Here is a 717,761-nt window from a genome sequence, read left to right on the forward strand (position 1 = left end):
CCGCGAAAATAGCTAGCAAAATGCTATGCAGTATTGCGGCGGTAGAGCAGATTCTGGCGCAAAATCCTGACATTGTTCAGCAAAGAAGGGAACGGCGAGTGTCCGTTACACGGCAAAAGCACCGTGATGCCATTAAAAAACTTCTCACTATCAAATCTACATGGCGCCGTACCGACGTGCAAAAAGCAGCCAGAACGGCTTACACCTGGCTGTATAAAAATGATTCTGAGTGGCTATATCAGCAGTTACCGGCAGAAACCCCGCGAGAGCAGAGGTGGCTGCACTAGATTATTGGTGAGTTTAGTTTGGCACATTACTTCGCTCAGCTATTGCTCCCGCTGTTAGAAATATTTTCCTTTGAGATAAAAAAGTGAGAGAAAAAATGATATCACCAGCAATTGAGAACGCATATTCAATTACAGAAGTTGTCGAAATAGTAAACGCCGCTAATCGTGACGAGGCTATAGCATATTACGGAGGAACTGAACTTAGGGACGGTGATCAATTGGCAGGACACTACGCTTATGATGCTGCTAAGAATGCTGGTTACGGTATGGAGGAAGCTGACTTTGAAGCTCATCTTGAGTTTCTTAGAGATGCTGGTGCCGTATTTAACTCTACCAAAGCCGTTGCCGAAGCAGTTTGGTTAACAAAGCAAAGCGTTGAGTAAATTTGCGGTTTTTCATGCCCTAAGTCGATTTTTGACATAGGGCAAAAAATCAGTACTTCAGCTTATCGACTGTCAGTGATGCGCTGTTGTTAACACTGCAGCCTTTCAGTAAACCTGCAAATATGTGAAGGGGGGGCTTTCGATCTCACCAGACAGAAATGTTAGAAAATTTACTGACTAGTTCGTTGGTTTAATGCCAACTGTGTGAACCTTCAGCCAATAATCCTGCAAACGATTATCTTTGGTGTTACGGATAGCCCGGTTCAGACTTAACAGTTCTAACGGTTCCCGCCCAAGCATATTGGCTAACTCAAAACATTGGGACTCGCCCATATACGCTCCGCTTCTAACCTGGCTGATATATGCTCTGGAGACATCTAAAAACCTTGCCAGCTCGGCATCACTTTTAAGATCTTTAATTTTTTTCAGTTCATCAAGGTATTGAGATAAAGAGTTCATAGGCCTTCATGCGCAACCAAGTTGCTAAGTAATTACTTGACACATGGAAGTGATTCTCCGTATATTTCGCTAAGTAATTACTTAACATTTGTTCGGTGTAGCTGTGGAAAATCATTGATATTCCGCGGACGGGATTACTTTGCCCGTAATTAGCAGGAGAAAGGAATGGATCTGAACTATAGCGTTTTATCTGGGGTGTATCTGGATGGTACCAAGCATTCCAAGACCCATGTTTATTCGACGGGAAGTGGCACCCGTAATGACCCAGTTAGGGTGCAATCCGCCGAGGTCACGATCCAAGAATTTTGGATCCGGACACCCGATGGTAGTGAGGAAAAAATCACCCTGCAGAATGTCGATGTTGACGCCCGGCATGGTCACGACATTGCGATGGTAATCGCAGAAAATGACGATCAAGCTGCATACATTGGTTATGTCAATTTTACCACCAAACAGAGTTTTTTCTTTCAACGTACCTCCGTGGCGCGAGGCTTTGCTCAAGGGGCTGCTCCTTGTGTTCTGACCATTGTACTGGCGTTTATCGCCGGCGGTGTCGCCGGATACATTGAAGGATTTATGGCTTGCATCGTGGCGTTTGCTGTCGGTTTGGTGGCGAGTGTCGTGGTGCGAAATGTCCACGCAGTCAGTATCGAGGCTGATCTCAGGAAAAAATTCAACGAAATTATCATGGAAGAAGCGCATCTCTATGTACCCAGAGAGAGAACGCAAATTATGGATTCTGTTACCCCTTCGTAAACCGAACGAAATTAACCGTATCAGCAGTAGGAGAACGTTATGTTCAAAAAATTGATATTAGTCAGCAGTGTGTTGCTAGCCGCGGGTTGTGGCGGCGGTAGCGGTAGCGGGGATACTCGTATTGCCGTTACCGCTTCTGCAGGCGAAGGAGGAACGGTATCACCGGCATCCCAGCGCATAGCCAAGGGTACTCAGGCAACGTTAACTGTCGAGGCTGACGCAATTTATACTATCCAAAGCGTTACCGGCTGCGGAGGCGCTTTAGACGGAAATACCTTCCGCACCGGTGTGGTGAATGCCGATTGTGCTGTGACCGCGAGTTTTGCGCTAAAACCGCTAGCGGTTAACCTGGATGCGCTGCCGCAAAGCGTAGCAGAGAACAGCAGCACCTCGCTTAATATTGTCGCTGAAAATGCCAAGAACAGCCCAATTATTACGCTGAAAGCTGTGGGTGGCTATGGGAATAGCTTTGTCACTATAGAGCAAACCAGTGACACTTTATTTAATCTGGTGACACAGAATGTTGACCGGGAGGCAATTGTTGAACTGGAAGTTACTGCGCAGGACGGTAATAACATTAGCCGGGTCACTACGCAGCGTTTTAGCTTGGTGATTGAAAACACGTCATTTGTAGACTCGTTGGCGCGTTACCAAGTCATTGCTGATAACCCCTCGCGCATTCTGGCGCTGACTGAAGAGAAATTGGTCAGCTCAGCATTCCGGGACGCTGCAACCATACTGGCCATTAAAGATAACACAGCACCCGTGGCAGTAGCTGAAAGTAGCAATACTACTTATGCCGAACTCGAATTACAGCTAAGTCAAAACCCAGTTGCTGCCTATCTGTCAGGCAACATCAGTGACACTGAGCTAAGCACGGCGATGGCCAGCATTGAATCACTGATGGCGGCCCATGTTGCGCCCTATATCGCTAGCATTAATCAATCTATGCCAGTTATTGCGGCTCAAGGCGTGCCAGCGGTCACTCCTCAGCAATGGTTTATCAACACCGAATTGAACACGGTTTCATTATTTGTTGGTAACGCTGAGCTCGGTCAGGTGAATGACGGTGCCTGGGCATTTAATTCAGGGTTTGAATATCTTGATGACGTGATTAACAGCGACTGCAGTTTGTAGAGCCCATATATTTAGGATGTACTGATATGAAAAAAACTTCTTTGATGGCGCTCCTACTGGGATGCGCTACCAGTTATCACGTTGCAGCAGAGCGCCTGGTGGTTACCTATGACACCGTCGGCACTGGGCAACACGTAATTGTAGCATCAACAGCAACACCTGAAACCTGCTTGCCATTAACCAGTGGTAACCCCTGGTGTGTGCCGCTACCTCCGCAACAACATATCCAGACTCAACAGTTGAAACAGCCGCCAGCCTATCGCAGTGTGTCACTGCAGGTACCTGCTGAATTATCGCTGGTCGAGGCCAAAGTATTACTGGAAAACACCGGGCTGTATCGTTATGTAGAGCACGACATAATGATTGCTCCCGGCGCCACCTGGAACGAAATCACACCGGACGACACTTATTTTGGCGAACAGCAGTTATATTTCGCAGATAACAGCCCTGATACACCCAATGCGTCTTCTATTTTGAGTATGTGGCGTATGCTCAAAGCGCCGGAGAAAAATGTCCATGTTTACGTGCTGGATGTCGGATTTCGCCTAGGTACCGACATTGACTATGCGCCAGGCTATAACTTTGTCACCTTGGTTGAAGGTGACGTTCGCGGACCGGGTTTTTTAGAAGAAGAATTCGGTGATGGCAGCTGCCCGAATAACCACGGTATAGGGGTGGCTGGCGTTATTGGTGCCAAAATCCACAACGGTTTTGGTGTTACCGGCACCACTGGCGATGTGACTATTCATCCACTGCGTGTCATGCGCTGTGGTAACGGCGTGATGTCTGATGCAGCGGCCGCATTAGATTGGCTAGCGGGTGACAGCCTGGAGAATCTGCCTGATTTTACCGGTGAGCCCGGGATCGTCAATATGAGCTTGGGCGGCAAAGTCGGCGACACCGGTTGTCCATTTTACCTGCAAAGTGCAATCGACAAAGTCACGGCTAAAGGCTTCACGATTGTAGCATCGGCCGGCAACCAAAATGAGGATACGGCCTTATATATCCCAGCCAATTGTGACAATGTTATCACCGTGGGCGCTGCAAACGAGGGGGACGCCTACAATCCCGCTGATATGGCAGGTTTTAGTAACTATGGCGCGCACATTAACGTAATGGCAGTAGGGGATTCTGTTGTGGGCCTGGTGCGTAATGACGACATTGGCTATTGGTCCGGCACCAGTTTCGCCGCGCCGATTGTCGCCGGCATCATTACTAATCTGAGCAAAGATTTTGATTTTATCCCTGCTCAATGGGCTATGCTGGTTGAGTTGTCAACCGTAAGCAACTGGATAGAGGGCGGCCGGTGTGACACATTGGGATGCGGTGCTGGCATTCTGGATGCGGTTAAACTATACAACAATGCACAGGCACTGTCAGAGGGGCGTCTTGACAGTATGAGTTACCTGCTGAACGAACTCTCAAACTGTAACCAAAGTTGGTTTACCGGCACACTGCTAAAATCTAACGCTCCCTGCGGCTGGGTTTTAGTCGATATAAAAACTCTGGGCGAACTGACTGAGCAAGAGCATCTAAAATTATGGTCTGTCGAGCACGGAATGGCTAACACAGCTGAGAATCGAGCACTACACGGCGAATTTACTCAGAACAAATTTAGCATAAGCCGAGACGAAGCCATTGGCCGTGATTTTTACATACAAAAATGCGCAGATACTGGTGACGCCTGTGGTGAGTTCGCAAAGATTGATAGTCGTGAGCTGGAAAATATGCCGGCTGTGTGTCAGTAGACGATGGCAACGAGTGGTGATGTTGGTTGCCCGAAGAATGATATTTTGTTTGAATTTACCTGTCAAACTACTAGTCACAAACTTAATTAAATTGAGTTTTCTGAAAATGGTCTGCAAGTTGGTCAGAGTCACAAACTTGATTAAAAAGCAGGGTGACTTAACTTGTTGATTTTATTAGGGTGCTAGTCACAAACTTAATTACACGCTGACAGTTATGCAGTAACAATAAAACCCCGGCCAGCGTGCCGGGGTTTTTTATCAGCTGTTTTTCAGAATAACCGGCCTTAGGAACCTGCCAATGTTTTATTGTGTAAACAATGTGAATTAAAGGTTTTAATTACGATGCTGATAGGGCAGAATTTCCTATCATGTTCATCTGCCAGAGCCTTCGTATGCAATTTCGCCTATTTGTAGTTACAACCTCCTTGTTTAGTGCGCTGGTAAGCTGCGCTGCATTGGGTACTGCAGAGCAGAATGCCAGAGTGCCGCTGGATCGTCTGCAAGCTCTGAACAGCGGCAACCCTGTTACACCTTTACCGCCGGCCTTTTCAGCTCAGGCAACAAAAGGTATCGCTAATGATCAGCTTGCCATGTATCTGGCCGGTGTAATCGACAGTGGCGAAGGGCAAAGCTGGTGCGTAGCTGCATCTGGTTTGCCACCGCATGAGGTTAATCAGCAGCTGTTGGCGGAGCTACAGCGTGATTTGGAACAGAAGAAATCTGCCGCTACTGCTAATTCCGCAGTATTGCTGGCCAGCAAGCTCAGGACTTTATTTCCTTGTAACTAACTTAAGTAGGGATGCGTTATGTCAGTTATCAAATACCAAGCCGTTGCTGATGCATATGAAAAATACAATGCTTATGGCACCAGCGAACTTTATCAATTACTTGGCTGGGATGATCTTGTTGGGCGGCCTGAGTGGGCCAATACCTGTGCGGTTAGAATGAGCCTGGCACTGATTGAGGCCGGCATGGCAGTATCTGGCCGCGTACAGGTTAAGAAAGGCGATCTTAAAGGAAAATGGGTCGAGCCGGGACAAAACCGTTTATCAGACTGGCTGATCCGCCACCTTGGCGAGCCGGAGGTTTTTCCTTTTGATACCAGCAGCGCCGCAGGCCCACAATCGCTGTATGGTAAAAAGGGCATAGTCTCGTTTATGCGTATCCCAAGTTACTCCGGCGGCCATATCGATTTACTGCAACCTTCAAACGACTACCTAACCTGCAGTCGCAGCTGTTATTTCACCGCTGATGAAGTGCGTTTTTGGCAGCTTAATTAACAGCTAAAATATTGTTTGTTGGAGTTAGACGACATCCCGGCCACCTGTTCGATTTAGCTTTGTGGATTAATTCAGACTTTGAGGTAACCTCGCTTTGCTCTTTAAGTGGGCAAACTGATCTAGTCTTGCTTCTTTGGCCAGTCAACTTTACTGAAATATTCTACTGTTTCGGTTGAGACAATTTTCCCTACTTCTTCCAGTAAACGCTCTGTTGCTTTTCCGGCGGCTTCATAGCGTTCTTTATCAGTATCTAATTTTTTTGCGAACGTTAAGCTAACCTGCCACAAGCCAATTAAGTGCAAAATAGCTAATTCGGAGCGAATAAAGCTCTGCCATTTCTCACCCCATCTATAAAAAGAGTTGAAGCCTGAGGATATCGCAATAGTCATGGCCATTAGAGTGATGTATATATCTTTGCCCTCAATTGTATTTGCAGAAACCACAGGGATCGTTATAGAAAAAACAATAACGATCAGACCAGTAATCCGGAAGAGAATCCTCGGCGCATGTGACTGTTTTTTATACCAGTTGTAACTCTGAACAATTTTTGACTGTACTATCCGGTAGTAAGATTCGAACTCTTCATCATCGTCTGTGTAATCAAGAATTGGATCAAACTTCATTTCATAGCCCTTTTGTTATAGTTAGATGGTTTACTAAAAGTAGTACATCAGTGAAATACGAAAAATGTTAGATACATATTTTATGCCGGTATTGGCTGCTAGCAAGCTTGCAGTTGATCGATTATCACTAATGGGGGAGTTATGTTTAAAAACGGCATGCGCGCAGTACACCCTGGTGAAGTATTGCGTGAAGATTATTTGTTACCACTAAATATGAGTGCTAATGCACTGGCGCAGGCGCTACGGGTAACACCGGCACGGATTAATGAAATAGTGCGGGAAAAACGCGGTGTTACTGCTGACACGGCACTTCGTCTGGCTCGCTATTTTGGCGGCGATGCCCAAAGCTGGCTTAATTTACAGGCGATATACGACCTTAAACTGGCTGAGCAGCAAAGTGGTGAGCAAATCAGCAAAGACATTTCACCTCATGCAGCTTGAACTTAGACATGATTTTTCCAATTAAACGGGCTAGACAAAATTTAACTTTTATCTGACCCTAATAATACTGATTGAGCAATTATATGTCAGTTGTTTGCTATCACTATCATGCAACTTAGCAGTTTTAACTGCTGCAGGGTCAAGTCTGAGCCAGTACATGTTAGAGCATCAGCGACAGTGCCGTTTGTATCTGTTCATCACTTAGATCTTGCTGCTGCAGAGCTTTATTCAGGCTCTGTTGGGCGCCGGCCAGGGCGCTGTTCAGCATGCCCAGCTCAGTTTGCAATAGCTTCAGTTTTTCTCGCTGTTGTTCTGATTGCAGTCCCTCTTGCGAAGCTTTATCTATTTCGGCCTGCTTATCGGCAATTTGCTGCTTAAGATCGCGAATGTTTTTTAATATCTGCTTAATAGTATCCGGCAGGTTGCTGTCATCAATATCTTTATTTTGCTCTGCTTGTTTTGCGTTGGTTTTGCCCAGTTCTGACAAGCTGACATAAACGCCTGGCATAGTGTTTTTTTTGGCAGTTGTAGCGGTTGTATCGGCTTCCGTTTTTGTTTGCTGGTTGAGTTTTAAGCTTGCAGGCTGTGGCTGCAGAGTATTAATTTTCATTAAAAGCAGGCAGTTTAAAAAATTGGTAGTTTTGTGTCGGCGGCAACCGGGAAAACTTTAATACCGCGCAACAGAAAATGAGCTGTCGGGGGCTACCGGGGCCACCAGCCTGGCGGCTGCGTGCTTTATGTTATGCTGTCGGCCCTGTGCCTCTGTATATAACGTATTAAGCAATCTGCAGTGATTGAATTTTGCCCTGGTTCAGCAAGAAGGAATAGCTTAGTTGTATGGGGCTGCCGGGGAAATTGCCGCTAACTTCTGCCGTAACGATTTCATGCTGTTCTTGCCTGGTTGCTTTGATTGGTTTGGCGCTAAAAGCGTATTTCTGCCTGGTGTCGGAAAACCAGGCCGCTATCGCTGCGTGCCCTTGATATGTGCCGCCTTCATCTAATACCACTGCGTCAGTATTAAAACAGTCTTTCAGCCCTGCCGGGTCTGCGGCGTTGCTGATTTCAAAGTACTTTTTGATGGGGTCAGCTAATTGAATGTTCATTGAGATGTCTCCTGTTGCATTGTTGCCCGACAGGAAGTTTCTGCTTAGACTGAGCAACAATCAAGAACGCACAAAAAAGTAAGTGACGTACTTATGCGAAAGATTTATACGCCCTCTACCGCAGCGGCTGATACGCTCGAAGCAATTAAATTGCTGGAGGGAAGCTGGAAGCTGAACATTTTGTATCATTTGTTCGATGGCAAAGTGCAGCGCTATTCTGATTTTGAAAAACTTATTCCCGGGATTTCGCAAAAGATGCTGGCTCAGCAATTAAGAAAGCTGGAAGCTGACGGCATTGTAAGCCGCGAGGTTTATCCGCAGGTGCCACCCAAAGTAGAATACCGGCTGACTGAATGGGGGCAGGCGTTATGTCCTGCTTTGGATGCGCTGTTGCTCTGGGTAGAGCAAAAAGGCCGGTGAAGACCCGAATATCTGCACAGATAAGGTAAACAATGAAAATAATCCGCAGTAAAGACTTTACCGCCAGCCGCGCCTGGGGCGCGTTGGATATTGCCAGTATGAACGGTATTACTACCCGGCTGCACTGGACCAATCAGCCGTATAAATGGCATATCAATGATGGTGAAGAGGTATTTGTACTGCTGGATGGTGCCGTGGATATGCATTACCGCGAAGGTGGTGTAGAGCAGGTTAGCCGGTTAAATGCCGGTGATATTTTTTACGCCGGCATCGGCTGCGAGCATGTTGCTCATCCGGTAGGTGAAGCACGGATTTTAGTGGTAGAAACGGCCGGCAGTGTTTGATAGGTTTTGCAGTATATGACGACAAATATAAGGTTAATGACGCCGGCAGATATACCGGCAGTGGTGGCACTGCAGGATAGCTGCTACAGCGATGCGCTGTATGAAAGCCCGGCATTGCTACAGCAGCGCTTAAGCTCAGCTGCCGGTAGTTGCTGGCTGGTTGAAAACGCTGATGGCCGGTTGTTGGCGTATTTGTTCAGTTATCCGTCAATAAATGGCTATGTTACGCCGCTGGCGTCGGCTTTTGCGCCGGCTGCCGCGCCGCAGCTGTTGTATTTGCACGATATGGCGGTAAACCCCGCTGCGCGTGGTTTGGGGCTGGCCAACCGCTTACTGGCAACGGCAAAGCAGCATGCGTTAAGCCTAGGGCTGACAAAACTGGCGCTGGTGGCGGTGCAGGGCTCGGTGCCGTATTGGCAGCACCACGGTTTTGCTGTAGTTAACGAACTGTCGGATAGCGCGATAAGTGCGCTGGCCGGTTATCATGGCGAGCAGGCGTGTTATATGCAATTAGCTCAGATCACCCCGGAACCCGGAAGAATGTTATTTATATCAAATGACTAGTGTAAACTCTGGTTCATGTGAAAAACCCGTGGCCATGGTATGGCATAAACAGTGACCCCCTAAGGAGTCTGTGTTGGAATTAGATATTTATATTGTTGATGCTTTTACCCAACAGCAGTTTAAAGGCAATTCTGCTGCTGTGGTGCCTCTACAACAATGGCTGTCGGGTGAGTTAATGCAAAGCATTGCTGCAGAAAATAATCTTTCAGAAACCGCTTTTATCCGCGGCTTATCAGCCAATAAATATGAGATCCGCTGGTTTTCGCCGTTAACCGAAATCGACTTTTGTGGCCACGCCACGTTAGCGGCATCCTATGTAATATTTAATCATCTGGGCGGGCAGGGTGAAATTGAGTTTTTAACCTCGCAAGTGGGCGCACTGTTGGTTAATCAGCATAGTGACGGCAGAATTGAAATGAGCTTTCCTAACCAATGCCCGCAAGTTGTTGAGCAGGTGCCGGCTGCGTTGTTAGCCGGTTTGTCAGTGAAACCAATACAGGTATTAAAAAATCGCCAGGCCTATTTTGCGGTAATGGCATCGGAACAGGATGTTAAAAGCCTGAGCTATTCTTCAGAACAGCTGAAACAGTTAGCCCCCTTTGATGTAGTCGTTACCGCTAAAGCCAACGAATATGACTTTATTTCGCGCTACTTCTGGCCCGCCAACGGTGGCGATGAAGACCCGGTAACCGGGTCAATTCATGCCGGGCTGGCGCCTTATTGGGCGAAACAACTGGTTAAATCTGATTTGGTGGCTTACCAGGCATCACAGCGCGGCGGCATTTTATTTTGCAGCCTTAGCCATGACCGGGTGCTGGTGTCAGGGTTTGCGGTGCTGTATTTAAAAGGCACCGCTTATATTTAGTGATGCAAGAAATACGATTAAATTTGCCACTTCAACAGGTTTAGGCGGTCGCCCGATTGGGATGCCGCCAAGCGCGGCTATAACGGTTTGCTTGCCTTGCTTATAATTGATGCCTTCTTGCTGATCTACAATAAACACAAATGATAACGATTGTTAATTGCTTTTGTGCTGCCTATAATACGCCCGATTTTAACATTCACCTAATTTGGAAGTCGTTATGTCCGGCAGTTATAAGATGACGTATTTGGCCGTTTTGTTGGCGCTAAACCCGATAGTGGCACAAGCAAACAGCAGTACGGAAGCGCAGAACATTGAGCGGATAACCGTTACCGGTAGCCGTATAGTAGAAAGTTTGGATGAAGTTCCGGCCAGCATTACTCTGATAGATCAGCAAACCATTAACGAAAACCTGCAGGTGAGCTCTGAACTGCAAAATCTGCTGGCCGTTGCGGTGCCGGGTATGGCGCCAGGCACCGGCAGTAGCAGTAACTTTGGCCAGACACTGCGTGGCCGCAATGTGTTGGTGATGATAGATGGCGTGCCGCAGGATACGCCTTTGCGTAACGGCGGCCTGGGTATTCGTACTTTAGATCCGGCCAGCATTGAGCGCATTGAAGTGGTCAATGGCGCTACCTCGATTTGGGGTAATGGCGCAGCGGGCGGCGTGATTAACTACATCACGAAAAAGCCGGGCGAGGGTGCTGCTAATGTTGTGCTGTCGCAATCAATCCGTAGCAGTCTGGTAAAAGCTGAAGATAGCATCGGTTATCGCAGCGTACTGTCGGTTAACGGAAACGCCGGCAAGCTGGGCTATGTGGCTAAGTTGTCGCAGGAAAAATACGGTGTGCAACGCGATGCCGACGGCGATATTCTTGGCCTGCAATATGGCTTATCGGACAGCCGCCAGCGTGATGCCTTTGTTAAATTGGCCTACCAGCTTGATGACGAGCAGTCGCTGCAGTTCAGTTACAACTATTACGACTCGGATCAGGATGCAAAGTACCGTGATGTGCCGGGTAACATTGATTTGGGTGAAAAAACCTATGCTGTGCCGCTGACGGCAGGTGAAGTTGCACAGGGGGCGCCGCAAGGGCCTGAAGGCAATTATAATCTGATGCTGAAATATCAGCATAATGAGCTATTTAGCAACACCGGCCTGGTGGTGGATGCTTACCGGCAGAAAATCGACAACGTGTTTTTCTGGTCAGCAACGCTGGCGAACCCGGAGCAGGGTTTTGACGGTGGCCAATCGGCCATCTTATCGGAAAAAGACGGCTTGCGCGCCGTACTGACCAGCGCCGTTACCTTAGGTCAGGTTGATGCCACTTTTATCTATGGTGTGGATGTGCTGCAGGATGTTACATCGCAACCCTTGTTAGATGGCCGCATCTGGGTGCCGGAAATGGATATGGGCTCTTTGGGCTTATTTGTGCAAAGCAAGTGGACGCTGGGCGATGACTGGACACTGAAAGCCGGTGCGCGGCGTGAATCAATCAGCGTGAAGGTGGCCGATTATGACACTTTAAGGTTATGCCGCAATGCCCAAACCTGTTCAACACCGATGGCTGTCGCCGGCGGCAAAATAGATTACGACGCTACCACTTACAACCTTGGCTTACGTTATCGCTGGTCTGATGCCTTCTCACCTTTTGTCAGTTACTCCGAAGGGTTTGAAGTACCGGACCTGGGGTTATTACTACGTACTGCAACGGTAAATGATATCAGTTTGATCCAAAGCGAAGCCTCAGTAGTGAAAAACTATGAAGCCGGTTTTAGCAGTCAACTTGATGCTTTATATCTTAATGTTGCGATTTACCGCAGTGAGTCAGAATTAGGCACCGGTAGCCAACTTGATAGCGCCACAGGTATTTACCGGCCGGTGCGGGCACCACAAAAAATTTGGGGTTATGAAGCATCCGCTGAGTATCGCCTGTCAGATGCATGGCAATTTAGTGCTGCTTACGGCCACGCGGAAGGTAAAGATACCGAAAACGATATTTACCTTGGTGCCCGCCAAATCAGTGCGCCAAAACTGACCGGCTCGGTGCGCTACCGGCCGGCTGCTGATTTAAGCTTTAGCCTGTACTGGCTACACGTGTTTAACCGCGATCGCTTTAGTCCTAACGCTGATGGTTTTTATACAGGTGACCAGGGGCCGGTAAACAGTTACGACGTGCTGAACTTGTCAGCAAACTACCAGATAAACAAATGGCAGTTATTTGCCGGTATTGAGAATTTGCTGAATGAGGATTACTTCCCGGCGCGTTCGCAGTCGTTCAGGTACGGCACAGGTTACAGCGTTAAAGGCTTAGGGGCGACGTTAAATATGGGGGTTAGTTACAGCTTTTAATCGTAACAGATAACATCACCAGCTTAGGCCTGGTGGTGTTATCTGCTTCTTTAGCGCCAAAAGATGGGACTTGGCCCGGACGTTATTTATTAATTTTGCCCCTATCGACTCTGCGGTATATCTAATCCTTCGTCGTTACTGCTAAGTGATTAAATTGCTCCAGGAATCCCGGGTTTCTGGCTAAGTACGCCTTCGAGAAATAACAACTGAATGGCTGAGTCGATTGGGTTGTGTAATGCACCAGACTCATTTCTATACCCGCTTCGGTTAGCGCGTGCCAAAATACATCCGCAGACAAGAATACCGCATCCAGTCGTTTGTTTGTCAGCATAATAATCAGGGTTGAAGCCTCGCTGGTTTTAGCTGCTATCAGGTAGTCATTGTCCAGCAACCACTGATAGGTATTGGTATTTAAAAGTGTACCTATCTTTGCCTGAGTACGAAAATGAGGGCTTGCTGGCAACAGCGGACTGTTATGCATATAAAACCAGGTCCAGTTGTTGTACATTACGGCGGCGCTCATTATCCCTACCTGGTCTCTGGCCTGATTTTGCGTTGCCAGAAAGAAACCGTCTACCAGCCCTTTTTGCGTTAAATCCGCTGCTACACCATGATTGGCCACTACCCTGAACTGGTATTCAAGCCCCATAGCGTCAAGTAACTGTTTTACCTTTGCAGTACCACTGCCGGTTAATTGCTGTTGTTCATCAATGTAGCTGTAAGGAGGGAAAATAGGGACCGCAAGCACAAGTTTTTCATAGGCAAAAATTGTCCGAGTATGTAGTGCTGCCCAAAAGCACAGTAACAAAAAAGGCAATCGTGTGGACCAGGTTGAATGTCTCATAGGATTACTAAATTCCGGATGACATTGTAGCTGAGTCTGTCTGTGGGACTGGTGTCAAACCATAGGCAGAGAATTTTCCTCATTCTTACGCTTTGTAGTGTGGCACACTAAGGTTAATATTTCTAATTCTGCATGGACGCAAGGCAAGCGGTATGCAAGGTTAACCACCGGCCAGCTTACACGCTCGTTATTGAGCCTTCGCGCTATAGGCTTCTGTTCCCCACAACGGCACGGTAGACAAGCTGTGTTTAAAGCTGCCGGAGGTTTCTTTGGTGGAGTAGGACAGATACATCAGGGTTTGATTTTCAGTGTCGAAAATACGGCGGATCTTCATGCTTTTAAAGAAGATGCTTTTTGATTTGGTAAACAGCACCTCACCGTTTTTGCTTTTATCTATTTTGGCAATCATATCAGCGGTGATGATGCCGGTTTGGCGACAGGCGATAGAGCTGTCAGACGGGTCAGACAAGTTCAGGTTGGCCTCGATACTGGACACATGGCAGGTAACGCCGGTTACCACCGGGTCGACAATGGCATCCAGCTTAATATCCTTGGTGGTAAACACGCCCAGCGACACGTCGCCCACTTCATTTTTGTCACAAGCTGCCAGCATCAGCAGCAGTAATACACAGTAAACAGCGCGCATAGTGGGGCTCCTTCAGTTTAGGTCTGTCTGTACTTAATTATTTCAACACTTTGATTATGTCGATACTGGCACGTTGACCGCGGGAAAAAAAGCCAAACTGCAGTAAAGCAGGGTTTATTTTCTATGCTGAGTTGTTTATTGTTCGATGCTGGACAGGGTAGTTAAATTTGCGCAGCAAAGCGCTGATAAGACCCGGATATCTGCACAGATAAAGGTAAATAATGAAGATAATCCGCAGTAAAGATTTTACCGCTAACCGCGCCTGGGGCGCGCTGGATATTGCCAATATGAACGGCATTACTACCCGGCTGCACTGGACCAATCAGCCGTATAAGTGGCATATCAATGATGGTGAAGAGGTATTTATAGTGCTCGATGGCATGGTAGATATGCATTACCGCGAAGCTGGCACAGAGCAGGTTAGCCGGTTAGAAGCCGGTGATATTTTTTACGCCGGCATCGGCTGCGAGCATGTTGCGCATCCGGTAGGTGAAGCACGCATTTTGGTGGTAGAAACGGCCGGCAGTGTTTAGTTAGTCATTTTCTTTTACATCAGCACGGCATGCATTACGCTTAGTGCTGCTCTTGCTGCTCTTGCTGCTCTTGCTGCTCTTGCTGCACTATGCCTGTTGTTGCTTACTGCTTAGATTTTGTTGTCAAACAGCAGATAGTGGCAGTTATCTTTGGTTTATCCATGTACAATGCGCGGTTTATAAGCGCGTTCAGCTTTTGAGTGCACACCTGTAGGAACTTTGATGAAAAAAACATTCGCTTTAACTCACTCTAAGCTGAATACGGCCCGTTTGACAGACGCCATTAAACACGAGATTAAAAAGTACCTGGCCAGAGAGCGCCGTAAAGCGTTGCCTGAAGGCACGGACTACTGGACGTTTGATTGCCGCTTTGGTGCTTCAGCTGAGGTCGCCGAAAAAATCTTTACCTCTGACATCAATAAACATATTGATGCTGCCGCAGCACAAGAGCTGGCGGAATTCTATGTCGAAATTCTGGCCAGGGCTTGCCGGCATAAGCCGCGTTTGCATGACGAAGCCACAGACTGATTTTTATCAGCAGCTTTCCCCTTATTTTTGACTGTGGCCAGGCTACAGAGGAACTTATATGCAATTTTCATCGTTAGATTTAGCGCCGGATTTACTGCGCGCGTTGGTTGAATGTGGTTACAGTGAGATGACACCGGTACAGGCTCAGGCGATTGTGCCGGCGCGGCGCGGTAAAGATTTACAGGTTACCGCGCAAACCGGTACCGGTAAAACCGCCGCCTTTGCTATTCCGCTGCTGCAACGCATGCTGGACACGCCTAAAGCCACAGAAGCGCGCCGCCCGCGGGCGTTGATCCTGACACCAACCCGTGAATTAGCCGAGCAATTAGCCAATTCTATCAGTGCCTATGCGCAGTTTCTGCCGATCAGTGTTACCGCCTTATACGGTGGCGTTAAAATGGGTGGCCAGGCGAATAAATTAACCGCCGGCGTGGATATGGTGATCAGCACCCCCGGCCGGTTGTTAGAGCACCTGGCGTTGGGTAACGTGATCTTAAGCGATGTGGAATTTGTGGTGCTGGATGAAGCCGACCGCATGTTAGATATGGGCTTTAGCACTGATGTGCTGAAGTTGCTGCAAATGACAGCACCGAAACGCCAAACCTTGCTGTTCTCTGCCACCACCTCACCGGCGGTAAATGAGTTGTCGCATAAAATTTTGCATAACCACCAGCAAATCCGCGTGGCTAAAACTAACAGTGCGGCCGATACGGTAAACCATGTGGTGTATCCGGTAGAGGAGAGCCGCAAGATTGAATTGTTTGAACAGCTGCTGGCAGAGCACAACTGGTTTCAGGTGTTGGTATTTACCAGCACCAAAGAGCAGGCAGACCAACTGTTAGCCGGCTTGCAACAGCGTAAGATTGACGCTGCAGTGTGCCATGGCGATAAAAGCCAGGGCGCGCGCCGCCGTGCTATCGCCGATTTTAAGTCGGCTAAGCTGCAGGTGTTAATTGCTACCGAAGTAGCCGCCCGCGGTTTGGATATTCAGGGCCTGGACTATGTGGTTAACTTTCACCTGCCTTATTTACCGGAAGATTACGTGCACCGCATTGGCCGCACCGGCCGGGCAGGAGCAGCCGGTACCGCTATTTCTTTTGTCAGCCGTGAAGAAGAGCAAAGCTTAGAGCGCATTCAAAAGCTGATGGGTAGCGCTATTGGGCGCATTGTAAAACCTGGTTTTGAAGTGAGTAACCGGGGCTCACTGCTGAAAAGTATCTCGCGTAAGGTATTAACCGGCCGTTCCAACAAAGCGACGGAAACTGTGATTGAGCTGGAAAGTTCAAACAAGGCCAGGCCTAAAGCTACTAAACCTAAGGCTAAACCCGGGCGCAGCAAAACCTAGGCCGTGTTACCAGTCAGGCTCTGTTCAGGGAGATGTGCAACGCTTAACAGTGTTGCAGTTATTTCACAATTAACGCCCTGAAGGAGCCAATTATGAAAACGTCAGCAAAACCCGTTCTTGCCTTAGCCGTGTTACTGGCAGTAGGTGCCGGCCTGGCAGGCTGCGAGAAAAGTGTAATTAATGAAAAAACCGGTGTGCCGGAAAAGCGTGTGATGATGGAAGATGGCGTAGCAGATGATATAGAGGTTTCTGCTGCGGTTAAACAAGCGCTGCAACAAGAGGGTAAGCTGCGGCAGTTTAATTTTCATGTTGAAACCCGCAAGGGTGATGTAACGCTTAAAGGTGAAGTTGATACGCAGGAGCAACGTATGCTGGCTGAACAGATTGCTGTGAGCACAGCAGGGGCGCATACGGTGAATAACGAAATAGCGGTCAAAAACGACTAACTAGAATGCTGAATATGAATAAACTGCTGCCATGGATTTGTGGTGCTGTTTTTGTACTGGCCGGCCAGGTGAACGCCAATACTATTTATCTGGTACGGCATGGCGAAAAACTGCCGGACGGTAAAGACCCTGCACTGAATGCCTGCGGCATAGCCAGAGCTGAAGCGCTGGCGCGTTATTTTAGTGATATACCGCTTAATGCGGTATACGCCACGCCTTATCAGCGCACGCAGCTTACCGCGGCCGCTGTTGCTAACCGTAAACAGCTGGCCGTTACCAGCTACGACCCGCGCCAGCCCGCGCAGCTGGTACAGCAGCTAAACGCGCAGCCGCAGCCGGTTTTGATCGTCGGGCATAGTAATACCGTGCCGCAACTGGTTACGCTGTTAAGCGGCATAGAAATGGCACCGCTGACTGAGCAGGACTACAGCATGTTGTATCAGTTGGAGCTGGACGGGCAGCTGAGTGTAACCTTAACGCGACAGGTGTTTGAGTGTAATAACCCCGGCAACTAGTTGTCGCTAACCGGTAGCAATAAAAAAGCGCTGCTCCTTTCCGGGGGGCAGCGCTTTTGCGTTACAGCAGTTTAGCTTATCACAACTGTTTAGCGGTCCAGGTTCATTACCTTAGTCCAGGCTTTAACAAAGTCATCAACAAACTTCTGCTTCGACGTATCAAAGGCATATACCTCGGCCACAGCGCGCAGCTCTGAGTTTGAACCGAAGATCAGATCCACAGAAGTCGCAGTCCACTTTTTGTCGCCCGATTTACGATCAAAGCCTTCGTAGATGCCGTCGGTGGCAGATTTTTTCCACACCGTAGACATATCCAGCAGGTTGACGAAGAAGTCGTTATTCAGCGTGCCTGGCTTAGCGGTGAACACGCCATGTTTCGCGCCCTGGTAGTTAGCATCCAGCGCCCGTAAGCCCCCCAGCAGTACTGTCATTTCCGGCACGGTCAGGTTCAGTTGATCGGCTTTATCTACCAACATTTCAGTCGGCGATTTATAGCTGTCAGTACTGTTGAAGTAATTTCTGAAGCCATCTGCAGTTAATTCGAGCAGGCTAAAGGCATTAACATCGGTCATCTCCTGGCTGGCATCACCACGGCCCGGGGTAACAGGCACAGTAATAGTGTAACCGGCATCTTTCGCGGCTTTTTCAATTGCTGCCGCACCGCCTAACACAATTAAATCAGCCAGTGACACTTTTTTGCGGCTGGTATTAAAATCTTGCTGAATGGCAGTTAAGGCCTTTAATACTTTGGCCGTTTCTGCCGGGTTATTTACCGCCCAATCTTTTTGCGGGGCTAACGCAATGCGCGCACCGTTAGCACCACCGCGCATATCGGAATGGCGATAGCTGGCGGCAGAGCCCCAGGCAACACGAACCAGTTCAGGCACAGTTAAACCGGATTTTAAAATACTGGCTTTCAGCGCTTTAACATCATTGGCTCTAATGGTGGATTGGCTTTTCTCATCAATAGGGTCTTGCCAAATCAGCACCTCTTTTGGTACTTCTTTACCTAAGAAGTTACGTGGCGGCCCCATATCGCGGTGCGTCAGCTTATACCAGGCTTTGGCAAAGGCTAAACGGTACTCTTCGGGATCGGCTAAAAAGCGCTCGGCAATCTTGCGATACTCCGGGTCAAACTTCAGCGCTAAATCCGCAGTGGTCATTACCGGCGGGTTAAACTTACCTTTGATATGCGCATCCGGTACCAGTTTATGCAGTGACTCATCAGTGGGCACCCACTGAATAGCACCGGCCGGGCTGCGGCTTTGTTTCCATTCAAAGTTAAGCAGGTTACTTAAATACAGTGATGTCCAGCGCGTTGGCGTCTGGGTCCAGGCACCTTCTAAACCACTGGTAGTGGTGTCTTCTGAATGGCCTTTACCGCAGTTGTTTTTCCAGCCAAAGCCTTGCTGTTCCACCCCGGCTGCGGCAGGTTCCGCCTCCAGACATTCTGCCGGTTTACGGGCACCGTGCATTTTACCAAAGGTATGGCCGCCGGCGATTAAAGCCAGGGTTTCTTCATCGTTCATCGCCATGCGTTCAAAGGCGACACGGATATTTTTAGCGGAGCCAATTGGGTCCGGCACGCCTTTAGGGCCTTCCGGGTTAACGTAAATCAGCCCCATGTGGGTAGCGCCCAGCGGGCGTTGCAGCTTACCGTCTTTTTCTTCACGGTCGCTGGCCAGCATTTCCACTTCCGGCCCCCAGTACACCATATCCGGTTCCCAGTCATCGGCACGGCCACCGGCAAAGCCGTAAGTTTTAAAGCCCATATTTTCCAGCGCGACATTACCGGCCAGCACGATAAGATCTGACCAGGATAAGGCTTCGCCGTATTTCTGCTTTACCGGCCACAGCAAACGCCGCGCTTTATCCAGATTGCCGTTGTCCGGCCAGCTGTTTAGCGGCTCAAAACGCTGCTGGCCACCACCGGCGCCGCCACGGCCGTCCAGGGTGCGATAAGTACCGGCACTATGCCAGGTCATGCGGATAAAGAACGGGCCATAGTTGCCAAAATCGGCCGGCCACCAATCTTGTGACTGGGTTAACAGCGCGTTGATGTCTTGCTTTACGCTGTCTAAATCCAGTTTGTTAAAGGCTGCAGCGTAGTTAAAATTGGCACCATAAGGGTTGGAACGGGCATCGTGATCACGCAGCACTGACAAGTCAAGTTGCTGTGGCCACCAAAACTGATTGGTTCGTACTGCACCCACTTTGGCCATGCCGTTACCCGAAGCTCCGGCCGGTTTGGTCATTTCTGCTTGTTGCGGTTTGTTGGCAAAGGCAGCACCTGATACCAGCAACATACCCATCATGCCGGCCAATGCTTTTTTATTAATTAATCGGTGTTTCATTGTTTGGTTCCTTTAAGTTAACGTATCATCGTTATACACAGCAACGTACTGATACCCATCAAACCAGCCACCCGGTTAGCGTTAACACAACGCTGTTGAATGGCAGTTTTTTTCTCCCGGCGGACACTGCAAAGCGTTGTCCGCTTCGGAAAACAACAGCAAAAATAGTATAGTAAGTTGCTGATTGTTTTATGCGAATTAAAGCGATTGCCTTAATCCATAAATTCGATGTGCAACAAGTTGCCGGTGTGGATCGGCACAGAAAAAACAGGAAACCTTTAATGCTTAACGTCCCCGCAACAGAAAGATTAAGCTTCGCCCTGCTGTCTGAGCAGGATGCGCAGTTGTTGTTTGAAGTAGATCAAGATGAAGAGGTAATGCGCTACCTTAGCGGCGGCAAGCTGACAACGATGCAAGCCATTACAGACACATTTCTGCCGCGCATGGCGCAGTACCGCAGCCCGGCGCAGGGGTTTGGTATTTGGCAGGTGCGCCGCTTGCAGGATAATGCTTACCTGGGCTGGGTATTGATCCGGCCAATGGGGTTTAATACGGCAACGCCAAGTCCGGATGATGTTGAACTTGGCTGGCGTTTTAAGCGGCAGTATTGGGGGCAGGGCTATGCCAGTGAAGCGGCCCGCGCGGTGGCAGATGCGGTACTGGCACATAACAGTAAGGTGGAGTTTTTATCGGCCATTACGGTGCCGGATAACGCCGGCTCTATTGGCGTTATGCGTAAATTGGGCATGCAGTTTGTCAAACGCTTTATGCACCGTGATGCGTTGGGCGATGTGGATGCTGTGCTGTACCGAATGGCGCCAAACACTAAAGCAGCAAAAGCTACTGCAGCAAAATAAGCGGCTTGCTGTAAGACGCTTATATTCCGCTGATAATTCTGTCGCCAAGTATACGCTTTATGCTGCCATCTTCGGTCATTGTCGCAATACTCCGGTGTATAGCTTGCGATATAGCCGGGCACTGACAGCTTTTGGCTAAACCGATATACACCGGCTGCGGCTGAACAATATTGAGCGGAAAACTGAGCTCTTTAATTTTGCCGGCCAGTTCAGGGTGCTGTTGCAGCACAGCAGCAACCTGAGTGGGCGGCAGCAGCGCTGCAGTTACCCGTTGTTTGGCAACCACTTCAAGCGCGGAATAGATTGAATTAACACGTATAAGCTGTGCCGGCGGCATGGCGTCGACAATTTTTTTCACTTTGGGATGAAAACCGTAATTACGTATCGCTGCCAGCGTCATGGTAGATAGTTCGGCTACCTGCTCCAAAGAGCGGTTATCAGATGCCGATAAATAAAGCCGGTCCGGCTGGCGGGCACCATAAGGTATATAGTCAATTTCTGCTCTGCCATCACCGGTTTTAAGGATGCTGACTACCAGGTCGCTGCTGCCGTCGGCTAATTCTTTCAGGCAGCGCACCGGTGGCGTGGCTTTGCTGATCAACAGCTCAAAACCGGCGCGGCGCGCCATTTCCTGCATAAAATCAACCGAGACGCCCTGTGCCTCTTTCGCCTTATTATTAAAGTCGACATTGCCGGGGAATTCCCACACACACCAGCGCAGCTGCTGTTTGGCTTGCAACGGGTAAGCGGCAACCAGGCAAAATAATAAGGCATACAATTTGAGCATCGTTTTTACAACTCCGGTGGGCATAGCATCATCAGTCTACGGTGAAAACCGGGCGATAACCAGCCAACATTATGGCTGATAGGGTAGCGGGAAAGTGTATGCTATTGTTAAAATGTGGAAAAATTAAGGTGTAATGCCAGGCTAAGTCAGTAGAGCAGGGGAGATGTTTCGCCACTACTGGTAGCGGGCAACAGCTGTTGCCCGTACAGGAGAGTATTTTAGTACTGCCAACGCAGACTTAATGTCAGTTGACGTGGTTTGCCATAGTTGGCGTAATCGATATTGGCCCAGTACACCTTGTCAAACAGGTTGGTAACGCTAAGGGTGCTGCTGAGTTTGTCGTTAAATTGCCAGCTGGCGAACAGATTTGCCAGTACATAGGCATCTTGCGTATAGGTAACACCGGCGCTTTCTGTTGGATGACTTACGCCATAACCCACCGTTTCACCCTGCCAGTTAAAGCCACCGCCCAGCATCAACTTTGCCAGCTCACCGCTGAACTGATAATGCGTTGACAGCTGCGCAGAATGTTTCGGCAAATTAGTCCAAATTCTGTCGTTGGCATGGCGTTTGGTATCAACATAAGCGTAACCGGCATTGAGTAACCAACCGGCAAATATATTCCCGCTGGCGCTGATCTCAAAACCCTGGCTTTCGGTACCGTTTACCCCGCGGTAGGCCGAGCTGCCATCCGGCAAGCTGTTTTCCGGCTGGCTCAGGTCACGCACAGCGTAGTTGTCCTGACGGGTTTTAAACAGCGCAGCGTTAACGGACAGCTGGCCGTCAAACACGCTGCTTTTAATGCCCAGCTCGAGGTTTTCCCCCAGCACCGGTGCCAGTAAGTTGTTGTCTTTATCTTTGTAATTTTGCGGGCTGAAAATATCGGTATAGCTGATATACAGGCTATGTTGCTGCGATAGATCCCACACTAAGCCGACATAAGGGGTTACCTCATTGCTGACCTTATAAGCGCCGGAGGTAGCGGTATATTGGCCGCCGGTATCAAAGCTGTCAGTTGCGGTTTCCCAGTTGCTGAGGCGGGCGCCGGCGACCAGTGACCACTCATCGCTTAGCCTGGCCCGGTTGGCCAGGTAAAAACCGCGTTGTTTGGTGCTGGCCAGGCGGTAAGCACCGGTTTTGCTGTACTGTGGCATTGGTGCGCTGCCGTCATAGTTCCGGGCATCCGGTACCGCGTAAGACCAGTCAGATAGTGAGCTGAACAGAGAAGTTTCGGCGTCCAGCTCCGACACTGAGGCACCGGCGATGAGATCGTGTTCACGGCCCAGCAGCATATAGCTACCGGTTAAGTACAGATCAAAGCTGGTACGGCTATCTTCACCGGCACCTACGCCGGCCAGCAGAGTTAAACCACTGCCATCTGTGCGGTCGGGGAAACCTGTGGCATACACCCGCAGGCTGGATACTTCACCTTCAGTCCGGTTAACGGCGGCTTTGAGGCGCCAGTTATCAGCAAATTCATGGCTGATGTCGCTAAACAGCGTATAAGTATTGCGCTGCCAGTGCGTCCAATTGGGCGCATAGCTGGTCGATACCGCTAAGTTAGCCGGGCTGCCGTCGGCGGCAAAAATGGGTACTGTGCCCCAGATAGTGCCTTCAGGTTTGTTATCCTGGCCCTGCACACCAACGGTTAGCGTGGTGCTGTCGGTTAAATCGGCTTCGGTAATAAACAACCCGGCCAGCTTTTTTTCCCGATAGCGATCGCGAAAACTGTCGGTATCTAAGCCGGCTAATACCAGGCGGCTGCGCACAGAGGCATCGTTATTTAATGGTGTGCTAAGGTCAGCTACCGCACGGCGCATTTGCCAGGAGCCGATACTGGCCGACAGCGAAGCGGCAACGTCTTTGCCCGGGCGTTTACGCAGTAAATTTACTGTGGCCGAGGGCGAGCCCACGCCGGAGAATAAACCATTGGCACCGCGGATCACTTCAACCCGCTGGTACAGGGCGGTGTCATATTCCTGATTCGTATTGCCGCTGTAGGTGGGAATATCGTCAACCTGAAAATCAGTGATCTGAAAACCACGGGCAAAGTACAGCGGGCGCTGGGTGTCGAACAGCGTAACGTTGACCCCGGGCACATTCATCATTACATCATTGATATCAATCATATTAGCGGCGGCCATCAGTTCGGCAGACACTTCGCTGATCGATTGCGGAATTTCTCTTGCTGTTAGCGGCATACGGCCGGGCGAGCTGTGCTGCAGTCTTTTGCCGTTAACGCGGATTGTCTCAACAGACGACTCAGCTTGCTCTGTATTTTGTTGTCCGCCAGCTGCTGTGGCGACAGCGCTTAACGGTGACAAAGCCAGACACACCGCAAAGGTTAAAGGCAGCAACCGCAAAGCCGGACGGATGCAAATCTGTGATTGAGCAGTTAATGTCGCTGCTGTGCTACGGGCAGAAGCGGAACGAGTGGAAAGCAGAGGGTAACGCAAGCTGAAGCTCCTTTATCTTAATATTAATGATAATAGTTATCATTTAAATGGTAATGCTTTGCCGGAGTAAAGACAAGTTGCGTTTTAGTACTTCGCGAAAATGACAGAGTCGTGGCATGGGATATATCAGTAGAGTTTCATACCTGGAAAAATAGCCAACTAATTGGTTGTTCTGCTGGCTTTGCTGCTTTGCTTTGGTTCAGCATAAGGTTTTGCTCTGTTACCAAAGGTGTTGAATATGCTAAAGCTCAATACATTGCTGCCTGTGGCTGGTTTAACCTGTGCACTGGTTATCGGCACGGCGCAAGCGAAAAATCCGCTGGATTTTGGCTTGCTGATTGATGGCAAGCCCATTCGCACGGCAGACCCTTCGGCCCATGTCTGGCAAGATGGCCGCTTGTATCTGTATACCTCGCATGATGAAGAATGCCAGGCCGATTTTCATATGAAAGACTGGCAGGTGTTCTCCAGCGACAATCTGACAGACTGGACAGCGCACGGCGCCGTGTTATCCGTGGACCAGCTGAGCTGGGCGGATGACTATGCCTGGGCACCGGATGCTGCCTATAAAAACGGTAAATACTATTTAGTGTTTCCGGCCGGTAGCGGGGTAAAAGACAGAGTAAAGCCGCAAAACAGCACTAAGTGGATGGGCATCGGCGTGGCAGAGAGTGACTCGCCAACCGGGCCGTTTAAAGATGTGATTGGCGCGCCGCTGTGGCGTACGCCCTATGCCAATGATCCGGCGTTATTTATTGACGATGATGGCACGGCTTATCTGTATTTTCACGGCATTGATTTTGATTATCGCGTAGTAAAAATGCGTGACGATATGCGTGGCATTGAAGGCGATTTTATCAAAATGGATATGGGCGGCTATGAGCCGAAGATGGAAGGCCCCTGGGTATTTAAACGCAATGATCTGTATTACTTTACCATGCCGGAAAATAACCGCGTACTGACTTACTACACGGCTACCAGCCCGGTTGGCCCCTGGACGTACCGCGGCGAATTTATGGCGCAGGAGCATCAGAGCAACAACCATCATTCTATAGTGCAGTATAACGGCCAATGGTTACTGTTTTACCATCGCTGGCTGGACACTACTGAGTCGGGTTGTGATAAAAGGCAGCGCCATGTGGCGGCAGAATACCTGCAGTTTAATGCCGACGGCAGTATTAAGCCGGTGCAAAGAACCGCAGCAGGCGTGGGCAACATTACATCAGGCCAGCTGCGCTGAGACAAAACGGGCGGCGCTTAGCGTGCCGCCGGCGTGCTTAGTCAGTATGCGGCAAACGACAAGCAATGACAGCAATCAGCGTTTTACACAAACAAACAGCGCATTGCCGGACGTAGTATCCCAGGGGGCTATTTTGTCGTAGTCGTGTGCCAGCATATGCACTTCAAAATAAGGGCTCAGCAGCGCCTGCAGTTGGGCGAAGCTGATGGCAACCATAGGGTGTTCATCCTGCCATCGCTGAGTATTGCCGGCGTTGGTTTTAGCGATGCGCAGTTTAAGCGCCTGTTGCTCGCCCACGCCACTGTAGTGCCACAGCGATTCAAACACAAAGTGGCTGTCGCCGTGGGTGGTGCTGTGACGCACAGCGCTGTTGTTACAAATTTTATCTTTATCTACCGCATTAAAACAAAATATGCCACCCGGGTTTAGCGCATTAAACACGCTGGCAATACACTGTTGTAACTGAGCAATGCCGGCACTGTAATGAATGGAATATAAAAAGCAGCTGATTAAATCAACCGGCTTATCCAGCGTAAAGCTGCACATATTTTGCAGCATAAAATGGGCTTGCGGGCAGCGCGCCTTTGCTAAGTCCAACATAGGTTGGTTTAAATCCAGCCCGCTGCTGTGGTAGCCATAGTCGATAAAATGGCGAATGTGCGGGCCGGTGCCACAGGCTAAATCGAGGTGGGTTTTACCGCCGTTACCCAGCAGTTGGTGCAAGCGGTGCACGGTATTGCTTTGCGCCGGGTAGTTAATGTCGCAACACATTAGATCATAATAGCCGGATAAATCCGTGTATAACGCATTGGACGACATCATCGCTGTTTACTGCCCGCGCAAAGTAAGGTGGCGCATTTTATAGCAGTTAAACCGTTTTGCGAAGCAGGATTATCAGGCTGCCGTGGTCACTGTGCTGTCGCTGAGGTGTGCGCAAAACGCTGCTGCAAATAAGCAATAATATCAGCTGACTCATACAGCCACTGCACCTCAGCGTTGGCTGTTGCAATCCGCAGGCAGGGCACCTTTATCTTGCCGCCGGCAGTTTCCAGCTCGCTACGGTGTTGCTGATTATGCTGCGCATCGCGCTTGGCGATATTCAGCCCCAGCCGTGCCATTTCTTTGCGCACTTTAATGCAAAACGGGCAGGCGCGAAATTGATACAGTGCCAGTTGGCTACAAGCTGCATCCACGGCAGTTTGCTCTGCTTCGCTGCGCTGTATGGCTTTTGGTGTGCTGAGCTTTTCAGCCAACAGCATAAAAGGGGTTAAGATCAGGCGGACTAAGCGGAAAAATAAACGGATAAACACACGCATATACTACTCTGTTGGTTGAAGTTTCTATTGGTTAATACGGCAATAACGGCGTTAGTGTAACATTGCTGCAGTCACTTCGCCTATGCTGCGGCTACCGCTAAGCCGGTAACCGCAGCATTGCCCGTCAGCGATGATAAGCACCTTCGCGCTCAGGCTGGTACACCACTTCTTCTACAGTAATGGTCGACATATCGCCGCCCGGCAACGGCCAGTTAATGCTATCGCCGGTTTTTAAACCGAGCAACGCACAACCTACCGGCGCCAGCACCGAAATGTTGTTGGCGCTGTGCGGCAAATCTTTTGGGTATACCAGCGTCAGGGTGCTGACTTTGCCGCTTGCAAGGCGAAAACGCACTGTGGAATTCATACTGATCACATTGGCCGGCAGCTGCTCCGGTGTAACGACGCTGGCGCGTTCCAGCTCCTGGCTTAAGGTATCATAGCCGACGCTGTCTGCGCTAAGGCTGCTGAGTAAGGCATCCAGCCGATCATAATCGGTAGTGGATAGGGTGATATCAGGTGTTGTCATTGCGGGCTCCTGAAAATACATTACAGCTTTGGTTTACAAAGATAAAATAGTTAGGTGATAAGCAGGTGTCAGCCGGTTTTGCGCAGGGCAAAACCGGCCTGAGAATGGCAGGCGATAGCGATATAATGCCGGCAGTAAACTTTGCGGTTTAGTGCCTCAGGCTTAAGAGTCGTTTGCATAGCGCAACCATAATGCATTAGCTGAAGAACTGCAATATCATTGCCCGCAGCCAGGGTAAGCTGCGGCTTTATTGTTTAACCGCGCCGGGTAATACAAAGGAACATTATTGCGTAAACCGGCATTGTGAACGATATTTAACCGTTAATAGCTCTGCGTTGGTAAGCGTCACTCATAATTTGTACAGGATTGTAGTAAATGAAGCTGTGTCTGCTTTGTATTTTGCTGTGTCTGAGCAGTGCGCTCTGTAGCGCTGAGGTGAAGCCGCTGCGTATTGCTATACCGGATTACCCGCCTTATACCGCATTGGCACAAGGGGAGTTCAGCGGGCCGGGTTATGATGCTTTTGTTGCCATTATGGCGGAAGCCGGGCTCGACTACCGGCTGACACCGGTACCGAATTTTGGCCGTGCTTTGCTTGATATGCAAAACCAACTTATCGACGTATTTTTTCTGGCCACTGAAAACGCTGAACGCAGCCATGTGGCGCGTTTCTCTGCGCCGGTGATTATTACAGACTGGAGCTGGGTGTGGTTAAAAGAACACCGCGATCTGGAGCCCGGCAGCATTAAGTTTAAGCAAAATGCGTTGGTGTCAGCGCAAATGAACAGCAATATTTTCTCCTGGTTAGAGCAACAAAACTATAAAATTACCGCCGGTACTAACGACATTCACGGTTTATTCAATTTGCTGGATTTTAACCGCGTAGACGCCATTATGTTGCCGTCCGGCGTGGCCCGTGCGCTTATCGCCAGGCAACAGTTAGATGCAGCGCGCTACAACATCCAACAAGAAATAAGCTTGCCGTTTGGTTTTTATATCAGCAACAGTTATCTGGCGGCGCAGCCGGATATTTTGCAACGGCTGAATGATGCTATTGCAGTATTTCACGCCAAAGCGGCAGTGGCGCAGTAGCTATGCCCTCCGGTAGCATGCTCAATTAATCCATTGTGAAGTTTTATTTTAATATTGTTAAGTTAAGGTGTTTATTTGCTCAAATAAAAGCTTTAAAGTGTGCGGCATTATTTAACATTGAACCGCGGAGTATTAATTTTGCGCACTTTATCGCTTTCTATTGCAGTTGTTGCTGCTTTACTTTCTACCGGCTGTGTCAGTACCTCGGGCAACAGCAGCGCTGCAGATCCGGCAGCGGTGAATGCCGGAGCCGCCAAAGCGCAAACGCTGTTTACTGCCCGGCTGCAACCTGCCGCTGGTGTGGTCACCTCAACGCCGGCAGAGCATCAGGTTAAAGTGTCCTTTCCGGGCATTACTGCCTTTTCGCATGATGGCGCCAGACTAAGTGACGAGCTGCAACGCCAGCTTACAGCAGTAGCTGAATCATTAAAGGGTATTGATTATCAGCAAGTTACTGTGCTTGGGCATACCGATAGCTCCGGCCAGCTGACGTATAACAATAAGTTATCGCAACAGCGTGCAGAGCAGGTGATGACCTTTTTACAGCAGCAGGGCCTGACAACAGCACAACTGGCTGCTGAAGGCCGTGGCCCGGCAGAGCCGATTGCAGATAACAGCACCGCGCAAGGCCGTGCGGCTAACCGTCGTGTTGAACTGCTGATCAGCTTCGATGCTGAAACCGTAGCCGGTGTAAAGCATACAGTCAGCACAGATTAACCCTGCTAACCACAGATTAACTCTGCTAATAAAGTGCGGACACGCTAAGGTGACTTGCGGCATTTTCTTGTGGTATTGCCTGTGCCCGCACAATCCGTTAGGGTTAACGGCTGATAATTGATAACGGACTACCCGATGCCGGCCGGTTTTGCTGTACTGACTGTAATATTGCTGTTACTTACCCTTTTACCGCTAAGCCGGATTAAACATTGGTTAGTCCGCGGGCTGGGTTTTCCCCGTTTACAACTGGCTGTGCTTAGTGCGCTGCTATTGCTGATGCAAGTCGCGATGCTGGATATCAGCCGGGCCGGCAGCGCTGTGATGATATTGCTGACGCTGGCTTGTCTGTTCATTCAGCTGTGGTGGATTTGGCCTTACACCAGGTTGCACCGCACTGAGGTAGCGTTAAGTAAAACTGCGGATCCGGGACTGGATACCATTTCAATCTTAACTGCCAATGTGCTGATGACAAACCGCAATGCTGCTACTTTAACCGGGTTAATCAAGCAGCATCAGCCGGATGTGCTGGTTACGCTGGAGTCGGATCTATGGTGGCAACAGCAGCTGGACCAGTTAAGTTCAAGCTACCCTTACAGTATTAAATGCCCACTGGATAATTTGTATGGTATGCATGTGTATTCACGTTTACCGCTGCATAATGTTGCTATTCAGTTTCTGGTGCAGCCCGATGTACCTTCGATGCATGCCGAAGTTGAACTGCAAAGCGGTCAGCGCGTAGTGCTGCATTTTGTCCACCCGGCGCCGCCGGCGCCAACTGAAAACGAAAGTTCCGCCGAGCGCGATGCTGAACTGCTGGTATTGGCAGGAAGTGTGGCGCAGTGCCGGCAGCCACTTATCGTCAGCGGTGATCTGAATGACGTGGCCTGGTCGGAAACGACGCGTTTGTTTCGTAAGCTCAGTGGCTTACTCGACCCGCGCATTGGCCGGGGTATGTTTAACAGCTTTCATGCCGGCTATCCGTTTATTCGCTGGCCGCTGGATCATCTGTTTCACAGCAAGCATTTCAGCGTGCAGCAAATACTGCGATTGCCGAATATCGGCTCAGATCATTTTCCGCTACTGATGAGGTTATGTTTGGAGGGTAAAACCAGCGCTGAGCAAACCGTGGCACTGGAAGCGGACGATCTGGAGTTGGTGGCTGATGATCTGGCAGAGCAAGCGGTAACGCCGGATCAGGTGCACCGGCCGGAAAGAACGACGGGTACACCTGTAGCTTAGTAAATTAACATCAGGCAGCGAACTGCCGCGGCTTAGTGGTCGCCGGCTTTTTTCAGCGCCCGCATTTCATCGTGGCATTCCTGCATAGTTGCCATAGATTGCAGCAAGGCAGCTTCATACTGCGGCGGCTGTTTGTCTTTCAGCGCTATGCGCAGCTCGTCCAGCGTTTTATCTTCTACTTCTTCTAACTGGCTGATATAGGTATGGTCTTTATCAGAGGATATAGCGCCAATCACCTTGGTGTATACCTTTCTGGCTTCAACTGAAAACGCTGAACCTTCTTCGCGTTTGCCATCTTCCTGTACGGCAAAAGGCTGTAAGCGCTCTTTCACCATGCGCCTTGCATTTAACATGCGGTCAAAAAACTGTGCCAGCTTCTGATCATTAACTTTTTCCTTAGCGTCGGCGTAAAATTCAATGCCGCTGTTTAATACCTGAATAATATCGGATGCATGTTTCATTTCGGGGGTATTTAACTGTGCCATAGTGAGGTTCTCCTTAATAAGTAAAACGATAACGGTAACCGGTAGTGGTAAACCGCTGGTGAACACGTCCGGGCAACAGGACAGTTAAACCGGTGCAGGTTGCAGGCCAGGCTGTAAAATAAGCCGGAAATTACCGCCGTGTGTTTTTTAACTATATGAATTAATTTACTTAAAATAGTATTTGGCTGGCGCGTTGCAATAATGGCTGCGGCTGCCGGCCATTATTGCTAACGGCATTAATTTCATACTTTAATTAACATTCAAGTAATTTTTACCTCTGTGTTGCCAGGGTTGCGCTATTTCGCTAAGGTGCTGGCACGTTGTAAGCTAAAGAGGTGAGTATGCAATATTCTGTATTGGGTAGCAGTAACGTTGAGGTGTCCCGCGTCTGTTTGGGCACTATGACCTGGGGCTGCCAAAATACGCAGGCCGACGCCGATGCTCAGTTGGACTATGCCCTGGCACAGGGCGTGAATTTTATCGACACTGCAGAGATGTATGCTATACCGCCCACAGCAGAGACTTATGGCGCCACAGAGCGGATTATTGGTCACTGGTTAAGCCGCAACAGACATCAACGCGGCAACATTGTGCTGGCCAGCAAAATGGCCGGTAATGGCCTGGCACATGTACGCGGCGGCGGCGACATGACTCCGGCGACACTGCTGCAAGCGGTGGATGCTTCGCTAACGCGGTTACAAACCGACTACCTTGATTTATATCAGCTGCACTGGCCCAACAGGGTGTCGCCGCATTTTGGTAAACACAGTGTGGGCCGTATTGGCTTTACGCAAGTAAATACCGAACAGCAAACTGAACAGATGTTGGGCTTACTGCAGGCGCTGGACAGCTGTGTTAAGGCCGGCAAGATCCGCTTTTGCGGGCTGTCTAACGAAACGCCATGGGGCATCAGCCAATACCTTCGCCTGAGCGCGGAGCATAATCTGCCGCGCATGGTATCAATTCAAAATGAATTCAGTGTATTGCACAGCAAAGACTGGCCCTATCTAATTGAGCAATGCGTGCACGACAACATCGCTTATCTGCCCTGGTCGCCATTGGCTGGTGGCGCTTTAAGCGGTAAGTACCTTGGCGGCGCCAGACCAAAAGGCACACGCTGGAGCATGCTGCAGCGCAATGGCTTGTTTCGCGATACGCCGCAGTCGAACAGCGCCATAGCGGCCTTTACTGAATTAGCACAAAGCCATAATGTCAGTGCCACCAGCCTGGCGCTGGCGTGGGTTAATCAGGTAGATGGTGTAACCGCGACGATCATAGGCGCCACCAGCATGGCGCAGTTGCAGCAAAATATCGCCGCTTTTTCCCGGCCGTTAACCCTGGCCATGCTGGATGATATAGCGCTGCTTTTACAACAACACCCGGCTCCGTTTTAACGCTAATCTCAGGCGGCAGGTGATTTACAGCGTCTTTCTTGTGGTGTCTGATAGCCTGAGCAATACTGTGGGTTAGCTGCCGCTTCGGGCCTGATTATGCCACTGCTGGAATTTACCTCCGACACCACCGATTTATCTGTCGCCTACCAGGGCCATCATGCGATGGCATTGGTGCTGCTGTCGTTGCTTATTGCCATCCTTGCCGCCTATACCAGTTTTAGTCACAGCCATTTAATGCAAAGCTCCGCCAACAGTGCTTCGCGCCGGCTGTGGCACAGCAGCGGTGCCGTGGCGATGGGGTTGGGGGTTTGGGCGATGCATTTTACCGGTATGATGTCATTGCAACTGCCGGTTGAGGTTAATTATCAGCCAGGCCTTACCTTGTTATCGGTGTTGCCGGCCATAGCGGCGGCTTATGTTACGTTGCAGGTGGTGGCAGCAACAAAGCAGCGCGCGGCGCATATTATGGCCGGCGGTGTGTTAATGGGGGCCGGTATTGGCACCATGCATTACACCGGCATGGCTGCCATGGTAATGCAGGCAGAGCGGCTGTACCAACCGCTGATGTTTGCCGTGTCTATTTTGCTGGCCGTCGTGCTGGCAACGCTGGCGCTGGGCGTGCGGCCCTGGCTGGCAAACCTGATACGTAACAAAGCCATATTAGAGCTGCTCAGCTCTGTGGTAATGGGGCTGGCTATTGCCGGCATGCATTATGTGGCAATGCACGCTACTGTGTACCTGCCGGCTACTGATATAAGCGGTGGCGGTGGTATTACCATGAGTAAACAAACCTTAGGTACCCTGGCGGTGGTGGTGGCGGTGGCCATTTTACTGCTGGCCACGGTGGCAGTAATGATGCGCCAGCGCATTACCTCTGCCGAGCTGAGCTCCGATGTTGCTCATGCTCAGGCCAGTATGGTGGCGGCACGCCTGCAGCGCATTGCGTCAAGGGTGCCCGGCCTGGTGTATGAGTTTCATCTGAGCCACGACGGTGTTTTTACCTTTCCTTATGCCAGTGAGGCTATCCACGATTTATATGGCATCAGCCCTGAGCAGGCAAAGCGTGATGCCACACCGGTGCTGAATGCGATTCACCCGGAGGACCGTGATGCCATGATGCAGTCGGTTTACAGCTCGGCACAGCAATTGTCGCCGTGGCGGCATGAATACCGGGTGGTGAGCACTGATGGCAGTGTGCGCTGGCTGTTTGGCAATGCGATACCGGAGCGCGATGCTACCGGAGTTAGTTGGAGCGGTTTTATTACCGACATTTCAGCGCGCAAAGCCACCGATGAGCAAATTCATCAGTTGGCTTTTTTTGACAGCCTGACGGGGTTGTACAACAGACGAAAAATCCGCCAAAGCCTGCAAGAGCTTTGCAACGAGTTTAATGCAGCGGATCAAAGCGCAGCCATTCTGCTGATTGATGTCGATAATTTTAAACGGCTGAATGACACCCAGGGCCATAAAGCCGGGGATGAGCTGTTAAAGCAGCTGGCTGCACGCTTGCAACAGATAGCGCCGCCCGGCAGTGCTTGCGGGCGCTTCAGCAGTGATGAGTTTGTGTTGTTGCTTACCGGTTTGCCGTTATCACCGGCTGCCGCACGGCGGCAGTTGGAACAGTTTGTGCTGGCAATGCAACACGCTTTGCAGCAGCCGTTTGCCATTAGCAGCCATTTTTATAACAGCAGTGTCAGTGTAGGCTGTTGTGTATTTAATGATGTAACTGCCACGGCAGATGAGTTGTTAAAGCAGGCCGATATTGCGCTGTCGCACGCCAAAGCCGCTGGTGGCAATTGTCTGCGGCTGTTTGAGCCGGCTATGTATCAGCAAATTCAGCAACGCTTTGCGGTGGAGCAGGCGCTGGGGTCAGCGCTGGAGCTGCAGCAGTTGAGTTTGTATTATCAACCGCAGGTAACCGATACCGGAGCTGTAGTTGGGGTAGAAGCATTGCTGCGCTGGCAACATCCGCTATGGGGTTTTGTTTCACCGGCCGACTTTATCCCGCTGGCAGAAGAAACCGGGTTGATTGACGACATAGGTTATTGGGCGTTACAACAAGCCTGCCACCAGTTACAGCAATGGCAGGCTGTGCCGCAGCTGGCTGAGCTGACAATGTCGGTTAATATCAGCGCACGGCAGTTTTACCTGCCGGAATTTGTCAGCACAGTGCAGCAATTGCTACAGCAATACCGTTTTAACACTGGCTGCCTGATGCTGGAATTAACCGAAAGCCTGGTGCTGGCCGATCTGGACGATGCCGTCGCACGGATGCAGCAAATCAAGCAACTGGGTATTAAGTTCTCCATGGATGATTTCGGCACCGGCTATTCCTCCTTGTCTTATTTGTCGCGCTTGCCGTTTGACGAAGTCAAAATAGATCAATATTTTGTCCGCAGCGGCAGCTCCGGCCAACCGAAAGACTGGGTCATAGTGGATGCTATTATTGGTATTGCCAACACCTTTGGTATGAAACTGGTGGCAGAAGGGGTAGAAACACAGGCGCAGCTTAACTTGCTGCGTAATAGCGGCTGCTACTGTTATCAGGGCTATTTATTCGCCAGGCCGCAGCCGCTTGCGGCAACAGAAAGCTGGATCCGGCAGCAGCTTAGCTGAACAGAAAAACCGTGCCGCTGCTCTTTATTAATATAATACCACCGGGCCACGGCGCTGCTCTTTATTAATATAATACCACCGGGCCACGGCGTTGCTCTTTATTAAAACAATACCGCCGTGCCGCGGCGGTAAAGCGGCCACGCCAGTGTCAGGCCGCGCAGCAGCATAAATACGCACAGCGCCAACCACAGTGCATGGTTACCGGCGCTTTGCGTTATGGCATAACACATGACAAAGCCGGCGAACGACAGCAACATGCTGTTACGCATGCTGCGGGCCCGGGTGGCACCAATGTAGATGCCATCCAGCAGGTAGCTCCATACCGCTACCAGGGGCAGGGCGATAAGCCAGGGTAAATAGGTTACAGCCGTTTGCTGTACCTCTGTAATAGAGGTAAGCAGCGTAATCAGTGCCGGGCCGCCGAGCCAAAACAGCAGGCTGAACAATAGCCCCAACAGCAGACCCCACTGTGCCAGTATGCTAAACAGCAGCTGCAATTCGCTGTGATCTTTAGCGCCCACGGCTTTACCGGTGCAGGCTTCGGCAGCATAAGCAAAGCCATCCAGTGCATAAGACACCAGCATCAGGAAAGTAAGCAGCACGGCATTGGCGGCCACTACGCTATCGCCAAAAGCCGCGCCGCGAAAGGCGATAAACACAAACACCAGTTGCAGGCACAGGCTGCGGATAAAAATATCGCGGTTTAGCGCAAACAACCGGCCATAGCCGCTAAGCTGTTGCAGCTGTAACAGGCTTACCGCGCCAAGCTGCTGTTGCCGCCACAGCCGGCGCAGCAAATACAGCCCCAACAGCAAGGTGCTGTAATCGGCAATCACCGACGCTGCTGCCACACCGGCCACGTTCCAGGCGAAAACCGGCACAAAGAGTAGATCCAGCACAATATTCAGGCTTTGGTTCCACAGCAACAGCAACATTGGGTAGCGGGCATTGTGCAGGCCTAAAAACCAGCCCAGCAGTACCATATTCAACAGCGCCGCCGGCGCACTCCAGATGCGGATCTGAAAATAAATACCGGCTTGCTCCAGCACGTCGCTGCCGGCATTGCTGAACAACTGCACCAGCGGCATGACCAGCGGGTGCAGCAGTAACAACAGCAAGGCTAACCCTAATGCCACCAGAGCGGCCTGCAGCAGGCTATTACGTATAGCATTCGCATCTTTGGCGCCAAACGCCTGCGCCGTTAAGCCGGTGGTGCTCATGCGCAAAAAGCCGAGCAGTAAAAACAACAGGCTGATAAGGCTGCTACCCAGCGCCACGCCACCCAAATACCAGGCATGCTCCAAGTGGCCCACCACGGCGGTGTCTACCAACGACAGCAGCGGAATAGTCAGGTTAGAGGCAATCATCGGCAGGGCAATTAACAGCACCTGCTTTTGTTCAGGCCGGAAGAAATTCAGCAAAGCGTGTGTATCATCAAGCAGTTATCAATATTTGGCATACTAGCACAAGCGTTGACAAAGAAGGCAGCCTTAACGGTAGCGGCAAAACATGCACTAAGCCGGTTTTGCCGGCGGGCCTGGTCGGCACGGCCCGCCGTCGCCGCGGTTATTCGGTTTTGGCTTTAATGCTACGCTGTAAAAACTGCAGCATCTGTGTGGCGATTTCACCGCCATGAGTTTCAATGGCAAAGTGACCGCTGTTAAGGAATTGCACCTCAGCGTTTGGGTTATCACGCTTAAAGGCATTGGCGCCTGCCGGCAGAAAGAACGGGTCTTTTTCGCCCCAGATTGCCAGCAGCGGTGGCTGGTAACGGCGAAAATAGTCGTGCAGCCGGCTGTACTGCTTAATATTGTTGCCGTAGTCGACTAACAAATCCAGCTGTACTTCCACACCAATACGCTCTATTGCGGCGTGGGCCAACTGGTAGGTTTCAGGCGCAATCAGCGAGGCATCTGTCACGCCTTCGGTGTACTGCCATTTCAGCATCTGCGGCGTATTAAAGCGGCGCAACGCTGCACGGTTTTCCGCCGTAGGATTAGCCCAGGCTTTTTGCATATCAGCCCAGCCAGCACTTAAGCCTTCTTCGTAGCCGTTGCCGTTCTGGCTAACGATGGCGGTGATTTTTTGCGGGTTGTTTACTGCCAGGCGCCAGCCCACCGGAGCACCGTAATCGAACACGTACAGGGCATAGCGCTCCAGCTTTTTCGCCACTGTGAAGGCGTCAATCACCGTGGCCAGATTGTCGAAGCTGTAGCTGAATTTGACGCCGCTGTTAACCGTAGTTTGGCCAAAACCAGGTAAATCCGGCGCAATAACGTGATATTGGGTTGCCAGCTGCGGTATCAGCTGACGAAACATATACGATGAGGCACCAAAACCATGCAGCAGTAACACCGTAGGCGCCTGTACCGAACCGGCTTCGCGATAGAACACATTCACACCCTGTATATCTATGGACTGGTGGTGCACCTGTGGTGGATTATCTGCACCGTTGGCATACAAAGAGGCGGTTAAGCTTGCGGCGGCAAGCAGCATTTTGGACGTTGTCATGATAGCTCCTTAAAGTTAGTGTTAGACAAATCTTGTAACCATTAAAACTTATTTTAAATGGTTACTGGTGCAAGTCTGATGCACTTGTGCTAACCTGTCAAATTAATTTTTAGAGGTTACTGTATGGCTGCTTCTGCAAAACCGCACGACGACAACCTGAACGCCGCACCGATGCTGGGTGATCACCTTGCGCTGGACCTGCTTAATACCGAAGCGCGTAACGATGACAAGACGGTTGAATACTGGCACAGCGATGCGGATGTACTGCGCTGGCTGGCACAACACAGCATAGTTCCGGCCGCAGGGGGGGGCGCATTCGCTGCGGGTGAATTGTTAGCGCAGGCCAAAGCACTGCGCAGCCTTGCCAAAGGCTTGATTAGCGCGTTTAAAGCAGGAAAATCAGAGGATATCAGCGGCTTGAATGAGTATTTGCATGCGTACCATAGCGCACTGCATTTAGCGCGCGACAATGACGGCAAGCTGGCGCTAAGCCGCATAGCCAGTGGTACAACCATAGCGTCGCTGCTGGGGCCGGTAGCCGAAGCTGTGGCTCAGCTGTTGGTTGAAGCGAATGTTGAGTTGGTAAAACAGTGCGAACATCCGGACTGTATTTTGTGGTTCTATGATCGCACTAAAGCACATAAGCGGCGCTGGTGCAGTATGGCGTTATGCGGCAACCGCTATAAAGCGGCGCAGTTCAGAAAAAGAAGCAGTAGTTAAAACAGCAAGCTAAACCGGCTATTGCGGCCACGCCTTGGCATTTATTCTTATTGCTGCTACCTTGTTATTTAAATTATTGTAATACAATAATGCCATTAACATCTGGCACTCTAACTTTAACAGGTGAGCTATGCGAAATAACATACTGCGCGTACTGGCGGCCTTACGCCTTGTAGGCTTAACTGCGCTGCTGCTGGGCAGCACAGCGGCGCCGGCACTGGATTTAACCGGCATTACCAACTCGCACGATCCGTCGACGTTGCTGCGCGATGGTGATACGTACTTCCATTTTACTACCGGTGACGGTGTCTGGTATTCCCGCTCCACTGATTTGGTGCATTGGCACAGTCCCGGCGATATCTTCGGTAGCAGCTGGCCGGCCTGGATCAACACGGCGGTGCCCGATTTTAACGGCCACTTCTGGGCTCCGGACGCTATTCAAATGGGTGATTACTACTACGTGTATTATTCGGTCTCTACCTTTGGCAGCTCGCGCTCAGCCATTGGTGTGGTCCGTACAGCATCGCTGAAAAATCCCGACTGGCAGGATCTGGGCATGGTAGTGCAATCTTTTGGTGGCCGGGACGAAATTAATGCGATAGATGCCGCACTGTTTCGCGATCATGACGGCAAAGTTTATATGTCTTATGGCTCCTGGTTTGGCGGCCTTGGCGTGGCCGAAATCGATCAGAACAGCGGCAAACTTGCCAGCGCGGTGACTAAAATTTACGGCGGTGGGCATCAGTCAATAGAAGCTCCTTATATTAGCCGTCATGGTGATTACTACTACCTGTTTTTTACCCGCGGTTTGTGTTGCCGTGGCGCCGACAGTACTTATCAGGTGCAGGTAGCCCGTGCTGCTAATGTGCTTGGCCCTTATACCGCTGAGCGTAACCTGCTGCCTAATCAGGACGGCAAACGCAAAGGCCCGGGCCATGTTGGCGTACTGAAGCAAGACGGCTGCCAGTATGTGTCGACGCATTATTACGATCTGAACGATGGTGGTAAGGCCAAACTGGATATTCAGCGTATGACATTTTCTGCCGGCTGGCCGTCACTGACGCACAACTTTAACTCGATCAGCCAATGCGGTGGTGTCAGCGAGGGGTTGTATCAGTTTAGCTCCCGGCGTAGCGGCAAACTGATGGAGGTTGCCGGTGCAGATGGCAGCAACGGCGGCAACGTGGTGCAGTATGAAAGCAATGCCGGTTTGCATCAGGCGTGGTATCTGCTCGATCTTGGCACCGGTCAATACAGCCTGATTAACGCCAACAGCTTAAAAGCACTGGACGTATGGGAAATAAGCACCGCAGCGGGCGCCAATATTGCGCAGTGGAATTACTGGGGCAGTGCCGGCCAGCGCTGGCAAATCAGGCCGCTGAGCAATTATGTCGAAGTGGAATCGGCGCTAAGCGGCATGCTACTGGATGTAGAGGGCGCCGGTACCGGCAACGCGGCCAACATTATTCAGTGGCCCCGCACCGGGCGCAACAACCAGCACTGGCTGATGCAGCGCCGCTATTGATTGACAGGCGCTTTATTGGTGCGGCGCAAGAGTTAACGGCTGCAGCTGTGGCTTATTGCATTTGCCGCCGTACTTTAACGGGGAAAACTGAGCAGCGCCGGCCAGTTTTCCGCCCAGGTATGGTTAGCACTCTCCCCGGCCGACTCTAAATATGCGCTGATAAATTCAATAAACAGCCTGACCCTGGCCGGTAAATACTCGCGTTTGGCGTAAATGGCAAACACGCCGTTATCGGCTTGTGGCGGCCGGTAATAAGGGTACAGCGACACCAGGGCGCCGCTTTGCAAGCCCTGTTTTGCCAGAAAATGCGGCAACTGCGCAAAGCCCAAACCAAGGGCGCACATCGATGCCATGGCTTCGCCATCATCGGTGATATGGCTGCGCTCAAGCTCATAGGGTTGGTATTCGCCGCTATGGTCCGGCAAAAAAACCGGCTGTAGCTGTTGGGTTTGTTTAATGCGAAAACCAATCCAGCTGTGGTGCTGAAAATCGTCGGCACAACGCGGCGTACCTCGTGCCGCTAAATACTGCGGTGATACACAAATCAGAAAATCCATCGGGCTTAACCGCCGCGCCACTAAACGGCTGTCTTTTACAAAGCCGGTGCGCAGGGCGATATCAATGTCGTTATCAATAATATCAACGTGCAAGTCATTGATCTCAAGTGTCAGCTTAATGGCCGGATAACGCTGACAAAAAGCCTGCAACAACGGCAAAACATAGAGGTGGCCGTAGCAGGCGGCCGAACTGATACGCAAAGTGCCGCACGGAGAATCGTTCAGCTGCTTCAACTCGTGCTCGCAGGCGCTGAGGTCTTGCATCATCTTACGCACCGTATCGGCGTAGCGTTGCCCTGCTGTGGTAATGCTTAACCGGCGGGTAGAGCGTTGAAAAAGCGTCAGCTTCAGCTCTGCTTCCAACCGGCCAATGGCTTTGCTAACCGTGGAAGGATCGGTGTTACAGCTTTTTGCTGCAGAGGCAAAGCTGCCGGCATCACAGGTGGCTAAAAATATATCTAATAAACGCAGTTTATCCATAAGCTGTAATTCCCGGTTAAGCTGCTTTGCGCTGTGCTCTCAAGATAACATGAAAATTGATGAATAGTATTCACGACTGATAGGGCGGCGCGGCTGTTTTTCCACACTTTTCAGCGGCATAACATGGCATCACCAATGGCAAACTGCTTTTTGAGTGAGGAATGATGCTGCAGCACCTTGATTTAACAAAACACCCCGCTAATCACCCGTTAATCTACTTTTTGCTGGCCTTTATCGCCATGGCCGGATTGTCTTACATTAACTTTCTGCCGGGTGTCGTCAATGCCCTGGCAGGCGGTATCGGTTTTACAGAGGTTGAAGCCGGCCAAATTGTTGCGCTAAACGGTTACGGCGCTTTGCTTGGCAGCGCTATCGCTATTTTTTTAGTGCGCCGTCTGCAGTGGCAGCCGGCCATGTTGGCATTTTTAGCGCTGCTAACCCTGATTGACTTCAGCACCCTATGGATCCAGAGCTACAGCGTTATGCTGGGGTGGCGCTTTTTCGCCGGGGTTGCCGGCGGGCTGAGTATAGGTATGGCTTTTTCCGTGCTGGCCCGGCTGGACAACCCTGACCGCGCTTTTGGCACCCTGCTATTGCTGCAGTTTAGTATTGGCTCGCTGGTTATTTACCTGCTGCCGGCGCTGGAACGGCTTAGCAATGCGTATGCGGTTTTCTATGTGATGGCCGCTATTGCTGCGTCAAGCCTGGTTTTTATGCTGTGTTTACCGGCGCTGGCGTTAAACCGCGCCGCAGCCGCGCGGCCAGCGGCTTTAGCCACAGAACCCGGGAGCAGGGCGTATCGCAACGCGCTGTTATTGCTGTTGGCCATTATGCTTTATCAAATAGCGGCCAGTGCTATTTGGGCTTATGTCGGGCTTATCGGGTTGGCGGCCAATATTGCCAGCGACAGTGTTAATACCTATATCGCACTAACCGGTCTGACCGGGCTGGCAGGTGCCATGCTGCCGGTAGTGACCGGCCGGCGTTTTGGCCGGTTACATTTTTTGCTGGTGCTCAGTGCGCTGTCTGTTGCTGCGGCGTTGCTGCTTAACTACTCCCAACACAGCCTGCTGTATGTTGTGGCCATGGCGTTACTGTTTTTTTGCTGGCCGGCGGTGCTGTCTTACTTGTTGGCCGTAAGCGCGCAAACAGACAGCAGTGGCAGGCTGTCTGCTATTGCTGCGCTGGTATCTTCTGTGGGGTTGGCGACGGGGCCCTTGTTCGCGGCCGGCCTGCTGGATAACGGCAGCTTTGCCCTGATGCTGTACGCTTGTGCGCTGCTTTTCTTATGCAGCTGCTTGTTGTTGGTTAAGCCGGTGCTGGCACAGGAGAAGCCGCAGCCGGCTTTGCACCCATCGCAACAGCCATCACAACCGTCATCGCCACAGCCGCTGCAAGCCGGCGCTAATGACTTAAGGTGCCCGAAATGATGCGATATACGCTGAATAAAATGCTGCTCAGGCTGCAAAACCGTTACAACTACGACGTACGTTATCAGCAGGACTTGCTGCAAACAGATTTAGCCGCTTTTTTAAAGTTTATGGCGTTTCAGAGTATGTCATCTCATCAGGGAAATTTAGCGGCCGCGCCGCTGTATGCCGCCAGACTGCGGGCGATCATTTTTGAAGACTGCGGGCCCTGCACGCAGTTGGTGGTAAATATGGCGCTGGAAGCCGGGGTAAGTGCGGCTATGCTGCGCGCCATTATTGAGCACGACTTACATCAGCTGCCGGAAGATATCGCCCTGGTGGTGCAATTTACTGAGCTGGTGTTGGCGCACCAGCCACAGGCGGATCTGTTGCGTGAAAAAATAATGGCGTTATGGGGTAGCAAAGGGCTTATGGCTATTGGTTTTGCTATCAGCTCTTACCGGGTGTATCCGGCGCTGAAATACGCGCTGGGCTACGGTAAAACCTGCAGCCGCATTCAGCTAAACGATGCCAGCCTTGTACCCAACCGCGCCGCCGTTGTTGCAGCAGAGGCGCAAAATGTTGAATAAGCTGCTTAGCCCGGCCGCATTATTGCTTGGTCTGGCGGCGCTGGTTAACGGCAGCTTTATGACCATAGCACCGGAAACCTGGTATTGGCTGGTACCGGGCGTGCCCGACCGCGGGCCTTTTAATCAGCATTTTTTGCGCGATATTGGCATGAACTATCTGCTGCTAGGCGCCGCCTTTGTATATGGCGCCCTGTACCGCAAGCAGCGCTTAATACTGTGGTCAGTACCAACGGCCTGGCTGGTATCACATGCAGTGTTTCATGTCTGGGAAGTGCTGGTAGGGATCTGTGGGCCACAATCGCTGATTGACGATTTCGCCGGCGTAACCTTGCCGGCCTTAGTTGCGCTGAGTTTACTGTATGCTGGCGCTAAGGAGCAGCCTGATGCATAAAACCATTATTGCCCTGTTATTGTTGGTCTTGGGCGTAGTAGCGGGGGCTTTACCGGCTTTTCTGGTCCCCAAGCCCAATCAGCCCGCCACAATAGAGTGGTTAACCACACCACGCAGCCTGGCCAATTTCAGCCTTAACTCTGTGCAGGGCGAATTTACCAACCAGGCGCTGCAAGGCCGCTGGACCATAGTGTGGTTTGGTTTTTTGCATTGTGCCGATATTTGCCCTACCGCTTTAATGCAAATGGCAACTTTGGCCGATGCGTTGCTTGACGATGAGCGCCTTGCCAACAACAAGGTGACTTATGTTTTTGTCTCGGTAGACCCAAACCGGGATTCAATTACTGAAATCGACGAATTTGTCAGCTATTTTAACGCGGCATTTCTCGGTGTCAGCGCAAGCGAAACACAGCTGGCACAATTTGCCGCCGGTTTGGGTGTGCAGTTTAGCGTTAGCGCAGAGAAAGAGAGTTACAGCATTGCCCATTCCGTTAGCTTTTCCATCATCGACCCGGCCGGTAAGTTTCGCGGCCGCTTCCGGCCGGGCTTTGATGCACAAGGCGTAGCCAAAGAGTTGCTGGCCGCGTTTTAGCAGCGTATTGTTATTTGCAGTGTGTTAAGCGCAATGGCCGTATTTGTCGCAATTTTACAATACGCAGCATAACGCAGCTGTTAGCATCGTTAGCGTCCAATCAAAAGGAGTTAAAAATGTCTAAGTTTGCCTGCTTGCTACTGTTATCCTCGCTGCTGATTTTTTGCCGGGGGTTTATTCAGCCTGCCAGTGCGGCAGCAGCCGATTTAAAGCTGATTGAACTGGAAACATTTCCGGATGCGTCAGCCATAAGCCTGAGCACATTAGCGGCGGATAAACCGCTGTATATCAAACTGTGGGCCACCTGGTGCAAGCCCTGTATTGAGCAAATGCCGCACTTTCAGGCGTTATATCAGCAACACGGCGATAAGGTGAGTTTTGTTGCGGTAAACATCGATATCAATGAAAAAGCAGAAGAAATCGCTGCCGTTGTGCAACGCTTTGGTTTAACCATGCCGGTTTGGCTGGATACCAGCGGCCAGCTTGCCAGCAAACTTGGCTTAGTGGGTACGCCTTATTCAGTGTTAATGAATAGCGCCGGCCAACAAGTGTATAGCAGCCATGAGTCTGACAAAGCACTGGATGGCCTGGTGCAGCGGCTGGCACAAGGGCAGCAGTTACCGGTGGCAAGTTCAGACAAGATCAGCAGTGCAGAGCAACAACGTTTGATAGCGCCGTATCTGCAAGGCGAACATTATCTGTTTTTTACCGCCACCTGGTGCGACTGGTATCTGGCTGAATCACGGCCCGCTATGGCTGCGCACTGCAAAACTGCGCAACAAGGGCTTAATGCTTTAGCTGCCAAAGCAACAGACGCCGGCTGGAGCGGCATTGTTAATCATCTGTGGACCGACGATAGCGCCCTTAAAGAATTTAACGCGCAGTACAACATGGCAGTAGCGTTTAACATTGACCACAAGGGTGTGCTGTTTCAGCACTTTAATGTGCGCAATATTCCGCTGTTATTAAAAGTAAAAGACGGCAAGGTATTAACTGAAATCAGCGACTTTTCTGATCCGGCCGCTGTGTTGCAGCAACTTAACCAGGCACAGTAAGTTAACTACCGGCTGTTACTCAGGCAATTGTCATTTTGCCTTGCAGTACTGTAACGGCCTGGCCTGACAGTTTAACTGCACCGCTGTGCAGAAGCTCAACGTCAACAAAGCACAATGCGCCGGGCCTTATTTGCAGGGCTACTGGTGCTGCAGCACATTGATTAGTGTGCCAAAGGGGTCGCGAATATAAAACCGACGCACGCCCCAGGGTTCCGCGACAGGGCCGTATTCAATTGGAATATGCTTCGCCTTAACTGTTTGCAGCACTGCCTCCAGGTCATCCACTTCAATGGATAGTGCCGGTACCGGCGTGCCTGAGCCGCCCTCTGAGGCTATGCTAACTTGTGCAATCATTTTTTCCTCTGCGCTGAAGGTTTTAATCCAGCCGTGATCCATCACCAACTCAAGGCCGAAAACAGATTGATAGAATACTTTGGCATCAGCAGGATTTGATGCCGCTATGTTTGCAACGATGCGTTTTACTTTCATTTTTCCAGCCTCACTTATCTGACAGCCACAGGCGGGCGATACTGACGTTACTCGTTCAGAACTCCGCCAAGCCAGTTTAAAAAGGTATGTGTATTTCTGCTATCAAAACTTGATTTATCCGGTACGTAGTAACATAGGTCAGATGTGACGGGCCGGGTGCCAAACTGTTGTAAAAGATTCATTTTTAGCAGCCGCATCGTCAGGGTGGTGGAACAGAATACCAGTGCGTTTTCTGCCATCGCCTGCTGTATGCCGAAAAGCTCCTGGTCAAATTTTTTCACGACAATATTAGCCCTCTCCAACCCGTTTGCTGCCAGCCAGGCCGCTAATGGCGCCTCAGGCAAGGCGGTATTTTTCCATGCAGTGGTAAAAAGTGTAACAGGTTCAGTGGACCAGCAAGGTGGCTTCATGCCATGGCTACCAAAAACATCGAACAGCTCATGGCGGATAATATCGCCGGGCGCAACGGTTGTGGCATCACCGTAGCGGATAGGGATGATATAGGGTTGGTTATCTACCGTTTCACCTGTTGATACTTCAACCACAATATTGGGATAAGCTTGCGAAAATCCCTGCAGCGCCGGGATCAGCAACATTGCGGCGAATGATGATGTTGTTGTTACCCTTACCACGCTGCCGGCTGTTTTCAGCTCTGCCAAGGCGTTGTCAATTTTCCGAAAGCCTTCAGTCGTGGCTTGCGCCAGTATTCTGCCTGTTTCAGTCAGCACTATCTGCCTTGTTTGTCGATGGAACAAATTAACATTTAACCGGCTCTCCAGATTGCTGATGTGATGCGACACTGCAGTCGGCGTTAGCGACAGCTCTTCTGCAGCCAGTTTAAAACTGCCGCGCCGCGCCGCAGACTCAAATGCTTTGAGTGCCTGTAACGATACCTGCAATTGCGCTCTCCTGATCTGCAATCTGTTAAGTGCTTACTATAGATGATTAAAACTCATCTGTTAATGTGTTTTTCTCGTTTGTGCTCATTCATCGATAGCGACAATATAGCGCTCGTTATCAACCAACTGAGGTACTGCATATGAGCACTATATTACATATAGATTCCAGCGTAAGAGCTATTACTAACCCGAACCCACACCACAATTCCATCTCGAAAAACATCGCGCTGCGATTTATTGACAGCTGGCAGAGTAAACGCCCTACAGATGAGTATATCTATCGTGATGTAGGCATGAACCCACCAGGCTTTATTACCCAAGACTGGATAGGCGCCGTGTTTACGCCTGAAGAGAAAAGAACCCCGGCACAAAAAGACATTTTAGCGTTATCGGATCAGTTAATCGCCGAAGTCGCCATGGCGGATATCATTGTTATTTCTACACCAATGTATAACTACGGCATGCCAGCACAGTTAAAATCCTGGTTCGATCAAGTGGTGCGGATACACAAAACCTTTGACTTCGACCTGGCCCGCGGCGACTTTCCGCTACAACCTATATTGTCAGGCAAGACCTTGGTTACCATTACTTCCAGTGGAGAGTTTGGCTTTGAAAAAGGCGGCATACGGGAGAGTGCCAGCCATTTACAACCGCACCTGCGCACGCTGAGCAAATATTTGGGGGTAGAAATAATCTATGAAATCGCCGCTGAATATCAGGAGTTTGGCGATGACAGGCACAGAACTTCTGTGAGCAATGCCAACAACCGGGCGCACAGCCTGGCGGCAGAACTTGCAGATGCCGTCTTAGCTGCATCGTCACAGCGGGAGGCTGTTAATGTGTAATATTAACCAGCTGCCAGCTCTTACGCAGTGGGGGGAAAGAGCCGTTGACCTGGCGATCAGTAATGTAACAGCCGGTGGTTTGCCGTTTTCAGCTGTGATTATTAATCAGCAGGGGCAGGTTATCGGCGAGGGAGTAAATCAGGTTGCTTCACTGCTTGATTGCACTGCGCATGCTGAAATTCAGGCAATAAGAAATGCATCACAAAATGAGAAAAGCGTCTTATTGCAGGGGGCAACCTTAATTGCGTCAGGCGAACCTTGCGCACTGTGCTATATGGCAATTCTGATGGCAAAAATAACCAGGCTGGTTATCTTATCCGACAGGCATGAGGCGAAAGCGCACGGGTTCGACTATCTATGGACTTACGATCACTTCAACAGTAACTCACTGAGTCAGTTAACGGTGACAAAGTTAAATAGCGACAGAAGCAACCTGCCGTTTAAGCTCTGTAAGGTTCGTATGGAAGCTACCGGCTTGTAGTGGCGATATTGTTTGCTACAGTCAGCTTAATAAAAGCCATCTTCGGGTGGTTTTTTAATATCAACGCGTTTGTCGGCATATCAGCATAATCTGCCTGGTATCGCTTCTGCACGAATTGGCGTAACAGTCTGAAGGGCTCCTATGAGCGAATACCAGACATTTGAATCGAAAGAAACTCCCCAAAATTTCATAAGAAATACTAATAGGAGATATCTTATTAGACATAATAGTTAATGACTGAACTCTGCAATATCATTTCGTTCTCTTGCTGCCCATGGTTTTAGACTCTCAACGGCAGATTTTAATGCTTCGTTGGTCATTAAGTTGGCCATAGCAAATTAATAAAGTTGGAATGAGGTTGCTAAATGAAATATCCGTTTATAGCGCTTGCTGTAGTGGTCATTATCGTTGCTTGGATAGCATGTAAGTGGTGTTTCAATACGATGTTTGATCAAGCGCCCAGCATAGCTAATTATGACAATAGCCGCTTTCGGAATAGCCGCGAGGCACTTCCAGGTGAGATGCCTTCATCCACCCTCAAAGCGTTTGGGCAGGTATTGTTTAATAAAGCGGACGATTCTGTACCCGCTTCGCCACTCCATGTGCATAACCTCAGCCGTGAAGCACTAGCAAGTGCACCAGAGCGCAGTTTATACCGCCTTGGTCATTCCTCTATCCTGATGAAGTTACAAAAAAATTGGATATTAACGGATCCGGTATTCTCTGAGCGAGTGTCCCCTGTGCAGTTAGCCGGGCCTAAGCGTTTTCATCCAGTTCCTATCAGCATCGATGCGCTGCCGCTGATAAGCGTGGTGATTATCTCTCACGACCATTATGACCATCTGGATAAGGCAACGGTGCTCGCATTAAACAGCAAAGTACAGCAGTTTGTTGTGCCGCTGGGTGTAGGTGAGCGACTGGCGCGCTGGGGGATTGAACGGCGTAAAATTCAGCAACTCGACTGGTGGCAGAGTATCAACATCCAACAAATCCGTATTACCGCGACCCCTGCTCAGCACTTTTCAGGCCGTGGAATATTGGATGGTAATAAAACACTATGGGCATCTTGGGTAATTGAAGATACTACTGAGCACGACCCGTTTAAAATATTTTTTAGCGGCGACAGTGGTTACTTTGATGGCTTTGCTGAAATTGGCCAGCGTTTTGGCCCCTTTGATCTCACTTTGATGGAAACCGGTGCTTACAATGCGCAATGGTCTTATGTACACCTGCATCCGAAGCAGAGCGTGCAAGCGCATCTGGATTTGCAAGGCCGCTGGCTGCTTCCAATCCACAACGGTACTTTCGACCTGGCGTTACATAGCTGGAATGATCCTTTTGAGCAAGTACTTCATTATGCTAACTTGCACAACGTGCAAGTTAGCATCCCGGTTTTTGGTGAGCGAGTTGATATGACGGCACCCGTGTAAGGAAATTTTTGGTGGCGAGAGCAAGCAACCTGCGGGAACAACTCCATCTTTACGCTAGATGATGCAGAATGCAAATGAGCATGTTTAGCCGGGCACAGAAAGATAGCCTACTCGCGGCTATCGGCGATATCTGAGCGCATTAACAATGATACTAAACGCAGCTGAAGATTGTAGCCTGCTGGTGTAATACAAATAGTAGCCCGGATAGGTAATGGCATAATGATCAAGCACCGTGACAAGTTTTTGTTGCTGCAGCTGAGTGGTTACCAGTGTTCTAGGTACGTAGGCAAAGCCATATCCATCTAATGCCGCTTGTACCGCCTGATTAATACCATTTACTACTAACTGGCCTTTAACCCGGATTTTGTGTTCGTGATCAGCAATCTTAAAGACCCAGGGGAAATTGTCGCCATGGGTCGGCAATTGCAAATTAATACAAGGTAACTGTAGTAAATCTGCCGGCTGTGCAGGTGCAGAGTATTGCTTGAGTAATTCAGTTGATGCGATAACGGCCATCTGGTGTTCAGCGCTAATGGGGATAGCAATCATATCTTTGGCAATCAGGCCACCGCGGCGCACCCCGGCATCAAAACGCTCTTTTGCAATATCGACCAAGCCATAGTCGGTAATCAATTCTAATTTTATGTCTGGATAATTTTTTAGTACCGGTGCCAACTTGGGCCACAGCACCTGCTGTATGGCGTATTCATCGGCAGAGATGCGGATCGTGCCAGCAGGTGTGTCACGCAAGTTGATCAATTGCTCCAGTCCGGTACTGATATCTTCAATTGCAGGATTGATAAGCGCGACCAATTTTTCACCCGCTTCTGTCAGCGTCAAACTTCGCGTGGTGCGGTTAAGCAGTTTAAGTTTTAAACGCTGCTCCAGATTACTCACCGTTTGGCTTACCGCCGATTGCGATGTACCAGCCTTGGCTGCAGCCTTGGTAAAGCTACCTTCTTTTACCACACTTAAAAAGGTTACCAGATCTGTCAGATTCTCTCTCATTAATAAGCCCTGCTTATAAAGACCATCATATTATTGGTTCTAATCATCAAAGCTGTCCAGCAGTAAACTGATTCTCGTCGCTAAGGCGTTCTTAGCTGGTTATAAGGAGCAAAAGATGAAATCCGTTCGTTTTAAAAACGCCCATTTAACAATAGCAGCCAATCTTTACTTGCCTGCGGCATTTAATGAAACTGTGCAGTACCCGGCGATTGTCTTTGTTCACCCCAGTGGCGGTGTAAAAGAGCAAACTGCTGGCCTTTATGCACAACGTTTAGCTGAGCACGGCTTTGTCACACTAGCGTTCGATGCAAGCTATCAGGGAGAAAGCGAGGGAGCCCCCCGGCATCTTGAAAACCCCTATCAGCGGGTTGAGGATATCAGTGCGGCAATCGACTACTTAACGACCTTGGCGTTTATCAATGCCGCGCAAATTGGTGTTGTTGGTATTTGCGCCGGAGGTGGCTATGCCACACACGCCACCATGCAGGATAAACGTATCAGAGCATTAGGCACAATAAGTTCAGTTAATTACGGGGATATGTATCGCTCTGGCTGGGACGGCACTCTTACACCTGAGCAGTCTTTTAGTGTATTGCAGCTCGCTGCAGAGCAGCGCAGCCATGAAGCCGCAGGTGCTGGTGTGGCCTATTTACCAACAACCCCGGCATCTGCGGAGGAAGCCGCAAATAAAGACTTTGCCGAAGCGTATGAATACTATCGTACTGAGCGCGCCATGCACCCTAACGCACCGAGTAAGCTAACCACAAGAAGTTTGATGCAACTGGTTACTTACGATGCCTTCAACCATGCAGAGATCTATCTTACCCAGCCGCTCTGTGTTATCGCAGGCAGCGAGGCTGGCACGCTTTGGATGAGTGAACAAATTATTAAACGCGCTGCCAGCAAGCAGAAGCAATTACACATTGTTGCCGGTGCAACCCATATTGGCCTTTATGACCGAACAGAGTACGTAACCGAGGCGGTCGCCCAACTGGCACCATTCTTTAAAAACCACCTGTAACCCTTCACCTGTTGCGGCCAATTGGCCGCACATTTTGCCATTTTAGTCATTAAAACAGGACGATAGAGATGAAATATACATTAATTACCGGTGCCAGCAGTGGTATTGGTAAAGCTCTGTGTTATCAGTTTGCTGCGCAAGGGCACAATTTAATTATCACAGCGCGACGCCAGGAAGAGCTGGCAAACATCAAGTCAGACATTGAAAAACGCTATCGCGTGCGTGTGCAAGTAAAAGCGTGTGATTTAGCAATCCCCAATGCCGCTGAACTGCTCTACAACCAGCTACAGGAGTATGAACTTGAAACTATGATCAATAACGCAGGCTTTGGTGATTATGCAATGCCCTGGGAGGCGCAGCTTAGCAAGACACAGCGAATGATAGACGTGAATATCAGCGCACTGACCACGTTGTCATTACTTTATGTGGCTGATTATGCAGAACGGCACGCCACGCTAATAAATGTGGCATCAATTGGTGGCTATTCAATCTTTGATATTGCCGTCACCTATTGCGCCACCAAGTTCTATGTTGCCGCCTTTACTGAAGGTTTGGCCCAAACGCTGGCAGATAATCATTTTGCTATGCGAGCTAAAGTGATCGCGCCGGGCCCGACACAGAGTGATTTTATCACTAATGCTGCTGATACCGGTGCTATTGCTGCCGACGGGTTATTCCCGGAAGACAGTTTTATCAGTGCACAGCAACTGGCCGAATATACTTATCAATTATATCGCAGTGATAAGGTAATAGGAGTGATTGAGCAGAAGCAGTTAGTACTGCAAGATCCTGTATATCCCTATATCACAGTACCGCGTTAAGAGCCTGTGCCCATCATCAAAGCCACCTTGCAAGGTGGCTTTTTTTTTGACCGCTACAACAGTAACTTTTTATAAGAAAAACTTATAACTGAATTCAAATTGCACCATCTAATCATCGAATACTTTGTGTTCTACACTCTACCTCAACGTCAGGCAAGCCATCAATGTTAGGTAAACCGCACAACGTTACTTCACTGAACTGTTATATAAACGAGGACAAGAAAATGAAAAATGTAACCTTTAAAAATCGTACCTGGGATGTCGCTGCTGTGATCCGTTTTCCAGCAGGTTTTGACGCGAGTAATACCTATCCAGCCATCATCTGTGCACACCCAATCAGTAGCTGTAAAGAACAAACGGCAGGTAGCGTGTACGCTGAGGCGCTTAGCCAAGCCGGTTTTATCACGCTCGCCTTTGATGCCTCTACACAAGGTGAGAGTGGCGGTGAGCCGCGTTTTAGCGAAGATCCCGCTACCCGTACAGAAGACTTTCGCTGTGCGGTAGATTATCTGGTGACTCTACCGTTTATTGATGAAAACCGCATTGGCGTCTTAGGTGTTTGCGGCGGCGGTGCTTATGCTGCCAATGTGGCGATGACCGAAAAACGCATTAAAGCCGTCGGTACTGTAGTAGCTACCAACTATGGCCGTATGATGCGCGAAGGTGACTTATCCACTGATGCGGCGCTTAACTTGCTTGAGGTTATTGCTAAACAACGTACCGCCGAAGCCCGGGGCAATACTCCGTTACTGGTTGGCTATATTCCATTTGCCAGTCAGGCTGAATGCGAACAGGCTGGTGTCCGTGACGTTGATATGATTAACGCTGTAGATTACTACTTAACGCCTCGCGGCCAGCAGCCCGGTTCACCAAACAAACTGCGCTTGACCAGTACTGCTGCTGCAATAGGCTGGGATGCCTTTCATCTGACAGATGTTTTATTAACTCAACCGCTACATGTGGTGTTTGGCAGCGTGGCCGGTGCTTTTGGCTCGTACCGTGACGGTTTTGAACTGTACACTAAAGCCCGCTCGGCGAATAAGTCGCTGCATATCGTTGAAGGCGCAAGCCACTATGATTTATACGATAGACCTGAAGCGACGACAAAGGCTTTAGAGCAACTGATACCTTTTTACCAGAAATTCTTAGCTGGTTAAAACTAGAAGCTTTTGAGTTAAGTGGGCATCACCTTTGATGCCCTTATTAGACTGAAAAGTTCATCATGAATGTCTGCAATTGGCACAAATCGGTCTGCCAAACTACTAACTCGTTTTGCGTGACTACAGCAATTGCAATTAGATAAACCAATGTCCACAGAACTTTTGCAGTTTTCACCCTAAACCAACTGCTGATACTGCTGCAAAAAATCGACAAAGGCGGTTACCCGTGCCGGGCGAAAGCGGCCTGGTGGGTATACCGCGTAAATACCGGCTTGCGCTAAGTTCCAGTCCGGCAGTAGCCGGATCAACTGGCCGCTGCTTACCAGGTCGCGGGCGCTGTAGTCGGGCAGTATGCCCATGCCGGCACCGGCCAGCATAAGTGCTGTTATCGTTTGCGTAGAGCTGGTTTTAAGTGCTGCCGGTAAATACTGGCTTACTTGCTGTTTAGCCCCGGTGTGCGGGTTGGTTTGGCTAAAAGTCCATTGCTGCGGTTGGCTAAGCGGTGTAAAAGCGATAAAGCGCTGGCTGGCTAAATCGGCCGGTTGCTGCGGTATACCGGCTTGTGCCAGATAGGCCGGGGCGGCCAGCAGCCATTGCTCAAAGTTGCCAAGCTTGCGGGCATGCTGGCCGGAGTCTTTTAACCAACCGGCGCGAATGCTTAAATCGATACCTTCTTTGATTAAATCCTTTACCTGATCGCTGCTGCGAAACTCCACCTCTAAGGCCGGATGCAGTGCCATAAAGGCCACCACAGCGGGGGCGAGGATGCGGTTGGTGTAATCTTCCGGTGCACTTAATACCAGCTTGCCCTGTAATACCTTGTCGCTGCTTTGCAATTGCTGTAGCGCTTGTTTCAGCTCGTCCAGTAGCGGCAGGCAGTCGCGCAGCAACTGCTCGCCGGCACGGGTTAAGCTGAGCTGGCGTGTGGTGCGGCGAAACAGCGCGACACCCAGTTGCTGCTCCAGCGCTTTTAACTGCAGGCTAATGGTGGTTTTGCTGCAGCCCAGTTGTTCAGCCGCCGCGGTAAAGCTGCCGGCCTGCTGTAAACGCTGCACCAGCTGCAGGCTATTTAAATCCGCTTGATTTGGCATTATTGTTTTAATTTATTAAACAGTGATTTTAATATTAAGCTATTTTTCTGTGTTAATCGAGCCGCGATAATGCCTGCACATTAATTGTTCAGACAGCAACCTTGTGAGGAAAATAGTATGGAACTGGTAATTTTAGGCGCATCAGGTTTTATCGGCTCGGCCATTACTGCAGAGGCATTAAGCCGTGGCCACACGGTAACGGCGGTGGTAAACCGGCCGGAGCGCGTAGCGGCTAAAGCGGGCTTAACGGTGGTAGGGCTGGATATTAACGACACTGCGGCGTTAACCAGGCTGCTTACCGGCAAAGCCATAGTGATCAGCGCCTTTAGCGGCCATGCGCAGCAAGACGTAAAGGGCTATTATTTGCAGGCGTTTAATTCGGTATTTACCGCGGCAACGGCAGCCAAGGTAGGCCGTTTGCTGGTAGTCGGTGGCGCAGCAACCTTACTGCTCCCCGATGGCAGCCGCTTACTGGATAGCGCGGATTTTCCGGCGGAATATCGCGCTACCGCCGAAGGTGCGGCAGAGGTATTGCAGCAGCTGCGCGGGCAACATGCGCTCAGCTGGAGTTTTTTATCACCGGCGGCGGAGATTTTTCCGGGCGATAAAACCGGCAACTTCCGCTTGGGCTCAGATAATTTACTCACCGACAGCGCCGGTAACAGCCGTATCTCTAACGGCGATTATGCTGTAGCTATGCTGGATGAAGTTGAGCAACCGCAGCATATAAATAAGCGCTTTAGCGTGGCATATTAATCACAGGCTTTGCGGCAGTAGTCGGGCGGAGGCATTAAGCCGGCATAAAGGGCTCAGTGCTAACGTTGTGGCGGCAAATGGTGGTAAAGGAGTTATTGGCGATCTCAGTCCATTTATTGCTGATATTATCCAATGGCTCCGACACCACTATGGTACTGCCGCTTGGCAGCTGCGCATTTTTACCGGAAAACTCTTCCAGACAGCTGCTGTCAGTGGAGACAAATTGCGTCATGGCTGCTTCATTGTGTGAGAAACGTATTGCATATAAGTTTTCTCCGTTTGACATAGCACAGGAAAGATTAAGCACGCCATCCTTGTCGATACGGTGTAACGCCTCCAGCACCACATTAACCATTTTTTGCATTGCAGCTTTGGGATTGCTTTTTAAACCAAAGGTTACTGCCAGTAAAAAGAAGGTTTCACTGTCGGTGGTGCCATGCAACTCCGGGTACAGCTCAGGTGCAATTTGAAGCTGCAACTGCCGGCGCAGCTTGGGAAAATGGCTGACATGGCCGTTGTGTTGGAATAACCAGTTGTCAAGCCGGAACGGGTGGCAATTGGTGCGCTGGATATCACCTGTGGTGGTAGCGCGAATATGTGCCATAAAAGTGTGCGACTGCACCTGATGGCATAAGTTGTCCAGATTATTATTATGCCAGGCGGGCAAATCGTCTTTAAACAAACCCGGGGTAGCGCGGGTGTCATACCAGCCAATGCCAAAACCGTCACCGTTGACGCTGAGACGCTGTCCGCTGGTATTCACATTTAACTGGCTGTTGCGGCTTTGCACCAGCAGTGAATGGCTGGGTTTGGTAACTAATGTATCTAAGTATATCGGGTTGCCGGTATAAGCTATCCATCTGCACATAAGATTCCCCGCTGTGATTCAAGTACCCGGGCGCTGCTGTAGCGTTGCTCATAAAAGCTGTGTACCTGTGACACTGCAAAATCGATAATAGCATCGGCAATGTTGACACCGGTTATCGTTTCAATGCCTTGCTCACCGGTAAAGTCCGGTGACACATTAACCTCAAGTAACAACGGGCCTTCGGCGGAACGGACAAAATCGACTCCGGACACATTCATGCCAATTGATGCGGTAGCAGATAACACCATCTGCTCTTCTTCAGTAGTCAGCTGATAAGGCTCTGAGCAACCACCTAAGGCAACATTAGACCGAAAATCGCCATCTTGCGAACGGCGGCACATGCTTGCCACCACTTTACCGCCAACAACAAAAGCCCTGATGTCGGTACCTGAAGCTTCTTTGACAAAGCGCTGAATAATGTAAGACGCGCCTAACTGACTAAATGTTTTAACAATATTGTCCATTTCTTTCAGGTTTTGTACCAAAAAAATACCGGTGCCTTCCGTGCTTTCTATCAGTTTAATAATCATTGGGGTACCGATGGCGCCGGCCAGTTGCCGAAAACCTTCCGGGGTATAAGCAATGCCGGTGGCGGGAAAAGGTAAGCCTCTGGCCAGCAGATACTGCAGACATTTTAATTTATCCCGCCCCAGCCGCAGTGCCGCCGGCGATTCGCTGACATAAGTCTGGCTGCAGATAAACTGTTGCAATACATTGGTGCCGTAATCCGTAAAGTTAACATTTAAGCGCGGAATAATAGCGTCGAAGGCTTTGGTAATGTCTTTGTCGCGCCAGTAAATAGCCGGTTTATCGGTCGACAGCACCATGCTGATATCACGGATATTATACAGTTCGGCGGCATGGCCTTTGGCCCTGGCTGCTTCCAACAAGCGGTGATCGTCTGATTCCTGATCAGTAGACAAAATGCAGATATTCACGTTAGTCGCACTCCGTAAATGTTGACTGGAAGTTAAGTTTAGCACAGGGTTTTCTGCTTAATGGCCGGTAAGGTTTGCAGTTTACGGCTAAACTTAAGTTCGTCTGCATTGGATTGGCTGAATGCCAAAGCCTGATGATGTGGTCAGATATGCTTAATTTTTAAGGCTTGCATGGCTTGATAAGCCCGTTGTTGTAAGCAATTAATGCAGAGGATTGGTATGTGCGGAATAGCAGGAGAAATCAGTTTTCAGGGTACAGCGTCAACACATTATGTTGATGCAATGTTAAATAAGTTGGCGGTGCGCGGTCCGGATGGTTGGGGGCTGGTTGCACAAGGTAATGTCTGTTTTGGCCATCAGCGTTTGCGGGTTATTGATTTAACTGCCACCGGCGCCCAGCCAATGCATGACGCTGAGCTTGGCCTGACAATCGTATTTAACGGCTGTATTTACAATTACAAGGCGCTGCGTGCCGAGCTGGAGCAACTGGGGCACCGCTTCTTCTCCGGTAGTGATACTGAGGTTATTTTAAAAGCCTATGCGCAGTGGCAGGAACACTGTATGGCGCGCTTTAACGGCATGTTTGCCTTTGCCATTTGGCGCCGTGATGACAACAGTACGTTTTTTGCCCGTGACCGGCTGGGTATTAAGCCGCTGTACTATCACCATAATCAGCGTGGCTTTTGGTTTGCCTCTACTTTACCCGCTTTGCTGCAATGCGCTGAGGTACCCGGCCGGCTTAACCCGTCCGGCGTGCATCAATATATGTCGTTTCGCGCTATTGTTGGCGCCGATACCTTGTTTAGCGATGTGCATAAATTGCGGCCGGGGCATTGGCTGAAAGTCAGTGCAACAGGTGAAATACAGCAAGGCTGTTACTGGCAGTTGCATACTGAGGTCGAAGACAATAACAAACGCAGCGAACAAGACTGGCAGCAGGCGTTGAAGGAAGCATTATTTGCCAGTACCAAACGGCGGCTGGAGGCCGATGTGCCGGTGGGGGTGTTGTTATCCGGCGGCCTGGATTCATCCTTGCTGGTCGGCATGCTCAGCGAGTTGGGGCAAAAGCAGCTGCACACCTTCTCTATCGGCTTTGATAATGTGGCAGAGGAAGAAGGCAACGAGTTTAAATACTCGGACATAATCGCGCAGCATTACGACACGCAGCACAATAAAATTTTTGCCAGGCACGACACCTTGCTAAATCACCTGAGGCCATGTATTGATGCGATGTCAGAGCCAATGGTAAGCCACGACGTAATAGGTTTTTATCTGCTGGCACAAGCGGTAAGCCAGCATGTTAAGGTAGTGCAGAGCGGCCAGGGTGCTGATGAAGTGTTTGCCGGCTATCACTGGTACCCGCCGATGACCGATGTCACAGACAGCAACGCTGCACAGCGCTACGCTGATGCCTATTTTTCATGGGATGAGGCGCAGTTGTCACAAGTATTGGCGCCGGAGTTCTGCCAAAGTAACGCTTCGCTTAGTTATATTCAGCGCTATTTTGCCAATTGCAATGCCCGCTTGCCGGTAGATAAAGCCTTGCATCTGGATACCAGCGTGATGCTGGTCGATGATCCGTTAAAGCGGGTCGACAATATGACGATGGCCTTTGGTCTGGAAGCCAGAGTGCCGTTTTTGGATCACGAGCTGGTTGAATTGGCATTTCAAATGCCGCATCAATTGAAACTACGCGATGGTGGTAAATATCTGTTAAAGCAAGTGGCCAGAGAGATTATTCCGGCGGCCGTGATTGATAGGCCCAAGGGCTATTTTCCGGTGCCGGCACTGCGCAATATGCAAGGTGATTACCTGCAACTGGCCAAAGAGGTATTCAGCCAACCGGTAGCGCGGCAGCGGCAGCTATTTAATATGGACTACATTGATGCGATGCTGGCTGCGCCTGAGCAATACCGTGGCCGCTTTGGCTCTAAACTTTGGCAGGTCACCTTACTCGAGTTATGGTTGCAGCAGCATAATATTCAATAATCTCTTCGTGTCGCTTGACCTTTCCATCATGGTAAGGTTTATGCTGCCGGCAGTGTGATACCGCAGGAGACAGTGATGAATATTGGTCAGGCAGCCGCGGCAAGTGGCCTTAGCGCTAAAATGATCCGCCATTATGAGCACAGCGGGCTGTTACAGCCCTCGTTGCGCAGCGAGGCCGGTTACCGGCAATATCAGCCTAAAGATATTGAAATACTTAAGTTTATTCGCCGCGCCCGTGTATTGGGCTTTTCACTGGCCGACATTGCCGGCCTGTTGGCGCTATGGCAAAACCCGCAGCGCTCTAACACTGTAGTCAAGCAGGTGGCACTGCAACATTTAGCTGAAGTAGAGCTGAAACTGCAAGAGCTGCACGCGATGAAACAAACCTTGCAACAGATGATAGCGCAGTGTGCTGCCGATGGTGGCGCGTACTGTGCCATTCTGCAGCACCTGGCAAAACCCGCTGCGGAGACAAACTAATGTCAAAAATAACGCTTAATATCAGTGATATGCACTGCGGCTCTTGTGTGGGCAAGGTAGAAAAAGCCTTACTGGCGGTGCCGGGCGTACACTCAGCCAGTGTTAACCTGGCCACCGAGCAGGCGCAGGTAGAGGGCAGCGCCGCTGTGGCGGCCTTAGTGGCAGCGTTACAGGGCGCCGGTTATAAAGCTACAGCGCTGGAGCCAGAGGCGGATAAACAAGCTGCGCAGCAGGATAAAACGGCGCTAAAGCAGGCAGAGCAAGCTCTGTTGTTACGCGATCTGTGGCTGGCCGGGGTGTTAACCTTACCGGTATTTATGCTGGAAATGGGGGCACATCTTATTCCGGCGTTTCATCACTGGTTAATGGCCACTTTGGGCCAAAGCCTGAACTGGCAACTTCAGGCGCTGTTGACCACCCTGGTGTTGCTTGGGCCGGGGCGGCGCTTTATGCAAACCGGTATTCCGCTGCTGCTAAAAGGCCAACCGGAGATGAATTCTTTAGTGGCGCTGGGCACCTTATCGGCTTGGGGCTTTTCGCTGGTAGCCACCTTTACGCCGCAGTTGCTGCCGGATGGTACGGCGCAGGTGTATTTTGAAGCGGCGGCGGTAATAGTAACGCTGATTTTGCTGGGGCGTTATCTGGAAGCGCGCGCTAAAGGCCAAACCGGCGCGGCGATACAGCAGTTACTCAGTTTACAGCCATCTACGGCAACGCTGCTGATAGACGGCAACCAGCATAAAGTCGCTTTGGCGCAAATTAAACCCGGTGACCTGTTATTGGTGCGCGCCGGTGAGCGTATTGCGCTCGATGCCACTGTAGAGCAGGGCGAGTCTTATATCGATGAGTCGATGCTAAGCGGCGAGCCGCTGGCCAAAGCCAAACAACGCGGTGATGCGGTGTATGCCGGTACGGTAAATAAGCAGGGCGTGCTGCAGGTGCGCGTAAGCAAAGCCGCCGGCGATACGGTGCTGGCACAAATTATTGCTCTGGTACAGCAAGCGCAAAGCGACAAATTACCCATTCAGTCGTTGGTAGATAAAGTAACGGCGATTTTTGTGCCGCTGGTTATGCTGCTGGCGGCTGCTACCTTTGCCGTCTGGTGGCTGTGGGGCCCGGAGCCGGCCCTTAGCCTGGCGCTGGTTAATGCCGTTGCGGTGCTGATTATTGCCTGCCCCTGCGCCATGGGCCTGGCCACCCCGACCTCTATTATGGTTGGCACCGGTCGCGCTGCGCAGCTTGGCATCTTGTTTCGCCAGGGCAGTGCACTGCAAACGCTACGTGATTGTAAGGTGATTGCGCTGGATAAAACCGGCACCCTAACCGTGGGGGAGCCGCAACTGACCGACATCTTAGTACTGCAAGCAGGCCTGAATGAGCAGCATATGCTGGCGCTGGCCGCGGCACTGGAGCAACAATCTGAGCATCCGCTGGCCGAAGCCTTAGTGGCTGCCGCGGCGCAGCAGCAACTGACATTGCCGCCGGTAAGCAATTTTACTGTGCACAGCGGCATGGGGGTAAGCGGCACGGTTAACGGCCAACAGGTTGCCATTGGTGCCGACCGTTTTATGCAGCAGTTAAAGCCGGAGGTAACCGCGCAGGCAGCTCAGGCCGATGCGCTGGCCAAAAGCGGTAAAACGGTGTTGTATCTGGCGCTGGATAACAAGCTCTCGGCAATGCTGGCGGTGGCCGATACGCTAAAACCCGGCTCAGCAGAGGCGATAGCGGCGATGCACCAACTGGGTTTAAAAGTAGCGATGATCAGCGGCGACAACCGCCATACCGCTGAGGCGATTGCCAACCAGTTGCAGATTGATACCGTGGTGGCTGAAGTGTTGCCGCAGGGCAAGGTTGAGGCAGTAAAGCAGCTGCGCGCTGAGTTTGGCGCTGTGGCTTTTGTTGGTGATGGTATTAACGATGCGCCGGCACTGGCAGAGGCCGATATTGGCCTGGCAGTGGGTAACGGTACCGATATCGCGATAGAAGCGGCCGATGTGGTGTTAATGCGCGCCGATATTATGGCGGTAGTGAATGCCATAGCGCTTAGCAAAGCCACTTTGCGCAATATCCGCCAGAACTTGTTCTGGGCCTTTGGCTACAACGTGCTGCTGTTGCCGGTAGCGGCCGGGGCGCTGTACCCGGCCTTTGGCCTGCTGTTATCACCAATGCTGGCCGCCGCTGCTATGGCGTTATCCAGTGTGTTTGTCGTTACCAACGCGCTGCGGCTGCGCCGCTTAGCGCTTTAACCGGTTAGCGCCGTGATCCAGCTTAAATACAGCGGCAGGCCAAGCAGCACATTCAGCGGAAACGTCAGCCCCAGCGCGGCCAGTAAGGCCAGGCCGATATCCGCCTGCGGTATGGCAGCGCGGATAGCCGCCGGCGCTGCTATATAAGACGCACTGGCCATCAGAGCGGCTAATACCAGAATACTGCCACTGCTTAACCCCAGCAGCAGGCCCAGGCCAATACCCAGCCAGGCCAGTACAAAGGGCGCCAGCAGCGCAAACAGCATCAGCCGCCATTGTTTAACCGGCAGTGGCGAGCACACTTTGGCAGTGCACAGACCCATTTCCAGTAAAAACAGGGCTAAAAGGGTACTGAAGCCGCCCATTAACACCGGCGTAATAGCGGATAGCCCTTCAGGGCCATACAGCCAGCCAATCAGCAAACCACCGCCGAGCAGCAACACACCGCGGCTGGTTAAGGCTTCATGCAGTATCGCCAACGAGCCGGCCTTGCTGCCGTTTACATAGCGATACAGCCATAGCATGGTGACAATAGCAGGTAGCTCCAGCAGCACCAGATATAGCGTGGTTTGCGGCTGCATCGGCAAGTTATGCTGCATTGCCAGTGCCATCACCACAGCAAAGGTACCGGCGCTAACCGAGCCATAATGCGCCGCCACACTGGCGGCATTGGCGCTGCTAAGCCGTACCAGTTTGCGCAGCAGCGGATATAGCATTAGCGGCAGCGCCACGCCGGTGCCAGCAATCAGGCCAAGCTCGGGCAATATCGGCATCAGCGGTACACCGTGCAGCGCCATACCGCCTTTTAAGCCCAGGGTTAGCATCAGCAAAATCGACAGGGTTTCGTATATTGGCAGCGGCACTTTTAAATCTGATTTTACCAGCCCGGCCAACAAGCCCAGGGCAAAAAACGCTATTACAACATCAGGCATGACACTCTCCGCTAAATGAAAACCGGCGCAGTGTGCCGAAAAACTTTTCTATTGCCTAATTAATAATATAGGTGTTACATATAGATAATCATCTATGGGTGTGTTTGTGGATGTAATTGAAAGAGGGCGCAATGGACGTACGGCAATTAAGTTTTCGCTTGCTGCAGGTGTATATCAAGGTAGTGCAACTGGGCAGTGTTTCCGCCGCAGCGCGGGCATTGCATTTAACCCAGCCGACGGTATCGCTGCAGCTGAAAAAGCTGTCTGAGGTATTAAATGAGCCCTTGCTGCACAGCCACGCCGGTGCCTTACAAGCCACAGCTGCCGGCCAGGCGTTGTATCAGGCGGCCTGTGATGTGCTAAGCCGGTTTGATGATTTAGATAGTGAAATCAGTGAGCTGCACGCCGGGCGGCGCGGCAGCTTAAGCATAGCGGTGGTGAATACCGCGCAGTATTTAATGCCACGCATTTTGGCGCCGTTTTACCGGCGTTTTCCACAGATTGAGGTGACCCTGCACATAGGTAACCGCGCGCAAATTTTAAGCCGTTTTGAGCAACAACAAGACGATATTTATCTGTTTAGCCACCCGCCGGGCGGCGAGCATGTGCTGGCGACGCCGATAGTGAAAAACCCGCTGCAGTTGATTGCCCCCTCAGAGCATTGGGCTGTGGGGCAGCGGCAGCTGAGTTTTGCCCGGTTAAAGCAAGAGCGGTTTTTACTGCGCGAACCCGGCAGTGCCACACGGATGATGTTTGAAGCCTGGCTTAGCAGCCAGGGCATACAGCTTAGCCACAGTATGCAGATTGAAAGCAATGAAGCGATACGGCTTAGCGTAGCGGCAGGGCTGGGGTTGTCGGTCATTTCCGGCCATACCTTGCTGGAGGGGCGGGAAAAACTGGCGGTGCTGGATGTGGCCGGTTTTCCGCTTAACAGCCACTGGTATCTGGTGCGTAATGCCGATAAGCGCTTATCTTATGCCGCGCAGTCGTTAACGCAGTTTATTGCTGCGCATTTGCCGGACTGTATTGAAGCCGATTGGCTGTTAGACAAGGTTAAACTGTAACAGCGCTGCCGCGCTAAACGGCGGCAGCGATAAAACAGGCTTTCAGCTATTTAAGTATTTCATCTACCGAGCCCTGCGCCAGCGGGTGGTAACCCGGCCGGGCTTTTTCGTACACGGCGCGGGCAAAGGCCAGGCCTTCCGGGGTGCTGGCCAGCTGTTTATACAGTGGAATAATCAGCTTACGCCTACCGATATTAACCAGATATTGCTCCAGCGCTGCAGCAATTTCCTGATAACCGGTTTTAAGTGCCAGTAAATACCAGGCATGCGCAATTTCGCTGTTAGTCGATTGCGTCAGGCTATAGGTGGCGTCCAGTTCGGCCAGTTGCTCCGGTGTTATAGTCAGCGGCAGCTTATTAATAAAATACAGCCACTCGTGCACTGTCCAGTTGGCAGTAGGCAGGCTGCTGAGTTCGCTGTTGCCGGCCAGCCAGTTGTTAGCCTGTTGCTGTACCTGATTAAACGCATCAGACTGCGGATCGGGTGTGCCCGCGGGCAAGCCCGGCTGGTAAATCCAGTTTTTTGCCTCAGCCAATGACACTATGCCCGGGTATTTTTGCAGTAAGTGGGTATTTAAGTACTTTACAAAGCGCTCGGTGTCCAGGCTTTGAAAGGCATGGTCGTCAAAGTACTGCCGTACAAAGGGATCGAACTTGTCGCGGCCGAATTTTTGCTCCAGAAACATCAAAAACAACTGGCCCTTGGTATAAGGCACACCGCTAAAAGCATCGTCCGGGTCACGGCCATGCAGGTCTAGATGCAAAATGCTGTCGTTAGCGGCTAGCTCTGCCAGCTCGTCTTTTAAGCCCTGCACCGATAAGGCCTGTTCCATCACGGCGCGATCGGTACCGAACACCTGCTCCATAATACGGTTTTCGACATAGGAGGTAAAACCTTCGTTCAACCATAAGTCGCGCCAGGTAGCGTTAGTTACCAGGTTACCTGACCAGGAGTGCGCCAGCTCGTGGGCAATTAAATTCACCAGGCTGCCATCACCGGCTACGACAGTGGGGGTAATAAAGCTCAGTACCGGGTTTTCCATACCGCCAAACGGGAAGCTGGGCGGTAAGATCAGTAAGTCGTAACGGCCCCAGCGGTAGTCGCCATACAGCTGTTCGGTGGCGTCGATCATTGCCTGGGTGCTGGCAAACTCTTCGGCTGAGGCGTTAAGAATATAGGGCTCGGCATAGACACCGGTTTGCTCACTCATGGCTTTAAATTGTAAGTCGCCGGCGGCGATAGCAATTAAATAGGCCGGAATGGCCTGCGGCATAACAAACTGGTAATCGCCGTCGCGGATCATGCCAGGTTCATTATTGGCACTCATAATAGCCAAAACATCGTCACGGGTTTGAATGCGGGCGCTGTAGGTCATGCGTACGGCCGGGGTGTCCTGAATGGGGATCCAGCTGCGGGCATGAATGGCCTGGTTCTGGCTGAACATAAAGGGCGTGGTTTTACCGGCGGTTTGCTGTGGCGTTAACCACTGCAGGCCGGAGGCTTTATCGGTAGAGCTATAGTAAATACGCAGTGTTTGCGCCTGAAAGGTAGGGCTGATTGTAAGCTTGCTGCCCAGCACCGCATCGCGCTGCCCCAGGCTAAAAGGTACTTTTTGCCAGTTGCCGTCGGCCCTTTTGGCGTAAATGCGGTCTATAACCAGATCGCGGCTGTCCAGATATACCGTGTTGTCGCTGCTGTTTAGCCAGTTAAGTTGTAAATCGGCAAAGCCGGTTAAGGCTTTTTGCTCAAAGTTAACGGCTAAATCCAGGTGCAGGTGTTTTACCGTTACTGCATCAAAATTGGCGTAGGTATAGGCATCGGTAGCGGCCAGAGTATCGGTAGCGACAAAAGCATAGCTGCTGCAGAGCAAAGCAGTGCCAAGAGTAAGCAGGCGTGCAGACATGGTGTTTCCTTAAAAGCGAAAGAGAGCAGAGTGTAAAGGCAAACTCAGGCCAAATACAACTCTACAAATAATGACAACTTAACTGCAGCAGTTTTGCTGTAATGGACATTAAATCCTGTTCAATAACGAGGTGTATATGAAGTTAACTATTTTAACCACTGCTTTAACCACTGCTTTAACCACTGCTTTAAGCCTGGGCCTGAGCACTGCTGTGCAGGCCAGCCCGTTACCGGACTTTCCGTTTATTACCGTCAGCGGTGAAGCCAGGCTGGATGTGGTACCGGACAAAGCGCGTATTCAGTTTGTTATCCGCCACACCGCTGCCAAAGCCGATGCCGCCACAGAGGCAGTGTATAAACAAGGCCGCGATCTAATGCAATTTCTGGCCGCGCAGGGCGTTACCGAAGCCGATATTGATGCGGCGCAAATTAATAAAGAAGCGCTGTATAAAGACTACAACGACAGAACCATTACCGGCTATGAAGCCAGCCAGCCGATCACAGTAACGCTGAACCAACTGGGCAACTATGTGGCGGTGATGGACTACCTGTTTAAACAGCCGCAAATTTTCTCTATCCAGGGCAGTTTTGACAGCAGCCAGCGCGAACAGCATGAGCTTGAGCTAAGCGAGCAGGCCGGTGCTGATGCACGCCGCCGTGCAACTCATTTGGCCGCCGCTCAGGGCGTGAAAATCAGTAGTGTATTTGCTATCAGCGACAGCGCAGGTTGGGGCGCGCTGGCCGGTGATTTTGGTTTTGCCGGCAGTGCCGTCAGCTTTGGTGCTATGCGTAAAAATGCCGAAATGGCGGACAGCAGCGCCAATTTGGTATTACCACGGCATATTACGCTGCAAAAATCAGTGAATGTGATCTACAAAATTAAACCCTGATCCGGGTTGTTTGTCTCAATGCTGTCGTGTCAACGGCGTGAATAGGCTAAGGTAAGTGTTTAGCTTAGCGGTATTTAAGGAAACCTGATGACACTTCAGTTCGGCCCTTTGCTGGTAGCTGCGGTTAGCGCCAGCCTGCTGGTGGCGTCGTGTTCTAACGAGAATACGTCGCCACCGCCAGAGCAACCCTTGCTGCAAACCAGTTTTAACACCAATTTTGCCGGTTATTTTCAGAAAATTGCCTCAGATGAAATGCAGGGCCGTGCCCCGGCCACTAAAGGTGAAGAAATCACTGTGCAGTATCTGGAGCAGCAGTTTGCCCGTATTGGCTTAACGCCGTACAGTGGTGACAGCTATCGCCAGAGCGTGCCGGTGGTGCAAATAGACCCGGTTAAAGTATCGGCATTAACGCTAACCGATAACAGCGGCGCCAACACTACACTTACTTATAAAACCGATATGATGGCCTGGTCTACCCGGATGCTGGGGCAAATTGATGTTGCCGACAGCGACGTGGTATTTGTCGGCTATGGCATAGTAGCACCGGAATATAGCTGGAATGACTACGCCGGTTTAGATGTAAAAGGCAAAACCGTGGTAATGCTGGTTAATGATCCGGGCTATGCCACCCAGGACCCACAGCTGTTTACCGGTAATGCCATGACATACTATGGCCGCTGGACGTACAAATACGAAGAAGCTGCCCGTCAGGGCGCGGCGATGGCGCTGATAGTGCACGAAACCGATGCTGCCAGCTATGGCTGGAATGTAGTGGCCGGCACCTCGCCAATACGGTTTGAACTGGCGAACGACAACAAAAACCTGCATAAAACTGAAGTGGAAGGCTGGCTGTCGCTGGAGGCGGCCGAAAAACTGTTCGCAGCCAATGGCACTTCACTGGAGCAACTGCGCCAGCAGGCGCTGAGCAAAGACTTTAAGCCGGTAGCGCTGAATGCTAAAGCGGCGGTTAGTATTAGCAATAACTTGCGCGAGCTTAGCTCCAGCAATGTTATTGGTTATATCGAAGGCAGTGAAAAGCCCGATGAAGCCATTATTTATATGGCGCACTGGGATCATTTCGGCCTCGATTTCAGCCGGCCGGACGACAAAGTATTTAACGGTGCCCAGGACAATGCCGGTGGTGTAGCCGCCTTGCTGGCGCTGGCAGAGCAGTTTAAAGCCGGCCCGGCACCGAAACGCTCGGTGGCGTTTTTAGCCGTAACGGTAGAAGAGCGCGGCCTGCTGGGTTCGGCCTGGTATGCGGATAACCCGTTATTTGCGTTAAATAAAACCGTGGCCGGTATTAACATGGACGTGATTAACGTATACGGTCCGATGCGCGATGTGATGGTGTTTGGCTATGGCAGTTCAGAGCTGGAGCCGATATTGGAAAAATATGCCAAAGCACAGAACCGGTATACCGCACCAGAGCCGACACCGCAGGATGGTTTTTACTACCGCTCAGATCACTTTAACCTGGCGAAAAAAGGCGTACCTATGTTGTATGCCCGCGGTGGTGTAGACAGCTTTATCCACGGTAAAGACTGGGGCCTGGAGCAGCGGCGCCTTTATGTACGCGACTTCTACCACAAAGTGAATGATGAGTTTGACCCTGACTGGGATTTACGCGGTGCGCAGCAGGATTTACATCTGTATTATCAGGTAGGGCACGAGCTGGCTAACAGCGAGCGCTGGCCAAACTGGTATCAGGGAAAAGAGTTCCGCGCCGTGCGGGATGCGTCTTTACAGCAGTAATAATGCAAACGGTACCCGAGGCGGGCATGCCGCAGGTGCCGGTAAGTTTTGGATATGCATTGATTGGATAAAAAGGGCCGGATAATGGTATCAAAGTGGGGCTGGCAATTATTACAGTTAAGCCGCAAGTTGTGGCTTCGTACTGTATCTTTTGCCGTGCTGGCGCTGTTATCGGCCGGGCTTGCGGTATTGTTGCAGGATCACATTCCCGATGCCTTAGCCGATATTATCGGTGCCGGTGCGGCCGGAGAAATACTGACTATTCTTGCTTCCAGCATGCTTACCGTTACCACTTTTTCGCTTAGTGTAATGGTAGCTGCTTACAGCGCGTCCACCAACAATGTGTCGCCGCGTGCTACCAGGCTGTTAATGGAAGACAGTACCACCCAAAATGCGCTGGCCACCTTTGTCGGCTCGTTTTTATTCAGCATTGTCAGCATTATTTTGTTAAACACTGAGCTGTATAACAAGCGTGGCGAAGTGGTGCTGTTTCTTACTACCATCCTGGTGGTGGCGTTAATAGTGGTGATGATGCTGGTGTGGATCAATCACTTATCCGGCCTTGGCAGGGTAGGCGAAACGGCGAATAAAGTAGAAGATGAGGCCTATGCGGCGTTAAAGCGGCACAACGCGGCACCCTGGTTGCAGGCCACGCCGCTGAGCAGCCTTGAGGATATACCGGCGAACGCCAAACCGCTGTTAAGTAACTGCATCGGCTATTTGCAGCACATTGATATTAATGCACTGAATAAATGGGGCGCTGAGCACAACTGCCAACTGTATGTCAGTGTGCGGCCCGGGGTGTTTATTGAACCCAGCCGGCCGTTGTTATGGCTCAGCCCGGCAGCGGCAACTGACAGCACGGTGCTGCTGGATGCATTTTGTATCCGCGATTACCGCACCTTTGACCAGGACCCGCGCTTTGGCTTGCTGGTACTGGCCGAGATTGCCTCGAAAGCCTTATCGCCGGCCATTAATGATCCCGGCACGGCGATTGAAATTATCGGCCGCGGTATGCGGGTATTAAGTAACTGGCGGCAAACTGCGCCGCAGCAAGCCGAAGTGACATATCCGCAGGTGTTTGTATTGCCGCTGCAACTGAGTGAGCTGTTTGACGACTTTTATACCCCGATAGCCCGTGATGGTGCTGCTATGCAGGAAGTACAAATTCGCCTGCAAAAAAGTCTGTTGGCGTTATCCGGCCAGCACAGCGAATTTCGCCCGCATGCACTGCGCCAGTCTGCTGCGGCTTTGGCCCGCGCCGAACATGCGATGGCTTATAGTGAAGATACTAAAACACTGAAAGCGTTGCACCAGCAGCTGCGCGACAGCTAGTGCCATAAGCGTAAGGTGTTACCCCACTGCAGCTTGTGCTGCAATACCTTCAGGCTGCGCTGCTGCCCGGGCGAGCTGTCATTTAACCAGTAAATAAATACCGCGACAAACAAGCTGCTTAATGCCAGCTCCTGGCCAATCCTGGCTGCACCGCCGGCATTTAAGCCGGCCGCCTCACGCAGCCACTGTACAGTGCGGCTGATACGCAAAATACCGCCCAGCTGCAAATGAATATGGCCGGGCTCCAGTTTATACAGCAGCATTTGTCCGGTGAGTTTATGGTAGGGCGCAAGCGCTGCCAGCCACTGCTGTATCGCCTGTTGCAACCTGGCACTGGCGGGTAACTCTTTACTGATCTGAGTACTTAGCAGCGCCAGATCGGCGCGGTCAAACCAGGCGTCGACTAAATCATCCTTTTGCCGGTAATGCCGGTAAATATCCGCCAGGCTGATGTGCAGTGCAGCAGCAATCTGCTGCAGCGTTAGCTGCTCCCAGCCGGTTTTCGCTGCCAGTTGCAGTGCGGTATCGAGAATTTGCTGTTGCATTGGCGCTACCCTGGTTTGCTGCCGGTGTTAAGTATAGATAGGCTAACGCAAATAGCTGGTAAAGCGATATAAAAGCGCTATAGTTTTGCTGTGTCTAAGCTATCAAGAACAATAGGTTATGCAAAAGTATCTGACGGAAATACGCTGGGGCTTTATTTTTACTGCGGTAATGCTTATATGGATGTGGGTCGAGCAACTGACAGGCTTGCATGGCCGGCATATAGCGCAGCATGCCACTTACACCAATTTATTCGCCATACCGGCAATACTGGTTTACGTGCTGGCGCTGCGGCAAAAAAAGCAACGCGATTATAGCGGCATTATGAGCTGGAAACAGGGTACCATAGCGGGGTTGTTGATTACCTTAGTGGTGGTGCTGTTAAGCCCGGCAGCGCAGTGGCTAATCCACAAGGTAATTACGCCAAACTATTTCCTCAATGCGCAGGTTTATGTTGTGACACAAGACATGATGACGACGCAGCAGGCTTTAGAGTACTTCAGTTTAACTAACTATATACCGCAAAGCGCAATCGGCGCCGCCATTATGGGCGTGCTGACCTCGGTTATCGTCGCGTTTTTTCTGCGTAGTAAAGGTTAACCCTGATGCTGAGTATTGCTCAACTAATGAGCACCAAGCCGGTTAGTGTATCGCCGGATGATGCGCTGACGGTGGTAAAGCAGATTTTTGACCATGTAAAGTTTCACCATGTATTAGTGGTGGAAAACGGCATTTTGCTGGGTGTGTTATCTGATCGAGACTTGTTTAAAGCGCTGAGCCCGCATATCGGCACCGCCGCTGAGACGCCACGCGACTTAGCGACGCTAAACAAGAAAGTGCACCAGATTATGCTGCGTAAGCCGGTTACCTTGCAGCCGCAGGCTAAGGTAATGGATGCCATTCAGCTATTTAATACGCACGGCGTATCTTGCATTCCGGTGGTAGACAGCCAGAACCGGCCGCAGGGTATTTTAAGCTGGCGCGATATTATCCGCGCGCTGGATCGCACCGATAAACGTACTGCGGCAGACTAAACGTAGGGGCGCATAATTGCGCCCCTGCTATTTGCCTGAAGCTATCCCGTCATAGTATGCGCTTTGGATATGACAGGGCGTAAATATACGCCCCTACAATGCCTTTACAGCTTTCCCGCCACCCGGCAGTGAATAGCGCATAATGCGCAGAAATACCGTGCTGTACTGGCGCACAAAGCTGCCGCTGTTGTACGGAATAGCATATTTTGCCGCTATAGCCTGCACCTGTTTTGCCATAGCAGGGTAGTGCCGCGCCGGGATGTCGGGAAACAGATGGTGCTCTATCTGGCAGCTTAAATGGCCGGTTAAAATATGCAGCCAGGTGGGGCCGGTAAAGTTAGCTGAACCCAGCATTTGGCGGTAATACCACTGGCCGCGGCTTTCGCCTTCGCACTGTGCCGCGCTAAACACATACACGTCTTTGGTAAAGTGGCCGCAGAAAATCACGGTTGAAGTCCATAAATTGCGGATTAAATTGGCCAGCAGATTGCCGCTTAGTACCCACAACCACATAGGGCCGGCGATAAGCGGGAAAAACAGATAGTCTTTAATCAACTGGCGTGCGCCCTTGCCAAAGAAAGCTTTTTTTAGTTCGCTATCGCTGACCTGGCTGTGACGGTCGGCCTTCTTTTTACCAAAGAATACCCGCTGCGCGGCCAGCTCGTGATACGACACGCCCCATTGAAACAACATGCTTAGCAACAAGTAAGTGCCGCCTTGCCATAAATTCCGCAGCCGCCAGCGAAAATCATTACTTAAGCGCAGCAGGCCGTAACCAAAGTCGCGGTCTTTGCCAATAATATTGGTGTAAGTATGGTGCTCAAAATTATGTGTGCGCTGCCAGGAGCCGGCGTCACAGGCAATATCCCACTCGTAACGTTTGGAATGCAACACCGGGTCATTCATCCAGTCGTATTGACCATGCAGCACATTGTGGCCAATTTCCATATTGTCGAGAATTTTTGCCAGTGCTAACAGCAACACACCTGCCAGCCAAAGCCAGGGCGTAATAAAGCCCAGCACCAGTAAAATACGCCCGCTAAGTGCGCTTAAGCGTTGTACAAGCAATACGCGGTGGATATAGCGCGCATCGGCATCACCCAGTTGCTGTTGTACCTGTTGTTTTACGCTATCCAGCTCTTGCTCAAGCGCGGTAAATTGTGCAGTGGAAAGTTTCATCAATAATCCTGTTACAGCTTAATCACTAATTCGGTTACCGGTTGGCTGATACACAGCTGAATTTGCTCTGCACCATGCCCGCTTAGAGTGCCGCTGCGCAAATCGCGCACCTGGCCGGACACTTTGTCGCACACACATTGAAAACATACGCCCATACGACAGCCAAAACGTGGCGCCAGGCCATGCTGTTCGGCGTTTTGCAATAAGCTCTGCTGTGGGTTCAGTGTTACCTGCGTGCTGGTACCGGCGTGGATAAAGCTGGCCGTCAGTGGTGTTGTGTCATTGCTGTGTCCGGTTGCTAAGGGCATGGCTAAGCCAAATTGCTCTTGCCGGATCTGCGCCGCGCTTACGCCGCGGCTTAGCAACGCCGCGCGTATTTGTTGCATAAAGGCCGCCGGGCCGCACAGATAAAACTGCTGCTCAGCTGCGTTAGTGCCAATAGCCTGCTGCAATTGTTCAAACGGCTCAGTGCGGCTGTCAGACAGCTGCAGATTAAATAACGGCTGTTTAGCGGCCAGTTGTTGCAGCTCGCTCAGCAAGGCTGCGTTTTCACTGCCGCGACAGCGATAGTGCAGTGTTACCGGTGCCAGCCAATGGCGTTGGCTTAACAGCATAGCGGCAATGGGCGTAATGCCGGAGCCGGCGGCGATAAACACCGTTGGCAGTGTGGCTTGCTGCCGGCAAAAATTACCCTGCGCCGCGCTGATATTTACCACAGTACCGTTTTGCAGCTGTTGCAACAGCGGGGTAAATTCGCCCGCGCTGTTGATTTTGCAGCACAGCTGTATTTGCCGCCGGCTTTGCCACAGCCTAAATGGCGAGCAAATGCTGAACGGCCGGCTGATATAGCGGCCCTGGTGCTGCAGGGTTAACAACAGATGTTGGCCAGGCACAAACCCCGGCCAGCGGCCGGATACCTGAAAGCTTAATTGCAGCATATCTGCGGTTTGCCACTGTTTGCCAACCAGCAAGGCACGATATTGCCCCGGTAAAAAGCCCGGCCAAAGCCGCTGCAGCAATGGTAAAAAATACAAAGTTAACGAACTCTGGTTGCCCAGCATCAAACAAAAGCTGCGCCAAAGGCGGCTGATAAATGGCTTCACTACAGATTCACGCTATCAGTTAATTTCAGCGCACAGTTGTACACTAAAATATCTGGTTTGGCCAGTTTAGGTTTTTGCTATATAGTTTATTTGATGTTAGTTCGTTGAATTTAAACAAATTAAATTATGATGCCGGAAAGGGGTGGATGATAAATTCGGTGAACAGTTGTACACTTTGTGCTGGTTTTTTCGGGCTGCTGCTGCGTTATTCACGCTCTGTGCGCCAGCGCACAGTAATCTTCGCCGGCACCTTGTATGCTCAGGCCATTTCAAGCCGTGTTGTGGCAGTGCTAATTAAGAGGTACTAATGTCAGCAGAACCCAAAGTGAACAGAGAGAAAGGTGCCGGCAAACGCTTGTCGCTACACAATGTGCTGAAAAAAAACGAAGCGATAAAGAAAGATATCAGCACTGCGGCAGGCGAGTTGGGTTCGGTTAATGATGCGCTGCATCAGGAGCAGGCGCCGGTCGCCGTGATCCAAAAGGCGCTGAAGCAAAATGAAGATGCGGAAGTTATTGTGGCCAAAGCGGCTAATGATTTAAAACGCGTTAACGTAAAACTGACCAATGAAATAGCCACCCGTATTGGTATTGAGTCGGAGCTGGATGAGGTAAAAACCGATCTGGCAAGTATGCGCGACGACTTACTGTTATCGCAGCAGACCGAAAAAGCGGCATTGCACAGTGCGCTTACCGACAAACTTACCGGCTTGCCTAACCGTGCCTCCTTTGACCAGGCGCTGGCCCATGGCCTGGTGCAGGCGAAGCGGCATGGTTGGTCGCTGGCGGTATTATTTATTGATGTCGACAAATTTAAAGGCATTAATGATGCCTACGGCCACGATGCCGGCGACCAGGTACTGCTGGCGGTGGCCAGCCGGTTACGGGCCTATATCCGCGACGGCGATATGGTAAGCCGCTGGGGCGGGGATGAATTTGTCTGTTTGCTGCTGGAAGTGAAGCAGGAACACGACGTACTGCGTCTGGCTAAACAGCTGGTTGAGCATGTGGCGCAGCCTTTTACGCTGCATAAGCACACCCTGCATATCCGTATCAGCATAGGTATTGCCATCGCGCCGCAAGACGGCGATACCGCCCCGGAGCTGCTAAAACGCGCCGACAGTGCGATGTACCAGGCCAAAGCAGATATGCAGCAGGTAGCGTTGTTTGGCCAACACTGAGCGTCCGGTTAGCTGCTTACTATTCTGTCTGTTCCAGGATCACCGGCCCGGTGCCTTCAGCGCCCAGTACATCATCCGGGTTATATAGCGGGCATTTGCTCATACTCAAACAGCCGCAACCAATACAACCGGTGAGGTAATCGCGCAGCCGTTGCAGGTAAGCAATGCGCGCATCCAGCATTTTCTGCCAGTTGCTTGATAACAGCTGCCAATCTTCCACTGTGGGTGTACGGCTGTCGGGCAGGGATAAAAACGCTTGTTTTACTTCTTCCAAACTAATGCCGACTTTTTGCGCCGCTTTAATCACTGAAATACGCCTTAACACTTCCGGCTTGTAACGGCGCTGGTTGCCATCATTGCGCCAGCTTTTAATCAAACCCTTTTGCTCGTAAAAGTGCAATGTACTTACCTTAACGCCACAACGCTTGGCCACGCGGCCGACACTCCAGGTTGCATCAGTCATCTCAAGCCCCTTCATTTTTCTGCCATTTTTTTCAAAAAACACTTTACCTTAACTTAGGTTAAGGTTTTACCCTGCTGTCAGTTTAATTGCAAGGAGATAAGACATGAGCACTTTACCGGACAACTCAGAGCCGTGCTGCAACAGCTTTTTGTGTCAGTTTTTCCGACTGTTCAACCGGACCATGCAAAACAAATGATGCAAAACAAGTAACGCAAAATAAATAATCTGATTAGGAGATGACTATGTATCTGGAACATGTGAACCTGGTGGTGGCGGATATTGATGCCATGCTGCACTTTTACCGCGCGGCCTTTCCGCACTGGCATATTCGCGATGAGGGCCATGGCGAGTGGTATGGCAAGCCGCGTAAATGGCTGCACTTTGGTGACGATTATCATTATCTGGCGCTGAGCGATCACGGCGAAGGCCAAAACCGCGACCTGGCCGGCCACAGCGTTGGCTTTGCCCATTTTGCCTATGTGACTAACAACCTGGATGCGGTTATCGCCAGGCTGAATACCGCCGGCTATGCCATTGCCAAGCCGGGCGCTGACGACCCCTATCGTAAAAACGTCTACTTTGTTGACCCAGCCGGGTTTGAAGTGGAATTTGTGCAGTACCTCAGTGATCTGCCGGCCGAGCACAACTTAAATCAGGAAAAAGCCCGCAAGGAGGTGTTATGAGAATTCTTGCATTTGCCGCCAGTAATAATCCGCAATCTATTAACCAACAACTGGCGCTTAGTGTGGCGCGGCTGCTGCCGCAAGCAGAGGTGGTCAGCTTACATATTGACGATTACGAGCTGCCGATTTACAGCGAGCAACGCGAGGCAGAGCTGGGCGCGCCGGCAAAGATAGCCGCGTTTTTGCAGCAAATAGCCAGCGCTGATGGCCTGATAGTGTCTTTTGCTGAACATAACGGTACCTTCACTGCTGCCTTTAAAAATTTGTACGACTGGGCCTCGCGCAGCCAACGGCATATTTTTCAGCATAAACCGGCGTTATTTCTCTCTGCGGCGCCAGGGGCGGGCGGGGCGCAAAGTGTGCTGCAGGCGGCAGTACAAGCCGCACCTTTTATGGGTGCCAAACTTGCCGGTACCGTGTCGGTACCCAACTTTCACCAGGTGTTTGATGCACAGTACCAGCAGGTAAAACACACGGCGCTGTTTTTGCAACTGCAGCAAGCGGCCCTGGCATTACACCAGCATATTATGCAGAGCAAAGCCGCTTAACTGCGGCTTTTTTAAACCAGCTAATGGAGCAATAAAGCTTTGATAAAGATCGCATTGATAAGGGTGGCCTTGATAAGGATGGTAGTGATAAGGAGGATTCAGTGATAAAAGTCGCAGTTGTGTTCCATTCAGCCGGCGGCACCACCAGGCAACTGGCCACGGCGGTAGCGGCCGGCGCCGCTGAAGTAGCGGGTGTTACTGTTATCCAGGCCGAAATTGCCGGCGCCGATATTAGCGCGGGGCGCTTTTGTAACAGTACACTGCTTGCGCAGTTAGACAGCGCCGATGCCATAGTATTTGGTTCACCCACCTATATGGGCTCTGTGTCAGCGCAGTTTAAAGCCTTTGCCGATGCTACCAGCGAGCGCTGGGAGCAGCAGTTGTGGGCTAATAAAATTGCCGCCGGCTTTACCATCGGCAGCAATTTCAGCGGTGATCAGCTGCATACTCTGCAGTACCTGCAAATTTTGGCCAATCAGCAGGGTATGTTATGGGCGGGTTTAGATATTCCCGGCAACCACAATGCCGCCGGGCTTAACCGGCTGGGGGCGCAATGCGGCGTTATCGCCCAATCAGCCGATGGCCTGTTACATGAAACCGATTTGCTTAGCGCACGCTACTTAGGCCAGCGCGTGGCGCAGCTTAGCAAAAAGTTTGCTGCGTAACGGTGCTTAGATGCGCCATGTTGCGGCGTTTTTAAAGAAAGGGGATTATTATGTCTGAAGCATCACACATCTATCGGGTTGATAAGTTTATTGTTCCTGCAGACGCTCGCAATGAGTTTCTGGCCAGAATTCTGGACACCCATCAAATATTGCGTCGCCAACCGGGATTTGTGCAAGATTCTGTGCTGGAACAAACCAGCGGCCCCGGGCAATACAACATCGTGACCATTGCCCAATGGCAAAGCCAGGCTGCTATTGATGCTGCGAAAATCGCGGTGCAGGCAGAGCATGCCCAAAGTGGCTTTAACCCGCAGCAAACCATGGCGCGGTTGGGCGTACAGGCGGATATTGCTAACTACGCCAAGCTTTAAAAGGAGCTGCCAATGGCCGAAGATTGATGTGTGACGGCAATAGCGAAGCCGGTTATGGTTTATTTACAGCTTAGGCCAGCGCGTAGCGCAGCTTAGCAAAAGGTTTGCTGCGTAACGGTGCTTAGATGAGTCGTTGCTATTAATGCCGCTAAACTCCGGGCTTGGTACCAACCAGAAGTGCAGGCAGCCATACACCTTGGTGATAATCAGCTATGCTTTACAGTCAGAGCTGAGTAACTGGTACTGATATCAATAACAGTTTAAATTTTATTGTAAGGAGAAGCACCCACATTATTTATCGCTAATAAAAGGAGCTGATGATGATTACCTGGCACAACACCATGGTGTGGCGAAGCATATTGTTTATTGTGGTTTTACACTTGACTGTAGCGCTGACAGCTTGCGGGAAGGTGGAGCAATCTGTTGATTCTGCAAAAGAACCCCCCAACACCGGTGAGCCTGTTGGGCCGGAGCAGCCGCTGGGCCATATTGTGGAATTTGATAATTTTACGCTGCGGGCTAACGTTAGCCGTGCCACTGTGCTAAGCGACACCATGGCACAAAAATACGGGATAACTGTGCATCCTGATCTTGCAGTGCTTAACCTGGTTATCCTTGATAATACCTCCGACAGATCACAAGCAACTGTTGAGGCTGTGGTGAGCGCACGGCATGAAAATCTGCTTGGGCATAGCAAAGAAATAGATATGCAGTCGATTGAAACCGATGGTTACATTTCTTACATTGGTACTTTAGATGCCAGTTCACAACGTGTATTTCAGCTTATTATCAGTGCACAGCCCCAAGGTAGTGAGCAGCCGCTGCAGATGAACTTTGAAGTACGACTGAATTGGTAATGTAAGCTCACCAAAGGCATTTGAAAATAATCCGGCAGGTGTTTACCCTACGGATTATGACTCCGGCTAAAACGCTGATACGGCCGCCGGAGGATAAACAGGGCTGGCTTTTACAGTAACGACAACAGCTTTGCCACCCAGCCTGATACATATAAACCCAAGCCAAAAATAGCATGGGTTATCAGGCTATGCAGCCGCGCAGAGTTTGGGTTTGCTGTGCGGCTGGCGGCAATACCGGCACCCATACCTGGCTGCATTAGTAAAAAAGGTGCGGCAACGGTCACTATACCCACGGCCAGTGCGGGTAACAGAGCCGGGTTTTGCAGCCAGGCGTCACCACAGAGAGCAATTAATAAGCCGGCAAAGGCAATGCCAATCATATAGTGAGCGGCCCAGCCTACGACATGTTCTGAGCGCATAACAGGTGCTGCGGCAATGGCTTGATGACGAAACCGGCCGTGTGTCATATGCAGCAGCCAACGACCTACCATGCCATAGTTTGCCGGCGCGACACCGAACAGCGCTTTGCGCAGCAGAGTCCATAAGTCCATTATGGCAGTGGCACCAATGCCAATGAAAAAGATACATATTGCAACACTCATTGTTTTCTCCTTGCTTGTCCTGAATTTGAACAAATGCTAGCGTACAACTTCAAGTTGACTTTAAGTCAAGGAGCAGTGATGGATATTGCCGAAGTAGCTAAACGAGCGGGCGTACCAGCTTCAACGTTACGTTATTATGAAGAAAAAGGCTTAATCCGTTCGAGCGGCCGTCTGGGGCTCCGAAGGGTGTTCAATGCGAATGTGTTGGAGCGGTTGGCTCTGATTGCGTTGGGCCGCGCGGCCGGCTTTTCGCTGGACGAAATTGCACCGATGTTGGGTGATAAAGGGCCGCCGGATATAGACCGCGCGCTGTTGCTGACTAAGGCAGATGAACTGGACAATACCATTGAACAATTGAGCGCAATGCGTGACGGCCTGCGTCATGCTGCAGTATGTACTGCGCCGGGTCATATGCAATGTCCTAAGTTTCGTTGTTTGCTGGGGCTGGCAGCTGCTGGCGTTATAAGCGCTGACCGCAAGCCTGAGTTGGTAAAGAAACGCAGAGCTAAGCGGGCATAAAAAACCGCTGCAGTGCAGCGGTTTTTGCGTTACTTGCGGGAATTTATAAACCCAGCTTAGTCGGCATTGCCGGGGCTTTGCTATGATCTTTTGGCGGGTTGGCTTTGAGCTCTGCCAGCGTATGCTCGATAGCACGTTCCAGCTGCACATCAATGCCTTTATTGACCGCTATCGGATCCAGTTCTACCTCGATATCCGGTGCTACGCCTTCGTTCTCTACCCGCCATTCGCCGTCCGGCGTATAAAAGCGGAAGAACGGCACGACGTGGAAACCACCGTCAATCATCGGCGGGTTGGCCGCGATACCAATTAAGCCACCCCAGGTGCGGGTACCGACGGTTTTTCCTAAACCCAAACGTTTGAACGCCCACGGCAGGAAGTCGCCGCCTGAGCCGGCGTCTTGATCGATCAGCATGGTTTTCGGGCCGTAAATGCCGCCGCCGGGTGTGGTGAACACTAAGCCGTCACGGTCTTTCCAGCCGGATAAAAACGGCCGGCCGAGAATTTCGGTAATGTAGTTTGCCGCCTGGCCGCCGCCGTTTTTGCGCTCGTCCAGAATAACCGCCGGTTTGTCGGTTTGCGCGAAGAACATGCGGTTAAAGAAGTAGAAGCCACCATCGGCGGTGTTAGGCAGGTAAACATAGGCGACTTTGCCGTCGGTTTTTTCTGCCACCAGTTGGCGGTTTTGTTCTACCCAGTGCCATAAACGCAGTTGGCTGTCGTTAGCTACCGGCTCTATGGTGATATTACGGCGGTTTAAGCCTTTGGCATTGTCGGCAATGCTCAGCACCACTTGTTTACCCAGGGTATTGTCGAAAAAGGCAAACACGTTATCTTTGGCGCTAAGCTCACGGCCGTTTACGGCCAACAGGTAGTCACCGGCTTTGGCACTGGCACCGGGCACATTTAACGGTGCTTGCAGGAACGGGCTCCAGCGGTCGCCCTGATACACGGTTTTAAACTGGTATTTGCCGTTGTTGATCACAAAATCAGCCCCCGGCAGGCCCACTTTGCTCGAGCCTTCCTGGTGCACGTCGCCACCACCAATGCGGTTGTGGCCCACCTGCAGCTCGGCAATCATCTCTACCAACACCTCGTTTAAATCTTCGCGGCGTTGTACATGCTTTAGCATTGGCTGGTATTTGTCGTAAATAGCCTGCCAGTTAATGCCGTGCATTTTGGCATCATAAAAGTACTCTTTTTGCATGCGCCAGGCGTCGTTAAAGATTTGCTGCCACTCCTGCGCCGGGTCTACAAAGCTGCGTACTTCGGCCAGGCTTACGGCTTTGGCGTCCGGTTTAGCCTTGGCATCGCCTACCTGCAGGCTGTTAGGGGCGCTGATCAACAGCAGCTTTTTACCGTCGTTGCTCAGGTCGTAACCGGCCAGGCTGTCTTTAACCAGTTCAGCTTTTTTCTCTTCAAAGTCAAAGCGGTATAAAGTGCCATTGTTCTGGCCATTGTCGCCTGGTGGCTCGTTACTGCTGCCCGGCTGGGTGCGTTCTACATAAAACAACGCGCCGTCATCCGCCACGCCTAAGCTGTCATAGTTACGCTCGGCTACCGGCAGCGCAATAATGCGGTTTTGTAACCCGGCAAGGTCGATTTTTACCGCTTTTACTGCGGGTTTATCTTCGTCCTTATCTTTTTTAGCTGTTTTATCTTCAGCTTTTTTCAGTGGTTCATCACCGCTTTTCGGCAGTAACGGCGATTTACCATCACTTGCCAGCACATAACCATAGATGGCTTTGCGCACCGGCCGCTCGCGGGTGGATAAATCCAGCCCTACCTGAGAAGGGCCGGTATTTACCGAGGCGGTAAAATACAGATAGTCTTGGGTAAACACCGGGTCGTCGGCATGGCTCATGCCATCGGTAATGGCGGTAGTTTTATTGCCGCTAAAATCAAATAATTTTATTTGGCTGAAGTAGTTAGCCGCGGATACGGTATAGGCTAAATAACGGCTGTCCGGCGAGAAGGACACCTTAAAGCCGTCGCGTCTCTGTGAAGTATCCAGCTTTTGGCTGCGTTTGGTTTTCAGGTTAAACGCATACAGGTTTAAATGGTTGTCGTGATAGGCAATAAGGTTGCCGTCCGGCGAGAAGCTCAGCAGATTAAAGTAGCCGCTGTCGGCCAGGGCAAATACCTCGGGCTGGCTTAAGCCGTCCTGTGCTTCCAGTACCAGTTGGTGTTTATTGCCGGCATCAGAAATATAAGCCACTTTGCTGCCGTCCGGGCTCCACAGGCCATCAAATTCGCGCACGCCGCTGCTTTGCGTCAGGTTGCGCGTACTGCCGTCTTTTACCGGTACGGTAAATACTTCACCACGGGCACTCACCACTACGCGCTGGCCGGTAGCGGATAAACGCGCGGCGGTCAGGGTTTTGCCGGCATCTTTCCACTGCGGCCGCAGTTGTGCTGACTGGCTGTTAATGTCAACACGGATAGGCGTGCTTTGGCCGCTGGCAACGTCAAAGCGGTGCAGGTAGCCACCGGCTTCGTATACTATGCTGTTGCCATGGCCGGCCGCGCTGCGTAAATCCCAGTCGGTGCTGTTAGTCAGTTGCTGCACTTGTTTATTGGCGTAGCGGTACAGGTTTACCGCGGTGTTGTCGCGATCTGACAGGAAATAGACGTTATCACCGAGCCAAAACGGGTTAAATTCATTGGCATTAGGGTGGGGGATCTTCTCCAGCTGCTGTTTTTCCAAATCGATGATCCACACCGGTGGTGTGCTGCCACCGCGGTGTAAACGCCAGCCACTGGCGCCGCTGTACGCCATATTATTGGGCCGGTAAGCCAGCTTTTTGCCATCGCTGCTTAAGTCGCCCTCAAAGGCCACGGCTTGCATCAGTTGTTGCGGGTAACCGCCATCGACACTTACCTGGTATAACTGGTTGCTGCGGCTGTTGGCAATTTCGCGGTTAGAGGCAAAGATCACGCTTTTACCATCCGGACTCCAGCCGTTTACCGTATCGGCACCCGGGTGAAAAGTAAGCCGGCTGGCCGCGCCGCCGCTAACCGGCATCACATATACATCAGTGTTATTGTCGTACGCGGCTGAGAAGGCAATCCAGTTGCCGTCGGGGGAAAATTTCGGTGCAAATTCACTGGCAGGGTGGCTGGTTAAACGGCGCGGGTTTTGCCCGTTGCTGTCGCTCAGCCAAATATCGCCGCCGTAAACAAAGGCTAAATGCTCTGCCGAGATATCCGGTTGGCGCAGTAAGCGGGTGCCGTCGCTGGCAAAGGCAGAGCCGCTGGCCAGTGCACAAAACAGGGCGAGGTAACGTGGTTTAAACATAAGAATTCCTTGTTGTTCTGGTTCTGAATCGACAACAAGTAAAGCACATTGCTTTGCTGTGGCAAAACACCAGGTTGTAACAGGTGATGTCAAAAGGAAATATTTAACGTCATCCCTTGTGTCGCAGCAATTCTGCGCCCATTATGCCTGAACGCGCTGCTGCCTTGCAGCATGCGGTTTTAAAACGGCAATGAGGTGTTATGCGTTGGCTGAGTAGTATCGCCATACTGTTTTATCTGAGTTTATTGTGTACGCCACAAGCCTTTGCCGTGCACGATATTCGCTTGTCGCCATTGGCCGACAGCCAGCTGTATGCCATATCCCAGGCATTGCCACACTCACAACTTAGTGCGATGCCGGATGCGGATGATAATACCCCACCGGCCGCGTTGCTGCCGCCAGCGCTTACTGTGGCGCACTATGGCACTGCAATAGCAACTGTTAGCCCTGCAAAGCCGGTTAACAGCCAATTTCTTACCAGAGCGCAAGCGCGGGCGCCACCGTTGTTTTCTTCACGCTAAACCCCAAATCCGCGGCAGCATAGCTGCCTGTGTTTTTGCTTATCCGGTATGGCCAGGCTGTACCGGCTAAAGCTATGTGAAGGAACAACCATGTTGAACAAAAACCCGCTTTGGCGCTATATCCTGGTGCCTGGCTTACTATTATTAGCGCTGCTGTATGCCTTGCCAAACCTATACCCGGAAGATCCGGCCTTAAATATCAGCGCCAGCCGCGGCGGCGTGGTAACAGAGCAAACGCGGCAGCAATTGCAGCACAGTTTCACTGCACAGGGCATAACCGCAAAATCGGTTGAGCTGAGTAACGGCCAGCTGCTGGCGCGCTTTAACAGTACCGAAGCGCAGCTGCAGGCGCGTGAAATTGCCAACCGGCAGTTGGGCAGCGGTTACATTACGGCGCTTAACCTGGCCCCGGCAACGCCGCAATGGTTGGCAGCTATCGGCGCCAGCCCGATGAAGCTGGGGCTGGATTTACGCGGCGGCGTGCACTTTCTGCTGGCGGTGGATATGAAAGCCGCGCTGGATAAAAACCTGAATGACCTGGTGCAAACCTTCCGCGCCGATTTACGTGAAGATAAAATCCGTTACCGCAATGTGCAGGCCGATATTGGCCGTGGCCAGGTACAGGTAAGTTTTCGCAGTACGGAAGATCTCACCGCAGCCGAAGCGGCGTTAAAACAGCGTGAGCGTGAGTTGGAATTTAGCAGCGGCAGCGACAACCTGACTTTGCTGGTCAGCTTTAGCGAAATCCGCTTAAAAGAAATCCGTGAATATGCGCTGGAGCAAAACATTACCATTATCCGTAACCGGGTAAATGAAATTGGTGTGGCTGAGCCGTTAGTGCAGCGCCAGGGCGCGGATCGCATAGTAGTACAACTGCCGGGCGTGCAAGACACGGCACAGGCAAAAGAAATTCTCGGTGCCACCGCCTCGCTGGAGTTTCGGCTGGTAGACACTGACGGCGATTTAGCTGCCGCGCTGGAAGGTAGGGTGCCGCCTGGTTCAGAGCTGTACTACAGCCGCGATGGCCGCCCGTTATTGCTGGAAAAACGCATTATGCTGACCGGCGATCATATTAGCGGTGCCAGTTCGGGTTATGACGAATACAGCCGGCCGCAGGTAAACATTAAGCTGGATGCTAAAGGCGGCACTTTACTTTCAACCAGTACAAAAGACACTATTGGCCGGCGTATGGCATCGGTGTTTACTGAATATAAGCCCGGCGCTGAAACCGACGCAGATGGCAACCCGATACTGATAAAACAACAGGAAGTGATTAACGACGCTACCATCACCATGCGGCTGGGCCGCGATTTTTCCATCACCGGCATTAACACGCCGGCTGAAGCACAAAACCTGGCTACCTTATTACGCGCCGGGGCGCTGATTGCACCGGTGCAGATTATTGAAGAGCGCACTATAGGACCCAGCCTGGGCCAGGAAAATATCGAGCTGGGGATTACGGCTATCGGCTGGGGTATGGCGGCGGTGCTGGTATTTATGGCGGCATATTACAAGGCCTTTGGCATGGTGGCTAATGTGGCACTGCTGGCCAATCTGGTGCTGATCACCGGGCTGTTATCGCTGATCCCGGGCGCCACCTTAACCTTACCCGGCATGGCCGGCATTGTCTTAACGGTGGGTATGGCAGTAGATGCCAATGTGCTTATTTTTGAGCGTATCCGCGAAGAGCTGGCAGAAGGTAAGTCAGTGCAGCAAGCCATCCATTTGGGCTACGACCGTGCTTTTGCCACTATTGCCGACTCCAACATTACCACCTTATTAGTCGCTCTGGTGTTGTTTGGTATTGGTACCGGACCGGTAAAAGGCTTTGCGGTAACCCTGGCGATAGGTATTTTAACGTCGATTTTTACCGCGGTGGTTGGCACACGGCTGTTGGTAAATTTAATTTGGGGTGGCCGCCGTTTGCAGTCACTGCCGGTATAAGGAGCGTTGTATGCAGGTATTTAGTTTTACGCGGCCACTGAATTTTATGCGGCTAAAATGGCCGGCGGTGCTGTTATCTTTGCTGCTGCTAACCGGCTCGCTGGCCTCTTTTGCCCTGAACGGTATTAACTGGGGGCTGGATTTTACCGGCGGTACCGTTATTGAAGCCGGTTTTGCCCAACCGGCCGATCTCGTTGCCGTACGCCACACCCTGGAGAGGGCCGGCTATGGTGATGCGGTGGTGCAGTTATTCGGCACCAGCCGCGATGTGCTGATCCGCATACCGCTGCGGCCCGATATTGCCCAAGCGGTGGTAGGCGATACCGTATTACAGGCGCTGAATGCACAGCAAGCTGAGCCGGTAACCATGCGCCGCGTTGAGTTTGTAGGCCCCAGCGTAGGCGAAGAGTTAAAACAAGACGGCGGCCTGGCCATGTTAGCTGCACTGGTGGGCATTTTGCTTTATGTGGCGATGCGCTTTGAATGGCGCTTATCGGTAGGTGCCGTTGCGGCGCTGGCACATGATGTGATCCTGACGCTGGGGTTGTTCTCTGTGCTGCAGTTGGAGTTTGACTTAACTGTGCTGGCGGCCATTTTGGCGCTGATAGGTTACTCGATTAACGATACCATAGTGGTGTTTGACCGTATTCGCGAAACCTTTCGCAAATTGCGTGATTGCAGCACGGCGGAGGTGATCAATACGGCCATTACCTCCACACTTAACCGCACCGTTATTACCTCGTTAACCACCATATTGGTGCTGGTTGTATTGTTTTATCTGGGCGGCGCGTTAATTCACGGTTTTGCCACGGCGCTGTTGTTTGGCATTGCGGTGGGCACCTACTCGTCAATTTATGTCGCCAGTGCCATTGCCGAGATCCTCGGCATCAGTAGGGAAGATATGTTGCCGCAGCCGGTAGAGGTGGATGGCGAAAATGGCGCTGGCCAACCCTAGTCTGTGTTGTAAAATGCCGGCCCGCGCCGGCTTTTTTTTACCGCTGCAATAGAGTTAGTGCTAACAAACAACAGCTTGCGACCCGGATGCAGCTGCCACACTTTTTTACAATTCTTCATATTTATTCCATTCCGATCGGTAAAAAATATGCTATTTTACTGCGATTCATTCTTATTACCGCTGTTTATTGCATAACAATACCCTGTGAACCTGCCGGCGCCTGTTTTATTGCCCGGTACGGACACCGGCCAGCTCAAAGGTGCTTTTATGACACGTAAGTCATGTTATTTCCGTACGGCCATAGCCGGCGCTGTATTATTTTCTCTGGCCGGATTAACTGCCTGCTCCGATCCTTCTGTCGCGGCCGACGCCGGCATGGCCGCCATGCCACCGGCTGCGGTGAATGTGCTTACGGTTGAACCGCAAAGCGTGCCTTTGCTGATTGAGTCGCCGGCATTGCTGGCCGGTTCGCGCGAGGTAGAAATTCGCGCCCGGGTATCCGGCATTTTAGAGCAACGTAACTTTAACGAAGGCGCCACGGTAACGGCAGAGCAAAGCTTGTTTAGCCTGGATGCGGCTCCGTATCAGGCTGCGGTTAACCGCAATAAAGCAGAGTTAGCAGCGGCGCAGGCGCGCCAGGCCTTGGGCCAACGCACATTAAAACGCTTAGAGCAACTGAGTAAAGACGGCGCGGTATCACAGCAAAATTATGATGATGCCTTATCTGCCGTTGATGTAGCCAAAGCCGATGTGAAAACCGCAGAAGCTATTTTGCAGCAAGCGCAGTTACAGCTGAACTACACCGAAGTACGCTCGCCTATTGCCGGCGTGGTGAGCCGTGAGCTGGTATCTGAAGGCACTTTGGTGCCGGGGCCGGAACTGTTGCTGACCAACGTAACGCAATTAAACCCTATGTATGTGCGCTTTTCGGTTGCAGAGCGTGATCAATTGCAATTGCGCGGCGAAGCAAAAAATGGTGCGGTAGACCTGCCGCAGCAGTGGCGGGTAAAGCTGCTGCTGGCCAACGGTGAGGTATACAACCAAACCGGCGTGGTGGACTTTTCCGACGTGCGCATTAACAGCCAAACCGGCACCAGCGAGATGAAAGCAGAAATTGCCAACCCCGATTTATTGCTGCGTCCTGGCCAGTTTGTCCGTATTCAACTGGAAGGTGCTGTGCGGCATAACGCCATAGTGGTGCCACAAAAAGCCGTATTGGACGGCGGCAGCGGTAAGTTTGTTTATTTGCTGGCCGACGGTGAACAGGGTGGCAAAGTAGCCCTGCCGGCACCGGTAGAAGTGGGCGAATGGGTGAAGTTAAATGGTGACAATGGCTGGGTCATTAAAAGCGGTCTTAAAGCCGGTGATACGGTGATCACCGAAGGTATGGCGCGCATTTTCTTCCCGGGTATGCCGGTACAACTGGCGCAAGATACGGCAGCTAAAGGCTAACAGGCAAGGATAAAGCATATGTTTTCCCGTTATTTTATCGACAGGCCTATTTTTGCTTTTGTTATAGGTATTTTTATTTGTTTGGCCGGTTTAGCCGCGATGCGCAGCCTGCCGGTAGCGCAATATCCGGAAATCGCGCCGCCGGTGGTACAGGTGATGGCCATGTACCCCGGCGCCTCGTCAGAAGTGCTGGAGCAAACGGTGGCGGCACCGCTGGAAAACGCCATTACCGGGGTGGAAGGCATGATGTATATGTCATCTACCTCTACCAGCTCAGGCGTTACCACCATTTTTATTACCTTTGAAATTGGTACCGACGTAGATCAGGCGGCGGTTAACGTGAATAACCGCGTCAGCAAGGTAGAAGCGCGCTTGCCGGAAGAAGTACGCCGCCAGGGCATCACGGTAGAGAAGGGCTCATCAAGCTTTTTGCAGGTGCAGGCGTTTTACTCGCCGGACGGCAGCCGCGATGATTTATGGACCTCAAACTATGTCACCTTAAACGTGCTGGACCGGCTAAAGCGCATTCCCGGCACCACCAATGTGCAGATTTTCGGTGCCAAAGACTATGCCATGCGCATTTGGCTGCGGCCGGATCAAATGAGCCAGCTGAAAATTACCGTACCGGAAATTGCTGCAGCGCTGAGTGAACAAAATGCCCAGTTTGCCGCCGGTAAAATTGGCGCTACGCCCACGGCCGCTGCCGCCCAGGATATGGTATATACGGTAACGGCACAGGGCCGTTTCTCCAGCGTGGAAGAGTTTGAAAATGTGATTATCCGCGCTAACCCGGACGGCAGTACACTACGGGTAAAAGATATTGCCCGGGTTGAGCTGGGCTCGCGCGATTACGACTTTATCGGCCAGTACAATGGCCAGTCATCTACCCTGGTGGGTATTTTTCTGCAGCCGGGTGCCAATGCACTGGATGTGGCGGCCGAAGTTAACCGTACCGTAGCCGAATTAGCTGAACGTTTCCCCAGCGGTCTGGCGCAGGCCACACCTTATGACACCACACGTTTTGTTGAAGTATCGATCAGTGAAGTGGTAAAAACCCTGGCCGAAGCCATGTTGCTGGTGTTCCTGGTGGTGTATTTATTCCTGCAGAACTGGCGCGCTACCTTAATTCCTATACTGGCGGTGCCTATTTCTTTACTGGGTACCTTTGCCGGTTTGTATATGCTGGGGTACTCCATCAATACCCTAACGTTATTTGGTATGGTGCTGTCAATTGGTATCGTAGTAGACGATGCCATAGTGGTACTGGAAAACGTTGAACGTATTATGCACGAAGAGCATTTATCGGCGCGCGATGCTGCCATTAAAGCGATGCAGGAAGTGTCCGGCCCGGTGGTGGCGATAGTGATGGTGTTGTGTGCGGTATTTGTGCCGATCGCGTTTTTAGGCGGCTTAACCGGCGAGTTATTCCGCCAGTTTGCTGTAACTATCTCCATCGCGGTCAGCTTGTCCGGCGTAGTGGCACTGGTAATGACACCGGCATTATGTGTTGCCATTTTACGGCATGAACACAAACAAACGGCGAAGTTTTTCCTCTGGTTTAACGAATTTTTCCGCCGTATTACCGGCAAATATGTGGCGACGGTAGGGTTTTTCTTACGCCGTGGCTTGCTGGCACTGGTGCTGGTGGGCGGCATGATTTTTATCACCGCCGGCTTGTGGCAGGCTACGCCCGGTTCACTGGTGCCGGATGAAGATCAGGGCTTTTATATAGCTGCGATCTTTTTGCCGGACGGCGCATCGCTGGAGCGCACCCAGCGCGTTACCGACGAGGTAATCGCCGCTATTCGTTCTAATCCGGCCAACAAAGATGTGATCAGCTTCGCCGGTTTCGACTTTATCGGCGGCGGTTATAAAAACAGTGCGGCGACCATCTTTGTCACGCAACAGGATTGGAGCGAGCGCGACATCAGTGCCAGTGATCTGGTGAACGAGCTGTTTATGAAAACCGGCCACATTAATGAAGCCCTGGTGTTGGCGTTTAACCCGCCACCTATTTTTGGTTTGGGTAATACCGGCGGTTTTGAGTTTTATCTGCAAAACCGTGGTGACGGTGGTGCAGAAAAACTGGCCGAAGCCATGGGCATAATGCAGGGCGCAGCAGCACAAAGCCCGGTGCTGGACGGAGTGCAAACGCTGTGGCGGCCCAATACGCCGCAGCTGAAAGTAGAGCTGGACCGCGAACGCGCTAAGGCGCTGGGCGTGCCGGTAAACGATGCCTTTAATACCCTGGCCGGTACTTTGGGTACTTACTATGTTAACGATTTTAATAAGTATGGCCGTGCCTGGCAGGTGCTGATGTCGGCGGATGCTGAGTTTCGGATGAAGCCCGAAGACATTAAGCATATTTATGTTAGAAGCCAAAGCGGTGAGATGATCCCGATGTCGGCGCTGGCGAATATTCAGTACAGCTCGGGGCCGGACAATATGGAGCGTTACAACAACCTGCCGGCGGTAAAACTGCTGGGTAATGCTGCGCCGGGTTACAGTTCAGGCCAGGCCATTGCTGAGGTAGAACGTATTGCCAATACCATGTTGCCACCGGATATCAGCTATGACTGGACCGGCAGTGCCTTCCAGGAAAAACGCAGTGGCGGTACCACCGGGCTGGCGCTCGGTATGGCGGTGGTAATGGTATTCCTGATTTTAGCTGCCTTGTATGAGAAATGGTCACTGCCGTTATCGGTATTACTGGCGATGCCGTTTGGTATTTTCGGCGCTCTGGTGGCGGTGTGGATTGCCGGCTTAACCAGCGATGTTTATTTCCAGATAGGCTTGGTCACCTTGCTCGGTTTAGCGGCGAAAAACGCCATCTTAATTGTGGAATACGCACTGATGAAAACGCAGCAGGGCTGGAGCACCGGCACTGCAGCACTTGAAGCCGCGCGGTTGCGGTTCAGGCCCATCATTATGACCTCGCTGGCGTTTATTCTTGGCGTAGTGCCACTGGCATTCAGTAGTGGCGCCGGTGCCGGGGCGCGGCACAGCGTAGGTACCGGGGTTATGGGCGGCATGATGGCAGCAACCTTCCTGGCAGTGTTCTTTGTACCGTTGTTTTTCTTCTGGTTAACCGAGCGGCGTATTCGCGAGCAGCGCTCGAAACAGCAGTTAGCCGATGAAATTGCTGAGCATCACCGGCAGGAACATTTGGATACCCAAGAGGGCCTGCTTTAAACCGCACCCTGCAGGGCTGAACAGTTGACCCAATGGCGCTACCTTATGCTAAGGTAGCGCCATTGTTTTTTTCCTACCTGCTATTTATGCCAAATCAATCTTCGCCACCAGGCTCAGCGCAGAAAAAATCGCTGTTTGGCCCGGCTACCTTAGTTACCGCGGCTTTTATTGGCCCGGGCACCGTTATTACTGCCTCGCTGGCCGGGGCAAACTATGGCTATGCGCTGGTATGGGCACTGCTGTTTTCGGTGTTTGCCACTATGGTGTTGCAGGAAATGGCGGCCAGGCTGGGTATTGTTACCGGCCGCGGCCTGGGGGAGAACCTGCGCGATCTGATAACGCATCCGCTGCTGCGCTGGCCGTTACTGCTGTTGGTGATTGCCGCTATCGTGGTGGGCAACAGTGCTTATCAGGGCGGTAATATCAGCGGTGCGGCGCTGGGCGCCGATGCACTGTTTGGCGATATCGGCCTGATTAACCGCTGGCACAGTGCCACCGGTATTAACCTGTGGGCGCTGCTGTTGGGTTTTATTGCCGCAGCGGTATTGTGGTTTGGCCAATATAAACTGATTGAACGCTGCCTGATTGCGCTGGTATTGCTGATGAGCCTGGCGTTTATCGGCACTATGCTGCTAACGCGGCCGGATATATTAACCTTGCTGCAGGGCGCATTTTGGCCGGTTATTCCGCCTGGCGCGGTGCTTACCGTAGTTGCGCTGATTGGTACTACAGTGGTGCCGTATTCATTATTTTTGCATGCAGCCGCTGCCGCGCAAAAGTGGCCGCAAGCGGGCATTAATACAGAGCAGGCGCTGCGCTCCTCAGCGCGGGATATTGCTGTTGCTATTCCGCTGGGAGGTTTGATATCCATTGCCATAGTGTCCACCGCTGCAGCGGCGTTTTTCGGTACGGAGCAACAATTAGACAATGTGGCGCAGCTGGCACAGGCGCTGTCGCCGTTATTTGGCAGTGCCGCCACCTGGTGTCTGGCGCTGGGGCTATTGGCGGCGGGGCTGTCATCGGCCATTACTGCGCCGTTAGCTGCGGCTTATGCCTTAGCCGGTATTTTGGGTAAGCCACTGGATTTACAACAGCCGCTGTTCCGCCTGACCTGGCTGGGTATTATTATCTGTGGCGTGATACTGGCGTCGTTAGGCGTACGGCCGGTGAAGGTAATTTGGTTTGCCCAGGTGGCAAACGGCATTTTGCTGCCATTGATTTGCCTGTGTTTATTGCTGGCAATGAACTACAGCTTGCCGGTGCAGTATCGCAATAACCGCCGGCAAAATGCGTTGGGCGCAGTAGTACTGCTGGTAAGTCTGGTGTTAAGCGGCCGCAGTTTGGCGCTGGCGTTTGCCTTGTTATAGCGACGGCCTGTTACAGATAAAACGGATGCAGTCCGGCGGGTTTTAAGCGTTGCACTACGCCACTGTAATGCCAGACTGGTTGCGCCGCCGGCTTAGCTGCCAATATTGGCCAGTCTTGTTGCGGCCCGTCCAGCCAGTCCGTGTGTTGCAATACATCCAGCCGGCTATGGAAATAGGCCGCTAAGGTGCCGACATCGCGCCAGTAGTGCGGCAGGCTTTGCTCGCCGGGTAAACGGTTGCTGCAAAAGTCGTAAACACAGGCCTGGCGCTGCGCAAACAGTGCCGGCAACAGATCATGGCCAAAATCACAGGGCGCGCTCAGGTCGATAGTATCCAGCAGTTGATACAAGCTGGTGGCGTTAAACAAGTAGTTACCCATTGAGGCCAGGGCAAAGCCCGGCCGGCCCGGGATCTGTGGCACCGCGCCCTGCGGTTTTTCGACAAAGCCGGTAATAGTAAAATTGTCATCTACGATAAAAATACCGAACTGCCGCGCTTGCGCCACCGGCACGGCGATAGCGGCGACGGTAACGGCAGCCTGCTGCTGTTGATGGCGGGCCAGCATTTGGCGGTAGTCCATTTTATATATATGGTCGGCACTGAGTACGGCAATAACATCGGGCCGGTAATCACGAATCTTGCTTATTTCGGCGGCCACAGCACCGGCGGTGCCCAGGTTTAGCTGTTCTGCGGCCTGACACGGCTGTAAAAAACCATCGCGGCCAAATACCGGTTGCCACAGTTGTTGCAAATGCCGGAGCAAGCTGTGTGGTTTGTATTGCGTTAGCACCAGCAATTGTTTAAAGCCGGAGTGCCACAGGTTACTTAATACAAAGTCGATAATCCTGCGGCGCTGTAAAAAGGTTAACGCCGGCTTGGCCTGCTTTAATGTTAACGGTTGCAATCTTTTACCGGCACCGCCGGCCAGCACTACACTCAGCACTTTCGTCATGGTGAGATCCGCGTTTATGGCTTGGCTAATAAATGTACACCCTGGCAGGTAATGCAACTTGATATGTATCAAATGAAACTGTGATAACGCCAACAGCAGGGCTTTAACGCTGTTGGCGCCGGCTAGTTTACTCGCCGATACGGGTTTTTATCACATCGACCAACGCAGAGGCATCATAACCATTCTTGCCGGCCCATGCCGCATAGTCAAACTCAGCCAGGGTTTTCGATGGCATTTGTTTAACAATAAAAGAGCCGCTTTCAAAGGCGTCGTGGCGAATAGCAAACTGCAGCATAGACTCGTTATTGCATGTAATGCTGCTGTAGATATTACGCACGTTAAGTTTGTTCTCAGACAAGGTTTTACGCAGCTGATTACGGTTGTCTTCTTTTATATAACCGCACAGGGTTTCGGCTATTTGCTCATTTGCCATTGCTGTGTTTATAACGCACAGTGCCGCCAGAGTTAACACGACTTTTTTCATGGTACCGCTCCGTGATGGTAGTTGCTGCTGAAGTATAGCCAGTGCTACAAAAACTGCGCCGGGCAGGATACATTTATTTCTGTTTGATTATTTTCAGTTAGTTAGCACGATTACCGGCCAACTGAGGCTATAATGGCGCAATGTATCAGCGGCGCAATATATCAGCGTCTGATGCTGAAACGATTTGCAGGAGATCATATGTCGACGCCGGAATATATGTTGTTAATGTTATTGCTGGTTGCCAGCAGTGCGTTTTTTTCTATTTCAGAAATTGCGCTGGCGGCGTCGCGTAAAATGCGTTTGCGCTTGATGGCGACCGAAGGCAATGTGAATGCAGAAAAAGTGCTGGCGTTGCAGGAGCACCCGGGCAACTTTTTTACCATAGTACAAATCGGCCTGAATGCGGTGGCTATTTTGGGTGGTATTTTGGGCGAGTCGGCCTTTACGCCTTATTTCAGCTCATTACTGGCATTATTTTTTCAGGGCAGCTGGGTCGCCAACGCCGGCTTTGCTTTATCGGTGTTCTTTGTTACCTCGTTATTTATCTTATTTGCGGACTTAATGCCCAAACGGCTGGCAATGATTGCGCCGGAAAAAATTGCCACCCGGGTAGTAAGCCCTATGCTGTTTTTAATTACCCTGCTCAAGCCTTTTGTTTGGCTATTTAATGGCCTGGCCAATTTGTTTTTCAGCCTGTTTAACGTGCCGACGATGCGCAAAGACGATATTACCCCTGAGGATATTATTGCCATGATGGAAGCCGGCGCCCAGGCAGGGGTGTTGCAGGAGCACGAGCATCAGTTACTGGAAAACGTGTTTGACATGGAGTCGCGTACGGTTACCTCTGCAATGACAGCTCGTGAGAGCCTGATTTTTTTTACCAATAATGAATCTCAGGACAATATTAAAGCCAAAATTGCTGAGCATCCGCATGCCAAATTTATTGTATGTGACGAAGTGCTGGATAAGGTAGTGGGGTATGTTGATACGCGCGATATTCTGATGCAGGTGTTGCACGACCAGCCCATTTCGCTGAAAAAAGAAGGCATAGTGCGGGCGCCGTTAATCATTCCTGATACGTTGTCGCTGTACGAGGTGCTGGAGCACTTTAAATCGGCCGGGCTCGATTTTGCCATTATCATGAACGAATACGCGCTGGTAGTAGGCATTATTACGCTGAAAGACGTAATGAGCATCGTAATGGGCGAGTTGGTAAACTCGGAAGAAGATCAAATAGTGGCGCGTGATGCTAATTCCTGGCTGGTGGAAGGCTTAACGCCGCTGCAGGATGTAATGCGGGTGCTGGATATTGATACGTTCCCCAGCCCGGAGAACTACGAAACCATCGCCGGCTTTATGATGTACACGCTGCGTAAAATCCCGAAACGGACCGACTTTGTGCTGCATGGCGGCTACAAGTTTGAAGTTGTCGATATCGACAGCTATAAAATTGACCAACTGCTGGTAACCCGGATAACGGCAGCGGAGCTGGTTGACAACCAGTAAATGATTTAGCCGAAATGGTCAGTATTTTATTCGTGACTGAAAATGGCAACAATTTTACTCAACTTAGCAGGCGCGGTGAGCGAAAAGCGAAAATTAACGCTGTCGCCCGCAGCCAAGTCCTGTAAAAGCAAGATATAGGAACCACCCTCTTAACAGTCCTCTGCGCCGCCTGACATCGATGGTACGCAATTTAAACTTTACATTTCTTTGCATTACAGGGCGTTACTGTACATAGCAATTGGTAAAATTATAAGTTCACAACACCATTGTTATGGTCTTGCTGCAAGTGTTCTTTACTCACAGCAAAAAATTCTTTAAACGCCGAATTAATATGCAAGGTAAGTCATGATAAAAAAGTCTTTCATTTTGTTTGTTGCTGTTATCTTTTCATTAACTCAACCAGTGTTGGCAAATGAAAAAGAAACAACTTCTGGACGTTATTACCCAGAAATGAATGTTGTAAAAATAAAAGAAAGGTTAAGTATTTCGTCTGAGCAGGAGACTAAATTTTCCCCGGTATTAGAACAACATATAAAAGATAGGGATAATCTTTTTGAAAAATACGGCCTTGACAAAGAGAGCGCGAGCATATCCTTTCGTAATCTAAGATCTTTTAGAAGTGAGATGCTAATGTTAAGCGACAATACTAAAGAAAAGCTTTCTGACATTTTGACAGAGTCACAATTGAAAGAGTGGAATGCCATTCAGGAAGAAAGCCGCAGAGAAATACGGAAAGGATTTTCTTTGTAAGAGATGTTAACTTTATAAGTTTGATATAATTTATTTTATAGCCGTCTCAATTGACGGCGCCATCATTTTATCTGATGTCATTGGTAAATTAACGAAGGGAGGGCTGACTGTGCAGCCCAAGCTAAAAGTCTGACATGCACTCCAGTTGATATTGGCGGTTCACCTCGGTCCTTCTGACCGGGCGGCCTTTCAGCTCACGCATTTTCTCTTTCATTTCCTGGCATATCTTTTCTTTTTCTGCCTTATCTTTGGCAGATTGCTCATAATTATTTACGGAGCAAGCCGACAAAGCCAATAGAAATAACACATAAAAAGGTACTTTTCTTGACATGATTTCATTACCGGTAATAATTAAAACAGGCTTAATTTTAACTTATTCTATATTGAAGATCAAAGCTTCAGCCCATTAATTGTAAAGGTTATCTGTTGAAAATCCGGTGTGTTGCTGTGACTCTATTTTAATCAGTGCAGTATTATTATTAAGGCTTGCCAAGTGGTTCTGTATTTTTATTGTTTAAGATTGATTTTTTATTAAGGTCTGCTTGGTTATTATTTTGGTGCGCGCTTTACATTGTTCGGTAGTGAGGGAGGTTGGTTTGCGTGGAAGGTTTTATCTTATGATGTTGTTTTTTTTAGCTTCAAGGCTTAAAGTTTATTTATCCTGCGATGTCACGATAAGTGAGAGGGTTAGATGATAGCCGATAGTTTGATAAAAGTACTTATGGTAGACGACGACGAAGTATTAACGGAATCAGTGAAAGCTTACTTTCTATCTGAAGGCGGTTTTACATTCACATCGAAAAATGACGGAGAATCAGGTAGAGAATCAGCCATATCTGAGGATTACGACGTCATCATACTGGATGTAACGATGCCGAAGATGAATGGATTTGAAACATTAAAATACATCCGCAGGAAGAAGGAGACCCCCGTCATAATGTTAACCGCACGCGGTGATGATCTTGACCGAATACTGGGACTTGAAATAGGTGCTGATGACTATGTACCGAAACCTTGCAACTTGAGAGAGTTAGTTGCCAGAGTAAGAGCTATTATGCGCAGGGTGTCAGTTAGAAATGGCACCGTTGAGGTTGAAGGCTGTTTTATTACGGTTGGAGATTTGAAACTTAAATCCGGCTCACTCACTGTTGAAAAAAATGGAGTACCTATATTGATGACAAGTGCCGAATTTATGATACTGGAAAAACTCACCAGTATGGCCGGCGAAGTTGTCTCAAAAGACGAAATTTCCAGACATGCGCTTGGCCGGCGTATTTCACAATTCGATCGTAGTGTTGATGCGCATATCGTCAGCTTGAGAAAAAAGCTGGGCCCAATGCCTGATGGGCAACAGCGAATTAAAACTGTTCGGGGTCGGGGTTACCTTTATGTAAGCTTATGAGGGGAGTGTCAGTCGATGTACCGCTTTTTTCAACGAATATTCCTGTCTGTTTGGGTCATCATTATTACCACTACCCTGTTGACCAGTGCCGTGGCGCGATGGTTACCAGAAGGCACGGCAAAAACTTCGCCGCCCTTTTACAAACGAATGGCAGAGAATGTTGCTATTGGTATACGTAAAAAACTGAAGCAACATCAAACAATTGACGCTCATAGTTTGCAGCGTGAATACATTCTTGACGCTGAAAATGTTATTCAGATTTACGTTATTGCTCCTGATGGAAAAGAACTGCTGGGCCGTGAATATAACCTTGATATGGACTTATCAAAGATACATGACGAAGATGGGATTGCAGTAATACGTGAGGATTTAGACGGATATACAGTAATTGGCGTCAGGAATTATTTCCCCATTGCAAAGTTATTAATAAAGCCGTGGGCACGACTTACTTTGGGGGTTACGGCACTGATAGTCAGTATCATCGTTTCCCTGGCCTTGTCACGTTTTATTGTTCAACCTATCCGGCTTATTCGGGAAGCCGGTCAAAAAGTGGCCAGTGGCGATTTGAGCATCAGCGTCGCTCATAATGTCGCCGGACGTCGTGACGATATTGCCTTGCTGGCAAAAGACTTTGACCTTATGACGGAAAAAATCTACCAATTATTGGAGAGGCAAAAGCGCCTGATGCGTGATGTTTCGCACGAATTACGCTCTCCACTGGCAAGATTGCAAGCGCTTTTTTCTCTCTCCCGCCAAAAGCTCGATCAACAGGACGGCAAACTGGACATTGACTACATTGATCGAATGGAAGTGGAAAGTGAAAGACTAAATTTATTAATTGAGCGAATTCTCGTTTTTACCCGTCTGGAGTCCTTTAATGAAATTAACCGGCATACCACTGACTTAATAGACCTGCTTAATGTTATTGCGGAAGACGCATCTATCGAGGGGTTTGCCCAAAATAAAGATGTGTTAGTTATTGGCCCGGAAAAATGCATATTAAAGCTCGATAGCGCTTTGATGCAAAGTGCCTTTGAAAACATCATCCGTAATGCGCTGCGCTACACAGAAATCAATACAAACGTAATAGTTCGCGTAGTAAATGCCGGGACAAATATAGCGGTTGAGGTTTGTGATAGTGGCCCGGGCGTACCGGAACAAGATTTAACTTCACTATTCGAACCGTTTTTCAGGGTTGAAGCTGCGCGCACTCACAGTATGGGCGGTGGCGGTATAGGACTGGCCATCGCGCAACGTGCTGTGCAGTTGCATGGCGGGACAGTAAAAGCAGAAAACAGAGACGAGGGCGGGTTAAAGGTTATTGTAACTTTACCAAATACTATCACTTAGTTTCATGAGGTTGCCCGAAGCAACTTCAGCGAATTCAGATGGCCTTCTTTACATCCCGCCCTGCCATTTTTTACAAAACTTTGCATTTCCCGTCTCTTATCAACATTCAGGCAGATAAAATTGCGCGGCTTTTTAAGTGCGTATTCTAATCATTCCTATCATCAAGGTGGAACATGACAACTTTGGTTAGCCTGGCTGGAGCTTAGTGTGAGAAGTGCTGCAATTATGCTGACTGCGGTCAGTGCCTGTATTTTGCTGAGCAGCTGTATCGGACTGGCTACCGAAGGCGCCAGGGCGACGCATAGCGGAATTATTCGCAACCAGTATTTAGCTGACGCTTTAGCGGGAGATGCAAAAGCGCAATATGCTGTTGGCAAATCCTATTGTTGCTCGCCAGGCGGGCAGTCTGATGGTTACTACAATACCCAAAAGGCAACTGAATTTCTTTGCCTGGCGGCGATTCAGGGCTATGAGCCTGCCGCCTTGTTGCTGGGCAAAATTCATTCTGGCCATCGGACCGAAGGTGTCCGCTTACTAAAACGAGCGGGAGTTGCTCTGGCAGGTGACGTAAACACTGACCTAACGGTCGCGACATATTGGTTAACACAAGCAAAGTTGGCAGGCGTTAATGAAGCCGCTGAGCTACTGGAGGATTTCCCTAAGCGGGATATATCCCATCTCCACGCATCACAAGATGTCCCTTGTACCATGATACAGGTTTATGGTGAGTAAAAATGTATGCAGTAAGCAAACCCAATAAAGCCATATCGGCCGCTATTTTTTTCAGTCTGATATTGTGCAGCTATGGCTGTCAGAAAGCACCGGAAACGGAGGCATCGCCAGCGCTCAGGCTGGTGCAAACCCAGCGCGTTGAACCCAGCGCAACGGAGAACTGGCGTGAATTCCCGGGCACAGTACAAGCCGGACAGCAGGCCGATCTCAGCTTTCGTCTGGCCGGTAAGCTGGCACGTATTGTGCCGGAAGAGGGCGATCAAATCGAACAAGGGCAAGTGCTGGCCACACTGGAAGATGCGGATTATCAAATTCAACTGAACAGTGCCCAGGCTGAATATGCGCGGGCCAGTGCAGAGTTTGCAAGGGCCGGCGCATTGCTGGCTAAACAGCTGATTTCGCAAACCGATTACGACAAAATGCAGGCCCAGTACGTTGCGGCGCTGGCGTCACTTGAAAGCGCGCGGCAGAACCTGCAGTACACTATTATTGAAGCGCCATTTAAGGGTATTGTGGCTCGTCGGTATGTTGATAACTTTGAAGATGTCTCAGCGCAACAGTCGATCTTAACTATCCAGGATTTATCGACACTGCGGATCAAAGTTGATATTCCTGAAACCGTGATGATTCGCCTCAAACAAGACAGTCAGCTGAAGGTTTATGCCGCATTCGATGCATTGCCTGAGCAACGTTTTCCATTGACTTTACATGCCGTTGCCACAGAGGCAGACCCTGTTTCCCATACCTACTCCGTCACCTTCAACATGGCGGCCAGTGGCAGTGCCAATATACTGCCGGGTATGTCACTAACCGTGCGAGGAACGCAGCAGTTAGAGGACAACAGTATAGTGATACCGACTCATGCCGTGGCTGAAAATGCTAATGGGCGGTTTGTTTATGTTGTACAAAACAACGGTGACGGCACCGGCGTAGTAAACATGCGCCTTGTATCCACCGGACAAATTAATGAACAAGGAATAACCATTCTCAGTGGGCTTATTGCAGGAGAAACCATTGTTACCGCGGGCATGAGTAAAATGTCGGACGGCTTGCAGGTAAGGCTGGCCCGGGGAGAGCAGCAGTGAAAATCACTCGACTTGCCATTCATCACAACCGCATCACTATTGTTGCGCTGCTCTTCATCTTTATTGCTGGCTGGCAGACCTTTATAAAAATGCCTCGGGCATACGATCCGGGTTTTATTGTGCGAACAGCCCAGGTGCTCACGTACTTTCCTGGTGCCAGCCCGCAAAGGGTTGAAGAGTTGGTGTCGTCGAAGATCGAAGAGGTGGCAAAAGAAATACCTGAGCTGGACTTTGTTAAAAGTGAATCCCGCACCGGCGTATCTATAGTACGTGTCAATATTAAAGAGCGTTATAAAGACATGCGGCCTATTTGGGACAATTTACGCCGCAAAATTGAGGGCGTCGTGCCAGACTTGCCAGACGATGTGGTTGGCCCCTTTATTAATGATGAATTTGGCGATGTGTTTGGCGTAGTGATGACGGTGACCGGTGAAGGGCTGAGTGATGCGCAGCTACAAAACGTAGCGGACAAAGTGCAGGCTGTTTTGCAAAACATTCCCGATGTGGCCAAAGTTGAGATTTTCGGCGAGCAAGAAGAACAAGTATTTGTAGAATACGACAATGCCAGATTGTCGGAGCTGGGCATTTCACCTTATCAACTGTCGCAGATACTGTCGGCCCGGAATATCGTTATATCCGGCGGTGAATTTAACCTTGGCCCGGAGCGTATTGTACTTGAACCAAGCGGCAACTATGAATCTATTGAAGATATAGGCAAAACGCTGATAAGTTCACCGAAGAACAATCGCTTAATTATGTTGCGCGATATAGCAACAATTAAACGCGCTTACATCGATCCCGCCAAATCCCGGGTGCATAGCTCGGGTAAAAGGGCGCTGTCTGTCGCGCTGTCTATGCGCGAAGGCGGCAACAATATTGAGCTTGGCAAGCAAGTGCGCAAGGCCATTGCTGCATTTGAAACGCAGTATCCTCATGGGGTCGAGTTTCAACTTATCAACTTTTCACCAAAAGAGGTCGATGGCAAAGTAAAAGATTTTATGTCCAACCTGATGCAAGCCATGCTGGTGGTCACTTTTGTTATGCTGCTAACGCTTGGCATGCGCACCGGTTTGGTGGTTGCCATGCTTATTCCGACCTCTATTTTGCTGTCGATGATTGTGATGGATCTGTTTCACATCGGCCTGGATCAAATTTCTCTGGCGGCACTGATTATCGCGCTGGGTATGTTAGTAGACAACGGTATTGTTATGTCTGAAAGCATCATGGCCCAGATGCAGAAGGGGAAGAGTGCGTTGGACTCAGCGCTTGCCTCAGCAAAAGAGCTGGGTTTTCCACTTATGACAGCATCCTTAACAACCGCCGCCGCTTTTCTACCCATTTATTTAGCTAAATCAAATGTAGGAGAGTTTACATCTTCCTTGTTCAAAGTTGTCACTATTACCTTGCTATGTTCCTGGCTGATTACCGTAACCATCATCCCGCTGCTATGCATAAAGTTTCTGAAGGTTACGCCGAAAGAAGCGAACAACCAAGGTCTCGCTGACCGGCTCTATCGCCGGCTGTTAAACACTATGCTGCGCAACCGGCTTGCAACCTTAAGTTTAACAATCTTACTGCTGATAGCGGCGCTGATTGGCAGTGCATTGCTACCCAAAATCTTCTTTCCGCCATCTGAACGTGCCTACTTCAAAATGGAACTTGAGTTACCGACCAGTTATTCCATTCAAAGTACGCAAGCTGTGGCTGCAGATCTTGAAGCTTATATGACAGAACAGCTATTGCAGCAAGAAGGACGGCAACACGGCATCACAAACTGGGTAACCTATATTGGCAATGGCGGGCCGCGCTTTATCTTGTCACACAATCCTAAACCGTCCGGCAATAACTACGCCTTGATGATTGTCAATGTCACAGACGAGCAATACATAAAAGACTATATGGCGCAAATTCAGCGCTACGCACAAAGCCAACATCCTGATTTGACGCTTACTCTTAGTTTGATAGGCAATGGCCCTGCCGTAGATAATCCGGTGGAAGTACGTTTATCTGCCTGGGATCCGGACATGCTGGCCAGCGTGACTGAACAGGTGCGTGCACACCTGTATCAAATGCCGGAGCTGCAGAATGTCACTGATGATTGGGGGCAGCGCATTAAAAAACTCAATGTTGCCGTTGATCAGGTGCGGGCACAAAGGGCCGGTGTCACCAGTCAGGATATTGCTATTTCACTCCAATCAAGCTTAAGCGGCCTTGAGCTGACGGAATACCGGGAACGGGAAGACAGTATCCCGGTACTGCTGCGCACCGAGGAATCGGCAAGGAATACACTGAGTAAGGTCAGGTCGCTGGCGGTTTATTCTCAGGTAACGGGGAATTCGGTACCGCTGTCGCAGGTAGCCAATGTCGAACTTACATGGGACTTGGCCAAAATTCAACGACGAAACGGGTTACGCACTGTAACACTGGGCGCGCATTTGGTGGGAGATGCCAATGCGGCGCAAATAGTAGCCAATCTGGAATCCTGGCTCAGTAAGCAACACCGTAATTGGAATAACGAGGTGAGTTATCAGTTTGGCGGCGAATACGAAAGCTCGGCTAAGGCTAATCAATCAATTGCTGACAATTTAGCTGTCGCAGGCATGATTATCGTTATTCTGCTGATTGGCCAGTTCAATAGTATACGTAAATCGTTAATTGTTTTGTTTACCATTCCTCTTGGTTTGATCGGGGTAATTTCAGGCTTAATGCTGGCGAACTCTTATATAGGTTTTATGACGATACTGGGGATTGTTTCCTTAGCCGGCATAGTGATTAATAACGCCATCGTGTTATTAGAAAGTATTAAAGTGGAGCTGAACGGCGGCACTGAACACTATCAGGCCATCTGTAAAGCTGCACAAACCCGGGCCAGACCGATCCTTTTAACGACTGTCACCACTGTTTTAGGACTCATTCCGCTTTATCTGGGCGGGGGGGCAATGTGGGAGCCGATGGCGATCACCATTATGGCTGGTCTGGCGTTTTCTACCCTGCTAACACTGGGCGTTATACCTGTCTTGTATGCTTGTTTATATAGAGTGAAAGCCAGTTCTAATTAATTTCAACTATTTACAATTACGAACAGCATTTTGAGAGATAAGTGGCATGAAGTTTATTCCTCATGGCAATACAGAGGTATTTTTCTCTGGTGATATTTTACTGGTGCGCGCGACAGGCCCTTTTATCTTGAGGCTATCATTGAATGCAGTGAAATCATTTAAAATTTAATAATAAAGATTAACATTTGTCTAAAATATTGTTCTTGGTAGGGTTTAATTCTTAAAATGTGTTGATGTGGAGGCTTGGTAGGGTTGTTAAATAAAAAATTGGTGTTGAGAGATTTTTCTTTCTTAAATTTAAGTTGTTTTTATGTGGGTTGCATTAAGATGTGGAAGCGCTGCGATGGCTAAAGTTGACTTTAAGATATACTTTATTAATAGGGTTTGGTTAGCTGTTATTGTGTTGGCTGTTTTTGGTCTGCTTGTTTCAGCAATGAGGTCGTACACTCTGGGTGGCTGAGAGGTATTCTGTATTCATTTGTTTTTCGCTTTTTTTCTTTTAACTTTATTTTTAATAAAGCCAAAAATAAAGTTAAATATACAAGTGTATTTTTTATATGGTTTGCTAGTGTTGATAGGTGTGGTGGGTGTTGTTAATTATGGTATGTTAGGTGCCGGAATGCACTGGTTGATTTCATCGGTATTTTTTCTGTCATTGTTAAGACCTCATAATGTTAAAGTAATTTACTCAACATTTATTGCAATATTGCTGTTGAGTTCCATTGCTTTCTTTCACTTTTTTGATAACGCGACAATTGAGCTAAGTAAATTAATTGCATCACCATTAAATTGGTTGGGTACCCTTCTGCCTATAGTCAGTTTTAACTTTATTTTTATCATGGCTTTTACCTCTGCATATGAAAAAATTAGGCAGCTAATATCAAAAATAGAAAGCCAGAACGTGGAAATTGAAAAACTTGCAAACTATGATGAGCTTACCGGAGCGGCAACTCTTCGCCTGGCGAAGGAGAAAGTCTTTTCAGCAGTTGAGTTAGCCAAAAGAAACACCAAAGCCGTAGGCATTATTTACATTGATCTGGATGGATTTAAGTCTATAAATGACAACTATGGTCACGATGCTGGTGATACAGTTTTAAAAGGCGTTAGTTATAAAATAACCAATGAACTCAGAAGCTCAGACTGCCTTTGTCGTATTGGAGGGGATGAGTTTTTAGTAATTCTCGCTGAAATTGGCAATGAGGAGCAGTTAAGGGTAGTAGCTAAAAAGTTAATTTCGACAATCAGCACTCCAATTACGTATAGAAATACTGAGTTACATGTTTCAGCAAGTATGGGGCTCTCTTCTTTTCCTGAAAGCGGTAATTCTTTCGATAGGCTCATAAGCGTCGCCGATACTAATATGTACATTGCAAAAAAAGAAGGGAAAAACAGGTTTTATCCATTGTAGGTTTTTCCACCGCTCAGATTAGGGTGTGCATCATATTTCATTGGCATCAGATTTAGCAGGAGTCCGTGTAGCTTAACCAAAGCTTGCATGCTGTGGTTAACTGCTTTTTTCACCATCAGTACTGTTATCCGTATTGTCATTATCGTCAGCAGCAGGCGGGTTAGTTGCCATCTCCAGCATTTTTTCACGGAAGCTGGTTAACCCCTGCATTACCAGGCCGTAGGTTTTATCGACGCCACTTTCTACTTCGCCTTCATACACTTTTAAGCCTTTCAGAATATCTTTAGCATCGTTAAAGCCGGTTTCAATACCACCGCCGATGATGCCGAGAAATTTATCCAGTGTTTCCTCTTCTGATGCGCCCGGGTTCAGCTCTTTATAGCGGCTGTAAAAACCGGTAGCAAAGGCAACGATGCGATCTGCGGTGGCCTCGGGTGAGGTATCAATGCCGGAGTCATAGATTTTTTGCGCGGCGTTTTCGCCCAGTACCGGTTCCAGTTCGGCGTTAATGCCTTCCAGTGCGGTTTTGTAGAGTAAGCTGAGCGAGTCGTTATTGCTGCGCAGCGACACCTGCTCGTTGGCGCGCAAAATAGCGGTGTTTTGCGCCTGTTTAGCCTGGGCCGCCATATCTTTAATACCGCGGTTATCGTCAGTTTTTTGCGTCGCGGGATTTTGTTTGGCCGCGCCGGCGTTATTAGCCGTAACGTTAGCTGAGGTGTTACCGGAAGAAATACTCATAGGATGCTCCTGAAATAGTGGCTTTAGTATAGCCCGTTACCGGTTATCGGCTGCAGCCGGCTAAACTTTAGCCAAAATTTCACTTTTTCTGCCGGTGGCGGTTGCTGCGCGGGCGGCTAACTCGTTTGTGTGCAGAAATAGCTTTATACTGGCGGCCATTGGCAACAGCTAAACTGATAAACCAAGGCCCTGCGTTGTGATCGAGTATAAAAGCCCGGCGTTTTACCGTACCACTTTTGCTCTGTGTTTAGCGGCAATGGTGGTGTTTGCTAATTTGCATTTGCTGCAGCCTTTATTGCCGGTGCTTAGCCGCGAGTTTGGCTTAACACCGTTACAAACCAGCTGGACCTATACCATTGGTACCTTATGCCTGGGCTTGTCGCTGCTGGTGTATGCTGCGTTATCCGATGCGCGCGGGCGCAAGAATATTCTGTTGCTAACGCTTATTGGTATGACGCTCAGTACCCTGGCGCTGACTCAGGTAGAGAGCTATGGCGCTTTATTGTTTTGGCGCGCGCTGCAGGGTATTTTTCTCGGTGGCCTGCCGGCAGTAGCGATTGCTTATATGGGCGAAGAGTACAGTAAACCGGCGCTGGTTGCGGCAGTGGGGTTTTATATCAGTGCCAATTCGTTAGGCGGCATCAGCGGGCGTTTAATGGCCGGCGCCCTGGCCGATATTGGCCACTGGCAATGGGTGTTTTGGCCAATGGCAGTGCTTGGCGCATTAAGTTGTTACTTGATTTGGCGCTATTTACCGGCGGCAAAAGGCTTTAGCGCTAAGCCGTTTCGCTTGCGTCAGGCGCTGGCTGATAACCTGTTTCATTTACGTCAGCCGCTGTTATTGCTTACTTATCTGATTGGCGGCCTGAGCTTTTTTATCTTTTTAAACCAATATACCTATATTGCCTTTGTGCTGTCGGATGCACCCTATAATTTGTCCAGCTTCTGGATTGGCCTGCTGTTTATCACTTATTTTACCGGTACCATCGGTTCGGCCATTTCCGGCAAGGTAGCGCTTAAACTGCCGGTACCGCTGGCGATGGCGCTGGGGGTGTTGATTTTAATGCTGGGCACCTTACTTACCCTGGGCAGCAGTTTATGGCTGATTGTCTGCGGCTTTTTTATTAATGCCTTTGGTTTTTTCTTATGCCATTCGCTGGCCAGCAGTTGGGTGAACCAGTGTGCCAGCCGCGCTAAAGCCAGTGCCAGTGCACTGTATTTGGTATTTTATTATGTTGGCGCCAGCACAGGTGGCCTGTATTTGCAGCCGTTTTGGCACTGGTTGCAGTGGCAGGGCGTGGTAGTGGGGGCCTTGTTAATGTACGGCGTTACCTTAATGCTGTGCCTGTGGTTGTGGCAGCGCGCCAGGCTGGCGCAGCTATGTTAAACCGGCGCTGTTGTGCTAAGCAGTTGTGTTAGCTCAGCTTTACTCAGCTCGCGCAGCCGGGCAACAGCCAGCCCGCTCAGCTGCAAATTAAGCAAACACTCTGTGTCCGGTTGTGCTATGTGGTTGCCGTGCTGTGTAGTAATTTAAGTGGCTAATGGTAACCGATATGACGCAAACAAATCATCAGCTTGTAACATAGCCAGGGCAAAGTGGGCAGGCCTGTTCAGGCAAATCTGTTCCTCCAGTGCTTAACATTTGCCGGATCTGTGTATCCGGCCTTTTTTTGCCGGCAATTTCATAAAACGGTCGCACTTTTGTAACATAACTGACATTGACCGGCGTCATACTGCGTGCCGTTACACCTTCCTTCCTGGATTATTATTCACTATTTAGTGGCGGGAGCCTGGCTCCCGGTTTTCTTTTTTACCCTGCTTATAAAAAATATCAGCGCCGTTTAAACCTTTCGCTATACGCTATCGACTAACCTGACAATAGCAACAATAACACCAGCCAATTAAGGGCGTTTATGGCAATGGAGCTTGCGCAAGCAATCGCAGCGGCAAAAAACGGCGATAAGCAGGCGTTTTACAGTGTGTATCAGCAGTTTATCGGCAGGGTATATGCGGTGTGTTGGCGCCTGCTGGCGAATAAACAAAAAGCCGAGGATGCCAGCCAGGAAGTGTTTATTAAGGTATGGCAACAGCTGCCGGGCTTTCGCGGCGACAGCAGCTTTGCTACCTGGCTGCACAGTATCGCTACCCGTACGGCCATCGACTTATGGCGCCAGGAAAAGTACCTGCGTTTAACCGACAGCAGTGATGAGCAGCCAGAGCTGAGCGAGCAAAGCGTAGCCTGCAGCAGTGACGATGCGCCGTTAGAGCAGGCAATACAGCGTTTACCGCCCCAGGCCAGAGCTGTATTTGTGCTGTTTGCGCTGGAAGGTTATCAGCACCGGGAAATTGCCGCCCTGCTGGGTATCGCAGAGGGTACCTCTAAAGCGCAGTATTTTCGGGCCAGACAATTGTTACAGGAGTGGTTAGCTGATGAATGAACAACAACTTGACCAGGCTATTAACCGCCTGACACAGCAAATTACCCCGCAGCGTGATCTGTGGCCGGAGCTTGAAAGCCGGCTTACTGCACGCAGCACTGCAGATAAGCCACGACTGTGGCAATGGGGCTCCGCTGCCATGCTGGGCCTGGTCAGTTTAATTGGCTGGCAACTGGCGTTGTTACCCGCAGCACCAGGCGGCAACCAGGCCAGTATGCCCACTGCCGAGCTGATGCTGCTACAGGTGTACGAGCAACAAAAAGCCACCCAACTCAGCCAGGTAGTGGCGGTAAGTGAGGGCTTTGATAACTGGCAGCAACAATTAACGCATTGGGACCAGGCCATAGCGCAGGTACGCCAGGCATTACAATTTTATCCGGATGAACCGCAGCTGTTAGCGCAGTTGCAAAGCTTATATCAACAGCAGCTCAGCTTTATTCAAAAGGCCACACTGCAACAACCTTTAATAATCAGTTAGGAGAGTAGCATGCAAACAGCAACCCAAACCCGGCTAACCGGCCTTGCAGCATTAGTACTACTGGCCGCCAGCCAACTGGCCTGGGCCGATGCGCGTGAAGCCGTTAACGAAAACCGTACCGTAACGGCGAATGAAAAAATTTACATTGAAGTAATGAGCGGTGAAATCAGCATTAAAGCCGTGAGCAGCGCTAAGTTCAGCGTGAGCGGCAAACTGGATGAAAAAGCCACCGGCTATACGCTGGATTCAAAAGACGGTTTTACCCGGTTTGAAATGACCATGCCACGCCAGGTGAATTATAATTGGAAAGACAAAGCCAATGCTGCAGAGCTGCGTTTTGAAGTGCCGGTGGGCGCCAGCGTGGAGTTTAAGGGCGTAAACGGCAATGTTAGCGTAAACGGTATTCACGGTAGCAGCCAGATCAGCACGGTAAACGGCGACATTGATGCTTCTGAGTTACGTAACAGCGTGAAACTGAGCACGGTAAACGGCGAAATTAAAGTTAAAGCGGCCAGCGGCAAGGTAGAGTTGAGCTCGGTTAACGGCAAAATAAACGACGAAGGCTCCAAAGGCCGACTGAGCTATGACGTGGTAAACGGCAAAATTAAAGTCAAAAGCAGCGCTGAAGAAATCAGCGTAAGCACGGTAAACGGCGATGCCGAGCTGGAGCTAAACGGCACTAAACAGCTGAAACTAAGCACGGTAAACGGCGAAATTGAAACCAAACTAAGCGGCGTAACTAATCCGCGTGTTAACGGCAGCAGCGTAAGCGGCGACATTGAATTAAAGCTGGATGCTAATGTCAGCGCGCGGTTTGATATTAAAGCCTCAGCCGGTGGCAGCATTAAAAACAAGCTGAGCAATGATAAAGCCAATAAAGCCAAATACGGTCCGGCCCGCAGCCTGCAGTTCACCTCGGGCAGTGGTGATGGCAGTGTAGAGCTAAGCACAGTAAGCGGTGATGTCGAGCTGGATAAGTTATAAGGTACGCTAATACGTTGTGTTGCTCAAACAAGCAAAGGCTGCGATAGCAGCCTTTGTATTTACAAAGGAATGAATATGAAAAATCTGATTCTACTGCTGGGGCTCGTACTTATTGCGTTTGGCTTTCAGGCCGCTGCGGCTGATGCTAAGAAAATTTTGCTCGTGGCTTCAAATCTTGAGGATATGGGCGACCCCGAAAAGCACGATGCCAGAAATAACCTGTGGGAATACGCGCCGCCGTACCATGTTTTTGTGTCCCATGGTTATAGTGTCGACTTTGCCTCTCCTGATGGAGGCTCAGTACCGTTTATGCTGGACCCCTCAGGTATCAGCAGCTACACGATAAAATATGAAGGGTTTTTAGATAAGGCGAATAGTTCATTGGCACCGGCGCAGGTTAACGCTGCAGATTACGCAGCTGTTTATATCGGTGGTGGCTATGGCACCTTGTTCGATGTGGCGGCAAATCAGGCGCTGTTGGATATTATCGCCGCTGTGTACCAAAACGGCGGAGTAATAGGCAGCAGTGGGCACGGCGCCGGCGCTTTTGCCAATGTAAAGCTGCGTAACGGCAAGTTTTTGGTGCAGGGCAAGCGCGTGGCAGGTTTCCCTGACGCTACGGAGAAAGAAAAAGCCTGGGCGAAGCAGGGCAGCTTACTGCCGTTTTTGGTTGAAGCACAGCTGCGCAAAAATGGCGCAGTTATAATTAACAAAGACAATATTGCCGATAAGCATGATGTGATTATTGACCAGCGCATTGTCTCGACCATGTTTTTGCCATCAGCTGCCCTGGTAGCAAAAGAAATGCTTATCTTGCTGGAGCAAGACAGCAAGCTGGCGGGAGCCCGGGGCGCGGGTTCAGACCTTGAATGGTAAATTTTTAATCAGGTTTATTGATGAATATTAAAAGTGTAAATAAAGCAGAGCACCAAAGGCTTATTGAAATTTGGGAAGCGTCTGTTAGGGCAACGCACGATTTTTTATCTGAAGAATATTTGCAGCAACTTAAGCCCCTTATTCTTGAGCAGTATTTTGATGCTGTTAACTTAACCTGCGCTAAAACCAGTACCGGTGAGATAGTCGGGTTTTGTGGTGTGTATGATGGCAATATTGAAATGCTGTTTATCGCACCGGAAATGCGCGGCCAGGGTATCGGCGCTTTGCTGGCGTCTCATGCTATTACCGCGCAGGGCGCGACAAAAGTAGATGTGAACGAGCAGAACCCTCAGGCATTAGGGTTTTACCAACGTATTGGTTTTGCTGTAACCGGGCGCTCGCCAACCGATGGTCAGGGTAAGCCGTATCCGTTGTTGCATATGGCATTACAAAAAATGCAGAAGCCGGCATGGTAGAAAAAACCTCTGCGCAGCATATAGCCCGTAAGTCAGTTTGCTGGCGCATCTATGCATGGGTTATTGTGGTTCAGGCCGTTGGCGCCACTATAGCTACGCTTTATTACGCAGATTATGGTGTTAAAGATGTAGTGGACCTGGCTTTTATTGTGACCGGTGTTATTGGTTTGATGGCATATGCCTACGGTTTACGTATTGGCGCAGCAGGATTCTGGCGGCTATTTCTGCCAATGTTTGTGCTGTGGGATCTGTTTTTCCGGTTGGTCATAATGAAACCGGCCCCAGAGGCCGACAGTGTTTCCCATTACTTACTTTTTTGCGTGCTGTTGCTGTTACTTGTTCCGCAGTACATCGCCATTTACCGCTATCAGCGCGGTTTTGCAAAATATAGCTCTGCGTTAACGACAACTAACTAAGAGGGTGCCGATGCGCCACGCGGTGATCCGTAAGTATTATCAGCAGTACGCAGCGTTAAAAACGATGGCGACTATACTGTTTAGTTTTTACACAACACCTGCTGGTAGTTAAGGTATTAATTTGAGCGCATTTGCAGAAGATAACAGTCCTGAGTTTGCTGAGTTGGCAAAACAAAAAATAGCGGAATTTAATGCATTGCATTGGGATGCCGGCAAGCGGCAGGCACTTGGGCTTAAGCAGGTAAATGCTGCCGGTGAGCTGGTGGCGGCATTGGCAGGCAGGACTTTTGGTAACTGGTTTTACTTAGAGTCGTTCTGGCTGGCAGAGGCTGAGCGCGGTAAAGGTACCGGCAGCGCTATGTTGGGGCAGGCTGAAGCTATTGCCAAAGCGCGTGGTTGCCGTTATGTGGTGTTGGATACACTGGATTTTCAGGCCAGGCCGTTTTATCAGCGCCACGGTTACCAGGTAGAGTGGATACAGCAAGATTATCCTTTTGCCGGTGGTAATAAATATTTTATGACCAAAAGCCTGTAACAGATAAAACAAAGCCCGCGTCGCGGGCTTTGTTTATGCTGAGTGCTTAGTGTTAAGTACTTAGTTGTTAATTAAGCCATAGTGCTTATCCAGTACGGCAATAATCTCTGCTTTAGGATCGGCAGATAAGGTAATTTTGCGGCCGATAACTTTTTCCGCTATACCCAGGTAAGTGCGCGAGATATCCAGCATCACCTCAGTAGGCAAGGCGTTATCACGCGCCAGCGCTTCGCGTTCGGGCATGCGGTCTTTATTCAGCAAAATATCCGGCTCGGGGAAGTTGTTCAGCAGCCACTGGCGGAAGCCTTCTTTGGACTGCTCAACAATCTTACCTTCGCGCCAACCGGCACCATCCCAAATGCGGGAGCTGTCGGGTGTGCCTACTTCATCCATATAAATCAGTTTGCTTTGGCCGCTGGTATCTTTAACGTAGCCAAACTCAAACTTGGTATCTACAAACATCTGGTCCAGTTTCGCCAAAGCGTCACTTATTACGCCAAAGCCTTGTTTTAACAACTTTTCGTACAGGTCAATGTCGGACACTTGCTCAAAGCCAAAGGCTGCGCTGTGGCGCTCGATATCGGCGCGGGAGATATTAACGTCATCGGCTTCAGGCACGCCGTCCAGCCCGGTCAGAATACCTTTGGTGGATGGCGTAATTAAAATTTCCGCCAGCTTTTGATCTTTTTGCAGGCCTTCGGGTAGGGTAATGCCGCAAAACTCGCGCTCGCCTTTACTGTAAGCGCGCCACATAGAACCGGTAATGTACTGCCGTGCAATGGCTTCAATTTTCACCGGCCGTGCTTTTTGTACTATCCATACCAGCGGGTGCGGAATGTCCAGAATATGGCTGTCGGCCAAGCCGTGTTGTTTAAACAGCGAAAACCAGTGATTGGATATCGCATTTAACGCTGCGCCTTTGCCGGGCACGCCATTTAAGCCGTTCTCACCATGCCAGATACAGTCAAAGGCGGAAATACGATCACTGATCACCATAATGGCCAGCGGGGTATCAGCGGCGACCGGATAGTTTTTTTCACGGATCAACCGGGCGCTGTCAGCAGCGGTTAACCAGTATACGCTGCGCACTTTGCCGGAATGTACCGGTAAGTCTGTACGAATTGGCAGATCGTCATTGACCGCCAGAACCTGAGTTGCAAGAGTCATCTTCACTTCTTCTGAGGCTGAGAAAGGCGCGCAGAGTGTAGCAGAATCTGTCGCTTAACTGAATCGGTCTGCGCGTTAGTTTGTTACGGCAATTGCAGCGCACGTGCTTTGGTTGATATATAAAGTTGCCGGCATTTGTAACTAAGCGTAACCAACTGTTTTTAATAGTAAAGCGCCATGGTGTTCTGCAGGGTAAATCCTTACTCTGAGCCGGTATTACACTACCCTCAGGAAGGATCACATGAAATCAGTTTATTCCGTATCGCTGCTGGCCTTAGCCACTATATTTGGCCTGGCCGGCTGTGGTGGCAGTAGCAGCAGTGATGATGCTACCGCAGACAGCTACATTCAGTTTTATAACGGTGCTGCCGTATCGGCCAATACCTTACTTAAAGCCGGTGATACTAACGCCGGCACGGCAACCTTTGGTGATGTCAGCACCCTTACTGCCTTTAAACCGGATACGTACACGATAGAGCTGAGCGATGTGGCCAGCAATAATGAGCTGCTTAGTGATGAAATAACCCTGAGCAAAGGCGATAAAACACTGTTGTTGCTCACACAAACTGATGAGCAGTACGACTATTTAAGCCTGAGCTTTAAACGCGACCAGGAACTGGACAAGAAATTTAACCTGTATCTGGTGAATTTGTCAGATCAGTACCCGCAGTTAGATGTGCATTTTGCTGCAGAAAATAAACCCTTTGCTGATGCGGAATTAGTCGATTCGCTAAGCCGGCATGAAATCAGTGCGGTTGTGACCAAAGACACCGGCAAATTTAATATTTTCCTGACCTTGGGCGGTGCTGCTACACCATTGTTTATGGCTGAGGCGGTAAACTTTGCTTATGAGAACAGCTATGTGTTGGTTATTCGTGACAAGCATGGCCCTTTAGCAGACCAACTGTCAGTGGATGTGGTGCTGAATTCATCCAGTGTGCAAGCCTATAACAATGTTGATGCCAGTGCGCAATTCCGTGTTTATAACAGCCTGACGCAGCCATTAGAAGTGGCACTGGATAATGATGCCGTAGCCAGCCTGGCCGCGGGTCAGTTAAGTGATTATATTACTGCAGAAAAAGGCGATTACAGTTTGTCTGCGCGCAATGGCGCCGATGCATTGTTATTAAACAGTGCGCTGCTTAGCTTGGCGGCAGGTGAGAGCAAAACGGTGCTGCTGTACAACGATGCTGATGCCAATACCGAAGCACTAAGCGTAGCGGAAAAAGATAGCCCGCAACTGCAAACGCACGATGTCAGCGTAGCCAACTTGGTGCCGGATTTTGAAAAATTGCAGGTGTATTTTGTGCGCCAGAATGAAACCATTGCCAATGCTAAACACCACGTTAAAAACCTGGAGTTTAAAAAGCAGCAATACATTAGCCTGGCAAAAGATTATTACGCCATAGCGCTGGTGCATGTAGCCGAAAACGGCAGCACCACTTTACTGGATAAAACCGACAGCATGATGCTAACGCCAGGTAGGCATTACTCCCTGCTGGCCGAACAAGATGCTGCTGCGCCATCCGGTTATAAGTTAAAGCTGGTGCACTAAGCTCAACTAAAAACACAAGCATTACCGGTAAGGTAGCAGAAACTAACGAACCGGTTTGCCCACACCAACACGCCGTGAACCCATCCCTGGGGGCTCGATTCGGCCATCCTGGCCTGCAACGGTTGGTTTAGAGCAAGCCGGTTCTTATCGCAGTAATTATCCGACTTAGTTAGAAGCTGTAATTTGCCTGAACAGCGAATAACTGGCCTTTATTACTGTAGTGGCCCTGATAGCCGCTGTTATACAGCGCCTGATCCTGCACATTGTACTCACGCTCATCCACGTTAACATCGCCGGTAAACAGGTAACCGTAGGCAACATCCAGGCTCAGGTTGTCAGCCAGTTGCCAGTTGGCACCAACCGTCAGCCATACGCGGTCATCGGTTGGAATACGCGCGGTTTTATGGCTTTGACTAATCGGGTTTTCGTCATAGGCCACACCGGCTTTTAATGTCAGGTCACTCTGGTATACATAACTGGCACCGAGCGCGACAGACCAGCTGTTATGCCAGTATTCCGGAATATAGCCAATGTAACCCTCACTGTTCAGGTTCGCAGGCAGCTGGGTGCTTAGTGAAATGCTCGGGTTAGCATCATTGCTGACAATATCAATGCTCTGAAATTTGCTCCACTGGGTCCAGGCTGCGCTGAACTGTACAGATAACGCTTCGGTTACCTGTTGATCCAGGCTAAAGGCTGCGCTGGCAGGTGTAGTCAGGTTAAGTTGGCTGCTTTCTGTTAAACGGCTGTTGGCAGCCAGTTTACCGGTGGTTAAATCTATCGCCGGCAGGTTAGGTGCAACTACAGCAAAGTTAGGATTACCAACAACATTGGCGCCGGTAATCGGGGTATTGGTGATCACCGAATCGCCTTTGAGTGTGTAACGTACCGCTGAGTGCCAGGTTAAGGCTAACCGGGTACCTTTAACCGGCTCGCCATGAATACCCAAGGTGTAGCCGAAGGCTATATCGTCGCCTTCTACTTCATAGTGGCTGTTGCAGTAAGCATCGTTGTATACCGGCATACCAAACATGGCATTGGTGGTTGCTTCACCCAGTTCGCATAAGCCGCTGTGGTCTTTGAATTTGGATAAGGTACCTTCAGCGCGGTTGATGGAAACACCCGCACCAACCGACCACTGCTCATTCAGTTTATAACCGATGGCAGGTTGCAGGCTTAGTACCTGTACGGCGGTTTCATCGGCAAAGTAGCGGCCGACAAAGTCGTCGTCGTAATCCGATGACAAACCAAAGGGCACATAAAAACCGATACCCCAGCTTAATTGTTCTGACACCTTGTCGCTGTAAAACACAAAAGGTACCAGTTCATTCAAACTATTTTCGCCCTCTGTACGACCAACTACAGACTGGCCGTTAGCGCTTTGTGCGCTGGCATTACGGTAATTGGTTTTAGCGCTGATCAGGTTTAAGCCACCGGATAACTGCGCGCCGTCTAATTGGGTTAGTGCTGCAGGGTTGGAGTATACCAGGGTAGCGTCGGTAATTTGTGCGCCACGGCCGGCGTAAGCATTACCCATGCTACTGACAGATTGTTCAAACAATTTATAGCCTTCAGCGTGCGCCGGCACACTGACAAGCGCGGAGATAACGGCTAAGGAAACGGCGGTTTTTCTAAGCATATATACATACCCTGTTGAATGTAAAAAGGCCGCAGTATAAACAGGTCAGACCTTAGAGTACATGCTCTAGCCCGCATTTATTTGTGGCTTGGTCCCGGCAGCAAATGATAATGTTATAAAATTGATAATGAATTAAGCAACTTAGAATGAACTAAATGACTAATAGTTAGTAATTTTGACCAAACTTAATTGGCACACTAAGCGAATACAAAAATGAATTTATTTTATGTAGTTGAAATTATTAATGAATTAGCGATAATCACGGCTGGCACGGCTGCTGCATTAGCAATATTAACTTGCTCAGTTTTTTGTTTTCCAAAGGATGAATAATGAAAACTTCACACCATTTTAAACTTACCGCGGCTGCCGTTATGCTGGCCAGTGCGTTATTAACCGGCTGTAATCAGGCTAACAGCTCAACCAACGCTACCGAAGCTGAAGCAATAGTGGCTATTCCGGTTGAGGCCGCACTGACACGGCGCGGCGAGATCAGCAGCAGCTACCACACCACCGCGACCCTGGAAGCCCGGGCTGAAGCAGAAGTGATCAGTAAAGCCACCGGCATAGTGCAGCACATTTTGGTGGAAGAGGGCGATACAGTAGAAGCCGGCCAGTTATTGGCGCAGTTAGACAATGAACGCCAGCAATACAGCCTGAACAAAGAAAAAGCCGAATTAAGCCGCCTTGGCAGCGAGTTAAAGCGCATGGAAGAAATGTATCAGCGCAAACTGATCAGCGCCGATGTGTTTGAAAAACTGCAATGGCAATATGATGCGCTGCAAGCCACGGTAAATATGGCCGAACTGGCGTTAAGAGAAACCGACATCCGCGCCCCGATCAGCGGCGTTATTTCGCGCCGTTATGCCAAAGTAGGCCAGTTGGTTAATCAGCATGCTACGCAGTCGTTATTCCATGTGGTGTCAAACCAGCAGTTAGAAGCCGTAGTGCATTTACCGGAGCAGCAACTGGCGCAAGCGCGGGTTGGCCAAAACGCAGTATTACAGTTTGCCGGCATGACACCGTTTAGCGCAGAGCTGATCCGTATTTCTCCTGTAGTAGATGCCTCATCCGGTACCGTGCGTGCCGTGTTAAAAGTGGCCAACACCGGCCAGCAGTTAAAACCCGGTATGTTTGCTCAGGTGCAGTTGCAGTTTGATGTAAAAACCGATGCCTTGTTGCTGCCCAAACGCGCGCTGATGACTACCGACAATACGCAAACCGTGTTTGTCATCAGCAGCGACAATAAAGTAAGCCGCAAGCCGGTGCATTCGGGTTATCAGTCTGACAGCGCAGTAGAGATTTTATCCGGCCTGGAGCAAGGCGACCGGGTGGTCATTGCCGGCCAGTCAGCGCTGAAAGATGATGCACTGGTGAATGTGGTTACGGTAAGAGAGTTCTGATCGTCTGAACACGAACCGGTTTACCCACGCTGACACGCCGTGAACCCATCCCCGGGGGCTCGTTTATGAACTTCATCCATGAAGTTCACCCTTCGGGCCAGCGGAGCTGTTCAAATTCGTCAGGAACGAATTTGTCAGCCCATCCGGGGCTTCAACGGTCAGCTTAGGGTAAGCCGGTTCTTAGTTAAGTGATTTAATTAAACAACAAAAACAATAAACTACGCTCACAGGATATGACGCTATGAAGCTGGTAGATACTGCCGTAACCCGCCCCGTTACCATCTGGATGTTTACACTGGGTATTTTGCTTTTTGGTCTGGTAGCCGCCGGCCGCCTGGCCGTGAACTTACTGCCGGATTTATCTTATCCGTCGTTAACGGTACGTACCGAGTTTATCGGTGCCGCCCCGGCCGAAGTGGAACAACTGGTTAGTAAACCTATTGAAGAAGCCGTCGGCATTGTTAAAGGCGTGCGCAAGGTACAATCGGTATCACGCTCCGGCCGCTCTGATGTGGTAATGGAATTTGAATGGGGTACAGACATGGATCTGGCCGCGCTGGAAGTGCGCGAAAAGCTGGATGTATTGTTACTGCCGCTGGAAATAGACAAGCCGCTGCTGCTGCGTTTTAACCCCAACCTGGACCCTATAGTGCGCTTAGCACTAAGCCGAGAAAATGCCGGCGAAGCCTTAAGCCCGGCGCAGCTGGTTAGCTTGCGCACCTTTGCCGAGGAAGACTTGCGCCGTGCACTGGAATCTTTACCCGGCGTGGCAGCCGTGCGGCCCGATGGTGGTTTAAGCCAGGAGATTCAAATTCTGGTAGACCCGCAAAAGCTCAGCCAACTGCAGCTGGATATCAGCCAGATTACCAACCGCTTACGCGAAGAAAACCTGAACCAGGCCGGCGGCCGGTTGGAAACGCCTGCCTATGATTACTTAGTGCGCACCATTAACCAGTTCGCCGATTTACGCCAGATTGAAAACCTGTATGTCGCTCAGGTTAATAACAGCCAGGTGCGGTTAAAAGATATTGCCGAAGTGCGCGACAGCTTTGTCGACCGGCAAAGCATTACCTATGTAGACGGCAAAGAAGCGATCGAAGTCGCCATTTATAAAGAAGGTGATGCCAATACGGTACAGGTAGCGCAAACTTTGCTGGCGCAACTGCCGCAGTTGGAAAAAGCCTTACCGGTCGGGTACCGCTTAACCCTGGTGTATGACCAGTCAGAATTTATTAAGCAAGCAATAGACGAAGTAAAATCTGCTGCTGTTATCGGCGGTTTACTGGCGATGCTGGTGCTGTATCTGTTTTTGCGCAATGTCTGGGCCACACTGATTATCTCGGTGTCGATCCCTGTGTCAGTTATCGCGACCTTTAATTTGATGTACGGTCAGGGTATTAGCCTGAATATGATGAGCTTGGGCGGCATTGCGCTGGCGGTAGGCTTATTGGTCGATAACGCCATAGTGGTGCTGGAAAACATTGCCAGGCATAAAGAGCAGGGCAAAGATGCCTTTGAAGCGGCCAAAAGCGGTACCAGTGAGGTAGCGATGGCGATTACCGCATCTACTTTAACCACCGTAGCGGTGTTTTTCCCATTGGTATTTGTTGAAGGTATTGCCGGCCAGTTATTTCGTGACCAGGCATTAACGGTAACTTTCGCGCTGTTGGCTTCGTTAGTGGTGGCATTAACCCTTATTCCTACCATGGCCGCGCGTGAGGGGCGCCGCAGTGCAGCCGCAGCACCAGAGGTAGCAACGACGGGCACTGAGCCGCAAGTGCGCCGCTGGTATTACTGGCCAACCTGGCCGCTGCGGATCTTGGGTAAGGCGTTGCGCGGTTTGCTGTTGCTGCTGGTTACCGCCTTAACCCTGCTGTTTCGGCTGCTCAGCCGTACTTTAGCCTTGTTGTTTAAACCCTTGTTGCTGGCGGTGCAATGGTTATTAGCCGGGCTGGAAGTTATCTATCGTCGTGCCCTGGCCGCTGCGCTGCAGCTAAAAGGTCTGACTATTGCCGTGACGTTAACCGCAGCGGCGATTTGTTTTGCCCTGTTGCCGCGCTTGGGTGCAGATGTGATCCCGGCAATGAGCCAGGGCGAATTTTATGTTGAAGTACAGTTGCCGGTTGGCAGTGCTATTGAGCAAACCGACAAAGTACTGACGCAACTGGCTGCCATTGCCGGCGAACAAAGCGCAGTAATGCGCAGCTATGCTCAGGCCGGTACCGGTGCCCAAATGACAGTAGACCCGAGCATTGGCGGCAGCCACTGGGGCCGGCTGAATATTGTATTGCAGCCTGGCAGTAGCACTGAGCAGGAGCAACTGGTTGTTGCTACGCTGCGCGATTACCTGGCGCAGCAACCGGATATTACGGTGAAAATTGACCGGCCACAGCTGTTTAGTTTCTCTACGCCATTGGAGGTGGAACTGTCGGGCTATGAGCTGCCACAATTGAAAAGTGCCGCTGACAACCTGGTGGCGGCACTGGAAGCTGACGGCCGTTTTACCGATGTTAAAACCAGCCTGCGGCCGGGCCAGCCCGAGATCACGCTGTACTTTAACCATGGCCTGTTATCACAGCTGGGGATGAACTCGCATGATGTCGCCAAACGGGTGGCGGCCTATGTCGGTGGTGAGCTGGCCGGGCAGTACTCGGTGAACGACCGTAAAGTGGATATCCGCGTGCGGTTAGCTGAACAGTATCGTCAGACTGAACAACAGCTGGCGCAGCTGATTATTAATCCGGGCAGTGATAAACCGTTGCCGTTGTCGGCGGTAGCGGAAATAAAACGCGAAACCGGTCCGAGTGAAATTACCCGTATTGGCCAGCAGCGTGTAGCTGTGGTTAGCGCTAACCTGGCCTTTGGCGATTTAGAACAGGCAACACAAAGCGCCACGGCTATAGTAGCAGCGCAAAGCCTGCCATATGGTGTAACGGCAGCCGTAGTGGGCCAAAGTGAAGAGATGCAGCGCGCTTACACCTCCTTGACCATGGCGCTGCTGCTGGCGGTGTTTCTGGTGTATTTAGTCATGGCGTCGCAGTTTGAAAACCTGCTGCAGCCGCTGCTTATTCTGTTTACCGTGCCACTGGCCGGCGCCGGCGCCATTTTAGGCCTGTGGCTTACCGACACGCGGTTATCGGTCATAGTATTTATCGGTTTGATTATGCTGGCCGGTATAGTGGTGAATAACGCCATTGTATTGATTGACCGCATTAATCAACTGCGTGCAGAGGGAGTAACGCTGATACAGGCGATTATTGAAGCCGGTGCCAGCCGTTTGCGGCCGGTATTAATGACCACCTTAACCACTATTCTGGGCCTGTTGCCGATGGCATTGGGTACCGGTGATGGCAGCGAAATTCGTGCGCCGATGGCCATTACGGTGATCTTTGGCCTGGCGCTGGCGACCATGCTGACGTTGCTGTTTATTCCGGTGCTGTATGCGCTGGTCAGCCGTGACGAGGCCGTTAAGGTGCAATCCGCGGAGGCGACAGTATGAACCAGCAACCGTTGTGGCTGACACGGCTGGCGCTGACACGGCCGGTCACTATTTGCATGCTGTTTTTGTCGATGCTGGTATTTGGCATGATCGCCAGCCGCATGCTGCCGCTGGAGAAGTTCCCTGGCATTGATATACCGCAGATTTTTATCAATGTGCCATACAACAATGCCACGCCAACCGAAATTGAGCGGCTTATTACACGGCCGGTAGAAGAAGCGTTGGCGACGGTAACCGGCGTAAAGGAAATGCGCTCCTGGTCAAATGAAAACAGCGCTGAAGTGTCGCTGGAGTTTAACTGGGAAGAAAACATTAACAGTAAAAGTATTGAAGTGCGTGAGCGGCTGGACAGCATCCGGCATTTGCTGCCGGATGATGTTGAGCGTGTACTGGTGTTTCAGTTTAATACCAACGATATGCCGATTTTCCAGCTGCGTATTTCCAGTGAACGCGACCTGGCCATGGCCTATGATTTGCTGGAGCGACAAATAAAACGCCCGCTGGAGCGCGTGCAGGGCGTGTCTAAGGTTGAACTGTACGGTGTGGAAAAACGCCAGGTCATTATCCGGCTGAATCCGGACAAAATGCGCGCGTTAAATATTGATGCGCAAAGCATAGTGCGTACCTTGCAAAGCAATAACTTCGCCATGACTGCCGGCGAGCTGCGTAACAGCGAAAACAGCATACTGATTAAACCGGTGGGTGAATATCAGCAGTTGGAAGAAATAGCCTCGTTACCACTGCGGCCCGGCCTGAGCCTGCGGGAAGTGGCCACGGTACAACTGGAGTTGCCGGAGCGCGAAGATGGTCGCCATCTGGATCAAACCTATGCGGTGGGCATGAACGTGTTTAAAGAGTCCGGTGCTAACCTGGTCGAGGTCGCCCGTGCGGCGCTGGCGGTAGTGGAAGCAGCAGATAAAGATCCGGCTTTTAACGGCATTAGTTTATACATTATGGACGACACGGCCGATGGCGTAACCACCTCACTGGCAGACTTACTCAGCGCCGGCGGTATTGGCGCCTTGTTATCTTTTGCCGTGTTGTATCTGTTTTTACGCCATATCGGTACTACCATGGTGGTGGTGCTGGCGGTGCCGGTGTCGATTTGTATTGCGCTTGGCGTGATGTATTTCCTGGGATACAGCCTGAATATCTTAAGCATGATGGGCCTGATGTTGGCCATTGGTATGCTGGTGGATAATGCTGTGGTGGTAACCGAGAGCATCTTTCGCGAACGGTCGCTGGGGGGCGATGTAAAAACGGCCACCGCACGCGGTGTGCGCCGGGTCAGTTTAGCGGTAGTAGCCGGCACGGCTACAACAGCGATTGTGTTTTTACCCAATATTGTTGGTCAGAAAATGCAGCTGACTATCTTTTTAGAACATGTGGCCATTGCTATCTGTTTGTGTCTGGCGGTCAGTTTGCTGATGGCGCTCACTTTGATCCCGCTGCTAACCACGCGGTTAAATATGCAGCCGCCGGCGCAGCCAACAGCCGGGCAGCATCAGGCCAGCGCTTTTGAGCGGCGCTATCGTAAGGTGCTCAGCTGGGTGATGTATCACCCGCGCTGGTCGGCATTGTTTGCCATAGTGCTGCTGGTTAGCATTGCCATTCCTATGGGCAGCGTATCAGGCGGCGATGAAGACAATGAAGACAGTGACCGCATCTTTTTAAATTACAACGTGCAGGGCAATTATGCGTTGGCGGAGGTAGAGGCGGAAGTCAGTATCATGGAGGCCTATCTGTATGCCAATAAAGACAAGTTTGATATTGAGTCGGTGTACAGCTATTACCGCTCCGGCCATGCTATTTCCATCATTATTTTAAAACCGCAGCTTAGCCAGCCGCTGGCCGGGTTAAAAGAGGCCATTCGTAAAGACTGGCCGGCGCTGGTGCGCTCGAAGCCGTCCTTTGGTTGGGGCAACAATGGCGGTATGCAGGTGCATCTGCTGGGCAGCTCAACCGAAGTGTTGTTGGAGTTGGCCGCAGATATAGAGCCGATGTTAGCGGCCGTTACCGGGCTGGAAGATGTCAGCTCGGAAATTGCGTTGGGCCAGCAGGAGCTGCAAATAACGCTGCAGTTGGAGCAATTGCAACGCCATGGTTTAACCGCACAGCAGGTCGCCGGCGCCGTAGCGTTGGCACTGCGCGGTACTAACTTGCGTACCTACCGCAGCCAGGAGCAGGGCGAGCTGTTAATGCGGGTGCTGTATGATGAAAAAGTCAGTCATTCGCTGGCTGAGCTGGCAGCGCTGCCCATTTTGAATAAAGACGGCGTGGTAATAAGCCTGGAGCAACTGGCGAAGCTGACGTTTGCACCCAGGCTGGATCAGATCCGCCGCTTTGACCGCCAAACCGGTATTGCTATCCGGATGAACCTGGCCAAAGACTACAAAATGGATGCGGCACGCGAAGATATTAAGAAGGTGATGGAGCAGTTAGCACTGCCTGCCGGGTATCGTTGGTCGTTTCAGGGTAGTTTTCAGCGCCAGGATGAATCGCAACAGGTGATGCTGGTGAATATGTTGCTGGCGGTGGCAATGATTTATATCGTAATGGCCGCCTTGTTTGAATCCTTGCTGTTACCTACGGCAGTAATTGGCTCGCTGTTGTTTTCGCTGGTGGGGGTGTTCTGGACCTTCCTGTTCACCGGCACCACCATGGGTATTATGGGCATGATAGGTATGCTGGTGCTGATGGGCATAGTAGTAAACAACGGCATAGTGTTGGTAGACCGTATTAACCAGGACCGGCAGGAGCAACCGGAGGCGTCGCTGCGTGAGCTGATTATTCACGCCAGCGAGTCGCGCTTACGGCCAATTCTGATGACCGTGTCCACCACAGTGCTGGGCTTGCTGCCACTGGCGTTGGGTGGTACGCAAATTGGTGGCGACGGCCCAAGTTATGCGCCAATGGCGATTGCCATTATCGGTGGTTTGCTGTTTTCTACCTTAACCAGTTTGGTGCTGGTGCCGCTGACCTACTGGGGCCTGGTTAACCTGACCGCCGGCTGGGCCAACTGGCGCGGCCATGCCAAACGTTGGGCCGATAAAGTCTGGGCCTGAGGATATGATTAAGCATGACCGGTTTGCTCTAAATCAACCGTTGGAGGCCATGGATGGCCGGAATCGAGCCTCATGGATGATTTATGGCGTGTTGATGTGGGCAAACCGCGTCATGCGTGACGTGCTGATTAGCGCTTTACAGCGGCGGGCAGACTGATTAGAATGCGCGCGTCCTTAAGGGAGTAATCTGCTGCTGTGTTACACCGCAGCGCTATGGTCAACATACTTGTGCCACCTGCACATGGCCTTAGCGTTCAGCGCCTGCTGAATTGATGAGACTTAAGACACACTACCGGCCCACTGCGGGAGCCGGTGCTGTGTCTTATAGTTATTCCCGCTCAGGTGTTGTAGATGGAAGCCTTGTTGTCCTCGTTTACTGCTGTCGCTATTGCCGAGATCGGCGATAAAACTCAGTTATTGTCGTTATTTCTCGCCGCCCGGTTTCGTGCCAAAGGCGCCATTATTGCCGGTATCTTAGTCGCAACTTTACTTAATCATGCCGCTTCAGCCTGGCTGGGTGTCTGGGTAGCCCAGTTTATTCCGGCCAACTGGCATAACTGGTTGCTGGGCGGCAGTTTTATCGCGGTTGCGCTGTGGTTGCTTATTCCGGATAAAGACGACAGCGAAGACACCGGCGTATTGCGTTATGGTGCCTTCGCCGCCAGCTGCATGTTGTTTTTCTTAGCAGAAATTGGCGATAAAACCCAGATTGCCACTGTGTTGCTGGCGGCCAGCTTTAACGATGCTGTCTGGTGGGTCATTTGGGGCACCACTTTGGGCATGCTGGCGGCGAATGTGCCGGTAGTGTATGCCGGCAGTTGGTTGATGCAAAAAATCCCTCTCGATTTAGCCCGCCGCACTGCCTGTGCCGTATTTATATTGCTGGGTGTGGCGATAATCGTGGTCGGTTGATATAGCTCTTGTCACTTAGCGCTCCGGCGCTAAGTATTCCCGGTCATAAAAGGTACGCAGCCAGTGCGGCCGGTAAATAGCCATCAGTGTAACAGCACTGCCGTTGAGCAGCGCTTCCGGAAACCAGATCAGCAGCGATAACAGGGTATAGTTATCCCAAATAACCCGCCAACTGTAACGGCCTTCCAGGCCAAACCACAGTGACGTCAGGCCAATTTGCAGCACTATAGTCAGCGCTGCGGCGAGAAAACCGGCGACAAAAATATACACAAATAAGTGCCGGCTTAAATAACGGTAGCTGGCCAAAAACACACCATAGCTAAATAGCCCGGGCAAAATAAAGCCGCTGAGGGCAAACAGGCCGGCGTCTTGCCACGGCAGCTTGGCAAAGCCAATCAGCATCAGGGTTGGCAGTAGGCAAATCCATATTGCAATACGCCAGCCATGACACAGCACCAGGCTGGTTAACAACAGAAAATGCAAATTCAATCCGTCTTTAATACCAGCCTGCACACTCCAGAGTAAACTCAGCGCCACCACCGATGCGAAGACAAAATGCTGATAACCGGGCTCAGTGCGCAGTTTCGGCAGTAATTCCCGCGGGTAACAATACAACATCAGCGCCAGTGCCAATACGGCACCGGCAAGTTGCCAACTGCTCATCGCTTGTTGTTCCGCTTAGCTCAGATGCCGCTATTGTAACGGCAGTGGCGGGTTCAGTCACCGGCCTTGTCGTTATCATCCGGCTCCAGATAGCGGCCAACGCCGAAGGCGGTACTGAGCAACAGCACTGGTATGGCGAAAAAGTGCATCATCAGCGATAACTCAGCGGCAAAGTTAATCCAGAAAATCAGCAACCAGCTGAGGGCCCAAACTGCAATGGTCAACCATTTGGTGGTTAGGTTTTTCATACTGCCTCCTGCATTAGGTGATTAGATACTGCAGTGCCAGTCTAGCGCTTGCCTATTGTTGCTTGCAGTGTCACTATTGATATAAATAAGGTGGATAGTGACAAAGTGCATAACAGGATAAAAACATGAAGCAGATAGCCATCCTGGCGCATAACAACAGTATCAGCAGCGACTTATTTGCCTTGCTGGACTATTTCGAATACTGCAATGTGCTGTGGGCATTGCAGCAGCCGCAAGCGGTAGCACCGCTGTTCCACTGTTATCTGGTGTCACCCGATGCCAGGCCGCTTACGCTGAAGCAGGGCGTGCAATTGCCGGTACAACCGCATGCCTGGCAGCAAGCCGATGCGCTGATCTTACCTGCAGCCTATGCATACCGGCGCAGTGAGTTGGCGGCATTAGCGGCGCAGTCGGCAGCTTATTACCCGGGGTTACGCCAGGCGGCGGCAAGCGGCAGCTTAATTGCCGCCAGTTGCACCGGTACTTATAGCCTGGCCGGCAGCGGTTTATTGGATCATCGTAACGCCACCAGCAGCTGGTTTTTTAAGGATGTGTTTCAAAGCTTATTTCCCGATGTGCATTTACAGCTGAATAAATTGCTGGTGCAGGATGGCAAGCTGCTGACAGCCGGCGCCACCACCTCTTATATTAATTTGTGCCTGGCGTTAACCGAGCAGTTAGCCGGCGAGCAGTTTGCCAGGCAGATGGCAAAAATTATGCTGACCGATCCTAACCGTACCTCGCAGGTGCCTTATATGGATTTATCCATTGGCCAGCAGCATAACGACACCTTGATTAAGCAAGTGCAGGCACATCTGACAAGCCACCTGGCGCAGCCTTTTGCACTGGAGAGGCTCTCAGAGCAGTTTCATCTGACCAAACGCACCTTGTTGCGGCGTTTTAAAGCGGCACTGGACGATACACCGCTGAATTATCTGCAGCGTTTACGGGTAGAGCAAGCCAAACGCCTGCTGGAAACCACTAATGCGCCGATAGAGCAAATCGTACTGCAGGTGGGCTACGAAGATGTCAGCTCGTTTCGTAAATTGTTTTTGCAATACACCGAGTTAACCCCGGGCCAGTACCGGCAAAAGTTTACTCAGGGTGAGAGTTTTAATTGCTGCCCGGCAGAGCAGGTTAGCCGCATCGGCTGAAAATAATTTAATCAGCAGCTTGCATGCATTGATTACATCTGTAATTTCATTTGGGCGGCTGCGTTTTACCAGCCAAATGCCAATACGGCTTTTTGCAGCACTTTGTCGTTAAACAACACTTGCGCAGTGCTGCCTTTGGCAGCACCAAAGCACACGTGCAGCGGTAGCAGGTGTTCTTCGCGCGGGTGCATTAACCGCGCATCAGGTGCTTGCTGCCAGTTAATCAGCCGTTGTGCCTGTTCAGCATAACTGTACTGTGGCTGCAGACTGTCGATAAAATATTGATTAAATGCCTCTAACTGCGAATCACTAACCAGGTTTGCATTAAAAAACGCCTGCATATTATGAAAGCTCATACCCGAGCCAATGATCAGCACATTTTGCGCTCGTAAAAAGCTGATTGCCTCACCAAGGGCAATGTGGGCTTTGGCATCAAGACCTTTTAGCAAAGACAACTGCAGCACAGGAATGTCAGCCTGCGGCCGCAGCAGTAGTAACGGCACAAAGACACCGTGATCCCAACCGCGGCCGGGGTTTAATTCCGCCGCAAAACCAGCTTGCTGCAGTTTCTCTGCTATTTGAGCGGCCAGTTGGGGGTGTCCGGGGGCAGGATAGCTAAGCTGATAGCTTTGCGCAGGGAAGCCGGAGTAATCAAATAACAATGATGGGTTTTCGGCGGCAGTAAGCGCCGGTTGGGGGCTTTCCCAATGCGCACTTATTACCAGTATGGCCGCCGGAGTGGCCAGTTTATCGCCAAGCTGAGCAAAGAATTGTGTCAGCGCTTGATGGTGGGGGTCGCCAAGTAAGGGTAAAGGGCCGCCGCCGTGCGGCAGATATAATACCGGAGCTAAAGAAGATGTCATGGTGTTATGCCGTGTTGCTACAGGGTAGGGCTAGGCTACGCGCCGCCACCTTGCGATGCAACAGGTTAAATGCTGCGAAATATCTGTGTATCTTACAAACAAAATCGAACTGTCTGCCGCTGCTAAACCAGGCTGGATTCGGCCCGGTGCGCAGTGTCTTTTAACTGTGTTAACCAGTGGCTTACCGGCATGGGTTTGGAAAACCAATAGCCTTGCATAATTTGTGCGCCAAGGCGTTGTAAAAAACGGCGCTGAATATCAGTTTCCACGCCTTCGATCACCAGTTGCAGCTTCAGTGTTTTGGCCATTTGCATTACCGACTGAATTAACTGCGTTTGCCGTTGATCATCCGGCACCTTATGCAAAAAGCTCTTATCTAATTTAATGCAGTTTACCGGCAGCTTGCTAAGAATGCTCAGTGATGCCTGACCGATACCAAAGTCATCCAGCGCCAGCTCAAAACCCAGCCGGTTTAACACCTGCAATTTATTAAACAGCGGCTGTTGATGGCTGACAATACTGTTTTCGGTCAGCTCCAGCGTTAGCATGCACAGAACTTCAGGTTTATGGGTGGCAACATCAATCAGGGCGTTATAAAACTCGTTCGACAGCAAATCAGAGCCGGCCAGGTTAATAGCAATCGGGTAGGGGATGTTCTGCTGGTTAAACTGCTCAATGATCTGCAGCGCCTTGTGCAGCACGCAGCCGGACAGCTGCACAATAAGGCCATACTGCTCTGCCAGCGCAACCAGAATGTCCGGCGCCACATAGTTGCCGTCCTTGTCTTGCCAGCGTAGTAAGGCTTCAAAACTGATAATGCGGCCATCCGGATGCACTTTAGGTTGTAACCACAGCTCAGGCGTATTGAGCTGCAAGGCTTTTTTCAGCTCGGCCAGTAAGCGCAGCTCGTTATTGCGCTGCTCCAGTATATCGGCCTGATAAAACGACAGCGGGTTAATGTAAGCCTCTGCTGATTCTAATGCCGACTCACACTGCTCGCGCATATGCTCCGGCACCGGCAGTGACTTGTTGGAAATGCTCACGCCCATTTCATACACCGGTTGGATATTGCCGACAGACAGTTCTATTACTTTGGGTAAGAGTTGGCTGATGCGCTGTGCTTCTTCGCTAAATGAGGTGCTGTGCTCAGACAGCGGGCACCATAAAATAAACTTTACGCCGCGTAACCTGGCACAGATAACATTTTCCGGTAAAGCCGAACGCAGTTGCCGGGCAAAAGCAGCTAACAATTCATCGCCCTCATGGTAGCTATGCTGATGGTTAAAGGCTTTGATATGACACAGCCGCACTATCATCATCAGGCTGCCGGCCGGGCATTCGGCATATTGGCTGACCAAATGCAGAAAAAAGCTGTGGCAAGGCAGTGTAGTAAGGGGATCGTAGTTACGCCATAAATCTTCTTTTTGCGTATCGGCAGACAGTTTTTGGTGCAGCTGTTTTAACGGTGTAATGTTGTCCAGTTGCACTAAATGATGTTGCTGCTGCGTATGACAAATATGGTTCAGCAGTATATAAGTCGTCGGGCTGGTACGCAGGGTGCTTTCGGTTTCATGCCCGAGCCAAAAAGCGCCCTGGCCGGGTTCACTGGCTTTTAGCAACTCAATAATATTGCGTTGTTCGGCATTGGTGATGCCAAGAATATTTCTGGCTTTGGCATTGGCTTTTAAAATAATACCGTCGCTGGTTAGTAACAGTGTGGCTTTACTGTGGTGGTTAAAAATATCCTGGTACAGTTGATTGCTTTCATTCATCAGCTTATTTTGCTGCTGCAGCGTGGCGGCGTTACGTTTTAAGGTGCTGAGCACTCTCATTACCGCAAGCGGAATACACAGATTAAAAAACAAAAACAGCAAGCTGTGTAAATATTCTGCGGTGGCCGGCAGGGTAATGGAAATATTAAACAGGTTAACCGGGCTGGTACCATACAATAAATACAGGTAGGGCAACACATTCAGCAGCATTACCACTACAGTGATACGGGTAGAAAAAAACAGCAATGCGATTAACGGCGCGGTATAAACAAAGATAACACCGAGCTTGGACAGCTCGAAGTTATCAATAAACAACAGCATACAAAGCCCGGCACTGAACACAGTGCTAAGTAATAACAGCTTGCTTAATGCTAAAGACTGCGCAGAGAAGTACAGTGCCAGTAGCAGCACCAGATAAAAAACAGAGGTAATAGCGATGATATACCAGGCGCCAAGCTGATAAGCTTGCCAGGAGCTGTGCAGGGCAATACCCAGCACCAGCAACAGGCCGGAGGTTAAAATAATTCTTAAGGTACTTTGCTGTAACAGCGTAACAGAGGTGGAGTTAAGATCTGGCTCAGTTAAAAACAACAACTGCTTAATACGACTTAACATAGTATTTCCGTTATAAAGGGCACAGGCCGGATCCGGATAGCAGCTGTTACCGGTAAAATATGCAACTATTTCCTTGTTTATCTTAGCTATCCTAATAAAAACACTGTAATGATACAACTTGTTCTGTGTTGTTTTTCGCTACAGTTTTTATTTAAAACGCTTGTATGATATTGGCGCGGTTTGCAATAAAAATGCGGCCATAGTGACAAAGTGGTGATTATTTTGCGTATTTCCAGTGTTTAATTTTGCCATATTGCAGAAGATGTATTATTAGAGTTAAAAATAAAGTGAGTGTGCTATGACGCCGGCAGTTGAACTGGTAAGAAAACGCGCGGTAAGCCACCAGCTGCATCAATATCAGCATGACGCGGCGGCCGCCTCTTATGGCTTGGAAGCGGCAGAAAAGCTGGGGTTGTCGCCACAGCAGGTATTTAAAACCCTGGTGCTGAGCCTGGATGCAAAACAGCTGGCGGTAGCGGTGTTGCCGGTAGATCAGTTACTGAGCATGAAGCAGGTTGCCAAAGCATTAGGGGTGAAAAAAGCCGAAATGGCCACTGCCGCCGATGTAATGCGCAGCAGCGGCTATGTATTGGGTGGCGTAAGCCCGCTGGGGCAAAAAAAGCTGTTGCCCACCTTAATTGACAGCTCAGCGCAGCAATTTGCCACTATTTACGTCAGCGCCGGGCGGCGTGGGTTGGAAATTGAGCTAAGTGCTGAGGACTTACGCCGGCTGCTTAATGCGCAGTTTGTGCCGCTATGTCAGCAATAACGCTGCGCCAATAAAAACGGGCGCAATGGATGCGCCCGTAGTTTCAGCTGTGGCTAACCAGCCATAGCATTAGTGGTGTTAGCGCAGATCAAAACGATCGGCGTGCATTACTTTGGTCCAGGCTTTGACAAAGTCTGTGACAAACTTCAGCTTAGCGTCACTGGCGCCATACACTTCGGCAATGGCCCGCAGTTGCGAGTTAGAGCCGAAGACCAGGTCAACGCGGCTGGCTGTCCATTTAACCTGACCGGTTTTACGGTCACGGCCTTCAAACCGCTGTGCCTCTGCTGACACCGGTTGCCACTGCGTATTCATATCCAGCAGGTTAACAAAGAAATCGTTGCTCAGCGTGCCGGGTTTATCGGTAAAGACACCATCCTGGCTCTGGCCGTAATTGGCGTTAAGTGCGCGCATACCACCGACTAACACTGTCATTTCCGGCGCGGTTAGGGTAAGCAGTTGTGCCTTATCCAGCAGCAGTTCTTCCGCCGATATGGTGTAGGCTTTTTTCATATAGTTACGGAAGCCATCTGCCACCGGCTCCAGCACATCGAACGATTCGGCATCGGTTTGCTCGTCTGTGGCATCGGTACGGCCCGGGGCAAAAGGCACGGCCACAGTTACACCAGCGTCCAGAGCGGCTTTTTCTATGGCGGCGGCACCTGCCAGCACAATAATATCGGCCAGCGAGACCTTTTTATTGCCGCTTTGCGCAGTATTAAAGTTTTGCGCAATGCTGCCAAGCACACTCAGCACCTGTTGCAACTGTGCCGGTTGGTTTACCTGCCAGTCTTTTTGCGGCGCTAAGCGAATACGGGCACCGTTGGCCCCACCACGGCTGTCAGAGCCACGGAAGGTAGACGCGGACGACCAGGCGGTATACACCAGTTGCGATACGCTTAAACCGGACGCCAAAATGGCGCTTTTTAGTTTGGCAATATCGGCATTGTTAACCAACTCGTGATCTACCTTTGGCACCGGGTCTTGCCAGATCAAATCTTCTGCCGGCACTTCCGGTCCGAGGTAGCGTGATTTTGGCCCCATGTCGCGGTGAGTTAATTTAAACCAGGCGCGGGCGAAGGCGTCGGCAAATTCGGCCGGGTTTTTGTGAAAATGCTCAGAAATTTTGCGATAGGCCGGGTCTTCACGCATCGCCATATCGGCGGTTGTCATCATAATCCCTACGCGGACACTGGTGTCTGCCGCATCCGGCGCATGATCTTTGCCTGCCAGATTAATGGCCGCCCATTGGTGAGCACCGGCCGGGCTTTTGACTAATTTCCAGTCGTAACCAAACAACACATCAAAATAGCTGTTGTCCCATTTGGTTGGCGTCGGGGTCCAGGCACCTTCAATACCACTGGTAATGGTGTCCCGGCCTTTGCCGCTTCTGAAGCTGTTGTTCCAGCCAAAGCCCATTTGTTCAATAGGTGCAGCTTCCGGCTCGGCGCCAACATGGGCGGCATCACCGGCACCGTGCGCTTTACCAAAGGTGTGACCTCCGGCGGTTAGGGCAACGGTTTCGTAGTCATTCATCGCCATCCGGGCGAAGGTTTCGCGTACATCACGACCAGAGCCTAACGGGTCCGGGTTGCCGTCCGGACCTTCCGGATTGACGTAAATCAGGCCCATTTGTACTGCCGCTAACGGGTTTTCCAACTCGCGCTCGCCGGAGTAACGGCTGTTGGCCTTGTCGCTGCTGGCCAGCCATTCGGTTTCTGCACCCCAGTAAATATCTTCTTCCGGCTCGAAAATGTCGGCACGGCCGCCGCCAAAACCAAAGGTTTTAAAGCCCATAGATTCCAGCGCTACATTACCGGCCAGAATAAATAAGTCGGCCCAGGATAGCTTGTTGCCATACTTTTGTTTTACCGGCCACAGCAGGCGGCGGGCTTTGTCCAGGTTGCCGTTATCCGGCCAGCTGTTCAGCGGCGCAAAACGTTGGTTGCCGGTAGCGGCACCGCCACGGCCATCGCCCATGCGGTAAGTGCCGGCAGCATGCCAGGCCATGCGGATCATAAAGGGCCCGTAATGGCCGTAATCTGCCGGCCACCAGTCTTGCGAGTCGGTCATCACATATTCAAGGTCTTTTTTAACTGCCGCCAGATCGAGTTTTTTGAATTCTTCGGCGTAGTTAAAATCCTCCCCCAGCGGGTTAGATTTTTTGTCATTCTGGTGCAAAATCTTCAGGTTCAGCTGGTTAGGCCACCAGTCCATATTCTTCCTGCCGGCGCCGCCCACTTTGGTATTGCCGCCGTGCATCACCGGGCATTTTCCGCCTGAGCCGTTGTTGTTATTGTCCATATCTTACTCCTTGCAACGTAGTTTTTTCATAGGGTTACTACATGTACCCGCTTAAATATTGCATTGACTATAGACCTGAATATCAGGCGGCGAAAGCCGGATTTGCCTATCGTGTTAATCGGTTTTATGAATCAGGATTTGCAATGCCAGTCAATATTTATAGTAATTTGGTTTTGCGGTAAGACAGGATGGTTCAATTAAAGAGTCTTTGCTTTATAACGTAAAAACGGTTGCAGCTTACTGCGTTGCCGGTTAGCTTAGCTGTTTTGCTATCAGAGGCCTGCCATGCTCGGCGTTACTATCCTGGTAGATGTACAAAACATCTACTACACCAGCCGTGAGGCATATCAGCGCAATTTTGACTACAACGCTTTTTGGCGCCGCGTAACGGCCGGGCGTACTGTAATTAAAGCCATTGCTTATGCCATAGATCGCGGTGATGAAAAACAGCGCCAGTTTCAAAACATCCTGCGCGCCATTGGCTTTGAGGTAAAGCTGAAGCCGTTTATTCAGCGTGCCGACGGCTCCGCCAAGGGCGACTGGGATGTGGGGATCACGCTGGACGCTATTGAATATGGCCAGCACAGCGATGTACTGGTACTGGCCTCCGGCGATGGTGATTTCGGCCTGCTGGCAGACAAACTTACCACTAAGTACCAAACCGAAGTAGAGGTATACGGTGTGGAGGGTTTAACCGCCCAGGCCCTGGTAAAAGCCGCCAGCCGTTTTATTGCTATTGACGAAACACTGCTGCTGCCAAAGTAATCGCCAGCCTGGTTTTCCGCTTAACAGAAGGGAGCTTATATGACAGACGGAATAACTAACATTGCCGGCAATTTGCCGGAATGGTGCGCTGTTGTTGTTGAGCTATTGGGTATTGGCATTATTACTGTTATTGCCATCTACTCGCTGGCGCATGGTGCTGTGAGGCTGCTGAAACGGGACTCACCGCGTGAAATACAGCAGCAGGTGCGCCAGCGCTTGGGGCGCGGCATTCTGCTGGGGCTGGAATTTTTAATCGCAGCCGACATTATTCATACCGTAGCCGTGGAGTTAACATTTGAAACGGTGGGCGTGCTGGCGCTGGTGGTGCTAATCCGTACCTTTTTAAGCTTTACGCTGGAGCTGGAATTAACCGGTAAATGGCCCTGGCAGCAGGGCCGTTCCGGCAAAGAATAATTACGCCGGCTGTTTTAGCAGAGCATCATCCAATTCATTAGCCTTAATGGCCGCTTTGCGCGCTTGCAACCGTTGTACATAGCGGGTAAAAGCCGGCCGCGGCTCTAACGTTTCAAACATCATGCCCCATTCAATATGGCTGCCTACATAGACATCAGCAGCGGTAAATTGCTCACCACAAATATAAGGGCCCCGGGTTAAGGCGGTTTCCAGCGCGTTCAGTGTGTCCGCGTACAAGCCGGCGCCTACGGCGGCTGCGTTGTCGGTATCAATACGCCAGTCAAAAGCTTTGGCGCTGGTGGCCATTTCCAGCGGGCCGGCAGCAAAAAACAACCAGCGATAGTAGCTGGCGCGCTCTGGGCTATCCGGCGCAGGGGCCAGTTGCTTGTCGGCAAACTGATCGGCCAGGTAGGCACAAATGGCGGCCGCTTCCGTTACCACCACATCGCCGTGGGTAATTACCGGCACTTTGCCCATTGGGTTCAGCGCTAAAAAATCGGCGGTTTTCATCTGCGGACCATACTGCAGCACCTTTACGCTGTAAGGTACATCCAGCTCTTCCAGCATCCAGCGGATAATGCGGCCACGTGATTGAGGGTTGGTATATAAGGTTAACGGTTTCATGTTTGCATTCCTTGTTGCCATTAAAAGTGAGGGTATTGGCGGATGTTTTCCGCTGCCAACGCAGAATAAAACCCATATAGGACAGAATACGTCCTAGTTATCGGTTATATTTTGTGTCTGTTAGTCACAACAGGAAGCGTAAATGAACAGGCGCAGATATAAATGAGCGGCCCGACTATCCGTGTGCTTAGCCTGCTTGAGCTGCTGCAATCTCACGGCCGCTTAAGCGGTACCGAGTTAGCAGCAAGGCTGGGGGTAGATAAACGCACGGTGCGGCGTTATATTCAAGCGTTGGAGCAGCTGGGTATTCCGGTGACCACCGAACAAGGCTGCGACGGCGGCTATATGCTGGTAGCCGGCTTTAAATTGCCGCCGATGATGTTTACCAATGACGAAACCCTGGCGCTGTCGCTGGGCTTGTTAGCTGCACACAACCTGAACCTGGCCGATACGCAAGCGGCTATCAGCAGTGTTCAGGCCAAGCTGGAGCGGGTAATGCCGGCTAAGCTGAAATCCCGCTCCCGTGCTATTGCCGACAGCATCAAGTTAATATTGCCTGCATCTGATACTGAAACACCCGGCCAGCACTTAGCGCCGTTATTAGATGCATTAGAGCAACAGCGCTCGGTCATTATCCGTTATGCCGCTTATCAGCAAGCGCCGGTTTCCAGGCAAGTTGACCCTTATGGTTTACTGTTTCGCAGCGGACGCTGGTATATGAGTGGCTATTGTCATCTAAGGCAGGAGCTGCGCACCTTCCGGCTGGATCGTCTGCAACAGATAGCATTACTGGATCACAGCTTTAACCGGCCGGACAGTTTTGATTCAGCTGAACATTTTACGCAGAGCCTGTATGGCATGCCGGGTAATATAGATGTACAGGTTATGTTGCATACCGATAAATACACCGCAGCACAGGCAATGGGTGATACGGCATCGATGCTTAAACCACAGCCAGAGGGCTTACTGCTTAATACCCGTACTGACAGCTGTTATTGTTTAGCACAGTGGTTAAGCCAGCTACCGTTTGATTTCAGCATTATTGAACCGCCGGAACTAAAACAAGCGCTAAAGCAGCAGGCAGAACGCTTAATAAACATTGCACAGCGTTAGTGTTAGCGGTGTCGCGCTTTGCGCTTAGCCTGCCAGCTGGTGGCTACTAATTTCGAGAAATCACTTCGGTTTATTTAACAAGGCTTTTAAATCGGCAAAAGGGTTATGGGTTGCCGCCGCCACTTTTTGCTCTGTAGTACCGCCATACAGCACAAATTCGTGGAATTTATTGTGCTCGTTATCATGGCAATAAATACACAGCAGCTCCCAGTTGCTGCCATCAGAGGGGTTATTGCTGTGGTTGTGGTCAATATGATGCACGGTTAATTCGCGCAAATTGGAGTGCACAAACTCGCGGGCACAACGGCCGCATACCCAGGGGTACATTTTTAACGCCTTGTCGCGATAACCCTGTTCCTGCTGCTGATAAGCCCGGGCACCGCTGTTGGTTTTACTCATAACTATCCTGATGATGATTTATTATTAGCGCCGCTTAAGTGCTTTGCTGTTTCAGCTTACGGCAATTATGCGGCTTAGCGCTATTTTAGTGCAATAGCCTATATACTGGCTGTCAGTTTTAATTCAACCGGAAAACCAATCTGCCAATGTTAAGTATCTCAATTGGGCCACTTTCCTTACCCACTGCTGTGCTGGTGCTGCTGGCCAGCGTAGCCATTGGCCTTTTGGTGGCCCGTGTTTTAACTAGGCGAGGCGACGCCAGCACGACAGACCCTTTACTACTGGTATTTTTCGGCGCCTTGTTATTTGGCCGGCTGGTGTTTGTCATTCGCTTTGCCGACAGTTACGACAGCGTCTGGCAAATGCTGGACTTTCGCGATCGCGGTATTGATACCGGCGCAACGGTGCTTGCCGCCTTGGCGCTGCTGGTGGTGCAGCTAAAACGTTTTGCACAGTTGCAACGCGCTATGGTGGCGGGAGTAGTGACTGCGGCGGCGTGTTTTGCGCTCGGCTCCGGGCTGTTGCACTCACAACATCAGCAACAACAACTGGCCGATATCCGTCTCGAAACGCTGTCAGGTTATCAGGTTGCCTTGCCGCAACTGGCACAGGGCAAACCTGTGGTGCTTAATTTGTGGGCCAGCTGGTGCCCGCCTTGTCATCGTGAAATGCCGGCGTTATTAGAAGCAGAGCAGCAGAACCCGAACGTTAGCTTTATGCTAGTTAACCTGCAGGAAAATCGCGATACGGTGCAGCAGTACCTGCGCCAGCATCAGTTGGCTTTTGACAATGTGCTGTTGGATTACCGCGGTGATGTTGCCAGCTATTACGGTGCGCAAGGCGTGCCTGCAACCTTGTTTTTCAGTGCTGATGGTAAGCTGGCCGATACGCATTTTGGCGAGTTATCCCACGCCATATTACAGCAGGGAATAACTAAAGCCGGCGGTTAAGTGACAGCAATCATCAAGCGAACACAACTTTTGAGTTTTTACCCGGCAAAACAGACGAGATCAATTGGCTAAGGGTTACTCTGGAAACTGGCTACAATTACGAACAGCCAAAACAACAGGTACAAGTCGATAAAGATTGAATATTTAAACTGGAGGTAGAGCGATGCTAACTTCCCGCGCTTTCTGGGATAAAACGGCGGCAAAATACCTGAAAAAGCCGATAAAAGACGTAAAAACATATCAAAAGAAATTAGATATCACTGCCAAATACCTGCTACCGACAGACGTTGTGCTGGAGATTGGCTGTGGCAGCGGTGAAACAGCGCTATATCATGCCAAGAGGGTCAAGCGGGTTGTCGCTACTGACATCTCCGAATTGATGATCCAACACGGAATTAAAGCGGCGCAGCAGGCAGGGCTTGATAATATAGAGTTCTTGCGTGCTGCGGTGGATGAATTGCCGCGCCAGGCGACACCCTTTGATGCTGTGCTGGCGCTTAACGTATTACACCTTGTCGACGACGTTGACGCTGCCGTGCAAATAACAGCCGATCTGCTCAAACCGCGTGGCGTTTTTATCAGCAGCACATCATTGTTAAAAGAAGTTAACCCGTTATTCCGAGTGTTGATCAGGCTGATGCAAAAACTCAATCTTGCTCCTCCTGTGTCAATGTTGTCGAAGGCTGAACTGCTAAGGATACTGCACAATGCAGGTTTTAAAATTGAACATCAGTGGCCATGCTCAGCTGAGTCGCTGTTTGTGGTTGCAATAAAAAATGATTAATGGATAAATGGCAGTTGCAGGCGCTGACAACAGGCACAGCACACCCATACTGCTGATTAACTCAGGAGACAGGCTAATGACATCACTACTGCAACGTAACGACATTTTTATCTGGATAGCCCTGATAACAGCTACTGTGCTGCTGATCCCTTTTACTGCCATGCAGCTAACTGCAGAGGTGAACTGGAGCAGCGCTGATTTTATCCTGATGAGCAGCTTAATGTTTGGCAGTGCCAGCAGCTTTGTGCTGCTGGCCAGGCGTATTCCAGCAGCAAAGCGGCTCTGGCTGGCGGTAGCCGTTGCGGTGGTTTTTTTATATTGCTGGGCCGAGCTGGCGGTGGGCATCTTTTTTAACTTCGGCAGCTAAATTTTAGGTTTTATGCAGCGCTTTAGCTTTGTTACCGGTTGTTGTTGCTATATGGCTGACAAGTGCAGTTAGCCGTTGACCAGCCTGGGCGTTTAACCAGATGATGGAGCTTATCGACGATACCGAGTTATATAACCGCTACAACTGGTGTTCAGCAAATGATAACCTTTGATCCAATAAATCACCGCGTTAGTTTAAACAGTGAGACGCTTACCTTACAGCCGTTGAGCTACCGTTTGCTGGAAACACTCGCCGGCTCGCCGGGCGTAATCATAGCGGTAGATGAGCTTATCAAAGCGGTGTGGGGCAATGTAACCGTTAGTGCCGATACGCTGAAGCAACGCATTTTTGTGCTGCGTAAGGCCATTGAACAATCGGCCATTAGTGGCATCGAAATTCAGGCGGTTCGCAATGAAGGTTACCGGCTTATTGTTACGCCGGCTGCTACCCCTTTGCGTCAACGCAATCGCAGGCTGCGTTTGGGCTTAGGCTTAGCCGGTCTTGCGCTGCTGTGCGTTGGCTTGGTTATGTTAGCGTTAACCCTGCGCCAGGCAGAAACGCCGCTAAATAACCGGATAGTACTGTGGAGCAACACTCCGGTGCAAAGCATGCCCGGCGATGCTGCAGCCGTGTATGAACACTGGCGGTCAATGCTGAGCCGGCCACAGCAGCCGGTTGATATCCAACTGATTTTATCGGAGCGGCAAAGCGATATGCTGGTGCCGGTTCAGGCCAGAAAAAACCGCGCAGCGCTTATAAGCCATTACGAAGTGGTCAGCTTAAACGACACCGTCGTTGTGCGGCTGAGCATTATTGAACCGACCACTGCTACCATATTGCGCAGCCAGTTGCTTGAAGTTAGCGGCGACAGCTATAAGGTAGCAATGCAGCAGCAATACAATGCTATCGCTGAGCTGCTTGCCTCAGGTTTATTACCACCGGATAACGCTCAGCGCGAGAACGCGCAGGACCCAATCTGGGCCAGGCTGAAGCAGCTGGCAAACCCTGGCTAACCCAGCCTGCACCAGGCTGTCATAACCAAACATAACCGGGCTTAACCGCTCTTAACTGGGGTTTTTAAGCGCGTCATGCTTAAGTTCAGCAGGCCATATCAGGCCAGGAGGATTAAGTATGAAAAAAGCCTTACGCGCCACAGCAGTGGCGCACTTATTTGTTTGGTTAATGTCAGCACTGTTATATAGCGGAGTGGTATATGCTGACGAGCTATCTACAGAAACTGCTGCTGCAAAGTCGCCGCCAGGCAGCAACTATCAGCAGCAGCTAACACAATTATTAACCGCGTTAACCGACGTGACCGCAGTGCCGGCATTTTCTGTTGCTGTGGTGCATAAAGGCGAATTGGTAGCCGCAGTGGCGACAGGGCAGGCCGATACCGAACGCCAACAAGCGGTAACGCCAGCTCATCTGTTTCGTCTGGCCAGTGTCTCTAAAGTGATCGGCGCGACCATGCTGGCGCAACTGGTACTGGATAACAAACTGGACCCGGATCAGCCCATTGGCCGGTATTACCCACAGTTAGATAACAAGTATCATGCGATAACCACTCGCCAGCTGCTGGCGCACACCTCCGGCATGCCGCATTATCAGGCGCGTGATTATGACATCGGCAACACACATTACAGCTCGGCGCTGGCGGCAGTGAATACACTAAAATCCCGCGCTTTGCTGTCAGCGCCCGGGCAGGCCTATTCTTACTCCAGTCACGGTTATACCCTGATCGGGGCCTTGTATGAAAAAATTACCGCTCAGCCGTTACAGCGCAGTGTGCCACAGTTTGTCGCGGCATATACCGGCAAGAGCTCGCCACTTATTGAAGATATCCGCGTACTGCACCCGATGGCAGTCAGCCTGTATCAGCGCAACGGGCAGCAGATGGAAAAACAGCCTTACGGCGAAATGTCATACAGCGTGTTTGGCGCCGGGCTATCTGCCACCGCCGGTGATTTAGCCTATTTTGGCGCTGCTGTGCTGAAACAAAGCCGCGCGTCAGCTGCCTTTAAGCAGTTGCTGTTTACCCCTGTTAAGCTGCAAGACGGCAGTGTTGCCGGTACCACGCAGTATCAGTTAGGTTTTGGCTGGCGTATGGGCACAACAACAGCGGGGCGAACGGTGTACCACCATGCCGGAACTAACCCGGGGGCACGCTCAGTGATATTGCTGTACCCGGACGATGATTTAAGCATTACTTTATTGTCAAACAGCAGCTGGGTGTCGTCTATTGAACAAACCGCCGATGCGCTGGCCAGTTTGTATCTCTCCGGCGCTGTAGCCAAACCACTTCACAACACAAAGCGCTACACATTGCATTATGACGGCACCAGCAGTAGCGGGCAGATTAGCTGCCGTGCTCAGCAGTGCTACCTGACGGATGAGCAAAGCGCCTTAAGCCGCTGGCTAAACCGCTTTAATCCAACCGGGCAAGATATGTCAAACTGGCCGCTGTATCGCTATAGTTCAGCGCAGGGCGAACAGCTGATACTGGTCAGTAAAACAGGCTTTATTCAGTTAACTGCAGCAAACAGCAGCGGCCGTTTTGACGGCATGGTTAGCGGCGATAAACCGTTATCTATTACCCTGCAATGAGCATTAGCCATCAACTATCGTTCACACCAGACGCAACGCAGCGGCATGTCACGACGGCCATAGCCGTTACAACAACTAAACACTTGACCACGTTTGATTTTTCGGTAAATGTAACAGGCAGTCTAAGTTTAGCTAACTTGTTTCCCGCGAACGGTAAGTCAGAAGTAACACCTGACACTGTGCCCGGATTCATACACGGAGGTAACAATGAACGCTGGTTTTCTTACTTTAGCGCTGCTGTTTTCAACAGCAATCATCTCGTTAAAAGGCTACACGGCCCAGCCCGCGTTAGACTTACAAAGCATTAAAAGTATAAAACACCAATATAGTTGCTTCAGTGCTGAATTTTCATCGTATGACTCCTGGCTGGAATTTGTCCGCTCCAGAAAGGAAACGCAGTTTAAGCGGCAAGGCGTTGAAAATATGGCTGAAGAAATGAAAAACTTCGAGACTTATTTTACCACAACGTTTCAAAGGGCAAGTTTTGACTCGGCGAAAGAGAACCTTGACTGTAGATTCTTGACCTATGTAGTCGACGGGCAAGAAATACATGGTGTATTAGTGGTACCTAAAAGCAGCCTTAAACAAGATGGCAAAATACCGGTCATCATTTATAACCGTGGAGGCACGCGCAACCTCGGCAGTTTAGTTTTTGGCCATGTGGCATACGAGTTATTCCCGATAGCGCAGCAAGGTTTTGCCATAATTGCCAGTAACTATCGCAAGGATGAGCAGTATGGCGCGGATAATATTGATGAAGTAACGGCATTATTTGGCATCATTGAAAGTATTCCGGCGCTCAAGTCAGATAAAGTCGGAGTTTATGGCGTCAGTCGCGGTGGACTGACAACCTGGCAACTTGCCAAAGCGCTGCCACAAAGAATTGCTGCCATAGCGACAGTAAACGGCGTTACAGACAGCAGGCTTTGGGCCGGCAATAGAGCAGGAATACAAAACAATATTTCGTTGGTTGATGGCTACAAAGACAACCCGGATCAGGTATTTAACCGGCTTTCGCCGGTTAAATGGGTAGAGCAGATATCAACAGCGCCGATACTGCTGATGCATAGCAGGGATGATAAAACAGTCAACGTTATGCATTCGATGAAGTTCTCTGAACAGCTGATCAACAACAACAGGTTTTTCAGCATGAGAATTTTTGAAGACGGCGACCATGAGTTAGTCGGCCGCAAAGATGAAGCAAGAGAAGAGCTGATCCAGTGGTTTTCGCGCTACATTAAGTAGTTTTTTGCAGCCATTTTTGATGAAACGGCAACAGCTGGTTAATCAGGCATTGCACTTTTTGCGCAATTAGCTTTGCGTCGAATTCAACCAAAAGCTCTGTTGTCCTTTGCTATATTGGTACAGGAAATACAACATTGGTATTGTGAACACCACACTAAATGCTGTAAAAACTATAAAGGTACCGCGGGAAATCATGATCTCAGTCAGCAGTGCAGAGGCGGTTGATAAACACAGCAGAAGGAAAAACACGCGCCACATTATTGCTGAGCCTATTTTTTGCTCAAAGGTGTAACCCCACAGCCCCGTTAAGTATATTGCGGGGAAGAGCAGGCTTACCAGTACAGCCAACACAGAGCTTCCCTCAAGCGATAAGGTCCAAAACGCGTTAAACAGTATTAATGCTGAATAGCTGATGCCGTAGGTAATCAACATGGCTTTTTTCAATCTCTTATCCTTACAGGCATTTAGTCTGCTTATATCCATATATCATTAGTCGCCGTGCGCTCGTTTACCTCGCCATCGCCGGTATTCAGTACGCCCTTCGGTTCTATCAACAACACCTCGGCTTCGTTTTCAGCATAAGGCTTGTGCTCAACCCCTTTGGGTACAACATACATCTCACCGGCCGACAGGTTTACATAACCCTCTTTAAAATCAATCCGCAGGTTTCCTTTTAACACTATGAAGGTTTCATCAGTGTCTTGATGATTATGCCAGACAAATTCACCCTGTAATTTTACCAGTTTGAACTGATAGTCGTTCATCTGAGCCACAACTTTAGGCGACCATTGCTCAGAGAATAAGGCGAGTTTGTTCATAAAATTTATTGGTTTAAGCTGCATTTAGCATTACCTTGTGGTGATAAGCCGGCATATGCCAACGGCACTGCGCAAGACATTGCCCGATTTTAACAGCCAGGCGTGCTTAAGCAATGGCTGATCACAATTCAGCATTACCGGTAAAGCGTGATGAGCGCTTTGGCCAACATATTAAATTGAGGCAATATGAGTATCGAGCTAATCACGCCGGCGCAGTGGCAAACCCAGCGCTGGCAAAACGGTGGTGGCATTACCCATCAGCTGTGCCGCCAGGACGACGAGCATGGCATGTTATGGCGCTTATCCATCGCAGAAGTAGCCAGCGACGGCCCGTTCTCCCGTTTTGATAATATCGACCGCATAATTTTACTGCTGACAGGCGAGGGCTTTAGCCTGCATGGCGTAGGTGCCAAGCCGCAGGTACTGGATACGCCGCTTATGCCGTTTTCTTTTGCCGGTGAAACCGCCATTCACTGCACGTTGTTAAAGGGCGCTGTGCGGGATTTTAACCTGATGACCCGCCGCGGTGCTGTGCAGGCACAGTTGCAGGTGCTGACTATTGGCAAAGCTGCACAAACATTGCCGCTAAGCCCACAAACGCTTATCTATACTGCCAGCGGCAGTGTAAATGCGATCTTGGGGGCAAAGCACATAACACTGCAAGCGCAGCATACACTTAGCCTGAGTAATGAAGCGGGTAACGTGCAGTTAGACAGTAGTGATAGCGCAGAGGTTATATATATCAGTTTGTCGGCAAAGCCGGGATAATCACGCAACTTAACCCGAAGTTCGACCTGTTTTCGCCTTTAGTTTTTGCAGCAAATAAAGGCTTGACCAGGTTTGATTTTTCGGTAAATGTAACAGCAACTATAAGGTTGACTAACCCGTTTAGGCGGTATTGGAAAGGTGTAGGCAAAAGACAGAACCTTATCCCGTGCTTTCCGTGGCCCTTGCGTTTGGTTTAATTTGGTATCATCGAATGTGTTTTAGAATAATATTTATAGTATTTTTTTCCCTTCCACTTATATGCTCATGTGCAGCGCAGCAGGTTGGTTTTACGAAAAGTATAATAGCTGACCAGAGTTTAGCTATAAAGAAAATTGAGCAAGTCTTCTATGAGCAATCAATTAAACATCGACCTGAATCCATTGTAATAACCAATGATTATTTGGGGTTGTCGAGTGGAACTCAGGTAGAAACTAAGGGGGCAGGCTTCACAAGCGGTGTTGCTGGTACCTTGCTTGTTGGTATCGGCACTTCGAAATCATATGTAAAAGATATTACGGATAGAATATATTTTAACTCCATAGGTAAAATTGCATTATTTAAAAAACGGGATTGGTTCATCATCCAAATAAATCATAGTGATGGACGTTTATTTCGTAATATCTACACCAGAGATAAAAGCAAAGCTACAGAGTTTATTGGCTCTATTTACTACTTTTTGGAAAGGAGCTAACTAGCGATATTAGTTTTTCCGCAAGTACATACCCAGATGCATTGCACATGGCTGCGTGCAAACTTAATCTTTATATTACCAACTACTTCTCACTCATGAGAGCTATATAGTCTGCAACTTAAGCCTCTGCAGGCTCCATTCGCCTTTCCCCACGACACCTTGTATAATACGTGCCCTTGATACACTCTGGTGCTTAATTTATGTCCACTGTTGCTACTACCGTTTCCCGTAAGTCTGCCCCTGTAGCACGCATGGCGCCTGAGCGTGATTTATTCTCTTACCCGAAATACTGGGCCGAGTGCTATGGCACGGCGCCGTTTTTACCTATGTCACGCGCCGAGATGGATAAGCTTGGCTGGGACAGCTGCGATGTTATTTTGGTAGTAGGCGATGCCTATGTAGACCACCCCAGCTTTGGTATGGCGGTAGTAGGGCGGATGTTAGAAGCCCAGGGCTACCGTGTAGGCCTGATTTGTCAGCCGGATTGGCACAGCAAAGACGACTTTATGCGGCTGGGTAAGCCGAATCTGTTTTATGGCGTGTCGGCCGGCAATATGGACTCGATGATAAATCGCTACACCGCCGATAAAAAGCTGCGCCATGACGATGCCTACACCGCCGGTGATATTGGCGGCAAACGGCCGGACCGCGCCGTTACTGTGTATACCCAGCGCTGCAAAGAAGCTTATAAAGATGTTCCGGTAATTATTGGCGGCATAGAGGCCAGCCTGCGCCGTATTGCGCACTATGATTACTGGTCAGAAAAAGTGCGCCGTTCGGTCATTTTTGATGCCAAGGCCGACATTCTTATTTACGGCAATGCCGAGCGGCCTCTGGTGGAAGTGGCGCACCGTATTGCCTCTGGCATACCGGTAAGCGAGATCCAGGATGTACGCGGCACTGCAGTTATTCGTAAAGAGCCGTTACCCGGCTGGCGCGGTGTGGACTCTACCGCGATAGATAAAATCGGCAAAATAGACCCTATCTCCAACCCTTACGGCGCCGATGATGTTGGCTGCAGCAGTTATTCTGAATATGCCAAAGCCGGTATCGATTTAACTAAGCCGGCTGAGGTGGAAGCCAAGCCAATTTTAGTGCAGCCGCCACGGCAAAAACCGTGGGAGCAAACCTACGTTAAGCTGCCGGCGTTTGAGCAGGTCAGCGTGAATAAGCCGCTGTATGCCCATGCTTCGCGCATTTTGCACCAGGAAACTAACCCAGGCTGTGCCCGTGCGATAATGCAGCGCCATGGCGACCGGCATATTTGGGTAAACCCGCCGGCCTTTCCGCTTAGTACTGAAGAGATGGATTTAGTCTTTGGCCTGCCGTATCAGCGCGTGCCGCATCCGGTGTATGGCAAGGAGAAAATTCCGGCCTACGAGATGATTAAAACCTCGGTAAATATTATGCGCGGCTGCTTTGGCGGCTGCTCGTTTTGCTCTATTACCGAGCATGAAGGCCGTATTATTCAAAGCCGCTCGAAAGAATCTATCATGCAGGAGATCAAGGATATTCGCGACAAAGTACCGGGTTTTACCGGGGTGATATCCGATCTTGGCGGCCCTACGGCCAATATGTATCGCTTAAACTGTAAAAACCCTAAAGCTGAGCAAACCTGCCGCCGGCCAAGCTGCGTGTACCCGACCATTTGCGAGCATATGGACACCGATCAAAGCCCGACGGTAGAGCTGTACCGCGAAGCGCGTACTTTACCCGGCATTAAAAAAGTGCTGGTCGCCTCCGGTGTGCGTTACGACCTGGCAGTAGAAGATCCGAACTACGTGCGCGAGCTGGTGCAGCACCATGTTGGCGGCTATTTAAAAATAGCGCCTGAGCATACCGAAAGCGGCCCGCTGTCGAAGATGATGAAGCCTGGTATGGGCGCTTATGATAAATTTAAAGAAATGTTCGACCGCTTTAGTAAAGAAGCCGGCAAACAGCAGTTTCTCATTCCGTACTTTATTGCTGCCCACCCTGGCACCACTGATCTGGATATGGTTAACCTGGCGCTGTGGTTAAAAGAGCGTGACTTTAAACTGGACCAGGTACAAAACTTTTACCCGAGCCCAATGGCCAACGCGACCACCATTTACCATACGGAAATGAACTCGCTGAAAAACATCAATAAAGCCAATGACGAAGTGGTGGCGGTGCCCAAAGGCGAGCGCCAGCGCCGCTTACATAAAGCCATATTGCGCTACCACGACCCGAAAGGCTGGCCGCAAATTCGTGAAGCCTTAATTAAAATGGGCTTAAAGCACTTAATTGGCCGCAGCAAAGGCTGTTTAGTGCCGGAAGAGGGCAAAGACGAGCAGTTTAAAAAGCCACAAAAAGGTGGCCAACCGGCACTTAGCCGCCATACCGGCTTAAACCCGGCCGCTAAGGCGATTGCCAAGCGCGGCCAGAGTGAAACACGGGCACAAGGCGACAAGCAGGGTAAAAAGCCGTTTAGCGGCAATGGCAAACCAGCAGCAAAGGCCGGTGGTAAAGGTCATGGTGCTAAAACACCACAGCGGCAGAAAGGCTGATGCAGCGGCTGTTTTTCAGCCTAAAGTTCTCCAACGCGCAGCAACAGCAGTTGCTGCCGTACCAGCAGCAGGCGCTGAGTTTGTGCCCGGGTGCTAAGGCTGTAGATCACGATAATCTGCACTTAACGTTGTTTTTCTTAGGCCAGGTTAATACCACACAGCAACAGCGGCTGGTTGACGCAGCGCAGCAAATCAAGCTGGCGGCCGTTAGCCTGACGCTGGATCATCTGGCTTGCTTTGCCAGGCCAAAAATTCTGTATCTGGCGCCTTCGGTAATACCCGATGCATTGTTGCAGTTACAACAGCAGCTGGCAGTGTTGTGCAAAGCAGAGGGTTTCAGTGATATCCATGATAGCTACCGGCCACATATTACCCTGGCACGGCATGCGGTGTGTGATGCGGCATTTAAGCAGCCGGTAGCGCCGTTAACACTGCAAATCAGCGAGTTTGCGCTGTATCAGTCGGCGCAGCTTGACGGCCGGCTGCAGTATCTGCCGCTTTATCACTTTATACTGATATAACAACTCTTTAGCTTCAGGGGATTAAGAGTTTCAACGCAAGCTGCTATAGTTCATCAGTGATTAATTTTCGCGGCCTATACTCGGCGCACACACCCGAACCACGACACCCCGTTAACAAGGATTGGTTATGCCTGCCTCTGCGTCATTTTTCAGTAAAATTTTCGGCTCGGTAAATTGGACGGCTCCCGGTTGGGCGCAACAACTGCGGCAGAGTGCCAAACAGCGCCCGGCCGGTTTTTGGGGCGGGCTGGCACTGGTGCTGGCCCTTATTGGCGCGGCCGCCGGCGGTTATTACTATTACCAGCAGTTACCCAAACCGCTTAAGGTAAAAGCGACGTTACAGAGTCCGCAGTTGGGGCATTATCAGGATAATGTTGAGCAGCCTACCTTGCTGCGTTTGCAGTTTAGCTATGACATGAGCAACCAGGCACAGCGGCAGGCTGCGCAGCCGGAGTTTGCGCTACCGCCCTTGTCGGCGGCGCGGCTGGATTTAATCGGTGAGGTGTTAACAGAGGGCGTCAGCATTAGCCCGGCCATTGCCGGTGAGTGGCGGTGGCAGGATGACAACACGCTGACCTTTATGCCACAGCAAGCCTGGCCTGCCGGCAGCCGCTTTAATGTGACCCTGGATAAACGCATTTTTGCCGCGGATACATTATTGGCAGAGCAGCAATACAGCTTTGACACTGTGCCGTTAACGGCAGCGATTAACCGGCTGCGGTTTTATCAGCACCCTACCGAACAAACCACACGGCAGATAGTGGCCACGTTAAATTTCAGCCATCCGGTGGATATCGACAGCGTAAAAGCGCAGTTATCTCTGACCATGCGGCCGGATGGCGGCGATATCAGCAGCAAAGGTAACGCGCTGGAGTTTAGCCTTAGCGCCGATAAAAGCGGCCGCGAGCTGTATCTGCAATCGGCTGCGCTTACCTTACCTGAGCGTGAGCAATATTTAACCCTGCTGTTAAAAGCCGGGGTAAAAGCACTGCAAGGCAACGGTAAAACCGGCCGTGACAGCTCGCAACAATTGCTGGTGCCTGATAAAAGCAGCTTTTTAAAGGTAGAGGAGCTGCGCACTGACATTATCCGCGGCTCTGAGCAACAGCTTGAGCAAGAGCCGGAGCAGATGTTGTTGTTAAGCTTTACCGATCGCATTAGCCGTACTGAGCTGCAAAATAAGCTGAAAATTTATCTGCTGCCCAAGCACCCGCGGCGTAATTCAAACTATTGGGCGCCCGGCGAAGTAAACAGCAGTGTATTGCAACAGGCTAACCTGCACAGTTTTACACTGATGCCAACGCCACAGCAGCATGACAACGCCTTTAGCATTAAGCTGGATGTACCGCCCGGGCAAAGTTTATTTGTCAGTGTGCCCAAAGGCTTACAGTCGGCCAGCGAGTTTACCCTGGCCAATGAGTATCGTGCTGTGGTGCAGGCACCGGAGTATCCGGTCGAGGCACGCATAGTGGGTGAAGGCGCCATGCTAACGCTAAGCGGCGAGCAAAAGTTACAACTGCTTAGCCGTGGCGTAAAAGGCGTACGGGTGAAGCTGCATAAACTGTTACCACAGCAGCTGAATCACTTTATCAGTCAAACCGGTGGCGATATCAGCCAGCCGTACTTTTTTAACTACAACTTTGATGAAAGTAATATCGCCAGCCTGTACGAGAAAACCTTCAGCCTGGCCAACAGCCATGCCAAACAGGCCAATTACCTGGCGCTGGAGTTACAGCCGTATCTGGCGCAAGCCGGTATGGGGGTGTTTTTTATCCAGCTAAGCGAATTTGATCCGGCGCGGCCGAAACGCGAAGGCCGGCAGTTGGATAAGCGGGTTATTCTGGTTACCGATTTAGGCTTACTGGTAAAACATAACGCCGATACCACGCAACAGGTGTTTGTCATGTCGGTGGTCGACGGCAAACCGGTGGCCGGCGCTAAAGTAGAGCTGCTGGGGAAAAACGGCGTAGCGGTGCAAAGCGGTACTACCGATGCACAAGGCAGCGTTAAGCTGGGCAAAACCAACGGCCTGGTGCGTGAGCGCCAGCCGGTGGTGTATCTGGTTAGCCGCAGCCGCGATGGCGTAACCGATAGCAGCTTTATTCCGTATGACAGATACAGCCGCCAGCTGGATTACTCCAAATTTAATACCAGCGGCCGTTATCAGGACGAGCAAAGCAGCAAAGCATTAAGCGCCTATATGTTCAGCGATCGCGGTATTTACCGGCCGGGTGAGCAGGTGCAACTGGCAGCCATTATCCGCCATAACGATTTATCGCTGGCAGAGCAAAAGCTGCCGTTAAAAATTCAGGTGCAGGGGCCGCGCGGCAGTGTGTTCTGGCAGCAAAACTTTCGTTTAACCGGTCTGGGCATGCACAGCTTTAGCCTGGACACCCAAGCGCACAGCGACACCGGTAACTACCATGCCAATATCAGCCTGCTGGACAGCAAGGGCAATACGGCGCGGCATTTGGGCTCGGTGAGTTTTGCCGTAGAAGAGTTTCAGCCGGACACACTGAAAATAAGCAGCCGCTTTAACCAGCAGGGTAAAGGCTGGTTATCACCGCAAAATTTAGTCGCGCAGGTGCAATTAGATAACCTGTTTGGCACCCCGGCGCAGCAACGGCGCGTTACCGCCAAATTTGAGTTGATCCCGGCCGGTTTCAGCTTTGCGCAGTATAAGGATTACCGCTTTATTGCGCCGCAGGACGAGCAGCTTAGCAGTGCCAGCGTGCGCCAGAGCCTGGACGAACAGCAAACCGATGCCGACGGCAAAGCCAGCTTTAACTTGCCGCTTGAGCAATACAGCGGCGGTACTTACCGGCTGCTGCTAACCACCGAAGGCTTTGACGGCGGCGGTGGTAAGAGTGTGCAAAGCATGCACAGTGCGCTGTTGTCACCGCTGAGCGAGCTGGTGGGGATAAAAAGCGATGGTGAATTAACTTATCTGAAAAAACAGCAAAGCCGTAGTGTGGAATTTATTGCCATTAACAACAGCTTAGAGCAGATAGCGCTGGATGAATTAACGCTGAAACTGGTAGAAAAGCGGCCGCTGTCAAGCCTGGTAAAACAAAACGACGGCACTTATCAGTACCAGAGCATAGTGCAGCAGCTAACGCTAAGCGAAGCACCGTTTAGCATAGCCGCAGAGGGTACGGCGTATCAGTTGCCTACCGACACCGCCGGTGATTTTGAACTGCAGCTGCTAAAAGGCGAACAATTGCTGGGTAAGGTAGCATTCAGCGTCATAGGCGCCGGCAATATCAGCGCTATGCTGGAGAAAAACGCCGCCCTTAGCGTACGGCTGGATAAAGCCGATTATAAGGCCGGTGAGCGCATTGAGCTGAATATTACCGCGCCTTATACCGGTAGCGGCTTAATCAGCATTGAAACCGACAAAGTGCATGCCTTTAGCTGGTTCACTGCCGACACCACCAGCAGCATTCAGCATATAGTGCTGCCTGAAGGTATTGAGGGCAATGCCTATATTAACGTCAGCTTTGTGCGCGGCAGTGATTCAGACGCGCTCTTTGTCAGCCCGCTCAGTTATGCCGTGGTGCCGTTTAATATTGACCGCAGCAAACGTGAACTGGCTATCAGCCTGGTGGCACCGGAAGAAGTGCGGCCGGGTAAAGCCTTCACGCTGGGCTATAAAACCGACCGGCCGGCCGACTTACTGTTGTACGGCGTGGATCAGGGTATTTTGCAGGTGGCCGGGTATCAGCTACCGGACCCGTTATCACACTACTTACAGAAACGCGCGCTGCAGGTGCGCAGCCTGCAGATGCTGGATTTAGTTTTGCCGGAATTCAGTGCACTGCAGCGCCAGTTGGCCGGGGTTGGTGGGGACAGCGCGCGTCGCGCTATGGCCGCCGCCATGCTGGACAGCAACCTTAACCCCTTTGCCCGCAGAGCCGATCAGCCGGGCGTGTTTTGGCTAGGTATAGTAAAAGCCGGTACTGACATAGCGACACAGCAGGTAACAGTGCCGGCCAGCTTTAGCGGTAACTTAAAACTGATGGCGGTAGCGGTAAGTGAAGAAGCGTTGTCGGCAGTAAGCCGCGATTTACGTGTGCGCGGCCCCTTTGTATTAACCCCGGATGTGTTAACCAGCGCGGCGCCCGGCGATGAGTTTGATATCAGCGTATCGGTAGCCAATGGCGTAAAAGGCTCGGGTAAAGATGCCGCCATTACCGTGCAGCTTAGCTTGCCCGATAGCCTCAGCGCAGTGGGTGAAACTGAGCAGGTGCTTAATATCAGCGAAAACAGCGAGCAAAGTGCACGTTTCCGCTTAAAAGCCGCTGATGTACCGGGCGAGGCCAGCTTGAGCTTTAGTGCCACTTATCAGCAGGGCGACTTGATTGAGCGGGCCAGTCGCAGTATCAGCCTGAGCATTCGTCCGGCCAGCCATTATCACACTACGCTACAGGCCGGTTTTGCCGATAAAGGCCCGGTTAGGCTTAATACCCGCTATCCGCTGTATGCCGAATTTGCGCAGCAGCATGTTATAGCCTCGGCTAACCCGCTGGTGCTGGCAGAGAGCTTTACCGATTATCTCGCGCAGTATCCGCATGGCTGTACCGAGCAGGTGGTGTCGCAGGTGTTCCCGTGGCTGGGCTTAGTGCAGCAACCGTCGTATCAGGCGCAGTGGCCGATGCTGAACGAGAAATTTGCCGTGCTGATCCAAAAACTGGCAGAGCGCCAGCAAAGCGACGGCGGCTTTAGCTTCTGGCCCGGCGGTTACAGCACTGCTGACTTTCCCAGCATTTATGTGATGCATTTTCTGTTAGCCGCGCGCGAGCAGGGCCTGGCGGTGCCGGATTATCTGTACCGCCAGGGGTTGGAATATTTGCGTAACGTAGCGCGGCAAAGCGGCGCCAATTTGTACCAGGCGCGGCTGCGCGCCAATGCGATTTACCTGCTGACCCGCAGTGGCGAGGTAACGACCAACTATTTGGTTGAATTACACGAACGGTTGGAGAAACAACATAAGCAAGCCTGGCAGGCTGATATTACCGCTATTTATATTGCCGCCAGTTATCAGTTGCTGCAAAAGCCGGAGTTGGCACGCGGCTTGTTATCCGGTTATCGCTTAGGTAAAACCTCAACGCTGCAACGTGGTTATCTGGCGCGTATTGCCACACCCTTGCCGCCTTTTGCTAACCCGGCGTTTCAGTCGCAACTAAGCCTGGATGCACAGTATGTGTATTTGTTGTCCAGCCATTTTGCTGAGCAAGCCAAAGCGCTGGATGGCAAAGGCATTTTACAGTTATTGCAGCCGGTGTTTAAAGGGCAGTACAACACTATCGCCTCGGCCTATACCGTACTGGCGTTATCCGCCTATGGCCGTTTGCAAACCGAAGCGGCCGCCACACCGCCGCAGTTTTATCAACTGGATGGCCAGGGCGCACGTACTGCGTTAACGCCGGCGGATAACCAAAGCGCCATACCGCGTGCCGCCTTTACCACGGCAGCAGAGCAAATATTAATCGAGAGCCAACAGCAGCTGTTTTATGCGCTAAGCGAAGCCGGTTTTGCCAAAACTGCGCCTGCTAAAGCCGTAGCACAGCAGTTGGAAGTAGTACGCGATTATCTGGATGCCGAAGGCAAAGTGGTTACTACAGCGAAACAGGGACAAGAGCTTACCGTACGCCTGCGCCTGCGCAGTTTAACCAGCGGCTGGCACAGCAATGTGGCGGTAGTCGATTTACTGCCGGCCGGTTTTGCGGTGGTGCGCAGCTCAGTAGCGCGCCAAAGCGGGGGTTGGCGTGCCGACTATGTGGATATCCGTGAAGATCGCGTGGTGTATTACGCCGGTTTTGGCCCGCAAATGACCGAGCTGCGCTATCAGGTGAAGGTAACCGCGGCCGGTGATTTTGTACTGCCCACGGTGTCGGCGCAGTCAATGTATGATTTGTCGGTATATGCCAGCACAGCGGCAGGGCGCTTTGTGGTAACCGCAGCTGCGGTAAATTAACACTTTGCAGGGGCTGTAGTGCAACACGGGATGTTAAAAAAACGGGTAGGCAGGGTGCTGGCATTGGCAGCGGTTGTATTGCTGCTACCGCTACTTCTGCTGCTGTTATCACCAAAGCCGGCGCTGTATAGTCATTACCTGCAAAGCAGTGCTTATTTTGCTGCCGATGGTGAGCTGCTCAGCTTGCGGCTGGCGGCGGATCAGCGCTACCGGCTGCGGGTGCCGCTGGCCGATATTGCCCCGGCGCTGCAGCAAGCCACTTTGTTGTATGAAGATCGGCAGTTCTATAGCCATTTCGGCGTTGATATCAGCGCGGTTGGTCGGGCCTTCTGGCAGGGCGTGGTTAAAGGTGGCCGGCGCCAGGGCGCGTCTACTTTAACGATGCAGCTGGCGCGGCTGCGCTTTGGGCTGAACACCAGTAGCATTAGCGGTAAGTTGCAGCAGCTGGCGTATGCGCTCTATCTGGAGCGGCATTTTAGCAAAGACGAGATTTTAGAAGCCTACTTTAATTACGCGCCCTATGGCGGCAATATTGAAGGCGTGGCCGCCGCCAGCCTGATTTACTTTGGCAAAGAAGCGCAGCGGCTAACGTTGGCCGAAGCCTTAGCGCTTAGTGTTATTCCGCAAAACCCGAACCAACGCAGCCCGTTAAGCAGCCGGGGCGCTCAGCAACTGGAGCTGGCGCGCCAGCGTTTAGTTGCCTTGTGGTTGCAGCATTATCCGTCTGTTGAGCAAAGTGCGGCGCAGCGCTTAAGTTTACCGCTGACGTTTTATCAGCGCGCTGATTTGGCCTACGCAGCACCGCATTTTATTAATCAGTTGCAGGCACAGGGCCTCAGCGGCGGGCGTTTTTACACCAGCTTGCAACACGGATTGCAACAGCGCATGCAGCAACTGGTAACAGGGTATTTGCAGCGTAATGCCGATAAAGGCTTTAGCAATGCCAGTGTCTTGCTGGTAAAGCGCAGCACCATGCAGGTGCAGGCCTGGATTGGCTCGGCCGACTTTTATAATGCCGCCATTGCCGGCCAGGTCGATGGGGTTACAGCGCTGCGATCGCCGGGCTCAGCGCTAAAGCCGTTTGTTTATGCGCTGGCGTTGCAACAGGGCGTGATTCATCCGCAAAGCCTGTTAAGCGATTTGCCACGCCGTTATGGCAGCTTTAACCCGGAAAACTTTGACCGCCAGTTTGTCGGCCCGGTTAATGCCACTGAAGCGCTGATTAACAGTCGCAATGTACCGGCGGTGCAACTGCAGGCCAGCCTGACCAAACCGGATTTTTACCACTGGCTAAAGCAAGCGCAGGTACCGTTAAATTATCCGGCTGAGCATTATGGCCTGGCACTGGTGCTGGGCGGCATGGAGCTGAGCATGCAGCAACTGGTGCAGTTATACGCCATGCTGGGCAATGGCGGTAACTGGCAGCCTATGCAGTGGCAGGCCGTGCCGGCGCCGGCGGCAACACAACCGTTATTAAGCGCAGAAGCAGCGTTTTTAACCCTGGATATGCTGCGCCAGCATGCCAAACCGCAAGCCGGTTTGCTGAGCGAGCTGACAGACAGTGCGCCGGTAGCGTGGAAAACCGGTACTTCTTATGCGTTTCGTGATGCCTGGTCTGTCGCGCTTAGTGGCGATTATGTGCTGGCGGTATGGCTGGGTAATTTTGATGGCAGCAGCAACCCTAATTTAGTGGGGCGCACCGCCGCCGGGCCCTTGTTATTTGAGCTGCTGGCGTTGTTGCCGCGTGATAAACAAGCGGAGCAAAGTTTGTTCACCGCCGGCAGTAAGCTGAACCTGAAACAGGTGGCATTGTGCAGCCGCAGCGGCGAGTTGCCGAATAAACATTGTCCGCAAACCCGGCCAGGCTGGTTTATTCCCGGCGTATCACCGATTAAAGTGTCCGATATTCACCGCGCTGTGCCGGTGTATAGCGCGACCGGCTTGCGCGCCTGCAGCCATCAGCCGCCGCAAACTGAGCTGAAAGTATTTGAATTTTGGCCTTCGGATATTGCCCGCGCTTATCAGCTGTCCGGTATCGTATTAACCCCGCCGCCGGCTTATCAACATGCCTGTATGGCTCAGCCGCAGTCATCGCAACAGGCGCCGCAAATCCGCTCACCCCAAGCGGCCTTAACTTATCAGTTGGGTAAAACGGCTGATCAGCAAAAAATTGCGCTGCAAGCCAGCTTTGACGGTGCGGTAACCCGGGCGCACTGGTTTATTGACAGCCGCTATCTGGGGGCCGTAGCGCCGGGTGAAACCTTATTTTGGCAAGGCGAAGCCGGTGAGTTTCAGTTGCGGGTAGTGGATGATTTAGGCGGCGTAGCCTTGCAACGGCTGCATGTGGCAGTGCATTGAGGCGACGTTGCCGCTAACTGTCGGGCAGTTGTAAGACTCTTGTTGTTTAACAGTATGCCGTCTGTCTACGCAGGCAATTGCCATACTGTTAAACTGATCACAGTAATGGTGGCTTAGAACTGATAATGTAATCCGAGGCTGAGTACCGACAATTCAGTGTCGATATCGTTGTAGTAACGGGAGTCAGCATCCAGCTCAGCATTGATATATTCGTATGCCAGGCGGATGTTCAGGTGTTTAGTGACAGCGAAATGGCTGCCCAGTCCGAAGCTGTAACCCAAACCACTATAGTCGGCATCATCACCCCAATCCCAATCATCATCATAATAGTCATCGTCAAGTGCGACACTGGCCAGGCCTGCTTTGGCAAACAAGGTGATAGTGTCATTGATGATATAACTCAATTTGGGGCCCACAGTAAAAGCTGCAGCTGTGAGATCAGAGTTGTTATCGCCTAAGTCCGTGGCGGCGCTGACGCTGGCTTCAATGCCAAACCAGTTGCTGAAGTTATAGCCGCCATAAAGCGTAAAGCCGGTAGCTGACAGGTTTTCGTTGACATGCTTAATGTCCAAATCGACATTACTGACACCGCCGCCGATAAAAAAGCCGGTATGTTCGGTATCAGCAAGTGCCGGCATGGCGCAAAGTGTAGCAATTACCGACCATGCTTTTAAAACGTGTTTCATGTTATCCCTTAATACATTATTGAAATGTGCGCATACTAGCGGTTGCCGGTTTCTTTAGCAACATGGCAATAACAGTGAGTTTTCATTTACTGTATGGCTGCAGATTTTTGCTTGTTGTACTGCGCTGACACAGTAAAATAGCGCGGTCTGGCCCGGAGATATTATGCATTGCCACCATTTTGCAGCGAAACGCTGCCTGTCTTGCCACTGGCTGGATAAACCTTACTCACAACAGCTGGCGTTAAAGCAGCAACAACTAACAGCCTTGTTAGCCGCGTTTAAACCGGCACAGCTGCTTGAGCCGGTAGCATCGGCTGAGCAGGGCTTTCGCTATAAAGCCAAGATGGTCGCATCAGGTACGGCTGAGCAGCCAATGTTGGGCATTGTTAATGCACAAAGCGAAGCGGTCGACTTAGCTGACTGCCCGTTGTATCCGCTGGCGTTTATGCCTGCCTTTGCGCTGTGTAAAGCCTTTATCCAACGCGCGAAGCTAACTCCCTACGATATTAGTGCCCGGCGCGGCGAGCTGAAATTTATCCTGCTTAGCCAAAGCTTGCACAGTGGCCGCTTTATGCTGCGTTTTGTGCTGCGCTCAAAAAACTGCCTGGCATCTGTGCAGAAGCATCTGCCTTGGTTATTGTCGCAGTGGCCAGAGCTGGAAGTGTGTTCGGTTAACCTGCAACCCAAGCCTGCCGCGCTGCTGGAGGGTGAAGAAGAAATTATCCTGACTGAGCAAACCTTGTTAGCTGAGCAATTAAACCAGGTACCGCTGTACTTAACGCCGCAAAGCTTTTTTCAAACCCAGCCGGTGATGGCGGCGGCGTTATACCACAGGGCAGCAGAGTGGGCGGCACAACTGCAACAGCAGCAGGGCGAATTTAAGCAGATCTGGGATTTATTCTGTGGCGTCGGCGGCTTTGGTTTGCATCTGGCAGCGCCGCAACAACAGCTAAACGGGATTGAGATAGCACCCGCCGCCATCGCCAGCGCACAGCGCTCTGCCAATGAGCTTGGTTTAACCAGGGTGCAGTTTCAGGCGTTGGACTCAGCCGCTTTTGCCCAAGCCGCAGAGCTGGCGCCGGATTTACTGGTGGTAAACCCGCCCCGACGGGGGGTGGGGGAGGCACTGTGCCGGGATATACAACGCTTAGCGCCGCACTGGTTGATTTACTCCAGCTGTAATGCCCAAACGCTGGCGCAAGACCTGGTGCTATTGCCAGATTATAAGCTTCTGAAAGTGCAGCTGTTTGATATGTTTGCCCACAGCAGCCACTACGAGGTATTAACCCTGCTGCAACGCCGGCATTAAAACCACGGTTGCATCCTGCTTACCGCAGTATATACTGTATCAATATACAGTATTTGTAGGGTGCATTATGTCGGCGTTATTAGAGCAGTTAGCACGGCGGCAGTTGCTATGGCAGGGCAACAGTTGCCAGGCGGCGTATCAGGCGGTGCCCTCCGGCTACCCTGAGTTGGATCAACAACTGGCCGGTGGCTTCCCGGCCAGCGGCTTAATTGAGCTGCAAACGCAGTTGGGTATCGGTGAGCTGCGCTTGTTGCTACCGTATTTGCAACAGCAGCACAGCAGCGGCCGTTTACTGGTACTTATCTCGCCACCGGCCATGCCTTGTGCCGATATGCTTTGTGCTGCCGGTATAACACTGTCGCAATTAGTTATTGTTACGCCCAAAACCGGCAAAGAGGCGTTGTGGGCGGCAGAGCAGTGCCTGCAAAGCGGTTGCTGTGCCTCGGTATTGCTGTGGCAGGCAGGGCTGAAGCTGGCTCAGGCCAGGCGCTTACAATTGGCGGCAGAGCAGGGCGCGGCCAGTTTAGTGTTACTGCGCCGGCCGGCAACAGGGTTGAGCTTGCCGGTAAATTTAAGCCTGGAACTTAAACCACATCGTCAGGGGCTGCAGCTTAGCGTACATAAGCGCAAAGGTGGCTGGCCGGGATCGGCTTTTGTGCTGGATATGCGAAGCCGCTGGCCGGCGCTGTGTTTTGCCGAGGATGCAGCTGAGCTGCCACAGCGTAAGGCCGGCTGAGATGGCGCTGTATCTGTATTTACATTTTCCGGCGTTGCAGTGCGATAGTTTAACTGACGCCACGCAACAATCTTTGCCGGTGGCGGTAGTGGATGCGCAGCATAGTATTATTCAATTAAATGAACAAGCGGCCGCGCAAGGGGTGCAACTACAGATGAGCCTGGCTACCGCTGCGGCACTGTGCCACAACCTGCAGCTGATCCCTTATCAGAGTGAGCAACAGCAAGCGGTATTATTGTCTGTTGCGCAGCAGCTGTATCAGGTAAGCGGCGAAATTGCGCCGGATCCGCCTGCCGGCTTGTATTTGCGGGTGTGCAATATGCTGCAGCTATATCATGGCCTGGACGGCTACCGTGCTGCGCTGATGGCAGAGCTTAAACGCTTGCCGTATCGTTATGCTTATGCCACCGCGGCTACGCCCTTTGCCGCTAAATGCCTGGCACGGCAGCAATTTAATCAACTAACGGCCGATCACAGCCTGACAGACGCTGCGCTAAAACACAGCCCGCTTAGCTTTACTGAGCTGGAAGCGGATTTACAGCAGCAGCTGCAGCGTTTGGGCATTGATACTTTGGGCCGCTTACTGGCGTTATCATCGGCCGAACTGGCGCGGCGCTTTGATAACCGTTTAGTCAGTTATCTCGGCCGTTTACGCGGTGAATTTTTCCATGCACTGGACTATATCCGGCCCGAACCCGGCTTTAGCCGTTATCTCGAATTGCTGTATGACATCAGCGATATGGCCGTACTCAGTGCGCCGCTTAGCAAGTTACTACAGCAACTGCAGCAACAGCTTGAGCGCAACAATGCCTTGTGCCATCAACTGACACTGCGTTTATTTTGCCGTGACAGCGATACGCAATGTATCAGTATCGGCTCAGCGCAGGGCGAATATCGCGCCGCCAACTGGCTGAAACTGTGTCAGCTGCAGCTGGAAACTAACCGCCTGCAGGCGCCGGTGTATGGCCTGCAACTGGAAGTGACACAATTTGCGCCGCAGCAGGCGCAAAGCGAGGATTTATTTCAACCACAACAGGGTAATGTATCGGCATTACAACTGGTGTCGTTGTTACAAGCCAGGCTGGGCCGCGAGGCGGTAAGCGGGCTTAGCCTGCAAAACCGCCACTTACCCGAGCAGGCCAGTGGCCGGCCTTTACCCTTGTTGCAAAGCCAGCCGGACGCAGTTGCACTGTTGCAGCGGCCGGCGTTTTTATTGCCGCAGCCTGTGGCGCTGCGTGAGGCGATAGACATAAGCCGGGGCCCGGAGCGCTTGTGCCCGGATGGCTGGCAACTGGCTGCCCAGCGTGATTATTTTATCGGCCGCAACAAACAAGGCCAATGGCTTTGGCTGTACCGCACGGCGCAGCAGCAGTGGTTTGTGCATGGTTTGTTTAGTTAGCTGTTGCCTATGAGTTACGCTGAACTGTTTTGTCAAAGCCATTTTAGTTTTCTGCACGGTGCCTCCGGCCCGCAGGAGTTGGTGCAGCAGGCCGCTGCGCTGGGTTATAGCGCTCTGGCGCTGACCGACGAGTGCTCGGTGGCCGGTATAGTACGGGCCTACCGCCAGATTGACGAGCAAGGGCTGAATATTAAGCTGATTGTCGGCAGTTATTTTCAGTTAGATAAACTGGAATTGGTATTACTGTGCCCGGATAAAGCCGCTTACACTGAGCTGTGCCGTATTATTACCAATGCCAGGCGGCGCAGCAGCAAGGGCGAATACTGCTTAACCGAATGGGATCTGATGTCGCTGCAACATTGCTTGTTGCTGTGGTTGCCCGCCGGCGATAACGACAGTGATAGCTACTGGGCCAACTGGCTGCAAAAATACCACAGCGACCGGTTGTGGCTTGCTATGCGCCGCCAGCTTAACCATAACGAAGCTGCTTTTGCGGCTTATTGTCAGCAACTGGCACAGCAGTATCAGCTAAAGGCCGTGGCCTGTGGTGCTGTGCTGATGCATATTCCTGAGCGGTTGGCACTGCAGCACTGCGTCAGTGCCATTAAAGCCGGCAAACCGATAGCAGAGCTGGGCCGGCAGCTATTGAGTAATGCCGAGCGTGCACTGCGCCCGCTGGCTAAGCTGGAAAAATTATTCAGCGCTGATCTGCTACAGCAAAGCTGTGCTATCGCACAGCGCTGCACGTTTTCTCTGGATGAACTGAAATATCAGTACCCAAGCGAGCTGGTGCCGGCAGGCGAAACGGCGGCCGGTTATTTGGCGTATCTGGTGGTGCAGGGTAGCAAACTGCGCTTTCCTGCCGGGGTGCCAAAGCGGGTGCAGGCCATTATTGATAAAGAAATGGCACTGATCACTGAGCTTAACTACGCATACTTTTTTCTCACCATTTATGACCTGGTACAGTTTGCCAAAGCGCGCGGCATTTTGTACCAGGGCCGGGGCTCGGCGGCCAACTCTGTAGTGTGTTATTGCCTGGAAATTACCGCCGTAGATCCGGAGAAAATTCAGGTACTGTTTGAGCGCTTTTTATCGCGTGAGCGTAAAGAGCCGCCGGATATTGATGTCGACTTTGAGCATGAGCGGCGCGAAGAAGTGATCCAGTACCTGTATCAAAAATACGGCCGCGAACGAGCTGCGCTGGCCGCTACGGTAATAAGCTATCGCTTTAAGAGCGCGCTGCGGGATGTTGGCAAGGCGCTGGGGTTGCCTGGCAGCCAGCTGGACTTTTTAGTGAAAAACATTCAGCGCCGCGACCCGAGCTTAAGCTGGCAGCAGCAACTGGGGGCGCTGGGGCTTAACAGTAACAGCGACACTACGCAGCAGCTGATTACGCTGGTAGAGCAGTTGCGTGGCACCCCAAGGCATTTATCGCAGCATGTCGGCGGTTTTGTTATCTCACAAGGGCCCTTGTATGAACTGGTGCCGGTAGAGAACGCCGCCATGGCTGACAGAACAGTGATCCAGTGGGATAAAGATGATCTGGAAACGCTGGAGCTGCTAAAAGTGGATGTGCTGGCACTGGGTATGTTAACCGCTATCCGCAAGTGCTTTGCGCTGCTAAAGCAACACGAACAGCAGGATTTAAGCATTGCCGGCATTAGTGCGCAGGGCGATGATGCGGCGGTGTACCAGATGATGCAAAAAGCCGATACTGTCGGGCTGTTTCAGATAGAGTCGCGTGCCCAGATGAGCATGTTGCCACGGCTGAGGCCAGCCTGTTACTACGACCTGGTGGTACAAATTGCCATAGTGCGGCCAGGGCCTATTCAGGGTGATATGGTGCACCCCTATTTAAAACGCCGCCATGGTGAAGAAGCCGTAGAGTACCCATCAATCGAAGTTGAAGGCGTACTAAGCCGCACCCTGGGCGTGCCGATTTTTCAGGAGCAGGTGATCCAGTTGGCGATGGTGGCGGCCGGCTTTAGCGGCGGCGAGGCCGATCAGTTGCGCCGGGCCATGGCCAGTTGGAAGAAAACCGGCGAGCTGCTGCAGTTTAAACATAAGCTGATTGACGGCATGCAAAGCCGCGGCTACGCGCTGGAATTTGCCGAGCGTATTTATCAGCAAATTTGCGGTTTTGGTGAATATGGCTTTCCGGAGTCGCACTCGGCCAGTTTTGCTGTGCTGGCCTATGTGTCGGCCTGGCTGAAATACTATTATCCGGCGGCGTTTTGCACCGCCCTGCTAAACAGCTACCCGATGGGGTTTTACAGCCCGGCGCAGCTGTTGCAGGATGCCAGGCGCCACGGTGTTAACGTGTTGCCGCTCTGTGTTAATCAATCGCAGTGGGATTATTGCCTGCAACAACAAGGCAAAGCGATACGGCTGGGGTTACGCCAGATCAAGGGGCTGTCTGTGGCTGGGGCGCAGTTGCTGCTGAAGCTACGCCCGGCCGGCGGTTATCGCGATATAGCGCAACTGCGGCAAATCGGGCTTAGCCGCAGCGATTTACAGGCACTGGCCAGTGCCAATGCGCTAAGCAACATTAGCGGCGATCGTTATAACAGCCGTTGGCAACTGATGGATAACCAGCACAGCCTGCCGCTGTTTGCATCCGGCCAGCAGCTTTCTGAGCTGACAGAGCCGGCGACGCAGGTGGCACAAACCGCGCCGGTCTATTTAGCGCCACCTGGCCCGGTAGAGGAAATGCTGGAGGACTATGCCGCCACTGGCCTTACGTTGGCAACCCATCCGCTGGCGTTGCTGCGCCGGGCCGGCAAATTACCGCGCAGCGTGCCGGTAGACGAGCTACACCGTGTGCGGCATAACAGCCCGGTGCGGGTGAGTGGCCTGGTGACGTTACGCCAACGGCCGGGCACGGCCGCCGGAGTTACCTTTATGTCGCTGGAAGATGAAACCGGCACTGCCAATGTGCTGGTGTGGTTGGCCACAGCGCAGGCGCAGCAAAAAAGCTTTTTAACCGCGCGTATTTTACAGGTCGACGGTATTTTACAGCGCGAGGGTGAGGTAACCCATATTATCGCCGGTAAGCTGGTTGACTTATCCGCGCTTTTGGCCGAACTTAAGCTGTCCTCACGCGATTTTCATTAACGGGAACTGCTATGTTATTGCAAGCCTCACAAAGCCTGGTATTACTGATTGATATGCAGCAAAAGCTGGCACCGGCTATTTTTGACAGCAAAGCCGTAGAGCAGGCGGCGGCCTGGGTGCTGCAGGTGGCTGTGCAACTGGAGGTGCCGGTATGGGCCACTGAGCAATACCCGCAAGGTATAGGCGCTACGCTGCCGGCATTGGCAGAGCTGGTGCCGCCCTCGCAGGTGCTGCAAAAAATGCATTTCAGTGCGTTAAAAGAGCCGCATATTGCCAGCAGCCTGGCCTGTACTGAGCGCAAGCAAATTGTGGTGCTGGGCACTGAAGCCCATGTCTGTGTGCTGCAGTCGGTAATGGATTTATTGGCATTGGGCTATCAGGTGTTTGTGGTAGTTGAAGCCGTAGGCTCGCGCACAGAGCAAAATAAACAGTTGGCCTTAAGCCGTATGCAGCAAGCCGGCGCGCAGATTATCAGCCGGGAAATGCTGGCATTTGAATGGTTGGAGTGTTGCGGCACTGATACCTTCCGCCAAATCAGTAAAGGCTGGATCCGTTAATGCGTTGCTGCTTATTACTGTTAGTTTTGGCGTTGCCGTTGCAGGCCGATAGCCTGATTGAACAGCAACTACCGGATTTTTATCAGCAGTTACTGCCGCAACAAGCCTACCCGTTAAGCTGGCAACCAGAGCACTTTAACGATATTCAGCACTGGCGTGCACAGGGCCGGGCTGCATTACGCGAAGCCTTGCTATGGCCGGATGAGCCGGTTGATTTTGCCGCAGAATTGGTAAAAAACGAAGCGCGCGACGGTTACAGTGCGCAGTTGTGGTCGGTGCAGCTGACTAAACAGAGCAGGGTGCAGCTTATGCTATTGCAACCTGATGTGGCTAAGCCTGCGCCTGCGGTGTTACTGCTGCATGATCACGGCGCCCGCTTTGATATTGGCAAAGAAAAATGGCTACAGCCGTTTGCAACCGACATGCGCTTGCCAGCGGCGCAGCAGTGGGCAGACAAATACTTTAGCGGTAACTTTGTCGGCGATGCGCTGGCTAAGCAAGGCTATTTGGTGCTGGCGGCTGATACTTTTGGCTGGAGTGATCGTGGCCCGGTTGAATTTAGCGCGCAGCAATCCCTGGCCGCTAATATGTTTATGCTGGGCCGCTCGCTGGCCGGTATGGCTGCTTATGAAGATCTACGCCTGGTGCAGTTTATAAAACAGTTGCCGCAAGCTGACAGCAACCGGCTGGCAGTGCTGGGGTTTTCGATGGGGGCGTTTCGCGCCTGGCAACTGGCGGCATTAACCGACGATATCAAGGCCGGGGTGGCCGTAGCCTGGTTAAACAGCTACCGGCATTTAATTACGCCAGGCAATAATATCCTCAAAGGCCAGTCGGCGTTTTATATGCTGCACCCGGGCTTAGCGGCAAAATCAGATATTCCCGACATAGCGGCGCTGGCCGCGCCCAAAGCAATGTTGTTTATTAATGGCGGCAAAGACAAGCTGATGCCGCAGGCCGGCGTAAAGCAGGCTTATGCGCAACTGGCAAAGGTATGGCAGGCGCATGGCGCAGCAGATAAGCTGGCTACTACCTTGTACCCGCAATACGGTCATGAATTTAATGCTGAGCAACAGCAGCAGGTGTTCAGCTGGTTAGCCACTCAGTTAGCTGTGGCGCCGAGTGACTGATCCAGCAACAGCGCCAGCCGCACACCCGCCTGCTGTAAGCGCTGCTCCAGTACCGCCTGATAATGCAGTACATAGCTGTCATCAATTAACATGCCGGGCGTATAACCCTGATAAATTTCCAGCGTAAGCGCCGCTGATTCATTGGCCCAGCTCAATACATCGCCTTGCTGCCAGGCTGAACGCTGCTTAGTACCGATGCGGTTAAACAGCGTAGCGGCTTTGCTGTGGTCGGTTTCATAGCCCAGCTGTTTTAACAGCGCAAAATCCCACACACCGTGCAGGTTATTCGGTAAACCATAAAAATACACTGCAGTGCGGTTGCCACCTAAATCATCGGCAAAGCTGACATGTAAAGGTTGGTGTAAGTCGCCAATAAAATGCGCCAGAAACAACAATGCCTGCCAGTCGGTGTTATCGTCAGCTAAGCGCTGCTGCATATCGGTGATGGCAGATAAAATACAGCCGTGCGCCGGGCAATCAGCTGCGCTTACTTGCTGTTTATCACGGGCAAAATTCACAAAATGCAGCGCTGAGGCGTAGTCAAAGGCCGGGTCGGCGCGCACTTCATCGGCCCAGCTGCAGCTTTGGCTAAACTGTTGATAAGGTGAGGCGGCAATCAGGCTGTCAATTTGTACCCGCGTAGCGTCACTAACCAGCTGATAGGCCATATCGCAAATCATCTGGTGGCCGGTTTTGCTAAAAGCCTGCAGCGGGTTACTCAGCAGCAATAATGCCGCTGCGATAACAATACGCATAGCTTACTCCGGCACCAGTTGGTGCACTTGGAACTCACCTTGTGCACTTAACAACGGGCTTAGCTCGGCCAATGCCTGCTGCATATCTTTGGCCAGCGTATAGGGCGGGTTAATCACCAGCATACCACTGCCGGTCATACCAAAGCCGCTGCTATCCGCCAATGGGCAATATTCAATCCGTAGCTGATCTTTAATGCCGGTAGCGACAATAGCGCTGATAAAGGCTTCCACCGCCGCGCGCTCTATTACCGGATACCAGATAGCATAGGTAGCTTGCGGAAAACGCTGATAAGCGCTTTGTAAGCCGGCAACCACATCCTGGTATTCAGTTTTCAGCTCGTAGGGCGGATCTATCAATACTAGGCCGCGCTTATGCAGTGGCGGCAGCATGGCTTTAAAGCCGGTCCAGGCGTCCATATGCTCAATCCGGCTGTGGCGCCGCCGGGCGAACTGGCTGGCCAGAATAGGGTAGTCTGTCGGGTGCAGCTCGGTAGCCTGAATGCTATCGGACGAACGCAGCAGCATGGCAGCAATTTTCGGTGAGCCCGGGTAAAAGGCCAGCTCGCCGTCCGGGTTAAGTTGTTTTATCAGCGTTATATAGTGCGCCAATGCCGGGCTTTGCGCCTGGTAGTGCCACAGTTTACCAATACCGCCCTGGTACTCGCTGGTTTTCTGCGCCTGTTCAGCCAGTAAGCTGTACAGGCCGGCACCGGCATGGCTGTCGTGGTAGCAAAAGGGTTTATCTTTTTGCAGCAGGTAATCAACAATGGCCACCTGTACCAGATGTTTCACCACATCGGCATGATTACCGGCGTGATAACTGTGGCGATAACTAAGCATAAACAAGGCCTGTAGCGGCAAATTTAAAGGCCGTCAGCATACTGCGCGCGCAGAAAAATACAAGTATTGTTGCTGCGCAGCTGGTAAAATCCGCCGCATTATTGATTTACCGCGCCATGCGGCGCACGCAGGATTTTTATGTCACAACACAAAGCCAAAGGCGGCAAAGCGGCCAATCCACTGCATAAGCCCTGGACCAAAGATGCCGGGGCAAAGAATGCCAGGCCGGCAGCCAATAAAGCGAAACGTCCTGCACCTGATAAAGCGCAGCAGGTTAAAGCCGTGCGTAGCGTGCAGGAAGACGAAGGTAAGGTGTACGGCGAAAACGCTTGCCGGGTGCTGTTTAGCCAACGCCCGGATGCGCTGATCCGACTTTATGTGTCACAGCAAATGGCCGCTAAGTTTGCTGATGTGATGAAATATTTAGCTGCGGCGAAAAAGGCCTACCATATTGTTGATGACGCCGAGCTGGAGAAAGTCGCCGGTAGCGGCCATCACGGCGGTGTGGTGTTGCTGGTAAAACGTAAACCACAGCAAAGCCTGGCGGCGTATTTGCAGCAAAAAGGCCGTAAACGCGACTGTTTGCTGGCACTGGATGGCGTGGGTAACCCGCATAACTTAGGTGCGATAACGCGCAGCTGTGCGCATTTTGGCGTGGGCGGCATTATTATGAAACAACCTGAGCTGCTACAATCGGGCGCGGCCCTGCGCACGGCTGAAGGCGGTGGTGAATTTGTTGCTGGCTTAAGTTGTGACAACCTGCCACTGGCATTACAGCTGTGCAAAGAAGCCGGTTATACACTGATCACCACCTCCAGCCACGCCGGCACCTCGCTGTATCAAAGCACGCTTCCGGCCAAGGTGGTGATCGTATTTGGTGAAGAGATGTTTGGCGTGTCAAAAAACGTCGCCAAAAGCGCCGATATTGCACTGCAAATTCCGGGTTCTGGCAAGGTAGAGTCGCTGAACGTTAGCGTAGCGGCAAGCCTGATCTTAGGCGAATGGTACCGTCAGCAGCTTAACTGATTAGCTCTCGGGATGGGCAGGTTTAATTTGGCCTATATACTGAAAGCGTGGCAGTAATTCGCCGGCAATTTCAACGTTTTCAGTGAACATGTCCAGCGGCCGTGCCCAGAGGCCAAAATCGCCGTACAGCGCGCGGTAAATTACCAGCCACTGTTCGGTTTCGCTGTGGCGGGCGCAATCAATAACCTGATAATAAGCGCCCTTGTAATGCTGATAAAAGCCCGGTTCAAGCGGTGGTTTAAGCTTGTTGTTCATACCAGCTCTCGAAGATAATTTTGGCCGATAAACTGTCAACTTTGTCTTTGGCCAGATTACGATAGCCGCCATCAGCAAACAGCATGCTACGGGCTTCCGCGGTGGTAAGGCGTTCGTCATGCAGCTCTACCGGCAAGCCAAAACGGCCATGCAGCCGGTTGGCAAACTTACGCGTACGCACGGTAAACGGCTGCTCGCTGCCGTCCATATTCAGTGGTAACCCCACCAGCAATAACTGAGGTTTCCATTCGTTAATCAGCTTTTCCAGCACTGCCCAGTCGGGGGTGCCGTCCAGGGCTTTTAATGCGCTAAGCAGTGAGGCGGTGCCGGTAAGTTCCTGACCTACCGCCACGCCTATGCTTTTGGTGCCGTAATCAAAGGTTAAAATGGTACGACTCATTAAGCGTGACCGGCCTCGTTAGTTAGTTGCCAGGGTTTAATACCAATTTTGGCGGTGGCGCTTTGCCACTTTTCAGCATGGGTTAAATCAAAAATAATAGCGCTGTCGGCCGGAATAATTAACCAGGCGTTATCGGCAATTTCCTGCTCCAGCTGGCCGGCTGTCCAACCGGCATATCCCAGTGCCAAAATAAACTTTTCCGGCGCATTGTCAGTGGTTAAATCAAATAATATATCTTTTGAAGTGGTAACCATCAGCTCGTCAGTTAAACGCATGCTGCTGCTGTAGCCTTCTTTGGCGGTGTGCAGCACAAAGCCTCTGTCGTGCTGCACCGGGCCGCCGGCACAAACATGCGCCGTGGCGGCCGGGCTTTTGGTGTTGAACTCAATTTGCAGCTGTTGCAGCAAGTCAGCTACCTTCACTTCCAGCGGGTGGTTAATGACGATGCCCATGGCACCTTCATCATTATGTTCACAAATATAGGCAACACTGCGTTTAAACAGTGGGTCATCTAACGACGGCATAGCAATTAAAAAATGATTCTGAAAATTCTGCATAGTGACCTCGTTACAACGTGGTTGTCACTGGCGGGCTGCCAGCAGCTGTTCAATTTCATCAAATAACAAACCGGTGATACTGATTGGAAACGCCGCTTCAATTTCGCGGATACAGGTTGGGCTGGTAACGTTAATTTCAGTTAACTTGTCGCCTATTACATCCAGACCGACAAAAATCAGTCCTTTGGCTTTTAACGTGGGTGCTACCGCATTGGCAATGGCCAGGTCAGACTCTGACAAGGGTCTGGCTTCGCCACGGCCGCCGGCTGCGAGGTTGCCACGGGTTTCGCCGTTGGCCGGAATGCGTGCTAAACAGTATGGCACGGGTTTACCGTTTACTACCAGTATTCGTTTATCGCCCTGGCTGATTTGCGGAATAAAGCGCTGTGCCATGGCATAGCGGCTGCCATGTTCGGTTAGCGTTTCAATGATGACACTGACATTGGCATCACCGGGTTTTAAGCGGAAAATAGACGCGCCGCCCATGCCATCCAGCGGTTTTAAGATCACGTCCTGCTCGGCCTGGTAAAAAGCTTTTAAGCGTTTGGCATCGCGGCTGACCAGGGTTTTTGGTGTGTGTTGGCTAAACCAGCTGGTGTAGAGCTTTTCGTTGGCATCACGCAGGCTCTGTGGTTTATTAACAATTAACGTACCCTCATCTTCTGCCCGCTCCAATATGTAGGTGGCATAGATATACTCGGTATCAAACGGCGGATCTTTACGCATTAAGATAACATCGAGCTCGCTAAGCTTAATGTCCTGCTCAGTGCCAAATTGATACCAGCCGGCCGGGTCTTGCTGCACTGTCAATAGCCTGGTATTGGCGCGCGCCTGGCCTTCCAGCAAATATAAATCGGCCATTTCCATGTAGTGGATCTGATAACCACGCTGTTGTGCCTGCAGTAACATGGCGAAGCTGGAGTCTTTTTTTATATTGATGGCCGAAATAGGGTCCATCACTATGCCAAGTTTTATCGGTTTGTTCATGCTGTGTCCTCAGGCCAGGTCGCCAAATTGCAGTTGTAACGCACTGATAGCGGTAAGTGCTGCCGTTTCGGTGCGCAGTACACGTGGCCCCAGCTGAATGCCGCTAAAACCGGCCGCCGTAGTGTGTGCCATTTCCTGTTCACTAAAACCGCCTTCAGGGCCTATTACTAACCGGATATTTAGATTAGGTGTTAAGGTCTTAATGGTGTCTTTGGCCCACGGATGCAAGGTTAGCTTTAATTCTTTTGTGCTTTGCCTAAGCCAGGCATCGAGTGAAATAGCCGGATGCACGGTTGGCACTATACTGCGGCCGCTTTGCTCACAGGCACTGATGGCTATTTTTTGCCATTGCTCGTTGCGTTTGGTCAAACGTTCGCCGTCCAGCTTTACGCCGCAGCGTTCGGTAAACAGCGGGGTAATTTCGCTAACGCCAAGTTCTACCGCTTTTTGTATAGCAAAATCCATTCTGTCGCCGCGCGATATACCCTGGCCCAGATGAATTTTCAGTGGCGATTCGACCGGGTTTGCCAACTGTGTACTGGCAATAACGTGAACGCGTTTCTTATCGCTGCTGCTGATGCGGGCAGGGTAGTTAAAACCGTCGCCGTTAAACAGCTGAAGCTCGCTGCCAACCGGCATGCGCAGCACACGGCCAATATGGTTGGCGGCATCGTCATCCAGGGAAAATTCGTGGTTAAGTGCAATGGCACCACTGTGGTAAATTCTTGGAATACGCATAAACAACATCAGCTTGAACAGAGTATGCGAATGGTAACAGCCTGCTGTGTTATGGCAAAGCTGAAGTATAAAAATCAGCACTGATAATGGCAGGTAAATCTGCAACTACCAGTGCTGAGAAGAGCGGTAAACTTAATGCTTTTTGTATAATCGTAATGCTAACAGTCCTAAGCCCAATAGCAGAATGCTACCGGGTGTAGGTACTTGGGTGGTACTTAACGGATCTCGTGCCCAGATAGCAAAGTGGGAGATATCCTTGTTAAAATCACCGGTATTAAACAAGCCACCAAAAGTAAAAGGTGTGCCAAAAGGATCGCCGAACCTGTCGTCGTTCTGAGCAGACAACTCGTTAGCAAAGATATCGGTGAAATTAAAATCATACACCGCCCAGCCATTGCCGGCTTTAAAGACAAACGCCAGATGGTCAAAGGTTGACCGGTTGCCCAGAGCACCCTGTACTTTTTCAATAACATCCAGTGAGGTTGCTAAAGTCCAACTGCCACTGCTGCAGCCGCTGGCAGAGGTACAGGTGAAGCTGATATCCAGCACTTCATCCAGGTCCAGATACTGCAGCCAATTGATCGCCTGATATTGTTCAGACCAGCTGTTATCGTCATTTAAGTCGAATTTGGCCAGGCTTATCCAACCCGGGTCATCAGCAATGCTGGGGTTGGCATCCGGAAAGCCCACATTAGGCCCCAAATCCATCAGTTGTGATTCGGAAATAAACCGCGTAGGGCTTAACCAGCCACCCTCACCATTTAACAGGCCGTCACCATAGGTGCCGATATTAGGATTGGCATCATGTAAACTGCCGACATTATTGGGGTCGCCATACAGACCGGCGCAATCTGACGCGGTGTAAGGCCCTGCCACCAGCAGATTCTGCGCTGAGCCATCAGCGCTTTTACTGATCGAGGTTAAGCTGATGGCATCATTGCTACAAGCGGGTAGCGGGCCTGCTACTGTTTGAGGGACGAACGCTAAAGCTACTACACCAATTGCAACACTAAGGTAAAAGCATTTCATGATAAGCTCCGTTTCCATGAAAATATTAGGCATGGCTAAGTAAGCATATCTCGTACCACTATGATATTGTGCTTACTAATCAGTGAATTGCAATTGTTGCTGGACTGTTAATGGGGAAAAATGTAAAGAAGGCTGACGGAGGACGGGGAAGTTGGGCCGGCGCAGGTGCGATTACGCCGGCCCTGGTATATGACGTTAGTTGACTGCCGGGTAGCTGTAACTGGCACCCACGCCCAGTGGAATATCCAACGCCCAGAAACCGAGCAGGAAGGCAGTCCACAGTACCAGCATAGCGACAGAGTACGGTAGCATTAGTGCGATAAGGGTACCGATACCGGTTGATTTAACATACTTCTGGCAAAACACCACGATTAACGGGAAGTACGGCAGCAGCGGCGTAATAATATTGGTAGAAGAATCACCCACACGGTAAGCGGCCTGGGTTAAGTCCGGCGATACGCCAAGCTCCATCAACATAGGTACCATAATGGCACCAATCAGCGCCCACTTAGCTGAAGCTGAGCCAACTAACAGGTTAACAAAGCCGGATAAAAACACGATACCAATCAGCGTAAAGCCCATCGGGAAGGCCATTTCCTGTAGCCAGTTGGCGCCTTTTATCGCCAACAGGGCGCCAAGGTTAGACTGGCCAAAAGCATAGATAAACTGCGCACAGAAAAACGCCATGACAATGTAATAGCCCATGCCGCTCATGGCTTTGCTCATGCCTTTGATAATGTCACGATGGTTTTTGGCATTACCGGACACATAGCCGTATACCACACCGGGAATTAAAAAGAACACAAAGATAATGCTGACAATAGATTGCATTAACGGAGCAGCGAAAACCAACAAGTTGCTTTGACCTTCTGCCAATACTGTACCGGCAGGTGCGCGCCAGGCAGAAGTTTCCGGCAAGGCTGATGCAATTAACAGTACTATGCTTAACAGCATAGAAAAGCTGGCCCAGCGCAAACCTTTACGCTCGTTGGGTTTTAAGTCGTCCATTTTCGGCATATCGGCCGGGTCGCCGTCTACCACGGTAGATTTAAGCCTTGGCTCAATAAATTTGTCAGTAATTATCCAACCGACAATAACCACCAAAAAGGTAGAGGCGGTGGTGAAGTAATAGTTGTTCATCGGGCTGACAAACAGCTCAGCTGCAGCAGGGTCAGATGATAAGCGCGCCGATACCTGAGTAAGGCCCGATAGCAGTGGGTCAAGGCTTGACGGCAGTATAGTGGCAGAGAAACCACCTGATACACCGGCAAAGGCTGCGGCGATACCGGCCAGCGGATGACGGCCGGCAGCATAGAAAATAACGGCGCCCAGCGGAATAACCAGTACATAACCGGCGTCTACCGCCATATGGCTGGCAACACCGACTGCAATCAGTACCGGTGTTAACAGCATTTTCGGCGTAACCGACAGTACAGAGCGTAAACCGGCATTAATAAAGCCGGTATGCTCGGCTACACCTAAACCCAGCATTGCCACCAACACCACGCCAAGCGGGGCAAAGGTAACAAAGGTATTGACCATTTTGGCCATAAAGGTGGTCATGGAATCGGCGGACAGCAGGTTGTTCACCTGAATAGCGGCGCCGGTGCGCGGGTCTACTTCATTAAAGCTGACACCGGCCAGAGCCCAGGATACCACCCAGACCACTACCATCAGTAAGGCGAATAATACAGCAGGATCGGGTAATTTATTGCCAACGATTTCTATGGCGTTAAGCGCACGGTTAAGCCAGCCGGCTTTAGCGGCGTTGGCGGTTTGTTCAGACATACATGTTCCTTTCTTATAGTTTTGTTTCACTCTGCTCACAGACAGAGGACCCCGGATACAGCACAGCAGCTTATAATACACAAAAAGCTGCTGATGATAAGGCGAAATTATCCGCCTGGTTTAATAACAGCAGGTATGAAAAAGGAGAGCAGGGCTCTCCTTTTTACGTAATGAACAAATGCAGCTTATTTTGCGTACTGGCGCAGCAACTCCGCTTTGTCGGTTTGCTCCCACGGGAACTCATCACGACCAAAGTGACCATAGGCTGCTGTTGGCAAATAAATAGGACGCTCCAGCTGCAGCATTTCAATCAGGCCGTAAGGGCGCAGGTCAAAGTGTTCGCGCACCAGCTTAATCAGCTGATCTTCGCTCAGTTTGCTGGTGCCAAAGGTTTCCAGGCTGATAGAGGTAGGTTCTGCTACACCGATGGCATAAGATACCTGCAGCTCACAGCGTTCAGCCAGGCCGGCAGCAACAATGTTTTTCGCCACATAGCGCGCAGCATAGGCAGCAGATCGGTCAACTTTTGACGGATCTTTACCGGAGAAAGCACCGCCGCCGTGACGCGCCATACCGCCGTATGAGTCGACAATAATTTTCCGGCCGGTTAAGCCGCAGTCACCCATAGGGCCGCCGATAACAAAGCGGCCGGTAGGGTTAATAAAGAATTTGGTTTTAGCCGTTAACCATTCTGCCGGCAGTACCGGTTTAATAATGGTTTCCATTACTGCTTCACGCAGGTTTTCCGTGCTGATGGTATCGCAGTGCTGGGTAGACAACACTACCGCATCGATACCTACCGGCTTACCGTCTTCGTAAATAAAGCTTAACTGAGATTTAGCATCCGGACGCAACCATGGCAGGGTGCCATCTTTACGCACCTGCGCCTGACGCTGCACCAGACGGTGTGAATAGGTGATAGGGGCCGGCATTAACACGTCAGTTTCGTTACTGGCGTAGCCGAACATTAAACCCTGGTCACCGGCGCCTTGCTCTTTCGGATCGGCGCGGTCTACACCCTGGTTAATATCCGGGGATTGTTTACCGATGGCATTTAATACGGCACAAGAATCAGCATCAAAGCCCATATCTGAATGCACATAACCAATTTCACGTACGGTCTTGCGGGTAATTTCTTCAATATCAACCCAGGCAGAGGTAGTGATCTCACCACCTACCAGCACCATACCGGTTTTAACGAAGGTTTCGCAGGCAACGCGGGCTTTAGGGTCTTGTTCCAGGATTGCATCCAATACGGCGTCTGAAATCTGATCAGCAATTTTATCCGGATGTCCTTCAGATACTGACTCAGAAGTAAAAATGTGTTGTGCCATCGGTTGTATTCCAAAATAAGGTTAATGCAGTTAAGTTCGTTCTGCTGAAAAATGCCATGACGAACCCAAAAAATAGGCGGCTATTCTAGAGAAAGTGTGCTGCCTTTGCCAGAAAAATCTGCCACCCAGACGTCTTTAATGCTATTTTACGCTGCTTATTACGTTAGTACAGCCAGTTAGATCTGGGCGGCTGAAAATTGTTTCTGCCGGCGGATTTAAATTTGCCATCCGGCGGGGGCTCTGTGAAAATAGCGACACTTTGAGCCTAAACTTTTCAGCTTAATAATAATCAGCTTCATTATAAGAAGCCGCGCAATGTCAGGAGTGAACATGCCATCTCGTAAACAACTCGCTAATGCTATCCGTGCGCTTAGCATGGATGCGGTGCAAAAAGCTAAATCAGGACACCCCGGCGCCCCTATGGGTATGGCCGACATTGCCGAAGTGTTGTGGCGTGATTTCCTCAAGCATAACCCGCAAGACCCGCAGTGGCCAAACCGCGACCGTTTTATTCTGTCAAACGGCCATGGTTCAATGCTGCTGTATTCCCTGCTGCATTTAAGCGGTTATGACTTGGGCATTGAAGATTTAAAGCAGTTCCGCCAGTTACATTCCAGAACACCGGGTCACCCGGAGTATGGTTATGCGCCAGGGGTAGAAACCACCACCGGCCCACTGGGACAGGGCATTACCAATGCGGTAGGTATGGCGATTGCAGAAAAAGCCTTAGCCGCGCAGTTTAACCAGCCAGGTTACGACATTGTTGACCATCATACTTACACCTTTTTAGGTGATGGCTGTTTAATGGAAGGTATCTCGCATGAGGCCTGCTCTTTAGCCGGCACTTTAGGCTTGGGTAAGCTGATTGCGTTTTGGGATGACAACGGTATTTCTATTGACGGTCATGTTGAAGGCTGGTTTACCGATAATACCCCTGCACGGTTTGAAGCATACGGTTGGCAAGTGATTAGCAATGTTGACGGTCATGACGCTGCAGCAGTTGAAGCCGCTATTACTCAGGCTAAAGCAGATACCACTAAACCGACATTAATTTGTTGTCGCACGGTAATAGGCTATGGCGCGCCTAATAAAGGTGGCAGCCATGACAGCCACGGCGCACCGTTAGGTGAGGCTGAAATCGCGGCAGCGCGCGACTTTTTGCAATGGCCACATGCGCCCTTTGATATTCCGGCTGATATTTATGCTGATTGGGATGCCAAAGCTAAAGGCAGTGCACTGCAGCAAGACTGGCAGCAGTTATTTGCCCGTTACAGTGCCGCTTTCCCTGAGCTGGCAGCAGAGTTCAGCCGTCGTGTAGCCGGCCAGCTGCCTGCCAATTGGGCTGAACAATCACAGGCTTATATTGCACAATTGCAAGCCAACCCGGCCAATATTGCCAGCCGCAAAGCGTCACAAAATGCATTAAATGCCTTTGGCCCGCTGTTGCCGGAGTTTATCGGCGGTTCGGCGGATTTAGCCGGTTCTAACCTGACTATCTGGTCTGGTTCTAAGCCACTCACCGGTGCCGATGCCAGCGGTAACTACATTTATTACGGCGTACGTGAATTTGGCATGTCGGCCATTATGAATGGTATAGCGCTGCACGGCGGCTTTGTACCTTACGGTGCTACCTTCCTGATGTTTATGGAATATGCCCGCAATGCGGTGCGCATGGCAGCATTGATGAAGCAGCGGGTGATCTTTGTTTATACTCACGATTCTATCGGTTTGGGTGAAGATGGCCCAACGCACCAACCGGTAGAGCAATTGGCAGCACTACGTGCTACGCCAAACCTGATGAACTGGCGCCCGTGCGACCAGGTAGAGTCTGCCGTAGCCTGGAAGGCCGCGATAGAACGCACTGATGGCCCAAGCACCTTAATTTTCACCCGGCAGAATCTGGCACAGCAGCAGCGCAATGCGCAGCAACTGGCCGATGTAAAACGCGGTGGTTATATTCTGCGTGACTGTAGTGGTACGCCAGAGTTGATTATTATTGCTACCGGCTCTGAAGTGGAATTGGCGATGCAAGCCGCAGCTAAGCTGGCAGAGCAGGGCAAGGCGGTACGCGTGGTATCTATGCCATCAACAGACGTGTTTGAACAACAGGATGCTGCTTACCGCGAAGCCGTTTTACCAGCCTCAGTAAGCAAGCGCATCGCGGTGGAAGCCGGTATTACCGATTGTTGGTATAAATATGTCGGCCTAACCGGCAAAATTATCGGCATGACCAGCTTTGGCGAGTCGGCACCGGCTGAGCAACTATTTGAACACTTTGGTATTACCACTGAGAAAGTGCTCGAAGCGGCTGAGCAGTTACTGGCGTAATGTTTAATACAATGGGATCAATTCTGGTCCCATTTTTCTATGTGGTGTTATGGCAATCAGACTGGCAATAAACGGCTTTGGCCGTATAGGGCGCAATATTTTACGCGCTATTTATGAAAATGGCTGGCAACACGAGCTGCAGGTGGTAGCGATTAATGAGCTGGCCGACGCTAAGGGCGTAGCGCATTTGCTGAAATATGATACGTCGCACGGCCGTTTTGGTTTTAGTGTCAGCTCTTATGAGGGGGGCATTACGGTTGATGGCAACAAGATAGCCTTGTTTGCTGAGGCTGATCCGCTGGAGTTGCCGTGGAGTGAGCTTGAAGTTGACGTGGTACTGGAGTGTACCGGCGTATTTCACAGCCGCGAGCACGCCAACTGGCATCTGACGGCGGGCGCTAAAAAGGTATTGTTTTCGCACCCTGCAGATACCGATATTGATGCCACTATTATCTACGGTATTAACCACAGTAGCTTAACTGCTGATATGACAGTAGTGTCAGCCGGGTCTTGTACCACTAACTGTATAGTGCCGGTGATCCAGGTATTGGATCAGCATTTTGGTGTTGAAAGCGGCACTATCACCACTATCCATGCTTCTATGCATGATCAACAGGTCATAGATGCTTATCATCCGGATTTACGCCGCACCCGTGCTGCCAGTCAGTCGATTATTCCGGTGGACACCAAACTGGCACTGGGCATTGAACGCATACTGCCGAAATTTGCCGGCCGCTTTGAAGCGATAGCGGTGCGGGTGCCTACGGTAAATGTGACGGCGATGGATTTAAGTGTCACCCTGCATCAGGACGTCAGTATCGCAGCGGTAAATCAGGTGTTGCAGCAAGCCCGTATCGGCGAGCTGGCCGGTATTCTGGATTACACTGAGGAGCCTTTGGTATCAGTGGATTTTAACCATGATGCGCATTCCTGCATTGTCGATGGTTCGCAAACCCGGGTTAGTCATAAACGGCTGGTAAAATGCCTGGTGTGGTGTGATAACGAATGGGGCTTTGCCAACCGTATGCTTGATACTGCCCGGGTGATGATGTAAACGAATTTATAACAAGGAGCAAGAAATGTCTGTTATTCGCATGAGCGATTTGGATCTTAACGGCAAACGTGTACTGATCCGCGAAGATTTAAACGTACCGGTAAAAAACGGCAAAGTCACCTCAGATGCCAGGTTAAAAGCAGCCATACCTACCATTGAGCTGGCGCTGAGCAAAGGTGCTAAGGTGATGGTTATGTCGCACCTGGGGCGGCCGGAAGAGGGCGTGTATGATGCTGAGTCATCCTTGCAGCCGGTAGTGGATTATCTGGCACAGGTGTTAGCTGCACCGGTGCGCTTGGCAAGCGATTATCTGGCTGGCATCGACATTGCTGATGGCGAAGTCGTGGTGTTTGAAAACGTGCGTTTTAATAAAGGTGAAGGCAAAAACGATGACGCCTTAGCGCAAAAGCTGGCGGCATTGTGTGATGTATTTGTCATGGATGCCTTTGGTACCGCGCACCGCGCTCAGGCTTCTACCCATGGTGTGGCAAAATTCGCGCCTGTTGCCTGCGCCGGGCCTTTATTAGTTGCAGAGCTGGAAGCGCTGGCGGCGGCACTGAAAAATCCGAAGCGGCCGTTAGTGGCCATTGTTGGTGGCTCTAAAGTGTCTACCAAGCTGACGGTGTTGGAATCGTTATCTGGTATTGTTGATCAGTTAATTGTCGGCGGCGGTATTGCCAATACCTTTATTGCCGCTAATGGTAATAATGTCGGCAAGTCGTTGTATGAGGCTGATTTAATCCCTGAAGCGCAGCGTTTAATGACGCAGGCTAAAAGCCGTGGCGGTAATATTCCGGTACCAACCGATGTAGTGGTAGGCCAGGCATTCAGTGAAACGACAGTCGCCACCTTAAAGCCGGTAGCTGCGGTAGACGATGCCGATATGATTTTCGATATAGGTCCGGATACTACTGCAGAGTTGGTTAACATCTTAAAATCAGCCGGTACTATTGTCTGGAACGGCCCGGTGGGTGTGTTTGAGTTTGAGCAGTTTGCCGCCGGCACTAAGGCCTTAGCGCAGGCGATTGCAGACAGTGATGCGTTCTCAATTGCCGGTGGTGGCGATACCCTGGCTGCTATTGATAAGTACAATATTGCTGACAAAGTGTCCTATGTTTCTACCGGCGGTGGTGCCTTCCTTGAGTTTCTTGAAGGTAAAACTCTGCCGGCAGTAGCTATACTGGAACAACGCGCAAAAGCACAATAATAAAAATGTCATATTACAACTGTACCCTAAAAGATTAAGAGAGGATTTCATGGCCCTTATTTCCCTGCGTCAAATGCTGGATCATGCTGCCGAGTTCGGTTACGGCATACCGGCGTTTAACGTCAATAACCTTGAGCAAATGCGCGCTATTATGCTGGCTGCCGATAAAACCGACAGTCCGGTCATTGTGCAGGCTTCTGCCGGTGCCCGTAAGTACGCCGGTGCACCTTTTCTGCGGCATTTAATTCTGGCTGCAGTAGAAGAGTTTCCGCACATTCCGGTAGTAATGCATCAGGACCACGGTACCTCTTTGGGCGTGTGTCAGCGCTCCATTCAGTTGGGTTTTTCATCAGTGATGATGGACGGCTCTCTGGGGGAAGATGGCAAAACGCCGATGGATTATGCGTATAACGCTAATGTAACGCGCAAAGTTGTTGAAATAGCGCATGCCTGTGGTGTATCGGTAGAGGGCGAGTTAGGTTGTTTGGGCTCGTTGGAAACCGGTGCGGCCGGTGAAGAAGATGGCATAGGTGCAGATTGCATACTCAGCCATGATCAAATGCTGACCGACCCTGAAGAAGCCGCGCAGTTTGTGCGGGAGACCCAGGTGGATGCACTGGCTATTGCTTGTGGTACCTCACACGGTGCTTATAAGTTTAGCCGGCCGCCAACAGGCGATATCCTGGCAATTGACCGCATTAAAGCCATTCATCAGCGTATTCCGGATACGCATCTGGTGATGCATGGTTCATCATCGGTGCCGCAGGAATGGTTGAAAATCATTAATGAAAATGGTGGTCAGATCGCGGAAACTTATGGTGTGCCGGTGGAGCAAATTCAGCAGGGCATTAAGTACGGTGTGCGTAAAATTAATATTGATACCGACCTGCGGTTGGCATCGACCGGTGCTATCCGGCGCTATATGACACAACATCCGGCTGAGTTTGACCCGCGCAAGTATTTGCAAGAGTCAGTCAAAGCCATGATGGAGGTCTGTATTGCCCGTTATGAAGCGTTTAATGCCGCCGGACACGGTAGCAAAATTAAAGCCATATCACTGGATGATATGGTGGCGTTATACACTGCGGGAAAATTGACGCCGAATATAAAATAAGCAAAAAAATTAATGAACTATAACAAATAAATTTTCATTTGTTTAATAGTGCATAAATTGGGTGAAAAACCGCATAAATAACCGCATCAGAGCAGCGCTGCGGACGCCTGTGTTGTCTTGACAAGGGCGTTTTTACCTGTAATGATGCGGACGGTTTACCCTCTAACTGAGGGCCGCCTCTGTCTCCAAGAACAGTCTGGCCCTTGCAACTTCAGGTTACGTTAATCAGCAATAATTGGTTGGGAACTATGTTTAACAATAAAATTCGCAAGAGTCTTGTTGCAACAGCTCTGACCGGTACTTTCGCTTTATCTGCGAATGTTCTGGCAACAGATTTAAAAGCTTTGCATCAGGAAGGTAGTCAAATCCAGCGTGCAGCTGTGCAGTCTCAAGAAAAAATTAACACTATTTATGAACAGTCTCAGGAACTGCTGGGTGAGTACCGTCAGGTTACTGACCAGACTGAGAACCTGAAAGTGTATAATGACTTTCTGGCGACTCTGGTTGCTGACCAACAACGGCAAGTTAACTCTATCCAGCGTCAAATTGACACCTTAGAAGATACTAACAAAGGTACAGTGCCGCTCATGTTCCGCATGATTGATGCACTGGAACAGTTTGTCAAAGCTGATATTCCACTGCGTACCGAGCGCCGCTCTAATCGCGTAGAGAACTTACGTGAATTGATGAGCCGGTCAGATGTTCAACGTTCAGAGCAGTTCCGCCAAATCCTTGAAGCTTACAGCATTGAAATGGGCTATGGCTCAGAGCTGGCAGCGTTCCAGGGCACCTTAACTGTTGGCGGCAGCGACATGACTGTTGACTATGTGCATTTGGGCCGTTTGGTTTTGATGGCGCAGTCGTTAGATGGTGAAGCCGGTTGGGTGTGGAACAAAACAACTCAAAGCTGGGACGAATTACCAGATTCGTACATGAATTCAGTGACCAATTTCATCAAGATGGCGCGTCGTGAAGCCCAGCTTGAAATGGATCGCGTACCACTATTCGCAGCGGAGTAAGAGTAAATGAGAATGAAAATGAAATCTTTCGTCGTAGCTGCGGCAGTAACACTTTCTGCAACTATGGCTTTTGGTGCAGCGGCTGATACCGCCAAGCTGGACCAACTACTTGAACAAATTAAGAAAGAGCGTGCTATCGAAGGCCGTGCTAATCAAGAACGTGAACGTGCATTCTTAGCTGAGCGTGCTGACAAGCAGGCTTTACTTAATACGGCAAAGAAAGCTTATGCTGACGAAGAAGCTCGTGGTAAGCGTTTACAGAAGCAGTATGCTGATAACGATATTCTTATCGCGCAAAAACAAACTGAACTTGAAAGTGCTTTAGGCACTATGGGTGAAGTGTTTGGTGTGGTACGTCAATCTGCCAACCAGGCAATAGGCACTATCTCCAGTTCTATTATCAGCGCTCAATATCCGGGTCGTGATGTACCACTGCGTAAAATTGCAGAAGCAACAGAGCTGCCAACTTTGCAGGAAATGGAAGACTTATGGCTGGCTATGCTGACCGAAATGACCGAGTCAGGAAAAATTGCTAAATTTGACGCTGAAGTTGTAAAGCTGGATGGCGGTGTTGAAACTAAACGCGTTACCCGTTTTGGTGCTTTCCACGTTACTACCGCAGATGAGTACCTGCTACGTAACGATACTACTGATCAATTACAACCGTTAGGCCGGGCACCACAGGCAAAAATTCATAATTCAGTAGCGGCATTTAATAATGCAGCACCAGGTGAATTGGTTGGTTTCTTCCTGGACCCGACTAAAGGCAACTCTTTACTGCGCTTAAACCAACAACGCAGCACTTTGATGGAATACTACCATCAGGGCGGTACTGTAGGTTATTTAATCACCTTCTTGCTGCTTGTTGGCTTCCTGATTGCTCTTGAGCGTTTCATTGTGCTGAGCATAGTAGGCGGCAAAATCCGTGCCCAGCTGAAGAACCTGGCAAATCCGTCAAAAGACAATCCATTGGGTCGTATCCTGACGGTATACCATCAGAATATGTCTGCAGATGTAGAAAACCTGGAGCTGAAACTGGACGAAGCCATTTTGCGCGAAACACCAAAAGTTGACCGTGGTATTGGCATGATCAAACTGTTCGCAGCGGTTGCACCGCTAATGGGTCTGTTAGGTACCGTTATCGGTATGATCTTAACCTTCCAAACCATTACGCTGTACGGTACCGGTGATCCGAAACTGATGGCGGGCGATATCTCTCTGGCATTGGTTACTACTGCACTGGGTTTGATTGCCGCATTGCCATTGATTTTCGTACATAGCATTGTTGCTTCTAAAGCAAAAACTGTTTTACACGTGCTGGATGAGCAAAGCGCAGGTATTGTTGCTGCTCATGCGGAGAAGGAGAAAGCCTAATGATGCTCCAGCTTATTGAGCTGTGGGAATCGGTACAGGATTTTATTCATACCGGCGGCAACGTATTGTATGTTGTCGCCCTGGTGCTCTTCGTCATGTGGTTTATGATGTTAGAGCGCTACTGGTACGTTAGCTGGGTGTTTCCAAAAATTAAGCGGGATATTATTGCCCGTTGGGATGCCCGTGCAGACACTACCTCTTGGTATGCACATAAAATTCGCGATACCTGGATTTCCGAGGCTACGCTTCAGTTAGATCAAAGAATGTTACTGATAAAAACGCTTGTGGCTATGTGTCCGCTGGTCGGTTTACTAGGTACCGTAACCGGTATGATTGCAGTATTCGACATTATGGCGACACAAGGAACCGGTAATCCGAGAACCATGGCTGCCGGTATTTCGATGGCAACAATTCCGACTATGGCGGGTATGGTTGCAGCATTATCAGGCGTATTTTTCAGTTCGCGGCTGGAAGTAAAAGTTAAACGGGAAAAAGCAGATCTCGTTGACAGCTTACCGCATCATTAAGAGAGATTTTTATGGCACGTAAACGTATTCGTGAAGACGATGAGGCCGCAATCGACATTACGCCGATGATGGATATCGTTTTCATTATGTTGATTTTCTTCATTGTTACTACTTCTTTTGTGAAGGAAGCCGGTATCGATGTAAACAAGCCTGAGGCAGCACAAGCTCAGAAGAAACCTACAGCAACTATCTTTATCGCTATTCGTGCGAATGGTGAGATTTGGATGGATAAGCGCACGGTTGATGTTGAGCGTGTATCTGCGAATATTGAACGGTTAAGAGCCGAATCACCAACCGACACTATTATTGTGCAAGCTGATAAAGAAGCGAAGCACGGTACAGTGATGGAAGTAATGGATCAGATTAAAGCTGCTGATCCAACGCTGGTGATCAGTATCGCCGGGGAGACTAAGTAACTATGGCACGTTTCCTAACATCGTTAATTATCGGTGCGTTGGTAACGTTCGTGTTGTTTCTGATTATGGCCCTTCTGGTTAAAGGTTCCGGAGAGCGTCGGGTGGTTGACCAAGAGCGTATAGTGATTGAGCTAAACACTACGCCACCTGATTCAGATACGCAGACACGTCGGCCACCGCCACCGCCACCGCCACCGCCGCCGGCTCAACCGCCTAAAGCGCCACAGCCTGAGCCTGAATCAGCTAATGCTGCCGGTGCAATTGGCTTTAATATGCCGGGGTTGAACCTGGGAGCTGGTGCAGGTGGCTTAGGTGACCCGTCCAGTATGATGCGTGACGGTGATGCAACACCTATTGTTCGTATTGAACCAAGGTATCCGGTGCAAGCTGCCCGTGATGGTTTGCAGGGCTGGGTAAGGCTACGGTTTAGTATTATGGAAGACGGCAGCGTTGATGAAGTAGAAGTTATCGAGGCTGAGCCGCGCCGTGTATTTGACCGCGAAGCGATCCGCGCTTTACGACGCTGGAAATACAGCCCGAAAGTTGTTGACGGTAAGCCGTTAAAACAGACCGGGATGCAGGTTCAGTTGGATTTCACTCTAGACATGGCGGGAGGTTGATATGAAAAAGTTTAAAACGCTTACTTCAGCATTAATAGTCCTGACTACGCTTGGTGTGGCCATTGCTCCGGTATCTGCTGCTGTGCAGCCAAATATGGCTCAGGTAGAAGAACGTAAAGCACGTAAAACTCAGATCGTGGGCGAGCGTGTTGGTAAAGTTCTGGTTAAGGCTTTTGAGCTGTATAACGAAGAGAAGCTTGACGAAGCTATAGCTGTATTGCTGGATGCTAAGTCCAGCAATGCGTTTGATACCGCAACGTTAAATCGTTTTCTCGGTAATCTGTATGCAACAAAAGATGAAAAGCAGGCGATTAAATATCTGACGCTGGCGGTAGCGCCGGACGAACTGGCATTTAACGATCAGGCTGGTTCTTTAAAGTTGTTGGCAGATATGCTGTTGCAGGACAAACAGTACCAAAAAGCTATTAAAGCGTACGAAAGCTGGATTATGTTCACCGGTGAGCAAAATGCAGATGCATATATGCGGATAGCCAACGCTTATTATCTGATGAATCAGTATGATAAGGTATTGGCGCCGGCAGATGATGCTATTCGTTTTTCACCGAAGCCCATTGAAGGCCCGTATCAGCTTAAGATGGCAGCATTGTATGAAACCAAGCGCTATAAAGAGTTGGTTACTGTGGTTGAAACCATGGTGCAGCTGTTTCCGGAGAACAAACAGTTTTGGGTATATTTAGGTAATTTTTATACCTTAACTGAAGAGTTTTCCAAGTCGCTGTCAACATTACAACTGGCTAATTCGCAAGGCTACCTTGAGAAAGACTCTGAAGTAAGAATGTTAGCGCAGATGTATGCAAACAATAACATTCCTTACAAAGCAGCTGTGACGATGGAAAAGCACATGAAGAGCGGTTTGGTGAAGAAAGACAAAACCAATCTGAATTTTATTGCTTCTAACTATCAGTCTGCCCGTGAGTTCTTAAAAGCCGCTGAATATTATGGTGAAGTAGCTAAGCTGACAAATGACGCCGATGCTTATCGCCGCCAGGGTTCTGCTTACTCCGCAGTGCAGCGTTATAATGATGCGATTGCAGCCTATGATAAAGCCTTGTCTCTGAATGTAGATAAGCCGTCTGGCGTTTATATGAGCTTAGTTGATGCGTACTTCTACCAGCAAAAGTATAGAGAAGCTTATGCTGCGTTGATGAATGCGAAGAAAGATCCTGCTATGTCACGTCAGGTGCGTGGCTGGGAGTCTTATATCAAAGATAAAGCGAAACAAAAAGGCATTAGCCTGTAAGAAAAAACCCCACTTCGGTGGGGTTTTTTTATTATCCGGTCTCAGGTTTCAGCTTCAATACTGCGTAAGTCGTGCAACCGGTACTTGTCGATTAAGGCATAAAGTGTTGGTCTGGTAATTCCCAATGCATCTGCTGTCTTAGATAAGTTGCCGTTCGCCAGGGTGTAAGCATGACGAATTGCGCTGGTTTCGGCTTGTTCCCTAACTTTGCGCAGTGTATCCGTTTTGCTATGCTGTTCTGACAGGCCGATATCTTCAGCTGAAATATACTTGCTATCGGCCAGGATGACAGCCGATTTTAGTTTATTCTGCAGTTCCCTGATATTACCCGGCCAACTGTATTGCAGCATGGCCTGCATAGCAGACTCGGTAAAACCTTGTATTTGTGTATTAAACTCATGATTGAATTTATTCAGCAGAGCTTTACCAATAACAACGATATCATGGCCACGTTGACGCAGCGGGGGGATTAGCAGCGTTATTTCACTGATACGATAGTACAAATCTTCGCGAAAGCTTTGGTCTGCCACCATTTCTGCAAGGTTGCGGTGGGTGGCGCATATAACCCTGACATCGACTTCAATTTCCTGGCGACCACCAACCCGTTCTATAACCCGCTCTTGCAAGAATCGCAGCATTTTGGCCTGTAAACTCAAAGGCATATCACCTATTTCGTCCAGTAATAGAGTGCCACCGTTAGCACATTCTATTTTACCCAGGGTGGTTTTATTAGCTCCGGTAAAGGCGCCTTTCTCATAACCGAACAGCTCGCTTTCCAGTAAGTTTTCCGGAATCGAAGCACAGTTTATTGCCACAAAGGCTTTGTTGTTTCGCGGGCTTTGCCGGTGTATGGCACGGGCAAAAACTTCTTTACCGGTGCCGCTTTCACCCAGTAGTAAGGTGGTAATTTCAGTTGGCGCTATTTTCTCTACCGTGCGGCAGGCTTTTGCCATCGCTTCGCTGTTACCAATGATATCCGCATTGTTCAGGTTGGCTGCTCTGAGCGCTTTATTCTCGTTTTCAAGTTGGCTTAGTTTAAATGCACGGTCGAGGATTACGGTAAGGACATCAGTATTGATTGGTTTTTGGTAGTAATCATAGGCACCGAGGGCTATGGCCTTTAACGCATGTTCATTGTCATTGCTTCCGGTCACGACAATGACCTTACAATCCGGTTGGCAGCTGAGAATTTCATGCAGGCAAGCGAGGCCCTCACTGGCATTAGCCGGATCCGGTGGTAAGCCAAGGTCTAAGGTAACAACTTCCGGCTCATAACGTCTTAATTGTGTTAGCGCTGAGGTTCTGTCCTGAGCAAACACTAATTCATAATCAGGCAGACTCCATTTAAGTTGTTTCTGGATGCCGATATCGTCTTCTATGACTAATACAGTTTTCATTGAACAGTCCTTGTTATTACTGCTTTATACAGGCTGATGGCGTGGCAGCTTTAGTGTAAAGGTAGAACCTGTACCTTCTGTGCTGTTCACGTGTAACTGCCCGTTATGTTGTTCTGCAAAGTGTAGCGCATCATAAGCGCCAACGCCCATGCCTGCGTTGCCTTTGGTAGAATCAAAGGGTTTAAACAGACGCTGGCTGATAAAGTCTGCAGACATGCCGCAGCCGGTATCGGCAATCACCAGTGTCAGGTAAAAAGTGTCGCTGAATATGGATACCATAACTTTGCCATCTGCCGGCGTTGCATGCTGCGCATTATCTATCAGGTGATAAACAATGCTGGCGAAACGCTCTTTATTCAAGCATAACTCTGCGTCGCTCTCTACATGTAGTGTCGGCAGGGGGCGTTTTGCTGCACAGCGCTGATTAATAATTTGCTGCACGACGTCAGCGGCATTAAATACGCTCTGGCCGGCGTTGCCGCTGCGTTTGCTGCTTAGTTGTGACAGCATATTGTCGAGCCTTTGCTGCATAGCTGCTAAGGTGTCGAAGCTGTCATTAATAAATTCAGGATTAGTTTTGTGTTTGATACTGTTTTGCAACATTAAATCGATTTGTGCTTTTACATTCTTCAGATCATGCAGCACAAAGGCCGACATACGGCTAAAAGCAGCGAATTGAGCATTTTCACTGAGTGCTTTACTGGCTTGCATCAACATTAAGTAACTGGCAATTTGCTCAGTGACCAGCATAAGGTAATCGCGTAGTTCCCAATTCAGCTTTTGCCGGTCAACCAGCGGGGTATTCATCAGGCAAAGCCCCCAGAGTTTACCATCTGAATGGATCGGTACGATCAACTGAATGTCGATATTGCTCAGCTTGCTCTGTTGTTGTGTAAAAGGATCAGTATTGTCGGACAAATCTACCAGCCATTGGCTGCCGGCAAATTTCTCCACATAACGTTGCACCAGCATTTTCTCATTGTCAGACAGCTGCGGGCGGTTATAGCATGCCAACTGCACAATATGTGCAGCGCTGCCAATTCGCAGTAAACAACCTCTGTTATAGCCGATAGCACTGAGCCATGCCTGTAAAATAGTGTCATATTGCTCAGGCTTGGTTATATCAACCAGCCTTAGCTGTCGCGTCAGCTCCAGCCACTTTAAGCGATAATCAAACTTGTTGGCAAAAAAGTGTTTCTCAATAAATACTTTTAATCGCCGGCGTAAGGCGCCGGACAATAACATGCCGGCAAGCATAGTGAAGCCCAACACCAGAAAGATGGCCTGGATAAGGTTTGACCATTGCCCACCAATATAACGAATGTAGAAGCCGGCGATAGCAACCAGACACAGGTAAAGACCGGCAGTTAAAACCAGAGTACTTTGCAGCACAATGTCTCTTGAAACATAAACGCTGATACCCCATGCCTGAATGCGGCGCACAGCAATAACCAAAAACGGCAGCATTGCTGCGCAGATAAAGCCGCGGGCCGCCCACATTTGCGTATCAATCTGGCCAAACAGGGCCGCTTCTGCCAACAGGATAAAATCAAACAAGGTGCAAACAGAAATGCTTAGTATCAGCGGTTTATATTGCCATCTGTTCTCTGCTGCTTTACGGTACATAGCTTCGAGCAGCGCAAGCTGGAAGATATACAGTGCCAGGCTACCGGTAAACATTAAATTGACAGAAATCAGCTGCCATTTACTCAGAACAAACCAAATGCTGAGCAACAGAATAAGCGCTACGACAGTACGGCTCTGTAGTAATTGCCGCAGGCTCTGATTTCCCTGGCCCAGTGCTGACAACAAAAACAGCATTAATACAAAGTTTCGTGCCAGCTCCAGCAATAATGACGTGGCATTGGAGTACGCCGGTGCCGGACTAAGCATGTAAAACACCGACCAACAGATACTGATTAACGCCCAGGTTAACAGCAAAAAGCGCGGCAGGTTTTTTACCCGTGTTACCAGGATCAACAGAAAGAAAAACAGGTTAGCCAAGCCGGCCAAAGCAAAACCGATTTTATCCAGCGCCAGTTGGCTAAATACATCCATTAAATCGCATCCGTGCAAAGGTGTATTGATGTCATGTCAGCGGCTAATTATCCAGTAACGGCAGTAAAAGTGATACCGGTATAGCGAAGCTGATAGCGCTTGGGTCCCGTAATACCGCTTCACGGGTCGACTTTACATATACCTGATTAATAATGCCGATGACTTGTGCTGTTTCTATATCGAACAACGGGCTGCCACTGTTGCCCGGATAAGCCGTTGCATCAAGTTGATACACCATAAAGGGTTTGCGCAACTGACGAAGAGCAGAGGCTTGTAGTTGTGCAGAATTATCCGCCGGTATCGCAATCGGCGTTACTGCTGAGATAATGCCGCGGTGAGTGGCAGGGTACAGGCCCAGCACTGCCGTAATAGGAAAACCGGTAAAGGCGATTTCAGTGCCTTCAGCAATGAGTTTGGCATCCCCCAATGTAACAGCCGGTAGTTTAGTCTTGATTTTAAGTACGGCTAAATCATGCTCCGGTTGTTGTTTGGTGCTGATAATTTGATGGACATTAACGTTGTCAGCGCTGCCTGACAGTACCACATAGCTTTCGTTACGCTGCGTACTCAGCGGTCTGGATATTACATGATAATTGGTAACGATTTGATTACCGGGCGGGACAGCAAAGCCACTGCCGATTAATTTTATTCTGGGTGAGGCCAGCGGGCTGTATATTCCCAGCGCAACAACAGCGGGTTTTATCTGCTCTATGCTGTTGCTTAAGTTCGCCCACACCGGCAGGGGATAATACAAGGCTAACAGGCATAGCAAGACTTTATACATACTTAAGACAATCCATATCTAAGTTATTGTGTAATGACACTATACTAGCGCAAATTGTACAAAATAGCTGCAGCATTTAATGGCAAGGGTGAGAAATTACCCCATACTAACAAGGTTGTCCAACAGCCAGGGAAAGTGCTGCCATGTTAAATAAAGCGGATAAAGAAATTGTACCGATATTTTCCGGCGGCGGCACCAGGCTCAGCTGTTATATCGGTATCTTACAGGCATTGCTTGAAATGGGCTTTCGCTTTCGTCATCTGGTTGGCGTATCCGGTGGCAGTATTGTGGCTGCATTGTATGCCGCAGGCTGGAGTTTGGCCGATATTAAAGCATTAGCGTTACACACAGACTTTAAGCAATTCTGGAGCTTCTCTTTTACCTCTTTGCTGCGCACCGGGGGCTTATGTAACGGTAATAAGCTGGAAGCCTGGTTAGATAAACAGTTACAGGGGGCCACTTTCGCTGATTTACCACACGATTTACATGTGCTGGCAACTGACATTAACGGTGGCGGGCCTGTGGTGTTTAATCGCTTACTGACACCAACGCTGAAGGTATCCAAAGCTATCCGTTTTTCGATGTCGATCCCGCTATTTTTCTCTTTTCAGGCGTTTGAAAATCACATTATGACCGATGGTGTTATTCTGTCTGAAGATGCATTGCATCATGATTGGTCAGGCTGTGGGGTGCCGTTAATCTGTTTCCGGCTGAAAAGTGATACTGAAGCCCAGCCGGTTAAAACCAGCCGCTACTTGCCGTTGGTATCCTACATTTATATGTTAATCAGAACCTTTATGAGCGCAGTGTCCAGAGAATATGTTCATGCAGAGCATTGGCACAATACCATAGTGATTAACACCGGCGCCGTATCATCGGTTGACTTTGCCATGAGCCAGCAGCAAAAACAGCAGTTGTTTAATACCGGCTACGAAACTGCGATGAGCATAGTACCGTTAAAGCTGGGCGCTTTATTTACTGCGGTATAAAAAACACCGCGCCTTGCGCGGTGTTTTTCAGCAGTACAAGTATCAGTTTTTACCGCGGCGGATAATTTCCTGCGCCATTAAATCGGCAATCACACTGGTAGATTGTTTTTCGGCATCAGCGCGTTGGAAAATAGTTAACAGCGTATCGTAAATGGCCATCACTTTGGCTGTCGACTCGCTTTCTGAGTAGCCTTGCGGGCGCATCTCTGATGCGACATTGATAATGCCACCGGCATTAATCACATAGTCCGGTGCGTACAGTATGCCTTTTTGCCGCAACACTTCGCCATGACGGGCTTCTTTTAACTGATTATTGGCGCAGCCGGCGACAATACGAGCTTTAAGCTGCGGGATCGTCTCGTCGTTAATAGTGGCACCTAAAGCGCAAGGCGCATAGATATCCGCTTCAACAGCATAGATGTCATCCAAGCCTACAGCCTTAGCAGCAAACCGGGTTACGGCGCGCTGCACGGCGTCCTGGTTAATATCAGTAACAATTAACTTTGCACCTTCTTTATGCAGGTGCTCACACAGATAAAAACCGACACTGCCAAGGCCCTGGATAGCAACGGTTTTACCGCTCAAATCATCTGAACCGAACTGATGTTTAGCTGCTGCTTTTATGCCGCGATAGGTTCCCAGCGCGGTAAAGGGCGCCGGATTACCGCTTTTGCCCTCTAAACCGGCGACAAAAGGCGTTTCTTTGTTGACGACCATTATATCGCCGGTAGTGATATTAACATCCTCAGCACTGTAATAGCTGCCGGACAAGCGATGGATCATGCGGCCAAAGGCCCGGAATAAGGCTTCTGATTTAATCTTCTTCGCATCACCGATAATAACCGATTTGCCGCCGCCTAAGGGTAGACCTGCCATCGCGTTTTTATAGGTCATACCACGGGATAAACGTAAGACATCATTTAATGCAGCTTCGTCTGAGACATAATCCCATAAACGGCAGCCACCAACAGCAGGGCCCAGAGCGGTGCTGTGTACAGCGATAATAGCTTTCAGGCCGGTTTCTGCATCGCTGCAAAAGACCACTTGCTCATGATTATCGAACTCAGAATGATTAAATACGGCCACGACTGATTTCTCCGTTTATTAACTGCCTGACTGTTTCAGGGCAGTAAGTCTGTCTGGTTAACAGCCACTTTGACAGCGGCATTTTTGCGCCGCGAAATGTAGCATTTCAACCTGAGTTACACCAGAAATGCCGGAAAAAATAATCTGGTCAGTCCAGGTGATTGTCGACAATTTACAGCAACACTTGATTGTGTCTGACGAGTCACCTAAAGTAGCAAAAACACTACAGCAGGAAGTCGTATAATGAGTGAGCAGTTAACTCAACAACAAATTGAACAAGCCCGTGCAGAATGGGTAAGGGCGCAGTATCAGAAGGCGAATGAGTATTTAGCCGGTAAAGGTATCTTACCGGACAATGTTGCCGTGTCTGAAAGTCGTTATTTACCACCCTATATGGCGGTATGGAAGCTAAATACTAAAGATAAACAGTCATTTTGGGTGATCAGTGGCGATCTGCCGACAGACCATATGGCATTTTCTGCTGCGCCTGATGCTAGAGAAGCCGTCAGGGCGTTTTCATTACATTGGCAACTAAAAGCCCAGCAGATTATTGATTCAGGCATTACTGATAAAACCAAGCAAGACTTCGTCAACTTGTTGGTCAACCGCGCGCATGCTTTATATGAGATGTTTAGTAAAGACGAGCTGTGGCAGGCTGAGGCTGTCAGCTAAGTGTAGCCTTAGCTTTACAATAAATAAAAAACCGCACTTAGTGCGGTTTTTTATTTATGTTCTGCAGCGTAATAAGGTTATTCGCTGAAGTACCAGTAGCCCTGGTTGAGCAGGGTAGTCAGCAGCATCAAACGCTCAGCCGATTGGTTAAAATGCAAATTTTGCTCTGTCGTCAGGCTGGTAAAATCACACAGTAACTGTGCTGTAGCCAGTTCATTGGCCGGCAGAGTGATCTGATCACCATTAATAAACAGCAGAATATCGCTGCTGCTTGCCTGCTGATAGTAGCAACAGCGCAGACCACCGCTGCGGCTGAGTACCGAGCCTTCGTCAAGGTATTCAGCGATTTCGTCAGCAGCATAGTGCGGGTCCGGCTCATTGATGTCCAGCTCATGTTTGGCACGGGTAATTAAACTGCCAAACCAGTGCGGCAGCAGGGCTTTATCATTAACCAACTGCAGTAGCAATTGTTGCACCTGGTTAAGATCGGTATCGCTGATAGCACCAACGGACACTGCTGCGCTGCGGTCGTTGTCGCTAAAGCGGCTGCCGGTGATGTCATGGTCAATTAAATGATCTACCAGCCCGGTAAGTAAGTCTTTTTGTGCCGGCGCGCGAAAGCCTACCGAGTAATTCAGGCTGTTTTCGATACTGACGCCATCATGCGGGCAACCCGGTGGAATATATAAAATGTCACCGGGTTCAGTTATTACATCAATACAGGCGTTAAAAGGGCTTACCTGTAACAGCCGCGGGTGCGGGCATAATTGTTCTAAGCTGCTGTCCGGCATGCCAACGCGCCAGTGGCGTTTGCCTTCACCCTGAATAATAAATACATCATATTGATCAAGATGCGGGCCAACGCCGCCGCCCGGTGTGGAAAAGCTGACCATTAAGTCATCTATACGCCAGTTCGGGATAAAGCGAAACGGGTCCAGCAGTTTAGCCGCGTCAGGGTGCCAGTGATCAACAGCTTGCACCAGTAGTGTCCAGTCTGTTTCGCCAAAGGCGCTGAAGTCTTCAAAGGGTCCGGTTTGCATATCCCATTGTTTGTTTACACAACTGACGATACGCGACTCGATGTCTTCTTCCTGCGCCAGACCGGCCAGTTCATCAGCTGTCAATGGATCAGCAAACTGTTTAAAACCGCCTTTGAGCAGCAGTGGCTTCTTCTGCCAGTATTGCTGCAGAAACTCAGCAACGCTGAGCGAGCCTAAATTCAGTTGATACATAAGTGTTTCCTGAGAAAAAAGGCGCTGAATTCAGCGCCTTGTTGTAATGCCGTTATGCCAGGGTGGCGGTGATCTCTACCGCCGCACCAATATAATTAGCCGGCGTCAGCTGTTTTAACTGTGCTTTTACCTGGTCCGGTAGTTCCAGTTTATCAATAAACAGATGTAAGTCGGCTTGGGTAATACGTTTGCCGCGGGTTAACTCTTTCAGCTTTTCATACGGCTGTTCAATCGCGTATTTACGCATTACAGTTTGTACCGGCTCGGCCAGCAATTCCCAGTTCGCGTCTAACTCAGCGCGCAGGTTAGCTTCGTTTACTTCCAGTTTACTGATGCCTTTTAACGTTGCCTGATAGGCAATTAAGGTATAGCCAAAGCCCATACCTAAGTTGCGCAGTACAGTAGAGTCTGTCAGATCACGCTGCCAGCGCGATACCGGCAACTTAGCAGACAAATGGTTAAACAGTGCATTGGCAATGCCCAGGTTGCCTTCGGAGTTTTCAAAGTCGATAGGGTTAACTTTGTGCGGCATGGTTGATGAGCCGATTTCACCGGCAATGGTACGCTGTTTAAAGTGACCCAGCGCAATATAACCCCAGACATCACGATCAAAATCCAGCAAAATGGTATTAAAACGGGCAACGGCGTCAAACAGCTCAGCAATATAGTCATGCGGCTCAATTTGGGTAGTAAAAGCATTCCAGCTCAGACCCAAACCGGTAACAAACTGCTCTGACAACTGATGCCAGTTAAGTTGCGGATAAGCCGATAAGTGCGCATTGTAGTTACCGACAGCGCCGTTGAACTTACCGAGGATCTCTACGTTAGCGATTTGATCACGCTGACGCTGTAAGCGCATATAAACATTAGCCATTTCTTTACCCATGGTGGTGGGCGAGGCGGGTTGGCCGTGGGTGCGCGCCATCATCGGCACCGTTTTATGCGCATTGGCCAGTTGTTTAATCGCATCGAGCAAGGCATCACATTGCGGCAGCAACACTTGCGAGCGGGCCTCGCTTAACATCAGGCCGTGCGACAGGTTGTTAATATCTTCTGAAGTACAGGCAAAATGGATAAATTCGCTTATTGCCGCCAGCTCGCTGTTGGCAGCCACTTTTTCTTTCAACAGATATTCTACGGCTTTAACGTCGTGGTTAGTGGTGCGCTCAATTTCTTTTACCCGCTCAGCATCGCTTAAGCTGAAATTGTCGACAATGTCATTTAAAACACGGTTGGCTTCTGCCGACAATGGCGGAACTTCGGCAATGCCTGCTGTGGCAGCCATCTGCTGCAGCCAACGTACTTCTACCATCACCCGGTATTTAATTAAGCCAAACTCACTGAAATAGTTACGTAAATCGGTGGTTTTGCTGCCATAGCGCCCGTCAACGGGAGAAATAGCGGTAAGGGCGTTCAGTTGCATACAGGCTCCTATAAGCTTGATGAGGGTAGTTGCGCCAGCATCTGTTGTGCTTGCGCCACTAACTTGCGACGTTTAAAGATAAAATTCAGCCGGCTGCCACCTGCCTGACGCCATAAAACGGCAGAGCGGACAGCCGCCAATAACAACGCCCGTACTTTGTGTTGTACTGTAGGTTGTTTTAATAAATCCGGTTGGCCATAAATTTGAATGCGACCGCCTAAACTGCTGATACAGTCGCTGTAAATATCTGCCAGATTGGCCAGCATATTGTCATCGGTAATACTGAAGTGCTGTAACTGGCGTTCCAGATGCTGCAACTTGCCTCCAAGCTTGTTCATATTGGCCGGCGTTTTATTTAGTTTGCGCTCCAGCGCTAACACACCAACGATATAGCGGGTCAGCTCGACATCTTTCTGTGGTTTATCACCTAATTGATCGACAATCAGTTGTAAGCCGGTTTGCAGATTGGCGATTGAGTCGCCATAAATTTGCAGTGGCTCCTGTGCATCAATCACGGCGACACTGTTTAATATGACTGACAACGCCGCTTTATCGGTGTCGCTGCTGCGCGCCACGCTTTGTACTAACTTCAGTGCCTGACACAGGCCGGCCAGCGCGATAATTTGGGTAGAAAGAGAATATTGCATATCAGTTCAATGCCACATCAATAATGCCGCCGCCAAGGCAAACGTCGTCAAGATAAAACACCGCCGATTGGCCCGGCGTCACGGCTTTTTGTGCGCTATCAAACAGCACCGTTACCGTACCGTCGGCGTTGGGAGTTAAATTGCAGGGAATATCCGTTTGCCGGTAACGGGTTTTCACGGTGCAACGCAGCGTTTGCTGTGGGCCTTTACGGTCGGTCCAATGCAACTGGCTGGCCACTAAACCTTTAGACAATAATCCCGGATGGTCATGGCCCTGAGCAACAATCAGCTGATTGGTGTCGAGGTTTTTGCCCACCACATACCAGGGCTCGTCGCCGCCATCGCGCAGGCCGCCGATACCCAGGCCTTTACGCTGGCCCAGGGTGTGGTACATCAGGCCTTCATGGCGGCCTATAGTGTCGCCATCCACCGAGACAATGTCACCGGGTTGCGCCGGTAAATACTGCTGCAGAAAATCTTTAAACTTGCGCTCGCCGATAAAGCAAATACCGGTACTGTCTTTTTTGTCGTGGGTCACTAAACCTTGCTGTTCGGCAATGGCGCGTACCGCCGGTTTTTCCAGCTCACCAACAGGGAACAGCGTTTGTGCCACATGCTCTTCTCCAATGGTGTAGAGGAAATAGCTTTGATCTTTGTTATTATCCAGCCCGCGTAACAGCTGCCAGTGGCCATTTACATAGCGCCGTTGCACGTAATGGCCGGTAGCAATATAGTCAGCCCCCAGGGCTTCGGCCGCAAATTCCAAAAAGGCTTTAAACTTAATTTCCTTGTTGCACATAATGTCCGGGTTAGGGGTGCGGCCGGCTTTATATTCAGCAAGGAAATACTCGAATACGTTGTCCCAGTACTCAGCGGCAAAATTCACTTTGTGCAGTACTATACCCAGTTTGTCACACACCGCCTGCGCATCGCGCATATCTTCAGCAGCAGCACAGTATTCGTCGTTGTCGTCTTCTTCCCAGTTCTTCATAAACAGGCCTTCAACCTGATAACCCTGCTGTAACAACAGATAGGCTGAGACGGAAGAATCTACGCCGCCGGACATGCCGACGATGACTTTTTTACTGCTGTTGGCTGAGCTGTCAGCTGAGCGGGTATCTGGCATAGCACTGCACTTTTGAAGGCTTAAAAAACAAGGCGCGGATTATACATTAAATTTATCGGCTGCGCATGTTATCGCGGCGGTTGAATTAGCGATAGCGGCAGGCGCACCCCTTCACAGTACAAAGCAACAGCATCGCTAACCAGGCAGCTGCGAAGCGGTAATAAGGCTTGTGGCAGCTCAGCGGCGCTGTACCAGTGCAGCGCCAGAATATCGCTGTCTTGTGGCTGGTAGCGGGGTGGCAGGCTGTCTGGTTCAAAGATAAAATTCAGCCGCACATAGCGATGGCCATTGGCGGCGGTTAACTGCGAAATGCCCAGCCATGCCGAGGGTTCAAGCATCAGGCCGGTTTCTTCAAACAGTTCGCGTTTTACGGCGCTAAGCAAATCCTCATCCTGTTCGACATGGCCGGCCGGCTGGTTCAGTACCCGCTGACCCGTGAGTTTATCGCGCTCTTCTACCAGTAAAAATTTGTGCTCAAAACACACTATGGCGGCAACAGTAAGGTGTAGTAGTTCTCTGCTCATGATGTTCGTACTATCCTTATTTCAGCGCTAACACTTTGTACTGGCCAGGCGCTAAATCTGTAAGAGTCCAGTCACCTATTTGCACGCGGATTAAGCGTAACGTAGGAAATCCAACCGCAGCGGTCATCCGTCTTACCTGGCGGTTACGGCCTTCAGTAATAGTCAAACTTATCCAACTGGTAGGAATATTGGCGCGCTGACGCACAGGGGGCTGGCGCGGCCAGATCGCCGGTTCCGCCAACCGTTGTGCAATAGCCGGTAGCGTTAAGCCGTCATTTAATTGCACCCCGGCCGTTAATTGCGCCAGAGCTTCGTCACTGATATTACCGTCGAGCTGCACCCAATAGGTTTTGGCCATTTTATGTTTAGGGTCGCTGATCCGGTGCTGGGTTTGGCCGCAGTTCGTTAACAACAATAAGCCTTCACTGTCACGGTCGAGCCGGCCGGCGGCATACACTTCAGGAATAGGGATAAAGTCAGCCAGGGTAGCGCGCGGTGGCGTGCTGTTATCGGTAAACTGGCACAACACATCAAAGGGTTTGTTAAACAGCACTATTACCGGATGCGCGACTTTGGTCGCATTGCGTTTTTTCGCATATGGATTATTTTGTAAATTCTGTCGGTTTGGCACAGGTTTCTCTGTCTTTTTGTTGCTGAAATTCATAGCATCCTGCTGCTTTACAGTTGCTGTCAGTATTGCTTAACAATGCGCATTATCTGCTTAAAATTGCAGCTGAGATAAGCCGCCGGGTTGCGCGGCAGGCTGCCTATTTTATTGAATGTCATGCTGCTATACTAGCGCCGCTTTGCAACAAATGCGTTTAAAACATCAACATCGCCCGGATGAAGGTGCGAACTGGCCAGCATAAGCCAGCTGATCGCAAACACATTACAGGAACTAACATGTCAAAAGAAATTGCAAAAATTATCTACACTGAAACGGATGAAGCGCCGGCGTTGGCGACCTATTCTTTACTGCCTATAGTGCAGGCCTTCTCAGCTGCTGCCGGTATTGCGGTAGAAACCCGTGATATTTCTCTGTCCGGCCGCATTATTGCCAACTTTCCGGATTTCTTAAAGCCAGAGCAACGCATTAACGATGCCTTAACTGAGCTGGGCGAGCTGGCGAATCAACCCGACGCTAACATTATTAAGCTGCCGAATATCAGTGCTTCTATCCCTCAGTTAAAAGCGGCAATTAAAGAACTGCAACAACAAGGCTATGCGTTACCGGACTATCCGGCAGAGCCGAAAACTGAACAAGAGCGTGATGTTAAAGCGCGCTATGACAAAATTAAAGGCAGTGCGGTAAACCCGGTACTGCGTGAAGGTAACTCAGATCGCCGCGCGCCGGCATCTGTTAAACAATACGCAAAGAAAAACCCGCACAGTATGGGTGCCTGGGCTGCAGATTCTAAATCACACGTGGCGCATATGACACAGGGCGATTTTTACGGCAGTGAAAAGTCGGCCACCTTTACTGATGCCGATGCACTGAAAATTCAATTGCTGGCAAACGACGGCGCAGTGTCGGTGTTAAAAGACAAGGTGGCTGTTCTGGCCGGCGAAGTGATTGACGCTGCTACCATGAGCAAAAATGCACTGCGCGCCTTTTATCAGCAGGAAATTGCTGCGGCTAAGCAACAAGATGTGCTGCTATCACTGCATTTAAAAGCCACCATGATGAAGGTGTCAGATCCGATTTTATTTGGTCATGCGGTTACGGTGTTTTTTAAGCCGGTGTTTGAAAAGCATGCGGCGCTGTTTGCTGAACTGGGCGTAGACGTAAATAACGGCGCCGGCGATATGTTTGCAAAAATTGCCACGCTGCCGCAGGCCCAACAGGATACGGTATTAGCTGATATTAAAGCTTGCTACGCTGCCCAACCTGCGCTGGCGATGGTGAATTCTGATAAAGGCATTACCAACCTGCATGTACCAAGCGATGTGATTATCGATGCCTCTATGCCGGCGATGATCAGAAGCTCCGGCCAGATGTGGGGCCCGGATGGTAAGTTAAAAGACACCAAAGCGATGATCCCGGATCGTTGCTACGCCGGTGTTTATCAGGAAACGATAGATTTTTGCCGCAAAAACGGTGCTTTTGACCCGCGTACTATGGGCTCAGTGCCTAACGTAGGTTTGATGGCACAAAAAGCTGAAGAGTACGGCTCGCACGATAAAACCTTTGAAATAGCTGCTGACGGCAAAGTGCAGGTACTGAACAGCAAAGGCGACGTGGTGTTTGAGCATGCGGTTGAGCAGGGCGATATCTGGCGTATGTGTCAGGTAAAAGATGCGCCAATTCGTGACTGGGTAAAACTGGCGGTAAACCGTGCACGCTTAAGCAATACTCCGGCAGTGTTCTGGTTAGACAGTGCGCGGGCGCATGATGCTCAGCTGATTGTTAAAGTTAAAGCTTATCTGCAAGAGCATGATACCAGTGGCCTGGATATCCAAATTTTGGCACCGGTAGAAGCCACCCGCTTGTCGCTGCAACGTATGAAGCAGGGGCTGGACACTATTTCAGTCACCGGTAACGTACTGCGGGATTACTTAACCGACTTATTCCCGATTTTAGAGCTGGGTACCAGCGCTAAAATGCTGTCAGTGGTGCCGTTGATGAACGGTGGCGGCCTGTTTGAAACCGGCGCCGGCGGCTCTGCACCTAAGCATGTTGAGCAATTTATCGAAGAAGACTACCTGCGTTGGGATTCGCTGGGCGAGTTTTTAGCGCTGGCAGCGTCACTGGAGCATTTAAGCCAGGTAACCGGTAATAACAAAGCCAAAGTGTTGGCTGATGCACTGGATGCTGCAACGGCGAAGTTTTTAGACAATGATAAGTCGCCACGGCGCAAGCTGGGCGAGCTGGACAACCGTGGCAGCCATTTCTACCTGGCTATGTACTGGGCAGAGGCTTTAGCCGCGCAAACGGCGGACACAGAGCTACAGGCCCGCTTTGCTAAGCTGGCCACAGTGCTGCAGCAACAGGAAGCGACTATTATCGCTGAGCTAAACGGTGCCCAGGGTAAGGCTGTAGATATTGGTGGTTACTACAAGCCTAATCCGCAGTTGGCCGCTAAAGCTATGCGTCCAAGCCATACCTTTAATCAGGCGTTAGCCAACGCTTAAATTAAACCGGTGTTAAGCAAAAAGTAAAAGCAGGCATTACGCCTGCTTTTTTGTGCCGTCAATTAGCTTAGCACTATGCGAATATAGGTCGTGCGAATACTTACTCTGTCAGATCGTCGGGCACTTTAATATTCACGGCGTGTAAACCTTTAGGGCCTTCAGACAAGTCGAACTCGACATCTTGTCCGGCCTTTAGCGTGCGGTAGCCGTCCATGCTAATGGTTGAATAATGAGCAAAGATATCTTCATCACGGCCATCTTCACGAATAAATCCAAATCCTTTGGCATTATTGAACCATTTTACTTTACCGGTAGCCATACAACTTACTTCCTTCTCTAAGTTAGCTAAATTCTGTATTCTTAGTCTCGATGGTGGGATTGTTGTTGATCCCAACAACTAATGTAGATAATTTGCGCATGTAGTCAAGTTATTTGCAAAATTAAACTAAAAATTTACCAATAATTAACCTAAAGCTCCTTTGATGGAATACACAGGCATGGCTATAGTTTATGAGCGGCAATAAAGAAGACAACGTACAACATGGTGGTTTGGAGGAATTAACACGGCAACGTGTGGCGCCGCCGCCAATGTATAAAGTGGTACTGCATAACGACGACTATACTCCGATGGATTTTGTTATCGATGTATTGAGTCGCTTTTTTAATATGCAGTACGAACAGGCAACCGAAGTGATGTTAAAAGTGCATTATGAGGGTAAAGGAATTTGTGGCGTTTTTACCGCGGAGATCGCGGAAACGAAGGTGCAGCAGGTGATGCAGTACGCGAAGGAACATCAACACCCGCTGCTATGTACCATGGAGCGCGCATAAGGTAAGTCTTTGCATGATTCTGGTGTCGTTACTCAGGTGGATTAGGAGTGGTGTATGTTAAATAAAGATCTTGAGTTAACTCTGAATTTGGCTTTCAGGTTTGCGCGTGAGCGTCGTCATGAATATATGACGGTAGAGCATTTATTATTAGCGTTGCTGGATAACCCCGCAGCCGGTGATGCGCTGCGCTCTTGTGGCGCCAATATAGAAAAACTGCGGCTGGAGTTGGCCAGCTTTATCGATTCCACCACACCGGTGCTGCCGGACGGTGAGGTAGAGCGTGATACTCAGCCTACGTTGGGTTTTCAGCGCGTATTGCAACGTGCGGTGTTTCATGTGCAGTCATCCGGCAAGTCCGAAGTGACCGGTGCCAATGTGCTGGTGGCTATTTTCAGCGAGCAGGAGTCGCAAGCCGTCTACCTGCTGAAGAAAATTGATATTACCCGCTTGGATGTGGTGAATTTTATTTCGCACGGTGTCACCAAAACCGAAAAACTTGAACAGCATGACGAACATGCGCAGGAAGAAGGCACCGAAACGGTGGCTGATGACAGCAAGTATCTGGAAAATTTCACAGCAAACCTGAATATACAGGCAAAAAATGGCCACATTGACCCGCTGATTGGCCGTGAACACGAAGTGGAACGGGCCATTCAGGTATTGTGCCGGCGCAAGAAGAACAACCCGCTGCTGGTGGGAGAAGCCGGTGTTGGTAAAACCGCTATTGCTGAGGGCCTGGCTTACCGTATTGTGCATAACGAAGTGCCGGAAGTGATTGCCAACGCTACTATATATTCGCTGGATATGGGCGCATTGTTAGCCGGTACCAAGTACCGCGGTGACTTTGAAAAACGGCTGAAATCTTTACTCAAAGAGCTGGAGCGGGAAAAAGACGCTATCTTGTTTATTGATGAAATTCATACTGTCATTGGTGCCGGCGCGGCCTCCGGTGGTGTAATGGATGCCAGTAATCTGATTAAACCGCTGTTATCCAGTGGCCGTTTGCGCTGCATGGGCTCAACCACTTATCAGGAATTTAAAAGCATTTTTGAAAAAGATACCGCCCTGGTACGTCGTTTCCAGAAAATCGATGTGGCGGAACCCAGCGTAGAAGATACCACCCGTATTTTACTGGGGTTAAAAGAGCGCTACGAGCAGCATCATAATGTGCGTTATACGCAAAAGGCCATTCGGGCTGCAGCGGAGTTGTCTGCCAAATATATTAACGAGCGGCATTTACCGGATAAAGCCATAGACGTTATTGACGAAGCCGGTGCCAGTCAGCGTTTGCTGCCATCGTCCAAACGGAAAAAAGTGATTAACGTGCCGGAGATTGAGCATGTTATTGCCAAGATGGCGCGTATTCCGGAGAAGTCGGTATCGGCGTCAGATAAAGATGTACTGGCGAATTTGGATCGTAACTTAAAGTTAGTGGTATTTGGCCAGAATGAGCCGATTGAGGTATTAACCTCGGCTATCCGCTTATCACGCTCTGGTTTGGGTAACGAAGAAAAACCAATAGGAAACTTCCTGTTCGCCGGCCCGACGGGTGTGGGTAAAACCGAAGTGACCAAACAGCTGGCCAAAGCGCTGGGAGTTGAACTGCTGCGTTTTGATATGTCGGAGTATATGGAACGCCATGCGATCAGCCGGTTAATTGGTGCACCACCAGGTTATGTCGGCTTTGAGCAGGGCGGCTTGCTGACTGATGCGGTATCGAAGCATCCGTACTCAGTGGTGTTGCTGGATGAAATCGAGAAAGCACACAGCGATATTTATAATATTTTGCTGCAGGTGATGGACCACGGTACCTTAACCGATAACAATGGCCGCAAAATTGATTTTCGCAATGTAGTGCTGGTAATGACCACCAATGCCGGGGTGCAGGAAACTATCCGTAAATCGATTGGTTTTAAACAGCAGGACCACAGCCATGATGCGTTGTCGGAAATAAACCGTACCTTTAGTCCGGAATTCAGAAACCGGCTGGATGGTATTATTTGGTTTCAACATCTGGCGGCTGACATTATTCTGCAAATTGTTGATAAGTTTGTTTGTGATTTGCAGGTACAGCTGGATAAAAAACAGGTATCAATGGAGCTGAGCAGTGCTGCAAGGCAATGGCTGGCAGATAAAGGCTATGACCATGCCATGGGCGCCCGGCCGATGGCCAGGGTTATTCAGGAGCAACTGAAAAAGCCGTTGGCGAATGAAATTCTGTTTGGTCGTCTGATGCATGGCGGAGATGTCCGCGTTGATCTGCTCAATGATCAGCTGAGCTTTGTCTACCAGACCACAAAAGAAGCCGCACTGGCGGATTAGGTGGGTTGCACAGCCTGAATGGTATCCGTTAAAACACTAAACCCGGCATTTGCCGGGTTTGTATTATTTATCAGGTTATTTGGGCCGGCTTAACGCTGGCGGAACACGATACGGCCTTTGCTTAAATCGTATGGTGTTAACTCAACGGTTACCTTATCGCCGGTTAAAATACGGATGTAGTTCTTACGCATTTTACCTGAAATATGAGCGATAACGACATGGCCGTTTTCCAGTTCAACTTTGAACATGGTATTTGGCAGGGTATCCAAAATGGTACCTTGCATTTCAATTACGTCTTCCTTCGCCATTCAGCGCACTTGCCTCTTAAATTTGGGTGAACCATAAAAAAACTGCGCAGATTGTGCCGAAATCATCAGCATAAGTAAAGCGACAAGCGCTTTTTTAGCCAAATGAGTGCCATTCGCCCTGAATAAACCGCTGCTGTGGTAAAAAAGCGGCCTTATAGGCCATTTTCCGGCACTGATCAATTTGATACCCCAGATACAGCCAGTTTTTTTGCTGCCGGGCTGCACATTGCAGTAAATACAAGATGGCCAGCAGGCCGGGCGAGAAAGCACTGACATCGGGGTGATAAAAGGTATATACCGCCGAGTATGCGTCTGCGGTTTCGTCCACTATGCTAACGGCCACCAGTTGTTGCTGATAATACTGTTCCAGATAGCGCACTTTTAGCCAACTGCATCCGAGCATGGCATCAAGTTGTGCTCGTGTGGGCGGAAACATACTGCTGTTGGCGTGTTTATGGCTGATATAGGCGGAAAATAACGCGAAGTAATCTGTGCTGGCATTCTCACGAAGTTCATAGTGCCAACCGGCACGCGCAGCTTTATTCAGCATGCGGCGCTGGCTGCGGCTGGCTTTAAAATCAGCATGCTGAATACGTACAGAATGGCAGGCCCGACACGCCGGACAGTGCGGGGTATAAACCTGCTCGCCGCTGCGGCGAAAATTAAGTTGCAGTAATTGCTGGTACAAAGCAGCGTCAAGTGGCTGTTCCGGTAGCAAAAATACCAGTTGCTCCTGCTGCGGCGCCAGGTAACTGCATGCTGCCGGTGCGGTAAGGCCAAAGCGCAGCTCATGCATTGGCCGGGTCCGGTATCAGTGGGCCGGCCAGCCAGTGTGAAGCCGGCGTTTGCTGCGCAGCAGAAGTTTGTAACAAGCTGACATAATCTGCACGTGGCAGACTTCTGGCCCCCAGTTGCAGCAAAAACGGGTTAGGCATTTGGCAATCAATCCAGCCTGGCGCTACCTGTTGTAAATGCTGCTGCAGAGCAACCAGTGCCAGCTTGGCAGTATCCGGCAGTAAGTTAAACATCGATTCACCACAAAACAGGCTGCCAACCAGCACGCCGTATAAACCGCCAACTAAGCGGTCCTGTTGCCACACTTCAATACTGTGGGCGTAACCTTGCAGATGTAACTGCTGATAGGCTTGTTGCATTTCCGGCAAGATCCAGGTGCCGGGTTGTTTTGCTCTTGGCGCCGCACAGTGTGCCATGACCTGCGCAAAAGCTGTATTAACACTAAAATGCAGCTGATAGCGGTTAAGCTGTTTTTTCAGGGTTCGGTTAAGTTTCAGTGTGTCCGGAGCAAAAATGGCACGTTGTGACGGGCTCCACCACAGCAGAGGGTCGCCTTCACTGAACCAGGGGAAAATAGCTTGTGAGTATGCGCTGATAAGGCGGGCCGGCGATAAATCGCCGCCCATTGCCAGCAGGCCATCGGGGTTGCTCAGCGCCCGATGCAGTGGTGGAAAACTGACATCGTGCGCAGATAGCTCAGGCAGGTAAATGGCCATAGCTGAAGTGGATTACTTGCTCAGTGCATCCAGATAACGCTCGGCATCCAGCGCTGCCATACAACCGGTGCCGGCAGAGGTAATGGCCTGGCGATAGATATGATCAGACACATCACCGGCGGCAAACACACCGGCAATACTGGTTTGCGTGGCATTGCCTTCACTGCCGCTCTGCACTTTTAAATAGCCGCCATTCATCTCCAACTGGCCTTTAAACATGTCGGTGTTAGGCTGGTGACCAATGGCGATAAACACGCCCTGCAGCGCCAGTTGCTCGTCGGCTTCACCTTTGGTCGATTTTAACCGTACGCCGGTTACCCCCATGTCATCGCCCAGCACTTCGTCCAGCTGGCGGTGGGTGTGTAATACGATATTGCCGTTAGCTACTTTAGCCATTAAGCGATCGACCAGAATTTTCTCTGCTTTAAAGCTGTCGCGACGATGCACTAAATGCACTTCTGCTGCGATGTTGGATAAATACAACGCTTCTTCCACCGCAGTATTGCCGCCGCCAACAACGGCCACTTTTTGATTGCGGTAAAAGAAACCGTCACAGGTGGCACAAGCAGATACGCCGCGGCCACTGTAGGCTTGTTCGGATGGTAACCCCAGGTACTTAGCGGAAGCCCCGGTACAGATAATCAGCGCATCGCAACTGTACACGCCGTTGTCACCGGTTAGCGTGAAGGGGCGCTGTTGCAGGTTTACCGTGTGAATATGGTCAAACACAATTTCAGTGTTGAAGGTTTCGGCGTGCTCACGCATCCGGTCCATTAAAACCGGACCGGTTAAACCGTGAGCATCACCCGGCCAGTTCTCCACTTCGGTGGTGGTTGTCAGCTGGCCGCCTTGCTGCATACCGGTAAGCAGCACCGGGTTCAGGTTGGCGCGGGCCGCGTACACTGCAGCGGTATAGCCGGCAGGGCCTGAGCCTAAGATAAGCAGGCGACTGTGTTTGGTGTCAGACATTCATTTCTCCGGGAACTACATAGTTAAAAGCGGTAATGGCGACGATTCTAAAAGAATGCAACCCCAAGCGAAAGTAGTGCCGGACATTTAATCTGTACTGTACTGTAAAGCATTGCTTGCTATGCTATTGTTTAAATCAGCTTTTAAGTTCAGACCGCAACCAAACCCGAGGTTGTATTGCACTACCGCGAAAAATGGATCATTTTCATAGTGCAGCTCATCACAGTCTTGTTACTGCTGGTAAGCAACGTTGCACTGTCTGTTGAACGTTTTCAACGCATTGGCGTTGACGACGGCTTACCTAATGCCACTGTTTACAGCGTTAATCAGGATAAAACCGGTTTTATCTGGCTGGGTTCAACCAATTCCGGCTTATTGCGTTTCGATGGTTATCGTTTTGCTTCATTTCCGTTGTTAACAAGTGCTGAGCAACTGCAACATCAGATACCGGATGTCGGCGTTATCATATTTGACCGTGCTAACCGGCTGTGGGCCGGCACCTGGGGACTGGGGTTATCCGTTATCGATGCACACAGCGGCGAATTACATCGCTTTACCCGGGCAGATGGCCTGGCCGGTAACCTGGTGCAAACCCTGTTGCAGGATAACGCCGGCAATATCTGGGTGGGTACCACAACCGGCTTAAGTATAATAAATGCCGATTTTCAACTCACCACTATAGGTGCTGCAGACGAAGCCCGACCGTTGGTAGATCAACGCATCTGGAGCCTTAGCCAATCAGATGACGGCAGTATTTGGATTGGCACGGCTGCCGGCTTGCATCGCTGGCAGCCGGACAGCGGCTTAAGTAAGGCGATAGAGTTAGTGCCGGGCGCAGATCACCTGAGCCGTAATAATGAAATACGTGCAGTGTTAGCCGACGGCGACAGGCTGTGGATTGGCAGCCGCAGTGGTTTGTATCAGTATTCTTTTGCAAATGACGAATTAAGTGCCATGGCCACTGCCGGCACAGAGGCCTTAGTGATCAACGTGCTGGCATTTGATCGCAGTAATAATGATGTGCTGATCGGCAGCTATGCCGGATTACACCGTTTTAATAAGGCCGCGCCGGACAGCACTTTGGCCTTGTCTGGTGTCGCTCAGTTAGCTCAGGTTAATGTGCGCAGTATTTTACAAGACAGAACCGGTGTTATCTGGTTAGGGTCGCGTGAGGGCGGAGTGTACCGCAGTATTGTTACCAGCAAAGCTTTTGGCGGTATCGCTGATTATGCACCGGCACTTGGCAGTGCTGCATTTTCGGTTACAGCCGTTTATAAGTCTGCACAGCAACTCTGGTTGGGCAGTACAGATAAAATGGTATTGATCGACACCGACAACGGCACTTACCAGCACATTATGACCGGCAGCAGAGTAAATGCTATCGCCCGGGCTGCAGACAAACAAATTTACATCGCAACTGACAACGGTTTATTGCACTACAGCAGCAATGGCGTATTAGAAAGAGTTGATATGCCCTTTACCCTGGCCGGTGTTGTTAACCGTAATGTCAGAGATTTGTATATTGCTGATGACGGTACTTTTTACCTCGGTTTATGGGGCGAGGGCGTTGTTGCATGGCAACCGCAGACGGGGCAAACACGGCGTTGGCTGGATAATTTATCCGGCATGCGGGTAGGTGATGCTGTGCAGGATATGTTTGTCAGCGCAGATCAACAACTGTGGGTAGCAACCCGCTACAGTGGTCTGTACCAAATAGATTTAACTGACGGCAATATTGTGCAACACAGCAGTAGCAAACAAACCCGGCTGCAATTACCACACGACGAAGTGCATTGCGTTAATCAGTATGCGCAGCAGTTACTGGTATGCACCCGTGAGGGGGCGATACTTTATGACCGTACAACCGGCCGGCGCCAACTTATTACTATGGCTGATGGCCTGCCGGCAAATAGTGTTTTAGGCGGCTACCAGATGGATGAACAACAGTTGTGGCTCATGACAGCAAATGGCCTGAGTTTTCGACCGGATCCGGCGCAACGCTTTGTTCATTACAATAGCCAGGATGGTATGGTCAGCTCTGAGCTGAATGCCAATGCTGTGTATGCCGATAAATCCAAACTTTATTTTGGTGCGGTGGCCGGTTTGGTGGTGGTGAAGCCGGAGTTACTGCAAAGTAACCGACAACCACCGCAGCCGGTATTGTCGGCGCTGATGATTGATCAGCAAGCACGGCAATTCAGACCACATCAGCACAGCTGGCCATTGATAGAGATTTTGCCGACACAGCATACTATGCTGTTTGAATTCAGCGCCCTGGACTTTCAGGACCCGCAGCGCAACCGGTTTTACTACCGGCTTGAAGGTATTGAGCAAGATTGGATGCCGGCACAGGGTAATAATGCTTACTACGCCAACCTTGCACCGGGAACTTACCCGTTATGGCTCAAAGCCTCGAATAATCACGGTATATTCAGCGACGAACAGCAGGTTGCCACTGTCCGGGTGTTGCCGCACTGGTGGCAGCAACGTAGTGTAATGTTTGCTGCACTGCTACTGCTGATGACACTGATGTGGTTACTGCATCAGTACCGTTTACGTCATATCCGGCAAATTAACCGTTTGTTGCAGGGAGCGATGGATAATAAAGTTAAAGCGCAACTGATTTTAGAGACCCGGGTAACAGAACGCACCAGAGCATTGGAGGAGAGTTCAGTTACCTTGTCGTTGCGCACCAAACAACTGGAACAAAGCTTAGCTGAATTGGCGAAAACGAACCGCGAATTAAAGCGGCTGGATAAACTCAAAGATGAGTTTATCGCAACCGTCAGCCATGAACTGCGCACCCCGTTAACCGCAATACGCGGTGCCATCGGCTTGATTGCGCAAAAAGTGGTCACGCCAGATACGGCGGTTTACGCCAATATGCTGCAAACTGCACAAAGTAACAGCGAACGGCTGGCGCAACTGATTAATGATTTGCTCGATTTACAAAAGTTTGCCGCCGGCAACTTTACCCTTAATCTGGTCAAAGTTAATTTATCTGAGCTGGCGCAACAAGCGGTGTCGGCCATGCAACCTTATGCCGCCCGCTTTAAAATAAACCTGGTATTTGAACCCGGAACCAGCGAAGCCTTGTGGGTGCAGGCCGATACGTTACGATTGCGACAGGTGATGGATAACCTGATTTCTAATGCGGTAAAGTTTTCGCCGCCGGATTCTGTGGTTGTGGTCAGACTCAGCAGTAACGAGCAAGATGTCCGCTTTGAAGTGGAAGATTGCGGAGCGGGTATACCCGCGGCGTTTCAATCGCGTATTTTTCAGAAGTTTTCTCAGGCCGACAGTTCCGACAGTCGTTTAAAAGAGGGAACCGGGCTGGGTTTAGCCATTAGTAAAAAGATAATTGAAAATCATCAGGGGCAGATCAGTTTCAACACAACTCCGGGGGAGGGCAGTATTTTCTGGTTTAAATTAGCCTTGTGTTTGACGCCGGCATAATGCCGTTAAAACTTAACATAAGTAATTTTATGTTTTTCCACAGTGTCTTGTCCCCGAATAAATCAATTTGTTTCTGATAGTTATCTATTTTTCCTGTAATAGGTTTGTCTCATACATTTGTAAAGAATTTATAATACTATTGTAATGGCCTTTTGGTATGGGGCTGGTTATTTTTTGAGCAGCAGGACGCCGCAGTGACAACAAGGACCATAAAAACTAACCAAGGGTAATATAATGAAAAAGATGATGACTATACTGGCAGCAGCTTCTGCCGGTTGTTTTGCACTAAGCCTTACTTCTGTTGCAGTTGCCGAAGGCATGAAAAAACCAGAACCAAAACTTAGCCTGGCTGAATTGGCTGACGACAAAGCCACCCGTTACATTATTAAATTTAAAGAGCCTGTTGCTCAAATGAGCGCTGACGGCAGTGCTAAGCGGGCAGAGTTTTCTACCTTGCGGGCCCAGCAGGTTTTACAAAAAGCGAACGTTAATGCGTTGTCGCACCTGAAATCTGTGCATGCCAGCGTGGCTGAGTTAACAGCAAAGCAGCGCAAACTGCTGCAAAGTGATCCTAATGTTGAATACATCGAGGAAGACCATAAGCGTTATTTAATGGATGTGATCACGCCAATGGCGCAAACCACGCCTTATGGTATTACCATGGTGCAGGCTGATCAGGTAAGTGATGGTAGTGCCGGCAATACCAAAGTGTGTGTAATTGACACCGGCTGGACTTCGGGTCACGAAGATCTGCAAAATTCCGGCGTAACCGGCTATTCGTTCTCCGGCCATGGTAACTGGTATCAGGACGGTCACGGCCACGGTACCCATGTGGCAGGTACCATGGTTGCACTGAACAATAACAGCGGCGTAGTGGGTGTTATTGGTTCTGGCCAGGCAGGCGTACACATTGTTAAAATCTTCAACAATTCCGGCAACTGGACGACGGCGTCAAACCTGATCACTGCCATTCAATCCTGTAAAGATGCCGGTGCAAAAGTAGTTAATATGAGTTTGGGGGGCGGTTCGTCTAACCAGACAGAAAATACCGCCATGACCAACTTTTATAACGGTGGCATGTTGTTAGTGGCAGCAGCAGGTAACGCCGGCAACACCAGCTTCTCGTATCCGGCATCCTACAATGCTGTCGTGTCAGTGGCGGCAGTGAACTCCAGTGGCACTTTGGCCAGCTTTTCGCAACGTAACTCCCAGGTCGAAATTGCCGGGCCGGGAGTAAATGTAAGCTCAACCTGGAATAACGGCGGCTACAACAGTATCAGCGGTACATCGATGGCATCACCTCATGTTGCCGGCGTTGCGGCGTTGGTGTGGAGTAACCATTCGGATTGTACTGCTGCAGAGATCCGCAGCGCACTGAATGCCACTGCGGAAGACCGTGGTGCAACCGGGCGGGATACATCTTATGGCTGGGGTATTGTAAAAGCCAAAGCTGCGCATGATTACCTGACCAACAATGGCTGTGATGGCTCAGGTGGCGGCGAACCGCCTCCGGGTGGTGGTGCTACTTTCCCGAACTTGTCGGCAAGCAGTGGCCAATGGTTAAGAGGCAGTTACCAGATCCCATCCGGCGTATCGACTGTTACGTTCCAGATCTCCGGTGGCACAGGTGATGCTGACTTGTATGTACGCTACGGTGCTGAACCTACCACCACGACGTACAACTGCCGGCCATACCTGAATGGCAATAATGAAGTCTGTACTTTTAATAATCCACAGGCGGGAACCTGGCATGTCGGCATCCGTGCTTATTCTGCCTTTAGTGGTGTAACCTTCAGTTATCAGTACTGATAACATAAGCAACCACAGGCCGGCATGTTCCGGCCTGTTTTTTTACGCTTAAACCGGCAATACGTAATAGTACACCGATAAAAAATGTAAAATGCTGCCAGCCAGTACAAACAGATGCCAGATAGCATGATGCAAAAATAAGCGTTTCCAGGCGTAGAAAATTACCCCAAAGGAATAACTCAGCCCACCGGCAACCAGCAGCCACATGCCGCCCGGAGCAACATTGTCCAGCATAGGTTTTATCGCCAGAATAACCAGCCAGCCCATGCCCAGATATAAACTTAATGACAGTTTTTTGTATTTTAAGCCGGTAGCCAGTTCAATAATAACCCCGGCCACGGCAACCGCCCAAATCAAGCCAAACAACCATAAGCCCCAGCTGTCACGCAGATTAATCAGCGTAAAGGGCGTGTAGGTGCCGGCTATCAAAATAAAAATGGCGGCGTGATCCAACTGGCGCAGCCGGCGTTTGATCTCAATGCTGTGGATCGAGTGATACAAGGTAGAACTGCAGTACAACAGGATAAGGCTGCCACCGTAAATAATGCTGCTGGCCAGATGCCAGTTATCGCCGGCTTGCACTGACACCAGTAACATCAGTACCAGCGCAATAACACTTAATACAGCGCCTATGCCATGGCTTATCGCATGTAACAGCTCTTCAACTGCAGAGTAATGGGTGGTTGTCATATCAATTTACCTTGCGAAAACAGAGGTCATCTTAGCACGACATGCCTGGCTGCCAAGCTGTTCGCCGGCAGGAATTATCGGTAGAATGCTGGTTTTTCTCCGGAGCGGTTATGTCACAAAGCACGCTGCCAATGTTGGTGATCATTGGTTATGTATGGCCGGAGCCAAACTCCTCTGCAGCCGGTTACCGTATGCTGAGCTTAATTAAGCTGTTTTTGGCCAAAGGCTGGCAAGTCAGTTTTGCCAGCGCAGCTGAGCCCGGGCTGCACCGTTATCCGCTGACAGAACTTGGCGTAACGGAGCACTGCATCCGGCTGAACGACAGCAGCTTTGAGCTGTGGCTGCAGCAACAGGCACCGCAAGCGGTAATGTTTGACCGCTTTATGCTTGAGGAACAGTTTGGCTGGCGGGTAGAGCAGGCTTGTCCGCAGGCGCTGCGGATATTGGATATGGAGGATTGCCATGCGCTGCGCGATGCCCGGCAGCAGTGTTTTAACGCCGGCAAGGCTGTAGCGGCAGAGGATTTAAACTCAGAATTGGCGCTGCGCGAAATTGCGGCCATTTATCGCTGTGATCTGACGCTGGTGATTTCAGAATTTGAACTGCAGTTACTGCAGCAGCACTATAGGGTGCCGCCGGCGTTACTCTGCTACTGTCCGTTTTTACTGGATGACTTGCCATTGCTGCCCACGCCGGATTATGACGCCCGGCAGCACTTTATTGCTATTGGCAATTTCCGTCATGCACCGAACTGGCATGCCGTACTGTGGTTAAAACAGGAAATCTGGCCATTGATCCGCCAACAGCTGCCCCAGGCGGAATTACATATTTACGGTGCCTACCCGCCACCCAAAGCCACAGCGCTGCATAATCCAAAACAGGGCTTTTTAATCAAAGGTTGGGCGGAAGATGCGTTAGCCGTAATGCAGCAGGCCAGAGTATGTTTGGCGCCGTTGGCCTTTGGTGCCGGCTTAAAAGGCAAGTTGCTTGATGCTATGCGCTGCGGTACACCTAATGTGACGACCGAAACCGGGGCGGAAGGTATGACGCTGCAGTGCGATTGGGGCGGTGTAATAGCACAGGACAGCAACAGTATTGCCCGGGCGGCGGTAAGCTTGTACCAGCAACGCGAACTATGGCAACGCTTGCAAAGCACAGGGTATAACATAGTGCAGCAACGATTTGCTCTGGCACAACATGATGCACGTATCTGGCAGCAATTCAGCGGGGTAAAGCAGGAGCTTGAGAGTCACCGCCAGGCAAACTTTACCGGGCTAATGCTGAGGCACCATAACTATCGTAGCACTAAGTTTATGGGGCAGTGGATTGAAGCAAAAACGCGTCTGGCTGCATTATCACAGCCAGACTGACGCTGTTTAACGACAACCTCTTGGCTGACGTTGTTTGTCACCCAAGCGCGTTGTCCAGACTGCTGCTGCAGACTGACCATTACCGCTGCTCTTGGTTTTAGCCGCTTTAGCAGGCTTTGCCGCTGCAGGTTTGGCTGCCGCTTTGGCCGGAGCCGCTTTCTTTTCTGCTGCCGGCTTGGCTTTGGCGGCACTTTTGGCAGCACCTTTTTCGGCACTGTAGCTGGCGCCTAATTCAGCCAGCTCTGCCAGACGGATATTCTTACCACCATCTACGCTGAACCAACCTGGTTTTTGTTCCAGTTGCGGCGCTTTACCAAACGCAGCTTTGTAGGCTGCGGTAAAATCAGCAACAACCTGATCTTTGTCCAATTTACTCATACGGATCCTTAACAGACATTATTTAAGCAACTAGCACGCTATTTATACAACATTTTGCCACTGTTAGACAAATGTGCCTGATTTTTTTGCCTGTTGCAGTACAATACCGCTATCAACAGCAGCGGAAAACCAGTCGATGATAGATCGCGACCAGTTAGTTAAATTTCTGAATACTGAGTTACAAAGTGAAAAAATCCGGGATTATTGCCCCAACGGTTTGCAGGTCGAGGGCAAAGCTCACATTAACCGGGTGGTTACCGGGGTTACCGCCAGCCAGGCACTACTGGATGCCGCTGTTGCGGTTAACGCCGATGCGATACTGGTGCACCATGGCTATTTTTGGAAGAACGAAACGGCGCCGGTAACCGGCATCAAGAAGAAGCGTCTGCAAACGTTATTGCGCCATGATATCAATTTACTGGCCTATCATTTACCGCTGGACGTGCACCCGATACTTGGCAACAACGCGCAGTTAGGCTTGTTACTTAACGCAGAAAATATCATTGCTGTTGCTACAGCGGAGCCGGATGGTGTGCTGATGCAGGGCGAGCTGGCGAATGGGTTAAGTGCCGATCAGATAGCACAGCATCTGGAATACACCTTAGGTCGCAAGGTATTGCTGCACGCCATTGACAATAGTGCGGCGGTCAGCAAGCTGGCATGGTGTACCGGCGGTGGCCAGGGTTATATTGAGCAGGCTGCTGCTGCCGGCGCGCAATTGTTTATCAGCGGTGAAGTGTCAGAGCAAACCATTCATTTATCGCGTGAGCTGGGTATTCATTTTATTGCTGCCGGTCATCATGCAACCGAGCGTTATGGTGTTAAAGCGCTGGGGGAATTTATTGCCCGGCAGTTTGGCCTTGAGGTGCAGTTTATTGATATTGATAACCCGGCATGAAGCAAAAAACCGATCGTAGTTTTGATGATATTGCCGCCAAATTCAGCCGCAATATTTATGGCAGTACTAAAGGCAGGCTGCGCCAGTTAGTGCTGCTGCGCGATTTGGCGCAGCTTAATCTGCTACAACAACCTTGTCAGATCCTCGACGTTGGTGCAGGCCAGGGCCAGTTAGCCCTGTCCCTGGCTGCGCAGGGACACAGTGTGCATCTGACCGATATTTCCGCAGAAATGTTGCACATAGCGCAGCAGCAGGCTGAAGAACATGGGCTGAACAATGTTAGCTTGCAACAGATAGGGCTGTCGGAGCTCGCGGCGACACATCAACAGCAGTATGCGTTAGTGTTATGTCATGCCATGCTGGAATGGCTGGCACAACCTGAGTTGGCTATTGCTCAGTTGCGTCGCTTGGTGGCTCCCGGCGGCATATTATCGCTGATGTTTTATAACAAAGAGGCCAAACGCTTTGGCAATATTTTGTTTGGCAACTTTGATTATGTCGCGGCAGATTTTCAGGTAAAGAAAAAGGTTAGTTTAAACCCGCAGCATCCGTTAGTGCCGCAGGATGTGCAGCACTGGTGTAAGCAGGCCGGTTTTAGCCTGCTGAGTAAAACCGGGGTGCGCTGTTTTCATGATTATTTGCGTGATCGCAGCCAGCAACAAAGCCACTTTGAACAATTGTTGGCTTTAGAGCTGCAATACAACCGCACTGAGCCCTATGCTTCACTGGGCCGCTACCAGCATTTATTGCTTAAAGCTGATTAATCAAACTCAAACTTGTACAGCAAATCAACGGCGTTATCCAAACTGTTTACTGCCTCCAGGTACAGATTACGCATTATGCGGTAGCGCAGGGTAAATTCGCCGACAGCATTAAAAATGCCATAACCGTATTTTACCTGCAGATCGCGCGATAAATAACCGCTTACCGTTACCTGAGAATTATCGCCGGCGCCTGCGGTGTCCAGTGTCAGGTCGCGGACACCAAAGGCTTCGCCTAATTCGCCCACTACAGCACCGGTAGAGGAGATTGACATACCAATCAGGCTGGTGGTCAGTGCTGAACCGGCGCTGCCGGAATCACTGCCGATATCACGGCCCATCAGCAGATAGGCCAGCGCATTAGCCTGGGGTTTTGCCGGCTCGGAAAAAATGCTGATGTTTGGCGCATCGGCCGGACCGGTAACCCGAATGCCGGCAATCACATCATCTTCCATATTGGCCGGGTTACGGATAGCTTCGACATTTAAAAAAGGCTGGTCGGATGGGCCGTTAAAGCTCATTTTTCCCTGGCGGATCAGCAAATCTTGGCCATAGGCACGGAAGGTACCGTCTTTCAGACTGACATCGCCATTCACCGTGGGTTGCTGATTAGGTTGCTGGCGTACTCTTAAGTTACCGCTGAGCCGGGTTTCCAGGCCAAAGGCTGACAATTGCACCCTTCTGCCAAGCACAACATTAATATCGGTTTGCAGGGCAAGGGCGGTTTTTTCTTCAGTGGGTACAGGCTGCAGTTCTGCGTCCAGCAACACCAGATCATCGGATAGCCCGACAGCAGTTTGCGGCAAACTGTCAATATTGATGCGGGCAAAGGGAATTTGCACCGTGCCGCTAAGTGATGTCAGCCCGGGTTTGGCGTTCAGGGTTAAATCCGGTGCTATTTGCAGTCGGGCCTGAGGAATTTGCAGGCTCAGTTCATCGCCTTTCACTTTCAGTGCCGCTTGCCAGTTATCTATTTGCGGCCATTGTGCATCGCCGGCCAGATTAATCTGGCCTTTGCTGGTGCTGACCAGGCCTTCCAGCGTGGCTTGCTGTCCGGCAAACTTCAGCTCTACATTAGCATCAGTTACATCCAGTGGTGCCTGTCTGCCGTTCAGTTTAAAGCTGCTCAGTGCCAGGTTGCCGTTAATGGCCGGGTTGGTTAGGTCGCCGCTAAAGCGTAAGTCGCTGTTGAGCATGCCGGCAAGTTCACTGCTTTGCTCCAGCAGCGGCTGTAAAAAGGCCAGGCTGAATTGTTGCAGCAGCAGTGTGCCCTCCAGTTTACGCGAGGAGGATTGTACGTCTGTAATGGTGGCGTCGCTTTGTAAGTTGGCGTCGTTATCAAATTGCCACTGCAACGTGCTGTTAAGGGTATCTTCGGCCAATACGGCATCCAGCGCCCAGTTGTGCCAACCCAATACCAGTGTTTGTTCAGTTTGATACTGCCATTTACCATTGCCGCCTTTGAGTTTAACCAGTGCCTGCGGCTGCTGGCCTTGTTGCCAGTTGGCGTTAACCTGTGCGTCAAGATTCCCTTGCAGCGCCATCTGTTCAGGTAAAAAACTATCCAGCGCCGACAGCGCAAATTGCTGTAATGTCAGGTCCAGCGCTATATGCTCTGCACTGAGTGTTAGTGGTTTAACGGCGCACAAATTAGCCGGGGCTTGCTGCCAACAGTGCGGCTGTACGGTTAACCGCGCGTCGGCAAAGCGGTAATCCAACTTTGTACTGTCTACCAGTTGCCATGGTCCTAACAGACTGTCCAACTGCGCGGATACCAGGGTGCCTTGCCAATACTCATCCGCTTTCAGGCTGCCGCTCATTTCAATACCGGCATTGTGCTCAGTACTTGCCAGCTGCAGCGTCAGCCGATGGCGTAATGCAGTGCCGCTAAGCGTCAGGTTTAGCTGGTCAATATGTTGCTGCTGATACTTGCCGTTGCCGGCTTGTAGTGACACTGCCGTTGTCAGGTTATGTTCGCTGTTTAAACTCAGATCCGTATCCAGAGTTAACTGCTCCAGGCTGGCATCCTGCCACTGCAGCCCGCGGGCATTGAGGGTGCCCTTTAGCTGTGGTGTGTCGCGCTTACCGCTTAGCTTGAAGTCTGCACTGATATCACCGTTGGCACCGCTTATAGTTTGCTCCAGTTTGGGAATGGCAATCTTCATCGCCATTTGCCAGTCTTTATCCACTGCGCCGGTCAGTTGGATCTGGTTTTGGCCATGGCGTAGTGTCAGGCCCGGCGTATCCAGCCGGTAGTCGCCCTGTCCGCTCAGATCTGCAGCAGTAAGGCTGCCTTCAAGTAGCAGTTTGTAATCACGCAGTGTGCCGTTAAGCTGCAGTTGTGGCAGTGCCAGTTGCCAGCCACCTTGGGCTGTCAGGTTGCCGCTAAGCTGCATATCGCCATTTAGCTCACCGCTGTAGTCCGGCCAGAATTGCCCGGGCTGAATTTGTGTTAACTGTACGCTGCCAAGCCAGCTTAATTGCTGTTGCCAATCCAGCTCCGCCCTGGCGCTAAGCGCACCGCCAAGGGTGTTAATGGTTAAGTTTTCCAAAGTTGCCCCATGCAAAGTGCTGTAGCCGTTTAGTTGCACGCTGGTTGACGGCACTTGCTTACCGCTTAATGCTAAGCCTGCGGCAAAGCGCAGTTGCTCCAGGTTGCCGCTTGCCTCCATTTGCAACTGGCTAAGCTGTATTTGCGGCTCGGCGCTAAGCGGCCATTGCAGTTGGCTCGCTGCTAAGTTGGCCTGCAACGGCAGGGTGTTGTCCAGCAGATTAAGCCACAAGGATAATTCCGCATCCAGCAGTTCACTGGCATAGGCTTGCAGTTGCAAATCGCTCAGATCGCCATCCAGCGTAACGCGCAGCCGCTGCCCGGCCAGCTCTGTGTCCTGCAGCAACAGCCGTATGTCTGCTTTTAGCGGATAATTGCCATTTGGCTCTAATCTGGCGGAGGCATGCAGTGTTGCCTGTGGGTGCTTGATATCCAGCTGGGTCAGGTTAATTTGCTCCGGCAGCAGTTGCAGGCTGAATGAGAGCTCACTGATACTCTGCGGCTGTGGTTGTTGCAGGGTGAAATCCGTCAGGCGGAAGCGGTCAATAAACAGACTCAGCGGCAGCCTGACATCCTGCAACGCCGGCGCCCGGTAAGCAAAGGCAGCATTTGTCGTGGTATCCGCAGTGTCAGGCAGTGCCAGGGTTACCTGATGCCAGCGCGGCTGATTTAGTTGTACTTTACTGCCCCAAAGCTGAGCACCGGTAGTAAACTGTTGCCAGCTTAACCGGCTACCGGCAACCAGCACAGTGGCATCGTTCAGCTGCAGCTGCGTAATATCAATGGCAAACGGCAACCACAAACCGGAGCCGGGCGCCTTTGTTGGTGGCGGATTGTCTGTATCGGCGATTTCAAGCTGCATGCCTTGCAATGTCAATTGCTCGACACAGAGTGTTAAACGGAAAAAACAGCCGTTGTTAATCTGCAGCGTGCTTTGTTCTAACGTCAGGGTTATGGCGTCATCTTGCCAACGCAGGCCGTACAGTGTATTGCCGCCCAGCACGCTGCCCTCACTGCGCTGTACGGTAAAGCTACTGACAAAATGCTGTGCCAGCCAAAGGTTAAAACTTAACCCGGCAGAGGTGTACAACAAAGTAAACAGTAAGGCGATCAGCACAACGCAGGGCAGTAATAATGTCCAATGCAGCCATTTTAAGGTGCGTTTCAGCCAACGCTTGGTGGTGTGCCAGCTCATAATTCCGGCCCCAGCGCCAGGTGCAGTTGGAAACCTTTGCCCGGTTCATCCAGGCCCCAGGCAAAATCAAGACGCACAGGGCCAACAGGGGAGGCCCAGCGCACGCCCAGGCCCACACCTTGCACCCAGTCGGGTTTATCATCCCAGGCGCTACCGTAATCACTGAACGCTGCCAGCCACCAATTGCCTTTAACGCGATATTGGTATTCCAGCGCACCGGTAACCATATAGCGGCCACCGGTCAGCTCATCTTCGCTGTTACGCGGTGATACAGTTTCATAGCCATAACCGCGGATGCTGTTATCACCGCCGGCAAAGAAACGCAACGATGGTGGCAATTTTGACAAGCCTTCCATCAGGATAGCGCCGGCATCCACGCGGGTAACAAAACGATGGTCATCGCCGGCACTGCCAATCCAGCCAACCCGGCTACGCAAGCGGATAAAACTGGCATCAGAGCCCCAGGCTTCGTCTGATACTTCAACGCCCAACAATAAACGATTGGCCGAGGCGGGCATTGAACCGCCGGCTTGCTTAGTACGGCTGTAACTTAATCCGGGCATAATCAGACTGATGCTGTCATTTTGATCCGCCTGGACAAAGTCTTCATACAACCAGCGCACCGAAGCGGTACGATACCAGTCGCTTTTCAGTAACCAGTGGCGCTCCAATGCCAGGTTGGATTCGCGGCTCTCGGTGTTTTGATTATCGCGGTTCCGAAAACCCAGCTGTACCTGATAAAAGTCGTTGGCAACACTGGCCAGTGGTACCTTGTATGCAGCCTCGACACTTTGTTCTATCTCAGACAGGGCCAGCTTAGTGCTCAGGCTGTGGCCGGCTTTATTAAGCCAGGGCTTATTCCAGTTTAGTTTCAGCCGGGTTTTCACATCGGTAGAGTAGCCGATACCGGTTTCTATAATATTGCGCCGCTCCGGCTCCAGCGCCACGTTAATCGGCAGGCTGAAATCCTGCATCTGTGTGGTATCACCTTCCACCAGTATGGAAGAGAACCAACCGGTAGTCGCCAATGCTTGATTAAATTCCCCCAACTGGCTGGCCAGGTAGTAATCGCCCTCATTAAAGGGCACTAAAGATTGCAGTCCGGGTTCGGCTATTTGATTACCGCTAAAACTGACTGCACCAAATTTATAACGTGTACCGGCGTTAAAGTGCAGGCGGACAAACGCCTGGTTTAGCTCTGGTGCTACCTCAAGCCGTGCCAAATCAAAGTCGGCATCAAAGTAGCCTTTACGCAGTGCCAGACTTTTTAAAGCGCTCTTAAAGCCATCATAAGCGCCGTGGTGCAGTATCTGGCCCTGTTTGGGCGCTTGCGCCGCCAGCAACGCCGCAAAGTCAGAGTCTGTTGCGGCATCACCGGACAGCTGTATATCGCTTTGGCTAATGCGCACCGGCTCACCAATTGTTACGTTAATGTGCAGTAATTTGGGTTTGGCCTCGTCCTGAGTTACCGTAATGCTGCTGTGGTAATAACCTAAAGCTTGTAACGCGATATGAATTTCCTGCTGTAAGGTAGCTTGAAAACGCACGCCCGGCGTATTGTCTGCATCAGAGTATTTTTGCAGATAAATTTCAATATTGTCGCGCAAAGCACCGCTTACGCCATTGATTTTAAACTGATACGGTGCTGCCGAACGGGCAGGGAAACTTATGCTTAGTATGGCTGCCAGCACTGCAGTTATCAGGAAACCTCGGGTTTGCATTGGCCTGGAAAAATCCCGTATTAAGAAAATGAAAGAAAAGTGAATGCCGGTGCTATTATGGCCCACAGAGCTTGTTAATGTACACCGCGTTGCATAAATCGAGACTGAATAGGCTCAGCAAAACGGGGATAATACAACAGCAAGGTACAACTGAGGGTAGAACTTCAGTTATACTGCAGCCACTGTAAAAGCGGTAGTAAAACCGCGATCTGACAAGGGCAGTACTATGAAAAGTGTTGTTATCAGTGGCTCAGGCTTGTTTACGCCAGAGCAGATTATTACCAATGAAGAGTTGGTGGCCAGCTACAACCAGTATGTTGATCAATTTAATGCGCAGCAAGCCGGGGCTATTGCAGCCGGTGAGGTGCAGGCGCTGGAACATTCCAGCAGTGAATTTATTGAGAAAGCCTCCGGCATAAAAGCGCGCCATGTGCTGTACAAAGATGGCATTTTAGATGCTGATGTAATGCATCCGCTGTTCCCCCGGCGCAATGAAGAGCAGCCGCCGGAAATGGTAGAGATGGCGTTGTCGGCTGCACGTGAAGCGCTGACACAGGCGAACAAAACTGCCGCCGATATTGATCTGATTATCTGTGCGGCGTCCAATATGCAGCGGCCTTATCCGGCGTTATCAATTGAACTGCAGCAGCTGCTGGGCGCCGTCGGCTATGCTTTCGATATGAACGTAGCCTGCTCTTCCGCTACCTTTGCTATCAGCAATGCGGTAAATGCCATTCGTGGTGGCACGGCTAAAGTGGTGCTGGTGGTGAATCCGGAATTTGCCTCACCGCAGGTGAATTACCGCAGCCGCGACAGCCACTTTATTTTTGGTGATGTGTGTACCGCCACCATTATTGAAGCCGAAGACAGCTGCACGGCGGATAATGCGTATCGTATAAACGGCATGCGGCTGAAAACCGAGTTTTCTAATAATATCCGCTGTGATGTCGGTTATACCGAACATTGTTTCAGCCAACCTGATCCGCTGCTGCCCTATTTTAAACAACAGGGCCGTAAAGTGTTTAAAGAGCTGCTGCCGATAGTGGCAGAGGTAATTCAGGCAGAAATGGCGCTGCAGCAGGTTAAACCGGAGCAACTGAAGCGGCTGTGGTTGCATCAGGCCAATATTAATATGAATATTTTTGCCGCGAAGAAAATTCTTGGCCGCGATCCGCTGCCGGAAGAAGCACCGCTGGTACTGGATACCTATGCCAATACGGCCTCAGCCGGTTCTGTAATTGCTTTTCACAAATATAAGCAGGGTATTAATTCCGGTGAATACGCTATTTTGTGTTCGTTTGGTGCCGGTTACTCGGTGGGGTGTTTAGTACTGCAAAAGTGCTGAACACAGGTGTCGGGCAAAAGTGCAGGGCAAAGCTGTGATATAAAGTTGTGATATAGCCATGCACTAAACGGGCAGCCCGGGCTGCCCGTTGCTGCCGGTTACAACCGTACTACTGAGTTGTGATCATAAGACACCGGCGATGGTTGGTAACCGTCGGCGGCGTCATCATTCAGCCAGGTACCACCGTTAACCAAATAACGGAACTGGTAAGCTTTATTTTTTTCTAAATTCAACGTCGCGGTAAAGTCGCCGCTTTTGCTTTTCTTCATCGGCAACGCAGCCGGATCCCAGTCATTAAACTCACCCAGTAACGCCACCTGATCAATATTGTCTAACCGGTGCGCCGGCAGCGTAAAGGTGACTTTGCACAAAGGTTTAGTTTTCAAATACTGTTTATTGATGCTCATAATGTTTCCCTCAATGTGTGCTCAAAACGGTATAACCTTGTCTATCATGTCGTGTCTTTGTGATGAAATAATGACCACTTTGTTTTTCAAATCACCTTAGGGAATTTTCTGCTGTTGCGCAAATAACCCTTTTAAAGGTTGATATAACAAAAGGTGATTTTCGCTGGCTGCGGCATAACATCGCCGTAGTTGTAACAAGATATTATGCAATTTATCCGGCCGGGCTGAGCCAACTGCCGGCAAATTTTGCATTAGCATCGCCTTAACTGTGCTGCACAGCAGCAACTGCAAGCATCACGTTATGTCAGCACCGCAAAGTTAGCTGGCGCGGCGTAGCGTATTCTGGCTTATTGTTACCTACACTTATACCCGGACTGATACAAAGCGTAACATTCACCGCGTTACTTTCAGCCGCTGACGCTTTAGTATGTTGGCGGTAAAACAGCATTGTGGAAAATGAAGATATGGCAGCAAAAATTATAAAAATCGCTATTCCGGTGGTCATTATCGCCGTGGCCGTGGTGGCGGCAATGAGCTTAACCAGTATGCGTAAACCGCCGGAGAAAAAAGAAGAACAACGCCCGGCCATTCTGGTAAATGCTGATGCCATAGTGCCGCAGGATTTAGTGTATCGTATTCAGTCGCAAGGCACGGTACAACCCAAGCTGGAAACCAACTTAAGCTCCGAGGTTAACGGCCGTATTGTAGCCGTGGCCGACAATTTTGTTGAAGGCGGTTTTTTTAACAAAGGTGATTTGTTAGTGCGGGTGGAGCAGGCAGATTATCAAACTAACGTTAAAGCCGCAGAAGCCAGCCTGGCCAATGCGCAGTCAGCGTTAGAAGAGGAAAAAGCCCGTGGCCGCGTTGCAGAAGAAGAGTGGCGCTCCTTTACTGCCGGTAAAGCTCCGGAGTTGGGGTTACGCCGGCCGCAACTGGCGGGCGCGTTGGCCACAGTACGCTCTGCTGAAGCTGAGCTGGAACGTGCGTTGCGTGATTTAGCCCGTACAGAAATCCGTGCGCCTTATTCCGGCATGGTAAAAAGCCGCGATGCTAACCTGGGCCAGTTTATCAGCCGTGGTACCAGTGTCGGCATAATTTACGGCACCGACGTGGCTGAAATTCGTCTGCCGCTGACCGACAATGATTTAGCCTTTTTGCAAGTGCCGGATTTCACTGACGACAGCATTGAACCGGAAGTAATATTAACCGCCGCAGTAGCCGGTCGTATTATGCAGTGGCCAGCCCGGCTGGTGCGTACCGAAGGCGTACTGGACGAGCGCAGCCGGGTAATTTATGCCGTGGCAGAAGTGACCGACCCTTACCAACGTCTGAGTCAAAAACAAGCGCCATTACGCTTCGGCCGTTTTGTCCAGGCGCAGATCCTCGGTGATGCCACCGAGCAAGTGGTGGTGATCCCGCGGCATTTGCTTTTAGCACAGCAACAGGTGCTGGTGGTGGATAAAGACAACCAGTTGCAGTTTCGCGCGGTAGTGACTGAGCGTACAGATGAACGCTCGGCTTATATCCGCTCCGGCTTTGCTGAAGGCGACAGGTTGGCCACCTCGGCCATTGCTAACCCGCTGGCCGGCACCCTGGTGCGGGTTGCTGCTGATGCAACGGTACAAGTGGCACAAGATGCGGAAAAAACCGATGCTGCTGTCCTGACCAGCCAGGTTAAGGAGTAAAGCATGGATACCAATAAGGGCATTATTGCCTGGTTTGCCCGCAACAGTGTGGCAGCTAATTTATTGATGGCGATTATTCTGGTGGCTGGTGTGGCCTCGCTTTTTACCATTAAAAAGCAGATTTTTCCGGAAATTGTGTTGGAGCAGGTCAATATCCGCGTGCCTTATCTGGGTGCGGCACCACAGGAAGTGGAAACCGGGGTTATCGAGAAAATTGAAGAAAGCCTGCGCGGCGTTAACGGCATTAAACGCATTCGTTCTACTGCGGTTGAAGGCTTGGCAACGGTACGTGCCGAGATTGCCAATAACTACAATATACAAGAGGTAATGGATGAGATAAAAACCCAGGTCTCGGCCATTTCGTCCTTGCCGGAGCAAACCGAAAAACCGGTGGTATACCGTGTGCGCTTTCAAAGTAACGTGATGTGGTTATCGCTGTATGGTGATGCCGATGAGCGTACCCTGAAAGAAGTATCAAAAGATGTGCGCGACGAGCTGAAAAAGCTGCCCGGCATCAGCAAAGTTGACGTGGTTGGTGCACGCGACTACGAAATTGCCATTGAACTGTCCGAGCTTAAGCTAAAAGAATACGGCCTGACCTTTGAGCAGGTTGTTACCGCTATTCGCGGCAGTTCGGTTGATTTACCCGGTGGTTCGATTAAATCGGAAAGTGGCAATATTTTGCTGCGTACCAAAGGCCAGGCTTATTTTGCCAGGGATTTTGAAGACATAGTGCTGCTGACGTTTAATGATGGCACCCGCTTAGCATTAAAAGATATCGCCACCATCAATGACGGTTTTATTGAACGGGAGGATTTATCCACCTTTGATGGCAAAAACTCGGTGTCGATCCGCGTTGACGCCGTGGGCGATGACAACACACTGAAAATTGCTGAGACGGTTAAAGCCTACGTTGAGCGGAAGCAAAAAGAATTGCCGCCCTCGGTATCTATTGCCCACTGGGGTGACTCCAGTTACTACCTGCAGGGTCGGTTGGACCTGATGAGTAACAACCTGCTGATGGGCGCTTTTCTGGTACTGTTAGCCTTAACGCTGTTCCTCGAGTTCCGGATTGCGTTCTGGGTAATGGTTGGTATTCCGGTATGTTTCCTTGGCGCCATGGCGATGCTGCCGTTGCCGTTGTTTAACGTGTCGATCAATATGATCAGCTTGTTTGGTTTTATTTTGGTACTGGGTATAGTGGTGGATGATGCCATTATTATCGGCGAGAGTGCTTACAGCGAAATCGAAAAACGCGGTAAATCTGCCGAAGCCGTTATTGCCGGTGCGAAAAAAGTGGCCATGCCGGCCACCTTTGGTGTGTTAACCACTATTGCTGCCTTTACCCCTATGCTGATGGTGGGCGGTGCCCAGGCGCCAATCTGGGGCTCTATTGCCTGGGTTGTGGTGCTGTGCCTGATTTTCTCTTTGGTTGAATCGAAAATGATCCTGCCGGCGCACATCGTTAATATGGATACCAAACCTTGGGATCCGAACCGCAAAGGGTTGTTTTACAGCACCGGCCGTGCCGGCAGTAATGGATTAAAAGCAGTGCGTGAAGCTGTTGCACGTGCAATGCAGAGTTTTGTTCGCAAACGTTATCAACCTTTTGTCGAGCGTTGTATTCAGTATCGTTATATCACCATGGCGGCGTTTTTTGCCATGCTGATCCTGATGTTTGGTGTGTTGGGCGGAGGTTTGGTACGTTGGGTGTTCTTCCCGAATATTCCCAGTGACTTTATCAACGCTAACCTGACCATGCAGGAAGGCTCATCCAATCAGGCGACGGTAAATGCTATGCGCGAAGCTGAAGCGGCACTGGTAAGAGCGAATGCAAAGCTAAATGCAGAATACGATGAAGACGTGGTTAAACACCGGCTGGTGTTTTTAAATAGTGATACTGCTGGCCAGTTAGTTGTTGAGCTGGAAAAAAGCGAAGGCCGCGAAATTGATGGCTTTGAAATCGCCAACCGCTGGCGCGAAGAAATGCCGGAAATACCTGGGTTAAAAGCCTTTAAAATTAATGCCTCAACCGGTGGCGGTGGCGGGGCCGATATCGCCTTACAGTTACGCGGCACTAATCTGGATAACCTGAAGCTGGCCACGGAAGAGTTAAAAGCCCGCTTAGGCGAGTATGCCGGCGTATACGATATTGAAGATAACCTGCTGGGCGGCAATGACGAGATCGTACTGCAGTTAAAACCCGAGGCACATATCCTGGGGTTAACTTTGGCCGATGTGGCGCGCCAGGTACGCTATGGTTTTTACGGTGCCGAAGCGCAGCGGGTGCAGCGCGATGGTGAAGAAGTCAAAGTAATGGTGCGTTATCCGCGTACTGAACGCAGCTCTGTTGGTAGTCTGGAGAATATGCGCATTCGCACAGCCAATGGCGGTGAAATTCCTTTTGCTCAGGTCGCCAGCTATACCATGCAACCCAGTTTTAGCGCCATTAACCGGGTCAATGGTGAACGTGCTGTTACCATTACTGCGGCGGCGGATAAAGCCAGCGTGGAGCCCGGTAAGGTGGTCGGCGAAATGCGTAAAACGGTGATTGCCGAAATTACCGATAAGTATGAAGGTGTAACCGGTGAGCTGGATGGTGCCAGCCAGGATGAAATTGATGCTCAGGTAGATTTAATGAAAGCCGGGGTGTTTGCGCTGTTCTGTATTTACGCTTTGATGGCAATACCGCTTAAATCCTACAGCCAGCCGCTGATCATTATGAGTGTGATCCCGTTTGGTTTGGTCGGCGCTGTGGTAGGGCATATGGTACTGGGCCTGAGCATGAGCATTATGTCGATCTTTGGTCTGGTGGCACTGGCCGGGGTAGTGGTAAACGACTCCCTGGTAATGGTCGACTTTGTTAACAAAGCGCGTGAGGAAGGCTTATCCATTCGCCAGGCGGTATCGCAGGCCGGTGCGCAGCGTTTTCGGGCGATATTGCTTACCTCACTTACTACCTTTGTTGGCCTGGCGCCGATAGTGTTAGAGCGAAGCCTGCAGGCGAAAATTGTCGTACCGATGGCGGTGTCGCTGGCGTTTGGTATTTTGTTCGCCACTGTTATTACGCTGATATTGATCCCGGCGCTGTATGTAATACTGGAAGATGTGAAAAACCTGTTCCGCAGTAAAGAGCGTAAAATTGATACCCGTTTAGGCCGGGTGCCACAACAACAGTAAGCGCTGGCAGGATAAACTTCCGTCAGAAAAAAAAGGCCACGCAATTGCGTGGCCTTTTGTTTTGGCTTAGCGCTTAATACGCTTGGGTATGTACATCGCGTACGGCACGGCCGGAAGGGTCGGTCATTTGCGCCATTTTCGCATCCCAGGCCAGAGCCTCGGGCGTTGAGCAGGCTACAGACTTACCGCCCGGTACACAGGCAATAGCGCCGGCGTGCGGGAAGTGCTCTTCAAAGATCACGCGGTAGTAGTAGGCTTCTTTGCTGTCCGGCGTGTTCACCGGGAAGCGGAAGCTGGCGGTGGCCATTTGCTGATCGGTGACTTCTTTTTCGGCATGGGCTTTTAAGCTGTCAATCCAGCTGTAGCCAACACCGTCTGAGAACTGCTCTTTCTGCCGCCATAAAATTTCATCCGGCAGCAAGCCATCAAAGGCCTGACGCAGAATATGTTTTTCCATTTTGCCGCCACCACACATTTTTGCCTGTGGGTTTAAGCGCATGGCGACATCCATAAAGTCTTTATCCAGAAACGGCACGCGTGCTTCAATGCCCCAGGCCGACATGGCTTTGTTGGCACGGTTGCAGTCGAACATATGCAGCCGCTCCAGCTTGCGTAAGGTTTCTTCATGAAACTCTTTGGCGTTGGGGGCTTTATGGAAGTATAAATAGCCGCCAAACAGCTCATCTGAGCCTTCACCCGACAGCACCATTTTAATGCCGGTGGCTTTAATTTTACGTGCCATTAAATACATCGGCGTTGAGGCACGAATGGTCGTGACATCATAGGTTTCGAGGAAATACACCACGTCACGCAGCGCGTCCAGGCCTTCCTGCACGGTAAAATGCACCGTGTGATGCACAGTACCAATAGCATCGGCCACTTTTTGCGCGGCAATTAAATCCGGTGAGCCGGCCAGGCCGACAGCAAAAGAGTGCAGGCGTGGCCACCAGGCTTCAGACTCGTCGTTATCTTCAACCCGGCGTTTGGCAAATTGCTGCGCGATGGCCGAAATAAGTGACGAATCCAGCCCGCCGGACAACAATACGCCATAAGGCACGTCAGACATTAAATGGCTTTTTACGCTATGCTCCAACGCAGCTTTTAACTCAGTTAAACTGGCAGGGTTATCTTTTACTGCTTCATAGCTTTGCCAGTCACGCTGATAGTACTTACGCAGCTCGCCAATTTTACTGTCGAAATAGTGGCCCGGCGGAAACTCTTTAATTTGTTTACACACCGGTACCAGCGCTTTTAGCTCAGAGGCGACAAACAGCTGGCCGTGCTCGTCGTAACCGTAGTACAGCGGAATAATACCGATATGGTCGCGTGCAATCAGGTAACGGTTTTGCTCAGCATCATACAAAATAAAGGCAAACATGCCCTGTAGCTGATCAATAAACTCAGCACCATGCTCCAGATATAAGGGTAATATCACTTCACAGTCTGACTTGGTTTTGAATGGGTAAGGGCTTCCCAGCGCTTTTTCGAGCTGCTTATGATTGTAGATCTCACCATTCACTGCCAGAATGTGATTTCGATTATCATTAATCAGGGGCTGGGCGCCATTTTCAGTATCTACAATCGCCAGGCGCTCGTGCACTAAAATGGCATTGTCGTTATTCCACACACCGGACCAGTCCGGGCCACGATGACGTAATAACTTGGATAACTGTAGCGCCTGTTGGCGCAAGGCTTTAACATCAGTTTTGATGTCAAGCACCCCGAATATCGAACACATGATAACCTCTATTAAATTAATTCGAATAAACCCACCGGTTTAAACACATTGTTTGGCAGTATGTACGTCTAAACGCACCCCTTGAATGTGCCATGCCATGCTAAAATTGCAAGCGCTTTTTCGCGCTTTTTGTAAGTAATTCATGCTGAGGGTTTTCAGCTACAGCAACAGAAAAGACAGCTTATGCAAAAAACTGAAGTAAAAATCCGCTTTACACCACCGGCAGACTGGAACACAGCCTTGCTGCAAGGCAACCCGATATTTGCTGATTTATGTCAGCATTTCCGCTTTGACCAGTTAACACATTACCCCGATATTGGCTGGCTTAATCAGTGCCTGCCGCCGTCGGGCATAAGCTTTGTCGATAATGCCGCGCTGGAGCAAGATGGCCGCTATTACGAAGAATATATTTATGCAACCGGGCAAATTCCTACCCGCAAAGACAACTGGCACGACTTTTTTGGCGCCTTAATCTGGTGTTTATATCCTAAAACCAAGGCGCTGCTAAATCAGCTGCATATGGCCGAAATCGGCCGTTATGGCCTGAAACAGCGCAGTAAGCTGCGTAATAAGTTAACGCTGTTTGATGAGTGCGGTGTAGTGATTTGCCTTGAACCGGATAAACAGCAGCATGCGGCGTTACTGCGCACGCATCAGTGGCAGCAAAGCTTTGTACAGCAGCGCAGCGACTGGTGGCAGGGTGTGCGGCCGATGATTTTTGGCCATGCTATGTATGAAATGGCCACCGCGCCCTTTATTGGTTTAACGGCCAAAGCGTTATTTATTCATGTGCCGCACGGTTTCAGTCGCTGGCCTTTAACAGCTGCTTACAGTTTTGTGGATGCGAAATTACATGAACAAATTGCTAACGAGGCAGTACTTCTTGATAATCAACAGCTAACGCCTTTGCCGTTGCTGGGCGTGCCACGCTGGTATAACGATAATGAAACAGCGGGGTTTTACCACAATACTGACTATTTCCGGCCGCAGCGACAGCGCTAAGGCCCCGACAACAGGACAGTTGCATGATCAATATTCAGGATTTAGCCAAGGCGTTTGCGCTTGGTAAGAACAGCAAGTTATCCGATACCGAAAAACAAGATGTACGTTACAGCAAAGACGCGTTTCACTCAGTGCGTAATGTCAGTTTCAGCTGCAGCGCGGGTGAAGTGCTGGGGCTGCTGGGGCCAAACGGCGCCGGTAAAACTACTACTTTGCGTATGTTATCTACCGCCTTAAAACCCGACGCCGGCTCAGTGTTGCTCAATGGCGTGGATGTACTGCAGCAGCCGGTAAAAGCCCGGCAGCAAATTGGCTTTTTATCTGCCGACACCGGCTTGTACGGCAAGCTGACCGCGTTTGAAAATATTGCCTATTTTGGCCGTTTGCACGGCATGAAAGAGCAGGCATTAAAGCAGCGCATTGACGAGCTGTTCAGCTTACTGAACATGCATGATTTTGCTAATCGCCGCGCTGATAATATGTCGACAGGGATGAAGCAAAAAACCGCTATTGCCCGTGCCGTGGTGCACAGCCCGAAAGTGGTGATTCTGGATGAGCCGACGACCGGGCTGGATATTATGACAGTGCAAACCGTGCTGGATTTTATCAAAGGCTTAAAAGCCGCCGGTACGCCGGTGATCTTCTCTACTCACCACCTGGATGAAGTGGCGGCGTTGTGTGATCGGGTAGTGGTTATTGATAAAGGTATCAGCGCCTTCTCCGGCGATATTCAACAGTTTACAGCCTTAGCCGGCAACGGTGATTTACGCGAGGCGTTTTTGTCAGTATTGCAGGGTAGTGTCAGCACGCAACAGCAGGGAGCAGCATAAATGTGGCAAGTCTATCTGAAAGAACTTACTGAGTTAATGCGCGATAAAAAAACGCTGATTTTTGTTATTTTATTGCCGATTTTTATTTTTCCGGTGATCTTTGGCGTAATGGGGCTGGTGTTGTCCAGCACCACTAACACTGCCATGCAAGCTGAGCACCGCTACGTGATTGTTAACGCAGAGCAAGCGCCGCAGTTTGCTGACGCTTTGTTTTATCATAAAAACTTCAGGCAAATTAAAACGGACAAAACCGCTGAAGCAGATTTAGTCGCAGCTATCCGCAACGACGAGTTTGATGTGGCAATAGTGGTGCCGGCTGATTTCTCAGCCAAGCGCGCAGCAGTAGAGCAGGCGCAGTGGCAGATTATCTATAACCAGTCATCACAATTTGATTTTATGTACCGCTACTTTTCTGAGCTGCTGGCAGATTTCAACGAGCAGTTACAACGTGATACGTTGACGCAGCTGAACGTTGACCCGGGCAAACTGGCTGCCATTATAAAACCGGTAGAGGTACAGAAGGTTGATACCGCCGCCAAGCGGGAGAATATCGGTGAAAAATTCGGTGCTGTTATCGCCTATATTTTAATCCCGTTATGTTTGCTGGGCGCCTCTTATCCGGCAATTGATATGGGCGCCGGCGAGAAAGAGCGCGGTACGCTGGAAACGCTGTTAATTTGTCCTATCAGCCGTGTCAGCATAGTGCTGGGTAAATTTTTCACGGTGTTAACGACCGGGCTGGTAGGCGCGCTTATTACCGTGGCCAGCTTTGGCATCTGGGGCGCTATTATCGGCTCCTTTGCCGGCATGGCGGTGGTTCAGGAGGCCATGTCGGCCATTGCCATTACTGAGCTGATACTGATTTTCTCGCTGTTGCTGCCAATATCGGCGGTATTTGCCGCCTTGTTGCTGGCAATCTCTATCTACGCCCGTACTTTTAAAGAGGCGCAGAACTACATCAGCCCGCTGTCGATACTGATCTTTGTGCCGTTGGTTGCCGCTATGATGCCCGGGGTAGAGCTAAACAGTAAAACCGCATTAATGCCGATAATGAATGTGGCGCTGGCGATTAAAGAGCTGATTAAAGGCACCGCCGATTACGCCATGCTGGGGCTGATCTTTGGTTCGACGCTGTTGCTGGCGGCTGTTGCTATCGGTTTTTGTGTGCACTGGTTCCAACAGGAAAAAGTGCTGTTCCGTTAGTTAAACACAGTGCTTAGCAAAATAACAACGCCGGCTTTTGCCGGCGTTGTTATTACGACAGGTTCCATTTCACAAATACTATTGATAATAGTTCTTAATAATATTAAAATGGCGGCGTTCTGTTAGCGGAGTGCTGTTATGTACGTATGTTTATGCAAAGCTGTCACCGATAAAGCCATTAAACAAAAAGTGGCTGAAGGCGTATCCACCATGCGTGAACTGAAAATGTGCACCGGTGTGGGCAGCCAATGCGGTAAATGCACCTGCCAGGCGCAGCAAATTTTGCATAACGAACTGGTGCAATTATCGGCTAACAATCTGAACCTGGCGCAACCCGCCGCTTAAAATGCATTTATATGCTTATTTTTAGCATTTAAATTCTGTATCTATTCTTTTTCCATCCGCTACTGGTCATAATAACGCTCTTGAATTAGGCTAAGCTCAGGTTTGGCGCAACAACAGCGGTTTATGGACAAAACTATGGATAAAATTAAACAGGTCGCCATTGTTGGCGGCGTGCATGGTAATGAATTCTCGGGCATTTATTTAGTTAAGCAGTATCAGGCCCGGCCGCAGCTGGCCAGCCGTGCCGGCTTTAATACCGAACTGGTATGGGCCAATCCGGAGGCGCACTACGCCAACAAGCGCTATCTGCACAGTGATTTAAACCGCCAGTTTAAAAACATCGATCTGGCTAACCCGCAGCTGACCAACTACGAACAAAGCCGCGCTAAAGTATTAAATGCCCAACTGGGCCCCAAGGGCAATGCCAAAACCGATCTGCTGATAGATTTACACAACACCACCAGCAATATGGGCGCCTGCTTAATTCTGACTCAGGCCGGTGATTTCTATAATAAGCTGGCCGCGTACGTAAAAATGCTGATGCCGGAGGCTATTATCTCCCGCGATGAAGATCACTTTGCAGCAGAAGAGCATGCACTAATGTGTACCCTGGGCCGCTATGGTGTACTGGTCGAGGTTGGCCCGCAGCCGCAATCGGTGCTGCGCCAGGATGTGCTGGATCTGATGCATTGCATGACGCAGCATATTCTCGACTTTGTTGAGTTGTACAATAACGATAAGCTACCAACCTTACCCAAGCAGACTGAAGCCTTTCGCTATTTGCACAGCATTAAACTGCCGGTGAATGACAAAGGCGAGCGCTTGGGCATGGTGCATAAAAATGTGCAGGACAGAGACTATCAGCCGATTAATCCCGGCGACCCAATCTTTACCTTATTTGACGGTACAGAAATTTGTTACGACGGTGATAGCACGGTATATCCGACCTTTATCAACGAAGCGGCTTATTACGACAATAATCTGGCGATGTCACTGAATGAGAAGGTTGTTATTACGCTGGAATAACCGCTTTTAGTACCGGCCGCTAAGTTGTTGTTTTAGTTTTCTTTTAGCAACAGCTGTGTTATTAAACTGTTATTGGAATTCAATACTGTTTGAGCAGTGGTGCAAGATGAAGTCTGAATGCCGGCTTTTTTCAATATGTTACAAATGGTTGTTGGGGCTGTTATTTTCAGGCTACTGCGTTGCCCAGCAACCGCTTCATTTGCTGACTGAACACAACCCGCCAGGAGAGTATCTGAATGCGCAGGGCGAAGTAGCCGGTGTCACCGCGGAGCTGATCCGTATCTTACAACAGCGGCTGAATGAGCCCGGTACTATGCAATTGATGCCATGGGGCAGGGCGCTCAATATCGCCAGAAGCGCAGAAAATACTGCGCTGTTTGAAACAGTACGCACAGCTGAGCGTGAACCATGGTTTAAATGGGTTGGGCCGCTGAAGCATTATCAAATTTCGCTGTATGGCTTAAAAGAGCGTATTGGTGATGCTCCGGAGTTAAACGCATTACCACGGCATTATACCGCTTGTAACTATCGTAATTCTGCCACAGTGGATGAGCTGAAACGTTTGGGGTTTAGTGAGGGTGAAAACCTGATCTTAACCAGTCGCTCCGGAGACTGCCTGGAGATGTTGCTGTTGGGCCGTGCCGATTTAACCGTAGTGAGTGAACCGTCTTTACCATCGTTTACAGCTAATGTTGAGCGAAGTGGTAGCCAGTTGGTGTTAGTAAAATACTTAACTGAGCGCAAACGCTATCTGGCGTTTTCCCGCGATATTGCCGATCAGCGTATTGCCCGCTGGCAGCAGGCATTAGAGCAAAGTTACCGCGATGGCACTATGCGCAAGCTATATCAGCCGGTTTATGCCGAAGCCATTATTCAGCGGCTGGAGGATTTTGCTGCACAGCAGTAAAGTAGCAACTATAAAAGCTACCGGCAAATCTGGATGTTTTAACAGTTATCGACATACTTAGTATTTACCACTACCTGCCCTGAGAAGCCGAAATGTCTTTCATTGAAGCATTGAAAAATATCGGCGTACCTGTAGTTACTGCAGGCACTGCTGCTATGGTCGCGATACTTAATTTTCAGATGTCGGCGCAGGATGCGGCAATGAACGAGAAGTTACAACATTTTGAAACTGTGCTCAAAGAGGCTCAGGAGCAACGTCAGGAAAGGGAAAGTCAGCAGAGTTTCAGCTTCAGAATTTACGATATCGTTGTTAAATCTATTGAAGAGGATGATCCGAGAAAGCAGGAAGTTGCGACTGCCTTCGTTGTCGTTATGGTGGAGGAACCCTTGCGTACGTCTTTACTCAACGTGTTAAAGCAAGGCGGAACCGCAAAAGTTAAGCAGGAAGTAGGGCAAATATTGGCGGCTGAACAACGTTTTGTCAGCAAAACAAGCAGTGTTGAACCTGTAAAAGTTCGTGCAGAAAAGTCGTCTTATCCCTGGGAGCAATGGGATATAGATTTGTTTTGGTGTAGTACGTCCGGTGAGCAAGCTAAGATTGATGCCGGACTTATTGCTGAGCAACTCTTGGCGGAAGGTGCCGGCGGCCGGATCCGGATCCGCGAGTTGCCGGAATCTATAAACGCTAAGTCCGGCTATCAAATTGACGGTTACGCCATCAGATACAGCAGTGATGAACTGCAGGTAGCCAAAGCACTACAACATTTGTCTGACAACGTATTAAGCTCCCGGCAAGCAAAAGGACGATTTGATATCAGCCTTACAACACAGAAAACGCCCTGGTATCTGAGCGTGTTTTTATGCCCGGTGCAATAAAAGTTGCCGTTTTCCGACGGCTGGCTGTGAAATAAAGGCAGTGCCTTAAGCAGCTCAGCATCAGTGTTACAGCGTATCGTAACTGGCCTTTTTCTGAATCAACTCTATGGCGTAGTTGTCCGGGTCGCGTACAAAGGCAATTTCCGTAGTACCGCCTTTTACCGGGCCGGGTTCACGGCTGATTACGCCACCTTTAGCACGGATTTTATCGCAGGCCTCGTACACGTTTTCCACTTCCAACGCGATATGGCCATAAGCATTGCCTAAATCGTAGCTGTCGGTATCCCAGTTCCAGGTCAGTTCCAGCACGGTGTTTTTACTCTCATCACCATAGCCGACAAAGGCCAGCGTATATTTATACTCAGTGTTTTCTGACTGGCGCAGCAGTTTCATGCCCAGCACTTCGGTATAAAAGGCGATGGATTTATCCAGGTTACCCACGCGCAGCATGGTATGTAGCATTCTCATACAAACTCCTAATCGGTTTGGTGTTTAAACTCGCAGTGCAGGGGGCAATGGTAACATATTCTGCTGCCCGGGAAGGATAGCTGAGTACCAAAAGCAGATATTCGTGCCGGTATTTAACTTCTGAAAATCGCTGTATTTGTATGCATATAATGCACAAGCCCGGTTCGTACTTTATCAGGCGGGTTAACCCGTATTTGTCGCCGGCGCACATACCAGCTGTACCTGTAAGTTGTTGTAAGTTTTAAAGAAGCGGTGTAATGTTCTGTACATTAAATTTACAAAGACAGGCTAACCCGTGTTTAAAAGCTGGTCGACCCGCCGAATAAGCGTTAACTGTACGGAGGCAGCGTGAAGTATTTCGCCTATGGATCAAATATGTCACTCCCAAGACTGAAGAAAAGGGTCCCAAGTGCTGAGCGAATAGGGGTGTTCACGCTTGTCGAGCATTCTCTCCGTTTTCACAAGGTGAGCAAAAAAGATGGTTCTGGAAAGTGCGATGCGATGTTTACCGGTAATTTCGAGGACTATGTAATTGGCGCACTTTTCGAAATTTCAGATAGCGAGAAAGGCGCACTCGACAAGGCTGAGGGACTGGGCTCCGGCTATGAGGAAAAGCGGATTACGATAAGTGATGCCCAAGGGAACACCCATGAAGCTGTTACATACTATGCAACGAAAACAGATCCTTCCTTACTGCCTTACTCTTGGTATTTAAATCACGTTATATATGGTGCGAAAGAAACGGGAGTTCCATCTGACTACCTAGATACCGTGTCAGCCACCAAAAGCCGAGAAGATCCCGACAAAGAGAGAGATGAAAGAGAGCGTGCAATATACAGTTAACAAACGCAGGTACAGCGACGATTTTTTCGTTGCGGCTTCGCCTTCACTACAAAGCCGCGCGTGCTGCGGGCGTTATGTTTACAGGAGTAATTTTTGAATCTTTGCGTAACAATTAGCGAAATTAATTGGTCGCTTACTAAAGATGTCATTTCAATTATTGGTACTTTAGGCGCATTGATTATTGGCGGGCTGGGTTTATTCACTTGGAGTCGGCAGCTCAAAGGCACAAGTGAATACGAATTAGCTAAAAAGGCTATTCTCGTTACTTATGAGGTTCAACAAGCCCTTCAGTCAGTCAGAAATCCAATGATTTATCTGAGTAAAGAGGAAGTAGAAGCAGGGCGTCGGCTACAAGAAGAACAACGGATTTACGAAGAGCGCTTGAGTGATCTGTATAAAAAATGGGCTGAGCTACAAACGATTCGTCTTGAAACTAAAGTTATCTGGTCTGAGCAAGCTCATAACGTTTTCAATGGGCTTCAAGAGCGAATTGGTGACGTAAGAGGTGCTATATGGCTACATTTCTGGATGAAAGGTGCCTACGCTGGTCCTGGTACTACTGTCGACAACAACCGTCAGCGCGTTATAGAAAACGACAAAATAGTATACTTCTCGTCAGAGAACGATGATTTTAGTCAGAAAATAGCTGAGTCGGTCAGAAGTGTAGAAAACTTTTTTAGCCCAAAAGTTAGACGAAAATAAACATAACAAGCAAAGGCAGCCGACGCGCACCGCGTAGCTGCTTTGAGCGTTGCAAAAGGATTTGTGAATGTTTAATGCTCTGCAAAAGAGAAAGGTAGAACTTTTCGCAATTCTGTATGTTGTTGCGCTTTTCTGTCCTTTTCTGCTGAAGTCATTCAGCCAAGAGTGGGCAGCGTTTGGTGGCACAGTAATTTGGCTGGTGGCCTCTACAGGGTACTTTTTTGCCTATCTCCGCGTCGTGTCCGGGCTCCCCAAAGCAGACAGGTATTTTGTTACCTGGAGCATTTCAACGTACTTTCCGCAGATACTATTTAAAGCGGCACTGTTTTTTGCAATAGTTATGCTTTGGTTACTGAGTTAGGTTGTTTATAAAGCGATTTTCGGCTAATAAACGAATTAAGTTAGCTTCCATTGGTCGCCGGACTCCGCTTATCAAAGCGCTAATATTGTTTGAGGTTAAATCACGGTCAGTATTTATGGGATTGGCAGGCCCGAGTAGTTAAAAACTATTTGCAGGTCAAAGTAAGAAGAGCCAACTGTAAATGGCTCTTCTCTTTGTCAGACATTCCGCTTTTTATGCGGTATCGCTGGGGCCTCAGCAGGTTGTGATAGTGGTATCTGCAATTGAACTGGCAAACTGGTTGCCAAATAACCCTGCAGGCGTTTGAAAGCCGGCGCGAAGCTCACCGTTTAATACCCGCCGTGCGGCTTCTACTGCCGCCAGCGGCGTAAAGGTATAACCATTGACCGTATCAAGTACTGCGCGGCTAACCCAGCCTTGCTGATCAGTAATATAAACGGCGGCCTGATAACGATTCGCTGCACGCTCTGCTGCATCAGGGCCGTCCGCAAGAGCCTGTAGATCGCCTTGCGGAAAAGCATTACCGGATACATGCACAAAGGTTTCAATATCCGGAATGTGGTTGGCGTGCCAGATGCTGATCAGATCAGGCAACGTAACCGCAAAGCAGGAAACATCACCCTTGCCAAAGTCAAACAGTCTCGTCTTGCCGCTATCTTGTGCCTGAAGCCGGCCATTACGACGACACAGGGTTTCGCTGCTCAGGTTCTCGCTGGCACTGATCGCCGAGCCCCGCGACATCGATCCACTAACATGCAGCGCAATCGCCACTTTACGCGGCTGTACCACCTGCTCAGCAGCATAACCGGCTAAACACCCCAACATGGCAACACTGCCGCCACTGCCGGGAAGCAACATCACGCCAGCCACTTTAGCTGCAGTATCAAGCTGCTCAGCCAACTGGTAGCTATCCAGCTCAGCCGCCATATCCAGATAGTGACAGCCGGTGCCAATCGCGGCCTGCATTAAAACTTTTGCTGTACGATGATAAGGCCCTGCGCAATTAAGAATAACGCTGACGCCAGCCAGTGCTTGCTGAACTGCTGCCTCATCATCAAGTGAAAATACCCGCGATGGGATCTCCAGCTCTGTCGCCAGTGCGGTTATTTTTGCTTCATCACGCCCTGCGGCAATAACATTCAGTCCTGCTGCCTTGGCATATTCTGTTGCCATGCGGCCGGTATAGCCGCTTGCACCGTATATCAGTAGTGTATTCATTCTTTGTGCTGCCAGTTTTTATAAACAAATTCCAGGCTATAACCGTCCGGGTCGAGTATATTTGCTGCGTAATAGTTTGGGTCGTAGTGTAAACGTGCGCCCGGCGCACCACCTGCAGTATCATGGTCCGTAGTGCCATGCGCGATTGCTGCATCATAGGCCGCATGAACTTCAGCTTTGTTGTGAGCGATAAAACCCAGATGCACAGCTTCGGCATGAGGTACGCCTTGTCTGAGCCAGAAAAACATCCGGCCGTTCGCGCCAAAACCTTTTAGGTCAGGGTGACCTGCAGGCCCGTCTTTGCCGTCATAATCGTGACGAGCCAGGATCCCAAGATGTGGTAGTACGGCTTCGTAAAAAGCTACCGAGCGGCCGATATCACTTACCGTCAGAAATACATGGTCCAGCATAAATACCTCTTAGAATTCACAGAAACTAAACAAGAGCGGTTTTAAATCAGGTAACCGCCAGCCACTTCAATGTTTTGCGCATTCACCCAACGGTTGTCATCACCTAATAAACCGGCAATCACACTGCCAACTTCTTCGGGTTCGCCAACCCGACTCAGCGCGGTCATTGACGAGAGCAGGGCTGCAAACTCATCATTCAGACCACCGCCTAATTCAGTACGGATAGGGCCCGGAGAAATGGAGTTTGCCCGAATCTGTCGCGCCCCGAATTCTTTCGCCATATAGCGGGTTAACACTTCAAGCCCGCCTTTAAAGGCGGCATAAGGTGCCACACCAGCAAAAGCACAACGTGTGGTTGCACTGGTCAAATTGACGATATGGCCACCATCCGCCATCAGGGGCAACAACCTTTGGGTAAGAAAAAATGGTCCTTTGAGGTGGACATTAAAAAGGCCATCGAATTCAGCTTCGGTGACAGTTTCAATCGGGTTAAACAAACCGTAACCTGCGTTATTAACCAGATAATCAAATCTTGTTCTTTGCCACTGCTGTTGTAACGCTGATAGTGCCGCCTCTTTGAATGCCCCAAATGATGAACTGTCCGCCACGTCAAGTTTCAGTGCGACCACTTTGCCACCTTGTTGCTCAATCGTCTGAACAACTTGCTCTGCGGCCTGTGGGCTGTTGTGGTAAGTAACAATAACGCCCATACCACGTTTTGCACAGGCGATTGCCGTTGCTGCACCTATACCGCGACTACTACCTGTGATGATCACTATTTTCATGCTGCTCTCCTGTTAATTGGCAGAAGTCATCATGGCCTGTAAATAAAAATGCCGCGCTCACAATACTCTCTGAAACTTGCCTGTTTCTGCTTTTGGCTTGCATCACTACTTTGAGTGTGACAAAGTCCAAACCTATGAACATGATCCTGAATGAACTGCGGCAGCTGGCTGCCAGAGCAGAAAACAAAAGAACAGAAACCGGTATTCCCCGCGTGGCTATGGTGCAGGGCCGCATACCTGAACATCAGTTGGCCGCAGTGTATGAGCCAATGCTGAACCTTATTCTGACTGGCAGTAAAACCATGTCGGTGGGGGAGCAGACCTATCATTATGATCCAGCAACATATTTTGTCATGTCGGTCGACTTACCTGCTGTTGGGCAAGTTTATCCTTCTGCAGAAGGTGAACCTTATCTTGCTGTCAGCCTGACACTTGAACCCAAGGTGGTAGCGACGTTGATCGCAGACTTGCCTAAACCTGCCGCAGGTGCTCTTTACAGCTCAGGTTTTTCTGTCGCTCCTGTTACTGATGAGTTGTTAGATGCCTGGCATAGAATGTTAGGTTTAATGGATAAGCCAGATGAAATCGCAGCCTTGTCACCTGTGTATGAGCGAGAGATTTTATTCAGAGTATTACAAGGTCCGCTGGGCTGGATGCTGCGTGATATAGCCACACCCGATGCCACACTTGCTCGTGTTGGTGTGGCGGTCAACTGGTTGCGGACGAACTTTCACAAATCGGTGCGGATCGAAGAGTTGGCACAGATGGCTGCCCTTAGTGTCTCAGCCTTTCACCGGCATTTTAAAGCCGTCACAGCCTTGAGTCCGTTGCAGTTTCAAAAACGCATACGACTGCTGAATGCCCGCTACTCTTTGCTAGCTGGTGAGGGAAACATTACGTCAGTCGCCTTTGGGGTCGGTTACGAAAGCCCGGCTCAATTCAGCCGCGAATACGCCAGCTTTTTTGGTGCACCACCTTCTAAAGACATTGCAGGGCTCAGACTCAGAGCGTTCTAAACAGTTATTTGACTATTCAGTCTTCTCTTTAAACTCACACAAATCCTCAATAATACAGCTGCCACAGCGCGGTTTGCGCGCTACGCAGGTGTAGCGGCCGTGCAGGATCAGCCAGTGGTGCACATCGAGTTTAAACTCGTTGGGCACCACTTTCAGCAATTTGTGTTCGACCTCGTCGACATTTTTACCCGGTGCCAGCTTAGTGCGGTTAGATACGCGAAAAATATGCGTGTCTACCGCTATAGTAGGCCAGCGAAAAGCGGTGTTTAACACCACATTGGCGGTTTTGCGGCCCACACCCGGCAGGGCTTCGAGTGCTTCGCGGTTTTCCGGTACTTCACCATTATGCAGCTCTACCAGCATGCGGCAGGTTTTAACTACGTTTTCAGCTTTGGTATTAAACAGGCCAATGGTTTTAATATAGTGCTTTACGCCATCGACGCCCAAATCCAGCATCGCTTGTGGTGTGCGCGCCACCGGAAACAAATGCTTAGTGGCTTTGTTTACACCGACATCGGTGGCCTGGGCTGATAACAGCACGGCGATTAACAGCTCAAACGGCGAGCTGTATTCCAGCTCTGTAGTGGGCTGCGGGTTAGCTGCACGCAGCCGGCTTAGCATCTCGATACGTTTTTGTTTATTCATTACTTATCCGGCAGTTTATTGGGCCGCACCGGTAACCCGGGCGCGGGCGATACTGCCTTTTTCAATGGTCTGTTTTTGTTTAAGTTTGTTGTCTATCACGTTTTTCAGTGCGATTAATAGCCCCATGCCAATAAAGGCTCCCGGCGGCAACATCGCCAATAAGAAGTGGCTGTCTACGCTAAATAACTCAATGCGCAGCGCTTTGGCCCAATCGCCCAGCAGTAAATCGGCACCGTCAAACAAGGTGCCCTGGCCGAGTATTTCCCGCATAGCGCCAAGCACCAGCAACACCAGCATAAAACCCAGGCCCATCATAATGGCGTCGATGGCTGAGGGCAGCACCGGGTTTTTTGAGGCAAAAGCTTCGGCGCGGCCGATAATGGCGCAGTTGGTTACGATAAGTGGAATAAAGATACCCAGTGACAGATACAGATCATAGGTATAAGCGTTCATCAACAGCTGTACCACCGTCACCAGGGTGGCGATGATTAACACAAACACCGGAATCCGGATTTCACTGGCAACATGGTTACGCACCAAAGATACCGCGATATTGGAGCCAAGCAGCACCATTAAGGTGGCAACGCCAAGCCCCAGTGCATTGGTAACCGTGGCGGTAACCGCCAACAACGGGCACAGGCCGAGCAATTGTACCAGGCCCGGGTTGTTTTTCCACAGCCCCTGCAGGGTTAAGTCTTTAAATTGGCTCATCAGTGTGTTGTACCTTATTAATCCGTGCAGTTGGCGGGCATAGTGGCCAGCTGCGGATGTTGCTGCACATACAGCACGGCATTACGCACGGCATTAACTACCGCGCGCGGCGTAATAGTAGCACCGGTAAACTGGTCAAAATCGCCGCCATCTTTGCGTACCGCCCATTTACCGGCATTGTCATCAGTTACTACTTTGCCGCTAAAGCTGAAAATCCACGGCGAGCGGCGCGCTTCAATTTTATCGCCCAGGCCCGGTGTCTCCTTGTGTTCCAGCACGCGGCTACCCAACACAGTGCCATCGGGGGTAAGGGCAACAATTAAATCAATATTGCCGCTGTAGCCATCCGGTGCCGTGGTTTCAATAATATAGGCACTAAGCTCGCCATCCTGACGCCAGCGATACAAGGTCTGGGCACCGGCTTTACCGAGCAACTGCTCATCTGTTACCTGCAGGCAATCCTGCAACAATGATTGGCCGGCATCCACCCCGGGTAACACTTCAGATAAAATCGTCAGTTTGGCGGCCAGCCGCTGTTCGCTGATCCGCGGTGCGGTTTGCTGATTAACCAAGCTAAGTATGGCAACACAGACTGCTGCTGCAGCACCCAGTGCCAGGGCGTTTCTACTGATAGCACGGATCATTTCAGTTCGCTCCGGGGGCGGTGGCCATAAGTTCGCGGTCTGGTGTAGTAGTCAATCAGTGGTACCGCCATATTGGCCAGCAAGATGGCAAAGGCATAAGCGTCAGGGTAGCCACCAAAATTACGGATTAAAAACACCAGCAAGCCAATCAGCGCGCCGTAGCATAACCGGCCTTTATCCGTGGTAGAGGCGGATACCGGGTCGGTAGCAATAAAAAATGCTGCCAGCATAGTGCCGCCGCTAAACAAATGAAACAGCGGGCCGGCCAGGCTGTCAGGTGCCGCCAGTGCGGCAATAGCCGATAACACAAACAAGCTGCCGAGCACGGCAACCGGAATACGCCAGCTGATAATTTTTTGCTGGATAAGCAGCAAACCGCCGGCCAGATAGGCCAGATTAAGCCATAACCAGCCGGCGCCGGCAAAGGCAAAAAATACCGGGCTTTGCAGGCTCTCTTCCAGCGTTAAACCGCGGCTTAAACCGGTGCGCAGCGTGTCCAGTGGTGTGGCCATGGTCACACCATCAATACTGCTCTGCAGCTGGGTTAGGCTAAAGCCGCTGCAGCTGTATTGGCTGAACACCGCGCATACGGCATCCCATGGTGCTAACTCAATGCTTTGCAATGATAGTGGCGGTAGCCATTGTGTCATTTGCAGTGGAAATGACACCAGTAACAATACATAAGCAGCCATAGCCGGGTTAAACAGGTTTTGGCCCAGGCCACCGTACAACTGCTTTACCATAATAATGGCAAAGGCGGTACCGATAACAATGAGCCACCAGGGCGCATAGGGCGGAATAGCAATGGCCAACAGCACTGCAGTTAGCAAGGCACTGTGATCTTTTAACCGTGGCAACACGGCTTTACCACGTAGCTTCAGCACCAGGGCTTCGCTGCACCAGGCGGTAAGAATGGCCAGCGCCAATTGCAGCAGTACGCCATAACCAAACAATACCGCTTGCAGCGCTATACCTGGCAGACAGGCAAGGACGACCATACGCATGATCTGCGCCGTGCTGCGCTGATTATGCTGGTGTGGTGAGCTGGCAATTTTAAAACTCATGAGTTCTCGCTATCGGCTTGTTTACGCGCTTTGGCCCGTGCAATAGCCGCCGCTATGGCGGCTTTACGTGGATCGGCTGCGGCTTCAGTGGTTTGCTCAGCCGTTGTTGCAACCGGGGTTTCCTGCTCAGTGGCAGCGCTTTGCGGCTGTTGTTTGGCTTTGGCACGGGCTATGGCAGCGGCAATAGCGGCTTTGCGCGGATCGACCGCCGCCGGCGTTGCGGATGCTGCGCTGTTGTCTGTGGCTTGCGCTGTGTCAGTGGGTGCTGTGTCGGCTTGTTTTGCGTCAGCTGGTTCTGAGCCAGTTTGTTCTGATAAAGGCGCAGCCTGTTGCTGTGCTTTTTTGGCTTTAGCGCGCGCTAAAGCTGCAGCAACCGCAGCTGCCTTACTGTCGCCGGCGGCCGCACTATCAGTGCCGGCAGTGTCCGCGGAGGCTGTTTCAGCCTGTGCCTTTTGCTGTTGATACTCGCGGGCCTGCTGTTTTTTCTGCTCGCGTTCGGCCTGAATATCTGCTGCAGATGGCTGCTCAGCGGCGGCGCTTTGTGCTTGTTTGGCTTTGATCCGCGCTAATGCCTCAGCAACAGCGTTGTTGCTACCGCTTTGTTGCTGTTGCTGCTGTCTGGCGGCTGCCAGTTGTTGGTTGCGTTCCTGCCGTTGTTGTTTTTCCAGCTCCAGCCTGGCATTTCGTGCTTCAAACCGGGCTTTGGCTTGCTCGGCCTTTAGCGCTTCGTGCTGTTGTTCGCGGATCTCGGCTTTGGCGACGCGGTAATACTGCACCAGCGGAATTTCACTCGGGCATACATAAGCGCAGGCACCGCATTCAATGCAGTCTGCCAGATTGTATTGTTTTAACTTATCGCTGTCTTTGGCCTTGCTGTACCACAGCAGTTGTTGTGGTAATAAACTGGCCGGGCAGGCATCGGCACAGGCGCTGCAGCGGATACAGTCCATTTCCTGCTGTGCTGCCGGTAGCTCTGCCGCAGTCGGTGCTAAAATGCAGTTAGTGGTTTTAACTACCGGTACGCTCAAATCAGGCAGGGTAAAGCCCATCATAGGCCCGCCCATAATCACTCTTTGCTGCGGTTCGGCGGCAAAGCCGCAGGCATCCAATAAGGCCGATACCGGCGTGCCCAACAGTGCCAGCACATTCTGCGGTTGGCTTAAGGTATCGCCGGCAACGGTAACAATGCGTGAGATCAACGGGTGATCGTCCAGCACGGCCTGGGCCACGGCAAAGGCGGTACCAACGTTTTGCATCACAATACCAATATCGATCGGCCGACGGCCATTGGGCACTTCTTTATTGGTCAGCAGCTGAATAAGCTGTTTTTCACCGCCGGACGGGTATTTGGTGGGCACTGCCCGGACATAATAATGTTCACGCTGGCTGCAGGCTGCCTGCATGGCTGCACAGGCTATGGGTTTGTCATCCTCAATGCCGATTAATACCGCTTTAGGCTCCAGCAAATGACACAGAATATCAATGCCTTTGACGATGGTGGTGGCTGCCTCCTGCATCAGCAAATCGTCGGCGCTGATATAAGGCTCGCACTCTACGGCATTGATAATCAGATAGTCGACCGGTTGCGAGATGCCGGCTTTTAAATGGGTGGGAAAGCCTGCGCCACCCATGCCGGCGATGCCGCTGTCCTGAATGCGGCTAAGCAGTGCCATTTTGTCGACGTTGACCAGGTTTAACGGCTCACGCGCGCGCCATTCGTCCAGACCATCCGGCGCCAACACCAGGGTTAGCTCGGGCAGGGCAGACGGGTGCGGGCTGGTATGCGGCGCAATACTCAGTACAGTGCCGGAGGTGGGCGCATGTACCGGCACGGCCATCGAATTATCGGCGCTGGTTAGCGGCTGGCCTTTAAGCACGCGGTCGCCGACACGCACCAGTATTTGCCCGGCAACACCAATATGTTGGCGCAGCGGCAGGTAAAGCCGGTCCGGTATCGGCATTACGGCAATCGGTTTTTGGCTGGTTTGCTCTTTACGCGTGGGCGGGTGAATACCACCGTGAAAGTCCCATACCTTGCCGGCCTGAATTTGCGAAAATAATCCCGGCATTATCTTACTCCACCATCTTTACAGGTATGGCGGCCAAATCCCACTTCCAGCGCTCTGGTGTGGCGGCCAGCGGCACCATATCAATACAATCTACCGGGCAGGGCTCAACGCATAAATCACAGCCGGTGCATTCATCAACCAATACCGTATGCATTAATTTAGACGCGCCAACAATGGCATCGACCGGGCAGGCCTGAATGCACTTGGTACAGCCAATGCATTCATCTTCACGAATATAGGCCACCCGTTTTACGTTCTCAGTCTGGGCTTCGTTCAGCGGGGTTGCTTCAACTCCCATTAAATCGGCCAGTTTGCGAATCGTGCTTTCACCACCGGGCGGACATTTATTAATATCATCGCCGTTGGCGATAGCTTCAGCATAAGGCCGGCAGCCCGGGTAGCCGCACTGGCCGCATTGGGTTTGCGGCAATATATCGTCAATTTGCTCTACCAGCGGGTCGCTTTCTACTTTAAAGCGAATGGCAGCAAAACCCAGTACCGCACCGAAGATCAGCGCCAGGCTACCTATAGCAATAAGGGCAGTCATCAGTGTCATCAGGCTTTCACCAGCCCGGTAAAGCCCATAAAGGCCAGCGACATTAAACCGGCGGTAATCATCGCAATGGCCGCGCCTTTAAATGGCAGGGGCACATCGGCGGCGGCTAAGCGCTCGCGCATGGCTGCAAATAAAATTAACACCAGCGAGAAACCCACGGCGGCGCCAAAGCCATAAACTACTGAATTGACAAAGTTATGCCGCTCGTTAACGTTCAGTAAGGCCACTCCCAGCACGGCGCAATTGGTGGTGATCAGCGGTAAGAAAATACCCAGTAAACGATACAGCGTAGGGCTGGTTTTATGCACCACCATTTCGGTGAACTGCACCACCACAGCAATCACCAGAATAAAGCTCAGCGTGCGTAAATAGAGTAAATCCAGCGGGGCTAACAGATAATGATCGACCAGATAACTGCACAAGGATGCCAGTGTTAAGACAAAGGTTGTCGCCAGTGACATACCAATGGCGGTTTCCAGCTTGCCTGATACACCCATAAAAGGGCAGAGGCCAAGAAACTTTACCAACACAAAGTTATTCACCAGTACGGTACTGATTAACAACAGCAGAAATTCAGTCATCGTATCGCTCAGGGAAAATGAAGGGCTATATTATGCAATTAAGCCGGTTGTGACACAACCGGATAAAGAGTATGGCTATAGCAACCGCCGCTTTAATGCACGGCGGTGCCGCTGGTTAAATGGGTGCCGGTTTGCCGACGTAGTAACCCTGGTTGCCGTCAATAAATAACGACTCCAGCATATGTTTCTCTTCCTGGGTTTCCACGCTCTCAGCAAATACGCCTACGCCAATACGGTGCGCCAGGTCTATCATAAGCCGCATAAAGTACTGGTTATTTTTATCTTCGTTAATGTGCCGCGTATAGCTGCCGTCCATTTTGACAAAGTCCGGTTTTAAGTCGCGGAAAAACTTAAACGAGGTAATACCGACACCGAATTTTTCCACCGTAATGCGGGCGCCGGCGCGGTGTACCATATCAATAAAGCGTTTACTGGTTTTCAGGTTTTGTTGTAAGCCAAATTCTGTCACTTCAAAAATTAACTTGGCGGCAATATGGGCATCTTTTAACAGCCGGCGTTCTAACCAAATAATAAACTGGTCGTCATGCACGCAGCGGGCTGACAGGTTCAGGCCAAAATATTGGTCCTGTAAGTTTTTGTTTTTAATCGTGGTGAGTGCAGTTTCGATAATTAAGCGGTCAACCGCGACAATACGATCCAGCTTTTCCGCCATTGCCAGAAAAGAGGCGGTAGGCAGGATCTGGCCTTCCTGGGTTTTAAACCGCACCAGAATTTCGGAATAGGCTTTGGCAGAGCGGTTAGATGGCTGAATAAGCTGCACTAACAGGCTGATACGATGGTTAGTTAGCACATCGTCTATCACATTACGCCAGTTTTGATTGCCATAGCTGCCATTGGCCATGTCCAACCCGGCCGATTCTTTTTGTAAATGCCAGGCATTGGCTTGCTTGGTTTGCGCCAGGCTGATGGAGGTATCGGCAACAGCCAGTAATTCTCCCAGCGCTTTACCGGATTCATAGGTTACCAGCCCGGTGTAGGCCACCGAGTCCAGCTCGGATGTTTTCTGGTATTCGTTAAAACGGCTTTGCAATTGCAGAGCAAAGTTTTCAGCTTCTTTTGGTGTCACCCGCGGCAGTAAAATGCCGAAGTCTGAACTGTTCAGCCGGTAAATGCGGTAGTCTTTATAAGTACCGGCCAGTTTTTTCACTATTTCAGCCACGTCACGCACATAGTTGTCACCTTCCTGATAGCCACGGGTTTGGTTCAGGCTTTGCAACTCAGTGCAGCGGGTGATAGCAAAAACGCCGAAGTCGTTCTGTTCGTTCTGGCGGATATTTTCTTCGTAGTGCTGCACAAAGCGATTACGGTTGGGTAAGTCGGTAACCGAATCTTTATAGGCTTCTTCGGCAATTTGATGGGCATTAGAGGCCATCTGGTTATATTGGCTGCGGGTATAGTTGGCCAGTTTTTGCAAGGCGGTATTAATATCAGAAAACTCAGGCGGAATTTTCTGCCAGTCCGGTTCGGCTTTTTGCGGATCGGTAATAAAGCGGTCGATCAGTTCGTTTACTGCGGCAGTAGTGCGGCGGTAACTGCGGTTAATACTGCTTTTGCTCAGCACGATTGGCAGCCAGCCAATCACAAAAGGCAGCAAAAACAGCACTAATAACATCAGTTGGAACTGCTGCAGGCGCTCGGTAAAATCCAGTTGATAACTTACCTGAATATTCTGCTCCTGGTTGCGGATGGTGTGGGGCTTAAACTCGCTGCCAAACCATTGCAGCAGAGTAATGGCCAACGGCGCTTTATTACCGTTCAGGTTTTGCTCGTGTAATATAGTGTTGTCTAACTGACTTACGCGCAGGCTTTTCAGCGCAAAGCTGCGATCCAGCTGCCGGCTTAAAATTTTGCCATCACCGGTAATATGATGACTGAGGATTTGTTCAATCGCCTTAGCGGCATTTTGTTGACTGCTGAGCAGTTGTTGCTGGGTGTAAACTACCATTATTACCAACGCTACCATGGCAAGTATAAAGGCAGACAGCAATTGGCTGATAAGCAGAGTTCGGAATATTCTCATAAGCAGTGACCACCAGATATAACCAGTTTCCTTGTCCTAACGCTTACTATAGTTTTAGGCTCGCGCAATAGAAAGCTAATTAAATCAAAAAAATACTGAGAAATATATAAATTAACGGTGGGTAGCGGTAAAAACGCGTGCTATGGATGGCTCCCCAGACTGGACTCGAACCAGTGACCTACGGATTAACAGTCCGCCGCTCTAACCAACTGAGCTACTAGGGAATTGTACTACGGGTGTTGCTTTAGTTAACTGCTGTTGGCTCCCCAGACTGGACTCGAACCAGTGACCTACGGATTAACAGTCCGCCGCTCTAACCAACTGAGCTACTAGGGAACAGCATTCAACGGGGCGCAATACTAATGCCAGCTATACCCTCTGTCAACACTTTGCAGCAGGGATTTTCGCCATGTTGAATCACTTGCATATTGTTTAAGCAAAGCGCGCTTTAGTGCAGCAGTTTATGCTGAAAAAACCAGCGCTGTATGCGATGGTTTGGCTTTGTGGGCTAAAGCCATAGCGTGCGGGCACTACACAGAGTTACCCACAGAATCTGTGGATAACTCTGTGTGTTTAACGCGGGTTTCCTGGGGGAAGGCTTGATTCTGTTGACCTGGCAGTAGGTCAAGCAACTTGCGACGAAAATTTTTATCTATATAAAACAATGGGATAGTTATTTTGTGGCCGGCAAAATTAAATATTGTTTTGTTTCAAACTGGCACAAATTAAGCACGCCGGAATTGTGAACTGTTTTAACGGCAAATAACGCAACAAGGCAGACATTAATCGCAATAACGCGGCGCAGCACAAAATTAGCATGGCCCGCGCCGGCGCTTTTCTCTACAATAGCGCCACGCTTTATTTAGCCTGTATTTATGACCACTTCAGCCAAAACAGCTTACTCACTGACAAAAGACGATATTCAATCCACCCTGGTCGCCATGACATTGCCGATGCTGGTGGGCATGATCACCTTAATGACCTTTAACCTGGTGGATACGTTTTTCATCAGTATGTTAGGTACGGTGCAGTTGGCGGCCATCAGTTTTACTTTTCCGGTATCTTTTTCGCTGATCAGCTTGTCAATTGGTCTGAGCATCGGCACCTCAGCGGTGATTGCCAGAGCGCTGGGAGCCGGCCGCTTAACCGAGGCCCGTACCGACGGCCAGGTGGCGCTGGGCTTATCTGCCGTTCTGGTTGCCTTGCTGGCTGTGCCCGGTTACTGCTTTACCGTGCCGCTGTTTACAGCGCTGGGAGCCGGTAGTGACGTATTGCCCTATATTCGTCAGTATATGGATATCTGGTTTGCCGGTTCGGTGTTGTTAGTGCTGCCGATGGTGGGCAACGCCATACTACGTGCCGCCGGCGATACCAAAACGCCGTCGATTATTATGGCCTGTTCCGGTTTGGTCAATGCGGTGCTGGACCCGATCCTGATCTTCGGCATCGGGCCCATCCCGGCGCTGGGTATGCAGGGCGCTGCTATAGCCACAGTGCTGTCGTGGTTGTTTGGCTCTGCGCTGATTTTAGCCTTACTGATAAAACGCGACCTGATCAGCACCGGTTGGATCTCATTGCAGCCGCTGTTGGCTGTGTGCCGTAAAATTCTGCGCATTGGTTTACCGGCCGCCGGGGCGAATATGTTAACGCCGTTGGCGATGGCGGTGCTGACCGCCATTATGGCCAGCTATGGCGCTGAAGCGGTGGCGGCTTTTGGTGTGGGGGCCAGGCTGGAGAGTATTGCCTGTTTGGTGGTGTTAGCGCTGTCGATGACCTTACCGCCTTTTGTCAGCCAAAACTACGGTGCCGGTTTGCTGCTGCGGGTGCAGCAGGCTTATCGCTTGTGTGGCCGCTTTGTTATGCTGTGGCAATTTGCCGTGTATCTGCTGTTGGCGCTATTGGCCGTGCCGTTGGCCGGCTTGTTCAGCAATGATGCTGAGGTTATCCGCATTATTTGTCTGTTTATTTGGATAGTGCCGCTGTCTTATGGTTTGCAAGGCGTTATTATCTTAACCAATTCATCATTTAATGCCTTGCATCAGCCCGGCAGTGCGCTGATATTAAGCATAATACGGCTATTTGTGTTCTATGTGCCGCTGGCCTGGTTAGGTGGCACAATGTTCGGCGTTACCGGCTTATTTATTGGCTGTGTGCTGGGCAATATTTTTACCGCAAGCCTGGCATGGCGCTGGTTTAACCGCGCGGCACGGCGTTCACAGCAGGAGGCAGGTGTATGACAAGAGCATTTGAACTGGTATCGCACTATCAGCCGGCCGGCGATCAACCGCAAGCTATCGCCAAACTGGTCGAAGGACTGCAAGACGGATTGGCGCACCAAACCTTGCTCGGTGTTACCGGTTCGGGCAAAACCTTCACCATGGCCAATGTGATAGCAAAAGTAGATCGGCCAACGCTGATTATGGCGCATAACAAAACCCTGGCGGCGCAGCTGTATGGTGAGATGAAAGAGTTTTTCCCGCATAACGCGGTGGAATACTTTGTCTCTTACTATGACTACTACCAGCCGGAGGCTTATGTGCCTTCAACCGACACCTTTATTGAAAAAGATTCTTCTATTAACGAGCATATCGAACAAATGCGGCTGTCGGCCACTAAGGCGTTGATGGAGCGGCGCGATGTGGTGATCATCGCCTCGGTTTCTGCTATTTACGGCCTGGGCGATCCTGAATCTTATATGAAAATGCTGCTGCATTTAAAAGTCGGCGATATTGTCGATCAGCGTTTTATTTTGCGCCGTCTGGCCGAATTGCAGTACAGCCGCAACGATATCGAATTTCAACGGGCAACGTATCGGGTACGCGGCGATGTGATTGATATTTTCCCGGCCGAGTCCGACGACATTGCCGTGCGGGTAGAGCTGTTTGACGAAGAAATTGAGCGGATCAGCATTTTTGATCCATTAACCGGCTCGGTGGAAAAGGTGGTGACGCGCTACACCGTCTATCCGAAAACGCACTATGTTACGCCGCGGGAGAAAATCCTGGCTGCAGTAGATGAGATAAAAGTTGAACTGAAACAGCGGCGCGATGAACTGCTGGCCAATAATAAACTGGTGGAAGAGCAGCGCTTAAGCCAGCGCACCTTGTTTGATATAGAAATGATGGTAGAGCTGGGCTATTGCTCCGGTATCGAGAACTACTCACGCTACTTATCCGGCCGCGCCAACGGCGAGCCACCGCCAACCTTGCTGGATTATTTTCCGGCCGACGGCCTGATGTTTATTGATGAATCACACGTTACGGTGTCGCAAATCGGCGCCATGTATAAAGGCGACCGTTCGCGTAAGGAAAACCTGGTGAATTACGGCTTCCGGCTGCCCTCGGCGCTGGATAACCGGCCACTGAAGTTTGATGAATTTGAAGCCATAGCGCCGCAGCGGATCTATGTGTCTGCTACGCCGGCGGCATATGAGCTGGAGCAATCGGCCGGCGAAGTGATCGAGCAGGTAGTGCGGCCCACCGGTCTGGTTGACCCGGAAATTGAGATCCGCCCGGTGGCGACCCAGGTGGATGACTTATTATCTGAAGCCTTTATCCGCGCAGAGCGCAAAGAGCGGGTATTGGTGACCACCTTAACCAAACGCATGGCGGAAGATTTAACCGACTACCTGAGTGAGCACGGCGTTAAAGTACGCTATTTGCATTCGGATATCGACACCGTGGAGCGGATGGAGATTATCCGTGATTTACGCCTCGGCGTATTTGATGTGCTGGTAGGTATTAACCTGTTGCGTGAAGGCCTGGATATTCCGGAAGTGTCATTGGTGGCCATTTTGGATGCCGACAAGGAAGGCTTTTTACGCTCTGAGCGCTCATTAATTCAAACCATAGGCCGCGCCGCGCGTAACTTAACCGGCCGGGCGATATTGTATGCTGATCGTATTACCGGCTCTATGCAGCGGGCCATTGATGAAACCGACCGGCGCCGCGCTAAACAGCAGCAGTTTAATACCGAGCACGGTATATCACCTACCGCCATTAAAAAGAAAATTGCTGATGTGATGGACTTAGGCCAGGATGCTGCGCCGGCCCTGCCGTTGGTGGCAGAGAAAGTGCGGCTGATTAAAGGTAAGACGCCGTATCAGGTGGAGGCAGAAATTAAGCAGTTAGAGCAAAAAATGCTGCAACATGCCCGCGACCTGGAGTTTGAGCAAGCCGCGCAACTGCGCGATAAAGTGCACTTGTTAAAGCAGGCTCTGTTGGAAATTTAACTGCGCCTGATGGTGATTTTTACTGTTAGTGTACTGATTTTAATATTAAATAAGGCGATCTGTGCAGTTTTAGCTAAGCTGTAAAGGCGCCTTTGTTCTACTACTGTTTCAGGATGATAACTATGTTGCGTTTCCCGCCGGCAATCTTGCCGTTGTTTACTTCGCTGTTGCTGCTGTCCGCTTGCTCAGAGCCTGAATCTCACACTACTGCACCCCTGGTGCGACCGGTGAAACTACATCTGGTTGGCGCCGACGCCGCCGCTGCAGTACGCCAGTTTCCGGCCGTGGTAGAACCCACCGAGCGGGCTAATTTAACTTTCCGCGTTAGCGGCAAATTAGTACAGCTGATCGCCAGGCCAGGCCAGGCGGTGCAAAAGGGCGAATTGTTAGCACGGCTGGATGACACCGACTTTAAACTCAAGCTGGACCAGGCCCGCGCCCGGTTTGAACTGGCGCAAACCCAGTTTACCCGCGCCGAGCAGTTAGTGGCACAAAAGCTGGTGTCGCAAGCGGTATTTGATGAGTCTAAAGCGCAACTGCAAGTAGCTCAGGCCGATTTATCTACTGCCGAAACCGCGCTGAGTTACACCCGGCTGGAGGCGCCTTTTGCCGGCAATATTTCGCGCTTACTGGTCGAGAACCACGAAAACGTTGCCGCGCAGCAAGCCATTATGGAGCTGCAGGTACGCGATCAGGTTGATGTGGTGATCCAGGTGCCGGAAGATGTTATTTCCAACGTACGCAAAGATTTTGATTATCAGCCGGAGGTGGTGTTCGACTCCCATCCGCTGCAGCGTTACCGTGCCCGCATTCGTGAGTGGGACACCCGCGCCGATCCGGCCACCAACAGCTTTAAAGTGGTGTTTACTATGCCGACACCCACCGAATTTAACGTGTTATCCGGTATGACAGCCAATGTGATCGCTGAGGTCAGTAAAATTAACGCCGCCTATGTTGATGCGTTGTTTATTCCTGCCAGCGCGATTTTTATGCCGGACGATACCGCACTGGCATCGCAGCAAAGTTATGTCTGGGTGTATAACGCCGATAGCGGTGTCGTGACGAAACGTGCGGTAACTGTCAGTAGTTTAACCAGTGCCGGTGCGGCGGTAATCGCCGGTCTTAATGCCGGTGAACAAGTGGTCAGTGCCGGAGTGCAACAATTAGAGGAAGGCCAGCAGGTAAGGCCCTGGGTGCGTGAGCGGGGGCTGTAAGTATGAATGCTGCCCGCTATTTTATACAGTACCGCACCTCATCCTGGTTGTTTGCCGCTATTTTATTATTCGGCGGTATAGTGTCGTACTTTGGCCTTGGCCGGCTGGAAGATCCGCAATTTACCTTAAAACAAGCGCTGATCATTACCCAGTACCCGGGCGCGTCACCCACCCAGGTCGAAGAGGAGGTGACTTATCCGCTGGAAAATGCCATTCAGCAATTGCCCTATGTTAATCATGTGACCTCAGTGTCTACCGCCGGTTTGTCGCAATTAATGGTAGAGATGAAAGATACCTACCGCGCCAAAGAGTTAAAACAAATATGGGATGAGCTGCGCCATAAAGTAAACGACTTACAGCCGCAGTTACCGCCGGGCGTGCAACCGCCGCAGGTAAAGGACGATTTCGGCGATGTCTACGGCATTTTATATGCGCTGACCGGAGAAGGTTACAGCGATGATGAACTGCGCGACTATGTTGATTTCTTACGCCGTGAATTAGTGTTGGTTAACGGTGTCGGCAAAGTCGCCGTGGGCGGCGTGCAGCAGGAGCAGGTGATCGTTGAAATTTCCAGGCCGCGGCTAACCGCCCTGGGTATAGCACCGCAAACCCTTGCTGCGCTGTTGCAAAGCCAGAATATGGTAGCCAATGCCGGCTCAATTAAAGTGGGGCCGGACAGGCTGCGTATTTATCCCACCGGTGAGTTTCAATCTGTGACTGAGCTGGAAAGCCTGATTATCTCCAGCCCGGATTCAAAAGAGCTGATTTATTTAGGCGATGTGGCGCGGGTTTATCGCGAAAATGCCGAAGTACCCAACCAACTGCTGCGCTTTAACGGCCAAAACGCGCTGACATTGGGGGTATCTTTCAGCGGTGGCGTGAATGTGGTAGATGCCGGCGAGTTGGTACAGCAGCGCCTCGCTGAGCTGGAATACAACAAGCCGGTGGGTATTGAACTGCATACTATTTACAACCAGCCGGATGAAGTGGCCAACTCGGTCAGTGGCTTTATTATTAACCTGGCCGAAGCCGTAGCTATTGTTATCGTCGTGCTGTTGCTGTTTATGGGCTTGCGCAGCGGTATTTTAATCGGCCTTATTTTGCTGCTGACGGTACTGGGTACCTTTATCTTTATGCAGCAGATGCAAATTGAGCTGCAGCGTGTCTCGCTGGGCGCATTAATCATTGCGCTGGGGATGCTGGTAGATAACGCCATCGTAATCACCGAAGGTATTTTAATCGGTATGCAGCGCCGGCTTAAGCTGGCTGACGCTGCGGCGTTAATTGTTAAGCAAACGCAGTGGCCGCTGCTGGGCGCAACCATTATTGCCATTGCCGCCTTCGCCCCTATAGGATTATCCAGCGACGCCACCGGCGAGTTTGCCGGCAGCTTGTTTTGGGTGTTGCTGGTGTCCTTGCTGCTGAGCTGGGTTACTGCCATTACACTAACGCCGTTTTTCGCCAGCATGTTGTTTAAAGACAAGCTGCAACAAGACACTGAGCCACAAGAGTTGTATCAGGGCGTGGTATTTAACCTGTACCGTAAGATGCTCAGTGCTGCACTGCGTTACCGCCTGCTGACATACAGCGTGACGTTGCTGTTGCTGGTGCTGGCAGTGCTGGGGTTCTCTAAGGTAAAGCAGGTGTTTTTTCCGCCGTCTAATACGCCGATTTTCCTCGTCGATTTATGGCAGCCCGAAGGCACAGATATCCGCCACAGTGCCGCCGATGCAGTAACCCTGATGAATTATTTGTCATCGCTTGATGGCATCAGCCATGTCACCGCCACCAGTGGTCGCGGTGCAGAGCGCTTTATGCTGACCTATCAGCCGGAGAAAAGCTTTGCCGCCTACAGCCAGCTTATTGTGCGGGCAGAGCAGCGCGAGCAGTTGCCGGCATTAATGCAACAAACGCGCGAATATATCACTTCGCAGCTGCCGCGCCTGCAATATAAGCTGCTGCGCCTCGAAGTGGGGCCTTCAACGCCGGCAAAAATTGAAGCGCGTTTCAGCGGCGCCGATCCGGATATTTTGCGCAGCCTGGCGCTGCAAGCGAAAACGATCCTGCACTCAGATGGTCGTGCTGTCAGTATCCGTGATAACTGGCGTGAACGCACCAAGGTGATCCGGCCGGTATTTAATGAGGCGATGGCGCGTCGTGCCGGCATCAGCAAACAGGATATCGATGATGTGCTGTTAACGGCGATGTCAGGCCGTACTGTGGGTATTTACCGTGACGGCACCCATTTACTGCCGATAGTGGCACGCTCGCCGCTGGCCGAGCGCGACAATCCCGATGCATTGTACGATTTGCAGGTGTACAGCAATAAGTTGCAACGCTATGTGCCCATCACTCAGGTGGTTACCCGATTTGATTTGGTATGGGAAGATGCGCAAATTCAACGCCGCGACCGCAAAAGAACCATTACGGTAATGGCAGATCATGACAACTTATCCGATGACACCGCCTCCGCCTTACTGTCACGGGTAAAAGCCGATATTGAAGCCATAGCGTTGCCAACCGGCTACTTCCTCAGCTGGGGCGGCGAATATGAAGCGCAGCAAAAAGCGCAACAGGCACTGTTCAGCTCGTTACCGCTGGGGTATCTGATGATGTTTGTTATTACGGTGCTGCTGTTTAACTCCATGCGCAGCGCTTTAGTGATCTGGGCCTGTGTGCCACTGGCCATTATCGGTGTCAGTTTTGGTTTATTACTGCTGGGTGCGCCCTTTGGCTTTATTGCCTTACTCGGCTTTTTAAGTTTGTCCGGCATGTTAATTAAAAACTGTATTGTGTTGCTGGAACAAATCAAGCTGGAGCTGGAAGAGGGCAAGGCCGCTTTTAATGCGGTGTTTGACAGTGCGGTAAGCCGGGTACGGCCGGTGTCGATGGCGGCCATCACTACTATACTGGGCATGATCCCGCTGTTAGGTGACGAGTTCTTTGCCAGTTTGGCGGTGGTGATCATGTTTGGCCTGGGTTTTGCCACTGTATTAACGCTGCTGTTTTTACCGGTGCTGTACTGCAGTGTGTTTAACATCAAAACAAGTCAGGATTAATATGAGTAAGCTATTACCGCTGTTGTTAGCAACCAGCATACTGCTGCCGGCCCGGGCACAGACTACAACCGATTGGTTGCCGCCGCTACCGGCGTGGCAGGGCAACAGCGAAGCGCTGATTAAAAGCAAGGGCCAGCCCTGGGTTACCCCGGCTGAACTGACCGGGCTTAGCGACAGCCCGGATTACGCCGCCACGCTGAAATACCTGAGCGCCCTGGTAGATAGCTCAGATCTGTTAATGCTGCAGCAGTTTGGTGTCAGTGCGCAGGGCCGGCCGTTGTACGTGGTAAAGGCCAGCAGAGCGCTGCATAAAATTGCGCAAAATCCGCAGCGCCCGCTGTTGTTGGTGCAGGCCGGGATCCATAGTGGCGAAATTGACGGCAAAGATGCCGGTTTAATGTTGCTGCGCGATATTACCCAAGGTGACAAGGCGCATTTACTTGCCAATGCCGACTTATTGTTTATTCCGGTGTTGTCGGCCGACGGCCATGAGCGGCGCTCCAAAACCAACCGCATGAACCAGCGCGGGCCGCTGCAGCAGGGCTGGCGCTCAACGGCGCAAAATCTGAATTTAAACCGTGACTACGCCAAAGCTGACGCGCCGGAAATGCAGGCGCTGCTGGCGCTGATTAATCGCTACCAGCCGGATTTATATATCGATGTCCATGTTACCGATGGCGAAGATTATCAGTACGACATTACCTATGGTTTTAACGAGCCGTTTGCCGCTATCAGTGCTAATGGTGCCAGCTGGTTGGCAAAATTATACCGGCCGGCGGTGGATGCAGCGCTGATTCAGGCCGGGCATATTCCCGGGCCGCTGGTATTTGGCGTCGACAGCAAAGATTTCAGCAAAGGCATCAGCGGTTGGACCGCCAGCCCGCGTTTTTCCAATGGCTATGGTGATGTGCGCCACTTACCCACAGTACTGGTAGAAAACCACAGCTTAAAACCCTACCGCCAGCGTGTGCTGGGTACCTATGTGTTGCTGGAGCAAAGCTTAAAGCTGTTAAATGAGCAGGGAAAAGCACTGATTCTGGCGCGCCAGGCCGATTTGCAAGCCAGGCCAAAACGCATGGCGCTAAGCTTTAAAGCCAGCGAACAAGCCGATTTTATCGATTTTAAAGGCATCAGCTACGAAGTACGCCAATCAGCCATCAGCGGTGACAGCTATGTCAGCTGGACAGGTAAGCCACAGCTGTACCCGCAGTTGCCGCTGTACTGGGACAAGGTGGTAGATAAAGAAGTGGCCATACCGCAGGCGTACTGGATACCTCCGGAGCAGCACAGCGTGATACAGCGGCTTAAACTGCATGGTATTGAGCTTAGCGTATTGGATAAAGCGCAAAAGGTCACAGTGCAGCAGCTGAGCGCCACAGCATATAAATTTGCTGACAAACCGTTTGAGAGTCGCTTAATGCTGACAGAGGCCACTTTTAGCCGGGTTACGCAAAACCGCAACCTGGCAGCCGGCTGGGTAAAAGTCAGCACTGATCAGCCATTAGGGCGTTTGGCGGTGGCCTTGCTGGAGCCCACGGCACCGGATTCATTCTTTAGCTGGGGCTTTTTCCCGGGCATGTTTGAACGTACCGAATACTTTGAGCCTTATGCTATAGAGCCGTTAATAGCGCAAATGCTGGCAGAGCAACCGGAGCTGCAACAGCAGTTTGACCAGGCCTTAGCGCAAGACGAAGCGCTGCGGGCGAACCCGCGTGAGCGTTATAACTGGTTTTACCGCCAAATGCCGTTTTACGACCGGCAATACCTGAAGTATCCGGTATTAATTGAGCCCTGATCTCCGCTAAGCCGGATTGTTACCGGCTTTAACACTATCAATACCATGAGTGAGACACGTTATGACCTTACAAAAAACCTTTATTGTGTGGCTTACCGGCTTAGTTGTGGTGATCGCTATTGTGGTTTTAGCGCTGATCTCCGGCCGCGAGACAGATAAATTAACCCTGCAACTGGAGCAGGAGCGCACGCAGTTGGGGCGTGAGATCATGGCCTTGCTTACGCTGACCGATAACCTGATGTTGTCGCAGGTAAAAAGCAGCATGCGTCTGCTTAATCAGCGGATCAGCGAAAGCGGTGCTGTAAGCGTAGGGCCGCCGGTGGACGTCGCCGGGCGGCGTGTCAATGACCTGGTATTTAATGGTACCGGCCAGGCTAACCGCTTTGAGTTAGTGGATGCGGTAACCGCGATTATGGGTGGCACTGCCACCTTGTTCAGCCGCGATAAGGATGACTTTGTCCGTATTTCTACCAATGTGATTACCAACGACAAAAGGGCTATCGGCACTGTGTTAGATCCCAATGGCCTGGCTATTGCTGCCATACGCCGCGGTGCCGCTTTTTATGGCGTAGTGGATATTTTAGGTAACCCCTTTGTTACCGGCTATGAGCCGGTAAAGGATAGCAGTAATAATGTTATCGGCATCAGTTATGTGGGCTATCGCGCTGATTTAGAAGCGTTAAACCATCTGGTAATGCAAAGCCGTATATTGTCGCAGGGCTTTGTGGCTATTGCAGATCGCAGCGGTAAGGTGCGGGTACACTCTGACAATATTGCCGCTGAGGCGGTACAGCAAATTCTGGCAGGGCAAAACCAGGGCTGGCAACAACAGACACTGGAGTTTGCGCCCTGGGGCTATAAAGTGCATCTGGTGTATTCTGACGCGGAAAGAAACAGCCTGGTGTGGCAAACCCTGGCGCCGATTATTGCTTTGGTGGTGGTGTTTGGCATCTTGCTGATTGCATTAGTGTTTTTCCTGACGAAAAAAGTGGTGATCCAACCGCTGAACACCGTTAATGCCTCTTTAGCGAATATTGTTGAAGGCGAGGGCGATTTAACCGCCCGGCTGAACTTTGCCCGCAAAGATGAGATCGGCATTATGGCTGCCGGTTTTGATGCCTTATTAAGTCGTGTGCGGCAAACCATAGTGGATGTACAACAAGTGTCAACTGGGTTGAAACAATCTGCCGACACTATGGACCAGGCCGCTAAGCAGGTGCTGCAGAAAATTACCCGGCAAACGCGCGAAACCACAGAGATTGCCCACGCCATTGAAGAGATGACGTCTACGGCTCATGCGGTGGCACAGGGCGCTTTAAACGCCGAGACTGCGGCACAGGAGGTGGCGACGCTGGCAGAGCAGGTTATGCAGGTGGTTGAAAACACTGTGACGAATTCACAACAGCAAATGCAGGCGGTGGATCAGTCGGAGCATGCTATCGGCTCGTTAACCAAAGCCAGTGTTGATATAGCCAAGGTGCTGGAAGTGATCAGCAGCATTGCTGAACAAACTAATTTGCTGGCGCTCAATGCCGCCATAGAAGCCGCCAGAGCCGGTGAGCAGGGTCGCGGTTTTAGCGTGGTCGCCGATGAAGTACGCTCTTTGGCCAGCCGCACCCAGGCCTCCACCGGGGAAATTAAACAGATGATTGCCGGGTTGGAAACCGGGGTGTTATCGGTGGCCGAAATTAATGGCCGCTATAAGTCGACCGTGCTGGATAACGTTAAGTTTGCCGAAGCGGCGCGCAAGGCTTTGCATGCGGTGCAAGCAGCAGTAGAACAAATTAAAAGCCAGAATGCCGGCATTGCCAGCGCGGCCGAGCAGCAAAGCACTGTAGCAGAAAATATTAACCAAAAAACACGTCAAATTAGTCAGCTGGCAGAAGACAGCGCGCAGCAGTCTGAACTGACGCAGCAAACCAGCAGCGCGTTAATGCGCCAGTGCGAAACCCTGGTAACTATTTTGTCGGGCTATAGGGTGTAAGTTTGACGATGTTTTATATTGCTCTGTGTATCAGGGCATAGCTGGCCCGATACGGCTTGGCAAGGGAAAAATACGCTAATAAGCGGCAGATCTGAAATAATCTGCTAGTGTTAATTTTGTCGCTAAAAAATAACTTAATTAACATTTTTCTTATGGTAATACTTATTGTGTGTGAAGCTGCTGCCACGTGTTGATGCCAGGGTTGTTATTTCTGCACATATGCAGCCTGATAGTCTGGGCTGCAGCCTTATTGATCCTGCCTGTGCTTATTCAGCATTGTGACACTGAGTTAGCTGCTGCCGGCTATAAAGGGGTGGCTGTAGACCGGCTATGGTTTACCCGGTTAGCCAGCCCTGCAGCCTTACTGACGATAGTGTCCGGTACTGCAGTTTTTGTGCTGAGTCGCAATTTTGACAGCTGGCTGCTGATAAAGCTTACTGTGGTCAGCGTTTTGGTCATTTGTCATGTACTGGCAGGCTTGCTTATCCTGTATAAAAAACAACAACAAGCTACTGCGATCGGCGCAAAATGTTTAATGTTGTTTGCAACCATTATGCTGTTGCTGTTGTGCATTATTGTGCTGGTGCTGCTTAAACCTGATCAGGCTATGCTGTTATGGTTTTTCTGATGCAGCCGGCTGATTCAGGATTTGGCGTCTTGCTGCAGCATGTCGTCAATATTAACGCCAACGGCATATTCATACACCAACCTGCCACCGAGATAGCCGGTTACCGTGATCAGCAAACCACTAAGCACCGACAAATAAAGCCCGTGCGGCAGAATAGCGTTTGCCGGATCCGGCAAGCGCAACAACCAGTTCAGCGTGGCCAGCGACAACAACATTACTGCCAGGATGGCATGGCACCATGCGGTGATCAGTCGTCTGATCTGGCTTACCAGCAGCATATCCATCAATCCGGCCAAACCGGCGATCCAGCCACCGATAGCACCGACACCGGCCAACCACAGGCTGGCCCTGGCCCAAAACACATCGCCGCTGTACCAAAAGGCCAGGTCTGTGGCAATCAGCCCGATCAGTGCTGCCACCGGGAAGTGGATAAGGCCCGGGTGCAGGGGATGGCCAAAAATCATAATCTGGCTGGTAATGGGCTGCATCGACATAATAAAGTTCGCCTGAGGTTAACGGGTAACAGACAAAAGGGTTACCAACCCAGTCTAGCAGCTGTCTGCACCGCTGCCATGCTATTGAGCCTGACCGGTTGCTCCGGCCCGTTCTCCGGCCTGGATGCCAAAGGGCCGGCTGCCGCTGAAGTCGCTTTGTTATGGTGGGGAATGTTTGGTTTTGCCACCCTGGTGATGTTGCTGGTGGCAGCACTGTGGCTTTATGCGATAAAACGCCCGGCTGATGGTAGCCGGCAGGTCCGGACGAATGCCTGGTTATGCCGGGGCGGGCTGGTGTTGCCGCTGCTTAGTATCGGCCTGCTGCTTATTGTCGGTATTCCGGCTGGCCAACGCATGTTGCCGCAGGCCGGGGATAACGCGCTAAAGATTAACGTAACCGGCCACCAGTGGTACTGGCAGGTGCATTATCCCGGCCATGCTATTGAGCAAACCGATGAGTTACACATTCCGGTTAATACGCCGGTGTACCTGCATCTGACCAGTGCTGATGTGATCCACTCTTTTTGGGTGCCGCGCCTGGCGGTAAAGCTGGACATGCTGCCAGGCCGCACTAATGTGCTGCGGCTGGAGGCGACAGAGGCCGGCACTTACCGCGGGCAGTGTGCGGAATACTGTGGTCTTGGGCATGCGCATATGCAGTTTAGTGTTACCGCACATGAGCCGCAGGCCTTTGCGGCCTGGTTAAAGGAGCATAGCGCAGATGACTGATGTGAAAAAAGCTCCGGCGTCAGTGGTCGATACTAATAAGCTGGCGCAGATTTGGGCTAACTTACCCGGTTGGGGCCGTTTGGCAGCGGTAAACCACAGCACTATTGGTTTGCGCTTTATGGTTACCGGCATGGTGTTTTTTCTTATCGGCGGTGTGCTGGCGATGTTAATCCGTACTCAGCTGGCACTGCCGCAGCAAACACTTATCGGTGCTGAAGTTTATGCTCAGCTGTTTAGTATGCACGGCAGTGTAATGATGTTCCTGTTTGCTATACCTGTACTGGAAGGTTTAGCCATTTATCTGATCCCTAAGATGACCGGCAGCCGGGATCTATTGTTCCCGCGCATCAGCGCGTTCGGTTACTACTGCTACCTGTTTGGCGGCATTATTATCATGTTCAGCCTGGTGCTGGGTATTGCACCGGCTTCCGGCTGGTTTATGTATACGCCGCTTAGCAGCAGCGTGTTTTCGCCGGGCCCGGGCTCCGATTTCTGGTTATTGGGTATTACTTTTGTTGAGATCTCTGCCATGGCAGCCGGTATTGAACTGACAGTGTCTATTTTATGCAGCCGGGCCAAAGGTATGACACTAAACCGGATGCCGTTGTTTTGCTGGTACATTTTGGTAATGGCGCTGATGATTGTATTTGGTTTTCCGCCGCTTATTCTGGCCAGTATTTTGCTGGAGCTGGAACGCGCGGCCGGCATGCCGTTTTTTACTGTTGCTGCAGGTGGCGATCCGTTGTTGTGGCAGCACCTGTTCTGGCTGTTTGGCCATCCTGAGGTGTATATCATTTTTCTGCCGGCGGCAGGTATTGTTTCGACCTTAGTCCCGGTATTCAGCGGCCGGCCGATAGTGGGTTACCGCTGGGTCGTGATCAGCATTATTCTGACCGGTTTTATCAGCTTCGGGCTGTGGGTGCACCATATGTTTACGGTTGGTATTCCGCAGCTGGCACAGGCATTTTTTTCCGTGGCCAGTATGCTGGTGGCAGTGCCTACTGCTATTCAGGTATTTGCCTGGCTGGCAACGCTATGGTACGGCAAGGTAGTGTTTCGTCTGCCGATGCTGTGGATAAGCGGCTTTCTGCTGATCTTTGTCTGTGGCGGCCTGACCGGCGTTATGCTGGCACTGGTACCGTTTAACTGGCAGGTGCACGACACGCATTTTGTGGTGGCACATATGCATTATGTGCTGGTAGGCGGCATGTTTTTCCCGCTGATTGCCGGCTTATATTACTGGTTACCGCTGGTGAGTGGCCGTATGCCATCGGAGCATATTGGTCGCTGGGGGTTCTGGCTGACATTTACCGGGTTTAACCTGACGTTTTTGTTGATGCATCTGACCGGCCTGCTGGGTATGCCGCGGCGGGTTTATACCTATGAAGCAGGTTTAGGCTGGGGCTGGCTCAATCTGTTGTCGTCAGTCGGCGGCTTTATTATGGCTATTGGCGTGGCGATGGTACTGCTGGACTTATTACTGCATTTTTACTGCGGCAAGCGGGCTGCAGCTAACCCTTGGCAGGCTGATACGCTGGAATGGGCGCTGGATATGCCGCCAGCGCAGTATAATTTTGCCAGTTTACCCATTGTCAGCAGCCGTCAGCCATTGTGGCATGATCTGACCTTGCCTGAGCGCATTGCCGCAGGGGAAGGGGGGATGAGTGATACCGCAAGCGGACGCCGCGAAAACTGGGGTACGTCGGCCGTAGCTGCCCGGCTGGAGAAAACACTGCATTTACCCGGCAACTCCTGGTGGCCGCTGCACAGTGCGCTGGTGTTGGCCGCGCTGTGTATTTGCTTGTTATGCCGCTGGTATTTGCCGGCATTGTTGGCTGCCACGGCGGCGCTGCTGCTGTTATTGGGCTGGAGCTGGGTGAATGGCAGCAATCTCAAACCGGCAATATCATCTGTTGATGCAGCAGCAAGCCATACTGATGCCAGGCCATCTTTGCCAGCGGAATATCGCAATACCGACGGCCCGGGACGCTGGGGTATGGTGGTAACTTTGCTGGCCAATGGCGCGCTGTTTATGTCATTGCTGTTTGGCTGGTTTTATCTGTGGGTAGCTGCGCCGCAATGGTCGGCACCGGCTGACGCGCCGCTGCCGGTAGCGCTGTTAGTGGTATGCGGCGCTATTGCCGGTATGGCGGTATGGCAGTTTAACCGGCTTAGTGTGCGGCTGGCAGAAGGTGATGACAGTTGGCTGCAACGGCAGTTGTGGCTGTGTGCGTTAACAGCCGGGCTGCACTTTATACTGTTACTGAGCTTATTTATTATGGCGCCCCTGGCCTATACCAGTAGTGCTCATGATGCAGTAATGATGGTTATTTTACTGTATTTGCTTGGCCATGCAGGCCTGGCGCTGCTACTGACAATGTTACAGGCATTAAGGGTTGCGCGTGGTTATGTTAGCCGGCAACGGCCTTACGAGCCGCAGGTAATAAAGCCGTTCTGGTTTTATTACCTGGCGGTTTACTGGCTCAGTGTTGCGCTGTTTTTTATCTTGCCCGCGGGCTGGGGGCCGGTTTTATGAGATGCCATACCGGCCGGCGCTCTGTCGCGGCTACCGGCATGCGTTTGCGTCGTTGCCGCATACTGTGGCTGTCAGTTGCAGGCAGCCTGAGCTTGCCGTTACAGGCGCACAGTGTGCTGCAAAGTGACGGCGAATCCTTTTGGCCGGCACTGATTGCGATACTGCTGTTAGCGCTATTTTGGCTGCTGTATCTGCTTGGCAGTTTAAAGCGCCGGCCGCCGCTGTGGCAGGCATTGCTGTTTCATTTGGGCTCGATACTGTGCGCTTTGGCGGTAACCGGCCCGCTGGATGAGTGGGCAGAAATCAGCGCCAGTGCACATATGCTGCAGCATATGCTGTTTATGGTGGTGATAGCGCCGTTATGGGCGCTAAGCCAGCCGTTGGCTCAGTTTGCTGCTATCACTGGCAATTTCGGCCGGACAGGCTGGCAGCCTTTGCTAAAGCTTAGCCATTACCCGCTTAGTTTGGCTTATTTGCATGCCGCCGTGGTCTGGTTTTGGCATACACCGCATTTTTATGTGTTGGCGCTGGAGCAGCCGTGGTGGCACCTGATTGAACATCTGTGTTTTATGTTTACAGCGGCGATGTTGTGGTGGGCGATATTACAATGCAACGAGCGTAACCGTTCCGGAGCGTTGCTGGCGCTGTTGTTTACGCTGATGCATACCGGCTTTCTCGGAGCCATTCTGACTTTTGCTGACAGTTTACTGTATTACCCGACCCATGAACTCAGTGATCAGCAACTGGCCGGCTTACTGATGTGGGTGCCGGGCGGCGTACCCTATATGCTGGCTGCGGCCTGGTTAGGCTACCGTTGGCTGAAAAGTACCGCTGCGAACAATGATCTGGCGTAGCCTGTAAAGCTTGCCCTGGCGGTTGCCGGCAGCTATAAAAAAAGCCCCGCCGGTTTGCACCGGCAGGGCTTTTTATCACTTTGCTACAGCTTAGTTTTTAGCAGCGGCAGCTTTCTTTTCTTTTTCTTTGGCGATAACAGTTTCTGCTACGTTAGCCGGGCACGGTGAGTAGTGCGAGAACTCCATAGAGAACTGACCACGGCCTGACGTCATAGTACGCAGGGTACTGATGTAACCAAACATTTCTGACAGTGGCACGTCAGCTTTGATACGTACGCCGGTAACACCAGCTTCCTGGCCGGAGATCATGCCACGACGACGGTTTAAGTCACCGATAACATCACCTACGTGATCTTCCGGGGTGAACACGTCAACTTTCATGATTGGCTCAAGCAGTTGCGCGCCGGCTTTAGGCATAGATTGACGGAATGCGCCTTTAGCCGCGATTTCAAACGCGATAGCTGATGAGTCAACGGCGTGGAAACCACCGTCGAATACTTCAACTTCAACGTCTAATACCGGGAAGCCAGCCAAGGTACCGGTTGACATCATAGACTCAAAGCCTTTCTCGATAGCCGGCATAAATTCTTTTGGTACGCTACCACCAACTACGGTAGAAACGAACTTGAAGCCTGAGTTTTGCTCGCCCGGACGAATGCGGTAATCAATTTTACCGAACTGACCAGAACCACCGGATTGCTTCTTGTGGGTGTAGCTGTCTTCGATTTCACGGGTAATAGTTTCGCGGTAAGCCACCTGTGGCTGGCCTACAACTAACTCAACGCCGTAAGTACGCTTCAGAATGTCTACTTTGATATCTAAGTGTAATTCACCCATACCTTTAAGGATGGTTTCACCTGAGTCAACGTCAGTTTCAACACGGAAGGTTGGATCTTCAGCCACCATCTTACCGATAGCGATACCCATTTTCTCTACTGAGCCTTTATCTTTTGGCGTAACAGAGATAGAGATTACCGGCTCCGGGAATACCATTGGCTCAAGTGTACAAGGGTGCTTAGGATCACACAGCGTGTGGCCGGTTTGGGTGTTGTTTTTCATACCAACCAGCGCAATGATGTCACCGGCCTGAGCTGTGGTCAGGTCGGTACGGTCATTCGCTTGCATCTCAACCATACGGCCGATACGCTCGGTTTTACCGGTGAAAGAGTTCAGGATGGTATCACCCTTGTTCAGTACACCAGAGTAAATACGGATAAAGGTCAGGGCGCCGAAACGGTCATCCATGATTTTGAATGCTAAAGCGCGGAACGGCTCGTCAGCAGATACGATAGCGTGTTGGCCGGTCTCGTTACCTTCTTCGTCAGTCAGTGGCTGAGGAATAACTTCAGTCGGGCTTGGCAGATAATCAACAACCGCATCTAACAGTAATTGCATACCTTTGTTTTTAAAGGCTGAACCACAGTAAGTCGGGAAGAATGCCAGGTCACGACAACCTTTACGGATACAACGCTTAATGTCTTCCAAAGATGGCTCTTCGCCTTCCATGTATGCCATTAACAGGTCGTCGTCTTGTTCTACAGCGGTTTCGATCAGTTGCTGACGGTACATTTCAACGTCATCAGCCATGTCAGCCGGTACGTCTGTTACGGTGTAGTTTTCCGGTAAGCCGGTTTCATCCCAGATGTAGGCTTTTTGCGTTAACAGGTCAACCACACCTTTGAAGGTGTCTTCGCGGCCGATTGGTAACACCATGATCAGTGGGTTTGCGCCCAGCACTTTCTTCACCTGCTCAGTAACGCGGATAAAGTCTGCACCGATACGGTCCAGCTTGTTAACGAAGATCAGACGTGATACTTCAGCATCGTTAGCATAACGCCAGTTAGTTTCTGATTGCGGTTCAACACCACCAGAACCACAGAATACGCCTACACCGCCATCCAGTACTTTCAGTGAACGGTAAACTTCAACGGTGAAGTCAACGTGGCCCGGGGTATCGATAACGTTGAAACGGTAGCCTTTCCAGAAACAGCTAACAGCTGCTGACTGGATAGTAATACCGCGCTCGGCTTCTTGTTCCATAAAGTCAGTAGTAGATTCACCTTCGTGAACTTCACCTAACTTATGGATCTTACCGGTCAGTTTCAGGATACGCTCGGTAGTAGTGGTTTTGCCGGCATCAACGTGGGCGAAGATACCAATGTTTCTGTATAAGGATAAATCTGCTGACATAGTAATCTCAATAAGCTAGGGTTTGAAAATAGTGCGGTAATATACAGGATTTCAAAACGTTTTGCAGGAAAAAAAATCTTGTTACGGGCTAATTTTTTATCCATGCTGTCAAAGCACACGTACAGCTGCTGCCGGCCACTTTATTTACCGCGGTTTTAGCCGCTAACTAAGGCTGCAGCTCGTATTACACCTTTTATAGCGATATCTTTCAGGTAGATTAACGATGAACATTATTCCGGGCCGGCTGGACTCGCCGGCCGTTATTCAACTGCTGCAGGGCCATTTAGACGATATGTATGCTACCTCCCCGCCGGAGAGTGTGCATGCGCTGGATATCAGTAAATTACAAGCGCCCGGTATCCGCTTCTGGGGCGCCTGGCAGGGCGATGTGTTACTGGGCTGTGTGGCATTAAAGCAACACAGTGCGCAGATGGCCGAGATTAAATCGATGCGCACCGCGCCTGAAGCGCGGGGTAAGGGAGTAGGGCGCGCCTTGCTGCAGTTTTTACTGACTGAGGCCCTGCAAGCTGGCCTTCGGCACATTTACCTGGAAACCGGCTCAATGGACTTTTTCCTACCGGCCCGCACCTTGTACCAAAGCGCCGGCTTCAACTACTGCGGCCCTTTTGCCGATTACCCGGAAGACCCGAACAGTATGTTTATGTGCAAAACGCTGGAGTAAGGCTGCCAAACTATGGCTAACGATATGAATAACGAACAAACCGTACTGCCGGTACAACGCCAGTTGGATGCTTACAACGCTAAAGATCTCGCTGCTTTTATCAGCTGCTACCACAGCGATATTGCCATTTACCGTATGCCGGCAACAGAACCCTCAATAAAAGGCCACGCCGCACTGGAAGCGTTTTATAAAACCGAACGCTTTACCATAGCCGCACTGCGCGCCGAAGTGCTGCAGCGCATGGTGGTGGGTAATAAAGTTATCGACCATGAAAAAGTATTCGGTTTAGCCGGGCAGCCGTATGAAGTAATGGTGGTGTATGAAGTACAAGAAGGCTTAATAGTAAACGCCTGGTTTTATCCGGCAGGGTGAGTGGCTACTAAAACGGCAGCTTTTGATGCCTTTCTATATGTAGCGTAATGCGTTGCGTATACATTGCCGCCGAAACATATTTTCGTCACGATAGATAGTGTGTCGCCGGTATTTCCCATCAGTTGACGCAGCTGCAGGCATCCTGGCGCTGATGCAGTTTCCACATTTAAGCGACTTTTTAGTCACATTGGCTATGCTAACCTTCCGGCGCTTCATCAAAAAATAATCAAAAAATACAGCGGATTGTTGGAGGATGGCAATATGAGTAGACAATTTAAACAACTATCATGGCTGACTCTGTGGGCGCTGCTGTTTGGCTTGCCACTTTTTAGCCACGCAGCAGAGGCACCCGGAGCGCTGACTGTCATAGTCAAAGATAACAATACAGATCGACCACTCTCAGGTGTGCAGATCACGATCACGGAACGGGAAACCGATTCCACGCGAGCTGCAGAAACCGACGAACAAGGTCGCATCGTTATTGAACAGCTCGACCCGGGTCTCTACTCGGTGAACCTGACCAAAGGCGGGTACGCTTCATTGTATGAGCCAAGCGTACGCGTGGTTACACGCAAAAATATCAGGATAGCATTCGAACTTAGACAGCAAACAATTGAGGTAGTGGAGGTTCGGGCGCAGCAAGCTGATACCTTTGCATCAGGCTCCGCAACCTATCTCGACCGGGAAGCGCTTCGAAGCGCTGTCGGCGGAGGTGCAGATCCTCTGCTCTCGCTGGACGGGTTACCTGGCCTGGCATCCGCCAGTGAATTCGCCAGCTTTAGCGTACGCGGCCGTGGCCCGAGAGATAATTTGTTATTCGTTGATGACTTTCCGTTTGATAAAGCGGTGCATTTTGATGCGACCCTGGGTGAAGAGGAAGATGTTGGTGGTGGTGGCCGTTTCTCGATTTTCGCACCGAATGTTATCAGCGGAGCAGAGTTCTCACCCGGAGGCTGGGGGGCGGCTTATGGCGGCCGTGCGGCATCACTACTGAAACTGAACGTCGCCGATGGCAATCCAAGCCCGTCAGCAAGTCTGCGCCTCGACCTTGCCGGTTATGAAGTAGGTTACGACGGCCCTGCCGGTATCACTGATGACGCTACTATGCTGGTTTCTGCCCGGCGACTGGACTTCGGCGCGTTGTTTGAAACGATTGACGAGCTGGACATTGGCGAGCCGGTGTTAAGAGATATCATCATAAAGTCGGTTATACCTATTAACCAGAACCACAGCTTCGAAATTTTACTGATGGATACACACGAGGACTATAGCCGCGACGTGACTCACGTTTTCGAATCGCCCAATTTCGAAGATGCTGCGCTGCAATATTCTGAACAGGATAGTGATTTGTATGGTCTGACATTGCGCTCATTAATCGGTGAAACAGCGGTCTGGACCAATAAGCTTTACTACCGCAACAGCGACAAGTTAAGCTCAGAGGGCGAGGCCTTTCCTGATCTGGTACCCGAAGGCTCACCTGCGTCTGATTTTCCGCTGCGGGAAAACATTATTACCATCGGTGAAGATGAAACGGAGATTGGCTGGCGCAGTGATTTTGAGACAGTGAATCAATGGGGTCTGTTCAGTGCCGGTGTGCGGGTAACGCAAATTGAACTGGACTACAACACGGTGTTAGATGGCGATTGGATCCGCTTTGTTTATGACGATGATGATTTCAGACCAGACCCACAGCAGCGTTATATTGTGCTTGAGCCAGGGAACATCAACTCTGCAATAAATCAGAAGGAAACCAGCTATGCAGGCTACGTAGAGCAGGTTTTTCAATTCGGTGATTGGGATTTTGGCACTGGCTTACGGCTGGAGCGCGATGGTTTTGCCGACGAAAGCTTCGCTGCGCCCAGGTTCAGCGTCAACTGGCAACCGGGTAAAAAAGTCAGATATTTTGCCACCGCAGGGCTGTTTCATCAGTCACCACGGTATTTAGAACTTGCCGCTAACGAGTCTAACGATCTTAAGACTGAAAAAATCACCCATACCAGCGTCGGTTTAAAATATTTTCCGCACAGCAATTGGTCGGTGTTAACCGAGGCCTATTATCAAAACCTCGACGACCTGGTGGTAGACCTTGATCGGGCAAACGGAACCTTTGCCAATATTGGTGATGGCACTTCGTTTGGCGTCGATATCGTGGTCAACGGTATGATCCGCGAAGGCCTCTACGCCAGCGCAACTTACTCTTACAACGATGCTGTAGTCGATCGCAAAGACGGCCGCGGTGACGTAGCTGCTGAATTCAACCGCAAGCATGTCGCAACGCTGGGCCTGACCTGGGAAATCAGCAACCGCTGGAAGGTCGCCGGGCGTTACAAATATCTTTCCGGCCGGCCGGACGACAACTTTATTATTCACTCAGACGTATTGGGGCCCGGACAACCGCTACGTTACTCAAAAGAAATCACACAACGTAATGTCGGTCGCAAAGACAGTTCCGGCTTGTTGAACGTTCGGGTTGACTATAGACGCGCATTTGGCCCGATAGATGTAACAGCCTTTCTTGATGTCATTAACGTAACGGCCGCGTCGTCGGGTGACGACACCGAGTTTGACTACCGCCGCGGTGTTTTGGTGCAAGATGATAGCGAAGCCGAGCCGCTGATTGGTCTGCGACTGGACTATGCTTGGTAACGGGCTTGGTAACGGGCCTGATAAGGGAAACAACCTATGGCACACGCGTTTGCTGCATCGCCGGTTAGAGTGCTGATTGTCGAAGACAACCACGACATATGCGAGAACATTGCTGCCTATCTTGAAAAACACAGCTATGTGATGGATTTTGCCTATGATGGTATAAGCGCGATGTATCTGGCGTTGACGAATCCGTTCGACGTTATAGTGCTGGACCTGATGCTGCCGGGCATGGATGGCCTGAGTTTCTGCCAAAAGCTGCGCACTGATGCCAAACTGGAGACGCCGGTGCTTATGCTAACGGCCAGAGACACGCTTGACGATAAACTGAAGGGGTTTGCGGCGGGAGCCGACGACTATCTGGTCAAGCCATTCGCATTGCAGGAGCTGCATGCAAGGTTGCAGGCGCTGTACAAACGTAGTCACGGCAAAACCGACAACCTGTTAACTGTGGCTGAGCTGACGCTGAACCGCTCCACGCTGCAAGTGCATCGCGCGGGACGGCGAGTCGATCTCAACCCTACTGGCATGAAACTACTGCAACGCTTGATGGAACAGGCGCCGTCTGTTGTGACCCGCGATGAGCTTGAAACCTTGTTGTGGGCTGACGAGCGCCCCGATGGTGATGCGCTTCGCTCGCATATGTATAAGCTGCGCCAGGCTATCGACAGGCCGTTTGACAGCCCGCTGATTCATACGGTGCATCGCATCGGCTACCGCATTGCAGAGGATGCTGAATAATGTACCGGCACAGTTTACGCAAACGCGTCGCTATTGCCTTTGCGATCTGCGTTGCTGTACTCAGTATCGCCTGGGGGTTTGCCTTCTTCGCCGCGATAAGGCTCAGCGAAGACCGTGTGCTGACGCAACAGCTGCAGGTTGCCGCCAAAAGCTATCCTGTTATGCCGGTGAACTTTCGCGGCTACGATACGGTTGCCGGCTTGCCGGAATCACTGCGGCAGTGGGCACAGACCAACCCCGCTGAGGGGTTTTACGAATTCGAAGCCGAAGAGTTGCATGTCGCGGTGCTATCTACTGAAAAACAAAAGCCAGCTACCGGCAATGAAAAGCTGCCTGGCGGCAATCAACAACAACACGCCTTTGTGGTGTTCGACGTAGCCGGAATTGAGGCGGCATCGTCAGAGGATTGGTGGTTGCTGCTGGTTATCAGCGGTGTTGTCGGTACGCTCGGTGTGCTGGGTTTTGGCCTCGGCGTTGTTGTGATGCGCAGAGCTGTCGCCCCTGTGGCGCAACTGGCCAAAGCGGTTGCCGACATCGACGTAGAACACCTGTCAATGGATGATTATAAACGCATAGCATCCGGCCGGTTTGGCGATGATGAGGTTGGGATGCTTGCCGGCACCATTGAAAAGACGCTTGAGCGTATCAGCGCCTTTGTTGCCAGAGAGCGCTATTTTACCAGTTCAGCCAGTCATGAACTGCGCACGCCAATCACGGTAATTACAGGTGCACTTGAGCTGCTGGAACAAAGCGAGCTGTCAGCGACAGATGTAAAGGCGCTGGATCGGGTGCGGCGTGCCACGCTTGATATGAAAACCACCATTGAAATGTTCTTGTGCCTCGCCCGCGAAACCGACGATGGCTTGTATGACGAGCAGTTTTTAGTTATGCCGCTGGTAAGCAACGCGATAGAACTACAGCGCCACTTGCTAAGCCGCAAGTTGGTCGATGTTGAAATCGACCAACTCGCCAACCCCGGCGTCTGTGGCCATCCACAGGCTTTTGCTATTGCGGTCAATAATCTGGTGCGAAATGCGTTCGAACATACACTCGCCGCGCAGGGGCCGGTCAAGATCCGTATTGACGAGCACGAACTGTTAATCACCAATCAGCTGAACGCTTTAGTCACAAACCAAGAGAGCGCTGATAAGCAGCACACGCCTACCGAGGCGTCTCACGGCTATGGTCTGGGGCTGGGTATTGTGCAACGGCTGTGTGAGCGCAATGGCTGGTCGTTTTCGCTGCGCGCTGATGAAAAACATGTAGTCGCCCGTCTTTCGTGGTAATGGTTTAACCAAATAGCCGTATGAGGTAGTAGTGGTGTACCAGGTACAAGATGGCTTAATAGTAAACGCCTAGTTCTGCTGGTATTTAACTTCTGGTTACCCATGATCGGTTGACACTTTTCAGAAAAGGTGGCATTCAGTTTGTCCGGATACCCAGCGACCATTGAAAGGAAATCAAACTTTGAAAATATTCCATATCCCGACCTGCCTGTTTATTTTGTTTGCCTTGCTATCGGGCGATGTTGAAGCCAGTGAGGCAGGGAAGCTCTCCCCGCAACAGATGGAGCAACTTGTCCACGCTGTCACCGCAGCACAGAACAAAGCGACCACACGCGGCGCGACAATTGATGACGTGGAACGCCTGTATGCAATGTATACCGCGGACTTCATCTATGAGCATCCCGGAATGAACGACGTGTATACACGCGAGCACCTCTACAGCAATCATACCCGGGCCTTGCATCAGGGGCGATACGAAAAGCACGATCCAGTCGAGCATGCCTACCACATCGTAGATGTGATGTACGGAGACAATGCCGCTGCCGTGCAGCGTATCAAGACCCGGCTCGACGACGCCCCGCACCGCCTGGCCGTATTCGAGTTCGAGAACGGCAAGGTCGCGCGTATCCGGGAATATTGGAACTACTGAACAGGCGCATATGCTAATTTTGCCGGCTGTAAATAGTAACGGGCCCGCTATGGCTAATTCTGCTGCAATAGGTATTTTTGATTCCGGTATTGGCGGGCTCTCTGTCGCCCACGCGGTGCGTGAACTACTGCCACACGAAAGCCTTGTCTACGTTGCCGACACCGGCCATGCACCCTATGGTGAAAAAACCGACGACTACATTTATCAGCGCATGCAGCTGATTAGCCTGCGCCTGCAACAGCAGGGCGTGAAAGCGTTGGTGGTGGCCTGCAATACCGCCACCACCGCCGCCATTGCTAAGTTAAGGGCAGAGTGTGCGCTGCCGGTTATCGGTGTCGAGCCAGGTGTTAAGCCGGCGGTGTTGGCCAGTAAAACCGGGGTTGTGGGTATTTTGGCTACCCCGCGCACCTTGCAAACTCCTGCCTTTGCTACTTTAGCGCAGCGCTTCGCCGGCCAGGCCTGCATTGAACTGCAGCCATGCCCGCAGTTGGTACACCTGATAGAAAGCTTAGATTTTAGCGGCGCGCAGATGCAGGCAGTGCTAAAAAGCTATATTGCGCCGTTGCTGGAAAAAGGTGCCGATACTCTGGTGCTGGGCTGTACGCACTATAATTTTGTTGCTGATGCTATTGCCGCTATTGCCGGGCCCGCAGTGACGATTATCCGCACCGAAGCGGCGGTGGCGAAACAGCTGCAGCAACGCTTACTGCAGGCACAGTTGTTGGCAGATCCCGGCAACAGCGTCAGCGACATATTTTATACCAGTGGCAACCTTGAACTGTTTCGCCGGCAGTTGCAGCAGTTGTGGCCGGGCGCAGATAACCCGTTACCCTTGTAGACCCGGTGCTGGCAGCGCTGCATCTTGCTGTATTAACGCGTTTTTTTGCATTAAAGCGCTTTGTCAGTTGGCGGATAATAGGGTAACGTGGTGTTTTTGCAACAGCAGGCGGCGCTATGTTTGCAACCCTTACCCAAATTGGCTTACCAATAGCACTGATCCTGATTATGACCGGCGTGGGCATGAGCCTGCGCGTGGCGGATTTCTCCCGTGTGTTTTTAGCACCCAAAGGCTTTTTACTCGGCGCCCTGGCGCAGCTGCTACTGCTGCCGCTGGCTGCCATTGTGGCTATTGCGCTGTTTGATTTACAGGCCGAATTGGCAATAGGGCTGTTTATTTTAGCGCTGTGCCCGGGCGGCACTACATCAAACCTTTACAGTTACCTCAGTAAAGCCGATGTTGGCTTGTCGGTATCACTTACCGCCGTGGTGGGCTTTATTACGCCCTTTACTATTCCGCTGCTGGCGGCCTGGGCCATAGGTTTTTATGCTCAGGCTGACTCTGATTTGCAACTGCCGGTATTTCGCACCTGGCTGACGTTAATGGTGGTCAGCGTATTTCCGGTGTTAGTGGGTATGCTGCTGCGGGCAAAATTGCCGGCGTTTACCAGGGCGACAGAGCCTTACATCAGCAAATTTTCGATTATCGTACTGGTACTGTTAATTATCAGTATCGCGGTCGATTTAGGCGATGAGCTGTGGCGTTATATGGCAAAAGCCGGGCCGGCGGCCTTGCTGCTTAACCTCAGCACCATGTTGCTCGGTTATCTGTTGGCCAAATGGCTACTTAAGCACGAGAATCAGGCCCGCACTATTTGCCTGGAAGTAGGGCTGCAAAACGGTACTCTGGCGCTACTTATCACTACCGGTATTTTACAAAACTCCGCCATGTCGATAGCGCCCAGTGTCTACAGTTTATTAATGTTCGCCAGCGCGTCATTGTTTGCGCTGTGGGCCAGGCGCTGTACACAGAACTAGAATATGCAGCTATAAGCTGCATTTGTAATAAACAGGTAAGTTGCCGCCGTATAATATTACGCAGGATAAAACACTTGATTTACATTATGTTGCCGGAATAAACTCTTGCGCCCGCGCTAAGGGGGTAACAGTAAGCTGGTAAAGCAGTAACTTAAGGTAAAACATGAAAGCAATTGCAATCGTTAAATATTTATTCACTTTGGTTGGCTTCGCTATGCTGGCCGGGGCCTTTTTTATCTACAACAGCACCAGCGCATTTTTGAAGGATGCCGCAACGGCAGAGGGTATTGTGGTTGAGCTGTTAATATCTCGCACGAGTGATTCCATTACTTACCGGCCCTTAGTTGAGTTTACTGCCCAAAACGGCCGGGTAATTGAATTTGCACCAACTGCCGGCAGTAATCCGGCTCGTTATGCCGAAGGCGAGCAGGTAGAAGTGTTGTACCAGAGCGCAAAGCCCTCAGATGCCAAAATTAATGATTTCTTTTCCCTGTGGGGCGCAGCCCTTATTTTAGCGGCTATGGGCGCGGTGTTTTTTCTGGTAGGTGCCGGTATTATGCTGTTTATCGCCTTAAAAGGCCGCCAGGATGAAATGCTGAAAACCAGTGGTGTGGCAATAGAGACCCGCTACCAAAGCGTTGAGCAGAATACGGCGTTATCCGTTAATGGTAAACACCCGTTTCGCGTATTAACGCAATGGCAGAATCCGGCCACGTCTGATATTCACATCTTTAAAAGTAATAATCTGTGGTTTGATCCTTCAGCTTTTATCGACAAAGAGACAATCAGAGTATTTATTGCACAGGGCAATCCTGATAAATACTACGTCGATTTATCGTTTCTGCCAAAGCTGAAATAGGAACTCTCGAGAGGGTTTTAAAGTAAAAAATGCGACAGCCGCAACGCACGGTGACTTTTTCTGCGGCAATGGACTGGTACAGTAACTCAAGGAGGAAAGGTGAACTCTGAGAATAATAAGTATCTTCTGGCTGCAGCTTTTTGCTGCATCTTAGCGGCATTGGCACATGCGGGCTGTATTGTGTTTGGTGCGGACTGGTATCGCTTCTTCGGCGCCGGAGAGCAGATGGCTCAAATGGCAGAGCAGGGCCTTTGGTATCCGACAATGGTTACATCTGTGCTGGTAGTAATGCTTTTTACCTGGGCTTGCTACGGTTTGTCGGGTGCCGGTGCGATTAAGTGTTTACCGCTGACTAAGTTTGCGCTGGTTGTTATCGCCGGCATATTTCTGCTGCGTGGTGTTTTATTTGTAAGTTTAATGCCAATGTTTCCTGATAACAGCTTAACATTCTGGCTTGTAAGCTCAGGTATCTGCTTGTTTATTGGCGCTTTGTTTGCTGTTGGTACTGTTCAGCAATGGGCAAAGCTTAGTAGTAAAACACTTTAAAATCATCATCTTACCGGGGGAGTGAGATGAACCGGCAAGTTACCGCTGTGATACCAGGTATAGTAGCCGTTGTTGCCGGGACCATATTGCTGGCTGGTTGCACTTGTGTTGGCCGGCATCATGGCTTTAAGTTAACGCCCATGGCTTATGTGGCAGTTGAGCTGGTTACGCCGCCACAATGCCTGCAGAACCAAACTTAGTCTGTAAGGAGCTGATTTGTTAATTATTGCGTCAATATTGCTGGTTCTGTGTGGGCTTACACATTCGATTCTTGGCGAGCGGTATATTTTAGCTCGTTTGTTTAAACGGGATAATTTGCCGCATCTTTTTGGTAGTGACGAATTTACCAAAGGCACACTTAGATTTGCCTGGCATATAACAAGTTTGGCTTGGTTTGGTTTTGCTGCACTTTTAGTGTTACTGCCGGACTCCGTCGGGCTACTTTTAACTGTCAGTGTGGTGTTTGCTGTAAGTGGTGTTTTCTCAGCTTACTATACAAAAGGTAAACATTTATCATGGCTGGTTTTTTTCGTAGTGAGTGCATTAACACTGGCAAGCGCGTTTAATGGCTGACAATTAGCGGCATAAACAGCGCTGCAGTGATACAAACCGCGTGTGCCGTTAAAGCGCATTTTTATTTCAATCTTTGAGGGGATTTAATGAACGGCCCGGCAAAACATGGTGCTTTAGTGTATTCAAACGACATAAAAAATCTGGCCGGATTTTACACAGCGCTTTTTGCGATGGACGTGATCCGGGAGACAACTGAGCTGATTAGCCTGGTTAAAGATGGTTTTAACATTGTTATTCATACGCCACCGGTAACGATGCCACCGGCGGATTTTAATAGTGTAAAGCTGTTTTTAACCGTTGATAATATTGAAGAAGCAAAGCTAAAAGCAATAGAGCTGGGTGGCCGGTCATTTGAAGGTTTATGGTCTAATCCGCTATTTACCGTGTGCAATATCGCAGACTCAGATGGCAATCATATCCAATTACGCCAATTCAGATAACAGCGCGGCCTGGTATGGTAAAAATTAGTACTTAAAAATTGTCGGGTTAAAATACTATGTGGATTAAGCAACAGGAACTGGTTGGCCGTTTTGTTACGCTGGAGCCCCTGGCAGACAGCCATATTAAGCCGTTACAAAAGGCGGTTGCCGATGGTGAGCCCGGGAAATTGTGGTTTGCTCATGTACCTGCAGTAAACCAGATGGCAGATTACGTTGCTGAGGCCATCGCTGCTGCAGCGCATGGCGATGTACCTTATGCGGTAAGGTCAACAGCAACAGGTGAAATTGTAGGAACAACGCGCTACTACAATGTTGATGCACCAAACAGAAGAGCGCTGATTGGTTATACCTGGTATGCTGATTGTGCTAAAAGAACGCCGGTTAATACCGAATGCAAACTGCTATTGTTGGCGCATTTATTTGAACAACTAAACGCCATTGCCGCAGAGTTTCGCACCCATTATTTTAATCGGGCATCACGTGCTGCCATCGAGCGGCTTGGCGCTAAGCAAGATGGTATTTTGCGCAACCATCAGATAATGGAAAATGGCTCGTACCGCGATACTGTGGTTTATTCGATTATTGCCAGTGAGTGGCCAGCCGTTAAAGCTAATTTGTTAAGTAAACTAAGCCAATAAGGCTAAACCATAGCAGCACCGGATAATCCAAAAAATCGGCACTCAAACGATTGGTAAAATATGAAAGATATGAATTTTATTGCTTCTGTCAATGAGCGGGATATTGATCTGCTGATATTGGAAGAGCTGACAGTCAGTGATGAGTTTCGTGATTGGTTTAGTGCCAGATTATTTGGTTGTACGGTTTACAACGCCGCTGGCGGTGCATGGCACTCAGTGGTTGCCGGCGACAATCGTGAGTCTGATTTACTGTTTATTTTCTTATCGCAAAGCGGTGAACGCATTGCAATTTTGATTGAAAATAAAATTGATGCGCCGCCTCAGCCACAACAAGCGCAAGGCTATAGAAATCGTGGTGAGCAAGGTGAGGTAGATGGCTTTTGGGATTCATTTAAAACCTGCCTTATCGCGCCGGAACGCTATTTAGCGTATTCACGCCAAACAGAGCTGTACGATCGCGAAGTTAGTTATGAGGAAATTCTGGCTTATTTTTCGTCAAGACGTTTTCGCGATAATCGCTTTGGCTACAAAGCAAAAGTAATACAGGAAGCCATAGAGCAAAATCGTAGGGGGTATCAGCCGTTATTTAGCCGGGAAATGACAGTTTTTGTTGAGAAATATGTCATGTACGCGGAGCGGCATTTCCCGCAGCTTGGTGTGCAAGCTGCAAAGCCTCGTCCGGCCGGTAGTACCTGGATTAAGTTCAGGCCGGCAGGTTTAGCAATATCAATGGATCTGTGTCATCAAATGACGGCTGGCTACGCCAAAGTATTTTTTACCGGTGCTATTGAGCAACTCGAAGCCATTACTAACAAATATGCACCTTACCTTACTGAATATCAGCTCATAAGCGCAGCTGGTAAATCGGTATCAATTACTGTGGAAGTGCCAAAGCTGGAACCGTTGCACCCCTTTGAACAACAGCAGGAAAAAGTTGCAATAGCCTTGCAGCAGCTGAGTACGTTGTTGCAAGTTCTGGTAAAAGTAACCTAAACCCGCCGGCGGAAATCTACTTTTTATATGGGTAATAACATCAGAGAATGGATGATAAAACTCGCGAAACACTTGTTATATACAGTGCATACGGCTATTTAGGCTGTCTTAGCGCGATGATGGTTGTGGCCATGATTTTTGGTAAACCTTATGGCCGTGCGGTGCTATATACGCTGATCCCGTTGTATTCGCTTTATTACGCAGTAATGTACTGGCGTGTTTGTCGCGGGTATAAGGATCAAGTGAAAAGGATATCTGCATTCGGCATTATTGGCAGAGGTACCTTTGTTGGCGCCATGTATTATTTGTCACTATTTTTTTGTGCTGTGTTGCTATACCTTTTTGTCAGCGTTTTCTTTGCTCTTTAAGTTAGAAGAAAATTGCATCAGAGAGCAGTGCCCATGCAGTACTTGAAGCACCCTAACTATCGGACAGACCTTTGATCAACATCGAAACAAACCGCTTAATGTTAAGCCCGCTACAACAACAGCACTGGCCGTTGTTTTTGCGCTTGCATACCGATCCGCAAATAGTGGCGCTGTGTTTTGATGTGCCGCCGCAAGATATGATAAGACAGAAGTTTGCCGCGCGGCTTAAGCCCTGGACGCCGGACAGCGACAACTGGCTCGGGTTGGTGGTGACTGATAAAGCCAGCGGTGCAGAGCTGGGGGTTACCGGCTTGCAACTGCAAGATGGCGTTGCCGAAGTGGGCTATCTGTTTTTACCACAGTTTTATGGCAAGGGTTATGCGGCGGAATCTCTGCAGGGGCTGATTGACTGGGCAACGGACACACAGCAGATAAACCGTTATCAGGCAGTGGTGACAGCAGGCAATGCCGCATCGGAAAAGGTATTAACCAAATGCGGCTTTATGCTTAAGCACATTGCACCTAATGCCCATAGTATTGGCGGTAAGTATTTTGCTGACCATATTTACCAACTGCAGTTGCAGCGTTAATTTTCAGCCACCAGCGCTCAATGTCTGCTCAGGCTATGCCCATAAGCGCACACCAATTAAGCCATTGAAAAGTAGAAACAACGCTATCAGACCATTCAGAGCAATCAGCAATGATGAGTGCCAGTATACGAACGTATTAACCTGCTGCCGTGCTGTTTGCCACCAAATTATTATGCTCCATAGGCTACTTAATAAAAACAGGATGCTGCAACAGAACAATCCCACGGACAGCCAGCTCGGTTGTCCTGCTAATTCTGTTAACGCCGGGCTGGCTTTGGCGTACAACAGCAAAGCTATTGCTACCGGCAACGGCATAAGCGCAATAAGAGGCCAGCTACGCAACCGGATGCTGGCGGGTGCTGGAATGTTACCCAGCCATTTTCGCGGTAGCCAAATCAAAGCGAAGCCAACAGCAATAAGCATCAATAGCGCCCAAACAAGCAAAATAACGATAGGCGCGTAGGCACCTGGCGCCGATATACGTTTGAAGGTCATTGGGCCATAGTGAATAACCGCGCCTGCTATCGGGTCATCAGCTGACACCAGTACCGTTTTGCCGCTGTGCCACTGCGTAAAGCTATTGTCACCGCCTGTACCGAGCTGACGCGGTTTAGCACCAATTAACGGGCTTATAGTGGCTGACTGTGCGCTAACCGTAAGCTTCCATGGCGTCAGCACGGCAAAAGGGGCAGTAAGCCTGGCACCCGGATTAATGCTGCGATAAAAACCCGACAAAGCCTGCTGTGACGGAGAAAAGCGTTGTTGCTTGTTTGCTGTTACTTTTGCGGCCGGTTGGGTAATTAAATCAGCTAAAAACTGATGTATTTGCGCTACTGCCGGGCCTTCACCATTTACGGCGATAACATAGCCTTTTTGTAAATCCGGTTGATAGACTATCAATGCAGAGCCGCCACGCACACTGCCTTCGTGACCAAACAGCAAGTAGCCATTAGCATGATACAGATTTAAGCCCTGAGCGTAAGTAAGCTCAATGCCGGCTTTTGCGGGCAATGAGCCGCCGGGCGTTTGCAGGATTTTAAATGAGTCTGTTGACAATAATTGCTGTTGTGTATTTTCCCCCTGGTTTAATAAGAAACTGACAAAGGCTGCCATGTCTGCCATATCGCTGTTTAATCCGCCGGCAGCGCGGTTGTTCAGCTGCTCATAAGCTAACGGCTGCTGGTTGATATACAGCGTGGCAGCATGTTTACGATAGTTATCGGTATAAAAATAATCGGTGTTACTCATACTTAGCGGCAATAAGAAATGGGTTTTAACAAAGGATTCAAAACTCATCCCGCTAAGCTTTTCAACAATATAGGCTGCAACGAGTGGCCCGGTATTGTTATAAGCAGTACGTGAGCCAGGCGGCCAGCGGGAATGTCGGCTATCAGGATGAATTTCCAGCGCCTGTTTAATCGTGACAGGATTGGCGGAGGCGACGACGTTTTCAGCAAAACGCATAGCGTCCCAGCCGGTGGTGTGATTTAACAGATGCTGTACGGTTAGCGGAAAATCTGCTGCATAGGGATTATTAAAGCGGATCTCCGGCGCCAGCTCGCGAACAGGAGTTTGTAATGTTAGTTTGCCTTGTTCAACAAGCTTTATCACCGACATGGCAACGAAGATTTTGGCTACCGAGCCAAAACGAAATTGGGTATTTGCGGTAATGGGCGTTCTCTGGTCGATATCAGCAAAGCCGGAGGTGAGTAACACCGGGGCTTTGCCGCTTTCAATGATACTGACGGCAATACCCTGAGCACCGCTTTTAACTCTGACATTGTCTAACAGCTGTTTAAAGTTGGCTGCTGGTTCAGTTGTGGCTTCGGGCAGCGCTTTAGGTTGCGCCTGCAGCGGGAAGGCTACTAAAAACACACCTAAACACAAGCTAATAATTTCTCTCATTTTTTCTTCCAATTAATGACTGTCGTGGTCAATATGGAAGCGGTGTCCGGCTTTGGCAAAGGACTTAATGTGATATTATCGCCGTTGTTAATAGTCACAAAAAGTCACATGAAAAAACATGCAGGTAAGGATATAACAATAAAAAGCAGGTGGAATAGCATGTTTAAAGTAGGTGATTTTGTTTTTAATTACAGCCGTGCTGAATTAATCAAAGATCGTGAGGTGGTCAAAATAGAGCCTCAGATCAACGAACTGCTAAAACTGTTGGTCGATAATGCCGGCGAGCTGGTATCTAAGGATCGTATCGTAAAAGCGTTGTGGTCAGATCGTGTTATTACCGACGATGCCTTTCGGGCAGTCATTAAGAAACTGCGTAAATACCTGCAAGACAGCGCCCGCGACTCTCGCTATGTCCGGACCCTACCGTTAAAAGGCTATATCCTGATCGCTGATGTTGCTGTGACGAATGGCACCGCAGATAAACCGACATCCGTTGTACGAACCACCAGCCGCTGGTTGATTGCCTGTAGTCTGTTGTTTTGCGCAATAGCACTGTTGGGGTATGTCGTGCTGCCACAACCGGCGAGAGTAACGCTAACGTCACTGACCGCTATGGAAGGCTCAGAAGTCAGCCCATCTTATAATGCTGAGAAAAACCTGCTGATTTTTTCGCACCGCGCTAATAAAGATGATTACTTGCAGCTCTACGCCAGGGCGTTAGATTCCGGACGGATAACACGGCTTACTTTTGACGAAGCAAACTATGCCAACGGCCACTTATCTGCTAATGGTGATAAGATAGCCTATACCCGCAGCACGCCGGCGCAAACCACGACCTTTATTGCTGATTTTTCAGCACAACATGGCTTAAGTAGTATTTATGCTTTGCCTGATGAGGTGTCGGAGCAGCGTTATCTGCAAGCCTGGAGTTCAGATGGTTCTGGGCTTTATCTTAGTGATTTAAAGCAACCAGGTGCGGTACAGGGGATTTGGTATTATCAGCTGGCCAGTCAGGAACTGTCCAGCGTGACATCTTCCGGTGGGTTTGGCAGTGGCGATTATTTTGCCCGCGAGTCGCATGACGGGCAATTTCTGGCAATACTCCGCAATACAGGTGCCAATGATAATGAGTTGCTGGTTCAACATTTACCCAGTGGCGAACTGGTTCATGTGCATAAGCTGGCACATAGTTACCAGCATTTGGTGTGGGATAACGCAGATAGACTGCTCACTTTAGCCAGCTTCTATGCAGAGTTTGCGCAGTATGATCTGGCCCGTGGCCAGCTTAAAGTGCTGCCACTAAATATTGAAAACATAAACCATGCTTTTTACAGCTGCGGTGAACGTTGCCTGTTTGCCCGCCAACACAGTGGCAATTATCTGGACTTAGTAATACAACCCAACCCGTTTTCTGCACCTGTCCTGTCTCAGTATGACTATTTACAATTTTCCGGCGCGGAGGATTTTCCGGTAACAGGCCAACAGAGCGGCCATATTTACCTCGTAAATAAACAGCACAAAGAAAGCCAAATAGCGGTTATTCAAGGCAATGGCATAAAGGTGTTGAAAGTTTTGCCGGTAGACAGCGAATTTACTGCATTGCAGGTAAACCCAAGCGAAACGCATCTGGCCGGTATTGTTAACGGCAGATTGTTTTTATTGGCGTTAGCCAGTGAGCAATTTCAGTTTTTGACCACCGAACTGGAACAAGTCGCTTCTGTGCAATGGACTGTATCAGGCGAGCAACTGCATTATGCACGAATTGAACACGGTAAGCCGGTGTTATACCGCTATGAGCTTGAGGCTGATGTTAAGGTAAGAGTAGAACCTAACGTATACGCAAAGCTGATAACGCCGAACAATGAAGCGCTGGTAGTTGACAGCGACGCCAACGTTTGGCGTTATGAAGCCAATAGTGCGCCGGTATTACTTACCCGTTTGCCGGATGTCAGCGCAAATCGTTGGCAGGTTCAGCAAAACTGGCTGTATTACACCGGGCATGAAGAAAACCTGGCCTATTTGTATCGAATTCATATAACTACAGGTGCTACAGAAAAACAGCTAATTGCCAAAAACCGCTTTCGCCTGAACTTTGATTTGTCAGCTGATGGCACTACGATGCTGGCTGTGCGTTCCGTGCTGGCACAAAGCGATTTGGTTAAGCTACAGTACTAAAGCCTGTAGTTAACCAAACGGCCCTCAGGGCGTTGCTCAAGCCATTACCGGCGGATAAACGCCAGTATATCTTTGGTTAGTTTGTCTTTGTCGGTGACAAACAGGCCATGTGGCGCGTTCTGATATTCAATAAGGGTTGCCTGGCTGATGCCTTTTGCTGCCAGCCTGGCCGAGGCGTCAATTGGTACGGTTTTATCCTCAGTGCCATGAATAATCAGCGTTGGTATTTTGAAGTACGCCAAATCAGCGCGAAAGTCGGTGGTAGAAAATGCCTTCAGACACTCCAGCGTCGCCCTGATACTGCCTTGCATGGCAACGGCGGCCATATGCCTGAGCAGTTCGTCACTGACGTTATTACCCGGCGTACCCACACCGAAAAAAGTGTTAAAGAAGTCGGTAAAAAATTCTGCGCGGTCTTTATGAATCGCACGGGCTGTTTTATCGAACGCTTCCTGCTCGGTTCCTGCCGGGTTGTCTTCGGTTTTCAGCCGAAACGGCACCACAGATGAAATCAGCGCTGCTTTTACTACCGATTTAGCGTTATGGCGCGACATATAGCGGGCCACTTCACCTCCGCCCATGGAAAAGCCGATAATGATGGCGTTTGGGGCATCCGCGTAGGCGATGACAGCGGCAAGGTCGTCACTTAAGGTGTCGTAGTCATAGCCACTCCACGGTTGTGACGAGCGGCCAAAACCGCGCCTGTCGTAGCTAATGGCACGATAACCGGCCGCGGCAATCGCCATAGCTTGCTCGTCCCAGGAGTCGGCAGACAGTGGCCAGCCATGTATCAATATAACCGGTTGGCCTTCGCCCCAGTCTTTGACATAGAGTTTGGCGTTATCTTTGCTGCTGATAAAGTGCATAGTGCTATTCCTTTTTGCGTGGATAAAACGCGGCACCGGCAACCCGGTTCAGCCGGTGTGTGTTAAGGAATAGTAGCGGGCCGCGGCTTTAATATCTGTGCGACAGCGCACAGATATTAAGACTGATTGAGCAGCAATAGCGGGGCAGTGCGAGCGGTTTTACCAGTTGGCGCTTAACTGTAAACCCACGCCATTTATGCCGGCGGTTGGGGTAATTTGCACACCGTAAAATGGTTCGGCGAACCAGTAACTTGCGGCGATGCCGATCAGCGCGCCGGCCAGTACGTCGCGGCTGTCGTGATGATCATTCTTCACCCGGCTGTAGCCGACATAAGTTGCCAGAGCGTACGCCGGGACACCGTATTGCCAGCCGTAACGGCGCTGCATAAAAGCTGCACCCTGAAACGCCATGGAGGTATGGCCGGAGGGGAAGGCATCGTTATCTGAACCGTCGGGGCGGTTTTTATGAATTGCCGTTTTCAACGCCAAAGTGGTAGCGACAGTAGCGGCAAAGCTGTAGTAAAACTGTGTGCTGCCCTCGTCATCGTCAAAGTACCTGGTCATGCCCCAAGCGGCAGCGGGCAGGGCAACGCGCAGTACGTCCGCAGCGGTGTCTTCTGTGTTGGCGCAGGCTTGGTGCAGCGGTAACAGCCATAGCAGCATGGCTGCAACCAGAGGGTAGAAGTGTTTAGTCATATTTTCGTTCATCTTTACAGTTTACAGTTCCAGGTATTGCGGCCAGCCGAGTAGCGGATTGGTTAAGCCTTGCTTGCCTTCAAAGGCATCGAGTTTTTCCGGTGAGGCATCCTGTGCTGCCAGCGCCTGGTAGTCTTTAGCAAAGGCCAGGGTGCGCAGCAGCGCCGGAATAAAATGCTGGCCTAAATCGTTACGGATAGCATCGGCATTGGCAGCAGGTAATTCAGCCAGGGTGGCTTCAGTTTGCAGTTGGAAAAAGGTGTCGTTAAACCAGTGCGGTTGCAACGTCAGGCTGCGGATGCGCTTTTTTAAATCCTGGCGTACTTTATCGCCGCCGGTAAGTGCACGGTAAAATACCACTTCGGCCAATACTTCTTCTAAGCTGAAATGCTCAAACTCGTCAAAGTGCGTGCGGGCATAAAACTGCTGTTGCAGCAACTGCATAGACTGGCTGCGGCGATGATCTTTCAGTGCTTGTTGGTACTGCGCCCAGCCGTTCCATTCTTCGGCATCGGGTGGCGTGGCAATACTTTGCAGCAGTTGCTCTTCCACATCGCCGTACAGCGAGTTTTTACCGGTTTTTTTACTAACGCTACTGAGCATATTCCAGCCTTTTTGAAACGGCTTTACCACGCCCTCCGGCGCCAGCAGCAAGCTCAAAGCACGGTCTGCGTCGTTGTCGCTAAGCTCCAGCAGGCCCAAGCTTACTACGCCGATAATATCGTGCGCCGCTTGCTCCAGCAGGTGCATCTTGTACTTGTTATAGAATTTATCGGCAAATTTCAGGCTCATCAGCACGGCTTTGCTTTTAATCTGTTGTAGCTGGGCCTGGCTGAGTTTGTCATCGGCTTGCGCTTTATTCAGCACAAGGGTTAAAAACGGGCCAAAACTGCCATCACGTAGCATTAACTGCATGAGTTATTCCTTAGTCGAGAAAACTGAACATATCGTCCACTTCGGCGTATTCATCCGTGGCCTGGTTTTTCTCTTTTGCCTGCATCACCAACTCGGTGGCAAATTTACTGATAATGCCTTCCCAGCCGGAGTTTTCGTTGCGGATAAGCGCTTTAATGGCTTGCTCTACCTGCGGTGTTAACTGGCGGATCAGCGCCAACAGGCTGCGTGGGTCGTCAAAGCCCAAGCCATGGGCGTCTTCCGTCAGTTGCCGCTCGGTGTAGGCGAGGGCTTCTTCCAGGTCTTCTTCCTCTTCGTGCAGGGTATCGGCGTAGAAATCTTCATCGGCAAACTGCTCACCGCGGTAGATTTCGATAAACGGAATCGATAAATAAAACAGCCCGGCCGGGTCTTCTGCCACACATTCTAAAATGGCAGCTTGTTTATCTTCGCTGTCTTGGGTGCGGATCAAATAGGTTAAAAAGTCGAAGGTGTGCTGCTTTAGCTCTTCGGCGTTATTCTTAATTTTTTCTTCCCAGTACAACGGCTGCTGGCAAACGATATCGCGAATGCGCTCCGGGCTCATCAGCTCGGAAATAATAGACGGGAAGGAGATATCATGCTCGCTGTTAATCTGGGTCAGCGTAACAATGTCTATTTGCTCAATCACTTCTACCAGCTGCTCATCACTCATGGTATTGGCAATCAGCTCAAATTTTTTGCTGGCTTGCTTTGGCTCTACTACAGCCAGCTGTTTAATTTCGGCAACGGCTATCTCAATTAAATTAGTACTCATTAAGGCTTCTCTCCGTTAAAACGAATGTCGTCGTACTGGTCGTCGTAACCTTCTTCGTCGCTGTCATCATCATTGTCGTAGTCGTCGCTGTCATAATGATTGCTGTCGGCATCGTCGTGCTCTGCGTCGTCGTAGGCGGGGTCTTCGTTATAGGTTTCGCTGCCGTTACGGCGTTTGGCAACAATTTTACCGCCTTCCAGTAAAAACAGTACGGCACAGGCTTCGATTAACTGTGCTTCATTGTGAGCGCGAATGGCTTTTACCAGTTCAACATCGGCGTTATTAAACGCCACTGAGGTTTTAAACTGATCCCAGGCCGGAGCGGTGGCACTGCTTAGCCACTGCTGCCACTGCAATTTCGCCGCAGGGGTAAATTTTACCCGGCCGTATAACGCCATAGGCAGGTATTCCGGTACGGAGTCGAGCATGTCCGGGCTGGCCAGTAAAATGGCTTTCATCTTGGCGGTAAATTGCTCCAGTGCCTTGGGGGTATCGGGGTCCATATAGGATTCAATATTTTCCAGTGCATCGGTTTGCAGGGCGCGGATGCGCGCCATATTCAGTTTGTTTGCCATAAGCTGTTGACGACCCTGATAGGTTTAAGAGTAGTACTGATCCCACAACTCCTGCATAGCAGCAGCGGGGTCGGTAACAATGACATTGTTAAAATCTTTAATAAAAGCGGCTTTTTGCTTTGGATCTGATAATAGCTCATAAGCGGCTTTTACCCGTTGCAACTGAGCTGCAGCCTGGTCTTTTTCATCGTCAGTCAGGCCGTGCAGCTTATCCGGGTGATACTTATTGGCTAAGCGCTTATAGGCTTTTTTAATATCGTCATCGCTGGCATTGGTTTTTACGCCAAGTACGCGAAAGTGGTTAATCATAAGTAGTCCCGTAAATACTAAGAGGAGTTGTGCCGGCCTGCTGCGCCGTTACGAGGGCGGCAAACAGCAGGCAATAATAGCAGATAGCGCGCAGTACTTCACCTGGTGGCGCAGTAATGCTTAGTTAAGGCGCTGAATAAACCAGCGTGGGTCTACCGGCAGGCTAAACAGCAGCGGCGCAAACTTGTTAAAGTGCGCGGCATTGGCCGGGCATTGAATATTATCCGGATAGTGTTTTTTCCACGCATCGTTAACTAAATACACGGTGTCGCCGTGTACGGCAACGCCTTCAATGGCGGTTTGTACCATTCTCTCATAGGCGGGGCAGGCGCTGTCTGCCGGCGTGGGGGCATAGTAGGCCATTTGTTGCACGAAGGGCGCTTGTTGTTGGCTTAAATCAATGATCCACAGCTGATCGTCATTGCGCGCGGCGGCCACTAAGTAACCCGGGTGGCCGGCTTTTTTAGCCGGCAAATAATCCAGGCCGTTAATCGGGTGGTTTTTCGCATCCGGCACCGGCAGTACAAAGCCGCTGTCCTGTACCTTGACATAGCCATCTTGCTGCCAAAAATCAGTTTGGTATGCGGTGTTAAAGATCATCGGTGCATTGGCAAGATTTTTCTCCAACGCCAGGTATAAATTACCGGCGTTATCAAAGGCTAAACCTTCAATACCGTCATTGGGGAAGTTACCTACCCCGGCGGCTTTGGGGAACTGTACCGGCCGTACTGCGGTAATCTCTGCGCGGCTTAGCGTGCTGTCGGTTTCAATTTTTACCAGTAGGGTGGGGAAATCAGTAGAGTTGGTTTCGCCATAACGCGCCTTACAATCGGCGCTTAACTGTACAAAGGATGAGTCTTCGGTAACAGTAATAAACACCGTGTCGTCTGTTCTGTCCCAGGTAAGTGACTCAAAATCAGGGTGTTTGTTAAACAGCTCACCAAAACAGCCGTTTAATACTTGCTTTGACACCGTAATGTTAAGCGGCTCTGCGTTAAGTTTTGCCGTGTGCGGGTTTATCCGCAGCAGTTTATTGCGCAGCGGCTCTGCGGCGCTGTTATCACCTAAATGAATAAGCTCGCCATGGCGCCAGGTAAAGCCGGAGCTTTGCGGATCGGTTAAGGTTTGGCCGTGTAAATCGGTGATCCATTTACCGGCTAGCGGTTGCTCTGTGGCACCAATAGCGGCGGCGAAGCATAAACTGGCTAAGTACAGGCTGGGTTTCATACATTATCTTCATAAGCTGCAGTTGGCGGTATTCTGCCAGCCGAAGATGACAAATTAAACCTTTATCGGTTTTGTTGTTACTCATCAAAGAATCCTATGCACTACGCTTATAAACTGATAGCTGTAACCGATACGTGACGCCAGCGCTTTGGTTTTTTCTGTTACACAGCAAACTAAACCGGCTACGGCTTAACGCAGTAGTAGTAAGCGATAGCTAAAAATAATAACAGCAACATTAAGTGCAAAAGTGCAATGACAATATCAGAGGAAAAATTATGACAACCAGCAGAAGACGTTTTTTAAAACTATCGGCCGGCGGTGTAGTGGGCTTAAGCATGGGCGGCATTAGCTTAAAGGCTTTTGCCAACGAACAACTGGACCCGGAAAACCCGCAAGCCAAGGCGCTGCAATATGTGCATAAGTCCGCTAAAGAAGGGCAAAACTGTGCTAACTGTGCGCTTATTCAGGGCGCTGATGGCGAAGCCTGGCGGCCCTGCGCTATTTTTCCGGGCAAACTGGTTGCCAGTGAAGGCTGGTGCGCTGCCTGGGCGAAAAAGCCGGGGTAGTGTAAATGAATCAAGCCCGCTAAAGCGGGCCTGATTCATTAATTTAAGCTACTCAACATTCGATAATATTGACTGCCAGGCCACCACGTGAGGTTTCTTTGTACTTGGTTTGCATATCTTTACCGGTGTCCCACATGGTTTTAATTACTTTATCCAGCGAGACTTTCTGATCGCCGCTACCACGCAGTGCTAACCTTGAGGCATTAATGGCTTTAATCGAGCCCATGGCGTTACGTTCAATACAGGGTACCTGCACCAAACCGCCAACCGGATCGCAGGTTAACCCCAGGTTATGCTCCATACCAATTTCAGCGGCATTTTCCACATGCGACGGTGTACCGCCCTGAATCTCAGTTAGTGCGGCAGCCGCCATAGAGCAAGCCACACCCACTTCACCCTGACAGCCAACCTCGGCACCGGAAATAGACGCATTTTTCTTATATAAAATGCCGATAGCGGCTGCGGTTAACAGATACTGCACCGCAATATCCGGGGTTACCGGCTGAATAAATTTGTCGTAGTACATTAATACTGCCGGAATAATGCCGGCGGCACCGTTAGTGGGCGCGGTAACCACGCGGCCACCGGCAGCGTTTTCTTCGTTAACAGCCAGTGCAAACAGGTTTACCCAGTCCATCACCTGCAGCGGATCGTTACTTTTTTCCGCCATCAGTTTTTTGTACAGCGCCGGGGCGCGGCGTTTTACTTTTAACCCGCCGGGCAGTATACCTTCGGTCTTAATACCACGCTCAATGCAGGCGCGCATGGTGAGCCAGATATTGTTCAACTCGTCAGTAATCTGCGCCGGGCTGCGTAATACTTTTTCGTTTTCCAGCATTAAGCCGGCAATCGACAGGCCATGCTCTTTGCACAGCGCTAACAGCTCTGCGCCCGATTCAAACGGAAAAGGTGGTGGGTTATCAGCAGCAAACTGGCTGGCCGCCTCTTTTTCCTTAGCAAAGTCTTCGGCTTTAACAATAAAGCCGCCACCTATCGAGAAATACACATCGCGTAGCACAACGTTTTTGTCTTTATCATAGGCAACTAACTCCATGCCGTTGGAGTGCTCTTTTAAGGTTTTACGCCGGTGAAACACTATGGCGCCTTCACGCGGGAAATTAACCGGCTTCACTTTTGCCAGCCGGATTTGCTGCTCGTCACTGACCTGCTTTAACAAACCTGGTACCGCGTCGGGGTCAACCGTTTCCGGCAGGTAGCCGGCCAGGCCTAAAATAACCGCTTTACCGGTGCCGTGGCCAATACCGGTTTGGCCCAGCGAGCCAAACAGCTCTACTTTAACGGCGGTGACGCTGTCGAGCAGGTTGTTGTCGGTTAAATCGTCGGTAAATTTTTTCGCTGCCCGCATCGGGCCTACCGTATGTGAGCTGGACGGGCCTATACCGATACTGAACATATCAAAAGCGCTGATAATCATAATTATGTCTGCTGGCTGCTAATCAGAATGGGGGCATTGTAGCTCAAGGCGCTCAGTTCTGTAAGTCGGTTGGTAACTGGTCGGTGCTTATTACAGATGAGAAAAACTAATAGGTATGCTTAGGCTAGCTGCAAACACAGCCGATGCAGGATGGCTGCGGTGGCCCCCCAGATAAACTTATCCTGATATGGCATAGCATGCAGCTGCTGCATCTTGCCGCGCAGGCGTAAGCTGAACTGATGGCGGTTTTCCTGCTGCAAAAAATGCGTTAACGGTACTTCAAAAATGCCGGCCACTTCATCAGCCTGCAATAGCCAGCTGTGCTGTGGTTGCAGCAGGCCAACCCAGGGCTGGATAGTAAAGCCGGTACTGGTGCTTTGCAGCGGCAGCCGGCCCAGTAGCTCCACTGCTGCCGGGGCTAAGCCGATTTCCTCGTGCGCTTCACGCAGTGCCGCAGTATGGCTTTGCTCGCCCGGTTCAATACGCCCGCCGGGAAAGCTGATTTGCCCAGGGTGATGGCGCAAGTGCAGCGCACGCTGGGTAAACAGCACATGCAGCTTGTCGCCGTAATCAATAATGGGGATTAGCACTGCCGCCTGATGTTGATCGCTGTGCAGTATCGCGCCGGCTGCTGCGGCCGTTTGCAGTAAAAAACGCTGGCGAAACTCTGCAGCAAGCACTTTTATTGCTCCTTAGCTGCCAGCACCGGCAGAATTTTGTTCACTTTATCTAAGGTTTCCTGATATTCGCTGTTAACTTCAGAGTCGGCTACTATGCCGCCGCCGGCCTGGCAGTGAATTTGCCCTTCGCTGCAAATCAGCGTACGGATAGCAATATTGGTATCCATATCGCCGCTGCTGTTAATGTAGCCAATAGCGCCACAGTACACTGAACGGCGTTGTGGCTCCAGTTGCTCAATAATCTGCATTGCCCGCACCTTGGGTGCGCCGGTAATAGAGCCACCCGGGAAGGCGCCGCGCAGTAAATCGCAGGCGCTGAACTCTGGTGCCAGGGTGCCGGTTACCGTGCTGACTAAATGATGTACCGCCGGAAAGCTTTCAATAGCAAACAGTTGCGGCACTGCTACTGAGCCTGGCACACACACTTTGCCTAAATCGTTACGCAGTAAATCCACTATCATCACGTTTTCGGCGCGGTCTTTGGCAGAATTGCGCAGATTATCTGCTTCCACTTCGTCCGTCAGCGGACAAATACCGCGCGGCCGCGTGCCTTTAATCGGTTTCGTTTCTACCTCGTTACTGTATAGCTGTAAAAAGCGCTCTGGTGAGATACTCAGCACAGCACCTTGCGGCAGGCGGATAAAGGCAGAAAAGGGCGCAGCATTTTTATCGCGCAGTTTAAGGTAAGCCTGCCACTCATCGCCTTGATAACCGGCGCTAAAGCGCTGTGTCAGGTTAATTTGGTAGCAGTCGCCGCTAAGCAAATACTCTTGCACCTGATTAAACCGGGCTATATAACCGGCCTTATCCATATTGGCTTGCCAGTTACCGTTTAAGCTAAAGGGCGCAGATGCCGGTAGCTTGTGTTGCAGCCTGGCGTGCAGCTTGTGCCAGCCGGCTTCGGCCTCGCCGTGGTAATCGACGTACCATAACTGCTTAAGTTGTTTATCGAGCAGCAGCGCCCACGGGTAAAAGCCTATTGCCATATCCGGCAGTTGAATATCAGCGGTTGCTGTTGCCGGTAGTTTTTCGACATAGCGGCCTAAATCGTAGCCAAAGTACCCGAGGGCGCCGCCAATAAAGGGCAGGTCGCTGCTAACCGGCTGCGGGAAATAGCGTTTTAACGCGCAGTTTAATACGCTAAAGGGGTCTTCATTGTACGTATGGCTGCCGTGCTCGTCGGTGAGTATGCTGCAGCCGGCTTTGGCCTCTAAGGTAGCCAGCGGCTCTGTTACTAAGATGTCGTAGCGGCTGTTAACGTGCTCTGGCGCAGCCGAGTCGAGCAGCATGGCCCAGGGCTGCTGAGCGAAGTGGCTGAACAGCGCAAGTAAGTTGTCCGGCGTTTCACCGTAAATTTCCGGCGGAATAAGGTACTGCTGCATGAATGGGGCTAGCCGCTGTTTCTGATGCGCGCTATCATACCAGCACCGACACTAATAGTTAAACATGGCGCTGCCAGAGGCGTCAGAGGACAGGTAAAACATGACGGTTATTCGCCAGCAAGACTTTATCGACAGCATCGAAGATGCGCTGCAGTACATCTCTTATTATCACCCGCTGGATTTTATCAAAGCACTGGAAGTGGCCTACCACAAAGAGCAAAACCAGGCCGCGAAAGATGCCATAGCGCAAATTTTAATAAACTCGCGCATGTCGGCCGAAGGCCATCGGCCGATTTGTCAGGACACCGGCATAGTAACCTGCTTTGTTAAAATTGGTATGGACGTAAAGTGGGATAAAACCGATATGACGGTGCAGCAAATGGTGGATGAAGGTACCCGTCGTGCTTACTTAAACCCGGATAACCCGCTGCGCGCTTCCATAGTGGCAGATCCTGCCGGTGGCCGTAAAAATACCAAAGACAATACGCCCTCTGTAGTGCATATCGATTTAGTCGCCGGCCATCATGTTGAAGTGATGATTGCTGCCAAAGGCGGTGGCTCGGAGAATAAAACCAAGATGGCGATGTTAAACCCATCTGATTCCATTGTGGATTGGGTGCTGGAAACCCTGCCGAAAATGGGCGCCGGCTGGTGTCCGCCCGGCATGCTGGGCATAGGTATTGGCGGTACAGCCGAAAAAGCAGCCGTACTGGCCAAAGAAGCCTTAATGGAACCGGTAGATATTCAGGATTTAATTGCTAAAGGTGCAGAAACCGCCGATGAAAAGCTGCGGCTGGAACTGTACGAAAAAGTAAATAAACTGGGGATTGGCGCCCAGGGCCTTGGCGGTTTAACCACGGTAGTAGATGTAAAAATTAACAGCGTGCCAACCCATGCCGCCAGTTTGCCGGTAGTGATGATCCCTAACTGCGCTGCTACGCGCCATGTGCATTTTCATTTAGATGGCACAGGCCCGGCCGATATTCAGCCGCCAAAACTGGAAGACTGGCCGCAGGTAACCTGGGAGCTGGGTGCCAATGTACGCCGGGTAAACCTGGATACCGTGACGCCACAAGACGTATTAGAGTGGAAAGCCGGTGAAACCGTGCTGCTAAGCGGCAAGATGCTGACCGGCCGTGATGCGGCGCATAAACGCATTGCCGATATGCTAAATAAAGGCGAAGCGCTGCCCGATGGCGTCGATTTCAAAAACCGCTTTATTTACTACGTTGGCCCGGTAGATGCGGTGGGTGACGAAGTAGTAGGCCCGGCCGGCCCGACGACTGCTACGCGGATGGACAAATTTACCGATATGATGCTGTCGCAAACCGGTTTGCTGGGCATGATTGGTAAGTCAGAGCGCGGTGATAAAACCGTGGCCAGCATTAAGCAGCACAAAGCGGTGTACTTAATGGCCGTGGGCGGCGCAGCCTACCTGGTGTCTAAAGCGATTAAGAAATCCCGCGTGGTAGCCTTTGCCGATTTGGGCATGGAAGCCATTTACGAGTTTGAGGTGCAGGATATGCCGGTAACGGTAGCGGTAGACTCCAACGGCAATAACGTGCATCAGCAAGGCCCGGCCATCTGGAAAGTAAATATCGAAAATATGGCGTCAGCGCTTAAGGCCTGATCCGATAAAAGGCCGCAGCAATAACTGTGGCCTTTTTTTTGCCGCCGGGAAGGCAATAATAACCAGACTTTCAACAACTGGATTTGCGATAACAAAAATAATCAGGGGACTCATAATGAAAAAGACTTTAGTTGCGCTGTCAGTATTATTAAGCGGGGCGGCCTTGGCCAAAGCGCCACTGACGGTAGAACATTTAAACCGCTTTAATAAGCTGCACGACGTGGTGTTGTCTAACGATGGCCGCTTTTTAGTTTATGGCCAAACCAACGGCGGTTTTAGCCCGGCAGATAGCGCCAGCGATTTGTACTTGATGGACTTATCTAACCTGAATAAAGTTACCCGTTTAACGCAGAGTGCCGGCCGTGAAAGCCAGCTGCAGTGGGCGAATGATGGCCAGAGTATCTATTTTATTGCCAACCGCAGTGGCACTAATCAGGTATGGCAATTGCCGTTATACGGCGGTGAAGCGCTGCAGCTTACCGATTTACCGCTGCCGGTAGAGGGTTTTAAAATCTCCTCTGATGGCAAACAAATTGCGCTGTCGCTGGCGGTAAAACCGGGTTGCCAGAATCTGCAATGTACGCTGGATGCCAAAGCCGCCGATACAGCAAAAAAAGATACGGCCATGGCGTATGATCAGCTGATGGTGCGGCACTGGGACCATTGGTTAACACCGTATCGCAGCCATTTGCATATTGCAGCGCTGGATAAGGGCGCGGTAAAAGATGCTGTTAACCTGATGAGCGAGTGGAATACCGATATTGCCGGCATGAAAGAGGTGGCCTTTACACCGGATAATGCACGGCTGGTGTTCAGCGCCAAGATCCCCGCGCCAGATCAGGCCTGGCACACCAACTACGACATCTTTATGGTGCCGGTAAATGGCGGCGAAAAGCAAAATTTAACTGCCGCTAACCCGGCTTGGGATGCGCAGCCGTCGTTTTCTGCCGATGGCCGTTTTATGGCCTACAAAGCCATGAGTAAACCGCAGGCCGAAGCCGATAAGTTCAGCCTGATGTTGTTGGATATGGTGACCGGGCAGCGTAAAGAGCTGGCACCGGAATTTGACCGTTCAGTAAGCGATTACAAATTCGGCCCGGATAACCGCACCATTTACGTTACCACCCAGGATCTGGGCCAATATGCCATTTATGCCATTAACACCAGCTTTGGTGATGTGCGTAAAGTGTACGGCGATGGTTATGCCGGTGCGTTGAATGTGGCGGCAGATAAAATTGTCTTTACCAACCACAAACTGGATATGCCGCCAGAGGTGTTCCAGCTAAGCACCGACGGTGGCAGCCTGACGCAGCTGACCGATATTAACGCTGACTGGCGCGCTGAGGTGCAATTGGGTGACTACGAGCAATTCAGCTTTAAAGGCGCCAATGACGATACGGTGTACGGCTATTTAGTCAAACCGTGGGATTTTGATGCCAATAAAAAATACCCGATGGCGTTTTTAGTGCACGGCGGGCCTCAGGGCAGTTTTGGCAATATGTTTAACGAGCGCTGGAATGCGCAAATGTATGCCGCTAAAGGCTATGCGGTGGTGATGGTCGATTTTCATGGCTCTACCGGCTATGGTCAGGCCTTTACCGACTCGATCAGCCGCGACTGGGGTGGCAAGCCGCTGGAAGATTTAAAAAAGGGCTTTGAGTATATCGTTAAAGCCCAGCCATGGATTGACGGCAACCGCGCCTGTGCGCTGGGCGCCTCTTATGGCGGCTATATGATGAACTGGATTGCCGGTAACTGGCCAACCGGTTTTAAATGCCTGGTAAACCATGCCGGTTTATACGATATGCCATCGTTTTATGGCAGCACAGAAGAGCTGTGGTTTCCGGAATTTGATTTAGGCGGCCCGGTTTGGCAGGCAGAGTCGGATTATCAGAAGTTTAACCCGGCCGCGCTGGCAGACAAATGGCAAACGCCGATGCTGGTTATTCACGGTTTAAAAGATTACCGCGTACCTTATGCCCAGGGTTTAGGTGCCTTTACTAACCTGCAGCGCAAGGGCATAGATTCGCGGCTGGTGATTTTTCCGGATGAAAACCACTGGATCTTAAATAAAGATAACCGTGTGCGCTGGTACAACGAAGTGTTCCAGTGGCTGGATAAATACACCAAACCATAAGTTAGTTTGACAGAACCCTGCATAATGCAGGGTTCTGAATTTCGTGCAGGGGCAAATCGGGTTGTACACGCCGACTCGCCGTGAATACATCCGTGTAGGCTCCTCTCAGGCATCCATGCCTTCAAGGGTCGGCTTAGCACAACCCGATCCGCCATGTCAGATAAAGGAGTGCATTCAATGTTCGACTTTCAACAATGCCGTGATCACTGCCTGATGCAACTGCAAAGCATCGAGGACTTCCCGTTTGGTCCGGATATCTACGTATACAAAGTCGGCAAAATATTCGCTATTTTAAGTGAGAAAGATGGCGTAGCCCGGGTAAACCTAAAGTGCGATCCGGCTGAAGCTTTGATGCTGCGCGATATTTTTCCTGCCATTACACCAGGCTACCATATGAACAAGCAGCACTGGAACACCGTGCTGCTTGATAGCAGTGTGCCGGATAACGAAATAAAACGGCAGATTGAAAACTCGTATCAGTTGATTATAAAAAGCCTGCCAAAAGCGAAAAGACCATTGCTGGTTTAGTGTCAGCACATCAGGAGTAAAGTATGCAGTTATCAGACGTTGTGATCCTCGCCGGCGCCCGCACTGCTATTGGCAGCTTTGGTGGCAGTTTGGCTACGTTAAGCCCGGCGCAGCTGGGTACTGCCGTAGCAAAAGCAGCGATCAGCCGTTCTGGTGTGGCTGCAACAGATGTCGACCATGCGGTATTTGGCCATATTATTACCACTGCGGCTGAAGATGCCTATTTAGCCAGACATATAGCGCTAAGCAGCGGTATGGCAGCCAGTTCTGCCGCCTTTAATGTCAACCGTTTGTGTGGCTCAGCGCTGCAGTCGGTAATATCGGCCGCGCAGTTAATTCAACTGGGGCAAAGCACAATTGCCCTGGCCGGTGGCACTGAGAGCATGAGCAATGGTGCCTATTTACTGCCGAATGTGCGCCGCGGTTTAAAAATGGGCCATGCCGCTATCACCGATCTGACGCTGGATATATTAACCGACCCATTCGGCAGCGGTCATATGGGCCTGACGGCTGAAACCATCGCCGCACAGTATGGCTTTAGCCGCGCTGATTTAGATGCCTTTGCCGTGCAAAGCCAGCGGCGGGCTGCACTGGCACAGCAGCATGGTTATTTTAACAGCCAGATAGTGCCGGTAACGGTGCAAGCCGGTCGCACAGAATACGTATTTGACCGTGATGAACATATCCGTGCCGATACCACAGCAGAGAGCTTAGCTAAATTGAAGCCGGCGTTTAAGCAAGATGGCATCGTCACGGCCGGTAATGCTTCAGGTTTAAATGATGGCGCGGCGGCCATGCTGCTGACCAGCCGGTTTGAGGCGGATAAACGTGGCCTTATGCCACAAGCAAGAATTTTGGCGTATGCCTTTGCCGGCGTGGAGCCGGGCGTAATGGGTTTGGGGCCGATACCGGCGGTGCAGCAGGTGTTGGCACAAACCGGTTTAACGATAGCTGATATTGCTGTCATTGAGTCGAACGAGGCTTTTGCTGCGCAGGCGCTGGCGGTAAGTCAGACATTGGGCTTTGACCCGGCCAGGGCTAACCCCAATGGTGGCGCTATAGCGCTGGGCCATCCGGTTGGCGCAACAGGTTCGGTATTGCTCATTAAATTATTGGCTGAACTGAAGCGCACCGGCGGCCGTTATGGCCTGGTGACCATGTGCATAGGTGGCGGCCAGGGTATAGCGCTGTTGCTGGAGTCTTTATCATAGCGTTAAGGAACTTTAGCGCGGTTGGCGCGCCTTATGCCAGAGTTTGTTGGCATTGCAAGGAGCCGTTTATGCCGTTTTTCGTGTTACCCCGTTTAGTAAAACCAACTTTAGTGTTAGCGCTGTGGTTATTGCCACAGCACAGCCAGGCAGAAACCTTTAGCAACAAACTGGTGGCGGCGGCACTGGAGCGCACTGAGCAGCAGGTGCGTTATGATGGCCGCTATTTGCGTATTGCTTATCCTAATGGTGATGTACCCGCTGATATAGGTGTTTGCACTGATGTGGTGATCCGCAGTTACCGCGCGCTGGGCATCGATTTACAGCAACTGGTGCATGAGGATATGCGTGCTGATTTTGACTTATATCCGTCAAAACGGATTTGGGGTTTAACCAAGCCTGACAGCAATATAGACCATCGACGCGTACCTAACCTGCAAACCTTTTTCAGCCGTCATGGTGAGCAGTTAGCGTTAAGCCGGCAAGGCAGTGATTATCAGCCTGGTGATCTGGTTACCTGGCTGTTGCCGGGTAATTTGCCACATATAGGGATAGTGACAGATAAACGTTCAGCTGACGGCCAACGGCCGTTGATAGTGCATAATATCGGCGCCGGGCCGGTGCTGGCCGATATGTTATTTGCCTATAAAATTACCGGCCATTACCGCTTTACGCCAGGCACTGATCTTCAATAGCCGCTTAAGCCATTTCTGCGGCAATTTGCTGCAGGCTGGCGGCCAACTGAGCCGGCTCCTGCGCGCCGGAGATCAGATAACGGTTATTGATAATAAATGCCGGTACCGATGAAATGCCGGCCTGTTGATAGTTAGCAATATCTTCAGTTACGCTATCGGCATAGTCATCACCAGCTAAAATACGTTGTGCTTCGGTTTTGTCCAGCCCGGCCTGTTCGGCGCAGTTGGCTAACACCTCTGCATTGGACACATCTTTGGCCTCACCAAAATAGGCAGCAAACAAGGCCAGCTTCATCGCGGTGGCTTTATTCTGTGTGGCTGCCCATTTCACCAGCCGGTGCGCATCAAAGGTATTGCAGGTGAAACGCTGCTGCATCTTAGTAAAATTAAGCCCTAAATCTGCTGCTATTTGCATCATACTGGCTTGGGCTGCGCGCATTTCATCTTCGCTGCGGCCATATTTTCGGCTCAGCGCCGGCAGAATGGGCTCTTGCGGCGCGTTTTTATCCGGGTTCAGCTCAAACGCATGCCACTCCAGCTCTGTTTTCAATTCCGGTAGGGTATTAAGCGCTTGTTGCAGCCTGGCGTAACCGATAGCACACCAGGGGCAGGCGATATCTGAAACCAAATCAATTTTCAGTGTTGTCATTCTACTGCCGCTCCTTGCTCCAAGGTCAGTAAGTAATTAACCAGCGCATTAAACTGCTGTTGGGATGATATGGCGCTGATTTTTACCAGGTATTTATCGTTAACGATAAAGCCGGGCACCGAGCGGATACCGGCATCAAGGATGGCCTGGTCGTATTGCGTAACCAGGCTGTTTACCGGCATGCTGTTAAAGTTGGCGTCAAATTGTTCTGCGTTAACACCCAGCTGATTAAATAATTGCTTTAAGCCATTACGGTTTTGCGGCGGTTTACGCTGCTGATGAATTTGCGCAAACAGCGCAGTTGAAAACTGCTCCGCTACCTTTAATGTTTCGGCCATTGCATGGGCGCGCTGTACGTCCGGCGCCAAAGGTCCGCCATGAAAGGCTACCGGCACTTTTTGCAAGGTTACCCCCTCAGGCAGCGCCTGCTTTAACTCTGCAACTATCGGCTCAAAGTTATAGCAAAACGGGCAGTAGTAAGAAAAATACTCTACTACGCCTGGCGTGTCCGAGACGGCAGTATCCAATGTTTGGTAATGCTCACCGTCTTTAAAACTGTCATTGGCGTAGCTAACGCTGGCCAGCAGCAGGGTAAAAGCACAAAGCAGGTATTTCATAGTGATCCCAAAGTTATAGTTAATGCTAAAACGCTATCACAGCATAGATTTTGTACCAAGCCACCTTGCTGTGAAAACCTGATTAATTAAGCTTAGCGGCGAGGTAATCTACCAATACCCGCACTTTGGCCGACAAATGCCGGTTTTGCGGATAAATAGCCCAGATACCATCATCCGGCTGGCGCAGCTCGTTCAGTACCGCCACCAACTCACCGCTTTGCAGTTTATCGCTGACATAATAATCCGGTAGCTGCACCAGCCCGAGGCCTTTTAATGCTGCGTCCATTAGCGCCACACCGCTGTTACAGACAATACGGCCCTGTGGCTTAAACTGCACCAATTTGCCCTGCTGCATAAAGCGCCACTGCGCTACCGTACCGGTTAAACACTGGAGCTGCGTAAGATCTGTCAGGTTTTGCGGTATGCCGTTCCTGGCCAAATAAGCCGGTGAGGCCACCACATACTGGGTGCGGCTTGCCAGCTTGCGCGCTATCAGGCTTGAACTTTCCAGCGTACCTAACCGGATGGCTAAATCAAAGCCGCCCTGAACTAAATCCAGTTTGTTATTTGTCAGCTGTAAATCCAGTTCGGTGTCGGGGTATTGTTGCATAAAATCATGCAGCAGCGGCGCTATGCGGGTTTCGCCGTAAAACACCGGCGCGGTAAGTTTAATCTGGCCGCGTGGCGTGGCTTTTAAATTCGCCAAAGTACGGTTAGCTTCTTCCAAACTGGCAACCAAATGCCGGCAGTGCTGTAAGTACAGTAAGCCTTCTTCGGTTAAGCTGACACTGCGCGTACTGCGATACAGCAGTTTTATCGCCAAACTGGCTTCAAGTTCGGCAATATTGCGGCTAACCTGGGCCACCGAAATGCCTAATTGCTTTGCGGCTTTGGTAAAGCTTTGCAGCTCTGCTACCGCGACAAATTCGCTGATGCCGGTCCAGTGTTTCACTAAGCCCTCTGCTCCGTCAACAGGCTGCTTGCGTTACAACACCCGCCCTGGCTCGCCACAGCAACTCGCCCTAATGCCTACGGCAGGGCTCAGACACTCTGTGGCGACCAGAACGGGGTTCTAACCGCAGCCTTCCGTTCGGTTAATTGTTTCACATTTGAAAAACTGATTTGCATTTTAGAGCTATTCATACTGATATGGCAAAAATAAAAATCAGGTTACACTTGCTGGTAACAGATTTTTTCCTGTGCAAACAACAAAAAGGATAAATTGATGCAAATGATCAAAACACGCGCCGCGGTTGCCTGGGGCCCTGGCCAGCCATTATCGATTGAAGAAGTGGATTTAATGCCACCGCAAAAAGGCGAAGTGTTGGTAAAGATTATTGCCACCGGCGTGTGCCACACCGATGCGTTTACTTTATCGGGTGAAGACCCTGAGGGCATCTTCCCGGCCATTTTAGGCCACGAAGGCGGTGGCATAGTCGAAGCAGTGGGCGAGGGCGTAACTTCGGTGGCGGTGGGCGACCATGTTATTCCGCTTTACACACCAGAATGCGGTAAATGTAAGTTCTGTTTATCCGGTAAAACCAACCTGTGCCAGGCAATTCGCGCTACTCAGGGCAAAGGTTTAATGCCGGATGGCACCAGCCGTTTTTCCAAAGACGGCAAGCCGATTTATCACTATATGGGCACCTCTACCTTTTCTGAGTACACCGTACTGCCGGAAATTTCACTGGCCAAAATTAACAAAGCAGCGCCGCTGGAAAAAGTGTGTCTGCTCGGCTGCGGCGTTACCACCGGTATGGGCGCGGTAATGAACACCGCCAAGGTAAAAGAGGGCGATACGGTTGCTGTATTTGGCCTGGGTGGTATTGGTTTATCTGCCATTATTGGCGCGGTAATGGCAAAAGCCAGCCGGATTATTGCTATTGATATTAATGAGAGTAAGTTTGACATTGCCAAAAAGCTTGGCGCAACGGATGTGGTTAATCCGAAAAACTTTGCTAAGCCCATTCAGGACGTGATCGTTGAAATGACTGATGGTGGTGTAGATTTCTCGTTTGAGTGTATCGGCAATGTCAATGTGATGCGCTCGGCGCTGGAGTGCTGCCATAAAGGCTGGGGCGAGTCGGTCATTATTGGTGTAGCCGGTGCCGGCCAGGAAATTTCTACCCGGCCATTTCAGCTGGTTACCGGCCGCGTTTGGCGCGGTACGGCTTTTGGTGGCGTAAAAGGTCGCACTGAGTTGCCGGATTATGTTGAACGTTACTTAAACGGTGAGTTTGAGCTGGATACTTTTATTACCCATACCATGCCGTTGGAACGGATCAATGAAGCTTTTGATTTGATGCATGAGGGTAAGTCTATCCGCACGGTAATTCATTTTTAATTTAAGATCGGTTGAGTCAGGACGGATTACAACACCCGCCCTGGCTCGCCACAGCAACTCGCCCTACTGCCTACGGCAGGGCTCAGACACTCTGTGGCGACCAGAACGGGGTTCTAATCCTCTCTATCGGACATCTGAAGGACACCCATTATGACGGCATCCGGGACAAAGAAATTAACCAAAGCCAGTGAACAGCTCTGCTTTGGTGGCAAACAAATTCGTTTTACCCATGCATCCACTGTGCTGAACTGCGATATGCAGTTCTCGGTGTTTTTACCGCCACAGGCCGAAACACAAGCTGTGCCTGCACTGTATTGGTTGTCGGGTTTAACCTGTACGGATGAAAACTTTTCTGCCAAAGCCGGCGCCCAGCGTATTGCTGCCGAATTGGGTATAGCACTGATTATGCCGGATACCAGTCCGCGCGGCGATGGCGTGCCGGACGATGCAGATGGCGCCTACGATTTTGGCCTGGGCGCAGGCTTCTATGTTAACGCCACGCACGAGCCGTTCGCTAAGCATTACCGCATGTACGACTATATTGTCAGCGAGTTGCCGCAGCTGTTGGAAGCTGAGCTGCCGCTGTCGGATAAACGCGCTATCAGTGGCCACTCTATGGGCGGGCATGGCGCTTTAGTGATTGGCTTGCGTAACCCTGCACGTTATAGCAGCATGTCGGCATTTTCACCGATTTGTAACCCGGTAAATTGCCCTTGGGGTATTAAAGCTTTTAGTGGCTATTTAGGCGATGATAAAAGCCAATGGCAGCAATATGATGCATCTTTGCTGCTAATTCGCGCGAAAAACCCGCTGCCACTATTGGTTGATCAAGGTACAGCAGATAATTTTTACCCGCAGCAACTGCGCACTGAAAGCTTAATTGCAGCGGCTAAGCAAAGCGGTGCGAAAGCCGATATTCGTATGCAAGCAGGCTATGACCACAGCTACTACTTTATCGCCAGCTTTATTGAACAGCATCTGCGTTTTCATGCACGGTATTTGCGCAGTTAAAACGCTTTGCTGCAACACCCGCCTTGGCTCGCCACAGCAACTCGCCCTACTGCCTGCGGCAGGGCTCAGACACTCTGTGGCGACCAAAACGGGGTTCCAGCCCGCGTTTGCGTACTAATCTGTTCCGTCAAAAGCTGGTTTAATATCGTCAAGTACTGGCATAATCGGCTAAGTTTGCTGTATTGGCCCGCATTAAGGAGAACTGCATGAGCTACGATAACAACAATATTTTTGCCAAAATTCTGCGCGACGAAATTCCCGGCTTTAAAGTGTATGAAGATGACTACAGCCTGGCTTTTATGGACATTATGCCGCAGGCCGACGGCCATACGCTGGTGATCCCCAAGTTTGCTGCCGAAACCCTGCTGGACATTCCGGCGGATGAGCTTACCCACACCATGACCACAGTGCAAAAAGTGATGTCGGCGCTTAAATCTACGCTGGGCGTTGAAGGGGTAGTGCTGCTGCAGTTAAACGGTACAGCAGCGGGGCAAACCGTGCCGCATTTGCATTTTCATCTTATTCCGGAGCATTTAAGCAAATTATCCGGCCATGGTGCGGCGATGGGTGATATGGAAAAAATAAAAGCCCTGGCAGAGAAAATCAGCGCCGCGCTTTAATGTTGTCAGCCGGCAAATAAACAGCCGCCGGCTTAATTAACTGCGCCGTTGCAGTAAATCCCACTTATTGCCGTATAAGTCTTCAAACACCACGACAGTAGCATAAGTTTCCTGGCGTGGTGCCTCGTGAAATATCACACCGGCCTGTTGCATCGCATTGTAATCATGCCAAAAATCATCGGTTTGCAAAAACAGCCATACCCGGCCACCGGCCTGATCGCCCACAGCTAAGCGCTGTTTTTCATTGCCGGCTTTGGCCAATAACAAAGCCGTGCCGCTGTTATGTTTTGGCGCAACCTGAACCCAACGCTTACCGCCACCCAAAGCGGTATCTTCCAGTAAATCAAAGCCGAGTTTGCCGGTGTAAAAGGCAATAGCCTCGTCGTAGTCTGCTACCAGCAGGGCCACACTTGCGATAGCCGCCATAAATAAACCTCGTCTGTTCTTGTTGCCGGCGATCCTGCCAGCCGCTGCGCAGATAAACAAGCTGCAACTGCGGTTTTTCACTTGAGCTTGCTGCAGTTTGTGCTTAAGGTAGCGGCCTGTATCCGTATTTCTTGCTCCGCAACCCGGGTTTGCCGTTTATGCGATTTGTCTCTTCAATGCTTGTCTCTGCACTGCTATTGGTTGGCTGTGGTTCAGTGCCGCCGGCACAACCTGGCTTAAGTTTAAGCCTTATTCATATTAACGATACCCACTCGCAGTTTGATGCCAGCCCGGCCAGCGTTAAAGATGCCGCCGGCAAGCCGCTGTACAGCTATATTGGCGGCCATCCGCGCTTGTTAACCCAAGCGCAGCAACTGCGTGCCCAAGCGGCGCAAGAAGGCGTACCGGCGCTGTTTTTACACGGCGGTGATGCTTTTAAAGGCAGTGCTTATTTTGAGCTGTTTGAGCAGCGCATTAATATTGATGTGTTAAACCGGATGAATATCGATGCCATGGCGCTGGGCAACCATGAGTTTGATATAGGTTTAACCAAGCTGGCCGACTTTGTCGATAAAGTAAACTTTCCGCTGTTGGCCGCCAATATTGATACAGCCGCTGAGCCGTTGTTGGTAAATAGCCAAAACCTGAAACCTTACAGCTTATTTGTACTGGATAACAACCAACTAAAGCCGCTAGCCAGTGTTGATGCAGCAGCCGGGCGTGAACTGGTGGCGGTGTTTGGCCTGGCGCTGCAGGATATGCGCGCCATAGTACCCGATACCGGTGCTGTAGTGTTTAACAATGAAATACAAAGTGCACAGCAAACCGTAGATGCGTTAACAGCACTGGGTGTTAAGCATATTATCGCGCTGACGCATTTGGGCCATCAGCGCGATCTGGCGCTGGCCGGGGCAGTTAATGGTATCGATGCCATCGTCGGCGGCCATTCGCATAGCCTGTTGGGCGATTTTCGCCACTGGTACTTAGGCAACCAGCGGCCTTATGCCGAAATGGTGACTAACCCGGATGGCAAAGGCCAAACCTGCGTAGTGCAAGCCGGACAGTTTGCTCAAGCCGTCGGCCAGGCGCGGCTGCAGTTTAACTCTGCCGGTGAGCTGCTAAGTTGCGCCGGGCAGAATACCTTACTGGCAAGCACGGATTATTTCAGCTCTGCACTGCGCGATAAATCAAGCCGCATCAGCGCAGATAAGCAAGCACAGACTGAGCGCTATATAGCCGGCCTGCCGCGCACGGCCATTGTGGCAGAAGATAAAGCGCTGCGCAGTTTGCTGGATACAACATACTTACCGGCCGTGCAACAGGCCTATGGCAAAGTAATAAGCACCACTGACGCTGAAATACCTCATGTACGGCTGCCGGGCTCTGGTGGCAGCAACAGCCATGGCTCAGTGTTGGCAGGCCATGTTGCCGACGCTCTGTTGCACTACGTTAACCGCACTGAGGTGCAAAGCCTGATGAAACGCCCGGTGCAACTGGCGCTGATTGGCGCCGGTAATATCCGTGCGGCGTTGCCGGCCGGTGAAGTGCGCGAGGGCAATATCCGTCTGGAAGTACTGCCGTTTGACACACCGCTTAGCGTACTCAGTGTCAGTGGCGCTGATTTACGCGCGCTGCTGAGCGATATTATCAGCCAGTCGGTGGTAACCGGTGCTCACACCGGCAAGTTTCCTTATGTCAGTGGTATACGTTATGTGGCACAGCAAACCGGACCTGCTACCGCAGAACTAACCAGGCTGGATATAAAACAGGAAGGACGCTGGCAAGCGGTTGAGCCGCAACAACGTTATAGCCTGGTTACTACCAGTTACCTGGCCGATGGCAACGACGGCTGGCAGCTGTTGCAGCAATTACAGGCCGCACACAGCAACCGGCTGGATATTATTTTGCGCCAGCAGCAAGTGGCGCTGTATCCGGTAACGCGGGTTGAGGCCACACAAGACAGCAGCGGCACTCAATCTTTCAGCGCCCGTTATCACAATGTGGCGGCATTGCCGTGCAAAACCGACGGCGTAGATTGCAAAGTGGCCGCACAAGCGTTTATCGAGTATTTACGCACTAACCCGGCGCTGTGGCAACAACAGCGCGAGCCAACGGTAACGCTGCAACGATAAAAGTCAGACAAATTGCAGCCCGACAGCCACAACAACGGCTCCGGCAAGCGATGCCATGCGGGCTGTAAGTTAGGTTGGAAGCAGACGAAACCGATAATCTGTTTGTTTCGGCTGCCCTTACACAAGGTTGTTAAATCAGAGTTATCTGATTGGTTGGGAAAAGCCCGGTGTTTATGCTGGCTAATATCTGGCAATTACCTGGTATCCTGATCATGCAACATAAAACCGCAGTGTTGGAGCTGCATCAATTTAATGGCAATGTCATTGTCAGTATTCCTGACAGCGTGCTCAATGCGATGGGATTGGTGGTTGGCTCTAAGTTGTCCGTCGCGGTACAAGACGGCAATCTTATTATGTCAATGCAGTTGGCGGCAGGGCAGCATAAAGCAGCGCCTAATCATAGCCGTTCCAAAACAACTCAGTTAACGGAAGAAGAGCGGTTATGGCTGCGTAACGCCATTTTCGATGCTCCGGCCGTATCAGCTTCGCAGGTAAAATCCGCATTATGAAATCGCTTAGCAGTATCAGTACTATCGCTATCAGTACTATGGTTTTTTCTGTTGTTTTAACCGGTAATGCATTGGCGGCAGATGAGCCGCAATGGGCCGTCGGCGCCAAAGTGCTGTCGGCCGATAAAACCCGTTGCCAGCCGCTGCAGGCTGATTGTGATGGCTTGCACCATGGTATTGGCGTGTTCGCCGAATATGACAGCCGACAGCTATGGTCGGTCGAGACATCGTATTTTCAGCTGTGGGATGTTATTCAGCCTGAGCCGTTATCAGCACGCAGTCATCTGCGGGCTATAGATGTCAGTGCTAAAATACACTGGCGTCTTGGCAGTGAAGCCTCACTGTATGCTAAAGCAGGAGCCATGCGCTGGTTTGCCCCAAGCCTGGTAAACACCGCTATTGATGACAATCAATATAACAAGCGCGGCTGGGCACCAGTGTTGGGTGCCGGTATGGCGTTTTATTTTGCTGATAACCTCAGTGCCAGGCTGGAGTACCAGTGGAGCCCCAATCTTAAACTGAGCAGCAATACAGAGTTTGACTTACATCTGCTGTCGGCAGGACTGAGTTACCGCTTTGGTGCCACGCCGCCGTCACGTTCAAATTCTGCTGCTCCGCAGCCTGGCGGGCAAAAACCTGTTGCTTTACATGTTACAACGCCAGTGCAAACACAAGTTGCAGCAGCAACCGAAGCAGCGCAAACAGCGCCGGCGAATCTTATTGCTCTGAGCATTCAATTCGCAACTAACGCCGCAACGGCACTAACGCCGGCAGAGCCTGTGCTGGCCGATATTATCCGCCAACTGCAACAACAACCCGGCGCCAGGCTGAGGATAACAGGCCACGCTGACGCTACCGGCCCTGCAGCTCATAATATGGCGTTGTCTGCACAGCGGGCGAAAAGTATTGCCGATGTATTGCTCCGCGCCGGAATCGCCCCACAGCAGCTTGATATCAGCTGGGCCGGTGACACGCTGCCGGTAGCGAATAACAAAACTGCCGCTGGCCGGCAGTTAAACCGCAGGGTTGATATTTATCTGAAGCAACCATAAATATCGTGTGTTTTAAATTGTAACCACGGCGCAGTTTATACTGTCGGCGTGGTTTTGCTTATTTGCTTTTTGTAAATCCCGTGTTTATGATGCAGCCCTTCCTGTTTGTTTATCTTAAACTAACATTTATGCTACGGCGTTATTGGTATTAAGGGATTTGCGTAATGGATCCATTTTCCGCAATGATAGTAGATGATCATCCGTTTTTACGGATGGCGGTTAGAAAATTACTGGAACAAAAAGGATATAACGTTATTGCCGAGGCTGATAATGGCATTGATGCTATTAAAATTTTACGCAATCAGCCATGTGACATTATGGTACTGGATCTGGATATACCCCAGCTAAGCGGGCTGGAAGTGATGAAGCGGGTTACCGCCAGCCACCCGGCCACCAAAATTCTGGTTCTGACAGCCCAAACTCCGGCGCTGTATGCTGTGCGCTGTGCAGAAGCCGGCGCGGCAGGCATTTTGGGCAAGCATGAAGAATTAGAGAATCTGGCCGAGGCGGTAAAAATGATTCTGCGCGGCTATCGTTTTTTTCCGCAAACAGATGCCCGCGGTAATCTGGCCGCTGAAGTGATGTCAGAAACTGAACTGCTAAACAGCCTGACAAACCGCGAACTTCAGGTGTTAAGGGCATTGTGTCAGGGGCAGGCGAATATCGATATAGCAGACGCGATGGCCATTAGCTACAAAACAGTCAGTACGCATAAAGCCAATATCATGGATAAGCTTGGGCTTAACTCTTTGCTTGAACTGATTGAATTTGCCAGACGAAATCAATTGTTATGAGGCAATATCTGCTGTGTGTGATGTTGCTGTGGTTCAGTGGGCTATTACATGCAGACGTTGTACAGCTGTTTTCCCGTAGCAGTACGGATAATATCGTCGTAACGCTGGCAGAAGCAGAGCAGCACTGGTTGTCGCAAAAGCAGGCCCTGGTATTTGGCGTCATAGCAAAAGACAATCCACCTTTTGCCATGATTAATAACAACGATGAATACGAAGGTATCACCGCAGATTATCTGGGGTTAATCAGCTTTGCTACCCGGTTACCCATCAAAATAAACACCTATCCGTCCAAAGCCGCGTTAACGGCAGCTCTGCTGGCCGGCGAGATTGATTTTTTCAGTTATTCCGGCCAGCACGATCTATACGCCCCCGATGTGGTAAGCAGCATAGCTTACGCTGATGATATTCCCGTAGTAGTGCAGCCTAAGCAACAACAGAACCCGCCCGCTGCCGGGCTTAAAATTGCTTATTCGGAGCATTATCTGGATGGCACATTATTACAACAGCATTTTCAGCAACCGGTGTTAATGCCTTACTCCAGCCCGCAGGAGGCCATTGAAGCTACGGCGTTCGGGCAGGCTGATTTATATATCGGTAATATTATTACCGCGCATTATCTGCTGCATATTAACCACTTACAGGATTTGGAAATTGCCAATTTTACCCCGTTGGCTTCGGGCGAGTTTAATTTCTATGTCAATAGCAAGGCGCCTTTACTGCTCAGCAGTATTAATAAAATTTTGCAACATATCAGCTTTAAGCGGCAGAAAATTCTGCAACGCTGGAGTGCCGGCCGCACCATTTATATGCTGGAAAACCCCTTGGTATTTTCAGCGCAGGAGCAACAGTTCCTGGCCGCTAATCCCCGGTTAAATCTGGTGATTATGCCGCAAAATGCGCCTTTTTTGTATGCCGATAAGCAAGGCCATTACACCGGTCTGGTGCAGGACTTTCTTGCGATTGTATCGTCACGCACCGGGCTGGATTTCAATATTGTCGAAGCAAATTCCCTACAGGATATGCTGGCGATGTTACAAGATGGCCGCGCTGATTTAGCCGCGACGCTGGCGCCCACCGAAGGACGGCAACAGCAGTTACTGTTTACCCGGCCTTTTTTTGTCACCTCTTATGTACTGGTTAACCGTCTGGATAAACCTGCTACGTTATCGCTGAATGATCTTAACGCTAAAACCCTGGCGATATTAAATGGCCACGCCACCCAGCGCTATATTGAGCTGACTTATCCGGATATAAAATTGCTTAAAGTGGATAATGTGGCCCAGGCGTACGATGCGCTGTTAAGTGGCCAGGCAGATGCCATGGTAAACGACTTATTCTCGGCCCGTTATTACCTGCAGCGTTATTTCAGCGAACAACTACGTATTACCAGCAGTTTTAAGCCGGCGCATTCACGTTTTACGCTCTCGATGCCACACCGGCATGCCATGTTGCACAGTATTCTGGATAAAACCATTATCAGTATTCCGCCGGAAAAGTTGGCTCAATTGTCGCTGCAATGGGGCAGGCGGGCAGAAGAAAGCCCGATTAGCTGGAAAAACTATCAAACGGAAATTCAGATAGCTTCCGTGCTGGCTGCAGTGTTAATCAGCGGTTTTATGTTGTGGAACTTTATCCTCAGAAAACAAATTGTGGCGCGCCGCCAGGTTGAACAGGCATTACAGGAACAGCTGAAATTTGTCCGTGTTTTGATAGACAGCACACCTTACCCTATTTATGTCCGCGATAATCAGCAAGGGCGCTTGCTGCTGTGTAATCAGGCTTATTTAAACTTTTTTAATGTAACCGCAGCGCAGGTAACGGGTAAAACCCTGGCTGAATCGAATATGCTTAATACTGCTGATACCGATAGATACCAGAACCTGTACAAGGAAGCCGCACAAAGCAGTAGCGGCCTGTTTGCCGATCGCAATATTCAGGTTGGTGAGCAACTATACCGCGTATATCACTGGACGGTACCGCACCATAACGTTAACGGTGAACTGGTTGGGGTTATCGGCGGCTGGATCGATATCAGTGAACGCCAGCGTTTACTTGATGCTGTACAGGCGGCCAAAGATGAAGCTGAACAGGCCAGTAAAGCAAAAAGTGCCTTTTTGGCCACCATGAGCCATGAAATCCGCACGCCACTGCATGCTGTTATAGGTACACTGGAGCTGGCCAAACATAAAGCCGAAACCGGCCAATGGGATTTTGAAGCCATAGACATTGCTTATGACTCAGCCCAGGGGTTAAAAGAGCTGATCGGCGATATTCTTGATATTGCCAAAATAGAAGCCGGCAAACTAGAACTGTATAACCAAAGCTGCAATCTGGCAGATGAAACCCAGCGCGTTTATAAGGTATTTATCGGCGTTGCCAGGCAAAAAGGCTTGTACCTGAAGCTGGATATTGCACCGCAGCTGCAGCAGTTGCGGGTTATGTCAGATCCCGGCCGGGTCAGGCAGGTGCTGGCAAATTTACTGAGTAACGCGGTTAAGTTCACCGCCAGCGGCGGCATCACATTAAGCTTACAGCTGCTGGCGCAAACCAACGACCAGCTTAGCGTGCGGCTGAGCGTAGAAGATACCGGTGTGGGTATTGCAGAGCACGAGCTGGCTAAGCTGATGCAGCCGTTTTCCCAGACGGCTTCAGCGCAGGCGGTGGCAGTGCGGGGAACCGGGCTGGGCCTGAGTATTTGTCGTGCTATTGTTCAGTTGATGCAAGGTGATATTACTATCGACAGTACACAAGGCCAGGGCACTAGTGTCAGTGTAACGCTTAGTCTGACCATGGCAGCCGCTGTTAGCGGCGATGACACCGGTGCGGCTATCAGCCTGTTACCAACTGACATTAATGTGGCACCGTTACGGCTGCTGGTGGTGGATGATCATGACGTAAACCGTATGTTGTTAGCGCGTCAGCTTAGCTACTTATCGCATCAGGTGTGGCAGGCCGCTGACGGCCGGCAGGCACTGCAGCTGTTGCAACAGGTAACGGTTGATGTGGTTATTACCGACTGCAATATGCCGGTAATGGACGGCTACCAGCTGGTTCGGCAAATCCGTCAAAGCCAGCAACTATGCCAGTTGCCGGTGTTGGGGCTTACCGCCAGTGCCGAGCAGCAAGACCGTAACCGTTGTATCGATGCCGGCATGAATGACTGTTTGTTTAAGCCGGTTAGCATGGCACAATTGCAGCAAGCCTTAATGCCTTATGTTAGTGCGGATAACGCGGTATTCTCGTTACAAAAGCTGCATAAGCTGGCACAGGGTGACAGCGATTTCGCCCGTGAAATGTTAACTGAAATGTGTAAGAGCAATGTTGCCGACAGTACCGCACTAACACAGGCCATACAGCTGGATGATGCAGACAGCATTGCCCGGCTGGCACATAAAATTAAAGGTGCTATGTTGTTAATTGATGCCACAGTGCTGGTGCAGCTTTGTATCAGCATAGAACAGGCCGTGGCAGCCGATCGTATAGCATTGGGCCGGCAGTTGCTTATGGCACTGGATAATTTTAATCAACAGGCAAAGGCGCAGCTTAGCTAACCGGTTTGGTTGGTTATTGCACCCGGTAAGGTGCGCAGCAAGGAGCATTGGATGCAGAATTTAAACATACTGATCGTGGAAGATTGCACCATACAGCGGTTATACGCCAGCCGTTTATTACATCAGTTGCAAGTCAGTGCCATCAGTTACGCCGCTAATGGTGAGCAAGCATTAAAACAGGCGCGGCTGCAGCGTTTTGACGTCATGCTGGTTGATTTGGAAATGGGTGTTATGGACGGCGTTGAATTGTTGCGCCATATTGCCCGCGCCGGCTTGTGCCACAATATCATTATCGCCAGCTCAAAAGATCCCTTGTTATTAACCAGTGTGGCGACCATGGCCGAGGCCGATGGTTTGCGTGTACTGGGCACCATAGCCAAGCCGGTTAATATTGATTTGTTGGCGTTATGTTTACTGCGTATTCAACAACGCTGGCGCGATCAAAGTCCGGCTCAGGCCGCGACAAAGGTGGTTAGTGCCGATATGCTGGAAGCGGCATTGGCGACAAATCAGCTGTATCTGATGTACCAGCCTATCGTTGCCACCGCAGATCGGAGCTTGATGGCGGCAGAAGTACTGGCCAGATGGCAACATCCGCAATTGGGTTTTATCAGCCCGGACATCTTTATTGAAGCAGCAGAGCGTTACAACCTGATAGACGCCTTAACCTTGGTGGTACTGCGCCAGGCCTTGCAGCAGCGGCAGCAGTGGGCTGAGCAGGGCGCGGATATTCGGCTGGCGGTTAATATTTCGCCGTTATCATTACCTAACCCGGATTTTATGCAGCAGTTGCTGCAACTGCTGCGGCAGTACGGCGCAACGTCAACAGACATTATTTGGGAAGTCACCGAAAGTGCCAATCTGACCGACTTAGCCGCCAGCATTCACAGCATGGCATCATTGCGGCTGCAAGGTTTTGATATTGCTATCGACGATTACGGTACCGGTTTTGCTAATGCGCAACAGCTGTCACGTATCCCGGCCACGCGGTTAAAAATTGACCGCAGCCTGGTAGATAAAATCTCGGAGCGGCCACAGCAAAAACTGATTCTGGAAAACACTGTGCAGTTAGGCCGCCGGCTGGGTTTAATTCTGGTCGCTGAAGGAGTTGAAACTGAGCAGGATTTTGCCGTGCTGGCCGCAATGGGCATAGAGTTGTTACAAGGCTATCTGTTTGCCAAACCAATGACAGCCGCCGACTTTAGCCAATGGTTACCCCATAATCAGCACGTCTGAGGTAAAAAAACACGGCGCAGCAAACTGGTGTCAGCTTGTGTGCCGTGAAATGAAACGCAACATCAACAGTAATAACATCCTAAACTCAGCAAAAGTTTAAAACGCCTTTATCCTATCCCTGCACCGTACACGGTGAAATCAGAGTAGTCTGATATTGATTTTTACCCGTTGCTTTAAAGTTGTTACGACACTAAGTGATAAGTGCCTGCTACGCGGCAAGCATTTATTAGTCGTAATTAATCTACGGGATAAATAAATCTATGTTTCGTAAACAACGTAGGCTTAACTGGCTACTGGTACTGTCGGCGTCGTTACTGCTTAGTGCCTGCGAAGTAGGGCTGTTACCGGACGACAAAGACGAGCCACTGCCGGACAGCATTATCGGCATGATCAAGAGCAATAACGGCAGCAGCATAACAGTTAATGATTATACGGTAGCGCTAACTGGTGTAACGGTCAGTTATGGCAGCGACGCGGTATCCGTAGCAACCTTAGTGCCCGGTATGAACGTGCGGATGCAAACTCAGGCCAACAAGGTTACCCATATCAATCTTGATCCGACATTCGCCGGCGAAGTGTCAGCGCTGTCGGCCGGCAGTATTAATATCGGCGCCGTTAAGGTGTTGTACCATACGGCAGGCACCGGCATAAGCAGCGGTGATTTTGTTCTTGTCAGTACCACGCCATCCACGTCATTAACGCCGGTGGCGTCAGCGGTGCTGAAGTTTGATGTGCGGCCGGTTTTTGATGAAATTGAAGGCCGGATCAGCGCGCTGGATATCACTCAGCAACAATTTAGCCTGCATAATATCCGTGTGGATTACAGTGCGGCCAATGCTCAAACGTTAAAAAACGGCCAATGGGTTGAAGTACTGGGGCGTTACCGCGGCCAGCATTTTAGCGCCAGTGAAGTTGTTATTCAGGACAGTGCCGGCCAGGGCGACACTGAAATTGCCGGCATGGTCAGCTGGGTTAATCAAAGCCAGACTATTTTTGAGCTTAACGGCCGCCAACTGTTTAACGTTACTGCTGACACCCGCTTTGACGATGGCACACAGCAGCAGCTTAGCGCCGGGCGTTTTGTAGAGGTCACGGTACGCCGGGTTAATGGCCAGCCGTTGTTATTGGAGGTCGATTTCGATGATGACACACCTCCGACAGACGCTAAGCCGCAGCAGTTTACGTTATCCGGTGTTGCTACTTACCAGAATAACCAACTAAGCATAAACGGTTATCAGTTTGTCACTGACCGGTATACCCAACTGGAAGACCGCTTAAGCTATGACATGTTGGACGGCACTAATATTGAACTCGAAGGTGTGCTGCGTGATGGCGAATATCTGGTAAGAGAGATTGACCGCGCCGGTAACGAGCCGGAAATGGACGTTGAAGGCCTGGTCGAGGCTAACAAGATCTGGGGTTATGAGGCGGCCGATACATCATTACAGCCCTATAACGGCTTGTGGGTTGAATTAGACTGTTACTTTGACGGCGTGCGGTTATCACAATGCCGGCGCGATTAACATAGCTCAGTAAACCGGCTGCCAACAGGCAGCCCGTTTGCATTTTAACATTCCGATTGATCTGATGTCGTTTGCTCGCCGGTAACCAAGAGGTGAATATAACACCATGATAAAAACAAATTATTTATTGTGGCGTAGCTTTGCTATCAACACTGCCGCAGAGCTGACCGCTGGTACTGGAATAAGTTTTAGTTGATAAGTTTTAATTGTTTATTTTGTGTTTTACTTTTGCTTCTGAATTGTTGACTGTTGTGGTTTTTACTCTACAGTTACTTCTCACGTCTTCAGCCTATCTTATTGGAGTAGCTATGTCAGAGCCTTATTTAGCCCCGCGGGCCTTAAAACGATTCAGTAGCCCCCTTGGTAAATCTATTGAACTTTTACCGTCAAAACAAAATGTTGTACAAGCAGTTATTGATGGCAAGGCATTTAACGCCATAACCACCGGGGGAAAATACGAGTATGCAGAAGAAGACGGCAGATTAAAAAGGCAATCCTGGGGTATAGCGCCGCTGGATGCCGACGCTGTTGATTTAGCGGTAATTTGGCTTCAACTTGACGTTGAGGCGCATCAGGACGGACAGGAATACGACCTGGCAGCCCCGGACTGTCCGGTGGTCTGCGCTTTTACCGACAAATACAGTGAGAATCTGGTATATGCAGCATTTGCCGGTACAGTTAAATTTCATCACAATATAGAAACAAAGGTTTTAAAAGGGCATTTTTCTTTTGCAGTGGTAACACCGGGAGAAGATACCATACCGGTACGTCATCTTATTGAAGACGGCCATTTATATATAGGCCCTAGGTCCGAGGAATAGCCGCAGTGAAAGACCCGGTGTCAGACATTCGCTGCCGCTGAGCCGGGTAGCTTATAAATGATAACTGCTTCATGGCAGCGGTGCAGCGTCTGCTGCCACTTCATCATTACCCGGCACCAGTTTGTAAAATACCCCGTCCCATGGCAGCCAGGCTTCGTTACTGTTACTGATCAGCAGCGTGGCACCCGGTTCGGCCCACGGCTCGCCACCACATAACGTCTGTTGCACCGTTAAGGCCTGGCCGGATATTTTCTGCATCGCCGACATGGATAAATGAAACTCGCGCGCCAGATAGGGTATTTTATCCACCGCAGTACGGTGGTATGTCGGGTTTGTACAGCGCTGTTCCAGCGCCTGCGCATAGGACAGGCCAAAACGCAGGCTTTTACCGTGCCAGCGTTCAGCCTGCTGTGAGTTAATAGCGCTTACCCCCGGCACATAGTGCCCGGCCACAGTCCAAATGGTGGTGGTATTATTTATACCGGCGTCAGCCGGCACGGGTTCAGTGCTGTTACAGGCGCTAAGGCTGCAGCAGCCCGCCAGCAACGCCACTGCAGGGAATAACCCGGTACGTAGCAACATAGCACGTAGCGACACAGCACGTAGCAACATAATGGCTCCTTATCAGTAAATTATCTGATCGGCGGCCACAAACGACAGCACAGTGCTACCCGCCGGGTGCTCCAGTTGCAGTGTTAACACCGTCTCAGTTAGCTGCAAAATGTCGGCGCTATAGCGAATACCCTGTTCAATCAGGTAAAGCCGGCCTTGGGTACATAGCCATTGCTCAATCGCCGGGCTGGCAACATCAGATGCCAGTAACATAGTGCCATTAGCCAGAAATATCCGTAGCGCTCCGGGCTCTGCTTCCTTTGATGTCTGTAACCAAACGCGGTTAGCCAGGGCGCTGTTACTACAGCAGGGCAACCCGGCTTGTTGCGGAGTATCAGTAACTGCCGTTGACGGCTCTGCCGCCGATACAGCTATGGCTGCCAGCAGCGCCATTGGCCAGCCATACATTAATTGTCGTAACATTTTGCCTCCGCTAAGCTATGGCTTATTGCACGGGCCGGGTTATTAAAGCTTGTTATAACGGGTGCTGCGGCCACATATCGTACTAACACCGCCGGGTTTAACCTGACACCACTGCCCGGGTTAATAAGCAACAGCCCGCCAAGACCCTGTTTGCTGAGCAGGCGCCGCACCTGCTGCAATAACTGATGGTAACTGTCGCCGGGGTTCGGCTGAGGCCGGTCAAACCATATTTTGTGCTGCAGGGCGCCCTTGGCAGTGGTACCCAGGATTAAACAGGCAAACAAGCGCTTTTGTGGCTCTGTTAGGCGGATCAGGCAGCGGCGCGACGGCACCGTTAAATAGTTTTGCACACAATTAACGGTAAGCATACCGTGATAATGCAACTGCTGACGCTCGGTCAGCTGTTGCCAGTATTGTTCCAGGTTCATTCGCGGCGTTCCGGTTGCGTTGGCTAAAAAGCCCGGGAAACCCCAGCGTAAAATCAAATAGCTCCGGCGTATATCGGATAAGTCTGAAAAGGCAAGTGGGCGGGCTGGCGCAAAAAAAAGCGGCACATCCCCCTCAACAAGGTAATGCCGCTGTAAAAGGTACCAGCCCCAATCTGAGAAATGGCGGTATACCCAACAGGGTGCTTAACTTAAGGACAAGTTAACATTGAGCAGTATAACGCTTGCTATTGCCGGCGCTATCAGAGTGGTCTGATTTTGCGCCGCCAGGCAGAAGGGCCCGCAGATGCAGATAAAAACGCACTTATCTGCGCAGCACAGTGGCTGGTTTGGATGATGTATAAAAAAAGCGGCACTGCCCCTACAACAAGGCCGTGCCGCTAACAGGTGTAACGCCTAATCTGAGGGAAGACGGCGCTATACCTGAATGTTTAACGGAGAGGTTAAACTACAGCCAGTATAACGCCGGTGGTTGCCGGCACCATCAGAGAACTCTGATTTATAGCGCCAACCGCTATAACGCGGCATCAAATACCACGGTAACATTACCCTGGTAAGTACTGCCGGCCCGGCTTAGCATTTGCTCTACATCGGTTTGTAACACATCAAAATGCAGCTGCGCGCGTTTACCAAATACGGCCTGCACGCTGTGGTAGCTGCTGGCTGCGGCGCTGCTTATGGGTAGCAGTTCACGGCTTACCGTGCTGCCACTGCTGTTTTGTATACCGGGTGGCAGGGTGAGCGCTACCTGCAGCGGTACCTCGTGGTTATCGGCATTATTACGCAGCATACAGCGGCTGCCATTACTGTACTGGCAGTTAACATGCACTTTAAACGGGCCGGAGCTGTGCACGTTAAACGGCTGGTTACGGTACAGCCTGGCCGGGGTTACGCCTTTATGCAGGTAATCGTTCCAGCCGTTGGGCGGCTGCAGTACGGCGCGGTCGCTGCCCGGAGGAAAATCCAGCTGAAAATCATGCTCTACTGTTAACACAAAGTTGATATTGAGCACAGAATCGGAATAATCGCCATCACCAAGATCCAGCTCCTGGCCGGCACCCACACTAAAACTTACCTGGCCGGTATACTCGCCATTGGGCAGCGTTAACGGGTTGGGGGTGAGCAGTTTATAGCCCATCATCAGGCTGCGAATTAGATAATTCGGGTCGTGTTCATCATTTCTAAGGGGGATAGAATTGCACTCGCCGCCACTACTTTGGCTGCTGTCCGTAATTGCCCAGGTGTAGCCGGAGCTTATAGACCCCGCGCTGCCCCAGGCCAGTCGTTGGCCGTTACTGCATTGGGCACCACTATTCTCGGGAATATGGAAATTGTAGTTAATTACGTCGTTCAAACTAGCCGGACCATGATAGATTGCTCCAATAGCAGCGAATTTGAAAAGCACGTCAAAGTTTGCACCACTGCCGGCGTGGACCAGGTTAACGGTGCGCTGACCGGGAAAGCGATGAAATAACCGGTTACGTACAGAGTCATCTTTAATCAGAAGGCGATTACGCACCTCTATCGGCAGTAGAGTCGGCTGCTCATCCCCTTGAAGCCCGCAGAAAACCGGATGTGTAGTGCAGGGCGTGGTATTGATAAATTTATTATTGCCAGGGTTAAGTACTGACGGTTTAAATTCGGCGCTAACGGTAGTATCTACCGCCTGTGCCGGCAGAGCGGCGGCTAAGCCAAGTAAGCCGGCAAGATACCAGCCGGCAAGGTAGCCGGGGGTATAAGTTGTGTTGCTGTTGGTTAACATAAAATTCCTTAGCATATTCGTTAGCAGTGGCGGCGGTGTAATCAGCCGGCGGTTAATTCGGTGCACTGGCATTGCTTAAGCTGGCCGCAGTGGCCGGCGGCTGTTGCTGCGCCAGGCTGGCGTCGCACTGTAAGTCACCCACCAGTAAGGTGTCGTTTTCGCGCTGGTGTTGTGCCGGGTTAAGCGTTAGCGCGCATAGCGGGCGGCCTTTGTGCTGTACGTCCAGCGTGGGGCTGCTTTCGCTCATTTCTACGGCAAAAAAGCCACTGGCTTCGGTTACGCTGCGGCTGGCGTGGTTAATTACCTGGTGGCCGCTTAACGGCTGGCCATCGCTACCCAGCAGGCGGCCCAGCACGGTAACGGTTTTCATAACCCGTATTTGCCGGTAGGCTACGCCACCACGGTTTAAATGGTAGCTGCTCATGGCCGGCTGAATAGCAAGCGCATGGGCTTCGTTGTCGGCAAAGTCAAACTGTACCGTGCCGGCTTTATACGGGTTAACGGCAATAAAATTGCGCCCGGGTTGCAGTGTAGTACTAAAGCCGGCCGGGTCGTCGGCACGCAGCTGCAGCTGTTCTACGTCAGATTCAACATCAATAATTAACCCGGCTTCGGCGTGGGTGCTCTCGCCGCTGGCGGCAATATGCTTATCGCCTATCGCCACTGTGCTTTGCAGGTTAAGGCCGCCGCTGATTTGGTGGTTGTACGACGATTGCTGCGCATAGGCATCACCCTGTAACACGCTGTTGCTAAAGCCGGTATTGCCGGCCAGGCTTACGCCGTAGCGGTCGGCACTGACAGTGCCGGCCAGGTTGCGTACCAGGCCTTCGTCATAGTACTGCTGCCAGTTCAGGCTGGCGTTATGGTCGCGGTTGCCATCGCGCGCGGTGCGGCTGCCAATGCTGGCGGCCACGCGCTGGTTTTTACCGCCCAGGTTAATGTTCAGGTTAAGCTCTATACCATGGTTACGCTGGCTGCCACTGCTGATACTGGCCGGACGGTCAAATACCGATAAGCGCCAGGTGGCGTCAGAGCCGGCCAGGCTGCCGTTATGCAGCCAACTTAAGTCAACGCCTGTACCATTGTTATTGCCCCGGGCGTTGCTTAACCGCATGGATACGCTGTTGTGGTAACTTAACCGTTGCTGCCAGGCAATGGCGCTTTGCTGGTTCTTGCCGCTGTAGCTGCCATAGTCGGTAGTAATATCCAGCCAGCTGCGGTTATGGCTAAGCAGCAGATCGCCATTGGTATAGCGGTAGATATACTGCAGATCGATGCCGGTATTGAGGTTGGCGCTATGGTACAGGTTGGTATACAGGCTGCTGCGGCTGTTCAGCTGCCAGTCCAGCGAGCTGCCGTACTGCATAGTGCCGTCTATGCGCTGGCCCGACAGGCCTAAAATGGCGCGTGGGTGCAGCAGGTAGTTCAGCATAACGCCGGCGCTTAACTCACCGTCTGCGTTATTATGCCAGTTATTCAGCAGCCGGCTCTGGCGGCCTAAATACAGGTTGTAGCGCCAGCGCTGTTCGGTGTTGTGCCAGTTGGTGGGTTTGTAAACAAACTCTTCGCTGCGCGAGGTTACTACGCCGTCTTCTATCAGCCGTACTTCTACCGGGTAAATACCGCCCGGCAGGCCACGGGTATCCAGCGTGTGCAGGCCGGGTTGCACGCTTTGGCTGTACAGCAAAACGCCGTTGCGGTGTATTTCAACCATCGCCGGGCGGTTGGCGGTAACATAAATCGGCGTGGCGCTTGGTGTGGCCCGGCTAACGGCCAGGCTGTCAGAGCTACCTATCATCACTCCCAGGGTGCTGTCCGGTGCGCCGCCACGGCTTTGCGGTTGGCGAATAATGCCTTGCGCCGAGGGGGTAAAATAACCGGCGCGGAAAAAACTGCCTTCCAGCTCGCGCTGAGCATACAAATAGGGCATGGCATAGCGTAGCGACTGGTCGTGCTCACCGGTTTCGGTCAGTTGCAGGCTGCTCATGCCGGTCCAGTTGCCCAGGCTGCCGAGTATTTCTGCATTATAGTTACCGGTAAGCTGCTGCCCGCTATGGCTGACATTGAGCTGGTTGCGCAACATTACGCCGTTGCTGGCTTGCTGTGGCAGGTGGTGAAATTTGGCCTGTGCCGGGTTTTGTTCGGCGTTATGGGTAACAATACTCAGCTGCGAGTTTTCCAGGCTGTAATGCAGCGCCAGCAAATTGGCCGGGCAGGCATGGTCGCAGCGGCCCAGCGGCCGGCTTTGACTAAGTATGCCGGCCCAGCGCTGTTGTTCGGCACTGCTGTAGCTAATGTCATCGCTGGCGGTAAAGTTTAACAGCTGTATTTGTTCGTCGGTTGACAGCGTAATCATGGCTTCGCCCAGCAACTTGCCATCCAGCTCTACCCGTACCGCCAGCGGCACGTCAAAAAAATGGCCGGCAAATTCTGCCGGCATGCCCGCGGCCTGCGCCAGTAAAGATCGCTGGGCAGGGGGCGGTGTTTGTGCCTGCACCGTGGCGGTAAGTGCCAGACTAAGGCAAAGGTGTAACACAGTGTTTTTAAATGGAAGTTTGCTTATCATCATGGCTACTCTGACCGGGTGTTCTGCACCGATATTTTCTGCAAGTAATGCAGGTGTATATAATTCACAGCCCGGCTGGCCGGGCTGTGAGGGGTTACAGTGACAGCGTATTGCTGCCGGCTATTATGGATCCGGAGTTTCAAACACCATGCTGATAATGCCGGTGTAGCTACCCGGTTCAAAACCGCCGGTTGGTGCTGTTTCAGGAACAATCTGGAAGTTAACGCGGTCGCCGGCCGCGGCTTCAGTGGCAGCCAGTACCACGCCAGAGGTGGTGCTAAGGGCTACGCCGTTAACATTAATGGTTAAGTCGATACGGTCTGAACCGCTGATAATATTAGGCGAGCCTAACAAATGGGCGGAGATAGCGCCGCTGGTGCTTCTCATATCCAGCTGCCGTGTAACACTGTTCAGCTGACCGGTGGCGCTGTTGTAACCCAGGTCTTGCGGGTCGTTCATCCAGTTACCACCAGCCGGTGTTACATAAAAGGCTTCAGTAGGCACAGTGGCAGTAACCGTTACCTGGTGCTCAATCGGCTCGGCCAGGGCAGCAGATGACATTAACAACGCCAGGGCGGATAGGGTAAGTTTGTGTTTCATAATGTAACTCCTAGTGGATAGTTTAATGGGGTGTTGCAATTACTTATCAATGGTGAACTTTTTGCTGTTGTTACCTTCAATAAGCTCAAAACGGTAGGCACGACCTGCCGCTTTGGTAAAATCGCGCCGGCTGTTGGGCCGCACGTGATATTTGGTTGCCACTTCGCACTGCAGGCCGTCGGCCTGGCAGTCTCTAAAGGCATCCAGCACTATGGTGCTGTTGCCGTGGTTGTGTACGCTGAATTGGTTGTCTTGTTGCTCCAGCCGGGTGTCGTAATGCACGCTGGCCGGGCGAATAAACACCACACTGCCAAAGCCGGACAAAACATTTACACCGGCCTGTAATGTGGCTTGGTATTGTTCGGCATCGGCGGTAGACACATTAAAGCCGTCGTCTTTTTCCGGCAGTACCGGAATAAACCGCACGCGAAAATAACGCTCTTTGTCGCGCTGGCCTAAATACAGCAGGCGGCTGGCCTGCATGCCGCTGGCCGGCACTATTAACCGCGCCGGGCTGGCAATTAAGGTGTTGGCGTTAGCCGTGTTAAGTGGCATAACGTCCGGGTTAGCCACCTCAGTGGAATTGCCGTTGTCGTCATAAACTATTTCGCTTACGGTTACTTTAACAAAAGCGGTACTGTCGCCGCTGTTACGCACCCGCTTTAACAGCGTGCTTTTATTGCCCTGCATATAGTCGTACAACGAACCTATATGGATACTGGGGCCGGCAGCATAAACCGGACTGCTGCAGGCCGTTGCCAACAGCGACATGCCAAGCCAGCCTTTTAGCGTGTGTTTGCTAACTGTATGTTTGCGCATGAGTTTTCTCCGCTCGTTGCTTTGTTTATCTGTTCAATCGCTGTTGCCGGTGTTTAATGCCGCCACTGTCAGCCCAGGCTGTTGTGCCCGGCTGTTTATGCCGGCTGCACCGTAATTCAGGGCCGCATTATGGCGTTATCGCCTTGGGGGGGGGATCGGCATGCTCTGAATCAGGGGTCAGAGTTGTCCTATAATGCCGGGTGCTTAACCTTTAGCCCTTAACCCTTAACCCCGTGCTATGGCAGTAGCGGGTTCAGGCTTGTGGCTGTGCATCCGGGCTGTGGATCAGAGTAGTCTGATAGACGCGGAGGGGCCCGGCGGTTACTTTTGGCTGCCTTTCGATTATGGCAACCTTGTGGCGATAAACAGCCGCATGGCGTTGCTACAGAAGGCATTAATAACGTAAGCAGCCATACCGGCATTGTCATTGTTTATGGGCCAGGCCCACGAGAACAGGTATTAACTAAGATGAAATTAACCAAAATAGCCGCCTTACTTGCCGGCATTTGTATGAGTGGCCAGTTATGGGCTGCACCGCAGTATGATATTAACCAGGGCTACGCGGGTGGTAGTGTTGTTAGTTTTAACGACGTTATTTATAAAGCCAAATGGTGGGCTAATGCCGGCGATGTACCGGGCGCCGCAGTAGAAAATGAATGGGAAACCGCATGGGCGCTGTCGGACGATGACGGCGGAGAGCCCGGAGAGCCTGTCGATCCGGTTGATCCTGTTGAACCGGAAAACCCGGATGCGGTGTATATCAGCCAGGCTGAACTGGATGCCAAAGAAGCCTCTTTAACCAGTTTTCCGGAAATGGAAATGGTAAAGGCGACTATTGCTACCCGCGATAACGCTGTAGTAGAAGCGGTGGCGCCGGGTAAGGCCGACAACCCGTCTAACGTACAGCGTATTGAGCGCTTGTTTGACGAGCAGCAGTTTGAGTATGTATTTCCAATGCGGGCACCGGAATATACTTACCGCGGCTTTTTACAGGCTGCAGCCAAGTTTCCGGCCTTTTGTGGTGACTATGAAGATGGCCGTAATGCAGAAGAAATTTGTAGTAAAACGCTGGCAGTAGCGGTGGCGCACTTTGCCCAGGAAACCGGTGGCCATGATATTCATTCCCCTATTCCGGAATGGCGCCAGGCTTTAGTGCATGTGCGTGAAATGGGCTGGAGCGAAGATACCGCTAACGGCTATGCCGGTGAGTGTAACCCCAACACTTGGCAGGGCCAAACCTGGCCGTGTGGTACTTTAGCTAACGGCGAATTTAAAAGCTATTTTGGCCGCGGTGCCAAGCAGTTGTCTTACAACTATAACTATGGCCCGTTTTCACAGGCGATGTTTGGTACGGTAAGAACCTTGCTGGACGAGCCGGCATTAGTTGCCGATTCCTGGTTAAACCTGGCCAGTGCGGTGTTCTTTTTTGTTTATCCGCAGCCGCCTAAGCCGTCTATGTTGCACGTTATTGACGGTACCTGGCAGCCAAACGCGCACGATATTGCCAACGGTTTAGTACCGGGCTTTGGTGTAACCACGCAAATTATGAATGGTGGCGTAGAGTGTGGCGGTGCCAATGAGCATGCGCAATCGGCCAACCGGATTAAATACTACCGTGATACTGCCGCTTATTTTGGCGTAGAAATCAGTAATGACGAAGTGCTGGGCTGTAAAGGCATGAAGTACTTTGACGAATACGGTGCCGGCGCACTGAAAATAAGCTGGGAAGAAGACTACTCTTATGTTGCCGATAACCCCAACGGCGGTAAGAGCTATGCTTGCCAACTGGTAGGTTACCAAACTGCGCATTCGGCACTGTTGCCCGGCGACTACAAAAAATGCTTACTGCAAAAGTTCCCTGAAGTGGTTATTACCGATGGTGGCGACATTAACCTGCCGCCGGTAGCGGTAATTACCGGCCCAACCTCGGTTGAGAATATGCCAACTGTGACGCTAAGCGCAGCGCAATCGACCGATCCGGAAAACAAGCCATTAACTTACGCCTGGACCTTACCGCAAGGTGTTAGCGCTGATACGGTGGAAAATGTAACGCTGGTAGCGGCTTTGCCTGCCGTAACCAAAGATACCACACTGCAGTTTAAGCTGACCGTGACGGATGAAGAAGGTTTAAGCGCTACAGCCAGCCATGACTTGACCATTATTGCTGAAACTGACGGTAACAAAGCGCCGGTAGCAGTAATTACCGGCCCGGCAGAAATAGAAGGTGGCAGCGAGCTGCTGTTATCCGGTGCGGAGTCAAGCGATGCCGAAGGCTCGGAATTAACTTTTGCCTGGACCTTGCCGGCCGGTGTGTCTGCCGACAGCACCACAGAGCAACAGTTAGTGGTGCAACTGCCTGCACCAGCGAAGGATACACCGTTCCACTTTGCCTTACAGGTAACCGATGCTAAAGGTGCCGCCAGTAAAGTGGTGCAACACCAGGTAGTGGTAAAAGGTGACCCAACAGCCATACCGGCGTACCAGGCAGGCTTTGCCTACCAGGCCGGTGACCAGGTAAGCAATGACGGCAGCGTATACGAGTGTAAACCCTGGCCTGCTACCGGCTGGTGTGCCGGTGCCGCCTGGGCCTATGAGCCGGGTAAAGGTACCGCCTGGGATACCGCCTGGACTAAAAAGTAACCTTGTAAAGTAATGGCCGGGTTTTCGCTGAAAAAACGCAGCTTTTGCTGCGTTTTTATTTAAATATATTCATACATTGCGCTGCAAAATAGTGCTCATCGGGTTATAAAAATCATGTGAGTCTGCCAGACCGCCATTTTACATTTAATTATCTATATATTGCTTAATTGCTCACGTTAACGCTTAAACTTGGTTTCCAGAATAACCGATGAGTTGGTACGCTCTACGCCGTCTAAATTGCCGATATCATCCAGAATATGGCTAAGTTGCTCGGTGCTTTGTGCCTGCACTATGGCGATAAGATCGTACTCGCCGCTGATAGCATAGAGCGCCGAGACTTGCGCAATTTGCTTGAGCTCGACATTGGTTTTGGCGGTGAGTTTTTGCCGCACTTTAATACTGACATGCGCTGATACCAGTGAGGCCAGATAGTCCTCGCCATAATCGACGGAATAGCCTTTAATCACGCCGCTTTGCTCAAGCTTAGCAATGCGGGTTTGTACGGTAGAACGGGACAAATCCAGCATCCTTGCCAGGTCTGAAATACTGGCGCGGGCATTGTGCTTCAGTACTGCTAACAGCTTTTCTTCTTCCATGCTTATCATTTTGACAACCTCATCCGTTAAATTGCAGCTTTGGTTCGATAAATTGGCGATAATGATACTGCAATGTGACGAGCCAGAGCAATATAATAAGGTTAAATTTATTCTCAGCCAGCCACCATTTATATTGATAAAGGCCGGCCGTCTCTACAGCAACAGCGAGGTAGTTTATGCAGGTTTCAAGAAGCTTATTCGATGACGTAATGGTGCCAAACTATGCACCTTCCAAAATTATCCCGGTTAAAGGCAAGGGAGCACGGGTGTGGGACCAGGATGGCAAGGAGTTCATCGACTTTGCCGGCGGTATAGCAGTAAATTGCCTTGGCCATTGCCACCCGGCTTTGGTTACAGCGTTAAAAGATCAGGCCGACAAATTGTGGCATTTATCCAACGTAATGACCAATGAGCCTGCGCTGCTGCTGGCTAAAGCACTGGTAGATGCTACCTTCGCGGAAAAAGTCTACTTTGCTAACTCCGGTGCCGAAGCCAACGAAGCGGCACTGAAGCTGGCGCGTCGCTTTGCCAAAGACAAATACGGCGAGCAGAAGAACCAGATTATTGCCTTTAAACAAGGCTTCCACGGCCGTACTTTCTTTACCGTAACCGTAGGTGGCCAGCCGGCCTATTCAGATGGTTTTGGTCCTAAACCGGAAGCCATAGTACACGGCGAATTTAACAACCTGGACAGCGTAAAAGCGCTGATTAATGCCAATACCTGTGCGGTGATGGTTGAGCCGGTGCAGGGCGAGGGCGGCGTAATGCCGGCCACTGCTGAATTTATTAAAGGCGTACGTGAGCTGTGTGATGCGCACAATGCACTGCTGATTTTTGATGAGGTACAAACCGGCGTAGGCCGCACCGGTGAGCTGTATGCCTATATGGGCTATGGCGTAACGCCGGATATTCTGACCACAGCCAAAGCGCTGGGCGGCGGCTTCCCGATAGGCGCTATGCTAACCACCACTGACATTGCCAAGCACCTGGTAGTAGGTACGCACGGCTCTACGTATGGCGGTAACCCGCTGGCCTGTGCCGTTGCGTTAGCGGCAGTTAACACGGTAAATACACCGGCGGTGCTGGCGGGTGTTAAAGCCAAAGCGCAGCTGTTTAAAGACGGCCTGGATAAAATTAACGAAAAATATCACGTATTTAGCGAAGTGCGCGGTGCCGGTTTATTAATTGGCGCAGTGCTAAGCAGTGATTACGCCGGTAAAGCGCGTGACTTTATGTTAGCGGCCGCAGATCAGGGCTTAATGGCACTGGTTGCCGGTACCAGCGTAGTGCGCTTTGCACCGTCATTGGTAATCAGCGACGCTGATATCACCGAAGGCTTAGCCCGCTTTGAGCGTGCTGTAGCCCAAATAGTGAAGGCTTAAGCCATGTTAGTGATCCGGCCGATAACGGCAGCAGATTTCGCGGCGTTAAAACAGATCGCTATAGAATCCGGTGCCGGTTTTACTTCTTTGCCGGTAAACGATGAACGCTTAAAACAAAAAATTGACCATGCCGAGCACAGCTTTGCCGCTGCAGTAGACGGGCCCGGCGATCAGGGCTATTTGTTTGTGCTGGAAGATACCCAAACCGGTGAAATTGTCGGTACTACCGGCATTGAAGCCGCGGTGGGTACCAGCACACCGCTGTATCACTTTCAGCAGAATACCGTTATTCACCATAGCGCCGAGCTGAATGTGTTTAACCAGCTGAAAACCCTGACACTGTGTAACGACTACACCGGCGCGTCAGAAATTTGCACGCTGTTTTTGCGTGAAAGTTACCGGCGTAACCATGCCGGGCGATTTTTGTCCAAAGTGCGGTTTTTGTTTATGGCCGAGTACCCGCAGCGTTTTAGCGACAGGGTAATAGCTGAAATGCGTGGCGCGGCCGATAGCGATGGCCAGCCACCCTTTTGGCATTGGTTACAACAGCTGTTTTTAACCATTGATTTTCCCACCGCAGATCACTTGATTGGCGTAGGTAAAAAGGCTTTTATTGCCGAGCTGATGCCACGCCATCCTATCTATGTTGGTTTGCTGCCACAGGCCGCGCAGGATGTGATAGGTCTGGTGCATCAAAACACCAGGCCGGCGCTGAAGATGCTGGAAAGCGAAGGCTTTAGCCATCGTGGTTATATCGACTTGTTCGACGCCGGGCCAACGGTTGAAGCGCGTCTGAGCCAGATTAAATCGGTAGCGGCCAGCCAAAAAGTCAAAGTTAAAATTGCTGACGTACAGGGTGAACAAACGCTGGCGGTGGCCAATACAGAATTGCAGCAATTTCGCGCCAGCTTCGGTAAAAACGCAAAGTTTGATGCAGATCAGCAGCTGTTGCTGCTAAGCGCGGAATTTGCCGATACACTGCGCCTGCACGATGGCGAAATGGCAAGATTTATAGTGTTAGATAAGGCCTGAGGGCCAAACAAGTATTAACCGGTAAATGTTAAGGCGGATTAAATATGCATACTGATGTAAAAGTGTTGTTTGCCAACCTGTGGCAAGACTATGTAGCGGTGACTCCTTCTGCCAAACAAGTACACCAGTTACTCGGCAGCTCGCAGCAGGATGATGTAATAAATGATCATATCGCGCTGCGTACCTTTAACCTGGAAAAAGTAGGTTTGGAAAAACTGGCGGCGCACTTTAAAGCGCTGGGTTATGAAGAATGCGGTGAGTATCATTTTGAAGCGAAAAAGCTGTATGCCAAGCATTATGAGCACCCGGATCGCACTTTACCGAAGGTATTTATCTCTGAGCTGCTGTTAGATAAATGCTCGGCTTATCTGCGCGATACTATTACTGCCCTGGTTGAACAAATACCCTCTGAAGCGGTAACTGCGGATAATTTTCTATACAGCGGTACGCACTGGCAGGTAAGTCAGGCGACCTATGAGCAACTGCTGGCTGAAAGCGAATACGCTGCCTGGGTATCTGCCTGGGGTTATCGGGCTAACCACTTTACGGTAAGTGTGAATGACTTACAAAGCTTCGGCACCCTGGAGCAGGTAAATAATGCGCTGAAAGATGCCGGGTTTTTACTTAACACCTCAGGTGGCGAGATTAAAGGCACGCCACAGGTGTACCTGGAGCAATCTTCTACTCTGGCTGATTTACATCAGGTGCAGTTCAGCGATACCGTTGCCACCATTCCAAGTTGTTTTTATGAATTTGCCCGCCGTTACCCAATGACTAACGGCTTGCTGTACACCGGCTTTGTTGCCGCTTCAGCAGACAAAATTTTTGAAAGCACTAATGCCCGCTAACATTAATGCTCTGTAATAAGGGGCGTTAAAGCGGTAGCTCATACCAGGGCCGGCGATTTGCCGGCCTTTTTTATGCGACTTGGCAGCAGCTTGCTGCATTGCGGCTGCAACGCTATAGTGAGGTTAATTGTTAACAGGAGCGTGAGATGATGCGGTTGTCCGGCACAGTCAGCCTGTTACTGTTAATTGCGTTGATGTTTAGTGCAGCAGCATTTGCGCAGCATAGTCCTTGTCAACTTAGTGTGCGGCTGGAGTCAGAGCAGCAAAGCACGGCAGCTGGTTTACACAACGCTACCCGCACGTCACAACAATCGTATGCCTTACTTAGTGCACTGCTGGCTAAAGCAGGCTGCCAGTTAAAAGCGCAGGCGTTTCCGGCCGGGCGGGCGGTCAAAATGCTGGAAAATGGTTCACTGAGTATTATGGTCGGCATGTCGAAAACTGCAGAGCGTGAGCAATTCAGTTATTTTGTCGGGCCGCATCATACCGAGCGCATGGTGATAGTGGGGCAGCGTGAAATGCAGCACAATGTCAGTGATTTATTTCAATTATTAAGCTGGCCGGGGCTGATTTCAGTTACTGAGGGCGCCTACTACGGGCAGAAATGGCAACAATTGCTGCAGCAGGAAGACGCGCTGCAGCAACGTTTGTTCTATGCCTCGGGCAACCAACAGAAACTGGCGATGTTGGCGACAAACCGCGTAGTGGCAACATTGGAAGATGAAACTATTGTCGATGAACTGCTGCTTCAGGCCGATCTGGCGCAGCGCTATGTAAAATTGTTTGTGCTGCACGAAAACCCGGTTTATTTTGCCATCAGCCGCAAGGCGGTATCGCACGAGCTGTACTTGCAGTTGCAACAACACTGGCTGCAAATGCAGCACAGTGGCGAAGCAGACGAAATCCGGCAAAAGTTTTAACCGGCAATGCAGCACAATGAACCAAAAGTGTGTATGGTTCGTTAACTTTGTTTAGCGAATTTACCCGGGATGTATTTGCCTGTGAAGTCTGTTACCTGTTATTTATTGTTGCTGTTTGTCAGTTTTGTCGCTGCCGGTGATAGTGAACTGAAGAAAATCAGCCTGCCACATCCGCCCAATGGCGATATGTTGCTGCTGGCCGAGCGTAAACAATTACTGGTGTCTGGTTACAGCCAGTTTGCCCGCTGGCTTAGTCTGGTTGATTTAACTAATTACAGTAGCCGGATGTTGCCGGTGCCGGATGATGCCCAGTTTTTCAGTTCCGCGACATTGGCAGGCCAACAAGGACAGCAGCTGGTGTTTCTGGGTTTGGGCGGCGTTAGCCGGTTAAGTGAAGATGGCAGCTATGCGCAGCGTATTGTGGCCTCAGATTCACTCTATCGTGTACTGGATCAAAATCGCTTGCGCAGTGCTGGTTTTGTCGTTGAGTTGGGCTCTGGTTTAAGTGACTTTTTGATTGCCGACTTTCAGCACACACATTTATACCGCCAGCAAGCTGACGGCAGCTTCAGGCACTATGCGCTACAGCTCCCGGCGCTGGTACAAAGTTGGCGCAGCAGTCCCGATTATACCCCGCGTAAACACTATATTGTTGATGTAAATCTGGATGGCCGGCCAGACTTATTGTTTGTTTGGCAAGGTAAGTTTCAGGCATTTTTGCAGCAGTCTGATGGCAGCTTCAGCACTGAGCCTGCGTTAATGCCGTGGCCGGTGGTGCTGTCTACCGAGCAAGAGGCTGATCAGCGTAACGATGCCGGCCGCAGTTACAATGGCCAGAATATTGATACGCTGCGTGATATTACCGATATTGACGGCGATGGCGTGGCGGACCTGGTGATAAACCGCGAACAACTGGCCGACGCATTAGAGCGTAATAACAGCTTTCGTATTCATTTTGGCCGCAGCAGTGAGCAGGGACTTAGCTTTAGCGCTGAGCCTGATACCTTTATTACCACCGACACCTCGCCGATAGACGTAGTAATAGATGATTTTAACAGTGACGGCCGCAAGGATTTTTATATTCCAAGTACCCACTTTGGCGTTGGCACCATTATTCGCGTGTTATTGCGTGGCAGTGCCAATCTGGATATTGATTTTTACTTGCTCAATGCCCGGCGCCAGTATCCGGCAAAAGCCGATTTTCGCCAGCAAGCCACCATTGACGTTAGCATAGGAAACCTGCGCTACGATATGCCACTGTTTCAGTTAGCCGATGTACAAGGCGATGGCCATAAAACGCTGTTGGTAGGTGAGGGGCGCACTGAGCTAAGAAGTTATGCGCCGGACAGCAAACGTTTATTCAGCCGCCGTAGCAGCAGCCGCACAAAAATGGATCTGCCCCGTGATGCGCGTAAGGTAAAAGTGATGGATATAACCGGCAACGGCAAAGACGACCTGGTGTTGCCGTTTGACAGCCAGGAAGTGGAGAGCCTGCGCAATCAATTGCATATACTCATTAGTCACTAGTATTACTGTGCATTAACCGTTGTTCAAATTGTTCCAGCTGGCTTAAGTCTATGCCTGTAAGATGCTCTATTGGCAGGCTAAACGCCAAACCACGTGAGTCGCCATCTGTTACCAGCAGGTTATGCATGGCAGCTAAAACTGGTTCAGCCAGACTTTTGGCGACCACCATCAGTAATACAGACTGGCTGCCCTCGAACGTCATACCGAAAAAAGTTTTTTTAGTTTTAGCGCCAATACCGCGGCCATTTAGCAGGGTAATACCAGCGGCTCCGGCTTGTTGCGCGGCTTCTATAGCGTGTTGCTCCAGCTCTTCCGGGGTAATCGCTACTACGATAGAAAATTTCATGTTTGTACACTCCTGCGCGGATTTATATATTCAACCACTATGGCATACAGCATAACGGTGATAATGGGAAATATAGAAGCAAAGGCGATAAGGCCAAAGCCATCAATTAATACGTTGCGCCCTTCAATAGATGTTGCCAGGCCAATGCCCAGTGCGGTAACCAGCGGCACTGTTACTTCAGAGGTAGTAACACCGCCCAGGTCGAATGCCAGAGCAATGATGTAACGTGGTGAAAAGGCGGTGAGCAGTACTACTATGGCGTAACCGGCCATAATGTAATAATGGATAGAGTCGCCGCTGATAATGCGGTACACACCAACGCTAATGCCCACGGCAACCCCCAGTGCCACAATCAGCCGGATAACGGAGCCCTTAAGCTTGCCGGGGGAGGTCTGCTCTGCTTGTTCGCCAATAGCAATTAAGGCCGGTTCGGCCATGGTAGTGGCAAAGCCAATCAGAAAGGCAAACAGTAAAATCAGGCTGTGGTAGTTTTTGGCAATCAGTTGCTCTGCCATCAGGCTGCCCACCGGAAACAAGCCCAGTTTTAAACCCAGTACAAACGCATAAAGCCCCAACAGCACCATGCTAAAACCCACGATGACTTTTACCGGGTTAGCCAACGGCCGGCGCAAGATCAGGTACTGGAATATCAGCACCACCAAAATCATCGGCAGAATATCCTTGAGCATAGTGGCTAAGTCGATAATGGCTTTGAGTAACCAGAACATGGGCACGGCAGAACCGGCGCTGCTGACAACAGCGGCAGCGTCGCTGACGTTATATACCCAAATGCCATACAACTGTACGCTGATCATCGGCACCATTACCGCCAGTGCTACCAAACCAAAACCGTCTGTCAGCGCATTGCGGCCTTTAATGGAGCTGGCCAGCCCCAACCCCAACGCTGCGATCAGCGGCACGGTAACAATATTGGTAGTAACACCGCCGGAGTCATACGCTAAACCAACAATTTCAGCAGGGGCAAAAAAGGTTACACCCAGTACCAGAATATAGCCGCCAATCATCAGCCAGTGGATTGGCCAGCCCAGTATAATGCGCAGTACGCCCAATGCCATAACGGACCCGACAGAGCAGGCAACGATTAAGCGCAGGGTTAACGCATCTACCCGGCCTTCACTGATTAACTGCGCCTGCTGCGCTATGGCAATAAGCGCCGGCTCCGCGATTACTGCGGCAAAGCCAATAGCAAAGCCAAACACCAGTAATAACGGCAAAGAGCCTTTACGGGCAAATTGATTGGCCAGATTTTTACCCAGCGGAAAAATACTCAACTCCAGCCCAAGTAAAAATAATGCTATGCCCACAGCGACAATCAACAGACCAATAATAATGCTTAACGGCTCAGGCGGCAGGGTTTGAAAAACAACCAGCTGGAAAAACAGCACTACCGCTATTATGGGCAATAAGTTTTTTAAGGCGTGGATAAACTGATGCAGAAATTGCTGCAATAATGGCACCAAAGCTCCTTATCAGTTTAGTTTGCAGATGTTGTCAGTATACGTAATTAGAGTTGTTATACATTGATATAGCACATAAAAAAGCCCGTCAACTGACGAGCCCCTGATTACCGGATTATATACTCTTATAAAGCTTATTAAGTACCTGATACTTTACGACAAGTGCGTACTTTTTTGTTAGAACCAACAGCTTGTTCATTGCGACATATCAGTTTCTCGTTTGATGTATCGTCTTGCTTTACTTCTTGCTCTGCTGTTTGCGTTGTCGAAAGTTTAGCTTCAGATGAAGGGGCAGGATCTGCTGAACTAACTGCTGTTGATGCGCATCCCATCAACATAGAAAATATAAAAATAACACATAAATAACGCACGTTAACTCCTTATTTTTTTAATTGCTAAATATGGACGATAAAGTAAAGTGCTTTTTGTTTCAATAGCAGAGAAATTAATTTTTGCTGTTCCTAAACTAAATATAAGCCCGCTGATGGAGCGGGCTTATGTTTTGCTCTGCACCTGCTTACCGGGGTTCAAACTCAAATGGCACGCGTTGACGCTCACGCAAGCCAATCTCGTTTAAGCTGTTGGCATCAAATAAACGGCCATTAACCATGGTATGGGTTACGCGGTCGCTAACACGGATATCCTGCAATGGGTTGCCGTCTATCACTATTAAGTCGGCCAGTTTACCTGCTTCGAGTGAGCCCAGCTGATGGTCCATAGCAAAGGTTTTTGCCGGGTTAATGGTGGCGGTTTTTAATGCTTCCAGCGGTGTCATGCCACCCTGGGCAAACATCCATATTTCCCAGTGTGCACCTAAACCTTCACGCTGGCCGTGGGCGCCGATATTGGCCACAACGCCTATATCGCTCAGCTCTTTGGCAGTTTTTACGACATTAAAATGGTTGTAGTGACTATCCGGTGCCGTAGGGCGGCGCATGCTGCGCGGGGCTAACTCATCCATTGGTACATAGGTGCGCAGTTTCGGATGCTGCCACACTTCGGTTTTGTCGTACCAGTAATTTTCGCCCCAAATACCACCATAGGCCACGTTGAGTGTCGGTGTGTAAGCTGTACCACTGGCTTGCCACAGTTGTTTGATGTCGTCATACACTTTGGCGGCCGGCAGCGCATGCTCTATGGTGGTGTGGCCATCGACTATCATCGTCAGGTTATGTTGCATTAACGAGCCGCCTTCGGGAACCACCATCATATTCAGCTCACGCGCGGCCTGAATCACCTGCTGGCGCTGGTTACGCCGTGGCTGGTTGTAGCTTTTTACGCTGAAAGCACCGGCTTTCTGTAATCGCTGCAGGTGAAATTTAGCGTCGTCCAGGCTATCGATATGTGAGGTGTAACCGGCGCCTTCTGCACCGTATAAAATGGTACCGGTTGAGAAAATACGTGGCCCGGCAATACGGCCGGCTTGCTGCATTTCGCTGGCGGCAAATACTTCGCGGGTATCGTTAGACGGGTCGTGGATGGCCGTTACACCAAACGCCAGTGATGCATAGTTTTGCCAGTTTTGCTGCGGAATAATCTGACTGCTGCCCTGGCTGCCGTGGGCATGCGCATCAAACAGGCCAGGCATAATAGTTTTACCACTGATATCAAATACCTTAGCACGGGCGGGCACTGCAACTTCACCACGTTTACCCACAGCTTTAATTTTGTTGTGTTCAACCAATACCACGCCATCCTGAATTACTTCGTCGCCGTTCATGGTAATAACCTGGCCGCCAACAAAGGCGACACTGCCGCGCGGTATATCAGCCGGGACGCTAAAGCCGAGGTTAACGCCGTTTTTGGCGGCGAAATCGGTTTTTTCGCTAAAGTCGAACAAGCCCTCAATGCCGGCATGATACAGCTCCGGGCCTAAACTCCAGTACAGATGGCGGCTGTCGCCGCTCCAGCTGATGTATTCGCCGGCGCGTACAGACAGTTGCTTCACCGGAAACTGCTTGTCAGTGCCGCTGATATCAATTGCACTGCCACGCTCTGTAAAAGGCGTTACAAACACTTTAAAGCGATCGGCAAAGGCAAGGTATTTGCCGTCCGGTGACAGTTTAAACTCGGTACCAAATTTGGCGGTATACAGTGTTTGTTGGGTGTGTTTGGTTAAATCAATACGGATAAGGGCAGGCGCTTTGGCGTAATCCATCGCATATACCGCATTGTTGCCGGCAGCAAACATCGGTGCGCGGCCGTTACGGCTGATAAGCTCCGGGTTACCGCCTTTACTGCTGATCTTGTATAAACCGGTGTTAAGTGACCATTGCCGTGGCAGTAAACTGCCTCCCGCGGCTTTGCGGTACACCACCGTTTTGCCATCCGGGCTAAATACCGGCTCAACATATTTACCCGGCTCATTGGTTAGCTTGTTGATCCGGCCATTACGCAGGTTAAGGATATTTACCGCGCCCTGGCTATTGTCGTTCCAGCTAACATACACCAATTCTTTACCATCACGCGAGAACTGCGGATAGTATTCAAAATCCGTGCTTTGTTTGGTTAAGCGTCGCGGTTTAGCGTTGGCCACATCGGTAATATACAAATGGCCTAAGGCGCTAAATACTGCTTGTTTACCATCCGGCGATACCTGGACAAAGCGCAGCATTTTAGTATCAAACTGCTCTTTATCGATATCCTGTTTTACCCGCACGGCCGTTTGCATTTGCTTGTTGGTGTCGACACTAAACGGCACTGTAGCTATGGCTTTATCTGCCACAGTTAACTTTTTAATCTCACCGCCGGCCCAAAACAGCAGGGCTTTGTTGTCCGGCGTCCAGGCCAGAGTAGGGTAAACACCGTGAATGGCCCAGGTTTCCTGCATATCGCGGTCTAAGCCGTCATACAGTTTAATATGCTCGCCGCTGGTTAAATCATATAAAAACAACGTGCTTTGAAAATCTACCCGGCGGATATAGGCGAGGTACTTACCATCCGGTGATGGCGTAGGGCGGATAGCACCACCGGCACCTTCCAGTACTATGTCCCACTTGCCCGTTTCGCGCTCAAAACGTTTTATTTTATAAATGCCACTTTCAGAGTCTTTGCTGTAGTGAAAGGTTTTGCCAGGCGTATCATCCTGGGAGAAATAAATGTATTTACCGTCCGGCGAAAAGGCCGGCTCGCCGAGGTCTTTTTGATCATTCGGCCGTTCTGTCAGCATAATGCCGTTACCGCCGGTTTTATGATATTGCCAGATTTCACCGGCACCCAGTGAGCGACTGGCGGTAAAATGCTTACGGGCGACGATAAACTCGCTATCCGGGCTCCAGGCCGGGCTGTTCAGCAGGCGAAAAGTCTCGTTGGTTACTGCGCGCTGTTCAGTGCCGTCGGCATTCATAATCCAGATATTATCGCCACCGCCTTCATCGCTGGTGTAAGCAATATACTTACCGTCCGGACTAAAGGTGGGCTGCATTTGCCAGCCAATGTCGGTAGTAAGTTGTTTTGCAGCGCCACCACTAACCGGCATGGTATAAATATCACCGAGTAAATCAAAGGCGAGGGTCTTACCGTCCGGGCTTAGCGCCACGTTCATCCAGCTGCCTTGTGAAACCTTGATATTGACTGTTTCAAACTGGCCTTGTGGTGCATTAACGTCCCAGTCGGGGGCTTTTTCAGTAGTGTTGTCTGCTTGCAGGGCAAAACTGCCGATGGCCAGCGCGATAAGGCTTGGTTTAAGTAGCATCATCCGGTTGTTCCTGTATTTTCTTATGATAGTTGTTATTAGTCCGTACCAGATTGGCATAAACTGACCGCAGAGTTAAGCCATTCACCAGCGGATTGCGTTAAAATTGCGAGTTAAACCGATAAAATCAGGAGTTAAAGGTGATTGAATCGCCCTGTGTGGCAGCGTGCCGTTTAAATACCGATAAGGTGTGTGTGGGTTGTTATCGTCATATAACTGAAATAGTTGACTGGAACCTACGTAATGATACTGAAAATGCCGCTATATTACAGAAGGTTGCTTTGCGAAAACAAAATGCAGCTACTGAGCAGGATGGGCCGACCAGTCCGATCACACAAGCGGAATGGCAAGCGGCAAAAATAGCAGCGCGTTTAGGTTGAAGGATGGTTTATGTTGGATTGGCAGTTACTACTGAGTATTGAGCCTTTTGCCTGGGCCGAGCTTGGCACTGCGGTGCTGTGTGGTTTTATTATCGGTCTGGAGCGGCAATTACGTGGCAAACCGGCCGGTATTCGTACCTCTATTTTGATTGTGATGGGGACTTATGTGTTTATCGCGGCCTCTATGTCGGTAAACAGTAGTATGACCGATCCATCGCGTATTATCGGCCAGGTGATAACCGGGGTGGGGTTTCTCGGCGCCGGGGTAATGTTAGCGCGCGATGGTATGGTACTGGGCGTCACCTCAGCTGCAACAATTTGGGTGTTGGCCGCCGTGGGGGTATGCATAGGTATCGGTGAAGACCTGGTAGCGATTAAGCTGTCGGTGCTGGTGGTGTTTGTGCTGGTAGGCATAGATATACTGGAAAACTCATCTTCTGCTATGCGCCGTGGTGTGCACCGCACTTATAACGAGTGGATCACCCGCAGTAACGGCAGCTTGTTTGGCCGGCGCAAAGAAGATAACAAAGCCGCGCAGCGGGCAGATATTGATGATCCACATTAATGCAGCTATGACAAAAGTGAGTTAGTATCTTGAATAACAATATAAAAATGGACGGATTACATGCTTGAAGCTGTCTGGATTGGTTTTGCGTTTTCTTTAGGTTTACTGGTTCGTGCCATAGGCTTACCGCCGTTAGTGGGGTACTTGTTGGCGGGCTTTGTTATCTCTGCTACTGCTTCAGACCTTAGCTTACCGCCGGAAGGGCCGTCGATAATTCATCACGTTGCCCATTTGGGCGTATTACTGCTGTTGTTTACAGTTGGCCTGAAGTTAAATGTACGTAGTCTGGCCAAGCCTGAAGTACTGGGTGGCAGTACTCTGCATTTTGCCTTGTCGATTATTCTTACCTTACCTGCGGTACTGTTTATTTTTGACGTTAGTTGGTATCAGGCCTTAATGTTAGCGGTAGCGCTGGCATTTTCCAGCACAGTGTTGGCGGCAAAGGTATTGGAAGGCAAACGCGAGATCCGCGCCTTTCATGGCCGGGTCGCTATAGGTATTCTGATTGTACAGGACTTATTGGCACTGCTGGTAATGAGCCTGGCTAACGGCACTACACCATCGCCCTGGGCACTGCTGGTGTTTGGCTTACCGCTACTGCGACCGCTGCTGTACAAATTGCTTGATGCCAGCGGCCATGAAGACTTACTGATTTTGTTTGGTTTAATGCTGGCACTGGTAATAGGCGGCCAGGGCTTTGAGCTGGTGGGGTTAAGTTCTGAGTTAGGCGCACTGGTGTTTGGCGCCTTGTTAGCTAAGCATGCCCGGGCCGGCGAGCTGTCGAAATCGTTGTGGAGTATTAAAGAATTCTTTCTGGTAGGGTTCTTTTTACAAATTGGTATCGACGGCTTGCCGGATGCCAATGCCTGGCTATTTGCCGGTGTGATGTCGTTGTTACTGCCGGTGAAAGCGATATTGTTTTTCTTGTTGTTAATCATGTTTAAATTGCGGGCGCGCAGTGCTTTCTTAACCAGTATCAGCCTGACTAACTACAGCGAATTTGGTCTGATAGTTGCCAGTGTAGTATTGCCCGAGTGGCTTATTCCGCTGGCGTTAACGGTGGCTATTTCTTTTGTTATCTCTGCGCCGCTAAATCGTATGGCACACCCGCTGTATGAAAAGCTATGTAACCGTTTGCTGAAGTTTGAGCGCAATATCCATCACCCGGACGAGCAACCGGTATCACTGGGTGATGCTGATGTGCTGATCATGGGCATGGGACGCACCGGTACCGCCGCCTATAACTATTTATCCAGCAGCCGTAAAATCATCGCAATGGATTCAGATCCGGCTAAAGTGGCAGAGCATCAGAAGAAAGGTATTAATATTTTCTATGCTGATGCCGAAGATCAGGTGTTTTGGCAAGGCCTGGATTTTGGCAAGGTTGAAGCGGTGATCCTTAGTATGAATGACGTGGAAGCCAAAATGATTGCAGCAAAAAAACTGCGCAATGCCGGTTTTAGCGGCTTTATTGTGTCGCACAGTATGCATGATGATGAAGCGCGCGAGATTATTGCTGCCGGTGCCGATCAAACCTATCTAACCATGTCTGAAGCCGGTGTCGGTATTGCCGAGCACGTTAAGCAACATTGCTTTGCGATAAAAGCATAACACTACCGGTAAGTTGGACCGGAGAACAGCATAAAAAAGGCGCCATAAAGGCGCCTTTTTTATAGAATAAGATAGTTAGCTGGCGCTACGTTCTTTGATAGCAGCAATGATTGGCGAAGTGCCGAAACCGTTGCTGGTAGCCCACTCGATGTCACCTGACGCGGCAACCTGGCTGCCTGGTAACTGGCTGATGATAAAGCCGGCTGCATCTGCAGCATTGTGCTTGATGGCGTGGCGAACCAGTGGTAAACCGTCACATACAATACCGTCGTATACGTTACGTAAACGTAAGCGGTTGTCAGATAAGGTTTTACGCAGATTGTTTTTGCTATCCGCTGCAACATAAGAGCAGATAGATTGGGCTAATTGATCGTCGGCTGCTGCAGGAGCACTGATAAATGAAGTGGCGGCGATAACAGTAGCTAAAGTGATTAATTTTGCTTTCATATTCGAGCTCCAAAATTTGAGTTAAGTAACAATCATTAATGCAACAGCAGTTGCAGAACACGAAAGGACATAAGGCATGTCGTTTAACTCTGACAGAGCAGAATAAACATCGCACTTAGCGACGGCAGCCCAGCTATCGTAGATGCCTTGCGGCAACCCTTAGACCTGAAGCTTTGCGTGTACTCCCTTTCGGGAGACTTGCCTTTCGAGCGAGCGCATTCTAATTAACGCTCGTTTTTTATGCAAGCTTAATTTAAGCTGAATTGAAACTTTTTTTAAATCTTATGCTTAGACCGGCCACCGTTGTTGCACTATGGCTATATCCAACGCCATTAGCGCAGCGGTTGCACGTTGCCAGCGTTGATACAGTGCATCGGCTAATGGCGCTGCCAGCTCCGGTTGCAACTGCCAATCACTGCACCAAATGTTATTAATCTCAGTTAAACTGCCGACATAACCCAGTTGTAATGCCACTAAAAAGGCTGCACCCAGCGCGGTGGCGTCGGTAGTGTGGCAGCGTGCTATGGGTGTTTGGCATAAATCGGCCAGCGCCTGTAAAAACCAGCGGTTGGCTGTCATGCCGCCGTCTACCCGTAAACTGCTGACATTAATGCCATCCTGCCGCATGGCGCTAAGTAAATCACGGCTTTGATACGCCACACTGCGCAGCGCGGCGGCGGCTATTTGCGCACGGCCGCTGTCGCGGGTCATGCCAAACAGTGCGGCTTGTACTTGTGGCTGCCAATGTGGTGTACCAAGCCCGGTAAAGGCGGGGATTAACAACTCGGTTTGTTGATAATCAATACCGGCTGCCAGGGCCTCAGTATCGCTGGCCTGACGGATAATACCCAGCTTATCGCGCAGCCATTGCACGGTTGCGCCGGCCATAAAAATGCTGCCTTCGAGCGCATAAGTAGTATGGCTGTTTAAGCGCCATGCCACGGTGCTAAGCAGCTTATGTTTGCTGTGCAGCACCTTACTGCCGGTATTTACCACAGCGAAACAGCCGGTGCCATAAGTGCTTTTACTCATGCCAGGTGTAATACAGGCCTGGCCTAATAATGCTGCCTGTTGATCGCCTATCATACTTAGCAGCGGCACCGCCGCGCCAAACACCGCTTTGTCAGTCAAACCAAACTCTGTTGCGTTATCCCGCACTTGCGGCAGCACAGCGGCAGGAATATTGAACAGTTGCAGCAGTTCTTCATCCCACTGTTGGCGATGAATATTAAACAGCAGGGTGCGGCTGGCATTGCTGGCATCGGTGGCATGCACTTTGCCGCCGCTCAGTAGCCATAACAGATAACAATCAATGGTGCCAAAACACAGCTCACCGGCTGTTGCAGCTTGTCTGGCACCTGCCACGTTGTCGAGTAACCAGCACAGCTTAGTGGCGGAAAAATATGGATCGGCCAACAGGCCGGTTTTTTGCTGCAGCACTGACTCCTGGCCTGAATCTTTCAGTTGCCGGCACAGTGCTGCCGTGCGTCTGTCCTGCCAGACAATCGCCGGATACAGCACCTTGCCGGAGGTTTTGTACCAAAGCAGTGTGGTTTCGCGCTGATTAGTAATACCGATACCGGCGATATCTGCCGGTTTCAGTTTGGCTTGCTGTAATGCGCGGCTGATACTGGCGGTCACACTGTGCCAAATCTGTGCCGGGTCTTGCTCTACCCAGCCGGATTGCGGGTAGCTTAGCGGCAGTTCCTGTTGGGCGCAGGCAACCGGCTGCAGGACCGGATTGTAGATAATAGCGCGGCTTGAGGTAGTACCTTGATCAATAGCGAGTATATATTTTGCCATGGCGTGAGCTTTTAGCGTTATGCTTAAGTTATTGTTTAGCCTGGCAGCAAACGCTGGCAGTGTCTACGCCCAATAGTGGAGTCTGTATGATAGTTACCTTTAAATCCAAAGCCAGCGGCGATTTAATTTACTTTAAAGATGCTGCGCTGAAATTACTGCAATTGATGGGGCGGGATGACAAAGTTCCCTCAGCGCTTTACGCTGAAGATGTGCCGAAAGCTCTGGCGCAATTGCAGCTGGGTTTAGCCGCCATTGCTGAAACCGAGCGGGTTAAAGCTGAGCAAGCCGATGCAGAAATGGCTGACAAACCGCATGGCGATAAAGGTCATGTCAGTTTGAACGTGCGTGCTGTGCCGTTGATTGAAATGCTGCAAAAAGCGCAAAAGAAACAGCGTCCGGTGTCTTGGGAATAACGTTGCGCTAAGCTGTCGGGCGCACCTGATGCTGTGGCAGTGTCAGCGTAACCTCGAGGCCGGGTGGTTGATTACGTAAGCTAATGTGGCCGCCATGCGCTTCAATAATATCGCGGCATAAGCTGAGCCCTATGCCAGAGCCGCCGGTTTTGCTGGTGTAAAACGGTACCAGCGCATGCTGCAACTGTTCCGGGCTCATGCCGCCGCCGCCATCTTGTAATATGAGCGTCAATTGTTGCGGGCTCTCGCAAAACTGCAATGTGATAAGCTCAGCTGCTGAGCCCGCCTCATGGGCGTTTTTCAGCAGATTGAGCAGCAATTGCTGCAACTGTTGGCTGTCGGCCTGCCAGGGGAGTTGTGGCAATGCACCGTTAAGTTCAAACCCGTACAGATCCTCTAACTGATTAATCAACCTCGGCCAGTTAATTGTGCTCAGCCGGGGGCGTGGCAATTTGGCAAACTGAATATAGGCTTGCACAAACTGGTTAAGCTCCCGGCTGCGCTCGCTCAGCGTGCTGAACAGGCCGGCCAGTTCGCTTTGTTGCAGTTGCAGGGCGCGTTGCTCGCCGGAAAATGCCAGTGATGATAATGGCGCCAGGGTGTTATTCAATTCATGGCCAATCACCCGCAGCAGCTTTTTCCAGGCTGTCAGCTCTTCGCGCTGAATTTCACGCGTCATTGGTTTTAATAAGTACAGCCGATGCTGTTTTTGGTTTAACTGAAACCGGCTCAGCGACAAGTGCCAGATACTGTTATCCGCCAGATGCATAAGGCCTTGCTGCTGTGCGGCGATAGCCTGTGCAAGCATGGGTACAGCCGTGACTATGCTTTGCAGTTTACTGCCGTCAAAAGCCTTGCCGTGGTTTAATAGTTGACGTGCCACCGGATTACTCATCAGGACGGTGTCTTTATCATCGGTCAGCAGCAGGGCGGTGGGGCTGCTTTGCAGTACGGTATCCAGCAGCAACTCACGCTGATATAAGCTTGCGCGCTCGCTGCGCAATTGTGCCGACATGCTGTTTAAGCTGTTGGCTAACGCGGAGAGTTCATTCATTTTTAACTGATTAGCGCTGGTATTAAAGCTGCCGTCCTGCAAATTTTGTGCATGCAGATTAAGCGCTTGTATTTCTGTTGTCAGCGGTTTGAGCGCCTGGTGCAATAACAAGGCAAGCACAATGCCGGCGCAGCAGATGGCAAAAGTCAGCAGCACATTGTGGCCTGTCATAATAAGTTGTACTGCCAGGGCAATCAGCGTTAGCAGCAGGCACAGCAGGTTTAACCGGCTGTGGCTGCTCATTTTGCCTGAAGCAAGCCGGCTGTCAGGGCGCTTCAATACCGTAATACTCCATGCGCCGGTACAGGGCCTGACGGCTGATGCCTAATTGTTTCGCTGCCCGGGATACTACGCCACCGGCCTGCAGCAATGCCTGTTGTAACTGCTCCGGGTCGATATCATCCAGCGCCCGTTTGCCGCTGTCCACAGTATCGGGCAGGCCCAGATCTGCGCTTTGTATTTCACTATCACTGCTTAACAGCAGTGCGCGCTGACACACATTTTGCAACTCGCGCACATTACCCGGCCAGCGGTAACTGAGTAACAACTGCTCTGCTGTTGTACTCAGGGCTTTTTTACCGGCGAGAAAATAGCGCGCCAGTGGCAGAATATCATCCGGCCGTTGCGCTAAAGCCGGCAGCGCCAGCTGCACCACATTGATGCGGTAATACAGATCCTGGCGAAAGTCGCCGCGGTGTATTGCGGCAGTTAAGTCACTGTTGGTGGCACTTATCAGCCGTATATCGACTTTGCGCGTAGTGCTTGACCCCAGGCGTTCAAATTCGCCGGTTTGCAGCACACGCAGCAACTTGGCCTGGCCAGCCAGTGATAAATTGCCGATTTCATCTAAAAACACACTGCCGCCGTCAGCGGCTTCAAAGCGGCCAATGCGGGTTTTTGTCGCTCCGCTATAAGCGCCGGCTTCAGCGCCAAACAGCTCAGCTTCCATTAAATCGGCCGGCAGGGCGCCCATGTTTACTTTAATAAAGGGTTTATTCTTACGCGGCGAGTTAGCATGCAACACATTGGCTATGCCTTCTTTACCGGCGCCGTTAGGGCCGGTGATTAATACCGCCGCCGCGGATGGTGCCAATTGCAGCGTCATCTGTAGCAGCTGCTGCATTTGGCTGCTGGCAAATACCAGCTTGCACAGGTCTTTGCCGGCAAAAGCCGCATTACGTTGTTGTTCTGCGCGCTGCTGCTGTTCGCTCAATTGCTTTAGCTTTAATGCATTCGCCACGGTGAGTAGCAGCCGCTGGTCGTCCCAGGGTTTGGCGATATAGTCTGTCGCGCCGGCTTTTACCAGCTCGACGACCATTTCCAGTTGGGTCCAGGCTGTCATCAGTACAATGGGTATTGCCGGGTATTGGCTGCGCAACCGGTAGAACAGGGTTTGGCCCTGTATGCCCTGCATTTGGCCGGCACTGAAATTCATATCCTGCAATATCAAATCAATATTATGCTGGCTTAGCAACTGCCAGGCCTGCTCAGGTGAGTTGGCGCACAACACCCGATAGCCCTGCAACGCAAACAGCGTTTGCAGGGCCTGACAGATTGGCTGATTGTCATCAATAACCAATAATTTTAGCATAGTTTATAAGGCTTTAGTGGCAGTGGCCGGCGACACCCGGGTAGCAATGGCCGCAGGATACCATGTTGCTACAGTGACACAAAGCAGTAGTACCGCTATCGTGACTATGGGGAAATACCAATTCAATGCCGGTATAGAAATAACCTGTGCCAGCGCCTGATTCAGCAACAAGGCTAAGGCAACCCCCAGCATGGAGCCTAAGGCAGTACATAACCAGTTTTCACCGAGTAATTCCAGTAAAATTAAGCCCTTACTGGCTCCCAGTGCGCGTTTAATACCAATTTCCTGCTGGCGTTTCAGTGCATGAAAATGAGTACTGCTGTAGCTCGACACCATTGTAACCAGCAGCATCAGCATACTTAATATTGTCAGTAACATAGCCAGGCCATATTCATTACGGTATAACCGCTGATGCTGTTCGGCCAGCGAGCGGATGTGAAAGATTTCGATATTAGACTCAACTTTTTGCAAGGCGCCGGCCAGCTGTTGCCTTACGGTTTCGGTGTGCTCTGGCGCAGTACGCAGTAAAATGCTGTAGCCCCAGTCAACTCCATAGGGCGGGGCTACCTGCATACTGTTATACATGATATGGTCGCCACTGCGCTGGCCGTAAAAATCGGCGATAACTGCTGCCACCCGGCCGCGATTAATCTGTTGCCCCACAGCTGGCGTATCAGCAAACAGTTTGTCTGCCAGACTCCTGGTTAATACCACATCCGGGCTGCCCGGGGCGTCAAGCGACACAGAGTGCTGCGGCAACTCGCCTTGCAGTAACTGACTGTCCAGAACACTAAAGAAGTCTTTGGAAACAAAGTACATCGGTACGGTAGCCACATTAGTACGCTCTTGTTGTTCCAGCACATAGACATTACCGTTATTACCGCCCTGCAAAATAACAGATTGGTTTGAATAAGCCGCGGCGATAACACCGGGAATGGCTTGTACCGCGGTCAGTTGGCGGTTTAGCAGATCTTCTAATGCAGGATACACCCGCAGCGGAGCCGAAGTGGGTTTTAGCTGCACCAGCAAGATATTATCCAGATCTAATCCGGTAGGTTGGTTAAGCTGCTGTTGGGTTTGCCGTGCCAGCAACACGCTGTTTAACAGCAGTGCCAATGTCATCGCCAACTGCAGTAGCAGTAAAGTGGTAACCACCTTACGGCTGAATAATACTTTACACAGTAAATAAAATGACATAGCAATTATTCCTTAAGTTGCTGATTTAATGTGCCAAAAGACGCGCGAAGCGATGGATAAAGCGTAACCAGATAACTACAAACAAATGCAATAACTAATAAACCGAGCAACAGCGTTATATCCCAACCGGAAAACAGACGGTTACCGGGCAGCAACTGGTTCATTAGTTTGATGCAGGCATAACCGGTTACTAAAGCACCCAGAATGGTGAATAACGCCATTAGCAACACATCGGCCAACATCTGCAGTTGCAGTTGGCTCCGGCTGGCACCCAACGCGCGGCGCAGGCTAAACTCGTACTGATTACTTAAATAGCGGTTTAACGACAGATGGCTGGCATTAAACAAACACACCAGTAAAAACAATAAGGTAACCAGAGCAAAGGCTTTGATATCGCTGCTTTCGCCGCCAAAGTAGTGAACAATATTACGCATAGCAACTAACTGATTATTCGGTGCCGACGGATGACGCCCGGCAGCTTTTTCATCCTGCACCAGATTATGCATAAACTGACGGTAAGCTTGCTGTTGTGCCGGTGTATCCAATTGTACCCAGTACTGCAGCTGATGCAGTGCGCCGGTGCGGCCCTGAGTACTTAACCGGCGGTAATCGGTATCATCAAAGGTTTGTGATTGGGTGTTAGACAAATAATTCATGTCGTAACCGGTTTCCAATGGCAGATAAATATCGTCTGCCTCACTTAAATGGTTGCGATTATTGGCGTCATACAGTCGGGGTAGCATTTGCCAGTCATTCAGCACTGCGCTGACAGTAACATGACGATCATCCAGTAGCAGTTTTTCACCAAGAACATCAGTGCGGCCAAACAGTTTTTCAGCGCTGGCTTTAGTTAAGACAACCTCATGGCGGGCGCTGTTATCCGGCCAGATACTGCCGTGCAATACCGGCACGTCAAACATGGTAAAAAAATCACGCTGGGTTATACGGATACTTACCGGCAATGGCGCTTGCTCTGCACTTCGACGCAGATAACCATCCGCGCTGTACATGGCGGCTTTCTTTGTCGGGATCTCAGTCTGGCTGAGCTTTTCGATATTGCTGTAGCTGAGTACGCGCGGCGGTTTACAGTCGTTGCAGTCATAAGGTGCCATTAACGTCATCGGAAAAAACAACTTGTCGCTTTTGTGCGGCAATGGGTCGCTGTTTAGCTGATAGTAAAAAGTGGCATTGGCAAAAAATACGCCCAAACCTACACTTAAAATAAAAATGGTTAGTGCATAAGGCAGCGGGGCACGCTTAATGCCTTTGAGGCTGACTTTCAGGTAATAGATAAACTGTTCCATTTGTTTCCCCTTAAGCGCTGTGCGCGGCCAGCGGTTCGTATAAGGTACTGTCATGTAACTGACCATCGATGATCTGAATGTGTCGCCCGGCGCGGCGCGCCTGATCCGGGTCGTGCGTTACCATTAAAATGGTGCAGCCTTGCTGGTTTATTTGCTCCAACAGCTCCATCACCTGGCGTGCCATTAACGAATCAAGGTTGCCTGTAGGTTCATCGGCCAGCAGAATGCGCGGCTGGCCGGCAATGGCGCGGGCGATAGCTACCCGTTGTTGCTGGCCGCCGGATAATTGCCCCGGCAGATAATCGCGCCGTGCATGCAGGCCAACCAGCTCCAAAGCGTGCTCAATACGTTGTTTACGCTCGCTGGCCTTTAAACCGCGGTAGCGCAGTGGCAGTTCGATATTGTCATAGATGCTGAAGTCTTTAATCAAGTTAAAGCTCTGAAAGATAAAGCCTATTTTCTCATTTCGCAATTTAGACAGGGCCGCGTCAGACAAACCTTTTACCGATATGCCATCGAGCAGATAGTCGCCGGCGTCAAAGTTTTCCAGGGTACCGAGAATATTCAGCAGCGTTGATTTACCTGAGCCGGATGGCCCGGTAAGGGCAGCAAATTCGCCTTCATTTACCTGCAGGTTGATGTCGCGCAGGGCATGGGTTTCAATTAACTCAGTGCGAAAAATTTTGCTTAAGTTAGTTAGCGTTATCATAAAGGTATCCTTGCTTATTAGTTCAGGTTAACCCGGCTTTGCTCTTCAAAGTCGGCTAAATTTGAAATGACCCATTGTTCGCCTTCAGTGGCACCGCTGAGTATTTCTACCCATTGCACTGACAGGGCGCCCAACTCGATATTTTTACGCAGCGCCTGATTGTCCAACACCTGATAAGCCTGACGGCCACCGCCGGAGCTGACAAAATCACCACGGGCTATTTTCAGCACATTTTCTTTGTGCTCCAGAATAACGCGGGCAGTTAAACGTTGGCTTTGTCGCAATTGCGTGCTGTCAACCTTGCTAAAACGTACCCGGGCACTGACCTGGTTGTTGCGTACCTCCGGTGCGATATAACTGATAGCACCGTTTAACAACTGATTACCGAGGTTGATATCGACCTGCTGGCCCGGCAGTAAATCGCGGGCATAGCTTTCCGGCACCGCCAGCTCTGCTTCGTATTGGCTTAAATCTATAACGGTCAGCAATGCCTGGCCGGGTAATACATGGCTTTGTTGCTCTACCAGCCAGTTACCTAATTGCCCGGTAACCGGCGCAGTGATATTCAGTGCTGTGACTTTACGCTGCAATTCGTCCACCACCAGTTGCTGGCGGTGGATGTCTTGCGCTCGTGAACTTTGCTCAAAGCTAAGCTTGTCTTTGGCCAGCTCTACCTTGCGTTTGGCATGATCAAATTCCAGTTCGGCTTTGGTCAGGTTGTCTGTGGCGATATCAAAATCCAGTTTGCGGATCACGCCAAGTTCTATCGACTGGGTAGCGCGCTGCAACTCGCGTCGCGCCGCCAGTAAATTAACCTGAGCAGCATTCATTACCTGCTCCATATCCAACTGTTGCTCACGGGCGTTCAGGGCAGCGCGTTCAGCTTCACTTTGCATGCCGGCCAGCACGGCTTGTTGTTGCTGTAAATCGTTCTGCAGCGTTGGGCTGGTGATGGTGGCCAGTAAGTCGCCCAGGGTTACCGCCTCGCCGGGTTGTTTGAATAGCTGCACCTGGCCGGTTTCCTGGCTGTACAAAGTAGGGGCATTAGCCGCGACTATTCTGCCTTGTACTGCGATATCGCGTACCAGATCACCGCGTTGTACGGTGGCAAACTGCATTTGATTGCGCGGCAGCACTAAGCTGGCGCTTTCACCGACGGACTGAAAAAACGCCACTGCCAACACTACTATGCCGGCGCTGACAACGGCGGCAGGCAAAAAACGCCGAAACGGAGTTTTCGCCGGTCGCTGAATAAGATTGTCCTGTTGCGTTGTACCCTGGATCATTGTTCTGCTAGTCCTTATCTGTTTTCAATGCTGTGATATAGCAGCTTTGATGCCAACTTTTAAGATATTGATTTTAATCTATTTTATACTTATGCAGCTGCTTTAAGTGTTGTCCGCGGACACTTAGAGTGTCCGCCGGCATTAAGCGGACAACAGTTGCTAAAACAATTGCTTAACGTAGAATCAGTACGGAGAAAAACAATAAAGTGTGAGATGTAGATGGATACTGCAGTGCAGCAATATTGTGACAATTGCCACACCAGCTTACAGGGTGAATTTTGTCATCAGTGTGGTCAGGAAAAGAAGAGCTATATCCGCAATGTCAGCGGTGTGGTGAGCGAGTTTTTCGGCGAGTTCAGTAATTGGGATGCCAGAGTTTGGCGTACGTTGTTACCGCTTTGGTTTCGGCCGGGGTATTTAAGCAGCCGTTATGTGCAGGGCCATCGTGTACCTTATGTGCCGCCACTGCGGCTGTATTTATTTACCTCGATTATCGCGTTTCTGATCTTTGCCAAACTGCTGCCCGATACTCCGATCAACATAACATCGCCGGACCAAACTGCAATGCAGCAGGCACAAGACATTGAACAGGGACGCAAAATCTTGTCTGAGGTCATGGCAGAGGTTAAGCACGATCTACAGCAAGATCAGCAGCAAACGCCGTTCGACAGCAGAATATCCTTTTTGTCTGACGAGGCTCAGCAGCAGTTTGACACCAAACTAGCCGCTATCGTTGCTAACCCGAAGCTGGCGATAAATAAATTTTTCAGCCTGGCGCCGCAAATGATGTTTCTGCTGCTGCCGCTATTTGCGCTGTTGCTTAAGCTGCTGTATATCCGCTCAGAGCGTTATTTTATGGAGCACTTAATTGTAGCGTTACACAGCCACAGCTTTATTCTGCAAATGTCGGTATTTTATCTGGCGTTGTCGTTACTGCCGGCTTATATCAGCTGGCCCTGGTTGGCAGCAGCAGTCAGCCATTTGGCTGAACTGGCGTTTATATGGATGCCACTGTATTTATTGTTATGCCAAAAGTTTTATTACCGCCAAAGCTGGGGCAAAACCCTGGTTAAGTTCTGGCTAACCAGCTCGTTCTATATGGTATTGGCGATGTCTGCTGTGATGGGTTTAATTGTGCTTAGTATATTGTGGGCCTGAACGGCTTTTTGTTGCCATGCATAGTATGGCGTACAGAAAACCAGCCGGCAGATAACATAATGATGTAGTAAGGCTGGTTATTTTGGCCTGCTAACATTGCAAAACCAGTGCTTTCTGGTTAGATTGATTAACAACGCAAGTGAACCAACAGGAAGTCATAATGAAAAAATGGGCAACTGCAGTGATCGCTGCAGCAGTGTTTTCAACCTCAGCTGCTGCCGATACACAAGATTATAAATTGGTAACCGTGGCCGGCTATCTGAACTTTTATTTACTCAATCTTAATGCTTGCGAAGATTTTCATCCGACAGTTCGTGCTGCAGCTTATGATGCTGAAAAAACCTTGTATCCGTATCTGGATAAGTTACACAGCAAGATGGGCGGTGTTGATGGCGCTAACCAAAAAATGGTAGCGGATATTGTGATGAAACGTCGCAATATGCTCAATACACAAATTGCTGAAGGCGATTTCACTATTGAACACTGCCAGGCTATTGTGAAGATCCTGAAAGAGGATGGGTTGGATAAAACCTTAATCAGCGCCTTAGATTAACGGTGTGATTTTAGCAGTGAAAATGCCGGCTTAATGCCGGCGTTTTTGATTTTGCGGCGCGAAATCTTTTTCTGTTACACTAACCCCGCTTTGGTGCGGGAGTATACCCGCTGAAAAGGGAAGCGGGTGAAAAGCCCGCACTGTACCCGCAACTGTAATAAGTGCTGCAATCATTAACCACTGGCTGTGCCGGGAAGGGGATTGCGGGTTATCACTTTAAGTCAGGAGACCTGCCTTAGCCTTGTTACGCCTGCGTGCGGGAGTTCACAGCAGCGGCGGCTCCTCCGTGTCGGCGGGCCGGCTGCTGCTTTTGTCAGGAGTGGGTTTTGCTGAAACTTTCAGCTGTTTCATTACAGCTTGGTACACAAGCTGTACTGCACAACATTAATTTTTCCCAACAGCAGGGTGAGTTTATCGGCATTATCGGTCCTAATGGCGCCGGTAAGAGTTCGCTATTGCGGCTGATCCAACGCGAGCTGACCGCTGGCAGCGGCGATATACTGCTGCGCCAGCGGCCGTTACCACTCTATAGCAACCGCGAACTGGCCAAAACCCTGGCTGTGGTCAGCCAAACTACACCGCCATTGTTTGCGTTAACGGTAGAGCAAGTTGCTACCATGGGGCTGTTGCCGCATAAAAGCTGGTTTGAGTTGAGCAACAGTCATGACAAACACCAGGTGCAGTTGGCGTTGCAAAAAGTAGGCTTAGTGCACAAGGCGCAGCAATTAACCGACACTTTATCCGGTGGTGAATTGCAACGGCTGTATATCGCCCGCGCCCTGGTGCAGCAGCCGGCGTTACTGTTGCTGGACGAGCCGACTAATCATTTAGATGTACAGTATCAACACCAGGTATTACAACTGGCCCGCAGTTTAGCTATTCCTGTTCTGGCCTGTTTACACGACTTAAATCTGGCCGCCTTATATTGCGACAAAATTTTGCTGTTACATCAAGGCCGGCAATGTGCTTTTGGCAGCCCGGCGCAGGTACTGCAACCGGCATTGTTGCAAGCGGTATTTGGTTTGCCCTGTGAAGTCAGTATGCAAAGCCGTTTGCAGAAGTTACAGGTGACTTTTATGCCGGAGCCGGTATGTTAAAGCGGCATTACACCCTGGCAATGTCATTGGCCGTGCTTTTACTGCTTATCAGTATGTTGCTGAGCCTGAGCTTTGGCAGCGCCGCAATAAGCATCAGCGACATCATAAAGGTGTTGAGTGGACAGGTGCCGCAGTCTGCACTGGCAGAAACCATTGTCTGGCAAATCCGCCTGCCACGCCTGCTCTGTGGCGTATTGGTGGGCGCCGGTCTGGCCATCAGCGGCGCTATTTTGCAAAATGCCAGCCGTAATCCGCTGGCCGATCCTTACTTATTTGGTTTGATGGCCGGGGCCGGGCTGGGTGCAACCTTAGTCAGCGTGATCTTGCCGCCACAGCTGGTAAGTGTGGCGCTGGGGGCATTTTGCGGCGCTTTGTTTGCGGTAGCTTTGGTGTTTGCTGTCTGTGCCGGGCAAAACTGGCGCAAGATAGAAATTACCCTGTTGGCCGGGGTGGCAGTGTCTTTTATGCTCAGTGCCATCAGCAGCTTTATTTTGTATTTTGCCGAGCCTTTTGCCGCGAACCGGGTCATTTTCTGGTTAATGGGCAGCTTAAGCCCGGCTAACTGGCATAGCGTTATGTTACTGGCACCGGTTACGCTGTTAGTGTTGCTGCTGGCATTGGCACTGCGGCGGCAGTTGGATGCGTTATTACTCAGTGATGACAGCGCCCGCACCTTAGGGGTAAACACGCGGCGTTTACGGCTGGTGTTGTTGCTGGCAACAGCTTTGCTAACGGCTTGTATTGTATCGCAATGCGGTGGTATTGCCTTTGTTGGTTTAATGATCCCGCATATAGTGCGGCATTTTTTCGGCGTAACCTCGGTGCGGTTGTTACTGGGCTCTGCAGTGGTCGGGGCGCTATTTTTAATCTGGGTAGATAACCTGGCCCGTACAGTACTGCCACAACAGGAAATACCGCTGGGGGTGATTACCTCACTGGCCGGTAGTGTGTTTTTTCTTCTAATTATGCGCCGGCAACGGCTATAGCGGTAGTTATGACAACAGATGAATTAAAGCAACAACGCCACAAGGAGCGCCAACAACGCTTAAAAGCTCAGGTGGATTCGGCGATAGCCGGCGCGCTGGATGAAAAAGGCTTGTTACTGGTGATCACCGGCAACGGCAAAGGTAAGTCTACCTCGGGTTTTGGTACGGTAGCCAGAGCAACAGGTCACGGTTATACGGCGGCAGTGGTGCAGTTTATCAAAGGCAGTTGGGATTGCGGCGAGCGAAACTTGCTACAGCAGCATGGTGTGCAGTTTGCGGTAATGGCGACCGGCTTTACCTGGGATACCCAGGATAAGGCTGCAGATATCGCGGCGGCAGAGCAGGTATGGCTTCAGGCCGAGCAGTTTTTAGCTGATCCCTCGATTGATCTGGTGTTGTTAGACGAGCTGACCTATATGCTGAGCTATCATTATCTGCCGTTGGCGCGCATCGAGCAGGCATTGCTGCAACGGCCGCCGGCGCAGCATGTTGTTATCACCGGCCGCGCCTGTCACCGCCGGCTGATTGAACTGGCAGATACCGTTAGCGAAGTACAAAATGTTAAACACGCATTTGATAATGGCATCAAAGCTCAGCGGGGAATTGATTGGTGAAATACATGTCACTGAAATATGCCTTGTGCTTAGTGCTGCTGTTATCTGCCGGCCTGCAGGCTACGCCACAACGTATTATCGCACTGTCGCCACATATCACCGAAATGTTGTTTGCCATTGGTGCCGGCGACAGGGTCGTCGGCGTTAGCGACTACAGCGATTATCCGGCAGCGGCGGCAGGCTTACCCAGTGTAGCCAGCTATGCGGCGATTAATCTGGAGGCGGTATTAGCGTTAAAACCGGACCTGGTGATAGCCTGGCGTAGCGGTAACCCTGCGGCAGATATCAACCGTTTGCAGCAGTTTGGTATTACCGTGGCATTTTCTGATCCACTGCTACTGGAAGATATTGCCACGGAGCTGCGCCTGTTGGGGCAACTGACCGGGTTAGAAACACAGGCAAATACCCTGGCGACCGATTTTTCGCAGCAACTGCAACAACTCAGAGCGGCGTATCAGCATAAGCGTCCGCTACCGGTATTTTTTGCGATGGGCACCATGCCGTTAAGTACAGTGGCCAATAACGCCTGGCCACAACAAATGTTGACGCTGTGTGCAGCGCAAAACCCTTTTGCCGGGGCTAAAGGCGATTACCCGCAAGTGGGGATAGAGCAGGTTATTGCGGCCGCGCCGCAAGTCATTATTCAACCGGTGCGGACAAATTTTGTCGCCGATTTCAGTTACTGGCAGCGTTTTGGCGCTTTGCCAGCTGTGCGCAAGAAACAGTACGTAACGGTAAATGCCGATCATTTATATCGTACAACCCCCCGCACCTTGCTGGGTATTAAGCAGCTGTGCGAGGGCGTAGACCGCTATCGTTAAATCAGCTGTTGATGCTGTTCATTAGCTCGTTAGCGCGGCGCATTAAACGCTCTGCCGTGCGAACCTGATTGGTTTTCAACAATTCGCCGGATATGCTCAGGTATTTGTCTGCCAGCTTACGGCGCATAGCGGTATGTAAGACAAAATCTGTCGGTACCAAGTCGTTATAGTGTTGCAGCTTGTCGTATACCGTGTCGACGCCGGCTACGTCGGTGCTGTTGGCCAGCTCTTGCTCCAGCAGGTTAAAGCTGTGCCGGTAAAATAGCTCAGCAGCCTGATACGGAAACGTCGCCTGGCCATCTGCAGCCACTGCTGCGCTGTAGTCGGTCATGGCATCTACCGCAGAGGCTAATTCCCGGCCATGAGCTACCAGCTCAGCAGTGTCACTGTGGCTGGCAAAAATAAGTTGGCCTACGTTAATAAGTTGCTGCAGCTGTGGTGCATTGTTCTGTGCTACGGCCTGTTCAAATGCCGCAACAAAAGCCGCTGTCTCTGCCGCTTCCGGTCGCGCAACATACTGCGCATCGATACGCTGCAGCTCAGCCACGATTTTATATGGATCCGGCGTATCGCCTTGCTGCTTTTGATATTGCTGGCTCAGCAGCAATTGGTTTAGTCTTGAGCGTAATACCTCTATCGCGGTCTGCTTGCTGCGCTGCATATTACTGCGTATCTCGGCCAGGTAATGTGAATCAGGATACAGGGCGCCGGCACGGGCTAACAGTTGCTCAATTTGCGGATAATCCGGGTAACTAAAGCTGCGATCGCTGATGATCTCGTCAATTTGGCGTTCAAAATGCTGCAGAACACTATTCTGGCGCAAGCGTAATAAGGCTTCGCGTTGCAACGAGTTTTGCTCATTTTGTGCCAAAGCGTTCAGTAAGTCGGCAGGTGTCGCTTCAGCTAACTGTTGATACTGTTGTTGTTGCTCTGTGATAGCCTCTGCTTTTTGCTGCAGTGCCAGTAACTCTGTTTGCTGCAGCTGTTGGTAATGCCAGCCACCCCAAGCCACGGCAATCACTGCGGCGGCAGCGGCTACCGGTTGCCATACCGGTTGATTAAACTGCTTAATGACTGCACTGATACTGGTTTTACGTAAGTTGCTGTCAAACTGCAGAGCTTGCTGCAGTGCACGCCATTGCAGCAGATTTAAATGCGCCGGCTTAGTGGCTTGTTTTTTTTGCTGCGCAGCTTTATCAGCCGGTAAACGCTCAAACGGATGTTTGCTGGTAAGCAGCTCATAGCTCAGGCAGGCAAAAGAGAATACATCGTCGGCAACACAGGGCGTATCACCTGCCAGCAATTGCGGACTGGCGTAAGCCGGGGTGTAGCCGCTTAGCGGTGCTGTTTGGCTGTGTGTTTCTGCGGCGTAAATATCGTGGTTTAACTGCAGCTTTTGCGATACGCCAAAATCGAGCACTTTAACTTCGCCGGCGCGGTTTACCATGATATTAGCCGGCTTAAGATCGGCATGTACTATGCCTGTGCGGTGAGCGAAGTTCAGCGCGTCAGCAATTTGCTGCAATAACTTTAACGTCGATTTCAGTGGCAAGCCTTTGGGTTTGTAGCGCTTGATCACTTGCTCCAAACTTTCGCCGTCGAGGAATTCCATCACAATAAAGTAATGCTGCTGATCAACGTCAACGTCAAATACCCGAACGATATTCGGGTGCGACAGCAACTGGGTTTTGTGGGCTTCTTGCAGTAACAGCTGCAGTGCTTCGGGCTGACTGACAAATTGCTGCTGCAGTACTTTAATCGCGACAGTGTTGTTAGCAACGCCGGCATCGCGCAGGAATATATCAGTGGCGCGGTATATATCGCTCATACCGCCGGAGCCTATTTTGCTCTCCAGCAAATAGCGCTCCTTTATCAGCATACCTTCCTGTATCGCGGGCACCGCCGCTGTATTAACCGCCTGAACGGGGGATTTAACGGCATAACGCGTTTTGTCTGCATCCGTTGCAGCATCGTTGGTTAAACCGTCAATGCCGGTGCTGTCCTGAACTGCCATAATGCACTCCTTGTTAAGTCAGGTACTGATCATCGCCACACTGATAATTAAACAATCTTAGAACGGCTGAATGTTAAATTAACGCGATTATTCCATATAATTGTGCCGCAGTCATCACTGTATTTTGCCTGATTGTTAATTTATGCGCTATTGACGCAACATTAAATTTAACTTAATCTTTTGCGTCGATTTACGGTAAACAAATTGTTTTTTTTAGTGTCAGGAACGGGAAGCGGGACGAAGGGATATGCTACTTGAGTTGTCAGTACTGAGTTATCACAGGTTATCACCCCGACAGGTTGCCGTAAAACGCTTCGACAGCAGTGGCGGCACTCTGGGGCGCTCAGAGCAAGCTGATTGGTACCTGCCGGACCCCGAACGCGTAGTGTCATCAGAGCATGCTGTTATCAGCCACCAAAACGGTGCTTTTACCATCACAGATAAATCCACCAACGGACTTTTTGTTAACCGCGCGGTAGACGCCTTGGGGCAGGGCAACAGTTACACACTGAAACACGGTGATCTGCTGTGTATGGGGGATTATGAGATCCAGGTCGCGCTGATAGACGAATTACAAACGGTAGCAGATTTACAGCCAAAACCTGCAACGATACAACCCGCTACGATACAGCCAGCCAGGGTAGTACCGAATGATGCATTGTCACAGCGCAATACAGACGCCCCTGCGGGCAATGGCATGCTGGTATCTGATGTGTCCGGCAGCAGTTTTGGCAGAAGCTCTGCTGATACGGCTTTACCGCAGCATCGCGCCGGGGCAGAGCTGGTAATGGACGATCACTTTTTGGCACCGGCAGCGCTGATACCGGATGACTGGGCCTCCGCCTGGCAAACCAACGACAATGCTTCCATGACGGCGGATACTCCGGCAGCAGCCCCATTGCACACCGGTAATAAACAGCCTGCTACCGACAAACCGTTAAAACAAGCAATTGCCACTGACGGGCACGTGCACTTGCAAGCTTTCCTCAAAGGTTTAGGCGTGTCTGAAGCTAACCTGCAGGCCGCTGACTCTGCTGCCTGGTGGGAACAACTGGGGCAGGCGTTGCAACAATCTTTGCAGGGTGTGATCACGGTGATGCATGCGCGCTCTGAAGTGAAAAACAGTTTTCGGGTTAACCAAACCACCTTTCAGCAGCGGGAAAATAACCCGCTTAAATTTTCTGCCAACATTGATGATGCTTTTCATAACTTGTTTAACCGTCAGGGCTCCAGCTTTATGCCACCACGTCAGGCAATAGCAGAGGCTTTTGCTGATATCAGCCGGCATGAATCGGCCATTATTGCCGGTGCCGGTGGGGCGATGACAGGTTTGTTATCCCAACTGGCGCCGCAGCGCATTGAAGCCGGTGATTTCGGCGGCAGCTTTGTCGATAAATTAAATCCGGCACAGCGGCAGGCCAGGTTGTGGGCACGCTACAAAGCCCTGCATGCTGAATTAGCGACAGAGCTGAATAACAAAGATAAACAGGGCGTAAATGATGACTTTATCAGCGCCTATGAAGCTTTTTTGCGTAAAAAGTAAGCGGTTTGCGAAGGCCGGATTAACGATACCTTAAGGAGTGGTAGAGATGAAAGCAATAAAGGCGCTGGTAGTGCTGTGGTTTAGCCTTAGCGTGTTAGCGGGTTGTCAGGCGGTGTATGCAACCTTTCCGCCCTCGACCAAGCTGCATTTTCGTGTAGCTCAGGATATTAACCCGGATCTCGACGGGCGTCCGTCACCGGTCATTATTAAGGTGTACGAGTTGGCGTCAAAAACGGTGTTTGAGAATCAGGACTTTTTTGCCCTGTACGATAACCCGGAAGTTATTTTGCGCACCGATCTGTTGAAGAAAGATGAGTTAGTGTTTGAGCCGGGCCAGCGTACTGAATATCGTATGGCATTACAGCCTGCCACCCGTGCGGTGGCGGTAGTGGCTGCCTATCGCGATATTGAAGGGGCCAGATGGCGTGCTGTGGTTGATGTTAAACCCACCGGTTACGACGACTTTTATGTCTATGTTGATAAACTGGCGGTGTATATCCGTGAGCATGATTTAGAACGTAAGCGTTAAACTGGTCTGCTTCGGAGAATGACAGCATGAGTGATTACAGTCGTATCGCCTGGTCTGAGGGATTATTTCTCAGGCCGCAGCACTTCCAGCAGCAGGAGCGGTATTTTGATTACTGCAGACAGCAGCAGCTGACTATGCAATTACCCTATGGCTGGGGTGTACGCCGTTGTGTTATTGACCCGCAAAGCCTGAAATTCGGCCAGTTTGCGTTGTCAGAATTAGAAGCTATCTTACCCGATGGCACTGTACTGCAGTTACCCACCGTTGAGTCTTTACCGGCGGCGATCCAAGTTGGCAAGAGTTGCCGTGATCAGCTGGTTTATCTGTGTCTGGCCATGGATAAAAGCAGCAGCCAAAATATCAGCAGCCATGACAGTTCACATATCAGCCGCTACGGTTATGCCGAACACAGCGTAGCAGATAACAGCCTGGCAGAAGAGGCGACAGAGCTGTTGCAACTGGCTAAGCTTAAACTGATATTCAAGCTTGAATCAGAAGACCGCGGTGGCTTTATTTGTATGCCGGTGGCGCGCATTCGCGAAGTGTCAGAACAAGGCGAAGTAAAGCTGTTAAAAAAGTTCATTCCGCCGCTGGTGGATGTGCAGCAGGACGGCGAACTTTCGGCCTTTATTACCGAAGCGTTGGGCATGCTGTGCCAGCGGGCAGACGCGCTGGCCGATCGTTTAGGTAAAGGTCAGGGCACGGCAAACTCTATTGCAGATTTTCTGATGTTGCAGGTATTAAACCGTTACGAGCCGCTGTTACGCCATTTAAAAACCGGTGTGTTGGAACATCCGCACAGCTTGTATCGTTTAATGATTTCTATGTTGGGTGAATTAGCGACGTTTACGTCCAGACACAAACGCCCGCCGCAATTTCCGCCGTATCAGCATGATGATTTAACGGCGGTGTTTGGCAACCTCAGCGTGATTATGAACCAAACGTTAAGTGTCGTGCTGGAGCAAACGGCCCAGGCATTGCCGTTAGAGCAAGCCAAGTTTGGCATTTTGGTATCGCCGCTCACGGACAAGTCCTTGCTCGAGTATGCCCAGTTTGTGCTGGCGGTGGCTGCAGATCTGCCGGCTGACGATATTCGCAAACATTTACCGGCGCGGCTAAAAATAGGCCCGGTAGAGCATATTCGTGAATTGGTAAATAACCAGTTACCGGGTATAGCAGTAACCGGTTTACCGGTTGCGCCACGCCAGGTGCCTTACCATGCCGGTTATCATTATTTCCAACTGGATAAAGGCAGTATTTATTGGGAACGGCTGGCAAACAGCGGCGGATTAGCCTTGCATTTATCCGGCAACTATCCGGGCTTAAAAATTGAACTTTGGGCAATAAAGGCATAGCCGCCTAACGGCGACTGATAAACAGGGACGGCAAGCAATGTCTGATAAAACAGTGATGAAACCCCGGCCCGGTGGCAGGGCTCCTGTCAAAAGCGCGGCTGCAGCGGTTGTTGCAGACAACACCGGCGACAATGATAAAACACGGATGTCTGCCAATGTGCGGGCACCCGAAACTGCACAAAAGCTGCAGGTACTGTCGATCAGTGACAATATCCTGATTGACGAAGCCGGGGCGTTATTTTCGTTGGTCGCGCCCATTCGCAGTACCGTACAGCATGCGGATGTGCCGGGATTAAAAACGCGTTGTGTACAGCTGATTAATCAGTATGAGCAACAACTGCGTTATAAGGGGATCAGCAGTGAGCTGATAGAAAAAGCACGCTATTGTATGTGCTCTTTTATCGATGAAACGGTACTTAACACCGGCTGGGGCGGCAACAGCGACTGGGCTACCGAGAGTTTGCTGTCGACCTTTCACAATGAAACCTTCGGTGGTGAGTATTTCTTCACGCTGCTTGAAAGCGCCATCGCCGCACCAAAAGAGCATCTGTTGTTGTTAGAGCTGCAATACCTGTGCTTGTCATTCGGTTTTGTCGGCAAGATGCGGGTAGAAGAACGTGGCTTTGAAAAACTGGAAGGTTTTCGCGAGCGCGCTTACAAAGCTATCCGCAGTCAGCGTGGCGAGCCGCCGCGTGAGTTATCACCGGGCTGGCGCAGTCAGGTGGTCGCAGCGAATCAGTTACAGGCAGAGTTTCCGCTGTGGGTGTTGTGTTCGGTGGTAGGCGCAGCCTTACTGGGCTGTTATATGTATCTGAATTATCAAATAAACAGTTATTCGGATCAGGTTCACCGCCAATTGAATACTCTGGTTAGTTGGGAGCAGGACGCCCCGCAGCCGGCTTCCGCCAAAGCACGACAGGATGCCATCCGCCTGCAACAACTGTTACAAACCGAAATCCGCCGTGAATTGCTGGACGTGATTGAGCTGCCGGACCGTGTGCGTATTCGTGTCGGCCTGGATCAGCTGTTTAGTCCGGGCAGTACCGGTATCAATGAAGGCTTTGCCCCGGTGGCAGCAAAAATTGCCCGTGCCCTGGAGGGCACTCAAGGGCGCATTCTGGTCAGTGGTTACACCGACAATCTGCCGATTTTTACCAGCAAGTATCCATCTAACTGGCACCTGTCGCTGGCCCGAGCTAATGCCATGGCAGATGCTCTGGCCGCCGGTGCCGACTTACGCGGCCGCCTATGGCCGGAAGGGCACGGCGATGCTAACCCGATAGCTGAGAACGACACTGCAGCTAACCGCGCGCTGAACCGGCGGGTCGAAATAGATTTGTTACAGTAAGGCCTTAAACAAGGGAAGTGTTATGAAAGTTAAATCAGCGCTGCAATCGATCGTCAGATTGTTGAAATCCAGCGTTTTTATTACTGTGTTGGGTCTGTTGGCATTAGCCTTACTTATCTGGTTTGGCGGCCCCTTACTGGCTATTGCCGGTTACGAGCCATTGGCCAGTGCCAGCGCCAGGCTGGTTACCTTGCTGGTTATCGCCTTGTTGTGGGGCGGAACTCATTATATTAAAGGGTTACGTGAGACCCGCTCACATAAGCAGGCGGTAGATACGCTGCTGAACGGCGATGAGTTTCAACAACAGGATGAGCTGGCCAAGCGAGACATCGACGTATTGCGTGAACGCATGCAAAAAGCGTTGGATATTTTAAAGCATGCCCGGTTTGGCAAGGCGCGCGATATTTACCAATTGCCCTGGTATATGCTGATAGGCCCGCCAGGGTCGGGTAAAACCACAGCATTGCACAATTCCGGTTTGGAATTTCCGTTAAAAGAGCATATGGGGGCAGATGCTATTGAAGGTATCGGTGGCACGCGCCAGTGCGACTGGTGGTTTACTAATCAGGCGGTACTGATTGATACTGCCGGCCGTTATACCACTCAGGACAGCCATGCAGCGCAGGATTCTACCGCCTGGCAGGGCTTTTTAGGATTACTGCGTAAGCATCGGCCACGCCGGCCTATTAATGGCGTTATCGTATTTGTCAGCCTGGCAGATCTGCTGAACCAAACCCGTACTGAGCGTAATTTGCATGCCAGGGCTATTAAGCAACGGGTACAGGAGTTACAAAACCAGTTGGGCATGAGCTTTCCGGTGTATGTCATGTTTACCAAGGCCGATCTTATTGCCGGCTTCACCGAGTTTTTTGACAACCTGACGGAAGAAGAGCGTGAGCAGGTATGGGGCATGACCTTTGATGCCGCGCAGGATGACAGTGAAAAAGGCGTAGTAGCGCAGTTTAACAAAGAGTTTCACGCCATTATAAATCGCCTGACCCAACGGTTATTCAGCCGTTTGCAGTTTGAGCATGACAGCGAAAACCGCGCGGCTATTTATGAATTCCCGCGCCAGCTCAGATTGCTGCAAAGCGCCGCCGATGATTTTTTGAAAGAAATTTTTGCGCCGAACCCGTTTGAAAAAGCCACCATGTTGCGCGGGGTTTACATTGCCAGCGCGACCCAGGAAGGCGTGCCGATAGATCGTATTATGTCGCAGCTGGGCAGTAATTTTGGTCTGGCAGAGCCGCCGCTGCGGCGCCAAACCGGAGAAGGCAAAGGTTACTTTATTAAGCGCTTCTTTGAAGAGATTGTTATTCCTGAGCGTGAACTGGCATCGGTTAACCTGCAACACAAAGCGCGGCATCGTCTTATGCGCCGCGGTGTGCTGGCTGCCACGGCATTGTCTGCAGTTTGGCTGGTGGTCGCCTGGGCCGGCAGTTACAACTGGAATACAGAGCTGGTAGATGAAGTCAGCAGCTCCATTAGTGACTATCAGCAGCTGACAGCAAAGGGTAGCGGCACTGAAGATGTTGTCGCGCTGAATGAGCAACTGAATTTACTGCGGGATTTACCGGCCGGTTATGCCGGCGTATTGCCGACAGACGGGCCGAAAAACCTCGGGCTTTATCAGGGCGATAAACTGGGGCAGGCGGCGAAAACAGCGTATCAAAGTGGCCTGTACCATAGCTTTGTACCATTTTTGCTCGAGAGCCTGACGGCAGAAATGCAGCTTAATGCCCGGCATCGCGACTACTTGTACGAAACGCTGAAAACTTATCTGATGGTGTTCAAACCGCAATATTTTGATGCTGAACAAATCAACTCGTGGTTTGCGTTGTACACAGAGCGTCGCTTTGCCGGCGACGTAAACTTGCCGCTGCGGTTATCGCTGCAAAATCATCTGCAGGCCTTGTTAGAAAATGGCATTAAAGGTGCGTCTTATAACGACGATGTGGTCATAGCAGCCCGTGAGCTACTGCTGACTGTGCCGTTGGCTGAGCGGGCTTATCAGCGGATCCGCACTGAATTGGTAAAAAGCCATATTCCGGATTTCCGACTGGTAGATGTACTGGGTACCGACGGCGTTAAAGTGGTGCAGCGTAAAAGCGGCGCGCCGTTGCAGCAAGGCATTTCCGGCTTGTATACCTATCAGGGCTTCCATGGTCTGTTCAACGTTGAAAAACGCCGGATTATCCGCAGCCTGATGGAAGACAGCTGGGTGTACGGTGAGCAAAGTAGCGGCGAAGATGGCCAGGCCGATACCAGCTTGTCTGAGCAGGTTACGGAAAAATACCTGCGTGACTACGCTTACCTGTGGCAGGAACTGCTGGATGACATCACCATCAGCTCTGTTAACGATGTTGAGCAAGGCGTTTTTGTTACTAAAGTATTATCCGGGCCGGAGCAGCCGATCCAGAATATTATTAAAGCGGTACAGCAAAATGTGCGTTTAACCAGTTTGCCGGATTCAGCAGAGGCAAATATGGCAAAAGATGTTGCCGGCAAAGTAGCCGATACGCAGTTTTCCAGTCAAAAGTCGCGTTTAAACCGTTTATTACCTGACGATATGTCGGCACTGACGCAAAAGTTACCCGGTAAGGAAGTTGAACTGGCCTTTAGTCAGCTGCTGAATATCGGTGAAGCACAGCTGGAGCAGATTGCCCAAACCAGCCGCATGTATAACGAATATCTGGAACGGTTGTATATTCCGGGCGGCATGGCGCGCCAGGCCTATGCTAATCAGTTAAATGCAGAGGGCGGTAATGAGCTGAGCGTGGCATTGCGGCGGTTAAAAAGCGATATTCCGGCGCCGTTTTCCGATTGGCTCGGAGAGTTGTCAGCTGATACCGGCAAGTTGTTCGCCAAAGGCAGTCGCCAACATATTAATGAGGCGTGGCAGGGAACCGTACTGGCCGAATACAAACGTGCTATCGCCGGGCGTTACCCGCTGAACCGGCGCAGTAAAGACGATATCAAGCTGCGTGATTTCGAACGCTTCTTCGGTTACGGCGGTACTCTGGATAGCTTCTTCAAAGATTATTTGCAGCCGTTTGTCAACACCAGTCGTTCTAACTGGACCTTCAAGAAAGATATTGGCCTTGATCACAGCGTACTGAAGACCTTTCAGGCCGCACAGCAAATCCGTGCCGCGTTCTTTGATGGCGGCAGTCAGAAGCTGAAAGTAGGCTTTAGCTTGCGGCCACTGTATCTGGACCGGCATATCACCCATTTGCTGTTGGAGCTGGACGGCCAGGAGTTATCTTACCGTCATGGTCCGACACGCTCACGGCAGTTTTTCTGGCCCGGCGATCGCAATAAACTGCAAACGCGGCTGGTGTTTACCCCGGCTAACTCCGGCTTGCCGTCTAATATCAGCCAGGAAGGTGAATGGTCATGGTTCCGTTTCCTTGATGAGTTAACCCAAAACCGGCCGCAAACCCGCACCGATAAAGTTCTGCATTTAGCGGTGCAGGGTAACAGGGCCAGGGTCGAGCTGGTACCGGATACCGTGAATAATCCTTTTTGGAGCAGTGCATTGGAGACCTTCAGTTGTCCGGCAAGTTTATAAATGATGTAGGTATGTGCGGCAAGATCCCGGGCCGGGGCGATTTTCTGGCGCAGGGACTGGCACCGGATTTTGTCGACAGCTGGAACGAGTGGCTGCAGGCAGTGTTGGCGGTTAGTCGCGAGCAGTTGGGCGGGGCCTGGCTTAATACCTATTTAACCAGTCCGGTCTGGCACTTTGCCTTATCGGCTGGTGTGTGTGGTAAAGAGCCGATGATGGGCTGCCTGATGCCAAGTGTTGACCAGGTTGGCCGGCATTATCCGTTAACGCTGGCCAGAGCCATGCCGTGTACTCCGGTGCATGCCCGCGGCAACAGCGGTTGGTCCGATGTACTGGAGCAACAAGCCTTACTGACATTGGAAGATGATTTTGCTTTTGACAGCTGGCAGGCGGCAATGGCTAAGGCGGAGTTTAACTGGCCGCAACCACAGCAGATCAACACAGGCCAAATGGCACCGGCACAAGGGCGGCCGGCATGGGTACTGCAGGCAAATTGCCCGCTCGATGCCAGCTTGCTGTTGCACCACAGTTACCGGCAACAGTTTGGTCGATATTGTTTGTGGTGGACTGCCGGCTCTGAACATGTATCACCCTGTACTTTAGTCACTAACGGCTTACCACAGGTCAGCCAGTATGCGGCGATGTTGGCCGGTGATTGGCAACGCTGGCACTGGCAGAGTGCAGATATTAACTGTAGTGGAACGGTATAACAATGAAGCAGGTTGTATCCCATGCTCAAACACATAAGGGCCTGGTACGTAAATTAAATGAAGACGCCTGTTTAGATTTGGCTGACAGCGGGGTTTGGGTGGTGGCCGACGGTATGGGCGGACATGCTGCCGGTGACGTTGCCAGTCAGTTAGTCGTTGATACCGTCAGAGTCGCAGTACAGCGCAACAGCCAGCCGTCAGTGCAGTTGCTTACGGAAGCGCTGCAGCAGGCGAACAGCGAATTGTGCCGTTACAGCGAGCAGCATTTACAGGGCAATACGGCCGGCTCTACTGTGGTGGTATTGCTGATCGATAAGTTTTACTACCACTTATTGTGGGCCGGTGACAGCCGCGGCTATTTGTTGCGTAATAATCATTTGCGCCAGGTGACACGGGATCACAGCCAGGTCAATGAAATGGTAGAGCAGGGTTTGCTGAACCAAAACGAAGCAGAACAACATGAGTTGGCCAATGTCATCACCCGTGCCGTAGGTGTTGATACATCGGTAACTATTGATGTTGTCAGTGGGGCATGGCAACCGGGAGATCTGTTCTTACTCTGTAGCGATGGCTTGAATAAAGAACTGACAGATCAAGAGATTTGTCAGTATTTAGCACACAACAACATTGCTGAAGCAAGCCGGGCTTTATTACATTCTACTCTGGTTGCCGGCGCCCGCGACAATGTAACCTGTATTCTGGTTAAAGTAGATAATCAGGCTGAAAATGTTAATGAAAAGGATAAAACTATACCTGTTTATACCAGGCTGTAGAAAATTTTAGTTAATTGTTGTCATCATTAAAACAATAAAGTAACATTATTCGCTGGATAACGTCTCATTTTGGTTGTTGTGATGGAATACAGTGAATTAATTGATTTTGAATTGTTAATTGAAGCGGTGGACTCTGCCAATCCGGCCGGGGTAGATCCGCGCACTGATATCTCGCCTACGTCGCAGTATTACCAGTTTAAAGATAGCCGCGGTCAGGCACGGGCAAATGAACGTGCTTTACTGGCCGAAGAAGAGGATTTTCTCGCACTGGCCTCTGATTGGCGACCGTTAGCGGAAAAGCTGCCCAAGGTATTGTGCTCTGAAGTCAAAGATCTGGAATATTCTGCCTGGTTGATTGAAGCCTTGTGCCGTACTCATGGTTTTGCCGGGCTGGCTGCTGGCTTTAAAACGACCCGGTTACTAATAGAGAATTTTTGGCAACATTTGTATCCGCTGCCCGATGAAGATGGCATGGAAGTACGTATTGCTCCGTTGATTGGCCTGAATGGCTATGAGGGGGATGGTGCGCTTATTACACCAATCCTTAGTATTCCGCTGACAGATGTGACCTCTTATGGCCAGTTTGCCTGTTGGCAGTTCGAACGTGCATCTGATATCTCCCGCAAAGATGAAAAACGGCAAAAGCTGAAAGCTGATGCCGGTATTGCCAGCCTCGAGCAAATTAAAGACGCTGTTGCAGAATCATCAGCGGCGTTTTATCAGCAACTAAAGCAGCAAATTGAGTTGGCAATAGCTGAATTTTCGCTGTTGTCACAAGCAATGGATGCCGCTATGGCAGGTGAGCCTCAACCCACCAGTGCTATTAGCAAAACCCTGCAGAAATGTCTCGATGCCGTGACCTATCTGGCTGCAGACAAGCTGGCGCAGTTTACCGGTACAGCAACTCCGGAAGCGCAGCTATCTGAGGATGGGCAAGCGCTAAACGTTGACCCGATACAACAGCAGGTGCAAAGCCGCGATCAGGTATTAAACAGCTTGAAACAGGCTGCGGAGTTTTTCCGTAAAACTGAACCTCATTCACCTATTTCATATGCGTTGGAGCAGGTAGTGCACTGGAGCGGGCTTACCTTACCCGAATTGCTGCAAGAGCTTATCGACGATAACAACAGCCGTAACCATTACTTCCGGCTGGCGGGGATCCCGCAACAGAAGTAGTACCCGCCGTAGGGGTATGAACTGCAACAAATAACAGCTGAGTAACAGGAGAGAGTCAATGGAAAGTATTCACAGTAAATTATCCCGGGTGCGTAAGCCCCGTGTGCATATTACTTATGACGTTGAGACAGAAGGAGCTGCGGTTAAAAAAGAGCTGCCTTTTGTTGTCGGCGTAATGGGTGATTTTGCCGGTCAGAACACCGAAGCGTTAAAACCACTTAAAGACCGCCGTTTTGTACAGATTGACCGCGATAACTTCGACGAAGTACTAAAGCGGATGAACCCGAAACTAAGCTTTAAAGTGGATAACAAGTTGTCCGGCGATGGCAGCGAATTCAGTGTCGACCTGGAATTTAAATCTATGCAGGATTTTGAGCCTGCCGCCATTGTAAAACAGGTTGAACCCTTAGATAAGCTGATGGCAACGCGGAATAAACTGCGCGACCTGATGACTAAAATTGACCGCTCTGAAGAGCTGGAAAATATTTTGGAGCGGGTACTGAACAACAATGAAGATCTGCAGAAGTTGGCGCAGGATCTGAGCATCGAGGAAAAATAACATGAGTACGGAAGCTTTAGTAGAACAGCATGATAATGCTCAGGCGTCGGCCTCGTCTTTACTGGAACAGGCTATCGGCGCGACCAAACAAACCGATGCCTCACGTGCAGAAGAGTTATTGCGCACCCTGACAGAAGAAGCCTTAAGCGGTACTGTCAGCTGGAACAAAAACTTAACGGTTACCTTTAATGAAGCTATCAACCGGCTGGATACGCTGATTTCAGATCAGTTAGCCGCCATTATGCATACGCCGGCGTTTCAAAAGCTGGAAGGCAGCTGGCGCGGTTTGAACCATTTGGTAATGAACTCAGAAACCAGCGCTTCACTGAAAATCCGCATGATCAGCATGAGCAAGAAAGAGCTGTATAAAGATTTGAGCAAAGCGGTGGAGTTTGACCAGAGCCAAACCTTTAAGAAGGTATATGAATCTGAGTTTGGCACCCCGGGTGGTGAACCTTACGGCGCTATTATCGGTGATTACGAGTTTACTAATCATCCGGAAGATATTGAAACACTGACTTATATGTCGAATGTTTCTGCCGCCGGTTTTTGCCCGTTTCTGTCTGCAGCGTCGCCGGCATTGTTCGGTTTTGATGAATGGACAGAGTTGTCTAAGCCGCGCGATCTGGAAAAAATCTTTGAATCTTTGGAATATACCAAGTGGCGCTCGTTCCGCGACAGCGACGACTCGCGTTTTGTTACCTTGACTATGCCGCGCGTATTAGCGCGTTTACCTTACGGTAGCGCTACCTGCCCGATAGAAGAGTTTGGCTTTGAAGAGTTTGAACTTGACGGGCAAAAAGGCGTGGCAAAAACCACTGAGCATTCGGAATATTGCTGGATGAATGCTGCTTACGTAATGGGCGCTAAACTGACGAATGCCTTTGCGCAGTACGGCTTCTGTACGGCTATCCGCGGCGCGGAAGGCGGCGGCAAAGTAGAAGGTTTACCCAGCCACATCTTTATGAGTGATGATGGTGACCCGGATCTGAAGTGTCCTACCGAGATTGGTATTACCGACCGGCGCGAAGCTGAGTTAGGCAAAATGGGCTTTTTGCCGTTATGTCACTATAAAAACACTGACTATGCGGTATTTTTCGGTGCGCAAACTGCGCAAAAACCGAAAAAATATGACACCCCGGAAGCTACTGCTAATGCTGCCATTTCAGCACGTTTACCTTACTTAATGGCGACGTCACGCTTTGCCCATTACTTAAAAGTATTGGCCCGCGACAAGATCGGCAGCTTTATGGAAGCGGAAGATGTCGAGGTGTGGTTAAACCGCTGGATCTTAAGTTATGTCAATGCCTCAGAAGGCAGTGGCCAGGAAGTACGCGCGCGTTATCCACTGGCTGACGCTAAAGTGCAGGTTCGCGAAATCCCGGGCCGTCCCGGCTCTTACAATGCGGTAGCATGGTTACGGCCGTGGCTGCAACTGGAAGAACTGTCTACTTCGCTGCGTTTGGTAGCAAAAATCCCTGAAATGGGTGGTTAAGTGCGCTATGTCACCGGTTGAGATTATCCCCCTTGGCCGGTGGCATGGCAGCATTAACCAACGCAGTTAGTGGAAGAGAATGTCATGGCAGACGCAGTAAAATTTGTCTCACAGGATGTGTTTGAGCAAGCCGCTGTTAACGGGGCCCAGGCGGATGGTTTTAACCAGCCTGCTTATACCCGGTTGGAGCGCAGCGGTGTGTTGGCGCGCTTTTTACGTGAGCCCGAGCCGCTGGCTGCCATTTTGTATTGGTTAGAGCATGTTGCCGGTACTAAAGTACGCAACAGCCACGTGGTCAGCGCCATGTTATGTCGTGCTATTGCCGATATAGACCGGCTGATTAACCTGCAATTAAATGACATTTTGCACCATACGTTGTTTCAGCAACTGGAAGCCAGCTGGCGCGGTGTGTTGTACCTGACAGAGCAAACCGAACGCCACGATCGTGGCCAAAAAGTTAAGGTTAAGCTGCTGTCATTGTCCTGGCCGGAGCTGAGTAAAGATATCAGCCGCGCTATCGACTTCGATCAAAGTGATTTTTTTAAACTGATTTATGACAACGAATTTGATATGCCGGGCGGTGAGCCCTTCGGCGTACTGATCGGTGATTATCAAATCAGCCATAAGATCCGTCCGGGTCAGCTGCATCATGATTTAGATACGTTAAAAGAAGTGGCACGCACCGCGGCGGCGGCTTTTGCGCCTTTTATATGCGCTGCGCATCCGTCGCTGTTTGGTGTGGATCACTTCTCTGAGCTGGGTTTGGTGTCGGATATCGGCAGTCAGTTTAAGCAACCGGAGTATGTGAAATGGCGCGCGTTGCGGGCCATGGAAGATGCCCGCTTTTTAGGCGTGGTGCTGCCGCAGGTGTTGATGCGCAGCCCTTATAAAGATGATGGCTCGCGCACCGAAAGCTTTGTCTTTCGTGAAGCACTGGCCCGGCCGGAGCGTGACTATTTATGGGGCAACGCCGCCTATGCTTTTGCTGCTGTGCTGGTGCGGGCTTACAGTGATTCGGGCTGGTTTGCACAAATTCGCGGCATGAAAGCCGGCCAGCATAATTTTGGCCTGGTCAGTAATTTACCGGCAAGCCGTTATGAGACCGAGAAGTACCAGGCCAGCAATAAGCCCTCGGTTAACCTGTTGGTTGGCCACAGATTTGAATCAGAACTTTCCGATAACGGTTTTATTCCGTTGTCGGTAGTGCCGTACAGTGATTACTTTGCTTTTTATAACAATGCGTCGGTACAACAAGCAAAAGTGTATGACGATAAATTGTCCAGTGTAAACGCCAGGCTATCGGCGATGCTGCAATATATTTTGTGCGTGGCACGCTTTGCTCATTATATCAAAGTGATCGGCCGCGATAAGGTTGGTGGTTATCACTCTGCTGAGCAATGCGAGCAAGAGCTGCAGCGCTGGTTGCACAACTATACCACGGCATCAACCGACGCCTCCAACGACGTGCGGGCCCGGCATCCGCTGCGCGAAGCGCGTATCCAGGTGCGGGAAAAACGCGGTGAACCCGGTCGTTATTATTCAATTATTCAGCTGCAACCACATTTTCAGTTAGATCAAATGATTACCACTGTAAAGCTGGTTGCCGAACTGTCACCTAAACAAGCAGCTACTGCAAGAGGTTAAACGTGAAATCATTACAGGCATTACTAAAACAAGGCGAGCTGATTGCAGCCACAGAGCGGGCTGTGCAGTTACTGCGCGATGATCCGGCCAATGCAGATGTGCGCGCCGCCTATATTGAATTGCTGTGTATCCAGGGGGCGCTGGAAAAGGCCGATCAGCAGCTGGATATGATGGTGCGTCAGCATCCGGATTATCTGGTTGGTGCGGTGAATCTGCGTCAATTGATCCGTGCGGCTTCTGCCAGGCAGGACTTTTATCAGGGCGGCGTAACCGCAACGTTATTCGGTCAGGCCGATGCCATGTTTGAAGCGCAGTTGTCGCTGCGGCTAGCGTTAAAAGAGCAGGATATCGCTGCAGCGGTTAAGGCCGCTGCCACGTTAGAGAGTTTACGTGGTGTGAATGCGGTTGAAATCAATGGCGAGACCTGTAATGACATCCGCGATTTAGACGATAGCCTGGCCGGCTATCTTGAGCTGTTTGGTACCGACGGGCACTACTATCTGGCCAAGTTCAGCGAGATTGACAGCCTGAGCCTGAAAAAGCCCGAGTCGCTGCTTGATACCGTGTGGCGCCGTGCTGAGATCGTCATTAAAGACGGCCCCCAGGGCGAGGTCTTTGTGCCGATGACCTATGTCGACAGCATCCGTATTTCCGAGCGGATGGGCCGTGATACCGATTGGCAGCAACATGATGAACAGCTGGTTACCGGCGTCGGGCAAAAAATGTTACTGGCCGGCGAGCATGCACTGACGTTGTCTGAGCTTAAGTCGCTGCGCCCGGCAGACGTTGCTGTAACACACTGATAATTCGGAGCGGCGGCGGTGAAATTGCAGCAAAAACAAGCTTTGCAACAGTCTTTACTGGATCGGTTAATTGACGATAACCCGGGGCAGAAAGACAGTGGCCGCAGCCGTCGTGGCTTCGATTTAAAAGCACTGCGTCAAAGCGTACGGCGTGATTTAGAGAATTTGCTGAACAGCCGCGTGCAGTGGCATACCTGGCCGGACAGTTACACCGAGTTGCCACAGAGTTTGTTGAATTACGGCCTGCCGGATTTTTCGGTAATGGTTGTCGATTCCGATGAAGGGCGTCAGCAGTTGTGCCGTGCAGTAGAGCAAACCATACGCCGCTTTGAACCGCGCTTTGTTGATGTAGAAGTTTCAGTGCCGGAGCAGGAGCATGATATGGAACGGGTGTTACGGCTGCGGATCCAGGCCTTGCTGTACGCAGACCCGGAGCCGGAACACATCATGTTTGACTCCGAAGTGGAGCCGGTGCATTTGGGGTTGACCATCAGAGATTATCAGGCATGAATGACGAGTTATTGAAGTATTACAATCGTGAACTGACCTATATCCGTCGGATGGGCGCGGAGTTTGCCGAGCAATACCCGAAAATTGCCGGCCGGCTGCGGCTCAGTGAAGAAAATGTCGAAGATCCGCATGTGTCGCGGTTAATTGAAGGTTTTGCGTTGTTAACCGCGCAGATCCGGCAGAAGCTGGATGATAGCTTCCCCGAGCTGACCGATGCCTTGCTGGGCCAGCTGTATCCGGATTATCAGGCGCCGATCCCGTCAACCTCAGTGTTAAAACTGACCAGTCAGAATCTGTCTAATTCCGGTATTACCATCAAGCGCGGTACTGAGTTTGAAACCCGCACCGATGGTTTAAAACCCTGTACCTTTCAGGCTTGCTACGACACCGATATTCTGCCGCTGGAAGTGGTTGCGGCCGAGTTTAAAAATGCGCCTTTTCATGCGCCCAAACCACCGGTGCAGCAAAGTGCCAAAGCATTATTAAAGTTAGATTTGGCCTGCGAATTTGAAAAAACCGCTATGCACGAACTGGATGTGGCTAAATTGCGCTTTTACCTCAACGGCCAGCGTCATCATGTTTACCGCTTGTATGAGCTGTTGCTGAGTAAATTGATTGCGGTAGGGATAGCGCCTGCCGGTAAGCCGGAAGCGATACGATTTTTGCCGGCCAGCCAGTTACAGGCGATAGGCTTTGCTGATGAGCATCAGGTGGTGCCCTACAGCCAGCGCAGCTTTGCCGGTTATCGTTTGTTAATTGAACAGTTTTTATGTCCGGAAAAGTTTTTATTTGTCGAATTGCAACAACTCGATCCGGCTTGGCCACAGATAGCAGATAAATTTCAGCTGTATTTTTATCTGGCCGACGGCGCCGATGAACTGGAGCGGCATATTACCGCCGACAGCTTACTGCTGGGCTGCACACCGGTAATTAATTTATTCAGCCAGAAGCTGGAGCCGGTGAATCTGGACGCTTCGCAGTATGAATACCGGCTGGTACCACGCTACCTGGATGCCGACGTCTGCGAGGTGATCCGTATTGAACAGGTGCGGGCGTTTGATCCTTTCGGTAATGAAGTGACACTCAATCCGTATTACAGCCAGGGCCATCCGGACTACCTGCAACAACAAGATATGTTTTGGCACAGCCGGCGCGAATTTGCCGATTGGGCCGGCGGTTATTCAGAAACCGGCACCGAAATGTATTTGTCGGTAGTAGACCGCAAGTTTCAGGGCGTCAATGCAGGCGATACGCCAAAAGACTGGGTTATTCAGGTGCAGGCGTTGTGTAGTAACCGCAACTTACCGGCGTACCTGCCGTTTGGTGGTGGTGAGCCGCGCTTTAACATCAGTAAGCATGCCGATGTGATCAAAGAAGTGCGTTGCCTGTTAGCGCCAACGGCCAGCGTGCGCCCGGCCTTACAGGAAGCCAGCCGCTGGCAGCTGGTAAACCATTTAACACTGAATCATTTTACCGGTGATGATGCCCTGATCAGGTTGAAAGAAACACTGCAGTTATACGATTTTCGCTGTACACCGGAGTCCAAGGCGTTAATTGACGGCATCTGTAACTTACGCATCACCTCCGGCAGTGCCAGAGTAAGCCATCAGGGCCGGGTAGCAGTATGCAGCGGCAGTGAAATTCTGCTGGAGTTTACCCAGTCATCTTATGCCGGCAGCGGCATTTACTTCTTTGCCAATATTCTGGATGTGTTCTTTGCCCAATACGCCACCGTAAACAGCTATACGCGGTTAACGGTGAAGTTAAAAGACCATGAGCAGTTGTATCATCGCTGGCCGGCGCGCTCCGGTACTAAGGTGCTGCTGTGAAACTGGAATTGTTAAAACAAAACCCGTCAGAGTTTGATTTTTATCAGGCAGTCTATTCGCTGGAACGCCAGTTTGGTAGTGAGCATAAACGCTGGCAAGGGGTAGGCCGTGATGGTTTTCCGAAAAAAGAGTTAGTGCGCTTTAAAAGTGTGCAACATCTCGGATTTCCGGGCCAGCCGGTAACACGGGTAGAAAGTCGCGACGCACAGATGGACAATGCGCAGCACGATGCTGTGGCAATGCATGTCAGCTTTCTCGGCTTAACCGGGCCCAGCGGCGTAATGCCACAGCATTACACGGAAATGGTGCTGCAACGCCTGAAGCAGCGCGACAAAACCATGCGCGATTTTTTCGACCTGTTTAATCATCGTTTGATCTCATTGTATTACCGCGCCTGGGAAAAATACCGCTTTGCCTGCCAGTACGAAATTTCAGCGCCGGAGCAAGACAGTTTCAGCACGGTGCTTAAAACCCTGTCCGGTGCGCGCCAGGCGTTAAGTTTGTATTACGCCGGCGCTTTTAGTCAGCATAACCGCAGCGCACAGCAACTGACGCAAATTCTGACTGAGCTGCTGAAAACCAAAGTGGAACTGCAGCCTTTACAGGGCCGCTGGCTAACTCTGGGCAAAGACGAGCAAAGCCGGCTGGCGATGCGGTTGTTGCCGCAGGGGCAACTTGCCGGTCTTGGCATGTCGGCGATGTTGGGCAGCAGGGTGTGGGATATCAGCTCGGCAATTGAATTGGTGATCACCGTGCCCGCCGGACGCGGCGCTCAGTTACTGCCCGGCAGTTATCAGCATGCGTTGATCAGTACCGTACTGGCAGATTTTCTGCCGGCAGCACTTAGAGTGCGCATTACGCTGGTTGGCCAACATCAGGACTTTCCCACCGCACAGTTAGGTAAACGCCGGCTTAGTCTTGGGCAAAGCGGTAGCCTGGCGGTCAGAACAGCAATACAACATCAGCTTACCCGGCTCAGTTATCAATTGGCCCGGCCTTAGTTCATGCACAGGAAGCATATATGTCTACTACAACATTAAAAAGTCTGGTTGAAAAACTAAACCCGGCCAGCCGTCAATCTTTGGAAGCGGCCACGGCGCGCTGCCAATCACGCAGCCACTACACTGTTGAAATTGAGCATTGGCTGGATGCCATGTTGGAACAGGCCGACGGGGATATGCAGTTGCTGCTGCGCAGCTTTGCCATTTCCGGCGATACAGTAAAGCAACAGTTGCAACAAGCACTGGAGCAGATGAAAACCGGTAACAATGCCTTACCCGGTATTTCTGTACAACTGATTAATTTACTGCGTACCAGTTGGTTAAGTACCACTATTGAATTTGCAGATCAGCAAATCCGTTCAGCCTATGTTATCTATACCTTGCTCAAAGACGATAGCATGGCAGCATTGCTGAGCCGGCGCGTCCCCGCACTGGATAAGATAGATACGGCAGAGCTGCTGCGCGTATGGCCACAGCTGGCACAGCAAAGTGCAGAGCAGCAGGGCAGTGTGGCGGCGACAGCTAAAACAGCCGGTGGTAAAACACCGTCGCTGGATCAGTTCACCACAGATCTGACCGCTCAGGCGCGGTTGGGAAAGATAGATCCCATAGTTGGCCGCGATGACGAAATTCGCCAAATGATCGATATTCTGACACGACGCCGGCAGAACAACCCGATACTGACCGGTGAAGCCGGTGTGGGGAAAACGGCGGTAGTAGAAGGCCTGGCATTGAAAATTGTCGCCGGCGAAGTCCCGGATAAATTGAAGAATATCAGCTTACGGGTACTGGACCTGGCGCTGTTACAAGCCGGTGCCGGTATGAAAGGCGAGTTTGAAAACCGCTTGAAAAACGTTATTAAAGAAGTAAACAACAGTGCCACACCGGTGATCCTGTTTATTGACGAAGCCCACACCATGATAGGCAGCGGTGGGCAGGCCGGCCAAAACGATGCCGCTAACTTGCTGAAACCGGCACTGGCGCGCGGCGAGTTGCGGACTATAGCGGCAACAACCTGGGCAGAATACAAAAAGTACTTTGAAAAAGATGCGGCGCTGGCACGGCGTTTTCAGGTGGTCAAAGTGGAAGAGCCCAGCCCGGAGCTGGCAGTGGTGATGATGCGGGGGTTGTTACCGGTGATGGAGCAGCACCATGGCGTATCTATTACCGAACTGGCGCTGCGTGCGGCCGTGAATTTATCGCACCGTTATATTAATGGTCGTCAGCTGCCGGATAAAGCCGTGGGCTTACTCGATACCGCTTGTGCCCGTGTCGCCATGAGCCAGGATGCTGTGCCGGGCCCGGTAGAAGATCAGCAACGCAAGGTGGCACAGCTACAGCAGGAAATGGATATTTTACAGCGTGAGCAGCGTCTTGGTGTGAATCATCACGAAGCGTTACAAGCTTTGCAGCAAAAACACGTTCAGGCCACGCAGTTGCTGGATACGTTGCAGCAGCAATGGCAACAGCAAAAAGCGCTGGTGGCAGAAGCCCGCGAGTTGACACAGCAGTTAACGGCGGAAGAGCAAGTAGCCGATTCTCCGCTGCTGGCACGTTTACAGCAAATAAAAGCGGATTTTGCCGCCATTACTGAGCCTATGGTGCACTGGCAGGTAAGCGAAGAGCTGGTAGCTGAGGTGATCTCAGATTGGACCGGTATTCCATTGGGTAAAATGCAAGCCGATGAAATTAACACGGTACTGGCCTTAAATACCTTCTTACAGCAACGGGTTATTGGCCAGGATCATGCACTGGAGCTGATTGCCCGCACTGTGCAAACCTCGCGCGCGCAGCTGGCAGATGAGAGCAAGCCTAACGGTATCTTCCTGTTAACCGGCCCCAGCGGGGTGGGTAAAACCGAAACCGCACTGGCATTGGCTGAGCAGGTATACGGTAGTGAAGAGCAACTGACTATCATTAATATGTCAGAGTTTAAAGAAGAGCATAAAGTATCATTATTGTTGGGTTCGCCTCCGGGCTATGTCGGTTACGGCGAAGGCGGCGTGTTAACTGAAGCAGTACGGCGTAAACCTTACAGCGTGATTTTGCTTGATGAAATGGAAAAAGCCCATCCTGGTGTGCAGGATATTTTCTATCAGGTATTTGATAAAGGCACCATTAAAGATGGTGAAGGCCGTGATATCGACTTCAAAAACACCATCATTATCATGACGTCAAACGTTGGTACCGACACTACGATGCGCTTGTTTGAAGACCCGGAAACTGCACCCTCTACTACAGGCCTGGCCAAAGCCCTGAAAGATGATTTGTTAGCGGTGTTTAAACCGGCCTTTCTCGGCAGATTAAACCTGATCCCCTATTTACCGCTGGATAACGACAAGTTAGCCATCATCACCGGCTTGCAACTGGGCCGGATTGAAAAGCGTTTGAGCCGCAATTACCGCGCCGGCTTCAGCTACAGCCCACAGGTAACAGAGCTGATTGTAAGCCAATGCCTTGATGCCGGCTCGGGAGCCAGAACCATTCATAATATTTTGCAAAACCAGCTGTTGCCGGAACTTTCGGTACGTATTTTACAGCGTGTTGCGCAACAATTGCCGGTGAGTGCCATAGCCTTAGATGTGCAGGATGGCGCTTTTAGTTATGACGTGCAGTGATGAATTTATAGCCAGCCGGATAAAGTAAGTGTCTGGCAAGCAAGAAAAGTTAAAAATTAGCGAATTAAATAGTTAATAATGTGTTGTCAATGTTTTGTTTGGCGATATAATTTGTAAAGTTTAAAAACTAACTGAGTGTTTATGTTTATATAGTAACCAAGCATTAAATATATTGCTTTTATTATGTATCCATGGTGGTTTTTAACGTTTTGTCCTGGTTAACTAGTGACCCGGGCTAACCTTTATGTCCAATATCGGGCACCTGTTTAAATATGCAAAAGGAGCATAGCATGCAAGCAAATACCTACCTGAAATACGGCGCGATCAAAGGTGAAACGACCGCTGAAGAGTTCAAGGACATGATCACTGTGTTATCAATGGACTGGGGCACTCAGCGTGAACTGAGCTCATTCACTGGTACCGCTATGGACCGTGAAGCCAGCGCTACCCGTTTAAACGATATCGTTATCACTAAACTGCAGGACAAAGCGTCTCCGGACCTGTTCAAAGAAGCTACCATCGGTAAAGGCCAGAAAGCGGTATTCCACATCACCAAACAAGGCGATAAAGTGGAAGAGATCATGAAAATCGAATTAACTGATGCGATGATCAGCAGCTATCAGATGTCTGTATCGGGCGACCGTCCGGTAGAAACTATTGTTATCAGCTACACCGAGCTGATGATGACTGTTACACCTACAGACGACAAAAACAACGTTACTGCACCGTTGGTATACGGTTACAGCGGCGTTAAAGGTTCTAAGCTGTAAGCTAAACCGGTTAACTGGTGTGGCTTGCCACACCAGTTTTCTTTTGTATTACTTTTTTACCGATCATCTTACCAGTAATCAGTTGAGGCGAATGGATGCAACAGGCAACCCAGGACAATAACAGCATCAAAATCGACACGCCGCTTGGCAAAGATGCGTTGATTTTAACCCGGTTTGTATTCAGGGAAGGGCTGTCACAGCTGTTCAGTGTAAAAGCTGAAGTTTATGGCAATGGCCGCGAGATAAAACCATCTGAGCTGATCGGTAAAGAAGTAACCATTACGCTGGAGCTGGGCGGTAAAAAACAGCGCTATATTCACGCAATCGTCGCTGATGTTGCCGCTCTGGGGGCCAGGGTCAGTAAAGAAGCCGCAGAAGCAGAGTACCGCGACTACAGCTTGCAACTGGTGGCCGCTGCCTGGTACATGCAGCACAAAGTTAACAGCCGCATTTTCCGCAAAAAAAATGTGTTGAAAATAGTCGAGCAAATTGCCGGCGAGCATGGCGTTAAAATTGATGTAGCGGCAAAGGTGCAGGGTAGTTACCCCGACTATGACTTTAAAGTGCAGTACGAAGAGAACGATCTGGATTTTGTTCAGCGTCTGTTGCAGCAAGAAGGTATCTTTTACTACTTTGAACACAGCAAAAGCGCACACAAACTGATATTGGCCGATAAAGCTACCGCGTACGAGCCTTGTGCTGAAGCTAAGGTTAAGTTTAACAGCGGCAGCCTGGCCGAGGCACATATTCACCATTGGCAAAAAGCGCTGGTCATGGCGCCCGGTAAGTATGTGCAACGTGGTTTTGATTTAAAGAAGCCTACTGCGTTACCTACAGGTGAAGCCAATAAAGGCCAGTTAGTTAGCGGCCACGCCGACTACGAAGTGTTTCACTATGATGCTGAGTCTGAGTTCCACCCGCGCAGTAAACATATTGCCGATATCCGGCTTGAAGCTTTGCAACGTGATATTGACAGACGCCAGGGCTCCGGTAACTGCAGAAGCTTCAGTATTGGCAAAACCTTTACCCTGACCGAGCATGAAGATACAGCCGAAGCCGGTAAGCAATATGTATTAACTGAAGTCGTGTTAACCGCGGCTATTGCCAGCCAAACCGGAGCGGCGAAAACAGCACAACAGCAAATCAGCAATACCTTTTACTGCGTTCCTAAAGACGTTGCTTACCGGCCGCATCTTAGCCTGGCCAAGCCACTGATCAATGGCGTACAAAGCGCCACAGTAACCTGCAAAGGCGGCGAAGAAATCTCGGTCGATGAACTGGGCCGTGTCACCGTAAAGTTTCACTGGGATCGCAGCGACGTTAAAGATCATGAAAGCTCTTGTCCAATCCGGGTTAGCCAGAACTGGGCCGGTAAAAATTGGGGCGCGTTTTTCTTTCCGCGCCGGGACCAGGAAGTACTGGTTGAATTTTTAAATGGCGATCCGGATCAGCCGATAATTATCGGTGCGGTGTACAACTCTGATCATATGCCGCCGTACAGTTTACCGGATGACAAAACGCAAAGCGGTATTAAAACCCGCTCCAGCAAAGGCGGCGGCGCAGCGAATTTTAATGAATTACGCTTTGAAGATAAGAAAGGCGAAGAGTTGCTGTATTTGCATGCCGAGAAAGATTATGAGCTGCAGGTTGAGAACAACCAGACCGACATGGTGGGCAATGATCGCCTGACCACAGTAAAAGGCAATGATACCGAAACAGTGAATAAAGATCGTAAAAACACTGTGGATGGTAATGACAGCCTGAAAGTGGGCAAAAAACTGCTGATTGATGCCGGGGATGCTATCACCATTAAAACCGGTGCAGCGTCAATATCAATGAAGAGCGATGGCTCCATTGATATTAAAGGCGTCAACATCACCATTAAAGGCAGCAAAGTCAGTATTAACTAAGCGGTGTAAGCTCGCTTCAGGCAGACAGGACACGTCAAATGGCAAAACCCGCAGCGGTAATAGGTTGTATGCACGTTTGCCCTAAGGTTGACCCGGGGCCAAAACCCCATGTTGGCGGGCCGGTAATACAGGGCTCGCCCAATGTGGCTATTTGCGGCATTCCGGCAGCACGTAAAGGCGATAAACTGGTGTGTATCGGCCCGCCGGATACCATAAGTGGTGGTTCTGCCACTGTATTCATTAATGGCAAAAATGCAGCCAGATTGGGTGACGATACCGCTCATGGCGGCAAAATAGTTGTTGGTGTACCTACCGTATTTATTGGCGGTTAGACGTTATGTTGTTGGTTGAGAATGTACAGCAACAATTGCAGCTGTTGCTGCAGCAGCGGCAAACGCTAACGCAAAGTCGTTACAGCGGCTTTACGCAATTGCGCCAGCATGATAACCGGTTAGCCGATTGTGTGCAGCTGGCTGCCGATTGCGGCACTGACAGCAGCGCGCCGGATTGGCTGCTCTGGCTACTGGGCACTGATAACTCTGCAAAGCTGACGTTAACACAGTTAGCCGGCTTTACGCGGCCGTCTGACGTCTGGTTGTTATTGCATGAGTTAAAAAGCCGGCGCTGCCCCGGGCAAAAACAAATCGTGGCAACGCAGTTGCAACAAGCCAATGACGGCGATGCCGCTTTGAACTGGGCGTTAGCAACACGGCTGCAATTAACGCTGAACCCGTTTACTACGCCAACAGCAGGTACGGCTGAAGCTCTGTGGTATCTGCTTTGCAGTGCGCAAACGGCTTTACTGCCGGCATTAACAAGCTATGCGCGGCAGCTGCCGCCGCACAGCCCATTGCTGCCAATGTGTCGTTTGGCAGCCTGTTTGTTGGGAGATAAAACAGATGAAAGCGCCCTGGTAGCAGCGTTAACCGCAGCGGGGCAGCTTACAGAGCCTGCTTTAATGTTATTGATGGCCGCAGCCGCAGACACTGTACAAAGCCGCATTATTAATCAACTGAGTAATGCCGGTAACACTGCCCATCAGGCCATAGCGGCCATGGGTTACAGCGGCCAGTTGAAGTTTGTGCCGTTGTTGCTTGAGCTGGCACAAGCCGAAGACAGCCGTGAGGCAGCGACAGACAGCCTTGCGTTGTTGCTGGGTATCGCTGAGGCTGACAGCCTGCTGTCTGCAACCAAAACGACAGCCGATTTTCAGTTAGCGCAGGGCCATGCACGCCAGCTGGGCGGTGGCCATATTAACAGCGTGCAGCTTGATGATGTATGGTTAAGGGGGAATCAGCAGCAGCGTCAACTGGCGGCGTGTTATCGCAGCCTTGCCGCTGCCGGCACGCCTTTATTAAACGCCAATGCACTGAGTTGCCGCTTATGAATGTGGCACAGCCGGTTGGGCTGCAAATCGCCAAGGTTGCCATGACGTTGGGCGCGGCCCCGTTAACGCAGCAGGCAATGGCGCTGGATGTTATTGCGCCGGCACCGGTGCTGATGAACTGGCAGAACATCACTGTTCCGGTTGCTTTTGTTACACCCTTCGCTGCGCAGGAGAGCCGCAATGAACGTCTGTTGGCATTGTTGCAACATTTGCTGGCGCAGCCTGGCAGCCCGCAACAAAACGAAACCGTATATCTGCTGTTGCCGGAATACGCCGGTACCGATAACAACGAGCTGAACACATTATTGCAAATGATTATGCGGCGTTTTCCGCAGTTGCTGCAGTCGGCAGATTGCCGTGTCTTTCCCTATGGCAGTGCCGGTGTATTGATGGCATTGGCCGCTGCGGCCAGCCAATTGCAGCAGGGCACGCAAACGGCAGTTTGGCTGCTGGCGGCGGATAGTTTGGCCAGCGCAGCAATGCTGTCGCATTATGCCGCATCAGACAGTTGTAATGGTGTGCTGTCTGAAGGTGCTATGGCACTGTGTTTAACCGCAGGAGTAGGCGGCAGCAGATTAGTCTTCAGCGCCAGTGATGCGTCACCTGCGGCGACAATGGCGGATGATCCGGCAATGGCAGCATTATTTATGCAGGTAGCTAATCAGGTAGCGCAGCCTTTGCAGCAGTTGTATTTGCCCGACAGCGGCGATGATGATGCCAGTGCACGTTGGCTTGGGCAATATCATCACTTACATGGTGCAGTAACAGAGGCAACCGGTTTTGTCTTTCCGTCCTACAGCATCGGAGAGCTGGGCACCTGCGGCGGTTTATACCGGCTGTGGCATTTGATGCAGGCACAGCAAAAAGGCCGCCTTGGCGGTTTAACTTTACAGTGTGAACTGTCTGCCCGCTTATATCGTGCTGTTGCGGTATTAAGCCCGGCGACAGCGTTATCTGACAACAAGGAAGTGTAAGCAGCATGGCCAGCTTAGAAATAAAAAACACCTTTGGTACTGTGGTGTGCTTTAGCCAAACCGCGGCAGAGGCCAGTGGTTCTGTGCAAACTTTTGTCTCTGTTGTGCAGGCGGAAGAGTTTTTGCGCGGCAATTTTCCGGCGTTTAATAATACTTTCGGCAATTTAGCCCAAGTGTACGCCTTGCATAGTGGTAAAACTCAGCATAGCAATGCTAAGTCAGCCAAAGATCAGATGTACCGCACCCTGGCAGAAGCTATCGCCGGGGGGGAACTGCTGCTAAGCATGAAGCAAGCCAGGCCGGTTGAGGTGGTCAGCGCTGGCGGCGCCAGCCAGACGCCGCGCTCAGATACTAAAACCAACAACCCGGGGGGCAAAAGCCAGCAGCCGGCGACAGATGAAAGCCAGACGGCTGCCGCCAATAACAGTGCCGGTAGCAATGGCGCAGACAAAATAGTACCGCCTAACAGCAATGTGGCCTTTGAAGGCGACCCGGTGGCAATGTGCAGCGGTGAAGAGATATTGGAATTAACCGATTTTAGTTTGCCCGGCCCCTTGCCGCTGCAATTTAAGCGCACTTATCGCTCCGGTCAAAGCCATGAAAATATTGGTTTCGGCTTTGGTTGGCGCAGTAATTTCCATTTGCAGATTATCGCTGAGCAAAACGGCGAAGGGGTGCTGCGGTTAGTACTGCACAATGAAGAGGGGCGGCGGTTACTTTTCAGTCCGGTTGCCCGCGGCCACACCAGTTATCAATTGAGCGAGAGCCTGGCGTTACGTCACGAAGAAAATGGCAGCCAGGTGCTGCTGCGGCCGGACAATACCCACTGGGTATTTGTACCGGTGAAGGTGGATGCTAAACAGCCGCAGCGCTGGGCATTGCACCAGATTTTTGACAGCCTGGGTAACTATTTGCAGCTGTATTACGACCGCTTCAGCCGGCTTAGCCGCATTGATTACACCCGTAAGCGCGGCATAGAGCTGCACTACAACGCCGCCGGTTTACTAAGCCGGATTGATGCCGTAGAGCAAACCGCTGAAGGCCTTAAAGCGCTGGACGTGATGTTGGCGCAATATCAATACGATGAGCAACGCGATCTGATTGCGGCTACAAACCACGCCGGCCAGACAGAGCAATACGTTTATCAGGGCCATTTATTGACACAGCGCCAGCGTGCCAGCGGCTTTAAGCATTATTTCAGTTGGCAAGGCGAAGGCCCCGGGGCCCGCTGCAGCCGCAACTGGGGTGATGACGGTTATTACGATTATCAGTTTGACTACGATGACAACCAACGGCTGACTATCAGCACGGACAGCCGTGGCCAGCGCTGGCAGTATTTTCATAACGAGCGTAATCAACTGATCAAAAAAGTGGCGCCGGACGGCGCCACCTGGCTCTACAGTTGGAACACTCAGGGTAAAAAAAGTGCAGAAACGGCACCTGACGGTGGTGTAACCCGCTATTACTTTAATGACGTAGGGCAGCTGATCACGGTTGAGCAGGCAGACGGGGCTATCAGCCATTTTCAATACAATGAATTGGGCCAACGCACCGGTTTTACTGACGCCGAAGGCCATCACTGGCTGCGGGAATACAGCGCCGGCGGTTTATTAAAAAGCGAAACCCGGCCTGATGGCAGCATCAGCCGTTATCAGTACAACCAGGATGGCCAGCTAACTCAACTGCAGCATGCCGATGGGCGCACAGAGCACTATTTATGGAATGATGAGGGCCAGTTGCTCGCCCGTAAGCAAGGGGAGGCGGTAAGTCGTTTCAGCTACGATAAACTCGGCCGGTTAAATGGCGTAGTAGACGCAGCCGGTTTGGTAACCGAATACCAGCGCGACAGCAGCGGTAATATTACCTCACAGCGCAGTTATGCCAACAGCGAGCCGGAGCAGGCAGTTACGGAGCATTTCAGTTATGACGCAGCTGGCCGTTTAACCGGCTGGCACAATGCGTTGGTACAGCATACACAGTGGCAGTATGAAGGGTTAAGCCAGCCGGTTAAGCAATTACAGGCTGATGGCAGCGCGTTGAATTATGAGTATGACAAAGAGCGTAACCTTACGGCTATTACGCGCAGCGACGGCGCGTGTTATCAATTGGATTACGACGGCGCGGAGCGACCGGTAAAGCTGCAGGGTTTTGATGGCCGTGTACAACAGTACCAGTATGATATAAACGGCAAGGTTAGCGCGCTCAGCGATGGCAGCAAGCGTCAGCTGCGGTTAAAACGCGACAGCCGCGGCCGCATTATTGAACAAACTGCACTGTTTGGTCAGCAGTTGGCCAGCAACCATTTTCACTATGACAAACTGGGGCGGCCACTGCGCGCCAGTAATGCGCAACGTAAATTGCGCTTTAGTTATCATGGTAATGGCCAACTGAGCGAGCAGTGGCAGGATGACTGGCGTACCTTGCACCACTATGATGCTGCCGGGCGGCGGCAATGCACAGTGCTGCCGGATGGTAGCATATTGGATTATCGTTACAACGACCAGGGCTTGCTGTCGCAGTTGGCTTTAAACCAGCAGCCACTACTGTGGCGTAGCTTCGATGCCGCCGGGCGTGAAACTGCGCGCGAGTACAGCAGTGGTTTACAACTTAAGCAACAGTTTGATGCTTTTAGTCGCCTGACTGCTCAGCAGTGGCAGCACAATACAGACGACAGTACTGCACAGCAGCAACGGCAGTATCAGTACAGTGGCTTGCATCAGTTATTAAAAGTAACGGGTAACCAAACAGGCGACATTGAGTATCAGTACAACAACCTTGATCAACTGGTTAGCAAAGCGCATAGCACAGACAGCAGTCAAAGCGAGCAGCAACAATGGGACAGCTTTGGCAACCCGGCCGGCGATGCGCTGGAGATAAAGCAAGACCGCCTGCTGCGCTATCATGATAACCAGTACCAATATGATGACAGCGGCAATCAGCTCAGTGCAACAGCGCCCGGCAAACGCCAGCAACGCGAGTTCAATGGTTTTAACCAGTTAACAGCATTAAGTTGTGGCAACGCAAACAGTGGTAATAGTGTAACGCGTTACGAGTATGACGCTTTCGGCCGACGCAGTGCCAAGATAACCGCCGCTGGCCGTACTGATTATCTCTGGGAAGGAAACACCCTTATTGGTGAATACTGCCAGGGTGAATTCAGCTGGTATATTTTTGAGCCCAACAGCAACAAACCGCTGGCGCTGATTAAGCAAGGCCAGCTGTACTTTTACCAATTAGACCAACTCGGCACACCGCTTAGCTTAACCGACAGCCAAAACAATATTGTCTGGCAGGCGCATTACAGCGTGTTTGGCAAAGCCACGGTGACGGTTAATAAAATTGATAACCCCATCCGCTTTCAGGGCCAGTATTATGACAACGAAAGCGGACTACACTACAACCATTTCAGGTACTATGACCCACAAACCGGCCGCTTTATCAGCCAGGATCCGATAGGGCTTTTAGGTGGTATAAACCACTACCAATACGCACCGAACCATATCAACTGGATAGATCCGTTGGGGTTAGCGTGTAAAGAGGCTGCTGTTTTAGCCGGTGCGGCGGTAGCAAGACCTTTACCAACATCACCGTTAACGTCTCCGGTGTCATCAACGATTAGCCGGATAGTTACAGGTGCTGCAGCAAATGATGCTATTTATGCAGTGGAACGTTTTGCTGTAACAAGGGTGCTGCCTTTAGCCAGTGCGGCACTTACAGGTTTGGCTGCAATGGTATACAGTCCGGGGTTAGGTGGTCCATTGGAGGAAATTGTAGCGCCGGACGGCACAACCTATAGCAAATATAGCGATGAGCTGCTTTATAGGGCCATTGGACCCAATGGTGAGGTTTGGCAAACAGCCGACCTCCAAGATGACATGGCATATCGGGCCTGGTTGGCAAATGGAGGGAAGGGGTCTTTTGAGGATTGGGTTTCTGACGGTAAGCCAGCGAAGCCCACAAAGAGCAAGCTGTCGAAGCCAATTAATAGCCATTTGGCGGGCGACAAACACCCTATTACCGGCGTTCCTTTTAATGAGGATGGCTTCCCTGAATTTGATTCGTTGTATGATGCTAAGATTCCTGAAGAGTTAAAAGGGCCAGAGATTAGTGATACGGCCCAATTTAAAGATGCGACTCGGCAACTGAATGACTTTTTAGAGGAAAACCCGGAAGCTAAAATGAACTTCACTGAGGAGCAGCTTGCCTCAATTGGAAAGGGTGATGCACGTTTACCCGATTTGACATGGCACCATCACGAAGACACTGAGCGCTTGCAATTGGTAGATAGGTGGAAACATGATAAAACAGGCCATACTGGTGGCAGATCCAGGTCAGGTGGACGCCCAAAATAAAGGAGTGATTTGTGGATAACTGTACAATTTATAGCCCGGTTTTTGATAGTCAGAGGGTAAAAGAAATAGTTAAAGAGTTTTTTCCTGATGACGAGGTTGTGGTTAAGGGCAACACTCCTGAATGGGACTCAGTAGAAGTGAAAGCGGGAAATTCCCGGTTGGTATTAAATAGCAAGGTTAGAAAAGCACCGGGAGATGACTTTTCGCGCTTAGTAATGTCCACTCATACTTACCTTTCCAGGATACCAGAGCGAGAAGGTAAGGACCGGGTATTAAAGGTTGTTCTGGGTACAAAGTGGATGATCGGCGTGGTTTCTGCTCCTGGGTTTGAGAATAATCCATCTCACGAAGAATGTGTTTTCAAGATCTGTCAGGAAATAGGGGGGATGGTTTTTAATGGTCGGGGTATGCTCAGTGGTTCGGGTGATGAATTATTGGTTCCCTGACAGAGCACTGGCAAGGTGAATGGCGGCTTCATGGCAAACGTAATTCACCTGTAATGGATATCAGTAATTATCATTGTCCGGTGCAGGCTTGGTAGCATCTGTTTCCTGCGGATAGTCCGGTTTATGCGCTTCTACCCATTGCTCATCCTGGCGTGGGTCCATTTGTGCTAATGATGCCCCTGAGGCTGCCGGAACGGCGACAAACACACTTAACTGCTCATTGGCTATCCGTTCTGCGCTTAAGGCGTAGCTACCCAATAACAGTGCGGCTAGTGCTAAAACGGTGAAAAACAGGCCGCCCGATATACCTAACACTGCGCCCAATACTAATGGGGCTAAAAACGAGCCAATGCCATAGGCGAACAGCAAACTACGGCTAATTTCAACCAAATCTTTACCGTGGTCCAATCTGTCATTGGCGCGGGCCACGCTAAGCGGATAAATACTAAACAGGCTGGTGCCAAGTAGAAAACCAAGTAAATAGAATAGCCAGATCTTCGTCGCCAGCAGGGCGAGTAGCAGACAAATGGCAGCACTAAATAAGCCGGCCCAAGCCAGTAACTTACGCCGGCCATAGCGGTCAGATAAGGTGCCAACAGGCCATTGCGCCACTAAACCACCAAGTATCGAAATTGCCATAAATGACGCCACAACTGATTGTTGCTGGTATATATTCAGCACCAATACCGGCATCATGGTGTAAAACGCGCCGACAAAAAAGCCGCCAATTATGCTGCCTATCAGCGCGAGCGGTGCAATATGTAATACCTTGGGTATGCTGTAGCGCTCAAAAGGTTGCAACACCGGCTGACTGATACGGGTAATAGCCACTAGAAACAGTGACGCCAGTACCAGCACTGAGCCCAGCACAAACACCAGATGTGATGTTACGTTCAGGCTTAAAATTAGCTGGCCCAGGGCGGTAGCCATAAAAAACACTACCGTGTACACCGCTAAAACCCGGCCCCTGTCATGCTGGCTGCTTTTTTCATTGAGCCAGCTTTCCAGCACTATAAGCAGCGCGTAAAAGGCGAAGCCAGACAGTAAACGTAATATAGCCCAAAACCAGGGATCATAATGTAAAGTATGGCCAAGGAAGGCCATTACCATTACCGCAGAAAAGGCCGAAAAACTGCGGGCATGTCCCACCGTGACTATCAGCTTCTGGCTAAAAACCGCCGCCAACAGGGCGCCCAGAAAAAATGCTGAGTTAATTATACCAATGGCCATTTCCGACAGGCCGGCCTGCTTTAAATACAGCCCGATATAGGTCATCAGCATGCCGTAGCCAGTGGCCAGAAAGGCAATTGATATAAACAACGATGAAATGGGTAACAACGCCTGCCTGAAAAACACGGGGGAGCTCATTTTAAATAAATCAATAACTTAAATGTAGTTCTTCATGGTATGTCAGGCAAGCCATTTCCCCGCAGGAAAATAACAAATGGGTCAGGGGTTTGCTGTCTGGTCGGTAAACAGACAGGTCGTGTTCTGTTAAATCCGTTGTTTAACTTCTGCTTTTAGCCTGCCAACAGTGCCCGTCCTGCAATACTAAATGCTGACACTATACCGATTAGCCACATTAGCGAGCGGGTGGTAGCGTAGTCCAGCCAGTAGCATACCAGGTAGGCTATGCGGCTGGCGATAAACACCCAACCTAAGGTTACTGTAGTTTCATCTACGGCATTTAACCCCACGCCACTAAACACCGCACAAGCGTAAATTATTAAGGCTTCAAAGCTGTTGTAGTGAGCGGCGTTGGCGCGCTGGCCAAAGCCTTGTAGCGTAGCTTGCTGTGCTCTGGGGTTATGGTTGTCATAACCGCCGGATTTTTGCATCGCAAAGGCCAAAGGCGCTTTGGCTAAAAAGGGCAGTAACATCGCGATAAACAGTGTTAGTAGTAAAGGGGTTGTCATAATTCGCTCCGTTACAGGCCCGGCCTGAAATAGTGTTAACGCAGTATTTTGGCATGAGGTTGTTGCAGCAACTGCAGTAGCGGGTTTTGCGCCATTACTTTGTCTTTCAGCAATACACCAACGACTAAACCTGCAGCCAAACCACCTAAGTGTGCCCAGTACGCTACGCTTAAATCCTCTGACAGTAAACCAAAGATATTAAGCGCAGCCCAGATAGCGAAGTACCAGGCCGGGTTAAGCTTTTTCTGCCACACTACAAACATAAAAGTCAGGCTGGCATGGCGGAACCAGAGTAAATACATGCCGAATAAACCGGCAACTGCACCACTGGCACCTACCATGAGTAAATCGCGATCGACCAGATAACACATCAGCATTTCTACCAGCGCGGCGGCAACACCACAGAGTAAGTAAACTGCGAGAAACTTCCATGGCCCCAGCGCATCTTCCAGGTTGTCACCAATGATCCAGAGGAAATACATATTGCCGGCCAAATGCAACATACCGCCGTGTAAAAACTGATAGCTAAGCAGGCTCCACCATTGTTGGCCATCCAGTATTAAAACAGAGTCGATTGCGAAATGGCTGAATACCCATTGGGTAGCGTTATCGTCAAAACCGTACAGCAGGTAGATCAGAATATTCAGTGCCAGCAATGTCCAGGTGATAACCGGAGTGCGGTGTGGTTTAATATTGTACTCTTTCGGCATCTGGGTAAAAAACTGAAACAGCCAGCTTTTAGCACAGACTTTTTTATTCAGCTCAGCCAAAGCCGCTTGTAGCTTAGGTGCGGCCAGTACTTGCTCTGCTTCATCACCATCTACCCAAATACCATCGCAGCGGCTGCATTTATCCAGGGTTACCTGATAATCTTTTAACAGGTGAAACTGCTGCATTTGTTTATTACAGCGATGGCAATGATACTGATGTTGCTCCAGTTCTTCGCCAAAGCCTTGTTTTACACAATACGCATCGGTTAACTCAGAGCCGTGTGCTATGGCGTCGCTCAATTCTTTGTCGTCAAACCACAAGCCGTTACACTTTTGGCAGCGGTCTACCTGCTGACCATGCAGATCGACCGTTTGTAGTGACTGAGCCTGACAACAAGGGCAATATAACTGTACTCTGCTCACCTTAATCTACCTCTACATCCTGATCCGCCAGCGCTTGCTTCAGCTCACTGGTGTCTGCTTCAAACATCGGCAGTACTGCGGTTTCCATATGTTCTACTTGTGCCAATAACAGCTTGGTTCCATGATGGGTGCTGTAAAAGCTGCTTTGAATTTTATTGTGAATATCATTAACTTCGCGGTAGAACTTACGGCTTTCACTTAGCAATGCTGACGGCGTTTCCAAAGTGGCTGGGGAGAACTTCATGCTCTCCCAAACAAAGGTGTCCAGCACCAGGGCATGGCGTTTAATATTGTGCGCGCCAACACCTTTAATTTGTTCGGTGAAGTCTTTAATCAGCTGCAGGTTGTCACTGAGCTCGTGCTGTAATGACTTACGCAGGTAGTAGTTACTTTTGTCGCTTTGAAGTTGTTCAAACACCACGGCCTGGCGCAAACCTTGCTGCGCTGCCAGATACACACCTAAGATAGTGGCGATGATCATAGATACCTGGCTAATCCAAAAGCTCAGGTTAGATATTTCGCCTTGCTGCAGCGGTATGGCTTTGCTGAGGTTGCGTCTTTGGTTGGACTCAACCACTTGTACCGTATTCGTTAGCGGATCGCGGGCGGGCATAGCTGTGCCTTGTTGCGGTGAATTAAAAGTGACGCAAGTGTAACCTGAAAGCGCCGGGCAGTTACAGCTGTTAGACTATCAGGTGCTGTTAACTGCGCTTTTTTTATACAGATCTCAAGCTGCTACAGGGCTTCCAACGCAAAATTACCGTGCTTTAATGCATCGGCCAGTTCATGCGAGCGTGCTATCACCTGTTGCCAATAATCAATTCTGATGGTGTCCGGCAGTTTAAAATCATTTCGATCAGGAATTTTGCCAAACGGCAAAGATTTAACCCAGCTGTCTGTCGGGCACAACAGCACCACATTATGCAAATGCGCCGGGTTGGCCTTGCGCCATGTTAGGGCTTTATCAAACCAACCGGGTGTCAGGCGCGGATAAAAGTGCGGATACAGCACCAGGCCACTATCACTGAACGGCAGGTCGAAATGGTAGTCGGTTACGCCGCCGTCATAGTATAAGCCCGGGCCGGCACCGGCGATATTTTCCACTGCGTTTAGTACCATAGGAATAGTACCACTGGCCAATACGGCCTGACGCAGGTTGTCAGGGCTTAGCGCAACATGCTGCGTAGGTAATACGCCGGCGTAATGAAACGGCGAGCTCTCGCCGGCAACATGGAATAACACGCGTTGAAAAAAATGCTGTAAATGCTTACGGCCAATCAGGTTGGCTCCTGCGGCCAGAGTCAGACCACCGGCTTGCAGCAGTTTGCTGCGCGCTGCAGATAAACGCCGTGCTTTGGCTACCACCAGGTTAAGTTTAACTGTAGGGTTATCCAATACCTGCTGTAAATGCTGCTCCGTCGGGAATACGTCGTTAATGATGCCGGCGGAAATTTGCGTAATCAGCTGAGTATTGGCTGCTTTGGGGTAAGTAATATGCGCGTAAGCCCGGCAAAAACGTTGTGATGCCGCCACAGGATCGGCTTGGGCAAAACAGGCAAAGCGCCAGGCCCCGGCCGAACTGCCGAGAATATGCAGCGGCTTGTCACGACCGGCAAAAAACTCACCGAATAAATACTGATCCAGGCCAAATAAACAAAACCATTTCGGGCCGCCACTGGCACCCACCATTACATTAATATCGGCCTGTTGCAGGCCATGCTGTTTAATATGTGCCAGGGCCGTTGGTCCCGCCAGTACCCGCAGTGCTGTGTGTGTCAAAAGCTGAAATACCTGTAAGTTAACGCTTAAACGGTGGCATAAAGCCGGCGATACATATGTTCGGCGTAATCATCGGTCATGCCGGAGATATAGTCGCAAATTACGCGGATTTTCAGTTCATCTTCTGCTTGCTGCCAGCGCAGTTGCGTATTGGCCGGCAACAGCCGCGCCGGGTCAGAGCTGAAGGCATCAAACAGCGCCATAAGCATATTTTGACAGCGAAAGCGTGATTGCTGAATATCCGGCTTTAAGATCACACAGCGATACACTACCTGCTTTAAACATTGCAAAATAGCCAATGGTGCTGCCGCCAGAGTTGCGTTATAGCGCACCAACGGTTCTTCGGCTTGTGGCAGCACTTCTGACAGCGTTACTGCACTGATCAGCAGGTTCACCAACGAGCCGATAGCATCTTTTCGCAGGTGATGCTGATTGCTGAACAAGGCCTCGCTGATTTGCTGCATCAAGGGTTGCAGCTGTTGCGGCAGGGCAGCCCATTCATCGCCGGTATGCTGCTGCCACTGAGCCTGGCTGATATTACCCAGTACTATGGCGTCTTCCAAATCATGCACACCATAAGCAATATCATCGGCCAGTTCCATAATGGAGGCATCCAGCGATTTATAGCGTGATTTAATATAGGGTGACTTATCCAATTGCTCTGTGCTTTGAAACAGAGCACGGTCGGCTTCGCTGAGCGGCGCTAAAATCCACTGCAGGATATCGGCATCGGCAGTAAAAATGGCTTTGGCCGGCTGCCATGGCGTTAAATTCAGCGGGTTCGTATCGGGCAAGGTTTGCCGGCGCAAATCCGGTTGCAACACCGGATATTTTAGTAAACCCAATAAGGTACGCCGCGCTAAATCCATGCCATGCTGCAGGGTATAGGGTTCTAACTTGGCTACTATACGTAATGTCTGGCCGTTGCCCTCAAAACCACCGGCGTGCAGCATTTTAAAGTTAAGTGCCGTTTCGCCGCCATGACCAAAGGGCGGATGGCCGATATCATGCGCTAAACACAGCGCTTCCATCAGGCTGTCATCGGGTAAATAGCTTAACTCTATGTTACTGATCTCTGTGTTACTGACTTTGGCGCGTAATTGGCTGACTAAACCGGTACCAATTTGTGCCGCTTCCAACGAATGAGTTAACCGCGTGCGGTAAAAATCGTTCTGGCCAATGCCGAGTATTTGCGTTTTGGCTTGTAAGCGGCGAAATGCGGCCGAGTGCAAAATACGGGCGCGGTCGCGTTGCCAGGGGCTGCGCTGATCGCCGGGCCTGCTGCTGCCGGTGCCGGAGCGCCGTTCCGACCAAAGAGGATGTAACATAGTATTCCTTGTTAATTCAAACAGCTAAAGCATAAAGCGCGATGGCATACTGATATGCGCTATAGTACGCCAACTGCGGTTAAACTTCGAGCCCGACTATAGTGGTAAAAGTGATAAACCCTGTTTAAAAAAGCGTTCGACAAGCCGGTTTTTATACTGTATAAAATAACAGTAAATTAATCAGGGGGAAACGCCATGGCTGTTATTATTAAGTACGTAGTAGAAAGAAACGGAGCAGAAAAGATGACTTTTACTTCTAAAGCGGAAGCCGATGCTTATGACAAAATGCTTGATACCGCTGATGAACTGACGCACTTTTTAGCTGGCAGCACTCTGATCGCCGACGAGCAGTTAACAGAAGCGCTGGCACTGTATATGGCGCAACAAAAAGACAACTTACTGGTAGCTCTGGGTGCCAAAAAGCCGGCCGTTAAAGCCGGCAAAGTGGATAAAACAGAAAAGACAGCGAAAACTAAAATTGCCGCAGTAGAGCAGGCCGCTTAACGCGCCTGCTGTTTTTGCCAATAGGCCTTAAGATCTGCTTTTACCTCGGGTAACAGCAGATATAACGCCAGAATATTCGGCACTGCCATTAAGAAAATCATTGAGTCGATAAAATTGAACACTGCCATTACATTGGGTACCGCGCCCATAGATACAATGAAACAAAACAGCACTTTATACAGCTGTGTCAGGCGTTTGTCCTGGCCCACCAGATAGCGCCAACCGGTCATACCGTAATATGACCAACTGATCACGGTGGAAAAACCAAACAGCAACAACGCCACCATTAACACCCACGGAAACCAGCTGAACACCGATGCAAAAGCACCGGACGTAATTTGCACGCCGTCTAAGCCCGGGGTTTGATAAGCGCCGGTTAGAATAATAACCAGGGCCGTAATAGTACAAATAACGACGGTATCAATAAAAGGCTCCAACAGGCCAACAAAGCCCTGGCTTACCGGATCTTTGGTTTGTGCTGCAGCATGGGCAATAGGTGAGGAGCCAATACCGGCTTCATTAGAATAGGCCGCGCGGCGAAAACCCTGAATAAGTACCCCAATAAAGCCGCCGTAGCCGGCTTCCGGAGTAAAGGCGCCTTGTACTATCAGCCATAATGCCGCCGGAATAGTGCTGGCATGGGTTAACATCACAATTAACGATGCCAACAAATAAATGCCACACATCAGTGGCACTAATTTACTGGTAACCCGGGCAATACTTTTAATACCACCAATAATCACCGCAGCAACCAAGGCAGCATAGATGCTGCCAAACAACCAGGCGTTATCAAAGCCGGTTACGGTTTTAACCTGGACAAAGCCCTGATTAACATGCACAAAACCGGCAGAGCCGAATATAACGAACACCGAAAAAGCCATTGCCAGTACAGTACCGGCAAATGGCAGGTTAAATTTATCCAATGCGGCTTTGATATAATACATCGGGCCACCCGACACGCTGCCGTCAGCATTTATTTGCCGGTACTTTACCGCCAGGGTGCATTCAACAAACTTGGTCGACATGCCGAGCAGGCCGGCAACAATCATCCAGAAGGTCGCGCCCGGGCCACCCAGGCTGATAGCCACTGCCACGCCGGCAATATTGCCGGTACCCACAGTGCCGGACAGAGCAGTACTCAGCGCCTGAAATGGTGTGATCTCACCTGTTTCGCTGCTGCGCTTATTGTTTTTCAGTAAACGGATAGCATGGCCAAAGCCCCGCACGTTAATAAAACCAAGGTAGCAGGTGAATACCAGGGCACCGCTGATCAGCCAAATCAGTACCATCGGAATGGCGATACCATTAATGTCAAAGGCGTAAAACACTACAGCAGCAAGCTTTGACGTCAGGCTCTCAAAAGCGTGTTGAAACGAAAAATCGGTAGTCATGCGTTAACTTCAGCGGTATGGACGGCCATTAAATGCTGCAAGACTACTGTGTAATGGCAACAGAAACAAGAAATTATAGTAAAGCCGCCGCTGCCGATTGTATCAATGCGGTTTTGCTCTTATGCTGGACAAGCATAACTCCGGGCACTTACTTATGGCAGCACCGCAACAACACAAGCATTCGCACAGCGGTCACTCGCATGGCCACAGCCACCATGGCCACCACCATTCGCATCACAGTGAAAGCAGCAATATCGCGTTGGCGTTTTGGCTTAATTTCGGCTTTGCCTTAGTTGAGATTGTCGGCGGGATCTTAACCAATAGCGTAGCGATTATTGCCGATGCCATTCATGACTTAGGCGATAGCCTGGCTATTGCCTTTGCCTGGATTGCCAGCAAAGTGGCAGCAAAACAGCCAACACAGCATTACAGCTATGGTTACCGGCGCTGGTCGCTGCTTAGTGCGCTAATCAGCGGTCTTATTTTGTTGTTAGGCTCGGCCTGGGTGCTGTCTGAAGCCATACCACGCTTATGGCAGCCGCAATTGCCGCATGTGGGCGGCATGTTTGTGCTGGCGATTTTAGGTGTTGCTGTTAATGGTGCTGCAGTGCTGCGTTTGCGCGGTGGCAAAACCCAAAACGAAAAGGTGCTCAGCTGGCATTTATTGGAAGATGTATTGGGCTGGGTTGCCGTGCTGCTGGGTTCTGTACTGATGTACTTTACCGGCTGGGCCTGGCTTGACCCGGTACTATGCATTGGTTTTACGCTGTTCATCTTGCTCAATGTGCTGAAAAGCCTGCGCCAAACGCTGGCGCTGTTTTTACAGGTAACACCGGACCCGGCGCTGCAACAGCGGATCAGTGCGCAGTTGGCTGAACTGGACTTTGTAAAATCAATTCACCATTTGCATCTGTGGTCACTCGATGGTGAACAGCATGTGCTGACAATGCATGTTGAAATTGCCACGCCAATAGAGCTGGAGCGGCAACTGGCGTACAAACAGCAGATAGCCGAAGTGCTGGCACCTTATCAACTGAGCCATACCACGGTGGAATTTGAAATCAGCGGTGAGGCCTGTCGCGACGCAAAATAAAAAGGCAGCCAGGCTGCCTTGCAGGTAAAGAGATTATTGGCTGTAGCCGGGTAAGAACTGCGCCAGTTTGCCAATGGCAGCTTCCAGCTGTTCTTTATGCGGTAAGAACACGATGCGAAAGTGATCCGGCTCCGGCCAGTTAAAGGCGCGGCCATGCACCAGCAGTACTTTGTGTTGGCGCAGAAAATCCAGCACAAATAATTCGTCGTCTTTAATACGGAATTTCTTGCGGTCAATTTTTGGGAACAAGTACATGGCGCCTTTAGGCCGCATGCAGCTTATGCCGTCAATCTGCGTCACCAGCCTGTGAGCTAAATCCATTTGCTCATATAAACGTCCGCCCGGCACCACCAGCTCGTTAATGCTTTGATAGCCGCCTAACGCGGTTTGTACTGCGTGCTGGCACGGCACATTGGCACATAGCCGCATTGACGCCAGTACGTTCAGGCCTTCGATGTAATTACGCGCCAGACTTTTTGCACCGGAAATAAATAACCAGCCAACACGAAACCCGGCAATGCGGTAGTTTTTCGATAAGCCACCGAAGGTTAGCATAATCAAATCGTCAGCCAGCGAGGCGGTACTGACATGCTCAGTGCCGTCATACAAGACTTTGTCGTAGATCTCATCGCTTAGCACCACCAAACGGTGTTCGCGGGCAATTTTCAGCAGTTCAAGCAAAAAGGCTTTGTCGTACACCGCCCCGGTGGGGTTGTTCGGGTTTATCAGCACAATAGCTTTGGTTTTCTTGCTGATTTTTTCTTTAATATCGCCAAGATCCGGGTACCAGTCCTGCTGTTCGTCGCAGCGATAATGCAGCGCTTTACCACCGGCCAGATTCACCGCTGCGGTCCACAGCGGATAGTCGGGTGAGGGTACCAGTACTTCATCGCCGTTATTCAGCAGTGCCTGCAGCGACATTAGAATTAACTCAGACACACCATTGCCGATATAGACATCATCGGCGTCAGCCCCCAAAATACCGCGCTGCTGATAATACTGCGCCACGGCCACCCGTGCAGGGTAAATGCCTTGTGAGTCGGAATAGCCCTGGGCTGTAGGCAGGTTATGGATCACATGTTTTAGGATCTCGTCCGGTGCTTCAAAACCAAAGGGCGCCGGGTTGCCGATATTTAATTTGAGGATGCGGTGGCCTTCCTCTTCCATGCGTTTGGCTTCCTGGGCTACAGGACCACGGATGTCATAACAGACACCGTCTAATTTTGTTGAGCGCTCAATGGGTTTCATAACAACGACCTTAATGTCTCCGTTTTTATCCGTCCGGACAGCTATATAGCTGTAGCTACCTGTTTTCACATAACTGTCGCCGCTTTGCAATGGATGGCGCTGTGTTTTTGCAAAAAAACTAACCAAAAGCAGTTTTTGGTCGTATAAATAGCCGGGCACAGGTAAAATGCCGCGCTCTGTTATAACAAACAGGTTACTGCTACAGCAAAATTGCTGCAGCAAGATGAGTAACTCACAGGTGATGGATGTTGTTGAAAAAAATCATTATTACAGTTTTTTGGTTAGTCGTGGTGCTGGCATTTATCAGCCCTTTTACCGAGCTGGAGCCGGTGCAGCAGTTAGATTCGCTGGAAGACTGGCAAAAGCCGTCACGGATCACCGCGCTAAATGATGCTGATAAGAAAAAGGTTTTGCAGCGCCTGGCCTATACTTCTGCCGCACCGCCGTTTGTTGCCTTACCGGACTTCAATCAATACAGCGATACTACCGCCAGAAAACGGGCATTTTTTAATTACTTACGACCTTATGTAAAACGCGAGAATGCCAGATTGCGCTCATTGCGGCGGCAGTTAATTGAAATACAAGAGAAAAAAGAAAAACAGCTGCGTATTTCATTGGAGGAATATGCGTTTTTATACAGCTTATACGATGAGTTTCGCATGGAAGTGGCGGAAACTGACCAAAGCATGCTGCAGGAATTGCTGAAGCGGGTCGATATTATTCCCGATACTCTGGTGTTAATGCAGGCAGCAAATGAATCGGCCTGGGGTACCAGCCGTTTTGCGGTAGAGGGTTATAATTTTTTCGGCCAGTGGTGTTTTCGCGAGGGGTGCGGTTTAGTTCCGCTGTCGCGTCTGGAAGGGCAAAGCCATGAGGTGGCAAAATTTGCCAACCCTGCGGCCAGTATTAAGAGTTACTTTTACAACTTAAATACCTTTCATACTTATGAGTCACTGCGGGCAATACGCGCCCGTTTGCGTGCTGAAGGTAAACCGGTAAGTGGTGTGGCGCTGGCGGCGGGGCTTGGCTCGTACTCTGAACGCGGTGAAGATTATATCGCTGAAATAAGCGGCATGATCCGCTTTAACCGCAAATTACTGGAAGAATAATATGCGTTTTATTGCCGCCCTGATGCTGCTGTTGCCGGCAGCAGTGTCTGCCGATTTACTGCTGAACTACAACAGTTTTTATCAGCGGATGAAAAAACTGCAGCAGCCTGAGTACAGTGATATTACGTTGGCGTTTGCGCTGATTGGTGAGCGCAGCGGCCAGCCCTGTAAATACTATGGCCTGGGCCTGAAAAGTGACCGGCACGAGATAAAGTTGGATATAGCCGGTAATGGCGAAATCAGTTTGCCGTACGATGAAGCGTTAAAAGACAGCAATGCCATTTTGCAGGTGCTGCTGGCCGATAATGCCGAGCCATGCCAGGTGCAATTTCGCCTGCGTTCGCGTATGCGCCTTGCGCCGGAGTTAACGCTGCAGGAGATACAGCACTATCGCAGCCAATTTGACGTACTGCTGGATGATATGGCCGGTATCAGCAAACGCTGGTTGCCGGATGTCAGCGGGGTAATTGTCGAGTTTGCCGATGTGGTAACACCGCCACAGATGACGGCAGGGGCGGCACAGGCAACACAGTGCAGTGATAAGCGCTGTTATATTCATCTTAACAGCAGCTTAGCAGCAGACAGCCGTTGGCAATTCAGTCAGCGGCCGATGTATCTGCTGCCGTTAATCGACAGCGCAGCGCAGTGAGCTGCACGGCGTTTTAACTTAACGCGATAATCTGCGCCGGATTGTCCTGCTGAGCTGACAGCTCGTCATCTTCCGTCAAGCCAACCGGGATAGCGGGTATGGCTGCTTTATCAAAAGCGGTATCGCGCTCGCTAAGCTCAGTATCTTTTGTCAGGCCGGCAAAATTAAACAGCGTTTTATCAATCATGTGCGATGGCACTATATTCTGCATCGCCTGAAACATGGTTTCTATGCGGCCCGGGAAACGTTTGTCCCAGTCCTGCAGCATTTCTTTTACCACCTGGCGTTGTAAGCCATCCTGAGAACCACATAAGTTACACGGAATAATCGGAAACTCACGGGTGATAGCATATTTTTCAATGTCTTTCTCTTTGCAGTATGCCAGCGGCCGGATCACGATATGTTCACCATTATCACTGACCAGCTTAGGTGGCATTGACTTCATCTTGCCGCCATAAAACATGTTCAAAAACAGTGTTTCCAGCATATCATCACGATGGTGGCCCAGTGCAATTTTGGTGGCGCCCAGCTCTTTGGCGGTCCGGTATAAAATACCGCGGCGCAAGCGCGAGCACAGTGAGCAGGTGGTTTTACCTTCGGGAATTTTCTCTTTAACGATACTGTAGGTATCTTCGTTTACAATGGTAAAGTCGACACCAATAGCGCTTAGGTAAGCAGGCAACACATCCGCCGGAAAGCCCGGCTGTTTCTGATCTAAGTTAACCGCTACGATAGCAAAGTTGATTGGCGCAGACTGCTGTAAATTAAGCAAAATATCCAACAGGGTGTAAGAGTCCTTGCCGCCGGACAAACACACCATAATTTTATCGCCTTCTTCAATCATATTGAAATCGGCAATAGCCTGTCCCACGCCGCGGCGCAGGCGTTTATGAAGTTTATTCAGATTATATTGAGCTTTAGCTTGCGCTGCGTGAGTCATAGCCACTGTTACCGGAAACAAAAATGGCGCACATTATAGCTAAGCGCGCGCCATAACCAAAGCGGTGCAGCAGTAAAACTCAGTCTTTCTGTAACGGGCAAACAAAATCCGCCGGCTTAACTGCCAGTACATCACAATCCAGCCGGTCAATGACATGCTCGGCGGTGTTACCGATAATGGCAGCCGATAACCCGGTGCGGCCTATAGTGCCTATCACCACCATTTCAGCATCCAGTTCGCCGGCTACTGTCGGTAGCACATCTTCGGGCATGCCTTCCTGCACATGGCAACGGCTGCTGTCGATATCAAATTGTTTTGCCAGTTTTGTCACTGCATCAATATGGTGGTGTTTCATTGTGCTGTTATATTCCTGCGGATTAAACTCAGGGATTTCGATAGCAATATTAACCGGGGTGCCGGGGTAGGCATTGACCAAATGAGTGTGGGCGCTGAGCATGGCCGCCATTTGGCCGGCTTTGGCTATTACGCGTTGATTTAACGATAGATGATGTGCCTGCTCGCTGCCGGCGTTAACCGCAGCAATAATATTACCGCCCTGCGGCCAGTCATGATCTTTCACCAGTAATACAGGGCAGGGACATTTACGCAGAATATGCCAATCGGTTGGCGTGAAGATCATCGATTTCAATACATCATGGTCGTGGGTGCCCTTAATAACCAGGTCGTAGTTATCTTCCAGCACCGCATGTACTACCGCTTCAAACGGCCGGTTGTGCCATACCACCTTAATATCGATATTAATGCCGCCGGCACGGGGGGCCGCCAAAAAGTCACTGATCCACAGCTCACGGTCTTTAATCACTGCCTGGCGCATCGATTCGCGCTCCTCGCCGGATAACATGGTGGTCATCTCGTAGGAGAAATCGTAGACCGATAAAAAAGCGGTTAATTTACAGCTTTGCAGCCGGGCTAACTGCACGGCGCGGTTTAAGGCTTTTTGTTGATCTACGGTAGGGTCAAGCACCACCAGCACATTGTTATAAGCAGACATATCAGGCTCCACAGTAAAAACTTTACTTAAGTGTAGCCAAATTAGCCTGCTTTGCCGGGCTAAACCTTGCGCCAGGTCAAAGCCGGGGGCATTAACAATGCGCTGTAAGGGAGCCCAGTTTACTCAAGGCAGCTTGATCTTTTAAGGTGATAAGTTTGCCATCTACCTGAATAAGTTGTTCTTTATCCAGTTTGCTCAGCAAGCGGCTGATGGTTTCTACCGTTAGACCGAGGTAGTTACCGATGTCGCTGCGGGTCATGGTCAGGCGAAACTCTGTAGCGGAAAAACCACGGCTGGCAAAACGTTGCGCCAGTTGTGATAGAAAGGTTGCCAGTTTTTGTTCGGCAGTTTTACGGTTCAGCAATAGCATCATTTGCTGATCGGCCTGAATATCTTGGCTCATTAGCCGCATCATTTGTTGGCGCAGGCGTGGTAACTGGTCAAGCAGCATGTCCAGGTTCGGCATCGGAATTTCGCATACCATGGCGGTTTCCAACGCTTCGGCATAGCTGGGGTGCAACTGATTATGCAGACCATCAAAGCCAACAATATCGCCCGGCAGATGAAAGCCGGTAATTTGCTGCTCGCCCTGATCGGTCAGGGTAAAAGTTTTAAATGAGCCGGTGCGAATAGCAAACAACGACTTTTGTGTATTGCCGGCTTCAAACAACATATCCCCTTTATGCAATGGCCGTTTGCGTTGAATAATGTCATCCAGCTTCGTCAGTTCAGCATCGTTTAATGAAAAGGGTAAACACAGCTGGCTAAAGCCGCAGTCCTGACAATTTATTGCAGAGCGTTGCATCATGGTGTTTTTACCTTTTGCGGAAATTCCAACATAGCCAGCTTAAAAAACCAGCCGGCGGATAGCAAGCCAAATCGTATAACCGGCATAAATTGCTAACATAAGTGCCGCGCTGTAGCGTAGCCATAAGGTGTTTTTCAGTTTGCTCAGGATACCGGCGGCGCTACCGGTCACTAAGATTGCCGGCAAGGTGCCAATACCAAAACTCAACATCAGTAATCCACCCTGTATTGCACTGCCGCTGGCCAGGCTCCAGCCCAGGGTGCTGTACACCAGACCACAAGGCAGGGCCCCCCAACACAGGCCATAACTGTAAGCCTTAGCGGCACTGTTAAGCGGCAGCAGTTTGGTGGCAACCGGCTGCACATGGCGCCACAGCTTTTGCCCCAGTTGCTCTAAACGGATTAAACCAAACCACAACCGGCTGATATACAGTGCCATCATCAGCAACAGCAAGCCTGCCAACAGCCGCAGCCATAGCAGCGATGCGCCGGCCAGTTGCATAGCGCCGGCGCCAAAGTAGCCGACCAGAGCGCCGAATAATGCATAGGTGGTCAGTCGCCCCAAGCTTAGCAACAGCTGCAGTTGCAGTTGCAGTTTACGGCCGGGGCTTTGCGATGGCATCGACAATTGCAGGGCGCCGGCAATACCGCCGCACATCACTAAGCAATGGCTGCTGCCAATAAAACCAATCAATAAGGCCGCCAGCAAATCAGCATTCATGGCTGCGACTTATCGTTATTCTCAGTCGGGGCTTTTTCTGCTTCATCAAACAGGATACTGAAACCCTCTTTATCCAGGTCTTCAAACTGCCGGCTGCGTACAGCCCAGAAAAACACGGCCAGGCCAATCAGCACAAACAAAATAGCGATAGGGATCAGCACATAAATCACACTCATTTTTTCAGCAGCCTTAATGAATTAGACACCACCAGCAATGAGCTGAACGACATACCCAGCACCGCGATATAAGGCGAAACAAAACCGGCCACCGCCAGCGGAATGATCAACAAGTTGTAGCCCACTGACCAGCGCAGATTCTGCTGAATAATACGCTGCGCCTGATTACTGCCACTGAGCAGCTCTGCCAATAAGCCGATACTGGGTTGTAACAATACCACATCGGCCTGGTTTTTAGACAAATCGCTGCCGCTTTGCAGTGTCACTGAGACATGGGCAGCATGAAAGCCCGGGTTATCATTAATACCATCACCCAGCATCAGCACCTTGTGGCCGGCGTCAACCAGTTGGGTAATTTCAGCTACTTTTTGCTCCGGGTTACAGCCTTTTACCATCAGGTCAAACTGCAATTGTTGTTGCAGCTCATCCGCGCGGGCAGAGCTGTCGCCGGTCAGCATGATCAGTTGATAGCCGTGCCGGCGCAGTGCGCCCAGCAAGCGAGGCACTTCAGGGCGTAGTGCATCCTGCAAGCCAATAGCGGCTATTTCGTTATCATCAATGCTGAGATAAACCATAGCGTCACGGTGATGCTTTACGTTGCAAAATGCCGCATTGCCTACTTTAACCTGCCGGCCAGCATAAGTAGCGCTGATGCCGGCACCTACCTGAATATGCACATCTTGCAGTGATACTTTGGCGCTAAGATAGCCGCTAAACGCGCGCCCGATAGGGTGCTCTGAGTATGCCTCTAAATTAGCGATCAGGTTTAGCGCCTCACTTTCACTATACTGTTGGCTTAACATTTCAACGCTGCTGAGCGAAAAACGGCCTTCGGTTAAAGTACCGGTTTTATCAAACACTATATGGCTTAGTTGTGGCAATACATCCAGTACGGCGGAATTTTTAATCAGTACGCCGCGCCGGTTCAGGCGGGCAAGGGCACAGGTGACGGCAGTGGGAGCGGCCAGGCTGAGTGCACAGGGGCAGGTGGCAACCAGCACTGACAAGGTTACCCAAAAGGCGCGGTCGGCGTCGAGCCAGACATACCACAGCACAAAAGTCGCCGCCGCAATAAGCAGCAGCCGTTCAACAAAATAGCGTGCCAGGGTATCGGTTTTTTGCAACACCGCCGGCTTTTGGCTTAGTGTGCGCTGTTGCAGGCTGATAATTTGGCCTAAACGTGATGCACCCAGCGCTGCTGTTACCTTGATTTCTAATAAACCATCATGGTTAATACTGCCGGCCAGCACCTTGTCGCCAATAGTTTTGGCAACCGGGCGATATTCACCGGTTAACATCGACTCGTCGGCCGAGCTTTGGCCGCGCAGCACGTCACCGTCGGCGGCGATGGTTTCACCGGGCTTTAGTAAAATCGTATCGCCCGGTTGTAAGCGTCTGGCCGATACAATCTGTTGTTGTCCGTTTACCAATAAAGTGGCACTTACCGGCATAATCTTCAGCAGATTGCCGGTGGCCTCGCGCGCCCGGGCGCGGGCGCGATATTCAAAAAACTTACCCAACTGCAGTAAAAAGGTAAACATACAAACCGATTCAAAATACACTTCGCCGGTGTTAAACACCGTGGCATAGGCTGAGGCAAAAAATGTGTAGTAAATGGCCAGGCTTACCGGCACGTCCATGTTTAGTTGGCGTGCTTTAATACCACGCCAGGCGCTGTTAACAAAGGGCAGGGCGGCATACAACACCACCGGCAAGCTTAAAAACAGGCTGATCCAGCGCAGGTACCCCTGATGCGAGGCCTCAATACCGCTGTAATCGCCAAAATACAGCGCCACCGCCAGCATCATCACCTGCATCGACATAATGCCGGATACCGCCAGCCGTTTTAAAAACCGGCTGAGCTCAGCTTTAAACTGTTGTTCTTCATTATCGGCTATAAAAGGGCTGGCCTGATAGCCTATTTTAGTCAGGCTGGCGAGCACTTCGCTAAGTGGTGTTTGCTCTGAGTGCCAGACCAGGTGACAGCGCTGGGTGGTGGAGTTAACATTAACTTGGTGTACTGCCGGCAATTGGCGCAGTTGTTTTTCAATTAACCAGGCGCAGGCTGCGCAGCTGATACCACTTAGCGATAGCTCAATTTCGGTTAGTTCACCTTGTTTACGGCTAACGTCGGCCAGCACGTCCGGTGCATCAAAATTGGCCAGCTCTGCGCGCAGGCTGTCCGGCATGGCATTAGCCTTAGCCGCAGGTTCAGTGCGAAACCGGTAATAGTCTGCCAAATTACTGCTGATAATGGTGTCGGCCACGGCTAAACAGCCGGCACAACAGAAAGACCGCGTGCGGCCGTCGAACTCACGGCTAAAGTGAAAACCGGCAGGAACCGGCTCATTACAATGAAAGCAGCGCTCTGTACTCACTTAGCCGCCTTGTCAGTAGCCAAGCTTAATTTCAGTGGTTGCCGGTAGTTCCAGCGTCGCACGCAGCTTCCAGTCTTTTGACGCATCAGACACTACCAACCGCCATTTACCATTTGGGGTTAACGGCAGGGTTGCTACGTACAGCAGTTCACCACTGCGTTCTGCATCCAGCGCGAAATCGCGGTCGGCCAGGGTGGGGTGGTAAAAATCCAAATGAATTTCACCTTCGAGCACACTGTTTTTCGCAAAACGTACTACCGCGCGATTACCGGCTACCAGCACATGCGCTTCTAAGTTACGCAGCTGCGCTTCACGATATTTTGCTAACTGCATATTAATAGCACGGCCTGCTTTGTAGTAATCGTCGACCACCAAATCCGGTGAGTGCTGTTGCATTACTATTACCGTATGCACTGCTTTGAGTGCGGTAATTACAGGAATAGCAATTAAAATCCATGGCCACAGCTGCTTATACCAGGGTTTTGTATCTTGCTGCATTACCACCTCACAAAAACGATATAGCGTTACACAAACGCATAGAAAGAAGCCCCGAAACGGGGCTTATAAATTACCACTCAAAGCGGATTATTGCGCAGCAGCGCTTTGCTCCGGATGGGCCAACCGGTAAACATAGGCAGTAAGAATATGCACTTTATCCTCGCCCAGGGTTTGCTTAAAGGCCGGCATTACACCGTAACGGCCTTTGGTCAGCGTTTCTTCTACTGCACCGGCAGAACCACCGTATAACCAGATATTATCAGTCAGGTTGGGCGCGCCAAACGGCAGGTTGTGCGCCAGGCTGCCCTTGCCATCCGCACCATGACAGGCGGCACAAAGGGCAAACTTAGCTTTGCCGGCTTCAGCCTCGCGGTCATTTACAGCACGGCCGGACAGACTTAACACATAGGCCGTCATTTCTTTAATACCTTGCTCGCCTAATGCATCAAACCAAGCCGGCATTGCCGCTTTACGACCGTATAACAGGGTTTCTTTGATTTTGTCCGGCGTACCACCGTACAACCAGTCATTATCGGTCAGGTTAGGGTAGCCTTGCTGACCACGGGCATCTGAGCCATGGCACAGCGCACAGTTTTGCAGAAACAAACGCTGGCCGATTTTAATGGCAGCATCGTCATAGGCCAGGTCTAACACATCGCGCTTGGCAAACTGCTGGAATACCGGACCATAAACTTCATCGGCTCGTACCATTTCACGGTCCAGCTCTACGTTACGGCCTTCCTCCACGGCTTTAGCTACCGCTAAACGTGACTCTTCCAGCGACTTAATGCCCTGGTTAGAGCTGGTCCAGCCTAAAAAGCCTTTAAAGTTGCCTAACCCGGGATAAGCCGCCAGATAAAACACTGACCACACCAGTGTTAGCACGAACATATAAGTCCACCAACGCGGTAACGGGTTGTTAATTTCAGAGATACCGTCTACTTCGTGGCCGGTCGTTTGATCTTCAGGCACACCCACATAATTCTTCAGGTTCCAGGTCAGCAGTATTGCACAGCCGATCAACACCGGAAGGGTTAACACTATGATCCAAGCACTCCAAAAGCTACTCATGATCGGACTCCTGTTTGGTTTTCTGTTGCGCTTTTTGTTCGTCGTCAAACACTAAGTTTGCTGCCTGGTCAAAATCGGTTTTGCGCTTTTTGCTGTATGCCCAGATCACGAAGGCAATAAAACCGACAAACAAAATCACGGTAAAAATACTGTGTATCGTTGCGTATTCCATGGGCATTACTTCAGGTGTGTGCCAAGCGATTGCAAATAAGCAATCAGGGCCTGCATTTCAGTTTTACCCTGAACTGCACTTGCTGCACCGGCGATATCTTCCTCGCTGTAAGGCACACCGTAGCTTTGTAATACTTCCATTTTGCGGGCAGTGTGTTTACCGTCCAGCAGGTTTTTATCCAACCACGGGAAACCCGGCATATTAGACTGCGGCACCACAGAGCGTGGATCCATCAGGTGTGCATAATGCCAGTCGTCACTGTAACGCTCGCCAACGCGGGCCAGATCCGGACCGGTACGTTTGGAGCCCCACAGGAAAGGGTGATCCCATACGCTTTCACCGGCAACAGAATAGTGGCCATAACGCTCTACTTCTGCACGGAACGGCCGGATCATCTGGCTGTGACAGCCAACACAGCCTTCGCGGACGTAAATGTCACGGCCTTCCAACTGCAGTGCCGTGTAAGGCACCATGCCATCGACCGGCTGGGTGGTTTCGTCCATAAAAAACAGTGGCGTAATCAGCACCAGAGTACCAAAGCTGATGGCCACGATACTGAGTATTGCCAGCAGGCCAACGCTTCTTTCAATTTTGTCATGATGATTCTTGTTTGACATGATTTACCTCTTACGCTGCTGCTGGTACAGGTTGTAGTGATTCATCTTTAGCGCGCACCGTTTTGTAAACGTTGTACGCCATCAGCAACATACCTGCCACGACAAAAACACCACCAATAAAACGCATCAGGTAAAATGGCATTGACGCTTCCAGGCTTTGCACAAAGCTGTAAGTTAAGGTGCCGTCGGTATTCACTGCGCGCCACATCATGCCCTGAGTAATACCGGAGATCCACATTGCCACGATATACAGCACTACGCCGATGGTGTGTAGCCAGAAGTGGGTGTTAATCAGTGAAATACTGTACATCCGGCCCTGGTTATACAGCACAGGAATTAAGTGGTAAATCGCACCGATTGAGATCATCGCAACCCAACCCAAAGCACCTGAGTGTACGTGGCCGATGGTCCAATCTGTGTAGTGTGACAGCGCATTTACTGATTTGATTGCCATCATCGGGCCTTCGAAGGTCGACATACCGTAGAACGACAGCGACACAATTAAGAAGCGCAGAATAGGGTCGGTTTTCAGCTTATGCCAGGCACCGGACAGCGTCATAATACCGTTGATCATGCCGCCCCAGCTTGGTACAAACAGCACAACCGACATCACCATACCTAATGACTGAGTCCAGTCCGGCAGGGCAGTGTAGTGTAAATGGTGCGGGCCGGCCCAAATATACAGCGCGATCAGCGCCCAGAAGTGCACTATAGACAAGCGGTATGAATACACCGGACGACCGGCTTGCTTAGGAACAAAGTAGTACATCATGCCAAGGAAGCCGGCAGTTAACAGGAAACCTACCGCGTTATGGCCGTACCACCACTGGATCATCGCGTCCACAGCACCGGCATAAATAGAGTACGATTTAAACGCACTAACCGGAATCGCCATGCTGTTAACAATGTGCAATGCCGCTACCGTCAGAATAAAGCTGCCCAAGAACCAGTTTGCCACGTAAATATGGCTGGTTTTGCGCTTTACCAAAGTACCGAAAAATACGATGGCATAGGATACCCACACCAGCGTAATCAGAATATCGATTGGCCATTCCAGCTCGGCGTATTCTTTGCTGCTGGTTAAACCCATCGGTAAGGTGATCACAGCGGCAACAATAACTGCCTGCCAGCCCCAGAAAGTGAACATGGCCAGCTTTTCTGCAAACAACCGCACCTGACAAGTGCGTTGCACTATGTAATAGCTGGTGGCGAACAGGGCGCTGGTACCAAAGGCGAAAATTACCGCATTGGTGTGTAAAGGACGAAGACGACTATAGGTCAACCAGGGCGTATCGAAGTTTAATGCCGGCCAATATAATTGGGCCGCGATTAACATGCCCACCGCCATGCCGATAATCCCCCAAAAAATGGTGGTTAAGGCAAAGAGGCGGACAACGCGATAGTTGTAGTCAACATTTAACGATTTGGTCTGGCTCATGTTGAGTTCCGCTGCAGTTAGTGCTGGTTACTGATACAGGCTGTTTGCGCAGCCATTCTTGTTATAGGCAGGATAATACACCCAATGTTTGCAATGTTTTCCCTGCCAATTTGGGGCTGCATATTAAGGGTTTTACCCCTGAAAAGATAGGTAAAACAGCCCGTTTTATGATTTAGAACAAAGTCATTGCTCACTAAACAACCAAGTGTAGCCGCAGTTTGAAGCTTTTCATTAAAACCGCGTACAATACGGCGATATTCTGTGTTTACTGGTTGGTTATGCGGCTATTTTACCCGTTTTTGTTGGTGTTTATCTGCCTTGTTGGCTGTCAGCCAACGGACAAAGCGCCCGTTTTATCTCTTATGTTGCTAAACGACGCTGAGTTGCAACTGCAGCTTACGCCCGGCAATGCGCCGGTAGAAACACCGCTGCAATTACAGCTAACGGCGGCAGATGTAGTGGCGGTTCGTGGCAATTTGACGGGGGTATCGATGTATATGGGGCAAATACCGCTTCGGTTCAGTCAGCAGGGTAAACTGTGGCAGGCAGAGTTTTTACTGGGTGCTTGCAGCGACCCGGACATGCAGTGGCAACTTGAGTTAGAACTGATTTTTGCCGATGGAGAAAAACGCATACTAAAACAACAGTTTCAGTCGAGTTGGCGTTAAAATGCGAAATTACTGCTTGAGCTTTGCTTAAAAAATAGCCACTATCAGGCGGCAAAAAATAAGTTGGAGTTAAGCAAATGACCAGCGAGTTTGTACGCAATATTCACCTGGCGACCGCGCAGCACCTTAAGGATCAAGGTGCAGATGTATATGGCATTATCGAGCACTTTGAAAATGTGTTTATGCCAATGGATGAAGTGCCGGAACTGCTGGGGCAACTGGGTTACCCGCAGCAGGATCTGAAACAGTTCTTAAAAGGCGTTGATTTTTAAAGCGCTTTAATTTGCTGGGTCAGCGCCAGCGTAGCTGCGGCGCTGGACAGTCTTGCTGTTTCAACACAAATAAACTGCCGGTAACTGTCTGCTGCCAGATCTGCAGTAGCGGCACTTTTTTCTTGCCACGGGTTCCACACTACTGTTGCATCATGGCCTGTTTGTGTCAGGGCCAGTTGACTGCTGTCACTGTCCATTCTTAATTGGGCGGCACTGTCCGGATAGATGCGGTCGGTTTCGCTGGTTATCCGCACGACCTTGCTGCTGTTTTGCTGCATGCTGTCGCTGACTTTGTCGTAATAACTGTCCGGCAACGGCCGCACTGCAGCGTTCGCTATATTATCCAGCGCAAAATAACTGTGTAAAGCTGCCTGTTGCGGCATCTGGCTACTGCAGCTTAACGCTATGCTCAGGCTGTCTGTTAAGGTCAAACAAAGTTGCAACTTAACGCTACCACTGTAGTACGGCAGATTATCAAGCTCTGTCATCAGCGTCACGCTGGCAGCAGTTGGGCCGCTGTGTTGCTGTATCAGTTGCCACAGCCGGTTACGCACCAAACCATGATTTGGCAAGGCGTCTTGCGCGGGGTTAAACACTGCGCCTGCCGGGCCAAACCAGGGCCAGCATACCGGCACACCGCCGCGGATAGCCGTCTGGTTATGCCATTGTGCCTTTGGCGATAGCCACAGCAGTTCTTTGCCGGGCTGCGGTTGATACGACAACACCTGAGCACCGTACAACGAAACAACAGCGCTGGCGGTACCGTACTGCAATTTAATGCAGGGCAGGTCGGTTAAATGAGCAAAGCCGGTTTGCTGGCTAATGGCTGTCTCTACCATGTTTGTTCTCCCGGACGATAAAGCTAAACGTAAGAGCTGTGGAGCAGGTGTTCTTTCGTAACAGCGGCATGAACGCCGCGCAGGCTGAGACAGCACAGGGATGTGCTGTTGAAGGCGGTGAAGAAAGAATTTCCTGCTCTGCAGCATAACAGCCAAACGTGCTGTTAAACAAAACAGCCAGCATAAAGCTGGCTGTTTCAGGCTGCAACGTTTTAAACGTGTTTCATAAACTCAACGGTGTTGTCCAGCATACGGTTGCTGAAACCCCATTCGTTATCGTACCAGCTCATTACTTTCACCAAACGGCCGTTTACACGGGTTTCGGTGGCATCGAAAATCGACGATTTCGGGTTGTGGTTAAAATCAACCGACACCAGCGGTAAATCGTTTACCGCCAACACTTCTGCCATAACACCAGTTGATGCCGCTTTGCGGATAATGTCATTTACTTCATCAATGGAGGTATTGCGACCGGCAATAAAGGTTAAATCGACCAGTGATACATTCAATGTCGGCACGCGCACCGCTAAGCCATCAAACTTACCCATCAGCTCAGGTACTACCAAACCTACAGCGGCGGCAGCGCCGGTTTTGGTCGGGATCATCGACATGGCTGCAGCACGGGCGCGGCGCACGTCAGTGTGATATACATCGCTTAAGCGCTGATCGTTAGTGTAAGCATGAATCGTCGTCATCAGGCCGGACTCAATACCCAATACATCATTTAACGGCTTGGCAATCGGTGCCAGGCAGTTAGTGGTGCAGGAAGCATTAGAGATAATGTTCATTTGCGGCGTTAAGATTTGCTGGTTTACGCCATAAACAATAGTGGCATCGACATCTTTAGCCGGCGCCGAGATAATCACTTTTTTCGCCCCGGCTTCTAAATGCGCACCGGCAGACTTACGGTCGGTAAACAGGCCGGTACACTCCAGCACCACATCTACATTCAGTTGTTGCCACGGTAACTTAGCCGGATTGCGCTCACTTAGCGTAATAATTTCATCCTGGTTAACGTAAATGGCTTTGTCACTGTGCTCAACGTTAGCGGCGAAAATGCCATGCGCTGTGTCATACTTCAGCAGGTGTGCATTAATAGCAGCGTCACCCAGGTCGTTGATCGCTACCACTTTAATATCGTAATTTTTGCTGCTTTCATACAAAGCACGCAGCACATTACGGCCAATGCGGCCAAAGCCGTTAATCGCCACACGAATAGTCATATTAACCCCGTTAAATAGATGTTCTGAAAGTTTGCGAGATAAGTTGTGTAGTAAAATTACATTATTAACCGACTTTTTCAAGTTTAAAACGCTATAAAACCATTATTTATGTAATTAAATGACATAAATGAACAATGACTTTAGCGCCAAGGCGGCCTAAAATGAGCCTTAGCGCACTGACAATCCTCTGACTATAAAAAGGAATTCCCATGGACGCCACCTTACTGGCTGAATTGATCGCATTTTGTGGTATTGAAACTGAATTTAATGATGCCTGGGGTAATCCGACCACTGTCAGTCAGCAAAACCAACTGGCCTTACTGCAAGCTCAGGGCTTTGATACTGATGATGACGACATAGCGGCACTGCAATTGCTGCAGCGGCAGCTGGATTTTTGGCAACAACCGTTGCAGGCGGTATCAGTGCAGCGCGAGGGCGAGCCGTTACAGTTGTTGCTGCAGGTAAACCTGGAGCAAGCCAACAGCGAGCTGTCGCTTATCTTAACCAGCGAAAGCGGTGACGAGCAGCACTTTAACCTGACGCCGGTAGAAGGTGAATTGGTGCAGGTGGTGGTGCTGGATGAGGTGGAATACCATCAGTACCAACATGCGCTGAGCGCAACCCTGGCCGCCGGTTATCACCAACTGCGTTTAGCTGGCAGCGCTGTTACGCAAAAGCTGATTATTACCCCGGGCCGCTGTTATCAGCCGGAGGCGTTTGCACATAAAAAACAGTGGGGCATCGCGCTGCAGCTTTATGCGCTGCGCTCAGAGCGTAACTGGGGCATAGGTGATTTTACCGATCTGGCTACAACGCTTAACTACCTGGCTGCGGTTGGCGCTGATTTTATCGGCTTAAACCCAATCCATGCTTTATATCCGGCGATGCCGGAAAGTGCCAGCCCTTACAGCCCCTCATCCAGACGTTGGCTCAATATCAGTTATATTGATGTCACGGCGATGCCGGGCTTTGCCGCTTGTGCCCGTAGCCAAAGCCTGGTGAGCGCACCGGCTTTTCGTGCAGAGCTAAGCGCACAGCGCAGCAAAGACTATGTCGATTACAGCGGCGTAATGCAGTTAAAGCTGCCGGTAATGAAAAGCCTGTATCAGTGGTTTATCGAGCAGAGTAAAACCGGCAACAAAGCACAGGCAAAAGCTTTTAAGCAGTTTAAGCTCGATGGCGGCGACAGCCTGCAACAACTGGCGTTGTATGATGCGCTGCATGCGCATTTATACCAGCAAGACAGCATGTGTTGGGGCTGGCCGAACTGGCCGGAACAATACCGGGAACCGCAATCGGCAGCAGTGCAGCAGTTTGCCAAACAGCACAAAGCTGAGCTGGATTTTTACTGCTATCTGCAGTTTATCGCACAGCAACAATTGGCGCAGGCGCAGCAAGTGGCCAAAGACGCCGGTATGTTGCTGGGGCTGTACCGCGATTTAGCCGTCGGTGTCAGCGAGGCCTCCACTGAAATTTGGGCTAACCCGCAGCTGTACTGTCGTGATGCCAGCGTGGGCGCACCACCGGACCCTTTGGGCCCGGCCGGGCAAAACTGGGGCCTGCCACCTATGTACCCGTACCAGCTGTATAAACAGGGCTATCAACCGATCATCGATTTACTGCGCGCCAATATGCAGCATGCCGGTGCCTTGCGTATTGATCATGTTATGGCGCTGCTGCGGTTGTGGTGGGTGCCGAAAACGGCAGAAAATGCCGGTGGTGGCGCCTATGTGTATTATCCGCTGATGGACTTACTCGGCATTTTGGCGCTGGAAAGCCAGCGTCATCAGGCGGTGATTATCGGTGAAGACTTAGGCACAGTGCCTGATGGCATCCGCGAGCTGTTAGAAGAGTACGGTGTGTATTCTTACCGCGTGTTTTTCTTTGAAACCGCCGCCGATGGTGGCTATATCTCACCGGCGCATTACCCGCAACAAGCAATGGCCACCTTAACGACCCACGATTTACCCACGCTGATTGGCTTTTGGCACTGCGAAGACTTGCGTTTGGGTAAGGAGCTGGGCCTGTATACTGATGAGGCGCAATTGCAGGGCTTGTATGCGCAGCGTCATGCCAATAAACAACGTATTCTGGACTCCTTGCACGGCCATGCTTTTCAGGGTGAAAGTATATTGCCGTTACATTATGAACGCAGTGTCGAGCATCTGGGTATGGACACCACGCTTAACTATGCCATGCAGCGCCATTTAGCGGCCACATCAAGCCAGTTGCTGTGCTTACAGCTCGAAGATGCGCTGCAAATGACACAGCCGGTCAATATTCCCGGCACCAGTAGCGAATACCCGAACTGGCGGCGTAAATTAAGCCAACCGATAGAGCAATGGAGCCAAAACAGCGATATTTTACAGCTGTTTACTGACATCAGCGCACGCCGTAACGGTTAAGCCGGCGCTTTTGCGTAAAATGCTGTGGCGTAAAATGCCATCGCTATTGCGGCGTTGGCTGTTAAGGTAACAGCAAAAGCAACAGAAATAATAAAAGGGATCCGTTATGAGTTTAGCGCTATTGCAACAGGTAAAGTGTGCAGAACCGTTTTCGCTGCTGGGTTGGCAGCCGCTTAAGGCCGATAGCCAGGTTGGGTTATGCCTGAGGGTGTATCTGCCACATGCTACTGCGGTTAGCGCTGTCTCTGCCAAAAGCGGTAAAGTATTAGGTGAGCTGAGCGCCCGTGCCGATCATGCCGGCGTGTTTGAGCTGGTGTTAGCCAAAAAACGCAAAGCGGAAGCTTATATCCTGCAGGTGCACAGCGGCGGTTATCAATATCAGTTGTACGACCCGTACCAGTTTACCGACGAAGCCTTTTATGCCGTGCATTATGTCGCCAACCAGCCGGAAAACCTGTACCGCCAGTTGGGTGCGCAACTTATTACGCTGGATGTTGGCGGCAAACGCGTTACCGCTACACGGTTCGCAGTGTATGCGCCCAACGCGGCTAATGTCAGCTTAATCGGCGATATGAACAGCTGGGATGGCCGTATTCACCCGATGCAGCGCACCCATTGTGGCCACTGGGTGCTGGTAGTGCCGGAAGTTGCCGCCGGGGTGCGCTATAAGTTTGAAATAAAAGACAGCCAGGGGCTGCTGTTGCCGCATAAAGCCGACCCGCTGGCGTTTTATGCCGAGCAATACCCGTCGCATGCGTCTTTAGTGTACGACCATAACCACTATCAATGGCAAGACAAAGACTGGCGTGAGCGTAAAGCGGTTAACCCGCTTAACAGCCCAATCAGCATTTATGAGCTGCAGGCCGGCAGTTGGCGGCGTGGGGCAGATAACCAGCCGCTGAGTTACCGGGAACTTGCCGCTGAACTTATTCCCTATGTGCTGGATATGGGCTACAGCCATATTGAATTGATGCCGGTAATGGAGCACCCGTTTGACGGCTCCTGGGGTTATCAGCCGCTGGGCTTGTTCGCACCCACATCACGTTTTGGTACGCCGGATGATTTTAAGTACTTTGTTGATGCCTGCCACCAGGCCGGTATTGGCGTCATTCTGGATTGGGTACCGGCGCATTTTCCGGAAGACGGTCACGGTCTGGCGCGTTTTGACGGCAGCCATTTATATGAATACGAAGATCCGCGCCGCGGCTGGCACCCGGATTGGAACTCCTGCATTTACGATTACGGTAAAGACTACGTGCGCCAGTTTCTGGTGGCCAGTGCACTGTACTGGTTAGAGCATTTTCATATCGACGGCCTGCGCGTCGACGCGGTAGCGTCAATGCTGTACTGGGACTATTCGCGTAACGAAGGTGAGTGGATCCCCAATATCGACGGCGGCAATCACAATTACGAAGCCATCAGCTTGTTCCGCTGGTTTAACACTGAGGTGTACAGCAAGTTTCCACAGGTGATGACCATTGCCGAAGAGTCAACCTCATTCCCTATGGTCTCGCGGCCGGTGGATATGGGCGGTCTGGGCTTTGGTTTTAAATGGAATATGGGCTGGATGAACGACAGCCTGCGTTATATCAGCAAAGACCCGGCGTACCGGCGCTATCATCACAACGATCTGACGTTTTCCATGGTGTATGCCTATAACGAAAACTTTATTTTGCCGCTGTCGCACGACGAAGTGGTACACGGCAAGGGCAGTTTACTGAATAAAATGCCGGGTGATGAATGGCAGCAGGCGGCCAACTTACGCGCTTATTACGCCTTTATGTTTGCGCATCCGGGCAAAAAGCTGAATTTTATGGGTAATGAGTTTGCCCAGGGCAGAGAGTGGAGCCACACGCAAAGCCTCGACTGGCATTTACTTGATTACGACAAACACCGTGGTATGCAGCAGCTGCTACGCGATTTAAACCACACCTATCGTCGCTGTGCGCCGCTGTATGAACTGGATTACAGCCACGACGGCTTTCGCTGGCTGGATCACCAGGACGCCGACAACAGCACCTTAAGTTTTCTGCGCCGCGACAGCCAGGGTAATGCGGTATATGTAGTGTGTAATTTTACACCGCTACCACGCAACAACTTTTTACTCGGAGTAGAGCAAGCTGGTGATTATGAGGTGATCCTCAACACTGACAGCGAATACTATTGGGGCAGCAATTACGCTGTTGGCAGTGTGCTTAGCAGTGTGGCAACAGAGTATCATGGCCTGGCGCAGCATATTTGCCTGCAGTTACCGCCACTGGCGACACTGTACTTACGCAAAAAACTAACGTAAAACTTAGCAAGGCTGTTGGCAGAGCTGGTAGCAAAGCAGTCAGAAATACCTGAGCGTAATCAATAACAGAGAAGCGGTAGGCTATGAGTAACCATATTCCGGTATTAAAGTTAGCTGTGGGTAAAGCATCGCCGTTGGGTGCACAGAGCAGCCAGGCACCGGATGGCAGCACAGTATGGAATTTTGCGGTGTTCGCTCCGGATGCAACGGCCCTAATGCTGTGTTTATATCAACCCGACACCGAAGAGTTGCTGGGTGAGCTGAGCTTTAATGCCCGCACCGGTGATATCTGGCATTTACAGGTCAGCGGCATTACAAATGGCACCCTGTATGCGTTAAAAGCCGACGGGCCGCATAACCCCGATGCCGGGCTGGTATTCGACGCCGCGCGCATTGTGCTTGACCCCTACGTAAAACAACTTAACCGCAGTTTAAGTTTTAACGAGCGTTTATACACCGCTAAAAGCCACTATATGCTGGCCAAAGGTGTGCTGTCAGCACACAGTTTTGACTGGCAAGACAGTGTTAAACCGGCAATCGCACGGGAAAAAACCGTTATTTACGAAGCCCATGTTAAGGGTATGACTATGTTGCACCCCGACGTACCGCCAGAGTTGCGCGGTACCTATTTGGGCCTGTGCCATCCGGCGGTAATTAAACACCTGCAGCAACTGGGTATTACCACCTTGCAACTGTTGCCGGTAGCGGCGTTTTTAAGCGAGCCGAGGCTAAACAAGCTGCAGCTGAGCAATTACTGGGGTTATAACCCGGTAAGTTTTTTTGCCCCGGAGCCGCGCTATCAGTACCGTGATGCTGTAACTGAGTTTAAAACCCTGGTGCGCAGTTATCATCAGGCCGGCATCGAGGTTATTTTAGATGTGGTGTTTAACCATACGGCAGAAGCGGGCGAGGACGGCCCGGTGCTGAGCTTGCGTGGCTTAGCCAACAAGCATTACTACCTGTTTGAAAGCCATGCCGATATCACCGATTTTAGCCAGCACAGCAATTACACCGGCTGTGGCAATACCTTAAATGTGGCGCATCCGGCCGGGCAAAAGCTGGTTATGGATGCACTGCGTTACTGGGTCACCGAGATGCAGGTGGATGGCTTTCGCTTTGATTTAGCCACCACCCTGGCGCGCGAGCATAAACGCTTTAACCCCTATGCAGCGTTTTTTCAAATTATTGCCCAGGACCCGGTGCTGTCAGAGGTAAAACTGATTGCTGAGCCGTGGGATGTCGGCCCTATGGGTTATCAGCTGGGCCAGTTTCCGGCGCTGTGGTCCGAGTTAAACGACAAATGCCGCGATACCTTCCGGGCTTTCTGGCGCGGCGATAAAGGCGTATTGCCGGAATTTACCACCCGGCTGCTCGGCTCGCGCGATATTTTCCAGAAACACCATAAACCGGCCTGCTGCAGCGTAAACTACTTAACCTACCATGACGGCTTTACCCTGCATGACCTGGTAAGCTACAAAGATAAACACAACTGGCTGAACGGTGAAGAAAACCGCGATGGCCACAGCCACAACTTAAGCTGTAACCATGGCGTGGAAGGCCAAAGCAAAGACGCCACTGTGTTGGCTAACCGCTATTTACATAAGCGTAATTTGGTGGCAAGCCTGCTGCTGAGCCAGGGCATGATCCACTGGTTAGGCGGTGATGAGCTGAGCCACACCCAGTGTGGCAATAATAATGCTTATTGTCAGGATAACGATATCAGCTGGCTGGACTGGCATCTGGACAGCAATGAAGAAGATTTTCTGAACTTTGTCCGCCAGATGCTGGCTTTCCGACGCCAATACAGCTGCCTGCAGCAGTTATCGCTGCTTGATGACAGCTATCAGCTGCACGGCGACAAACACCAGATCCAGTGGTATTTGCCTGATGGCACAGAGAAACAGCAACACGACTGGCATGACCCGGAGCGCTCCGGTTGTATGTTTCAAATCAGCAATAAGGCCGCCAAAGCCAGCTTACTGTTTGTGTTTAATGCGTCGGCCAAAACGGTGGCGTTAACCTTGCCGCAGCGGCCCTGGCAATTATTGTTCGACACCAGCGTTGATAAAGGCCTGGCGCAAAGCCGCACGGTTAAATTGCAACAGTATCAGCAGAATGCACACAGTATCTCGGTGTGGCAGTAGGTTTATCCGGTCCTTTTCAGTATAATGCGCGCCGTTCAGACGCTACTGCCCGGCTGTTTGGCGGCGCGTAACAGTGAAAAATAATGAAGGAATGTCAGATGACAGACACAGCTGCACTTTGTGATATCGGTTTTGTCGGCGCCGGTGTAATGGGTAAAAACCTGATCCTGAACCTGGCAGACAATGGCTACCGCGTTGCCGCCTTTGATCTGGACCACCAGAAGCTGGAAGCCGTGCTGGCGCAGGATAAAGCCGAGCGTGGCGACAAACCGGCCCGCGTTATCGCCTGCAGCTCGTACACTGAATTACTGGCCCGGTTATCGGCACCGCACCTGGTGGTGTTATCGGTGCCGGCCGGCAAACCGGTGGATGATGTTTGTCATAAATTAATCGACGCCGGCATTCAGGCCGATGACATTATTGTCGATACCGGCAACAGTCTGTGGACCGATACGGTGGCGCGGGAAAAAGACTTCGAAGGCAAGTTTATCTTCTTTTCTACTGCCGTATCCGGTGGTGAAGTCGGTGCCCGGTTTGGCCCGTCACTGATGCCAAGCGGCGACCCGTACGCCTGGACACGGATTAAACCGCTGTGGGAAGCCATTGCCGCTAAAGTCGACCCGGCCACCGGCAAACCAATAGAGCGCTTTGAACCGGGTAACCCGGTTACCGAAGGCGAGCCTTGCGCCACCTATATTGGACCAAGCGGCTCCGGTCACTATGTCAAAATGGTGCACAACGGCATTGAATACGCCGATATGCAGCTGATTTGTGAAGCCTATCAGGTGATGCGCGACATTCTTGGCATGCCGGCCGCTGAAATTGCCGGGGTGTTTAAACAGTGGAATGAAGGCCCGCTCAACAGCTATTTAATTGGCATCAGCGCCGATGTTTTGGCCACCAAAGACTCGGAAACCGGCCTGCCGCTGGTCGACGTGATTATGGATAAAGCCGGCCAGAAGGGCACCGGGCTTTGGACGGCGGTGAGCAGCCTGCAGCTTGGCAGCCCATCACCGACTATTGCTGAAGCCGTGTATGCCAGATCTTTATCTGCACTGAAACACGAGCGGGTAAAAGCCGCTACGGTATTGGCCGGTCCGGCGCAAAATTTGATTTCGCCTGAGCAAAAACACGAGATTATTCAGGCACTGCACGATGCATTGTACTGCGCCAAAATCTGTGTGTACGCCCAGGGTTTCCACTTAATGAAAACGGCGGCCGACGAGCACGGCTGGCAGCTAAACTTTGCTGAAATTGCCAAAATCTGGCGCGCCGGTTGTATTATCCGCGCAGTATTTTTGCAATCTATTACCGGCGCGTACGAGCGTAACGACGAGCTGGAGAACCTGCTGCTGGACCCGTTTTTTGCCAAACAAATCTCGGTGTATCAGCAAAACTGGCGTAAAGCCGTGGCTAATGCCACCCTGGCCGGTATTCCGGTAGCTGCACTCAGCTCAGCGCTCAGTTACTACGACTCGTACCGCACCGCGGTATTGCCGGCCAACTTACTGCAGGGCCAGCGCGACTATTTTGGCGCCCACACCTTTGAGCGTACCGATAAAGCCAAAGGTAAAATGTTCCATGTTGACTGGAGCAATCCGCAGCGGCCAATGGTGAAAATAAAATGAGCCCACAAAACATCCAACACATAGGTACCCCTGGCACAGCCAGCAGCACTAAGGTGCTGTTATTAGGCGCCGGCGAGCTGGGCAAAGAGCTGTGCATTGAGCTTAAACGCTACGGCTGCGAAGTTATCGCTGTAGATCGTTACCCCAATGCGCCGGCAATGCAGGTAGCCGACAAAGCCGTAGTGATGTCGATGCTGGATAACGCCGCACTGCGCCAGTTAGTGATCAGTGAAAAGCCGGCCTTAATAGTACCGGAGCTGGAAGCGATAGCCACCTCAGTGCTGATTGAGCTGGAAGACTGCGGCTTTAACGTGGTACCCAGCGCCAAAGCAGTAAATCTGACGATGAACCGCGAAGGCATTCGTCGCTTAGCGGCAGAAGAGCTAAAACTGGCCACCTCGCCGTTTCAATTCGCCGGTGACAAAGACAGCTTTATCGCCGCGGTTAATGCTATTGGTTACCCTTGTGTGGTTAAACCGATAATGTCATCCAGCGGCAAAGGCCAAAGCGTACTGCGCTCTGCAGCAGATTTAGACGCTGCCTGGCTGTACGCCCAGGAAGGAGGCCGAGCCGGTAAGGGCAGGGTTATCGTTGAAGGTTTTATCGACTTTGACTATGAAATCACCTTACTTACAGTAAATTCGATGTCCGGTATTCAATATTGTGCGCCCATTGGCCATCGCCAGGAAAAAGGCGACTACCGCGAAAGCTGGCAGCCGCAGGCTATGAGTGACAAGGCTTTTGAAACGGCGAAAAGCTACGCTAAAGCGGTGGTAGAGGCCTTAGGCGGTCGTGCTTTATTCGGTGTAGAGCTGTTTATTAAAGGCGATGCGGTGTATTTCTCTGAAGTATCACCACGGCCACATGACACCGGCATGGTAACGCTGATATCGCAGCAACTGAGCGAATTTGCGCTGCACGCCCGCGCTATTTTAGGTTTGCCAATCCCGCAGATTAAGCAATACGGTCCGGCAGCCTCTGCGGTGCTGCTGGTGCCCGGCCACAGCGCGGATATTCAGTACCACGGTTTGGCAGAGGCACTTAGCGAGCCGGATACCGAGCTGAGAATATTCGCCAAGCCCGAAGTGCAGGGCGAGCGGCGGATGGGTGTCGCACTGGCGTTAAGTGACAATGTTGAGCTAGCCACGCAAAAAGCGCTTAACGTAATCAGCAAGCTTAGCGTTACGCTGAAATAAGCGGGTAAGACTGCTCAAAAAAACCACCTGCGGGTGGTTTTTTTATATCTGTCGTTGTAAATAAGTTGTTCACTTTGCAAATAAAATCCACTAGCATCAAAGCTTGTTCGCAATAACTAAAAGCAGGCCGGCTATATGCAACAACCTTTGGCGCTTATTCTGCAGATCATCGCATTAGTTTTTGTTTTCAGTATCCAGGTCGTAGGCTGAATACTGGTAATGACAGGGAGAGCAGATGCAGCAAATAACTATCAGCGATGATAAATCACGGCTGGATATTGGCAAAATTCATCATTTTCTTTGTACAGAAAGCACTTGGGCCAAAGGCATTTCGCTGGATATTGTGCGGCGCAGCATTACACATTCGGTGTGTCTGGGCGCTTATGCCGCAAACCAGCAAGTAGGTTTTTGCCGCATTATTACCGACCAGGCGACGTTCGCTAATCTGGTGGATGTTATTGTTTGGCCGGAGTATCGCGCTCAGGGTATCGCCGCAAAGTTAATGACAGCGGTACTGCAACACCCCGGCGTAGCGGATGTACGCCGTTTTACCCTTGCTACATCGAATGCGCACGGTTTATACGCCAAATACGGTTTTACCGCACTCAATAAGCCGGAGAGTTTTATGGAAATTTACCGGCCGGATATTTATGCCAAGGCTAAGCCAAACAGTCTGTAAATAGGTTGGAAGCTCATTGCGGTAATCGACAAACTTAATAAACCCAAAGGAATGAATAACGTGCAAGATTCAATATGTAAAGCTTCGCTGCTGGTGTCAGCTTTGTTGTTATCGGCCTGTGCCACTAAGCCTGTAGCGCCGCAGCCGGTGGTGCAAGCAGTTGCGCAAAGTCCTGCGCCGCCGAAGGTTGTCAAACAAACGGTATACACCGGCCAACCTTACACGCCGCAGTTATGGTCCGGCCATAAAGTACTTACCTTGTCTGCAGAACAATGTGCGGCGAAAGGCAAAGCGGTGCTTGAAACCATGCAGTTTGGCTCTGTGGTGCAAAACGGCAACTATGTGTACGGCAATCACCTGCAAAACCGCGCTGCGGTTAAATGTGTCGCGCTTGATAACGGCAGCTTTGTTTATGTGGCCGTTGCGGGGAAGATGAAAAAGGCTGTTGAAGCGCTGCGCAACGAAATTGTCTGGCAGTTTTAAACGTAGAGCATCGGCGCCTTTATGCGGCCATGCCACTAATGCAGATTAACGTGAGCCGGAGACTAATGTGACCTTACTTAAGCAGAACAGGCTTTATGCGGCTAAACCCTATGCGCTGCGATGCTATGCAATATGGCCGGTGTTGGCGTTGTTGTTGCTGTTATCCGGCTGCACGGTAAAGCTGATCAGTAGCTATGATGAAAAAACCGACAATGCCGTCACGGCGCTGCAAAAAGACGTAACGCTGTTTTTTATCACGGTACAAAGCCAGGCCGGTTTGCCGGAGTGTAATTACAGCAACCATATTAGTTTTTATCAGCAGGCAAAAGTCGACTTGAGCGCTATAGCGGTGCGAAGCAAAGCCATTGCTGCCAACGAGATAACCGTGGAGCAGGTAGAGCTGTTGCAAGACAGCCTTACTGCTCTGGAGCAGTTGCATCAGTTGGGCTGTTTTACCCCAAGCCAGGTAGATAATCTGCGTACCAGCTTTGACAGCAGTATCACGGCAATTTTAAAGCTTGAACTGGCGAAAAAACGCGGCGGATAACCGGTTAGATTAAGGAAATAGCATGAGCTTAAATGTGGCAGAACTCAGCGCTACTATGCTGCAGGCCTTTAACAGTGAACTGTCGGATAAATGGCCCGACATTAAAGACTATGCCGCCGTGGAAGCCAAAAAGCTGGCGGAAAACCTGGTGATGATAGAGCGCTTACAGTTGGCCGGGGAAATTACCCCGCAGCAAGCCAGGCTGCATCATCAGATCCAGCGCAATGCCACGCGTACGGTGTTGCTTACGGTTACCGGGCTAAGCCGTGTGGCGGTGGAACAAGCCATAAATGCCGCTATGGACGCGCTCAGGGACAGCGTCAACGGCGCGTTGAATTTCAGCTTACTTTAACAAATTCATTCAGTACTTTATAAGGGAGTAAATATGTATCAGGGTGCCTGCTTGTGTGGTGAAGTCGCAGTTGAAATTAACGGGCCAATCAGCAGTATTATTCATTGCCACTGCTCGCTGTGCCGTAAATCCAGCGGTACGGCTTTTGCCACCAATGGCTTTGTACAAAGCACAGACTTTGCAGTGGTAAAAGGCGCAGCATGCTTAAGTCAATTTTCCTTTAAACCAGGCCGTGTGCGGCATTTTTGTCGTAACTGCGGCTCGCCGGTATACAGCAGTAATGCTGACGACCCTGCGCGTATCCGCATCCGGCTGGGCATTTTAAACAGCGAGATCAGCGAGCGGCCACTATCGCATAACTTTTACAGCTCCAAAGCCAATTGGGAAGATTTAGACGCTAATTTACCGCGCTACGATAGCTTTGAACCCGGCCGCAGCTGAAATTTTCGGCGCTGCCGGCGTATTGTGTTATGTTAACAATTTAAGCTCATATCAAGTACCACAACATCATGCTTGCGCGCTACCGCACTGAAGCAGTGCCGGGTAGGGCGTATGCTCAGCTGACGTTTGCCTTAGCCGGTTCGAGATCAATACGCCCATGTAGCGAGGATTTTTATGTCAGTAAAACCCCAACCGCATCCGCAGCAGAATCATCTGTTGGCAGCACTGTCGCCGGAGGTGCAGGCACGGCTGTTTCCGCATTTGGAATTGGTGCCGCTGCCGCTGCGCGCCTTGATGTACGAATCCGGCCGCGCTATGGCACACGTTTATTTTCCCACCGACTCTATAGTGTCATTGCAATATATGATGGAAAATGGCGCCTCGACGGCAATTTTGGTGGTGGGTAATGAGGGTTTACTCGGCATTTCGCTGTTTATGGGTGGCGAGAGCACACCCAGCCGATCCTTGGTGCAAAGTGCCGGTTTCGCTTACCGCCTGCCCAGGCAACTGGTGAAAGAAGAATTTAACCGCCACGGCCAGTTATTGCTACTGATGTTGCGTTATACCCAGGCGCTGATCACGCAGATGGCGCAAACAGCGGTGTGCAACCGGCATCATTCGATAGATCAGCAGCTGTGTCGCTGGTTACTGCTGTCGATGGACCGGTTGTCACATAATCATCTGACCATGACGCAGGAATTTATCGGTAATATGCTGGGAGTGCGGCGTGAAGGCGTTACTCAGGCCGCGTCTAAATTGCAGCAATTGGGCGCTATATCTTATTCGCGCGGTTTAATTAAAGTGTTGGATCGCGCCAGGCTTGAAGCACTCAGTTGCGAATGCTACGGTGTGGTTAAAAAAGAAACCGACATTCTGTTGCCTTATCTGACTCAGCGACAGGTGATAACGGATCCGGCTGTTATTCCGGTAGCAACGTTGCCAACGCGGGCCGCCGGCAAGTAAAGCGTGCTGATGGATTTTTATAATGTTATATGAGAGCTGACAATGAAAGCATCAGGCAGTTTTAAGGTAAAACTACAACCCATGCCCACTTATGCCATCGGGGAGCATGGTAATACCCTCGGTAGAATGAGTATTGATAAAAGCTTTGACGGGGCACTTAGCGCAACGAGCAAAGGTGAAATGCTCAGTGCGTTGACGGCGGTGAAAGGCTCGGCCGGTTACGTGGCGATTGAACAGGTGAGTGGCCGGCTTGATGGTAAAAGCGGCAGCTTTGTATTGCAGCATTTTGGCATTATGCACAATGCAGAGCAGCGGCTGGTACTGGAAGTGGTGCCGGAGTCGGGCACGGACGAGCTGCGCGGTTTAAGCGGAAAAATGGCCATCAGGATAGAAAACGGCCAACATTATTATGATTTTGATTACAGCTTAAAGCCTTGAGCTAATGTACTGACGTTGGCAGTAAGTTCCGCTATTTATATCAGGATCAATTGCATACAGCTAAATTAGCAGCTATAAAAGAACTACTCACTGAGTATTTATGTTGTTAAGGTAGTAATACTGCTGTCATGGAGATGCAAAATGATAACAATGCGATGGATCCTGCTGCTGTGCTTCAGTTTAATATCATTGCCACTGTTGGCAAAAACCGGCATTAGTTTTAATACTGAACAAAATAAACTCTGCTGGCGCATGATAGAACAAAAAGCGTCGGGCCATTGCCGTCTGCATTTTAGTGGCGTAAGCGCGCTATCCGGCAACAAATTTGCTGACCGTGAGCAGGTATCCCGCGCTTTTAGTGATTACCTTAGTGTGCGTAAAGATTTTCCTACGTCATTTCAGCAAACTGAGTTTGCGCTGCAGTTTTTCTACTACAGTTTAGAGCGTTTTGCCGTACGCGACAGCCTGAACTTTATCCGCAGCAATGACGGCACTATTCAACTGAGTATGAGTATCCGTACTTCTGCCACTGGTGGTTACAGCTTTGTATTAGCCGACAGCGATGCACAAATCCGGCAAATAATGGCGACGCTGCAAAATGATAACGCCACAAAGGCCAGCAATTATTATCGTACTATCGCCAAATTGTTTGCCGACTAAGTGTTGGCCCAACAGCATTAAACAAGCCGGTTTTCAATGCCGGCTTGTTTGTTTTTAACCATCAATTACTTAAGGTTAACCTTGGCGCTGTGTCGTTAAAGGTTACTGTAGCCCGCTGTTGCCGCTGCGGTAACAGCGCTGCGGTGCTGTGTTTAATGCCGTCAACATAAAACCAATCACAGTGCAGCTCTGTTGGGCTGAAGGTTAACAACATAAAGCCTCTGTCGTAGACATTGCTGTATTGCAGCTCCGGCACCAACTGCACCAGTCCGGCTTCGGTGGCTGCGGCAGCATCTCTGTCGGGCAGATTAATATATTGCTCAAGCCCGGGCGATGTTACCGACGAGGTCGCCAGTTCAACGCCGACGGCCGTGCCATCGCTGAGGTTTAAATGGCTGGCCCAGCTGTTATGCGTATCACCGGCCAGTACCAGCAGCTTTTTGCCCAGCGCCTGCGCATGTGCCAATATCCGCTCGCGCTCTGCCGGATAACCATCCCAGGCATCGAGGTTGTAAGGGATCGCCGGCAGCTGCAGCAAAGCGATAACCTCCGGTGTCAAGCGTTGCTGATTCGCTTGTAAATAGGCCAGCTCAGCGCCTGTCAGCGTTGGATCGCCGGCTTGTGCCCGCCCGGCCAGTTGGGCTAAGGCCGCCAGTTCAGCAAAGTCGTTAATACTCAGTTGTTGCAATGCTATAGCCGCCGGCAGCTGCATGCGACCCATTAACACCTGTTGCCCCAACACCTGCCAGCTGGCATCAGACTGCTGCAGTTTATCCAACAGCCATTGCAACTGTTCAGCACCGAGCAGAGTGCGGTTAGGCTGGCTTAAATCACTGCTAAAGCGTGCGGCGTCTAACTGGCCGCTTACCGGGTCAACATAGTTGCCATAGGCCAGTTGTTCATCACGGCCGATAATGCGGGTATCCAGCATCAGTAAGTCTACCAGGGAGCCAAAGCGAAACTGGCGATAAATGGTTTGCTGATCGGTACTGCTGGCAGGGCGAATGGGCATCCATTCAAAATAGGCTTGCAGCGCAGCCAGTTTGCGCGCGGTAAAGTCACCCTCATCGCTTTGATGGTTCTCGGCGCCATCGCGCCAGCTGTCATTGGTAATTTCATGGTCATCCCACACGGCAATAAAGGGTGCGGCAGCATGAATTTGCTGCAGCTGCGCATCGGTGCGGTACTGCGCGTAGCGTTGGCGGTAGTCGGCCAGGCTGAGGATTTCTCTGTCCGGTTGCACCACGCGATCAAGTGCCACCGCATCTTCAGAGGCGTAGCCGTCGGCGGCGTATTCATAGATATAATCGCCAAGGTGAAGGGCCGCATCTAAATCAGCTATTTCTGCCGCTTTAGCATAAACATGAAAATAGCCGGCCGGATAATTTGAGCAGGAAAATACTGCCAGTTTCACTGAGCTGACATCGCCTTGCGGCAGGGTTTTACCGCGGCCAACCGGCGAGATAACCGTGCCGGCGATAAAGCGGTAAAAATACACTGTGCCGGCGCTCAGATCACGCACATCTATTTTTACGGTGTAGTCGCTGGCTGCCGAGGTTTGAGTGTCACCGCTGCGCACCAGGTTGGTAAAACCGGCGTCTGTTGCTACCTGCCACTGCACCGGCACCTGAGCGGCATCGGCGCTGAGCCTGGTCCAGAGAATTAACGCATCATGGCTGGGGTCGCCACTGGCAACGCCATGCAAAAATTGCACGCGGTACGGCAGCGGCTGTGGCGCGCGGGTATCACTGCTGCAGCCCAACAGGTTGGTTGAAATTACCACACTGCCAAAACCGGCAGCAGAGGCTTTAATAAAATCACGTCGGGTAAGGGTTGGCATTATTATACTCCTGAAATATCCGGCGCCAGCTAACCAAATTTATATGACGGTTGTGTGAATGAATAATAATCATAGTGTTACATGACAGTATTGCATCACATGTTCCAAAAAGCCTGCTGACATACTTTGTCAGCAGCTTGAGGTAAACTGCAGTACAGGCCAGGGTTAAACAGTAAGTACTATGGATAAAACAGCACGTTTATTTCGCTTAATGGACAAGTTGCGGCACTACCGGCATCCGGTAACGGCGGCCGTACTGGCAGAGCAGTTACAGGTGTCGGTACGTACGGTGTACCGCGATATTCAAACGCTGATCACCCTGGGGGCCGGTATCGACGGAGAAGCCGGTATTGGTTATATCCTCAGAAGCGGCTTTTTTCTGCCGCCGCTGATGTTCGATGAAGCTGAGCTGGAAGCCTTAGCGCTGGGCTTGCGTTGGGTCGAGGGGCAGGGTGATGATGAGTTAGTGGCGGCTGCCCGCAATGTGCTGGCAAAAGTGGCGGCGTCGGCACCGACAGATTTACGTGACCGGATCCATGATATAGGTTTGCTGGCCTTTCCGACCCGCGATGACAAAGGCGCCGCGTTTTTGCGGCAGGTGCGTGAAGCCATCCGTCGTGAGCGCCGGTTGCAAATCAGCTATATTCGGCAAGACGGCACCGCCAGTGAACGCATGGTATGGCCTATTATGCTGGCGTTTTTCGACCGTAGCCGTATGCTGGTGGCCTGGTGCGAATTGCGTAACGAATTTCGTCACTTCCGGCTGGACCGGATTGGCCAGCTTATCGTAGCAAAAGAGTCTTACCCGCGCCGGCGTATGCAACTCACCCGCGAATGGCGGCTTGAGATGAAACATCAACATCAGGGGGAATCGCAATGAAGCTAACCGGACAATTGACCGAACAACTTACTGAACAGCAGTGGCGTGAACGCTTAACCGACGAGCAATACCGTGTCACACGGCTTAAAGGCACAGAGCATCCGTTTAGCGGCGACTTGCTGCACAATCAGCAAGCCGGTACTTATCACTGTATATGTTGTGGTGCTGAGTTGTTTAGCTCAAACACCAAGTTTGATGCCGGCTGCGGCTGGCCCAGCTTTTATCAGGCAATAGAAGGCCGGGTAAAATATCAACAAGACAGCAGTCATGGCATGACACGCACCGAAATCCTTTGTGCGAACTGTGATGCACATCTGGGCCATGTGTTTGACGATGGTCCGGCACCCACCGGCCAGCGTTATTGCGTAAACTCGGTGTCGTTAAGCTTTAGCGATAGCGCAGAATAAAATTGTTGTAACTGTTGTCGTAGGCTTTCAACTTCTATTACAATACGCGCCGTTGGAGCATCAGCGGCGCAGACCGTGCTTTGGCATCACCGATTAATTCATCTTACTGAAGTAAAAGGCCTCTACACATGACCCTATCGCACGCAGAGCAGTACCAGAAAAGCTGGCAGGAACGCCAGGAATATGCCGAAAACATGCAGCCAATTATCGGCCGCTTATACCGTAACAAAGGTATTGAAGTGGTGGTGTATGGTCGTCCGCTGGTTAATGCCACCACTATCGACATTATTAAAGCCCACAAAAGTGTCGAACGGTTTGAAGGACAAAAACTGCGTTTACGCGAAAGCTTTCCGGTACTCGAAGCGATAAGCAAAATGAATTTAGCACCGGGCCGGGTTGATATCGGTAAGCTGGCGTATGGCTATATTTATAAAAATGCGGCTAACGGCACCGAGCTGGAGCAGTATTTAGCGCGTGAATTGGCCGAACTGCTGGATCATGAAGATCAGGTAAAACCGGTAGACGTAGTGTTGTACGGTTTTGGCCGCATCGGCCGTTTGTTAGCGCGCTTAATGCTGGAACGCTCCGGCCCGAGCAGCAAACTGCGCTTACGTGCCATAGTGGTACGCGGCGGTAAAAAAGGTGACTTGGAAAAACGCGCCAGCCTGCTGCGCCGTGACTCTATCCATGGCCCCTTTAACGGTAGCATCACCGTGGATGAAGAGAACCAGGGCATTAAAGCCAACGGTACCTTTATTAAAGTGATTTACGCCAATTCTCCGGAACTGGTTGATTACACTCAATATGGTATCAGTGATGCACTGGTGGTAGATAACACCGGTATTTGGAAAGACGATAAAGAGCTGAGCATCCACTTTAACAGCAAAGGTTCAGCTAAGGTGCTGTTAACTGCGCCGGCCAAAGGCGATGTGCCGAATATCGTTTATGGTGTAAACCAGCATATGATTTTAGCGGAGCATAAAATTGTTTCTGCCGCCAGCTGTACTACCAATGCGATTACCCCGGTATTAAAAGCGCTGGAAGATGAGTTTGGTATCCGTAACGGCCATGTTGAAACGGTGCATTCGTACACCAACGATCAAAACCTGATTGATAACTTCCACAGCGCCGAGCGCCGCGGCCGCGCAGCACCGCTGAACATGGTATTAACCTCTACCGGTGCGGCCAGCGCTGTGGCCAAGGCGTTACCGCAGTTAAAAGGCAAGTTAACCGGTAATGCTATTCGTGTACCGACGCCGAATGTATCGATGGCCATTTTGTCACTGAACTTAAATCGCGAAACCAACCGCGACGAGATGAACGATTTTCTGCAACGCACCTCGCTGTTTTCAGAATTGCAGGATCAAATCGATTTTACTGCTTCTACCGAAATCGTCTCATCAGATCTGGTCGGTTCACGCTACGCCGGTGTCGTTGACTCGCAAGCCACCATTGTAGATGGCGATCGCTGTGTGTTGTACGTGTGGTATGACAACGAGTTTGGTTACAGCACCCAGGTTATCCGCGTAATGAACGATATGGCCGGTATTAAGTACCCGACACTGCCGATAGCGCGTTAAAACGTTACTTTACCGAAAAGCCGCTTTTAAGCGGCTTTTTCTTTAGCGCTAACCTGTTAGAATCCTTTTTAATAATCTCACAGTTTCAACCAATGGATCCGATTATGAAAATCAGCAGCAATTTTGACAGCGGTAATATCGAAGTATTACAGGCCGACTCTCCGGACAACATTCAACTGGCCATCCGCAAAGACAATCAATCTGACTTTTACCAGTGGTTTCACTTTCGCTTAAGCACTGAACATGCCCAGTTGCATACGTTAACCATCACCAACGCCGGTGGTTCTGCTTATCCGGATGGCTGGAAAAATTATCAGGCGGTGGCGTCTTATGATCGGCAAACCTGGTTTCGCGTAGACACCAGCTTTGACGGTAAGGCCTTAACTATTAAGCATTTTCCTGAAGCTAACTCGGTGTATTTCGCTTACTTTGCGCCATACAGCTACGAGCGGCATATGGATTTACTGCACCAGGCACAGTCTGACTACAACTGTCAGTTAGTTGAGCTGGGCGAAACCTTAGACGGCCGTGATATGAGCCTGTTAATTGTCGGTGAGCCGGAAGAAGGCAAAAAGAAAATCTGGATCACTGCGCGTCAGCATCCGGGTGAAACCATGGCCGAGTGGTTGATAGAAGGCCTGCTGGACCGCCTGCTGGATGAAGACGATGGCGTAGCCCGTGCTTTGCTGGACAAAGCGGTATTTTACATAGTGCCGAATATGAACCCGGATGGCTCGGTACGCGGCCATTTGCGTACTAACGCTGCCGGCATGAACTTAAACCGCGAGTGGCTGAACCCGTCGCTGGAGAAAAGCCCGGAAGTGTATCTGGTGCGGCAAAAAATGCTGGAAACCGGTGTCGATCTGTTCCTCGATATGCACGGTGATGAAAACCTGCCGTATAACTTTGTTGCCGGTAGCGAAGGCGTGCCTTCCTATAACGAGCGCATTCAACAGTTGGAAACACTGTTTAAGCAAACTCTGCTGGCGGTAACGCCGGAGTTCCAGACCGAATTTGGCTATGATTTGGACGAGCCGGGTAAAGCCAATATGACCGTCGCTACGGCTTGGGTGGGAGAGCAGTTTAACTGCCTGGCGTACACGGTAGAAATGCCGTTTAAAGATAACGCCAACCTGCCGGATGACGCCTATGGCTGGTCTGATATACGCTCAATGAAACTGGGCCAGGATATGCTGCCGGCCGTGCTGGCGGTGGTAGATAAACTGCGCTGATAACGTCGATGTTAACCGGGGCTAAGCGTTTGCTGTTAGTGTCAGTAATCCTGACGCTAACCAGCTGTGCTGCAGTGCAACACTGGCTGGCTGTATCGCCGTTGCCGCTTGGCAGCCAAACTGAGATACAGCGCCAGGCTCTGCTTAGCGGCAAGGCCGTGGGGCAGTTGGATGTCAGCTGGCCACAAACAAGCAGTAAACGCGCTTGGGTGAATAACCGCGCTGGTTTTACCGCCTATCGTCAGCAGGGGCAGTTGCTGGTAGATCTGGGCAGCACGCAATCTTTTACCTTAAGTATTAACGGTACTGTATTGCCAATAACTGCACCGGCAGCGCTGGGGCGCTACCTGACGCTGGATATCAGCAAGGTAACGCGTGACGGTCTTAACCAGCTGGAATTGCTGGATATTCAACCGCTTGGGGCGCAGCTGCGCATAGTGGTGCCTTATCCGCGCTTAGTTGACGGCACCGCAGAAGATGCTGCTATGTCTGTACAGACTTTAGCGCAGTTAGATGAGCTGATTGAGCGCGAAATAACCATGGGCTTTGCCGGCGCTGTGTTGCTGATTGCCAAAGACGGCAAAATTGTAAAACACACCGCCTACGGCTATGCCAGCCGTTATGACACCACCGGTAAAGCGCTGGCGCAGCCTGAGCCGATGCAGACAGATACCTTGTTTGACCTGGCTTCTAACACCAAAATGTACGCCACTAACTATGCCATCATGCATTTGGTGCATAGCGGGCAGCTGGATATTAACTTGCCGCTGCAACATTACCTGGCAGAATATCAGGGCGATGGCCGCGAGCAGCGGCTGGTGCGTGATTTGTTACTGCACAATGCCGGCTACGAGCCGGAAGTACATTTTCATAAACCGGATAACCGCCATGGTGCGGCATTTTATTCCACCGACCGTGCACGCTCGATGCAGCTGATTGCCACACAAGTGCCCTTTGTGCGCGAGCGCGGCGGCAAAGCGGTGTACAGTGATATCGACTATATGCTGTTGGGGCTGTTGATTGAACGCATCACTGGTATGCCGCAGGATCAATACCTTGAACAACAGCTGTACCGGCCAATGGGGCTGAAGCAGACACTGTTTAATCCGCTGCGTAAAGGTATAGCGGCAACACAGATCGCTGCCACTGAGCTGGATGGCAACAGCCGCGGTGGCCGCGTGCAGTTTCCGGCAGATCAGGGCGGGGTAGTACGCGGTACCGTGCATGATGAAAAAGCCCGGTATGCATTTGACGGCGTAGCCGGCCATGCCGGCTTGTTTTCTACTGCGCGCGAAACGGCAAACCTTGCCATGCTGGCCTTGCACGGCGGCTATGAGTTAACGCCGGTGTTCAGCCAGGCCATTATCCAGCAGTTTGTCCGGCCTTCTGTCAGCGACCATACCGTGGGGCTGGGCTGGCGCACGGCGGTGCAGGGCGATTTAAACTGGCACTTTGGTCCTTATGCCAGCGCCTATGCGTTTGGTCATACCGGTTGGACCGGAACCGCTACGCTTATTGATCCGTATTACGGCTTAGTGGTGGTGCTGCTGACCAATAAAAAGCACAGCCCGATTGTGGCACAAGGTGACGACAGTTATTATTTTGCCGGCGATCAGTTTGAAACTGGTATGTATGGCAGCATCATGAGTAAAATATACCAGGCAATGCAGTAGGCGGAGCAAGCCGCCGCAATTTAGATTGGAGTACCATGGCTATTATTTCCTGTCCGTTTTGCGGACAAAAAATTTCTGATAAAAGCCCGCAATGCAGCGGCTGTAAACAAGACCTGAGCAATCTGTCAGCAGAAAAGCTGGAATCGCTGGCACGGGATAAACGTCTGAGCAAATCACAAAGCCTGATGAATCATGGCATGTTGTCTATGCTGTTGTTTTTGGGTGGCTTTGGCTCCATATACTGGTTTTCGCCGGCGCAGGGCAGCTTGCAGCAAATTGCCTTTATGGGCCTGAGCGCCATCGGCTTTTGCTGGTACATTATTACCCGCATCCGCATTATGCTGTTGAAGAAAGGGCGTAAATAAATGCCGTTTAATGCCTTAGTGCAGGCGATGACGCCTGACACCTATGAAAAACTGGCCGAAGCTGTTGCCACCGGGCGCTGGGCAGATGGCAATGCCATGACAGAAGCCCAGCGTGCGCACAGCTTACAATTAGTGATGGCGTACCAGGCGCAGGTATTAAAATCAAACGAGCTCTTTACCATCGGCGCCGATGGCCAGATGGTGCAAAAATCCAAAGCCGAACTAAAAAAACAATTCGAAACTCAGCCGACCATTGCAAGGTTCCCGCACGATGATCTTTAAACGTTTTTTCAAACCAAAGTGGCAACATCCGGATGCCGCTGTGCGTCAATTGGCCATCACTGAACTGAACAGCAATGATCAGGCGCATAAAACCGTGCTGCATGAGCTGGCGTTTAACGACGGCGCTGAAGCAGTGCGCAAAGCTGCGCTGACCAAACTGAACGATTTTTCGCTGTGGTGGCAAGCCAGTAAACAAGATAGTGCAGAGCGTTTGCAGCAACTGGCCGAACAAACCTTGATTAAACAGTTACTGCACAATCAGGTCGAGCCGAAATTAAAGCAGCAATTTATTGCCCAGTGCAACCGCAGCAGTATTCTGGAGCAACTGGCGCAAACTGAAACCGACGCCGGCATTAAATTCAGCCTGCTACAGCGTTTAAATAAAGCTGAGCTTAATGTTAAAGCACTGCAGGACCCGGTGCTGCAATTGGCGCAAAAGCAGCAGTTGTTGGCACAAATTGATGACGAAAAACTGCTGGAAAAATTGGCCAAACAGCTCGACGGTGAATTGCTGACCGGCGTACAACACAAACTGGCACAGCTGCAGGAAGAAAAACAAAAGCCGCAACTGTTGCGTAAACAACTTACCCTGTTATTGGCCAAACTAAATGCTGCACGCGACCGGGTTGATCTGGCAGAACTGCCGGCACAATTGGCGGAGTATCAAACACAGTGGCAGCAACTGGAAGCAGAGTTGGCGTGCCTGGGCACTGAAGCGGCAGAATTTCGTACTAAATACGACAAAATTGTGGCGCAGCTTAACCAGTGGTTAGCGCCGCGCTTAGCAGAGCTTAGCCGGCAACAGGCAGAGCAGGCCGCCGCCGCTGCCAAAGCCGAAGCGCAACAGGTAATACAACAGCGTATTGATACGTTGGAGCACGCCTTGCAGCAGGCCTTGTTATCCACCGACATCAGTGCAGCGCAGCAGTTAGAACAACAGCTTAGCGGCCTGGCAACAGAGCTGGCCTCTGCTGATGTAACAAATAAGACGCCGTTGCATAACCGCATCAGTCAGTTACAGCAGCAGTTAACGCAGCTGCCGGAATTAGCAGAGCAGTTAACTGGCTTAACCCGTATCGTGGCAGATTGGGCGGCGCAGCCGCTGCCCGACACTGCGGAAGCCTTTGCCATAGCGTCAGAGCAATTACAGCAATGGCAACAGCAGTGGAGGCAACTGAGCAAAGCGATGATTATTGCTGTACCGGCCAGCTTACTGCAGGCGAAAAACGCTCTGGCGCAACAATGGCAGCAGGCCGAAAAAGCTTTTAGTCAGCAAGCAGAGAAAACCCAGCGCCAGTGCCGCAGTAAGCTGGCTCAGTACCGCCGGTTATACAGTGCCGGTAAATACAAAGTGTTGTTTGGCTTATTTAAAGGTATTGAACAGGATTATCAGCAACTAACCGCCGCGCAGCAAGTGCCGCTGAGTAAAGACTACGACTTTGCCCGCGATAAAATGGCCGAACTGGCCGATTGGCAGGAATATATTGCCACGCCGCGTAAGCAACAGTTATTACAACAGATGCAACAGCTAAGCGGCGAGCTGACAGAAAACCAGATGCGCCAACGTGCCGACGAAGTAAAACACGCCAGAGCACAATGGAACAGTTTGGGCAAAGCCGACCCGGCGTTAGAAACAGAACTGAACGCCGCCTTTGACCAAGCGTGTGAACAAGCGTTCGCACCTTGCCGTGCCTATTTTGCTGCTCAGGATGCATTGCGGGCTGAGCATGTACTGCAACGTCAGCAGATCATCGCGCAAGCACAGCAGTTTGCCCTGAGCCAGCCGGACGCCAAAGCGCTGGATACCGGGCTGCAGCAACTTAAGCAAAGCTGGCAGCAGGCCGGCGCCGTTGATAAACAACAATTTACCGCACTGAACGAGCAATTTAACCAGGCGCTTGTGCCGCTGCGCGGGCAATTAACTGCCTTGCAGCAACAGGCCGCTGCGGCCAAGCAGCAGCTGATTGAACAAGCGCAAGCGGCACTTAATCTGGCTGAACCCAATCAGACCGCTAAGGTGCTGAAAGAATGTCAGCAGCAGTGGAAAACCGCCGGTAATGCTGCCCGTAAGCAGGATCAAGCACTGTGGCAGCAATTTCGCGCCGTTTGCGATGGCTTCTTTAATGCCCGTTCAGAGCAGTTTGAGCAGCAAAAACAAGCCGAACAAGCACAGCTGAAACAGCTTGAAGCGCAGCTGACAGCGCTAACTGCGGCAGTAGAGGCGGCTAACGAGCCTGATGCTCTGGCACAGCTGCAACAACAGCTGCAGGCGCTTCAGGCTGATGGCAGAGACGCGCAGCAAGCCGTACGCCGGTTACAGGATAAACTGCAACAGAAGCAGCAAACATGGCAGCAGCAACAGCAGCAACGTGAGTTTGCACAGATGTTTGACTTGCTTGGCACTACAGATGTTAGCCCGGAGCAATTACCTGCCGGCTACAGAGAGTGTTTTAACAAGCAGCAGGAGCAGCAGTTTAACCGGGCGCAACTGACGTTGGCGTTAGAGTTGATAGCCGATATGCCGTCGCCGCCAGGTGAACAAAGCGCAAGGCAACAGGTGCAGTTATTGTTGTTGTCGGATAAGCACAATCAGGGTAGTGCACTGGATAAACACAGCCTGCTAAAACGCTGGCTGCAGTTTGGTCCGGTAACGCAAGCCGAGTTGCCGTTGCTGGCGCGGGTTAAAGCATTATTTGTTTGATATTCAGCTACTGTGTTACCCACGCTGACAGCTAAAGTTAGCCGTACAGCGTGGGTAAATTGGTCCTCCCGCCTTAGTCAGCAGTAAGTTCTCCGCGTAAATCCTGCTGCATCTGTTGGCGTATCTGCTCTGCACTGAGCGGCTTGCTCAGCAGGTAATGCAGTTTGGTCAGCGCGGCTTCCAACGTCATATCGTAGCCGCTTATTACGCCGCTTTGTTGCAGCGCATTGCCGGTAGCATAACCCTGCATATTTACTGTGCCTTTAAAACATTGGGTGCAGTTAACAATAATTAAACTACGCTCAGTGGCATCGCGCAGAATTTGCAGCAGCTCTGGCCGCTGCGGTGCATTACCTACACCAAAAGACTTAATAATCAACGCCCGTACCGGTGCCGCTGTCATATTGCGGATCACGTCGGTATGAATGCCCGGATACAGCGTGACCACGCTAATCGGCTGCGGTACCACAGAGGCCAGGGTTAACGGCGCGGCCACTTTGGTTTGGCTTAAACGGCCGGCCACCAGGTTTATATGTATACCGGCTTCGAGCAGCGGCGGAAAATTCGGCGAGGCAAAGGCATTAAAGCCATTGGCATCGGCTTTGGTGGCACGGTTGCCACGAAACAGCTGGTTATTAAAAAACAGCGCCACTTCGGCAATCGGGTAGTTGGCCGCCAGGTACAACGCATTGAGCAAATTAACCTGGCCGTCAGAGCGCATTTGCGCCAACGGAATTTGAGAGCCGGTAATAATCACCGGTTTTTCTAAATTTTCCAGCATAAAAGACAGCGCCGAAGCGGTATAGGCCATGGTGTCGGTGCCGTGCAGCACCACAAAGCCGTCGTAGTTATGGTATTGCTGCTGAATATCCTCAGCAATATGCCGCCAATGCTCCGGTGTCATATCGGATGAATCAATTACCGGGTGGTATTCATGAATATCAAATTCCGGCATTTCTGCACGGTAGAATTCCGGCATGCGTTTTACCGTATCGGTTAAAAAGCCCGGCACCGGCACATAGCCCTGATTGGAATGTTGCATACCTATGGTGCCGCCGGTGTAGGCGACATAAATGCGTTTTCTGCTCATAATGCTCAAATTGGAGTTCAAATAAAAATGCCCGGTAGGTACCGGGCATTGTAATCGACTTCGGCTTAACTGTCAGTTAATGCTGCAGCTAACGCAGTACGAGTAAACGCCATTCGGATCGTTAAACTGGTTCAGTAACACAAAATCCTGCTTCAGTTGTTGGGTTAACTTGCCAAGCAGTTTTTGCTCGGCACTGATCGCAGTCTGCGGTAACCAGCCCTGTGCTTTGGCTTCGCCGAGCAAATCTTTAATCATTTGCTCAGCCGGCGTCAGTTTATGTTGCACCACTTTAACGTCGTAGCTGCTCAGGCCGGCTTTGTCTGCCGCTGCTTTGATGGCGTCATCAATAGTGCCGAGTTTATCTACCAGGCCCAGCTCCTGCGCTTTACGTCCGGTCCAAACACGGCCCTGCGCTACCTTATCTACTTCAGTGTTGGTCATATTGCGGTTTTCACCCACCATGGTTAAAAACTCGGTATAACCGCGTTCAATCAGTAATTGAAACAAGTCTTTAGCTTTTGGCTCCAGGCCTTTAAACAGCGGTAAGCCTGCAGATAACCCGGCCAGCTCAGTGGTGCCGACACCGTCAACATTCAGGCCCAAGGTGGGCATAGCTTGCTCAGCAGTATGCAGTAAACCAAAGATGCCGATCGAGCCGGTAATAGTGGTAGGTGCAGCCCAAATTTCATTTGCCGGTGCGGCTATCCAGTAACCACCTGAGGCTGCAACCGCACCCATAGAGGCGATAACCGGTTTGCCCGCTTCGCGCAGCAAGCTGATTTCCTGGCCAATAACTTCGGATGCATAAGCACTGCCACCCGGGCTGTCAATGCGCAGCACTACGGCTTTTACTTTGTCATCGTGGCGGGCCTGGCGTAACAGGGCAGCGGTAGTATCACCGCCGATAGTGCCGGCTTTGGCGCTGCCATCAACAATCACGCCGCGTGCCACTACTATGGCAACCTTGTCGGTCAGCGGGTTATCAAATTGCTGTGCCGGAATAACTAAATCGGCATAATCAGCAAAAGTAACATAGTTGTACGTGTGGTCGTCATTTTCACCGACGATAGCAATCAGGTCACGGCGAAAGGCTTCACGGCTTTTTATCTGATCAACCAGGCCGGCGTTTACCGCATACTGGCTGAGATCACCTTCTGCAGCAGTAAGTTTTTCCAGCAGGGCGGCATAGGTTTCGTCAAAGTTATCTACGGCAAAGCCACGACGCTGTGCTACCTGCTGTTTATAGTCGCTCCACAGCTCAGTTAACCAGGCAATATTGGCTTCTTTGGCTTCATCTGACATGTCGTTGCGCAAAAATGGCTCAACGGCAGATTTATAAGTGCCGACACGAAACACATGAGTGTTGATCTTCAGCTTTTCCAACGCATTTTTGTAGTACATCGGGTAACTGCCGTAGCCTTCCAGAATGACCGCCCCCATTGGGGTTAAACTAATTTCATCGGCGTAGCTGGCCAGGTAATATTGGTTCTGGCCATAGTAACCGCCATAGGCCAGTACTTTTTTGCCGCTGGCTTTAAAGCCTTCAATAGCACTACCTATCAGTTGCATTTTATCCAGCGAGGCACGGCCCAGCATGGACAAATCCAACACCAGTGCCTGAATACGGTTATCTTTGCTTGCCTTCTCAATTACCGTAACAACATCGCTTACCAGCACTTCCGGCGATTCTTCCTGGCCGCCGAGGCTTTCGTTAATGGCTGTAGCGATTGGGTCAGTCCAGCGTTTTTCTTCTACCAGGTCACCGGTCAGGTTCAACACCAGGGCGGCAGTGTGCGGCACTTTTACTTTATCATCACTGCTGAAAATCGATACTGCCAGCAACACCACTATACTGATAAACAGCAGGTTAAGGATAATGGAACGAAAGCCGCGGTAAAGCCGGGCAATGGCGCTGAACAGCCGGCGGATCAAGCCGGGGCGTCTCTCTGTCATAGGTAATTCCTGTTTAAATATCACAACTTGTGCATAATGCTATGCTAACCAATTTGGCGTTAAAGGCTAAACGGAATTTGTAAGTAAATGTGTTACAGCAATTAAGCCTGTGGGCACAGCTTGCTATACGGTAGCAAAGCAGCTAAAGTCTGCCCCAAACAACAGGTACGACCAGAGAGGGTAATGTGGCATACCAAAAATTATTACAACCACTGGACTTGGGTTTCACCACGCTTAGAAACCGCGTCATTATGGGCTCAATGCATACGGGCCTGGAAGAAGAGAAGCATGGCTTTGCCAAACTGGCGGCGTTTTACGCAGAGCGCGCTAAAGGCGGTGTCGGTTTAATTATTACCGGCGGTATCAGCCCGAATTTTCGTGGCAATTTGGTGCCCTTTGGCAGCCAACTGAGCTTTTGGTGGCAAACCGGTAAACATAAGCAGGTTACGCAGGCAGTGCATCAGCACGGCGCGAAGATTTGCTTACAGTTACTGCACGCCGGCCGCTACGGTTATCACCCGTTTAGCCTGGCGCCAAGCAACATTAAGTCACCTATTACGCCGTTTAAACCGGCGCAAATGTCGGCCAGACAGGTCAGGAACACGATAAAAGACTTCGCGCACTCTGCTAAGCTGGCAAAAAAGGCCGGTTATGATGGTGTAGAGGTAATGGGCTCGGAAGGTTATTTAATTAACCAGTTTATTTGTTCGCGCACCAACCAGCGTACCGACGAATGGGGCGGCAGTTTTGATAAACGTTGCCGCTTTGCCATTGAAACGGTAAAGGCGGTGCGTCAGCGTTGTGGCGATGATTTTATTATTATTTACCGCTTATCTATGCTGGATCTGGTGGAAGATGGCAACAGCTACGATGAAGTGGTGGCGTTAGCCAAAGCCATAGAGGCTGCCGGTGCCACCTTAATTAACACCGGTATCGGCTGGCATGAAGCACGGGTGCCCACCATCGGCACTATGGTGCCGCGCGCAGCCTTTAGCTGGATCACCGAACGGGTAAAAACCCAACTGAGCATTCCGGTCATTGCCACCAACCGCATTAATGATCCCCAGGTGGCTGAGGATATTCTTGCCAACGGCCAGGCCGATATGGTCTGTATGGCCAGGCCGTTTTTAGCCGATGCCGACTTTGTTAACAAAGCGGCGGCGGATCAGGCCGAGCTGATTAATACCTGTATTGCCTGTAACCAGGCCTGTTTGGACCATGTGTTTCAAAATAAACGCGCCAGCTGTTTGGTTAATCCGCGTGCCTGTTATGAAACCGAGCTGAATTTTACCGCTGCAGCAACGCGGAAAAAAATCGCCGTAGTGGGCGCCGGCCCGGCCGGGTTGGCGTTTAGTGTTTATGCCGCCCAGCGCGGCCATGAGGTGCATTTATTTGATAAGTCGCACCAGATTGGCGGCCAGTTTAACTACGCCAAGCAAATTCCCGGTAAAGAAGAGTTTCACGAAACGCTGCGCTATTTTGGCCGTATGCTGGAGCTGCATGCGGTAAAACTGTTTTTAAACAGCGAGCAAACCGCAGACAGTTTAAAAGCCGCCGGTTTTGACGAAGTGGTGCTGGCCAGTGGCATAGTGCCGCGTGATATCGGCCTTGCCGGCAGCGACCATGCAAAAGTACTGAGCTATTTAGATGTATTGCGTGATCACAAAGCCGTGGGTAAAAATGTGGCTATCATCGGCGCCGGCGGTATCGGCTTTGATGTAGCGGAGTACCTGACAGAGCCACATTCGTTAACCTTGCAACCAAAGGCCTGGTTAAAAGATTGGGGTATTGATCACAGCTACCAGGCGCGTGGCGCCTTACTGCCGGACGAGCTGCCACAACCGGCAGAGCGAAAAGTATTTTTGCTGCAACGTAAAAGCAGCAAAGTGGGCGCAGGGCTGGGTAAAACCACCGGCTGGATCCACCGTGCCTCGCTGAAGAAAAAGGGCGTTGAGATGATTGCCGGCGTTAACTACCTGAAAGTCGATGATAACGGCTTGTGGGTGGAGATTGCCGGCGAAGAGCGCTGTTTAAATGTCGATAACGTGATTATTTGTGCCGGTCAGGAACCGTTACGCGCCCTGGTTGCAGGGTTAACGCAACATGGCATTACGCCGCACCTGATTGGTGGTGCCGATGTGGCCGCCGAGCTGGATGCCAAACGGGCCATTCGTCAGGGCGCGGAGCTGGCCGCCGCTATCTGACAGCCGGCACCTGTCTGGTGCCACTGCATGCACTGTATTAGTGATATGTGTTAATAAAGGCACCATTTTGGTGCCTTTGTCATGTTTAAGACATTTACGGCTTTTATCTTGTGCTGGCGCAAACAGTTATGCATATTGACTGCTGGCCTTTTCGCCATGCAGGCTGCTATTCTGGTATCAGCTTTGCAAACTGCATAAAAAACACACACAGCAAGCACAACAGGGAGTTTCTATGTCCGGGGTATTAACCATGATACTGGCAGGCGGTGAGGGCACGCGCTTAGCCCCGTTAACCGGTGTCAGAGCAAAACCTGCAGTACCGTTTGGCGGTAACTACCGCATTGTCGATTTCGTGTTAAATAACTTTGTCAATTCAGATTTACTGCAAATATTTGTTATTACTCAGTTTAAATCCCACTCTTTAATGAAGCATTTAAGCCGCGCCTGGCGGGTTACCGGTTTAACCAACCGTTTTATCGACCCGATCCCGGCGCAAATGCAAACCGGTAAACACTGGTATTTAGGTACAGCTGACGCCATTTACCAAAACCTGCATTTAATTCATGGCCTGGACCCGGAGCATGTCTGTGTGTTTGGCGGCGATCATATTTACAAAATGGATGTACGCCAGATGCTGGATTTTCATCGTCACAAGCAGGCAGTGCTTACCGTAGCGGCAATACCGGTGCCGGTAGAGCAGGCACATGAATTCGGTGTAATAGAAGTAGATGCCGATGGCAAAATGATCGGCTTTGAAGAAAAGCCGAAAACCAACCCGAAAACCATACCCGGCAAGCCCGGCTTTGTACTGGCCTCGATGGGTAACTACATTTTTGAAGCCAAAACCCTGGTGTCGGTATTGGAAGACGACGCAAAGCAGGCCGACTCGAAACACGATTTTGGCCATAACATTATTCCGGGCTTGTATCCGTCCGGTGAGGTGTATGTGTATGACTTTTCTTCCAACACCATTCGTGGCGAGAGCGAGAGTAGCAGCGGTTACTGGCGTGATGTCGGCACCATAGATTCGTATTACGAAGCTAATATGGACCTGATCTCAGTAGCGCCGCCGTTTGATCTATACAACAAATACTGGCCGCTGCGCGGCTATACGCCGCCGGTGCCGCCGGCTAAGTTTGTTCATGACGAGGCCAACCGCACCGGTCAGGCTATCAGCTCTATGGTGGCGTCCGGTTGTATTGTCAGCGGCTCTATTGTGTATCAGTCCATTCTTGGCTTTAACGTGCATGTACACAGCCACAGCTATATTGAAAAATGCGTGCTGATGGGTAACAACGATATTGGCCGCGGTTGCCGTATTCGCCGTGCCATTATTGATAAGGACGTTAAAATTGCGCCCGGTACTATTATCGGTGAAGACCCGGTGTTGGATAAACAGCGCTTTCATGTGTCGGCCAGTGGCGTTATCGTGATCCCCAAAGGCGCGATGATCGGTTTTGACTAAGCCAGCTTACGAGTAAGCGCAGAGATTTAAAAGGGCGGAGCAGTAGTGCGGATCTTGTTTATATGTAGTGAATATGAAGGCCTGATTAAAACCGGTGGCCTGGCCGATGCATGTCGTGGTTTGGCGCAAAGCCTGCTGGCAGCCGGGCATCAGGTAACGGTGGCATTACCGCGTTACGGTGCTTTGTATCAGCACAGCACAACCGAATGGCAATCGGTGTATTTTCATCTGGCCGGGCGTGCCTTTGGTTGTGCTGTACGCCACTTCAACCTGGATGGTGTGGATATAGCACTGGTAGAGCATGATGACTTTTTCCGCCGTGACCGGCCGTATGACGACGGTGAGCATGGTTACACTGATAACCCGCTGCGGTTTGCGTTTTTTTGCAAGGCAGCGCTGGAGTGGGCGCAGCAAACCGAGCAGAAATTTGACCTGATCCACGGCCACGACTGGCAAAGTGCAGCGGCGGCGTATTATTTAAAGCAGCACTATGGCAACAGCAGCCTGGCACAGGTACCTTTTGTGTTCAGTATTCACAATGGTGCTTATCAGGAAAAGTGCGCGCCGCATTGGCGCCATGAGTTAGATATTGAACCACAGCGCCATGATGAGTTAAATTTTCTGGCGATGGCACTGCGTTACGCCGACAAACTCAACACCGTAAGTGCAGGTTACCGTGACGAGCTGATGCACGAGCCGGAAGCGGTCGGGCTATCAGGTTTATACCAGCAGCGTGCCGCCGATTTTACCGGTATTTTAAACGGCTGTGACTATGATATCTGGCACCCTGCTAAAGATCCCTACCTTAGCGCCAACTATGATACCGACGATTTAAGCGGCAAAGCGCTGTGCAAAGCGGCAATACGCAATCAGTTACAGCTTAATGAAGCAAAAGTGCCGTTATTTGTTGCGGTAAGCCGTTTAACCGGGCAAAAAGGCTATGATTATTTGCTACCGGCATTAACACTGTGGCTGGCACACACCAGCTCGCAAGTGGTGGTAATGGGCACCGGCGAGGCGCGCTACTGCAAAGCGCTTACGCTGTTGCAGCAGCAATTTCCGGCGCAGTTCCGTTTTGTGCAGGGTTTTAGTGAAGCGATGGCGCATCAGCTTGAAGCCGCCGGCGATTTTTTCCTGATGCCATCCTTGTTTGAGCCTTGCGGCTTAAACCAGCTGTACAGCCTGCGTTATGGCACTGTGCCGCTGGTGCGGTTAACCGGTGGTTTAAAAGATACGGTTAAACCCTGGCCGGCACGCGGCGCTACCGGTATTGGTTACGCTGAGCCGGATATCAGTGCCACGCTACTGGCGTTAAAACAAGCTGAAGAGTTGTACGCTAAGGCGCGTAGTTACCGCAGTGTGCAACAAAACGGTATGGCTCAAAATTTCAGCTGGCCAAAGGCGGCAGAGCAGTATTTGGCGCTGTACCAACAGGCATTATGGGTAAAAGCGCATTAAAAAACAGCAAACAGGTTAGCGCCCTGTGTTTCGGGCATTACCTTGCCATAATCTGATGTTAAGCTTACTGTTAATTTGCAAGGCGGCACGCCGCTAACTTCATCGGGGTTTTTTATGGATGCATTGACGTTACTTACCGGCCGTTTTTCTTCTGCACGTTTAACCGAACCGGCGCCGTCCGGCGAGGCACTGGACAATATTAAACGTGCCGCACTGCAGGTGCCGGACCACGGTAATTTACGCCCCTGGCGCTTTGTTATTGCCGAAGGGCGCCAGGCACTGTGTCGCCTTGGTGATATTTTTGCCGAAGCGGCAGTAGAAGACGACCCGGTTATCTCTAATGATTTGCTCGAACGTGCCAGGCAGTTACCACTGCGCGCGCCTATGGTAGTGGTGTGTATTGCCAAAGCGGTAGAGCACGCCAAGGTGCCGTTAATTGAACAGCAACATTCCGCCGCCTGTGCCGTTATGGCGATGCAGCAAGCGGCCTTTGCTCAGGGCTTCGGCGGTATCTGGCGCACCGGCACCTACGCCCAACTCGATTTTGTTAAACAAGCATTAGAACTGGGTGAAGACGACGAAATCGTCGGCTTCCTGTATTTAGGCACCCCAAGTGGTGAACCAGCCAAGCGGCACACGCCGGATCCGGCCGAGTTCTTCAGCTACCTCTAAGCTGCTTTAAAGCAAACTAACAGCCGGGCATTAACCACAACGCCCGGCTTTTTATTGCCTGCCATACCACACGCCAGCCTGCACAACTGCACAGTTTTACTTAACAACACCGCCAAAACAGTGGACATATTCCGTTTACACGGCACATATATATGTTGCGCCTGCAAAATACTTTAGCTAAGTTAACTGCTTACGGCAGCTGGGCGCAGAAATATAAAGCTCACTCACAGAAATATAATGCATGCTCGTTTATCCAAAACGTGAAAATCGAGATTGAAGATTTGTGGTTCTTTTCCAATAAATTATCAATTTTCGTTTCCGGTCTAGGAATTGAGAAAACGAGCATACTCAAAAATAAAATGTTAAGTGTCGCTCCATGTACATTGTAGGAATCTAATGGAAAAAAGGTATCAGGTATTTGTAAGTTCAACTTACGCTGACTTAAAAGAAGAGCGGCAACACGTCATCCAGTCTCTTATGGAGATGGATTGCATACCTGCCGGAATGGAGTTGTTTCCTGCTGCAGATGAGGAGCAGTGGGAGTTTATAAAACGAGTTATTGATGACTGCGACTATTATTTGTTGATTATTGGTGGGCGGTATGGATCAACTACTGATGATGGCATAAGTTACACAGAGAAAGAATTTGATTATGCAGTAGAAAATGGACTGAAAGTTGTTGCTTTAATACATGGTAAGCCAGATGACATTCCATTTGGAAAGTCAGAAAAAGATGGAGATTTACGAAACAAATTATTTAGCTTTAGAGACAAAGTCATGGATGGCCGCCTGGTTAAGTTTTGGACGGCTGCAAAGGAGCTTCCTGGGCTAGTGGCTCTCAGTATGACTAAAACTATTAAAATGTATCCAGCCATAGGCTGGGTTAGAGCGAACCACGTAGCAAATGAAGATATTCTAGTAGAGGTTAATGATTTAAGAAAAGAAAATTCAACCCTCCAAAAAGTCATAAATGACAATAGAGCTCAGAATGCCTTCGATGTAATCGATATCGCTGATATCGACTCAGAATTTACAGTCAATGGTAAATACAAGGTTTACCAACGGGGCTTTGACGCAAGAAACTACAAGTTTAAAAGCGTAATTTCTTGGAAAGAAATGTTCTCACTATTATCCCCATATCTTGTTGACTATTACAATGAGTCAGCTGTAGATGGCAAGTTGGCTGCCTGCTTGCTTGAACGGGAAGGAAAATCTGGCAGCAGCGCCTCTATAAACGAACAAGAATTTAAAACTATAAAAATACAGCTTGAAGCTTACGGACTCATAAAAACAGAGCGGCTTAAAACTGTTAAAGGAAATTTGGCAACATTTTGGTCTTTAACTGAGAAAGGCAAGAAGTTAATGATAGAAAGCCGATTAATACGTAAAGGTACCTAACAATACGTGCCAGTCGGACAGTTTGTTCTGTGGCTTATTTTGTGCTTTCCTACGCTAGCACAAAACGCCACTCCACAAACTGTCGCTGCGCTTGATGTTATACCTAATCAACAATTTAAAAAGGAAAAGTTATGGCAGACTCCCATCCTTACATATCCGGTCCGGGAAACATTGCGCAAATGATTCTTCAGCTGCGTAATTCATTTCCGATGAGTGTCACTTCAGATACTGTAAAAAGACTTGGACTAGCATCAAATAACGAAAGTTATGTTATTAACGCGCTTCAGTTTGTTGGGGTGATTGACTCAGATGGAAAGAGGACTAATGAGGCTGCAGACGTATTTTCTCATCATAAGGACGAGGAGTTTTCATCATCATTCAAAGAGTTGGTTTCAAAGGCCTACTCAGATCTGTTTGACCTTCATGGTGAAAAAGCTTGGACTCTGGATGAAGATTCTTTAATCACGTTTTTTAGGCGTGCCGACCAAACCAGCGTAACTATCGGAAAGAGACAGGCTGGAACTTTTAAAATATTTTCGGCGTTGTCTGGATACGGCGAACTTCCGACCCCTCGAGGGGCGAAACCAAAAGTTAATAGTGATGCGCCAAAAAAAACAACTAAGAGAGATGTTCCTAAAAAGCAAGAACCTGCCAAATCAGATAATTCTTTATTTCTAAGTGAGCGGTCAGGCAACAAAGGAGCGAATAGAGACTTCGGCCTCAGTGTCCGAATTGAAATAAACTTGCCTGCAGATGGATCCAAGGAAACTTACGACAATATTTTCAAGAGTATCAGAGAGAATCTCTTGAATGACTAATGTGCTTAAACGGTTCGAGTCAATTACTAGAAGAGCTTTTGAATATACGTCTGCGCCAGCTCAAGAGGAATCAACAGGAGTGCATCCCTTTGACGAAAGAAACATGCACCCTGATATTGCATCGCTCACTCAAAAGCTTTTTGATGATGCACATTATGCTCAGGCAACATTCGAAGCATACAAATATGTGGATAAGAAAGTTGCTAAATTGGCAGGAGTATCGGATACGGGTGTAAAGCTGATGATGAGGGCGTTTAACGAAAAATCTCCTTTAGTCAAACTCAACGCTCTGAGCTCTATAAGCGAAACAGATGAACAAGAGGGCTATAAATTTATTTTCTCTGGTAGCGTAATGGCAATTCGAAATCCTCGGGGCCATGAGCCAAATATGAAAGAAACTCCTACAGAGTGCCTAGATCACTTGAGTCTGGCTTCTATGCTATTAAGAAGAATTGAAAAGTCGCCATGGGTATAGCAATCCGAATAAACGGGGTCAGATAAAAATTAAAAAGCTGAAAAAATTATGTTTAGTTTTTCTCTGATCCTAATAATTACGACAGCTCGCTAGTTCGCGAGCACGCGCGGGGTGATTAGCTTGAAATCATGGAAGCGATACAATGGATTCTAGTGTGGACGTTATAGCATCATTTTTGGCAATGATTGGCATAGCCTTTGCCGCTATCTTAAGCGCTATTGGTTACTGGTATAGGGGCTGGGTTGAATCAAAGCGCAGCGCCAGGCAGGTTCTGTATCTCCTGCTTGAAATCAGGCATGCACTTTCTGCATCTATTTTCGATTCAAGCAAAGCAGCAAAAGAGTACCTTATTCATTATGCTGATCGATTAAGTACCCATGGGTTTGATATACAGTTAGAGGAAGTCGAAACCAAAATAGGTGAGATTGTTAAGGATTACTTTAGCCGTGTCGCCGAGATTTCTAAGACCGATATAAATGAAAGACTGCTTCAACCATTCGAAGATTCACTATCCAGGTTGTCTCAGGACTCGCCCGTACTAGCATATAGATTGCGAGGAAAGGAGAAGCTAGAGCTTTTGGCGAAACTCAATGCTACGCATATTTCCAAAAGTGAACACGGAATCATTGCTGAGATAGGCGAACAGTGGGCAAGAGAAGCAATGTTGAAATTCACGAAAGAGATGGAGAAGAACGCATTGCAAAAGATTTCAAATCACCTAGATGAAGAAATCCTGACGCTCTCGTTTCACTGTGGCTGTCTAGAGTATGTTAGATGCAAAAAGGTTCTATCGGTAAAGTTTGGAGCCTTTGATAATAAGCTATTTTCGGAGCTAGACAAACTGATAGACGAGCTTGTTTCTAGAATTATGGAAGAAGCTAACAAATCGATACAGCCAACAAACGGCTGATCTTAGATATCTGTGATGAAATAATAAACGGGGGTCAGATGAAAATTAAAAGGCTGAAAAAAATAATTTTTAATTCTTATCTGACCCTAATAATTTAATTTGCCGTCTACATGGAAAATAATACTACATGAACCAGTCTTTTATGAGCGTATTATTAATGAACACTGCGGTACTTTTCAAAGAGCATATTACTGGTGGCGCGTATAATAAACAAGGAATACAGCCCCTTTGGAGCGGGACGTCCTTTCAGTCGGCCCCTGCTTGCGGCGTTGTGCTGCTGAGCGGTCGGTTTTTATACCCACATAATAAGCTAAATATTAGAGTAGATAAATGACACAAAGAACCGGAGGCGGAGCAGCCACAAACAGCGGAATTGACTTTCAGCAACGAGTCGCAGCCTTCTTTGTTTTATCCATGGGGCTGGATTTAGACTGCGCCAGTATGCTTGAGCGGGAACATGAAGCGAAAATATGTAAAGTTTCATTTGAAACTGAAGATGCTGTCGATGATATTGTTATCTCTCATGAACGCTCTAAAACCTATCTGCAAGTAAAAAGGAAGCTTTCGCTCTCAGATAAGGCGAATTCTGAATTCTACAAAACGATTGACCAGTTCGTTAGGCAATATAAAGCCTCTCAAAACAAGTGTGAGCGTTATGTAATAGTAACGTCGAATGATTCGTCGAGAAAAATTCTTTCTGATCTCAGAAAAATAACAATATCAGCAAGACTTAATGATACAGATCTTCAAGATAACCCCATTTCAAAATCAGAAGAGTTAACATATAAAATATTTTTAAGCTGTATAAGCAGGTCATTAAAGAAAAATGGATTTGTAGATAATGATATCGAGTTTATTCGCAATCTTATACGTAAAATACATGTCATTGCTTTAGATATAGAAAATAACGGAAGTTATGAAAAAGCATTTCTGGCATCAATTTCAAGTCAGCTATCTACTAATCCTAAGTTACTATGGGGATACCTAATATCAAAGACCCTGGATTGGTCTAAGGAGCGTCAATCAGTTGATATTGCTGGGATAAACTCTGTTATAAAAAAGTTTGTCAAAAGAAAAGATTTTGATAACGGAATTAATCAAGATAACAGCTCTTTTTTCCAGGTACATTTTGACCCTGACAAATATAACATTTGCTCGGGAAGAGAAGTCGTAATAATAGACTCGTTCCTACCTGAATTTGACATTGTTTTATTGGAGTTATATAGGTTCGATGACAATGGAGAGTTTAGACTCAAGTTTCATGATCGCGAAATCGAAATGGGTGGAGGGTCTAAGTATAAGCTGTACGGGAGGTTTTCAACATATTCAGGGGCGAAAAGGTTTATAGAAGAGCAGGAATGGATTCAAGACAAGAAGATTATGCTAGTGCCGATAAATGGCGAGTATGACTTTGATTCCAGCCCGATAGCTGTCGCATATTCAGAAAAAGTACGAAATAAAGTTCTTGGTAATAAAGAAGTCTCGAAGTGTATCCATTGTCAAGGAGGGCTTTCCAATTCCTCAATCCTAATTGAAGTTAACGAAGAAGGCTTACCTTTTGATGCCGGAATGATTCACCAAAGATGTCTGCGGGAGTCGGATAGGGTTCTAGGTATTGCAAATAATCCGGGCATGGATGAACATCCTGAATTGCAAAATTTCGATTATCAACGATGGTTCTTAAGCCTTGATCACGGACAAGCTTTATGGGCTGGATTTTCAGCATTTAACCAACCAATAAAGCGTGTTTTGTGGAACTCTAAATCTTCTATAAATAAAGGCGGCCATCTTTGTATTAAAGCTGTCTTGGATGATGGAGGTGTTCGGTATGTTCAGGAGCGCGGACGTGTTCAACGCTATGATACAGAAAGAGCCGAACTAGTATGCAGCCAGCTCAACAATTGGATTGAAGATTCAAAGGAAAATGGCAATCCACTTTGTTATTCATTAGATGGTGATATACAAGGGATGCATGATGATATACAAAATAATTCAAGCCGGCCGGTCGATTTGATCGAGTGCTTAAAGTTTGAAATTACTCAATATACCCGGGGGATATCGCAACTTCACGATAAGGTAAAAAACTTTTATGCCCCATTAGTTTCATTTGTTGATATTAAAAGCGACCACCTATTACTGGTAAATAACTCTGCTTTTCTTGTTACAACTCCGATGGATCTAAAAGGTTACCTTAAAAACTGGTCTAGCATTGGTTTCACCTATGAATCGTACAAGCTTAATATTATTGAGACAGATGACGATTTTGATAGATTTATGATCTGCGCTGCTGAGCGAGGATTTAATGTTCTTGTTGATCCACTTTTCAATAAATCTGGAGAACTTTTAAAAGGTGCAATTATTGAAGACATGGAATCTCTTAATAACGAGGCCAACTCGACAGTAGCACATTCAGTCTTGTTCACTATTGACAATAAGAATGGCACATTTACGCATTTATTCAGAGACTTCGACAACGACTTAACGTTGCTGCTTAACAGCGAATGTACTAGTGACACCTGTAATTGCATGGGCTGCCAAATGTATACCGCTAGGGTACAAATTTATGGTCAAGAGAATCTTGATATTAGGAGAACTAGTGATACTACTATCGCTCTAAATTTAGGAGATAGTAATACAGACTGGGAAGAAAGCTTTATTGAAGACAATAAGGTGAGTTGGAGCGATTGGGAAAGCGTGGTTTTTCAACAAGAAGTATAACAATCCACTGCACTTGGGATTTCTGTTCGCTTCGCTCACAAAAATCCGGAACGTGGAACGTTATGTTCTTTGGATACATCCTCTAATGAACAGTAAAATTATGCTTAAACTAAAACTTATTGCTGCAGCAATCAGCATCTTGGGCTTACTGATTTTCGGTTTTTTCGCCAACGAAGCCCGAAAGGAAGTCTATTATCTTTGCGGCAACTTTAGTAAAGGGACTTCTTACGCAAGTGTAATCCGGCAATTAAATACGATTAATTTGTCGGAATACAAAGTGGAAAACCTGCCGCAGGGTAAGCGCATTATTCAAAGCAGCGCACTGCATTTCCACTTGCTTAGCTGCAACATAGAATTTAACCCGCAAGAAAAGGTGGTATCTGCTTTATATGGTTAAACATAACAACAGCAGTCACATACGGCCACTGCTGCAGCGTCGGCTTGAGCTGCTTGCAGGGCTCTCAACGGGAGAGCGGGCTGTACTTGAAGGAAGAACCTACAGCCAAGCTGAGGCCTGGGAGAAAATGAGCAAATGGCTGGCTGCTACAGGCAATAAAAAAGGCGCTGTTTAAAGCGCCTTTTTTGCATTGGGGGAGAGGTTAAAACTCAGCGTTGCCCGGTGTACGCGGGAAGGCGATAACGTCGCGCACGTTACCTACACCGGTAACGTATGACACCAAACGCTCAAAGCCTAAACCAAAACCGGCGTGGGGTACTGTGCCGTAGCGGCGCAGGTCGCGGTACCAGCTGTAGTCTTCTTTATCCAGGCCCATTTCAGCCAGGCGCTTATCAAACTCTTCCAGCCGCTCTTCACGCTGGCTGCCACCGATAATTTCACCGATACCGGGTGCCAGTACGTCCATTGCCGCTACGGTTTTGCCGTCGGCATTTAAGCGCATATAAAAGGCTTTAATGTCTTTCGGGTAGTTTTGCATAATGATCGGTGCGCCGATATGCTCTTCAGCCAGGTAGCGCTCGTGCTCAGATTGTAAATCGACACCCCATTCCACAGGGTATTCAAACTTCTTACCGCAGGTTTTTAAAATCTCGATAGCGTCGGTGTAATCCATCCGCACGAAAGACGAGTCAACTAACTGCTGTAACCGGGTTACGGCGGTTGGGTCGATACGCTCGGCGAAAAATGCCATATCATCGGCGCGCTCGGTCAGTACGGCTTTACATACGTACTTCAGCATATCTTCTGCCAGTTGGGCAATGTCTTTTAATTCAGCAAAGGCCACTTCCGGTTCAATCATCCAAAACTCGGCTAAATGGCGGCTGGTGTTGGAGTTCTCGGCACGGAAAGTAGGGCCAAAGGTGTAAATTTTTGACATGGCACAGGCATAGGTTTCGCCGTTTAACTGGCCGGATACGGTTAAGAAGGTTTCTTTACCGAAGAAATCTTTGCTGTAATCAATATTGCCTTTGTCGGTACGTGGCAGGTTTTCCAAGTCCAGCGTACTGATACGGAACATTTCACCGGCGCCTTCAGCGTCTGAGCCGGTAATAATAGGCGTGCTGATCCAGTAATAACCCTGCTCATGGAAAAAGCGGTGTACCGCTTGGGCTAAACAGTGCCGAACGCGGGTAACTGCACCCATAATGTTGGTACGGGCGCGCAAATGCGCATGTTCACGCAGGTATTCCATGCTGTGGCGCTTGGGTGCCATAGGGTAGGTGTCCGGGTTTTCTACCCAGCCTAATACCTCAACCACAGTCGCCTGCAGTTCAAATGCCTGGCCCTGGCCTTCAGAACGTGCCACAGTGCCGGTAACGGCCACTGAGCATGAGGTTGTCAGGCGTTTTACTTCAGCTTCGTAATTGGGCAAGTCTGAAGGGGCTACGGCCTGTACCGCATCGAAGCAGCTGCCATCATGAATAGCTAAAAAGGAAATACCGGCTTTTGAATCGCGGCGGGTGCGGATCCAGCCTTTAACGGTGATTGACTCACCAACGGCATAGCGACCAGCTAAAACATCTTTAATAACGGCGTGCGTCATGCAACAAACTCCAGAGGGTGTAAACTTAGACAACTGCGTAAAGCGGTAATGATACTGAGCCAGGCGCACAAAACAAGTAAAAGTTATCAGGACTTTAAAATTGACTTCAGAGCAGGAAAAGCCGGAAAAATATGAGCGTCGCCACGGACCGGATCTGTTATGCCGGGCTTTTAGCTGGCTGGCAGTATTGGGCTGGATATTATTTATTGCCGGCATGGTGGTAGCACATTACGCCAGCCCGGAGCTGGATACCGGGCTGGTGCGTTACTGGGGTATAGAAATTCGCAGCGACTGGCACCCGCAGTTAACCGTTTATCTGCAATACCTGCTGTGGGCCGTGGCGCTGGTCAGTGGTTTGAGTTTATTGCTAAACCGGCTGCGTTTGCGCCGGCGCGGCGATCATCTGCACTTTAATATAGTGATGTTGCTGCTTAGCAGCATAGGTTTGCTGCTGTACCTGTACAGGCAGGTTTAAACCCCGGCTACCGTTCGCATGGCTGAGGTAAGTTGGCTTAGCTGATCGGGGCGGATAATAAACGGCGGCATCACGTAAATCAGCTTGTTAAACGGCCGGATCCATACCCCCAGTTCAACAAACTGCTGCTGCAGTGCACCCACATCCACCTTATTATGCATCTCCAGCACTCCGATAGCCCCCAGCACCCGCACATCTTTTACCAGCGGCGATTGGCGACAAGCGGCCAGTTCCTGCTTTAACTGTGCTTCAATAGCGGCGACCTGTTGCTGCCAGTCGCCTTGTGCTATCAGCGCCAAACTGGCATTGGCGACGGCACAGGCCAGCGGGTTGGCCATAAAAGTAGGGCCATGCATTAAACCGCCGGCCTGGCTTAAACTGATGCCGCGCGCCACTTCATCAGTGCACAGTGTGGCCGCCAGCGTAATATAACCACCGCTCAGTGCCTTACCCACACACATAATATCCGGCTGAATACCGGCATGCTCGCAAGCAAATAATTTACCGCTGCGGCCAAAGCCGGTGGCAATTTCATCGGCAATCAGCAGCACTTTATATTCGTCACATAAGGCTCTGGCGCGGCGTAAAAACTCCGGGTGATAAAAGCGCATACCGCCGTAACCCTGCACTATAGGTTCTAAAATCAGCGCAGCGATTTCGCTGTGGTTTTCTGCCAGCAGTTGCTCAAGCGGGGCTATATCACTTTGCAAAAATTCGCCGTCAAACCGGCTTTGCGGTGCCGGTAAAAAATAATGCTGTGGCAGTAAGGCGGCGAACATATCGTGCATGCCATCTACCGGATCGCACACCGCCATAGCGGCAAAAGTATCGCCATGATAACCCTTACGCAGGCTGATTAACTTTTGCTTTTGCGGTGTGCTGCTTGCCAGCCAATACTGCAGCGCCATTTTAATCGCCACTTCTACCGCGATAGAGCCGCTGTCGGCCAAAAATACTTTGGTTAAACGCTGCGGCACCATACTCAGCAACTGTTTACACAGCTCAACTGCCGGCTGATGAGTAATACCACCAAACATTACATGCGCCATTTTACCCAGCTGCGCTGTTACCGCAGCATTCAGGGCGGGGTGGTTGTAGCCATGCACCGCCGACCACCAGGATGCCGTGCCGTCAATTAAGCGCTGACCATTTTCCAGCACCAGCTCGCAGCCCTCCGCGGCGGTCACCGGATACACCGGCAACGGGTCTTGCATCGAAGTGTAAGGGTGCCAGATATGGGTGCGATCAAAAGCCAAATCAATGCTCATTATTTAACCTTCAGTAAAGTTTTAATTCTGGTCAGCGTTGACAACGCAAAGGTGGCGGTTAGACTAGCCGAAAACACCTTTAACCTCAATTTAAACAGGGATTTTTATGCAGGCTGTTGTCCGCCACGACTGGACCCTAACGCAGGTCAATGCACTTTATGCGCTGCCGTTTAACGATTTATTGTTTCAGGCGCAAACGGTGCACCGCCAGCACTTTAAGCCAAACGAAGTGCAGGTAAGCACCTTGTTATCGATTAAAACCGGTGCCTGTGCAGAAGACTGTAAATACTGCCCGCAAAGCGGCCACTACAATACCGGGCTGGAGCGTGAGCGCCTGCTGGAAGTGGAAAAGGTGTTAACTCAGGCCAAAGCCGCTAAAGACAAAGGCGCCAGCCGCTTTTGTATGGGCGCCGCCTGGACCAACCCAAAGCAGCGTGATATGCCATACATTATTGAAATGGTGCAGGGTGTAAAAGCCATGGGGCTGGAAACCTGTATGACACTGGGCATGTTAACCGTTGAACAGGCGCAAACCCTCGCCGGCGCCGGGCTGGATTACTACAACCACAATCTGGATACCTCACCGGAGTTTTACGGCGAAATTATTACCACCCGCACCTATCAGGACCGTTTAGATACGCTAAGCCATGTGCGTGATGCCGGTATGAAAGTATGCTGCGGCGGTATTTTGGGCATGGGCGAGAGTGCAAACGATCGCTCAGCGCTGTTAATGCAGCTGGCTAACTTGCCGGAGCACCCGGAAAGCGTGCCGATCAATATGTTGGTAAAGGTTGCCGGTACACCGCTGGAAAATGTTGACGATTTAGATGCTTTTGAGTTTATCCGCACTATAGCAGTAGCGCGCATTATGCTGCCGCAAAGCCATGTACGGTTATCGGCCGGCCGCTCGCGCATGAACGAGCAAATGCAGGCGCTGTGTTTCTTCGCCGGTGCTAACTCTATTTTCTATGGCGATAAACTGCTGACTACCGATAACCCGGAAGCTGATGCTGACATGCAGCTGTTTGCCAAACTGGGTATTAAGCCGGAGCAGCGCCATGATGTGTCTGACGAAGCGCATGAACTGGCACTGGCCGATGCGATTAAAGAGCAAGTTAACCCGCCGCAGTTTCACGCGGCGCAGTAAACATGCCACAGACCAGGCTGGCGCAGTTAAGCCAGGCGCTTGAGCAGCGCGCAGCACAACAACTGCTGCGCACTCCGGTAACGTTGGAGCGTTACAACGGCAGGCTGGTCGTTGTTGCCGGTAAAAGTTACCTCAACTTTTGCGGTAACGATTATCTGGATCTTGCTACAGCAGCCCCGGTGTTACAGGCTTATGCCGATGGCGCAGCGCAGTTTGGCGCCGGCAGCAGCGGCTCGCCACTGGTTACCGGCCAGCATGCGGTGCACCAGCAGCTTAGCGACAGCTTAGCCGATTGGCTGGGCGTAGAGCGGGTATTGCTGTTCTCCTCCGGCTTTGCTGCTAACCAAGCCATGCTGCTGACACTCAGCAGTAAAAGCGACACCTTATTGCTGGATAAACTCAGCCACGCCTCGCTGATAGATGCGGCGCGGCACAGTGACGCCGGTTTTAAACGTTTTGCCCACAATGATATATCTGCCTTGCAGTTGTTACTGCAGCAATATGAACAGCCTATGGTGGTGACCGAAGGTGTGTTCAGTATGGATGGCGACAGCCCGAACCTTACAGCCATGTTGGCGCTGTGCCATCGCTATGATGCACCGCTGCTGCTGGATGATGCCCATGGCTTGGGCGTGCTGGGGCCGGAGGGTAAAGGCACAGCGGCGGCGCAGGGTATTGAGCAACGTGAGCTGTTTTGCACTATGGCCAACTTTGGTAAAGCATTAGGCGTTGGCGGGGCTTTTATTGGCGGCAGTAAAACCGTGATCGATTATATCGAACAGTTTGGCCGGCATTATATTTACAGCACGGCCTTGCCGCCGCCGCTGTGTGCAGCTGTACTAAAAAGCATTGAGCTGTGCCGTGCCGATAACTGGCGGCGCGACAAGCTACACAGCAATATCGCCTTGTTTCGCCGCCTGGGCGCCGATCTGCCTTTGCTTAATTCGCACAGCGCTATTCAGGGCCTGGTATTGGGTAGCAGCGAGCGCGCTGTGGCTGTCAGTAACCAACTAAAACAACAGGGCATTTGGCTTAGCGCCATTCGCCCGCCAACCGTGCCGCAGGGCAGTGCCCGTTTACGCATTACACTAAGTGCGGCGCATACGGCAGAAGATATTACATTGTTGCTGCAACAATTAAGGCAGGTGCTATGACCAGTACTATGACCAGTACTGTGACAGGTGCTGTGACAGCGGCTATCGCTGCACCGGAGTTTATCCGCCAGGTGGCGCAGAGTTTTGGTAAAGCCTGCGACAGTTATTTACCGGCAGCGCGGCTGCAGCAACAGGTGGCATTGGATGCGTTGGCGTTGCTGCCGGCAAACAACCAGGGCCATTTGCTCGATTTAGGCTGCGGCCCGGGCTGGATCCATCCGCGCTTTGCCAGCTATTGCAGCCGGTTTACTGCGGCAGATTTAAGCGCCGGTATGCTGGCAAAAGCCGCCAGCCAGCAGTTAGCGGGTCACTTAGCCACAAACTATCTACAGGCAGATGCTAAGCAATTGCCATTGGCAGCGCACAGCGTTGATAAAGTGTTTTCCAGCTTAATGCTGCAGTGGTGCGCCAAACCGGCGGCGGTATTTGCTGAAATAGACCGCATATTAGCGCCCGGCGGCCGCGTAGTACTGACGACGTTGGTCGATGGTACCCTGGCAGAGCTGAAGCAGGCATTTGCCAGCCTGGATCAACAGCAGCATGTAAACCGCTTTTTGCCTGCTGCTGAGGTAATCGCTGCTGCAAAACCGGTCAGCAGCATTCGCTGGCAGTTTGAACAACGTTGTTACCCGCTGTTTTATCCGGACGTTATCAGCCTGGCGCGCGAGCTAAAAGCGCTGGGTGCCAATCAGGTTGCCGGACGGCAAAGCCGTGGTTTAACCGGCAAAGGCTACTGGCATAATCTGGCCGGGGCTTATGATATCCACCGCACTACACTGGGCTTACCGGCCAGTTATCAGGTGCTGATTATCAGTGGCTATAAAGATGCCAATTAACCGCTGCTTTATTACCGCTACCGATACTGACGCCGGCAAGACCTATGTCAGCAGCCTGCTGTTGCAAGGCTTTAAAGCGCTGGGCACAACAGCGGTTGGCGTAAAGCCAATAGCAGCGGGGGCTGACGGCCAGGGCCGCAATGGTGACGCGTTACTGTTGCAGCAGCATTCTGGTATCGCGTTACCTTATAAAGTGATCAATCCAATCTGTTATCAGGCGCCGGTGGCACCGCATTTGGCGGCCGCTAACGAGCAATTACCGATTGACGAAGCGCAGTTAGATGCTGCCTTGGCCCAGTGGCAGCAATTACCGGTGCAGCAATTATTAATTGAAGGCGCCGGTGGTTGGTTATTGCCGATAAGCAACCAGCGTTATCTGGCCGATTGGGTGGCCGATAAGCAGTTACCGGTGATCTTGATCGTAGGGATGAAACTGGGCTGTTTAAACCATGCCATGCTAAGCGTGCGCGAAATTGAGCGCAGCGGCTGCAAGCTGTTGGGCTGGGTAGCGAATTGTATTGACCCGGATATGGCGCTGCCGGAGCAAAATATTGCTGATTTACGCCAGCGTATCACTGCGCCTTGTTTAGGGGTTGTACCTTTTGCGCCGGATCAGGCGCAGTATCAGCAGTTGGCAACAGAGCTGGCGACACAATTTTGCACCAACGCCGGTTACAACACCCGATAAGCTCGCCACAGCAACTCGCTACCGCTTTCGCGTCCGCTCAGACACTCTGTGTCGACTGATCGGGTATTCTAACCTCTGGGTCTTAGCAGTTGATTGTTATCGCGTTACAGCAAAAACTCAGTTAAATCGCAGTCTGCTGCCAGTGACGTTTTATTACCGCCGACAAACAGATAACCGCCGTCGCTACCAAGCAAGGTCAGGCTGTTGCCACTGCGTTTTAGTGCCGTACCTTCGGGCAGGGCAATAATGGGTGTGGCCGGATGCAGCTGCATAAACTCAGCTAAGCGCATATCGCGGGTTTCACCGTGAAAACCTTCCGGTTTGTAGTCGGTGTAATGCGGGTTCAGTTGCAGCGGTAACAGGTTTAACGCATTAAACGAAGCCGGTTCAATAATCGGCATATCGTTAGTGGTGCGGATAGTGGCGCCGGCAATGTTTGAACCGGCACTCCAGCCGATATAGGGCACACCTTCGGTTACGCGTTTCTTAATCAACTGCACTATATCTTGTTGATATAACTGATAAAGCAGGTGGAAGGTATTGCCACCACCTACCGCAATGGCCTGCGCTTGTGCTACAGCCTGGCGGGCGTCGGCAAACTGATGAATACTGCGCACTGTAATGCCCAAAGGGGCCAGTGCCTGTTGCACTGTGGCCTGGTAGTCATCATAGTTAATGCTGATACCGGCATAAGGAATAAACAGCAGTTCATCTACCCCTTGTAAATGCGACGTAAGCCACGCCATATAAGGCGCCAGATAAGCGCTGTTATGCGCGCGTGAACTGCTCAGTAGTAATAATTGCATGGCTAACTCCTTCATGTTGCAGCCATTGTAGTCAAAAGCACTACTGCAGACACCTTTTCTTACAAATAATCCGCCGCGATTAAATTGAAAATGCCCTCTAAGCCCATATAGTACAGTGCAGTAAGCCAATTGAGGAAAGCAGTATGAAGCGTATCGTTTTATTTTTAGCCACTAACCTGGCGGTTATTTTGGTGCTGAGCATAGTGCTCAATATCGTATTCAGTTTCCTTGGTGTTGATCGCAGCAGCATTGGTGGTTTGCTGGTGTTTGCCGCTGTGTTTGGTTTTGGCGGCTCTTTTATCTCTCTGGCTATCTCAAAATGGATGGCAAAACGTTCCACCGGCGCGGTGGTGATTGAACAGCCACGCAATGCTACCGAACAATGGTTAATGACTACCGTAGCGCGCCAGGCCAAAGCTGCCGGTATTGGTATGCCGGAAGTGGCCGTGTACGACTCGCCGGAAATGAATGCCTTTGCCACCGGCATGAACCGCAACGATGCCTTGGTTGCAGTAAGCACCGGTTTGCTGCGCAATATGCGCGAAGATGAGGTTGAGGCGGTGCTGGCGCACGAAGTGTCGCACATTGCCAACGGCGATATGGTTACGTTAACGCTGATCCAGGGCGTGGTAAACACCTTTGTTATTTTCCTTGCCCGCTTAATTGCCGGCATGCTGAACAATAACGGCAATAATAATCAGGGCGGTGGCTTAGCTTATTTTGCCACTGTAATTGTGTTGGAAATGGTGTTTGGCGTATTGGCCAGTATTATTGTGATGTGGTTCTCACGCCAGCGTGAATACCGGGCTGATGCCGGTGCGGCGAAATTGGAAGGCGGGCCGAATAAAATGATCGCTGCATTAGAGCGGTTAAAGCATAACCACGAAAGCCGCTTAGAAGGCAGCATGATGGCCTTTGGTATTGCCGGTGGTGCGGCGAAATCTGAGCTGTTTTTAAGCCACCCGCCGCTGGAGAAACGTATTGCTGCACTGCGCGGACGTTTTTAACCGGTATCAGCTAATCTACACAAACGGGGCTTAAGGCCCCGTTTTGTTATGCTGGTCTTGTACTTTTTAATCTTGTACCTTACGCACAAATTCCGATTTTAAGCTCATGGCGCCAAAGCCATCTATTTTGCAGTCGATATCATGATCGCCCTCCACCAAACGGATGTTTTTTACCTTAGTGCCGATTTTTACCACTGAAGATGAGCCTTTGACTTTTAAATCTTTAATCACCGTTACGCTATCGCCATCTTGCAGCACATTACCGGCGCTATCGCGAATTTGCTTGCTGTCCGGGGTGTCCACCGCGTTGGCCGACCATTCATGGCCGCATTCCGGACAAATTAACAGGGCGCCATCTTCATAAGTGTAAGCAGACTGGCATTTAGGGCAGGCGGGTAATGTACTCATAGCAGGGTTCCTGAAACGGCGTTTAAGCGCAAAAACGCGCATTATACCTCAGCCTGGCGCGGCGGTGGCACTATTAATCATTTGAGCTATTGCTCTTTTGAACTATAGATCCCTTGAATAGCGGCAATAGCCGAACAATACTGCTATCAAAGCGCGATTTTGTTATGGTAAAGCAAAAATAACTGTACGGAGTTACTATGCAACAGGCTATGTTACCGGCACCGAAAATAGACGCTTTTTTACCCCCCCGCCGTATCCTGATGGGCCCCGGGCCCTCAGATGTACACCCACAGGTTTTAGCCGCTCAGGCCAGACCAACAGTAGGCCATTTAGACCCGCTGTTTATCGGCATGATGGATGAGTTAAAACAGCTGCTGCAGTATGCCTTTCAAACCCAAAATGAGATGACACTGGCAGTATCAGCTCCTGGTAGTGCCGGTATGGAAACCTGCTTTGTTAATTTACTGCAGCAAGGCGATACGGTAATCGTTTGCCGCAACGGCGTATTTGGCGAGCGGATGCGCCAGAATGTCGAGCGCTGCGGCGCCACGGCAATCACTGTCGATAATGCCTGGGGCGAGCCGGTAGACCCGGCGGCAGTGGCAGCGGCTTTAAAAGCTAACCCGCAGGCTAAATATCTGGCTTTTGTGCATGCTGAAACCTCGACCGGCGCGTTGTCGGATGCGAAAACCCTGTGTGCACTGGCGCAGCAATATGGCTGTTTATCTATTGTTGATGCCGTTACCTCGTTAGGCGGCGTTGAGCTGCGGGTAGATGACTGGGGCATAGATGCCATTTATTCCGGCAGTCAGAAGTGTTTATCCTGTGTGCCTGGCTTATCACCGGTGTCATTTTCGCCAAAAGCGGTTGAGCGGATAAAAGCGCGTACGCGGCCGGTACAAAGCTGGTTTTTAGATCAAAGCCTGGTAATGAGTTACTGGAGCGGCGGTGCTAAGCGCAGCTATCACCACACGGCACCGGTTAATGCGTTATATGCCTTGCATGAATCGCTGCGCTTGCTGGCCGCTGAAGGGCTGGAGCAAAGCTGGCTGCGGCATAAGCAAATGCATGAGCTGCTAAAACAAGGTTTAACGAACGCGGGGCTGGAGTTTGTCGTGGCAGAGCCGTACCGCTTACCGCAGCTGAACAGTGTGTATATTCCGCAGGGCGTGGATGATGCTGCCGTGCGCAAACAGTTATTGGCGCAATACAACCTGGAAATAGGCGCCGGCCTGGGTGATTTGGCGGGTAAAGCCTGGCGCATCGGTCTGATGGGCTATGCTGCCAGACGTGAGAATATCGCGCTGTGTATCAAAGCGTTAGAGGATGTTCTGCGGTAGTTTACCGGCTAATCATGCCTTGGAGTTATTTGGTCGTTTTTGTTTGGCGCGTTGTGCCGCTTCTGCTAAGTTGAAGCACAACAGCAACATAACTACACCAAATAGCTACGGGGCCATAATGAAACTACGTTACACCTTACTAAGCCTGGCTTTGCCGGGGTTGTTGTCTTTGCCTGCATTGGCAGTACAGGGCTATTACCGCTCACCGGTATTGCAGCAGGAGCAACTGGTGTTTACCGCTGAAGGCGATTTATGGCAGGGCTCGCTAAACAGCGAACAAGCCCGGCGTATTACCAGCCACCCGGCAGAAGAAACCCAGCCGCTGTTGTCGCCTGATGGCAGCCAACTGGCCTTTGTCGCTGATTACGACGGTGCTGCGGAAATTTATCTGATGCCGTTAGCCGGTGGCGTAGCCAAACGTATCAGCTATGAAAACAGCCGCGTGCGTATTCAGCAGTGGTTAGCCGATGGCCGTATTTTATATGCTACCGACAGCGCCGCCGGCCCGGCCAATTACTGGCTACTGAAAACGGTTGACCCGCTAAGTTTAATCACTGAAACCTTACCGCTGGCCGATGCCTCCGGCGGCAGCATAGACGAGCAGGGTGGTAATGTCTTTTTCAGCCGCTTTGGTTTGCAATTAACCGGCGACAATAGCAAGGTATACCGCGGTGGTGCCATGGGTGAACTATGGCGCTGGACGCTTGGCAGCAAAGATGAAGCCGTGCAGCTGGGCAAAGGCCATAACGGCAGCATCAGCCAGCCGCTGTTTTATCAGGGCCGGGTGTACTTTGTCAGTGATGCCGACGGTAACAGCAATATCTGGTCGGTTGCCGCTTCAGGTGGTGATGTTAAACAGCACAGTTTTCATCAGGACTGGCGCATTGGCCGGATCAGTGTATCAGACGGGCGCATTGTGTATCAGCTGGGCGCCGACTTGCAGCTGCTGCAGCTGGCCGATGGTCAAAGCCGTACTCTGGCGCTTGAGATACAGTCTGATTTAGTGCAACAGCGCGAGCGTATTATCAGTAAACCACTGCAGTATTTTAATTCCGCGGTGTATCAGGCGCAGCACGACAACAGCGACAAAGTGGTGATAACTGCCCGCAGCCAGATTGCGGTTGCTATGCCGGGTAAACAACGGCTGGTGCAAATCAGTACACCGGCCGGCAGCCGTTCCCGCTCTGCGGTGCTGTCTAAAGACGGTAAATGGGTCTATGCCATTAATGATCACAGTGGCGACAACGAAATATGGCGCTTTGCTGCCGATGGCTCAGCTGATGCGCAGCAGTTAACCAAAGATGGCAGCGGCCATCGCTGGCAGCTGATGTTATCGCCCGATGGCGAATATCTGGCGCACGATGATAAAAACGGCGATCTGTGGCTGTTGCAACTCAGCAATGGGCGCAACAGCAAGGTCTACAGTGGCGGTATCGGCCTGGCAGGTTATGACGATATCAACTGGTCAGCCGATAGCAAATTGTTGGCATTTACATTAAACCCGGCCAAACGCGGTCGTTCACAAGTGGTGTTGTACAGCTTGGCGGAGCAACGAAGCCAGCTTATTACCTCAGATAAATATCAATCTTATACGCCTGCCTTCAGCCCGGATGGCCTCTGGTTGTATTTTGCCTCCGATCGACAATTTTCCGCCACCCCGGGCAGCCCCTGGGGCGACAGAAATCTGGGGCCGATGTTTGATCGGCGCAGCCAGCTGTTTGCTGTCAGCCTGAAGCAACAAGCTTGTTTTGCGTTTCGCCCCGTGCAGGAGCTGGAAAACTGTGATGACAACGCAGCCAAAGCCAGCCGGACAGGCAAAAAAGCCTCGTTGGTGGACTGGGACGGTCTGAATACCCGCTTGTGGCAGGTACCGGTAGCAGCCGGTAATTATCAACAACTGGCCGTCGCGGATAAACGGCTGTACCTGCTGGATCGCAACAGTGGCCCGGATAGTAAACCGGTATTAAAGCAGATTAAGTTTAGCCAGACAGAAGCCAAAGCTGAGGTGTTTGCCGGCGATATTGCTGACTATCAGCTGGCGGCCAATGGCAAAAAGCTGTTTATGCGTAAACACAGTGGCAACGGCGCCGGCACTATGTATGTGGTGGAGGCCGGCGATAAAGCCCCGGCAGATTTGGCTAAAGCCAGGCTTAATATAGACAGCTGGCAGCTGAGCATTAACCCGGCACAGGAGTGGCAACAAATGTTTGCCGACGGCTGGCGTATGCACCGCGATTTTTTATTTGATAAAGGCATGCGCGGCCTGGATTGGAACGCCAGTAAAGCGAAATACCAGCCGCTGTTGGCCAGAGTTACCGACCGCCATGAGCTGGATGATATTTTTGCCCAGATGATGGGCGAGCTTAATGCATTGCATTCACAGGTGCGCGGTGGTGAGTACCGCAACGACGCAGCTGCGGCTAAAGCTGCCAGTTTGGGGGCAGAATTCAGCCAAAGCAAAGAAGGGCTCAGCATCAGCCATATTTACCGCACGGACAGCGAACTGCCGGCTCAGGCAGCGCCACTGGCGAAACCCGGTGTTAATGCCCAAGTGGGCGATACCCTGACAGCCATTAACGGGCTGGCGGTTAAAGATTTACCGGGCCTGACTCAGGCACTGCGCAATCAGGCCGGTAAACAAGTATTGCTAACTTTGCAACGTGGCAAGCAGCAATGGCAAACAGTCGTCGAGCCGGTTAGCAGTGCCCATGACAGCATGCTGCGTTACCGCGATTGGGTATCGGCTAATCAGCAACAGGTTGCCGGTGCGACAGCTAACCAGTTAGGTTACTTACATTTGTATGCGATGGGCGCTAATGATATTGCCGGTTTTGCCCGCGAGTTTTATGCCCACTATGATAAACCCGGCTTAATTATTGATGTGCGACGCAACCGCGGCGGCAATATTGACAGCTGGATCATTGAAAAACTGCTGCGCCGCGCCTGGGCTTTCTGGCAATCAACCCAAGGTGATGCCTATAGCAATATGCAGCAGGCGTTTCGTGGCCATTTAGTGGTGTTAACCGACCAACTGACCTATTCCGACGGTGAAACCTTTTCCGCCGGGGTTAAAGCATTGGGACTGGGGCCATTAATCGGTAAGCGCACTGCCGGCGCCGGTGTTTGGTTATCCGGCCGCAACCGGCTGGCCGATAACGGCATGGCACGGGTGGCGGAAACCGCTCAGTTTGCCATGGACGGGCGCTGGATCATTGAAGGCTATGGCGTAACACCGGATCAGGAAGTGGATAACTTACCTTATGCCCGGTTTAACGGCCGGGATGCGCAATTAGAGCAAGCCATTGCTTACCTGCAGCAAAAACTGCAGAGCCAACCGGTTGCGCCGTTAAAAGCACAGCCGATGGCAACACCGCTGGCGGCTGATATTCTGCCTTAGCACATTCATCTGCAACGCCAGCCTGTATCAGCCCGGAGAAATCGCCGGGCTTTTTACTGTGCTATTTCACATCAGCGCTTTGCTTTTAGGCCAAGGGCAGCTATGGTGAGTAAAACAACAGAGCAGGAACGCACCTATGCCCATATCAGCACAACTTAATGCAGAAATTCGCGTGTTAACCTTGTTTAATCTCGACAGTGCTATGGAAGGTATTAAGATCCACCAGTCCGCCGATGCCGAAACACAACAGGCAATAAAACGGCTGTACGATAAAGGCCTGGTGTCACAGGCCGATGGCGGTTACTTAACCGACTTAGGTATTCACTGTGCAGAGCACCTGCAAACCGCACTACGCATTCTTAATACTGCTTCGTAATTGTTTTACCTGCCGCCGCCGGCGTTTGAGCAGTGCTGCAAGCTGCGCTAATGCCTGTGGCTGCTCGGCATAAACGGCCTGCTCATAATAATCGGCTAATTGCTGCAGCCATGCACTGTGTTGTGTTTGGCTGGCCGCCAATTGTCGTAAATAAGCTGAAACGGGTTGCGTCGGCTGTTTTTGCGCCAATAACGGCCGCAGGGCGCGGTGCAATAACAGCGTAGCGGCTGGCAATGTATGCTGCCTGCGTGTGAGCAGATGACGGCCAATCACAATCCCGGTAAGCAGTAACACTATTGCCGCTGCTGCGGCGATAACCGGCAATTGCTGCTTAAGTTGGCGCCACAACTGTTGCTGGCTATTGTCATTAAAACCCAGTACCCAAACCGACCAGTAATAATCCAGATGCATTAACTGCTGCCGTGCGGCTTGCAAAAAGGCCAACTGACGCCAACCGGAGCTCAGCAGGTTACGCTGCTCCTGTGGCAAGATATCATCCAGGTTATTCAAAATACGCTCAGGTGCAACAGCGGCGGTGGGGTCAAACTGCTGCCAGACACCGTTATCCAGATACTCTACCCAGGCATGAGCTTCACGCTGCCTTACGGCCAGATAGTTTTGCTGCGGGTGCCATTGTCCGCCCTGGTAGCCGCCCACCACTCTGGCAGCAATGCCTGCGGCTCTGAGGATCACGGCGGAGGCGGAGGCATAGTGGCTGCAAAACCCGGTACGGCTGTTAAACAGAAACTGATCTACGCTGTTTGCACCGGGCAATAAAGGCGGCGTAAGGCTGTAGTAAAACGGCTGGCTGCTAAAGTGCTCTGTCAGCGCCTGTACCAACTGTGCCGGCTGCGGATATTGCTGCAATAACTCTGCGGCAAATTGTTTTGTCGCCGGGTTAGCTGCCCCCGGCGCCAGGTTAAGTTGTTGCTCCTGCTCTGACAGCAAAGCCGCCGGGCCGTAAATACCGTTAACCCGGTAACTCAGACGCTGGCTCAGCGGTTTATTGGCACTGACCAGGCCGCCGGCGTTAAGCCGCACACTGCCGCTGACGCTAAGTGGCCGGGCCAGAGCGTACAGGCTGGTTTGCCGGCTGGCTTCGGCAATAACGCTGTAGCTTTGCTGTGCTGCCTCTTTTTCAGTTGCTGTTGCCGGCGGCGTATAACGTGCTGCTGTGCGGCGCATGGCGCTGACGTGCCAGCTGCGACCATCGAACTCTTCATATAACCGCGCCCGCCAGTACAACTGCTGCCGTGGTGGTAAAGGGCCGTCAAACTCAACCCGAAACGCCAGACTGTCGTCCTGCACCAGTTTTTCAATACTGCCGGGGTCAATGCTGTCACCCAGCCCGGTGGCCGCGACATTGGCATCGGGAATTTGCCAGAATGCCGGCAACCTGGGGAAGAGTAAAAACATCCCCAGCCACAGCGGTAAAATAATCAATACAGCACGGCCGGTTTGCGGCCAGTTCAGCTGCGCGCCTGTGGGCGCAAACAGACGATAATGGCTGTATAAATTAAGCAAAAAGACGGCAAACACCAGCATGGCAATGGCCATATCCTGATGCAGAATAAAACAACAGCCAGTTAAGAAGTAATGTACCCACACCAACTGCCTGGCTTCATACAAATGCTGTAGTGCCAATAGCCGTGCCACCGCCGCCAGCAGCAGTATCTGTAACATAAAGTGCAGCACGCCGGCCTGGCGCAGGTTAACAAATAAAGCAATGGCCACAAGGCCGGCCAGCAGGTTAACCCATTTCAGGCTAAGTGTAGGCCGGTTACGCAGGACACTATCAACACGATACAACAACAGCAGCAAAAACACGCCGATAATCCAGCCACTAAAGGCTTGTTGCAGCAACAACAGTATGCCCGTTTGCAACGCGGCCCAAAGCAGTAACAGGTTTTTTTGCTTTAACACAGGGCTAACTCCTGCAGGCAACGTTGCAGATGGGCGGCGCCGCAAGCTTGCGGTAATGTCAGCCCGGGGAGCTTTAAACCGTAACGCTGTGCAGATTGCTCCAATGCCAGCAGCTGCCAGGCCGCGTGGCTCAGGCGGCGCTCTAAGGCTTCACCGGTTGCCGGCGTCACCACCACCCAGCATGGCTCAGCTTGCGGCGCAAACTGTTGCTGGCGCACCACCGGGTTTAGCGGATCCCGTGCCAGTCGCTTCCACACCATATGGCGCAGGCTGTCGCCGCTGCGGTACGGTGCTAACGTATCGCCGCTCTGAGTCTGCGGCAGTGGGCCGGTAGCTGCTACCGGGCTATCGTCGTACTGTTGCAGCATTTTTTCGGCGCGCGGATACACCCAATAATCTTGCGCCAGGGCAACATAGCTCCAGGCACGCCATAAACCAAACGGATACTGGCTGCTGATCTTAATACGCGGCAGCGCATATCTACCGCGCCGGGTTGCCGGCAACGGCAATGTTAACTCCGCATTAAGGCCCGGCATCAACACGCTGTGTTGTTGTTGCATAAAACTGAAATTCAGCATCAGGTGTGGTTTATCAGCATTGAGTTGCAGCACGGCATTTAGCGACTCAGTGGCAAAACCGGCCGGCGCGGTGCGGCATTGCAGTGTTAAACCACGCATATTCTGGTACACCAGCACTATGCTGAGCAAAAACAAGCTCAACAATAAATAACACAGTAGCAGGATCAGGTTGTTTTGGTAGTTAGTGCCCAATAAATACAGCAGTGCAATCAGCAGCACAAACCACCAGCCATAGCGGGTGGGTAAAATAAAAATCAGCTTTTGTGCCAGGGTAACTTTGTCGGCAGCCGGTTGGCGTTTATCCAGATAGCGGCGGATAACACTCAGGTACTGCTGATACAACCGCTGTTTTAGTGTCAAATCGGACATGGCGTTTGTTGCAATAACATCTGACTTAACCGGCTTTCCTGTGCGGCAGAGGATGGATCCAGCCGGTGCTCTGCGACATAGGGAAACACCTGTTGCACATCTTCTGCGCTGACATAGTCACGGCCGTTTATAAAAGCAAAGGCTTTAGCTGCACGTAAGGTAGCTTTTGATGCGCGGGGGGATAACGGTAACATATCACTGCGATGGCGGCTGCTGTTAACCAAAGCCAGCAGATAATCAATTAATGCATCCGATGCCTTAACTTGCGGCACTTGCTGTTGCAGGGCGCGCAGTTGTTCGGTATTCAGTTGTTCGCTTAGTAATTCCAGCCGCGAACGGCTGCTGTCACGTTGTAGTAACTGATGTTCAGCCTGGTGATCGGGAAACCCCAGCGACAGCCTGAACATAAAACGGTCCAGTTGTGACTCCGGTAAGGCAGAAGTGCCGGCATGAAATAACGGATTTTGTGTGGCAATAACAAAGAAAGGCGTGGGCAGGGCACGGGTTTCGCCATCAACAGACACCTGCTTTTCTTCCATCGCTTCGAGCAGGGCGCTTTGGGTTTTCGGACTGGCGCGGTTTATCTCATCGGCCAGTAACACCTGGCTGAATACCGGTCCGGCTTGAAACCGAAATTGCTGCGACCGGGCATCATAAATATTCAACCCGACCAAATCGCCTGGCAGCAGATCGCTGGTAAACTGCACACGGCGGTAACTCAGGCCCAGGCTGTTGGCCAGCGCATGCGCCAACGTGGTTTTGCCCATGCCGGGTAAGTCTTCTAACAACAGATGACCTTCTGCCAGCAAACAACACAGCGCCAAACGGATCTGTTGCGGTTTGCCAAGGATCACCTGGTTTAAACTCTGTTCTACCTTGTGCAACTGTGTTAACACCTGAACTCCTTACTGCGTGCTCAGCCCGATGCTGAAAGCGTTATCCGCGGTTGTTACTATATACTATCGTTGTTAGCCGCCGGTTGTTACGGATGGCTATCCGCTAATGACTATCCGCTATAGTAGCGTCAGTCTTTGGAACTGCAACCATAAAAAAAGGCGGCCTGAGCCGCCTTCACTTCAAACTGAGCCGGGGGTTAGAAATTCACCACCACATCAGCTGAACACGCATCGGTTGCAGTTAAACAAAGCTTATAAGTTACCGTTGCAGCTTGTGAGTTAAAGCGATCACGATAGCGACCGGTGTTATCCAGCGTATCCACCAACTGCCCGTCGCGATACAAGTCCACCATAGCATCGGCGCCGCTCCAGCGCAGGTCAACAATAGTTGAACCGGTGCGGGTACGCACAGAGCGCAGTACGCTAAGGTCAATATTGCTGTCGGTCACGGTAACGGTTTGCTCTGCAGTATCGCTGAGCCCGGTGGCATCGGTGGTGGTTAAGCTGACATTGTAACTGCCGGCGGCTGCATAGCTGTGTGTCGGGATAGCATCGGCAGAGACATTACCATCGCCAAAATCCCAGCTCCAACTGCTGATATCGTTGTCAGCGTCTGTAGACATATCACTGAAGCTAACGCTTAAACCGGATGTGACAAAGCTGAAATCTGCTATCGGCGCTACCGGGCCTGGTGGTGTGCCATCATCCGATAATGCGGTTAATGTCAGGTCCCAGCTGTTCAGCGTACCGGTATCCAGCCCGGCATTGTCTGATACCAGTAAGGTCCAGTCACCTTGCATGCTTTCGCCGTTAAAGCTGTCCAGCTGCCAGTTTTGTATCAGATCATCTTCACTGCCACCGGTGCGGTTATGCAGGGTATGCTCTGTCCCTTGTGGCGAGCGCAGCTTAACAATTAAGTCACCACGCCAGGTATGAGTGATGTTTACGCCCACATCAGTACCAAATACATTACCGGCTTGCGGCACCGTAATAACACTTTCTATACCGTCGGCAATGTTATCCGGAATATCCACCGGGGTAGTGTTGCTGTAAGGGTAATCTTGCAGCCCTTGCGGCAGCACGCTCAGGCTGGCGTTAACCGATTTTACCAGCTCGCCACTGGCGGTGTCGGTACCGGTGATGGTGAACTGATAGTTGCCCCAGGCCGTTTCTGCTGACGTGACCACATCCAGCGTTAACGTGTCGCCGGGCTGGGCAGTAGTGGCAGATAAACTGACACCATCCAGTGCCGGTTGCACGTCTACGCTTAGCGCGACATCACCCATCCAGTCGGCAATATTGCCGATATCCAGCGTATATTGTGCAGCATCGCCGGCGGTGATCTCTTGTGTGCGTGGTGTCAGAGTCAGTTTAAACGACGGCGTAGGATCCGCTTCAACCATGGCATTCACCAGATTAACGCGTTTAGCGGAAACGGTTTTTCCTTCTAATGCCGCTAAGCTGTCGCCTGAGTCCATCAGAATGGTTTTCATTTCAGCCGGCGTAATATCCGGATTGACTGACCACAACAATGCAGCAGCACCGGCAACATGCGGCGACGCCATAGAGGTGCCGGAGTAGCTGGCGTAGCCGCCGCCCGGGATAGTAGACAAAATTGCTGAGCCCGGTGCACCTAAATCAACAGATGTTAAACCGTAGTTGGATGCGCCACTGGTAAAAATTGACAGGTTGTCATTGCGATCAGTTGACGCTACTGACACGATAACGTCCAGGTCATAGGCCGCCGGATACATTGGCGTGCTGTCAGCATCAACGCCGTCATTGCCTGCTGCAGCAATAAACAGAATACCGGCATCGCCGCCGGACTGAATCGCAGCGCGCAGGGTTTCAGAAAAGCCACCACCGCCCCATGAGTTGTTGGTAGCTTTAATATCTACACCATGGTTCAGCTTTAAATCGGTAAAATAGTTGATACATTCAATAGCGCCGGCAGTGCTGCCGCCGGTTGGGCCAAGGAACTGGCACGGTAGTAGGGTAACATTCCAGTTCACGCCAACCACGCCGGTGCCGTTATTGCCTGAAGCACCGATAGTGCCGGCAACATGGGTACCGTGGCTGTCGCTGTCCATCGGGTCCTGTTCAGCATTTAATGTAGAGTAACCGTAGGTACTGCCCGGTAAGCTGCCCGGATTCACCCAGCGGTTATCAATCAGATCAGGGTGGTTGTAATCCATGCCGGTATCAATAACACCGATGATGATGTCATGGCTGCCGGTAGAAATATCCCAGGCGTCAACGGCTTTGATATCTGCGCCGGCAGTACCACCGCTTTGACCGGTGTTGTGCAGACCCCACAGCTCGCCAAAACGCGGATCATCCGGCGTTGCCAGTGCTTTTACCGGATAATCGGGTTCTGCTACTTCAACGGCCGGATTCGCCGCCAGCTTTTTAATCAAATGATCGCGGTCTACGCCCTTAGGTACGTTAACTTTTACGATGCGGCCATCAGCCACATAACGCATTTTCATATCACGACCCTGCGCATCTAACTGACGCAGACTGGCACCTTGTTGCGTAATCAGTTGCTGGCGTTCTTGTTTGGATACGCCGGGTTTAAACATCACCAGGATGGAATCTTCAGTACCTGTGCTGCTGTTGGCCATGGCACCGGCAGAAACCAGAGCTGTTGCTACGGCGAGGGCAATAAGTGTTTTATGAGTCATAATAGTCCCTAATTTAACTAATCATTAATTATATGCTTACCTTTTAGCACAATTAGGGATAGCACGAATGTTAACCTGAGATGAACTTATTTTAAAAAATAGCCCTAATGTCTTAGTCGCTTTGGTGGGTTGGTTGTTAATGGAAATGCATAAATTAATGATTTAAAACGTTTGAAATATTTACAGCTAATTAATAACTAATTAGTAAAATAGCTGTTTTTTCCTATTGCGGCTTTCTGTTAGTGCTTTAGCCTAGCTTTTGTAACAACAGTGAAAGGGAATAGCGGTGTTTAATGTTACTAAATGGCTACTGATATTTGGCGTTGCAGTGAGCTCAGCTACAGCAGTAGCGGATGTCTCTGTGCAAATCACATCTTTGCTGGAGCGCCATGCGTTGGCAAACGGTGTCGATATAACCCAGCTTGGTGATCTTAACGTTGCTGATGTCACTCAATCCGGTAACGGGCATTACGCTGTGTTACTGCAGCAGGGCGTGTTAAACCAAATTCTGCTGCAACAAAGTGGCATGGGGAATCAAGCCGAACTGCGCCAGTTTGGCAATAACAACTCAGCTCAGATCATTCAAAGCGGTACAGATAATCTGATCCGGGTTGAACAGTGGGGTAACCGGCATTTTTCCATTGAGCAGTCCGGTGTCGGTGCAGAAATTTCGATTATTCAATACTAATAATGAGTTAGGGAGAATTTTATGAACGTAACATTTCCACGTAAACATATTTTGGGGTTAGCTATTGCACTGGTTGTCAGCGGCCCGGCATTAGCTGTCAGCAATGAAATTGTGATTAACCAAACTTCTGCCGTTGCGGCAGTTAGCGGCAACCTGGCAGAAGTGACACAAAGCGGTGAGATAAGTTTAGTCGTTATCGAGCAAAATGGTGATGCCAACAACAGCACTGTTACTCAGGACGGTGTCTGGTTAGAAGCCTACAACTTTGTTGCCGGTAACGATAACCAGGTGCGCACAGAGCAATTAACCGATTGGCATATTGCTTATATCGACATTGCAGGTGATGACAACACCGTCACTGTGACCCAGGATGGCTTTTTTAACCAGGCCGAAGCAATCGTCAGCGGCAATACCAACGATGTCGCCGTGCTGCAAACCGGCGATGTTAACGAAGTTTTTGTTAACCTGTCAGGTGATTTTAACCTGGTTGAAATAGAACAGCAGGGTATGGCGAACTGGAGTAATGCCGGTTTTAGTGGCAACGACAACAGCTTATTCAGCGTGCAGGTGGGTGATAATAACGAATCCGGCATGTTTAACTTAAGCGGTAACCGTAATGCCTTTGAAGCAGAGCAAACAGGTAATGCCAACGTAGGCGGTATTGTCGGTTTAACCGGTGACAACAACAGCTTCTTCGTGTCGCAACAAGGCGATGGCAACGTATTTATTGCCTATGATGTTGCCGGCAATGACAACCTGGTAGATGTGATGCAAGATGGTAATGGTAACCAGTTTTTACTGGATCCGTTGGCCGGTGAGCAAAATCTGGTGTTAATTGATCAGCGCGGTGACGGTAACCTGGTAGAGGCACCAATTGGTCTGATAGGTAATGATAACCAGGTAGATGTATGGCAAAACGGCAACCTGAACAGCGCGCTGTTTGCTACCGACGGCGATGGCCATAATGTTGAGATCCGCCAAAACGGTGATGGCAATATCAGTGAAATGATCCTGATTGGTGATGCTAACGTTGGCACTATATACAGCCGCGGCGATAACAATATTGCCGGTGTTGGTTTGGTTGGCGCAGGCAACATTGCCGATGTACAACAATTTGGTGACGAAAACTATGCCGTGGTTGATGTTATGGGTGATACCAACGACATCTATGTGGATCAGTCCGGCATGGCCAATGAAGTGTTGCTGACCAGTGATGTGGTGGTATCGGCCAATACTGTTGCCATTGAACAGAACGGTGATATTAACCTGGTTGATATTCTGGTATCCGGTAGCGGTAACAGCCTGGATATTCTGCAAGATGGCAGCGGTAACTGGGTTGCCGGTGACGACGGCTATTTTGCCCTGGCCGGTAACGACGGTTTGGTATCCATTGTGCAACAAGGTAATGATAACCTGGTATTAGGTGGTCAGGCCGGTAGCGGCAACCTGATGTCGGTAACACAGACCGGTGATTACAACACCGCCATTGTTGTGCAAAACTAAGCTTGAGGTCAGCGCCGGTGCAATGAACCGGCGCTGACCGTTTTTCAGGTAAGCAAAGAAATGAAGTTTATCGCCACACTGCTGTTACTCTGTTGCTCCGCTATGGTGCGCCCGACAGATATTGAATTGGGTGGTTTGGTACTGGACCGCACTATTTCCCGCTTCGGTAAAGATTTCACTTTTTATTACTCCGGCTACTGGCGTGATATGCCGTCCACCGACGGTGTCACGGTAGTGATCTACGAGCAGGTGTATCCTCAGGCCGGTACTTTTCTCTGGGTAGAAATGAACCAAACACGGGTATATCAAACCTATTTTGGCCGGCGCTATAACGACGTTAAACAAATGGCTGAGCAAGCCGTACTATTGAGTATTAATGAATTAGCCAATATTCAAACCGGCAAAATGCTGGGTGAACCGCTGGCTGACAAGTTGTAAAAGGAATAATAATAATGAAGCTGATGTCGCTGATAGGGCTGCTGTGCTGCAGTACTGCTTACGCTACCGAGCTGGTTTATACGCCGATAAACCCCAGTTTTGGCGGTAATCCGTTAAACGGCAATTTTCTGCTGCAAAAAGCGCAAAGCCAAAATGATCATACTGCTGATCGAGGCGGCTTGTCTTTTGTTGACAAGTTTCAGGACGCGCTGGAGCGTAACATTATTAACTCGTTAACGCGGCGCATTGCCGATGGCGAGTTAGTTGAAGGTGTGTATAACACCGGCGAGTTTATGGTGGAAGTCAGCGGCGGAGCCGATGGCAGTGTAGTGGTGCACATTACCAACCTTAGCAGCGGTGAAATTACCGTTATTACCATACCGGCTATCGGAGGCTAAGATGAAGTACTTACTATTAGCTGCCACTATGCTGCTAAGCAGTTGCTCATTGCTGCCAAAGCCACAACTTAATATCTCCGGTGCTGCCATCGATAGTGTCAGCCCGTTAATGCAAAATCTGCAACAACAGGGTAAACCGCGTACGGCTATTCCGGTATCGGTGTATGCGTTTCGCGACCAAACCGGACAATATAAACCCCAGGCTAATGTGTCGAGCTTCTCTACTGCAGTAACCCAGGGCGCAACTTCAATGTTGACGCAAATTCTGCTCGATAGCGGCTGGTTTGCGCCACTGGAGCGCGAAGGCTTACAAAACCTGCTGACAGAGCGCAAAATTCACGGTTCGAATAAAAAAGCCGCAGAGTTACCGCCACTGAAGGAAGCCCGCTTATTGTTTGAAGGCGGTATTATCGGCTATGAAACCAATTTAACCACCGGCGGTATTGGCGCCGAGTATTTCGGTATCGGCGCCTCAGAGTTGTATCGTGAAGATCAAGTCACCGTTTATTTGCGGGTGATAGATGTTTATACCGGACAAGTATTGTTATCTGTATCAAGCAGCAAAAAAGTGTTTTCGCAAGAGCTGCGGGCCGGCTTGTTCCGTTATGTGTCGCTTAACCGTTTGCTGGAAGCAGAAGGCGGGTATTCGACCAATGAGCCTGTGCAGTATTGTGTGAAACAGGCGATAGAAGCGGCGTTAGTCGAGTTAGTTGAGCAAGGCCAGCAACGCGGCTTTTGGCGCGCAGATGATCAAGCCAGTTTAAATAATGGTGGTGTTTCCTGACGTACAGGCTGCTGCAGCCAACGCAGCAGCTCCACTCTGTTACGTGCTTTAGTTTTGCGAAAGATGGACGACAAATGCGCCTTTACTGTATGGGCGCTGATGTTCAAACTTTCGGCAATCTCTTTGTTGCGGGCGCCTTCAGCCACCAGCTGAATAATGCGTTTTTCCTGCCGTGTCAGTAAATTATTATCCGGTACCGCCAGTGAGTCGGTGCTGCTTAACAATTTCTGTTGCAGCATTTGATCAACCAACTCTGACATAACGCTACGCGCATAGTATAGCTGCCCGGCCATCATCGTTTTTAATGCCGTAAGTACGCGGTCCAGTTGTTCATCACGAAAAATCACGCCGCGAATGCCGGCACACAGTGCCTGGTTGGCGTCCAGCAAACTACGTTCTGCCTGAAACAAAAACAGCGGCGCTTTATGCAGCAGATATTGCAGCTCTGTCGACAGGCCTTTTTTATTTAAATCGCTGTTGGCGTATGGACAAGCCAATAACACGCCGGATTTTAGCGGCGCACCGTACAACACGGCATTTTTACTCTGTTGTTGTACGTTAATACCTATAGATTGTGCTAACAGGGTAAGATTATGCAATGACTCTTGTTCTGAGAGTACGATAAGTTTAGTAAACTTATCCATCAGTTGTGCTCCTGCGTACTGCTGATGTGGCGAAAAGTGGATTCTGCTTATACTGTACCCGACAGTGTTGAATTGCAACCATTTAACTTGCCGTTTATAAGGTGCTGACAGCACAGCTTAATTTATCAACCGGAGCCTGTATGGCAATAAAACTGTTATTGGTTTGTTTGGGTAATATTTGCCGCTCGCCAACGGCGCATGCGGTAATGCGGCAAAAAGCCGGCCACAGTGGTCTGCAAATAGAAATTGAATCGGCCGGTACCAGCGCATCACATCGCGGTGCGCCACCGGATAGCCGATCGGTACGCGAAGGTGTCGCCGCCGGCTACGATTTTGGCAGCATTGTCTCGCGGCCGGTGTCCGACAGCGATTTTGCCTATTACGACCTGATATTGGCAATGGACAAAGACAACCTGGCCGAATTAAAGCGGCGCTGTCCTGCAGAGCTGCAACATAAACTGCAATTATTTATGCAATATCATCCGTCTTATCCGACCTATAGCGAAGTGCCGGATCCCTATTATGGTGGTAGTAAAGGTTTTGCTGTGGTGTTGCAGTTGATAGAGCAGGGCTGTGATGGCTTATTGGAACAGTTGAAGCTGACCGAAAAGGTGTAAATTAACCACAATTACCGGCATTAGTGGCGAAATATTCAACGCTTTGCTGCTATCTGAAGAAATTGTCATAAATTATGCCAAAGCCGGCATTGAATTTACGTCCGGAAGTCTATAACTTGCTTGGCAGATAATCAGACATAGGAAAATCATCGTGACCACCTGGACGCCTCAAAGCTGGCGCAGCTTCCCGATCCAACAGCAACCTGGCTATAAAGATCGGGATTTATTGCATCGTGTTGAACAGCAATTACATAAATATCCGCCACTGGTATTTGCCCAGGAGACGCGGGATTTGTTTAGTCAGCTCGGTCAGGTTGCAGAAGGTCAGGGCTTTTTACTGCAGGGTGGCGATTGCGCCGAGAGTTTTAACGATTTTAACGCACCAAAAATCCGCGATACTTTTAAAGTATTGTTGCAAATGGCGGTGGTGTTAACCTTTGCCGGTGGCTTACCGGTAGTAAAGGTGGCGCGTATGGCCGGGCAATATGCCAAACCGCGCTCCAGCGACCTGGAAACTATTGATGGTGTGTCATTGCCCAGTTATCGTGGCGACATCGTTAACAGCTTTGAGTTTACTGAAGCGGCAAGGCTACCGGATCCAAACCGCTTAACCACGGCTTATCATCACTCTGCTGCTACGCTGAATCTACTGCGCGCTTTTGCCCAGGGCGGTCTGGCCGATTTACATCAGGTGAGCAAGTGGAATATGGGTTTTGTTGAATCTAACCCACTGAAAGATCGCTATCAGGATGTCGCCCAGCGTATTCAGGAAGCCCTGCGTTTTATGGAAATTTGCGGTATTACCGGACAGAATTCACCCTCTATCCGTGAAACCCAGCTGTATACCTCGCACGAAGCCTTGCTGCTGAATTACGAAGAAGCCCTGACACGGCGTGATTCGTTAACCGGCGATTGGTATGACTGCTCGGCGCATATGGTATGGATAGGTGAGCGTACGCGCCAGTTGGATCATGCGCATATTGAATTTTTCCGCGGCATTCATAACCCGGTCGGCGTAAAAGTGGGACCGGGCATGCAGCCGGACGACCTGATCCGCTTAATTGATGCACTTAACCCGAATAATGTGGCAGGGCGCTTAACCCTGATCACGCGGATGGGAGCAGATAAACTGGCAGATAAACTGCCGGCGCTGGTGCGCCGCGTACAACAGGAAGGCCGTAAAGTAGTGTGGAGCTCAGATCCGATGCACGGCAATACGGTAAAAGCCAGCAACGACTATAAAACGCGGGACTTCGAAGCTATTTTACGTGAGATCCGCAATTTCTTTGCAGTGCACAAAGCAGAAGGCAGCCATGCCGGTGGTATCCACCTGGAAATGACCGGGGAGCATGTTACCGAATGTACCGGCGGTGCTTATGGTTTAAGCGAGCATGATTTGGGTAAACGTTACTTTACCCAATGCGATCCGCGGTTAAATGCTGACCAGGTACTGGAATTAGCCTTTCTGATTGCCGATACTTTACGCACTGCGCGTAAATAATCACGCGCTCAAAGGAGCGTAAGTGTTATCAGAACAGGCAAAAGACGCTGGCCGGCACTCCACCGCAGGTCAGCGTTATTGTATTGGCATAGTGGGTGCCGGCAGCATAGGCTGTTATCTCGGTGCCCATTTATGTCAGGATAGTGCACTGGAAGTAAAATTTTTCGGCCGTGAAACCATGGCATTAGAGCTGGCCGCTCATGGCTTAAGCGCCACCTCGTTTGACCATCACACCTATTTTGCCCAACCGGTGGCATTTTACAGTTCGCTTAACAGCTTAATTGAATGCGATGTTGTGCTGTTGACCGTTAAAGCCACGGCGCTGGTGCCGATGCTAACGCAATTAAAACGCTTTTTACGGCCTGAAGTGCCGGTAGTTGCAATGCAAAACGGCATAGGTATTGGTGAAATGCTCAGCCAGGACTTAGCCAACCCGGTACTGCGCGCCATAGTACCGTTTAATGTGGTTAAAAACCGTGCCGGCCAATTCCATCGTGCCAGCGCCGGCGCCATTGTCTGGCAGCAGAATGACCATGCCGCCGTTAATTACATTATTAACGCCTTTAAGCAATTAAAACTGCCGGTGCAGCTATGCGACGATATTACGGCCGCCGAATACGGCAAGCTGCTGCTGAACTTAAATAATGCCTTAAATGCCATCAGCAACCTGTCGCTGCAGCAACAACTGCTGGACCCTGATTGCCGCTTATTACTGGCGGCAGCTATGCAGGAGTGGCTGCATATTTGCCGCAAAGCCGGTATAAAGCCGGTGTCCTATACCGGTTTGCCGAACGCATTATTACCCTGGTTTTTACGCTTGCCAACAGCAGTATTTCGTCTTGCGGCCGCCAGTATGCTGGAGATAGATGAACAGGCGCGCTCTTCTATGTGGGATGATATCCAGGCAAAAAAGCGCACCGAAATCATGTTTTTAAATGGTGCTGTGGTGCGAATGGGGCAGCTGTATCAGTTGCCGACACCGGTAAATACGCTGTTGGTTGAGCAGATAAAACGGCTGGAAAGCGGCGAGGCTGCGCCACTGTCCATTAACGATATGCTGCAACAAACCGGGTTAACTTCTTAATACTTATGCCGCTTCAGCCCGGTTTTGGCGATGATTTTCGCTGAAATCTCTTCTATTGATAAATGTGTCGAGTTTAAATACGGGATTTGCTCGCGCAGATACAGGTTTTCCACTTCTGCCAGCTCCAGCTGACACTGGCGCAAAGACGCATAGCGGCTGTTGGCGCGGCGCTGCTCACGAATTTGGCTTAACCGCTGTGGCGTAATGGTTAAGCCAAACAATTTTTCTCTGTTGTGGCGCAAAACGTCGGGCAGCTGCAGTTGCTGCATATCTTCTTCGACAAAAGGGTAGTTTGCCGCCTTAATGCCATATTGCAGCGCCAGATACAGGCTGGTCGGGGTTTTACCGGAGCGGCTTACACCCACCAGAATAATATCGGCCTGGGCAAAATTTTTCAGATTAGAGCCATCGTCATTGGCCAGCGCAAAATTGACAGCATCGATGCGAAAGTCATAGCTTTTCTCGTGCATGCTGTGGGTGCGGTGGGTTTTTGGTACCGGTGCTACCCCCAGCTCGCGCTGAATAGGCTCAACAAAAGTATTCAGGAAGTCATAGCAGACGCCGTTACTGCTGTTAATAATCTGCCGCAGCTGGTCATCAACAAAGGTTTGGAAAATCAGTGGCCGTTGTCCCGTTGTTTTATAACGATCGTTAATACGTTGCTTTACCTGCTCGGCCATATCACAGGTTTCGACAAACGGGATGGTAACATGCTCAAATTCTGCAGGAAAAAGAGTAAGTAAGGCATGACCAAACACTTCTGCGGTAATAGCGGTTCCATCTGAGATATAAAAGGCTGTGCGCACCGGTTACTCCGTTTTGTCGTTATAAAATTACATTGAAAATTAAGGTTTTATTTAGCCTGAGTGGCAGTGTAAAATCGCTGTGCTTTGTAGCGCTGTTTGTAAGCTTACACGCCACTCGACAAAAAATGGAGATTAACTGTGCAAGAATTTGTGATTTGGTATGAAAACCTGGGTATGCACGATGTAAATCGGGTGGGCGGCAAAAATGCCTCTCTGGGAGAGATGATCAGTAATCTGGCGAATGCCGGCGTACAGGTACCGGGCGGTTTTGCCACCTCAGCCTATGCTTTTAACCAATTTCTTGAACAAAGCGGTGTTAATGAGCGCATTTATCAGCTGCTCGACGGCCTGGACGTTGACGACGTAACCGCACTGGCCAAAGCCGGTGCACAAATCAGGCAGTGGGTTATTGATACGCCGTTTCAACCGGAGTTAGAACAAGCCATTCGCGAGGCTTACCAACAACTGCATCCGGACGCAGCGCAAGATGTATCTTTTGCCGTACGCTCATCAGCCACCGCCGAAGATATGCCGGATGCGTCTTTTGCCGGCCAGCAGGAAACCTTCTTAAACGTGCGCGGCTATGATGCCGTCATCGTCGCTATTAAACATGTATTTGCCTCGTTATTTAACGACCGCGCTATTTCCTACCGCGTGCACCAGGGCTACGACCACCGCGGCGTGGCGCTATCGGCCGGGGTGCAAAAAATGGTGCGCTCTGATTTAGCCTCATCCGGTGTCATGTTCAGCATTGATACCGAATCAGGCTTTGAAGATGTGGTGTTTATTACGTCTTCTTACGGCTTGGGGGAAATGGTGGTGCAGGGCGCTGTTAACCCGGACGAATTCTATGTGCATAAACCCACCTTGGCAGCAGGCCGCCCGGCCGTGGTGAAACGCAACTTAGGCAGCAAAAAAGTCGAGATGATCTATTCGGGCGAGCAAGGCCACGGCAAGCAGGTTAAGGTGGTGGATATTGAGCCACAGCGCAGCCGGCAGTTCTCGCTAACCGATGCCGAAGTAGAAGAGCTGGCCAAACAAGCCGTTATTATTGCTCAGCACTATGGCCGCGCGATGGATATCGAGTGGGCCAAAGACGGTAACGACGGCAAGTTGTATATCGTGCAGGCGCGGCCGGAAACGGTAAAAAGCCGCGAAGACAGCAACAGCATGGAGCGTTTTCAGCTGTTAGCTAAAGCCGCAGTGGTGGCAGAAGGCCGTGCTATCGGCCAACGTATTGGTGCCGGCACCGCCAAGGTGCTCAAAGGCATAGAGCAGATGGACCAAATTCAGCCGGGCGATGTGCTGGTAACCGACATGACCGACCCCGACTGGGAACCAATCATGAAGCGGGCATCGGCCATTGTCACCAACCGTGGCGGCCGCACTTGCCATGCGGCCATTATTGCCCGTGAGTTGGGTATTCCGGCAGTGGTTGGCTGTGGCGATGCTACGGCAAAAATTAAAACCGGCCAGCAGGTTACTGTGTCTTGTGCCGAAGGCGATACCGGTTTTATTTATGACGGTAAGCTGGAATACAAGGTGGTCAGCAGCCGCGTTGACCAAATGCCAAAGCTGGATTTAAAAATAATGATGAATGTCGGCAATCCTGAGCGGGCATTCTCGTTTGCCAAACTGCCGCATGCCGGTATTGGTCTGGCGCGGCTGGAATTTATTATTAACCGCATGATTGGCGTGCACCCTAAAGCATTACTGAATTTTGATGCGCAAACCCCGGAGCTTAAAGCAACCATTAGCGAGATGATTGCCGGCTATGCCGATCCGGTTGAGTTTTACATTGCCAAACTGACCGAAGGTATCGCAACCTTAGCCTGTGCCTTTGCGCCGCAAAAAGTGATAGTGCGGATGTCTGATTTTAAATCGAACGAATACGCTAACTTAGTTGGTGGACGCCAGTACGAGCCGCACGAAGAAAATCCGATGATCGGTTTTCGTGGAGCCTCGCGCTATATCTCCAAAGATTTCCGTGACTGCTTCGCGCTGGAAGTTGAAGCATTAAAACGGGTGCGCAATGTAATGGGCTTTACCAATGTCGAGGTAATGATCCCGTTCGTACGTACTTTGGGTGAAGCAAGCAGCGTAATCGATTTGCTGGCAGAGCACGGCTTAAAGCGTGGCGACAACGGCCTGCGGGTGATTATGATGTGCGAGTTGCCCTCTAACGCCTTGCTTGCAGAGGAGTTTTTAGAATACTTCGATGGCTTCTCAATTGGTTCGAACGACTTAACTCAGTTAACCCTGGGGCTGGACAGAGACAGCGGTCTGATAGCTCACTTGTTTGACGAGCGCAACCCGGCGATTTACAAATTGCTGGAAATGGCCATTAAAACCTGTAAAGCCAAAGGTAAATATATTGGTATTTGTGGCCAGGGCCCGTCGGATCACGAAGACTTTGCCGCCTGGTTAATGCAGCAGGGCATCGACAGTGTATCGCTAAACCCGGATACCGTGCTGGAAACCTGGCTGTATCTGGCGGAAAAATACGGCAAGCAATAAGTCAGCTATTAAGCCCCGTGCCCCCGGGGCTTTTTTATATCTGTTGCATTAAAAGCCGGTTGTGCCTGGCACGACTTCAGCACATAGTACCTGACTGTAAACATTAACTCTGTGGATAGTAACTAAGGAGCCGACAATGCGTGAACTTTATATTGCCAATAAAAATTATTCTTCCTGGTCTTTACGGCCCTGGCTGTTGATGACACAGCTGAATATTCCGTTTATTGAGCAGCTGGTGCCGTTTAGCCAGCAAGGTAACTTTGCAAAATTCCGCGTGTTTTCGCCTAGCGGCAAGGTGCCGTGCTTAGTGCAAAAAGACATAGTGGTATGGGACTCATTAGCCATTGCCGAATATTTGTATGAAAGCTATCCGGCGGTATGGCCCAAAGAGGCGAAAGCCCGCGCTTTCGCGCGTTGTGCTGCGGCAGAAATGCACTCCGGCTTTAGTGCACTGCGTAATATCTGTGGCATGAGCTGTGGCCATCGCGTTAAATTACACCGCATTACAGCAGAGTTACAGCGTGATTTAGACCGCATTACGGAGTTGTTTGAACAAGGACTTACCGACTTTGGCGGGCCTTTTCTGGCGGGTAAACAGTTTAGTGCTGCGGATGCATTTTTCGCCCCGGTAGCATTTCGGGTGCAGAGCTACGGCCTGCAGTTAAGTGAGACTGGCATGGCTTATGTGCAAACGCTGCTGAACCTGCCGGCTATGCAACAATGGTACAAACAAGCATTGGCCGAGCCTTGGGTAGACGAGGCGCATGATGAAGAAATAGCCGCAGCCGGGCAAATTACCGCAGATCTGCGGCAAACCGGCGGTTAACAGCATAGCTATTCTGTTTTCGCTGTGGCAAATTAAGCGGCGTATAACAAAATGTGCTTAAAAATAACTATAAGGAAGGGAAATGGAAGGCTTTATTAGTGCGCTGAACGGCATTATCTGGAGCCCGGCGCTGATTTATTTGTGTTTGGGCGCCGGTTTGTTTTACTCAATACTGACCCGGTTTGCTCAGGTACGCCATTTTAAAGAAATGTGCAAGCTGCTGTTGAACAACAGCGAGTCTGACAAAGGTATTTCGTCGTTTCAGGCGCTGGCAGTATCACTGTCCGGTCGCGTGGGGGTGGGTAACATTGCCGGTGTAGCCGCCGCCATCGGCTTTGGTGGCCCGGGCGCTATATTCTGGATGTGGGTAGTGGCTTTTCTGGGGGCCAGTACGGCTTATGTCGAATCTACTTTAGGTCAGCTGTATAAAGTAGAAGAAAATGGCCAGTATCGTGGTGGCCCGGCTTACTATTTTGAGCGCTGCCTCGGTTGGCGCTGGCTGGGTATTTTATTTGCTGTCTCGGCCATTATTGGCTGTGGTATTTTCCTACCCGGCGTACAAGCCAATGCGGTAGGTAATGCGGTAACCCAGGTGTTTGGTGACGGCGTTATGGTGGTAACCACGTTTGGTGAAGTGGGCACCCATAAACTGATAGCACTGGCGGTGATCCTTATTGTACTGGCGTTTATTATTTTTGGTGGCATTAAGCGTATTGCGCACTTTACCCAAATTGTCGTGCCTTTTATGGCATTGGGTTACATAGTGCTGGCGTTAATAGTGGTGTTTCTGAATCTGGATAAGGTGCCTGGTATATTCAGTTTAATTTTAAGCGATGCCTTTACCGCACAAGCCGGTTTTGGTGCTGCCATTGGCTGGGGTGTAAAACGGGGCATCTACTCCAATGAGGCCGGCCAGGGCACGGGCCCGCATGCTGCCGCGGCCGCCGAAGTAGACCATCCGTCGCAGCAAGGTTTAGTACAGGCGTTTTCAGTCTACGTGGATACGTTGTTTGTTTGTACCGCTACCGCCCTGATGATCTTAATTACCCAGCAATACAATATTCAAACGGAAAACTTTAATGCTGTAACAGGTGCCGGTACTATGCTGCTGCAAAATGTCGATGCAGCAACTGAAGTGGCATCCCCGGCCTTTACGCAAATGGCATTGTTAAGTGTATTTGGTCAGTTTGGTCAGGTGTTTGCGGGGCTGGCTATTTTCTTCTTCGCTTTTACCACCATTTTGGCGTACTACTACATTACCGAAACCAATGTGGCGTATTTAAACCGCGTGTTTAACAACAAGCTGCCTAATATAGTGTTTAAGCTGCTGCTGATGTTTATGGTGGCTTACGGCACGGTTAACAGCGCCGGCTATATCTGGAATATCGGCGATATAGGCGTAGGCTTAATGGCGTGGGTTAACGTGCTGGGTATCCTGGTTATCTTCTTTATGTACAAGCCCACCATGCGCTGCCTGCGTGACTTTGAAGTACAGAAAAAAGCCGGTGGCCCGATTATTTTTGATCCGGTTAAACTCGGCATTAAAAACGCGACCTTCTGGGAAAAGCGGCTGGCAAAACAGCAGCAAGAGCAGAAATAACAGACATTACGCAAGCTGAATAAAACCCTTAACAGCCCGGCCTCAGCGCCGGGCTTTTTTGTACTAACGTAAAGTACCTGCTGCAATATGTCTGCCAGCGCACAGATATCTGTTTTTCGTTACCGCATGATGGTTTTTACTCTGCACTTTCGCAGCGTGAAGGAGCTTAAAATGCAAGCAATAAAACGTACTTTAGTTACCGCTGGCGTAGTGTTAGCAGGTAGCCTGCTGCTTAGCAGCTGTGATCGCGGTAATGTCAATGCACAAACCGGTGCCCCGGATTTAACCGTAACAACCGAAGATGGTGATGGAGATGATGTTAATATCACCACAGCGGTGAATACCGCCCTGATGGCTGATCCGAAGTTGCAGCATTTAGACATTCAGATTGAAACGCGCAAAGGTGATGTAACCCTTTCCGGCACTGTGGAAACTCAGGCGCAGCGCTCACAGGCTGAAATGATTGCCGCTTCAACCTCCGGTGTACATGCGGTCAACAATAAACTTCAGGTAAAATAACGGCCTTTGCCGGCGTTAGCCGGGTTAACCCCGTTGCTAACGCCGGAGTATTCAGCTGCGCTTTGTGAAAACTCTGCCTTAAGATACACTTCTTGCCATGTACTAACGGCCACCCTGGCCGCATGAACAGGTTGGCGGATGCATATACTGATTATTGAAGACAATGCGGATATTATCGCGAATTTGTACGGCTATCTGGAACCGCTTGGTTACACACTGGATGTAGCGCGGCACGGCAAGGCAGGGGTGTTGTGCGCTACAACATCCTTTCATGATGCCATAGTGCTTGATTTGTCGCTGCCGGGGATGGACGGTGTGGAAGTGTGCCGCGTACTGCGGCAGGAATATCAACTGACCACCCCGATACTGATGTTAACTGCACGCGACACTGAGCAAGATAAAGTGACCGGCTTTGCTGTTGGCGCTGACGATTACCTGGTAAAACCCTATTCCTTGCCGGAGCTGGACGCACGGCTAAAAGCCCTGGTGCGCCGTGCGCGTAATGAGCATGTGCAAGCGGTACTGACATTTGATGAGTTACAACTGGATAGCAGCCTGCTCAGGGTAAGCCGCGCCGGCCAGGTATTAGATGTAACGCCAACCGGCTACAAAATTCTTACTGCTTTAATACGGGTGGCGCCAAAATTGCTGACGCGGGAAGCATTAGCGCGTGAAGTTTGGGGCGATGAGCCACCCGATAGCGACGCGCTGCGCACTCATATTCATAGCCTGCGCCGTGCTTTGGATAAGCCCTTTGCTTACCCGATGTTGTTAACCCTGCCGGGTACCGGCTATCGCCTGATGAGCTCCGATGAAGCCAAGACTGTCCCTTAAACAACATATTACGCTTACCTATATTTTGCTGGCCGTGGTCGTCGCCGGTGCTTTTAGTCTGGTGAGTTATATCTCGGTAAAGGTTATTGAAGCTCAGGTTATCGGCGCGCCGGCCGGGCTGGAAGATACTGAGCGGGTGATCTTGTTCTCTCTCGCTGCCGGTTTTGTCGTAAGTGTTTTACTGGCTGCCTGGCTTGGCGTGTTAAGCGTGCGCCGCGTTATTGCACCGGTAGCCGCCCTGGCCGATGCGGTGAATCGCAATGCTGCAGCAAACGCGCTGCCATCACTTTCTGCACCGGATGAAATTGGTGTGCTGGCACGGGCTTTTGCCAAACGCACTAACGAGCTGCAGCAGTTTTTGCAGCGTGAGCAAATGTTCACCGCCGATGTCAGCCATGAACTGCGTACACCGTTAACCGTAATCCTGGGCGCAGCAGAGCTGCTGACGGTGCAGTTGCCGGCGCAGTCGGCGCAATATATTGCTGCAGAGCGTATCCGCCGCGTGGCAGCCGAAACAGCACAACGCATCAGCGCTTTGTTGTTGTTGGCACGAGCCCATGGCACCGGCGCAGCGCCCTGTACAGCACTAAATACGATTATTGAGTCAGAAATGGAACGCTGTCAGCCGCTGCTACAAGGCAAAGCCGTACAATGCCAACTGCAATGGGCCACACCGGTATTGGCCGGAGTACATCCGGAGCTGGCCGGTATTGTTATCGGCAATCTGCTGCGCAATGCTTGCCGCCATACCGAACAGGGTTATATTTTGGTGCAGCTTAAGCCCGGGCAATTAGTGGTGGAGGACAGCGGCGTGGGTATTTCGGCTGCCGTTCGCGCGCGGTTGTTTGAACGTTTTGTACACGGTAACGAACACCCGGTACACGAAGGCATGGGCTTGGGGTTATCTATTGTTAAACGTGTGGTTGAGCATATCGGTTGGGATGTGCAGCTGGAAACCCCGACAGAGGGCGGTACCCGTTTTGTGCTGAATTTTCCGCAGGTAGCGCCGCCATTATCCTCTTAACGCAATCTTAACGGCCAGCGGTTTATGTTGTTACTTCCGTTAGTAAGGCAGTTAAGAGGAAACACATGAAACGCACTTTGCTTGCAGTTGGTATCTTGTTGTCATCAGGCATTGCCTGCGCCGGTGAGGGGGCTGGCTGGAGTTACAGCGGCGACACCGGGCCGGATAACTGGGTGCAGTTAAGCCCGGAATACAGTAGTTGCGCCGGCAGTAATCAATCACCGGTTAATCTTAGCGGCTTTATTGACGCTAAGTTAGAGCCGGTGAAGTTTAACTACCATGCTGGTAGCGCAAACATTATTAATAATGGCCACACCGTGCAAATTAATATGTTGCCGGGCAATACGATTACAGTGGATGGTATTGTGTTTGAACTGAAGCAGTTTCATTTTCATCTGCCCAGTGAAAACCTGATAAACGGCAAATCCTTTCCGATGGAAGCGCATCTGGTGCATGCTGACAAAGACGGGCATTTAGCCGTTGTTGCAGTCATGGTTACATCAGGGGCGGCTAACAGTGTGCTGAGTAAAGCCTGGGCGCAAATGCCGCAGCAGGGCGAAACCAGGCCAACAGCAGCGGATATTTCTGCGCTGGATATTTTGCCGGCACAACGTGATTACTACCGTTTTAACGGCTCGCTGACAACGCCGCCTTGCTCTGAAGGGGTGCGCTGGCTGGTGATGAAACAACCTGTTTCAGCTTCACAGGCACAAATAAACCAATTCCTGCAGGTAATGCATCATCACAATAATCGGCCGGTACAGCCGGTTAACGCCAGGGTAATACTGCAGTAATGTCGTCTGTAGTTAACACCGGCGGGTGCCGGTGGTTAACTACAACGCGTATTATTCCACGCCGATAAAACCACCGGTTTGGTGCGCCCACAGCTGAGCGTAAATACCGCCGCTGTTAATCAGCTCACTGTGCGTACCTTGCTCGACAATATTACCCTGATCCAGCACGATTAAGCGGTCCATCTGCGCTATCGTAGACAAACGGTGAGCGATGGCGATCACAGTTTTGCCGGCCATCAGGGTGTTTAAACTGGCCTGAATGGCCGCTTCCACTTCGGAATCCAGCGCAGAGGTGGCCTCATCCAGAATTAAAATCGGCGCGTTCTTAAGCAATACACGGGCTATAGCAATGCGCTGACGCTGGCCGCCGGATAATTTTACCCCGCGTTCGCCCACCTGGGCATCAAAGCCGACGTTGCCTTTGGGGTCGGTTAAATCACTGATAAAGTCACTGGCTTCGGCTTGCTCTGCCGCTAACTGTAATTCTGCTTCCGTGGCATCCGGCTTACCATAGGCTATATTGTCACGCACTGAACGGTGTAGCAGGGAGGTATCCTGGGTTACCATAGCTATATGTTGGCGCAGGCTTTCCTGGTTTACCTGGCTGATATCCTGGCCATCGATCAGAATTTTGCCGCTTTCGACATCGTAAAAGCGCAGTAATAAATTTACCAGCGTAGATTTACCGGCGCCGGAGCGGCCGACCAAACCCACTTTTTCACCCGGTTTAATCTGCAGGTTTAACTGTTGCAGCACCGGCGCTTTGCCATTGTCGCTGCCGGCTTTGCCGTAGTTAAAACAGACATTATTAAAGCTGATAGCGCCGTGCTGTACCTGCAGCGGTTTGGCATCAATAACATCCAATACCTGCGCCGGCTGCGACAGGGTGGTGATGCCATCAGCCACAGTGCCGATATTTTCAAACAGGCTGCTGACTTCCCACATGATCCACTGTGCCATGCCGTTTAAGCGCAGCGATAAACTCACCGCGATAGCAATAGCGCCAACGCTGATGGCGCTTTCAGCCCATAAGTAAATGGATAAGGCCGCGATGGCGAATACCAAAAAGTAGTTCAGTGTTTGCACTGACACACTTAACCCGGTAGCCAAACGCATCTGGCGGTATACCGGTTTTAAAAACACTTCCATGCTGTCTTTGGCGTAGGCTTCTTCACGGTTAGTGTGCGAAAACAGCTTAATAGTGGTGATATTGGTGTAGCTGTCGACAATACGACCGGTCATTTCCGAGCGGGCATCGGCCTGGCGGGTAGAAGCCGCTTTTAAGCGTGGTACAAAGTAAAACTGCATAGCAATATAAATGGCCAGCCATACCAGCATCGGAATAATCAGTCGCAAGTCAGCATCGGCGATAAAAAATAACATAGAGCCAAAATACACCAAGATGTACACCATCACATCCAGCAGTTTCATTACGGTTTCACGCACCGCCAGCGAAGTTTGCATTACCTTGGTAGCAATACGGCCGGCAAAATCGTTCTGATAAAAGCTGATACTTTGCCGCAGCAGATAACGGTGTGCCAGCCAGCGGATAGACATAGGGTAGTTGCCCAGTAACGTCTGGTGCACGATAGCGGCATGAAAAAAGCTTAGTGCCGGCAGCAATATTACTGTCACCACTGCCATTTTTATTAAAGTGGCGCGCTCGCTGGTAAATAAGGCTTCGGGTTCATTCTGCACCAGCCAATCGACTAACTGGCCCATAAAGCTGAACAGTGACACCTCTAGCATCGCCAGCAGGGCAGTGCTTATTGACATCAGAATAAGCGATGTTTCCATGCCTTTGGTGTAATGCCGGCAAAACGCCAGTATGCCTTGGGGAGGTTGGCTGGGCTCGACGGCCGGAAAGGGCTTAATAATACGTTCGAAAAAACTTAACATGAAAGAGTACCCATAGCAGAAAGAGCGGCTATTGTAGCCGGTTTATTTAAAATTGCATGGCTGCTGCGCCGGTTAGCCGGATTTTATCGGTATTGACATTAGCCGCATCTGAGCGTGATTTTTTGTGATACTATCACAATATCGTCGCGTCAACCGTTACACAGGCTGCTATAATGCCTGCAACAGGTTAGCTTGAATTACACCTGTATTGGCCCAATAAAGTTTGCGCTGTAGCCAATAAAGCTTGCGCTGTGTAAGTGCGGCCGTTATCTGAGAAGTCATGATGAAATTAAAACTTGTAACCTCAACCTTGTTGCCAACCCCTTTTGCCGAATTTCGCTTGCATGGCTTTGAGGCGCCCAATGGCAAAGAGCATGTCGCATTAACCCTGGGCGATGTGACTACGGCTGAGCCGGTACTGGCGCGGGTGCATTCTGAATGTTTAACCGGTGATGCGCTGTTTAGCCTGCGCTGTGATTGCGGTCCGCAGTTAGAAGCAGCGATGCGTAAAATTGCCGATCTGGGCCGCGGTTGTATTCTGTATTTACGCCAGGAAGGCCGCGGCATTGGCCTGATCAATAAAATTCGCGCCTATGCCGAGCAGGACAAAGGCCTGGATACGGTAGAAGCGAATGAAATTCTGGGTTTTTTACCGGATATGCGTGAGTACGATATAGCGGCGCAAATGTTTGAGCAATTAGGTATTGGCCAGGTACGCCTGCTTACCAACAACCCGCGTAAGCTTAAAGCCTTAACCGATGCCGGCGTGAATGTGTTAGAGCGGGTACAGCACCGGGTAAAAACCACCGCCCACAGCCACCGTTATTTGGCCACTAAGGCCAGCAAACTGGGGCATTTGCCTTAAGCTGCCGCATACTAAGCAGCAAGATACGGATTTAACGGCGGCTGTGGTATTATAGCCGCCGTTTTTCATCTGACTTTTGCTACAGGACACTATCTTGACCAACAACGACGTACTGCGCAGCCTGCGCTACACGCTAAATGCCCCTAACCACGGCATGATAGCCATTTTTGCCTTAACCAATGTCACGGTAACAAAAGAGCAGGTGATGGCCTGGCTGGAATCTGATGAAAGCGAAGACTTTGCCTTAATCAGCGATGTGTTGCTGGCCGGGTTTCTTAATGGCGTAATTATCCAGCGTCGCGGTGCCAAAGACGGTGTTATTCCGGAGCCGGAAACCAAGCTGAATTACAATATTATTTTGCGTAAACTAAAAATTGCTTTTGATCTGAAAGATGATGACATTTTAGCCCTGTTAGAGGGCGCAGATTTCCGTTTAAGTAAGCATGAGCTCAGTGCGTTTTTCCGCCGGCCGGATCATAAACACTATCGTGCCTGCCAGGAACAAGTGTTGCGCTATTTTCTGCGTGGTATTTCACAGAAATTCCGTCCTGCTGCCAGCTGATCCCGACACAAAGTTAATGTTATACTGCAGGCACTTATTGCCGAGTGTCTGCCGTTATGATCCCAAAGCTTAATCCCGAACTCGCGCTGGATGCCAGCATTGTCGCTTTCAGTAAAGCCTTAGTTGCCGCCGGTTTTAGCGGTGATATCGAAACCAGTTATGGCAGCCGTTTAGCCGTTGCTACTGATAACAGCGTGTATCAGGCCTTACCGCAAGCAGTATTGCTGCCCAAGTCTACTGACGATCTGGTTATTCTGACCTCACTGGCGCAAACGTCGAGCTTCTCGCATATTAAATTCAGCCCGCGCGGCGGCGGTACCGGCACGAACGGCCAGGCCCTGACTGAACATGTAGTGGTGGATTTATCGCGCCATATGCGCAACATTCTGGAAATTAACGTTGAGCAGCGCTGGGTGCGGGTGCAGGCCGGGGTAATTAAAGATCAACTGAATGCCTTTTTAAAACCTTACGGCTTTTTCTTCGCGCCGGATTTATCCACTTCTAACCGCGCTACTATTGGCGGTATGGTAAATACCGATGCCTCAGGTCAGGGCTCTTTGGTGTACGGCAAAACCAGCGATCACGTGTTAGCGTTAAAAACGGTACTTATTGACGGCAATATACTAAAAACGCACAAAATGGCCACCTTTGAAGCCGAGCATCGTGCCGAGCAGCCCAACAGCATCGGCCGTATTTACCGTCAGGTGCTCGATAGCTGTCGTGACTTCCGGCCACAAATTCTGGCCAAATTTCCACGCTTAAACCGCTTTTTAACCGGTTACGATTTAGAGCATGTGTTTAATGACGATTTAACCGAGTTTGATTTATCGCGCATTATTACCGGCTCGGAAGGCTCATTAGGCTTTGTCGTTGAAGCCAAACTGAATATCACGCCAATTGCCAAATATAAATGTCTGGTTAACGTGAAGTACGACAGCTTTGCAAGCGCGCTGCGTAACGCGCCGTTTCTGGTGGCGGCAGAGGCAACGTCGGTTGAAACCGTCGACAGCAAAGTACTGAGTTTAGCCCGCGCCGATATTATCTGGCATCAGGTAAAGGATCTGATCACCGATGTTCCCGGCATTGAAATGCAGGGGCTGAACATGGTGGAGTACAACAGCGAACAGCAAAGCGACATTGAGCAGAAAATTGCGGCGTTAACCGCGCGGTTGGATGACGCCATTGCTAACAAAACCGATGGCATTATTGGTTATCAGCTAACCTACGATAACGCTGCTATTGGTAATATTTATGCGATGCGCAAAAAGGCGGTGGGCTTGTTGGGTAATACCGCCGGCCGGCAAAAACCGATTGCCTTTGCTGAAGATACCGCGGTACCGCCGCAAAATCTGGCCGATTTTATTATGGAGTTTCGTGCACTGCTTGACAGCCATGGCTTACATTACGGCATGTTCGGCCATGTTGATGCCGGTGTGTTACATGTGCGTCCTGCGCTGGATTTATGCGATCCGGCGCAAGAGCAACTACTGCGCACTATCTCCGATCAGGTGGTGGCACTTACCGCCAAATATGGTGGCTTAATGTGGGGCGAGCATGGCAAGGGCTATCGCAGTGAATACGGCCCTGCATTTTTCGGCGATGAGCTGTTTACTGAGCTGCGCAAAATTAAAGCCGCCTTTGACCCGCGCAACAGAGTCAACCCCGGCAAAATTTGTACGCCGTTTAACAGTGCGGACAGCTTAGTGTCGGTAGATGGCCAAAAGCGCGCCTGGTTTGACCGGCAAATTCCGCTGGCCGTTAAAGACAGCTTTGACAGTAGTTTAAACTGCAACGGCAACGGCCTGTGTTTTAATTACGAAGAAAACTCGCCGATGTGTCCGTCGAGCAAAGTTACTAAAGATCGACGCCACAGCCCTAAAGGCCGCGCCGGTTTAATGCGAGAATGGTTACGCCTAACCGAAATGCAAGGCATGGATGTACTGGCGCAGGAGCAGCAACTGCTGCAACAATCCGGCACTATCAAAGGCTTATGGCAGCGTATGCAGAATACGCTGGCAAAACGGCGCGGTGAGCAGGATTTCTCGCACGAAGTGATGGATGCTATGGAGGGCTGTCTGGCCTGTAAAGCCTGCGCCGGTCAATGCCCGGTTAAAGTTGACGTGCCATCCTTTCGGGCAAGGTTTTTACAACTGTACCACAGTCGTTATTTGCGCCCGGCAAAAGATTATATTGTCGCTAATATTGAGCGTACAGCGCCCTTGCTCGCCAAAACGCCGGCACTGGTTAACTTTATGCTAAAACGCCGGGTTACTGCTGCGGTGCTGAAAAAAACGTTCGGTTATGTGGATACGCCGTTATTGTCGGTGCCAACATTAGCGCAGCAGTTAGGTGAGCGTTATCGTCTTGATTTAACAGCATTGCAGCAGCAAAGTGCTGAGCAGCGTGAGCGCACTGTATTGCTGGTGCAAGATCCCTTTACCAGCTTTTATGAAGCAGAGTTGGTGGCAGATGCACTGCGCTTACTGGAAAAGCTCGGCTTTAACCCGATATTGCTGCCATTTTTACCCAATGGCAAACCGCAGCATGTAAAAGGCTTTTTGCGCGAATTTGCTAAAACCGCGGCTACCGCCGCTGCATTCTTTAATCAATTGCAGTCACTTGGTATTCCAATGTTAGGCCTGGATGCATCTTTGGTGCTGGTATACCGCGACGAGTACAACAAAGCCCTGGGCGATAAGCGTGGTGACTTTAATGTACAGCTGCTGCACGAATGGCTGGTACAGCAAAGCTTACCGCAGGTAAGTAACAGCGCTGACTTTGCCTTACTGGCGCATTGCACCGAGAAAACGGCGTTGCCGGCAACCGAGCAAGCCTGGCAGCACATATTCAGCCGGGCCGGGCTGAGTTTAAAGCCGGTAAGCGTAGGCTGCTGTGGTATGGCGGGCACTTACGGCCATGAAGCGCAAAATCTGGATAACAGCAAAGCGCTGTTTGATATGAGCTGGCGTGCTCCGGTTGAGCAGTTTGGTACTGAGCGAATTCTGGTAACCGGTTTTTCCTGTCGCAGCCAGGTTAAACGGCTGGTGGGGGACAAACCGAAACATCCGCTGCAGGCATTGTTGGCAGCGTTATAACCGTTTTTAAGCAGCGAAACTTAAACATAAAAAAATCCGCCGAAGCGGATTTTTTGTTTTGCAGCTGTTAAGCGCTGATTATCAGAACTTATAAGTACCTTTTAAGTACCAGTAGCCGCCGTTAATGCCCATAGGCGAGGTTTCATAGTACTTAGCACCAAAGGCGCCATTTGGCTCGCCAACAGCACTCAGATTAAGCCGTTCCGGTTTAGTATCAAAGATGTTTTGTGCACCTGCTGATACGATAAAGGCGTCATTGATAAAGTAACTGACTTCAGCATCAAAGGTTACCTTAGCACTGGCATTAACCTCTGTACCCGGCGAGCCTGGTGTACCCACCCAGTCTACGTGCACGCCCTGGTATTCACCATAGTAGTTGCTGCGGACAAACATTGAGATATCATCCCAGCTTTGTGACCAGGTAAACGTGGCGCGGTGATTGGGTAAATCGTTTTCCAGTCGTGAGACTTTATCTAAACCGGTAATAGCGGTAGCGCTGTCAACTTCGGTTTTGTTCCAGTTATACGCCAGGTTGAAACTGCTGCGGCCTTGCAATAAATTGGTGGAATAGCTGGCCACAAAGTCTATACCTTGCGTTGTAGTATCAAAGTCATTGGTAAAGAAGCTTACCTGCTGAATGGAATCAACGTTTTTCACGCCGGCAGCACGCAGCGCCTCTCTGTTAGCGTCAGTTAAATTGATTTTACTGGATTGACTGATGCGATCGTCAACCTGAATAAAGTAATAATCCAACGTAAAGAAGAAATCTCCCGGGGTATAAACCAGGCCACCGGCAAAGCTTTTTGACTCTTCAGGCGTTAGTTCAGTACCGCCCAATTCGACGGAGACAGGGTTAGTTGGAGGCAGTAAAGCGGAGTCAACCAGTACGCCGGAAGACAGGTTAGTTTGCACGTTACTGACATTTGCCTGACCTACAGTCGGCGCACGGAAACCGGTGCTGTGAGAATAGCGCATTGCCAAATCATCAGTCAGGCGGAACTGTGCGGTTAATTTGTAGTTTAATGTATCACCGAAAGTATCGTAGTCTTCATAGCGCAGAGCAAAGCCCAACAGTATGTCTTCTGTTACGTCAGCTTCAATATCGCTGTAAACAGCGTAGTTGCGACGCGAATAAACGCCGGCATCTTCCGGTTTAAAGCCCGGGAAACCATTCGAGCCAATGCTGAAGCCCTGGTCTACCAAAGGGCCTACCTGAAACGACGCTACATCACCGGATACAACTTCGAAAGATTCTTCCGTCCACTGAGCACCAAACGCCAGGGTAAGATCCTCATATAAGCCAACCGGCAAATATTTAACAAAGTCGGCGTTGAAGGTTTTTTCCAACTGGATGTATTTACCCGGATTAAACTCAGTAGGGGAATCCGGACCAAGTGAGGCGTTAATGGTGTTGGTCATTTTGTAGGTTGATTCATTCCGGCCTACTGTACCGCTGAAATCGTATAAAATTTCATCTAGCCAGCCGCCTTTGAACTCGCCCTTGGTGCCAATTGATAATGAGGTATCAGTAATATTACCGCCAAATGTTGGCGTAAAGCCGCCGGGGAACATTTCATTAAAGGCAAAACAGTTTCTGCCTACTTCTGTGTTAGGGTCAGCGATCAGCAGGTAGTCCGGCTGTGTTAGTACGTTAGCAGTGGTGATATTTACCGTAGGGCAGGCAATATTGGGATCTAACTGCGCTACCAGCAGAGTTTCACCTTCGTCATTGGAGAATACACCCGGCCGGTTGTGTGGATTACGATAGTAAAAACCGCCTGTTACATCACGCTCGGAGTAGTTACCAAACATATAGGCTTCACGTCCGTTGCCTAAATCTAAACCGGCATTAGCAAAGATAGTAATATCGTCTTTAATTTCCGGTGAGCCCCAAATCTGAGCTATGGGGGCAATGGCCGTATTGCCGGCGTCGGCAAACGCCTGCGCGTCCGGACGCTGTACGCTGCGGCTGGTAGCATCCACATTTTTGTATTGCATACTCAGGTTTACGAAACCATCGGTGGTTAAAGGCATACCAATGTTTGCGGCAATTTCAGTTGAAGTACCATCGCCTTCATAGGTTTCGCCTTGTTTAACTTCGATACTGCCGCCTTCCGAAGCATCTTTCAACACAAAGTTGATAACACCGGCTATAGCGTCAGAGCCATATTGTGCTGCAGCGCCATCGCGCAGCACTTCAACTTGCTTTACCGCAATACCCGGAATAACGGACAAATCAGCGCCCTGAGCACCATCGTTAATGCCGCCGCCCAAAAAAGCAATAACAGAGGCTTTGTGACGGCGCTTACTGTTTATCATTATCAGAGTACTGTCAGCAGATAAGCCGCGTAAGTTAGCCGGACGGATTAACGTAGCCGCATCGCTTATCGGGTTTGAGTGAACATTCAGCGACGGCACAGTGGTACTGATTAAATTCAGCATATCGCTGTTACCGTTCTTGCTTAACTCCTCGCCACCGATAATATCAACCGGCACCGGAGAATCACCAATAGAGCGTGGAGCCGAGCGACTGCCTACTACGGCTATCTTTTCTACTGCCTGCTCTTTCGCCGCCGGAGCTTGTTCTTCTTGTGCCACTGCTGTCGCGCTGATGCCAAACGACAATGACGCAGCCAGTGCAAACTTAACTGCGCGCGCAACCGGATTGTAGTTGTTAGGATTTTTCATAGTTTTTTCCTGGATTAAGTTTTATTTATCTGGCGCTTATGCTTTTGTTTTTACGCCTTAATAACCATATGAGATTACGGCGCCGTTGTCTATCGTATATTTCTGGCATTTCGTCTCCGGTTTAGGTAATTGCATTCGATTGCAGGCAAAAAAACAGATTGCAGCTAAGCGGAAAACTGATTTATAACTGCATGATGTTTTTCACGCGGACAGCAAAGTGCACATTACCGAACTTACCTCTGCTTTTTTTCCTGCCGTTATCAAGCTGGCCAATCAGATCCACGGCGATAATTACCTGAGCCTCAATAGCCTGGCGCAGATGCAACAACAAGGCATTACACAGGGTATTAATGCCAGTTTTGTTGCGCTGGATGCAGAGCAGCAGGTTGTCGGCTACCGGTTGAGTTTTGCGGCCGGACAGTGGCAACCGGATCAGTGGTGCAGTGAGGCGCTGTGGCCGGTTCAGGCAGCAAAGATGGCTTATTTTAAATCGGTGGGCGTAAGCCAGGCACAGCGCGGCAAAGGTGTAGCGTCAGCTTTGCTGAACATTTCTGTTGCCGCACTTTGCCGCCAGGGCGCAACAGCCGGTTTGGCCCATATCTGGCGGGAGAGCCCGGGTAACGCGGCACAGCGTTACTTCAGCCATGCCGGTGCTACTTTAGTGAAAATTCATCCTAAGCGCTGGCGGCATTTATCTGAAACTGTGGGCTACCACTGCCCGGTGTGCGGCGCCTTATGCAACTGCAGTGCTGCAGAAATGGTGCTGTTGTTTCCTGAGGCAGAACACCCTGAGACAGAACATAATGTATGATCCGCTGCTCGACCGCAATATTGGCGCCAGCCAGGCCTATCCGGATTCTTATTGGGCGCAGCACACTGACATAGCTGCCCCGACTGTGCCTTTGCAGCAGGACTTGCGCAGCGATGTGGTAATTGTCGGTGGCGGCTACACTGGCCTGAGCTGTGCTTATCAGCTGGCAACACGCTTTAACCGCGAAGTAACCGTACTGGAAGCTAACCAGGCAGGTTGGGGCTGCAGTGGCCGCAATGCCGGCTTTGTGCTGCGCGGCACCGGGCGGTTGGGTCTGGCGCAACTGATACAGCGTTTTGGCGCAGAGTGCGCCGGCTTATTTCATCAGGAATACGGCGTGGCTATTGCACAGGTTAAGCAGATGATATCGGCTGGTAATATCCGCTGTGACAGCCAGCCTGAAGGGTACTTAAAAGTCGCGCATAACGCCGCCATGGCGGCAGATCTGCCGGCCCAAGCGGCGTTTTTACAACGTCAGTTTGGTTATCAGGCAGAGTATGTATCGCCACAGCAGCTAAAGCGCGACTATATGCACAATGCACAAGCTTATGGCGCGATTAAATTCCCCGATTGTTTTGGTGTAAACCCGCTGGCTTTGGCACAGGGTTATGCCGCTATGGCACAGCAAAGCGGGGTACAGCTGTATACCGGCTCACCGCTGCTGAGTTGGCAACGTGAAACTGACGGTGGTTTTTTGCTGCAGACGCCAAAAGCACGGCTCCGTTGTAAACAACTGGTGCTGGCTACTAATGGTTATACACCCAAAGGCCTGTATCCGGCGTTAAACCGCGCCTGTTTGCCGGTGCTCAGCAGTATTATTGTTACGCAGGGGCTCACGCCGGCGCAACTGGAGCAAAGTGGTTTACAGCATACGCAGCTGGTAATGGATACACGGGCGTTGAAATACTACTACCGTAAATTACCGGATAACCGCATTTTATTTGGCGGGCGCAGTGCGGTGTACGGCAAGGATGCCGAAAAAGCGGTGTATCCGGCTCGTCTGTTGGCGGCATTAAAAGCCTGTTTTCCGATGTTGGCCGATTTACGCTGTGACTATCACTGGAGCGGTTGGGTGGCCGTGTCCTATGACGACTTACCGCGGATATGCGAAGCTGAACCCGGGCTGTTTTACGCTGCCGGTTATTGCGGTAGTGGTGTGTCGTTCAGCACCCTGGCCGGTGTGAGGCTGGCGGAATTAGCCACCGGTGTTGCTGTACCACCGCTGCCGATATATCAAAGCCGGTTGGCGCCATTTCCGCTACCGGCGTTCAGACGGCTTGGTCAGCAGGGTTACTATCAGTGGGGCCGTTTTAAAGATCGCTTTCTGTAATAATCCGCAATAAAAAGCCCGGCTGAACCGGGCTTAAATTTGTTAAAACGTGGCCCTGAGACCAAGTGTTATAGCCCGACCAGGCAGCGGCGCATCGGCTTTGATAAACGAGCTGTGCACAAAGCCCAGCTCGTTGGTCAGGTTAGTGGCGCGTACAAATGCCGTCATATCCAGCTGCGACAAGCTAAAGTCGTAATTCAGGCTGGCATCGAGCAGGGTATAAGCTTTGGTTGGCGTTTCGTTGGCAGCCACCTTGTTCTGCTTAGCGTAACGCGTTACACCAATATCAGCACTCCAGCTGATGCCTGAATACTGATAGCCTAAACCGGTTTTGTACGGTGGAATACGCGGCAGGTAATCGCCACCGTCCAGCTTGGCGCGCACGGTATCAATAAACACATTCAACGATTGCGCAGGGTCCAGCCGGTAGCGTGCTTCAAACTCCAGCCCGTATAAGGTTGCATCCTGCTGCTGATACTGATAAACCGCAAAGCTTTCATGTGCTTCATGCTCTGCGTCGTCGTGTTCCTCTTCATGCTCGTCGTGGGCTAAATCTTCCATGGTCAGGCCGGTATCAGCCAGGTACAGGTAGTTATGCACCTTGTTGTAGAAGAAGTTATAGGTAAAGCTCAGATCACCTTTAAAACTGCGAAAGGTGATATCGATGTTGTTGGCGGTTTCTTTTTCCGGCTTCTGCTGTGACAACTCAATTTCGCCATCGTGCAACTGATACAGCATGCCTAATTCATAGCTGCTGGTTGCGATGTGGGCACCGTTTGCATACAGCTCTGCTGCGCCTGGTGCGCGCTCTGAGCGGCTAAGTGCCAGCGCCCAGGAAAAGCCCGGCACAAATTCCCAAACCAAACCGGCCGAAGCACTTAGTGACGTAAAGCTGTTAGTCAGGCCATTAATGCTATCAGCATCATGGCTCAACGCTATTGCACCGGCTTGATGTTTAGTATGTTCGATCCGGCCACCTAACTGGGCAGAAATATTGCCAAACTGCTTCTCTTCCAGCACAAATACGGCTTGCGACAAAGTGTCGCTATCGGGCGTAAAGGCTTCTTCGCCAAAAGCACGGTAATCCGCACGTTGCAGGTGATAGCCTGCCAGACCATGCCAACCGCCGAGCTCTTCATGCTCCAGGCTGACACGGCTCTCCAACGCTTTATTCTTAAAGGTTGTGCCGACGCTACCGGCTTCAATTTCCTGATGCTGATAGTCGGTGTAAGCCGCATTAAACGATAAAGTTTCAATACCGGAAAACGGTGTATACCATTCACCGGCCATGCTAATGCGGTTTTGCTTTAACTTAGCAAAGACATTTTCGTCAGCATGCATATGCTCATCTTCATGCTCATCGTCATGTTCTTCTTCGTGTTCATCGGCATGGTGATGATGGCCGGGAATGCCATAATCAGATTCTAACCGGCCAATGCTGATGCCGAATAAGCCGCGGTTACCGATATAGCTGACACCGCCGTTTATAGCTTTACTTTGTGTCCATGAATTTTCTAACGTGGTAAGGGTTTCGCCTTCGTCGTTAGTGAAGCGGGGCACGTCATAGTTCGAGGCATCACGGTTAAAGCCATCAAAGTGCCAGGCGATATTATCGCTACTGCCTTCGTGGTTCAGCGCTATGGTTTTTTCATCTGACGCATCAACATAACGGCTTTCCAGTTTGGTTTCGCTGCTTGCGCGTAACTGGCGCGGAATACGGTTGTCTACCACGTTAATGACGCCGCCGATGGCACCGCTGCCGTACAGCAGGGTTGCAGGGCCGCGCAGGACTTCAATTTGTTGCGCGGTAATGGCATCAGCGCTGATGGCATGGTCCGGGCCGATGCGTGATACATCTGCCGTATCCAGGCCATTATTTAAAATACGCACACGCGGGCCGTCCAGGCCGCGGATCACCGGGCTTGATGCAACCGGGCCGTAATAATTGGCGTGTACGCCGGGCTCATATTTCAGGGTTTCGCCAATGGTTGGCTCGGTGCGCCGGCTTAATTCTTCACCGGTCAGCACAGATACCGGAGTGGCCATCTCCAGGTTGTATTTATGAATACCGGAGGCGGCAACCACAATGCGCTCAATACCGCCTGGTGCCAGATTGATATTTAGCTCCGGCCGGGCCGGCGTTACGGTAACAAAGCTGTCGCCATAACCGGCAGCCGAGATATGCAACTCAGCATTGGCAGGGGCCTGAATACTGAAGCGACCCAGCTCGTCGGCATACACATATTGCTGGCGGCCATGAATATGCACGCGGGCGTTTTTCAGCGGTTGGCCCTGATTGTCGGTAATAACTCCGCTGTAACGTTGGGCCGCTTCTTGTGCTGACACACTAAACGCCAAACCAACCAGGCTGGCTAACAGGCTGTAACGTGGCAAAGCAGATAAACTGCGCATTCGGCTTCCTTTTAATTATTGCATTCGTGATGTTATAACATTTTACAGGATTATCCTGCTGCAGCAAGTCACCTTAGCTGTGACAGGATAAAACGGCGCCGCGGCGCGATTAACTGCTGGCATAGGGCTGCACTAAGTTATTAGAATGCAACTTATTGAAATCGGTGTTGTTACAGAGCAGGTTTAACGTTATGAGTTTTTGGCCGGAGTTTATGTTAATTGCATTAGTACATTTGATGGCGGTGGCCAGCCCCGGGCCGGATTTTGCCATAGTGCTGCGCTATGCTGTGCGTTTTGGCCGGCCACAAGCGCTGGCGGCCAGTGTCGGCATTGGTGCAGCAATACTGTTGCATGTTACCTGGTCGTTAGTGGGTATAGCGGTGCTTATCCAAACCACCCCCTGGTTATTCAAGGCATTAAGTTTGGCTGCTGCGGCCTATTTGGCTTATATCGGCATACTGGCGCTGCGCAGCAAAGCGCCGGCACATCCGGAGCAAACCAGTGCCGGCAGTGCAGACGAGGCGGCGCCCTCTGCCGGTAAAGCTTTTACTGCCGGTTTTATTACCAATGGCTTAAACCCGAAAGCAACCTTGTTCTTTTTATCGTTGTTTGCGGTCATTATTTCGCCGCTTACGCCACTTTCTTACAAAATTACCTACGGTGTTTATATGTCTGTCGCCACTGCAGCCTGGTTCTGTATGTTATCTGTGGTGTTAACCCACACTAAAGTAAGAGGTTTTTTACTGTTAAAGGGCTACTGGTTTGACCGCTTAATGGGTTTGCTATTGTTGGCACTGGCTATGCATTTGGTAGTGACCAGTATTAACAGCTAAACTCTGCTTACGCCAGGCAGAGTCTGGTTTAGTGGGGTTGCTATCATGCAAATGGCCAGCAAGGTAATAAAGCTGGATCTGCAATACAGTTGCGAAGCCAGCCATGTTTATCAGCAACAACGGCATTATGTCTCCCCCTGGCAGGGCGAGAGTGCTGAACATTTTGCCAAACGCTTATTGGCTTATCTTAGCTTGTACGAGCAACACCCCGGTTTTGCTAAAGATGACTCCGGCGGTAAAGCGCCTGACTTGTATATTCAGGATCAACAACAGCATTTCCAACTCTGGTGCCAACTGGAGTTGGTGGCTGAAAAACGCCTGCTGCGCGCCTCACACCTGGCGGATCAATTGTTGCTGGTATTGGACGAACAGGAAACCACAAAAGCACAGCATAACGATTGGCTGGCTAATCAGCGTATTTTCACCCTTAGTTCGGCGCAGTTGGCAGAGTTTTGCCTGATGTTAAAAAGCCATATGAAACTCAGCGTGTGGCGTGAAGAGCCGCTGTTATCCATTACCGACGGTGAGCATTTATTGCAGCTGAACCTTACGGCCCTGCTGGAAAAACCACATTAATGTTGTGGCCTTGCCTTAATTACGGCGGACGCTATAATACGCGCGATTTTTAATATTGCTGCGGATTTACGATCCGACGTTGCAAGAGGTGAGATATGTATGTAGTTGCTGCTTTATATAAGTTTGTCCGTTTACCTGATTACGTTACGCTGCGCGATACCTTGTACGACTACATGGTGGCCAATAAAGTTAAAGGCACCTTGTTACTGGCCGAAGAAGGCATTAACGGTACCATCTGTGGTGAGCGCGAAGGCGTGGATGCGGTTAAAGCCTGGCTGGATGCCGATGGCCGCTTTGACGGCATGAGCTATAAAGAGTCGCTGTCTGATGAGTTGGCGTTTTACCGCACTAAAGTAAAACTGAAAAAAGAAATTGTTACCATGGGCGTTGAGGGTATCAACCCGGCGCACATTGTCGGCACCTATGTTAAAGGTGACGACTGGAATCAACTGATCAGCGATCCTGATACCATCCTGATCGATACCCGCAATGATTACGAAGTGGCTATCGGCACCTTTAAACATGCCGTCAATCCTAACACCACCACCTTTCGTGAGTTTCCGCAGTGGGCGGCAGAAAACCTGGACAAAACCAAACATAAAAAAGTCGCCATGTTTTGCACCGGTGGCATTCGCTGTGAAAAATCCACTGCGTTTTTAAAAGAGCAGGGCTTTGACGAAGTGTACCACCTCGACGGCGGCATTTTAAAGTATTTAGAGGAAATGCCGCAGGAAAACAGCCTGTGGCAAGGCGAGTGCTTTGTGTTTGATCAACGTGTCGCAGTTAAACATGGCCTGGAGCAGGGCAGTTATGATCAGTGCTATGCCTGTCGTATGCCATTATCAACCGCTGAAATGGCATCTGAGCACTATGTTAAAGGCTTAAGCTGTCCACATTGTCATGATAAAACCACTGACGAGCAAAAGGCAGCTTTTGCCGAACGCCAACGCCAGGTTGAACTGGCCAAACAGCGTGGCGATAAACATATTCGCGACGGTAAGTTCGAGTAAGTCAGTTAAGTTTTTTGTGTTCACACAGCCGGCACTTTGCCGGCTTTGTTGTTTCTGTACTATGCCAGTTGTACCGTCAGCAAATAGTTCTAATAAATAGAAAGGTTAAACAGCAATATTGCAATTTTACTTTATTCATATTGCTCTATTATCGCTAAGCTTAAGGAGTGCTGCATGCTAAAAAATAGTTCATCACATTATGGTGTAGTCAGCGTTGTGCTGCATTGGTTGGTTGCGCTGGTGGTATTCGGCTTATTTGCAGCCGGTTTCTGGATGGTAGATTTAAGTTATTACAGTCAATGGTACCGCACAGTGCCGCACTGGCATAAAAGCATTGGCATTTTGCTGGCGATAGTGATGTTACTGCGCCTGTTGTGGCGCTTTATTAGTCCACCGCCACAATCGCTGGCCTCGCACCGGCCCTGGGAGAAGAAAACCTCTGCCATAGTACAATTTTGTTTGTATCTGGCCATTTTATTGCTGGTGATCAGTGGTTATTTAATCTCCACTGAAGATGGCCGGCCTATAGCGGTATTCGGCTGGTTTGAAGTGCCGTCGCTTGGCGCCTTGTTTACCAATCAGGCCGATATCGCCGGTCTGGTACACGAATATGTCGCTTATAGCTTAATAACACTGGCGCTGTTGCATGGCGTAGCAGCATTAAAGCATCATTTTATAGATAAAGACCACACGCTCAAACGCATGTTTGGCCGTAAACCTTAACCCTGGAGAACAAGATGAAAAAACTGATACTGGCTGCGTCGATGGCGGCAATGATGACCTTACCGGCCCAAGCGGCCGATTATGTGATTGACACTCAAGGTGCACATGCTTTTGTCCAATTTAAAATCAGCCATTTAGGCTACAGCTGGCTGTACGGCCGTTTTAATACTTTCTCCGGCGACTTCAGCTATGACGCTGATAAACTGACTGAAGCAAAAATTCAGCTGACTATTGATACTGCCAGCGTTGATTCTAACCATGCCGAGCGCGATAAACATTTACGCAGCGGCGATTTTCTTAATGTCAGCAAACACCCGAAAGCAACCTTTGTCAGCACTAAAATTGTGCCAAAAGCCGGTGAAACCTTTGATTTACACGGCAACCTGACGCTGAATGGCGTGACCAAAGAAGTAGTGATTGCGGCAGAGAAACTGGGGGAAGGCAAAGATCCGTGGGGCGGTTACCGCGCAGGTTTTGCCGGCACCACTACATTGACCCTGAAAGACTTTGCGATTAACACTGACCTGGGCCCGGCATCGGCTACTGTGCAGTTAGATCTGACGGTAGAAGGTATTCGGAAGTAAGCTGGTATAACGCAGGAGATCATCAGATCTCCTGTTGTTTGTGTTCTGCTTCTGTTTCAGCCTTTGCTTCTTTGGGTTTTAACGCACTGAGTAAGCTCAGCAAAATCAGATTAAACTCTTCATTCTCAACCTGGGCATTAGTCAAACCGGCCACCAGCAAACTGGCTTCAAAATTATCACCGGTACGATACATCAGCTGTGCCAGCCGCAAGGTAGCCCACGGCAGAGTTTTGTTATCGCTGTCGCGGTAAAAATCCAGATACTGCTGCAGCGCAGTAATACCCACCATTGCATCCTGATCTGCCACCACCGCTAAACGGCCAATATGGTACAGCGCATTATACTTATCGGTTAAATCCGTAGCATGTTCAGCTGCCTGACGATAGTTGCTAAAGGCCTCATCGTACAGCGCCAACTCATTTAATATTTGCGCTTTACGTGCCAGCAGCCGCGGATTAGGCGGGTTGGGTATTATGCTGTTCAGCAGGGCTAATGCTTCGGTCGGTTTTTTCTCATTCAGTAAAATGCGGCTTTGGGCCAGCAGTGCCTGGGCCGGGTTTTCTTCAGCCAACTGCACTGTCATAGTGTTAGCCAACTCTTTATTACCACCGGCGGCAGCCGGCGCTATGCTGTAAAAATCTATCAGCGCCTGGCGCGCAGCATAGTGATCCGGCTTAATGCTCACCGCCTTTTGCAGCAGTGCGACACCGCGGGCGGCACGCTCTTTGGCGGCAAACACATTACCGTCACTGGCCAGGCGAATTTTACTTAAGCCGGCCAGATAGTTCAGCTCGCTGTTATCCGGAAACTGTTCTATCGCATAGTTAAGCAGGGTATTGGCATCTTCGAGTCGCTGTTGATTAATTAATGCTCTGGCATAAATAACCAATAACTGAGCCTGCTGTTTGTAATCAGGCTGCTGGATCAGTTGGTGTTCAAGCTCAGTATATCTGGCGCTGGCCAGCAGTTGCTCGTAGTGGCTTACATTTGAAGCATGGCTTACGTCTGCAGAAGACACGGCGGCAGCGATAAATAACAGCAGGGCTTTCATCAATGATCTCCTTAAAGATCAGCGCATAATGCGCTTAGTCTGCTGGATCAGCAGAGAAATTACCATACAATCAGGGGATTTCAATTTCGATATCTGTCAACGGCGTGCTACAGCAGGGTAAAAACTCACCTTTACGGACAAAAGCCAGCGGCTCATTGATATAACTGATATCACCCGACAGCAATTTACAACGACATGCGCCGCAATAGCCTTCACGGCAATGAAAGTTTACTGCCAGCTTTTGCTGCTCCAATGCATCGAGCAGGGTGCGGGCGCGGCCATCAAAGTCGATGACAACGCCTGCTGTAACCTTAACCCGGGGCATAGCCTAAAGGTCGAAGTCGCCGAAGTCGCCACCATCAACTTCGTTGTCAATCTGGCCAACCAGATAGGAGCTGATTTCGGCTTCCTGTGGTGCGACCTGCACATTGTCTGATACCAGCCAGGTATTGATCCACGGAATAGGGTTTTGCGTGGTAGAAAAAATAGCTTTCATGCCGATAGCCTGCATCCGGCTGTTGGTAATGTATTCGACATACTGGCATAAAATATCTTTGTTCAGACCGATCATAGAGCCGTCTTTAAACAAATACTCTGCCCAGTCTTTTTCCTGCTCAGCGGCTTTACGGAAAATGGCGTAAGCTTCTTCTTCACACTCTTTGGCAATTTTTGCCATATCGGCATCGTCATCACCGGCGGCCATAATATTCAGCATATGCTGGGTGCCGGTTAAATGCAGTGCTTCGTCACGGGCAATCAGACGGATAATTTTCGCATTGCCTTCCATCAATTCACGCTCAGCAAAGGCAAAACTGCAGGCAAAGCTAACGTAAAAACGGATTGCCTCGAGCACATTGACCGACATCACGCACAGGTATAAACGGCGTTTCAGCTCATACAGGCTGATGCTGTGTGTCTCGCCGTTAATGGTGTGAGTGCCTTCACCGCAGCGCTGGTACAGGTTAATGCCGTCTATCAAATCATCATAGTAGCGGGTGACATCGTCAGCGCGCTCGAGGATCTTTTCGTTCAGCATAATGTCGTCGAATACTTTATGCGGCTCTGAACTGATATTACGCACGATATGGGTGTAGCTGCGGCTGTGAATGGTTTCACTGAAGGCCCAGGTTTCAATCCAGGTTTCCAGCTCCGGCAGTGATACTATCGGTAAAAACGCCACATTAGGCGAGCGGCCCTGCACAGAGTCGAGCAGGGTCTGGTATTTCAGATTGCTGATAAAAATATGCTTTTCATGCGGTGGCAGGTTTTGGTAGTCAATCCGGTCTTTACTGACATCGACTTCTTCCGGCCGCCAGAAAAAGCTCAGTTGCTTCTCAATCAGCTTTTCGAAGATGCCGTATTTTTGCTGATCATAGCGGGAAACGTTCACCGGATTACCGAAGAACATCGGCTCTTTCATCTGGTCATTTATTTGTCGGTTAAAGGTTGTGTACGCCATTGCCACTTATCGTCCTAACAGGGATTTATTACAAAGTACGGGCTGCAGTAGCAGCCCGTTTAGTTAACTATTAAATTTTACAGGCGCCGCCGGCACAGCCGTCGTCTTCCGCTTCAGGCTTAATGTCCTCCTGGACATCTGACGCGCCGTCACGGGTGTTGTGGTAATACATGGTTTTTACACCCAGCTTATAGGCCGACAGTAAATCCTGCAGTAATAACTTCATCGGTACTTTACCGCCGTCGAACTTATTCGGATCATAATTGGTATTGGCCGAGATGGTTTGATCGATAAACTTCTGCATAATCGCCACCAGTGAGATATAGCCGCTGTTGTTAGGAATATCCCATAACAGCTCATACTGGTGTTTCAGCCGCTCATACTCCGGTACTACCTGCTTTAAGATACCGTCTTTACTGGCTTTAACGCTGATATGGCCGCGTGGTGGCTCAATGCCGTTAGTGGCATTAGAAATTTGCGACGAAGTTTCTGACGGCATTAATGCCGACAGCGTAGAGTTACGTAAACCATGACTGAGAATATCTTTACGCAGTTGCTCCCAATCCAGTAACAACGGCTCGTTACACACTTTATCAAGATCTTTCTTGTAAGTGTCTATTGGCAAGATACCCTGAGCATAAGTGGTTTCGTTAAACTTAGGACAAGCGCCAAATTCCTGTGCCAGCTTGTTTGATGCCTTTAACAGATAATACTGAATAGCTTCAAAGGTACGGTGCGTTAAACCGTTGGCTGAGCCATCAGAGTATTTCACGCCGTTCTTTGCCAGGTAATAGGCATAGTTAATTACACCCACACCTAAGGTGCGCCGGCTGATTGAGGCATGGAAAGCGGCCGGAATAGGGTAGTCCTGGTAATCCAGCAGGCTGTCCAGTGAGCGCACGGCCAGCTCGGCCAACGGCTCTAACTCGCTTAAGTCTTCAATAGCACCTAAGTTAAACGCTGACAGCGTACAGAGCGCAATTTCGCCTTCCGGATCGTTAACATCGTTCATCGGTTTGGTTGGCAGGGCGATCTCCAGACACAGGTTACTCTGGCGCACCGGCGCTAACTTGGGGTTAAACGGGCTGTGGGTATTACAGTGATCGACGTTTTGCAGGTAAATACGACCGGTACTGGCGCGCTCCTGCATAAACAGCGTGAACAGCTCCAGGGCTTTTAAGCGCTTCTTGCGGATAGACGTATCGGCTTCGTACTTAACATACAGCTCTTCAAATTTTTCCTGGTCTTCAAAGAAGGCATCGTATAAGCCAGGCACATCAGACGGGCTGAACAGCGTAATATAGTCGTCTTTGATTAACCGGGTATACATCAGGCGGTTAAACTGTACGCCGTAATCCAGGTGGCGTACGCGGTTTTCTTCCACGCCGCGGTTGTTTTTCAACACCAGCAAAGATTCAACTTCCAAATGCCACAACGGGTAGAACAAGGTGGCCGCACCACCGCGCACGCCGCCTTGCGAGCAGCTTTTCACCGCAGTTTGAAAATGCTTGTAAAACGGGATACAGCCGGTGTGGAAGGCTTCGCCGTTGCGGATTGGGCTACCCAGCGCACGAATACGGCCGGCGTTAATGCCGATACCGGCGCGCTGGCTAACGTATTTTACAATGGCACTGGAGGTAGCATTGATAGAATCCAGGCTGTCGCCGCACTCAATCAGCACGCAAGAGCTGAACTGACGGGTAGGGGTGCGCACGCCGGACATAATCGGGGTTGGCAGTGACAACTTAAACAAGGAGCAGGCATCGTAAAAACGGCGCACGTAATCTAACCGCGTGGCTTTAGGGTAGTTAGCAAATAAACAGGCCGCTACCAGCATATAAAGGAACTGGGCACTTTCGTAAATTTCGCCGCTAACGCGGTTTTGCACCAGATATTTCCCTTCCAGCTGTTTAACCGCAGCGTAACTGAAATTTAAGTCACGACCGTGATCAATAAAGCTGTTCATCTGCTCCAGCTCGTCACGGCTGTAATCGGCCAGAATATGCTGGTCATAGCGTTTGGCTTCAACCATCTTCACTACCTGGTCGTACAGGTGCGGCGGCTCAAACTGGCCATAGGCTTTTTTACGCAAGTGGAACACGGCTAAACGTGCCGCCAGATACTGATAGTCCGGGCAGTCTTTTGAGATCAGATCCGCGGCGGCCTTAATAATGGTTTCATGAATGTCTTCAGATTTAATGCCATCATAAAACTGAATATGAGACTTCAGCTCAACCTGCGACACCGATACATTGGATAAGCCTTCGGCGGCCCAGGTAATAACGCGGTGAATTTTATCGAGATCCAAAGGTTCACGGCGGCCATCACGTTTAGTGACGAAAAGAGATTGAGTCATCGCTGCAGATTTCCGTTTCAGTTGTATGTGTTGTTATCATCAGCCATGTAGCGCACGGCCATTTTACCGGCAGCTATTGTTGCTTAATTACACAACATATAGATGCTTTTTAGAAAGTGATCACAAGATAGTGTGGATCCGGCTTTTTTGCAAGGGTGTAATTCGGCAGATTTGCAGCGCTGAAACGGCGGTTAGTAGCTGCTAACCGCGGCAACAGTGTCGTGGGGAAAGCCTGCCTGAAGCAAGCTTTTTTTCTGGTTAAATTTATTTGTTCTATCAATATTTTTTTTATAGCCGCCAGCTATTTAAATGCTGCTAAATTAACCACTGCCTCTGCTCAGGCCGGCTTACGTGCTACTACAATGTAGTTAACATCTACCCCGGGGCCGGTTTTAAAGCTCTGGTTCAGTGGGTTGTAGTGCAGGCCTGTTGCATCCGCCACCTCTAATCCGGCCTGCTCAATAAAACGCATCAGCTCTGACGGGCGGATAAACTTATTAAACTCGTGCGTGCCTTTGGGCACCAGTTTCAATACCTGCTCGGCGCCGACAATGGCCAGCAGCCAGGCTTTACGCGTGCGGTTTAAAGTAGAAAAAAACAGCGTAGCGCCGGGTTTGGCTAAATCGGCACAGGCCTGCACCACCGACATCGGCTGCGGCACATGCTCCAGCATTTCCATACAGGTAACCACATCAAACTGTGCTGGCTGGCTTAGCGCATACTGCTCGGCAGTGGCCTGTTGATAATTGACGCTTACCCCGGCTTCCAGCGCATGTAACTTTGCCACACTGAGCGAGTCTTCGGCCATATCCAGCCCGGTGACATTAGCACCACAGCGCGCCATGCTTTCGGCTAAAATGCCGCCGCCGCAACCAATATCAATAACCGTTTTAGCAAATAAGCCCTGCAGCTCGTCACTGATATAGCTTAAACGTACCGGATTAAGTAAATGCAACGGCTTGAATTCGCCTGACGGGTCCCACCAGCGCGAGGCAATATCGTTAAACTTGGCGATTTCGCCGGCATCAACATTCATATCTGCAGTCATATAACATGCTCGTTAGTTTTTGCGCATTATAAAGCCTTGATCCATTTGAGCAATGCCGAAGCTTAGTTTGCGTTGCATTTGGGGCATGGCAAGCGTGATTTTCTGTGTTAGAATCCTGCGTTGTCTCGCGCTTTATAACATCGACAAAAGCGAGTTATCTATCTGATTTAAGGGAAATTAGCGTTTTATGACAGATCTGGCCAGAGAAATAGTTCCTATTAATATCGAAGACGAATTAAAGAATTCGTATCTCGATTACGCAATGAGCGTCATTGTTGGCCGCGCCTTACCGGACGTAAGGGATGGTTTAAAGCCGGTACACCGCCGCGTGCTGTTCGCGATGAAGGAACTGGGCAATGACTGGAACAAAGCCTATAAAAAATCTGCCCGTGTGGTAGGTGACGTTATCGGTAAATACCACCCGCACGGCGACAGTGCTGTGTACGACACTATAGTACGGATGGCTCAGCCATTTTCGCTGCGCTATATGCTGGTTGATGGTCAGGGTAACTTCGGTTCTATCGACGGCGACTCTGCTGCTGCGATGCGTTATACCGAAGTACGGATGTCGCGTATTGCGCACGAACTGCTGGCCGATTTAGATAAAGAAACTGTCGATTTTGTGCCCAACTACGACGGCACCGAACAAATTCCGGCAGTCATGCCCACCAAGTTACCTAACTTGCTTATTAACGGCTCCAGCGGCATTGCTGTGGGCATGGCCACCAATATTCCGCCGCATAACTTAACTGAAGTTATCGATGGCTGTTTAGCCTTAATTGCGAACCCGGATATCGAGCTGCACGAGTTAATGCAGTACATCCCGGGCCCGGATTTCCCTACCGCCGCTATTATTAACGGCCGCAAAGGTATTGAAGAAGCTTACCGCACCGGCCGTGGCAAGGTGTATATCCGCGCGAAAACAGTGGTAGAAACCGACGAGAAAACCGGCCGTGAAGCCATTATCGTCAACGAAATTCCATACCAGGTTAACAAAGCCCGTTTAATTGAAAAAATTGCCGAACTGGTAAAAGAAAAACGCATTGAAGGCATTTCCGCATTGCGCGATGAGTCTGACAAAGACGGTATGCGCATTGTTATTGAACTTAAGCGTGGTGAGTCAACCGATGTAATGCTGAACCAGCTGTATACCAACACCCAGATGCAAACGGTGTTCGGTATCAATATGGTGGCGTTGGACCAGGGCCAGCCTAAGCTGCTGAGCTTAATTGAAATGCTCAAGTGCTTTGTGTTGCACCGCCGTGAAGTGGTTACCCGTCGTACCGTGTACGACCTGCGCAAAGCCCGCGACCGTGCGCATATCCTCGAAGGTCTGGCCATCGCACTGGCCAATATCGATGAGATTATCGAGCTGATTAAACACTCTGCCAGCCCGGCAGAAGCCAAAGCCGGTTTAGTTGCCCGCGGTTGGCAGTTAGGTGATGTCAGCGCCATGTTAGAGCGGGCCGGTAAAGATGCGGCGCGGCCGGAATGGTTAGAAGAGCACTTCGGTATTCGCGATGGCCTGTATTTCCTCACTGAGCAACAGGCACAGGCGATTCTGGATTTACGCTTACATAAGCTGACCGGGCTTGAGCACGAGAAAATCCTCGACGAATACAAGCAGCTGCTAGAGCTGATTGCCGAGTTACTGCATATTCTGGCGAGCCCGGAGCGCTTAATGGAAGTGATCTGCGAAGAGCTTGAAGCGGTTAAAGCGCAGTACTCTGATGCACGGCGCACCGATATCCAGGACAATATGCTGGATATTAATATGGAAGACTTGATCACAGAAGAAGACGTGGTCGTAACCTTGTCGCACCTGGGCTATGCCAAGTATCAGCCATTGTCTGATTACGAGGCGCAGCGCCGCGGTGGTAAGGGTAAAGCCGCCACCACGGTAAAAGATGAAGACTTTGTTGATAAGCTGTTAGTTGCCAGCACCCACGATACTATTTTGTGTTTCTCTAACCGTGGCCGTCTGTACTGGATGAAGGTGTATCAATTACCGCTGGCCAGCCGTACTGCCCGTGGTAAGCCGATTGTAAACTTACTGCCGCTGGAAGAAGGCGAGCGTATTAACGCTATTCTGCCGGTACGTGAGTACGAAGCTGATAAATATGTGTTTATGGCCACCGCTAACGGTACTGTGAAGAAAACCTCGCTGGTGGAATACTCACGGCCACGTTCAAACGGCATTATTGCCGTTAACCTGAACGACGGCGACCGCTTAATCGGTGTTGGTATTACCGATGGCAGCAGCGAAATTATGCTGTTCTCTGACGACGGTAAAGTAGTGCGCTTCACTGAAGATCAGGTGCGCGGCATGGGCCGTACTGCTACCGGTGTGCGTGGTATTAAACTGCGCGAAGGTGGCTCAGTGGTGTCGTTAATTATTCCAAACGGCGAGGGGCCAATTCTTACGGTAACGGAAAACGGCTACGGTAAACGGACCTCGTTAACCGAATATCCGGCGAAGAGCCGTGCTACTCAGGGCGTGGTATCGATTAAGGTATCCGAGCGTAATGGTCTGGTGGTAGGTGCGGTGCAGGTGAACGAGTTGGATGAAATTATGATGATTTCCAACAAAGGCACCTTGGTACGTACCCGTGTTAATGAAGTATCTGAAGTGGGTCGTAATACCCAGGGCGTGATCCTGATCCGCACCGCTGACAACGAGAAAGTGGTTGGCGTGGCTAAGGTGGACGAAATCCAGGATGCGGAAGAGTTAGCAGCGGCCGAGGCAGAAAAAGCCGCCAGCACTGTACTGACGGACACTCAGTTAGCCCAGGATGAAGAAGAGTAACACCAAATACAAAACGGGCGCTTCTGCGCTCGTTTTGCTTTTTATCAGCGCCAAATTAAAGATCGGCACTAAGCCGGCAGCAGTAATACAACCAAGCCAGTTGAATAGACGTGCTAAATCAGGAGCAAGTAGTAAAGATGACCACTTTTAATTTTTGTGCCGGCCCGGCAATGTTACCGACAGAGGTAATGCAGCAGGCACAACAGGAATTTATTAACTGGCAACAACATGGCTGCTCGGTAATGGAAATCAGCCACCGTAGCAAGCCGTTTATCCGCGTCGCCGCCGAAGCAGAGCAGGATTTACGCGATTTACTCAGTATTCCGGCAAATTACAAGGTGCTGTTTATGCACGGTGGTGGCCGTGGTCAGTTCTCGGCAGTACCACTTAATTTATTAAAACCCGGCCAAACTGCCGATTATATTGTCTCCGGTGCCTGGTCAAAATCGGCGGTGGAAGAAGCGGTAAAATTCGGCAGCATTAAGATGCAGGATATCCGGCAAAAAAGCGCCGGCGGTATCCGTACTGTCATCGCACCAAATGACTGGCAGCTAACCGAAGGCGCAGCCTATGTACATTGCTGCCCGAATGAAACCGTGGATGGTGTCGAGTTTACCGCCTTGCCGCAAACCGACAGCGCTATAGTAGCCGATTTATCCTCTACCATTTTATCCAGGCCAATTGATGTCAGCCGCTATGGCGTTATTTATGCCGGCGCGCAGAAAAATATCGGCCCGTCAGGTTTAACCCTGGCCATAGTGCGTGAAGACTTATTACCCGGCAAAGATGCGGTTATTCCATCGGTACTGGATTATCGTTTAGCCGCAGAAAACGACAGCATGTTTAACACGCCACCTACTTTTGCCTGGTATCTGGCCGGGCTGGTGTTTAAATGGTTAAAACAGCAGGGCGGCGTTACCGCGATGGCTACGCGTAACCGGGTGAAAGCTGGTTTACTGTATGATTATATTGATAAAAGTGATTTCTACAGCAATGACGTCGACCCGGCGTACCGGTCGTGGATGAATGTACCGTTTTTCTTAGCTGACGAGCGTTTAAACGATATGTTTGTCGACCAGGCTGAAACACATGGCCTGCTGGCATTAAAAGGCCACCGTATGGTTGGCGGTATGCGGGCCAGTATCTACAACGCTATGCCAATAGCGGGCGTACAAACCCTGGTGAGCTTTATGCAGGAATTTGAGCGGGTACACGGATGAAAACATTAACCCTTAACCCTATTGCCAAGGTTGCCGGTGAAGTGCATTTGCCCGGCTCAAAAAGCATCTCTAACCGCGTGCTGTTATTAGCGGCACTGGCAGAAGGCACAACACAGATCACGAACTTGCTTGATAGCGACGATATCAGGCATATGCTTAATGCCTTAACAGCGCTCGGTATCAGTTATAAGCTGTCTGATTGTCGCAGCAAATGTGAGGTACATGGCATTGGCGGCCTGTTTAACCATCCGCATGCACTGACCATGTTTCTGGGTAACGCCGGCACCGCAATGCGGCCATTAACTGCGGCGCTGGCAGCGTCCAATGTCGATGTGACCCTAACCGGCGAACCACGGATGTATGAGCGGCCTATTGGTCACTTGGTTGATGCATTGCGCCAGTGGCAGGCCGATATCCGCTATCTTGGCAGCGAAGATTTTCCGCCATTGCAGATTAAAGGCAAGCCGCTGCAGGGCGGCAGTATGCAAATTGACGGCAGCATTTCCAGCCAGTTTTTAACCGCCGTGTTAATGGTGGCGCCGCTGCTTGATGGTGACAGCGAGATAAACATCATCGGTGAGCTGGTATCCAAGCCTTATATTGATATTACGTTGGCGCTAATGCAGCGTTTTGGCGTTAGCGTGCAAAACCATGACTACAAGCGTTTTAGCATTAAGGGTAATCGGGTGTACCGCTCGCCCGGCCAGTGGCTGGTAGAGGGTGATGCGTCATCGGCTTCTTACTTTTTGGCGGCGGCGGCGATTAAAGGCGGCAGCATAAAAGTGACCGGCATTGGTAAACACGCAGTGCAGGGTGATATTCATTTTGCCGACGCATTGGAAGCCATGGGCGCTGATGTCGAGTGGGGCGATGACTATATAAAGGTTACCCGTAACCAACTTAACGGCATAGACCGCGATTATAACGCTATACCCGATGCCGCCATGACCATTGCCACCACAGCGTTATTTGCCAAAGGGCCTACGGTTATCCGCAATGTCTATAACTGGCGGGTAAAAGAAACCGATCGCTTAGCAGCCATGGCAACGGAGCTGCGAAAAGTCGGCGCAGAGGTAGAAGAAGGCCACGATTACATTAAAGTGACACCGCCGGCTACACTTAAGCACGCCAGTATTGCCACCTACAATGACCATCGTATGGCCATGTGTTTCTCGTTAGTGGCACTGAGCGATACTGCTGTGACGATCGAAGATCCGGATTGTACTGCCAAAACCTTCCCGACCTATTTCAGTTTATTTCAGCAACTGGCGTGTTAAATCACCCGGAGCATCCGGACGCGTAGCCTTCCAACTGCGCGTCTTTCCTTCGTTTTATCTTAATTAAACACAGATTTTGTCGCAAAAAGCTGTATAATACTGCGGTTTTGAAATCCGATTAACCAGTAGTTTGAAAGGGGGTAGGATGCCACACTCTGCAGCAGTAATTACCATCGATGGCCCGGGCGGTTCCGGCAAAGGCACAATTTGTCGCCTGCTGGCACAACGTTTAGGCTGGCAATTACTCGACAGTGGCGCAATATACCGCGTACTGGCCCTTGCCGCTGTGCACCATAATATTCCCTGTGATGATGAAGAAGCCCTGCAGCCGTTAGCGGCTCATCTGGATGTACAATTCAGCAGTGACGAACAGGGCAATGTGCGTATTACGCTGGAAGGCGAGAACGTATCACACACTATCCGTACCGAAGAAGTCGGCGGCCTGGCATCGAAAATAGCCTCGTTACCCAGGGTGCGTGAAGCCTTATTGCGCCGTCAGCGTGCTTTTGCTGAAGCACCGGGCTTAGTGGCCGACGGTCGCGATATGGGCACTGTGGTTTTTCCGCAGGCAGACGTTAAAATCTTTTTAACAGCCACCGCGGAAGAGCGCGCCAGACGGCGTTATTTAGAGTTGAAAGAAAAGGGCTTTGATGTTAATATCGGCGACCTTTTGAACGAAATCCAAGCCAGAGACGAGCGCGATATAAACCGTGCCACCGCGCCGCTGAAACCAGCTGCCGACGCCTATATGCTGGATTCGACCAATAAATCGATTGAACAAGTGTTGGAAGAGGTACTGAACTACGCCGGGATGAAATTACCCGCTGTGGTGTGAACCAGGCCAAAACCGTATTTTGGACAGCCTGTTAAACGGATTTAAACAGGTAAATTTAGCAACCCCATATGAACATGATGTTCTGTGGCGCACTTAACTGAAAAAGTGAATATGACTGAAAATTTTGCACAATTATTTGAGGAAAGCCTCAAGTCGATCGAAACCCGTCCGGGTGCCATTGTTAAAGGTACTGTTGTAGCCGTTCTGAAAGACGTCGTCATGGTTGACGCCGGCCTGAAGTCAGAAGCCGCTATTCCGGTTGAGCAGTTCAAAAATCTGAGCGGCGAAATCGAAGTAAGCGTTGGCGACATCATTGACGTTGCTTTAGATGCGATTGAAGACGGTTTCGGTGAAACCCTGTTATCTCGCGAAAAAGCCAAACGTCACGAAGCCTGGGTACGCCTGGAAAAAGCCTGTGAAGACAAAGAAACTGTTATCGGTGTTATCACTGGTAAAGTTAAAGGTGGTTTCACAGTTGAAGTTGACGGTATTCGTGCATTCTTGCCTGGTTCATTAGTAGACGTACGTCCGGTGCGTGACACGTTGCACCTGGAAAACAAAGAACTTGAGTTCAAAGTTATCAAGCTGGATCAGAAGCGTAACAACGTGGTGGTATCACGTCGTGCGGTTATTGAATCAGAAAGCAGCCATGAACGTGACCAGCTGTTAGAAACGCTGGAAGAAGGCATGGAAGTTAAAGGTATCGTTAAGAACCTGACTGACTACGGTGCATTCGTAGACTTAGGTGGCGTAGACGGCTTACTGCATATCACTGATATGGCATGGAAGCGCGTTAAGCACCCAAGCGAAATCGTTAATGTTGGCGACGAAATTCCGGTAAAAGTACTGAAATTCGACCGCGAAAAACAACGTGTATCTTTAGGTCTGAAGCAAATGGGTGAAGATCCATGGGCCGCTATCGCATCACGTTACCCTGAAGGCGCCCGCATTACTGGTCGCGTAACTAACCTGACTGATTACGGCTGCTTCGTAGAAATCGAAGAAGGCGTTGAAGGTTTAGTACACGTGTCAGAAATGGACTGGACCAACAAAAACATCCACCCATCTAAAGTGGTTAACTTAGGTGATTCAGTGGAAGTTATGGTTCTGGAAATCGACGAAGAACGTCGTCGTATTTCTTTAGGCCTGAAACAGTGTAAAGCCAACCCATGGGAAGAGTTCGCTAAGGGCTTCAACAAGGGTGATCGTGTAAGCGGTAAGATCAAGTCAATCACTGACTTCGGTATCTTCATCGGCTTAGACGGCGGCATCGATGGTCTGGTTCACTTATCAGACATCAGCTGGAACGCCACTGGCGAAGAAGCGGTTCGTGAATTCAAGAAAGGCGACGAAGTACACGCAGTTGTGTTACAAGTTGACCCTGAGCGCGAGCGTATTTCTTTAGGTATCAAGCAGCTGGACGAAGACCCGTTCAACGGCTACCTTGCTGACAACAAAAAAGGTGCTATCGTTAAAGGTGAAGTAACTGCCGTTGACGCTAAAGGCGCTACTGTTATGTTAGAAGGTGCTGTAGAAGGTTATGTTCGTGTATCTGATATCGCGCGTGAGCGTATTGAAGATGCCACTACGGTACTGAAAGTAGGCGAAGAAATTGAAGCTCGTTTAATGGGTGTTGACCGCAAAAACCGCGTAATCAGCCTGTCAATCAAAGCGAAGTTCGAAGCTGAAGAAAAAGAAGCTATGGATACTGTCAACAGCAAGCAACAAGAAGCTGATTTTGGTGGTAACGCTATGGCCGAAGCATTTAAAGCTGCTCAGAAGCAGGATTAATTGCCAGCAAAGCAGGGGGCTTGTGCCTCCTGCTTTATCCAACCGCAGGTTTGCCGGAGGGTCTATGACCAAATCTGAATTAATTGAAAAATTAGCTACTGATTTCCCCCATATTCAGGTCAAGGATGTTGAAGCTTCAGTTAAAGAAATCCTCGAGCAGATGGCACAATCATTAGCTGGCAACGAACGTATCGAAATTCGTGGCTTTGGCAGTTTCTCATTGCACTACCGTGCTCCACGCGTAGGGCGTAACCCTAAAACCGGTGATAAAGTTGAACTGGACGGTAAATATGTACCGCATTTCAAGCCGGGCAAAGAATTACGTGACCGCGTAAAAGATAATACCTGAACCTCATTATCCTGAGTTTGCAGGCGTAAACGGAGTTTCCCTTGCGCAGACTACTTTATATCGCAGTAATAGTAGCCCTGATTGTAGTAGGGGTGCTGTTTGGCTCTATTAATCAGCAACTGACTGATTTACACCTTCTTGTTATCAGTGCCCGCTTAAGAGTTGTCGACATCGCACTGATCTTCCTGTTATTAGGCATTGTACTTGGCCTGATGATAGCTCTTCTGTACTCATTGCAACGTAAAGCTAAGGGTTGGCTGCGTAAATCAACGGAAAACAGCTAGCCTATGTTAGAGCTGCTGTTTTTGTTATTACCGGTAGCAGCAGCCTATGGTTGGTTTATGGGCCGCAACAGCGTTAAGCATAAAGAGCTGAAAGGCCGCGCCAACATTACCCGCAATTTGTCGTCCGGCTTAAATTTTTTATTAACAGATCAGGAAGATAAAGCGATAGAGCAGTTGCTTGAACTGCTGGATATCGAAGCGGCTACCATTGAAACCTATCTGGCATTGGCCAACCTGTTTCGCCGCAAAGGCGATTGGGATAAGGCGATCCGCATTCATGAAAAGTTACATCAGCTAAAGCTACCCAAGCCACAGGCACAACAAATTCAGTTTGAACTGGCAAAAGACTATTTCTCTGCCGGTTTATATGACAGAGCAGAAAAACTGCTGGTTAACCTGGTAAAATCGCCGGTACTGGCCGAGAGCGCATTAAAGCAGTTATTCAGTATCTTTATTGCTACCCACGAGTGGCACAAAGCCGCGCAATACAGTGCCGCAGTAGATAATACCGATTCGCGCTCTTTGCGTATTGCCCAGGCGAATATGCAAATTGAAGCTCTTAAACAGTTGCCGCAGCAAGATGCCGACACACTGCTGCAATTGGCAGAGCATTACCCGGCCGCTATCCGGCCAAAGTTTGAATTAGCGCAACTGGCGCTTGGCCGCCAACAAACAGCACTGGCCAAATCAGCATTGCTGTATATTGTGGAACATAAACCGCAGTGGAGCGCCGAAATACTACCGCTGTTGCAGCAATGCGATCTTGCCGATGATGAGTGGTATCAGCTGCTAAGCCAGCTGGCCAATAAACAGCACAATATTACCGCCATAGTGCTGTTGGCGCGCTGGTTGGCTGAACACGGTTCCGCCACGGCTGCCGAGCAGTTTTTGCTTGATAAGCTAAAACAGCAACCCGGCATTCGCTTGTTCCAGCAGTTATTACAAATACGCCAGCAGCAATCGGCACCGGCGGCTGAGGTGTTATCCTCTGTTGAAGAGCTGGTGAACGCCTACCTGGAAAAAAAATCGTTATACAGTTGCCGCAATTGCGGCTTTAAAACCCGCAAACATTATTGGTTGTGTCCGTCTTGTCAGCAATGGGAAAGTGTAGAACCCATTCGCGGCATCGACGGTCGTTAGAAAGGAAAGCAGATGTCTTGTCAAACCCCGGTGGTGGTCGCCCTTGATTTTGAACAAAAAGCCGCAGCGCTGAACTTAGTCAGCCAGCTGGATCCAACCTTATGCCGGCTAAAAGTGGGCAAAGAAATGTTTACTCATTTCGGCCCGCAGCTGGTGCAGGAATTACAGCAGCGCCGCTTTGATGTATTCCTCGATTTAAAATTTCACGATATCCCCAACACCGTGGCCAAAGCAGTTAAAGCTGCTGCCGATCTTGGCGTATGGATGGTCAACGTACATGCCAGTGGCGGCAGTAAAATGATGAGCGCAGCGCGTGAATCTCTGGTATCTTATGGTACTGATAAACCTCACCTTATTGCCGTTACCGTGTTAACCAGCATGGAGCAGAGCGACCTGACTGAGCTGGGTATTAACCTGACACCGGCACAACAGGTGGTAAAGCTGGCCGGGTTAACGCATAAGGCCGGTTTAGACGGAGTGGTGTGTTCAGCACAGGAAGCTACACTGTTAAAACAACAGTTTGGCAACGCCTTTTGCCTGGTTACCCCGGGTATTCGTCCGGCCAGCAGCAGCCAGGACGACCAAAAACGTGTGATGACACCGGCGCAAGCATTAGCCGCAGGTGTCGACTATATGGTGATCGGCCGTCCCGTTACCAAGGCCGCGAAGCCACTGGACGCGCTTAATGCCATAGTACGGGAGCTTTCAAACGCTTAATTAATCAGGAGGTTAGGGTGGATGGCATAAACCTCGCAATATTAGTTGGCGGTCTTCTTTTTGTAATCAGTATTATAGCAACGCTTATTTCGGCGCGTCTTGGCGCGCCTATGCTATTGATATTCCTTGTTATTGGCATGCTGGCCGGCGAAGAAGGCCTGGTTGGCATTCAGTTCGACAATCCGCAGGTAGCATTTTTAATCGGCTCTATCGCGCTGGTGATCATTCTGTTTGACGGCGGTATGCGTACCCACCCCGAGCGTTTTCGCGTCGCCCTGGCGCCGGCATCAATGTTAGCAACGCTTGGCGTAGTGTTAACCTGTGGCATTGTCGGCGTTTCAGCGGCTTATTTATTGGATATGACCTTGCTGCAGGGCTTATTGCTCGGCGCAATTCTAAGCTCTACCGATGCGGCTGCGGTATTTTCTATTTTCCAGTCACAAGGCCTGCGTATTAAAGAGCGGGTGGCCTCAACGCTGGAAATTGAGTCGGGCAGTAATGACCCAATGGCGGTAATACTGACATTAACCCTGGTGGGCGTACTGGCCGAGGGCAAAACGCTAAGCTGGGAAGTGGCCACCATCTTTTTACAACAAGCCGTAGTCGGCGGTGTTATGGGTTATGCAGCAGGGCGGGTGTTTGTGTTTTTATGCCGCAAACTGCCGCTTAGTTTTGCCTTTTTCCCGTTGTTGGCGGTGGCCAGCTGTATCTTTATTTATGCGCTTACCAACTCCTTTGGTGGCAGCGGCTTTTTAGCTGTGTATTTAATGGGTTATCTGGTGGGTAATGCCCGGTTACCGCAAATTATCCATATCCTGCGCATGCACGATGGTTTAGCCTGGATCAGCCAAATTGGCATGTTCCTGATGTTAGGTTTGCTGGTAGTACCAAGTAATTTAATGAACCACCTGGTGCCGGCACTGATATTGGCCGCGATCCTGATCTTTATCGCCAGGCCGGTGGCAGTGTTTCTCAGCTTAATTCCGTTTCGTTTTCCGGCGCGCGATCAGTTGTTTATCAGCTGGGTTGGCTTGCGCGGTGCGGTACCGATTATTCTGGCGTTGTTCCCGTGGTTAGCCGGCATGCCGGATGAACATTTATATTTCGACGTAGCCTTTGTGGTGGTGATCGTCTCTTTAGTGGTGCAAGGCTGGAGCATAGTGCCGGTAGCACGTTGGTTAAAACTGGAAGTACCGGCCGAACTGGCGCCAGACCAGGCCATGCCGTTGGACGCTGTACCCAGTAACGATGTAATGGAAGTGTTGGCGTTTAAAGTAACCGATACATCACCGGTGCTGGCATTAAGCTGGCAAGATTTAGCCTTTAAACAGCCAATCCAATTTTTAGGCGTAATACGCGACGGCGAATGGATCCTGCCGGAGAAAAAACCGGTATTTAACGCTCACGATACCTTAATGGTGTTGGCCAAGTTAAAGCATGTACAAAAAATCAGTGAAGTGCTGGCCAAAGATGCAGAGAAATCTGTACTGAGTAACAGCAGCTTCTTTGGTGATTTCGTACTTAACGGCGATATCAGCCTGAGCGATTTAGATTCATTCTATACGATAAACTTTGCCGGCGAAGACAAGCAGCAAACACTGTCTACCTATATAGCGCAACGTTTTCACCGCCGCGTGGTTATCGGCGACCAGGTGCGGTTGGATCAACTGTTACTTACAGTACGCCAGGTGAACGAAGCCGGCGAAGCAACTCAGGTAGGTATAAAACCGGTAGAAGCGGCTTAATTAAATTAAAGCGCCTAATCAGGCGCTTTGGTTTCCAGCAAACGCTCCAGCTTGGTTTTAGCCATAACGTACAGGGTTACGGTTTCTTTTAATTCAGCATGGGCATGTGCCAAAGCGTTATGTTTTTTCTCCAGCTCATCAAAGTCTTTTTTCAGCTGCACATATTCGGCAAGGCCTTTAAAGATAGCTTTAGAGTAAGTAAGCTCGGCAGTCATACGCTGCGCTTTGGCTAAAATATCCAGTTGTTCGTCATTGGGGCGAATAGTAAGTGCCATACATAACCTGTAAGGTAAAAAACAGTATGACAGCATTTTACAGCGTTAAGCTTAAATGAAAAGCCTGAATTGAATTCATACGGTGATTTAACAGATGTAAGGCGGACAATCTGATAGCAATAGTGCCAAAGCCAACAAATACTTTATAGCCCATAATGTATATTATGTTAAATTGATAATTATTATAATAAGGCTGTTTTAAGCAAACTACCGCAGCAACTCCTCCAGCTTCCTCTCAAACAGTTTTCGGCACCTTGGATGGCTACCATCGCCAAATGAATCAAAGTAACCCTTTTCACTCCATCGCAACCAGCGTTCAACAGCGCTGTGCAAACCAAAGTTGTCTGCTTCGGCGTCCACACCATTTAAGAAATGTTCAGGCCTTTCAAAAAACTGATCGATATACCAGACTGCAGATGATGCAACAGCAACGCTGCCATCTTGATAATCGTATTCAGGAATAACCATTCCGCGGTTAAACTTTTTCAGCCAGTCTTTATTTGCATACTTACCAACTTGTTGAATACCGGACTTAACCAGCAAGCCGCAGTTTGCTGCAAAATCTGCACGGCTTTTCCAGTAGCCAATACGTAAATGTCCTACCGGATAATATCTGACGATTTCGCGATTATTAATTGCGCCTATCGTCTCTACAAACAGAAATGCACCATCTGAGTTGTCATCTGCGTGCGCAGACTCATGCGTTCTAAGCACATAGCACCACAACTCATTGGTTGTTTGCTTAAGCTCAGTTATGTGCTGTTCAAATTCTTCCGGGTGTTTATAAAAGTCTGGTACGTTGTAAATTTTATCGCTTACGCACTCCAGCCAGTCCTGCCTTACGCCGAATAAGCTGGATGCTTGCTGCAAAATTTCCGGTGTAAGCAGTTTACTCAGCTCGGCCAGATCGGTCATTGCATGCAGTGTTATGCCATGGCAAAAAAAAGCCGGTATCTGGTTGCGGTGCACACCATGGCACTCAAACAGATAAATAAAACGCTCCGGAATGGTGTTTAAGGTATCGCGGCTAACGTCTTTTCCCTTATTAAAAGGTAACGATTTCAGATTCTTAAATAGCTGAAAACCTGAGTTTATTGCTTCAATTGCAGACAGGAAAATCGACATTAGCACTTCCTTGGAGCTTGTGAGTTGTTGTTAATTCGCGTAGAACATAACTCGCAGTCAGCTAATAACGCAAGTATTTAACATATTTTAAGCATTAACGGCGCTTAACCACCCTCACCTGTTCACCTGCGAACATGACATTGATTGTAGCCAGGGGGATAGGAACTATTCATGAAATGTTGTTGTATACTGCAGATTATTTAAAATAATTGATAAAGGACATCATGAACTTAATATGGATAACTGAAAATCAGAAGCGCTCTTACCGGAACACGATGGTAGCATGACAAAAGAAGAATCAGATAAATCAGATTTGATATCCAAGATCAATGAAGATAATAATGTTGTCAGCAACAGGAAGCTGATTGCAATTTTTTCTTTTATATTGTTGGCGATTAGTCTTTCAGGGGCAGTTATTAAAGAGGCTAATACATTTATTTTCAAAATAGAATTTTCGAATCCGCTAAATTTAACGCATTTATTAGCTTTCTTTTTGATCGTTATAACGCTTCGTTATTACACGTACGCTAGTAAATTCCACAAAGAACTGCGTGATGCTTGGGTTGATGACTTATTCGAAAATGGAGGCTTTTTTTACTATGATGTGGAAGAGCAGGAGTTCAGAGGTAGAATGTCTTGGCATATGTATCAAGAATCTGCCAACGACATTGAGAAATCCAAATATACTTATAGCTGCAAATTTTTCTTTGTAAGATATATATATTACTCCCCTCAACAATACCCGAATAGCCGATTCAAAATAGAACTTACGAAATTTACAGATAAGTGGCGCCTAAAAGACTATCTATATTTATTACTTTGCGAGCTTAAGTATCAAATGAAACACACGTTATTGCGTTCAGAAGGTGTTGAGCTTTTTAGTCCATATTTTTTGTCAATTATCGCGTTGTTTTTACATTTGTGGAATTATTAAATCACAGCCATAAGGCAATGTTTATTGATAGAATCTAATAATCAAAGACTGCGAAAACAGCACTATTTCTGATAAGGTAAGTAGTATGATACCAACTGATCTGCCCTTCTCCCAAGCTTGTGAAAACAACAAAGCGCCTATTTTAGCGGTGCTGCAACAGGCGTTTGCCAACTGCAGTACGGTGCTGGAAGTGGGCAGTGGTACCGGCCAGCATGCGGTGCATTTTGCTGCTGCTCTGCCGCATCTGCGCTGGCAGGCGTCGGACCAGGCGTTGTATTTGCCCGGGTTAACCGAAAGGCTGCGCCGTGCAGCTTTGCCTAACCTGCCCTTGCCATTACAGCTGGATATCAGTGCCGATGCACTGCCTGCGCAGCAATTTGATGCGCTGTTTAGCGCCAATACGTTGCATATTATGCCATGGCCGGTGGTTGAGCAGTTTTTCAGCCGCTTAAATGAGTTACTCAGTGAGCAGGCAATGCTTTGTATTTACGGGCCTTTTAACTATGACGGCCGCTTTACCAGCGCTAGCAACAGAGCATTTGATCAATCACTGAAAAGCCGCGATCCGGCGATGGGTATCCGCGATATAGCAGCGGTTACAGCGTTAGCCAGCGCGGCCGGTTTTAGCTTACAGCAAGACCACAGCATGCCGGCAAACAACCGCCTGCTGCAGTTTTTACGTAACGGCGGTTAATAAGCTTCAGGCTAAAACTCTGTTTTATACACTTTGTTGTATAAGGCGGTAACTTTGTGGTGTGAGCTAACATCAAACCACCGCAAATGCGCCTGCAGATAGCGTTTATCCTTGCTGGCAAGTTGTATGGCATTACTGTATGCCTGTGCCAGCTTTTTGCCCTGCTCAGTTTTACTGCACATAATGTAGCCGCCGGTATATTCTGTCGCTTCGCTTATCTCTACGCTAACCAGTTCCACCGCGTGGTTCAACGCTTCGCTGTAATACTGCACCACATTGGGGTATTCCACTACCAGGTCTACCCTGCCGTTTACCAGCATATCCAGCATCGCTGCTGCACTCATATCATTGCCGGTACGGGTGTAAATGCGCTTGCGCGCCGCCAGCTGGTCAAAAATAGCCTGCAGCAGCTCACCATAATTACGCCCGCCAACAATTCCTATGCGGCTGCGCGGCAACCTGGCACTGATATCGGCAAAGGAATGGCGGCTATCATGCTGCAGCGCGGCTATGCCGGCCTTTTCTGCTGTGGCTTTTAGCATATATAACCGCAGGCCCGGGAAAATCAGCTGCGGTACGTCGCTGAAATAGGCAAAGCTTTCGCGCTCGCTATTGCGTACCTTATTGCCGGTACAGGCCAACGTATCCGCTTTTAATATTTGAAAGGCGCGCTCATTATTAACAATAGTGACGCTGTCCTGATGCCCCGGCATATGTTCGAGCAATAACAGCCGCGTAGCGGCATTAATATCGATGCCGGGCACGCTGTTATACACCAGTGCACTCTCATCCATGTCGGTAAGCCATAACGGCTTGGCAGTAACACTAAGTGGCATGGCAGTTACCGTCAGGATGAATAATGCTGCTAATGAAGCCTGTGTCATAACCACCTTAAATTGTGCAGTAGTAATTTGCAGTAACATGGGCAAACCATGAGCAGCTGTTGCTCCTGCGACAACAACGCCGCTGATGTCAGTATAGGCAAGCTTAGCGCACTGACTATTATATTTTTTTGTACGGCAAAGCCTGCATCGCCGCCGTACGGTACGCTTGCAGATGTGCAGTTTCCTGCTGAAAATACGCCGTTATCGCACTGCTTAACGGCGTATCGGCAAACAGGTAGCTGCCATAACGCAGCACCGGCTCAAAGCCGCGCTTAAGTTTATGCTCGCCCTGGGCGCCGGCATCAAAGTAACGCAGCCCCTGACTGATGCAGTATTCAATGCCCTGGTAATAACACAGCTCAAAATGCAGATGCTCAGCATCAATAAGTGCGCCCCAGTAACGGCCGTATAAGGTATCGCTACTTTTAAAACACAGGGCGGCGGCGATCATCTCATCTTCAGATGCGCCGGCAAAAGCAGCAAACACCACTATGTTACCAGGCATAGTATCCGCCAACGCCATAAAGCTTTGCGGGCTGATATAGCCCTGATGGCCGGAGCGCTTTACATAGGTCGCCTGGTAGCAGCGGATAACCGCCTGCCAATGTGCAGCACTAAGCTCGTTGCCGTGCAGGGTTTTAATGCGAAAACCCGCCGTGCGGCTGCGCTCCTTACGAAGTTGCTTGCGCTTACGGCCATCAAGTTGCTGCAAAAAATCGTCGAACTGGCGGTAGCCGGCGTTTTGCCATAAAAACTGCACATCGTGCCGGGCTAAAAAGCCTTGCCCGGTCAGGTTTTGCTGCAATTGCGCGCTGTTATACAGCCACTGCACACTGCAGAAATCCTGCGCGCCAAGGCGCTGCTTTAGTGCGGCGCAGATATGCGGCAACAGGCTGTCGGTAAGGTTGCTGCTCAGCACGCCAAGCCTGGGCCCGGTTACCGGCGTAAAAGGAATGGCCGCTATCCATTTCGGATAATAAGGCAGCTGATACTGGCGGTACGCATCAGCAATTTGCCAGTCGAACAGGTATTCACCGTATGAGTGGCTTTTAATATAGCCCGGTACCGCGGCCAGCAACACGTCGTCCTGCCACAGCGTAAGATGCTGGCTGTACCAGCCGCTGTGATGCTTAGCGCCACCGGCACCGACACTGCCGCCCTGCTCCAGCGCCAGTAAAAAGGCATGGCGGCAAAACGGATTGTCTGCGTTTTTATCATCATTACAAAACAACGCGTCCCACTGCTGTGGCGTTACCTGTATCAGCGAGTTAAGCCATTTAAGCTGCATACTGGTTAGCCGCTTGGGTTATCAGGTAGAACAAAGTGATATACATGTTGTTTGTCAGCCCCTTGTGATGTTGTACCTGCGCAACTATATCCTGTGTAGTTTATATTTATCGCACGCCAATCGTACAGTAGCTGACTATATCCGCACAGCATAAGGAATCATTATGAATCAAAGCTATAACCCACCAAAAGTCTGGCAGTGGGACGCCGCAAATGGCGGCCAGTTTGCCAGCATTAACCGCCCGATCTCCGGCGCCACCCACGATAAAGTGTTGCCCAAAGGCAAACATCCGTTGCAGCTGTATTCACTGGCCACGCCCAATGGCGTTAAAGTCAGCATTATGCTCGAAGAGTTGCTGGCCGCAGGCCATAGCGCGGCTGAATATGACGCCTGGCTTATCAGCATTAAAGACGGCGACCAATTTGGCAGCGGTTTTGTTGAGCTAAACCCCAATTCCAAAATTCCGGCCTTGCTTGATACCAGCAACGGCAACCGGGTATTTGAGTCCGGCTCTATATTGTTGTACCTGGCAGAAAAGTTCGGCGCCTTTTTGCCCAAAGACGCTGCCAAACGCAGCGAAGTGTTAAACTGGCTGTTTTGGCAAATGGGCAGCGCGCCCTTTGTCGGCGGTGGCTTTGGCCATTTTTATGCTTATGCACCGGAAAAGTTTGAATACCCGATAAACCGCTATGCCATGGAAACCAAGCGACAGCTCGACGTACTGGATAAGCAATTGGCAAAACATGAGTTTGTTGCCGGCGACGAGTACAGCATTGCCGATATGGCGATCTGGCCCTGGTATGGCGGTATAGCACTAAACCGTGCCTACGATGCTGCCGAGTTTTTAGATACGCAAAGCTATACCCACCTGATGCGCTGGGCCAAACAAATTGATCAGCGCCCTGCTGTGAAGCGCGGTTATATTGTTAACCGCAATTGGGGCGACGGCCCGCAATTGCCTGAACGTCACAGCAGCGACGATTTTGCCCCGTTTAAACTCTGATCATCTACAAAGACGGCGGCTGGCTTGTTACGGCAAAGCAAGCCCCGCCGCTTTTATGCCTTGTTACCAGGCGACTTTTTGCGCCGACTCTGCCCAAATATAGGTAATACCCACGCCAAACGACCAGCCACCGGTTTGCACCAGCAGTGGGCTGTCGGCATTTTTTGCGCCGCTGGTCGATTCATAGCGGGCAAAACCAAAGCCACGCCATTTATCTGTAAACCTTTTGCCGGCACTTACCGAGCCGCGCACAGCGATTAAACCAGCCCGGGCATCAAACAACGGCCGCTGTGCAGTTACATCGGCGGCGGAGACCTGATAAAAATAATCGCTGAGTTTTTCACTGCCAAACAGCGCGCTGACGCCAAGCGCATAAAAGGTATTGGCGGCGGTTGTAATATCAGCATACAAGCCGGGTTCAAAGCTGACACCGCGATAATCCAGGCTGTTACTTAAATCAAACACTGCGCGCAGCGGAAAATCAGCCCTTAGCCGCGCGCCCAATACATCGTCGCTTAAGGTCCAGCGCAAGCGCGGGCCGGCTTCTACCAGGGTGCCTAAATCTCTCATACCTTCCCGCACGGTAATATCAGCATCTGATGAGCCCAAAGAACCGGCAAAACCAACATCCAGCTCTACAGTAGCGGTTTTAAAGGCACGTAAACCAACATTCTCGCGATCGGCGCGCACTATATCGCCGCGGTACACCAGATACGGCAATATAAAATTGCGCCGTACCAGCTGATCTGAGCCCGGGTACGCCAACTGGTTTACATTAATGCCTATTAAACCGGCTTCCCACAGCGGTAATGCAGGTTGTTCTGCCAGCACCGGGCTGGCTAAAAGCAGGCTGTATATCAGGCCAGACAAACTTTTTAATGTCATTTTGCTCTCTGTTGTTTGTGTGTTTCGTTGAAATGTTGCTGTTTATGCTAAGGCAATGCGGCCTGTTTTGGCAAAACCGGGCCACAAACGCGGTGTCGGTGCCAGCACAAATAAATCACCGTTTAAACCGGTAAGCTGCTGCGGTACACCGGCGGCTTTGGCCACGCCGGCGTTGGCCGCCAAGTGCGCAGCTTCGCCGTGCACCGGTACTGCTATTTGCGGCTGCACCCAACGATAAAGCAGATCCAGCTCGCCGCGATTCGGATGACCGGACACATGGATCGGCAGCGTGGTATTGTGGCTTTGCAAAGTTTGAATATTGCGGGCGTTAAACTTTTCCACCAGCCGGCTGATCAGCATTTCATTGCCGGGAATAATAATAGAGCTGAAAATGACCAAATCGCCCTGATCCAGCAGCAATAACGGATGATTATCATCGGCAAGGCGGCTAAGCGCGGCCCGTGGTTCGCCTTGGGAGCCGGTGGCAATAACCAGCACTTCTTCTTTTGGCAGATAACCGATATGGCCGGCATCTGCCAGCGTTAATTCGTCCGGCCAATAGCCGGTAGCCCGGGCTGCGCCGACCATATTATTCAGCGACCGGCCAAGCAGTGCCAGGTAACGGCCGGTTTTTGCCGCAATACGTGCCAGTGAAATAAGCCGGCCAACATTGGAGCTAAAGCCGGTTACCACCACCCTGCCGGTTGCGGCTTTAATCACCTGATGCAGCGCTACTGCACAGTCTGATTCCGACACTGAAAAGCCTTCGCGCAGCGCGTTGGTGGAGTCACATACCATGGCAGTAATGTTTTGCTGCGCCAAACGTTTAAACACGGCCTGCTTAAAAGCCCGTCCGGTAATGGGGCCGGCATCCATTTTCCAGTCTGCGGTATGAAATACCGTGCCGGCAGCCGTTTTAATCAGCAGTGCATGCGGCTCGGGTATAGAATGGGTAATCGCCAGCCAGTGCAGGCAAAACGGGCCCACATTCAGCGTAGCGCCGCTTTGCACCTCAATAATCGGCATTTTTCCCAACAGCGCGCTGCCGGCCAGTTTACGCCGTAATATTTCTGCACTAAACGGCGTGGTGTACACCGGACAATTAAAACGCTGCCACAGCTGTGGCAAGGCGCCGATATGATCTTCATGTGCATGCGTAATGACAATGCCACACAAATTTTGTTGTTGTGCGCTGATAAACGCCGGATCAGCAGCCAGTACTTCAGCTTGCCCGCCGGCCGGTTGTTGCTCATTACGCTGCGGTGCCAGCGGGCTGTTAAAGGTGACTCCGCAATCAACCATCAGCCAGTGGCCGGCATGACCGTACAAATTCAGGTTCATGCCTATTTCACCGGTACCGCCAAGTGGCAAAAACCACAAATCGTTAACACCCGGTATCGCCGCATTATGTAGCGTACTTATAACCCACTCCTTTTGATACCTGAGATTTTATGCTTCAGTTCAGCGTCTGGTGCAATCGCTTTGCAGTTTGACAGCATCCTTGCTTGTTTGCCAGTAATGCTGTTACTAAGCCAGATCCCCGGCCATCCGTTTAAAGGTATGGGTTGAATCAATAGGGTTTCAGGCGGTATGCCGTCCTTCACGAATTTCTTCCACCAGCTTTTTGTTAAACGCATCTAAATCATCAGGAGTCCGGCTGGTTACCAGGCCATTGTCTACTACTACCTGCTCGTCCATCCAAATGGCGCCGGCGTTTTTCAAATCAGTCTTAATACTGTTATATGAAGTAACTTTGCGCCCTTTAAGTACGCCAGCTTCTGCCAACAACTCACCCTGGCGGCAAATATGCCGCTGACAGACACGCAATATTACACGGCGGAGTGTAAAGTTTACCCGACGCTTGCTGCGCGTGATTAAATGTCTTCCAACCTGTTTGCTCCCTGCACCATTTGCCGGGCAGCCTGTTGTTCCAAATCGCGCACCTCTGCCAGCAGCTCCTGCATTTTGGGCGGATGAGAGCGGTCATACAAATTCTGATACAGCAAGATAATTTTCTGATGCTGGTTTTCCACTTCGGTAATAATTTCGGCGGTACTCATAGACGCAAAGGCATCATCACAGGCCGCGCCCACCAGTAGCGGGTGCCGGTCTAAATGCTCGGTACACCAGGTGTTTAACGCCTTGTCCTCACCAATTTGCCGGAAACCGAACACCTCTGTAGATAGTTGCATTTCTTTGTCAGACAGGTAATTCAGTAACATCTGACAGCGATCGTCCGGCTGATGCCGGGCACAGTGGGCAAGACAGTTAGATAAATGCCGGTGGTAACCGGATGTCCAGTCTAATAACTCTCTGAATGATTCAACTTTCATAAGCTCTCCTGTCAAGTGATACCGGCACTTAACAACAGGCAAAAAACAGGCCGCTATTGCGGCCTGTGTTCGGGGCAGATAATAACGTGGCCGGTTTTACTTGCCGGCTTTGACGGTGTTAATCCAGTTATTCACCCGTTTCTCCAATACGCTCAGTGGCAAAGCACCGCCGCCAAGCACAGTATCGTGAAAGGCGCGGATATCAAACTTATCGCCAAGCTCAGCCTGTGCTTTGCTGCGCAGTTGCTGAATTTTAATCATACCGATTTTGTATGCCGTGGCCTGGCCGGGCCAAACGATATAACGACGTACTTCAGAAACAACCGCGCCCTGGGCAATCGGTGTTTTTTCCATAAAGTAATCTATCGCCTGCTGCTCGTTCCAGCCTTTGCTGTGCAGCCCGGTATCTACCACCAGCCGCACCGCGCGCCACATTTCGGTGATCAAGCGGCCAAAGTCTGAATACGGGTTCTGATAAGCGCCCATTTCTTTGGCCAACAGCTCAGAATACAGTGCCCAGCCCTCTGAATAAGCGGTAAAGCCGGCCTGAGTGCGGAAAGTCGGTACTGTGGTCAGCTCCTGTGCAATAGAAATTTGCATATGGTGACCGGGGTTGCCTTCGTGATAAGCAATAGCTTCCATCTCATTTTTCGGCATTGAGCGCATATCGGATAAATGCGCGTAGTAAATACCCGGCCGCGCACCGTCCGGCGTGCCCGGGAAGTAATGCTGCGCTGCGCCGGGTTGTTCACGAAACGGCTCTACCCGTTTTACGATCAAATCGGCCTTGGGCAAAATACCGAAATACTTCGGCAGTTGCTCGTTAATAAAGGCCAGGTACTGGCGTGAGTCCTCCAGATAGCCTTCACGGCCTTCGTCGGTTTCCGGATAATAGAATTGATCATCATCTTTAATAAATTTAAAGAAGGCGGCTAAATCACCGTTAAAGCCAACCTGTTCTTTAATGGCGATCATCTCTTTGGTTAAACGCTCAACCTCATCCAGACCAATTTGGTGGATTTGCTCTGCAGTTAAATCGGTTGTGGTTGACGATTTCAACGCATAGTTGTAATAAGCTATACCGTCTTTTTGTTTAGCCACGCCGGTGGCAATTTCATCGGTGTTGCTGATGTCCTGCTCCAGCCATTGTTTTAACGCGTTGTATGCTGGCAAAAAGTGGCTTTGCAATGCGGTTTTAGTGTCTGTTTCTAACTGTTTTGCCTGCTCATCGGTTAATTTATCTGCTTTAACCAAGGCATCAATTTTACCTTTGGCATCGCTCCACAGCGGAATATCCTGCTCTGCTTCAGTAAAAGGCGCCCCCGTGATCAGATTATTAATTTGTTGCAGCACACCATCATAGGCAAAGCGCGGCGGCCGCACATCGTGCTCTGCATTGGCTTGTGCCCGCTGCAGCAACTGCGTTATCGCGCGGCTGATACCTTCGATACGTTTAACATAGGCCTGCATATCCTCAGCTGTGTCAACTTTGTGGAAGTTGATCATAATTTGCGGCAGCATGGCATGAATGCCCTGCATTTGGGTAAAGATATAACTGTTCTTACGAAAAGCTACCCCCTCTTTGGCTTGTTCGTATTGGTACACCCAGACGTCATAAGAGGTTTGCGCTTCAACATCCAGTTTATTGTAATCAAACTGCGCTTTTAACTCATCTACCGTGGCTGCCTGCCACGCTAATTGTTGATCTTCAGCGGCCAGCGAGACGTCATCAACCTGATCATACTTATCTTTACGGCCGCGGAAGGTCATTTGCAGCGGGCTTTGTTGCAGTTGCTCTTCGTACTTAACTTCAAACCATTGGTTAAGCCGCTCGGTTTCAGATTGCTGAGTTTGTTCTGTGGTTGCGTTAGCGGCTGTAGTTGATGTAGTTGAAGAGGTGTCAGGTGCCGGGTTGCAGCCGGCAAGAACGCCGGCTACGGCCATGGCTATTAAAGATTTATACATGCTCTGGGGTCCTTATTATTTTGGTTATTACCAAAATACAGCCTACCCGCAAGCAAGGTATTAGTCTAAAACAAATTGTAAGCAGATCTAAACTCAGGCACTGATCCGTTTATATTGCCGGTACTGCGGTACCCAAAAATTGTCGTCAATTTTCTGCTGCAGTTGCGCATCATCCAGCTCTAATGCCAGGCCTTGTTGCATAGCAACTTTAGCCACATTAAAGGCTATAAGTTTGCTTAATGCCGCCAATTCAGTAAAAGCCGGTAATAAACCGCCTTCTCCGGTATTGGCTTTGGGTGATGCCGCAGCCAGGGTTTTACTGGCCTCACGCAGCATTTCGTCGCTGATAAGCCGCGCTTTACAGGCAATAACCCCCAAACCAACGCCCGGAAAAATATAGCTGTTATTACACTGTGCAATGGCGTAGCGTTTGCCGTTAAACTCTACCGGGGCGAAAGGGCTGCCGGTGGCAATGATCACATCGCCGTCAGTCCAGCTTATGACCTGCTCCGGCGTGGCTTCAACCTGGCGTGACGGATTGCTAAGTGGAAAAATAACCGGCGTAGCGCAACCTTTTTTCATCGCCCGCACTACTGCTTCGGTAAACAAACCGGCCTGGCCGGACACGCCAATTAAAATACCCGGCTGGGCGCAGTTCATCACATCCAGTAAACTTGGAAACTCGCTGCTGTAGCTCCACAGGGCAATAGCGGCTGAAGACTGTGTCAGAGCTTGTTGGAAATCGCGTAACCCGGGCGTGGTATCGGTAAGTAAGCCAAAGCGGTCAACCATAAACACCTGAGCACGCGCCTGCGCTTCACTAATGCCCTCTGCCACCATTTGGCTGATCACCTGCTCAGCGATACCGCAACCGGCAGAGCCGGCGCCGACAAATACCACTTTTTGCTCCGATAACCGCGTGTTTTTACTGCGACACGCTGCCAGTAAAGTGCCGACAGTTACCGCAGCAGTGCCCTGAATATCATCGTTAAAACAACATACCTGGTCGCGGTAACGCTGCAGCAACGGCATCGCATTGGGCTGGGCAAAATCTTCAAACTGAATAATAGCTTCCGGCCAGCGGCGTTTAACGGCCTTGATAAATAAGTCGACAAACTCATCATATTCAGCCTGGTTTACGCGCTTTTGTCGCAGCCCCATATACATAGGGTCGTTTAACAGTTTTTCATTGTTGGTACCCACATCCAGCATCACCGGCAAGGTATAGGCCGGGCTGATACCGCCGCACGCGGTGTAAAGCGACAGCTTACCGATAGAAATACCCATGCCGCCAATACCCTGATCGCCCAGGCCCAGCACGCGCTCACCATCGGTAACCACTATTACCTTTACTTTACGCTTGGTGGCGTTACGCAGCACATCGTCTAACTGATGCCGGTCCTGATAGCTGATAAACAAACCGCGGGCACTACGGTAAATATCAGAAAACTGCTCGCAGGCATCGCCTACCGTCGGGGTATAGATAATCGGGATCATCTCTTCCAAATGCTGCTGCAGTAAGCGGTAAAACAAGGTTTCGTTGTTGTCCTGAATAGCGCGCAGGTAAATATGCTTATTAATCGCTGTATCAAAGCTTTTGTACTGCATGTAAGCCCGGCTTACCTGCTCTTCTATAGTCTCGTAGCGTGGCGGCAACAACCCGGCTAAATTAAATGCCAAGCGCTCGTCAGCGGTAAAGGCGCTGCCCTTATTTAGCAGCGGCGTTTCTAACAGGGCCGAACCGGCGTAGGCGGTATACAAGGGTGTTTTTTTTACAGGACTGCTCATGGGACGAATATTCCAAATAATCAACCAGATGCGTTTATACGCGACCGGAACTGATAGAAAAATTAATAGATAGTACTGATGCGTGGATTTAAAACAGACAGAATAAATAAGCCTTCGGTGTTGCAGAAATCGATAGCACGGATAATGTCAGGCTGGCTTAATTCCAGCAACTCTAAAACGAATGGATCGACCAGTTGCCTGGTGGAATACATTTCCGGATGCTGGTTAGCCAGCGCCAGCCTTGCAGCCAGATGTAAAATTAATTGCGCTTTGTTTTTCTGATTAAAATTATTGCTGTGTTGCAGCGCCACCGGTTCAACGATGCTGTCGGGTAATTGCCACAAATGCAGCAGCTCAGCACCACATTGGGCATAAGTAAAACCCAATACCCGTTGCTGTAACTGCCACGGCAGCTCGTCAGAGGTGTAGTTTTGACACTGATTGGCTTGTTGCGCTTCGTAATGCAACACCACCATTTCGCCGATATTGTGTAGTAAGCCGGCAACATAAAACCGATCTGATGGTTTTAAGCCACAGCTTTGCGCCAAAAACCGTGCTATTAAAGCCGCATTGACGCTTTGCTCCCAGAACCGTTCCAGATCAATGGCGGAGGTATCTACCTTACTGCAGGCAGACGCGATACCAATACTAAGCACCAGGTTATACACCTGGGTTTTACCTAGTACCAACAGGGCTTTGCTGACACTTTCAACCTGATACGGCAGATTATAAATGGCACTGTTGGCCAGTTTTAACAGCTTTGATGTCAGCACCGGATCTAATAATATGACTTCTGCCACTTCATCCAGACTGGCAGTATCTGAATCCATCAGCTGTTTGACACGTAAATAGCCTTCCGGCAAAGCGAAAAGGTCTGCAACATTTTGTGCATATTGCAAGGCTTGCATTGAATTGAGTCTCCCGCAGCAGAACGCTGCTGACAAAGCGTGTCTGCTATAAGTGTTGCTGGTTGGCGCGATTTTACAAGCTTTAGCGGGAAAAACTTAGTGTTTTTTGTCAAAATGCCGGTTTTACAGGTTTGCTGCAATGAGGCGCGATGCGGCCCAGCGTACCGGGCCCGCGCGCTAATCTAGTTAAGCTACCAAACTGCGCAACATCCAGGCGGTTTTTTCATGCACTGTCATGCGCTGAGTTAATAAATCCAGCGTAACTTCATCCGCCGCTTGGTCCGCTACCGGCACGATAGAACGTGCCGTTTTGGCGATCGCTTCCTGGCCTTTCACCAGATCTTTAATCATCTCTTCTGCAGACGGTATACCGTCGGCTTCTTTAATGCTGGTCAGTTTGGCGTACTCTTTGTATGAACCGGGCGCAAATTCACCCAGAGCGCGAATACGTTCGGCAATATCATCTACCGCTAATGCCAGCTCATTATACTGGGTTTCAAACAAGGTATGCAGGGTTTGAAACATTGGCCCGGTAACGTTCCAGTGATAATTATGCGTTTTCAAATACAGCGTATAACTGTCAGCCAGTAACACAGATAAACCTTCAGCAATGGCTTTACGTTGTTCTTCATTAATACCAATATTGATTTTCATAGCAGATCCTCTGATTGAGTATGGCGTTGGCACCAACATAGCATAAAACCGACAGCATAAAATGACAGCGGTAAAAAGACACTCCGGCCTAACCATAGGTGAATGAAACAGCTGCAGTAGTTATTGGGGCAAAGCAGGAAAAATCAAGTGTTTAAACAAAAACGCCGGTCATTACTGACCGGCGCTGTGGATTAATCAAGCCAATTAATTTGCCAATTGGGCGGCGAGGTATTCTTCGTAGCTGCCAACGAAATTACGCATATCTTTATCGGTAATTTCAATGATACGGCTGGCCAGTGACGATACAAATTCGCGGTCATGGCTGACAAACAGCAAGGTGCCTTTGTAATGTTCCAGTGCCAGGTTTAACGCTTCGATAGATTCCATATCCAAATGGTTGGTTGGCTCGTCCATTACCAGAATATTTGGCCGTTGCAGCATTAACTTACCAAACATCATGCGGCCTTTCTCACCACCGGATAACACCTTTACCGACTTTTTAATATCGTCCTGGGAGAACAACAAACGGCCTAAGATGCCGCGGATAGCCTGTTCGTCATCAGACGGCTGTTTCCACTGTGTCATCCAGTCAAACAACGTCATGGCTTCGCTGAACTCATGCGCATGATCCTGAGCGTAGTAGCCGATTTTGGCGTTTTCCGACCACTTAACGCTGCCCGATTCCGGCGTTAAATCGCCTACCAAACATTTCAGCAAGGTAGTCTTACCTATACCGTTAGCACCCAAAATAGCCACCTTTTCACCTACTTCAATAGTAAGGCCAAGGTTTTTCAGCAGCTTAAGCTCGCCAAAGCTTTTGCTCAGGCCTTCTACTTCCAGCGCTAAACGGTATAACTGCTTTTGCTGCTCAAAGCGGATAAACGGACTTACGCGGCTGGAGGCTTTCACCTCATCCAGCTGAATTTTATCGATTTGCTTGGCGCGCGACGTGGCCTGCTTGGCTTTAGACGCATTAGCCGAGAAACGGCTGACGAAGGTTTGCAACTCGGCTATTTGCGCTTTTTTCTTGGCATTATCTGATAACAAACGCTCGCGGGCCTGAGTGGCGGCAAACATATATTCGTCATAGTTACCCGGATACAGGCGCAGCTCGCCGTAGTCCAAATCCGCCATGTGGGTACAGACGCTGTTTAAGAAGTGACGGTCGTGCGAAATAATTACCATAGTGCTGTTGCGCTCGGCCAACACGTTTTCTAACCAACGAATGGTATTAATATCCAGGTTGTTGGTCGGTTCGTCCAACAGCATAATTTCCGGGTCTGCAAACAATACCTGCGCCAGCAATACCCGCAGCTTAAAGCCCGGTGCTATGGCCGACATCAGGCCAAAATGCTGCTCTACCGGAATACCAACACCAATCAGTAACTCACCGGCACGCGACTCTGCGGTATAACCGTCCATCTCACCAAAAGCAACTTCCAGATCGGCCACTTTCATGCCGTCTTCTTCGCTCATTTCGCTGCTGGCGTAGATCCGGTCGCGCTCTTCTTTTACCGCCCACAATTCACCATGGCCCATAATCACAGTGTCGATTACTGAGTACTGCTCAAAGGCGAATTGATCCTGGTTCAGCTTAGCCACGCGATGATTCGGTTCTACAAACACATGACCTGCGCTTGGCTCCAATTCGCGGCTTAAAATCTTCATAAACGTCGATTTACCGCAGCCGTTGGCGCCGATTAAACCATAGCGATTACCTTCGCCGAATTTAATCGAAATATTTTCAAACAGCGGCTTAGCGCCAAATTGCATTGTAATGTTAGCAGTTGATATCACAGTGTGTTCCAGACCAGGTTAATACGGGCAAGCTAAGACAGCTAAGGGTAAAAAGTGCGCTACTATACGCGTTTTCAGCACGAATTTCAAAACAAACGCCCGGTAAATACCGGGCGTTTGTTAAATGGCAGCTGACATTAAGCTCAGCCTTTGGCTTGCGCCACCGCCGTTTGGCATAATTGGGTGATCTTTGCCCAATCTTTTGCCGCTACCGCCTCATCCGGCACTATCCAGGAGCCACCGACGCATTTTACGTTGGGTAATGCCAGGTAATCGCGAAAGTTGCTCTCGTTTATGCCGCCGGTGGGGCAAAAGCGGATATCGGCAAAAGGACCGTGGATCGACTTTAATGTCTTAACACCACCGGCAGCTTCTGCCGGGAAGAATTTAAAGTGGGTATAACCCAGCCCTGTGCCTTCCATCAGCTCGGAAATGCTGGCGATACCCGGGATCAGCGGAATAGCCGCATCTTTACCGGCTTGCAGCAGCTCACGGGTTAAGCCCGGGCTGATAGCAAACTTAGCGCCGGCCTCGACAACCTGTTGTAACTGTGCTGCCGTAGTAACGGTGCCTGCACCAACAATGGCATCAGGCACTTCCTGCGCCAGTAAGCGGATGGCATCCAATGCCACCGGGGTGCGCAGGGTTACTTCCAGCACCTTAATGCCGCCGGCCAGTAGCGCTTTAGCCATCGGCACTGCGTCCGCGAGGTCTTTGATAACAATCACCGGAACGACCGGACCTTGCGCAAACAGGGTATCTGGTTGCAACTGCCAATTTTCAAATGCCATATTAATTACTCGCCAAAAATTGTTTCAGGTAAACTGCCGCGCCCACTAACCCGGGCTGCTCTGCAGTAACGACATAGGTGGCGATCCGGCGATTAAATGCGCTAAACCGGCCTTTTGCTTCAAAACGTGCTCTGAACTCGCTTTGGCCAGCCAGAGGTAATAATTTCGGCGCTATACCGCCGGCAACATAAACGCCGCCAAAGGTGCTTAATGTCAGCGCTAAGTTGCCTGCCACACTGCCCAGCGCAGCAAAAAACTGTTGCACGGTGGCCGTGGCCAGTGCCGACTCGCCGCTTAAGGCTTGCTGCGCAATATCGGCTGCAGACAGCGGCTCCACAACCTGGCGCCGATATAACGCCAGGGCTTTATAAATGGCTTCAAGCCCGGGACCGGACAACAACCGCTCCGGCGATACATGGCCGTACTCTTTGGCCAGCATTTGCTGAATAAACCATTCCTGTTCGTTTTGCGCCGCCCAGTCAACATGGCCGCCTTCACCGGGCAGCGGGATATACTGCTCATTTACCGGCAGTAAATGCGCCACACCCAGACCGGTACCGGCACCTAACACCGCCATCGGCTGGCCCGGTTGCGCTTCACCGCTACCTAACTGCACTTTTTCTGTTGCGCTTAGTGCCGGTAAACACATGGCCACGGCGGTAAAGTCATTAATGACCTGCAGCGCCTCTAAGTCCAGTTGTTGTTGCATAGCACGCACGGAGAAATGCCAGTGGAAATTGGTCATGCTGACCTCATCACCATTGACCGGACAGGCAATAGCAATCGCCACGTGCTTAATACCGGTGAGCTGATGCTGTTGGCGGTAATGGGCCAATGCATCGGCCAGGGTAGCAAACTCTGCACAGGGATAAACTGCAATCTGATCCAGCGCTAAGCTGGTCAAATTCACCCGGCTGAACCGTGCGTTGGTGCCACCGATATCGGCAACAATAGCGTGGGTAGGCAACTTAGCCATGCAGGTGCTCCTCAGTGGTAAACAAGCTGCAGGCACCCTGCTCGGCTCCGGTTAACTGACTGCGCAGCGCGCCAAACATTTCGCGTCCCATGCCATAATAGCTGCCGGCCATGTCCAGCGTAGCCACTTCGCGTGCTGCCATTTCAGCATCGGACAACAACACTTCCAGCCGGCCGGTGTTACCGTCTACCAGCATCATATCGCCGGTTTTTATCTTAGCGATATTGCCGCCGTCTATCGCTTCCGGCGTAACATGAATAGCGGCCGGCACTTTGCCTGAGGCACCGGACATACGCCCGTCGGTTACCAGCGCAACTTTGTAACCCCGGTCCTGCAACACGCCAAGCGGTGGTGTTAATTTATGCAGCTCCGGCATACCACAGGCTTTAGGGCCCTGGAAACGCACCACCACAATGCAGTCTTTATTCAGCTCACCGGCTTTAAAGGCGGCGTCTAATTCGTGCTGGCTGGAAAATACCACTGCCGGCGCTTTTACTACTTCGGTGCCTTCACGCAGCGCCGAGGTTTTAATTACGCCACGGCCAACATTACCGGACAATACTTCCAGGCCACCATGGTCTTTAAAGGGTTTTTTCACTGTGGCCAATACATCCGGGTCCAATGAGCTTTGCGGAGCATCAACCCAAACCAGTTTGCCATCCTGCATTACCGGCTGTTGGGTGTAGCGGCGTAAGCCAGGCCCGGCGACCGTTTGTACGTCTTCATGCAGTAAGCCGGCATCCAGCAGTTCGCGAATAAGCAGAGCCATACCACCGGCATGCTGGAAATGGTTAATATCGGCCTGGCCATTCGGGTAAATCCGCGTTAGCAGCGGTGTGGCGGCCGATAACTCAGCAAAATCGTCCCAGTTAACAATAAAGCCGGCAGCACGCGCCATGGCAATTAAATGCATGGTGTGGTTGGTTGAGCCGCCGGTGGCCAGCAAACCAACAATGCCGTTAACAATGGCTTTGGCATCCACCAACTTACCTATCGGCAGATAATCAGTGCCTAAATCGGTTAAACGCGTAACCTGGCGCGCCGCCGCTTTGGTCAGCTCATCACGCAGCTCTGTGCCCGGGTTAACAAAAGATGAGCCGGGTAAATGCAGGCCCATAATTTCAACCACTAACTGGTTAGAGTTAGCCGTGCCGTAGAAGGTACAGGTACCGGCAGAGTGATAAGACGCCGACTCAGCCGCCAGCAGCTCTTCCTTGCCTACTTTGCCCTCGGCATATAACTGCCGCACCCGCGCTTTTTCTTTGTTCGGAATGCCCGATGGCATAGGCCCGGCCGGCACAAACACAAAGGGTAAATGGCCGAAGCTCAAAGCCGCCATAAATAAACCGGGTACAATTTTATCGCAAATGCCCAGCATTAAGCCGCCATCAAACATATTGTGCGACAAACCAACGGCTGCCGACATGGCAATAATATCGCGGCTGAGTAAGCTCAGCTCCATGCCGGGTTGGCCCTGGGTTACGCCATCGCACATTGCCGGTACACCACCGGCAAATTGCGCTACGCTGCCGACATCCTGCACCGCTTGCTTAATAATGGCCGGGTAATGCTCATATGGCTGATGCGCCGACAGCATATCGTTGTAAGACGACACTATGCCGATATTGGCTTTGGTCAGGCTGCGTAAATCGCCTTTATCCTGTTGATTACAGGCAGCAAAACCGTGCGCCAGATTGCCGCAGCTTAATACGCCACGATGCGGGCCTTTTAACCTGGCCTGCTCTAAGCGTTGTAAATAGATGTCGCGGCTGCGTTGGCTGCGGGCGATAATTCTGTCGGTTACTTTCTGAATCACAGGATCCATGATTTACCCCTGATGTTCGGTATACATCACTGCGACATGCGCCACAGGATGGTGTAAAAAGGCACGGATTGGCATGGCAGGCACATCTTGCCCGGCCATTGCTTTATTCAGTACCGCGAGTTTATTGGCACCTACCAGATGTAAAAACAGATGCCGACTGTTTAATAATCTGGGCAGGCTTAATGATATGCGCTCATAGGGCGCGGTTTCTGGCTGCACTGCCAGTACAGCCGGAGCATCGGCTGCCAGCCCGGCTTGAATTTGTTCGCTGCAGGGAAATAACGACGCGGTATGGCCGTCTTCACCCATGCCGAGGATCACGGCATCAAAAGTGGGTAAACCGGCAATACGTGGCAGTACTTGTGCTACGCCATCAAAGGCTGACGCCGTATCGGCATACAAGCTGATAAACTTTGCTGCTTTAGCGTTATGTTGTAATAACACTGCCTTTACCAGCCGTTCATTAGAATCGTTTTGCGTGTCATCCAGCCAACGGTCATCTGCCAACAACACCGTAACTTTATCCCAGGCTAAATCGACCTGACTTAACGCAGTAAATAACGCCTGCGGTGTTTTACCGCCGGACACCACTAAATAAGCGGCACCGCGCTCGTTAATGGCCTGTCGTAAAATGGCCACCAGGCGCTTGGCAAATTCTGCGTTTAATGCGCCGGTGTCAGTAAATTGGTTCAGTTGCATCATGGCTTATTCTTCCCAGTTACGCTCGTCACGTGCCAGCATAGAAATCGCGGCAACAGGGCCCCAACTGCCGGCCTGATAAGTTTTCGGCGGCTCGTTGCTGGTTTTCCACGCGTTCAGAATGCCGTCAACCCAGCTCCAGGCGTGCTCAACTTCATCGCGGCGCACAAACAAATATTGGTTACCCAACATGGCTTCCAGCAGCAAACGCTCGTAAGCGTCGGCAATACGCTGCGATTTAAAGGTTTCGTCAAAACTTAAGTCCAGCTTGCTTTCCTGCAGGCGCATATGTTCGCCCAGGCCAGGGATTTTATTCAGTACCTGAATTTCCACGCCTTCATCCGGTTGCAGACGAATAATCAGCTTGTTCGCCGGCAGTTGGTTATAAGTAGCATGGAAAATATTGTGCGGTTGCGGTTTAAAGCAAATCACCACTTCGCTGAGCTTACCGGCCATACGCTTACCGGTACGCAGGTAAAACGGCACCCCGGCCCAACGCCAGTTGTCAATATCCACCTTAATAGCCACAAAGGTTTCGGTTTTGCTGTTTGGCCTTGCCCCCTCTTCTTCCAGATAACCCGGCGCTGCCTTACCGGCAACAAAACCGCTGGCGTATTGGCCACGCACGGTTTTTTCCTGAATATTGCTGATATCAATACGGCGCAGCGCTTTGAGCACTTTTAACTTTTCATCACGGATGCTATCGGCATCCAGCCTGGCCGGCGGTTCCATGGCAATTAAGGTTAATACCTGCAGTAAGTGGTTTTGCACCATATCACGCATTTGGCCGGCATCGTCGTAGTAGCTCCAACGGCCTTCTACGCCTACTTCCTCAGCCACAGTGATCTGCACATGGTCAATCGAGTTATGGTCCCAGTTACCGGCAAAGATGGCGTTAGCAAAGCGCAGTGCTAACAAGTTAAGCACCGTTTCTTTACCCAGATAGTGGTCAATCCGGTAGATCTGGCTTTCTTTAAAGAACTCGGCCACCTGATCGTTAATTACCTTAGATGAGGCTAAGTCATGGCCGATAGGTTTTTCCAGCACTACCCTCGCAGGCTCCTGTGCCAGCCCGGCAGCCGCCAGGCCTTTACAGATGGCGCCGAACAGCGATGGAGGCGTGGCAAAATAACTTACCGGCACGCGCTGGTTGATGTCGGCAACAGCGGTTAGCTTGTGGTAATCCTGCTCATTGGCTAAATCCAGTTGTACATATACCAGCTTGCTTTGCAGGCGCTGCCATACAGCGTTATCCAGCGGTTCTTTTAAAAATTTGTTCAGATTGGTCAGCACCAGCTCTACATAGGCTTCGGTGCTCATTTCATCGCGGGCAACACCAATAATACGTGACTGCGGACAGAGTAAATCTGCTTTTTCTAACTGATACATGGCGGGCAAAAGCTTACGCCTTGCCAGGTCGCCTTTGGTACCAAAAAGAATTAAGTCGCAGGCGGAATTTTGTGCTGTTGTCGTCATAACTGACCCTTGATTTAGATGTAATTTTACAACACTTTGGCCATACTAGCGCAGCATAACGGGGTTGTAAACCAGATATCTTGTAATTAAATTACATAACGCGTAATGTTTTGACTATTCTTATATAATAAGGCAGCCTTAGCAACGGATCTGTCGTTTTGTGGTAAATTTAATACTATTTTGACCACAAAGCCGTTGTATAACACCAAGCGTTACAGGTTGTATCAGGCCTAATTATAAGTCAGGAATTGCCGGATGAATGTGCTGGAAAAAATCGTCAATAGCGTAAACAGTTTTAGTAAATCGGAGCGTAAAGTTGCCGATGTTATTCTGGCCAACCCGCAAACCACTATTCACAGTAGTATAGCGGCCCTGGCGAAAATGGCAGATGTCAGCGAACCCACGGTTAACCGCTTCTGCCGCAGGCTGGATACCAAGGGCTTTCCTGATTTTAAGCTGCATTTAGCACAAAGCCTGGCCAACGGCACGCCTTATGTAAACCGTCATGTTGAAGAAGAAGACGGCCCTGAAGCCTATACAGCAAAGATTTTTGAATCCACCATGGCGGCGCTGGATACCGCAAGGCAACGTGTTGATATTAATACCATTAATCGCGCAGTTGATGTACTTACCCAAGCAAAGAAAATCTCCTTCTTCGGCCTTGGCGCTTCGGCATCAGTGGCACACGATGCGCAAAATAAGTTTTTCCGCTTTAATGTTCCGGTAGTGTGTTTTGACGACATTGTAATGCAACGCATGAGCGCGATTAACAGTGCTGAAGGTGACGTTGTGGTATGTATCAGCCATACGGGCCGCACCAAGAACCTGTGTGATATCGCTGCGATAGCGCGGGAAAATGACGCTACCGTTATCGGTGTAACCGCCTATGACAGCCCGCTGGCAAAAGAATGTACCTTAGTGCTGTCGCTGGATGTACCGGAAGATACCGACATGTATATGCCGATGGCGTCACGGGTGGCACAACTGGTACTGATTGATATTCTGGCCACCGGCTTTACCCTGCGCCGTGGCACTAAGTTTCGCGAAAACCTGAAAAAAGTGAAAGACAGCCTGCGTGGCTCGCGCTTTGATAAGAAAGACTTCAATAACTAAGCTTTTGGTGCAGTTGTGGTTGCAACTGCACCAACCTGTAATTTTTCTTCGCCGCCTTGCTGTATTCTGTAATAAAATTACATTACACTTAAATGCATGTAAGACACCCTCTTTGTTATCAGCAGGAAAACACCATGCACAGAAGAACTAAAATTGTAGCCACCCTCGGCCCCGCCACCAGCACGCAAATTTCAATCGAAAAGTTGATCCAGGCCGGCGCGTCGGTATTCCGGTTAAACTTCTCGCATGGCAGTGCTGATGATCATCGCGAACGTGCCACTATGGTGCGCGCTGCTGCTGAAAAGCTCGGCGCCCACGTTGCTATACTCGGCGATTTACAAGGCCCGAAAATCCGTGTCTCAACCTTTAAAAACGGTGCCGTGCAGTTAGAAGAAGGCCAACCTTATGTGTTGGATGCCGAACTGGCCAAAGGCGAAGGTGATGAGCACCAGGTTGGTATTGACTATAAGCAACTGCCGCAAGACGTGGTAGCCGGCGATTTACTGTTGCTGGACGATGGCCGCATTCAGCTGAGTGTTGAGCGCGTAGAAGGCGCCCGTGTTTATACTACCGTTACGGTAGGCGGTAAGCTGAGCAACAACAAAGGCATTAACCGCCAGGGCGGCGGTTTAACAGCCCCTGCCCTGACCGACAAAGACAAACGCGATATTATTACCGCTGCGCAGATTGATGTCGATTTTCTGGCAGTGTCATTCCCGCGCTGTGGTGACGATTTACGTTTAGCCCGCGAGCTGGCACAAGCTGCCGGCTCTGACGCACGCATTATGGCCAAGATTGAGCGCGCTGAAGCCGTAGCAGATGACGCAACCCTAGATGACATTATCCGCGCTTCAGATGCGGTAATGGTTGCCCGTGGTGATTTAGGCGTAGAAATTGGCGATGCCGAATTGGTTGGTCAACAAAAACGCATTATTGCCCGTTCACGCCAGTTAAACCGCGTGGTGATCACCGCGACCCAGATGATGGAAAGCATGATTGAAAGCCCGATGCCAACCCGTGCTGAGGTTATGGACGTAGCTAACGCCGTGCTCGACGGCACTGATGCCGTGATGCTGTCAGCCGAAACGGCCGCCGGTAAATACCCGACAGAAACCGTACGTGCTATGGCGCGGGTATGTGACGGTGCCGAGAAACACCCCAGTGTGCAAATCTCCAAACACCGTATGGATGTTACCTTTACCGAGATCAGCGAAACCATCGCCTTATCGGCAATGTATGCAGCTAACCATCTGGAAGGCATTAAAGCCATTATTACGCTGACAGAGTCCGGTTATACCGCCAAGCTGATGTCACGTATTACCTCACCACAGCCTATTTATGCGCTGTCACGCCACAGCAAAACACTGAATAAGATGGCGTTATACCGCGGCGTGTATCCGGCGTTTTTTGACAGCACAGCTTTAGTTGGCCAATCCCTGGCCGATGCAGCAATAGATGCTATTAAGCTGAAAGCCGGGCTGAAAAGCGGTGATTTGGTCATTATGACGCACGGCGACGTGATGGAAACCATAGGCGCATCTAACACCTGCAGGATTGTGCAGGTAAAATAAGCACTACAACAATAAAAAAGGGCCTGCGGGCCCTTTTTGTTTGTTGCGATGTATGAGCTCAAAATACGTCGCGTTGCAACTTGCGGACTTTTTGCGCTGCGCGGTATTGCACAAATTGCGGCGCCAATGCAGTAAGCGCCGAGCCCGACACCACAAAGATGGCGCCAAGCCAGGACCACAGATTCAACTGCTGCGGCACTAAAAAACCCGGCAACAACCAGCCGATAACATTGGCGAATAAGATGGTAAACAACGGCGTTACTGCCAGCACCGCACTCACCTTCGACGCTTCCCAATGATGCAGCGCTTCGGCAAAGGCGCCATAAGCCACCACAGTATTTAAACAACAGAAAATCAGCAAAGCCCAGTGTAGCTGGCTCATGCTTTGCAACGGCGCAAAATCTGACAAGGGTAAAAATGCTATGCTACCGCCAACGTAGAGTAAGTACATAATTTGTTTCGAGCTGTAATGCACCAACAATTGCTTTTGCGCCAACGCATAAGCGGCCCAGGTAACAGCGGCGGCAATGACTAACAACACGCCGAGGGTTTCGCTACCGGCTTGTAGCACTAACAGCAGTAAGCGTTCGTTAAAAAACAACAGCAGCCCAGCGACCAGTATCACGGCGCCTACTTTCTGCCACAGCAATAGCCGCTCTTTAAAAATAACCACGCCGCCGAGCATCATCAGAAAGGGCGCCAGTTGTATCACCACCTGGCCGGTTTCTGCACTCAGGTAATTTAAGCCACTAAGGTACATAATGTAATTCGACAATAAGCCGGCTACGGCAATCAGCATTAACCAGGCTACCTTGCCGCTGAACAATACGGCAAGTGCCGGCAGCTTACCGCGCAGGCCCAGCCATATACCAACCATCACCGCAGCAGCCAGAAAGCGGATCGCCGTTATGGTGTTGGCTGTCATCACATCCAGCAGTATTTTCAGCGCTATCGGTAAGATGCCCCATAACACTGCCGTGGTGAGCGCTAACAGCAGACCAGCCAGGCTTTTACCTGTAATTTGATGCATCATGATCCCGATTTAATTGACCGCAGGCAACAATGCCGCAGCTCGCCGGTTACAACGGCGGCATTTTCGCTTATTTGTGCTGAACTTGTCGCGTTATATCGCCGGCAGTTGCGACTAAATTACCGTCACTTGCGCTATATCAAACCCCGGCACTGGCATCAGGCTCTATACTGAACGCAGTTTTTAGCTGAATACCTGAAGAAAGCACTCTGTATGATAAAACGCATTGGCATCTTAACCTCCGGCGGCGATGCGCCGGGCATGAACGCTGCTATCCGCGCGGCAGTTCTAACCGCCGCTGCGCACAATATCGACGTAATAGGTTTTCGCCATGGTTTTAACGGCTTACTTGAGGATGATTCACAAACCTTGTTGCCACAGCATGTGCAGCATATTATCCAACAAGGCGGCACTATTTTAAAAAGTGCCCGTTGTAAAGCGCTGCATACCGATGCCGGCGCCCGCCAGGCGGCTGATGCATTGCACCGGTTACAGTTAGATGCGTTGTTAATTATTGGCGGCGATGGCAGTTTCCGTGGTGCTTTAGCTATTGCCCCTTATTACCGTGGCCAGATCATCGGCGTGCCGGGCACTATAGATAATGACGTTGATGGCACCGATTTCACCATTGGTTTTGCCACGGCAATTGATACTGCGCTGGATGCGATAGACAAAATTCGTGATACCGCTGATGCGTTTGAACGTATTTTCTTAGTGGAATTAATGGGCCGCCACTCCGGCTATATTGCGCTCTCTGCCGGTATTGCTGCCGGTGCCGAGCAAATTATTTGCCCTGAATTCGGTGCATTGCAGGCCAATGCGCTCAAAACGCTGATCACCCCCATTCAACGTGCCCAGCTGCTACGCGGCAAAAGCAGCTACATTATGGTGGTAGCAGAGAACAGTTACCCGGGTGGCACCACAGCGCTGGCAGAGGCGCTCAGTTCAGCTTTGGGTATAGAATGCCGTGCCTGTATTTTGGGCCATATTCAACGCGGCGGCTCACCGGTAGGCGCCGACCGTATTCTGGCAACCAAACTGGGCGCCTTTGCAGTAGAGCAGCTGGTAGCGGGTGCACATTTAATGATGGCAGGTGAGATTAATCAACAAGCGGTGTTGTATCCACTGGCCCAAACCGGCGAGCGAAAAAAGCAGATCGACCCGTATTTAGTGCGCTGGCAACAGCACATTGCCAGCGACTAAACACAACATCAGTTACTGAAGACTTGTTTTACGCGATCTTTATAGCTGCGGCTTACTTTTACTGACTGGCCATTGGTTAACATTAACTGATGCTCACCATTGGCCAGCATTTGCAGCTTGGCAATGGTATGCACGTTAACAATGGCTGAGCGATGCACGCGGACAAACAGTCTCGGGTCCAGCTCCTGCTCCAGTTCTTTCATGGTGCGCCGCAGTATATGCGTCTGGCCGTCGCGGGTATGGATACACATATAATCACCGGCGGCATCAACCCACTCTATAGCCGATACCGGTACCCGGGTAATTTCGCCGCTGTCTTTAATGCTGATAGCATCCGGAAAACGATCATTGACTACCGGTTCTGCGTTATCTAGCCGTTGTAAAATATTACCGGCATCATCACCGGTCAGTTTGGCGACGGCTTCCGCTAACTGGCCTTTATGTTTTTGCGTATCCTGGGCTAAAAACAATTTCAGCACTTTCTCTACGGCTTGCCGTAGCCGCTCCGGTTCAACCGGCTTTAACACGTAATCCAGCGCACTGACTTCAAAAGCATTAAACGCATAGTGATCATAAGCGGTAACGAACACGATATAAGGCAGGCTTTGCTGCTGCGCCTGCAATTGCTTTAATACGCTGAAACCATCCATGCCCGGCATTTCGACATCCAGAAATACCAGGTCCGGTTTATGTTGGCTGATACTTTCTATCGCTTGCTGGCCATTGCTGCATTCGGCAACCACTTCCAGCTCCGGAAATTCTTTTAGCCGCACCAACATCCCTTTACGGGCCAGAGGTTCGTCGTCAACTACTATTACCTTAAGCATGTTCCTGTTCCGTTTTTTCTAGTTGTAATGGAATTCTTATATTTACTTTTAAACCGCGCGGTTGGTTATGCGTTAAAACCAAGGCAAAGTCATTATCGTACAATGCTGCAAGCCGTTCTTTGGTATTCACCAGGCCAACGCCGCTATCATTGCTTTTCGGCAGACCGTCATTAATGGTCATACCCGGGCCATTATCAGCCACTTCCAGTAATAAATCGTGACCAAATTTTTTCGCCGTAATGGCTATCTCGCCACCATTAATCTGGCTGGCTACCGCATACTTAATGGCATTTTCTATCAGCGGTTGCAGTATTAAGCTGGGTACCAAAGCTTGCTCGGTACCAGGCTCAATATCAAACACTATCGACAGTCGCTCAGAGAACCTTACCCGCTCAATTTCAAGATACAGCCTGGCAGCGTAAATCTCCTGCTCCAGCGCAACTTTGTTAATGGGATCTTTGTACAACGAATAGCGCAAAAAGTCACTAAGCCTTGTTACCATTTTATTGGCTGTATCAGCTTCATTGATCAAAACCAGGGTAGAAATGGCATTTAAGGTATTAAACAAAAAGTGCGGATTAAGCTGATAACGCAGCATTTTAAGTTGGGCTTCGTGCGCTTTATTGGTGGCGGTTAGGGATTTTTGTTTTTCCAACTGCAGTGTTTGATAGTACTTAATACCGAAATACAGCCCGCTCCAGCTTAAGATGACATAAAAGGCTACCGGTGTATCACGCACGTACTTTAGCCAGTCATCCGGTCTGGCGCCGTGGCGGTATATTTCCCAGTAATTAAAGTTACGTACGGCGGTCCAGATAGCGGCAACTGCAAATGCCAACAGCAGCACTGTAAGCACCATTTTCCACGGTATCCAATGCCATACTTTTTGATAAGCGTAACGCAGCGGAATAGTAATAAGCCAGCCGATGTAAGAGTCCAGCGCAACCACAATCAGATAGGCATCGCGGGTTTCCTGCACCAAAGAACCCAGATAATTGACAATGGCAAAACCCAACCAGCCCAGAGTATGCAGGATCCAGAACTGTCTGGTACGATCTTCAAATAACTTATACACCAATAAAACCTGCGCTACGGCCGGACAATGGCCCGATTATAACCAAATAACAGTAAAGTGCCCTGCTCACTGAGCGCATTTGTCCATGTGTTGATCGCATTATATCAGCGATACAGACCGGATGAGCATGGCTTATTAACCGATGACCGGGGTTGGTTTACGATCCGGCCCCAGCGCTACAAAAGTAAAGCTGCCGGAAATGGCTTTATGCTGATCATCGTTGTACATATGCTCAACAAAGATATCCACATGCACGCGGATGCTGGTGCGCCCGACATGTTCCACTTTAGCTACCAGTTCAATAATAGTACCGGCCGGAATAGACTCTTTAAAATCCACCCGGTCTGAGCTGACGGTAACCAGCGGTTTGCGGCAAAACCGCGTTGCCGCGATAAAGGCAGCTTCATCCATCCAGGCCAGCGCTTCGCCACCAAATAAGGTATTGTGATGGTTGGTTCTGCCGGGAAACACTGTCTTGGTTACCCGGGTAACCGCATGTTCCATCCGTTTGGCGATCAGGGCGTCATTATTCATATCTGTACTCTTCTGTACTCTTTAGTACTTTGCCGGTAAAGCTTCAGGACGCGGATTCTATAAGACTTGTCTGCAATTGCAACAGTATCGCACAGAAATACGTATTCAACGCCGTGGTTAACGCTTTAGTCAGCGGCTTAACATTGGCCCCAGCGCCCTGCCGCCAACCAAATGCAGGTGAATATGATATACCTCCTGGCCGCCATGGGCATTGCAGTTCATGATCAAGCGATAGCCTTTATCGGCGATACCATGCTCGGCGGCCATTTTACGCGCCACGCTGAACAAACGCCCCAGCGCCGCTTCGTGTTGTGGCTCTACATCATTTACTGTCGGGATCAGCTGATTAGGTACCAGTAAAATATGCACCGGCGCCCTGGGGCGGATATCGCGAAATGCCGTTACCAGCTCATCCTGATATAAAATATCCGCATTGGCCTCGCGGCGAATAATTTTACTGAATACCGTTTCTACAGCCATGTCATTTTCCTTCATCGGTTTTAGCGGCATAATAGCCAGCTTAATACGCCAAAGCACTGCAGGCAAAGAGAAATACTATGAAATCTGTGAAGTACCGACTGGATATCAGCGATATCAGCGCACACCTGGTCAGCGTTAACCTGAGCTTTAAACCCGTTGATGCAATACATGAACTGGTGCTGCCGGCGTGGATCCCCGGCAGTTATATGATCCGTGATTTTGCCCGCAATATTGTCGCCATTAGTGCTACAGACAGTAACGGGCCGCTCACACTGCAGCAAATGGATAAACAACGCTGGCAGTTGCACTGTAACAGCTGCACAGTCACCGTAACTTATCAGCTGTATGCTTATGATTTATCGGTGCGCGCAGCCTATATTGACGACGAAGTGGCGGTACTGAACCCCGCCAGTTTGTGTCTGAGCGTCAGTGCACTGCAGCAGTTGCCACATAAAGTGCATATCAACAAACCAGTGTCACGCGTTACCAAAAACTGGCGGCTTGCTACCGGCTTGAATCGCGCAACGGATACGGATTTTCTTGGTTTTGGCGAATATCAGGCCAACAGTTATCAAAGCCTTATTGACAGCCCGATACTGGCGGGCCATTTCCAGCTGGCAGAGTTCAGCATCGATGACATTAAGCATTACCTGGTGGTAACAGGCGACAATTTAACCGACTTGTCGCGTTTTAGTGGTGATGTGGAAAAAATTTGCCGGCAACAAGTAACAACCTTCGGCAGCCTGCCAGCCGATTTAACCAGCTATTGGTTTTTACTTTGGGTAACAGAAGATGGCTACGGTGGCCTGGAGCATCTCAATTCAACGCTATTGCTGTGCAGCCGCTTTGACTTACCGGCGCCGGGCCAGGCTGACATTGACGACAATTATCAAAACCTGCTGGCACTTTGCAGCCACGAATATTTTCATACCTGGTGGGTTAAGCGCTTAAAACCGGCCTGCTTTGCGCAGTATCAGTTGGCAGCGGAGCAATACACGCCGCAGCTGTGGTTATATGAAGGTTTCACCTCCTACTATGATGACCTGGCACTGGTGCGTACTGGCTTAATTGACGGTAAAAGCTATATTAAAACGCTGGAAAAGACCATCTCAAGAGTCACGCGTAACCCAAGTGACACGCAACAAAGCCTGACTGACAGCAGTTTTACCGCCTGGACTAAGTTTTATAAGCAGGATGAAAATGCCGTTAATGCGGTGGTCAGTTATTACGCTAAAGGTGCGTTACTGGCACTGTGTCTGGATGCCTGGCTACGCCGCCACGGTGCCTGCCTGGATCAGATAGTGCGTCAACTATGGCAACAGTACCTGGCATCAGGTACGCCGGATAAAGCGTTACAATTGGTGCTGCAGCAACTTGGCTTTGCTGAACTTGCCACCCTGACCGATAACTGGCTAACACAGGCAATTAGCCTACCTTTGGTATCACTGTTACCGGCACTGGGATTGCAGCTAACCTTACGCCCTATGCAGCATGGCGATGATTTCGGCGGTGAGGCGACGACGGAAGCGCCGGCGTTTATCGGCGCACAAACCAAGGTTGTTAATGGCCTGGTGCAGCTGACACAGGTTTATCATGGCGGTAGTGCGCATCAGGCCGGTTTAATGAGCGGAGATCAGCTGTTAGCGCTGGATGGGCGTAAAATCAGTGCCACCAGCCTGCCACAGCTGTTAAAGCGCAGCCAAAGTGGCAGTAGCTTAACACTGCACTTTTATCGTAAAGATCGACTATTGCAAAGCCAGCTGACGTTAAATACCGCACTACAACAGGTTGCTGTGCTTACAGTTGCAGAACAAGCATTGTGCGACGCCTGGTTACAACAAGTTTAGCTGCATTAGTTTATAACCAAACCCGGTAGCAGGGCCGGATCCAACCGTTCCTGCTGCCAGTTAATGCGCCAGTCCAGATGCGGCCCGGTAACACGGCCGGTGGTGCCCACCTCTGCAATCTTCTGCCCCTGCGTTATGGTTTGCCCCACGGCTACATCAAACTTACTTAAATGCATAAAGGTAGAACTGATACCAAAGCCGTGATCCACTATCAGGGTCAGGCCGGAATAATATAAATCTTCTGCCAGCAACACTGTGCCACCAAGTGGTGCTATTACCGGAGCGCCCACCGGCGCAGCGACATCCAAACCATAGTGCGGATTGCGCGGCTCACCGTTAAATACCCGTTGGCTGCCATAAACCCCGGAAATACGTCCCTGTGCCGGCATTACCGGAGTAGCAAAAATGTATGGTAAGTCTGATATGGTTTCACGAACAGCCCGCACCTGCTGGTTGTCACGGCGAATACGCTCAGTAACCTCTGCCGGCGGTGTCACATATTTTTGCGCCACACCGTTAACATGCTGAACATCGTATTGCCGCGCGCTAAAGTTCAGCGTTGAAACATGCTCTTTACCGTCCAACACTACTTTAAGCTGATGCTCAAGTGGTGCGTCACGGCCAATACCAAACACAAAGCGGCCATCGCTGCTAAGTGGGAGCTCTGTTTGATTAAAAAACACTTTGCTGCCAAGCGGCGCTTTGCCGCGCACTAAACTGCCCTGGGTTAGCTGACCTTCAAGCTGTGGTTGCGGTTGTGCTGCCAATACAAAACTGACACTAGCTAACAGCGATAGCGCCCTTACCCACCCCTTCATATGCCACTACCTTATATTGCTTTGTGTTATCCAATTGCTTTAATTCTGCGGCGATATAATCGGCCAAACACTCAACCGTGGTATCACAAGCCACTATTTCGCAGTGCGCAGCCGGCATCGTCAATTCAAACCAGCCCTGAGCGGCCTGGTAGCGAAAACAATAATCACCGGCGCCGGCGCTCAGATATTGTAATTCAGCCGGTGCGCAAACATCTTCAGTACTGCCTAAATAAATGTCCTGCCAGCGCTCGCACCAGTATTTGTTTAACCGCGGCGCTAACATGCCATCGGTATAAATTTGGATAGTAGAGCGATGGCCATGAGCAATACGCTGGCAATTACCGTCATGCTTTTTTAAACCATGACTGTAGTGATAGTAAAAACTGTTGCTGACCTCAGGCCGCAGGGTAAAAACCAGTTGCTGTACATTGTCCGGCAGTAAAGGCGCAATTTGCTGCTGCAAAAATGCCGTGACGCTATGCTCATTTATTTCTTCGGCAGCTATAGCCACAATGGCCTGTGCCGGTGCCGCCATACTGATGCGCCCGCGTGCCGATTGAAAGTTTAAGCGCTGCAACTCAGCGCTGCTATCCATGCTAAGAGCCGCAGATAAGGCCGGTACTGCCAGTTTATGATCTACCAGCTGATCTATCGCCTGCTTAATCACTTTTTTTACTTTGGCAAAATCCAACACCATTGAGGTTTGATCTAAACCACCGTGCAGCTCTACGTCAACAATATAGCTTTCACCCAACATACCGCGCTTGGCGCACAGGTAAGAAAAATCAATAACGGTTAGATCCCGTACAAACAAAATCATTAAAAGCTCTCTGGTTACTCAGCCATATACTGACGGCATTATAACGCCGAACACGCGCCGGCAACACCTGCCACGCAGGTAAATCAACGCTTATGCTCGGTTAACCAGCTGTTTAAAATACCCACCTGGCCACATTTGTGTGCGGCATACATTAAACGGATAGCATTACTGAGCAAGATGCTGTCGCTCCATTCGGTTTTTTTCTGGATTTCTTCATAGCAGCTTAACGCTTCCGGCGTCAGGTACCCGCGTAACTCTTTTTTACCGGATTGTTTTTGCCGCTCACGATAACGCTGCTGTTTCTCAGCATTGGTCAGCGCTTTTCCACTGGAATTGGTCATGATGTCACTCTTTGGCAATCATACTGTCATACACTTAACCGGTTGTCCGGTTTGCGCGTAAAAATAAGGCTTTACACAAATCGGACTTGTTTAGCGTACAAGTGTTCGCTAAAGTGGCCCGGTATTTTCACTGGATTAAACATACATGACTAAGAATAGCTTTACAAAAGAAGATTTAATCGCTTGTGCCAATGGCGAATTGTTTGGTGAAGGCAACAGCCAGTTACCTTCTGACAATATGCTGATGATGGACCGCATAGTACATATTTCTGAAGAAGGTGGCTTATACGGCAAAGGACAAATTATCGCTGAGCTGGATATAACACCAGATCTGTGGTTTTTCGCCTGTCACTTTAAAGGGGATCCGGTAATGCCGGGTTGCCTGGGTCTGGATGCCATGTGGCAATTAGTCGGCTTCTTTTTAGGCTGGTGTGAAGGTCCGGGTAAAGGCCGCGCTCTGGGCGTGGGCGAAGTTAAGTTTACCGGTCAGGTTCTGCCAACGGCAAAAAAAGTCACTTATACCATCAATATGAAGCGTGTGATTAAACGCAAACTGTTTATGGGTATTGCTGACGGTATCGTCAGTGTTGATGGCCGTGATATTTACGTAGCAGAAGATTTAAAAGTCGGTTTATTTCAGGACACATCGAGCTTTTAATGTAACAACCTGAAAATGACAAAAGCCCCGCAGACTACTCTTGCCGGGGCTTTTTTAATGCGGTAAATAACTACACAGAAAACTATTTGCCTATAAAACTATTGGCCTTTATTAAACAATCCAACGTTGCGATCTTCGATGGCCTCGCGCCAGCCTCCTAACCATTGTGAGCGCGTATCTAAACCTTGATAAGGGCAAATTTCTTTGGACCGTCCGGTTACACCGGCACGATAACCTTGAGCATGAGCACGTTCCAGACGATCACGTTTTTGTCTTTTCATACGGCAGTCTTCCTCAACTTTTGTGTGATAAAAATAACCGCAACATGTCTTGCGGTTACCCTTTAATAGATAGCCCGGACTGCGCAAAGGTTCAATTTGAATACGGCAGATTAATTGCTTGACAATGGCTAACAAACTGAACTTGTTTAAGATTTGATGACAGTTTTATTTATATCTAATTACACTAACCCAGCGTTTTCTTATAGCAAAGTTCCACACATCAGCAACAGAGATAAAAAAAGCTGCCGAAGCAGCTTTTTATCACACCTTAGTTTTACGCCACCACAGCAGACCGGAGCACAACAGCAGCAAACTCCAGGGCAAAGAGCCACCTTTACGTTTATACTCTGTTTCCTCTGAAGCACAGTTTTCTGCTTCGCCATTGGCAACCGGCATTAACTTCACCGCTATGGCCACATCTTCTTCTATGGTATTGCCGCTGCTGTCTAACACCACTTCACCTAAGGCATTACGCTGCTCGCGCTTAACCAAAGCAGTAGCCAGAATTTCACCATTGTTATTAATATCCGCCGCATCTACTATGGTGTAAGGCACATCACAACCCAGCAAGGTATTCAGATCACGGAAGCTGTCTGCAGTAATATCATAGACAAAACCATGATAACGGCGCGTGGTTGTGCCGGCTAACATTACCTCTGCTCTGCCTACTACCTGATCGAGATCATTTATCGCATTAGGTATCGAGGTTGAACTGGTAAAAAAATCTTGCGGGAATACGGTTTGCGCAGAGCTATAATCATGGTAAAAAAACTTGTTTCTACCGACAGAGTTAATTACTTTGCTGGCGTAACCGACCACGATGTCATTGTTATTCACTGCGACAGCATCACTGTTTAACCACTCCAGCGGATCAATCAGTGGTAGCACCTGCTCTTCAACATACAAGCTGGCGTGCTGTGCACGAAGATTCCTGTCTGAGTCAGTATATACCGAGCGGCCTACCGCCAAGCCGTTGTTATTAACACTGTTTGCTACGCTAAAATAAGTGCTGCCATCTACACCCTCACCATCAAAAGGTTCACCGGTGTTTTTATCGCCAAGAAAACCAAACACTCTCGCTTCGCCAACCGTACCATTGGCCTGCAACTGCCAAATCATAGCCCTTTGGTGATAACTGCCGCTTACCGCATCGTTATACAAACAGTTGTTTACCGGTGTATTTGAACCATCACAATCTTCTTCTATAGCAGTCTGATCATCTTCGTCCATACCACTACTGCCATAACCGGCAATCAAGCCGTTGTCACTGATAGCTTTGGCTACAGTAAAGCCACCGCCCAGCTCCTGATAAGGGGCCGGAATAGTCGTTACCTGATTATCCTGTACTACCACGCCTAACTGATATGGCAGCTCAGGTACCCAAACATCGCGCTCTTCAGGCTCAGGAGTTGTATCTGTTGGCGCCGGTGTAAAACTCTGCAAACTAAAGGTGGTGCTTGCAGTCCCCACTGCAACACCAGCGTTATTAATGTCGTATAGATATTCATTGTTGCTACGCTGCCGGGTGAGATCACGCAACGGCATATTTTGTAACATACCGTCTATAGTAGATACATACCCCAACGAGTATCCTATGCGTTGGTTTGCGGGATTAAAACGCAACAGAATGTTTAGTATAGCGGCGTCAATATTGCCGTTAATAGCATCAGCCAGTTGCTCGTCCGTTAGTAAAGCAATCACGGCATTACTTTCAAAATCGATAGCATCAAGGTCCAACGGGAAATTAAATGCTCCTAAACCATTGCCGTTACCTGATGCATTGGTGCTCAAAGCACCATTAACAACCACACTTCCGGCATCGTTTATTGCCGCAGCATAGGTAGACTTTACTTCGCTGACTTCACCAATCTCAACGACGCTGTACACTGCCGCTTGCACAGAACACAGACTTAACAGCGGCAATATCGCCAGGCTGATGCGTGATAACTTCATTCGGGGCCCCTAAAATTTACTACGATTCTTATGCGTCTAATTCTTCCCAGCGCGCATACGCTTGCGCCAGCTTCGACTCGGTCTGTTGTAATTGGTTCAATGTAGCTTGCGTTTGCTCTGTGCTTTGCTTAAAAAACTCCGCATCATTCACTTTCAGTTGTAAAGCTTCAAGCTCAGCTTCAAGTTGCTCCAGCAAAGCCGGCAGTTGCTCCAGTTCACGCTGTTCTTTGTATGATAACTTCTTAGCACTGCTAACAGAAGCCTGCAGCGGCGTTTGTTCTGTAACGCTCTGTGATGGCTTTGTCACTTTTTGTGCAGTGGCTGCAGTTGGTTGCATGCGTTGCTGGTAAGCGATAACGTCGTCATAACCCCCGGCAATATCAATAATGCGGCCGCCACCGGCAAACAGCAGTGAGCTGGTCACGGTGTTATTTACAAATTCGCGGTCGTGGCTTACCAGCAGTACTGTGCCCTGGTATTGCTGCAAAATATCTTCCAGCAACTCCAGCGTTTCCACATCCAGGTCATTGGTCGGTTCATCCAGGATCAATAAGTTACTTGGTCTGGCAAACAGTTTGGCCAACAATAAGCGGTTTTTCTCACCGCCCGATAACGCCTTTACCGGAGTACGCGCCCGTGCCGGCGGGAATAAAAAGTCCTGCAGGTAGCTAAGCACATGACGGCTTTTACCGTTTTGGGTGATTTCTTGTTTACCTTCGGCGACGTTGTCCTGCACTGTGGCTTCTAAATCCAGTGCGATACGGTGTTGGTCGAAATAGGCCACTTCAATATTGGTGCCGCGCTTAATCTCGCCACTGTCGTGTTTATAGTCACCCAATAACAGCTTAATCAGCGTTGATTTACCGACACCGTTTGGCCCAACCAGGGCGATACGATCACCGCGCATCACCAGCAGGTCAAGCTTGTCTATAACGGTTTTGCCATTAAAGCCACAGCTTATGGCTTTGGTTTCAAATACCAACTTGCCGGAGCGATCGGCCTGCTCGATATTAAAATCGACCTTACCTAAGGTTTCCACCCTTTCTGCCCGCTCACGGCGCAGTGCTTTAAGGGCTCTTACGCGGCCTTCGTTGCGGGTACGCCGTGCTTTAATGCCCTGACGGATCCACACCTCTTCTTCGGCCAGTTTTTTATCAAACAACGCATTGTGCTGCTGCTCGTCTTCGAGCATTTTTTGCTTGCGGTCCAGGTATTCCTGATAATTGCCCGGGTGCGACGTTAACAAACCACGGTCGAGATCAATAATACGGGTAGCCAAAGCGCGGATAAAGGCCCTGTCGTGCGAGATAAAGATAATGGCGCCGGAGAAATTCAGTAAAAATTGCTCCAGCCACTGGATAGCGGCGACATCCAAATGGTTAGTTGGCTCATCCAGCAGCAAAATATCCGGCCGTGCCACTAATGCACGTGCCAGGGCAGCTTTGCGCAACCAGCCACCGGATAAGGTCGCCAGACTGGCGTTGCCATCCATACTGAACTGCTGGCACAGGTCGGCAACGCGGGACTCCAGTCCCCAGCCATCGCGGGTGTCCATTTCACTTTGTAATTTCTCAAACAGACGATAGTCGGCATCTGAGGCGCCGTCTAAATTTTCAGATAAGGTATAAAACTGCTGCGCTATTTGCGCTAAATCACCGGCGCCTTCACGAATAAAATCGGCAATTTTAACATCCATTTTTGCCGGTGGATCTTGTTCCAGCCGGCTTAAAACCACACCGGTATTCACCACTATCTGGCCATCATCCAGATTCTGCTGTCCGGTCAGCAATTTTAAAAATGACGATTTGCCGGCGCCATTGCGGCCGACCAGGCAGACGCGCTCGCCGCTAAACAAGCTAAAATCGACATGATCCAATATCGGGTTGGTGCCAAAAGCTAAACACGCCTGCTGAAAACGTAATAATTCCACTACTGTACATCCTTAAGCCATGTTGCAAGCTGGTCCGCATCAAAAGGCCAGCATAATTCGTTATCGCCCCGGCGTAACACCGGGATCATTAAGCGGTAGCGCGCAAATGCCTGCTCGTCATCGACAATATCGGCAACCTGAAACTGCCCTTCCAGCCCAGCTGTTATCAACAGCTGCTCGGCCTGCTCGCACAGATGACAGCCCCAGGTACTGTATAAGGTTAAGGCCGGGCGCATGCTATTCATACTATTAGCGCGTTAACTCAAAACAGACGTGAATATTCGGGTTACGCTTGTAATCTTCCGGCAAGGTGGCGGCGGAAATATCTTTTACCTGCCAGCCGGCCTCATTAAGCGCCACAATATCAATTTTAAAGCGGCGTTTATTGTTAGAGAAAATCACTTTGCCGCCCGGTGCCAGCCGCGGCGTCAGCAGATTTAACAAATTAACATGGTCACGCTGTACATCCCAGCTGTCCTGCATCCGCTTCGAGTTAGAAAAGGTTGGCGGGTCAACAAAAATTAAATCGAACTGCGCACGACAGCGGCCAAGCCATTGTAAGCAATCGGCTTGCTCAAACTGATACTGCTTGCCGGTTAAGCCGTTAATGGTGAAGTTACGCTTAGCCCAGTCTAAATAGGTGTTAGACATATCTACCGTAGTAACACTGGCGGCACCGCCAATAGCGGCATGCACCGACGCACTGCCGGTATAGGCAAACAGGTTTAACACCGTTTTACCTTTGGCCTGCTGCTGGATCATCCGCCGGGTAATGCGATGATCTAAAAATAAACCGGTATCAAGATAATCACGCAGGTTAACTAAAAACTTAGCGCCGTATTCGCTGACTTCTTTATACTGCCCGGCTTTATTTAACGCCTGATACTGCGAAGTGCCTTTTTGCTTTTCGCGTACCTTTAAAATCATTTTATCTGAGCTGATACCCAGTACTTGCGGTACCTGGTTTACCACATCAAATAAGCGCTTTTGCGATACCTGCTCATCAACCGTGGCCGGCGCGGCATATTCATGCACTACCACTTCGCCGTCGTACCAATCTACCGCCACGTTATACTCCGGAATATCGGCATCATATAAGCGGTAGCAGCTAAGGCCTTCTTTTTTCGCCCACTTTTGCAACTGTTTTACATTTTTCGCCAAACGATTGCCAAACGAGCTGCTTTCGCTAAAAAACAGCGCCGGTGCATCAGAGCTTACCGCGACTTGTTTTTCGGTTAAATCAAACAGGGTGAAATCACAATCCAGCGGGCCATTAGTAAACTTATAGCTTTTGCTTTTTGATAAGCGCAGCGCCCGCAGTAAATCGGTGTTGGAGGTAATAATGGCTAAGCGCCAGCCTTGATAGTGCTGTTTTAACGCCAACGAAAACTTACTGTACAGCGGTATTAGTGAGGGTAAATCGCCCAGCCGCTCGCCATAAGGCGGGTTGGTAACAATAACGCCAGGTACGCTGGTTACCGGCGCTTTTAACGCTGTCGCATCGGCATAATCAAACTGCACATAAGCGGCTACACCGGCACGGGCAGCATTTTGCTTCGCCTTGGCTAAACTACGCTCATCAAAGTCAGAGCCCCAAAACTGCACGGTAGCCGGCATTGCCCGCTCTGCCGCTTTGGCGTCTTGCTTTAATTGCTGCCACATCGCATCACGATGGCCAGGCCAGCCCTCAAAGGCAAACTTTTCGCGGCTTAAGCCCGGCGCTTTATTCAGCGCTATCAGTGCAGCTTCCACTACTATAGTGCCGCTGCCACAAAACGGGTCAAACAACGGCTGCTCTGCCTGCCAGCCGGAACGCTTTAACAGCGCCGCAGCTAAATGCTCTTTTAATGGTGCTTCGCCCTGACCGGCACGGTAACCGCGCTGGTGCAAAGACGGGCCGGAAAAATCCTGTAAAAAGTGAAAATGCGCTTTGTCTAACCGCACCTGAAAGCGCACATCGGGGTCCATGCGGTCAACATCAGGTCTGTTGCCGGTTTCTTCACGGAACTGATCAACAATGGCGTCTTTTAACCGGATAGCACCAAACTGGGTGTTGTCTATTTTCGGGTGTTTACCCACGCACTCCACCGCTAAGGTGTTACGCAGCGCCATATGCTGCAGCCAGTCTATTTTTTGCGCCACCTGATACAAGTCGCTGTCGGCCGTAACCGGTTCAGACTGTATTAAACGCAAAATACGGGTAGCCAGGCGCGACCACAAACATAATTGATACCCGGTGCGCAGTTCTGCCTTAAAGCGCACCACGCCCATGGTCACTTTCAACACTTCACCACCCTGTTGGCGAATTTCATCCGCCAACAGCTCTTCTACCCCTTTAGACGTTAACGCCCAGAATTCCAGCATGCTACCCAAACCCCTAACAAAAATGGCCGTCAGTATAGCAGAATGTGGTATTTATCCGTTTGAGTTTTTGTAAAAGCCCTAAATTGCCGCTTAAAACAGCGCTTTGTTTAACAAAGCAGCAGTTAAGCAACATCTTAAAAATAAAAGCAGATAAAGGCTTGCATGGCTTTGTTAAAAACACTAAGATGCGCCCCGCAATGACGGACGCGGGATGGAGCAGCCTGGTAGCTCGTCGGGCTCATAACCCGAAGGTCGTCGGTTCAAATCCGGCTCCCGCAACCAAATTGATTGTGAAAGTGGTAATAGTTAACAGCCCCCGGGCTCCTCTCTATAACCACGGGGCGAAGGTCTAAATCCGGCTCCCGCAACCAACTAACGTTGAAACGGCATTGCAAACAAAAACTTAACACACTCTGCTCGGTGTTAAGTTACGGACGCGGGATGGAGCAGCCTGGTAGCTCGTCGGGCTCATAACCCGAAGGTCGTCGGTTCAAATCCGGCTCCCGCAACCAACATCTTAACCAGCCAAGTGCTGGTTTTTTTGTGCCTGTTATTCGCCCTCGGGCTCCTCTTTATAACCGCGGGGCGAAGGTCTACAAATCCGGCTCCTGCAACCAACATCTAAGCCTACTTTAACGTAGGTTTTTTTGTGCCTGAAATTCATTACCCTTTCCATCACAAAGTTAAAAACAGTACACCAAATAGTATGCAGCAGGCTAACGCCGCAGATGGCACTACAGGTAACATTAACAAGCGGTTTAGCCGTCGCTCCAGCGGACGTAAAGTAATAACCGGCCACTGCCGTGGAGGTTGACTGAGCGGTTGATATAACCGTTTAAACTTTAACGAATAATACAGTGCCGGCGCATTGCAGTTATACCAATGTGCCGGTAGCTGCCAGCTGAATTTATACCACAGCCATCGCAGCAGCAGAGCCAACAGCAAGGGCCAGAATAACGCAGCGCTTTGCGACAGCGTTGGCCTGGGTAATTGCCAATATTGCACGATAAACCATGGCAGTGCCCAAAGCGCGCTGACTAATAGCGTAAGCAGCGCCCAGCGCCCGGCACTGGTATTAGCAGAAGCTTTGGCGCTATGACGGCTTTGATTTTTATCAGGCGCATGCAGCTGTACCGCCAAATGTAATAACAGTACCGCCGTAAGCACAGCGCCCGCGGTTAACAGCTGACTAAGCACGCCGGCATCCAGCCAACCGGGCAAACTGGCCGCTGCCAATTGGGTTTTCAGGCCGATTTTTACCAGAGCGCCGCTGCTGAGCGGCAGTGCCATCATAGATAGGGCCGCTAACCAAAATAACGCCCGGTGCCAGATGCGCCCTGCAGCTTCGCCTGCCATACCGGCATATAAAAACAAACTGGCTTTGGCCATGCCGTGGTGTACTACATAGGCCAGCAATACCGGCAATGCCGCTACGCCGGTTAAACTCAGCAGCGCAAACAGCAGCAATAAATAACCCATTTGGCTAACGGAGGAATACGCCAGAATGACCTTTGGCTGCGTGTATAATAAGCCTGCCAGGACACCATAATAGGCCGAGATCAGGCCGGTAACTAACAAGAATGGCGCCCACAGCTGCATTAAAGCATCCGCAGCGGGTAAAAACATCAGCATACCGAGGAGGCCGGCTTTAATCATTACGCCGGATAACAGCGCACTGGCCGGTGCCGGCGCCACCGGATGGGCTTGCGGTAACCACCAGTGCAGCGGCCAAAAACCGGCCTTTAAGCCCAGTCCCAGTAGCAACAAAGTTAAGGTTAGCGGCTCCAGCGGCACAGTTTGCCAACTGTGCCAGTCAAACTGCCCGCCGGCTGCAGAGGCCCGCAGCATTAAGCCACTTAACAGCAATATTTCACCCGGCACCGCCAGTTGCAGATACAAACGGCCGGCGCGTCTGGCTTTTGCGGTACCGCTGTGGATCACCAGGCCATAGGCCGACAAACTCAGCAGGCTAAAGCCAAGGTAAAAACTGACCGCGTCCAGCGCGGCGATTAACAACATATTGCCGGCAAAACACAATGTAAAAAACAGCCAATAACGCCCTGCGTGCGGATCCTGGCGCTGCGATAACAGGCTAAACAGAGCTACCAAAGCCCATAACAGCAAACTGAAATACCACCAGGGCCGGGTAAATTCATCGCCCAAGCCCAAACCGGCACCGGGCCAAAGCCAGTGGCTAAGATCAGTCATGGCGAAACTCCCGTTCGACAATCAACTGCGCCCAGCTTAGCGGGCTGAGCTCCGTGCCGGCAAACAGCCCCATTAATAACAACAGCACAGTGGTAAACAGTGCCGGCAATAACAGCATCCAATGGGTTTCAAAGCGGTTTGACAACTGTTGCTCTTCAGGCCAGGCTCCGCTTTGCGGTAAAAACCACATGCGGTATACCACCGGCAGAAAATACGCTGCATTCATCAACCCTGACAGCGCAAATACCAGAATAAGCCAGGGTTGCTCTACTTCTGCTGCACCCAGCCCCAAATACCATTTGCTGATAAAGCCTGCGGTAGGCGGTATGCCTATCATACCCAGCGCCCCCAGGGTAAAAGCCATAGCCGTAAGTGGCATGCGCCGCCCTACACCATTTAATTCCCGGATTTTATGAATGCCCAGGGTTTCGGCAAAGTTACCGGCACAAAAAAACAGCGTAATTTTCATTACCCCCTGATGCACCAGATGCACCAGGCCGCCTACTGCCGCCAGCGGCCCCAACATTGCCACGCCCAGTGTAATATACGAGACCTGGCTGATGGTGGAATACGCCAGCCGCCGTTTGATATCCTGCTGCGAGAGCGCGCGCCAGGAGCCATACAAAATAGTACAGGCAGCCAGCAGCATTAACGGCTGAGCCAGCTGCAATGCGTGCATGCTCTCTACGCCAAAAACATCGTACACCAGGCGGATAATGCCAAAGGCACCGGCTTTCACTACCGCCACCGCATGCAATAAGGCGCTGACCGGCGCCGGTGCCACCATCGCCTGCGGCAGCCAGCCATGTAACGGCAGTAAGGCGGCTTTTACCCCTAAACCGGTGATCATTAGCGCAAAGGCCAGCATTAACAGTCCTTCGTTGCCGCTTAATACCGCCGCCACATAGCCGCCAGGCGTAAACTGCGGGCTTTGCACCAATGAATGCAATAAGGCCACACCCAACATCAAAATCACGCCGCCGCCGAGGGTATAAGCCAGATATTTGCGCCCGGCCGCCAGTGATGTTGCCGTACCGCGATGCACCACCAACGGAAAAGTCGCCAGTGTCAACAGCTCGTAAAACAACAGGAAAGTAACCAGATTACCGGCCAGCGCCAGGCCGACCGTAGCGCTGACACATAAGCTGAAGTAGCCAAAAAAGCGCGAGCGCAGCGGTGAGTGTTCAAGGTAGCCAATAGCATAAATGGTGGTGGCTAACCACAATACCGACGATAACACGACAAACAGCAACGATAAGGCATCGCCCTGCAGCACCAAATCGGCACCGGGTAAAAACGGCAGACTAAAATAAAACTGCTCACCGGCTTTTACCGCCTGCCACATTAACAACACCAGCAGCAACTTTACACTGACACCCAACAGATTCAGGCTTATGCGCAGCTTTACCCGAGTTTCTTTCAGCGTAAATATAATCAGCCCGGGTATTAATGAGCTCAGAATAATGGCCAGCGGTAAATATTGCTGCCAAAACAGGCTCATAAGCCCTCCTGCTTTAACAGCCGTAGCAGGGGCTCGCTGTACAGCGCCATGGCCCATACAGCCAGCGCAGGTAACAACGCCAGCCACTGCGGCATAATATGCGGGGCAAAATCCGCTTTTACCGGTTTGGCGCGGTCAAATGCCAGCACCACTACGCGAAACACATAAGCGGCCGACATTAAGGTCACCACCACTATTGCCAGCAGATAAAGCAATTGATTGCCCTGCAGCCACAGCCCTTGCAATAACGCCCACTTGGCGAGAAAACCGCCGCTGGGTGGTAAGCCGATTAAACTGCCACCGGCCACGGCAAAGGCAAACATCGCCAGTGGCATAGTTTGGCTGGCACCTTTTAATGTGCTTAACCGTTTACCGCCCAAGGTTGCCGTCATCTCGCCGATAGCCAGAAAACAGGCGGCTTTGGCCAGCGCATGTGCCAACACAAACAACCACAGTGCAGCGGCAAATAATGGCTGGTTAAACTGCAACAATAGCCCTAACGCCAGCATGGCATAACCCAGCTGCGCCACGGTGGAATAGGCTACCAGGCTTTTCGCAAAAGGTGTGCGTAGCGCCGCTACACCGCCTAACAGCAAAGCCGCCAGGCCACAGAGGCTGAATAGCGCTGCCATAGCCTGAGCCTGAGAGGCTGCAGCCAGCTGTAACCATAACAGGCAAAGAATAAATAACGGCCCTTTAACCACCAAAGCAGATAACAGCGCACTCACCGGTGCCGGTGCTGCAGCATGCGCCGCAGGCAACCAGGCATGCAGAGGCCACAGCGCCGCTTTTATCATTAAACCTAGTGTCATCAGCGCCAGCGCCACGCTACTGAGCACATTGGCTTGCCACTGCAGCGCCAAAGCACTGATATCCAGCACACCATAAGCGCCATACAACATCGCCACGCCCAGCAGGTAGCAAAGTGAACCGAATAAGGATAACAGCAGGTAATTCAGCGCCGGCTTAATGGCTTTATCGCCCGACAAGCTAACCAGTGCCACGGCCACGATGCCAAGCAATTCCAGACACACATAGAGGTTAAACAAGTCACGCGACAACCACAGTGCAGTTAAGCCCAGTTGCAGCAAGCTACTAAGCGGCCAAAAACCGGCACCGAGTTTATCGCGACGGTATGTTGTGAAGGCATATAAGGCCACCAGTAACTGCAACACTGTGGTCAGTAAAATAAGCAAGCTGCTTAAGTTGTTGGCTTCAAGGCCGATTGCCAGGCCCCGTCCCCAGCCTGCCAGCAGCATGAACTGACTGCCCTGCTCACTGACCAGCAATAATAACTGCAGTGCGATCAGGCTGCAAACAACAGCTGTTAACAGTGTCAGTAACGGCGCCACTTTTGGCAACAGCAGCATCAACAAGGCAGCCAGTAACGGCAGCACCAACAGCAATACCATCATGGTTCTGGCTCCTGTTTAAGCGCGTCCTGCGTCGCCGACGCTTGCTTTAACCGCGCCAACAGCGCCAGCGCAAAAGCCGTTGCACTCACCGCCACCACCAGCCCGGTTAAGATAAGCGCATGTAATACCGGATCGGGCGATACCGCTGCCTGGCTATCTGTCTCTGCAGGCTCACGATACGCCAACGCCACCATCAACATAAAAATACCGGCGCCAATAATATTCAGCGCCAAAATACGCCGCAGCGTTTGCGGCCCGACAATAAAACCATAAATGCCTATAGCAAACAGGCCAGCGGCCGTGGCGATATACATTAGCAGTTGCGGGTTAAGCTCTGTCATGCTGAGCTCTGTCATACGCTCTCCGTGCGATTATGTTGCTGAGCAGGCTCACCCACCACCAACAACGTCAGCGTTAACGCTATAGCCAGTGTGGCAAAAACTTCGATCAGCAAAATAATGCCGCCGGCGAGCAGTGGCGGCCAGCGCAGCCAGACTGCATCAACATGGTCTGGCGTCAGCCACAGCGCCAGCAAGGCAGCCAGCACGAACACCACTACGCCCGCTACCACCAGTAGCCTTAACCAAAGGTTGCGCCAGCTTAACCAGTTAAGTTGTTGATTAAGGCGCAGTACCACAGCACCGGCAGCCAATAAAGCACCGGCTTGAAAAGCCCCGCCAGGCTGGCTGGCGCCGGCCCAGAGTAAATAACCGGCAACTAAGATTACCATCGGCGCCAACAACCGGCTCCACCCAAGGCTAAGCGACCAGCCAGCGGTTTGCTTAGCCTTGGGGACTACCTGCAAAGCGCCCAGCAGCGCCAGCAGCAACACCACTAACTCCAGCAAGGTATCCCAGCTGCGAAAATTTAACAGCACAGCCGTTACCGGATGGCTTACGCCGCTATTAGCCAGTTCTGTCTGCACTACACCAGGCAACGGGCCGGCAACAGGCGGCAGTTGTAACAAGGCCGCCAGAATGCCGGACAACATCAACACCACAAATATCGCCGGCCACAGCCGCTGCGGCCAGCTTAGCGCAACAGCAGTGATATGCAGTTGCTGTCGCGCCAACGCAGAAAAACACAAGGCCCCCGTTAGCCCGGCGCCAATGGCCGCCTCGGCCAGGGCTAAATCGGGTGCCGCCAACCTGGCCCAGGCCAGCGCCATCATCAGACCAAAGGCGATATACAACATTACTGCATGGGCCAGCTGGCGGCTTAACATACTGGCCAGTGCCAACACCAACAGCAGCAAACACAATACCGCATCAAACAACAGCAAACTCATGTCTGATCCTGCTGTATTTTGGCAAAGCGGGCCAACAATTGACAAGATACTGAACCCGACGCCATGACCAATAACCAGATCAGCAACATCAGCAGGTTTTGCCACAGATCTGCGTAAAACATCAACCCGGCCACAATACAACCCAGGCCTAAGGAGTCAGCTTTGGTGAGCGCATGCAACCGGCTGTAACTGTCCGGAAAACGCAACATACCTATGCTGCCGGCAATAAAAAAAATCAGCCCCGCCAGTAACAGCACACTACTGCACACTACACTGAACACGCTTAGCCCGCTGGCATCAATCATGATGACTCCTCTTTGCTGCCTTTGATTTTGCGATGTTTTAAGTGCTGTACTAATGCAGCCGGCGCGGCTGCAGCCAATAACGCCAGCACCAGGGCGACATCACGCAAAGCGTTTTGCCCCAGCGCTTGGGCCAATACCAGGCACAGTGCCACGCCGGTGGTACCGAATAATTGCACTGATAATAACCGATCTAACAAGGTGGGGCCTTTAATCACCCGCCACAGGCCCAACAACACGGTAAACAGCAAGGCCACCGCCAGCGCTATCATAACCCGGCCCCCTGCGTTTGCTCGTTGTATAACAGCCGCGACAACTGCTGCTCCAATGCCGCTACGTTACTGCGCCAATCGGCGTTGCCATCCAACACATGCAACAGCAACATATCGCCGGGACCTGTTTCAATATTTACACTGCAGGTGCCGGGTAACAGGCTGACCAAACTGGCCAGCAACTGTTGGTTGGCCGGTTGACGTAAGCTCAGGTTATAGCGTTGCCACTGTGGTGCCAGTTTTGGATTGGGTGCCAGCGCCCGCCATGCCACATCAAAAGCACCCAGCACTAACTGGCGGCTGAAAAACAGCAAAAATCCCGGTATTGCTGTTAAACGAACAGGCGGCAGGCTTAATTTAGTCAGATAACACCACAGCATCAGCAGCAGACAAAGCGGCAGAAAGAACCACCAGCCGCGGCCGCCGCTTAGCGCCGCCCAGCACAGCGCAAACGCCACACCAAGCGCAGTGTAACGGATAAAAGCTGCCCCCCGATTGGGCAATGTCATAGCAACTCCTGAAGATCGTTAGCGTGCTAATAGTATTGAATAGCATAGAAAAGTTCAAAAAAGTGTTTTTTTTGTATCTGCGGTTACGGCTCTGTACACTAAGCTAACACAACACTTCAACGAATAGCCGATATGAGCAATTTTACCGTACAACACAGCCTGGCTGATTTAGGTGCGCCCTTCTCTGTACCTTGCAACCCAACGCCGGTGCCGGCGCCGCAGTGGCTGGCGTTTAATAGTGAACTGGCTGCAGAGCTACGCTTACCACAGCAGTATTGGCAATCAGATGACGGTCTGGCAGTATTTAGCGGTAATGCCTTACCTGATTGGGCAACACCACGGGCGCATGCTTATGCCGGCCATCAGTTTGGCCATTTTGTACCGCAGTTGGGCGATGGCCGGGCTTTGCTGTTGGCCGAAGTTATCAGCGCAGATAACCAGCGCTTTGATATTCAGCTTAAAGGTGCCGGGCAAACGCCGTTTTCCCGCCGTGGCGATGGCCGCGCGCCACTGGGGCCGGTGCTGCGTGAATATTTAGTCAGTGAAGCCATGCATGCGCTGGGTGTGCCCACTACCCGCGCTTTGGCAGCGGTATTAACCGGCGATTTTGTACAGCGTGAAACCGCAGAGCCCGGTGCAGTACTTACCAGGGTGGCAGCCAGCCATATCCGCATTGGCAGTTTCCAGTATATTGCTGCCCATGGCGATCTGCCGCAGCTGAAAACCTTTGCCGACTATGTTATTGCCAGGCACTATCCGGGCTGTGCCAACGAGGCGAATCCCTACCTGGCGCTGCTTGCAGCTGTGGTTGCAGCACAGGCTAAACTGGTAGCCAAATGGATGAGCCTGGGCTTTATTCATGGCGTAATGAACACCGACAATATGAGCATCGCCGGTGAAACCATTGATTACGGCCCCTGTGCTTTTATGGACAGCTTTAACCCGGCGCAGGTTTACAGCTTTATTGACAGCCAGGGTCGTTATGCCTGGGGCAACCAGCCCCGTATCGCCAGTTGGAACCTGGCGCGCTTTGCTGAAACCCTGCTGCCGCTACTGACTGAACAACCCGAAAAGGCAGTAGAGCTGGCCACTGAAGTATTGCAGGGTTTTAACGGGCTAAATGAAGCCGAATTTTTACGCCTGATGACGGCGAAAATCGGTATTGTTAATACCACTAATGCCGATGAAGTGTTAATCCGCGATCTGCTTAACCTGATGAGCGCCAATAAGGCTGATTTTAGCCAAAGCTTTCGTTTACTCAGCCAGTCAGTAACCGACAGTAGTGCCGGGGCAGCTAAGTTATTTGCCGACCAACAAGGCTGGCAAAATTGGGCCACGCTATGGCAGCAACGCCTTGGCACTCACGGTATTGCGCTAAGCGCAGTACAGCAGCAGATGGACAACACTAACCCTGCTGTAATACCGCGTAACCATTTAATTGCCGACGCGATAACGCTGGCTACAGAACAAGCTGATTTAAGCCTGTTTAACCGGCTACACAAAGCGCTGCGCACACCTTTTACGCTGGCAGACGCCGATGCTGACTTCGCTTTACCGCCTACGGCTGCGCAATGTATAGCCAATACCTTTTGTGGTACTTAAGCCTTTGTCAGGCCTTTGCGCTGCTTATAAGTTATGCCATCTGCAGCGCGCAGATGGCTGGCAAATTGGTTATCATAGCCACCTGTTGAATTTGTTTTGAGCCATTATTTTGCCCGATATTAGTGTTAGCTTTGCCCTGTCGCAACTGCTGGCTGCGTTGGCCTTCGCCGGCGGCATTATTGCTTTTCAGCAGCGTGAGCGTGCCGGCATGCTGAAGTTCTGGTTTGTCTCCGCTTTGCTTAACGCCAGCCATTTTGCCGTATTGGGCCAGTATGAAGCTGCGCTGTTTGTTGGCTTAACAGCAGTGCGTTTTCTGGTGGCGGCGCTTAGCCCGCGCCAGCGCTGGATGTACTGCTTTTTGGCGCTGTCAACATTGCTGATTGTGCTTAGCTACAATAATCCGCTAAACCTGCTGCCCTATCTGGCTGCCATCGTTGGCACGGTCGGCAGTTTTCAAAAAAATGTGGTTGTAGTGCGTTTGCTGATGGCTGTGGGCGCCACAGCCTGGATCATCCATAACCTGTTGGTCGGCTCACCGGTAGCGGTACTGATGGAACTGGCGTTTTTAGGCAGTAATTTGGTTGGCTATGTGCGCAGCCGTAAATACGCCGCTAACTAAGCATGACTACTGCGCCGCGAACGACACTGCAAGTACCACGGATACAACGGGGCTATTACCGTAATGGTCCGGCGCATCGCAGCGGTGCCGACGTCAGCTTTAGCGACCTGGTTAAAGTTTTTGGTTTTAACAGCATTCATGTCGGGCGCTGGGTAACTGCTGAAGAGCTGCAACTGGCGGCAAACTTATTTTTTGACGCCTTTGCCGACTTGCAGCAACTTCTGCAGGTGCCACCAGAGGTGATATCTCTTAACGGCAGTTTAGCTTTAACCTTTGGCATTGGTGGCCAACCGGGCGTTTGCGCCCATTACCAGCCACAGGGGCGTATTTTAGCTTTAGCCAAAAATGCCGGTGGCGGCAGCCTGGCACACGAGTGGTTTCATGCTTTTGACCACTATATTGCCGCTAAAATGTTTGGCCATAACGTTACACGTAACCAGTTTTCCAGCGCTACCTGGCTACAAAGCCGGCCCATTATTCCGCATTATCTCAACGAGTTACTAAGCTCAGCTTACCAAATATTGTTCTTATCGGCAGACGGTGAAAATGAAAGCGTATTTTTTGCCCATTGCCGGCAACTGGATGCCAGCCACAACCGTTTGTATCTGGCGATGCCGGAAGAAATGGCGGCCAGAGCCTTTGAAAAAGTGCTGCAACGCCAGGCGTTGAAAAACAATTTTTTGGTTTCCGGCAGCCAAAAAAGCGCCGCCGCGGCGTTGGGTATTTACCCTGCGGATAGCTTATGCGATGCGCTGGGCAACATTTGGTTGGAGTATTTTTACCTGCTTGGCCAGGGGTTGCGCCATAAGGCACAGCATAAATCAGAGTGATTAACATAAAAAAACCGCGCTCTACTGCTGCGCGGTTTGGTTATATAAGCATGCTCAAGTGATCAGAAAATTGCGCGAACACTCAGCGCATAACGACGATCGGTGGTAAAGCTCAGTGCATCCGTCCTCACGCCTGCCTGGTTCATTTGATACTGCGTTTTGGTTTCAGTATTCAGTAAGTTGCTGCCTTCAATACCGATTTTCCAATTATCGTTAATGCTGTAGTACAAGCTGGCATCCAGCATGCCTGACGCTTTAGCAAACGCAGGAACGTATTCCTCTGATTCGCGCAAAGTTAACAGGTATTCAGATCGCCAGGTATAAGCCAGCCGGAATGAAATAGCGTTGTATTCGTACATACCCACGATGTTCATATTCTGATCGGAATAGCCTTGCAGCGGCAAACCACTGAATACGCGGAAGGTATTACGGTTATCTGCGATGCGGTTGCCATTTTCATCAAAGCCTAAAGTACCTTCTGCAACGTTGTTAGGGTCTTCCAGGCCGCTTTGGTCGATATAGGTGTAGTTAAACTGCAAGCCTAAACCGCTCCAGGCACCGGGCAACATGTCATAAAATTGCGAGTAGGAAAATTCAACGCCACGAATAGTGCCCGAGCCGGTGTTGGCCGGACCATAGGCAGAGACGTCGTAAATTTCGCCGTTGTAGGCAATATCAAGATCAAATTGCCGGTTGCGGATAATGTTATCCAACTTTTTATGGAAGATACCTACATTTAAAAAACCGGCCGGCGCGAAATACCATTCAGCGGTTAAATCCAGGTTAACCGACTCTTCCGGCTCCAGATAAGGGTTGCCGGCCAGCGCCGTTACTTCGATATCATCCAACGCGACCACCGGGTTGTTGATTTCATCCTGGTCCTGGCCCGGGGTTTGCAAACGACGGGTGTAGTCTAAATCCAGCAGGCTGATATTTCGCGCATCTACCAGGCTGGGGTAATACAAACCTTTAGAAGCACCAAAGCGCACTACCACATCTTCGGCAACGCCGAAGTTCAGGTTTAAACTCGGCAATACCGTGTCGTAATCAGTGCCTTTCACTGTGCTTAACTGCGATTCGCCGGAAGCGAGGTCGTAATAGCGCCGGTACTCAGCTTGCTGCATCACATTGTTCAAAGAACTGCCGGGCTCTCCACGTTTACTGGCTAAGGGCTGCACAAAGGCACCGGTAGACTCCAGCTCGTAACTCACATAGCGCAAACCGATATTACCTTTTACCGGCATATCCAAAGCATCAATTTCAAAGTCACCGCGCAGATAAAACTCGGTGCGCTTTTCATTCGATGAGCTGATGTTATGTGCTGCAAATGGCCCGTCAACCCGGTTAGGTTTATCAGCATAAGGCACATAGGTGCCGCTGCAAACGCCATTATTAGCCGCGCTAAGCGTAGCGTTATGCCAACCATCCCGGCAGCCCTGACGTAATGAATCGGCATAGTTTCTCACCAGGTCCATTTTGGGGAATAAAAAGTTATTCACATTGCCGATCAGCACATTGCCGTTATAGTAATCTGAGAAGTCTACCCGCTCAAACAGCTCAGGCCGGTTAACTGCGGCGGCGGCATTACGGTCATTCATATCCCAGGGGGTACCAATGGCAGACCAGCCTTCATAGGCAGTATCGCGCACCGTTAAGTCTTTATCCGTAAAATAAAAACCGGCTTTAATGCTGGTAAAAGCACCATCAAATTCATAACTGGCATCGAGTTTAAAACTGTCTGCTTTGGCTGTATTATGTTCTTCCTGCTCCATACCACTGCCCAGAAACAGATTAGGCACAGGTCCGTTCCAATCCTCATTAGGAGACCAACCCGGAGTTAAGATGTTATCGCTTAAAAACTCAACCGTTGGCCTGGAGCCACGCATATCAAGGAAGTACGGCGATACAACATGTACATGATTACCGCGGGTTTGGCCTGACATACTGTAGTTATGTACCACCTTTTCAGAGTCTATCCGCTGATAATCAAAACTCAATGCCAGGCGATCTGTTGGTTTTACCTTCAGGTTAAATGAGGTGTCTTCAACGGTATTTTCATTGTAGTTCCAGCGACTGCGATAGAAAAACGGCGTTTCAGGGCTTACCCCCAGCGCAACACCCGAGGTAACAAAGCCGTTTTCCGTTGTTAACGGATAGCCATTGGCAGCATCATCCAGCCAGTTTTGTGACGAGCCCATAAAGCTTCTGAAACCTTGCGCCGCCTGACCGATTTGCCGCTCGTTCCACTCTAACGAGGCTTTAGAATTAATATGTTCTAAAGTAGCCACTATAGTGTTATCGCTATTGGCCCACTGCAACGAGGTAGTAAAACCGGTGCGCTTACGATCATTGTCGGCGGTGCTCATATGTATGGCTACCGGCACATGCCAAACACTGCCGGCAGGCTGGCCGGGCAATGCCGGGCCGTCGACAGGTGAATCGGGATCAACGCCGGTAATACCGCCCCATTGATCAAGGGTGGGCACAAAGGCATCACCGCGGGAATGGAAATTACCTAAGCCAATGCCATCACCACGTGATTTATATTCAGATTGTGAAGCAGAAATCAGGAAACCAAATTTACCGGCATTGGTTTGCCAACTGTCTGAGTACAGCGCAGAAAAAGATGGCGTAACTTCCTCGCGAAAATCGCCGTAATTCGCTTTGGCATTAAAAGACAGCAAACGCTTGTCGGAATCAAAAGGTTTACGCGTGATCAAATTAACCGTACCGGCAATACCTCCGGAGATTAAATCTGCCGTTTGGTTTTTCACCACTTCTACTGCGCCGAGCAATTCTGCCGGGAAATCTTCATAACTCAGGCCACCCCAGGGGTTAGCACTGAAGGCGCCGCGGCCGTTAACTTCTGAGCGCACCCGATCCAAACCACGCACCAACACTCCGGTGCCTTCATCAGCATAATGCTTGGGATCATCAGAAGAGGCAAAGCGTTCAATAGTGACACCAGGCACCCGTTGCAGCGCTTCGGTAACCGATTTGTCCGGCAGTGCGCCTATATCTGAGGCAGTAATAAGATCTTTTACCGTATCGGCATAGCGCTTCAGGTTCTGTGCACTGTTAAGGCTGCCACGAAAGCCTTTTACCTCAATAACCTCGACCGGCGCGTCGTTATTTTGCACAATGACATCGCTGTCATTTTCCGGCGAAGTTTGCGCCAGTACCGCCAGCGGAGCCAGCCCCAGTAATGCCGCTGAAATAGCCAGGCTGAGTCTGGCCCGTTTAATACCGCTGTTATAGCTATCGCTGAGTAGTTCAGACATGATGTAGTCTCTTCTGTTCTTGTTTTAATCCGTTCAGCCCTGTTGTCAGCGCATCTGCAAACCTGGCCAATATACTTATCTTGCTCTTCCTGGTGAAGCCGGCATTACTACCAAATACCCCAGCATCAAATGTTACTTTGTACCATGACGATTAAAAAGTAAACATTATTTGTGGAAAAAACAACTTCATATAGCATCTAATTCTAGACAAGCTAACGGTTATTGCTTATTAATATGTTACCAAGTAACAACACAAGTACGCTGTTATGCGTTTATTTTATGCTTTTATGTTGCTGCTCAGCGCGGCAACTATCACGGCGGCAGAGCTGCCACTGCTGCCCTATCCTGCCGGAGTAACGCAACAACCGGGCCGGTTTAATCTGACGGCGGACTTCAGCGTGGCAAACTTCAGCGTGAGTACACCGGCAAATAACGCTATGTTATCTGCCGCCGTGGCACGCTTTTTACAGCGCTTAAGCCGGCAAACCGGGCTGACTTTTATTACCGGTGCAGCACCGGCGCTGGTAATACAGCTTAACGGCAGTGCTGAGTCTGAGCTGCCGCAGCCTGAGCTACCGCACGCAGATATGGCCGAGCAATACCGCTTAACCGTAAACAAGCAGCAAATACGCTTAAGCGCAGACTCATATATTGGCATAGTGCGCGGCCTGGAAACCTTACTGCAACTGGTACAAACGGATAGCAGCGGTAGCAGCATAGCGGCAGTGCAGATCACAGATGCGCCGCGTTTTAGCTGGCGCGGCCTGTTATTAGATCCGGCCAGACGTTTTTTGCCGATTGAAACCTTAAAACGCCAGTTGGATATTATGGCGGCGGTAAAATTAAATGTACTGCATTTGCATTTAACCGACGACCAGGGCTGGCGTTTTGAATCGCTTAACTACCCTAAGCTGCAGCAAGTCGGCGGCGTGGAGGGTTATTACAGCCAACAGCAGTTGCTTGAACTGGTGCACTACGCAGCACAACGCGGCATCCGTATCGTGCCGGAGATCGATCTGCCGGGCCATACTGCCGCACTCGGCGCCGCCTATCCGGCATTAATGGCGGTGCCTGGCGCCAACCGGCCGGAAACACACTGGGGAGTGCATCAAGCCGTATTAGATCCGACAAATGAGCAAGTATATGACTTTTTAGCCAGCTTACTGGCCGAAGTTGTCGCAGTGTTTCCCGATCGCTACCTGCATATCGGTGGTGACGAAGTATTGCCGGATCACTGGCTGGCAACGCCACATATTGTTGATTTTATGCAGCAACAGCAACTGGCGGATGCGCCCGCTTTGCAGGCATACTTTAATGCCAGGCTGCAACAAATTGTGCAGCAACTTGGCAGGCAGATGATTGGCTGGGATGAAGTGCTGGATGATAAGCTGCCCCCTTCGGTGCTGGTGCAGTCGTGGCGCGGCACTGAATCGCTGGCTGTAGCTGCCACAGCCGGACATCAGGCCATTTTATCGACCGGTTATTATTTGGATCAACCGCAGTTTGCCGCTTACCACTACCGTAACGATCCGCTGCCGGCGGCGCAGCAACTGCCGGACACGGACCAATTGCACAGCTGGTCGGCCTGGCAGTTTAGTTTTGCCCGTAAGCGCGGCGCAGCGATAACAGGCCGCTTGTTCCTGCTGTATCACAACGATGATGCGATCAGCGCTGTGCTGCAATTTAATGGTCGCCAGCCGCAACTAGTGCAGCAGCTTAAACTAAATGCTAACCGGCTCAGTTTTAGCCTGGATAGCTGGATGGGACCGCTGTTTGCGGAACTAAGCTTAGGCGGTACCACAGTTCCCGCCGGCCCGGATTCCACCGGCACTTTAGCCGGCAGCCTGACGGTCGGCAATGCCGCTTATGCTGTCCGTGGTACTGCCATCGCAGTGGCACAACCGGCTACTACCGCCCTGCCGATAACATGGCAAGCGCAAACCTTAGACGAGAGCAGCAAAGCGCGCATTATCGGCGGCGAAATTGCACTTTGGGGCGAGCTGGTAACGCCGGATAATATTGATATCCGCCTCTGGCCCAATGGCTTTGCGGTAGCCGAGCGGCTGTGGTCATCAGCTGGCGTGCGCGATGAAGACAGCCTGTATCGGCGTTTGGCAAAGATCAGCAGCCTGAGCGAAATCAACGCGAATTTACTGCTGACATCGCAGCAACAGCATGGCTTTAGCACGCTGGCCGGCCGCGACCGGCTGGCAGCGCTCAGCAGCCTGGCGCAAACATTAGAGCCGGCGCATTACTACCACCGCTTGCATGAAAAGTCAGCCGCCGGCTTGTACCATAGTGGCGCACCACTTAATCAGCCGGTGGATTATTTACCGGCTGAGCAGCCTGCGCTGCGCCGTTTGGAGCAGGATATCCGGCAATGGCTGCAACAAAAAGACCAAGCCGCGTATGAGCGCATAACCGCGCAGTTATTGCAGTGGCAACAGGCTGCGACAGCCTTTAGCTCCGGCGACACTGCGTTGGCCGCCATAGCGGCGCAAGTACAGCAATTAAGCCGCTCTGCCGGCATCTTGCTCGACAGTATCCGCCGGCAACAACCGCCTGGCGGCGCAGAGCGCTTAGCCATAACGCAGCAATTAGCCCGCGCCGGCACTATACAACAGGAAATGGTAATAGCGCTGCACCGGCCTGTGCAACAACTGCTGGCGCATGCGCCACACAGTGATGTTTGGGTCGCTCCTGGCACCTTCAGCGCCGCCGCAGAAGGCCCGGCGCTGGATAACAACGGGAATCTGTACGCGGTTAATTTCGGCCACGACGGCACTGTCGGTAAGGTCACGCCTGACGGTCACGCTGCTTTGTATTTAACTTTACCGGCGGGCAGCACCGGCAACGGCATAGTGTTCGATAGTGCCGGTACTATGTTTATCGCCGATTACACCGGACATAATATTTTGCGTTACCAGCGCGGCCAACTCAGCGTGCATGCGCACAATAAGACTATGCACCAACCAAACGATCTGGCCATTATGCAAAACGGCGTTATCTTTGCCAGTGATCCAAATTGGGCGGACAACAGTGGCCAGCTGTGGCGTATTGACACTGACGGCAGCAGCCACTTGCTGGATACTGCTATGGGCACCAGCAACGGTATAGCTGTCAGCCCGGATCAGCAGTATTTGTATGTGAATGAAAGCGTGCAACGTAAGATCTGGCGTTTTCGTATCAACCACGACTTTAGCCTGAGTGATAAGCAGTTAGTCGCCCGTTTCAGCGATTATGGTTTGGACGGCATGCGCTTTGACAGCAAAGGCAACCTCTATGTGGCCCGCTATGGCAAAGGCAGCATCGCCAAATTAACCGCCGACGGCACCCTGTTGACCGAATACCGGCTAAACCATGCCCTGCCGACCAATCTGATCGTCAGCCATGATGACACTGTGCTGTATGTTACGGTGCAGCAATGCGGCTGTATCGAGCGGATCCTGCTGCAATAGTGGCGCTTAATCAAACGGCTGCGGCGTAATTGGCCACAATGGCCGGCGCAGCTTAGTGTATTTATTGCGTGTCGGATCGCTGGGGTATGGCGCCCCGGCATCGACATAAATAACCTTTGCCGCCAGTGGCGCAAAGCCCTGATAAAAATGATTGGTTGATTTAACCAGCAGCAGTTTACGCTGCTGTGGCGCTATACCCAAGGCACGAAACAGGCTGGGGTCAAATGACTGGCAGCGGTTGCTGTTTAAAATCACTTCAATACCGTCAAATTCAATTAGCGCACAATCTCCCATCGGCACACTGCTGTCGGCAAATTGTTGTACGGCACCGGCGACCAGGCAGCGCACCGTTACCGTTTTATCTATCGGCGCCCCGGCTGTTGCCCCGCTTTTACCACCAAAACGCAGCGCAATAACCGCGCCTTCACCAGCGGCAAAACACAGTTTAACCGCCATAGGATCCCACAGAGTACCTACTGCTACGCCGGTCAGCTTGCGTGCAATAATGCTGTGTAAAATCAAGGTGCCATCGCCTGCCACACCGCCGCCCGGATTATCCCAAACATCAGCCAGTACCACAGTGCCCGCCACCTGCTGCGCTAAATCCAGCGCGGTATTAATATCATTGAACTGCGGCAGGGTTTTACCGCGAAATGAAAACAGCTCCATACCCAGCGCCTGCGCCAATGCTGCGCCTTCAGCCGGCTTGTTGTCGGTGATCACCAGCAGCCTGGTGCCCATATCAGATACATCACCCGCCATAAAGCCATGGATCACCGAAATAGACAGTGCAGCACCTTGTTGCTCCAATTGACGGATCTTACTGATAAAGGACTTCATCGGCTCATGGCTGGTTGGCAGCACATCAATCATCCGGCAATCGAAGCTGCTCATTACCGGTTTTATTTCGCCGCGCACCGCCAGCAGCGCCAGCTGCACCAGCTCACGCGCGCGCTGCATAAAATCCAGATGCGGAAACTCTTTAAACGCAATTAACAGGTCGCTGGCCGCCAGCCGCTGTGGCGTTAAGTGACTGTGCGGATCCAGGGTGGCGCCGATAATCACCCCGGGCCCGGTAATAGCCCGTACCCGGCTTAGTAAATCGCCCTCGCAATCGTCATAGCCCTGCGCCACCATAGCGCCGTGCAACCCCAGTACTACCGCCTGCACCGGCATGGCTTGTTGCAACTGTTGTAATATTTCATCGCGCAGCAGCTCGTAAGAGTGCCGGTTTAACAAACCGCCTGGCTCGGCCCAGGCGCAACTGCCTTCAATAACCTGCAATGAGGCGTCCATAGCGGCAAACTCGCGACAGGCAATTAAGGGCGCACTGCACAAGGTGGGTGTGGCCGGATGCTGGCCGGGCGGCGCATAAAAGCTCTGATAAAAGCTGTGTACGTCAGTGTACATTGGTGAAAACGTATTGGTTTCAGTGGCCAGGGAGGCGGTAAAAATACGCATAGTTCCTCTGTCAGGTTGTTTCAGCGCGGGATGATGAGCGCTCAGCTAACGGCGGTGCCGTAACGGTGTTATCACGGGCAGCATTAATTTGCGCCAACGCCTGTTGCCGGCTGATAGCGACAGGCGGCGTTAACCAGCTCACGCTGACTGCCGCCAACAAGGCCACCGCGACCGCCGGAATACAAGGGTTCCCCCAATACGCCAGCCAGCCGGGGTGATTTAACAAGACTAAAGAGGTAATAATGGCGCCCGCCAGCGCGGCCAGGGCACCTTGCCAGGTAAAACGCAGCCAAAAGCGTCCCAATACAGCACAGACAAAGATGCCGGCCAGTAATGTGGCGATCATACCGGTGATATAACGAATTAAGTCGTCGGTTAACAAGGCCAGTAGCAGTGCCAGCACCGATACCAGTAACACAGCCAGCCTTGAGCAAAAAATGGCCCGTGCCGGAGCGGGCGCAGAGCCGGTCAGACGCGGATACAGATCCTGCATTACTATTGCTACCGCCGCTATCGCATCTGAGCTGGCAGACGACAACGTAGCGGATAATCCGGCCAGCAATACCAGCAAGGTCAACAGCGCAGGCAGTAACAGCACCGCTACAGTAGTAAAGGCAAATTGATGGTTACTAAGCTCAGGCGCTAATACTCTGGCAGCAATACCAATCAACGCCGGCAAGGCCGCAAACGCCAGATACAACACACCGGAGTAAATAAAAGACCGCCGTACTGTGCCGACATTGCGCGCTGCATAAATGCGCTGGCGAAAGGAAGGCGTGGCCAGTACGCCCACTGCCACGGCCACAGACAATGACAGTGCAGGCAGCATGCCAATATCGCTGATCAGCCCGCTATGTTTGGCAGCAGCCAACGCAGCGCTGACATGCGCCGGGCCGCCAATCGCCTGCACCGCAGCATAGCTCATCAGCAAGAAGCCGCTGAACAGCAGCAGCGCCATCAGGCTGTCGGTCCACAGTACCGCCCGATAGCCGCCAATCATCACATAAAGGGTATAAGCCACGCCGATGATCAACTTGGCGTAAAACAGCTCAATACCGGTCGCCCAGGATAAATACAGCGCACCGCCGATAATATGGGCGCCAAGCCAACCCAGCGACGCCAGGAAAATCAGTATGGCACTGCCCTGCTTTACCCATTGATTAGCGCCAACGTAGTAGCTGAGCTCTTCACTCATGGTGATAAACCGCAACCGGCGCAGGGGCGCAAATAACCAGGCCAGCAGCAAAATGCCCACAGCACCGCCGATGCCATACAGCATGCCGCTCCAGCCATGGTTATAGGCAAAGCCTACTGCGCCCATGCTGGTGCCGGTGCCAATCATCGTTGCCACTGTACTGCCAAAGGTTAACCTGGCAGAAACATTGCGCCCGGCCAGTAAAAAATCCTCACTGCTGCGCTGGTGTCGTGAAACCAGATAACTGATTGCCAACAGCAATAGCAAATACACGCCAAAGCCGAGCAGGAAATGGCCGCCGTTCATATCAGGCCCGGTCAGCGCGATAGCAGGTTAAATCAACCTCAACCTTACAATCCACCACCAAATCGGCCACCGCGCAAATACGCGCCGGCGGTGCACCGGCGAACACGTCACGAAATACGCGGTTAAAACTGCTGAAATAACGCGCATCGGTCAGGTACACTTTAACATGCACCACATCCTGCAGGCTGTAACCGGCCAATTGCATAATATCAATGCAGTTTTGCAGTGCCAGCTCTGACTGTTCCACAATACCGCCTTCCACGACTTCGCCGTTACGCATCGGCGTTTGGCCCGACACATATAACCAGCCCCCCGCTTCTACCGCTTTGGCAAAGGGTAAGCGTTGGCCGCCGGTACCGGTACTTTCATCAATGCCATAACGTTTTATGCTCATGCTGTGGTTAATCTCCTAATGGCTGACGATCATCGCCACCGCGATGGCTGTCGAGCGATAATTTAACGCGGCGTAACTTATCGCGGGATTTGCGTTTGTTTAACTTGGCTACCTCTGTCGCCAGCACATCAATAATCGCCAGCATGGCGTAGCGTGAAGCAGACGGCTTGTAGATAAAATCGGTTTCCGGCGCCTGTAAGCCCAGCACAATATCGGCGTTAGCTGCCAGTGCTGAGCCGGGTTTGGTAATGGCAATAACTTTGGCGCCGTATTGTCTGGCGATGGCAGCAGAATCTATGATTTCACCGGTATTACCGGTTAACGAAATGGCGACCATTACATCCTGTGGCTCCACCGCAGCGGCGACCATTCTGGTTAACAAGCCATCCTGGTAACTGCATACCGGCATACCAAAACGGAACAAGCGGTATTGCAATTCCTGCGAGCCGATAGAAGAACCACCGCCCATACCGATACAAAAAATCATCCGTGCATTTTGCAGGTAGCTTACTGCCAGTTTAATATCAGCCTCTACCAGCAGCTTACGGCTTAAATCCAGGGTGTTTTTAATCGCTTCGTACACGCCCTGGATACCGTCTAAGTCCGGGGTTTCTTCGACAAAGCGCTGGCCTACTGCCAACGACTGCGCCAATTTCACCTTTAGCTGGCGCACATCTTTGCAATCTACGGTGCGGGCAAACCGGGTAACCGTGGCCTGGCTTACCCCTGCACTGGCCGACAGTTTGGCAATACTCATCTCGGTTGCGGCTTTAACATTGTCCAGAATAAGCTGCGCCACCCGTTGCTCAGACTCGCTCATCTCGACAAAACGTTCGGAAATGCGCGACAACACATCAATTTCGTAACTCATCATGTTTTACCCGTAGTACGCTATGGTGTTACTCAGTAACTTTTATTAAAGTAACAATTGTGCTATCAATAAAGATACTTTGTACCAGCAAGTCGGAAAAGTAAATATTAAAATAGCTTTATTACAGCAATTTACTGTTTAACAGGCATAATTTAAGACTAACAAACAACAGCGGGATGTTATGAAGTACCAAAAAATACAGCATAAAGCAGCATCACCTTCGCCGTTCTCACCGGGCATGAACCTGCTGCAGCAAGATATTTGTTTACCGGCGGCAGTGCTTAAACACAGCGCGATACAACATAACCTGCATTGGATGCAACGCTTTGCACAGGCCAGCGGCGTATTGCTGGCACCGCATGGTAAAACCAGTATGACGCCCTGGCTGTTTCAGCAACAACTGGCCGCCGGCGCCTGGGGCATTACTGTGGCTACCGCTTACCAGGCCCAGGTAGCCGCAGATGCCGGCGCCCGGCGGCTTATTATGGCGAATCAGCTCGTGGGTAAAGCCAATATGGCGGTGGTGGCGAGCTTATTAGCCAGCGGCGTTGAGCTGTATGTCTGTGTTGATCACGCCGATAATGCCGATGCGCTGGCGGCATTTTTCCGGGCACAGCAGTTGGTGTTGCCGGTGCTGATTGAACTGGGCGTGCCTGACGGGCGTTGCGGTTGTCGCAGCAACCAACAGGCCGTCAGCTTAGCAAAACATATTGCCGGGTTGCCGGCGTTGGCACTGGCCGGTATAGAGTTTTATGAAGGCGTGATTAAAACCAGCGATACCGAACACAGTGTGCGGCAATTTGTGCAACAAGCCGCCGCGCTATGCAAAGCCTTAGTGCGCTTGCAATTGCTCAAGCACCGCAATTTACTGATCAGCGGCGCCGGCTCGGCCTGGTACGATATTGTTGCCGCTGAACTAAACAAAGCCACCCTGCCGGCCAGCATGCAAATAGTACTGCGGCCCGGCTGTTATATCAGCCATGATCAGGGTATCTATCAACAGGCACAGCAGTTAATTGAACAGCGCAGTGCCCTGGCGTGTAAAGCAGGCGACAGTTTACACAATGCGTTGGAACTGGCGGTTTATGTGCAATCACTGCCACAACCCGGGCTGGCGGTATTAGGCTTTGGTAAACGCGATGCCGCCTTCGATGCCGGACTGCCGCAGGCGTTGGCTATTTATCGTGATGGCCGCTTAATCAGTGACAAGCTGCAGGACTGCCATACCACTAAGCTGATGGATCAGCATGCATTCTGGCAATACAGCCCTGCCCTGACACCACAGATTGGCGATATAGTGCTGCTTGGCACCTCGCATCCGTGCCTGACCTTTGATAAATGGCGCAGCTTGTGGCTGGTAGATAACCAGTACGACCTGTTGCAGCAAATAGAAACCTGGTTTTAGGCCTACTGCAACAGGCTTTCCAGACAATGCTCACTAATGCCGTAGAACTGTTTAATCTGCGCAATTTGCTGCAGAATTTTACTGTTATCACGCGGTTGTTTACGTTTGGTAGCGAGGATCATCTTATTCTTGCTGGTATGCTCCAGCGAGATAAATTCAAATACCTTGGTATCATAACCGTGCGCTTCCAACAGCAAGGCCCGTAAACTATCGGTAACCATTTCAGCTTGCTGGCCCAGGTGAATGCCATGGATCAACATTGGCGCCAGTACCGGTGGTAATTGCATTTGCGGCCGGATCTGTTTGTGGCAGCACGGTGAGCACATAATAATGTCGGCACCGGTGGCTATGCCCATATGAATGGCATAGTCGGTGGCAGTATCACAGGCGTGCAGTGCTATCATCACGTTAATACCGCGGGCTTTAAAGTGTTTAACATCCCCCTGCTCAAAAGCAATACCCTGCAGGCCCAGTTTGGCGGCCGTACCGTTACATAGATCGACCAGGTTTTGCCGCAGCTCTACGCCGGTAACTTTGGCGTCCAATCCCAGGCTATTAGTTAAGTAATCATGCACGGCAAAGGTTAAATAAGCCTTACCGGAGCCAAAATCCGCCACATGCAACCGTGTGCGTGTACTCAGGCCGGTGTCCTGTACCGCACCGGAGAATATCTCGATAAACTTATTAATCTGCTTCCATTTGCGCGACATGGCGGGGATCAGCTGTTGCTGTGCGTCGGTTACCCCCAGCTCGCGCAAAAATGGCCGCTGCAGGGTTAAATAACGCAGCTTTTCGCGGTTATGCTCTGTTGCTGCAGTATTCAGCTGCTGACTCAGGCGTTTTTGTTGGTACAACACTTTACCTTTTTTACTGATACTTAACTGCACTTCTGTTTCAGCGGTAAACAAATTAGCCGCACTAAAACTGTGGCCCAGCAAGGTTTTAATTTCGCTAAGCGCCGCATCGGCACTGAAATTACGCGTTACATCGTTGGTTTGGTATTTATAGGTAAAGCTGAGTTGCCAGTGCTGTTTTAGCATAACCGGGCGAATTTGCAGCTGTTTTAACGGCTCAGTGCCCTGGTATTTACTTAATACCAGTTTATGCAATTGTTGGCCGGTGATGGCACTGCTCAATTGCTGTAAAAAAGGTTCAAGTTCAGCTGAAACAGCGGCTAAGGCAGGCATAAGTGGTTCCGCGACAGTAAAAATTGCCGCTAGTGTAGTCGGATCTGCCGCTAAGGGAAATAACGCAACTGAAAATCAGGCGCTGTGACGGTATGGAATAGCGATATTAAGCGGGCTGACCCGATTGCGCAGTACACGGATCACCTGCAAACGTGGCAGCTGTTTACCGGCCAGGGTACTGAGCTCACCCAGCAGTAAACAGTTTACGCAATCGCTGTCAGCAGACAGCACTAAAGCATACTGGCTGCTTAACCCGCGCAGCAGTACTACATCATACTGCGCTGTATCAGCGCTGCTGCCCTGCTGAAAATACCAGCTTTTATGCGCTTGCTGCTGCAAAAACGGCGCGCACAGTGCGGTAAGGCATAGCTCTAACCGCACGGCAGCTGGCATATCTAACTGTTGCAGGCTGTCTTCTATCAATTGAAAAGCTTCAGCATCAGCCATGGTCAGAGCCTGCTGTCGCGGTTGTTGTACTAACTGTGAGGCGCTAAACGGCGAGCAAAATTGCGCCTGGTCGCTGATATCCAGCAACAAGCGGTCTTTTTGCGGACAATAGGTCCAATACCAACGCTCTGAAGGCCTGAGCATGTAACTCCCTGCCGGTTAAAATACGATTACTTATTAAACATTTACAGAAATACACTAAGCTGATCAATATGTTAAAGACTATTTTGTTCTAACTGTGCAGGATCAGCTATTGATCCTTATAAGCTGGTAACGATCTGTTTAACCAGCTCCGGGCCGCGATAAATAAAGCCGGTATACACCTGCAGTAAATTGGCTCCGGCCGCGAGTTTTTCCTGTGCCGATTGCGCGTCATTAATGCCGCCGACGCCAATAATCGGCAGTTGCGGCCCTACCGCTGCGCGCAGCAGGCGCAGCACTTCGGTGCTTTTATCCCGCACCGGCAAACCGCTTAAACCGCCGGCTTCATCAGCATAACGCAGGCCCTGCACTAAGCTTCTGTCCAGCGTGGTGTTGGTGGCAACCACGCCATCCATTTTGCTTTTCAATAAGGTTTCCGCTACCTGACTAACCGCCACCGGATCCATATCCGGAGCAATCTTTACAAACACCGGCACGTATTTATCGTGCTGTGCCTGTAAATCCAGTTGTTCATTCTTCACGCTTTGCAGTAAATCCAGCAGTGCATCACCAAATTGCAAATCGCGCAGCCCGGGCGTATTGGGTGAAGAGATATTTACCGTGATATAACTGGCATGGGCGTACACTTTACGCATACAGTGGATATAGTCATCTTTACCCTGCTCGTTCGGCGTGTCTTTGTTTTTACCGATATTAATACCCAGCACGCCTTTATAGCTGGCGTTTTTCACATTTTCGACCAGGTAATCTACGCCTTTGTTATTAAAGCCCATCCGGTTAATAATGGCTTGCGCTTGTGGTAAGCGGAAAATACGCGGTTTGTCATTCCCCACTTGTGGCCGGGGTGTTACCGTACCCACCTCGATAAAACCAAAGCCCATTTGGCCGAAAGCATCAATACACTCGGCATTTTTATCCAGCCCGGCGGCTAAACCCAGCGGATTATCAAAGCGGATCCCGGCCACCGTTACCGGCTTTAACGGTAACTGCTGCCGCCATAAACCAGCCAATGGTGTATGCGCCAAACGCTTTAAGCTACCCAGCGCGAAGTTATGTGACCATTCAGCGTCACAAGCGAACATTAATTTCTGTGCAATCGGATAAAACATAGCCTGCCTTATAGAAACAAAAAAATACCCCGGACCAGCCGGGGTATTGTAGCTATTACGCCGCTTATTTTACAGGGTCACAATGGTGACTCAGCAGCATTAATTCACGCAGTGCCACCGAGAACTTGGCAAACTCATGGCTCTTAGTGGTTTTAAACTCGGCCAACATTAAGCGCCAGCGTTCCAGCAACGCTTCGTGCTCCGTTAACCAGCTATTAATCACTTCGTCTGCAGCACACACTTTACCACAGCTGCGAACTACAACGGCTGACAAGGCCCGTTGCTGCCAATCCAGCTCTTCACGGTACGACGCCCTGGCCAATGCCTGCCAATGGTTTGCCACCGGCTGATTGGTAATTTGCTCCAGGAACCAGTGCAAATCCATCTTGTCGCCCAGCTTGAAGTAAATTTCTGCCACCATTGCCAGGGGTACTTTCTCAGCATCAGCAACCTGGGCAATATCCATCGCCGAGAATACGGTGCTCAGCTGCGCCAGATACTGCGCCACTTCTTCCGGTACGCCCTGCTCTGTTAAGCCACTTTGCTTTTGTTGCAATTGCTCTACTTCTGATGCAGCCAGGTAGCTGCTCAGCTCTTTGTTTAACTGTTGGTAAGCCGGCTTAAAGAATGCCAGGGTTTGCTCAATATCCAGCGCCTTATTGCGATGGCGCACAAACCAACGGGTCGCGCGGCGCATGGTACGCCGCAGCTGATGTAACAGCTTGCTTTGTAATGCTGCCGGGATCACGTTGTCTAACTGCTCCAGCTTGCGCCATACCGCAGACATATCGAACAACTCGCGCGCTATGGCATAACATAAGGTTACTTCGCCAACACCGGCACCGGTTTCTTCCAGCATGCGCTGGGCAAAATTCGGCCCCATTTCGTTCACCAGCATATTCGCCAGTTTAGTGGCGATAATTTCGGCCTTCAGCGGATGGTTTTCCATCTCGGCAGCGTATTTATCCTGCAGCATCTGCGGGAAGTTAGCGAACAGTTGCCGTTTAAAGTAGGCATTGTCGTAAATTTCCGGCAGCACCAGGCGCTCTTTTAACACCATTTTGCCGTAAGCGGTAAGAATGGACAGCTCTGGCCGGGTTAAGCCCTGACCTTTAGCCATGCGTTCTGCCAGCTCGTCGTCTGAGGGCAGAAACTCCAGCTCACGGTTTAACTTACCTTCTTTTTCCAGCGTGTGGATAAAGCGGGTGTATTCTTTTAGCTGCTCAGCGCCCAGCAATGATGAAATACTGATGCTCTGTGTTTGGCGATAACAGTCTTTAATAACAATAGCGGCCACATCTTCAGTCATGTCCAGCAGTAACTTATTACGCTGTTTCAGCGTTAAGTCACCGGCTGCGACCAGGGTGTTAAGCAAAATTTTGATATTAACTTCGTTATCAGAACAGGTAACGCCGCCAACGTTGTCAACGAAGTCGGTATTGATTAAACCGCCGTGCATAGCAAATTCGATACGGCCGCGTTGGGTTGCGCCCAGGTTACCGCCTTCAGCAAAAACTTTCGCCTTCAGCTCTTTACCATTTACCCGCAGCGCTTCAGAGCCACGGTCACCTACTTCGGCATGGCTCTCGCCGCTGCCTTTGACATAAGTGCCGATACCGCCGTTCCAAATTAAATCCACCGGCATCATCAGTGCTTCACGGATCAATTCGTTTGGTGTCATGCTGGCTTTAGTGGTACCCAGCATTTCTTTCATTTGCGGTGACAATTTAATTGCTTTAGCACTGCGCAGGAAAATACCGCCGCCTTCCGAGATTAACGACTTGTCATAGTCATCCCAGGTTGAAGTTGGCAGGTTAAACATGCGGTTACGCTCTTCCCAGCTCTTTGCCGCATCCGGATTCGGGTCAACAAAGATATGCATATGGTTAAACGCCACCTGCAGGCGAATGTGTTTTGACAGCAACATACCGTTACCGAACACGTCACCGGCCATATCGCCGATACCAACACAGGTGAAATCGGTGTTTTGGCAGTCAATACCAATTTCGCGGAAGTGGCGTTTTACCGACTCCCACGCACCACGGGCAGTAATACCCATTTTCTTGTGGTCGTAGCCGTTTGACCCGCCGGAGGCAAAAGCATCGCCTAACCAGAAGTTATACTCTTCTGAAATACCGTTAGAAATATCAGAGAAGGTGGCAGTACCTTTATCGGCCGCCACCACCAGATAAGGGTCGTCCTCGTCATGGCGTACCACATTTTTGGGCGGTACTATTGCGCCTTGCACGATATTGTCGGTAATATCCAGCAAGCCACGGATAAAGGTGCGGTAGCAGTCTTTACCTTCATTGAGGAAAGCTTCGCGACCACCGGTTTCCGGTAACTTCTTACAAACAAAGCCACCTTTTGAGCCGGTTGGCACGATAACAGTGTTTTTTACCTGCTGCGCTTTTACCAGGCCCAACACTTCGGTGCGGAAATCTTCGCGCCGGTCTGACCAACGCAAGCCACCGCGTGCCACTTTACCAAAGCGTAAATGCACGCCTTCCACCCTGGGTGAGTAAACAAAAATCTCAAACATCGGTGTGGGTAACGGCATGTCCGGAATAGCACCAGAGTTAATTTTGAACGAGATATAAGGTTTATCATCGCCCTGCGCACTCTTTTGGAAATAGTTAGTACGCAAGGTCGCGTTAATCATGTCGACAAAGCGGCGGACAATACGGTCATCATCCAGGTTAGCAACGTTTTCCAACTGGGATGCAATTTGCTCTTCCAGTTTCTCAATGGTTTTAGCAGCCGCTTTGGATTTAGGGTCAAATTTGCTGTTAAACAACTGCACCAGCAGTCCGGCCAGGCCGGTATAACGGGCAAAGGTGCTCTCGACGTAGGACTGACTGAAGGTACCGCCAATCTGGCGTTTGTATTTAGCAAAGGCCCGCAGTAAAGACGCTTCACGACCGCTTAAACCAGCGCCCAGAATTAACCGGTTAAAACCGTCATCTTCCAGTTGGCCATTCCATACCTTGGCGAAAGACTCCTGAAAAGATTGCTGCGCGGCGGAAAAGTCAGCCGGCACTGCACAGTTCAGCTCCATGGCAAAGTTCAGCACCCAGCTGACTGAGCCATCGGCGCATTTGACGGCATAGGGCGTCTCACCAATCACGCGCATGCCGAAGTTTTCCAGCATCGGCAACACATCAGACAGATGAATAGGATGATCTTTATGGAACAGGTTTAACCGCACGGCTTTGCTGTCCGGCTTTTCTTCCTGTGGCCGGTAAAACAGCATCTCCAGCTTGTGATCGTCATTCAGTGCTTCAAGCTTACCAATATCCACTAACGCATCGCTTGGCAGCATCTCTTCTTTATAGCTACGCGGAAACGCATTAACGTACTTACGGATCAGTTCGCGACCTTTGGCCTCACCATAAACTCCGATGATGGCGCTTTCTAACTTATCTTCCCAGGTACGGGCCGCTTCAACTAAATTACGTTCAATTTCTTTCACTTTATACTCGACATGGCTATCGTTGATCCGCACCAGGTAATGAGTGCGCGCCAACACAGATTCAGAAAAATAAGTGGTAAATTCCACCGGCTCATCCGAGCCCAGCGCACTTTGCAAGATTGCCTGGGTTTCTTTACGCAACTGGGTGTTGTAACGCTCGCGCGGTACATACACCATAGCGGTAACAAAGCGACCAAAACTGTCTTTGCGCATAAATAAACGCGTCATATCGCGTTCCTGCATTTGCAGTACGCCCATAGCAACATGCAGCAACTCGTCTGCGGTAGCCTGGATCAGTTCATCACGCGGATAAGTTTCCAAAATATTCAGTAAGGCTTTATAAGCATGGGTGCCGGCCGCAAATTCAGACTTTTGCATTACCGTGGCCAGCTTGCTTTTCAGCAGCGGAATATCCGCTGCGCTGTTGTTATACAGCGATGATGAATACAGACCGATAAAGCGGTCTTCACCGATAACCTTGCCGTCTTTATCAAACTTTTTCACACCGATATAATCAATGTAAGCCGGCCGGTGTACGCGTGATTTATTGTTGGTTTTGGTCAGGATCAGCAAAGCATTATTAATCGCCTGCTTACGCCCGCTTTCCGGCAGTTCAGACAGCATCAGATCGCGTGATGCCGAACGGCGCATCAGGCCCAATGAACTGTCGTCTATACCACTGATTTTATAGTCGCCTTTAACCGGGCTGATGCTGTACTCGCGGTAGCCCAGTAAGGTGAAGTTGTCTTTGGCCAACCAGTTTAAAAACTCGCCGGCTTGCTGTATTTCTTCGCTGCTGGCTTTGCCGCTTTGCTTCGGTAATGCCTTAATCACCTGTTGCAGCTTTTCCCGCGCCGGTTGCCAATCCTGCACCGCCAGCGAGACATCTTCCATCACAGAATGCAGCTCTTGCTTTAACGCATCAATAGCCGCGGTATCGGTCAGGCGATCAATCTCAATATGAAAAACCGTTTGCTCTGTGCTGGCTTTTGCCTTACTGCCCAGTTTGAAGAAATCGCTGATTTGGCCTTTAGCATCACGCTCGGTTTGCAGCGGATAATGCAGCAACAGATGTGCCGCAATACTTTGCCGGCTTAATGCCATGCGTACTGAATCCACCAGAAACGGCATGTCCTGAACCACTATTTCTACGATAGTGTGTTTCGACTCCCAGCCATGCCTTGCAATTTCAGGGTTATACACGCGGATTTTGGCGCCTGTCTCAGCATGAGCATTAAAGGTTTGCCATAAACTGAGTGCTGCGCCATATAAGTCACTGTCGTTACGGCCAACCAAGTCTTCGTTAGACATGTTGCCGTATAAAGTGAAGGCGAACTTTTCAACCAGGGTCACCTGGTCCTTAACTTTTTGTTTAATGAGTTTGCTTACGTTTTGTAGTAGTACAGAGGGTTGACCGTCTATCAGTGCCATTTTTGTATCCTTTTTGCAGTCACTGCTTTTAACAGCAGGCGCTACCGAACAAACCAGATCGTGTCAGCTGCGCAGTGTAGTGCCAATTGTAGCGCTTTTCGAGCACTATTTTCCGCTTTTATGCTGGTTAAACCAGTGATTTTTAAGGCGTCTGACAACTTATTCACGCTGTTTAAATAGAAAATGGCCTTTCGGCCATTTTCGTGTTTATTCATGCAGAAAATAATTTATTGCTTACGCCACAAAAAGGCGGCTAATGCCGGTAGTACCACTATGGCGCCGAGCATATTTACAATAAACATAAAGGTTAGCAGTATGCCCATGTCCACCTGGAACTTCAGTGCTGAGAATACCCAGGTGCTTACGCCTATTGCCAGGGTGATACCGGTAAACAACACTGCACTGCCCCGCTCTTTTAGCGCCTCGAAATACGCCTGACGCAGTGGCGCACCATCACGTAGCATCTGTGTCATATTCGACAAAATATAAATACCGTAATCCACCCCGATACCCACTCCCAGTGCGATAACCGGTAAAGTCGAGACAGTTAAGCCAATCTGCAAATACGTCATCAATGCGGTGGCCAATACCGACACCACATACAGCGGCAATATCACGGAAATGGTGGCACGTAATGAGCGGAAGCTCAGCAAACACAGAATAATCACGGCACCATACACATACCACATCATCGGTTGCTGTGCTTCTGCCACCGCTTCGTTGGTTGCGGCCATCACGCCCGCCGGGCCGGAGGCCAGCATAAAGCGGGTTTGCTCATCGCCAAGCTCTGCAGCGTAACGCTTTGCTGCAGCAACTACCCGCTCCATGGTTTCGGCTTTGTGATCTTGCAAGAACAGGATCACCGGCATAACCGAGCAGTCAGCATTTAATAAGCCGGTGCTGGTTTCTACCCTGGATGATGCCTGCACCAGGCTTTGCGTGTTGCGCGGCAGTACCCGCCACTTCACATTGCCTTCATTATAAGCAGCGTTAATAGACTTGGACACCGATGCCAATGACACCGCCGATTGCACGCCGTCCACGTTCTCCATTAACCACTGGAAGCGGTCAACTTTGGCCATAATGCTGTGCTCGGTACAGGCACTGGGAATGGTTTCCACCATTACGTTAAGGTAATCAACAGAGATAGCATAGCGGTCGGTGATCAGGAAAGTATCCTGATTGTAACGGGAGTCTTCATGCAGTGCCGGCGCGCCGGCGTGTAAATCACCTATTTTAACCTGTTGGCTTTGCACATAGCCCAGCATAAACAACACGGCAGTTATCAATAAAATAACGGCGGCGTACTTACGGGTAGCAAAAGCCGACAAGGCAAACCAGACTTTATCGGCCTTGGGTGACGGCGCAGCAGCACGGGCTTTATAGCTTTGGCTAAAGCGCACAAATGACATCAGTATCGGCAGCAAAATAAGATTGGTTAAAATAATGACTGCAACACCCAAGCTAGCAGTAATGGCCAGCTCACGAATGACACCAATTTCAATAATTAACAAGGTTAAAAAACCTATAGTATCAGACAGCAGTGCTACGCCGCCCGGCACTAAAAGCTTGCGAAAACTTGCCTGGGCGGCAGTTTTCGCATCCATACCGGCAGCAACCCGTTTACCGGTAGAGTTAATCATCTGCACACCATGGCTTACGCCAATAGCGAATACCAAAAACGGTACCAAAATAGACATAGGGTCGATGCCAAAGCCCAGCGCAGACAATAAGCCCATTTGCCAGACTACGGCAATTAAAGAACAGGCTATCGGCAGGATGGTCAGCATCAGCGAGCGGCAGAAAAAGAACACCATCACCGAGGTCACCGCAATGGCGATAGCAAAAAACATCAGTACGCCTTTAGCGCCGTCGGCAACGTCACCGACCATCTTGGCAAAACCAATAATATGCACGCTGACCGTATCACTTTGATATTTAGCACGGATGTTTTGCTCCAGGGTCGCAGCAAAACCAATGGTATCAAGTTTTTGCCCGGTATCCGGGTCAACTTCCAGCAACTGAGCCGAAATCATGGCGCAGCTGTAATCATCTGCCACCATACGGCCGACAATACCGGCTTTCTCAGTATTCTCTTTTACTTTGGCCAGCCCTGTCGCATCAGCAACAAAATCTGCAGGGATAACCGGGCCGCCGGCGAAGCCGTCTTCTACCACTTCGACAAAGCGGGTGCCGGGGCTGAACAAAGACTTAACCTGCACCCTGTCAACACCTGAGGTGTAAAGCAGCTCATCATGGGCGCGGCGCAGAGTATCAAAAAAACCGGCGTTAAAAATATCGCCGTTGCTGTCGCAAAGCGACACTAAAATATTGTTGGCACCACCAAAGTCCTGGGCATGGCGCAGGTAAGTTTGCATATATTCATGCTTTAGCGGAATGTTTTTCGTAAAGGCCGCGTCCAGTTTAATAGTGGTCGCCTTAAACAACAAAAACAGCGTGGCCAGAATAAAGCCCGTGATAACCAGCGCTCTATGCCGGAACAGCGCATACTCAAACTTGTTAACCAGTCGATTAATACTCATGTTATTCTAATTCACTCAGGTTGATCGTTTTAACGCCTGCCTCGGTAACCAGCAGCAACTGCTCACGCCATACCAGACCATTGACTATCGCTTTACCATCTGCCCGTGAATAGTCAGTAAAAGTGGCACCGCCATCACGGCTAACCAGTAAGCTGCCGGCATTACCAACCAAATAAATCGCGCCGTCCGGAGCAGCAAAGGCACTGTTTAACGTTGCGGTTTCGGTTAGCATAATTTGCTGCCAACTGTTACCTTGATCGCTACTTAGAAAAGCATGGCCGCGTAATCCTGCGGCCAGCAGAGACATTTGCGGTGTACGGATCAGATCAAACAACGAGCCGTTATAAAACTCGTCCAAGCGCTGCCAGCTAGTGCCCATATCGGTGCTTTTAGCGACAAAACCGGCTTCGCCCACCATGTACAGCACATTACCATCAGCAAATAACCGGTTAAAATGCGGCAGTAATGCCTCAGACTCTGACTGATAGCTATCCGGATCGGTTTCTTTCAATTCCTCCAGATACTCACGGTCTTCTTCCTGCAGCAGCTCAATATGAAAATGTGGCTGCCAGCTGTTGCCACCATCTTCGGTGCGTAAAAACATGCCGTAGGCGCCAACTGCTATACCCTGCTGCGGGCCGGAAAAATAAATATCAAATAAAGGCTTATCGGTTTGTGGCGCAAAATGTTGTATCTGCCAACTGGCGCCGGCATCTTCTGTCAACAAAATAGTGGCATCATGGCCAACCGCCCAACCGCGTTCTTTATTAACAAAAAACACACTGTTTAAATTTGCCTGTACCGGCACCTGTGCTTGCGTCCAGTTTGTCGCGTCATCACTAAACAGAATATGACCACGCTCACCAACCACCACCAGACGTTCCTGCACACTAACAATATCGGTTAGCAACGCAGCATTGGCCAATGGCATCTGGTAAGCGGCGTCCGGTTGTACACTATCGGCTGCCCTGGCTAAAAATGAGGCTGCGGATACAGCTGTGTACAGCGCCGCTAACCAAATGATTTTTCTACACATATGCTGTAGTTTTTACTCTATAAAAAGTTAAAAATAAAAACGGTTGGCACCAGGCCAACCGTCGTTACATCACGATGAAGTTACCGCGTTCCTTCACGACGCAGTGCAGCCGGCGTGAAATCAGCATCACTCAGGCTAACACCAAAATCATACATCTTATCTTCGTTGTCCAGGCCGATAGCGATATAACGGCGCGAGTTAAGATCATGATATACCTCAAGCGTACTCCAGTGCGTTGGCACTTCATAATAGTTCAAGCCATGCGCTACAGCGACCCGATACAGCTCATTTCTGTTGTCATACAAGTCTGCAACATGGATTTGCCAGCTATCTTCGTCAATATAGAACACACGTTTACCGTATACATGACGGGTGCCATCTTTCAATGTCGCTTCAACCACCCAAACACGGTGCTTTTCCCAGCGTACATATTCCGGATTAATATGACCGGCCATCAGTAAATCAGCATACTTCACGTCATTACCATGCAGCTTATAGCTGTTGTAAGGAATATAAAGCTCCTGTTTACCTACAAGGTTCCAGTTATAACGATCCGGTGAGCCGTTAAACATATCAAAATCGTCAGTGGTACGCAGACCATCTGATGCTGTACCCGGCGCATCATAAGCTACGTTAGGTGCACGACGCACGCGACGTTGACCGGTGTTATAGGTCCAGGCCTGGCGAGGTGTTTTTACCTGGTCCATAGTTTCATGCACCAGCAAAGCAGTACCGGCTAAGCGTGCCGGCGAGGTTACGCCCTGCTTAAAGCGGAATAAGATATTCTCAGCAGTCAATGCTTCTGCCGTAGCATTAGGCTCTGAGTACTTGAACATAATCTGTTCATCAAAACCAATGATGGTATAAGCACCGGCTGCAGTAGGCGCGGCCTGGCCACCATTACGGCTGGCAGCTACACCACGAAAACGCAATAAATGGTTCCATACTGCTTCCAGACCGTTTTGCGGGATAGGAAACGGAATACCGATAGCAGCATTAATGATACCGTTGCCACCTTCAATCAACTCCGCTTTGGTTGCAATGTCCTTAGTCGCATCGTAAACATACTGCGGATAAGACGCTGTGCGGCGTGACTGATAAATATTCATTTTGTAGCTATCAGGATAAATCTCAAACAGCTTAATTTGCCCCGGGCTTAACAGGCTTTTGTATTCATTAACGTTAGAGCTGTCGATAGTCATTAACACCTTATCCGCAGCAAACGGATCCGGATGGTGCATACCGGAGCTATAACCCGCCGGTGCAGTAGTAATACCACCGGTCCATGCAGGAATAGAGCCATCCGCATTGCCGGCTTTTTCCGCACCCAGCGGAGTTAAATCGTTGCCCAGTCTCGCTGCTTGCTCGTTCGTTATTTTTGCCGCTACAGAGCAGCTTAATACCAGAGCAATAGCCGATGAAATTAGGGTGAGTTTTTTCATAATTAGTTCTCGTCCCTTAAATAGAGTACTTGATGTTAAAAGAGATAAAGTCACGGTCTTCTACGTTGTTGGTTGTGCCCTGACCGCCCCAGAATATGTTGTATGACAACTCGCCTGACCATTTGCTCAAATAATCAAAGCTAACGGCATAGGCCAGTGATTTGCGATCTTCAACAAACATAAACAACGGATCCGGTGTGATACCATTTACGTCGTGCGAAAATACCATGCGTTGTGACAAGTTAACACCAGCAAAGACGTTATTGTAATCTGCTTTTGCCAGCAAACGATAACCCCAGGCAGATGCTGTCGGAAACGGGTTAGTTTCCGCACCGTCTGACAAGCCAGTGTGTAAACCAGGAATTGGATCGCCGTTAGCATTTAGCAACGGAGCACCACTACGGTCTGTATTCGGTCCGTTTAAACGCAGCACGCTTGGATCCGGCATATCCTGAATGCGGATACCGCCAACTTCAGCTAACAAGCTGATATTGTCAGATCCCAGTGCCGGGCCCACTAAATGCGTAAAGGTCATTTGCGCCTGGATAGTGTCACTTAAGATATAACCTTGAGCAGCATCACCCGGTTGTACTTTTACGCCGATATCACGGCCAATTTGTGAAATGCCAATTAAATCTTCACGGCAAATAACTCTCTGCGCTGCGGGAGCAGAACACGCATTACCTAATTGTTCAGGCATACCGGCATACAAAATTTCCACGTCATCAATTTGCAGCGGTTCATCCTGGCGATAAGCGATTTCACCGGCAACGGAGGTCTCACCTAAGGTTGTATTAAAGCTAAAACCATATAGCTTTATATCTTCCGGGTACTCGATTTTTGCCTTGGAAAAGGTACTCAGCTGCGCAATATTTTCTTTGGTAATACCGTTACCAGCTATGTAGTTAAGATCTGAGCCAACAGAAGCCAAACCAAAATCTGCTGCAACGCCTGAAATAACGGGGGTGCGGCTATGGTAATTCATATAATAAACAGCAAACTCAGTATCATTTAACTGAGGAGCAAAATACTCAAACTTGATACCGTACTGACCGCCATCTTTGGGTTTAATCTCGCCGTCACTGCCATAAGGCCGTAATGTCAGTTTGGTCGGATACTGCAGGTACTGGCCAACAGCCTGCGCCTGTGTAAGGGTTCCACCACGTAATCCATCACCAATTTCATTCAAACGTTGCAGCAAATGGAACAGGTCTAAATCAGGATTACCGGCAAAACCCAACTGCACATTCTGAGCATAACCACCCTCACCAGCAAAGTCGTTGGTAGAAAAGTACGTGCCGGGAACAGGCAGGTAGCTGTTAACCCATTCATATTGATAAAACAGCTCTGTTGACAGATTATCCGTTAAGCCAATATTTAAAGTGGCCATCCCAACAGGAATATAAGCTTCTTTTAATTCAGCACCCGGTGCACGGGCAACACCAACATCGATAGGTGTGATATTAATACCGTGCTGAATAAGCGTACTTTCACCCCAGCTCAGCACTTGCTGACCAACTTTGATCGTTACAGGGTTCATGCCATCGTTAAAGCTGAAGTTGCCGTATACGTATGCATCCAGTAACCGAATATCGCGGCATGTCAAATCTCTTGCGTCGCTGTCAGCACAAGGATCCACGCGCTGGCCGGAAACAGGGTTAGTGTAAGCTCCGTCATTGTCCATTAACGCAAAATCGTAAAAGTACATAAAACGGGTAAATAAGCCGATATTATCTTTTTTTATCGATAGTTCATGCAAACCTTTAAACAGGCTGCTGAACATATCACCTTTGTCATAGTTCAGATTACCGGCATCACCGTTACTGGAATAAGCACCGGGTTCGTCCCAAATTTGTGAGTTTGAATAAAGTACTTCGTTAGTGCCTGCGTTATAGCCCGTCCAATCAAAACGTGGATGGTTTACTTTACTGATGGTATCGAAGTTACGATCTTCCATACGCCAGCTGCCGCCGTATGAAAATGTAGAATCAAAAGTGATATCAACATCACCGAAGTTCCAGGATGCTGCTTGCGCCGGTGCCATTGACAAGGCAAACAGCGCTGAAGCAACACCCATAGCTAAGGGCTTCTTAGCAAAGGTTATTGACCTTTTATTCATCTTGTTATCTCCCCCCTGTCCCGCAGGTTTTTTATAAGTGTCTTTTTAGTTATATTACCAAGCCAACTGATCCGAGCTCAGCTTACTTCATTAAAATAATTACATCATTTCAAGCTGCAAGCAAGGCTTGCTGTCACGTAAATCTGTTGATTTTTATTCAGTTTTTTCTAAAAATGGCGAAGTTTTAGTCTTTTTTACCCTATACCGGTTTAACCTGTTAAAGCACGAATAAAATAAGTTGCTATAAGCTAATGAAATTAAAGGTCAAACCAGCTGTAACTGCAAGCTATTGTTTTAATTCACCGTTTAAAGTATATGCTCTAATTAATTTTTTCCAGGCTGATAAAAGCAGCATTATTATCCAATGTCAGCCTGAATCTGCCCCGTATACCACTGGCAGCAACAAAGGGCTGAAAATGGCGAAACTGCAGCTGTATCCGCTCACCATTATCAGCGGTTACCACGACATATTTTACATCGCCACGGTAGTAGCTGTAGCACTGTTCTGCTGTGAGCATAGCGTTAAAAAAATAGCGCCGCATCATTTCAGGCTTCTGTTTACCTTTTCATACACATCATTGCTCAGGCCGGGCAAACTCGCCAGGCGCTTTAACGCAGTCTGGATTAAGTCCTGCCGCACCGGATCAAAGCGACGCCAACTTAATAAAGGTGTAACCAGCCGGGCGGCCACCTGGGCATTCACACTGTCCATGCGGGCAACAACCTGCTCTAACAGGTTGTAGCCCCGGCCATCTAGCCGGTGAAACTGCTGCGGGTTACGCATGCTGAATGCCAGATACAGGGCTCTTACCCGGTTCGGGTTTTGCCAGCTGAACAGCGGATGGCGCAGCATAGCTTCGATACCATCAAATACCTGCTCTGCCGGATCTGATGCAACCAGAGAAAAACATTTATCCATCACCAGGGCATCATGCTGCCAACGGCGGGCAAAATCGTCGATTAAAGTGTTAAATACTGCCGGCTGTGCTTGTTGGCTGGCCGCCAATGCAGCCACAGTATCGGTCATATTGTCGGCACTGTGATAATGTTGTTGCAGTAAGTTTGCCGCCTCTGTCGCAGACAATGCCAAGTACTGCAAACACAAGCCTCGCAGCCTGCGCTGGGCTGCCGCAGTTTCATCATAACGATATGCTGACACCGGCAGCTGCTGATAACAGCGCAATAAGGCGTCGCACAAGCGTTTAGCCAATAATTGCTTAAAGCCGGCTAATGCGGTAAGAATAGTGTCGACCGGAATTTGCGTGTATTGCTCTGCCAGGGTATCAAAGTCCGGCAGTGACAGGAGTTCAGCAGTTAATGCCAAGTCCGGTTGCGGCCGTTGCAACCAGGACATCATCATGTCAAACAGTGCCTCAGGCAGCAGCTGATCCGGCGATTTACCGGCTATGACCTGCGCTATTTTCCGGCTCCAAAACTGCTGCATGGCGTCCCAGCGAGCCACACCATCTGACGCATTGCCGGCGATAAACAGCAAACTGCTGTCGTCAATATCGGCAATCAGTTTAACCGGTGCTGAGAAATGCTCCAGCCACACCACTACAGGCTCAGACGGCAACGGTTTAAACACAAACTGCTGCGCTGCATCATTCAGCACTAACAGCTGATGCTGTTTGCTACCGTCCTCAAATAACAGCTCTACCTGCACCGGCAGCATTAACGGCAGCTTCTGCGCCTGATCGGCAGTTGCCGGTGTTTGCTGGCTCAGGCTCAGTGTTAACTCAGCAGATTCAGTATTATAGTGCTGGCTTACCGAAAGCTCCGGCGTGCCTGATTGGCTATACCACAACGCAAAGCGGCTTAAATCTGTGCCGCTGGCATCCTGCATAGCTTGCACGAAGTCATCACAGGTGACCGCCTGGCCGTCATGGCGTTGAAGGTACAGTTTCAGGCCTTTGGCGAAAGTATCGCGTCCCAGCAGGGTTTGCAGCATGCGGATCACCTCCGCGCCTTTATCGTACACAGTAACAGTGTAGAAGTTGTTCATCTCCAACACTTGTTCCGGCCTGATCGGATGCGCCATCGGCCCGGCATCTTCAGCAAACTGGGCGGTGCGGATCAGCTTTACCGCATCTATACGACACAGCGTCGGCGAGCCCATATCAGCACTGAATTCTTGATCGCGAAATACCGTTAAGCCCTCTTTTAAACTGAGCTGAAACCAATCACGGCAGGTAACGCGATTGCCGGTCCAGTTGTGGAAATACTCATGGCCGATAATCGATTCAATATTAAAGTAATCTTTATCTGTCGCCGTGGCGGCGTCGGCTAACACATATTTACTGTTAAATATGTTCAAACCTTTGTTTTCCATGGCGCCCATATTAAAAAAGTCGACCGCCACCACCATGTAAATATCCAGGTCATATTGCAGATTAAAGCGCTGTTCATCCCAGCGCATAGCGCGCTTTAGTGCCTGCAGAGCAAAATCACCTTTGCTCGCCGCGCCTTTATCAACATATAACTCTAAACTGACTTCACGGCCGCCCTGCGTAACAAAACTATCGGTTAAACGGTCAAAATCGCCGGCGACCAGGGCAAACAAATAACAGGGTTTAGCAAAGGGATCGTGCCATTGCACTACGCGGTTACCGGCGCTATCAATATGTTCGGCAAGCTTATTGCCGTTCGACAGTAAAAACGGATAACGCTCTGCCGGCGCAATAATGGTGACAAAATATTCAGCCAGCACGTCGGGCCTATCTAAGAAATAACTGATCCGGCGAAAGCCTTCAGCTTCACACTGAGTGCAAAAAGTCTCGCCGGCCAGATAAAGTCCTTCTAAGGCGGTATTGGTTTGCGGTGATAACTGAGTAACTATGGTTAATTCGAACTGATCAGGCACTGACTGCAGTGTCAGGCTGCTATCATCCAGTTGGTAATCATTATCTGACAGCAGCTTGCCATTCAGTGCCACGCTTAACAGCTGTAAATGCCGGCCATCCAGCACCAGCGCAGCATCTTTTTGCTGTCGCTGTAATTGCATCACCGATGTCACCTTTGTCGCAGTATTATCCAGCTCAAAACACAACTTTACTGTGCTGATATTAAAAGCCGGTGGCCGGTATTCGTGGCGGGATTTGACGGTACGGGTGTTGGTATTCTCGGTCATACAAACGCCTTAATAATTTGCAGTTAGCGTAAATGAGTATAATGACGAAAAAGCCTGATCTAATCAGGCTTTTTGGCTTCAGGCTTTGGCAGCAGCTTCCTGCACCACGGAATCAGGTGGTGTTAGTTTCAGGATCTTAATGCCACAGTAAGCATAGATGATCGCCAGCACCGGGTTAATCAGGTTAAAAAAGGCATACATGGCATAATCCAGCGGGCTTACCTGTAGCACACTGTGCATATAAGCGCCGCAGGTGTTCCACGGGATCAGCGGGCTGGTAATAGTGCCGCCGTCTTCCAACGTACGTGACAAATTCACCGGAGCCAGTCCGCGGCGTTCATATTCTTCTTTAAACATGCGCCCGGGCATAACAATAGACATGTACTGATCTGCTGTAAGCACATTGGTGGCAAAACAGGTAGCAATAGTGCTGGTGATGAGCGAGCCGGTACTTTTGGCAAAATGCAGGATAGATTGCACAAATTTACGTAACAAGCCGACTTTTTCGATAGTGGCACCAAACATCATGGCACAGAACACCAGCCAAACTGTATTTAACATACTGGCCATACCGCCGCCGCTAAGCAAGTCATTTAAGCTACTGTTGCCGGTATCAATGCTAAAGCCGGCATGAAAGGTATGCCACAGCAGTTTAATAGCGCCGATACTGTAGCTGTGATCAGTGCCCACCATTTTAGCTATCAGCTCTTGCTGGAAAAACAACGCCCAGACAGCGCCGAGCAAAGCCCCGATAAATACCGTAGGAAACGCCGGTACCTTTTTAACAGCCATTGCTAATAACACAAATAACGGAATTAATGACATAAAACTAATGGAGAAATTCTGTTGTAACACCACACTGATTTGCTCAATACGGGCAAAATCGGCGCTAATATCAGTGCTGAAGCCAATAATGGTAAACAGCAATAATGCCAGGATAATACTGGGTACTGTGGTCCATAACATATGCCGGATATGGTCAAACAAATCAGCGCCTGCTACCGCTGGTGCCAGGTTGGTAGTTTCACTCAGCGGGGAAATTTTATCGCCAAAGTAAGCACCCGATACAATAGCGCCGGCGGTAATGGCCGGTGATAAACCCAGCCCTGCGGCCACACCAATCAATGCTACGCCTATAGTAGCCGCAGTAGTCCAGGAGCTGCCGATACTCATGGCGACAATACCGCATAATAAACAGCTGGCGGCATAGAACCAACTGGGGCTTAGCAGCTGTAAGCCGTAATAAATTAAAGTAGGAACTGTGCCGGACAACATCCAGGTACCAATAAGCGCGCCTACTGATAACAGAATAAGTACTGCCCCCAACGACAGTGAAATGCCCTTCACCATGGCTTTTTCAATCACCGACCAGCGATAGCCATTTTTCAGGCCAATGACTACCGCAACCGCTGTTGCCATAAACAGTGCTATTTGATTAGGGCCGTAAGAAGAGTTATCACCAAATAAATATACCGATGCAGATAACAAGACCACTAATACCAGCAAAGGTATAGCGGCATCAAAAAAACCGGGTTGTTTTACAGACATAGAACTAGTGCTCCGATTGGCAGAAGGCGCCGAAACACCTTTCGTTTTATTCTTATATTGGTTTAGTGTTGTTACAAAGAGCTATAGAACATCAGCACAATAATCAACGGACAGACAAACTTGACGTACCAGGGCCAGATGCGCCAGAAAAAGCGCTGCTCCGCATGCGCATCACCTTTCTTAAGCTCCTGCAGTATGTCATTACGCCGCCAGACCCAGCCGGCAAATACACACAGCATTAAACCCAGCAAAGGCTGACTATAACGGGTGCTCAGCGCAATAACAAAACCAAACAAGCTGTCAAAATTTAAAATGATCAAGCAGCTTAATGAGAAGATAATAACGGCGATCAGCCAGACAGCTTTTTGTCTGACCATGTTGCGCTTTTCCACCACATAGGAAACCGGCACTTCAAGCATCGAGATAGAGGATGTTAGTGCGGCAATAGACATCAGCAGAAAAAAGGCTACGGCAACAATACCACCAACAACGCCCATAGTAGCGAACAGCGATGGCAGTACCGTGAAGATAAGCGTGTCCTCAGACAGTAACGAACCGTTTTCAGCAAAAATCTGTACACCATTATTCAGTGCCACATACATTGCAGGAATAATCAGCAAGCCTGCTAACACCGCCACCCCAATATCCACCAGCGATACCGCAGCGCCCAGCCGCGGCAGATTCTCGCTGTGGCTGACATAAGAGCCGTAAATCAGCATAGTACCCACCCCGAGCGACATTGAAAAGAACGCCTGCCCCATCGCACTTATCAGCAAATCGGGGTTCAATACTTCAGTAAAATCGGGCAGCAAATATACCTTTAAGCCGTCAACAGCGCCGTTCTGCGTCATCACGTAACCAAACAGAATCAACATGATGATAAACAGCGTTGGCATTAAACGCACTGACCAGCGCTCTATACCGTTAACCACACCTCCACTGACAACACCAACAGTCAGCAGCATAAACAACGCGCAAAACAGTAAGTTTCGTTCTAACGAAAACGTTATCAACCACTGCGACAGCTGTTCCAGCCCTGCCAGATTAACCAGCGCTTCTATCGTATAGGCCAGCATCCAGCCACCCACGATACCGTAGAACGCCAGAATAAGAGATACCGTCACTATACCCCAGCCACCAACCAGCCGTCCTGATATGCCTCTTGATACCTGACCTAAAGCATCAACCACATTCGACTTAGTGGCACGGCCAATCAACAGCTCTGCCATTAACACCGGGTAAGCCAGCAAAAACGCCAGCACAAGGTACACCAGCACAAAGGCCGCGCCGCCGTTGCTGGCAACCTGAGTGGGAAACCCCCAGATATTGCCAAGTCCGACTGCTGAACCTGAGGCAGCCAGAATAAAGCCTATTCTCGATGAGAATTCACCACGTGTAGTCATAGTTAACCTTTATAATTATTATGTTTTACAATTCGACATTAACAAAAGGCGGTAATAATACCGCCTTATTTAACTGATAGAACCCTGTTTATTATTTTTTTGCCAGACGGCTGATCATTTTTAAATCCGCAGTAATATTGGCCGCTTCTTCTAAAAATGGATCAATCTCTTCCAGCTTTTCCGGCACATCATCAAGTGAGGTTACCGCCGGCAAACCAAAACGTTTCAGCCGTGCATTTACCCGAACCAGCTGATCTGCTTTGGTTTTATCGCGCTCGGCCACACGTTCGGTTTGCTTTAATGACACGGTTTTTTCATCCAAGCGCTGGCGGTATTCAGCGATATCATCCAGCAAATACTGAAATTCCACTTCACTGCTGATGCGGGCGTTATGCTTCTCACGCAGCGCAGGTACCAGCACAGCCAGGTCATTTAACGCTTCATATTTCGCTGCATTAATAGAGTCCCACGGCAGCGCATACTCTTCTTTGCTTTCACCCCATTCGGCAGGGTCAATAGCGGTAGGGAACTGAATATCAGGGATCACGCCTTTGTGCTGCGTGCTGCCGCCGTTGATACGATAGAACTTGGCAATGGTGTATTGCACGCTGCCCAGCGGGCTGTCGAACATGTCATAGATACGGCCCAGACCGCGATGCTGCTGCACAGTGCCTTTACCGAACGTTTGCTCACCTACCACTAATGCACGACCATAATCCTGCATAGCAGCGGCAAATATCTCAGATGCTGATGCGCTGTAGCGGTCAACCATAACGGTCAACGGGCCATCATAATAGCTGACGCCATCATTATCCTGTGATACGGATACCTTGCCGTCTCCCTCGCGGATTTGCACCACCGGGCCACGGTCAATAAACAGGCCGGTCAGTAAGGTGGCTTCTTGTAATGAGCCGCCGCCGTTACCGCGCAGGTCGACAATAATGCCGTCGACTTTACTTTCACGCAGTTCCACCAGCAGTTTCTTAACATCTTCAGCCAGATTGTTGTAAAACCCCGGAATGCTGATCACGCCAATTTTCTGATCCAACTCAGACAATTGCGGCTCAAACACTTCAGCTTTGGCTGCACGATCTTCCAGACGAATTTTGTCACGCACTATGCTGATAACTTTGGCCTGACTGGTGCCGATATCATTAGCACCAACCACTTGTAGCCGCACGGTACTACCTTTAGGGCCTTTAATAAGATCGACCACATCATCCAGCCGCCAACCGATAACATCAACAAACTCGGCGTTATCTTGCGCCACGCCGATAATTTTATCTTTCGGCTTCAGTTTTTGTGTGGTGTCAGCCGGACCGCCCGGCACCAGGCTTTGGATCACCGTGTAATCTTCATCTGCGCGCAGCACTGCACCGATACCTTCGAGTGACAGGTTCATTTCCTGTTGGAAACGGTCAGCATTACGTGGGGACAAATAAGAGGTATGAGCTTCAATACTACGGGCAAAAGAGTTCATCACCAGCTGAAACACATCTTCGCTTTCAGTTTGCGTCAGTCGTTTTTGCGTATTGCGGTAGCGTTTGGTTAAAACGGTTTTTGCTTCTTCGTCTGTTTTACCGGCCAATTTCAGATTAAGTACATCAAACTTAACGCGCTGGCGCCATATTTCGTTTAATTCAGCTTTGTCTGCCGGCCAGGCTACATCTTCACGATCATATACGTACTGATCATCGACAGCGAAATCGAAGTCTTGCTCTAACAAGCTCAGTGCATAATCAAACCGCTCAGAGCGCCGCTCCAGCGTCAGGTTAAACATATCAAAAGCAAAACTCAGGTTGCCTTTGTTAATGCCATCATCGAACTTGTCGCGATATTGTTCGAACAAATCAACGTCAGCTTTCGTCAGTACATTGCGATAGTAGTCCAGATTTTTCAGATAGGTGTCGAACATTCTGGACGACAACTCATCATCAAGCTGCACCGCGGAGTAATGACCACGGGTAAATAATGCGGTGATCCTTTTACTCGCTGTCGCGTGCTGAGCCCCTTGCGTAATAGCAGGTAAAACCAGCGCCTCAGTTTTTGAATCCGGAGAGGCGTTTATGCTAAAAGCAACGATTAAGGCTGTCGCAAGTACTGATAATTTTTTCATAAGCTACTCTGAGTTGTTCACGCCAAATACAAACTGTCCTGACGTGTTTTTATCACCATACCAGACCCAAGTTGGACAGTCACATCGTCTTTGCTGACTTCCAGCACTGTCGCTAACATCGGGCTTTGGCCGAGCTTCAGCAATACTTTACCGCCTACTACCACCTGTGCTGCACCGGCAGGTTGTAACTGCACCGCAGCTTTGGCTTGCTCTGCCTCTGGCTTAACCGGTTTTTGATTAACCTTAGTGCCTTTAGAGGAGACAGCAGGCTTTTTGTTCGCTGTTTTTTTGTAACCAGGTTTGTCTGTGGCATTTTGCGGCGGATTTTTAGCTTTGGCTTCAGCTATTTTCGCTTTGCGTTTTTCCGCTGCTTTGGCTTTACTCTCCTCCAACGTTTTCAGCGCATGTTCGGCCTGGGCCTCATCTATCACTACGCCGGTAACGCCATCGAGATCAACCCTGGCCACGCCAACTTTGGTGGCTTCCAGATAACGCCAACTGGACGTGTAAACACGCAAGGCTTGGCGCAATTGGGTTTTACTTACCGTGGCATCTTCTTGCAGACGCTGCGCTAAATCCTGAAAAATACCAATTTTCAGTGGCTTGGCTTCTCCGGTCAAACTAAAACAGGCCGGAAACTGACTGGCAAGATAAGCCAAAACGTCTTTCACTGAAGTGGCTTTAACATGTTGTTCGGTTGGGGTGGTCATTAACGCTTCACTCTTCTTCATCTGCGGCATCCGTTTCCGGTACACCTTCTTCCAGCTGTTGGCGAACATAAGCCAACGCCCAATCTATTAATTCATCTTCATCTGCTTCGAGCAGCACAGTGCCGCCACGCAGTTCATTCCAGATAGCCGGCAACAGCTGTTCTACCTGGTATGGCGTAATATTTTCCGGTAAAGCGCTCCATACAGCATGATAAACAGCATTAATTTTATCTGTTACCAGCTCTTCCTCACCTTCCCAGTCACCAATATCTGCTATATCAAACAGGTAGTCGTGAATTGAGATTGCATCCTTCATAGCGTAACTGCCAAATGCTGCTCAAATATGCGGATTAGCTGCTCAAGCCCTGCCTGATCGTCGGCATCAAACCTTGCCAGCTCCGGGCTGTCGATATCCAGCACCGCGATAATCTCGCCGTTGTGGCGCAGCGGTAACACAATTTCAGAGTTACTGGCGGCATCACAGGCAATGTGGCCCGGGAATTCGTGCACATCTTTAACCAACTGCACCTCACCTGTGGCAACAGCCGTGCCACAGACGCCCTTACCCACGGCGATGCGAACACAAGCAACCTGGCCCTGAAATGGCCCTAACACCAATTCAGCGCCACGCATAATATAAAACCCTGCCCAGTTTAACGCCGGCAGCTGGTTAAATAATAACGCACTTAAGTTAGCCATATTGGCAATAAGATCGGGTTCCTGCTCAATTAAAGCCTGCGCCTGCTGATTCAGCAGCCGGTATAACGCGGTTTTCTCACTGGACATGAAATATGGGATTCTGACTAAAGCTCAAAACCCGTACATTACTCGTTTTACCTGAGAATTTAAACCACTTCAGGGCAAAGATTTCCTGACATCGGCTGTTTTATTGCCGGGCCGCCGGTGTTTGCCTGGTATTTATACAAGATTTCAGCCGGGTATACTATCTGCTTTGTGCGGATTGGCCGGATAGTAGCATACCGGCTGCTGCGCCTGATGGCTGAAAAAACGCGTATCTTTGTAAGGCAGTTTCATAAAACCGCCCACGCCCTCGCCGCTGATCAGCGCCACTTTATGCAAAATACTGTGCAACAAACGCTTAAACTCCGGTTCGGCAACCGGGTCCAGCAAACGGTAATAACTGTGAACCTTCATATACAAGGCGGTAACTTCGAAAATAATGCAGCCGGTATGGCGGATTAAATTCAGTTTGGCAATGTCGTCCATAATGGCATCGGGTAATACCAATTGCTCATCCGGATCTTTGCCGTCCTCAAAGTAAGAATGCTGCTTACTGGCATCTTCATTACTTAACACCGGCGCTAATTGATAAGGAATAGCCGCGCCTGCCGGTGCGGTAAACGGCTGTGCAACACTGTTGCGGCTGATATGAATGGTATTGCGGGCGTTAAATAAACAGGCTTTGAAAATACCTACCTTAGCGATAGCACGGGCCAGCGTAACCACATTATTTACCGACAAAGCAAAAGACTGCGCCAAACGCTCGTCATACAAATTCAGGCTGGAATCTATATAGATCCCACCGGCTTGCCAGTGAATGGCCAGGCCTCCTACCACCGGAAAGCGCGCCAGCCGGCTAACGGCAGCAACAAAGGCTTTTTCTGTTTCGCCCATGCCCTGCAAATAATTTTTGTAGTAGCGTTCCAGTTGCACATCATCGACATAGGCAATGCCTTCTTCTTCACTGTGCTCGCGTAAAAACGACTTACGTGACGAATACACTACAGTATCCAGCTCCCGCACCTGCGGGCTTACCCACACCGGCAACAGCGGTGCATCATCAAACAGCGGCAAGGGCGGCAGTACCAGATGCTTTAACCTGGGCATTTGCTGTAAAAAGTAATCGCCGGCCTGAGCACGTAGCATGGCATCGTCTGACAACATACTGTCGAGTAAGGTAGCAAACTCTACCGGCAAACCGAGGCTGCGCGCCGGTATGGCTTTACAACCAAAACGGCAGGACTGGCCGGAGGCCAGCGCATATAAAGTGCCGGCAACACCCTGCTCATCAAAGCGCGGGCTGGACAGCGCGCCGATACGCTGCTCCGGGCCGATAAAATACACATCACCCATTCGTGCATTGGAGCTTTGCAAGTCGGCCGACATCAGCTGCATTACATTGTTGGATAGATACTGGCCCTGTGCATCAAGCTGGGCAAACACCGACGAGCCCCAGTCAATTAAACTGACCTGCCCGCTTTGCTCGTCAAACACTAAATTCGACGGTTTAACGTCGCCGTGCACTATAGGTTGCAGCTCGCCGTCTTTAACATGGCTACGCAGCGCCAGCAGTACGTCTGCCAACTGGCAGGCTATATCAATTAACAGCCTGGCAGTTAAACGGCCGTGCTTTAAGCTGTAATGCTCCAAATCCATGCCCGTGCCGCGTTGCATCATCAGAATGCCCTGCTTCTTTACCACCTGGTAGGTGATATAGCGCGGTACATTCGGGTGTTGTACCTGCGACAACATATAGGCTTCGTCGGCCAGACGATCCTGAATATGCTGCGGCAAATTGATGCGCGAAAACTTAAATACGCAAGCCTGGCCGCCGCCATCCAACCCGGCAAAGGCAAAGCCATAAGCGCCCTTGCCTATCAGCTCTATTTGGCGGTAACCCAGTTTTTCCAGCTCAGAAATACACAGCGCCACCCAATCTTTCAGCTTTTTGGCATCATTGGCGTTAAGCAGATAAATTGACTGCTCTTCCGGAATATAGAAGTTTCGCAGCTGGTTTTTATATTGCATCTGCACTAGGCCTTAACACAGCGTTCAAGCGCCCATTGCCGCAGCGCATTTATCTGCTCTGCCATTATCACCGATAGCGGCTGGGTAGCAGACAGCTCTGCCACTAAGTGCGTCAGGCTGAATTCAGCGTTATCTGCACGGGCACGGAAACCGGCACCGACTACCGCCTGCTCTAATTCCGCGCCGGAGAAACCACGGCATAACGCCAGCGCCGACTGCAGCGCCTCATCAGTTAAGCTCAGCCGGCGTTTTGCCAGGTGCAGTTTCAGCAACTGTAAGCATTCCTCTTCAGTGGGTAAATCAACAAAGAAAATCTCATCGAAGCGGCCTTTACGCAGCAGCTCCGGCGCCAGTTCATGAATGTTATTCGCCGTGGCAACCAAAAATACCTGCGACTTACGCTCAGATAACCAGGTCAGAAAACTGCCCAGTAAACGCCGGGTAACGCCGTTATCGCTATCGCCACCGGACAAGCCTTTTTCAATTTCATCTATCCATAACACACAGGGCGACATCGCATCGGCCAGCGCCAACGCCTGGGCGAGGTTTTTTTCGGTTTCGCCAATGTATTTGTTATACAGCCCGGCCATATCCAACCGCAGCAGCGGCAAGCCCCAACTGCCGGCAATGGCTTTGGCCGCCAGGCTTTTGCCGGTGCCCTGCACCCCGGTTAGCAACAGCCCTTTGGGCGTGTCGGCTTGCTGCGCCACAAACGCCTGCTGGCGCTGTGCTATCCAATGTTTAAGGTTGGCCAGGCCAATCACGTTGTTAAAGCTAACGCTGTCAAATACCTGCGACAGCACTCCGTCGGTTTGCAACAAGCTGAACTTGGCGCGGTTAATCCGTGGAATATCTGCGGCAGTAACAGCGCCATCATCAGCAATGGCTTTGTAGGCTAAGCGCTTTACTTCTTCAAAGGTTAAACCACGCAGATTTTGCACTAACAGCGTCAGGTTATCCGGCGTCAGCTCTGCCGTTATGCCCTGTTTAGCCGCATAGCTATCGGCCATTTCATGCACTAACTGGCGGATTTGTTGATCTGACGGCAAACTTAACTCAAAGCGATAACATAAACGGGCCAACTCAGACGGCACCGTTATAGCGTGGCTTAACAGCATAATAGTGTGGCCAAGCTGTTCATGCGCCTGAGCGATTTCTTTGATATAGCGTACATGCTTAGGCTCGGCTAAAAACGGATGGAAATCGCACAACACAAAGATACCGGGGTTGCGGGTAGCTTTAATTTGCGCCAACAAATTAGTCGGATCTGCATTAAAGGCTTGAGCACTGTGCTCACTATCCAGCCGTTGCAGGCCTTCGGTAATGGTCCATTTAAACACCGGCCGCATTAAATTTACCGCCAACCGTTTTATCAGCAACAGCGCGCGCGGCTCTTCATAACTTTCAATTACAATCAGCGGGCTATGTGCCTGCACCAGTACCCGTAAATCATCAAATTCGTGCATAGCTGTCCCTGAGCAAACAAAATAAAAAAACCCACTACAATGAGTGGGTTTTAGCAGAAAGCGGCTTAGCTGCCAAGCACAAACGGTTGTCTGTCAGCGCATTGCTACCAGCATGGCTGACGGTTGCTCCAGATACTGTTTCCACAGGTTGGTAAAGCGCGCTATGGTGCCACCGTCGATAACCCGGTGATCGCCCGACCAGCTGATTTGCATCAGTTGGCGTGCTGCCACCTCACCTTTGGCATTAAAACGCGGCAAGGTTTGCACCTTACCCAGCGCTACTATCGCCAGTTCCGGCTTATTGATAATGGGCGTAGCAACAGTGCCGCCAATAGCGCCAATATTAGAGATACTGATAGTACCGCCTTTTAAATCAGCCGGGCTGACACGGCCTTCACGGGCCTGCTCTGTTAAGCGGGTTAAATCGTTAGCAATATCAATAATAGATTTACGCTGGCAACCTTTGATATTCGGCACCAACAAACCAATTTTTGAATCTACTGCTATGCCGATATTATGATCGTCAAAGTAGGTCAGCTCAGTGCAATCCTGATTCACTTTGGCATTCATTACCGGGAACTGATTAATCGCCAGCGACAAGGCCTTAACAAAAAACGGCATCATGGTGAGCTTTACGCCCTGTTTGGCGTACTGATCTTTTAAGCTGGCACGCAGTGCTATCAGTTCGGTTAAATCAATCTCTTCACAGTAGGTAAAATGCGGAATGGTTGAAACCGATTCCACCATCTGCCGTGCCATCGCCGCTTTGATGCCTTTAATCGGCTCGGTACGGCTACCGCCCGATGTGACAGTTGCAGAGGCAGTCGGGCTTCCAGTTACCGCATTACCCGTTGATACTTTACCGGTTGATGCAGCGCCGGCTGTGGCCGCTACTTTGCCATCAGCAAAAGCACGTACATCGTCTTTGTATACGCGGCCTTTGTCACCGCTGCCCGGTACTTTGCTGATATCAATACTCAGCTCACGGGCTAAACGGCGTACCGCCGGGCTGGCCAGCGCTTTACCGTTATTGGCATTAGCGCTGACAGCGTCACCTTTTTGCTGCAATGCACAGGCAGCTTTAGCCGGCGCAGCCGTTGCAGTAACAGCAGCCGCTTGCGGCGCTGCTGCCAGGCCGGCATGTTGCATCGCAAACAGCGGCGCATGCACCTTGGCAATCTCGCCCTTGGCGTAATACAGCTTAGTCACTTTACCTGAGTACTTGGCCGGAATTTGCACCAGCGCTTTGTCGGTCATCACATCACATACCGGCTGATCTTCTGCGATGTCATCGCCTTCTTTCACTAACCAGTCGACAATTTCACACTCAACAATACCTTCGCCGATATCGGGCAAAATAAAATCTTCGCTACCCGTCGACACCTCCGCCGCTGGCACAGCAACAGCTTCCGGCGGCGCGGCAACCGCTGTGTCATCAGTGCCGGCCAGTTGCATTTCAAACAGTGGCGCATGCACTTTGGCAATATCGCCTTTGGCGTAATACAACTTTGACACTACACCGTTATGCACGGCCGGAATTTGCACCAGAGCTTTGTCGGTCATCACGTCGCATACCGGTTGATCTTCGCTGATGGTGTCACCTTCAGCAACCAGCCAGTCAACAATTTCACACTCAACTATACCTTCACCGATATCCGGCAGAATAAAATCTTTTTTCATTGCTGCCTCCGTTAAAAGTTAACTGAGCGTTTTATCGCTTCATAAGTTTTTAAATGATCCGCCACGTACTCTTTTTCCAGCGCCAGCGGGTACGGCGTATCCATACCACAGACCCGTTCAATCGGGCTCTCCAGATGCAGGAAACACATTTTCTGGATAGTAGCGGCTATTTCTCCGGCAAAACCGCCGGTTAACGGCGCTTCGTGGTTAATAACCAGCCGGCCGGTTTTCTTCACCGATGCCGCTACCGTATCGGCATCCCATGGCAATATGCTGCGCAGGTCTATCACTTCACATGAAATGCCGTCTTTTTCGGCCATCTCAACCGCTTTTTGCACAATTTCCATCTGCGCGCCCCAGGCCAGCACAGTAATGTCTTTACCTTGCTGTGTTACCTCGGCTTTGCCCAGTTCAATTTCGTAGTACTCTTCCGGCACTTCGCCGGTAGAGGCGCGGTACAGCTTTTTCGGTTCAAAGAAAATAACCGGATCCGGGCTGGCAATAGAGGCTAACAGCAAGCCTTTGGCTTGATAAGGATCGCGCGGGATCACCACTTTTAAACCCGGCGTATGGGCAAAATAGGCTTCCGGTGACTGGCTGTGATAATGCCCACCGGCAATACCGCCACCGTACGGGCTTCTGAACACTATACCGCCGACATTAAACTCATTACCGGAGCGGTAGCGGAACTTGGCGGTCTCGTTAACGATTTGGTCAAAGGCCGGGAAGATATAGTCGGCAAATTGAATTTCCGCTACCGGCTTCATACCCTGGGCTGCCATACCATTAGCAAAACCGGCAATGCCTTGTTCGGTTAACGGTGTATTAAAGCAGCGCGCTTTGCCATATTTTTCCTGCAGTTTGCTGGTGGCGCGAAACACACCACCAAAGTGGCCCACGTCTTCACCAAAACACACTACGCTGTCGTCTTTAGCCATGGCTAAATCAAGCGCATTATTAATGGCCTGCAACATGTTCATTTTTGCCATTAGTCTAGTCTCCCCGCCGTTACCGGATACGCTTCCGGGTAATTACGGATATGCGCTTTTAATTCATCTAATTGTTGTTGTAATGCCGGTATAGGCTCGGCGTACACATCAGAAATAAGGTGCTCTATGCCAGGCTTAGCCACTTTTTCTGCCACTTTTAACGCATCGAGAATTTCGCTGCGCAGCGCTTCAATAGTGACTTTGTCGTCGGCTTCGTTCAGCCAGCCCTTTTCTACCAACCATAAACGGAACCGGGCGATGGGGTCGTTCTGGCGCCACTTTTCTTCTTCTTCTTTTGAGCGGTAGCCACTTGGATCGTCAGACGAGGAATGCGCGCCCAAGCGATAAGCAATAGATTCAATCAACACCGGCTCGTTATGCTTAAGTGCATGATCACGCGCCATCTTAGTAGCCTGGTACACCGCTAAAATGTCGGCACCATCTACCCGCAGCGCTTTCATACCGTAACCGACTGCACGGCAGGCAATACCATCACCAACAAACTGCTCACTGGCCGGCGTGGAAATGGCATAGCCATTATTGCGGCAGAAGAAAATCACCGGCGCCTTGTGTACCGCGGCCATATTTAACCCGGCGTGGAAATCGCCTTCTGAGGCCGCACCTTCACCGAAATAACAAATAGTGGTGTTAGGTAAACCGCGCAGCTTTTGTGCATAGGCATAACCACTGGCCTGGGGGATCTGTGTGCCCAGCGGTGACGATATCGTCATATAGTAAATGTCTTTACTGCCGTAATGCACCGGCATCTGCCGGCCTTTACCCAAATCTTTTTCGTTGGAAAACAGCTGGTTCATAAACTGCTCCAGCGTAAAGCCACGATAACGCAACGCGCCCTGTTCGCGATACTGCGCCATGATCATATCTTGCTCTGCCAATGCCGCGGCGCTGCCTACCGTAGTGGCCTCTTCGCCTAAGCACTGCATATAAAAGCTGATGCGGCCCTGACGCTGGGCAGCCAACATGCGCTCATCCAGTACGCGGGTAAACACCATGGTATCGTACATTTTAATGGCGGTGGCTTTATCCAACTCCGGCGCTACCGCACCTTCGTAAAGGCTGCCATCGTCACGTAAAATGCGTAGTGTAGGAATTTTTAACGCATCACCGGCGGTAAACTCCGCAGTGTGCACCGTGGTAATGGTGGCGTTATTTGGGTTAGTCATAGGGTGTCTCTTGTTTGTTATACGTGTCAGACAGGTGGCAGCTCCGCCAGCCCGGCCTTGGTATCAGGCTGGCGGAACTTAGCTTCTACCGTCCAGTATAGCGGCTTTAACCGCTCTCCCCGTTTTGTGCCTGGCGTTAGCCGGCACCGGTGTGTTCTGATTATTATCGGCGGCAACTTTACCTTTACGTAAACTGCATTGCAACCGCCGGCCGGGTTTGCTCCGGCAGGCTGCGCGAACGACTGTCAGCTTAAATTTACTCTTTACAGCAGTATACTGTGGTAATCAGCCGTTAAGCGATATTGTGCGCCACTGTAGTGGGCACCACCATCAGCATAGCGCGCTGGCCTATGGCCACTTTGGCATTGGGGAAAATAATCGCTTCACCTTCGCGCTCTACTCTGTACTCAATATCACCGTCTGTCGCCAGCAAAGTGCCTTGCGGATAAGCAGTAAAGTTTTCTACGTCATCAGCAAAGTGCAGTTTAAACTCCTGCGTTTGCTTATTGATCGCGCGATACACCTGATACAGCTGAAATTGCTGCTCATCAAACTGTACTGTGCTCACCGCTGCTTCGCTAACCAGTTGCCGCAGCGCAGCACGTGCTTTGGCAAAGCGTTGCATATCGTTCCGGCCAAACGGCTGCACCTTACCCAGTTCAATGGTAAAGGCATCTGCGCCATGGCTGTTAGATGCATAGTAACTAAAGGTAGACGCCGGCGTTTGCATTAACAGCACTGTCGTGACATCACAGGCCTGCAAAAACTCAAACTGGGCCTTTTGCCACGGCTTATTATGCAAAAACGGATACACGGCGAATTTTTCAAACCGCGAGCCGCGGATAGCGGTGTGTAAATCATATAAATAACGGTTACGCGGCACCGAATTGGTTACGCGTACCTCTTGATAGAAACGGCTGACATAGTCCTCCAACGCCTTGGCCCGCTTGCGCTCAGCGTTAATAAGGCCCGCCCCCATGCTGTGGTGGCCGGAAAACAGCCTGTTCATATTTTCGCTAATTTCGCGTGTGCCGGCGTTGATAGCCGCAGGGTTGCCAAACAGTACTAACAAGCGGTGTTTAAGTTGAAGTTGGCCGGTTAGCAGGTCTTTTACCAGCTCAGCGCAAATTTCTATCGGCGCCGTTTCATTTCCGTGCACACCGCAAGATAGCACTATGTCTTTTGGGCTCAGTTGCGCCGGGGTAAAACAGATAACGCCGGTGTCCCAAATAGCAACTGAGGTGCCATCTGTCAGATCAAATTGCGCCGGTGCCAAGCCGTCAGGATTGTTCAGAGTAAGCTTGAGAAAGTCACCGTGTTGTAGCAGTTGCTCTTGTAGTAATGATTGCGCCATGCGCCAGCTCCCTGTTGTCGGATTGGCGCAGATTCTACCCCGGTTCAGCTGTGCAACAAACCCCACAGCAGCTATACCGTGCAGCTAGGCTGAAAAAGCCATCACCTGGTCGCGGCCGGCTTCTTTGGCGCTGTACATGGCGTTATCAGCATCGGCTAACAGCTGCTTGAGCTGATAACCGGAAGTATCAGAGCCGCAAACGCCGAAGCTGGCGCTAAGCGGAAATTGTTTACCGCAGTCTGTACTATCAATACCGGCAATCGCATCGCGGCAAATTTCAGCCAGCAATACCGCTTTGTCGGTCTGGCAGCCCGGCAGTACCACGGCAAACTCTTCCCCACCGATACGGCCAAATACGTCATTATTGCGCATAAAGTTGCGACAGGTTTTTACCACTTGCTGCAGTGCCCAGTCACCCGCCGCATGGCCGTGCATGTCATTAATATTTTTAAAGTAATCTAAATCGAATAGTATTACCGCCACCGGCTTGGCGTTCTTTTCACAGTACTCCAGCGCTACTTTGGCCTGGTTGTTAAAGTGATAACGGTTACTGATCCCCGTTAGCTGGTCATACTCAGCAATTTTCTTAAAGCGCTTGCGGCCGGACATGCCACGGTAGGCCAGGAAACTTAACAGCACTAACACTGAAGTCAGTACCAGCATGATCAAGCGATTCTGCTTCACTTCATGCTCGTAAAGATTTTTTTGTAACGACAGCAACTCATTGTCTTTGTCTAACAACGCAATACGTTGATTTTTTACTTCTAATTCGCCCTCAGCTAAATGAAAAGCTAATTGTTGATTAGTTTTTTCATCCTGATACTTTTTTTCCAGCTCACTGTATTTTTCAAAATACGTTAATGACGCCTTATAATTACCTTTGTATTTCTCTATCTGTGATAACAATTTATATGCAGCAACCTGAGCGATATTTACCGATGAACCTTCTACATAACTTAAAGCCTGAACCGCAAATTTCTCTGCATTAGGCAAGTTCTCAGATTGTAAATATGCAGTTGATACTTCAAGTAAGACACCCGCGATTACCATAGGGTAAGTAGTAGTATGAAGTTCTTCAGAAAAAGTACTATAGGACGCAATGACATCGTCATAGCGGCGCTGCATCATTAGCGCTTCCATTTTATCTCTGAGTAAATGAGCTTTGGGAATGGATTCGTTTACCTCAGTACACGTGGCCACAGCATCATCAATTGCAGCAAAAAAACCTTCTAACTGTTTTAGCTTTAACACCGAATGGAGTTTATGGGCCAGGATCCTGCATACTAAGCGGCTTTCCGTTGCCGAATTTAAAAACTGCTCTGCGTAAAACAAAGCAATCTCGTGCTTTTCGATACCGTTGTATAACAGGGCAATATTGCCTACCGCCTGAGCTTTTGCGACAGGGTTTGTTACTGAAGGCAACTGCCGGTTAATTTCTCCCAACAGCAAAAAAGCGTTTAAATAATCATTCGATAAAGCATAAAGATTGACCGCCAGCACTTTGCCACGAAAGTGATACAAACTATGGTGTTCAGTTTGTAAAAGCGGTTCAAGATAAGAAAATGCCCGCTCATATTCACCGGAAAGCGTCTTCTCATAACCCTTCAACAGCAGGAAATATGCCTTTTCTTCGGAGGTAAAAGTGCCCTTAAGTTTATCCAGGTCTTGCAAACCAAGACTAAACTGTTCGAAACTGGTTAAACGGATCTCTTCTAACTGCTCAAGTTTTGCAATAACACCGGCCGCATGCAGCACAGTAGAAAAATACAATAAATATAAAGCCAGCAATAACTTGCCGGCTTTATGCATCAAAGCAGTTAATTTCATAAAGTCTGTAATATCAACAACAGGCTTTTTCCTGTTGTTCGTCATCGTTTGGTTCAGGCTGTTCTGCCGGTGACTCATCAGGTTCAGGTTGAGTAACCATACAGACTATTTTGCTACGTACATTAAGCATCATTTCAAGTTTTGCGACATCTCTCTCAGCTATAGCTTGTTGGATCTCAACATCCATATTCAACGGATTTAAAATAGCAGAATAGTTATAAGTGTTGGCTTTCGAAAAAGTAGCTGTTTTACCTATTGCCTCAAGAGCTTCAATTGTTTTATTCATTTTGGTTCCTTTAAATTACCAGATAGAAAAGACTTTTTATTTTAAACATCCTGAATCAACCAAGCATGGCTTTCAGGCTAACATGACAAACTTAATATTTTATAGAAATGTTGGACGTTCTCAGCACTACGTTCAAAACCGATCTTTTTAGCCGCCCGTATTGCTGGGATATTGCGTTTATCTATATTCATTGTCAATCTGGTTATGCCTAATTGACTTGCCAGGTTTTGACCAAGCGCTAAAGTGGCTTCCTCGGCATAGCCCCTCTTTTGTGCGCCAGACAGCAACATGTTTCCAATTTCGGCGCACCGCTGTGCAACCGATAGCTTACTTACTGCGCATACTCCTACGGCTTGATTATCCTCAAGCGTAAGTACGGTGTAATAGAACTGCGCAGCCTCTGCTTTGCAGTTACTCTTTATCACAGACGCAAACATATTCTGCAATATCTTTCCTTGTAATACTGGCCCGATAAAACGCATTATTCGCTCATCGGAATAAAGCTGTTCAAACAGCTTAAAATCATCACTTGTTGCCAGTCTTAACATTAATCTGTCAGTAAAGATTATTTCAGTTCGCATCGTTTTTCGTTATTTCCCTAAGCCTGCATTCTCTGAATATTCAGACGACAATAACTCCAACCGATCAAGCACCGCTTGATTTTCTTGCATTTTTTTTAATGGAGAAATAACCAAAGTGGTCTTCAGATCCAACTCAACATTCAGCAACTCAGACAAAGGTAAATGCTCAATTCTGGGTTGTTGAATTGGTAGAGTTGCAGCTTCGTACAAAGTGACAAGATGATTTCCAGGATAGAGATCTGTAAGAAGCTCAAGCAATACTTGTCTATAGGCTGTAACCGTTGACAGCTTGGCCAAAGAACGATCGCCGGCTACCGCAACCTGCCATAAAATCAGATAAGCAGCTGTATCGATATTGCGTTTATAGAACATAAACTGGCTGGTCTCAAAATGCTGACAGCCGTAAGTGCCGGGGTCGATACCTAAATCAGCATACAGGCAATCTTCTGCTGAAATGCCCGGCTCCATATGGGCGTTATACCCCAGCTCACGCGCTTGCTTAATGGCATTGTGCGGTACCCGGGCAAATACACCGGGGTGACCGTAAAAGGCCCCTACTACCTTTTTGCCGGCGCTAACTTCGGCCAGCATCGCCGCGACCATCTCGCGATAGGTCAGCATGCGCGATTTGCCTTCCAGATAATACGGCTGTAATGAGCGCACGTCGGCGTTCATCTGCTCTATCCATTGTTCGGTAATACCATCGGCCACCAACACAAATACTACGTCGGCCTGTTCGATATAACTGCGGGAAAGCGGGCTGATATGAGAACCCAATGTCATGCCGGTGCCGACACAAACTAAACTACCTGACTGCAAAATACGTCCTTGCTGTTTTTCTTTGTACTATAAGGCGTAGCGCTTAGTGCTGGCAAGCCTGATCATGGCTTAACTGCCGGCAAATGTTGCCGGTTAAAGCGGCTGTAGTTCTTGTTGTCGAACCAAAATTGCAAACTTTGCTGTAAGCCTTCATCGCCGCGGATCTGCGGCATCACCTGATTAATTTGTTTAATAACACTCTGGCCCCAGGCATTATTACTGCAGCCGATAGCGCCGTATACCGGCTGTTGGTGGTTTTCAGCAATGGCTAATAATGCCAACTGCTCGCCGCTGGTAAGCTCGTAGTAGCGCTTAATAAAGCTGTAATCTACAGTGTAATCTAACCGCTGCGAGCTAATCATCTGTAATATCGCTGTAGGGCCGTTATCGCCGGAGCGCACCAACCTGTTACCGGGCCTGTTATCCATACCTTCAATAAACGGCTGTAACACACCATAGCGCCGCCCGGCCGGATAGCCAAAATTAAAATCTTCATCGGCCAGCAGATCGGCGAGGGAAACCGGTTGCGGATACTTCTTTTTGATCTGCTCTGCTGCCTTTTTGTGGCTGATAATATAATGTGGCGGGTAAACATGGGTAGGTTGGCTATAGACGGCGCCCTGCTCCCCTTGTGCTTTGTGGATCATACAGGGAAAACACAGGTTTTCTGAGCGCTCCAGCGCCAGCCCAATCCGGGGTTGCGGTAACACTTGACGCTGCTTTATCAGCTCGGGTAAATAACGGTGTACGGTGTTAATCAGCTCGTCACACAGACCTTGCTGCTTATAGTCACCCTGCATAATGTGAAAAGGTGGTGCAGTATTTACCGCCCAATTAATTTGGCCGGCCGGCGTGGCCTGATCATTTTGTGCGCTGACTTCTGCCAGTGACAAAAATAACAACGCGAACAGTGCTGTAGTTGGCATAACACGGCCGTTATCAACAGTTGGTTAACGCAGTATAGACAACACTGTTATGCCACATCGCAGCATAAGCTGATAAACAGATGATAAAAAAGCCTGTCAATGACAGGCTTTTTTCGACGTTAGCTGCGTTTTACCGCACATTTCTCCAGCTGCCATACCCGGCTGACATAGTCTTCAATCGAGCGATCCGAGGTAAACTTACCTACCAGGGCAGTATTGAGCATGGCTTTTTTCGCCCAGCCGGCTTTATCGCGGTACCACTGATCAACTTTTTCATGCGCTTTAACATAGGTTTCAAAGTCTGCCAGTACCAGATAAGGATCACCGCCTTCGAGCAGGCTGCGCTTAATTGCGGCCAGCTCACCTGGTTTACCCGGGGTAAAGTAATCGGTTTCCAGCCAGTCCAGAATGGCTTTAATTTCCGGATTAGCATAGTAGTAATCCATGCTGTTGTAGCCATTGGCATGCAGTGCTTTTACTTCATCTACCGTTAAACCGAAGATAGCAATATTGTCTTCACCCACTTCTTCGGCAATTTCGATATTAGCACCGTCTAAGGTACCTACCGTAATGGCGCCGTTTAATGCCAGTTTCATATTGCCGGTGCCGGAGGCTTCTTTACCGGCGGTAGAGATTTGCTCGGATACATCCGCTGCCGGGATCATTTTCTCCGCCAGAGTTACGCGGTAGTTCGGCATAAACACCACTTTAATACGGTTTTTAATCCGCTTATCGTGGTTAATCTTATCGGCTATCTTGTTGATAGCGTAGATAATTTCTTTTGCCAACTTATAGCCTGGCGCGGCCTTGGCACCAAACAGGAATACCCGTGGTGTCATGTCGTAATCCGGCTCCTGCAAAATACGGCGGTATAAGGCAAGAATATGCAGCAGGTTCAGGTGCTGGCGCTTGTATTCGTGCAGGCGTTTAATCTGAATATCAAAGATGGCATGCGGATCAATGTCGATATTGGTCAGCTTTTTCACCACTGTAGCCAGCTCGGCTTTATTTTGCTGCTTAATTGCCATAAAGGCGTCTTGCACAGCGGCATCATCTGCAAAGGCGGCAAACTTAGACAATTGCTTCAGATCGGTTGGCCATGCCGTGCCGATTTTTTCATCCAGCAGCTTAGCCAGTTTCGGGTTACAGGCTTTTAACCAACGTCGTGGTGTCACACCATTGGTCACGTTGGTAAATTTGTCCGGCCACAGTGCTACCATTTCAGGGAACAAATCAGACTTAACCAGTTGCGAATGAATTTCGGCTACGCCATTAACGCGGAACGATCCCACCACAGATAAGTGGCCCATGCGCACCATAGGATCATGGCCGTCTTCAATAATCGACAGTTTACGCTTTTTGTCGTTATCACCGGGCCACAACACATCCACTTGCTCAACCAGAAAGCGGCGGTTAATCTCGTAAATAATTTCCAGATGGCGTGGCAGCACTTTTTCAAATAACCGTACCGCCCATTTCTCTAACGCCTCAGGCAACAAGGTATGATTGGTATAGGCAAACACCTGCTGGCATAAGGCCCATGCCTGGTCCCACTGCATTTCAGCGCGATCAACTAAAATACGCATCAGCTCGGGAATAGCAACCGCCGGGTGAGTATCATTCAGCTGGATCACCACCTGGTTGGCAAACTCGCTCCAGTCATCACCGTGGCTGCGTTTATAGCGGCGGATAATGTCTTTTAGCGAACAGGACACAAAAAAGTATTGCTGAATTAAACGCAGCTCTTTACCGGCATCGGTTTCATCGTTCGGGTACAGTACTTTGGAAATGGTTTCGGCTTCGATGTTTTCGCGCGCCGAGTCAATATAACCGCCGGAGTTAAATACGTCCCAGTTAAAGAAATCACTGGCCCGGCTTTCCCACAAGCGCAATACATTTACTGAGCTGCCGTTATAGCCCACTACCGGAATATCCCAGGGCACACCTTTAATGATACGGCCCGGGTGCCAGACTTTTTTCATCTTGCCCTGCAGGTCATATACGGTTTCGACATAGCCATATACCGAGATTTCCTGCACCGATTCCGGCCGGCAAATCTCCCACGGGTTCCCGTATTCACGCCAGCTGTCCGGTCGCTCAATTTGGCGGCCATCCTGAAAGCTCTGGCGAAATAAACCATGTTCGTAATGAATACCGTAGCCAATTGCCGGGTAGTTTAACGTTGCCAGCGAGTCGATAAAGCAGGCCGCTAAACGGCCCAGACCGCCGTTACCCAATGCCATATCCTCTTCCTGATCTTCCAGGTCGGCGATATTCATGCCCAGCTCACTCAGTGCCTGTTTAGCCTGGTCATATAAGCCCAGATTATGCAGGTTATTGCTGAATAAACGGCCCATCAGATACTCAAGGCTGAAATAGTGTAAAGCACGGGTGTTTTGCTCATAATGCGTGCGCTGGGTATTACGCAGGCCATCAAACACCTGCTCATTTACTGCCGCGCATGTTGCGCTCCACCACGCCTGGGGACTGGCTTTATTTACGTCCGTACCGAGGGTTGAATGCAGGTGGCGGATGATTTGTTCTTTCAGCTGTTCGGTATTAATTTGCGTAATACCGCTGCCGGCAGTTGAGGTATGTGTTTTCATTACAAGTCCTGATAGTTTGCTGCCTGTGATAGTCACATAATACTGCTAAGTGTAAAATTATTACCAAAAAATACCTTAATACAGCGTTTCAGGCAAAATTAAAGGCCATGAATGTAATTTAATTACACAACTAATCATAGCCTTTGAGCGCGTTAAATCTGACTGAATACGTATTCAACGAACGCTTTGGCGTCATGCTCTAACTGCAGCAGATGCGCCTGATTAACAAAACTTTCCAGATAAATTTTATAGGCATTCTCGGTACCGGACGGTCTTGCAGCAAACCAACCATTACGGGTTACTACTTTTACGCCGCCAATATCGGCATTATTGCCAGGCGCCCGCGTCATTACCGCCACAATATCATCACCGGCAAGGCTGGTTTGCTGCACGCTGCTGACATCGAGCTTTTTCAGCGCCGCTTTTTGCTCCGGGCTGGCCGGTGCATCTAAGCGCCGGTACAATGGCGAGCCTAACTCTTTGGTTAACGCCTGATACTGCTGGTAGGGATCTACCCCGGTTTTTGCCAGCATTTCTGCCGCCAGCAACCCCAGAATAAAACCGTCTTTATCGGTTGACCAGGCACTGCCGTCAAAGCGCAGGAAACTGGCGCCGGCGCTCTCTTCACCGCCAAACGCCACTGTGCCTTTGTGCAGCCCGTCAACAAACCATTTAAAGCCTACCGGCACTTCCAGCAGGTTTCGGCCACGTGCTGCCACCACGCGGTCAATCAAGGCACTGGACACCAGGGTTTTGCCAATTGCCAGCTGTTCAGACCAATCCGGCCGGTTGGCCAGTAAATAGTTGATAACCACCGCCAGGTAATGGTTCGGGTTCATCAGGCCGCCGCTGCGGGTCACTATGCCGTGGCGGTCAAAATCCGGGTCGTTACCAATGGCGATATCAAATTGGTCTTTTAACTGAATAAGGTTAGCCATGGCATAAGCTGAAGAGCAATCCATACGGATTTGGCCATCTTTATCCAGTGGCATAAAAGCAAATGCCGGGTCGACTTTATCGTTAACTACGGTAATGTTAAGCCCGTAGCGCTCGGCAATACGCGGCCAAAATGCGATGCCTGAACCACCTAAAGGGTCTACGCCGATGCGGATACCGGCTTTGGCAATGGCGGCCATGTCGATAACGTTTTCCAGATCATCAACATAGTGCTGAATATAATCAATATGTTGGCAATAACCGGATTGCAGCGCCAACGCATAAGGCATCATTTTTACGCCATCAAGATCTTTAGCCAATAACTCATTAGCGCGTTGCTCTATCCAGTTAGTCACATCGGTATCGGCCGGGCCACCGTGTGGCGGGTTGTACTTGATGCCGCCGTCCTGCGGTGGATTATGCGATGGCGTAATAACGATGCCGTCGGCCAGTTGACCGGTAGCGTCTTTGTTTTGCGTTAAAATGGCGTGCGAAATCACAGGCGTTGGCGTATAGCCCAGGTCTTTTTGTACACACACCTGAATTTTATTCGCGATCAACACTTCCAATGCGCTGGCAAACGCCGCTTCTGATAAGGCGTGGGTGTCTTTTCCCAAAAACAGCGGCCCGGTAATACCGTTCTTTTTACGGTAATCAGCAACTGCCTGGCAAATGGCTAACACATGCGGCTCGTTAAACGAGCAGTTCAGCGCACTGCCCCGATGCCCTGAGGTACCAAAGCTGACTTTGTGATCGGCATGCGTATGCACATCGGGTTCCAACACATAATAGGCGGTCATTAGCCGGCTGATATTCGGAATTAACGATGTGGGCACCTGTTGCCCGGCCAGCGGGTGTAAAGCCATAACTTTTCCTTTTATAACAAATCGCGAATACGTTCTGCATCCTGTTCACTATAGCCGAGTTTAATTGCTGTCTCGGTAAGCATCATTTTTTTGCGTGTCGTGTTTGAATTGGTAATCACCCAAAAGCCGGTGTTCGGGATTGGCTTAGGGTTGGTACTGCTGCCGGCTTCAGATAATTCCTCTGCGGTACGGCCAAAATACAAGCGGTTACGGCCTTTGATATCCAATACTTTATCAAACTGCTTTTTATGCGCTCTGGCCAGGGTAGATAAAATAAACAAGAAGCGGCCGACCACGCTCGATTCTGCCTGTAAATCTTGCTTGTTTATTAAGTCAAAAATATTACTGTTTAGCGCCACTTCAGGCGCGGCAACAACCGGCTCTGCCGCTACCACCACCTCAGCGTCTGCGTCTCCCAGCAGCAAGCGGCGTAATATTTCCGAAGCGCTTTCGCCAATTTTTTGAGTCTGGCCGGCAATGTACTGATACAGCTCGTCATCTATTTCGATGGTTTTCATATATTTATTCCGCACGCTAAAAGTGGCATCATTATATAAAGCCTTCTCGGCTGACGCCAGCGGCATGATGCGCAAGGCGCCGGCACTTGTTAACCGGATGCATTTTTATGCTTTTACATAGCCACAGCAGTGGTCAGCAAGACAGTAACACGGTACCGGTGGTACTGATACATGGCCTGTTTGGCAGTTACGAGAATTTAGGCGTTATCGAGCGCAGCTTAAGCGAACAGTATCGTGTACTGAATATCGATGTGCGCAATCATGGCCGCTCCGGCCACAGCGCCGACATGAATTATCAGCTGATGGCAGAGGATTTGGCACAAACGCTGGATCAGCTGAATATCCCTGTCGCGGTGTTATTAGGCCATTCGATGGGCGGTAAACTGGCCATGGCCTTTGCATTGCAATACCCGCAGCGGGTGAGCAAACTTATTCTGGCTGATATTGCACCGGTAGCTTATCCGCCGCGGCATAACAGTATTTTTGCCGGCTTAACTGCTGTTGATTTAGCCGGTATCAGCAGCCGTGCCGATGCTGACAAACAGCTGGCGCAACATATCAGCGAGCCGGGTGTGCGGCAGTTTTTACTAAAAAGTCTGGTAAAAGAAGATGATAGCTTTCACTGGCGCTTTAACCTGGCGGCGTTACAGGCGAACTATACAGCACTGGTAGACGCGCCCCTGACAGAGGGCTGCTATGATGGCCCGACACTGTTTATTAAAGGCGGTGATTCCGATTACATACTGCCGGAGCACAAAGCGCGCATTATGCAATTATTCCCACAAGCACAGGCAAAAATTATTCAGGGTACCGGCCATTGGCTGCATGCTGAAAAACCTGCCGCTTTTACCAAGCTGGTGCAGGACTTTTTATTGAGCTAACGCACTAATTTTTTGACGAAGTTATGCTATAGTGCGCGCACTTTTTTGCAGGTCAGGTAAAACAGGATGTCTTTAGAGCAATACGAGGCTATCGGTTTATGGCTTGGGCTGGGTATTCTGTACCTGTTTATTGTAATGGCAATACGTGATGTGCTGAAGAAAAGTAACGCGCCGAAGCTGGGGCAGTTTTTTGTCTGGCTGGTGCTGTTTCTGTCGCCGGCGGTATTTATTATCAAAAGCGTAGTGCCCTATTTTATCGAGTAGTAAGGTTAGGGTTAATGGCGAAGATAGCCACTGATCGCACCACGATTGATTTATTTGCTCAGGAAAAGCGCCCCGGCCGGCCGAAAACCAATCCGCTGCCACGGGAAGAACAGCTGAAACTAAACAAGCGGAATCAAATCAAACGTGATCGCAGTAAAGGTTTAAAACGCATTGAATTTAAAGTGTCTGACCAGCTGTACGCAGCGCTGAGTCAGCAGGCCGACCAGGCCGACATGACACGCAGTGCGTATATCGAACATATTTTGACACAAGCGTTAACCAGGTAAGAAGGTTAGATTAATGGCAACTGTAGGCATTTTTTTCGGTAGCGATACCGGTAACACTGAACATATCGCCAAGATGATCCAGAAAGAACTGGGCAAACACTTGTTCGACGTGCGTGATATCGCCAAAAGCAGCAAAGAAGATATTGCCGCCTTTGACTTACTGTTACTGGGTATTCCAACCTGGTATTACGGCGAAGCACAGTGCGACTGGGATGATTTCTTCCCCGAGCTGGATAATATCGACTTCAGTAACAAGCTGGTGGCTATATTCGGCTGTGGCGATCAGGAAGATTACGCAGAGTACTTCCTTGATGCTATGGGCACACTGCGCGATATTATCGAGCCTAAAGGCGCGATTATCGTTGGCCATTGGCCGACGGCCGGCTACAATTTTGTTGCCTCCAAAGCACTGGCAGACGATAACCACTTTATTGGTTTGGGCATCGACGAAGACCGTCAGCCCGAGCTTACCGCGCAGCGGGTAAAACAGTGGTGCAAACAAATTTATGACGAAATGAGCTTAAAAGAGTTCGAAGCGTTATAACACTGACAAAAACCGGCGCCGATGCCGGTTTTTTTCTGGCTGGCGTTTATCGACGCTAACCCGGTCTGTATTTGGCTTTTTTACGCACATATACCGTGCGGTTTACCTCGGCCACTATCTGGTTTTGGCTGTCTTTAATATGCACTAAAAACTGCGGAAAGTGCTTCTCACCACTGTCTGTCGCCGCTTTAATTTGCTCCACCGTATCGTCCGACAACCAAAACTCGGCCGTCAGTTTGCCTTTGCCCGGGGTAATAAAGTTAATATCGGCTTGCTTATCCCACACCAGATACTCTTTACCCAGTGCGCCCATCAGCATCAGCGGATACACCGGATCGGTCATGGCAAACATGCTGCCACCGAACTGGGTATTATTAATATTACGTGTCCAGGGCCTTGATTTCAGCTCAACCCGGCAATAGCGATAGTCATTGGCTAACTCTGCTACCTTGATGCCGGGAAACAAAAACGGCGGCCAAAAATTAAGTAAGTGCCGCATCACGGCGGGGTTAAATGCCCATTTCATAAATTCACTCTGGTATGACCTGTTTAATGCTATTGTACTTTGCTTATTGCGCAGCACAAGAGTGAGCCAGGCAATAAGAAGCCGTTTTTACCATTTCATTCCTGGCATAATGTCTTTATAATCTTTTGCATAGATAAGCCAGAGTTAGAGTTTTTATGTCAGATCACAACAGCGAGTTACGTAAAGCCGGCCTCAAAGTTACCCTGCCACGGGTAAAAATTTTAGAGATCCTGCAAGATCCGAATAATCAGCACATCAGTGCAGAAGACGTATACAAGCTGCTGCTGGAGATCGGCGAAGATATTGGCTTAGCCACGGTTTACCGCGTATTAAACCAGTTCGATGACGCCGGTATTTTAACCCGCCACCACTTTGAAGGCGGCAAATCGGTATTTGAACTGACCGGCGGCAGCCACCACGACCATCTGGTGTGTTTAAAGTGCGGTAAAGTGATCGAGTTTGAAGACGACGTGATAGAAGCCAAACAGCTGGAAATTGCCGAGCAAAACGGCATTAAGTTAACACATCACAGTTTATACCTGTATGGCGAGTGTACCGACACCGTACAGTGTAAGAAAAACAGCGAAATGAATTAACAGCGCTTAACGTAAAACGGCACCCTCGGGTGCCGTTTTTGTTTGTGCCACAAGGCAGCTAGGCTCCGGCAATGCCGGTATTAATCCGCGCCATGCTCAGCGCACTAACGTAATTACCATATTGAAACGCAAAGTCACTCAGCTCGGCCTCAACTTCAAAACCAAAACGTTCATACAAGGCTATAGCCGTTTCATTGCTGCTGTAGACCGTCAGCTCCATCCGGCGGATATTCAGCCAGTTGTCAGCCATTTCCAGCGCGGCCCGTAACAACGCAGAGCCTATGCCACGGCCCTGAAAATCTTCCGATACACCCATACCCAGTTCGGCCACATGGCGTCGGCGCGGGTTTTGACACACCTGCAAACCCAGCTGCCCCACCACTTTACCTTCGGTTTCTGCCACCAGGTTATAAAAGCCTGCGCCGGCATTATACAGCCGTTGCCAGTTGGCTACCGGCTGGTACGGCAGTTGCAGCGTATTAGCATACACAGTAGGTTGGTCATAAATTGCTTTAATAGCATCAATATCAGCAGGTTCGGCATGACGGATCACAGCAGGCATAATGGCATCCTTAACAGTATGAGGGGCTTATCTTAATGTGGTTTTGTTCAGCTCAACAAGAGCCTGAATGCAAAAAGCCGGCACAACGCCGGCTTTTTCTGACATTGCTGCAGTTTACAGTTGCTGCTCGAGCTCCGGCAGTACGCTAAATAAATCCGCCACCAGGCCGTAATCGGCGATCTGGAAGATCGGCGCTTCGGCATCTTTATTAATCGCAACGATAACTTTGGAGTCTTTCATACCGGCTAAATGCTGAATTGCGCCGGAAATACCCACGGCAATGTACAGCTCCGGGGCCACTATTTTACCGGTTTGGCCAACCTGCATGTCGTTTGGTACAAAGCCGGCATCTACCGCAGCGCGTGATGCACCGATAGCAGCGCCTAACTTGTCGGCAATGCCATTTAACAGTGCAAAGTTCTCACCGTTTTGCATACCACGGCCACCGGAAATCACCACCCGCGCCGCGGTTAACTCCGGCCGCTCAGATTTTGTCAGCTCAGCGCCAACAAAGCGTGATACTCCGGCATCCTGCACTACCGTTACCTGTTCAACCGGAGCACTGTTACCGGTGTCTGCTGCACGAAATGCGGCAGGGCGTACAGTCAGCACTTTAATGCTGTCGGCAGATTGCACAGTAGCAATAGCATTACCGGCATAAATTGGCCGCACAAAGGTATCGGCACTTTCAACAGCAATAACATCAGAGATTTGTGCCACATCCAACAGCGCCGCTACACGTGGCAAAAAGTTTTTGCCGGTAGTGGTGGCCGCAGCCAGAATATGGCTATAGCCTTTGCCCAGTTCTGTCACTAAAGCGGCGACGTTTTCTGCCAGCTGATGCTCGTAAGCGACGTTGTCAGCCACTAATACTTTAGTTACCCCGGCAATAGTTGCGGCTTCATCTGCAGCGGCGCCACAGTTAAAACCGGCAACTAATACGCTAATATCAGTGCCAATAGCCGTAGCAGCCTGCACCACTTTATGCGTTTCACCTTTCAGGCTTTGGTTGTTATGCTCTGCAATAATTAAAATGGCCATTAGATCACCTTCGCTTCATGCTTTAACTTGTCTACCAGCTCTGCCACAGACTCTACTTTAATACCACCCTGACGCATGGCTGGCGCGGCAACTTTCAGCAGCTTTACATTAGATTGCAGGTTTACACCGAAGCTGTCTGCAGCTTTTACATCAAGCGGCTTTTTCTTCGCTTTCATAATGTTAGGCAACGAGGCATAACGCGGCTCGTTTAAACGTAAATCTGTCGACACCACTGCCGGCAATGTCAGCTCGACCGTTTGCAAACCGCCGTCAATTTCACGGGTAACCTGTACTTTGCCATCCGCTACTACCACCTTAGACGCAAAAGTACCCTGCCCCATGCCGGTTAACGCTGCCAGCATCTGGCCGGTTTGATTGTTGTCAGAGTCAATGGCTTGCTTACCCAAAATGACCAAACCGGGTTGTTCATCCGCCACCACTTTTGCCAGCAGCTTAGCCACCTGCAGTGAATCCGGATTTAAATCCGTTTCAATATGCAAAGCACGGTCGGCACCCAATGCTAAAGCCGTACGCAGCTGCTCTTGTACTGCGGTAGTGCCGATAGACACCACCACCACTTCTGTTGCACTGCCGGCTTCTTTTAACCGCACCGCTTCTTCTATCGCGATTTCGCAAAACGGATTCAACGCCATCTTGACGTTCGCCAGGTCTACGCCTGACTGATCAGCTTTTACCCGTACTTTTACGTTGTAATCAATAACCCGTTTTACCGGCACCAATATTTTCATAAATTCCTCGTTCTTTCGCCTGCAACAAACTGGCAGATTTCGCTACAGGTTTACGTTAAGGTAAAGCTACAATGGTTTAGTTTGCCACAATCTACTTACTGTTGACGTTAACGTCAACCTGCAATACCCTAAACAGCATGATAAAAGCAGCCTAAGCTGTAAATAATAAACTCCAAGAGGTCAGTACTGTGCAAAGAGAATCAATGGAATTCGATGTCGTGATAGTAGGTGCCGGTCCGGCAGGCCTGTCGACCGCCATCAGATTGATGCAACAGGCCAAAGCGGCGGCGAAAGAACTGACTGTATGTGTCGTGGAAAAAGGCTCAGAAGTGGGCGCGCATATCTTATCTGGCGCTGTTTTTGAACCGCGGGCATTAAACGAATTGCTGCCGGATTGGCAGCAGCTTGGCGCACCGGTGACGACCCCGGTTACCCACGACGATATTTACCTGTTTAAAGACGCTGAGAAGGCCAGCAAATTACCCGGTTTCTTAGTGCCTAAAACTATGCACAACAGCGGTAACTATGTGGTATCGGTGGCTAATTTGTGTCGCTGGCTGGCACAACAAGCCGAGCAGTTGGGCGTGGAAATATTCCCGGGCTTTGCAGCCAGTGAAGTATTAATAGAAGAGGATATTGTTACCGGAATTCTGATTGGCGATATGGGCCTGGATAAACACGGCCAGCCTAAAGACAGCTTTGTGCCGGGTATGGAGCTGCGCGCCAAATACACCGTGTTTGCCGAAGGTTGCCGCGGCCATCTGGGTAAACAACTTATCAAGCACTTTGCGCTTGATGCCGGCAAATCACCGCAACATTACGCCTTGGGCTTTAAAGAAATTTGGGACGTGTCGGCAGCTAAGCACCACGCCGGTTTAGTGGTTCACTCGGCCGGCTGGCCTCTCAGCTCAGACACCAGCGGCGGAGGCTATTTATATCATGCTGAGAACCAACAAATCGTAGTCGGGTTAATTGTTGACCTGAACTACAGCAACCCCTATTTAAACCCGTTTGAAGAATTTCAACGTTATAAGCAGCACCCGGTGATCAGCCAATACCTGAGCGGTGGTAAGCGCGTCAGCTACGGCGCCCGTGCCATTGCCAAAGGCGGCCTGAACAGTCTGCCGAAAATGAGCTTTAACGGCGGCTTACTGGTGGGCTGTGATGCCGGCACCCTGAACTTTGCCAAGATTAAAGGCAACCACACGGCAATGAAATCCGGCATGCTGGCCGCCGAAACGCTGTTCACCGCCCTTACACAAGACGATAACGGCGGTAAAGACTTAACCGCTTTTGCTGATGCCATTAAAGCCAGCTGGTTGTATGACGAATTGTATTGCTCACGTAACTTTGGCCCGGCAATGCACAAATTCGGCACCTTTTGGGGCGGCGCTTTTAATACCCTGGAGCAGAACTGGTTTGGCGGTAAGCTGCCTTTTACCCTCAAAGATGACACACATGATTACGCCCAACTTAAACCGGCCGCTGAAGCTGAAGAGATTCACTATGCCAAACCGGATAATGTGCTGAGCTTTGACCGTTTATCTTCGGTTTATTTGTCCAATACCAACCATGAAGAAGAGCAACCCTGCCATTTAAAATTGGCCGACAGCAGTATTCCTGTGGCGGTAAATTTAGTGCAGTATGCTGAACCGGCGCAGCGTTATTGCCCGGCAGGTGTATATGAAATTATTCAGGACGATAACAATCAGCCGAAATTTCAAATCAATGCGCAAAACTGCATTCACTGCAAAACCTGTGATATTAAAGATCCGGCGCAAAATATTACCTGGGTAACCCCGGAAGGCGCCGGCGGCCCTAACTACCCTAATATGTAACACTGCTTGCGGCGTACTGTATAAGTATCAGGCTTTTACAGTGCGTCGCTTTAATAAGCTATTGTTTTAACAAATCTTCCGTGCTGTGATTTTTAGTACAAATCACATCATTTTTAGCGCTTTCGTTGGCTTAATTTTAAACAACTACTACTTTTAATACTGACCGTAATTTTTATTACCAGCAGTAACGCCTCGCCAGAGACAGGAAGTAGCATGATGAATATCAAAACAAAAACAGACCAAAGCGCACAAGATGATGTGGTGATTGTTAAAACCGCTGCGAAAAAAACGCCGCTTCCGCCACTGGCGCCGTCTTTTGCCAGCGATCGCTATATGTATTTTACGGAACGCGATATCAACAAAATTCTGACGAATCTGGATGCTCTGCGTAGCAGTGTGTTTCCGGTATCGAATCCGGATAATGAAATTCAAAGCCGCAAGCAGCAACATTTTCCGTCAGTATGCTTAATTGGTCTGGGCCGCTGCGGCTCTAACATTGCACTGGATGTCGCCTCTTTGGTATACAACGCGCGTAACTTCTATTTAAGTGAATTTAACAACGAAGAAAAACAAACCCGCGAGCAGGAATACCGGCCGATGCGCTGGATTAAACGCAGCCTGCATTTATCTAACTCGCAAACCGTAAAACCGGTGTTTTTAATTGAGCCGCTGGTGATGCTTGGTGATCTGGATAAAGATATTGAAGGCCGCATCCGCTTTTCGCATAAAGGCGAGAAAAGCGGCTTTTTGCATGATTACACCAAGATGAAAATTATGGACTTATCTGAAGTGCATGCCGGTGGTGCCGGTAATGCGCCTATTTTAGGTCAGTATCTGGCAAAGATTATCCTCAATAAAGATACGCAACGTTTTGCCAATGCCGATTGGAAGCATATTCACTCTTATCTGATTGATTCTTGCGGCATTAAAGCCAACCAATCACGGCTGTATTTCTATATTTTCAGCGCCGGCGGCGGTACCGGCTCGGGTATGGCGTCAGAGTTTGGTCTGGCCCAGCAGTATGCTTATATGAGCAAAACCTTTGATACCCGCACTATGGGCGAAGATGAGGAGAATCGCGGCCACTCCTTTGTGTTTGAACCCATTTTTACCAGTGGTATCTGTATTTTGCCGAACATTTCCGACCACGGTGTGGAAATGTCTGAAGCATTGCATATTAACGCCGGCCGGCTGTTGTGTAAGTATCTGGCTGAAGAGTGGGATTTCTCCTACAACTTCGACAATGAGGACAGCAGCGAGTCCAGCGTGATGCACCGCATCCGGCCCTGGAATGCCATGATGCTGATTTCCAACGACATTATGCGCTACGCAGAAGAAACCGATGACGGCGGTATTCAGCATATCGATGTTAATGCTATGGAAAAATACGCCAACCAGTATATTTCCCAGCAGATCTTCAACATTTTAACCGCCCAGGCCGTTACCACCGACTACGATGAAAACTATTTTCGCCGTGCCGGTATCGATATCGGCGAGACCATCCGCTTAGACGCCAATGACTTGTTTATGAGCCTGGCCGGGCCGGTAGCCGTCGCTTATGCCGAGTCTGTGATACCCGGCGATAGCAGCGCAGAGAAACTGAAGTTATTCGATAAAGCGGGCGGTGGTTTGAATATTGATGATTTATTTTTCCGCTCTATCGACTTACCGCACTTTAACAAAGTAACCCAAGCCATTGAGGGTATCAGCTTGCTGCCGATTGAGTCCGGCCGCTATCGCGAAACGCTGAGCAGCTATGTGAAAAACGGCTATAACGCCGCAGAGCTCAAAGATCTGCATTTCTTTAAAAACTGCTCTTCTGTGGTGTCTATTGTCTCGCTGCCAAAAGACTACAAGTTATCATATATGGATTTAAACCGGTTAAAATCGCATTTAAATTCGTTGTTCCCCAACACGACATTAAAACGCTATGCCCTGGTTATTGGTGCCTCAGCCAATATTTCACTCACCACGCTGATTGTGAAAAGCCCGTGTTTAAGTGACGATTTCCTTACCTTGATTGTCGCCTTTATCAAACGCTGTTTTGCCAAAGACAATTACCGTTTTGACGAGCAGTTGGATAAAGCAATGCTGGAGTTTATCCGTTCGGACGACTTTGATGAGGCCGCGCTGGATAATATGCTGCACGAATTTGAGAATCCGGCAAAAATTCTCGATACCAACTGGTATGCCATCAAACCGATGTACGAGAAAAAATATCGTGAACTTATTCATAATAAAGACAAATTCGTCTCAATTAACGATATACGCTTAAGCCGCGACAGCGTGAAGAAAGCCATTAAATATCTGCGCGAGATTTACCGGCATAAAATCAGCAAAACTAAGGTTATTTCACTTAACCCGCAGCAAACTAAAAAAACCGAACCGAAAGACTAACGACGGTGTCCGGTTAAAAAAGGCCTGGCATTTGTCAGGCCTTTTGCTTTTGCACGGTAGCGCAAAAGCGCTTAAGCCCCTACACTATCGCCAATATTAAATTGCACCGGAAAGTATCATTTTTATGTCTGACACCACCCTATACCGCTTAAATAAATTTATCAGTGATACCGGCTTTTGCTCGCGGCGTGAAGCGGACAAATTTATCGAAAATGGCCAGGTTTCCGTAAATGGTGCCGTGGCGCCGGTAGGGTTAAAAGTCAGTGACAGCGATCAAGTGCTGATTGATGGCAAACCGTTAAAAGCCAAGCCAAAGCGGGTGTATTTGGCCTACAACAAACCGGTGGGTATTACCTGTACTACCGAGCGGCATATTCACGGCAATATTATTGATGCCATACGCTATCCGGAACGGATATTTCCTATCGGCCGGCTGGATAAGCCTTCAGAGGGGCTGATATTTCTGACTAATGACGGCGATATCGTGAATAAAATACTGCGCGCCGGCAATGCCCATGACAAAGAGTATGTGGTAACGGTCAATAAACCGATCACTGAACGTTTTATCCAGCAAATGAGCCGTGGCGTGCCAATTCTCGATACGGTTACCCTGCCCTGTACTGTACAGCAGCGCTCAAAACAGAGCTTTGCTATTACCCTGACCCAGGGCTTAAACCGGCAAATCCGCCGTATGTGCGAGTACCTCGGTTATGAGGTGCAAACATTAAAACGCACCCGCATTATGCATATCCGTGTCGCCGGATTAAAACCCGGCCAATGGCGGCTGTTAGATGATATCGAAATCCGCATGCTCGAAGCGCAATTATTGACCTCCAGCAAAACAGCAGACGGCGCAGCTGCTAATAATAGCTTCGATGATTAACACCATAAGGACCCGGTATGCCTTTTCAGTTTAAATTGCCCTACTATATTACGCTGTTGGCCGGTCCTTTATTGTTTTTGCTCACGCTGTTAAGCCCGCCCTGGTTTGCCGGCATGTCTGCCAATGCCTGGTTAATTACCGGGCTTACCGGCTGGATGGCACTGTGGTGGATCACCGAGCCGGTGCCTATTCCGGTTACCGCCCTGCTGCCGATTGTAATAGTGCCCTTGCTTAGTCTGGATAGCATTAGCAATGTTACTGCGCCTTATGCACATCCACTGATCTTCCTGTTTCTTGGCGGCTTTGTGCTGTCAATTGCGATGGAGCGCTGGAACCTGCACAAGCGTATTGCGCTAATGACCATGCTGCTGGTGGGCAGTAAACCCAGCCAGCAGATTGCCGGCATTATGCTGGTAACCGCTTTTCTGTCGATGTGGATGTCTAACACCGCTACCGCTGTAATGATGTTGCCGATTGGCTTGTCCATTATTGCTATGCAGCAGGAGCAAGGTGTCAATAATGATAATTTTGCCAAAGCCATTTTGCTGTCTATCGCTTATGCCGCCAGTATCGGCGGCGTTGCTACGTTAATCGGCACACCACCCAACGCCTTGTTAGCCGCCTATCTGGAACGCAGCTATCAGCTGCAACTGAGCTTCAGCGACTGGATGCTGTTTGGTGTGCCACTGTCAGTAAGCTTGCTGTTAGTGTGTTGGTTTTGGCTGACACAGGTTCATTTCAGGCTGGATAATATACCTGCGGTAGACAGCCGCACACTGTACCGGAAAAAGCTTACCGCACTGGGTGCTATGCACAATGCGGAAAAGCTGGTGCTGGCGGTATTTATGTTGGCAGCGTTTTGCTGGGTTTTTCGTGGCCCGCTAAGCAGCCTCAGTGGTATTAAGCTGGATGACACCCTGATTGCCGTTTTTGCCGCAACCTTGCTGTTTGTATTGCCGGTATCACTGCGCTCAGGACAGCGCATTTTGCAGTGGGAAGACTGCCAAAAACTGCCCTGGGGGGTGTTGTTGCTGTTTGGCGGTGGCTTAACCCTGGCCACGCAAATAGATAACTCCGGTTTATCCGGCTACATTGCCAACCAAATTGGTCAGCTTGGCAGTATCAATCTGGTGTTGTTAATTGTGTTGGTAACCACGGTGATTATCTTCCTTACCGAGATCACCAGCAATACCGCCACTGCCGCAGCCTTCTTGCCACTGCTGGGGCCGGTAGCAGTGTCATTGGATACCTCTGCAGCCATGTTGGTGATCCCGGCGGCGGTGGCAGCCAGTTGCGCCTTTATGATGCCGGTAGCCACGCCACCCAATGCCATAGTGTTTGCTTCCGGTAAGCTAAAGATTATCGATATGGTGAAAGCCGGTTTAGTGCTTAATGTCGCAGCCGTTTTATTTATTACCCTGGCAGTACTGACATTAGCACAATATATCTTTGATTTTTAACGGATAGCAGAAACGAAAAACGCAGCCAACCGGCTGCGTTTTATCGTGTTTGGAGCGAGTAACGAGGTTCGAACTCGTGACCTCGACCTTGGCAAGGTCGCGCTCTACCAGCTGAGCTATACTCGCGTAAATCTGGTACTTACTGTTAAAGTAAATGGTGCCCGGGGCCGGACTTGAACCGGCACGCCCTTTCGAGCGAGGGATTTTAAATCCCTTGTGTCTACCGATTTCACCACCCGGGCAGACAACTTTATTGTGTAACTATCTTAAGTGTCACTTTGTAACACTAAACCACAGTGTGTAATGGAGGCGGGTCCCGGAGTCGAACCGAGGTGGACGGATTTGCAATCCGCTGCATGGCCACTCTGCCAACCCGCCAATCAAACAATTTGCACTCTTTGAAAGAGTTGGAGCGAGTAACGAGGTTCGAACTCGTGACCTCGACCTTGGCAAGGTCGCGCTCTACCAGCTGAGCTATACTCGCGTCACTATGGCCATGTGCCTTAACACGAGACGCATTCTACTGTTTTAATTCAGCCAGTCAATAATAAATTTTTGCTTTTATGACTGACTGATTAAAATTTGACTGAGTTGTGCTAATTAACAACAAAAACAGCGATTACTACACCAGATCGCGCCACGCTGCTTTCAAATAGCTGTACATAGACCACAGCGTAAGCACAGTGGCAATATACAATAAAATCATCCCTGCCGGGGTAAACCAGCTTACCAACCACAACTCCGGCCGCCAAATCAGGCCAATTAACGCCAGCATTTGGGCGATGGTTTTATACTTACCCAGATTAGACACCGCCACATTAGCCCGTTTACCAAGCTCAGCCATCCACTCGCGCAGGGCTGAAATCACTATTTCACGGCTAATCATAATAATGGCCGGAATGGTGACCCACAGTGACATACTGTCGACAGCAATTAACACCAACGCCACTGCTACCATTACTTTATCAGCTACCGGGTCCAAAAAGGCACCAAAGGGCGTGGACTGCTCAAGCTTACGTGCCAGATAACCGTCTAACGCATCGGTAATGGCCGCAAGGCAAAAAGTAAAGGCGGCCCAGAAACGCGCATTTTCAACACCCGAGTAGAAACACAGAATAAAAACCGGGATCAAAAACAAACGAAACAGGGTTAGCAGGTTGGGAATATTCCACATCTTAAGATTCTCTACAGCAGTTATGCCGCTATGCTACTTGTTATGACAGGCTTGGTAAATGTTTTCTGCCTGCGCCTTTGATATGCCAGGTACCGAACTCAGTTCTGCAACCGAAGCCCGCATCACGCCCTGTAAGCCACCCAAATATTGCAGCAATGCCTGACGGCGTTTTTCCCCAATGCCCTTTACCTGCTCTAACGGGCTTTTTATCAACGCCTTACCGCGTTTATTACGATGTCCGGTAATAGCAAAACGGTGTGCTTCATCACGAATTTGCTGAATTAAATGCAGCGCCGGCGCATCGGACGGTAAATTAATGCTGCGGCCACTTTGCGCCAATATCAGCGTTTCCAGCCCGGGCTTGCGGCTGGTGCCTTTGGCGACCCCAACCAGCAGCGGCATTTTTTCATGCGGCCAGTCAGCAAATTGCGCTATGGCAGTGTTTAGCTGGCCCTGACCGCCGTCAATAAAGATAATATCCGGAATTTTTTCCGTGTCCTGTACCTTGCCATAGCGTTTGTTCAGCGCAAATTCCATCGCAGCATAATCATCACCACCGGTAATGCCGGTAACATTGTAACGGCGGTATTCTGCTTTGTAGGGCCCCTGGCCATCAAATACTACACAAGAAGCAATAGTGGCCTGCCCCATGGTATGGCTGATATCAAAACACTCCATGCGACCTATCGGTTGCGGCAATTGCAGCAGCTGTTGTAATTGCTGATAGCGCAACGCCATTTTTTGCGCTAAAGATTGTTTGTTGTCACAAGACAGCTGAGCATTTTTTTGCGCCAGGCTTAAATACTGTGCTTTCTCACCGCGCTGCGCATGGGTAATTTTGACTTTCCTGCCGGCAATTTCACTGATGGCAGCGGCCACAGCGTCCATCTCCGGCAATGGCTGTGCAATAACAATTTCACGCGGCATCTGCTGTGTACCATAACCATCCAGATAAAACTGCAGTAAAAAGGCGCTGAGAATTTCACTCTCTGCAGTATCGGCCGGTACTTTCGGGAAATAGGCTTTACTGCCCAATACTTTTTGTTCACGCACAAACAGTACATGCACAGCCGCTACACCATGTGAGTAAACAAAGCCGATAACGTCCATTTCATCGTGCTCACCGCTAACACTTTGTTGCTCCTGCACCTTGCGCAGGGCAATAATCTTATCGCGGTACTGTGCGGCCTGCTCAAACTGCAATTGTTCACTGGCTTTTGCCATTTGCTGCACTAAATCATCAATCACCTGCTGATCTTTGCCTTGCAAAAACAAGCTGGCCAGACGCACCTGATGCTGATAATCCGCATCAGAAATTTTGCCGACACAAGGCGCAGAACAAAGCTTGAGCTGATACTGCAAACAAGGCCGCGTTCTGGCACGGTAAAAACCGTCTTCACATTGGCGGATAGGAAAAATTTTCTGCAAAGTCTTCAGGCTGTGCCACACCGCGCCGGCATTCGGGTAAGGGCCGAAATACTGACCGGCGGTTTTACGCGGGCCACGATGCGAGCTGATGCGCGGATGTTTATGGTCGCTAAGCAGAATATAAGGATAAGATTTGTCATCGCGCAGCAAGACATTGTAACGCGGTAAAAACTGCTTAATCAGATTGTTTTCAAGGATCAGTGCTTCGGTTTCGCTGTGGGTAAGTGTGTATTCCACCTGCACTATCTGGCTAACCAGGGAGCGGGTTTTAACGCTATCGACGTTAGTACGGAAATAACTGCTTAACCTGGCCCGCAGATCTTTGGCTTTGCCAACGTAAATGACCTGTTCAGCCGCGTTTACCATACGATAAACACCCGGCTGATGCGGTACTGATTTTAAAAAAGCTTTGGCGTCGAACATCAGGCTTTAGCGATGTCAATCATACCGTGGCGCAACGCCAGATGGGTTAACTCAACATCACCGCTGATAGCTAACTTCTCAAACATGCGATAGCGGTAAGAATTTACCGTTTTGGCGCTGACATTAAGCTGCTCAGCAATGTCATTTACCTTTTGGCCTTGGGTAATCATCATCATAATTTGCAGTTCCCTGTCTGACAAATCGTCAAACGGGTTCTGGCTATGATTATTTACCTTACTCAGCGCCATTTTCTGTGCAACTTCATCAGAAATATGCCGTGCACCGGAATACACTTTACGAATGGCAGACACCATCTCCCGTGGCGGTGAATTCTTTGAAATAAAGCCGGCAGCACCCAATTGCATAACTTTAGTAGGCACCGGCTCTTCACAGGATACTGATAATGCCAACACCTTAATGTCGGGACAATAATGTAAAATACGTTTTGTCGCTGTCATGCCGCCCATACCGGGCATATTCATATCCATCAGCACCACATCGGGCTCATGTTGACGACAAAATTGCAGAGCTTCCTCACCAGAGCCAGCTTCGCCTATCACCTTGATACCGCGCTCATCCATTAGTATGCGACTGATCCCAGTGCGCACAAGCTCGTGGTCATCAACTAACAAGACGTTAATCAATTTCGCTTCTCCGCTTCACTGGTTATTAGAATTATTATTGCTGTCTAGCATAGCCGGGCATGAGCCGTTTTGCTAAACAAATTAGACCTATATCGCCGGTTTTGGCCGGTTGAGTTTAAGTGTGCCAGAAAGGTTAATATTATGAAACAATTGAATTGTGTTAAAGGTGATTTTTGCAGGATTTAGCTAAAAAAAACTATTGCAGGAAAGTGGCGGAGGGAGAGAGATTCGAACTCTCGGTGGGCTATTAACCCACGCCGGTTTTCAAGACCGGTGCATTAAACCGCTCTGCCATCCCTCCGCGTTACAGGGCGCATATTAAAAACTGCCTGCTACTTTGTAAAGGGCTTTTTTGTGATTTTCAGCCGTTTGCTTAGTAAAGCAACAACAAAGCCATTTATCGTACAGTTTATCTAGCCAAAATCAGCACTTAACTGCAGATATTTTTATTCAGCGACAAAAAAACCACCCTGAGGTGGTTTTAGTGGCGGAGGGAGAGAGATTCGAACTCTCGGTGGGCTATTAACCCACGCCGGTTTTCAAGACCGGTGCATTAAACCGCTCTGCCATCCCTCCGGCGACGCGTATATTAATCAGTTAGTACGCTAAAAGAAAGCATTAAATGCAAAATATTAACGCTAAGCTGAAATTGTACACCCGGGTGCTGGTCTGTACGGAACTAACCGGCTATGATGTCGTCAAATGCGTTGATAAACCTTTGTATCAGGAGAACATAACGATGTCATACAGAGAAACCTCTACTCTCAGTACTGCCGGACGCAGTGTCGAGATTAATAAAGTACTGCGTAATACCTACTTTCTGTTGGCGATGACACTGACCTTCAGTGCCGTTACCGCAGGTGTTGCCATGGCAATGAATATGTCGCCAATGATGTCTATTGTCTGCTTTGTTGCCGGCTTTATTATGCTGTTTGTGGTAAACAAAAAAGCAGACTCGGCCAGTGGTATTTTCTGGGTATTCGCCTTTACCGGCGCTATGGGTGCCTCTTTAGGTCCGATGCTGAACTACTACGCCGGCCTGGCTAATGGTCCTGCGCTAATTATGCAGGCTTTGGGTGGCACAGCACTGATTTTCTTCAGCTTGTCCGCTTATGCTTTAACTACCCGTAAAGACTTCTCTTTTATGGGCGGTTTTTTAATGGTCGGCCTGATTGTGGTATTAGTGGCTGCACTGGCGAATATCTTCCTTAATATTCCGGCCCTGAGCCTGACCATCAGCGCTGCCATTATTCTGATTATGTCGGCACTGATCCTGTTTGATACCAGCCGTATTATTAACGGCGGTGAAACCAATTATATCCGCGCTACCGTGGGGCTATACCTGAATGTGTTCAACATTTTTGTTAACTTGCTGCAGCTGTTAGGTATCTTTGGTGGTGATGACTAAGCACAACGCTTTGCGTTACTAAGCTTATTAGTTAAAATGCCCCGCTCGTCGGGGCATTTTTTATTTGCGGAACCGCTTATGACACGTTTTGGCTTACTGCTAACATCAGACTGCTTTGCCAGCCAGAGTGTGCCGGCCATGCTGCTGTTTGCCAAAACAGCGCTTAACCATGGCCACCATATTGATCATATTTTTCTTTACCAGGATGCGGTAGCTTGTGCCGCAGCTCATATTGACCTACCGGCCGATGAGCCGGACCTGAGTGCTGAGCTGGCTGCGTTTTGTCTGCAGCATCATATTCCGCTGTTGTTTTGTGTTACCGCAGCCGAAAAGCGTGGTGTTGTCAGCAGCACCCTGAGTGCGCGCCACGGCTATACTGCAGCAGGTTTGGCCGAATTTGCCATGCGCCAGGCCGATATTGATAAGCTGGTGCAATTTTGATGCGTAATATTTTAGTGTTGCAACGCCACAGCCCGTTTAACAGCAGTAAAGGCCGTGAAGCGCTGGATTTAATCCTGGCGTTGGCAGCGGTAGAACACAACGTTAGTGTGCTGTTTAGCGCCGATGCAGTGTATCAATTGCTGCCTACAGCAGGCCAGGCCGACTTTAAACTTAAGGCCTATCCACGCAGTTTTAAGTTATTTGGCTTGTACGATATCGACCAAGTCTATGTTTGCCGTCAGGCACTGACAGAGCGCGGCATAGATGCAAGCGCTCTGAGCATCGACGTTACGGTGTTAGATAAAGATGCCATAGCAGAACTGCTGCATAAACAACATCAGGTGATCACCGGCTAAATGAAACTCATTAATATCATTAATCCTGCAGTAAACATCAGCGATTTGGCGGTGATATGCCAGTCTGACGACGCCATCTTGCTCAGACAAGATGCAGTTTATCTGTGCGGCCGCCACGACATTATATGGCCCACAGCGCAGGTTTATGCGCTCGATAGCGACATCGTAATACGACAACTGACAGCACTGCCAGGCATTACAGAACTAAGCGCAGAGCAGTGGCTACAGCTGAGCATTGATGCCGCTCAGGTGTTGTTATGGCAGAACTGACGTTATGACAGAATTAGTATTGCCCGGCAGCGGGCTGGCGCTGGATAAACATGGTTATCTGGCCAATGTACAGGACTGGAATGAACAGGTGGCAGAGGAATTTGCCCTGTTAGAGAGCATCAGCCTAACCACCGCACACTGGGAGGTGGTACATTTTGTCCGGCAGTTTTATCTGGAGTTTAATACCTCGCCGGCGATCCGCATTCTGGTAAAGGCGATGGCACAGCAACTGGGGCCGGATAAAGGCAACAGTAAATACCTGTTCATGTTATTTCCGCAAGGCCCGGCCAAACAAGCTACCCGTATTGCTGGCTTGCCTAAACCAGCCAAATGCCTGTAGCTCTATTACGGGCTATTTCCTTATAGTCTATCGCGGAAAATCCCTAACATCGCTTCAAGCGTGACAATAGCAAACACCGCAGCAATACCGATAATAATGGCCCAATAAATCGCCCGCATCAGCGCCGGGTTGCTTTGCTTTAAACTTTTACGTGGTTTATTTGTCATTGACCCGTCCTTGTACAGCACCCGCTAAGTATAGCTAAGGCTTTACCGGGCGGGTGCAATGACAACAGCTTAGCCTAATACCTCGACACCAGCCATGTAAGGTCGCAGAACTTCCGGCACCACGATACTGCCATCTGCTTGTTGATAGTTTTCCAAAATAGCTACCAGGGTACGGCCAACTGCTAACGCCGAGCCGTTAAGCGTATGGATTAATTCCGGCTTTTTCATCTCGCCACCACGGTAACGCGCTTGCATACGCCGCGCCTGGAAGTCGCCCATATTGCTACAAGACGAGATCTCGCGGTAGGTATTTTGTGCCGGCAGCCATACTTCCAAATCATAGGTTTTCGTTGAACCAAAGCCCATATCGCCGGTACAGAGCAGCATAACGCGGTAAGGTAAACCGAGTAATTGCAGCACTTTTTCGGCATGGCCGGTCAGCTCTTCCAGTGCTTGCATGGAATGCTCAGGCTGCACCAGTTGCACCAGTTCGACTTTATCAAACTGATGCTGGCGGATTAAGCCGCGGGTATCACGGCCGTAAGAGCCCGCTTCACTTCTGAAACACGGCGTATGCGCAGTGTATTTTACCGGCAGTTCACTGACATCAAAGATGGTATCACGCGCCAGGTTGGTTACCGGCACTTCAGCAGTTGGAATAAGTGCCATACCCTGCCCCTCTTCGGTAGCCGGTTGGGTATGGAATAGATCGCCACCAAATTTCGGCAACTGTCCGGTACCGTATAAGCTGGCATGATTTACCAGATAAGGCACATACAGCTCGGTATAACCATGCTGTTCAGTGTGCAAGTTCAGCATAAACTGCGCTAAAGCGCGGTGCAGTCTGGCGATTTGGCCACGCATGACGACAAAACGAGAGCCGGCTACCTTTACTGCACTTTCAAAGTCGAGACCTTTGTCCAGCGCTTCGCCCAGCGTCACATGATCTTTGATGTCAAAGTCAAACTGACGCGGCTGGCCTACACGGCGCACTTCCACGTTTTCGGTTTCATCTTTACCTGCCGGTACCGACAAGTCAGGTAAATTAGGAATGGTCAGCGCTATTTGTTCAACCTCTGACAGCACTGCATCAAGCTGCTGTTTGGCAGCATCCAACTGAGCACCCAGGCCATCTACTTCTGCCAGCAACGGCGTAATATCTTCGCCGCGACCTTTGGCCTGGCCAATGGCTTTGGATTTAGTGTTACGCAGGTTTTGCAACTCTTGCGTATCAACCTGCAGCTTACGGCGCTGCTCTTCCAACGCCGTTAAGCGCGCCACATCCAGCACAAAACCACGCTGCGCCAAACGCGCGGCAGTTTCAGTTAATTCATTACGTAAAAATTTCGCATCTAACATAGTAATTACTTCATTGAACCCAGTTTCAGCCCTAACCAGGCAAGCGTTAAACATAACAACACATTTAATAATACGTTGGCGATTGCTTTTAGCCAGTCGCCTTGCTGCAGCAGCAAGACCGTGTCCAGCGAAAAGGTGGAGAATGTGGTAAAAGCGCCGATTAAACCAATAGCGATCAGCGCACGCCAGGGCGAAGCAGCCAAAATACCGCTGCTAAACAAGCCATACAACAGCCCTAACACAAAAGAGCCAAGAATATTAACCAGCAAAGTGCCAAAAGGGAATGACTTACCGAAAACATTCACGGCCAACTCATTGCAGCCGTAACGTAAACAGGCCCCCGTAGCACCGCCGATGGCCACCGCCAGATAAGTCATCAGCACTATTTGTCCCTCTTACGCGGGCTATCGCTGTCCAGCTGTTTAAGGTAGCGCAGTTTTTCTGCCAGCTGCTTTTCCATACCGCGTTCAACCGGCTGATAAAACGCTTGCCCGGCTAACTCCGGCGGTAAATAGCGCTCGCCGGCCGCATAAGCGCCCTGTTCATCATGCGCATAACGGTAACCTTCGCCAAAGCCCAGTTGTTGCATTAATTTAATCGGTGCATTGCGCAAATGCAGCGGCACCTCATAGGCCGGCTGTTCTGCAACCAGTTTTTTCAGTTGGTTAAAGGCGCTGTACAAGGCATTGCTTTTTGGTGCCAAAGCCATATATACCGCGGCTTGCGCAATAGCGCGCTCGCCTTCAGCCGGGCCCACCCGGTCAAACGTATCCCAGGCGTTTAACGCCAGGGTAAGCGCGCGTGGATCGGCATTACCGATATCCTCACTGGCGATGGCCAGCAAACGCCTGGCAACATACAGCGGATCACCGCCACCGGCTAAAATGCGGCAGTACCAGTACAGCGCCGCATCGGGGTCTGAGCCCCGCACTGACTTATGAAAAGCTGAGATCAGGTCATAAAACATATCACCCTGATTATCAAAACCCGGCAATTGTTTCGGTACCAGATGCTTTAAGGTGTCAAAGCCAATAATTTTACCGTCGGCACCAGCATCCGTCAGCTCGGCGGCCTGCTCCAGCAGGTTAAGCAATTTACGCGCGTCACCGGCGGCCAATTGCAATAACAACTGCTGCGCATCCGCAGCCAAACTGATAACCTCATTACCAAGGCCACGCTCTTTATCCGTTAATGCCTGCTGCAGTACCTGGTGTAAATCGGCATCACTAAGCGCTTTTAATACGCAAACACGGGCGCGGGATAAAATGGCGTTATTCAGCGCAAAAGACGGGTTCTCGGTGGTTGCGCCGATAAAAATAATGGTGCCATCTTCAATAAAGGGCAAAAAGGCATCTTGCTGGCTTTTATTAAAGCGATGCACTTCATCAACAAACAGCAAGGTACGTTGCTGATACTGCTGCTGGCGCTGCTGCGCCTGAGCAATAGCTTCCCGAATTTCTTTAATGCCACAGGTAACGGCGGATAACTTACAGATAGCAGCATCGGCGTGTGTCGCTATCACTTCTGCCAGGGTGGTTTTACCGGTGCCCGGCGGGCCCCATAAAATCAGTGAAAACACCCTGCCGGCTTCAATGGCTTTTTTCAGTGCGCTGCCATCACCAATTAAATGTTGCTGGCCGGCATATTCCGCCAGGGTGCGCGGCCGCATCCGCGCTGCCAGCGGACGGAAATCATCAGCAAAATCTAACGGTAAAGAGTTCACGCCGGTTATCGCTGCCGTTGGTCGTCAATATCGGTATCAGCCGGTGGCTCAAAGCGAAACAGCTTGTCGTCCAGCTCAATATTGAGCTGTACCAGGGTAAAGTTAAATACACTGGTTTGCCGGTTCATGTCCAATACCTGCATGGTTGATAAGGCCGCGCCGGAGAAACTTAAGGTTAGCTGTACTACCGGGCTGTCTGCGGCTTTAGAGCGGATAATAAACACCTCGCCCTGCTGCGTAACCTCATATTGCGCCCACAGTTCAGCTTTGGTTGAGGTAAGTAACACAAAAGGCGTGCGGTTAACTTCGTTGGCAGCATCATAAATAGTTAACTGCTCCAGCGGCTCGTTATAAAACCACAGGCTGCTGCCATCACCGATAAACAGGTTAGGTTCCGGCTCTGTGGTTTCAAAACGAAATAATGCCGGTTGCTTCAGCATCAGCTCGCCTTTGCCCTGTTGCAGCAACTGCTGTTGCTCATCAAACACCTGTTGCTCAAAGCCGGCGGAGAAACTTTTAATTGCCGCCAGTTTACGCTGCAGCGTTTGCTCAGCACTTTGTGCCAGGGATGCGGCAGAAAAACAACACAATACAACAGCTAACATACTACGCAGCATTTAATATCCTTTAGGTGGCGGTGGCGCCATCACTTCACGGTTACCGTTGTGGCCCGGGCCACTGACAATACCACTGTGCTCCATTTGTTCTACCAAACGGGCAGCGCGGTTATAGCCGATACGAAACTTACGCTGTACGCCGGATACTGATGCGCGGCGCGATTCCGTAACAAAAGCTACGGCCTGGTCATACAACGGATCAGACTCACCGTCTTCACCTTCCAGCGTTTCACCCGGTAGCAAGTTCTCTTCGGTGGTTTCGCCACTGAGTATTTCAGCAATATAGTTCGGCCGGCCGCGCTTTTTCCAGTCAGCTACCACGGCATGTACTTCATGGTCATCTACAAAGGCACCGTGCACCCGGTTTGGTACACCGGAGCCCGGCGGCAGATACAACATATCGCCCTGACCTAATAAGCTCTCGGCGCCTTGTTGATCCAAAATGGTACGGGAGTCAATTTTTGACGACACCTGAAACGCAATCCGCGTCGGAATATTGGCTTTAATTAACCCGGTAATAACATCGACCGATGGCCGCTGTGTGGCTAAAATCAGGTGAATACCGGCAGCACGGGCTTTTTGCGCAATACGGGCAATCAGCTCTTCTACCTTTTTACCGACGATCATCATCATGTCGGCAAATTCATCTATGACTACGACAATAGACGGCAGCTTTTCCAACAGCGGTGGCTCGGTACGCATATCGTCAGACGGCCGCCATAGCGGATCTTTTAACGGTGTCCCCCCGGCAATGGCTTCTTTTACCTTGACGTTGTAGCCTTTCAGATTACGTACGCCCAATGCCGACATCAACTTATAGCGCCGCTCCATTTCGCCGACACACCAGCGCAGGCCGTTGGCAGCGTCTTTCATGTCGGTAACAACTTCGGTCAGCAGGTGCGGAATGCCTTCATAAATGGATAATTCCAGCATTTTCGGGTCGATCATTAAAAAGCGCACATCATCCGGCGTCGATTTATACAATAAGCTGCAAATCATCACGTTAACGCCGACCGATTTACCGGAGCCGGTGGTACCGGCTACTAACAAGTGCGGCATTTTCGCCAAATCTGCCACTACCGACTTACCGGCAATATCTTTGCCCAGCACCATCGTCAGCGGCGATTTAGAGCCTTCAAATATCTCATCGCCAATAACTTCAGATAAGCGCACAATTTCGCGGTGTTGATTCGGCAGCTCTAAACCAATAAAAGATTTACCCGGAATAACCTCTACCACCCGTACGCTGATCGCTGACAGCGAGCGGGCCAAATCTTTGGCTAAGCCGGTAATTTTACTCACTTTAACACCGGGAGCTAAATCCAGCTCGAAGCGCGTAACCACCGGCCCTGGGTGTACGCCAACCACTTTAGCTTCTACGTTAAAATCCAGCAGCTTAGTTTCTACCAGGCGCGATACCCGCTCTAAATCTGCCGGGTCTATAGGATTAACGGCTTTATCCGGCCGGTCAAGCAAGGCCAGCGATGGCAGCTCTTCCAATAAGTGTGACACCTCTTCGCTGTCATCTTCCTCATCGGCTAGCTCGTGCAAAATGGTTTCTATTTCCGGCTCTGGCGGTAAGTCTAACTGCTGCAGAGTTTCACCCCAGCGCGCTTCAGATTCAGACTCATCAATGGCACTGAAAGATAATTGCTCGTCTGCCAGCGTATCCACGCTGTAAAACGCTTTGGCTTCGGTTTTGGCATTTAACGGTGTAATCGGCAAACTGTCGGCCACAGGCTTGCTGAGCTGCGGCGTCTTACGTGATTTTTCCAGTACCGCCGCCGGCTCGTCGTCAAACTCATCTTGCTCCGGTGCTAGCGCGAAGGGGTCGTAATCATCTTGACTGCGCTCACGTAAGCGCTGTGGAATTGACATCACAAATTGCGCCCCGGCATAGCAGGCTGCGCCCAAAGCATCGGCCACAGTTAGCCAGGAAATACCGGTCATCAGAGTTAAACCGGTGGCAAAACCACACAGCAGCAATAAAATAGTGCCGATAAAGTTAAAATACGGTACTAAAGCGCCGCTTACCACGTCGCCAATTACGCCACCGGAAGAAAAATAGTAAATATCATTGAAATTCAGGCTACTGATGGCAGTGGCGGTTAACAGTGTTAACACCAAACCAATAATGCGCAAGCCAAGGATCAGATAATCCAGGCTCATCAAATCATGAAAGCGTTTAAACAGCAGATAGCCGGCCAGTCCCAGCAGAAGCGGCATTAAATAGGCAATCCAACCAAAACTGAATAACAACAGATCGGCCAACCAGGCGCCTATGGGGCCGGCATAGTTATGCACGCTGCTTTGGTAACCGGTTTGTGACCAGCTTGGATCCGCCGGGTCGAAAGATAACAGTGCCAGCAACAGGAATAAGGCAAAGCCGGAAAATATAATTAAGCCGACTTCAAGCAAACGCTGTACACCGTTTAGCGGAAAATAAACTCTGTTCTGCAAATGACAGGCCCTACCTTTTATCATCGTTTTTATATAAGCGCACGGGGCGTAGTACTACCCGCTAAGATACCAGAGACACTGTAAAAGTGCATCCGTGAAGCGCAACTGAACCGCGATTTAACTGCTGATGGCAACAAAGGTGGTTTGTTTCACCTCTTCCATCACTACATAGGTGCGGCTTTCGCGCACACTGGGTAATCTGAGCAGGGTTTCGCCCAACAGTTCCCGATAGGCTGCCATATTAGCCACCCGGGTTTTCAGTAAAAAATCGAAACTGCCGGATACCAGATGGCATTCCTGAATTTCTTCCAGCTTTTGTACGGCTTTGCTAAATTCGTCAAAATCTTCCGGTGAGGTTTTACTCAGCGTAATTTCAACAAACACCAATAAGGCTGCGCCCACCTTTTGCGGGTCAACCTGGGCGGTGTAACCCAAAATCACACCTTCAGCTTCCAGCTTACGCACCCGCTCCAGGCAAGGTGTCGGGCTAAGCCCTACCCTGCGCGCCAGCTCTACATTGGCTAAGCGACCATCGCGCTGTAATTCCAGCAGTATTTTACGATCTATTCTGTCTAACTTCTTGATACTTTTACTTAAAGAGTACATAGCAGCTAAAAAATTCGCTTTTTAAATTTAAACAGAATTTTGCACTACCCTAAGGCTATAAAACAAGCATTAATTCTATAAAGTTAGCAGTATACTGCGCACATATTTTACCTCAGCCAACAATTACCTCAGAAAAGGGCATAAAACGATGATCATTGGCGTACCAAAAGAGATAAAGAACCACGAATACCGTGTAGGTATGACCCCTGCCAGCGTACGTGAGCTGGTAAATCATAAACACAGTGTACTGATAGAAACCAACGCAGGTATGGGTATCGGTTTTACCGACGACGATTACAGCGCTGCAGGCGCAACCGTATTGGCGACCGCAGCAGATGTTTTCGCTAAAGCGGAAATGATCGTTAAAGTAAAAGAGCCGCAAGCCGTTGAGCGCGCTATGCTGCGCGAAGGCCAAATTCTGTTTACCTACCTGCACCTGGCACCGGACTTACCGCAAACAGCCGATCTGATCAAATCCAAAGCCATTTGTATCGCTTATGAAACCGTAACCGACAACCGCGGCGGTTTACCGCTGCTGGCGCCTATGTCTGAAGTGGCCGGCCGGATGTCAATTCAGGCCGGTGCCCGTGCGCTGGAAAAATCCTGTGGCGGCCGCGGCATGTTATTAGGCGGTGTGCCTGGCGTAGCGCCAGCTAAAGTTGTGGTAATTGGTGGCGGTATGGTAGGCACCAACGCCGCGCAAATGGCGCTGGGTTTAGGTGCGGATGTTACTGTGCTGGATCGCAGCGTAGATGTGCTGCGCCGTATCAATGCCCAGTTTAACGGTGCCGTTAAAGCTATTTACTCTACTGCCGATGCGTTAGAGCAGGAAGTACTGGCCGCCGATCTGGTTATTGGTGGTGTATTAGTACCAGGCGCTGCTGCGCCTAAACTGGTGACTAAAGAGCATATCAAGCGGATGAAGCCGGGTTCAGCTATCGTTGACGTGGCCATTGACCAGGGCGGTTGTGTTGAAACCTCTAAAGCAACTACCCACGCCGAGCCAACCTATATTGTTGACGATGTAGTGCACTACTGTGTGGCGAACATGCCGGGCGCCGTGCCGCGCACTTCTACCTTCGCGCTGAACAATGCCACCCTGCCGTTTATTTTGCGTTTAGCTAATAAAGGCTATAAGCAGGCTCTGCTGGATGATGTGCATTTAATGAACGGTCTGAATGTGATGAACGGCCAGGTAACCAACCAAAGCGTTGCCGAAGCACTGGGTTTTGCTTTTGTTGAACCCAAAGTAGCATTAAATGCTTAATGTTCAATAAATAAACAACAGTGTTTAAAGGCCGCTTTTGCGGCCTTTTTTATTTTTTACGCTTTTTTATTGCCTGACAACGGTTTATTTGCAATTTGCTATATACATTCCGCTCAGACCTGTTATAGTTCTTTCCGGCCTGTAAAGCAGACCTATGTAACAAAATGTTTATGAAAACTTCGCTACACAGCTTCATTGTAAGTCATGTCCTGAAGATTCACGCACGTTTGGCCGCATAAGTAAGGTAACAGTCAGGCTAAAAGCGCAATTAAGCGTCAATTAGTTCTATTAAAATTTTTAGGAGTCATTCATGGCTAAAGTAACTGGTGTAGTTAAGTGGTTCAACGCTGATAAAGGTTTCGGTTTCATTACTCAGGATAACGGCGGCGCTGACGCATTCGTTCACTTCCGTGCTATCCAAACTGAAGGTTACAAAACCTTAAACGAAGGCCAACGCGTAGCTTTCGAAATCGAACAAGGCCAAAAAGGCCCACAAGCTGCTAACGTTACAGTTCTGTAATTTAAGCACTTGCTAAAAAAAGGACACTGCGGTGTCCTTTTTTATTGCCTGCGATTTGCTGCCGGTAAAACTAAGCGCCCCGGCAAAGACGCTGAATAACCAGCCTACTGCTCTTCTCTGACAAAAGCGATATCGGCAAACCCCATGCGGGCAAATTCCTGCTGCCGGTAATTCTTAACTGCAGCGCCACGTTTAGCTGTCATCGCCACCTGTTGCTCCATCGCCAGAAAGCGGGTTAAATCGATGCCTTCTGCTGCCGCTACCGCTTCGTACATATCATGATACTTGTCGTAACTGAAGTTAATCACTTTACGTTGCTTGTTGAAGGTATAACTAATTTGTCTGGCCATTTGCCACTCCGGGTTTAACTGAGTTGCGCACGGGCTTACACAACATACAGGATAAGATTAACAGTGCTGAGCCGATAGTTAAGCTCAGCAGATTTTCGTCGCGGTTCCACAGTACTATATTGACCACTAAACCGGCCGGGATCAGCATATTGTTCATTACTGCCAGCATACCACTGCTGACCAGGGTGGCGCCTTTGTTCCAGCAATAATAACCGCCACCGGATGCCACCAGTCCCAACCACAGCAGCACCGCCCAATGAGTAGCGGTTTGCGGGTATTGCGCACTGCCCAGCAGATACCAAGCCGGTAACGCCACCAAAACAGCGCCCAGGTAAAACCAGCCAAACAGCTGATGTTGCGCCAACTTTACCGGCTGCTGTTCAAGCAACACTTTATAACCTACCTGCCCCAGCGCAAAGCACAGGTTAGCGCCCTGCACTACAGCAAAACCTAACCAGTAATCCTGTGTCAGGCCCTGATAACGCATAATGGCCGCAGCCACTACAGCTAATAACGCGGCCAGTAAAAAGCGATAACGGAAGCGACGCTGTAACGCATCGTACAGCAGGGTAATGTACACCGGCGTAAAGATAGTAAAGATCAGTACTTCCGGCACTGTTAGCAGCAAAAAAGACTGATAATAAAACAGATACATCAGCCCCAATTGTACTGCGCCCAATGCCAGCAGCTTTAATGTCAACGCTGCCGATACCCGGCGCATAAAAGGCAAAAACAGCACAAAGGCCAACAGCACGCGTAACAGCACTGCAAAATAGGCATCAACCTGGCCGGCCAGATAAACACCAATCAGGCTAAACGAAAACGCCCACAGCAGCGTTACCGCGATTAAATAGCTCAAATATTAGTTTCCACTGCTTGCTGCTTTACTAACGGCGCGGCATATAGCCGGCTTAACATTGGCTGTGCTGCCACCGGAACTGCCTGAAGACGCTGTTGCCACTGCTCGGCCACAGATTCATCAATAGCCGCATGTTGTTGCCCCGCGGCCAGATAATTCACCGGAAATAAACGGTACTGCTGCCAAATTTGCTGATCAATTAACGCCGCCAGTTGCTCCGGCTCTGCCGGCACTGTAGTAAGCGGTTTGCCGAACGCTACATGCACACGGCCTTTAAAACCCACTATACCTTTAATAATACTGTCGATATCTTCAAACTCGCCTTTTTGGTAACTGCCGGCGGTTTGTTTTTGCCATAACTCGTTAATTTTATCGATGTCACACGGGTCATACTCATAAGATAAGCACACCGGCACTATATTTAACCCGGCCATATAGCTGGCAAAATCTTCACCGCGTTTTTTGCCTTCCATATAGAACATTTTTAAAATAGCCGGATCGGTTTCATCATTGCCGTCTTTGGCCCGGCCTTCTTTTTGCGCAATCCACACCGACTGCTGCTGTTCCAGCGAATGTTTGATATAAGACGACAACTGGGAAAAATTCTTCAACATTTCACGCGGGCCTTTGGCACCGCGTTTAACAATAAAGCTTTTATTCAGCTTCATCAGCTCAGTGGCGCAGGCTTTGCGCAACAAATTATCGCCAATGGCAATACGCACGGTATCAAAGCCGTGATGGTGCAAACACCAGTTTACCAATGCAGGGTCCATGGCAATATCGCGATGATTAGACACAAACAGATAAGCCTTGCCCGGCGTAAGCTGCTCCAGTCCCGACACTGTTACCTTATTAGTGGTACTGTCTATCATCCGATCCATAAAAGCGGCGACTTGCTTTTGCACCGCTAATACATTGGTCAGCTTGGCCCAGCGCCGCTTTAAGGCAAATTTCACCAGCGGCGATAATAACCAGCCGAACGGGCCGGATAAATGCGGAAAACGATAGTGCAAAATCGCTTTAATAAGCTCATCATCAGCAATCAGCCTGGCAATAGCCGGAGCTACTTCTTTATCGTTATAAGGCCGGATGTCGGCGTATATATCTTGATCTGACACAAAAATCACTACGGTTGGCTCTTAAGAGGGCACCATTTTACTGAGTTAGTGAAAATTCACCAGTCTCATTGCTAATTAAGCCCACATTACCGCTATCGCCGCCAACACTATCAGCGCCAGGCCCCAATGATCGGCTTTTTGCAGTTTCTCTTTAAAGACAAAGGCCGAGATCAGCAACATAAACAGCACTTCCACCTGGCCCAGGGTTTTTACCAACGCCACCGACTCCAGACTCATAGCAGTAAACCAGCCTACCGAACCAACACAACTGCAAACACTAACCAATAAGGTTAGTTTAGGCCGACGCCATAACGCCGTTAACGTCGGCTGGTCTTTCAGGCCTAACCACAACAGTAATATGGTCGTTTGCAGCAAGATCACCAGCAACAGTACCCAGGCTGCACCATGTGGAAACGGTAAGCCCAGCACCAAACTGGCCTGGCGTACCCACAAGGATGTTAACGCAAAGGCTAAGCCGCTGCCCAAGCCCAGCAACAGCACCGGCAGCGATAGCTGGCGTAAACTGGCGCCACTGAGTAAAAACACCGCACAGCCACCCAGCGCAACACCTATCCAGCCCAATGCGGTTAATGACTCACTGAAAAACACCACCCCAAGCACAGCCGCCAGCACCGCCTCACTTTTGGCCAGCCCGGCGCCTATCGCATAGTTACGCAGCTGAAACAGCTTTACCATCAGCGCAGTGGCCAGAATTTGCGCCAGCGCCGCCGCCACAATAAAGCCGGCAAAGCCGGTGCTGAACGATGGCATAGCAACAGGTTGCCACTGATACAAAATCCACAAATACAGCGCCGCCAACGGCGACGCCCAAATAAACCGCGCCAGCGTAACGCCGGCCACACCAACATCTTTGCTTAATTGCTTTTGAAACGCATTGCGCCAGGCCTGCATAAAGGCCGCCAGCAAGGTAAAAGGGATCCACAGCACAGCAATACACCTGAAGGACGTAAAGATGGCTATGTTAGCAAGGGGTAAGAAATTAAGATAGCTGGCCGCCGTAATAGCGGCCATTTAACAAACTGATAGCGACAGCGTCTGCTGCGCTGTCGCGGTTTTGCTGCTGCTTACTCTGTAAAATCCAACGTTACAGCAGTAGCACTTGCAGCTATGGTTACATTCTGTGCCTGCAGAAACTCTATGGCATCAGCCTGCTCCGGGTCGTCTGCCACATCACAGCTCAGAGCTGCAGTGTACATATCAGCCTCAATAAAACCGATACTGTAGTTATACTCACTCACGCCATCAAAATAGACGTTAGTGCTGGCATAAGGCTGGTAAGTGTTGTTACCGCCGTTATCAGATAACTCAGCTAACGGCCGGTCAGCCCCCTGATATAAATACACGGTGGCAACCGGTAACGATGCATCTGCCGGCGCTACTGTGCAGCTGTTAGTGATCAACAGCCCTTCGTCAACCTGACCTTCAAGGTGCCCCACTTCACTGTTATCGACTAAACGCAGGCCGGTCGGTTTTAGCAGGTAACCATCCTGGCCAGGTGGATTAACCATCGCTTTACGCAGGTCAAACTCCAGGGTGTAATTAAAGGTGCCACCGGCGGATAAGGTAACGCCACCCAGCTTCAATTCATTGGACGGCACTCGCAATGGTTCACGCATGCCATCTTCCAGCTCAACGTAGCTGCCTTCGGCAATTTCCAGGCGCAACTGGCCGTAGTTACCTGCGGCAAACTCAGCACCTGTTATCAGAGCTTCTGATTTGGCACCGTCAAGTAGCAGTAAATCAATGCCGCGGGTATTGGGCAGCAGATTACCCTGGCCATCACGGCAGTTATCATTTGCCTCTGCTGCAACATCGTCATCACCAATAGTAAAGCTTTGGCTGCCAACACCATTACCGGTCAGTTCAATTTCGCTAAAGCAAACCATCACAGCTTTAGCGCCGTTAACCGGCGCATCACTTACACCCAGGCTAAAACTCGCCATTTGTGGCTCCAACTCGCCGGAGGAGCCTCCGCCACAAGCGGCCAACAGCGAAATGGACACCAAGGCTGCCGTCGTCGTTATTGCTGTTTTCATGATCTTATCCTCTGTAAATACAAACACAGGTATAGCAACAACGCCTGAACATGCCCTTAATCACAGCCTAGGGTATTGTTTAACTGGCGAAAATTGCGACAGTCAACCATTACAGCATTGCTTTCTGGCGGGGAATCATTATGATACGCCCTACGTCGGTACGTAGCGCAGCTTGGTAGCGCACTTCGCTGGGGGTGAAGGGGTCGGAGGTTCGAATCCTCTCGTACCGACCATTAAATTCCTCAAAACAAAGCCCCGCTTTTGCGGGGCTTTGTTGTTTCTGTATGTTGCATTTAAGGCGTATTCATCAGCCTTACACCCAAGCTTAGTATTCCGGTATCAAGTCCAACTCTTCCAGCCGAATGGCCATTGCTTCTCTGGAAACCTTAAACTGCTCCGCAAGCGAAAATACTGCTTCACCATTAATACTGTCTAAACCTGCCAATGCCCTTGCTAACCCGCGTTTGGTTGATAACTCTTTCTCTACCCGCTTATCTTTACTGCGGTTTAAAAGATGTTGTAAATTGTCACGCTGCAATAATTCCGGTGGGAAACGTTCGTTGAACCTGCGGCTCACCAATTTAGCGGGCATTAAAAAGTATACCGCGAACTTCTCAGCCTCAAGCTCGATATGATCCTTGGGGCCGGTGCCACTGCCATCCAGTGGTTTGTCACGATGTAAACCAGACTACTGATGCATAATGGCATGCGCAACTCGAAACGTTATACGCCTATGCCATGTGGTGTGACTTCGAGTTCTACATGGTGGTCATTAAGACATTCGCACAGATGGTTGAAGGTAAGCACGAAGAAGCTGGCACTTAGTCTTCATCAGCCACCACGACAGTTGCAATTACTAAGTAAGTTAGACCTTACTCTTGAGTTTTATATACTCTGCCCTCACCATCTAGAATAACCGTCCCTACTTGCGGTTTAACAGTTGGTTTCGGTAATCCCCATATCTGAGAGTAATGATATGGCGATACCTGAATCTAAAAGTGTTAAAAAGAAGAGTAAATTAAACAGAGCTGAAGCGAGGCGTAAACGAAAGGAAAATAAACGGCATGACAGAAAAGTTGAGCCACTAGGTTTCCTTAAATTGTGCAAGATAGCATTTCTGTTGTTCAGAAGCATAGAAGTTATAAGTCGCATAATTGATTTCGTCTTAGGTATTACTTCAATTTTCTAAATGCATGGCAGGCAAATGGAAAATCTGTTTGTAAGGAGGTTTTAGCGATTAACTAATTGCAGGACATGAAAAACTGAATATCCACTATTAATCAAAAATAGAGGAAAAAAGATGCGAAGACGTAAACTACAAATTCGATATTTCGATTAACCAACGTTAACTAGGGGAGTGCCATTCCCCTGAGTGAAGCCAAATCCATCGGAGTAGCGGTGTGTTTGGACTAAAGTAGGACAAAGTCTATAGAATATGAACGAACTTCAAGTAGCTACAGAGAGTAATAAGCACCTCAGAACGCTGGATCTTGATAAGATTCATCGCGTTATAACTTGGGCTGCGGAAGGTCTCAGTAATGTTGCTATTAGTAATGTCGATATCGACAGCTACTGGTTCGCATTCTACAGGGGCTTGCGTAAGCAGCATAAATATCTCAAAAACAAATGTGCCGTCTATCAACCATCCTTAATCAATGAGATCAACTCTCTACTGTTTGATGCGTTAACGATACCTGATAAGAAACGCCGTTTATTGCTATATGTGCTATTACCACAGATATTTTCTGGCTCCCCTATAATGCGCCTTATGCCTCGCAATCGTGAGCGACGTCATCTGCATTCTATAGACATCAGAGAACTACTCCGAGTCACGATTAAGTATTCAAGAGCTCCCCCAAAAAAAAGCTTGAGTATGATTATAAGAGAAGTATTAGTGTCTTTTGACCTCTCCAAGCATTCCATGCACCGACCCCTTGCTTATCCCTAACTGCTTTGCAATAGTGCCCATAGAGGAGTGATCTGTACCAGCAACAGTGGGCACTTCACTAAACACTGTTCTTCCTGACGAATCCCCACGAATGGCGTAGATAAAACAAATAGTTAGGGGCGAAGGGAACATTCATGGCCGTTCTCGATCCATTATTGGCTCGCCCTGAAGCGCTTCGACCTTTAATGAATGGAAGAAGCTTTCTGCTACCGCGTATCCCAACAGTTGCCTTTGCGGCTCATGCTTTGCACCAATTGGTGCTTTTTAATCAAGTCACGGTAATCATGCGAACAATATTGGCTGTCGCGATCACTATGAACGATCACCTTTTTGGGGAAGCCGCGACGGAACAAAGCCATGTTCAGTGCGCTGCATACCAGATCTGCTGTCATACGGTTGCTCATCGACCAGCCAATCACTGCTCGCGAGTACAGAGAGCATTAAAATGGCAAAAACAGAAAATCATTTCACCCAATAACATATTTTACTTATAAATGTTTCAGCACCATAAAAATAAACACCTCCTATACGATCTCCTTCCATCTGTATTGTCTCATTTTGGTTTTGATTACTACTCGAGTAATAAACACCAAGTTTACCTCCTTCATAATTGTACGGTTGAATTCCATACCCTCCAGTATAATGAAACCCGGTAACATCAACCTTGTAAATATTCTGTTTTTTATCTGAAATTAAGAAAGCTACTCTCATTGGCTTATATATATCGCTCTGCACATACGAAGGTGGAACATTCATATCATTTTTGCCATCTGGCTGGTCATTACGAGGGAATTTTGGATGAGTTTCGCCAAAATCGTCTATAGATATAGGATATATTTCCCCCCTATTCTGTGGAGCAGTAATATAAAACGAACCGTAACTTAATATGGGTTCTTTATCCACTTTTTCAAGCGTAGCGATATCTAAACAAACAGGTTTCGCCTGCTTGTAACTACTACAAGAAAGTAAAGCGACAATAAAAACTGTAAATATCAATAACCTAATAAAATTAATCATAATTATCTCCAATACTTCGTGTATTGTTAAAAATTTCCAACTCAGCACCAAGTTAATAGTTGTAAAATTAACGGAAATGTCAAATTAAAAACCAAATTTACCGCAACAATTCGACTTTAGCATTGAGAATGCGCTATTTTTCGGTATTGCTCTAAATAGAATTCTTTATGTAAAATACCTATTAACCTGCCCTTAAGGCCGTTACCGATGATTCACGGCTCGATAATGTATTCAGGCCTTATGTAGTGCACGAGCTTAAAACTGACAGTAACCCGGTGGCTCAGGGCTTAATACATGAAACACAGTTAACCACTAGGCTTATCAGCTCAACCTTTTCAGACGTGCGTGATTGATTTTCATAGTTTGCATAGAGTTTAAAACCACTCAGCGATTTTTTCATCTCACTGGCCATCTGCCGTAACTGCTGGCTGGACACAGACAGCTCGGTTGACTTAACCGTGGTGCCCTCTACCGCGTTGGCAATATTCTCCATATTCTCGTTTATGGTGCCCGACACCACTGCTAACTCTTCAGTGGCGCTGGCCAACTGATCGCTAACATCAGTAACGGCGGCATTAATGCGTTTTAGTGCCTCGTTAGCTTGCTGCGAGCAAACAATAGTTTGTTCTGTTTCGGTTTTGCTTTGTGCCATAGATTGCACAGCGTTGGCGGAGTCTAGCCGGAGCCCCCTGAATACGTTTGTTGATCTCCTAGACTGCCTTTGTTTGTCGAATTCAAGCAAGTGCACTTCAAATGAAGTTAATTTGTAAATATTGAGTTATGAAAAGAGTTTGTGTATCTTGCAAAAATTACATAGGTACAGAGAAGTTAGAAATGAGCTGGATACACAGGTTTTAATTACACCGGTCTGGATAAAAGCTGGCGCAGGAGCGCAGCTGATAACTTACTCACCAATAAAGAGCAATGAAGCCTGATGCGTTTTGTTTTTATACTATTATTTTTTTACCCGTGATCAGCTTGGCTGCCGATTATAAAACTGATTCGGCAGCAGAGTTGCACGCGCAATATCAACTGCTGTTGGAGTTAAAAGCTGAAGCGGCGATAACTGAAGCTGTGTTTAAGGAGAAATCTGAGAATATTAAGCAGCAGGCTTACAGCAGATACCAGATATCACTCGAAGATATGCCAGTGGCATCTGCGACAGAGCAACGAATAGACAGCTTTACGTCAGCTTTATACGGTATTTCAGCGTTGCTATTACTGGCATTGATTGCCAAAATAATGTCGTATTTCCCTGCCGGATTGAATGAAACCCTGATATATGTTGCATCCATAGTCACGTTGCTGGTCTTTCACCAGCAATACGTTGTATTGGTAGCCGGATTATCGTTGGCTGCTGTGTTGGCTTATTCCATAAATAGCCGCATGGAGGACTCAGGTAAAGCACGCCGGTGGACAGGTTGGCTGTTAATGCTTGTACTGGGCATTCTGGCATGGTGCTTTGACAATAGTATTTTCGGTATTTGTAGTGTTGCCGCCTTTGTTTACAGCTTAGGTTTTGTCATGTTAGTTACGCCGGGAATGATTGCAGTTGGTGTTGACGAAGCTCGTATAGCTGTTGTACTGCGTTTAGCCTTTGCCTGTTTGTTGTTAACGCTGCTGGCATGGCTGATCTTTTATACCACCTGGCTGGCTGCCTTAATGCCTCTTAGACAAACCCTACACGCTTTTGAGCCGGGCATGCTAACTGTATTGCCGTTGGCGTACTTTACAGCACTTGGCTACCTGAGTTTCTTCCTGCTGAAAAGCCGGTTCTGGCTGCGATTTATTGCAGAGCTGGTTGCGCTTATCAGTGGGTTGGCTGTTATTATCATCGCCCTGCTATATCAGCTTGGTATCATGTTCTGGGTAGGCGCGGTGTTTATGCTGTGGAATCTTATGGATAAGTTTCATCAGCTCGTTTACAAACGAGTCAGCTTTACCGCTGCATGCACTTTATTTGCCGTGATATTCGGCGGCAGCGCGGCGATAATTAAGTCAAATATGGCTGTAATTATGCCGCACCTCGCATTTCTGAATCTTTAGTGTTGGTAAAATAAAGCCCCGCTTTTGCGGGGCTTTGTTGTTTCTGCACTTGCCTGTATTGGTTTAGAGTTTAAAACCACTCAGTGATTTTTTCATCTCACTGGCCATTTGCCGCAATTGCTGGCTGGCCACTGACAGTTCAGTCGACTTAACCGTGGTGCTCTCTACCGCGTTGGCAATATTCTCCATATTCTCGTTAATAGTGCCGGACACCACTGCTAACTCTTCGGTGGCGCTGGCCAATTGATCGTTAACATCAGTAATGCTGGAGACGGCGGCATTAATGCGTTTTAGTGCCTCGTTAGCTTGCTGCGAGCAAACAATAGTTTGTTCTGTCTCGGTTTTGCTTTGTGCCATAGATTGCACGGCGTTGGCGGAGTCTTGCTGGATCCCCTGAATACGTTTGTTGATATCCTGGGTAGATGCCTGCGAGCGGCTGGCCAGGGTGCGTACTTCATCGGCTACTACAGCAAAGCCGCGGCCCATTTCGCCGGCGCGCGCCGCTTCTATCGCAGCATTAAGCGCCAGCAGGTTGGTTTGTTCGGCTATGGCGCCGATAACGTCGGTTACCGCCCCTACTTCTTCACCGCGTTTAGACAGCTGAGCAATAACGTCCGACACCTGTTCCAACTTCAGTTTCAGCGCGTCAATGGCGGTAATGGTTTGCTGTACCGAGGTTACGCCATTTTGTGCTTCGGTATCGGCGTCACGGGCGGCTTTGGCCGCGGTGGTAGCACTGCGCGCCATATCCTCGCATGTGGCGGTCATTTCGTTGACGGCAGTGGCTACCTGGGCGGTTTGATCCATGACACTTTGTAAAATATGCTGAGTTTGCTGGCTGGTTTCATCCAGCGCCTCAGATTGCCCCGCCAGTTGCTCTGCCATCGCCGATTGTTGGCCGATAATGCTGCGCAGCTGGCTGATAAGGCCGCTAAGTGCTGCCAGTAAGCTGTCGTTATCGCCCGGTTTTAGCGCAAAGTTTACCGAGAAATCACCGCCGGCTACCTGCTGCACCAAGGCTTTGGTTGTGGCGACTTCACCGCCCAGTGCCTGCAATAACCAGCGGCGGATAAATAACGACACGCCCACCGTCAGGGCGATAATAATTACCACCACCAGCCCGACTTGCATGGCTACCGCCCAAAAAGCGGCTTTAACATCGTCAATATAAATACCGGAACCTAATACCCAGCCCCATTTATCGTCTTTGGCTACATAGGATAACTTGGTATAACGCTCCTCGGTTACACCACCGCCTTTTAACGGCTTGGGCCACTGGTACTCGACAAAGCCGTTGCCGTAGCGGCCTATGACGTCTACAAAGCTGACAAACAAATTGGCGTTGTCCAGCGTTTGCTGTTGGCTGCCGTCGCGGTTACGCATTAAAGTAGCATGATTAAAGTTTGGCCTATCCAGCACAGTACCGTCCAACGTGGGCACGGTGGGGTGCATAATCATTTTCGGAATGGGCCGGCCGGTGTCGTTAATCCAGATATATTCCGTGCCGTCGTAGCGGATCGCTTTAATCGCCGCCATTGCCTGTTGCTGCGCTTGCCCGGTGCTTAAGGCACCGCTTTGTTCCAACGCCTGATAATGTTTTACGATACTCAGGCCGCTGTCGATAACGGCCACTACGCGATTTTCCCTGCCCTCAACCAAACTATGATTAAGTGCCTTCAGCGCCACGGCGCCCAGCACTATAAAACCAAGCAATGCCAATAAAGGAATGCTTAGTAAACGCCCGCCTACCGTGTGCCAAAAGCCCATATTGTCTCCTTACGGCCATGCCATACATATCAGTTTCAACTGATATTTCATCTGTTTAGCCGTTATTATTGTTTATTGAGCATAGCAAGCTTGTTAAAACTTGCACAACTTGTATTTGCGACGCGGCCGGGGTAGAAATGAACTTTGCCCAAACCGGAGCTAACTATGCTATTTCGTCTTACCTGCAGCTTGCTTGCCTTACTGTTAACCTGCAGCAGCCTCGCCACAACAACGGAACAGAGCGTTGGCAGCGGCGCTATAGCGTCGCCGGATCAATATGGTGCAGCGGTAGCAGAACAAATATTACGCGGCGGCGGTAATGCGGTAGATGCCGCTGTGGCTACCGCCTTTACGCTGGCAGTTACCTACCCGGAGGCCGGTAATATTGGCGGCGGCGGCTTTATGACGCTGTGGTTTGATGGCAAAGCTTACTTTTTGGATTATCGTGAAACCGCGCCTGCGGCCGCCCACCGCGATATGTATCTGGATAACGAAAAACAGGTCATTGAGAATTTAAGCCTAATTGGCCATCAGGCCAGCGGCGTGCCGGGCACCGTAATGGGCCTGTGGCAAGCGCATCAGCGCTTTGGTCGCCTGCCCTGGGCCGAGCTGGTAAAACCGGCAGTGCACTATGCGCAAAGCGGTTTTACCGTAGCAGCCAACCAATACCAGTACCGGGCGGATTTACTCAGCCAGTTGGAAGGTAAAACTAACTTTGCCGATTACTTTGGCGCTATGCAAGCCGGCAAGAATTTTCGCCAACCGGAGCTGGCGGCCACACTTAACCGTATTGCCGAACACGGCCCGGCCGATTTCTATCAGGGCGAAACCGCTAAACTGTTGGTGGCACAAATGCAGCGCGGTGGCGGCCTGATCAGCATGAACGATTTAGCCGCATACAAAGCCGGCTGGCGTGAACCCGTGACAACGCCCTGGCACGATTACCAGCTGGTTACCACTGCTCCGCCCAGCTCCGGCGGCATTGCCCTGAGCCAATTGCTGGCGCTGAAGCAACGCCGTGCGGCAGATTTTTCCGGCGTTACACTAAACAGTACGCAGTATGTGCATTTAATAGCGGAAATTGAAAAACGCGTATTTGCCGATCGCGCCGATTACCTCGGCGATCCGGATTTCACCACTGTGCCGCAGCAGCAACTGCTGGACAGTGCTTATTTAGATAAACGTGCCGCCGAAATTAACGCCAAAGCCATTTCCGCTACCAAGGCAGTCAAACCAGGGCTGGAAGGCTACCACACCACGCATTTTTCCGTGTTGGACAAAGACGGTAACGCGGTATCAAACACCTACACACTGAATCTGGATTATGGCAGCGGTGTGGTAGTAGAAGGCGCCGGTTTCTTATTAAATAACGAGATGGATGACTTTTCCGCTAAAGCCGGCGTGCCTAACGCCTTTGGTGTAGTGGGCAGTGATGCCAATGCGATTGCACCGAGTAAACGTATGTTGTCATCAATGACGCCCAGCTTGCTGGTTAAAGATGGCAACATAGAGCTGGTGATCGGCACGCCCGGTGGCTCAACTATTTTCACTTCCATTTTCCAGGTGATGACAAATTTATATGATTTTGCCATGCCACTGGAACAGGCTGTTGCCGCGCCACGCTTTCATCATCAGCTGTTGCCAGAAAATCAAATTACCATGGAACCCTATGCCCCGCTATCAGCAGAAGTGCAGGCCGAACTTAGCGCCAAAGGTTATAACCTGGTGACGCAAGGTTGGAGCCTTGGCGATATTCAGGCGATACAAGTCACTAACGGCACAGTAACGGCAGTAGCCGATCCGCGCTCGCGTGGCGTGGCAAAAGTGATCCGGTATTAACACCCGGGCTGTACTAAAGCCTTATTGCTGCAACCTGGCCTGTGTGCAACATTTAACGGCATAAATTGCCTGCTGTGGAGTAGTTATGTCTGCCATCAAACTGTTAAACCTTGCGGTGTTATCTGCGCTCGCTCTGCCGCTGGGGGCTACAGAGCCCGCACTGCCGCAACTGGCGCTGGCAGATAACATTACCCTGTCCGGCTTATCCAGCGGCGCTTATTTTGCAGGCCAGTACCATCTGGCTTTTGCTGAGCAGGTTGAAGGTGTCGCTATGCTGGCCGGTGGCCCGGTATATTGTGCGCAAAACAGTTTAGGCCTGGCGCTGGAGCACTGCTTTAATAAAGCGGCCAGTCAACCCGACCTGAGCAGCATCAACCAATATCTGCAGGCGCAACGTGCCGCAGCTAAGCTGGCGCCACTGTCGGCAGTTGCCGGGGATAAAGTATGGATTTTTCATGGCAGCAAAGATGCCACTGTACACCCGAAACTGGCGTTAGCGCTGCACAGCCAGTATCAACAATGGCTTAAGCCGGAAAATTTAGTGCTGATAAATAACAGAGCTTTTGGCCATACTTTCCCGACCGGCGGGTCCTACACAACAAGCTGTGAGCTGTCAGAACCGCCTTTTCTCGCCGCTTGTGATTATGATGCCGCAGGCGAGCTGCTGACGCATCTGCTGGGCAAGTTGCAGCCGGCCGGCACAGACGCCGCCGGCAGCTTGCTGCAGATTAACCAGCATCAGTTATCGGCGGCTGCAAAAGCTACCCTGGCTGAAACCGGCTACCTGTATGTACCGCAAAGCTGTGCCGACGGCCAGCCCTGCCGGCTGCATGTCAGCTTTCATGGCTGTAAGCAAAATGCGCAAACTGTTGGTGAGGCCTATGTCAGCGGTAGCGGATTGAATAACTATGCCGATACTAACCAGCTGGTGATATTGTATCCGCAAACCCGCGCCAGCAGTATCAGCCCGTTTAACCCCAACGCCTGCTGGGATTGGTGGGGTTACACCGGGGCGGATTATGCCACCAAAGATGGCCTGCAACTGCAGGCCGTACACCAGTTAGTGCAGGCCTTACGCCGCTAACTCAGAAAAATGTCGACCAGGATAAAAACGCTGACAGCCCGGTATCACGGTCGGTCAGCGGGCTGTTACTGATACTGCTGCCATACCAGTGGTGCTCTATGCCAAACCTCGTCATACCACCGAAAAACAGCGGCGTACTCAGGGATAAACCGGCGTTATAGTTAACCGTACCGCCGGCTTTGTAAGCCGCGCGCTCAGCGCTGGCTTCGTTTTCCCGCACACCATAATAGTAATTCACCAGCTTGCCGTCGGAGTAACTGATGCCAAATTTAGGCTCTGCTACCACAGCCGCAAGACGATAGCTGTACCCTACCGCCAGTTTTGATTCCCGGCCGTTGGAGTGACCTAACAGATCAAATACGGTGTCGGCTTCGAGCAGCCAGTCTTGCTGGCGCAATTGCACGCCAATACCGCCATCGAGAGAATCTTTGCGTTTAGCCATACCGCTGAACACACTACTGTCTGATTGATCAAACCCGGCAAAACGCGGCGCCAGTTTGGCGCTGAAACTGATATTGCCCAGCTCCAGCAACTTGTAACTGATAAAAGGGCCGTAGACGGATAATTTTTCGCCGCGATACCCCAGTATCGGCAAGGGTATAGTGCGGTTACTGTAACCGCGGTAAATTTCCTGATTTACCCCAATACCCACACCGTATAAAAAACCCTGCGGGGCAGCTTGCTGCGCTGATACCGTGCCACTGCATACCGCAGCCGCACAGAACACAGCGGCGGAAAAATAACGACAAACGCTCATCTGATAACCTTATTTTGCTGATTTTATGGCGATAAACTTATGTGGACAGCCACCGGTACATAACAGCATCTTATGCTGACAGTTTAATGACTGTACCTAAATGTACCACGATCAGCCGGTATTGTCAGAAGTGCTATCTACCCCCTGTGTTTAACATGCCCGGCGGTAATATCTGCTCTACACCACCCAGCCGTTTGGCTATTTGCATAATGCGGTCATGGTGTTTAGCCAGTGCGGTTTTATCATCCGCCGTTAAACAGCCGCTTAGCGTTTGATAATACTGCTGGCCCTGCTGAATGGTTTTCTCAGTTTTTTGCCGCTGTGCGGCCGGTAAAAACATTAATGCCTGACGCGATACATCCAGCATAGGTTGTACACTGTGCAGCACCGGCCAGCTAACTTTGGCGCTAAGCTCAACAAATTGCTGCGGGGTAAAACCGTGCTGTTTTACCAATTGCTCTATTTGCGCCTGATAGTTGCTGTCTTTTTCCTGTGCACTCAGCTCGCGGTAATGCCGTGGCCAGTCGCAATGTTGCTGCAAATTAAATTGCTTGTTCTGCGGCCTTTGCTCTAACTGCTGCAGCTTGGGTAACATGGCTTCAAACTGGTCCAGATTTGCATCGGTCAGCACAGTGGCTGCCATTGCCGGCGCGGTCGACACCATTAGTAAGACAGACAACGCAACATTAATTTGCTTTAGCATAGTAGCTCCGGAATTGACATTATTGCACCATCTGAGCAGGCCCGGGCTTAATCCAGCCTGAAGCAGACTAGGTAAACAGCAATACCGCCGCGCCCAGCGCCAGGATCACCAGAGTAGCCGCAAGCAGTTTATGCGCCAGCGCCTTACCACCCAGGGCGTACACCAAAGCACACTTTACCAGGGTGTTACTCAGCGCGGCCACAGTAATAGCGCCGGCCGCCAATGATACGCCGCCGCTGGAGCCGCGGGCGTATTCCGCCATAGACAAGGTTATCGCATCCACATCAGACATCCCTGCCACTGCCGCTAACAGATACAAACCTTCGGCTGCCGCATACTGTTCGGTAAATTTTACCAGCAATAAAATAACGGCAAATAAGGCGCCAAATTTAATAGCGGCAACCAGGCTAAACGGGTTAGTTACTTTTACTGCACTTTGCTGTGGTGCCTGATAACGTGCGCTGCCAAGGCGGTAATAAATGGCAGCCATTACTGCCGTCGCGCCGGCCATTACGCTAAACGGCAACCATAAGTGCGCCAGTAAAGGCTGATACACAATGCTGATGGTGATCAGCACGCGGATAAACATTACCAGCCAGGCCAGTAATACTCCGCACGCCTGGCTATCGGCGGCCAGTGGATCGCCCTCCATTTTGCTGCTGCGGGCAAAGCTTAAAGTAACAGCGGTTGAAGACGCCAGGCCGCCGCTGATGCCGGTGACTACAGTGCCATGGGCTGCTCCGAGCCAGCGCACCGCGACATAGCCCAGCAACGACATTGAGGAGATTAATATCACCAACAACCACAGTTTATAGGGGTTAAGTGCCTGCCAGGGATCTATAGCTTCGTTTGGCAACAACGGCAATACAATAAAACTGGCGATAAGCAATTTAAGCCCGGCGTATAAATCATCGGTGCCAATTTTACTTACCAGGCCATGCAGCGGTTGTTTAAAGGTTAAAATAGCCGAGGTTAAAATACCCAGCATCACCGCCAGCTCGGCATAACCAAACATGGTGGCCCCACCAAGCAAACATACCGTAATAGCGCTTATTTCGCTGGTTAAGCCCAGCGCCGTCGGGTTATGCCGGTTTTCCAGCATATACGCGGTTAATACCGCCAACGCTACCACCAGCACCGTTATGATAAACAACCACGGCGATTGCAGATGCAAGGATAACCAGGCCGATACGGCGCCGGCCTGAGCAAACAGAATATAGGTGCGCAGGCCGCCAAAACTGTTCGGATGCTCGTCGCGGCGATGCTTTTCGCGCTCAATACCCACCAGGGCACCCAATAACAGCGCAATTAGAAAGTTTTGCACCATCTCAAAATCAAATTCAGACATTTGCGCGCTAACTCAGTTAGTTACCTTTGTTTTACCACAGCATAGCGCAGTTTGTCCGGCGATGGCAGCCGCCGCTGCGGCAAACAGTTAAATTGAGTACCAGCCTGCTTCGCGCTACACTCGCCGCCTTTGTACCGTTAGTGAGTTGGGTTATGGCACTTAAAGCCACCGTATTTAAAGTACAGTTACAAATTGCCGATATGGACCGGCACTATTACCAGGATCACAGCCTGACGCTGGCACAACACCCGTCAGAAAATGATGAACGCATGATGGTACGCTTATTGGCCTTTGCTATGAATGCCAGCGACAGCCTGGCTTTTACCAAAGGCTTAAGTGCCGAAGATGACGAGCCGGAGCTGTGGGATAAAACCCTTAGCGGCGAGATTAACCTCTGGGTGGAGTTTGGCCAAAGCGATGAAAAATGGCTGCGCAAAGCCGCCGGCCGTGCCAAACAAGTACAATTGTTTTGCTATGGTGGCCGCAGCGTGCCGGTATGGTGGAAGAATAATCAGCAGGCGCTGCAGCGTTACCAAAACCTCAGCGTGCTGGAAATTGATGAGGCAGCGGTAGCGCAGATGGCCAAACTGGTAAGCCGCAATATGAACCTGCAATGCAATATCAGCGAAGGCCAGATTTGGCTGTCCGACGCTGAGCAAAGTGTGTTAATTGAACCTGTGCTGCTAAAAGCAGCACAGTAATACCAGTCTGCGCCTGTTTACCCCAGGCGTGGATCGCTGTCTTTAATCATCGGTTGCGCTTTGTTTTGCGCAACAAATGCCAGTAGCGCCGGATAATCATCAAATTCCAGCAGTTCACGGAACAAGGTCCAGTCCACCAGGCTGTACAGCGCCATGGCGACATAGTCCCAGTTGGCAAACTCGCCATTGGCCGCCTGTTGCTCCAGTACAAATAACGAGGTGGCTACCCGCTCGCGCTGCAAGTTAAAAAACAGTTTGTCGTCATTGGTGTCAAAACCGCTACGGCTGCATTGCAACAGCATAACTAAAGAATCACTTACGGCATTAATAACCGTCAACTGGTTTTCCTGATACCAGCTTAGCGGCGCTAAACCTAACTTGGGCGCCAGGTAACGGTATATTACGCCGGAGTCGAAAATAACCCGGCCGTTATCGTCCAACATCGGAATACGCAGTGCCGGGTTAATTGCTGCCAGTGTTTGCCGCCCTTCACCGGCAAAAATATTCAGGTTAATAAATTCATGCGCAGTAGTGGCCAGCAATAAACGAATGCGCCGTACATAGGGTGAGGTTTGTGAACCGTACAGTTTCATATTTACTCCTTAACAGGCGCTGATGCAGCGCGTAATGAATTCAGGCTAAAACCGGTAACCAGCATGGTGCCGGCAATAACAATTGTTGCACCGGCCAGGGTATGCCAGCCAATAGTTTCATTTAAAAACAGGTGGCCCCACAACACACCAAACACCGGAATTAGAAAAGTAACTGTCAGCGTCGGCGTAGCGCCCAAATCCTGCACCAGACGAAAATACAACATATAAGCTACACCGGTGCATACCACGCCCAACGCCACTACCGCCAGTAAACTTTGTGTTGCCGGCTGCGCTACCGGCAACGGTATAAACCACAGCAGCGGTAACAACCATAACGTAGCGCCCCACATATTGCCATGGGCATTAATAAAGGCCGGCACCGGTTTGGCAAGCCTGGTATACCAGGTGGCAATACCGTAACAACAAGCTGCCGCGGCAGCCGCCGCAATGGCGGGCAATGCGGCGCTATCGGCCAGCACCGCATCAAAACCCACTAATACGGCAACACCGCTAATACCGAGCAGTAAACCCAGCGCCACCTTCAGCGACATTGGCTGGCGAAAGAACAACCAGCCAATTAATGCGCCCCATAGCGGCGCCGTGGCATTAAGCACGGCCAATAAGGATGCAGTCAGGGTTTGCGCGGCCCAGGCAAATAATAGAAACGGTAAGGCGGTGTTAAAGAAGCTCAGTAGCATAAAATGCCCGGCATATTGCCGGATCGGCAAACGGCGCTTAAACGCCAGTGCCACTAACGCCAAAAACAACGAGGCCAGCAGTACGCGGCCGAACATCAACCAGGCGGGGCCCAGCTGTGGTACCGCAAGGCGCATAAACAGGAACGATGCGCCCCAGATAGCAGCCAGACTAAGTAAGCGGATAATGCTGCCAGCCGTCACGGCACTCCTCCTTGCATTAAAATCGACACCGAACAGTACAAAGCAGCAAATATTTAACAGACTGATATTGCCAAGCTATGCAGCTTTATTGCATAATCATCCCGCTTCATTTTTGCTTTATAGCTTTTGGCCCACGCTCTGCGTGGGCTTTTTACTTTTACGCCGCTATAAAAGGTCTCAGCCTTTATCGTCATGGCCAATGCGGCTGGCGACAGCACCGGTTTGTTGCTGATATTTCGCATCCAGGCGTTTGTTGTAGGGCCGCTCAGCCGGGCCTGTCATCAGTTCAAAATTCAGTGCGCCAATTTTCATCTGTGGCCGAAGCGCCAATGGCAACTTGCCGCTGTTATAAAACTCCAGCACGATATTACCGGACCAACCCGGATCAATCCGGTGCGCGGTAACATGCACCATCAGCCCCAACCGCGCTAACGACGAGCGGCCGTCCAGCCAGCCAACAATATCATCCGGCAGGGTGACCGATTCCAGCGTCATCGCCAGGGCCAGCTCACCCGGGTGCAAAATAAACTTATCGCCATCAGCGATATAAATTTCATCGCTCATCACGCTATTCAGTGCTTTATCCACTTCACCGCGCGGGCCACTTAAATCAATATAAGCAGCCGTATGGGCGACAAATACGCGAAATTTATTGCCCAAGCGAATATCAACACTAACGCCGCTTATCATGTCGGCGTCCGGTAACGGGGTAATGCTAATTTTACCTTCAGCTAAATAGCGTTCTATATCGCGGTCACACAGTCTCATCTTAATCGTCCGTTATTATTATTTCAGGTTGGCCAACCGCTTGTGCAGCTGAATGCCAATGCAATGCCAGCATTAATTGCCGGCCGATTGTACGGTAATTTTCTGCCACTGGCTGCTGTTTTAATACTATGGGCAGCCCTGCATCGGCTTGCTCACGGATCTGTTTTTGCAGTGGTAACTGGCCCAAAACCGGCACCTGATAGCGCTCTGCCAATAAGATGCCGCCTTCGGTACCAAAAATATCATCCCGTGTACCACAGTGGCTGCACTGATAAAAACTCATATTTTCCACCAGGCCCAATAGCGGAATATTCACCTGGCGAAACATACTGATGGCTTTTTCGGCGTCCGACAATGCGACATCCTGCGGCGTGGTAACCACTACCGCACCGGTTACCGGCAGTTTTTGCGCCATGGTCAGCTGTATATCACCTGTGCCAGGTGGCATATCAACAATTAAATAATCCAGCTCCGGCCACAGTGTTTCGTTCAACAGTTGCAACAATGCCTGGCTGGCCATAGGGCCACGCCACACAGACGCCTGCTGTGGGTCTACCAGAAAACCGATAGATTGCAAATACACGCCATGGGCAAACTTGGGCTGCATCAGTTTATTATCCGGCGAGCTGATTTTCTCACCGCGAAGACCCAGCATTGTGGGAATAGACGGACCATAAATGTCCGCATCCAATAAACCGACTTTAGCGCCTTCCAGTGCCAGTGCCGCCGCCAGATTAACGGCTGTGGTGGATTTGCCCACGCCGCCCTTACCTGAGGCAATAAGAATAATGTGTTTAATATCTTTAAATACCGGCGCGGCTGTCAGCCGGTAATCCAGCGTTAACCGGTAGTTAAAACCGGCGTCGGCCAGCGCTTGTTGCAACGGCTGCGCTATGGATAACAGCGGCAGTTTTAAGCTGACAGTCAGGTTGTTTTTCTGCAGACTTACGCTGTCGAGTAATAACGCCAGCGGCGCACCGCTGTCAGGCAGTTGCCAGTGTTGCAGCAGCTGCTGTGCGGCTTCAGGCAAAGCGTCGGTTTTGGCGGATTTAAACCAGTTAAACATCGGCAAGTTCCAAATTCAGGCGTTAACACGTTTTTTTAGCGGATCCGTGCCGTGGCGGGTGCGGATCGATGGCGGCTAGTGTATCATTTAGTGAAATTTTTTCAGTTATTTATGCAAAAGAGCACCGCTTAATGTCGACACGCAAAATACTTGTTACCAGCGCTTTACCCTATGCCAACGGCCCTATCCATTTAGGCCACTTACTGGAATACATTCAAACCGATATTTGGGCCCGGTTTCAAAAAGCCCGCGGCCATGAATGCTACTATGTTTGCGCCGATGATGCGCATGGCACGCCTATAATGCTCAAAGCGCAGGAACAAGGCATTACGCCGGAGCAAATGATTGCCAAAACCAATATTGAACACCAGGCTGATTTTGCCGGTTTCGGCATTGGCTTTGACAATTACTACTCTACCCACAGCGATGAAAACCGCGAGTTTGCCAGCCAGATTTATACCAAGCTGCACGATAGCGGCTACATTAAGCGCAAAACCATCAGCCAGTTATTTGACCCGGAAAAACAGATGTTTTTGCCCGATCGTTTTGTTAAAGGCGATTGCCCCAAATGCGGCGCGCTGGACCAAAACGGCGACAGCTGCGATGTCTGTGGCGCCACTTACAGCCCGACCGAAGTAAAAAATGCCCGTTCGGTAGTGTCCGGTGCCACCCCGGTATTAAAAGACTCTGAGCATTATTTCTTCGACCTGCCGGCGTTTAGCCAAATGCTACAAGACTGGACCCGCAGCGGCAGCTTGCAGGAAGAAATGGCTAACAAGCTGCAAGAGTGGTTTAAAGACGGCCTGCAAATGTGGGATATCAGCCGTGATGCGCCCTACTTCGGCTTTGAAATACCCAATGCGCCGGGCAAGTTTTTCTACGTTTGGTTAGATGCGCCTATCGGCTATCTGGCCAGCTTTAAAAACCTGTGTGATAAAACCGGTATCGATTTTGACAGCTTCTGGCGCTTGGATTCTGACGCCGAGGTGTATCACTTTATCGGCAAAGACATTATTTATTTCCACAGCCTGTTTTGGCCAGCCATGCTGCACGGCGCCGGTCTGCGCAAACCCAATGCCATTTTCGCCCACGGTTTTGTTACCGTAAACGGCGCCAAAATGTCCAAGTCGCGCGGTACCTTTATCAAAGCCCGTACCTATCTGGATCATTTAAACCCGGAGTACCTGCGTTATTACTTTGCCTCTAAGCTTAGCAGCAGCATTATTGATCTGGATTTAAACCTGGATGATTTCAGCCAGAAGGTGAATGCCGATTTAGTCGGCAAAGTGGTCAATATCGCCAGCCGCTGCGCCAGCTTTATTACCAAACGCTTCGACGGTAAATTATCAGCTAGTGTCGCTGAACCTGCCCTGTTGGCAGAATTTACCGCTGCAGGGGACAGCATCGCCGATAGCTTCGAAAAACGCGAGTTTGCCCGTGCTATCCGCGACATTATGGCGCTGGCCGATAAAGCCAATCAGTATATTGATGCTAAAGCCCCCTGGGTGCTGGTAAAAGATGATACCAAGCAGCAGGAAGCACATGATGTCTGCTCAATGGGCATTAACCTGTTCCGCGTACTAATGCATTATTTAAAACCGGTGTTACCGTTAATGGCCGCAGAAACGGAAGCCTTTTTAAACAGCGAACTGAACTGGAACAACTATCAGCAGCCATTGACCAACCATGCTATCAACCCGTTTAAAGCCTTAATGCAGCGGGTTGACCCGGTAAAAGTCACGGCAATGCTGGAAGCGTCGAAAGACAACCTGCAGCCACAAACGGCTGCACCGGCTAAAACAGCTGTCAAAGCAGAAAAAGTACCAGGCACAGAGCGCGAAGCAATCAGCGACACCATCAGCATTGATGATTTTGCCAAAATTGATTTAAGGGTGGCCAAAATCATTAAAGCCAGCGCCGTAGAAGGTGCTGACAAGTTAGTGCAACTGCAACTGGATATTGGCGGCGGCGAAGTACGCCAGGTGTTTGCCGGCATTAAATCCGCCTACAGCCCTGAGCAACTCGAAGGCCGTTTAACGGTGATGGTGGCTAACCTGGCACCGCGCAAAATGCGCTTTGGTTTATCCGAAGGCATGGTGTTAGCCGCAGGCCCTGGCGGCAGCGATTTGTTTATTTTATCTCCGGATGACGGCGCCCAGCCAGGTATGCGGGTGAAGTAAGTAGTCAGGCCGCCTTGGCTGCCTGTTTTTTAAAAGGCAACGGATGTCCAGTAAACACCCTTACCGCAGTTTTAGTGCGCTATTTTTAACCACCTTGCTGATGCTGGTGGCCCAGGGTTCGTTATCAACCTACCTGGGCTTATCGCTGGCACAGCAAGAAGTCGATTCTATCTGGATTGGCGCGTTAATGTCCTGCTACTACCTTGGTCTGGTACTGGGGTCTAAGCTGGGCCATAAGGTTATTGCCAGGGTTGGCCATATCCGCGCCTTTGTCGCCAGCGCGGCGATTGTCAGTGCCTGCGCCATGACTCATGTGTTGACGTCGCAGCTGGAAATCTGGCTGGTGATGCGCGTTATCGTTGGTATGGGCATGATGTGCCAGTATATGGTGCTGGAAAGCTGGCTGAACGAGCAAACCGAAAGCTCGCAGCGTGGCACCGTGTTCGCCTTCTATATGATCACCTCTTACCTTGGTATGATTGGCGGCCAGTTAATGCTGAGCCAATTCCCTGAGCTTGGCACAGCGCCGCTGCTGATTATCAGCATGTGTTACTCGTTGTGCATAGTGCCGATAGCGCTGACTAAACGCATTCACCCGGCGCCGCTGCAACCGGCAGCGCTGCAAATTATGGCTTTCTGGAGGCTGGTGCCGCAATCACTGACGGCAATAAGCGTAGCCGGCATGATGGCGGGCGCTTTTTATGGTTTGGCACCGGCTTATGCCGCGGCTAAAGGCATGAGTACCGAACAGGTTACCTTGTTTATGTCAGTCACCATATTGGCCGGCTTGTTAGCACAATGGCCGATGGGTAAAATTTCTGACCGCATTCCGCGCAGTCGCATCCTACGCTTTAACGCCGCGGTGCTGACCATTCTTACCTTATTAATTGCATTGCTGCCATTAACGGGCTGGTTGCTGTTAGTCGCCACCTTTTGTTACGGCGTACTGGCCTTTACGCTATACCCGATCGCCTCTGCGTTTGCCAACCAAAATGTGGAACAAAACGACCGCGTGGCCTTATCCGCTACCGTACTGTTAACCTTTGGTTTGGGTGCCTGTTTCGGCCCGCTGCTGGCATCGGCATTAATGCAACTGCTTGGCCCGGCCATGCTGTACGCCTTTATCAGTTGCTGCGCTTTTACGCTGTTTTTACGCCTGTTGCGGGTGAACTACAACCAGAAGCAGGTAAAACGCATGCTGGACGAGCAGCAAAATGCGCAGTTTAAAATGGGCTCGGGCGATCTGGTATCCTCGCCACTGGCGGCGGCACTCGATCCCAGGGTAGATGAAGAAACCGTACTGACCCAGATGCGCGATGAAGACTTTCAGGCTGCCAGGCAACAAGTGCCGGCCGGCTATGATGAAGATATCGAGTGGGAAAGAACAGACGATAGTTTTGACATTGCACCAACTGCGGAGCCGGAGGTTACTGCACAGAGCGACGCAGAGGACAACCCGGCGGCTGGCGATACGGATCCCACAACCGGGCCTGATAAAACCGGCTAAGCCGGTTTAGTTATTGTGCATCACCACCTTATTCCACAGGTTTTGATTTTTAACAAAAGAGAAATACTCGTCGGGGTGCCAGCATTTGGGTAGCAGCGACATATTTTTGCGCTCTTCAAAATTGGATACCAGTTTGCTTAAGATCTCCAACAAGCGCTCTTCGCTGATCCGTTCCAGCTTTTTACGGGCCGGCGGATAATATAAATTATTTTCCACACTGACCACGCAACCCATGGCCGACACGTTATAAGTTAGGTTACGGGTAACCATACGACAAACAGGTTGGCGGATATCGGCCGGGTACAGCCCGGTAACAATAGCGTATTCATAGCGGTCGAGGTCTTGCCGATCGGAGTCTTTCGGAATGTAGGTAACACCAAAACCCTGTGGAAATACCCCGGTAATACTGATTAGTGCATCCACCGCGACCTTGCTGTAAACGCCCTTCTCTACGCCTTTTTCCAGCACCAGGGCCACCTTGGGCAAGGTCTCATAAGCAAAGCTGCTTTTGGTGGACAACACTACTGAGGTATAAATTTGCGGAATTTTTAATATATTGCCGATACCATGCTCCGGCTTAATGGCATTTTTCAGCAGCATTAAGATAAAAGCGCGCCGCTCTGCATCGCGCTTTATAAGGTTATCGCGATCCTCTTTTGAATTACCATTGTACCTGTCGGCACCCAGGCCTTCGCTCAGGTACTTTAAACTTTCGCGGTAACTGATTTGCAATAAGGCGATGCGCTCATCGTTTTCCAGCACCCGAAACTCATCTTGCTCACCTTGTGCGCCTTTTAAAATTGCCTGTGCATCAGGGTGACAGGTACCAATATCCTGTAATAACGCCGCCATGACCAACGGAATTTGTACGTCATCACGAAACGGCTGATATTCGTCTTTACTGTCTGCTTTGCGCTGTGCTGCTAAACGTTGCAGTACATAGGGGTTATTCAGCTCGCCATCTGCCAGCAGTTTGTCCAGCAAGCGCAGGCTTAACAGTGCTTTGTACAAATGTTTACTTTTCTGGTTGCTAGCGGCAACCAGCTTACCTTCTGTCGGCGACAGCAACTGAATGGTGCCCAGCATTTTTGCGCTATTTACCCGTGTATCCTCTTCCGACTCGCCCTGACACAGTGCCAGGATATCCTGGCATAGTTTTTTCAGCGCACTAAAACGCACAAAGGCTTCATCTGAGCGGGCTTGCACAAAGGTCTGCTGCTCGCCTCTGGCTTGCTGCAAACTGCGCTCAACCTGGGCCAGATTGCGCTTATCTACCTGCTGCTGGCGGTGTTCAAACAGATACACCTGCTGGGCCAGTTCGGTTTTTTCACTTTGCTGCGCCACCATCTGGATAAAACAAGCCGTGGCCTGTTCATACAAAGAATCAGCCACAGCCGTGTTGTCACTGATGCGGTTGATCAACGACGCCACCTGCTTGCTATAGGTTGATTTTCCAATGGTACCTGTAGACATCTGAATAACGCATCCTTGTGGTTACTGAAGGCTGGTTGCTGTTTTATACTCAGTCTATCTGAGCATTAAAATTTCGCCAGTTGATCAAAGTGTTAGTACCAATTTCCCGACAGTCTGGTTAGATGCCATAAGTTGATGTGCCTGCTCAGCCTGCTGCAGCTTAAATTGCTGCTGCAGTACAGGCGCGATTTGCCGATGTGCCAGTGGCTGACCAAATGCATTGCAAAACGCCTGCGTCAGCGCGGTTTTATACTTGTTACTGCGATTGCGTAATGTGGAGCAAATCAGCTGACCACGGCGTTTAAACAACAAGGATAAATCCAGCTGCGGTATCTCCCGCCCGCCCATCATGGCATAGAGCACAATTTTGCCGTCCATGGCCAGCAGCGGAATTTCACGGCTTATGTAGTCACCGGCCACCGGGTCCAGTATCAAATTTGCCCCGTCCGGCCACTGTGCGGCCAGTTCCTGTTCAAAGGCAGCTGTGGTGTAATTAAGCAGTACCTCTGCCCCCAGAGCCTTGCAGGCAGCCAATTTGTCATCGCTGCTGGCCGTTACCGCAACCACAGCACCAGCCGCTTTTGCCAGCTGTATTGCCGCCGTACCCACACCACTGGCGCCGGCATGAATAAGCACCTTCTGGCCGCTTTGCAAAGCACCGATGCTAAACAGCAGTTGATAAGCGGTGAGAAACACCTCTGCGCTGGCAGCTGCTTCTGCCATGCTATAACCGGCCGGCACCGCCATAGCATGGCCGGCATGCAACAGGGCATACTCAGCATAACCGCCGCCCGGCACCAGACCAAACACGGCTTTGCCAAGCCAGCTTTTATGCAGCGGCCCCGCCGCCACTACAATACCGGCCACTTCCAGGCCTAAAATATCGCTATCGCCAACAGGTGGCGGATACAAACCGCGACGCTGCATTAAATCGGCGCGGTTAATGCCGGCTGCCGCCACCTTTACCAACAGTTGCTCGGCCGAAGGCTGCGGCACAGGGCGCTGCTCTACCCGCAAAGTGCTGTCGTTGCCGGCGTTAACAACCGCAATTGCCTGCATAGTGGATGGAATGTTTGCCAAAGCTGACTCCTTAGCGAATTGGTTGGGCTGCATAAATTCTGCTTTAGCTTTGTGCAGCGCTTCTCTACAATGCGGCCTTTAGTCTAGCACAGTGTGAAAATGCCCATGAACCAGCCTTCAGTATCATCTACCCAATCTGCTTTGCCACGCTTAACCTTACAGGAAACACGGGAAAAGTCGTTAAAGCGGTTACACCCGTGGATTTTTTCCAAGGCGGTAAAGCACGTCAGTGGCAATCCGGCCAACGGCCAAACGGTTGAGGTAGTCAGCAGCAAAGGCGAATGGTTGGGCTATGCTGCCTACTCTGCGCAGTCGCAAATTCGCGCCAGGGTATGGAGCTTTAACCCGCAAGAGCAAATTGACGCGGATTTTTTCCGGCGCCGTATTGCCCGCGCCTGGCAGCTACGCAGCGAACTGTTTGATTTAAACCACACCAACGGCCTGCGCGTCGTGGCGGCTGAGTCTGATGGCTTACCGGGTGTCACCATAGATAAATACGACACTATCCTGGTGTGCCAGCTGTTGTCGGCCGGTGCTGATAGCTGGCGCAACGAAATAGTACAAGCGCTGATACAGCTGTTCCCGGAGCACAGTATTTACGAGCGCTCTGATGTGGACGTGCGTAAAAAAGAAGGCTTGAAACCGGTTACAGGTTGGCTGCATTTGCCGCGTGAGCATGGCGAAGTGATTATTAAAGAGCACGACATGTCACTGCTGGTTGATGTGATGCAGGGCCATAAAACCGGCTTTTATCTGGACCAACGCGCCAGCCGTGCTGCAGCTAAACGTTATGCCAAAGATAAAACCGTGCTGAACTGTTTTAGCTATACCGGCACCTTTGGTGTAGCTGCCTTGCAAGGGGGGGCTGTGGCGGTCACTAATGCCGATTTATCCGAACTGGCACTTAATACCGCATTAAAAAATGCGGAACTGAATCAGCTCGATTTATCAAAAATTGATAATGTGAAATTTGATGTGTTTAAACTGCTGCGCCAGTACCGCGAACAAGGTAAGCAGTTTGATATGGTGATCCTGGACCCGCCAAAGTTTGCTGATAGCAAAGCACAGCTGATGGGCGCTTGCCGCGGTTACAAAGATATTAATATGGTTGCGATGCAAATTGTAAAACCGGGCGGCTTGTTGCTAACGTTTTCCTGCTCCGGCCTGATGGAAGATGGTTTGTTTCAGAAAATTGTTGCCGATGCCGCCATTGACGCTAAACGTGACTGCCTGTTTATTGAGAAACTAAGCCAGGACAGCGACCACCCCATCGCCAGCTTTTATCCCGAGGGCAGCTACTTAAAAGGTCTGGTGTGTAAAATCTATTAAAGTCAAAGATTTGGTGTCAGTAGCCGCTTAGGGTATGCTGACACTATCACTACGATTGGCACTAAGATTGGAGCAATTTATGAAAGTATTCGCACTGGCGCTGGCACTGAGTAGCAGCGTCGCCACCGCAGCCGACTGGGCATTGGATAACAGCCAATCCGGTTTGCATTTCGTGTCGGTAAAAAATGAGTTAGTCGCAGAGACGCATCAGTTTAACCAGCTCAGCGGCAACTGGGATGGTAATACCGTTACGGTAAGTATTGCGGTGAACAGCATGGACACGCTGATCCCAATCCGTAACGAGCGCATTTGGCAGTATGTATTACAAGCAGAGCAATTTGCCGCCATCACCGCATCGGCAGAGCTAAAACAGGCGGCGGTAGCCAAACTGGCGCCTGGCGACAGTATATTATTGGAGTTGCCGCTGGCCGTTACCATTGCCAAAGAAACGGTGACACTTAATGCCAAACTGCGTATTACCAAGCTCAGCGCCAATACATTGCAAGCGGTAACAGCAGCGCCGCTGATGCTGAACACTAACAGCTTTAAGTTAACTGCCGGCGTAGCCAAATTACAGGAGTTGGCAGGGCTTAAAAGTATTGAGCCGTTAGTTCCGGTTAGCTTTAACGTACGCTTTAACCAACAGTAACCGGCACTGTACCGTACAACTCAATTTGGGCAACAAAAAAGCAGCTAACGCTGCTTTTTTGTTTGTTGCTGACACTGCCAACAACACTATTGTACAACTGCTTAATTCAGATCCATAAAAGCCAAACCCAGCTGATAGCTGTCTTCGCTTTCCTGGCTGCAGCGCATCACTTTTGCACTGGCATCCAACGGCGGCACACTGGCATTGGCGGACTCTAACCTGACACGGATCAAAGTGCCCATCTCCAGTGGTTCATCTACATCGACTGACATACCGGACGCACTGAGATCACGGCAAATACCGTCCAACACCCGTCCGGCTTCCGGATCATTGATCATTAATTTAACTTCGGCATTGACCATCATCCTGAAATAATGCCGATTATCGCCTTTTGTTAGCATAGCGTCCCCCTTCGCAACGTCAGCTGCTAGTTATAGAACTTTCCCCTGTCCATGTAAAGCTTGCTGAGCACTGGCCCAATCTGCCATAGCTGTCAACTTGCTTACCGCTGAGTGAAAGCGACCACTCTGCGTATTTACTAATATTATTCTGCGTTTAATTCAGGTTTTAATTTCCTGCACTGCGTGCAATACGCGCTTCACCGAAATTGGATAAGGTGTGCCCAATTGCTGCGCATGTAAAGACACTTTCAGCTCTTGCAGCATCCAGTAAACTGCCTGCACCGGCTCAGGTAATATCTTGCTGCCGGCAAATTTACCTAACAGGTTATTATAGCTGTCAAAGGCTTTTTGATACTCGTGCATCAATAAACGATCGCGCTGTGGATCAACCGGCAGCTTCTCCAGCCGTTTTTGCATTGCCTGCAAATAACGCAGTATATCGTCCAACCGTGCGGCGCCATGATTGCTGACAAAGCCTTTAAAAATAAGCTCATTCAGCTGCTGCTTAATATCGCCTTGTGACTGCACATGGGCTAAATCAACTTTGCCTTTTAAGCGCTTTTGTATATCGTGACACAGGGTTAATATTTGCTCCACTTTCAGCGCTATCGCCAGCACGGCATCACCCAGCTCTGCGCGCACTTTCTCTCTGAGCTGATTAAAATCCTGTTCATTCTGCGGTAGCTCGCTTTGCGCTATTAAGGCGTCAACGCCGGCAGCGATACAATCATCTATCAGCTCTAACACGCGGCCAAAGGGGTTAAAGTACAAACCCAGCTTGGCTTTATTTGGTAACGATTCCTGCAGGTATTTTACCGGTGACGGAATATTCAGCAGCAATAAGCGCCGCAGCCCCTGCTTGGTGGTTTCCAGTGCTTGTTGCGGGTTATCCAGCAACTTTATTGCCACAGAATCACGCTCGTCCACTAAGGCAGGAAAGGCTTTAATTTCATAGCCGGCCTGTAATTTAACGTATTCACGCGGCAGCTGGCCAAAGCTCCACTGCGTTAATTTATCCTGCTCTATGCCCTGCTCGGCCACCTGGCTTAAGCTTTGCTGTACTTCGCCCTGCAAGCCTTGTTTTAGTAAACCCAGCGAGCGGCCTTGTCGCAAGGTGGTGCCTTTGTCATCCATCACTTTAAAGTTCATTTTCAAATGCAGCGGCAGGCTGGTTAGATCCCAGGCATCTTCCGGAATCGTTACGCCGGACATCCGCTTTAAGCGCAAGGTGATAACCTCAAGCAACTTGCCTTCGTCCGGGTTCAGCGTTTGCATTAACGCATCGGCATAATTGGGTGCCGGCACAAAATTACGCCGGTATTGCTTGGGCAGCGATTTGATCAGTGCCACCAGCAACTCGTGGCGCAGCGCTGGGATCAGCCAGTCAAAGCCGTTATCATCCAATTGGTTTAACAGCGCCAGCGGAATAATGACGCTGACACCATCATCTATCTCGCCCGGGGCAAAATGGTATTCCAGCGGCAACGTTAAATTGCCCTGACGCCAGCTTTCAGGAAATTTATCGGCGGTAATATCACTGGCATCGCGGTTCAGCAGGCTGTTGGGGTCAAAGTTAAGAAAAGAGGCATCTTCGCTGCGTTTTTTCTTCCACCATTTGGCAAAATCTATCCGGTTATTCGCCCACTGCGGTACGCGCTGAAGATAGAACGCCGCCAGGGTGTCTTCATCTACCAGAATATCGCGCCGGCGTGACTTTTCTTCCAGCGCGGTCACATCGTCAATTAGGCGCTGGTTATGCTGTAAAAAGCTGTCGTTAGTGCCCAGCTCCTGATTCACCAGCGCTTCGCGCACAAACAGCGTATGGCACACTGCCGGGTCTATTTTGCTGTACAGCACAGCGCGCCTGGCCACGATAACCAAACCATACAAACTGACTTGCTCATACGCAATTACCGCACCGCGCTTTTTCTCCCAGTGCGGCTCGCTGTAACTGCGCGTCACCAAATGCTCTGCCAGTGGCTCTATCCATTCCGGTTCAATTTTGGCCAGGGTACGGGCATACAACTTGCTGGTTTCTACCCATTCAGCTGCCGCCACCCATTTGGGTTTGCGTTTAAATAAATGGCTGCCCGGGAACACATAAAACCGCGTTTGCCTTGGGCCTAAGTAATCGGCTTCTGAGTCTTTAAAACCCACCTGCCCCAGCAAGCCACTTAGCACCGCCTGGTGAATAGCCTGATAACCGGCCGTTTGCCGGTTTAGCTGATAGCCCTGCTCCTGCATAAGCTGGGTAAGCTGGCCGGTAAGATCTTGCCATTCGCGCACCCGCAGGTAATTTAAAAACTCCTGGCGGCACAAACGGCGAAACTGGTTGTTACTTAACTGCTCTTGTTGCTCCTGCAGATATTGCCACAGTTTGAGCCAGGCAGCGAAGTCGGAATCCGGATCAGCAAAACGGGCATGACACTGATCGGCCTTTTGCTGTTTGTCCAGCGGCCGCTCACGCGGGTCCTGAATGGACAGTGCAGCTGCGAGCACCAACAGCTCGGCCAAAGCACCGTTGTCAGCGCCAAACAGTACCATGCGCGCCAGGCGTGGATCTATCGGTAAGCGCGCCAGTTTTTTACCCAACTCCGTTAATTGCAGGCCCTGCTTATTGCGATTAAGCGGAATAGCGCCCAGCTCTTCAAGCAACTTTACACCATCGTTAACAAAGCGGCTGTCCGGCTTTTGTAAAAACGGAAAGGCTGCAATATCGCCCAGGCCCAGCGCCAGCATTTGCATAATAACCGAGGCCAAATTAGTGCGCAGTATTTCCGGGTCGGTAAATTCCGGCCGGCCGTTAAAATCGTCCTCGCTGTACAGCCGGATACAAATACCGGCCGCCACCCTGCCACAACGGCCCTTACGCTGGTTGGCACTGGCCTGGCTGATGGCTTCTATCGGCAATTGTTGTACTTTGGAGCGATAGCTGTAGCGTGATAAGCGCGCGGTGCCTGGATCGATAACATAACGAATACCGGGCACTGTCAGCGAGGTTTCGGCCACGTTGGTAGCCAACACAATGCGCCGGCCGGCATGGCTCTGGAAGATGCGGTTTTGCTCAGCTGCACTTAACCTGGCATACAACGGCAATACTTCGGTGTGCGGCAGTTTTAACTTTTCCAGCGCATCGGCAGTATCGCGGATTTCACGCTCACCGTTTAAGAAAATCAGAATATCGCCCGGCGGCTCGCGGTATAGCTCGTCGACAGCATCAAAAATACCTTGCAGCTGATCGGCGTCTTTGTCGTCTTGCTCGCTTACCGGCCGGTAGCGGGTTTCAACCGGGAAAGTACGGCCGGAAACTTCAATTACCGGCGCATTAAAAAAGTGCTTTGAAAAGCGCTGCGGATCGATAGTGGCTGAGGTAATAATCAGCTTGAGATCCGGCCGTTTCGGCAGCAGCTGTTTTAGATAACCGAGCAAAAAGTCGATATTCAGGCTGCGCTCGTGCGCTTCGTCAATAATTAAGGTGTCGTACTGGTTTAAAAAGCGATCTTGCTGAATCTCGGCCAGCAAGATACCGTCGGTCATCAATTTAACAAAAGTATTGTCGCTGGTATGATCGCCAAAGCGGATTTTATAGCCGACCTGGTTGCCCACCTGACACTGCAGCTCTTCGGCGATACGGTCACAGACACTGCGTGCGGCTAAACGCCTTGGCTGAGTATGGCCTATCATACCGGCAACGCCGCGACCTAACTCGAGGCAAATTTTCGGAATTTGCGTGGTTTTACCCGAGCCGGTTTCACCGGCAATAATCACCACCTGATTGACTGCAATGGCAGCTTTAATATCGTCTTTCTTTTCCGATACCGGCAGCTGTGGCGGATAGCTTACCTTGGGCAGCGCAGCCAGCCTGGCAGTACGTAGCATTTGCGAGCGGGCAATATCGGCGGCAATACGCGCTAATTGCGTGTTTTTTGCCTCATCAGCCAGATTTTTGCAGTTATGTAAGCGCCGACGCAGGCGAAACTGGTCTTTTAACAGACAAGCGGGAATGCGGGAAATAAGTTCAGGTACAGAGATAACAGCTTCAGACAAAACAACGCCCTCGTTAACAGAGGGCGCCATGCTACCAAGAGCGGCAGGTAAAGATCCAGCGCTTAAATTAGCCTACCTTACGATAATGCGAATGCAGCTCTTTATCTATTGCGCCTAATACATCCGAGCGGGTGATAATGCCGAGTAAATAGCCATCGTCATCCACTACCGGATACAACTTTGGTTTGGCTTTTAACATTATTTGCGCTAAATCGATAATACCGTCGTAGCCTTTTACCGTTAACACCGCCGGGTTCATTACATCAGCGACTCTTGAGGCCTGTTGATCATGGTAGGTTGACATCAGCATGCGCTGCAAACAATCCTGTTCGGAGATAAAACCAATAATTTTTTTATGTTCATCAATAACGGGCCCGCCGGTCTGGCGACCTTTAATCAGCCGATCAACAGCCATTTCAACCGGCATCTCTGCACTAAAGGTGACCGGATAACGGTTCATATAATCTGCCACTTTGAGTAAATCCATGCTTCCCCCTGCACTGTATTACTGAGCATCAGGCTCTTGTTAAGATTAGCCGAATTTAGCCGCTTTGCCGCAAAATTACGGCTTGCCGGCAAAGATTTCGCTGATCACTTCGCCGCCTTCGGCCTTCAGGGCGCGGTACATCCCTTCAGTGTTAAAAGTCCAGCTAAGCTGGCCCTTGTGATCGACCACAATAACACCACCATCACCACCGGCTTTTTTTAGCTCAGCCATCACTTCTTTTGAAGCCACTGCAGCCGTTTTGTTCTGATATTTCACTCTGGCACAGATATCGGCGGCCACCTGATAGCGGATAAAAAATTCGCCGTGGCCGGTTGCTGATACCGCACAACTTTTATTGTCGGCAAAGTTACCGGCACCAATAATGGGCGCATCGCCAATGCGGCCATAACGTTTGGCTGTCATTCCTCCGGTAGACGTCGCGGCCGCTAAATTGCCCTTTTTATCTATCGCTACCGCGCCTACCGTGCCCATTTTCCATGCCGGATCATAAGGCAGCGCCGCCTGGTGCGGCTGTGGTGCTATAGCTTGTTTCGCCCGCTTTAGGGCTTCATAGCGAAATTCAGTATTAAAATAGCTGTTCTCCACCAGTTCCAACTGCTGCTCTTTAGCAAACTGTTCTGCGCCCTTGCCGGACAACATTACATGCACTGATTTTTCCATTACCGCCCGCGCCAGCAAAATCGGGTTTTTTACATTGCTTACCCCGGCGACGGCACCGGCACTACGGCTACGGCCATCCATAATAGAGGCGTCCAGCTCATGGCTTTCATCAAAGGTATACACCGCGCCTTTGCCGGCATTAAACAGCGGCGAGTCTTCCAATACTATTACCGCCGCAGTAACCGCATCCAGGCTGGAGCCGCCGCGTTCCAGTACCGCATAGCCCTGACTAACCGCGTGAGTAAGCATGGCATGATAAGCCTGTTCTTGCGCGGCACTCATGCTGTCACGGCTGATAGTACCGGCGCCACCGTGAATAACGATGCCAATAGGCGCTTTGGCATGCGCCAGAACAGAACAAGTACCAAGCGCAGCTGCTAATAGAAGTGTTTTCATGATTGATTCCCGCATTCGCAATAATTCTTTGTACTTGATTCGTCACAGAATCACAACCGGCTGTAAAGTTGAGTGGCCGCTACCGTGATGAGCTTTGTTACAATTTGACGCACTGATTGTGCCTCAAGCTGGTCTATAGTTAACAATGTTGAGTATCGGAGCAGTATTATGAACACTGTAATTTCCGTTAGTTTTGTTTTATCACTGGTCGCTTTGGTGTCGTGCCAGCACACATCAGAGCATTGGCAGCTGATGGAACCGCAAAAGCTGTTAGTTGATGAGACCCGGTTTCAGGGCGAACTATATCCGGTTGAAACGGCAGAAGAGATATTCCGGTTACCACAGGCCAACAAAGCTGAACTGAGTGCACTAACGTCTGCCCGATTAGGCATGGCTGAGCGCAGTACCGCCATCTTAAAGTATATTCTGGCGCATACCGGCGACAGCCTGACGTACAACCATACTGTAACCAGAACCGTCAGCGAGACCCTGGCCACACGCCAGGCGAATTGCTTAAGTTTGTCTATTCTGACCTACAGCATTGCCAAAGAAGTAGGTATAGGCGCGGTGTTCCAGGATGTGAAAATTCCGGAATACTGGAGCAGCGATACTAACCAAACCTGGTTAAACGGCCATATCAATTTAAAATTAGTGCAAAACCGGCAGTTAAATTATGCCTCAGGCCTGGTGCTGCTTGGCAGCGACATTGTTATTGATTTTGACCGCAACACAATAAAACAGCGTTTCGCAACTGAAACCATCAAACCGGAGCGCGTTATTGCCATGTTTTACAATAACAAAGCCGCTGAAACCTTTGACCACTATAACCTTGCCCAAACCTACCGTTACTACCGCGCGGCCATAGCAGCAGATCCTGACTACGCCGTTACCTGGTCCAATCTTGCTGTACTGTACCGGCAACAGAACATGTACCCACTGGCAGAGCAGGCGTATCACCATAGCCTGGCGTTAGACCCGACATCTACCAATGCGATGGCTAATCTGGCGGTGTTGTACCGTTATAGTGGTAACATCAGCGCAGCAAAAAAACTGGAGCAACAGGTGCATGAAAAGCGCAAAACTAACCCCTGGTACTATGTAATGCTGGGCAATGAAGCGGTGAAACGCAATGAGCTGAATCAAGCCATTGCACTGTTTCAACAATCGCTGACGCTGAACAATGATACCCATGAAGCGCTGTTTGGCCTGGCCAGAAGCTATTTCGCGCTGAACAACACAGTAAAAGCATCGCATTACCTCGAAAAAGCCCGTCGTGCAGCCAAATCAACCGAAGATAAACAGCGCTACCAGCATAAAATAAGTGTGCTTAACCGCATCGCCAGTGCCGGCTAACAAACTCAGAGCAGCAAACGCCGCTGCTCCGGCAGCCCCATACTGATTACATAGGGCATTGTGACTTGCTGGGCGGCAATAAAATCCTGCTTAGAACTTAGCCCCTGCCAGTTAATCTCAATCAGGCTTTGTGCCACTGCCCCACCCAGCCCTGCGCCAGGGCCGGTTAAAATAATATGCTCAGGCGCAAATTCTTTTACCGCCACTTGCAGCGCTGTACTGAAATCATAGCTTTGGCAGACCTGATGTTGCAGGGTGTAGCGCTGCAGCGCCGCCGGATCACTGCCGCCATCCGGCCAGATCCGGCCACGACCGTCTATAAGGGGCAGTTGCGGCTGGTTAAAACGCGCCGCCGGCCACAGCGCTAAAGCTTTATCTGATGCGGCTTGCATAAAAGTGGTATGAAAAGCGGCATGCCCCGGCAGCAATAGCGGGAAACGCTCATCACACGGTGGTAACGCCGCCATCGCCATGTTAACTGCACTCTCGCTGCCGGCCAGTACTGCATAACCGCCGTATACTATCGACATAAACAGCTCGCCTTCATGCAGCACCAGCTGTTGCTGTACTAAAGCTGCGCGTTCTGTATCCGGCTGCCAGTTATCATCAATAACCGGATAAATAAACTGTGCTCCGGCACCTCCTGCGGTTAACCGGGCCATATCGCTCACCAGCTGCATACCGTTATCCGGCGCCAGCACGCCGGCACAACCCAGCGCGGTGTACCAACCCATCGAGTTACCGGTCACCGCCACCACGTCAAACTGAGCTGTATTAATACTGCGATAATCCGCTACACCGGCGGCAAAAATCAGTGCAGCAGCATTGTCTGCCTGCAAATGCACGCTGCGGCTAAATACTGCCCGGCTGTCCAGTTCACTGACTGTTGGCAACCCTAACTCAGAGCGCACGCGGTCAAACTGCGCCAGCAAACCAGTGTCGGCAGTATTGTTACTGATATACCCCAGCTCAGCTTTGTTATAACTGCCGCGGCCCGGGCATACCACTAAGGCTGTTTTTTTCATTGCACCATCTCCGCCGCAGTTGCACCCAATAAGGCCAGTGCCTGACCAATAATTTGCTGCACCGATGGCAGCACCGTATACGCTGCTGCGCCCAGCGGAATAAAGCTGTCTTCAGCACATAAACGGCGGATATCAAAATAACCGGGCTTAGCTTCATGTAAGGCGGTAAACAGCTCTTCGCTGAGTGAACCACGACGGCGGCACTCATCTACGATCAATACCTTAGTGCAGCCCGCCAATGCGCTGATAATCAGCGGCGTATGCAGTGGTACCAGGGTACGTAAATCCAGCAGACGGATATGATAGCCCTGTGCCCTCAGCTCCTGCTCCACCTGACGGCTTAAATAATAGCCATTGCCGTAGCTGATAATTGCCAGTTCTTTGCCATCACCATATACCGCTGGCTCACCCAAGGCCGGCAACGGCGTATCCGGCGCCGGGTAATCGGCCAACCACAAGCCATCACCGGGCTGGCTGAGGTCACGCGTCATATACAGCGCTATGGGTTCCAGCAGTATTACCAGGCGCTTTTGCTGATGCGCCAATTGCACCGCCTGGCGCAGCAATAACACCGCATCATGGCCGTTAGACGGACACAGCAAAATAACGCCCGGAATATCGCGAAATACAGCAAAAGAGTTGTCGTTATGAAAATGACCGCCAAACCCGCGCTGATAGGCCAGCCCGGCAATGCGAATTACCATCGCATTGTGGTACTGGCCATTGGAGAAAAATGGCAAGGTAGCGGCTTCACCACGGATCTGATCTTCAGCATTATGCACATAAGCCAGAAACTGAATTTCGGGGATAGCGATAAAGCCCTGCTGCGCCAGGCCAATGGCCATACCCAAAATACTTTGCTCATCCAATAAGGTATTAATGACACGGTTACTGCCAAAAGCATGCACCAAATGCTGGGTAACGCCGTAAACGCCACCTTTTTTACCAACATCTTCGCCAAACACCACGGTATTGTTGTACTGCGCTAATACATCATGCAGTGCCCAGTTTAATAATTTGGCCAAATGCTGCTTTTTACCGCTGTTATGCTGATCAAAAGCGAATAATTGCCGGCGCGCTTCAGCCGCCGGCAGTGCCGGTACAGCCACTGTCTGACGCAGCGGAGCAATGGACGCCATCACCTGCGCTGCTGTCGTCAATTTAGGCCGGCTGCTGGCTACTACAGCTACTCTGGCTATTTGTGCCTCCAGCCTGTCCAGCTGCAGCAATAATTGTTCAGCAGTAATATCGCCGCCGGCCAGCAGCGCTGCAGTGCTGCTAAGCAAAGGATCAAGCTCCAGCTCCGCATCAATTTGTGCTTTGCTTCTGTATGCCACTTCTGCATCGGCACCGGCATGGCCAAATAAACGTACGGTGGATAAGTGCAGCACTGCCGGTTTACGTTTAGTGCGCACATAGTCTGCTGCCCTTTTGGCAATGGTATAGGTTTGCGCTAAATCGCGGCTGTCGGCGGCAAAGTACTTCAGCACCGGCCTGTCGGCTAAGTCCTGTTCTATCCAGCCACTGGGCGTTGGCGTAGAAATACCCAGGCCATTGTCTTCACAGACAAACAGCACCGGTAACGGTACCTGCTGATAAGCAGCCCAACAGGCGGAGTTAATCGCGCCCTGAGCGGTAGAATGGTTAGCCGAAGCATCGCCAAAGCTACACAGTGCTATGGCATCAGCAGGCCACTGGCCGGCAATACCCAGCCGCTTACTTAAGTCGACAGCAAAGGCCGCTCCAACCGCTTTAGGCAACTGCGATGCGATAGTACTGGTTTGCGGCGGAATATTCAGCGCCAGGCTACCCAACACTTTGTGCCGACCGCCGGAGATTGGGTCTTCACTGCTGGCGCAAAACGACAGCATCATGTCATATAAAGGCGTAGCACCCGGCAGTTGCTTGCTGCGCTCGATAAAAAAAGCACCGCTACGATAATGCAAAAATGCCGGATCGGTAACACGTAGTACTGCCGCTACCGCAGCATTCCCCTCATGACCGGCACTGCCTATGGTGTAAAAGCTCTGGCCTTTGGCTTGCAACAAGCGTGACTGTAAATCCAGCAACCGGCTGCACAACTGGCTGTGCCACAGCTGGTACAGGATACTGAACTCTATGCTGTGACTGCTGCTGTGCGGCGGCAGTTTGCCGCTTTTCAGCCGGAGACGGTATTCATTAACCCAGGGATGCACGGCTTCTGACATAAGGCTTACTCCGCTTAAGTAAAGTGCCGGGCTTATCAGCCGCTAAAGGCCTGTAAACCGGTTTGCGCCCGGCCTAAAATCAGCGCATGCACATCGTGGGTACCTTCGTAGGTATTTACCGCTTCAAGGTTCATCACGTGGCGAATTACATGGTATTCATCCGCTATACCGTTGCCGCCGTGCATATCACGCGCCATCCTGGCGATATCCAGTGCCTTGCCACACGAGTTACGTTTAATCAGCGAGATCGTCTCCGGCGCCAGTAGATCCTGATCCATCAGGCGGCCGGCTTGTAAGCAAGCCAGTAAGCTAATGCTGATTTCAGTTTGCATATCGGCCAGCTTTTTCTGGATCAACTGATTGGCTGCCAACGGCCGGCCAAACTGATGCCGGTCCAGCGTATATTGCCGCGCCGCATGCCAGCAAAATTCAGCGGCACCCAGTGCTCCCCAGGCAATACCATAGCGGGCTTTGTTTAAACAACCAAAGGGGCCCTTTAAGCCACTGACGTTAGGCAGCAGTGCATCTTCAGGCACCTCAACATTATCCATCACAATTTCGCCGGTAACAGAGGCGCGCAATGAAAACTTGCCTTCAATTTTCGGCGCTGTTAAACCTTTCATGCCTTTTTCCAGGACAAAGCCACGAATATCACTGTCTAATTTGGCCCATACCACAAACACATCGGCAATTGGTGAGTTAGTGATCCACATCTTGCTGCCGTTTAACACATAGCCGCCCGCTACTTTTTTGGCGGTAGTGCGCATGCCGGCCGGATCCGAGCCGGCGTCCGGTTCGGTTAAGCCAAAACAACCTACCCATTCACCGCGGGCCAATTTGGGCAAATATTTCATCCGCTGTGCTTCGCTGCCGTACTCATGAATGGGGTGCATCACCAACGAGGATTGCACACTCATCGCACTGCGATAACCACTGTCTACCCGCTCTACTTCACGCGCCACCAGGCCATAACAGACATAATTGACCGCAGAGCAGCCGTATTTTTCCGGCAAGGTGGCGCCAAGTAAGCCCAGCTCACCCAGTTCAGTCATAATTTCACGATGAAAATGCTCTTCGCGGTTTGCCATTAACACCCGCGGCAACAATTTATCCTGGCAATACTGCTGCGCACTGTCGCGGATCATTCGTTCTTCTTCGGTTAGCATGGCAGAAAGCGCAAACGGGTCCTGCCAGTCAAAATGTGCACGTGTCATAGCAAATTCCTCAATAAAACCAGCGAAATAATTTTTGTTATGGCCAGATTAGCCTGCTTTGATATAGAGTTAAAATATAATAATTCTGTATCAGGTATAGTTTATAACTATGGATATTCGCCAGCTCAGTTACTTTGTTGCCGTGTACGAACAAGGCAGTATCAGCGCGGCCGCGCGCCTGTGCTGCGTGGCACAGCCATCATTGTCAGCGGCGCTGCGTCAGTTGGAACAAGAGCTGGGGGTAAGCTTATTTATTCGCTTACCCAAAGGGGTAACTCCAACGGAGGATGGCGAAAAACTCTATGGCCATGCCGGCCGGTTGTTGGCGCAGTTGCAATCGCTCAAAGCATCGTTCAGCCAACCGGTGGCACGGATAAAATTCCGCTTGGGGTTAATCCGTGCGCTGGGGGTAGAACGCATGAGCCGGTTACTGCGCGAATTCAGCAACAGTGTGCCCGGGCTGGAGCTGCATTTGGTTGAACCGGATGAGCACTGCGACGCCCGCATTATTACGCCGCAGTTGCTCAAAGCCGGTGAAGCATTCCAGCCCATTTGGCATGACAGCTATTTGCTGGCTTTACCTCCCGGCTCATCGCTGAGTTTGCAGTCGGAAATAAAGCTGGAAGACTTTGAGCAACTGCCGCTGATAAAACGTACGCCTTGTGATGCCTGGAATACACTGTACCCGGAGCTGGTGCGCCGCGGCATAAAAGCCGATGTACGCGCGGATATTCAAACCATTGAGTATGCGCTGGGCCTGGTGTCGGCCGGTGTCGGCTGCGCTTTGGTGCCAAACTTTGACACTTTACTACAGCGGCAGGATTTAGCACTACGCCCTCTGGCTCAGCTGAAGTTGCAACGCGAGCTGGGGCTGGCGTATGGCAAAAATCAGGATTCGCCTTCCCTTAATGTATTGCGACAGCTGTGCCAGCCTGCATCGTAACGTTACCCTCTGGCAAGCGGTTATTGTTAACGGCTTTTACGGTGTATTGCTATACAGCGGCGGTTACCTATACTTTAGTTATTCAGAACTCAGATAACACAAACTAATGAAAAGTCCTGCCCAAACCGAGACAAAGCATCCATCTGATAAAGTCAGGCATCAACCGCCGTTGTCACATAAAGATGCAGAAGCCGCAAGCCCTGAAGATAGCTCAGTCTGTGGTGAAGAAGATCCAGGTTCGGCATTGGAAAGTCTGATGGACGATGATAAGTAAGGCGGTAATCTTCTTCTACTTCGCAGTCCTTTAATGCCGGTAAGTGGCTGTAGAGTCCGGTCACCTGGGGTCCAAATGGATATGAGAAAAATGAAAAAGAGGCTTAGTGCCCCTTTCTTAATAGTGGAACCGACACTGCGCTATTATCAGGTAGCCATCTGAGTAGGTGTAAACCAAACGGTGTTCACGGTCTATCCGGCGTGAATAAAAGCCGGCGAAATCCCCTACCAAACGTTCGGGCTTACCCTTACCTTCTAACGGCGAACGCATTGCTTCTTTTATCAACTCATCAATACGTGCGCTTAGCTTTTTGTCGTACTGCTTAAAATACTGGTAGTCATCCCATGCACTGGCATCAAACGCTACGCCGGGTTTAACCTTTTTCTTGTTCATCCAAAAAGTGTTCCTTCACATCGAAGGAGCCAGCTTTAATGCGTGCTACCGATTCCCGTAAACGGTTAGCATTATTCGGTGTACTTAGTAAGTACAGCGTTTCCTGCATGGCGTTGTAATCCTCTTGAGAAATCATTACAACATTGCCAGACCGCTGGTTAGTCACAAGCGTAGGCTCATGAGTATCCAGCACGGTATCAATAACGGCCTTAAAGTTAGCTCGTGCTTCGCTAACTGTAAGAATGTTCATCTGCCAATTCCCAATCCGTTAAATTCCAACTGCGCCTCCGGTTTTTGGAATGTTGTAGCATTTCAAAAACAACGCACCCGCAATCATAGTACCAAACTTCGTACACTATGACAATTAGTTCATTGCGCCAATCTTACCAACCGGCACACGACGGCAGGCAGCGGTGCTCTGCAAAGGCGCGCTTAAATGTAGGCTTGGTTGAAACAGCTTCCGCCAAGCCATTGATAGTGCAGACTTCTACACAGTTCGGATTTATGCCCCATTGCAGATCTAACCGCCTTCGGAAAATAAGCCCAGACTTCCCGCAACCGCTGCCAGGCTTCAGCAAGCGGTTGTTTTTAAAGTCAGCAGTTATTGCGTATGTCGATAAGAAGTATGGGGGGGCAGGAGAGTTTGGAGCTGAACTCCTAAAAAGAGAACCTACTGTACCTGATCAGTAGGTTTATCAACATTTTTAGGGAAAAGAACGGTATGCCACTTGATGACATATCCATCATTAAAATCTGTCTCCAGCTGATGAAGCGATTTACAACTTGGAAAGTTCTCAACGGCCGTTGCAATTAGTTCTTGCGCATTGGTAACGTCACCATTCAATCTATATCGCTCAGCAAGCTCTAGGCTGGCAGCAGCTTCAAAATATTGAGGAGCATGAAATCCGCTTTTTTTAGAGCGTTGATTGAAATATTTATCGTGCAAAGCACGATGATCATCAATTGACCAAATATTAGTTTTCCCTATTATTGTAAGCCCGATCAACTGCTCTGGGGTATCACCAATCAGTATGCCTTCGTATTTTTCGCAGAATTCGACGCAGCCTTTGGTTTTCTGTTCAGGTGTTATAATGTAATTAAACAAACCATGTAACAACAGCATTGAGGGCTTATACTGCTTGGGAGACTGATCTATTATTCTTTCTATATCCAGCAACACAGGTCTTATATCTGTCAGTTCATGATTTTTGTTATCGCTCATAACAGAGACCAGTTGTTGCAAAAATCCTTCTAAACGCCTAGGAACATCTTTAGCATCCCTCAGTGTGCTTGCACCAGTATTGTGGGGCTAATGGCACTACGACTACACCAGCTTCCTCACGGGTATAATTGTATATTTCACGCTCCACCTTCGAGCTTTTCTCAACAAATTTTTTTATTACATGTCTTGATAGCCTAGATATTCTTTGTAGCGTCAAGGTCGGTCTGCGATCTACATAAGCTACTTCACGATGGTTGAAAGGTAAGCTTAGTTCATCAGGCAGCACTCTTAAATTATGAACATATTTTGATCTGATCGTATAAGCCTGCTTTAATGCCTCATCTAACTCAAATTTAGATACGGTATTGGGTTGAAGAGCCTCCTCAGACCTGAAAAAGCTGCCATCTATATGCTCTAATACAAATGCGCAATATCTCCGGCCTATCGAAATATGTTCAACAGAAAGAATGGCTTCTCTAAATTTTTTAGCGTAGCACTCACCTATATTTTCAAGTATTTTGTCTAATGGTTTACGCTTCCTTTCATGCACATCATCCCATGTCGACTCGTATCCATCAAAGTCCTGAGCAAGTGACTCAACGGCCGTAACCATTAAGGTATAAGCGAGGCTCAAATCATCAGGAATTCGTTGTACGCCAGACACATAAGTTCGAATGGCTCTCATAACACTCAAAAATCGTTTTCGCTCTAGCCCAAGCAATTGGTTGACAAAATTAGTAAATGAATTTACTTCATCATCTTTAATGTAGATCTGTTTATCAAAACAACGTCTTAAAAACTTATCTGGCGTATCATATGAGGATAAGCCTAGTTCCCCACTGGTTAGCCGTGTAACCAAGTTAGAATTTGGTGACATAAGGATATTGAGTCCGAAGGACGCGACAGCCGCAAAGTCTTGCAGAAATGGATCTACACAATGGGAAAGCAAAACTCCAGGGCCAACAATGCTTTCCTCGATTTTCTCTTCCAATTCATAAACTATAGCGTTGCTATTCCGCCCTTGGGTAGTTCGTAACGTACCAGCGGCTGTTATTATGTCGTCACAGAAGGCAAGTTTAAGGTTTGAATACAGCACGCCTCTAAGATCATTTGTTCTTCCAACACCATTAGCAAAAAGTTTCCCTGTGTTTATTTGGAGCATGTTTCATCCTCAATGTTTACTTGCTAACGATTGTAATATCAATCTATACCACAAATCATATCCTTGAAGTTGTTCTTCCATCCAATCATACCGGTTACATGTGGTGCTACCCCCTGCTCTGCCAGTCTGGTTACTATGGTACGGCGAAAGTAGTGCGGTACAAAATAGGCTATTTTTAGCTTTCCCGTATGCGTGGCACCTCTCTGGCAATAGCATTCTTTTTATGCTGCGTATTGGCCGCATCGACGACATTGCCCCCCAGCTGTTACACTACGCTAACTAAGCATGGTTTTGTCTTTAGCCAGAATGAATTTTACACTCGACAACGCAGGACATAAAAATTGAACCAACAGCCTACGTTCTATTTCCACGACTACGAAACCTGGGGTGCCGATCCCAAGCGTGACCGACCCGCTCAGTTTGCCGGCATCCGTACCGATCTTGAGCTGAATATTATTGCTGAACCGGATGTATGGTACTGCCAACTGGCAAACGATTACCTGCCCCATCCGCAAGCGGCATTAATAACCGGCCTGACGCCGCAACTGTGTAATAAAAAAGGCCTGGCAGAAACTGAGTTTATGCAGCGAATTCTGCAACGTTTCAGCACGCCCAATACCTGTGTACTGGGCTATAACAACCTGCGCTTTGACGACGAAGTAACCCGTTACAGCCTGTACCGCAATTTTTATGAACCCTATGGCCGCGAATGGCAAAACGGCAATAGCCGCTGGGATCTTATTGATATGGTGCGTGCCTGCTATGCGCTGCGCCCCGACGGTATAACCTGGCCGGTACGCGAGGATGGCAGCCCAAGCTTTAAGCTGGAAGAGTTAACACGCGCCAATGGTCTGGCACATGAAAATGCCCACGATGCGTTATCCGATGTGTACGCCACCATTGCTATGGCAAAACTGATAAAACAAAAGCAGCCTAAGCTGTTTGGTTATTTGTTTGAGCTGCGCAAAAAAGCCAAAGTTGCCGAGTTGATTGATGTCGCGGGTATGACGCCGCTGGTACATGTATCGTCTAAGTTTCCCGCTACCCAGGGCTGTGTCAGTTGGATAGTGCCGCTGGCGTTTCATCCTACCAATAAAAATGCCGTGATTTGCTACAATCTGCAGGCAGATCCAACACCGCTGCTGGAAGACGATATTGCCAGCTTGCAGCAAAAACTGTATACCAAAACCGCGGATTTGGCAGACGGTGAGCAGCGCCTCGGCTTAAAGCTTATTCATTTGAATAAATGTCCGGTGCTGGCGCCGGCCAAGACCCTGACTGAAGAGCGCGCAGCCGCCTTTGGCATCGACCGCGCAGAGTGTCTTAAGCATTTAGACTTTTTGCGCCAACATCGCGCCACCCAGGCTAAAGCCATAGAGTTGTATCAGCAATTAAATGAGTTCCCGGCCGAAACCAACCCGGATTATCAGTTATATAGCGGTTTTATCAGCGATGGCGATAAGCAAAAAATGCAGCAACTGCATCAGTTGCCGCCGGAGCAGCTGGCCGTTAACGCCCCGGTATTTGCCGATGAGCGTTTAAACAGCCTGCTGTTTTTATTTCGCGCCCGTAACTACCCGGCCAGCCTGAGCCACAGCGAACAGCAAAAATGGCAGCGCTACCGCACCGATAAATTAATGCATGGCGTGGATGACCCGAATCTGACGATGGAAGATTTTAGTCTGGTGTTGGAAAATCTGGCACATGAACATGCCAGCGACGAGCAGAAACTGAAAATACTTAAATCGTTATATCTATACGTGCAAAGCCTGTAACAAAAAACACCGGCCTGTGCCGGTGTTTACCTTTACTCTTTTTCTGCCAGCTTTTTTAAATTCTCATGGATTTTAAATAGCACGATCAATAATTCGCACCAAATCCGCACACCAATACTACCAAACACTAAAATACCTAAACCCTGCCAAAAGCTGCCATAAGCGGTAAACATAGCGCCCAGACCACTGACTAACACACCAAACAACAGCAACCAATAAACAAAAGTAATTATCTTCGGTGTCAGCATTGAATCAAAAAACAGTACATCTCTCATAGTGAAGTCCTTTTTTGTTATCTTTCAACTGTTAGCAGTAACAATCCGTTTCACAATAAGATACTTCATGCCGGCTGACAACTCCGACTAGCAAGCAAGTTCAGCAATACATGTGGCCTTCCAATTTGCTCAGCTTGTCTTTATACTCGGCCACTACTTGTCGGAGTGCCCAGCTGTTTACAGCGGGCTGAGACCGTGAAAACGGGATCCGTTGAACCTGATCAGGCTAATACCTGCGAAGGGAAACAAGGGGAAATACAGTATTTAACACAGCGAAAATCCGCCCAACAGTTTGGCTGCTTGTTATAACCTGCCCCCACTCCGGACAAGCAACCTCAACTTGTTAACCGGAGTTTGCTATGTCTGTATCAACTTTATCCAAACGTGATTTACGTGCCCATGCCCGCGCTTATATTCAGGCGCTGCAGGGTGAAACTTTTCCGGGTTCCAGCCGCCGTTATCTGCTGTGCGAACACAGCGGCGTGCAAGTCCCGGTGCGGGATATTCATCTTAGTCCCAGCCGCTTAGCCGATGGCAGTGAGCAGCCTAATCCTTGTTTAGCGGTGTATGACACCTCGGGCCCTTATGGTGACCCGACACAGCAATTAGATGTGCTCAAAGGCCTGCCGAAATTACGCCTTAACTGGATTACCGCACGCACCGATGTTGCGCCTTCACCATTACCGCCCTTTGCAGATATTGCCCTGGATGAACAAATTACTGAGTTTGAACATCAGCCGCTACGAGCCAAAGCCGGTAAAACGGTAACCCAATTACATTATGCCCGGGCCGGTATTATTACGCCGGAGATGCATTTTATTGCGCTGAGGGAAAATATGGCGGCCAATACCGATGGCGTCAGAAGCCATCAGGGCGAAAGCTTTGGTGCTGCTATACCCAAACAAATCACTGCGGAGTTTGTGCGCCGGGAAGTCGCCGCCGGCCGCGCCATTATTCCGGCCAACATTAACCACCCTGAAGCGGAGCCGATGATTATCGGCCGTAACTTTAAAGTAAAAGTGAATGCCAATATCGGCAACTCTTCGGTCAGCTCCAGTATTGAAGAGGAAGTAGAAAAGCTGGTGTGGGCCACCCGTTGGGGCGCTGATACCGTGATGGATTTATCCACCGGCCGGCGTATTCATCAAACAAGGGATTGGATCTTACGCAACAGCCCGGTGCCGATTGGTACAGTACCGATTTATCAGGCGCTGGAAAAAGTGAAAGGTGATGTCAGCCAACTGAACTGGCAGGTGTTTTACGACACCCTGGTAGAGCAAGCCGAACAAGGTGTCGATTACTTTACTATTCATGCCGGCGTGCTCAAAGATTATGTTGCCTTAACCGCTAACCGCGTTACCGGTATCGTCTCACGCGGCGGCGCTATTATGGCGCAGTGGACCAGGCTATATAACCAGGAAAGCTTTTTATATCAGCATTTTGAACAGATTTGTCAGCTCTGTGCTGCCTACGATATTTCACTCTCCCTGGGTGACGGCCTGCGCCCCGGTAGCATTGCTGATGCCAATGACGCCGCCCAATTTGCCGAGCTGCGTACCTTAGGTGAGCTGACTAAAATTGCCTGGCGTTATGACGTCCAGGTAATGATTGAAGGCCCGGGGCACGTGCCAATGCAACTGATTCAGGAAAATATGACTGAACAGCTAAAACACTGCCATGAAGCACCGTTTTATACCTTAGGCCCCCTCACCACAGATATTGCACCTGGGTATGATCATATTACCTCCGGTATCGGTGCTGCAATGATTGGTTGGTTTGGCTGTGCCATGTTGTGCTATGTCACCCCGAAAGAGCATTTAGGCCTGCCAAATAAAGAAGATGTAAAACAAGGCCTTATTGCATACAAAATTGCTGCCCATGCCGCAGATCTGGCCAAGGGCCATCCGGCAGCGCAACAAAGAGACAATGCGTTGTCTAAAGCCCGCTACGAGTTTCGCTGGCAGGATCAGTACAACCTGGCACTGGACCCGTTTACCGCTAAAGCCTATCACGATGAAACGTTAAGCCATGAAGGCGCCGATGCCGAGCCATTCTGCTCCATGTGCGGCCCCAAGTTTTGCTCGATGCGGCTTAATCAGCAAATTCAACAAGAAGAGGCGGCGAGCGATGCATGAGCCACTCCCTAAACCCATCGTCTGGACTATTGCCAGCTCAGACAGTGGCGGCGGCGCCGGTATTCAGGCAGATTTGCATACTTTTGCTGCTCTGGGTTGCCACGGCTGCAGTGTGATTGCGGCAATAACAGCACAAAACAGCACAGAAGTGGTGGGCTATGAAACGGTCAGTCCGGCGCTGTTTATCACTCAATTAAATTGCCTGCTGCAGGATATGCCACCGAAAGCCATTAAAATAGGCCTGATTCCCGACGCAGCGTTATTGCAACAACTGGCATTGTGGCTGGCCAAACATAAGACTGAGTATGGCTTTAGCGTCATTGCAGACCCGGTATTAAGCAGCAGCAGCGGTTATAACTTTATCCGCCAAAGTACGCTGAGTATCTGGCGGCAGCAACTGTTGCCGCTGCTCGACCTGATTACACCTAACCTGCCGGAGCTGGCACTGCTCAGCGACAAGGCAACCGCGTCGGTTGCCAGCCAGGCGGCGCAGTTACAGCAATGGGGCGCAGCGGCCGTGTTGGTCAAAGGCGGCCACAGCACTAGCGGCACCACTGTTACCGACAGCTTTTTTGGCAAAAATACCGGCTATACGTTACATCAACCCAGGCTCAGCACCACACATAACCATGGTACCGGTTGCGTGCTATCCAGTGCCGTCACCGCAGCTTGCGCCCACGATTACCCGCTTAGCGACAGTATTATTGTCGGCCGGGCTTATCTGCAGCAAGCATTAAGCCGCGGCTACGCTACCGGTAAAGGCGCCGGCAGCCTGCAACATAGCGGCTGGCCGCAGCAGTATCATTACTTCCCGCAATTACAACAACAGCATAACCTGCCGCACAACCTCAGCTTCGCACCAATGGGCGCGCCTATTGGCCTGTATCCGGTTGTCGATAGTGTTCAGTGGCTGAAACGCTTACTGCCGCTGGGGCTGGACGTGATCCAGTTGCGGCTGAAACAAGGCTCAGCGGCAGATATCGAGCAACAGATCGCGCAAGCTGTGCTGCTTAGTCGTGATTACAAACTACGGCTATTTATTAATGATCACTGGCAGTTAGCCATTAAATACGCTGCCTTTGGTGTGCATTTGGGCCAGGAAGATTTAGCCAGCGCAGATTTACCCGCCATTGCCGGCGCCGGCTTACGACTGGGCGTTTCTACCCACAGTTACACCGAGCTGTTAACGGCACGTCAGCTACAGCCCTCTTATATTGCGCTTGGCCATATTTATCCAACCCAAACCAAGCAAATGCCATCACTGCCACAAGGGCTGCAAAAGCTGAAACACTATGCCGCTCTGTGCCACGATGTGCCAACGGTAGCCATTGGCGGCATAAACCAGGCCCGTGTGGCGGATGTGCTGTCTTGCGGTGTCAATGGTATTGCCGTGGTATCGGCAATCACCGGCCAGACACAGCCGGAGCAAGCCTTTTTACAGTTAAAGCAGGCATGGGAGCGGCACTATGCATATCAGCATTAATGATGTGCGTTATCCACTGGATAGCGGTATCACGGTAGAACAGTTGCTGAAACAACATGCTCCAGAGCACACCGGCCTGGCCGTGGCGATAAATAATACCGTACTGGCCAAACGTTTATGGCCGCAGTATCAGTTGCAGCCGGATGATGCCGTGCAACTGTTTCAGATAGTAACCGGAGGTTGACTATGCTTCACATAGCAGACAAAAGCTTCAGCAGCCGTTTGTTGCTGGGCAGCGGTAAGTTTGCCAACCCGGGCCTTATGCAGCAGGCAATACAAGCCAGTGGTTGTCAGTTGGTTACCCTGGCACTTAAGCGGCTGCAATGGGAGCAGCCGCAAGATGACTTACTCAGCCCGCTGCGCGAGATGAATATTCAACTGCTGCCTAACACCTCAGGTGCTAAAACGGCCAAAGAAGCCATTTTTGCTGCAGAGTTAGCGCGCGAAGCACTGCAAACTAACTGGCTGAAACTAGAAATTCATCCTGATCCACGCTATTTAATGCCGGACCCTATCGAAACCTTAATGGCGGCAGAGCAACTGGTTAAATTAGGTTTTGTCGTACTGCCCTACTGCAGCGCCGACCCGGTGCTGTGTAAACGGCTGGAGCAAGCCGGCTGTGCCGCAGTGATGCCGCTGGGTGCAGCTATAGGTTCAAATCAGGGCTTACAAACGCGCGCTATGTTGGAGATTATTATCGAACAGGCCACAGTGCCGGTTATTATCGACGCCGGCCTTGGTGCGCCATCGCATGCAGCTGCAGCTATGGAACTTGGCGCCGCTGCTGTACTGGTAAACACTGCCATTGCTGCAAGTCAGGATCCGGTTGCTATGGCCGGTGCCTTTGCGCAAGCAGTAAGCGCCGGCCGCATCGCCTACAACGCCGGTTTAGCAGCAGCACAGCCGCATGCTACAGCCTCAAGCCCGCTAACTGATTTTCTGGCGGCGTTATGAGTTTCAGCGCGCATTGGCAGCAACAAGACTGGCAAGCACTGCAGCTGCAAAGCCGCAACTTTTCAACAGCTCAGGTGCAAACAGCACTGCATAAACCCCGCTTAGCACTGAGTGACTTACAGGCGCTACTATCTCCGGCCGCTTTACCTTTGTTACCGGTGCTGGCGGCCAAAGCACAACAGCTGACCCGACAAAGGTTTGGCCACAGCGTACAGTTTTATGCGCCTTTGTATCTATCCAACCTTTGCGCCAACGAATGCACCTACTGCGGCTTTTCGTTAAGCCAAAAAGTAAAAAGGCGCACCTTAAACCTTACTGAAACAGAGCAGGAATGCCGCGCCATTAAAGCCATGGGGATAGATCAGGTGCTGCTGGTAACCGGTGAGCATGAGCGCAAGGTTGGTATCGACTATTTTTGCGATGTGCTGCCATTGATCCGGCGTTACTTCAGCAGTGTGCAGTTAGAAGTGCAGCCACTAAACACCGCAGAATATGCCAGGCTGAAAAAACTTGGCGTAGATGCAGTAATACTGTATCAGGAAACCTATAATGCGGCGGCGTATCAGCAATATCATCTAAAGGGCAAGAAAAGCGATATCCACTGGCGACTGGATGCACCGGACAGAGTTGGCCTGGCCGGTATAGATAAAATCGGTCTGGGCATTTTACTTGGCCTTAGCGATTGGCGTACCGATGCCATCTTGCTGGCACAGCATCTGCAATATTTGCAAAAACAGTACTGGCAATGCCGTTTTAGTCTGTCAGTACCCAGGATCCGGCCCTGCAGCGGCGGTAGTACTGATGTAAATCCAATCAGCGATAAAGAACTGATCCAGCTGATTTGCGCCTTTCGCCTGTTTGCGCCTGAGCTGGAAATCAGCCTTTCTACCCGTGAGTCTGCCGTGTTCCGCCAGCACGTGGTCCCCCTGGCTATCACCAGTGTCAGCGCCGGCTCCAAAACCCAACCCGGTGGTTACAGTGTCGAACCGGAAAACCTTGAGCAATTTAGCATAGACGATAACCGCTCACCAAAACAGGTCGCCAAGGCCTTGATACAACAAGGCTTACAGCCGGTTTGGAAAGATTGGGACAGCTTTTTAGGTCGATAAAGGTAAGCAGATAAAAAGCAAACAGGCTACTCTCGCATAGCCACAAAGGTGTCAGGAACACCTTTGGACGTTGCAACGCAACGGTCCGCAGGACGAAACACAGGAGGTGTTTCGCAATGCTACACGCGCAGCGCTGTAGCTGCTGTGCAGCAGTAGTGCGCCGCGAGGCGCTTCAAAGCAAAAAGCCCGGCTCTTGCGAGTCGGGCTTTGCTTAATTGGGAGCCTGGC

The 717,761-nt window shown here is 50.3% G+C and carries 634 protein-coding genes, 11 tRNA genes, 3 pseudogenes and 3 riboswitches (1 of these 651 only partly in view); of the genes and pseudogenes, 352 read left to right on the forward strand and 296 right to left on the reverse strand.

From position 1 onward, the window contains the following. Nucleotides 1-287, forward strand: the final stretch of a protein-coding gene (locus tag ACTZWV_RS06100) for a TnsD family Tn7-like transposition protein (protein ID WP_444785685.1). Its footprint begins 1,150 nt before the window's first position; 287 of the gene's 1,437 nt are visible here — the last part of the coding sequence; its start codon lies off the left edge, out of view; the stop codon is at nt 285-287. Nucleotides 288-382: 95 nt separating this feature from the next. After that, on the forward strand, nt 383-670 hold the full coding sequence (locus ACTZWV_RS06105; protein WP_444785686.1) for a hypothetical protein: 288 nt from the start codon (nt 383-385) through the stop codon (nt 668-670). Nucleotides 671-847: 177 nt separating this feature from the next. On the opposite strand, the gene ACTZWV_RS06110 is transcribed toward ACTZWV_RS06105, so the two are convergent. Next, complete coding sequence (locus ACTZWV_RS06110; protein WP_444785687.1) at nt 848-1,129, reverse strand: hypothetical protein; 282 nt, start codon at nt 1,127-1,129, stop codon at nt 848-850. 165 nt (nt 1,130-1,294) lie between these two features. Between ACTZWV_RS06110 and ACTZWV_RS06115 the strand changes: the two genes are divergently transcribed. From ACTZWV_RS06115 to ACTZWV_RS06135, 5 genes are all read left to right on the forward strand, one after another. Next, nucleotides 1,295-1,885 carry a hypothetical protein gene (locus ACTZWV_RS06115; protein WP_444785688.1) on the forward strand — a complete coding sequence of 197 codons (591 nt, stop codon included), beginning with the start codon at nt 1,295-1,297 and terminating at the stop codon, nt 1,883-1,885. A 39-nt stretch (nt 1,886-1,924) separates the two neighbouring features. Beyond that, the gene (locus tag ACTZWV_RS06120; RefSeq protein WP_444785689.1) at nt 1,925-3,022 is read left to right on the forward strand and encodes an InlB B-repeat-containing protein; all 1,098 of its coding nucleotides are present in this window, start codon (nt 1,925-1,927) and stop codon (nt 3,020-3,022) included. Between the two features lie 26 nt (nt 3,023-3,048). Further along, nucleotides 3,049-4,770, forward strand: coding sequence for a S8 family peptidase (locus ACTZWV_RS06125; protein WP_444785690.1), 1,722 nt, complete (start codon nt 3,049-3,051; stop codon nt 4,768-4,770). A 392-nt stretch (nt 4,771-5,162) separates the two neighbouring features. Further along, nucleotides 5,163-5,558 (forward strand): Rap1a/Tai family immunity protein, encoded by a 396-nt coding sequence (locus ACTZWV_RS06130; protein WP_444785691.1) that lies wholly within the window; start codon nt 5,163-5,165, stop codon nt 5,556-5,558. Between the two features lie 18 nt (nt 5,559-5,576). Continuing rightward, complete coding sequence (locus ACTZWV_RS06135) at nt 5,577-6,050, forward strand: T6SS effector amidase Tae4 family protein (RefSeq protein ID WP_444785692.1); 474 nt, start codon at nt 5,577-5,579, stop codon at nt 6,048-6,050. Nucleotides 6,051-6,169: 119 nt separating this feature from the next. On the opposite strand, the gene ACTZWV_RS06140 is transcribed toward ACTZWV_RS06135, so the two are convergent. Further along, nucleotides 6,170-6,673 (reverse strand): DUF4231 domain-containing protein, encoded by a 504-nt coding sequence (locus ACTZWV_RS06140; RefSeq protein WP_444785693.1) that lies wholly within the window; start codon nt 6,671-6,673, stop codon nt 6,170-6,172. Nucleotides 6,674-6,814: 141 nt separating this feature from the next. Between ACTZWV_RS06140 and ACTZWV_RS06145 the strand changes: the two genes are divergently transcribed. Then, nucleotides 6,815-7,114, forward strand: a complete 300-nt coding sequence (locus ACTZWV_RS06145; protein WP_019677889.1) for a HigA family addiction module antitoxin — start codon at nt 6,815-6,817, stop codon at nt 7,112-7,114. Between the two features lie 160 nt (nt 7,115-7,274). Here ACTZWV_RS06145 and ACTZWV_RS06150 read toward each other — a convergent pair whose 3' ends face one another. Then, nucleotides 7,275-7,622: a hypothetical protein gene (locus ACTZWV_RS06150; RefSeq protein WP_444785694.1), complete on the reverse strand. Its 348-nt coding sequence runs from the start codon at nt 7,620-7,622 to the stop codon at nt 7,275-7,277. Between the two features lie 268 nt (nt 7,623-7,890). Continuing rightward, the gene (locus tag ACTZWV_RS06155) at nt 7,891-8,217 is read right to left on the reverse strand and encodes a nuclear transport factor 2 family protein (RefSeq protein ID WP_444785695.1); all 327 of its coding nucleotides are present in this window, start codon (nt 8,215-8,217) and stop codon (nt 7,891-7,893) included. Between the two features lie 93 nt (nt 8,218-8,310). Between ACTZWV_RS06155 and ACTZWV_RS06160 the strand changes: the two genes are divergently transcribed. From ACTZWV_RS06160 to ACTZWV_RS06180, 5 genes are all read left to right on the forward strand, one after another. Then, the gene (locus tag ACTZWV_RS06160; protein WP_444785696.1) at nt 8,311-8,637 is read left to right on the forward strand and encodes a winged helix-turn-helix transcriptional regulator; all 327 of its coding nucleotides are present in this window, start codon (nt 8,311-8,313) and stop codon (nt 8,635-8,637) included. A gap of 32 nt (nt 8,638-8,669) precedes the next feature. Continuing rightward, the gene (locus tag ACTZWV_RS06165) at nt 8,670-8,981 is read left to right on the forward strand and encodes a cupin domain-containing protein (protein WP_444785697.1); all 312 of its coding nucleotides are present in this window, start codon (nt 8,670-8,672) and stop codon (nt 8,979-8,981) included. A 15-nt stretch (nt 8,982-8,996) separates the two neighbouring features. Beyond that, nucleotides 8,997-9,545 (forward strand): GNAT family N-acetyltransferase, encoded by a 549-nt coding sequence (locus tag ACTZWV_RS06170; protein WP_444785698.1) that lies wholly within the window; start codon nt 8,997-8,999, stop codon nt 9,543-9,545. A 70-nt stretch (nt 9,546-9,615) separates the two neighbouring features. Beyond that, nucleotides 9,616-10,410, forward strand: coding sequence for a PhzF family phenazine biosynthesis protein (locus ACTZWV_RS06175; RefSeq protein ID WP_444785699.1), 795 nt, complete (start codon nt 9,616-9,618; stop codon nt 10,408-10,410). A 235-nt stretch (nt 10,411-10,645) separates the two neighbouring features. After that, entirely contained in the window at nt 10,646-12,760 is a 2,115-nt protein-coding gene (locus ACTZWV_RS06180) for a TonB-dependent receptor (RefSeq protein WP_444785700.1), read from the forward strand. Nucleotides 12,761-12,881: 121 nt separating this feature from the next. On the opposite strand, the gene ACTZWV_RS06185 is transcribed toward ACTZWV_RS06180, so the two are convergent. Together ACTZWV_RS06185 and ACTZWV_RS06190 are read right to left on the reverse strand one after the other, a co-directional pair. Continuing rightward, nucleotides 12,882-13,604 (reverse strand): substrate-binding periplasmic protein, encoded by a 723-nt coding sequence (locus tag ACTZWV_RS06185; RefSeq protein WP_444785701.1) that lies wholly within the window; start codon nt 13,602-13,604, stop codon nt 12,882-12,884. A 187-nt stretch (nt 13,605-13,791) separates the two neighbouring features. Next, nucleotides 13,792-14,250 carry a CreA family protein gene (locus ACTZWV_RS06190; protein ID WP_444785702.1) on the reverse strand — a complete coding sequence of 153 codons (459 nt, stop codon included), beginning with the start codon at nt 14,248-14,250 and terminating at the stop codon, nt 13,792-13,794. A 221-nt stretch (nt 14,251-14,471) separates the two neighbouring features. On the opposite strand from ACTZWV_RS06190, the gene ACTZWV_RS06195 reads away from it, so the two are divergent. From ACTZWV_RS06195 to ACTZWV_RS06215, 5 genes are all read left to right on the forward strand, one after another. Continuing rightward, the gene (locus ACTZWV_RS06195) at nt 14,472-14,783 is read left to right on the forward strand and encodes a cupin domain-containing protein (protein WP_444785703.1); all 312 of its coding nucleotides are present in this window, start codon (nt 14,472-14,474) and stop codon (nt 14,781-14,783) included. Between the two features lie 222 nt (nt 14,784-15,005). Continuing rightward, entirely contained in the window at nt 15,006-15,311 is a 306-nt protein-coding gene (locus ACTZWV_RS06200) for a DUF6172 family protein (protein WP_444785704.1), read from the forward strand. A 58-nt stretch (nt 15,312-15,369) separates the two neighbouring features. Then, a complete protein-coding gene (locus tag ACTZWV_RS06205) occupies nt 15,370-16,656 on the forward strand; it encodes a DEAD/DEAH box helicase (protein ID WP_444785705.1) in 1,287 nt (428 codons plus the stop codon). Nucleotides 16,657-16,748: 92 nt separating this feature from the next. Then, entirely contained in the window at nt 16,749-17,102 is a 354-nt protein-coding gene (locus ACTZWV_RS06210) for a BON domain-containing protein (protein WP_444785706.1), read from the forward strand. A gap of 14 nt (nt 17,103-17,116) precedes the next feature. Continuing rightward, entirely contained in the window at nt 17,117-17,617 is a 501-nt protein-coding gene (locus ACTZWV_RS06215; protein WP_444785707.1) for a SixA phosphatase family protein, read from the forward strand. A gap of 89 nt (nt 17,618-17,706) precedes the next feature. On the opposite strand, the gene katG (ACTZWV_RS06220) is transcribed toward ACTZWV_RS06215, so the two are convergent. After that, the gene (gene katG / locus ACTZWV_RS06220) at nt 17,707-19,971 is read right to left on the reverse strand and encodes a catalase/peroxidase HPI (RefSeq protein WP_444785708.1); all 2,265 of its coding nucleotides are present in this window, start codon (nt 19,969-19,971) and stop codon (nt 17,707-17,709) included. Between the two features lie 281 nt (nt 19,972-20,252). On the opposite strand from katG (ACTZWV_RS06220), the gene ACTZWV_RS06225 reads away from it, so the two are divergent. After that, nucleotides 20,253-20,828, forward strand: coding sequence for a GNAT family N-acetyltransferase (locus ACTZWV_RS06225; RefSeq protein WP_444785709.1), 576 nt, complete (start codon nt 20,253-20,255; stop codon nt 20,826-20,828). 19 nt (nt 20,829-20,847) lie between these two features. On the opposite strand, the gene ACTZWV_RS06230 is transcribed toward ACTZWV_RS06225, so the two are convergent. Both ACTZWV_RS06230 and ACTZWV_RS06235 read right to left on the reverse strand, forming a co-directional pair. Further along, the gene (locus ACTZWV_RS06230) at nt 20,848-21,615 is read right to left on the reverse strand and encodes a substrate-binding periplasmic protein (RefSeq protein WP_444785710.1); all 768 of its coding nucleotides are present in this window, start codon (nt 21,613-21,615) and stop codon (nt 20,848-20,850) included. A gap of 218 nt (nt 21,616-21,833) precedes the next feature. Next, nucleotides 21,834-23,972 (reverse strand): TonB-dependent siderophore receptor, encoded by a 2,139-nt coding sequence (locus ACTZWV_RS06235; protein ID WP_444785711.1) that lies wholly within the window; start codon nt 23,970-23,972, stop codon nt 21,834-21,836. A 337-nt stretch (nt 23,973-24,309) separates the two neighbouring features. On the opposite strand from ACTZWV_RS06235, the gene ACTZWV_RS06240 reads away from it, so the two are divergent. After that, nucleotides 24,310-25,311 (forward strand): family 43 glycosylhydrolase, encoded by a 1,002-nt coding sequence (locus ACTZWV_RS06240; protein ID WP_444785712.1) that lies wholly within the window; start codon nt 24,310-24,312, stop codon nt 25,309-25,311. Nucleotides 25,312-25,386: 75 nt separating this feature from the next. Here the strand turns inward: ACTZWV_RS06240 and ACTZWV_RS06245 are convergent, their stop codons facing one another. The 3 genes from ACTZWV_RS06245 to rnk form a co-directional block, all read right to left on the reverse strand. Beyond that, nucleotides 25,387-26,133 (reverse strand): class I SAM-dependent DNA methyltransferase, encoded by a 747-nt coding sequence (locus ACTZWV_RS06245; RefSeq protein WP_444785713.1) that lies wholly within the window; start codon nt 26,131-26,133, stop codon nt 25,387-25,389. 86 nt (nt 26,134-26,219) lie between these two features. Next, complete coding sequence (locus tag ACTZWV_RS06250; RefSeq protein WP_444785714.1) at nt 26,220-26,627, reverse strand: glutathione S-transferase N-terminal domain-containing protein; 408 nt, start codon at nt 26,625-26,627, stop codon at nt 26,220-26,222. Between the two features lie 124 nt (nt 26,628-26,751). Continuing rightward, nucleotides 26,752-27,156 (reverse strand): nucleoside diphosphate kinase regulator, encoded by a 405-nt coding sequence (rnk, locus tag ACTZWV_RS06255; RefSeq protein ID WP_444785715.1) that lies wholly within the window; start codon nt 27,154-27,156, stop codon nt 26,752-26,754. Between the two features lie 375 nt (nt 27,157-27,531). Between rnk and ACTZWV_RS06260 the strand changes: the two genes are divergently transcribed. From ACTZWV_RS06260 to ACTZWV_RS06270, 3 genes are all read left to right on the forward strand, one after another. Beyond that, a complete protein-coding gene (locus ACTZWV_RS06260) occupies nt 27,532-28,248 on the forward strand; it encodes a substrate-binding periplasmic protein (protein WP_444785716.1) in 717 nt (238 codons plus the stop codon). Between the two features lie 138 nt (nt 28,249-28,386). Continuing rightward, the gene (locus tag ACTZWV_RS06265; protein ID WP_444785717.1) at nt 28,387-28,965 is read left to right on the forward strand and encodes an OmpA family protein; all 579 of its coding nucleotides are present in this window, start codon (nt 28,387-28,389) and stop codon (nt 28,963-28,965) included. A 117-nt stretch (nt 28,966-29,082) separates the two neighbouring features. Then, nucleotides 29,083-30,204 carry an endonuclease/exonuclease/phosphatase family protein gene (locus tag ACTZWV_RS06270; RefSeq protein WP_444785718.1) on the forward strand — a complete coding sequence of 374 codons (1,122 nt, stop codon included), beginning with the start codon at nt 29,083-29,085 and terminating at the stop codon, nt 30,202-30,204. 32 nt (nt 30,205-30,236) lie between these two features. Here ACTZWV_RS06270 and ACTZWV_RS06275 read toward each other — a convergent pair whose 3' ends face one another. Continuing rightward, nucleotides 30,237-30,689, reverse strand: coding sequence for a PA2169 family four-helix-bundle protein (locus tag ACTZWV_RS06275; RefSeq protein ID WP_444785719.1), 453 nt, complete (start codon nt 30,687-30,689; stop codon nt 30,237-30,239). Nucleotides 30,690-31,030: 341 nt separating this feature from the next. On the opposite strand from ACTZWV_RS06275, the gene ACTZWV_RS06280 reads away from it, so the two are divergent. Both ACTZWV_RS06280 and ACTZWV_RS06285 read left to right on the forward strand, forming a co-directional pair. Continuing rightward, nucleotides 31,031-32,083, forward strand: a complete 1,053-nt coding sequence (locus tag ACTZWV_RS06280) for an aldo/keto reductase (RefSeq protein WP_444785720.1) — start codon at nt 31,031-31,033, stop codon at nt 32,081-32,083. A 96-nt stretch (nt 32,084-32,179) separates the two neighbouring features. After that, the gene (locus tag ACTZWV_RS06285; RefSeq protein WP_444785721.1) at nt 32,180-34,699 is read left to right on the forward strand and encodes a bifunctional diguanylate cyclase/phosphodiesterase; all 2,520 of its coding nucleotides are present in this window, start codon (nt 32,180-32,182) and stop codon (nt 34,697-34,699) included. A 101-nt stretch (nt 34,700-34,800) separates the two neighbouring features. Here ACTZWV_RS06285 and dinF read toward each other — a convergent pair whose 3' ends face one another. Together dinF and ACTZWV_RS06295 are read right to left on the reverse strand one after the other, a co-directional pair. Further along, nucleotides 34,801-36,120, reverse strand: coding sequence for an MATE family efflux transporter DinF (gene dinF, locus ACTZWV_RS06290; protein WP_444785722.1), 1,320 nt, complete (start codon nt 36,118-36,120; stop codon nt 34,801-34,803). Nucleotides 36,121-36,265: 145 nt separating this feature from the next. After that, entirely contained in the window at nt 36,266-37,210 is a 945-nt protein-coding gene (locus ACTZWV_RS06295) for an alpha/beta fold hydrolase (protein ID WP_444785723.1), read from the reverse strand. A 123-nt stretch (nt 37,211-37,333) separates the two neighbouring features. On the opposite strand from ACTZWV_RS06295, the gene ACTZWV_RS06300 reads away from it, so the two are divergent. Together ACTZWV_RS06300 and ACTZWV_RS06305 are read left to right on the forward strand one after the other, a co-directional pair. After that, complete coding sequence (locus ACTZWV_RS06300; protein WP_444785724.1) at nt 37,334-37,930, forward strand: CGNR zinc finger domain-containing protein; 597 nt, start codon at nt 37,334-37,336, stop codon at nt 37,928-37,930. 130 nt (nt 37,931-38,060) lie between these two features. After that, nucleotides 38,061-39,455, forward strand: a complete 1,395-nt coding sequence (locus tag ACTZWV_RS06305; RefSeq protein ID WP_444785725.1) for a family 43 glycosylhydrolase — start codon at nt 38,061-38,063, stop codon at nt 39,453-39,455. Between the two features lie 74 nt (nt 39,456-39,529). Here the strand turns inward: ACTZWV_RS06305 and ACTZWV_RS06310 are convergent, their stop codons facing one another. Beyond that, nucleotides 39,530-40,492, reverse strand: coding sequence for a LysR family transcriptional regulator (locus tag ACTZWV_RS06310; RefSeq protein ID WP_444785726.1), 963 nt, complete (start codon nt 40,490-40,492; stop codon nt 39,530-39,532). Between the two features lie 161 nt (nt 40,493-40,653). Between ACTZWV_RS06310 and ACTZWV_RS06315 the strand changes: the two genes are divergently transcribed. From ACTZWV_RS06315 to ACTZWV_RS06335, 5 genes are all read left to right on the forward strand, one after another. Further along, a complete protein-coding gene (locus ACTZWV_RS06315) occupies nt 40,654-41,922 on the forward strand; it encodes an MFS transporter (RefSeq protein WP_444785727.1) in 1,269 nt (422 codons plus the stop codon). Then, entirely contained in the window at nt 41,919-42,491 is a 573-nt protein-coding gene (locus tag ACTZWV_RS06320; RefSeq protein WP_444785728.1) for a hypothetical protein, read from the forward strand. Before ACTZWV_RS06315 ends, ACTZWV_RS06320 begins: the two co-directional genes overlap by 4 nt. Beyond that, nucleotides 42,481-42,882 carry a hypothetical protein gene (locus ACTZWV_RS06325; RefSeq protein ID WP_444785729.1) on the forward strand — a complete coding sequence of 134 codons (402 nt, stop codon included), beginning with the start codon at nt 42,481-42,483 and terminating at the stop codon, nt 42,880-42,882. Before ACTZWV_RS06320 ends, ACTZWV_RS06325 begins: the two co-directional genes overlap by 11 nt. After that, complete coding sequence (locus ACTZWV_RS06330) at nt 42,875-43,474, forward strand: SCO family protein (protein WP_444785730.1); 600 nt, start codon at nt 42,875-42,877, stop codon at nt 43,472-43,474. Before ACTZWV_RS06325 ends, ACTZWV_RS06330 begins: the two co-directional genes overlap by 8 nt. A 116-nt stretch (nt 43,475-43,590) precedes the next feature. Next, complete coding sequence (locus ACTZWV_RS06335; RefSeq protein WP_444785731.1) at nt 43,591-44,529, forward strand: TlpA family protein disulfide reductase; 939 nt, start codon at nt 43,591-43,593, stop codon at nt 44,527-44,529. A 138-nt stretch (nt 44,530-44,667) separates the two neighbouring features. Here the strand turns inward: ACTZWV_RS06335 and ACTZWV_RS06340 are convergent, their stop codons facing one another. Beyond that, nucleotides 44,668-45,018: a VOC family protein gene (locus tag ACTZWV_RS06340; RefSeq protein ID WP_444785732.1), complete on the reverse strand. Its 351-nt coding sequence runs from the start codon at nt 45,016-45,018 to the stop codon at nt 44,668-44,670. 47 nt (nt 45,019-45,065) lie between these two features. Then, nucleotides 45,066-45,938, reverse strand: coding sequence for a LysR family transcriptional regulator (locus tag ACTZWV_RS06345; protein WP_444785733.1), 873 nt, complete (start codon nt 45,936-45,938; stop codon nt 45,066-45,068). Nucleotides 45,939-46,057: 119 nt separating this feature from the next. Here ACTZWV_RS06345 and ACTZWV_RS06350 point away from each other — a divergent pair, with 119 nt between their 5' ends. From ACTZWV_RS06350 to ACTZWV_RS06360, 3 genes are all read left to right on the forward strand, one after another. After that, the gene (locus ACTZWV_RS06350) at nt 46,058-46,762 is read left to right on the forward strand and encodes an FMN-dependent NADH-azoreductase (protein WP_444785734.1); all 705 of its coding nucleotides are present in this window, start codon (nt 46,058-46,060) and stop codon (nt 46,760-46,762) included. Continuing rightward, complete coding sequence (locus tag ACTZWV_RS06355; RefSeq protein WP_444785735.1) at nt 46,755-47,243, forward strand: nucleoside deaminase; 489 nt, start codon at nt 46,755-46,757, stop codon at nt 47,241-47,243. Before ACTZWV_RS06350 ends, ACTZWV_RS06355 begins: the two co-directional genes overlap by 8 nt. 365 nt (nt 47,244-47,608) lie before the next feature. After that, complete coding sequence (locus ACTZWV_RS06360) at nt 47,609-48,673, forward strand: MBL fold metallo-hydrolase (RefSeq protein ID WP_444785736.1); 1,065 nt, start codon at nt 47,609-47,611, stop codon at nt 48,671-48,673. A gap of 117 nt (nt 48,674-48,790) precedes the next feature. On the opposite strand, the gene ACTZWV_RS06365 is transcribed toward ACTZWV_RS06360, so the two are convergent. Beyond that, nucleotides 48,791-49,681: a LysR family transcriptional regulator gene (locus ACTZWV_RS06365; protein WP_444785737.1), complete on the reverse strand. Its 891-nt coding sequence runs from the start codon at nt 49,679-49,681 to the stop codon at nt 48,791-48,793. A 115-nt stretch (nt 49,682-49,796) separates the two neighbouring features. Here ACTZWV_RS06365 and ACTZWV_RS06370 point away from each other — a divergent pair, with 115 nt between their 5' ends. The 3 genes from ACTZWV_RS06370 to ACTZWV_RS06380 all read left to right on the forward strand — a co-directional run bounded on the left by ACTZWV_RS06370 (nt 49,797) and on the right by ACTZWV_RS06380 (nt 52,680). Next, a complete protein-coding gene (locus ACTZWV_RS06370; RefSeq protein WP_444785738.1) occupies nt 49,797-50,702 on the forward strand; it encodes an alpha/beta hydrolase in 906 nt (301 codons plus the stop codon). A gap of 68 nt (nt 50,703-50,770) precedes the next feature. Continuing rightward, nucleotides 50,771-51,523, forward strand: coding sequence for an SDR family NAD(P)-dependent oxidoreductase (locus ACTZWV_RS06375; RefSeq protein WP_444785739.1), 753 nt, complete (start codon nt 50,771-50,773; stop codon nt 51,521-51,523). 224 nt (nt 51,524-51,747) lie between these two features. After that, nucleotides 51,748-52,680, forward strand: coding sequence for an alpha/beta hydrolase (locus tag ACTZWV_RS06380; RefSeq protein WP_444785740.1), 933 nt, complete (start codon nt 51,748-51,750; stop codon nt 52,678-52,680). Between the two features lie 179 nt (nt 52,681-52,859). Here the strand turns inward: ACTZWV_RS06380 and ACTZWV_RS06385 are convergent, their stop codons facing one another. Beyond that, entirely contained in the window at nt 52,860-53,774 is a 915-nt protein-coding gene (locus ACTZWV_RS06385) for a LysR substrate-binding domain-containing protein (RefSeq protein WP_444785741.1), read from the reverse strand. Nucleotides 53,775-53,891: 117 nt separating this feature from the next. On the opposite strand from ACTZWV_RS06385, the gene ACTZWV_RS06390 reads away from it, so the two are divergent. Further along, nucleotides 53,892-54,530: an NAD(P)-dependent oxidoreductase gene (locus ACTZWV_RS06390; RefSeq protein WP_444785742.1), complete on the forward strand. Its 639-nt coding sequence runs from the start codon at nt 53,892-53,894 to the stop codon at nt 54,528-54,530. A 34-nt stretch (nt 54,531-54,564) separates the two neighbouring features. Here ACTZWV_RS06390 and ACTZWV_RS06395 read toward each other — a convergent pair whose 3' ends face one another. Both ACTZWV_RS06395 and ACTZWV_RS06400 read right to left on the reverse strand, forming a co-directional pair. Beyond that, complete coding sequence (locus tag ACTZWV_RS06395; RefSeq protein WP_444785743.1) at nt 54,565-55,398, reverse strand: class II glutamine amidotransferase; 834 nt, start codon at nt 55,396-55,398, stop codon at nt 54,565-54,567. Then, nucleotides 55,383-56,336, reverse strand: a complete 954-nt coding sequence (locus tag ACTZWV_RS06400) for an ATP-grasp domain-containing protein (RefSeq protein WP_444785744.1) — start codon at nt 56,334-56,336, stop codon at nt 55,383-55,385. Before ACTZWV_RS06400 ends, ACTZWV_RS06395 begins: the two co-directional genes overlap by 16 nt. Nucleotides 56,337-56,555: 219 nt before the next feature. On the opposite strand from ACTZWV_RS06400, the gene ACTZWV_RS06405 reads away from it, so the two are divergent. From ACTZWV_RS06405 to ACTZWV_RS06415, 3 genes are all read left to right on the forward strand, one after another. Then, complete coding sequence (locus tag ACTZWV_RS06405) at nt 56,556-58,325, forward strand: N-acetylglutaminylglutamine amidotransferase (RefSeq protein ID WP_444785745.1); 1,770 nt, start codon at nt 56,556-56,558, stop codon at nt 58,323-58,325. 75 nt (nt 58,326-58,400) lie between these two features. Continuing rightward, the gene (cueR, locus tag ACTZWV_RS06410; RefSeq protein WP_444785746.1) at nt 58,401-58,805 is read left to right on the forward strand and encodes a Cu(I)-responsive transcriptional regulator; all 405 of its coding nucleotides are present in this window, start codon (nt 58,401-58,403) and stop codon (nt 58,803-58,805) included. Beyond that, a complete protein-coding gene (locus ACTZWV_RS06415; RefSeq protein WP_444785747.1) occupies nt 58,805-61,051 on the forward strand; it encodes a heavy metal translocating P-type ATPase in 2,247 nt (748 codons plus the stop codon). Before cueR ends, ACTZWV_RS06415 begins: the two co-directional genes overlap by 1 nt. Here the strand turns inward: ACTZWV_RS06415 and ACTZWV_RS06420 are convergent. Further along, on the reverse strand, nt 61,048-61,983 hold the full coding sequence (locus ACTZWV_RS06420; RefSeq protein ID WP_444785748.1) for a sodium-dependent bicarbonate transport family permease: 936 nt from the start codon (nt 61,981-61,983) through the stop codon (nt 61,048-61,050). The genes ACTZWV_RS06415 and ACTZWV_RS06420 overlap by 4 nt on opposite strands. Nucleotides 61,984-62,114: 131 nt before the next feature. Between ACTZWV_RS06420 and ACTZWV_RS06425 the strand changes: the two genes are divergently transcribed. Next, nucleotides 62,115-63,047, forward strand: a complete 933-nt coding sequence (locus ACTZWV_RS06425) for a LysR family transcriptional regulator (RefSeq protein ID WP_444785749.1) — start codon at nt 62,115-62,117, stop codon at nt 63,045-63,047. A 46-nt stretch (nt 63,048-63,093) separates the two neighbouring features. On the opposite strand, the gene ACTZWV_RS06430 is transcribed toward ACTZWV_RS06425, so the two are convergent. Further along, nucleotides 63,094-64,950 carry a M1 family metallopeptidase gene (locus ACTZWV_RS06430; protein WP_444785750.1) on the reverse strand — a complete coding sequence of 619 codons (1,857 nt, stop codon included), beginning with the start codon at nt 64,948-64,950 and terminating at the stop codon, nt 63,094-63,096. A gap of 136 nt (nt 64,951-65,086) precedes the next feature. On the opposite strand from ACTZWV_RS06430, the gene ACTZWV_RS06435 reads away from it, so the two are divergent. From ACTZWV_RS06435 to ACTZWV_RS06445, 3 genes are all read left to right on the forward strand, one after another. Continuing rightward, nucleotides 65,087-65,839: an SIMPL domain-containing protein gene (locus ACTZWV_RS06435; protein WP_444785751.1), complete on the forward strand. Its 753-nt coding sequence runs from the start codon at nt 65,087-65,089 to the stop codon at nt 65,837-65,839. 87 nt (nt 65,840-65,926) lie between these two features. Continuing rightward, on the forward strand, nt 65,927-67,594 hold the full coding sequence (locus tag ACTZWV_RS06440; RefSeq protein ID WP_444785752.1) for a M28 family metallopeptidase: 1,668 nt from the start codon (nt 65,927-65,929) through the stop codon (nt 67,592-67,594). 84 nt (nt 67,595-67,678) lie between these two features. Then, entirely contained in the window at nt 67,679-68,929 is a 1,251-nt protein-coding gene (locus tag ACTZWV_RS06445; protein WP_444785753.1) for a DUF2254 domain-containing protein, read from the forward strand. Here ACTZWV_RS06445 and ACTZWV_RS06450 read toward each other — a convergent pair. Further along, nucleotides 68,926-69,474: a TetR family transcriptional regulator gene (locus ACTZWV_RS06450; RefSeq protein ID WP_444785754.1), complete on the reverse strand. Its 549-nt coding sequence runs from the start codon at nt 69,472-69,474 to the stop codon at nt 68,926-68,928. The two genes, ACTZWV_RS06445 and ACTZWV_RS06450, sit on opposite strands and share 4 nt — an antisense overlap. A gap of 118 nt (nt 69,475-69,592) precedes the next feature. Between ACTZWV_RS06450 and ACTZWV_RS06455 the strand changes: the two genes are divergently transcribed. Beyond that, a complete protein-coding gene (locus ACTZWV_RS06455) occupies nt 69,593-70,072 on the forward strand; it encodes a DUF4199 domain-containing protein (RefSeq protein ID WP_444785755.1) in 480 nt (159 codons plus the stop codon). A 5-nt stretch (nt 70,073-70,077) separates the two neighbouring features. Then, nucleotides 70,078-70,506, forward strand: a complete 429-nt coding sequence (locus tag ACTZWV_RS06460) for a CBS domain-containing protein (protein ID WP_444785756.1) — start codon at nt 70,078-70,080, stop codon at nt 70,504-70,506. 93 nt (nt 70,507-70,599) lie between these two features. Here the strand turns inward: ACTZWV_RS06460 and ACTZWV_RS06465 are convergent, their stop codons facing one another. Then, the gene (locus tag ACTZWV_RS06465; RefSeq protein WP_444785757.1) at nt 70,600-71,685 is read right to left on the reverse strand and encodes a fatty acid desaturase family protein; all 1,086 of its coding nucleotides are present in this window, start codon (nt 71,683-71,685) and stop codon (nt 70,600-70,602) included. Nucleotides 71,686-71,696: 11 nt separating this feature from the next. Beyond that, entirely contained in the window at nt 71,697-72,788 is a 1,092-nt protein-coding gene (locus tag ACTZWV_RS06470) for a flavin reductase family protein (protein WP_444785758.1), read from the reverse strand. Between the two features lie 307 nt (nt 72,789-73,095). On the opposite strand from ACTZWV_RS06470, the gene ACTZWV_RS06475 reads away from it, so the two are divergent. Then, a complete protein-coding gene (locus tag ACTZWV_RS06475; protein WP_444785759.1) occupies nt 73,096-73,968 on the forward strand; it encodes a diguanylate cyclase domain-containing protein in 873 nt (290 codons plus the stop codon). A gap of 19 nt (nt 73,969-73,987) precedes the next feature. Here ACTZWV_RS06475 and soxR read toward each other — a convergent pair whose 3' ends face one another. After that, nucleotides 73,988-74,431, reverse strand: coding sequence for a redox-sensitive transcriptional activator SoxR (gene soxR, locus ACTZWV_RS06480; RefSeq protein WP_310210365.1), 444 nt, complete (start codon nt 74,429-74,431; stop codon nt 73,988-73,990). Nucleotides 74,432-74,673: 242 nt separating this feature from the next. Between soxR and ACTZWV_RS06485 the strand changes: the two genes are divergently transcribed. The 5 genes from ACTZWV_RS06485 (at nt 74,674) to ACTZWV_RS06505 (ending at nt 77,555) form a co-directional block, all read left to right on the forward strand. Further along, nucleotides 74,674-75,114, forward strand: a complete 441-nt coding sequence (locus tag ACTZWV_RS06485; protein WP_444785760.1) for a VOC family protein — start codon at nt 74,674-74,676, stop codon at nt 75,112-75,114. Then, nucleotides 75,111-75,662: an NADPH-dependent FMN reductase gene (locus tag ACTZWV_RS06490; RefSeq protein WP_444785761.1), complete on the forward strand. Its 552-nt coding sequence runs from the start codon at nt 75,111-75,113 to the stop codon at nt 75,660-75,662. Before ACTZWV_RS06485 ends, ACTZWV_RS06490 begins: the two co-directional genes overlap by 4 nt. Before the next feature lie 101 nt (nt 75,663-75,763). Beyond that, nucleotides 75,764-76,327, forward strand: coding sequence for a flavodoxin family protein (locus tag ACTZWV_RS06495; protein ID WP_444785762.1), 564 nt, complete (start codon nt 75,764-75,766; stop codon nt 76,325-76,327). A 50-nt stretch (nt 76,328-76,377) separates the two neighbouring features. Further along, nucleotides 76,378-76,698: an antibiotic biosynthesis monooxygenase family protein gene (locus tag ACTZWV_RS06500; RefSeq protein WP_444785763.1), complete on the forward strand. Its 321-nt coding sequence runs from the start codon at nt 76,378-76,380 to the stop codon at nt 76,696-76,698. Nucleotides 76,699-77,015: 317 nt separating this feature from the next. Further along, on the forward strand, nt 77,016-77,555 hold the full coding sequence (locus ACTZWV_RS06505; RefSeq protein WP_444785764.1) for a DUF4426 domain-containing protein: 540 nt from the start codon (nt 77,016-77,018) through the stop codon (nt 77,553-77,555). A 110-nt stretch (nt 77,556-77,665) separates the two neighbouring features. On the opposite strand, the gene ACTZWV_RS06510 is transcribed toward ACTZWV_RS06505, so the two are convergent. Then, entirely contained in the window at nt 77,666-78,157 is a 492-nt protein-coding gene (locus tag ACTZWV_RS06510; RefSeq protein ID WP_444785765.1) for a DUF2938 domain-containing protein, read from the reverse strand. A 78-nt stretch (nt 78,158-78,235) separates the two neighbouring features. On the opposite strand from ACTZWV_RS06510, the gene ACTZWV_RS06515 reads away from it, so the two are divergent. Further along, nucleotides 78,236-78,676, forward strand: a complete 441-nt coding sequence (locus ACTZWV_RS06515) for a helix-turn-helix domain-containing protein (RefSeq protein WP_444785766.1) — start codon at nt 78,236-78,238, stop codon at nt 78,674-78,676. A gap of 43 nt (nt 78,677-78,719) precedes the next feature. On the opposite strand, the gene ACTZWV_RS06520 is transcribed toward ACTZWV_RS06515, so the two are convergent. Then, a complete protein-coding gene (locus ACTZWV_RS06520; RefSeq protein WP_444785767.1) occupies nt 78,720-81,974 on the reverse strand; it encodes a S41 family peptidase in 3,255 nt (1,084 codons plus the stop codon). Nucleotides 81,975-82,174: 200 nt separating this feature from the next. Between ACTZWV_RS06520 and ACTZWV_RS06525 the strand changes: the two genes are divergently transcribed. The 6 genes from ACTZWV_RS06525 (at nt 82,175) to ACTZWV_RS06550 (ending at nt 91,405) form a co-directional block, all read left to right on the forward strand. Continuing rightward, nucleotides 82,175-82,495, forward strand: coding sequence for a hypothetical protein (locus tag ACTZWV_RS06525; protein ID WP_444785768.1), 321 nt, complete (start codon nt 82,175-82,177; stop codon nt 82,493-82,495). A 90-nt stretch (nt 82,496-82,585) separates the two neighbouring features. Then, complete coding sequence (gene secD / locus ACTZWV_RS06530; RefSeq protein WP_444785769.1) at nt 82,586-84,439, forward strand: protein translocase subunit SecD; 1,854 nt, start codon at nt 82,586-82,588, stop codon at nt 84,437-84,439. Nucleotides 84,440-84,449: 10 nt separating this feature from the next. Continuing rightward, nucleotides 84,450-85,394 (forward strand): protein translocase subunit SecF, encoded by a 945-nt coding sequence (gene secF / locus ACTZWV_RS06535; RefSeq protein WP_444785770.1) that lies wholly within the window; start codon nt 84,450-84,452, stop codon nt 85,392-85,394. Between the two features lie 267 nt (nt 85,395-85,661). Continuing rightward, nucleotides 85,662-86,846, forward strand: coding sequence for an efflux RND transporter periplasmic adaptor subunit (locus ACTZWV_RS06540; protein ID WP_444785771.1), 1,185 nt, complete (start codon nt 85,662-85,664; stop codon nt 86,844-86,846). Nucleotides 86,847-86,864: 18 nt separating this feature from the next. After that, nucleotides 86,865-90,038 carry an efflux RND transporter permease subunit gene (locus tag ACTZWV_RS06545; RefSeq protein ID WP_444785772.1) on the forward strand — a complete coding sequence of 1,058 codons (3,174 nt, stop codon included), beginning with the start codon at nt 86,865-86,867 and terminating at the stop codon, nt 90,036-90,038. Nucleotides 90,039-90,070: 32 nt separating this feature from the next. Then, nucleotides 90,071-91,405, forward strand: a complete 1,335-nt coding sequence (locus ACTZWV_RS06550; protein ID WP_444785773.1) for an Nramp family divalent metal transporter — start codon at nt 90,071-90,073, stop codon at nt 91,403-91,405. A 10-nt stretch (nt 91,406-91,415) separates the two neighbouring features. On the opposite strand, the gene ACTZWV_RS06555 is transcribed toward ACTZWV_RS06550, so the two are convergent. Then, a complete protein-coding gene (locus ACTZWV_RS06555) occupies nt 91,416-92,357 on the reverse strand; it encodes a sugar phosphate nucleotidyltransferase (RefSeq protein WP_444785774.1) in 942 nt (313 codons plus the stop codon). A 127-nt stretch (nt 92,358-92,484) separates the two neighbouring features. After that, nucleotides 92,485-92,841 (reverse strand): DUF3718 domain-containing protein, encoded by a 357-nt coding sequence (locus tag ACTZWV_RS06560; protein ID WP_444785775.1) that lies wholly within the window; start codon nt 92,839-92,841, stop codon nt 92,485-92,487. 198 nt (nt 92,842-93,039) lie between these two features. Here ACTZWV_RS06560 and paeA point away from each other — a divergent pair, with 198 nt between their 5' ends. Together paeA and ACTZWV_RS06570 are read left to right on the forward strand one after the other, a co-directional pair. Then, complete coding sequence (gene paeA, locus ACTZWV_RS06565) at nt 93,040-94,347, forward strand: polyamine export protein PaeA (RefSeq protein WP_444785776.1); 1,308 nt, start codon at nt 93,040-93,042, stop codon at nt 94,345-94,347. Between the two features lie 345 nt (nt 94,348-94,692). Further along, nucleotides 94,693-95,097 (forward strand): hypothetical protein, encoded by a 405-nt coding sequence (locus ACTZWV_RS06570; protein ID WP_444785777.1) that lies wholly within the window; start codon nt 94,693-94,695, stop codon nt 95,095-95,097. Nucleotides 95,098-95,218: 121 nt separating this feature from the next. Here ACTZWV_RS06570 and ACTZWV_RS06575 read toward each other — a convergent pair whose 3' ends face one another. Beyond that, entirely contained in the window at nt 95,219-95,428 is a 210-nt protein-coding gene (locus tag ACTZWV_RS06575; RefSeq protein ID WP_444785778.1) for a hypothetical protein, read from the reverse strand. 360 nt (nt 95,429-95,788) lie between these two features. On the opposite strand from ACTZWV_RS06575, the gene ACTZWV_RS06580 reads away from it, so the two are divergent. The 6 genes from ACTZWV_RS06580 (at nt 95,789) to ACTZWV_RS06605 (ending at nt 104,133) form a co-directional block, all read left to right on the forward strand. After that, nucleotides 95,789-96,499: a response regulator gene (locus tag ACTZWV_RS06580; RefSeq protein ID WP_444785779.1), complete on the forward strand. Its 711-nt coding sequence runs from the start codon at nt 95,789-95,791 to the stop codon at nt 96,497-96,499. Nucleotides 96,500-96,514: 15 nt separating this feature from the next. Next, nucleotides 96,515-97,849: an ATP-binding protein gene (locus ACTZWV_RS06585; protein ID WP_444785780.1), complete on the forward strand. Its 1,335-nt coding sequence runs from the start codon at nt 96,515-96,517 to the stop codon at nt 97,847-97,849. Nucleotides 97,850-98,056: 207 nt separating this feature from the next. Beyond that, nucleotides 98,057-98,581 (forward strand): hypothetical protein, encoded by a 525-nt coding sequence (locus ACTZWV_RS06590; RefSeq protein ID WP_444785781.1) that lies wholly within the window; start codon nt 98,057-98,059, stop codon nt 98,579-98,581. Nucleotides 98,582-98,583: 2 nt separating this feature from the next. Next, nucleotides 98,584-99,666 carry an efflux RND transporter periplasmic adaptor subunit gene (locus tag ACTZWV_RS06595; RefSeq protein ID WP_444785782.1) on the forward strand — a complete coding sequence of 361 codons (1,083 nt, stop codon included), beginning with the start codon at nt 98,584-98,586 and terminating at the stop codon, nt 99,664-99,666. After that, on the forward strand, nt 99,663-102,725 hold the full coding sequence (locus ACTZWV_RS06600) for an efflux RND transporter permease subunit (RefSeq protein ID WP_444785783.1): 3,063 nt from the start codon (nt 99,663-99,665) through the stop codon (nt 102,723-102,725). The genes ACTZWV_RS06595 and ACTZWV_RS06600 overlap by 4 nt, the downstream gene beginning before the upstream one ends. A gap of 478 nt (nt 102,726-103,203) precedes the next feature. Further along, the gene (locus ACTZWV_RS06605) at nt 103,204-104,133 is read left to right on the forward strand and encodes a GGDEF domain-containing protein (RefSeq protein ID WP_444785784.1); all 930 of its coding nucleotides are present in this window, start codon (nt 103,204-103,206) and stop codon (nt 104,131-104,133) included. Between the two features lie 96 nt (nt 104,134-104,229). On the opposite strand, the gene ACTZWV_RS06610 is transcribed toward ACTZWV_RS06605, so the two are convergent. Then, a complete protein-coding gene (locus tag ACTZWV_RS06610; protein WP_444785785.1) occupies nt 104,230-104,871 on the reverse strand; it encodes a DUF5610 domain-containing protein in 642 nt (213 codons plus the stop codon). A 196-nt stretch (nt 104,872-105,067) separates the two neighbouring features. Between ACTZWV_RS06610 and ACTZWV_RS06615 the strand changes: the two genes are divergently transcribed. From ACTZWV_RS06615 to ACTZWV_RS06650, 8 genes are all read left to right on the forward strand, one after another. Then, on the forward strand, nt 105,068-106,258 hold the full coding sequence (locus ACTZWV_RS06615; RefSeq protein ID WP_444785786.1) for an MFS transporter: 1,191 nt from the start codon (nt 105,068-105,070) through the stop codon (nt 106,256-106,258). Nucleotides 106,259-106,784: 526 nt separating this feature from the next. Beyond that, nucleotides 106,785-107,309 carry an RNA polymerase sigma factor gene (locus ACTZWV_RS06620; protein WP_444785787.1) on the forward strand — a complete coding sequence of 175 codons (525 nt, stop codon included), beginning with the start codon at nt 106,785-106,787 and terminating at the stop codon, nt 107,307-107,309. Beyond that, a complete protein-coding gene (locus ACTZWV_RS06625; RefSeq protein WP_444785788.1) occupies nt 107,302-107,787 on the forward strand; it encodes a hypothetical protein in 486 nt (161 codons plus the stop codon). Before ACTZWV_RS06620 ends, ACTZWV_RS06625 begins: the two co-directional genes overlap by 8 nt. Nucleotides 107,788-107,796: 9 nt before the next feature. Beyond that, complete coding sequence (locus ACTZWV_RS06630; protein ID WP_444785789.1) at nt 107,797-108,771, forward strand: DUF4097 family beta strand repeat-containing protein; 975 nt, start codon at nt 107,797-107,799, stop codon at nt 108,769-108,771. A 75-nt stretch (nt 108,772-108,846) separates the two neighbouring features. After that, nucleotides 108,847-109,647, forward strand: a complete 801-nt coding sequence (locus ACTZWV_RS06635; RefSeq protein ID WP_444785790.1) for a type 1 glutamine amidotransferase domain-containing protein — start codon at nt 108,847-108,849, stop codon at nt 109,645-109,647. A gap of 20 nt (nt 109,648-109,667) precedes the next feature. Continuing rightward, a complete protein-coding gene (locus ACTZWV_RS06640; RefSeq protein WP_444785791.1) occupies nt 109,668-110,123 on the forward strand; it encodes an acetyltransferase in 456 nt (151 codons plus the stop codon). Next, complete coding sequence (locus tag ACTZWV_RS06645) at nt 110,117-110,539, forward strand: hypothetical protein (RefSeq protein ID WP_444785792.1); 423 nt, start codon at nt 110,117-110,119, stop codon at nt 110,537-110,539. The genes ACTZWV_RS06640 and ACTZWV_RS06645 overlap by 7 nt, the downstream gene beginning before the upstream one ends. A gap of 121 nt (nt 110,540-110,660) precedes the next feature. After that, nucleotides 110,661-111,074 (forward strand): GNAT family N-acetyltransferase, encoded by a 414-nt coding sequence (locus ACTZWV_RS06650; RefSeq protein WP_444785793.1) that lies wholly within the window; start codon nt 110,661-110,663, stop codon nt 111,072-111,074. 60 nt (nt 111,075-111,134) lie between these two features. Here the strand turns inward: ACTZWV_RS06650 and ACTZWV_RS06655 are convergent, their stop codons facing one another. Further along, nucleotides 111,135-112,241: a phosphoribosylaminoimidazolesuccinocarboxamide synthase gene (locus ACTZWV_RS06655; RefSeq protein WP_444785794.1), complete on the reverse strand. Its 1,107-nt coding sequence runs from the start codon at nt 112,239-112,241 to the stop codon at nt 111,135-111,137. A 241-nt stretch (nt 112,242-112,482) separates the two neighbouring features. Between ACTZWV_RS06655 and ACTZWV_RS06660 the strand changes: the two genes are divergently transcribed. Continuing rightward, nucleotides 112,483-113,796: a DUF4397 domain-containing protein gene (locus tag ACTZWV_RS06660; RefSeq protein ID WP_444785795.1), complete on the forward strand. Its 1,314-nt coding sequence runs from the start codon at nt 112,483-112,485 to the stop codon at nt 113,794-113,796. A gap of 169 nt (nt 113,797-113,965) precedes the next feature. Here ACTZWV_RS06660 and ACTZWV_RS06665 read toward each other — a convergent pair whose 3' ends face one another. After that, complete coding sequence (locus tag ACTZWV_RS06665; RefSeq protein WP_444785796.1) at nt 113,966-115,435, reverse strand: OmpP1/FadL family transporter; 1,470 nt, start codon at nt 115,433-115,435, stop codon at nt 113,966-113,968. 329 nt (nt 115,436-115,764) lie between these two features. On the opposite strand from ACTZWV_RS06665, the gene ACTZWV_RS06670 reads away from it, so the two are divergent. The 4 genes from ACTZWV_RS06670 (at nt 115,765) to ACTZWV_RS06685 (ending at nt 124,311) form a co-directional block, all read left to right on the forward strand. Further along, nucleotides 115,765-116,835 carry an efflux RND transporter periplasmic adaptor subunit gene (locus ACTZWV_RS06670; RefSeq protein WP_444785797.1) on the forward strand — a complete coding sequence of 357 codons (1,071 nt, stop codon included), beginning with the start codon at nt 115,765-115,767 and terminating at the stop codon, nt 116,833-116,835. A 241-nt stretch (nt 116,836-117,076) separates the two neighbouring features. Continuing rightward, nucleotides 117,077-120,334: an efflux RND transporter permease subunit gene (locus tag ACTZWV_RS06675; protein WP_444785798.1), complete on the forward strand. Its 3,258-nt coding sequence runs from the start codon at nt 117,077-117,079 to the stop codon at nt 120,332-120,334. Next, a complete protein-coding gene (locus ACTZWV_RS06680) occupies nt 120,331-123,399 on the forward strand; it encodes an efflux RND transporter permease subunit (RefSeq protein ID WP_444785799.1) in 3,069 nt (1,022 codons plus the stop codon). Before ACTZWV_RS06675 ends, ACTZWV_RS06680 begins: the two co-directional genes overlap by 4 nt. Before the next feature lie 351 nt (nt 123,400-123,750). Continuing rightward, complete coding sequence (locus tag ACTZWV_RS06685; protein ID WP_444785800.1) at nt 123,751-124,311, forward strand: TMEM165/GDT1 family protein; 561 nt, start codon at nt 123,751-123,753, stop codon at nt 124,309-124,311. 15 nt (nt 124,312-124,326) lie between these two features. Here the strand turns inward: ACTZWV_RS06685 and ACTZWV_RS06690 are convergent, their stop codons facing one another. Further along, entirely contained in the window at nt 124,327-124,974 is a 648-nt protein-coding gene (locus tag ACTZWV_RS06690; protein WP_444785801.1) for an energy-coupling factor ABC transporter permease, read from the reverse strand. Nucleotides 124,975-125,027: 53 nt separating this feature from the next. After that, nucleotides 125,028-125,222, reverse strand: a complete 195-nt coding sequence (locus ACTZWV_RS06695) for a hypothetical protein (RefSeq protein WP_444785802.1) — start codon at nt 125,220-125,222, stop codon at nt 125,028-125,030. 125 nt (nt 125,223-125,347) lie between these two features. Here ACTZWV_RS06695 and ACTZWV_RS06700 point away from each other — a divergent pair, with 125 nt between their 5' ends. Next, nucleotides 125,348-126,376, forward strand: a complete 1,029-nt coding sequence (locus ACTZWV_RS06700; protein ID WP_444785803.1) for a GlxA family transcriptional regulator — start codon at nt 125,348-125,350, stop codon at nt 126,374-126,376. 65 nt (nt 126,377-126,441) lie between these two features. Here the strand turns inward: ACTZWV_RS06700 and ACTZWV_RS06705 are convergent, their stop codons facing one another. Continuing rightward, nucleotides 126,442-127,239 carry a DODA-type extradiol aromatic ring-opening family dioxygenase gene (locus tag ACTZWV_RS06705; RefSeq protein ID WP_444785804.1) on the reverse strand — a complete coding sequence of 266 codons (798 nt, stop codon included), beginning with the start codon at nt 127,237-127,239 and terminating at the stop codon, nt 126,442-126,444. 122 nt (nt 127,240-127,361) lie between these two features. Further along, the gene (locus tag ACTZWV_RS06710; RefSeq protein ID WP_444785805.1) at nt 127,362-129,626 is read right to left on the reverse strand and encodes an EAL domain-containing protein; all 2,265 of its coding nucleotides are present in this window, start codon (nt 129,624-129,626) and stop codon (nt 127,362-127,364) included. 298 nt (nt 129,627-129,924) lie between these two features. Between ACTZWV_RS06710 and ybaK the strand changes: the two genes are divergently transcribed. After that, nucleotides 129,925-130,395, forward strand: a complete 471-nt coding sequence (gene ybaK, locus ACTZWV_RS06715; RefSeq protein ID WP_444785806.1) for a Cys-tRNA(Pro) deacylase — start codon at nt 129,925-129,927, stop codon at nt 130,393-130,395. A 78-nt stretch (nt 130,396-130,473) separates the two neighbouring features. Here the strand turns inward: ybaK and katG (ACTZWV_RS06720) are convergent, their stop codons facing one another. Beyond that, nucleotides 130,474-132,699 (reverse strand): catalase/peroxidase HPI, encoded by a 2,226-nt coding sequence (gene katG, locus ACTZWV_RS06720; RefSeq protein WP_444785807.1) that lies wholly within the window; start codon nt 132,697-132,699, stop codon nt 130,474-130,476. A 285-nt stretch (nt 132,700-132,984) separates the two neighbouring features. On the opposite strand from katG (ACTZWV_RS06720), the gene ACTZWV_RS06725 reads away from it, so the two are divergent. After that, on the forward strand, nt 132,985-133,464 hold the full coding sequence (locus ACTZWV_RS06725; protein ID WP_444785808.1) for an NYN domain-containing protein: 480 nt from the start codon (nt 132,985-132,987) through the stop codon (nt 133,462-133,464). A gap of 39 nt (nt 133,465-133,503) precedes the next feature. Then, nucleotides 133,504-133,878 (forward strand): DUF1622 domain-containing protein, encoded by a 375-nt coding sequence (locus ACTZWV_RS06730; RefSeq protein WP_444785809.1) that lies wholly within the window; start codon nt 133,504-133,506, stop codon nt 133,876-133,878. Here ACTZWV_RS06730 and ACTZWV_RS06735 read toward each other — a convergent pair whose 3' ends face one another. Beyond that, nucleotides 133,879-134,502 (reverse strand): glutathione S-transferase family protein, encoded by a 624-nt coding sequence (locus tag ACTZWV_RS06735; protein WP_444785810.1) that lies wholly within the window; start codon nt 134,500-134,502, stop codon nt 133,879-133,881. Between the two features lie 162 nt (nt 134,503-134,664). On the opposite strand from ACTZWV_RS06735, the gene ACTZWV_RS06740 reads away from it, so the two are divergent. Further along, nucleotides 134,665-135,615 carry a helix-turn-helix transcriptional regulator gene (locus tag ACTZWV_RS06740; protein WP_444785811.1) on the forward strand — a complete coding sequence of 317 codons (951 nt, stop codon included), beginning with the start codon at nt 134,665-134,667 and terminating at the stop codon, nt 135,613-135,615. Between the two features lie 60 nt (nt 135,616-135,675). On the opposite strand, the gene ACTZWV_RS06745 is transcribed toward ACTZWV_RS06740, so the two are convergent. Next, complete coding sequence (locus tag ACTZWV_RS06745; RefSeq protein WP_444785812.1) at nt 135,676-136,014, reverse strand: YajD family HNH nuclease; 339 nt, start codon at nt 136,012-136,014, stop codon at nt 135,676-135,678. Between the two features lie 146 nt (nt 136,015-136,160). Between ACTZWV_RS06745 and ACTZWV_RS06750 the strand changes: the two genes are divergently transcribed. From ACTZWV_RS06750 to ACTZWV_RS06775, 6 genes are all read left to right on the forward strand, one after another. Beyond that, nucleotides 136,161-136,964 carry a TlpA family protein disulfide reductase gene (locus tag ACTZWV_RS06750; protein WP_444785813.1) on the forward strand — a complete coding sequence of 268 codons (804 nt, stop codon included), beginning with the start codon at nt 136,161-136,163 and terminating at the stop codon, nt 136,962-136,964. A gap of 163 nt (nt 136,965-137,127) precedes the next feature. Continuing rightward, the gene (locus ACTZWV_RS06755) at nt 137,128-137,748 is read left to right on the forward strand and encodes a class I SAM-dependent methyltransferase (RefSeq protein WP_444785814.1); all 621 of its coding nucleotides are present in this window, start codon (nt 137,128-137,130) and stop codon (nt 137,746-137,748) included. A gap of 76 nt (nt 137,749-137,824) precedes the next feature. Then, the gene (locus tag ACTZWV_RS06760) at nt 137,825-138,115 is read left to right on the forward strand and encodes a hypothetical protein (protein ID WP_444785815.1); all 291 of its coding nucleotides are present in this window, start codon (nt 137,825-137,827) and stop codon (nt 138,113-138,115) included. A 158-nt stretch (nt 138,116-138,273) separates the two neighbouring features. Next, a complete protein-coding gene (locus ACTZWV_RS06765; protein ID WP_444785816.1) occupies nt 138,274-139,128 on the forward strand; it encodes a winged helix-turn-helix domain-containing protein in 855 nt (284 codons plus the stop codon). Nucleotides 139,129-139,246: 118 nt separating this feature from the next. Next, on the forward strand, nt 139,247-140,719 hold the full coding sequence (locus ACTZWV_RS06770) for a serine hydrolase domain-containing protein (RefSeq protein ID WP_444785817.1): 1,473 nt from the start codon (nt 139,247-139,249) through the stop codon (nt 140,717-140,719). Between the two features lie 207 nt (nt 140,720-140,926). Continuing rightward, the gene (locus tag ACTZWV_RS06775; protein WP_444785818.1) at nt 140,927-141,964 is read left to right on the forward strand and encodes an alpha/beta hydrolase family protein; all 1,038 of its coding nucleotides are present in this window, start codon (nt 140,927-140,929) and stop codon (nt 141,962-141,964) included. 66 nt (nt 141,965-142,030) lie between these two features. Here ACTZWV_RS06775 and ACTZWV_RS06780 read toward each other — a convergent pair whose 3' ends face one another. Together ACTZWV_RS06780 and ACTZWV_RS06785 are read right to left on the reverse strand one after the other, a co-directional pair. Further along, nucleotides 142,031-142,408: a hypothetical protein gene (locus tag ACTZWV_RS06780; protein ID WP_444785819.1), complete on the reverse strand. Its 378-nt coding sequence runs from the start codon at nt 142,406-142,408 to the stop codon at nt 142,031-142,033. A 29-nt stretch (nt 142,409-142,437) separates the two neighbouring features. Beyond that, entirely contained in the window at nt 142,438-142,782 is a 345-nt protein-coding gene (locus tag ACTZWV_RS06785) for a cupin domain-containing protein (protein WP_444785820.1), read from the reverse strand. Nucleotides 142,783-142,968: 186 nt separating this feature from the next. Between ACTZWV_RS06785 and ACTZWV_RS06790 the strand changes: the two genes are divergently transcribed. The 6 genes from ACTZWV_RS06790 to pbpC all read left to right on the forward strand — a co-directional run bounded on the left by ACTZWV_RS06790 (nt 142,969) and on the right by pbpC (nt 155,625). Then, nucleotides 142,969-143,550 (forward strand): HutD/Ves family protein, encoded by a 582-nt coding sequence (locus ACTZWV_RS06790; protein ID WP_444785821.1) that lies wholly within the window; start codon nt 142,969-142,971, stop codon nt 143,548-143,550. A 175-nt stretch (nt 143,551-143,725) separates the two neighbouring features. Then, complete coding sequence (locus tag ACTZWV_RS06795; protein WP_444785822.1) at nt 143,726-144,241, forward strand: hypothetical protein; 516 nt, start codon at nt 143,726-143,728, stop codon at nt 144,239-144,241. 251 nt (nt 144,242-144,492) lie between these two features. Beyond that, on the forward strand, nt 144,493-146,769 hold the full coding sequence (locus ACTZWV_RS06800) for a YgiQ family radical SAM protein (protein ID WP_444786274.1): 2,277 nt from the start codon (nt 144,493-144,495) through the stop codon (nt 146,767-146,769). Further along, entirely contained in the window at nt 146,769-147,290 is a 522-nt protein-coding gene (thpR, locus tag ACTZWV_RS06805) for an RNA 2',3'-cyclic phosphodiesterase (RefSeq protein WP_444785823.1), read from the forward strand. The genes ACTZWV_RS06800 and thpR overlap by 1 nt, the downstream gene beginning before the upstream one ends. A 127-nt stretch (nt 147,291-147,417) precedes the next feature. After that, the gene (locus tag ACTZWV_RS06810) at nt 147,418-153,267 is read left to right on the forward strand and encodes an alpha-2-macroglobulin (protein WP_444785824.1); all 5,850 of its coding nucleotides are present in this window, start codon (nt 147,418-147,420) and stop codon (nt 153,265-153,267) included. An 18-nt stretch (nt 153,268-153,285) separates the two neighbouring features. Further along, a complete protein-coding gene (pbpC, locus tag ACTZWV_RS06815; protein ID WP_444785825.1) occupies nt 153,286-155,625 on the forward strand; it encodes a penicillin-binding protein 1C in 2,340 nt (779 codons plus the stop codon). Between the two features lie 113 nt (nt 155,626-155,738). Here the strand turns inward: pbpC and ACTZWV_RS06820 are convergent, their stop codons facing one another. Then, nucleotides 155,739-156,311 carry a porin family protein gene (locus tag ACTZWV_RS06820; RefSeq protein WP_444785826.1) on the reverse strand — a complete coding sequence of 191 codons (573 nt, stop codon included), beginning with the start codon at nt 156,309-156,311 and terminating at the stop codon, nt 155,739-155,741. A 163-nt stretch (nt 156,312-156,474) separates the two neighbouring features. On the opposite strand from ACTZWV_RS06820, the gene rlmC reads away from it, so the two are divergent. From rlmC to ACTZWV_RS06850, 6 genes are all read left to right on the forward strand, one after another. Next, the gene (gene rlmC, locus ACTZWV_RS06825) at nt 156,475-157,620 is read left to right on the forward strand and encodes a 23S rRNA (uracil(747)-C(5))-methyltransferase RlmC (protein WP_444785827.1); all 1,146 of its coding nucleotides are present in this window, start codon (nt 156,475-156,477) and stop codon (nt 157,618-157,620) included. Between the two features lie 67 nt (nt 157,621-157,687). Further along, nucleotides 157,688-158,356 carry a translesion DNA synthesis-associated protein ImuA gene (gene imuA, locus ACTZWV_RS06830; RefSeq protein WP_444785828.1) on the forward strand — a complete coding sequence of 223 codons (669 nt, stop codon included), beginning with the start codon at nt 157,688-157,690 and terminating at the stop codon, nt 158,354-158,356. Between the two features lies 1 nt (nt 158,357). Continuing rightward, nucleotides 158,358-159,755 (forward strand): Y-family DNA polymerase, encoded by a 1,398-nt coding sequence (locus ACTZWV_RS06835; RefSeq protein WP_444785829.1) that lies wholly within the window; start codon nt 158,358-158,360, stop codon nt 159,753-159,755. 9 nt (nt 159,756-159,764) lie between these two features. After that, nucleotides 159,765-162,869 (forward strand): error-prone DNA polymerase, encoded by a 3,105-nt coding sequence (locus tag ACTZWV_RS06840; protein ID WP_444785830.1) that lies wholly within the window; start codon nt 159,765-159,767, stop codon nt 162,867-162,869. A gap of 11 nt (nt 162,870-162,880) precedes the next feature. Beyond that, on the forward strand, nt 162,881-163,426 hold the full coding sequence (locus tag ACTZWV_RS06845; protein WP_444785831.1) for an isochorismatase family protein: 546 nt from the start codon (nt 162,881-162,883) through the stop codon (nt 163,424-163,426). Beyond that, a complete protein-coding gene (locus ACTZWV_RS06850) occupies nt 163,426-164,556 on the forward strand; it encodes a dienelactone hydrolase family protein (protein ID WP_444785832.1) in 1,131 nt (376 codons plus the stop codon). Before ACTZWV_RS06845 ends, ACTZWV_RS06850 begins: the two co-directional genes overlap by 1 nt. Here ACTZWV_RS06850 and ACTZWV_RS06855 read toward each other — a convergent pair. Together ACTZWV_RS06855 and ACTZWV_RS06860 are read right to left on the reverse strand one after the other, a co-directional pair. Then, entirely contained in the window at nt 164,529-165,311 is a 783-nt protein-coding gene (locus tag ACTZWV_RS06855) for a S1/P1 nuclease (protein WP_444785833.1), read from the reverse strand. The two genes, ACTZWV_RS06850 and ACTZWV_RS06855, sit on opposite strands and share 28 nt — an antisense overlap. Nucleotides 165,312-165,314: 3 nt before the next feature. Continuing rightward, complete coding sequence (locus tag ACTZWV_RS06860) at nt 165,315-166,151, reverse strand: 23S rRNA (adenine(2030)-N(6))-methyltransferase RlmJ (RefSeq protein WP_444785834.1); 837 nt, start codon at nt 166,149-166,151, stop codon at nt 165,315-165,317. Nucleotides 166,152-166,289: 138 nt separating this feature from the next. Between ACTZWV_RS06860 and ACTZWV_RS06865 the strand changes: the two genes are divergently transcribed. Further along, a complete protein-coding gene (locus ACTZWV_RS06865) occupies nt 166,290-167,177 on the forward strand; it encodes a tRNA/rRNA methyltransferase (RefSeq protein WP_444785835.1) in 888 nt (295 codons plus the stop codon). Here ACTZWV_RS06865 and ACTZWV_RS06870 read toward each other — a convergent pair whose 3' ends face one another. The 8 genes from ACTZWV_RS06870 to metK form a co-directional block, all read right to left on the reverse strand. Beyond that, nucleotides 167,178-167,432, reverse strand: a complete 255-nt coding sequence (locus tag ACTZWV_RS06870) for a DUF1653 domain-containing protein (RefSeq protein WP_444785836.1) — start codon at nt 167,430-167,432, stop codon at nt 167,178-167,180. Then, on the reverse strand, nt 167,416-167,832 hold the full coding sequence (ruvX, locus tag ACTZWV_RS06875; RefSeq protein ID WP_444785837.1) for a Holliday junction resolvase RuvX: 417 nt from the start codon (nt 167,830-167,832) through the stop codon (nt 167,416-167,418). The genes ACTZWV_RS06870 and ruvX overlap by 17 nt, the downstream gene beginning before the upstream one ends. Further along, a complete protein-coding gene (locus tag ACTZWV_RS06880; protein ID WP_444785838.1) occupies nt 167,832-168,389 on the reverse strand; it encodes a YqgE/AlgH family protein in 558 nt (185 codons plus the stop codon). The genes ruvX and ACTZWV_RS06880 overlap by 1 nt, the downstream gene beginning before the upstream one ends. Before the next feature lie 24 nt (nt 168,390-168,413). After that, nucleotides 168,414-169,376, reverse strand: a complete 963-nt coding sequence (gene gshB / locus ACTZWV_RS06885; RefSeq protein ID WP_444785839.1) for a glutathione synthase — start codon at nt 169,374-169,376, stop codon at nt 168,414-168,416. Nucleotides 169,377-169,385: 9 nt separating this feature from the next. Then, nucleotides 169,386-170,114: a 16S rRNA (uracil(1498)-N(3))-methyltransferase gene (gene rsmE, locus ACTZWV_RS06890; RefSeq protein ID WP_444785840.1), complete on the reverse strand. Its 729-nt coding sequence runs from the start codon at nt 170,112-170,114 to the stop codon at nt 169,386-169,388. Between the two features lie 132 nt (nt 170,115-170,246). Next, nucleotides 170,247-171,143: a hypothetical protein gene (locus ACTZWV_RS06895; RefSeq protein ID WP_444785841.1), complete on the reverse strand. Its 897-nt coding sequence runs from the start codon at nt 171,141-171,143 to the stop codon at nt 170,247-170,249. 195 nt (nt 171,144-171,338) lie between these two features. Further along, nucleotides 171,339-172,931, reverse strand: coding sequence for an AbgT family transporter (locus tag ACTZWV_RS06900; protein ID WP_444785842.1), 1,593 nt, complete (start codon nt 172,929-172,931; stop codon nt 171,339-171,341). Nucleotides 172,932-173,116: 185 nt separating this feature from the next. Next, nucleotides 173,117-174,265, reverse strand: coding sequence for a methionine adenosyltransferase (gene metK, locus ACTZWV_RS06905; protein ID WP_444785843.1), 1,149 nt, complete (start codon nt 174,263-174,265; stop codon nt 173,117-173,119). A gap of 330 nt (nt 174,266-174,595) precedes the next feature. Between metK and tkt the strand changes: the two genes are divergently transcribed. From tkt to ACTZWV_RS06955, 10 genes are all read left to right on the forward strand, one after another. Then, a complete protein-coding gene (gene tkt, locus ACTZWV_RS06910; RefSeq protein WP_444785844.1) occupies nt 174,596-176,593 on the forward strand; it encodes a transketolase in 1,998 nt (665 codons plus the stop codon). Nucleotides 176,594-176,642: 49 nt separating this feature from the next. Then, nucleotides 176,643-177,647, forward strand: a complete 1,005-nt coding sequence (gene epd, locus ACTZWV_RS06915; protein WP_444785845.1) for an erythrose-4-phosphate dehydrogenase — start codon at nt 176,643-176,645, stop codon at nt 177,645-177,647. 25 nt (nt 177,648-177,672) lie between these two features. Further along, entirely contained in the window at nt 177,673-178,854 is a 1,182-nt protein-coding gene (locus tag ACTZWV_RS06920; protein ID WP_444785846.1) for a phosphoglycerate kinase, read from the forward strand. 49 nt (nt 178,855-178,903) lie between these two features. Beyond that, complete coding sequence (gene fba, locus ACTZWV_RS06925; RefSeq protein WP_444785847.1) at nt 178,904-179,968, forward strand: class II fructose-bisphosphate aldolase; 1,065 nt, start codon at nt 178,904-178,906, stop codon at nt 179,966-179,968. A 248-nt stretch (nt 179,969-180,216) separates the two neighbouring features. After that, complete coding sequence (locus ACTZWV_RS06930) at nt 180,217-180,987, forward strand: DUF3450 domain-containing protein (RefSeq protein ID WP_444785848.1); 771 nt, start codon at nt 180,217-180,219, stop codon at nt 180,985-180,987. Nucleotides 180,988-181,005: 18 nt separating this feature from the next. Further along, entirely contained in the window at nt 181,006-182,361 is a 1,356-nt protein-coding gene (locus ACTZWV_RS06935; protein WP_444785849.1) for a MotA/TolQ/ExbB proton channel family protein, read from the forward strand. After that, complete coding sequence (locus ACTZWV_RS06940) at nt 182,361-182,888, forward strand: MotA/TolQ/ExbB proton channel family protein (RefSeq protein WP_444785850.1); 528 nt, start codon at nt 182,361-182,363, stop codon at nt 182,886-182,888. Before ACTZWV_RS06935 ends, ACTZWV_RS06940 begins: the two co-directional genes overlap by 1 nt. 11 nt (nt 182,889-182,899) lie before the next feature. Beyond that, nucleotides 182,900-183,304: an ExbD/TolR family protein gene (locus ACTZWV_RS06945; protein WP_173499750.1), complete on the forward strand. Its 405-nt coding sequence runs from the start codon at nt 182,900-182,902 to the stop codon at nt 183,302-183,304. 2 nt (nt 183,305-183,306) lie between these two features. Further along, entirely contained in the window at nt 183,307-183,924 is a 618-nt protein-coding gene (locus tag ACTZWV_RS06950; RefSeq protein ID WP_444785851.1) for an energy transducer TonB, read from the forward strand. A gap of 1 nt (nt 183,925) precedes the next feature. Then, the gene (locus tag ACTZWV_RS06955) at nt 183,926-185,185 is read left to right on the forward strand and encodes a tetratricopeptide repeat protein (protein ID WP_444785852.1); all 1,260 of its coding nucleotides are present in this window, start codon (nt 183,926-183,928) and stop codon (nt 185,183-185,185) included. A 41-nt stretch (nt 185,186-185,226) separates the two neighbouring features. Here ACTZWV_RS06955 and prsR read toward each other — a convergent pair whose 3' ends face one another. The 3 genes from prsR to ACTZWV_RS06970 are packed head-to-tail and all read right to left on the reverse strand — an operon-like array spanning nt 185,227 to nt 189,424. After that, on the reverse strand, nt 185,227-186,582 hold the full coding sequence (gene prsR, locus ACTZWV_RS06960; protein WP_444785853.1) for a PEP-CTERM-box response regulator transcription factor: 1,356 nt from the start codon (nt 186,580-186,582) through the stop codon (nt 185,227-185,229). A gap of 24 nt (nt 186,583-186,606) precedes the next feature. Further along, on the reverse strand, nt 186,607-188,640 hold the full coding sequence (prsK, locus tag ACTZWV_RS06965) for an XrtA/PEP-CTERM system histidine kinase PrsK (RefSeq protein ID WP_444785854.1): 2,034 nt from the start codon (nt 188,638-188,640) through the stop codon (nt 186,607-186,609). A gap of 43 nt (nt 188,641-188,683) precedes the next feature. Beyond that, nucleotides 188,684-189,424 (reverse strand): S1 family peptidase, encoded by a 741-nt coding sequence (locus tag ACTZWV_RS06970; RefSeq protein WP_444785855.1) that lies wholly within the window; start codon nt 189,422-189,424, stop codon nt 188,684-188,686. A gap of 143 nt (nt 189,425-189,567) precedes the next feature. On the opposite strand from ACTZWV_RS06970, the gene ACTZWV_RS06975 reads away from it, so the two are divergent. After that, on the forward strand, nt 189,568-190,413 hold the full coding sequence (locus ACTZWV_RS06975) for a patatin-like phospholipase family protein (protein ID WP_444785856.1): 846 nt from the start codon (nt 189,568-189,570) through the stop codon (nt 190,411-190,413). Nucleotides 190,414-190,455: 42 nt separating this feature from the next. Here ACTZWV_RS06975 and ACTZWV_RS06980 read toward each other — a convergent pair whose 3' ends face one another. Continuing rightward, nucleotides 190,456-191,499, reverse strand: a complete 1,044-nt coding sequence (locus tag ACTZWV_RS06980; protein WP_444785857.1) for a Leu/Phe/Val dehydrogenase — start codon at nt 191,497-191,499, stop codon at nt 190,456-190,458. A gap of 243 nt (nt 191,500-191,742) precedes the next feature. Here ACTZWV_RS06980 and ACTZWV_RS06985 point away from each other — a divergent pair, with 243 nt between their 5' ends. Next, nucleotides 191,743-192,171, forward strand: coding sequence for a DUF4826 family protein (locus ACTZWV_RS06985; RefSeq protein ID WP_444785858.1), 429 nt, complete (start codon nt 191,743-191,745; stop codon nt 192,169-192,171). Nucleotides 192,172-192,248: 77 nt separating this feature from the next. Here the strand turns inward: ACTZWV_RS06985 and ACTZWV_RS06990 are convergent, their stop codons facing one another. The 6 genes from ACTZWV_RS06990 to ACTZWV_RS07015 all read right to left on the reverse strand — a co-directional run bounded on the left by ACTZWV_RS06990 (nt 192,249) and on the right by ACTZWV_RS07015 (nt 197,787). Continuing rightward, nucleotides 192,249-193,403 carry a ribosomal protein uL16 3-hydroxylase gene (locus ACTZWV_RS06990; RefSeq protein ID WP_444785859.1) on the reverse strand — a complete coding sequence of 385 codons (1,155 nt, stop codon included), beginning with the start codon at nt 193,401-193,403 and terminating at the stop codon, nt 192,249-192,251. A 52-nt stretch (nt 193,404-193,455) separates the two neighbouring features. Continuing rightward, a complete protein-coding gene (purB, locus tag ACTZWV_RS06995; protein ID WP_444785860.1) occupies nt 193,456-194,826 on the reverse strand; it encodes an adenylosuccinate lyase in 1,371 nt (456 codons plus the stop codon). Between the two features lie 8 nt (nt 194,827-194,834). After that, on the reverse strand, nt 194,835-195,473 hold the full coding sequence (gene hflD, locus ACTZWV_RS07000) for a high frequency lysogenization protein HflD (RefSeq protein ID WP_444785861.1): 639 nt from the start codon (nt 195,471-195,473) through the stop codon (nt 194,835-194,837). A 1-nt stretch (nt 195,474) separates the two neighbouring features. Next, on the reverse strand, nt 195,475-196,599 hold the full coding sequence (gene mnmA / locus ACTZWV_RS07005; protein ID WP_444785862.1) for a tRNA 2-thiouridine(34) synthase MnmA: 1,125 nt from the start codon (nt 196,597-196,599) through the stop codon (nt 195,475-195,477). A 68-nt stretch (nt 196,600-196,667) separates the two neighbouring features. Beyond that, nucleotides 196,668-197,123 carry an NUDIX domain-containing protein gene (locus ACTZWV_RS07010; RefSeq protein WP_444785863.1) on the reverse strand — a complete coding sequence of 152 codons (456 nt, stop codon included), beginning with the start codon at nt 197,121-197,123 and terminating at the stop codon, nt 196,668-196,670. Between the two features lie 16 nt (nt 197,124-197,139). Further along, a complete protein-coding gene (locus tag ACTZWV_RS07015; RefSeq protein WP_444785864.1) occupies nt 197,140-197,787 on the reverse strand; it encodes a pseudouridine synthase in 648 nt (215 codons plus the stop codon). A gap of 239 nt (nt 197,788-198,026) precedes the next feature. On the opposite strand from ACTZWV_RS07015, the gene ACTZWV_RS07020 reads away from it, so the two are divergent. Continuing rightward, nucleotides 198,027-200,255: an NADP-dependent isocitrate dehydrogenase gene (locus tag ACTZWV_RS07020; protein ID WP_444785865.1), complete on the forward strand. Its 2,229-nt coding sequence runs from the start codon at nt 198,027-198,029 to the stop codon at nt 200,253-200,255. Between the two features lie 100 nt (nt 200,256-200,355). Here ACTZWV_RS07020 and cspD read toward each other — a convergent pair whose 3' ends face one another. Beyond that, nucleotides 200,356-200,574, reverse strand: coding sequence for a cold shock domain-containing protein CspD (gene cspD, locus ACTZWV_RS07025; protein ID WP_444785866.1), 219 nt, complete (start codon nt 200,572-200,574; stop codon nt 200,356-200,358). A 191-nt stretch (nt 200,575-200,765) separates the two neighbouring features. Here cspD and clpS point away from each other — a divergent pair, with 191 nt between their 5' ends. Both clpS and clpA read left to right on the forward strand, forming a co-directional pair. Then, entirely contained in the window at nt 200,766-201,086 is a 321-nt protein-coding gene (gene clpS / locus ACTZWV_RS07030) for an ATP-dependent Clp protease adapter ClpS (RefSeq protein ID WP_305554461.1), read from the forward strand. Between the two features lie 54 nt (nt 201,087-201,140). Next, entirely contained in the window at nt 201,141-203,408 is a 2,268-nt protein-coding gene (gene clpA, locus ACTZWV_RS07035; RefSeq protein ID WP_444785867.1) for an ATP-dependent Clp protease ATP-binding subunit ClpA, read from the forward strand. Nucleotides 203,409-203,497: 89 nt separating this feature from the next. Here the strand turns inward: clpA and infA are convergent, their stop codons facing one another. From infA to trxB, 4 genes are all read right to left on the reverse strand, one after another. Beyond that, a complete protein-coding gene (gene infA / locus ACTZWV_RS07040) occupies nt 203,498-203,716 on the reverse strand; it encodes a translation initiation factor IF-1 (RefSeq protein WP_019676586.1) in 219 nt (72 codons plus the stop codon). Nucleotides 203,717-203,810: 94 nt separating this feature from the next. Beyond that, on the reverse strand, nt 203,811-204,512 hold the full coding sequence (locus tag ACTZWV_RS07045) for an arginyltransferase (protein WP_444785868.1): 702 nt from the start codon (nt 204,510-204,512) through the stop codon (nt 203,811-203,813). Then, on the reverse strand, nt 204,505-205,227 hold the full coding sequence (aat, locus tag ACTZWV_RS07050; protein ID WP_444785869.1) for a leucyl/phenylalanyl-tRNA--protein transferase: 723 nt from the start codon (nt 205,225-205,227) through the stop codon (nt 204,505-204,507). Before aat ends, ACTZWV_RS07045 begins: the two co-directional genes overlap by 8 nt. A 12-nt stretch (nt 205,228-205,239) precedes the next feature. Next, nucleotides 205,240-206,196, reverse strand: a complete 957-nt coding sequence (gene trxB / locus ACTZWV_RS07055) for a thioredoxin-disulfide reductase (RefSeq protein ID WP_444785870.1) — start codon at nt 206,194-206,196, stop codon at nt 205,240-205,242. Nucleotides 206,197-206,406: 210 nt separating this feature from the next. Between trxB and ACTZWV_RS07060 the strand changes: the two genes are divergently transcribed. Both ACTZWV_RS07060 and ACTZWV_RS07065 read left to right on the forward strand, forming a co-directional pair. Next, complete coding sequence (locus tag ACTZWV_RS07060; protein ID WP_444785871.1) at nt 206,407-209,652, forward strand: ATP-binding protein; 3,246 nt, start codon at nt 206,407-206,409, stop codon at nt 209,650-209,652. A gap of 234 nt (nt 209,653-209,886) precedes the next feature. Then, nucleotides 209,887-211,461 carry a S8 family serine peptidase gene (locus ACTZWV_RS07065; protein ID WP_444785872.1) on the forward strand — a complete coding sequence of 525 codons (1,575 nt, stop codon included), beginning with the start codon at nt 209,887-209,889 and terminating at the stop codon, nt 211,459-211,461. 48 nt (nt 211,462-211,509) lie between these two features. On the opposite strand, the gene trhA is transcribed toward ACTZWV_RS07065, so the two are convergent. Further along, entirely contained in the window at nt 211,510-212,151 is a 642-nt protein-coding gene (gene trhA / locus ACTZWV_RS07070; protein WP_444785873.1) for a PAQR family membrane homeostasis protein TrhA, read from the reverse strand. A gap of 110 nt (nt 212,152-212,261) precedes the next feature. On the opposite strand from trhA, the gene ACTZWV_RS07075 reads away from it, so the two are divergent. Then, a complete protein-coding gene (locus ACTZWV_RS07075; protein ID WP_444785874.1) occupies nt 212,262-213,521 on the forward strand; it encodes a glycosyltransferase family 4 protein in 1,260 nt (419 codons plus the stop codon). Between the two features lie 6 nt (nt 213,522-213,527). On the opposite strand, the gene ACTZWV_RS07080 is transcribed toward ACTZWV_RS07075, so the two are convergent. Next, nucleotides 213,528-213,899: a hypothetical protein gene (locus ACTZWV_RS07080; RefSeq protein WP_305554491.1), complete on the reverse strand. Its 372-nt coding sequence runs from the start codon at nt 213,897-213,899 to the stop codon at nt 213,528-213,530. A 136-nt stretch (nt 213,900-214,035) separates the two neighbouring features. Here ACTZWV_RS07080 and ACTZWV_RS07085 point away from each other — a divergent pair, with 136 nt between their 5' ends. Both ACTZWV_RS07085 and ACTZWV_RS07090 read left to right on the forward strand, forming a co-directional pair. Then, nucleotides 214,036-214,797 (forward strand): Nif3-like dinuclear metal center hexameric protein, encoded by a 762-nt coding sequence (locus ACTZWV_RS07085; RefSeq protein WP_444785875.1) that lies wholly within the window; start codon nt 214,036-214,038, stop codon nt 214,795-214,797. Then, nucleotides 214,794-215,561 carry a methyltransferase domain-containing protein gene (locus tag ACTZWV_RS07090; RefSeq protein ID WP_444785876.1) on the forward strand — a complete coding sequence of 256 codons (768 nt, stop codon included), beginning with the start codon at nt 214,794-214,796 and terminating at the stop codon, nt 215,559-215,561. Before ACTZWV_RS07085 ends, ACTZWV_RS07090 begins: the two co-directional genes overlap by 4 nt. On the opposite strand, the gene tamB is transcribed toward ACTZWV_RS07090, so the two are convergent. Both tamB and tamA read right to left on the reverse strand, forming a co-directional pair. Next, on the reverse strand, nt 215,558-219,304 hold the full coding sequence (gene tamB, locus ACTZWV_RS07095) for an autotransporter assembly complex protein TamB (protein ID WP_444785877.1): 3,747 nt from the start codon (nt 219,302-219,304) through the stop codon (nt 215,558-215,560). The two genes, ACTZWV_RS07090 and tamB, sit on opposite strands and share 4 nt — an antisense overlap. Beyond that, nucleotides 219,301-221,025, reverse strand: coding sequence for an autotransporter assembly complex protein TamA (gene tamA, locus ACTZWV_RS07100; protein ID WP_444785878.1), 1,725 nt, complete (start codon nt 221,023-221,025; stop codon nt 219,301-219,303). The genes tamB and tamA overlap by 4 nt, the downstream gene beginning before the upstream one ends. Before the next feature lie 226 nt (nt 221,026-221,251). Here tamA and ACTZWV_RS07105 point away from each other — a divergent pair, with 226 nt between their 5' ends. After that, entirely contained in the window at nt 221,252-222,370 is a 1,119-nt protein-coding gene (locus ACTZWV_RS07105) for a beta-ketoacyl-ACP synthase III (protein ID WP_444785879.1), read from the forward strand. A 98-nt stretch (nt 222,371-222,468) separates the two neighbouring features. On the opposite strand, the gene ACTZWV_RS07110 is transcribed toward ACTZWV_RS07105, so the two are convergent. Further along, on the reverse strand, nt 222,469-222,777 hold the full coding sequence (locus ACTZWV_RS07110) for an isoamylase early set domain-containing protein (RefSeq protein ID WP_305554506.1): 309 nt from the start codon (nt 222,775-222,777) through the stop codon (nt 222,469-222,471). Between the two features lie 464 nt (nt 222,778-223,241). Here ACTZWV_RS07110 and ACTZWV_RS07115 point away from each other — a divergent pair, with 464 nt between their 5' ends. Beyond that, the gene (locus ACTZWV_RS07115) at nt 223,242-224,462 is read left to right on the forward strand and encodes an efflux RND transporter periplasmic adaptor subunit (protein ID WP_444785880.1); all 1,221 of its coding nucleotides are present in this window, start codon (nt 223,242-223,244) and stop codon (nt 224,460-224,462) included. A gap of 3 nt (nt 224,463-224,465) precedes the next feature. Then, a complete protein-coding gene (locus ACTZWV_RS07120; RefSeq protein ID WP_444785881.1) occupies nt 224,466-227,642 on the forward strand; it encodes an efflux RND transporter permease subunit in 3,177 nt (1,058 codons plus the stop codon). Nucleotides 227,643-227,715: 73 nt separating this feature from the next. Here the strand turns inward: ACTZWV_RS07120 and asnB are convergent, their stop codons facing one another. Further along, nucleotides 227,716-229,380 (reverse strand): asparagine synthase B, encoded by a 1,665-nt coding sequence (gene asnB, locus ACTZWV_RS07125; RefSeq protein ID WP_444785882.1) that lies wholly within the window; start codon nt 229,378-229,380, stop codon nt 227,716-227,718. Nucleotides 229,381-229,563: 183 nt separating this feature from the next. Here asnB and ACTZWV_RS07130 point away from each other — a divergent pair, with 183 nt between their 5' ends. The 7 genes from ACTZWV_RS07130 to ACTZWV_RS07160 all read left to right on the forward strand — a co-directional run bounded on the left by ACTZWV_RS07130 (nt 229,564) and on the right by ACTZWV_RS07160 (nt 235,568). Further along, nucleotides 229,564-230,382 (forward strand): DUF3025 domain-containing protein, encoded by an 819-nt coding sequence (locus ACTZWV_RS07130; protein ID WP_444785883.1) that lies wholly within the window; start codon nt 229,564-229,566, stop codon nt 230,380-230,382. A gap of 23 nt (nt 230,383-230,405) precedes the next feature. After that, nucleotides 230,406-231,212 (forward strand): ATP-binding cassette domain-containing protein, encoded by an 807-nt coding sequence (locus ACTZWV_RS07135; protein WP_444785884.1) that lies wholly within the window; start codon nt 230,406-230,408, stop codon nt 231,210-231,212. After that, entirely contained in the window at nt 231,213-232,415 is a 1,203-nt protein-coding gene (locus tag ACTZWV_RS07140) for an ABC transporter permease (RefSeq protein WP_444785885.1), read from the forward strand. It begins immediately after the preceding gene. A 138-nt stretch (nt 232,416-232,553) separates the two neighbouring features. Then, complete coding sequence (locus ACTZWV_RS07145) at nt 232,554-232,760, forward strand: bacterioferritin-associated ferredoxin (RefSeq protein WP_305554527.1); 207 nt, start codon at nt 232,554-232,556, stop codon at nt 232,758-232,760. Nucleotides 232,761-232,895: 135 nt separating this feature from the next. Next, nucleotides 232,896-233,786, forward strand: a complete 891-nt coding sequence (locus ACTZWV_RS07150) for an aspartoacylase (protein ID WP_444785886.1) — start codon at nt 232,896-232,898, stop codon at nt 233,784-233,786. Between the two features lie 199 nt (nt 233,787-233,985). Further along, nucleotides 233,986-234,693: a substrate-binding periplasmic protein gene (locus ACTZWV_RS07155; RefSeq protein ID WP_444785887.1), complete on the forward strand. Its 708-nt coding sequence runs from the start codon at nt 233,986-233,988 to the stop codon at nt 234,691-234,693. 110 nt (nt 234,694-234,803) lie between these two features. Continuing rightward, nucleotides 234,804-235,568, forward strand: coding sequence for a hypothetical protein (locus ACTZWV_RS07160; RefSeq protein ID WP_444785888.1), 765 nt, complete (start codon nt 234,804-234,806; stop codon nt 235,566-235,568). Nucleotides 235,569-235,634: 66 nt separating this feature from the next. Here the strand turns inward: ACTZWV_RS07160 and gloA are convergent, their stop codons facing one another. Next, nucleotides 235,635-236,036, reverse strand: a complete 402-nt coding sequence (gene gloA / locus ACTZWV_RS07165) for a lactoylglutathione lyase (RefSeq protein WP_444785889.1) — start codon at nt 236,034-236,036, stop codon at nt 235,635-235,637. 348 nt (nt 236,037-236,384) lie between these two features. On the opposite strand from gloA, the gene ACTZWV_RS07170 reads away from it, so the two are divergent. The 3 genes from ACTZWV_RS07170 to ACTZWV_RS07180 all read left to right on the forward strand — a co-directional run bounded on the left by ACTZWV_RS07170 (nt 236,385) and on the right by ACTZWV_RS07180 (nt 237,942). Beyond that, the gene (locus tag ACTZWV_RS07170) at nt 236,385-236,879 is read left to right on the forward strand and encodes a gamma-glutamylcyclotransferase family protein (RefSeq protein ID WP_444785890.1); all 495 of its coding nucleotides are present in this window, start codon (nt 236,385-236,387) and stop codon (nt 236,877-236,879) included. A gap of 93 nt (nt 236,880-236,972) precedes the next feature. Continuing rightward, nucleotides 236,973-237,581 carry a hypothetical protein gene (locus tag ACTZWV_RS07175; RefSeq protein WP_444785891.1) on the forward strand — a complete coding sequence of 203 codons (609 nt, stop codon included), beginning with the start codon at nt 236,973-236,975 and terminating at the stop codon, nt 237,579-237,581. Nucleotides 237,582-237,648: 67 nt separating this feature from the next. Further along, nucleotides 237,649-237,942, forward strand: coding sequence for a hypothetical protein (locus ACTZWV_RS07180; RefSeq protein WP_444785892.1), 294 nt, complete (start codon nt 237,649-237,651; stop codon nt 237,940-237,942). A gap of 234 nt (nt 237,943-238,176) precedes the next feature. Here ACTZWV_RS07180 and ACTZWV_RS07185 read toward each other — a convergent pair whose 3' ends face one another. From ACTZWV_RS07185 to ACTZWV_RS07195, 3 genes are read right to left on the reverse strand one after another with little or no spacing between them, the layout of a single operon-like run. Next, nucleotides 238,177-239,160 carry a saccharopine dehydrogenase family protein gene (locus tag ACTZWV_RS07185; protein WP_444785893.1) on the reverse strand — a complete coding sequence of 328 codons (984 nt, stop codon included), beginning with the start codon at nt 239,158-239,160 and terminating at the stop codon, nt 238,177-238,179. Further along, on the reverse strand, nt 239,157-239,570 hold the full coding sequence (locus ACTZWV_RS07190) for a VOC family protein (protein ID WP_444785894.1): 414 nt from the start codon (nt 239,568-239,570) through the stop codon (nt 239,157-239,159). Before ACTZWV_RS07190 ends, ACTZWV_RS07185 begins: the two co-directional genes overlap by 4 nt. A 41-nt stretch (nt 239,571-239,611) precedes the next feature. Continuing rightward, entirely contained in the window at nt 239,612-240,355 is a 744-nt protein-coding gene (locus tag ACTZWV_RS07195; RefSeq protein ID WP_444785895.1) for an SDR family NAD(P)-dependent oxidoreductase, read from the reverse strand. Between the two features lie 134 nt (nt 240,356-240,489). Here ACTZWV_RS07195 and ACTZWV_RS07200 point away from each other — a divergent pair, with 134 nt between their 5' ends. Next, entirely contained in the window at nt 240,490-241,371 is an 882-nt protein-coding gene (locus ACTZWV_RS07200) for an AraC family transcriptional regulator N-terminal domain-containing protein (protein WP_444785896.1), read from the forward strand. A 12-nt stretch (nt 241,372-241,383) separates the two neighbouring features. Here ACTZWV_RS07200 and nth read toward each other — a convergent pair whose 3' ends face one another. The 10 genes from nth to ACTZWV_RS07250 all read right to left on the reverse strand — a co-directional run bounded on the left by nth (nt 241,384) and on the right by ACTZWV_RS07250 (nt 250,018). Continuing rightward, nucleotides 241,384-242,016 carry an endonuclease III gene (nth, locus tag ACTZWV_RS07205; protein WP_444785897.1) on the reverse strand — a complete coding sequence of 211 codons (633 nt, stop codon included), beginning with the start codon at nt 242,014-242,016 and terminating at the stop codon, nt 241,384-241,386. A 15-nt stretch (nt 242,017-242,031) separates the two neighbouring features. Further along, a complete protein-coding gene (locus ACTZWV_RS07210) occupies nt 242,032-242,727 on the reverse strand; it encodes an electron transport complex subunit E (RefSeq protein WP_444785898.1) in 696 nt (231 codons plus the stop codon). A gap of 17 nt (nt 242,728-242,744) precedes the next feature. Further along, nucleotides 242,745-243,371 (reverse strand): electron transport complex subunit RsxG, encoded by a 627-nt coding sequence (gene rsxG / locus ACTZWV_RS07215; protein ID WP_444785899.1) that lies wholly within the window; start codon nt 243,369-243,371, stop codon nt 242,745-242,747. Continuing rightward, nucleotides 243,368-244,435: an electron transport complex subunit RsxD gene (rsxD, locus tag ACTZWV_RS07220; protein WP_444785900.1), complete on the reverse strand. Its 1,068-nt coding sequence runs from the start codon at nt 244,433-244,435 to the stop codon at nt 243,368-243,370. Before rsxD ends, rsxG begins: the two co-directional genes overlap by 4 nt. Continuing rightward, nucleotides 244,432-246,504 carry an electron transport complex subunit RsxC gene (gene rsxC, locus ACTZWV_RS07225; protein ID WP_444785901.1) on the reverse strand — a complete coding sequence of 691 codons (2,073 nt, stop codon included), beginning with the start codon at nt 246,502-246,504 and terminating at the stop codon, nt 244,432-244,434. Before rsxC ends, rsxD begins: the two co-directional genes overlap by 4 nt. A gap of 4 nt (nt 246,505-246,508) precedes the next feature. Then, nucleotides 246,509-247,060: an electron transport complex subunit RsxB gene (rsxB, locus tag ACTZWV_RS07230; RefSeq protein WP_444785902.1), complete on the reverse strand. Its 552-nt coding sequence runs from the start codon at nt 247,058-247,060 to the stop codon at nt 246,509-246,511. Further along, the gene (rsxA, locus tag ACTZWV_RS07235) at nt 247,060-247,641 is read right to left on the reverse strand and encodes an electron transport complex subunit RsxA (RefSeq protein WP_305554582.1); all 582 of its coding nucleotides are present in this window, start codon (nt 247,639-247,641) and stop codon (nt 247,060-247,062) included. Before rsxA ends, rsxB begins: the two co-directional genes overlap by 1 nt. A gap of 115 nt (nt 247,642-247,756) precedes the next feature. Next, nucleotides 247,757-249,682 carry an EAL domain-containing protein gene (locus tag ACTZWV_RS07240; protein WP_444785903.1) on the reverse strand — a complete coding sequence of 642 codons (1,926 nt, stop codon included), beginning with the start codon at nt 249,680-249,682 and terminating at the stop codon, nt 247,757-247,759. A 147-nt stretch (nt 249,683-249,829) separates the two neighbouring features. Beyond that, nucleotides 249,830-249,906 (reverse strand) — tRNA-Asn (locus ACTZWV_RS07245). A gap of 35 nt (nt 249,907-249,941) precedes the next feature. Then, a tRNA-Asn gene (locus ACTZWV_RS07250) sits at nt 249,942-250,018 on the reverse strand. A gap of 539 nt (nt 250,019-250,557) precedes the next feature. Between ACTZWV_RS07250 and ACTZWV_RS07255 the strand changes: the two genes are divergently transcribed. The 7 genes from ACTZWV_RS07255 (at nt 250,558) to ACTZWV_RS07285 (ending at nt 262,593) form a co-directional block, all read left to right on the forward strand. Continuing rightward, entirely contained in the window at nt 250,558-251,919 is a 1,362-nt protein-coding gene (locus ACTZWV_RS07255) for an MATE family efflux transporter (protein WP_444785904.1), read from the forward strand. Beyond that, complete coding sequence (gene uvrB / locus ACTZWV_RS07260) at nt 251,916-253,913, forward strand: excinuclease ABC subunit UvrB (RefSeq protein ID WP_444785905.1); 1,998 nt, start codon at nt 251,916-251,918, stop codon at nt 253,911-253,913. The genes ACTZWV_RS07255 and uvrB overlap by 4 nt, the downstream gene beginning before the upstream one ends. 122 nt (nt 253,914-254,035) lie before the next feature. Further along, nucleotides 254,036-255,127 carry an efflux RND transporter periplasmic adaptor subunit gene (locus ACTZWV_RS07265; protein ID WP_444785906.1) on the forward strand — a complete coding sequence of 364 codons (1,092 nt, stop codon included), beginning with the start codon at nt 254,036-254,038 and terminating at the stop codon, nt 255,125-255,127. A gap of 2 nt (nt 255,128-255,129) precedes the next feature. Next, the gene (locus ACTZWV_RS07270; protein ID WP_444785907.1) at nt 255,130-258,186 is read left to right on the forward strand and encodes an efflux RND transporter permease subunit; all 3,057 of its coding nucleotides are present in this window, start codon (nt 255,130-255,132) and stop codon (nt 258,184-258,186) included. A gap of 1 nt (nt 258,187) precedes the next feature. Next, on the forward strand, nt 258,188-259,981 hold the full coding sequence (locus tag ACTZWV_RS07275) for a M14 family metallopeptidase (protein ID WP_444785908.1): 1,794 nt from the start codon (nt 258,188-258,190) through the stop codon (nt 259,979-259,981). Between the two features lie 61 nt (nt 259,982-260,042). Next, entirely contained in the window at nt 260,043-261,965 is a 1,923-nt protein-coding gene (locus tag ACTZWV_RS07280) for a Cache 3/Cache 2 fusion domain-containing protein (RefSeq protein ID WP_444785909.1), read from the forward strand. Nucleotides 261,966-262,158: 193 nt separating this feature from the next. Next, nucleotides 262,159-262,593, forward strand: coding sequence for a CopD family protein (locus tag ACTZWV_RS07285; RefSeq protein ID WP_444786275.1), 435 nt, complete (start codon nt 262,159-262,161; stop codon nt 262,591-262,593). Between the two features lie 14 nt (nt 262,594-262,607). On the opposite strand, the gene ACTZWV_RS07290 is transcribed toward ACTZWV_RS07285, so the two are convergent. Continuing rightward, entirely contained in the window at nt 262,608-263,087 is a 480-nt protein-coding gene (locus tag ACTZWV_RS07290; RefSeq protein WP_444785910.1) for a DUF2231 domain-containing protein, read from the reverse strand. 78 nt (nt 263,088-263,165) lie between these two features. Between ACTZWV_RS07290 and coxB the strand changes: the two genes are divergently transcribed. The 3 genes from coxB to ACTZWV_RS07305 are packed head-to-tail and all read left to right on the forward strand — an operon-like array spanning nt 263,166 to nt 267,206. Continuing rightward, entirely contained in the window at nt 263,166-263,816 is a 651-nt protein-coding gene (coxB, locus tag ACTZWV_RS07295) for a cytochrome c oxidase subunit II (RefSeq protein WP_444785911.1), read from the forward strand. Continuing rightward, nucleotides 263,809-266,352 carry a cytochrome c oxidase subunit I gene (gene ctaD / locus ACTZWV_RS07300; RefSeq protein ID WP_444785912.1) on the forward strand — a complete coding sequence of 848 codons (2,544 nt, stop codon included), beginning with the start codon at nt 263,809-263,811 and terminating at the stop codon, nt 266,350-266,352. The genes coxB and ctaD overlap by 8 nt, the downstream gene beginning before the upstream one ends. Then, nucleotides 266,349-267,206 carry a cytochrome c oxidase assembly protein gene (locus ACTZWV_RS07305; RefSeq protein ID WP_444785913.1) on the forward strand — a complete coding sequence of 286 codons (858 nt, stop codon included), beginning with the start codon at nt 266,349-266,351 and terminating at the stop codon, nt 267,204-267,206. Before ctaD ends, ACTZWV_RS07305 begins: the two co-directional genes overlap by 4 nt. Before the next feature lie 90 nt (nt 267,207-267,296). Here ACTZWV_RS07305 and fusA read toward each other — a convergent pair whose 3' ends face one another. After that, entirely contained in the window at nt 267,297-269,402 is a 2,106-nt protein-coding gene (fusA, locus tag ACTZWV_RS07310; protein ID WP_444786276.1) for an elongation factor G, read from the reverse strand. Nucleotides 269,403-269,619: 217 nt separating this feature from the next. Between fusA and ACTZWV_RS07315 the strand changes: the two genes are divergently transcribed. The 16 genes and pseudogenes from ACTZWV_RS07315 (at nt 269,620) to ACTZWV_RS07390 (ending at nt 282,594) form a co-directional block, all read left to right on the forward strand. Then, a complete protein-coding gene (locus tag ACTZWV_RS07315; RefSeq protein WP_444785914.1) occupies nt 269,620-270,078 on the forward strand; it encodes a GNAT family N-acetyltransferase in 459 nt (152 codons plus the stop codon). A gap of 12 nt (nt 270,079-270,090) precedes the next feature. Then, nucleotides 270,091-270,450 (forward strand): nuclear transport factor 2 family protein, encoded by a 360-nt coding sequence (locus tag ACTZWV_RS07320; protein ID WP_444785915.1) that lies wholly within the window; start codon nt 270,091-270,093, stop codon nt 270,448-270,450. Nucleotides 270,451-270,711: 261 nt separating this feature from the next. After that, nucleotides 270,712-273,096 (forward strand): TonB-dependent receptor, encoded by a 2,385-nt coding sequence (locus ACTZWV_RS07325; RefSeq protein ID WP_444785916.1) that lies wholly within the window; start codon nt 270,712-270,714, stop codon nt 273,094-273,096. Nucleotides 273,097-273,132: 36 nt separating this feature from the next. Next, nucleotides 273,133-273,837, forward strand: coding sequence for a response regulator transcription factor (locus ACTZWV_RS07330; protein WP_444785917.1), 705 nt, complete (start codon nt 273,133-273,135; stop codon nt 273,835-273,837). Next, entirely contained in the window at nt 273,837-275,123 is a 1,287-nt protein-coding gene (locus tag ACTZWV_RS07335) for a sensor histidine kinase (RefSeq protein WP_444785918.1), read from the forward strand. The genes ACTZWV_RS07330 and ACTZWV_RS07335 overlap by 1 nt, the downstream gene beginning before the upstream one ends. Nucleotides 275,124-275,304: 181 nt before the next feature. Then, on the forward strand, nt 275,305-275,772 hold the full coding sequence (locus tag ACTZWV_RS07340; protein WP_444785919.1) for a hypothetical protein: 468 nt from the start codon (nt 275,305-275,307) through the stop codon (nt 275,770-275,772). A 49-nt stretch (nt 275,773-275,821) separates the two neighbouring features. Then, nucleotides 275,822-276,610: a glutamate racemase gene (gene murI, locus ACTZWV_RS07345; RefSeq protein WP_444785920.1), complete on the forward strand. Its 789-nt coding sequence runs from the start codon at nt 275,822-275,824 to the stop codon at nt 276,608-276,610. 107 nt (nt 276,611-276,717) lie between these two features. Next, nucleotides 276,718-277,587 (forward strand): annotated as a pseudogene (locus ACTZWV_RS07350) (bile acid:sodium symporter family protein); the annotation flags it as partial. A 163-nt stretch (nt 277,588-277,750) separates the two neighbouring features. After that, nucleotides 277,751-278,446, forward strand: coding sequence for a DUF3592 domain-containing protein (locus ACTZWV_RS07355; protein WP_444785921.1), 696 nt, complete (start codon nt 277,751-277,753; stop codon nt 278,444-278,446). A gap of 99 nt (nt 278,447-278,545) precedes the next feature. Next, nucleotides 278,546-278,992: a hypothetical protein gene (locus ACTZWV_RS07360; RefSeq protein ID WP_444785922.1), complete on the forward strand. Its 447-nt coding sequence runs from the start codon at nt 278,546-278,548 to the stop codon at nt 278,990-278,992. 216 nt (nt 278,993-279,208) lie between these two features. Next, the gene (locus ACTZWV_RS07365) at nt 279,209-279,565 is read left to right on the forward strand and encodes a hypothetical protein (protein WP_444785923.1); all 357 of its coding nucleotides are present in this window, start codon (nt 279,209-279,211) and stop codon (nt 279,563-279,565) included. Nucleotides 279,566-279,651: 86 nt separating this feature from the next. Continuing rightward, nucleotides 279,652-280,005: a VOC family protein gene (locus ACTZWV_RS07370; RefSeq protein ID WP_444785924.1), complete on the forward strand. Its 354-nt coding sequence runs from the start codon at nt 279,652-279,654 to the stop codon at nt 280,003-280,005. 56 nt (nt 280,006-280,061) lie between these two features. Continuing rightward, the gene (locus ACTZWV_RS07375; protein ID WP_444785925.1) at nt 280,062-280,643 is read left to right on the forward strand and encodes a GNAT family N-acetyltransferase; all 582 of its coding nucleotides are present in this window, start codon (nt 280,062-280,064) and stop codon (nt 280,641-280,643) included. A 60-nt stretch (nt 280,644-280,703) separates the two neighbouring features. Further along, nucleotides 280,704-281,636 carry a hypothetical protein gene (locus tag ACTZWV_RS07380; RefSeq protein WP_444785926.1) on the forward strand — a complete coding sequence of 311 codons (933 nt, stop codon included), beginning with the start codon at nt 280,704-280,706 and terminating at the stop codon, nt 281,634-281,636. 47 nt (nt 281,637-281,683) lie between these two features. Then, entirely contained in the window at nt 281,684-282,004 is a 321-nt protein-coding gene (locus ACTZWV_RS07385) for a hypothetical protein (RefSeq protein WP_444785927.1), read from the forward strand. Between the two features lie 71 nt (nt 282,005-282,075). Continuing rightward, nucleotides 282,076-282,594: a GNAT family N-acetyltransferase gene (locus tag ACTZWV_RS07390; protein WP_444785928.1), complete on the forward strand. Its 519-nt coding sequence runs from the start codon at nt 282,076-282,078 to the stop codon at nt 282,592-282,594. A gap of 33 nt (nt 282,595-282,627) precedes the next feature. Here ACTZWV_RS07390 and ACTZWV_RS07395 read toward each other — a convergent pair whose 3' ends face one another. After that, entirely contained in the window at nt 282,628-284,499 is a 1,872-nt protein-coding gene (locus ACTZWV_RS07395; protein ID WP_444785929.1) for a serine hydrolase domain-containing protein, read from the reverse strand. 159 nt (nt 284,500-284,658) lie between these two features. Here ACTZWV_RS07395 and ACTZWV_RS07400 point away from each other — a divergent pair, with 159 nt between their 5' ends. Beyond that, a complete protein-coding gene (locus ACTZWV_RS07400; protein WP_444785930.1) occupies nt 284,659-286,674 on the forward strand; it encodes a winged helix-turn-helix domain-containing protein in 2,016 nt (671 codons plus the stop codon). Between the two features lie 44 nt (nt 286,675-286,718). Here the strand turns inward: ACTZWV_RS07400 and ACTZWV_RS07405 are convergent, their stop codons facing one another. The 7 genes from ACTZWV_RS07405 to ACTZWV_RS07435 form a co-directional block, all read right to left on the reverse strand. Continuing rightward, nucleotides 286,719-287,540, reverse strand: a complete 822-nt coding sequence (locus tag ACTZWV_RS07405) for an alpha/beta fold hydrolase (RefSeq protein ID WP_444785931.1) — start codon at nt 287,538-287,540, stop codon at nt 286,719-286,721. A gap of 159 nt (nt 287,541-287,699) precedes the next feature. Further along, nucleotides 287,700-288,236: a phosphatase PAP2 family protein gene (locus ACTZWV_RS07410; RefSeq protein WP_444785932.1), complete on the reverse strand. Its 537-nt coding sequence runs from the start codon at nt 288,234-288,236 to the stop codon at nt 287,700-287,702. 21 nt (nt 288,237-288,257) lie between these two features. Beyond that, a complete protein-coding gene (gene atcC / locus ACTZWV_RS07415; RefSeq protein ID WP_444785933.1) occupies nt 288,258-289,151 on the reverse strand; it encodes a cold adaptation protein AtcC in 894 nt (297 codons plus the stop codon). Between the two features lie 10 nt (nt 289,152-289,161). After that, entirely contained in the window at nt 289,162-289,926 is a 765-nt protein-coding gene (gene atcB / locus ACTZWV_RS07420; RefSeq protein WP_305551099.1) for a cold adaptation protein AtcB, read from the reverse strand. Continuing rightward, nucleotides 289,926-290,501: a cold adaptation protein AtcA gene (gene atcA / locus ACTZWV_RS07425; RefSeq protein ID WP_444785934.1), complete on the reverse strand. Its 576-nt coding sequence runs from the start codon at nt 290,499-290,501 to the stop codon at nt 289,926-289,928. Before atcA ends, atcB begins: the two co-directional genes overlap by 1 nt. A 24-nt stretch (nt 290,502-290,525) precedes the next feature. Next, nucleotides 290,526-290,810, reverse strand: a complete 285-nt coding sequence (atcJ, locus tag ACTZWV_RS07430; protein WP_305551095.1) for a cold adaptation protein ActJcold adaptation protein ActJ — start codon at nt 290,808-290,810, stop codon at nt 290,526-290,528. A 120-nt stretch (nt 290,811-290,930) separates the two neighbouring features. Further along, on the reverse strand, nt 290,931-292,037 hold the full coding sequence (locus ACTZWV_RS07435) for a hypothetical protein (protein ID WP_444785935.1): 1,107 nt from the start codon (nt 292,035-292,037) through the stop codon (nt 290,931-290,933). Nucleotides 292,038-292,312: 275 nt separating this feature from the next. Between ACTZWV_RS07435 and ACTZWV_RS07440 the strand changes: the two genes are divergently transcribed. After that, nucleotides 292,313-292,603: a high-potential iron-sulfur protein gene (locus ACTZWV_RS07440; protein ID WP_444785936.1), complete on the forward strand. Its 291-nt coding sequence runs from the start codon at nt 292,313-292,315 to the stop codon at nt 292,601-292,603. A gap of 52 nt (nt 292,604-292,655) precedes the next feature. Here the strand turns inward: ACTZWV_RS07440 and ACTZWV_RS07445 are convergent, their stop codons facing one another. From ACTZWV_RS07445 to pabB, 3 genes are all read right to left on the reverse strand, one after another. Further along, nucleotides 292,656-294,038, reverse strand: a complete 1,383-nt coding sequence (locus ACTZWV_RS07445) for an L-serine ammonia-lyase (RefSeq protein ID WP_444785937.1) — start codon at nt 294,036-294,038, stop codon at nt 292,656-292,658. Nucleotides 294,039-294,157: 119 nt separating this feature from the next. After that, nucleotides 294,158-294,718: a CoA pyrophosphatase gene (locus ACTZWV_RS07450; RefSeq protein ID WP_444785938.1), complete on the reverse strand. Its 561-nt coding sequence runs from the start codon at nt 294,716-294,718 to the stop codon at nt 294,158-294,160. 2 nt (nt 294,719-294,720) lie between these two features. After that, on the reverse strand, nt 294,721-296,100 hold the full coding sequence (pabB, locus tag ACTZWV_RS07455; RefSeq protein ID WP_444785939.1) for an aminodeoxychorismate synthase component I: 1,380 nt from the start codon (nt 296,098-296,100) through the stop codon (nt 294,721-294,723). A 100-nt stretch (nt 296,101-296,200) separates the two neighbouring features. Between pabB and ACTZWV_RS07460 the strand changes: the two genes are divergently transcribed. The 5 genes from ACTZWV_RS07460 (at nt 296,201) to ACTZWV_RS07480 (ending at nt 302,298) form a co-directional block, all read left to right on the forward strand. Then, nucleotides 296,201-297,730 carry a fumarate hydratase gene (locus ACTZWV_RS07460; protein WP_444785940.1) on the forward strand — a complete coding sequence of 510 codons (1,530 nt, stop codon included), beginning with the start codon at nt 296,201-296,203 and terminating at the stop codon, nt 297,728-297,730. Nucleotides 297,731-297,845: 115 nt separating this feature from the next. Beyond that, a complete protein-coding gene (locus ACTZWV_RS07465; RefSeq protein ID WP_444785941.1) occupies nt 297,846-299,867 on the forward strand; it encodes a S9 family peptidase in 2,022 nt (673 codons plus the stop codon). Nucleotides 299,868-300,044: 177 nt separating this feature from the next. Next, nucleotides 300,045-300,395, forward strand: a complete 351-nt coding sequence (locus ACTZWV_RS07470; protein WP_444785942.1) for an MmcQ/YjbR family DNA-binding protein — start codon at nt 300,045-300,047, stop codon at nt 300,393-300,395. A 23-nt stretch (nt 300,396-300,418) separates the two neighbouring features. After that, entirely contained in the window at nt 300,419-301,606 is a 1,188-nt protein-coding gene (bktB, locus tag ACTZWV_RS07475; RefSeq protein WP_444785943.1) for a beta-ketothiolase BktB, read from the forward strand. A 68-nt stretch (nt 301,607-301,674) separates the two neighbouring features. Continuing rightward, nucleotides 301,675-302,298 (forward strand): DUF1287 domain-containing protein, encoded by a 624-nt coding sequence (locus tag ACTZWV_RS07480; RefSeq protein WP_444785944.1) that lies wholly within the window; start codon nt 301,675-301,677, stop codon nt 302,296-302,298. Between the two features lie 4 nt (nt 302,299-302,302). Here ACTZWV_RS07480 and ACTZWV_RS07485 read toward each other — a convergent pair whose 3' ends face one another. The 3 genes from ACTZWV_RS07485 to ACTZWV_RS07495 all read right to left on the reverse strand — a co-directional run bounded on the left by ACTZWV_RS07485 (nt 302,303) and on the right by ACTZWV_RS07495 (nt 304,516). Next, nucleotides 302,303-302,947, reverse strand: a complete 645-nt coding sequence (locus ACTZWV_RS07485) for a DsbA family oxidoreductase (protein ID WP_444785945.1) — start codon at nt 302,945-302,947, stop codon at nt 302,303-302,305. Then, complete coding sequence (locus tag ACTZWV_RS07490; protein WP_444785946.1) at nt 302,944-303,564, reverse strand: thiol:disulfide interchange protein DsbA/DsbL; 621 nt, start codon at nt 303,562-303,564, stop codon at nt 302,944-302,946. Before ACTZWV_RS07490 ends, ACTZWV_RS07485 begins: the two co-directional genes overlap by 4 nt. Before the next feature lie 82 nt (nt 303,565-303,646). Continuing rightward, a complete protein-coding gene (locus ACTZWV_RS07495) occupies nt 303,647-304,516 on the reverse strand; it encodes a LysR substrate-binding domain-containing protein (RefSeq protein WP_444785947.1) in 870 nt (289 codons plus the stop codon). A 282-nt stretch (nt 304,517-304,798) separates the two neighbouring features. On the opposite strand from ACTZWV_RS07495, the gene ACTZWV_RS07500 reads away from it, so the two are divergent. From ACTZWV_RS07500 to ACTZWV_RS07510, 3 genes are all read left to right on the forward strand, one after another. Continuing rightward, entirely contained in the window at nt 304,799-305,908 is a 1,110-nt protein-coding gene (locus ACTZWV_RS07500) for an S-(hydroxymethyl)glutathione dehydrogenase/class III alcohol dehydrogenase (RefSeq protein ID WP_444786277.1), read from the forward strand. 150 nt (nt 305,909-306,058) lie between these two features. Continuing rightward, nucleotides 306,059-306,919, forward strand: a complete 861-nt coding sequence (fghA, locus tag ACTZWV_RS07505; protein ID WP_444785948.1) for an S-formylglutathione hydrolase — start codon at nt 306,059-306,061, stop codon at nt 306,917-306,919. Nucleotides 306,920-307,125: 206 nt separating this feature from the next. Then, entirely contained in the window at nt 307,126-307,539 is a 414-nt protein-coding gene (locus ACTZWV_RS07510) for an HIT family protein (protein WP_444785949.1), read from the forward strand. Between the two features lie 36 nt (nt 307,540-307,575). On the opposite strand, the gene ACTZWV_RS07515 is transcribed toward ACTZWV_RS07510, so the two are convergent. After that, nucleotides 307,576-307,965, reverse strand: a complete 390-nt coding sequence (locus ACTZWV_RS07515; protein WP_444785950.1) for a VOC family protein — start codon at nt 307,963-307,965, stop codon at nt 307,576-307,578. Nucleotides 307,966-308,123: 158 nt separating this feature from the next. Between ACTZWV_RS07515 and ACTZWV_RS07520 the strand changes: the two genes are divergently transcribed. From ACTZWV_RS07520 to ACTZWV_RS07555, 8 genes are all read left to right on the forward strand, one after another. Continuing rightward, a complete protein-coding gene (locus tag ACTZWV_RS07520; protein WP_444785951.1) occupies nt 308,124-310,097 on the forward strand; it encodes a bifunctional metallophosphatase/5'-nucleotidase in 1,974 nt (657 codons plus the stop codon). A gap of 173 nt (nt 310,098-310,270) precedes the next feature. Continuing rightward, on the forward strand, nt 310,271-310,606 hold the full coding sequence (locus ACTZWV_RS07525) for a hypothetical protein (RefSeq protein WP_444785952.1): 336 nt from the start codon (nt 310,271-310,273) through the stop codon (nt 310,604-310,606). Beyond that, complete coding sequence (locus ACTZWV_RS07530) at nt 310,603-311,658, forward strand: OmpA family protein (protein WP_444785953.1); 1,056 nt, start codon at nt 310,603-310,605, stop codon at nt 311,656-311,658. Before ACTZWV_RS07525 ends, ACTZWV_RS07530 begins: the two co-directional genes overlap by 4 nt. Before the next feature lie 164 nt (nt 311,659-311,822). After that, complete coding sequence (locus ACTZWV_RS07535) at nt 311,823-312,452, forward strand: response regulator (RefSeq protein ID WP_444785954.1); 630 nt, start codon at nt 311,823-311,825, stop codon at nt 312,450-312,452. Further along, nucleotides 312,449-316,003 carry a response regulator gene (locus ACTZWV_RS07540; RefSeq protein WP_444785955.1) on the forward strand — a complete coding sequence of 1,185 codons (3,555 nt, stop codon included), beginning with the start codon at nt 312,449-312,451 and terminating at the stop codon, nt 316,001-316,003. Before ACTZWV_RS07535 ends, ACTZWV_RS07540 begins: the two co-directional genes overlap by 4 nt. A 51-nt stretch (nt 316,004-316,054) precedes the next feature. After that, nucleotides 316,055-317,239, forward strand: coding sequence for an EAL domain-containing response regulator (locus ACTZWV_RS07545; RefSeq protein WP_444785956.1), 1,185 nt, complete (start codon nt 316,055-316,057; stop codon nt 317,237-317,239). Between the two features lie 260 nt (nt 317,240-317,499). Then, nucleotides 317,500-318,762, forward strand: a complete 1,263-nt coding sequence (locus tag ACTZWV_RS07550) for a DUF5666 domain-containing protein (RefSeq protein WP_444785957.1) — start codon at nt 317,500-317,502, stop codon at nt 318,760-318,762. A 308-nt stretch (nt 318,763-319,070) separates the two neighbouring features. Next, complete coding sequence (locus tag ACTZWV_RS07555) at nt 319,071-319,583, forward strand: hypothetical protein (protein WP_444785958.1); 513 nt, start codon at nt 319,071-319,073, stop codon at nt 319,581-319,583. 69 nt (nt 319,584-319,652) lie between these two features. Here ACTZWV_RS07555 and ACTZWV_RS07560 read toward each other — a convergent pair whose 3' ends face one another. The 7 genes from ACTZWV_RS07560 to ACTZWV_RS07590 all read right to left on the reverse strand — a co-directional run bounded on the left by ACTZWV_RS07560 (nt 319,653) and on the right by ACTZWV_RS07590 (nt 326,811). Beyond that, a complete protein-coding gene (locus tag ACTZWV_RS07560) occupies nt 319,653-320,195 on the reverse strand; it encodes a hypothetical protein (RefSeq protein WP_444785959.1) in 543 nt (180 codons plus the stop codon). A gap of 12 nt (nt 320,196-320,207) precedes the next feature. After that, nucleotides 320,208-320,618 (reverse strand): hypothetical protein, encoded by a 411-nt coding sequence (locus ACTZWV_RS07565; RefSeq protein ID WP_444785960.1) that lies wholly within the window; start codon nt 320,616-320,618, stop codon nt 320,208-320,210. Further along, the gene (locus ACTZWV_RS07570) at nt 320,603-321,046 is read right to left on the reverse strand and encodes a hypothetical protein (RefSeq protein ID WP_444785961.1); all 444 of its coding nucleotides are present in this window, start codon (nt 321,044-321,046) and stop codon (nt 320,603-320,605) included. Before ACTZWV_RS07570 ends, ACTZWV_RS07565 begins: the two co-directional genes overlap by 16 nt. A gap of 532 nt (nt 321,047-321,578) precedes the next feature. Beyond that, nucleotides 321,579-322,826: a hypothetical protein gene (locus ACTZWV_RS07575; RefSeq protein ID WP_444785962.1), complete on the reverse strand. Its 1,248-nt coding sequence runs from the start codon at nt 322,824-322,826 to the stop codon at nt 321,579-321,581. 52 nt (nt 322,827-322,878) lie between these two features. After that, nucleotides 322,879-325,395, reverse strand: a complete 2,517-nt coding sequence (locus tag ACTZWV_RS07580; RefSeq protein ID WP_444785963.1) for a CS1-pili formation C-terminal domain-containing protein — start codon at nt 325,393-325,395, stop codon at nt 322,879-322,881. Nucleotides 325,396-325,515: 120 nt separating this feature from the next. Further along, complete coding sequence (locus tag ACTZWV_RS07585) at nt 325,516-325,992, reverse strand: CS1 type fimbrial major subunit (protein WP_444785964.1); 477 nt, start codon at nt 325,990-325,992, stop codon at nt 325,516-325,518. Nucleotides 325,993-326,031: 39 nt separating this feature from the next. Then, complete coding sequence (locus ACTZWV_RS07590; RefSeq protein WP_444785965.1) at nt 326,032-326,811, reverse strand: hypothetical protein; 780 nt, start codon at nt 326,809-326,811, stop codon at nt 326,032-326,034. A gap of 468 nt (nt 326,812-327,279) precedes the next feature. On the opposite strand from ACTZWV_RS07590, the gene ACTZWV_RS07595 reads away from it, so the two are divergent. Continuing rightward, nucleotides 327,280-329,451, forward strand: coding sequence for a glycoside hydrolase family 19 protein (locus ACTZWV_RS07595; RefSeq protein WP_444785966.1), 2,172 nt, complete (start codon nt 327,280-327,282; stop codon nt 329,449-329,451). 176 nt (nt 329,452-329,627) lie between these two features. Here ACTZWV_RS07595 and ACTZWV_RS07600 read toward each other — a convergent pair whose 3' ends face one another. Beyond that, complete coding sequence (locus tag ACTZWV_RS07600; protein WP_444786278.1) at nt 329,628-330,185, reverse strand: Lrp/AsnC family transcriptional regulator; 558 nt, start codon at nt 330,183-330,185, stop codon at nt 329,628-329,630. Between the two features lie 38 nt (nt 330,186-330,223). Here ACTZWV_RS07600 and ACTZWV_RS07605 point away from each other — a divergent pair, with 38 nt between their 5' ends. The 5 genes from ACTZWV_RS07605 to ACTZWV_RS07625 all read left to right on the forward strand — a co-directional run bounded on the left by ACTZWV_RS07605 (nt 330,224) and on the right by ACTZWV_RS07625 (nt 335,756). Continuing rightward, the gene (locus tag ACTZWV_RS07605; protein WP_444785967.1) at nt 330,224-331,429 is read left to right on the forward strand and encodes an aspartate aminotransferase family protein; all 1,206 of its coding nucleotides are present in this window, start codon (nt 330,224-330,226) and stop codon (nt 331,427-331,429) included. 3 nt (nt 331,430-331,432) lie between these two features. Continuing rightward, on the forward strand, nt 331,433-332,461 hold the full coding sequence (gene astA / locus ACTZWV_RS07610; RefSeq protein WP_444785968.1) for an arginine N-succinyltransferase: 1,029 nt from the start codon (nt 331,433-331,435) through the stop codon (nt 332,459-332,461). A gap of 44 nt (nt 332,462-332,505) precedes the next feature. After that, entirely contained in the window at nt 332,506-333,309 is an 804-nt protein-coding gene (locus ACTZWV_RS07615; protein WP_444785969.1) for a DUF1338 domain-containing protein, read from the forward strand. 146 nt (nt 333,310-333,455) lie between these two features. Next, nucleotides 333,456-334,229, forward strand: coding sequence for a substrate-binding periplasmic protein (locus tag ACTZWV_RS07620; protein WP_444785970.1), 774 nt, complete (start codon nt 333,456-333,458; stop codon nt 334,227-334,229). Nucleotides 334,230-334,310: 81 nt separating this feature from the next. Next, on the forward strand, nt 334,311-335,756 hold the full coding sequence (locus tag ACTZWV_RS07625) for an FG-GAP repeat domain-containing protein (RefSeq protein ID WP_444785971.1): 1,446 nt from the start codon (nt 334,311-334,313) through the stop codon (nt 335,754-335,756). On the opposite strand, the gene ACTZWV_RS07630 is transcribed toward ACTZWV_RS07625, so the two are convergent. The 4 genes from ACTZWV_RS07630 to ACTZWV_RS07645 form a co-directional block, all read right to left on the reverse strand. Next, nucleotides 335,746-336,102, reverse strand: coding sequence for a P-II family nitrogen regulator (locus tag ACTZWV_RS07630; RefSeq protein ID WP_444785972.1), 357 nt, complete (start codon nt 336,100-336,102; stop codon nt 335,746-335,748). The genes ACTZWV_RS07625 and ACTZWV_RS07630 overlap by 11 nt on opposite strands. Further along, nucleotides 336,099-337,580: a DUF1538 domain-containing protein gene (locus tag ACTZWV_RS07635; RefSeq protein WP_444785973.1), complete on the reverse strand. Its 1,482-nt coding sequence runs from the start codon at nt 337,578-337,580 to the stop codon at nt 336,099-336,101. Before ACTZWV_RS07635 ends, ACTZWV_RS07630 begins: the two co-directional genes overlap by 4 nt. A gap of 137 nt (nt 337,581-337,717) precedes the next feature. Further along, complete coding sequence (locus ACTZWV_RS07640; RefSeq protein ID WP_444785974.1) at nt 337,718-337,951, reverse strand: hypothetical protein; 234 nt, start codon at nt 337,949-337,951, stop codon at nt 337,718-337,720. A gap of 146 nt (nt 337,952-338,097) precedes the next feature. Then, entirely contained in the window at nt 338,098-341,277 is a 3,180-nt protein-coding gene (locus ACTZWV_RS07645) for an amidohydrolase family protein (RefSeq protein WP_444785975.1), read from the reverse strand. A 137-nt stretch (nt 341,278-341,414) separates the two neighbouring features. On the opposite strand from ACTZWV_RS07645, the gene ACTZWV_RS07650 reads away from it, so the two are divergent. From ACTZWV_RS07650 to ACTZWV_RS07660, 3 genes are read left to right on the forward strand one after another with little or no spacing between them, the layout of a single operon-like run. Further along, entirely contained in the window at nt 341,415-341,654 is a 240-nt protein-coding gene (locus ACTZWV_RS07650) for a DUF1289 domain-containing protein (protein WP_444785976.1), read from the forward strand. A 10-nt stretch (nt 341,655-341,664) separates the two neighbouring features. Then, nucleotides 341,665-342,219, forward strand: coding sequence for an MgtC/SapB family protein (locus tag ACTZWV_RS07655; protein ID WP_444785977.1), 555 nt, complete (start codon nt 341,665-341,667; stop codon nt 342,217-342,219). 60 nt (nt 342,220-342,279) lie between these two features. Continuing rightward, the gene (locus ACTZWV_RS07660; RefSeq protein WP_444785978.1) at nt 342,280-343,830 is read left to right on the forward strand and encodes a cation:proton antiporter domain-containing protein; all 1,551 of its coding nucleotides are present in this window, start codon (nt 342,280-342,282) and stop codon (nt 343,828-343,830) included. Nucleotides 343,831-343,905: 75 nt separating this feature from the next. On the opposite strand, the gene ACTZWV_RS07665 is transcribed toward ACTZWV_RS07660, so the two are convergent. Together ACTZWV_RS07665 and glpK are read right to left on the reverse strand one after the other, a co-directional pair. Continuing rightward, entirely contained in the window at nt 343,906-344,277 is a 372-nt protein-coding gene (locus ACTZWV_RS07665) for a DUF3718 domain-containing protein (protein ID WP_444785979.1), read from the reverse strand. A gap of 120 nt (nt 344,278-344,397) precedes the next feature. Next, nucleotides 344,398-344,490, reverse strand: a riboswitch (cyclic di-GMP riboswitch). A gap of 75 nt (nt 344,491-344,565) precedes the next feature. Then, the gene (glpK, locus tag ACTZWV_RS07670; RefSeq protein ID WP_444785980.1) at nt 344,566-346,080 is read right to left on the reverse strand and encodes a glycerol kinase GlpK; all 1,515 of its coding nucleotides are present in this window, start codon (nt 346,078-346,080) and stop codon (nt 344,566-344,568) included. Between the two features lie 86 nt (nt 346,081-346,166). Here glpK and ACTZWV_RS07675 point away from each other — a divergent pair, with 86 nt between their 5' ends. Beyond that, nucleotides 346,167-346,493, forward strand: coding sequence for a DUF1840 domain-containing protein (locus ACTZWV_RS07675; RefSeq protein WP_444785981.1), 327 nt, complete (start codon nt 346,167-346,169; stop codon nt 346,491-346,493). 7 nt (nt 346,494-346,500) lie between these two features. Here the strand turns inward: ACTZWV_RS07675 and ACTZWV_RS07680 are convergent, their stop codons facing one another. From ACTZWV_RS07680 to ACTZWV_RS07705, 6 genes are read right to left on the reverse strand one after another with little or no spacing between them, the layout of a single operon-like run. Continuing rightward, the gene (locus tag ACTZWV_RS07680; protein WP_444785982.1) at nt 346,501-347,826 is read right to left on the reverse strand and encodes a sensor histidine kinase; all 1,326 of its coding nucleotides are present in this window, start codon (nt 347,824-347,826) and stop codon (nt 346,501-346,503) included. Continuing rightward, nucleotides 347,813-349,138, reverse strand: a complete 1,326-nt coding sequence (locus tag ACTZWV_RS07685) for a sigma-54-dependent transcriptional regulator (protein ID WP_444785983.1) — start codon at nt 349,136-349,138, stop codon at nt 347,813-347,815. The genes ACTZWV_RS07680 and ACTZWV_RS07685 overlap by 14 nt, the downstream gene beginning before the upstream one ends. Nucleotides 349,139-349,141: 3 nt before the next feature. After that, nucleotides 349,142-350,335, reverse strand: coding sequence for an FtsX-like permease family protein (locus ACTZWV_RS07690; RefSeq protein ID WP_444785984.1), 1,194 nt, complete (start codon nt 350,333-350,335; stop codon nt 349,142-349,144). Between the two features lie 5 nt (nt 350,336-350,340). After that, the gene (locus tag ACTZWV_RS07695; protein ID WP_444785985.1) at nt 350,341-351,639 is read right to left on the reverse strand and encodes an ABC transporter permease; all 1,299 of its coding nucleotides are present in this window, start codon (nt 351,637-351,639) and stop codon (nt 350,341-350,343) included. Between the two features lie 10 nt (nt 351,640-351,649). Further along, the gene (locus ACTZWV_RS07700) at nt 351,650-352,348 is read right to left on the reverse strand and encodes an ABC transporter ATP-binding protein (protein ID WP_444785986.1); all 699 of its coding nucleotides are present in this window, start codon (nt 352,346-352,348) and stop codon (nt 351,650-351,652) included. 17 nt (nt 352,349-352,365) lie between these two features. Further along, entirely contained in the window at nt 352,366-353,634 is a 1,269-nt protein-coding gene (locus ACTZWV_RS07705) for an efflux RND transporter periplasmic adaptor subunit (RefSeq protein WP_444785987.1), read from the reverse strand. Between the two features lie 219 nt (nt 353,635-353,853). On the opposite strand from ACTZWV_RS07705, the gene ACTZWV_RS07710 reads away from it, so the two are divergent. The 6 genes from ACTZWV_RS07710 to ACTZWV_RS07735 all read left to right on the forward strand — a co-directional run bounded on the left by ACTZWV_RS07710 (nt 353,854) and on the right by ACTZWV_RS07735 (nt 358,863). Beyond that, on the forward strand, nt 353,854-354,792 hold the full coding sequence (locus ACTZWV_RS07710) for a DUF3667 domain-containing protein (RefSeq protein ID WP_444785988.1): 939 nt from the start codon (nt 353,854-353,856) through the stop codon (nt 354,790-354,792). A gap of 160 nt (nt 354,793-354,952) precedes the next feature. Beyond that, the gene (locus ACTZWV_RS07715) at nt 354,953-355,345 is read left to right on the forward strand and encodes a hypothetical protein (protein ID WP_444785989.1); all 393 of its coding nucleotides are present in this window, start codon (nt 354,953-354,955) and stop codon (nt 355,343-355,345) included. A gap of 74 nt (nt 355,346-355,419) precedes the next feature. Further along, a riboswitch (cobalamin riboswitch) is annotated at nt 355,420-355,597 on the forward strand. Nucleotides 355,598-355,671: 74 nt separating this feature from the next. Beyond that, nucleotides 355,672-356,442, forward strand: a complete 771-nt coding sequence (locus tag ACTZWV_RS07720; RefSeq protein ID WP_444785990.1) for an ABC transporter ATP-binding protein — start codon at nt 355,672-355,674, stop codon at nt 356,440-356,442. Further along, nucleotides 356,436-357,428 (forward strand): FecCD family ABC transporter permease, encoded by a 993-nt coding sequence (locus tag ACTZWV_RS07725; RefSeq protein WP_444785991.1) that lies wholly within the window; start codon nt 356,436-356,438, stop codon nt 357,426-357,428. The genes ACTZWV_RS07720 and ACTZWV_RS07725 overlap by 7 nt, the downstream gene beginning before the upstream one ends. Before the next feature lie 8 nt (nt 357,429-357,436). Next, the gene (cobO, locus tag ACTZWV_RS07730) at nt 357,437-358,042 is read left to right on the forward strand and encodes a cob(I)yrinic acid a,c-diamide adenosyltransferase (protein ID WP_444785992.1); all 606 of its coding nucleotides are present in this window, start codon (nt 357,437-357,439) and stop codon (nt 358,040-358,042) included. Between the two features lie 5 nt (nt 358,043-358,047). Next, nucleotides 358,048-358,863: a cobalamin-binding protein gene (locus ACTZWV_RS07735; protein ID WP_444785993.1), complete on the forward strand. Its 816-nt coding sequence runs from the start codon at nt 358,048-358,050 to the stop codon at nt 358,861-358,863. A gap of 1 nt (nt 358,864) precedes the next feature. On the opposite strand, the gene ACTZWV_RS07740 is transcribed toward ACTZWV_RS07735, so the two are convergent. Further along, entirely contained in the window at nt 358,865-360,877 is a 2,013-nt protein-coding gene (locus ACTZWV_RS07740) for a serine/threonine-protein kinase (RefSeq protein ID WP_444785994.1), read from the reverse strand. A gap of 247 nt (nt 360,878-361,124) precedes the next feature. Here ACTZWV_RS07740 and tagH point away from each other — a divergent pair, with 247 nt between their 5' ends. From tagH to ACTZWV_RS07855, 23 genes are all read left to right on the forward strand, one after another. Then, a complete protein-coding gene (tagH, locus tag ACTZWV_RS07745; RefSeq protein WP_444785995.1) occupies nt 361,125-362,420 on the forward strand; it encodes a type VI secretion system-associated FHA domain protein TagH in 1,296 nt (431 codons plus the stop codon). 46 nt (nt 362,421-362,466) lie between these two features. After that, the gene (gene tssJ / locus ACTZWV_RS07750) at nt 362,467-362,949 is read left to right on the forward strand and encodes a type VI secretion system lipoprotein TssJ (RefSeq protein ID WP_444785996.1); all 483 of its coding nucleotides are present in this window, start codon (nt 362,467-362,469) and stop codon (nt 362,947-362,949) included. A gap of 26 nt (nt 362,950-362,975) precedes the next feature. After that, nucleotides 362,976-364,304 carry a type VI secretion system baseplate subunit TssK gene (tssK, locus tag ACTZWV_RS07755; RefSeq protein ID WP_444785997.1) on the forward strand — a complete coding sequence of 443 codons (1,329 nt, stop codon included), beginning with the start codon at nt 362,976-362,978 and terminating at the stop codon, nt 364,302-364,304. Between the two features lie 37 nt (nt 364,305-364,341). Then, entirely contained in the window at nt 364,342-365,652 is a 1,311-nt protein-coding gene (gene tssL / locus ACTZWV_RS07760; RefSeq protein WP_444785998.1) for a type VI secretion system protein TssL, long form, read from the forward strand. A gap of 22 nt (nt 365,653-365,674) precedes the next feature. Continuing rightward, the gene (tssM, locus tag ACTZWV_RS07765) at nt 365,675-369,223 is read left to right on the forward strand and encodes a type VI secretion system membrane subunit TssM (RefSeq protein ID WP_444785999.1); all 3,549 of its coding nucleotides are present in this window, start codon (nt 365,675-365,677) and stop codon (nt 369,221-369,223) included. A gap of 11 nt (nt 369,224-369,234) precedes the next feature. Next, nucleotides 369,235-369,930 carry a type VI secretion system-associated protein TagF gene (tagF, locus tag ACTZWV_RS07770; RefSeq protein WP_444786000.1) on the forward strand — a complete coding sequence of 232 codons (696 nt, stop codon included), beginning with the start codon at nt 369,235-369,237 and terminating at the stop codon, nt 369,928-369,930. Between the two features lie 2 nt (nt 369,931-369,932). Beyond that, nucleotides 369,933-370,703 (forward strand): PP2C family protein-serine/threonine phosphatase, encoded by a 771-nt coding sequence (locus ACTZWV_RS07775; protein ID WP_444786001.1) that lies wholly within the window; start codon nt 369,933-369,935, stop codon nt 370,701-370,703. An 81-nt stretch (nt 370,704-370,784) separates the two neighbouring features. Beyond that, a complete protein-coding gene (gene tssA / locus ACTZWV_RS07780; protein ID WP_444786002.1) occupies nt 370,785-371,879 on the forward strand; it encodes a type VI secretion system protein TssA in 1,095 nt (364 codons plus the stop codon). A 58-nt stretch (nt 371,880-371,937) separates the two neighbouring features. Next, a complete protein-coding gene (tssB, locus tag ACTZWV_RS07785) occupies nt 371,938-372,438 on the forward strand; it encodes a type VI secretion system contractile sheath small subunit (protein WP_305551015.1) in 501 nt (166 codons plus the stop codon). Nucleotide 372,439: 1 nt separating this feature from the next. Continuing rightward, a complete protein-coding gene (gene tssC, locus ACTZWV_RS07790) occupies nt 372,440-373,933 on the forward strand; it encodes a type VI secretion system contractile sheath large subunit (protein WP_173500704.1) in 1,494 nt (497 codons plus the stop codon). Nucleotides 373,934-374,017: 84 nt separating this feature from the next. Then, entirely contained in the window at nt 374,018-375,577 is a 1,560-nt protein-coding gene (gene tssC, locus ACTZWV_RS07795; protein ID WP_444786003.1) for a type VI secretion system contractile sheath large subunit, read from the forward strand. A 2-nt stretch (nt 375,578-375,579) separates the two neighbouring features. After that, nucleotides 375,580-376,380: a type VI secretion system accessory protein TagJ gene (locus ACTZWV_RS07800; protein ID WP_444786004.1), complete on the forward strand. Its 801-nt coding sequence runs from the start codon at nt 375,580-375,582 to the stop codon at nt 376,378-376,380. Nucleotides 376,381-376,398: 18 nt separating this feature from the next. Then, nucleotides 376,399-376,890, forward strand: a complete 492-nt coding sequence (gene tssE / locus ACTZWV_RS07805; RefSeq protein WP_444786005.1) for a type VI secretion system baseplate subunit TssE — start codon at nt 376,399-376,401, stop codon at nt 376,888-376,890. Next, nucleotides 376,887-378,719 carry a type VI secretion system baseplate subunit TssF gene (gene tssF, locus ACTZWV_RS07810; protein WP_444786006.1) on the forward strand — a complete coding sequence of 611 codons (1,833 nt, stop codon included), beginning with the start codon at nt 376,887-376,889 and terminating at the stop codon, nt 378,717-378,719. Before tssE ends, tssF begins: the two co-directional genes overlap by 4 nt. Continuing rightward, complete coding sequence (gene tssG / locus ACTZWV_RS07815) at nt 378,716-379,720, forward strand: type VI secretion system baseplate subunit TssG (protein ID WP_444786007.1); 1,005 nt, start codon at nt 378,716-378,718, stop codon at nt 379,718-379,720. Before tssF ends, tssG begins: the two co-directional genes overlap by 4 nt. 20 nt (nt 379,721-379,740) lie before the next feature. Next, nucleotides 379,741-382,338, forward strand: coding sequence for a type VI secretion system ATPase TssH (gene tssH / locus ACTZWV_RS07820; protein WP_444786008.1), 2,598 nt, complete (start codon nt 379,741-379,743; stop codon nt 382,336-382,338). A 290-nt stretch (nt 382,339-382,628) separates the two neighbouring features. After that, a complete protein-coding gene (locus tag ACTZWV_RS07825; protein ID WP_305551001.1) occupies nt 382,629-383,108 on the forward strand; it encodes an Hcp family type VI secretion system effector in 480 nt (159 codons plus the stop codon). A gap of 95 nt (nt 383,109-383,203) precedes the next feature. After that, nucleotides 383,204-385,018 carry a type VI secretion system tip protein TssI/VgrG gene (gene tssI, locus ACTZWV_RS07830; RefSeq protein WP_444786009.1) on the forward strand — a complete coding sequence of 605 codons (1,815 nt, stop codon included), beginning with the start codon at nt 383,204-383,206 and terminating at the stop codon, nt 385,016-385,018. A gap of 38 nt (nt 385,019-385,056) precedes the next feature. Further along, a complete protein-coding gene (locus ACTZWV_RS07835; RefSeq protein WP_173500713.1) occupies nt 385,057-385,350 on the forward strand; it encodes a PAAR domain-containing protein in 294 nt (97 codons plus the stop codon). A gap of 5 nt (nt 385,351-385,355) precedes the next feature. Continuing rightward, the gene (locus tag ACTZWV_RS07840) at nt 385,356-386,405 is read left to right on the forward strand and encodes a hypothetical protein (RefSeq protein ID WP_444786010.1); all 1,050 of its coding nucleotides are present in this window, start codon (nt 385,356-385,358) and stop codon (nt 386,403-386,405) included. Then, nucleotides 386,402-387,379, forward strand: coding sequence for a hypothetical protein (locus ACTZWV_RS07845; protein WP_444786011.1), 978 nt, complete (start codon nt 386,402-386,404; stop codon nt 387,377-387,379). The genes ACTZWV_RS07840 and ACTZWV_RS07845 overlap by 4 nt, the downstream gene beginning before the upstream one ends. Nucleotides 387,380-387,384: 5 nt before the next feature. Continuing rightward, nucleotides 387,385-391,731: an RHS repeat-associated core domain-containing protein gene (locus ACTZWV_RS07850; protein WP_444786012.1), complete on the forward strand. Its 4,347-nt coding sequence runs from the start codon at nt 387,385-387,387 to the stop codon at nt 391,729-391,731. Nucleotides 391,732-391,742: 11 nt separating this feature from the next. After that, the gene (locus ACTZWV_RS07855; protein ID WP_444786013.1) at nt 391,743-392,177 is read left to right on the forward strand and encodes a hypothetical protein; all 435 of its coding nucleotides are present in this window, start codon (nt 391,743-391,745) and stop codon (nt 392,175-392,177) included. Between the two features lie 60 nt (nt 392,178-392,237). On the opposite strand, the gene ACTZWV_RS07860 is transcribed toward ACTZWV_RS07855, so the two are convergent. The 6 genes from ACTZWV_RS07860 to ACTZWV_RS07885 form a co-directional block, all read right to left on the reverse strand. Beyond that, on the reverse strand, nt 392,238-393,545 hold the full coding sequence (locus tag ACTZWV_RS07860; RefSeq protein WP_444786014.1) for an MFS transporter: 1,308 nt from the start codon (nt 393,543-393,545) through the stop codon (nt 392,238-392,240). Nucleotides 393,546-393,697: 152 nt separating this feature from the next. After that, nucleotides 393,698-394,093: an MAPEG family protein gene (locus ACTZWV_RS07865; protein ID WP_444786015.1), complete on the reverse strand. Its 396-nt coding sequence runs from the start codon at nt 394,091-394,093 to the stop codon at nt 393,698-393,700. A 35-nt stretch (nt 394,094-394,128) separates the two neighbouring features. Continuing rightward, nucleotides 394,129-395,226: a rhomboid family intramembrane serine protease gene (locus ACTZWV_RS07870; RefSeq protein WP_444786016.1), complete on the reverse strand. Its 1,098-nt coding sequence runs from the start codon at nt 395,224-395,226 to the stop codon at nt 394,129-394,131. A 1-nt stretch (nt 395,227) separates the two neighbouring features. Continuing rightward, on the reverse strand, nt 395,228-395,839 hold the full coding sequence (locus ACTZWV_RS07875) for a hypothetical protein (RefSeq protein ID WP_444786017.1): 612 nt from the start codon (nt 395,837-395,839) through the stop codon (nt 395,228-395,230). A 122-nt stretch (nt 395,840-395,961) separates the two neighbouring features. Continuing rightward, nucleotides 395,962-397,005: a patatin-like phospholipase family protein gene (locus ACTZWV_RS07880; protein WP_444786018.1), complete on the reverse strand. Its 1,044-nt coding sequence runs from the start codon at nt 397,003-397,005 to the stop codon at nt 395,962-395,964. A gap of 26 nt (nt 397,006-397,031) precedes the next feature. Then, nucleotides 397,032-398,333: an anti-phage deoxyguanosine triphosphatase gene (locus ACTZWV_RS07885; protein WP_444786019.1), complete on the reverse strand. Its 1,302-nt coding sequence runs from the start codon at nt 398,331-398,333 to the stop codon at nt 397,032-397,034. Between the two features lie 195 nt (nt 398,334-398,528). Between ACTZWV_RS07885 and ACTZWV_RS07890 the strand changes: the two genes are divergently transcribed. Next, nucleotides 398,529-398,837: a YebG family protein gene (locus ACTZWV_RS07890; RefSeq protein ID WP_444786020.1), complete on the forward strand. Its 309-nt coding sequence runs from the start codon at nt 398,529-398,531 to the stop codon at nt 398,835-398,837. On the opposite strand, the gene ACTZWV_RS07895 is transcribed toward ACTZWV_RS07890, so the two are convergent. After that, nucleotides 398,834-400,228, reverse strand: coding sequence for an alanine/glycine:cation symporter family protein (locus tag ACTZWV_RS07895; protein WP_444786021.1), 1,395 nt, complete (start codon nt 400,226-400,228; stop codon nt 398,834-398,836). The genes ACTZWV_RS07890 and ACTZWV_RS07895 overlap by 4 nt on opposite strands. Nucleotides 400,229-400,382: 154 nt before the next feature. On the opposite strand from ACTZWV_RS07895, the gene ACTZWV_RS07900 reads away from it, so the two are divergent. Then, on the forward strand, nt 400,383-401,321 hold the full coding sequence (locus tag ACTZWV_RS07900; RefSeq protein WP_444786022.1) for a cation diffusion facilitator family transporter: 939 nt from the start codon (nt 400,383-400,385) through the stop codon (nt 401,319-401,321). 33 nt (nt 401,322-401,354) lie between these two features. Here ACTZWV_RS07900 and ACTZWV_RS07905 read toward each other — a convergent pair whose 3' ends face one another. Continuing rightward, nucleotides 401,355-402,569, reverse strand: coding sequence for a pyridoxal phosphate-dependent aminotransferase (locus ACTZWV_RS07905; protein ID WP_444786023.1), 1,215 nt, complete (start codon nt 402,567-402,569; stop codon nt 401,355-401,357). A gap of 245 nt (nt 402,570-402,814) precedes the next feature. Between ACTZWV_RS07905 and ACTZWV_RS07910 the strand changes: the two genes are divergently transcribed. Together ACTZWV_RS07910 and ACTZWV_RS07915 are read left to right on the forward strand one after the other, a co-directional pair. Beyond that, on the forward strand, nt 402,815-403,678 hold the full coding sequence (locus ACTZWV_RS07910) for a glucosaminidase domain-containing protein (protein WP_444786024.1): 864 nt from the start codon (nt 402,815-402,817) through the stop codon (nt 403,676-403,678). Between the two features lies 1 nt (nt 403,679). Beyond that, nucleotides 403,680-404,327: a DUF2987 domain-containing protein gene (locus ACTZWV_RS07915; RefSeq protein WP_444786025.1), complete on the forward strand. Its 648-nt coding sequence runs from the start codon at nt 403,680-403,682 to the stop codon at nt 404,325-404,327. Between the two features lie 13 nt (nt 404,328-404,340). On the opposite strand, the gene ttcA is transcribed toward ACTZWV_RS07915, so the two are convergent. The 11 genes from ttcA to ccoN all read right to left on the reverse strand — a co-directional run bounded on the left by ttcA (nt 404,341) and on the right by ccoN (nt 414,157). Continuing rightward, nucleotides 404,341-405,267, reverse strand: a complete 927-nt coding sequence (ttcA, locus tag ACTZWV_RS07920) for a tRNA 2-thiocytidine(32) synthetase TtcA (protein WP_444786026.1) — start codon at nt 405,265-405,267, stop codon at nt 404,341-404,343. Between the two features lie 79 nt (nt 405,268-405,346). Further along, nucleotides 405,347-406,279, reverse strand: coding sequence for a universal stress protein UspE (gene uspE, locus ACTZWV_RS07925; protein ID WP_444786027.1), 933 nt, complete (start codon nt 406,277-406,279; stop codon nt 405,347-405,349). Between the two features lie 91 nt (nt 406,280-406,370). Continuing rightward, on the reverse strand, nt 406,371-407,087 hold the full coding sequence (fnr, locus tag ACTZWV_RS07930; protein ID WP_444786028.1) for a fumarate/nitrate reduction transcriptional regulator Fnr: 717 nt from the start codon (nt 407,085-407,087) through the stop codon (nt 406,371-406,373). Between the two features lie 39 nt (nt 407,088-407,126). Then, the gene (locus ACTZWV_RS07935) at nt 407,127-407,807 is read right to left on the reverse strand and encodes a sulfite exporter TauE/SafE family protein (protein ID WP_444786029.1); all 681 of its coding nucleotides are present in this window, start codon (nt 407,805-407,807) and stop codon (nt 407,127-407,129) included. Then, nucleotides 407,804-407,983 carry a cbb3-type cytochrome oxidase assembly protein CcoS gene (gene ccoS / locus ACTZWV_RS07940; protein WP_444786030.1) on the reverse strand — a complete coding sequence of 60 codons (180 nt, stop codon included), beginning with the start codon at nt 407,981-407,983 and terminating at the stop codon, nt 407,804-407,806. The genes ACTZWV_RS07935 and ccoS overlap by 4 nt, the downstream gene beginning before the upstream one ends. Further along, nucleotides 407,980-410,361, reverse strand: coding sequence for a heavy metal translocating P-type ATPase (locus tag ACTZWV_RS07945; protein WP_444786031.1), 2,382 nt, complete (start codon nt 410,359-410,361; stop codon nt 407,980-407,982). The genes ccoS and ACTZWV_RS07945 overlap by 4 nt, the downstream gene beginning before the upstream one ends. A gap of 12 nt (nt 410,362-410,373) precedes the next feature. Next, entirely contained in the window at nt 410,374-410,859 is a 486-nt protein-coding gene (locus tag ACTZWV_RS07950) for a FixH family protein (protein ID WP_444786032.1), read from the reverse strand. Nucleotides 410,860-410,946: 87 nt separating this feature from the next. Next, a complete protein-coding gene (gene ccoP, locus ACTZWV_RS07955) occupies nt 410,947-411,930 on the reverse strand; it encodes a cytochrome-c oxidase, cbb3-type subunit III (protein WP_444786033.1) in 984 nt (327 codons plus the stop codon). Next, complete coding sequence (locus ACTZWV_RS07960) at nt 411,923-412,102, reverse strand: cbb3-type cytochrome oxidase subunit 3 (protein ID WP_173500741.1); 180 nt, start codon at nt 412,100-412,102, stop codon at nt 411,923-411,925. The genes ccoP and ACTZWV_RS07960 overlap by 8 nt, the downstream gene beginning before the upstream one ends. 5 nt (nt 412,103-412,107) lie before the next feature. Then, complete coding sequence (gene ccoO, locus ACTZWV_RS07965) at nt 412,108-412,719, reverse strand: cytochrome-c oxidase, cbb3-type subunit II (RefSeq protein ID WP_444786034.1); 612 nt, start codon at nt 412,717-412,719, stop codon at nt 412,108-412,110. A 10-nt stretch (nt 412,720-412,729) separates the two neighbouring features. Continuing rightward, the gene (gene ccoN / locus ACTZWV_RS07970; protein ID WP_444786035.1) at nt 412,730-414,157 is read right to left on the reverse strand and encodes a cytochrome-c oxidase, cbb3-type subunit I; all 1,428 of its coding nucleotides are present in this window, start codon (nt 414,155-414,157) and stop codon (nt 412,730-412,732) included. Nucleotides 414,158-414,519: 362 nt separating this feature from the next. On the opposite strand from ccoN, the gene ACTZWV_RS07975 reads away from it, so the two are divergent. Together ACTZWV_RS07975 and ACTZWV_RS07980 are read left to right on the forward strand one after the other, a co-directional pair. Continuing rightward, nucleotides 414,520-414,825 (forward strand): hypothetical protein, encoded by a 306-nt coding sequence (locus tag ACTZWV_RS07975; RefSeq protein WP_444786036.1) that lies wholly within the window; start codon nt 414,520-414,522, stop codon nt 414,823-414,825. A gap of 77 nt (nt 414,826-414,902) precedes the next feature. Next, nucleotides 414,903-415,097 carry a hypothetical protein gene (locus ACTZWV_RS07980; RefSeq protein WP_444786037.1) on the forward strand — a complete coding sequence of 65 codons (195 nt, stop codon included), beginning with the start codon at nt 414,903-414,905 and terminating at the stop codon, nt 415,095-415,097. Here ACTZWV_RS07980 and ACTZWV_RS07985 read toward each other — a convergent pair. Next, complete coding sequence (locus tag ACTZWV_RS07985) at nt 415,094-415,936, reverse strand: D-hexose-6-phosphate mutarotase (protein ID WP_444786038.1); 843 nt, start codon at nt 415,934-415,936, stop codon at nt 415,094-415,096. The two genes, ACTZWV_RS07980 and ACTZWV_RS07985, sit on opposite strands and share 4 nt — an antisense overlap. 212 nt (nt 415,937-416,148) lie before the next feature. Further along, nucleotides 416,149-417,159 (reverse strand): type I glyceraldehyde-3-phosphate dehydrogenase, encoded by a 1,011-nt coding sequence (gene gap / locus ACTZWV_RS07990; RefSeq protein ID WP_444786039.1) that lies wholly within the window; start codon nt 417,157-417,159, stop codon nt 416,149-416,151. Between the two features lie 209 nt (nt 417,160-417,368). Between gap and malQ the strand changes: the two genes are divergently transcribed. The 13 genes from malQ to ACTZWV_RS08055 all read left to right on the forward strand — a co-directional run bounded on the left by malQ (nt 417,369) and on the right by ACTZWV_RS08055 (nt 431,388). Then, nucleotides 417,369-419,564, forward strand: a complete 2,196-nt coding sequence (malQ, locus tag ACTZWV_RS07995) for a 4-alpha-glucanotransferase (RefSeq protein WP_444786040.1) — start codon at nt 417,369-417,371, stop codon at nt 419,562-419,564. 106 nt (nt 419,565-419,670) lie between these two features. After that, on the forward strand, nt 419,671-421,857 hold the full coding sequence (gene glgB, locus ACTZWV_RS08000) for a 1,4-alpha-glucan branching protein GlgB (protein ID WP_444786041.1): 2,187 nt from the start codon (nt 419,671-419,673) through the stop codon (nt 421,855-421,857). A gap of 83 nt (nt 421,858-421,940) precedes the next feature. Continuing rightward, nucleotides 421,941-424,001 (forward strand): glycogen debranching protein GlgX, encoded by a 2,061-nt coding sequence (gene glgX, locus ACTZWV_RS08005; RefSeq protein ID WP_444786042.1) that lies wholly within the window; start codon nt 421,941-421,943, stop codon nt 423,999-424,001. A gap of 98 nt (nt 424,002-424,099) precedes the next feature. After that, complete coding sequence (gene gndA, locus ACTZWV_RS08010; RefSeq protein WP_444786043.1) at nt 424,100-425,629, forward strand: NADP-dependent phosphogluconate dehydrogenase; 1,530 nt, start codon at nt 424,100-424,102, stop codon at nt 425,627-425,629. Further along, entirely contained in the window at nt 425,626-426,825 is a 1,200-nt protein-coding gene (purT, locus tag ACTZWV_RS08015) for a formate-dependent phosphoribosylglycinamide formyltransferase (protein ID WP_444786044.1), read from the forward strand. Before gndA ends, purT begins: the two co-directional genes overlap by 4 nt. A gap of 235 nt (nt 426,826-427,060) precedes the next feature. Continuing rightward, nucleotides 427,061-427,504: a GNAT family N-acetyltransferase gene (locus ACTZWV_RS08020; protein ID WP_444786045.1), complete on the forward strand. Its 444-nt coding sequence runs from the start codon at nt 427,061-427,063 to the stop codon at nt 427,502-427,504. 60 nt (nt 427,505-427,564) lie between these two features. Continuing rightward, on the forward strand, nt 427,565-427,987 hold the full coding sequence (locus tag ACTZWV_RS08025; protein WP_444786046.1) for a hypothetical protein: 423 nt from the start codon (nt 427,565-427,567) through the stop codon (nt 427,985-427,987). A 67-nt stretch (nt 427,988-428,054) separates the two neighbouring features. Then, nucleotides 428,055-428,534, forward strand: a complete 480-nt coding sequence (locus ACTZWV_RS08030) for a hypothetical protein (protein ID WP_444786047.1) — start codon at nt 428,055-428,057, stop codon at nt 428,532-428,534. A gap of 22 nt (nt 428,535-428,556) precedes the next feature. After that, the gene (locus ACTZWV_RS08035; RefSeq protein ID WP_305550926.1) at nt 428,557-428,886 is read left to right on the forward strand and encodes a hypothetical protein; all 330 of its coding nucleotides are present in this window, start codon (nt 428,557-428,559) and stop codon (nt 428,884-428,886) included. A gap of 33 nt (nt 428,887-428,919) precedes the next feature. After that, the gene (locus ACTZWV_RS08040) at nt 428,920-429,327 is read left to right on the forward strand and encodes a GFA family protein (RefSeq protein ID WP_444786048.1); all 408 of its coding nucleotides are present in this window, start codon (nt 428,920-428,922) and stop codon (nt 429,325-429,327) included. Between the two features lie 174 nt (nt 429,328-429,501). Next, nucleotides 429,502-430,290, forward strand: a complete 789-nt coding sequence (locus ACTZWV_RS08045) for a Crp/Fnr family transcriptional regulator (RefSeq protein ID WP_444786049.1) — start codon at nt 429,502-429,504, stop codon at nt 430,288-430,290. Nucleotides 430,291-430,332: 42 nt separating this feature from the next. Further along, nucleotides 430,333-430,728, forward strand: coding sequence for a DUF3224 domain-containing protein (locus ACTZWV_RS08050; protein ID WP_444786050.1), 396 nt, complete (start codon nt 430,333-430,335; stop codon nt 430,726-430,728). Nucleotides 430,729-430,869: 141 nt separating this feature from the next. After that, a complete protein-coding gene (locus ACTZWV_RS08055; protein ID WP_444786051.1) occupies nt 430,870-431,388 on the forward strand; it encodes a hypothetical protein in 519 nt (172 codons plus the stop codon). Nucleotides 431,389-431,449: 61 nt separating this feature from the next. Here the strand turns inward: ACTZWV_RS08055 and ACTZWV_RS08060 are convergent, their stop codons facing one another. Beyond that, on the reverse strand, nt 431,450-433,228 hold the full coding sequence (locus tag ACTZWV_RS08060) for an alkaline phosphatase D family protein (RefSeq protein ID WP_444786052.1): 1,779 nt from the start codon (nt 433,226-433,228) through the stop codon (nt 431,450-431,452). Between the two features lie 181 nt (nt 433,229-433,409). Between ACTZWV_RS08060 and ACTZWV_RS08065 the strand changes: the two genes are divergently transcribed. The 8 genes from ACTZWV_RS08065 (at nt 433,410) to ACTZWV_RS08100 (ending at nt 442,348) form a co-directional block, all read left to right on the forward strand. Continuing rightward, nucleotides 433,410-434,108, forward strand: a complete 699-nt coding sequence (locus ACTZWV_RS08065; RefSeq protein WP_444786053.1) for a helix-turn-helix transcriptional regulator — start codon at nt 433,410-433,412, stop codon at nt 434,106-434,108. Continuing rightward, a complete protein-coding gene (gene msrB, locus ACTZWV_RS08070; protein ID WP_444786054.1) occupies nt 434,105-434,515 on the forward strand; it encodes a peptide-methionine (R)-S-oxide reductase MsrB in 411 nt (136 codons plus the stop codon). The genes ACTZWV_RS08065 and msrB overlap by 4 nt, the downstream gene beginning before the upstream one ends. 128 nt (nt 434,516-434,643) lie before the next feature. Then, a complete protein-coding gene (locus tag ACTZWV_RS08075) occupies nt 434,644-436,095 on the forward strand; it encodes a glyceraldehyde-3-phosphate dehydrogenase (RefSeq protein WP_444786055.1) in 1,452 nt (483 codons plus the stop codon). A 104-nt stretch (nt 436,096-436,199) separates the two neighbouring features. Beyond that, the gene (locus ACTZWV_RS08080) at nt 436,200-437,327 is read left to right on the forward strand and encodes a M14 family metallopeptidase (RefSeq protein WP_444786056.1); all 1,128 of its coding nucleotides are present in this window, start codon (nt 436,200-436,202) and stop codon (nt 437,325-437,327) included. A gap of 8 nt (nt 437,328-437,335) precedes the next feature. Then, nucleotides 437,336-439,000: a penicillin binding protein PBP4B gene (gene pbp4b / locus ACTZWV_RS08085; protein WP_444786057.1), complete on the forward strand. Its 1,665-nt coding sequence runs from the start codon at nt 437,336-437,338 to the stop codon at nt 438,998-439,000. A gap of 35 nt (nt 439,001-439,035) precedes the next feature. Then, on the forward strand, nt 439,036-439,365 hold the full coding sequence (locus ACTZWV_RS08090; protein WP_305550910.1) for a zinc ribbon domain-containing protein: 330 nt from the start codon (nt 439,036-439,038) through the stop codon (nt 439,363-439,365). Next, nucleotides 439,366-439,647 carry a YeaC family protein gene (locus tag ACTZWV_RS08095; RefSeq protein ID WP_444786058.1) on the forward strand — a complete coding sequence of 94 codons (282 nt, stop codon included), beginning with the start codon at nt 439,366-439,368 and terminating at the stop codon, nt 439,645-439,647. It begins immediately after the preceding gene. Further along, nucleotides 439,637-442,348, forward strand: coding sequence for a DUF349 domain-containing protein (locus tag ACTZWV_RS08100; RefSeq protein ID WP_444786059.1), 2,712 nt, complete (start codon nt 439,637-439,639; stop codon nt 442,346-442,348). The genes ACTZWV_RS08095 and ACTZWV_RS08100 overlap by 11 nt, the downstream gene beginning before the upstream one ends. 73 nt (nt 442,349-442,421) lie before the next feature. On the opposite strand, the gene ansA is transcribed toward ACTZWV_RS08100, so the two are convergent. Next, nucleotides 442,422-443,438, reverse strand: coding sequence for an asparaginase (gene ansA, locus ACTZWV_RS08105; RefSeq protein WP_444786060.1), 1,017 nt, complete (start codon nt 443,436-443,438; stop codon nt 442,422-442,424). Between the two features lie 72 nt (nt 443,439-443,510). After that, nucleotides 443,511-445,391 (reverse strand): signal peptide peptidase SppA, encoded by a 1,881-nt coding sequence (gene sppA, locus ACTZWV_RS08110; protein WP_444786061.1) that lies wholly within the window; start codon nt 445,389-445,391, stop codon nt 443,511-443,513. Between the two features lie 185 nt (nt 445,392-445,576). On the opposite strand from sppA, the gene ACTZWV_RS08115 reads away from it, so the two are divergent. The 10 genes from ACTZWV_RS08115 to ACTZWV_RS08160 all read left to right on the forward strand — a co-directional run bounded on the left by ACTZWV_RS08115 (nt 445,577) and on the right by ACTZWV_RS08160 (nt 457,906). Continuing rightward, complete coding sequence (locus ACTZWV_RS08115; protein WP_444786062.1) at nt 445,577-447,595, forward strand: oxidoreductase; 2,019 nt, start codon at nt 445,577-445,579, stop codon at nt 447,593-447,595. Between the two features lie 190 nt (nt 447,596-447,785). Continuing rightward, nucleotides 447,786-449,060, forward strand: a complete 1,275-nt coding sequence (gene glgC / locus ACTZWV_RS08120; protein WP_444786279.1) for a glucose-1-phosphate adenylyltransferase — start codon at nt 447,786-447,788, stop codon at nt 449,058-449,060. Between the two features lie 45 nt (nt 449,061-449,105). Further along, complete coding sequence (locus ACTZWV_RS08125) at nt 449,106-450,518, forward strand: glycogen synthase (RefSeq protein ID WP_444786063.1); 1,413 nt, start codon at nt 449,106-449,108, stop codon at nt 450,516-450,518. Nucleotides 450,519-450,632: 114 nt separating this feature from the next. Next, nucleotides 450,633-451,190, forward strand: coding sequence for an NAD(P)H nitroreductase (locus ACTZWV_RS08130; RefSeq protein ID WP_444786064.1), 558 nt, complete (start codon nt 450,633-450,635; stop codon nt 451,188-451,190). Between the two features lie 396 nt (nt 451,191-451,586). Further along, nucleotides 451,587-452,588, forward strand: a complete 1,002-nt coding sequence (locus tag ACTZWV_RS08135) for a DUF4062 domain-containing protein (protein WP_444786065.1) — start codon at nt 451,587-451,589, stop codon at nt 452,586-452,588. Nucleotides 452,589-452,719: 131 nt separating this feature from the next. Continuing rightward, nucleotides 452,720-453,406: a DUF5343 domain-containing protein gene (locus tag ACTZWV_RS08140; RefSeq protein ID WP_444786066.1), complete on the forward strand. Its 687-nt coding sequence runs from the start codon at nt 452,720-452,722 to the stop codon at nt 453,404-453,406. Beyond that, nucleotides 453,399-453,881: a TIGR02391 family protein gene (locus ACTZWV_RS08145; RefSeq protein WP_444786067.1), complete on the forward strand. Its 483-nt coding sequence runs from the start codon at nt 453,399-453,401 to the stop codon at nt 453,879-453,881. Before ACTZWV_RS08140 ends, ACTZWV_RS08145 begins: the two co-directional genes overlap by 8 nt. A 154-nt stretch (nt 453,882-454,035) precedes the next feature. Continuing rightward, nucleotides 454,036-454,791 carry a hypothetical protein gene (locus ACTZWV_RS08150; RefSeq protein WP_444786068.1) on the forward strand — a complete coding sequence of 252 codons (756 nt, stop codon included), beginning with the start codon at nt 454,036-454,038 and terminating at the stop codon, nt 454,789-454,791. Nucleotides 454,792-455,121: 330 nt separating this feature from the next. Then, entirely contained in the window at nt 455,122-457,509 is a 2,388-nt protein-coding gene (locus tag ACTZWV_RS08155) for a hypothetical protein (RefSeq protein ID WP_444786069.1), read from the forward strand. A 52-nt stretch (nt 457,510-457,561) separates the two neighbouring features. Then, complete coding sequence (locus ACTZWV_RS08160) at nt 457,562-457,906, forward strand: hypothetical protein (protein ID WP_444786070.1); 345 nt, start codon at nt 457,562-457,564, stop codon at nt 457,904-457,906. A gap of 202 nt (nt 457,907-458,108) precedes the next feature. Here the strand turns inward: ACTZWV_RS08160 and asnS are convergent, their stop codons facing one another. Further along, nucleotides 458,109-459,509, reverse strand: a complete 1,401-nt coding sequence (gene asnS / locus ACTZWV_RS08165; protein ID WP_305550864.1) for an asparagine--tRNA ligase — start codon at nt 459,507-459,509, stop codon at nt 458,109-458,111. Nucleotides 459,510-459,609: 100 nt separating this feature from the next. Between asnS and ACTZWV_RS08170 the strand changes: the two genes are divergently transcribed. Beyond that, a complete protein-coding gene (locus ACTZWV_RS08170) occupies nt 459,610-459,984 on the forward strand; it encodes a hypothetical protein (RefSeq protein ID WP_444786071.1) in 375 nt (124 codons plus the stop codon). On the opposite strand, the gene bioA is transcribed toward ACTZWV_RS08170, so the two are convergent. Next, complete coding sequence (gene bioA / locus ACTZWV_RS08175) at nt 459,981-461,252, reverse strand: adenosylmethionine--8-amino-7-oxononanoate transaminase (RefSeq protein ID WP_444786072.1); 1,272 nt, start codon at nt 461,250-461,252, stop codon at nt 459,981-459,983. The genes ACTZWV_RS08170 and bioA overlap by 4 nt on opposite strands. A 106-nt stretch (nt 461,253-461,358) precedes the next feature. Here bioA and bioB point away from each other — a divergent pair, with 106 nt between their 5' ends. Genes bioB through bioD form a run of 4 tightly spaced genes read left to right on the forward strand, consistent with a single transcriptional unit; the run spans nt 461,359 to nt 465,077 of the window. Further along, nucleotides 461,359-462,399, forward strand: coding sequence for a biotin synthase BioB (gene bioB / locus ACTZWV_RS08180; RefSeq protein ID WP_444786073.1), 1,041 nt, complete (start codon nt 461,359-461,361; stop codon nt 462,397-462,399). A 2-nt stretch (nt 462,400-462,401) separates the two neighbouring features. Further along, a complete protein-coding gene (locus ACTZWV_RS08185) occupies nt 462,402-463,553 on the forward strand; it encodes an aminotransferase class I/II-fold pyridoxal phosphate-dependent enzyme (protein ID WP_444786074.1) in 1,152 nt (383 codons plus the stop codon). Further along, the gene (locus tag ACTZWV_RS08190) at nt 463,550-464,389 is read left to right on the forward strand and encodes a methyltransferase domain-containing protein (protein WP_444786075.1); all 840 of its coding nucleotides are present in this window, start codon (nt 463,550-463,552) and stop codon (nt 464,387-464,389) included. Before ACTZWV_RS08185 ends, ACTZWV_RS08190 begins: the two co-directional genes overlap by 4 nt. Next, complete coding sequence (gene bioD / locus ACTZWV_RS08195; RefSeq protein WP_444786076.1) at nt 464,379-465,077, forward strand: dethiobiotin synthase; 699 nt, start codon at nt 464,379-464,381, stop codon at nt 465,075-465,077. Before ACTZWV_RS08190 ends, bioD begins: the two co-directional genes overlap by 11 nt. A gap of 104 nt (nt 465,078-465,181) precedes the next feature. On the opposite strand, the gene pepE is transcribed toward bioD, so the two are convergent. Next, complete coding sequence (gene pepE / locus ACTZWV_RS08200) at nt 465,182-465,883, reverse strand: dipeptidase PepE (protein WP_444786077.1); 702 nt, start codon at nt 465,881-465,883, stop codon at nt 465,182-465,184. 143 nt (nt 465,884-466,026) lie between these two features. Between pepE and htpX the strand changes: the two genes are divergently transcribed. Further along, nucleotides 466,027-466,890: a protease HtpX gene (gene htpX / locus ACTZWV_RS08205; protein ID WP_444786078.1), complete on the forward strand. Its 864-nt coding sequence runs from the start codon at nt 466,027-466,029 to the stop codon at nt 466,888-466,890. 66 nt (nt 466,891-466,956) lie between these two features. On the opposite strand, the gene ACTZWV_RS08210 is transcribed toward htpX, so the two are convergent. After that, nucleotides 466,957-467,298: a zinc ribbon domain-containing protein YjdM gene (locus ACTZWV_RS08210; protein WP_444786079.1), complete on the reverse strand. Its 342-nt coding sequence runs from the start codon at nt 467,296-467,298 to the stop codon at nt 466,957-466,959. Nucleotides 467,299-467,495: 197 nt separating this feature from the next. Between ACTZWV_RS08210 and ACTZWV_RS08215 the strand changes: the two genes are divergently transcribed. From ACTZWV_RS08215 to ACTZWV_RS08225, 3 genes are all read left to right on the forward strand, one after another. Beyond that, nucleotides 467,496-468,638 carry a pyridoxal-phosphate-dependent aminotransferase family protein gene (locus ACTZWV_RS08215; protein WP_444786080.1) on the forward strand — a complete coding sequence of 381 codons (1,143 nt, stop codon included), beginning with the start codon at nt 467,496-467,498 and terminating at the stop codon, nt 468,636-468,638. 118 nt (nt 468,639-468,756) lie between these two features. Continuing rightward, on the forward strand, nt 468,757-472,035 hold the full coding sequence (locus ACTZWV_RS08220) for a S41 family peptidase (protein WP_444786081.1): 3,279 nt from the start codon (nt 468,757-468,759) through the stop codon (nt 472,033-472,035). A 136-nt stretch (nt 472,036-472,171) separates the two neighbouring features. Then, nucleotides 472,172-472,411, forward strand: coding sequence for a TIGR02647 family protein (locus ACTZWV_RS08225; RefSeq protein ID WP_444786082.1), 240 nt, complete (start codon nt 472,172-472,174; stop codon nt 472,409-472,411). Here the strand turns inward: ACTZWV_RS08225 and ACTZWV_RS08230 are convergent. The 4 genes from ACTZWV_RS08230 to ACTZWV_RS08245 all read right to left on the reverse strand — a co-directional run bounded on the left by ACTZWV_RS08230 (nt 472,385) and on the right by ACTZWV_RS08245 (nt 478,861). After that, on the reverse strand, nt 472,385-474,334 hold the full coding sequence (locus tag ACTZWV_RS08230; protein ID WP_444786083.1) for a transglutaminase family protein: 1,950 nt from the start codon (nt 474,332-474,334) through the stop codon (nt 472,385-472,387). The two genes, ACTZWV_RS08225 and ACTZWV_RS08230, sit on opposite strands and share 27 nt — an antisense overlap. Next, complete coding sequence (locus tag ACTZWV_RS08235) at nt 474,328-475,281, reverse strand: hypothetical protein (protein WP_444786084.1); 954 nt, start codon at nt 475,279-475,281, stop codon at nt 474,328-474,330. The genes ACTZWV_RS08230 and ACTZWV_RS08235 overlap by 7 nt, the downstream gene beginning before the upstream one ends. Next, the gene (locus ACTZWV_RS08240; protein ID WP_444786085.1) at nt 475,269-476,177 is read right to left on the reverse strand and encodes an AAA family ATPase; all 909 of its coding nucleotides are present in this window, start codon (nt 476,175-476,177) and stop codon (nt 475,269-475,271) included. Before ACTZWV_RS08240 ends, ACTZWV_RS08235 begins: the two co-directional genes overlap by 13 nt. A gap of 197 nt (nt 476,178-476,374) precedes the next feature. Continuing rightward, entirely contained in the window at nt 476,375-478,861 is a 2,487-nt protein-coding gene (locus ACTZWV_RS08245; RefSeq protein ID WP_444786086.1) for a S8 family serine peptidase, read from the reverse strand. Between the two features lie 361 nt (nt 478,862-479,222). Here ACTZWV_RS08245 and ACTZWV_RS08250 point away from each other — a divergent pair, with 361 nt between their 5' ends. The 5 genes from ACTZWV_RS08250 to ACTZWV_RS08270 are packed head-to-tail and all read left to right on the forward strand — an operon-like array spanning nt 479,223 to nt 482,672. After that, complete coding sequence (locus tag ACTZWV_RS08250) at nt 479,223-479,549, forward strand: curlin subunit CsgB (RefSeq protein ID WP_444786087.1); 327 nt, start codon at nt 479,223-479,225, stop codon at nt 479,547-479,549. Nucleotides 479,550-479,570: 21 nt separating this feature from the next. Then, nucleotides 479,571-481,052 (forward strand): hypothetical protein, encoded by a 1,482-nt coding sequence (locus ACTZWV_RS08255; RefSeq protein ID WP_444786088.1) that lies wholly within the window; start codon nt 479,571-479,573, stop codon nt 481,050-481,052. A 60-nt stretch (nt 481,053-481,112) separates the two neighbouring features. After that, entirely contained in the window at nt 481,113-481,490 is a 378-nt protein-coding gene (locus tag ACTZWV_RS08260; protein ID WP_444786089.1) for a curli production assembly/transport protein CsgE, read from the forward strand. A gap of 14 nt (nt 481,491-481,504) precedes the next feature. Next, entirely contained in the window at nt 481,505-481,888 is a 384-nt protein-coding gene (locus ACTZWV_RS08265; RefSeq protein WP_444786090.1) for a curli assembly protein CsgF, read from the forward strand. A 1-nt stretch (nt 481,889) separates the two neighbouring features. After that, nucleotides 481,890-482,672 (forward strand): CsgG/HfaB family protein, encoded by a 783-nt coding sequence (locus tag ACTZWV_RS08270; protein WP_444786091.1) that lies wholly within the window; start codon nt 481,890-481,892, stop codon nt 482,670-482,672. Here ACTZWV_RS08270 and ACTZWV_RS08275 read toward each other — a convergent pair. Next, nucleotides 482,639-483,316, reverse strand: coding sequence for a response regulator transcription factor (locus tag ACTZWV_RS08275; protein ID WP_444786092.1), 678 nt, complete (start codon nt 483,314-483,316; stop codon nt 482,639-482,641). The genes ACTZWV_RS08270 and ACTZWV_RS08275 overlap by 34 nt on opposite strands. A 140-nt stretch (nt 483,317-483,456) precedes the next feature. Between ACTZWV_RS08275 and ACTZWV_RS08280 the strand changes: the two genes are divergently transcribed. The 3 genes from ACTZWV_RS08280 to ACTZWV_RS08290 all read left to right on the forward strand — a co-directional run bounded on the left by ACTZWV_RS08280 (nt 483,457) and on the right by ACTZWV_RS08290 (nt 486,518). Beyond that, entirely contained in the window at nt 483,457-483,933 is a 477-nt protein-coding gene (locus ACTZWV_RS08280; protein ID WP_444786093.1) for a low molecular weight protein-tyrosine-phosphatase, read from the forward strand. A 151-nt stretch (nt 483,934-484,084) separates the two neighbouring features. Beyond that, entirely contained in the window at nt 484,085-485,434 is a 1,350-nt protein-coding gene (locus tag ACTZWV_RS08285) for a class II 3-deoxy-7-phosphoheptulonate synthase (RefSeq protein WP_444786094.1), read from the forward strand. Nucleotides 485,435-485,456: 22 nt separating this feature from the next. Continuing rightward, nucleotides 485,457-486,518 (forward strand): 2-dehydropantoate 2-reductase, encoded by a 1,062-nt coding sequence (locus ACTZWV_RS08290; RefSeq protein ID WP_444786095.1) that lies wholly within the window; start codon nt 485,457-485,459, stop codon nt 486,516-486,518. Here ACTZWV_RS08290 and ppsR read toward each other — a convergent pair. Continuing rightward, nucleotides 486,515-487,324 (reverse strand): posphoenolpyruvate synthetase regulatory kinase/phosphorylase PpsR, encoded by an 810-nt coding sequence (gene ppsR / locus ACTZWV_RS08295; protein ID WP_444786096.1) that lies wholly within the window; start codon nt 487,322-487,324, stop codon nt 486,515-486,517. The genes ACTZWV_RS08290 and ppsR overlap by 4 nt on opposite strands. 138 nt (nt 487,325-487,462) lie before the next feature. Here ppsR and ppsA point away from each other — a divergent pair, with 138 nt between their 5' ends. The 7 genes from ppsA (at nt 487,463) to ACTZWV_RS08330 (ending at nt 495,438) form a co-directional block, all read left to right on the forward strand. Continuing rightward, nucleotides 487,463-489,841 (forward strand): phosphoenolpyruvate synthase, encoded by a 2,379-nt coding sequence (gene ppsA, locus ACTZWV_RS08300; protein WP_444786097.1) that lies wholly within the window; start codon nt 487,463-487,465, stop codon nt 489,839-489,841. Between the two features lie 136 nt (nt 489,842-489,977). Further along, nucleotides 489,978-490,667, forward strand: a complete 690-nt coding sequence (locus ACTZWV_RS08305; protein WP_444786098.1) for a glutathione S-transferase family protein — start codon at nt 489,978-489,980, stop codon at nt 490,665-490,667. 82 nt (nt 490,668-490,749) lie between these two features. Then, a complete protein-coding gene (locus ACTZWV_RS08310) occupies nt 490,750-492,267 on the forward strand; it encodes an alanine/glycine:cation symporter family protein (RefSeq protein ID WP_444786099.1) in 1,518 nt (505 codons plus the stop codon). A gap of 171 nt (nt 492,268-492,438) precedes the next feature. Continuing rightward, nucleotides 492,439-492,786 carry a BON domain-containing protein gene (locus tag ACTZWV_RS08315; RefSeq protein WP_444786100.1) on the forward strand — a complete coding sequence of 116 codons (348 nt, stop codon included), beginning with the start codon at nt 492,439-492,441 and terminating at the stop codon, nt 492,784-492,786. Nucleotides 492,787-492,924: 138 nt separating this feature from the next. Continuing rightward, on the forward strand, nt 492,925-493,620 hold the full coding sequence (locus tag ACTZWV_RS08320) for a response regulator transcription factor (protein ID WP_444786101.1): 696 nt from the start codon (nt 492,925-492,927) through the stop codon (nt 493,618-493,620). Continuing rightward, a complete protein-coding gene (locus ACTZWV_RS08325; RefSeq protein WP_444786102.1) occupies nt 493,598-494,644 on the forward strand; it encodes a sensor histidine kinase in 1,047 nt (348 codons plus the stop codon). The genes ACTZWV_RS08320 and ACTZWV_RS08325 overlap by 23 nt, the downstream gene beginning before the upstream one ends. Before the next feature lie 65 nt (nt 494,645-494,709). Further along, nucleotides 494,710-495,438: a carbonic anhydrase gene (locus ACTZWV_RS08330; RefSeq protein ID WP_444786103.1), complete on the forward strand. Its 729-nt coding sequence runs from the start codon at nt 494,710-494,712 to the stop codon at nt 495,436-495,438. A gap of 51 nt (nt 495,439-495,489) precedes the next feature. On the opposite strand, the gene ACTZWV_RS08335 is transcribed toward ACTZWV_RS08330, so the two are convergent. Next, nucleotides 495,490-497,337: an ABC transporter ATP-binding protein gene (locus ACTZWV_RS08335; protein WP_444786104.1), complete on the reverse strand. Its 1,848-nt coding sequence runs from the start codon at nt 497,335-497,337 to the stop codon at nt 495,490-495,492. A gap of 283 nt (nt 497,338-497,620) precedes the next feature. Between ACTZWV_RS08335 and ribA the strand changes: the two genes are divergently transcribed. From ribA to ydiJ, 3 genes are all read left to right on the forward strand, one after another. Then, the gene (ribA, locus tag ACTZWV_RS08340; RefSeq protein WP_173500814.1) at nt 497,621-498,202 is read left to right on the forward strand and encodes a GTP cyclohydrolase II; all 582 of its coding nucleotides are present in this window, start codon (nt 497,621-497,623) and stop codon (nt 498,200-498,202) included. A 94-nt stretch (nt 498,203-498,296) separates the two neighbouring features. Beyond that, nucleotides 498,297-498,764, forward strand: coding sequence for a DUF1456 family protein (locus tag ACTZWV_RS08345; RefSeq protein WP_444786105.1), 468 nt, complete (start codon nt 498,297-498,299; stop codon nt 498,762-498,764). Nucleotides 498,765-498,820: 56 nt separating this feature from the next. Further along, nucleotides 498,821-501,859 (forward strand): D-2-hydroxyglutarate dehydrogenase YdiJ, encoded by a 3,039-nt coding sequence (ydiJ, locus tag ACTZWV_RS08350; RefSeq protein ID WP_444786106.1) that lies wholly within the window; start codon nt 498,821-498,823, stop codon nt 501,857-501,859. A gap of 81 nt (nt 501,860-501,940) precedes the next feature. On the opposite strand, the gene ACTZWV_RS08355 is transcribed toward ydiJ, so the two are convergent. Continuing rightward, nucleotides 501,941-504,547: a TonB-dependent receptor plug domain-containing protein gene (locus ACTZWV_RS08355; protein WP_444786107.1), complete on the reverse strand. Its 2,607-nt coding sequence runs from the start codon at nt 504,545-504,547 to the stop codon at nt 501,941-501,943. 217 nt (nt 504,548-504,764) lie between these two features. Between ACTZWV_RS08355 and ACTZWV_RS08360 the strand changes: the two genes are divergently transcribed. Further along, a complete protein-coding gene (locus ACTZWV_RS08360; RefSeq protein ID WP_444786108.1) occupies nt 504,765-505,358 on the forward strand; it encodes a GNAT family N-acetyltransferase in 594 nt (197 codons plus the stop codon). Further along, the gene (locus ACTZWV_RS08365) at nt 505,351-506,688 is read left to right on the forward strand and encodes an NAD(P)/FAD-dependent oxidoreductase (protein ID WP_444786109.1); all 1,338 of its coding nucleotides are present in this window, start codon (nt 505,351-505,353) and stop codon (nt 506,686-506,688) included. Before ACTZWV_RS08360 ends, ACTZWV_RS08365 begins: the two co-directional genes overlap by 8 nt. Before the next feature lie 42 nt (nt 506,689-506,730). Here the strand turns inward: ACTZWV_RS08365 and ACTZWV_RS08370 are convergent, their stop codons facing one another. Beyond that, complete coding sequence (locus ACTZWV_RS08370) at nt 506,731-509,100, reverse strand: TonB-dependent receptor (RefSeq protein WP_444786110.1); 2,370 nt, start codon at nt 509,098-509,100, stop codon at nt 506,731-506,733. 212 nt (nt 509,101-509,312) lie between these two features. On the opposite strand from ACTZWV_RS08370, the gene ACTZWV_RS08375 reads away from it, so the two are divergent. From ACTZWV_RS08375 to ACTZWV_RS08395, 5 genes are all read left to right on the forward strand, one after another. Continuing rightward, complete coding sequence (locus tag ACTZWV_RS08375; protein WP_444786111.1) at nt 509,313-509,933, forward strand: LysE family translocator; 621 nt, start codon at nt 509,313-509,315, stop codon at nt 509,931-509,933. Nucleotides 509,934-509,978: 45 nt separating this feature from the next. Continuing rightward, nucleotides 509,979-510,509, forward strand: a complete 531-nt coding sequence (locus ACTZWV_RS08380; protein WP_444786112.1) for a YaeQ family protein — start codon at nt 509,979-509,981, stop codon at nt 510,507-510,509. A 95-nt stretch (nt 510,510-510,604) separates the two neighbouring features. After that, nucleotides 510,605-511,519: an oxygen-dependent tRNA uridine(34) hydroxylase TrhO gene (gene trhO, locus ACTZWV_RS08385; protein WP_444786113.1), complete on the forward strand. Its 915-nt coding sequence runs from the start codon at nt 510,605-510,607 to the stop codon at nt 511,517-511,519. A 174-nt stretch (nt 511,520-511,693) separates the two neighbouring features. Then, a complete protein-coding gene (locus ACTZWV_RS08390; protein WP_444786114.1) occupies nt 511,694-512,242 on the forward strand; it encodes a cytochrome b in 549 nt (182 codons plus the stop codon). Nucleotides 512,243-512,256: 14 nt separating this feature from the next. Beyond that, nucleotides 512,257-512,826, forward strand: a complete 570-nt coding sequence (locus ACTZWV_RS08395) for a YceI family protein (protein WP_444786115.1) — start codon at nt 512,257-512,259, stop codon at nt 512,824-512,826. Between the two features lie 22 nt (nt 512,827-512,848). On the opposite strand, the gene ACTZWV_RS08400 is transcribed toward ACTZWV_RS08395, so the two are convergent. From ACTZWV_RS08400 to ubiG, 5 genes are all read right to left on the reverse strand, one after another. After that, nucleotides 512,849-513,877, reverse strand: coding sequence for a hypothetical protein (locus ACTZWV_RS08400; RefSeq protein WP_444786116.1), 1,029 nt, complete (start codon nt 513,875-513,877; stop codon nt 512,849-512,851). A gap of 70 nt (nt 513,878-513,947) precedes the next feature. Next, nucleotides 513,948-514,202, reverse strand: a complete 255-nt coding sequence (gene yfaE / locus ACTZWV_RS08405; protein ID WP_444786117.1) for a class I ribonucleotide reductase maintenance protein YfaE — start codon at nt 514,200-514,202, stop codon at nt 513,948-513,950. Between the two features lie 3 nt (nt 514,203-514,205). Beyond that, on the reverse strand, nt 514,206-515,336 hold the full coding sequence (gene nrdB, locus ACTZWV_RS08410) for a class Ia ribonucleoside-diphosphate reductase subunit beta (protein ID WP_444786118.1): 1,131 nt from the start codon (nt 515,334-515,336) through the stop codon (nt 514,206-514,208). 70 nt (nt 515,337-515,406) lie between these two features. Beyond that, a complete protein-coding gene (nrdA, locus tag ACTZWV_RS08415; protein ID WP_444786119.1) occupies nt 515,407-517,692 on the reverse strand; it encodes a class 1a ribonucleoside-diphosphate reductase subunit alpha in 2,286 nt (761 codons plus the stop codon). Between the two features lie 337 nt (nt 517,693-518,029). Further along, complete coding sequence (gene ubiG / locus ACTZWV_RS08420) at nt 518,030-518,740, reverse strand: bifunctional 2-polyprenyl-6-hydroxyphenol methylase/3-demethylubiquinol 3-O-methyltransferase UbiG (protein ID WP_444786120.1); 711 nt, start codon at nt 518,738-518,740, stop codon at nt 518,030-518,032. 187 nt (nt 518,741-518,927) lie between these two features. Between ubiG and gyrA the strand changes: the two genes are divergently transcribed. The 10 genes from gyrA to ACTZWV_RS08470 all read left to right on the forward strand — a co-directional run bounded on the left by gyrA (nt 518,928) and on the right by ACTZWV_RS08470 (nt 530,904). Then, nucleotides 518,928-521,546 carry a DNA topoisomerase (ATP-hydrolyzing) subunit A gene (gene gyrA / locus ACTZWV_RS08425; RefSeq protein ID WP_444786121.1) on the forward strand — a complete coding sequence of 873 codons (2,619 nt, stop codon included), beginning with the start codon at nt 518,928-518,930 and terminating at the stop codon, nt 521,544-521,546. Nucleotides 521,547-521,683: 137 nt separating this feature from the next. Continuing rightward, nucleotides 521,684-522,766, forward strand: a complete 1,083-nt coding sequence (serC, locus tag ACTZWV_RS08430; RefSeq protein ID WP_444786122.1) for a 3-phosphoserine/phosphohydroxythreonine transaminase — start codon at nt 521,684-521,686, stop codon at nt 522,764-522,766. After that, nucleotides 522,763-524,043: a 3-phosphoshikimate 1-carboxyvinyltransferase gene (gene aroA / locus ACTZWV_RS08435; RefSeq protein WP_444786123.1), complete on the forward strand. Its 1,281-nt coding sequence runs from the start codon at nt 522,763-522,765 to the stop codon at nt 524,041-524,043. The genes serC and aroA overlap by 4 nt, the downstream gene beginning before the upstream one ends. Before the next feature lie 145 nt (nt 524,044-524,188). Then, complete coding sequence (gene cmk / locus ACTZWV_RS08440) at nt 524,189-524,878, forward strand: (d)CMP kinase (RefSeq protein WP_444786124.1); 690 nt, start codon at nt 524,189-524,191, stop codon at nt 524,876-524,878. Nucleotides 524,879-524,989: 111 nt separating this feature from the next. Next, nucleotides 524,990-526,669 (forward strand): 30S ribosomal protein S1, encoded by a 1,680-nt coding sequence (gene rpsA / locus ACTZWV_RS08445; RefSeq protein ID WP_305551688.1) that lies wholly within the window; start codon nt 524,990-524,992, stop codon nt 526,667-526,669. Nucleotides 526,670-526,691: 22 nt separating this feature from the next. Then, on the forward strand, nt 526,692-527,018 hold the full coding sequence (gene ihfB / locus ACTZWV_RS08450) for an integration host factor subunit beta (protein ID WP_305550762.1): 327 nt from the start codon (nt 526,692-526,694) through the stop codon (nt 527,016-527,018). Nucleotides 527,019-527,059: 41 nt separating this feature from the next. Continuing rightward, complete coding sequence (locus ACTZWV_RS08455) at nt 527,060-527,302, forward strand: DUF1049 domain-containing protein (RefSeq protein WP_444786125.1); 243 nt, start codon at nt 527,060-527,062, stop codon at nt 527,300-527,302. Between the two features lie 3 nt (nt 527,303-527,305). Continuing rightward, on the forward strand, nt 527,306-528,442 hold the full coding sequence (locus tag ACTZWV_RS08460) for an N-acetylglucosaminyl transferase (RefSeq protein ID WP_444786126.1): 1,137 nt from the start codon (nt 527,306-527,308) through the stop codon (nt 528,440-528,442). A 12-nt stretch (nt 528,443-528,454) separates the two neighbouring features. Then, a complete protein-coding gene (pyrF, locus tag ACTZWV_RS08465; RefSeq protein ID WP_444786127.1) occupies nt 528,455-529,159 on the forward strand; it encodes an orotidine-5'-phosphate decarboxylase in 705 nt (234 codons plus the stop codon). Nucleotides 529,160-529,176: 17 nt separating this feature from the next. Continuing rightward, nucleotides 529,177-530,904 (forward strand): potassium/proton antiporter, encoded by a 1,728-nt coding sequence (locus ACTZWV_RS08470; RefSeq protein WP_444786128.1) that lies wholly within the window; start codon nt 529,177-529,179, stop codon nt 530,902-530,904. A gap of 14 nt (nt 530,905-530,918) precedes the next feature. Here the strand turns inward: ACTZWV_RS08470 and ACTZWV_RS08475 are convergent, their stop codons facing one another. Continuing rightward, on the reverse strand, nt 530,919-531,179 hold the full coding sequence (locus tag ACTZWV_RS08475; protein WP_305550756.1) for a hypothetical protein: 261 nt from the start codon (nt 531,177-531,179) through the stop codon (nt 530,919-530,921). A gap of 207 nt (nt 531,180-531,386) precedes the next feature. Then, on the reverse strand, nt 531,387-532,094 hold the full coding sequence (locus tag ACTZWV_RS08480) for a hypothetical protein (protein WP_444786129.1): 708 nt from the start codon (nt 532,092-532,094) through the stop codon (nt 531,387-531,389). A 493-nt stretch (nt 532,095-532,587) separates the two neighbouring features. Between ACTZWV_RS08480 and ACTZWV_RS08485 the strand changes: the two genes are divergently transcribed. Both ACTZWV_RS08485 and ACTZWV_RS08490 read left to right on the forward strand, forming a co-directional pair. Beyond that, a complete protein-coding gene (locus ACTZWV_RS08485; RefSeq protein ID WP_444786130.1) occupies nt 532,588-533,238 on the forward strand; it encodes a hypothetical protein in 651 nt (216 codons plus the stop codon). Nucleotides 533,239-533,323: 85 nt separating this feature from the next. Continuing rightward, complete coding sequence (locus ACTZWV_RS08490) at nt 533,324-533,932, forward strand: DUF938 domain-containing protein (RefSeq protein ID WP_444786131.1); 609 nt, start codon at nt 533,324-533,326, stop codon at nt 533,930-533,932. An 11-nt stretch (nt 533,933-533,943) separates the two neighbouring features. Here the strand turns inward: ACTZWV_RS08490 and ACTZWV_RS08495 are convergent, their stop codons facing one another. After that, complete coding sequence (locus ACTZWV_RS08495; RefSeq protein ID WP_444786132.1) at nt 533,944-534,816, reverse strand: hypothetical protein; 873 nt, start codon at nt 534,814-534,816, stop codon at nt 533,944-533,946. A gap of 118 nt (nt 534,817-534,934) precedes the next feature. Continuing rightward, nucleotides 534,935-536,104, reverse strand: a complete 1,170-nt coding sequence (locus ACTZWV_RS08500; protein WP_444786133.1) for a GNAT family N-acetyltransferase — start codon at nt 536,102-536,104, stop codon at nt 534,935-534,937. A 163-nt stretch (nt 536,105-536,267) separates the two neighbouring features. Here ACTZWV_RS08500 and yghU point away from each other — a divergent pair, with 163 nt between their 5' ends. Further along, complete coding sequence (yghU, locus tag ACTZWV_RS08505) at nt 536,268-537,107, forward strand: glutathione-dependent disulfide-bond oxidoreductase (RefSeq protein ID WP_444786134.1); 840 nt, start codon at nt 536,268-536,270, stop codon at nt 537,105-537,107. Nucleotides 537,108-537,170: 63 nt separating this feature from the next. On the opposite strand, the gene ACTZWV_RS08510 is transcribed toward yghU, so the two are convergent. The 14 genes from ACTZWV_RS08510 to zwf all read right to left on the reverse strand — a co-directional run bounded on the left by ACTZWV_RS08510 (nt 537,171) and on the right by zwf (nt 553,204). Beyond that, nucleotides 537,171-537,992 carry a MipA/OmpV family protein gene (locus tag ACTZWV_RS08510; protein WP_444786135.1) on the reverse strand — a complete coding sequence of 274 codons (822 nt, stop codon included), beginning with the start codon at nt 537,990-537,992 and terminating at the stop codon, nt 537,171-537,173. Nucleotides 537,993-538,034: 42 nt separating this feature from the next. Next, nucleotides 538,035-539,333, reverse strand: coding sequence for a ribonuclease J (locus tag ACTZWV_RS08515; protein ID WP_444786136.1), 1,299 nt, complete (start codon nt 539,331-539,333; stop codon nt 538,035-538,037). Between the two features lie 240 nt (nt 539,334-539,573). Continuing rightward, nucleotides 539,574-539,819, reverse strand: a complete 246-nt coding sequence (locus ACTZWV_RS08520; protein ID WP_444786137.1) for a DJ-1/PfpI family protein — start codon at nt 539,817-539,819, stop codon at nt 539,574-539,576. 47 nt (nt 539,820-539,866) lie between these two features. After that, nucleotides 539,867-540,325 (reverse strand): hypothetical protein, encoded by a 459-nt coding sequence (locus ACTZWV_RS08525; protein WP_444786138.1) that lies wholly within the window; start codon nt 540,323-540,325, stop codon nt 539,867-539,869. A gap of 96 nt (nt 540,326-540,421) precedes the next feature. Continuing rightward, a complete protein-coding gene (locus tag ACTZWV_RS08530; protein WP_444786139.1) occupies nt 540,422-542,290 on the reverse strand; it encodes a DUF885 domain-containing protein in 1,869 nt (622 codons plus the stop codon). Nucleotides 542,291-542,383: 93 nt separating this feature from the next. Next, complete coding sequence (locus ACTZWV_RS08535) at nt 542,384-544,078, reverse strand: NAD-dependent malic enzyme (protein ID WP_444786140.1); 1,695 nt, start codon at nt 544,076-544,078, stop codon at nt 542,384-542,386. A 62-nt stretch (nt 544,079-544,140) separates the two neighbouring features. Continuing rightward, a complete protein-coding gene (locus tag ACTZWV_RS08540) occupies nt 544,141-544,986 on the reverse strand; it encodes an HDOD domain-containing protein (RefSeq protein WP_444786141.1) in 846 nt (281 codons plus the stop codon). A 186-nt stretch (nt 544,987-545,172) separates the two neighbouring features. Continuing rightward, the gene (locus tag ACTZWV_RS08545) at nt 545,173-545,640 is read right to left on the reverse strand and encodes a Dps family protein (protein ID WP_444786142.1); all 468 of its coding nucleotides are present in this window, start codon (nt 545,638-545,640) and stop codon (nt 545,173-545,175) included. A gap of 204 nt (nt 545,641-545,844) precedes the next feature. After that, on the reverse strand, nt 545,845-547,437 hold the full coding sequence (locus ACTZWV_RS08550) for an ABC-F family ATPase (protein WP_444786143.1): 1,593 nt from the start codon (nt 547,435-547,437) through the stop codon (nt 545,845-545,847). A 143-nt stretch (nt 547,438-547,580) separates the two neighbouring features. Then, nucleotides 547,581-548,228 carry a bifunctional 4-hydroxy-2-oxoglutarate aldolase/2-dehydro-3-deoxy-phosphogluconate aldolase gene (locus ACTZWV_RS08555; RefSeq protein WP_444786144.1) on the reverse strand — a complete coding sequence of 216 codons (648 nt, stop codon included), beginning with the start codon at nt 548,226-548,228 and terminating at the stop codon, nt 547,581-547,583. A 1-nt stretch (nt 548,229) separates the two neighbouring features. Further along, a complete protein-coding gene (locus tag ACTZWV_RS08560; RefSeq protein ID WP_444786145.1) occupies nt 548,230-549,204 on the reverse strand; it encodes a glucokinase in 975 nt (324 codons plus the stop codon). Further along, on the reverse strand, nt 549,197-551,029 hold the full coding sequence (gene edd / locus ACTZWV_RS08565; RefSeq protein WP_444786146.1) for a phosphogluconate dehydratase: 1,833 nt from the start codon (nt 551,027-551,029) through the stop codon (nt 549,197-549,199). Before edd ends, ACTZWV_RS08560 begins: the two co-directional genes overlap by 8 nt. Nucleotides 551,030-551,032: 3 nt before the next feature. Beyond that, nucleotides 551,033-551,731, reverse strand: a complete 699-nt coding sequence (gene pgl, locus ACTZWV_RS08570; protein ID WP_444786147.1) for a 6-phosphogluconolactonase — start codon at nt 551,729-551,731, stop codon at nt 551,033-551,035. A 3-nt stretch (nt 551,732-551,734) separates the two neighbouring features. Then, entirely contained in the window at nt 551,735-553,204 is a 1,470-nt protein-coding gene (zwf, locus tag ACTZWV_RS08575) for a glucose-6-phosphate dehydrogenase (protein ID WP_444786148.1), read from the reverse strand. Between the two features lie 255 nt (nt 553,205-553,459). On the opposite strand from zwf, the gene ACTZWV_RS08580 reads away from it, so the two are divergent. Then, nucleotides 553,460-554,317 (forward strand): MurR/RpiR family transcriptional regulator, encoded by an 858-nt coding sequence (locus ACTZWV_RS08580; RefSeq protein WP_173501355.1) that lies wholly within the window; start codon nt 553,460-553,462, stop codon nt 554,315-554,317. A gap of 134 nt (nt 554,318-554,451) precedes the next feature. Then, complete coding sequence (pyk, locus tag ACTZWV_RS08585; RefSeq protein ID WP_444786149.1) at nt 554,452-555,888, forward strand: pyruvate kinase; 1,437 nt, start codon at nt 554,452-554,454, stop codon at nt 555,886-555,888. A 58-nt stretch (nt 555,889-555,946) separates the two neighbouring features. Here the strand turns inward: pyk and ACTZWV_RS08590 are convergent, their stop codons facing one another. Next, nucleotides 555,947-556,918, reverse strand: coding sequence for a DMT family transporter (locus tag ACTZWV_RS08590; protein WP_444786150.1), 972 nt, complete (start codon nt 556,916-556,918; stop codon nt 555,947-555,949). A 213-nt stretch (nt 556,919-557,131) separates the two neighbouring features. On the opposite strand from ACTZWV_RS08590, the gene ACTZWV_RS08595 reads away from it, so the two are divergent. Further along, nucleotides 557,132-558,121, forward strand: a complete 990-nt coding sequence (locus ACTZWV_RS08595) for a 6-phosphofructokinase (RefSeq protein WP_444786151.1) — start codon at nt 557,132-557,134, stop codon at nt 558,119-558,121. Between the two features lie 8 nt (nt 558,122-558,129). On the opposite strand, the gene ACTZWV_RS08600 is transcribed toward ACTZWV_RS08595, so the two are convergent. From ACTZWV_RS08600 to ACTZWV_RS08615, 4 genes are all read right to left on the reverse strand, one after another. Next, entirely contained in the window at nt 558,130-558,948 is an 819-nt protein-coding gene (locus ACTZWV_RS08600) for a LytR/AlgR family response regulator transcription factor (protein WP_444786152.1), read from the reverse strand. Beyond that, nucleotides 558,941-560,023: a sensor histidine kinase gene (locus ACTZWV_RS08605; RefSeq protein ID WP_444786153.1), complete on the reverse strand. Its 1,083-nt coding sequence runs from the start codon at nt 560,021-560,023 to the stop codon at nt 558,941-558,943. The genes ACTZWV_RS08600 and ACTZWV_RS08605 overlap by 8 nt, the downstream gene beginning before the upstream one ends. A gap of 135 nt (nt 560,024-560,158) precedes the next feature. Continuing rightward, a complete protein-coding gene (locus ACTZWV_RS08610; RefSeq protein ID WP_305550714.1) occupies nt 560,159-560,557 on the reverse strand; it encodes an acyl-CoA thioesterase in 399 nt (132 codons plus the stop codon). Nucleotides 560,558-560,686: 129 nt separating this feature from the next. Beyond that, a complete protein-coding gene (locus tag ACTZWV_RS08615; protein WP_444786154.1) occupies nt 560,687-561,037 on the reverse strand; it encodes an HIT domain-containing protein in 351 nt (116 codons plus the stop codon). 77 nt (nt 561,038-561,114) lie between these two features. Here ACTZWV_RS08615 and ACTZWV_RS08620 point away from each other — a divergent pair, with 77 nt between their 5' ends. Beyond that, the gene (locus ACTZWV_RS08620) at nt 561,115-562,884 is read left to right on the forward strand and encodes a M61 family metallopeptidase (RefSeq protein WP_444786155.1); all 1,770 of its coding nucleotides are present in this window, start codon (nt 561,115-561,117) and stop codon (nt 562,882-562,884) included. 5 nt (nt 562,885-562,889) lie between these two features. Here the strand turns inward: ACTZWV_RS08620 and ACTZWV_RS08625 are convergent, their stop codons facing one another. From ACTZWV_RS08625 to ACTZWV_RS08635, 3 genes are all read right to left on the reverse strand, one after another. Next, a complete protein-coding gene (locus ACTZWV_RS08625; protein WP_444786156.1) occupies nt 562,890-563,702 on the reverse strand; it encodes a M23 family metallopeptidase in 813 nt (270 codons plus the stop codon). Beyond that, the gene (locus ACTZWV_RS08630; RefSeq protein ID WP_444786157.1) at nt 563,665-564,522 is read right to left on the reverse strand and encodes a 6-pyruvoyl trahydropterin synthase family protein; all 858 of its coding nucleotides are present in this window, start codon (nt 564,520-564,522) and stop codon (nt 563,665-563,667) included. The genes ACTZWV_RS08625 and ACTZWV_RS08630 overlap by 38 nt, the downstream gene beginning before the upstream one ends. Nucleotides 564,523-564,605: 83 nt before the next feature. Continuing rightward, entirely contained in the window at nt 564,606-564,863 is a 258-nt protein-coding gene (locus ACTZWV_RS08635) for a hypothetical protein (protein WP_173501344.1), read from the reverse strand. A gap of 145 nt (nt 564,864-565,008) precedes the next feature. On the opposite strand from ACTZWV_RS08635, the gene fabA reads away from it, so the two are divergent. Further along, on the forward strand, nt 565,009-565,521 hold the full coding sequence (gene fabA / locus ACTZWV_RS08640) for a bifunctional 3-hydroxydecanoyl-ACP dehydratase/trans-2-decenoyl-ACP isomerase (protein WP_444786158.1): 513 nt from the start codon (nt 565,009-565,011) through the stop codon (nt 565,519-565,521). Nucleotides 565,522-565,619: 98 nt separating this feature from the next. Here fabA and rmf read toward each other — a convergent pair whose 3' ends face one another. The 5 genes from rmf to rlmKL form a co-directional block, all read right to left on the reverse strand. Continuing rightward, nucleotides 565,620-565,802, reverse strand: coding sequence for a ribosome modulation factor (gene rmf / locus ACTZWV_RS08645; RefSeq protein ID WP_068238104.1), 183 nt, complete (start codon nt 565,800-565,802; stop codon nt 565,620-565,622). Nucleotides 565,803-566,063: 261 nt separating this feature from the next. Then, nucleotides 566,064-567,755 (reverse strand): DUF3466 family protein, encoded by a 1,692-nt coding sequence (locus tag ACTZWV_RS08650; RefSeq protein WP_444786159.1) that lies wholly within the window; start codon nt 567,753-567,755, stop codon nt 566,064-566,066. A gap of 28 nt (nt 567,756-567,783) precedes the next feature. Then, nucleotides 567,784-569,685 carry an ATP-binding cassette ATPase Uup gene (gene uup / locus ACTZWV_RS08655; protein ID WP_444786160.1) on the reverse strand — a complete coding sequence of 634 codons (1,902 nt, stop codon included), beginning with the start codon at nt 569,683-569,685 and terminating at the stop codon, nt 567,784-567,786. Then, complete coding sequence (locus tag ACTZWV_RS08660; protein ID WP_444786161.1) at nt 569,685-569,930, reverse strand: glutaredoxin family protein; 246 nt, start codon at nt 569,928-569,930, stop codon at nt 569,685-569,687. The genes uup and ACTZWV_RS08660 overlap by 1 nt, the downstream gene beginning before the upstream one ends. 4 nt (nt 569,931-569,934) lie before the next feature. Beyond that, nucleotides 569,935-572,049, reverse strand: a complete 2,115-nt coding sequence (gene rlmKL / locus ACTZWV_RS08665; protein WP_444786162.1) for a bifunctional 23S rRNA (guanine(2069)-N(7))-methyltransferase RlmK/23S rRNA (guanine(2445)-N(2))-methyltransferase RlmL — start codon at nt 572,047-572,049, stop codon at nt 569,935-569,937. Nucleotides 572,050-572,254: 205 nt separating this feature from the next. On the opposite strand from rlmKL, the gene ACTZWV_RS08670 reads away from it, so the two are divergent. Further along, nucleotides 572,255-572,331: transfer RNA gene (locus tag ACTZWV_RS08670), tRNA-Met, on the forward strand. Between the two features lie 153 nt (nt 572,332-572,484). Beyond that, nucleotides 572,485-572,561: transfer RNA gene (locus ACTZWV_RS08675), tRNA-Met, on the forward strand. 163 nt (nt 572,562-572,724) lie between these two features. Here ACTZWV_RS08675 and ACTZWV_RS08680 read toward each other — a convergent pair. From ACTZWV_RS08680 to ACTZWV_RS08715, 8 genes are read right to left on the reverse strand one after another with little or no spacing between them, the layout of a single operon-like run. Beyond that, nucleotides 572,725-574,257 (reverse strand): complex I subunit 5 family protein, encoded by a 1,533-nt coding sequence (locus tag ACTZWV_RS08680; protein ID WP_444786163.1) that lies wholly within the window; start codon nt 574,255-574,257, stop codon nt 572,725-572,727. Next, nucleotides 574,250-575,758, reverse strand: a complete 1,509-nt coding sequence (locus ACTZWV_RS08685; RefSeq protein WP_444786164.1) for a complex I subunit 5 family protein — start codon at nt 575,756-575,758, stop codon at nt 574,250-574,252. Before ACTZWV_RS08685 ends, ACTZWV_RS08680 begins: the two co-directional genes overlap by 8 nt. Next, nucleotides 575,755-577,173 (reverse strand): complex I subunit 5 family protein, encoded by a 1,419-nt coding sequence (locus tag ACTZWV_RS08690; protein WP_444786165.1) that lies wholly within the window; start codon nt 577,171-577,173, stop codon nt 575,755-575,757. Before ACTZWV_RS08690 ends, ACTZWV_RS08685 begins: the two co-directional genes overlap by 4 nt. Then, nucleotides 577,170-577,529, reverse strand: coding sequence for an NADH-quinone oxidoreductase subunit K (locus ACTZWV_RS08695; protein WP_444786166.1), 360 nt, complete (start codon nt 577,527-577,529; stop codon nt 577,170-577,172). Before ACTZWV_RS08695 ends, ACTZWV_RS08690 begins: the two co-directional genes overlap by 4 nt. After that, nucleotides 577,526-578,461, reverse strand: a complete 936-nt coding sequence (locus ACTZWV_RS08700) for an MnhB domain-containing protein (protein WP_444786167.1) — start codon at nt 578,459-578,461, stop codon at nt 577,526-577,528. The genes ACTZWV_RS08695 and ACTZWV_RS08700 overlap by 4 nt, the downstream gene beginning before the upstream one ends. Then, nucleotides 578,458-578,742, reverse strand: a complete 285-nt coding sequence (locus tag ACTZWV_RS08705; protein WP_444786280.1) for a cation:proton antiporter — start codon at nt 578,740-578,742, stop codon at nt 578,458-578,460. The genes ACTZWV_RS08700 and ACTZWV_RS08705 overlap by 4 nt, the downstream gene beginning before the upstream one ends. 20 nt (nt 578,743-578,762) lie before the next feature. Then, entirely contained in the window at nt 578,763-579,035 is a 273-nt protein-coding gene (locus ACTZWV_RS08710) for a monovalent cation/H+ antiporter complex subunit F (RefSeq protein ID WP_444786168.1), read from the reverse strand. Next, nucleotides 579,032-579,544 (reverse strand): Na+/H+ antiporter subunit E, encoded by a 513-nt coding sequence (locus tag ACTZWV_RS08715; RefSeq protein WP_444786169.1) that lies wholly within the window; start codon nt 579,542-579,544, stop codon nt 579,032-579,034. The genes ACTZWV_RS08710 and ACTZWV_RS08715 overlap by 4 nt, the downstream gene beginning before the upstream one ends. 132 nt (nt 579,545-579,676) lie before the next feature. Here ACTZWV_RS08715 and ACTZWV_RS08720 point away from each other — a divergent pair, with 132 nt between their 5' ends. From ACTZWV_RS08720 to ACTZWV_RS08730, 3 genes are all read left to right on the forward strand, one after another. Beyond that, a complete protein-coding gene (locus tag ACTZWV_RS08720; protein WP_444786170.1) occupies nt 579,677-581,146 on the forward strand; it encodes a protein adenylyltransferase SelO in 1,470 nt (489 codons plus the stop codon). 109 nt (nt 581,147-581,255) lie between these two features. Beyond that, nucleotides 581,256-581,765, forward strand: a complete 510-nt coding sequence (locus tag ACTZWV_RS08725; RefSeq protein ID WP_444786171.1) for a YgjV family protein — start codon at nt 581,256-581,258, stop codon at nt 581,763-581,765. A 2-nt stretch (nt 581,766-581,767) separates the two neighbouring features. Beyond that, the gene (locus ACTZWV_RS08730; protein ID WP_444786172.1) at nt 581,768-582,595 is read left to right on the forward strand and encodes a CLCA_X family protein; all 828 of its coding nucleotides are present in this window, start codon (nt 581,768-581,770) and stop codon (nt 582,593-582,595) included. 62 nt (nt 582,596-582,657) lie between these two features. Here ACTZWV_RS08730 and ACTZWV_RS08735 read toward each other — a convergent pair whose 3' ends face one another. Then, on the reverse strand, nt 582,658-585,876 hold the full coding sequence (locus ACTZWV_RS08735) for a TonB-dependent receptor (protein WP_444786173.1): 3,219 nt from the start codon (nt 585,874-585,876) through the stop codon (nt 582,658-582,660). A 266-nt stretch (nt 585,877-586,142) separates the two neighbouring features. On the opposite strand from ACTZWV_RS08735, the gene ACTZWV_RS08740 reads away from it, so the two are divergent. Further along, complete coding sequence (locus tag ACTZWV_RS08740; protein WP_444786174.1) at nt 586,143-589,334, forward strand: family 20 glycosylhydrolase; 3,192 nt, start codon at nt 586,143-586,145, stop codon at nt 589,332-589,334. Nucleotides 589,335-589,340: 6 nt separating this feature from the next. Here ACTZWV_RS08740 and ACTZWV_RS08745 read toward each other — a convergent pair whose 3' ends face one another. Genes ACTZWV_RS08745 through ACTZWV_RS08760 form a run of 4 tightly spaced genes read right to left on the reverse strand, consistent with a single transcriptional unit; the run spans nt 589,341 to nt 593,564 of the window. Beyond that, a complete protein-coding gene (locus ACTZWV_RS08745; RefSeq protein WP_444786175.1) occupies nt 589,341-590,795 on the reverse strand; it encodes a M81 family metallopeptidase in 1,455 nt (484 codons plus the stop codon). Nucleotides 590,796-590,805: 10 nt separating this feature from the next. Beyond that, nucleotides 590,806-592,296 (reverse strand): sodium:solute symporter family protein, encoded by a 1,491-nt coding sequence (locus tag ACTZWV_RS08750; protein WP_444786176.1) that lies wholly within the window; start codon nt 592,294-592,296, stop codon nt 590,806-590,808. A gap of 1 nt (nt 592,297) precedes the next feature. Further along, nucleotides 592,298-592,690 (reverse strand): RidA family protein, encoded by a 393-nt coding sequence (locus tag ACTZWV_RS08755; protein WP_444786177.1) that lies wholly within the window; start codon nt 592,688-592,690, stop codon nt 592,298-592,300. 7 nt (nt 592,691-592,697) lie between these two features. Beyond that, nucleotides 592,698-593,564 (reverse strand): MurR/RpiR family transcriptional regulator, encoded by an 867-nt coding sequence (locus ACTZWV_RS08760; protein WP_305550686.1) that lies wholly within the window; start codon nt 593,562-593,564, stop codon nt 592,698-592,700. 178 nt (nt 593,565-593,742) lie between these two features. Between ACTZWV_RS08760 and ACTZWV_RS08765 the strand changes: the two genes are divergently transcribed. Further along, entirely contained in the window at nt 593,743-594,966 is a 1,224-nt protein-coding gene (locus ACTZWV_RS08765; RefSeq protein ID WP_444786178.1) for an amino acid deaminase, read from the forward strand. 2 nt (nt 594,967-594,968) lie between these two features. On the opposite strand, the gene ACTZWV_RS08770 is transcribed toward ACTZWV_RS08765, so the two are convergent. From ACTZWV_RS08770 to seqA, 30 genes are all read right to left on the reverse strand, one after another. Continuing rightward, a complete protein-coding gene (locus ACTZWV_RS08770) occupies nt 594,969-596,153 on the reverse strand; it encodes a class I SAM-dependent methyltransferase (RefSeq protein WP_444786179.1) in 1,185 nt (394 codons plus the stop codon). 75 nt (nt 596,154-596,228) lie between these two features. Then, a complete protein-coding gene (locus ACTZWV_RS08775; RefSeq protein WP_444786180.1) occupies nt 596,229-596,744 on the reverse strand; it encodes a cell division protein ZapC domain-containing protein in 516 nt (171 codons plus the stop codon). A 116-nt stretch (nt 596,745-596,860) separates the two neighbouring features. Beyond that, entirely contained in the window at nt 596,861-597,871 is a 1,011-nt protein-coding gene (gene pyrD, locus ACTZWV_RS08780; RefSeq protein ID WP_444786181.1) for a quinone-dependent dihydroorotate dehydrogenase, read from the reverse strand. Nucleotides 597,872-597,935: 64 nt separating this feature from the next. Further along, nucleotides 597,936-602,774: an NAD-glutamate dehydrogenase gene (locus tag ACTZWV_RS08785; protein ID WP_444786182.1), complete on the reverse strand. Its 4,839-nt coding sequence runs from the start codon at nt 602,772-602,774 to the stop codon at nt 597,936-597,938. 227 nt (nt 602,775-603,001) lie between these two features. Next, on the reverse strand, nt 603,002-605,317 hold the full coding sequence (locus ACTZWV_RS08790) for an efflux RND transporter permease subunit (protein ID WP_444786183.1): 2,316 nt from the start codon (nt 605,315-605,317) through the stop codon (nt 603,002-603,004). Between the two features lies 1 nt (nt 605,318). Then, the gene (locus ACTZWV_RS08795) at nt 605,319-606,353 is read right to left on the reverse strand and encodes a WD40/YVTN/BNR-like repeat-containing protein (protein WP_444786184.1); all 1,035 of its coding nucleotides are present in this window, start codon (nt 606,351-606,353) and stop codon (nt 605,319-605,321) included. 80 nt (nt 606,354-606,433) lie between these two features. Further along, the gene (locus ACTZWV_RS08800; protein ID WP_444786185.1) at nt 606,434-607,795 is read right to left on the reverse strand and encodes a DUF1329 domain-containing protein; all 1,362 of its coding nucleotides are present in this window, start codon (nt 607,793-607,795) and stop codon (nt 606,434-606,436) included. Between the two features lie 16 nt (nt 607,796-607,811). After that, nucleotides 607,812-609,914: a DUF1302 domain-containing protein gene (locus tag ACTZWV_RS08805; protein ID WP_444786186.1), complete on the reverse strand. Its 2,103-nt coding sequence runs from the start codon at nt 609,912-609,914 to the stop codon at nt 607,812-607,814. 320 nt (nt 609,915-610,234) lie between these two features. After that, on the reverse strand, nt 610,235-610,459 hold the full coding sequence (locus ACTZWV_RS08810; protein WP_305550676.1) for a DUF2835 family protein: 225 nt from the start codon (nt 610,457-610,459) through the stop codon (nt 610,235-610,237). Continuing rightward, on the reverse strand, nt 610,456-613,044 hold the full coding sequence (gene pepN, locus ACTZWV_RS08815) for an aminopeptidase N (protein ID WP_444786187.1): 2,589 nt from the start codon (nt 613,042-613,044) through the stop codon (nt 610,456-610,458). The genes ACTZWV_RS08810 and pepN overlap by 4 nt, the downstream gene beginning before the upstream one ends. A gap of 78 nt (nt 613,045-613,122) precedes the next feature. Continuing rightward, a complete protein-coding gene (gene nhaC / locus ACTZWV_RS08820; protein WP_444786188.1) occupies nt 613,123-614,592 on the reverse strand; it encodes a Na+/H+ antiporter NhaC in 1,470 nt (489 codons plus the stop codon). A gap of 71 nt (nt 614,593-614,663) precedes the next feature. Beyond that, nucleotides 614,664-615,995 (reverse strand): sodium-dependent transporter, encoded by a 1,332-nt coding sequence (locus ACTZWV_RS08825; protein ID WP_444786189.1) that lies wholly within the window; start codon nt 615,993-615,995, stop codon nt 614,664-614,666. A 91-nt stretch (nt 615,996-616,086) separates the two neighbouring features. Beyond that, nucleotides 616,087-618,111, reverse strand: coding sequence for a carboxy terminal-processing peptidase (gene prc / locus ACTZWV_RS08830; protein WP_444786190.1), 2,025 nt, complete (start codon nt 618,109-618,111; stop codon nt 616,087-616,089). Nucleotides 618,112-618,128: 17 nt separating this feature from the next. Beyond that, nucleotides 618,129-618,842 (reverse strand): RNA chaperone ProQ, encoded by a 714-nt coding sequence (gene proQ, locus ACTZWV_RS08835; protein ID WP_444786191.1) that lies wholly within the window; start codon nt 618,840-618,842, stop codon nt 618,129-618,131. Further along, nucleotides 618,829-619,137 (reverse strand): hypothetical protein, encoded by a 309-nt coding sequence (locus tag ACTZWV_RS08840; RefSeq protein ID WP_444786192.1) that lies wholly within the window; start codon nt 619,135-619,137, stop codon nt 618,829-618,831. Before ACTZWV_RS08840 ends, proQ begins: the two co-directional genes overlap by 14 nt. After that, nucleotides 619,134-619,607, reverse strand: a complete 474-nt coding sequence (locus tag ACTZWV_RS08845) for a GAF domain-containing protein (RefSeq protein WP_444786193.1) — start codon at nt 619,605-619,607, stop codon at nt 619,134-619,136. The genes ACTZWV_RS08840 and ACTZWV_RS08845 overlap by 4 nt, the downstream gene beginning before the upstream one ends. A 144-nt stretch (nt 619,608-619,751) precedes the next feature. Continuing rightward, a complete protein-coding gene (locus ACTZWV_RS08850; protein ID WP_444786194.1) occupies nt 619,752-621,590 on the reverse strand; it encodes a protein kinase domain-containing protein in 1,839 nt (612 codons plus the stop codon). 5 nt (nt 621,591-621,595) lie between these two features. Further along, nucleotides 621,596-623,056 carry an AAA family ATPase gene (locus tag ACTZWV_RS08855; RefSeq protein ID WP_444786195.1) on the reverse strand — a complete coding sequence of 487 codons (1,461 nt, stop codon included), beginning with the start codon at nt 623,054-623,056 and terminating at the stop codon, nt 621,596-621,598. 93 nt (nt 623,057-623,149) lie between these two features. Further along, entirely contained in the window at nt 623,150-624,736 is a 1,587-nt protein-coding gene (locus ACTZWV_RS08860) for a dihydrolipoyllysine-residue acetyltransferase (RefSeq protein ID WP_444786196.1), read from the reverse strand. Between the two features lie 11 nt (nt 624,737-624,747). Beyond that, entirely contained in the window at nt 624,748-625,725 is a 978-nt protein-coding gene (locus ACTZWV_RS08865) for an alpha-ketoacid dehydrogenase subunit beta (RefSeq protein WP_444786197.1), read from the reverse strand. Further along, nucleotides 625,725-626,909 carry a thiamine pyrophosphate-dependent dehydrogenase E1 component subunit alpha gene (locus tag ACTZWV_RS08870; RefSeq protein WP_444786198.1) on the reverse strand — a complete coding sequence of 395 codons (1,185 nt, stop codon included), beginning with the start codon at nt 626,907-626,909 and terminating at the stop codon, nt 625,725-625,727. The genes ACTZWV_RS08865 and ACTZWV_RS08870 overlap by 1 nt, the downstream gene beginning before the upstream one ends. A 292-nt stretch (nt 626,910-627,201) precedes the next feature. Continuing rightward, the gene (astE, locus tag ACTZWV_RS08875) at nt 627,202-628,263 is read right to left on the reverse strand and encodes a succinylglutamate desuccinylase (protein WP_444786199.1); all 1,062 of its coding nucleotides are present in this window, start codon (nt 628,261-628,263) and stop codon (nt 627,202-627,204) included. 84 nt (nt 628,264-628,347) lie between these two features. After that, nucleotides 628,348-630,090 carry a GGDEF domain-containing protein gene (locus ACTZWV_RS08880; RefSeq protein WP_444786200.1) on the reverse strand — a complete coding sequence of 581 codons (1,743 nt, stop codon included), beginning with the start codon at nt 630,088-630,090 and terminating at the stop codon, nt 628,348-628,350. A 13-nt stretch (nt 630,091-630,103) separates the two neighbouring features. Beyond that, a complete protein-coding gene (locus tag ACTZWV_RS08885) occupies nt 630,104-630,376 on the reverse strand; it encodes a hypothetical protein (RefSeq protein WP_444786201.1) in 273 nt (90 codons plus the stop codon). A gap of 77 nt (nt 630,377-630,453) precedes the next feature. Continuing rightward, a complete protein-coding gene (locus ACTZWV_RS08890; RefSeq protein WP_444786202.1) occupies nt 630,454-630,924 on the reverse strand; it encodes a GNAT family N-acetyltransferase in 471 nt (156 codons plus the stop codon). 42 nt (nt 630,925-630,966) lie between these two features. Next, complete coding sequence (locus ACTZWV_RS08895) at nt 630,967-631,776, reverse strand: SAM-dependent methyltransferase (RefSeq protein ID WP_444786203.1); 810 nt, start codon at nt 631,774-631,776, stop codon at nt 630,967-630,969. Between the two features lie 62 nt (nt 631,777-631,838). Further along, on the reverse strand, nt 631,839-632,702 hold the full coding sequence (locus ACTZWV_RS08900; protein ID WP_444786204.1) for a hypothetical protein: 864 nt from the start codon (nt 632,700-632,702) through the stop codon (nt 631,839-631,841). Between the two features lie 119 nt (nt 632,703-632,821). Further along, entirely contained in the window at nt 632,822-635,308 is a 2,487-nt protein-coding gene (locus ACTZWV_RS08905; RefSeq protein WP_444786205.1) for a glycogen/starch/alpha-glucan phosphorylase, read from the reverse strand. A gap of 152 nt (nt 635,309-635,460) precedes the next feature. After that, nucleotides 635,461-637,110 carry a phosphoglucomutase (alpha-D-glucose-1,6-bisphosphate-dependent) gene (gene pgm, locus ACTZWV_RS08910; RefSeq protein WP_444786206.1) on the reverse strand — a complete coding sequence of 550 codons (1,650 nt, stop codon included), beginning with the start codon at nt 637,108-637,110 and terminating at the stop codon, nt 635,461-635,463. A gap of 11 nt (nt 637,111-637,121) precedes the next feature. Next, entirely contained in the window at nt 637,122-637,628 is a 507-nt protein-coding gene (gene seqA, locus ACTZWV_RS08915; protein WP_444786207.1) for a replication initiation negative regulator SeqA, read from the reverse strand. Nucleotides 637,629-637,735: 107 nt separating this feature from the next. On the opposite strand from seqA, the gene ACTZWV_RS08920 reads away from it, so the two are divergent. From ACTZWV_RS08920 to fldA, 4 genes are all read left to right on the forward strand, one after another. Continuing rightward, on the forward strand, nt 637,736-638,509 hold the full coding sequence (locus tag ACTZWV_RS08920; protein WP_444786208.1) for an alpha/beta fold hydrolase: 774 nt from the start codon (nt 637,736-637,738) through the stop codon (nt 638,507-638,509). 66 nt (nt 638,510-638,575) lie between these two features. Beyond that, on the forward strand, nt 638,576-638,773 hold the full coding sequence (locus ACTZWV_RS08925) for a DUF2788 domain-containing protein (RefSeq protein ID WP_305550641.1): 198 nt from the start codon (nt 638,576-638,578) through the stop codon (nt 638,771-638,773). A gap of 14 nt (nt 638,774-638,787) precedes the next feature. After that, nucleotides 638,788-639,060, forward strand: a complete 273-nt coding sequence (gene ybfE / locus ACTZWV_RS08930; protein ID WP_305550639.1) for a LexA regulated protein — start codon at nt 638,788-638,790, stop codon at nt 639,058-639,060. A 13-nt stretch (nt 639,061-639,073) separates the two neighbouring features. After that, nucleotides 639,074-639,604, forward strand: coding sequence for a flavodoxin FldA (gene fldA, locus ACTZWV_RS08935; RefSeq protein ID WP_444786209.1), 531 nt, complete (start codon nt 639,074-639,076; stop codon nt 639,602-639,604). Nucleotides 639,605-639,659: 55 nt separating this feature from the next. On the opposite strand, the gene ACTZWV_RS08940 is transcribed toward fldA, so the two are convergent. Next, a complete protein-coding gene (locus ACTZWV_RS08940) occupies nt 639,660-640,130 on the reverse strand; it encodes a DUF4442 domain-containing protein (protein ID WP_444786210.1) in 471 nt (156 codons plus the stop codon). A gap of 155 nt (nt 640,131-640,285) precedes the next feature. On the opposite strand from ACTZWV_RS08940, the gene fur reads away from it, so the two are divergent. Continuing rightward, nucleotides 640,286-640,726 carry a ferric iron uptake transcriptional regulator gene (gene fur, locus ACTZWV_RS08945; protein ID WP_305550635.1) on the forward strand — a complete coding sequence of 147 codons (441 nt, stop codon included), beginning with the start codon at nt 640,286-640,288 and terminating at the stop codon, nt 640,724-640,726. Between the two features lie 58 nt (nt 640,727-640,784). On the opposite strand, the gene ACTZWV_RS08950 is transcribed toward fur, so the two are convergent. The 3 genes from ACTZWV_RS08950 to ACTZWV_RS08960 all read right to left on the reverse strand — a co-directional run bounded on the left by ACTZWV_RS08950 (nt 640,785) and on the right by ACTZWV_RS08960 (nt 643,078). Beyond that, nucleotides 640,785-641,288, reverse strand: coding sequence for a GNAT family N-acetyltransferase (locus ACTZWV_RS08950; RefSeq protein WP_444786211.1), 504 nt, complete (start codon nt 641,286-641,288; stop codon nt 640,785-640,787). A gap of 114 nt (nt 641,289-641,402) precedes the next feature. Further along, nucleotides 641,403-642,329 carry an FAD-binding protein gene (locus tag ACTZWV_RS08955; protein WP_444786212.1) on the reverse strand — a complete coding sequence of 309 codons (927 nt, stop codon included), beginning with the start codon at nt 642,327-642,329 and terminating at the stop codon, nt 641,403-641,405. Further along, nucleotides 642,329-643,078, reverse strand: a complete 750-nt coding sequence (locus ACTZWV_RS08960; RefSeq protein WP_444786213.1) for an electron transfer flavoprotein subunit beta/FixA family protein — start codon at nt 643,076-643,078, stop codon at nt 642,329-642,331. The genes ACTZWV_RS08955 and ACTZWV_RS08960 overlap by 1 nt, the downstream gene beginning before the upstream one ends. A 203-nt stretch (nt 643,079-643,281) precedes the next feature. Between ACTZWV_RS08960 and ACTZWV_RS08965 the strand changes: the two genes are divergently transcribed. From ACTZWV_RS08965 to ACTZWV_RS08980, 4 genes are all read left to right on the forward strand, one after another. Next, nucleotides 643,282-644,916, forward strand: coding sequence for an electron transfer flavoprotein-ubiquinone oxidoreductase (locus tag ACTZWV_RS08965; protein ID WP_444786214.1), 1,635 nt, complete (start codon nt 643,282-643,284; stop codon nt 644,914-644,916). Nucleotides 644,917-645,249: 333 nt separating this feature from the next. Further along, nucleotides 645,250-647,313, forward strand: a complete 2,064-nt coding sequence (locus ACTZWV_RS08970) for a hypothetical protein (protein ID WP_444786281.1) — start codon at nt 645,250-645,252, stop codon at nt 647,311-647,313. Nucleotides 647,314-647,437: 124 nt separating this feature from the next. Further along, a complete protein-coding gene (locus ACTZWV_RS08975) occupies nt 647,438-648,196 on the forward strand; it encodes a pseudouridine synthase (protein ID WP_444786215.1) in 759 nt (252 codons plus the stop codon). 17 nt (nt 648,197-648,213) lie between these two features. Beyond that, nucleotides 648,214-649,656: an SLC13 family permease gene (locus ACTZWV_RS08980; protein ID WP_444786216.1), complete on the forward strand. Its 1,443-nt coding sequence runs from the start codon at nt 648,214-648,216 to the stop codon at nt 649,654-649,656. A 50-nt stretch (nt 649,657-649,706) separates the two neighbouring features. On the opposite strand, the gene ACTZWV_RS08985 is transcribed toward ACTZWV_RS08980, so the two are convergent. The 9 genes from ACTZWV_RS08985 to ACTZWV_RS09025 form a co-directional block, all read right to left on the reverse strand. Beyond that, nucleotides 649,707-649,782: transfer RNA gene (locus ACTZWV_RS08985), tRNA-Gly, on the reverse strand. Between the two features lie 29 nt (nt 649,783-649,811). Further along, nucleotides 649,812-649,898: transfer RNA gene (locus ACTZWV_RS08990), tRNA-Leu, on the reverse strand. 62 nt (nt 649,899-649,960) lie between these two features. Beyond that, nucleotides 649,961-650,034, reverse strand: a tRNA-Cys gene (locus tag ACTZWV_RS08995). A 30-nt stretch (nt 650,035-650,064) separates the two neighbouring features. Then, a tRNA-Gly gene (locus ACTZWV_RS09000) sits at nt 650,065-650,140 on the reverse strand. A 138-nt stretch (nt 650,141-650,278) separates the two neighbouring features. Beyond that, nucleotides 650,279-650,830 (reverse strand): CDP-diacylglycerol--glycerol-3-phosphate 3-phosphatidyltransferase, encoded by a 552-nt coding sequence (gene pgsA, locus ACTZWV_RS09005; protein ID WP_444786217.1) that lies wholly within the window; start codon nt 650,828-650,830, stop codon nt 650,279-650,281. A gap of 33 nt (nt 650,831-650,863) precedes the next feature. Then, nucleotides 650,864-652,681, reverse strand: a complete 1,818-nt coding sequence (uvrC, locus tag ACTZWV_RS09010) for an excinuclease ABC subunit UvrC (RefSeq protein WP_444786218.1) — start codon at nt 652,679-652,681, stop codon at nt 650,864-650,866. Beyond that, nucleotides 652,681-653,325, reverse strand: coding sequence for a UvrY/SirA/GacA family response regulator transcription factor (uvrY, locus tag ACTZWV_RS09015; protein WP_305550624.1), 645 nt, complete (start codon nt 653,323-653,325; stop codon nt 652,681-652,683). The genes uvrC and uvrY overlap by 1 nt, the downstream gene beginning before the upstream one ends. Nucleotides 653,326-653,535: 210 nt before the next feature. Then, nucleotides 653,536-653,626: transfer RNA gene (locus ACTZWV_RS09020), tRNA-Ser, on the reverse strand. Between the two features lie 184 nt (nt 653,627-653,810). Beyond that, a tRNA-Ser gene (locus ACTZWV_RS09025) sits at nt 653,811-653,901 on the reverse strand. A 163-nt stretch (nt 653,902-654,064) separates the two neighbouring features. Between ACTZWV_RS09025 and ACTZWV_RS09030 the strand changes: the two genes are divergently transcribed. From ACTZWV_RS09030 to ACTZWV_RS09050, 5 genes are all read left to right on the forward strand, one after another. After that, the gene (locus ACTZWV_RS09030; RefSeq protein WP_444786219.1) at nt 654,065-654,733 is read left to right on the forward strand and encodes a Bax inhibitor-1/YccA family protein; all 669 of its coding nucleotides are present in this window, start codon (nt 654,065-654,067) and stop codon (nt 654,731-654,733) included. A gap of 78 nt (nt 654,734-654,811) precedes the next feature. Next, nucleotides 654,812-655,174, forward strand: a complete 363-nt coding sequence (locus ACTZWV_RS09035) for a DsrE family protein (protein ID WP_444786220.1) — start codon at nt 654,812-654,814, stop codon at nt 655,172-655,174. Further along, the gene (tusC, locus tag ACTZWV_RS09040; protein WP_444786221.1) at nt 655,174-655,530 is read left to right on the forward strand and encodes a sulfurtransferase complex subunit TusC; all 357 of its coding nucleotides are present in this window, start codon (nt 655,174-655,176) and stop codon (nt 655,528-655,530) included. Before ACTZWV_RS09035 ends, tusC begins: the two co-directional genes overlap by 1 nt. Further along, nucleotides 655,531-655,800 carry a DsrH/TusB family sulfur metabolism protein gene (locus tag ACTZWV_RS09045; RefSeq protein WP_444786222.1) on the forward strand — a complete coding sequence of 90 codons (270 nt, stop codon included), beginning with the start codon at nt 655,531-655,533 and terminating at the stop codon, nt 655,798-655,800. It begins immediately after the preceding gene. A gap of 4 nt (nt 655,801-655,804) precedes the next feature. Continuing rightward, a complete protein-coding gene (locus tag ACTZWV_RS09050; RefSeq protein WP_444786223.1) occupies nt 655,805-656,140 on the forward strand; it encodes a TusE/DsrC/DsvC family sulfur relay protein in 336 nt (111 codons plus the stop codon). 20 nt (nt 656,141-656,160) lie between these two features. On the opposite strand, the gene ACTZWV_RS09055 is transcribed toward ACTZWV_RS09050, so the two are convergent. The 7 genes from ACTZWV_RS09055 to lrp all read right to left on the reverse strand — a co-directional run bounded on the left by ACTZWV_RS09055 (nt 656,161) and on the right by lrp (nt 663,072). Continuing rightward, nucleotides 656,161-656,307: a hypothetical protein gene (locus tag ACTZWV_RS09055; protein ID WP_444786224.1), complete on the reverse strand. Its 147-nt coding sequence runs from the start codon at nt 656,305-656,307 to the stop codon at nt 656,161-656,163. Between the two features lie 69 nt (nt 656,308-656,376). Next, a complete protein-coding gene (gene serS / locus ACTZWV_RS09060; protein ID WP_444786225.1) occupies nt 656,377-657,666 on the reverse strand; it encodes a serine--tRNA ligase in 1,290 nt (429 codons plus the stop codon). Nucleotides 657,667-657,671: 5 nt separating this feature from the next. Continuing rightward, the gene (gene crcB / locus ACTZWV_RS09065) at nt 657,672-658,043 is read right to left on the reverse strand and encodes a fluoride efflux transporter CrcB (protein WP_444786282.1); all 372 of its coding nucleotides are present in this window, start codon (nt 658,041-658,043) and stop codon (nt 657,672-657,674) included. A 5-nt stretch (nt 658,044-658,048) separates the two neighbouring features. After that, entirely contained in the window at nt 658,049-659,389 is a 1,341-nt protein-coding gene (locus tag ACTZWV_RS09070; RefSeq protein ID WP_444786226.1) for a replication-associated recombination protein A, read from the reverse strand. A gap of 5 nt (nt 659,390-659,394) precedes the next feature. Then, entirely contained in the window at nt 659,395-660,006 is a 612-nt protein-coding gene (lolA, locus tag ACTZWV_RS09075) for an outer membrane lipoprotein chaperone LolA (RefSeq protein ID WP_444786227.1), read from the reverse strand. Further along, entirely contained in the window at nt 660,007-662,466 is a 2,460-nt protein-coding gene (locus ACTZWV_RS09080; RefSeq protein WP_444786228.1) for a DNA translocase FtsK 4TM domain-containing protein, read from the reverse strand. It lies immediately after the preceding gene. A 117-nt stretch (nt 662,467-662,583) separates the two neighbouring features. Beyond that, nucleotides 662,584-663,072 carry a leucine-responsive transcriptional regulator Lrp gene (lrp, locus tag ACTZWV_RS09085; protein WP_173501274.1) on the reverse strand — a complete coding sequence of 163 codons (489 nt, stop codon included), beginning with the start codon at nt 663,070-663,072 and terminating at the stop codon, nt 662,584-662,586. Nucleotides 663,073-663,220: 148 nt separating this feature from the next. On the opposite strand from lrp, the gene ald reads away from it, so the two are divergent. Both ald and cspE read left to right on the forward strand, forming a co-directional pair. Then, nucleotides 663,221-664,339: an alanine dehydrogenase gene (gene ald / locus ACTZWV_RS09090; RefSeq protein WP_444786229.1), complete on the forward strand. Its 1,119-nt coding sequence runs from the start codon at nt 663,221-663,223 to the stop codon at nt 664,337-664,339. Nucleotides 664,340-664,649: 310 nt separating this feature from the next. Next, nucleotides 664,650-664,859, forward strand: a complete 210-nt coding sequence (gene cspE, locus ACTZWV_RS09095; RefSeq protein WP_027670166.1) for a transcription antiterminator/RNA stability regulator CspE — start codon at nt 664,650-664,652, stop codon at nt 664,857-664,859. Nucleotides 664,860-664,963: 104 nt separating this feature from the next. Here the strand turns inward: cspE and ACTZWV_RS09100 are convergent, their stop codons facing one another. The 5 genes from ACTZWV_RS09100 to ACTZWV_RS09120 form a co-directional block, all read right to left on the reverse strand. Beyond that, the gene (locus tag ACTZWV_RS09100; protein WP_335737768.1) at nt 664,964-665,209 is read right to left on the reverse strand and encodes a DUF2960 domain-containing protein; all 246 of its coding nucleotides are present in this window, start codon (nt 665,207-665,209) and stop codon (nt 664,964-664,966) included. Continuing rightward, entirely contained in the window at nt 665,193-666,068 is an 876-nt protein-coding gene (locus ACTZWV_RS09105; RefSeq protein WP_444786230.1) for an EamA family transporter, read from the reverse strand. Before ACTZWV_RS09105 ends, ACTZWV_RS09100 begins: the two co-directional genes overlap by 17 nt. After that, nucleotides 666,065-667,186: a 1-acyl-sn-glycerol-3-phosphate acyltransferase gene (locus tag ACTZWV_RS09110; protein WP_444786231.1), complete on the reverse strand. Its 1,122-nt coding sequence runs from the start codon at nt 667,184-667,186 to the stop codon at nt 666,065-666,067. The genes ACTZWV_RS09105 and ACTZWV_RS09110 overlap by 4 nt, the downstream gene beginning before the upstream one ends. A 75-nt stretch (nt 667,187-667,261) precedes the next feature. After that, complete coding sequence (locus ACTZWV_RS09115) at nt 667,262-668,134, reverse strand: EamA family transporter (RefSeq protein ID WP_444786232.1); 873 nt, start codon at nt 668,132-668,134, stop codon at nt 667,262-667,264. Between the two features lie 137 nt (nt 668,135-668,271). Next, nucleotides 668,272-669,243, reverse strand: a complete 972-nt coding sequence (locus tag ACTZWV_RS09120) for a DUF4382 domain-containing protein (protein WP_444786233.1) — start codon at nt 669,241-669,243, stop codon at nt 668,272-668,274. A 156-nt stretch (nt 669,244-669,399) separates the two neighbouring features. Between ACTZWV_RS09120 and ACTZWV_RS09125 the strand changes: the two genes are divergently transcribed. After that, nucleotides 669,400-669,476, forward strand: a tRNA-Pro gene (locus tag ACTZWV_RS09125). Between the two features lie 92 nt (nt 669,477-669,568). On the opposite strand, the gene ACTZWV_RS09130 is transcribed toward ACTZWV_RS09125, so the two are convergent. The 4 genes and pseudogenes from ACTZWV_RS09130 to ACTZWV_RS09145 form a co-directional block, all read right to left on the reverse strand. Next, nucleotides 669,569-669,835, reverse strand: coding sequence for an ImmA/IrrE family metallo-endopeptidase (locus tag ACTZWV_RS09130; RefSeq protein WP_444786234.1), 267 nt, complete (start codon nt 669,833-669,835; stop codon nt 669,569-669,571). 1,497 nt (nt 669,836-671,332) lie between these two features. Beyond that, nucleotides 671,333-671,625: pseudogene (locus tag ACTZWV_RS09135) on the reverse strand (DDE-type integrase/transposase/recombinase); the annotation flags it as partial. Between the two features lie 28 nt (nt 671,626-671,653). Further along, entirely contained in the window at nt 671,654-672,208 is a 555-nt protein-coding gene (locus tag ACTZWV_RS09140) for a hypothetical protein (protein WP_444786235.1), read from the reverse strand. Between the two features lie 280 nt (nt 672,209-672,488). Continuing rightward, on the reverse strand, nt 672,489-672,860 hold the full coding sequence (locus ACTZWV_RS09145; protein ID WP_444786236.1) for a hypothetical protein: 372 nt from the start codon (nt 672,858-672,860) through the stop codon (nt 672,489-672,491). A 272-nt stretch (nt 672,861-673,132) separates the two neighbouring features. On the opposite strand from ACTZWV_RS09145, the gene ACTZWV_RS09150 reads away from it, so the two are divergent. Then, the gene (locus ACTZWV_RS09150; RefSeq protein WP_444786237.1) at nt 673,133-674,254 is read left to right on the forward strand and encodes a hypothetical protein; all 1,122 of its coding nucleotides are present in this window, start codon (nt 673,133-673,135) and stop codon (nt 674,252-674,254) included. 63 nt (nt 674,255-674,317) lie between these two features. Here the strand turns inward: ACTZWV_RS09150 and ACTZWV_RS09155 are convergent, their stop codons facing one another. Next, the gene (locus tag ACTZWV_RS09155) at nt 674,318-676,021 is read right to left on the reverse strand and encodes a methyl-accepting chemotaxis protein (RefSeq protein WP_444786238.1); all 1,704 of its coding nucleotides are present in this window, start codon (nt 676,019-676,021) and stop codon (nt 674,318-674,320) included. 165 nt (nt 676,022-676,186) lie between these two features. On the opposite strand from ACTZWV_RS09155, the gene ggt reads away from it, so the two are divergent. Then, a complete protein-coding gene (ggt, locus tag ACTZWV_RS09160; RefSeq protein ID WP_444786239.1) occupies nt 676,187-677,860 on the forward strand; it encodes a gamma-glutamyltransferase in 1,674 nt (557 codons plus the stop codon). Between the two features lie 85 nt (nt 677,861-677,945). Beyond that, complete coding sequence (locus ACTZWV_RS09165; protein WP_444786240.1) at nt 677,946-678,944, forward strand: extracellular catalytic domain type 2 short-chain-length polyhydroxyalkanoate depolymerase; 999 nt, start codon at nt 677,946-677,948, stop codon at nt 678,942-678,944. Nucleotide 678,945: 1 nt separating this feature from the next. Here the strand turns inward: ACTZWV_RS09165 and ACTZWV_RS09170 are convergent, their stop codons facing one another. The 3 genes from ACTZWV_RS09170 to ACTZWV_RS09180 form a co-directional block, all read right to left on the reverse strand. Beyond that, entirely contained in the window at nt 678,946-679,701 is a 756-nt protein-coding gene (locus ACTZWV_RS09170; protein WP_444786241.1) for a MipA/OmpV family protein, read from the reverse strand. 133 nt (nt 679,702-679,834) lie between these two features. Then, complete coding sequence (locus ACTZWV_RS09175) at nt 679,835-680,404, reverse strand: hypothetical protein (protein ID WP_444786242.1); 570 nt, start codon at nt 680,402-680,404, stop codon at nt 679,835-679,837. 67 nt (nt 680,405-680,471) lie between these two features. Continuing rightward, nucleotides 680,472-681,752 carry an MgtC/SapB family protein gene (locus tag ACTZWV_RS09180; RefSeq protein WP_444786243.1) on the reverse strand — a complete coding sequence of 427 codons (1,281 nt, stop codon included), beginning with the start codon at nt 681,750-681,752 and terminating at the stop codon, nt 680,472-680,474. 152 nt (nt 681,753-681,904) lie between these two features. On the opposite strand from ACTZWV_RS09180, the gene ACTZWV_RS09185 reads away from it, so the two are divergent. Continuing rightward, nucleotides 681,905-682,453, forward strand: coding sequence for a YaeQ family protein (locus tag ACTZWV_RS09185; protein ID WP_444786244.1), 549 nt, complete (start codon nt 681,905-681,907; stop codon nt 682,451-682,453). Nucleotides 682,454-682,470: 17 nt separating this feature from the next. Here the strand turns inward: ACTZWV_RS09185 and ACTZWV_RS09190 are convergent, their stop codons facing one another. From ACTZWV_RS09190 to apbC, 4 genes are all read right to left on the reverse strand, one after another. Further along, nucleotides 682,471-683,046, reverse strand: a complete 576-nt coding sequence (locus ACTZWV_RS09190; RefSeq protein WP_444786245.1) for a glutathione S-transferase family protein — start codon at nt 683,044-683,046, stop codon at nt 682,471-682,473. Between the two features lie 2 nt (nt 683,047-683,048). Next, nucleotides 683,049-683,945 (reverse strand): DMT family transporter, encoded by an 897-nt coding sequence (locus tag ACTZWV_RS09195; protein ID WP_444786246.1) that lies wholly within the window; start codon nt 683,943-683,945, stop codon nt 683,049-683,051. A 177-nt stretch (nt 683,946-684,122) separates the two neighbouring features. Next, a complete protein-coding gene (dcd, locus tag ACTZWV_RS09200; RefSeq protein WP_444786247.1) occupies nt 684,123-684,713 on the reverse strand; it encodes a dCTP deaminase in 591 nt (196 codons plus the stop codon). Between the two features lies 1 nt (nt 684,714). Beyond that, nucleotides 684,715-685,779, reverse strand: a complete 1,065-nt coding sequence (gene apbC, locus ACTZWV_RS09205) for an iron-sulfur cluster carrier protein ApbC (protein ID WP_444786248.1) — start codon at nt 685,777-685,779, stop codon at nt 684,715-684,717. Nucleotides 685,780-685,910: 131 nt separating this feature from the next. On the opposite strand from apbC, the gene metG reads away from it, so the two are divergent. After that, a complete protein-coding gene (gene metG / locus ACTZWV_RS09210; RefSeq protein ID WP_444786249.1) occupies nt 685,911-687,959 on the forward strand; it encodes a methionine--tRNA ligase in 2,049 nt (682 codons plus the stop codon). 43 nt (nt 687,960-688,002) lie between these two features. Beyond that, nucleotides 688,003-689,466, forward strand: a complete 1,464-nt coding sequence (locus tag ACTZWV_RS09215; protein ID WP_444786250.1) for an MFS transporter — start codon at nt 688,003-688,005, stop codon at nt 689,464-689,466. 6 nt (nt 689,467-689,472) lie between these two features. Here the strand turns inward: ACTZWV_RS09215 and ACTZWV_RS09220 are convergent, their stop codons facing one another. Next, nucleotides 689,473-690,939 carry a hypothetical protein gene (locus ACTZWV_RS09220; protein WP_444786251.1) on the reverse strand — a complete coding sequence of 489 codons (1,467 nt, stop codon included), beginning with the start codon at nt 690,937-690,939 and terminating at the stop codon, nt 689,473-689,475. 84 nt (nt 690,940-691,023) lie between these two features. Next, on the reverse strand, nt 691,024-692,019 hold the full coding sequence (locus ACTZWV_RS09225) for an NAD(P)H-quinone oxidoreductase (RefSeq protein ID WP_444786252.1): 996 nt from the start codon (nt 692,017-692,019) through the stop codon (nt 691,024-691,026). 105 nt (nt 692,020-692,124) lie between these two features. On the opposite strand from ACTZWV_RS09225, the gene ACTZWV_RS09230 reads away from it, so the two are divergent. Both ACTZWV_RS09230 and ACTZWV_RS09235 read left to right on the forward strand, forming a co-directional pair. Continuing rightward, on the forward strand, nt 692,125-693,348 hold the full coding sequence (locus ACTZWV_RS09230) for a class I SAM-dependent rRNA methyltransferase (protein ID WP_444786253.1): 1,224 nt from the start codon (nt 692,125-692,127) through the stop codon (nt 693,346-693,348). A 79-nt stretch (nt 693,349-693,427) separates the two neighbouring features. After that, nucleotides 693,428-693,997 carry a YceI family protein gene (locus ACTZWV_RS09235; protein WP_444786254.1) on the forward strand — a complete coding sequence of 190 codons (570 nt, stop codon included), beginning with the start codon at nt 693,428-693,430 and terminating at the stop codon, nt 693,995-693,997. Between the two features lie 101 nt (nt 693,998-694,098). Here ACTZWV_RS09235 and ACTZWV_RS09240 read toward each other — a convergent pair whose 3' ends face one another. From ACTZWV_RS09240 to ACTZWV_RS09255, 4 genes are all read right to left on the reverse strand, one after another. After that, on the reverse strand, nt 694,099-694,398 hold the full coding sequence (locus ACTZWV_RS09240; RefSeq protein WP_305550572.1) for a PilZ domain-containing protein: 300 nt from the start codon (nt 694,396-694,398) through the stop codon (nt 694,099-694,101). A gap of 159 nt (nt 694,399-694,557) precedes the next feature. Further along, a complete protein-coding gene (gene hrpA / locus ACTZWV_RS09245) occupies nt 694,558-698,445 on the reverse strand; it encodes an ATP-dependent RNA helicase HrpA (RefSeq protein WP_444786255.1) in 3,888 nt (1,295 codons plus the stop codon). Between the two features lie 67 nt (nt 698,446-698,512). After that, nucleotides 698,513-698,932 carry a CBS domain-containing protein gene (locus tag ACTZWV_RS09250; RefSeq protein WP_444786256.1) on the reverse strand — a complete coding sequence of 140 codons (420 nt, stop codon included), beginning with the start codon at nt 698,930-698,932 and terminating at the stop codon, nt 698,513-698,515. A gap of 75 nt (nt 698,933-699,007) precedes the next feature. Then, nucleotides 699,008-700,009 carry an isoaspartyl peptidase/L-asparaginase family protein gene (locus tag ACTZWV_RS09255; RefSeq protein ID WP_444786257.1) on the reverse strand — a complete coding sequence of 334 codons (1,002 nt, stop codon included), beginning with the start codon at nt 700,007-700,009 and terminating at the stop codon, nt 699,008-699,010. Nucleotides 700,010-700,177: 168 nt separating this feature from the next. Here ACTZWV_RS09255 and ACTZWV_RS09260 point away from each other — a divergent pair, with 168 nt between their 5' ends. Next, entirely contained in the window at nt 700,178-701,362 is a 1,185-nt protein-coding gene (locus tag ACTZWV_RS09260) for a tetratricopeptide repeat protein (RefSeq protein ID WP_444786258.1), read from the forward strand. A gap of 5 nt (nt 701,363-701,367) precedes the next feature. Here ACTZWV_RS09260 and ACTZWV_RS09265 read toward each other — a convergent pair whose 3' ends face one another. From ACTZWV_RS09265 to ACTZWV_RS09275, 3 genes are read right to left on the reverse strand one after another with little or no spacing between them, the layout of a single operon-like run. Further along, a complete protein-coding gene (locus ACTZWV_RS09265; protein ID WP_444786259.1) occupies nt 701,368-702,387 on the reverse strand; it encodes a malonyl CoA-ACP transacylase in 1,020 nt (339 codons plus the stop codon). After that, nucleotides 702,384-704,594 carry a thiamine pyrophosphate-dependent enzyme gene (locus ACTZWV_RS09270; protein ID WP_444786260.1) on the reverse strand — a complete coding sequence of 737 codons (2,211 nt, stop codon included), beginning with the start codon at nt 704,592-704,594 and terminating at the stop codon, nt 702,384-702,386. Before ACTZWV_RS09270 ends, ACTZWV_RS09265 begins: the two co-directional genes overlap by 4 nt. A 35-nt stretch (nt 704,595-704,629) precedes the next feature. Next, nucleotides 704,630-705,808, reverse strand: coding sequence for an acyl-CoA dehydrogenase (locus tag ACTZWV_RS09275; RefSeq protein WP_444786261.1), 1,179 nt, complete (start codon nt 705,806-705,808; stop codon nt 704,630-704,632). A gap of 109 nt (nt 705,809-705,917) precedes the next feature. On the opposite strand from ACTZWV_RS09275, the gene ACTZWV_RS09280 reads away from it, so the two are divergent. Further along, nucleotides 705,918-706,751, forward strand: a complete 834-nt coding sequence (locus ACTZWV_RS09280) for a LysR family transcriptional regulator (protein ID WP_444786262.1) — start codon at nt 705,918-705,920, stop codon at nt 706,749-706,751. A 391-nt stretch (nt 706,752-707,142) separates the two neighbouring features. Here the strand turns inward: ACTZWV_RS09280 and ACTZWV_RS09285 are convergent, their stop codons facing one another. The 4 genes from ACTZWV_RS09285 to ACTZWV_RS09300 form a co-directional block, all read right to left on the reverse strand. Further along, complete coding sequence (locus ACTZWV_RS09285; protein WP_444786263.1) at nt 707,143-707,418, reverse strand: Txe/YoeB family addiction module toxin; 276 nt, start codon at nt 707,416-707,418, stop codon at nt 707,143-707,145. Beyond that, the gene (locus ACTZWV_RS09290) at nt 707,399-707,668 is read right to left on the reverse strand and encodes a type II toxin-antitoxin system Phd/YefM family antitoxin (RefSeq protein WP_444786264.1); all 270 of its coding nucleotides are present in this window, start codon (nt 707,666-707,668) and stop codon (nt 707,399-707,401) included. The genes ACTZWV_RS09285 and ACTZWV_RS09290 overlap by 20 nt, the downstream gene beginning before the upstream one ends. A 420-nt stretch (nt 707,669-708,088) precedes the next feature. Further along, nucleotides 708,089-708,640: a hypothetical protein gene (locus tag ACTZWV_RS09295; protein ID WP_444786265.1), complete on the reverse strand. Its 552-nt coding sequence runs from the start codon at nt 708,638-708,640 to the stop codon at nt 708,089-708,091. A 49-nt stretch (nt 708,641-708,689) separates the two neighbouring features. After that, nucleotides 708,690-709,802: a hypothetical protein gene (locus ACTZWV_RS09300; protein ID WP_444786266.1), complete on the reverse strand. Its 1,113-nt coding sequence runs from the start codon at nt 709,800-709,802 to the stop codon at nt 708,690-708,692. A 341-nt stretch (nt 709,803-710,143) separates the two neighbouring features. On the opposite strand from ACTZWV_RS09300, the gene sbcB reads away from it, so the two are divergent. Beyond that, nucleotides 710,144-711,577 (forward strand): exodeoxyribonuclease I, encoded by a 1,434-nt coding sequence (gene sbcB, locus ACTZWV_RS09305; RefSeq protein ID WP_444786267.1) that lies wholly within the window; start codon nt 710,144-710,146, stop codon nt 711,575-711,577. A gap of 32 nt (nt 711,578-711,609) precedes the next feature. On the opposite strand, the gene ACTZWV_RS09310 is transcribed toward sbcB, so the two are convergent. Then, nucleotides 711,610-711,852: a DUF4282 domain-containing protein gene (locus ACTZWV_RS09310; RefSeq protein WP_444786268.1), complete on the reverse strand. Its 243-nt coding sequence runs from the start codon at nt 711,850-711,852 to the stop codon at nt 711,610-711,612. A 151-nt stretch (nt 711,853-712,003) separates the two neighbouring features. Further along, a riboswitch (TPP riboswitch) is annotated at nt 712,004-712,114 on the forward strand. Between the two features lie 97 nt (nt 712,115-712,211). Here ACTZWV_RS09310 and thiC point away from each other — a divergent pair. From thiC to thiH, 5 genes and pseudogenes are all read left to right on the forward strand, one after another. After that, nucleotides 712,212-713,963, forward strand: a pseudogene (gene thiC / locus ACTZWV_RS09315) (phosphomethylpyrimidine synthase ThiC); the annotation flags it as partial. A gap of 16 nt (nt 713,964-713,979) precedes the next feature. Next, nucleotides 713,980-715,470: a thiamine phosphate synthase gene (thiE, locus tag ACTZWV_RS09320; RefSeq protein ID WP_444786269.1), complete on the forward strand. Its 1,491-nt coding sequence runs from the start codon at nt 713,980-713,982 to the stop codon at nt 715,468-715,470. After that, nucleotides 715,454-715,654, forward strand: coding sequence for a sulfur carrier protein ThiS (gene thiS, locus ACTZWV_RS09325; RefSeq protein WP_444786270.1), 201 nt, complete (start codon nt 715,454-715,456; stop codon nt 715,652-715,654). Before thiE ends, thiS begins: the two co-directional genes overlap by 17 nt. Before the next feature lie 2 nt (nt 715,655-715,656). Continuing rightward, nucleotides 715,657-716,424 (forward strand): thiazole synthase, encoded by a 768-nt coding sequence (locus tag ACTZWV_RS09330; RefSeq protein WP_444786271.1) that lies wholly within the window; start codon nt 715,657-715,659, stop codon nt 716,422-716,424. Beyond that, nucleotides 716,421-717,533, forward strand: a complete 1,113-nt coding sequence (gene thiH / locus ACTZWV_RS09335; protein ID WP_444786272.1) for a 2-iminoacetate synthase ThiH — start codon at nt 716,421-716,423, stop codon at nt 717,531-717,533. The genes ACTZWV_RS09330 and thiH overlap by 4 nt, the downstream gene beginning before the upstream one ends. The last annotated feature ends 228 nt before the right edge of the window (nt 717,534-717,761 follow it).

The sequence above is a fragment of the Rheinheimera sp. NSM genome (assembly GCF_052380015.1).
Classification (GTDB): Bacteria; Pseudomonadota; Gammaproteobacteria; order Enterobacterales; family Alteromonadaceae; genus Alishewanella.

What these genes read in the sequence shown, in the direction of transcription:
- ACTZWV_RS06105 (WP_444785686.1), top strand. Translation starts at nt 383, where the DNA reads ATGATATCACCAGCAATTGAGAACGCATATTCAATTACAGAAGTTGTC.
- ACTZWV_RS06110 (WP_444785687.1), bottom strand. Translation starts at nt 1,129, where the DNA reads ATGAACTCTTTATCTCAATACCTTGATGAACTGAAAAAAATTAAAGAT.
- ACTZWV_RS06115 (WP_444785688.1), top strand. Translation starts at nt 1,295, where the DNA reads ATGGATCTGAACTATAGCGTTTTATCTGGGGTGTATCTGGATGGTACC.
- ACTZWV_RS06120 (WP_444785689.1), top strand. Translation starts at nt 1,925, where the DNA reads ATGTTCAAAAAATTGATATTAGTCAGCAGTGTGTTGCTAGCCGCGGGT.
- ACTZWV_RS06125 (WP_444785690.1), top strand. Translation starts at nt 3,049, where the DNA reads ATGAAAAAAACTTCTTTGATGGCGCTCCTACTGGGATGCGCTACCAGT.
- ACTZWV_RS06130 (WP_444785691.1), top strand. Translation starts at nt 5,163, where the DNA reads ATGCAATTTCGCCTATTTGTAGTTACAACCTCCTTGTTTAGTGCGCTG.
- ACTZWV_RS06135 (WP_444785692.1), top strand. Translation starts at nt 5,577, where the DNA reads ATGTCAGTTATCAAATACCAAGCCGTTGCTGATGCATATGAAAAATAC.
- ACTZWV_RS06140 (WP_444785693.1), bottom strand. Translation starts at nt 6,673, where the DNA reads ATGAAGTTTGATCCAATTCTTGATTACACAGACGATGATGAAGAGTTC.
- ACTZWV_RS06145 (WP_019677889.1), top strand. Translation starts at nt 6,815, where the DNA reads ATGTTTAAAAACGGCATGCGCGCAGTACACCCTGGTGAAGTATTGCGT.
- ACTZWV_RS06150 (WP_444785694.1), bottom strand. Translation starts at nt 7,622, where the DNA reads ATGCCAGGCGTTTATGTCAGCTTGTCAGAACTGGGCAAAACCAACGCA.
- ACTZWV_RS06155 (WP_444785695.1), bottom strand. Translation starts at nt 8,217, where the DNA reads ATGAACATTCAATTAGCTGACCCCATCAAAAAGTACTTTGAAATCAGC.
- ACTZWV_RS06160 (WP_444785696.1), top strand. Translation starts at nt 8,311, where the DNA reads ATGCGAAAGATTTATACGCCCTCTACCGCAGCGGCTGATACGCTCGAA.
- ACTZWV_RS06165 (WP_444785697.1), top strand. Translation starts at nt 8,670, where the DNA reads ATGAAAATAATCCGCAGTAAAGACTTTACCGCCAGCCGCGCCTGGGGC.
- ACTZWV_RS06170 (WP_444785698.1), top strand. Translation starts at nt 8,997, where the DNA reads ATGACGACAAATATAAGGTTAATGACGCCGGCAGATATACCGGCAGTG.
- ACTZWV_RS06180 (WP_444785700.1), top strand. Translation starts at nt 10,646, where the DNA reads ATGACGTATTTGGCCGTTTTGTTGGCGCTAAACCCGATAGTGGCACAA.
- ACTZWV_RS06185 (WP_444785701.1), bottom strand. Translation starts at nt 13,604, where the DNA reads ATGAGACATTCAACCTGGTCCACACGATTGCCTTTTTTGTTACTGTGC.
- ACTZWV_RS06190 (WP_444785702.1), bottom strand. Translation starts at nt 14,250, where the DNA reads ATGCGCGCTGTTTACTGTGTATTACTGCTGCTGATGCTGGCAGCTTGT.
- ACTZWV_RS06195 (WP_444785703.1), top strand. Translation starts at nt 14,472, where the DNA reads ATGAAGATAATCCGCAGTAAAGATTTTACCGCTAACCGCGCCTGGGGC.
- ACTZWV_RS06200 (WP_444785704.1), top strand. Translation starts at nt 15,006, where the DNA reads ATGAAAAAAACATTCGCTTTAACTCACTCTAAGCTGAATACGGCCCGT.
- ACTZWV_RS06205 (WP_444785705.1), top strand. Translation starts at nt 15,370, where the DNA reads ATGCAATTTTCATCGTTAGATTTAGCGCCGGATTTACTGCGCGCGTTG.
- ACTZWV_RS06210 (WP_444785706.1), top strand. Translation starts at nt 16,749, where the DNA reads ATGAAAACGTCAGCAAAACCCGTTCTTGCCTTAGCCGTGTTACTGGCA.
- ACTZWV_RS06215 (WP_444785707.1), top strand. Translation starts at nt 17,117, where the DNA reads ATGAATAAACTGCTGCCATGGATTTGTGGTGCTGTTTTTGTACTGGCC.
- katG (WP_444785708.1), bottom strand. Translation starts at nt 19,971, where the DNA reads ATGAAACACCGATTAATTAATAAAAAAGCATTGGCCGGCATGATGGGT.
- ACTZWV_RS06225 (WP_444785709.1), top strand. Translation starts at nt 20,253, where the DNA reads ATGCTTAACGTCCCCGCAACAGAAAGATTAAGCTTCGCCCTGCTGTCT.
- ACTZWV_RS06230 (WP_444785710.1), bottom strand. Translation starts at nt 21,615, where the DNA reads ATGCTCAAATTGTATGCCTTATTATTTTGCCTGGTTGCCGCTTACCCG.
- ACTZWV_RS06240 (WP_444785712.1), top strand. Translation starts at nt 24,310, where the DNA reads ATGCTAAAGCTCAATACATTGCTGCCTGTGGCTGGTTTAACCTGTGCA.
- ACTZWV_RS06245 (WP_444785713.1), bottom strand. Translation starts at nt 26,133, where the DNA reads ATGATGTCGTCCAATGCGTTATACACGGATTTATCCGGCTATTATGAT.
- ACTZWV_RS06250 (WP_444785714.1), bottom strand. Translation starts at nt 26,627, where the DNA reads ATGCGTGTGTTTATCCGTTTATTTTTCCGCTTAGTCCGCCTGATCTTA.
- rnk (WP_444785715.1), bottom strand. Translation starts at nt 27,156, where the DNA reads ATGACAACACCTGATATCACCCTATCCACTACCGATTATGATCGGCTG.
- ACTZWV_RS06260 (WP_444785716.1), top strand. Translation starts at nt 27,532, where the DNA reads ATGAAGCTGTGTCTGCTTTGTATTTTGCTGTGTCTGAGCAGTGCGCTC.
- ACTZWV_RS06275 (WP_444785719.1), bottom strand. Translation starts at nt 30,689, where the DNA reads ATGGCACAGTTAAATACCCCCGAAATGAAACATGCATCCGATATTATT.
- ACTZWV_RS06280 (WP_444785720.1), top strand. Translation starts at nt 31,031, where the DNA reads ATGCAATATTCTGTATTGGGTAGCAGTAACGTTGAGGTGTCCCGCGTC.
- ACTZWV_RS06285 (WP_444785721.1), top strand. Translation starts at nt 32,180, where the DNA reads ATGCCACTGCTGGAATTTACCTCCGACACCACCGATTTATCTGTCGCC.
- ACTZWV_RS06295 (WP_444785723.1), bottom strand. Translation starts at nt 37,210, where the DNA reads ATGACAACGTCCAAAATGCTGCTTGCCGCCGCAAGCTTAACCGCCTCT.
- ACTZWV_RS06300 (WP_444785724.1), top strand. Translation starts at nt 37,334, where the DNA reads ATGGCTGCTTCTGCAAAACCGCACGACGACAACCTGAACGCCGCACCG.
- ACTZWV_RS06305 (WP_444785725.1), top strand. Translation starts at nt 38,061, where the DNA reads ATGCGAAATAACATACTGCGCGTACTGGCGGCCTTACGCCTTGTAGGC.
- ACTZWV_RS06310 (WP_444785726.1), bottom strand. Translation starts at nt 40,492, where the DNA reads ATGGATAAACTGCGTTTATTAGATATATTTTTAGCCACCTGTGATGCC.
- ACTZWV_RS06315 (WP_444785727.1), top strand. Translation starts at nt 40,654, where the DNA reads ATGATGCTGCAGCACCTTGATTTAACAAAACACCCCGCTAATCACCCG.
- ACTZWV_RS06320 (WP_444785728.1), top strand. Translation starts at nt 41,919, where the DNA reads ATGATGCGATATACGCTGAATAAAATGCTGCTCAGGCTGCAAAACCGT.
- ACTZWV_RS06325 (WP_444785729.1), top strand. Translation starts at nt 42,481, where the DNA reads ATGTTGAATAAGCTGCTTAGCCCGGCCGCATTATTGCTTGGTCTGGCG.
- ACTZWV_RS06330 (WP_444785730.1), top strand. Translation starts at nt 42,875, where the DNA reads ATGCATAAAACCATTATTGCCCTGTTATTGTTGGTCTTGGGCGTAGTA.
- ACTZWV_RS06335 (WP_444785731.1), top strand. Translation starts at nt 43,591, where the DNA reads ATGTCTAAGTTTGCCTGCTTGCTACTGTTATCCTCGCTGCTGATTTTT.
- ACTZWV_RS06340 (WP_444785732.1), bottom strand. Translation starts at nt 45,018, where the DNA reads ATGAAAGTAAAACGCATCGTTGCAAACATAGCGGCATCAAATCCTGCT.
- ACTZWV_RS06350 (WP_444785734.1), top strand. Translation starts at nt 46,058, where the DNA reads ATGAGCACTATATTACATATAGATTCCAGCGTAAGAGCTATTACTAAC.
- ACTZWV_RS06355 (WP_444785735.1), top strand. Translation starts at nt 46,755, where the DNA reads ATGTGTAATATTAACCAGCTGCCAGCTCTTACGCAGTGGGGGGAAAGA.
- ACTZWV_RS06360 (WP_444785736.1), top strand. Translation starts at nt 47,609, where the DNA reads ATGAAATATCCGTTTATAGCGCTTGCTGTAGTGGTCATTATCGTTGCT.
- ACTZWV_RS06365 (WP_444785737.1), bottom strand. Translation starts at nt 49,681, where the DNA reads ATGAGAGAGAATCTGACAGATCTGGTAACCTTTTTAAGTGTGGTAAAA.
- ACTZWV_RS06370 (WP_444785738.1), top strand. Translation starts at nt 49,797, where the DNA reads ATGAAATCCGTTCGTTTTAAAAACGCCCATTTAACAATAGCAGCCAAT.
- ACTZWV_RS06375 (WP_444785739.1), top strand. Translation starts at nt 50,771, where the DNA reads ATGAAATATACATTAATTACCGGTGCCAGCAGTGGTATTGGTAAAGCT.
- ACTZWV_RS06380 (WP_444785740.1), top strand. Translation starts at nt 51,748, where the DNA reads ATGAAAAATGTAACCTTTAAAAATCGTACCTGGGATGTCGCTGCTGTG.
- ACTZWV_RS06385 (WP_444785741.1), bottom strand. Translation starts at nt 53,774, where the DNA reads ATGCCAAATCAAGCGGATTTAAATAGCCTGCAGCTGGTGCAGCGTTTA.
- ACTZWV_RS06390 (WP_444785742.1), top strand. Translation starts at nt 53,892, where the DNA reads ATGGAACTGGTAATTTTAGGCGCATCAGGTTTTATCGGCTCGGCCATT.
- ACTZWV_RS06395 (WP_444785743.1), bottom strand. Translation starts at nt 55,398, where the DNA reads ATGTGCAGATGGATAGCTTATACCGGCAACCCGATATACTTAGATACA.
- ACTZWV_RS06405 (WP_444785745.1), top strand. Translation starts at nt 56,556, where the DNA reads ATGTGCGGAATAGCAGGAGAAATCAGTTTTCAGGGTACAGCGTCAACA.
- cueR (WP_444785746.1), top strand. Translation starts at nt 58,401, where the DNA reads ATGAATATTGGTCAGGCAGCCGCGGCAAGTGGCCTTAGCGCTAAAATG.
- ACTZWV_RS06415 (WP_444785747.1), top strand. Translation starts at nt 58,805, where the DNA reads ATGTCAAAAATAACGCTTAATATCAGTGATATGCACTGCGGCTCTTGT.
- ACTZWV_RS06420 (WP_444785748.1), bottom strand. Translation starts at nt 61,983, where the DNA reads ATGCCTGATGTTGTAATAGCGTTTTTTGCCCTGGGCTTGTTGGCCGGG.
- ACTZWV_RS06425 (WP_444785749.1), top strand. Translation starts at nt 62,115, where the DNA reads ATGGACGTACGGCAATTAAGTTTTCGCTTGCTGCAGGTGTATATCAAG.
- ACTZWV_RS06430 (WP_444785750.1), bottom strand. Translation starts at nt 64,950, where the DNA reads ATGTCTGCACGCCTGCTTACTCTTGGCACTGCTTTGCTCTGCAGCAGC.
- ACTZWV_RS06435 (WP_444785751.1), top strand. Translation starts at nt 65,087, where the DNA reads ATGAAGTTAACTATTTTAACCACTGCTTTAACCACTGCTTTAACCACT.
- ACTZWV_RS06440 (WP_444785752.1), top strand. Translation starts at nt 65,927, where the DNA reads ATGACACTTCAGTTCGGCCCTTTGCTGGTAGCTGCGGTTAGCGCCAGC.
- ACTZWV_RS06445 (WP_444785753.1), top strand. Translation starts at nt 67,679, where the DNA reads ATGGTATCAAAGTGGGGCTGGCAATTATTACAGTTAAGCCGCAAGTTG.
- ACTZWV_RS06450 (WP_444785754.1), bottom strand. Translation starts at nt 69,474, where the DNA reads ATGCAACAGCAAATTCTCGATACCGCACTGCAACTGGCAGCGAAAACC.
- ACTZWV_RS06455 (WP_444785755.1), top strand. Translation starts at nt 69,593, where the DNA reads ATGCAAAAGTATCTGACGGAAATACGCTGGGGCTTTATTTTTACTGCG.
- ACTZWV_RS06460 (WP_444785756.1), top strand. Translation starts at nt 70,078, where the DNA reads ATGCTGAGTATTGCTCAACTAATGAGCACCAAGCCGGTTAGTGTATCG.
- ACTZWV_RS06465 (WP_444785757.1), bottom strand. Translation starts at nt 71,685, where the DNA reads ATGAAACTTTCCACTGCACAATTTACCGCGCTTGAGCAAGAGCTGGAT.
- ACTZWV_RS06475 (WP_444785759.1), top strand. Translation starts at nt 73,096, where the DNA reads ATGTCAGCAGAACCCAAAGTGAACAGAGAGAAAGGTGCCGGCAAACGC.
- soxR (WP_310210365.1), bottom strand. Translation starts at nt 74,431, where the DNA reads ATGACTGATGCAACCTGGAGTGTCGGCCGCGTGGCCAAGCGTTGTGGC.
- ACTZWV_RS06485 (WP_444785760.1), top strand. Translation starts at nt 74,674, where the DNA reads ATGTATCTGGAACATGTGAACCTGGTGGTGGCGGATATTGATGCCATG.
- ACTZWV_RS06490 (WP_444785761.1), top strand. Translation starts at nt 75,111, where the DNA reads ATGAGAATTCTTGCATTTGCCGCCAGTAATAATCCGCAATCTATTAAC.
- ACTZWV_RS06500 (WP_444785763.1), top strand. Translation starts at nt 76,378, where the DNA reads ATGTCTGAAGCATCACACATCTATCGGGTTGATAAGTTTATTGTTCCT.
- ACTZWV_RS06505 (WP_444785764.1), top strand. Translation starts at nt 77,016, where the DNA reads ATGATGATTACCTGGCACAACACCATGGTGTGGCGAAGCATATTGTTT.
- ACTZWV_RS06510 (WP_444785765.1), bottom strand. Translation starts at nt 78,157, where the DNA reads ATGAGTGTTGCAATATGTATCTTTTTCATTGGCATTGGTGCCACTGCC.
- ACTZWV_RS06515 (WP_444785766.1), top strand. Translation starts at nt 78,236, where the DNA reads ATGGATATTGCCGAAGTAGCTAAACGAGCGGGCGTACCAGCTTCAACG.
- ACTZWV_RS06520 (WP_444785767.1), bottom strand. Translation starts at nt 81,974, where the DNA reads ATGTTTAAACCACGTTACCTCGCCCTGTTTTGTGCACTGGCCAGCGGC.
- ACTZWV_RS06525 (WP_444785768.1), top strand. Translation starts at nt 82,175, where the DNA reads ATGCGTTGGCTGAGTAGTATCGCCATACTGTTTTATCTGAGTTTATTG.
- secD (WP_444785769.1), top strand. Translation starts at nt 82,586, where the DNA reads ATGTTGAACAAAAACCCGCTTTGGCGCTATATCCTGGTGCCTGGCTTA.
- secF (WP_444785770.1), top strand. Translation starts at nt 84,450, where the DNA reads ATGCAGGTATTTAGTTTTACGCGGCCACTGAATTTTATGCGGCTAAAA.
- ACTZWV_RS06540 (WP_444785771.1), top strand. Translation starts at nt 85,662, where the DNA reads ATGACACGTAAGTCATGTTATTTCCGTACGGCCATAGCCGGCGCTGTA.
- ACTZWV_RS06545 (WP_444785772.1), top strand. Translation starts at nt 86,865, where the DNA reads ATGTTTTCCCGTTATTTTATCGACAGGCCTATTTTTGCTTTTGTTATA.
- ACTZWV_RS06550 (WP_444785773.1), top strand. Translation starts at nt 90,071, where the DNA reads ATGGCGCTACCTTATGCTAAGGTAGCGCCATTGTTTTTTTCCTACCTG.
- ACTZWV_RS06555 (WP_444785774.1), bottom strand. Translation starts at nt 92,357, where the DNA reads ATGACGAAAGTGCTGAGTGTAGTGCTGGCCGGCGGTGCCGGTAAAAGA.
- ACTZWV_RS06560 (WP_444785775.1), bottom strand. Translation starts at nt 92,841, where the DNA reads ATGAAAAAAGTCGTGTTAACTCTGGCGGCACTGTGCGTTATAAACACA.
- paeA (WP_444785776.1), top strand. Translation starts at nt 93,040, where the DNA reads ATGTCGACGCCGGAATATATGTTGTTAATGTTATTGCTGGTTGCCAGC.
- ACTZWV_RS06570 (WP_444785777.1), top strand. Translation starts at nt 94,693, where the DNA reads ATGATAAAAAAGTCTTTCATTTTGTTTGTTGCTGTTATCTTTTCATTA.
- ACTZWV_RS06575 (WP_444785778.1), bottom strand. Translation starts at nt 95,428, where the DNA reads ATGTCAAGAAAAGTACCTTTTTATGTGTTATTTCTATTGGCTTTGTCG.
- ACTZWV_RS06580 (WP_444785779.1), top strand. Translation starts at nt 95,789, where the DNA reads ATGATAGCCGATAGTTTGATAAAAGTACTTATGGTAGACGACGACGAA.
- ACTZWV_RS06585 (WP_444785780.1), top strand. Translation starts at nt 96,515, where the DNA reads ATGTACCGCTTTTTTCAACGAATATTCCTGTCTGTTTGGGTCATCATT.
- ACTZWV_RS06595 (WP_444785782.1), top strand. Translation starts at nt 98,584, where the DNA reads ATGTATGCAGTAAGCAAACCCAATAAAGCCATATCGGCCGCTATTTTT.
- ACTZWV_RS06610 (WP_444785785.1), bottom strand. Translation starts at nt 104,871, where the DNA reads ATGAGTATTTCTTCCGGTAACACCTCAGCTAACGTTACGGCTAATAAC.
- ACTZWV_RS06620 (WP_444785787.1), top strand. Translation starts at nt 106,785, where the DNA reads ATGGCAATGGAGCTTGCGCAAGCAATCGCAGCGGCAAAAAACGGCGAT.
- ACTZWV_RS06625 (WP_444785788.1), top strand. Translation starts at nt 107,302, where the DNA reads ATGAATGAACAACAACTTGACCAGGCTATTAACCGCCTGACACAGCAA.
- ACTZWV_RS06630 (WP_444785789.1), top strand. Translation starts at nt 107,797, where the DNA reads ATGCAAACAGCAACCCAAACCCGGCTAACCGGCCTTGCAGCATTAGTA.
- ACTZWV_RS06635 (WP_444785790.1), top strand. Translation starts at nt 108,847, where the DNA reads ATGAAAAATCTGATTCTACTGCTGGGGCTCGTACTTATTGCGTTTGGC.
- ACTZWV_RS06640 (WP_444785791.1), top strand. Translation starts at nt 109,668, where the DNA reads ATGAATATTAAAAGTGTAAATAAAGCAGAGCACCAAAGGCTTATTGAA.
- ACTZWV_RS06645 (WP_444785792.1), top strand. Translation starts at nt 110,117, where the DNA reads ATGGTAGAAAAAACCTCTGCGCAGCATATAGCCCGTAAGTCAGTTTGC.
- ACTZWV_RS06655 (WP_444785794.1), bottom strand. Translation starts at nt 112,241, where the DNA reads ATGACTCTTGCAACTCAGGTTCTGGCGGTCAATGACGATCTGCCAATT.
- ACTZWV_RS06660 (WP_444785795.1), top strand. Translation starts at nt 112,483, where the DNA reads ATGAAATCAGTTTATTCCGTATCGCTGCTGGCCTTAGCCACTATATTT.
- ACTZWV_RS06665 (WP_444785796.1), bottom strand. Translation starts at nt 115,435, where the DNA reads ATGCTTAGAAAAACCGCCGTTTCCTTAGCCGTTATCTCCGCGCTTGTC.
- ACTZWV_RS06670 (WP_444785797.1), top strand. Translation starts at nt 115,765, where the DNA reads ATGAAAACTTCACACCATTTTAAACTTACCGCGGCTGCCGTTATGCTG.
- ACTZWV_RS06675 (WP_444785798.1), top strand. Translation starts at nt 117,077, where the DNA reads ATGAAGCTGGTAGATACTGCCGTAACCCGCCCCGTTACCATCTGGATG.
- ACTZWV_RS06680 (WP_444785799.1), top strand. Translation starts at nt 120,331, where the DNA reads ATGAACCAGCAACCGTTGTGGCTGACACGGCTGGCGCTGACACGGCCG.
- ACTZWV_RS06685 (WP_444785800.1), top strand. Translation starts at nt 123,751, where the DNA reads ATGGAAGCCTTGTTGTCCTCGTTTACTGCTGTCGCTATTGCCGAGATC.
- ACTZWV_RS06690 (WP_444785801.1), bottom strand. Translation starts at nt 124,974, where the DNA reads ATGAGCAGTTGGCAACTTGCCGGTGCCGTATTGGCACTGGCGCTGATG.
- ACTZWV_RS06695 (WP_444785802.1), bottom strand. Translation starts at nt 125,222, where the DNA reads ATGAAAAACCTAACCACCAAATGGTTGACCATTGCAGTTTGGGCCCTC.
- ACTZWV_RS06700 (WP_444785803.1), top strand. Translation starts at nt 125,348, where the DNA reads ATGAAGCAGATAGCCATCCTGGCGCATAACAACAGTATCAGCAGCGAC.
- ACTZWV_RS06705 (WP_444785804.1), bottom strand. Translation starts at nt 127,239, where the DNA reads ATGACATCTTCTTTAGCTCCGGTATTATATCTGCCGCACGGCGGCGGC.
- ACTZWV_RS06710 (WP_444785805.1), bottom strand. Translation starts at nt 129,626, where the DNA reads ATGTTAAGTCGTATTAAGCAGTTGTTGTTTTTAACTGAGCCAGATCTT.
- ybaK (WP_444785806.1), top strand. Translation starts at nt 129,925, where the DNA reads ATGACGCCGGCAGTTGAACTGGTAAGAAAACGCGCGGTAAGCCACCAG.
- katG (WP_444785807.1), bottom strand. Translation starts at nt 132,699, where the DNA reads ATGGACAATAACAACAACGGCTCAGGCGGAAAATGCCCGGTGATGCAC.
- ACTZWV_RS06725 (WP_444785808.1), top strand. Translation starts at nt 132,985, where the DNA reads ATGCTCGGCGTTACTATCCTGGTAGATGTACAAAACATCTACTACACC.
- ACTZWV_RS06730 (WP_444785809.1), top strand. Translation starts at nt 133,504, where the DNA reads ATGACAGACGGAATAACTAACATTGCCGGCAATTTGCCGGAATGGTGC.
- ACTZWV_RS06735 (WP_444785810.1), bottom strand. Translation starts at nt 134,502, where the DNA reads ATGAAACCGTTAACCTTATATACCAACCCTCAATCACGTGGCCGCATT.
- ACTZWV_RS06740 (WP_444785811.1), top strand. Translation starts at nt 134,665, where the DNA reads ATGAGCGGCCCGACTATCCGTGTGCTTAGCCTGCTTGAGCTGCTGCAA.
- ACTZWV_RS06745 (WP_444785812.1), bottom strand. Translation starts at nt 136,014, where the DNA reads ATGAGTAAAACCAACAGCGGTGCCCGGGCTTATCAGCAGCAGGAACAG.
- ACTZWV_RS06750 (WP_444785813.1), top strand. Translation starts at nt 136,161, where the DNA reads ATGTTAAGTATCTCAATTGGGCCACTTTCCTTACCCACTGCTGTGCTG.
- ACTZWV_RS06755 (WP_444785814.1), top strand. Translation starts at nt 137,128, where the DNA reads ATGCTAACTTCCCGCGCTTTCTGGGATAAAACGGCGGCAAAATACCTG.
- ACTZWV_RS06760 (WP_444785815.1), top strand. Translation starts at nt 137,825, where the DNA reads ATGACATCACTACTGCAACGTAACGACATTTTTATCTGGATAGCCCTG.
- ACTZWV_RS06765 (WP_444785816.1), top strand. Translation starts at nt 138,274, where the DNA reads ATGATAACCTTTGATCCAATAAATCACCGCGTTAGTTTAAACAGTGAG.
- ACTZWV_RS06770 (WP_444785817.1), top strand. Translation starts at nt 139,247, where the DNA reads ATGAAAAAAGCCTTACGCGCCACAGCAGTGGCGCACTTATTTGTTTGG.
- ACTZWV_RS06775 (WP_444785818.1), top strand. Translation starts at nt 140,927, where the DNA reads ATGAACGCTGGTTTTCTTACTTTAGCGCTGCTGTTTTCAACAGCAATC.
- ACTZWV_RS06785 (WP_444785820.1), bottom strand. Translation starts at nt 142,782, where the DNA reads ATGAACAAACTCGCCTTATTCTCTGAGCAATGGTCGCCTAAAGTTGTG.
- ACTZWV_RS06790 (WP_444785821.1), top strand. Translation starts at nt 142,969, where the DNA reads ATGAGTATCGAGCTAATCACGCCGGCGCAGTGGCAAACCCAGCGCTGG.
- ACTZWV_RS06800 (WP_444786274.1), top strand. Translation starts at nt 144,493, where the DNA reads ATGGCGCCTGAGCGTGATTTATTCTCTTACCCGAAATACTGGGCCGAG.
- thpR (WP_444785823.1), top strand. Translation starts at nt 146,769, where the DNA reads ATGCAGCGGCTGTTTTTCAGCCTAAAGTTCTCCAACGCGCAGCAACAG.
- ACTZWV_RS06810 (WP_444785824.1), top strand. Translation starts at nt 147,418, where the DNA reads ATGCCTGCCTCTGCGTCATTTTTCAGTAAAATTTTCGGCTCGGTAAAT.
- ACTZWV_RS06820 (WP_444785826.1), bottom strand. Translation starts at nt 156,311, where the DNA reads ATGAAACACGTTTTAAAAGCATGGTCGGTAATTGCTACACTTTGCGCC.
- rlmC (WP_444785827.1), top strand. Translation starts at nt 156,475, where the DNA reads ATGCATTGCCACCATTTTGCAGCGAAACGCTGCCTGTCTTGCCACTGG.
- imuA (WP_444785828.1), top strand. Translation starts at nt 157,688, where the DNA reads ATGTCGGCGTTATTAGAGCAGTTAGCACGGCGGCAGTTGCTATGGCAG.
- ACTZWV_RS06835 (WP_444785829.1), top strand. Translation starts at nt 158,358, where the DNA reads ATGGCGCTGTATCTGTATTTACATTTTCCGGCGTTGCAGTGCGATAGT.
- ACTZWV_RS06840 (WP_444785830.1), top strand. Translation starts at nt 159,765, where the DNA reads ATGAGTTACGCTGAACTGTTTTGTCAAAGCCATTTTAGTTTTCTGCAC.
- ACTZWV_RS06845 (WP_444785831.1), top strand. Translation starts at nt 162,881, where the DNA reads ATGTTATTGCAAGCCTCACAAAGCCTGGTATTACTGATTGATATGCAG.
- ACTZWV_RS06850 (WP_444785832.1), top strand. Translation starts at nt 163,426, where the DNA reads ATGCGTTGCTGCTTATTACTGTTAGTTTTGGCGTTGCCGTTGCAGGCC.
- ACTZWV_RS06855 (WP_444785833.1), bottom strand. Translation starts at nt 165,311, where the DNA reads ATGCGTATTGTTATCGCAGCGGCATTATTGCTGCTGAGTAACCCGCTG.
- ACTZWV_RS06860 (WP_444785834.1), bottom strand. Translation starts at nt 166,151, where the DNA reads ATGCTTAGTTATCGCCACAGTTATCACGCCGGTAATCATGCCGATGTG.
- ACTZWV_RS06865 (WP_444785835.1), top strand. Translation starts at nt 166,290, where the DNA reads ATGTCACAACACAAAGCCAAAGGCGGCAAAGCGGCCAATCCACTGCAT.
- ACTZWV_RS06870 (WP_444785836.1), bottom strand. Translation starts at nt 167,432, where the DNA reads ATGAACAACAAGCTTAAACCACCGCTTGAACCGGGCTTTTATCAGCAT.
- ruvX (WP_444785837.1), bottom strand. Translation starts at nt 167,832, where the DNA reads ATGAGTCGTACCATTTTAACCTTTGATTACGGCACCAAAAGCATAGGC.
- ACTZWV_RS06880 (WP_444785838.1), bottom strand. Translation starts at nt 168,389, where the DNA reads ATGCAGAATTTTCAGAATCATTTTTTAATTGCTATGCCGTCGTTAGAT.
- gshB (WP_444785839.1), bottom strand. Translation starts at nt 169,376, where the DNA reads ATGAACAAACCGATAAAACTTGGCATAGTGATGGACCCTATTTCGGCC.
- rsmE (WP_444785840.1), bottom strand. Translation starts at nt 170,114, where the DNA reads ATGCGTATTCCAAGAATTTACCACAGTGGTGCCATTGCACTTAACCAC.
- ACTZWV_RS06895 (WP_444785841.1), bottom strand. Translation starts at nt 171,143, where the DNA reads ATGAAATGCTTTTACCTTAGTGTTGCAATTGGTGTAGTAGCTTTAGCG.
- ACTZWV_RS06900 (WP_444785842.1), bottom strand. Translation starts at nt 172,931, where the DNA reads ATGTCTGAACAAACCGCCAACGCCGCTAAAGCCGGCTGGCTTAACCGT.
- metK (WP_444785843.1), bottom strand. Translation starts at nt 174,265, where the DNA reads ATGGCACAACACATTTTTACTTCTGAGTCAGTATCTGAAGGACATCCG.
- tkt (WP_444785844.1), top strand. Translation starts at nt 174,596, where the DNA reads ATGCCATCTCGTAAACAACTCGCTAATGCTATCCGTGCGCTTAGCATG.
- epd (WP_444785845.1), top strand. Translation starts at nt 176,643, where the DNA reads ATGGCAATCAGACTGGCAATAAACGGCTTTGGCCGTATAGGGCGCAAT.
- ACTZWV_RS06920 (WP_444785846.1), top strand. Translation starts at nt 177,673, where the DNA reads ATGTCTGTTATTCGCATGAGCGATTTGGATCTTAACGGCAAACGTGTA.
- fba (WP_444785847.1), top strand. Translation starts at nt 178,904, where the DNA reads ATGGCCCTTATTTCCCTGCGTCAAATGCTGGATCATGCTGCCGAGTTC.
- ACTZWV_RS06930 (WP_444785848.1), top strand. Translation starts at nt 180,217, where the DNA reads ATGTTTAACAATAAAATTCGCAAGAGTCTTGTTGCAACAGCTCTGACC.
- ACTZWV_RS06935 (WP_444785849.1), top strand. Translation starts at nt 181,006, where the DNA reads ATGAAATCTTTCGTCGTAGCTGCGGCAGTAACACTTTCTGCAACTATG.
- ACTZWV_RS06940 (WP_444785850.1), top strand. Translation starts at nt 182,361, where the DNA reads ATGATGCTCCAGCTTATTGAGCTGTGGGAATCGGTACAGGATTTTATT.
- ACTZWV_RS06945 (WP_173499750.1), top strand. Translation starts at nt 182,900, where the DNA reads ATGGCACGTAAACGTATTCGTGAAGACGATGAGGCCGCAATCGACATT.
- ACTZWV_RS06950 (WP_444785851.1), top strand. Translation starts at nt 183,307, where the DNA reads ATGGCACGTTTCCTAACATCGTTAATTATCGGTGCGTTGGTAACGTTC.
- ACTZWV_RS06955 (WP_444785852.1), top strand. Translation starts at nt 183,926, where the DNA reads ATGAAAAAGTTTAAAACGCTTACTTCAGCATTAATAGTCCTGACTACG.
- prsR (WP_444785853.1), bottom strand. Translation starts at nt 186,582, where the DNA reads ATGAAAACTGTATTAGTCATAGAAGACGATATCGGCATCCAGAAACAA.
- prsK (WP_444785854.1), bottom strand. Translation starts at nt 188,640, where the DNA reads ATGGATGTATTTAGCCAACTGGCGCTGGATAAAATCGGTTTTGCTTTG.
- ACTZWV_RS06970 (WP_444785855.1), bottom strand. Translation starts at nt 189,424, where the DNA reads ATGTATAAAGTCTTGCTATGCCTGTTAGCCTTGTATTATCCCCTGCCG.
- ACTZWV_RS06975 (WP_444785856.1), top strand. Translation starts at nt 189,568, where the DNA reads ATGTTAAATAAAGCGGATAAAGAAATTGTACCGATATTTTCCGGCGGC.
- ACTZWV_RS06985 (WP_444785858.1), top strand. Translation starts at nt 191,743, where the DNA reads ATGAGTGAGCAGTTAACTCAACAACAAATTGAACAAGCCCGTGCAGAA.
- ACTZWV_RS06990 (WP_444785859.1), bottom strand. Translation starts at nt 193,403, where the DNA reads ATGTATCAACTGAATTTAGGCTCGCTCAGCGTTGCTGAGTTTCTGCAG.
- purB (WP_444785860.1), bottom strand. Translation starts at nt 194,826, where the DNA reads ATGCAACTGAACGCCCTTACCGCTATTTCTCCCGTTGACGGGCGCTAT.
- hflD (WP_444785861.1), bottom strand. Translation starts at nt 195,473, where the DNA reads ATGCAATATTCTCTTTCTACCCAAATTATCGCGCTGGCCGGCCTGTGT.
- mnmA (WP_444785862.1), bottom strand. Translation starts at nt 196,599, where the DNA reads ATGCCAGATACCCGCTCAGCTGACAGCTCAGCCAACAGCAGTAAAAAA.
- ACTZWV_RS07010 (WP_444785863.1), bottom strand. Translation starts at nt 197,123, where the DNA reads ATGAGCAGAGAACTACTACACCTTACTGTTGCCGCCATAGTGTGTTTT.
- ACTZWV_RS07015 (WP_444785864.1), bottom strand. Translation starts at nt 197,787, where the DNA reads ATGAATTTCAGCAACAAAAAGACAGAGAAACCTGTGCCAAACCGACAG.
- ACTZWV_RS07020 (WP_444785865.1), top strand. Translation starts at nt 198,027, where the DNA reads ATGTCAAAAGAAATTGCAAAAATTATCTACACTGAAACGGATGAAGCG.
- cspD (WP_444785866.1), bottom strand. Translation starts at nt 200,574, where the DNA reads ATGGCTACCGGTAAAGTAAAATGGTTCAATAATGCCAAAGGATTTGGA.
- clpS (WP_305554461.1), top strand. Translation starts at nt 200,766, where the DNA reads ATGAGCGGCAATAAAGAAGACAACGTACAACATGGTGGTTTGGAGGAA.
- clpA (WP_444785867.1), top strand. Translation starts at nt 201,141, where the DNA reads ATGTTAAATAAAGATCTTGAGTTAACTCTGAATTTGGCTTTCAGGTTT.
- infA (WP_019676586.1), bottom strand. Translation starts at nt 203,716, where the DNA reads ATGGCGAAGGAAGACGTAATTGAAATGCAAGGTACCATTTTGGATACC.
- ACTZWV_RS07045 (WP_444785868.1), bottom strand. Translation starts at nt 204,512, where the DNA reads ATGCATGAGCTGCGCTTTGGCCTTACCGCACCGGCAGCATGCAGTTAC.
- aat (WP_444785869.1), bottom strand. Translation starts at nt 205,227, where the DNA reads ATGGCCATTTACCTGCCTGAGCTATCTGCGCACGATGTCAGTTTTCCA.
- trxB (WP_444785870.1), bottom strand. Translation starts at nt 206,196, where the DNA reads ATGTCTGACACCAAACACAGTCGCCTGCTTATCTTAGGCTCAGGCCCT.
- ACTZWV_RS07065 (WP_444785872.1), top strand. Translation starts at nt 209,887, where the DNA reads ATGAAAAAGATGATGACTATACTGGCAGCAGCTTCTGCCGGTTGTTTT.
- trhA (WP_444785873.1), bottom strand. Translation starts at nt 212,151, where the DNA reads ATGACAACCACCCATTACTCTGCAGTTGAAGAGCTGTTACATGCGATA.
- ACTZWV_RS07075 (WP_444785874.1), top strand. Translation starts at nt 212,262, where the DNA reads ATGTCACAAAGCACGCTGCCAATGTTGGTGATCATTGGTTATGTATGG.
- ACTZWV_RS07080 (WP_305554491.1), bottom strand. Translation starts at nt 213,899, where the DNA reads ATGAGTAAATTGGACAAAGATCAGGTTGTTGCTGATTTTACCGCAGCC.
- ACTZWV_RS07085 (WP_444785875.1), top strand. Translation starts at nt 214,036, where the DNA reads ATGATAGATCGCGACCAGTTAGTTAAATTTCTGAATACTGAGTTACAA.
- ACTZWV_RS07090 (WP_444785876.1), top strand. Translation starts at nt 214,794, where the DNA reads ATGAAGCAAAAAACCGATCGTAGTTTTGATGATATTGCCGCCAAATTC.
- tamB (WP_444785877.1), bottom strand. Translation starts at nt 219,304, where the DNA reads ATGAGCTGGCACACCACCAAGCGTTGGCTGAAACGCACCTTAAAATGG.
- tamA (WP_444785878.1), bottom strand. Translation starts at nt 221,025, where the DNA reads ATGCAAACCCGAGGTTTCCTGATAACTGCAGTGCTGGCAGCCATACTA.
- ACTZWV_RS07105 (WP_444785879.1), top strand. Translation starts at nt 221,252, where the DNA reads ATGAAAAGTGTTGTTATCAGTGGCTCAGGCTTGTTTACGCCAGAGCAG.
- ACTZWV_RS07110 (WP_305554506.1), bottom strand. Translation starts at nt 222,777, where the DNA reads ATGAGCATCAATAAACAGTATTTGAAAACTAAACCTTTGTGCAAAGTC.
- ACTZWV_RS07115 (WP_444785880.1), top strand. Translation starts at nt 223,242, where the DNA reads ATGGCAGCAAAAATTATAAAAATCGCTATTCCGGTGGTCATTATCGCC.
- ACTZWV_RS07120 (WP_444785881.1), top strand. Translation starts at nt 224,466, where the DNA reads ATGGATACCAATAAGGGCATTATTGCCTGGTTTGCCCGCAACAGTGTG.
- asnB (WP_444785882.1), bottom strand. Translation starts at nt 229,380, where the DNA reads ATGTGTTCGATATTCGGGGTGCTTGACATCAAAACTGATGTTAAAGCC.
- ACTZWV_RS07130 (WP_444785883.1), top strand. Translation starts at nt 229,564, where the DNA reads ATGCAAAAAACTGAAGTAAAAATCCGCTTTACACCACCGGCAGACTGG.
- ACTZWV_RS07135 (WP_444785884.1), top strand. Translation starts at nt 230,406, where the DNA reads ATGATCAATATTCAGGATTTAGCCAAGGCGTTTGCGCTTGGTAAGAAC.
- ACTZWV_RS07140 (WP_444785885.1), top strand. Translation starts at nt 231,213, where the DNA reads ATGTGGCAAGTCTATCTGAAAGAACTTACTGAGTTAATGCGCGATAAA.
- ACTZWV_RS07145 (WP_305554527.1), top strand. Translation starts at nt 232,554, where the DNA reads ATGTACGTATGTTTATGCAAAGCTGTCACCGATAAAGCCATTAAACAA.
- ACTZWV_RS07150 (WP_444785886.1), top strand. Translation starts at nt 232,896, where the DNA reads ATGGATAAAATTAAACAGGTCGCCATTGTTGGCGGCGTGCATGGTAAT.
- gloA (WP_444785889.1), bottom strand. Translation starts at nt 236,036, where the DNA reads ATGAGAATGCTACATACCATGCTGCGCGTGGGTAACCTGGATAAATCC.
- ACTZWV_RS07180 (WP_444785892.1), top strand. Translation starts at nt 237,649, where the DNA reads ATGTTTAATGCTCTGCAAAAGAGAAAGGTAGAACTTTTCGCAATTCTG.
- ACTZWV_RS07185 (WP_444785893.1), bottom strand. Translation starts at nt 239,160, where the DNA reads ATGAATACACTACTGATATACGGTGCAAGCGGCTATACCGGCCGCATG.
- ACTZWV_RS07190 (WP_444785894.1), bottom strand. Translation starts at nt 239,570, where the DNA reads ATGCTGGACCATGTATTTCTGACGGTAAGTGATATCGGCCGCTCGGTA.
- ACTZWV_RS07195 (WP_444785895.1), bottom strand. Translation starts at nt 240,355, where the DNA reads ATGAAAATAGTGATCATCACAGGTAGTAGTCGCGGTATAGGTGCAGCA.
- ACTZWV_RS07200 (WP_444785896.1), top strand. Translation starts at nt 240,490, where the DNA reads ATGAACATGATCCTGAATGAACTGCGGCAGCTGGCTGCCAGAGCAGAA.
- nth (WP_444785897.1), bottom strand. Translation starts at nt 242,016, where the DNA reads ATGAATAAACAAAAACGTATCGAGATGCTAAGCCGGCTGCGTGCAGCT.
- ACTZWV_RS07210 (WP_444785898.1), bottom strand. Translation starts at nt 242,727, where the DNA reads ATGAGCCAATTTAAAGACTTAACCCTGCAGGGGCTGTGGAAAAACAAC.
- rsxG (WP_444785899.1), bottom strand. Translation starts at nt 243,371, where the DNA reads ATGATCCGTGCTATCAGTAGAAACGCCCTGGCACTGGGTGCTGCAGCA.
- rsxD (WP_444785900.1), bottom strand. Translation starts at nt 244,435, where the DNA reads ATGAGTTTTAAAATTGCCAGCTCACCACACCAGCATAATCAGCGCAGC.
- rsxC (WP_444785901.1), bottom strand. Translation starts at nt 246,504, where the DNA reads ATGCCGGGATTATTTTCGCAAATTCAGGCCGGCAAGGTATGGGACTTT.
- rsxB (WP_444785902.1), bottom strand. Translation starts at nt 247,060, where the DNA reads ATGACACTGATGACTGCCCTTATTGCTATAGGTAGCCTGGCGCTGATC.
- rsxA (WP_305554582.1), bottom strand. Translation starts at nt 247,641, where the DNA reads ATGACTGAATTTCTGCTGTTGTTAATCAGTACCGTACTGGTGAATAAC.
- ACTZWV_RS07240 (WP_444785903.1), bottom strand. Translation starts at nt 249,682, where the DNA reads ATGAGAATATTCCGAACTCTGCTTATCAGCCAATTGCTGTCTGCCTTT.
- ACTZWV_RS07255 (WP_444785904.1), top strand. Translation starts at nt 250,558, where the DNA reads ATGACCACTTCAGCCAAAACAGCTTACTCACTGACAAAAGACGATATT.
- uvrB (WP_444785905.1), top strand. Translation starts at nt 251,916, where the DNA reads ATGACAAGAGCATTTGAACTGGTATCGCACTATCAGCCGGCCGGCGAT.
- ACTZWV_RS07265 (WP_444785906.1), top strand. Translation starts at nt 254,036, where the DNA reads ATGTTGCGTTTCCCGCCGGCAATCTTGCCGTTGTTTACTTCGCTGTTG.
- ACTZWV_RS07270 (WP_444785907.1), top strand. Translation starts at nt 255,130, where the DNA reads ATGAATGCTGCCCGCTATTTTATACAGTACCGCACCTCATCCTGGTTG.
- ACTZWV_RS07275 (WP_444785908.1), top strand. Translation starts at nt 258,188, where the DNA reads ATGAGTAAGCTATTACCGCTGTTGTTAGCAACCAGCATACTGCTGCCG.
- ACTZWV_RS07280 (WP_444785909.1), top strand. Translation starts at nt 260,043, where the DNA reads ATGACCTTACAAAAAACCTTTATTGTGTGGCTTACCGGCTTAGTTGTG.
- ACTZWV_RS07285 (WP_444786275.1), top strand. Translation starts at nt 262,159, where the DNA reads ATGCCAGGGTTGTTATTTCTGCACATATGCAGCCTGATAGTCTGGGCT.
- ACTZWV_RS07290 (WP_444785910.1), bottom strand. Translation starts at nt 263,087, where the DNA reads ATGTCGATGCAGCCCATTACCAGCCAGATTATGATTTTTGGCCATCCC.
- coxB (WP_444785911.1), top strand. Translation starts at nt 263,166, where the DNA reads ATGCTATTGAGCCTGACCGGTTGCTCCGGCCCGTTCTCCGGCCTGGAT.
- ctaD (WP_444785912.1), top strand. Translation starts at nt 263,809, where the DNA reads ATGACTGATGTGAAAAAAGCTCCGGCGTCAGTGGTCGATACTAATAAG.
- ACTZWV_RS07305 (WP_444785913.1), top strand. Translation starts at nt 266,349, where the DNA reads ATGAGATGCCATACCGGCCGGCGCTCTGTCGCGGCTACCGGCATGCGT.
- ACTZWV_RS07315 (WP_444785914.1), top strand. Translation starts at nt 269,620, where the DNA reads ATGAACATTATTCCGGGCCGGCTGGACTCGCCGGCCGTTATTCAACTG.
- ACTZWV_RS07320 (WP_444785915.1), top strand. Translation starts at nt 270,091, where the DNA reads ATGGCTAACGATATGAATAACGAACAAACCGTACTGCCGGTACAACGC.
- ACTZWV_RS07325 (WP_444785916.1), top strand. Translation starts at nt 270,712, where the DNA reads ATGAGTAGACAATTTAAACAACTATCATGGCTGACTCTGTGGGCGCTG.
- ACTZWV_RS07330 (WP_444785917.1), top strand. Translation starts at nt 273,133, where the DNA reads ATGGCACACGCGTTTGCTGCATCGCCGGTTAGAGTGCTGATTGTCGAA.
- ACTZWV_RS07335 (WP_444785918.1), top strand. Translation starts at nt 273,837, where the DNA reads ATGTACCGGCACAGTTTACGCAAACGCGTCGCTATTGCCTTTGCGATC.
- murI (WP_444785920.1), top strand. Translation starts at nt 275,822, where the DNA reads ATGGCTAATTCTGCTGCAATAGGTATTTTTGATTCCGGTATTGGCGGG.
- ACTZWV_RS07355 (WP_444785921.1), top strand. Translation starts at nt 277,751, where the DNA reads ATGAAAGCAATTGCAATCGTTAAATATTTATTCACTTTGGTTGGCTTC.
- ACTZWV_RS07370 (WP_444785924.1), top strand. Translation starts at nt 279,652, where the DNA reads ATGAACGGCCCGGCAAAACATGGTGCTTTAGTGTATTCAAACGACATA.
- ACTZWV_RS07375 (WP_444785925.1), top strand. Translation starts at nt 280,062, where the DNA reads ATGTGGATTAAGCAACAGGAACTGGTTGGCCGTTTTGTTACGCTGGAG.
- ACTZWV_RS07380 (WP_444785926.1), top strand. Translation starts at nt 280,704, where the DNA reads ATGAAAGATATGAATTTTATTGCTTCTGTCAATGAGCGGGATATTGAT.
- ACTZWV_RS07385 (WP_444785927.1), top strand. Translation starts at nt 281,684, where the DNA reads ATGGATGATAAAACTCGCGAAACACTTGTTATATACAGTGCATACGGC.
- ACTZWV_RS07395 (WP_444785929.1), bottom strand. Translation starts at nt 284,499, where the DNA reads ATGAGAGAAATTATTAGCTTGTGTTTAGGTGTGTTTTTAGTAGCCTTC.
- ACTZWV_RS07400 (WP_444785930.1), top strand. Translation starts at nt 284,659, where the DNA reads ATGTTTAAAGTAGGTGATTTTGTTTTTAATTACAGCCGTGCTGAATTA.
- ACTZWV_RS07405 (WP_444785931.1), bottom strand. Translation starts at nt 287,540, where the DNA reads ATGCACTTTATCAGCAGCAAAGATAACGCCAAACTCTATGTCAAAGAC.
- ACTZWV_RS07410 (WP_444785932.1), bottom strand. Translation starts at nt 288,236, where the DNA reads ATGACTAAACACTTCTACCCTCTGGTTGCAGCCATGCTGCTATGGCTG.
- atcC (WP_444785933.1), bottom strand. Translation starts at nt 289,151, where the DNA reads ATGCAGTTAATGCTACGTGATGGCAGTTTTGGCCCGTTTTTAACCCTT.
- atcB (WP_305551099.1), bottom strand. Translation starts at nt 289,926, where the DNA reads ATGAGTACTAATTTAATTGAGATAGCCGTTGCCGAAATTAAACAGCTG.
- atcA (WP_444785934.1), bottom strand. Translation starts at nt 290,501, where the DNA reads ATGGCAAACAAACTGAATATGGCGCGCATCCGCGCCCTGCAAACCGAT.
- atcJ (WP_305551095.1), bottom strand. Translation starts at nt 290,810, where the DNA reads ATGATTAACCACTTTCGCGTACTTGGCGTAAAAACCAATGCCAGCGAT.
- ACTZWV_RS07435 (WP_444785935.1), bottom strand. Translation starts at nt 292,037, where the DNA reads ATGAAACCCAGCCTGTACTTAGCCAGTTTATGCTTCGCCGCCGCTATT.
- ACTZWV_RS07440 (WP_444785936.1), top strand. Translation starts at nt 292,313, where the DNA reads ATGACAACCAGCAGAAGACGTTTTTTAAAACTATCGGCCGGCGGTGTA.
- ACTZWV_RS07445 (WP_444785937.1), bottom strand. Translation starts at nt 294,038, where the DNA reads ATGATTATCAGCGCTTTTGATATGTTCAGTATCGGTATAGGCCCGTCC.
- pabB (WP_444785939.1), bottom strand. Translation starts at nt 296,100, where the DNA reads ATGCAGCAGTACCTTATTCCGCCGGAAATTTACGGTGAAACGCCGGAC.
- ACTZWV_RS07460 (WP_444785940.1), top strand. Translation starts at nt 296,201, where the DNA reads ATGACGGTTATTCGCCAGCAAGACTTTATCGACAGCATCGAAGATGCG.
- ACTZWV_RS07465 (WP_444785941.1), top strand. Translation starts at nt 297,846, where the DNA reads ATGAAAAAGACTTTAGTTGCGCTGTCAGTATTATTAAGCGGGGCGGCC.
- ACTZWV_RS07470 (WP_444785942.1), top strand. Translation starts at nt 300,045, where the DNA reads ATGTTCGACTTTCAACAATGCCGTGATCACTGCCTGATGCAACTGCAA.
- bktB (WP_444785943.1), top strand. Translation starts at nt 300,419, where the DNA reads ATGCAGTTATCAGACGTTGTGATCCTCGCCGGCGCCCGCACTGCTATT.
- ACTZWV_RS07480 (WP_444785944.1), top strand. Translation starts at nt 301,675, where the DNA reads ATGCCGTTTTTCGTGTTACCCCGTTTAGTAAAACCAACTTTAGTGTTA.
- ACTZWV_RS07485 (WP_444785945.1), bottom strand. Translation starts at nt 302,947, where the DNA reads ATGACAACACTGAAAATTGATTTGGTTTCAGATATCGCCTGCCCCTGG.
- ACTZWV_RS07490 (WP_444785946.1), bottom strand. Translation starts at nt 303,564, where the DNA reads ATGAAATACCTGCTTTGTGCTTTTACCCTGCTGCTGGCCAGCGTTAGC.
- fghA (WP_444785948.1), top strand. Translation starts at nt 306,059, where the DNA reads ATGACGGCATCCGGGACAAAGAAATTAACCAAAGCCAGTGAACAGCTC.
- ACTZWV_RS07510 (WP_444785949.1), top strand. Translation starts at nt 307,126, where the DNA reads ATGAGCTACGATAACAACAATATTTTTGCCAAAATTCTGCGCGACGAA.
- ACTZWV_RS07515 (WP_444785950.1), bottom strand. Translation starts at nt 307,965, where the DNA reads ATGGCGGCTATCGCAAGTGTGGCCCTGCTGGTAGCAGACTACGACGAG.
- ACTZWV_RS07520 (WP_444785951.1), top strand. Translation starts at nt 308,124, where the DNA reads ATGCGATTTGTCTCTTCAATGCTTGTCTCTGCACTGCTATTGGTTGGC.
- ACTZWV_RS07525 (WP_444785952.1), top strand. Translation starts at nt 310,271, where the DNA reads ATGCTGGCTAATATCTGGCAATTACCTGGTATCCTGATCATGCAACAT.
- ACTZWV_RS07530 (WP_444785953.1), top strand. Translation starts at nt 310,603, where the DNA reads ATGAAATCGCTTAGCAGTATCAGTACTATCGCTATCAGTACTATGGTT.
- ACTZWV_RS07535 (WP_444785954.1), top strand. Translation starts at nt 311,823, where the DNA reads ATGGATCCATTTTCCGCAATGATAGTAGATGATCATCCGTTTTTACGG.
- ACTZWV_RS07540 (WP_444785955.1), top strand. Translation starts at nt 312,449, where the DNA reads ATGAGGCAATATCTGCTGTGTGTGATGTTGCTGTGGTTCAGTGGGCTA.
- ACTZWV_RS07545 (WP_444785956.1), top strand. Translation starts at nt 316,055, where the DNA reads ATGCAGAATTTAAACATACTGATCGTGGAAGATTGCACCATACAGCGG.
- ACTZWV_RS07550 (WP_444785957.1), top strand. Translation starts at nt 317,500, where the DNA reads ATGTTTCGTAAACAACGTAGGCTTAACTGGCTACTGGTACTGTCGGCG.
- ACTZWV_RS07555 (WP_444785958.1), top strand. Translation starts at nt 319,071, where the DNA reads ATGTCAGAGCCTTATTTAGCCCCGCGGGCCTTAAAACGATTCAGTAGC.
- ACTZWV_RS07560 (WP_444785959.1), bottom strand. Translation starts at nt 320,195, where the DNA reads ATGTTGCTACGTGCTGTGTCGCTACGTGCTATGTTGCTACGTACCGGG.
- ACTZWV_RS07565 (WP_444785960.1), bottom strand. Translation starts at nt 320,618, where the DNA reads ATGTTACGACAATTAATGTATGGCTGGCCAATGGCGCTGCTGGCAGCC.
- ACTZWV_RS07570 (WP_444785961.1), bottom strand. Translation starts at nt 321,046, where the DNA reads ATGAACCTGGAACAATACTGGCAACAGCTGACCGAGCGTCAGCAGTTG.
- ACTZWV_RS07575 (WP_444785962.1), bottom strand. Translation starts at nt 322,826, where the DNA reads ATGTTAACCAACAGCAACACAACTTATACCCCCGGCTACCTTGCCGGC.
- ACTZWV_RS07580 (WP_444785963.1), bottom strand. Translation starts at nt 325,395, where the DNA reads ATGATGATAAGCAAACTTCCATTTAAAAACACTGTGTTACACCTTTGC.
- ACTZWV_RS07585 (WP_444785964.1), bottom strand. Translation starts at nt 325,992, where the DNA reads ATGAAACACAAACTTACCCTATCCGCCCTGGCGTTGTTAATGTCATCT.
- ACTZWV_RS07590 (WP_444785965.1), bottom strand. Translation starts at nt 326,811, where the DNA reads ATGCGCAAACATACAGTTAGCAAACACACGCTAAAAGGCTGGCTTGGC.
- ACTZWV_RS07595 (WP_444785966.1), top strand. Translation starts at nt 327,280, where the DNA reads ATGAAATTAACCAAAATAGCCGCCTTACTTGCCGGCATTTGTATGAGT.
- ACTZWV_RS07605 (WP_444785967.1), top strand. Translation starts at nt 330,224, where the DNA reads ATGCAGGTTTCAAGAAGCTTATTCGATGACGTAATGGTGCCAAACTAT.
- astA (WP_444785968.1), top strand. Translation starts at nt 331,433, where the DNA reads ATGTTAGTGATCCGGCCGATAACGGCAGCAGATTTCGCGGCGTTAAAA.
- ACTZWV_RS07615 (WP_444785969.1), top strand. Translation starts at nt 332,506, where the DNA reads ATGCATACTGATGTAAAAGTGTTGTTTGCCAACCTGTGGCAAGACTAT.
- ACTZWV_RS07620 (WP_444785970.1), top strand. Translation starts at nt 333,456, where the DNA reads ATGATGCGGTTGTCCGGCACAGTCAGCCTGTTACTGTTAATTGCGTTG.
- ACTZWV_RS07630 (WP_444785972.1), bottom strand. Translation starts at nt 336,102, where the DNA reads ATGAAATTTTCTATCGTAGTAGCGATTACCCCGGAAGAGCTGGAGCAA.
- ACTZWV_RS07645 (WP_444785975.1), bottom strand. Translation starts at nt 341,277, where the DNA reads ATGATGCTACTTAAACCAAGCCTTATCGCGCTGGCCATCGGCAGTTTT.
- ACTZWV_RS07655 (WP_444785977.1), top strand. Translation starts at nt 341,665, where the DNA reads ATGTTGGATTGGCAGTTACTACTGAGTATTGAGCCTTTTGCCTGGGCC.
- ACTZWV_RS07660 (WP_444785978.1), top strand. Translation starts at nt 342,280, where the DNA reads ATGCTTGAAGCTGTCTGGATTGGTTTTGCGTTTTCTTTAGGTTTACTG.
- ACTZWV_RS07665 (WP_444785979.1), bottom strand. Translation starts at nt 344,277, where the DNA reads ATGAAAGCAAAATTAATCACTTTAGCTACTGTTATCGCCGCCACTTCA.
- glpK (WP_444785980.1), bottom strand. Translation starts at nt 346,080, where the DNA reads ATGGCAAAATATATACTCGCTATTGATCAAGGTACTACCTCAAGCCGC.
- ACTZWV_RS07675 (WP_444785981.1), top strand. Translation starts at nt 346,167, where the DNA reads ATGATAGTTACCTTTAAATCCAAAGCCAGCGGCGATTTAATTTACTTT.
- ACTZWV_RS07685 (WP_444785983.1), bottom strand. Translation starts at nt 349,138, where the DNA reads ATGCTAAAATTATTGGTTATTGATGACAATCAGCCAATCTGTCAGGCC.
- ACTZWV_RS07690 (WP_444785984.1), bottom strand. Translation starts at nt 350,335, where the DNA reads ATGTCATTTTATTTACTGTGTAAAGTATTATTCAGCCGTAAGGTGGTT.
- ACTZWV_RS07695 (WP_444785985.1), bottom strand. Translation starts at nt 351,639, where the DNA reads ATGGAACAGTTTATCTATTACCTGAAAGTCAGCCTCAAAGGCATTAAG.
- ACTZWV_RS07700 (WP_444785986.1), bottom strand. Translation starts at nt 352,348, where the DNA reads ATGATAACGCTAACTAACTTAAGCAAAATTTTTCGCACTGAGTTAATT.
- ACTZWV_RS07705 (WP_444785987.1), bottom strand. Translation starts at nt 353,634, where the DNA reads ATGATCCAGGGTACAACGCAACAGGACAATCTTATTCAGCGACCGGCG.
- ACTZWV_RS07710 (WP_444785988.1), top strand. Translation starts at nt 353,854, where the DNA reads ATGGATACTGCAGTGCAGCAATATTGTGACAATTGCCACACCAGCTTA.
- ACTZWV_RS07715 (WP_444785989.1), top strand. Translation starts at nt 354,953, where the DNA reads ATGAAAAAATGGGCAACTGCAGTGATCGCTGCAGCAGTGTTTTCAACC.
- ACTZWV_RS07725 (WP_444785991.1), top strand. Translation starts at nt 356,436, where the DNA reads ATGTTAAAGCGGCATTACACCCTGGCAATGTCATTGGCCGTGCTTTTA.
- cobO (WP_444785992.1), top strand. Translation starts at nt 357,437, where the DNA reads ATGACAACAGATGAATTAAAGCAACAACGCCACAAGGAGCGCCAACAA.
- ACTZWV_RS07735 (WP_444785993.1), top strand. Translation starts at nt 358,048, where the DNA reads ATGTCACTGAAATATGCCTTGTGCTTAGTGCTGCTGTTATCTGCCGGC.
- ACTZWV_RS07740 (WP_444785994.1), bottom strand. Translation starts at nt 360,877, where the DNA reads ATGGCAGTTCAGGACAGCACCGGCATTGACGGTTTAACCAACGATGCT.
- tagH (WP_444785995.1), top strand. Translation starts at nt 361,125, where the DNA reads ATGCTACTTGAGTTGTCAGTACTGAGTTATCACAGGTTATCACCCCGA.
- tssJ (WP_444785996.1), top strand. Translation starts at nt 362,467, where the DNA reads ATGAAAGCAATAAAGGCGCTGGTAGTGCTGTGGTTTAGCCTTAGCGTG.
- tssK (WP_444785997.1), top strand. Translation starts at nt 362,976, where the DNA reads ATGAGTGATTACAGTCGTATCGCCTGGTCTGAGGGATTATTTCTCAGG.
- tssL (WP_444785998.1), top strand. Translation starts at nt 364,342, where the DNA reads ATGTCTGATAAAACAGTGATGAAACCCCGGCCCGGTGGCAGGGCTCCT.
- tssM (WP_444785999.1), top strand. Translation starts at nt 365,675, where the DNA reads ATGAAAGTTAAATCAGCGCTGCAATCGATCGTCAGATTGTTGAAATCC.
- tagF (WP_444786000.1), top strand. Translation starts at nt 369,235, where the DNA reads ATGTGCGGCAAGATCCCGGGCCGGGGCGATTTTCTGGCGCAGGGACTG.
- ACTZWV_RS07775 (WP_444786001.1), top strand. Translation starts at nt 369,933, where the DNA reads ATGAAGCAGGTTGTATCCCATGCTCAAACACATAAGGGCCTGGTACGT.
- tssA (WP_444786002.1), top strand. Translation starts at nt 370,785, where the DNA reads ATGGAATACAGTGAATTAATTGATTTTGAATTGTTAATTGAAGCGGTG.
- tssB (WP_305551015.1), top strand. Translation starts at nt 371,938, where the DNA reads ATGGAAAGTATTCACAGTAAATTATCCCGGGTGCGTAAGCCCCGTGTG.
- tssC (WP_173500704.1), top strand. Translation starts at nt 372,440, where the DNA reads ATGAGTACGGAAGCTTTAGTAGAACAGCATGATAATGCTCAGGCGTCG.
- tssC (WP_444786003.1), top strand. Translation starts at nt 374,018, where the DNA reads ATGGCAGACGCAGTAAAATTTGTCTCACAGGATGTGTTTGAGCAAGCC.
- tssF (WP_444786006.1), top strand. Translation starts at nt 376,887, where the DNA reads ATGAATGACGAGTTATTGAAGTATTACAATCGTGAACTGACCTATATC.
- tssH (WP_444786008.1), top strand. Translation starts at nt 379,741, where the DNA reads ATGTCTACTACAACATTAAAAAGTCTGGTTGAAAAACTAAACCCGGCC.
- ACTZWV_RS07825 (WP_305551001.1), top strand. Translation starts at nt 382,629, where the DNA reads ATGCAAGCAAATACCTACCTGAAATACGGCGCGATCAAAGGTGAAACG.
- tssI (WP_444786009.1), top strand. Translation starts at nt 383,204, where the DNA reads ATGCAACAGGCAACCCAGGACAATAACAGCATCAAAATCGACACGCCG.
- ACTZWV_RS07835 (WP_173500713.1), top strand. Translation starts at nt 385,057, where the DNA reads ATGGCAAAACCCGCAGCGGTAATAGGTTGTATGCACGTTTGCCCTAAG.
- ACTZWV_RS07840 (WP_444786010.1), top strand. Translation starts at nt 385,356, where the DNA reads ATGTTGTTGGTTGAGAATGTACAGCAACAATTGCAGCTGTTGCTGCAG.
- ACTZWV_RS07845 (WP_444786011.1), top strand. Translation starts at nt 386,402, where the DNA reads ATGAATGTGGCACAGCCGGTTGGGCTGCAAATCGCCAAGGTTGCCATG.
- ACTZWV_RS07850 (WP_444786012.1), top strand. Translation starts at nt 387,385, where the DNA reads ATGGCCAGCTTAGAAATAAAAAACACCTTTGGTACTGTGGTGTGCTTT.
- ACTZWV_RS07860 (WP_444786014.1), bottom strand. Translation starts at nt 393,545, where the DNA reads ATGAGCTCCCCCGTGTTTTTCAGGCAGGCGTTGTTACCCATTTCATCG.
- ACTZWV_RS07865 (WP_444786015.1), bottom strand. Translation starts at nt 394,093, where the DNA reads ATGACAACCCCTTTACTACTAACACTGTTTATCGCGATGTTACTGCCC.
- ACTZWV_RS07875 (WP_444786017.1), bottom strand. Translation starts at nt 395,839, where the DNA reads ATGCCCGCCCGCGATCCGCTAACGAATACGGTACAAGTGGTTGAGTCC.
- ACTZWV_RS07885 (WP_444786019.1), bottom strand. Translation starts at nt 398,333, where the DNA reads ATGTTACATCCTCTTTGGTCGGAACGGCGCTCCGGCACCGGCAGCAGC.
- ACTZWV_RS07890 (WP_444786020.1), top strand. Translation starts at nt 398,529, where the DNA reads ATGGCTGTTATTATTAAGTACGTAGTAGAAAGAAACGGAGCAGAAAAG.
- ACTZWV_RS07895 (WP_444786021.1), bottom strand. Translation starts at nt 400,228, where the DNA reads ATGACTACCGATTTTTCGTTTCAACACGCTTTTGAGAGCCTGACGTCA.
- ACTZWV_RS07900 (WP_444786022.1), top strand. Translation starts at nt 400,383, where the DNA reads ATGGCAGCACCGCAACAACACAAGCATTCGCACAGCGGTCACTCGCAT.
- ACTZWV_RS07905 (WP_444786023.1), bottom strand. Translation starts at nt 402,569, where the DNA reads ATGAAACCCATTGAGCGCTCAACAAAATTAGACGGTGTCTGTTATGAC.
- ACTZWV_RS07910 (WP_444786024.1), top strand. Translation starts at nt 402,815, where the DNA reads ATGTTGTTGAAAAAAATCATTATTACAGTTTTTTGGTTAGTCGTGGTG.
- ACTZWV_RS07915 (WP_444786025.1), top strand. Translation starts at nt 403,680, where the DNA reads ATGCGTTTTATTGCCGCCCTGATGCTGCTGTTGCCGGCAGCAGTGTCT.
- ttcA (WP_444786026.1), bottom strand. Translation starts at nt 405,267, where the DNA reads ATGACTCACGCAGCGCAAGCTAAAGCTCAATATAATCTGAATAAACTT.
- uspE (WP_444786027.1), bottom strand. Translation starts at nt 406,279, where the DNA reads ATGTCTGCTTATAACAATGTGCTGGTGGTGCTTGACCCTACCGTAGAT.
- fnr (WP_444786028.1), bottom strand. Translation starts at nt 407,087, where the DNA reads ATGATGCAACGCTCTGCAATAAATTGTCAGGACTGCGGCTTTAGCCAG.
- ACTZWV_RS07935 (WP_444786029.1), bottom strand. Translation starts at nt 407,807, where the DNA reads ATGAATGCTGATTTGCTGGCGGCCTTATTGATTGGTTTTATTGGCAGC.
- ccoS (WP_444786030.1), bottom strand. Translation starts at nt 407,983, where the DNA reads ATGAGTGTGATTTATGTGCTGATCCCTATCGCTATTTTGTTTGTGCTG.
- ACTZWV_RS07950 (WP_444786032.1), bottom strand. Translation starts at nt 410,859, where the DNA reads ATGCAGCAAGATACAAAACCCTGGTATAAGCAGCTGTGGCCATGGATT.
- ccoP (WP_444786033.1), bottom strand. Translation starts at nt 411,930, where the DNA reads ATGAGTAGCTTTTGGAGTGCTTGGATCATAGTGTTAACCCTTCCGGTG.
- ACTZWV_RS07960 (WP_173500741.1), bottom strand. Translation starts at nt 412,102, where the DNA reads ATGGAATACGCAACGATACACAGTATTTTTACCGTGATTTTGTTTGTC.
- ccoO (WP_444786034.1), bottom strand. Translation starts at nt 412,719, where the DNA reads ATGTCAAACAAGAATCATCATGACAAAATTGAAAGAAGCGTTGGCCTG.
- ccoN (WP_444786035.1), bottom strand. Translation starts at nt 414,157, where the DNA reads ATGAGCCAGACCAAATCGTTAAATGTTGACTACAACTATCGCGTTGTC.
- ACTZWV_RS07975 (WP_444786036.1), top strand. Translation starts at nt 414,520, where the DNA reads ATGTTGCTAAACGACGCTGAGTTGCAACTGCAGCTTACGCCCGGCAAT.
- ACTZWV_RS07980 (WP_444786037.1), top strand. Translation starts at nt 414,903, where the DNA reads ATGACCAGCGAGTTTGTACGCAATATTCACCTGGCGACCGCGCAGCAC.
- ACTZWV_RS07985 (WP_444786038.1), bottom strand. Translation starts at nt 415,936, where the DNA reads ATGGTAGAGACAGCCATTAGCCAGCAAACCGGCTTTGCTCATTTAACC.
- gap (WP_444786039.1), bottom strand. Translation starts at nt 417,159, where the DNA reads ATGACTATTCGTGTGGCGATTAACGGCTTTGGCCGCATTGGCCGTAAT.
- malQ (WP_444786040.1), top strand. Translation starts at nt 417,369, where the DNA reads ATGGACGCCACCTTACTGGCTGAATTGATCGCATTTTGTGGTATTGAA.
- glgB (WP_444786041.1), top strand. Translation starts at nt 419,671, where the DNA reads ATGAGTTTAGCGCTATTGCAACAGGTAAAGTGTGCAGAACCGTTTTCG.
- glgX (WP_444786042.1), top strand. Translation starts at nt 421,941, where the DNA reads ATGAGTAACCATATTCCGGTATTAAAGTTAGCTGTGGGTAAAGCATCG.
- gndA (WP_444786043.1), top strand. Translation starts at nt 424,100, where the DNA reads ATGACAGACACAGCTGCACTTTGTGATATCGGTTTTGTCGGCGCCGGT.
- purT (WP_444786044.1), top strand. Translation starts at nt 425,626, where the DNA reads ATGAGCCCACAAAACATCCAACACATAGGTACCCCTGGCACAGCCAGC.
- ACTZWV_RS08020 (WP_444786045.1), top strand. Translation starts at nt 427,061, where the DNA reads ATGCAGCAAATAACTATCAGCGATGATAAATCACGGCTGGATATTGGC.
- ACTZWV_RS08035 (WP_305550926.1), top strand. Translation starts at nt 428,557, where the DNA reads ATGAGCTTAAATGTGGCAGAACTCAGCGCTACTATGCTGCAGGCCTTT.
- ACTZWV_RS08040 (WP_444786048.1), top strand. Translation starts at nt 428,920, where the DNA reads ATGTATCAGGGTGCCTGCTTGTGTGGTGAAGTCGCAGTTGAAATTAAC.
- ACTZWV_RS08045 (WP_444786049.1), top strand. Translation starts at nt 429,502, where the DNA reads ATGTCAGTAAAACCCCAACCGCATCCGCAGCAGAATCATCTGTTGGCA.
- ACTZWV_RS08050 (WP_444786050.1), top strand. Translation starts at nt 430,333, where the DNA reads ATGAAAGCATCAGGCAGTTTTAAGGTAAAACTACAACCCATGCCCACT.
- ACTZWV_RS08055 (WP_444786051.1), top strand. Translation starts at nt 430,870, where the DNA reads ATGATAACAATGCGATGGATCCTGCTGCTGTGCTTCAGTTTAATATCA.
- ACTZWV_RS08060 (WP_444786052.1), bottom strand. Translation starts at nt 433,228, where the DNA reads ATGCCAACCCTTACCCGACGTGATTTTATTAAAGCCTCTGCTGCCGGT.
- ACTZWV_RS08065 (WP_444786053.1), top strand. Translation starts at nt 433,410, where the DNA reads ATGGATAAAACAGCACGTTTATTTCGCTTAATGGACAAGTTGCGGCAC.
- msrB (WP_444786054.1), top strand. Translation starts at nt 434,105, where the DNA reads ATGAAGCTAACCGGACAATTGACCGAACAACTTACTGAACAGCAGTGG.
- ACTZWV_RS08075 (WP_444786055.1), top strand. Translation starts at nt 434,644, where the DNA reads ATGACCCTATCGCACGCAGAGCAGTACCAGAAAAGCTGGCAGGAACGC.
- ACTZWV_RS08080 (WP_444786056.1), top strand. Translation starts at nt 436,200, where the DNA reads ATGAAAATCAGCAGCAATTTTGACAGCGGTAATATCGAAGTATTACAG.
- pbp4b (WP_444786057.1), top strand. Translation starts at nt 437,336, where the DNA reads ATGTTAACCGGGGCTAAGCGTTTGCTGTTAGTGTCAGTAATCCTGACG.
- ACTZWV_RS08090 (WP_305550910.1), top strand. Translation starts at nt 439,036, where the DNA reads ATGGCTATTATTTCCTGTCCGTTTTGCGGACAAAAAATTTCTGATAAA.
- ACTZWV_RS08095 (WP_444786058.1), top strand. Translation starts at nt 439,366, where the DNA reads ATGCCGTTTAATGCCTTAGTGCAGGCGATGACGCCTGACACCTATGAA.
- ACTZWV_RS08100 (WP_444786059.1), top strand. Translation starts at nt 439,637, where the DNA reads ATGATCTTTAAACGTTTTTTCAAACCAAAGTGGCAACATCCGGATGCC.
- ansA (WP_444786060.1), bottom strand. Translation starts at nt 443,438, where the DNA reads ATGAGCAGAAAACGCATTTATGTCGCCTACACCGGCGGCACCATAGGT.
- sppA (WP_444786061.1), bottom strand. Translation starts at nt 445,391, where the DNA reads ATGACAGAGAGACGCCCCGGCTTGATCCGCCGGCTGTTCAGCGCCATT.
- ACTZWV_RS08130 (WP_444786064.1), top strand. Translation starts at nt 450,633, where the DNA reads ATGGATGCATTGACGTTACTTACCGGCCGTTTTTCTTCTGCACGTTTA.
- ACTZWV_RS08135 (WP_444786065.1), top strand. Translation starts at nt 451,587, where the DNA reads ATGGAAAAAAGGTATCAGGTATTTGTAAGTTCAACTTACGCTGACTTA.
- ACTZWV_RS08140 (WP_444786066.1), top strand. Translation starts at nt 452,720, where the DNA reads ATGGCAGACTCCCATCCTTACATATCCGGTCCGGGAAACATTGCGCAA.
- ACTZWV_RS08145 (WP_444786067.1), top strand. Translation starts at nt 453,399, where the DNA reads ATGACTAATGTGCTTAAACGGTTCGAGTCAATTACTAGAAGAGCTTTT.
- ACTZWV_RS08155 (WP_444786069.1), top strand. Translation starts at nt 455,122, where the DNA reads ATGACACAAAGAACCGGAGGCGGAGCAGCCACAAACAGCGGAATTGAC.
- asnS (WP_305550864.1), bottom strand. Translation starts at nt 459,509, where the DNA reads ATGACGCACGCCGTTATTAAAGATGTTTTAGCTGGTCGCTATGCCGTT.
- bioA (WP_444786072.1), bottom strand. Translation starts at nt 461,252, where the DNA reads ATGAGCATTGATTTGGCTTTTGATCGCACCCATATCTGGCACCCTTAC.
- bioB (WP_444786073.1), top strand. Translation starts at nt 461,359, where the DNA reads ATGCAGGCTGTTGTCCGCCACGACTGGACCCTAACGCAGGTCAATGCA.
- ACTZWV_RS08185 (WP_444786074.1), top strand. Translation starts at nt 462,402, where the DNA reads ATGCCACAGACCAGGCTGGCGCAGTTAAGCCAGGCGCTTGAGCAGCGC.
- ACTZWV_RS08190 (WP_444786075.1), top strand. Translation starts at nt 463,550, where the DNA reads ATGACCAGTACTATGACCAGTACTGTGACAGGTGCTGTGACAGCGGCT.
- bioD (WP_444786076.1), top strand. Translation starts at nt 464,379, where the DNA reads ATGCCAATTAACCGCTGCTTTATTACCGCTACCGATACTGACGCCGGC.
- pepE (WP_444786077.1), bottom strand. Translation starts at nt 465,883, where the DNA reads ATGCAATTATTACTACTGAGCAGTTCACGCGCGCATAACAGCGCTTAT.
- htpX (WP_444786078.1), top strand. Translation starts at nt 466,027, where the DNA reads ATGAAGCGTATCGTTTTATTTTTAGCCACTAACCTGGCGGTTATTTTG.
- ACTZWV_RS08210 (WP_444786079.1), bottom strand. Translation starts at nt 467,298, where the DNA reads ATGAGTACATTACCCGCCTGCCCTAAATGCCAGTCTGCTTACACTTAT.
- ACTZWV_RS08215 (WP_444786080.1), top strand. Translation starts at nt 467,496, where the DNA reads ATGCAACAGGCTATGTTACCGGCACCGAAAATAGACGCTTTTTTACCC.
- ACTZWV_RS08220 (WP_444786081.1), top strand. Translation starts at nt 468,757, where the DNA reads ATGAAACTACGTTACACCTTACTAAGCCTGGCTTTGCCGGGGTTGTTG.
- ACTZWV_RS08225 (WP_444786082.1), top strand. Translation starts at nt 472,172, where the DNA reads ATGCCCATATCAGCACAACTTAATGCAGAAATTCGCGTGTTAACCTTG.
- ACTZWV_RS08235 (WP_444786084.1), bottom strand. Translation starts at nt 475,281, where the DNA reads ATGTCCGATTTGACACTAAAACAGCGGTTGTATCAGCAGTACCTGAGT.
- ACTZWV_RS08245 (WP_444786086.1), bottom strand. Translation starts at nt 478,861, where the DNA reads ATGACTCATAAAACACTTATTGCCCTCGCCGTAGCAACAGCTCTGGTT.
- ACTZWV_RS08255 (WP_444786088.1), top strand. Translation starts at nt 479,571, where the DNA reads ATGAACGTAACATTTCCACGTAAACATATTTTGGGGTTAGCTATTGCA.
- ACTZWV_RS08260 (WP_444786089.1), top strand. Translation starts at nt 481,113, where the DNA reads ATGAAGTTTATCGCCACACTGCTGTTACTCTGTTGCTCCGCTATGGTG.
- ACTZWV_RS08265 (WP_444786090.1), top strand. Translation starts at nt 481,505, where the DNA reads ATGAAGCTGATGTCGCTGATAGGGCTGCTGTGCTGCAGTACTGCTTAC.
- ACTZWV_RS08270 (WP_444786091.1), top strand. Translation starts at nt 481,890, where the DNA reads ATGAAGTACTTACTATTAGCTGCCACTATGCTGCTAAGCAGTTGCTCA.
- ACTZWV_RS08275 (WP_444786092.1), bottom strand. Translation starts at nt 483,316, where the DNA reads ATGGATAAGTTTACTAAACTTATCGTACTCTCAGAACAAGAGTCATTG.
- ACTZWV_RS08280 (WP_444786093.1), top strand. Translation starts at nt 483,457, where the DNA reads ATGGCAATAAAACTGTTATTGGTTTGTTTGGGTAATATTTGCCGCTCG.
- ACTZWV_RS08305 (WP_444786098.1), top strand. Translation starts at nt 489,978, where the DNA reads ATGCGTGAACTTTATATTGCCAATAAAAATTATTCTTCCTGGTCTTTA.
- ACTZWV_RS08310 (WP_444786099.1), top strand. Translation starts at nt 490,750, where the DNA reads ATGGAAGGCTTTATTAGTGCGCTGAACGGCATTATCTGGAGCCCGGCG.
- ACTZWV_RS08315 (WP_444786100.1), top strand. Translation starts at nt 492,439, where the DNA reads ATGCAAGCAATAAAACGTACTTTAGTTACCGCTGGCGTAGTGTTAGCA.
- ACTZWV_RS08320 (WP_444786101.1), top strand. Translation starts at nt 492,925, where the DNA reads ATGCATATACTGATTATTGAAGACAATGCGGATATTATCGCGAATTTG.
- ACTZWV_RS08325 (WP_444786102.1), top strand. Translation starts at nt 493,598, where the DNA reads ATGAAGCCAAGACTGTCCCTTAAACAACATATTACGCTTACCTATATT.
- ACTZWV_RS08330 (WP_444786103.1), top strand. Translation starts at nt 494,710, where the DNA reads ATGAAACGCACTTTGCTTGCAGTTGGTATCTTGTTGTCATCAGGCATT.
- ACTZWV_RS08335 (WP_444786104.1), bottom strand. Translation starts at nt 497,337, where the DNA reads ATGTTAAGTTTTTTCGAACGTATTATTAAGCCCTTTCCGGCCGTCGAG.
- ribA (WP_173500814.1), top strand. Translation starts at nt 497,621, where the DNA reads ATGAAATTAAAACTTGTAACCTCAACCTTGTTGCCAACCCCTTTTGCC.
- ydiJ (WP_444786106.1), top strand. Translation starts at nt 498,821, where the DNA reads ATGATCCCAAAGCTTAATCCCGAACTCGCGCTGGATGCCAGCATTGTC.
- ACTZWV_RS08355 (WP_444786107.1), bottom strand. Translation starts at nt 504,547, where the DNA reads ATGAAAAATCCTAACAACTACAATCCGGTTGCGCGCGCAGTTAAGTTT.
- ACTZWV_RS08365 (WP_444786109.1), top strand. Translation starts at nt 505,351, where the DNA reads ATGTATGATCCGCTGCTCGACCGCAATATTGGCGCCAGCCAGGCCTAT.
- ACTZWV_RS08370 (WP_444786110.1), bottom strand. Translation starts at nt 509,100, where the DNA reads ATGCGCAGTTTATCTGCTTTGCCACGTTACAGCCTGTTAGCCAGCCTG.
- ACTZWV_RS08375 (WP_444786111.1), top strand. Translation starts at nt 509,313, where the DNA reads ATGTTAATTGCATTAGTACATTTGATGGCGGTGGCCAGCCCCGGGCCG.
- ACTZWV_RS08380 (WP_444786112.1), top strand. Translation starts at nt 509,979, where the DNA reads ATGCAAATGGCCAGCAAGGTAATAAAGCTGGATCTGCAATACAGTTGC.
- trhO (WP_444786113.1), top strand. Translation starts at nt 510,605, where the DNA reads ATGTATGTAGTTGCTGCTTTATATAAGTTTGTCCGTTTACCTGATTAC.
- ACTZWV_RS08390 (WP_444786114.1), top strand. Translation starts at nt 511,694, where the DNA reads ATGCTAAAAAATAGTTCATCACATTATGGTGTAGTCAGCGTTGTGCTG.
- ACTZWV_RS08395 (WP_444786115.1), top strand. Translation starts at nt 512,257, where the DNA reads ATGAAAAAACTGATACTGGCTGCGTCGATGGCGGCAATGATGACCTTA.
- ACTZWV_RS08400 (WP_444786116.1), bottom strand. Translation starts at nt 513,877, where the DNA reads ATGAAAGCCCTGCTGTTATTTATCGCTGCCGCCGTGTCTTCTGCAGAC.
- yfaE (WP_444786117.1), bottom strand. Translation starts at nt 514,202, where the DNA reads ATGCCCCGGGTTAAGGTTACAGCAGGCGTTGTCATCGACTTTGATGGC.
- nrdB (WP_444786118.1), bottom strand. Translation starts at nt 515,336, where the DNA reads ATGGCGTACACAACCTTTAACCGACAAATAAATGACCAGATGAAAGAG.
- nrdA (WP_444786119.1), bottom strand. Translation starts at nt 517,692, where the DNA reads ATGACTCAATCTCTTTTCGTCACTAAACGTGATGGCCGCCGTGAACCT.
- ubiG (WP_444786120.1), bottom strand. Translation starts at nt 518,740, where the DNA reads ATGACTGCAGATATGAATGTTGATGCCGGCGAAATCGCCAAGTTTAAC.
- gyrA (WP_444786121.1), top strand. Translation starts at nt 518,928, where the DNA reads ATGACAGATCTGGCCAGAGAAATAGTTCCTATTAATATCGAAGACGAA.
- serC (WP_444786122.1), top strand. Translation starts at nt 521,684, where the DNA reads ATGACCACTTTTAATTTTTGTGCCGGCCCGGCAATGTTACCGACAGAG.
- aroA (WP_444786123.1), top strand. Translation starts at nt 522,763, where the DNA reads ATGAAAACATTAACCCTTAACCCTATTGCCAAGGTTGCCGGTGAAGTG.
- cmk (WP_444786124.1), top strand. Translation starts at nt 524,189, where the DNA reads ATGCCACACTCTGCAGCAGTAATTACCATCGATGGCCCGGGCGGTTCC.
- rpsA (WP_305551688.1), top strand. Translation starts at nt 524,990, where the DNA reads ATGACTGAAAATTTTGCACAATTATTTGAGGAAAGCCTCAAGTCGATC.
- ACTZWV_RS08460 (WP_444786126.1), top strand. Translation starts at nt 527,306, where the DNA reads ATGTTAGAGCTGCTGTTTTTGTTATTACCGGTAGCAGCAGCCTATGGT.
- pyrF (WP_444786127.1), top strand. Translation starts at nt 528,455, where the DNA reads ATGTCTTGTCAAACCCCGGTGGTGGTCGCCCTTGATTTTGAACAAAAA.
- ACTZWV_RS08475 (WP_305550756.1), bottom strand. Translation starts at nt 531,179, where the DNA reads ATGGCACTTACTATTCGCCCCAATGACGAACAACTGGATATTTTAGCC.
- ACTZWV_RS08480 (WP_444786129.1), bottom strand. Translation starts at nt 532,094, where the DNA reads ATGACCGATCTGGCCGAGCTGAGTAAACTGCTTACACCGGAAATTTTG.
- ACTZWV_RS08485 (WP_444786130.1), top strand. Translation starts at nt 532,588, where the DNA reads ATGACAAAAGAAGAATCAGATAAATCAGATTTGATATCCAAGATCAAT.
- ACTZWV_RS08490 (WP_444786131.1), top strand. Translation starts at nt 533,324, where the DNA reads ATGATACCAACTGATCTGCCCTTCTCCCAAGCTTGTGAAAACAACAAA.
- ACTZWV_RS08495 (WP_444786132.1), bottom strand. Translation starts at nt 534,816, where the DNA reads ATGACACAGGCTTCATTAGCAGCATTATTCATCCTGACGGTAACTGCC.
- ACTZWV_RS08500 (WP_444786133.1), bottom strand. Translation starts at nt 536,104, where the DNA reads ATGCAGCTTAAATGGCTTAACTCGCTGATACAGGTAACGCCACAGCAG.
- yghU (WP_444786134.1), top strand. Translation starts at nt 536,268, where the DNA reads ATGAATCAAAGCTATAACCCACCAAAAGTCTGGCAGTGGGACGCCGCA.
- ACTZWV_RS08510 (WP_444786135.1), bottom strand. Translation starts at nt 537,992, where the DNA reads ATGACATTAAAAAGTTTGTCTGGCCTGATATACAGCCTGCTTTTAGCC.
- ACTZWV_RS08515 (WP_444786136.1), bottom strand. Translation starts at nt 539,333, where the DNA reads ATGAACCTGAATTTGTACGGTCATGCCGGCCACTGGCTGATGGTTGAT.
- ACTZWV_RS08525 (WP_444786138.1), bottom strand. Translation starts at nt 540,325, where the DNA reads ATGAAAGTTGAATCATTCAGAGAGTTATTAGACTGGACATCCGGTTAC.
- ACTZWV_RS08530 (WP_444786139.1), bottom strand. Translation starts at nt 542,290, where the DNA reads ATGTATAAATCTTTAATAGCCATGGCCGTAGCCGGCGTTCTTGCCGGC.
- ACTZWV_RS08535 (WP_444786140.1), bottom strand. Translation starts at nt 544,078, where the DNA reads ATGAGCAGTCCTGTAAAAAAAACACCCTTGTATACCGCCTACGCCGGT.
- ACTZWV_RS08540 (WP_444786141.1), bottom strand. Translation starts at nt 544,986, where the DNA reads ATGCAAGCCTTGCAATATGCACAAAATGTTGCAGACCTTTTCGCTTTG.
- ACTZWV_RS08545 (WP_444786142.1), bottom strand. Translation starts at nt 545,640, where the DNA reads ATGAAAATCAATATTGGTATTAATGAAGAACAACGTAAAGCCATTGCT.
- ACTZWV_RS08555 (WP_444786144.1), bottom strand. Translation starts at nt 548,228, where the DNA reads ATGGCATTTGAAAATTGGCAGTTGCAACCAGATACCCTGTTTGCGCAA.
- ACTZWV_RS08560 (WP_444786145.1), bottom strand. Translation starts at nt 549,204, where the DNA reads ATGGCTAAGTTGCCTACCCACGCTATTGTTGCCGATATCGGTGGCACC.
- edd (WP_444786146.1), bottom strand. Translation starts at nt 551,029, where the DNA reads ATGGATCCTGTGATTCAGAAAGTAACCGACAGAATTATCGCCCGCAGC.
- pgl (WP_444786147.1), bottom strand. Translation starts at nt 551,731, where the DNA reads ATGATGCAACTGAACCAATTTACTGACACCGGCGCATTAAACGCAGAA.
- zwf (WP_444786148.1), bottom strand. Translation starts at nt 553,204, where the DNA reads ATGACGACAACAGCACAAAATTCCGCCTGCGACTTAATTCTTTTTGGT.
- ACTZWV_RS08580 (WP_173501355.1), top strand. Translation starts at nt 553,460, where the DNA reads ATGAATGTGCTGGAAAAAATCGTCAATAGCGTAAACAGTTTTAGTAAA.
- pyk (WP_444786149.1), top strand. Translation starts at nt 554,452, where the DNA reads ATGCACAGAAGAACTAAAATTGTAGCCACCCTCGGCCCCGCCACCAGC.
- ACTZWV_RS08590 (WP_444786150.1), bottom strand. Translation starts at nt 556,918, where the DNA reads ATGCATCAAATTACAGGTAAAAGCCTGGCTGGTCTGCTGTTAGCGCTC.
- ACTZWV_RS08595 (WP_444786151.1), top strand. Translation starts at nt 557,132, where the DNA reads ATGATAAAACGCATTGGCATCTTAACCTCCGGCGGCGATGCGCCGGGC.
- ACTZWV_RS08600 (WP_444786152.1), bottom strand. Translation starts at nt 558,948, where the DNA reads ATGCTTAAGGTAATAGTAGTTGACGACGAACCTCTGGCCCGTAAAGGG.
- ACTZWV_RS08610 (WP_305550714.1), bottom strand. Translation starts at nt 560,557, where the DNA reads ATGAATAATGACGCCCTGATCGCCAAACGGATGGAACATGCGGTTACC.
- ACTZWV_RS08615 (WP_444786154.1), bottom strand. Translation starts at nt 561,037, where the DNA reads ATGGCTGTAGAAACGGTATTCAGTAAAATTATTCGCCGCGAGGCCAAT.
- ACTZWV_RS08620 (WP_444786155.1), top strand. Translation starts at nt 561,115, where the DNA reads ATGAAATCTGTGAAGTACCGACTGGATATCAGCGATATCAGCGCACAC.
- ACTZWV_RS08625 (WP_444786156.1), bottom strand. Translation starts at nt 563,702, where the DNA reads ATGAAGGGGTGGGTAAGGGCGCTATCGCTGTTAGCTAGTGTCAGTTTT.
- ACTZWV_RS08630 (WP_444786157.1), bottom strand. Translation starts at nt 564,522, where the DNA reads ATGATTTTGTTTGTACGGGATCTAACCGTTATTGATTTTTCTTACCTG.
- ACTZWV_RS08635 (WP_173501344.1), bottom strand. Translation starts at nt 564,863, where the DNA reads ATGACCAATTCCAGTGGAAAAGCGCTGACCAATGCTGAGAAACAGCAG.
- fabA (WP_444786158.1), top strand. Translation starts at nt 565,009, where the DNA reads ATGACTAAGAATAGCTTTACAAAAGAAGATTTAATCGCTTGTGCCAAT.
- rmf (WP_068238104.1), bottom strand. Translation starts at nt 565,802, where the DNA reads ATGAAAAGACAAAAACGTGATCGTCTGGAACGTGCTCATGCTCAAGGT.
- ACTZWV_RS08650 (WP_444786159.1), bottom strand. Translation starts at nt 567,755, where the DNA reads ATGAAGTTATCACGCATCAGCCTGGCGATATTGCCGCTGTTAAGTCTG.
- ACTZWV_RS08660 (WP_444786161.1), bottom strand. Translation starts at nt 569,930, where the DNA reads ATGAATAGCATGCGCCCGGCCTTAACCTTATACAGTACCTGGGGCTGT.
- rlmKL (WP_444786162.1), bottom strand. Translation starts at nt 572,049, where the DNA reads ATGCTGGAATTCTGGGCGTTAACGTCTAAAGGGGTAGAAGAGCTGTTG.
- ACTZWV_RS08680 (WP_444786163.1), bottom strand. Translation starts at nt 574,257, where the DNA reads ATGACTGATCTTAGCCACTGGCTTTGGCCCGGTGCCGGTTTGGGCTTG.
- ACTZWV_RS08685 (WP_444786164.1), bottom strand. Translation starts at nt 575,758, where the DNA reads ATGAGCCTGTTTTGGCAGCAATATTTACCGCTGGCCATTATTCTGAGC.
- ACTZWV_RS08690 (WP_444786165.1), bottom strand. Translation starts at nt 577,173, where the DNA reads ATGATGGTATTGCTGTTGGTGCTGCCGTTACTGGCTGCCTTGTTGATG.
- ACTZWV_RS08695 (WP_444786166.1), bottom strand. Translation starts at nt 577,529, where the DNA reads ATGACAGAGCTCAGCATGACAGAGCTTAACCCGCAACTGCTAATGTAT.
- ACTZWV_RS08700 (WP_444786167.1), bottom strand. Translation starts at nt 578,461, where the DNA reads ATGAGTTTGCTGTTGTTTGATGCGGTATTGTGTTTGCTGCTGTTGGTG.
- ACTZWV_RS08710 (WP_444786168.1), bottom strand. Translation starts at nt 579,035, where the DNA reads ATGATAGCGCTGGCGGTGGCCTTGCTGTTTACCGTGTTGTTGGGCCTG.
- ACTZWV_RS08715 (WP_444786169.1), bottom strand. Translation starts at nt 579,544, where the DNA reads ATGACATTGCCCAATCGGGGGGCAGCTTTTATCCGTTACACTGCGCTT.
- ACTZWV_RS08720 (WP_444786170.1), top strand. Translation starts at nt 579,677, where the DNA reads ATGAGCAATTTTACCGTACAACACAGCCTGGCTGATTTAGGTGCGCCC.
- ACTZWV_RS08730 (WP_444786172.1), top strand. Translation starts at nt 581,768, where the DNA reads ATGACTACTGCGCCGCGAACGACACTGCAAGTACCACGGATACAACGG.
- ACTZWV_RS08735 (WP_444786173.1), bottom strand. Translation starts at nt 585,876, where the DNA reads ATGTCTGAACTACTCAGCGATAGCTATAACAGCGGTATTAAACGGGCC.
- ACTZWV_RS08740 (WP_444786174.1), top strand. Translation starts at nt 586,143, where the DNA reads ATGCGTTTATTTTATGCTTTTATGTTGCTGCTCAGCGCGGCAACTATC.
- ACTZWV_RS08745 (WP_444786175.1), bottom strand. Translation starts at nt 590,795, where the DNA reads ATGCGTATTTTTACCGCCTCCCTGGCCACTGAAACCAATACGTTTTCA.
- ACTZWV_RS08750 (WP_444786176.1), bottom strand. Translation starts at nt 592,296, where the DNA reads ATGAACGGCGGCCATTTCCTGCTCGGCTTTGGCGTGTATTTGCTATTG.
- ACTZWV_RS08755 (WP_444786177.1), bottom strand. Translation starts at nt 592,690, where the DNA reads ATGAGCATAAAACGTTATGGCATTGATGAAAGTACCGGTACCGGCGGC.
- ACTZWV_RS08760 (WP_305550686.1), bottom strand. Translation starts at nt 593,564, where the DNA reads ATGATGAGTTACGAAATTGATGTGTTGTCGCGCATTTCCGAACGTTTT.
- ACTZWV_RS08765 (WP_444786178.1), top strand. Translation starts at nt 593,743, where the DNA reads ATGAAGTACCAAAAAATACAGCATAAAGCAGCATCACCTTCGCCGTTC.
- ACTZWV_RS08770 (WP_444786179.1), bottom strand. Translation starts at nt 596,153, where the DNA reads ATGCCTGCCTTAGCCGCTGTTTCAGCTGAACTTGAACCTTTTTTACAG.
- ACTZWV_RS08775 (WP_444786180.1), bottom strand. Translation starts at nt 596,744, where the DNA reads ATGCTCAGGCCTTCAGAGCGTTGGTATTGGACCTATTGTCCGCAAAAA.
- pyrD (WP_444786181.1), bottom strand. Translation starts at nt 597,871, where the DNA reads ATGTTTTATCCGATTGCACAGAAATTAATGTTCGCTTGTGACGCTGAA.
- ACTZWV_RS08785 (WP_444786182.1), bottom strand. Translation starts at nt 602,774, where the DNA reads ATGGCACTGATAGACGGTCAACCCTCTGTACTACTACAAAACGTAAGC.
- ACTZWV_RS08790 (WP_444786183.1), bottom strand. Translation starts at nt 605,317, where the DNA reads ATGAGTATTAATCGACTGGTTAACAAGTTTGAGTATGCGCTGTTCCGG.
- ACTZWV_RS08795 (WP_444786184.1), bottom strand. Translation starts at nt 606,353, where the DNA reads ATGTGTAGAAAAATCATTTGGTTAGCGGCGCTGTACACAGCTGTATCC.
- ACTZWV_RS08800 (WP_444786185.1), bottom strand. Translation starts at nt 607,795, where the DNA reads ATGAAAAAACTCACCCTAATTTCATCGGCTATTGCTCTGGTATTAAGC.
- ACTZWV_RS08805 (WP_444786186.1), bottom strand. Translation starts at nt 609,914, where the DNA reads ATGAATAAAAGGTCAATAACCTTTGCTAAGAAGCCCTTAGCTATGGGT.
- ACTZWV_RS08810 (WP_305550676.1), bottom strand. Translation starts at nt 610,459, where the DNA reads ATGATGCGGCGCTATTTTTTTAACGCTATGCTCACAGCAGAACAGTGC.
- pepN (WP_444786187.1), bottom strand. Translation starts at nt 613,044, where the DNA reads ATGACCGAGAATACCAACACCCGTACCGTCAAATCCCGCCACGAATAC.
- nhaC (WP_444786188.1), bottom strand. Translation starts at nt 614,592, where the DNA reads ATGTCTGTAAAACAACCCGGTTTTTTTGATGCCGCTATACCTTTGCTG.
- ACTZWV_RS08825 (WP_444786189.1), bottom strand. Translation starts at nt 615,995, where the DNA reads ATGACTACACGTGGTGAATTCTCATCGAGAATAGGCTTTATTCTGGCT.
- prc (WP_444786190.1), bottom strand. Translation starts at nt 618,111, where the DNA reads ATGAAAAAATTATCAGTACTTGCGACAGCCTTAATCGTTGCTTTTAGC.
- proQ (WP_444786191.1), bottom strand. Translation starts at nt 618,842, where the DNA reads ATGAAGAAGAGTGAAGCGTTAATGACCACCCCAACCGAACAACATGTT.
- ACTZWV_RS08840 (WP_444786192.1), bottom strand. Translation starts at nt 619,137, where the DNA reads ATGAAGGATGCAATCTCAATTCACGACTACCTGTTTGATATAGCAGAT.
- ACTZWV_RS08845 (WP_444786193.1), bottom strand. Translation starts at nt 619,607, where the DNA reads ATGTCCAGTGAGAAAACCGCGTTATACCGGCTGCTGAATCAGCAGGCG.
- ACTZWV_RS08850 (WP_444786194.1), bottom strand. Translation starts at nt 621,590, where the DNA reads ATGCAATATAAAAACCAGCTGCGAAACTTCTATATTCCGGAAGAGCAG.
- ACTZWV_RS08855 (WP_444786195.1), bottom strand. Translation starts at nt 623,056, where the DNA reads ATGCACGAATTTGATGATTTACGGGTACTGGTGCAGGCACATAGCCCG.
- ACTZWV_RS08860 (WP_444786196.1), bottom strand. Translation starts at nt 624,736, where the DNA reads ATGAAAAAAGATTTTATTCTGCCGGATATCGGTGAAGGTATAGTTGAG.
- ACTZWV_RS08865 (WP_444786197.1), bottom strand. Translation starts at nt 625,725, where the DNA reads ATGGCAAAAATGAACATGTTGCAGGCCATTAATAATGCGCTTGATTTA.
- ACTZWV_RS08870 (WP_444786198.1), bottom strand. Translation starts at nt 626,909, where the DNA reads ATGACTAACCCAAATAACGCCACCATTACCACGGTGCACACTGCGGAG.
- astE (WP_444786199.1), bottom strand. Translation starts at nt 628,263, where the DNA reads ATGGCGCAATCATTACTACAAGAGCAACTGCTACAACACGGTGACTTT.
- ACTZWV_RS08880 (WP_444786200.1), bottom strand. Translation starts at nt 630,090, where the DNA reads ATGAAATTAACTGCTTTGATGCATAAAGCCGGCAAGTTATTGCTGGCT.
- ACTZWV_RS08885 (WP_444786201.1), bottom strand. Translation starts at nt 630,376, where the DNA reads ATGAATAAAACAATTGAAGCTCTTGAGGCAATAGGTAAAACAGCTACT.
- ACTZWV_RS08890 (WP_444786202.1), bottom strand. Translation starts at nt 630,924, where the DNA reads ATGTTAAGACTGGCAACAAGTGATGATTTTAAGCTGTTTGAACAGCTT.
- ACTZWV_RS08900 (WP_444786204.1), bottom strand. Translation starts at nt 632,702, where the DNA reads ATGCCAACTACAGCACTGTTCGCGTTGTTATTTTTGTCACTGGCAGAA.
- ACTZWV_RS08905 (WP_444786205.1), bottom strand. Translation starts at nt 635,308, where the DNA reads ATGAAAACACATACCTCAACTGCCGGCAGCGGTATTACGCAAATTAAT.
- pgm (WP_444786206.1), bottom strand. Translation starts at nt 637,110, where the DNA reads ATGGCTTTACACCCGCTGGCCGGGCAACAGGTGCCCACATCGTTAATT.
- seqA (WP_444786207.1), bottom strand. Translation starts at nt 637,628, where the DNA reads ATGAAAACCATCGAAATAGATGACGAGCTGTATCAGTACATTGCCGGC.
- ACTZWV_RS08920 (WP_444786208.1), top strand. Translation starts at nt 637,736, where the DNA reads ATGCTTTTACATAGCCACAGCAGTGGTCAGCAAGACAGTAACACGGTA.
- ACTZWV_RS08925 (WP_305550641.1), top strand. Translation starts at nt 638,576, where the DNA reads ATGTCTTTAGAGCAATACGAGGCTATCGGTTTATGGCTTGGGCTGGGT.
- ybfE (WP_305550639.1), top strand. Translation starts at nt 638,788, where the DNA reads ATGGCGAAGATAGCCACTGATCGCACCACGATTGATTTATTTGCTCAG.
- fldA (WP_444786209.1), top strand. Translation starts at nt 639,074, where the DNA reads ATGGCAACTGTAGGCATTTTTTTCGGTAGCGATACCGGTAACACTGAA.
- ACTZWV_RS08940 (WP_444786210.1), bottom strand. Translation starts at nt 640,130, where the DNA reads ATGAAATGGGCATTTAACCCCGCCGTGATGCGGCACTTACTTAATTTT.
- fur (WP_305550635.1), top strand. Translation starts at nt 640,286, where the DNA reads ATGTCAGATCACAACAGCGAGTTACGTAAAGCCGGCCTCAAAGTTACC.
- ACTZWV_RS08950 (WP_444786211.1), bottom strand. Translation starts at nt 641,288, where the DNA reads ATGCCTGCTGTGATCCGTCATGCCGAACCTGCTGATATTGATGCTATT.
- ACTZWV_RS08955 (WP_444786212.1), bottom strand. Translation starts at nt 642,329, where the DNA reads ATGGCCATTTTAATTATTGCAGAGCATAACAACCAAAGCCTGAAAGGT.
- ACTZWV_RS08960 (WP_444786213.1), bottom strand. Translation starts at nt 643,078, where the DNA reads ATGAAAATATTGGTGCCGGTAAAACGGGTTATTGATTACAACGTAAAA.
- ACTZWV_RS08965 (WP_444786214.1), top strand. Translation starts at nt 643,282, where the DNA reads ATGGAATTCGATGTCGTGATAGTAGGTGCCGGTCCGGCAGGCCTGTCG.
- ACTZWV_RS08970 (WP_444786281.1), top strand. Translation starts at nt 645,250, where the DNA reads ATGTATTTTACGGAACGCGATATCAACAAAATTCTGACGAATCTGGAT.
- ACTZWV_RS08975 (WP_444786215.1), top strand. Translation starts at nt 647,438, where the DNA reads ATGTCTGACACCACCCTATACCGCTTAAATAAATTTATCAGTGATACC.
- ACTZWV_RS08980 (WP_444786216.1), top strand. Translation starts at nt 648,214, where the DNA reads ATGCCTTTTCAGTTTAAATTGCCCTACTATATTACGCTGTTGGCCGGT.
- pgsA (WP_444786217.1), bottom strand. Translation starts at nt 650,830, where the DNA reads ATGTGGAATATTCCCAACCTGCTAACCCTGTTTCGTTTGTTTTTGATC.
- uvrC (WP_444786218.1), bottom strand. Translation starts at nt 652,681, where the DNA reads ATGTTCGACGCCAAAGCTTTTTTAAAATCAGTACCGCATCAGCCGGGT.
- ACTZWV_RS09030 (WP_444786219.1), top strand. Translation starts at nt 654,065, where the DNA reads ATGTCATACAGAGAAACCTCTACTCTCAGTACTGCCGGACGCAGTGTC.
- ACTZWV_RS09035 (WP_444786220.1), top strand. Translation starts at nt 654,812, where the DNA reads ATGACACGTTTTGGCTTACTGCTAACATCAGACTGCTTTGCCAGCCAG.
- tusC (WP_444786221.1), top strand. Translation starts at nt 655,174, where the DNA reads ATGCGTAATATTTTAGTGTTGCAACGCCACAGCCCGTTTAACAGCAGT.
- ACTZWV_RS09045 (WP_444786222.1), top strand. Translation starts at nt 655,531, where the DNA reads ATGAAACTCATTAATATCATTAATCCTGCAGTAAACATCAGCGATTTG.
- ACTZWV_RS09050 (WP_444786223.1), top strand. Translation starts at nt 655,805, where the DNA reads ATGACAGAATTAGTATTGCCCGGCAGCGGGCTGGCGCTGGATAAACAT.
- ACTZWV_RS09055 (WP_444786224.1), bottom strand. Translation starts at nt 656,307, where the DNA reads ATGACAAATAAACCACGTAAAAGTTTAAAGCAAAGCAACCCGGCGCTG.
- serS (WP_444786225.1), bottom strand. Translation starts at nt 657,666, where the DNA reads ATGTTAGATGCGAAATTTTTACGTAATGAATTAACTGAAACTGCCGCG.
- crcB (WP_444786282.1), bottom strand. Translation starts at nt 658,043, where the DNA reads ATGACTTATCTGGCGGTGGCCATCGGCGGTGCTACGGGGGCCTGTTTA.
- lolA (WP_444786227.1), bottom strand. Translation starts at nt 660,006, where the DNA reads ATGCTGCGTAGTATGTTAGCTGTTGTATTGTGTTGTTTTTCTGCCGCA.
- lrp (WP_173501274.1), bottom strand. Translation starts at nt 663,072, where the DNA reads ATGTACTCTTTAAGTAAAAGTATCAAGAAGTTAGACAGAATAGATCGT.
- ald (WP_444786229.1), top strand. Translation starts at nt 663,221, where the DNA reads ATGATCATTGGCGTACCAAAAGAGATAAAGAACCACGAATACCGTGTA.
- cspE (WP_027670166.1), top strand. Translation starts at nt 664,650, where the DNA reads ATGGCTAAAGTAACTGGTGTAGTTAAGTGGTTCAACGCTGATAAAGGT.
- ACTZWV_RS09100 (WP_335737768.1), bottom strand. Translation starts at nt 665,209, where the DNA reads ATGGCCAGACAAATTAGTTATACCTTCAACAAGCAACGTAAAGTGATT.
- ACTZWV_RS09120 (WP_444786233.1), bottom strand. Translation starts at nt 669,243, where the DNA reads ATGAAAACAGCAATAACGACGACGGCAGCCTTGGTGTCCATTTCGCTG.
- ACTZWV_RS09130 (WP_444786234.1), bottom strand. Translation starts at nt 669,835, where the DNA reads ATGCCCGCTAAATTGGTGAGCCGCAGGTTCAACGAACGTTTCCCACCG.
- ACTZWV_RS09140 (WP_444786235.1), bottom strand. Translation starts at nt 672,208, where the DNA reads ATGATTAATTTTATTAGGTTATTGATATTTACAGTTTTTATTGTCGCT.
- ACTZWV_RS09145 (WP_444786236.1), bottom strand. Translation starts at nt 672,860, where the DNA reads ATGGCACAAAGCAAAACCGAAACAGAACAAACTATTGTTTGCTCGCAG.
- ACTZWV_RS09150 (WP_444786237.1), top strand. Translation starts at nt 673,133, where the DNA reads ATGAAGCCTGATGCGTTTTGTTTTTATACTATTATTTTTTTACCCGTG.
- ACTZWV_RS09155 (WP_444786238.1), bottom strand. Translation starts at nt 676,021, where the DNA reads ATGGGCTTTTGGCACACGGTAGGCGGGCGTTTACTAAGCATTCCTTTA.
- ggt (WP_444786239.1), top strand. Translation starts at nt 676,187, where the DNA reads ATGCTATTTCGTCTTACCTGCAGCTTGCTTGCCTTACTGTTAACCTGC.
- ACTZWV_RS09165 (WP_444786240.1), top strand. Translation starts at nt 677,946, where the DNA reads ATGTCTGCCATCAAACTGTTAAACCTTGCGGTGTTATCTGCGCTCGCT.
- ACTZWV_RS09170 (WP_444786241.1), bottom strand. Translation starts at nt 679,701, where the DNA reads ATGAGCGTTTGTCGTTATTTTTCCGCCGCTGTGTTCTGTGCGGCTGCG.
- ACTZWV_RS09175 (WP_444786242.1), bottom strand. Translation starts at nt 680,404, where the DNA reads ATGCTAAAGCAAATTAATGTTGCGTTGTCTGTCTTACTAATGGTGTCG.
- ACTZWV_RS09180 (WP_444786243.1), bottom strand. Translation starts at nt 681,752, where the DNA reads ATGTCTGAATTTGATTTTGAGATGGTGCAAAACTTTCTAATTGCGCTG.
- ACTZWV_RS09185 (WP_444786244.1), top strand. Translation starts at nt 681,905, where the DNA reads ATGGCACTTAAAGCCACCGTATTTAAAGTACAGTTACAAATTGCCGAT.
- ACTZWV_RS09190 (WP_444786245.1), bottom strand. Translation starts at nt 683,046, where the DNA reads ATGAAACTGTACGGTTCACAAACCTCACCCTATGTACGGCGCATTCGT.
- dcd (WP_444786247.1), bottom strand. Translation starts at nt 684,713, where the DNA reads ATGAGACTGTGTGACCGCGATATAGAACGCTATTTAGCTGAAGGTAAA.
- apbC (WP_444786248.1), bottom strand. Translation starts at nt 685,779, where the DNA reads ATGTTTAACTGGTTTAAATCCGCCAAAACCGACGCTTTGCCTGAAGCC.
- metG (WP_444786249.1), top strand. Translation starts at nt 685,911, where the DNA reads ATGTCGACACGCAAAATACTTGTTACCAGCGCTTTACCCTATGCCAAC.
- ACTZWV_RS09215 (WP_444786250.1), top strand. Translation starts at nt 688,003, where the DNA reads ATGTCCAGTAAACACCCTTACCGCAGTTTTAGTGCGCTATTTTTAACC.
- ACTZWV_RS09220 (WP_444786251.1), bottom strand. Translation starts at nt 690,939, where the DNA reads ATGTCTACAGGTACCATTGGAAAATCAACCTATAGCAAGCAGGTGGCG.
- ACTZWV_RS09230 (WP_444786253.1), top strand. Translation starts at nt 692,125, where the DNA reads ATGAACCAGCCTTCAGTATCATCTACCCAATCTGCTTTGCCACGCTTA.
- ACTZWV_RS09235 (WP_444786254.1), top strand. Translation starts at nt 693,428, where the DNA reads ATGAAAGTATTCGCACTGGCGCTGGCACTGAGTAGCAGCGTCGCCACC.
- ACTZWV_RS09240 (WP_305550572.1), bottom strand. Translation starts at nt 694,398, where the DNA reads ATGCTAACAAAAGGCGATAATCGGCATTATTTCAGGATGATGGTCAAT.
- ACTZWV_RS09250 (WP_444786256.1), bottom strand. Translation starts at nt 698,932, where the DNA reads ATGGATTTACTCAAAGTGGCAGATTATATGAACCGTTATCCGGTCACC.
- ACTZWV_RS09255 (WP_444786257.1), bottom strand. Translation starts at nt 700,009, where the DNA reads ATGAAAACACTTCTATTAGCAGCTGCGCTTGGTACTTGTTCTGTTCTG.
- ACTZWV_RS09260 (WP_444786258.1), top strand. Translation starts at nt 700,178, where the DNA reads ATGAACACTGTAATTTCCGTTAGTTTTGTTTTATCACTGGTCGCTTTG.
- ACTZWV_RS09265 (WP_444786259.1), bottom strand. Translation starts at nt 702,387, where the DNA reads ATGAAAAAAACAGCCTTAGTGGTATGCCCGGGCCGCGGCAGTTATAAC.
- ACTZWV_RS09270 (WP_444786260.1), bottom strand. Translation starts at nt 704,594, where the DNA reads ATGTCAGAAGCCGTGCATCCCTGGGTTAATGAATACCGTCTCCGGCTG.
- ACTZWV_RS09275 (WP_444786261.1), bottom strand. Translation starts at nt 705,808, where the DNA reads ATGACACGTGCACATTTTGACTGGCAGGACCCGTTTGCGCTTTCTGCC.
- ACTZWV_RS09280 (WP_444786262.1), top strand. Translation starts at nt 705,918, where the DNA reads ATGGATATTCGCCAGCTCAGTTACTTTGTTGCCGTGTACGAACAAGGC.
- ACTZWV_RS09285 (WP_444786263.1), bottom strand. Translation starts at nt 707,418, where the DNA reads ATGAACAAGAAAAAGGTTAAACCCGGCGTAGCGTTTGATGCCAGTGCA.
- ACTZWV_RS09290 (WP_444786264.1), bottom strand. Translation starts at nt 707,668, where the DNA reads ATGAACATTCTTACAGTTAGCGAAGCACGAGCTAACTTTAAGGCCGTT.
- ACTZWV_RS09295 (WP_444786265.1), bottom strand. Translation starts at nt 708,640, where the DNA reads ATGAGCGATAACAAAAATCATGAACTGACAGATATAAGACCTGTGTTG.
- ACTZWV_RS09300 (WP_444786266.1), bottom strand. Translation starts at nt 709,802, where the DNA reads ATGCTCCAAATAAACACAGGGAAACTTTTTGCTAATGGTGTTGGAAGA.
- ACTZWV_RS09310 (WP_444786268.1), bottom strand. Translation starts at nt 711,852, where the DNA reads ATGAGAGATGTACTGTTTTTTGATTCAATGCTGACACCGAAGATAATT.
- thiE (WP_444786269.1), top strand. Translation starts at nt 713,980, where the DNA reads ATGCATGAGCCACTCCCTAAACCCATCGTCTGGACTATTGCCAGCTCA.
- thiS (WP_444786270.1), top strand. Translation starts at nt 715,454, where the DNA reads ATGCATATCAGCATTAATGATGTGCGTTATCCACTGGATAGCGGTATC.
- ACTZWV_RS09330 (WP_444786271.1), top strand. Translation starts at nt 715,657, where the DNA reads ATGCTTCACATAGCAGACAAAAGCTTCAGCAGCCGTTTGTTGCTGGGC.
- thiH (WP_444786272.1), top strand. Translation starts at nt 716,421, where the DNA reads ATGAGTTTCAGCGCGCATTGGCAGCAACAAGACTGGCAAGCACTGCAG.